At 70.3% G+C, this 922,746-nt stretch carries 785 protein-coding genes, 7 tRNA genes and 4 pseudogenes (2 of these 796 running past the window's edge); 455 read left to right on the plus strand and 341 right to left on the minus strand.

All coding sequences use genetic code 11. From position 1 onward, the window contains the following. The 3 genes in view from FKO37_RS25260 to gcl are tightly spaced (at most 2 nt apart) and all read left to right on the plus strand, a layout consistent with a single transcriptional unit that may run on beyond the window. Nucleotides 1-315, plus strand: partial view of a hydroxypyruvate isomerase family protein gene (locus tag FKO37_RS25260; protein WP_037805872.1) — the final stretch only. The gene continues 510 nt to the left of window position 1, outside the view; 315 of the gene's 825 nt are visible here — the last part of the coding sequence; its start codon lies beyond the left edge, outside the window; the stop codon is at nt 313-315. Then, nucleotides 315-1,205 (plus strand): 2-hydroxy-3-oxopropionate reductase, encoded by an 891-nt coding sequence (locus FKO37_RS25265; protein WP_134661544.1) that lies wholly within the window; start codon nt 315-317, stop codon nt 1,203-1,205. The genes FKO37_RS25260 and FKO37_RS25265 overlap by 1 nt, the downstream gene beginning before the upstream one ends. A 2-nt stretch (nt 1,206-1,207) precedes the next feature. Beyond that, a complete protein-coding gene (gcl, locus tag FKO37_RS25270) occupies nt 1,208-2,902 on the plus strand; it encodes a glyoxylate carboligase (RefSeq protein ID WP_255807039.1) in 1,695 nt (564 codons plus the stop codon). Between the two features lie 46 nt (nt 2,903-2,948). On the opposite strand, the gene FKO37_RS25275 is transcribed toward gcl, so the two are convergent. Continuing rightward, nucleotides 2,949-3,755: a helix-turn-helix transcriptional regulator gene (locus FKO37_RS25275; protein WP_238605990.1), complete on the minus strand. Its 807-nt coding sequence runs from the start codon at nt 3,753-3,755 to the stop codon at nt 2,949-2,951. A gap of 44 nt (nt 3,756-3,799) precedes the next feature. Here FKO37_RS25275 and FKO37_RS25280 point away from each other — a divergent pair, with 44 nt between their 5' ends. The 3 genes from FKO37_RS25280 to FKO37_RS25290 all read left to right on the plus strand — a co-directional run bounded on the left by FKO37_RS25280 (nt 3,800) and on the right by FKO37_RS25290 (nt 5,826). Continuing rightward, a complete protein-coding gene (locus FKO37_RS25280) occupies nt 3,800-4,132 on the plus strand; it encodes a helix-turn-helix transcriptional regulator (RefSeq protein WP_238605991.1) in 333 nt (110 codons plus the stop codon). Next, nucleotides 4,129-4,800 (plus strand): cation transporter, encoded by a 672-nt coding sequence (locus tag FKO37_RS25285; RefSeq protein ID WP_238605992.1) that lies wholly within the window; start codon nt 4,129-4,131, stop codon nt 4,798-4,800. The genes FKO37_RS25280 and FKO37_RS25285 overlap by 4 nt, the downstream gene beginning before the upstream one ends. Before the next feature lie 285 nt (nt 4,801-5,085). Beyond that, nucleotides 5,086-5,826 carry an SDR family oxidoreductase gene (locus FKO37_RS25290; protein ID WP_238605993.1) on the plus strand — a complete coding sequence of 247 codons (741 nt, stop codon included), beginning with the start codon at nt 5,086-5,088 and terminating at the stop codon, nt 5,824-5,826. Between the two features lie 4 nt (nt 5,827-5,830). Here FKO37_RS25290 and FKO37_RS25295 read toward each other — a convergent pair whose 3' ends face one another. After that, entirely contained in the window at nt 5,831-6,502 is a 672-nt protein-coding gene (locus tag FKO37_RS25295) for a hypothetical protein (RefSeq protein WP_238605994.1), read from the minus strand. Nucleotides 6,503-7,216: 714 nt separating this feature from the next. Between FKO37_RS25295 and FKO37_RS25300 the strand changes: the two genes are divergently transcribed. Then, entirely contained in the window at nt 7,217-8,215 is a 999-nt protein-coding gene (locus FKO37_RS25300; protein WP_238605714.1) for an IS481 family transposase, read from the plus strand. A gap of 327 nt (nt 8,216-8,542) precedes the next feature. Here FKO37_RS25300 and FKO37_RS25305 read toward each other — a convergent pair whose 3' ends face one another. After that, complete coding sequence (locus FKO37_RS25305) at nt 8,543-9,001, minus strand: single-stranded DNA-binding protein (RefSeq protein WP_238605995.1); 459 nt, start codon at nt 8,999-9,001, stop codon at nt 8,543-8,545. Nucleotides 9,002-9,389: 388 nt separating this feature from the next. On the opposite strand from FKO37_RS25305, the gene FKO37_RS25310 reads away from it, so the two are divergent. Further along, a complete protein-coding gene (locus FKO37_RS25310; protein WP_374204396.1) occupies nt 9,390-11,657 on the plus strand; it encodes a glycoside hydrolase family 15 protein in 2,268 nt (755 codons plus the stop codon). A 22-nt stretch (nt 11,658-11,679) separates the two neighbouring features. On the opposite strand, the pseudogene FKO37_RS25315 reads toward FKO37_RS25310, so the two are convergent. After that, nucleotides 11,680-12,501 (minus strand): annotated as a pseudogene (locus FKO37_RS25315) (DMT family transporter); the annotation flags it as partial. A 36-nt stretch (nt 12,502-12,537) separates the two neighbouring features. Here FKO37_RS25315 and FKO37_RS25320 point away from each other — a divergent pair. Next, nucleotides 12,538-13,098, plus strand: a complete 561-nt coding sequence (locus FKO37_RS25320) for a TetR/AcrR family transcriptional regulator (RefSeq protein ID WP_238605997.1) — start codon at nt 12,538-12,540, stop codon at nt 13,096-13,098. 4 nt (nt 13,099-13,102) lie between these two features. On the opposite strand, the gene FKO37_RS25325 is transcribed toward FKO37_RS25320, so the two are convergent. After that, entirely contained in the window at nt 13,103-13,666 is a 564-nt protein-coding gene (locus FKO37_RS25325) for an ABATE domain-containing protein (RefSeq protein WP_134727544.1), read from the minus strand. A 104-nt stretch (nt 13,667-13,770) separates the two neighbouring features. Between FKO37_RS25325 and FKO37_RS25330 the strand changes: the two genes are divergently transcribed. After that, nucleotides 13,771-14,679, plus strand: a complete 909-nt coding sequence (locus tag FKO37_RS25330; protein WP_238605998.1) for a pyridoxamine 5'-phosphate oxidase family protein — start codon at nt 13,771-13,773, stop codon at nt 14,677-14,679. A 13-nt stretch (nt 14,680-14,692) separates the two neighbouring features. Then, nucleotides 14,693-15,154, plus strand: a complete 462-nt coding sequence (locus tag FKO37_RS25335; RefSeq protein ID WP_238605999.1) for a nuclear transport factor 2 family protein — start codon at nt 14,693-14,695, stop codon at nt 15,152-15,154. Between the two features lie 91 nt (nt 15,155-15,245). Here FKO37_RS25335 and FKO37_RS25340 read toward each other — a convergent pair whose 3' ends face one another. Continuing rightward, nucleotides 15,246-16,637: an amino acid permease gene (locus tag FKO37_RS25340; RefSeq protein ID WP_037805885.1), complete on the minus strand. Its 1,392-nt coding sequence runs from the start codon at nt 16,635-16,637 to the stop codon at nt 15,246-15,248. Nucleotides 16,638-17,029: 392 nt separating this feature from the next. Here FKO37_RS25340 and FKO37_RS25345 point away from each other — a divergent pair, with 392 nt between their 5' ends. The 5 genes from FKO37_RS25345 to FKO37_RS25365 all read left to right on the plus strand — a co-directional run bounded on the left by FKO37_RS25345 (nt 17,030) and on the right by FKO37_RS25365 (nt 24,856). Further along, nucleotides 17,030-20,011 (plus strand): arabinosyltransferase domain-containing protein, encoded by a 2,982-nt coding sequence (locus FKO37_RS25345; RefSeq protein WP_238606000.1) that lies wholly within the window; start codon nt 17,030-17,032, stop codon nt 20,009-20,011. 286 nt (nt 20,012-20,297) lie between these two features. Then, entirely contained in the window at nt 20,298-22,400 is a 2,103-nt protein-coding gene (locus tag FKO37_RS25350; protein ID WP_238606001.1) for a DUF6541 family protein, read from the plus strand. A gap of 102 nt (nt 22,401-22,502) precedes the next feature. Further along, nucleotides 22,503-23,444, plus strand: coding sequence for a non-homologous end-joining DNA ligase (gene ligD, locus FKO37_RS25355; RefSeq protein WP_238606002.1), 942 nt, complete (start codon nt 22,503-22,505; stop codon nt 23,442-23,444). Between the two features lie 77 nt (nt 23,445-23,521). Continuing rightward, on the plus strand, nt 23,522-23,872 hold the full coding sequence (locus FKO37_RS25360; RefSeq protein WP_238606003.1) for a hypothetical protein: 351 nt from the start codon (nt 23,522-23,524) through the stop codon (nt 23,870-23,872). Between the two features lie 207 nt (nt 23,873-24,079). Next, entirely contained in the window at nt 24,080-24,856 is a 777-nt protein-coding gene (locus FKO37_RS25365; protein WP_238606004.1) for an SDR family oxidoreductase, read from the plus strand. Here FKO37_RS25365 and FKO37_RS25370 read toward each other — a convergent pair. The 13 genes from FKO37_RS25370 to FKO37_RS25430 form a co-directional block, all read right to left on the minus strand. Beyond that, nucleotides 24,853-25,323: an SRPBCC family protein gene (locus FKO37_RS25370; RefSeq protein ID WP_238606005.1), complete on the minus strand. Its 471-nt coding sequence runs from the start codon at nt 25,321-25,323 to the stop codon at nt 24,853-24,855. The two genes, FKO37_RS25365 and FKO37_RS25370, sit on opposite strands and share 4 nt — an antisense overlap. Nucleotides 25,324-25,371: 48 nt before the next feature. Then, on the minus strand, nt 25,372-25,575 hold the full coding sequence (locus FKO37_RS25375) for a DUF6186 family protein (RefSeq protein WP_043837062.1): 204 nt from the start codon (nt 25,573-25,575) through the stop codon (nt 25,372-25,374). Then, nucleotides 25,572-26,162 carry a hypothetical protein gene (locus FKO37_RS25380; RefSeq protein ID WP_238606006.1) on the minus strand — a complete coding sequence of 197 codons (591 nt, stop codon included), beginning with the start codon at nt 26,160-26,162 and terminating at the stop codon, nt 25,572-25,574. The genes FKO37_RS25375 and FKO37_RS25380 overlap by 4 nt, the downstream gene beginning before the upstream one ends. A 94-nt stretch (nt 26,163-26,256) precedes the next feature. After that, on the minus strand, nt 26,257-27,162 hold the full coding sequence (locus FKO37_RS25385; RefSeq protein ID WP_238606007.1) for a cobalamin-binding protein: 906 nt from the start codon (nt 27,160-27,162) through the stop codon (nt 26,257-26,259). A 14-nt stretch (nt 27,163-27,176) separates the two neighbouring features. Next, nucleotides 27,177-28,277 (minus strand): serine hydrolase, encoded by a 1,101-nt coding sequence (locus FKO37_RS25390; protein ID WP_238606008.1) that lies wholly within the window; start codon nt 28,275-28,277, stop codon nt 27,177-27,179. An 8-nt stretch (nt 28,278-28,285) separates the two neighbouring features. Further along, a complete protein-coding gene (locus FKO37_RS25395; RefSeq protein ID WP_238606009.1) occupies nt 28,286-29,851 on the minus strand; it encodes an ABC transporter ATP-binding protein in 1,566 nt (521 codons plus the stop codon). Beyond that, nucleotides 29,848-30,744, minus strand: coding sequence for an ABC transporter permease (locus FKO37_RS25400; RefSeq protein WP_134661523.1), 897 nt, complete (start codon nt 30,742-30,744; stop codon nt 29,848-29,850). The genes FKO37_RS25395 and FKO37_RS25400 overlap by 4 nt, the downstream gene beginning before the upstream one ends. Beyond that, nucleotides 30,741-31,697 carry an ABC transporter permease gene (locus FKO37_RS25405; protein ID WP_037805897.1) on the minus strand — a complete coding sequence of 319 codons (957 nt, stop codon included), beginning with the start codon at nt 31,695-31,697 and terminating at the stop codon, nt 30,741-30,743. The genes FKO37_RS25400 and FKO37_RS25405 overlap by 4 nt, the downstream gene beginning before the upstream one ends. Next, nucleotides 31,694-33,286, minus strand: a complete 1,593-nt coding sequence (locus tag FKO37_RS25410) for an ABC transporter substrate-binding protein (protein ID WP_238606010.1) — start codon at nt 33,284-33,286, stop codon at nt 31,694-31,696. Before FKO37_RS25410 ends, FKO37_RS25405 begins: the two co-directional genes overlap by 4 nt. Nucleotides 33,287-33,367: 81 nt before the next feature. Then, nucleotides 33,368-33,793: a thioesterase family protein gene (locus tag FKO37_RS25415; RefSeq protein WP_037805900.1), complete on the minus strand. Its 426-nt coding sequence runs from the start codon at nt 33,791-33,793 to the stop codon at nt 33,368-33,370. Continuing rightward, nucleotides 33,786-34,736: a 3-hydroxyacyl-CoA dehydrogenase NAD-binding domain-containing protein gene (locus FKO37_RS25420; protein ID WP_043833188.1), complete on the minus strand. Its 951-nt coding sequence runs from the start codon at nt 34,734-34,736 to the stop codon at nt 33,786-33,788. The genes FKO37_RS25415 and FKO37_RS25420 overlap by 8 nt, the downstream gene beginning before the upstream one ends. Further along, the gene (locus FKO37_RS25425) at nt 34,729-35,622 is read right to left on the minus strand and encodes a 3-keto-5-aminohexanoate cleavage protein (protein ID WP_037805904.1); all 894 of its coding nucleotides are present in this window, start codon (nt 35,620-35,622) and stop codon (nt 34,729-34,731) included. Before FKO37_RS25425 ends, FKO37_RS25420 begins: the two co-directional genes overlap by 8 nt. Beyond that, the gene (locus FKO37_RS25430) at nt 35,622-36,482 is read right to left on the minus strand and encodes a TetR/AcrR family transcriptional regulator (protein WP_037805905.1); all 861 of its coding nucleotides are present in this window, start codon (nt 36,480-36,482) and stop codon (nt 35,622-35,624) included. Before FKO37_RS25430 ends, FKO37_RS25425 begins: the two co-directional genes overlap by 1 nt. Nucleotides 36,483-36,980: 498 nt before the next feature. On the opposite strand from FKO37_RS25430, the gene FKO37_RS25435 reads away from it, so the two are divergent. The 5 genes from FKO37_RS25435 to FKO37_RS25455 all read left to right on the plus strand — a co-directional run bounded on the left by FKO37_RS25435 (nt 36,981) and on the right by FKO37_RS25455 (nt 40,983). Then, complete coding sequence (locus tag FKO37_RS25435) at nt 36,981-38,303, plus strand: M20/M25/M40 family metallo-hydrolase (RefSeq protein ID WP_238606011.1); 1,323 nt, start codon at nt 36,981-36,983, stop codon at nt 38,301-38,303. After that, a complete protein-coding gene (locus FKO37_RS25440; protein WP_037805908.1) occupies nt 38,303-39,196 on the plus strand; it encodes an alpha/beta fold hydrolase in 894 nt (297 codons plus the stop codon). Before FKO37_RS25435 ends, FKO37_RS25440 begins: the two co-directional genes overlap by 1 nt. Nucleotides 39,197-39,229: 33 nt before the next feature. Continuing rightward, a complete protein-coding gene (locus FKO37_RS25445) occupies nt 39,230-39,829 on the plus strand; it encodes a helix-turn-helix domain-containing protein (protein ID WP_238606012.1) in 600 nt (199 codons plus the stop codon). Beyond that, the gene (locus tag FKO37_RS25450; RefSeq protein ID WP_238606013.1) at nt 39,822-40,550 is read left to right on the plus strand and encodes an SRPBCC family protein; all 729 of its coding nucleotides are present in this window, start codon (nt 39,822-39,824) and stop codon (nt 40,548-40,550) included. The genes FKO37_RS25445 and FKO37_RS25450 overlap by 8 nt, the downstream gene beginning before the upstream one ends. A gap of 70 nt (nt 40,551-40,620) precedes the next feature. Beyond that, complete coding sequence (locus tag FKO37_RS25455) at nt 40,621-40,983, plus strand: YciI family protein (RefSeq protein ID WP_238606014.1); 363 nt, start codon at nt 40,621-40,623, stop codon at nt 40,981-40,983. Between the two features lie 3 nt (nt 40,984-40,986). On the opposite strand, the gene FKO37_RS25460 is transcribed toward FKO37_RS25455, so the two are convergent. From FKO37_RS25460 to FKO37_RS25485, 6 genes are all read right to left on the minus strand, one after another. After that, entirely contained in the window at nt 40,987-41,397 is a 411-nt protein-coding gene (locus FKO37_RS25460; protein ID WP_238606015.1) for a VOC family protein, read from the minus strand. 10 nt (nt 41,398-41,407) lie between these two features. Further along, nucleotides 41,408-42,610 carry an RNA polymerase sigma factor gene (locus tag FKO37_RS25465; RefSeq protein WP_238606016.1) on the minus strand — a complete coding sequence of 401 codons (1,203 nt, stop codon included), beginning with the start codon at nt 42,608-42,610 and terminating at the stop codon, nt 41,408-41,410. 6 nt (nt 42,611-42,616) lie between these two features. Next, nucleotides 42,617-43,198, minus strand: a complete 582-nt coding sequence (locus tag FKO37_RS25470; protein WP_238606017.1) for a dihydrofolate reductase family protein — start codon at nt 43,196-43,198, stop codon at nt 42,617-42,619. An 18-nt stretch (nt 43,199-43,216) separates the two neighbouring features. Further along, nucleotides 43,217-43,441: a DUF5703 family protein gene (locus tag FKO37_RS25475; RefSeq protein WP_009078687.1), complete on the minus strand. Its 225-nt coding sequence runs from the start codon at nt 43,439-43,441 to the stop codon at nt 43,217-43,219. Then, nucleotides 43,438-44,451: a YncE family protein gene (locus tag FKO37_RS25480; protein ID WP_238606018.1), complete on the minus strand. Its 1,014-nt coding sequence runs from the start codon at nt 44,449-44,451 to the stop codon at nt 43,438-43,440. The genes FKO37_RS25475 and FKO37_RS25480 overlap by 4 nt, the downstream gene beginning before the upstream one ends. A gap of 98 nt (nt 44,452-44,549) precedes the next feature. Then, nucleotides 44,550-45,512, minus strand: a complete 963-nt coding sequence (locus FKO37_RS25485; protein ID WP_037805921.1) for an aldo/keto reductase — start codon at nt 45,510-45,512, stop codon at nt 44,550-44,552. Between the two features lie 161 nt (nt 45,513-45,673). Here FKO37_RS25485 and FKO37_RS25490 point away from each other — a divergent pair, with 161 nt between their 5' ends. The 3 genes from FKO37_RS25490 to FKO37_RS25500 all read left to right on the plus strand — a co-directional run bounded on the left by FKO37_RS25490 (nt 45,674) and on the right by FKO37_RS25500 (nt 49,396). Continuing rightward, nucleotides 45,674-46,516 (plus strand): undecaprenyl-diphosphate phosphatase, encoded by an 843-nt coding sequence (locus FKO37_RS25490; protein ID WP_009078682.1) that lies wholly within the window; start codon nt 45,674-45,676, stop codon nt 46,514-46,516. Between the two features lie 29 nt (nt 46,517-46,545). Continuing rightward, entirely contained in the window at nt 46,546-47,253 is a 708-nt protein-coding gene (locus FKO37_RS25495) for a histidine phosphatase family protein (RefSeq protein ID WP_037805922.1), read from the plus strand. A gap of 91 nt (nt 47,254-47,344) precedes the next feature. Continuing rightward, a complete protein-coding gene (locus FKO37_RS25500) occupies nt 47,345-49,396 on the plus strand; it encodes a M3 family metallopeptidase (RefSeq protein WP_043833210.1) in 2,052 nt (683 codons plus the stop codon). 55 nt (nt 49,397-49,451) lie between these two features. Here FKO37_RS25500 and FKO37_RS25505 read toward each other — a convergent pair whose 3' ends face one another. Then, on the minus strand, nt 49,452-50,402 hold the full coding sequence (locus FKO37_RS25505; RefSeq protein WP_238606019.1) for an Lrp/AsnC family transcriptional regulator: 951 nt from the start codon (nt 50,400-50,402) through the stop codon (nt 49,452-49,454). 85 nt (nt 50,403-50,487) lie between these two features. Between FKO37_RS25505 and FKO37_RS25510 the strand changes: the two genes are divergently transcribed. From FKO37_RS25510 to FKO37_RS25535, 6 genes are all read left to right on the plus strand, one after another. Beyond that, complete coding sequence (locus FKO37_RS25510) at nt 50,488-51,927, plus strand: UbiD family decarboxylase (protein WP_238606020.1); 1,440 nt, start codon at nt 50,488-50,490, stop codon at nt 51,925-51,927. Between the two features lie 18 nt (nt 51,928-51,945). Next, nucleotides 51,946-52,404 (plus strand): pyridoxamine 5'-phosphate oxidase family protein, encoded by a 459-nt coding sequence (locus FKO37_RS25515; RefSeq protein WP_238606021.1) that lies wholly within the window; start codon nt 51,946-51,948, stop codon nt 52,402-52,404. Beyond that, nucleotides 52,401-53,057, plus strand: a complete 657-nt coding sequence (locus tag FKO37_RS25520) for a UbiX family flavin prenyltransferase (RefSeq protein WP_238606022.1) — start codon at nt 52,401-52,403, stop codon at nt 53,055-53,057. The genes FKO37_RS25515 and FKO37_RS25520 overlap by 4 nt, the downstream gene beginning before the upstream one ends. 61 nt (nt 53,058-53,118) lie before the next feature. Next, a complete protein-coding gene (locus tag FKO37_RS25525) occupies nt 53,119-54,567 on the plus strand; it encodes an amidase (RefSeq protein ID WP_238606023.1) in 1,449 nt (482 codons plus the stop codon). 155 nt (nt 54,568-54,722) lie between these two features. Further along, nucleotides 54,723-55,973 carry an MFS transporter gene (locus tag FKO37_RS25530; protein WP_238606024.1) on the plus strand — a complete coding sequence of 417 codons (1,251 nt, stop codon included), beginning with the start codon at nt 54,723-54,725 and terminating at the stop codon, nt 55,971-55,973. Between the two features lie 251 nt (nt 55,974-56,224). Continuing rightward, nucleotides 56,225-57,943, plus strand: coding sequence for a glycosyl hydrolase family 18 protein (locus tag FKO37_RS25535; protein ID WP_238606025.1), 1,719 nt, complete (start codon nt 56,225-56,227; stop codon nt 57,941-57,943). Between the two features lie 82 nt (nt 57,944-58,025). Here the strand turns inward: FKO37_RS25535 and FKO37_RS25540 are convergent, their stop codons facing one another. The 4 genes from FKO37_RS25540 to FKO37_RS25555 form a co-directional block, all read right to left on the minus strand. Beyond that, entirely contained in the window at nt 58,026-59,018 is a 993-nt protein-coding gene (locus FKO37_RS25540) for a hypothetical protein (RefSeq protein ID WP_238606026.1), read from the minus strand. Nucleotides 59,019-59,064: 46 nt separating this feature from the next. Then, entirely contained in the window at nt 59,065-60,687 is a 1,623-nt protein-coding gene (locus FKO37_RS25545; protein WP_238606027.1) for a KR domain-containing protein, read from the minus strand. A gap of 243 nt (nt 60,688-60,930) precedes the next feature. Then, the gene (locus FKO37_RS25550) at nt 60,931-61,530 is read right to left on the minus strand and encodes an AAA family ATPase (protein WP_238606028.1); all 600 of its coding nucleotides are present in this window, start codon (nt 61,528-61,530) and stop codon (nt 60,931-60,933) included. A 10-nt stretch (nt 61,531-61,540) separates the two neighbouring features. Further along, on the minus strand, nt 61,541-62,347 hold the full coding sequence (locus tag FKO37_RS25555; RefSeq protein ID WP_238606029.1) for an MBL fold metallo-hydrolase: 807 nt from the start codon (nt 62,345-62,347) through the stop codon (nt 61,541-61,543). 101 nt (nt 62,348-62,448) lie between these two features. Between FKO37_RS25555 and FKO37_RS25560 the strand changes: the two genes are divergently transcribed. Further along, nucleotides 62,449-62,883 carry a MarR family winged helix-turn-helix transcriptional regulator gene (locus tag FKO37_RS25560; RefSeq protein WP_037805929.1) on the plus strand — a complete coding sequence of 145 codons (435 nt, stop codon included), beginning with the start codon at nt 62,449-62,451 and terminating at the stop codon, nt 62,881-62,883. Here the strand turns inward: FKO37_RS25560 and FKO37_RS25565 are convergent. Next, a complete protein-coding gene (locus tag FKO37_RS25565) occupies nt 62,807-63,445 on the minus strand; it encodes a TetR/AcrR family transcriptional regulator (RefSeq protein ID WP_238606030.1) in 639 nt (212 codons plus the stop codon). The two genes, FKO37_RS25560 and FKO37_RS25565, sit on opposite strands and share 77 nt — an antisense overlap. A gap of 92 nt (nt 63,446-63,537) precedes the next feature. Between FKO37_RS25565 and FKO37_RS25570 the strand changes: the two genes are divergently transcribed. Continuing rightward, on the plus strand, nt 63,538-64,599 hold the full coding sequence (locus FKO37_RS25570) for a Gfo/Idh/MocA family protein (protein ID WP_238606031.1): 1,062 nt from the start codon (nt 63,538-63,540) through the stop codon (nt 64,597-64,599). A gap of 140 nt (nt 64,600-64,739) precedes the next feature. On the opposite strand, the gene FKO37_RS25575 is transcribed toward FKO37_RS25570, so the two are convergent. Then, complete coding sequence (locus FKO37_RS25575) at nt 64,740-65,729, minus strand: malate dehydrogenase (protein WP_037805932.1); 990 nt, start codon at nt 65,727-65,729, stop codon at nt 64,740-64,742. Nucleotides 65,730-66,283: 554 nt separating this feature from the next. Here FKO37_RS25575 and FKO37_RS25580 point away from each other — a divergent pair. Beyond that, nucleotides 66,284-66,922, plus strand: a complete 639-nt coding sequence (locus FKO37_RS25580; protein WP_238606032.1) for a DUF4360 domain-containing protein — start codon at nt 66,284-66,286, stop codon at nt 66,920-66,922. Nucleotides 66,923-66,959: 37 nt separating this feature from the next. Here the strand turns inward: FKO37_RS25580 and FKO37_RS25585 are convergent, their stop codons facing one another. Beyond that, on the minus strand, nt 66,960-67,397 hold the full coding sequence (locus FKO37_RS25585; protein WP_238606033.1) for a MarR family transcriptional regulator: 438 nt from the start codon (nt 67,395-67,397) through the stop codon (nt 66,960-66,962). A 103-nt stretch (nt 67,398-67,500) separates the two neighbouring features. On the opposite strand from FKO37_RS25585, the gene FKO37_RS25590 reads away from it, so the two are divergent. Further along, entirely contained in the window at nt 67,501-67,887 is a 387-nt protein-coding gene (locus FKO37_RS25590) for a nuclear transport factor 2 family protein (RefSeq protein ID WP_238606034.1), read from the plus strand. A gap of 94 nt (nt 67,888-67,981) precedes the next feature. Here the strand turns inward: FKO37_RS25590 and FKO37_RS25595 are convergent, their stop codons facing one another. Then, on the minus strand, nt 67,982-69,751 hold the full coding sequence (locus FKO37_RS25595) for a protein kinase family protein (protein ID WP_238606035.1): 1,770 nt from the start codon (nt 69,749-69,751) through the stop codon (nt 67,982-67,984). Nucleotides 69,752-69,878: 127 nt separating this feature from the next. On the opposite strand from FKO37_RS25595, the gene FKO37_RS25600 reads away from it, so the two are divergent. Next, a complete protein-coding gene (locus tag FKO37_RS25600; protein ID WP_238606036.1) occupies nt 69,879-70,829 on the plus strand; it encodes an aldo/keto reductase in 951 nt (316 codons plus the stop codon). A 1-nt stretch (nt 70,830) separates the two neighbouring features. Here the strand turns inward: FKO37_RS25600 and FKO37_RS25605 are convergent, their stop codons facing one another. The 3 genes from FKO37_RS25605 to FKO37_RS25615 are packed head-to-tail and all read right to left on the minus strand — an operon-like array spanning nt 70,831 to nt 76,450. Continuing rightward, on the minus strand, nt 70,831-72,918 hold the full coding sequence (locus FKO37_RS25605; RefSeq protein ID WP_238606037.1) for an FUSC family protein: 2,088 nt from the start codon (nt 72,916-72,918) through the stop codon (nt 70,831-70,833). Beyond that, complete coding sequence (locus FKO37_RS25610; protein WP_238606038.1) at nt 72,915-76,013, minus strand: GH92 family glycosyl hydrolase; 3,099 nt, start codon at nt 76,011-76,013, stop codon at nt 72,915-72,917. The genes FKO37_RS25605 and FKO37_RS25610 overlap by 4 nt, the downstream gene beginning before the upstream one ends. 38 nt (nt 76,014-76,051) lie before the next feature. After that, nucleotides 76,052-76,450, minus strand: a complete 399-nt coding sequence (locus FKO37_RS25615; RefSeq protein WP_238606039.1) for a GNAT family N-acetyltransferase — start codon at nt 76,448-76,450, stop codon at nt 76,052-76,054. A gap of 56 nt (nt 76,451-76,506) precedes the next feature. Between FKO37_RS25615 and FKO37_RS25620 the strand changes: the two genes are divergently transcribed. Then, the gene (locus FKO37_RS25620) at nt 76,507-76,965 is read left to right on the plus strand and encodes a hypothetical protein (protein ID WP_238606040.1); all 459 of its coding nucleotides are present in this window, start codon (nt 76,507-76,509) and stop codon (nt 76,963-76,965) included. A gap of 72 nt (nt 76,966-77,037) precedes the next feature. On the opposite strand, the gene FKO37_RS25625 is transcribed toward FKO37_RS25620, so the two are convergent. Further along, a complete protein-coding gene (locus tag FKO37_RS25625) occupies nt 77,038-81,345 on the minus strand; it encodes a GH92 family glycosyl hydrolase (protein ID WP_238606041.1) in 4,308 nt (1,435 codons plus the stop codon). 920 nt (nt 81,346-82,265) lie between these two features. On the opposite strand from FKO37_RS25625, the gene FKO37_RS25630 reads away from it, so the two are divergent. Together FKO37_RS25630 and FKO37_RS25635 are read left to right on the plus strand one after the other, a co-directional pair. Further along, nucleotides 82,266-82,919, plus strand: a complete 654-nt coding sequence (locus FKO37_RS25630) for a bifunctional 2-polyprenyl-6-hydroxyphenol methylase/3-demethylubiquinol 3-O-methyltransferase UbiG (protein ID WP_238606042.1) — start codon at nt 82,266-82,268, stop codon at nt 82,917-82,919. Continuing rightward, entirely contained in the window at nt 82,919-83,551 is a 633-nt protein-coding gene (locus tag FKO37_RS25635) for a class I SAM-dependent methyltransferase (protein WP_238606043.1), read from the plus strand. Before FKO37_RS25630 ends, FKO37_RS25635 begins: the two co-directional genes overlap by 1 nt. A gap of 4 nt (nt 83,552-83,555) precedes the next feature. Here FKO37_RS25635 and FKO37_RS25640 read toward each other — a convergent pair whose 3' ends face one another. Beyond that, complete coding sequence (locus FKO37_RS25640) at nt 83,556-84,860, minus strand: M20/M25/M40 family metallo-hydrolase (RefSeq protein WP_238606044.1); 1,305 nt, start codon at nt 84,858-84,860, stop codon at nt 83,556-83,558. Then, nucleotides 84,853-85,680 carry a M55 family metallopeptidase gene (locus FKO37_RS25645; RefSeq protein ID WP_037805955.1) on the minus strand — a complete coding sequence of 276 codons (828 nt, stop codon included), beginning with the start codon at nt 85,678-85,680 and terminating at the stop codon, nt 84,853-84,855. Before FKO37_RS25645 ends, FKO37_RS25640 begins: the two co-directional genes overlap by 8 nt. Nucleotides 85,681-85,868: 188 nt before the next feature. On the opposite strand from FKO37_RS25645, the gene FKO37_RS25650 reads away from it, so the two are divergent. From FKO37_RS25650 to mptB, 5 genes are all read left to right on the plus strand, one after another. Beyond that, nucleotides 85,869-87,653, plus strand: a complete 1,785-nt coding sequence (locus tag FKO37_RS25650) for an ABC transporter substrate-binding protein (protein WP_238606045.1) — start codon at nt 85,869-85,871, stop codon at nt 87,651-87,653. Between the two features lie 6 nt (nt 87,654-87,659). Next, entirely contained in the window at nt 87,660-88,688 is a 1,029-nt protein-coding gene (locus FKO37_RS25655; protein ID WP_037805958.1) for an ABC transporter permease, read from the plus strand. Next, nucleotides 88,685-89,602: an ABC transporter permease gene (locus tag FKO37_RS25660; protein WP_134732260.1), complete on the plus strand. Its 918-nt coding sequence runs from the start codon at nt 88,685-88,687 to the stop codon at nt 89,600-89,602. Before FKO37_RS25655 ends, FKO37_RS25660 begins: the two co-directional genes overlap by 4 nt. Next, on the plus strand, nt 89,599-91,251 hold the full coding sequence (gene nikE / locus FKO37_RS25665; protein ID WP_238606046.1) for an ABC transporter ATP-binding protein: 1,653 nt from the start codon (nt 89,599-89,601) through the stop codon (nt 91,249-91,251). The genes FKO37_RS25660 and nikE overlap by 4 nt, the downstream gene beginning before the upstream one ends. A gap of 91 nt (nt 91,252-91,342) precedes the next feature. After that, the gene (mptB, locus tag FKO37_RS25670) at nt 91,343-92,905 is read left to right on the plus strand and encodes a polyprenol phosphomannose-dependent alpha 1,6 mannosyltransferase MptB (protein WP_134661487.1); all 1,563 of its coding nucleotides are present in this window, start codon (nt 91,343-91,345) and stop codon (nt 92,903-92,905) included. Nucleotides 92,906-92,948: 43 nt separating this feature from the next. Here the strand turns inward: mptB and FKO37_RS25675 are convergent, their stop codons facing one another. From FKO37_RS25675 to FKO37_RS25690, 4 genes are all read right to left on the minus strand, one after another. Next, nucleotides 92,949-93,758 (minus strand): hypothetical protein, encoded by an 810-nt coding sequence (locus tag FKO37_RS25675; protein WP_238606047.1) that lies wholly within the window; start codon nt 93,756-93,758, stop codon nt 92,949-92,951. 103 nt (nt 93,759-93,861) lie between these two features. Continuing rightward, nucleotides 93,862-94,467, minus strand: a complete 606-nt coding sequence (locus FKO37_RS25680) for a short chain dehydrogenase (protein ID WP_043838809.1) — start codon at nt 94,465-94,467, stop codon at nt 93,862-93,864. Beyond that, nucleotides 94,464-95,333 carry a helix-turn-helix transcriptional regulator gene (locus FKO37_RS25685; protein ID WP_238606048.1) on the minus strand — a complete coding sequence of 290 codons (870 nt, stop codon included), beginning with the start codon at nt 95,331-95,333 and terminating at the stop codon, nt 94,464-94,466. Before FKO37_RS25685 ends, FKO37_RS25680 begins: the two co-directional genes overlap by 4 nt. Before the next feature lie 61 nt (nt 95,334-95,394). Continuing rightward, nucleotides 95,395-96,927: a hypothetical protein gene (locus FKO37_RS25690; RefSeq protein WP_238606049.1), complete on the minus strand. Its 1,533-nt coding sequence runs from the start codon at nt 96,925-96,927 to the stop codon at nt 95,395-95,397. Nucleotides 96,928-97,054: 127 nt separating this feature from the next. On the opposite strand from FKO37_RS25690, the gene FKO37_RS25695 reads away from it, so the two are divergent. After that, nucleotides 97,055-97,525: a nuclear transport factor 2 family protein gene (locus FKO37_RS25695; protein ID WP_051728499.1), complete on the plus strand. Its 471-nt coding sequence runs from the start codon at nt 97,055-97,057 to the stop codon at nt 97,523-97,525. Here the strand turns inward: FKO37_RS25695 and FKO37_RS25700 are convergent. The 7 genes from FKO37_RS25700 to FKO37_RS25730 form a co-directional block, all read right to left on the minus strand. After that, on the minus strand, nt 97,458-97,901 hold the full coding sequence (locus FKO37_RS25700) for a hypothetical protein (RefSeq protein WP_238606050.1): 444 nt from the start codon (nt 97,899-97,901) through the stop codon (nt 97,458-97,460). The genes FKO37_RS25695 and FKO37_RS25700 overlap by 68 nt on opposite strands. 67 nt (nt 97,902-97,968) lie before the next feature. Then, the gene (locus FKO37_RS25705; protein WP_238606051.1) at nt 97,969-98,157 is read right to left on the minus strand and encodes a hypothetical protein; all 189 of its coding nucleotides are present in this window, start codon (nt 98,155-98,157) and stop codon (nt 97,969-97,971) included. Nucleotides 98,158-98,159: 2 nt separating this feature from the next. Continuing rightward, nucleotides 98,160-98,750, minus strand: a complete 591-nt coding sequence (locus FKO37_RS25710; RefSeq protein WP_238606052.1) for a hypothetical protein — start codon at nt 98,748-98,750, stop codon at nt 98,160-98,162. Between the two features lies 1 nt (nt 98,751). Then, entirely contained in the window at nt 98,752-99,426 is a 675-nt protein-coding gene (locus FKO37_RS25715) for a hypothetical protein (RefSeq protein WP_238606053.1), read from the minus strand. A gap of 45 nt (nt 99,427-99,471) precedes the next feature. After that, on the minus strand, nt 99,472-99,885 hold the full coding sequence (locus FKO37_RS25720; protein WP_238606054.1) for a TIGR03668 family PPOX class F420-dependent oxidoreductase: 414 nt from the start codon (nt 99,883-99,885) through the stop codon (nt 99,472-99,474). Nucleotides 99,886-99,887: 2 nt separating this feature from the next. Then, nucleotides 99,888-100,787 (minus strand): LD-carboxypeptidase, encoded by a 900-nt coding sequence (locus FKO37_RS25725; RefSeq protein ID WP_134661478.1) that lies wholly within the window; start codon nt 100,785-100,787, stop codon nt 99,888-99,890. Further along, nucleotides 100,784-102,715 carry a prolyl oligopeptidase family serine peptidase gene (locus FKO37_RS25730; protein ID WP_238606055.1) on the minus strand — a complete coding sequence of 644 codons (1,932 nt, stop codon included), beginning with the start codon at nt 102,713-102,715 and terminating at the stop codon, nt 100,784-100,786. Before FKO37_RS25730 ends, FKO37_RS25725 begins: the two co-directional genes overlap by 4 nt. 130 nt (nt 102,716-102,845) lie before the next feature. On the opposite strand from FKO37_RS25730, the gene FKO37_RS25735 reads away from it, so the two are divergent. Genes FKO37_RS25735 through FKO37_RS25745 form a run of 3 tightly spaced genes read left to right on the plus strand, consistent with a single transcriptional unit; the run spans nt 102,846 to nt 105,129 of the window. Further along, on the plus strand, nt 102,846-103,421 hold the full coding sequence (locus tag FKO37_RS25735) for a DUF3090 domain-containing protein (protein WP_037805986.1): 576 nt from the start codon (nt 102,846-102,848) through the stop codon (nt 103,419-103,421). Between the two features lie 8 nt (nt 103,422-103,429). Beyond that, nucleotides 103,430-104,239: an SCO1664 family protein gene (locus FKO37_RS25740; RefSeq protein WP_037805987.1), complete on the plus strand. Its 810-nt coding sequence runs from the start codon at nt 103,430-103,432 to the stop codon at nt 104,237-104,239. An 11-nt stretch (nt 104,240-104,250) separates the two neighbouring features. Further along, on the plus strand, nt 104,251-105,129 hold the full coding sequence (locus FKO37_RS25745; RefSeq protein WP_238606056.1) for a phosphotransferase: 879 nt from the start codon (nt 104,251-104,253) through the stop codon (nt 105,127-105,129). A gap of 169 nt (nt 105,130-105,298) precedes the next feature. Here FKO37_RS25745 and FKO37_RS25750 read toward each other — a convergent pair whose 3' ends face one another. Then, nucleotides 105,299-106,291, minus strand: coding sequence for an aldo/keto reductase (locus tag FKO37_RS25750; protein WP_238606057.1), 993 nt, complete (start codon nt 106,289-106,291; stop codon nt 105,299-105,301). Between the two features lie 161 nt (nt 106,292-106,452). Here FKO37_RS25750 and FKO37_RS25755 point away from each other — a divergent pair, with 161 nt between their 5' ends. From FKO37_RS25755 to FKO37_RS25775, 5 genes are all read left to right on the plus strand, one after another. Further along, on the plus strand, nt 106,453-107,259 hold the full coding sequence (locus FKO37_RS25755) for a DUF3097 domain-containing protein (protein WP_134732237.1): 807 nt from the start codon (nt 106,453-106,455) through the stop codon (nt 107,257-107,259). Nucleotides 107,260-107,351: 92 nt separating this feature from the next. Continuing rightward, complete coding sequence (locus tag FKO37_RS25760) at nt 107,352-107,786, plus strand: NfeD family protein (RefSeq protein ID WP_037805993.1); 435 nt, start codon at nt 107,352-107,354, stop codon at nt 107,784-107,786. Nucleotides 107,787-107,830: 44 nt separating this feature from the next. After that, the gene (locus FKO37_RS25765; protein ID WP_374204400.1) at nt 107,831-109,237 is read left to right on the plus strand and encodes an SPFH domain-containing protein; all 1,407 of its coding nucleotides are present in this window, start codon (nt 107,831-107,833) and stop codon (nt 109,235-109,237) included. Between the two features lie 171 nt (nt 109,238-109,408). Beyond that, entirely contained in the window at nt 109,409-109,645 is a 237-nt protein-coding gene (locus tag FKO37_RS25770; RefSeq protein WP_238606058.1) for a VOC family protein, read from the plus strand. Continuing rightward, the gene (locus FKO37_RS25775) at nt 109,642-110,214 is read left to right on the plus strand and encodes a dihydrofolate reductase family protein (RefSeq protein ID WP_238606059.1); all 573 of its coding nucleotides are present in this window, start codon (nt 109,642-109,644) and stop codon (nt 110,212-110,214) included. The genes FKO37_RS25770 and FKO37_RS25775 overlap by 4 nt, the downstream gene beginning before the upstream one ends. A 22-nt stretch (nt 110,215-110,236) precedes the next feature. Here FKO37_RS25775 and FKO37_RS25780 read toward each other — a convergent pair whose 3' ends face one another. Further along, entirely contained in the window at nt 110,237-111,580 is a 1,344-nt protein-coding gene (locus FKO37_RS25780) for an MFS transporter (protein WP_037806000.1), read from the minus strand. 166 nt (nt 111,581-111,746) lie between these two features. Here FKO37_RS25780 and FKO37_RS25785 point away from each other — a divergent pair, with 166 nt between their 5' ends. Beyond that, nucleotides 111,747-112,316: a TetR/AcrR family transcriptional regulator gene (locus tag FKO37_RS25785; protein ID WP_238606060.1), complete on the plus strand. Its 570-nt coding sequence runs from the start codon at nt 111,747-111,749 to the stop codon at nt 112,314-112,316. A 1-nt stretch (nt 112,317) separates the two neighbouring features. Here FKO37_RS25785 and FKO37_RS25790 read toward each other — a convergent pair whose 3' ends face one another. After that, nucleotides 112,318-113,385 (minus strand): DUF5937 family protein, encoded by a 1,068-nt coding sequence (locus tag FKO37_RS25790; protein WP_238606061.1) that lies wholly within the window; start codon nt 113,383-113,385, stop codon nt 112,318-112,320. 101 nt (nt 113,386-113,486) lie between these two features. Here FKO37_RS25790 and FKO37_RS25795 point away from each other — a divergent pair, with 101 nt between their 5' ends. Beyond that, complete coding sequence (locus FKO37_RS25795; protein WP_238606062.1) at nt 113,487-114,677, plus strand: MFS transporter; 1,191 nt, start codon at nt 113,487-113,489, stop codon at nt 114,675-114,677. Between the two features lie 4 nt (nt 114,678-114,681). Further along, complete coding sequence (locus FKO37_RS25800) at nt 114,682-115,452, plus strand: SGNH/GDSL hydrolase family protein (RefSeq protein WP_134732227.1); 771 nt, start codon at nt 114,682-114,684, stop codon at nt 115,450-115,452. A gap of 269 nt (nt 115,453-115,721) precedes the next feature. Here FKO37_RS25800 and FKO37_RS25805 read toward each other — a convergent pair whose 3' ends face one another. After that, nucleotides 115,722-116,249: a CGNR zinc finger domain-containing protein gene (locus FKO37_RS25805; protein WP_238606063.1), complete on the minus strand. Its 528-nt coding sequence runs from the start codon at nt 116,247-116,249 to the stop codon at nt 115,722-115,724. A gap of 506 nt (nt 116,250-116,755) precedes the next feature. On the opposite strand from FKO37_RS25805, the gene FKO37_RS25810 reads away from it, so the two are divergent. The 6 genes from FKO37_RS25810 (at nt 116,756) to FKO37_RS25835 (ending at nt 118,014) form a co-directional block, all read left to right on the plus strand. Further along, nucleotides 116,756-116,840: transfer RNA gene (locus FKO37_RS25810), tRNA-Tyr, on the plus strand. A 26-nt stretch (nt 116,841-116,866) separates the two neighbouring features. Continuing rightward, nucleotides 116,867-116,939, plus strand: a tRNA-Gly gene (locus FKO37_RS25815). 30 nt (nt 116,940-116,969) lie between these two features. Beyond that, nucleotides 116,970-117,043, plus strand: a tRNA-Arg gene (locus FKO37_RS25820). Between the two features lie 126 nt (nt 117,044-117,169). After that, nucleotides 117,170-117,241, plus strand: a tRNA-Gln gene (locus FKO37_RS25825). 4 nt (nt 117,242-117,245) lie between these two features. Further along, nucleotides 117,246-117,317 (plus strand) — tRNA-Gln (locus FKO37_RS25830). A gap of 316 nt (nt 117,318-117,633) precedes the next feature. Then, nucleotides 117,634-118,014 carry a hypothetical protein gene (locus tag FKO37_RS25835; RefSeq protein ID WP_238606064.1) on the plus strand — a complete coding sequence of 127 codons (381 nt, stop codon included), beginning with the start codon at nt 117,634-117,636 and terminating at the stop codon, nt 118,012-118,014. 165 nt (nt 118,015-118,179) lie between these two features. Here the strand turns inward: FKO37_RS25835 and FKO37_RS25840 are convergent, their stop codons facing one another. From FKO37_RS25840 to FKO37_RS25855, 4 genes are all read right to left on the minus strand, one after another. Further along, the gene (locus FKO37_RS25840) at nt 118,180-118,887 is read right to left on the minus strand and encodes a GntR family transcriptional regulator (protein WP_238606065.1); all 708 of its coding nucleotides are present in this window, start codon (nt 118,885-118,887) and stop codon (nt 118,180-118,182) included. Between the two features lie 59 nt (nt 118,888-118,946). Then, nucleotides 118,947-119,801, minus strand: coding sequence for an alpha/beta fold hydrolase (locus FKO37_RS25845; RefSeq protein WP_238606066.1), 855 nt, complete (start codon nt 119,799-119,801; stop codon nt 118,947-118,949). A gap of 42 nt (nt 119,802-119,843) precedes the next feature. Further along, entirely contained in the window at nt 119,844-121,169 is a 1,326-nt protein-coding gene (locus FKO37_RS25850; RefSeq protein ID WP_238606067.1) for an MFS transporter, read from the minus strand. A 282-nt stretch (nt 121,170-121,451) separates the two neighbouring features. Continuing rightward, nucleotides 121,452-122,447, minus strand: coding sequence for an AraC family transcriptional regulator (locus FKO37_RS25855; RefSeq protein ID WP_238606068.1), 996 nt, complete (start codon nt 122,445-122,447; stop codon nt 121,452-121,454). A gap of 193 nt (nt 122,448-122,640) precedes the next feature. Here FKO37_RS25855 and FKO37_RS25860 point away from each other — a divergent pair, with 193 nt between their 5' ends. The 4 genes from FKO37_RS25860 to FKO37_RS25875 are packed head-to-tail and all read left to right on the plus strand — an operon-like array spanning nt 122,641 to nt 129,644. Next, on the plus strand, nt 122,641-124,746 hold the full coding sequence (locus FKO37_RS25860) for a hydantoinase/oxoprolinase family protein (RefSeq protein ID WP_238606069.1): 2,106 nt from the start codon (nt 122,641-122,643) through the stop codon (nt 124,744-124,746). Between the two features lie 23 nt (nt 124,747-124,769). Beyond that, nucleotides 124,770-127,040 carry a hydantoinase B/oxoprolinase family protein gene (locus FKO37_RS25865; RefSeq protein WP_238606070.1) on the plus strand — a complete coding sequence of 757 codons (2,271 nt, stop codon included), beginning with the start codon at nt 124,770-124,772 and terminating at the stop codon, nt 127,038-127,040. Between the two features lie 10 nt (nt 127,041-127,050). Beyond that, nucleotides 127,051-128,532: an aldehyde dehydrogenase family protein gene (locus FKO37_RS25870; protein ID WP_238606071.1), complete on the plus strand. Its 1,482-nt coding sequence runs from the start codon at nt 127,051-127,053 to the stop codon at nt 128,530-128,532. Then, entirely contained in the window at nt 128,529-129,644 is a 1,116-nt protein-coding gene (locus FKO37_RS25875) for an NDMA-dependent alcohol dehydrogenase (RefSeq protein WP_238606072.1), read from the plus strand. Before FKO37_RS25870 ends, FKO37_RS25875 begins: the two co-directional genes overlap by 4 nt. On the opposite strand, the gene FKO37_RS25880 is transcribed toward FKO37_RS25875, so the two are convergent. Genes FKO37_RS25880 through FKO37_RS25905 form a run of 6 tightly spaced genes read right to left on the minus strand, consistent with a single transcriptional unit; the run spans nt 129,625 to nt 135,334 of the window. Then, nucleotides 129,625-130,494 carry an acyl-CoA thioesterase domain-containing protein gene (locus FKO37_RS25880; protein ID WP_238606073.1) on the minus strand — a complete coding sequence of 290 codons (870 nt, stop codon included), beginning with the start codon at nt 130,492-130,494 and terminating at the stop codon, nt 129,625-129,627. The two genes, FKO37_RS25875 and FKO37_RS25880, sit on opposite strands and share 20 nt — an antisense overlap. Nucleotides 130,495-130,510: 16 nt before the next feature. After that, nucleotides 130,511-131,707: an acyl-CoA dehydrogenase family protein gene (locus tag FKO37_RS25885; protein WP_238606074.1), complete on the minus strand. Its 1,197-nt coding sequence runs from the start codon at nt 131,705-131,707 to the stop codon at nt 130,511-130,513. Between the two features lie 19 nt (nt 131,708-131,726). Beyond that, nucleotides 131,727-132,182 carry a MaoC family dehydratase gene (locus FKO37_RS25890; RefSeq protein WP_238606075.1) on the minus strand — a complete coding sequence of 152 codons (456 nt, stop codon included), beginning with the start codon at nt 132,180-132,182 and terminating at the stop codon, nt 131,727-131,729. Further along, nucleotides 132,179-133,393, minus strand: a complete 1,215-nt coding sequence (locus FKO37_RS25895) for an acetyl-CoA C-acetyltransferase (protein WP_238606076.1) — start codon at nt 133,391-133,393, stop codon at nt 132,179-132,181. Before FKO37_RS25895 ends, FKO37_RS25890 begins: the two co-directional genes overlap by 4 nt. Nucleotides 133,394-133,416: 23 nt before the next feature. Continuing rightward, nucleotides 133,417-134,157: a 3-oxoacyl-ACP reductase FabG gene (fabG, locus tag FKO37_RS25900; protein ID WP_238606077.1), complete on the minus strand. Its 741-nt coding sequence runs from the start codon at nt 134,155-134,157 to the stop codon at nt 133,417-133,419. 10 nt (nt 134,158-134,167) lie between these two features. After that, a complete protein-coding gene (locus FKO37_RS25905; RefSeq protein ID WP_238606078.1) occupies nt 134,168-135,334 on the minus strand; it encodes an acyl-CoA dehydrogenase family protein in 1,167 nt (388 codons plus the stop codon). Between the two features lie 83 nt (nt 135,335-135,417). On the opposite strand from FKO37_RS25905, the gene FKO37_RS25910 reads away from it, so the two are divergent. The 8 genes from FKO37_RS25910 to FKO37_RS25945 all read left to right on the plus strand — a co-directional run bounded on the left by FKO37_RS25910 (nt 135,418) and on the right by FKO37_RS25945 (nt 144,906). Next, nucleotides 135,418-136,314 (plus strand): LysR substrate-binding domain-containing protein, encoded by an 897-nt coding sequence (locus FKO37_RS25910; protein WP_238606079.1) that lies wholly within the window; start codon nt 135,418-135,420, stop codon nt 136,312-136,314. Between the two features lie 53 nt (nt 136,315-136,367). Then, nucleotides 136,368-137,609, plus strand: coding sequence for a CoA transferase (locus FKO37_RS25915; protein ID WP_238606080.1), 1,242 nt, complete (start codon nt 136,368-136,370; stop codon nt 137,607-137,609). Nucleotides 137,610-137,709: 100 nt separating this feature from the next. Continuing rightward, nucleotides 137,710-138,504 carry an enoyl-CoA hydratase/isomerase family protein gene (locus tag FKO37_RS25920; RefSeq protein WP_238606081.1) on the plus strand — a complete coding sequence of 265 codons (795 nt, stop codon included), beginning with the start codon at nt 137,710-137,712 and terminating at the stop codon, nt 138,502-138,504. A gap of 94 nt (nt 138,505-138,598) precedes the next feature. Next, complete coding sequence (locus tag FKO37_RS25925; RefSeq protein WP_238606082.1) at nt 138,599-139,486, plus strand: CoA ester lyase; 888 nt, start codon at nt 138,599-138,601, stop codon at nt 139,484-139,486. A gap of 25 nt (nt 139,487-139,511) precedes the next feature. Further along, nucleotides 139,512-140,594, plus strand: a complete 1,083-nt coding sequence (locus tag FKO37_RS25930) for a nitronate monooxygenase family protein (RefSeq protein ID WP_238606083.1) — start codon at nt 139,512-139,514, stop codon at nt 140,592-140,594. Between the two features lie 176 nt (nt 140,595-140,770). Continuing rightward, on the plus strand, nt 140,771-142,255 hold the full coding sequence (locus FKO37_RS25935; RefSeq protein WP_238606084.1) for an aldehyde dehydrogenase family protein: 1,485 nt from the start codon (nt 140,771-140,773) through the stop codon (nt 142,253-142,255). A gap of 30 nt (nt 142,256-142,285) precedes the next feature. Continuing rightward, on the plus strand, nt 142,286-143,158 hold the full coding sequence (locus tag FKO37_RS25940; RefSeq protein WP_238606085.1) for an SDR family NAD(P)-dependent oxidoreductase: 873 nt from the start codon (nt 142,286-142,288) through the stop codon (nt 143,156-143,158). After that, nucleotides 143,158-144,906, plus strand: coding sequence for a class I adenylate-forming enzyme family protein (locus FKO37_RS25945; protein ID WP_238606086.1), 1,749 nt, complete (start codon nt 143,158-143,160; stop codon nt 144,904-144,906). The genes FKO37_RS25940 and FKO37_RS25945 overlap by 1 nt, the downstream gene beginning before the upstream one ends. A gap of 59 nt (nt 144,907-144,965) precedes the next feature. On the opposite strand, the gene FKO37_RS25950 is transcribed toward FKO37_RS25945, so the two are convergent. Then, a complete protein-coding gene (locus tag FKO37_RS25950) occupies nt 144,966-145,601 on the minus strand; it encodes a TetR/AcrR family transcriptional regulator (protein WP_238606087.1) in 636 nt (211 codons plus the stop codon). Between the two features lie 276 nt (nt 145,602-145,877). Here FKO37_RS25950 and FKO37_RS25955 point away from each other — a divergent pair, with 276 nt between their 5' ends. From FKO37_RS25955 to FKO37_RS25970, 4 genes are all read left to right on the plus strand, one after another. Then, nucleotides 145,878-146,102 carry a hypothetical protein gene (locus FKO37_RS25955; protein ID WP_238606088.1) on the plus strand — a complete coding sequence of 75 codons (225 nt, stop codon included), beginning with the start codon at nt 145,878-145,880 and terminating at the stop codon, nt 146,100-146,102. A gap of 10 nt (nt 146,103-146,112) precedes the next feature. Then, nucleotides 146,113-148,170 carry a hydantoinase/oxoprolinase family protein gene (locus tag FKO37_RS25960; RefSeq protein WP_238606089.1) on the plus strand — a complete coding sequence of 686 codons (2,058 nt, stop codon included), beginning with the start codon at nt 146,113-146,115 and terminating at the stop codon, nt 148,168-148,170. 2 nt (nt 148,171-148,172) lie between these two features. Then, nucleotides 148,173-150,089 carry a hydantoinase B/oxoprolinase family protein gene (locus FKO37_RS25965; protein WP_238606090.1) on the plus strand — a complete coding sequence of 639 codons (1,917 nt, stop codon included), beginning with the start codon at nt 148,173-148,175 and terminating at the stop codon, nt 150,087-150,089. A gap of 147 nt (nt 150,090-150,236) precedes the next feature. Beyond that, entirely contained in the window at nt 150,237-151,376 is a 1,140-nt protein-coding gene (locus tag FKO37_RS25970) for a CaiB/BaiF CoA-transferase family protein (protein ID WP_238606091.1), read from the plus strand. Nucleotides 151,377-151,548: 172 nt separating this feature from the next. On the opposite strand, the gene FKO37_RS25975 is transcribed toward FKO37_RS25970, so the two are convergent. After that, entirely contained in the window at nt 151,549-152,700 is a 1,152-nt protein-coding gene (locus FKO37_RS25975) for a CaiB/BaiF CoA-transferase family protein (protein WP_238606092.1), read from the minus strand. 94 nt (nt 152,701-152,794) lie between these two features. Between FKO37_RS25975 and FKO37_RS25980 the strand changes: the two genes are divergently transcribed. Next, nucleotides 152,795-154,831 carry an acetate--CoA ligase family protein gene (locus FKO37_RS25980; RefSeq protein ID WP_238606093.1) on the plus strand — a complete coding sequence of 679 codons (2,037 nt, stop codon included), beginning with the start codon at nt 152,795-152,797 and terminating at the stop codon, nt 154,829-154,831. A gap of 50 nt (nt 154,832-154,881) precedes the next feature. On the opposite strand, the gene FKO37_RS25985 is transcribed toward FKO37_RS25980, so the two are convergent. Beyond that, nucleotides 154,882-156,051 (minus strand): CaiB/BaiF CoA-transferase family protein, encoded by a 1,170-nt coding sequence (locus tag FKO37_RS25985; RefSeq protein ID WP_238606094.1) that lies wholly within the window; start codon nt 156,049-156,051, stop codon nt 154,882-154,884. Nucleotides 156,052-156,224: 173 nt separating this feature from the next. Between FKO37_RS25985 and FKO37_RS25990 the strand changes: the two genes are divergently transcribed. Beyond that, nucleotides 156,225-156,689: a MaoC family dehydratase gene (locus tag FKO37_RS25990; protein WP_238606095.1), complete on the plus strand. Its 465-nt coding sequence runs from the start codon at nt 156,225-156,227 to the stop codon at nt 156,687-156,689. Then, nucleotides 156,686-158,602, plus strand: a complete 1,917-nt coding sequence (locus FKO37_RS25995) for an AMP-binding protein (RefSeq protein WP_238606096.1) — start codon at nt 156,686-156,688, stop codon at nt 158,600-158,602. The genes FKO37_RS25990 and FKO37_RS25995 overlap by 4 nt, the downstream gene beginning before the upstream one ends. 21 nt (nt 158,603-158,623) lie before the next feature. Here the strand turns inward: FKO37_RS25995 and FKO37_RS26000 are convergent, their stop codons facing one another. After that, nucleotides 158,624-159,301, minus strand: a complete 678-nt coding sequence (locus tag FKO37_RS26000) for a GntR family transcriptional regulator (protein WP_238606097.1) — start codon at nt 159,299-159,301, stop codon at nt 158,624-158,626. A gap of 177 nt (nt 159,302-159,478) precedes the next feature. Between FKO37_RS26000 and FKO37_RS26005 the strand changes: the two genes are divergently transcribed. The 11 genes from FKO37_RS26005 to FKO37_RS26055 all read left to right on the plus strand — a co-directional run bounded on the left by FKO37_RS26005 (nt 159,479) and on the right by FKO37_RS26055 (nt 172,543). Then, nucleotides 159,479-160,585 carry a LuxR C-terminal-related transcriptional regulator gene (locus FKO37_RS26005; RefSeq protein ID WP_238606098.1) on the plus strand — a complete coding sequence of 369 codons (1,107 nt, stop codon included), beginning with the start codon at nt 159,479-159,481 and terminating at the stop codon, nt 160,583-160,585. Between the two features lie 62 nt (nt 160,586-160,647). Next, on the plus strand, nt 160,648-162,723 hold the full coding sequence (locus FKO37_RS26010; protein ID WP_238606099.1) for a hydantoinase/oxoprolinase family protein: 2,076 nt from the start codon (nt 160,648-160,650) through the stop codon (nt 162,721-162,723). Next, the gene (locus tag FKO37_RS26015; protein WP_238606100.1) at nt 162,723-164,705 is read left to right on the plus strand and encodes a hydantoinase B/oxoprolinase family protein; all 1,983 of its coding nucleotides are present in this window, start codon (nt 162,723-162,725) and stop codon (nt 164,703-164,705) included. Before FKO37_RS26010 ends, FKO37_RS26015 begins: the two co-directional genes overlap by 1 nt. Then, on the plus strand, nt 164,702-164,965 hold the full coding sequence (locus FKO37_RS26020; protein WP_238606101.1) for a hypothetical protein: 264 nt from the start codon (nt 164,702-164,704) through the stop codon (nt 164,963-164,965). The genes FKO37_RS26015 and FKO37_RS26020 overlap by 4 nt, the downstream gene beginning before the upstream one ends. Before the next feature lie 14 nt (nt 164,966-164,979). Then, nucleotides 164,980-166,104 carry an NDMA-dependent alcohol dehydrogenase gene (locus FKO37_RS26025; protein ID WP_238606102.1) on the plus strand — a complete coding sequence of 375 codons (1,125 nt, stop codon included), beginning with the start codon at nt 164,980-164,982 and terminating at the stop codon, nt 166,102-166,104. A 33-nt stretch (nt 166,105-166,137) separates the two neighbouring features. After that, the gene (locus FKO37_RS26030; protein ID WP_238606103.1) at nt 166,138-167,589 is read left to right on the plus strand and encodes an aldehyde dehydrogenase family protein; all 1,452 of its coding nucleotides are present in this window, start codon (nt 166,138-166,140) and stop codon (nt 167,587-167,589) included. Nucleotides 167,590-167,677: 88 nt separating this feature from the next. Then, the gene (locus tag FKO37_RS26035; RefSeq protein WP_238606104.1) at nt 167,678-168,436 is read left to right on the plus strand and encodes an SDR family NAD(P)-dependent oxidoreductase; all 759 of its coding nucleotides are present in this window, start codon (nt 167,678-167,680) and stop codon (nt 168,434-168,436) included. A 72-nt stretch (nt 168,437-168,508) separates the two neighbouring features. Then, complete coding sequence (locus FKO37_RS26040) at nt 168,509-168,874, plus strand: ester cyclase (protein ID WP_238608335.1); 366 nt, start codon at nt 168,509-168,511, stop codon at nt 168,872-168,874. 7 nt (nt 168,875-168,881) lie between these two features. Further along, entirely contained in the window at nt 168,882-170,354 is a 1,473-nt protein-coding gene (locus FKO37_RS47605; RefSeq protein ID WP_238606105.1) for a helix-turn-helix domain-containing protein, read from the plus strand. Between the two features lie 83 nt (nt 170,355-170,437). Beyond that, entirely contained in the window at nt 170,438-171,655 is a 1,218-nt protein-coding gene (locus tag FKO37_RS26050; protein WP_238606106.1) for a beta-propeller fold lactonase family protein, read from the plus strand. Nucleotides 171,656-171,700: 45 nt separating this feature from the next. Then, entirely contained in the window at nt 171,701-172,543 is an 843-nt protein-coding gene (locus FKO37_RS26055) for an alpha/beta fold hydrolase (RefSeq protein WP_238606107.1), read from the plus strand. On the opposite strand, the gene FKO37_RS26060 is transcribed toward FKO37_RS26055, so the two are convergent. Beyond that, nucleotides 172,521-174,011, minus strand: a complete 1,491-nt coding sequence (locus tag FKO37_RS26060; RefSeq protein ID WP_238606108.1) for an aldehyde dehydrogenase — start codon at nt 174,009-174,011, stop codon at nt 172,521-172,523. The two genes, FKO37_RS26055 and FKO37_RS26060, sit on opposite strands and share 23 nt — an antisense overlap. Before the next feature lie 123 nt (nt 174,012-174,134). Next, complete coding sequence (locus FKO37_RS26065; protein WP_238606109.1) at nt 174,135-175,034, minus strand: alpha/beta hydrolase; 900 nt, start codon at nt 175,032-175,034, stop codon at nt 174,135-174,137. 161 nt (nt 175,035-175,195) lie between these two features. On the opposite strand from FKO37_RS26065, the gene FKO37_RS26070 reads away from it, so the two are divergent. Beyond that, nucleotides 175,196-176,062, plus strand: a complete 867-nt coding sequence (locus FKO37_RS26070; protein ID WP_238606110.1) for a helix-turn-helix transcriptional regulator — start codon at nt 175,196-175,198, stop codon at nt 176,060-176,062. A gap of 34 nt (nt 176,063-176,096) precedes the next feature. On the opposite strand, the gene FKO37_RS26075 is transcribed toward FKO37_RS26070, so the two are convergent. Genes FKO37_RS26075 through FKO37_RS26090 form a run of 4 tightly spaced genes read right to left on the minus strand, consistent with a single transcriptional unit; the run spans nt 176,097 to nt 179,595 of the window. Then, on the minus strand, nt 176,097-176,864 hold the full coding sequence (locus FKO37_RS26075) for a FadR/GntR family transcriptional regulator (protein ID WP_238606111.1): 768 nt from the start codon (nt 176,862-176,864) through the stop codon (nt 176,097-176,099). A gap of 37 nt (nt 176,865-176,901) precedes the next feature. Continuing rightward, the gene (locus tag FKO37_RS26080) at nt 176,902-178,026 is read right to left on the minus strand and encodes a nuclear transport factor 2 family protein (protein WP_238606112.1); all 1,125 of its coding nucleotides are present in this window, start codon (nt 178,024-178,026) and stop codon (nt 176,902-176,904) included. A gap of 20 nt (nt 178,027-178,046) precedes the next feature. After that, the gene (locus tag FKO37_RS26085; protein ID WP_238606113.1) at nt 178,047-178,799 is read right to left on the minus strand and encodes an SDR family NAD(P)-dependent oxidoreductase; all 753 of its coding nucleotides are present in this window, start codon (nt 178,797-178,799) and stop codon (nt 178,047-178,049) included. A gap of 16 nt (nt 178,800-178,815) precedes the next feature. Then, complete coding sequence (locus tag FKO37_RS26090; RefSeq protein ID WP_238606114.1) at nt 178,816-179,595, minus strand: SDR family NAD(P)-dependent oxidoreductase; 780 nt, start codon at nt 179,593-179,595, stop codon at nt 178,816-178,818. Nucleotides 179,596-179,772: 177 nt separating this feature from the next. Between FKO37_RS26090 and FKO37_RS26095 the strand changes: the two genes are divergently transcribed. The 6 genes from FKO37_RS26095 to FKO37_RS26120 all read left to right on the plus strand — a co-directional run bounded on the left by FKO37_RS26095 (nt 179,773) and on the right by FKO37_RS26120 (nt 185,655). Beyond that, complete coding sequence (locus tag FKO37_RS26095; RefSeq protein ID WP_238606115.1) at nt 179,773-180,513, plus strand: SDR family NAD(P)-dependent oxidoreductase; 741 nt, start codon at nt 179,773-179,775, stop codon at nt 180,511-180,513. 32 nt (nt 180,514-180,545) lie between these two features. Continuing rightward, nucleotides 180,546-182,153, plus strand: a complete 1,608-nt coding sequence (locus FKO37_RS26100; protein WP_238606116.1) for a class I adenylate-forming enzyme family protein — start codon at nt 180,546-180,548, stop codon at nt 182,151-182,153. Next, nucleotides 182,150-183,040 carry an alpha/beta hydrolase gene (locus FKO37_RS26105; protein ID WP_238606117.1) on the plus strand — a complete coding sequence of 297 codons (891 nt, stop codon included), beginning with the start codon at nt 182,150-182,152 and terminating at the stop codon, nt 183,038-183,040. The genes FKO37_RS26100 and FKO37_RS26105 overlap by 4 nt, the downstream gene beginning before the upstream one ends. An 18-nt stretch (nt 183,041-183,058) precedes the next feature. Continuing rightward, on the plus strand, nt 183,059-185,002 hold the full coding sequence (locus FKO37_RS26110; protein ID WP_238606118.1) for an NAD(P)/FAD-dependent oxidoreductase: 1,944 nt from the start codon (nt 183,059-183,061) through the stop codon (nt 185,000-185,002). A 148-nt stretch (nt 185,003-185,150) separates the two neighbouring features. Beyond that, nucleotides 185,151-185,453 carry a hypothetical protein gene (locus FKO37_RS26115; RefSeq protein WP_238606119.1) on the plus strand — a complete coding sequence of 101 codons (303 nt, stop codon included), beginning with the start codon at nt 185,151-185,153 and terminating at the stop codon, nt 185,451-185,453. Between the two features lie 58 nt (nt 185,454-185,511). Further along, nucleotides 185,512-185,655 carry a hypothetical protein gene (locus FKO37_RS26120; protein WP_238606120.1) on the plus strand — a complete coding sequence of 48 codons (144 nt, stop codon included), beginning with the start codon at nt 185,512-185,514 and terminating at the stop codon, nt 185,653-185,655. 247 nt (nt 185,656-185,902) lie between these two features. Here FKO37_RS26120 and FKO37_RS26125 read toward each other — a convergent pair whose 3' ends face one another. Then, nucleotides 185,903-187,288, minus strand: coding sequence for an FAD-binding protein (locus tag FKO37_RS26125; protein WP_238606121.1), 1,386 nt, complete (start codon nt 187,286-187,288; stop codon nt 185,903-185,905). Nucleotides 187,289-187,614: 326 nt separating this feature from the next. Here FKO37_RS26125 and FKO37_RS26130 point away from each other — a divergent pair, with 326 nt between their 5' ends. The 25 genes from FKO37_RS26130 (at nt 187,615) to FKO37_RS26250 (ending at nt 213,397) form a co-directional block, all read left to right on the plus strand. Then, complete coding sequence (locus FKO37_RS26130) at nt 187,615-188,493, plus strand: TIGR03619 family F420-dependent LLM class oxidoreductase (RefSeq protein ID WP_238606122.1); 879 nt, start codon at nt 187,615-187,617, stop codon at nt 188,491-188,493. Between the two features lie 35 nt (nt 188,494-188,528). Beyond that, nucleotides 188,529-188,897 carry a DUF4286 family protein gene (locus FKO37_RS26135; RefSeq protein WP_238606123.1) on the plus strand — a complete coding sequence of 123 codons (369 nt, stop codon included), beginning with the start codon at nt 188,529-188,531 and terminating at the stop codon, nt 188,895-188,897. After that, nucleotides 188,890-190,476, plus strand: a complete 1,587-nt coding sequence (locus tag FKO37_RS26140) for an AMP-binding protein (protein WP_238606124.1) — start codon at nt 188,890-188,892, stop codon at nt 190,474-190,476. The genes FKO37_RS26135 and FKO37_RS26140 overlap by 8 nt, the downstream gene beginning before the upstream one ends. A 352-nt stretch (nt 190,477-190,828) precedes the next feature. Then, nucleotides 190,829-191,569, plus strand: a complete 741-nt coding sequence (locus FKO37_RS26145) for a FadR/GntR family transcriptional regulator (protein ID WP_238606125.1) — start codon at nt 190,829-190,831, stop codon at nt 191,567-191,569. A gap of 216 nt (nt 191,570-191,785) precedes the next feature. Beyond that, on the plus strand, nt 191,786-192,919 hold the full coding sequence (locus FKO37_RS26150) for an acyl-CoA dehydrogenase family protein (RefSeq protein WP_238606126.1): 1,134 nt from the start codon (nt 191,786-191,788) through the stop codon (nt 192,917-192,919). Then, on the plus strand, nt 192,916-193,668 hold the full coding sequence (locus FKO37_RS26155) for an SDR family NAD(P)-dependent oxidoreductase (protein ID WP_238606127.1): 753 nt from the start codon (nt 192,916-192,918) through the stop codon (nt 193,666-193,668). The genes FKO37_RS26150 and FKO37_RS26155 overlap by 4 nt, the downstream gene beginning before the upstream one ends. Beyond that, entirely contained in the window at nt 193,665-194,498 is an 834-nt protein-coding gene (locus FKO37_RS26160) for an SDR family NAD(P)-dependent oxidoreductase (RefSeq protein ID WP_238606128.1), read from the plus strand. The genes FKO37_RS26155 and FKO37_RS26160 overlap by 4 nt, the downstream gene beginning before the upstream one ends. After that, complete coding sequence (locus FKO37_RS26165; protein ID WP_238606129.1) at nt 194,495-195,394, plus strand: CoA transferase subunit A; 900 nt, start codon at nt 194,495-194,497, stop codon at nt 195,392-195,394. The genes FKO37_RS26160 and FKO37_RS26165 overlap by 4 nt, the downstream gene beginning before the upstream one ends. 7 nt (nt 195,395-195,401) lie before the next feature. Then, entirely contained in the window at nt 195,402-196,190 is a 789-nt protein-coding gene (locus FKO37_RS26170) for a CoA-transferase (RefSeq protein ID WP_238606130.1), read from the plus strand. 42 nt (nt 196,191-196,232) lie between these two features. Continuing rightward, a complete protein-coding gene (locus tag FKO37_RS26175; RefSeq protein ID WP_238606131.1) occupies nt 196,233-197,021 on the plus strand; it encodes a citryl-CoA lyase in 789 nt (262 codons plus the stop codon). 2 nt (nt 197,022-197,023) lie between these two features. Then, a complete protein-coding gene (locus FKO37_RS26180) occupies nt 197,024-198,064 on the plus strand; it encodes a 3-keto-5-aminohexanoate cleavage protein (RefSeq protein WP_238606132.1) in 1,041 nt (346 codons plus the stop codon). Between the two features lie 149 nt (nt 198,065-198,213). Continuing rightward, the gene (locus FKO37_RS26185; protein WP_238606133.1) at nt 198,214-199,566 is read left to right on the plus strand and encodes an MFS transporter; all 1,353 of its coding nucleotides are present in this window, start codon (nt 198,214-198,216) and stop codon (nt 199,564-199,566) included. An 88-nt stretch (nt 199,567-199,654) separates the two neighbouring features. After that, complete coding sequence (locus FKO37_RS26190) at nt 199,655-200,236, plus strand: gluconate 2-dehydrogenase subunit 3 family protein (protein ID WP_238606134.1); 582 nt, start codon at nt 199,655-199,657, stop codon at nt 200,234-200,236. A gap of 22 nt (nt 200,237-200,258) precedes the next feature. Continuing rightward, nucleotides 200,259-201,959, plus strand: a complete 1,701-nt coding sequence (locus FKO37_RS26195) for a GMC family oxidoreductase (protein ID WP_238606135.1) — start codon at nt 200,259-200,261, stop codon at nt 201,957-201,959. A 28-nt stretch (nt 201,960-201,987) separates the two neighbouring features. Next, nucleotides 201,988-203,532, plus strand: coding sequence for an aldehyde dehydrogenase (locus FKO37_RS26200; RefSeq protein ID WP_238606136.1), 1,545 nt, complete (start codon nt 201,988-201,990; stop codon nt 203,530-203,532). Between the two features lie 292 nt (nt 203,533-203,824). Next, nucleotides 203,825-204,616, plus strand: a complete 792-nt coding sequence (locus tag FKO37_RS26205; protein WP_238606137.1) for an SDR family NAD(P)-dependent oxidoreductase — start codon at nt 203,825-203,827, stop codon at nt 204,614-204,616. 12 nt (nt 204,617-204,628) lie between these two features. Then, nucleotides 204,629-205,477, plus strand: coding sequence for an amidohydrolase (locus FKO37_RS26210; RefSeq protein ID WP_238606138.1), 849 nt, complete (start codon nt 204,629-204,631; stop codon nt 205,475-205,477). Continuing rightward, nucleotides 205,474-206,181: a carboxymuconolactone decarboxylase family protein gene (locus tag FKO37_RS26215; RefSeq protein ID WP_238606139.1), complete on the plus strand. Its 708-nt coding sequence runs from the start codon at nt 205,474-205,476 to the stop codon at nt 206,179-206,181. Before FKO37_RS26210 ends, FKO37_RS26215 begins: the two co-directional genes overlap by 4 nt. Beyond that, nucleotides 206,178-207,017, plus strand: coding sequence for an oxaloacetate decarboxylase (locus FKO37_RS26220; RefSeq protein ID WP_238606140.1), 840 nt, complete (start codon nt 206,178-206,180; stop codon nt 207,015-207,017). Before FKO37_RS26215 ends, FKO37_RS26220 begins: the two co-directional genes overlap by 4 nt. A gap of 33 nt (nt 207,018-207,050) precedes the next feature. Next, complete coding sequence (locus FKO37_RS26225) at nt 207,051-207,245, plus strand: ferredoxin (RefSeq protein WP_238606141.1); 195 nt, start codon at nt 207,051-207,053, stop codon at nt 207,243-207,245. A gap of 5 nt (nt 207,246-207,250) precedes the next feature. Beyond that, complete coding sequence (locus FKO37_RS26230; protein WP_238606142.1) at nt 207,251-208,477, plus strand: FAD/NAD(P)-binding oxidoreductase; 1,227 nt, start codon at nt 207,251-207,253, stop codon at nt 208,475-208,477. A 32-nt stretch (nt 208,478-208,509) separates the two neighbouring features. Then, the gene (locus FKO37_RS26235) at nt 208,510-209,733 is read left to right on the plus strand and encodes a cytochrome P450 (RefSeq protein WP_238606143.1); all 1,224 of its coding nucleotides are present in this window, start codon (nt 208,510-208,512) and stop codon (nt 209,731-209,733) included. A gap of 10 nt (nt 209,734-209,743) precedes the next feature. Continuing rightward, entirely contained in the window at nt 209,744-210,574 is an 831-nt protein-coding gene (locus FKO37_RS26240) for an SDR family NAD(P)-dependent oxidoreductase (RefSeq protein ID WP_238606144.1), read from the plus strand. 75 nt (nt 210,575-210,649) lie between these two features. Further along, complete coding sequence (locus FKO37_RS26245) at nt 210,650-212,320, plus strand: AMP-binding protein (protein ID WP_238606145.1); 1,671 nt, start codon at nt 210,650-210,652, stop codon at nt 212,318-212,320. Continuing rightward, nucleotides 212,321-213,397, plus strand: a complete 1,077-nt coding sequence (locus tag FKO37_RS26250) for a CaiB/BaiF CoA-transferase family protein (protein WP_238606146.1) — start codon at nt 212,321-212,323, stop codon at nt 213,395-213,397. Nucleotides 213,398-213,631: 234 nt separating this feature from the next. Here the strand turns inward: FKO37_RS26250 and FKO37_RS26255 are convergent, their stop codons facing one another. The 3 genes from FKO37_RS26255 to FKO37_RS26265 all read right to left on the minus strand — a co-directional run bounded on the left by FKO37_RS26255 (nt 213,632) and on the right by FKO37_RS26265 (nt 216,612). Beyond that, on the minus strand, nt 213,632-214,303 hold the full coding sequence (locus FKO37_RS26255) for a TetR/AcrR family transcriptional regulator (protein WP_238606147.1): 672 nt from the start codon (nt 214,301-214,303) through the stop codon (nt 213,632-213,634). 72 nt (nt 214,304-214,375) lie between these two features. After that, entirely contained in the window at nt 214,376-215,731 is a 1,356-nt protein-coding gene (locus FKO37_RS26260; RefSeq protein ID WP_238606148.1) for an MmgE/PrpD family protein, read from the minus strand. A 74-nt stretch (nt 215,732-215,805) separates the two neighbouring features. Further along, entirely contained in the window at nt 215,806-216,612 is an 807-nt protein-coding gene (locus FKO37_RS26265; protein ID WP_238606149.1) for a phytanoyl-CoA dioxygenase family protein, read from the minus strand. 144 nt (nt 216,613-216,756) lie between these two features. Between FKO37_RS26265 and FKO37_RS26270 the strand changes: the two genes are divergently transcribed. Together FKO37_RS26270 and FKO37_RS26275 are read left to right on the plus strand one after the other, a co-directional pair. Then, entirely contained in the window at nt 216,757-217,623 is an 867-nt protein-coding gene (locus FKO37_RS26270) for a LysR family transcriptional regulator (protein WP_308196588.1), read from the plus strand. 80 nt (nt 217,624-217,703) lie between these two features. After that, on the plus strand, nt 217,704-218,153 hold the full coding sequence (locus FKO37_RS26275; RefSeq protein WP_238606151.1) for a MaoC/PaaZ C-terminal domain-containing protein: 450 nt from the start codon (nt 217,704-217,706) through the stop codon (nt 218,151-218,153). 7 nt (nt 218,154-218,160) lie between these two features. Here FKO37_RS26275 and FKO37_RS26280 read toward each other — a convergent pair whose 3' ends face one another. The 3 genes from FKO37_RS26280 to FKO37_RS26290 are packed head-to-tail and all read right to left on the minus strand — an operon-like array spanning nt 218,161 to nt 220,581. Continuing rightward, complete coding sequence (locus FKO37_RS26280; RefSeq protein ID WP_238606152.1) at nt 218,161-219,279, minus strand: zinc-binding dehydrogenase; 1,119 nt, start codon at nt 219,277-219,279, stop codon at nt 218,161-218,163. Further along, complete coding sequence (locus FKO37_RS26285) at nt 219,276-219,800, minus strand: nuclear transport factor 2 family protein (protein ID WP_238606153.1); 525 nt, start codon at nt 219,798-219,800, stop codon at nt 219,276-219,278. The genes FKO37_RS26280 and FKO37_RS26285 overlap by 4 nt, the downstream gene beginning before the upstream one ends. Nucleotide 219,801: 1 nt before the next feature. After that, complete coding sequence (locus FKO37_RS26290; protein WP_238606154.1) at nt 219,802-220,581, minus strand: SDR family NAD(P)-dependent oxidoreductase; 780 nt, start codon at nt 220,579-220,581, stop codon at nt 219,802-219,804. A 103-nt stretch (nt 220,582-220,684) separates the two neighbouring features. On the opposite strand from FKO37_RS26290, the gene FKO37_RS26295 reads away from it, so the two are divergent. The 6 genes from FKO37_RS26295 (at nt 220,685) to FKO37_RS26320 (ending at nt 227,749) form a co-directional block, all read left to right on the plus strand. Continuing rightward, complete coding sequence (locus FKO37_RS26295; protein ID WP_238606155.1) at nt 220,685-222,271, plus strand: class I adenylate-forming enzyme family protein; 1,587 nt, start codon at nt 220,685-220,687, stop codon at nt 222,269-222,271. 26 nt (nt 222,272-222,297) lie between these two features. Further along, nucleotides 222,298-224,211, plus strand: coding sequence for an NAD(P)/FAD-dependent oxidoreductase (locus FKO37_RS26300; protein ID WP_238606156.1), 1,914 nt, complete (start codon nt 222,298-222,300; stop codon nt 224,209-224,211). Then, the gene (locus tag FKO37_RS26305; RefSeq protein ID WP_238606157.1) at nt 224,208-224,957 is read left to right on the plus strand and encodes an SDR family NAD(P)-dependent oxidoreductase; all 750 of its coding nucleotides are present in this window, start codon (nt 224,208-224,210) and stop codon (nt 224,955-224,957) included. The genes FKO37_RS26300 and FKO37_RS26305 overlap by 4 nt, the downstream gene beginning before the upstream one ends. Continuing rightward, complete coding sequence (locus FKO37_RS26310; protein WP_238606158.1) at nt 224,957-225,880, plus strand: alpha/beta hydrolase; 924 nt, start codon at nt 224,957-224,959, stop codon at nt 225,878-225,880. Before FKO37_RS26305 ends, FKO37_RS26310 begins: the two co-directional genes overlap by 1 nt. Before the next feature lie 42 nt (nt 225,881-225,922). After that, nucleotides 225,923-226,693: a FadR/GntR family transcriptional regulator gene (locus FKO37_RS26315; protein ID WP_238606159.1), complete on the plus strand. Its 771-nt coding sequence runs from the start codon at nt 225,923-225,925 to the stop codon at nt 226,691-226,693. Nucleotides 226,694-226,813: 120 nt separating this feature from the next. Further along, nucleotides 226,814-227,749 carry a helix-turn-helix domain-containing protein gene (locus tag FKO37_RS26320; protein WP_238606160.1) on the plus strand — a complete coding sequence of 312 codons (936 nt, stop codon included), beginning with the start codon at nt 226,814-226,816 and terminating at the stop codon, nt 227,747-227,749. Nucleotides 227,750-227,804: 55 nt separating this feature from the next. On the opposite strand, the gene FKO37_RS26325 is transcribed toward FKO37_RS26320, so the two are convergent. From FKO37_RS26325 to FKO37_RS26365, 9 genes are all read right to left on the minus strand, one after another. Next, nucleotides 227,805-228,119 carry an EthD family reductase gene (locus FKO37_RS26325; protein WP_238606161.1) on the minus strand — a complete coding sequence of 105 codons (315 nt, stop codon included), beginning with the start codon at nt 228,117-228,119 and terminating at the stop codon, nt 227,805-227,807. Between the two features lie 29 nt (nt 228,120-228,148). Next, nucleotides 228,149-229,687 (minus strand): GMC family oxidoreductase, encoded by a 1,539-nt coding sequence (locus FKO37_RS26330; protein WP_238606162.1) that lies wholly within the window; start codon nt 229,685-229,687, stop codon nt 228,149-228,151. Nucleotides 229,688-229,732: 45 nt separating this feature from the next. Next, nucleotides 229,733-231,235 carry an aldehyde dehydrogenase gene (locus FKO37_RS26335; protein WP_238606163.1) on the minus strand — a complete coding sequence of 501 codons (1,503 nt, stop codon included), beginning with the start codon at nt 231,233-231,235 and terminating at the stop codon, nt 229,733-229,735. Nucleotides 231,236-231,379: 144 nt separating this feature from the next. Then, nucleotides 231,380-231,910 carry a nuclear transport factor 2 family protein gene (locus FKO37_RS26340; RefSeq protein ID WP_238606164.1) on the minus strand — a complete coding sequence of 177 codons (531 nt, stop codon included), beginning with the start codon at nt 231,908-231,910 and terminating at the stop codon, nt 231,380-231,382. A 28-nt stretch (nt 231,911-231,938) separates the two neighbouring features. Beyond that, entirely contained in the window at nt 231,939-233,120 is a 1,182-nt protein-coding gene (locus FKO37_RS26345; RefSeq protein ID WP_238606165.1) for an iron-containing alcohol dehydrogenase, read from the minus strand. A 30-nt stretch (nt 233,121-233,150) separates the two neighbouring features. Next, a complete protein-coding gene (locus FKO37_RS26350; RefSeq protein WP_238606166.1) occupies nt 233,151-233,693 on the minus strand; it encodes a nuclear transport factor 2 family protein in 543 nt (180 codons plus the stop codon). Between the two features lie 105 nt (nt 233,694-233,798). After that, complete coding sequence (locus tag FKO37_RS26355) at nt 233,799-235,712, minus strand: NAD(P)/FAD-dependent oxidoreductase (RefSeq protein WP_238606167.1); 1,914 nt, start codon at nt 235,710-235,712, stop codon at nt 233,799-233,801. A gap of 40 nt (nt 235,713-235,752) precedes the next feature. Beyond that, a complete protein-coding gene (locus tag FKO37_RS26360) occupies nt 235,753-237,360 on the minus strand; it encodes a class I adenylate-forming enzyme family protein (RefSeq protein WP_238606168.1) in 1,608 nt (535 codons plus the stop codon). Between the two features lie 52 nt (nt 237,361-237,412). Then, on the minus strand, nt 237,413-238,153 hold the full coding sequence (locus tag FKO37_RS26365) for an SDR family NAD(P)-dependent oxidoreductase (protein WP_238606169.1): 741 nt from the start codon (nt 238,151-238,153) through the stop codon (nt 237,413-237,415). A 330-nt stretch (nt 238,154-238,483) separates the two neighbouring features. Between FKO37_RS26365 and FKO37_RS26370 the strand changes: the two genes are divergently transcribed. The 8 genes from FKO37_RS26370 to FKO37_RS26405 all read left to right on the plus strand — a co-directional run bounded on the left by FKO37_RS26370 (nt 238,484) and on the right by FKO37_RS26405 (nt 247,442). Further along, nucleotides 238,484-239,299 (plus strand): mycofactocin-coupled SDR family oxidoreductase, encoded by an 816-nt coding sequence (locus FKO37_RS26370; protein ID WP_238606170.1) that lies wholly within the window; start codon nt 238,484-238,486, stop codon nt 239,297-239,299. Between the two features lie 24 nt (nt 239,300-239,323). Beyond that, on the plus strand, nt 239,324-240,778 hold the full coding sequence (locus FKO37_RS26375; protein ID WP_238606171.1) for an aldehyde dehydrogenase: 1,455 nt from the start codon (nt 239,324-239,326) through the stop codon (nt 240,776-240,778). Between the two features lie 13 nt (nt 240,779-240,791). Further along, on the plus strand, nt 240,792-241,568 hold the full coding sequence (locus tag FKO37_RS26380) for an N-acyl homoserine lactonase family protein (RefSeq protein ID WP_238606172.1): 777 nt from the start codon (nt 240,792-240,794) through the stop codon (nt 241,566-241,568). 31 nt (nt 241,569-241,599) lie between these two features. Then, the gene (locus FKO37_RS26385; protein WP_238606173.1) at nt 241,600-242,967 is read left to right on the plus strand and encodes an MmgE/PrpD family protein; all 1,368 of its coding nucleotides are present in this window, start codon (nt 241,600-241,602) and stop codon (nt 242,965-242,967) included. 164 nt (nt 242,968-243,131) lie between these two features. Beyond that, the gene (locus FKO37_RS26390; protein ID WP_238606174.1) at nt 243,132-244,607 is read left to right on the plus strand and encodes an aldehyde dehydrogenase family protein; all 1,476 of its coding nucleotides are present in this window, start codon (nt 243,132-243,134) and stop codon (nt 244,605-244,607) included. A gap of 40 nt (nt 244,608-244,647) precedes the next feature. Then, the gene (locus FKO37_RS26395) at nt 244,648-246,216 is read left to right on the plus strand and encodes a GMC family oxidoreductase (protein ID WP_238606175.1); all 1,569 of its coding nucleotides are present in this window, start codon (nt 244,648-244,650) and stop codon (nt 246,214-246,216) included. Further along, on the plus strand, nt 246,213-246,674 hold the full coding sequence (locus FKO37_RS26400) for a nuclear transport factor 2 family protein (RefSeq protein ID WP_238606176.1): 462 nt from the start codon (nt 246,213-246,215) through the stop codon (nt 246,672-246,674). The genes FKO37_RS26395 and FKO37_RS26400 overlap by 4 nt, the downstream gene beginning before the upstream one ends. A gap of 54 nt (nt 246,675-246,728) precedes the next feature. Further along, nucleotides 246,729-247,442 (plus strand): alpha/beta fold hydrolase, encoded by a 714-nt coding sequence (locus FKO37_RS26405; protein ID WP_238606177.1) that lies wholly within the window; start codon nt 246,729-246,731, stop codon nt 247,440-247,442. 4 nt (nt 247,443-247,446) lie between these two features. Here the strand turns inward: FKO37_RS26405 and FKO37_RS26410 are convergent, their stop codons facing one another. Genes FKO37_RS26410 through FKO37_RS26460 form a run of 11 tightly spaced genes read right to left on the minus strand, consistent with a single transcriptional unit; the run spans nt 247,447 to nt 260,676 of the window. Beyond that, complete coding sequence (locus tag FKO37_RS26410; protein WP_238606178.1) at nt 247,447-249,453, minus strand: acetate--CoA ligase family protein; 2,007 nt, start codon at nt 249,451-249,453, stop codon at nt 247,447-247,449. Beyond that, a complete protein-coding gene (locus FKO37_RS26415; protein WP_238606179.1) occupies nt 249,446-250,807 on the minus strand; it encodes an MFS transporter in 1,362 nt (453 codons plus the stop codon). Before FKO37_RS26415 ends, FKO37_RS26410 begins: the two co-directional genes overlap by 8 nt. Next, entirely contained in the window at nt 250,804-251,565 is a 762-nt protein-coding gene (locus FKO37_RS26420) for an enoyl-CoA hydratase/isomerase family protein (protein ID WP_238606180.1), read from the minus strand. Before FKO37_RS26420 ends, FKO37_RS26415 begins: the two co-directional genes overlap by 4 nt. After that, on the minus strand, nt 251,565-252,386 hold the full coding sequence (locus FKO37_RS26425) for a 3-keto-5-aminohexanoate cleavage protein (protein WP_238606181.1): 822 nt from the start codon (nt 252,384-252,386) through the stop codon (nt 251,565-251,567). Before FKO37_RS26425 ends, FKO37_RS26420 begins: the two co-directional genes overlap by 1 nt. Nucleotides 252,387-252,399: 13 nt before the next feature. After that, entirely contained in the window at nt 252,400-253,854 is a 1,455-nt protein-coding gene (locus FKO37_RS26430) for a carboxyltransferase (protein WP_238606182.1), read from the minus strand. Then, nucleotides 253,847-255,217 carry an acetyl/propionyl/methylcrotonyl-CoA carboxylase subunit alpha gene (locus FKO37_RS26435; RefSeq protein ID WP_238606183.1) on the minus strand — a complete coding sequence of 457 codons (1,371 nt, stop codon included), beginning with the start codon at nt 255,215-255,217 and terminating at the stop codon, nt 253,847-253,849. The genes FKO37_RS26430 and FKO37_RS26435 overlap by 8 nt, the downstream gene beginning before the upstream one ends. 8 nt (nt 255,218-255,225) lie before the next feature. Next, nucleotides 255,226-255,732 (minus strand): biotin/lipoyl-containing protein, encoded by a 507-nt coding sequence (locus tag FKO37_RS26440; protein ID WP_238606184.1) that lies wholly within the window; start codon nt 255,730-255,732, stop codon nt 255,226-255,228. Beyond that, the gene (locus tag FKO37_RS26445) at nt 255,729-256,829 is read right to left on the minus strand and encodes an acyl-CoA dehydrogenase family protein (RefSeq protein ID WP_238606185.1); all 1,101 of its coding nucleotides are present in this window, start codon (nt 256,827-256,829) and stop codon (nt 255,729-255,731) included. Before FKO37_RS26445 ends, FKO37_RS26440 begins: the two co-directional genes overlap by 4 nt. Nucleotide 256,830: 1 nt before the next feature. After that, nucleotides 256,831-257,988 carry an acyl-CoA dehydrogenase family protein gene (locus tag FKO37_RS26450; protein ID WP_238606186.1) on the minus strand — a complete coding sequence of 386 codons (1,158 nt, stop codon included), beginning with the start codon at nt 257,986-257,988 and terminating at the stop codon, nt 256,831-256,833. A 54-nt stretch (nt 257,989-258,042) separates the two neighbouring features. Then, nucleotides 258,043-259,431: an MFS transporter gene (locus tag FKO37_RS26455; protein WP_238606187.1), complete on the minus strand. Its 1,389-nt coding sequence runs from the start codon at nt 259,429-259,431 to the stop codon at nt 258,043-258,045. Nucleotides 259,432-259,476: 45 nt separating this feature from the next. Beyond that, nucleotides 259,477-260,676 carry a cytochrome P450 gene (locus FKO37_RS26460; protein WP_238606188.1) on the minus strand — a complete coding sequence of 400 codons (1,200 nt, stop codon included), beginning with the start codon at nt 260,674-260,676 and terminating at the stop codon, nt 259,477-259,479. 188 nt (nt 260,677-260,864) lie between these two features. Here FKO37_RS26460 and FKO37_RS26465 point away from each other — a divergent pair, with 188 nt between their 5' ends. Then, nucleotides 260,865-261,674 carry an SDR family NAD(P)-dependent oxidoreductase gene (locus tag FKO37_RS26465; RefSeq protein ID WP_238606189.1) on the plus strand — a complete coding sequence of 270 codons (810 nt, stop codon included), beginning with the start codon at nt 260,865-260,867 and terminating at the stop codon, nt 261,672-261,674. A gap of 42 nt (nt 261,675-261,716) precedes the next feature. Here FKO37_RS26465 and FKO37_RS26470 read toward each other — a convergent pair whose 3' ends face one another. After that, on the minus strand, nt 261,717-263,060 hold the full coding sequence (locus tag FKO37_RS26470; RefSeq protein WP_238606190.1) for an MmgE/PrpD family protein: 1,344 nt from the start codon (nt 263,058-263,060) through the stop codon (nt 261,717-261,719). Nucleotides 263,061-263,243: 183 nt separating this feature from the next. Here FKO37_RS26470 and FKO37_RS26475 point away from each other — a divergent pair, with 183 nt between their 5' ends. The 4 genes from FKO37_RS26475 to FKO37_RS26490 all read left to right on the plus strand — a co-directional run bounded on the left by FKO37_RS26475 (nt 263,244) and on the right by FKO37_RS26490 (nt 267,250). Beyond that, nucleotides 263,244-263,753 (plus strand): MarR family winged helix-turn-helix transcriptional regulator, encoded by a 510-nt coding sequence (locus tag FKO37_RS26475; protein ID WP_238606191.1) that lies wholly within the window; start codon nt 263,244-263,246, stop codon nt 263,751-263,753. Between the two features lie 82 nt (nt 263,754-263,835). Then, nucleotides 263,836-264,819, plus strand: a complete 984-nt coding sequence (locus FKO37_RS26480; protein ID WP_238606192.1) for a PDR/VanB family oxidoreductase — start codon at nt 263,836-263,838, stop codon at nt 264,817-264,819. Beyond that, the gene (locus tag FKO37_RS26485) at nt 264,816-265,691 is read left to right on the plus strand and encodes an SMP-30/gluconolactonase/LRE family protein (protein WP_238606193.1); all 876 of its coding nucleotides are present in this window, start codon (nt 264,816-264,818) and stop codon (nt 265,689-265,691) included. Before FKO37_RS26480 ends, FKO37_RS26485 begins: the two co-directional genes overlap by 4 nt. A gap of 80 nt (nt 265,692-265,771) precedes the next feature. Continuing rightward, the gene (locus tag FKO37_RS26490; protein ID WP_238606194.1) at nt 265,772-267,250 is read left to right on the plus strand and encodes an aldehyde dehydrogenase family protein; all 1,479 of its coding nucleotides are present in this window, start codon (nt 265,772-265,774) and stop codon (nt 267,248-267,250) included. Nucleotides 267,251-267,259: 9 nt separating this feature from the next. Here FKO37_RS26490 and FKO37_RS26495 read toward each other — a convergent pair whose 3' ends face one another. Further along, nucleotides 267,260-268,240 carry an AraC family transcriptional regulator gene (locus FKO37_RS26495; protein WP_238606195.1) on the minus strand — a complete coding sequence of 327 codons (981 nt, stop codon included), beginning with the start codon at nt 268,238-268,240 and terminating at the stop codon, nt 267,260-267,262. Between the two features lie 219 nt (nt 268,241-268,459). On the opposite strand from FKO37_RS26495, the gene FKO37_RS26500 reads away from it, so the two are divergent. Genes FKO37_RS26500 through FKO37_RS26520 form a run of 5 tightly spaced genes read left to right on the plus strand, consistent with a single transcriptional unit; the run spans nt 268,460 to nt 274,299 of the window. Continuing rightward, nucleotides 268,460-270,505 carry a hydantoinase/oxoprolinase family protein gene (locus FKO37_RS26500; RefSeq protein WP_238606196.1) on the plus strand — a complete coding sequence of 682 codons (2,046 nt, stop codon included), beginning with the start codon at nt 268,460-268,462 and terminating at the stop codon, nt 270,503-270,505. Continuing rightward, nucleotides 270,505-272,445 (plus strand): hydantoinase B/oxoprolinase family protein, encoded by a 1,941-nt coding sequence (locus tag FKO37_RS26505; protein ID WP_238606197.1) that lies wholly within the window; start codon nt 270,505-270,507, stop codon nt 272,443-272,445. The genes FKO37_RS26500 and FKO37_RS26505 overlap by 1 nt, the downstream gene beginning before the upstream one ends. Nucleotides 272,446-272,447: 2 nt before the next feature. Further along, entirely contained in the window at nt 272,448-272,672 is a 225-nt protein-coding gene (locus tag FKO37_RS26510) for a hypothetical protein (protein ID WP_238606198.1), read from the plus strand. Between the two features lie 23 nt (nt 272,673-272,695). Further along, the gene (locus tag FKO37_RS26515) at nt 272,696-273,814 is read left to right on the plus strand and encodes an NDMA-dependent alcohol dehydrogenase (RefSeq protein WP_238606199.1); all 1,119 of its coding nucleotides are present in this window, start codon (nt 272,696-272,698) and stop codon (nt 273,812-273,814) included. A gap of 26 nt (nt 273,815-273,840) precedes the next feature. Next, entirely contained in the window at nt 273,841-274,299 is a 459-nt protein-coding gene (locus tag FKO37_RS26520; protein WP_238606200.1) for a nuclear transport factor 2 family protein, read from the plus strand. 15 nt (nt 274,300-274,314) lie between these two features. Here FKO37_RS26520 and FKO37_RS26525 read toward each other — a convergent pair whose 3' ends face one another. Further along, complete coding sequence (locus FKO37_RS26525; protein ID WP_238606201.1) at nt 274,315-274,758, minus strand: MaoC/PaaZ C-terminal domain-containing protein; 444 nt, start codon at nt 274,756-274,758, stop codon at nt 274,315-274,317. Between the two features lie 128 nt (nt 274,759-274,886). Between FKO37_RS26525 and FKO37_RS26530 the strand changes: the two genes are divergently transcribed. The 11 genes from FKO37_RS26530 to FKO37_RS26580 all read left to right on the plus strand — a co-directional run bounded on the left by FKO37_RS26530 (nt 274,887) and on the right by FKO37_RS26580 (nt 287,242). After that, nucleotides 274,887-276,137, plus strand: a complete 1,251-nt coding sequence (locus FKO37_RS26530) for a bifunctional 3,4-dihydroxy-2-butanone-4-phosphate synthase/GTP cyclohydrolase II (protein ID WP_238606202.1) — start codon at nt 274,887-274,889, stop codon at nt 276,135-276,137. 19 nt (nt 276,138-276,156) lie between these two features. Further along, the gene (locus FKO37_RS26535; protein ID WP_238606203.1) at nt 276,157-276,612 is read left to right on the plus strand and encodes an NUDIX hydrolase; all 456 of its coding nucleotides are present in this window, start codon (nt 276,157-276,159) and stop codon (nt 276,610-276,612) included. A gap of 184 nt (nt 276,613-276,796) precedes the next feature. Next, complete coding sequence (locus tag FKO37_RS26540; RefSeq protein WP_238608336.1) at nt 276,797-277,969, plus strand: LLM class flavin-dependent oxidoreductase; 1,173 nt, start codon at nt 276,797-276,799, stop codon at nt 277,967-277,969. Nucleotides 277,970-277,993: 24 nt separating this feature from the next. Beyond that, nucleotides 277,994-278,392 (plus strand): RidA family protein, encoded by a 399-nt coding sequence (locus FKO37_RS26545; RefSeq protein WP_238606204.1) that lies wholly within the window; start codon nt 277,994-277,996, stop codon nt 278,390-278,392. A gap of 1 nt (nt 278,393) precedes the next feature. After that, nucleotides 278,394-279,242, plus strand: coding sequence for an amidohydrolase family protein (locus FKO37_RS26550; protein WP_238606205.1), 849 nt, complete (start codon nt 278,394-278,396; stop codon nt 279,240-279,242). A 15-nt stretch (nt 279,243-279,257) separates the two neighbouring features. After that, nucleotides 279,258-280,628, plus strand: a complete 1,371-nt coding sequence (locus tag FKO37_RS26555) for an ammonium transporter (RefSeq protein ID WP_238606206.1) — start codon at nt 279,258-279,260, stop codon at nt 280,626-280,628. Nucleotides 280,629-280,662: 34 nt separating this feature from the next. Next, nucleotides 280,663-280,866, plus strand: coding sequence for a hypothetical protein (locus tag FKO37_RS26560; RefSeq protein ID WP_238606207.1), 204 nt, complete (start codon nt 280,663-280,665; stop codon nt 280,864-280,866). Beyond that, nucleotides 280,863-281,744, plus strand: coding sequence for an LLM class flavin-dependent oxidoreductase (locus FKO37_RS26565; RefSeq protein ID WP_238606208.1), 882 nt, complete (start codon nt 280,863-280,865; stop codon nt 281,742-281,744). The genes FKO37_RS26560 and FKO37_RS26565 overlap by 4 nt, the downstream gene beginning before the upstream one ends. Nucleotides 281,745-281,805: 61 nt before the next feature. Next, entirely contained in the window at nt 281,806-283,302 is a 1,497-nt protein-coding gene (locus FKO37_RS26570) for an aldehyde dehydrogenase family protein (RefSeq protein ID WP_238606209.1), read from the plus strand. Continuing rightward, nucleotides 283,302-284,822, plus strand: coding sequence for a GMC family oxidoreductase (locus tag FKO37_RS26575; RefSeq protein WP_238606210.1), 1,521 nt, complete (start codon nt 283,302-283,304; stop codon nt 284,820-284,822). The genes FKO37_RS26570 and FKO37_RS26575 overlap by 1 nt, the downstream gene beginning before the upstream one ends. 104 nt (nt 284,823-284,926) lie before the next feature. Next, nucleotides 284,927-287,242, plus strand: coding sequence for a LuxR C-terminal-related transcriptional regulator (locus tag FKO37_RS26580; protein ID WP_238606211.1), 2,316 nt, complete (start codon nt 284,927-284,929; stop codon nt 287,240-287,242). Here FKO37_RS26580 and FKO37_RS26585 read toward each other — a convergent pair. From FKO37_RS26585 to FKO37_RS26595, 3 genes are read right to left on the minus strand one after another with little or no spacing between them, the layout of a single operon-like run. Further along, nucleotides 287,239-288,000: a crotonase/enoyl-CoA hydratase family protein gene (locus tag FKO37_RS26585; protein WP_238606212.1), complete on the minus strand. Its 762-nt coding sequence runs from the start codon at nt 287,998-288,000 to the stop codon at nt 287,239-287,241. The genes FKO37_RS26580 and FKO37_RS26585 overlap by 4 nt on opposite strands. Continuing rightward, entirely contained in the window at nt 287,997-288,761 is a 765-nt protein-coding gene (locus FKO37_RS26590; protein WP_238606214.1) for an SDR family NAD(P)-dependent oxidoreductase, read from the minus strand. Before FKO37_RS26590 ends, FKO37_RS26585 begins: the two co-directional genes overlap by 4 nt. 12 nt (nt 288,762-288,773) lie before the next feature. After that, entirely contained in the window at nt 288,774-289,949 is a 1,176-nt protein-coding gene (locus FKO37_RS26595) for a thiolase family protein (RefSeq protein WP_238606215.1), read from the minus strand. Between the two features lie 246 nt (nt 289,950-290,195). Here FKO37_RS26595 and FKO37_RS26600 point away from each other — a divergent pair, with 246 nt between their 5' ends. The 9 genes from FKO37_RS26600 (at nt 290,196) to FKO37_RS26640 (ending at nt 300,869) form a co-directional block, all read left to right on the plus strand. Further along, complete coding sequence (locus FKO37_RS26600) at nt 290,196-291,338, plus strand: LLM class flavin-dependent oxidoreductase (protein WP_238606216.1); 1,143 nt, start codon at nt 290,196-290,198, stop codon at nt 291,336-291,338. 37 nt (nt 291,339-291,375) lie between these two features. Next, complete coding sequence (locus FKO37_RS26605; protein WP_238606217.1) at nt 291,376-291,885, plus strand: flavin reductase family protein; 510 nt, start codon at nt 291,376-291,378, stop codon at nt 291,883-291,885. Between the two features lie 81 nt (nt 291,886-291,966). Then, a complete protein-coding gene (locus FKO37_RS26610) occupies nt 291,967-292,638 on the plus strand; it encodes a TetR/AcrR family transcriptional regulator (RefSeq protein ID WP_238606218.1) in 672 nt (223 codons plus the stop codon). Between the two features lie 128 nt (nt 292,639-292,766). Beyond that, complete coding sequence (locus tag FKO37_RS26615; RefSeq protein WP_238606219.1) at nt 292,767-294,227, plus strand: aldehyde dehydrogenase family protein; 1,461 nt, start codon at nt 292,767-292,769, stop codon at nt 294,225-294,227. Next, nucleotides 294,221-295,348, plus strand: a complete 1,128-nt coding sequence (locus FKO37_RS26620; RefSeq protein ID WP_238606220.1) for an acyl-CoA dehydrogenase family protein — start codon at nt 294,221-294,223, stop codon at nt 295,346-295,348. Before FKO37_RS26615 ends, FKO37_RS26620 begins: the two co-directional genes overlap by 7 nt. Beyond that, the gene (locus tag FKO37_RS26625; protein WP_238606221.1) at nt 295,348-296,358 is read left to right on the plus strand and encodes an acyl-CoA dehydrogenase family protein; all 1,011 of its coding nucleotides are present in this window, start codon (nt 295,348-295,350) and stop codon (nt 296,356-296,358) included. Before FKO37_RS26620 ends, FKO37_RS26625 begins: the two co-directional genes overlap by 1 nt. Before the next feature lie 19 nt (nt 296,359-296,377). Beyond that, complete coding sequence (locus FKO37_RS26630; protein WP_238606222.1) at nt 296,378-297,157, plus strand: enoyl-CoA hydratase/isomerase family protein; 780 nt, start codon at nt 296,378-296,380, stop codon at nt 297,155-297,157. 88 nt (nt 297,158-297,245) lie between these two features. Next, nucleotides 297,246-299,609, plus strand: coding sequence for a DPP IV N-terminal domain-containing protein (locus FKO37_RS26635; protein ID WP_238606223.1), 2,364 nt, complete (start codon nt 297,246-297,248; stop codon nt 299,607-299,609). A 45-nt stretch (nt 299,610-299,654) separates the two neighbouring features. After that, nucleotides 299,655-300,869 (plus strand): LLM class flavin-dependent oxidoreductase, encoded by a 1,215-nt coding sequence (locus FKO37_RS26640; RefSeq protein ID WP_238606224.1) that lies wholly within the window; start codon nt 299,655-299,657, stop codon nt 300,867-300,869. Nucleotides 300,870-301,009: 140 nt separating this feature from the next. On the opposite strand, the gene FKO37_RS26645 is transcribed toward FKO37_RS26640, so the two are convergent. Both FKO37_RS26645 and FKO37_RS26650 read right to left on the minus strand, forming a co-directional pair. Next, nucleotides 301,010-301,780 carry an alpha/beta fold hydrolase gene (locus FKO37_RS26645; RefSeq protein ID WP_238606225.1) on the minus strand — a complete coding sequence of 257 codons (771 nt, stop codon included), beginning with the start codon at nt 301,778-301,780 and terminating at the stop codon, nt 301,010-301,012. A gap of 26 nt (nt 301,781-301,806) precedes the next feature. After that, the gene (locus tag FKO37_RS26650; RefSeq protein ID WP_238606226.1) at nt 301,807-302,481 is read right to left on the minus strand and encodes a RidA family protein; all 675 of its coding nucleotides are present in this window, start codon (nt 302,479-302,481) and stop codon (nt 301,807-301,809) included. Between the two features lie 206 nt (nt 302,482-302,687). On the opposite strand from FKO37_RS26650, the gene FKO37_RS26655 reads away from it, so the two are divergent. The 18 genes from FKO37_RS26655 to FKO37_RS26740 all read left to right on the plus strand — a co-directional run bounded on the left by FKO37_RS26655 (nt 302,688) and on the right by FKO37_RS26740 (nt 323,079). Beyond that, a complete protein-coding gene (locus FKO37_RS26655; RefSeq protein WP_238606227.1) occupies nt 302,688-303,860 on the plus strand; it encodes an LLM class flavin-dependent oxidoreductase in 1,173 nt (390 codons plus the stop codon). A 45-nt stretch (nt 303,861-303,905) separates the two neighbouring features. Further along, nucleotides 303,906-305,045, plus strand: a complete 1,140-nt coding sequence (locus tag FKO37_RS26660) for an LLM class flavin-dependent oxidoreductase (RefSeq protein ID WP_238606228.1) — start codon at nt 303,906-303,908, stop codon at nt 305,043-305,045. Nucleotides 305,046-305,058: 13 nt separating this feature from the next. Then, nucleotides 305,059-305,421 carry a RidA family protein gene (locus tag FKO37_RS26665; protein WP_238606229.1) on the plus strand — a complete coding sequence of 121 codons (363 nt, stop codon included), beginning with the start codon at nt 305,059-305,061 and terminating at the stop codon, nt 305,419-305,421. Further along, the gene (locus tag FKO37_RS26670) at nt 305,418-306,884 is read left to right on the plus strand and encodes an aldehyde dehydrogenase (RefSeq protein ID WP_238606231.1); all 1,467 of its coding nucleotides are present in this window, start codon (nt 305,418-305,420) and stop codon (nt 306,882-306,884) included. Before FKO37_RS26665 ends, FKO37_RS26670 begins: the two co-directional genes overlap by 4 nt. 35 nt (nt 306,885-306,919) lie before the next feature. Next, nucleotides 306,920-307,429, plus strand: a complete 510-nt coding sequence (locus FKO37_RS26675; RefSeq protein ID WP_238606232.1) for a flavin reductase family protein — start codon at nt 306,920-306,922, stop codon at nt 307,427-307,429. A gap of 26 nt (nt 307,430-307,455) precedes the next feature. Beyond that, entirely contained in the window at nt 307,456-308,175 is a 720-nt protein-coding gene (locus FKO37_RS26680) for a TetR/AcrR family transcriptional regulator (protein WP_238606233.1), read from the plus strand. Then, nucleotides 308,165-309,628 (plus strand): aldehyde dehydrogenase family protein, encoded by a 1,464-nt coding sequence (locus FKO37_RS26685; protein ID WP_238606234.1) that lies wholly within the window; start codon nt 308,165-308,167, stop codon nt 309,626-309,628. The genes FKO37_RS26680 and FKO37_RS26685 overlap by 11 nt, the downstream gene beginning before the upstream one ends. A 29-nt stretch (nt 309,629-309,657) precedes the next feature. Next, nucleotides 309,658-310,212 (plus strand): NAD(P)H-dependent oxidoreductase, encoded by a 555-nt coding sequence (locus FKO37_RS26690; protein ID WP_238606235.1) that lies wholly within the window; start codon nt 309,658-309,660, stop codon nt 310,210-310,212. 21 nt (nt 310,213-310,233) lie between these two features. Beyond that, on the plus strand, nt 310,234-310,620 hold the full coding sequence (locus FKO37_RS26695) for a RidA family protein (RefSeq protein WP_238606237.1): 387 nt from the start codon (nt 310,234-310,236) through the stop codon (nt 310,618-310,620). A gap of 2 nt (nt 310,621-310,622) precedes the next feature. Next, the gene (locus FKO37_RS26700; RefSeq protein WP_238606239.1) at nt 310,623-311,423 is read left to right on the plus strand and encodes a RidA family protein; all 801 of its coding nucleotides are present in this window, start codon (nt 310,623-310,625) and stop codon (nt 311,421-311,423) included. A gap of 194 nt (nt 311,424-311,617) precedes the next feature. Further along, nucleotides 311,618-312,571: an ABC transporter permease gene (locus tag FKO37_RS26705; protein WP_238606241.1), complete on the plus strand. Its 954-nt coding sequence runs from the start codon at nt 311,618-311,620 to the stop codon at nt 312,569-312,571. After that, on the plus strand, nt 312,568-313,467 hold the full coding sequence (locus FKO37_RS26710; RefSeq protein WP_238606242.1) for an ABC transporter permease: 900 nt from the start codon (nt 312,568-312,570) through the stop codon (nt 313,465-313,467). Before FKO37_RS26705 ends, FKO37_RS26710 begins: the two co-directional genes overlap by 4 nt. Further along, nucleotides 313,464-315,266 carry an ABC transporter ATP-binding protein gene (locus tag FKO37_RS26715; RefSeq protein WP_238606243.1) on the plus strand — a complete coding sequence of 601 codons (1,803 nt, stop codon included), beginning with the start codon at nt 313,464-313,466 and terminating at the stop codon, nt 315,264-315,266. Before FKO37_RS26710 ends, FKO37_RS26715 begins: the two co-directional genes overlap by 4 nt. Before the next feature lie 87 nt (nt 315,267-315,353). Then, entirely contained in the window at nt 315,354-316,877 is a 1,524-nt protein-coding gene (locus tag FKO37_RS26720) for an ABC transporter substrate-binding protein (protein ID WP_238606244.1), read from the plus strand. A 35-nt stretch (nt 316,878-316,912) separates the two neighbouring features. After that, nucleotides 316,913-318,301 (plus strand): NtaA/DmoA family FMN-dependent monooxygenase, encoded by a 1,389-nt coding sequence (locus FKO37_RS26725; RefSeq protein ID WP_238606245.1) that lies wholly within the window; start codon nt 316,913-316,915, stop codon nt 318,299-318,301. Next, the gene (locus tag FKO37_RS26730; RefSeq protein ID WP_238606246.1) at nt 318,298-319,473 is read left to right on the plus strand and encodes an MFS transporter; all 1,176 of its coding nucleotides are present in this window, start codon (nt 318,298-318,300) and stop codon (nt 319,471-319,473) included. Before FKO37_RS26725 ends, FKO37_RS26730 begins: the two co-directional genes overlap by 4 nt. Before the next feature lie 331 nt (nt 319,474-319,804). After that, the gene (locus FKO37_RS26735) at nt 319,805-321,361 is read left to right on the plus strand and encodes an ABC transporter substrate-binding protein (protein WP_238606247.1); all 1,557 of its coding nucleotides are present in this window, start codon (nt 319,805-319,807) and stop codon (nt 321,359-321,361) included. Nucleotides 321,362-321,507: 146 nt separating this feature from the next. Further along, the gene (locus tag FKO37_RS26740) at nt 321,508-323,079 is read left to right on the plus strand and encodes an ABC transporter substrate-binding protein (protein WP_238606248.1); all 1,572 of its coding nucleotides are present in this window, start codon (nt 321,508-321,510) and stop codon (nt 323,077-323,079) included. A gap of 80 nt (nt 323,080-323,159) precedes the next feature. Here FKO37_RS26740 and FKO37_RS26745 read toward each other — a convergent pair whose 3' ends face one another. Beyond that, complete coding sequence (locus FKO37_RS26745; protein ID WP_238606250.1) at nt 323,160-323,549, minus strand: RidA family protein; 390 nt, start codon at nt 323,547-323,549, stop codon at nt 323,160-323,162. 118 nt (nt 323,550-323,667) lie between these two features. Here FKO37_RS26745 and FKO37_RS26750 point away from each other — a divergent pair, with 118 nt between their 5' ends. From FKO37_RS26750 to FKO37_RS26775, 6 genes are read left to right on the plus strand one after another with little or no spacing between them, the layout of a single operon-like run. Beyond that, nucleotides 323,668-324,048, plus strand: a complete 381-nt coding sequence (locus FKO37_RS26750) for a RidA family protein (protein ID WP_238606251.1) — start codon at nt 323,668-323,670, stop codon at nt 324,046-324,048. Next, the gene (locus FKO37_RS26755) at nt 324,045-325,187 is read left to right on the plus strand and encodes an LLM class flavin-dependent oxidoreductase (protein ID WP_238606253.1); all 1,143 of its coding nucleotides are present in this window, start codon (nt 324,045-324,047) and stop codon (nt 325,185-325,187) included. The genes FKO37_RS26750 and FKO37_RS26755 overlap by 4 nt, the downstream gene beginning before the upstream one ends. Then, entirely contained in the window at nt 325,180-325,521 is a 342-nt protein-coding gene (locus FKO37_RS26760) for a RidA family protein (protein WP_238606254.1), read from the plus strand. Before FKO37_RS26755 ends, FKO37_RS26760 begins: the two co-directional genes overlap by 8 nt. Continuing rightward, nucleotides 325,518-326,291 (plus strand): alpha/beta fold hydrolase, encoded by a 774-nt coding sequence (locus FKO37_RS26765; RefSeq protein ID WP_238606255.1) that lies wholly within the window; start codon nt 325,518-325,520, stop codon nt 326,289-326,291. Before FKO37_RS26760 ends, FKO37_RS26765 begins: the two co-directional genes overlap by 4 nt. An 11-nt stretch (nt 326,292-326,302) precedes the next feature. Then, nucleotides 326,303-327,841: a GMC family oxidoreductase gene (locus FKO37_RS26770; protein ID WP_238606256.1), complete on the plus strand. Its 1,539-nt coding sequence runs from the start codon at nt 326,303-326,305 to the stop codon at nt 327,839-327,841. Nucleotides 327,842-327,882: 41 nt separating this feature from the next. Continuing rightward, nucleotides 327,883-329,145 carry an LLM class flavin-dependent oxidoreductase gene (locus tag FKO37_RS26775; RefSeq protein ID WP_238606257.1) on the plus strand — a complete coding sequence of 421 codons (1,263 nt, stop codon included), beginning with the start codon at nt 327,883-327,885 and terminating at the stop codon, nt 329,143-329,145. Nucleotides 329,146-329,205: 60 nt separating this feature from the next. Here the strand turns inward: FKO37_RS26775 and FKO37_RS26780 are convergent, their stop codons facing one another. Continuing rightward, a complete protein-coding gene (locus tag FKO37_RS26780; RefSeq protein WP_238606258.1) occupies nt 329,206-331,155 on the minus strand; it encodes an NAD(P)/FAD-dependent oxidoreductase in 1,950 nt (649 codons plus the stop codon). A 129-nt stretch (nt 331,156-331,284) separates the two neighbouring features. Between FKO37_RS26780 and FKO37_RS26785 the strand changes: the two genes are divergently transcribed. Then, entirely contained in the window at nt 331,285-332,139 is an 855-nt protein-coding gene (locus FKO37_RS26785) for an SDR family NAD(P)-dependent oxidoreductase (protein WP_238606259.1), read from the plus strand. A 98-nt stretch (nt 332,140-332,237) separates the two neighbouring features. Next, nucleotides 332,238-333,812: a class I adenylate-forming enzyme family protein gene (locus tag FKO37_RS26790; RefSeq protein WP_238606260.1), complete on the plus strand. Its 1,575-nt coding sequence runs from the start codon at nt 332,238-332,240 to the stop codon at nt 333,810-333,812. A 145-nt stretch (nt 333,813-333,957) separates the two neighbouring features. On the opposite strand, the pseudogene FKO37_RS26795 reads toward FKO37_RS26790, so the two are convergent. The 12 genes and pseudogenes from FKO37_RS26795 to FKO37_RS26850 all read right to left on the minus strand — a co-directional run. Then, nucleotides 333,958-334,170 (minus strand): annotated as a pseudogene (locus FKO37_RS26795) (cytochrome P450); the annotation flags it as partial. Nucleotides 334,171-334,643: 473 nt separating this feature from the next. Next, nucleotides 334,644-335,360: a DUF2637 domain-containing protein gene (locus FKO37_RS26800; RefSeq protein WP_238608337.1), complete on the minus strand. Its 717-nt coding sequence runs from the start codon at nt 335,358-335,360 to the stop codon at nt 334,644-334,646. 469 nt (nt 335,361-335,829) lie between these two features. Further along, nucleotides 335,830-336,288 (minus strand): hemerythrin domain-containing protein, encoded by a 459-nt coding sequence (locus FKO37_RS26805; RefSeq protein WP_238606261.1) that lies wholly within the window; start codon nt 336,286-336,288, stop codon nt 335,830-335,832. Between the two features lie 19 nt (nt 336,289-336,307). Beyond that, entirely contained in the window at nt 336,308-337,534 is a 1,227-nt protein-coding gene (locus tag FKO37_RS26810) for an MFS transporter (protein ID WP_238606262.1), read from the minus strand. Between the two features lie 133 nt (nt 337,535-337,667). Next, nucleotides 337,668-338,435 (minus strand): YwiC-like family protein, encoded by a 768-nt coding sequence (locus tag FKO37_RS26815; protein WP_037806012.1) that lies wholly within the window; start codon nt 338,433-338,435, stop codon nt 337,668-337,670. After that, the gene (locus FKO37_RS26820; protein ID WP_037806013.1) at nt 338,432-338,830 is read right to left on the minus strand and encodes a CBS domain-containing protein; all 399 of its coding nucleotides are present in this window, start codon (nt 338,828-338,830) and stop codon (nt 338,432-338,434) included. The genes FKO37_RS26815 and FKO37_RS26820 overlap by 4 nt, the downstream gene beginning before the upstream one ends. Beyond that, nucleotides 338,823-339,569, minus strand: a complete 747-nt coding sequence (narI, locus tag FKO37_RS26825) for a respiratory nitrate reductase subunit gamma (protein ID WP_238606263.1) — start codon at nt 339,567-339,569, stop codon at nt 338,823-338,825. Before narI ends, FKO37_RS26820 begins: the two co-directional genes overlap by 8 nt. Beyond that, nucleotides 339,566-340,243 carry a nitrate reductase molybdenum cofactor assembly chaperone gene (gene narJ, locus FKO37_RS26830; RefSeq protein WP_238606264.1) on the minus strand — a complete coding sequence of 226 codons (678 nt, stop codon included), beginning with the start codon at nt 340,241-340,243 and terminating at the stop codon, nt 339,566-339,568. The genes narI and narJ overlap by 4 nt, the downstream gene beginning before the upstream one ends. After that, nucleotides 340,240-341,865 (minus strand): nitrate reductase subunit beta, encoded by a 1,626-nt coding sequence (gene narH / locus FKO37_RS26835; protein WP_238606265.1) that lies wholly within the window; start codon nt 341,863-341,865, stop codon nt 340,240-340,242. The genes narJ and narH overlap by 4 nt, the downstream gene beginning before the upstream one ends. A gap of 1 nt (nt 341,866) precedes the next feature. Then, nucleotides 341,867-345,568 (minus strand): nitrate reductase subunit alpha, encoded by a 3,702-nt coding sequence (locus tag FKO37_RS26840; protein WP_238606267.1) that lies wholly within the window; start codon nt 345,566-345,568, stop codon nt 341,867-341,869. Nucleotides 345,569-346,239: 671 nt separating this feature from the next. Further along, a complete protein-coding gene (locus tag FKO37_RS47610; protein WP_238606269.1) occupies nt 346,240-347,478 on the minus strand; it encodes a cell wall metabolism sensor histidine kinase WalK in 1,239 nt (412 codons plus the stop codon). Further along, a complete protein-coding gene (locus FKO37_RS26850) occupies nt 347,475-348,158 on the minus strand; it encodes a response regulator transcription factor (protein WP_134661457.1) in 684 nt (227 codons plus the stop codon). The genes FKO37_RS47610 and FKO37_RS26850 overlap by 4 nt, the downstream gene beginning before the upstream one ends. A gap of 116 nt (nt 348,159-348,274) precedes the next feature. Here FKO37_RS26850 and FKO37_RS26855 point away from each other — a divergent pair, with 116 nt between their 5' ends. The 10 genes from FKO37_RS26855 to FKO37_RS26900 all read left to right on the plus strand — a co-directional run bounded on the left by FKO37_RS26855 (nt 348,275) and on the right by FKO37_RS26900 (nt 354,809). Beyond that, a complete protein-coding gene (locus FKO37_RS26855; RefSeq protein ID WP_134661456.1) occupies nt 348,275-348,598 on the plus strand; it encodes a hypothetical protein in 324 nt (107 codons plus the stop codon). After that, complete coding sequence (locus FKO37_RS26860) at nt 348,595-349,533, plus strand: FAD:protein FMN transferase (protein WP_238606270.1); 939 nt, start codon at nt 348,595-348,597, stop codon at nt 349,531-349,533. Before FKO37_RS26855 ends, FKO37_RS26860 begins: the two co-directional genes overlap by 4 nt. Then, the gene (locus FKO37_RS26865) at nt 349,530-350,090 is read left to right on the plus strand and encodes a ferric reductase-like transmembrane domain-containing protein (protein WP_238606271.1); all 561 of its coding nucleotides are present in this window, start codon (nt 349,530-349,532) and stop codon (nt 350,088-350,090) included. Before FKO37_RS26860 ends, FKO37_RS26865 begins: the two co-directional genes overlap by 4 nt. Next, the gene (locus FKO37_RS26870) at nt 350,090-351,421 is read left to right on the plus strand and encodes an NADH-ubiquinone oxidoreductase-F iron-sulfur binding region domain-containing protein (protein ID WP_238606273.1); all 1,332 of its coding nucleotides are present in this window, start codon (nt 350,090-350,092) and stop codon (nt 351,419-351,421) included. Before FKO37_RS26865 ends, FKO37_RS26870 begins: the two co-directional genes overlap by 1 nt. Beyond that, the gene (locus FKO37_RS26875; protein ID WP_238606274.1) at nt 351,391-351,645 is read left to right on the plus strand and encodes a ferredoxin; all 255 of its coding nucleotides are present in this window, start codon (nt 351,391-351,393) and stop codon (nt 351,643-351,645) included. The genes FKO37_RS26870 and FKO37_RS26875 overlap by 31 nt, the downstream gene beginning before the upstream one ends. 95 nt (nt 351,646-351,740) lie before the next feature. Then, nucleotides 351,741-352,304, plus strand: coding sequence for a DUF2231 domain-containing protein (locus tag FKO37_RS26880; RefSeq protein WP_238606275.1), 564 nt, complete (start codon nt 351,741-351,743; stop codon nt 352,302-352,304). Nucleotides 352,305-352,344: 40 nt separating this feature from the next. Continuing rightward, nucleotides 352,345-352,680 (plus strand): hypothetical protein, encoded by a 336-nt coding sequence (locus FKO37_RS26885; protein ID WP_037806023.1) that lies wholly within the window; start codon nt 352,345-352,347, stop codon nt 352,678-352,680. 75 nt (nt 352,681-352,755) lie between these two features. After that, the gene (locus tag FKO37_RS26890) at nt 352,756-354,003 is read left to right on the plus strand and encodes an FAD/NAD(P)-binding oxidoreductase (RefSeq protein WP_238606276.1); all 1,248 of its coding nucleotides are present in this window, start codon (nt 352,756-352,758) and stop codon (nt 354,001-354,003) included. A gap of 15 nt (nt 354,004-354,018) precedes the next feature. Further along, nucleotides 354,019-354,336, plus strand: coding sequence for a TusE/DsrC/DsvC family sulfur relay protein (locus tag FKO37_RS26895; RefSeq protein ID WP_238606277.1), 318 nt, complete (start codon nt 354,019-354,021; stop codon nt 354,334-354,336). A gap of 14 nt (nt 354,337-354,350) precedes the next feature. Then, a complete protein-coding gene (locus tag FKO37_RS26900) occupies nt 354,351-354,809 on the plus strand; it encodes a DsrE/DsrF/DrsH-like family protein (RefSeq protein WP_238606278.1) in 459 nt (152 codons plus the stop codon). Nucleotides 354,810-354,883: 74 nt separating this feature from the next. Here FKO37_RS26900 and FKO37_RS26905 read toward each other — a convergent pair whose 3' ends face one another. From FKO37_RS26905 to FKO37_RS26920, 4 genes and pseudogenes are all read right to left on the minus strand, one after another. After that, nucleotides 354,884-355,324: a DUF6292 family protein gene (locus FKO37_RS26905; RefSeq protein ID WP_238606279.1), complete on the minus strand. Its 441-nt coding sequence runs from the start codon at nt 355,322-355,324 to the stop codon at nt 354,884-354,886. Between the two features lie 270 nt (nt 355,325-355,594). Next, entirely contained in the window at nt 355,595-356,071 is a 477-nt protein-coding gene (locus tag FKO37_RS26910) for a hypothetical protein (RefSeq protein ID WP_238606281.1), read from the minus strand. 145 nt (nt 356,072-356,216) lie between these two features. Continuing rightward, entirely contained in the window at nt 356,217-357,422 is a 1,206-nt protein-coding gene (locus FKO37_RS26915) for an ATP-dependent metallopeptidase FtsH/Yme1/Tma family protein (RefSeq protein WP_238606282.1), read from the minus strand. A gap of 449 nt (nt 357,423-357,871) precedes the next feature. After that, nucleotides 357,872-358,159: pseudogene (locus FKO37_RS26920) on the minus strand (ATP-dependent metallopeptidase FtsH/Yme1/Tma family protein); the annotation flags it as partial. A gap of 176 nt (nt 358,160-358,335) precedes the next feature. On the opposite strand from FKO37_RS26920, the gene FKO37_RS26925 reads away from it, so the two are divergent. Next, nucleotides 358,336-359,331, plus strand: coding sequence for a zinc-binding alcohol dehydrogenase family protein (locus tag FKO37_RS26925; protein WP_238608338.1), 996 nt, complete (start codon nt 358,336-358,338; stop codon nt 359,329-359,331). A gap of 84 nt (nt 359,332-359,415) precedes the next feature. Further along, on the plus strand, nt 359,416-361,689 hold the full coding sequence (locus FKO37_RS26930; RefSeq protein ID WP_238606284.1) for a heavy metal translocating P-type ATPase: 2,274 nt from the start codon (nt 359,416-359,418) through the stop codon (nt 361,687-361,689). On the opposite strand, the gene FKO37_RS26935 is transcribed toward FKO37_RS26930, so the two are convergent. Then, entirely contained in the window at nt 361,665-362,819 is a 1,155-nt protein-coding gene (locus tag FKO37_RS26935; RefSeq protein WP_238606285.1) for a site-2 protease family protein, read from the minus strand. The genes FKO37_RS26930 and FKO37_RS26935 overlap by 25 nt on opposite strands. 165 nt (nt 362,820-362,984) lie before the next feature. On the opposite strand from FKO37_RS26935, the gene FKO37_RS26940 reads away from it, so the two are divergent. The 12 genes from FKO37_RS26940 (at nt 362,985) to FKO37_RS26995 (ending at nt 376,025) form a co-directional block, all read left to right on the plus strand. Then, the gene (locus FKO37_RS26940; RefSeq protein WP_134661442.1) at nt 362,985-363,164 is read left to right on the plus strand and encodes a hypothetical protein; all 180 of its coding nucleotides are present in this window, start codon (nt 362,985-362,987) and stop codon (nt 363,162-363,164) included. Beyond that, the gene (locus tag FKO37_RS26945; RefSeq protein WP_238606286.1) at nt 363,161-363,961 is read left to right on the plus strand and encodes a universal stress protein; all 801 of its coding nucleotides are present in this window, start codon (nt 363,161-363,163) and stop codon (nt 363,959-363,961) included. Before FKO37_RS26940 ends, FKO37_RS26945 begins: the two co-directional genes overlap by 4 nt. Before the next feature lie 23 nt (nt 363,962-363,984). Continuing rightward, the gene (locus FKO37_RS26950) at nt 363,985-364,566 is read left to right on the plus strand and encodes a flavodoxin domain-containing protein (protein WP_238606287.1); all 582 of its coding nucleotides are present in this window, start codon (nt 363,985-363,987) and stop codon (nt 364,564-364,566) included. A 35-nt stretch (nt 364,567-364,601) separates the two neighbouring features. Next, nucleotides 364,602-365,009, plus strand: a complete 408-nt coding sequence (locus FKO37_RS26955; protein ID WP_134661439.1) for an Hsp20/alpha crystallin family protein — start codon at nt 364,602-364,604, stop codon at nt 365,007-365,009. 61 nt (nt 365,010-365,070) lie between these two features. Continuing rightward, nucleotides 365,071-367,716, plus strand: a complete 2,646-nt coding sequence (locus FKO37_RS26960; protein WP_238606289.1) for a GNAT family N-acetyltransferase — start codon at nt 365,071-365,073, stop codon at nt 367,714-367,716. Between the two features lie 18 nt (nt 367,717-367,734). Then, nucleotides 367,735-368,859: an acetate/propionate family kinase gene (locus FKO37_RS26965; protein ID WP_238606290.1), complete on the plus strand. Its 1,125-nt coding sequence runs from the start codon at nt 367,735-367,737 to the stop codon at nt 368,857-368,859. Next, the gene (locus tag FKO37_RS26970; RefSeq protein ID WP_238606292.1) at nt 368,825-369,235 is read left to right on the plus strand and encodes a hypothetical protein; all 411 of its coding nucleotides are present in this window, start codon (nt 368,825-368,827) and stop codon (nt 369,233-369,235) included. The genes FKO37_RS26965 and FKO37_RS26970 overlap by 35 nt, the downstream gene beginning before the upstream one ends. Further along, on the plus strand, nt 369,232-369,858 hold the full coding sequence (locus FKO37_RS26975; RefSeq protein WP_238606294.1) for a hypothetical protein: 627 nt from the start codon (nt 369,232-369,234) through the stop codon (nt 369,856-369,858). Before FKO37_RS26970 ends, FKO37_RS26975 begins: the two co-directional genes overlap by 4 nt. 9 nt (nt 369,859-369,867) lie before the next feature. Then, a complete protein-coding gene (locus tag FKO37_RS26980) occupies nt 369,868-372,540 on the plus strand; it encodes a cation-transporting P-type ATPase (protein WP_238606295.1) in 2,673 nt (890 codons plus the stop codon). Beyond that, nucleotides 372,537-374,780, plus strand: coding sequence for a phosphoenolpyruvate synthase (gene ppsA / locus FKO37_RS26985; RefSeq protein WP_238606296.1), 2,244 nt, complete (start codon nt 372,537-372,539; stop codon nt 374,778-374,780). Before FKO37_RS26980 ends, ppsA begins: the two co-directional genes overlap by 4 nt. Nucleotides 374,781-374,809: 29 nt before the next feature. Beyond that, on the plus strand, nt 374,810-375,313 hold the full coding sequence (locus FKO37_RS26990) for a universal stress protein (RefSeq protein WP_238606298.1): 504 nt from the start codon (nt 374,810-374,812) through the stop codon (nt 375,311-375,313). A gap of 10 nt (nt 375,314-375,323) precedes the next feature. Continuing rightward, complete coding sequence (locus FKO37_RS26995; RefSeq protein WP_238606299.1) at nt 375,324-376,025, plus strand: CBS domain-containing protein; 702 nt, start codon at nt 375,324-375,326, stop codon at nt 376,023-376,025. Nucleotides 376,026-376,728: 703 nt separating this feature from the next. On the opposite strand, the gene FKO37_RS27000 is transcribed toward FKO37_RS26995, so the two are convergent. Beyond that, nucleotides 376,729-377,766, minus strand: coding sequence for a zinc-dependent alcohol dehydrogenase family protein (locus FKO37_RS27000; protein WP_238606300.1), 1,038 nt, complete (start codon nt 377,764-377,766; stop codon nt 376,729-376,731). 58 nt (nt 377,767-377,824) lie between these two features. Next, on the minus strand, nt 377,825-378,421 hold the full coding sequence (locus FKO37_RS27005; protein ID WP_238606302.1) for a hypothetical protein: 597 nt from the start codon (nt 378,419-378,421) through the stop codon (nt 377,825-377,827). Between the two features lie 211 nt (nt 378,422-378,632). Here FKO37_RS27005 and FKO37_RS27010 point away from each other — a divergent pair, with 211 nt between their 5' ends. Next, nucleotides 378,633-379,562 (plus strand): universal stress protein, encoded by a 930-nt coding sequence (locus tag FKO37_RS27010; RefSeq protein ID WP_238606304.1) that lies wholly within the window; start codon nt 378,633-378,635, stop codon nt 379,560-379,562. On the opposite strand, the gene FKO37_RS27015 is transcribed toward FKO37_RS27010, so the two are convergent. Next, nucleotides 379,492-379,731: a PLDc N-terminal domain-containing protein gene (locus FKO37_RS27015; RefSeq protein WP_238606305.1), complete on the minus strand. Its 240-nt coding sequence runs from the start codon at nt 379,729-379,731 to the stop codon at nt 379,492-379,494. The two genes, FKO37_RS27010 and FKO37_RS27015, sit on opposite strands and share 71 nt — an antisense overlap. Before the next feature lie 146 nt (nt 379,732-379,877). Between FKO37_RS27015 and FKO37_RS27020 the strand changes: the two genes are divergently transcribed. Continuing rightward, on the plus strand, nt 379,878-380,552 hold the full coding sequence (locus FKO37_RS27020; RefSeq protein WP_238606307.1) for a CBS domain-containing protein: 675 nt from the start codon (nt 379,878-379,880) through the stop codon (nt 380,550-380,552). Nucleotides 380,553-380,714: 162 nt separating this feature from the next. Here FKO37_RS27020 and gap read toward each other — a convergent pair whose 3' ends face one another. The 3 genes from gap to FKO37_RS27035 form a co-directional block, all read right to left on the minus strand. After that, nucleotides 380,715-381,725, minus strand: coding sequence for a type I glyceraldehyde-3-phosphate dehydrogenase (gene gap / locus FKO37_RS27025; protein ID WP_134734382.1), 1,011 nt, complete (start codon nt 381,723-381,725; stop codon nt 380,715-380,717). Then, nucleotides 381,722-382,978, minus strand: a complete 1,257-nt coding sequence (locus FKO37_RS27030) for an NAD(P)/FAD-dependent oxidoreductase (RefSeq protein ID WP_238606308.1) — start codon at nt 382,976-382,978, stop codon at nt 381,722-381,724. The genes gap and FKO37_RS27030 overlap by 4 nt, the downstream gene beginning before the upstream one ends. Nucleotides 382,979-383,075: 97 nt before the next feature. Further along, nucleotides 383,076-384,533: an AAA family ATPase gene (locus FKO37_RS27035; RefSeq protein ID WP_134734384.1), complete on the minus strand. Its 1,458-nt coding sequence runs from the start codon at nt 384,531-384,533 to the stop codon at nt 383,076-383,078. Nucleotides 384,534-384,716: 183 nt separating this feature from the next. On the opposite strand from FKO37_RS27035, the gene FKO37_RS27040 reads away from it, so the two are divergent. The 13 genes from FKO37_RS27040 to FKO37_RS27100 all read left to right on the plus strand — a co-directional run bounded on the left by FKO37_RS27040 (nt 384,717) and on the right by FKO37_RS27100 (nt 396,473). Then, nucleotides 384,717-385,727, plus strand: coding sequence for a nitroreductase (locus tag FKO37_RS27040; RefSeq protein ID WP_134734385.1), 1,011 nt, complete (start codon nt 384,717-384,719; stop codon nt 385,725-385,727). Then, nucleotides 385,727-386,602, plus strand: a complete 876-nt coding sequence (locus FKO37_RS27045; protein WP_134734386.1) for a universal stress protein — start codon at nt 385,727-385,729, stop codon at nt 386,600-386,602. The genes FKO37_RS27040 and FKO37_RS27045 overlap by 1 nt, the downstream gene beginning before the upstream one ends. 220 nt (nt 386,603-386,822) lie before the next feature. Then, nucleotides 386,823-387,461, plus strand: a complete 639-nt coding sequence (locus FKO37_RS27050) for a CBS domain-containing protein (protein ID WP_134734387.1) — start codon at nt 386,823-386,825, stop codon at nt 387,459-387,461. Between the two features lie 5 nt (nt 387,462-387,466). After that, a complete protein-coding gene (gene ppk2, locus FKO37_RS27055) occupies nt 387,467-388,276 on the plus strand; it encodes a polyphosphate kinase 2 (protein WP_238606309.1) in 810 nt (269 codons plus the stop codon). A gap of 114 nt (nt 388,277-388,390) precedes the next feature. After that, a complete protein-coding gene (locus FKO37_RS27060) occupies nt 388,391-389,218 on the plus strand; it encodes a universal stress protein (RefSeq protein ID WP_238606310.1) in 828 nt (275 codons plus the stop codon). Nucleotides 389,219-389,251: 33 nt separating this feature from the next. Beyond that, a complete protein-coding gene (locus FKO37_RS27065; protein ID WP_134661417.1) occupies nt 389,252-389,830 on the plus strand; it encodes a CBS domain-containing protein in 579 nt (192 codons plus the stop codon). A gap of 15 nt (nt 389,831-389,845) precedes the next feature. After that, nucleotides 389,846-390,127 carry a DUF1918 domain-containing protein gene (locus FKO37_RS27070; protein WP_134661416.1) on the plus strand — a complete coding sequence of 94 codons (282 nt, stop codon included), beginning with the start codon at nt 389,846-389,848 and terminating at the stop codon, nt 390,125-390,127. After that, entirely contained in the window at nt 390,114-391,004 is an 891-nt protein-coding gene (locus FKO37_RS27075; protein WP_238606311.1) for a universal stress protein, read from the plus strand. Before FKO37_RS27070 ends, FKO37_RS27075 begins: the two co-directional genes overlap by 14 nt. Further along, complete coding sequence (locus FKO37_RS27080; protein WP_134734393.1) at nt 391,001-391,405, plus strand: hypothetical protein; 405 nt, start codon at nt 391,001-391,003, stop codon at nt 391,403-391,405. The genes FKO37_RS27075 and FKO37_RS27080 overlap by 4 nt, the downstream gene beginning before the upstream one ends. Then, the gene (locus FKO37_RS27085; RefSeq protein ID WP_238606312.1) at nt 391,402-392,514 is read left to right on the plus strand and encodes a CHAD domain-containing protein; all 1,113 of its coding nucleotides are present in this window, start codon (nt 391,402-391,404) and stop codon (nt 392,512-392,514) included. The genes FKO37_RS27080 and FKO37_RS27085 overlap by 4 nt, the downstream gene beginning before the upstream one ends. A 91-nt stretch (nt 392,515-392,605) precedes the next feature. Continuing rightward, nucleotides 392,606-393,220, plus strand: coding sequence for an HPP family protein (locus tag FKO37_RS27090; RefSeq protein ID WP_238606313.1), 615 nt, complete (start codon nt 392,606-392,608; stop codon nt 393,218-393,220). Next, a complete protein-coding gene (locus FKO37_RS27095; protein WP_238606315.1) occupies nt 393,217-394,116 on the plus strand; it encodes a universal stress protein in 900 nt (299 codons plus the stop codon). Before FKO37_RS27090 ends, FKO37_RS27095 begins: the two co-directional genes overlap by 4 nt. Further along, nucleotides 394,113-396,473: a phosphoketolase gene (locus FKO37_RS27100; RefSeq protein ID WP_238606317.1), complete on the plus strand. Its 2,361-nt coding sequence runs from the start codon at nt 394,113-394,115 to the stop codon at nt 396,471-396,473. Before FKO37_RS27095 ends, FKO37_RS27100 begins: the two co-directional genes overlap by 4 nt. A gap of 91 nt (nt 396,474-396,564) precedes the next feature. On the opposite strand, the gene FKO37_RS27105 is transcribed toward FKO37_RS27100, so the two are convergent. Genes FKO37_RS27105 through FKO37_RS27120 form a run of 4 tightly spaced genes read right to left on the minus strand, consistent with a single transcriptional unit; the run spans nt 396,565 to nt 403,323 of the window. After that, on the minus strand, nt 396,565-397,524 hold the full coding sequence (locus FKO37_RS27105) for a hypothetical protein (RefSeq protein WP_238606318.1): 960 nt from the start codon (nt 397,522-397,524) through the stop codon (nt 396,565-396,567). A 10-nt stretch (nt 397,525-397,534) separates the two neighbouring features. Further along, complete coding sequence (cydD, locus tag FKO37_RS27110; RefSeq protein WP_238606320.1) at nt 397,535-400,894, minus strand: thiol reductant ABC exporter subunit CydD; 3,360 nt, start codon at nt 400,892-400,894, stop codon at nt 397,535-397,537. Further along, complete coding sequence (gene cydB / locus FKO37_RS27115; RefSeq protein ID WP_238606321.1) at nt 400,894-401,910, minus strand: cytochrome d ubiquinol oxidase subunit II; 1,017 nt, start codon at nt 401,908-401,910, stop codon at nt 400,894-400,896. The genes cydD and cydB overlap by 1 nt, the downstream gene beginning before the upstream one ends. A 15-nt stretch (nt 401,911-401,925) precedes the next feature. Next, nucleotides 401,926-403,323: a cytochrome ubiquinol oxidase subunit I gene (locus tag FKO37_RS27120; protein WP_238606322.1), complete on the minus strand. Its 1,398-nt coding sequence runs from the start codon at nt 403,321-403,323 to the stop codon at nt 401,926-401,928. A 187-nt stretch (nt 403,324-403,510) separates the two neighbouring features. Here FKO37_RS27120 and FKO37_RS27125 point away from each other — a divergent pair, with 187 nt between their 5' ends. Further along, a complete protein-coding gene (locus tag FKO37_RS27125) occupies nt 403,511-405,226 on the plus strand; it encodes a GAF domain-containing protein (RefSeq protein ID WP_238606323.1) in 1,716 nt (571 codons plus the stop codon). A 92-nt stretch (nt 405,227-405,318) separates the two neighbouring features. After that, nucleotides 405,319-405,960, plus strand: a complete 642-nt coding sequence (locus FKO37_RS27130; protein WP_134734399.1) for a response regulator transcription factor — start codon at nt 405,319-405,321, stop codon at nt 405,958-405,960. Between the two features lie 21 nt (nt 405,961-405,981). On the opposite strand, the gene FKO37_RS27135 is transcribed toward FKO37_RS27130, so the two are convergent. After that, a complete protein-coding gene (locus FKO37_RS27135) occupies nt 405,982-406,962 on the minus strand; it encodes a hypothetical protein (RefSeq protein ID WP_238606324.1) in 981 nt (326 codons plus the stop codon). Between the two features lie 137 nt (nt 406,963-407,099). Between FKO37_RS27135 and FKO37_RS27140 the strand changes: the two genes are divergently transcribed. Then, nucleotides 407,100-408,821 (plus strand): GAF domain-containing sensor histidine kinase, encoded by a 1,722-nt coding sequence (locus tag FKO37_RS27140; protein WP_238606325.1) that lies wholly within the window; start codon nt 407,100-407,102, stop codon nt 408,819-408,821. Between the two features lie 12 nt (nt 408,822-408,833). On the opposite strand, the gene FKO37_RS27145 is transcribed toward FKO37_RS27140, so the two are convergent. Beyond that, entirely contained in the window at nt 408,834-409,301 is a 468-nt protein-coding gene (locus FKO37_RS27145) for a universal stress protein (RefSeq protein ID WP_238606326.1), read from the minus strand. 106 nt (nt 409,302-409,407) lie between these two features. On the opposite strand from FKO37_RS27145, the gene FKO37_RS27150 reads away from it, so the two are divergent. From FKO37_RS27150 to FKO37_RS27165, 4 genes are all read left to right on the plus strand, one after another. Then, nucleotides 409,408-410,487 carry a nitroreductase family protein gene (locus tag FKO37_RS27150; RefSeq protein ID WP_238606327.1) on the plus strand — a complete coding sequence of 360 codons (1,080 nt, stop codon included), beginning with the start codon at nt 409,408-409,410 and terminating at the stop codon, nt 410,485-410,487. After that, nucleotides 410,484-411,383 (plus strand): ABC transporter ATP-binding protein, encoded by a 900-nt coding sequence (locus FKO37_RS27155; protein ID WP_238606328.1) that lies wholly within the window; start codon nt 410,484-410,486, stop codon nt 411,381-411,383. The genes FKO37_RS27150 and FKO37_RS27155 overlap by 4 nt, the downstream gene beginning before the upstream one ends. After that, nucleotides 411,380-412,942, plus strand: coding sequence for an ABC transporter permease (locus FKO37_RS27160; protein WP_238606329.1), 1,563 nt, complete (start codon nt 411,380-411,382; stop codon nt 412,940-412,942). The genes FKO37_RS27155 and FKO37_RS27160 overlap by 4 nt, the downstream gene beginning before the upstream one ends. Nucleotides 412,943-413,039: 97 nt before the next feature. Then, nucleotides 413,040-414,026: a hypothetical protein gene (locus FKO37_RS27165; protein ID WP_238606330.1), complete on the plus strand. Its 987-nt coding sequence runs from the start codon at nt 413,040-413,042 to the stop codon at nt 414,024-414,026. A gap of 27 nt (nt 414,027-414,053) precedes the next feature. Here the strand turns inward: FKO37_RS27165 and FKO37_RS27170 are convergent, their stop codons facing one another. Next, on the minus strand, nt 414,054-414,461 hold the full coding sequence (locus FKO37_RS27170) for an HPP family protein (RefSeq protein ID WP_134734583.1): 408 nt from the start codon (nt 414,459-414,461) through the stop codon (nt 414,054-414,056). A gap of 193 nt (nt 414,462-414,654) precedes the next feature. Here FKO37_RS27170 and FKO37_RS27175 point away from each other — a divergent pair, with 193 nt between their 5' ends. Next, entirely contained in the window at nt 414,655-415,254 is a 600-nt protein-coding gene (locus FKO37_RS27175; RefSeq protein WP_134734584.1) for a hypothetical protein, read from the plus strand. A gap of 424 nt (nt 415,255-415,678) precedes the next feature. Here the strand turns inward: FKO37_RS27175 and FKO37_RS27180 are convergent, their stop codons facing one another. Continuing rightward, nucleotides 415,679-415,912: an SHOCT domain-containing protein gene (locus tag FKO37_RS27180; RefSeq protein WP_134661400.1), complete on the minus strand. Its 234-nt coding sequence runs from the start codon at nt 415,910-415,912 to the stop codon at nt 415,679-415,681. A gap of 14 nt (nt 415,913-415,926) precedes the next feature. Beyond that, nucleotides 415,927-416,934, minus strand: coding sequence for an NAD(P)H nitroreductase (locus FKO37_RS27185; protein WP_238606331.1), 1,008 nt, complete (start codon nt 416,932-416,934; stop codon nt 415,927-415,929). Between the two features lie 222 nt (nt 416,935-417,156). On the opposite strand from FKO37_RS27185, the gene FKO37_RS27190 reads away from it, so the two are divergent. The 4 genes from FKO37_RS27190 to FKO37_RS27205 are packed head-to-tail and all read left to right on the plus strand — an operon-like array spanning nt 417,157 to nt 421,725. After that, nucleotides 417,157-418,560 (plus strand): amino acid permease, encoded by a 1,404-nt coding sequence (locus FKO37_RS27190; RefSeq protein ID WP_238606332.1) that lies wholly within the window; start codon nt 417,157-417,159, stop codon nt 418,558-418,560. A 32-nt stretch (nt 418,561-418,592) separates the two neighbouring features. Continuing rightward, complete coding sequence (locus FKO37_RS27195; protein ID WP_238608339.1) at nt 418,593-419,807, plus strand: arginine deiminase; 1,215 nt, start codon at nt 418,593-418,595, stop codon at nt 419,805-419,807. Between the two features lie 26 nt (nt 419,808-419,833). Then, nucleotides 419,834-420,829, plus strand: a complete 996-nt coding sequence (gene argF / locus FKO37_RS27200; protein ID WP_238606333.1) for an ornithine carbamoyltransferase — start codon at nt 419,834-419,836, stop codon at nt 420,827-420,829. Beyond that, nucleotides 420,826-421,725, plus strand: a complete 900-nt coding sequence (locus tag FKO37_RS27205) for a carbamate kinase (RefSeq protein WP_037806029.1) — start codon at nt 420,826-420,828, stop codon at nt 421,723-421,725. Before argF ends, FKO37_RS27205 begins: the two co-directional genes overlap by 4 nt. 9 nt (nt 421,726-421,734) lie before the next feature. Here the strand turns inward: FKO37_RS27205 and FKO37_RS27210 are convergent, their stop codons facing one another. After that, complete coding sequence (locus tag FKO37_RS27210; protein ID WP_238606334.1) at nt 421,735-422,472, minus strand: CPBP family intramembrane glutamic endopeptidase; 738 nt, start codon at nt 422,470-422,472, stop codon at nt 421,735-421,737. Between the two features lie 37 nt (nt 422,473-422,509). Here FKO37_RS27210 and FKO37_RS27215 point away from each other — a divergent pair, with 37 nt between their 5' ends. Continuing rightward, the gene (locus FKO37_RS27215) at nt 422,510-423,616 is read left to right on the plus strand and encodes an acyltransferase (RefSeq protein WP_134728379.1); all 1,107 of its coding nucleotides are present in this window, start codon (nt 422,510-422,512) and stop codon (nt 423,614-423,616) included. Nucleotides 423,617-424,619: 1,003 nt separating this feature from the next. Here FKO37_RS27215 and FKO37_RS47790 read toward each other — a convergent pair. Further along, nucleotides 424,620-424,886 (minus strand): DUF2637 domain-containing protein, encoded by a 267-nt coding sequence (locus FKO37_RS47790; protein ID WP_370318106.1) that lies wholly within the window; start codon nt 424,884-424,886, stop codon nt 424,620-424,622. Continuing rightward, nucleotides 424,823-425,062, minus strand: coding sequence for a hypothetical protein (locus FKO37_RS27225; RefSeq protein WP_134661392.1), 240 nt, complete (start codon nt 425,060-425,062; stop codon nt 424,823-424,825). The genes FKO37_RS47790 and FKO37_RS27225 overlap by 64 nt, the downstream gene beginning before the upstream one ends. 260 nt (nt 425,063-425,322) lie before the next feature. On the opposite strand from FKO37_RS27225, the gene FKO37_RS27230 reads away from it, so the two are divergent. Next, complete coding sequence (locus FKO37_RS27230) at nt 425,323-426,222, plus strand: LysR family transcriptional regulator (RefSeq protein WP_134728378.1); 900 nt, start codon at nt 425,323-425,325, stop codon at nt 426,220-426,222. Between the two features lie 91 nt (nt 426,223-426,313). On the opposite strand, the gene FKO37_RS27235 is transcribed toward FKO37_RS27230, so the two are convergent. From FKO37_RS27235 to FKO37_RS27250, 4 genes are all read right to left on the minus strand, one after another. Continuing rightward, nucleotides 426,314-427,162: an aldo/keto reductase gene (locus FKO37_RS27235; protein ID WP_238606335.1), complete on the minus strand. Its 849-nt coding sequence runs from the start codon at nt 427,160-427,162 to the stop codon at nt 426,314-426,316. Between the two features lie 22 nt (nt 427,163-427,184). Next, nucleotides 427,185-428,060 carry a DMT family transporter gene (locus FKO37_RS27240; protein ID WP_238606336.1) on the minus strand — a complete coding sequence of 292 codons (876 nt, stop codon included), beginning with the start codon at nt 428,058-428,060 and terminating at the stop codon, nt 427,185-427,187. Between the two features lie 250 nt (nt 428,061-428,310). Then, nucleotides 428,311-428,676: a hypothetical protein gene (locus FKO37_RS27245; protein ID WP_134736016.1), complete on the minus strand. Its 366-nt coding sequence runs from the start codon at nt 428,674-428,676 to the stop codon at nt 428,311-428,313. Nucleotides 428,677-429,171: 495 nt separating this feature from the next. Further along, entirely contained in the window at nt 429,172-430,074 is a 903-nt protein-coding gene (locus FKO37_RS27250; protein ID WP_037806032.1) for a LysR family transcriptional regulator, read from the minus strand. A 250-nt stretch (nt 430,075-430,324) separates the two neighbouring features. Here FKO37_RS27250 and FKO37_RS27255 point away from each other — a divergent pair, with 250 nt between their 5' ends. The 13 genes from FKO37_RS27255 (at nt 430,325) to groL (ending at nt 445,799) form a co-directional block, all read left to right on the plus strand. After that, the gene (locus FKO37_RS27255; RefSeq protein WP_238606337.1) at nt 430,325-431,893 is read left to right on the plus strand and encodes an NAD(P)/FAD-dependent oxidoreductase; all 1,569 of its coding nucleotides are present in this window, start codon (nt 430,325-430,327) and stop codon (nt 431,891-431,893) included. Nucleotides 431,894-432,069: 176 nt separating this feature from the next. Then, nucleotides 432,070-432,825, plus strand: coding sequence for a class I SAM-dependent methyltransferase (locus FKO37_RS27260; RefSeq protein WP_037806033.1), 756 nt, complete (start codon nt 432,070-432,072; stop codon nt 432,823-432,825). 234 nt (nt 432,826-433,059) lie between these two features. Then, nucleotides 433,060-433,236 carry a hypothetical protein gene (locus FKO37_RS27265; RefSeq protein WP_158714381.1) on the plus strand — a complete coding sequence of 59 codons (177 nt, stop codon included), beginning with the start codon at nt 433,060-433,062 and terminating at the stop codon, nt 433,234-433,236. A gap of 94 nt (nt 433,237-433,330) precedes the next feature. Beyond that, nucleotides 433,331-434,599, plus strand: coding sequence for a HisS family protein (locus FKO37_RS27270; protein ID WP_037806625.1), 1,269 nt, complete (start codon nt 433,331-433,333; stop codon nt 434,597-434,599). Nucleotides 434,600-435,009: 410 nt separating this feature from the next. After that, a complete protein-coding gene (locus FKO37_RS27275; RefSeq protein ID WP_238606338.1) occupies nt 435,010-436,785 on the plus strand; it encodes a sigma-54-dependent Fis family transcriptional regulator in 1,776 nt (591 codons plus the stop codon). 298 nt (nt 436,786-437,083) lie between these two features. Further along, nucleotides 437,084-438,721, plus strand: coding sequence for a methane monooxygenase (locus tag FKO37_RS27280; RefSeq protein ID WP_037806035.1), 1,638 nt, complete (start codon nt 437,084-437,086; stop codon nt 438,719-438,721). Between the two features lie 60 nt (nt 438,722-438,781). Then, entirely contained in the window at nt 438,782-439,825 is a 1,044-nt protein-coding gene (locus tag FKO37_RS27285; protein WP_238606339.1) for an FAD-binding oxidoreductase, read from the plus strand. A gap of 13 nt (nt 439,826-439,838) precedes the next feature. Then, nucleotides 439,839-440,942, plus strand: coding sequence for an aromatic/alkene monooxygenase hydroxylase subunit beta (locus FKO37_RS27290; RefSeq protein WP_134728373.1), 1,104 nt, complete (start codon nt 439,839-439,841; stop codon nt 440,940-440,942). Nucleotides 440,943-440,947: 5 nt separating this feature from the next. Further along, nucleotides 440,948-441,286, plus strand: coding sequence for a propane 2-monooxygenase effector subunit MimD (gene mimD, locus FKO37_RS27295; RefSeq protein WP_081685137.1), 339 nt, complete (start codon nt 440,948-440,950; stop codon nt 441,284-441,286). Between the two features lie 87 nt (nt 441,287-441,373). Beyond that, nucleotides 441,374-442,375: an amidohydrolase family protein gene (locus tag FKO37_RS27300; RefSeq protein WP_134728372.1), complete on the plus strand. Its 1,002-nt coding sequence runs from the start codon at nt 441,374-441,376 to the stop codon at nt 442,373-442,375. Further along, on the plus strand, nt 442,372-443,103 hold the full coding sequence (locus FKO37_RS27305; RefSeq protein ID WP_037806043.1) for an iron-sulfur cluster assembly protein: 732 nt from the start codon (nt 442,372-442,374) through the stop codon (nt 443,101-443,103). Before FKO37_RS27300 ends, FKO37_RS27305 begins: the two co-directional genes overlap by 4 nt. Next, entirely contained in the window at nt 443,100-444,125 is a 1,026-nt protein-coding gene (locus tag FKO37_RS27310) for an NAD(P)-dependent alcohol dehydrogenase (protein ID WP_037806045.1), read from the plus strand. Before FKO37_RS27305 ends, FKO37_RS27310 begins: the two co-directional genes overlap by 4 nt. A gap of 27 nt (nt 444,126-444,152) precedes the next feature. Further along, nucleotides 444,153-445,799 carry a chaperonin GroEL gene (groL, locus tag FKO37_RS27315; RefSeq protein WP_037806046.1) on the plus strand — a complete coding sequence of 549 codons (1,647 nt, stop codon included), beginning with the start codon at nt 444,153-444,155 and terminating at the stop codon, nt 445,797-445,799. A gap of 55 nt (nt 445,800-445,854) precedes the next feature. Here groL and FKO37_RS27320 read toward each other — a convergent pair whose 3' ends face one another. From FKO37_RS27320 to FKO37_RS27330, 3 genes are all read right to left on the minus strand, one after another. Then, nucleotides 445,855-446,310 carry an enoyl-CoA hydratase/isomerase family protein gene (locus tag FKO37_RS27320; RefSeq protein ID WP_134728371.1) on the minus strand — a complete coding sequence of 152 codons (456 nt, stop codon included), beginning with the start codon at nt 446,308-446,310 and terminating at the stop codon, nt 445,855-445,857. A 557-nt stretch (nt 446,311-446,867) separates the two neighbouring features. Continuing rightward, nucleotides 446,868-448,214, minus strand: a complete 1,347-nt coding sequence (locus tag FKO37_RS27325; protein WP_134728370.1) for an MFS transporter — start codon at nt 448,212-448,214, stop codon at nt 446,868-446,870. 49 nt (nt 448,215-448,263) lie between these two features. Further along, a complete protein-coding gene (locus FKO37_RS27330; protein WP_037806051.1) occupies nt 448,264-448,575 on the minus strand; it encodes a putative quinol monooxygenase in 312 nt (103 codons plus the stop codon). A 171-nt stretch (nt 448,576-448,746) separates the two neighbouring features. On the opposite strand from FKO37_RS27330, the gene FKO37_RS27335 reads away from it, so the two are divergent. The 5 genes from FKO37_RS27335 to npdG all read left to right on the plus strand — a co-directional run bounded on the left by FKO37_RS27335 (nt 448,747) and on the right by npdG (nt 453,625). Beyond that, complete coding sequence (locus tag FKO37_RS27335; protein ID WP_037806054.1) at nt 448,747-449,577, plus strand: GntR family transcriptional regulator; 831 nt, start codon at nt 448,747-448,749, stop codon at nt 449,575-449,577. Beyond that, complete coding sequence (locus FKO37_RS27340) at nt 449,574-450,635, plus strand: TIGR03619 family F420-dependent LLM class oxidoreductase (RefSeq protein WP_037806055.1); 1,062 nt, start codon at nt 449,574-449,576, stop codon at nt 450,633-450,635. The genes FKO37_RS27335 and FKO37_RS27340 overlap by 4 nt, the downstream gene beginning before the upstream one ends. A gap of 14 nt (nt 450,636-450,649) precedes the next feature. After that, nucleotides 450,650-451,381 carry a transglutaminase family protein gene (locus tag FKO37_RS27345; RefSeq protein WP_037806057.1) on the plus strand — a complete coding sequence of 244 codons (732 nt, stop codon included), beginning with the start codon at nt 450,650-450,652 and terminating at the stop codon, nt 451,379-451,381. An 88-nt stretch (nt 451,382-451,469) separates the two neighbouring features. After that, nucleotides 451,470-452,879, plus strand: a complete 1,410-nt coding sequence (locus tag FKO37_RS27350; RefSeq protein WP_238606340.1) for an NAD-dependent succinate-semialdehyde dehydrogenase — start codon at nt 451,470-451,472, stop codon at nt 452,877-452,879. Nucleotides 452,880-452,908: 29 nt separating this feature from the next. Further along, nucleotides 452,909-453,625, plus strand: a complete 717-nt coding sequence (gene npdG, locus FKO37_RS27355) for an NADPH-dependent F420 reductase (protein WP_134728367.1) — start codon at nt 452,909-452,911, stop codon at nt 453,623-453,625. A gap of 87 nt (nt 453,626-453,712) precedes the next feature. On the opposite strand, the gene FKO37_RS27360 is transcribed toward npdG, so the two are convergent. Together FKO37_RS27360 and FKO37_RS27365 are read right to left on the minus strand one after the other, a co-directional pair. After that, nucleotides 453,713-454,132, minus strand: coding sequence for a barstar family protein (locus FKO37_RS27360; RefSeq protein WP_037806063.1), 420 nt, complete (start codon nt 454,130-454,132; stop codon nt 453,713-453,715). A 29-nt stretch (nt 454,133-454,161) separates the two neighbouring features. Next, complete coding sequence (locus FKO37_RS27365; RefSeq protein ID WP_238606341.1) at nt 454,162-454,818, minus strand: cutinase family protein; 657 nt, start codon at nt 454,816-454,818, stop codon at nt 454,162-454,164. A gap of 151 nt (nt 454,819-454,969) precedes the next feature. Between FKO37_RS27365 and FKO37_RS27370 the strand changes: the two genes are divergently transcribed. The 11 genes from FKO37_RS27370 (at nt 454,970) to FKO37_RS27420 (ending at nt 472,385) form a co-directional block, all read left to right on the plus strand. Beyond that, nucleotides 454,970-455,986, plus strand: a complete 1,017-nt coding sequence (locus FKO37_RS27370; RefSeq protein WP_238606342.1) for a helix-turn-helix domain-containing protein — start codon at nt 454,970-454,972, stop codon at nt 455,984-455,986. 216 nt (nt 455,987-456,202) lie between these two features. After that, the gene (locus FKO37_RS27375) at nt 456,203-458,506 is read left to right on the plus strand and encodes a LuxR C-terminal-related transcriptional regulator (RefSeq protein WP_238606343.1); all 2,304 of its coding nucleotides are present in this window, start codon (nt 456,203-456,205) and stop codon (nt 458,504-458,506) included. A gap of 283 nt (nt 458,507-458,789) precedes the next feature. Then, nucleotides 458,790-460,565, plus strand: a complete 1,776-nt coding sequence (locus FKO37_RS47615; RefSeq protein ID WP_238606344.1) for a helix-turn-helix domain-containing protein — start codon at nt 458,790-458,792, stop codon at nt 460,563-460,565. A 169-nt stretch (nt 460,566-460,734) separates the two neighbouring features. Beyond that, nucleotides 460,735-461,682 (plus strand): C-terminal binding protein, encoded by a 948-nt coding sequence (locus FKO37_RS27385; RefSeq protein ID WP_238606345.1) that lies wholly within the window; start codon nt 460,735-460,737, stop codon nt 461,680-461,682. An 18-nt stretch (nt 461,683-461,700) separates the two neighbouring features. Continuing rightward, complete coding sequence (locus FKO37_RS27390; protein ID WP_238606346.1) at nt 461,701-462,978, plus strand: aspartate aminotransferase family protein; 1,278 nt, start codon at nt 461,701-461,703, stop codon at nt 462,976-462,978. Nucleotides 462,979-462,991: 13 nt separating this feature from the next. Further along, complete coding sequence (locus FKO37_RS27395; RefSeq protein ID WP_238606347.1) at nt 462,992-463,870, plus strand: fumarylacetoacetate hydrolase family protein; 879 nt, start codon at nt 462,992-462,994, stop codon at nt 463,868-463,870. 54 nt (nt 463,871-463,924) lie between these two features. Next, the gene (locus FKO37_RS27400) at nt 463,925-466,021 is read left to right on the plus strand and encodes a hydantoinase/oxoprolinase family protein (RefSeq protein ID WP_238606348.1); all 2,097 of its coding nucleotides are present in this window, start codon (nt 463,925-463,927) and stop codon (nt 466,019-466,021) included. Nucleotide 466,022: 1 nt separating this feature from the next. After that, nucleotides 466,023-467,789, plus strand: coding sequence for a hydantoinase B/oxoprolinase family protein (locus tag FKO37_RS27405; protein WP_037806075.1), 1,767 nt, complete (start codon nt 466,023-466,025; stop codon nt 467,787-467,789). 5 nt (nt 467,790-467,794) lie between these two features. Beyond that, a complete protein-coding gene (locus FKO37_RS27410; protein WP_238606349.1) occupies nt 467,795-468,937 on the plus strand; it encodes a Gfo/Idh/MocA family protein in 1,143 nt (380 codons plus the stop codon). A gap of 77 nt (nt 468,938-469,014) precedes the next feature. After that, nucleotides 469,015-470,934, plus strand: a complete 1,920-nt coding sequence (gene iolD, locus FKO37_RS27415; RefSeq protein ID WP_238606350.1) for a 3D-(3,5/4)-trihydroxycyclohexane-1,2-dione acylhydrolase (decyclizing) — start codon at nt 469,015-469,017, stop codon at nt 470,932-470,934. Nucleotides 470,935-471,029: 95 nt separating this feature from the next. Beyond that, nucleotides 471,030-472,385, plus strand: a complete 1,356-nt coding sequence (locus FKO37_RS27420) for an NAD-dependent succinate-semialdehyde dehydrogenase (protein ID WP_238606351.1) — start codon at nt 471,030-471,032, stop codon at nt 472,383-472,385. 92 nt (nt 472,386-472,477) lie between these two features. Here FKO37_RS27420 and FKO37_RS27425 read toward each other — a convergent pair whose 3' ends face one another. After that, complete coding sequence (locus tag FKO37_RS27425) at nt 472,478-473,623, minus strand: Gfo/Idh/MocA family protein (RefSeq protein WP_238606352.1); 1,146 nt, start codon at nt 473,621-473,623, stop codon at nt 472,478-472,480. 294 nt (nt 473,624-473,917) lie between these two features. On the opposite strand from FKO37_RS27425, the gene FKO37_RS27430 reads away from it, so the two are divergent. The 4 genes from FKO37_RS27430 to FKO37_RS27445 all read left to right on the plus strand — a co-directional run bounded on the left by FKO37_RS27430 (nt 473,918) and on the right by FKO37_RS27445 (nt 481,190). Continuing rightward, nucleotides 473,918-475,678 (plus strand): IlvD/Edd family dehydratase, encoded by a 1,761-nt coding sequence (locus tag FKO37_RS27430; RefSeq protein WP_238606353.1) that lies wholly within the window; start codon nt 473,918-473,920, stop codon nt 475,676-475,678. Between the two features lie 58 nt (nt 475,679-475,736). Then, nucleotides 475,737-476,708, plus strand: a complete 972-nt coding sequence (locus FKO37_RS27435) for a D-2-hydroxyacid dehydrogenase (protein WP_037806081.1) — start codon at nt 475,737-475,739, stop codon at nt 476,706-476,708. Nucleotides 476,709-476,827: 119 nt separating this feature from the next. Next, nucleotides 476,828-478,285 carry an APC family permease gene (locus tag FKO37_RS27440; RefSeq protein WP_037806082.1) on the plus strand — a complete coding sequence of 486 codons (1,458 nt, stop codon included), beginning with the start codon at nt 476,828-476,830 and terminating at the stop codon, nt 478,283-478,285. A gap of 52 nt (nt 478,286-478,337) precedes the next feature. Then, nucleotides 478,338-481,190, plus strand: a complete 2,853-nt coding sequence (locus FKO37_RS27445) for an FAD-binding and (Fe-S)-binding domain-containing protein (protein WP_238606354.1) — start codon at nt 478,338-478,340, stop codon at nt 481,188-481,190. On the opposite strand, the gene FKO37_RS27450 is transcribed toward FKO37_RS27445, so the two are convergent. Further along, on the minus strand, nt 481,187-481,849 hold the full coding sequence (locus FKO37_RS27450) for a TetR/AcrR family transcriptional regulator (RefSeq protein ID WP_238606355.1): 663 nt from the start codon (nt 481,847-481,849) through the stop codon (nt 481,187-481,189). The genes FKO37_RS27445 and FKO37_RS27450 overlap by 4 nt on opposite strands. Nucleotides 481,850-482,184: 335 nt before the next feature. Between FKO37_RS27450 and FKO37_RS27455 the strand changes: the two genes are divergently transcribed. The 5 genes from FKO37_RS27455 to FKO37_RS27475 all read left to right on the plus strand — a co-directional run bounded on the left by FKO37_RS27455 (nt 482,185) and on the right by FKO37_RS27475 (nt 486,454). Then, nucleotides 482,185-482,802: a TetR/AcrR family transcriptional regulator gene (locus FKO37_RS27455; protein WP_238606356.1), complete on the plus strand. Its 618-nt coding sequence runs from the start codon at nt 482,185-482,187 to the stop codon at nt 482,800-482,802. 37 nt (nt 482,803-482,839) lie between these two features. After that, entirely contained in the window at nt 482,840-483,340 is a 501-nt protein-coding gene (locus FKO37_RS27460; RefSeq protein ID WP_238606357.1) for a nitroreductase family deazaflavin-dependent oxidoreductase, read from the plus strand. Continuing rightward, complete coding sequence (locus FKO37_RS27465; protein WP_037806086.1) at nt 483,337-484,542, plus strand: FAD-dependent oxidoreductase; 1,206 nt, start codon at nt 483,337-483,339, stop codon at nt 484,540-484,542. The genes FKO37_RS27460 and FKO37_RS27465 overlap by 4 nt, the downstream gene beginning before the upstream one ends. A 222-nt stretch (nt 484,543-484,764) precedes the next feature. Then, entirely contained in the window at nt 484,765-485,904 is a 1,140-nt protein-coding gene (locus tag FKO37_RS27470) for a permease (protein ID WP_238606358.1), read from the plus strand. A gap of 358 nt (nt 485,905-486,262) precedes the next feature. After that, the gene (locus FKO37_RS27475) at nt 486,263-486,454 is read left to right on the plus strand and encodes a hypothetical protein (RefSeq protein ID WP_238606359.1); all 192 of its coding nucleotides are present in this window, start codon (nt 486,263-486,265) and stop codon (nt 486,452-486,454) included. Between the two features lie 104 nt (nt 486,455-486,558). Here FKO37_RS27475 and FKO37_RS27480 read toward each other — a convergent pair whose 3' ends face one another. Continuing rightward, nucleotides 486,559-487,479 carry a LysR family transcriptional regulator gene (locus FKO37_RS27480; protein ID WP_037806092.1) on the minus strand — a complete coding sequence of 307 codons (921 nt, stop codon included), beginning with the start codon at nt 487,477-487,479 and terminating at the stop codon, nt 486,559-486,561. Between the two features lie 89 nt (nt 487,480-487,568). Between FKO37_RS27480 and FKO37_RS27485 the strand changes: the two genes are divergently transcribed. Next, nucleotides 487,569-488,759, plus strand: a complete 1,191-nt coding sequence (locus FKO37_RS27485; RefSeq protein ID WP_238606360.1) for a cytochrome P450 — start codon at nt 487,569-487,571, stop codon at nt 488,757-488,759. A gap of 18 nt (nt 488,760-488,777) precedes the next feature. After that, nucleotides 488,778-489,101 (plus strand): 2Fe-2S iron-sulfur cluster-binding protein, encoded by a 324-nt coding sequence (locus tag FKO37_RS27490; protein ID WP_037806095.1) that lies wholly within the window; start codon nt 488,778-488,780, stop codon nt 489,099-489,101. Nucleotides 489,102-489,115: 14 nt separating this feature from the next. Here the strand turns inward: FKO37_RS27490 and FKO37_RS27495 are convergent, their stop codons facing one another. After that, nucleotides 489,116-490,018 carry a LysR substrate-binding domain-containing protein gene (locus FKO37_RS27495; RefSeq protein WP_037806096.1) on the minus strand — a complete coding sequence of 301 codons (903 nt, stop codon included), beginning with the start codon at nt 490,016-490,018 and terminating at the stop codon, nt 489,116-489,118. A gap of 116 nt (nt 490,019-490,134) precedes the next feature. Between FKO37_RS27495 and FKO37_RS27500 the strand changes: the two genes are divergently transcribed. From FKO37_RS27500 to FKO37_RS27510, 3 genes are read left to right on the plus strand one after another with little or no spacing between them, the layout of a single operon-like run. Beyond that, the gene (locus tag FKO37_RS27500; protein ID WP_037806097.1) at nt 490,135-490,902 is read left to right on the plus strand and encodes an enoyl-CoA hydratase/isomerase family protein; all 768 of its coding nucleotides are present in this window, start codon (nt 490,135-490,137) and stop codon (nt 490,900-490,902) included. Nucleotides 490,903-490,913: 11 nt separating this feature from the next. Continuing rightward, the gene (locus FKO37_RS27505; protein WP_238606361.1) at nt 490,914-492,467 is read left to right on the plus strand and encodes an acyl-CoA synthetase; all 1,554 of its coding nucleotides are present in this window, start codon (nt 490,914-490,916) and stop codon (nt 492,465-492,467) included. Nucleotides 492,468-492,481: 14 nt separating this feature from the next. Beyond that, nucleotides 492,482-493,783 (plus strand): MFS transporter, encoded by a 1,302-nt coding sequence (locus FKO37_RS27510; RefSeq protein ID WP_238606362.1) that lies wholly within the window; start codon nt 492,482-492,484, stop codon nt 493,781-493,783. 10 nt (nt 493,784-493,793) lie between these two features. Here FKO37_RS27510 and FKO37_RS27515 read toward each other — a convergent pair whose 3' ends face one another. Then, nucleotides 493,794-495,227 (minus strand): PLP-dependent aminotransferase family protein, encoded by a 1,434-nt coding sequence (locus tag FKO37_RS27515; RefSeq protein WP_238606363.1) that lies wholly within the window; start codon nt 495,225-495,227, stop codon nt 493,794-493,796. Nucleotides 495,228-495,340: 113 nt separating this feature from the next. On the opposite strand from FKO37_RS27515, the gene FKO37_RS27520 reads away from it, so the two are divergent. The 5 genes from FKO37_RS27520 to FKO37_RS27540 all read left to right on the plus strand — a co-directional run bounded on the left by FKO37_RS27520 (nt 495,341) and on the right by FKO37_RS27540 (nt 500,157). After that, nucleotides 495,341-496,585: a Tm-1-like ATP-binding domain-containing protein gene (locus FKO37_RS27520; RefSeq protein ID WP_238606364.1), complete on the plus strand. Its 1,245-nt coding sequence runs from the start codon at nt 495,341-495,343 to the stop codon at nt 496,583-496,585. Continuing rightward, nucleotides 496,572-497,393, plus strand: a complete 822-nt coding sequence (locus FKO37_RS27525) for a phosphoenolpyruvate hydrolase family protein (RefSeq protein ID WP_037806102.1) — start codon at nt 496,572-496,574, stop codon at nt 497,391-497,393. Before FKO37_RS27520 ends, FKO37_RS27525 begins: the two co-directional genes overlap by 14 nt. A 19-nt stretch (nt 497,394-497,412) precedes the next feature. Further along, nucleotides 497,413-497,835, plus strand: a complete 423-nt coding sequence (locus tag FKO37_RS27530; protein WP_037806104.1) for a cupin domain-containing protein — start codon at nt 497,413-497,415, stop codon at nt 497,833-497,835. A gap of 101 nt (nt 497,836-497,936) precedes the next feature. Continuing rightward, nucleotides 497,937-499,298: a solute carrier family 23 protein gene (locus tag FKO37_RS27535; RefSeq protein WP_238606365.1), complete on the plus strand. Its 1,362-nt coding sequence runs from the start codon at nt 497,937-497,939 to the stop codon at nt 499,296-499,298. A gap of 34 nt (nt 499,299-499,332) precedes the next feature. After that, nucleotides 499,333-500,157 carry an SDR family NAD(P)-dependent oxidoreductase gene (locus FKO37_RS27540; RefSeq protein WP_238606366.1) on the plus strand — a complete coding sequence of 275 codons (825 nt, stop codon included), beginning with the start codon at nt 499,333-499,335 and terminating at the stop codon, nt 500,155-500,157. Between the two features lie 23 nt (nt 500,158-500,180). Here the strand turns inward: FKO37_RS27540 and FKO37_RS27545 are convergent, their stop codons facing one another. Next, a complete protein-coding gene (locus FKO37_RS27545) occupies nt 500,181-500,705 on the minus strand; it encodes a GNAT family N-acetyltransferase (RefSeq protein WP_238606367.1) in 525 nt (174 codons plus the stop codon). Here FKO37_RS27545 and FKO37_RS27550 point away from each other — a divergent pair. The 3 genes from FKO37_RS27550 (at nt 500,704) to FKO37_RS27560 (ending at nt 503,530) form a co-directional block, all read left to right on the plus strand. Next, the gene (locus FKO37_RS27550) at nt 500,704-501,324 is read left to right on the plus strand and encodes a CGNR zinc finger domain-containing protein (protein WP_238606368.1); all 621 of its coding nucleotides are present in this window, start codon (nt 500,704-500,706) and stop codon (nt 501,322-501,324) included. The two genes, FKO37_RS27545 and FKO37_RS27550, sit on opposite strands and share 2 nt — an antisense overlap. A gap of 125 nt (nt 501,325-501,449) precedes the next feature. Further along, complete coding sequence (locus FKO37_RS27555) at nt 501,450-502,142, plus strand: helix-turn-helix transcriptional regulator (RefSeq protein WP_238606369.1); 693 nt, start codon at nt 501,450-501,452, stop codon at nt 502,140-502,142. A 68-nt stretch (nt 502,143-502,210) separates the two neighbouring features. Beyond that, on the plus strand, nt 502,211-503,530 hold the full coding sequence (locus tag FKO37_RS27560) for an amidase family protein (RefSeq protein ID WP_238606370.1): 1,320 nt from the start codon (nt 502,211-502,213) through the stop codon (nt 503,528-503,530). Between the two features lie 8 nt (nt 503,531-503,538). Here the strand turns inward: FKO37_RS27560 and FKO37_RS27565 are convergent, their stop codons facing one another. The 5 genes from FKO37_RS27565 to FKO37_RS27585 form a co-directional block, all read right to left on the minus strand. Beyond that, a complete protein-coding gene (locus tag FKO37_RS27565) occupies nt 503,539-504,174 on the minus strand; it encodes a TetR/AcrR family transcriptional regulator (RefSeq protein ID WP_238606371.1) in 636 nt (211 codons plus the stop codon). Nucleotides 504,175-504,178: 4 nt separating this feature from the next. Continuing rightward, on the minus strand, nt 504,179-504,748 hold the full coding sequence (locus tag FKO37_RS27570; RefSeq protein WP_238606372.1) for a D-alanyl-D-alanine carboxypeptidase family protein: 570 nt from the start codon (nt 504,746-504,748) through the stop codon (nt 504,179-504,181). A gap of 142 nt (nt 504,749-504,890) precedes the next feature. Next, nucleotides 504,891-505,187: a YrhK family protein gene (locus tag FKO37_RS27575; RefSeq protein ID WP_043838734.1), complete on the minus strand. Its 297-nt coding sequence runs from the start codon at nt 505,185-505,187 to the stop codon at nt 504,891-504,893. Nucleotides 505,188-505,461: 274 nt separating this feature from the next. Further along, entirely contained in the window at nt 505,462-506,262 is an 801-nt protein-coding gene (locus FKO37_RS27580; protein WP_238606373.1) for a pentapeptide repeat-containing protein, read from the minus strand. A 46-nt stretch (nt 506,263-506,308) separates the two neighbouring features. Next, nucleotides 506,309-506,725, minus strand: coding sequence for a hypothetical protein (locus tag FKO37_RS27585; RefSeq protein WP_238606374.1), 417 nt, complete (start codon nt 506,723-506,725; stop codon nt 506,309-506,311). 86 nt (nt 506,726-506,811) lie between these two features. Here FKO37_RS27585 and FKO37_RS27590 point away from each other — a divergent pair, with 86 nt between their 5' ends. The 4 genes from FKO37_RS27590 to FKO37_RS27605 all read left to right on the plus strand — a co-directional run bounded on the left by FKO37_RS27590 (nt 506,812) and on the right by FKO37_RS27605 (nt 510,162). Continuing rightward, complete coding sequence (locus FKO37_RS27590; protein WP_238606375.1) at nt 506,812-507,984, plus strand: sensor histidine kinase; 1,173 nt, start codon at nt 506,812-506,814, stop codon at nt 507,982-507,984. Continuing rightward, on the plus strand, nt 507,981-508,586 hold the full coding sequence (locus FKO37_RS27595) for a response regulator transcription factor (protein ID WP_037806115.1): 606 nt from the start codon (nt 507,981-507,983) through the stop codon (nt 508,584-508,586). Before FKO37_RS27590 ends, FKO37_RS27595 begins: the two co-directional genes overlap by 4 nt. Nucleotides 508,587-508,658: 72 nt before the next feature. Then, nucleotides 508,659-509,237, plus strand: coding sequence for a TetR/AcrR family transcriptional regulator (locus tag FKO37_RS27600; protein WP_238606376.1), 579 nt, complete (start codon nt 508,659-508,661; stop codon nt 509,235-509,237). Nucleotides 509,238-509,283: 46 nt separating this feature from the next. Continuing rightward, the gene (locus tag FKO37_RS27605; RefSeq protein ID WP_238606377.1) at nt 509,284-510,162 is read left to right on the plus strand and encodes an alpha/beta fold hydrolase; all 879 of its coding nucleotides are present in this window, start codon (nt 509,284-509,286) and stop codon (nt 510,160-510,162) included. A gap of 9 nt (nt 510,163-510,171) precedes the next feature. Here FKO37_RS27605 and FKO37_RS27610 read toward each other — a convergent pair whose 3' ends face one another. The 4 genes from FKO37_RS27610 to FKO37_RS27625 all read right to left on the minus strand — a co-directional run bounded on the left by FKO37_RS27610 (nt 510,172) and on the right by FKO37_RS27625 (nt 513,669). Further along, nucleotides 510,172-510,660: a DinB family protein gene (locus FKO37_RS27610; RefSeq protein WP_238606378.1), complete on the minus strand. Its 489-nt coding sequence runs from the start codon at nt 510,658-510,660 to the stop codon at nt 510,172-510,174. A 162-nt stretch (nt 510,661-510,822) separates the two neighbouring features. After that, nucleotides 510,823-511,914, minus strand: coding sequence for a hypothetical protein (locus FKO37_RS27615; RefSeq protein ID WP_238606379.1), 1,092 nt, complete (start codon nt 511,912-511,914; stop codon nt 510,823-510,825). Nucleotides 511,915-512,267: 353 nt separating this feature from the next. Continuing rightward, nucleotides 512,268-513,266, minus strand: a complete 999-nt coding sequence (locus FKO37_RS27620) for an SDR family NAD(P)-dependent oxidoreductase (RefSeq protein ID WP_238606380.1) — start codon at nt 513,264-513,266, stop codon at nt 512,268-512,270. A gap of 40 nt (nt 513,267-513,306) precedes the next feature. After that, nucleotides 513,307-513,669, minus strand: a complete 363-nt coding sequence (locus FKO37_RS27625; RefSeq protein WP_134728327.1) for a nuclear transport factor 2 family protein — start codon at nt 513,667-513,669, stop codon at nt 513,307-513,309. Between the two features lie 78 nt (nt 513,670-513,747). Between FKO37_RS27625 and FKO37_RS27630 the strand changes: the two genes are divergently transcribed. Then, nucleotides 513,748-514,548 (plus strand): MerR family transcriptional regulator, encoded by an 801-nt coding sequence (locus FKO37_RS27630; RefSeq protein WP_134728326.1) that lies wholly within the window; start codon nt 513,748-513,750, stop codon nt 514,546-514,548. A 360-nt stretch (nt 514,549-514,908) separates the two neighbouring features. After that, nucleotides 514,909-515,409: a hypothetical protein gene (locus FKO37_RS27635; RefSeq protein WP_238606381.1), complete on the plus strand. Its 501-nt coding sequence runs from the start codon at nt 514,909-514,911 to the stop codon at nt 515,407-515,409. 4 nt (nt 515,410-515,413) lie between these two features. Here the strand turns inward: FKO37_RS27635 and FKO37_RS27640 are convergent, their stop codons facing one another. From FKO37_RS27640 to FKO37_RS27650, 3 genes are all read right to left on the minus strand, one after another. Next, complete coding sequence (locus tag FKO37_RS27640) at nt 515,414-515,803, minus strand: GNAT family N-acetyltransferase (RefSeq protein WP_238606382.1); 390 nt, start codon at nt 515,801-515,803, stop codon at nt 515,414-515,416. Nucleotides 515,804-515,872: 69 nt separating this feature from the next. Further along, on the minus strand, nt 515,873-516,064 hold the full coding sequence (locus FKO37_RS27645; protein ID WP_238606383.1) for a hypothetical protein: 192 nt from the start codon (nt 516,062-516,064) through the stop codon (nt 515,873-515,875). Nucleotides 516,065-516,445: 381 nt separating this feature from the next. Next, nucleotides 516,446-517,336 (minus strand): LysR family transcriptional regulator, encoded by an 891-nt coding sequence (locus FKO37_RS27650; protein WP_308196548.1) that lies wholly within the window; start codon nt 517,334-517,336, stop codon nt 516,446-516,448. A gap of 132 nt (nt 517,337-517,468) precedes the next feature. On the opposite strand from FKO37_RS27650, the gene FKO37_RS27660 reads away from it, so the two are divergent. Then, a complete protein-coding gene (locus FKO37_RS27660; RefSeq protein WP_238606384.1) occupies nt 517,469-518,170 on the plus strand; it encodes a flavodoxin family protein in 702 nt (233 codons plus the stop codon). Nucleotides 518,171-518,215: 45 nt separating this feature from the next. Here FKO37_RS27660 and FKO37_RS27665 read toward each other — a convergent pair whose 3' ends face one another. Then, complete coding sequence (locus FKO37_RS27665) at nt 518,216-519,337, minus strand: NAD(P)/FAD-dependent oxidoreductase (RefSeq protein WP_238606385.1); 1,122 nt, start codon at nt 519,335-519,337, stop codon at nt 518,216-518,218. Nucleotides 519,338-519,415: 78 nt separating this feature from the next. On the opposite strand from FKO37_RS27665, the gene FKO37_RS27670 reads away from it, so the two are divergent. Continuing rightward, on the plus strand, nt 519,416-520,111 hold the full coding sequence (locus tag FKO37_RS27670) for a TetR/AcrR family transcriptional regulator (protein WP_037806128.1): 696 nt from the start codon (nt 519,416-519,418) through the stop codon (nt 520,109-520,111). After that, nucleotides 520,108-521,271 carry a tyrosine-type recombinase/integrase gene (locus tag FKO37_RS27675; RefSeq protein ID WP_037806130.1) on the plus strand — a complete coding sequence of 388 codons (1,164 nt, stop codon included), beginning with the start codon at nt 520,108-520,110 and terminating at the stop codon, nt 521,269-521,271. The genes FKO37_RS27670 and FKO37_RS27675 overlap by 4 nt, the downstream gene beginning before the upstream one ends. Here FKO37_RS27675 and FKO37_RS27680 read toward each other — a convergent pair whose 3' ends face one another. From FKO37_RS27680 to FKO37_RS27690, 3 genes are all read right to left on the minus strand, one after another. Further along, nucleotides 521,272-522,063 (minus strand): MBL fold metallo-hydrolase, encoded by a 792-nt coding sequence (locus FKO37_RS27680; RefSeq protein WP_037806132.1) that lies wholly within the window; start codon nt 522,061-522,063, stop codon nt 521,272-521,274. 82 nt (nt 522,064-522,145) lie between these two features. Next, nucleotides 522,146-522,889: a hypothetical protein gene (locus tag FKO37_RS27685; RefSeq protein WP_238606386.1), complete on the minus strand. Its 744-nt coding sequence runs from the start codon at nt 522,887-522,889 to the stop codon at nt 522,146-522,148. A gap of 27 nt (nt 522,890-522,916) precedes the next feature. Next, nucleotides 522,917-523,603 carry a TetR/AcrR family transcriptional regulator gene (locus FKO37_RS27690; protein WP_238606387.1) on the minus strand — a complete coding sequence of 229 codons (687 nt, stop codon included), beginning with the start codon at nt 523,601-523,603 and terminating at the stop codon, nt 522,917-522,919. An 83-nt stretch (nt 523,604-523,686) separates the two neighbouring features. Here FKO37_RS27690 and FKO37_RS27695 point away from each other — a divergent pair, with 83 nt between their 5' ends. Then, entirely contained in the window at nt 523,687-524,823 is a 1,137-nt protein-coding gene (locus tag FKO37_RS27695) for an NAD(P)/FAD-dependent oxidoreductase (RefSeq protein ID WP_238606388.1), read from the plus strand. A gap of 4 nt (nt 524,824-524,827) precedes the next feature. Here the strand turns inward: FKO37_RS27695 and FKO37_RS27700 are convergent, their stop codons facing one another. Both FKO37_RS27700 and FKO37_RS27705 read right to left on the minus strand, forming a co-directional pair. Then, nucleotides 524,828-525,763: an AraC family transcriptional regulator gene (locus FKO37_RS27700; protein WP_037806139.1), complete on the minus strand. Its 936-nt coding sequence runs from the start codon at nt 525,761-525,763 to the stop codon at nt 524,828-524,830. A gap of 575 nt (nt 525,764-526,338) precedes the next feature. Then, on the minus strand, nt 526,339-527,178 hold the full coding sequence (locus FKO37_RS27705; RefSeq protein WP_238606389.1) for an alpha/beta fold hydrolase: 840 nt from the start codon (nt 527,176-527,178) through the stop codon (nt 526,339-526,341). Between the two features lie 113 nt (nt 527,179-527,291). On the opposite strand from FKO37_RS27705, the gene FKO37_RS27710 reads away from it, so the two are divergent. Further along, nucleotides 527,292-527,768 carry a DUF1772 domain-containing protein gene (locus tag FKO37_RS27710; protein WP_238606390.1) on the plus strand — a complete coding sequence of 159 codons (477 nt, stop codon included), beginning with the start codon at nt 527,292-527,294 and terminating at the stop codon, nt 527,766-527,768. A gap of 19 nt (nt 527,769-527,787) precedes the next feature. Here FKO37_RS27710 and FKO37_RS27715 read toward each other — a convergent pair whose 3' ends face one another. From FKO37_RS27715 to FKO37_RS27735, 5 genes and pseudogenes are all read right to left on the minus strand, one after another. Beyond that, nucleotides 527,788-528,276: a GyrI-like domain-containing protein gene (locus FKO37_RS27715; protein WP_238606391.1), complete on the minus strand. Its 489-nt coding sequence runs from the start codon at nt 528,274-528,276 to the stop codon at nt 527,788-527,790. 32 nt (nt 528,277-528,308) lie between these two features. After that, nucleotides 528,309-528,632 (minus strand): YciI family protein, encoded by a 324-nt coding sequence (locus FKO37_RS27720; protein ID WP_238606392.1) that lies wholly within the window; start codon nt 528,630-528,632, stop codon nt 528,309-528,311. After that, a complete protein-coding gene (locus FKO37_RS27725; protein ID WP_238608341.1) occupies nt 528,632-529,435 on the minus strand; it encodes an alpha/beta fold hydrolase in 804 nt (267 codons plus the stop codon). The genes FKO37_RS27720 and FKO37_RS27725 overlap by 1 nt, the downstream gene beginning before the upstream one ends. A gap of 69 nt (nt 529,436-529,504) precedes the next feature. Then, a pseudogene (locus tag FKO37_RS27730) lies at nt 529,505-530,746 on the minus strand (RNA polymerase sigma factor); the annotation flags it as partial. Nucleotides 530,747-530,832: 86 nt separating this feature from the next. Beyond that, nucleotides 530,833-531,582, minus strand: coding sequence for a TetR/AcrR family transcriptional regulator (locus FKO37_RS27735; protein WP_037806149.1), 750 nt, complete (start codon nt 531,580-531,582; stop codon nt 530,833-530,835). 106 nt (nt 531,583-531,688) lie between these two features. Between FKO37_RS27735 and FKO37_RS27740 the strand changes: the two genes are divergently transcribed. After that, the gene (locus tag FKO37_RS27740; protein ID WP_238606393.1) at nt 531,689-534,157 is read left to right on the plus strand and encodes a DEAD/DEAH box helicase; all 2,469 of its coding nucleotides are present in this window, start codon (nt 531,689-531,691) and stop codon (nt 534,155-534,157) included. After that, nucleotides 534,154-534,801 carry an SWIM zinc finger family protein gene (locus FKO37_RS27745; protein ID WP_238606394.1) on the plus strand — a complete coding sequence of 216 codons (648 nt, stop codon included), beginning with the start codon at nt 534,154-534,156 and terminating at the stop codon, nt 534,799-534,801. The genes FKO37_RS27740 and FKO37_RS27745 overlap by 4 nt, the downstream gene beginning before the upstream one ends. A 511-nt stretch (nt 534,802-535,312) precedes the next feature. On the opposite strand, the gene FKO37_RS27750 is transcribed toward FKO37_RS27745, so the two are convergent. The 3 genes from FKO37_RS27750 to FKO37_RS27760 all read right to left on the minus strand — a co-directional run bounded on the left by FKO37_RS27750 (nt 535,313) and on the right by FKO37_RS27760 (nt 537,421). Then, on the minus strand, nt 535,313-536,047 hold the full coding sequence (locus FKO37_RS27750; protein ID WP_134728312.1) for an SDR family NAD(P)-dependent oxidoreductase: 735 nt from the start codon (nt 536,045-536,047) through the stop codon (nt 535,313-535,315). A 141-nt stretch (nt 536,048-536,188) separates the two neighbouring features. Next, a complete protein-coding gene (locus FKO37_RS27755) occupies nt 536,189-536,785 on the minus strand; it encodes a TetR/AcrR family transcriptional regulator (RefSeq protein WP_238606395.1) in 597 nt (198 codons plus the stop codon). Nucleotides 536,786-536,830: 45 nt separating this feature from the next. After that, on the minus strand, nt 536,831-537,421 hold the full coding sequence (locus FKO37_RS27760; RefSeq protein WP_238606396.1) for a TetR/AcrR family transcriptional regulator: 591 nt from the start codon (nt 537,419-537,421) through the stop codon (nt 536,831-536,833). 103 nt (nt 537,422-537,524) lie between these two features. Here FKO37_RS27760 and FKO37_RS27765 point away from each other — a divergent pair, with 103 nt between their 5' ends. The 4 genes from FKO37_RS27765 (at nt 537,525) to FKO37_RS27780 (ending at nt 541,706) form a co-directional block, all read left to right on the plus strand. Next, nucleotides 537,525-539,036 (plus strand): CocE/NonD family hydrolase, encoded by a 1,512-nt coding sequence (locus FKO37_RS27765; protein ID WP_238606397.1) that lies wholly within the window; start codon nt 537,525-537,527, stop codon nt 539,034-539,036. Between the two features lie 19 nt (nt 539,037-539,055). Then, on the plus strand, nt 539,056-539,838 hold the full coding sequence (locus FKO37_RS27770) for a cyclase family protein (protein ID WP_037806158.1): 783 nt from the start codon (nt 539,056-539,058) through the stop codon (nt 539,836-539,838). Beyond that, entirely contained in the window at nt 539,835-540,755 is a 921-nt protein-coding gene (locus FKO37_RS27775) for a fumarylacetoacetate hydrolase family protein (RefSeq protein ID WP_037806160.1), read from the plus strand. Before FKO37_RS27770 ends, FKO37_RS27775 begins: the two co-directional genes overlap by 4 nt. 174 nt (nt 540,756-540,929) lie before the next feature. Continuing rightward, nucleotides 540,930-541,706 carry a PE-PPE domain-containing protein gene (locus FKO37_RS27780; RefSeq protein ID WP_037806161.1) on the plus strand — a complete coding sequence of 259 codons (777 nt, stop codon included), beginning with the start codon at nt 540,930-540,932 and terminating at the stop codon, nt 541,704-541,706. A 57-nt stretch (nt 541,707-541,763) separates the two neighbouring features. On the opposite strand, the gene rox is transcribed toward FKO37_RS27780, so the two are convergent. The 4 genes from rox to FKO37_RS27800 form a co-directional block, all read right to left on the minus strand. After that, the gene (rox, locus tag FKO37_RS27785; protein ID WP_238606398.1) at nt 541,764-543,191 is read right to left on the minus strand and encodes a rifampin monooxygenase; all 1,428 of its coding nucleotides are present in this window, start codon (nt 543,189-543,191) and stop codon (nt 541,764-541,766) included. Nucleotides 543,192-543,367: 176 nt separating this feature from the next. Continuing rightward, nucleotides 543,368-544,012, minus strand: a complete 645-nt coding sequence (locus tag FKO37_RS27790) for a methyltransferase domain-containing protein (protein WP_238606399.1) — start codon at nt 544,010-544,012, stop codon at nt 543,368-543,370. A 52-nt stretch (nt 544,013-544,064) separates the two neighbouring features. Continuing rightward, nucleotides 544,065-545,681: an acyl-CoA dehydrogenase family protein gene (locus tag FKO37_RS27795; protein WP_238606400.1), complete on the minus strand. Its 1,617-nt coding sequence runs from the start codon at nt 545,679-545,681 to the stop codon at nt 544,065-544,067. Then, on the minus strand, nt 545,665-546,270 hold the full coding sequence (locus FKO37_RS27800) for a TetR/AcrR family transcriptional regulator (protein WP_134728303.1): 606 nt from the start codon (nt 546,268-546,270) through the stop codon (nt 545,665-545,667). Before FKO37_RS27800 ends, FKO37_RS27795 begins: the two co-directional genes overlap by 17 nt. A gap of 244 nt (nt 546,271-546,514) precedes the next feature. Here FKO37_RS27800 and FKO37_RS27805 point away from each other — a divergent pair, with 244 nt between their 5' ends. Continuing rightward, entirely contained in the window at nt 546,515-547,381 is an 867-nt protein-coding gene (locus FKO37_RS27805) for an LLM class flavin-dependent oxidoreductase (RefSeq protein WP_238606401.1), read from the plus strand. On the opposite strand, the gene FKO37_RS27810 is transcribed toward FKO37_RS27805, so the two are convergent. Then, nucleotides 547,378-547,980 carry a hypothetical protein gene (locus tag FKO37_RS27810; protein WP_205673089.1) on the minus strand — a complete coding sequence of 201 codons (603 nt, stop codon included), beginning with the start codon at nt 547,978-547,980 and terminating at the stop codon, nt 547,378-547,380. The two genes, FKO37_RS27805 and FKO37_RS27810, sit on opposite strands and share 4 nt — an antisense overlap. 61 nt (nt 547,981-548,041) lie before the next feature. Here FKO37_RS27810 and FKO37_RS27815 point away from each other — a divergent pair, with 61 nt between their 5' ends. From FKO37_RS27815 to FKO37_RS27825, 3 genes are all read left to right on the plus strand, one after another. Further along, entirely contained in the window at nt 548,042-548,752 is a 711-nt protein-coding gene (locus FKO37_RS27815) for an SDR family NAD(P)-dependent oxidoreductase (protein ID WP_238606402.1), read from the plus strand. A 655-nt stretch (nt 548,753-549,407) separates the two neighbouring features. Continuing rightward, the gene (locus FKO37_RS27820; RefSeq protein ID WP_051173085.1) at nt 549,408-550,433 is read left to right on the plus strand and encodes a tyrosine-type recombinase/integrase; all 1,026 of its coding nucleotides are present in this window, start codon (nt 549,408-549,410) and stop codon (nt 550,431-550,433) included. 4 nt (nt 550,434-550,437) lie between these two features. Next, a complete protein-coding gene (locus FKO37_RS27825) occupies nt 550,438-550,902 on the plus strand; it encodes an SRPBCC family protein (RefSeq protein ID WP_238606403.1) in 465 nt (154 codons plus the stop codon). A 404-nt stretch (nt 550,903-551,306) separates the two neighbouring features. Here the strand turns inward: FKO37_RS27825 and FKO37_RS27830 are convergent, their stop codons facing one another. After that, nucleotides 551,307-552,128, minus strand: a complete 822-nt coding sequence (locus FKO37_RS27830; RefSeq protein ID WP_238606404.1) for an RNA ligase family protein — start codon at nt 552,126-552,128, stop codon at nt 551,307-551,309. Nucleotides 552,129-552,223: 95 nt separating this feature from the next. Beyond that, the gene (locus tag FKO37_RS27835) at nt 552,224-552,604 is read right to left on the minus strand and encodes a hypothetical protein (RefSeq protein ID WP_051173084.1); all 381 of its coding nucleotides are present in this window, start codon (nt 552,602-552,604) and stop codon (nt 552,224-552,226) included. Between the two features lie 66 nt (nt 552,605-552,670). On the opposite strand from FKO37_RS27835, the gene FKO37_RS27840 reads away from it, so the two are divergent. Both FKO37_RS27840 and FKO37_RS27845 read left to right on the plus strand, forming a co-directional pair. Continuing rightward, nucleotides 552,671-553,447, plus strand: a complete 777-nt coding sequence (locus FKO37_RS27840) for a glycerophosphodiester phosphodiesterase family protein (RefSeq protein ID WP_037806670.1) — start codon at nt 552,671-552,673, stop codon at nt 553,445-553,447. A gap of 40 nt (nt 553,448-553,487) precedes the next feature. Beyond that, complete coding sequence (locus FKO37_RS27845) at nt 553,488-554,486, plus strand: YafY family protein (protein ID WP_238606405.1); 999 nt, start codon at nt 553,488-553,490, stop codon at nt 554,484-554,486. Here the strand turns inward: FKO37_RS27845 and FKO37_RS27850 are convergent. Continuing rightward, nucleotides 554,419-555,123, minus strand: a complete 705-nt coding sequence (locus FKO37_RS27850) for a transglycosylase family protein (RefSeq protein ID WP_051728517.1) — start codon at nt 555,121-555,123, stop codon at nt 554,419-554,421. The genes FKO37_RS27845 and FKO37_RS27850 overlap by 68 nt on opposite strands. Nucleotides 555,124-555,373: 250 nt before the next feature. Here FKO37_RS27850 and FKO37_RS27855 point away from each other — a divergent pair, with 250 nt between their 5' ends. From FKO37_RS27855 to FKO37_RS27865, 3 genes are all read left to right on the plus strand, one after another. Beyond that, nucleotides 555,374-556,774 carry an MFS transporter gene (locus FKO37_RS27855; protein WP_238606406.1) on the plus strand — a complete coding sequence of 467 codons (1,401 nt, stop codon included), beginning with the start codon at nt 555,374-555,376 and terminating at the stop codon, nt 556,772-556,774. A gap of 22 nt (nt 556,775-556,796) precedes the next feature. Then, on the plus strand, nt 556,797-557,558 hold the full coding sequence (locus FKO37_RS27860; RefSeq protein ID WP_182889288.1) for a thymidine kinase: 762 nt from the start codon (nt 556,797-556,799) through the stop codon (nt 557,556-557,558). A gap of 226 nt (nt 557,559-557,784) precedes the next feature. Beyond that, nucleotides 557,785-558,132 (plus strand): RNA polymerase-binding protein RbpA, encoded by a 348-nt coding sequence (locus FKO37_RS27865; protein WP_009078445.1) that lies wholly within the window; start codon nt 557,785-557,787, stop codon nt 558,130-558,132. Between the two features lie 129 nt (nt 558,133-558,261). Here FKO37_RS27865 and FKO37_RS27870 read toward each other — a convergent pair whose 3' ends face one another. Continuing rightward, a complete protein-coding gene (locus tag FKO37_RS27870; RefSeq protein ID WP_238606407.1) occupies nt 558,262-558,750 on the minus strand; it encodes a cupin domain-containing protein in 489 nt (162 codons plus the stop codon). Between the two features lie 117 nt (nt 558,751-558,867). Between FKO37_RS27870 and FKO37_RS27875 the strand changes: the two genes are divergently transcribed. Then, complete coding sequence (locus FKO37_RS27875) at nt 558,868-559,752, plus strand: LysR family transcriptional regulator (RefSeq protein ID WP_238606408.1); 885 nt, start codon at nt 558,868-558,870, stop codon at nt 559,750-559,752. Here the strand turns inward: FKO37_RS27875 and FKO37_RS27880 are convergent. Further along, entirely contained in the window at nt 559,712-560,884 is a 1,173-nt protein-coding gene (locus tag FKO37_RS27880) for an MFS transporter (protein WP_238606409.1), read from the minus strand. The genes FKO37_RS27875 and FKO37_RS27880 overlap by 41 nt on opposite strands. Nucleotides 560,885-560,933: 49 nt before the next feature. Between FKO37_RS27880 and FKO37_RS27885 the strand changes: the two genes are divergently transcribed. From FKO37_RS27885 to FKO37_RS27895, 3 genes are all read left to right on the plus strand, one after another. Beyond that, complete coding sequence (locus FKO37_RS27885) at nt 560,934-561,410, plus strand: helix-turn-helix domain-containing protein (RefSeq protein WP_238606410.1); 477 nt, start codon at nt 560,934-560,936, stop codon at nt 561,408-561,410. Between the two features lie 79 nt (nt 561,411-561,489). Next, nucleotides 561,490-561,834 carry a helix-turn-helix transcriptional regulator gene (locus tag FKO37_RS27890; RefSeq protein ID WP_037806190.1) on the plus strand — a complete coding sequence of 115 codons (345 nt, stop codon included), beginning with the start codon at nt 561,490-561,492 and terminating at the stop codon, nt 561,832-561,834. Continuing rightward, nucleotides 561,831-562,913 (plus strand): SRPBCC domain-containing protein, encoded by a 1,083-nt coding sequence (locus FKO37_RS27895; RefSeq protein ID WP_134662735.1) that lies wholly within the window; start codon nt 561,831-561,833, stop codon nt 562,911-562,913. Before FKO37_RS27890 ends, FKO37_RS27895 begins: the two co-directional genes overlap by 4 nt. 7 nt (nt 562,914-562,920) lie before the next feature. Here the strand turns inward: FKO37_RS27895 and FKO37_RS27900 are convergent, their stop codons facing one another. From FKO37_RS27900 to FKO37_RS27910, 3 genes are read right to left on the minus strand one after another with little or no spacing between them, the layout of a single operon-like run. Beyond that, complete coding sequence (locus tag FKO37_RS27900) at nt 562,921-563,688, minus strand: polyprenol monophosphomannose synthase (protein WP_037806192.1); 768 nt, start codon at nt 563,686-563,688, stop codon at nt 562,921-562,923. 23 nt (nt 563,689-563,711) lie between these two features. Beyond that, nucleotides 563,712-565,340: an apolipoprotein N-acyltransferase gene (gene lnt, locus FKO37_RS27905; RefSeq protein ID WP_134662736.1), complete on the minus strand. Its 1,629-nt coding sequence runs from the start codon at nt 565,338-565,340 to the stop codon at nt 563,712-563,714. Between the two features lie 10 nt (nt 565,341-565,350). Continuing rightward, entirely contained in the window at nt 565,351-566,952 is a 1,602-nt protein-coding gene (locus FKO37_RS27910) for an amidohydrolase (RefSeq protein ID WP_238606411.1), read from the minus strand. Nucleotides 566,953-567,073: 121 nt separating this feature from the next. On the opposite strand from FKO37_RS27910, the gene FKO37_RS27915 reads away from it, so the two are divergent. Beyond that, on the plus strand, nt 567,074-568,465 hold the full coding sequence (locus FKO37_RS27915) for a KamA family radical SAM protein (protein WP_238606412.1): 1,392 nt from the start codon (nt 567,074-567,076) through the stop codon (nt 568,463-568,465). A 342-nt stretch (nt 568,466-568,807) separates the two neighbouring features. On the opposite strand, the gene FKO37_RS27920 is transcribed toward FKO37_RS27915, so the two are convergent. Further along, complete coding sequence (locus FKO37_RS27920; protein WP_238606413.1) at nt 568,808-569,095, minus strand: hypothetical protein; 288 nt, start codon at nt 569,093-569,095, stop codon at nt 568,808-568,810. A 283-nt stretch (nt 569,096-569,378) separates the two neighbouring features. Here FKO37_RS27920 and uppS point away from each other — a divergent pair, with 283 nt between their 5' ends. Beyond that, entirely contained in the window at nt 569,379-570,206 is an 828-nt protein-coding gene (gene uppS, locus FKO37_RS27925) for a polyprenyl diphosphate synthase (RefSeq protein ID WP_199817156.1), read from the plus strand. A 79-nt stretch (nt 570,207-570,285) separates the two neighbouring features. Here the strand turns inward: uppS and FKO37_RS27930 are convergent, their stop codons facing one another. Both FKO37_RS27930 and FKO37_RS27935 read right to left on the minus strand, forming a co-directional pair. After that, nucleotides 570,286-572,754 (minus strand): ABC transporter permease, encoded by a 2,469-nt coding sequence (locus FKO37_RS27930; RefSeq protein ID WP_238606414.1) that lies wholly within the window; start codon nt 572,752-572,754, stop codon nt 570,286-570,288. A gap of 5 nt (nt 572,755-572,759) precedes the next feature. Continuing rightward, nucleotides 572,760-573,518: an ABC transporter ATP-binding protein gene (locus FKO37_RS27935; RefSeq protein WP_051728520.1), complete on the minus strand. Its 759-nt coding sequence runs from the start codon at nt 573,516-573,518 to the stop codon at nt 572,760-572,762. 215 nt (nt 573,519-573,733) lie between these two features. Here FKO37_RS27935 and FKO37_RS27940 point away from each other — a divergent pair, with 215 nt between their 5' ends. From FKO37_RS27940 to FKO37_RS27955, 4 genes are all read left to right on the plus strand, one after another. Beyond that, nucleotides 573,734-573,904, plus strand: a complete 171-nt coding sequence (locus FKO37_RS27940) for a hypothetical protein (protein WP_167754068.1) — start codon at nt 573,734-573,736, stop codon at nt 573,902-573,904. 95 nt (nt 573,905-573,999) lie between these two features. Further along, nucleotides 574,000-577,200: a type 2 lanthipeptide synthetase LanM family protein gene (locus tag FKO37_RS27945; RefSeq protein WP_238606415.1), complete on the plus strand. Its 3,201-nt coding sequence runs from the start codon at nt 574,000-574,002 to the stop codon at nt 577,198-577,200. Then, nucleotides 577,197-577,817 (plus strand): flavoprotein, encoded by a 621-nt coding sequence (locus FKO37_RS27950; RefSeq protein ID WP_238606416.1) that lies wholly within the window; start codon nt 577,197-577,199, stop codon nt 577,815-577,817. The genes FKO37_RS27945 and FKO37_RS27950 overlap by 4 nt, the downstream gene beginning before the upstream one ends. Beyond that, on the plus strand, nt 577,814-578,854 hold the full coding sequence (locus FKO37_RS27955; protein ID WP_238606417.1) for a sulfotransferase: 1,041 nt from the start codon (nt 577,814-577,816) through the stop codon (nt 578,852-578,854). The genes FKO37_RS27950 and FKO37_RS27955 overlap by 4 nt, the downstream gene beginning before the upstream one ends. Before the next feature lie 139 nt (nt 578,855-578,993). Here FKO37_RS27955 and FKO37_RS27960 read toward each other — a convergent pair whose 3' ends face one another. The 4 genes from FKO37_RS27960 to FKO37_RS27975 form a co-directional block, all read right to left on the minus strand. Continuing rightward, the gene (locus tag FKO37_RS27960; RefSeq protein ID WP_238606418.1) at nt 578,994-579,755 is read right to left on the minus strand and encodes an AfsR/SARP family transcriptional regulator; all 762 of its coding nucleotides are present in this window, start codon (nt 579,753-579,755) and stop codon (nt 578,994-578,996) included. Nucleotides 579,756-579,955: 200 nt separating this feature from the next. Then, nucleotides 579,956-580,969: a ParB N-terminal domain-containing protein gene (locus FKO37_RS27965; RefSeq protein ID WP_238606419.1), complete on the minus strand. Its 1,014-nt coding sequence runs from the start codon at nt 580,967-580,969 to the stop codon at nt 579,956-579,958. 823 nt (nt 580,970-581,792) lie between these two features. After that, nucleotides 581,793-582,392: an adenylyl-sulfate kinase gene (cysC, locus tag FKO37_RS27970; protein ID WP_134662743.1), complete on the minus strand. Its 600-nt coding sequence runs from the start codon at nt 582,390-582,392 to the stop codon at nt 581,793-581,795. A gap of 364 nt (nt 582,393-582,756) precedes the next feature. After that, complete coding sequence (locus FKO37_RS27975; RefSeq protein ID WP_238606420.1) at nt 582,757-586,830, minus strand: amino acid adenylation domain-containing protein; 4,074 nt, start codon at nt 586,828-586,830, stop codon at nt 582,757-582,759. Nucleotides 586,831-587,145: 315 nt separating this feature from the next. Between FKO37_RS27975 and FKO37_RS27980 the strand changes: the two genes are divergently transcribed. Genes FKO37_RS27980 through FKO37_RS28035 form a run of 12 tightly spaced genes read left to right on the plus strand, consistent with a single transcriptional unit; the run spans nt 587,146 to nt 610,454 of the window. Continuing rightward, nucleotides 587,146-591,708, plus strand: a complete 4,563-nt coding sequence (locus tag FKO37_RS27980; RefSeq protein ID WP_238606421.1) for a non-ribosomal peptide synthetase — start codon at nt 587,146-587,148, stop codon at nt 591,706-591,708. Next, a complete protein-coding gene (locus tag FKO37_RS27985) occupies nt 591,705-597,977 on the plus strand; it encodes a non-ribosomal peptide synthetase (RefSeq protein WP_238606422.1) in 6,273 nt (2,090 codons plus the stop codon). The genes FKO37_RS27980 and FKO37_RS27985 overlap by 4 nt, the downstream gene beginning before the upstream one ends. A 29-nt stretch (nt 597,978-598,006) precedes the next feature. Then, a complete protein-coding gene (locus FKO37_RS27990; protein WP_134662747.1) occupies nt 598,007-598,234 on the plus strand; it encodes an MbtH family protein in 228 nt (75 codons plus the stop codon). 14 nt (nt 598,235-598,248) lie between these two features. Further along, nucleotides 598,249-599,232 carry a TauD/TfdA family dioxygenase gene (locus FKO37_RS27995; RefSeq protein ID WP_238606423.1) on the plus strand — a complete coding sequence of 328 codons (984 nt, stop codon included), beginning with the start codon at nt 598,249-598,251 and terminating at the stop codon, nt 599,230-599,232. Beyond that, entirely contained in the window at nt 599,229-600,227 is a 999-nt protein-coding gene (locus tag FKO37_RS28000; RefSeq protein ID WP_134662749.1) for a methyltransferase domain-containing protein, read from the plus strand. The genes FKO37_RS27995 and FKO37_RS28000 overlap by 4 nt, the downstream gene beginning before the upstream one ends. Then, nucleotides 600,224-601,513: an MFS transporter gene (locus FKO37_RS28005; protein ID WP_238606424.1), complete on the plus strand. Its 1,290-nt coding sequence runs from the start codon at nt 600,224-600,226 to the stop codon at nt 601,511-601,513. The genes FKO37_RS28000 and FKO37_RS28005 overlap by 4 nt, the downstream gene beginning before the upstream one ends. Beyond that, nucleotides 601,506-603,287 carry a non-ribosomal peptide synthetase gene (locus FKO37_RS28010; RefSeq protein WP_134662751.1) on the plus strand — a complete coding sequence of 594 codons (1,782 nt, stop codon included), beginning with the start codon at nt 601,506-601,508 and terminating at the stop codon, nt 603,285-603,287. Before FKO37_RS28005 ends, FKO37_RS28010 begins: the two co-directional genes overlap by 8 nt. Continuing rightward, nucleotides 603,284-605,200 (plus strand): B12-binding domain-containing radical SAM protein, encoded by a 1,917-nt coding sequence (locus tag FKO37_RS28015; protein ID WP_238606425.1) that lies wholly within the window; start codon nt 603,284-603,286, stop codon nt 605,198-605,200. The genes FKO37_RS28010 and FKO37_RS28015 overlap by 4 nt, the downstream gene beginning before the upstream one ends. Further along, nucleotides 605,190-606,323, plus strand: a complete 1,134-nt coding sequence (locus tag FKO37_RS28020) for an acyl-CoA dehydrogenase family protein (protein WP_238606426.1) — start codon at nt 605,190-605,192, stop codon at nt 606,321-606,323. The genes FKO37_RS28015 and FKO37_RS28020 overlap by 11 nt, the downstream gene beginning before the upstream one ends. 35 nt (nt 606,324-606,358) lie before the next feature. After that, nucleotides 606,359-607,144: a thioesterase II family protein gene (locus tag FKO37_RS28025; RefSeq protein WP_238606427.1), complete on the plus strand. Its 786-nt coding sequence runs from the start codon at nt 606,359-606,361 to the stop codon at nt 607,142-607,144. Next, complete coding sequence (locus FKO37_RS28030) at nt 607,141-608,127, plus strand: ornithine cyclodeaminase family protein (RefSeq protein ID WP_167756439.1); 987 nt, start codon at nt 607,141-607,143, stop codon at nt 608,125-608,127. Before FKO37_RS28025 ends, FKO37_RS28030 begins: the two co-directional genes overlap by 4 nt. Next, entirely contained in the window at nt 608,124-610,454 is a 2,331-nt protein-coding gene (locus FKO37_RS28035) for a condensation domain-containing protein (protein ID WP_134662755.1), read from the plus strand. The genes FKO37_RS28030 and FKO37_RS28035 overlap by 4 nt, the downstream gene beginning before the upstream one ends. A gap of 398 nt (nt 610,455-610,852) precedes the next feature. On the opposite strand, the gene FKO37_RS28040 is transcribed toward FKO37_RS28035, so the two are convergent. The 21 genes from FKO37_RS28040 to FKO37_RS28140 form a co-directional block, all read right to left on the minus strand. Next, nucleotides 610,853-611,458, minus strand: a complete 606-nt coding sequence (locus FKO37_RS28040) for a GtrA family protein (RefSeq protein ID WP_134662756.1) — start codon at nt 611,456-611,458, stop codon at nt 610,853-610,855. A gap of 58 nt (nt 611,459-611,516) precedes the next feature. Beyond that, the gene (locus FKO37_RS28045) at nt 611,517-611,945 is read right to left on the minus strand and encodes a lasso peptide biosynthesis B2 protein (RefSeq protein ID WP_134662757.1); all 429 of its coding nucleotides are present in this window, start codon (nt 611,943-611,945) and stop codon (nt 611,517-611,519) included. Beyond that, nucleotides 611,942-612,196 (minus strand): lasso peptide biosynthesis PqqD family chaperone, encoded by a 255-nt coding sequence (locus FKO37_RS28050; RefSeq protein WP_134662758.1) that lies wholly within the window; start codon nt 612,194-612,196, stop codon nt 611,942-611,944. Before FKO37_RS28050 ends, FKO37_RS28045 begins: the two co-directional genes overlap by 4 nt. Further along, nucleotides 612,193-614,025 (minus strand): asparagine synthase-related protein, encoded by a 1,833-nt coding sequence (locus FKO37_RS28055; RefSeq protein ID WP_238606428.1) that lies wholly within the window; start codon nt 614,023-614,025, stop codon nt 612,193-612,195. The genes FKO37_RS28050 and FKO37_RS28055 overlap by 4 nt, the downstream gene beginning before the upstream one ends. A 24-nt stretch (nt 614,026-614,049) precedes the next feature. Beyond that, nucleotides 614,050-614,196: a hypothetical protein gene (locus tag FKO37_RS28060; protein ID WP_167756441.1), complete on the minus strand. Its 147-nt coding sequence runs from the start codon at nt 614,194-614,196 to the stop codon at nt 614,050-614,052. 316 nt (nt 614,197-614,512) lie between these two features. Then, the gene (locus FKO37_RS28065; protein WP_134662967.1) at nt 614,513-614,758 is read right to left on the minus strand and encodes a lasso peptide biosynthesis PqqD family chaperone; all 246 of its coding nucleotides are present in this window, start codon (nt 614,756-614,758) and stop codon (nt 614,513-614,515) included. A 10-nt stretch (nt 614,759-614,768) separates the two neighbouring features. Further along, nucleotides 614,769-615,299 carry a lasso peptide biosynthesis B2 protein gene (locus FKO37_RS28070; protein WP_308196549.1) on the minus strand — a complete coding sequence of 177 codons (531 nt, stop codon included), beginning with the start codon at nt 615,297-615,299 and terminating at the stop codon, nt 614,769-614,771. Further along, nucleotides 615,215-617,050 carry an asparagine synthase-related protein gene (locus tag FKO37_RS46990; RefSeq protein WP_238606429.1) on the minus strand — a complete coding sequence of 612 codons (1,836 nt, stop codon included), beginning with the start codon at nt 617,048-617,050 and terminating at the stop codon, nt 615,215-615,217. Before FKO37_RS46990 ends, FKO37_RS28070 begins: the two co-directional genes overlap by 85 nt. A 45-nt stretch (nt 617,051-617,095) precedes the next feature. Continuing rightward, a complete protein-coding gene (locus FKO37_RS28080; protein WP_134662762.1) occupies nt 617,096-617,236 on the minus strand; it encodes a lasso RiPP family leader peptide-containing protein in 141 nt (46 codons plus the stop codon). 263 nt (nt 617,237-617,499) lie between these two features. Then, nucleotides 617,500-618,459 (minus strand): ParB/RepB/Spo0J family partition protein, encoded by a 960-nt coding sequence (locus FKO37_RS28085; RefSeq protein ID WP_238606430.1) that lies wholly within the window; start codon nt 618,457-618,459, stop codon nt 617,500-617,502. Nucleotides 618,460-619,160: 701 nt separating this feature from the next. Then, nucleotides 619,161-619,853 (minus strand): aspartyl/asparaginyl beta-hydroxylase domain-containing protein, encoded by a 693-nt coding sequence (locus FKO37_RS28090; RefSeq protein ID WP_238606431.1) that lies wholly within the window; start codon nt 619,851-619,853, stop codon nt 619,161-619,163. 36 nt (nt 619,854-619,889) lie between these two features. After that, the gene (locus FKO37_RS28095; RefSeq protein WP_238606432.1) at nt 619,890-621,113 is read right to left on the minus strand and encodes an MFS transporter; all 1,224 of its coding nucleotides are present in this window, start codon (nt 621,111-621,113) and stop codon (nt 619,890-619,892) included. Continuing rightward, entirely contained in the window at nt 621,113-622,309 is a 1,197-nt protein-coding gene (locus FKO37_RS28100; RefSeq protein ID WP_238606433.1) for a GNAT family N-acetyltransferase, read from the minus strand. Before FKO37_RS28100 ends, FKO37_RS28095 begins: the two co-directional genes overlap by 1 nt. Beyond that, the gene (locus FKO37_RS28105; protein WP_238606434.1) at nt 622,306-624,390 is read right to left on the minus strand and encodes an aminotransferase class V-fold PLP-dependent enzyme; all 2,085 of its coding nucleotides are present in this window, start codon (nt 624,388-624,390) and stop codon (nt 622,306-622,308) included. The genes FKO37_RS28100 and FKO37_RS28105 overlap by 4 nt, the downstream gene beginning before the upstream one ends. Continuing rightward, a complete protein-coding gene (locus FKO37_RS28110; protein ID WP_238606435.1) occupies nt 624,372-625,562 on the minus strand; it encodes an iron-containing alcohol dehydrogenase in 1,191 nt (396 codons plus the stop codon). The genes FKO37_RS28105 and FKO37_RS28110 overlap by 19 nt, the downstream gene beginning before the upstream one ends. After that, entirely contained in the window at nt 625,559-626,665 is a 1,107-nt protein-coding gene (locus FKO37_RS28115) for a thiamine pyrophosphate-dependent enzyme (RefSeq protein ID WP_238606436.1), read from the minus strand. The genes FKO37_RS28110 and FKO37_RS28115 overlap by 4 nt, the downstream gene beginning before the upstream one ends. Next, nucleotides 626,662-627,552 (minus strand): isocitrate lyase/phosphoenolpyruvate mutase family protein, encoded by an 891-nt coding sequence (locus tag FKO37_RS28120; protein WP_205669892.1) that lies wholly within the window; start codon nt 627,550-627,552, stop codon nt 626,662-626,664. Before FKO37_RS28120 ends, FKO37_RS28115 begins: the two co-directional genes overlap by 4 nt. Next, a complete protein-coding gene (locus tag FKO37_RS28125; RefSeq protein ID WP_238606437.1) occupies nt 627,549-628,661 on the minus strand; it encodes a pyridoxal phosphate-dependent aminotransferase in 1,113 nt (370 codons plus the stop codon). The genes FKO37_RS28120 and FKO37_RS28125 overlap by 4 nt, the downstream gene beginning before the upstream one ends. After that, nucleotides 628,658-629,740, minus strand: coding sequence for an Ldh family oxidoreductase (locus FKO37_RS28130; protein WP_238606438.1), 1,083 nt, complete (start codon nt 629,738-629,740; stop codon nt 628,658-628,660). The genes FKO37_RS28125 and FKO37_RS28130 overlap by 4 nt, the downstream gene beginning before the upstream one ends. After that, complete coding sequence (locus tag FKO37_RS28135) at nt 629,737-630,897, minus strand: glycerate kinase (RefSeq protein WP_238606439.1); 1,161 nt, start codon at nt 630,895-630,897, stop codon at nt 629,737-629,739. The genes FKO37_RS28130 and FKO37_RS28135 overlap by 4 nt, the downstream gene beginning before the upstream one ends. Next, entirely contained in the window at nt 630,894-631,805 is a 912-nt protein-coding gene (locus FKO37_RS28140; RefSeq protein ID WP_238606440.1) for a TauD/TfdA family dioxygenase, read from the minus strand. Before FKO37_RS28140 ends, FKO37_RS28135 begins: the two co-directional genes overlap by 4 nt. 2,349 nt (nt 631,806-634,154) lie before the next feature. On the opposite strand from FKO37_RS28140, the gene FKO37_RS28145 reads away from it, so the two are divergent. The 12 genes from FKO37_RS28145 (at nt 634,155) to FKO37_RS28200 (ending at nt 644,416) form a co-directional block, all read left to right on the plus strand. Further along, complete coding sequence (locus FKO37_RS28145; protein ID WP_255807046.1) at nt 634,155-634,928, plus strand: HAD family hydrolase; 774 nt, start codon at nt 634,155-634,157, stop codon at nt 634,926-634,928. 124 nt (nt 634,929-635,052) lie between these two features. Further along, nucleotides 635,053-635,712, plus strand: a complete 660-nt coding sequence (locus tag FKO37_RS28150; RefSeq protein WP_238606442.1) for an AfsA-related hotdog domain-containing protein — start codon at nt 635,053-635,055, stop codon at nt 635,710-635,712. A gap of 22 nt (nt 635,713-635,734) precedes the next feature. Next, nucleotides 635,735-636,949, plus strand: coding sequence for a cytochrome P450 (locus FKO37_RS28155; RefSeq protein WP_037806218.1), 1,215 nt, complete (start codon nt 635,735-635,737; stop codon nt 636,947-636,949). Between the two features lie 38 nt (nt 636,950-636,987). After that, entirely contained in the window at nt 636,988-637,602 is a 615-nt protein-coding gene (locus tag FKO37_RS28160) for a hypothetical protein (RefSeq protein ID WP_037806219.1), read from the plus strand. After that, nucleotides 637,599-638,474: a hypothetical protein gene (locus FKO37_RS28165; protein WP_238606443.1), complete on the plus strand. Its 876-nt coding sequence runs from the start codon at nt 637,599-637,601 to the stop codon at nt 638,472-638,474. Before FKO37_RS28160 ends, FKO37_RS28165 begins: the two co-directional genes overlap by 4 nt. Further along, complete coding sequence (locus tag FKO37_RS28170; RefSeq protein ID WP_238606444.1) at nt 638,471-639,538, plus strand: 3-oxoacyl-ACP synthase III family protein; 1,068 nt, start codon at nt 638,471-638,473, stop codon at nt 639,536-639,538. Before FKO37_RS28165 ends, FKO37_RS28170 begins: the two co-directional genes overlap by 4 nt. Nucleotides 639,539-639,540: 2 nt before the next feature. After that, nucleotides 639,541-640,506, plus strand: a complete 966-nt coding sequence (locus FKO37_RS28175; RefSeq protein WP_238608343.1) for a zinc-binding dehydrogenase — start codon at nt 639,541-639,543, stop codon at nt 640,504-640,506. Nucleotides 640,507-640,550: 44 nt separating this feature from the next. Next, entirely contained in the window at nt 640,551-640,808 is a 258-nt protein-coding gene (locus FKO37_RS28180; protein ID WP_158714388.1) for an acyl carrier protein, read from the plus strand. Next, complete coding sequence (locus tag FKO37_RS28185) at nt 640,805-641,782, plus strand: beta-ketoacyl-ACP synthase 3 (protein ID WP_134662780.1); 978 nt, start codon at nt 640,805-640,807, stop codon at nt 641,780-641,782. Before FKO37_RS28180 ends, FKO37_RS28185 begins: the two co-directional genes overlap by 4 nt. Then, a complete protein-coding gene (locus FKO37_RS28190) occupies nt 641,779-642,549 on the plus strand; it encodes an SDR family NAD(P)-dependent oxidoreductase (RefSeq protein ID WP_238606445.1) in 771 nt (256 codons plus the stop codon). Before FKO37_RS28185 ends, FKO37_RS28190 begins: the two co-directional genes overlap by 4 nt. Nucleotides 642,550-642,581: 32 nt before the next feature. Next, entirely contained in the window at nt 642,582-643,340 is a 759-nt protein-coding gene (locus FKO37_RS28195) for an SDR family NAD(P)-dependent oxidoreductase (RefSeq protein ID WP_238606446.1), read from the plus strand. Nucleotides 643,341-643,444: 104 nt separating this feature from the next. Next, the gene (locus FKO37_RS28200; protein WP_051728528.1) at nt 643,445-644,416 is read left to right on the plus strand and encodes a hypothetical protein; all 972 of its coding nucleotides are present in this window, start codon (nt 643,445-643,447) and stop codon (nt 644,414-644,416) included. A 51-nt stretch (nt 644,417-644,467) separates the two neighbouring features. On the opposite strand, the gene FKO37_RS28205 is transcribed toward FKO37_RS28200, so the two are convergent. Then, nucleotides 644,468-645,331: a helix-turn-helix domain-containing protein gene (locus FKO37_RS28205; RefSeq protein ID WP_037806228.1), complete on the minus strand. Its 864-nt coding sequence runs from the start codon at nt 645,329-645,331 to the stop codon at nt 644,468-644,470. Nucleotides 645,332-645,507: 176 nt separating this feature from the next. Between FKO37_RS28205 and FKO37_RS28210 the strand changes: the two genes are divergently transcribed. From FKO37_RS28210 to FKO37_RS28220, 3 genes are all read left to right on the plus strand, one after another. After that, nucleotides 645,508-646,920 carry an MFS transporter gene (locus tag FKO37_RS28210; protein WP_037806231.1) on the plus strand — a complete coding sequence of 471 codons (1,413 nt, stop codon included), beginning with the start codon at nt 645,508-645,510 and terminating at the stop codon, nt 646,918-646,920. A gap of 37 nt (nt 646,921-646,957) precedes the next feature. Further along, nucleotides 646,958-647,518, plus strand: a complete 561-nt coding sequence (locus tag FKO37_RS28215; RefSeq protein ID WP_037806232.1) for an isochorismatase family protein — start codon at nt 646,958-646,960, stop codon at nt 647,516-647,518. A 207-nt stretch (nt 647,519-647,725) separates the two neighbouring features. Further along, nucleotides 647,726-648,556, plus strand: a complete 831-nt coding sequence (locus FKO37_RS28220) for a S9 family peptidase (RefSeq protein WP_051728529.1) — start codon at nt 647,726-647,728, stop codon at nt 648,554-648,556. Here FKO37_RS28220 and FKO37_RS28225 read toward each other — a convergent pair. Genes FKO37_RS28225 through FKO37_RS28235 form a run of 3 tightly spaced genes read right to left on the minus strand, consistent with a single transcriptional unit; the run spans nt 648,520 to nt 650,442 of the window. Continuing rightward, nucleotides 648,520-649,371 (minus strand): hypothetical protein, encoded by an 852-nt coding sequence (locus tag FKO37_RS28225; protein WP_238606447.1) that lies wholly within the window; start codon nt 649,369-649,371, stop codon nt 648,520-648,522. The two genes, FKO37_RS28220 and FKO37_RS28225, sit on opposite strands and share 37 nt — an antisense overlap. Nucleotides 649,372-649,375: 4 nt before the next feature. Then, a complete protein-coding gene (locus FKO37_RS28230; protein WP_238606448.1) occupies nt 649,376-650,146 on the minus strand; it encodes a hypothetical protein in 771 nt (256 codons plus the stop codon). After that, complete coding sequence (locus FKO37_RS28235; RefSeq protein ID WP_037806238.1) at nt 650,143-650,442, minus strand: PadR family transcriptional regulator; 300 nt, start codon at nt 650,440-650,442, stop codon at nt 650,143-650,145. Before FKO37_RS28235 ends, FKO37_RS28230 begins: the two co-directional genes overlap by 4 nt. A gap of 71 nt (nt 650,443-650,513) precedes the next feature. Here FKO37_RS28235 and FKO37_RS28240 point away from each other — a divergent pair, with 71 nt between their 5' ends. Genes FKO37_RS28240 through FKO37_RS28250 form a run of 3 tightly spaced genes read left to right on the plus strand, consistent with a single transcriptional unit; the run spans nt 650,514 to nt 653,156 of the window. Next, nucleotides 650,514-651,425, plus strand: coding sequence for an ABC transporter ATP-binding protein (locus FKO37_RS28240; protein WP_134662785.1), 912 nt, complete (start codon nt 650,514-650,516; stop codon nt 651,423-651,425). Next, the gene (locus tag FKO37_RS28245) at nt 651,422-652,114 is read left to right on the plus strand and encodes a hypothetical protein (protein WP_134662786.1); all 693 of its coding nucleotides are present in this window, start codon (nt 651,422-651,424) and stop codon (nt 652,112-652,114) included. The genes FKO37_RS28240 and FKO37_RS28245 overlap by 4 nt, the downstream gene beginning before the upstream one ends. Nucleotides 652,115-652,127: 13 nt before the next feature. Continuing rightward, entirely contained in the window at nt 652,128-653,156 is a 1,029-nt protein-coding gene (locus tag FKO37_RS28250; protein ID WP_238606449.1) for a hypothetical protein, read from the plus strand. Here FKO37_RS28250 and FKO37_RS28255 read toward each other — a convergent pair. Continuing rightward, nucleotides 653,142-654,008 carry an oxygenase MpaB family protein gene (locus FKO37_RS28255; RefSeq protein WP_238606450.1) on the minus strand — a complete coding sequence of 289 codons (867 nt, stop codon included), beginning with the start codon at nt 654,006-654,008 and terminating at the stop codon, nt 653,142-653,144. The two genes, FKO37_RS28250 and FKO37_RS28255, sit on opposite strands and share 15 nt — an antisense overlap. Nucleotides 654,009-654,209: 201 nt before the next feature. Here FKO37_RS28255 and FKO37_RS28260 point away from each other — a divergent pair, with 201 nt between their 5' ends. Then, a complete protein-coding gene (locus tag FKO37_RS28260; protein WP_051728532.1) occupies nt 654,210-655,208 on the plus strand; it encodes an aspartyl/asparaginyl beta-hydroxylase domain-containing protein in 999 nt (332 codons plus the stop codon). Between the two features lie 234 nt (nt 655,209-655,442). On the opposite strand, the gene FKO37_RS28265 is transcribed toward FKO37_RS28260, so the two are convergent. From FKO37_RS28265 to FKO37_RS28320, 12 genes are read right to left on the minus strand one after another with little or no spacing between them, the layout of a single operon-like run. After that, entirely contained in the window at nt 655,443-656,231 is a 789-nt protein-coding gene (locus tag FKO37_RS28265) for an ABC transporter permease (protein ID WP_051728533.1), read from the minus strand. After that, nucleotides 656,228-657,190, minus strand: a complete 963-nt coding sequence (locus tag FKO37_RS28270) for an ABC transporter ATP-binding protein (protein ID WP_238606451.1) — start codon at nt 657,188-657,190, stop codon at nt 656,228-656,230. Before FKO37_RS28270 ends, FKO37_RS28265 begins: the two co-directional genes overlap by 4 nt. Continuing rightward, nucleotides 657,187-665,784: a non-ribosomal peptide synthetase gene (locus FKO37_RS28275; protein WP_238606452.1), complete on the minus strand. Its 8,598-nt coding sequence runs from the start codon at nt 665,782-665,784 to the stop codon at nt 657,187-657,189. Before FKO37_RS28275 ends, FKO37_RS28270 begins: the two co-directional genes overlap by 4 nt. Before the next feature lie 3 nt (nt 665,785-665,787). After that, the gene (locus FKO37_RS28280) at nt 665,788-669,036 is read right to left on the minus strand and encodes an amino acid adenylation domain-containing protein (RefSeq protein WP_238606453.1); all 3,249 of its coding nucleotides are present in this window, start codon (nt 669,034-669,036) and stop codon (nt 665,788-665,790) included. Beyond that, nucleotides 669,033-670,043, minus strand: coding sequence for a 2,3-diaminopropionate biosynthesis protein SbnB (gene sbnB, locus FKO37_RS28285; protein WP_134728261.1), 1,011 nt, complete (start codon nt 670,041-670,043; stop codon nt 669,033-669,035). The genes FKO37_RS28280 and sbnB overlap by 4 nt, the downstream gene beginning before the upstream one ends. Before the next feature lie 11 nt (nt 670,044-670,054). Continuing rightward, the gene (gene sbnA / locus FKO37_RS28290; protein ID WP_238606454.1) at nt 670,055-671,029 is read right to left on the minus strand and encodes a 2,3-diaminopropionate biosynthesis protein SbnA; all 975 of its coding nucleotides are present in this window, start codon (nt 671,027-671,029) and stop codon (nt 670,055-670,057) included. Further along, nucleotides 671,026-671,361, minus strand: coding sequence for a hypothetical protein (locus FKO37_RS28295; protein ID WP_238606455.1), 336 nt, complete (start codon nt 671,359-671,361; stop codon nt 671,026-671,028). The genes sbnA and FKO37_RS28295 overlap by 4 nt, the downstream gene beginning before the upstream one ends. After that, nucleotides 671,354-671,653, minus strand: a complete 300-nt coding sequence (locus tag FKO37_RS28300; RefSeq protein ID WP_238606456.1) for a hypothetical protein — start codon at nt 671,651-671,653, stop codon at nt 671,354-671,356. Before FKO37_RS28300 ends, FKO37_RS28295 begins: the two co-directional genes overlap by 8 nt. Next, the gene (locus FKO37_RS28305; RefSeq protein ID WP_037806251.1) at nt 671,650-671,871 is read right to left on the minus strand and encodes an MbtH family protein; all 222 of its coding nucleotides are present in this window, start codon (nt 671,869-671,871) and stop codon (nt 671,650-671,652) included. The genes FKO37_RS28300 and FKO37_RS28305 overlap by 4 nt, the downstream gene beginning before the upstream one ends. Nucleotides 671,872-671,890: 19 nt before the next feature. Beyond that, a complete protein-coding gene (locus tag FKO37_RS28310; RefSeq protein WP_134662795.1) occupies nt 671,891-672,685 on the minus strand; it encodes a tryptophan 2,3-dioxygenase family protein in 795 nt (264 codons plus the stop codon). After that, a complete protein-coding gene (locus tag FKO37_RS47620) occupies nt 672,682-683,559 on the minus strand; it encodes a non-ribosomal peptide synthetase (protein WP_238606457.1) in 10,878 nt (3,625 codons plus the stop codon). Before FKO37_RS47620 ends, FKO37_RS28310 begins: the two co-directional genes overlap by 4 nt. After that, nucleotides 683,556-684,812, minus strand: coding sequence for a cytochrome P450 (locus FKO37_RS28320; protein WP_238606458.1), 1,257 nt, complete (start codon nt 684,810-684,812; stop codon nt 683,556-683,558). The genes FKO37_RS47620 and FKO37_RS28320 overlap by 4 nt, the downstream gene beginning before the upstream one ends. Nucleotides 684,813-685,179: 367 nt before the next feature. Between FKO37_RS28320 and FKO37_RS28325 the strand changes: the two genes are divergently transcribed. The 6 genes from FKO37_RS28325 to FKO37_RS28350 all read left to right on the plus strand — a co-directional run bounded on the left by FKO37_RS28325 (nt 685,180) and on the right by FKO37_RS28350 (nt 722,444). Then, a complete protein-coding gene (locus FKO37_RS28325) occupies nt 685,180-695,808 on the plus strand; it encodes a non-ribosomal peptide synthetase (RefSeq protein WP_238606459.1) in 10,629 nt (3,542 codons plus the stop codon). Further along, complete coding sequence (locus FKO37_RS28330) at nt 695,805-696,842, plus strand: TauD/TfdA family dioxygenase (RefSeq protein ID WP_134662798.1); 1,038 nt, start codon at nt 695,805-695,807, stop codon at nt 696,840-696,842. The genes FKO37_RS28325 and FKO37_RS28330 overlap by 4 nt, the downstream gene beginning before the upstream one ends. Before the next feature lie 7 nt (nt 696,843-696,849). Next, nucleotides 696,850-701,172: an amino acid adenylation domain-containing protein gene (locus FKO37_RS28335; RefSeq protein WP_238606460.1), complete on the plus strand. Its 4,323-nt coding sequence runs from the start codon at nt 696,850-696,852 to the stop codon at nt 701,170-701,172. Then, nucleotides 701,169-713,390 carry a non-ribosomal peptide synthetase gene (locus FKO37_RS28340; RefSeq protein WP_238606461.1) on the plus strand — a complete coding sequence of 4,074 codons (12,222 nt, stop codon included), beginning with the start codon at nt 701,169-701,171 and terminating at the stop codon, nt 713,388-713,390. Before FKO37_RS28335 ends, FKO37_RS28340 begins: the two co-directional genes overlap by 4 nt. 26 nt (nt 713,391-713,416) lie before the next feature. Further along, nucleotides 713,417-717,982, plus strand: a complete 4,566-nt coding sequence (locus tag FKO37_RS28345) for a non-ribosomal peptide synthetase (protein WP_238606462.1) — start codon at nt 713,417-713,419, stop codon at nt 717,980-717,982. A gap of 118 nt (nt 717,983-718,100) precedes the next feature. Then, a complete protein-coding gene (locus FKO37_RS28350) occupies nt 718,101-722,444 on the plus strand; it encodes an amino acid adenylation domain-containing protein (protein ID WP_238606463.1) in 4,344 nt (1,447 codons plus the stop codon). Between the two features lie 45 nt (nt 722,445-722,489). On the opposite strand, the gene FKO37_RS28355 is transcribed toward FKO37_RS28350, so the two are convergent. Beyond that, nucleotides 722,490-722,777 carry a hypothetical protein gene (locus FKO37_RS28355; protein ID WP_051728541.1) on the minus strand — a complete coding sequence of 96 codons (288 nt, stop codon included), beginning with the start codon at nt 722,775-722,777 and terminating at the stop codon, nt 722,490-722,492. 1,383 nt (nt 722,778-724,160) lie between these two features. Here FKO37_RS28355 and FKO37_RS28360 point away from each other — a divergent pair. Then, nucleotides 724,161-724,391 carry a DUF1905 domain-containing protein gene (locus FKO37_RS28360; protein ID WP_238606464.1) on the plus strand — a complete coding sequence of 77 codons (231 nt, stop codon included), beginning with the start codon at nt 724,161-724,163 and terminating at the stop codon, nt 724,389-724,391. 216 nt (nt 724,392-724,607) lie between these two features. On the opposite strand, the gene FKO37_RS28365 is transcribed toward FKO37_RS28360, so the two are convergent. The 5 genes from FKO37_RS28365 to FKO37_RS28385 form a co-directional block, all read right to left on the minus strand. Beyond that, nucleotides 724,608-725,384, minus strand: coding sequence for a hypothetical protein (locus FKO37_RS28365; protein WP_238606465.1), 777 nt, complete (start codon nt 725,382-725,384; stop codon nt 724,608-724,610). A 7-nt stretch (nt 725,385-725,391) separates the two neighbouring features. Then, nucleotides 725,392-725,664: an acyl carrier protein gene (locus FKO37_RS28370; RefSeq protein ID WP_238606466.1), complete on the minus strand. Its 273-nt coding sequence runs from the start codon at nt 725,662-725,664 to the stop codon at nt 725,392-725,394. Nucleotides 725,665-725,687: 23 nt separating this feature from the next. Next, nucleotides 725,688-727,391: a fatty acyl-AMP ligase gene (locus tag FKO37_RS28375; protein WP_238606467.1), complete on the minus strand. Its 1,704-nt coding sequence runs from the start codon at nt 727,389-727,391 to the stop codon at nt 725,688-725,690. Nucleotides 727,392-727,462: 71 nt separating this feature from the next. Next, entirely contained in the window at nt 727,463-728,257 is a 795-nt protein-coding gene (locus FKO37_RS28380; protein ID WP_238606468.1) for a hypothetical protein, read from the minus strand. Nucleotides 728,258-728,866: 609 nt separating this feature from the next. Beyond that, complete coding sequence (locus FKO37_RS28385) at nt 728,867-733,246, minus strand: RHS repeat-associated core domain-containing protein (protein ID WP_238606469.1); 4,380 nt, start codon at nt 733,244-733,246, stop codon at nt 728,867-728,869. A gap of 262 nt (nt 733,247-733,508) precedes the next feature. On the opposite strand from FKO37_RS28385, the gene FKO37_RS28390 reads away from it, so the two are divergent. From FKO37_RS28390 to FKO37_RS28400, 3 genes are all read left to right on the plus strand, one after another. Next, nucleotides 733,509-734,333 (plus strand): hypothetical protein, encoded by an 825-nt coding sequence (locus FKO37_RS28390; protein ID WP_238606470.1) that lies wholly within the window; start codon nt 733,509-733,511, stop codon nt 734,331-734,333. A gap of 29 nt (nt 734,334-734,362) precedes the next feature. Further along, nucleotides 734,363-737,428 carry a BTAD domain-containing putative transcriptional regulator gene (locus FKO37_RS28395; RefSeq protein WP_238606471.1) on the plus strand — a complete coding sequence of 1,022 codons (3,066 nt, stop codon included), beginning with the start codon at nt 734,363-734,365 and terminating at the stop codon, nt 737,426-737,428. A gap of 82 nt (nt 737,429-737,510) precedes the next feature. Beyond that, entirely contained in the window at nt 737,511-738,725 is a 1,215-nt protein-coding gene (locus tag FKO37_RS28400; RefSeq protein ID WP_134728247.1) for a cytochrome P450, read from the plus strand. A 31-nt stretch (nt 738,726-738,756) separates the two neighbouring features. Here FKO37_RS28400 and FKO37_RS28405 read toward each other — a convergent pair whose 3' ends face one another. The 5 genes from FKO37_RS28405 to FKO37_RS28425 form a co-directional block, all read right to left on the minus strand. After that, nucleotides 738,757-739,356 (minus strand): TetR/AcrR family transcriptional regulator, encoded by a 600-nt coding sequence (locus tag FKO37_RS28405; protein WP_037806271.1) that lies wholly within the window; start codon nt 739,354-739,356, stop codon nt 738,757-738,759. Between the two features lie 29 nt (nt 739,357-739,385). Continuing rightward, nucleotides 739,386-740,483, minus strand: a complete 1,098-nt coding sequence (locus FKO37_RS28410) for a hypothetical protein (RefSeq protein ID WP_037806273.1) — start codon at nt 740,481-740,483, stop codon at nt 739,386-739,388. Then, entirely contained in the window at nt 740,480-741,940 is a 1,461-nt protein-coding gene (locus FKO37_RS28415) for an NAD(P)/FAD-dependent oxidoreductase (RefSeq protein ID WP_238606472.1), read from the minus strand. Before FKO37_RS28415 ends, FKO37_RS28410 begins: the two co-directional genes overlap by 4 nt. Nucleotides 741,941-742,035: 95 nt before the next feature. After that, entirely contained in the window at nt 742,036-743,244 is a 1,209-nt protein-coding gene (locus tag FKO37_RS28420; RefSeq protein ID WP_238606473.1) for an amidohydrolase family protein, read from the minus strand. After that, on the minus strand, nt 743,241-744,743 hold the full coding sequence (locus tag FKO37_RS28425) for a peptide MFS transporter (protein ID WP_238606474.1): 1,503 nt from the start codon (nt 744,741-744,743) through the stop codon (nt 743,241-743,243). The genes FKO37_RS28420 and FKO37_RS28425 overlap by 4 nt, the downstream gene beginning before the upstream one ends. A gap of 180 nt (nt 744,744-744,923) precedes the next feature. Here FKO37_RS28425 and FKO37_RS28430 point away from each other — a divergent pair, with 180 nt between their 5' ends. Next, nucleotides 744,924-745,862, plus strand: coding sequence for an Lrp/AsnC family transcriptional regulator (locus FKO37_RS28430; RefSeq protein ID WP_238606475.1), 939 nt, complete (start codon nt 744,924-744,926; stop codon nt 745,860-745,862). A 47-nt stretch (nt 745,863-745,909) separates the two neighbouring features. Here FKO37_RS28430 and FKO37_RS28435 read toward each other — a convergent pair whose 3' ends face one another. Together FKO37_RS28435 and FKO37_RS28440 are read right to left on the minus strand one after the other, a co-directional pair. Further along, nucleotides 745,910-747,361: an amidase gene (locus FKO37_RS28435; protein ID WP_238606476.1), complete on the minus strand. Its 1,452-nt coding sequence runs from the start codon at nt 747,359-747,361 to the stop codon at nt 745,910-745,912. Nucleotides 747,362-747,418: 57 nt separating this feature from the next. Further along, nucleotides 747,419-748,096, minus strand: a complete 678-nt coding sequence (locus FKO37_RS28440; protein WP_051728574.1) for a GntR family transcriptional regulator — start codon at nt 748,094-748,096, stop codon at nt 747,419-747,421. 227 nt (nt 748,097-748,323) lie between these two features. Between FKO37_RS28440 and FKO37_RS28445 the strand changes: the two genes are divergently transcribed. The 15 genes from FKO37_RS28445 to FKO37_RS28515 all read left to right on the plus strand — a co-directional run bounded on the left by FKO37_RS28445 (nt 748,324) and on the right by FKO37_RS28515 (nt 762,367). Continuing rightward, nucleotides 748,324-749,493, plus strand: coding sequence for an acyl-CoA dehydrogenase family protein (locus FKO37_RS28445; protein WP_238606477.1), 1,170 nt, complete (start codon nt 748,324-748,326; stop codon nt 749,491-749,493). After that, a complete protein-coding gene (locus FKO37_RS28450; protein WP_037806285.1) occupies nt 749,490-750,317 on the plus strand; it encodes a CoA ester lyase in 828 nt (275 codons plus the stop codon). The genes FKO37_RS28445 and FKO37_RS28450 overlap by 4 nt, the downstream gene beginning before the upstream one ends. Further along, nucleotides 750,314-751,462, plus strand: a complete 1,149-nt coding sequence (locus FKO37_RS28455) for an acyl-CoA dehydrogenase family protein (protein ID WP_238606478.1) — start codon at nt 750,314-750,316, stop codon at nt 751,460-751,462. Before FKO37_RS28450 ends, FKO37_RS28455 begins: the two co-directional genes overlap by 4 nt. 9 nt (nt 751,463-751,471) lie before the next feature. Continuing rightward, the gene (gene fabG / locus FKO37_RS28460) at nt 751,472-752,206 is read left to right on the plus strand and encodes a 3-oxoacyl-ACP reductase FabG (RefSeq protein WP_238606479.1); all 735 of its coding nucleotides are present in this window, start codon (nt 751,472-751,474) and stop codon (nt 752,204-752,206) included. Continuing rightward, nucleotides 752,203-753,069: a MaoC family dehydratase N-terminal domain-containing protein gene (locus FKO37_RS28465; protein WP_238606480.1), complete on the plus strand. Its 867-nt coding sequence runs from the start codon at nt 752,203-752,205 to the stop codon at nt 753,067-753,069. Before fabG (FKO37_RS28460) ends, FKO37_RS28465 begins: the two co-directional genes overlap by 4 nt. Beyond that, nucleotides 753,062-754,276, plus strand: a complete 1,215-nt coding sequence (locus tag FKO37_RS28470) for an acetyl-CoA C-acetyltransferase (protein ID WP_134728237.1) — start codon at nt 753,062-753,064, stop codon at nt 754,274-754,276. The genes FKO37_RS28465 and FKO37_RS28470 overlap by 8 nt, the downstream gene beginning before the upstream one ends. Next, nucleotides 754,273-754,725, plus strand: a complete 453-nt coding sequence (locus tag FKO37_RS28475; RefSeq protein WP_238606481.1) for a MaoC family dehydratase — start codon at nt 754,273-754,275, stop codon at nt 754,723-754,725. Before FKO37_RS28470 ends, FKO37_RS28475 begins: the two co-directional genes overlap by 4 nt. Further along, nucleotides 754,725-756,413 carry a CoA-transferase gene (locus FKO37_RS28480; RefSeq protein ID WP_238606482.1) on the plus strand — a complete coding sequence of 563 codons (1,689 nt, stop codon included), beginning with the start codon at nt 754,725-754,727 and terminating at the stop codon, nt 756,411-756,413. The genes FKO37_RS28475 and FKO37_RS28480 overlap by 1 nt, the downstream gene beginning before the upstream one ends. Further along, a complete protein-coding gene (locus tag FKO37_RS28485; RefSeq protein WP_037806292.1) occupies nt 756,410-757,222 on the plus strand; it encodes an enoyl-CoA hydratase/isomerase family protein in 813 nt (270 codons plus the stop codon). Before FKO37_RS28480 ends, FKO37_RS28485 begins: the two co-directional genes overlap by 4 nt. Further along, a complete protein-coding gene (locus FKO37_RS28490) occupies nt 757,219-758,367 on the plus strand; it encodes a CoA transferase (RefSeq protein WP_238606483.1) in 1,149 nt (382 codons plus the stop codon). Before FKO37_RS28485 ends, FKO37_RS28490 begins: the two co-directional genes overlap by 4 nt. A 110-nt stretch (nt 758,368-758,477) precedes the next feature. Further along, nucleotides 758,478-758,699, plus strand: coding sequence for a DUF6480 family protein (locus FKO37_RS28495; RefSeq protein WP_037806294.1), 222 nt, complete (start codon nt 758,478-758,480; stop codon nt 758,697-758,699). Between the two features lie 57 nt (nt 758,700-758,756). After that, nucleotides 758,757-759,290: a chloramphenicol phosphotransferase CPT gene (cpt, locus tag FKO37_RS28500; RefSeq protein WP_238606484.1), complete on the plus strand. Its 534-nt coding sequence runs from the start codon at nt 758,757-758,759 to the stop codon at nt 759,288-759,290. Nucleotides 759,291-759,358: 68 nt separating this feature from the next. Further along, nucleotides 759,359-760,789, plus strand: a complete 1,431-nt coding sequence (locus FKO37_RS28505; protein ID WP_238606485.1) for an MFS transporter — start codon at nt 759,359-759,361, stop codon at nt 760,787-760,789. After that, nucleotides 760,786-762,003 carry an AI-2E family transporter gene (locus FKO37_RS28510; RefSeq protein WP_238606486.1) on the plus strand — a complete coding sequence of 406 codons (1,218 nt, stop codon included), beginning with the start codon at nt 760,786-760,788 and terminating at the stop codon, nt 762,001-762,003. Before FKO37_RS28505 ends, FKO37_RS28510 begins: the two co-directional genes overlap by 4 nt. Then, the gene (locus tag FKO37_RS28515; protein ID WP_037806296.1) at nt 761,984-762,367 is read left to right on the plus strand and encodes a hypothetical protein; all 384 of its coding nucleotides are present in this window, start codon (nt 761,984-761,986) and stop codon (nt 762,365-762,367) included. The genes FKO37_RS28510 and FKO37_RS28515 overlap by 20 nt, the downstream gene beginning before the upstream one ends. Here the strand turns inward: FKO37_RS28515 and FKO37_RS28520 are convergent. Further along, the gene (locus FKO37_RS28520) at nt 762,364-763,122 is read right to left on the minus strand and encodes an IclR family transcriptional regulator (RefSeq protein WP_037806297.1); all 759 of its coding nucleotides are present in this window, start codon (nt 763,120-763,122) and stop codon (nt 762,364-762,366) included. The genes FKO37_RS28515 and FKO37_RS28520 overlap by 4 nt on opposite strands. 66 nt (nt 763,123-763,188) lie before the next feature. Here FKO37_RS28520 and FKO37_RS28525 point away from each other — a divergent pair, with 66 nt between their 5' ends. Genes FKO37_RS28525 through FKO37_RS28540 form a run of 4 tightly spaced genes read left to right on the plus strand, consistent with a single transcriptional unit; the run spans nt 763,189 to nt 766,996 of the window. Then, nucleotides 763,189-764,331 carry a cupin domain-containing protein gene (locus FKO37_RS28525; RefSeq protein WP_037806298.1) on the plus strand — a complete coding sequence of 381 codons (1,143 nt, stop codon included), beginning with the start codon at nt 763,189-763,191 and terminating at the stop codon, nt 764,329-764,331. Then, complete coding sequence (locus FKO37_RS28530; RefSeq protein WP_134662830.1) at nt 764,328-765,158, plus strand: fumarylacetoacetate hydrolase family protein; 831 nt, start codon at nt 764,328-764,330, stop codon at nt 765,156-765,158. Before FKO37_RS28525 ends, FKO37_RS28530 begins: the two co-directional genes overlap by 4 nt. After that, nucleotides 765,158-765,760 (plus strand): maleylpyruvate isomerase family mycothiol-dependent enzyme, encoded by a 603-nt coding sequence (locus FKO37_RS28535; RefSeq protein ID WP_238606487.1) that lies wholly within the window; start codon nt 765,158-765,160, stop codon nt 765,758-765,760. Before FKO37_RS28530 ends, FKO37_RS28535 begins: the two co-directional genes overlap by 1 nt. 9 nt (nt 765,761-765,769) lie before the next feature. Beyond that, on the plus strand, nt 765,770-766,996 hold the full coding sequence (locus FKO37_RS28540) for an FAD-dependent oxidoreductase (protein WP_238606488.1): 1,227 nt from the start codon (nt 765,770-765,772) through the stop codon (nt 766,994-766,996). A gap of 43 nt (nt 766,997-767,039) precedes the next feature. On the opposite strand, the gene FKO37_RS28545 is transcribed toward FKO37_RS28540, so the two are convergent. Then, nucleotides 767,040-767,831, minus strand: a complete 792-nt coding sequence (locus tag FKO37_RS28545; RefSeq protein WP_063697846.1) for an IclR family transcriptional regulator — start codon at nt 767,829-767,831, stop codon at nt 767,040-767,042. Between the two features lie 183 nt (nt 767,832-768,014). On the opposite strand from FKO37_RS28545, the gene FKO37_RS28550 reads away from it, so the two are divergent. The 8 genes from FKO37_RS28550 (at nt 768,015) to FKO37_RS28585 (ending at nt 777,541) form a co-directional block, all read left to right on the plus strand. After that, the gene (locus tag FKO37_RS28550) at nt 768,015-769,496 is read left to right on the plus strand and encodes an aldehyde dehydrogenase family protein (protein ID WP_238606489.1); all 1,482 of its coding nucleotides are present in this window, start codon (nt 768,015-768,017) and stop codon (nt 769,494-769,496) included. A gap of 23 nt (nt 769,497-769,519) precedes the next feature. After that, complete coding sequence (locus FKO37_RS28555; protein WP_238606490.1) at nt 769,520-771,631, plus strand: hydantoinase/oxoprolinase family protein; 2,112 nt, start codon at nt 769,520-769,522, stop codon at nt 771,629-771,631. After that, entirely contained in the window at nt 771,631-773,604 is a 1,974-nt protein-coding gene (locus tag FKO37_RS28560) for a hydantoinase B/oxoprolinase family protein (protein ID WP_238606491.1), read from the plus strand. The genes FKO37_RS28555 and FKO37_RS28560 overlap by 1 nt, the downstream gene beginning before the upstream one ends. After that, entirely contained in the window at nt 773,601-773,885 is a 285-nt protein-coding gene (locus tag FKO37_RS28565) for an acetone carboxylase subunit gamma (protein ID WP_081685118.1), read from the plus strand. The genes FKO37_RS28560 and FKO37_RS28565 overlap by 4 nt, the downstream gene beginning before the upstream one ends. Then, complete coding sequence (locus FKO37_RS28570; protein WP_238606492.1) at nt 773,882-774,643, plus strand: SDR family NAD(P)-dependent oxidoreductase; 762 nt, start codon at nt 773,882-773,884, stop codon at nt 774,641-774,643. The genes FKO37_RS28565 and FKO37_RS28570 overlap by 4 nt, the downstream gene beginning before the upstream one ends. Beyond that, nucleotides 774,640-775,323 (plus strand): class II aldolase/adducin family protein, encoded by a 684-nt coding sequence (locus FKO37_RS28575; RefSeq protein ID WP_238606493.1) that lies wholly within the window; start codon nt 774,640-774,642, stop codon nt 775,321-775,323. Before FKO37_RS28570 ends, FKO37_RS28575 begins: the two co-directional genes overlap by 4 nt. Nucleotides 775,324-775,487: 164 nt before the next feature. Then, on the plus strand, nt 775,488-776,168 hold the full coding sequence (locus FKO37_RS28580; protein ID WP_238606494.1) for a response regulator transcription factor: 681 nt from the start codon (nt 775,488-775,490) through the stop codon (nt 776,166-776,168). Beyond that, entirely contained in the window at nt 776,165-777,541 is a 1,377-nt protein-coding gene (locus FKO37_RS28585) for a cell wall metabolism sensor histidine kinase WalK (RefSeq protein ID WP_238606495.1), read from the plus strand. The genes FKO37_RS28580 and FKO37_RS28585 overlap by 4 nt, the downstream gene beginning before the upstream one ends. A 129-nt stretch (nt 777,542-777,670) precedes the next feature. Here the strand turns inward: FKO37_RS28585 and FKO37_RS28590 are convergent, their stop codons facing one another. The 6 genes from FKO37_RS28590 to FKO37_RS28615 form a co-directional block, all read right to left on the minus strand. After that, nucleotides 777,671-778,168, minus strand: coding sequence for a MarR family winged helix-turn-helix transcriptional regulator (locus tag FKO37_RS28590; RefSeq protein WP_205673333.1), 498 nt, complete (start codon nt 778,166-778,168; stop codon nt 777,671-777,673). Between the two features lie 43 nt (nt 778,169-778,211). Next, on the minus strand, nt 778,212-779,492 hold the full coding sequence (locus FKO37_RS28595; protein WP_238606496.1) for an MFS transporter: 1,281 nt from the start codon (nt 779,490-779,492) through the stop codon (nt 778,212-778,214). A 628-nt stretch (nt 779,493-780,120) separates the two neighbouring features. Further along, nucleotides 780,121-780,855: a dipeptidase PepE gene (pepE, locus tag FKO37_RS28600; protein WP_238606497.1), complete on the minus strand. Its 735-nt coding sequence runs from the start codon at nt 780,853-780,855 to the stop codon at nt 780,121-780,123. 29 nt (nt 780,856-780,884) lie between these two features. Continuing rightward, nucleotides 780,885-782,174 (minus strand): M20/M25/M40 family metallo-hydrolase, encoded by a 1,290-nt coding sequence (locus tag FKO37_RS28605; protein ID WP_238606498.1) that lies wholly within the window; start codon nt 782,172-782,174, stop codon nt 780,885-780,887. Continuing rightward, nucleotides 782,171-783,511 (minus strand): cytosine permease, encoded by a 1,341-nt coding sequence (locus FKO37_RS28610; protein ID WP_037806319.1) that lies wholly within the window; start codon nt 783,509-783,511, stop codon nt 782,171-782,173. The genes FKO37_RS28605 and FKO37_RS28610 overlap by 4 nt, the downstream gene beginning before the upstream one ends. Continuing rightward, a complete protein-coding gene (locus FKO37_RS28615) occupies nt 783,508-784,458 on the minus strand; it encodes a DUF1177 domain-containing protein (protein WP_238606499.1) in 951 nt (316 codons plus the stop codon). The genes FKO37_RS28610 and FKO37_RS28615 overlap by 4 nt, the downstream gene beginning before the upstream one ends. Before the next feature lie 103 nt (nt 784,459-784,561). Here FKO37_RS28615 and FKO37_RS28620 point away from each other — a divergent pair, with 103 nt between their 5' ends. From FKO37_RS28620 to mmsB, 8 genes are all read left to right on the plus strand, one after another. Then, on the plus strand, nt 784,562-785,356 hold the full coding sequence (locus FKO37_RS28620; RefSeq protein WP_037806323.1) for an IclR family transcriptional regulator: 795 nt from the start codon (nt 784,562-784,564) through the stop codon (nt 785,354-785,356). A 117-nt stretch (nt 785,357-785,473) separates the two neighbouring features. Then, nucleotides 785,474-786,490, plus strand: coding sequence for a LacI family DNA-binding transcriptional regulator (locus FKO37_RS28625; protein ID WP_134662844.1), 1,017 nt, complete (start codon nt 785,474-785,476; stop codon nt 786,488-786,490). Nucleotides 786,491-786,598: 108 nt separating this feature from the next. Further along, a complete protein-coding gene (araB, locus tag FKO37_RS28630) occupies nt 786,599-788,269 on the plus strand; it encodes a ribulokinase (protein ID WP_238606500.1) in 1,671 nt (556 codons plus the stop codon). Then, nucleotides 788,269-788,946, plus strand: a complete 678-nt coding sequence (locus FKO37_RS28635) for an L-ribulose-5-phosphate 4-epimerase (RefSeq protein ID WP_238606501.1) — start codon at nt 788,269-788,271, stop codon at nt 788,944-788,946. The genes araB and FKO37_RS28635 overlap by 1 nt, the downstream gene beginning before the upstream one ends. A gap of 26 nt (nt 788,947-788,972) precedes the next feature. Beyond that, nucleotides 788,973-790,478: an L-arabinose isomerase gene (araA, locus tag FKO37_RS28640; protein WP_238606502.1), complete on the plus strand. Its 1,506-nt coding sequence runs from the start codon at nt 788,973-788,975 to the stop codon at nt 790,476-790,478. A 17-nt stretch (nt 790,479-790,495) separates the two neighbouring features. Further along, a complete protein-coding gene (gene chvE / locus FKO37_RS28645; protein WP_238606503.1) occupies nt 790,496-791,602 on the plus strand; it encodes a multiple monosaccharide ABC transporter substrate-binding protein in 1,107 nt (368 codons plus the stop codon). Further along, on the plus strand, nt 791,599-793,119 hold the full coding sequence (gene mmsA, locus FKO37_RS28650) for a multiple monosaccharide ABC transporter ATP-binding protein (protein WP_238606504.1): 1,521 nt from the start codon (nt 791,599-791,601) through the stop codon (nt 793,117-793,119). The genes chvE and mmsA overlap by 4 nt, the downstream gene beginning before the upstream one ends. Next, nucleotides 793,116-794,351 carry a multiple monosaccharide ABC transporter permease gene (gene mmsB / locus FKO37_RS28655; RefSeq protein WP_037806337.1) on the plus strand — a complete coding sequence of 412 codons (1,236 nt, stop codon included), beginning with the start codon at nt 793,116-793,118 and terminating at the stop codon, nt 794,349-794,351. The genes mmsA and mmsB overlap by 4 nt, the downstream gene beginning before the upstream one ends. Nucleotides 794,352-794,395: 44 nt before the next feature. On the opposite strand, the gene aztD is transcribed toward mmsB, so the two are convergent. From aztD to aztB, 4 genes are read right to left on the minus strand one after another with little or no spacing between them, the layout of a single operon-like run. Further along, nucleotides 794,396-795,559 (minus strand): zinc metallochaperone AztD, encoded by a 1,164-nt coding sequence (gene aztD, locus FKO37_RS28660; RefSeq protein ID WP_238606505.1) that lies wholly within the window; start codon nt 795,557-795,559, stop codon nt 794,396-794,398. 42 nt (nt 795,560-795,601) lie between these two features. Beyond that, nucleotides 795,602-796,501, minus strand: coding sequence for a zinc ABC transporter substrate-binding protein AztC (gene aztC / locus FKO37_RS28665; RefSeq protein WP_238606506.1), 900 nt, complete (start codon nt 796,499-796,501; stop codon nt 795,602-795,604). Then, nucleotides 796,498-797,682 (minus strand): hypothetical protein, encoded by a 1,185-nt coding sequence (locus FKO37_RS28670; protein WP_238606507.1) that lies wholly within the window; start codon nt 797,680-797,682, stop codon nt 796,498-796,500. The genes aztC and FKO37_RS28670 overlap by 4 nt, the downstream gene beginning before the upstream one ends. Before the next feature lie 36 nt (nt 797,683-797,718). Next, the gene (gene aztB / locus FKO37_RS28675; protein ID WP_043838566.1) at nt 797,719-798,540 is read right to left on the minus strand and encodes a zinc ABC transporter permease AztB; all 822 of its coding nucleotides are present in this window, start codon (nt 798,538-798,540) and stop codon (nt 797,719-797,721) included. 45 nt (nt 798,541-798,585) lie between these two features. On the opposite strand from aztB, the gene aztA reads away from it, so the two are divergent. The 4 genes from aztA to FKO37_RS28695 all read left to right on the plus strand — a co-directional run bounded on the left by aztA (nt 798,586) and on the right by FKO37_RS28695 (nt 801,832). Then, nucleotides 798,586-799,311, plus strand: coding sequence for a zinc ABC transporter ATP-binding protein AztA (gene aztA / locus FKO37_RS28680; RefSeq protein ID WP_374204464.1), 726 nt, complete (start codon nt 798,586-798,588; stop codon nt 799,309-799,311). A gap of 61 nt (nt 799,312-799,372) precedes the next feature. Then, nucleotides 799,373-799,447, plus strand: a tRNA-Thr gene (locus FKO37_RS28685). A 10-nt stretch (nt 799,448-799,457) separates the two neighbouring features. Beyond that, a tRNA-Asn gene (locus tag FKO37_RS28690) sits at nt 799,458-799,530 on the plus strand. Nucleotides 799,531-799,552: 22 nt separating this feature from the next. Continuing rightward, the gene (locus FKO37_RS28695; RefSeq protein ID WP_238606509.1) at nt 799,553-801,832 is read left to right on the plus strand and encodes a hypothetical protein; all 2,280 of its coding nucleotides are present in this window, start codon (nt 799,553-799,555) and stop codon (nt 801,830-801,832) included. A gap of 59 nt (nt 801,833-801,891) precedes the next feature. Here FKO37_RS28695 and FKO37_RS28700 read toward each other — a convergent pair whose 3' ends face one another. From FKO37_RS28700 to FKO37_RS28710, 3 genes are all read right to left on the minus strand, one after another. Beyond that, entirely contained in the window at nt 801,892-806,364 is a 4,473-nt protein-coding gene (locus tag FKO37_RS28700) for a cation-translocating P-type ATPase (RefSeq protein WP_238606510.1), read from the minus strand. Between the two features lie 131 nt (nt 806,365-806,495). Further along, complete coding sequence (locus tag FKO37_RS28705) at nt 806,496-807,359, minus strand: alpha/beta fold hydrolase (RefSeq protein ID WP_238606511.1); 864 nt, start codon at nt 807,357-807,359, stop codon at nt 806,496-806,498. Nucleotides 807,360-807,422: 63 nt separating this feature from the next. Continuing rightward, on the minus strand, nt 807,423-808,358 hold the full coding sequence (locus tag FKO37_RS28710; protein WP_238606512.1) for an AraC family transcriptional regulator: 936 nt from the start codon (nt 808,356-808,358) through the stop codon (nt 807,423-807,425). A 135-nt stretch (nt 808,359-808,493) separates the two neighbouring features. Here FKO37_RS28710 and FKO37_RS28715 point away from each other — a divergent pair, with 135 nt between their 5' ends. Together FKO37_RS28715 and FKO37_RS28720 are read left to right on the plus strand one after the other, a co-directional pair. Further along, nucleotides 808,494-809,723 (plus strand): cytochrome P450, encoded by a 1,230-nt coding sequence (locus tag FKO37_RS28715; protein WP_238606513.1) that lies wholly within the window; start codon nt 808,494-808,496, stop codon nt 809,721-809,723. 1 nt (nt 809,724) lies between these two features. Beyond that, on the plus strand, nt 809,725-810,750 hold the full coding sequence (locus tag FKO37_RS28720) for an FAD-binding oxidoreductase (RefSeq protein ID WP_238606514.1): 1,026 nt from the start codon (nt 809,725-809,727) through the stop codon (nt 810,748-810,750). 66 nt (nt 810,751-810,816) lie between these two features. On the opposite strand, the gene FKO37_RS28725 is transcribed toward FKO37_RS28720, so the two are convergent. Further along, nucleotides 810,817-811,497 (minus strand): GntR family transcriptional regulator, encoded by a 681-nt coding sequence (locus tag FKO37_RS28725; RefSeq protein WP_037806357.1) that lies wholly within the window; start codon nt 811,495-811,497, stop codon nt 810,817-810,819. A 114-nt stretch (nt 811,498-811,611) separates the two neighbouring features. Here FKO37_RS28725 and FKO37_RS28730 point away from each other — a divergent pair, with 114 nt between their 5' ends. From FKO37_RS28730 to FKO37_RS28745, 4 genes are read left to right on the plus strand one after another with little or no spacing between them, the layout of a single operon-like run. After that, nucleotides 811,612-812,463, plus strand: a complete 852-nt coding sequence (locus FKO37_RS28730) for a fumarylacetoacetate hydrolase family protein (RefSeq protein WP_037806359.1) — start codon at nt 811,612-811,614, stop codon at nt 812,461-812,463. Nucleotides 812,464-812,478: 15 nt separating this feature from the next. Then, entirely contained in the window at nt 812,479-813,402 is a 924-nt protein-coding gene (locus FKO37_RS28735; protein WP_238606515.1) for a VOC family protein, read from the plus strand. A gap of 57 nt (nt 813,403-813,459) precedes the next feature. After that, nucleotides 813,460-815,202, plus strand: a complete 1,743-nt coding sequence (locus FKO37_RS28740) for an FAD-dependent monooxygenase (RefSeq protein ID WP_238606516.1) — start codon at nt 813,460-813,462, stop codon at nt 815,200-815,202. A 15-nt stretch (nt 815,203-815,217) separates the two neighbouring features. Further along, nucleotides 815,218-815,655 (plus strand): nuclear transport factor 2 family protein, encoded by a 438-nt coding sequence (locus FKO37_RS28745; protein WP_037806362.1) that lies wholly within the window; start codon nt 815,218-815,220, stop codon nt 815,653-815,655. Nucleotides 815,656-815,667: 12 nt separating this feature from the next. Here the strand turns inward: FKO37_RS28745 and FKO37_RS28750 are convergent, their stop codons facing one another. After that, nucleotides 815,668-816,609, minus strand: coding sequence for an NADP-dependent oxidoreductase (locus FKO37_RS28750; protein ID WP_238606517.1), 942 nt, complete (start codon nt 816,607-816,609; stop codon nt 815,668-815,670). A 78-nt stretch (nt 816,610-816,687) separates the two neighbouring features. On the opposite strand from FKO37_RS28750, the gene FKO37_RS28755 reads away from it, so the two are divergent. After that, nucleotides 816,688-817,254 (plus strand): TetR/AcrR family transcriptional regulator, encoded by a 567-nt coding sequence (locus FKO37_RS28755; RefSeq protein WP_238606518.1) that lies wholly within the window; start codon nt 816,688-816,690, stop codon nt 817,252-817,254. On the opposite strand, the gene FKO37_RS28760 is transcribed toward FKO37_RS28755, so the two are convergent. From FKO37_RS28760 to FKO37_RS28780, 5 genes are all read right to left on the minus strand, one after another. Further along, entirely contained in the window at nt 817,244-819,013 is a 1,770-nt protein-coding gene (locus tag FKO37_RS28760; protein WP_238606519.1) for a chloride channel protein, read from the minus strand. The two genes, FKO37_RS28755 and FKO37_RS28760, sit on opposite strands and share 11 nt — an antisense overlap. A 113-nt stretch (nt 819,014-819,126) precedes the next feature. Beyond that, nucleotides 819,127-820,416, minus strand: a complete 1,290-nt coding sequence (locus tag FKO37_RS28765; RefSeq protein WP_238606520.1) for an ArsB/NhaD family transporter — start codon at nt 820,414-820,416, stop codon at nt 819,127-819,129. 31 nt (nt 820,417-820,447) lie between these two features. After that, complete coding sequence (locus FKO37_RS28770) at nt 820,448-820,894, minus strand: CBS domain-containing protein (RefSeq protein WP_238606521.1); 447 nt, start codon at nt 820,892-820,894, stop codon at nt 820,448-820,450. A 211-nt stretch (nt 820,895-821,105) separates the two neighbouring features. Beyond that, entirely contained in the window at nt 821,106-821,504 is a 399-nt protein-coding gene (locus tag FKO37_RS28775; RefSeq protein ID WP_370318142.1) for a DUF6010 family protein, read from the minus strand. A gap of 106 nt (nt 821,505-821,610) precedes the next feature. Further along, nucleotides 821,611-822,444, minus strand: coding sequence for an AraC family transcriptional regulator (locus FKO37_RS28780; RefSeq protein WP_238606522.1), 834 nt, complete (start codon nt 822,442-822,444; stop codon nt 821,611-821,613). Nucleotides 822,445-822,552: 108 nt separating this feature from the next. Here FKO37_RS28780 and FKO37_RS28785 point away from each other — a divergent pair, with 108 nt between their 5' ends. Further along, nucleotides 822,553-823,326, plus strand: coding sequence for an alpha/beta fold hydrolase (locus tag FKO37_RS28785; protein WP_238606523.1), 774 nt, complete (start codon nt 822,553-822,555; stop codon nt 823,324-823,326). Nucleotides 823,327-823,403: 77 nt separating this feature from the next. Here the strand turns inward: FKO37_RS28785 and FKO37_RS28790 are convergent, their stop codons facing one another. From FKO37_RS28790 to FKO37_RS28815, 6 genes are all read right to left on the minus strand, one after another. Continuing rightward, a complete protein-coding gene (locus FKO37_RS28790) occupies nt 823,404-824,591 on the minus strand; it encodes a nitrate/nitrite transporter (RefSeq protein WP_037806370.1) in 1,188 nt (395 codons plus the stop codon). 4 nt (nt 824,592-824,595) lie between these two features. After that, nucleotides 824,596-826,680, minus strand: coding sequence for an acetate--CoA ligase family protein (locus FKO37_RS28795; RefSeq protein ID WP_238606524.1), 2,085 nt, complete (start codon nt 826,678-826,680; stop codon nt 824,596-824,598). Continuing rightward, nucleotides 826,677-827,483 carry an enoyl-CoA hydratase/isomerase family protein gene (locus FKO37_RS28800; protein ID WP_037806373.1) on the minus strand — a complete coding sequence of 269 codons (807 nt, stop codon included), beginning with the start codon at nt 827,481-827,483 and terminating at the stop codon, nt 826,677-826,679. Before FKO37_RS28800 ends, FKO37_RS28795 begins: the two co-directional genes overlap by 4 nt. Before the next feature lie 36 nt (nt 827,484-827,519). After that, nucleotides 827,520-829,076 (minus strand): monocarboxylate uptake permease MctP, encoded by a 1,557-nt coding sequence (gene mctP / locus FKO37_RS28805; RefSeq protein ID WP_037806375.1) that lies wholly within the window; start codon nt 829,074-829,076, stop codon nt 827,520-827,522. Continuing rightward, nucleotides 829,073-829,318 (minus strand): DUF3311 domain-containing protein, encoded by a 246-nt coding sequence (locus tag FKO37_RS28810; protein ID WP_037806376.1) that lies wholly within the window; start codon nt 829,316-829,318, stop codon nt 829,073-829,075. Before FKO37_RS28810 ends, mctP begins: the two co-directional genes overlap by 4 nt. A gap of 152 nt (nt 829,319-829,470) precedes the next feature. Next, nucleotides 829,471-830,718, minus strand: coding sequence for a CdaR family transcriptional regulator (locus FKO37_RS28815; protein WP_037806378.1), 1,248 nt, complete (start codon nt 830,716-830,718; stop codon nt 829,471-829,473). Between the two features lie 216 nt (nt 830,719-830,934). On the opposite strand from FKO37_RS28815, the gene ccrA reads away from it, so the two are divergent. The 6 genes from ccrA to FKO37_RS28845 all read left to right on the plus strand — a co-directional run bounded on the left by ccrA (nt 830,935) and on the right by FKO37_RS28845 (nt 837,572). Then, entirely contained in the window at nt 830,935-832,209 is a 1,275-nt protein-coding gene (gene ccrA / locus FKO37_RS28820; RefSeq protein WP_134662868.1) for a crotonyl-CoA carboxylase/reductase, read from the plus strand. A 57-nt stretch (nt 832,210-832,266) separates the two neighbouring features. Next, complete coding sequence (locus FKO37_RS28825) at nt 832,267-833,157, plus strand: LysR family transcriptional regulator (protein WP_134732082.1); 891 nt, start codon at nt 832,267-832,269, stop codon at nt 833,155-833,157. A gap of 194 nt (nt 833,158-833,351) precedes the next feature. Beyond that, entirely contained in the window at nt 833,352-834,698 is a 1,347-nt protein-coding gene (locus FKO37_RS28830) for an MFS transporter (RefSeq protein ID WP_199817159.1), read from the plus strand. Beyond that, nucleotides 834,695-835,264: an OsmC family protein gene (locus FKO37_RS47425; protein ID WP_304512206.1), complete on the plus strand. Its 570-nt coding sequence runs from the start codon at nt 834,695-834,697 to the stop codon at nt 835,262-835,264. The genes FKO37_RS28830 and FKO37_RS47425 overlap by 4 nt, the downstream gene beginning before the upstream one ends. After that, a complete protein-coding gene (locus FKO37_RS28840; RefSeq protein ID WP_238606525.1) occupies nt 835,261-836,763 on the plus strand; it encodes an AMP-binding protein in 1,503 nt (500 codons plus the stop codon). Before FKO37_RS47425 ends, FKO37_RS28840 begins: the two co-directional genes overlap by 4 nt. Then, entirely contained in the window at nt 836,760-837,572 is an 813-nt protein-coding gene (locus FKO37_RS28845) for an enoyl-CoA hydratase/isomerase family protein (protein WP_238606526.1), read from the plus strand. The genes FKO37_RS28840 and FKO37_RS28845 overlap by 4 nt, the downstream gene beginning before the upstream one ends. Nucleotides 837,573-837,712: 140 nt before the next feature. On the opposite strand, the gene FKO37_RS28850 is transcribed toward FKO37_RS28845, so the two are convergent. Next, entirely contained in the window at nt 837,713-838,609 is an 897-nt protein-coding gene (locus tag FKO37_RS28850; RefSeq protein ID WP_238606527.1) for a nitroreductase, read from the minus strand. Nucleotides 838,610-838,817: 208 nt separating this feature from the next. Here FKO37_RS28850 and FKO37_RS28855 point away from each other — a divergent pair, with 208 nt between their 5' ends. Then, nucleotides 838,818-839,252: a DUF6292 family protein gene (locus FKO37_RS28855; protein WP_037806385.1), complete on the plus strand. Its 435-nt coding sequence runs from the start codon at nt 838,818-838,820 to the stop codon at nt 839,250-839,252. On the opposite strand, the gene FKO37_RS28860 is transcribed toward FKO37_RS28855, so the two are convergent. Beyond that, nucleotides 839,249-839,785 carry a DUF2231 domain-containing protein gene (locus tag FKO37_RS28860; RefSeq protein WP_037806387.1) on the minus strand — a complete coding sequence of 179 codons (537 nt, stop codon included), beginning with the start codon at nt 839,783-839,785 and terminating at the stop codon, nt 839,249-839,251. The two genes, FKO37_RS28855 and FKO37_RS28860, sit on opposite strands and share 4 nt — an antisense overlap. A gap of 232 nt (nt 839,786-840,017) precedes the next feature. Between FKO37_RS28860 and FKO37_RS28865 the strand changes: the two genes are divergently transcribed. The 4 genes from FKO37_RS28865 to FKO37_RS28880 are packed head-to-tail and all read left to right on the plus strand — an operon-like array spanning nt 840,018 to nt 841,484. Further along, nucleotides 840,018-840,422 carry a DUF302 domain-containing protein gene (locus tag FKO37_RS28865; protein ID WP_238606528.1) on the plus strand — a complete coding sequence of 135 codons (405 nt, stop codon included), beginning with the start codon at nt 840,018-840,020 and terminating at the stop codon, nt 840,420-840,422. After that, nucleotides 840,419-841,003: a hypothetical protein gene (locus FKO37_RS28870; protein WP_037806391.1), complete on the plus strand. Its 585-nt coding sequence runs from the start codon at nt 840,419-840,421 to the stop codon at nt 841,001-841,003. Before FKO37_RS28865 ends, FKO37_RS28870 begins: the two co-directional genes overlap by 4 nt. A 2-nt stretch (nt 841,004-841,005) precedes the next feature. Next, the gene (locus FKO37_RS28875) at nt 841,006-841,173 is read left to right on the plus strand and encodes a hypothetical protein (RefSeq protein WP_162836033.1); all 168 of its coding nucleotides are present in this window, start codon (nt 841,006-841,008) and stop codon (nt 841,171-841,173) included. A 41-nt stretch (nt 841,174-841,214) separates the two neighbouring features. After that, nucleotides 841,215-841,484 carry a metal-sensitive transcriptional regulator gene (locus tag FKO37_RS28880; protein ID WP_037806392.1) on the plus strand — a complete coding sequence of 90 codons (270 nt, stop codon included), beginning with the start codon at nt 841,215-841,217 and terminating at the stop codon, nt 841,482-841,484. Here FKO37_RS28880 and FKO37_RS28885 read toward each other — a convergent pair. The 6 genes from FKO37_RS28885 to FKO37_RS28910 all read right to left on the minus strand — a co-directional run bounded on the left by FKO37_RS28885 (nt 841,471) and on the right by FKO37_RS28910 (nt 847,959). Beyond that, nucleotides 841,471-842,001, minus strand: a complete 531-nt coding sequence (locus tag FKO37_RS28885) for a hypothetical protein (RefSeq protein WP_374204416.1) — start codon at nt 841,999-842,001, stop codon at nt 841,471-841,473. The two genes, FKO37_RS28880 and FKO37_RS28885, sit on opposite strands and share 14 nt — an antisense overlap. A 100-nt stretch (nt 842,002-842,101) precedes the next feature. Beyond that, on the minus strand, nt 842,102-842,674 hold the full coding sequence (locus FKO37_RS28890; protein ID WP_238608346.1) for a TetR/AcrR family transcriptional regulator: 573 nt from the start codon (nt 842,672-842,674) through the stop codon (nt 842,102-842,104). Between the two features lie 50 nt (nt 842,675-842,724). After that, nucleotides 842,725-843,897, minus strand: a complete 1,173-nt coding sequence (locus tag FKO37_RS28895) for a serine hydrolase (RefSeq protein WP_238606529.1) — start codon at nt 843,895-843,897, stop codon at nt 842,725-842,727. Further along, entirely contained in the window at nt 843,894-845,216 is a 1,323-nt protein-coding gene (locus FKO37_RS28900; RefSeq protein ID WP_238606530.1) for an MFS transporter, read from the minus strand. The genes FKO37_RS28895 and FKO37_RS28900 overlap by 4 nt, the downstream gene beginning before the upstream one ends. Next, entirely contained in the window at nt 845,213-846,403 is a 1,191-nt protein-coding gene (locus FKO37_RS28905) for an acyl-CoA dehydrogenase family protein (protein WP_134662879.1), read from the minus strand. Before FKO37_RS28905 ends, FKO37_RS28900 begins: the two co-directional genes overlap by 4 nt. A gap of 11 nt (nt 846,404-846,414) precedes the next feature. Further along, nucleotides 846,415-847,959 carry a long-chain fatty acid--CoA ligase gene (locus tag FKO37_RS28910; protein WP_238606531.1) on the minus strand — a complete coding sequence of 515 codons (1,545 nt, stop codon included), beginning with the start codon at nt 847,957-847,959 and terminating at the stop codon, nt 846,415-846,417. Nucleotides 847,960-848,070: 111 nt separating this feature from the next. Here FKO37_RS28910 and FKO37_RS28915 point away from each other — a divergent pair, with 111 nt between their 5' ends. After that, nucleotides 848,071-848,709, plus strand: coding sequence for a TetR/AcrR family transcriptional regulator (locus FKO37_RS28915; protein ID WP_238606532.1), 639 nt, complete (start codon nt 848,071-848,073; stop codon nt 848,707-848,709). 159 nt (nt 848,710-848,868) lie between these two features. Here FKO37_RS28915 and FKO37_RS28920 read toward each other — a convergent pair whose 3' ends face one another. Next, nucleotides 848,869-849,807: an alpha/beta hydrolase gene (locus tag FKO37_RS28920; protein WP_238606533.1), complete on the minus strand. Its 939-nt coding sequence runs from the start codon at nt 849,805-849,807 to the stop codon at nt 848,869-848,871. 309 nt (nt 849,808-850,116) lie between these two features. Between FKO37_RS28920 and FKO37_RS28925 the strand changes: the two genes are divergently transcribed. Then, entirely contained in the window at nt 850,117-851,457 is a 1,341-nt protein-coding gene (locus tag FKO37_RS28925) for an MFS transporter (protein ID WP_238606534.1), read from the plus strand. Nucleotides 851,458-851,524: 67 nt separating this feature from the next. Here the strand turns inward: FKO37_RS28925 and FKO37_RS28930 are convergent, their stop codons facing one another. From FKO37_RS28930 to FKO37_RS28940, 3 genes are read right to left on the minus strand one after another with little or no spacing between them, the layout of a single operon-like run. Continuing rightward, nucleotides 851,525-852,685 carry an acyl-CoA dehydrogenase family protein gene (locus FKO37_RS28930; RefSeq protein WP_238606535.1) on the minus strand — a complete coding sequence of 387 codons (1,161 nt, stop codon included), beginning with the start codon at nt 852,683-852,685 and terminating at the stop codon, nt 851,525-851,527. Beyond that, nucleotides 852,682-854,631 (minus strand): AMP-binding protein, encoded by a 1,950-nt coding sequence (locus FKO37_RS28935; protein WP_238606536.1) that lies wholly within the window; start codon nt 854,629-854,631, stop codon nt 852,682-852,684. The genes FKO37_RS28930 and FKO37_RS28935 overlap by 4 nt, the downstream gene beginning before the upstream one ends. Nucleotides 854,632-854,648: 17 nt before the next feature. Continuing rightward, nucleotides 854,649-855,125, minus strand: coding sequence for a MaoC family dehydratase (locus tag FKO37_RS28940; RefSeq protein WP_238606537.1), 477 nt, complete (start codon nt 855,123-855,125; stop codon nt 854,649-854,651). 152 nt (nt 855,126-855,277) lie between these two features. Here FKO37_RS28940 and FKO37_RS28945 point away from each other — a divergent pair, with 152 nt between their 5' ends. Continuing rightward, nucleotides 855,278-856,264 (plus strand): AraC family transcriptional regulator, encoded by a 987-nt coding sequence (locus tag FKO37_RS28945; protein ID WP_238606538.1) that lies wholly within the window; start codon nt 855,278-855,280, stop codon nt 856,262-856,264. A gap of 17 nt (nt 856,265-856,281) precedes the next feature. On the opposite strand, the gene FKO37_RS28950 is transcribed toward FKO37_RS28945, so the two are convergent. Then, nucleotides 856,282-857,433, minus strand: coding sequence for a CaiB/BaiF CoA-transferase family protein (locus FKO37_RS28950; protein ID WP_238606539.1), 1,152 nt, complete (start codon nt 857,431-857,433; stop codon nt 856,282-856,284). A 126-nt stretch (nt 857,434-857,559) separates the two neighbouring features. On the opposite strand from FKO37_RS28950, the gene FKO37_RS28955 reads away from it, so the two are divergent. Both FKO37_RS28955 and FKO37_RS28960 read left to right on the plus strand, forming a co-directional pair. Further along, on the plus strand, nt 857,560-858,390 hold the full coding sequence (locus FKO37_RS28955; RefSeq protein WP_238608347.1) for a thioesterase family protein: 831 nt from the start codon (nt 857,560-857,562) through the stop codon (nt 858,388-858,390). Between the two features lie 58 nt (nt 858,391-858,448). Then, complete coding sequence (locus FKO37_RS28960) at nt 858,449-859,147, plus strand: GntR family transcriptional regulator (RefSeq protein ID WP_205669900.1); 699 nt, start codon at nt 858,449-858,451, stop codon at nt 859,145-859,147. Nucleotides 859,148-859,199: 52 nt separating this feature from the next. Here FKO37_RS28960 and FKO37_RS28965 read toward each other — a convergent pair whose 3' ends face one another. Beyond that, nucleotides 859,200-860,093: a CoA ester lyase gene (locus FKO37_RS28965; protein ID WP_238606540.1), complete on the minus strand. Its 894-nt coding sequence runs from the start codon at nt 860,091-860,093 to the stop codon at nt 859,200-859,202. A gap of 20 nt (nt 860,094-860,113) precedes the next feature. Beyond that, nucleotides 860,114-861,283 (minus strand): CaiB/BaiF CoA-transferase family protein, encoded by a 1,170-nt coding sequence (locus FKO37_RS28970; RefSeq protein WP_238606541.1) that lies wholly within the window; start codon nt 861,281-861,283, stop codon nt 860,114-860,116. Between the two features lie 161 nt (nt 861,284-861,444). On the opposite strand from FKO37_RS28970, the gene FKO37_RS28975 reads away from it, so the two are divergent. Then, nucleotides 861,445-862,908 (plus strand): aldehyde dehydrogenase, encoded by a 1,464-nt coding sequence (locus FKO37_RS28975; RefSeq protein ID WP_238606542.1) that lies wholly within the window; start codon nt 861,445-861,447, stop codon nt 862,906-862,908. 12 nt (nt 862,909-862,920) lie between these two features. Next, nucleotides 862,921-864,315 carry an MmgE/PrpD family protein gene (locus tag FKO37_RS47625; protein ID WP_238606543.1) on the plus strand — a complete coding sequence of 465 codons (1,395 nt, stop codon included), beginning with the start codon at nt 862,921-862,923 and terminating at the stop codon, nt 864,313-864,315. A gap of 54 nt (nt 864,316-864,369) precedes the next feature. On the opposite strand, the gene FKO37_RS28985 is transcribed toward FKO37_RS47625, so the two are convergent. From FKO37_RS28985 to FKO37_RS29010, 6 genes are read right to left on the minus strand one after another with little or no spacing between them, the layout of a single operon-like run. Then, nucleotides 864,370-865,419 carry a zinc-binding dehydrogenase gene (locus FKO37_RS28985; protein WP_238606544.1) on the minus strand — a complete coding sequence of 350 codons (1,050 nt, stop codon included), beginning with the start codon at nt 865,417-865,419 and terminating at the stop codon, nt 864,370-864,372. 16 nt (nt 865,420-865,435) lie between these two features. Then, nucleotides 865,436-866,923 carry a sugar ABC transporter ATP-binding protein gene (locus FKO37_RS28990; protein ID WP_238606545.1) on the minus strand — a complete coding sequence of 496 codons (1,488 nt, stop codon included), beginning with the start codon at nt 866,921-866,923 and terminating at the stop codon, nt 865,436-865,438. Beyond that, the gene (locus tag FKO37_RS28995) at nt 866,920-867,978 is read right to left on the minus strand and encodes a hypothetical protein (RefSeq protein WP_238606546.1); all 1,059 of its coding nucleotides are present in this window, start codon (nt 867,976-867,978) and stop codon (nt 866,920-866,922) included. The genes FKO37_RS28990 and FKO37_RS28995 overlap by 4 nt, the downstream gene beginning before the upstream one ends. After that, a complete protein-coding gene (locus FKO37_RS29000) occupies nt 867,975-870,137 on the minus strand; it encodes an SMP-30/gluconolactonase/LRE family protein (protein ID WP_238606547.1) in 2,163 nt (720 codons plus the stop codon). Before FKO37_RS29000 ends, FKO37_RS28995 begins: the two co-directional genes overlap by 4 nt. Nucleotides 870,138-870,147: 10 nt before the next feature. After that, the gene (locus FKO37_RS29005; RefSeq protein WP_238606548.1) at nt 870,148-871,224 is read right to left on the minus strand and encodes a substrate-binding domain-containing protein; all 1,077 of its coding nucleotides are present in this window, start codon (nt 871,222-871,224) and stop codon (nt 870,148-870,150) included. A 35-nt stretch (nt 871,225-871,259) separates the two neighbouring features. Continuing rightward, nucleotides 871,260-872,243, minus strand: coding sequence for an ABC transporter permease (locus tag FKO37_RS29010; protein ID WP_167756454.1), 984 nt, complete (start codon nt 872,241-872,243; stop codon nt 871,260-871,262). Nucleotides 872,244-872,443: 200 nt separating this feature from the next. Between FKO37_RS29010 and FKO37_RS29015 the strand changes: the two genes are divergently transcribed. Further along, nucleotides 872,444-873,514, plus strand: coding sequence for a LuxR C-terminal-related transcriptional regulator (locus FKO37_RS29015; protein WP_238606549.1), 1,071 nt, complete (start codon nt 872,444-872,446; stop codon nt 873,512-873,514). A 104-nt stretch (nt 873,515-873,618) separates the two neighbouring features. On the opposite strand, the gene FKO37_RS29020 is transcribed toward FKO37_RS29015, so the two are convergent. From FKO37_RS29020 to FKO37_RS29105, 18 genes are all read right to left on the minus strand, one after another. After that, nucleotides 873,619-873,882: a hypothetical protein gene (locus tag FKO37_RS29020; protein ID WP_238606550.1), complete on the minus strand. Its 264-nt coding sequence runs from the start codon at nt 873,880-873,882 to the stop codon at nt 873,619-873,621. Nucleotides 873,883-873,971: 89 nt separating this feature from the next. Then, nucleotides 873,972-875,438 (minus strand): aldehyde dehydrogenase family protein, encoded by a 1,467-nt coding sequence (locus tag FKO37_RS29025; protein ID WP_238606551.1) that lies wholly within the window; start codon nt 875,436-875,438, stop codon nt 873,972-873,974. Between the two features lie 32 nt (nt 875,439-875,470). Further along, on the minus strand, nt 875,471-876,580 hold the full coding sequence (locus FKO37_RS29030) for a zinc-binding dehydrogenase (RefSeq protein WP_238606552.1): 1,110 nt from the start codon (nt 876,578-876,580) through the stop codon (nt 875,471-875,473). After that, complete coding sequence (locus FKO37_RS29035) at nt 876,577-878,166, minus strand: class I adenylate-forming enzyme family protein (protein ID WP_238606553.1); 1,590 nt, start codon at nt 878,164-878,166, stop codon at nt 876,577-876,579. Before FKO37_RS29035 ends, FKO37_RS29030 begins: the two co-directional genes overlap by 4 nt. A gap of 34 nt (nt 878,167-878,200) precedes the next feature. After that, nucleotides 878,201-879,022, minus strand: coding sequence for an N-acyl homoserine lactonase family protein (locus FKO37_RS29040; RefSeq protein ID WP_238606554.1), 822 nt, complete (start codon nt 879,020-879,022; stop codon nt 878,201-878,203). A 145-nt stretch (nt 879,023-879,167) separates the two neighbouring features. Then, a complete protein-coding gene (locus tag FKO37_RS29045) occupies nt 879,168-879,824 on the minus strand; it encodes a TetR/AcrR family transcriptional regulator (protein WP_238606555.1) in 657 nt (218 codons plus the stop codon). 40 nt (nt 879,825-879,864) lie between these two features. Next, nucleotides 879,865-881,223: an aldehyde dehydrogenase gene (locus FKO37_RS29050; protein ID WP_238606556.1), complete on the minus strand. Its 1,359-nt coding sequence runs from the start codon at nt 881,221-881,223 to the stop codon at nt 879,865-879,867. Then, the gene (locus FKO37_RS29055; RefSeq protein WP_238606557.1) at nt 881,220-882,641 is read right to left on the minus strand and encodes an MmgE/PrpD family protein; all 1,422 of its coding nucleotides are present in this window, start codon (nt 882,639-882,641) and stop codon (nt 881,220-881,222) included. The genes FKO37_RS29050 and FKO37_RS29055 overlap by 4 nt, the downstream gene beginning before the upstream one ends. Before the next feature lie 107 nt (nt 882,642-882,748). Further along, the gene (locus FKO37_RS29060) at nt 882,749-884,203 is read right to left on the minus strand and encodes a helix-turn-helix domain-containing protein (RefSeq protein ID WP_238606558.1); all 1,455 of its coding nucleotides are present in this window, start codon (nt 884,201-884,203) and stop codon (nt 882,749-882,751) included. Between the two features lie 50 nt (nt 884,204-884,253). Then, nucleotides 884,254-885,012: an SDR family NAD(P)-dependent oxidoreductase gene (locus FKO37_RS29065; RefSeq protein ID WP_238606559.1), complete on the minus strand. Its 759-nt coding sequence runs from the start codon at nt 885,010-885,012 to the stop codon at nt 884,254-884,256. Between the two features lie 19 nt (nt 885,013-885,031). Beyond that, nucleotides 885,032-885,373 (minus strand): hypothetical protein, encoded by a 342-nt coding sequence (locus tag FKO37_RS29070; RefSeq protein WP_238606560.1) that lies wholly within the window; start codon nt 885,371-885,373, stop codon nt 885,032-885,034. Between the two features lie 54 nt (nt 885,374-885,427). After that, complete coding sequence (locus FKO37_RS29075) at nt 885,428-886,231, minus strand: SDR family NAD(P)-dependent oxidoreductase (protein WP_238606561.1); 804 nt, start codon at nt 886,229-886,231, stop codon at nt 885,428-885,430. 13 nt (nt 886,232-886,244) lie between these two features. Beyond that, nucleotides 886,245-886,964 carry a hypothetical protein gene (locus FKO37_RS29080; protein ID WP_238606562.1) on the minus strand — a complete coding sequence of 240 codons (720 nt, stop codon included), beginning with the start codon at nt 886,962-886,964 and terminating at the stop codon, nt 886,245-886,247. A 28-nt stretch (nt 886,965-886,992) separates the two neighbouring features. Beyond that, entirely contained in the window at nt 886,993-888,558 is a 1,566-nt protein-coding gene (locus FKO37_RS29085) for a class I adenylate-forming enzyme family protein (protein WP_134662919.1), read from the minus strand. 5 nt (nt 888,559-888,563) lie between these two features. Further along, on the minus strand, nt 888,564-888,824 hold the full coding sequence (locus FKO37_RS29090; RefSeq protein ID WP_134662920.1) for a hypothetical protein: 261 nt from the start codon (nt 888,822-888,824) through the stop codon (nt 888,564-888,566). 8 nt (nt 888,825-888,832) lie between these two features. Next, complete coding sequence (locus tag FKO37_RS29095) at nt 888,833-890,758, minus strand: hydantoinase B/oxoprolinase family protein (RefSeq protein WP_238606563.1); 1,926 nt, start codon at nt 890,756-890,758, stop codon at nt 888,833-888,835. An 11-nt stretch (nt 890,759-890,769) separates the two neighbouring features. Next, on the minus strand, nt 890,770-892,848 hold the full coding sequence (locus tag FKO37_RS29100) for a hydantoinase/oxoprolinase family protein (RefSeq protein WP_238606564.1): 2,079 nt from the start codon (nt 892,846-892,848) through the stop codon (nt 890,770-890,772). A 92-nt stretch (nt 892,849-892,940) separates the two neighbouring features. After that, nucleotides 892,941-894,032 (minus strand): LuxR C-terminal-related transcriptional regulator, encoded by a 1,092-nt coding sequence (locus FKO37_RS29105; RefSeq protein ID WP_238606565.1) that lies wholly within the window; start codon nt 894,030-894,032, stop codon nt 892,941-892,943. Between the two features lie 334 nt (nt 894,033-894,366). On the opposite strand from FKO37_RS29105, the gene FKO37_RS29110 reads away from it, so the two are divergent. Next, nucleotides 894,367-895,686 carry a PKD domain-containing protein gene (locus FKO37_RS29110; protein ID WP_238606566.1) on the plus strand — a complete coding sequence of 440 codons (1,320 nt, stop codon included), beginning with the start codon at nt 894,367-894,369 and terminating at the stop codon, nt 895,684-895,686. 163 nt (nt 895,687-895,849) lie between these two features. Here the strand turns inward: FKO37_RS29110 and FKO37_RS29115 are convergent, their stop codons facing one another. The 10 genes from FKO37_RS29115 to FKO37_RS29160 form a co-directional block, all read right to left on the minus strand. Then, nucleotides 895,850-896,716 (minus strand): helix-turn-helix domain-containing protein, encoded by an 867-nt coding sequence (locus FKO37_RS29115; RefSeq protein ID WP_238606567.1) that lies wholly within the window; start codon nt 896,714-896,716, stop codon nt 895,850-895,852. 587 nt (nt 896,717-897,303) lie between these two features. Beyond that, nucleotides 897,304-897,810 (minus strand): hypothetical protein, encoded by a 507-nt coding sequence (locus tag FKO37_RS29120; protein ID WP_238606568.1) that lies wholly within the window; start codon nt 897,808-897,810, stop codon nt 897,304-897,306. A 44-nt stretch (nt 897,811-897,854) separates the two neighbouring features. After that, a complete protein-coding gene (locus tag FKO37_RS29125) occupies nt 897,855-898,583 on the minus strand; it encodes an alpha/beta fold hydrolase (protein WP_238606569.1) in 729 nt (242 codons plus the stop codon). A 534-nt stretch (nt 898,584-899,117) separates the two neighbouring features. Further along, the gene (locus FKO37_RS29130; protein ID WP_238606570.1) at nt 899,118-899,708 is read right to left on the minus strand and encodes a TetR/AcrR family transcriptional regulator; all 591 of its coding nucleotides are present in this window, start codon (nt 899,706-899,708) and stop codon (nt 899,118-899,120) included. Nucleotides 899,709-899,819: 111 nt separating this feature from the next. After that, on the minus strand, nt 899,820-900,635 hold the full coding sequence (locus tag FKO37_RS29135; RefSeq protein ID WP_238606571.1) for an ATP-binding cassette domain-containing protein: 816 nt from the start codon (nt 900,633-900,635) through the stop codon (nt 899,820-899,822). Beyond that, nucleotides 900,632-902,458: a dipeptide/oligopeptide/nickel ABC transporter permease/ATP-binding protein gene (locus FKO37_RS29140; RefSeq protein ID WP_238606572.1), complete on the minus strand. Its 1,827-nt coding sequence runs from the start codon at nt 902,456-902,458 to the stop codon at nt 900,632-900,634. Before FKO37_RS29140 ends, FKO37_RS29135 begins: the two co-directional genes overlap by 4 nt. Next, entirely contained in the window at nt 902,455-903,396 is a 942-nt protein-coding gene (locus FKO37_RS29145; protein WP_238606573.1) for an ABC transporter permease, read from the minus strand. The genes FKO37_RS29140 and FKO37_RS29145 overlap by 4 nt, the downstream gene beginning before the upstream one ends. 69 nt (nt 903,397-903,465) lie before the next feature. Further along, the gene (locus tag FKO37_RS29150; protein WP_238606574.1) at nt 903,466-904,989 is read right to left on the minus strand and encodes an ABC transporter substrate-binding protein; all 1,524 of its coding nucleotides are present in this window, start codon (nt 904,987-904,989) and stop codon (nt 903,466-903,468) included. Between the two features lie 172 nt (nt 904,990-905,161). Beyond that, nucleotides 905,162-906,139, minus strand: a complete 978-nt coding sequence (locus tag FKO37_RS29155; protein WP_238606575.1) for a methyltransferase dimerization domain-containing protein — start codon at nt 906,137-906,139, stop codon at nt 905,162-905,164. Between the two features lie 88 nt (nt 906,140-906,227). Further along, nucleotides 906,228-907,184 carry an aldo/keto reductase gene (locus FKO37_RS29160; protein ID WP_238606576.1) on the minus strand — a complete coding sequence of 319 codons (957 nt, stop codon included), beginning with the start codon at nt 907,182-907,184 and terminating at the stop codon, nt 906,228-906,230. A gap of 86 nt (nt 907,185-907,270) precedes the next feature. Here FKO37_RS29160 and FKO37_RS29165 point away from each other — a divergent pair, with 86 nt between their 5' ends. Beyond that, a complete protein-coding gene (locus FKO37_RS29165) occupies nt 907,271-907,993 on the plus strand; it encodes an SDR family NAD(P)-dependent oxidoreductase (RefSeq protein WP_078870200.1) in 723 nt (240 codons plus the stop codon). A gap of 63 nt (nt 907,994-908,056) precedes the next feature. On the opposite strand, the gene FKO37_RS29170 is transcribed toward FKO37_RS29165, so the two are convergent. After that, on the minus strand, nt 908,057-909,412 hold the full coding sequence (locus FKO37_RS29170; RefSeq protein ID WP_238606577.1) for an amidohydrolase: 1,356 nt from the start codon (nt 909,410-909,412) through the stop codon (nt 908,057-908,059). Nucleotides 909,413-909,516: 104 nt separating this feature from the next. Here FKO37_RS29170 and FKO37_RS29175 point away from each other — a divergent pair, with 104 nt between their 5' ends. From FKO37_RS29175 to FKO37_RS29195, 5 genes are read left to right on the plus strand one after another with little or no spacing between them, the layout of a single operon-like run. Next, the gene (locus FKO37_RS29175; RefSeq protein ID WP_238606578.1) at nt 909,517-910,626 is read left to right on the plus strand and encodes a zinc-binding dehydrogenase; all 1,110 of its coding nucleotides are present in this window, start codon (nt 909,517-909,519) and stop codon (nt 910,624-910,626) included. Nucleotides 910,627-910,657: 31 nt separating this feature from the next. Further along, complete coding sequence (locus tag FKO37_RS29180; RefSeq protein WP_238606579.1) at nt 910,658-911,623, plus strand: aldo/keto reductase; 966 nt, start codon at nt 910,658-910,660, stop codon at nt 911,621-911,623. A 50-nt stretch (nt 911,624-911,673) separates the two neighbouring features. Continuing rightward, the gene (locus FKO37_RS29185; RefSeq protein ID WP_238606580.1) at nt 911,674-912,651 is read left to right on the plus strand and encodes an alpha/beta hydrolase; all 978 of its coding nucleotides are present in this window, start codon (nt 911,674-911,676) and stop codon (nt 912,649-912,651) included. Further along, nucleotides 912,648-913,622 (plus strand): alpha/beta hydrolase, encoded by a 975-nt coding sequence (locus FKO37_RS29190; RefSeq protein ID WP_238606581.1) that lies wholly within the window; start codon nt 912,648-912,650, stop codon nt 913,620-913,622. Before FKO37_RS29185 ends, FKO37_RS29190 begins: the two co-directional genes overlap by 4 nt. After that, the gene (locus FKO37_RS29195; protein WP_078870225.1) at nt 913,619-914,848 is read left to right on the plus strand and encodes a multidrug effflux MFS transporter; all 1,230 of its coding nucleotides are present in this window, start codon (nt 913,619-913,621) and stop codon (nt 914,846-914,848) included. Before FKO37_RS29190 ends, FKO37_RS29195 begins: the two co-directional genes overlap by 4 nt. On the opposite strand, the gene FKO37_RS29200 is transcribed toward FKO37_RS29195, so the two are convergent. After that, on the minus strand, nt 914,840-915,337 hold the full coding sequence (locus FKO37_RS29200) for a GNAT family N-acetyltransferase (RefSeq protein ID WP_037806426.1): 498 nt from the start codon (nt 915,335-915,337) through the stop codon (nt 914,840-914,842). The genes FKO37_RS29195 and FKO37_RS29200 overlap by 9 nt on opposite strands. After that, a complete protein-coding gene (locus tag FKO37_RS29205; protein WP_238606582.1) occupies nt 915,334-915,888 on the minus strand; it encodes a hypothetical protein in 555 nt (184 codons plus the stop codon). The genes FKO37_RS29200 and FKO37_RS29205 overlap by 4 nt, the downstream gene beginning before the upstream one ends. 193 nt (nt 915,889-916,081) lie before the next feature. Between FKO37_RS29205 and FKO37_RS29210 the strand changes: the two genes are divergently transcribed. The 4 genes from FKO37_RS29210 (at nt 916,082) to FKO37_RS29225 (ending at nt 920,140) form a co-directional block, all read left to right on the plus strand. Further along, the gene (locus FKO37_RS29210; RefSeq protein ID WP_238606583.1) at nt 916,082-916,999 is read left to right on the plus strand and encodes a diiron oxygenase; all 918 of its coding nucleotides are present in this window, start codon (nt 916,082-916,084) and stop codon (nt 916,997-916,999) included. 1 nt (nt 917,000) lies between these two features. Next, nucleotides 917,001-918,503, plus strand: coding sequence for an FAD-dependent oxidoreductase (locus FKO37_RS29215; RefSeq protein WP_238606584.1), 1,503 nt, complete (start codon nt 917,001-917,003; stop codon nt 918,501-918,503). Between the two features lie 121 nt (nt 918,504-918,624). Further along, nucleotides 918,625-919,329 (plus strand): GntR family transcriptional regulator, encoded by a 705-nt coding sequence (locus tag FKO37_RS29220; RefSeq protein WP_238606585.1) that lies wholly within the window; start codon nt 918,625-918,627, stop codon nt 919,327-919,329. Next, nucleotides 919,322-920,140 carry an arginase family protein gene (locus tag FKO37_RS29225; RefSeq protein WP_238606586.1) on the plus strand — a complete coding sequence of 273 codons (819 nt, stop codon included), beginning with the start codon at nt 919,322-919,324 and terminating at the stop codon, nt 920,138-920,140. Before FKO37_RS29220 ends, FKO37_RS29225 begins: the two co-directional genes overlap by 8 nt. Here FKO37_RS29225 and FKO37_RS29230 read toward each other — a convergent pair. Both FKO37_RS29230 and FKO37_RS29235 read right to left on the minus strand, forming a co-directional pair. Next, nucleotides 920,121-920,744 (minus strand): hypothetical protein, encoded by a 624-nt coding sequence (locus tag FKO37_RS29230; protein ID WP_238606587.1) that lies wholly within the window; start codon nt 920,742-920,744, stop codon nt 920,121-920,123. The two genes, FKO37_RS29225 and FKO37_RS29230, sit on opposite strands and share 20 nt — an antisense overlap. A 50-nt stretch (nt 920,745-920,794) precedes the next feature. Then, nucleotides 920,795-921,637, minus strand: coding sequence for a lysozyme (locus FKO37_RS29235; protein WP_051728577.1), 843 nt, complete (start codon nt 921,635-921,637; stop codon nt 920,795-920,797). A 230-nt stretch (nt 921,638-921,867) separates the two neighbouring features. Between FKO37_RS29235 and FKO37_RS29240 the strand changes: the two genes are divergently transcribed. Next, on the plus strand, nt 921,868-922,746 hold the 5' end (the start) of the coding sequence (locus FKO37_RS29240) for a hypothetical protein (RefSeq protein ID WP_238606588.1). Its footprint extends 936 nt past the window's final position; the window shows 879 of its 1,815 coding nt (coding positions 1-879); it begins with the start codon at nt 921,868-921,870; its stop codon lies off the right edge, out of view.

The following is a 922,746-nucleotide window of genomic DNA, read 5'->3' on the forward strand; positions in this document are numbered from 1 at the left end:
GCGGCCGACGCGGTCGCGGTGCTCGACGAGCTCGGCCTGGACAACGTCCGGCTGCTCGCGGACCTCTACCACCTGGCGGTCAACGGCGACGACCTCGACACCGTGATCGCCCGCTACACCCCGCGCACCGGGCACGTGCAGATCGCCGACGCGCCGGGCCGGCACCAGCCGGGCACGGGGGAGCTGGATCTCGAAGGACATCTGGAAAAGCTGCAGGCGGCGGGCTACGCCGGACCGGTGGGCATCGAGTACAAACCGGACGGTTCCACTGTGGACTCGCTGGCCTGGCTGCCGTACGAGCGAAGGGGAAACTGATGAGCAGGATCGGGTTCATCGGACTGGGCGTGATGGGCACGCCGATGGCCGCGCACCTGGCCGCCGCCGGACACGAGGTGAGCGGGTTCGACCTCAACGCCGACGCGCTGGCGAAGCTGGAAGCGGCGGGCGGGCGCGCGGCGAAGGACGTCGCCGACGCGGTGTCCGGGGCCGAGGTCGTGATCACCATGCTGCCGAACCACCCGCAGGTCGAGCAGGTCGTGCTCGCCCCGGGCGGCGTGCTCGACACGATCGCGCCCGGCACGCTGCTGGCCGACATGAGCACCATCCGGCCGGAGACGTCGATCGAGGTCGCGAAAGCCGGTGCGGCCAAGGGAATCCGGGTGCTGGACGCGCCGGTGTCCGGCGGTCAGGCCGGGGCCGAGCAGGCCACTCTGTCCATTATGGTCGGTGGCGACGAGGCCGATTACGCCGCGGCGAAGCCGGTTTTCGACACGCTCGGCAAGACCGTGGTGCACGTCGGCCCGCACGGTGCGGGCCAGGTCGTGAAGGCGGCCAACCAGCTGGTGGTCGGCGGGATCTACGGGCTGGTCGCCGAGGCGATCGTGCTGCTGGAAGCGTCCGGAGTGGACGCGGGCACCGGGCTCGACGTCCTCGCGGGCGGTCTCGCCGGCAGCCGGATCCTGGAACTGAAACGGAAGTCGATGGTCGCGCGGCAGTTCGAGCCGGGCTTCCGGATCGACCTGCACCACAAGGACATGGGCATCGCGCTGGCCGCGGCCCGGCAGTCCGACGTGGCGCTCCCGCTCACCGGCCTGGTCGCGCAGCTGGTCGCGGCCGGGCGGGCGATGGGCTACGGCTCGCTGGACCATTCCGCGCTGCTGAAGGTCGTCGAAGAACTGTCCGGCCGCTCGTCCGAGGAGGTTTGACCATGGCCCGGGTCCCCGCTATGCAGGCAGTCGTCGACGTGCTGGTCGACGAAGGGATCGACGTCGCCTTCGGCTGCCCAGGAGCGGCGATCCTGCCGCTGTACGACGCGATGCAAGGCCGCGGCATCGACCATCTGGTGGTCCGCCACGAAGAGGGCGCGACGCACATGGCCGACGGCTGGGCGCGCACCACCGGCAACGTCGGCGTCGCGATCGGCACGTCCGGTCCGGCCGGCACCAACATGATCACCGGCCTCTACACCGCGCACGCGGATTCCGTCCCGATCCTGTGCATCACCGGGCAGGCCGCGACGACGAAACTGCACCAGGAAGCGTTCCAGGCGGTCGACATCGTCGAGATCGCGCGGCCGGTCACGAAGTGGGCGGTCCAGGTGAAGGAAGCCGCGCAGCTGCCGTGGATCTTCCGCGAGGCGTTCCGGATCGCGCGGTCCGGACGGCCCGGCCCGGTCCTCATCGACCTCCCGATCGATGTGCAGAAGCAGATGATCGAGTGGGATTCGTCGATCGACTCGGCGTTGCCGGTCAGCACGGTCAAACCGGCTCCGGCGCGGGTCGAGCGGGCGCTGGACATGCTGCTCGCCGCCGAACGCCCGCTGATCCTGGCCGGCGGCGGCGTCGTGCTCGGCGAGGCGAGCGAACCGTTGCGGCAGCTGGCGGAGCGGCTCGGCGTCCCGGTCGGCGTCACACTGATGGGCAAGGGCAGTTTCCCGGAGGACCACGAGCTGTTCGCCGGCATGGCGGGCATCCAGACGTCGCAGCGCTGGGCCAATGCCGCGTTCCTGGAGTCCGACCTGGTCCTGGCGCTGGGCGCGCGGTTCGGCGACCGGCACACCGGCGAGCTGGCGGTGTACCGCGGCGACCGGAAGTTCATCCATGTCGACATCGAGCCCACGCAGCTGGGCAAGGTGTTCGGGCCGGACCTCGGCGTCGTCTCGCACACGCGGGAGTTCCTGGAAGCGCTGCTGGCGGCGCTCGACGCGCGCACCGCCCCGGCGCGGGACCGCGCGTGGGTCAAGCGGCTCGGCGACCTCAAGGCGGAGATGCCGCGCAAGGAGGACTTCGACTGCACGCCGATCAAGGCGCCGCGGGTGTTCAAGGAGCTCAACGAGTTCTACGGCCCCGAGACGTACTTCGTGACGGCGATCGGGCTGTACCAGATCTGGTCCGGGCAGTTCCAGCGCGCGCACCTGCCGCGGCACTACCAGGTGTGCGGCCAGGCCGGTCCGCTCGGCTGGGAGATCCCGGCGGCGATCGGCGTCAAGAAGGCCCGGCCGGACGCGGAGGTCGTCGGCGTGGTCGGCGACTACTCGTTCCAGTTCCTGGTGGAGGAGCTGGCGGTCGCCGCGCAGTACGACGTCGGGTTCGTGCTCGTCATGCTCAACAACGAGTACCTGGGCCTGATCCGCCAGTCCGAGCTGCCGTACGAGATGAACTACCAGGTCGACATCCACTACGACGACCACGGCACGGACAACGTGAAGATCATGGAGGCCTACGGCTGCTCGGGCACCCGCGTCGAGGACCCGGGCGAGATCCGGTCGTCGCTCGAATGGGCGCGCAAGGAAGCCGAGCGCACCCGGCGGCCGGTGCTGGTCGAGATCATGATCGAACGCGAGGGCAACGCCGCGATGGGCGCCGCACTGGACGCGGTGCGCGAGTTCGAAGCGGCCGACTGACCGGGAACCGGGCCGGAGCGTTCTTGCTCCGGCCCGGTTTTCGGTGCTACGGCGCGGGAATCAGTTCGGCCAGCGACGCGAGCGCCTCGGCGTCGCGAGTTCCCGGCGTCGCGTGGAAGACCACCAGTTGCAGGCTGACCGGTCCGGGGATGTCGAGTTTGTCGCTGTGCAGATCCAGATTTCCGACCGCCGGATGGCGGAAGCGGACGAGGTGGCCGGTGCGCGGTTTGACGTCGTGCCGGGCCCAGAGGTCCCGGAACTCGTCGCTGCTGGCGGTGAGTTCGGCGATGAGTTCGGCTGCCGCGGGGTCGGCGATGCTCGGGCCGAGCGCGGCCCGCAGGCCCGCGACGCCGTCCGCGGCAATCTGCTCCCAGTCGCGGCGGAGTTCTCGTTCCGCCGGGTCGAGGAAGACCGCGCGGAGCAGGTTCCGGCCGACCGCGTAGTTCGGCGAAGCCGCTGCAGCGACGGGGTTCGCGGCGAGCACGTTGGTGAGCCGGTCTTGGACGTACGCGGGGTTCGTCGCCCAGGTGGAGATCAGTTCGGCGATGCTCGCGGGCACCTGTGGCTCGGGCTGGCCGGGTTGGTTCGGGCTCGCGAGCTGATGCAGGTGCTGGCGGGAGGCTTCGTCGAGGCCGAGCGCCCGCGCCAGCGCGTCGAGCACCTGCGCTGACGGGTTCTGGTCGCGGCCCTGTTCCAGCCGGATGTAGTAGTCGCTGCTGATTCCCGCCAGGAGCGCGAGTTCCTCGCGGCGCAGGCCTCGCACGCGGCGTCGTCCGTTGTCCGGCAGTCCGACGTCGGCCGGGGAGATCCGCTCTCGCCGGGCGCGGAGGAAGTCGCCGAGGAGGTTGTCCACCGCGTCAGTGTATTTGATTCAGCGATTGCTGTACTGTTGCGCCTGTGCTGACCTCTGAGACTCGCGAACTGGCGCTCGCCCGGCTCGGCCGCGCGCTGGCGGACCCGACGCGCTGCCGGATTCTCGTGGCGCTGCTGGACGGGGTGGCGTACCCGGCGCAGCTGGCCGCGGAACTGGAGCTGAGCAGGTCGAACGTCTCGAACCATCTCGCGTGCCTGCGCGGGTGCGGGCTGGTGCTCGCGACGTATGAGGGCCGGCAGGTCCGGTACGCGATCGCGGATCCTCATCTCGCGCACGCGTTGGCGGAGCTGACGAAGGTGGTTTTGGCCGTCGCGCCGACGGCGGCGTGTGCCGACGAGCCGCAGGCGGCGCGATGACCGAGCCCAGTCGCGACTGTTGCGCGGATTCAGCGGGCGGCGAGACCGTGTCGCTGGCTGGCCCTCCGGTGGTGGATGCCGCGCGGCGGGCGGTCTTGCGGCGGCGAGTGCGGTGGCTGGTCGCCGGGACCATCACGTACAACGTGGTCGAGGCGATCGTCGCGGTGTCGGCCGGGACGGTCGCGTCGTCGTCAGCGCTCATCGCGTTCGGGCTCGATTCGGTGGCCGAGGTGCTGTCCGCGGTGGCGGTGGCGTGGCAGTTCGCCAGCGCGGATCCGGAGCGTCGGGAGCGGGCTGCGCTGCGGGTGATCGCGGTGTCGTTCTTCCTGCTGGCGGCCTATGTCGCGGTCGATTCGGTGCGGTCGCTGTTCGGCGAGGAGGCTTCGCATTCGACGGTCGGGATCGTGCTCGCGGCGGTGTCCTTGGTCGTGATGCCAGTGCTTTCCGGCGCGCAACGCCGGGCCGGGCGGGAACTCGGCTCGGCGAGTGCGGTCGCCGACTCGAAGCAGACGCTTCTCTGCACTTACCTCTCTGGCGTGCTGTTGGTCGGGCTGCTCGTGAACGCGCTGTTCGGCTGGTCCTGGGCGGATCCGGTCGCGGCATTGGTGATCGCGGCGGTCGCGGTCCGCGAGGGGCTCGGGGCCTGGCGGGGCGAGCACTGCTGTTGATCGCGGGTCAGGCGTTGCTGGATGGCGCGCAAGGTCATGGCCAGCGCGACGAATACGCCGATCAGCAGCAGCGCGGGGACTAGATCGCTCACCTCGGTTGGCCTTTCTCCGGTTGGTCGTCTCGGATCGAGAGCATGACCTGGTGCGGGCCCGGATCTTGCCGCCGCTCACGCTTCCTTGACTGCACTCCAGCCGATGTTGATGCGGCACCTGCCCTTGCGTTATACGGACACGTGTCCGGTAAGCTATCCGGACATGTGTCCGTATCGGTGTCAGGGGTAGGAAATGTCAGGTGTGGCAGGGAAAGTCGTCGCGATCACCGGGGCGAGCAGCGGAATCGGCGAGGCGACCGCCCGGCTGCTCGCCGAACGGGGTGCGGCGGTGGTCCTGGGGGCGCGACGCGAGGATCGGCTGGACGCGCTGGCGAAGGAAATCCGCCACGAAGGCGGTCGCGCGGTCGCGTGCGTGACCGACGTGACCCAGCGCGCGGACCTGGACCGGCTGGTGCAGCGGGCGGTCGAGGAGTTCGGCCGGCTGGACGTGCTGGTCGGGAATGCCGGAATCGCCAAGCTGGGGCCGGTCGCGGACGCGGACGTCGACGGATGGTCGGCGATGATCGACGTCAACGTGCGCGGAGTGCTGAACGGGATCGCGGCGGCGATGCCGGTGTTCCGGCGGCAGGGGCGGGGCCATCTGGTGACGACGGTGTCGACGTCCGGGTTGAAGATCGTGCCCGGGCAGGCGGTTTACGCCGGGACGAAGAACGCGGTGCGGACGATTCTGGAGGCGCTGCGGCAGGAATCGACGGACGGCGTGCTCCGGACGACGTCGGTGTCGCCCGGGTTCGTCCGGACGGAGCTGGCGGATTCGATCGACGATCCGGGGGAGCGCGCGCAGATCCGGCGGCGGGTCGAGGAATTCGCGCTGGATCCGGCCGCGGTGGCGCGGGCGATCGCGTTCGCGGTCGAGCAGCCGGACGATGTGGAGATCGGCGACATCACCGTCCGGCCGGCGGTGCAGAACTGAGGGCTCAGAGGCACGGTGGCTGGTAGCCGTCGAGGAGGAGTTCGCGGAAGTCGAGCGAGTTCGGCGTTTTCCCGACGAAGACCAGGCCGCGGGCTTCGGTCAGCGCGGAGGCGAACGAGTACTGCGGCTGGCCGAGTTCGGGGAGCCAGGTCCAGGAATCGGGGTCGAACGGGAAGAATTTGCGGACCAGCTGGCCGCCGGTCGCGGGGATGCGGGTGAGCCATTTGTCGCCGCCGCTCCAGTGGGAGGCGGGGCGCAGCTGGACGTAGAAGTCGTCGTCGGCGCTGTAGGTCAGCCAGAATCCGGTGGAATGGCTGAGGTCGGCCTGCGCGTCGAACTGGTTGCCCAGCCAGACCACGGCGACGTGCCATTCGTTGTTCTGGAAGACGATTTTGGCTGCGTAGCCGTCGCCTTCGGGGACGAGGAGGCTTCCGGTGGGCGGGAGGGTCGTGCCTTCGCCGCTGGCCAGCCATTTCTGGAGGCGGTTGATCGAGGGGGTGCTGCATTCGTCGTGCACGTGGCCGCCGCGGTGCGCTGCGTGCGCCGTGCGCGAGGCTGGCGCGCCGGGTGTGGCCTGTGCGGCGTGGGCGGCTGGTGCGGAGAGCGGGGCCAGCAGCAGTACGGAAATCGCGGCGAGGACTGTGGTTCCGGCCTTGGTCCGGCGAAGTGCGGGCATGGCCGGGAAGCTACCAGCGGGATTCCCGGCCGGTCAGGGCCGATAGTCGGCTTCTGGGCAAATGGTATGGACCTTTTGGGGAAAGGACCAGACCACTGTTGCGTTGCGGTGCGTGCGAGCGGTCAGCATGCTGCGGCGGGTGGCTGGGCCCGACTGCCGAAGGGCGGCCGGGCACCTATCGGCTGCCGGTGGCTGGCACCGGGAGCCGAATAGCGGCCGGGGCCCTTGGGCTGCCAGTAGCTCGCGCCGGGCCGCCGAATAGCAGCTGGGCACTCGTCGCCTACCGCTGGCAGGCACCCAGCCGCCGAACGGCGGTTGGGTTCCCGCCAGCTGCCGGTGGCTGGGGCTCGGTTGCCGAAGAGTGGCCGGGCGTCCATCGGATGCCGGTAGCTGGCACCTGGCTGCCGAGTAGCGGCCGAGGCCCTTAGTCCGCCGGTGGCTGGCGCACGGCTGCCGAATCGCGGCTGGGCACCCTTCGGCTACCGATGGCTGGCACCCAGCTGTCGAATGGCGGTTGGGTGCCCGTCGGCTGCCGGTGGCTGGCGCTCGGTTGTCGAAGGGCGGTTGGGTGCCCGACGGCTGCCGGTGGCTAGCTGTGATGTCCAGGGACGTTGTCCCGGGTTAAGGCGGTGACCGGCCTGTCGTGCTGACAGGTGAAGGCCCCGGGGGTGAAGTGGAGCTGTCTAGGAACCGCTTCGCCCGCCGGAGGCCTTCGTGTCCCACCCTAACGCCGCCCTGACCCCGCGCACCCGCCTGCGCCTCGCCCGCCTGATCGTCGAGCAGGGCTGGACCTGCACCGCCGCCGCGAAAATGTTCATGGTCGCCACCAAGACCGCCGCGAAGTGGGCCGACCGCTACCGCGCCGAAGGCACGGCCGGGATGACCGACCGCAGCTGCCGCCCGCACCACAGCCCCGCCCGAACGTCCCCGCAACTGACCCGCCGGATCGTGCGGCTGCGGTGGCGCCAGCGGCTGGGCCCGGCCCAGATCGCCGGCCGGCTCGCCATCCCTGCCTCGACCGTGCACGCCGTCCTGACCCGCTGCCGGATCAACCGGCTCTCCCGCATCGACCGGGCCACCGGCGAACCGCTACGCCGCTACGAGCACGACCACCCCGGCTCGCTGATCCACGTCGATGTCACCAAGTTCGGCAACATCCCCGACGGCGGCGGCTGGCGCCACGTCGGCAAGCAGCAAGGCAAAAAGAACAGATCAGCGACCTCCCGCCGCACCGGAACCTGGAGCACCGACCGGCACGCCCGCACCGGCACCGCGTTCGTGCACACCGTGATCGACGACCACTCCCGCGTCGCCTACGCCGAGATCTGCGCCGACGAGAAAGCCGACACCGCCGTCGGTGTCCTGCACCGCGCGGTCGCCTGGTTCGCCGACCGCGGCGTCACCGTCGAACGCGCGCTTTCCGACAACGGTGCCTGCTACCGCTCGTCGGCCTGGCGCGGGACCTGCACCGAGCTGGGCATCACCCCGAAACGGACCCGGCCTTACCGGCCGCAGACCAACGGCAAGATCGAACGGTTCCACCGCACCCTGGCCGAGGGATGGGCTTACGCCCGCTTCTATCCCAGCGAACACGACCGCCGGGCAGCGCTGCCGGGATGGCTGCACTTCTACAATCACCACCGGCCCCACACATCCACCGGAGGCAAACCACCCGTCACCCGGCTGACCAACCTCCCTGGACATCACAGCTAGCGCTCGGTTGCCGAATAGCGGGCGGGCGCCCAGCTGCTGAACGGCGGTCGACGCCCTTCGGGGTGCACCTCGGGCGGCGTGGCTGCCGCCCGAGGTGTGCGTGGGGGTTCCGGCGTCAACGGTCGGTGTGCAGCGGAGCATCCTTCGGTTCGCCGCGGGCGAGCGGCACGGACGGCAACGTCGGTGAGGGCGACGGCATGCGCGGGCCGGGCTGGCCGGAATGCACGGTTCTTGGGCATTCCGGCCAAGCTCCGGTTAAGGGAGAGCCGCCGCCGAGATTCCGGGCTGCCGCGTCGACCATCTCGCTGGCCAGCCGCACACGGGAGGTCAGAAGGGCGGCTCCTCAGTCACTCCGACTCCGGCGGATACTGGCGCTGCGCCCCAGGCATCCCCGCCTGGTCCGCCCGTCTCGTGGTTGTTCCGGCTGACCTTGGTGACTCTGGCGGTCGCATACCGCAGCGACGGGCCGATCTCGTCTACCTGCAGTTCGACTACGGTGCGTTTCTCGCCTTCCTTTGTTTCGAAGGAGCGCTGAACCAAACGTCCGGTGACGACGACCCTTGCTCCTCGGACGAGACTTTCGGCGACATTTTCCGCTGCTTGCCGCCATATGCTGCACCTCAGGAACAGGGCCTCGCCGTCCTTCCATTCGCCGGATTGTCGGTCGAGGGTGCGCGGGGTCGACGCGACCGTGAAATTCGCGACTGCTGCTCCGGACGGGGTGAAACGCAGTTCCGGGTCTGAGGTCAGGTTTCCGACCACTGTGATGACGGTTTCTCCAGCCATGATCACACTCCTTGGTTTCGGGTCGCCAAGTCCATGGCGACAGGTCTGAGGATCGGTTCCCGTCCATCGTTTGCCGGGAACAACCGTTCAGTGCTGAATAAATGCGTGTCTCGCGCGCGTCTGTCTTGGTCTTGACGGGGAAACGCGGCACTGCGGGGCGAAGCTGCGGAAACGGGCTGGGCGAAGGGTGGCTCCGGTCATGGTGACGGCTCCTCAGGTCGGTGCGGACCCGGACCTGGGCGCCGCTTCGGGAACTAGGAGACCATCCGGGTACGACAGTTTTCGGGGCTTCCCGGTCACTCCATCGGGTGGGACTCTTGGCGGCGGGGAGAGAGCGGGAGGGTTCCCACCGTTCGGCTGTTGTTCAAGGGCGGGGCACCGGGGCAGCATGAGCGGCATGGTCGGTGGGAAGTGGGGACGGGCGGCGGCGGTGGTCGCGGTCGTGGGGATTTCGTTGGTGGGGCAGGGGATCGCGCCTGCGGGAGCCGGGGCGAAGCCCGGTGCGGCGGTGCAGAACAGTGCGCAGCCGCCGGGGGATTGCTGTGGTGGGCCGTCATCGTGGACAACTGGGGACAAAACGGCGCTCGGGACGGCGGCGGGGACGGCCAGCCCGTTGTGGTTCACCGTTGCGGGAGGGGTCACGTCGGAGGTGTTCTATCCGCGTGCGGACGTCGCCAACATGCAGGACATGCAGTACGTGGTCACGGACGGGAAGTCCTTTGTGGACCTTGAACGCGACGCGACGGAGCATGTCGTTGCGATGCCCGACGAGAAGGCGCTCGAATACACGGTCACGAACACCGCGAAGAGCGGGCGTTATCGCATCACCACGACGTACGTCACCGACGCTGGGCGGCCGACTCTCCTTACTCGCACGCGGTTTCAGTCACTTGACGGTGGCCAGTATCAGGTCTACCTGCTCGCGAATCCTTCGATGGCGGGCGGTGCAGCGAATGACACGGCGGGGTGGGACGGCACTGGGTTGACCGCTAGCGGGACGGAGGAGTTGTTCGGGGCTACGACTACGGTGGCGTCGGCGTTGCGGGCATCGACCGGATTCGTCGCGCACGACAACGGATATTCCGGTGCCGCGAGTGATTGCCTGGTAGACTTGCGGGCACATCGAACTCTTGCGAATCACTTCGATTCCACTGATCACGGCAATGTAGTCCAATGTGGACAGATCCCGGTCGGGTCGGACACGACGTTCTCGGTCGCGCTCGGCTACGGGAGCGACGCCCAGGGCGCGGCGGCGGCCGCGGACGGGTCGCTGGCGAGTGGATTCGGCAATCTGGAACAGGCGTATCGGCGCGGGTGGGAGGAGTATGTCGGCAGCCTGAAGGCGGCGCCGGCCAGTGTGGCGGGCGACGAGCGGCAGCGCAGGGCGTATTACGTCGCGCTGATGGCGTTGCACGCGGCGGAGGACAAGGCGCATCGCGGCGCGAGCGTCGCGGGGCTGGCCACGCCGTGGGGCGACGTCGTGAACGGCGACGTGCTCAACGATGGGTACCACCGCGTGTGGGGCCGGGACCTGTACCAGCAGGCGACCGGGCTGCTCGCGGCGGGCGACGCGGCGCAGGCGAAGCGGATGGCGCAGTTCCTGTGGTCCTCGCAGTGGATTTCCGCGCCCACCCAGGGCGACGGGACGACGTACCCGGCCGGCGCGTTTCCGCGGTACAGCCCGGTGAGCGGGGTCCAGGGGGCCACGCCGCAGCAGCTCGGCTGTTGCGAGCAGCTCGACCAGGATTCCGACGCGATCATCCTCGCCTGGATGACCGGGCTCACCGACGCGGCCACGTACGCGCGGGTCAAGGTCACGGCGGAGCACATCCGCACGAGCGGGCCCGCGACGACCGAGCGGTGGGAGGAGCAGTACGGCCGGTCGCCGTCGTCGATCGCGGCTGAGGTGGCCGGGCTCGTGACGGCCGGGGCGATCGCGCGGGCGAACGGCGACACCGCCGCGGCGCAGCAGTGGGAGTCCACTGCGGACTCGTGGCGCGCGCAGCTCGACAGCTGGACGCGTACGACCGCCGGGTATTGGGGCGGGCACACGTATTACGAGCGGATCGACAAGGGAACCGACCCGAACGACACCGGGCAGATCTGTTTCGACGAAGGCTGCTTCTACGAGCACGACGTGGTCGATTTCGGGTTCCTCGACCTCGTCCGGCTCGGGCTTCGCGGACCGGCCGATCCCGAGGTCGCCGAGTCGCTGGCCCCGACGGCGGCGGCCCGCGACGGCAACGCGCCCATGCAGGTCACGACCCCGAACGGCGACATCTACTTCCACCGCTACCCGCACGACAACTACGGCGAGAGCACCACGACGTGCACCGGCTGGCCGGCGAACGGGCCGCAGCGGTTCGGGCGGCTCTGGCCGGTCCTGTCCGGCGAGCGCGGCGAGTACGAGCTGGCCAACGGGCGTTCGGCGGCGGTGTACCTGAAATCGATGGCGGACGCGGCCAACGACGGGTACTTCATTCCCGAGCAGGTGTGGGATCGCGCCGACGTCGCGTGCTTCGGGCTGGGCCGGCCGACCGGGAGCGCGGCGCCGTTGATGTGGGCGGAAGGCCAGTACCTCCGGCTCGCGCAGAACATCGACGCGGGGAAGAACCTGGAGACTCCGGAGGTGGTCCGGCAACGCTACGGCGGCTGACCCGGCCGTTCGCGACGACGGCGGCGACCAGGGCCAAGCCGAGGCCCACGCCGGTCAGCACGGTGAACGGTTCGCCGAACAGCACCGTGCCCCACACCGACGTGACCGGCGCGATCAGGAACATCAGGCTGTTCACCGCGGTCATGCCGATCCGCCCGACGAGCAGCCAGTACAACCCGTACCCGCCGAAGGTCGCCAGCACGATCAACCACGCGAGGGCGAACCAGAAGTGTCCGGACGCGGGCGGCGCCGCGTTCCCGGTCGCCAGCGCGAGGACGGTGAACACGACCGCCGAGGTGGCGCAATGGACGGCCAGCGCGCGCAACGGGGGAGCGGGAACGCGAGCCCGGCGTTCGAGCACAGTGGAGGCGACTAGCCCGAGCATTCCGGCGAACGGGATCAGGTACGCCCAGGCCGGGGCGTGCGAAGCGGCGTCCGACCAGCTGACCAGGACCACCCCGACGAGACCCAGTGCGAGCCCGATCCATTGCCGTCCGGTCGCCGCGACGCCGAGAAGCGGACCGGCGAGCGCGGCGGCCACGAGCGGCTGCACGCCGTCGATGAGTGCGGTGGTGCCGGTGCTGACTCCTTCGCCGATCGCCCAGTAGACGGTGAGCAGATAACCCGACTGGGACAGCAAGCCGATCAGGACGTGCCTGCCCAGTTCGCGAATCGAACCGGGGCGCAGGAAGGGCGCGAGCAGCAGCGCCAGCGGCAGGAACCGCCACATCAGCACGGTCGGCACGGACGCGTCGGCCGCGCCGAGCTTCGCGCCGATGAACCCGGACGACCAGCACGCCACGAACAGGACCGCCGCTCCGACTATACCGATCTGTTTACCCATGCCGCCGGACTATACAGATCGGTATACACTGGGGCCATGGCCATCGACTGGACCCCGAAAGCGCAGGCGGTGCTGACCGCCGCGTCGGAGCTGTTCTACGAACGCGGCATCCACGCGGTCGGCGTCGACGTCATCGCGGCGAAGGCGGGCGTCACGAAGAAGACGCTCTACGACCGGTTCGGCTCGAAGGACCGGCTGGTCGTGGAGTACTTGTCCGCCCGGGACGTGCGCTGGCGGGAGTTCCTGGGCGAGTGGCTGGAAAAGGCCGGGGAGACGCCGCAGGACCGGCTGGTGGCGGTGTTCGACGCGTCCGAGGCGTGGGCGAAGAAATACGGCGGCAAAGGCTGCAGCATGATCAACGCGCACGCGGAGATCAGCGATCCGGCGCACCCGGCGTACGCGGTGATGACCGAGAGCAAACGGTGGCTGCTCGGCGTCCTCGTCGAAGTGGCTGAATCGGCGCGTGTTCCGGAGCCGCGCAAGGTGGCCGAGCAGATCATGCTGCTGCACGAAGGCGCGATCGTGATGGCGGGCATGCAGGTCGGCGAGAACGTCTTCGCGCGCGCCGCGGAAACGGCGGTGGTGCTGCTGGGCTGAGCCGTCAGCGCGTCGATCGGATCTTTTCGTAATGCCGTGCGGCGCGCGCTCGGTTGCCGCAGGCGACGGAGCACCATTCGCGGCGCGGATGCGTCTTCATGAAGTAGAGCACGCAACCCGGCGCGTAACAGGCGCGCAGCTTGGCGGCATCCGGTCCGCCGAGCAGCGCGATCGATTCTCGTGCCACGCGGGCTAATCCGGTGACGACCGGCGAGGTGCCGCGCGAGGAGCTTTCCTGCAGTTTTCCGGCCGTGAAGGTCAATTGGGGGACTGGCAAGTGGGTCACGAGGTCGTTCAGGTCGCCGAGTGCGGTGTCCAGGTCGACAGCGGGGGACTGCCGGTCGTCGGCGGTCACCTGCGCGGCGAGGCGGCGGACGGCATCGCGCAGCCGGCGAGCCAGCGCGAGTTCGGCGGCGGACGACTGCCGCGAACCGCGCTCGAGGCCGACGTCGTCGAGCCACGCGTCGAGGTCTTCGCGGGTGCGGAGGTCGTCGTGGAGCCCGCTCGTGTCGGCCCAGACGGTCGCCATCAGGCGGACCGGCACGACCTCGTCCGGCAGCATGCCCATGGCCGAGACGGTATCACGGATGGAATGGGTTGCATCCGTGAGAAGCGGCTGCTAGAACTTCTCACGGAACCTCACGGTGCAACCCGTGAGAAAGGGAGGGTGCGATGAGCCACGCGATCCAGCGGGCGTTCCACTCCGGCGAGCTCGCCGTCCAGCGGGAGGCGGGAGTCGAACGCCAGGCCGCGCGGCTGTCCCGGATGGCTGAACCGGCCGGGATTTCCGCGGGAATGGCGGGTTTTCTGGCCGAGCGGACGTTTCTGGTCCTGACCGGACGCGCAGTGGACGGACGGTTGTGGACGTCGCCGGTCACCGGCCCGCCCGGGTTCTTGGAAACCAGGTCGGCGACGACCCTCGCGATCCACCGCGTGCTGCCGGAGGGCGATCCGCTGCACGGGCTTCCGGCAGGGCAGTTGCTCGGCATGACCAGCGTAGAGTTCGCGACCCGCCGCCGGGTCCGGATCAACGGCACTCTCTCGACCGCCGCGAAAGACCACCTGATCGTGGAGGTCGAGCAGGCGTACGGCAATTGCCCGCAGTACATCCAGCAGCGGGCCCTCACGCACGACGTCGAGCCGGCACCGGCAGAAGAACGCGCCGAGCTGAGTGCTGACGACACCCAGCTGATCCAGGAAGCGGACACGTTCTTCCTCGGCACCGTCAACCCCGCCCACGGCGCGGACGCGTCCCATCGCGGCGGCGCGCCCGGATTCGTCCGCGTCGAGGGAAATGCCGTGCGGTGGCCCGATTATCCGGGAAACAACCTCTTCAACAGCCTCGGCAACATCGCCGCGAACCCGGAAGCCGCGCTGCTCTTCTTCGACTTCGCCACCGGCCGCATCCTCCAGGTCTCCGGCACCGCCGAGATCGAATGGGGCGAAGCGGGCCGCTCGGGCGACGACGGTTACACCGGCCGGATCGTCCGGTTCGCGGTGCAGCGCGTGGTTGGCGGCCGTCCGGTCGCCCGGCAGGTCGCGCACACGCCGTATCCGCGTAATCCTCAGCTCATCAAGTGAAAGGACCCTTGTCATGACCGAATCGCGGCCGCCGTTCCCGCCGTTCGACCTCGCTGCCGCCCTGCAGAAGGTCCAGGCCGCCGAGGACGCGTGGAACACGCGGGACCCGGAGAAGGTCTCGCTCGCGTACACGCCGGATTCCGTGTGGCGCAACCGCGACACGCACGTCGTCGGCCGCGCCGCGATCGTCGAGTTCCTGACCGCGAAGTGGGAGCGCGAACGGGATTACGCGCTGCGCAAGGGACTGTGGGGCTTCCGCGAGAACCGCATCGCGGTCCGGTTCCAGTACGAGAGCCGGGACGCGAACGGGCAATGGTGGCGCAGCTACGGCAACGAGTTGTGGGAGTTCGCCGAGAACGGCCTGATGAGCAGGCGCGAGGCCTCGATCAACGACCGGCGGATCGAGGGGTCCGAGCGGCGGATCTTCGGGCCGCGGCCGGAAGCCGAGCGCGGGGTCGACTTCCCGTTGTGGTGAACGAAAAGAACCCGGCCGTCCTTCCGGTGGGTATCGGAAGGACGGCCGGGCCGGTGCCGCGTTCGCGGGGATGGGGGAACGCGGGCTCCGCTCAGGCGCCGGTGCGCGCCTGCCGTTTGCGGGACACGAGCCGCCAGCCGACCGCGAGCACCACGACGATCGCCGGGATCGAGTAGAACGCGATCTTCTCGGCTCCGTCGGAGAATCCCATCAGCACCACGACCAGCACGAGGAATCCGAGCGTGGCCCAGCCGGTGTAGGGCGCGCCGGGCATGCGGTAGCTCGGCCGTTCCAGTTCGCCGCGCAAGGCCGCCTGGCGCATCCGCATCTGCGAGAACACCAGGGTCGCCCAGGTCGCGACGACGCCGAGCGAGGCGATCGCGGTGGCGATGTCGAACGCCTCCGAGGGCACGATGTAGTTCAGCACCACGCCGAGCACGTAGGCCACCGACGTGAAGAGAATCCCGCCGTAGGGCACGTGCCGGGAGTTCATCTTGCCGACGAACTTCGGCGCTTCGCCCTCGTCGGCGAGCGCGCGGAGGATGCGGCCGGTGGAGTACAGGCCCGAGTTGCACGAGGAGAGCGCGGCGGTGAGGACGACCGCGTTCATCACGTCGCCGATGCCGCCGATGCCCAGGCGCGAGAACACCGTGACGAACGGGCTTTCGCCGCCGTTGTAGAACGGCCACGGCATCAGCATCGCCAGCAGCAGCACCGAACCGACGTAGAAGACGCCGATCCGCCACACGACGCCGTTGATCGCCTTGGGCAGCACCTTGCGCGCGTCCTTGGTCTCGCCGGCCGCGATGCCGACGACCTCGATCGCGGAGTAGGCGAACACGACCGCCTGCAGCGTCATCAGCGCGATGCCGACGCCCGCCGGGAAGAACCCGCCGTGGTCGGTCAGGTTGTGCACGCCGGCGGTGGTGCCGCCGATGTTCGCGCCGGTGAACACGAGCCCGAGCGCGGTCACCAGGAACACGATGATCGCGAGGACCTTGACGACGGAGAACCAGAACTCCAGTTCCCCGAACAGCTTCACGCTCAGCAGGTTGACCGCCATGAGCACGCCGAGCGCGACGAGCGCGGTGATCCACTGCGGGACGTCCGGCAGCCACTTGTGCACGTAGATCGCGACCGCGGTGATCTCCGCGATCCCGGTCATCGCCCAGTTCAGCCAGTACATCCAGCCGGAGACGAACCCGGCCCACGGACCGATGAACTCGCGGGCGTAGGTCACGAAACTGCCGGAGCTGGGCCGGTGCATGACGAGTTCGCCGAGCGCCCGCATCACGAAGTAGGCCGCGATGCCGCACAGCGCGTAGGAAAGGACCAGCGACGGTCCCGCTTCGTGGAGCCGCCCGCCCGCGCCGAGGAAGAGCCCGACCCCGATCGCCCCGCCGATCGCGATCATCTGCACCTGGCGGTTGCCCAGTGCTTTCGTGTAGTTGTCGCCCTCTTTGGCGACCACTGTGGATTCCATGGTTGCGTGACGCTAGCGGTAGCGGACCGCGTGACGCAGCACACCTAGGCTGGACTTAAGGTGTGCTCCAGATCACCGTGGAGGAACCGGGCAAACCGGGCAGGACCCGTTTGACTTCCGGAAATCCCGCTGGAGCTGCGCGGATGTCCACGGTGGACGGTCCGGCGGGAGACTTTCGGGTAACGCGGGGCGTCCTCGAGGGTATTCGGGCCGGAAAGCGCGCGGCAGTCGCTCGAACGGGCGACGACGGGGCGCGGTGGCTGTTCCACAGTGGACAGAAGGCCCCGGTTGCTCCCGGGTCCGGGAGCGCCGAGACCGGCCTCACATGCGACGACGCGGCGGGGCCGGGCCGCTTCACGGCGGAGATACGCCGGAACACTAAACTCCGCGCCGTGCCGACCCCAGATTCCGACGCCGCCGCGAGCGGGCAAGCCGGCCATCGTTGGCTCATCATCGGGCTCGGGCTCGTCTGCGCGCTGACCGCGGTGCTGTTCACCGTCGCGCCGGTGAACACTGAGACAACGACATACCGCTGGGACGGCGCGCAGGACACCGCGCTGCCGTTGTACCCGTACCACCCGGCCAGACTCGACGCGACTGTCCGATGCGCCGAGCCGAACGGGCTGCTGTTCGCGACCACTCCGCCGAAAGGCAAGCAGGGCGCGGAGCCTCTCGCGGGCGGGCTGGAGATCCGGGCGGTCGACGGCACGGTCCGAGCAGAACTCGGTGGCACAGAACTGTTTCACCGCCCCGCTGGCGCCGATTGCCAGTTGACGGTGCACGCCGACGGCGAAGGCACCACCGTCGGCACCGCCAAGACGACGGGCCGCCCGAACGTCACCGGGCTGTACACCGAGCACCCCGGCGCGGTGTCCGCGCAGATCGAACCCGACACCCGGTGGGTCAGCACGCCAAGCGCGGCGAAGATCGCGCTCGGCGTGGTGTCGCTGCTCGCGCTGCTCGGCATGATCGTGCTGCTGGTCCGGCGCGACCGGAGCGCCGCCCGCCGGGTCCGGCTGCTTCCCCGGCGGGCGTGGGTGCCGCGGCCGGCGGACCTCGTCGTGACCGGCGTGCTCGGAGTCTGGTCCGTCGTCGGCGCGCTCACCGTGGACGACGGATACATCTCGACGATGCTGCGCGCTCGCGAGACGAGCGGGTTCACCGGCAATTACTTCCGCTGGTTCAACGCGCCGGAAGCGCCGTGGGGCTGGTACTACGAGCTGTACGCGCTTCTCGGCCGCGTCACGCCGGCCATGGTGTGGATGCGGCTGCCGTCGGTGCTGCTGGGGCTGGCGTCCTGGTTCCTGATCGATCGCGTGGTGCTGCCGCGGCTGGCGAACCGGCCGACGCGGTGGACCCGCTGGGCGACCGCGGCCCTTTTCCTGGCCTGGTACGTGGCCTTCGACGTCGGGCTGCGGCCGGAGCCGTGGATCGTGTTCGGCTCGCTGGCGGTGTTCGCGCTGGTCGAGCGCGCCGTGGCGACCAGTGCGGTGACCCCGGTCGCGATCGGGCTGGTGGTCGCCGGCGCCACCGCGACGACGAACCCGCTCGGGATCGCGGCGTTCCTGCCGTTCATCGCAGGGGTGCGTCCCCTCTTCCGCTTGGTGCGCAGGCGCGGCGACCTGCGCGTGCTCGGTGCGATCGCGGTCGTCGTCGGCGCCGGTGCCAGCGCGCTCCTGACCGCGTTCTACGACCAGCCGCTGACTGCCGTACTGGAGTCGACCGCTGTCCGGCAGAAGATCGGGCCGGATCTGCCGTGGCAGAGCGAAATCAACCGGTACGTCACCCTGCTCGACCCGTCGGTGGTCGAGGGAGCGCTGAACCGCCGGGTGCCGGTGCTGCTGATGCTGCTGGCGATGGCGCTGCTGGCCGTGCTGCTGATCTGGCGCCGCGTCCCGGGACTGGCTGTCGGGCCTGCCCGCCGCATGGCCGTCATCAGTGTCCTGTGCCTTGTCGTGCTCGCGTTCACGCCGACGAAGTGGACCCACCATTTCGGTGCGCTGGCCGGATTCGGCACGGTGATGATCGCGATGCTGGTGCACACCGTCGCACGCGGAGCGCTGTCCTCGGTGTGGACACGGGCGGCGGCCCTGGGCCTGGTCGCGGTGACGACCTGGCTGGCCTGGTCCGCGCCGAACTGGTGGTGGATGCAGTCCGACTACGACGTCCGGTGGGGCGACACCGTCCCCACTGTGAAGGGAGTGCGGCTGGCGGATCTGGCTCTCTGGGCCGGGCTGGCGGTCGCGCTCGCCGGTGTGGTCGCCGGTGCTTGGCAGACCGCGAAACGCCGGGACGGAGCGAGCCGGGCTCCGCGCTGGCTGCCGAGGTCGAGCTGGGTGATCGTCGCGGTGGCGGCCGCGACGGTGGCGGTCGAAGTGGTCGGACAGGCGCAAGCGGTGAAGGTGCGCTGGGGCACTTACTCCGTCGGCCGGTCGAATCTGGCTTCGCTGGGCCTCGCCGCCAGTGCCGGCAAGGCCGGGAACTCGTGCGGGGTCGAGGATTGGCTGGACGTCGAGCCGGATATCGGCGCGGGCGTGCTCAAAGCGTCCTCGCCGGCCTCGGCGGAAGGGTTCGCGACGAACACCGGGTTCCCGCCGGACGCCGCGCCGCCGGCCCCGTTCGGCAGCGACCCGGAGCACCCGGCATGGAGTTCGCACGGGTCGCCCTCACGGACTGGCACGCTCGTCAGCGGGTGGTACGACCTGCCTGCCGACGTCGGGTCGCCGGATGCGCCGCCGGTCGTGATTTCCCGCGCCGCGCACGGGAAAACGCAGGTTTCGGTGGAGTTCGCGAAGGCGGACGGGACCGTGCTGGCGACGATGAAGGCCAAAGAGGACAACAGCGGGAAGTGGCTCGACGCGCGCTTCGATCCCCGCTGGCAGGCGCCGGGGGCGCAACGGGTCCGGGTCGTCGCGCGGGACGAGGACCCGAGTGCGGCGGGCTGGGTCGCGGTCACCGCGCCCCGGATTCCGCGCCTGACGCCGCTGACGAACGTCATCCCCATCGGCGAGCCGGTGACATTGGACTGGACCAACGCGTTCGTCCTGCCGTGCCGCACCCCGGCCTCGCTGGCGGACGGCATCGTGCAGCCGGTCCGCTACCGGTTCGCGCCCGGCCAGGACGCGCAGTCGCTGGTCGGCGTTTCCTACGCCGCGGACGCCGGGGGCCCGTACGTGCCGTTGTATGCCGACGCCAAGGCGACCGAGGTGCCGACGTACCTTCGCGGCGACAAAGTGCGGGAGCCGGTCGCGGTGTTCCGGTACGACTACGCGGTACCGATGCGGGGACTGTCCGTCGAACACGGCATCCGCTCGACATCCGGCGTGGCGAAGCAGACTGCCGTGCTCGACGCGACGCGCGGCGGAAGCGGGTAGACCCGCGGCCTGAAGACGGCCGGAGCACCGCGATTCCGGAGCCGGGGACGGGCGGGGCGCGGGCGCCCGCGGGCCCGCCCCGCCGTCGATCGACTTCTGCCGGGCCGGTCCCGGGATCCCGGGGTCGGTGTCGTATTCTCGGCGGCGGCGGGAAGGCAGCACGTCGAAATCGAAGGCATATCGGAAGTTCCGTCTTCGATGCGCGACCGGCGGCCCCAGTCTTCAGTACAGATGCAGTTCCCAGTGGAATCCAACGAGTTCTTCACGAGATTGGGTGGTCTTCGCCGTGAGTCTGCTTTTGTACCCGCTGGCGGGGCTGGCCGTTCTCGCCGTGCCGGGGCTTCTGGTGCAACTCGCCGCCGGCGTCCGGGACAAACTGTGGCTCGCCGCGCTGACCGCGCCGGTCAGCGTCGGCGTCTACGGCCTGGCCGGGCTGGCGTCCGGCATTCCCGGGCTGTCCTTCGGGATTCCGCTCGCGCTCGCGGTGACCCTGCTGCTGTCCGCGATCGTCTTCGGCATCGCGTGGCTGCGCCGCGGCCGCACCGAGCCCGCGCCGGTCGAGGAGCCGGACACCTCGCTGCTGCCCGCGCTGACCGGCCGGTGGCTGCTGGCGGCCAAGCTCGGCGCCGCGGTGCTGGTGCTGGGCGCCGTCGCGCTCGCCCTGCAGCAATGGCACGGCGGCCTCGGCTCCTGGGACACGTACCCGCAGGAACACGACACGATCATCCACATGGTGCTGGTGGCCTACATCAGCGACACCGGCCGGGCCGCGCCGTGGGACCTCCTGCCGATCGACGTGCTCACCGGGCAGCCGGTGTCGTTCTACCCGTCCGGGCTGCCGCTGCCCGCGGCGCTCTCGGGCCAGCTGACCGGCGGGCCGATCACCGGCTTCAACGTGATGAACGCCCTGATCACCGGGCCGGTGTTCGTGCTCGGCTCGGCGGCGCTCGCGGCCGCGGTGTTCCGCAGGCTGCGCGCCGGATCGGGCTGGACCGCCCTCGCCGGCGGGGTCGCGGCGCTGGTCGCGGCCGGGCTGTACCGGCCGGGCGTGCAGCTGCTGCACGACGGCGGGATCGCGCCGAACGCGGCCGCGATGAGCATGGCTCCCGGCGTGATCGCGGCGCTGATCTCGGTGGGCGGGCTCCGCGGATGGGGACCGGGCTCGCGCTGGCTGCGGGCGTTCGTGCTGGGCCTCGGGGTGGCCGGGGTGTTCTCGGTCCACCCGAGCGTGGCCGCCACCGTCGGTCTCAGCGTCGTGGTGTTCTGGATCGTCGAGGCGTTCACGAAGCGGGGCCGGGAAATCCTGCGCGGGCAGTGGCCGGTGCTGCTGGCGGCGGGGCTGGTGGCCGCGCTCGCCTCGGCGACCACGCTGCTGGGCTCGGCGAGCCAGGCCACACGCACCGGGACCTGGTCGCCGGACATCCCGCCGGGCCGGTTCGGCGACGCATTGTCGACCAACCTCAAGCTCACCTACGGCGGCTATTTCGATCCGCACGGCATCTTCTCGCAGCTCAGCGCGGGTGTGCTCGCGCTGGTCGGGGTGCTGGTCGTCGTGGTGCTCCGCCGCGCGTGGGGTGTCGCCGCGATGTGGCTGGCCTGGCTGGCGATCGTCGTCGATTTCAAGGTGCACCCGTGGTCGGGCATCGGCTCGATGGTCGGATCGCCGTTCTACAAATCGTATGTGCGCATTCAGTCGCACATTTCCCTGTTCATTCCGGTGCTGGCGGCTATCGCGGTCGTATTCGTGGCGGTCGGAATCATTCGCTTGGCGGGGATGCCGAAGAACGCGGCGGTGTTCAGTCGCGTCCGCCGGTTCGCCGGTCCGGTTTCCGCCGCGTTGCTCGCGGTCATGATGGCCGGATATGTCGTCTACGCCGCGGTGCCCTACGAACACCGCAACGCCGAGGTGATCGCCAGCCGCTACGCGAAGCCGGAGTTCACCCGGGTCAACGACGACGACAAGCGGGCGGCGAAGTTCGTCGAGGAGCACATCAAGCCCGGCGAACGGCTGATGAACAGCGCCAACGACGGCTCGACCTACGCCTACGTCGAGGACCGGGTGCCGGTGGTCAACGTGGTCACGCTCGGCTCGGCCCTCGAGCCGGTGACGTACGAGCTGCTGCGCTCGTTCCGCGACTATCCGACCGACCCGAACATCCGGAAAACCGTGTTGTCGCTGAACATCGGCTACGTGTACGTGGACAGCAAAGCGCCGACCATGGGCGCGGGACCCGGTTCGCCGAACAGCTGGTACACCGCGCCGACGTTCGAGCTGGCTCCGGGACTGCAGAACCTGGACGGCCTTCCCGGCCTCTCGGTGGCGTTCCGGTCGGGCACGGTCACGGTGTACAAACTGGATCGCTCCGTGCTGGCTGCGTTGCCGAATTGACCGATCCGGCGGCGAGCGGCCGGTGCCGCGGCGGGCAGGCGTTTCACCCTCGTGCCGTTCGGCCGCTGACGCGCCGGGCCGTTTCCGGATACGGTCGGTGGCATGGCTAAGGGCGAGGCCGTCGAGCTCGAGGTGGGGGACCGGACGGTCCGGGTGTCCAACCCGGACCGGGTCTACTTCCCGGCGCGCGGCGAGACGAAGCTCGATCTCGTCCGCTACTACCTGTCGGTCGGCGACGGGATCGTGCGCGCGCTGCGGGAACGGCCGTGCATGCTGCATCGGTTCCCGTCCGGCGTGGCCGGCGAGAAGGTGCACCAGAAGCGGGTGCCGAACGGTGCGCCGCCGTGGCTGGAGACAGTGCGGGTGCAGTTCCCGCGGTACCACCGGCACGCCGACGAGCTGTGCGTGACCGAGCTGGCGCACGTCGCGTGGGCGGTGCAGATGTCCACTGTGGAGTTCCATCCCTGGAATTCCCGGCGCGCGGACACCGAGCGGCCCGACGAATGGCGGATCGACCTCGACCCGATGCCGGACTGCGGATTCGACACGGTCCGCCGGGTCGCGCACGTCGCCGAGGAGATCCTCGACGAACTGGACATCCGCGGCTGGCCGAAGACGTCCGGCGGCAGCGGGATGCACATCTACGTGCGGATCGAACCGCGCTGGGGGTTCGCCGACGTCCGCCGGGCCGCGCTGGCGTTCGCGCGCGAGGTCGAGCGGCGGGCGCCGGACGAGGTCACCACCACCTGGTGGCGCAAGGACCGCGACCCGAAGAAGCTGTTCGTGGACTACAACCAGAACGCCCGGGACCACACGATCGCCAGCGCCTATTCGGTGCGCGGGGTGCCCGAGGCGCTGGTGTCGACGCCGATCCGCTGGGACGAGGTCGACGACGTCGACCCGCACGACTGCACGATCGCGACCGTGCCCGCGCGGTTCGCCGAACTCGGCGACCTGCACGCGGGGATCGACGACGTGGCGTACTCGCTCGAGCCGTTGCTGGAGTGGGCCGACCGGGACGGGTTGGAGGCAGAGGACTCCTGAGCGAAGTCAATCGGGCGCCTGGCGTCATGGGGGAGCCTCCGCCTCGTCTCCCCGGGGACGGAGCGGAGGAGAGCACGATGGACGGTGCTGAGCAGAACGATCCGCTTGCCGTGCTGTACCGGCTGCACCACCAGCTGCGGGTGCTGTCGCCGGTGCTCACTGTCGCGCCCGGACGGCCGGAAACGAACGCCATGCTCGACGGGCTCGCCGAGACGGTTTCCGAGGCGGCTGGCCTGCTCGCGACGGCGGAACCGGGCGCGCTGGCCGCGTTGCGGCAGGGGTTCGAGCATGCCCGGGCCGGGCGGGGGAATGAGGCGACGTCGGAGCTGATCACGGCGTACGGGCGGTTGTCGGTGTTGTTGCGGAAGGACGCGCCGCGGCGGGACGCGGCGGATGAGCCGACGGTGCGGTGGCGTTCGAGGTTTTGACCCGGGTGGCGTGAGGCGTGTCTGGTTGGCGGGTGAGAGTCGGCTGAGCTCGGGGGAATGAGGCGACGTCGGGGCTGATCACGGCATGCTGCGGATGAGCCGACGGTGCGGTGGCGTTCGAGGTTTTGACCCGGGTGCCGTGAGGCGTGCCAGGATGGCGGGCGTAAGCCGGCTGAGCCCGGGCGGTGCGGCAGCGGGAGGAACCACGTGGCCGAGCAGATCCTCGTCACCGGCGGAAGCGGACAACTGGGCCGGGTGGTCGTGGAACGGCTCCGGGCCGCGGAGGTTCCGGTGCGGGCGTTGAGCCGGCGGAGGCGGTCCGGCGAAGGGGTCCAGTGGACGGCCGGCGACCTGCGCACCGGGCGGGGGATCGACGTCGCGGTCGCTGGGGTCGGCACGGTGATTCATTGCGCGACGGACTACCGCCGGGAAGTCGAGACAGTCCGCATGCTCGTCGAAGCCGCGCGGTGGAGCGGGCAGACGCCGCATCTGGTGTACGTCTCGATCGTCGGCGTCGACCAGATCCCGCTCGGCTACTACCAGGCGAAACTGGCCGCCGAGAAGCTGATCGCGGGTTCCGGGATGCCGCACACGATCCTCCGGGCGACGCAGTTCCACTCGCTGGTGCGGACGATCCTCGCCGGCGCCGCGCGGCTGCCGGTGGTGCCGGTGCCGAAGTTCCGCTTCCAGCCCGTCGACGTGCGCGACGTCGCGGCCCGGCTCCTGGAATTGGCGCAGGGCGAACCACGGGGGCGGGTCGCGGACTTCGGCGGACCGGAGGTGCGGACGACGGCCGATCTGGCGCGTGCCCTGCTCGCCGCGTCCGGGAAGGACAAACGGCTCGTTTCGGTGCCGGCGCCGGGGCGGGTCGCCCGGGGTTACTCGGACGGCGCGAACCTGGCGCCGGAGCACGCGGACGGCGTGGTCACCTTCGAGCAGTATCTGGCGGAGCAGGGCAAGCCGACCGCGTTCCGGTACCGCTAGGCGGCTCGGCGGCGGACGGTGCGCTCCAGGATGCCGAGGGTCGCCTTCAGAGCGGATTCGGGGACGACCGGGAAGGTCAGGCGCTCCTTCCACTCCTCGCTGAGTTCGGACCAGTCGTAGTAGGACGTGACGCGGGTGCCGTCCTCGGCGGGTTCCAGCCGGTAGCCGTAGATGTGCCGGACGTGCGGGCGCAGGCTGCCTTCGACGGTCCAGGCGATCTCCTGGTCCGGGACCAGTTTCGTGATGACGACCTCGACGTCGTACTTGCCCAGCGGACGGTCGCCGAGCGCTTCCCGGTCCATGTGGACGACGAACCGGTCGCCGGCCTGGGTGACTGGTTCGCCCTCGGCGTCCATGAGCATTCCGGACGCGTCGATGTCGACGTGGCCCTGCGGATCGGTGAGGACTGCGAAGACGGCGCTGGCGGGGGCGGGGACGAGCCGGGAGACCTCGAGACGTTCGTTCATATCATCGACCATAGCAGAAATAATCGATGATTACGCCGAGGGTGGGGGTCAGCTCTGGACGAAGAAGTGCCAGCCGACCCACCACCACGCCAGCACGAGCGCGATCCGGGTGGACCGCTTGCGCATCAGCGCGGAGAGGACGCGGGTCAGCGGCGGGATTTTCTTCGGGAACAGGTGGCTGCCCAGCCACAGCAGCAGGGCGGCGGCCACGATCGCGCCGAAGCCGATTTCGGTGATCAGCCTGCTGCTCATGCCGCCCTCCTCGCGGTGGCGGCGGCGCGCAGCATCGCCAGCCCGGCGGCGACCCAGACGCCGATCGCGAGCGCCTGGACGACGCGGTTGTCGAGCATCGGGTCGACGAGGTCGCTCATCGTGGGATGCGTGAGGGAGAGCCCTCCCGCCGCTTGCTCGTAGATGAAGGAAACGAGCTCCCAGAGACACCAGGAGATCGCCAGCGCGACCCACAGCCAGCCGCGGCGCGGGACCGGTTGCGCGGGGAGCGAGGGGTCCCGCCACTCCACGACGAGAGCGCCGACGCCGATCGCGGTGACGGCCAGGAACATCGGCACGGTGTGGCGGCCGAAGGCCAGCGCGACGAGGGCAGCGGCGACGATCAGCGAGGCGCCGGGCAGGCGGGTGGCGGGGAGCAGGGCATCGGCGGGGGTGGTGTGGCGTTCGGTGAAGAGCAGCAGGATCGCGGCGGCGAAGAAGATCACGCCGTCGGCGGGGGCGCCGCGGATCCAATGCGCGAGGGAGGCGATGAGGAGGGCTGCGATCGGGAGATCGACGGCGAGGCGGGGTGCCGGGTAGTCCGCCGCGTGCCGTTCGGGAGAGCTCAAGCGACCCACCCCATTCCGTGCCGGTTCTGCTTGAGAGACAACGCGAAAGTGGGTCCGCGGCTTCCCGGTCGGGGGATTTTTTCGAGCGGCTGAGTCAGGTCCGCCGGGCTTCCGCACGGCTGACCGGGGGATCGGCGGGAATGTCGTGCAGAACCGTCGCGAGGATCTCTGCTCCGCGCACCACTCGAGGGCCGGGGCGGTTGAAATAGGACGGGCCGTCGAGGAGCCAGACCCGGTCGTTCCGGACCGCGGGCAGGTCGGTCCAGCCGGGCAGCGAGGTGAGGACGTCCAACTCCGACTCGGTCCGGTCCGGGGAGAAGCCGCAGGGGAGGACGAGCAGGACGTCCGGACGGGCGGCGACCACGGCGTCCCACGGCATCGGTTTCGTGTGCTCGCCCGGTTCCGCGAGCAGTGGGTTCCCGCCGGCGGCGGAGATTTGTTCGGGCACCCAATGTCCGGCTGGCCAGAGCGGGTCGAGCCATTCCAGCGCGACCACGCGCGGCCGGGGAAGTCCAGCGACCCGGCGGCGGACAGTCGCTAGTCGTGAGCGGAGTTCGGCGACCCGGGCGGCGGCGACATCCGGGACGGCCAGCGCGTCGCCGAGGGTGGTCAAGCAGTCGAGGACCTCCTCCAGGGTGCGCGGTTCCAGGCTGAGCACGCGCGGTCCGGCATCGAGCATCCGCACCGCCGCGGCGACGCGGGTGTAGGACACCGCGCAGACCTCGCACAGGTCTTGCGTGAGCACGACGTCGGGTGCGAGGGCGGCCAACTGGCTGACGTCGACCGAGTAGAGCGACGAACCCTGGTGGGACGCGCCGACGGCGGTGGAGATTTCGCGGCTGGTCAGCGTGTCGGAATCGAGGTCCGCGGCGGTCACCACCGGCACCGACGCGACCTCGGCGGGCCAGTCGCATTCGTGGGTGCGGCCGACGAGGTCGCCCGCCTTGCCGAGCGTGGCGACGAGGTCGGTGGCGGCGGGCAGCAGGGAGACGATCCGCATCTCCCCACGGTAGGTCAGGCGGCCTCGTGCAGCGCCGCCAGAAGCGACGACGCCCGGTGGTCGACGTCCTCGGCCTGGAGTTCGTTCGTCACGAACGAGAACGACAAACCCCGGGCCGGCCACGCGCCGTGGCGGCCGCCGCCGGCCCCGGAGTGGCCGAAAGCGGCGGGGTCGGCGTCGGCGGGGCCGTAGGTGCCGATCGGGTCGGCCAGTTCGAAGCCGAGGCCGAAGCGCAGCGGGCGGTCGTTGATCGCGTCGATGCCCTCGGACCAGGTGCGGGTGGCCCGGGCGAGGACGTCGGCGGGGACGAGTCCGCCCGAACGCAGCAGGTCGTAGAGGCGGGCCATCGCGGTCGCGGTGCCGACCGCGCCGCCCGCCGCCAGCGTCGCGCCGCGGTACTCCGGCGAGTTCATCGAGTCGCCCGAATCGAGCAGTCCGCGGTACATCCGTTCGACGATCCGGCGGCGTTCCTCGTCCTGGAGGAAGGTGCTGATCCGGTACCCGGGCGCGCGCCGCAGTGTGGCGACCGGGACGGTCGGCGGGGTGCCGAGCCGCAGGTCGAGGCCGTGCGGCTCGGCGAGGAGGTCGCGGATGAGGACACCCAGGTCCGCTCCGGTGACGCGCCGGGCCAGTTCGGTGGCGAGGTAGCCGTAGGTGAGCGCGTGGTACGCGACCTTCGTCCCGGGAGCCCACAATGGACGCTGGGCGGCGAGGGCCTCGGCGTTCGCCGCGTTGTCCAGCATCGGCAGGTCCGGCTCGACGTAGGGCAGGCCGACGGTGTGCGAGAGGACCTGCGAGACCGGCACGTCCTCCTTGCCTGCCGCGGCGAACTCCGGCCAGTAGCGGGCGACGCGTTCGTCCGGGTCGAGCTTCCCCTGCGCGGTCAGCATCGCCAGGATGGTCGCGACCACGCCCTTGGTGCCGCTGAACAACACGGCGCGGGTGTCCTCGGTCCACGGCACGCCGTCCGCGGCCGAGCCGCCCCACAGTTCCACCACCGGTGCGCCGTCGCGGAACACGCTGAACGCGGCTCCGCCAGTGGTGGCCTCGATGAGGTCGCCGAACGCTTCCCGCACGCCCTCGTAACCGGGTTTTACCGCACCGTTGACAGTCATTCGGCTCCTCACAGCCTCGGCGTCGTAGCGAGAAGTTCGCTGGTGTACTCGTGCGACGGCGAGTTCAGCACCGTCTCGACAGTGCCTTCCTCGACGATCTCGCCGCCGCGCAGGACCGCGATCCGGTCCGCCACCTCCGGGGCCAGGGCGATGTTGTGCGTCACGAACAGCATCGCCATGCCGAGTTCCCGGCGCAGTTCGCCGAGCAGTTCGACGATGGTGGCCTGCACGGAGACGTCCAGCGCGGAGGTGACCTCGTCGCACACCAGGACGTCCGGCGTGGTCACCAGCGCGCGGGCGATCGCCGCGCGCTGTCGTTCGCCGCCGCTGAGCTGGTCCGGCAACCGGTTCGCGAGGTCTTGCCGCAGGCGGACCCGGTCCAGCGTCTCGGCGACGCGTTTCCGGCGCTCGGTGCGGGAGAGAGACGTCAAGCGCACCAACGGAACCTCGATCGACTGCGCGATCGTCTTGCGCGGGTTCAGCGATGAGAACGGGCTCTGGAAGACGTACTGGATCCGCCGCAGTTCGTCAGTGCTGCGCTGCCGGGCCGCCGGAGCCAGCGGAGTGCCTTCGAGCGCGACGGTGCCGGTGAAACCGCGATTGAGCCCGGCGATGCACTGCGACAGCGTGGTTTTCCCGGAACCGGACTCGCCGAGCAGCATTACGCTTTCCCCGCGCGTCACGGCGAGGTCGATGCCGCGCAATACCTTCTGCTGCCCGTAGGACACCCGGATGTCGCGCGCGGCCAGCACCGCGTCGTCCGGCGGGGGAGCGGTGGCGGGCTCCGCATCGAGGTCGGGCACCGCAGCGAGAAGCCGCTTCGTGTACGCGTGCTTCGGCCGCCGCAACACGTCGTCAGCGACGCCGCATTCGACCAGATCTCCTTGGTACATCACGGCAACGCGGTCCGCGAGCTGCGCCACGACGGCGAGGTCGTGCGTGATGTAGAGCGCCGCGACACCGTGCTCGGACGTCAGCTGCCGGACCGTTTCCAGCACCAGCGCCTGCGTCTTCACATCCAGGCCGGTGGTGGGCTCGTCCAGCACCACGACGCTCGGGCGGCACGCGAACGCCATCGCGATGCCGACCCGCTGCTGCTGCCCGCCGGACAGCTGATGCGGGTATCGCCGCTGGTAGGCCTCGTCGGACGGCAACCCGACCTCGGCGAGCACCTCGGCCACGCGCTCGTCGACGGACCCGGAGTAGCCGTGCGTTTCCAGCACCTCGGCGATCTGCCGGCCGACGCGCAGCGCCGGGTTGAGCGACAGCGCCGGGTCCTGCGGGATGTACGCGACCGCGCTGCCCCGCAACTGGCGGCGCGCGGCGTCGTCGAGCGTCAGGACGTCGACCGGTTCGCCGTCGCGCGGGTGCAGCAGCACCTGGCCGCCGCCGGCCGTCAGCCCGCGGCGGAAATGGCCGAGCGCGGCCAATCCGGCGGTCGTCTTGCCGGAGCCGGATTCCCCGACGAGCGCGAGGACCTCGCCGGGCGCGATCTCGTAGGACACCGAATGCAGCACCGGGCGGCCCGCCGTCGTGCGCACGGCCAGTCCGGTCACCTCCAGAGCGGTCGTCATGCTCGTGCCTCCCGGGTCCGCCCGGCCGCGGCCGAGGCGAGCGAGTCGGCGACGAGGTTCGTGCCGACGGCCAGCACCGCGATCGCGGCGACCGGGAGCAGCACGCCCCACGGCTGCACGACGAGCGCGATCCGGTTCTCGTTGATCATCAGGCCCCAGTCCGCGGCGGGCGGCTGGATGCCGAGTCCGAGGAACGACAGCGAGGCGATGTACCCGATCGAATACGTCAGCCGCAGCCCCAGCTCCACCATGAGCGGGCCGGTGATGTTCGGCAGGATTTCGCGCAGCAGGATCCGGCTGCGCGGCACGGCGTACATCTCGGCCGCGCGGATGTAGTCGTGGTTGCGCACCGAAACCGTGGCCTGCCGGGCGACCCGCGCGGTCCGCGGCGCGTGCGTCAACCCGATGACCAGCACGAGCAGCCAGCCCTTCGGGCCGATCACCGCGATCGCCAGCAGCGCGATGACCAGCTGCGGGAACGACAGCAGCACGTCGTTGCCGCGCATCAGCAGGCTGTCCAGCCAGCCGCCGCCGTACCCGGCGATCATGCCGAGCAGCGCGCCGAGCACGATGCCGAGCGCCGTGGCGAGGACCGCGTACAGCAGCAGGGTGGTGCCGCCCGCCAGGAAGCGGGTGAGGACGTCGCGGCCGAGGCCGTCGGTGCCCATGAGGCCGTCCGGCTTGAACGGCTTTCCGGCGAAGTCCGTGGTGGTGTGCCCGGTGATGACCGGGCCGAGCCACGGTCCGAGCAGCGCCACCAGAATGACGACTCCGGCCAGTACGGTGCCGACCTTGGCCTGCGGGAACGCCCAAGCGGTGCGGATCAGCCCGGCCGCGCGCGGCGGCGTCTCCGGGACGGCGGGCACCACCTGTTCTTCTTCGACCGCGGTCATCGCACTGCCTCCGTCCGGAGCTTGGGATCGGCGAGGATGCCGATCACGTCGGCCAGCAGGTTCACCACGATGTAGACCGCCGCGATCAACAGCGTCACCGCCTGGACGACGGCGACGTCGCGCTTGCCGACCGCGTCGATCAGCGCCTGGCCGATCCCGGGGTAGCGGAACAGGAATTCGACCACCACTACGCCGCCGGCCAGCCACGCCAGCTGGATCGCGACGACCTGCGCGACGGGCCCGACCGCGTGCGGCAGGGCGTGCCGCAGCAGCACCGTCCGCTCGCGCATTCCCTTGAGCCGCGCCATTTCCACGTAACCGGAATCGAGGACCTCGCTCATCGTCGCGCGCATCATCCGCGTGATGTACGGCGTCACGACGAGCACGAGCGTGAGCACCGGCAACACGAGCTGACTCGGTTGTGCCCAGACCGCTTCGCCTGGTGGCGTGAGGGTGACGGAAGGCAGGACGCGGAACACCGTTGTCGCGAAGAGGACGATGAGCGCCACGCCGATCACGAACTCCGGCAGCGCGGCGATCACCAGGCTGATGCCGGACACGACCTGGTCGCTGGCGCGGCCGCGGCGCATCGCGGTCCAGGTGCCGAACGCGAGCCCGAGCGGGGTGGCGATCACGGCGGCGAGCACGAGCAGCACGAGCGAGGCCGACACCCGGTCCGCCAGCAGCGTCGTGACCGGGCCCTGGGTCGAGGTCGACGTGCCGAGGTCGCCGGTGAACAGGCCGCCCAGCCACGAGAGATAGCGCTGCCAGACCGGTTCGTCGAGGTGCAGCTGGTGCTGCAGCGCGGCGATCCGCTCCGGAGTCGCCTGCTGGCCGAGGATGGCCCGCGCCGGATCGCCCGGGAGCAGCAGCGTCGCGACGAACACCAGCAGGGTGACCAGCCACAGCACCACGAGGCTCACGAGCAGCCGTTTGAGGATCAGCCGGGTCATGCCGCGCCTCCTTCCGCCGTGCCGAGCCAGACCTGGCGGAACTGGTAGCCCGACAGCGAGATCCCGGTCCGGTCCGGCACGAATCCGGCCACATAGGACTGGTAGGCGTCGACCTGGTCGACGAACCCCCAGACGATCAGCCCGCCGCGTTCGTACTCGATCTGCTGCGCCCGGTGCAGCAGCTCCGTGCGTGCCTTCGGGTCCACCGTGGCACTCGCCCGCGTGACGAGATCGGTGAATTCCGGGTCGTTCCAATGGGTTTCGTTGTACGGCGCTTTCGGCAGCGCGCCGGACGCGACTTGCGGCAGGTAGTTGCGCGTGTACCAGAAGTCCTGCGCGAAATCCCAGGACAGGTAGTTCTCGCCGTAGAACGTGGTGGTGTCGAGCTTCCGGATCCGCACGTTCACGCCGGCCGCCTTGGCCTGCTGCTGGAACACCTGCGCGGCCTCGACCGCACCGGCCTGGATCGGCGCGGTGACCAGTTCGATGTCGAGATTCGGCTTGCCCGCCTCCGCGAGCAGCCGTTTCGCCTCGGCGATGTTCTGCTTCCGCTGCGGCAGCTGCCGGTTGTACGCCGGGTCGAAGGGCGCGTACAGGTCGTTGCCGACCCGGCCCTGCCCGCTGAGCACCTGGTTGATCATCTGCTCGCGGTCGACCACCAGGCGCAGCGCCTGGCGCACCCGGACGTCGTCGAACGGCGGCCGGTCGACGCGCATGGTGAACGGCAGCCAGGTCCCGGTTTCCGAGCGCAGCACCTGGATCCGCGGATCGCTGCGGAGCACGTCCACGAGCGCGACCGGGACCTGGTCGATCGCGTCCACCTGGGACGAGAGGAGCGCGTTGATCCGGGCGTCGTCGTCGGCGAAGTTGATGAGCGAGAGCCGGTCCAGGTACGGCTGGCCCGGCCGCCAGTAGTGCTCGTTGCGCACGAAGGTGCTCTGCAGCCCGGCGGTGAAGGTGTCGGCCTTGAACGGGCCGGTGCCGATCGGGCGTTTGACGTCGAAATCGGCCGGGACGATGCCGAGGCTGTACTGCCCGAGCAGGTCGTCGAAGCCGGAATTCGGGGACGTGAGGCGGAATTCGACGGTCCGGTCGCCGGTGGCGGCGACCTCGCCGAGCATGGTCAGCCCGGCCGCGCCGCTCTTCGGGTCCTTCGGGTCGGTGATCCGGCGGAAGGTCGCGACGACGTCGGCCGGGGTCACCGGGCGGCCGTCGTGGAAGCGGATGCCCGACCGCAGCACGGCGGTCCAGGTGCGCGCGTCCGGCGAGGGCTTCAGCGATTCGGCGACCAGCATCTGGAGCCGGTAGTCGTGATCGCGCAGCAGGAGCGGTTCGTAGAGGTTGAGCACCCGGGCGATGTCCGGGTTCGTGGCGGGGATGTGCGGGTCGAGGGTGTCCGACGCGCCTCCGCCGGTGACTCCGACGCGGAGGGTGCCGCCTCGTTTCGGCGGTCCGGAGGGCACTGCCGCGGCGACGGTGGAGCCGCAGGCGGCCAGCAGGGGTGCGGTGCCGGCGAGCGCGGTGCCGGCGAGCGCGGTCGTGAGGAATCGGCGGCGGGAAACGTTGGTCGGTTTACATCGGGCTTCCATGGGTGACTTTCGAGCGGGTGCCGTGCGCGGCGACGCCGGTTCTCATCGGCGTCGCCGCGCACGACACGGTGGGGGAGGGGATCAGGCGATGGCGCGTCCCGCGTAGTCCGGGACCGGGGCGAGATGCGTGTCGAGCGCGGTGGCGATTTCGGCGGGGAACGGCGTCGCGCGGCCCCCGGAAACGTGCAGGCACAACAGCTCTTCGGTCGCGACGAGTTCGCCGCCGACCCGCATCTCGTGGCACAGCCGCACCTTTTTCGCGCCGACTGACAGCACGGAGGTGCTCACCTCGAGTTCGGCGTCCGCGCCGACTTCGCGCAGGTACCGGACGTGCGCCTCCACTGTGTACAGCGACGCCCCGGTTCTCTCGCGGTAGCCGGGGCCGAGGCCGACGATGTCCATCAGCGCGGTGGTCGCGTCGCCGAAGACGAGCACGTAGTAGGGCTCGGAGAGGTGCCCGTTGTAGTCGATCCACTCTGGACGGACCCGGTCGCGGTACTCAGCCACGACGGGCCTGCCCCACCGCGCGCTGGATCGCGATGACCGCCCGGTCGCGTTCGGCGATCAGGTCGGCGATGGTCCGCCCGTCCGCCTCGTCGTCGCAACCGGCGACCACGGCGTCGCGCAGGTCCTTGGTGAGTTCGGGCGCTTCGAGCCGGGTCCACGGCGACTTCAGCGACGGTCCGAAGTGGTCCAGCATGTGCGCCATGCCGCCCTCGCCGCCCGCCAGGTGGAACGTCAGCATCGGGCCCTGGATCGGCCAGCGCAGGCCTGGTCCGTCGGTGATCGCGAGGTCGATCTGCTCGACCGTCGCCTCGCCGTTCGCGACCATGTGCAGGGCTTCGCGCCACAGCGCTTCCTGGAGCCGGTTCGCGATGAATCCGGGCACCTCGCGGTCCATTGTGATCACGGACTTGCCGACGCGCCGGTAGAACGCGGCGGCCTGCTCGACCGCCCACGGCGCGCTGAGCTTCCCGCCCGCCACCTCGACCAGCGGGATCAGGTACGGCGGGTTGAACGGATGCCCGACCACCAGCCGTTCCGGCGTCTTCGCGGCGACCTGCATTTCGGTCATGCCGTAGCCGGAGGTGGAGGAGGCGATCACGACGTCCGGCGCGGTGACGGCGTCGATGTCGGCGAGCAGTTTCTGTTTCAGCGCAAGGTCTTCCGGCGCGCTTTCTTGCACGAAGCCCACGCCGTCGACGGCCTCCGCGAGCGTCGCGGTGACGGTGAGCCGGTCGCGGCTCGCGCCGGGCTTGAGGCCCAGTTCGGTGAGCGCGGGCCACGCCGCGTTGACGAGCCGTTCGAGCTTCTCCGCGGCGTCGGGCGCGGGGTCCCAGGCTCGGACGTCGAATCCCTGGGCGAGGAAATGCGCGACCCAGCCGCCGCCGATGACTCCGGCTCCGATGCACGCGACAGTGTCCACAGTGGTCTCGGTGGTCTCAGGCATGCACGCGCTCCTTCAGCCCCAGGATTTCGCGCGCCCGGTCCGGGGTGGCGATGTCCGCGCCGAGCTTCTGCACGATGTCCACCGCGCGTTCGACGAGCTGGCCGTTGGTGGCCTTGACGCCGCGCGCCAGGTAGAGGTTGTCCTCCAGCCCGACGCGGACGTGCCCGCCCAGCAGCACCGACTGCGCGACCCACGGCATCTGGTCGCGGCCGATGGCGAACGACGCCCACTGCGCGCCTTCCGGCAGCAGGTGCACCATCGCCTGCAGCAGCCCGGGGTCCGGCGGGGCGCCGTACGGGATGCCCATGCAGAGCTGGAACAGCGGCGGCGGGTCGATGAGGCCTTCTTCGACCATTTTCGTGGCGAACCACAGGTTTCCGGTGTCGAAGATCTCCAGTTCGGGCTTCACACCGAGCTCCTGGATGCGCTTCGCGCCGGTGCGCAGCATGTCCGGAGTGGACACGTAGAGCTGGTTGCCCTCGCCGAAGTTCAGCGAACCGCAGTCGAGCGTGCAGATGTCCGGCAGCAGCTCTTCGACGTGCGGGAGGCGGTCGTGCGCGTTGACCAGGTCGGTGCCGTCGACCGGCTTGAGCGGGTCCTCGGCGTCGATGACCAGGTCGCCGCCCATGCCCGCGGTGAGGTTGACGACGACGTCCACTCCGGACTCTTTGACCAGCCGCACCGCCTCGCGATACAGCGCGACATCCCGCGACGGCGCGCCGGTTTCGGGTTCGCGCACGTGGATGTGCACCACGGCCGCGCCGGCGTTGGCGGCCTCGACGGCGCTCTCGGCGATCTGCGCCGGGCTGACCGGGACGTGCGGGCTCCGGCGGGTGGTGTCTCCCGCGCCGGTGAGCGCGCAGGTGACGATGACCTCGTGGTTCATCAGGCTCCTTGGACGATCGAGCGGTCGATGAAGTCGTTCAGGTGCGCGCGCATCGCGCCCACCGTGCTGCCGGGACGCCCGGTCAGCACCTGGATGCCGAGGCCGTCGATCAGCGCGGTGAGCTGGGCGGTGGCGGCCTCGGGGTCGGCCAGGCGGAACACGCCCTGCTCCTGGCCGGTGCGGATGGTCATGAGAATGGTCTGGTACCAGCGGTCGTAGGAATCGGTGTAGAGCGAACGCAGCCGCGGGTCGAGTGCGACCTCGTTCCAGACCTGCAGCCACACCGACCATTCGGCGCGCAGCAGGCCCTCGGTCGGCAACTGCAGCTCGACGAGCTTGAGCAGCCGGTCGTGCGCGCCGGGCACCGCGTGCAGCTCGGCGACCTGGCGGTCGAAGGCGAGCTTGACGTTGCGCCGCAACGCTTCGTCGAGGACTTCGGTTTTGGTGGGGAAGTGGTAGTGGATGGCGGCGGTGCTGGTGCCGCACGCTTGCGCGATGTCGGCGATGCGGACGCGGTGGTAGCCGCGTTCGGCGATGAGCTGCCAGGCGGTTTCCAGGATCCGCCGCCTTGGTTCGGAGTGTGCTGGGTCGTCGGGCTCGCTCGCGGTTCCCGCGGCGGGGGCCGGGACGGCGGTGACGGTTTTGGCGTCGTCGCTGCCGTTGAGCAGCCAGTTCACGGTGACGCCGGAGTATTCGGCGACGCGGACCAGTTCGTGCGGGGAGAAGCGGCGGGTGCCGTTGAGGGCTTTGGAGAGTTTGGTCTGGTCCAGGCCGATGGCGGCGGCGAATTCGCGCTGGGGGACGGGCATGGACTGGATCAGCTGGCGGACCCGTTCTCTCAGCTGGTCTGTTTCGTCCATGGGCCGTGACGGTAATGGGGGGTTGCGAAAATCGCAACTCTTCTGTCGTTGTTGGTGTAACGGGGGATGGATCTTGTTGTGGGGCAAGGAGTTGCGATTTTGGGTTGACTGGTGGATCAGTTGGTGTGGTCGGCTCGTCGCCTGGCGGCGACATCGCTTGGTGGTTGCGTGGGGCACCCCGAAGCTTGATTGTGCTGACGGTCGGTGGGTGCTTGTCAAGGCGGGAAAGATGCCTTGACAAGCACCCACCGACCGCAGATGAGCTTCGTATCGGGGTGCGGGGGAGGGGCTGGGTGCCTCGCTCGTTGGGTGCACCGGTGCGGTTGGGGTGGGGGTGGGGCTTGCGCCCCAATGTGGCATTGGGTGCATCCTGCGCACCCAATGTGGCGTTCGGTGCGTCTGACGCACCCAATGCCGCATTGGGGGCGCCGCGCCCGGGGAGGGGGTCCAGTCGGCGGGACGGCGGCGTCTTCGCGTGGCGGATGATAGGAATGGCCGGTGACCCAACCGAACTTGATCGACGCCGCCGCGGACGAGGCTGTCACGCTTACCAGCGAGCTGATCCGCATCGACACCACCAATACCGGCGACCCCGAAACCCTCGTGGGCGAGCGGGTCGCGGCTGAGTACGTCGCGGAGAAGCTGACTGACGCCGGGTACGAGATCACCTACGTCGAGTCTGGCGGCAAGGACCGGCACAACGTCATCGTGCGGCTTCCGGGGGCCGACCCCGGCCGCGGGGCGTTGCTGATTCACGGGCACCTCGACGTCGTCCCCGCGGATCCGGCCGAGTGGTCGGTGCATCCGTTCTCCGGTGCGGTCCAGGACGGGTACGTGTGGGGGCGCGGCGCGGTCGACATGAAGGACATGGTCGGCATGACGCTGGCCCTCGCGCGGCACTACAAGATCAACAATATCGTGCCCCCTCGCGACCTGGTGTTCCTGTTCGTCGCGGACGAGGAGGCGGGCGGCAAGTACGGGGCGCAGTGGCTGGTGGAGAACCGGCCCGAGCTGTTCGAGGGCGTCACCGAGGCGATCAGCGAGGTCGGCGGGTTCTCGATCACGTTGAAGGACAATGTCCGCGCGTACGTGATCGAGACAGCCGAGAAGGGCATCCGCTGGATGAAGCTGCGCGTGCGCGGCACGGCGGGGCACGGGTCGATGATCCATCGCGACAACGCGGTCACCAAGTTGTCCGAAGCCGTCGCGAAGCTGGGGCAGCACCAGTTTCCGTTGGTGCTGACCGATTCCGTGCGCGAATTCCTCGCCGGGGTCACCGAGATCACCGGCTGGGACTTTCCCGAGGACGACCTCGAGGGCGCGGTCGCCAAGCTGGGCAACATCTCCCGGATGATCGGCGCGACCCTGCGCGACACCGCGAACCCGACGATGCTCACCGCCGGCTACAAGTCGAACGTGATCCCTTCGGTGGCCGAGGCGGCGGTCGACTGCCGGATCCTGCCGGGCCGGCTCGAGGCGTTCGACCGGGAGCTGGACGAGCTGCTCGGGCCGGACATCGAGAAGGAGTGGATGGAGCTGCCGCCGGTCGAGACGACGTTCGACGGCGCGCTCGTCGACGCCATGACCGCTGCGGTGCTCGCCGAGGACCCGGGCGCGCGGACCCTGCCGTACATGCTCTCCGGCGGCACCGACGCGAAGTCCTTCCAGCAGCTCGGCATTCGCAACTTCGGCTTCGCGCCGCTGAAACTGCCCGCCGACCTGGACTTCTCCGGGCTCTTCCACGGCGTGGACGAACGCGTCCCGGTCGACGCGCTGAAGTTCGGCGTCCGCGTGCTGGACCGGTTCCTCCGCTCCTCCTGATGTCCGGGTTCCGGCTCGCCGACGGCACGCCCCTGCACCTCGTGCGCAGGGGCGATCCGGCGGCGGCCGTGACCGTCGTGCTGCTGCACGGCTACGCGCTCGACCAGCGCAGCTGGGGCCGGATCGCCCCGGTGCTGCCGGACGCGGTCGAACATCCGCTCGCGGTGGTCAGCTACGACCACCGCGGGCACGGCGAATCCGGCCGGGCCGCGCGCGGCACCGCGACGATGGGCCAGCTCGCCGACGACCTCGCCGAGGTGATCGAGCAAGCCGTCCCGCACGGACGCGTCGTGCTCGTCGGCCACGACATGGGCGGGCTCGCGGTCATGTCATTGACCCAGCGGCATCCGGAGCTGTTCGCCGAGCGTGCCGGCGGGCTGGTGCTGCTGTCGACGTCGTCCGGGCGGCTGGCCACCGAGGCGTCGGCCGCCTGGCCCAACGCGCTCGGCAAGCTCGCGCAGGACCTCGAAATGGTGCTCGGCGCGAAGCTGTACGGCGTGTTCCGCGAGCACACCAGCCGCGCGGTGAGCGCCGGGCTGCGCTGGTGGCTGTTCGGCGACGATCCCGACCCGGACCTGGTCGAGCTGACTGTGAAGATGATTCGCGGCAACTGGCCGCACACCGTCGCGCAGTTCCGGCCCGCGCTCGATGCCTACGCGCGCGAAGCCGCGTTGTCGCTGGCCGGCGACCTGCCGGTGACGGCGATCGTGGGGGAGCGGGACCGGATCGTCGCGCCCGCCGACGTCGAGCAGTTCGTGCGCGGGCTGGCCCAGGGGTACGCCGTGGTGCTGCCGGGCGTCGGGCACGTCGTGCCGCTGGAGGCCGCGGCGCAGGTGGTGCCGCGGATCGCCTCGGTGGTGCACGAGGTCTACCGACAACAAAACCTGTCTTGACAATCTGAGTATTCAGCCGCGACGATGGGCAGCATGTTTCCTGTTGCGGTGATCGAGGACGCGGCCGCGGCCGAGGTGTCGCTGGACCCGGTCCGGGCCCGGCTGCTCGCCGAACTGGCGCAGCCCGCCTCGGCGACGATGCTGGCCGCCCGCGTCGACCTGCCGAGGCAGAAGGTCAACTACCACCTGCGCGCGCTGGAAAAGCACGGCCTCGTGGAGCTGGTCGAGGAACGGCGCAAGGGCAACGTCACGGAACGGATGATGCGGGCGACCGCGGCGTCGTACGTGATCTCGCCGTCCGCGCTCGCGGCCGTGCAGCCCGATCCGGCGCAGTCGCCGGACCGGCTCTCCGCGCGCTGGCTGCTGGCGGTCGCCGGACGGCTGGTGCGCGACGTCGGGATCCTGATCACCGGTGCGGCGAAAGCGAAGAAACGCGTCGCCACCTTCGCGCTCGACGGCGAGGTCCGGTTCGCTTCGGCGGCCGACCGGGCGGCGTTCGCGGAGGAGCTGGCGACGGCGGTGACCACGCTGGTCGGGAAGTACCACGACGAGAAAGCCGAGAACGGCCGCGCGCACCGGGTGGTGCTGGCGGTGCACCCGAGCGTGCCGATGGAGGAAACCGAGCATGGGTAAGGAATTCCGGGAGATCGACGTCGCCGAGGTCCCGGCCGAACCGGAACAGGTCTGGGCGGCGATCGCGACCGGCCCGGGCATCGACTCGTGGTTCATGGGCCGCAACGAGGTCGAAGGCGGGGTCGGCGGCGCGGTGCGCGGGGCGTTCGCGGCCTACGAACCGACACACGCGATCACCGCCTGGGACCCGCCGAACCGGCTGGCCTACGGCGGCGAGCCGGATCCGGACGGACGGCGGATCGCTTACGAATTCCTCGTCGAGGGCCGCGAGGGCGGCAGTTCGGTGATCCGTTGTGTCACCAGCGGCTTCCTGCCCGGCGACGACTGGGCGGACGAGTTCGAGGCCATGCAGGCGGGCGGCGCGCTGTTCTTCCGCAACCTGGTGGAATTCGTGCAGCACTTCCCGGGCCGGACGGCGAAACCGGTCACCGCCTTCGGGACGACGGCCGTCGCGGACTGGCCTGCATTGTGGGCTGCGCTGGCGAAGGAAGTGGGCGTCGCACAGCTGACTGTCGGCGCGAAAGTCCGGCTGGCCGGTTCGGACGGTGTGGTGTACGCGGTGAACGAGCAGACCGTCGGGATTCGTACTGCAGAGGGGCTTTTCTGCTTCATGCAAGGCTTCCGCGGACCACTGGTGGCGACGCACCACATCGTCGCGCCGGACGTCGACGTGGCGGCGGAGGAAGCCAAGTGGACGGAGTGGATGGCCGCGCTCGGCTGAGCCGTGTCGAAAACCGGGGCGGCCCGTTCGTCATCCGGTCGAGAGCGTTTTCCGACCAGGAGGAGAAACCGTGCAGTACGCGATGCTGATCTGCGGCGACGACCGCGAATGGACCGCCTTGTCCCCGGCGGACGAGGACGACCAGATGAAGCAGATCTACGCGTGGTTCGAGCGCTGGCAGCCGTCCGGCAAGGTCGGGAACGGCGTCGAACTGCAGCCGCGGGAGACGGCGAGGACCATCCGGGCCGGGGCGAACGGGAAACCGGTGGTCACCGACGGGCCGTACGTGGAGCTGAAGGAGATCGTCGGTTCGGTGATTTCGCTGGAGTGTGCCGACATCGACGAGGCGGTCGAGGTCGCGGCGAGCTGGCCGCTGGGACCGGGCGTGAGCGCGGTGGAGGTCCGGCCGGTGATGAGCCGAGAAGAAGAGTGAGCCTCACTCGCCCGCGTAGCTGCTGAAGGTCCAGACCTGGCCTTCGGGATCGGCGCACGAGTACTCGCGCACCCCGGCCGGGGAATCGTGCACCGGGTTGAGGATTCGCGCGCCGGCGGCCTCGGCCCGGGCCTGGTGGTCGTCGAGCGTGCTGTCCGGCACCCAGACGCACAACGCGTGGCTGGTGCCGCCCAGCGCGCGCGGGCTGTGCATGCCGTACTGGCCGCCCTCGTGGTCCCGGCTGAGGAAGATCAGGCTCGCGCCCGCGCGGACCTGGGCGTGCTCGACGCCGTTCCCTGCCTCGACCACGAAATGCGACTCGAATCCGAAGGCCTCGGCGAGAAATTCGATCGCGGCTTTCGGATCGGCGTAGGTGAGGTTGGGGTACACGGTCTGCAGCGGAGTGTCGACCATGTGCGTCAGACTAGCCTGCTAAATCGGCTACGCGTCGCGCCATCAGCTCGCGCTCGGCCGGGTTCGAGGCCAGTTCCAGTGCCCGCTTCGCCGACGTCAGCGCCTCGTCCGTCCGGTCGAGCGCGGCGAGCAGATCGGCCCGGGCTGCGTGCCACAGGTGGTAGCTGGACAGCTGGTCTTCGAGCGCGTCGACCTCGCCGAGCGCCGGAGCCGGGCCGATGGCGTATCGCGTGGCGACCGCCCGGTTCAGCAGGACGACGGGCGACGGGTCCAGTGCGTAAAGCCGGTCGTACATCGCGCGGACGCCCACCCAGTCGGTCTCCGCGAAACTCCTTGCGACAGCGTGCATCGCGGCGATGCCAGCCCGGGTTTGATAAGGCCTGGGCTGGCCAAGCCGCACCGCCTCGCGCAACCGCAGCACCGCACGCTGAATCGTCGGCCCGTCCCACAACCGGCGATCCTGCTGCTCCAGCACCACAATCCGCCCCTGTGCGTCGAACCGCGCCGCGACGCGCGCGTGCTGCAACTCCAGCAACGCGGCCAGCCCGGCGACTTCCGGTTCGCGAGGCAGCGAGTCGGCAAGCTGCCGGGCCAGTTCGACGCCCTCGCGCGCCAATTCCTGCCGCTGCGCCGAATCTCCGCTGGAGAGATAGCCCTCGTTGAACACCAAATAGACCACCGAGAGGACAGCGGGCAGCCGGTCGGCGTACTCGTGCGACCGCGGCGGTTCGAATCCGATGCCGCGTTCCCGCAACAGCCGTTTGGCCCGCGAAAGCCGTTGCGACATCGTCGGCACCGGCACCAGGAACGCGGCGGCGATCTCGGCGGTGGTCAGCCCGCCCGCGGCGTACAGCGTCAGCGCGACCTGCGCCGGTTCCGGCAGATCCGGGTGGCAGCAAGCGAAAATCATCGCCAGCCGGTCGTCGCTGCCCGGTTCCGGAGGCGGTTCCGCCGCTGCCCGGACGGCCTTCTCCTGGCCGACCACGTCCCGGCGGAGCCGGTCGATCGCCTTGCGCCACCCGGTAGTCACGAGCCATCCGGTGGGACTGGACGGCACCCCTTCGCCGGGCCAGCGTTTGAGCGCCTCGGCGATCGCTTCCGACAGCGCTTCCTCAGCGCGATCGAAGTCGCCGAGCCGACGGCTGAGCGCACCCAGCATGCTGGCGGCGTCGGAACGCCAGATGCGCTCGGTCAGCTCGGCGACGTCGTTCACGAGGGTTCAGGCGCGGACGTACCGCAGCAGGGCGACGCCGCTCTCGAAGGTCCGGCTGTCCGCCATCCGGTAGCTGTCCACGGAGAACCCGGCGTCGAACAGCGGCGCGCCGGAGCCGATGACCACCGGGTACAGCTTCAGGTGCAACTCGTCCACTTCGTCGCGCAGCGCTCCGGCCAGCGCGCCTCCGCCGACGAGCCAGATGTCCTTGCCGTCTTCCTTCTTCAGCTCGCGGATCTTCTCCGCCGGGTCGGTGTTGACCACCTGCACAGCTGGGCCGGGTGCCTCGGTCATCGTGCGGGAGAAGACGTAGTGCCGCAGGTGCGTGTACGCGTCCGGAACGCCGAGGTCGACGCCCATCTGGTAGGAAACCCGGCCTTCGACCACCGTGTCGAAATGCCGGTGCGGGACGTCCTCGATGCCGAGCACGGACCGGAGGTGCGTCGGCACCATTTCCGGATACTCGCGCAGCAGCGGCTCGGCGTGGTCGCCCTCGAACTGGAATACCGAGCCGGTCGGGTCCTCCCGGGTCGGAGCCGCGATGAAGCCGTCGAGGGTGGACGCGACCAGATAGACCAACTTGCGCATAACGGACAGTCAAGCAGGTCAGGTCGCGAGCCCCGTCGAGTGGTCGGCCGCCGTGCGCTTGCGCCGCAACCAGATGCGGCGCGTCCCGTCGGCGTACAGCCGGACCGTGCGCAGTTCCCAGCCCGCGAACTCCGCGTGGATGGAGAGCTGGATCATCGCCGCGCGCCGGGACACCGCCGGGGGGAGGCGCAGGCGGCGATACTCCCAATCCCCTTCGACCACCGCCTCGTCGACTGTCGTCATGGCTGGATCACCTGGGTCCCTTCTCCGGCGGCCGAGCCGACGAACACGCGGCCGCTCTGGTCGTCGACGCCCACCGTGTCCGGCTGGCGCACGGTCGGGAATCGGTACTTCTCGACAGGCTCTCCGCCGCGGACGTCGTAGCCGACGACCTCGTTGCGGGCGGTCAGGGTGACCCACGCCAGGCTGCGCTTCGCGTCGTAGGCGAGGCCGTACGCGCCACCGGGCACCGGGTAGCGCTGGCGGAGGATCAGCGGGTTGGTCGAGAACGCGAGCAGCGCGCCCGCGCGGGCGTCGGTGACCAGGACGCGGCCGTAGGAGTCGGCGACCGCGTTGGCGGCGCCGTCGCCCGCGCGCAGGCCCTCGTCCATGGTTCCGGCCTGCACGTCCACGCTGAACACGGCAGTGCGCAGCCGGTCGAGGACGACGACGCCGTTGCCGGTGTTGACCACGTCGTCGGCGCTGTAGAGCTGACCGGTGATGGTCTTCGCGACCGAGCCGTTCGCCAGCACCTCGACGGCCTTGCGGTCGCGGACCGCGACGAGTGTGTCCGGCCCGTCGGCGACCCCGGCGGCCGGCTGCCCGGCGACCTTCTCGGCGGTCATCTGCCCGCTCGGCAGCGCGACGCGGGCGAGCACGCCCTTGCCCGGGATTCCGGCGAGCGCCTGGCCCCCGGACACGCTGAGCGATTCCGCCGGACCGGGCAGCGCGACGGTCTTCTTCGGCGCGCCGAGCGAGGCGAGATCGTAAATCCGCAGCTCAGCGGGCTGTTTGAGGGCGACGACGAGGGTGTGGCTCTGCTGGTCGGCCGCGATCGCCGACACCACCGGCATCGGCAGCACCTGCCCGGCGGGCGGCACCGCGCGAGCGGGGGAGGCGGCGGGTTTCGCGGCCGTCGGATTGGCCACGACCTGCAGGTTGTCCTTCGGCTGCTCCGAGGACGAGCAGGCGGACAGCGCGAGCGCACCGGCCAGCGGGATCGCGATCCGCGACGCGGCGGTGAGCCGACGCACCTTGAAACCTCCACCAAAGCTCCGGCGAACGGGTCCCTCCAGCATCCTCCAGGAACGCCGACGCGTCACGCCCGTGTCACCGACCCGACACCTGCGGCTCACCGGGTGCCTCGTTCCGGATAGCCGAATTCGATGTCGCTGACGTCGTCGAGCGCGCTTCGGATGGCAGGCGGGAGCGTGAGCTCTTCGGCGGCGAGCGACCCGGTGAGCTGGCCGGTGTCGCGCGCGCCGACGACCGGTGCGGCCACTCCGGGCCGGTCCCGGACCCAGGCCAGCGCCACCGCGAGCGGCGACGTGCCGAGCCCTTCGGCGGCGGTCACGACTGCCTGCACGATCCGCGCGGCACGTTCGGTGCGGTGGTGCTCGACGTATCCGGCGTACTCGGCGGACGCGCCGCGCGAGTCGGCGGGCGTGCCGGTGCGGTACTTCCCGGTGAGGACGCCGCGGCCGAGCGGAGCCCACGGAAGGACGCCGATCCCGTGGTGCGTCGCGGCCGGGACGACTTCGCGTTCGATGCCGCGTTCCAGCAGCGAGTACTCGAACTGCCCGGACACGAGCGGCACCGCGGCGAGCGAGGCGGCGGTGGCGAGCTGCCAGCCCGCATAGTTGGAGACGCCGACGTAGCGGACCTTGCCGCTCGTCACCGCGTAATCGAGCGCGGAGAGCGTTTCCTCGATCGGCACGCAGGAATCCCACGCGTGCAGCTGCCACAGGTCGATGTGGTCGGTGCGCAGCCGTTGCAGCGACCCTTCGAGCGCGGACAGCAGCGCACCGCGCGAAGCGCCGCCGCCGAACGGGCCGTCGGTGCGGCGGGCGACAGTCTTCGTGGCCAGCACGACGTCCTCACGCGGCACCAGGTCCGACAGCAGTTCGCCGAGCATCCGCTCGGCCTCGCCGCCGGCGTAGAGGTCGGCGGTGTCCACGAGCGTGCCGCCCGCGTCCACGAACGCGACCAGCTGGCTGGCCGCCTCGTCCGGATCGGTGTCGCCGCCCCACGTCATGGTGCCGAGGGCCATCCGCGATATCCGCAGTCCCGACCGGCCGAGCTGTCGCTTTTCCACGACCGCCGAGCCTAGTGGGCGCGCCCGCCGCGACCCGGGCAAGGTGACCCCGTGTCGGACCGGCGCCCTCGGGGTGGTCCTCAGGAACCACCCGATAGGTTCCCGACCGTGCGAATCGGACTGCGCCCCGTGCGGGCGGGCGAACCGGCGGGAGCGGCCTGATGGGATGGTTCGAGGCCCTGGTCCTGGGGCTGGTGCAGGGGCTCACCGAGTTCCTGCCGATCTCCTCGAGCGCGCACGTGCGGATCGTCGCCGCGCTGGCGGGCTGGGGCGATCCGGGCGCGGCGTTCACCGCGGTCACCCAGATCGGCACCGAGCTCGCGGTGATCCTCTACTTCGGGCCGAAGATCGGCCGGATCCTGCGCGCCTGGTTCTTCTCGCTCTACCGCCCGGACTGGCGGCGCGACCCGGACGCGCGGCTGGGCTGGCTGATCATCGTCGGGTCGCTGCCGATCGTCGTGCTCGGCCTGCTGCTGCAGGACGAGATCGACCGGGCGTTCCGCGACCTGCGGATCACCGCGACGACGCTCATCGTGTTCGGCCTGATCCTGCTGTTCGCCGACCGGACCGCGAAGCAGCAGCGGACGCTGGACCACCTGAACGTGCCGCACGGCCTGGCGTACGGCTTCGCGCAGGCGCTCGCGCTGATCCCGGGCGTCTCGCGCTCGGGCGGCACGACGAGCGCAGGCCTGCTGATGGGCTACACCCGCTCGGAAGCCGCGGAGTACTCGTTCCTGCTCGCGGTGCCCGCGGTGTTCGGCTCGGGGCTGTACAAGCTGACCGACATCGGCAAGAACGGCGAGAACGCGCAGTGGGGGCCGACGATCCTGGCAACGCTGGTCGCCTTCGGCGTCGGCTACCTGGTGATCGCGTGGCTGATGGCCTACATCAAGAAGCGCAGCTTCGTGCCCTTCGTGATCTACCGCGTGGTGCTCGGCGTGGTGCTGTTCGGGCTGGTCTTCGGCGGCGTGCTCGACCCGAACGCGGGACCCGCGGGCGGCTGAACCGGCGGATCACCGGTTAGGGTGGCGTCGTGAGTACGGTCATCTTGCTGCGGCACGGAAAGTCCACGGCCAACGGCTCGGGCGTCCTCGCCGGGCGCACGCCGAAGGTCGGGCTGGACGACACCGGCCGGGCACAGGCCGACGCCCTCGTCGAGCGTTTCGCCGGGGTGCCGGTCGCCGAACTGGTCGTGTCGCCGATGCTGCGCTGCAAGCAGACCGTCGCGCCGCTGGCCGCCGCGCAGGGCCTGACGAAGGTCGTCGAGCCGCGGCTGTCCGAAGTGGACTACGGCGAGTGGACCGGCCGGGAACTCAAGAACCTCGTCAAGGAACCGTTGTGGCGCGTGGTGCAGGCGCACCCGTCGGCGGCGGTCTTCCCGGGCGGGGAAGGACTCGCCGAGATGCAGGCGCGCGCGGTGGCCGCGATCCGCGCGCACGACGCCCGGATCACCGCCGAGCACGGCGACCACGCCGTGTGGGTGGTGTGCAGCCACGGCGACGTGATCAAGTCGATCCTGGCCGACGCGCTGGGCCAGCACCTCGACGCGTTCCAGCGGATCGTCGTGGACCCGGCCGCGGTGTCGGTCGTGCGCTACACCGAAACGCGGCCGTTCGTGCTCCGGGTGAACGAGCACGGCGGCGACCTGGCCGGGATCGTGCCGCCGCCGCCGAAGAAGAAGCGCGGCCGCGGCAAGAAGGCTTCGAGCGACGCCGTCGTGGGCGGAAGCACGGGCCGCTGACGATCGACAGTCCTTCCGTCGGATGCCGGACCCCGTAGGGTGGGCGGCACCACGTGGAGAACCCTGTGGAGAACCAGGAGCGCAAACCCGAATGATTTCCCCGGACAACCCGTTCGCCGTCCCCAGCGACCTGCCCTACGAGCTGCCGCCGTTCGACCGGATCGCCGACGAGCACTACCGGCCCGCCTTCGAAGCCGGGCTCGCCGAGCACGCCGCCGACGTGGAGCGGATCGCCGACGACCCGGCCGAGCCGACCTTCGAGAACACGATCGCGGCGCTGGAGCGAGCGGGTGCGCTGCTGACCCGGGTGTCCGGCACGTTCTTCAACATCTCGAGCTCGAACGCGACCGAAGAGGTCCAGGAGATCCAGGCCGAGCTGGCTCCGAAGCTGGCCGCGCACGAGGACGCGATCCACCTGAACCCGCGGCTGTTCGCCCGCATCGACGCGCTGTACCAGAAGCGTGCGGAGCTGGGCTTGAACGCGGAGGAGCTGCGGCTGCTGGAGCGCCGGTACACCGACTTCAGCCGCGCGGGCGCCGGGCTGCCCGAGGAGGACCAGGCGAAGCTGCGCGCGCTGAACGAGCAGCTTTCGACGCTGCAGACCCGTTTTTCGCAGAACCTGCTGCGGGACACCAACGATCTCGCGGTCGTGCTCGACGACGCCGCGGAGTTGGCCGGGCTCGGCGAAAGCGCGATCGCGGCGGCGGCGCAGACGGCGGCCGAACGCGGTCTCGAGGGCAAGTACGTCCTGACCCTGACGCTGCCCACCGCGCAGGCGGCCGTGGCGTCGCTGGAAAACCGCGCGGTGCGCGAGCGCGTCTTCACCGCTTCGGTGTCGCGGGGCAACCGCGGCAACGAGTACGACAACAACGCCATCGTCGAGGAGATCACCCGGCTGCGGGCCGAGCGGGCGGCGCTGCTGGGCTACCCGAACCACGCGGCGTACGTGATCGCGGACGAGACGGCCAAGACTGTCGAGGCGGCAGGCGGGCTGCTGGAGCGGCTCGCGCCGGTGGCGGTCGCGAACGCGCGCACCGAAGCCGCGGAACTGCAGAAGCTGCTGGAAGCGGACGTGCCGGGCGCGACGCTGCAGCCGTGGGACTGGGCGTTCTACGCGTCGAAGGTGGAGCGCGAGCGGTTCCAGCTGGACACCGCGGCGCTGCGGCCGTACTTCGAGCTGGACCGGGTGCTGCACGACGGCGTGTTCGTGGCCGCGAACCGGTTGTACGGCTTGACTTTCACCGAGCGGAACGACCTGCCGAAGTACCACCCGCAGGTGCGGATCTTCGAGGTCTTCGACGCCGACGGCAGCGGGCTCGGCCTGTTCCTGATGGACTACTACACCCGCGACTCCAAGCGCGGCGGCGCGTGGATGAACAACTTCGTGGACCAGTCGCGGCTGCTCGGGCGGCGCACGGTCGTGGTCAATGTGCTGAACGTGACCAAGCCGCGCGAGGGGGAGCCGACCCTGCTTTCGCTCGACGAGGTGCGCACCGCGTTCCACGAGTTCGGGCACGCGCTGCACTCGCTGCTGTCCGGCGTCGAGTTCCCGACGTTCACCGGCACCAACGTGCCGCGCGACTTCGTCGAGTACCCGTCGCAGGTCAACGAGATGTGGATGCTGTGGCCGGAAATCCTGGCCAACTACGCCAAGCACCACGAGACGGGGGAGCCGCTTCCCGCCGGGCAGGTCGAGCTGCTGGAGGCCGCGCAGCAGTACGGCGAAGGCTTCCGCACGACCGAGTACCTCGCCGCGGCGCTGCTCGACCTCGCGTGGCACAAGCTCGGCCCGGACGACCGGGTGGAGGACGTGCAGCGATTCGAGGCCGCGGCGCTGGAAAAGGCAGGCGTGGCACTGGAAAGCGTGCCGCCGCGCTACCGGACGACGTACTTCAACCACGTCTTCTCGGGGGGCTACAGCGCCGGGTACTACTCCTACATCTGGAGCGAGGTGCTCGACGCGGACACCGTCGAGTGGTTCACCGAGAACGGCGGCCTCAAGCGCGAGAACGGCGACCACTTCCGGTCGACCCTGCTGGGCCTCGGCGGCAGCGTCGACCCGATGGAGGCCTTCGCGACCTTCCGCGGCCGCGCACCGGAGATCGAGCCGCTGCTGAAGCGCCGGGGGCTCGCGGGCGCGTAAGCACGGTAACTGTATAACGACCTATACGGCTGCCCTCTCTTGACCGCTCCTGCGGTCAGGGGAGGGCAGCCGCGCGTTTGACGACGCGCAGGACCGGGGCGGTCTGCACGGTCTGGACGCCGGGCAGCGAACCGACCTGTGCGGTGATGAATTCGTAGAGCGCTCCGGCATCCGAACAGAGCGCGGTGGCCAGGAGGTTGGCCGGGCCGGTCGTGGCGGCGGCGTAGGCGATCTCCGGGCACCGGGCGAGCGCGGCGCCCGCCTCCTCGAGGGCGGCCGGGCTGACCGAGATCCACAGCAGGGCGTGGCTGGACCAGCCCAGCAGACGCTCGTCGAAGTCGACGCCGAAGTAGAGCGTCCCGCTGGTCCGCAGCCGGTCGATGCGGCGGCGGACCGTCGACTCGTGCCAGCCGGTGCTCGCGGCCAGCGCAGCGTGGGAGGTCCGCCCGTCGCGGGCCAGGTCGTCCAGCAGCAGCCGGTCGCCGTCGCCGAGGTCGAGCGGTTCCGCGGCCGGCGAGGGCGGGGTCAGTTCGGCGACCTGGCCGGGGCTCAGGGACGCGATCGGCGTGTGCCAGCCGTCCGGGCCGCCGCGGAACAGGCGCAGCACCTGGTGCGCCTCGATCGAGAGCACCTGGCGGGTGGCGGGGAGTTTGTCCAGCAGGAGCGCGTCGCGGGCCCGCTGGTCGGGCGCCTGGATGTGGCAGCCGATTTCGGTGCCGCCGGAGGCGAGCTGGATCCGGTAGGTGTCGGACCGCTCGGCGAGAGCCCTGGCGACGGCGAGCGTGGCGGGCGGGGCGCACCGCACCCGCAGCACCCATTCCTCGGCGTGCCCCAGAAAGCGGGGGTCGAGGCGGCCGACGACCCGGACCGCGCCGGTTTCGCGGAGCCGGCGGTAGCGGCGGGCGATCGTCTGCTCGGAGACGCCGAGCACGGCGGCGATGCGGCGGAACGAGGCGCGGCCGTCGAGGTAGAGCGCGTGGACGAGCTGGACGTCGAGGATTTCCACGGTGCCGAGCTTATTCGGTGGCGGTATCCGGCGCGTTTCCGGCGGTGGCTGGAGCGCGAGGCGGTCCGGAGCGGAAAGTGGGGGCATGACCGCGTTCCGTGATCTCCGGCATTACCTGGAGCAGCTGACCGAAACCCTCGGCGAGGACGAGGTGCGCCGCGTCGAAGGGGCCCACTGGGACCTGGAGATCGGCGGCCTCACCGAGCTGCTGGCCGAGCGCGAAGGGCCGGTGCTGCTCTTCGACGACGTCCCCGGCTACCCGAGCGGCTTCCGGGTTTGCACCAACTTCATGGGCACTCCGGCCCGCTCCGCCGTCGCGCTCGGCCTGCCCGCCGACACCCCGAAGCTGGACATCGTGCGGGCCTGGAAGGACATCAGCCGCGACCTGCGGCTGATCCCGCCGGTCGAGGTCGCCGACGGGCCGGTGCTGGAGAACGTCGTCGAGGGCGACGACGTCGACGTGACCATGTTCCCGGCGCCGCGCTGGCACGAGGGCGACGGCGGCCGCTACATCGGCACCTCCTGCATGGTCGTGACCCGCGACCCGGACACCGGCTGGGTCAACGTCGGCACCTACCGGGTCTCCGTGCACGGCAAGGACCGGCTGTCTGTGTGGTTCCTCGGCAACCGGCACGCGCGCGCGATCGCGCACAAGTACTGGGACCGCGGCCGGAACTGCCCGATCGCGATCGTCGTCGGGCAAGACCCGATCCTGTCCACCGCCGCCGCGATGTCCGCCCCCGAAGGCGTTTCCGAGTACGACCTGGCCGGCGGCCTGCGCGGGCAGGGCGTCGAGGTGCTGCACGCGCCCGGCACCGCCCTGCTCGTCCCGGCGCACGCGGAGATCGTCCTCGACGGCGAGATGCCGCCGCCCGAGGAGGAGTCGGTCCTGGAAGGCCCGTTCGGCGAATGGACCGGCTACTACACCCACAGCGGCCGGGAACCCGTGGTGCGGGTGCGGCAGATCCTGCACCGGGACGACCCGATCATCCTCGGCGCTCCGCCGATGCTGCCGACCGTCCCGGCGGGCGACCAGGCCGTGCCGCTCTACTCCGCCACCGTGACCTGGGACCACCTTGAGCAGGCCGGGGTCCAGAACGTCCGGGGCGTGTGGGCCTACGCGCGTCAGCTCATGATGGTCGTCTCCATCAAGCAGACCGGGGCCGGCGATGCCATGCACGCGCTGCTGGCCGCCGCGTCGCGCAAGCGCACCGGCGGTATGGAGCGCTATCTCGTGGTGGTCGACGAGGACATCGACATCACCGACGTCAACCATGTGCTCTGGGCGCTGTTCACCCGCGTCGACCCGGCGGAGTCGATCCACGTCCTCCGCTCGCCCACCACCGCCATCGATCCCCGCCTCTCGCCGGCCAAACGGGAGGCAGGCGATCTGTCCATGGGGATCGTGCTCGTCGACGCCTGCAAACCGTTCGCGTGGAAGGAGCAGTATCCGCGCGCCAACCGGGTCGGCGAGGGCTACCGCGCCGAACTCCGCGCGCGCTGGAAGGACGTCCTGCCGCTCTGACCGTCCAAGGAGGACGATGTGCCGCACCTGCCCGAGGAGGTGGCCCGCCTGGCAGCGGGGGAGCCGCCGCTCGACGCCGACGAACAGGCGTTCCCGTTGCTCACCGTGGACGGGAACGGCCACCCGCACACCGCGCTGCTGTCCCGCGCCGAACTCGAACCCGCCGACGACCGCACCGCGCTCTACGCGGTCGTGGCCGGGACCGGCACTCGCGCCAACCTGCGGCGGCATCCGTACGCTGCGCTGCTGGCCGTGGACGGGACGGTGTGCCACCGCCTCAAGCTCCGCCTGATCCGGTCGCTGACCCTGGACGACGTTCTGGGCTGCGTGTTCACCGTCGCGCACCACAAACGCGACAGCCTCGGGATCCCGCTCAGCCCGCTCGGCTTCCGCACCACCGGGCGCCTCGCCGAACTCGAGGACTGGCCCCGCAGCGCAGCCGTCCTCCGCACTCTCCGCACAGGACACTCGGCATGACCCGCCTCGTCGTCGCCATGTCCGGGGCCACCGGCGCTCCCTTCGGCGTCCGGCTGCTGGAGGTCCTGCGCGACCTCCCCGGCGTCGAGACCCATCTCGTCCTGAGCACCTGGGCCAAGACCACCGTCGAGCTGGAGTGCGCCCGCACGGTGCGGGAGGTCGTCGAACTGGCCGACGTCCACCACCGGCAGGGGGAGCAGGGCTCGGTCCTGTCGTCGGGCTCGTTCCCGACGGACGGCATGGTCGTCGTGCCGTGCAGCATGAAGACGCTCGCCGCGATCCGCACCGGCTACGCCGACAACCTGATCACCCGGGCCGCCGACGTCACGCTCAAGGAGCGCCGCCGCCTGGTCCTGGTGCCCCGGGAGACGCCGCTGAGCGAGATCCACCTCGACCACCTGCTGGCGCTGAGCCGCATGGGCGCCCGGATCGTCCCGCCGATGCCCGCCTTCTACAACCACCCGCAGACCCTCGACGACATGGTCGACCACGTCGTGGCGAGGATCCTCGACCAGTTCGGCCTCCCCGCCCCCGCCGCCCGCCGCTGGCAGGGCCTCGGCCACGCCCGGCACTCGGCCGCCTCCCGCACGTCCGCGGCCGAGGACGCGGCGCTCATTGCCCCGGCCGCCGCCGTCGGCACGGCCAGGGATTGAGCAGCCACCAGCACTTCAGCGCGACTTCGTCATCTATCCGGTTCTCTTCTGGAGGTTTCGCATGACCGACTTGGCATTTCGTTCCGCACGCGAACTCGCTGCCGCCGTCGCGGCGAGGGAGGTGTCGAGCGTCGAACTGCTCGAGCACTACCTCTCCCGGGCGGAGCGGCTCGATCCGAAGGTGAACGCCATCGTCGCCAGGGACGAGGAAGGGGCGAGGGCCGCCGCACTGGCAGCCGACCGCGCGGTCTCCCGCGGCGAGCCGCTCGGCCCCCTGCACGGCGTCCCCGTGACCATCAAGGACGCTACGGAGGTCGCGGGCATGCGGACCACCGGGGGCTCGACCCGCTGGGGTCATTACGTCCCGGCCAGCGACGCCGAGTCGGTCACTCGGATCAAGAACGCGGGAGCGATCGTGTTCGGCAAGACCAACATGCCTGCCGACGGCCGGGACTGGCAGACCTACAACGAGATCTACGGAACCACGAACAATCCGTGGGACCCGACCCGCGGCCCCGGGGGTTCGTCCGGCGGGTCCGCCGCGGCAGTCGCCGCCGGGCTGACCGGCCTGGAACTCGGCGGCGACGCGGCGGGCTCGATCCGGGTGCCGGCCCACTTCTGCGGCGTCTACGGACTGCGCACGTCGTACGGGATCGTGCCAGGGCGCGGGAACGTGGCGGGACACGCTCCGGGGACGCTGGCGGCGTCCGACATGGCGGTACTCGGCCCGCTCGGCAGGCATGCCGACGACCTCGACCTGGGGTTGGACGTCCTCGCGGGCGCGGACCACGACCACGCCCCGGCCTGGCGGCTGGAGCTGCCCGCCGCCCGGCCGAACACGCTGCGGGAGTTCCGGGTCGCGGCCTGGCTCGACGATCCTTTCTGCCCCGTCGACAGCGAACTGGTCGCGATCATGCGTGCGGCGCTGGAGGCAGTGCGGGCCGAGGGCGCCGTCGTGGCCGAGGGCCCTGGGCCGATCGGTCTCGAGGAGACGATGGCTCTCTACTATCCGCTGCTGATCGCGCAGTCCGGGCTGATGGATTCCGCCGAGTCGTACGCCGGGCTCGTGGAACTCGCCGCGGCGGAAGGGGCCGCGGGCGCGTTCGCGTCCGACATGACGATCAGCTTCCGCGGCTGGCACGCGCTCGACGAACGCCGGCAGCACTCCCGCCGCCGCTGGGCCGAGTTCTTCCGCGACGTCGACGTGCTCCTCCTCCCGGTGAGCCCCACGGCCGCCTTCCCCCACGACCAGCGACCCGATCCCAGCTGGTCGCTCCGAACGTTGCGGGTCGACGGCGCCGAGCGGCCGTATCGCGACATGCTCCCGTGGATCGCGCCGTCCGCGCTCAACTACCTGCCCGCGGCGGTCGCGCCGGTCGGGACGACCCGGGACGGGCTCCCGGTCGGCATCCAGGTGATCGCGCCCTATCTGCACGACCGCACCGCGGTCCGGTTCGTGCAGTGCCTCGCGAAGGCGATCGGCGGATTCCGCCGTCCGCCGGGATTCTGAGCGCGGGTGCGCTGACCTGCGCCGGAGCCCGGGACGCGCCGGCTGTTCGTCCGATCCGCTGACCGGCGGGCCCGGGATTCGCCGGATCCGACGAAGCCGCGGAGGGGGTGCATGACCACACAATGCGGCGTCGCCGAATCAAGGAGGATCCGACGGTGAGCATTCCGAGTTCCGCGCCGGTCGTGCGGCGGACCGAACGGACCACGTTGGCGCTGCTGGTCGGCGTCTTCATCATCGACTACATCGACCGCGTCATGATCGCGGTCGCGCTGCCGCTGATCGGCGCGGAGTTCGGGCTGTCCAAGACCACGCAGGGGCTGGTCGTGTCCGCGTTCGCGATCGCGTATCTGGTCGGGCAGATGCCGGGCGGGCTGCTCGCGGACCGCGTGGGCGCGCGGCCGTTGCTGGTGATCTCGCTGGTGGCCTGGTCGGTGTTCACCGCCGCCACCGGGTTCGCGCCCGGGCTGGTCGTGCTGCTGGTGCTGCGCGCGGCGTTCGGGTTCGCGCAGGCGTTGTTCCCCGGGGCGGCGTTCAAGGCGCTGGCCGAGCGCACGACGCAGGAAGGCCGCAGCCGCGGCGCGGGACTGCTGCTCGCGTCCAACTCGGTCGGGGCCGGGCTCGGGCCGCTGCTGGTCGCGCCGCTCGTGGTCGCCGCGGGCTGGCGGCACACGTTCTGGATCGTCGCGGTGGCCGGGCTGATCGTCGGCCTGGCGTTGTGGCGGCTGCTGCCTCCGCCGCTGCCGCGCGAGCTGACCGAACCCGAGGCGCGCGTCGCCCCGGTGAAGGTGCCGGTGTCGCAGGTGCTGCGGAACCGGCTGGTGATCCGCTGCGCGGCGATGTTCGCCTGCTTCAACATGCTCGCCTATGGGATGATCACCTGGGTCCCGTCGTACCTGGTCGAGACCAAGGGGCTTTCGCTGGTCGCGGCCGGGATCTCGGCGGCGATCCCGCAGCTGGTGAGCGCGGCGGCGGTGCTGATCGGCGGCTGGCTGATGAGCCGGTACTTCGACCATCGGCCGCGCTGGCTCGTGGTGCCCGCGCTCGTCGCCGCGGCCGGGGTGCTCGTCGCGATGCTGCTGTCGGATTCGGCGACCGGGTTCACCGTGCTGCAGACCGTCGCGATGTTCATCAGCGGCCTCGCCTCGATCGGCATCGTCGGGCTGCCGCTGCGGGTGCTGCCGCGCGACCTGGTCGGCGCGGGGATGGGCCTGGTCAACACGGGCGGCCAGCTCGCCGGCGTGCTCGCGCCGCTGGTGATGGGCTGGCTCGCGGACCGGTTCGGGTTCGCCGCGGCGTTCGGCTTCCTGGCGGTGTCGACGCTGGCCGCGGCGGCGATTTCGCTGACCACCCGCTCGACCCAGCTCTCGCTCGGCGCGCCGGTCCCGGCGAAGGAGCAGGTGGGCTGAGGCGGGTCTCGTGAATGCTCATGCCGGTGAGAACCGGCATGAGCACTCACGAGCGCTGGCCGGGCTGCGGGCGCACCGGACCACTGACCTCGGGTGGCGCCCGACGATCCGACCCGGCCGTTCGGCCGCATTAGTGGTCTAGACCTTGACGGGTGACTGGTCCAGTCCAATTCTGAGAAGGTTCCGGCCGTGCGCCGCCGCCGCACGGCCCCTTTTTCGGCACTGGAGCCCGCATGCGACGAAGAAGTCACTTGTCACGATTGTCCGCTGTCCTGGCCGCCGCGGCGGCTCCGCTCGGAGTGCTGGTCGCCACCGCGGCGCCCGCGCACGCCGCGACCCCGTTGCCGAACCACGTGTTCGCGCCCTACTTCGAGTCCTGGAACGGCCAGAGCCCGGCCGCGATGGCCCAGGAAGCGGGCGTCAAGCACCTGACGATGGCGTTCCTGCAGACCGCGTCCTCGGGTTCGTGCACCGTCCTCTGGAACGGCGACGCCAGCATGCCGGTGTCGGACTCGACGTTCGGGGCGGATTTCCGCACCATCCGCTCGCGCGGCGGGGACGTGATCCCGTCGTTCGGCGGCTACACCGCGGACCACAACGCCACCGAGATCGCCGACAGCTGCACGAACGTCGACCAGATCGCGGCCGCGTACGAATCGCTGATCACCACCTACGACGTGCCGCGCCTGGACATGGACATCGAGGACAACTCGCTGACCAACTCCGCGGGCATCGACCGCCGGAACAAGGCGATCAAGAAGGTCCAGGACTGGGCCGCGGCCAACGGGCGCCAGCTCCAGATCTCCTACACGCTGCCGACCACGACGAGCGGTCTCACCAGTGCGCTGGACGTGCTGCGGAACGCGGTGTCCAACGGGGCCAAGGTCGACGTGGTCAACCTGATGACCTTCGACTACTACGACAACGCCACGCACAACATGGCCCAGGACACCCAGACGGCGGCGGCCGGGCTGGTCTCGCAGCTGGCGTCGCTGTATCCGGGCAAGACGCAGGAACAGCTGTGGGGGATGGTCGGCATCACCGAGATGCCGGGCATCGACGACTTCGGCGCCGCGGAAACGTTCACCACGGCCGACGCGGTCACCGTCTACAACTGGGCGGTGTCCAAGGGCATCAACATGCTGTCGTTCTGGGCGCTGCAGCGCGACAACGGCACCTGTCCCGGCACCGGCGCACAGGACACCTGCTCCGGCATCCCGCAGGACAAGTGGTACTTCAGCCACACGTTCGCCCCGTTCACCGGCGGAACTCCGGTGCCGGGCAACGACTTCTCGGTGACCGCGAGCCCGGCCTCGGCTTCGGTCGACCCGGGCGGTTCGGCCGCCGGCAAGGTGACCACCGCGGTGACTTCCGGTACGGCGCAACAGGTTTCGCTTTCGGTGAGCGGCGCGCCCGGCGGCGTGACCGCGTCGGTCAGCCCGACGACGGTCAAGGCGGGGGAGAGCGCGAACCTGTCGATCACCACGACCGCCGCGACTCAGCCGGGCGTCTACCCGCTGACGATCACCGGCTCGGTCGCGGGCGGCGGCAGCCACACCGCGACGTACACGTTGACGGTCAACGGAACGAGCCCGACCGGCAGCGTCGTCAACGGCAACTTCGAAACGGGAGCGCTCAGCCCGTGGAGCGGCGGGACGATCGTGTCCTCGCCGGTGCACTCCGGCAGCCACGCACTGCAGGTGTCGCCGACGGCGTCGACCACCGGGGAAGCGACGCAGAACCTGACGCTCGCGCCGAACCACGCGTACACCCTGACCGCGTGGGTCCAGGGCGGCTACGCCTACGCCGGCGTCCGCGGGGGAGCGACGGCCAGCTCGTGGACCGCCAACTCCAGCTGGACCAAGCTGACCATCCCGTTCACGACCGGCGCGTCCGGCGCAGTGACCTTGTACGTCCACGGCTGGTACGGCCAGAGCGCGATCTACGCGGACGACATCTCCGTCGCCTGATTAGTGTATAACGACCTATACAGCCGGGCGCTGAGCGAAAAAATCTGCCCAGCGCCCGGCTTGCGTTTCAAGGAAAAACCGCTCACGAGAGAGCCGAGATCAATCCGCGGTACAGCCAGTACATCGGCTTCGGGGCGTAGTCGTCGGTGAGGACGCCGAAGTTGTCGAACGGGCTGGGGGAGCCGGTGACGTCGTCGCGCAGGGCGAACATCTCGTAGCTGGCGACGTTTTCCGTGACCCGATCCTGGTTGACCGCCAGGATTTCCGTGGTCAGCGCGCGGGCCTGGCCGGCTGGCGTGCGCTGGGCGGTGTGGGTCGCCCAGCCGTTCTCCGACACGCGGATCGGCACGTCGCGGCCGAGGCCGGCGATGGGCATCTCCTGGGTGCGGACGGTGTGCAGGGTCTGGTGGACGAACCCGGCCAGGTCGGGCACCGGCGGGATGCCCGGCAGCCCGGCGTCGGGGTAGAGGTCGACGCCGACGAAGCCGACCGAGCGGCTGAACTCCGCTCCGCCCAGTTGGGCGAGGTGCTGCCAGAACTGCGTGAACGGCTGGGTGTAGGCGACCTCGTCGAACCCGATCTGCAGCCGCTCGAACCCATCCCGGTCGGCTGCCTTCTTGCCGGTGATGACGCCTTGGACGAGCGCGGTGTCGCCGTTCGGCTGGGGCACCACGTTCTGCTCGAGGGTGACCGAGATGGTGTCGGCGATCGGACCGTAGCGGTGCACCGTCTTGTCCACACAGGCCTGCCATTCCGGCATGCTCTCGCCGGAGTAGCTGAGCACGACGTCGAGGCGGCGGCCCGGGGCGAGGTACTGCATTTCGTCGTCGGGGAAGGCGCTGCCGCAGCCGAGGTAATCGCGGAGCAGGAACGGCCGGTGCCCGGATTGCAGCTGTGCCAACGCTTTCCGCACCTCGGCCGGATTGTCGGGTTTGCCCGTGGTGGACCCGCCGCCCGCGTAACCGCCCGGGTAGATGCCGAAGGTGAGCGGCATCGGCGCGGCGTCGGCGACGGTCGGGACGAGCATGGCGAGTCCGGCGGTGAGGGCGGCGGCTGCGAGCCGGAGTTTCTTCATGGCACTGAGTATTGGGCTTCTCCGCGCGCGGACCCGATGACGGATGTCATCTTCCGGCCGGGACACTCGTCAGCAGTGCGGGGAAGGGGTCCAGGGGCGGGCGGATTTCTTCGGCGGGTGAAGCGCCGGGGCCGAGCAGGACCGGTTCGTCGCTGCCGAGCGCGGCGTCGAAGACGGCCGGGTCCCATCTGCCCCACGCGATCGACACCGCGGGCAGCCCGTTCACGCGTCGGTGGGTGGCGAGGGCGTCGAGGAACCGGTTCGCGGCGGCGTAGCTCGCGCCGGATTCGCCGAAGGTTCCGGCGAGCGACGAGAAGAGTACGAACGCTGACAGCGGCAGGTGTTTGGTCGCTTCGTGGAGGACCCAGGCGGAGTCGGCTTTGGCGCGCAGGAGCGGGTCGGGGCATTCGGGGGTTCGCGCGGCCGCGAAGGGGTCGTCGAAGACCGCGGCGCAGTGGATGACGGCGGTCAGCGGCGGATTGCAGGACGCGATGAGACTTTCGACCTGACCCGGGTCGGCGGCGTCGATGGCGGCGATGCGGACGTCCGCGTCGAGATCGGTCGGGCGGCGTTCGGCGGCGGGGCCGCTGCGGCTGGCAAGCACCAGGTGCCGGACGCCGTGCTCGGCGACGAGATGCTCGGCCAGCAAGGTGCCGATCCGGCCGGTGCCGCCGGTGACGAGGACGGTGCCGGACGGGTCGATCGGCCGGGCGGCGGAAGGGGCAGCGGGTGCGACCCGGAAGGCGTGCGGGACGCCGTCGCGGATGGCGAGCCGGGGTTCGGTGTTGCCGCCGACGAGGTCGAGGATGTCGGCGGCGGGGGTCGGCCGGTCGAGGTCGACGGCGGTGACCTTGGCGGCGTTGAGGAGGCCCCAGGCGGCGGCGCTCACGAGATCGGGATCCGGTCCGGTGGCGTTGGTCGTGACGACGAGCCGATCCTCGCGGGGGCGCAGGGCGTCCAGCGTGAGGGAGTGGATGTCGTTGCTGGCGGGGATTTCGAGGATTTCCGCTTCGCCGGGCCGCGCTGGGACGGGGACCCAGCGGGGGCGATACAGCAGGGTTTCGGCGGGCAGGTCTACTCGTCGCGCGCCGCTCCCGGCGAAGACCTCGGTCCAGGCGACGGGGATGCCTGCGGTGTGCAGCCGGGCGAGTTCGGCGAACAGTTCCCGAACGGAGGACGGCGTGAGGTCCAGGACGAGGCTGGTGTCGTCCCAGGGCCTTCGGGTTACGCGGGCGACGGCTTCCGGGCGGAGGCCCCACGAGTCCAGCAGGCAGCACAGTGCGGCCTGGAAAGCGAAGAGCCAGTCCTGGTAGTCGCCCAACATCGTGTCGAAGGTGTCGGCGAAGAGCGGAAATCGTTGCGAGAACTCGGTTTCTCGGCCCGGGGCGAGTTTGCTGCCGCGGGAGACGAACGTCAGCCGGGGACGCTCCAGCACGGGCTCGCCGGGCGTCTGGCCGCTCGCGACCGCTTCGAGAGCGGTGCGGTCGCCGGCTGGGATGTGGACGCGGAGCGCGCGCGGGGGCCGGGTCGCGAGGAAGTAGGCGAGGTCGAGGTCGGACGCCGTGCTGTCGACGAGGCCCGCGGCGAGGGCGCGCAGGGCAACGCCGTCGCTCGCGCTGAGCAGCCAGGGCGGCGTGGGGAAGTCCGTGCGGGCAACGGGTTCGGGCATGGGAGTCTCTTCCGGAAGGACCTGCGCGGATCGGGGAGTGCGGAAACCGGGCCGTTGACGGGCGCTCGCTGCGGACTGGTCTGTCGCTCGTCGTCGAGAATCAGGAATGCGCCGGAATCAGCTGCGATTTCCGCGGCGGCGATGCGCGCGGCGACACCGGGTCCGGTGCGCGCGGTCCGCCCGGAAAACGGCGGCCGGACCGCGTCGGCTCTGTGTCCTGGCACTCCTCGACATATACCGCGCTCAGGCCGGGCCGGGCGGCAGGCTTCCCGTTTGGTCCCCGTTCCGTGCACTCGGTACTTCCGCCGCTGCTCGGCGGGCAACGATTTCCGCGACCCTCGCGTACGTTTCGTCCGGGTCGAGGTGTTCGGTGTCCAGCACTGTGCACTGTGGACGGAGCGGAAGATACTCCGCGACGTGGTCGTGGATGCGGTCGAGCGCGCCCGGACCGCCCAGTTCGGCCATCGCGTCGGCGGCTGCGTGCTCGCCGCGCGCGGCGAACCGGGCCTTCGCCTGCGGCCGGGGCGCGGCGAGCACGATCTCGACGTACTCGCCGCCGGCCGCGCGGGCCGCCTCCTCGAACCGCTCGGCCTGCTCGACGCGGGCCACCAGCTGTGGCATGACGACGTCGTGCCCGGACCGCAGATGCGTTTCCGCCATGGCGAGCGCGAGCCGGCGCGCGGCGGGAAGCGTGTCCCGCAACGCGGTCCGCCAGCCGCCGATCATCATGATCACCTGGTCGGCGTCGAGATCGAGCACTCCCGGGTGGAGATCGGCGTAGCGCCGCGCGACGGTGGATTTCCCGATGCCGGACGGGCCGTTGAGGTGGATCAGCCGGGCCATCCACCCGACCTTAGCGGTCGAGCGGCTGCCAGCGGCCGTCGCGGACGCGCCCGAAGACGACGTCGGCGAAGTGGTTCCCGAAGCCGATCGTGCCGGGCTCGGCCAGTTCCGCGACGAGCTTCCGGCGGTGGCTCGCGGCCTCGACCGGATCGTGGTCGTAGACGCAGGACCAGTCCGGGTTTTCGATCTGGATCGGCGAATGGACGGCGTCGCCGAAAGCGATCAGCCGTTGGCCGCCGTCGGTGATGACGTACTCGGCGTGTCCCGGCGTGTGCCCGGCGGCGAAGCGTACCTGGACGCCGGGAAGTACTTCCTGTCCGTCCGAGATCGTCCGGACCTGCGGTGCCATCGCATCGCTCTCGCGCTGTGCCCACTCCGGTTCGGTGACCAGATATTCGGCGTGCGCGAACGCGGGCTGCAGTGCCCAGCCGATGTGGTCGGAGTGCAAGTGCGTGAGCGCCACGGCCTCGACGTCTTCCGGTTTGCGCCCGAGCGCGGCCAGGTTGTCGAGCAGCGCACCGCCGTACAGCACGCCGTTCGGCGCGCCTGGCTCAGCAGGCACCGTCTGCGGGCCGAACCCGGCGTCGATCAGCAACGCCCGGCCATCGCGTTCTACCAGCAGTCCGCCGATGCTCGCGACGAGGTAGCCGTCGTCGTCCAGGTACTCCGGATGCGCGGACCAGGTCTCGGCGGTGCTGGCGGGCAGCCATAGCCGCGGATTCCCTTGCACCGCCCCGTCCGGCACGTAGGACACCTTCGTCTCGCCCAGGTGGATTGTGCGGCTCTGCGCGGGCCTGCGCAGTCGGTCGTCGAGCACGGTCTTGTTCCCTTCCCTCGGTCTACTCCGACCATAAGCATCAAGCTAGAAACATTCAAGCTCTAAATATGCTGGCTTGATGGAGTTGGTAGGATGGGCTCATGACGGAATCCCGGGCGGTCGCCGAACGCGAACTGTGCGGTCTGGTGAACGGGCTGGCGCAGCAGATCGCCGACCACGTCCGCGAGCGCGCGGTGACGCTGGGGCTGACCGCCCCGCAGGCCACCGCGCTGCGCGAGCTGACCGGCCCGATGACGATGCGCGAGCTGGCCGAGCGGATGAGCTGCGAACCGTCGAACGCCACGTTCGTCGTCGACAAGCTGGAAAAACAGGGGCTGATCGAGCGGCGCGCGCATCCGACCGACCGGCGCGCCAGGCATCTCGTCCTCACCGAGGACGGCACGGCGCTGCGCGAGCGGCTGCTCGAACTGCTCACCCGGGATTCGCCGCTGGCCGGGCTCAGTCCGCAGGAGCAGCGGGTGCTGCAGGGCCTGCTGGAGCAGGCGATCGTGCCGGGCGCAGGCCGTCGAGGATGATGCGGAGGTTCCGCCGCCACTGGTCGTCGCCCGGGACGAGGCCGATCGTGTGGTCCGGCGGGATCGCGGTGGCGAGCGCGAACGGGACGTCCCGCCAGTCGAGGTCGGCGCGGAGGGCGCCGGCCTGTTGCGCCCGCTCGACCAGCTGTCGCACCGCCCGCTGCAGCCGGGTGATCCGTTCCTCCAGGTCGAGGCGTTCGCCGCGGCCGGAGAGGGCGTCGTGCAGTCCGCAGCTGGCCGCGCGGAGTTGGACGTAGGTTTCGGCGAATTCAGCGAATCCCTGCCATGGATCGGGGGAGTCGAGTACGCGCGCGGCGCGGTCGGTCATCTCGTCGATGGTGTCGGTGAGGATGGCGGCGAGGAGCGCGTCCAACGACGGCACGCGCCGATACAGCGTGCCTAGGCCGACGCCCGCGCGCTGTGCGATGTCGCGGGTCGTGACCGCGAGTCCTAGCTCGTCGAGCGCTTCGCGGGTCGCTGCCACCAACCGCTCGACGTTGCGCTGCGCGTCCGCGCGCGGTCGGCCTTGGGCGAGCAGCGCTGCGACGGCGGAGTCCGGCATTCCCGCAGTCTAAACCAAGCGGGTCACTCTGTTCCGCTTCTGGTAGCTTGGCAGAACCGGAACAACGTGACCCGTTTAGTGGAGGTGGGGACTTGACCAAGCCGATCGGCGTCGGAATCCTCGGCGCGAACCCGGATCGGGGCTGGGCCGCGCGGGCGCACATTCCCGCCATCGCCGCGTCGCCCAGCTTCTCGCTTGCTGCCGTCGCCACCACGCGCACCAGCAGCGCGGAAGAGGCGCGCGCCCGGTTCGGTGCGCGGCATGCCTTTACTGACGCGCGGAGTCTCGCCGAGCACCCTGACGTCGACCTGGTGGTCGTCACAGTGAAGGTGCCCGCGCACGTTGAGTTGGTGACGGCTGCGCTTGAGGCAGGCAAGCATGTCTACTGCGAGTGGCCGTTGGCGACGACCGCGGACGAAGCCGCCGCGCTGGCTGCGGCGGGGGAGCGGGCCGGAGTGCACACGGCGGTGGGTCTGCAAGCGCGGTTCTCGCCGACCGTCCGCCGGGCTCGCGAAATGGTCGGGGAGATCGGCGAGGTGCAGTCCGCGACCGTCTACAGTTCGCGCAGCAAGGGAAACACTCGCGACGTTCCCGGTTGGACTGCTTACACCTACGACCGCGGCAGCGGTGCCGGGCTGGTCGAAGTCCTCGGCGGGCACACGCTCGGTCTGGTGCAGTACCTGCTCGGGCCGATCCGCGAGCTGACCGCCCGGACCGCGATCCGGAACGGCTCGCATCGCGTCGCCGAAACGGGGGAGCCGATCGACGTCACGGCGCCGGATCACTTCCTCGCGCACGCCGAACTCGACGGCGGGGCAGTGGTGTCCGTCCACCTGCACGACGGGGAAGCCACGATGCCCCGGACGCGGATCGAGATCGCGGGCACCGAAGGAAATCTTGCGCTGACATCCGCGCCGGAGACCGATCCGTGGGCCGCGCAGCTGCAGATCGGTGGGCTGGAGCTGCGATTGTTCCGCCCTGGCAGTCCGGAATGGACGGTGGTCCCGGTGCGCGATCCCAGCGAATTGCCCGTCCAGGCGGCGAATGTAGGCCGGGTCTACGACCACCTGGCCGCGGACCTCCGCGACGGGACGCACACGGTGCCCGACTTCGCCACCGCCCGCCGACTCCACGAACTCCTCTCAACTGTATAACGACCTATACGGCAGGCGATCAAAAAACGACCAAGCCCGCGAGATACCCGTGCGTCCCGCACCTCCAAAACAACTGCACAGGACGCGAAAACGAACGATGGCCGCCCCGAAACCGGGGCGGCCATCGCGGAAAACGAACCTCAGATCAGGCCCAGCTTGCGGACCGCGTCGCGCTCCTCGGCCAGTTCGGCCACGGAGGCGTCGATGCGCGGGCGGGAGAACTCGTCGATCTCCAGGCCCTGCACGATCTCGTACTTGCCGTCCTTCGCGGTGACCGGGAAGGAGGAGATGAGGCCCTCCGGGACGCCGTAGGAGCCGTCGGAGACGACGCCGGCCGAGGTCCAGTCGCCCTCGGGGGTGCCGTTGACCCAGGTGTAGACGTGGTCGATCGCGGCCGACGCGGCGGAGGCGGCCGAGGAGAGGCCGCGGGCCTCGATGATCGCGGCGCCGCGCTTGGCGACGGTCGGGATGAAGGTGTCGGCGAGCCACGCCTCGTCGTTGATGGTCTCGGCGACGTTCTTGCCGTTGACCTCGGCGTGCTGCACCGACGGGTACTGGGTGGCCGAGTGGTTGCCCCAGATCGCGACCTTCTTCAGGTCGGTCACGGCCACGTTCAGCTTCTTGGCCAGTTGGGCCAGCGCGCGGTTGTGGTCGAGGCGGGTCATCGCGGTGAAGCGCTCGGCGGGCACGTCGGGGGCGTGCGACTGGGCGATGAGCGCGTTGGTGTTGGCCGGGTTGCCGACCACGAGCACCTTGATGTCGTCGGCCGCGCCCGCGTTGATCGCCTCGCCCTGGGGCTTGAAGATGCCGCCGTTGGCCTCGAGCAGGTCGCCGCGCTCCATGCCCTTGCTGCGCGGGCGGGCGCCGACCAGGAGGCCGATGTTCGCGCCGGAGAAGGCCTGCTTCGGGTCGTCGAAGATGTCGATGCCGGCGAGCAGCGGGAACGCGCCGTCGTCCAGCTCCATCGCGGTGCCCTCAGCCGCCTTGACCGCCTGGGGGATCTCCAGGAGCCGCAGCTTCACCGGGGTGTCGGCGCCGAGCAGCTGACCGGACGCGATGCGGAACAGCAGCGCGTAGCCGATCTGGCCGGCCGCACCGGTGACGGTGACGTTGACAGGGGCTTGGGTCATTGCGCTTCTCCAGCTTGAGACGACTTTGGCTAGTACCGAGGATGCTAGCCCTACCGGCGGGCGTCGTCCGGGTGCGTCCAGTCACGGTAGCCAGGATCACGTTCGCGTCCCGGGCGATCCGCCTTAAGTCGTGGGGCGAAGGGCGTAACTCGAGATCACGATCGAGTTGCGGGCGCGCGCGGTCGCGACGGGCGTGCGGGAGCGGAGATTCGGGTCGGACGGCGACGGGCGGGGCGGTCCGCCGAATCGCCCCGGGAAGAGCGGGTCGGCGAGGTAGCGGGTGCGACACCCGAACTGTCCTGAATGCCCCGGTTTCCGCGGTCTTTTTCGCCGAATTGTCCGGACCTGCTGGGGCAGCAGGTGCTGCGTCGTTTATTTTTGAATCATTTTTGTTGATTCGTCAATTGTCCATAATAGCTTTTGTCAACGGCTTGTGAACACGTTACTGTGCACAGCTAAGCAACGGCGTTGCTCCATTCAGTGGGACTAGCCGCACAGTTGTTGCGCTACCCTGTCGAAACCCCCACCCACCCGGAAGTAATGGGAAGGAACCCATGCTTGCCACGATGGCCGCTGCTCTTTTGGCGCTTTCTTCGACAATTACCCCGCAGTCTTGGCCGCAGAATCCGCCGCCGGACAAAATTATCATCGACGTGGCGACCGTGAACGGGACCGGCTGCCCGCCGGACACGGCCGCGGTTTCGGTTTCCGCGGACAACACCGCGTTCACCGTCACCTACAGCCAATACACCGCGCAGGTCGGCGTCGGCGCGCAGCCGACGGACTTCCGGAAGAACTGCCAGATCGGCCTCCGCGTGCACGTGCCGCAGGGGTTCACCTACGGGATCGCCTCGGCGGACTACCGCGGGTTCGGGCACCTGGAAAACGGCGCGTACGGCGTGGAGCGCGCGAACTACTATTTCCAGGGGAACTCGCCGACCGCGTACGCGACGCATCGGCTCGACGGGTTCTACGACAATGACTGGCAATTCTCGGATTCGACCGACATCGACGCGATTATCTACGAACCGTGCGGGCAGGAGCGGAACCTGAACATCAATACGGAATTGCGGGCGTATGCCGGCACTTCGGATCCGGCGAAGACGACGAGCTTCCTGACGATGGACTCGACGGACGGCAGCGTCCAGACGGTTTACCACTTCGCCTGGAAGACCTGCCCGGAAACCCGGTAACTGCGGGACGCGGACCCGTGAGCGCTTCCTCGGGCGCTCACGGGTCCGGCTGCGCGACGTTTTCCGCGAGCCTGCCCAGCAATGCGGCCAGGGTCGCGATTTCGTCGTCGGTGAACCCGCGGCGCATCCGCTTGTCGTGCGCGATCGCGGCGTCGGCGAGGCGGTGGAAGGTGCGTTCGCCGTAGTCGGTCAGCTCGACCTGGTGCACGCGCCGGTTTTCCGGGTCGCGGGTGCGGGTGAGCAGGCCGGCGGTTTCCATGCCGTTGAGGTGGTGGGTGAGCGTCGCGCCCTGGATGCCGACGGCGTCGGCGAGTTCGCGCTGGCTCGCGTGCTGTCGGGTTTTGAGCGCGATGAGGATCTGCCAGACCGGCTGCGATCCGCCGACCTCGGCGAGCGCGCGGTCGAACGCCTGGCCCGCGGTCTTGGCGGTGCGGGCGAGGAGAACGCCGAGCGGCGGGGTGGCGGGTCGGGGCACGGAGAGGACGGTACCGCAGGTTCGTCGAACTCTAACCGTTTGACGACGAACGATTCGATATCTAACGTTTGTGGTGTCTCATCGATCGGCACTGGAGGACACTATGGATGCTGCGGAGATCTCCGACCTGGGCAAACGCTGGGCGGCCGCCGAGGTCGCGGGCGACACAGACACCTTGAGCGGCCTGGTCGCCGACGGCTTCCGGCTCGTCGGACCGCTCGGATTCGTGCTCGACCGGCGGCAGTGGCTGGACCGCTACGAGTCGGGCGCGCTGGCGACGCAGCGCCTCGACTGGCGCGACGTCGAGGTGCGCGTCCACGGCGACACGGCGATCGCGATCGGCGTACACGACCAGGAAGCGACCCATCAGGGCAACCGCGTGGACGGCACCTTCCGGGCGACCCACGTGCTGGTGCGCGGCGAGGACGGCTGGCGGATCGCGGGGATGCACCTCAGCCCGATGGGCGCGCCGCCCGCTTTCGCCCGCTGACCCGGGGCGACGGACCGTGTGGCTCGGAGTGCCGCCTAGTCCAACGGCGTCGGGTCCAAGTACCGAGGGCTCCGTCGCGGCATGTGGTGCGGGGTCAGGGTTTGCGCCACAGGTGCACGGTCGTGTCCGCTGTCGAGCCGGTAGTGGTGGCGATGGTTTTCCGGTCCGGGCTGACCGCGAAGCTGAGGATTCCGGGGAGACTGGCGCCGTCCTGTTGGCCGTCGAGGTCCCGGACCGTGACGGTTCCCGCCGCGAGCGCGAGGAGGTGCTGCTCGTCCAGCCCGGCTGAAGCCATGAAGACGTAGGCTTCCCTCATTTCCCCGTAGGCAGGAGCCGGCGCCAGGGAAAACGCCGGGCGCAGCTGCTCGTGCGTGGCGGTGTCCCACTGCCGCACCTGCGGCGGTGCACCGGCTCCGGCGCTGGTGGTGATCAACGTCCGGCCGTCCGGCCGGAAGGCGAGGCAGCAGATCGGCTCGGACTCGGAGAAGACGATCGGTTTTCCCGCTGTCTTGAGCGAAGCTGTGTCCCACAGGTCGAGCTGACTGGTGTGGGCGGAGTGGCCGTCCCACTGGTAGACGGCGAGGGTGCGTCCGTCGGGGCTGAATGCCGAGACCCGGAAGGCGGCTGGCGTGTCGATGCTGCCGATGCGGGTGCGGTCGGCGACGCGCCACAGGTCGGTCCTGCGCGGGGAGGCCATCGGCACCGCCGCGACGCTGCCGTCGGGGCTGAGCTCGGGCCAGGCGCCGCCGCGGTCGATGTTCTCGAGCACGAGGGGTTCGCCGATTTCCCGGCCGGTTCGCGAGTCCCAGGTGCGCGCCGTGAACTGGTTGTCTTTGACCTGCGCGGTGGCCAGGGTGATGCCGTCGGAGCGGAAGGTCATGCCGGGCAAGCCGGTTTCGGGGAAGGGGCCGATGCGCGGGCCGACCGGTTTGCGGGTCACGACGTCCAGGACGTCGATGGTGAAGTCGGCGTTCGCCGTCGCGAGGAGCCGGCCGTCGTGGTTGAACGTGACGTACTGCGGATGTCCGCGCGCGACGAGGAAGCCGGATTCGGTGAGCGGCGACGGGGGTGCGGGCGGGGGTGCGGGCGGGTCCGGCCACGCGATCCAAGCGGCGAGTCCGGCGATCACCAGGGCGAGCGCGCTGATCAGGTTCCGCCGACGCGGGGCGGCACGTCGCGGGGGCGGCGGGGTGTCGGAGACTTGGTAGATCACCGAGTCGTCCAGCGGCATGTGCTGGCCGTCGAGGAACTGGGCGAGTTCGGCGGTTCGTTCGGCGACGAGTTTCTCGACGGCGGGCGGCCACGGGTCTGCGGACGGCCTGAGCGCTTCGAGCAATTCGGCGGCGGTGGGCCGGTCGGCGGGGTTTTCCGCGAGGCATGGGCGGAGTGCTTCGGGAAGCGCGGACTTCGCGGCGAGAAGGGTGCCGAGCGCGAAGACGTCGTCGGCTGGGTCGTCGCCGGTCGCGCGGGCGATGAGCCTCGCTCCGCTGCTGGTGAGCCGGATGTGGGACGGCGTCAGCTTCCCGTGCGCGAGCCCGGCGCTGTGGAGCCGGGTCAGGTCGGCCGCGATTCCGGCGGCCAGCCGGAGCACCGCGGGTTCGGGCAGTGCGTCGGGTACGTCCCGCAGTGAGGGGCCGGGCACGAATTCTTGTGCCCACCAAGGTGTGGACGCGTCCGGGTCGGCCTCGAGCACCGCGCTCAACGCCGCGGCTTCGGCGGACTGCCGGGGCGCCAGCGTGAGCGCGACCAGACGGTCGTCCGGTCCGCTGCCGAGCAGGACCCGGGTGGTCTCGTCCCGGGCCAGTTCCGCGAGCACTCGGTACTGACCCAGCCAGAGCGGGTCGTCGACCGCCGGTCTTCTCATCAGCTGCCTCCCCGGAAAGCTGTGCGAGAAGATCGATCCTGCCAGGTTTGCGGGCGGGCGAGGTACGAGCGGGCAGAATCGCTCGCTGGCACGGGCATCGGCGGGCGGGGAGTGCTTGAATGCGATCATGGTCGCACTTCGCACACTGGGCTCATCCGACCTCGCCGTCTCCCCGCTGTGTCTCGGCGGGAACGTGTTCGGCTGGACCGCCGGCGAACCGGCGTCGTTCGCGGTGCTGGACGCCTACGCCGAGGCGGGCGGGAACTTCGTCGACACGGCCGATTCGTACATGTACCAGTTCCCGGGCAACGAGCCGGGACAGTCCGAGACCATCCTCGGCAAGTGGCTCGCCTCGCGGCGGAACCGGGACGACGTGGTCGTGGCGACGAAGGTCGGGGACCATCCGGAGTTCAAGGGGCTCGCGCCGGCGAACGTCAAGGCCGCGGCCGAGGAGTCGTTGCGGCGGCTGGGGATCGAGCGGATCGACCTGTACTACACGCATTTCGACGACGAATCGGTTCCGGTCGCGGACATCGTCACTGCGCTGGACGAGCTGGTGAAGGAAGGCAAGGTCCGCGCGATCGCGGCGTCGAACATCAGCCCGGAGCGGCTGGCCGAGTCGCTGGAGTTCTCCGACCGCGAGGGGCTGGCGAAGTACGTGGCGTTGCAGCCGAAGTACAACCTCGTCGCGCGGGACGAGTACGAGAGCGAGCGGCGGGGGATCGTGCAGCGGCACGGGGTGGCCTGCGTGCCGTATTTCGGTCTGGCGTCGGGGTTCCTGACCGGCAAGTACCGTCCGGGCCAGCAGGTGGACAACATCCGCAACCTGCCGGGGCTCGCCGGGGGTTACGCGGACACCGAGCACGGCGTGAAGGTGCTCGCGGCGCTGGAGGAGGTCGCGAAGGCGCGCGGCGCGGAGATGGCGACAGTCGCGCTGGCCTGGCTCGCGCAGCAGCCGACGGTGGCCGCGCCGATCGCGTCCGCGCGCACGGTCGAGCAGGTGCCCGCGCTGGTCGCGATGCACGACGTGGAGCTGAGCGACGACGAGCTGCGGATCCTCGACGCCGCCTCCGCGTAGGTCAGCTGTGCCGCGGCGGGTCCTGCGCGCCGACGCCGAGCACGCGGCCCAGCGCGATCAAGCCCTCGTCGAGGTGGCTCAGGCTGGACAGCACGGCGCGGGTCTCGGCCTCGTCGATCCGGTCGGCGACCGGGGTGCCGTCGTCGCGGACGAGCTTGCGCGGCCGCGTGCCGCCGGGGTTGCTGACCGCCTCGTGCACGAGGTCGACGTTCGCGATGATCCGGCCGGCGAACTGGTCCAGCCGTTCCGAGACCGGGCCGGCGAGCTGGCCTGGCTGCGCGCGGGCGGCCACGTGCCGGGCGCGGAAGGCGATGCCCTCCAACGTGGTCAGCACGTGCCAGCCGTAGTCGCGGCGGGCGCTGCGCAGGTTGATCGGGTGGGTGAGCGGTTCGATGGTCAGCCGCACCTGTTCGACCGCGCGGTCGAGGTCGCGGGACATTTCGATGATGTTCACGTTCTCCCGGCCGGAGAGCAGGGTCGCGGCTGACTCGATGAACTCGTGCAGTTCGTCGAGCGCGATCGCGATGTCGTCCAGCATCACCGCGCGCGTGCGGACCGGCAGCACCACCACGGCGGCGAGCAGCCCGCACGCCGCGCCGACCGCGGTTTCGGCGACCCGGATCCACAGCACCTCGATGCTGAACGTGCCGAGCAGGCTGTAGAGCAAGCCGAGCATGCTGGTCACGAAGAACGCCATCAGGAACTGCGAAACCCGCGCGGTGTAGACCATGCCGAACACGCAGACCAGCAGCAGCGCGAGGATCGCCGGGGTGTTCCCGCTGACCAGCAGCGCCAGCGCGACGCCGCCGACGATGCCCAGCAGGGTCCCTCCGGTGCGGCGCATGCCTTTCACGAACCGCGCGCCCGCGCTGGAGGTGCCGATGAACACGACGAACACCGTCAGCACCGCCCAGTACCAGCGCTGCGGCGAGATCAGCTGCCCGGCCAGCACGGCGAGCCCGCCGCCGAGCACGGCCTGGATCGCGCCGCGGGTCTGGTTGTCGTAGGCGAACGCCTTGGTCGGTTCGTCGTCCTCGTCCTCCCCGACGGAGAAGTCCACTTCGGACTGCAGGCTGGCGATCCGCTGCGCTCGGTCGTCCGCGACGGCCAGTTCGGCGATCGCGCGGCGGACGCCGTCGCCGGGGTGCGCGCGTTCGTCGATCCGGCTGCCTTCCACGAGCATCCGGCTGTACTCGCCGGTCTCGCTGATCAGCGGCAGGTCGCGCGGGTCGCGTTCCATCAGCGACCGGAACCGGGACAGCCGGGCCACGAGATCGTCCGCGACACCCTCGGGCAGCGGCTGCGAGCAGGTCCGGCGCACGGTGATCACCAGCCACTGCACGGCCAGTTCGACCTCGATCACCCGGCGGCGCAGCTGGTCGGCGCGGCGGTCGTCGACCACGTCGGGAGCGTGGTCCTCGATCAGCAGGACCACCTCGTGCAGCCGCTCCACCGACGTGCGGATCTGCCGGTCGCTGCGGTCCGAGCCGCCGGACGAGATGTACGCCTCGGTCGCCCGCACCGCCGCGCCGAGCCGGGCCCGGAACGCCTGCCGGTAGCGGATCAGCTCGCTTTCGGCGTTGCGGCGCAAGAGAAGGAACCGCACGACGGCGTTCGCCGCGACCCCGATCGCCAGCGCGAGCAGCAGGTGCGGCACCTGCGCGAGGTGCGCCTGCAGGAACATCGGGAAGAAGAACAAGAAGAACGCCATCGACCCGAGCGCGATGCCGCGGGCGCCGAACCGCTGCACGTACACCGCGACGAAGATCAGCAGCACGAACACGACGCTGTCCGCGGGCGCGTACGCGGAGCCGAAGCACGCGGCGGTGATCGACGCGGCCCCGACCACGAGCGCGAGCAGCAGCGTGACGGCCTGGCCGCCGCTGGTGGCGTCGTTGACGGTGAACGCGCTCATCATCGCCGCGATGGCCGCGACGAGCGTCGTGGTGAGCGGGAAATGCAGCGGCAGCATCGCGAGGACCGCGATGACGATGCCGAGCACCGCGGACGCGGCGAGCCGCAGCCGGACGAGCCCGGGGTCGGCCGCCGCCAGCCGGTCGAGGAAGGCGTTGCGCACGTCGGTGATCATCGGGCGAGCAGCTCCCACTGGGCGAGGGCGACGTGCCGCCGGGTCGAGGCGCGGACCCGCAGCCGGTAGTGCCGGCACGCGGCGGGTTCGGCGAGCACGAACGGCCGGATCTGGCGCCGCCACCGGAACACCTCGCCGGAGCGTTCGTCCAGGGCCCGCCACTGGCGCCCGTCGTCGGAGCCTTCGAGCACCCAGTCCTTCGGATCGCCCGCGCGGCTGCCGGAGGTGAGCGTGTAGAGGACGACCTCGCGCGGCTCGCCTTCGACGGCGAACGCGATGGTCGGCCTGGGCGTGCGGAAGACGGCTTGGGTGCGGCTGGTGTTGTCCGCCAGAACGCCGTGGACAGTGCGGACGGCGAGGTCGCGCAGCGGCGCGGGGGCGGCCGGGGCGACCGGCTCCGTGCCCCAGTCGCCGGGTTCGGCGCGGACGTCGAACTCCAGCACGGCGCCGCGCGCGAGGACCGCGTGCGCGAGGGTGGCCGAAGGGTGCGGTTCGCCGTCGACAGTCAGGCCGTGCACGTACGGCGTGTCGGCCGCGCTGTCGGCGGTCGCGGCGCGGGGTGCTCGGATCACCAGGTCCTTTCCGTTGTCGAGGTGCACGGTGGCGGAGCGGAACAGCGGCGCGCACGCCGCGTACCGCGGGCTGCCGACGGCCAGCGGGTAGAGACCGAGGGCGGTGAAGACATACCAGGCCGACATTTCGCCGTTGTCCTCGTCCCCGGGATAGCCCTGGCCGAGCTCGCTGCCGACGTACAGCCGGCGCAGCACCTCGCGGACGGTCCGCTGCAGTTTCCCCTGCGCCCCGGCGAAGGCGTAGACGAACGGGATGTGGTGCGAGGGCTGGTTGGAATGCCCGTATTGGCCCATCCGCACGTCGCGGGCCTCGGTCATCTCGTGGATCCGGCCGCCCTGGCCGGTTTCCGGGAGCCGGAAGAACTCGTCGAGTTTCGCCTCGAGACCCGCCGGGCCGCCGTGGAGCGCGGCGAGACCGGGACCGTCGTGCGGCACGGAGAACGCGGTGTTCCAGGCGTTGGTCTCCACGTAGTCCGGGCCCCACGCCGTGGGGTCGAATCCTTCGGCCGCGTGCCGCCAGCCGCCGTCGAGGGTGCGGCCCTGGAAGAAGCCGGTCCGCGCGTCGAAGTGGTTGGCGTAGTGCTGGGCGCGCTGGCGGAAGTAGACGGCGTTGTCGGCGAACCGGCGGGCCCGCGCGCCGCTGCTTTCCCGGGCGAGCGCGTCGGACAGGTTGGCGAGGCCGAAGTCGTTGAGACAGCCTTCGAGCGCCCAGGACAGGCCGCCGCGCGTCGAGGTCGGCGTGTAGCCGAGGAACGGGGAGCGGTCGAGACCCTTGCGGCCCACGCCTTTGCGCGGCGGGGCGACGGTGGCGTTCTTGAGCGCGGCGTCGTAGGCGGCCTCGACGTCGAAGTTCGTGACGCCCTTCAGGTACGCGTCGGCGAACGCGACGTCGGAGCTGGTGCCGGTCATCAGGTCGGCGTAGCCGGGGGAGGACCAGCGGGCGATCCAGCCGCCTTCGCGGTACTGCTGCACGAAACCGTCGATCATCCGGCCGCACTGGCGCGGCGCGAGCAGCGCGTACGCGGGCCAGGCGGTGCGGTAGGTATCCCAGAAGCCGTTGTTGACGTACAACTCGCCGTCGACGACTTTCGCGCCGGTGCGCCGCCGCGTGCTCGGCCGGAAGCTCCGCACGACCGGGCTCGCGTGCCGGATGCCGCGCGGCGTGTTCTCGTGCGCGACGTTCGGATACAGGAACAGGCGGTAGAGACACGAGTAGAAAGTGGTGAGCTCGTCCTTGGACGCGCCCTCCAGCTCGACCCGGCCGAGCACCTCCTGCCAGCGTTCCCGCGCCCGGTCCCGGACCTGGTCGAACGTCGTGCCCGCCGGGATTTCCAGCGCCAGATTGCGTTTCGCCTGCGCCAGGCTGATCAGCGACGTCGCGATCCGCAGCGTCACCTCGGGCTCGGCGAACTCCAGGCTGCCGGTCACCGTCCGCCAGAACGGCCGCCGGATCCGCCCGCCGCCCGACGGCCGCTGGTCAGCTTCGGCGTAGACGAACATCCGCCGCGCGCCGGTCGACAGCCCGCTCCGCACCCACGTGTGCCCGGTGACGATCCCGCGCTCGGCGTCGATCCGGACACCGCCGCGGTTGCGGGCGTTGTCGAACAGCACCCAGCCGCGTTCGGCCGGGAACGCGAACCGGAACATCGCCGCGTGCTCGGCCGGCGCGACCTCGGCGGTGATGCCGCCGCGGAACCGGACGCGGTAATGGTGCGGCCGGTCGGTCTCGTCGTCGTGGCTGAACGCCAGCGAACGCCGCCCGCGGTCCGGCTCGACCGGTCCGGAGCCGGGCATGAGGTGGAAGGTGTGCCGGTCGCCCATCCACGGACTCGGCTGGTGGCTGAGCCCGAACGCCTGCAGCCGCGGCTCGTTCCGCTCGTCGTTGTGCCGGTGGTAGGAGTAGAACCAGTTCAGCGCCCGCGCGTCGGTGACCGGGGTCCAGAAGTTGAACCCGTGCGGGACCGCGGTGGCCGGGAAGGTGTTGCCGCGCGAGAACTCGTTGCTGGAATGCGTGCCGCGCGTCGTGCGAACCCAGTCGACTGGATCTTTGCGCTCCGGCGGATACTCGGCGATCCGGACGTCGTCCAGCCAGCCCGTTCCGTCGCCGTCGAACGCGGTCGTCAGCAGGATCCGCCGCACCCGCCGTCCGGCGAACGCGTTCAGCGGACGGCGCACCAGGTTCCACTGGTCGACGTAGAGCGCTTTCTCGTCGGGGGAGAACCCTGCGCGGCTGCCGTCGTCGAACTCGACATCGAGCGCGACCCGCGTGCTGCGGTAACTCGGCACCGGACCGTCGGAGGCGGGGAAGACCACATACGACAGTGCACTGTGGTCAGTGACCGGAATGTCCACCTCGAACAACACGGCCGGCGGCCCGGCCCGGTAGCGCAAGGCTTTCGCCCCGGTGAACCCCACGCCGGTCTTCGCGGTCGGCGACTGCCCCGGCCCGCTGTCCACCCGCGCCCCCGCGACCGGCTGCGGATCGCCCGCTTCGAACGAGGAGAAGAACGCAGCCGTGGTCACGCCCCCACGGTAATCGCTCCCGCACCGGCCGTGCCGGATCAGCTCGCGGTGAGCCGGATCAACCCCGCGTCAGTGGAGGTGAACCCGCAGGCATCGAAGTAGAACGGGCGCAGGCGCGGTTCGAAGTCGACGTGCAGCCACTCGCAGCCCGCGTCCCTCGCGGCATCCCGCGCCCGGCGGACGAGTTCGGTGCCGATGCCGCGGTGCTGCCAGTCCGCGTGCACCTTCGGGTCGAGGAGGAACGCGTGGTCGGCGCCGTCCCAGGCCAGGTTCGCGAAGCCGACCAGCTGATCGCCGTCGTGAGCGCTGACCCAGCCGAGACTGTGCTGCCTCGCTCGGTCCCACCAGCCGGGTTCCGCGTCTCCGCCGTGCGCTTCGGTGAGAGCGACGAGCTGCGCGTCGGCGAGGTCGGCTCGCCAGGCGTAGGTGATCTCCATGACGCGACGCTCCCACGGCTTCGGGCGGGCGAGCCACCGAATAAGCTGGTGCGGCGATGAAACACGTCAGGGTGGAAGCGACCGGGACGGGCAACTACCTCGACCCCCAGGCGTATCTCCGGCTGCTGCCCGCGCTCTCGCCCGAGCTCCCGCCCGGCGCCCGGGCGTTCGCCGCCGACCCGGACCACTACGACTTCCCCGGCAAGAGGTGCGTCAAAGACCTCGTGCTCGACACCCTCCTGCGCGGAACCACGGACGGCGAGGACTGGCTGCAACTCGGCTTCCGCCACAACTGCTGGAAACACGATGAAGACCTGAGCATCCGCTACGCGGACCTCCGCACCCTCACCCACGACCCGGCCGACTGGACCGGCTTCGGCGCGGTCACCCTGGACGAGATCCTGCCCCACGACCACGGCTGCAGTCACGAGATCGGCTTCCTCGCCGGATCGCTCACCGTCGTCAGCCGCGACCTGACCGCGGCCTGGACCGAAGCCGACTGCCCGGACAAGTAGCCGGACGCGCCGCAGGCCAGGCGCCCGGAACGGATCCGGGCGACCTGGCCTGCGACTGGGGAAATCAGCCGATCACAACTGCGCGCACTGCCCGGCGGACGGGCCGCGGACGGTGTTGGCGAGGTCGTGGTCGGTCGGGGCGGGGGAGTTGCCCGTGCAGGCCAGCGGCCCGCCCACGGTGCTGCTCGTGATCAGCGGCCCCTGGTTCCCGGTCAGGTTCACCGGGCCCGAGATGTCGGTCAGCTCGATCGATACCGGACCCGTGCTGCCGGTGATCGACACCGGACCGGCCACCTTCGTCCGGTTCAGCACGACCTGCGCCGCGCCGGCCGCCGCGAGCGGGCCGGTGATCTGGCCGCCGCGCACGATCAGCGAAGCGCCGCGCGCCACGTTCACCGGACCCGACACCGTCGCGCCGTTCAAGCACACCACGCCGCTCGACACGGTCAGCGGGCCGTTCTGCACACCCGTCAGCGTCTTGGTGCACGACGCGTCCGGACGGCCCAGCAGCTCGAACTCCGCCAGCGTCGCCGGACCGCCGGTGGTCGCGGTGACCTCCAGCCGGTAGTAGGCGTAATGCGCCGGGTTCTTCACCGCGAACGCCCGGGTCTGCTGCCGCCACTGGAACGACTGGTCGGTCTGCTGATCGGCGACCGTCCAGTTCTTCCCGTCGTACGAACCCTTCAGCGTCCAGCTCTTCGCGTCGCCCGCCCCGGTGCCGGAGGTGAGCGTGTAGTGCGTGACCGCCTCGTCGGTCGACTTCAGCTGGTACTGCACCGCACCGGTCACCTTCGCCTGCGTGCGCGAGGTGTTGTCCAGCAACGCCGACGCGTCCGAACCGTCCGAAGTGGACAGCGTGCCCAGCCCCGGCCCGGTCTCGTCGTGCAGCGGCGTCGGCGCCGCGTCGCCCGTGGTGATCGACTTCGGCGCGTCGCCCGCGCCGGTGCCCCACGTCGACGGGTTCGGGCCCATGTCGAAGTCGAGCGTGGCGCCGTGCGCGAGCACGTCGTGCGGCAGCGAGGTCGACGTCCAGTTCTTCCCGTTGACCTTCAGGCCCTGGACGTAGACGTTCTTCGCCGAGTTCTTCGGCGCGTTGATCACCAGGTCCCCGCCGGGCAGGTGCACGGTCGCCTTGGTGAACAGCGGCGACCCGATCGCGTAATCCGGGCTGCCCATCTGCAGCGGGTAGAAGCCCAGCGAGCTGAACACGTACCACGCGGACATCTCGCCGTTGTCCTCGTCGCCCGCGTAGCCCTGGCCCAATTCGCTGCCGGTGTACAGCCGCGACACCGCTTCGCGCACCTTCGCCTGCGTCTTCGCCGGCTGGCCCGCGTAGTCGTACATGTAGAGGATGTGGTGCGAAGGCTGGTTGGAGTGGCCGTACTGGCCCATCCGCACGTCCCGCGCCTCCCGCATCTCGTGGATCACGCCGCCGTAGCTGCCCGGGAAATTCGCCGTCTCCTGGTCGGCGAAGAACTGGTCGAGCTTGGCGCCCAGCTTGTCCTTACCGCCGTAGAGATTCGCCAGCCCCTGCCCGTCCTGCGGCACGGTGAAGGCCATGTTCCAGCCGTCGGTCTCGGTGTAGTCCCCGCCCCACTGGCGCGGGTCGTAATCGGCCTTGGCCTTCGTGAACTTCCCGCTCGCGTCCTTGCCCTGGAAGAACCCGGTGCTCGGGTCGAACAGGTTCACGTACTGCTGCGCCCGGCTGGTGAAGTACTGGTAGTTCTCCAGGTACTCCGCCTTGCGCGGATCGTTCGCCGCGGCCTGGTCGTACAGCTTCTTCGACAGGTTCGCGATGCCGAAGTCGTTGACGTAGCCCTCGATCGCCCACGAGAAGCCCTCGCCGGTCGAATTCGGCGTGTACCCGAGGAAAATCGACTGGTCCAGACCCTTGCGGCCGACCGCCGAGTTCGGCGGCGTCACCGTCGCGTTCTTCAGCGCCGCGTCATAGGCCGCCTTGACGTCGAAGTTCGTCACGCCCTTCTGGTAGGCGTCGGCGAACGCGACATCCGAGCTCGTCCCGGTCATCAGGTCCGCGTAACCGGGGGAGGACCAGCGCGCGATCCAGCCGCCGTCGCGGTACTGCTGCACGAAACCGTCCACCATCTTGCCCGCCATGTCCGGCGTGAGCAGCGAATACGCCGGCCACGTCGTGCGGTAGGTGTCCCAGAACCCGTTGTTCACATACGTCTGCCCGTCGACGACCTTCGACCCGGTCTGCGTCGCGGTGTCCGGGCCCGCCTTCGGCGAAACCGGGCTCGCATACCGGTACTTCGGCGCCTCCTTCGTGCCGACGTTCTCGAAACCCTCGTTCGGGTACAGGAACAGCCGGTACAGGTTGGAATACAACGTCTCCAGCTGGTCCTTCGACGCGCCCTCGACCTCGATCACGCCGAGCTGCTTGTCCCACGCCCGCTGAGCCGCGTCCCGCACCGAGTCGAACCCGGCGTTCGGGGCGATCTCCTGCTCCAGGTTCTTCTTCGCCTGGTCCACGCTGATCAGCGACGTCGCGATCCGCATCGTCACCGTCTTGTCCGCGCCCGCGTCGAACCGCAGATAGCCGGTCACGTTGTCGCGGTTCTGCCCGGTCAGCTTGCCGCCGGTCGTGACGGGCTTGTCGAACGTCGCGTAGACGAACATCCGCCCGGCGCCCGCCGACAGCCCGCTCTTCGCGTCGGAATACCCGCTGAGCGTGCCGTGCGCCGGGTCGAGCGTGAGCCCGCCGGAGTTGTTGACGTTGTCGAAGATCAGGCTGGAATCAGCGCCCGGGAAGGAGAACCGCATCATCGCCGCGTGATCGGTCGGCGCGATCTCGGTCTTGATCCCGTTCTGGAACGTGACGCCGTAGTAATGCGCCCGCGCCACCTCGTTGTCGTGCGCGAACGGCAGCGCCCGCTTGTCGCGGTTCGCGTCCGGCACCCCGCTCGCCGCCGACGGCATCACCTGGAAACTCTGCCGGTCGCCCATCCACGGGCTCGGCTCGTGGCTCACGCTGAACGCCTGCAGCTGCGGGAGATTGTCCGCGTTGTTCTGCGAATGGTAGTTGTACAGCCAGCTCGCCGAACCCGCGTCGGTCACCGGCGTCCAGAAGTTGAAGCCGTGCGGCACCGCGGTCGCCGGGAAGTTGTTGCCGCGCGAGAACGTGCCGTTCGCCATGGTGCCGCGAGTGGTGAGCACGTTGTCGCTGGGCCGAGTGCTGGCCGGGGGAGTCGGCGTCGCCGAGATTTTCAGGTCGTCCAGCCAGCCCGCGAACTGCGCCGGCCCGTCCGGGTTGTCGTAGCCGATCGCGATCCGGTCGATCGTCTTGCCCGCCGCGACCCGCCCGATCGCCGACCGCACCAGGTTCCACTGGTTCGCGTAGAGGACCTTGCTCGCGCCCTGGCCCTCCGGCGTCAGCGGGAACCCGTACTGGTCGGTCGCGCCGAGATCGCGCAGATGCGTGCCGTCGGTGAAGTCGAGGTCGACCGCGACGTTCGTGCTCGGGTACTTCAGATCGCCCTCGACGAACTGCGGCTGCACCTTGTACGACAGCTCGCTCGTCTCCGTCACCGGGAGATCGACGTCGTAGACCTTGTTGTAGGAATACCCGTGCCCGGCCTTGGGCTGGCTGCCGGAGTACCGGAACGCCTTCTTGCCGGTGAACCCGACCCGGTTCTTGTTCGTGTAGCCCTGGCTCGGGCCCGAATCCACGACGCTGCGCATGTTCGGCAACGGCGGCGGGGCCGGATCGTCGTTGGCCAGCAGCAGCTCCGAGAACTGCATGATGTCGTCGCCGTTGTTGCGCGTGACATCCAGCCGGTAATAGCGGTACGCGTCGCTCGGCGCGGACAGCTTGTAGTCGTTCTGCTGGAACCGCTTGTCGAACGACTGGCCCGCCTGCTTGTCCAGATCGGTCCACTGCTGGCCGTCGTTCGAACCGCGCAGCGTCCAGTCCCGCGGATCGCGGCCGGGCGCGTCGTTCGCCGAGGACACCGCGTAATGCGTGATCTTCGTCGGCTCCGACAGCGTGAACGTCACCGACGCGGTCGGATCCCACGACAGCCACTTCGTGCCGGTGCTGCCGTCGATCAGGTTCGCGGCGACCTCGCCGCCGCCGGTGTTCTCGCTGGTAGCGCTGATGTCGGTGACCTTGCCCCGGATGTCGCCGGGGATCGCGGTCCCGTTCGCGCCGTCCACACCCGAAGCCCGCGGCTTCCCGGCGGCATCGGTGTCGACAGCGTCCTGGATCGGTTGCGGGTCGTTCGGCTCGAACGAAGAAACGAAGTCCGGCGGGGCGGCCTCGCCCGGCGCGGCACCGGCCGCGGCGGGCAGGACGACCAAGCCCGCAGCCGCCACCGCCGCGACGAGCACGGCATGCAACGGTCTGGCGCTTCGGGGCATCATTGCTCCCAGTTCGTCAGGGGATCGGGGGCCCGGGACTTCGCGAAATCCCGGGGTGCCGGAAGCTCAACGCGCGGGTGACATCGATGTCAAGGCCGCCCCGCAAACCTGACCGGAAACGGACAACCCTTCCCGGCTCCGCTACGGCAACCGGGTGTCGGCCCGGCCCCGGGGCACCCCGATGCGACAACCGGACGCTCGCCCCGCCCGGGCCGCGCCGCTACGGCAAACGGGGTGTCCGCCCGGGCGGAACCGCCCCGACGCGGCGTTCGGGTGACCACCCCGCCCCTCCCGGCCCCGATGCGGCATGGGGTGTGTGCCACGCACCGAACGCCGCATTGGGTGCGTCAGATGCACCCAATGCGGCATTGGGTGCATCTCGCGCGTAGCGAGTGCGGATGCGCGGAACTCTCCCCATCCGGCTGCCCCGGCAGGCGCAGGGGAGGTGCGTGAGGGTTCCCCTCACGGAATCAGATTCCGTGAGGGGAACCCTCACGCACCGCTCGCGTGCAGTCGGTGGGCGGGCTCGCTGACGCAGCCCTCGCTAGTGACAAAACCCCATTGGGCTCGTCGCATGCACCCAATGCCGCGTTGGGGCGGCAGGCGAGGCGCAGGCCCGAGGCGGCCAACGAGGCGGAGGCGCGGGGCGAGGCGGCTAACGAGGCAGGGCGGCTAACGAGGCGGAGCCTTGGCGCGGTCGGCGAGGCGGAGACTCGGCGCCGTCGGCGAGACTGCCGTCGGCGAGCCCGAGGTCTGTGAAGGCCTCCTTGAGAGAATCAGATTCCCTCAAGGACCCCTTCACAGCCAGCCGAGCGGCCGGACCGGCAACCACACGCAACATCCGGGCCAGGTGGAGAAGCCATCGGCACTCGGCCAGTCGAGCGCACCGGCGCCCAGGCCCGGCGGGTATAACAGAGTCCATGCCAGACGACGCCATCGATCCCGACGAGGAAGCCCGCCGCCGGGCCGGACTCGCCCTCGCCAACGGCGACCCCACCGGGTGGTTCGGGCCCCTCTACGCCGCGGCGGAAGCGGGCGAGGCCGTCCTGCCGTGGTACCGCGGCGAGCCCTCGCCGGAACTCGCCGCCTGGATCGCCGGGCGGCCCGGCAACGGGCGTCGCGCGCTCGTCGTCGGCTGCGGCATGGCCGACGACGCCGAACTCCTCGCCGCCGCCGGATACGAGACGTCCGCCTTCGACGTCTCGCCCAGCGCGATCAAAGCCGTGCTCAACCGCTTCCCCGACACCGTCGTCTCCTACCGCACCGCGGACCTGCTCACCCCGCCCGCGGAATTCCACTACGCCTTCGACCTGGTCGTGGAGATCATGACCGTCCAGTCGATGCCCAAGGACGTCCACGACCCGGCCATCGCCTCGGTGTCCGGGTTCGTCGCCCCGGGCGGAACGCTCGTCGTCGGAGCCGTCGCCGAGGAAAGCATCGACCTCTCCACCTGGTCCGGACCGCCGTGGCCGCTCAGCAAGGCCGAGGTCGAATCCTTCGCCCGCGACGGCGTCACCCTCGCCTCGCTGGAACGGGTCCGCGACAGCCGCTGGTGGGCGGAGTTCGCCCGCTGATGCCCGAGGACCGTCCCGCGACCAGCCACGAACGCGCGTCCGGGCGTCCGTGGGACGAGTCCTATCAGGACGGTCCGGCGCCGTGGGATCTCGGCCGCCCGCAACCGGCGATCGTCGAGCTCGCCGCGGAGGGCGCGTTCCGCGGCACGGTCCTCGACGCCGGCTGCGGAACCGGCGAGAACGCGCTGCACCTCGCCGCGACCGGACTGTCCATTGTGGGCATCGACGTCGCGGAAACCGCTGTCGCGCAAGCGAAAGAGAAGGCCCGCAGCAGGGGGATCGCCGTCGAGTTCGCGGTCGGCGACGCCTTCCGGCTGTCCACTGTGGACCAGACCTTCGACACCGTCCTCGACTGCGGCCTGTTCCACACCTTCGACGCCCAAGAACGCCAGAGCTACGTCGCCAGCCTCGCGTCCGTCACCGAACCGGGCGCGAGGCTGCACATCCTGTGCTTCCGCGAAACCGACGGGGACGCCGGACCGCACCCGGTCGCCCGCGCCGAACTCGAAGCTCCGTTCCAGCGCGAAACCGGCTGGCAGCTGGAAACCCTGCGCGACAGCCGGATCGTCGCCCGGTTCGCCCCGGACGGGCTTCCCGCCTGGCTGGCGACGATCCGGCGCGTCGACGCCTGACCGCTCAGCACGACTCCAGGAACCGCGTCAGCACCCGCGTCCCGAACCGCAGCCCGTCCACCGGCACCCGCTCGTCCACGCCGTGCGCCATCGCCCGGTACGGGAAGCCTTCCGGCAGCGCCAGGGGAGCGAAGCCGTAGCACGCCATCCCCAGCTGGCTGAACGCTTTCGCGTCCGTCCCGCCGCCCATGCAGTACGGCACCACGACCGCCTCCGGGTCCTCCGCCCGCAGCGCCTCGGCCATCGCGTCGAACCACGGCGAATCGACCGGAGCCTGCACCGGCGGCTGATGCGCCACGAATTCCCGCGTCACACCCTCGCCCAGCAGCGAATCCACCACCGCGAACAGGTCGTCCTCGGTCCCGGGCAGCACCCGGACGTCGACCTGCGCGGTCGCCGTCGACGGGATCACGTTCACCTTGTACCCCGCCTCGAGCATCGTCGGCGTGGTGCTGTTGCGCACCGTCGGCACCACCAGCGACCCGGCCGCCCCCAGCCGCGCCACGGTTTCGTCGACCGCGTCGCCCGACGACAGGTCCACCGGCACGCCCAGCGCCGCGCCGGTCCGCTCCAGGAACGCCCGCACCGTCGGCGTCAGCTGCACCGGCCAGCGGTGGTCCGCGATCCGCTGCAACGCCCCGACCAGCCGCACGACCGCGTTCTCCGCGTTCGGCCGCGACCCGTGCCCGGCCCGCCCGTTCGCGGTGAGCCGCAGGTGCGCGGTGCCGCGCTCGGCCGTCCCGACCGGGTACAGCCGCACCTTCCGGCCGTCCGCGGCGGGCACGTGATAGCTGTACCCGCCGGACTCGCTGATCGCCGCCGCGCAGCCCTCGAACAGGTCCGCGTGCTCCTTGACCAGCCAGTGCGCGCCGTAGTCGCCGCGGTCCTCCTCGTCGGCGACGAACGCCAGCACGAGATCCCGCCGCGGCGCCAGCCCGGACGCGACGGCGGACAGCACCATCGCGCAGAAATCCTTCATGTCGACCGCGCCCCGGCCCCACAGGAACCCGTCGCGCACCTCGCCGGAAAACGGCGGTACAGACCAATCGGCGGCGCGCGCGGGCACCACGTCCAGATGCCCCTGCACGAGCAGCGCGGGCAGCGTCGGATCGGTGCCCGGGATCCGCGCGATCACGTTCGACCGCTGCGGCTCGGGCTCCAGAATCCGGGACGGAACCCCGTGCCGGTCAAGGAATTCCGCGACGTACTCGGCGGCGAGCCGTTCGCCCGCCGCCTCCCCGCCGCCGTAGTTGGTGGTGTCGAACCGGATCAGGTCCGCGCACAGCGAAACCACGTCGACCTCAGCCATAAATGCCCTGCACCGCCCCTGCCGCGATGGCCGTGACCACCTTGAACGCCTTCATCGCCTCGGTCATGCTCGGCGCCTCGAACGCGACCCGGCGCGTCCCGGTCTGCTCCACGGTCGGGATGACCGCGGTCGCCTGCGCCAGATGGCTCGCGTCGAACTCGACCTCGATCCGGTGCCGCCCCGGCGTCCGCTCGGTCCGCCCGGCCAGCCCCATCGCCTCGCGCGCGCCGGTTTCCAGCAGCCGCGCGGTGCGCGCCGGCGGCAGGCAGATCGCCGCGTACCGGCTCACGCATTCCTTGACCTGCACCAGTTCCGCGTCCGGCGCGTAGTCGCGCGCGTCCTCGCAGGTCTGGTCGTCGCCGCTGACCAGCAGCACCGGCACGCCGTACTCGCCGGCCATCGCGGCGTTCAGCCTGCCCTCGCTCGCCGGGACGTCGTCCAGCCACACGCCGGTGATCTGGTTTTCCAGGTACGTGTGCGACAGGACGCCGTCGAACCCGGCCCCGGCGTGGTAGCCGAGGAACACCACACCGTCCACACCGGAATCGATGCCCTGCATCATCGACAGCGGCTTGTGCCGCCCGGTCAGCATCCGCGCGCGTTCGTCGAGGTCTTCCAGCAGCAGGTTGCGCTGCGACGAGTGCGCCTCGTTGACGAGCACGTCGGTCGCGCCCGCCGCGTACAGGCCGGCCAGCACCGCGTTGACGTCGCCGGTGAACATGCCCCGGAACCGCTGCCACTGCGGGCTCCCGGGCACGACGTCGTCGGTCCAGGTGACCCCCGTGGCGCCTTCCATGTCGGCCGAGATCAGGATCCGCATGCCGGGCACTCTAGTGATCCGCCCCGCGACCATAACGATCGGACACGCAGCGGCGCCGTCACATATTGCGCACTTCCCGCCGTATGTGGTTACTTTTCGTCTCTGGGGTCGGGGATTGACGATGGGGTGGTTCTCAAGTGCGAAATAAGCACGGGCGGCACGGGTTGCGCCGCGTTTTCGGTGTCGTGATGGCGGGAACGCTGGCGATTCTGCCGCTGGCAGGGACGGCGGCAGCACAGGCGGCACCACAGCAGGCCCAGCCGAAGGTGCTGCGGGTCGCGCTGACCACTGGTATCGACCACTTGAACCCGTTCACCGCCGGGCTCGCCGCGTCGACCCAGGTCGGCCGGTTCATCTACGAGTTCCTGACGATCCCGTCGCAGGACAAGGCCGAGGCCTCCCCGGCGCTCGCCGAATCGTGGACGACCTCGCCGGACAAGCTGACCTGGACGTTCAAGATCCGCAAGGGCGCCAAGTGGTCCGACGGGCAGCCGGTCACCGCGAAGGACGCCGCGTTCACCTTCAACCGGATGCTCACCGACTCCACCGCGCGCACCGCGAACGGCAACTACGTCGCGAGCTTCGAGTCGGTGAAGGCCCCGGACGACACCACGCTGGTGATCAAGACCAAGACCGTCCAGTCGTCGATGACGCTGCTCGACGTCCCGATCGTGCCCGAGCACGTGTGGTCGCAGATCAAGGACCTGAGCGACCCGAAGACCGACACGATCCCGGTCGTCGGCGTCGACGACGGGCCCTACCAGATCACCGAGTACAAGCAGAACGAATACGTCAAGTTCAAGGCCAACAAGAACTACTGGCGCGGCGCGCCGAAGGTCGACGAACTGCAGCTGCTGGTGTTCAAGGACGTCGAGGCCGCGGTGAACGCCCTCAAACAGGGCGAGGTCGACGTGATCAACCGGCTCACCCCGACCCAGTACGACGCGCTCAAGGGCCAGCCGAACATCGCGCTGAACAAGGCGCCCGGCCGCCGCTACAACGAGATCAACCTCAACCCCGGCGCCGAGAACTCCGAGAACAAGCCGATCGGCAACGGCAACCCGGTGCTCAAGGACATCCGGCTGCGCCAGGCGATCGCGCAGTCGATCGACATCAAGACCATCGTGGACAAGGTCGCGGGCGGCTACGCCCAGCCCGGCGGCGGCGTGGTCCCGCCGATCTACTCGGCCTACCACTGGGACCCGGCGCCGGGGGAGGCGCGCAAGTTCGACCTCGCCGCCGCCAACGCCGCGCTCGACGCGGCCGGCTACCCGAAGGGCCAGGACGGCATCCGCACCGCGCCCGGCGGCGCGCGCCTCGAACTGCGCCTCACCGGACACGCGAACCGCGCCCAGGATCAGCGCCTCGCGCAGTACATCACCGGCTGGCTGCACGACATCGGCATCTCGGTGAAGCAGGAACTCGTCTCCGACGACGAGCTCAACGACCGCACCAACGCGGGCAACTACGACCTCGCGATCTCCGGCTACGCGAACAACCCGGACCCGGACTACTCGCTGGCCCTGCACACCTGCGCCGCGCGGCCGAACGCCGAAGGCAAGGGCGGCACCACCGACACGTTCTTCTGCGACCCGCAGTACGACGCGCTCTACGCCAAGCAGCTCGCCGAAACCGACCCGGCCGTCCGCGCCGGCTACGTCAAGCAGGCCCAGGCGCGGCTCTACAGCCAGGCCGTGAACGTCGTCTACGACTACGACGACGCCCTCGAGGCCTACCGCTCCGACAAGTTCTCCTCCTTCGGCAAGCAGCCGCAGCCCGAGGGCTCGATCCTCGAGCAGACCGCCTACTGGGGCGTGTACGGCGCGGTCCCGGCCGACGCGTCGGCGGCCTCCTCGGACAGCGGCTCCGGCACGACGGTGTGGATCGTCGTCGGTGCCGTGGTGCTCGTCGTGCTCGTGGGCGGCGGCATCGCGCTGTCCCGCCGCGGCAAGTCCGCCGACGACCGGGAGTAGCAGACCGTGAGCCAAACCCTCGCGCCCGACCAGGCCGCGGTGCTCGCCGACCCCGACGAGCACCGCGGCGGGACCGGGACCCTCCGGTTCGTCCTGACCAAGATCGCCGAGGCGGTCGCCAGCGTCTTCCTGGTGATCGTCCTCGGGTTCTTCCTCTTCCGCCTGCTGCCCGGCGACCCGGTCGCGTTCATGGCCCGGGAACGCCCGACCGACCCCGGCCAGATCGCCGAACTGCGCGAACGCCTCGGCATCGACAAGCCGATCCTCGCGCAGTTCGGGAACTACTTCGCCGGCCTCTTCCAAGGCGACTTCGGCGAGTCCTACATCGAACGCCGTCCGGTGCTGGACATGATCGGCGAACGGCTGTGGCCGACCGTGCTGCTCGTCGGCAGCGCGACGATCCTGGCCGTCGCGCTCGGGCTGTGGCTCGGCATCCGCGCGGCGTGGAAGCGCGACAGCTTCTTCGACCGCGCGCAGACCGGGATCGCGCTGACGCTCTGGTCGGTCCCGCAGTTCTGGCTCGGCCTGCTGCTGCTCGTCGCCACCAACGGCCTGTTCCCCAGCCGCGGCATGCATTCGCCCGACGCCGGACCCGGCTTCTTCGCCCAGAGCCTCGACGTGCTGCACCACCTGATCCTGCCGTGCCTGACGCTGCTCGCGGTGTTCTACGCGCAGTACATGCTGGTGATGCGCTCGTCGCTGCTCGGCGAAATGAACGCCGACTACCTCACCACCGCCCGCGCGAAAGGCCTCCGCGACGACCTCGTCCGGCGGCGGCACGCGGTCCCGAACGCGCTGCTGCCCACCGTGACGCTGATCTTCATGCAGTTCGGCATGGTGGTCGCCGGAGCGGTCACCGTGGAAGCGGTGTTCAGCTGGCCCGGACTCGGCCAGCTTACCTACGACGCGCTGCACGGCCCGGACCTGCCGGTGCTGCAAGGGGTTTTCATCGTCCTCGCCAGCGCCGTCGTCCTGATGAACCTGTTCGCGGAGCTGCTCTACCGCGTGCTCGACCCGAGGGTGCGTGCCGCATGACCACCGCCTCGCCCGCCGCCGAAAGCGCCCGCGCGATCGCGTGGCGCCGCCGCCGCGCCGGAATCGCCCGCACCTGGCACGAGTTCGCCACCCAGAAAGCCGCGCTCACCGGGCTTTTCCTGCTCGCGCTCACCGTGCTGCTCGCCGTCGCGCTGCCGCTGATCAGCGACCCCAGCGGGCTCGACGTCACCCGCGTCACCGGAAAACCGCTCAGCCCGCCGGACGGCGAATTCTGGCTCGGCACCGACATCGACGGCCGCTCCGTGCTGCTGATGACGTTGTGGGGCACCAGGATCTCGCTGCTCGTCGGGTTCTGCGCGACCGTGCTCAGCGTGTTCATCGGCACCCTGATCGGCATCACCGCCGCGCACTTCGGCGGCTGGGTGTCGGCGGTCCTGCTGCGGTTCACCGACTTCTTCCTGGTGCTGCCGTCGCTGGTGCTGGCGATCGCGCTGTCGGCCGTGCTGCCGCGCGGGATCTGGACGATCGTGCTCGCCATCGGCGTCACCGCATGGCCGAGCACCGCGCGGCTGGTCCGCGCGCAGACGCTCACAATCGAAAGCCGCCCCTACATCGAACGCGCCCGCGCGCTCGGCGGCGGCCACCTGCACGTGATCGCCAAGCACGTGCTGCCCGGCGTCGCCCCGCTCGTGCTCGCCAACACCACGCTCGTGGTCGGCAACGCGGTCATCGCCGACGCCACCCTCTCGTTCCTCGGCGTCGGCGACCCCACCTCGATCTCCTGGGGCGCGATGCTCGAAACCGCCCTCAACAACGGCGCGGTCACCCGCGGCGCCTGGTGGAACCTGCTCCCGCCGGGCATCGCGATCGTGCTCGTCGTGCTGATGTTCACCCTCGTCGGCCGCGGGCTGGAAACCGTGCTGAACCCGCGGCTCAAAGGACGGCACTCGTGACCGCGCTGCTCGAACTGAAAAACCTCGGCGTCACCTACCGCACCGGCGGCGGCGACGTCCCCGCGGTCCGCGGCGTCGACCTGACCCTCGACGCGGGCGGCACGCTCGGCGTCGCGGGGGAGTCCGGCTCCGGCAAATCCACCGTCGCGATGAGCGTGCTCCGGCTCCTGCCGCGCAGCGCGAAGATCACCGGCGAGATCCTGCTCGACGGCGAGAACGTCAACGACATGCGCTGGGGACGGCTGCGCACGGTCCGCTGGGCCGAGGCGTCGGTCGTGTTCCAGGGCGCGATGCACGCGCTCAACCCGGTCCGCCGCGTCGGCGAGCAGATCGCCGAACCAATCCGGCTGCACGCGACCGAGGGCAAGACCCTCTCCGAAGCGCAGGTGCAGGCCCGTGTCACCGAACTGCTCGAACAGGTCGACCTGCCGCGCTCGCGGGCGGGCGCGTACCCGCACGAACTGTCCGGCGGCCAGAAACAGCGCGTGATGATCGCGATGGCGCTGGCCTGCGAACCGCGGCTGGTGATCGCCGACGAGCCGACCACCGCGCTCGACGTCATCGTGCAGGCCCAGGTGCTGTCCGTGCTGTCGAAACTGGTCGCCGAACGCGGCATCGGGCTGATCATGATCAGCCACGACCTGTCCGTGCTCGCCGCCACCTGCGAGCGCATCGCGGTGATGTACGACGGCGAACTCGTCGAGGAACGGCCCAGCGCCGAGCTGATGGCCTCGCCGCAGCACGACCACAGCAAAGCGCTCGCCGCGGCCTTCCCGACGGTCGGCGACCCGGTCTCGCGCTACGCCCCGGCCACCGTGACGCCGCTGCCGCCGGAACCGGAGGAACGCGCTGGCTCCGACGACGCGCCGCTGCTCGCCGCCGAGAACCTGCACGTGTCGTTCCGCGACCGCAAGGGCAAGCGGATCCACGCGGTCAACGGGGTGGACCTGGAGGTCCGCCGGGACGAGATCGTCGCGCTGGTCGGCCAGTCCGGCTCCGGCAAGACCACCCTCGCCCGCACCCTGCTCGGCCTGCAGAAACCCGACTCCGGCACGGTCCGCTACGCGGGCAAGCCGGTGCCCTCGTCCGGAGCCGGGCTGCGCGCGTACCGGCGGGAAGTCCAGCTCGTGCTCCAGGACCCGACCAGCGCGCTGAACCCGGCCCACACGGTCTACGAGGCGGTCGCCGAAGGCCCCCGCATCCACGGGCTGCCGAACGAACGCGACGTCGTGCTCAAAGCGCTCGAATCCGCCGAACTGCGCCCGCCGGGGAAATACCTCGACCGGCTCCCGCACGAACTGTCCGGCGGCCAGCGCCAGCGCGTCGTCATCGCCGGAGCCCTCGCGCTCGAACCGTCCCTGCTGCTCGCCGACGAACCGGTGGCCTCGCTCGACGCGTCCGTGCGCGGCGAGATCCTCGCGCTGCTGCTCCGGCTGCGCCGCCGGCTCGGCCTCTCCGCGCTGGTCATCACCCACGACCTCGGCCTGGCCTGGAACATCGCCGACCGGGTCGCGGTGATGTACCGCGGCGAACTCGTCGAGACGGGTACCGTCGAACAAGTCCTGCTCGAACCGCGGCACGAGTACACGAAGTCGCTGCTCGCGGCGCTCCCCGGGGGCACCGCGCAGCGGACCGCGGCCGAACGCTGACCGCGGCCCCGCCCCGGGCGCGCGCCGAACCGGCCGCGCCCGGAGCCCGTGCGGGCCCAGCCGACTGCACCCGGTAATCTTCTGGATCGAAATGGCCACTACTACCGACGACGCGCAGCCGAACGCCGGCACTCTCGACCGGCAGTTCCTGACGCCCGCGCGCTTCCCCTACCGGACCATCGCGATGGGCACGGTCGGAAGCGCCCTCCTCATGCTCGCCGCGCTCGGCGCCGGCGGCATCCTCATCCGCGACCCCGTCCTCGGCCACGGCCCGCTCTCGTGGGTCCGCTACGGCCACGGCCGGGCGCTCGCCAACGCGCTGCTCTACAGCGGCTTCGGCCTCGTCGTGTGGGCGTGGGTGCGGCTCGGCCGCTACGCGCTCGCCGGGCGCATCGGCAGCAAGCCGATCCTGATCGCCGCGCTGTGCTGGATGGCGCCGCTGATCGTGTCGCCGCCGCTGTTCACCCGCGACGTCTTCTCCTACCTCGGCCAGGGCGCGCAGCTGCTCTACGGGCTCGACCCGTACGCCAACGGCCCCGCCGAACTGCCGGTGCTGCCGAACGTCGTGCAGAACGTGCACCCGCTGTGGCAGACCACGCCCGCCCCGTACGGGCCGCTGTTCCTGCTGATCTCCAAGGGCATCGTCGCGATCACCCAGGACCACATGATCGCCGGCGTCATCCTCACCCGGGTCGTGCTGCTCGTCGGGCTCGGCATGACGCTGTGGGCGCTGCCCCGCCTGGTCAAGCACCTCGGCGGGAAGCTCCCGGTCGCGCTCTGGGTCGCGGTCGCCAGCCCGATGATGGTCATCCACCTCTTCGGCGGCCCGCACAACGACCTGATGATGCTCGGCTTCCTCACCATCGGCATGCTCGCCGCGCTCGAGCGCAAGCACGTCGTCGCGGTCGTGCTCGTCACCATCGGCATGCTGATCAAGCCGACCGCCGCCGTCGCGCTCCCGTTCATGGTCTGGATGTGGGCCGCGGACATGAAGGGCCCGTCGAAGACGAAGAACTTCTTCAAGGCCGGGGCCGCGTCCGTCGGGCTGTTCCTGCCGGTGTTCGTCGTCGGCACCTGGCTCTCGCTCGGCTCGCTCAACCTCGGCTGGTGGTCCGGCCTCAAGGCCCCGCAGCTCATCACCAACTGGCTGAACTTCCCCAGCGGCATCGGCGAGGCGGTCTACAACCTCGTCCACATCATCGCCAACGTCCAGCCCTCGCCGTTCGTCACCGTCGCCCGCGCCATCGCGATGGTCGGCCTCGTCGTGTTCGGCGTCCGCCAGTGGTGGCTCGCCCGCGGCGGCGGCAAGGAAGCCGTCTACCGCGCCGCGATCACGCTGCTGGCCGTCGCGATCCTCATGCCGCCGACCCTGCCCTGGTACCTCACCTGGGGCTTCGTGCTGATCTCCGCGTTCCCGTGGGAACGGCGGAACCTGTCGGCGATCGTGGCGATCTCGGTGTTCGTGACGCTCGTGTACTACCCGACCGGCGAGCAGGCGCTCTACGACTGGTGGTTCATCGCGATCGTCGTCGTGGTCAGCCTCTACGCCGCCGCGTCCCTGCTGCGCCCCGACCCGCTCGGCCTCGTCGCCGCCTGGCGGAAGAAGCCCAAGGACGAGGAATTCCTCCCGGAAACCCCCGCCAAATCCTCCTGAGCCGGTGGTCCCGGTCCCGCACCGGGACCACCGCACTCCAGGGCTACGCGCGGTTCGCGCGGTAGTTCCGGAACAGCAGGTACGTGTCGAGAATGTCCGCCGGATCGCTCTCGACCGAACGGTAGATGCCCCACTTCGGCCGCACGTAGTCGCCCTGGTCCGGCAGCTTCACCCCGGTCTTGCGCCCCTGCGCGGCGATCGGCGCGCCCGCACCGGCGCCGCTGCGGATCACGCACCCGGCCGCGCCCGCCTCGCCCGGCGTGAGCGTCCACTCGACCGTGATCCACTTCTCCCGCAACGGAGCCAGCTTCGCCGCCGCGATCGACGGCGAACCCGGATTCGCGTACGCGCGAGCGGAAATCATCTCCACGCCGCCGTCCCGGACCAGGTCGAGCGTCACCCACGGCCCGTCGTTCGTCGCCGGGGTCTTGGTCTGGAAGATGTGCGTGAACCGGCTCGTGCCGTGCAGGCTCGCCGGAATGAACATCTCGTAGGACAGCGTCCACGTCTCGCCGTCGCGCATCTTCAACGCGGAACCGTTCTGCACCATGCCCTTCGTCTCGGTCCGCTGCCGATCCCCGCCGCCCGTGGTGTCGCGGTCGTCGCGCCAGATGGTGAACCGGTAGTGATTCCCCTCCACCACCACGTACTTCCGGCCCGGATGCAGACCGCCCCGATCCGCTTCGACGCCCTCGAACGCCTTCAGCCCGTCCTTCACCGGATCGGGATGCCACAACGGACTCGCGGCAGCGGCGAAACGGGCCAGCGGCCCGGCCGAGAACGGGACAGCGAGGGCTGCCCCGGCGATCGTGCGCAGCGCCGCACGGCGCGGGAAACCACGGGAATCCGGCATCGCGGAGTGTCCTTTCCGAACAGGAACGAAAGGGGCACATCGGCCGGCGGCGCAGTACATCCGATGTCTGGTGAGTCAAAGGTAAGAGTCCTGCCGAAGGCGGTCAAGCGTAAGCCCGCACGACCGTCCCCGTGCGGTCTCCTTCGACGCAGTCCACGTAGTGCCGCACCAGTTCGTCCATCGGGACCGGGCGCATCCCCGGGAAATGCCCGCCGAACTCGTCCGCCGAATCGCCGACCATCGTGGGGCTGACTGCGTTGACCCGCATGCCGCGCGGCAGCTCGATCGCCGCCGACAGCACGAAACTGTGCAGCGCCCCGCTGATCACCCCGCCGCCGGTGACGTGCGGCCACGCCTCGTCGGCGAAAATCCCGGACGTCAGCGTGAACGACGCGCCGTCCGCCGCGCGATGCTGCCCCTGCAGGACCAGCTCGACCTGCCCGTAGAACTTGGCCCGCATGTTCTCGTGCAGCTCCGCCGACGTCAGCTTCGCGAACTCGTCCAACGCGCCGTGCGCGGCGATGCTCACGACCGCGTCCACCGCGCCGACCTCGCGGTACATCGCCGCGATCGTCTCCGGCTCGGCCAGGTCGACCCGCACCTCGCCCGACGTCCGCCCGGCCACCACGACGTCATGCCCGCGCGACCGCAGCTCCGGCACCAGCCGTTTTCCGATCGTCCCGGCCCCGCCGACCACAAGAATTCTCATCGCACCTTCTCCTTCGCCAAGGCTTCCGCACAGCTCCGCGCCAGCAACGCGAGCGCGTCGGCGTCCGCGGCGCCCGGCAGCGCGTAGAACAGGCCTAGCTGCTGATCGTCGTCCGGCAGCGTGACCGTCTCGTTCGCGAGCGTCAGACGTCCGACCACTGGATGGTCGAGTTCGCGCACGTAGTACGAGCAGGTCCGGACCGGCCGCTTCGCCCACATCCGCGCGAACTCCGGGCTCTCCACCGCCAGCCGCCCGACCAGCTGTTCCAGCACCGGATCGTCCCGATGCCGCGCGACCGCCTGGTGCAGCGCCGCGACGGTCACCGACGCCTTGTCCGCCCAATCCCGGTACAGCGCGCGATGATGCGGGTCGAGGAACAGCATCCGCGCGATGTTCGGGCGGATCCGCTCGTCCGGCGCGTCGAACGCGACGTGCCCGGCCAGCAGGGCGTGCCCGAGCCGGTTCCACGCCAGCACATCGGCCCGGTGATCGACCACCACAGCCGGCATCGCGGGCATCGCCGCGAGCAAATTCCGCACCGCGGGCCTGAGTTTCGTCCGTCGGGACCGCGGCCGAACCGCCCGCCGCGGCGTCGCGAGCGCCCGCAGATGCTCGTGCTCGGCCGGATCCATCCGCAAGGCCGCGGCCAGCGCGTCGATCACCGCGTCCGAGGCGCTGCTGCTGGCCCCTTGTTCGAGCCGCGTGTAGTAGCTGACGCTGACCCCGGCCAGCTCGGCCAGTTCCTCCCGGCGCAACCCGGGAACGGCGCGCCGCGTGCCGCCCGGCGCGATGCCCGCGGCCTCCGGCGTCAACCGCTCGCGACGGCTGCGCAGGAAACCGCCGAGTTCGTTGCTTCCGTTGCTCACCAGGCCATCCTGGCGCGCCGCCGAGCCCGCCGCCTGCCCCTGACCGGGATACCCCGCGGCGTCAGAACATCTTGCTCAGCACGTCGTGCCAGGCGGTGACGGTCTGCGCGAGCTGCGCCCCGCTCTTGGCGGCCTCGGTCACCGCGCTCAACGCCAGCTTCGCCCGGCCGCGCTTCTGCTTCTCGCCGGGTTCGGCGGCCGCCTCGGCGATGTCCTTGACGTGGTAGAGGAGTTCCTCGCGCTCGTCCTCCGGCAGATCCGGATCCTCGCGCACCGCGGCCGAAAGCGCCTCGATCGCCTCGGCGAGCCGGTCGTCCCGTCCGGCGACCGGAGCCAGCACGGTCGTGATGTCCCGGACCGTGCTGTTGAGAATGAAGTTGCTGTGCGTCACGTCGCCGCCGATTTCGATGCGGTGGCCGGACTGCGGCGCGGAATCCCGTTTGTAGTCGGCCATGTTGCCGAGCACCTCCGTCAGATAGGCGAGAGCGATGGTGACGTAAGCCAGATAGACGCGCGCGAAGCCGCCGTGGTTGAGCTGGCCGGTGTTCCACTGCGAGACCCACTGGAACCCCTCGGTGCCCCTGGCCAGCCGGCGGCGGATCTCCTCGGTCACGAACCCGTCCAGCACCCCGCCGTCCAGCTGCCAGCCGGAGCGGAACTTCGCGGGCCACGACCCGGTGAGCGCCCGCTCCCGCAGCTTGGCGGTGTCCGCGAGGAACTCCCGGAGGTCCTGCTCCATCGCCTCGCCCGACACGTGGTCCTTGAACCGGGCTTCCTTGGGCCGGTGCATGAGCGGAAGCAGCTTGGGCCGGGGGAGCGCGGCCAGCCCGTCCGCGACCGCGACGAGCGCGGCGTGCAGGTCGCCGAGAAGGGATTCCCATTCGCCGGGCGGCAGGACCGCGATCCCGGCACCGTCGTCGGCCCGCCCGTAGCGGGTCTGCAGGCTGTCCCGGAACCGCTGGGCCAGCGAGCCGGTGAGTGTCGCCAGCAGACGCTCGGCTCCGGAATGGATGTCCGACACCAGATTCCGCCGGGCGGCCGCCCATACGAGCACGTCCTTGACCTGCGCGACCACCTCGCGGGTCGGACGGGTGCCGATGCGCTCCGGCCCCCACCAGACGTTGTAGCGGCCCCAGTCTTCCTCTTCCTGGAAGTACCGCCCCGGTTCGCACAGCCGCTCGACCGGCGGGCGCAGCGCCTTCGCGCGGGCGCGGGCTTCCTCGGCGATGCGGACCGGGATCGCCGCGAGCACGTCGCGGATCGCCCGCCGGGCACTGTCGGCGTCGGACACGGCTTCGCGCACCGTGCCGTCCAGCGACAGCTTCAGCGGACCCGGAGGCCGGGCGTCGGGCAGCTTGGCCGCCCGGGTCGCCCGCTGCCATTCGGTCGCCCGCGAGTACCGCTCGCTGCGAGTCTTGTCCTTCGCGGACTTGGCGTTCGCCGCGACGGTCGTCTTGTTCTTCTCGTACGCCTTCGATGCCAGCCACAGCCCGCCGCCGATCAACGCGATCCAGACGACGACGTTGAACCCGCCGGTCACCGCGTGGTCGACGTCGCTGTTGACCGCCGCGGCGATCAGCACCACGACGATCACGACCGCGATCGCACACCCCAAAACGCCCCCCGCCCGGCCCGCACCGGGAGTGCGACCGCCGTCACAGCATGATGCCACGACCGGCCGGCGCGGGACGATGACAGCGGAACCCCGAGGGGAGAAGCCGGTGCAGGAACACGAACTCGACGCCTTGCTCGCCACGTCCCGCATCATCCGCACGTTCAACAGCTACTACCGCGCGGTCGACGAGCGGCAGTTCGACGCCCCGCGCTTCCAGCGCATCTTCGCGCCCGACGGCAAGATCGTGCGCCCGGGCGGCGCCGAAATCGCCGGACCGGCCGACATCGCGGACAGCCACGCCCGCAGCTTCGCCCGCTTCGAGGCGAGCCAGCACCTGCTCACCGGCCACGACGTCGACCTCGACGGCGCCACCGCCGAGGTGCGGGCGAACCTCGTCGCGATCCACCTGTGGAAAGACCGCCCGGTCACCGTGCGGATGGAAGACCGCGCGTTCACCGCGGGCGGCGTCGTCACCGCGGACCTGCGAGAAACCGGGAAAGGCTGGCGCATCACCGAAGTCCGCACCAGGATCCTGTGGCGGACCGGCTATTTCGGCGACCTCGCGCAGACCCGCTGACGGCGTCCGCGAACTGGCCGCAGAACCCGAGCTGCGGATCAGCGGCGCCGGGCACCGAGAACCGGGCCTTCACCGTGAGCTCGGCGTCGGGCAGGCCTTTGCCGTGCGAGGAGAACCGGGTCACGACCGCGAGATCGTGGTCCCGGGACACCGTTTTCCCGCAGCCGAGCGCCTTGTCCAGCGCGGAGACGACCTGCTCGCCGGTATAGCCCGCGTACTCGGCGAGGCGCTGCCGGATCCACAGAGTGTCCATTGTGGAGTACGCCTGCGCGCCGTCCCGCACGGCAGCGTCCCAAGGCTGATCGGCGCCGCGGAACTCGACGGCGCCGCCCGCGACCAGCAGGACAAGACCGGTCACCGCAAGCGCAAAACGCATGATCCTCCCCGTTTCGGGAGAAAGATCGCCAGCTCCCGGCTCCGCGTGACGACCCAGCGAGCACCGGTCAGCGCTTGAGCGTCCGGTACCGGTTGACCAGCGCGGTGACGGTCGCGTGGTCCGCATGGCGGTTGAGCGCGGCCACCAGATCGTCCGGGCACCGCTGGAACGCCTCGCCCCACCAGCGGCGGGCCCGGTTGTCCCAGACCTGGTACCCGCCGGGCACGCCCCGCGCCACGTAGCGCCGTTTCGCCATCGTCAGTCCCGGTCGAACGCCGCGGCGAACATCGGGGCCAGTTGCTTCAGCTTGGCCTGCAGCACTGGCGCTTCGACGCTGCTGCTGCCGGTCCGGACGGCGAGCAGCCGGTCTCCGCGGCCGAGCACCAGCACGCAACTGGTCAGCCTCGGCTCCCGGAACCGGCGGCAGAACGCCAGGTGCCGGTCGGCGAGACCGGAAACGGAGAACCGCGTGGCCTCATCGGGGTACTTGCTGCAGCTCAGCGACTCCTCGAGGACAGTGACCATCTGCTCGCCGGAATATCCCTCGTACTGCGCCGCCAGCTGCCAGACATCCAGCTCCCCGGCGCTGGCAGTCGCCTGCACGTTGCTGCGCAAGGCGGACTCCCACGGCTGCTTGCCCTCGCACGCCGCCACGACGTGCAGCGGCGTGATCCACTTGACGGCAAAGGAAGACGGAGCCTGCTTCTGCGTGGCCCCCGCCTCGCTCAACTGCTTCTCGTCCGGCAGGTATCGGGTGAGCTCGTCCGCGGAAGACGACGCGGGGGGAGGGGTGCTCGCGCAGCCTCCGGCGAGCAGGACGAGCCCCAGCAGCGTGATGAGTCTTCGCACGTCAATCCTGGTCGAACGCGGCGGTGAAGGTCGGAGCCAGCCGCTTCAGTTCGGCTTGCTGTTCCTCGGCGCTCGCGAGCCAGCCAGCGGCGGTGAGCGCGAGCACGCGGTTGCCGTGCGCGAACACCAGGACGCACCCGGCCACCCGCGCGTTCAACTGACCGCAGAAACCGAAGTGCGGGTCCGCGACCCCAGCGACCGAAAACCGCGACTTCACCGCCAGCCGCCGTCCTTCGACCACCGCGCTCCCGCAGTCCAGCGCGGTACGGAGACCGGAAACGACCTGCTCGCCGGAGAAACCCCGGTACTCCGCGAGCAGTTCGTCGATCTGCATCTGGTCGGTCACGGACACCGCCTGCACCCCGTTCTGCGCGGCGGAATCCCACGGCTGGTCCGCGCCGCACGCCCGCACGATGCGCAGCGAAGTGCCGGGGGAGACGCGCGTCCGGTGCTGCTGGATGCGGACCCGGGCCGCGGACAATTGCTCGTCGCTCGGCAGATACTTCGTGAGGTCTTTCGCGACCGGAGCAGCCGAAGCCGAAGCGGACGCCGGCGCAGAACTGGTCGCCGAACTGGACGACGGGCCCGTAATCGGTGCCGGAGCCATTGCCGGGGTTTCCGCGGCACAGCCAGCGACCAGCAGGACAAGACCGGTCACCGCGACAGAAATACGCATGATCCTCCCCATTCGGGAGAAAGATCGCCGGACTCCGGTCCAGCGTTACGACCCCGCCCAGCCCCGCCAGGTCCGCACCTCGGTCACCACCACCGCATGCTCCGGCGGCCGTTCCGCGTACTGCGGATACTTCGCGGCCAGCCATTCGACATACGAGTCCCGCGAAGCATCCGCGACCACCCGCGCCACCCCGTCCGCGCGCGCCCACCACAAGCGCGACCAGTCCTCGTCGTACTCGTCGACCAGGAACGACACCGCCGGGTTCTCCGCGATATTCGCCAGCCGCCGCAACGACGTCGTGGTCTTCGGCTTGTGGTCGACCGCGAACACCACCGTGTCCTCGTGCACCGCGAACGTCACCGGCACCAGATGCGGGACCCCGCGACCGTCCACTGTGGCCAGCCGGGCCACCCGCGCCGCGGCGAACCGGGCCCGGGTTTCCACAGTGGACAGTCGCATGCTCAGTCCAGCGCGGGGGAGTCGAGGGTCAGCGTGCCCAGTTCGGTGTCGAGCGAGGCCGAAACGCCGAGCGGCACCGTCGGCGACCCCGCCACGTGCCCGAAGCCGAACCCGCTCAGCACCGGGACCCCGAGCGGCGACAACCGTTCCGCCAGCAGTTCGCGGACCTCCGCCGGGTCGCCGCACGCGGCCCACGAGCCCAGCACGATCCCGCGCACGCCGTCGAACCAGCCCGAGCGCAGCAGCTGCGTCACCATCCGGTCGATCCGGTACGGGCTCTCGGTCACGTCCTCCAGCAGCACGATCCCGCCGCGCGCGGACCCCTGCTCGGCCGTGCCGATCCCGGACGCGAGCAGCGACAGGTTCCCGCCCACCAGCACGCCCAGCGCACGACCCGGCACGACGACGTCCGGCTCCCGCGCCCGCAGCACCCGCGCGTGGTCCGGCTCGAACAACGTCCGCCGCAAGTGTTCCGCCGCGGGCTCGTCGAACAGCACGCTCGCGGGCATCGGCGAAAGCAGCGACGCGAGGCCCAGATGCGTGTGCACGGCCCGGTGCAGCGCGGTCACGTCGCTCGACCCGGCCAGCACCTTCGGACCGGCGGCCCGCAGCGCCGCCCAGTCCACCAGATCGATCATCCGCTGCGTCCCGTACCCGCCGCGCGCCGCCAGCACGCACCGGACCTCCGGGTCCAGCCACGCCTCGGCGAACTCCGCCGCCCGAGCCTGGTCCGGCGCGGACAGATACGACCCGCCCGAAGCCCGCACCCCGGCCCCGACCCGCACCTTCACGCCCCAGCTGCCCAGCACCGGCAACGCGGCGTCCAGCAGATCCTGCGGCACCGGCCCGGACGGCGCGACGAGCGCGACCGTGTCCCCAGCGGAAAGTCTCGCGGGCCTCATCGGGACAGCTCCAGCCGCGGCACGTCCGGCGTCTCGAAGCCGAACACCTGGCCGTAGAAGGAAAGTTCGGCCTCCAGCGCGGCGACGATCGTCTCCGCCTTCCGGAACCCGTGCTGCTCGCCCTCGAACCGCAGGTACGCGTGCGGGATCCCGCTGCCGTCGATCTCGGAGACGAACCGGTCCGCCTGCTCCGGCGGGCAGATCTGGTCCTCCAGGCCCTGCAGGAACAGCACCGGCCCGGCCAGCGCGCCCACGTGCGTCATCGGCGAGCGCTCCCGGTACCGGTCGGCGGCCTCCGGATACGGGCCGACCATGCTCACCAGGTACTGCGATTCGAAGTCGTGCGTTTCCCCGCCCTCGCCGGTCCATCCGGTGAAGTCGAGGATCGGGAACTTCACCGTCGCCGCCGCGTAGGTGCGGGTCATCGTGATCGACGCGGCCGAGGTGAACCCGCCCGCGCTGCCGCCCCGGATGCCCAGCCGGGCCCGGTCGGCGATCCCTTCCGCGACCAGCGCTTCGGCGACTGCCGCGCAGTCGCGCACGTCCACCACGCCCCACTGCTCCCGCAGCCGCTCGCGGAACGCCCGCCCGTATCCGGTGGAGCCGCCGTAGTTCACCGCGACCACGCCGATGCCGCGGCTGGTGAAGTACGCGAAGTCCAGGTCCAGCGATTCGTCGCTGTGCCCGGTCGGCCCGCCGTGCACATGCACCACGTACGGCGGCAGTTCGCCTTCCGGCGCGGCGAAGTCCGGGTTCGTCGGCGGGAACACGTACGCCGGGATCTCCGCGCCGTCCGGTCCGGTGAACACGCGCTCCTGCGGCACCGGCAGGTACTCCGCGGGCGGCAGCGACGCGGGCTGCGGCGTGAGGGCCCGCCACTTCCCGGTGTCCGGGTCCAGCACCACGACCGCGCTCTCGTGCCGGGGCCCGCCCGCGATCCCGGCGATCCCGTCCGGCGTCGCGGCCAGCCCGCTCGACGACCACACGGTCAGCTCGGTGTCGACGCGCGTCACCGAACCGTCGCTCTCGTCCAGAATCGCGAGCTTGCCGGAATCGAGGACCGCGTGCTTCCCGCCGCCCAGCGGGGCGAACCAGCTGGTGCCGAGCTTCCACATCGGCCCGCCCAGTTCGCGTTCCGCGGGCGCCAGGTTCGCCACCGAACCGTCGAGCCCGACCCGGTGCAGGTTCCACCAGCCGTCCGGGTCGGCGAGCACGAGCAGCTGGTCCGCGGACTCCCACGCCACCTGGCACACCGCGACCTCCGGCCCGCCCGCCAGCACGCGCGCGTCCCCGAACGACCCGTCCGCGGCCACCGGCGCGACGAACAGCTCGGTCCCGTCCCACGGCATCGCCGGGTGGTCCCACGCGAGCCACGCGGCGTGCCCGCCGTCCGGCGACAGCTGCGGCGCGGTGAAGAACCGGTGCCCCTCCGCGAGCACCCGTTCGGCGGAGCCGTTCAGCGGGATCGCGACCAGCTCGCGGGAGATGTCCGTGCGCCGCGGCCCGGTGCTGCGCTCGCGGACCGCCCACACCTCGCCCTCGCGGCCGGGCCGGAGGTCGCCGTACCGGACACCCTGCGGCGCGGCCGGTTCCGGCGTCAGCGGGGCGACGTCGCCGTCCTTGAGCGCGTACACCCGCTGATCGGCCCAGTGCGTGAACACCACGACGCCGCCGACCGCGAGCCACGGCCGCCCGCCGTACTCGTGCACCCGGTTCCGGACGTTCCACGGGGCGGGCAGCACGTCCTCGGCGCCGCCGCCGGGAAGCGCGCGCACGAGCGCGACCCGGCCGCCTTCGGCGGGCCGCGCCTCCGCCCACCAGAGCGCGCCGTCGACCGCGGCGAGCCATTGCGCGCCGCCGCCTGCGGCCGCGGCGCCGGCCGCTGTGACGGGAGAGGTCCAGGTTCCATGAGGAGAGATGCGAGGCACCCGGAAAGCCTAACGAGGATCCGCTGCGTGTCCGGATCCGCACGCACCGCGCAGGAAACGCGCGCGAAGGTCCCTCAACCCGGGGCGGCGGATGCCGATCATGCGTCCGTGGCCTAGGGTCGAAGACGCTATGTCACGCGTAATCCACGTCTTCCGCAAGCCCGACCGGTTCGTGGCCGGCACGGTCGGCGAGCCCGGCGACCGCACCTTCTACCTCCAGGCGACGGAGGACGTGCGGACGATCAGCGTCACGATCGAAAAACAGCAGGTCGTCGTCCTCGCGGAGCGGCTCGGGTCGCTCCTGGAGGAAGTCGCCAGCCGGTTCGGCGCCGACGTGCCCAGCCACGCCCCCGACGACGAGGTCGACACCGACCCGCTCACGGTGCCCGTCGAGGAGGAGTTCCGGGTCGGCACGATGGGGCTCGGCTGGGACGCCGACTCCGGCGCGGTCGTCGTGGAGCTGCTCGCGATCACCGAGGGCGAGATCGACGAGACCGTCGTGCTCGACGACACCGAGGAAGGCCCGGACGCGGTCCGCGTGTTCCTCACCCCGGTCGCCGCCCGCGCCTTCGCCGAACGCGCCGACCGCGTCGTGAACGCCGGCCGCAAGCCGTGCCCGCTGTGCGGCGAACCGCTCGACCCGGCCGGGCACATCTGCCCGCGGCAGAACGGGTACCGGCGCGACGTCGACGTGACCGAGGACTGAGGGCGGCCGTGGCGAGCACCGCGCCAGGACCTGCCGACCCCGCCGCCCGCGATTTCGTCTCCCGCGGGCGCATCGACGTCGAGGGCAGGCTCGTCGACGCCTCCAACGTGACGTTGTTCTGCGCGATCGAACTCGACGGCGTCACCGGCCGCGTCGTGTACAAGCCGGTGTCGGGGGAGCGGCCGCTCTGGGACTTCCCGGACGGCACGCTGGCCGGCCGCGAGGTCGCGACCGCGATGATCTCCGACGCCTGCGGCCTCGGCGCGATCCCGCCGACCGTGCTGCGCGACGGCCCGTTCGGGCCCGGCATGGTCCAGCTGTGGGTCGAGACCGACGAGGACGCCGAAGTGGTCGACGTCTGCGCGCCCGACGAGGTCCCCGAAGGCTGGCGCACCGTGCTGCACGCGCACGACCGGCTCGGCGAACCGGCGGTGCTCGTCCACGCCGACCACCCGGACCTGCGCGAACTCGCGGTCCTCGACATCGTCGTCAACAACACCGACCGCAAGGGCGGGCACCTGCTGGCCGGCACCGACGGCCACGTCTACGGCGTGGACCACGGCATCTGCCTGCACACCGACCCGAAGCTGCGCACCGTGCTGTGGGGCTGGATCGGCGAGGACCTGCCCGAGGACGCCGTCGAGAAACTGCGGAAACTCCGCGCGGACCTCGACGGCCGCCTCGGCGCGGAACTCGGCGAACACCTGACCGCCTTCGAGATCCGGGCGCTCTCGCAGCGCACCGACTACCTGCTCGCCGAGGCGGTGTTCCCCGAGCCCGGCGACGACTGGCGCGCGATCCCCTGGCCGCTGTTCTGATGGCGGAATCCATGGACACCGCCCTGATGGACGCCGACGCCCGCGCCCGCCTCGTGACCCGGTTCGGCCCCGTCGCCGAAGCCTGGTGCGACGCGCTGCCCACGCTCGTCGAGCGGCTCTGCCGCCAGTGGGGCCTCACCGTCTCCGAGGCCCGGCCCGGCAACACCGGCCGCACCCTGCTCTGCCGCGACGGCGAGGGCGCGCTGAAGGTGCTCAAACTCTGCCCGGACCGCGCGATCGCGACCGCCGAGGCGACCGCGCTGGGCTCCTGGGCCGGGCTGTCGCGGGTCGTGCAGATCCTCGACGCAGACCTCGACCACGGCGCCGTCCTGCTCGAAGGACTCGAACCCGGCGACACGTTCACCGGACGCGGCGCCGACGTCCCGTGGGACCAGATCGGAGAACTGCTCGCCGACGTGCACGGCGTCCCCGCCGCCGGGCCGTTCCCGACCCAGCTCGAACGCGTCCGCTTCATGTTCGGCCTCGCCGAACAACGCCTCGCCGGGTCCCCGGCCGAAGCGCACCTGCCGCTGGAAGCGCTGCGCACCGGCCTCGCCCGGTCCGAGAGACTGGCGGCCAGCGGCCCGATCGCCCTCGTGCACGGCGACCTGCACCCCGGCAACGTCCTGGACGCCGGACCGGAACGCGGAGCGGTCGCGATCGACCCGCGCCCGTGCGTCGGCGATCCCGCCTTCGACGCCGTCGACTGGGCAGTCCTGCCGATGGCCCACGGCGGTGCCGTCGAGGACGGGATCGCCGAGCTCCCGCACCTCGACGGCGACCGGGTCCGCGCCTGGTGCGTCGCGCTCGCCCCGCTGGTCGCGATGGGCCCGCTCCGCCGCGGCGGACCGACGCCGTTCACGGACGCGGTGCTGCGGATGGCTCGCTGACTGACCCGGCCCCGGACCAACGCCAGGAACCCGCACAGCCGGCGAGGCTAGGTGCCCGCGAGATGCGCCAGGCAAGGGGAACGTCCGTGAGGGCCACCCTGAGGGAATCAGATTCCCTCAGGGTGGCCCTCACGGACCTCACCGGCAGCCTCCCCTCAAGTCGAGACCGCTAGCTCCGGGCGACCTCGGCGGTGTGCGCGGGGGTGTAGCGCTCGCCCCGCACCTGGTCGCTCAGCGGCTCCAGCGCGGCCAGCGCCTCGGCGTCCAGAACGATCTCCAGCGCGGCCGCGTTCTGCTCCAGCCGGGCCGGGCTGCGGGTGCCCGGAATCGCCGCCACCGCCACCCCGAGCCGCTCGGCCTGGGCATACACCCAGGCCAGCGCCACCTGAGCCGGCGTGGCACCCAGCCGGCCGGCCACCTCGCGCACCGTCTGCGCGATCTTCTCGTTGGCGTCGCCCGCCTCGCCGGCGAACCGGGGATTGGTGCGCCGGAAGTCCTTCTCGCCCAACGCGGAGCGGTCCAGGGCGCCGGTCAGGAACCCTCGCCCCAGCGGCGAGTACGGCACCAGCCCGACTCCCAGCTCGGCCATCACCGGGGTGACCGCCTCGACGTCGCGCGTCCACAGCGAGTACTCGCTCTGCACCGCGGCGATCGGATGCACCGCGTGCGCCCGGCGCAGCAGCTCGCCGTCGATCTCGGACAGGCCCAGATGCCGGACCTTGCCCGCCTGGACCAGCTCGGCCATCGCCCCGACGGTCTCCTCGATCTCCACGTCCTGGGGCGGGCGGTGCGCGTAGTACAGGTCGATCACGTCGACGCCCAGCCGCAGCAACGACGCGTCGCACGAGCGCAGCACGAAGTCCCGGGCGCCGCGGATGCGCCGCGCGCGGTCGCCGGCGCTGCGGTCGATGCCGAACTTCGTGGCCAGCTGCACCTGGTCGCGGCGGCCATGGACGGCGCGGCCCACCAGCACCTCGTTGTGCCCGGCGCCGTAGGCGTCGGCGGTGTCCAGGAACGTGACGCCCAGCTCCAGGGCCCGGTCGATGGTCGCGAGGCCGCCGTCCCAGTCGGAGGCGCCGTAGCTCTCGCTCATCCCCATGCACCCCAGTCCCATCGCGCTGACGCGAAGACCGGACGAGCCGAGCGTGGTTCGGGTGATCATGCGGTTGCTCCTCCTGCCCGGCGGACCCGGGCGGCACCTCGACGGCTGACCTCACCGACGCTAGGAGCTGGAGCGCGCTCCACGTCAAGCCGGCGCATCGGCCGCCCGTCCCCGGCGTGGCGGCGGGACGCCCCGGCGCTGCGCCGATAACGTGCCCGACCGTGCGCTATCACGACGTGCTGTCCGGCCCCCGCAAGCGGAAAGTGCCGGAGGTCCCGGCCGAACCAGGGCTCGTGGTCGAAGACCCGGCCAGCGGGTACTGCGGCGCGGTGGTGAAGATCGAATACGGCAACGTCGTCCTCGAGGACGCCAAGGGCCGCCACCGGGTGTTCCCGCTCGCGCCCGCCGCGTTCCTGCTCGAAGGCAAACCGGTCACGCTCGTGCCGGTCAAGAAGACCGCCGCCCCCGCGCGGCAGGTGTCCGCGTCCGGTTCGGTCCGCGTGCAGGGGCTGCAGGCCCGGGTCGCGCGCGACTCCCGGATCTGGGTCGAGGGCAAGCACGACGCCGAACTGGTCGAACGCGTCTGGGGACACGACCTGCGCGTCGAAGGCGTCGTCGTGGAACCGCTCGACGGCGTCGACGTGCTCGCCGACCGGATCGCCGAATTCGGCACCGGACCCGGCCGCAGGCTCGGCGTGCTGGTCGACCACCTCGTCGCGGGCAGCAAGGAATCCCGGCTGGTCGGGCAGATCCGCGACGAGCAGGTGCTGGTCACCGGCCACCCGTACATCGACGTCTGGCAGGCGGTGAAACCCGCGTCGGTCGGCATCCGCGCCTGGCCGGAGATCCCGCGCGGCGTCGAATGGAAGACCGGCATCTGCGACGCGCTCGGCTGGGGCGAACCGTACGAGGGATGGCAGCGCGTGCTCGCCGGGGTGCGCAGCTTCCGCGATCTCGAAACGCCGCTGATCGGCGCGGTGGAACGGCTCATCGACTTCGTGACCGAACCGGGTGGCGACGCTCCGTAGTGTCCGGTATGTCGGAAAAATCCAAGGTCACGCGTCGGTCACGTCGAGTAGTTTGCCCGGTGCGAAACGACGCGATCTGAGAGCATGAGGGCATGGCAGCGGCTCTGATCTGGCTGATCATCGGCATCGTCCTGATGATCGCGGAGGTGATCTCCGGGGACTTCGTGCTGATCATGCTCGGCGTCGGCGCGCTGCTCGGAGCCGGCTCGGAGGCGCTGACCGGCAACATCTACATCGACGTCGCCGTCTTCGCGGTCAGCTCGGTCGGGCTGCTCGCGCTCGCCCGCCCGGCGCTCAAACGCCGCTTCCTGGCCGGGTCGGCCATCCCCACCGGCATCGACGCGCTGGTCGGAGCCCGGGCCGTCGTGGTGTCCACTGTGGACTACGATGCCGGCCAGGTGAAAATCGGCGGCGAGGTGTGGTCGGCGCGCGCCGTGCACGAATCGCAGCCGCCGATCGCTCCGGGCACCAGCGTCACGGTCGTCGAGATCTCCGGCGCCACGGCCGTGGTGGACATCGTCTCGTGAGGTTCCGTCCGAGGAAAAACGGTACTAGGTAAGGGGAAACGCTCTTGTCGACAATAGCGATCGTCGTGGTCGCACTGCTGGCTCTGTTCGTCATCATCACGGTGGTCAAGGCGATCATGGTGGTGCCACAGGCCCAGTCGGCGGTGATCGAGCGGCTCGGCCGGTTCCGCACGGTCGCTTCGCCCGGCCTGACCTTCCTCGTCCCGTTCCTGGACAAGGTGCGCGCGCGGATCGACCTGCGCGAGCAGGTCGTGTCGTTCCCGCCGCAGCCGGTGATCACCGAGGACAACCTGACGGTGAACATCGACACCGTCGTGTACTTCCAGGTCACCGACTCGCGCGCGGCCGTCTACGAGATCTCGAACTACATCATCGGCGTCGAGCAGCTCACCACCACCACGCTCCGCAACGTGGTCGGCGGCATGAGCCTGGAAGAGACGCTGACCTCCCGCGACTCGATCAACACGCAGCTGCGCGGCGTGCTCGACGAGGCCACCGGCCGCTGGGGCATCCGCGTCGCCCGCGTCGAGCTGAAGGCGATCGAGCCGCCCGCCTCCATCCAGGACTCGATGGAGAAGCAGATGCGCGCCGACCGGGAGAAGCGCGCGATGATCCTCACCGCCGAAGGCCAGCGGGAATCGTCGATCAAGACGGCCGAAGGCCAGAAGCAGAGCCAGATCCTCGCCGCGGAAGGCCAGAAGCAGGCCGCGATCCTCGCCGCCGAGGCGGAACGGCAGTCGCGGATCCTGCGCGCGCAGGGTGAACGAGCCGCCCGCTACCTCCAGGCACAGGGCCAGGCGAAGGCGATCGAGAAGGTGTTCGCCGCGATCAAGGCCGGCCGCCCGACGCCGGAAGTCCTTGCCTACCAGTACCTGCAGACCCTGCCGCAGATGGCACAGGGCGACGCGAACAAGGTCTGGATGATCCCGAGCGACTACGGCAAGGCCCTCGAAGGCTTCGCCCGCGCACTCGGCGCCCCGGGCGACGACGGCGTGTTCCGGTACGAACCGCCCAAGGACGACACGCCCGCCAAGCCGGACCTCGACGACGACGAGGTCGCCGGTTGGTTCGACACCAGCAGCGACCCGAAGGTCGCCGAGGCGGTCGCCGCCGCGGAAGCGGTGGCGCGCAAGGAAGTCGACGGACCGCTGGGCGCGTCGACGGAGCGCCGGGCGATCGGCGGGGCTCCGGCGAAGCGGGAGGTGCCCGAGCCGGTGCAGGAGGAAGAGCCGCCCGCACCGCCGGAGCGTCCGCAGCCGAGTGCGCCGTCGCCTGCTCAGCAGCAGCAGTCGTTGCCGCAGCCTCCGGCAGGGCCGCCGCCGGGCGGGCCGTACCAGGGCCCGCCGCCGCAGCAGTTCGGCGGACCGCAGGGCCCCGGACCGGGCAGCGGACCGTTCCCGCAGCAAGGCCCGTTCGGCGGACCGCAGGGCGGACCGCCGCCGCAGCGCTGATCACGTCACGCACAGGGGCTGCCACTCCGACTTTCGGGGTGGCAGCCCCTTTTTCTGTGTGCCTGCCGCCGAAAAAGAATCTCGCCCCTGGGTTGTCGAATCCGGCACCGCGCGTTCGACGCACTGGTGAAAGCGGCTCACCGCAAGGCCAGGCGCGACGGAGGCACCGGAATGCGGACATTGCACCTCGGACTGCGGGTGACCGACCTCGATCGGTCGCTGGCGTTCTACCCGGCCATCGGTTACGAGACGGGCACCGGCGTGAGCCACCTGGTCGTGCAGGTCGAGTCGATGGCCGACACGCTCGCCGCGCTGGCCGCCCGCCGGATCGAACTCGTCCAATGGCCCCCTGGCCACGCCGACGGCATGACCGCCGTCGACTTCCTCGAAAAGGAGATCGGGAAATGAGCAGAACCCCAGTGCGGCTGTACATGTCCGTGTCCGTCGACGGGTACATCGCCGGTCCGGACGACCGGCCCGGCCAGGAGCTCGGCCGCGACGGATTCCGGCTGTTCGACTGGCTCGACGACCGGGCGGAGGAGGGGATCAACGGGCAGGTGTACGCCGAGGCCTCCGCGACCGGCGCGGTGATCTCCGGACGCCGCACGTTCGAGCTGGCCAACCGGTGGCACGGCGACCACCACGACGGCGTCCCGATCCACGTGCTCACCCACCACGTCGACCCGGGCGACGTGCCGCCGGGCAGCGCGAAGTTCTACACCGACGTCAACGCGTGCGCCGACGAAGCCCGCGCCAAAGCGGGGGAGCGGGCCGTGCTGGTCCACGGCGCGGGCGCGGCGCAGGCACTGTTGGCCGCGGACCAGCTCGACGAGATCGAACTGCACCTGATTCCGGTGCTGCTGGGTGCGGGACGGCGGCTGTTCGAACCGACCGGGCTCGGCCGCGTCGAACTCGAGCCCGTGCGGCGGCTCGAAGGCCGCGGCGTCACCCACCTCCGTTACCGCGTAGTCCGGTGACGTCCGGACTACGCGGCTCTGGTCAGCGCGCGTACACGCCGACATCGTCGATGTCGGCCTTTGAGCGATCAGGCAGCGCGATCACGCACGCCACGGTCACCACGACGGACGCGACGATGTAGATCGAGATCGAGTACGGCGTGCCGGTGGTGTGCAGCAACCAGGCCGCCAGCAACGGCGCGGGACCGCCCGCGAACACCGACGCCAGCTGGTATCCCAGCCCCGCCCCGCCATAGCGCAGATGAGTCGGGAAACTCTCGCCGATCAGCGCCGCCTGCGGGCCGTACTGCATCGAATGCGCCACCAGGGACACGATGATGGCGAGGAAGATCATCCCGTGCCCGCTGTGGGTCAGGACCGTGAAGTACGGGAACGCGATCACTCCGGTCAGCACCGCGCCGGTCAGGTACACCTGTTTGCGCCCGATCCGGTCGGAGAACTGGGAAAACAGCGGGATCAGCACCAATTCCGCCGCGGCCCCGACCAGGACCGCGTTGAGCACGAACGTTTTGCTGAATTCCGGTCGCTGCACGACATAGACGAGGACGTAGCTGGTGAACAAGTAGAACGGCATCTGCTCGCTGAAGCGCAACCCGGCCGACAGCAGGATTTCCCGCCAGTGGTGCCGGACCACGTCCTTCACCGGAGCTTTCGACGTGCGCTTGGCCGCGACCGCCGCGGCGAACATCGGCGTTTCCAGAATCCGCAGCCGGATGACCAGTCCGATCGCCACCAGCACCAGGCTCAGCAGGAACGGGATCCGCCAGCCCCACGAGGAAAAGGCTTCCGGCGAAAGGGTCGCCGACAGCAGGGTCATCCCGCCGGTGCCCAGCACGAGCCCGACCGGGACGCCGACTTGCGCGAAACTCGCCAGCAGGCCGCGTCGTCGCTGGTCGCCCCATTCCATGGCCAGCAGCACCGAACCGCTCCACTCGCCGCCGATCGCGATGCCCTGCACCAGGCGCAGCAGGACGAGGATCAACGGGGCGGCGATGCCGATGGTCGCCGCGCCGGGAAGCAGGCCGACCACAGCCGAGGAAAGGCCCATCAGCAGGAGCGTCACGATGAGCGTCGCCTTGCGGCCGAGCCGGTCGCCCCAATGGCCGAAGATCGCCGCGCCGACCGGGCGGGCCGCGAAACCGACCGCGTAGGTCGCGAACGACTGCATCACCCCGGCGTAGGCCGACGACGCGGGGAAGAACAGATGGGGAAAGACCAACGCCGCGGCGGTGTTGTAGAGGAAGAAGTCGTACCACTCGATGGTGGTTCCGATCGACCCGGCCAGGGCCGCCCGGCGTACCTGCACCCGCCGGTCGCCGGTCGACGCTTGGACTGACTGGGTGACCTCGTTGTCGCCTAGAGTCATGGTCGTGCACCTCTCGTGACGGTCGTCACACTACAGTGTGAACGACCGGCAGAGGTTTGACGATTCCTGACGCCTGCTCCGGACGGGTTGTTTCCGCCGCTGCGGCACGCCGGACGGACCAGTATCGGGCGCCGCGCGGCCAGCACGCGCGACTACCATCACAGCCGTGACGGAGGACAAACCGCTGCGCGCCGACGCGCGGCGAAACCGCGCGAAGGTGCTCGAAGCCGCCGAGACGGTCTTCGCGGCCAAGGGCACCGGTGCGCCGACCGAGGAGGTCGCGCGCGAGGCCGGCGTCGGCATCGGCACGGTGTTCCGGCACTTCCCCACAAAAGAAGCGCTCCTGGAAGCCGTGCTCTACGCGCGGCTGCACCGCTTCGTCGACGAGGCCGACGCGGTCGTCGCGCAGAACGCCGAGGACGCCGGGGCCGCGTTCTTCACCTTCCTCACCAGCTGGATCGAGATGTCCAGCGCCAAAAACGCCTACTTCGAAGCACTCACCGCGGCCGGCGTGTGCGTCCCGAGCACGGGTTCGGTGATCGGGGAGCGGCTGCGCGAATCCCTCGGCGTGCTCCTGCGCCGCGCCCAGGACAGCGGCGCGGTGCGGCGCGACGTCACCACCACCGAACTGATCCCGGTGATCATCGGCACCGCGAAGGCCGCCGAGCACGTCGGGTCCGACCGCGCGCTGCGAGACCGCACGATCGCGATCCTCTTCGACGGCCTCCGCACCTGAGTCAGCGCAGCACGGCGGCCAGCAAATCGGTGCCGAGCGAGGACAACTGCGGCAAGTCGAGCGAATAGCGCACGTACCGGCCCTGTCTCTTCGTGGTGAGCAGGCCCGCCCGGCGCAAGACCGCGAGGTGCCGCGACACCTCCGGCGCGGAGAGATCCCAGTTGTGCGCCAGTTCGCTGGTGGTGTGCGGGCTGCGCGCCAGCGTGCGGACAAGGCGCAGCCGCACCGGATGCGCGAGCGCGTCGAGCCGCAGTTCAACCGTTTCCAGCGGCACCAGCGCGATGTCGGCGACCGGATACTGCACCACCGGCCGCCAGCCCGCCGCGTGCACCACGACCAGGTGCGGACTGCCGAAGACACTGGGAATGAAGGTGACGCTTTCCCGGGCGGCGGTCGCCTTGTCCTGCAGCTTGTCCACGACGATGCGGCAGCTGTCTTCCGACAAAGCGACCGCGCTGGACACCGCGTCGAGTGCCGCGCGGATTCCCTTGTGCTGCAACAGATCCTGTTTGTGCCGAAGGTCGGCGGAGAGCTGTGGTTCCAGTCCGACCCAAGCACTGTCGAAGAACGCTTCGGCGCATTGCTCAAGGGTGTCGCGGATCCGGGCGCGCGTGGCCGCGGGATCGGTCAGCAGGCTTTCGGCGAACGCTTCCTGACGAGGGCCGCGCGCTTGGGCAAGGTCGAGGGCGCGTTCGCGCGACGCCGGGTCGGTGAGCGGAGACCCGGTCGCGATCCGCGTGCTGCCGCAGGTCGAGACGAGCGCCGCGGTCGCATACGTTTCGTCGTCGATCGCGTCGACGTCAGCCAGTTCGTCGGCGAGAGCAGGGCGCGGACGTCCGGGCAACAGGAAGTCGGCTTGCGAGGACCGCCACAGGGAATCCGCCTCTCGCACGCGTTCGGCCAATTCGGGACGGAGTCCGGCCCAGACTTCGCCCGCCCACGCGGCGAACCGCGGATGATGGCCCGGTTCGGCGAGCACGTGCAGCATCGCGGTCAGCTCCGCGAGCGGCGACGCGGCGAACCGCACCTGCTCGGCCGGCAGTCCGGCGATATCGATCCTCAACGGCACCGCACCAGCATCGCCGATCGAGCGGTCCGGGCCTTCGCTGGTTGACGGAAACTGCGAATCGGCGTGCTCCGCCCGAGGCCCGCGCGGCACTGTCGAGCGCCATGACCACCAAGATCCGGCCGAGCGCGCTGATCCGCGTCTCCGGCGGCCCGCGCTATGCGGCCGCGATGGCCGTCGACGCGCTCGGCACCGGCCTGTTGCGCCCGTTTCTCCTGATCTACGGCGTGACCGTGCTGGGCTTGTCCGCGCCCGCGACCGGCGCGGCCATGACCGCAGGCGTGCTCGTCGGCCTCGGCTGCACGCCGTTCGTGGGGCGATGGCTCGATCGAGGTGCGCGCACCACCGTGGTGGCCGCTTCGATGTTGGTGCGCGCACTCGGCGTCGCGATGCTGCTGGCCGCGCCGACGGGGGAGATGTGGCCGTTCGTCGGCGCGGCGATCCTTCTCTCCGCGGGCAACCAGGCTTGGCCAGCGGCACATGCCGCGCTCGTCGCGACGCTCGCCACCGGCCGGGAACGCGACGCCGCCCTCGCCGCCGGCCGTTCCCTCCGCAACGCAGCGCTCGGCATCGGCGCGTTGCTCGCGACTGCTTGCCTGACAGGCGGCTCGGATGCGTTGCGCACCATGGCGATCGGCACCGGAATCGCGTACCTGGTCGCCGCAGGCTTGGCTTGGTCAGTGCGCCTGCGCGCCCCGGCCGTCACGGCGGAGCCGACCCTCGAGCGTGCGCCGCGGATGGGCGCGCTGCTGGGCGCGAACGTCGTCTACGCGTTCTGCCTCAACGTCCCGGAGATCGCGTTGCCGCTGGTGCTGACCGAGTACCTGCACGCGTCCCCGGTGTGGTCGGCAGCGATCTTCGTGGCCAACACGGTGCTCGTGGTCGCGCTCCAAGTGCCGGTCACCGTCCTGCTCTCGCGGATCTCCCGGCGAACCGCACTAGCGACCGGCGGAGTCGTGCTGACGGTGTCCTACCTCGGTTTCCTCGCCGCGACCCTGCTCGGATCCGGCTGGGCGGCACCGGCGATCGCCGCGGTCTCGGTGGTCTGCACCATCGGCGAGATCATCTACGCAGGCAGCGCCATCGCCTTCGTCCTGGCCCTCGCGCCCGCACGCCTGCTCGGCCAGGCGGCCGCCCGCTTCGAACTGTCGACCGGCATCGGACTCGCGGTCTCCCCGGCAGTGCTCACCGCACTCGCTCCGCTCGGGCCGGGCGTGCTCTGGGGCGGTCTCGCCGGAGCTACGCTGCTGTCCGCGGGTGCCGTGACCAGGGCGGGGGAGCCGGGCCTAAACTGAGGCAATGACCAACCGCTTAGTCTGTATTGGCGACTCGTTCACCGAAGGCGTCGGGGACGACGATCCGTCCGCGCGCAACGGGGTGCGCGGCTGGGCCGACCGGGTCGCCGAGGTGCTGGCCGCCGGTGAGCCGGGATTCCAGTACGCCAATCTGGCGGTGCGCGGGAAGCTCCTGCCGCAGGTGCTGAACGAGCAGATCGAACCGGCACTGGCGATGAAGCCGGACCTCGTCACCGTCTACGCGGGCGGCAACGACCTGATGCGGCCGCGCGTCGACATCGACAGCCTCGCCGACTCCTACGAACGCGCCGTGGCCCGCTTCCGCGCGGCCGGCGCGCAGGTGCTGCTGTTCACCGGCGTCGACGGCGTCGAGGACGCGCTGTTCCGCCAGATCCGCGGGCGGGTCGCGATCTACAACGAACACGTCCGCGGCATCGCGGCGCGGCACGAGACGCTGCTCGTGGACATGTGGTCGATGCGCCAGCTGCGCGACCGTCGCATGTGGTCCCCCGACCGGCTGCACCTGAATGCCGCCGGGCACACCGAAATCGCCATCGCCGTCCTCGACGCGCTGGGCGTGCAGCACAGCCTCACGCACGCCGCGCTGGGACCGCGCCCGCGCCTGTCCACCCGGGAACAGCGCGCGGCAAACCTTCGCTGGGGCAGGGAACACGCATTGCCGTGGATCGGCCGACGCCTGCGCGGCGAGTCCTCCGGCGACACGATCGCGCCGAAGTACCCGGAACTGCACTCGTTCGAGGCGATTGCTGACTGACCGGTGGTCTAGGCCGCGAGTTGCCGCGCGATCGTCAGCCACGTCTGCCCGCGTGCCTCCACGCGCGGTTGTTCGACAGGGCTGACCGGTCGCCTAGCCCGCAAGTTGGCCCGCTCGATGGTCGGCCACGTCTGCCCGCGTGCCGCAGCGAGCCGGTCGTCCAGCGCGGTTGCCGACTGACCGGTCGTCTAGTCCGAGAGCCGCCGCGGGCGGTGGTCGGCTCGCGTGCCGCAGCGAGCAGTCGGCGCGGCTGCCGCCTCATCTATGGCCTAGCCCGCGAGCTGCCGCGCGCGATGGTCGGCGACATTGACCCGCGTGCCGCAGCGAGTGGAGCAGAACCGTCGGCGTCCGTTGCGCGACGTGTCCACGAACGCGACGCCGCACCCCTCACGCGCGCATACGCCGAGACGGTGCGGCTCCTCGCACACCAGATGCGCGAGCCCGCCCGCCGTGTACGCGTAGAACCGCTCGACCACCCCCGCACCCTCGCTGGAGTAGTGCAGATGCGGCGCTTTCCCGTCGTGACTGGCGATGTTCGGCCGACACGCGGCGATGGCGAGCAGCTCGTTGAGCAGATCGATCCGCTCGCCGGTCGTCTCCGCGACGAACACCTGATGCAGCCGCCGCCCCCACGCGAGAATCCGCCCCGCCTCGTCCGCGGTGATGCGCGGCAGCACCATGTCGCGAGCCTGCCCCGCGGCCCGCACCTCGGCGGCCGTGACGTCGTCGCGCTGGGCAAGCGTGGCCAGGTCGGCGGCTACCTGCGCGCCCGCGCCACCGTAAGGGTTGAAGTGCACTCGCCCATTACAGCACAACCCTTCTTCTTCGGAAAGACCGGCTGGAAACTGTTCTGCGGAAAATAAGATTGACGCATGCCTTCGCGGTAGGTGAAGATGATTCCACCACAGCGGATGAAGGAGCGGACATGACGAACGTGCGGACGCGGGAGATGCGAGGCCAGTATCCGGCCGCCCTCCGCGCTGTCCAGCGTGCGCCGCTCCACCAGCGCCACATCAGCCGAAAAGGCGGGATCCTGGGCGGTATCCGCTCCCTGACCTGACGCAGCAATCGCTGCGCGCACAGGGAGCCGCCCATCGGGAAACCGATCAGGGCGGCTTCTCTCGTCAGGGCTGTTTCGGGCAATAAATCTCCATTTTTTCCCAACTGCTGCTGCCCATTTCCGGGCGGCGGTTCTTTGACAAATGCACAGCGAAGCAAGACATTTCCGAGACTCGTCCCCGTCGCCTCACCCGCGGCCAGGACGAGCGCCGGGTCCGGCAGCCAACCGCCGCCGGACCCGCACGGTGAAGACGGGGCGGTGGCAGCCCCACCCGGCTGTAACCCGGGCGCCCTTTGCGGCATTGAGGGTTCGACTCCCTCCTTCACCACCGCGCCCGAGCCCAGGGCGCTTCCTGCGGTCGTGGTGAACTCGGCGGACACGTCGGTCTTCCAAACCGAAGCAGAGGGTTCGATGCCCTCCGGCCGCTCGCGGTCCGGTGCCTTGGCGCCGGACGCACACCCCTGTAGCTCAGTCGGACAGAGCGCCGCACTACGAATGCGGAGGCCCCAGGTTCAAGTCCTGGCAGGGGTACGGGCCCGGCGCCGAGGGGGCGCCGGGGCTTTCCGCCGGATGCGAGGGGCAGTGGCGACCCCGCCTGGTTCGGGACCAGGAGACACCGCGTTCGACCCGCGGGCATCCGACTTCGCCACCGCCCGTTCCCGGTTGGTGTAGCAGGCAGCACCGCGGATTTTGGATCCGCTGGCCCAGGTTCGACTCCTGGACCGGGAGCCGATGCCCGTTCGTCCAACTGGCAGGACGCCGCGCTCTGGACGCGGAAACCGAGGTTCGAACCCTCGACGGGCAGCCCCAGCTGGTGAACCGGACGTACTGACTGGGCAGGCGGCAGTGACGTCACTGCTGAGTCTCTGGCGTCGTGCGAGGTGCATCAGGTCGCGCCGCGTCGTCCGTGTCTGTTCTGGAAAGCAGGGGGGACGTCCGCATGATGGGTCGAATGGCTCGGATCAGGATCGCTCAATGGAGGAATCTCGGGAGTCGCCGAGGCTTCGGTGGACTGCTGCGTCATGCGGCTCGGCCGCGCGGCCCCCGGGGAGCCTGCACATGAGGTACGAGCTCTCGCGAGGGAGGTTCGCCGTCTTCTGAGACCCGAGGGGTCGGCGTGGTTGCTCGTCGAGGACGGCCGTAGTTGCGAGGGCCTTGCGGGACGTCCGTGGCGGGTGGCGTTCGCACTTCAGGATGAAGGATGGCTGCTGCGCAATGCCCTTGTCGTCGAGTCCGCGTCGGGCATCGGTGGGACGGTGCTGTTTTGTGTGAAGCAGGCTCGGTACTTCTTCGACATGGAGACGGTCCGGGTGCTGCCAGGTTCGGCTCGCGGTGATGTCGTGCTGCCCGACGAGCCCGGTCTTGCCGATCGGGTGGTGTTAGCGGCCTGTCCGGACGGCGGAATCGTTCTGGATCTGACGGACACCACGGAGTTCGAGATCGCGGGGCACCGTTGGGGACGTAAGGTTATCCGGATTCCGTCGGCCCTGACGGCAGCGTGAGGTTCGCGTTACGGGAGAACGCGAATAGATCCCTGCGGGCTCGACCCGCATTCAGGAGCGAATGCTTGAATAAGCGATCAAGCATGTCTTGCTTCATCTGCTCGAACGAGCCTCGCATACGCGCCGACTCTCCGGTTGCCGACGACGAGGGTGAGAACCCGCGGGTCAGGCAGTAGCTTCCTCGTCCGCCCACAGGCCGCGTTCCTCAAGGGACCTGATGACGCTGTCGGCGCCTTCGAGGATGTGCCGTTCGGCGATGGTCCGCGCCTTCCGGGCGTGTCGGCCGCGCAGGGCTTGGACCAGTTCCACGTGGTCGTTGCGGGTGGCGGTGACGTGTTCTTCGATGGAGGCGTAGAAACGGTTCGGCAGGTGCTTGACCACCGAGTTGAGCAGCATCGTGAGCCGGTGCGAGTCGGCTGCCAGGTTGATTTGACGGTGGAAGTCGTGGCCTAGCCGGGTGACGGTTTCGGGGTCGCCGGCTTTGGCGGCCTTTTCGAAGTCGTCGTTGATGGCTTCCAGCCGGGCGATCTCGTCGGGAGTGATCCGTTTCGCCGCGCGGGCGGCGAGTTCGGCGGAGAACTGGGCTTGGGCCCAGAACAGGTCGCGGATGTCCTGGCGGGTAACCGGGGCGACGACGAATCCGCGGCGCGGCACCAGTTCCACGAAGCCTTCGCTGCTCAGCGACAGCAGGCCTTCGCGAACCGGGGTGTTGCTGACGCCCACGGCCTCGGCGATCGGCTCGGTGCGCAGGAATTCGCCCGGTTTGACCTGACCCGACATGATCAGCTCGCGGACGTAGGTCGCCACTTCTTCGGGCAGCTGCTTCCGGCCGTCGGCCGTGCGCAGCCGCGGCGAGTCGTAGGCCACGGTCACCTCCCAGGTCTAGTGGCAACATCATATACAACGTTTTGGATTTCGCGGACGAAGGCGGGTCAGGTCGCGGCGAGGAAATCGAGCAGGTGCTTGGTGAAGATGTCGTTGTCGTCGCCCGCCACCATGTGCCCGGCCTGTACTTCCTCGAACCGGGCCGACGGCAGCAGCCGCAGCAGGTCCTCGACGCTTTCCGCGGTGACGACGTCGGACTGGCTTCCGCGCACGAGCATCGTCGGGACGCGCAGGGCACGGGCGGCGCGGGCGAGCCGGTCGGCTTCGACGTCCCGGTTGGGTTCGTCGCGGACATCGAGGAACTTCGGGTCCCAATGCCAGTACCAACGGCCGTTCGCGTGCTGCCGGACGTTCTTGCGGAGTCCGTCCAGGCTGCGCGGGCGCGGCCGGTGCGGGTTGTAGGCGTGGATCGCGTCGGCGACTTCCTCGAGGGAGGAGAATCCGTCCGGCGCTCCGGACATGAACTCCGCGATGCGGGCCCGGCCTTCTTTGGAGGTCCGCGGCGCGACGTCGACCAGCACCAGGCCGGCGGCGCAACCTGGGCGTTCCCCGGCGGCGGCGAGGGAGGTGATGCCGCCGAGGGAGGCGCCGACCAGCACTGGGGGTTCGGGCAAGGTGTCGAGGACTGCGTAGAGGTCGCCGACGAAAGAGTCCAGCGAGTAGTTGCCGTCGGGAGCCCACGTGCTGTCCCCGTGTCCGCGGGCGTCGAGCGAGATGGTTGTCCAGCCGTCGGCGGCAACGCGTTCGGCGGTCCTTCGCCAGGAGTGCCGGGTCTGCCCACCGCCGTGGAGGAATATGGCGGTGCCTCGCGCGGCGCCGTCCGGTGCCCGGTGGTCACCCGCAAGCCGGACGCCGTCGTGGTGGAAGAACACCGGCTCGGTGTGGACGCCGCGCGAGGTCACTCGCACTCCTCTCGTAAGGGATCGTTGTTGCGGATAATATATTTATCGTTCGCCGGGGTGCGCTGCGGCCGGTCGCGCCGACGGAACGGGAGCCGGGGCCGGATCGGGCAGTTCCCGCAGGAATATGCCAGCGATGACGGAGAGCGCCGAGACCGCCGAGATGTAGATGGCGATCGAAACCCAGCTTCCGGTCGCTTCGAACAATGCGGCCGACAGCAGGGGAGCGAGGGAGCCGCCCAGTGCGGCACCGATGTTGACGCTCACCGCGGCGCCGGTGTAGCGGACGTTGGTGGGGAAGGCGAGGGAGAAGAACGCCGGGAAGGTCGCGAAGCTGGCGGCGTAGGTGAGGAAGACGAAGAGGAAGCCGAGCAGCATCAGGCCGTAGTTTCGGGTCTGGAACAAGAGGAACCACACGAACGGCGAGACCACGAAGGCCGCGGCGGAGGCCAGGAAGACCGGTTTGCGGCCGATCCGGTCGCTGAGTGCGCCGAACAGCGGCATTGCGAAGATGACGATCACGGTCATGATCAAGATGATCGTGGGGACGGTGCTGTGCGGAAGATGCAGCGACGAAGTGCTGTAGGACAGCGAGAAAACCGAGGCCACATAGAAGTTCGCGCCGAGTCCGAGCGCGCCGAGGGCGACGAGGATCATCTGCCGCCACGAAGTGCGGACCGCGTCGACGAGCGGGGCGCGGCGAACGGCGGAAGTGCGCTCCACCTGGACGAATTCAGGGCTCTCTTCCAGCTTCAACCGAACGTAGACGCCGACCGCGATCAGCGTGGCACTCAGCAGGAACGGGATGCGCCAGCCCCAGCTGAGGAACGCGTCGTCGGGCAGTTGCGACAAGGCGAGCAGCACGAGATTCGAAAGCAGCAGGCCCCATGCGGAACCTGAGTTGACGAAAGCGCCGGACAACCCGCGTCGTCCGGCGTGGGTGCTTTCGATGCTCAGCACCCACGCGCCGCCCTGCTCGCCGCCGAGAGCGAGGCCTTGGACCAGGCGGGCGAGCACCAGCAGGATCGGCGCGGCCAGGCCGATTTGCTGGTACGTCGGGAGAACGCCGATCGCGGTGGTGCCGACGCCCATCAGGGTGATCGTGACGAACAGGGTGCGCTTGCGGCCGAGCCGGTCGCCGAAGTGGCCGAAGATCGCTGCGCCTACCGGGCGCATGACGAACGCGACGGCGAACGTCGAGAGCGAGAGCAGCACCCCGATCGCGGGGTCGGCGGTGGGGAAGAACAGTTTGTTGAACGCCAGTGAGGCGGCGGAGCCGTAGACGAAGAAATCGTAGTACTCGATCGTCGAGCCGATCATGCTCGCGAACGCGGCCCGGCGGGCCTGCCGGCCGCTCGGTGTGGTGGTCATGCAGACCGCCCTTCGTGGGGAACCGTGCGGTCGGCAGACCTCGCCGGTCTCCGATGACCGCTAGGAACATTAAATATTATGTTGATGCTTACAGGCTGGTGGGCGGGTGTCAATGATCGAGATCGCGGCGGAGAAATCGCTGTCGGCGCAGGAGCGGCTGAAGAGTTCCCCTGCGTTCTCACCCGCAGGGGGTCCCGGCGGGTGAATGCGCACAAGCTGGTCGGAGGACATTCCTGTCGCGGGAACAGTGCTTCCAGGCGGCCTCCGAACCGCGCAGACGGGTCAGGACTGCTCGCTGAGACCGGCTTTCCGTGCTGTCTCCGACGGCAGGACGCCGAAGCGGTGCCGGTACTGGGCGGCGAACCGGCTGAGGTGGAAAAATCCCCAGCGTGCGGCGACTTCGGTGACCGAGCCGCCGGTTCCCGCGGTCAGTTCGCGATGGGCACGGTCGAGTCGGATCTGGCGGACGTACGCGGCGGGGGAGACCCCGGCGACGTCCTGGAAGCCCGCCTGCAACGCTCGCGCGCTCAGGCCCGCCTGTGCGGCCAGATCGGCGATGCTGGTGATCGCGGCAGGATTCGCGTCGACGTACTCCATCACGTCCCGGATCCGGGACTGCCGCGGCGGGGCGGGGTTTCCGTGCAACACCGGGGAAAGCTGGTTCGGCGCGGTCATCAGCAGCTGTGTCATGAGGACCGCCTCCAGTTCATGGCACGCGGTCGGCATGGTCGGGAGGCCGTTCGGGCGGGTCAGTTCGGAGTAGAGGAACCCGACCGTCGCGAGCAGCGACTGCCCGCGTCCGGAGTGCAGGTCGAAGGTGAGGTCGAACCGGATTCCCTCGCTGCCGCGCAGTCCGGCGAGCTTCGCTGCGTGATTGTCGAGAACCGGCTTGGGGATCTTCAGGACGTACTGCCGCGCGTCGGCGCTCCACCGCACCCGCAGCGGGGCGTCCGGCAGGAACGTCGCGCCTGACTGTCCGGCTCGGATCGTCTGGCGCGCACCGGACTGTTCGGCGGTGCTGGTGCCGGAGACGGGCAGGTTCAGGTCGTAGCAGTCGCGCATCGGAGGCGCGGTGACGACCGCGTCCGCGCCGTAGGCGATCTGGCTGAGCGTGAGCCGCGGTCCCGGTGCGAGGTCGAGCCGGAAGTCCAGGCGGCCCGAGAGCCGGACGTCGTGTTCCACGAACGCGCGGCTGGCTTCCTCGCGGGCGGCGTCGAGGTCGTCCGTGCGGAAGCGCAGCGGCTGCCCGGGGGCGGCAGCGAGCTCCTTCGCGGGCACTGCTGCCTCCTTTGGCTCGCTCGTCAAATATTTAATGTGTGATGTTACGAGCAGGACCGGAGCAGGGCAAGCCGTGCGCATTCCGGCTGTCCCGGCAGCGGTTCGCGGATAGTGACGGCCGTCTCCCCGGCCGTACGGTTCTCGCCATCTTCCCCCGGCCGGGATCAATGCAACGAAGCATCGAGGGAGCGTCATGGGCTTTTTCATCCAGACGGACACCGGAGGGACGTTCACCGACACGGTCGTCCTCGACTCCGACGGGGCGGTGACCATCGGCAAACGGCCGTCCACCCCGCCTGAGTTCGTCCAGGGTGTCGTGGACAGTGTCTCGGACGCGGCGGCCAACCTGGGCCGCTCCCTGCCGGACGTGCTGAGCGAGACCGAGGCGTTCGCCTACGGCACCACGATCGTCACGAACGCCATCACCACCGGTCAGGCGGCGAACGCCGGCATCATCACGACCCGAGGGTTCGCCGACACGCTGTCGATCGCCCGAGCGACGAGCCGGACGAACGGGTTCAGCACCGAAAGCCTCCGCAAGTACGCCGAGCGCCGCAAGCCGGACCAGCTGGTGCCTCATACCCGACGCATGATCAAAGAGGTCAGCGAGCGCGTCGACTACAAAGGCTCGGTCATCTCCCCGTTGGACGAGCAGAGCGTGCGCACGGCGATCGCCGAACTAGTCGAGGCCGGGGTGACCGCGATCGCGGTGTGCCTGCTGTGGTCTTTCCGCAACGACGCGCACGAGAAGCGGGTCCGCGAGCTCGTCGGGGAACTCGCTCCCGACGTGCCGGTGACGCTTTCCTGCGAACTGGCCCCGAAACTCGGCGAGTACCAGCGGATGGCGGCGACCGCCTACAACGCGGCGATGACTCCGGTCGCGACCGAGCACATCCGCCGGCTCGAAGAGACGATGGCCGAGGCGAAGCTCGGGCGCGGCCGGATGCTGGTGATGCAGGGCAACGGCGGCCTTGACCGGGCAGCGACCGTGCAGCAGCTGCCAGTGAACCTGATCGGTTCCGGACCGACCGGCGGGGTGCTCGGCGCGCAGAAACTCGGCGAGGCCATGGGAATGCCGAACGTCATCTGCACCGACGTCGGCGGCACCACCTTCGACGTCGGCCTCGTGGTCGACGGCAGCCCGGTGCTGACGCCGACCACGATCGTGCACCAGCACGAGCTGTTCCTGCCGGTCGTGGACGTCGTTTCGATCGGTGCGGGCGGCGGCAGCATCGCGCGGGTCGACGCGCTGTCGGGGCGGCTGACGGTCGGCCCGGAGAGCGCGGGGGCGCGGCCCGGCCCGGTTTGCTACGCCCAGGGCGGCGAGTACCCGACGGTCACCGACGCCGACGTCATCCTCGGGTTCATCGATCCGGAGACGTTCCTCGGCGGCAAGATGCGGCTCGACGTCGCTTCCGCGCGGGACGCGGTGGACAAGCACGTCGCGCAGCCGCTGGGGTTGTCGATCGAGGAAGCGGCGGCCGCGATCGCGGAAATCGCCGACCATCACATGGCCGATCTCGTGCGGCAGATGACCGTCGAACGCGGCTACGACCCGCGCGAGTTCGCGGTCTTCCTGTTCGGCGGGGGCGGCCCGCTGCACGGCACCGCGTACGCCGCGCAGCTCGGTGCGAAGTCGATGGTCGTGCCCGGGGGAGAGCTGGCTTCGGTGTTCTCCGCGTGGGGCATCGCGAGCGCGGACATCCACCACACGCACGAGCTGTCGCATCCGGTCGCGGCTCCGTTCCCGGTCGACGAGGTCGCCCGGGTGTTCGCGGACCTGGAACAGGAGGCGATGGAGCGGCTCGCGGGCGACGGCGTGCCGGAGAAGGACCGCCGCTTGGAGCGGTTCGCCGAACTCCGGTATGGGACCCAGGTGCACGAGGTGACCGTGCCGGTGCCCGCGGGCGCGCTCACCGAGGAGTCGATGGCCCAGGTGGCCCAGTCGTTCGAGGATCGGTACGAGCAGCTGTTCGGCAAGGTCAGCGCGTTCGCGGCGGCCGGAATCGAGTGGATGAACTTCCGGGTCCAGGCCTACGGCGTCCGGCCGAAGCCCGGCATCAAGCAGGTCGCGCCGCAGCCCGGCGCGCAGGCCGAGCCGAACCGGTTCCGCGACGTGTACTGGTACGAGGAGCGCGGCTCGTTGCGCACCGCGATCTACACCCCGGACGGCATGGTCCCCGGCGTATCGCTCTCCGGCCCCGCCGTGATCGAGCTGCCGACGACCACGGTCGCGGTGCGGCCCGGGCAGCGGCTCGACGTCGACGGCTTCGGCAACTACGTCATCACCGTCCCCTGACCCGACGAGCACGAGGGAACATCATGAGCGCACCAGCCATCCCCGGTTCCGAGAAGTTCCAGTCGGTCGCGAAGCAGGCCGGCGAACTCGTCATCGACCCGCGCCTGCCGTTGTACGAGGCGCCGGACGACGTCGAGGTCGGCCCGGTCACCTACGCGGTCGTGTCGCACAAGCTGACCCAGATCAACGACGAATCCGCGGTCACCATCAGCAAGGTCTCCGGTTCGCTGGCCGCTGCCGAGGCCGCCGACTTCAACACCGCGCTCGGCGACGCGCGCGGCGACCTGTTCGAGCTGGGTTCCTACATCAGCGTCCACGGCACGGTCGTGCAGCGGCTGATCCAGTGGACGCTGGAAAACCGCAGCACCAACCCGGGCATCCGCGACGGAGACGCCTTCCTGGTCAACGACCCGTGGGTCGGCTCGGCGCACCAGAGCGACGCGGCGATCGTCCGGCCGATCTTCGTCGAGGGCAAGCTGTTCGGCTGGACCGGGGCGACCCTGCACTTCCTCGACCTCGGCGGCCGGTTCCCGGGCAGCATGATCCCGGACGCGGAGGACGTGTTCTCCGAAAGCGTGCCGATCCCGCCGGTGAAGATCCTGGAGAACGGCGAGATCCGGGCCGACATCGAGGACATGTTCCTGCGCCGCAGCCGGATGCCGCAGTCGGCTGCGCTGGACCTGCGCGCGCTGCTCGCGGCCACCTCGGTCGCGACCGAACGCGTGCAGGACCTGACCCGCCACTACGGCGCGGACGTGGTCGCCGCGGTGATCCGGGAAACCCTGGACACCACCGAAACCCGGTTCCGCGGCAGGCTGGCCGAACTGCCCGACGGCACCTGGCGCCACCACTACCTGTGGGACTCGGCAGGCGTCGGCGACCGCGGCGTCTACCACCTCCCGGTGACGATGCACAAACGCGGCGACCGCCTGGTATTCGACCTGGAGGACGTGGACCCGCAGGTCGGCGCGATCAACTGCGGCCGGTCGCTGGCCGAGGCCGGAATCATGTCCGCGGTGCTGCCGCTGTTGTGCCCGGACCTGCCCTGGGCGCCGGGCGCGATGCTGCGGGCGGTCGAGTTCCGGTTCAAGCCGGGCACGATCCTGGCCGCGGAATTCCCGGCCGCGGCGGGCGGCGGCACCTGCCAGGCAGCGTGGAGCAGCGTCAACTCGGCGACGGTCGTGGTGTCCAAGATGCTCGCCGCGAGCCCGGAATACCGGCGGAACCTGCTGGCCGTCTCGACGCCCGGCTGGGTGTTCCAGATGATCGGCGGCACCAACAAGACCGGGCTGCCCACGCTCGCGCTGTCCCTCGACCCGTGCGCGGGCGGGATCGGGGCCCGGTCGTGGGCCGACGGCGACGACACCGCGGGCATGATGCTCGGCCCGTCGACGGAGATCCCGAACATCGAATCGCAGGAGTGGTACGAACCGCTGCTGTGGCTGTACCGCTCGGAGGCACCGGACACCGGCGGGCCGGGGAAGTTCCGCGGCGGCAACGGCGGCCGCTCCGCGCTCGTCCCGCACGACACTCCGGGCGACCTGTTCAACGTCAACTACGCCTCGGGCACCGCGATCCCTGGCGGGGCGGGCCTGTGCGGCGGCTGGCCGTCGCGGTCGGGCTACTACAAGATCGCCCGCGAGAGCACCGTCTGGAAGCAGTACGGCGAGGGCACGGTTCCGGCAGGCGAGGACGACGTCGACGTCGAGATCGAATGGCCGCCGTCGCAGGGCGGCATCACGCCGATCGGGCTGAACGACGTGTTCGCCAACGGCTGGTTGGGCGGCGGCGGGTTCGGAGACCCGCTTGAACGCGATCTCGCCGCGGTGCAACGCGACCTGGACGAAGGCTCGGTGACCGCGGCGCACGCCGGCGCGGTGTACGGGGTGGTGCTCGACGGCGAGCAGATCGACCGCGAAGCCACGGAGCAGCGCCGGGCGGAACTGCGCGGACGCCGGCTCGGGCGCGGACCGCTGCCGCAGGCCCCGGAACCGGTGCTGCCCGGCGGCTCCCGATGGCTCGACGAGAACCTCGTCGTGTCCGCGGCGGGGGAGACCTCGTGCGGCCGGTGCCGGACCGGACTGGCCGCCGCGGGCGGCAACTACAAGCTGGGGTGCCGTGCGATCGAAACCCCGCTGGGCACGACCGAACGGGTGTGGGTCGACCCGACCACCTACGTCGACGAGGACACCCTCGTGTTCCGCGAGTTCGTCTGCCCGGGGTGCGGCACTTTGCTCGAGACCGAGGTGTCGTTGGCAGCGCTGCCGCCGCTGCACGACAAGCAGCTGGACTGAGGAGAACACCGTGGTGTGGCAAGGAAATTACGATTCATTGTTCATCGGCGGCAGATGGGTGCGGCCGGCTTCGGCGGAACGGCTTGAGGTGATTTCGCCGTTCACCGAACAGGTGCTCGCGTCCGTCCCGGCCGGGACCCCCGACGACGTCGACTCCGCCGTCGCCGCGGCGCGCGAGGCGTTCGACCGCGGGCCGTGGCCGCGGATGGAGCTCGCCGAGCGGATGGCTGTGGTCCGGCGGCTGCGCGACCTGCTGGCCGCGCAGGAGGAAACCATCGCGACCCTGGTGTCGGAGGAGATGGGCTGCCCGATCGCGCAGTCGCGGCCGATGCAGGCGGGCGGGCCGCGGGTCCTGCTCGACACCTTTCTCGAACTGGCCCCGGACTATCCGTGGAGCGAGGTGCGCCGGACCGCGACCGGCACCTCCCTGGTGACGGCCGAGCCGGTCGGCGTGGTGGCCGCGATCGTGCCGTGGAACTCGCCGATGACGGTCGCGATGATCAAGCTGGCCCCCGCGTTGCTGGCCGGGTGCACGGTGATCCTCAAGCCCTCGCCGGAGGCTCCGCTCGACGCGTATCTCCTCGCGGAAGCGGCCGAGGAAGCGGGATTGCCCGCCGGGGTGCTCAACGTGGTGCCCGCCGATCGCGAGGCGAGCGAATACCTGGTCAAGCACCGCGGCGTGGACAAGGTGTCGTTCACCGGGTCCAGTGCGGCGGGAGCCCGGATCGGCGCCTTGTGCGGGCAGGATTTCCGCCGGGTGAACCTGGAACTCGGCGGGAAGTCGGCTGCGATCGTGCTCGACGACGCCGACCTGGACCGGGTGATCGAGTCCGTCCGAACGCTGTCGCTGCGCTACAACGGGCAGGCCTGCAACAACAAGACCCGGATCGTGGTTTCCCGGGCACGGGAAGCGGAACTGCTGGACCGGCTGGCCGCGATGACCTCGGCGATGCCCGTCGGGGATCCGCTCGACCCGGCCACCCAGATCGGGCCGCTGGTGAGCTCCCGGCAACGTGAACGCGTCGAAGGCTACATCGAGGCCGGGCGCGCGGAAGGTGCGAAGGTGCTCGTGGGCGGCGGCCGTCCGGCGGGGCTGGACCGCGGCTGGTTCGTCGAAACGACGGTGTTCACCGGGGTCGCGCCGGGGATGAAGATCGCCCAGGAGGAGATTTTCGGGCCGGTGCTGTCCGTGCTCGCCTTCGGCGACGAGGACGAGGCGGTCGCCATCGCCAACGATTCCGACTACGGCCTCAGCGGCTCGGTGTTCAGCGCCGACCCGTTGCACGCGCTCGCGGTGGCCCGCCGGATGCGGACCGGGACGGTCGAGGTGAACGGAGCCGTGGCCGGATTCCACGCCCCGATCGGAGGTTTCAAGGCCAGCGGGGTCGGCCGCGAAGGCGGACGGGAGGGCTTCGAGTCCTATGTGGAGCTGAAGGCGTACGGAATTTCGGCCGAGCTGGCCGACGAACTGGAAGGGAGCGTCCGCGGATGAAGACGCGAGCCGCAGTCGTGGACCAGGACGCCACCGAGTTCGAGGTGCGCACCCTGGAAGTCGCCGAGCCCGGACCGGGCGAGGTGCACGTCAAGTTCGTCGCCTCCGGGCTGTGCCACTCCGATCTGCATCTCGTGGACGGCGTGCTGCCCGGGCGCAAGCCGGTCGTCGCGGGCCACGAGGGCGCGGGCATCGTCGAATCGGTCGGTCCCGGCGTGACCAGGGTGGCCGAAGGCGACCATGTCGTCTGCAGCTTCATGCCGAGCTGCGGTGTCTGCCGGTACTGCGCGACCGGTCGCTCCAGCCTGTGCGACTGGGGTGCGAACTCGATCGACGGGACCTTCCCGGACGGCAAGTTCCGCTACCGCGGCGACGACGGCCGGGAGTACGGGAGCATCGCGATGCTCGGCACGTTCTCCGAGCGGGCCACGGTTTCGGAGCGTTCGGTGGTCAAGGTGGACGATTGGCTCCCGCTGGAGGTCGCGGTCCTGGTCGGCTGCGGCGTGCCGACCGGTTGGGGCACCGCCACGGTCGCCGGGGGAGTGCACGTCGGCGACACGGCGGTGGTGTACGGGATCGGCGGGATCGGGATCAACTCGATCCAGGGCGCCGCGTATGCCGGGGCGAAGTTCGTCGTGGCGGTGGATCCGGTGGAGTTCAAACGGGAAACCGCGTTGAAGCTGGGTGCGACGCACGCTTTCGCCACAGCGGAGGAGGCGGCCGAGAAGGTGAACGAGCTGACCTGGGGTCAAGGCGCGGACCAGGCGCTGGTGACGGTCGGGGTCGTGGACGAGAAGGTTGTCCAGCAGGCGTTCGACATCGTCGGCAAGGGCGGGACGGTGGTCGTCACCGGGCTCGGCGCGCCGGAGGACCTGACCGTGCACGTGTCCGGCGCGGTGCTGACGAAATACGAGAAAACGATCAAGGGCTCGATGTTCGGCACTCTGAACCCGCGGTACGACATCGTGAAACTGCTGCGGCTCTACGACGCCGGACGGCTCAAACTGGACGAACTCGCGACCCGGCACTACCGGCTCGACGAGATCAACCAGGGTTACGCGGACCTGCGCGCCGGGGAAATCATCCGGGGCGTCATCCTGCACGATCGCTGAGCCCGGACTTCCCGGGGGCCTCGTCCGAAACGGAGTCTCCGGGAACGGCGCCGACGAGGCGGAGGTCGACCGGGGCGGGCGCGGCGAGCGCTGCCCCGGTCACCGTGCCGAGGACTCCGCTGCGGTCGAACACCGTGGCCGTGCTGGTCGAGACGCCGTCGTCCTCGGCGCGCAGTTCGGCCGACAAGCCCAGCTGTAGGTCGGCGCCCGGGGTGCGGGACAAGGCGAGAACGAGGTCGGCGTTGATGAACTCGAGTCCGGCGTCGCCCCAGTTGGCTACCACGTTCACCAGGTCGGCGACCGCCGCGGCGTTCTGGAACGGGGTCGGCTGTTCTCCGCGCACGAGCTGCTGGGGGAACGCCCAGAGCATCTTCCGGTCCGCGTTCTGGTGCGGTTCGGGCGAGCTGGTCCAGCCGACGCTCGTGCTGTGGTAGATCCGCGGCTCGGCGGTCTCCGGCCGCAGGTCCTGCGGCGGCGGTTCCGGCACGGCGGACGGGGCCCACACTTTGCCGCTCACCGGCCCGCCGGCGGCGAGGAACAGCGCGGTCGCCCGGCCGACGAGCATGCCTTGCTGCCGGAGTGACGCTTCGATCAGGCACAACCGCCGGCCTAACCGGACTATCTCCGCGGTGGCCTCGCACGGTTCGTAAGCCGCCGGGCGCAAGAGATCGACGGTCCAGCGGGCCGGACGCAGCAGAGGGGAGCCTCCAGAGCGCTGTAGCGCCTGCTCTGCTGCGCGGGCGAGTGCGCCGCTGGTGGCCATTCCGCGCAGCTGCCCGCCGCCCCAATGTGCACGGGCGGCGGGCAGCGGGCGCAGGACGCCATCGGGCTCCGCGGCGAAGAAGCTCATACAAACATTATATATATCAGGATCGGGCTTGGTACTCGCGCAGGAGGCCGCGGCTGATGATGGTTTTCTGGATTTCGCTGGTGCCTTCGCCGATCAGCAGGAACGGGGCCTCGCGCATCAGGCGCTCGATCTCGTATTCCTTCGAGTAGCCGTACCCGCCGTGGATCCGGAACGCTTCCTGGGTGACCTCGGCGCAGTACTCGCTGGCGATCAGCTTCGCCATCCCGGCCTCGACGTCGTTGCGGGCGCCGGAATCCTTCAACCGGGCCGCGTTCACCATCATCAGATGCGCGGCCTCGACCTTCGTCGCCATCTCGGCGAGCTTGAACGCGATCGCCTGGTGCTGCGCGATCGGCTTGCCGAACGTCGACCGCTGCTGTGCATACGCGATCGCCAGCTCGAACGACCGGATCGCGATCCCGCACGCCCGCGCCGCCACGTTCACCCGGCCGACCTCGACGCCGTCCATCATGTACGAGAAGCCCTTGCCCGGCGCCTCCCCCAGCACCTTGTCCGCGCCGATCCTGAAGCCGTCGAACACCGCTTCGGTGGTGTCGACGCCCTTGTAGCCCATTTTGTCGATCTTGCCCGGGATCGTCAGCCCGGGAAGCACCTCGCCGAACCCGGAGGGCTTCTCGACCAGGAACGTCGTCAGGTTCTGGTGCGCCTTCTCCGCGCCCTCATCGGTCTTCACCAACAGCGCGATCAGGTTGGAGGAGCCGCCGTTGGTCAGCCACATCTTCGCGCCGTCGATCACGTAGTCGTCGCCGTCGCGCCGCGCCCGGGTCTTGATCGCCGCGACGTCCGAACCCAGATCCGGCTCCGACATCGAGAACGAGCCGCGGACCTCACCGGTCGCCATCCGGGGCAGGAAGTGCTGCTTCTGCTCCGCAGTGCCGTGACGGGTGATCATGTGCGCGACGATGAAGTGGGTGTTGATCACGCCGGACACGCTCATCCAGCCGCGCGCGATCTCCTCGACCACCAGCGCGTAGGTGAGCAGCGATTCGCCGAGGCCGCCGTACTCCTCCGGGATGGTGAGCCCGAACAGGCCCATCTCCTTCATGTCCTCGACGATCTCCGCCGGGTACTCGTCGGCGTGCTCCAGCGCCTGCGCGTGCGGGATGATCTCCTTGTCCACGAACGAGCGCACCGTGGACAGAATCTCCTGCTGCACATCCGACAAACCCGCAGTCCGGGCCAAACGAGCCATGGTTCTTCGTTCTCCTGGTTCAGGGCAGCAACAGGGTCAGCGCCTCGGCGACGCAGGCCGGCTTGTCGGTGCCGTTGAGTTCGAGGGTGTAGCGAGTGGTCAGCTGCGCACCGGTGCCGGTCTCACGCAGGTCGAGGAACTCCGCGGTGGCGCGCACCCGGCCGCCGGAGGCGACCGCGGCGGGGAACCGGACCTTGTTCAGTCCGTAGTTCAGCCGCGCGGAACCGAAGCCGAACCGGAACAGCTGCGGTCCGAACTGCGGGATCAGCGACAGCGTGAGGTAACCGTGCGCGATGGTGGCGCCGTACGGTCCCGCCGCGGCGCGTTCGGGATCGACGTGGATCCACTGGTGGTCGCCGGTCGCCTCGGCGAACGCGTCGATGCGCGGCTGCTGCACCGTCAGCCAAGGGGTGGGGCCGAGCGGGGTTCCGAGCGCGGCGCGGACGTCGTCCAGCGACGAGAATTCGCGCGTCATGCCGGGAACCGTTCGAAGATCGCCGCGAGTCCCTGTCCGCCGCCGATGCACATCGTTTCGAGGCCGTAGCGAGCCTCCCGGCGGACCAGTTCGCGGGACAGCGTGGTCAGGATCCGGGTGCCGGTCGCGCCGACCGGGTGGCCCAGCGAGATGCCCGAGCCGTGCACGTTGACCCGCTCGAAGTCCTTCTCGCCGAAGCCCCATTCGCGGGTGCAGGCGAGCGCCTGCGCGGCGAACGCCTCGTTCAGCTCGATCAGGTCGAGATCCGAGAGTTCGAGCCCGGCACGGTCGAGTGCGGCGCGGGTGGCGGGCACCGGGCCGATGCCCATGACCTTCGGCTCCACCCCGGCCACTGCCCAGGAAACGAGCCGCACCAACGGCCGCAGGCCGAGCTGTGCGGCGCGCTCGGGATGGGTGACGACGCACATCGCGGCGGCGTCGTTCTGGCCGCTGGCGTTCCCGGCGGTGACTGTCGCCTCGGGGTCCTGTTTGGACAGGACGGGCCGGAGTTTCGCCAGCGATTCCACGGAAGTGTCGGCGCGGGGGTGCTCGTCGGTGTCGACCGTGATGTCGCCCTTGCGGTCGGGCACCACGACCGGCACGATCTCGTCGGCGAACACGCCGGACTGCTGTGCGGCGACCGCACGCTGGTGCGACGTCACCGCCAGCTGATCCTGTTCCTCGCGCGAGATCGAGTACTCGCGGCGCAGGTTCTCCGCCGTTTCCAGCATTCCGCCGGGTACGGGGTAGTCGCGGCCGCCCGCGGTGACCCGGCCCCGAGCGAGACCGTCGTGCAGCATGACGCCGTTACCCTTGACGCCCCAGCGCATGTCGGTCGAGTAGAACGCGACGTTGCTCATGCTTTCCGCGCCGCCCGCGACGATCAGCTCGCTCACGCCGGAGCCGACCTGCATCGCGGCTTGCAGCACCGATTGCAGGCCCGACCCGCAGCGCCGGTCGACCTGCATGCCCGGCACCGTCACCGGCAGCCTGGCGTTGAGCGCGACGACGCGGCCGATAGCGGGCGCGTCGCTGTTGGGGTAGCAGTGGCCGAGGATGACGTCCTCGACGGCGGCCGGGTCCAGCCCGGTGCGTTCCAGCAGCCCGCGCAGCGCGGCCTCGCCGAGATCGGCGGCGCTGAGCGGCCGGAGGCTGCCGCCGTACCGGCCGATCGGGGTGCGGACGGGTTCGCAGATCACGACTTCGCGCATGGCGGGCCTTTCGGGGGAGTGGGTCACATGAACCGTCCGCCGGTGACTTCGAGCACCGTGCCGGTCATGTAGGAGGACAGGTCGGAGGCGAGGAACAGCACGACGTTCGCGACCTCGGCGACCTCGCCGGCGCGGCGCATCGGGATCTCGTTCATCTTCTGCTCCCATGCCTTTTCCGGCATGGCCTCGGTCATCGCGGAGCGGATGAGCCCTGGCTGCACCGCGTTGACCCGCACGCCGTGATGGGCCATTTCCTTGGCCGCGGCCTTGGTGAGGCCGACGATCCCGGCCTTCGCCGCGGAGTAGTTGGTCTGGCCGACCATGCCGACTTTGCCCGACAGCGAGGAGATGTTCACGATCGCGCCGAACATCTGTTCGCGCATGATCGCCGCGGCCTTGCGGGTGCCGTTCCAGCTGCCCTTGAGGTGCACGTTGACGACCTGGTCGAACTGGTCCTCGGTCATGGTCCGCATCGTCGCGTCGCGCGTGATGCCCGCGTTGTTCACGACCACGTCCAGCGAGCCGAAACCGTCGACCGCCCGAGCGAGCAGAGCGTCCACATCGGACGATCTAGTTACGTCGCAGCGCACTGCGGCGGCGACCTCTGTGCCGCCCAGCCGCTGCACCGCGGCTTCGGTCGCGCTGAGGTCCAAGTCGCCCAGTACCACGCGTGCGCCCTCGGCGACGAAGCGTTCCGCGATGGCGAAACCGATGCCTTGCGCGCCGCCGGTGACGACTGCGGTCCGCCCGTTCAGCAATGCCATGGATTTCCCCTCAGGATTTCTTGCGCTCGGCGCGGTACAGCGAGCCGCCGATGATCAGCCGCTGGATCTCGCTGGTGCCCTCGTAGAGCCGCAGCAGCCGCACTTCCCGGTAGATCCGCTCCACCGGGACCTCGCGCATGTAGCCGGTGCCGCCGTGGACCTGCACGGCCAGATCCGCCACCCGGCCGGCCATTTCGGTGCAGAACAGCTTCGCGGCGGACGGTGCGACCCGGCGGTCCGCACCGCTCACGTAGGCGGCCGCGGCGTCGCGCACGAGCGCCCGCCCGGCGGCGACCCCGGTGTACTGGTCGGCCAGCATCGCTTGCACGAGCTGGTGGTCGCCGATCGGGACGCCGCCCTGGGTGTTGGCCGCGGCATAGGCGACCGATTCGTCCAGCGCGCGCTGCGCGGACCCGACCGCGAGCGCGGCGATGTGCACGCGGCCGCGCGCCAGCGACGTCATCGCCGCGCGGTAGCCGACTTCCTCGGAGCCGCCGACAAGCGCGGAATCAGGGACGCGCACGCCGTCGAAGTGCACGTCCGCGGTGAGTGCGCCCTCCTGGCCCATCTTCGCGTCCTTCGGGCCGACGGAGACGCCAGGCGTGTCGGCGGGAACCAGGAACACCGCGATTCCGGGATCGCCGGGAGCGGCTTCGCCGGTGCGGGCGAAGGTGATGAAGAGGTCCGCGGACGGCGCGTTGGTGATGAACCGCTTTTGGCCGTCGATCACCCAGTGCGCGCCGTCCCGGACGGCTTTGGTGCGCAGCCCGGCCGGATTCGATCCGGCACCGGGTTCGGTCAGCGCGAAGGAGGCGACCACGTCGCCGGAGGCGATGCGTTCGAGCCACTGCTTTTTCTGCTCGTCGGTGCCGAAGCCGACGAGGACCTGTCCGGCGATGCCGTTGTTGGTGCCGAACATCGACCGCAGCGCCAGCGACGTGTAGCCGAACTCCATCGCCAGTTCGACGTCCTGGGTCAGATCGAGCCCGAGCCCGCCCCATTCCTGCGGGATGGCGTAGCCGAACAGGCCCATCTCCGCCGCGGCGGACCGGATGTCCTCGGGAATCCGGTCGCTCGCCATGATCTCGTTTTCCCGCGGCACCACGGCATTGCGCACGAAATGCCGGACCTGGGCGAGGATGTCGGCGAAGTCGTCGGCGCTGACCTGACTGTTCATGGGAGCCCATGCTGCCCCTGCCGCTGATGCGTGTCCAATACCAATTGGGCGGTGATTGTTGCAGCAGAAGATATAATGTACGGGTGGACCTTTCCCAGCTCGAGGTGTTCCGCGTGGTCGCCGAGGAACTCCACTTCGGACGGGCGGCGCAGCGATTGCATTTGGCCCAGCCGTATTTGAGCCGTACCGTGCGCGCGCTGGAGGCCGAACTCGGCGCGCCGCTGTTCGAGCGGACCACCCGGCGGGTGGAGTTGACGCCGGCCGGGCGGGCACTGCTCGAACCCGCCGCCGCGATCCTGCGGATGGGGGAGCGGGCGCGGGCGGACGTGGCGGCCGCGCAGCGCGGCGACAGCGGGCGGGTGCGGCTGAGTTTCGCCGGTCCGTCCTCGCAGGCGATGGTCGCCCGGCTGGCCCGCGCCGTGCGGGAGCGGTATGAGCGGATCGACCTCTCGGTACGGCCCGGCCGGTACGGCCCGATCGCGGTGCGGGAACTGCTGGAGCACAACACCGATCTCGCGATCGCCCGGTTCGAGCACGCGCCTCCGGGCATCGGCAGTCGCGCGGTCGGGCGGGAGCGCGGGGTGCTGATCGCGCCCTCGGACCACCCGGCGGCCCGGAGGAAATCCGTGTCGCTGGCCGACTTGCGCGACGAGCCGTTCATCACGCTGCCGGAGGCGTTCGGGTCGGCGGTGCGGGCGATGTTCGTCTCATCGTGCCACTCGGCGGGTTTCTCGCCCGATATCGTGCAGACCGCACCGGACACCTGGACGTGCGTCGCGCTCGTCGCGGCGGGCGTCGGGCTGCACCTCACCACCGATTCGGCCGCCGAACAGCTGGCGCTGGACGGGATGCGCGTGCTTTCCCTGGCTGATCCGCTCCCGGCGATGTACGTCTACCTACTGTGGCGCGACGAGAACGTCGAGCCCGCACTGAGCCGGGTGCTGGAGGTCTCCGAACGGGTGCTGCCCACGGTGGCCTGACCCGGCGGACGGTGCATATATTCTGGATAATGCATCGTGGAAGGGTGGAGGACATGGCGGACCGCACCGGGAAACCGCTCGCCGGGCTGCAGATCGTCGAATGCGCGAGCTTCGTGGCAGGCCCGACCGGCGGGATGACGCTGGCCCAGCTCGGCGCGGACGTCATCCGCGTCGATCCGGTCGGCGGCGGCAGCGACCACCACCGCTGGCCGGTCGCCGGAGGCGGCGCGGGGCCGGCGGACGCGGACTCGTACTACTGGGCGTCGCTCAACAAGGGCAAGCGCTCGATTGCGGTCGACCTGCGCTCGGACGAGGGCCGAGAGCTCGTCGCCGCGTTGATCGCCTCGCCGGGGGACGACCGCGGCGTGCTCGTGGACAACGTGGTCGGCCGCCGGTGGATGGCCAACGAAGCGCTCGCCGCGCGCAGGCCGGACCTGGTGCACGTGCGGGTGCAGGGCTATCCCGATGGCCGCCCGGCGGTGGACTACACCGTGAACGCGGAGGTCGGCATCCCCGGTATCACCGGGCCGGAAACCGGCGGCGCGCCGGTGAACCACGTCCTTCCCGCGTGGGACCTCGTCACCGGGCTCACCGTGTCGACCGCGGTGCTCGCGGCGCTGCACGACCGGGCCCGGACCGGCCGGGGCGCATACGTCGAACTGGCGCTCGCCGACGTCGCGCTGGCGGGCGTGGCGAACCTCGGCTGGCTGTCCGAGGTCGCCGAGCGGGGCCGCGAGCGCCCGAGGCACGGCAACCATGTCTACGGCAGCTTCGGAGTCGACTTCGAATGCTCAGACGGGCACCGCGTGATGGTAGTGGCGCTGACCGAAGGGCAATGGGCCGCGCTGTGCAAGGTCACCGGCACCGGCGAAGTGTTCGCGGCGCTGGAGAAGGCGATGGGGGCGGACCTGGCCGACGAGGCCGACCGCTACCGACTCCGGGAAACGATCGCCGCGATCCTCCGTCCGTGGTTCGCCGCGCGGGAGCTGGCGCAGGTGCACCGCGAACTCGACGCGGCTCGCGTCCTGTGGGGCCGCTACCAGGGGATGGGCGACGTGGTGGCCGCACACCGCGCCGGTGCTCATGCGGTGCTGGCCGATCTCGAGCTGCCCGGCGGGGAGGCGGCGATCACCGCGCGGTCGCCGTTGCGGTGGAACGGTGCGCACGGGGAGGCGGGCGAGGCACCGGAGCTGGGCCGGGAAACGGACGAGATTCTGGCGGAGCGGCTCGGGTTCGCCGCGGCGGAGATCGGCGGCCTGCACGACCGAGGTGTGGTGGCTGGGCCCCGGCACTGACGAATCGCTTCGCCGGGCGACCACGCTCACGTTGCCAGAACATCATATAAAGTGTTTTCTGTATCCGGATGCGGGAGAAGAAACCGAGGAAGGGTTGCCCATGAGTCGTTACGCGCGGTTCGCTCATCTGCGGGTCGACGGGCCGGACGAGTCCGGCGTCGCGGAACTGGTGCTCGACGCGCCGAACCTCAACGCGGTGAGCGAGGGAGCGCACGCCGACCTCGCGGAGGTCTGGCGGGAGTTCGACGCGGACCCGGCGGTGAAGGCGGTGCTGATCCGCGGCGAGGGCAAGGCGTTCTCCGCGGGCGGTGCGTTCGAGATGATCGAGAAGATGGCCGAGGACTTCGACCTCCGCTCCAAGGTCATGCGCGAGGCGCGGGACCTGGTCTACAACGTGCTCGACTGCACGAAACCGATCGTGTCCGCGATCCACGGGCCGGCGGTCGGCGCCGGGCTGGTGGCCGGGATGCTCGCGGACGTGTCGGTGGTGGCGAAGTCGGCGAAGATCATCGACGGCCACACCCGCCTCGGCGTCGCGGCGGGAGACCACGCGGCGATCTGCTGGCCGCTGCTGTGCGGGATGGCGAAGGCGAAGTACTACCTCATGACCTGCCGCCCGCTCGACGGCGCCGAGGCCGAACGGATCGGGCTCGTCTCGCTGTGCGTGGACGAGGAGACCGAGCTGCTGCCGACCGCGCGCGAGGTGGCTCGCGATCTCGCCGAGGGTGCGCCGACCGCGATCCGGTGGACGAAGCAGTCGCTCAACAACTGGTACCGCCAGGTCGCCGGCTCGATCTTCGACGCCTCGCTGGCGCTGGAGTTCTACGGGTTCGGCGGCCCGGAAGTCCGCGAAGGCCTCGCCTCGCACCGCGAACGGCGCAAGCCGCGGTTCTGAGCACCCGGGGCCGGGCGCCGGTCCCGGGTTTCTCTGGACAGCACATGAAACATTATATATTCTACTGCGAAGCAGAAAACGAAGGAGAGGCGCCGTGAAGCCGTATCGATCGATGCTCTTCGTCCCCGGCCACAAAGCCTCCTGGGCGGACAAGGCGGTCGCGTCCGGTGCGGACGCGGTGATCCTGGACCTCGAGGATTCGGTGCCGGTGGCGGACAAGGCCGCCGCGCGCGGAACGGTCCGCGAGACGATCGGCAGGCTGCGCGAGCAGGGCGTGCGCGCCGACGTGTGGGTCCGGCCGAACCCGCTGGACACCGGACTGTTCGGGGCGGACGCGGAAGCGGTCCTGGTTCCGGGGCTGGCGGGATTGTTCCTGCCCAAGGTGTTCACCGCGGAGGACGTCGTCCGGATCGACGCGGTGGTCTCGCACCTGGAGCAGAGGGAGGGGATCGACGCCGGCTCGGTGGGCTTGTTCATCACCTTCGAAACCGCGGTGTCGATCGCACACTGCGAGGAGATCGCCCAGGCGACTCCGCGGGTGGCGAGCCTGCTCGGCGCGACCGGGCCGAATGCCGACGTCGGGCGCGAGCTGGGTTTCGAGTTCACCGCGGAGGGGCTGGAAACGCTCTACACGCGCAGCCGGATCGTGCTCGCCGCGAGGGCGGCCGGGCTGCACCATCCCATGACCGGTGTGTGGCAGGACATCAAGAATCTCGACGGGTTCCGGCGGTTCGCCGAGGACTCTCGCAAGCTGGGCTACCGCGGGATGGTCTGCATCCACCCGTCGCACGTGGCCGCGTCGAACGAGATCTTCACGCCGGATCCGAAGACCGTCGACCACTACCGGCGCATGATCGAGGCGTTCCGGGCCGCGGAGGCCAAGGGCAGCGCGGCGGTCGACTTCGAGGGCCAGCACATCGACATCGCACACGTGAAAACCGCCGAGGGCGTTCTCGCGCTCGCCGACGCCATCGGCGTCTGACCGTTCACCGAAAGGGAGTACTGCTGTGACGTCTCAACTCCGGACCCCGCTCTGCGATCTGCTGGGCATCGAGGTGCCGATCATGCAGGCGGGCATGGGCAATGTCGCGTACGGCCGGATCGCCGCCGCGGTGTCGAACGCGGGCGGGCTCGGCTCGATCGGCGGCATCGACATCACGCCGGAGGAGGTCGACGAGGAGATCAAGCTGTTCCGCAAGCTCAGCGACAAACCGCTGTGCGTGGACCTCGGCTTCCCGGCGAACGCGCCGAAGGGATTGTCCGATGTGGAGGTTCCCGAGCTGCCGGGTCCGCTCAAACAGCTCAAGTCCGAGCTTGACGAGCACGGCATCGAGGTCAAGCCGACCACTGACCAGGCGATCAGCCTGGCGGACAACAAGAAGAAGCTCGAGATCGCGCTCGACCACGGTGTCGAGGTGATCGCCTGCGCGCTCGGCACACCGGCCTGGGTCGTGGAGGCCTGCCATGCCAAGGGCGCGAAGGTGATGAGCATCGTCGGGCTTGCCAAGCACGCCCGCAGCGCCATCCGCAACGGCACCGACATCGTGATCGTGCAGGGCACCGAGGGCGGCGGGCACACCGGCGAGGTCGGGCTGATCACGCTGCTGGCCGAGGTGCTGGAGTTCGCGACGGTGCCGGTCGTGGCCGCGGGCGGACTCGTGAAGGGCGCGCAGATCGCGGCGTGCCTGACGATGGGCGCACAGGGTGCCTGGGTCGGCACGCGGTTCCTGGCGAGCAAGGAATCCGGTTCGGAGGACGTGTTCAAGCAGGCGGTAGTGGAGTCTGAGTACGACTCGACGCTGCGCTCGCTCCTATTCGACGGCTTGCACGTGCGGATGCTGCGCAACCGGTTCACCGAGGTCTGGGAAGGCCACGAGGACGAACTGTCGCCGTACCCGGTGCAGCGCGTGCTGACCATGCCGTTCAAGTACGCGGCGATGAAGGCCAACCTGAAGACGCACATGAGCCTGCCGTCCGGCGCGGGCGCGGGAATGATCAACGACGTGCCCGGCGCGGCCGACATTCTGCACCGGCTCGCGGAAGAGACCGTCGAAGCGCTGCAAGGCGCGGGCAAGCTCGTCGTGGGCTGACCGGCGCGAAACACTGTCCCGAAGGGGACGTCTCCCGGCATCGAGGTGCCCGGAAGACGTCCCCTTCGTCGTGCTCCGGGCCAAGTGTTCCGCCCACTGCCATTAAAATCTGACAGAGATTAGGTTATAGTCGAAGCCAACCCGAGCGCCCACCGCAATAGACTCTGGAGAGCGCCGTGACAAAATCTGAGACAGAATCAAAATCCCGGAAGCTCGCCGTCGCCGGCGACCTGTGGGTTCCCCGGCCGGACGAGCTGCTGGTCGGCGGCGAATGGCAGCGGACCGCCGCGTCGATCGCGCTGGTGTCCCCGGCCACCGAGGAAGCGGTGGCCGAACTGGCGGCACCGACGACGGAGGACGCGGACGCGGCCGTCGCGGCGGCGACAGACGCCTTCGCCGGCCCGTGGCCGCGGTGGACGGTCGCGCAGCGGTCGGAGGTCGTCGGCAAGTTCTGCACGCTGCTGGAAGCCCGGCTCGAGGAGATCGGCGAGCTGTGGGCGGTCGAAGCGGGCATTCCCGTGCGATGGGGCCGCACGCTGCACCGGTTCGCCGCGAAGACGGCGTGGCAGACCGCGCTCGCTTCGGTGGAGGAGGCATTGGCGCCGGAGGTGCGAGCGACGCCGGTCGGAGAGGTGCGGATCGAACGCGAGCCGGTGGGGCCGGTGCTCGCGATCATGCCGTACAACGGCCCGTTGCCGACGATCGGGTCGAAGGTGGTGCCCGCGTTGCTCGCGGGCGCTCCGGTGATCGTGAAGGCCGCACCGGAATCCGCGCTGACCATGCGAGTGGTGTCCGAATGCGCGGTCGCCGCCGGGTTCCCGCCGGGAGTGCTCAGCGTGCTGCCTGCCGGGCTCGAGGTGTCGCGGCACCTGGTCGCCGCGCCCGGAATCGAGATGATCTCGTTCACCGGCGGTCCGCGAGCGGCGGCGGACATCCTGCGGGAGTCGGCGGACCGGTTGCCGCGCACAGTGTTCGAACTGGGCGGGAAATCGCCCGCGGTGCTGCTGGACGACGTCGACCTGGACACCTGCCTGCGGGCGCTCGTGGCAGGCGCGATGAGCGGGTCGGGCCAGGTGTGCGCGACGTTGTCCCGGATCCTGGTGCCGCGGGGCCGCCACGACGAAATCACGGCCGTGCTGGCGGCGGCCTACCGGAAGCTGCGCATCGGCGATCCCCGCTCGAAAGAGACCGAGCACGGGCCGCTGGCGAACCGGGCGGCCTACGACCGCACGCGGCGGTTCGTCGACGAGGCGGTGGAGCGCGGGGCGAGGGTCGAGACCGGCGGGCGGCGTCCGGAAGGATTCGCGGCGGGCTGGTTCTATGAGCCGACCCTGTTGACCGGGGTCGCCGAAGACGATCCGGTGGCGCAGCAGGAAGTCTTCGGCCCGGTCACGGTGGTGCTGCCGTACTCCGATGTAGACGACGCGGTGCGGATCGCGAACGGCACTGAGTACGGCCTGGCGGCGAGCGTCTTCACCGCCGACCGGCAGCGCGGACTGGCGGTGGCGCGGCGGATCCGCGCCGGTTCGGTCGCGCTCAACACGTTCGGACCCACCATGGCCGCGCCGTTCGGCGGGGTGAAGCGCTCCGGCTGGGGCAGGGAATGCGGGCCGGAAGGCATCCGCGAATTCAGCGAGACCAAGCAATTGCTGGTCGGCTGACAGCTCTTCGACGAGGAGGAAAGGGACGACATGGTCGACAAAGCAGCGTTGGTGACCGGCGGAGCGAGCGGAATGGGTCGCGCGTCGGTCGCCCGGTTCCTGGAGCGCGGGTTCGGCGTGGTGATCGCGGATCTGAACCAGGAAGCGGCGGAGAAGACACTGGCGGAGTTCCGGGAACAGGGTGTGGGCGACCGGGTCGCCTTCGTGCGCACCGACGTCAGCGACGAGGCGGCTTTCGAAGCCGCTGTGAAGTCCACGGTGGACACCTTCGGGCGGCTGGACGTGCTCGTGAACGCGGCCGGCGTCGGCGGCGCGTTCGGGCCGCTGACCGAGATCGAGGCCGACGACTGGGACTACACGTTCGACGTCGTGCTGCGCAGCGTGTTCCTCGGCATCAAGCACGCGGCACGGGTGATGCAGAAGCAGGGCGACGGCGGCGCGATCGTGAACTTCGGCTCGATCGGCGCGGCGGCCGCGGGCATCGGCGTGCAGCCGTACTCGGTGGCCAAGGCAGGCGTGGAGCACCTCACCCGGATGGCTTCGCTGGAGTTCGCCAAGGACCGCATCCGCGTCAACGCGGTGTCGCCGGGGATCATCACGACCCCGCTGATCGGCATCGGCGACGAGGAATTGGCCCCGGTGATCGGCGGGATCCAGCCGCTGCCGTACCCGGGACGGCCCGAGTACGTCGCGGCGGTGGTGTCGTTCCTGGCCAGCGACGAGGCGGCGTTCATCACCGGCGAGGTGGTGAAGGTTGACGGCGGGATGATCGCGGCGGGACCGCAATTGGGCGACCTGGTCAACAACAACCCCGCCGCACGCGGACTCGTCGGCGTGAACCGCGGCAGCACGGGGGAGAAGTCGCAGGTGCGGCGTAAGGTCGGGGCGACGGGTGGTGCGTGATGGCAGACCGGCCTTCGATCGCCGAGCGCAGAGCGGCGCTCGAGCGTGAATTCGCGCCGTGGCGGCCCCGGACGCTCGACGAGCAGTTCGAGCACGCGGCGGATCGCTTCGCCGCACGTCCGTATGTGATCGCCGGCGACCGGATCTTCAGCTACGCAGACGTCCGCGAGCGCGCGCACCGGTACGCCGACGGCCTGGTGTCGCTGGGCGTGCGGCCCGGCGACCACGTCGGCGTCATCATGGCGAACTATCCCGAGTACGCGCCGGTGAAGATCGCGATCGCGCGGGCAGGTGCGGTGGCCGTGCCGCTGAATTACCTGTACCGCACACAGGAACTCGGGTACGTGCTCGCCCAGTCCAGCTGCCGGGTGCTGATCACCATGACCTCGTTCCGGGACATGGACTACCTGGCGATGCTCGACGAACTCGCTCCCGGCTGGGAACGCGGGCACACCTCGCTCGGCGAACTCGAGCGGGTCATCACGTTCGCCCCGGACGGCAAGGCCGAAGGCCGTGAGGGCGTCGTCGACCTGCCGGAACTGGAGCAGATCGGGCGGGAGAGCGCGGGTGCGGCGCGGGGCGGCCTGCGCAGTCCCGACGATCCCTCGGACATTCTCTACACGTCGGGCACGACCGGGCAGCCGAAAGGCGTGCTGCTGACCCACGACGCACTCCAGCGGACGTCCTACGGCTCCGCCTACTGCCGCGCGCTGCACGACGGCAACCGGGTGGTCTTCGCGCTGCCTTGCTACCACTTGTTCGCCTACGAACACGCGGTGCAAGCGTCGTTGTTCGTCGGCGGGGCGATGCTCCCGCAGCCGAAATTCGAGCCGGTGCACTACTTCCGCGCGATCGAACAGCATCAGGTGGTCGACGTGCTGGGCGTGCCGACGATGAGCATCGCGCTCGTCGAACATCCCGAGCGGGAGCGGTACGACCTGTCTTCGCTCCGCAGCATGCTGTCCGGGTCCGCGGTCGCGCCGCCGTGGCTGTGGGACCGCATCCGGCACGACCTGGGCATCACCGAACTAGTGACCGCGTACGGCATGACCGAGATCGGCGCGACGGCGATGACCTTGCCGGAGGATCCGATCGAGGTGACCACGTCCACCGTCGGACGGCCGAAACCCAGTGGCGCGGCGGGGATTCCGGAACTGGGCGGGGCGCTCGCGGAGTACCGCGTGCTCGACTCGGTGACCGGCGAAACCCTGCCCGAGGGCGAAGAAGGCGAGTTCGTTTCGCGCGGGCCGTCGACGATGCTGGGCTACTGGAACCGGCCCGAGGACACCGCCGAGGTGCTGAAGGACGGCTGGATGCATTCCGGCGACATCGGCCGGGTCCTGCCGGACGGTTCGCTGATCGTGACCGGCCGCTCGAAGGAGCTGTACAAGAGCGGCGGGGAACTGGTGATGCCGAGGGAAGTCGAGGACTTCCTGACCGGGCTGCCGGGCGTCAGCCAGGCCTATGTCGTCGGCGTGCCCAACGACCAGTGGGGCGAGATCGGCTGCGCCTTCGTGGTCGCCGAACCCGGACAGGCGCTCGACCCCGCCGAGCTGAACACCGCCTGCCGGTCCGGGCTGGCCCGGTTCAAAGTGCCGCGGCACATCTTCGTGGTGGACGCGGCGAAAGTGCCGCAGACCACGACCGGGAAGGTGCAGAAGTTCAAGCTGGTGCCGATCGCGCAGGAACTCCTCGGCCCGGACGCGGCGGCGGACGTCCGGACGCTGCGCACGGCGAAGGGCGGCTAGGGCGCTCGTGAGCGGGGCTGTGCCGATGAGAACCGGCACAGCCCCGCTCACGAGGCGGGTCAGGCGGGCGGCCGCACGCCGGAGAAGATCAGCGCGCGCATGATGTCCGCGAGTTCGCGGGCGGAGCGCTGTTTGCGCACCGTCAGCCGCGGCGCGAGTTCGAGCGTGTTGATGATGTGCTGCTGCAGCAGGTGCGGGTCGATGTCGTCGCGGACGTCGCCGGACTCGACCGCTGCTTCGACGAGTTCCTTCCACAGCCGCCCGAACGACCGGCGGACCGGGTGCAGCCGTTCCTGCATGTCGGGCGGGATCTGGCGGAAGCTGTGCACGTGAGCGGGGGACAGCTCGCCGAGGTCGAGGATCGCTTCGAGAAAGCCGGTGACGGCCGCGTCGAGCCGGTCCCCGGCCCCTGCGTCCTCGGGCAGCTGGTCGAGCGTGGCGCGGACGTGCGCCTGGGTGAACTGAACGCCGTAGCGCAGCACCTCTTCGACGAGCTGTTCCTTGGAGTCGAAGTAGTAGTACAGGCTGCCTGCCTGCAGTTCGGCTTCCTCGGCGATGTCCGAGAGCCGGGTGCCGGCGTAGCCGCGGTTCATCAGCACCCGCGCCGCGGCCTCCACCACCCGCCTGCGGGTCGCCGCGGACTTCGCCAGCGAACGCGGCGCCCGCGTCCGCCCGGTAGCGCCCAGCTCGGTCATGTCGGCTCGCTCCTGCCCATGTCGTCCACCGTAGCGGTCGCGGTCGCCGACCGGCCGCGCGGAGCGGAGGTTGCGAACGCGTGTGACCAGTATTATATTTTCTGAGTCCAGTTAGAAACTGGTTGTTCCCAGGATCCCACGGCTGGCGCATCACCGCAGGTGCAGTGATGTTTTCCAAGTCGATCCTGGCGAAGATATTCGACACACAGTGAGAGCTGGCGAGCGTGCTCCGTCCCCGCCGCAGCGTCGCGACACAGGGTCAAGAGGAGAGAACTGATGACGATCGCGCATCCCCGTCCGAGCGAACCGACGCTCGCGGTGCACCGCGAGCCGGTCGCGGGCGAGTGCCCGCAGTGCGGGGCGTCCGCCCTGCACGCCTATCCGGTGCTGTCTGAGGGCGGCTGGTTCGACGTCGTGAAGTGCGCCGAATGCCTCGCCAGCGCGCGGCGCGACCGCGGCCCGAAGCTCGGGCCGATCGAACTGCTGTCGGACCGGATCTGAGGAGGCGGCGATGAGCGGACGCAAGGGCATGATCGGCGTCGACGTCGGCGGGACGTTCACCGACATCGTCTCGATCGAGGACGGCCGGATCGAAACCGTCAAGGTGGCCACCAACGTCGCCGAGAGCTACCAGGGCGTGCTCGAAGGCGCGGCCGAGGTGGCGATCGGGTCGGCGGCGGTGTTCAACCACGCGAGCACGCACGGGCTCAACGCCATCATCACCCGGCGGATCCCGAAGATCGCGTTCCTGACCACCGAGGGCCACCGGGACATCCTCGACATGGCTCGGGCGCAGCGGCCGCCGGAAGCCAACACCGACCCGCGGTGGCGGCGCAGTTTCGGCGACGTGACCGCGCCGGTCGTGCCGCGGTATCTGCGCCGCGGCATCCTCGAACGGCTCGGCGCGGACGGCTCGGTGGTCATCCCGCTCGACGAGGACCAGGCCCGCGCCGAACTGCGGGTGCTCGCGCGCTGCGGGGTCGAGGGCGTCGCGATCTGCCTGCTCAATTCCTATGTGGACGGACGGCACGAGCAGCGGCTGCGCGAACTGGTGCGCGAGGAGATCGGAGAGGTGGCCTGTTCGATCTCCAGCGAGGTTTCGCCGCTGGCTCGCGAATACCCGCGGGCTTCCACGACGGTCGTCGACGTGCTGATGAAGAACATCTACGGCCCGTATGCGCGCAAGCTGGAGTCCGGGCTCGCCGACCTGGGTTTCGGCGGCGATCTGAACTTCGCAGACTGCGCGGCGATGCTCGCTCCGGTCGAGGTCGCGATGGAACGCCCGTCGCGCATCGTGTTCTCCGGTCCGGCGGCGGGCACGGTCGCGTGCGCGCACCTCGGCGCGATGATCGACGAGCCGAACCTGCTGTGCACCGACATCGGCGGCACGTCCAGTGATATCAGCGTGGTGACCGCGGGCAATCCGTTCGTCAACACGACCTTCGAGCTGGAACACGATCTGCTGGTGAACACGCTCTCCAACGAGATCATCAGCGTCGGCGCGGGCGGCGGCAGCATCATCAGTATCAACCCGGCGGGGGAGCTGAAGGTCGGGCCGGAAAGCGCCGGCGCGGACCCGGGCCCGGCCTGCTACGGCCGCGGCGGCACGGAGCCGACCACCACCGACACCTTCCTGATGATCGGGATCCTCGACGCGGAGCGGTTCGCTGCGGGCCGGGCGAAACTGGACCCGGCGCTGGCCAAGGCCGCCTTCGAACGACTGGACACGCAGGCTAGCCTCGCCGAGCGGGTGCGCTTCGCCTACAAGATGGCGCTCAACAACGTGGCCGAGGGCATCTACGACGTCGTGGTGAAGAACGGCGTCGACCCGCGCGACTACTCGATGGTCGCGTTCGGCGCCGCCGGGCCGATGATGCTGCCCGCGCTGCTGGACGTCATGCACCTCAAGAGCGTGATCGTGCCGCCGCATCCGGGGCTGTTCTCCGCGCTCGGGCTGGTCAGCGCCGACCAGGTGCACGCCGACAGCCGGACCTCCTACACCGTTCTCACGCCGGACGCGGCCGACGAGATCGACTCCGTGTACTCCGAAATGGAGACCGCGATGCGGAAGTCGCTCGGCGACGACGCGGAGCGGGTGAAGTTCGTGCGGTCGTTCGACGGCCAGTTGATGGGCCAGGTGTGGGAAACCCCGTTCGTCGAGGTTCCTCCGGGACGCATCACGCCGGAAGCGATCGAGCAGATGATCGCGACCTTCCACGACCGCTACGAACAGCGCTCGGGCAACCGGTTCGAGGGGATGCCGGTGCAGGGCGTCACCTACCGGCTGACCGCGGTCGTGCCGACCGCGAAGGTCGAGTACCTGCCGCCGCCGCGCCGGGCCGCGGGCGACGTGCTCCGCCCGGTCGGCTCGATCACCCTGCGCTATCTGGAAGAGCAGGACGTCGAGGCCGCCGAGTACGAGCGCGCGGACCTGGCGCTGGACGACGTGATCACCGGTCCGGCGGTCATCCGCGAACCGCTGTCGACCACCTTCGTCGCCCCGGGGCAGACCGCGCGGGTCGGCTCGGTCGGCGAGATCGTCATCACCCGCGCGGCGAAGGAGAACTGACCATGACCTCCCCGGAAATCCTGTTGCGGGACTTGACCGACGAGCAGTTCCTGGCCCGCTACGACTGCGACCGGTTCACCGCGACCGTGTTGTCGAACCGGCTGCGCTACTCGGTGCAGCACGTCGTGACCGGCCTGCTGCACCGGGCGTTTTCGCCGATTATCGCGCTGTGCTACGACTTCGCCGCCTGCATCTGCGCGCCGCCGGAGCAGAACTACGCGATGAGCGCGGTCACCAACGGGCTTTCGGTGTTCCTCGGCACGATGTCCGACGCGGTGCGCGTCGCGGTCGAAGAGTACGGAGCGGACCGCTTGGTGCCCGGCGATCTGCTGGTGTGCAACGACGTCTACCGGATCGGCAATCACTACAACGACGTCTGCTTCATCCGCCCGGTGTTCCACGACGGCCGGATCGCCGGGTTCATGGCGTTGCGCGCGCACCAGCTGGACATCGGCGGCATGGTGCCGGGCGGGTTCTCCGCGTCGAAGCACAACATCTACGAGGACGGCCTGGTGATCAGCCCTCGGCTGCTGTACCACGCCGGCGAACCGGTGCGCGAGACGTTCTCGCTGATCTTCGACAACGTCCGCGGCGCCGAACTGATGCTGCCGGACTTCAAGACGATCCACGGCTGCTGCTCGCTCGGCGAAGAGCTGATCCAGGAGACCATCGACCGCTACGGCCTGGACGCCTACCTCGGCAGCCTTCGCTACAGCTGCGACGCGTCGGCGGAAAGCATGCGCCGCGCGCTCGCCGAACTGCCTGACGGGGATTACGAGGGGAGCGGCTCGCTCGACGCCGACGGAGTCGACGACAGCGAGGAGTACACGGTCCAGTTAAGCCTGCGCAAGCGCGGGACGCGGCTGGAGGTCGACTTCAGCGGGTCGTCGCGGCAGGCGCGCACGTGCATCAACGCCGGCCCGCTGGATGCCAAGACCGCGATCGGCGTCGGGCTGAAGATGCTGCTCGCCCCGGCCAGCGAGTTCACCTCCGGGACCTTCCGGGACTTCGACGTCGTCATCCCGCCCGGCTCGATCGCCAGCGCGCTCCCGCCGGACGGCGCGGTGTTCTGCTACTACGAAGTCCAGGCGCTGATCGTGACCATCTTGCTGCGGATGTTCGGCCCGGTGCTGGGCGAGGACGCGCTCGGCGGCGACTTCGGCGCGGCGTACGTGCACAACGCCAACGGCGTCGGGCCGGACGGCACACCCTGGTTCTGCTCCGCGATGGCGGGCGGCGAGCACGGTCCGCGGGGCGGTTCCAAGGAGGGCGACGGCGACGGCTGTTCGTGCAGCTACATCTTCAACCTGATGTCGCCCTCCACCGAATCGCTGGAGGCAGACTTCCCGCTCCGGATCATGCGCCGCGAGTTCGTGACGGACACCGCCGGGCCGGGAACCCACCGCGGCGGCGCGGCGATCGCGAAGGACATCTTGTACACGCAGGCGGCCGACCACCAGACGGTTCCGCTGCGGTTCCGGAAGCCCAGCGGCGTCGGGGTGCACGGCGGCCGGGACGGGGCGCTGGGCGGTGTGTGGATCTTCGGCAAGGACGGTGCCCAGCCGGATACGTTGGTCGGTCTCGGCTCGTCGGTGTACGCGGACGCGACCGCCGTGGCGGGCACGCTCGACCCGAAGACTCAAGCGCCTGATCCGGACGGAACGTACTTCTATTTCGGGAAGACGCCGGTCTGGAGCACCGGAACCGGCGCGACGTGGCGGTATCTCACCAACGGCGGAGGCGGCTGGGGCGATCCGTTCGCGCGGGACCCGGAGCAGGTCAAGCGCGACGTGCGGGACGGCTACGTCACGGTGGCGGCGGCGGAACGCGATTTCGGCGTCGTGGTCAAGGGCGATCCGCACTGGGATCCGGAAGGCCTGACGGTGGACGCGGCGGCGACCGCGCGGCTGCGGCAGTAAGGCGCTCCGTGAGGGGAACTCGACGTCCGTGAGAGTTCCCCTCACGGACCGGATTCCGGTAGCCGGCGCGCTCCGATGTGTTAAACATAATATATAAAAGTGCGGCACTGGGAGCGTAGTCTGCTTGCGGCAGAGAGGAAGCAGAACGTGAACGCTCCGTTGCAGGGCATCACCGTGGTTTCGCTCGAACAGGCGATCTCGGCCCCGCTGTGCACGCGCCATCTGGCTGATCTGGGCGCGCGGGTGATCAAAGTGGAGAATCCCGCGGGCGGCGATTCGACACGGCACTACGACACCGTCGTGCGGGGGATGGCCGCGCATTTCGTATGGCTCAACCACGGCAAGGAATCCGCGGCGCTGGATCTGTCCGATACCGGCGATCGCGAGGTGTTCGCGCGGTTGCTGGCCAAGGCGGACGTGTTCGTGAGCAACCTTGCCCCAGGCGCGCTGGGCCGGCTGGGCTTCGCGCCGGACGAGTTGCTGGAACGGCATCCCCGGCTGATCGTCGTGGACATCTCCGGCTACGGCACCGGCGGCCCGCTGGATCACAAGCGCGCGTACGACTTGCTGATCCAGTCCGAAGGCGGGTCGTGTTCGATCACCGGCACGCCGGGCGCGCCCGCGAAACCGGGGATTCCGGTGGCCGACATCGGGACGGCGCTGTACTCGTACTCGGCGGTGCTGGCCGCGCTGTACGACCGGGAGCGGACGGGCCGGGGCGCGGTGATTCCGGTGGCGATGCTGGACGTGGTCGCGGAGATGATGGGTTTCGCGGTGAACACGGTGCTGCACGGCGGCGAGGAGCCGGTGCCGGTGGGGATGGGGTCGCCGATGGTGGCTCCGTACGGCGCGTACCCGACCGCGGACGGGCAGACAGCGGTGCTGGGCACGACGAGCGACCGCGAATGGCGTCGGCTGGCGGAACTGCTGGGCCGTCCCGAACTGGCCGAGGACGAACGCTACGCGCGCAACGCGAATCGGGTGGCTCGGCGGGCCGAGGTGGACGCGATCGTCGGGGCGTGGTGCGCGGAGCGGGATCTTGCGGAGATCCAGGACCGTGCCGATGCTGCCGGGATCGGAAACGCCCGGTTGAACTCGGTGCGGGACCTGGCGGAGCATCCGCAGCTGGCGCAGCGAAAGCGGTGGCAGGAGGTGGGGACTCCGGCGGGCCCGGTGCCCGCGCTGCTGCCGCCGGGGCTGGCGCGGGGCTGGGAGGTGCCCGGCGGACGGGTGCCCGCGCTGGGGCAGGACACTGACGCGATCCGCGCCGAAGTCGCCGGTTCCTGAGCGGGCTGAGAGGGTGCCGCTTGCGGAGTCGGTGACGGTGCGACCTGCGCCGTTCCAGACCGAAGCGGGACGGTGCTCGCTGGTGTCGTGGTTCTTGCGCAGCATGCCGGTCGCAAAGGGAAGACTCGAAGCTCGTGCGGGGCGGTGACCAGACGGTCACCGCCCCGTTTCGTCACTCCGCGGCCGACTCGCTGACCGCACCGTTCTTCAGCAACGCACCGATCTCGTCGTCGGCAAAGCCCCAATCGGCCAGCGCGGCCGAGGTGTGCTCGCCGGGCAGCGGTGCCGGGCCCTGGATCCGGCCGGGCGTCCGCTCGAAGCGCGGCGCGGGCGCGGCCTGCAGAACGCCGTCGTGCGGCACGAAGACCTCGCGCGCGACGTTGTGCTCGTGCTCCCGGGCCTCGTCCAGCGTCAGCACGGGGGAGAAGCAGGTGTCGAGCGGAGCCATCAGCTTCACCCACTCCTCGCGGGTGCGGGTGCGGAAGATCTCCGCGAACTGGGCGCGGACCGCGGGCCAGCTCTCCTGGTCCAGTTGCGGCGGCAGTTCGGCCAGGTCGAGGCCGAGGGCCTCGACGAGGACTCGGTAGAACCGCGGTTCGTTCGCCGCGATCGCGACCCAGCGTCCGTCGGACGTCTCGTAGGCACCATAGAACGGTGCGCCGCCGTCGTGCCGGTTGGACTCGCGGCGGTCATGCCAGGATCCGGTCTGGCGCAGGCCGTGGACCATCGAACCGAGCAGTGCGGCTCCGTCGAGCATGGCGGAGTCGAACACCTGACCTTGTCCCGAGCGCGCCGCTTCCAGGACACCGCACACCACGCCGAAGGCCAGCAACAGCCCGCCGCCGCCGAAATCGCCGACCAGGTTGAGCGGCGGCATCGGGCGTTCCGCCGGTCCGATCGCGTGCAGCAAGCCGGTGAGCGCGAGATAGTTGATGTCGTGCCCAGGCACCTGCGCGAGAGGTCCGTCCTGGCCCCAGCCGGTCATCCGGCCGTAGACCAGGCGAGGGTTGCGCTCGAGGCATTCCTTCGGGCCGATGCCCAGTCGTTCGGCAACGCCCGGCCGGAAGCCTTCGATGAGAGCGTCGGCTTTTTCGGCAAGGCGCAGGACGACTTCCGCGCCTTCCGGATGCTTCAAGTCGACGCCGACCGACCGGCGGCCGCGGCGGTTGACGAAGTCGATCGGGCGTCCGGCGGGCCCGCCGACCTGGTCGGCCCGGTCGAGCCGGAGCACCTCCGCGCCCATGTCGCTGAGCATCATCGCGCACCACGGGCCGGGCCCGATCGACCCGACCTCCACTACGCGCACCCCGTCGAGCGGTCCCATGTGTCCTCCGTCTGCTCTTTCCTTGGCTAGAAACACAATATAAAATGTTGGCGAGGCGGAGCAAGGGACTCCGCTCTGAGCGCCGGGAGAAGACTTGCTGCTGAACTACGACGATCTCGCCGCTTCTCTCGCCGAGGCGGGAGTCCCAGTCGCCAGGGAGCGCTTGGCGGACGACGCGTCCGCGGCGGCGGCCGCGGCCGGCGAACTGGCGGGTCCGGCCGTGCTCAAGCTGGTGAGTCCCGAACTGGTGCACAAATCGGACGCCGGCGCGGTGCTGCTCGACATCCGGGGCGCGGAAGCCGCGGCCGTCGCGGCGGCGCGGCTGGAGGCGCTGGCGGCGGAACTGTCGCTGAAGCGGTGGCAGATCCTGGTGCAGGAGATGGTCGACCCGTCCGGTCCGGAGGTGTTCGTCGGGCTGAAGCGGGACGCGGTGTTCGGGCCGATCGTCGTGGTGGGTGCGGGCGGACGGATGGTGGAATTGCTCCCGGACCGGGCGATCGCGGCTTGCCCGATCGACGCGCCGGACGCCGCCGAGCTGCTGCGCGAGACGACCGTCGGCCGGATGCTGAGCGGTTACCGCGGCGGCCGGGACGTCGTCGACGAGGTCGCGCAGGTGGTCGCAGCGGCGTCCCGGCTTCCGGACTTGGTGCCGGGGCTGGTGGAAGCGGACTTGAACCCGGTGGTGGTGGCCGAGAACGGCCCGGTCGCGGTGGACGCGCGGATCGTCGTGGGCGACGAGGCCGCTCCGCTGCCGCAGCGTGCTCCGGTGCCGGATCTGGCTCCCTTGCTGGAGCCTGAGTCGGTGGTGGTGCTGGGAGCCAGCGCCAGCGGCACGGTGCTTCCCGGCAACCGGGTGCTCGGCTATCTCAAGGACCACGGCTACGCGGGGCGCGTGGCGGTCGTGCACCCGAAAGCGACCGAAGTGGACGGTTTTCCCGCGGTGGCGTCGATCGCGGACGTTCCGTTCCAGGTCGACCTCGCCTGCGTCGCGGTGCCCGCGGCTTCGTGCCTGGACGTGATCGAGGAATGCGGTGCGGCGGGGGTTCCCGCGGCCGTCGTGCTGAGTTCCGGGTTCTCCGAGATCGGCGAACGCGACCTGGAACAGCGGCTCGTGGCCGCAGCGGCGAAGACCGGCATGGTGCTGTGCGGACCGAACACCGTCGGAGTGATGAGCCCGGGCAAGCACGTCCACGTCTGCTTCAGCCAGGCGCAGGACATGGCGCGGATTCCGGACGGGGGAGTGGCGCTGGTCGCGCAAAGCGGCGCGCTCGGCGGCAGCCTCTCGTCGCAGGCGTGGGAGCGCGGGATCGGCATCAGCCGCTTCATCAGCGTCGGCAATCAAGGGGCGCTCAGCGTCACCGACTATCTCGAATATCTCTCCACCGACGAGAAGACTTCCACGATCGCCGTGGTGCTGGAAGGCGTCACCGACGGACGCGCGCTGCTTGCGGCGGTGCAGCGGGCGAAGCAGGCGGGCAAAGCGGTGGTGGTGCTGAAGATCGGGCGCAGCGACGTCGGGGCGCGCGCGGTCCAGTCGCACACCGGCAGCCTTGCCGGGGACTACGCGGTGTACCGGGCGCTGCTGGAGCGCAGCGGGGCGGTGCCGGTCGATTCGGTGACCGAATTGCTCGATACGCTGGAATTGCGGGAGAAGGCCTCGCCGGTGCCGCCGGGGGCGCGCGTCGGGGTCGTGTCGACCTCCGGCGGCGCGTGCTCGATGATCGCGGATCTGTGCACCCAGCAGGGTTTCGCGGTGCCGGTGTTCAGCGACAGCCTGCAGTCCGCGCTCGACGAGGTGCTGCCCGGCTTCGCCGCCATCGCCAATCCGGTTGACGTGACCGGCCAGGTCACCCGCGATTTCGGCATCTACGGACGCACCCTCGAACTCATCCTGGCCTCGGACGAGGTCGATGTCGTCGCCGTCATGGTGACGACGGTCGCCGACCCCATGGCCGAGGAACTGGCCCGGGAAATCGTGCGGCAGGTCGAGGCCACGGCGAAACCGGTGCTTGTTTCGTGGACGATCGCCAAGGAACTGGCTCCGCAAGGCCTGGGCCTGCTGCGCGAAGCGGGCATCCCGGTATTCGACGATCCGGCCCGCGCCCTGCGTGCGGCGGAGCTGGCGCGCTGACCCTAGCGAAAAAGGGCCGTCCAAGCTGGACGGCCCTTTTTCGTTCGGCTTCAGGAAGCGACCACCACGCCGGAAGCGATCAGTTCCTCGATGCGGGCGTCGTCGTAGACCTCGGCTAGCACTTCCCGCGAGTTTTCGCCGATGCGCGGGGCGCTCCCGCCTCGATCCGGCCGGACGCCGCCGAATCGCCACGGCGGGCGCAGCAGGGAAATCCCGTCCGGGCCGGGTTCGAACAGTTCGAGCCAGTCCACCTGAGGGTGTTTCGCGTAGCCGGACATGGTGAGCACCGGCGCGAACGGCACGTCGTGCTCGGTGAGGATCTGAGCCCATTCGTCGGCGGTCTTCTCCTTGAAGACCGCCTCGACGATGGGCACGAGCTCGAAGTAGTTCCGCTGGCGTTCGGCGAAGAGCGAGAACCGCGGGTCCTGTTTGAGTTCCGGCTTGCCCATCGCGTCGCACAGGTGCTGCCAAAACTTCTGCGACGACGACAAGTGCACCGCGATGTCCTCGCCGGACGCGGTGTGCAGGCAGAAGTTCTGCGCCTGCGGATGGCGGCTTTCGCGACTGGGGTCCTGGCCGGTCTCGAAGGACTGGGTCATCGCGTCGACGGTCAGCGTGCTGACGGCTTCCATGAGCGACGTTTCGAGTCGCTGGCCGCCGCCGAGATTGGCGCGCCCGACCAGCGCCGCCAGCACACCCATCGCGGTGGTCAGGCCGGTGATGAGGTCCACGAGGATGGTGCCGGACAACTGGGCGCGCCCGGCGTCGCCGAGGATCGAGTAGATCCCGCCGAAGGACTGGCCGATGGTGTCGTACGCGGGCCGGTCGCGCAGCGGGCCGCCGTCGCCGAACCCGGTGATCGAGCCGTAGACGAGGTTCGGGTTGAGCTCCGCGCACACATCGGGGCCGAGGCCGAGCGCGGCCATCTTGCCCGGCCGCATGTTCTCCAGCGCCACGTCGTAATGGGGGATGAGCGCTTTGACGATCTCGACGCCTTCGGGTTTCTTGAGATCGACGCTGAGGCTGCGCTTGCCCGCGTTGTACTGGACGAAGAACGGGCTCTTGTCGTCGAGATGCCGGCGGAAGTCGTCGCCGTCGCCGGTTTTCTCGACCTTGACCACGTCCGCGCCGAGCGCGCTGAGCACGGCGCCCCCGTAGGGCATCGAGATGTAGCCGCCGATTTCCAGGACGCGGATGCCGGAGAGCGGTTTGTGCTGCACGCTGGATGACCTCTCTTCGTCGAGAAGGCGCGCCGGGACGCCCGCGCGCCGCGTCGAGCCTAGCCAGCTGGAGCCATTGTAGCAACATTATATATTGTGTAACCTTCTGGCGAGGAGGTGGCGACGCCGGATCCGGCAGCCGTCCCGCACGAAACGCAGAGTGAGGAATTCCCATGGCAGGCCTGTATTTCGAGGAGTTCGAACCGGGGATGGTCATCGACCACCCGACGCGCCGCACGATCACCGAGGCGGACAACACGCTGTTCAGCGTCATGACGCTGAATCTGGCTCCGCTGCACCTGGACGCGGAGTACAGCAAGGACAGCATCTACGGCCAGCGACTGGTGAACTCGCTGTTCATTCTCGGCCTGGTGGCGGGCGTGACGGTGCCGGAGACGACCCAGGGGACGACGCTGGGAAACCTGGGCTTCGAGAAGATCACCTTCCCGAAGCCGGTGTTCCACGGCGACACCATTCACGTGCGCACCGAGATCATCAGCAAGCGCGAGTCGAAGAGCCGGGGCGACTCCGGCATCGTGATGTTCAAGCACTACGGGATCAATCAGCGCGACGAGGTCGTCTGCGAGGCGGTGCGCGCGGGCCTGATGCTGAAGAAGACCGTCGCGGCGGCATCGTGACCAGCGCGCAACCGGCCTGGATCCCGGGCGAAGAGCACGTCGCCCGCAGCAGGCTGCTCGCCGCCGTGCAGGCAGGCGGGCACCGGGATGTCGAGGAGCTGCACCGGTTCTCGGTGGCGGAGCCGGAGAAGTTCTGGCGCGCCGCGGTGGCCGATCTCGGCGTCGAGTTCAGCGAGCCGTTCGAACGAGTGCTCGACGACAGCGAGGGCAAGCCGTTCCCGCGCTGGTTCCCGGGCGGGCGGCTGAACGTCGCGCAGCTGTGCGCGCACCGGCACGCGACCGGACCGCTGGCGAACAAGGAAGCGGTGGTGTACGAGGGCGACGGCGGGCAGCGGCGGAGCCTGACCTACGCCCAGCTCGACGCCGAGGTGCGGCGGTTCGCGGCGAATCTGGCCGCGCTGGGCGTGTCGCGCGGGGACCGGGTCGTGCTGTTCCTGCCGGTTGTCCCCGAGGCGACGGTGGCGTTCCTGGCCATCGCGATGCTCGGCGCGGTGTCCGTGCCCGCGTTCAGCGGCTACGGCGCCGAAGCGGTGGCCACCCGGTTGCGGGAGTCCGATGCGATCGTCCTCGTCACCGCGGACGGCACGACCCGGCGCGGGAAACGCGTAGCGCTCAAGGAAACCGCCGACGAAGCTGTCGCCAGCGCCCCTTCGGTCCGGCACGTCGTCGTGGTGCGGCACCTGGGCGACGGAACGGCGATGACCCCGGGCCGCGATGTCTACTGGGACGAGCTGGACTCCTCGCCCGCGGCAGTCGAGACTGTGGCGGCCGAGTCGAACGACCCGCTGACGATCATCTACACGTCGGGGACCACCGGCCTGCCCAAGGGAATCGTGCACTCGCACGCCGGGTTCGCGATCAAGACGGCGCTGGACCTGGCTTACGGTTTCGACGTCCACTCCGACGACGTCGTCGCCTGGATCGCCGATCTCGGCTGGCTGCTGGGCCCGTTGCTGATCGTCGGAGTACTGCAGCTGGGCGCGACCGCAGTGCTGACCGAGGGCGTGCCGACGTATCCGCGGCCGACCCGGTTGTGGGAGATCGCCGAGCGCAACGGCGTCACGCTGCAGGGCATCGCGCCTACCGCGGCCCGGGCGATCGCGTCGACCGGCTCTCCCGCTCCCGGCGGGCTGGACAGCGTGCGGGCGTTCGCGTCCACCGGAGAGGCATGGGACGAGCCGACCTGGCAGTGGCTGTTCGGGGAGGTCGGCGGCGGTCGTCGCCCGATCGTCAACTACTCCGGCGGGACCGAGGTCGGGGGAGGGGTGCTGATCAGCTACCCGTTCCTGCCGATGCCGCCGGCGGCGTTCACCGCGCCGCTGCCCGGCGCCGACGTGGCCGTGTTCGACCCGGACGGCGAGCCGGTGCACGGGCAGATCGGCGAACTGGTGCTGCGCAACACTTTCCCGGGGATGACCCACGCGTTCTGGGGCGACCGGGAACGGTACCTCGCGACGTACTGGGAACGCTGGGACGGGATCTGGGTGCACGGCGATCTGGCGAGCGTCGACGAGGAGGGCGTCTGGCGGTTGCACGGCCGCTCGGACGACACGATCAAGGTCTCCGGCAGACGGGTGGGCCCCTCGGAGATCGAGGCGGCGATCCTCAAGGACTCCCGGATCGCCGAGGTGGCCGCGATCGGCGTGCCCGATCCCCAGCGGGGCCAGCGCATCGTCGCCTTCGCCGTGGTGCGCGATCCCGCGGCGGACCAGGATGACCTGGAGAGCACCGCAGTGCGGAACGTGGGACGGTCGTTCGCGCCTACGTTGCACGTGGTGGCGAGCTTGCCCAAGACGACGAACGGCAAGATCATGCGCCGGGTGATCCGGGCCCGGCACCTCGGCGAACCGACCGGCGACGTGTCCTCGCTGGACGCGTCGACGTCGCTCGAGGACATCCCGGTCGGCGAGTGACCGGCCGGCGCGGTCTCTGGCCTAGGCGGCCCAGAGACCGCGCTCGGCCAGCATGTCGATCACCGTCTCGGCCCGGGACAGGATGTGCGTTTCGGCGAGTTCGCGCGCCTTCCGGACTTTCCGTCCGCGCAGTGCGTCGATCAGTTCGGGATGTTCCCAGCGGCTCGATTCGACCTGTCCGTCGATCGAAACGTAAAACCGGTTCGGCAGCTGCTTCATGACCGCGCCGAGGATCAGCGCGATCCGCCGCGCGTCGGCCGCCCGGTTGATCTCGCGGTGGAAAGCGTGCCCCAGCTGGGCGATGTGCGCGTCGTCGCCAGCGTCCACCGCCCGGTTGAACTCGTCATTGATCGCGTCTATCCGGTCGAGTTCTTCGCTGGTGATTCGCCGGGCCGCCCGCGCGGCCAGCTCGGAGCTGAGGTGCGCCTGGGTCCAGAAAAGGTCGCGGACGTCCTTCTGGGAAAACGAGGCCACGACGAACCCCCGGCGCGGCACCTTCTCGACGAAGCCTTCGCTGCACAACGCGAAAAGCCCCTCGCGGACCGGGGTATTGCTGACCCCCACGGCTTCGCCGACCTCGTCGATCCGCACGAACTCTCCTGGCCGTACCTGGCCGGAGAGAATGAGTTCGCGAACGTAGGTCGCCGTTTCCTCGGACAACTGCTGCCGACGGTGGGGCTGGAGCACGCTCGTAGTCACCGGACACCTCCTCCTTGGAGAGCATTATATATTGAATAGCCGCTGAGGTCAGCTGCCTCGCGCGGGCTCTTCACGCGCTCGAAACATGATATAAAAAGTGCAATGTAGGCAGGTCGCGACACCTTTGGCCGGCCGACGGGAGCCTGCTCCGTGTTCAACGGCGAACGGGAGACGATCATGAGGACTGAGCTGCCCGGCGTCAGCGCGGAGCTGCGCGCCGGCATCGCCGAGCTCGCCGCGGAGGTCAGCCTGGCGCTGGACCGCGACCGCGGCCCGATCCCAGCCCGGCTGGACCACGCTGGCGCCCGGAGGCTGCTGGGCGCTCTCTGGGACGAGACCGTGGACCGGACGATCGCCGCGCTGTCCGGCGAGACCTCCGGCGCGCAGGCCCGTCTCGCCGGACTGCTGACCCGGATCCGGAGCCTGGAAATCGAGGTCGAGAACGCGAGGACCGAACACGATCGCGGCGAATTGCTGGCGGGGCTGCACGACGCCCTTGCCCGGCTGCGTGCGGCCCGGACGGTCGAGGATCTGTTCGGCACCGCGCTGGAACTGGGGCACGACTGCCTCGGATTCGACCGTACGCTGCTGTCCCGCGTCGAGGACGGCCGGTGGAAGCTCCACTCGATGGCCGTGCCGAGGGCGCCCGGCTGGGCGGAGGACATCCTCGCGGCCGGGACGGCGCATCCTCCGCCGCTCGACGGGGGCATCGTCGAATCCGATGTGGTGGCGAAGGCAAGGCCGGGTCTCGTCTTCGACGTCCCGGACAACCCCCGTGTGTTCCGTCCGCTGGCGACGGCGGGCAAATCGGAGTCCTACGGCATGGCGCCGGTCGTTCTGCACGGCGAGGTCGTCGCACTCGTGCACGCCGACCGGTACTACCAGCGCCGCACCGTCACGCGCGACGACCGCGCCGTGCTCGCGGTGTTCGCGCAGGGCTTCGCCCAGAGCCTGGCGCACGTCACGGTGCTCGACGGCCTGGCTGCGTTGCACACGGGCACTGCGATCCCGGTGCCGGTGCGCCGTCCCGCACTGGATGTTTCCGCGCCGGGAACCGGGGACACCGCGTTGACCCGGCGCGAGGTCGACGTGATGCGGCTGGTCGCGTCGGGGGCGACGAACAACACGATCTCGCGGCGGCTGGTGATTTCGGAGGCGACGGTGAAATCGCACGTCACCAGCATTCTGCGGAAACTCGGCGCGACGAACCGGGCGGACGCGGTGGCGCAATGGCTGCGCGCCGGACCCGTCCGAAGGTCGCAGGAATGCCCGCCCGGCGGCTGATCCCGTTCTCGCTCGAGGACAGCAGAGTGAATCGCGACACCTCGAAGACACAAGGGAGTGCGATGGCTGCCGACGAACGCTGGTGGCTGGGCGTCGACGTGGGCGGGACCTTCACCGACCTGGTCGCGGTCAACCGGGAGACCGGCGAGATCCGCGACCTGAAGGTCCTCACGACGCGACCCCGCCAGGAAGAAGGGGTGCTGGCCGCGGTGCGCGGCAGCGGCATCCCGGTCGGGGCGATCGAGGAGATCGTCCACGGGCACACCACCGGGATCAACGCGGTGCTGAGCAGGCAGGGCGCGCGGACCGCGCTGCTGGCCACGGCCGGGCACCGCGACCTGCTCGACCTCGGCAGGATGGACCGCGAGTTCGGCCCGCGGCTTTACGACCCGACCTGGCTGCGGCCGCACCAGGAGCATCCGGTCGTGCGCCGCCGCGACCGGTACGGCGTGCGGCAGCGGATCGACAGCGACGGCGCGGAACTCGTGCCGCTGGACGAGGACCAGGTCCGGGAGATCGGCCGCGAACTGCGCGAGCGCGGCGTCGAATCGGCCGCGGTGTGCTTCATGAACTCCTACCTCAACACGTCCCACGAACTGCGGACCGCCGAACTGCTGCGCGAGGAGCATCCGGACCTCTACGTCCAGACGTCGGCGCTGTACCCGGTCACCAAGGAGCACGAGCGCACCACCACGGTGGCGCTGGACGCTTACGTCGGCCCGACCGTGACCGGATACCTGCACCGGCTGGAAGCGGAACTGTCCGCGATCGGGTTCGGCGGCTCGCTGTGGATCATGACCATGAACGGCGGGGTCGGCTCGGTGGCCGAGACGTCGAAGGCCCCGGTGTTCCAGCTGGTGTCCGGTCCGGTCGGCGGCGTCGCCGGCGCGGTCCAGCTGGCGCGCACCCGCGAGGACGGCGGCGGGAACTACCTGACGATGGACGTGGGCGGCACCAGCACCGACGTGGCCGCGGTCCGGGCGGGAACAACGCCGCTGACTGACCTGTGGACGGTCGAGCACGGCCTGGTGATGACCATGCCCGCGGTGGACGTGCAGAGCGTCGGCTCCGGCGCGGGCAGCATCGTCCACCTCGATTCGCTCGGCACGCTGCGCGTCGGCCCGGAATCGGCGGGTTCGCAGCCGGGCCCGGCCTGCTACGGCCGCGGCGGCCTGCGGCCGACCGTCACCGACGCCTGTTTGCACCTGGGCATCCTGCAGCCCGATCTGTTCGCGGGCGGCGCGATCCGGCTCGACCCGGCACTGGCCGAGACCGCGCTCAAGACAGTCGCCGACCAGCTCGGCATGACCGCGACAGAACTCGCCGACGGCGCGTACCGGCTCGCTTGTTCGGACATGGCGGGCGCGCTGCGGTCCATCTCCACCTACCGCGGCTTGGATCTGCGCGAGTTCTCGCTTCTCGCGACCGGCGCGGCCGGGCCGATGATGGCGGTGCAGGTCGCTCGGGAACTGGGCTTGCGCTCGGTGGTCGTGCCCGCGCACCCGGGCGAATTCTCCGCGTACGGCTTGGTTTCCAGCGATCTTCGGGTCACGAAGGTGCAGTCACCGCTCGCCCCGCTGACGGCGATCGGCGCGGACAAGCTGGAGGCGTCCTTCCGCGAGCTGGAGGAAGCCGCGAAGGCGGACCTGGTGCGGCAGGGAGTCGCCGAGGACAGCATTTCGGTGCAGCGCGAGATTTTCGCCATGTACGCCGGGCAGACCTGGGACAACCGGATTCCCCTCGCGCCGGGCGCGATCGACGACGCCCGGCTGGGGGAGATCGCCGGCCAGGTGCACGAGTTCTACCTGAGCCGCTACGGGTTCACCGCGGACGAACTGCCGATCATGCTCACCACCATCGAGGTGACTGCGTCCGCCGCGCGCCCCGCGCCGCCGGTGCGCCGTCCGGCGGCGGGCTCCGGCGACAGCCTGCTGCGCCGGTCCCCGCTGCGCCTGGCCGGCCGCGACTACGGCGAAGTGCCGGTGCACGACCGCGACCGGCTCGGTGCGGACGACGTCGTGGAAGGACCCGCGGTGATCGTCGAACGCTATGCGACCACGGCGATCGACGCTGGTTCGTCGGCCCGGATCGACTCGACCGGAAACCTCGCCGTCACCCTGTCCGAGGAAGGTGCCTGATGACCACGACCGAACGGACCAGGTCGGCGGCCGCCGCGCTGGAGCGCTACGGCTTCGACGTCGTGGACCTCGAAACGCTGCGCTACGGCCTGATCGAGGTCGCCAGGGACATGCACGAAACGCTGATGCGGGGCGGATTCTCACCGATCGTGCGGGATGTACGCGACTGCACCGCCGCGATCCACATGCGCACCGGCGACGGCTGGGAGATGGTCGCGTCCTGGGAAGGATGCGTGCAGCACGCGTTCACCTCCCAGCACATCGCGAACTTCACCATGGCCGATTGGGACGAAGCCGCTCTCCGCGACGGCGACGTGATCATGGTCAACGACCCGTGGCGCGGTTCGGTGCACTGCTCGGACATCAACGTGTTCCGCCCGGTCATCGTCGACGGCCGCGTGGAGTTCCTGCTGCACACCACTTCCCACGTCGCCGACCTCGGCGGCCCGATCCCCGGCGGCTTCGCGAACGGCACCCGCACGAGCTTCGAAGAACAGCTGAAGTTCCCGCCGACGCTGCTGTACGCCGAAGGCGTCCCGGTGCGCCCGGCGTTCAACTACCTGCTGGAGAACAACCGCGTGCCGCACTTGGTGCTCGGGGACGTCCGGGCGCTGTCCGGCAGCCTTCAGGTCGGTGCCCGGCGGCTGCGGGCCGTCGTGGACCGGTACGGGCTGGCCCGGGTCAAAGCGGGCGGGCACTACGGCATGGACATGACCGAGGCGGCGATGCGGGCGGGCATCGCCCGGGTGCCCGACGGCGACTACCCGGTCAGCGATTTCCTGGACGACGACTCGATCTCGGCCGCACCGGTCGAATTGGCGATGACGGTGAAGGTCCGCGGCGACTCGATGGAGATCGACTACTCGGGCACCTCGCGGCAGCCCGAGGGCAACGTCGGCACCGCGTGGATCGAGTCGACCCGGGCGATCATCGGCGCGAAGTTCATCCTGGACCCGGCTTCCCCGGTGAACAGCGGGACGCTGCGGCCGGTCGAGGCGATCCTGCCGCCGGGCAGCGCGGTGTGCGTGCTGCCTCCGTCGAGCTGCTCCAACCACGTCGACACCGGGTCCCGCGTGGTGAACCTGATGACGCAGGCGATGGCGTCGGCGATGAGCGAGCAGGCGATCGCGTGTGATTCCGGCACCGCGGCAATGATCAACGTCGGCGGGGTCGACACCCGGCCGGGCCGCGAGGGAACGCCGTGGGCGACGTTCTCGCTGCCCGGCGGCGGCTGGGGCGGCACGTGGAAGAGCGACGGGCTGAGCCTGTGCCTGATCCCGATCGGCAACTGCCGGTCGTCGGTCCAGGAGCACGTCGAGCGCGAGAACCCGGTGATCGTATGGGAACACGAGCTGATGCCGGATTCCGCGGGCGCCGGGGAGAACCGGGGCGGCGCGGGCGGCGTCTACACCGTGGGCGCGTTGTCGCCGACCGTCATCACGATCACCGGCGACCGGGTGCGCGGCGGCGGTCCGGGCGTGCGGGGCGGCGGCGCGGGAATGCCGTTCTACGCCTGGCTTTTGCACGAGGTCGATCCTGCCGCGGGCTTGGACCCGCTCGACCAGACTAACGCCGAACCGCTGTTCGGCATGTTCGATGCCGCCGGGCGGCCCGACCCCGACCGCGGCGAGTTCGGCCAGGGGACGAGCTACCAGACCGCGAAGATCGCGCAGATCGTCCTGCAACCGGGGCAGGGGCTCCGGCTGGTGATCGGCGGCGGTGGCGGATGGGGCGACCCGCTCGTCCGCGACACCGCGAAGGTGCTCGCCGACGTCGAGGACGGGGTCTACAGCACCGAATTCGCCGAATCCGCGTACGGCGTCGTACTTCGCGACGGCTCGGTCGACGAGAAGGCGACTGCCGCGGTCCGCGCCGATCTCGCCGCGCAGCGGGACGCGGGGACCTGGACCGTACCGACCGCCTGCCCGCCGCGATGGCGCGGCCGGGTGTGGACCGCACCGACCCTGGAGGTGACCGAATGAGCGGCGTCGACCGGCTGCTGTTTCCCCCGCCCGCCGAGGAAAAAATCTACGTCGAGCGCAAGCCGGCCGGGCAGAAGTGTCCGGAATGCGATTCCGAGGACGTCCGGCGGTATCCGGTGGCCAACTTCATCGGCCCGCGGATGGTGACCAAATGCCAGGACTGCTTCCACCACCTCGCCACCGACGTTCCGGCCGAGGACGACCACTGGCCGCCGTGGCGTTCGGCGACCCTCGACTGGGCCGCGTCCCGCGCGGGCTGACGAACGGAGACGCGATGAAAACGAAAGCAGCGATCCTCTGGGACGGACCGGGACGGTGGGACGTTCGCGAGGTCGATCTCGACCCGCCCGGCGAGGGCGAGGTCCTGGTCCGGGTGATGGCGTCCGGCCTGTGCCACTCCGACGACCATTTCGCCAAGGGGGACATGGTCTTCCACAGCTATCCTGCCTGCGGCGGGCACGAGGGCGCGGGCGTGGTCGAAGCGGTCGGGCCGGGCGTCACGCGCGTGAAGCCCGGCGACCACATCGTGACCTCTTTCGTCGCCGCGTGCGGGCATTGCCGGATGTGCGTGACCGGGCGGCAGAATCTGTGCGACAACGGGGCGCTGATCACCGTCGGCACCCGGCCGGACGGGTCGTACCGGATGCACGCCGACGGCGCCGGGGTGGCCCAGAACGCCTGTCTGGCCACGTTTTCCGAGTACACGGTGATTCCTCAGGAATGCGCCGTCCGGGTACCCTCGGACATCCCGTTCGAGGTCGCCGCGATCGTCGGCTGCGCGGTCCCGACCGGCTGGGGATCGGCGACCCGGGCCGCGTCGATCGACGCGGGCGACGTCGTGATCGTGATGGGCGTCGGCGGCATCGGCATGAATGCGGTGCAAGGGGCGCGGTACGTCGGTGCGGGCCGGGTGATCGCGGTCGACCCGGTCGAGATGAAGCGCGACGTCGCGCTGAAGGTCGGCGCGACGGACGCGGTAGCGACCGTCGAGGAAGCCGGGGAACTCGCCCGCAGCCTGACGAACGGGCAGGGCGCGGACTCCGCGGTGGTCTGCGTGGGCGTCGTGACCGGCGAGCACCTCGGCCAGGCGTACCGGACGATCCGCAAGGGCGGCACCCTCGTGGTGACGAGCGCGGCACCGCACCAGCTCGCGGAAATCCCCGTGTCGGTGCTGGATCTGGCGATGCACGAAAAGCGGATCCAGGGCGCGCTGTACGGCATGGGCGGCCCGGCCCGCGAGATCCCGCTGCTGCTGGAGCTGTACCGGCGCGGCGATCTGAAGCTGGACGAGCTGGTGACGACCAGATACGAGCTGGAGCAGGTGAACGAGGCGTACGAGGACATGCACGCCGGGAAGAACATCCGCGGCGTCATCAGCTTCGCGGGCCGGCACGGCTGACCGGGTTTTCGTTATGCGGACAGGAGAATCGCGATGATCGACACGGCTTGCTTCATCGACGGGAGATGGGTGGCGGGCAGCGGCCCGGAAATGTCGACGACGAATCCGTCGACCGAGGAGGTGCTCGGCACCGCGGCGTCGGCGGACGCCGGGCAGGTGTCCGGCGCGATCCGGGCGGCCGCGGAGGCATTTCACGGCGGGGAGTGGAGCCGGGTCGACGCGAAGGAACGGTCGGTCCTGCTGCATCGGCTGGCGGAACTGATCGAACGGGACGCCGAGAAGCTGCAAGAGCTGGTCGCCCGCGAGGTCGGCACCGCGGTGAGCACCGCGCAGCAACAGGTGTTCGGCCCGGCGGGGTTCCTGCACTGGTTCGCCGACGCGGCTGTGCGCGGGCCCGCCGACGGTCTCGAACAGCATCTGCCGCTGCACTACGAACCTGTGACGACGAGCAGCATGCTGCTGCGCGAACCGGCCGGTGTGGTGGCCGCGATCACCGCCTACAACTACCCGCTGATGTTGTGCGCGTGGAAGCTCGGCCCGGCGCTCGCGGCCGGATGCTCGACGGTGCTGGTGCCTTCGCCGAAGGCTCTGCTGTGCACGATCGCGTTTGTCGAGCTGGTGGAGGAGGCCGGGTTCCCGCGCGGCGCGGTGAACCTGGTCTTCGGCGGCCCGGCTGTCACCGAGCAGGTGGTCCGCGCGCCGGAGGTCGATCTGGTGTCCTTCACCGGCTCGCCCGCGGTCGGCACCAAGATTCTCGAGTTCGCCGCGCCGACGCTCACGAAGGTGGTACTCGAACTCGGCGGCAAGTCGCCGAACATCGTCCTGACCGGCGCCGACCTCGACGCCACCATCGCCGGGTCCGCGCTGCGATTCTGCCTGAACGCCGGGCAGGCCTGCGGGGCGACGACGCGGTCTCTCGTTCCGCGGGCACAGTTCGACGAGTTCGTCGAGAAGTCCGCGAAGTACATGGCCGGGCTGACGGTCGGCGATGCGCTCGATCCGGCTTCGGTGGTGGGACCGCTGATCAGCGCCGAACACCGGCAGAACGTTGAGGGGTTCTTGTCCCGCGCGGTGGACGACGGCGCCGCGGTCGCCACCGGGGGAGGCCGTCCGGCCGGGCTGGACCGCGGGTTCTTCCTCGAGCCGACGCTCGTCACCGGGCTGGCGAACTCCGCGGAGCTGGCCCAGGAGGAGCTGTTCGCGCCGGTGGGCGTCGTGGTGCCCTACGACGACGTCGAGGAGGCGATCCGGATCGCCAACGAATCCCGGTTCGCGCTGAACGCGAACGTGTGGGGCCCGACGCCCGACGCGATCGCGGCGGCCCGCCGGATCCGGTCCGGCACCGTCACGGTCAACGGCGGCGGCGGGCGGCGGCTGGACGCCCCGTGGGGCGGCCCCGGCCACTCGGGCATCGGCCGGGAGTGCGGCGAGGAGGGGTATCGCGAGTTCTTCGAGGTCAAGCACGTCCAGTGGCCGCTGCGGTAGCGCGGGAGTGTCCAAAATCCTGGACAGATCCACTGCCCGGCCCGGCTTACCGTGCAGGCGGTTACCACGTCAAAGGAGACGGAACAGCATGGGAAGACTGAGCGGCAAGGTCGCGATCATCACCGGCGCGGCCAGCGGCATGGGCGCGGCGGACGCGCGCCTGTTCGCCGAGGAGGGCGCGAGCGTCGTCGTCACGGACATCCGCGACGACGTGGCCGGAACCATCGCCGCCGAACTCTCGGACAAGGGGCACGAAGCGATCTCGGCCCGGCTCGACGTCACCGACGCCGAGCAGTGGCGGTTGGCGGTGGAGCTGACCGTCGCGACGTACGGCAACGTCGACATCCTGGTGAACAACGCCGGGCTCCCCGGTGCGGAAACCCCTTGGGGCGAAGCGACTCTCGAGTCCTTCACGCAGATCATGACGCTGAACGTGAACAGCCAGTTCCTCGGCATCTCGACGGTGCTGCCGCACATGGAGCGCCAGGGCGGCGGCTCGATCGTCAACATGTCCTCGATCGCGGCCATGATCGCGTGGCCCGGGCTGCACCCGGCGTACTCGCCGTCCAAGGGCGCGACCCGGCTGATGACGAAATCGGCCGCGGTGGAGCTGGCCGGGCGCAACATCCGGGTCAACTCGGTGCATCCGGGGATCATCGAGACCGCCCAGACCGAGTACATCGTGTCGAACGCCGAGGTGCTGCCGCAGGTGCTGAAGGCGGTGCCGATGGGCCGGGTGGGCCGTCCGGAGGAGGTGGCGAATCTGGTGCTGTTCCTGGCCAGCGACGAATCCTCCTACATCACCGGGGCCGAGTTCGTCGTGGACGGCGGGTACACCTGTGTCTGAACCGGAGACCGTGCCGACCCCGCACGAACTGCTGGACGCGCACTACCGGGGCCTGGAGTCCGGGGACTCGACCTGGCGGCGAGCCCGTTCGCCGATGACGTCGCCGCCGTCGTCCCGACCGGCCCGGTCGACGGAGCGGCCGGGATGCGCGGCGTGATCGAAGCCTTCGTGACCGCGTTCCCGGACATGACCGTCGACCGCCGGAACATCTGGGTGGACGGGGACGCCGTGATCGCCGAACTCGGCTTTTCGGCGACCCACACCGGCCCGTTGACGACGGCGGCCGGGGAAGTGCCCGCGTCGGGCAACCGGGTCGAGTTCCCGCTCGTCGACGTCTTCGTAGTCCGCGACGGAAAGGTCCGCGAGCACCGGGTCTACTGGGACAATGCGGCTTTTCTCGCCCAGTTGGGGGTGAGCCCCGATCCGGCCGAGGGCTGAGGGGCCGGTGCCGGGCACTGGTCCAGGAGGGCTTCTGGCACGGGCCGCCGCGCCGGTGCTGGCGCGCGCGACCGGGGAACTCGACGGGCTCCGGGTCGGCCTCGTGCTGGCCGACCGCGACGCGCTCGTCGTCGACGTCCCGTTCGCCGCGCCGGCGATCCGCCGTTCCTTCGAGGACTTCGGGCTGGTGCGCGGACTGTGCCTGGCCGAGGACCTGCTGGGTCCGAACGCGGTCGGCACGCCGCTGGTGACCCGAACCGGGCAGTTGGTGCGCGGGACCGAGCACTTCGCGCCGGTCTTCCACGCGTTCGCCTGCTACGGCGAGCCGATCGTGCACCCGCTGACCCGGCGGCTGGAGGGCGTCCTGACCATCACCGGCCTGCTCGCCGAGGACGACCGGCTGATGATCCCGTTCGCCCGGCGGATCGCGGGCGAGATCGAGGCGCGGCTGCAGACCATGTCCACCAACCCGCAGCACCTGCTGCTGGAGGCGTTCCAGGCGGCCGGCCGCGCCAGGAAGCGCCCGGTGCTCGCCGTGGGACCGGGCCTGGCGCTGGCCACGCCCGCGGCGCTCGACCTGCTCGGCCCGGCCGACCACGCCGTCGTGCGGGCAGCGGCCGAGCAGGGCGTCGCGACACAGGACGTGCGGCTCGTTTCCGGCCGCAGGGTCCGGTTGAGCTGCACTCCGGTCGACGGCGCGGACGGTGTCCTCGTGGAGATCCTGCCGCTCGAACGCGTCCGGTCCGCCCGGGACGAGGTCTCGGCGTGGCCGCTGCTCGTCGTCGGCGAGACCGGCACCGGCCGGACGACTCGCGCCGCCGAGGCGGCCGGACCCGGCGCGGTCACGATCGACGCGGTCGAGGTCGTGGCGCAAGGGGAGCAGCGGTGGGCGGAGCGCGCGGGCCGCTTGCTGGCCGGGGACGGCGCGCCGGCGATCCTCGAGAACATCCAGCTCGTGTCGGAACCGGTGACCGCGCTGCTGGCCGCGGCGCTGGACCGGTCGGACCGCCGCGTCGTGCTCACCACGACGCCCGGCGCGCATCTCTCCGGCCCGCACGCGCCGCTGGCCGCCCGATGCCGCGCTCGCCGCGAACTGGTGCCGCTCCGGCTCCGGCAGCACGACATTCCGCGGCTGGCCGAAGGGATGCTCGCCGGACTGGGCGAACCCGGCCAGCGCCGGCTGACCGGCGAAGCGCTGCGGGTGCTGGCGGCACAGCCGTGGCCGGGAAATCTCGTCGAGCTGCGCAGCGTGGTCGAGGCCGTGGCCGCGGCGTGCTCGGCCGGGGACGTCGTCGTCGGCGATCTGCCCGAGACCCATCGCGGCACCGGCGCCCCGGCTTCCCCGCTGCGGCAGGCAGAACGCGAGATGATCACGGCCGCGATCGACGCGGCGGGTGGCAACAAGCTGCGCGCCGCCCGGTCGCTCGGCATGAGCCGCTCGACTCTCTACAACCGGATGCGGGCGCTGAGCATCCACTGACCGGTGTCCAAAGATCTGAACACCGCGCGCGGCCGTTCACCGGTTTCCTTTTCTCGAGAACTCCTCACGACGAAAGGAAAACCATGTCAGGAAGCGGTCGTTCGTTTCGGAGAGGAACCCGCATCACGCTGATCGCGTGCCTCGCGACGCTGGGCATCCCGGCCCCGGCGCTCGCCGACGAGAGCAGTGCGCAGCCGGCCGACCGGGCGTACGTGGTGGCGCAGTCCGGCGGTGTCGCGACCATCGATCTCTTCTCCGACGGCTCCGTGCAGCGGAACGCTCCGCTGTTCCCGACCGGCAGCGGAACCTTCGGGATCACCGCCTCGCCGGACCGGCGGCATCTTTACGTCGCACCGGGAACAGGGCTGGGGACGGCGTCGGATCCGACCCAGAAACCTCAGCTGGTGACCATTCGCGTCGGGAGTGCCGGCCAGCTCCAGCCCGTCGGGCAGCCGCTCGATCTCGCCGCGGGCCTGACCCCGGTCAGCGCCGCGTTCTCGCACGACGGCCGCGACCTGTATCTCGGCGTCGGCAACATCGTCGCCGGATTCGTCAACGGCGCGGTGCTGCACTTCCGGATCGGCGACGACGGCACGCCGGTCCAGCAAGGCGGCCCGGTCGCATTGGGCCTGCCGCTGGACGGCGCCGCCGAACCGATCGTTTCCCCGGACGGCAAATCCCTTTACGTGGCGAGCTATCTCGCCTCGTCGATCGTCCGCTTCGCGATCCAGCCGGACGGCAGTCTGTCGGGGAAACCGGTCGACCGCGTCACCGGCGTGTCGACCCCGATCACCCCGGCCGTTTCCCCGGACGGCCGCTTCCTGTACATCGCCGACGAGCAAAGCCAATCCATCACCGCGTTCCGGATCCGGCCGGACGACTCGCTGGAACCGGTGCCGGGTTCGCCGTTCCCGACCGGAGCCATTCCGCACAACTTCGTCTTCAGTTCGGACGGAAAGCACCTTTACAGCGCGAACACCGCGGGCGCGAGCCCGGCTGGCCTGCTGACCGGAGACGGTTCAGTGAGCGCATTCGACGTGCGGGACGACGGTTCCCTCGCCCCGTTGCCGGGCTCGCCGTACCGGACGCTCGCCGGCCCGATCATGGTCAACCGGTCGACCGACGGCCGCTGGCTGTACGTGACTTCGTCCCGGCAGCTGGTGGGGGACAAGAAGGTGATGTTCTCCTCCTACCCGATCCGTCCGGACGGCACTGTGGACACTTCGGCCGCGCACTCGGTGGAGACCGGACAGCAGACCGCGGACGGACCGGAAGCGGTGGTGCTGCCCGCCACGAGCTGAACACGGGGTTGACTCCGCCTTCCTAAACATTAAATATAGTGCTTCTTGACAGGGAAGGCGGTCGTCATGCACTACGAGGTGTCCGGCTCCGGCCAGCCGATCGTGTTCGTGCACGGCGGCTTCTGCAGCCTCAGCGACTGGCGCTTCCAATCGGCGTCGCTGTCGGACGCGTGGCAGGTATTCGCCGTCGATCTGCCCGGGCACGGCCGGACGCCCATCGACGACGTCGAAGCTATTTCTCCCGAGCACTGCGCCGCGGCGGTGAACGAATTCGTCGCGGCGCAGGCGGGCGGGAAGTGCGTGCTGGCCGGGCACAGCTTCGGCACCCGGGTCGTCCTCGAAGCCGCGCGGCAACGGCCGGACCAGGTCGCCGGGATCGTGCTGGTCGACACCAGCCGGGTGAGCGCGGCGGGTTCCGAAGCGGACGCCGGTGCGATCTCCGCCGGGTTGAACCGTCTAGGTGCCGCCCGCTTCATCGAGGAGTACTTCGAAGCGATGATGGTCGGCGAGAAATCGCCGGAGATCAAGGCGGACCTGATCGCCGCCCGCCTCGGCACCGTCGACGAGCGGATGATCCGCGCGATCATGCTGTCGACGGTGCGCTGGGACAGCGAGCGGATGGACGAGGCGCTCGACGCGGTCGCGGAGATCGACGTGCTGGCGATTCAGAGCACCACCAATCACCTCGGAGCCCCGCGGCAACCGGTGCACGAGGCGGCCGAGGTCCCGTGGCTCGACCTCCTCAGCCGCCGGTTGCCGCGGCTGCGGACGGCGATCGTGCCCAACGCCGGGCATTTCTGCATGCTGGAGAAGCCAGACCTCGTGTCCGACGCGATCGACCGCTTCGCGCGGACGGTGTACCAGGTCATCGGTCCAGGATCGAGATGACCGACTTGGTCTCCAGGTACTCGTCGAGGCCTTCCGGCCCATTCTCGTGGCCCCAGCCGGACTGCTTGTACCCGCCGACCGGCATCTGCACTCCGCCCGCCCGGTGCACGTTGATGCCGACCCGGCCCGCCTTGATCTCGCGGGCGATGCGGTGCGCGCGAGAGGCGTCGCGCGACCAGACGCTCGCCGCGAGGCCGAACGAGGTGCCGTTCGCGACCGCGATCGCCTCGTCGACGTCCTCGAAGGACATCGCACCGATCACCGGGCCGAAGATTTCCTCGCGGATCATCCGCATGTCCGGCCGAGCGTCGGCGACGACGGTGGGTTCGTAGAAATAGCCCCGGTCGCCGACCTGCCGTCCGCCGCTCACCACGGTGGCGCCTTCCTCGACACCGCTGTGCACGTAGCCCGAGACACGTTCCAAGTGCTGCTGCGAAATAAGCGGGCCGAGATCGGCGTCCGGATCGGTGCCGTAACCGAGCCGCAGTGCCCGCCCCGCGTCGGCGACTCCCTGGACGACCTCGTCGTAGACGTCCCGGTGGACCAGCAGTCGCGTGCCGGAGGTGCAGATCTGGCCGGAATTCCAGAAGACGCCCTTCGCGACGCCGTCGAAAACCCCGGCGAGGTCCGCGTCCGGGAGCACGAGCACCGGCGATTTCCCGCCCAGTTCGAGGGTGACCTTCTTCAGGTTCCCCTCCGCCGCGCGCAGGATCTTCCGGCCGACCTCGACCGAACCGGTGAAGCTGATCTTGTCGACATCCTCGTGCCCGGCCAGCGCCGCTCCGGCCGGGGCGAACCCCGTCACGATGTTGACCACTCCGTCCGGCAAACCCGCTTCCCGCAGCAGCCGCCCCAGCGCCAGCGAAGTGAGCGGGGCTTGCTCGGACGGTTTGAGGACACAAGCGCATCCCGCAGCCAGTGCGGCGGGCAGTTTCATGCCGATGTTCACCATCGGCGCGTTCCAGGCCACGATCAGCCCGGCCACGCCGACCGGCTCCTTGAGCGTGTAACCCTGGAACCGTTGGGCGGCCGAGCCGATCTCCACGCTCCGGCCGTCGATCTTGTCCGCCCAGCCCGCGTAGTAGCGGAAGGCGTTGGCGGCTTCGCCCATCATGAGCCGGGCCTGGGAGACCGGAATGCCGACGTCCAGGCTTTCCAGGCGAGCGAACTCTTCGAGGTGCTGCGTGATCAGTTCGGAGACCCGCCACAGCACGACGCCGCGCTGGGCGCCGGACAAGCTGCGCCACCGTTTTTCCTCGAATGCCCGGCGCGCCGCCGCCACCGCAGCGTCAACGTCGGCCTCCGCCGCGTGCGCGACCTGAGCCACGACTTCGCCGGTGCCGGGATCGCGGACCTCGAAGGTCTCGCCGGACGCGGCGGCGGTCCATGCGCCGTCGATCAGCAACCGTCCCGGGCCGTCGGCCGCGCCGAGGGCGAACGCGGTGGATTCGGCTGCTGTCACGGTCATCGCGCCTCCTGAATAGTATTGCGCACATTATATATTGAGTCAGGATCCGGGAGAAGCGTCGCAGACCTCGAATGGCTCGGCCGCGCACCCGACCGGTGGGCCGGGTGCGCGGCCGGGACCGGCTCACGCCTTCAGGTGTTGCCCGAAGAACGCTTTCAGTTCGTCGATGGCCTGGGCGACGTACGGGTCGCGGTCGTAGAGATCGACGTGCGTAGCGCCTTCGATCAGCACGAGCTTGCCGGAATCGCCCACGTCCGCGATGGCCTTCTCGCTGAAGCCGCGGGTGATCGCTTCGGTGCCCGCGATCATCAGCAGCGGGCGCGGGGCGATCTTGGCGACGTCGGCGAACGCATCGAACTGGTCGAGCAGGTCAGCGCTGCGCAAGACGTACTGGCCGATCGAGTTCGGGTGCTGGGCGCGCGGGGTCTTGTAGTACTCGAAGAACTCCGCGATCGCCGCGGGCGTCGACTCGTCCACCGCGTCCGGCAGCACTGGGACCATCCGGGCCGGCTTGCCCTCGGCCTCCTCGGTGCGGGCGGCACCGGATGCGGCGACCTGGGCCTTCCACGCTTCGGGGTCGCCGTCGCGGAAGAAGCTCGTCACGTCCGTGCCGCTGACCCCTGCGACCGCCTTGACACGGTGGTCGGTCTGGGCGGCGTAGGGCGCGTACGCGCCGGAACCGCAGATGCCCATGATGCCGATCCGTTCGGGGTCGACGTCCGGGCGGGTGGCCAGAGAGGACACTGCGTTGCGGAAGTCGTCAGCGCGCTGCACCGGGTCTTCCAGGCCGCGGGGGAGTCCTTCGCTTTCGCCCTGGTAGGCCGCGTCGAAGGTGAGAACGATATAGCCGTCCTCGGCGAGCCGCGGCGCGTAGTTGGCGGGCGCTTGCTCCTTGACGCCGGTGGTCGGGTGTCCGACGACGATCGCGGCCAGCTTGCCGGATGCGTTATCCGGAGCGTAGACGAGGCCGGCGAGTTCCTTGCCGTCGCTGGGGAACCGGACTTCCGTCTTGGTGACCGTCATGGGTGTCAGCTCCTTCGCCGGGACCTCGGCGGGCCCTTCCCGTCCTGCCCGGCTTCTGCTTCCACTTTCTCCTCAGTCGCGTGCGCCCAGGAAGAGAGAGACTTATCCTGGGAAGGATCCTTCCCAGGAACGAGAGCAGCATTCGCCGTAAGCTGGAACGCATGGCCGACATTCCGACAGAGCTGCGCGAGCTGGGACAGTTCTTCCAGCATCGCCGCGCTGAGCTGCAGCCGCGGGAGGTCGGCCTCGACGTCCCGGCGGGGGAGCGCCGCCGCGTGCCAGGACTGCGCCGCGAAGAAGTGGCGCAGCTAGTCTCGATCAGCACGGACTATTACACCCGGATCGAGCAGGGTCGCCTCGCCCCGTCCGAGCCGGTACAGGCCGCGCTGGAACGGGCCCTGCGGCTGGACGACGAGCAACGCGACTACGTCCGCACCCTGCTCACCCGGTCCGGCCCGGCCCCCGCGCCGCGCGAACCGGCCCGACGCAAGCGCGCGGTCCGTCCGCAGCTTGAGCGGTTGCTGGGGCAACTGGACCGGGTGCCCGCTCTCGTGTTCAGCCGGTACCTAGACATCCTGGCGTGGAACGATCTCGCCGCCGCGCTGCTGCTCGATTTCGCCGAGATTCCGGAGCGGGACCGCAACTACATCCGGCTGGTCTTCACGAATCCGCAGATGCGGGCGCTGTATCCGGAGTGGGAGCAGGTCGCGCGCACGTGTGTCGCGGTGCTGCGGATGAACGCGGCGGACAACCCGACCGACCCGGCGCTGTCGCGGCTGGTCGGGGATCTGTCGCTGACGAGTCCGGATTTCCGCCGCTGGTGGGCTGAGCGCCGGGTGGCGCACCAGAATTTCGGCACGAAGACCGTCGCGCATCCCAGGGTGGGGGAGATGTCGCTGGACTGGGACAGCTTCCAGCAAGCTGGGAACGCCGAGCAGCAGCTGGTGATCTGGTCGGCCGAGCCCGGTTCGGAGTCGGCGGTGCGCTTGGCCCGGCTGCGGGATTCGGTCGCGGCACAGCCCGGTTGACCGGCACGGAGTCGCGCTCCGGCCGAGCCTCGGGTCAGCCGCGATCCCCGGAGAGGACCTCGTCGACGTCGGGCCAGAGGATCCGGCTTTCCAGCTTGCCGGGCTGGCTGGAGTCGATGCTGTCCATCAGCCAGGTGATCATGTCCCGGGTGGCTTCGCTGGCCGCCGTGCTCTTCCCGGCGCGGACAGCGTCGACGATGGTGTGGACCCGGCTGGTCAGTTCGGGTCGGCTGCCCTGCGGATAGCGCCACGGGACAGTGGTGGTCATCGCCGCCAGTGCGGGCACGATGGTGGCGAGCACCGGATTGTGCGACGCCTGCGCGACCCGGAGCGTGTAGTCGACGGCATGGGCCGCGTAGTCCGGGCCGCGGCGGCGCTGGGTTGTTTCGAGTCCGGCGAACGAGTCGTCGATCAGCGCGAGGTCGGCGTCCGTGCGGTTGCCGGCGGCGAGGCCGGCGACCGCGGGCTCGACGGCGACCCGGGCCTCGAACACCGTCCGCAGGGTGGCTCCGTCGAACTGGACGACCATGCCGAGCGCGCTGCCCACGGTCGCCGGACCGGGTTTGGCGAGCCGGGGGCCGCCGAGCCGTCCGGATTGGACGGTCACCGCGCCGAGGAAGGTCAGCAGGCGCAACGCTTCCCGCAGGGTCCCGCGGGCCACGCCGTATTCCGCGAGCAGCGTGCTCTCGTCCGCGAGCGCGTCGCCGGGACGTAGCCCGCGGGCGACGAAATCGCGGAGGATCCGCCGGGCGGTGCGGGTGGGCAGGGCACCGCGAGGGACGGCCGGTTCTGGCCCCGCCATGCATGTCCTCCTTCGTCGTGCCTGCTGCGGGCCGATGCTACCGTTCGGCCGCGGATGCCCAGGTAGAGGGCGCGAACAGCAAATCTTGGCGGTCCATCCGGCCCTCGGGATAGCCGCGGACCGAGGGCGAGACTCCCGCTTCGATCCGGTCGGACAAGGTCCAGTCCTTCACCGCTGTGCGCCGCGCGATGAGCCAGGGACCGTCGCCGCGCCGTTCGAACCGATCGAGGAACCGGCCGCCGATCTGACCCGCGATCGCCGGGTCGGAGCGAAGGCGGAAACCGACGGTGAAGTACGACTCGCACCGGGCAGTGTCGCCGTCGAACTCGATGAACACGTTCCCGACGAAGTGGTGTGCGCCGAGCCATTCCGAGGGAAGGTTTCCCGCCAATTCGGCAGCGAAGCCGGGTCCGGTTCTGGCGAAGTCTCCGATGGCGACAGCGGCGTCCGGGTGAAAGACCGACCGGATGATCGGTTCGTCGCCGCGGTCGACGCCCCGGCAGAAGCGGTAGACCGCGTCGGTGATCTCCGCACGGGCGAGGGCCGTACGGAGTGCGGTGAGTTCCGTGTCGTCGAATTCGCCGGTGCGAGCGGGCATGGCGGGTCCGTCCTTCCGCGACGGTGAGATCCAGGTTTCGGCGGAGCAGAGCGGATCGGTGCGGCCGAAGCTGCCTTGCGGGAAGCCCGTCCACGAGACGGCCCGGTCCGGGGCCAGGCGGTCGCTGATCGCCCAGTCCTTGGTGACTGTCCGGTGCCCGATGCGCCATCCGGTGTCCCGCCGCTCGAAACGGTCGAGATAGCGCCCGGCCATGAGGGTGAGGACACCGGGTTCGCTCCGCAGCCGCGAGGTGGAGATGTAGTAGGACTCGACGCGGGCGACCTCGGCGTTTTCCCCGTCGAATTCGATCAGAGCGTTGCCGGTGATGTGCTGGAGCCCCAGTCGTTGCCGGGGGATCTCCGCGACGCACCAGTGGGCGAATTCGTGCGCGTTGCCGTGGAACGGGCCGTGCGCGTCGATCGCGTCCGGGTGGTACGCCGAGGCGAGCACGGTCTCGTCGGCCCGGTCCACGCCGCGGCAGTAGCGGAGGAGAGCGGCTCGGATGGCTGCTCGGTCGAGTTCCTCGCGGAGCCGGTGCCGTTCGGCCTCGGTCAGGTTGCCCATGGGAGTCTCTTTCCTCGCGGTCAGAAGTCTTTGCCCGCGGTCCAGCCGCCGTCGACCGGCAAGGTCGCCCCGTTGATGTAGTCCGAGCCGCTGCCCGCGAGGAAGGCGACTGGTTCCGCGATCTCCGGCGGCTGTCCCCACCGCTGCATCGGCGCGCACGCTTTGATGGAGTCCAGCATCCGCGGCGTCTGGAAGTACGAGGCGGTCATCGGCGTTTCGACGAATCCCGGTGCGATCGCGTTGCACCAGATTCCCCGCCCGCCGAATTCCATCGCGATCGCCCGGGTCAGCATGACCAGACCGGCTTTGGCGGAGCAGTAGGCGGAGCGGTTGGTGAACCCGGTGAGCCCGGCGATCGAAGCGATGTTGACGATCTTGCCGCGGCCCTGTTCGAGCATGTATGGAATCGCCGACCGGCAGATCAGGAACGGCGCGGTGAGATTGACGCCGAGTGTGCTGTGCCATTGCTCGGGCGACGTTTCGAGCAGCGAGGTGATCGGCCGGGCTCCGGCGTTGTTCACCACGATGTCGATGCTGCCCAGCCGTTCGTGGACTCGCGCGGGCAAATCGCTGGAACGGTCGTCGTCGGTGAGGTCGACGGCGAAGGTTTCGGCGCTGCCGAGTCTTTGCGCGGCCGAGGCCAGGCCGTCGGCGTCCAGATCGGCGAGCGCGAGGCGGGCGCCTGCGTCTCGCAGCGCGGCGGCGATCGCGCGGCCGAGGCCGCCGGCGGCCCCGGTGACGAGAGCGACCTTGTTTTCGAGAGAGGCTGTCATCTTCGTTCCTCGGTGGTCAGCGGGTGATCGGGGAAGCGGGGAGCACGCCCGCCGCGGTGAACCCGCCGTCGACGGCGAGCACTTGGCCGGTCAGATAGCCGGAGCGGGTGTCGTCGAGCAGGAATAGGGCGGCTTGCGCGATATCGTCCGGTGCGCCGTAATGCCCTTGCGGGGTAAGGGAATTCCATGCGGCACGTTGTTCGCCGGTGTGGTGTTCGCGGACCAGCGGGGTTTCGATCGCCCCGGGCGCGATCGCGTTGACCCGCACCCCGAGCGCGCCGAACTCGACGGCCATGACCTGCGTCATCGTCGTCACCGCGCCCTTGGAAGCCCCGTACGCGACGCGTCCGGCGTTTCCGCGCAGCCCGGATACCGAACCGATGTTCACGATCGAACCTGTCCGGCGCCGACACATGTGCTTGGCGGCTTCGCGAGAAACGGTGAACATGCCGAGCACGTTCACCTCGAGGACTTGCCGGAACAGGTCAAGGTTCGTGTCGAGGGCAGGCACCACCGCGCCGATCGCGGCTGAGTTCACGACACCCGCGAGGGGACCGGCGCGGCCGACGCACTCGATCACCTTCGCCTCGTCCGTCACGTCGAGGTGTTCGAGGGTGACCTTGCCGCCCGCTCGGGCCCAGTCCGTTCCCAGCCGGGCGAGCGCGGCTTCGTCGCGGTCGAGGGCTACCGCGTGCCATCCGGCACCGAGCACGGCGTCGACGACTGCGCGCCCGATCCCGGATGCGCCACCGGTGACCAAGACCGTGGGCTCGCCCCTCGCATCGGCTGCGTGCACTGCTGGACCATCCTTCGTCGGCAACTCTGTAACTGGTATCACTTGTTGGCTAAGTCTGGCAAGTAGTATCAGGTTTACCGTCGAGTAACGCCAGTTCAACGCGTTGCAGGTGTGGATAAAGTCTGATACTAATTTATGAGTTAAGGCGAAACGGACTTCGGTCAGGGAAGGAAGTCGATGTCAGGAGAACGCGGCAGGATCGCCGTCGTCACCGGTGCGGCCCGGGGGATCGGGCGCGCGATCGCGGACCGGCTCGCCAGTGCGGGCGCGACGGTCGTGGTGGCGGATCTCGACGTCGCGTCCGCGGAGGAAGCGGCGAAGCAGCTGGGCGGCGGCGCGATCGGCGTGGGCGTCGACGTGGCCGATCTCGAGTCGGTCCAGGCGACGGTGTCGCGGGTCTGCGGGGAGTTCGGCCGGATCGACGTGCTGGTGAACAACGCGGGCTGGGACAAGGCGGAGCGGTTCGTCGAGTCCGACCCGGCCGACTGGGAACGGATCGTGCGGATCAACCTGTTCGGCGTGCTGAACACGTGCAAGACGGTGTTGCCGGTCATGATCGAACAGGGCGGCGGTGCGGTCGTCAACATCGCGTCCGACGCCGGCCGGGTGGGCTCCTCGGGCGAGGCCGTCTACTCCGCGGCCAAGGGCGGCATCATCGCGTTCACCAAAACGATCGCGCGCGAAACCGCGCGTCATCAGGTGACCGCGAACGCGGTGTGCCCAGGCCCGACCGATACCGCGCTGTTCGCCTCGATCGGCGGCCCCGGCTTGCGCGAGTCACTGGCCAAGGCGATCCCACTGCGGCGGATCGGCACGCCCGAGGACGTCGCCGGAGCCGTCGCGTTCCTGACCTCCGGCGAAGCTGGGTACATCACGGGGCAGACGCTCAGTGTCAGCGGCGGATTGACGATGTCCTGACCGAGCAACTGCCCGACACAAGGAGGTGTCCGATGGCTGTCGAGCCGGACAACGGAGTCCGCGGGCAAAGCGCCGTCACCGCGACGTTGACGAGTGCGTTCGCCGAGACTTACCGCCGCTTCGCCGACCGCCCCGCGATTCTGGGCGACGGCGGCACGGTGTGCACATACGCGGAACTCGGCGCGCAGGCACGGCGCGCGGCGGGAGGGCTGGCAGGGCGGGGCGCGCAGCCGGGCGACCGCGTGCTCGTCTTGATGCAGAACCGGCCGGAGAGCCTGATCGTCGACCACGCGCTCGCCGCGGGCGGGCTCGTGCGTGTGGCGCTCAGCTACCGGCTGCATGCCAGGGAGGTCGCCGGGGTTGCGGCGGACTGCGCGCCGGTGGCAGTCGTGGTGGACGCCGAGCGGGAAGGCGACGTCCGGACCGCGCTGACCGCGCTGAACCTGGACCCGGTCGTGATCTCGGTGGACGAGCCGCGGATCGCCGGGACCGAGCGGTTCTCCGACCTGCTCGGCCACGCCGAACTCGAGTCGCCGGACGTACGGCCCGAGCAGATCGCGTGGCTGCCCTACACCTCCGGGACCACCGGCGAGCCCAAGGGCGTGATGCTCAGCCACCGCAGCGTGCTGGCGTGCGCGCGGAACCTGATGGTGGAGCTGGACAGCATCGAGTCCGACGACGTGGTGCTCCACGTCGCGCCGTTGACGCACTTGTCCGGTTACGTGTCGATTCCCTTCACCCTGCGCGGCGCGGCGCACGTGTGCGCGGAGAAGTTCGACCCGGTCGAGACGTTGGAAGCGATCGGGGAGTACGGCGTCACCGTGCTGCCGATGGTGCCCACGATGCTGAAGATGATGCTGCCCGAACTGGAAGAGGGCCGCTGGCAGACCGACACGCTGCACACTGTGCTGTACGGCGGCTCGCCGATCGCCCCAGCCGCGCTGCGCCGCCTGATCGCGTGTCTCGGCGAAGTGTTCATCCAGGGCTACGGGCTCACCGAGGTGCCGTTCCCGCTCGCTTCGCTGTCCAAACACGACCATCGGTTCGATCCAGGCGAAGAGGCTCCGGCGCGGCTAGCCTCGGCCGGCCGGGTCAATCCGTTCGTGGAGGTGCGGTTGCGCGCCGCGGACGGAACGCTGGCCGCCGAAGGCCAAACCGGCGAGATCGAAGCCCGCGGGGACACGACGATGCTGGGCTACTGGAACCGCCCGGAAGCCACGGCCGCGGTCTTGTCGTCGGACGGATGGGCGGCTACTGGCGATGTCGGCCGCCTGCAGGACGGCTACTTGTCCATTGTGGACCGCAAGAAGGACATGATCGTGTCCGGCGGGTTCAACGTGTTCCCGGCGGAGATCGAGAGCGCGATCACCGAACTCGTCGGGGTCGCTGAGGTCGCGGTGATCGGCGTGCCGGACCTGCGCTGGGGCGAGACGGTGAAAGCACTGATCGTCGTCCGCGAGGGCCATCGGGTGTCTGAGGACGACGTCGACCGGGTGTGCCGCGAGCGGATCGCGAGCTACAAGCGGCCGCGGATCGTGGAGTTCGTCGCCGATCTGCCCAAGACGGGAAGCGGCAAGCTTCAGCGCCACGTGCTGCGCGAGCGGCACTGGGCCGGGCAGGAAGGGCGGGTGGGCGGATGAGCGGAACGACTGACGCCGTGCCGCCGGAGCTGCTGGGTTTCCTGGAGACGCTCAAGGCCCGCGAGGGCACCGCATTGGATCTGCTCGCGTCGTTCGACGGCTACACCAACCAATCCGGGCCCGAAGGCGCCGAAGTGCATCACGGGGTGCTTGTCCGCGGAGTCGCCGGATGGCGGGTGACGGCGGACATCTACCGCCCCCTCGGCGAGCCGCCGTTCCCGACGGTGCTGTGGCTGCACGGCGGCGCGTGGGTCCTCGGTGCACCAGCGAGCCACCGCAGGCTGGCGGCGGACCTGGCGGATCTTGGCTTGTTGACAGTCATGCTGGACTACCGGCGCGCGCCGAAGCACCGCTTCCCGGCCGCTGTCGAAGACACTGTCGACGCGCTGTCCTGGGTGCGGGAGCACGCGGCGGAATTCGGCGGCGACCCCGGACGGCTGTTCGTAGGCGGCGATTCTGCAGGTGGCAACCTCGCAGCGGCCGCGCTTGCCGGAGGAGCGGTGCCGCCCGTGGCGGGAGCATTGCTGTGCTACGGAATCTACGACGTCCACCGGGCACTGCCGGTGCTGACCGACCTCGTCGGCGGGCCTGATCCGGACAGCCAGCTTTACCTGGAACCCGCCGACGCCCGCGCGCTGAAAGACGATCCGCGCCTGCACCCCGAGCGGTACTGCACCGGGTTCCCGCCGACGCTCGTGCTCGCCGGTGACCGCGATCCGCTGTATGGCGAATCGGTTTCGCTGGCCGAGCGGCTGGCCGCGGCCGGTGTACCGCATCGGTTCGCGACGGTGCCCAACGCGCCGCACGGGCTGTTGCAACTGCCCGGCCACCCCGCGAACGAGCGGGGGCTGAGGGAGATCCGTGAATTCGTACAGAGACTGCGCTGAGCTGAGAGGACGCCTTCGATGGCGGTGAAGATGACGCTGACCGACGACGAGCTGCGTGCCGCGCTGGAATCGGCGAACCTGCCGACCCTGCAAGTGGTGCTGGCCCGGCTGACCGGTGACAGCGGGTGGCTGAGCGGGCCGTACCAGCCGGCGCGGACCAAAGCGCTCGACGACAACGACGATGCCGGCCTCCCGTCGGAACGGCAAGCCGAGGTCCGTGCTGCGGCGTGTGACGTACTGAGCCGGTGGCGCGACGGACTCGTCCCCGAACCGCCGCTGCCCGGCGAAACCGAGATCGTCGAACTGCTCACCGCCTGCATGGGCGAACCGGTTCCGGCCGAGTACGGAGCGGTGATGGCCGAAGAGGCAGGGTTCCGCCCGCGCGACGCGAAATGGACCGGTGCTCCGCCGGAGCGCGCGAAGGACTTCAGCGTCCTGGTGATCGGTGCCGGGATCTCGGGGATCTGCGCCTCGATCAAGCTCAGCGCGCTCGGCATTCCGCACATCGTGGTCGAGAAGAACGACCGGGTCGGCGGGACCTGGCTGGAGAACGACTATCCGGGCGCCGGCGTCGACACGCCCAGCCATCTGTACTCGTTCTCATTCGACTCGAACCCGTCCTGGTCTCGCTACTACGCGAAGCAGCCCGAGATCCTCGAGTACCTCACCGGCGTCGCGAAGCGGCACGGCGTCACCGAGCGCACCCTGTTCGGCACTGAAGTGGTCTCAGCGGTCTTCCACGAGCGCACCGGACGCTGGGAAGTCACGACCTGCGACCGCGACGGTGCCGAGGAAACCCGCTGGGCGAACGCCGTGCTCAGCTCGGTCGGGCAGCTCAACCGCCCGCAGATGCCGTCGATCCCCGGGCAGGACACATTCCCCGGGGCGAGCTTCCATTCCGCGCGCTGGAACCACGACGTCAGCCTGACCGGCAAGCGCGTCGGAGTGCTCGGCGTGGGAGCGAGCGCGATGCAGATCGTGCCGTCGATCGCCGGTACGCCGGAGGAACTCGTCGTCTACCAGCGTTCGCCGCAATGGGTCGCGCCCAACGCGAACTACCTGCGACCGGTGCCCGAGGGCGCGCGGCTGCTGATGGAACAGGTGCCCGCGTACGCCGCGTGGTACCGGCTCCGTCTGTTGTGGATGTTCAACGACAAGCTGCACGCCTCGCTGCGCAAAGATCCAGACTGGCCGCACCCCGAGCGGTCGGTCAACGCGGCCAACGACAAGCACCGCGAGTTCTTCACGCGGTACCTGCGGGAGCAACTGTCCGGGCGGGACGACCTTGTCGATCAGACGCTTCCGAACTACCCGCCGTACGGCAAGCGGATCCTCATGGACAACGGCTGGTTCTCCGCCCTGAAACGCGACGACGTGCGGCTGGTGACCTCAGCCGTCGACCGGATCGAGGGCAGCGACGTCGTCACCGCCGACGGAGAACACCATCCGCTCGACGTGCTGGTGTACGCGACCGGGTTCCAGAGCAAGCGGATGCTGTATCCGATGGACATTCGCGGCAGGGGCGGGCAGTCCCTGCGGGAGCTGTGGGGCGACGACGACGCGCACGCCTATCTCGGCATGACCGTTCCGGGCTTCCCCAACTTCTTCGTCCTCTACGGACCGAACACCAACCTCGGACATGGCGGCAGCGTCATGTTCCACACCGAATGCCAGGTGAACTACGTGACCCGATTGCTGGTCGAGATGATCGAGCGGGACATCGACACGGTCGAATGCCGCGCCGACGTGCATGACGACTACAACTCCCGCGTCGACACGGCACACGAGGCCATGATCTGGACGCACCGCGGGATGAACACCTGGTACCGCAACAAACGAGGCCGGGTCGTCACCAATACGCCGTGGCGGCTGCGGGACTACTGGGCGATGACTCACGATCCCGACCTGGCCGACTTCGCGTCGAGCGCGTCCGAACCCGGACTGGAGGAAAAAGCCTCGTGAACGACGGAAAATACGCACAATTCTCGGCGCTGACTCTGGTATGGCCGGCACCCGGCGTGCTCTCGACGGATCCGACCTGCACGCCGTCGGACCGGACACGCACCGCAAACTGGCCGACATCTAGCCGGTCGTCGACCGCGACTCCGACGTGCGTGCAGTGGTGATCCGCGGCGTCGGCGACCGGGCATGCTCCGCGAGCGGGCGGCTCGACCTCATCGAAGCGATGGCCGAGGACTTCGAGGCTCGCACGCGGGTCATGCGCGAGGCACGCGACCTGGTCTGCAACGTCTTCAACTGCTCGGTGCCGATCGTGCCGGCGATCAACGGCCCGGCCAGTGGGCACCGGTCTCGTCGCGGCGTTGCTCGCCGACGTGTCGCTCGTGGGCCGCACGGCGAAGATCGTCGACGGGGCACACCCGGCTGGGCGTCGCGGCGGGAGGCCACGCGGTGATCTGCCGGCCGCTGCTGTGCGGCATGGCGAAAGCCGAATACTATCTGCTCACCCGCGGATGCTCACCGGCGAGGAGGCCGCGCGGATCGGGCTGGCATCGATGGTCGCCGACGACGACCAAGTGCAGGAACGGGCTCTGGCGGTCGCGCGGGACCTGGCCGGGGCGCGACTGGCGCGATCCGGGCCACCAAGTACGCACTGAACAACTGGTACCGCCGGGCCGGGCCCATCTTCGACGCTTCGCTGGGACTGAAGTTCTGCGGATTCGGCGGCGACGAGGTCGCGGAGGGCTTGGCCGCGCACCGGGAGAAGTGCTTTCGGCTGTTTTGCACAGGCGAAAGCGTTACCAGCGAAGGATGATCTGGATCTCACCGCTTGCTCTTGCCCGTCGCCGCAGGGAAATGACCTGTCCGTGCATGCGCGCAGGCATCGTGCACGGCGCCCAGCTCTCACCGGGCGGGCGAGCGAATCGAGCCCAGTGCGGTGCGCGCGGCCCGAAGGCCGAAGACGAGCCCGCGCACGAGTCCGCCGGCGTAGCCCTTGGAATAGAACCCGCCGACGTCGGCCCCGGCGGCCAGCAGACCCGGAATCGGTTGTCCTGCGGTGTCGTGCACGTGCCCGTCGGCATCCGCGACGACGCCGCCATAGGTGAACGTGATCGCCGGTTGCACCTCGAGCGCGAACAGCGGTTCCTCGGCGAGAGACCGGCGGAACCGGCTCCGCGGAACCTGGAGCGCCTCGGCGGCCGAGTCCGAGAGCGCCCGGTTGAAGGCCGCGACGGTCGCCTCGACGGCGTTCCCGGCGTAGCCCCAGGTGCCGACCGCGGCGCATATTTCGGCGAGGGTCGAGCCGACCGTGACGTTGCCGCCCGCTTGCCGGGCGAGGTCGAGTTTGTCTAGTCCGGAATCCATGCCCGCGATGAACGGTTTCGCGATGAGCTCACGGCGGATCCATTCGTCGCCGATGAGCAGCGCGCGCTGCCCGCTCAGGGCGGCGACCGCCTGTGCGGAATAATGGTCGCCCAGCGATTCGTCGGTGAAGCGCATGCCGTGCCGGTCGACGAGCACACCGTGTTCGCTGTAGTACTGGGTGAGCGCGGTGTAGTCAGTCGGGGTGAGCGGCTTGTCGAGCGGTGCCGGCATCAGATGACCGTAGAAACCGCTCATGTCGGCACTGGTCCGCGCGCCGGCGTTTTCGGCCAGCGCGATCCCGTCGCCGGTGCTGAACGTGCTCGCCCGCAGCAGCACGTTCGTCCACTCGGGATTCACATGCCGCCGCACCTTCGCGGTGTCGGCCTGAAAGCCGCCGGTGGCGAGCATCGTCCAGGGAGCGGTCACGCGCACCGACTCGCCGTCGCGTTCCACCACCGCCCCGAGGACGCGCCCGTCTTCGACGATGAGTTCGCGGGGCACGGCCGAACACAAGACCCAGCCGCCGCGGGATTCGACCGCAGCACGGCACAGGTGAAGATGTGCGTGCACGTCGATGCGCTTGCCCTCGCCGAAGTTGAATACTCCCGAGAGGTCCTCGCCGAGCGGGACACCGGTGCCGGCTGCCCAGCGCAGCGCACCAGGTGCCTCTTCGACCAGCACCCGGCCCAGTTCGAGGTTGACGTGCGGATCCTCCGCGAGCAGGTCGTCGATCGTCGGCGCGGTCCACACGAACCCTTCGGAAAGCGCGGCCGAGCCGCCCGGCTCAGAGGCCTTCTCGACGACGATGACGCTGGCGCCGCCGCGGGCGGCGGCGCCGGCCGCCGTCATGCCGGCCATCCCGCCGCCGAGCACGAGGAAGTCCGCCCGCAGTTCGTCGGTTGGCGCGTTCTGAGCGTCCGCCACGGATCCATCCCCTCCGGGTTGCCGGAGGGACGCCTGCGCGATGCCCGCCGACTTCCTGTTTCGGTTGGCCAGAGTGCGGAGAAGATATGTCAGACAACTAACACATGTCAATGAGACGATGATGCGCGCTCGCCTGCCCAAACAGGCCGGGCGATGCCTGGCCCGCCTGCGCTGAACGCGATTTGCCCTAGCTACAAGCACATTTTCCGATCTTTTGGCAGGGAATGACTTCGGGAACAGCTGACGCTTGCCAGCTGTCAGTGAAACTGTTAGACAGTTGACCTGCGGGTCGGAAGGCCTGACAACTCGGAGGCAAGGAGCCGCACATGAGGATCGGCCTTCACCTGCCGCAGTGGGGCGCGGACGCTACCCGCGCCGGCGTGCTCGAAGTGGCGAGGGCGGCGGAAGCCGCGGGCTTGGATTCGCTGTGGGCGGCTGACCACATCGTGCACCCCCTCGGCAGCGCGAGCGCATACCCGTACCGCGGCGACGGACTGCCGTTCTCCGCCGAGGACGGGTTCCTCGAAGCGTTTACGACACTGGCCGCGGTCGCTGGGGCCACCACCCGGATCCGCTTGGGCACCAGCGTGTTCGTGCTCCCGATGCGGGATCCGGTGCTGACCGCGAAGGTCACCGCGACGCTCGACGTCCTTTCCTCCGGACGGCTTGAACTGGGTGTCGGCGCGGGGTGGTGGGCCGAGGAGTTCGCCGCCGTATCGGCTCCGTTCGCCGGTCGGGGGGAACGGCTCGACGAGCAGATCGACATCGTGCGGCTGTTGTGGTCCGGGCACCCGGTCCGGCACGCCGGCGCGGCGTTCGCGTTCGACGAGGTCGTCTGTCGTCCGGCTCCACACCAGCGGCCCGGTCCGCCGATCCTGGTCGGCGGCATGGGGGACAGAGCGCTGCGGCGAGCCATCGAAAGGGGGGACGGATGGCACGGCGTCGGGGGCGATCCGGATGTGCTGAAGAAGGGCCGCGAGAAGCTCGATCGGCTGTGCGAAGAGGCCGGCCGGGATCCGCGGACCGTCCGTCTGAGCACTTCGACCGGCCTCGGCGAGGACACCGAACGGCTGCTGCGCAGGCTGGAGTCCCTGCGCGGCGCGGGGGTCGGCCTTGCCGTCCTCAACGTCCGGCAGAACACCGTTCCGGCAACACTGGCGGCGCTCGACCGGCTGGCCGCGGACGTCTTGCCGAAGCTCTGGTGAACGTCGCAGGCTGTATTTTCGGAGAGGAGTGAGCAATGGCGCTTGCCGCACCGGCCACTCGCTGTCTCTACGTCGTCCGTGCCGTCTTCGGCGATCCGGACCGCGAGGCGCGGTGGAACGATTGGTACGACCGCGAACACGTGCCGAACCTGCTCAGCGTGCCCGGATTCGTCAGCGCGACCCGGTTCAAACAGCTCGATCTCGACGGTCATTACCTCGCGTGGTACGAGATCGAGAGCCCGCGCGTGTTCGAGCAGGAGCGGTACGCCGAGGTCACCGGATGGGGCGAATGGGCCGACGCAGTCGTGGAATGGACCCGGACGGTGTACCGGCTCGACGACGCCCTGCCGGTCGAGAACTACGTCCGCTCGGCGAGCTCGGGAGGCGCGGGCGGGAATGGCTGAGCGGGCCCGTCGCGACCCGGCGCCTCGGGTGTCGGCGGAGCCTGCGCTGCGGGCCCTTCCTGCGCTGCTGGCGCGGAACGCGGACGAAGACGGTTCGCGGCCGTTCCTGAGCGACGTCAGGGGATCCCGCACCCGGGCGGAAGTGTGGGAACAGGCGCGACGCACCGCCAGCGGGTTCCTCGGTCTCGGGCTGGTGCCCGGCGACCGCGTGGCGGTGATGCTCGACAACGCGCTCGAGTTCGTCGGCACGTGGTTCGGGCTCGCGACGGCGGGCCTGGTACAGGTCCCGCTGAACCCCGCCGTCCGCGGCGAGCGGCTCGTGCACGCGCTGACTCATTCCGGCGCGACCGTGCTGGTGGCCGAGGCTCGCTGCCTCGCGCAGTTCGAAGAGATCGCCGCTCAGCTGCCAGCGTTGCGCACGATAGTCCTGGTCGGCGGGCGAGGCGACACCTCGTTCGAGACGGTGCCGTACGAAAGGCTCGCCGCCGCGGAAGTCGGAACGCTTCCCGCGATCACCCGCGCCGACACCACGGCGATCATGTACACGTCGGGCTCCACTGGACCGGCGAAGGGCGTGCTGGTGCCGCATGGCCAGCACTACACCAACGGTTGGCAGGCGGTCAGGCAGGCGGAAATCACTGCTGACGACCGCATCTTCGTCACCCTCCCTTTGCATCACAACATGGCGCAGGGCTACGGCGTGATGGCCGGGGTCGTCTCCGGCGCGGAGGTGTACGTCTCCGCGGGGTTCAGGCGGGCTGCGTTCTGGGACGAAGTCCGTGCCGCCCGCGCTACAGTGCTGCCCTTCGTCGGCTCGATTCTCGCGCTGCTCATAGCCCAGGAGGGGGCGGAGGAAAATCCGCTGCGCGTCGCGTACGGCGTGCCGGTGCCCCCGTCCCTGCACGAAGCGTTCGAGAAGCGCTTCGGCCTGCGGCTCATCGACGGATACGGCTCCACCGAGGGCACGATCCCGGCGTGGGGAAGCCTGCGCGGGGACCGGGCGATCGGGTCGTCCGGCCGGATCGTGCCCGAGTTCGAGGTCGCGATCCTCGGCGCGGACGACCTTCCCGTGCCCGAGGGCGCGACCGGGGAGATCTGCATCCGCGCGCGGGAACCGTTTTCCATGTTCCAGGGCTATTTCCGCGACGCCGAGCGGACCGTGCGGGCGTTGCGGAACTTCTGGTTCCACTCCGGCGACCGCGGTCGTTTCGACGCAGGTGGAAACCTGTGGTTCGAAGGCCGGATCGACGACGTAGTGCGCAGGTTCGGCGAGTTCGTCCCGGCGAAGGAGGTCGAGGAGGCGGTCTCCCGGCACGACGCGGTCGAACTCGTCGCGGCTTACGGGATCGCGTCCGACGTGGCGGGCCAGGAGGTGATGGTCGCGGTGGTCGTCAAAGAGGGGAGGACAGTGTCGGCCGAGGAACTGCGGGCCCGCGTCGCGGAGGAACTGCCGCCGTTCGCGGTGCCTCGGTTCGTCGAGTTCTTCGGCGAGCTGCCGATGACGCCCACCGGAAAGGTCGAAAAGCACAAGTTGCGGGCCAGAGGGGTCACGGACGCCACCTTCGACGCGCGTGGCTGACCGGTCCGCCCTGGCGGCCACCAGCGTTTTTTAAAGACTGATAGAAAAATGTCGGACGTTATGTGCGGAGGCTTGCGCCGGTGCGTCGGGCGGAAGCCGTTGCCGGTCGCCCGGACCGGTTCGCGCGGCGGGCGGGCGGGGGTCGTCCCGGTGCTGCGCGACCAGGCTGCCGGCTGTCGGCTTCCTCGTCCGACCTGGAGGTACGCCACGGCTTTGGGGTGCTGTCGATCGGAGGATCACTGTGTCGCTCAGCAAGTCGGCGGGCATAGTCCCGAGTGTCGGTGCACGGACGGCAAGGAGATCGGGGTAAACTGTCTGACAGTCGGCTCGGAGCCGAGCGGGAGGGGTTGGCATGGCGACTCGGACGTCGGACGGATCCGCGCGGGCGGAGTTCGCCCCGACCCCGGTGCTGCGGCCGCGGCAGCAGGTGGAGAGCCAGATCCGGGAGGCGATCCTGAGCGGTCAGTTCGCCCAGGGGGACCGGCTGCCGAGCGAGACGCGGCTGGCCGAGCGGTTCGGGGTGAGCCGGGCGACGGTGCGGGAGGCGTTGCAGAGCCTCGTCGAGGGCGGCCTGATCACGAAAGTCCCCGGAGCCACCGGCGGGTCGTTCGTGGAGTTCGTCGACCACCACAAGCTGTCGCAGCTGGTCTCCGACCGGATGAGCAGCATCCTTGACCTCGGGTCCATCCGGCATGACGAGGTCGCCGCGTTCCGCGACCTGCTCGAGATCCCGTGCGCACGGCTGGCGGCACTCAACCGCACGGACGACGACCTGGTCGCACTGCGCGAGGTGATCGAGCGGGAGAAGGCGACGACGGTGGACGATCCCTCGGTGCCGCATCTCAACGCGGAGTTCCACTCGCTGGTGGCGCAAGCCAGCCAGAACAGGGTGATGGCGGCGTTCGTTTCGGCGCTGCACCGCGTCGCGCACCCGTTGGCGTTCATCAACACCGACGCCGAGGTGGGCAAGCAGGCTGTGCGCCATCACATCAAGCTCTGCGCCGCGATCCAAGAACACGACGTGGACGCCGCGACGGAGCTGATGAGGAAACATCTCGATTACATGAACGCCCACGCGCGCGAGCGCGGCTGATCTTTTCGAGGCGGCGCCCGCGGGCGGCTGTCGACCCTTCCTTCCTGAGAGGCGGACCCGGTACCGGGTCCGCCTCTCTTTGTGTCCGCGAAACCGGTGGACGTGCGAGGTTCGGCCCATCCCACGAACGGACCATTATTAGCCGGATTGACAATTGTCGGACAGTTGGGCAGAGTCTCTGCGGCAGGCACAACGGGACAGGAAGGCCGGGCGACGATGGCGTTGCAGGGCGAAGACCGGCAGGCGATGGTCGAGGCGATCGACCAGCTGTGCGGGAAGATCGTCACCGACGAGTACTCCGCGCGGCTCGACCGCGAGGCCCGCTACCCGCACGAGGTGATGGACGCGCTGGCCGAGGCTGGCTGGGCGACGCTGCCGCTGCCGGAAAGCGGGGCCGGTGCACGGGATCTGGTGCTGGTGCACGAAACGCTGGCGCGGCACAACCTGGTGATCGGGCAGGCGTACTTCTCGATGTGGGTGCTCGGTGCGGAGGCTTTCCACCGGCTCGGCACGCCGCAGCAGAAGGCCGAATGGTTCGAGCGGATCAAAGCCGGCGCCCGGGTCGCCTTCGCGCTGACCGAGCCGGCGTCCGGTTCGGACGCCGCGGCGGTGCGAACTTCCGCCGTCCGCGACGGCGACGATTTCGTGGTCAACGGCTCGAAGGTGTTCATCACCGGCGCGGCCGTGTCAGACGTGATCATCACCGCGGTCCGGACGTCGAACGAGGGCCCCAAGCACGACGGCATCACACTGCTGCTGATCGACCCGGCAGCTAAGGGCGTCGAGGTGCGCAAGATCGACAAAATGGGACTCAAGGGGATCGATCTGTGCGAGGTGTTCTTCTCCGGCGCACGGATTCCCGCGTCGGCTGTGCTGGGGCCGGTCGACGGCGGCTGGGGCGGCGTGACGCCGGGGCTGGCCAAGGAACGGATGCTGCTGGCGGCACTCAGCGTCGGGGCCTTGCGGGACGTGCTCGAGCGCTGTCTGGACTACGCGCAGGTGCGCACGGCGTTCGGGAAACCTATTGCCGGGCACCAGTTCATCGCCGACAAGCTGGTGGAGATGCGCGTGGCGATCGAGTCCGCGTCGGCGCTGACCCTGCGCGCGGCGGACCTCGTCGACGAGGGCGACCCGACGGCTGCCGACGTCGCCGCGATGGCGAAGCTGGTCGCGACCCGGGCGTACGTCTCGGCGACCCGCGAGGCAGTGCAGATCTTCGGCGGCTACGGGTTCAGCGACGAGTACCCGGTCTCGCGGCACTACCGCGACTGCAAGTACCTCGAAATCGGCGGCGGCACCAGCGAGATCCAGAAGATCGTGATCGCCCGTTCGATGGGGATCCGGCTGTGAACGCGCTGGACTCCTTCCGGCTCGACGGACGGGTGGTGGTGGTGACCGGGGGTTCAGCGGGGCTGGGCGCGGCGGCTGCCCGTGCGCTCGCGGACGCGGGCGCGATGGTCGTCGTGACGGGACGGCGCGCCGAGCATCTGTCCATTGTGGCTAAGGAGATCTCCGGCGATTCCCGGGTGCTCGACGTCGCGGATCGAGCTGCGGTCCGGGAGGTTTTCGCGGACATCGCGAAGGAACACGGGCCGTTGGGCGTGTTGGTCAACAATGCCGGGCAGGCGCATCAGGCAGAGCTGCCCGAAGTGTCCGACGAGGACTGGGACCGGATCGTCGACGTGAACCTGCGCGGCGCGTTCGCCGCCACCCAGGCGTTCGTCCGGCATCGCGTCACCGGCCGGTCCGCTTCGGTGGTGAACATTTCGTCATTGGCCGGGGCCGTGGGGGTGCGCGGGCAATCCGCGTACACCGCGAGCAAAGCCGGAGTCGAGGGGTTGACGAGAGCCGCGGCGCTCGACCTCGCGCGCCTGGATGTCCGGGTGAACGCGTTGGCCCCCGGCTATTTCGCCACCGACATGCCCGGCGAGGTGCTCGCCGACGAAGCGGCGACCGCCGCGCTGCTGCGCAAGGTTCCGCAGCGGCGCGTGGCGGATCCGGCCGAGATCGGTCCGCCCGTGGTTTTCCTGGCGTCCGACGCGTCCCGGTTCATGACCGGTGCCGTGCTCAATTTCGATGGAGGGTACACCGCACAATGAGCGAGCGAGAACGTCCCGTGGCACTGGTGACCGGTGCCGCGGGGGACATCGGGCAAGCGACCGCTGCGGGGTTCGCCCGCCGCGGATACGACGTCGCCGTCTTCGACCGGCGGCCGGATCTGCTGACGGAGACGGCGGAGAAGTGCGCTGCGGAAGGCGCGCGGGTGCACGCGGCGGGGGTCGACCAGACTGACTACGAGGCAGTGCGCGCGGGACTGGCCGAGGTCGTCTCGACGCTCGGCCCGATCACGGCGCTGTTCGCCAACGCCGGGTACGGCAAGTTCGGCGAGCTGACCGACCAGCCTCTAAAAGAGTGGCACCGCCACGTCGACGTGAATCTCAACGGCACCTATTTCGTGACTCGCGAGGTCGCCAACGCGATGATCGCCGCCGGGAAGGGCGGTTCGATCGTCATCAACGCCTCCTCCGGCGCGACGCAGTACTCGGACCTGCTCGGTGCCTACTGCGTGACGAAGGCGGCGCTGCGGATGCTCGCGACCGGGCTCGCCTCCGAGCTGGGCAACCACCGGATCCGCGTGAACGCGGTGGAGCCGGGCGTGGTCGAGACCGGCATGACCGGTCCGATGCTCAACGGTGAGCAGGGCAAGGAGCACCGCGCGTTCCTGCTGAGCGACACGCCGGTCGGCCGCCTCGGCGTCCCGGACGACATCGCGGAGCTGGTGCTGTTCCTGTCGGCGGAGAGGACCGCGGGCTTCATCACCGGAGCTGGCGTCCCGATCGACGGCGGACAGGTCATCCACGGGCATCCGCGCTGGTACCGCAGCGACTACCGGGTGTCGGGCAAGGCGGAATGGGAGGTGCCCCGGTGACGGCCACGCGCACCTCGCGGATCGTCGAGGCCGAAGCCGCTGCGGCCCACGTCGAAGACGGGATGACGGTCGCCATCGGCGGGTTCATCAACTCCGGGCACCCGATGGCGCTCGTGCGGCAGCTGATCAAGGACGGCAGGCGCAATCTGCGGGTGGTCGGAGCCGCGTCGGCGGGGCTGGAAACGGACCTCCTGATCGCCGCCGGGGTCGCGGACCGGGTGGTGACGCCGTACGTCGGCGCGGAGGGCTTCGCCGGGATCGGGCCCGCGTTCCGCAAGTCCGCGCAGGACGGCGCCATCGACGTGTTCGAGCTGGACGAAGCGCACTTCTACGCCGGCCTCCGGGCGTCGGCGCAGCGCGTGCCGTTCAACCCGTGGCGGGCCGGGGTGGGCACCGATTTCCCGAAGGTCAACCCGCAGCTCAAGGAGTTCCGCGACCCGGTCAGCGACAAGCTGCTCATCGCGGTCCCGGCGATCGACATCGACGTGTGCTTCCTGCACGCCGCGGTGAGCGACGTCTACGGCAACGTGCAGCACAACGGCACCCGCTACGGCGACGTCGCGATGTACGCCGCGGCGGAGAAGACGTTCGTGTCGGTGGAGAAAGTGGTTTCGCCAGAGCACATCCGGGCCGACCCGCTGCGCACCAGCATCCCCGGTGCGACCGGGATCGTGCGCGCGCAGTTCGGCGCGCATCCGTACTCGGCTGACGGCTACTACATTCCCGACGCCGAGCACATCAACGAATACCTGGCCGCGGCGAACGACTGGCTCAAGACCGGCGACCGCACGCAGCTCGACCTCTACCTGGACGAGTTCGTGCTCGGGCCGCGAGACCACGCCGAGTACCTCGAGCGCATCGGCATCCGCAAACTTCTTTCCCTCGACGAGTTCTGAGGACGACATGACCGACTCGGCAACACCTAAGGAAGTGATGGCCGCCGCCATCGCGCACGACCTGCGCGACGGGCAGTGGGTCGAGGTCGGGGCGAACCTGCCGGTTCCCCGCGCCGGAGCCCTGCTCGCGCATCTGCACCACGGCCCGGACATGACCGTGATGATCGCGATGACCAAGGCCTACGTGCGAGAGACCCCGGTGATCGAGGAATTCGAATTCATCACCGACGTCGGCGCGATGCGCTGGGCGGAGGCGTACTACCAGCACGACCAGCTGCTCAACAACCAGCGCCACCGCGCTAACGGCGTGTTCTTCTGCGGCGGCATCCAGATCGACCGGTACGGCAACTCGAATCTGATCGGCATCGGTTCGGACCACAAGCAGCTCAAGTTCCGCGGCCCGGGCGCGATCGGCACCTGCAACGCCACTGTCCAAAACGGACACTGGCATCTGGTGACCACGTCGCACAACCCGCGCGTGCTGGTGGACCGGGTGGACTTCGTGTCCGCGCTCGGCTACGGCCGAGGCGAGCCCAACCTGCGCGCCGAGCTCGGCCTGCCCAACGACGGCCCGGCATCCATCGTGACGCCGTTGTGCGTGTTCGATTTCGATGAGGAAACCCGTTCGGCACGGCTGAAATCGGTGCACCCGGGTGTCACCAAGGACGAGGTGGTCGAGAAGACCGGCTTCGAAATCCTGGTGCCGGAAACCGTGCCGACGACCGAAGGCCCGACGCCGGAGGAACTGGCCCTGCTTCGCACCCGCATCGACGCGAACGGGGCGTTGCGGGCATGACTGCCGGCGGACTCCGCACTGCCGGAGAGAGGAACGACTGACATGTACTTCACCACCGAGGTCAGCGAGGTCGTCGAAGGAGAGGTCAACCTTCGCGGGTACTCGCTTCGCGACGTCATGGAGAACGCGACTTACGCCGACGGCGCGTTCCTGTCCATCACCGGCCGTGTCCCTACCCCAGCGGAGCGCCGTCTGGTGGATGCGATCCTGAACAGCCTGCTGGACCACGGTTTCGTCGCCTCGACGATCACCGCCGCGCGCTACATCGCCTCGGGCAACCCCCAGTTCATCCCTGCGGTGGCGGGCGGCGTGCTCGCCGCGGGCAGCAACACGCTCTCCCCGGAGCACTCCTGCCATCTGCTCGAACACGCCCGGGAACTGCGCGGCAACAACGGGTCCATTGAGGACGGTGCGGAGCGCGTCGTCGCCGAGTACGTGGCCGCCCGCAAACGGCTGCCTGGCTTCGGGCACCCGGTGCACAAGACCAGCGACTTCCGCGCCGACATCCTCTTCTCGCTCGCCGAGGAACTCGGGCTGGCGGGCGAAGCGGTCAAGCAGTTCCAGGCGATCCACGCCGCGTTCGTCCGGCAGACCGGGCGCACCGGCATCCCGATCAACATCGACGGCGCCCTCGCCGCGGTCGGTTCGGACCTCGGCTGGACGGCGAACCAGACCGTCGCGTTCGCCGTGCTGTCCGTGCTGCCCGGCCTGATGGCGCACGTCATCGAAGAAATCGACCAGCAGCGTCCGCTGCGCTACATCCAGGACGGCGAGTACTCGGGCAAGCCGATGACCGAACGCCTCGCCGCCGAAACCCCCGCAGGAGTCTGATCATGGGCCTGAACGACAACACCGTCCGCTGGGACCGCGTGCGCGAGAGTTTCGACCGCACCGGCGGCCGGATGATCTGGAAACCCTACGGTTTCCCGGAGATCATCGACCCGGAGCACTCGCGGTTCTTCGACGGCACGATCCAGCCCGCCTGGGACGTCCCGGACAAGATCATCGTCCAGCCCGCGATCACCGGTGCCTTCTACACGAAGAACGCGAACCCGAACCAGCCGATCACCACCGACGAGATCTACCGGTCGGCCCGCGAATGCGCGCAGGCCGGCGCGAGCGCGATCCACCTGCACGTGCGCGGCGACAACGGCTACAACACCCTCGACAAGAGTCGTTTCGAGGCCGTGGTGAATCCGCTGCAGGCAGAATTCGCGGACCTCGCCGTGGACGGCTGCCTCGTCACCGCGCTGGAGGGGGAATGGGACGAGATGAAGCGCTGTCTTGACGCGCGCGTGCTCGACGGCGTGCCGATCAACACCACCGCGGTGTTCAACGGCGACGCGATCTTCGCGAAGCCGGTGCCGCTGATGTTCGAGAAGACGCGGTTGATCCTGGAATCCGGCGCCGCGCCGATCGTCGCCGTGTACACCGACGCCGACGTGAACAACGCCGAGCGCTTCCTGTTTCGCAGCGGACTGCTCGGGCCTGGCCAGCTGTGGTGCGTGCTGCCGTCCATCCCGGGTTCGAGCCCGATGGAGAACCCGAAGCAGATGATCGAGGGGCTGATGCGGTTCGTGAACTTGATCAAGGACGTCGACCCGGAAGCGAAGATCCTCGTCTGCGCGGCAGGCCGGGCTTCGGTGTTCCTCGCGACCGCGGCCGCGCTGCTCGGCCTGCACATCCGGGTCGGCATGGAGGACACCGTCTGGAAGTACCCGCACAAGCAGGAGAAGCTCGCCTCCAATCTCGAAGCATTTTTACAAGCGAAGACGATCGTCGAGGCATTGGGCCGCGAGGTCGCGACGCCCGCGGAGTACCGCGAGATCACCGGCGTGCGCAAGCTCGAGAAGCCAGTGCCCGCGACGCACTGATCGGATCCTTTTCTGGGCAGGGGGCTGGCCGTGTTCCTGGGGAACCGCGGCAGGGGGTGACTCGGGAAGAGGTGTGCAGCTCGGCCGTCGGTCGGGTCGTTTCTTCTGCGCACGCCTCCGGCTTTTCAGCAACGAAAGGTGTACGTGTCATGTCCGGAATTTCGCCCGACGGAAAGCGGGCAGTGCGAAGCGCGGAAGTGCGACAAGCCACGAGAGCGGCGGCAGTCGGCAGTTTCGTAGAATGGTTCGACTTCGCGCTCTATGGCCTGCTCGCCACCAATCTGTCGGTGGTTTTCTTCCCCTCGCACGATTCGACGAGCAGCCTGCTGTCGCTGTTCGCGGTCTTCGGAGCGGCCTTCGTCGTGCGGCCGCTCGGTGCTTTCTACTTCGGCTCATTGGGCGACCGGATCGGCCGGAAGCGGATCCTGGTCATCGTCATCACTGCGATGTCGTTGTCGACGTTCCTCGTCGGCCTGCTGCCGATGCGGGAGGCCGCCGGTGCGTGGGTGACTTTCGCGCTCGTCGCGCTCCGGCTGGTCCAGGGTTTCTCCGCGGGCGGGGAAATCGGCGGCGCAAACACCTTCGTCGCGGAATTCGCCGAGCCGGACCGGCGCGGCTACCGAGTGAGTTTCACTCTGGCTTCGGGTTTGGCGGCGATCGCCTGCGCCGCGCTCGTGACGTTCTTCCTCCAGTTCTCGCTGTCCCCGGCGGCGATGACAGCTTGGGGATGGCGGTTCCCGTTCCTCGTCGCGGGCCCGCTCGGCCTGGTGGGGCTGTACATCCGGATGCGCCTCAACGACAGCCCGGACTTCGCGCGGCTAGAAACTGCGGACGAGGTCTCGGACCGGCCGGTGCGCGAGATCGTGCGGAAGAACTATTGGGTCGTCTTGCAGACCATCGGGCTGGTGTGCATGCTGTTCGCGGCCCAGTACGTGGTGACGGCGTACCTGGTGACCTATCAAAAACAGGTGCTCCGGCTTTCCGGCGCGACGGCCACATTCTCGACGGTGCTGACCGTGTTCCTTGCGGCCGTGCTGACCCCGGTCTTCGGCCGGCTGTGCGACCGGTGGGGGCGCAAGCCGGTCCTGTTCGCGGGGTGCGGCGGGTTCGCTGTCATGTCCTACCCGATGTTCGCGCTGCTGAGCCCGGGCGCGGTGCTTCCCGCGGTGCTCGTCGACGTGCTCATGGGCTGTCTCCTGGCTACGCTGGTGGGCCCGGTGTCGGTCATGATGACCGAACTGTTCCCGACTCGGGTCCGCAACAGCGGCGCCTCCATCGGTTACAACATCGGCGGCGCGCTTTTCGGCGGTCCCGCACCGTATCTGGCGACCGCGCTCACGGCGTCTTTCGGCGCGACAGCACCGGCGTTCATCCTGATCGGCGCCGCCGTCGTGACCATCGTCGCCTGCTTCTTCGTCCCGGAGACGGCCGGCTCCTCGATCGCGAGCGACGTGACGGCACCGCGGTCGGACTCGGCAGCGACAGCGAATCCGCCGAACTGAACGCTCGGCGCGAACGAAACAGCAAGCAGATCGGGCGAGGTCCGGCGGTTCGCCGGACGGGCCCGGCGGCGGAAAGGCAGGACATCCGATGGGAGCGACAGCACAAACCGGCCAGTCGGCCGAAGGCTCAGCCGCGGCGCTGGACGCCGATCGCCTGGCGGTGCTCGAGGCCGTCGCCTCAGACATCATCCCGGAAGACGACGGTGTCCCCGGCGCTCGCCAGGCGGGGGTGCCGGAGTTCATCGCGACGGAACTCGCGGGCGCGGAAAACCGTTGGCTGGACCTGTATCTGGCGGCTCTGCAGGGCATTGACCGCTACTGCGTCCGGACCTACTCCGCCCGGTACGCCGAGTGCGCCGAGGACGAGCGGTCGGCGGTGCTGACGCAGCTCGAATCGGGAACGCTGGGCGACGTCTCGGAGGAATGGGCGAAGTCGTTCTTCGGCGTCATCTGGGGCCATACGGTCCAGGGCTACCTGTGCGATCCGGAATACGGCGGCAATCGAGACCTGGCCGGCTGGCGCGCGGTCGGATTTCCTGGCGCCCAGCACGGTTACACCGCGGCACAGCAGACGTACGGGAAGTCGGCTGCGGACATCACGCCGCTCGTCCTCGCGGACATGGCCGAGATGCACCGGAACGAACCCGGACGCTTTTTCACCGGTTACTGATCGAGCAACGGGAAGGTCTTCGATGGCACGCGGCACGAAGAAGAACTACGACGCGATCATCGTCGGCCTCGGCGCGTCGGGCGGGATTCTGGCCCGCGAGCTCGCCAGGGCCGGGATGTCGGTGCTCGGGATCGACAAGGGCGGCGCGTTCGGGCACGCCGACGCCTGGACGAAGTTCGACGAACTGGTGTGGGAATCCCGGGCGGAACACTCGCCGGGCATGCGGTCCGACCCGATCACCTGGCGGCCGGACGCGGACACTGACGCGGTGGTGGCGCCGTGGGCGACCGGTCCGATCGTCAATCCGTTCACCGTGCCTCCCTCAACCGGCCTCGGCGGCGGCTCCTGGCACTACGCGGCTTGGCACTATCGCCAGAACGCGCCGGACTTCAGGATGCGGACCGAGATCGTGGACAGGTACGGCGCGGACGCGCTGCCCGAGGGATCGGACATCCGGGACTGGCCGGTCGGCTACGCCGAACTGGAGCCCTTTTACGACCGGGTCGAGCACGAGATCGGCGTGTCCGGCAAGGCAGGGAACGTCGGCGGGGAGCTGGACGGCCGGGGCAACCTGTTCGAGTCGCCACGCCGCGCGGAGTTCCCGTTTCCGCCGTTGCGGCCGAGCGCGTTGTACGACACGTTCAAGAAAGCCGGCGGGGAGCTGGGGTACCACGTCTACCCGACCGCCGCGGCGATCATCTCCCGACCCTCCGGGAATCGGCAGGCGTGCACCTATTGCGGCTTCTGCCGGGACTACCTCTGTCACGTCGGCGCGAAGTCGTCGACGCACGTCGCGCTGATCCCGGACGCGCTGCGGACGGGGAATCTCGAAATCGCGACCGGGTTCAGGGTGCAACGCGTGCTGCGCGGCCCGGACGGGCGGGCGTCCGGCGTCGCGGGAGTCGACCTCGGCTCCGGCGAAACCGCGCAAGTGCGTGCGCCGATGGTGATCCTGGCAGCTTACTCGCTGGAGAACGTCAGACTCCTGCTGGCTTCGGGGGTGAACGCCAACGGGCAGACCGGCAAGAACTACTACACGCACAAGATCGACTGGGTCGGCGGGCTCATGCCGGGGGAAACGCATTCCTTCATGGGGCCGTCCGCTGCGGGCGGAGCGCTGGACGACTACAACGGGCTGAACCGGGACTGGACCGGCACCGGGGTGGTGTGGGGCGGGCCGCTGCTGCTGTTCAACGGCGACCTGCAGCCGATCGAGGTCGCCGGAATGATCCCGCCCGGAAGGCATCGGCACGGCCCGGACTTCAAGAAGTGGTTGACCGAGGGGTACCGCCGGGTGTTCGGCGTCTGGGCGTCCGGCGTCCAGTTCCCGATGGCGGCCAACTATCTCGATCTCGACCCGCGGATGCGCGACCCGTGGGGCGAGCCCGCGCTGCGGATGACGCACGACTGGACTGGCCACGAACTGGCGTGGAAACGGCTGATCGTGCCGAAGCTGAAAGAGATCGTCGGCCGCATGGGCGCGACGGAGGTCTGGGGGCTCAGCATGGAATCCGCGCACATCACCACCCACGACCACGGCGGGCACGTCATGGGGGAAGACCCGCGGACCTCGGTGGTCGATCCCGACCAGCAGACCCATGAAGTACCGGGCCTCTACGCCGTCGGCGGCGGGTCTTTCCCGACCGTCAGCGGCTACAACCCGACCGGCACCATCCAGGCGCTCGCGTTCCGCACCGCGGAGCGGATCGTCGCGACGCACTGACACCGCGCACCCAGGGAGCTGATTTGCGATGTCCTCGAACGAGCGGGCCGCCGTCGACCGCGACGGGCTTCCGCACTACCGCATGTTCATCGGAGGCGCATGGGTGGACTCCGAGGAAAAGTACGAGGTGGTCAACCCGGCGACCGAAGAGGTGATCGCGACCGCCGCGAAGGCGGACACCTCGCATGTCGACGCAGCGGTCGCGGCGGCGAATGAAGCGTATTCCGCCGGCGCTTGGCGGAATACCGCACCGGTCGATCGCGCCGCCGTCATCGACCGGGCGGCCGCCTTGCTCGAGAGCCGGGCGGCCGAGCTGGCCGAACTCGGCAGCAGGGAATGCGGGTTTCCGCTGCGGCTCTCGGAGGCGATCTGCGTCGGGTTTCCCTTGACGCACATGCGGAACTTCGCCGAACTGACCCGTCGCTACGCGTGGGAGCGGCCGGGCCCGGTCACCGGGCAGGTGCTTAACGCCCAATTGGTCCGCCGGGAGCCGATCGGCGTCTGCGGCGGGATCGTGCCGTGGAATTTCCCGCTTGTCCTGGCGGTGTGGAAGGCGCTTCCCGCGCTCGCGGCGGGCAACAGCGTGGTGCTGAAGACCGACGAGAAGACTCCGACCGGAGCGCTGGAGCTGGCGGCGATCCTGCGCGAGTCGGGGCTGCCGGACGGCGTGTGCAACGTGGTGGTCGGAGACGGTCCCACGATCGGCGCGTACCTGGTGGCCCATCCGGATGTCCGCCGGGTGTCGTTCACCGGGTCCACGCAGACGGGGCGCCAGGTCATGCGCGACGCGGCGGCCGGTCTCAAGCAACTGACCCTGGAACTGGGCGGCAAAGGCCCGAACATCGTGCTCGACGACGCTGACCTCGACGCAGCAGTCGACGGCGCCGCATACGCATTCCTGCTGCACGCCGGGCAGGGCTGCGAATCGGGTACCCGCTTGCTGCTCCCTTCAGCGCTGCACGACGAATTCGTCCAGCGGCTCGTGGGCCGGCTGAAGACACTGAAGGTCGGGGACCCGCTCGACCCCGCTACCGACATCGGACCGGTGATGAGCGCGCGGCAGCGGGAACGCGTCCTGCGCTACATCGAACGCGGCAGGGCAGAGGGCGCGACTCTCGCCTGCGGCGGCGGTGCGCCGAGCGGACCTGGTTTCGAGAAGGGCTACTGGGTCGAACCGACGGTTTTCACCAACGTGCGCAACGATATGTGTGTCGCACGCGAGGAAATCTTCGGCCCGGTGCTGTCGGTGCTGGCTTACGACTCGGTGGACGAGGCGGTCGAGATCGCCAACGACACCGAGTACGGCCTGTCCGCCGGGGTGTGGAGCCAGGACAACCAGAGGGCGCTGGAGGTGGCGGAGCGGCTGGAAGCCGGGTCGGTGTGGATCAACGACTGGCACAACATCTCGGAGCACGTGCCTTTCGGCGGCTACAAGCAGAGCGGGGTCGGCCGGGAGTTGGGCCCGGACGCGCTCGACGAGTTCACCCAGGCAAAGTCGATCACGATCGACCTGTCCGGCCGGGTTGACCGGCGGGCATACGGACTGGTGCTGGGCACCCCGTTGGGCGGCTGACCCGGCGTCGCGACCCGCGGTGCGGCGGGCGATCCGGACGGCCGCTGGAGATGCGCGGGCAGTTTTCATTGTGAGGCAATGACAGTTGGCAATCAGAACCGGGTCGGTGGTTCGGGGCGCGCGGTGCGAGGGCCGTACTTCGCATGCGCTCCGCACCGGGAGTGCCGGCGGGATCGTTGGCAAGGTTGACATCTGTCTGACTATTGCGATCCCGATGTTGTGCTGTTTAAAGTCAGTCAGATGAGCGCGGGCGGTGCCCGGGCCGGAATTGTGCGGTGGAAAGAGGTCGAAGATGACGCAAGGCGCCGTCGACGAATGGGTCGGGCAGGTCGCGGTCGTAACCGGTGCCGGCGGATCGATGGGCAGCGAGGTCGTCCGCGCCCTGCTGGCGCGCGGGGTGCGTGTCGCCGGGTTCGACCGGGCGGGCTCGCTGGCGGTGCTCGGCGATCCGGGTGCCGGAACGCCGGGCTCGTTCGCCGGCGTCGAGGTCGACATCTCGGACGTGGATTCCCTCGTCCAGGGCTTCGAAAGAGTCGACGCCGAGTTCGGCCCGTTGTCGATGCTGGTCAACTTCGCCGGGATCACCGGCGGCACGGAGAGCTTCCTCGACACGAAGCCCGCCGACTGGGACCGGGTGCTCGGCGTCAACCTCGCGGGATCGTTCTGGTCTTGCCGCGAGGGCGCCCGCCGGATGAAGGCGCTCGGCCGGGGGAGCATTGTCAACATCAGTTCGACGAACGGGTTGATGGCCCGGCGCAACTACCACAGTCACATCTACGCGGTGTCGAAGGCGGGCATCGTCGGTTTGACGAAGACGCTCGCGGCTGAAGCCGCAGAGTGGCAAGTGCGGGTCAATTGCGTCGCACCGGGAATGCACCTCGGAAAAATGCAGGCGGACATGACGGGTTCCGATGCCGCAGCGTCGGAGTTCGTCGAGAAAGCCGTCGCCTTCACTCCGCTCGGCCGCGCGGGCACCGGATCCGACATGGTCGGACCGGTTCTGTTCCTGCTAGGCCCCGAATCCGCGTACATGACCGGACAGGTCGTCGTCAGCGACGGCGGCCGCACCATCTGGTACGACTGACAGGCAGGGCCGATGATCATCACCGACTCGCAAGTGCACATCTGGGAACTCAGCCGCCCCGGACGCGAATGGCCTTCCGGCCGGTTCGTCCCGCCGTGGGCACAGGACGCGCTGTCGGCCGAGCACTTGCTCGATCGGATGCGGGCCGCGGGCGTCGACCGCGCGATCCTGGTCCCGCCCGCGTTCGAAGGCGACCGCAACGACCTGTCCCTGGACGCGGCCCGACGCTACCCGGACCGGTTCGCGGTGATGGGGCGGATGCGGCTCGACGACTCGGCCACGCCCGCGAAATTGGCTTCCTGGGCGGAAACCCCCGGCGCGATCGGGCTCCGGTTCACGTTCTTCATCCCGCAGCAGAAGGCCTGGCTTTCCGACGGCACCGCCGACTGGCTGTGGAGCGCCGCCGAGGAGGCTGGCATCCCGCTCATGGTCTATCCCGCCCCGTCGGTCCTTCCGCTCTTCGGGCCGATCGCCGCGGCACACCCGCGGCTGAAGCTGACGGTCGACCATCTCGGAGTCGGACACGAGGAATGGAACCGCGACGACCGCGCCTTCGGCCACCTCGACGCGTTGCTGGAGCTGGCCGGGCACCCCAACGTGGCGGTGAAGGCTTCCGGGCTGCCCGAGTACTCCACCGAGCGGTACCCGTACCGCAATCTCCATCCGTACCTCAAAGCGGTCGTCGACGCCTATGGCGCTCGCCGGGTGTTCTGGGGCACGGATCTGACCAGACTGCCATGCACGTACCGGGAAGCGGTCACGATGTTCACTGAACAGCTCGATTGGCTGTCCGCCACGGATCTCGAATGGATCATGGGCAGGGCGGTCTCCGAATGGCACGCCTGGCCGGGTGCCCGGTGACCGCCGCGGAACGGTTGCCCGGCCGGATCGCCGACTCCGCGCCGGAGCTGCGTCGAGCGGTCGTGGATTTCCGGGACGCTCGTCGCGCCAGCGGCTGTCTGTCCGCGAAGGCGGTGGAGCTGATAGCGCTCGCCGCGTTCGCGTCCGCTTGCAGTTTGCACGAGCCCGGCATCCGCGCCCAGGTGTCCCGAGCACTCGAAGCGGGTGCCACCCTGGGCGAAGTAGCCGATGCTCTGGCCACGATCGCACCGCTGGGAGTGCACACTTTCGGGTTGGCGTTGCCGATCGTGCTCGAGGAGCTGGAAGCAGCAGGGATTCCCGCCGAGGAACCGGAGATGCCGGGCGAATCCGCTCGAATCAAGGCAGATTTCGTTGCCCGGCGAGGATATTGGACCAACCAACGGGAAGCGCTCGCGAAGCACCTGCCCGGGTATTTCGCCGCCTACATGCGATTGTCGGGCAGCCCGTGGGAGATCGGCGAACTCGACCCGCTGACCCGTGAGCTGCTGCTCGTCGCGGTCGACAGCTCAGTGGCCCACCTCTACGGACCCGGGACCCGGGTGCATGTGCGGAACGCGATCAAGCTGGGCGCGACGCGCGAACAACTGCTCGCGGTGCTCGAGGTGGTGTCGACGATCGGGGCCGAAGGCTACTTCCTCGGCATGGCGGCCGCGCAGGACGAGAGCGGAAGGGGCGTGTCGTGAACAGGGATTGGATCCCGGCGGCCGGGTCGGCCGGGCCGGTGCTGCTTCCGGGAGTGTACGACGGGCTGTCGGCGCGCCTCGCGGAAATGGCGGGATTCCGCGCTGTGTACGCCAGCGGCGGAGCGATCTCCCGGTCGGCCGGCGTCCCGGACATCGGGCTGCTCACCTTGACCGAGGTGCTCGACCGGCTGGCGAAGATCGCGGACGCGGCCCCGCTCGCGGTGGTCGCCGACGGCGAGACCGGATTCGGCGGACCGGCCAGCATCCGCCGCACCGCACGGGAATTCGCCCGGCTCGGCCTCGCCGCGTTCCACATCGAGGACCAGGACACACCACGGCGGTGCGGTGTGCTGCCGGGGATCAAGCTGATCAGCGTCGACGAGATGTGCCTGAAGGTCCGAGCCGCCCGGGACGCGGTGCGCGACCCGGACTTCCTGGTGATCGGGCGCACCGACGCGACCGACGTGGAGGGGCTCGACCGCGCGATCGAGCGGGCGAACGCCTACGCCGCGGCCGGGGCCGATCTCGTCTATGTCGAAGCGCTCTCGACGCGGGAGCAGCTGGAGCGGGTCGCTGAGGCGGTCGCGGCTCCGAAAGTGGTCAGCATGATCGGCAGCGAGTCCGCGCCGCCGTTGAGCGCGGAGGAACTGGTCGCGCTCGGCTTTCCGGTCGTGATCGTCCCGAACGACGTGCAGCGGGCGGCGATCGCCGCGATGCAGCGGGCCCTGGGGTGTCTCGCTGCGGAAGGTTCGACCTCGTCGATGGCGAGAGAACTCATAACGATGGCCGACCGCGAGGAGATCAGCCGCACGTCGGACTACCTCGACGTGCGGTAGCCGGACGCGAACAAGCAGAGAAGGAACGAAGACATGCGAGTCAACGTCGACATCGACAAGTGCATCGGCGCGGGGCAATGCGTCCACGCGGCCGCGGAGGTCTTCGACCAGGACGACGACACCGGTCTGGTCGTCCTCCTCGACGAACACCCGGAAGCCAGGCTGCGGGCGAAGGTGGAGACGGCGGCCCGGCTGTGTCCCACCAACGCGTTCTCGGTCGAGGACTGAGCGCGGTGCGCGATTACGACGTCGTGATCGTAGGCGCCGGCGAGGCCGGGACGGCGACCGCGCTGGGCCTCGCCGGGCGGGGCTTCTCCGGCACGGTCTGCGTGCTCGGCGAGGAGCCTGGACCGAGCTACCACCGGCCGCCGCTGTCGAAAGGATTTCTTGACGGCAGCGAAGACGCGGGATCGATCGTGCACGCAACGGCGGAGCACTTCCGCGATGCCGGCGCGGAAGCATGGTTCGGGGTACGGGCCTGGGGGATCGACCGGGCCGCCCGGGTGGTGTCCACCGCTGCGGGGGAGGTTCGCTACGGCCACCTCGTGCTGGCGACCGGGGCGCGGAACCGCAGCGTCAGTTCCCGTCCGATCGACGGCGTCGTCCAGCTGCGCACTGTCGCGGAGGCCGAGGAGCTGCGTGGGAGGCTAGCCGAGACGGACCGGATCGTGATCGTCGGGGCAGGCGTCCTCGGTCTCGAAGTGGCGAGTGTGGCCGCCGGGCTCGGAGTCTCGGTGGAGGTGGTCGAAGCGGCGGACGGCCCGCTCGGCGGCAAAGTGAGCCCAGCCACGGCGCAGGCAGTCGAAGGCTTCCTGCGGAGCGAGGGAATCCGGTTCTCCTACGGCTCGGGAGTGGCCCGGTTCCGGGAGAGCGACGGCAAGCTGTCCGGAGTGGAACTGTCCGACGGCCGCGTCGTCGAAACGCGGCTTGCGCTGGTGTGCGTAGGCGTAGTGCCGGACACCTCACTGGCCGTGGCCGCGGGACTGAAAACGGGTGCCGGGATCGAGGTCGACGAACATCTCGTGACCAGCGACCCGAACGTGTCGGCGATCGGGGACAGCGCGTCGTATCCGGACGCTTCCGGTGCGAGGGTGCGGACGGAATCGATCGCCAACGCGCTGAGCCAGGGCAGTTGCGTGGCCGCCAGGCTGTGCGGCGGGCCGGCGGAGTATTCGGCGATTCCGTGGTTTTGGAGCGCGTACGGCAAGCACCGCCTCGACATCGTCGGGTCGGAGCCGCACGTTGACGAGGTGATCGTGCAGGGCGATCCGCTCGCCCAGGATTTCGCTGCTTTCTGCTTCGCCGGAGGCAGGCTGGCACGATTCGAATCCGTGGGCAGACCTCGGCATTCGATGCGGGCGCGCAGGCTGTTCGAACGCGGTCAGGTGCTGACGCCGGCGGAGGTGCGGGCACCGGGTTTCGACCTGGCGGCATGGCGGCCGGCGGTACCGACGGCGTGATGACTCGACCATAGGACAGGAGACGAGAGGGCATGAGCGAACAAACGACGCACGTGGGCCGGTTCCCGATGGAACGGGGGAAGTGCCCCTTCGCCGAGCCGGCGGAGTACGGGCGGGCGCGGGACAGCGACGGCCTGGTCCAGGTCGAGCTGTGGAACGGCAAGACGTCGTGGCTGGCTACCCGGCACGAGGACGTCGTCGCGATCCTGACCGATCCGCGGTTCAGCGCTAGTCCCAGCGCGCCGAACTATCCGTCCCCCACCGAAAGCCGAGCTTTCCTGCTCGCCAGCGAGCCGCCCGCGCTCGGCCAGATGGATCCGCCCGACCACACCCGGCTGCGGCGGATGTTCGCCCCGATGTTCACGACCCGGCGCATCGAATCGCTCCGGCCCTACATCGAGGGGATCGTCGAGGAGGCGCTCGACGGGATGGTCGCGTCCGGCAGCCCGGCAGACCTGTGCCAGAGCTTCGCCTACCCGATCCCGACGACTGTCGTCGCGACGGTGATGGGAGTGCCGCAGAAGGATCGCGAATTCTTCGTCGAATGCGCGAACGCCCGGTTCTTCCACAGTCGTAGCCCGGAGGAGGCGGTCAAGGCGGGGGAGCGGCTCGGGGATTACTTCGCCGTGTTGCTCCGGGAGCGGCAAGAGAACCCGACCGGGGGCGGCGATGTGGTTTCCCGCCTTGTCGCGGAGCAGGTCGCGCCAGGGAATCTCAGCCGCGAAGACGCGATCGTCCTGCTGCGCAACCTGCTGGTGAACGGCCAGGACACGACCGCGAACATGATCGCGCTCAGCACCGCGGTCCTGCTGCACAACCCGGATCAGCTCGCGCTGCTGAAGGCCGAGCCGGACGCGATCGGCGGCGCTGTCGACGAGTTGCTGCGCTACTTCAGCAACGCTCATTTCCAGGCCCCGCGCACGGCGTTGGAGGACGTGACGATCGCAGGACAGACGATCGCGAAAGGCGAAGGGGTGATCGCCTCGCTGGTCGCCGCGGACCGGGACCAGCGGGTGTTCGCCGACCCTGACCGGCTCGACGTGCGCCGTCCGGCTGGACAGCATGTCGCGTTCAGCTCGGGGATCCACTCGTGCCTGGGCCGCCAACTCGCGAGGGTCGAGCTGGAAACCGCGCTCCGGATGCTTTTCGACCGGCTGCCGTCGCTCGAACTCGCGGTCCCGTTCGAGGAACTGCGGTTCACCGGAAACACGGCACAGGCGTTCGGAATGCACGAACTGCCGGTCGCCTGGAGCTGACGGGGAGATCATGGCGGGACTCAACGGCCTGGTGGCGCTGGTGACCGGTGCGGCGAGCCAGCGTGGCATCGGCCGGGCGATCGCGCTCGAGCTGGCGAAGGCGGGCGCAGACGTGGCGGTGAGCGACGTAGGTCACCGCAGCCTTGTCGCGAACGTCGAAAAAGGCGAGTGGCTCGGCTTGTCCAGCGTGGTCGACGAGATCACCGCGTTCGGACGGAGAGCCGCCGCGGTGGTCGCGGACGTCAGCATCGCTTCCGAGACCGAGGCGATGGTGGACGAAACGGTGCGTGCTCTGGGCCGCGTCGACGTCGTCGTGAACAACGCCGCGGCCCGGCAGGAACCGTCGGTCGCGGGCGGCTGGGAACTCAGCGAGGATGCGTGGAACCAGCAGCTCGCGGTGAACCTGACCGGGCAGTTCCTGGTCTGCAAGGCAGTGATCCCGCATTTCCTGCGGGCGGGATACGGCCGCATCGTCAACATCTCGTCGCTGGCTGGGCGGATTCCGTTGCCTCGTCGTCCGGCGTATACCGCGAGCAAACACGGCGTGATCGGCCTGACGCGGTCGCTGGCCCTCGACCTCGCACCCCACGGGATCACGGCGAACACGATCTGCCCGGGCGTCATCGACACGGACCGGGCAGCCGCGGTCGAGACCGGACAGGACGAGTCGCTTTCCCCGGGACCGGTGAGTTTCGAGGAACTCGCTCGCTCCGTCGTCCCGATGGGCCGTCGCGGCGACCCAGACGATATCGGCCGCGTGGCGGCGTTTCTGGCTTCGCCCGCCGCCGGGTACATCACCGGTCAGGCGATCAACATCGACGGCGGATGGCAGATGGCGTGAGTTCTCGTGCTCTTCCCGAGGCGCACAGACCGACAACACGGCTGAAAGGCCCGACGTTCAAGGAGGAACGGCAGCGTGGCTGAGCTGATGCACGTGACCGGCGGCCAATTCACGCCGGTGACAGTTGAGGACGCGAGAAGGTTCCGACGCGACGGGCATTGGTCCAGCCGCTCGGTACGCTCGCTCCTGGCACGGGCGGCCGAACGGCACCCGGAACGGCTCGCGGTGATCGGCTACCGCGGCGGCGAATGCACGGAGCGGCTGACCTACGCCGAACTGTCGGACGCGGCGAGCGAGGCCGCTGGGGTCCTGACCGCCGCCGGAGTCGGTCCTGGGGACGCCGTCGCGGTGATGCTGCCGAGTTCGGCCGCGTTCGCGAGCATCGTTTTCGCGCTGAGTCAGATCGGCGCGGTGTATACCGGCGTGCCTGCCTCTTACGGCGAACGCCAGGTGCTGCCGATCGTCCGCCGGTCGCGAGCGAAGATTCTGGTGCTGGGTGCGAGGAACGGGAATCGCGACCTGCTGGCGCTCGCCCGCCGTGTCCGTCGCGAAGCACCTGAACTGGAGCGGGTCGTCGTGGTGGACGATCCGCCGCCGGGCCTCGAACCCGGCGAAGCGCGGTGGAGCGACCTTGCCGGGACCGCGGCACCAGAACCGGCGGACACCCCGGACTCGTTGTGCTACCTGGGATTCACCTCGGGAACGACGGGCGAGCCGAAAGGCGCGATGCACACCAGCGAGACGTTGGTGTACGCGGTCGACGGATTGGCCGAGCATCTCGGCGACGCCGTCCTCGGCCGGCCAATGGTGCAGGTAAGTGCCTTCCCGGCTGGGCACCACGCGGGATACGTATGGGGCGTGCTGTTCCCTGCGTTGTTGTCGGGCACTGCAGTGCACCTGGACCGGTGGAATCCCGCGCAAGCCGCCGGGATCGTCGAACGCGAACAGGCGACGATGTTCTTCGGTGCCCCGACCCATCTGCAGGATCTGGTGCGGACCGAACTGGCGGAGTACCGTGGCAATTCGCTGAGCTGCGTGGTGATCTCCGGTTCGTCGGTGCCCCGAACGCTTCCGGAAGCCGCATCGCAGGCACTCGGTGCGTACGTCGCACCGGCGTGGGGGATGACCGAATGCAGCATTCTCACCGCGTGCACCCCGCTTGAGAACGCGGCAATCCAGCAGACCGACGGCTCGCCGTTCGCCGGTTCGGAAGTGCGGGTGGTCGACGAGCATTTCAAAAACGTCGCCCCGGGGGAGATCGGCGAGCTTCTGATGCGCGGTCCAGGCGTCACTCTCGGCTATTTCGACCGGGAGGGCGCGACACGCGACTCGTTCGTCCCCGGCCGGTGGTTCCGGACCGGGGACACCGCCGCGATCGACGAACGCGGACGGTTGTCGCTGCACGGCCGCACCAAGGACATCATCGTGCGCGGCGGGGAGAACATTCCGGTGGTGGAGATCGAGACCTTGCTGTTCGACCATCCGGCAGTGCTGGACGCCGCGGTCGTCGGGTATCCCGACGAGCGGCTGGGAGAACGGGCGTGCGCGGTGCTCCGGCTGAAGGAGGGCGCGACGCTGGAGCTCGCCGAACTGGGGGAGCACCTGCTGCGCCACGGGCTGTCCAAGCACTACTTGCCTGAGCGGCTGCTGTTTCTCGACGAGCTGCCCAAAACGCAGAGCGGCAAAATCCGAAAGTTCGAACTGCGCAACCTGCTCGCCTCGGCCGCGCATGTCGGGCAGCCGTAGATGTCCGCTCCGCTCGCCGGGATCCGGGTCCTCGACCTGTCCGCGTTGCTGCCCGGCCCGATGGCGACCCTGCTGCTCGCGGAGGCGGGCGCGGACGTCGTCAAGATCGAACGGCCGCCGGACGGGGACGAGATGCGCGCGTTCGACGGGCCCGCCGACGGAATCTCGGCCGCGTACACCTTCCTCAACGGCGGCAAACGCGTCTTCGCCGCGGACCTGAAGAACCTGGCCGAGCGCGACCGGGTGCGGCAGCTGGCGGCGGAGGCGGACGTTCTCGTCGAACAGTTCCGTCCCGGTGTCGCTGCCCGCCTCGGCCTCGGCTACGAGGATGTTCGAGCGGTCAACGAGGCGATCGTCTACTGTTCGATCACCGGATACGGGCAAACCGGCGCACTGGCGCGGAAAGCCGGGCACGATCTGAATTACCTGGCGGACGCCGGGGTGCTCGGAGCCGCGCTGGACGGGACGGGCCAACCCGCGCTTCCTCCGGTGCCGATAGCGGACATCGCAGGCGGCTGCTACCCGGCGGTGTTGAACATACTGCTGGCGCTCCGCCGGCGTGATCTCGACGGAACCGGTTGCCGCCTCGACATCTCGATGACGCACAGCCTCCAACTGCTGGCGTACGCGCACACCGCACGCTACGCGGCAGAGGGGGAGTGGCCCCGACCGTCGGGTACCGTCGTGACCGGCGGTACTCCGTGGTACGCGGTCTACCAGACAGCCGACAACCGGTTCGTTGCGGTCGGTGCGCTGGAGGAAAGATTCCGGCGCAGGCTCGCCGAACTTGTCGGCCTGTCTTGCGGAATCGGCGACGGCGACCAGGTTCGCGTGGCGCTGTCGGCAGGGATCCGATCCCGTACCGCAGCGGCGTGGCGCGAAGTGTTCGCGGGCGAGGACGTCTGCGCGAACGTGGTCAACACGTTCGCGGAGGCCGAGGACGCAGGGCTGGTGGACACTTCAGGGCGACTCCGAACGGTCGTGGCCGAGACGTTGCGCGTGGCGTCCGGGAGCCCGGATGCGCATGAACTGCCGCCGCTGCCGTTCCCGTCCGGCTGGCCGCAGTCGGCTGTTTGAGCACGTCGACAGGCTTCTGCGACCTTGCCTGGCCTGCTGACGGTCAGCGCCGGAAGATCGTCTTGCAGATCTCGACGGCGGAACGCCGTCGTCCTGCGGCCCGCGAGTGCTTGCCCGACGCGCTGTCGAACTCGCTGCGCAACGGCGCAGGTCACTGGCGCGATATGCGCTTTCTGCCGGGGAGCTTGCTGTTCGAGGCAGAACATCCGCGGTCGACCGGCGCCGCGGCCCGGGTCAGTCCGGCGGGGCGCTGAAGACCGGTGCGAGGGTTGACGGGGCAGAAGGAGCGGCCCGCGGTCCGGAGAGCGCGTTCCGGGTCAGGTGTTTGAACGTCTCGATCGTCTCGTCGAGGGAACCGCGGTCGGGATCCCACCATTCGGTCGCCCAGTTGACCGCGCCGAACAGGAACATCCGGGTCGCGCGGGGGTCCAGGTCCGAGTCGACCTCGCCCGCCTCGACACCGGCTTGGATCAGGTCGCGCCACAACTGCCCGGTCTCGCGTTGGTTGTCGAGCTGACGCGCGCGAATGTCTTCCGGCAGCCGGCCGAGGGTGTGCATCGCGGCGGCGGTGTAGGAAGACTCCTTCAACACCATCTCCAAGTGGGCGGCGAAGGCGGCGCAGATCCGGTCCATCGCCGTTGCGTCGGTCGGCAGTTCGGCAAGGCGCGTCCGCACGTTGTCGATGGCCATCCGGTCGCCGATGTTGACGACCTCCTCGATGAGCGCTTCGCGTGACTCGAAGTAGTAATAGACGGCTGGGACCCGCAGTTGTGCGAGCGTGGCGACTTCGGAGATCCGGGTGCCGTCGAAACCCTTTCGGCTCACCAACTCCGCCGCCGCGTCCAGGATCCGCCGCCGGGTCCGGTCGGACTTGCGTTCCCGGTCTCCGCTCGATGCCTTCGCCACCTTGCCCCCTTCTCCTGGGGAAAATCTACAAGGTGTTCGAAGAAGGGGGCAAGCGTCCCCGAGCCGCCGAGGCTAGGGCTTTTCCTCGCCGAGCGCCTCGCTCAGCGGCGCGACCTCCCCGGCGTCGGCGAGGGAGCCGAGCGCGGTCGCCAGTGGGCCGACGGCGGCGGGATTCTCGCCGGCCGAGATGTAATTGCGGCGCAGAGTGTCGAGCACTTGACCCGCGGTGTCGAGCGAGAAGCGCGGATTGTCGTTGCCGTCCCGGGAACGCAGGGTCTTTCCGTCGGCGAGCCGGAGGTCCACTGTGGTCGCGTAGCCGTCCAGTTCCGGGGCGGTCTCGACGGTGACCCGCCCGGCGACGTCCAGCAGTTCGGGGTCGTCGAGTTTAGCGTAGCCGGTGTGGTCGAGTGAACCGCGCACCAGCTGGAGAGCGGAGGCGAAGGGCGCGCTGAGCAGTGCTTCAGAGAAGTTCGTGAACCCGTCGGTCTTCGCGACTCCAGGATACTCGGCGGCGATGGGGCTCATCCGCACCACGACGGACGCCACCGAATGCGCGTCGGGAGCCAGTTCGCGCAACTGATTGACGAGCGACTGGTTCCAGCCGCAGGTGAGCGCGGCCTTCAGTCGGGTGCGCTCGATTTCGCACGGTCGGGAGCCGAGCGGGCTGAGGTCGATGTCGACCGGGCGACCGGCGAACGCCGCGAGCACGCCGTCGCCACCTTCCAGCGCGAAGCGGGAGCCTTCGGCCCCGGCCTGGGCGAGGAACGCGGAGGTCACCGCGTGACGGGCTGCGAAAGCCGGGGCCAGGAACCATTCGTCGGTGCCGGCGAAGAACGGATGGTTGAGTCCGGCAGCTCCCTGCGACGCGACGGCGAGGGCGTGCACGTGCTGCTCCGGCGTCAATCCCAGGATCATTCCCGCCGCCACAGTCCCGCCGAACAACGTGTAGACCGACGGCGGCCGGAAGCCGCGTTCGATGGTCGGCATCGCGGCGGCCCCGCCGAGCCGTCCGATCATTTCGTGACCGGCGACTGCTGCCTCGATGAACCGTCCGGCAGGGAGATTGCCGCCGAGTGCTTCAGCGGCGGCCAGGATCGCGGGGAACACGACGACACCAGGGTGCGAGGAGCTTTCGGCGTGCGTGTCTTCGCGAAAGTCGCCGTGGCTGGCCGCAGCGTTGGCGAACGCAGCCCCTGCTGGCGTGGCCGAACGGAAGCCATGGGCCACTACGGTGGCGGTGTGTCCGGGCTCGTACTGCGCGACGTACTCCACGGCGGTGCGGGCGACCGGGTTCTGGAGGCCGAGCCGCATCACCCCGAAGATCTGCAGCGAGTTGCGCAGAACCGCGTCGCGTGCAGAGTGCGGGAGTCGGGTCGCGTCGACGGCGGTGACGGTGGCGACGAGGTCTTCGGCTAACGAGGTGGTCATGGCGTCCTTCGGGAGTGAGCCGGGGTTCAGAGGTGCTTCCGGCCGCCGCAGCGGCCGGAAGCGACAGCCGCGAGTCAGCGCACGACCGGGAATTTCGCGTGGTCGAGCGGGGTGTTGACCGGGATGCCGAGCCCGTCGGTCAGCCGGTTCGGCGCGCCGGTGTAGAGGCTGTCGGCGTCCATGTAGCCGATGGAGACGGCCCACCGGGATTCGTCGCTCTGGTTCGGGGCGGCGCCGTGGATGGTCAGGTCGGCGTGGATCGTCGCGTCGCCGGCCTTGAGCGACAGCGGCGGGGAGACCAGATCCGGTTTGACGAAGCGCTCGAGCCGGTCGGCGTCCGGGCGCATATGCGCGTCGCGGCCGAGCGAGCCGAGCCGGTGGCTGCCCGTCACGAAACGCAGCGTGCCCATTTCGGCGGGCAGGTCCATCAGGGCCACCCAGACCGACAGCGACCGCGAACGGTCGATCGGCAGGAACGGGAAGTCCTGGTGCCAGGAGGTCTGCTGTCCTCCCTGGGCGGCCGGCGTTTTTTCCATGATGATCGACCGCAGGTGCCGGACCTCGTCGCAGTCCAGCAGACTCCGCGCGATCCCGGCGATGCGCGGCGAGTAGACGACCGACGCGAACAGGTCGTCCACGGATTCCGCCGACGGGTAGAGCCGGTGCTGCGACTGGAACCGCGGGTCGTTGATGTAGTTGTTCTTGGTCGCGTCGAACTCGACCTCCGGGGGCCGGTTCTCGTCCGCCGTGCGGATCGCGCTTTCCCGCAGGGCCAACGCTGTCTCGCGCGGCACGACGTTGCGGACCACGGTCCAGCCGGACTCGCGGAACTCCGTCACCTGGTCAGGGCTCAGTTCGGTCTCCTGCAAGACGCTTCCCACGAGCGCCCCTCCTTTCCGTGGCTTCCCCGGAACCGTTCCGGCGCTGCCCGAAACGCTAGGAGCGGCTGTGCCATAGGGCAAAGACCGATATCCTGACGGCCCCACAGGCAGTGCCTATGACCGCAGGTCCTTCAGGAGTGCGCCATCGACCGTCGCCACCTCGTCTACTTCCTCGCCGTCGTCGACCACGGCTCGTTCACCGCGGCGGCACGAGCCGCGCGCGTCGCGCAGCCGAGCCTGAGCCAGGCGATCCAATCGCTTGAGGCGGAGGTAGGCGCGCCGCTGTTCCGGCGCGGTCCCGCGGGCGCTGTGCCGACCTCGGCGGGCGAGGCGCTCATCGGCCCCGCCCGCGTCGCGATGCGCAGCCTCGACCTGGCGGCGGCCGCCGTCGAGAACGTCCGAGGCTTGCAGACCGGACGGCTCGACGTGGTCGCCCATCCCACGCTGGCTTCGGATCCGCTCGCGGCGCTGGTCGGCCGGTTCCGGGCCACGCATCCCGGACTGCACGTCCGCATCGGCACGCCGGACTCGCACAGCGTCTCCGAACTGGTCGAAACGGGCCTTTACGAGATCGGCCTCGCTCTCGGGCCGGTCGCGACTGGCGCCTTGGGCGTGCTGGAACTGCCGCGGGAGGAGGTCCTGATCGCGTTCGGCCCCGGTTCCTCCCGGCAGCCGGGGGAGATCGTCGACGTGCACGAACTCGAGTCGATCCCGCTGGTGGTCGATCCGCGGGTGCACCCGAAGGCGGTCGGGCTGTTGGCCGGGCACGGGGTGGAACCGAAGATCTCGGTGGAGACCTTCCACCGGGATTCGATCGTCCCGCTGGTGCTGGGCGGGGCCGGTGCGGCGCTGGTGGCTCCCCGGATGGCGGAGTGGGCGGGCCGGCACGGCGCGATCGTCTGCAGGCTCCGCCCGAAACTGCACCGGCAGCCGGTGCTCCTCTACCGGCGCGACGACCTGACGGCGGCGGCGAAGACGTTCGTGCGGCTGGTGGCCGACGGCCCGCGCTGAACGCAGGAGAATGCCTGTCGCTGGCGAGAAGATGCGCGACAGGCCGCACGGACTAGGGTGAGCCATCCGGGAGGTGAGCGATGATGCCGTTGTGGTTCGAGGACTTCGCTGCGATGGACGAGGACCTCGTCTCGCCCGGCCGCACGGTGACCGAAGCGGATGTGGTGTCGTTCGCCGCGACCACCGGTGATTACAACCCGATGCACACCGACGCGGTCGCGGCCGCGGAAGGGCGATTCGGCGAACGGGTCGCGCACGGCGCGCTCGGGTTGTCGTGGTGTCTCGGCCTCAGCTCGCGGACCGGGGCGTTCGAGGGTTCGGCGCTGGCGTTACTGGGCATCGAGAACTGGGAATTCCGGGCACCGCTTCGATTCGGCGACACCGTGCACACGCGCGTGCGGGTGGTCGGTACGCGGATGACCGGGCGCGGCGACGCCGGGGTCGTGCGAGTGCGGAACGACCTGGTGACCCAGGACGGCGTCGTCGCTCAGACCGGTCTGATGTCCTATTTGGTCCGCGTTCGTCCCTAGCCCGGGTTCAGCCGACGCCCGGCGCGATCATCACGTGCACCGCGTCCTCTCCGGGCACGCGTCCGGCCAGTGTCTCGACCGCTTGCGCGACGGAGTCGAGGCCGAAGGTGTGAGTGTGCATCCGTTCGAGCGGGTACTTGCCGGATTCGATGAGCCGGAGTGCGGGTTCGAACGCGCGGATGTCTTGGGACCACAGGCCTTTGATTGTCAGTTCCTTGGTGATCACCGCGTCCGGCAGGAAGCCGGGGACGGTTGCCCCGGAGCCCTTGACCCCGGCCAGCACGACGGTCGCGCCGGGTTTGGCGATCGCGATCGCGTCCGCAATGGGCTGGGTCGAGACCGCGGTGACGTCCACGACCACGTCGGCCCCTTCGCCGTCGGTGTGCTCGGCGATGGCATCGACGGTGTGTTCCTCGTCGGCCACCACGGTGACGTCCGCGCCGAAAAGCTTGGCCAGTTCCAGTTTGTGCGCGTCGCGGGCCAGTCCGGTGACAATGATCCGACCGGCGCCCGCGTCACGGGCGGCGACGATCCCGGCGAGCCCGCGTTGTCCGCAGCCGAGGATGACCGCGGTGTCTCCGCTGCGCAATCCGGAATCGTGCGCGAACCAGCGGATCCCGGCGGCCATCGGCTGGTAGAGCGCGGCTAGTTCGAGCGGCAGGTTCTCGCGGAGTTTGTGCAGGACGGTGCGCGGGTGCAGGTACAGGTATTCCGCGTAACCGCCCCACAGGCTGGGCGTCAGCGCGGTCGGCAGGTAGCCGTAGGCGTTGATCGCCGCGCCGTTGCCGGATCCCTTGCAGCGGCGGTAAGAACCGGTGAGGCAGGCGCGGCAGGAACCGCAGCCGAGCACCGGTTCCACGGCGACCCGGTCGCCGGCGCGCACGCCCCAGCGGCGGGCGGCGGCAGGCCCGATTTCGGCGATGGTGCCGATCGGCTCGTGGCCGGGGATGACCGGGTAGGTGACGCCGAGCGCGGCGAATCCGCCGTCGTACTGTTCAACGTCGCTGCCGCACATTCCGCAGGCGTCCACCTTGAGGAGTGCTTCGTCCGGGCCGATCCGGGGCACGTCGAATTCTTCGATCTCGAATCGCCGATCGGCGACCTGGACCGCGGCGCGGGCTTTCATTTCGCTCCCATGAGGTCGGTGCGGCCGGGGCCGGTGACGAAGTCGGAGTCGCGGCGGGCACCTTGGACGAAGGCTCGGCTGGCGACGCTGCCCAGCGCCCACGGCGCGAGCACGGTGGAACCGCTCCAGTCGTGGATCATCTGCCGGTACGCGATGCGCCAGTTTCCGTCGCGCCGTTCGACGCGGTCGACGTAGCGGCCGCAGAAGACGTTGACCTCGTCCTGGTCCTTCTGCTTCTGGAAGGTCAGTACGATCGCTTCGGAGAACGCCCGGTCGCCGTCGAGTTCGACAAGGTGGTTGGTGACCGCGTGCGTGGTCCATTCCGTGCCGGCCAGCTTCGCGGCGACGATCCGGTCCGCGAACTCCCACGCCGGGCCCGCGTCCGCGCCGTGGTTGTCGTAGGCGTCCGGCCAGAACGCCCGCTTGACCAGGTCGGCGTCGCATCGGTCGATGCCGCGGCAGTAGCCGAGCAGCAGGTCGGCGATTTCCTGTTTCGCAGCCAGTTCCTCGGGGGTCAGCACGTCAGGACTCCTTCGGTCGGGGGGAGAGTTCGGCGCCGTAGTAGCCCGCGGTCCAGCCGCCGTCGACCGGGATCACGGCGCCGTTGACGAACCGGGCTTCCGGACCGCAGAGGAAGACCACGGGCTCGGCGATCTCCGCCGGGCCGCACCAACGCCGCATCGGCGTGTTCGCGCGCATCGACGCGGTCAGGTCGGCGGAGCCGAAGAACGAACTCGTCATCGGGGTTTCGACCACTCCGGGGGCGACGGCGTTGCACCGGATGCCCTGGTCGCCGCACTCGACAGCGGTGACCTTCGTCAGCATGATCAGCCCCGCTTTGGCGCTGCTGTACGCGGCTCGGTCGCGGAACGCGGCGAGCCCGGCCATCGACGCGATGTTGACGATTTTCCCGCCGCCCTGGGCGATCATGCCGGGGATCGCCGCGCGTGACAGCGTGAACGGCGCGACGAGGTCGACGTCGAGGGTGCGGCGCCAGTGTTCGGGCGTGAGATCGAGCATCGGCAGTACCTCGCGCACCCCGGCGTTGTTGACCAGGATGTCCAGCCCGCCGAAGCGGTCGCGCACCCGGTCGGGCAGTGCCGAGGTCTGCCGGTCGTCGGCGAGGTCGACCGCGAATGACGCGAGGTCGTCTCCCGGGCCCAGTTCGGCGGTGGCTCGTTCGAGCGCGGCTTCGTCGACGTCGGCCAGCGCGATGCGCGCTCCGGCGGCGCGCAGCGCCCGGCAGATTTCCGTTCCGATCGCGCCTCCGGCTCCGGTGACGAGCGCGATTTCCCCGTCCATGGCGGCTCCTTCCGTCCACCTAACAAGTATCATAGTTCGCGGCCCTTGACAGTCCCTCCGCAGCCGGATTACTAGTATAAGAGTTATCCGAGGAGGTATCGACGTGTCTGACTCGGCGCGCACCGCGCGGCAAGCCTCCGGCGGCCCCACTGTCGCGTCCGTGCTGCTGCGCGGGCACCGCGAGTACGGGGACCGGCCGGCGATCGTGGAACCCGGCGGCCGCGCCGTTTCCTACCGGGAGCTGGGCTCGCTGGCCCGGCGGCTGCTGGGCGGGATCCGTTCGCTCGGGCTCGGCAAGGGCGACCGGGTCGTCGTGCTGACCAAGAACCGGCCCGAATGCTTCGTGCTCGACCACGCGCTCGCGATCGGCGGGTTCGTCCGCGTCGCGCTGAGCTACCGGCTGCATCCGCGCGAGGTCGCGGAGATCGTCGCCGACTGCGGTGCCCGCGCGGTGGTCGTGGACGGGGAACGGCTGGCCGAGATCAGCGCGGCGCTGCACGGCACGGTCGCTCTCGTCGCGCTGGACGACCCGGCCGGGGAAGCGGTGCCGTTCCAGGACCTGTTCCCGGAGCGGGAAGCGGAACCGGCGGAGGTATGGCCGGGCGACATCGCGTGGATGCCCTACACCTCGGGCACCAGCGGGCGGCCGAAAGGCGTGATCCACACGCACCGCAGCCTGCTGGCGATCATCCGGAACGTGCTCGTGGAGCTGCCCGGCGCGGCGAGTTCGGACGTGCTTGCGCACACCGCGCCGCTGACCCACCTCAGCGGGTACGCGATGCTCGCGTACTTCATGCGCGGCGCGAGCCAGATCGCGCTCGGCCGGTTCGACGCCGAGGAGCTGACCGGGATCGTCGAGAAGCACAAGGTGACGGTGCTCCCGTTGGTGCCGACGATGATCAACCTGATGCTGCCGGTGCTGGAGTCCGGCAAACACGACGTGTCGAGCGTGCACACGGTGCTGTACGGCGGCTCGCCGATCGCTCCGGACCGGCTCGCCCGCGCGATCGCCGTGCTTGGCCCGGTGTTCGTGCAGTCATACGGGCTCACCGAAATGCCGTGGTCCTCATGGCTGCCTAAGCAGGACCACATCTTCGACCCGGACGCCGAGCTGCCGCCGCGGCTGGCGTCCGCGGGCCGGGTGAGCCCGTTCATCGAGATGCGCTTGGCGGACGTGTCCGGGCAGCCGGTCGCGGACGGCGAGCCAGGCGAGATCCAGCTGCGCGGGGACGCCGGCATGGCCGGGTACTGGAATCTGCCGGACGAGACCGCCGAGACGATCCTCGACGGCGGGTGGATCGCGACCGGGGACGTCGGCCGGATGGCCGAGGGGTTCCTGCAGATCGTGGACCGCAAGAAGGACATGATCGTCAGCGGCGGGTTCAATGTCTATCCGACCGAGGTGGAGAACGCGATCTACACGCTGCCCGGCGTCGCCGAGGTCGCGGTGGTCGGCGTGCCGGACGACCGGTGGGGCGAGACGGTGCGCGCGGTGGTGGTCCGGCGTACCGGAGCCGCGGTGACCGCCGAGGAGATCGAGCAGGTCTGCCTCGACACGATCGCCGCGTACAAACGGCCGCGCACCGTCGAATTCGTCGACGAACTGCCCAAGACCGGCACCGGGAAGATCATGCGCCGCGAGCTGAAGGCGCAGTACTGGGCGGGCCGCGAGCGGCTGGTCAACGGATGACCGCCGGCGGGAAAGGAACCTCCGCGATGCACGAAGCGTTCGCGGCGACGGTGCGGGCCGCGGTGCGGGACGCGAACGTGCCCACTCTGCTGATGGTTCTGGTGCAGCTCACCGGAGACCAGCGGTGGCTCGGCGCGCCGTACCAGCCGACCCGCGGACGCGGTCTGAGCGAGAACGACACCGGCGGCCTGCCGGTAGAGGCCCAGGACGAGATCCGGACGGCCGCCGCCGAGGCGATCATCGCGTGGCACGGCGGGAAACCGGTGGCGTTGCCGGATCCGGGCGAGGATCTGCTGACCCGGATGCTGTCGGTCGCGATGGGCGAGGAAATCCCGGCCGAGTACGGGCCGATGGTCGCCGACGACCTGGGAATCGCCACCAGCGGCGAGGACCCGGTCCACGAGACGGCGGCACCCGCTGGCTTCACCGCAATCGTCGTCGGCGCCGGGATCTCCGGCCTCCTGGCCGCGCACCGGCTCGGCACGGCCGGGGTGGAGTGCACGGTCCTGGAGAAGGACGACCACGTGGGCGGCACCTGGTGGCACAACCGGTATCCCGGATGCGGCGTCGATGTGCCGAGCCACCTTTACTCGTACTCGACCGTCGTGGCGGACTGGCCGCGCTACTACGCCTCCCGCGACCAGTTGCACGAGTATCTCGAAGACGTCGCCGACCAATGGCGGCTGCGCGACCGCATCCGGCTGTCCACTGTGGTCCATTCCGCGTCATGGGACGAAGCGGCGCAGTTGTGGACGGTCGAGATCGAGGGCCCGGAAGGACGCGAAACGCTTCGCGCGAACATCTTGATCAGCGGCGTCGGCGCGTTCGGCGCGCCGAAGCTGCCCGATCTGCCGGGGCTGGCGGAGTTCGCCGGGGAATCGTGCCACACCGCGGAGTGGCCGGAGGGGCTCGATCTCGCCGGCAAACGGGTCGGCGTGATCGGCAACGGGGCGAGCGCGATGCAGGCGGTGCCCGCGATCGCCGGGACGGCCGCGTCGCTGACGCTGTTCCAGCGCTCGGCGCACTGGGTGGCGCCGTTCGAGAAGTTCCGGCAGGACATCCCCGAACCGGTGCGGTTCCTGCTGCGCGAGGTCCCGCTCTACCGATTCTGGTACCGGGAACGGCTCGCCTGGGTGCTCAACGACACGCTTTACGAATCCCTGCAACGAGATCCGGAGTGGCCGCACCCGGAGCGCTCGATCAACGCGATCAACGACGGCCACCGCCGGTTCTTCACCCGGTACCTCGAAGGAGAGCTGGCGGGCCGTCCCGACCTGATCGAGAAGGCCACCCCGGACTACCCGCCGTTCGGCAAGCGGATCCTGCTCGACAACGGCTGGTACCGCACGCTGCGCCGCGACGACGTCGAACTCGTCACGGACCCGATCGAGCGGATCTTGCCGGCCGGCGCGCGGCTGAAGTCCGGCCGCGAGGTCGAGTTCGACGTGCTGATCTTCGCGACCGGCTTCGACGTCGTCCGGTTCCTGGCGTCGTTCGAGGTGACCGGCAGGGACGGGAAAACGCTGCGGGAGGTGTGGGATGACGACGACGCCCAAGCGTACCTCGGCACAGCGATTCCCGGGTTTCCGAACCTCTTCTGCCTGTACGGGCCGAACACCCAAGCCGGGCACGGCGGCAGCCTGATCTTCTACCTCGAATGCCAGATGCGGTACGTGCTCAGCCTGCTGGACCGGATGGGCCGGGCGGGCGCGGCGGTCGCGGACTGCCGCCCGGAGGTCAGCGAGAAGTACAACGCCGAGGTCGCCGCCGCGCACGAGCGGATGATCTGGACCCACCCGGGCATCACCACCTACTACCGCAACTCGCGCGGCCGGGTCGTGGTCAGCAATCCGTGGCGGGTCCTCGACTGGTGGCGGATGACGAAGGAAGCCGATTTGGCCGACTACCGGATCGCGGGTCCGGCGGAGGGAACACGATGAGCAAAAGGTTCGACGGCAAGGTCGCGATGGTCAATGCCGCCGCGGGCGCGGGAATCGGCGGCGTGGTCGCGCGCCGGTTGCTCGCCGAAGGCGCCCGCGTGGTCGTCACCGACCTGAGCGCGAAGCGGCTGGACCGGCTCCAGGACGAGCTGACCGCGGCGGCGGGGGAGGAGAACGTACTCGCCCGGGCTCTCGACGCGGCCGATGAAACCGGCGTGCAGGAGCTGTTCGCCGACGTGAGCGCGACGTTCGGGCAGCTGGATGTTCTGGTGAACAGTGTCGGTTTGAACCAGCTGGCACCGTTTCCCGGCACCAGCTTGGAGAATTGGAACCGGGTGCTGTCGACGTCGCTGACGGCCCACTTCCTGCACGCCCGCGCCGCGTGGCCGTTGCTGCGGCGATCGGCGGCCCCGGCGATCGTGAACGTGTCCTCGTTGGCCGCGGAATCGCCGGCGCCGTTCGGCGAAGTCGCTTATGCCGCAGCTAAGGCGGGTGTGCTCGGCCTCACCCGCGCGCTGGCCAAGGAAGGCGCGGCGGACGGGATCCGCGCCAACGCTGTGATGCCGGGCCTGATCTGGAACGATAGCCTCACGAAAGCCGTCGCGGCGGACTACGTCCAGGCATACCGGGACGTGCAGCCGCTGGGCCGCGACGGCGAACCGGACGAGGTGGCCGACGTGATCCTGTTCCTCGCTTCGAGCGACAGCAGGCACGTCACCGGCCAGACGATCCGAGTCGCCGCCTGATGCCGGAAATCCCGCTGCCGCCGGAACTTCTGGAGTTCCAGCGGACATTGCGACCTCCGGCGTCCGGGGATTCGCGGGAGCTGCTGGCGTCTTTCGACGCGTACACCAACCAGGCGATGCCCGAGATCGGCGGGATCGAAGCAAAGGTCCCGCTCCGCGAGGTGAACGGCTGGCAGGTCACCGCCGACATCTACCGGCCGCCGGGCGAACCGCCGTTCCCCACGCTGGTCTACCTGCACGGCGGCGCGTGGGTGCTGGGCACGCCCGCCACTCATCGGCGGCTGGCCGCGGACCTGGCCACGTTGGGGCTGCTGACGGTCGTGGTGGACTACCGGCGCGCCCCTCGGCACCGCTTTCCGGCGGCGGTCGAGGACACGCTGCACGCGGTCGAATGGGCGCGGTCGGCTGCGGAGAGTTTCGGGGGAGACCGCGACCGGCTTCTGCTCGGCGGGGATTCGGCCGGGGCGAATCTCGCCGCCGCGGCACTGGCGACCGGTGCCGCGGGCCCGGTCGCCGCCGCGCTGCTGTGCTACGGGATCTACGACGTCCAGCGGTCGCTGCCGGTGGTGGAAGACCTGGTCGGCGGACGCGATCCGGACACCCAGCTCTATCTGGAACCCGACGACGCCCGGCGGCTAGTCGATGATCCCCGCCTGCATCCCGAACGCTACTGCGCCGGTTTCCCGCCCAGCCTGGTCCTCGTCGGCGATCAGGACCCGCTGCTCGGCGAATCCCTTGCGCTGGCCGACCGGCTCGCCGCCGCCGGCGCCCCGCACGAACTGGCCGTCGTCGCCGACGCGCCACACGGTTTTCTGCAACTGCCGACTCATCCGGGACACGCCGAGGGACTGCAGCGGATCAGCCGGTTTCTCGCTGGTCACAGCCTCGCCGACACGCCCGGCGCGCGGAACCGGGCGCGGTAATAGATATACTAGTTTCTCGGCGAACGATCGGGGGAAATGGCCATGACGGCGACCGAACCGGCGGTCCGGAGGGGTTCGCTGCCCGCGCACACCGCACGGCGGATCCTGCGGGACTTCCTGGAGCGGGGCCTGGAGCCCGGAGACGCGCTCGCGGACGAGGCGACGCTCGTCGAACGGTACGGCGTCTCGCGCGGCACGCTCCGGGAAGCATTGCGGCTGCTCACTTTCCTGGGCGCAGTGGTCGTGAAGGCGGGCCCGCAGGGCGGGGCGCGACTGGTCACGCCTGGCCCCGCGGTGGTCGGCAGCGCACTGGGCATGGTCGTGCAGTTCCGCGGGGCGACGCTGCGCACCGTCTTCGAATCACGGCTGGCGATCGAACCCGAGGTCGCCGCGCTGGCCGCCGCGCACCGCAAGGACGCCGACCTGGCGCTGCTGGACGAGTCCGTCGCATCGCTGCGCTCCGCACGCCGCAAGCGCGGCCCGGAATTCGCCGCGCACAGCGGGCGCTACCACCTGCGGGTGGCCGAGGCGTCGCACAACGACGTGCTGGCCACGATCGTGCCCGCGCTCGCGGTGATGACCACGACCGTGCCGTGGCGCTTCCCGCAAGGCAGCCGAGAGGAATTGACCGGCCTCATCGCGACCGTGGTGGACGCCATCCGGTCCGGCGACAGCGCCACGGCCAGGGCCGTCACGCACGTGATGATCAAATCGGTGGTGGACGGCCTGCAGCGGGATCAGCCCGCGGCGCTGGAACGCCGGATTTTGTGGCCGGACGTGGACGAGGTCCTGTCCGGGGACCGGGACGCCTGACCCGGCCGGTCGGCCGGATTCGCGGGGTGGCGGCTCCGGGTAATTAGTGTCATAGTTGCGCGATCAATCCCGCGGGCGCCTGGTTCTCGCGGAGGCAGTTCTCGATGAGGAGGCTTGCCGATGGCCGAGGAAGGCGTGCCGGAGTGCATGGACGTCGTCGACGGCATGCTCACCAGCCATCTGCCCTGGGCGGTCGAGGATGCACGCGCGGCACCCGGCCCGTCTTCGCTTCGCCGCGCCACTGCGGGCGAGTTCCGGGTCGTCTCCTGTGCCGCGGGAGCCGGACGGTACCGGCGCCGCAGGCGGGAAATTGCTCTGACCACCGGATCATACGTGGGACTGCTGATGGTCACCGGCGGCGAGGAAATCGTCGAGCAAGGCGGCAGGCAGGTCGCAGTCACTGCGGGTTCGATGCTGGCTTGGGACAGTGAGCGAAGCGCTGCGTGCTGTATTCCCGAACAGGTCTCGAAGCTGACCTTGTTCGTGCCGAGGGAGCGGTTCGCTCAACTGGTGCCGCGCCCGGAGTTGATGACAATGCGCACCTTCTCGCCTTCGCAGGCGATCCGGTTGCTGCGCGTGCTGCTGGACGAGTTGCTGGACAGCGCCCCGCTGGACCAGGAGACGGTGCCCGCCGCCGGGGGTGCGGCGCTGGAACTGCTGCGCGCGGTCTGCCGGCAGAGCCTGCCCAGCACCGGCCGGTGGGACGACGCGGTCCACTTGCGGGCCGCTCTCGACTACATCGACCGTCATCTGGGCGATGCCCGGCTGGATCCGGCGCGGGTCGCCCGGGCCAGCGGGGTCTCGCTGCGCAGGCTCTACGAGCTGTTCGAAGCCGCGGACCGGCCGGTGTGGGCGCACATCCGGCAGCGGCGGCTGGCGCGGGCGCACGAGGAACTCAGCCGCACGCCGGCGCGAGGAACGATCGCCGGCGTCGCGCGATCGGTCGGGTTCGTCAATTCAGCGCATTTCACTCGGGCCTTCCGCGCCGAATTCGGCGTTCCGCCGTCCGCGCTGCGGCGGCGCGGGGAGGAGGCACCGGTTCCGCGCAGGCGCTGACCGCGGGGGCGGAGCAGCCGCATCGTTCCGGCGTCTCCGCCCCCCTCGGAACGCTTTACCGCACGACGTTCGCCGGGCCGGAGAGGATGGTCACGCCTGCTCCGGCGAAGTTCGGCAGATCCGCGAGCGCGGCCTCGCCCTCGGGGCCGCCGACGCTCGCGTTCGCGGTCTCCTGGTCGGCGAACCCGAGCACCGCGACCAGGTAGTAGTCGGGAGCCTTGCCGTCGGGACCAGGTCCGGGGCGGCTGACCGTGAACGACTCGAGACCAGGCAGCTTCAGGGTGAGCGGTGTGTGCACTCCGTCGTAGTGGGCGTCGAAAGCCGCCGGGTCGGCCGGATGACGGTAAAGCGCGGTCAGATGAAATGTCATGGAAAGCTCCTCGGGATCAGGCAGGCGGACTACGAAGCGGTGCGCAGCCAGTCGGCGAGGCGTTCGCCGACGACCATTCCGGTGAGGTTGGTGGCCGCGCTGGTGATGTCGGGCAGCACCGAGCAGTCCGCGACCCACAGGCCGCGGGTGCCGTGCACGGCGAGCCGCTGGGACACCACGGAATTCGCCGCGTCGGCGCCCATCCGGCAGGTCGAAGTGCCGTGGAATCCGGTGGTGACGACGGTGCGCAGCCACTCCGCCAGCGCCTGGTCGTCGTGGACGACCTCCTCTCCGGGGGCCAGCACGGAACGGAGTTCGCCGGAGAGCGGTTCGCTGGTCGCGAAGCGGTAGGCGAGCCGGACCGACTCCATGAGGCGGCGCAGATCCTCCTCGTCGGCAAGGAAGTTCGCGTGGATCTCCGGTTGATCGCGGCAGTCGGCCGAGCGCAGCGTCAACCAGCCGACCGACCGCGGTTTGACCAAAATGGACAGCAGCGTGAACGCTTCTTCCTGTCCGGCGGAGACGCCGAGGTTGAGGGACTCCGGGTCCATGACCATCGGAAAGACGAATGCGTCGTCCACGACGCCCATCTCGCGGCCGCGCGGAGTCGTGTACTTCAGCTCCGCGCGGATGCCGTGGTAGTCCGTCGCCGGGATCAGCGCCACGACCGGTGCGAGCGGGTGGTCCTTGAAATTGCGCCCGACGTGTTCGTTGACCGCGACCGGCTCGATCCCGAAGCGCCGCAGGGTCTCCGCCGGGCCGATGCCGGACAGCATGAGCAGCTGTGGGCTGTGGATGGCGCCTGCCGACAGCACGACGCGGTCGGCGTCGAGCCGTTCCGGACCGTTTCCCCGGTCTATTTCGACACCCACGGCAGTCGTGCCCTCGAAGAGGACCCGGCGGCACGAGGCTCCGCCGAGGATGGCGAGGTTCGGCCGCCCCCGTGCTTGCCGGAGATAGGTGAGCAGCGTGCTGCCTCGCAGGTCTCCCTGCAGATTCCGGGCAGCGGCGGCGAAGCCGGTTCCGCCGGCGGCGTTGTTGTCCTCCAGCGTTGCGAATCCGGCGTCGAGACAGGCTTTCTCGAACGTCCGCGCGGCAGGCGGCCACTCTTCTCGCGGGTACCGCCGTACGGGCACCGGGCCGCTCCCGCCGTGATCCGCGTTCTCGCCGTAGTCCAGGTCCGTTTCGAGTTTCCGGTAGTACGGCCGGACTTTCTCCCATGACCACTCGTCGAGGCCCGCCGCGGCCCAGCGGCCGAAGTCGTCCGTGGTGCCGCGGTGCGCGACGGCGGCGTTGACGGACGAGCATCCGCCGACGACCCGGCCGCGTGCGTAGATTTCCGGCTCGCGCGTTTCCGGCGGCTCGAGGAAGTAGGCCTTCAGGCCCCAGTCGTGCTTGCTGGTGCTGACCGCGCCGGCGTCGCGGATGTCCTCGGGCGTGACGTCCGGCGACGCGTAATCCGGACCGGCTTCGATCAGGGTCACCCGGTGGCCGGGGTCCTCGCTGAGCCGAGCGGCGAGCGCTCCGCCGCCGCTGCCGGCGCCGACGACGATTGTGTGGACAGGCATTCTTTCCCGCTTTCTGATGACGGCACTGTCGGTGAGAACGAGGTGTCAGAGCTTGACGTAGACGGCCTTTTCTTCAGTGAAGTGCTGGTACCAGTTCGGCCCCATCTCGCGGCCGATCCCGGACTGCTTGTATCCGCCCAGCGGCATCGTCGGGTCGAGCGCCAGGTACGTGTTGACCCAGACCATCCCCGCCTTGAGCCGGTGCGCGACGGTGTGGGCCCGGCTGACGTCGCGCGTCCAGACCGAAGCGCCGAGACCGTAGGCGGAGTCATTGCCCTGGAACACGGCGTCGTCCTCGTCCTCGAACGGGATGACCGACAGCACCGGTCCGAAGATCTCCTCGCGGGCGATCTTCATGGAGTTGTCGACGCGGTCGAAGATCGTCGGCCGGACGAAGTAGCCGGGGCCGTCGATCGCGTCGCCGCCGATGCGGACGACGGCGCCCCCGTCCTTGCCCGCGGCCAAGTAGCCGCGCACCCGGTCGAACTGCTCCAGGGAGGCGAGCGGGCCGATGGCGGTTTCGGGGAGCATCGGATCGCCGATCACGAGCGCGTCCGCCTGGCGGGCGAGCCGGTCCACGAACTCGTCCTTCAGTTCTCGCTGCACGAAAAGCCGGGATCCGGCACCGCACGCTTGACCGGTGAGAGTGGTGAACGCGGCCAGCGCGAAGGGGACCGCTTCGTCGAGGTCCGCGTCGGCGAAGACCACGTTGGGCGACTTTCCGCCGAGTTCGAGCGTGACGCGCTTGAGGTTGCCGGTGGACGCTCGCAGAATCAGTTTCCCGACCTCGGTCGACCCGGTGAAAGAGATCTTGTCTACCTCCGGGTGCTCGGCCAGCGAGGAGCCGGCGCCCGGGCCGAATCCGGTCAGCACCGAGAACACGCCCGGCGGGAATCCGGCCTCGACGGCCAGTTCGGCGAGGTACACACAGGTCAGCGAGGCTTGCTCGGCCGGCTTGAGGATCACCGCGTTGCCGGTGGCCAGCGCTGGGCCGACTTTCCAGAGCGCGGAAGTGATCGGCGCGTTCCAGGGGATGATCCCGGCGACGACGCCGAGCGGCTCGCGGCGGGTGTAGTTGAAGGCCCCCTCCGCCGCGGGCATGGTGTGGCCCATGACCACAGTGGTCTGCCCGGCGAAGAAGTCGTAACTTTCCATCGCCACCGCGAAAAACGCTTTCGAGGTGCCGATCGTCATGCCGTTGTCGAGGGTTTCGAGTTCGGTCAGGACGTCCTCGTGGTCCTCGATGAGCCGGCCGAACCGCCGCATGATCCGGCCGCGTTCGTGCGGGCTCATCCGCGGCCACGGGCCGGAGTCGAAGGCGGTGCGGGAGGCTCGCACGGCAGCGTCGGTGTCGGCTTTGTCCGCCTCGGCAACCCGGGCGAGCGGCTGTGCGGTGGACGGGTTGACGGTGTCAAAGGTCTTGCCCGATCGGGCGGGCGTCCACTCGCCGCCGATCAGCAGCCGGGTCTCCCGGTGCGTGTCGAGCCACGCCTGGACCGGCGGGCTCACCGACTGCTCGACGACGAGCGGGGAAGGAACTAGGGTCATCCGAACTCCTTGGAGAGGCGGTCGTTCCGCGCGGTCCGGGCCGCGGTGCGGTTCCCGGCAACGGCGCGGAACAAGTATGACCCCGATCTCTGATACTGGTTTTGCCTCTCGCCGCACGGATTTTCCCCGTCCGCGCGGAGGGTGCTACTCGAGCGGCCGTCCGAGCAGCGCGTAGACCGGGTCGTCCGGGCACTGGGAGCCGCGCTGGAAACCGTCGGTCGGGAAGGGCGCTTCGCTGGCCTCCCCCGGCTGGGCAGTGCGCCAGTCCAGCACCACTGTCCGGTGGTCGATGCGCCAAGTCCCGCCTCGCCGCGACAACCGGTCCAGGTACCGGGCGCCGATCACGTCGGCGACGGCGCTGTCGCGGCGCACGAGCGTGGCGCGGACCTGGCTTTCGCTGGTCGCTTCGTCTCCGGTCAGTTCGATCAATGCGTTGGTGACGGAGTGCGTCGTGATGGTGTTCGCCGAGCGGAGCCGGTCGGTGATGAAGACGGCGAATTCGTGGCCGTTGCCGCGCCAATAGCCGCGCTCGTCGAAGGAATCGGGATGGTAGGCGGAGCGCACCAGCGCCGGGTCGCAGCGGTCGACACCGCGGCAGTAGCGGTACAGCAGGTCCTGGATTTCGGCCCGGTCGGCGAGAAAGCGCAGCACTTCCGTCGGCGTCCGCTCGGACATCGAGGATCCCTTCGTCGGTGTCATCTGGTCAGAAGGCCGCTTCCAGCACGGAAAGCACGTCTGCGGAGGCAGCGGGCCGGGGGTTGCCGGCGACCACCGGGTCGCGCAGCGCTTCTTCGGCCAGCCGGCCGAAGTGGTGCCGAGCGACGCCGACATCGGCCAGCCGGTTCGGCACGCCGAGTCGTGCGATCAGAGCGCGCACCGCAGCCCGCACGGCGGCGGCGGCCGATTCCTCGTCCAACCCCTTCGTGTCGATTTCCAGTGCTGGCGCGAGAAGTGCCTGCCGCGCGGCGGAGACTGGTGCGTTGAAGTCCATGACGTGGGGGAGCAGGACGCAGGAGGTGATTCCGTGCGGCACGCCGAGCAGAGCGCCGAGCTGGTGGCCGAGTCCGTGGCTGAGGCCCATCGGGACATTCTTCAGGTGCATGATCGCCATCCACGCGGCCACCTGGCAGTTCCCGCGCCGAATCCGGTCGCTCGGGTCCTCGGCACTCGGCAGCAGATCCTGAGTGAGGATGCGCAACGCGCCCGGCAGCACCGCGTCGGTCAGCGGCGTGTGGCCGGAAGAGCACACGCCCTCGACAACGTGGTCGACGGCGCGCACTCCGCTGGCGAGCCACAACGCGCGCGGGGTGTGCGCAGCCACGTCCGGGTCGAGCAATGCCCGCGCCGGGCACAACGCCTCCGCGCGGTAGAGCTCCTTGACACCCCGGACGGGATCGGTGATCCCGGCGAGCGAAGTGAACTCCGCGCCGGAGAGCGTTGTGCTCACCGCCAGATGCGGTGGCGGAGTCCCCTGCAGCACAGGAATTTCGGAAGGCCCCGGATGCCGGTACCGGATGCGGTAGCGGGCGAGGTGCTCCTCATCCCGGATGCCTTCCGACACGCACAGCGCGGCGCCCTTCGCACAGTCGATCGGCGAACCGCCGCCTACGCTCACCAGGCCGTCCGCCGCGGACTCGCGGAAGCGACGGGCGAGATCAAGCACGGTTCCCTGCGGGACGTGCGCGGGCACGCCGGTGAACAGTGCCACGGCGCCGAGTTCGGCGGCCAGTTCGCCGACGACAGCTGTCGTGGTCGCGAGCGTCCGGCTCGCGACCACGAGCGGCCTCGCGATGCCGAGCCGCAGCGTCTCTTCTCGCGCGTGCCGGATCGCGCCCTGGCCGTACACGACCCGATCCGTGCGGGGCAGGTCGAAAACGCGTGCCACGTCAGCGGGACGCCGGCGGGCGGCGGGCCTTCACAGGCCGACCTCCTGCCTGCGCCGGTAGACCGGGTCGTCCTGATCACGCCGGTGCAGCGCCCAATCCGGCTTGATCGGCGGAACGACGCCGGTGAACACCCGGGTGGCCTCGAAGACGGTGTCGCGCTGGGCGATCCGCCAGACACCGTCGCGCCGCTCGGTGCGATCGACGTACCGGCCGAACATCGAGATCTGGACCGCTCCGCCGCTGTCCTGGACGCCGTACGCCGCCTGGGCTTCCGGCCCGAGCGTGTGCGCGGTCATGAAGTACGTCTCGACCAGCGCGACATCGGATGCGGCGAACTCGATGTGGCACTGGCCGAGGAAATGCATGACCTGCGGGACTCCGCCGATCCGCTCGGTCACATAGCCGATCAGGCCGTCGAGCCCGCCTTGGTAGTCGCCGTGGTCGTCGTAGGCGTCGGGGTGGTAGACCTCTCGCAAAGCGGCGGTGTCCATCCGGTCCACCGCGCGTGCGTAGCGGGCCATCAGGCCGCGGATCTCCTCGCGGTCGAGCAGTTGCCGGAGCCTGTCGTCCATCCGATGTCCTTCCCTGTCCGTGCCTGCGCAGTCTGGCGGTTCGTCGGGCGGATGGCCGCTCCGTGCGGGAATCGGCAGTTTTCCCGCACGGAGCGGCAACGGCGCTCAGCGGACGGTGTAGTCGCCGAAGTCCGGGTACCGGGTCATCGCCCAGTAGTCGACGCCGCGCCAGGGCAGTGCGTTCACCACCCGGCCGCGGGCGTTCCGGTACCAGTTCGTCGTTCCGGGATGTGTCCACACGAGCTGTTCGTGCTCGGCGTCGACGCGCGCGGAGTAGTCAGCTGCCGCTTCGGGCCGGACTTCCACCGCCTCGAGCCCGTCCTCGGCCATCCGCATGATCGTCTGCACCGCGTAGTTCGCGGCGCACTCGGCGAGGAAGATCGCGCTGCCGCCGTGCGCGGGCGTGGTTTGCGGCCCGCCGACGATGAACAGGTTGGGGAAGTTGGGAACGGCGATGCCGAGGTAGGCGTCCGCGTCGTCGTCGCCCCAGGCATCGCGCAGGGTGGTTCCGTCGCGTCCGGTGAGTTCGAGGGTGGCCAGCATCTTGCGGGACTGGAATCCCGTCGCGAAGACGACGACGTCGACTTCGTGCGCCCGTCCGTCGTCGGTGCGCACATGCTTCTCGTCGAGTGCGGTCACCCGGTGCGGGACGAGCGCGACGTCGTCGCGGCGAACCGTGCGGATCCATTCGTTGTCCATGAGGATCCGCTTGCTGTAGGGCGGGTAGTCCGGCACTACGACGTCGCGCAGCCGGTTCGCGTCCTCGCCGAGCTGCTCTTCGATGGCGCGGGTGATGAACGCTCGATGCCGGTCGTTGACGGAGTTCACCGCGCGTTCCGGGTGCGGCCATTCCGGATCCCGTTTGAGGGTGGCGAGCAGCTTGTCCTGAAACTGCCAGACGAGCCGCAGCCGGTAAAACGCAGCGTAGTACGGGACACGCTCCATCAGCAGCCGCACGTCCGGCGACACGTGGCGCAGGTAATTGCCGTTCGGCACGACCCACTGCGGAGTCCGCTGGAATACGACGGTCTCCTTGGCCCGGTCCGCGATCGCCGGCACGATCTGCATGGCGGTGGCCCCGGTCCCGACGACCGCGACCCGTTTGCCGTCGATGTCTGCGGAGTGGTCCCAGCGGGCCGAGTGGAACGCGGGACCGGCGAAGTCGGCCACTCCCGGCAGCTGCGGGATCGAAGGCTGGTTGAGCGTGCCCACGCAACTGATCACGGCTGTGGCGGCGAGTTCGGTGCGCTCCCCGCCCGGGCCTTCGAGCTCGGCGAGCCAGCGGCTGCGGGCGTCGTCCCAGCGTGCCGCGCGGACTTGGGTCCCGAACCGGATCGACCGCTGCACGTCGAAGCGTTCGGCCACGTCGGCGAGGTAGGCCTGCACCTCGGGTTGCTTGGCGTAATACCGGGTCCATTCGGGCTTTGGCGCGAAGGAGTAGCAGTAGAGGTGCGCCGGGGTGTCGACCCCGGCGCCCGGGTAGGTGTTTTCGTGCCAGACCCCGCCGACCGCTTCGTTCTTCTCCGCGACGGTGAACGGGATGCCGAGCCGGCGCAACTGCACAGCCGTCGCGATACCGGCCGCGCCCGCGCCGATGACCAGCACGTGCAGGCGCTCCGCCGCTGCGGGCCGGCCCGAACGCCAGGAAAGGCCTTCGCGCGCCCGGAAGTTGCCCTCCTCGGCCAACGACGGTCCGTACTCGGCCGGTACCTGCTCGCCGAGCGATTGGCTCAGCAAAGCGACGAGATCTTCGTCCGAGGGCGGATCCGGGACGTCGGCGCGCTCGTCGAGCGCCGCGCGGAACACGTCGTGCGCGGCACGGAAGAGCTCGTCCCGGGTCCCCTGGGGCAGCCCGGCGGTGTCGTTGTCGTCGAGTGCGACGGTCCGGGTGGGCCGGAACCGTCCTTCCAGCCAGCCCCGGTCGCCGGTGAGGTGGGCCAGCACCAGTTGCAGGGTCGGGAGATTCGCGGCCCGGATCGCGGCGCTCAAGTCGCGGTCGGACAGGGTCGTCTGCTCCATCAGTCCCTCTCGGTCCGGTCCGGTGGCGCGGGCGGAGTGCTCAGCTGCCGACACGGCGTTCCTCCCCGGCCCAGTACCCGGCGCGGATCCGGTGCCGCTGGATCTTGCCGGAGCCCGTTTTCGGGAGCGCGTCGACGAAATCAACCGAGCGCGGCCGTTTGTAGGCCGCGATCCGTTCCCGGCAGACCTGGTCGATGTCTTCGGTGGCGACCCGGTGGCCGTCCCGCACGACGACGGCTTTCACTGATTCGCCCCACCGCTCGTCCGGCACGCCGACGACCGCGACCTCGTCGACGCCTTCCAGCGCGGCGATGGCGTTTTCGATCTCGGCGGGGAACACGTTGAAGCCGCCGGAAACGATCATGTCCTTCTTGCGGTCCACGATATGCAGATAGCCGTCCCGCAAGCGGCCGACGTCGCCGCTCGCTGCCCAGCCGTCGGGCATCAGGACCTCCGCGGTGGCGTCCGGCCGGTTCCAGTAGCCGAGCATCGTGGTGTCGCCGCGCGCCTGGATCTCGCCTTCTTCGCCTTCGCGCGCGTCGCGCCCCTCGGGCGTGCGGAGCCGGATCTCGACGAACGGATTGACCCGGCCTGCTGAAGCCAGCCGTTCGGGCGGCGTGGTGCCGGGGTCGAACCGGTGGCTGCGCTTCGAGAGGGAGGCGAGAGGGAAAGGGATCTCGGTGAGCCCGTATGCCTGCAGAAAGACATCGCCGAGATGTCCGACCAGCCGGGCGAGGCGGCTCGGTGCGATGGCCGAGCCCCCGTAGATCACGGTATGCAGGGTGCTGGTGTCCCACGGTGTCGCATCGAGTTCGGGCAGCAGCATGTTGAGCATGGTGGGCACCATCGGCAGCGCTGTCACGCCGAGTTCGGAGACCGCGCGCAAGGTTTCGGCGGGTTCGAATTTCGGGACGCAGACGTGGGTCGCGCCGCGCAGCGTGTAAGGCACCGAGAGGTAGCCGGACAGGTGAGTCAGCGGAGCGACGTGCAGGACGACGTCGTCCTGTTCGATGGCGTCGAGTTCGACCATCAGGTTGCGGGCGCAGGCCAGCACGCTGCGGTGGCTGAGCATGACGCCTTTCGGTTCCCCGGTGGTGCCCGAGGTGTACGGCATCCAGGCCAGCTGTTCGGCGGTGACTGCCGGGGGTTCAGCCTCGGCGTGCTCGGTCAGGGTTGCGAAATCGAGAGCCGCGGCGGTGCGTGGCTCGTCGACCGCGACCACCGGAATGTCCAACCCCGCTTCGGCGAACGCTTCCACCAGACCCGATTCGCGTTCGTCGTCGACGAATGCGACCGCCGGGGAACAGTCCTGGGCGACGGCGGCGACTTCGCGGCTGTGCAACCGGTAGCTGAGCGCGACCCGGACGAATCCGCCCGCCGCGAGCGCGTGGTCGATGACGATGCTTTCCGGACGGTTCTTCATCAGCACGATCGCGCGGTCCCCGGGCGCCGCGCCGAGCGAACCGAGGCCGCCGGCCAGCCGTCGGGCGCGCGCCCCCAGTTCCGCATACGTGCAGTCGCGGCCGTCGAGCCAGCGGATCGCGACTGAGTCCGCGTGCCGCCGGTAGGCATCGGCGAACGCCGAGGTCAGGGTGGCGGCGACCCGAGGTGGCCGGGCGGTGGCTGCCAGCTGTGCTTCGTTGCCCATGGCAGGACCTTTCTGGGAATTCCGGTGGGTTCGCGGGATCGGTCAGGTCTGGTCAGGCCATCGTCAAGCCGCCGCTGACACTGAGCGTCTGGCCGGTGATGAAGCCGGCCTCGTCGCCGGCGAGGAAGGCGACCGCGCCCGCGACGTCCTCGGGGAGCCCGACCCGTCCGAGCGGGATGGCGCGCACGAGGGCGTTGCGGAGTTTCTCGCCCGCGAAGGAGGCGAGCAGGGCAGTGTCGGTCGGTCCTGGGCAGACGCAGTTGACCCGGACCCCGCTGCGGGCGAGTTCTCGCGCGGTGGTCTTGGTGAACGCGATGATCCCGCCTTTGGTCGCCGAGTAGACCGCTTCGCCGGACGAACCGACCCGGCCCGCGTCGGAGGCGATGTTGACGACCGACCCGGTGCCTTGCTTCGCGAAGATGGGCAGCACCGCACGCGAGGTGTGCAGGACGCCGTACAGGTTGACGCGGATGATGCGGTCCCAATCGTCTGGATCGGAGTCGACGAAGGGGCCGGCTTTGTCCCACCCGGCGTTGTTCACCAGCACGTCGATCCGGCCGCAGCGGTCGAGGACCGTGCTGACGAGCTTGTCGACCGACTCGCGCGATCCGACGTCGCTCTGGCAGCCGATCGCGCCGTTGCCCACAGCTGAAGCGGTCGCGGCCGCGCTGTCGGCGTCCAGATCGGCCGCGACCACCCTCGCATCCGCCGCGGCGAGCCGTTCGGCGATCGCCCGGCCGATCCCTCGTCCGGCGCCCGTGACGACGCACACCTTGCCTGCCAACCCATCCATGTCTTCGCCCTTCCGTCCGCGACGGAGACGGCGGCCGCGGACCGGATAACTAGTATCAGAGTTATCCGGCGATCGGCAAGGTTCGACGGCCGCGCCGGGGGAGCGGAAATTCGACTGGTTTGTAGAAGATGTGCCCGAGCCGGGTGAGCGAGGGTTGTCAGACTCGTGATTTTTGATAAAGTATTAGAAAATCTAGCTGATTGTGGTGCACGCCACAGCTGCCGGAGCGGCCGGTGCGCCGATCCGGTCTCCGAAGACGCGTTGCCGGCCTGCCGAAGGTGCCCGTCCGGGTGCCGCTGCCGGTCGCGGACACGTTGCGAAGGGCGAAAAATGGGCAAGCTCGAAGGCAAAGTCGCCTTCATCACCGGTGCCGCTCGCGGTCAGGGGCGCAGTCATGCGGTCCGGCTGGCGGAGGAGGGCGCCGACATCGTCGCCCTCGACATCTGCGCGCAGATCGAGAGCGTCAGCTACCCGATGGCGACCCGCGAAGACCTGCAAGAGACCGCGAAGCAGGTCGAAGCACTGGGGCGGCGCGTCGTCACCGCCGAGGCGGATGTGCGAGACGTCGCCGCGTTGCGATCCGTGACGGACCAGGCGGTCGGTGAGCTGGGGCCGATCGACATCGTGGTGGCCAACGCGGGCATCGTCGCCTTCGGCACTCCGGAGGACGATCGCATCTTCGCCGACACGGTCACGAACAACCTGGTCGGAGCGTGGAACACAGCGCACGTCGTCGCACCGGCGATGATCGAGCGCGGAGCGGGCGGCTCGATTGTCTTCACCAGCTCCATGCAGGGCCTGTCCGGTCGCGGCGGCGACGGTTCGGCCGCGGTGACCGGATACGCGGCGTCCAAGCACGGCATCGTGGGGGTCATGCGCAGCCTGGCGTACTGGCTCGCGCCGCATCGGATCCGGGTGAATTCGGTGCATCCCACCGGCGTCGACACGCCAATGCTCGCCAACGAGGTCATCGGCACGTGGTTCGCGCAGAACCCCGCCGTGGCGGCGATGGCGGCCAATCACATGCCGGTCGAGATGGTCGAGTCGGCCGACATCAGCAACGCCGTGCTCTATCTGGTGAGCGACGACGGCCGGTACGTGACCGGCGCGACGCTGCCCGTCGACGCGGGTGCCGGGATCAGCTGACCGGCCGGGCACGAGGAGAAGACCATGGCATGGCAAGGCGAATACGAGCGGCTGTTTCTCGGCGGCGAGTGGGTGCGGCCCGAATCGACGGAGCGGATCGAGGTCGTCTCGCCGTTCACCGAGCAGGTGGTAGCGCAGGTTCCGTCGGCGTCGCGCGCTGATGTCGACCGGGCGGTCGCGGCAGCGCGCGAGGCGTTCGATCGGGGACCCTGGCCGTCGATGCCGGTCGAGGAGCGAGCGGCGGTGCTGCGCCGGTTCGAGGCGGGACTCGCTGACCGCGCGGAGGATTTCGCCGCGCTGATCACCGAGGAGATGGGCTGCCCGATCAGCCAGACGCGGGCCTCGCAGGCTGGTGCGGCGCGGTTGCTGCTGCAGACCTTCCTCGAACTCGCGCCGGAGTATCCGTGGAGCACACGGCGCAGTTCTGCGGCGGGCGAGGCGCTGGTGACGCGGGAGCCGATCGGCGTGGTGGCTGCCGTGGTGCCGTGGAACGCGCCGTTGTCGGTGGGCATGCTCAAGCTCGGACCGGCACTGCTCGCAGGATGCAGCGTGGTGCTGAAGCCTTCGCCGGAGGCGCCGCTGGATTCGTACCTGCTGGCCGAATTGCTGCAGTCGGCCGGGATCCCACCAGGCGTCGTCAACATCGTGCCCGCCGATCGCGAGGTCAGCGAGTACCTGGTGACGCATCCCGGGGTGGACAAGGTGTCGTTCACCGGGTCGACCGCGGCCGGACGGCGCATCGCCGGGCTGTGCGGGCAGGATCTGCGCCGGATCACTCTGGAGCTGGGCGGCAAGTCGGCCGCGCTGGTGCTCGACGACGCCGATCTCGACCTCGTCGTGGACCAGGCGCGGACCGCGTCGCTGCGGTACAACGGCCAGGCGTGCAACAACAAAACGCGGATCGTGGTCGCGCGTTCCCGGGAACGGGAGCTGCTGGAGCGGCTGGCGGAGATGGCGCGCACGCTGCGGGTCGGCGATCCGGCGGACGAACGGACGCAGATCGGCCCGCTGGTGAGCGAACGGCAGCGCGCCCGGGTCGAGCATTTCCTGGAAGCCGGCCGCGCGGAAGGAGCGGAAGCAGTCGTCGGCGGCGGGCGTCCGGGACGGCTCGATCGCGGCTGGTTCGTGGAGCCGACCGTGTTCGCCGGCGTCTCGCCGGACATGACGATCGCGCAAGAGGAAATCTTCGGCCCGGTCTTGGCGGTGCTGGCGTTCGACGGCGAGGAAGAAGCGGTCGAGATCGCCAATAATTCCGCCTACGGCCTAAGCGGATCGGTGTTCTCCGCGGACCCGCACCACGCGCTGCGGATCGCACGCCGCATCCGCACCGGCACTGTGGAGATCAACGGGCGCAGCGCCGGTTTCCACGCCCCGCTCGGCGGTTTCAAAGCGAGCGGGATCGGCCGGGAAGCCGGTCTCGAAGGCTTCGACGCCTTCGTCGAACTGAAGTCCTACGGCCTCACCCCCGAACTCTTCTGAAAGGACACTGACCATGTCGACTGCGAAACGCCTCTGGCCGTTGGCCGGAGCCAGCTTCACCCTCGACCGCGGGCTGATCGTGCTGGGCCAGAGCGGGCCCATCGCACTTCCCATCCCCGCTTTCCTGATCGAGCACGACGACGGCCTGGTTCTGCTCGACACCGGGATCGCGCCGGAAGCATGGGACGATCCGAAGGGGACGTACGGACCGCTGCTGGACATGTTCGCCCTCGACTGCCCGCCGGAGAACACTCTCGAGCAGCAGATCGCGAATTGCGGATTCCGGCTCGAGGACGTCACCCACGTCGTCGTGTCCCATTCGCACTTCGACCACACCGGCGGGCTGTATCTGTTCCCGCAGGCGAAGATGTACATGTCCGAAGAGGACCTTCGCTACGCGTTCTGGCCGGACCCGGCGTACTCGTTGTTCTTCCGCAGCGAAGACCTCGACCGGACCCGGTCCTTCGACTGGCATCCGCTCAGCGCCGACCACGACCTCTTCGGCGACGGCAGCATCCAGATCCTGCGCATGCCGGGCCACACCCACGGCGAGCTGAGCATGCTGGTGAGCCTGCCGTCGCAGAAGTTCCTGCTGACTGCCGACGCGGTGCACCTGCGCTGCAACATGGACCAGTACCTGCCGTGCCCGGTCGACCTGGACGCGACCACCGCGCTGCGGTCGGTGCGCCGGATCAAGGAACTCGCGCACAGCACCGGCGCGGACATCTGGGTCATGCACGACCCGGAGGACTGGGAGCGCCTCGGCAAGAACACCGACGGCTTCGCCTGAGCGCGCGCCGCTGAAGGAGACAGGCAGAAAGATGGCCACCTCGAACGAAAACCCCGGCCTCACCGCGACGCTGGCGCGGCATGTCGCGCGAGTGGCGAGTTCTCCGCTGACGGAGCCGGACACCGAAGCGCTGCGGCGGTTGTTCCTGGACAACTTCGTCGTCTCGCGGTGGGGGAGCACCCGGCCCGCCGCACGGCAGGTGGCGCAGTGGTCGAGGCGGTTCGCCGGAACAGGTGCCAGCCCGGTCCTCGGCGGCAGTTGGCGGACTGAACCGTCGGCCGCCGCACTGGTCCACGGCACCGCGGCGCACAGCTACGAACTCGACGACACCCACGACGTGACGACAAGCCATCCAGGATCGGTGGTCATCCCCGCCGCCCTCGCGGTGGCAGCAGAAACCAAAGCCACGCAAGAGGAGTTGTTCCGTGCGACCGCCGCGGGCTACGAAGCGATGGCACTGATCGGAAGCACCGCTGGCGGGCTGGAGACTGTGCACCGCGGATTCCATCCGACGGCGGTTTTCGGCACGTTCGGCGCGGCTACGGCCGCACTGAGCCTTCGCGCGGGGAGCACAGTCGACCCGGAGCTTCTCGTCGCGGCGTGGGGGCATGCGTTGTCCCAGGCGAGCGGTTCGATGCAGTTCTCGGTCGAACCGACCGGCGGCGAGGTGAAGCGGGTGCACGCCGGACTCGGTGCCCGCAACGGCGTCGTCGCGGCGGATTTCGCCGTGCTGGACGCGGTGACCGCGCCGCGGCTGGCGCTGGAAGGCACCTACGGAACGGCAGCGAGTTTCGGCGGCCCGTTGCGGGAAATCTCGCTGGACGGTCCTTTGCAGATCCACACCGTGAGCTTCAAGCCGTATTCGTGCTGCCGGCTGTTCCACTCCACGATCGACGCGCTGGCGGAAGCGACGGACGGGTTCAGCCGGTCGCCGGATTCGATCGCGGAGATCCTCGTGACCGGCCCGAGGCTGATCGCCGAGCAGCACATGACGGAAGCCCGTTCGACCATGACGGCACAGTACAGCTGCCCGTACATCGTCGGCGCGACGCTGGCCTACGGGCCGCACCGATATGACGCGTATGGCGAAGAGCATCTGGCGGACAAGCGGATCCTGGAGATCGCGGGCAAGGTTCGGTTCGAAGTGGACAGCGAACTGGAGGAGCGGTACTACCCGGAACACTTCGCGACCGGCGTGCGGATCACGTTCGACGGCGGCATGACCAAGTCGGCGATGGTCGCCGACAGCGTGGGCACCGCGGCACGGCCGATGACGACCAAGCAGCTGCTCGGAAAAGGCAGTGCGCTCGGCGACGGGGTGGCGTCGGCGATGGCAGCGGCGATCTGGGACGAAGCGAACGGCGGGCCGGAACTAGCCGCGGTGCTAGCTACGGATTAGTGATTCGACATCAAATGAGTACTCCAGTGCGGTTCTGACTGACCTGTTATCCCAGGGTTTAACGCGGTTCTCGTCTTGACACTGTGGTGTGAGCGACCTAACGTGGCAAACACTTTAAGATTGAAATACCCGATCTTCGGATCGGTCGACGACGAGGAGACGCCGTGCCAGGGCACATGGCGGAGGACGGCCTCATTCCGGTGGGAGCCATGCTGATCGGCGACGAACGGGTGTCCGACAGCAGCGGCGGGACGCATGCGCACGTCTTCGCCGCGACGGGGGAAACGAACGCGCGGGTCGCGCTCGCGGGAGCCGCGGAGATCGAACGTGCGGTCTCCGCGGCCTGGCGGGCGCAGCGGGAGTGGATGGGCCTCGGTGTGGAACGCCGCAGGGACCTGCTGCTGGCGCTGGCGGACGCGGTCGAGTCCGAATTGGACAGTCTGGTCCGGTTGAGCGTGCAGGACAACGCGGTCCCGGTTTCGGTCAGTGCGCTGCAGCCCGCGACTTTGGTGCGGTACCTGCGGTACTACGCGGGCTGGGTCGACAAGGGGCACGGGCAGAGCGTTCCGGGCACCGCGCCGTCCGACGTGAACCTGGTCGAACGCGAGCCGTACGGGGTGGTCGGCGTGATCATCCCGTGGAACGGCCCGCTGTTTCAGATCGGGATGAACGTGGTGCCCGCGCTCGCCGCGGGCAACGCGGTGGTGCTGAAGCCGTCCGAGCTGGCTCCGCTGACGTCACTGCGGTTCGGGGAGCTCTGCCGGGAAGCTGGGCTGCCGCCGGGACTCCTCTCGGTGGCCCCGGGCGGCGCGGAGGCGGGCGAAGCCCTCGTCCGGCACCCGGGGATCCGCAAGATCCACTTCACCGGCAGCACCGCGACCGCGCGCCGGATCCATGCCGTCGCGGCCGAGAACCTCACGCCGGTGGCGACGGAACTCGGCGGCAAGGCGGCGAACCTGGTGTTCGCCGACGCGGATCTGGACCAGGCCGCGCAGCTGGCCGCGCTGTCCGGACCGCTCGGGCTCTCCGGGCAGAGCTGCGCGGCGGGCAACCGGATTCTCGTGCAGGACACGGTTTACGACGAGTTCGCCGAACGGTTCCTCACGGTCGTGCGGAACGCGGCGATGGGCGATCCGTTCGCCGAGACCACGCTCGTCGGCCCGGTGATCTCGGAAGCCGCCGCGGACAAGATCCTCGGCGTCGTCGAAGACGCGGTGCGGAGCAAGAGCGGACGACTGCTCGCCGGCGGCAAGCGCGCCGACGGGAAGCTGGCCGCCGGGTTCTACGTCGAGCCGACGGTGTTCGCCGAGGTCGACACCGGCTCGGCGCTCGGTCGCGAAGAGGTGTTCGGCCCGGTCGCGTCGCTGATCCGGTTCACCGCCGAGGACGAGGCGGTCGCGATCGCCAACGACACGCGGTTCGGCCTGGTGAATTACGTGAACACGACCGACCTCGCGCGAGCGCACCGCGTCGCCCGGCAGCTGGAATCCGGCACCGTGTGGGTCAACCAGGGCACCGACATCGGCCCGACGGCCCCGTACGGCGGCTACAAGCAGAGCGGTTCCGGACGCTCCGGCGGCCTCGAAGGGCTCCACCAGTTCCAGCAGGTCAAAAACATCCGGATCGGCGTGCCTGCCTGAGGGTCGTCCGTTTCCCGCAGCACGGTCTCAAAGGAGAGCCATGAGCACGAACACCACTGTCGTCGTGGGGGCCGGCAGCGCGGGAGGGATCATCGCCGCCCGGCTGAGCGAGGACCCGGACCACCGCGTGATCCTCGTCGAAGCCGGTCCGGACTACCCGACCGCCGAGGAACTGCCCGAACCGCTGAAAGACGCGTACAACCCCCAGCTCACCGGGCACGACTGGGAGATGACCGCCTATTTCACCGAGCCGCCCGAGGAACGCGGCGAGACCGCGTATCCCCGCGGCCGCGTCGTCGGCGGATCCTCGGCGGTCAACGGGACCGTGGGCATCAGGGGCACGGTCGCGGACTTCGACCGGTGGGCCCAACTCGGGAATCCCTCCTGGGCTTGGGAAAAGGTGCTGCCGAGCTTCATCGGACTCGAGGACGACCACGACTTCGGATCCGCGGAGCACCATGGGACCGGCGGCCCGGTCGACATCTTCCGCTTCCCCGAATCCGGCTGGCCGCTGTCGATGCGCAAGCTCAAGGCGGATCTGCTGGCGCGTGGCGTGCCGGAGTGCCCGGACGTGAACGAACCGGGCGCGACCGGAGTCGGGACGTTGCCGCGCAACCAGACCGGCGAGTTGCGGGGCAGCACTCTCATCACGCATCTCGCCGACGCGCGCAAGCGGGACAACCTCGAAATCCGGTCGCTGACCGAGGTCGTGCGGGTGCTGGTCGAGGACGGACGCGCGGTCGGCATCGAGGTGCAAGCGGTGGGCGGAACCCAGCGCGAGACGATCCGCGCCGACCGGGTCGTGCTCAGCGCTGGTGCGATCAACTCGCCGAAAATCCTTCAGCTGTCCGGAATCGGGCCCGCCGGCGAACTCGCCCGGCTCGGCATCCCGGTGGTCCGCGACGTGCCGGGAGTGGGCAGGAACCTCCACGACCATCCCGGCATCGCGCTCGTGGTGACCACCCGGGAGGCCGATCCCGAGCACCACGGCTTCCGGGTCTACGCGCGGCTCCCGTCGGCCGCGGGCGGCGAGAACAGCATCATGTACGTGCCCGGCCAGATGGCGGTGAACGCGGTCAATTTCGAAGTGGACACCGAGGCCGAGGACATCGTGTTCCTGGCTTCGGTGAACGCCAAGCCGAAGTCGCGCGGCTGGCTGTCGCTGCGCAGCACCGACCACCGCGAACAGCCCGACATCCACGTGAATTTCCTGGCCGAGGACGTCGACCTGGAGGTGCTCAAGGAGGGCTACCGGATCCTGGTCGAATCGGCGACCAAGGGCGCGCTGTCGGAGATCGTCGACGAGGTCGCGTTCCCTTCCCCGGCCGAAACCGGCGGCGACCTGCTGTCCTGGCTGGACACTCCGGCGGCTGACGAGTGGATCCGCAAGACCGGGCTGATCGTCGCCTACCATCCGGTCGGCACGTGCCGGATGGGCCCGGCGGACGATCCCGGCACGGTGGTGGACGAGCGGCTGCGGGTGCACGGCGTCCCGGGGCTGTACGTCGCGGACGCGTCGGTGATGCCGGAAATCACCAACGGCATGACGAATCTGTCGGTATACCTGATCGGGCACCATTTCGTGTCGCTGTTCCGGGAGGCGGCGTGAACCAGGAAGCCGCCGTGCAGCAACTGCTCGACCGGGCCGAGATCGAGCAGCTTCGCGGGGAGTACGCGATGTGCTTCGACGCGCACGATCTCGACGGCGCGGTCGCGTGTTACGCACCGGACGGCGAGGTGCAGGTCGGCGGCGACGAACCGGTCCGGGGCCGGGAAACGCTCCGCGAGTGGTACGGCGAGCTGAACGAGCTGATGGGCGAGTGGAGCCACCACTACACCTCGGCGACCCTGCGGATCGTTTCCCAGGACGAGGCGGAGGGCCGGTTGTATTGGCTGGTCCCGGCGAATTGGAGCGACGGCCGCGCTCATCTGCAGGCCGGGCAGTACCACGACATCTACCGGAAGATCGATGGCCGCTGGCGCATCCAGCGGCGGCACGCGACCTGGTTCTGGTCGCGGTTCATGGAGTGGCCGGGCAACTGGGCGCAGCGCGATCCGCTGGACTGAACCGGAGGGGGCGCGCGGGCTCGTGCGCCCCCTCCGCCGGGGGAAAGGAGTGACATGCCGGTCGCGGTTCTCGTGCACGGGGCGTTTCACGGCGGCTGGTGCTGGCGGAAAGTGGTCAGCGGGCTGCGCGGGCGTGGCTGGGAGGTCTGGGCGCCCAGCCTGCCGGGTGCCGGCGAGCGCGGTCATCTGCTGCGCCGCGACCTGAGCCTGGCCGACCGGGTCCGTGATGTCGCCAGCCTGATCGTGACGCAACAGCTCGCCGACGTCGTGCTCTGCGGGCACAGCCTGGGCGGGATGGTGGTGACCGGGGTCGCCGATCTGCTGCCGGACCGGATCGCGCGGCTGGTGGCGATCGACGCGACGATCCCGGAGAGCGGCGAATCAGCGATGGACGTGATGGCCGCGTCCCCGGAGATTCCCGCGCTTCTGCGGGAACTTGCGGGGAACGACGGGGACGGCTGGCGGATCAGCCCGCCCGCCGCTTTCGACGCCGCGGCGTTCGGGGTGCCCGCCGGGCCGGACCGCGCTTGGGCGGACAGCCTCCTCGGCGACGAGTCGTTGCCGGTCTTCGAGGAACCGCTGGCCGTCGGGACCGGGCTGGACTCGGTTGTGCGCAAAAGCTTCGTCCGCACGAACTTCCCGGTCGCGTGGCCGGATGCGGTCGCGGCGAGGCTGAGCAGCAGCTGGGACGTGCTGCGGTGGCCGCACGCCGGGCACGACGCGATGATCGCGGCGGCCGACGACGTGGTGCGGCACCTGACGGAGTGACCGGTCAGGAGTGCCGGCTGACGACGGCGTCCGCCGCCTGGCACCCGGTCGCGGTGACGATCAGCGGATTGATCTCGACCCCCGCGAACCCAGCCAGCACGCCAGTCTCGAAAGAACTGCACAGCCGGTTGACCGCGGCAACGGCAGCCGGGTTCTCGCGCACCCCGGCGGCGGCGAGCAGTTCTTCGGCATCGCCCGGGCACAGTGGCAGACGGCGTGTGCGAGTGCGCGCGGCGATCTCCGTTGTCGCTCCTCCCAGACCGACGACCACGTACTTGCCGAGCGCGGGATCGGTGTGCGTCCCGACGAGCACCTCAGTACCGAAGGCCATCTCCTCGACCAGGAACCCCTCGATCCGGTCGGCGGGCAGCCCGGACGCGACGACGGCTTCCCCGATCCGCGCAGCGGCCGCCGGGAGGTCAGCGGTGCCGCAGATTCCCAGTACGACTCCGCCGATCCGTGCTTTGTGCCCGACCGGGGCGATCACCTTGACCGCGAACGGCGGGGTCAATTCCGCTGCCGCCGCGGCCAGGTCTTCGCCAGGTTTGGCGCGCACGCCGCGCACCACCGGGATCCCGGCGATCTCCAGCAGTCCGCGAGAGTCCGCTTCGCTCAGCACCTGGTCGTCCGCGGTCACGTCGGGGATCACCGCTTCGGGCTCGGCGGGGAAGAGCTTGCCCAGCGCGGAAAAGGTGAGCCGCAGATTCGGCACGACGGCGACCCGCGGGTTCCTGCGGCGGTACTCCCGTACCCAGTCCGTGCCCGGCACCGACGCCATCGGGCTGATGACCAGCGGCATGCGGTGCTGCGCGGACAGTTGGGCGAGGTAGTCCCAGTTCGCGGTGTGCAGCCCCTGGAGCGGAATGCCGTCGGGGAACTGGACGCTCCACGGCAACAGGACCAGCCCGGTGTTCGGATCGGAGAACACGGCCGCAGGCACGGTGTCGGCACCCGCTGGACGTTGGGCGCCGATGACGTCGAGGGGGTTCTCGACGAACGATCCCGGCCCGGCGAGCCGCCGGATCCGGTCCACGGTTTCGTCGGCGAACACCGTCAGGTTCACCCCGTAGCGGCTGGCGAGGTCGCTGGAAAGCGCCGCACCGCCGCCGGAACTGCCGAGGACGGAGACCGCGGCCTGCGCGTTCAGCAATGCGAGCGAAGCCAACCGCATCATCTCGTCGACGCCGTCCGCGCGCAGTACCCCATGCTGCCGCAACAGCTCCGAGAACACCGAGTCGGTTCCGGCGATGCTCGCAGTGTGGGAGAGCACTGCGAGCCGGCCGAGCTCGGAGGCACCCGCCTTGAGCAGGATGATCCTTTTCCCGGCCGTCCGTGCGTAGTCGAATGCGGCGACGAGCGTCGGCAGCTGGTCGGCGGCGACGCCTTCGAGGTAGCCGCAGACAACGCGGGTGTCCGGCCGCCGGAGCGCGAGGTCGAGTGCCTCCGGCAGCCCCAGCACGGCACCGTTTCCGGTAGATGCGCAGAAATCCACGCCGAGGCCTTCTTCCGCGGCCGCGGGGAGGAAGCCGGACAGCAACGCACCGCTTTGGGAGACGATCGACACCGGCCCGGGCTCGACCTCTGTCCAGGCAGGCTCGGCGATCGCCCCGATCTGCGCGCGGAAGTCCGCGAAGCCGACGCAGTTCGGTCCCCACAGCCGGGTTCCGGTGCCGGACACGATCCGCACCAGTTCGTCCTGCAATCGCGCCCCGAGGTCGTCGCCGCGTTCGCGGAAGCCGTTGGACACCAGGACGATGTCGGGGACTCCGGCAGCGGTGAGTTCCCGGACCGCTTCGACGCTCGCTTCCCGGCGGATCGCTACCACGGCGGCCCGGACGTCGCCGGGCAGCGAGGCGATGTCGGGCAGCGCAGGCAGATCGTGCACGTTCGAATAGTTCGGGGTGACCGGCACGACGCGCAGATCCGGGTTGAGCGCGCGGAGGTTGCGGACCGCCCACGCGGTCCAGAAGCTGCGCGGGGACGCGCCGACCACCGCGACCGTCTCAGACATGGCGCTCCAGCGGTTGCTCGGACAGCTCTTCGAGCTGCCGGTTGCGGGTTTCCGGGCCGAAGACGAGCAGCAGCAGCGCGGTGAGCGCCAGCATCCCGGCCAAGACCGCGAACGCGCCGACATAGGACCAGACACCGACAAGAACGGGCACCAGCAACGGTCCGGCGACCGCGCCGACCCGGCCCCACGCGGACGCCGATCCGATCCCGCTCGCCCGTGCCCGCGTCGGGAACAGCTCAGGCGTGTAGGTGTAGTTGGCTGCGGTGTTCCCGGCGGAGAAGAACTGAAGCAGGGAACCGAAAACGAGGATGAGCGCGGTGGATTCGACGGACACGTAGAGGACCGCGCAGGCCGCGTACAGCAGCAGACAGACGACGAACACCGCCTTCCGCCCGACCCGGTCCATCAGGTACGACGCCGCGACGGTGCCGGGGATCTGCCACACGTACATCGCGATGACCAGGCCGATGGCGCTGAGCGGGCTGTCGCCGCGCTCGACCAGCACCGCCGCGGTCCAAGTGGTGATCCCGTAGAACGCGGCGATGTTCAGCAGCCACATCGCCCACGCCAGCAGAGTGCGCCGCCGGTGGGCCTTGCTCAGCAGGACCCGCAACGGATTGCGCACCTGCTGCTCGATCGCCAGCGCGGCGTCGGTGCTCGGTTCGGGAAGCGGAGCGCCCGACGCCGCCGCTACCTCGCGCTCCACTTCCGTCATCGTCACATCGGCCTCGTCGTGGCGGCCGACCGATTCGAGCCAGCGCGGCGATTCCGGCAGCGCTCGGCGGACGACGACCCCGAACAGCGCCAGCGCGGCCATGAACACGAAGACGCCGCGCCAGCCCACCGTGGCCAGGCAAGCCAGCGACACCGCGCCGATCAGGAGATAGCCGGCCGTGACCGCGAGGTTGGTGATGCCGAGCAGCAGACCCCGTTTCCGGGTCGGCAGGAACTCGGACAGCATCGCGAAGGCGACCGGCAGTTCAGCGCCCATGCCCAGACCGGTGAGGAACCGGAAGCCGGCGAGCGAACCGAAATCCCAGGCGAACACGACCAGCAGGCTGGCGATTCCCCAGACGTACATGCTGTAACAGATCACCGAGCGCCTGCCGATGCGGTCCGACACCACCCCGGCGGCCAGGGCCCCTACAGCCATGCCGAGGAACGTCGCACTGGCAAGCAGGCCCGCTTGGACCGCAGTGAGCCCGAACGCGCTCCGCAGCGGTGCCAACGCGAACGTGAGAACCGCCAGTTCGGCACCATCGAAAGCGTAGGCAGTGCCGATTAGCAGAACCAGATTGCGTTGGTATCTCGTGAAGGGCAGGCGTTCGAAGCGTGCGGCGAGGTTCGCGGTCATCGGCCGGAAACGAAGCGCTTCGCGCCTTCGCGGGCGTCCGGGGTGTCGCCGTACATGGCGGTGACCTTTTTCCAGAGCGACGACGCCATCGAGGCCGGAAGGTCGCCGAGTTCGGCGTCGAGGCCGGTCTTCAGCCCGGCGACGACGGTGGGGGAGAAGAACTCGATCGTTTCGGCCATCGACCAGGCCTCGGCCATGAGCCGGTCCGGTCCGACTACCCGGCTCACGAGCCCGTGGTGCAGGGCCGCGGCGGCGTCGAGCCGGAGGCCGGTGAAAACCATGTCGAGCGCGACCGCGGACGGGATTCCGGCGCGACGCAGGTACAGGGGGCTTTCCGTGGCACGGCCGACTTTCGCCTGCGGACTGGCGAAAACCGCCGTGGCGGCGGCGATGCGCAGATCGCATTCGGCGGCGATCTTCAGCCCCGCGCCCATGCAGTAGCGGTCGATCGCGGCGATGACCGGTTTGCCGGGCGGGGTATCGGCCGGATAGCCGGTGCGGCCGCCGAGTTCCCAGTCCGCACCGGGGCGTTCGGCTTCGTAAGCCTTGGCGGTTTCCTTCATGTCGCGGCCGGAACTGAACGAGGAGCCGGGCGCGCCGGCCACGATCGCGACCCGGACTTCGGGATCCTCCCGCACCCGGTCCCAGAAATCGGCGAGCGCGGCGCGGAGGTCGCTGTCGAGGGCGTTGTGCACCTCGGGCCGGTTGAGGATGCCCGCGAGCGCGCCGCCGCGTTGTTCGATGCGGAACTTGTCCATCAGCCGATCCCCAGGATCTCGCGGGCCTGTGCCGGGGTCGCGACTTCCCTGCCGAACGTCTTCGCCAGCCCCGCCAGCCGCTCCACCAACTGCCGGTTGGTCGCCAGGCGGCCCTTCTCGTAGTACCAGTTGTCCTCCAGCCCGGTCCGGGCGTGGCCGCCCATCAGGATGGCCAGGGCATCCATCGGCAGCTGGTGGCGGCCGATCCCGGCGACCGACCAGATCGTGCCGGGCGGGATCGACTCGACCAGGTGGACGAGCTGCTTCGCGGTGGCGGGCGCGCCGCCGTGGACGCCGAGGACGAACTGCATGTAGAGCGGATCGTCGATCAGGCCTTCTTCGGCGATCCGCACGGCGTTGCCGATCTGTGCCGTGTCGAAGACCTCGATCTCCGGCTTCACCTGGTACTCCTGCATTTTCTTGGCGAGGTCGCGCAGGAACGCTGGCGTGTTCGAAAAGACGTGGTCGCCGAAGTTCATTGTCCCGGCGTCGTAGGAGGCGAGTTCCGGGGACAGCGTGACCGGCCCGAACCGGGTCTCCCAGTCGTCGGTCGAGGAGGCGCTGAAGCTGGTCGTCAGGTTGATCACGACGTCGCAACCGGCGTCGCGGACGTAGTCCATCGCGCGCCGGAAGTACTCGACCTCTCCAGTGTGCTCGCCGTCGTCGTCCTTGGCGTGGATGTGCACGATCGACGCGCCCGCCTGGGCGACCTCGACGGCCATCCGGCCGATGTCCTCGGCGTCCTTCGGGAGATTCGGCATGACGTTCTTGGACAGCGATCCGGAGATCGCGGCGTTGATGATGAGCGGAGTCTGCGCCATCAGGAAACCTCCTTCAGCGGCTGAGCTGGATGTCGAGGCCGCTGGCACGCACCCGCACGCAGCGGGTGGTCGCGGCGGCGGCTTCGCGCAGCGTGGCGACGAGCGGGTGTTCGTCGGAACGGGGGTAGTCGCGCGGGAGCGGGCCCGCGGCGAGCATCGCGTCGACCGCGGGGCCGGGCACCAGGATGCGCAGCAGCAGTTCCTCGTCGGACAGATTCCGGCCGTACTGCTGCCGCAGCTCGTGCAGGGACGGCTGGGGGAGTGTCCAGCCGGCCAGCTCGGCGGCGCGTTTCGTGCCGAGGATGCGGTCCCTGGCGTTCGGGTCCATCGGCGCGGGCGGGTCGCCGAAGCGGCCCATGGCGTAGAGGATCACCTCGTCGGTGACGATGCCGTACCGGGTCCCGGTGGTCACGTTGAGCACCGACTGGGTTCCGATGAACTGCGAGAACGGCGTAGCCATCACCGGGTAGCCGAATTCGGCGCGCACCAGCGAAACCTCGTCGAGCACCTCCTGCAGCCGGTGCTCCATGCCGTGCTTGGCGAGCTGGGCGCGCAGCGTGCCCATCATCCCGCCGGGCATCTGCGTGGAGTAGGTCTTGACGCGGTACTCCTCCGGGACGCCGAGCCGGTATCCCTCGCGCTTGCCGACGAACTCGACGTGCCGCGCCACCCGGGCGAGCGCCTCGGCGTCGAGGTTCGTCGTGTGCCCGAGTTCGGTGACGTTCTCCAGCATCGCTTCGGTCGAGGGCAGCGACGGGCCGTTGGCCAGCGGCCGCGACGCGGTGTGGATGCGGGTGAGGCCGAGGTCGATGCCGATCAGGTAGTTCAGCGGGGCGAGGCCGGTGGTGTTGTGGCAGTGCAGTTCGATCGGGACGTCGCCGGCCGCCTCGATCATCGCCGGAAGCAGTGTGCGGGCGCGCTCCGGGGTGAGCACGCCCGCCTCGTCGGCGAGCATGATCGCATCGACGTGCTCCCACGAGGCGAAATGCCGCACCTTGTCCGCGAAGTACTCGTCGGTGTGCACGTCCGACAGCGCGAACGAAACGGTCGGCACGGATTCCGCGCCGTGCTCGCCGATCACCTTGCTGAGCCGTTCCATCCGGTCGAGCCCGAACAGGCAGTCGAAGAACCAGAAACTCGAGATGCCGTGCGCGGCCATGACCGAAACCGACAGGTCGATCACCGAGTCGGGCTGCAGGGTGAAGCCCGCGGTGTCCGGGCGCATGCCGCCGCGCAGCGGGGTTTTCGGCATCCGGGCGCTGACCGCGTCGAGTCCCTCGTAGGGGTTTTCGCGGAATTCGCGCACGAGCACGGTGTGGATCGTGGTGCCGGTCAGTTCGACGCCGGCGAACCCGGCGTTGTCCATGTCGTTCGCGACCGGCAGGATGTGCTGCGCGCGCATCTTCATGCCCCACAGGCTTTGCTGGCCGTCGCGGAAGGTCTGGTCGTAGAACTGGATCTCAGCCATGGGGCTCCTCGCGGGGTTTCCAGGACGGCATGAACGCGGTTTCCAGCCATCGCGTCGTGACCGGGCCTGCCGTGAAATCGGGGTCGGTCACCAGGTCGGCCAGCAGGCCGAGGTTGGTCTGGACGCCCTTGACGCGGACGTGCCGCAGCGCTCGCGCGCTCGTGGCGAACGCTTCCTCGCGGGTCGCGCCGCGGGCGATGATCTTGGCGAGCAGGGAATCGTAGTAGGGCGGAACCACGTACCCGGGGAAGAGATGCGTGTCCACCCGGACGTCGCTGCCCTGCGGCGCCACCCATTCGGTGACCCGGCCCGGGGTCGGCAGGAAGGAACGGCTCGGGTCCTCGGAGGTGAGCCGTACCTCGACGGCGTGGCCGGTCAGCTCGATGTCGGCCTGCGCGGGCAGTGGTCCGCCCTGGGCGAGCCGGAGCTGCGCGCGCACGATGTCGATGCCGGTGAGCATTTCGGTGACCGGGTGCTCCACCTGCACGCGCGTGTTGATCTCCAGGAAGAAGTAGCTGCCGCGTTCGACGTCCACGAGGAATTCGACCGTGCCCGCCCCGAGATAACGCAGTTCCCGGCCCAAGGCGACCGCGGACTCGTGCAATCGGGTCCGCAGCCCGCCGGGCAGACCGCTCGCCGGGGCTTCTTCCACGACCTTCTGGTATCGCCGCTGCACCGAGCAGTCTCGTTCGCCGAGGTGGACCACGCCGCCCCGGCCGTCGCCGAGGATCTGGACCTCGACGTGCCGGCCGGACGTCACGAACCGCTCGACGAAAACCCGGCCGTCGCCGAACGCTTCCTGCGCTTCGCGGGTGCCTCGTTCGATCGCGGCGAGCAGCTCGTCGTCGGTGTGCACCAGGGTCATTCCGCGGCCGCCACCGCCCGCCGCGGCCTTCACGATGAGCGGATACCCCAGTGCGGCGGCGAGCTCCACCGTGGACGTTTGGTCCGCGGCGGGCTCGACCGCCTCGGAAACCGGGATGCCCAGTGATTTCGCTAGTTCGCGCGACGCGGTCTTGTCCCCGCCGCGGACGAGGGAGTCGACTGAGGGGCCGACGAACACGAGGTCGTTTTCCGCGCAGGCGTTGGCGAGCGCGGGTTGTTCGCTGAGGAAGCCGTAGCCGGGATGGATCGCGTCGCAGCCGGTGGCCAGCGCCGCGCTGACGACGGCGGTCACGTCGAGGTAGCTGCGGCCGGCCGAGGCGGGGCCGATCACGACCGCGCGGTCGGCGAGCTTCGCGGGCAGCGAGTCGCGGTCCGCCTGTGAGGTGACCGCGACGGTTTCGATGCCTTCGTCGAAGGCTGCGCGGATGATGCGCACCGCGATTTCGCCGCGGTTGGCGACCAGGAGTCGGTTGATCACGGCGCGCCTCAGGCCGGGGTGATCGTGACGAGCGGCTGGTCGAACTCGACGACGTCGCCGTTTTCGGCGTGGATCGCGGTGACGATGCCGCTGACGCCGGGTTCGATGCGCGTCATCATCTTCATCACCTCGACGATGCCGAGCGGGGTGGTCTCCTCGACCCGATCGCCCACCTCGACGAACGGCGGCGCCCCGGGCTGGGGGGAACGCCAGAACATGCCGATCGACTGGGCGCGCACGACGACTCCTTCGGCCGCGTCGTCCTGGCCGGGGGAGACGGGTTCTGCGGCGGGAACTGCAGCGGGCTCGACGGCCTGTGCGGTGGCTGGCACGGCCGCTGGTACGGGCAGTGCGACGGCCGGCTGCGCGATCGGTTCGGTGCCGTCGGAGAGTTCGAGATCGAAGGCGCCCATCCGCAGCCGCGCGAACCGCCATCCGGAATCGCGCAGCAGGTCGATCATCGCGGTGACGTCGGCCAGTTCCACCGCCCGCTCCTGGTTTCCTGCTTCCGTCATCGCGTGCCTTCCTCGGTATCAGTCGTTCCGCGGGCCTCGTCGAGCCCGCCCGCCCAGGTCAGGTCGTCGGGCCGGGCGGCGGCGCGGCGGCCGAGCTCCTCCTCGCATTCGCCGACCGCGGGCCCGGTCATCGCGAGATGCATGATGCGTTTGAGTCCGAAATGGACGCCGCCCTCCCAGGTGAAGCCCATGCCCCCGTGGAGTTGCACCGCTTCGCTCGAAGCACGCAGTGCCGCAGCTCCGACGAACGCCTTGGCGAGCAGCCCGAGCGAAAGCGGTTCGGGGTGGCCGGCGAGTCGTTCCGCGGCGTGCAAGCCGACGCGGTGCGCTGCGTACACCTCGGTGGCGACATCCGCGGCCCGGTGGCGCAATGCCTGGAACGAACCGATCGGCACGCCGAACTGAACTCGGGTGGAGAGGTAGCGGACGGTGGCGTCCACCATGGCCTCGGCCTGCCCGGACATCGCGGCGGCCTGCGCGGTCAGCACCTCGGCTCGCACCGCGTCGAGGGCCGCCTGATCGAGCCTGCCGAGCGAGGCACCGCGCGCCGGAACCGCGACCGACGGCAATGTCGGATCCGGCGCATTGACCGTTTCGTACTCGACGCTTCCGGGCGCGACGGCGAGCAACTCGACGCCGGAATCCGCCTCGACGGCCACGAGGACTGTCGTGTCAGCTCCGAACGGCACCCAGCCGCTTGCGCCCGGCGAGAACAGCGACTGCACCGCCAGCACCGGAACTGCCTGTCCGGCAAGGGTTTGTTCGCGCAACTCGGCAGCCTCCGCGCGGTCCAGCCGGCCGAGAATCCGCAGCGCGCTCCACACCTCCAGCAGCGGCACCGGCGGCGCGATCTCCCTGCGGTGCAGCCGGGCGATCGCGGCGAAGTAGAGCTCAGGCGGTAATTCCGGGTCGAGTGCCAGGTCGAACCAGTCTTGCTCCCGGATCGCGGCCAGCGTACTGGTCATCGCGGCGGCGTCCGGCACGTCGGCCGGTTCCGGGCGGGGCGGCACGAGCGCGGAGACGAACTCGTCCCAGCCGGTCAGCACCTCCCGGTGCTCGCCGGCGAGACCGTAGTCGAGAAGCTGTGTCCAGGCCATGTCACGCCCCCTTCCGGCGTCCGCTGGGAAGTGCGAGGATCCGGCTCGCGATGAGATTGCGCTGGATCTCGCTGGTGCCCGCGGAGATCGTGTAGTGCCGGGATTCGGCGTAGTCGTGCAGGCGTTCCGCCGGGCCGCCGTCGAAGTACCGGCTGCCCCACACCCGCACCTGGTCGTCGCCGAGCGTCCGCCAGGTTTCGGTGGTGTAGAGCTTGAGCAGCGACTCCAGCCCCTCCGGCGCTTCGCCGCGCTGGCCGCGTTCGAGCAGGTCGGAGGCCAGCACCTGGATCGCGTAGACCCGCGCGTAGTCGGTGCCCAGCCGGGAATAGTGCACCGCGCTGGCCGGTTTGGCGGCCGAGACGTCGCGCGCGACGTCGGTGAGGATCCGCCGGATGTCGCTGTAGCGGGCTAGGCAGTAGTCCGCGCCGCGCTCGTCCTGAAGGACGCTGCGCACGATCGCCCAGCCCTGGTTCTCGTCGCCGACCAGGTTCGCGACGGGCACCCGGACGTCGGAGAAGGACACCTCGTTGAACTCCGACCGGCCGGAAATGGTCTGGATCGGCGAGATCTCGATGCCGGGGCTGCGCAGATCGACCAGCAGCACCGAGATCCCGTCCGCCCGGCTGTCCGCCGCGCCGGTCCGCACCAGCAGGATGATCCAGTCCGCGAACTGCGCGAAACTCGTCCAGATCTTGGCCCCGTCGACGACCCACTCGTCGCCGTCCCGCACCGCGCGGGTGCGGATGTTCACCAGGTCCGAGCCGGCGTCCGGCTCAGAGAAGCCCTGGCACCAGACCTCCGTGCCGGACCGGATCCGCTCCAGGTGCTCGCGCTGCGCGGGCGTGCCGTACTGCCACAGCACCGGGGCAACGAGCCGTTTGCCGAGCCGGTTGAGGCCCTCCGGGGCGTCGAACCGGGCGGTCTCCTCGGTGAAGATCGCGCGTTCCACCGCGTCCGCGTCCCGGCCGCCGTGCTCGGCGGGCCACGTCGGGACCGACCAGCCCGCGCCGGCGAGGACGCGTTCCCAGTCCAGCAGGTAGCGTCCTAGCTCCTCGAAATCAGCGCACCGTTCCCGCCAGCCGGGCTCGACGTGCTTCGCGTAGAACGCGCGCAGCTCGTCGCGGAATGCCCGCTGGCGGCCGGTCAGGTCCAATGCCACCGAACGCCTCCGTTTTCTGTCTAGTTCGTCGAATGTCGTGCCGGAGAACAAGAATCAGTCGCCGGTCGCCACCGCGGTGCGGGACTGGTCGGCGGAGAGTTCTTCCAGCCGCCGTCGGGTGGTTCGCTCGCCGAAGAATCCCAAGGTGACGGCGACCAGGACCATCGTGACGGCCAGGTAAGAGAAGACCCCGGTGAAACCGAGCCCGGCGAAAATCGCCGGGACGAGGAAGCTGCCCGCCACGCCCGCCAGCCTGCCCATGCTGTTCGCGATGCCGGACCCGAGCCCGCGCAGCTGGGTCGGGAAGATTTCGGGCAGGTAGGTGTAGGCGATCGGTGTCATGGCTTCGAGCAGCAGCGTGATCAGGAACCCGAATACCAGAATGGTGACGGTGTTCGCGAAGAATCCGAAGACGATCATGCAGACCGCGATGGTCACCGACAGGAACGCCATCAGGTTCTTGCGTTCCCAGCGGTCGATCACCGGCCACGCCATCAGTGCGCCCGGCACTGCGGCGATGGACAGCACGAGCGAGAAGGTCAGGCTCTGGGTAACCGACATGCCGTGCGCGTTGAGCAGCGTCGGCACCCAGGAGAGAAACCCGTACGCACCAAGGATGTAGAAGATCATCATGACCGAGGCGACGACGGTCCGCTTGATGTACTTGGCTTCGAGCAGGTTGCGGAATCGGGTCTTTTCGATCCGCGTGCTGACGAGGACCGGTTCCGCCAGCTCGACGCCCGCCGCGCGCGCCTCGGACTCCAGCCGCGATACGACCCGGTCGGCTCCTCCGAAGCGGGCCCGGGCGGCACTCCAGCGCGCGGATTCGGGCAGCAGCCGGATCGCGGCGAGCGCGCCGAGCGCACCGCCCGCGCCGATCACGAAGATCCAGCGCCAGCTGCCGTGCCCGAGCGGGATGATGAGCCGGGACACCGTGGCCGCGATGGGGATCCCGGCCAGGCCGGTCGCGGACATCAGCGCCTGGTACCGGCCGCGCTTGGCCAGCGGGAACATCTCGCTGACGTACACGAGCAGCACGCCCGTCATCGCCTGCAGCGCGAACCCGGTGAGCACCCGGGAAATCCCGAGTACCTCCGCGTTCGGCGAGATCGCGCTGACCAGCGAGAAGAGCGAGTACAGCAGGCCCGCCCCGATGATGACGGGCCGCCTGCCGAGCCGGTCGGCGATCCGCCCGCCGGTGACTCCGCCGACGAACATGCCGAAGAATCCGGCGGAGGTGATGACGCCGACGGCACCGACGGACAACCCCCACTCGCCGCGGAGAGCGGGCGCCGAGTAGGCGAAGGTGTTGAGGTCGACGAGGTCGAAGACGAAGAGGTAACCGAGCAGCCACACCCAGATCCGGTGCGACCGCGTGATGGCGGTGAGCCGGTCCATCCGGGCGTTGATCTGCTGGTACTGGAGGTCTTGGGGAGAGGTCATGGCGGTTCTCGCATTCCGGTGGCGGGGGAGGGGCGGAATGGCGGATCAGCGCGCGATCCGGACGGTGACCGGGTAGTCGATGTAGCGTTTCCGGGCGGTGGACGCGAACCGCCGCGGCCGAGACGGATCGGTCCGCACGTCCGCGGCGAAGAACGCGCGGACGATGTGCGCGGCGTCGCCTTCGGTTTCCGCGCGCGGGTCGCCGACCACGAGCGGACGGCCGATGCACAGATGCGGGCCGTCGCCGAACGAATAGTGGGTGCGGCGCACCTGGACCGCAGGCGCTCGGGTCGGATCGAACTTCTCCGGCCGGTCCGGGTAGACCGCCGGGTCCGCGTGCGCGGCAGCGACATTCGCCCCGACCGTCGCGCCCGCCGAGACAGGGCAGCCGCCCACCGACGCGTCGGCCGTCGCTTGCCGGAGCAGCAGCGGCTTGATGGGCGGCCGCACCCGGAGCGCTTCTTCGACGCACCGGGAGAGGAAATCGCTGGAGCTGTCGAGAACCAGGTCGCGGTCGGCGGGATGCTCCTCGCACCAACCCGAAACGAGTTCGACGGTATTGGTGATCGTGCTCGTCGTGGTGAACACCGAAGCGATGAGGTACAGCGCGCATTCCTGGGCCGCGGTGTCGTCGTCGATGCCGCTGTCCGGCGAGGCCAGCACGCTCAGCAGGTCGGCGGGTTCGGTCCAGCCGCCTTCGCGGTGCGCAGCCTGGCGACGTCGGTAGGCGGGCTCGAGGAATTCGGTCCAGAACCGCGACTGGGCGTCCGCTGCCCGCGCGATCGCCGCCGTCGAGTCCTCCGTGGACCATTCGATCTCGTGCGCGGCGATGAGCGGGTCGATGAACTCGTAGATCCGCTTCCGGTCCGCCTCGCCGCGCCTGTCGATGCCGATCAGCGCGATGCTGATGTTGAGGATCAGTTCGGTCACGAACGCCGGGAGATTGACGGCCGCGCGCTCCGGGTCTTCGGGCAGCGCCGAAAGCGCGGCGAACGCTTCCCGGACGGACGGCTCGAGAATGTCCTCCTCGTACCGCCGCAACGCGTCGGGCGAAAACAGCTTGTTCTCGGAGATCCGGCGCTGCCGGTGCGCGGCACCGTGCAGCGAGACGAGCGCGTTTCCGAGCACCGGGCGCGCCGCGTCGCGAGGCAGGGGCGCGAGGTCTCGTGCTCGCAGAAGCCGGCCGACGTCGTCGAAAGACGTCTCCTGCGGCACTTTCATCAGGTCCGGAACCACGGTGTCCACGGCTGCTTCACCTTGCCTCGTCGACGAGTGTTTCAACACTGAATAAGTTTGGTCAGCATGACTCCCGGGTGTCGCGATGTCAACCGTTGGCCCGGTATTTTCTGGCTCTTTCAAGCGTTCTGCTGATGCCTGCATTCGGTATCTGACTGGCTTCCGCGGGAACTACTTCAACGACGTAGTATCGCCGTATGGACCACAATGGACTTCTGGCAGGCAAGGTCGCGCTCGTCGTCGGATCGGCGACCGGCATCGGCGCGGCGTGCGCGAAGGGATTCGCGCGCCGCGGAGCGAAGGTGCTGCTCGCGGACATCGACTCCGACGGTGCGGCCGAACGGGCCGCGGAAATCGAGGCGGCGGACGGGACGGCCGCGGCGATCGGCTGCGACGTGGGCGACGAGTCCCAAGTAGCCGGTGCGGTCGCCGAGGCGGTGCGCCGGTGGGGCGGTCTCGACATCCTGCACAACAACGCCGCGGCGATGCAGCTGGTGCGCTCAGACGGCCTGATCGCCGACGCGTCCGCCGACCATTGGGACGAGACCCTCCGGATCAACCTTCGCGGGCAGATGCTGGGCTGCAAGCACGCGATCCCCGCGATGGTCGCGCGCGGCGGGGGAAGCATCGTGAACACTTCTTCGGCGTCGGGTCTGCTCGGCGATCTGACCGCGAGCGCCTACGGCGCAGCGAAGGCGGGCGTCGTCCAGTTGACGCGGACGGTCGCGACGCAGAACGGCCGCGACGGCATCCGGTGCAACGCGGTCGTTCCTGGTCTGATCCAGGTGCGGCGCGCGGCGGGAACCGGGATGTCGCCGGAGAAGCGCCGCCTGCTCGAAGCGCATCAGGTGCTGCCGATCTCCGCCGGGGCCGACGAGGTTGCGGATGTGGTGGCGTTCCTCGCCGGTCCGGAGTCGCGTTTCGTCACCGGGCAAGTGCTTGTCGCCGATGGCGGGCTGACTGCGCACATGCCGACTTATGCGGATCTGCTCGGGCTGGACAGCTGAAGCCGGCCGAGGGCGGCCCGAAATCCCGGGCCGCCCTCGATCTCAGAGCGGCCGTCCGAGCACGTCCAGCACCGGCGTTGCCGAGGTGCCAGACAGCAGACCCGGGACGGCGGCGGCGAGCTCGCCGACGAGGCTCTGGTCGAGTCCGGCGACCGCGAACTTTTCCTCGAGCGCGGCCTTGACCTCGGGGACGGTCAGCAGCCACTGCGCCTTGCTGCCGTCGACATGCAGGGTTTCGCTCCGGCCGTCGCGGTAATGCACGACCGCCTCGGTGTCGTAGCCGTGGAAGTCTTCGCGAGTCCGGATGGTCACCCGTTCAGCGGCGGCTTCGACCTCCGGGCGCGTTACGTCGGCGACGCTCGTGGAGTCCAGGCGGCCGTTCCACAGCAGCGAGCCGATCGCGAACGGCAGCGAGAGCACCGCGCCGGTATAGGTGGTGAACGGCCCGTGGTTGGCGACGCCCGGGAACTCCCCGGCCTCCGGGCTGAGGATCGCTTCGACGGTATCCACTTCTTCCCACTTCACGCCCGCGCCGACCAGTGCGTTGACGGTCGCTTGGTTCCATCCGCAAGTGAGCATGGTCTTGAGCCGCGTGGTCTCGATCTCCCAGTCCGGGACCCCCTCGGGGACGACGGTCGCGAGGTCGACGTCCGCGTAGGCGCGGTAGAAGCCGATCTCGCCTTCGAGGATGCGGGGCGCGGCCACGATGCCTTCGCGGGCGAGCAGCGCCGCCGTCACGCCGGCCTTGGCGGCGAATCCGGGCAGCAGGATCCAGTCGTCGGTTCCGTCGAAGTACGGCTGGTTCAGTCCGGCCGCTTGCTGCGCGGCCAGGCCCAGTGCCGATTCCAGCCCGCCGCGGTCGAGGCGGAGCACGCGCGCGGCGGCCGCGGCCGCGCCGAAGACGGTGTAGATCGAACTGGCCCGGAACCCTCGTTCGGTGGACGTGATCGCGCCGAGGCGGCCGAGCCGTCCGATCACCTGGTACCCCGCGACGACCGCGGACCCGATCGTGCCGGGCGGCAGCGGCTGGCCGAGGATCTCGGCCGCGGCGAGCGCCGCCGGGATGACGGTGACGCCGGGGTGGGACTGGCTGTGCGAATGCGCGTCGTCGCGGAAGTCGGCGTGGCAGACGGTGGCGTTGGCGAAAGCTGCGTCGGCCGGTGCGACGGTCGCGCCGAGGGTGATCACGGTCGCGTTGCCGGGCGCGGCGTTGCGCGCGTACCCGAGGGACCGCTTGCTGATGTCCCGGTCGAGGCCGAGGAAAGTCGTGCCCAGCACGTGGAGCGTGTTCCGCTCGGCCGCCTCGGCGACGTGGTCCGGGAGCGCACTCCATTCCACGCCCTCGACGATGTCCGCCACGTCGCGGATGGATCGGATGTCCGGCATGGAGTGACCTTCTTTCACGGTTGAATCGGCGTCGGGCCGCGGGAGTCGCCGAAGAGCGGCGGCCTATCCGGCAGCAAAGCGCCGGTGAGGTGAAATTTCCAAGTTAAACTATCATCGTCGCGCTCGCGGCTCAATCGCCTGAGCCTGCGTGGTCCGCGCGGGAAAGCAGGCTATCCTCTCGCCATGGATGCGGTCGACGGTTTCAGTGCGCAGTGGGCGGAGCAGCGCCCGGGGATCGACACGGAACCCTTGGAGGCGTGGGGACGGCTGAAGCGCACGGCCGGGCTTTTCGACAAGGTGCTGTCGCAGGGCCTGGAGGAGTGCGACCTCAACATGGGCGAGTTCGAGGTGCTCGCCGCACTGGTCCGGCAGGGAGTCCCGTTCGAGGTCCGGCCGACCGAGCTGACCAGGGCGCTGATCATCACGCCGGGCGCGGTCACTGCGCGGCTGTCGGCGCTGGAGCGGCGCGGCCTGATCGCCCGGCGTTCGGATCCCGACGACAAGCGCGTGGCCCTCGTTTCGCTGACCGCGAGGGGGCTGCACGTGTTCGAGCCCGCGTTCGACCGCATCGTTTCGCTGTGCGGCGAGATCCTCGACGGCATGGACCCAGCCGACCGGACGCAGCTCCACGCGTCGCTGCGCGGCCTCCTGGGCTCCGTGGAGGGAAAATTATCTCCTTCGACGATGAAGTGATCTTCCAAAGAATCGCCTGTCCCTGGTTTCGGCAAGTATTTCAAGGATGTAGTATCTTCCGGAGTTGAGCTCAGGGAGGATCATGGACATCCGTGTCGAACCGGAGGCGGGCAGGACCGGGCCGGACCGGGAGATCGAGGTCCGCGCGACCAGGCGCGAGACGGCGGCCGAACGCGTAACGGTGCTGACCCTGCGCCCGCTTGACGGCGAACTCCTGCCGCGGTGGGAACCGGGTGCGCACATCGACGTGCTGCTCCCGGACGGAACGGCCCGGCAGTACTCGCTGTGCGGCTCGCCCGGCGACCGAGAGGTCTACCGCGTCGGGATCCTGCGGGAAGAGTCGGGCCGGGGCGGTTCGAAGCACCTGCACGACAAGGTTGAGGCAGGCGACGTGCTCCGGATCCGCGGACCGCGGAACAACTTCGCGCTCGACCGCTCGCCTCGGTACCAGTTCATCGCGGGCGGAATCGGCATCACGCCGCTCCTGCCGATGATCGCGGCGGCCGACCGCGCCGGTGCGCGCTGGCATCTGGCGTACGGCGGGCGGAGCCGGTCCTCGATGGCCTTCCTGAACGAACTGTCCGCGTACGGCGACCGGGTTTCGGTGCTGCCGCAGGACGAAACCGGCTTGCTGGACCTCAGCGCTCTGCTCGGCAGCGCGCGACCGGACACGCTGGTCTACTGCTGCGGCCCCGAGCCGCTGCTCGACGCCGTCGAGCGGAACTGCGCGTCGTGGCCCGCCGGGTCGTTGCGCGTGGAGCGGTTCGCGCCCAAGGAGTTCGCCGAACCGGTCCGCGCGGAGTCGTTCACGGTGCACCTGGCGCAGAGCGGGCTCACCCTGACCGTGCCGCCGGAGCGGTCGGTGTTGTCCGTCGTGGAAGAAGCGGGAATCGACGTCCTGTACTCGTGCTCGGAAGGCACGTGCGGCACCTGCGAAACGCCGGTGCTCGAAGGCGAACCGGACCACCGGGATTCCTTGCTGACCGAGCAGGAGCGGGCGGCGAACGAATGCATGATGCTCTGCGTGTCGCGTTCGCTCGGGCCGCGTCTGGTGCTGGACCTGTGAGCGGGGCGGCGTGGCGCGTGCTCGCGCGCGGAGCAGGGTTCGTCGAAGGCCCGGTCGCCCAGGGCGAGCACGTCGACTTCGTGTCGATCAACCGCGGAACGGTGTGCCGCGCACGTCTGGACGGCAGCGGATTCCAAGTGCGGGCCGAACTGGGCGGCGGGCCGAACGGGATGGCCGCCGACGGCGCGGGCCGGTTGTGGGTCGTGCAGAACGGCGCCCGGGTCATGGAGTCGAAATCGGAGCGGGCAGCCGTCCCCGGCGTCCAAGTCGTCGACGGTGACGACACGGTCACCGCTCCGTTGGCCCTGCCTGGCCTTCAGGCGCCGAACGACTGCGCGTTCGGCCCGGACGGGCGGCTGTGGTTCACCGACCCCTACGGCCGGTTGATGCCCGCCGCCCCGGATCCTGCTGGCGCATACGGCCGGGTATGGGCCTACGACACCGTCTCTGGCGAGCTGGAACTGATCGCCGAACACCTTCCGCACCCGAACGGACTGTGTTTCGGCGCTGACGGAGAACTCCTGTATGTAACCGACACCCGCACCGCCGCCGTGGTCGCGCTCGAGGTGGCGGGACGCGGGGTCCGCCCGGTGCGGGAGATCGCGACCTTGCCCGAGGGAAAGCCCGACGGGGTGGCCTTGGCGGCAGACGGCTCGATGTGGATAGCGGCGACGACGGCAGATGCGGTTGCCGTCCTGTCTCCGCGCGGCGAGTGGGACTACGTCCGGCTCGGAGAATCCTTCCCCACCAACGTGTGTTTCGCAGGACCGGACCTGTCCACAGTGGTTGTGACAGCCGCGAGAGGCGGACGTGTGCTCGCGTGGGAAGCCTCCGTTCCGGGGCTGGCGCTCGAGACTCCGGCGGCGAATTGAAAAAATCCGAAGCGCCGCTTTCCGGAAACCGAACCGGGATTCGTTGACACCCGGCGCGGCGACTCCGTAGGGATACTGGCATGCCACATTCCGAGCTGCGCAGATTCGACCGGCTCTACGTCGGCGGCGAATGGGTCGCCGCGATCGACGGCGAGCCCATCCAGAGCATCGACCCGGCCACCGGACGGCCGTGGGCAGTCGTCGCCGCGGGCGGTGCGGCGGACGTCGACCGGGCGGTCGAGGCTGCGCGCGCGGCGTTTCCGGCGTGGCGGCGGACTCCCGGGCACGAACGCGCGGCGCTGCTGCGAAGGTTCGCTGACCTGTTCCGGGACGCGCTTCCGGAGCTGATCGAGGCGGAATGCCGCGACACCGGCACTCCGGTCACGGATCTTCGCGTGTCGTTGCCCGCGCAAGTGCAGTGGTACCACTGGTTCGCGTCGCTGGCGGACAAGACGCAGGGCACCACGATCCCGTTCGACGATTCGGTGCACGCGTTCACCGCGAAGGTCCCGGTTGGCGTCGTAGGGGCGATCGTGCCGTGGAACGCGCCGCTGCTGGCGACCTGCCTGAAGCTCGGGGCCGCGCTGGCCGCCGGCTGTGCCGTGGTGGTGAAACCGGCCGAGCAGACGCCGGTGTCGGCACTGCTGCTGGCGAGGATCGCGGACGAGGCGGGATTCCCGCCCGGCGTGGTCAACGTCGTGAACGGCACCGGCGCGCGGGTCGGGGCGCGTCTGGTGGCGCATCCGGACGTGGACAAGATCTCCTTCACGGGGTCGACAGCGACCGGACGCCGGATGCTGGGCGAGGGCTCGGGCAATCTCAAACGGTTCACGTTCGAACTCGGGGGAAAGGCGCCGCACATCCTGTTCGACGACGCGGATGTGGAGCAGGCGCTCAACGCCGCGACGGCGTCGGCTTGGCGGTTGTGCGGGCAGAGCTGCGCGCTGGGTTCGCGGGTTTTGGTGCACCGCAAGCTGTACGACCGGGTGGTGGAAGAGTTCCGGGTCCGTGCGGGTCGGGTCCGGGTCGGGTTGCCGCACGACGAGGCGGTCCGGATGGGACCGCAGGCGCACGCGGAGCAGCTGGCGAAGACACTGTCCTATGTGGAACTCGGCGCGCGCGAGGGTGCGGAATTGGTGGCAGGCGGCGAACGGATCGCCGACGACGGCCTCGCTGAGGGGTATTTCGTGCAGCCGACGGTTTTCGCCGGCGTCGCGAACACGATGCGCATCGCCCAGGAGGAGATTTTCGGCCCGGTCGCCGCGCTGATCCCGTTCGAGGACGAGGACGAGGCGGTCGCGATGGCGAACGACACCGAGTACGGCCTGACCGCCGGGCTGTGGACGCGTGACCTGGCCCGCGCGCACCGGGTGGCCAACCGGATCGAGGCGGGTTCGGTGTGGGTCAACACCTACTCGTTCGTCCGCTGGTCGCTGCCCTACGGCGGGTTCAAGGCGAGCGGCTGGGGCCGCGAGAACGGCGTCGGCGCGCTCGAGCCGTACCTGGAGACGCGCACGACGGTGATCGGACTCGACGGCTCGTTCGCCGACCCGTACTGATCACCGAGCTCAGGGGGAGCGCAGGGTCTCCGAAGGGCTGACGCCGAAGCGTTCGCGATAGTGCCGGGCGAAATGCCCCGGGTGGTGGAAGCCCCACGTCGCGGCCACTTCGGTGACCGAACCCCGGCCGTTGAGCAGATCGTGGCGGACCCGGTCCAGGCGGACGCCCCGCACAAAGGCCATCGGCCCGGTCCCGACGTGCTCGCGGAAGGCGAGCTGCAGCGCGCGAGGAGCGAGACCGGACATCGCCACCAGGTCCGCGGTGTCGCGAACGGCCGCCGGATCGCGTTCGATGCGGTCGACGAGGTCGCGCACGGCCCGGTCGGCACCGCTCCCGCCCGGCTGGTTCAACATCGGGGTGTACTGGTTCGGGACCACCGCCAGCAGCTGGGTCATGAGCAGCGATTCGAGTTCGCTCCGCGCGGAGGGAATCGCCGCGAGGCCGCCCGGGCGGGACAGTTCGGCGAAGACGAAGTCCATCGTGGCCATCACCGACTGGCCCGCTTCGCTCGTGAGATCGAAACACGGCTCGAATTCGATCGTCTCGGCCCGGCTGGCGCCGACGAGCCTCGCCGCGTGCGCTTCGAACCGCTGCCGCGGCAGTTTTGTGGCGAATTGGCGGGAAACCTCGTCCCAGCGATAGGACACTGGTGCGACGGGATCCATGACCACGCCCTGCCGGCCGGCCTCCGCGGTGCATTTCCGGCCGTGCTGGTCCAGCACGCACGTGCCGCGCAGCGGAATGTTGATCTGGTAAGCCGACTCCATCGGCGGCGCTTCGAAACAGATTTCGACCCCGAATCCCATGCGGCCGAACACAAAGGACTCCGAAGGCACCACGTCGAGGGTGAAATCGAGCCGTCCGTCCCGGCTGACCTGCAGCTCGTGCTCCACGAAAAGCTTCTGCAGCTCGGCGTGCGCGATCTGCGGGTCGGCGGTGCGGACAGCCAGCACCGACTGTGAAACGGGCATCTCTTGCCGGTCCGACATCGCTCACCTCCCGGCCTCGTCGCCGGATCCGCCGATTACCTCGCGCAGATGATACGGGACACAGCCCGGATCCGGAGGCTGCCGCGCAAACGGGACTTCGCCGTTCGCTATCTGGATGGTGACCGGCGTCTCATCCGCCTAGCTTCGGTTTCCGGCGGTCGACGCGAGAAGCCCGTGCTCTCGCTCCCGCTTCTGCCGAATCCCTCAAGGAGTGCGCACATGAAAACCCTCATCGGCGTGGATGTGGGCGGTACGTTCACCGATATCGTCCGGGTGACCGGGAACGAGGTCGAGACGATCAAGGTCCCGACCGACGCCGCGGAAACCCATTCGGGCGTGCTGCGAGGAGCGGCCGAAGCCCGCGTCGCCGGTGTGGCCGCGTTCAATCACGCCAGCACGCACGGACTGAACGCCATTCTCACGCGGAAACTGCCGAAGGTCGCCTTCCTCACCACATACGGGCACCGCGATCTGCTCGAGATGGGCCGCGCCGCGAAGCCCGCGGAGGCTAACACCGATCCGCACTGGCGTCGCACGTTCAGCGATGCGGGCAAACCGATCGTCCCGCGCTACCTCCGTCGCGGCGTTGTGGAGCGGCTGTCGGCGACCGGCGGCATCGTCGTCGAACTGGACGAGGAACAGGCGCGCCGCGAACTGGAGGTGTTGCGGCGCTGCGACGTGGAGGGCGTCGCGATCTGCTTGCTCCACTCGTACGTCAACGGCGCGCACGAACGTCGGCTCGCCGAGCTGGTCCGAGAGGTGCTCGGCGACGTCCCGTGCTCGATTTCGAGCGAGGTCTCGCCGCTGGCGCTCGAATACGCTCGGGCGTCCACGACCACTATCGACGTGCTGTGCAAGATCATCTACGGCTCTTACTCAGAGCGCCTCGCCGCGGGGCTGTCCGAACTGGGCTTCACCGGCGAACTGAGCTTCGCCGACTGCGCCGCCACTCTCGCCCCGGTCGAGCTGGCGATGGCGCAGCCGTCCCGGATCCTGTTCTCCGGCCCTGCCGCGGGCACGATGGCCTGTGCGCACCTGGGCTCCTCGATCGGCGCACCGGACCTCCTCTGCGCCGATGTCGGCGGCACCTCCTGCGACATCAGCGTCGTCACCGGCCACCAGCCGGTGGTGAAGACGTCCTTCGACATCGAATACGACCTCGTGGTCAGCACGCTTTCGAACGAGATCGTCAGCGTCGGCGCGGGCGGGGGCAGCATCGTCCGGGTCTCGCCGGTCGGGGAGCTCGAGGTCGGACCGGAGAGCGCCGGCGCGGATCCCGGGCCCGCCTGCTACGCCCGCGGCGGCGCCGAACCGACGACGACCGACATCTTCCTGCTGACCGGGATCCTCGACGGCGAGCGGTTCGCCGGCGGCCGGTCCCGTCTCGACCCCGCGTTGTCCCGCAAGGCGTTCGAGAACCTGGAGTGCCGGTTCGATTTCGGCGACCGGGTCCGGTTCGCTTACCAGACCGCGGTCAACAACATCGTCGAAGGCATCACCGAGGTCGTAGTCAAGAACGGGGTCGACGTCCGCGAGTACTCGCTGGTCGCGTTCGGCGCGGCCGGGCCGATGACGCTGCCCGCGCTGCTCGAGCAGATGCCGCTCAAGAGCGTGATCGTGCCGCCGCATCCGGGCCTGTTCTCCGCGCTCGGCTTGGTGAGCACCGATCAGGTGCACTCGGACCGGCGCAGCGCCTATCGGCTGCTCACCCCGGAAGCCGCGGCCGACATCGACGCCATCTACCGGCGCATGGAGGAGGCGATGCGCGATTCGCTCGGCGCCGACGCGGACGCCGCCGAGTATGTGCGGACGTTCGACGGCCAGCTCGTCGGGCAAGTCTGGGACACGCCGTTCGTGCCGGCCCCGTCCGGGCCGGTCACGCCCGAAGCGGTGGAACGGATGATCGCGAACTTCCACGACCACTACGAGCAGAAGTGCGGGAACCGGTTCCCGCAGAACCCCGTCATGGGCGTCACCTACCGCCTGCACGCGGTCGTTCCGACGGACAAAGTCGAATTCCCCGTGCCGCCCCGCCGCGCCGGCGGCGACGCGGTGCGCCCGGCCCGGACCGCCACGCTTCGCTACCTCGGCCCCGAGGACCTCGAGGCGAACGAGTACGAGCGCGCCGACTTGATGCTCGGCGACCTCGTCGCCGGCCCCGCCGTGATCCGCGAGCCGTTGTGCACCACCTACGTCCCGCCCGCGATGACCGCGACCGTCGGCAACGCCGGCGAGATCGTCATCCGCCGCCGTGAGGAGTCCTGATGACCACCAGCCGCACCGCTGCCCGGCTGCTGCGCGACCTGTCCGACGACGAGTTCGCCGAGCGCTACACCGCCGACCCGTTCACCGCCTCTGTGCTGTCGAACCGCTTGCGCGCCACCGCCGACCACGTCGCCACCGGACTGCTGCACCGGGCCTTCTCGCCGATCATCGCGCTGGCCATGGACTACGCCTCGGCGATCATCGCGCCGCCGGAGCAGAACTACCGGATGGTCGCGGTCACCAACGGCCTGACGGTGTTCCTCGGCACGCTGCAGGACGGCGTCCGGTCGGCCGTCGAGGAGTTCGGGCCGGAACACCTTCGCCCCGGGGACCTGCTGATCTGCAACGACCCGACCCGCGTCGGCACGCACGTGAACGACATGTGCTTCATCCGGCCGGTCTTCCACGACGGGCGGATCGTCAGTTTCGTCGTGCTGCGCGCGCACGTCATCGACGTCGGCGGCATCACGCCAGGCGGCTTCGACACGAACAAGCACAACATCTACGAGACCGGCCTCGTGGTGAGCCCGCGGCTGCTGTTCCGCGGCGAAGAGCCCGTGCGCGAGACCTTCTCGATGATCTTCGACAACTCGCGCTTCGGCGAGATCCAGCTGCCGGACTACAAGACGATCCAGAGCTGCTGCCGGTTCGGCGAGACGATGATCGCCGAAACTGTCGAGCGATACGGCGTCGACGCCTACCTCGGGTCGCTGCGGTACGCGTGCGACGCCACCGCGGAACGCATGCGCCTGGCGGTGGCGGAACTGCCGGACGGCGACTACCGGGGAACCGCGAGCATCGACGCGGACGCCGTCGACGCCAACGAGGAATACGTCGTCCGGCTCACCGTGCGCAAGCGCGGCGACCGGGTCGAGGTCGACTTCAGCGGGTCTTCGCGGCAGGCGCGCAGCGCGGTCAACGCCGGACCGCTGGACGCCAAGACTGCGGTCGGGGTGGGACTGAAGCTGCTGCTGGACCCGAACGGCCACTTCACCTCGGGGTCGTTCCGCAACGTCGACCTCGTGCTGCCGCCCGGGACCATCGCCAGCGCCCTGCCGCCGGACGGAGCGATCTTCTTCTACTGGGAGGTCGCCAATGCCGTGATGACCGCGATCATCGACGCGCTCGGCGACGTGCTCGGGAAACGGGGGATCGGCGGCGACTGCGGCGCCAACAATGTGCACAACGCGTTCGGCGTCGCCGACGACGGCACGCCGTGGGCTTGTTCGGCCATGGCCGGCGCGGAGACCGGGCCGATCGGCGCGGACGCGTTCCACGACGGCGAAGGTCACGCCAGCCCGTACCTGATCAACATCCTCAGCCCGGCCACGGAAGGCATCGAGGCCCAGTTCCCGGTCCTGGTGATGCGCAAGGAATACGCGCCCGACACCGCGGGCGCGGGGCGGCACCGGGGCGGCGCGGCGATCATGAAGGACGTGGTGTGGACCGGACCCGCGAGCCACCAGGTCGCGCCGTTCCGCTTCCGCCGGCCCAGCGGCATCGGCGCGGCCGGGGCCGCCGACGGAGCGCAAGGCGCGCTGTGGCTGTTCGACCGCGACGGCGCGGACGTGCGGTTCCTGGACACGGACAAGGAAACCTACGCGTCGTCGACGCCGGTCGCCGGCGTGGTCGATCCGGCCACGAAACTGCCGGACCCCCAAGGGGTCTACGCCTACTACGCGAGCGAACGCACGTGGCAGACCCGTCCCGGCGCGACGTTCCGCTACCTGACCAACGCCGGCGGCGGATTCGGCGCACCGGCCGAGCGCGATCCGGACGCGGTCCGGCGCGACGTCCGCGACGGCTACATCACCGTCGAAGCCGCCGCCGAAAAGTACGGCGTCGTTGTGCTCGGCGACCCGGAGACCGATCCCGAGGGACTGGCTGTGGATATCGCCGCCACCGCAGAACTGCGCGCCACCCGGCGCGAGAAGGAGTAGCCATGCCCACCCGTTTTCCGAGGCCCGCCGAGCCCACGCTGTCGGTGGCCCGGACGCCGGTGCCGGGCACGTGCGAGGACTGCGGTTCGGCGGCCCTGCGCGGCTATCCGGTGCTGACCGAGGACGGCTGGTTCGACGTCGTCAAATGCCAGGACTGCCTGCACACGGTCTCCCGCGAGCCCGGCCCGCCGCTCGGCGGTGTCGAACTGCTCGTCGACAGCCTCTAGCCAATGCGAGAAGGAGTCTCCCCATGAAGGTCCGCGGCGCTGTCATCCGCTCGTCTCCCGGTCCGCTCGAGGTCGCCGAGATGGAACTCGAAGACCCTCGTCCCGACGAGGTGCAGGTCAAAATGGTCGCCTCCGGCATGTGCCATTCCGACGACCACCACGTGACCGGCGATTCCCCGCTCGATCCCTGCCCGTTCGCGCTCGGTCACGAGGGAGCCGGCATCGTCACGAAGGCCGGACCGAACAGCAAAGGCATCGCCGAAGGCGACCACGTCGTGTTCTCCGCGATCCCGTCGTGCGGCCACTGCCGGTGGTGCGCTACCGGCAGGTCCAACCTGTGCGACCTCGCCGCGGGAATCCTCGCCGGACCGCGGTGGACCGACGGCTCGTACCGGCTGCGCCTGCCCGACGGGCAACCGGTCGGCCAGCTCTGCGGCATCTCCACTTTCGCCGAGCACACAACGGCTTCGCTCGACTCGGTCGTCAAGATCGACGACGACATCCCTCTGGACAAGGCGTGTCTCATCGGCTGCGCGGTGAGCACCGGCTGGGGTTCGGCGGTTAATGTCGCCGACGTGCAGCCAGGCGACACGGTGATCGTGTACGGCATCGGGGGACTGGGTGCGAGCGCGTTGCAAGGCGCGCGTTTCGCTGGTGCGCAGAACGTGATCGCGGTAGACCCCGTAGCGTTCAAGCGGGAACAGGCACCCGTCTTCGGCGCGACGCACGCCGTCGCGTCCGCGGAGGAGGCCTCCGAGCTGGCCCGGCAATTCACCGACGGACAGGGCGCGGATTCAGCCATCGTCACTGTCGGCGTGCTCGGTGCCGACCACGTCCGCCAGGCGTTCGGTGCGGTGCGCAAGGCCGGGACCGCGGTGATCACCTCGATCGGCCCGCACGACGCCGTCGGCGCGCCCATCTCCCTGCACGAGCTGACCCTGCACCAGAAGCGGCTGCAGGGCTCGCTCTTCGGCGCGACCAACGGGAACTGGGATGTCCGCAGGCTGATCAACCTGTACCGGGCCGGCGATCTCAAACTCGACGAGATGATCACCCGGACCTACTCGCTGGACGAGGTGGCGCAGGGCTACGCGGATCTGCACGCGGGCAAGAACATCCGCGGAGTCGTGACGTTCGCCTGAGGCGTCGTTTCCAGGAAGGAGGAATCATGGCTCGTACCGCCGAGGAACGGCTCCAGTGGGCGCTCGACGTCGAAGAGATCAAGACACTGCTCGCGAAGTACTGCCACGGGATCGACAAGCAGGACGAGAAGCTGTTCATGAGCATCTGGTCCGAGGACGCGGATTACGTGCTGCCCCGCGGCGAAGGGCACGGAACCGACGGAGTCCGTGCGTTGGTGCGCAAGGTGTGGACCCAGGTGCCGCGGTGCCATCACCACATCACGAACCCGCTCATCTCCGTGGATGGCGACACTGCGACGGCGAAAACGGACGTGTTCTACTTCCGGCTCACCGCCGACGGGGTCAACCAGCTGTTGTCCGGCGGATACGAACTGGAATTCGTCCGACGCGACGGAGAATGGAGGACGCGGCGGATGGAGTTCGCGCCCTTCGTGTCGACGAGCCCGGTGTTCGCCGAGAACCCAGTGACAGATGGGGCTTCCTGAGGACGTCGCAGCGGCTCATGGCCGGCATCGCATCAGCGACACCATCTCCCCGGCCTGCACTACCGTGTCCTCCTGGTTCAGCACTTCCACCCGCTGCGTCACGACTCCCCGGCTCGGGTTGGAGGTGCGACGGGCCTCGGTGACCTCGTTCCGGACCCGGATGGTGTCGCCGATGCGGACCGGGGCCTGGAACTGCCACGAGCGGATCTCCAGGAACGCCAGGAGGGTGTCGTCGAAATGCCCGGTCCGCGCGCGGAGGCCGACGGCCATCGACAGGATCAGTGCGCCGTGGGCGATCCGGGTGCCGAACGGGGTCGTGCGGGCGTGTTCGGCGTCGGTGTGCAGGGCGTGCACGTCCCACGACAGGCCGGAGAAGGCGACCACGTCGGCTTCGGTGACGGTGCGGGCCGGGGTTTCGAATGCGTGCCCGACGGGGAGGTCTTCGAACCATTTTCCCATGTTCCTGCTGCTCCTTCGCGCCGGCGGAAGCGTGGTCGACTGCGGGGGACCACCGTGTTATGTTCATACTAACCGGTCGGTACTGGCAAGCAAGCCGGATCCGCGGAGAGCGAGACGGAGGCATGGTCATGGTGGACGTATTCGCTCCCGAGCGCGGCGAGGTCCTCTTCGACACCGTTGCCGCGGCGCTCGCGGCTGTCCGCGCGGGACGGCCGGTGGTCGTTCTTGACGACGAGAACCGGGAGAACGAGGGCGATCTCGTCTTCGCGGCTGAGCTGGCCACACCCAAACTCCTGCACTTCACCATCCGGCATACGTCGGGCTTCGTGTGCGCCGCACTGCCGGGCGCTGAGCTGGACCGGCTCGACCTGCCGCCGATGACCTCTGTCAACCAGGATCCGCATGGCACCGCGTATGCCGTGACGGTCGATGCGAAGAACGGCGTGACCACGGGCATTTCCGCGCGGGACCGAGCGCGCACGATCCAGTTGCTCGCGGATCCGGCGACCGTTCCAGCCGACCTGTCGCGGCCGGGGCACGTGGTGCCGCTCCGCGCCGTCGCTGGGGGAGTGCTGCAGCGCGGCGGGCACACCGAGGCCGCGGTGGACCTGGCGCGGCTCGCTGGGCTGCGGCCGGCCGGAGCGTTGTGCGAGCTGGTCAACGACGACGGGACCATGATGCGCGGGCCGGAATGCCGCCGGTTCGCCGATGAGCACGGGCTCGCGATGATTTCGATCGCCGACCTCGTGGCGTACCGGCGCCGCACGGAAACGCAGGTCGAGCGAGCCGCGGCCACCCGGATGCCGACCGCGTTCGGGATGTTCCGGGCGATCGGGTACCGCTCGGTCTTGGACGGCCGGGAGCACGTCGCGCTGGTGTTCGGCGATCTCGGCGACGGCGAGGACGTGCTGGTCCGGGTCCATTCGGAATGCCTGACCGGGGACGTCTTCACGTCGCTGCGCTGCGATTGCGGGACGCAGCTGCAGGCGTCGCTGCAGACCGTCGCGCGAGCCGGCCGGGGAGTGGTGGTGTACGTCCGCGGGCACGAGGGCCGCGGAATCGGCCTCCTCGACAAGCTGCGCGCGTACGAACTGCAGGACGCCGGAGCGGACACAGTGGACGCGAATCTCCAGCTGGGGTTCCCGGCCGACGCTCGCGACTACTCCGCCTGCGCGCACATCCTGGCCGACCTCGGCGTGCGGTCGATGCGGCTGCTCACCAACAATCCGGCCAAGCTCGCCGGGCTCGCGGGCTACGGGCTGTCCGTGCTCGACCGGGTCCCGCTGGAAATACCGGCCACCGTCGACAACGTCGCCTACCTGCGGACCAAGCGCGACCGGATGGGGCACACGCTGCGGCTCGGCGAAATGTGCGTCTAGCCCGGCGGAAGGAACGCCCGTGCCGGACGAATGGTTCGTAACCGCGGACGGTCGGCGCCGCTGGGGCCGCTACGGCGCGGCGGGGATCCTCGTCGTGACCCGGCCGCCGCGCCGGATGCTGCTCGTGCGCCGCGCCGGCTGGGTGCACGGCGGCCGCGGCCAGTGGTCGATCCCGGGAGGGGCGCTGCTGGCGGGCGAGACGGCGCTCGAGGCCGCCGTGCGGGAGTTCGCCGAGGAGATGGGCGGACTGCCGGACGGATGGCGGCCGCTCGCGCGGTACGTGGATGAGGTCGTGCCCGGCGAATGGCATTACACGACCATCCTGGCTGAGTCGGCCGAAGCGCCCGACTACTCGGCGACGCTGTCCGACGAACACGACGAGCACGTGTGGGCCGCGGTCGAGGACGCGCGCCGAATGGACCTGTTCGCCCCGTTCGCCCGGGTTCTCCCGCGCCTGCTCAAAGCGCTGGAATAGCAGGTCAGCGGACTCTTCCGGGCTACGTACGCAGAGCAGAATACGTAGCGGTTGGGTACTCGTACGAAGGCGCGGCAGCCCGGTCTCATGAGTGAATCCATGGTGACGCCGATCACCGACTGTCGTAAGTACCGACTAGTCGGAATCATTAAGCGTCCGCTGGACACGGAGAACGGGAGTGAGCATGGAACTGGATCTGCTCTACGCGCTGACGAACCGCTCGGGCACGCAGGACTGGCACGACATCATGCGCGAAACGCGCCGGCACGCGCAGATGGCCGACGAACTGGGGTACGACCGGATCTGGCTCGGCGAACACCACTTCGACACCGACGGCAGCGACGCGAGCCCGAACCCGGTCGTGCTGGCGACGGACCTGGCCGCGCGGACCGAGCGGATCCGGCTCGGCATGGCAGCGGTCTCGCTCACGCTCTGGCATCCGCTGCGCCTGGCCGAGGACCTCGCCGTGCTCGACCACTTCAGCGAGGGCCGCCTCGACGTCGCGTTCGGCCGCGGCATCCTGCCGATCGAGGTGATGAACCTCAACCCGCAGGCTAACCGGTGGAACGGCTCGGACAACAGCCGCGAGATCTTCGACGAGAACCTCGCGATCGTCCGGGGCATCTGGACCGAGGATCCGTTCAGCTGGAGGGGCAAGCGCTACACCTTCCCGGAGCCGGGCACGAAGTTCATCCACTCGCCGGGCGCGCCCATGCCGCAGGGCTGGGTCGGGGAGAACGACGAACTGGTGGCGTTCGGCATGACCCCCAAGCCGTTCCAGCGTCCGACGCCGCCGCAGTTCGCAGTCACCGAGTCGATGACCGGCTTCGCGCACGCCGCGCGCAACGGACTGCGGCCGATCACCTGGTATCCCAGCGGTCAGGTGCTGAAGAACCTCTTCGAGACCTACCGCGCCGAGACCGCGGCGGCGACCGGGCGGACGCCTGCTCTCGGCGAGGGCTGTGGCGTGCTGCGGCTGTGCTGCATCGCCGAAACCGACGAGGAGGCGCGGCGCATCGCCGAACCAGGCATCGTCGAGTTCTTCGAGTTCCTCTGCCGGGTCCGCGGCATCGGCGTGTGGCTCGACGCCGACGAAGACCCGGAAGACCCGCGCTACCGCGAAATGGATCCGTGGGAGCTGCTGATGGAGCGCGACCACCTGATGATCGGCTCGCCGGACAGCGTCCTGGAGCGGATGACCCGGCTCACCCGGTCGCACGGCATCCAGAACTGGTTGCTGCAGATGGGTTTCCCCGGCATCCCGGCACCGGACGTGGACCGGTCGCTGCGGCTGTTCGCCCGCGAGGTGATGCCGGAGATCCGCAAGCTCGACACCTCGCTGACCGCTGCCAGCTGACCGCGCCGAGGGAAGGAAGAACCCGTGCCGGAATACCTCAACCCGGAAAACCTGCCCTACCCCCGCTACGGCATGAACCCCGGCGTCGCGACCCGCGACCTCGTCTTCGCCGGAGGGATGGCGCTCGACCTGGAAACGCTGCGGCGCTGCGACGATGCCAAGTCGATCGCCGCCGAAACCAGGATCGCGCTCGACGAGATCAAGGGCGTCCTGGAAGCCGCTGGGTGCGGCCTGTCCGACATCGTGAAGACCACCTGCTACCTCGCGGACGACTCCTATCGCAAGGAATTCTGGGAGGCCTACACCGAAGTGTTCGCCCCGGGTCCGTTCCCGGCGCGCGCGACGTTCGTGGTCGGGATCGCCGGCGACTGCCGGGTCGAGATCGAGGCGATCGCTGTCCGCCCGGGCGACGGGACGGCCTGACATGCCGGATCGTCCGTTCACCGACTGGCACACGCACGTCTATCGGCCGGAACACCTCGGTCCGGTGTGGACGGAGCGGGGCGTCGAACTGGTGGGGCGGCCCGGGTTCGGGGAGGCCGACCTCGACGAGCACAGCCGGGTCATGCGGGCCAGCGGGGCCGATCGGTTCCTGGTGCTCGGCCTCCAGGTCGCCCGGATGGGCATGCACGTGCCGAACGACTACGTGGGCGAGTACTTCGAGGCCAACCGCGACCGGGCGATCGGCGTCGGCAGCGTCGACCCGACCCGGCCGGGCGCGGCCGCGGAACTGCGCCGCGCGGTCGAGACGCACGGGCTGCAGGGGGTAAAGCTTTCCCCGCCGTACCAGGGCTTCCACCCGCACTGCGCCGAAGCGTTCGAGGTCTACCGGACAGCCGCGGACCTCGGGATCTTCCTGATGTTCCACCAGGCGAGTGTGTTCGCCCCGGACGGCTGCAACGAATTCGCCTATCCGATGTTGCTGGACAAGGTCGCGCGGGAGTTCCGCGGGACGAAGATCATCCTCGCCCACTTCGGCAAGCCGTGGACCCACGAAGCGGTCGAGTTGATGATGAAGAACCCCAACGTGTACGCGGACGTTTCGACGCTGCCGGTCAAGACCTGGCAGCTGTACAACGGCCTGCGGCTGGCGATCGAGGGCCACGTGACCGACCGGCTCGTCTTCGGTTCGGATTTTCCCTCGTTCGATCCCCGCGAGGCGGCCGATCAGTTCCTGGCCGTCGCCGATCTGGACATGCCGTTGCCGATTCCGCGGGAGGTGGTGGAAAGCATCTTGTACGACCGGCCGTTCGACCTGTTGCTCTCTTCCTGAGCGGAGAACCAAGCCATGTACGACAACCAAGTATCGCTGAACGCGCAGGTGCCCACGATCCTCTACGTCGTCGGCCTGATCGCGATCATGCTCGCCGTCGGCGGGGTGTTCCTGTTCGACGCCGGCCTGAGCCGGGCGGGCAACGCACTGCACACGACCGTCCAGAAACTGGTCGCCGCGTTCGTCGCGGCGGCGGGGATGTCGCTCGCCGGGTTCGCGATCTGGGACACCCAGTTCGCGCAGGCGTTCGGCGTCCCGAACCCGTTCGGCGAGGCGCTGAAATCCTGGTGGCTCGGCGGACCCGGCATCAACACCTATCCGCAGCACCTGGATCCGGCGACCATGCCGGGAGCGGACTCGTTCCAGGCCTTCTTCGCGGTGTTCATCCTGTTCGCCGCGTTCTTCGCCGCCCTGCTCGCGGGCTCGGTGATCGAGCGGGTGAAGACGGCCGGGCTCTCGGTGGTCACGCTGGTGTTCGGAGCGCTCGTGATCCCGTTCGCCGGCTACCTCGTCTACGGTTCGGTCGGGCCGCTGTCGAACGCGGGCACGCACGACTTCGGCGGCGCCTTTTTCTACATCTTGCTCGGGTGCTGGGCGCTCGTGCTGGTGTGGCGGGCGAAGCCGAGGGTGGGCGTGTTCAGCGGCCGGGCGAGCGAGCCGCCGATGCCGCACAACCTGGTCTTCACCGTGGCCGGCCTGTTCCTGTTCCTCGCCGGCCTGTGCGGATATGCGCTGCTCAACGGGTATCTGGTGCCGGGTGCCGGGTACTTCGGCATCACGCTGAACGAGACCGGCATGGGCGTGATCGTCACGAACCTGATGATGGCGTTCTCCTTCGCCGTGCTCGGCGGCCTGCTCGCGTGGAAGGTCGGCAAGAGCCCGTACTTCCTGCTGGTGTCGCCGGTCGCGGGCTGGATCGCGGTGTCCGCGCTGCTCGACGTCGCAAAACCGTGGCAGGCCGGGCTCACCGCGTTCTTCGCGCCGCTGATCGTGGTCGGCGGATACCGGCTGATGAACCGCTGGCGACTCGACGACATCAAGGTCGTGCCGCTGACACTCGGTCCTGGTGTGTACAGCGCGCTGATGACCGCGGTGTTCGCCTCCGGCGTCAAACAGGGCGGGTATTTCGGCCTCACCGGGGAGTACGCGCCGCAGCACGCGTCGATCGGCATCGGACACCAGGCGCTCGGCGTGCTCGTGTTCCTCGTACTCGGGCTGGCCAGCGCGTTCGTCGTGGTGCTCGCCGTGGAGAAGTCGATCGGCCTGCGGGACAAGCGGGTCGACCAGGGGCTGGACAGCACGCTTGACCACGTCGTGCTCGGCGAAGCCGCCTACCCGGCCCCCGCACTGTCCGAAGTGGAGCAAGCGGCCGTCGCGCTGCCGTAGCGACCCCGCGATCACCAAGAGAGGAATCCCTGACATGGAATTCGGCATCTTCATCCCGAGCGCCCGCAACGGATACATCATGTCCGAGACCGCACCCCAGTACTCGCCGACCTACGACCACATGCGGGAGATCATCACCACCGGCGAGGACAACGGTTTTCCTTCGCGCTGTCGCTTTCGGCGCTGCGCGGGCACGGCGGCACCACCGGTTTCTGGGACGACGCGCTGGAATCGATGACCCAGATGGCCGCGCTCGCCCGGGACACCACCGACATGAAGCTGGTCGGCTCGGTGAACATCCTCGCGATCCACCCGGCGATCGCGGCCCGGATGGCGATGACCATCGATTCGATCAGCGGCGGCCGGTTCTCGCTCAACATCGTCCCCGGCGGCTGGCACCCGCGCGAGCTGGAGACGATGAAGGTCTGGCCGGGCTACGAGTACAACTCCTACCGCTGGCAGTACGCGGGCGAGTACTGCCAGGTCGTGCGCGAGCTGTGGGAGAAGGGCGTCTCGAACTTCCAGGGCGAGTACTTCCAGTACGAGGACCTGCGGATGGGCCCGAAACCGGACCACCACATGAACATCGTGTGCGCGGGGACCTCCGACGACGCGATCAAGTTTACCACCCGCTACGCCGACTACTCCTTCCGGCTGGCCTGGGGCGGGCAGGACGCGCTGCGCGAGGTCGTGGACCGGTTCAACGGCCAGATGGACGAGGCGGGGCGCACCATCCGCCCGTACGTGGCGCTCGGCGTGGTCATGGCCGACACCGACGAGGAGGCCGAGGCGAAGCTGCAGAACTACGTCGACAACGCCGACATGAAGGCGATCGAGTACATGATCGGCGGCGCGCTCACCGACTCCGCGGAGGGCGGCACCTCGGAGATCCTGGCCAGCATGGACCGCAAGGGCTCGGTGCAGATGTCGACGGACTTCATCACCGGGTCGCCGGAGAGCATCGCCCGCCAGCTGGACGAATGGGCGGAGATCGACGTCGCGGGCTACATGCTGATCTTCCCGGACTACGTCGAGGACATCAAGCGCATGGGCCGCGAGGTGTTCCCGCGGATGAAGAACTTCACCGCGCCGCGCAAGACCGCGCAGCCCGCCTGATCCGCCGGGGGCGCGGCAGCGGCCGCGCCCCCGGTTCCCACTGCCGAGAAGGACGGAAACCATGGCGACAACGACGGAAACCCTGCCCGAGGCCCTTCGCGCGAACGTCGAGAAGGCCCGCCGGATGCTCATCGGCGGCGACTGGGTCGAGGCGCGTTCCGGGCAGAGCCTCGCGGTGCGCGACCCCTCGACCGGCCAGGTGCTGGTCGACGCGCCGGCGGCGGACGCGTCCGATGTGGACCGCGCGGTGTCGGCGGCTCGCGCCACGCTGACCGGGCCGTGGCGGCTGATGACGCCGCAGGAGCGCGGAAAGCTGTTGTGGCGCTTGGCGGATCTCGTCGAAGCGCACGCGGACGAACTGGCCGCGCTCGAAGCGCTGGACGTCGGGATGCCGATCACCGAGGCGAGCTTCGTGGACGTTCCGTTCTCGGTGGAGATCCTGCGCTATTACGCGGGCTGGCCGACGAAAATCACCGGCGACACCATCCCGGTGTCGTTCCCGACGAATTTCGGCGGCCCGTACCACGCGTACACCCGCCGCGAGCCGGTCGGTGTGGTGGGCGCGATCGTGCCGTGGAACCTGCCGTTGATGATGGCGGTCAAGAAGCTCGCTCCGGCGCTGGCAACCGGAAACACCATCGTGGTCAAGCCCGCCGAGCAGACGCCGCTGTCGATCGCGCGGCTGGCCGAACTGGTGCTCGAAGCGGGAATTCCCGAGGGCGTCTTCAACTATGTCAGCGGGTACGGCGAAACTGCCGGGGCGGCGCTGGTCGAGCACCGCGGGGTCGACAAGATCACTTTCACCGGATCCGTCGCCACCGGCAAAGCCATCGCGCGGGCGGCGACCGACACGTTGAAGCGGGTTTCCCTCGAACTCGGCGGGAAATCACCGAACATCATCTTCGGCGACGCTGACCTGCCTGCCGCGATCGCGACTGCGGGGCTGGCGATCTTCTCCTGTCAGGGCGAAAGCTGCATCGCCGGCTCCCGGCTGTACGCGCACCGCAGCGTGTACGACGAAGTCGTGGCGGGCCTGGCTGACCGAGCGCGCAGCATCAAACTCGGCCCGGGACTCGATCCCGCCACCGAGATGGGGCCGATGATCTCGCCCGAACACCGCGAGAAAGTGCTGGGCTACCTCGGCATCGGGCGGTCCGAGGGTGTCGAGGTAGCGGCAGGCGGGGAAGCCTGGGGCGACCAGGGCTGGTTCGTGCAGCCGACCGTGCTCACCAACGTCGCGCGGGACTCCCGGATCGCGCGCGAGGAGATCTTCGGCCCCGTGTTGACGGTCGTGCCCTTCGACACCGACGAGGAGGTGCTGGAGCTGGCCAACGACACCGATTTCGGGCTGGGCGCGGGGGTCTGGACGAAGGACGTCGGACGGGCGCACCAGGTCGCCGCGGCGCTGGAATCGGGGCAGGTCTGGGTGAACTGCTACCAGGCGGTCGACGCCGCGCTGCCGTTCGGCGGGTACAAGCAGTCCGGATGGGGTCGGGAGACGTGCAAGGAGAACCTCGACGAGTACCTGGAGCTGAAGACGGTCGTGGTCGGGCTCTGATGGTTTCCTTCGACTACGTGGTGGTCGGCGGCGGCACGGCCGGATGCGTGCTCGCCGCCCGGCTTTCGGAGAATCCGGACGTTTCGGTGCTGCTGCTCGAAGCGGGCGGCGACGAGCGGCGGCCGGACGTCGAGGATCCGGGTGCGTGGCCGGGTCTGCTCGGCGGCGATGCGGACTGGGGCTGGGAAACCACCGTGCAGGCGGCCACCGGACGGGCTGTCCCGGCCCCGCGCGGTCGCGTGCTCGGCGGATGCGGCTCGATCAACGTCATGGCGCACCTCCGCGGCTGCCGCGGCGACTTCGACTGCTGGTCCGCGGCGGGCGCGGAAGGCTGGGACTACGCCGGCGTGCTGCCGTACTTCCGGCGGTCCGAGGACGTGCCCGCGGGCGATCCGTCGTATCGCGGCCGGGGCGGCCCGCTTCGGCCGCAACCGATCGCCGAGCCGCACCCGCTCAGCCTCGCACACGTGGACGCCGCGCGGCGGGCCGGACACCGCGTCGCCGCCGATCTCAACGACGGCGAACTGCTCGGGGCCGGCCTGCACGACCTGCTGATCCAGGACGGGCGACGGCAAAGCGCGGCGACGGCGTACCTGCGTCCCGCGATGGACCGGCCCAACCTGACTGTCCACACCGGTGCTGAGGTCCGGCTGCTGGCGGTGCGCGACGGCCGGTGTCTCGGTGTCGAGTACGTCCGGGACGGGGTGCTGGAGTGGGCGGGCGCGGGCAGCGAGGTGCTGCTGTGCGCCGGCGCGGTGGGCTCGCCGCGGCTGCTGATGCTTTCAGGCTTCGGTCCGGCGGACGAGCTGGGAGCCCTCGGCATCCCGGTGCTGGCGGATCTGCCCGGGGTCGGCCGGGATCTGCAGGACCACGTGATGCTGGCCGGAATCCGCGTGGAAGCGAAGCGGCCATTGCCGCCGCCGAGTGGCAACTACGCCGAGGCGACGTTGTTCGCCAAGACCGATTCCGCGCAGGACCGCCCGGAATTGCAGATCGTCCAGGTCCAGGTGGACTACCGCCTGCCGTGGCAGGAGCCGTGCGCCAACAGCTTCTCCTTCGGTGTCGGCCACATGCGTCCGCGCAGCCGCGGTTCTCTCCGGCTGGCCTCGGCCGATCCCGGTGCGGCACCGCTGATCGACCCGGGGTACCTGCGCGAGGAGCACGACATCGACCAGTTGATCGCCGGGATCGAGGAGGTCGACCGGCTGGTCGGCACCGGGGCGTTCGACGAATGGGGCGCGGTGTCCCAGACCGGCCGGCTGTTGCGGATGGACCGGGCCGAACTGGAGCGGACCGTGCAGGACGCGGTGAGCAGCTTCTTCCACTTGTCCGGCACCTGCCGGATAGGGACCGGCGACGATGCCGTGGTTGACCCGGCACTGCGCGTGCACGGAGTGCGCGGGCTGCGGGTCGCGGACGCCTCGGTGATGCCGGAAATCGTTTCCTGCAATCCGAACGCAGCGGTGGTGATGATCGCGGAGAAGGCCGCGGATCTGGTGCTGGGACGGGAAGAACGCTGAGCACGCGGGCACTTGCGGCCGACCCGTGCCTGATGTCCGGTCCGGTGCGGACAATTCCGCAACGGATCGTCGCGCCGGGCGGGGGCGTGGGGGACACTACCGGGATGGTCCAGCCGCTGACAGGTGACGGCGACGCCGCCGACGAACCGGGTGCGCTCCCACTGGAGCTGACCAGGTTCATCGGGCGGCGGCGGGACCTCGCGCTCGCCCGGCACGCGCTGGAGCGCTCCCGGCTCGTCACGCTCACCGGAACAGGGGGCGTCGGCAAGACCCGGCTGGCGTTCCGCCTCGCCCGCGAGGTGTCGCGAGCCTTCGCCGACGGCGTGCACGTGGTCGCGCTCGCCGACGTGCAGGATCCGGCGCTGCTCGGGCACACGGTGAACACGGCGGTCGGAATCCGCGAGACCTCGGCGCAATGGCAGCTCGACACGCTGGTCGAGCACCTGCGCGACCGGCAGGTGCTGCTGGTGCTCGACAACTGCGAGCACCTGGTCTCCGCCACCGCCGCGCTCGCCGACGCCTTGCTGCGCGCGTGCAGCGGCCTCACCGTGCTGGCTACCAGCAGGGAGGCGCTGAACGTCGCCGGCGAGGCGGTCGTGCCGGTGCCGCCGCTGTCCACTCCGGACCCGGACGAAGCGCTCACCGCGGCTGCCGTCGCGCAGAGCGAAGCGGTGACCTTGTTCGCCGATCGCGCCGCCGCCGCGGTGCCCGGGTTCGAGGTGACCGCGGCGAATCGGCGGCCGGTTGTCGAGCTGTGCCGCTTGCTCGACGGCATCCCGTTGGCGATCGAGCTGGCCGCGGTGCGGCTGCGCGTGCTGCCGTTGCCGGAGCTGCTCTCGCGGATGGGGGACCGGTACCGCCTGCTGACCCAGGGCAGCCGCACGGCCCCGGCCCGGCACCAGACGCTGCGCGCGTCGATCGACTGGACCTACGACCTATGCTCGCCCGCCGAACGCCTGATCTGGAGCAGGCTCTCGGTGTTTTCCGGAGGATTCGGGCTGGACGCCGCCGAAGCGGTGGCCTCGGGCGGCGAGATCGAGCGCGCCGCGGTGCTGGATCTGATGGCGGCGCTGCTCGACAAATCCGTGCTGAGCCGGGTCGCGGACGCTCGCGAACCGCGCTACCAGATGCTCGAGACCATCCGGCAGTACGGCGGGGAACGGCTCGCCGAAGCGGAGTCGGCGGAGCTGGACCGCCGCCACCGAGAGTGGTTCGTGACGCTCGCCGAACACGCCGACGCCGACTGGTCCGGCCCGCGGCAGGCGGAGTGGCTGGAACGGCTGCGCTGGGAGCACGCGAACCTGCGCGCCGCGCTGAACTCCTGCCTCGCGCACGATGGCCAAGCCGGGCTGCGGCTGGCCTGGTCGGTGGAGAACTACTGGCTCGCCAGGGGATTTCTCAGCGAGGGCAGGCATTGGCTCGGCCAGTTGCTCGACGCGGCCCCCGAGCCGACCGTGGACCGGGGCCGCGCGCTGCGGCTCGCCGCGTGGCTGGCGATCCTGCAAGGCGACCACGACGTGGTGCCCGCGCTGCTGGAGGAGGGCGAACGGATCGCCGCCGCGACCGGGGACGCGCAGCTCGCGGTGTTCGTCGCGCAGACCTGGGGATTGCTCGCGCTCTTCAGCGGCGATCTGGAGTTCGCGATCGAACGGCTGGAGGAATCGGTCGCGGCGTTCGCCGAGTTGGGGCACCGCACCGGGGAGATCCACTCGATGTTCGAGGCGGGCCTGGCGCTGAGCCTGGCGGGGGAGAGCGAACGGGCGTCGGCGTGGCACGTGCGGTGCCAGGAGACGACCGCACCGATCGGCGAAGCGTGGTGGCGCTCGTTCTCGCTGTGGGCGTTCGGGGTGGAGAAATGGCGGCAGAACGACTACGCCGCCGCGGCTGAACTGGAGCGGGAAAGCTTGCGCCTCAAGCGCCCGCTGGAAGACCAGCTGGGCCATTCGGTGTGCCTGGAAGCGATGTCGTGGATCGCGGCCTCGGAGGGCGACGCCGAACGCGCGGCCCGCCTGCTCGGTGCCGCGGACGCGTTGCTGCGCAAGGTCGGCTTGGCGCTCGAAGGCATCCCGCGGATGTGGGTCTACCACCTGAAAGGCGAGGGAGACGCCCGCCGCCGCGCGACCGAGGGCGCGTTCCGCTCGGCCTACGCGTCCGGCGCGGCGATGTCGGTGGACGCCGCAGTCGCGTACGCGCTGGGCGAGGGGGAACCGGCTCCCGCCCCGGAACCGGAGCGCGAACCGCTGTCCCGGCGCGAACAGGAGGTGAGCGAACTGGTCGCGAAGGGCATGACGAACCGCGAGATCGCCTCGATGCTGGTGATTTCCGTACGCACGGCGGAAAAGCACGTGGACAACATCTTGTCGAAGCTGGGGTTGTCGAATCGCACGCAGCTAGCGGCGCATGTCGCTACGCGAGGTTAGCGGCCTTCCCACACCGGTTCGCGTTTCTCCGCGAACGCGCGCGATCCTTCTTGCGCGTCGCGGGATTCCCTGACCGGGACGGAGATCTCGCGGCTGCGCGGGAACTCCTCCGCCGCAGTCCAATCCCGTGCCTGCGTCATGATCCGCTTCGTCGCACGAACCGCCAGCGGTGCGTTGGCAGCGATTGCCCGCGCCAGCTCCAACGCCTTCGCCGCAGCTTGACCGGGTTCGGTGAGCCGGTTGACGAGCCCCGCCTTCGCCGCGCGTTCGGCGGAGACGTGCGCGCCGGTGAGCGCCCATTCGAGCGCTAGCGCGTACGGAACCCGCTGCGGCAGCCGGAGCAGCCCGCCGCCTGCCGCCACAAGGCCGCGTTTCACCTCAGGCAGGCCGAAAACCGCGGTGCGCGAGGCCACGATGAGGTCGCACGCCAGCGCGATCTCGAACCCGCCGGCGAGCGCGTAACCCTCCACTGCGGCCACGATCGGCTTCTGCGGCGGGGCCTCGACGATCCCGGCGAATCCCCGCTCCGGAACGATCGGGCGCTCTCCGGCGAGGAACGCCTTGAGGTCCATGCCCGCGCTGAACGTGCCGCCCGCCCCGGTGAGGACAGCGGCGGACAGGTCGGCGCGCGCGTCCAGTTCGGTCATCGCCGCGGCGATCGCCTCGGCAGCGGCCAGGTCGATCGCGTTCCGGGCGCGCGGACGGTCGATGGTGACGACGAGGACCCCGCGGTCGGTTTCGGTGCGGACGCCGGTCATCGCGCGGCCATCCGGATCGCGCCGTCGAGCCGGATCGTCTCGCCGTTCAGCATCGGGTTGTCGAGGATCGCGAGCGCGAGCCTGCCGAACTCTTCCGGACGGCCGAGCCGCGCCGGATGCGGCACGGTCGCGGCGAGCTTGTCCCGCACTTCCGGGCCGTGCCGGTCGAAGATCGGCGTGTCGAAGATGCCCGGCGCGATCGACACCACCCGCACCAGTTTCCTGGCGAGATCGCGCGCGGCCACGAGCGTCATGCCCACGACGCCCGCCTTGGCCGAGGCATAAGGAATCTGCCCGATCTGCCCTTCCCACGCCGCGACCGACGCGGTGAGCACACAGACCCCGCGCTCGCCCTCGACCGGTTCGTTGCGCGCCATCCGCGCCGCCGCCAGGCGCAGGACGTTGAACGTCCCGATCAGGTTCACCTGCACGATTTCGGTGTAGTCCTCAAGAGACCCGGGGCTGCCGTCCTTTTCGACGACCCGCACAGTCGCGCCCTTCCCGGCGCAGTGGACGACCGCGCGCAGCGGCGCCCGTTCTTCGGCCAGGTCGAGCGCGGCCCCGACGGCTTCGGAGTCCCGCACGTCGGCGGGGGCGAAGCGCACGTTCGGGCCGATCTCCGCGGCCACCTCCGCCCCGCGCGATTCAGGCCGGTCGAGGATCACCACTTCCGCGCCGCGTCCGGCCAGCTGCCGCGCGGTAGCCCGGCCGAGCCCGGAGGCTCCGCCGGTGACGAGCGCCGATGCCGCAGTGAGGTCCATGGGTGCTTCCCTTCAGAGTCGTTCGAGGACGGTCGCGTTCGCCATGCCGCCTGCCTCGCACATGGTCTGCAGGCCGAACCTGCCGCCGGTGGCTTCGAGGTGGGCGAGCATCGTGGTCATGAGCCGCGCGCCGGACGCGCCCAGCGGATGCCCGAGCGCGATCGCGCCACCGCGCGGGTTGAGTTTTTCTTCCGGCACGGCGAATTCGCGCTGCCAGGCCAGCGGCACCGAAGCGAACGCCTCGTTCACCTCGAAGGTGTCGATGTCGTCCGGTGCCAGCTTCGCCCGTTCGAGGACGCGCCGGGTCGCCGGGATCGGCCCGGTGAGCATCAGCTCCGGGTCCGAACCGCACACCGCCGACGCGACGATGCGCGCCCGCGGCCGCAATCCGAGCGCCGCCGCTTTCTCCTCGCTCATCACCAGCAGGGCGGCCGCGCCGTCGGTGATCTGCGAGGAGTTTCCCGCCGTCACCGACCAGTCGACGTGCGGAAACCGCTGTGCCAGTGCGTCGGTGCGGAACGCGGGGGAGAGGTCGGCAAGCCGCTGCGCCGTGGTGCCCTCGCGGATCGATTCGTCGCGGTCCACCACCGACCCGGACACCTCTACCGGCACGATCTCCCCGTCGAAAGCCCCGCAGCGACGGGCTTCCGCCGCGCGCGCGTGCGAGCGAGCGGCGTACTCGTCCTGTTCCGCCCGGGACAGGCCCCATTTGGCCGCCACCAGTTCCGCGGCGACGCCTTGCGGAACGAGATCGGGAAACCGCTCGCGGACCGCCGGTCCGGTGACATCCGCGCCTTGGCGGTTCGAGCCGATCGGGACCCGGCTCATCGATTCGACCCCGGCGGCGATCGCGACGTCGTAGAGCCCGGCCGTCACCCCGGCCGCGGCGAATTCCACCGCCTGCTGGCCGGAACCGCATTTGCGCTCGATCGACACCGCGGGCACGTCGACCGGCCAGCCCGCGGCCAGCACGGCCTGCCTGCCCGGGGTGCCCGCTTGTTCGCCGGACAGCGTCACACAGCCGACGAGCACGTCGTCGACCTCGCTCGGATCGAGCCGGTTGCGCTCGGCCAGCGCCTTGAGTACCTGGCCGAGCAGCTCCGCGGGGTGCAGCGGGGCGAGTGCACCCGCGGCCTTCCCCCGGCCCATCGGCGAGCGGACGGCGTCGACGATCACGGCTTGCGGCATGGCCTCTCCTCCGGTGCGGGCGAACCGATCCGGAAGTCAACATACCGACTGGTTTGAAGAAGGGGAAGTGAGCTGGCTCGCCCGTCCTTGAGATAGCAGCCTCTGAGTGAGCGGTACCCGTTGCTTCCCAGTGGAAACGATCGGATCGGGGAGTACTCCCGCGAACGGATGGGAAGCATTGACGATCGTCGACGAAGTCGCATATGGTTCTACATACCAACTAGTCGGAATCTAAGGGGAGCCGAGATGCATACGGGACTGACCCTGGTCTTCCAGAACCTGGAGCGCCGTCGCGCCGACGGCGACGTCTACGCGCACGAACTGCGCTACGCGGCCAGGGCCGAGGGGCTGGGCTTCGACTCGGTGTGGACGCCCGAGCACCATTTCACCGACTACCAGCTGACGCCGAACGTGCCGCAGTTCCTGTCCTGGGTGGCTGGGCAGACGAGCAGGCTGCGGCTGGGCACGATGGTTTCGGTGCTGCCGTGGCACGACCCGATCCGCGTGGCGGAGAGCTTCACGATGCTGGACCACCTCTCCGGGGGCCGGTCGCTGCTGGGCATCGGGCGCGGGCTGGGCCGGGCCGAATTCGAGGGCTTCCAGGTCGAGATGGGCAAGTCGCGCCGGCTGTTCACCGAGTACACCGAGGCGATCACCGGTGCGCTGGAGAGCGGGGTGCTGGAGTACCGCGGCGACGTCTACACCCAGCCGCGCGTGGACATCCGGCCGGAGCCGTGGGGGTCCTTCCGCGGCCGCACGTTCGCCTCGGCGGTGTCGCCGGAGTCGATCGACCTCATGGCGCGGCTGGGCATCGGGCTGATGGTGATCGCGCAGAAGCCGTGGGAGACGGTGAAGGCGGAACTCGCCGAATACCGGAAGCGGTTCTACGGGATCAACGGGCACGAGGCGCCGAAGCCGGTGGTGTGCGTGTTCGTCGGCGCGGCTCCGACCGAACGGCAGGCGCAGGAGATGCGCGACGTGTACCTGCAGCGCTACGCCGTCTCCACGGTCGAGCACTACGAGTTCGACAACGTCGGCTTCGCCGAGATAGAGGGCTACGAGTACTACGCGGGGCTCAGCCGCAACATCGCCCGGCACGGCATCGACAAGTTCAGCGGCTTCCTCGCCGACCTGCAGGTGTGGGGAACTCCGGAGCAGGTGGTCGAAAAGCTGCTCGGGTACGTGAATTTCCTCGATGCGGGCGCGGTTCTGCTCGTCCCGGCCTACGGCGGGATGCCCGCCGAGGTCGCGGACGCGAACTTCGAACTCATCGCACGCGAGGTGCTGCCCGCGCTCAAGGCCCACGACGTCGGCGGCGACATCGGCGTCCGCTACGCGGAAGAACAGGTGCGGGACGAGGCGCAGGCGGTGCTCGGTTCGCCGCGCTGACCAGGCGCGGCCGGAGAATCAGGAACAGGTGGCGGAAATGATCGAAGCAGAGCTGTTCAAGGCGGTGATGGCGGCCGCCCCGGGGCCGGCCGCGGTGGTGACCGCGATGAGCGCGGACGGCGAACCGTGCGGGCTCACCGTGTCCGCGGTGTGCTCGGTGTCGCTCGACCCGCCGCTGGCGCTGGCCTGTCTCGACCGCGGGTCGAACACGCTGGCCGCGGTGCGGGACAGCCGGGCGTTCACGATCAATTACCTGGCGGGCGGGCGCGAGGAGCTCGCGATGAGCTTCGCGACGAAATCGGACCGTAAATTCGACCGGGCGAACTGGACCCGGCCCGGGGCAGGCGCGGGCGGCCCGATCCTCGCAGACGACGCGGCGGCGTATGCGGTGTGCCGCCTTGAGGAAATCGTCGAGGCGGGCGACCATGTCATCCTCGTCGGGGCGGTGGTCGAAGGCGGCGTCGCCGAGGAACACCACGCACTGGCGTATGCGCGGCGGGCGTTCTTCACCGGCGCACAGCCGGACGGCGCGCGGTTGGCAGGATGAGCTGGTCAGGGGTTACCGTCTGCTACAGTCTGAACGGTCGGTATCCACCACCCGTCCGGGTTGGCCAGATGAGGAGCACGGATGGCCGCCGCCCAGGCGCGCACCGGAAAACGCGCAGCCGCCCAGAGTCGTCCCCGGGCGCCCCGCGATCCGGACGCCACGCGCAAAGCGCTGATCGACGCTTCGCTGAAGCTGTTCGAGCGGGACGGATTCCACGCCACGTCGGTGCAGAAGATCGTGGACGAGGCGCGGCTCACGAAGGGCGCGTTCTACTACCACTTCGACACCAAAGAAGACGTCCTGCACGAAATCCACGACCAGTTCATCGATTTCCAGCTCAAGCGGCTGCATTCGGTGCTGGACGAGGGCGGCGAGCCGGACGAGGTGCTGCGCCGGATCATGACCGACGTGCTGATCGAGCCGATCAGCATCTACCGCTCCGAGATCTCCATCTTCATGCAGGAGCACCGGTTCCTGTCGAGCAAGACCTTCGCCTCGATCGGGCGCAAGCGCGAGGAGTTCGAGCAGCTCGTCACGCAGGTGATCGAGCAGGGGATCGAAGCGGGCGCGTTCAAGCCGGTCGCGACCCCGCGCGTGCTCGCGTTCGCGGTGATCGGCGTGGCGGCTTGGGCGCACACCTGGCTCGACCCGCGCGGAGCGATGACGCCGCGCCAGATCGGCGACGCCTTCGGCGAGATCGTGGTCGACGGCCTGCGCAAGGGGCAGCTGCCGAAGGCCAAGAAGCGCGCCTGAGTTTTTCGCGGCGGCCTCGGCCGCACGGCCGGTTTTCTCTGTTATTGACGGGAGAATGCTCCCGTGGCTACGCTAGATACCAACCAGTCGGATTGTGCACTGAAGTCTTCTGCGGATGAGGTCGAGGAATGAACGCAAGGGTCGAAGAGCAGCCGCGGCACCTGATCGGCGGCCAGTGGCGGGCCGGTTCGGGCACGGCGTCGCGGGACGTGTTCGATCCGGCCACCGGCACGCGCATCGCCGAGGTCGGATTCGCCTCCGACAGTGACGTCGACGACGCGGTTTCGGCCGCGGAACAGGCTTTCGGACCGTGGTCGGCGCTTTCGCTCAACCGGCGGGTGCAGTACGTCCAGCGGATGAAGTCGCTCGTGCAGCGCGACGCCGAAGAACTGGCGCACACGGTCAGCCTCGACCAGGGCAAGACGCTCGACGAGGCGCGCGGCGAGGTCGGCAGGCTGATGGAGGCGATGGACTGCGCGGCCGCGGCGCCGATGTTCTTCCAGTCCGCGAGCGGGAACATCGCCGCCGGTCTCGACGCGCGGCACGTCCGGATCCCGGTCGGCGTGTGCGCGGCGGTCACGCCCGCCAACTTCCCGGTGATGAACCCGGCACAGTTCACCGCGTGGTCCTTGGTGTGCGGCAACACTTTGGTGCTGAAAGTGTCCGAACAGGACCCGCTGGCCTCGACGCATCTCGTGCGGATCCTGCAGGAGGCCGAGCTTCCCGACGGCGTGCTGAACCTCGTGCACGGCGGTGCGGACACGGTCCGCCGGCTCGTGACGCACCCGAGTGTCGCGGCGGTTTCGTGCATCACGTCGACACCGGTCGCGAAGGCGATTTACGTTGCCGCGTCAGCAGAAGGCAAGCGGGTGCAGGCCAACGGCGGCGCGAAGAACCCGATCGTCGTGGCCGACGATGCGGACCTGGAAGCGGCAGCGTCGGGCATCGTCGCGTCCGCGTACGGCATGGCGGGGCAGCGCTGTCTGGCTGGCACCCGGATCGTCGCGCTGGACAGCGTGTACACCGCGCTGGTCGATCGGGTGGTCGAGCTGGCGTCGGAGCTGGTCGTCGGCGGCGGCCGTGACCCGAAGACCACGATGGGCCCGGTCGTGAGCGCGGGGAGCAAACAGCGGATCGAGGAGTACGTGACCTCCGCAGTCGGGGGCGGTGCCCGGGCGGTGCTCGACGGACGCGGCGTGGTGCCGGTCGGGGAGGCCACCAGCGACGGGTACTTCGTCGGCCCGACCGTGCTGGTCGACGTCGAACCGGGCTCGTCGGCGGACTGCACCGAGGTGTTCGGCCCGGTGCTGAACGTGCACCGCGCCGATTCGCTCGACAGCGCGATCCGGATGGCCAACGACACCGAGTTCGGCAACGCGGCCACGATCTACACCCGCTCCGGCTCCACCGCGCGCGCCTTCGAGGAGGGCTCGACTGCGGGCAATGTCGGCGTCAACGCCTTCCCCGCACCTCCGATGAACATGACCATGGGCGGTCTGGGCACGTCGTTCTTCGGCGACACGCACATCTGCGGGGACGGGCCGCTGCACTTCTACACCGACCACAAACTGGTGGTGTCCCGTTGGTAGCTTCCGCCAGCACCGCGGACTCCCGTTCGCCGCAGGAACTTCGCGCCGAAGTACGTGCTTTCCTCGCCGACCAAGCTGAACGGTTCCGTCCGCGCGTCGACTCGTGGCTCGTCGGCTGGGACGAGGAGTTCACCCGCGCGCTGGCTGCCAAGGGTTGGCTGGGGATGACCGTCCCGGCCGAGTACGGCGGCCACAGCCGCAGTCACCTGGAGCGGTTCGTCGTGACCGAGGAGCTGCTCGCCGCGGGCGCACCGGTGGCCGCGCATTGGATCGCGGACCGCCAGATCGTCCCGTCGCTGCTCAAATACGGCACGGAAGCGCAGAAACGCCGCTACCTGCCCGCGATCGCCCGGGGCGAGTGTTTCTTCGGGATCGGCATGAGCGAGCCGGACTCCGGGTCCGACCTCGCGAGCGTCCGGACGAAGGCCGAGCGCGCCGACGGCGGTTGGCGGATCACCGGCACCAAGGTGTGGACGTCCGGCGCGCACCGTGCGAACGCGTTCATCTGCCTCGCCCGCAGCAGCCCGCGGGATCCGGAGCAGCGGCACGCCGGGCTCAGCCAGTTCATCGTGGACCTGCGGTCGCCGGGCGTGGACATCCGGCCGCTCGTGTCGATGAACGCCGAGCACCACTTCAACGAGGTGATCCTCGACGAGGTGTTCGTGCCGGACGAGCTGGTGTTCGGCACGATCGACGACGGCTGGCGACAGGTGACTTCGGAACTGGCCTACGAGCGCAGCGGCCCGGAGCGGTTCCTGTCCACCTTCCTGCTGCTGGCCGAGACCGCCGAGCAGACGAGGCTGGGCGCGGTCGCGCGGCGGTCTGACCTCGGCCGGTACGTGGCCCGGATGGCCGGGCTGCACCAGATGTCGCTCGCGGTGGCGGGCGCGCTGGAGCGCGGGGAGCCCGCCGACACCGCCGCCGCGGTGGTGAAGATCCTCGGCACCACGACCGAAGGCGACATCGCCGACTTCGCGGACCTCCTCGCGGAGCCGGATTCGCCGCCGGAGTTCCGCGGGCTGGTCGAGGAGGCGGTCGTCCAGCGCCCCGGGTTCACCCTCCGCGGCGGCACCAACGAGATCTTGCGCGGCGTCGTCGCGCGGGGATTGGGGATGCGCTGATGTCCGCGGTGGACCAGTCGGTGTCCGACCTGATGACCACGGTGTTCGCCGACTACCGAGCCGAGCGCGCCGAACCGGTGCCGGGCGACCCGGAGCTGTGGCGTCGGCTCGACGAACTGGGCCTCGTCCGGCTGACTGGCAGCGAAGAGCGCGGCGGCAGCGGCGCGGGCTGGCGGGAGGCGGCGGAACTGCTGCGCGCCGCCGCCAGGCACGGGGTGCGGGCGCCGCTGGCCGAGCACGACCTGCTGGCCTGCTGGCTGCTAGACGAGGCCGGCATCGGCCCGGACGGCGCGCGGCGCACGATCTGCCTGCTCGGCGACGACGGGACGGCGACCGCGGTCCCGTGGGTTTCGGAGTGCGAGCGGGCGGTACTCGTGTGGCGGCGCGGCGGGAAGTGGCGGGTCACCGACGCGGCGACGGCGAACCTGAAGGTCGAACTGGGCAAGAACCTCGCGGGGGAGCCGCGCGACCGGGTGTCGGCTGACCTGGGCATGTTCCCGGCCGTCTCCGTGCCGGACGAGCTGATCGAAAGCCTGCTACTGCGTGCCGCGCTCGTGCGCGCGGTGCAGGTGTGCGCGGCGCTCGAGCGCATCGTCGAACTGGCCGTCACGCACGCGAGCGATCGCACGCAGTTCGGCCGTCCGCTCACGAAATTCCAAGCGGTGCAGCACCTTGTCGTCGACGCCGCGGCGGAAGCCGAGCTGGCCCGTGCGGCGACCGAAGCGGCGCTGGCCGAGGCGGTGCGCACGGACTGGGCAGATCCGAGCCTCGAGTTCCGGATCGCCGCGGCCCGGTCGTGCGCGGGGCACGCGGCGTCCACGGTGGTGCGGAACGCGCATCAGGTGCACGGCGCGATCGGGACCACCCGGGAGCATCAGCTGCCCGAGTTCACCGCCGCCGCGCTCGCGTGGCGTTCGGAATTCGGCTCCGTCCGGCATTGGGACGAGCTGCTCACCGACCTCGCGACGAAAGCCGGGCGGTCCGGTCTGTGGCCGCTCGTCTCCGCGTGACCCGGAAAGGACCCGCCGGATGGCCGACCTTGAATACACAGTGGACGACGGGATCGCGACGATCCTGCTTAACCGTCCGCACCGCAAGAACGCCTTCACGCTCGCGATGCTGGACGACTGGGCCGAGGCGCTCCGTGCGGCGCGCGCCGATCCCGCGGTGCGGGTCGTGCTCGTCACCGGCGCGGACGGCGCGTTTTGCGCGGGTGTGGATCTCGACGACTTCGCCGAGATCACCTCGACGCTGGACCGGCAGCAGGTGCTCACCCAGCGCGTGCACCGGGTCGCCGCCGCGGCCATGGAACTGGACAAACCGCTGATCGCCGCGGTCGACGGGGTCGCGGTCGGCGCGGGCATGGACATGGCGCTCGCCTGCGACATCCGGCTGGCCTCGGACCGTGCCCGGTTCTCCGAAGCCTACGTTCGGGTCGGCCTGATCCCCGGCGATGGCGGTGCGCATTTGCTGCCGCGGATCGTCGGGCAGTCGCGGGCGTTGGAACTGCTGTGGACCGGACGCTTCGTCGAAGCCGACGAAGCGCTCGACCTCGGGCTAGTGCTCTCGGTGCACAGCCCCGAGGAGTTGGCGGTCGAAGCGGCGCGGTTGTGCCGGCGGCTCGCGGACGGGCCGCCGGTCGCGATCCGGGCGATCAAGCGGCTGGTGCGCGAGGGCGAGCACGTGGGCTTCCTGACGTCGTTGTCGATGGTCGCGGCGGAACAAGCGGTCGTGCAGTCCACTCAGGACTCGGCGGAGGCGATGGCCGCGTTCCGGGAGAAGCGGAAACCCCGGTTCACCGGCTCCTGACGGGACTCCGGTTTCGGTTGAGTACATCCCGACCGTTTGGTATGTTGCCGACCGCGGGGGAAGGCACGAGTGCTCCGGAAAGGACACGATGACGCCGGACAATCAGGCCAATCGGCCGCTGACCCCGGAGGACTACGAACGGGCCGCGCAGTTGTGGCCGGGCGAACTGCTGAGCCGGGCGACGAATCTGCTGACAGTCCCGACCTGGCTGCCTGGGGAGGACCGGTTCTGGTTCCGGCACGAGCGCCCCGTCGGCCACGAGTTCGTTCTGGTGGACGCCGCCACCGGAGACCGGCGGCCCGCGTTCGACCACGCCGTCGTCGCGCGGGCGCTGGACGCGGACCCAGCCCGGTTGCCGATTGAATCCTTCGAGTACGACGGGGATTGCATCGTCGCGGAGGTCGAGGGCCGCGAAACCCTGGTGCGGATCGACACCCGCGACGGGTCCAGCGCGGAAGTGCCGAAGCCGGATCCGAACGGATTCCTCGGCCCCACAGGCGAGGAGTTGTTCGTCCGGGACCACAACCTGTGGGTCCGCGCCGAGGACGGCAGCGAACGACAGCTCACCACTGACGGCGAGGAGTATTACGGCTGGGCGGAAGCCCCCGACGCCTCCGACGACCGGATCGACCGCGACCGCGAAGGCAGGCCACCCGGCACGATCGGCTGCTTCTGGAATCCCGCCGGGACCCACGTGCTGGTTCCGCGGGTCGACGAGCGGGCGGTGACCGCTTATCCGTTCGTGGAGAACATCCCGGACGACGGCGACGTGCTTCCACAGGTGCGTTACGTGCGCGGCAAGATGACGGGTGACGCGGAGGACTCCCGGTGGGAGTGGTACGTCGTGGCCGTGGCGGACGGCTCCCGGGTGCGGGTCGGCGAGCTGCCCGGCGAACTGCGCGTTCTGCCTTGGCACGCCTGGTGGACCGGGCACGGCACGATCGTCGCCCTGGCCTCCACGACCGCACAGGACTGCGCGGCAGCGGTCGAGATCGATGCCGCCACCGGCGAGGCCCGCGTCGGCTACCTCGAACACGACCACATGTTCCGATTCAACAACGTGTGGTTCCACGACGACAACGTCCGGTATCTGCCGGACCGCCACGAACTGCTCTGGTTCACCTTCGCCTCCGGCTGGCCGCACCTGTGGCTGATCGACCTCGCCTCCGGGAAGGCCCGGCAGGTCACCGACGGCGAGTGGGTCGTCCAGGACGTGGTCCGGGCGGTCGGGCGGCAGGTGTTCTTCACCGCGGGCGGGGTCGTGCCCGGGAGGAATCCGTACCTGCGCTCGCTGTACCGCGTCGAACTGGACGGCGACGGGCCCAACGCCGGGCTGAAATGCCTGACCCCGGAGGACGCTGACCACGCGTTCCCGGCGGTCCCGTCCGGCACCGTGATCCGAGACAGCGGCGAGCGCGCGGACCGGCACTCCTGCCTGGCTCCGTCTGGAAAGTACTTCGTGGACAACATTTCCCGCGTCGACCTTCCGCCGGTGATCCGGCTTCGCGACGCCGACGGCAACACCGTCGCCGAACTCGCGCGCGCCGACGTCAGCGGACTGGACGAGATCGGCTGGACCTGCCCGGAAACGTTCTGTGCCAAGGCCGCCGACGGCGAGACCGATGTCTGGGGCGTGCTCGTCAAACCGCGCCGCTTCGCCGAACGGGACAGCTGGCCGGTCCTGGAACGCATCTACGGCGGCCACCAGGTGCTGGCCCAGCCGCGCAGCTTCCTCGAAGGACTCAACGGCATGTTCATGTTCGGCCTGCACTCGCTGGCCGAGATGGGGTTCGTCGTCGTCCTGCTCGACGGCCCCGGCACGCCGATCCGCTCGCGTGCGTTCCGCGACCTGACCTGGCACGAACCGGACCGGTTCGGCATCAAGCACCACCGCGCCGCGATCGAGGACGCCGCCCGCACCCGGCCGTGGATGGACCTATCGCGCGTCGGCGTCAGCGGCCATTCCTCGGGCGGCTACGGAACGGTGATGGCGATGCTGCTCGAACCGGACTTCTACGCCGTCGGGTTCGCCAGCGCACCCGCGCTCGACCCGGGCGCGTCAGCCGCGTACGTGAACGAACCGCACTTCGGGAAACCGGACTACGGCGACGGGCGCTCCGCCAAACGCACGCCGGGCGAAATCTCGCCCTACCACGCGCAGGTCGCGCCAAGTGCTTACGCGGAACGGCTTTCCGGCCGGCTCGCGATCGTGTACGGCGATCTCGACGAACAGGTCGAACCGTCCGGCGTCCTGCGGTTCATCGGCGCGCTGATCGACGCGGGCAAGGATTTCGACGTGCTGCCGCTGCCCGGCCGCAACCACCATTTCACGACCGAGCCGTACTGCCAGAAGCGGCTCTGGGACTACTTCGTCGAACACGTCCAGGGCCGGAAGCCGCTGCGGCATCACCGGCTGGACGTCGCCCCCGGCGAGCGCTTGCACGTCACCTGAGACGCGCTGCCCGGGACTGTCCGCAACTCATACCCAGGAGGCGAAATGCCCGAGTCGATCCGACAGCTCAAGTCCGAGACCGAAAAGGCGGAGGTCCTGCGCGGCCCGTTCGACCCGGGCGGCCAGCCGGACCTCTCCGGGGACCACCCGCTGCACCTGTCATTGTTCGCCTGGAACGTCCGGTCGGGCCTGTCGGCAACGAAGGCGGTGCTGAGCGATCCGGCGCGGCTCCGGGACTTCTGGGAATGGCCGTCGGCTTCGAAGCTGCTGCAGAGCGCCGAAGCGGCCGGCTTCGACAGCCAGCTGCAGTACGGGATGTGGAGCGGATACGGCGGCGACATCGGCTGGAACGACGCGGCGCTCGACTTCGCCACCGCACCCGCCGCGGCCGCCGCAGTCACCAGCCGCCTCGGGCTGCTCACGACCTTCCACGTCGGCTACGGCGTCCACCCGCTCTGGCTGGCCAAGATCACTTCGGCGACCGACCACGTCGCGGGCGGACGGCTGGGTGTCAACATCATCGCGTCGACCAACGCCAACGACTACGCCCAGTTCGGCATCGGCGACAAGCCCACCCGGGAGCAGAAGTACGAGGTCGCCGACGAATTCACGACGCTGCTGAAGTACCTGTGGACCTCCGACCACCCGATCGACTTCGAGGGCAAGTACTTCCAGGCCTACGGCGCGCAAGTCAATCCGCGGCCCGCCTCGTCGCCGCGTCCGTTGCTGATGAGCGCGGCGCAGTCGGACATCGGGTTCGATTACGCGGCCCGGCAATGCGATCTGATGTTCATCGCCAGCAATGTGACAGGCGGCAGCCTGGACGAGTACCGGACGAAAGCGGAGAAGATCCACGCGGCGGCCGGACAGTACGGACGCAAGGTGCGGGTCTGCGCGATGTGCTACGTCGTGATGGAGGAAACGGACGCCGAGGCGGAGAAGAAGGTCCGGTGGATGGCCGAGGAGATCGACCGGGAGGCGCTGCGCAACCACATCATCCGGACCGGGCTCGGGCCGGAGGCTGATCTGGAGGACCGGTACCTCGGGCTGGGGAAGGACCGGTACACGCAGTTCGGGCTGGGAATGCACGGGTACCAGCTGTTCGGCTCGTACGACACGGTCGCGGACAAGCTGGCCGGGCTGTACGAGGCCGGGGTGGGGCAGGTGGCGCTGTGCTTCTTCGATCCGCACCGCGGAGTGGAGCAGATGCGGGATCATCTGCTGCCGCGGTTGCGGGAGCGGGGACTTCGGAACGACTGACGGTCCATGCCCGGTCCAAAGGGGACGCCGGGCGTGGGCACGGGTTCGCGGTCTGTGAGGGAGCCCTCAGGGAATCAGATTCCCTGAGGGCTCCCTCACAGACATGGGGATGCGGTGAGCTGGGCAGACGCGCCTCAGCGTCACCCTGCGAGCAGGAATTGTTCGACCGCGTCCGCGGTTTCGTCGAACGCGGTCGTCAGGATCTGGTGCAGCCCGGGAACCTCGACGATCCGCTGCACGTAAGGACGATATGCCGCCACCTGTTCGGGAGTGACCAGGCCGAAGGCTGGTGCGTACAGCAGCATGGCCGGTACGGTGAGGGTTTCCGGGGGAGGCGCCGCCGCGGCGAATTCGCTGAAGATGGACACGACCGCGGCTTGGCTGGTGCGTCGTTTCAGCCGGCCGTCCGGCAGGGTGTCGAATTCGTCGGCCAGTTCTGCTTTGAACTGGTCCAGGTCCACGTCCGGACCCAGGTTTTCCCGGCTGGCCGCGAACTCCTCGAACGAATTCCATTCGCCGCCGGTCAATTCCTGCTCGGCGCGGTGCCGGGCGAGTTCCGCGGAGATCCGGATGACCGGTTCCAGCAGCGCCAGCCGCCGGATCCGCTCGGGGTGGCGGGCGGCGAGGTTGAGCATCAGCCTGCCGCCGAACGAGCGGCCGACCCAGTCCGGGCGGTCCAGGCCCAGTGCGTCGACCGATTCGATCAGGTCGTCGACGTAGGTGGCGTGCGTCCACGGCGGTTCCCAGCCGGAATGGCCGTGGCCGCGCAGATCGAACGCGACGATCCGGAACTTCTTGCCCCAGCGCTCTTCGACCACGCGACGCCAGCTCCCGGCGTGCGAGCCCACCCCGTGCACCAGGACCACCGGCTGGCCGTCGGGGTTGCCCCATTCATAGGTCTTCAGCAGCATCGAAACTCCTTTTCGGTCGGGGAAGGTCACGCAGCCGCGGCGGTTGCCTCGATTTGGATGCGGCAGTCTCCGGCGAGGCCGAGCAGCACAGTGCAGCGGGCCGGAAGCTGCTGGGGGGCAAAGATTTCCCGGTACGCACGTTCGAATTCCTCGAGATAGGACTCGTCGCGCACGTACGTCGTCGTCTTGACGATGTCCTGGACACCCAGGCCGGCCGCCTCGAGCTGTTTCCCGATGCGCTGGAAGACCACTGCTGTCTCCCCGGTGATGGTGGACGCCTCGGGGACGCGGCGCATCGTCGCGACGTCGATCGCGAGGCTGGACGCGTAGGTGAACGGCGCATCGACGGCATCCGGTTGTGCGGCAACAACATCAACAGCCACACGACCGTCGCCGGGCACACCGGCGACGAGAACTGACCGCACCGGGTGGCAATCCGGCCCGAGCGCTGCGCGGTATGCGGCGACTGCCTCGTCAACGAGAGCGTCGTCGGAGACCCACAGGTTCGCCTTCACGATGCCCGCCAGGCTGCGCCCAGCCGAGGCGAGCGTCGAGACGATTCGCTCGACGCAGTCGCGGGTTTCGTCCGCGACGGTGGCTCCAACTTGGCCGGAGCCCGCAGCGGAGGCGAAGACGAATCCATGGCTCGCCGCGCCGGGCGAGGCGCTTTCTGTGCCTTCGGAACTGAGGAATCGCGTCACGATCGAACTCCTTGCCGGGTCGTCGGGCGGCTGGCCGGGCGAGGCGTCGCGCGCCTCCAGCCGGACCAGTCCTTGCCCGGCACCCTATGCAACCGACCGGACGGTATGCAAGCTTCGCTGTGCGGTATTGACTTCCCGCGTATCGCGTCCCTAGTGTCATACCGACTAGTCGGAACTAGCTGCGCCGGAACGACAGGGCGGTCTCGATGCACACGGGTCTTTCACTGATTTTCCAGAATCTCGGGCGAAGCCGGAGCGATGCCGAGGTCTATCGGCACGAGACCCGCTATGCGCTGGAGGCGGAGGCGGCGGGCTTCGACTCGGTGTGGACTCCGGAGCACCACTTCACCGACTACGACATGACGCCCAACGTGCCGCAGTTCCTCTCGTGGCTGGCGGGCCAGACGAGCAGGCTGCGGCTGGGGACGATGGTGTCGGTGCTGCCGTGGCACGATCCGGTCCGCGTCGCGGAGAGCTTCACCCTCCTCGACCACTTGTCCGCGGGCCGCTCGCTGCTCGGCATCGGACGCGGGCTCGGCCGGGTCGAGTTCGAGGGCTTCCGGGTCGAGATGGGGAATTCCCGCCGGCTGTTCACCGAATACACCGAGGCGGTCACCGCGGGGCTGGAGACCGGGGTGATGGAGTACGACGGCGAGCTTTACCAGCAGCCGCGCGTCGAGATCCGTCCCGAGCCGTACGCGAGCTTCCGCGGCCGGACCTTCGCGTCCGCGATCTCACCCGAATCGATCGACTTGGTCGCTCGGCTCGGGATCGGCATCATGGTGATCGCGCAAAAGCCGTGGCACACCGTCGAACAAGAGCTGGTTGCCTACCGCCGCCGGTTCGTCGAGATCAACGGGACGGAGCCGCCCAAGCCGGTCATCGCGCTTTTCGTCGGCGCTGCGCCTACCGAGGCGAAGGCACAGCACATCCGCGAGCACTATCTGCAGAATTACGCGCTGTCGACGGTGAAGCACTACGAGTTCGACAACGTGGGTTTCGCCGAGATCGAGGGCTACGAGTACTACGCGGGATTGAGCCGCAACATCGCGAAACACGGCATTGAGGGCTTCAGCAGCTTTCTCGCCGACCTGCAGGTGTGGGGCACGCCGGACCAGGTCACGGCGAAGATCCTCGAATACGTCGACCGGCTCGACGCCGGCGGCGTGCTGATGGTCCCGGCGTACGGCGGGATGCCGGAGGACATCGCCGACGCCAACTTCACGCTTCTTTCCAAGGAGGTGCTGCCCGCGCTGAAGGACCACGACGTGGGCGGCGATATCGGTGTCACGTATGACAAAGGGCCGCCGCGGAAAGCGGTGGCGGTGGCAGGCGACGGTGAAGACGAGGGCGCGCCCGGCATCGGACTGATGCCGTGAACGCGCCGGAAGAACCCATTAGTGCGGTCGTGAGGGATGGTCGGTATGCGGTTTGACGTGTTCTACGTGCTCGCGAACCAGGGGCGGGAGCGGGCGTGGTCGGATCTGCTGGAGGAGGTCCGCCGCAGGGTGGTGCTCGCCGACGAGCTGGGCTTCGACGGGATGTGGCTCGGCGAGCACCATTTCGACGCGGAGGGCACCGATCAGCTGCCGAACCCGGTGCTGATGTGCGCGGACCTGGCGGCCCGGACGTCGCAGATCCGGCTGGGCATGGCGGCGGTTTCGCTGCCGCTGTGGCATCCGGTGCGGCTGGCGGAGGACCTCGCCATGCTCGACCACTTCAGCGGTGGCCGGGTCGACGTCGCGTTCTCGCGCGGTATCCTGGCCGGCGAGATCGTGAACCTGAACCCGGACGCCGACCGGGCGGACGAGGCGAAGTCCCGCGCCATTTTCGACGAGCACCTCGCGATGGTGCGGGCCGCGTGGACGGAGGACCCGTTCCGGTGGCAGTCGGAGCGATTCCAGATCCCGCGGCCGAAGATGAAGTGGCCAGCGAAAGCCTACGAGTCCTATCACGACAGTGACGGATACCTGACCGGCCTCTCGGTGATCCCGCAGCCGCTGCAAACGCCGACGCCACCGTTGTACGCGGTTTCGCAAGGGCTGGAAGGGTTTCGCTCCGCGGCGCGGCAGGGGCTCGGGATCATCACGTCGCATTCGACCCCGCGGCGTGCGCAAAAACTGGGCGCCGCCTACGCCGAGGTGGCCGCGGAGCACGGCGGTGCGCCGTCCTACATGCCGGGTCCGTGCGTGCTGGTCCGCGACACCTGCGTGGCGGCGACCGACGCGGAAGCCCGGGAAATGATGGAGGACCAGGTCGGGGTCCGGTTCAACCTGATCAAACGGGTCCGCGGGCTGGGGGAGTGGCTGGAGGAGGACGAGGACCCGAACGATCCGAAGTTCGAGTCCATGAAGCCGTTCGACCTGATGATGGACCGCGACTACCTGCTCGTCGGCTCCCCGGACACGGTGGCCGAGCGGATGATCCGGATGCACCGCGACTACGGGATCGAGCACTGGTCGCTGGCGCTCGGCCGGGTGTCGGACGAGCAGTTGGAGAAGACCCTGCGGCTGCTGGCCGACGAGGTCCTTCCCGTCGTGCGCAAGGCCGCCGAAAACCGCTGACTCAAGGACGGACATGACTACCTTTCTCGATCCCGGTACCGACGAGGGTTCGGCGGCGGTCCTCGCCGGACGGCTCGTCTTCGCGACCGCTTCCGCCGCGGGTTCCGCGCCTGCGTCGGTCGCCGACGAGACGACGCTGTGCCTCGACCGCCTGGAAAACACCCTGGGACGCCTGGGCTGCGGCCTGGGCGATCTCGTCAAAGTGAACTGCTACCTGTCCGAAGACAGCTACCGGAGCGAGTTCTGGCAGACCTGGGACGCGCGGTTCACGTCGCTCGAGGTGCGGCTGGTGCGCATCACCCAGGTGGTCGGGATCCCGGGCGGGCGTCGCGTCCACCTCGACGCCACCGCCGTCCGGCCGGAGGCCGCCGCATGACCGCCACCGCGATCTCCGTCGAGGCCGGTCCGCTCATCGGCGGCCGCCCGGTCGCGTCGGCCGGTTCCGAACGGCAGGACGCGATCAGCCCGGCGACTGGCGAGATTCTCGGCAGCTTCGCGCTCGGCGCCCCGGCGGACGTCGAGACGGCCGTCGCGGCCGCCGGAGACGCGTTCGAGGCGTGGGCCGAGACGTCGGTGTTCGAGCGGATCCGGTTCCTCGAACGCGCCGTCGAGGTGATCGCCGAGCGCCGGGAAGACCTCGGCCGGTTGCTCGCGTACGAGCAGGGCAAGCCGTACCGGGTGGAAGCGCTCGGCGAGGTCGACGAAACGATCGACTACTTCCACAGTGCGATCGAATGCGCCAAGCGGCTCGACGGGATTCTCCCGCAGATGGCTGACACGAAGAAGCGTGTGCTGATCACCCGGGTGCCGCGCGGGGTCGTGGCCGCGATCGGACCGTGGAACTTCCCCCTCGGCACGCTCGCCGGCCAGGTCGCGCCCGCGCTCGCCTCCGGGAACACCGTGGTGACCCTGCCCGCGCCGACCACGACACTGACCTGCTACGAATTCGCGCGCTGCTTGCTCGACGCGGGCCTGCCCGAGGGCGTGTTCAACCTGGTGACCGGGCAGGGCGCGGTCGTCGGCGACGCGCTGAGCGGACATCCGGACGTCCAGGTGGTGGCGTTCACCGGCTCGGTGCCGACCGGGCTGCGGGTCGCGCGGCGCGCGGCGGGCAAGGCGCAGCTGATCGAACTCGGCGGCAACGGGCCGACCGTCCTGCTCGACGACGCCGACCTCGAACTGGCGATCCCCGGTTCCGTCTCGTCGACGTACTACTGCGCCGGGCAGAACTGCATTGCCGCCGGCCGGTTCCTGGTCCACGAAGCGATCTACGACGAATTCGCCGAGAAGTTCACCGCCGCCGTGCGCCGCGACATCAAACTGGGCGACCCGTTCGCCGCGGACACGACGATGGGGCCGGTGAACAACGCGGTGCTGGCGGGAAAGCTCGACGAGCACGTGCGGTCCGCCGTCGCGGGCGGCGCGAAGGTGTTGCTCGGCGGCGAACGCGCGACGGGATTCCCGACAGAGTTGTACTGGCGGCCCACCGTGCTCGCCGAGGTGACCGAAGCGATGCCGGTGGCGGTCGAGGAGACGTTCGGGCCGATCGCGCCGCTGCAGCGGATCCAGTCGGAAGCCGAAGCGCTGCGGATCATGCAGGCGTCGTCGTACGGGCTTTCCGCCGCTGTGTACACAAAGGACTTGGCACGGGGGTTGCGATTCGCGGAGAAGGCCCCGGCCGGAACCGTGAACGTCAACACGAGCACCTCCAGCGCCGAGGTCCACCTGCCCTTCGGCGGCCGCGCCGGGAAGCTCAGCGGCATCGGCCGCACCCAGGGCCGCTATCCGATGGAAGACATCTACACCGAACTCAAGACCGTGATCGCACACGTGGGCTGAAAACCGGCCCGCCCGACCCGACGGCGAGGAGCGAGATGATCGACCTACCCACGTTCAAGACGATTATGGCGGCTGCGCCCGGTCCAGCCGCGGTGGTCACGGCCATGGGCGCCGACGGGCAGCCCTACGGCCTGACCGTCTCGGCGGTCTGCTCCGTTTCGCTCGCCCCGTCGCTCGCGCTGGCGTGCCTCGACCGGGGTTCGAACACGCTGGCCGCGATCGAAGAGACGAACGCCTTCACCATCAACTATCTCGCGACCGGTCGCGAGCCGGTCGCGCTGCATTTCGCGACCAAATCCGACCGCAAGTTCGACGGGCACCGATGGGTCCGTCCCGAGGGTGGGACCGGCGGCCCGATCCTGCTCGACGCGGCCGCCGCGCACGTGGTGTGCCGGGTCGAGCAGGCGGTTCCGGCAGGCGATCACATCATCGTCGTCGGCTCGGTGGTCGAGGGCGCGGTCGACGACAGCTCGCATGCCCTCGCCTACGCCCGGCGGCGGTTCTTCACCGGCGAGTACCTCGATCTCGGTGCGGCTTCGCGCTGAGCACCCCACCGTCCAGGAGGCAGCCGATGCCGGCCCGAGGCCGAAAGAAGACCCGCGCGGTCCGCGATCCGGACGGCACGCGCCGGCTCCTGCTCGACAGCGCGGTGCGGCTGTTCGAGCGACACGGTTACCACGCGACATCGGTCCAGGAGATCGTGGCCGGCGCCGGGCTGACGAAGGGCGCGTTCTACCACCATTTCGAAACCAAGGAAGACGTGCTGCACGAGGTCCACGACCGGTTCGTCGACCACCAGTTGGAGTTGCTGCGCGCGGTTATCGACAGCGGCGACCCTCCGGCGGAGCTGATGCGCCGGATCATGGTCGAGGTCCTGATCGAACCGGTCAGCCGCTACCGGGCCGAAATCGCGGTGTTCATGCAGGAGTACCGGTTCCTGTCGAGCGGGACGTTCGCCGCGGTCCGGCGCAAGCGGGCCGAGTTCGAGCGGCTGGTCACCGAGGTGGTCGAGAAGGGGATCGCGGAAGGCGAGTTCGCTCCGATCGCGCCGCCGAAGCTGCTCGCCTTCGCGGTGATCGGCGTCGGCGCGTGGGCCTGTCACTGGCTCGATCCGTTGGGGCCAGTGACTCCGCGGCACGTGGGCGAAGCGTTCGGCGCACTGATTGTCGACGGGCTCGGCAACGGCACTCTCCCGGTCTCCGAGCGCGGCGGCGCCTTTCAACCGGCGGATGCCCACCAGCCGGTTCTCAACGGTCGAGCACAACGGGAACGAGGTCACGATGGTTTCTGAAACAGCACAACGTCCCGAACCGAGGCAGTTCATCGGCGGGCAGTGGCGCACTGGCGCGGGAACGGAGGCCATCGACGTCTTCGACCCGGCGACCGGGGCCAGGCTCGGCGAGGTCGCCGCAGCCAGCGAGTCCGATGTGGACGACGCGGTCCGGGCCGCCGCGGACGCCTTCGGCTCGTGGTCGGCGCTGTCGCTGAGCCGCCGGGTCGCGTATATCTCCCGATTCCGGGCCTTGGTGCAGCGGGACGCGGAGGCTCTCGCCGAGACCGTCTCGCTGGATCAGGGCAAGACACTGGACGAGGCGCGCGGCGAGGTCACCCGGCTCGTCGACGCGATCGACTGCGCCGCCGCGGCACCGATGATTTTCCAGTCGGGCAGCGGAAATATCGCCGCGGGTCTCGACGCGCGCCGGGTCCGGATCCCGCTGGGAGTGTGCGCCGCGGTCACGCCGTCCAATTTCCCGGTGATGAACCCCGGGCAGTTCGCGGCCTGGGCGCTCGTGTGCGGCAACACGCTCGTGCTCAAAGTGTCCGAACAGGACCCGTACGCGTCCACTCACCTGATCAAGATCCTCGAAGAAGCCGAGCTGCCGCCCGGCGTGCTGAACCTGGTGCACGGCCGGGCGGACGCGGTCAAGCGGCTCATCGCCAGCCCCGAGGTCGCCGCCGTCTCGTGCATCACCTCGACCCCGACCGCGCGCTCGATCTACGCGGCCGCCGCGGCGCAGGGCAAACGGGTGCAGGCGAACGGCGGGGCCAAGAATCCGATCGTGGTCGCCGAGGACGCCGACCTGGAACGCGCGGCGACCGGCATCGTCTCGTCGGTCTTCGGGATGGCCGGGCAACGCTGCCTCGCCGACACCCGCGTCATCGCCGCGGAAAGCGTCTACGACACGTTGGTCGACCTAGTCGCGGCGCGAGCGTCGAAGCTCGTCGTCGGCAGCGGTCTCGACCCACGCACCACGATGGGCCCGGTGGTTTCCGCGCAGAGCAAGGAGCGTCTCGAAGCCGCCGTCGACGCGGCAGTCAGCGGGGGAGCGAAGGCAGTCCTGGACGGGCGCGGAGTGCGGCCGTCCAGCGGCGGCCCGGACGGGTACTTCATCGGCCCCAGCGTGCTTGTCGACGTCGAGCCGGGTTCGGACCTCGACCGGAACGAGACGTTCGGTCCGATCGTGAACATCCACCGCGCGGCCTCATTCGACGACGCGGTCGCGCTGGCCAACGACACGGAATTCGGCAATGCCGCGACCGTCTACACCCGCTCCGGCTCCACCGCGCGGGAGTTCGAGCAGCGGTCGACCGCGGGCAACGTCGGCATCAACACGTTCCCCGCGCCCCCGATGAACTTCACCATGGGCGGCAGCGGCTCGTCGTTCTACGGCGACCTGCACATCTGCGGGGACGGGCCGCTCGACTTCTACACCGACCACAAGCTCGTGCTGTCGCGGTGGTGAGCGGCAGCGCAGAAACCGGAGGTGCTCCAGTGCCTGACCAGATCAGAGTGCTGGCCATCAGCTGCTCGCCGAGTGTCGGCGGCCGGACCGCGACGGCACTGCGGACGGTGCTGGACGGTGCGGCGGCCGCCGGGGCGGACACCGAACTGATCCAGTTGGGGGAGCATGACGACCTGGCCGAAGTCGTAGCGCGGATGGCAGCGGCAGACGCGTTCGTGTTCGGCGCGCCGATGTACCGCGCGTCGTACGCGTCCCCGTTCAAGGCGTTGCTCGACGTCACGCCGCGCGGCGAGCACGGCACCCAGGACGCGCCGCTGACGGCTCGGGCAGCGGCGATCGTCGCGACGGCGGGCAGCGACCACCATTTCCTCGGGCTGCAAGCGATGCGCGGGGTGCTGGTCGATTTCTTCGGCGCGCACGTCGTTTCGCCCGGCTTGTACCTGAACGCCGAGAGCTACACCCCGGGCCAGACCCTCACCGAAGAGCGCGCCGGCCAGGCCCGTACCCAGGGGATCGCCTTGGTTGAGCTGGCCAGGGCGATCGCGGCGTCCGAAGGGCTCCGGAACGTGACTCCGAACGCTTGACCATCGAACGAAAGGCGAGCAATGCGACAACTGCTCAGTACCAACGCCGCCGGGATAGCGGCGGGGACCGTCGCCGGGAACATGGTTTTCACCGCCGCGACGGCCATCGACCTCGGCACGCGGAAACGAGTGTCCGAAGCGGACACGATCAAGAACGAGACCCGGGTCATCCTCGACCGGATCGAACGCACTCTCGCCGAGGCCGGCTGCACGCTGCGGGATCTGGCGAAGGTCACCTGTTTCGTCAGCGAGGAGGCCTACCGGCTCGAATTCGCCGCCGCGTGGCGCGACCTGCTGGACCCCGGGCCGTACCCGTCGCGCGCGATGGTGCGCATGGACCTGGTGAGCGACTGCCGTGTGCAGGTCGACGCCATCGCGGTACTCCCGGACACCGACGGTAAGGACTGAATGTGCCCACTTTCCTGACTTACCCCGGCAGCGACCCGGAACTGCGGCGCAAGTTCGGCCTCGGCGGGGCGGCGGTCATCGGCGATCTGATCTATCTCGGCGGGATGGCCCTCGACCTGACCACGCTCACGCGCGAGGCCGAGGCGGTCACCATCGCCGACGAACTGCGGATCAGCTTCTCCGGCATCCGGAAAACGCTGGAACTGGCCGGATGCACGCTCGCCGACGTCGTAAAGGTGAACTGCTACCTGTCCGACGACCAGTACCGTGCGGAATTCCGCGAGGCCTTCCGCGAAACCTTCGCCCCGGGCCCGTATCCGAAGTGCCTGGCCATTGTGGCGGGGCTCGCGGGCGACTGCCGCGTGGAGATCGAGGTAGTGGCGGTCAAGCCTTCCGGCGCGCGGAGCACGGTCAATCCCGCTTTCTTCGACAGCGACCAGCTGGGCCGCTCGATGGGAGTCGTGGCCGGCGGTCTCGTCTTCGCCGAAGCCGCCGCACTGGACTGGAAGACCGGGCAACGAGTGCCGGAAGCCGCGACTGTGGCCGACGAGACCCGGATCTGCCTCGACCGGCTGGCTGCGGCACTGGAGGAAGCCGGCGGTGGCTTCGCGGATCTCGTGAAATTCAACTGCTATTTGACCTCCGACGACGACCGCGCCGAGTTCTGGGCGGCGTTCGACGAGCGGCTCGCACCGGGCCCGTGCCCGCCGCGGCTGACCCAAGTGACCCGAGTGGACGGTGAAGCCCGCGTAGTCATCGACGCGGTGGCGATGGCGCCGGAAGCGCCGAACACAGCCACGTAACGGGTCCGTTCCCACAGATGTCCGCCCGTTGACACCTGCGGAAACACGAAGTAGCTTCTGTCCAAACCAACTGGTACGTATGTAGTGCTGGCACCGGGATCCGGCTCCGCACCGTCCCTCCGGCCGCCCGCCGGTCCCCGCGTCCTCCGCCCGATCGCGGCTGCGGACGTCCGCCCGATGGAGAGGACCAGCCGATGAAGCGCATGCTGGCGGCGCGAGTGTTGTTCGCGCTGCTCACCCTCGTGATCATCTCGATAGTCGTGTTCGCCGCGACCCAGGCGCTCCCCGGCGACGCCGCGCTGGTCCAGCTCGGCAAGCAGGCGACGCCCGCGGCGCTCGAAAGCCTCCGCGCCCGGATGCACTTGGACCAGTCGATCGCCGCGCAGTACTGGCTGTGGCTGAAGGACCTGCTGCACGGGGACCTCGGCAATTCGCTGGCGACGAACATGAGCGTCGGCGCGCTGATCGGCGACCGGGTGGTCAACACGCTCGTGCTGCTGGTCGTTACCGGCGTGATCGCGCTCCCGGCGGCGACCGCGCTCGGGATCCTGACCGCGATCCGCCGGGACCGCGCCGCCGACCACACCGCGAGCGTCGTGATGCTGGTGATCGTGGCGATCCCGGAGTTCGTGTTCTGCCTGCTCTTCGTCGCCCTCTTCGCCACCAACGTGCTGCACGTCCTGCCCGCGGTGTCGCTGATCGACCCGGACCAGTCGCTCTTCTCGCAACTCGACGCCATCGTGCTGCCGGTGCTGACGCTGGTGATGGTCAGCCTCCCGTACATCGCCCGCACGGTGCGCGCCTGCATGATCGAGACGCTCGACAGCGACTACGTGGCCATGGCGCGGCTGAAGGGCGTGCCGGAACGCCAGGTGATCGTGCGGCACGCACTGCCCGCGATCGCCGGTCCGGTGTTCCAGGTCAGCGCGCAGACGCTGGCCTACCTCGCCGGCGGGATCGTGGTCGTCGAGACGGTGTTCCAGTACCCGGGCATCGGGTTCGCCTTCGTCCAGGGCATCCAGAGCCGCGACCTGCCGGTCGTCCAGGCGCTCGCGCTGCTCCTGGCGGCGGTCTACGTGATTTTGAACAGCGTCGCGGACATCGGCACGGTCGCGATGACACCGACCCTTCGCAAGGGGGCACGATGACGGACACCCAAACGGCACCAGCGCCAGCGGCCAGCGACAGCGCTTCACGCAAGCGCCGCGGCGGGTTGGTGCGAGGAGCGCTGCACCGGACGGAAGGACGGATCGGCCTGGCGTTGGTCGTTCTCGTCGCGGCCGTGGCGTTCCTCGGCCCCTTCTTCAGCCCGCACTCTCCGTCGGAGCTGATCAGCGCGCCGTATGCGCTGCCGGGGGACGGGACCGCGCTCGGCGCGGACGGGCTGGGCCGCGACGTGCTCAGCAGGTTCCTGAACGGCGGCAACGTGATCCTGGCGCTGGCGTTGCTCGCCACGGCCGTCGGGGTCGGCGTCGGAGTGGTCCTCGGCCTGATCGCCGGTTACCGGCGCGGCGTGATCGGCCAGGTGATCATGCGGATCCTCGACATCGTGCTGTCGTTCCCGTCGCTGCTGCTGGCCCTGTTGTTCCTGTCCATCATCGGCGTCAACTGGTGGATCATCGTCCTCACCATCGCGATCTCGCACATCCCCTACGTGGCGCGCGTGGTGGAAAGCGGTTCGCTGGCGGTGATCGGGCGCGGGTTCGTCCAGTACGCCGAGATGATCGGCGTCCCACGGCGGCGGATCCTCGTCCGGGAGATCCTGCCCAGCATCGTCGCGCCGCTCACCGTCCAGTTCGGGATCCGGGTGACGTGGTCGATCGGCATCATCGCGTCGCTCGCCTACCTCGGCTTCGGCCGCCAGCCGCCCTCGGTCGATTGGGGAATGATGATCAGCGAAAACCAGTCCATGATCCTGTCGAATCCGCTGCCGGTGCTGCTGCCGGTGGCCGCGATCGCGGTCGTGACCGTCGGGGCGAACTTGCTGACCGACGCGTTCGGGCAGGCCGCGGGCATCAGCGGACGGCGAGGGCAGTCGGCATGACGGCGGTCGCGGCGGCGGTGCGGCACGCGATCGAGGTCGAGGGCCTGCGGGTGGACCTGGCGGACCGGGACGTGAACGTCGTGCGGGACATCGGGTTCCGTCTCCGGCCGGGGCAGATTCTCGGCGTCATCGGCGAATCGGGGTCTGGGAAGACCACGGTGGGTTCGGCGCTGCTGGGCTACGCGCGTCCCGGCACCCACATCACCGGCGGCTCGGTGCTGGTCGACGGAGTGGACATGCTGTCCCTGCGTGGCGCGGAGTTGCGCAAACGCCGCGGAGAGCTCATCTCCTACGTGCCGCAGGACCCGTTCTCATCGCTCAACCCCTGCCGCCGCCTCGGCGCGCAGCTCGCCGAAACGCTGGCGGTGCACGGGGTCGATTCCCGCGCGGAGCAACGGGAACGGATCGCGCGCATGCTCGACGACGTTCGCCTGCCGTCCACAAAGGAATTCCTGCGGCGGTACCCGCACGAGATCTCGGGCGGCCAGCAGCAGCGGGTCGTCATCGCGATGGGCTTCCTCTGCAACCCGAAGGTCGTCGTGCTGGACGAGCCGACCACCGGACTGGACGTCACGACCCAGGCACATGTCCTGCGGACGGTGCGGGAGCTCTGCGAGCGGCACCGGACCGCGGGCGTCTACGTCAGCCACGACCTGGCGGTGGTCGGCGGGCTCGCCGACCGGATCGGCGTCATGTACTACGGGCGGCTCGTCGAAGCGGGCCCGGCGGCCACGATCGTGCGCAACGCGGGGCATCCCTACAGCCGCGGGCTGATCCAGGTCATCCCCGACCCGAACCAGCGGCGGGTGCTGACTTCTGTCCGCGGCCGGGTCGCCCCGCTGGACGAACGGCCCGAGGGCTGCGTTTTCGCCGCCCGGTGCGACCTGGCCGAACCCGAATGCCGCACGGGCGAGATCAAGCCGGTGCTGCTCGAAGACGGCCACACCACGTTGTGTCGGCGCACTGAGGTCGTGCGCACCTCGCCCGCTGTCGGCGCGCCGCTGGCCCCGAGGGAAAGCGCGCCGGAGGACGCGAGCCAGGGGTTCCTGTCGGTGCGGAAACTGACCGCGTCGTACTCCGGGTACCGGGTCCTCGACGACATCAACCTGGAGGTGCCGCGCGGCCTCGTGACCGCACTGGTCGGCGAATCGGGTTCGGGCAAGACGACGATGGGCCGGTGCATCGCGGGCCTGCACGACGAGGCGACCGGGACGATGACGGTCGGCGGCAGCCCGCTGCGGTTCGGCGCACGAAACCGATCGCGCGAAGAGCGGCGAGCTGTGCAGTACATCTTCCAGAACGCGTCCGAGGCGCTGAACCCGCGCCGGTCCATCCGGGACTCGATCGCCGAACCGCTGATCACGCTCGGCACCGGCGCCAGTCCGGCCGAACTCGACCGCCTGGTGGAGAGCCTGCTCGAGGACGTCGCCCTGAACCCGCGCCTGGCGGGGCGCCGTCCGTCCGAACTGTCCGGCGGTGAACGGCAGCGGGTGACCATCGCCCGTGCTCTCGCGACTGATCCGAGCCTGCTGGTCTGCGACGAGATCACCTCCGCGCTGGACGTTTCCGTTCAGGCCGAGATCCTGCTGCTGATCGAGCGGCTGTGCGCGGAGAAGAACCTGACGCTGCTGTTCGTCACGCACAACCTGGCGGTCGTCCGGGCTATCGCGGACCGGGTCGCGGTCCTCGATGCCGGGGTGATCGTGGAGGAGGGCGCGGTGGACCAGGTGCTGGACGCTCCGCAGCACGAGTACACGCAGGCGCTGCTGAAGGACACGCCGGCGCTGAGTTTCGAGTGAGCGCCCGGCGCGAGCCGGCGCGGAGAGCGGGAAACCATGCAACGAGGCATTTCGGCGGCGCTGAGCCGTCGCGGTTTTCTCAGCGGGATGGCACTTACGGCGGTAACCCTGACCGCCTGTTCCGGAACGACGGCAGAGACCGACTCGCAAGCGGCGGGAGTGCCGAGGGGGCCGAGGAAACGAGGCGGTTCCTTCCGGTTCGCCAGCGCCTCGTTCAACGAAGCCACCGGCGCGGACCCGGAACTGCTGGGCGGCGGGTCGAGTTTCCCGTGCTACGACCAGCTCGTGAAATGGGACGCGAACCAGCAGCTCAAGCTGGAGCTGGCCGACGAGTTCGCGCCGCAGCCGGGCGACCCGTCGACGTGGACGATCCGTGTGCGCGACGGCGTCGAGTTCCACAACGGCAAGACCCTGGGCGCGGACGACGTCATGTTCACCATCAGGCGGATCCTGGACCCGAAGCTCGGCGCCGCGGCCGCCGCGCTGCTGGGCGCGATCGATCCGGCCGGGCTGACGAAGCTCGACAAGCGCACCGTGCGGCTCAAGCTGAAGTACCCGAATTCCCAGCTGGCCGACGGATTCACGAGCTTCTGCGGCGTTGTCCCGGTCGGCTTCGACCCGCGGCGCCCGGTCGGCACGGGCGCGTTCCGGCAGGAAAGCTTCATCCCGCACCAGCGCTGGGCGGGCACCCGGAACCCGCATTACTGGCGACCGGATTCCGCGCCCTACCTCGACCGGGTCGAGATGCTCAGCCTCGCGAACCCGGTGGCCGCGGTCAACGCGCTGCTGAGCGGGCAGGTGGACGCGATCGACAACGTGCTGATCTCGCAGCTGCCCCGGCTGAAGCAGAGCCGGAACGTCGCGGTGGTCGAATCGCAGACCGGCTCGGTCCAGTTCGTCTCGATGAACTGCCGCAAAGGACAGCTGTTCGAGGATGCGCGAGTGCGCAAGGCGTTCAAGCTGATGCTGGACCGGCAGCAGTTGGTCAACACGGTCTACTCCGGACACGGCGCGATCGGCAACGACGTGGGCGTGTTCCCGCAATGGGATCCGGCGTGCGCGCCGGACCTGCCGCGGCCCGAGCAGAACCTCGAGCGGGCACGGCAGCTGCTGCGGGAAGCGGGCAAGGAAGGGATGACCGTTCCGCTGCGCGTGGCGGAGCTGCTGCCGGGCATGACCGAAACCGCGCAGGTGTTGATCGAACAGGCGAAGAAGATCGGCGTGACGATCACCCTCGACCAGGTGCGCGACAACGCGCAGTTCTACACCGGCGAGTACTACAAGGCGCAGCTGCAGATCGATTACGCGTCGACCATGTCGATGTACGGCGGAGCCGAGTACTACTGGCTTTCCGATTCGGGATACAACGCCGCGGGATACGCCGATCCCGAGGTGGATTCCCTCTTCAAAGAGGCGCTGAAACACACCGGTGCCGGGTACGAGACGCCGATGCGGAAGATGTCGCGGATCATCCAGGACGAGGGGCCGTGGCTCGTATGGGGACGGCAGAACGTTTTCAGCGCTTTCAACCGCAAATTCACCGGAATCACGGCGGGAGCCGGCGGCGGCTCCCTGTCGGAGTACGGGCTCTGGAACGTCTCGCTGGCTTGACCGGCGGGGCCGTCGACTAGGAAGGCACGCGTCGCATGGCTGGTCGTCTATCGTTTCACGCGTTCACCGAGCTGGGCTGGACCGACGGCGAAGGAGGAGCCTGGCGCGATCCGTCCCTCGTCCCGCCGCGGACCGTCCCGGAGCTGGAATTCTGGGCCGGGCTGGCCAGGACGGCCGAACGCGGCTGTCTCGATTCGTTCTTCTTCGCGGACGCGATGGGAATGGGCGGGTTCACCCCGACCGATCGGGAAAGAGAGGTGCGCGACGGGCGGCTGATCCTCTGGGACCCGGCGGTCGCGATCCCCGCGCTGGCGGCGGCGACCGAGCACATCGGGTTCCTGTTCACGAGTTCCATTCTGCAGGAGCACCCGTTCACTTTCGCCCGCAAAGCGAGCACGCTCGACCATTTCACGAACGGCCGGGTCGGCTGGAACATCGTCACCTCCTACAGCCCGAATGTCGCGCGGAATTTCGGCATGGCCGACCTCCCTCCGCGCGAGGAGCGGTACCGGTGGGCCGAGGAGTACGTGGACGTGGCCTACCGGCTGTGGGAGGGGTCCTGGGAGGAGGACGCGGTCGTCGCGGACGCCCGGTCCGGGGTGTACGTGGACCCGGGCAAGGTGCATCCGATCGACTACGCGGGGGAGCGGTACCGGGTCCAGGGCCCGCACCTGACCTACGCCACCCCGCAGCGCACGCCGTTGCTGGTGCAGGCGGGCGGTTCGCCGGCCGGACGGGCGTTCGCGGCCCGGCACGCCGAAATGCAGTTCATCACCGCGCCCGATCCGGAGACGGCGGCCAAGGACATCGCCGCCGTGCGCCGGCTCGCCGCGCGAGCCGGCCGCAGTCCGGACGACATCTGCTTCACCATCTCGACCGGTTTCGTCGTGGGCAGCACCGAGGCGGAGGCGCGGCGCAAAGCCGAGGAACTCGACAGCCACGCGGACTTCGCCGGAAAGGTCGCCGCCGTCAGCACGTCGATCGGCGTGGACCTGACCGGGCTGGAACCGGACGCCCCGGTCGCCGAGCTCCTCGCCGGCGCGAGGTCGAGCGGCGGCATGTCCGGCGTGCTGAAGTCGCTCATCGGCTCGCTGCCCGCCGACCGGCCGCCGACCCTGCGCGATCTGATCCGGCCGCGCGGCGACCGGCACGGGGGAGTAGGCACGCCCGAGCAGATCGCCGACCAGTTGGAGCGCTGGCAGGCGGCCGGGGTCGGCGGAGTGGCGGTCGGCATGGATGTCCGGCCCGGTTCGCTCACCGACTTCGTCGACCATGTCGTTCCCCTGCTGCAGCAGCGCGGACTCGCCCAGCGCGAGTACGCGCCCGGAACGCTGCGGCAGCGTGTCATGGGCTACGGCGACCGGCTTCCGGACCGGCACCCGGCGGCCGGGTACCGCCGGCCTGCGGCTTCGGGAGGAAGGTGAGACCCGACGCTTCGGTGGACCGCCCCGACGATGCGCGCCGATCCCCGCCGCTTGTCTGGCTGATCTGTGCGGTGGTCTTCACCGAAACAACGCTGCTGACTCTCGTCACGCCGCTGATTCCGCGTTATGTGGCGGATTTCGGCATGTCGCACGCGGAAGCCGGGCTGTTCGTCGCGTTGTACGCGGCCGGGTCCATCGCCGGGTCGGTGCCCGCCGGGATGCTCGTCGCCCGGCTCGGCGCGCGCACCACGGTGCTGATCTCGCTGGTGCTCGTGGCGGCAGGCAGCGTGGGCATGGGCTACGGGAGACAGGTCGCGCTGCTGGACGCGACCCGGTTCGTGCAGGGCATCGCCGGGACGCTCGCCTGGGCGGGCGCGTTCTCCTGGCTGGTCGAGGTCGCGCCGGCGCAGCGCAGAGCGAGGACGCTGAGCATGGGGCTCGCGGCCGGATCGCTGGGCGGCGTGCTCGGTCCGGTCGTCGGCGGTCTCGCCGAGCTGACGTCGCTCCGGATGGTTTTCTCCGCGATGGCAGCGCTTTTCGGCGTTCTCGCGCTTGGCGTCGCCAGACAGCGCGCGTCCGGGCGAAGCCACCCGCAGCGGCTGCGAGACCTGCTGTCTGCCGTGAGACGGCCGGAAGTCGCTATCCCCGGCTGGCTGGTTGCCGCTGCCGGGATCGCGTTCGGCACGGTCGCGGTCACCGGGCCGCTCAAACTCGCCGATCTCGGGGCGAGCGGCGCGGTGGTCAGCGCGACCTTCCTGTGCGCGGCGTTCGCCGAGGTGGTGGTAACCCGGCTGGCTGGCAGCGCGTCCGACCGGCACGGCCACGGGGCCCCGATCCGGATCGGCCTGCTGCTGGCCGCGGCGCTCGCGGTCCTGCTCGCGCCCCCGGCGGCGGTTTTCCCGATGGCACTGGTGATCGTGGCGCTCACTGCCGCCGTCTCGATCTTCCTGGTCCCGGGATTCGCGCTGATCTCGGCCGGAGCACAGCAGGTCGGACTGCAGCAAGGCCTCGCCTTCGGCTTGACGAACATCTTGTGGGCGGCCGGGAACCTCCTCGGCGCACTCGCCGGAGGCAGCCTCGGCGCGGTGGCGGCCGGTGCCGCGGTGACCGGTCTGCTCCTGGCCTCGCTGGCCCTCGTCCGGCGGCGAAGACCGGCTGGACCAGAAGGCTGAGACGGACGGCACCGAGAACGAGACCGCCCGCGGAGACACCGGAAAACCACGCATCCGGTGCCTTCCGCACCGGGCTGCCCGAGCCCGCCGGAACGCTGGAATTCCCGCTGCCGCAGCGGCTTGACTAGGCCGTCCGGTCCGATTACCTTCTCGGTACCGACCGGTCGGTGTGAAGAGTTTCCGGGGCGGCCGGCCGGCACCGGGAACGGTTCGCCGGTCGGGTCGGAGCACCGCAAGCCAGGTTGCAGGGGGGCGCACCAGGCTCATCGCCGCGCGGTGAGCGTCGCCGATCGAGAGGTGAAAACCCATGCCCGAAGCGTTTCCTCCAGGAATGACCCGCCGGCAGGCCTTGCGCCTCGGGGCGCTGGGGGCGGGCGGGCTGCTGCTCGCCGGCTGCAGCGGAACCCCGGCGGTCCGGACGGCGAGCGCGCCGACCGGACCCCGCAAGCGCGGCGGGACCTTCCGCTTCGCCCCGATTTCGACCGCGGGCACCACGTCGGCCGACCCGTTGTCCATCAACAGCGGGTACGAGCTGCGCTTCGCCATGTTCAACACGCTGGTCGCGCCCGATCACCAGAACAAGGTGCAGCCGCAGCTCGCCGAGCTTTTCGAACCCGAAGGAAGCAACCAGTCGGTGTGGACGATCCGGCTGCGCGACGGGGTCGAGTTCCACAACGGCAAGACCCTCGACGTCGAGGATGTGCTCTTCACCATTCAGCGGCTGCTGGACCCGAAGAGCCCGAGTTCGGCGTCGAACCTGATGCGGGCGATCGATCTCAACGGGATCAAGAAGCTCGACAAGCGCACCCTGCGGCTCACCCTGAAGAGCCCGAACTCCCAGCTGCGCCGGGCCTTCGCGCCCTCGGACGCGTCGATCATGCCGGTCGGTTTCGATCCGAACCGCCCGATCGGCACCGGCCCGTTCAAGCAGACCTCCTTCACTCCCGGCCAGCGCTGGACCGGAACCCGCCACGGGAACTACTGGCTCGAAGGCCGGCCCTACCTGGACGGTCTGGAGTTCATCGGGTTCGCCGACACGACCACCGCGCGGACGAACGCGGTGCTGTCCGGCCAGATCGACGGCATCGACGGACTGCACCCGGCGCAGCTGCCGCAGATCTCCGCTCGCCCCAACCTGAACGTGCTGATCTCGCAGTCCGGCGCCTACCAGGTCTTCGAAATGCGCTGCGACAAGGGCGCGGTATTCGAGGACCCGCGCGTGCGCAAGGCGTTCAAGCTCCTGGTGGACCGGCCGCAGATGATCAAGGTCGCCTGGAACGGCCAGGGCGCGGTCGGCAACGACACCGGCGTATGGCACGAGTTCGACCCGGCCATGGACGGCTCGCTGCCGCAGCACGCCCAGGACCTCGACCAGGCGCGGTCCCTGCTCAAAGCCGCGGGCAAGGACGGGATGACGGTCACGCTGCGCACCTGCCAGCTCGCGACCGGCCAAGTGGAATCCGCGAACGTGCTGGTCCAGAACGCGAAGGCGGCCGGGGTCACGGTGAACCTCGACATCGTGGCGAACCGGGCCCAGTACTACGGCGGCCAGGACTACTACACGTCCCAGTTCAAAGTGGACTCCGACTCCACCGAGACGATGTTCGCGAACACGGCGTACGTCTTCACCGGCAAGGGGATCTACAACAACACCGGGTACGACAACCCGAAGGTCAACTCGCTGTACGAGCAGGCCCTGGCCGCGACCCCGGAGAAGTACCAGGAACTGATGCACGAGGTGTCGAGGACGGTCTGGGACGACGGTCCGTGGATCTCCTGGGGGAGGCAGAACACCGTGCACGTGTGCAGCAACAAGTTCACCGGGGCCGTACAGGACGCCTCGGGGCGGTTCAACGGCTACAACTGGACCGAGATCTCGCAGGCTTAGCCGCAGGGGTTTCCCGCTCGGACGGCGGGCCGCGGGTCTCGCGGGGCACTTTGGATACCAACTGGTCGGATTTTAACCGTGCCGGGACATCGAGGTCCCGGTGCCGGGAGAGAGGCGGGCGCGTGCACGCGAATCAGTTCCCTGCGATGACAAGACGCAGGCTGCTCGGCGCTGCGGCGGCCGGTGCGGCGAGCCTCGCGCTGGCCGCCTGTGCGGGCAAGCCGCCCGCCGAATCGGCGGTCGAGGCGGGGGATGCGGCTCCGACCGGGCCGCGCAAACGCGGCGGCACGTTCCGGTTCGCGCCGTCCGATTTCTCCGGGACCGTGTCGATGGATCCGCAAACCTCGGACTCGTCGTTCGGCCTCGCCGCAGCGCTCACCGACACGCTGATGGCGAGGGACCACGCGTGGCGTCTCCAGCCAGGGCTCGCCGAGGAATTCGAACCGGCCAAGGGCGATTTCGCGACGTGGACCGTCCGCGTGCGCGATGGCGTCACGTTCCACAACGGAAAACCGCTCGGTGCGGACGACGTGATCCACACGATCCGGCGGAATCTCGACCCGAAGAACCCGGGGTTCTCCGCAGGCTTGCTCGCCTCGGTCGACCCGAACGGACTGTCGGTGCTGGACAAGCGGACCGTGCGGCTGCGGCTCAAGTCGCCGAACTCGCAGCTGCGCGACGGCTTCGCCGAGGTGCCGACCGGCATCGTCCCGGTCGGGTTCGACCCGAAGAACCCGGTCGGCACCGGGCCGTTCAAGTACCAGAGCTTCGAGCCCGCGCAGCGCTTCGTGGGCGTCCGCAACGCGAACTACTGGCGGGGCGACGGACCGTACCTCGATTCGCTGGAACTGGTCGGGTTCAGCGACCCGATCACCGCGCGAACGAACGCGCTGATCAGCGGGCAGATCGACGGGATGGACCGGGTGCCGGCGAACCTGACCGCGCAGATCAGGGCCAGGAGCGACCTCGCGCTGATCGTGTCGGAGACCGGGGCGTTCGAGTTCACCGGCATGCGGTGCGACCAGGGCGCGCAGTTCAGCGACAACCGGGTGCGGCAGGCGTTCAAGCTGATGCTGGACCGCGACCAGATGGTCAAGACGCTCTACGCGGGGTACGGCGAGCCGGGCAACGACGTCGGCGCGTGGGCGCGGATCGACCCCGCCGTCGACCCGGCGATCCCGCAGCGGCACCAGGACGTCGACAAGGCGAAGTGGCTGCTGAAGCAGGCCGGGATGGAAGGCATGCGAGTGGCCTACCGGGTCGGGCAGGTCGAGCCGAGCGCGATGAGCGCCGCGACTCTGATGGTGGAGTACGCGAAGGCGATCGGGGTCGAGATGACCATCGAACCGGTGCAGAACATCTCGTCCTTCTACGGACCCGAATACTTCAGTTCGCAGCTGAAGAACAGCTACGACTACACCCAGTCCCTCTACGACAACGCGTCCTACTGCTGGCTGCCTTCCGGCGGTTTCAACGGCGAGCATTTCGACCACCCGAAGGTCAATTCGCTTTATGCACAAGCGGTGAACACCACGGGCGCGAAATACGACGAACTGATGCACGAACTGTCGCGAGTGATCCACGACGAGGGCCCGTGGCTGGTGTGGGGGAGACACGACATCCCCGACGCCTACCGCAAGAAGTTCACCGGTGCGCGCAAGGACGCGTCGGGGCTGGGCTTCAACGGGTGCCGCTGGGGCGAGATCTCGCTGGCGTAGCGACGATCCCTCACGGGTGCGAGACTGTCCGGAAAGGACCGGGCAGTCTCGCACCCGGCCCTTTCCGTTTTACCGCAACGCTAATTCGCCCCAGCCGTGGCGATCACGTCGATCTCGACGCGGCAGGCGCCCGCGATGCCGACCACCGCCACGGACCGGATCGGCAGCGGGCCGCCGGCGAAGTATTCGTCGAACGCGGCGAGCATTTCCGGGATGTGCTCGGCCGCGCTCACGTAACACGTCGCCTTCAGCACGCCGGACGGTGCGCCGCTGGCGCCTTCGACGACATCCCGGATCTGGTCGAGGACGACGCGGGTTTCCGCGGCGACGGTGTCGGTTCCGGGCAGTCGCCCGAACGTGTCCATGTCCAAGGCCATGCCGCCGGCGAAGACGTAGCCGCCGGCGATCGCCGCGCCGGAAAGGCCGAACCGGTCGGCCGCCGCCGGGTCGTCGGTAAGGAACGCGGTCACGGGAAACCTCCTGCGTTTTTCGGGGAACGGCGGGAAAACAGCCCGGAATTCTCGACATCATACCAAACGGTAGGTATGTTGAAGGCGCACCGAGACCACTACGCGTCGGGAGTTGTGCATGACCACTTACCTCGAACAGCGCAAGCATCCGGGCTCCTCCAGCGGTTCGGCGAGCGGTGACTTCGTGTTCGCCTCCGCGGTCGCGATCGATCCCGCGACGATGCGCCGGATCCCGGAGGCGCGCACCGTCGCCGAGGAGACCAGGGCGGTGCTGGCGTTGGTCGAAGACCATCTCGCGCAAGCCGGCTGCGGTCTCCGCGACGTCGTCAAAACCACCTGCTACGTCAGCGAGGAGACCGATCGGATGGAGTTCATCCAGGCTTACCGCGACGTGTTCGCGCCTGGTCCGTACCCGGCCCGCTGCACCGTCGTCATGGGCATCGCCGGCGACTGCCGCGTCCAGGTCGACGCGATCGCCTACCGGGGAGCACAGCAGTGAGAACGGCGCTGAGAGTCGACCTCCTGCACGCGCTCGAGAACAAGGACAACCGCCGTCCCTGGCACGAAGTCCTGGAGCAGGCGCGCCGCCGGTTCGCGCTGGCCGACGAGCTCGGCATCGACGGGATCTGGATCGGCGAGCACCATTTCGACCACATGGGCGTCGACCAGTCCCCGAACCCGGCGCTGCTGCTGGCCGATCTCGCGAGCCGCACCAGCCGGATCCGGATCGGGATCGCCGCGGTCATCCTGCCCGCCTGGCATCCGATCCGGCTCGCCGAGGACCTGGCGATGCTCGACCAGATGACCGGCGGACGGCTCGACGTCGCGCTCAGCCGCGGCATCCTGCAGGCCGAGATTGTCAACCTCAACGCCGAGGCCGACCGCTCCGACGACGCCCGCAGCAAGGCGATCTTCGCCGAACGCCTCGGCCTGCTGCGCGCCGCCTGGGCGCAAGACCCGCTGCGGTGGAGCAGCGAGCGGTTCGAGTACCCGCATCCGGACACCAAGTGGCCCGGCGGCCCGAGCAAGTACACCGACGAAAACGGGAAAGCGACCGGCATGGCCGTCATCCCGCGTCCTCGGCAGCCGGGCGGGCCCTCGCTGTACAGCGTCACCGACACCACCGGCGGTTTCGTCGCGGCAGCGCAGCAGGGGCTCAAGACCATCACCTGGTTCCCGACCCGCGGCGTCCTCGACGGTCTCAACACGGCTTACCGCGCCGAAGCGATCCGCGGCGGCGGAACTCCGCTGCAGGACAGTTCGGCAGTGTTGCGCGGCTGCCTGATCGCGCCGACCGACGCCGAAGCACGCGAACTCGTGGAGCCGGAGGTCACCAGCTCCTTCGAGTACATCAAGAAAGTGCGCGGCATCAAGGTCTGGCTCGACGAAGGCGAAGACCCGGACGACCCGGCGATCCAAGCGACCGCGCCGTTCGACCTCCTCTTCGAACGCGACCACCTCCTGGTCGGCTCGCCCGACACGGTCGCCGAGAAGATGCTGAAAGCCGTGCGCGAGAACAACGCGTCGCACTTCGTCCTGTCCCCGTCGTTGACCGAAAACGACCTCTGCGTCGAGCGCACGATGCTGTTGCTCGCCGAAGAGGTCTTGCCGAAGGTGAGGGCCGCTGTCCATGGGTAGCACCGCAACAGCCTCGTACGAGGTCCGCTCGACCGGCGAGTTCGCGTTCGTGGGCTCGCCCGTCCCGGAACCGCACGCGCAGAGCCAGTCGCTCGCCGAGGAGATCCGCGCCGCCATCGCCGGCGTGGAAGCCGGTCTCGAGAGCGCTGGCTGTTCGCTGACCGACGTGGTGAAGGCGACCTGTTATCTCGCCGAGGACTCTTACCGCGGCGAATTCTGGGGCGTCTGGGCGCAATGGTTCCCGGCGGACGCACACCCGGTGCGGCTGACGCTGGTCGCGGCTCTTCCGCACAACGACCGCGTGCGGCTGGAACTCGTGGCGGCGCGCTCATGATCCTCGAACGCACCGAGTGGGGAGATCCCGCAGCGCCGCCGCTCGTCTGCGTCCACGGCGTCGGCTCGCACGCGGGGGAGTTCCGCCGGGTCGCGACCCAGAGGTGGGCCGAGCGGTTCCGGGTGATCGCGTTCGACCTGCGCGGGCACGGCCGTTCCGGCTGGAATCCGCCGTGGACGCACGCGACCTACGCCGACGACCTCGTCGAATCGGTCGACGCGCTCGGCCTCGACCGGCCGGACTGGCTCGGCTTCTCGTTCGGCGGCCGGCTGCTGCTGGACCTGGCGGCGAAGCGGCCGGAGAAAATCGGCCGGGCGGTGCTGATCGAACCGGTCGTCCAGATCTCGCCGGAGCTGGCGAGGCACCGTGCCGAGCAGGAGCTGACCGGCGACGTGTGGGATTCGCTCGAGCATTTCCTCGGCAGCCGCGAGAACACCGGCGATCGCGCGATCGACCCGGAACTGCTGGCCGAGGTCGAGACGCAGTTCGAGACCCTGCCCGACGGCCGGGTCAAGCGGCGCACGAGCCAGGCGTCGATCGTGTCGATCTTCAGCGAGTTCGCCGCGCCCTCGCCGCCGCCGGAGACGCTGACCCGGCCCGCGCAGCTGATCTACGCACCGGAATTCGGCCTGGTGACGCCGGAACAGCGCGCGGCTTACGAACCGTACCTGGCCGACATCGTCGAGGTCCCGGGCCAGCACGCGGTGTTCTGGACAGCGTTCGACGAGACGGCGACGGCGGTCGAGCGCTTCCTGTCGGCATCGGTGTGAAGGGCGGTTCGATGGAGACCTTTGACTACGTCGTGGTCGGCGGCGGGTCCGCAGGTTGCGTAGTGGCGGCCCGGCTCAGCGAAGACCCCGGCGTCGCGGTGCTGCTCCTCGAAGCGGGCGGCGACGAACGACGCGACGACATGTCGGATCCGGCGCGCTGGGAAGAACTGCAGGCCACCGACGCGAACTGGGGCTTCACGACGGTGGAGCAGGCCGGCACCGGCCGCTCGCATCCCGCGCCGCGCGGGCGTGTGCTCGGCGGGTCCGGGTCGATCAACTGCATGACCCACCTGCGCGGCCACCGGCTGGACTTCGACCACTGGGCGAGCCTCGGCGCTGAGGGCTGGGACTACGCGGGCGTGCTGCCGTACTTCAAGCGATCCGAACACGTGCCCGACGGGGACCCTCGCTACCGGGGGACCGGCGGTCCGCTGCGGCCGCGGGCGACCAGCGACCCGCATCCGATCGGCACCGCGTTCATCCAGGGCGCCCTGAGCCTCGGACACCAGTTCACCGAGGACTTCAACGCCGAGGAGATGTCCGGCGTCGGCCATCCGGAATCCCTTGTGCTGCACGGTTCCCGCGAAAGCACCGCCACCGCTTACCTCCGGCCCGCGATGGCTCGCGAGAACCTGACGGTGCGCACCCAGTCGACTGCTCTGCGGCTGATCGTCCGGGACGGACGCTGCCACGGCGTCGAATACCTGCACGACGGCGCCCGGGAACGGGTCGCGGCCGGCGAGGTGATCCTGAGCGCGGGCGCGGTCGGCTCGCCGCATCTGCTGCTGCTTTCCGGCATCGGACCGGCGGACGAACTCGCGGCCGCGGGCGTCGCACCGCTGCACGACCTGCCGGGAGTCGGCCGGAACCTGCAGGACCACATCCTGCTGGCCGGCATCCGCTACCGCGCGCAGCGTCCGCTCGCGGCGACCGGCATGGACGGGGCCACCCTGCTCGCCCGGACGGACGACGGGGACCACGGCCCGGACCTGAACCTGTGCGCGATGAACTTCGACTACCACCTCGGCTGGCAGGAGCCAGCCCCGAACAGCTTCACCGTCGCGATCGGCCACATGCGCCCGGCCAGCCGCGGTTCGGTCCGGCTCGCGTCGGCCGATCCGCTGGCCGCGCCGCTGATCGACCCGGCCTACGTGCGGGAGCGGTCGGACCTGGACGCGCTGGTCAGGGGAGTGGAAGCGGTCGAGGCGATCGTGGCGACCGGGGCGTTCGACGAGTGGGGCGGCCGGTCGGACACCACCGCCTTGCTCGGCCTCGGCCGCGCTGAGCTGGAACACGCGGTGCGGGATTCGATGAGCAGCTATTTCCATCTTTCCGGCAGCGCCCGGATCGGCACCGACGACGAGGCGGTCGTGGACCCACGGCTGCGCGTCCACGGGATCGAGGGGCTCCGGGTCGCGGACGCCTCGGTGATGCCGGCCGTCGTGTCCAGCAATACCAACGCGGCCAGCATCATGATCGGCGAGAAGGCCGCCGACCTGGTGCGCGGCCTGCGCGCGGACGCCGTTGACGCGGCGAACGCCGAGTTTTAGCTTTTAGATACCAACCGGTCAGTCTCAACTGAGGAGGCGTCATGCCCAACCGCCCGCCCGGTGCCCGCCGGGGCGTCCCCGCCGAACTCCTGCGCGGTCCGTTCGACCCGGGCGGCCAGCCGGAGCTGCACCGGGACAAGCACATGCATCTGTCGTTGTTCGCCTGGAATGTCAGCAACGGGCTGTCGGCGAGTAAGGCCGTGCTCAGCGACCCGGAACGGCACCAGGAGTTCTGGAAATGGCCGTCCGCGGCGAAGCTGCTCCGCGCGACCGAGGAAGCCGGGTTCGACAGCCAGCTGCAGTACGGGATGTGGAGCGGGTACGAAGGGGCCACCCGCTGGAACAACTCGCACCTGGACTTCGCGACGGCGGCGACCGGCTCGGCGGCGATCACCGAACGGCTTGGCATCTACACGACTGTCCATGTGGGATACCAGATCCCGCCGATGCTGCTGGCCAAGATGACCGCGTCGATGGACCATCTTTCCGGCGGCAGGCTTGGCGTCAACATCGTCGCCGGGCAGAACTCCGTCGACTACGCGCAGTTCGGCCTCGTCGGCCCTCCGTCGCAGCAGGTCCGCTACGCGATCGCCGACGAACTGGTGACCGCGCTGAAATACCTGTGGTCCTCGGAAGAACCGGTCGACTTCGAGGGCGAGTACTTCCAGTTCTACGGTGCGCAGATCGACCCACTGCCGACGAGCCGCCCGCGTCCGCTGCTGATCTGCGCCGCTGGGTCCGACATCGGCCTCGACTTCGCCACCCGCCAATGCGACGCCTTGTTCATCACCGCCGACGACAAGGACCTCGACGGCTATGCCAGACGGGCCGCGAAGATCCACGCAATGGCCGCCGAACACGGACGCAAGGTGCGGATCTGCGCGATGTGCTACGTCGTGATGGACGAGACCGACGCCAAGGCCGCCGAAACGACGGAGTGGATGCGGGAGCAGATCGACCGCGACGCGCTCGAGGTTTGGCTGACGCGCAGCGGGCACATCATGAACAGCGAGCGGCAGGAAGTGACCGAGGACCAGTTCGGCGAGGGCCGGGCGAAGAGCGGGGCGAACCAGGACCCGTATTTGGGCATCGGCAAGGAGCACTACGAAAGCCTCGGCATGGGGATGGGTGCGTACCAGCTCTTCGGCTCCTACGAAACGGTCGCCGACCAGCTGATCGACCTGTACGAGTCCGGAGTGGAGCAGGTCGCGTTGTGCTTCTTCGACCCGCACAAGGGCGTCCAGCAGATCCGCGACCACGTGCTGCCGCTGCTGCGCAAGCGCGGCTACAACCTGCCGGTCTAGCGTGCGGCGAAGGGGTGTCTCCGGTTCTCCCCGGGGACACCCCTTCGCCGTGTTGTGGGGTCAGTCGCGCCGCGACCGGACGTGGTACTCGTCGAGATCGGGCTCCCGGGTCAGCGCCCAGTAGTCGACGAGCCGCCAGGGCATGGCCGCGACGACCCGGCCGTTCTTGTTGCGATACCAGTTGGTCGCGCCCGGGTGTGACCAGACCAGCTGCTCGTGTTCGGCGTCCACCTGCCGGTCGTACTCGTCGGCGACCTCGGCGCGCACCTCCACCGAGGACAGCCCGTCGGTGATCATCCGCGCGATGGCCTGGATGCTGTAGCCGAGAGCGCATTCGGCGGCGGCGATCGCGCTGCCGCCATGAGCCAGCGTGGTGTGCGGGCCGCCGACGACGAAGAAGTTCGGGAAGTCCGGCACGGTAATCCCGAGGTAAGCGCTGGCGTCGTCGTCTCCCCAACGTTCGCGCAAGGAGATCCCGGACCGGCCGACGATGTCCATCGGCCACAGCATTTTCCGGCTCTGGAAACCGGTCGCGAGCACGACGACGTCGGCCTCGTGAGTGCGCCCGTCGGCGGTGTGCACGTGAGTCTCGTCGAAGCCGGTCACCGCCTCGGCCACCAGTTCGACGTCGTCCCGGCGCAGGGTCGGGATCCACTCGTTGTCCATCAGGATGCGCTTGAGGTACGGCGGATATGCCGGGATCACCTGGTCGCGGAGCCGGGGCAGGTCTTCGCCGAGCTGGTCCTCCATGGCCTTGGCGAGGAAGGCCCGGTGCTTGTCGTTGGTGGCGTTGACCGAGCGGTCGGGATGTTCCCATTTCGGGTCGCGGCGCAGGGTGGCGAGCAGCTTGTCCTGGAACTGCCACACCAGCCGCAGCCGGTAGAACCCGGCGTAGTAGGGGACCTGGTCCATGAGCAGCCGGGTGCCCTCACCGGTGTCGCGCAGGTAGTTGGCGTTGGGCACGACCCATTGCGGCGTGCGCTGGAAGACCGCGGTGTGCCTGGCTTTCCCGGCGATCGCGGGGACGATCTGCATCGCGGTCGCGCCCGTGCCCACGACGGCTACGCGCTTCCCGGCGAGGTCGACCGAATGATCCCAGCGCGAGGAATGGAACGTCGGCCCAGCGAATGTCTCGAGGCAGGGGAAATCCGGGACGAACGGCTGGTTGAGGTTGCCCGCGCAGCTGAGCACGACGTCGGCCTCGGTTGTGGTGATCCCGGCCGAGGACTTCAGCGTGACGTGCCAGCGCTGCGCGGAATCGTCCCACCGCGCGGCCACAACCTCGGTGCCGAAGTGGATGTGCCGCTTCACGTCGAACTTGGTGGCGACCTCGTCCAGGTAGGTGAGAACTTCGGGCTGCTTCGCGTAGTAGCGCGACCAGGACAGCCGCGGGGCGAACGAGTAGGAGTACAGGTGCGCCGGGGTGTCCACGCCGGCTCCGGGATAGTCGTTCACCAGCCAGACTCCGCCGACCTCGGCGTTCTTCTCGACCACGGTGTGCGGAATTCCGAGTTCCTGCAACGCGATCGACGCGGCGATCCCCGACGAACCCGCGCCGATGACCAGCACGTGCCGGTCGTCGGCCGAGGCGGGCCGTTCGCCGGGCCACGAGAGTTCCCGGTGCGGCGCGAATCCCGCGTCGAGCGCCATCGGCTCGGCGTACTCGGGCAGCACGGTTTCGCCGAGGGAAAAGCTGAGCAGGTCGACGAGACGCTGGCCGCACGGCGGAGCGGGAACCTGCCGTTCGCCGTCGCGCAGCGCGCGCACGGCATCGAACGCGGCAGTGCGGATTTCTCCCTGGACGTCACCGGGCAGTCCCGCGGTGTCGTTGTCGTTGAGGGCGACCGACCGGGTGGGCCGGTACCGGTCGGCGAGCCACACCTCGTCGCCGGTGAGCTGGGCCAGCACGATCACCAGCGTCGGGATGTTCGCGACCGCGAGCGCGGCGCGCAGCTGCTCGTCCGAAGCCGTGACCGCGGTGCGCCGGGGGTCGGCAAGGTTGCTCGTCATCGTGCCTCTCTCGGTTTCAGGGAGCCGAACGGATTTCAAACTGACCAGTCGGTATCTACACTACACGGGACGGGAAGCGCGGAGTTTTCCCGGCCCTGCCGGGAAAACCTGAACCGAGGAGCGAGACGAATGGCTTCGGAAACCGGCCCGGTCGCGGTCGTCACCGGCGGCGGGAGCGGCATCGGCCGCGCCACCGTCCAGCACCTGATCGGCGAGGGTTACCGGGTGGTGGCCGCCGACCTGAACTCGCGCGCCGCCGTGGAGACCGCGGAACTGGCGGGAGACCGCGCGTTCGCCGTGATCGCCGACATCAGCCAGGAGCCGGACGTCGCCGCGATGGTGGCGGCGGCGGTCGAGCGGTTCGGGCGGCTGGACGTACTGGTCAACAACGCCGGGCTGGGCGGCGCGTTCGGCCCGGTCACCGAGATCGAGGTCGAGGACTGGGACTTCACCTTCGCCGTCCTCGCGCGCGGGACGTTCCTCGGGATCAAACACGCGGCGCGCGTGATGGACGCCGGAGCGAGCATCGTCAACATCGGTTCGATCGGCGCGTACAGCGGCGCGACGCTGGCCGCGACCGCCTACTGCGCGGCGAAAGCGGCGGTGCTGAACCTGACGATGTCGGCGGCAGTTGAACTGGCCTCGCGGCGCATCCGGGTCAACGCGGTCTGCCCGGGCCTCGTGCGGACGCCGTTGTTTGAATCGAGTGCCGGCGACGCGCTCTCGCAGCCCCGGCCGCCAGGTCAGCCATGGCCGCGATGGGGGCAGCCGGAGGACATCGCGCGAGCGGTCGGCTACCTCGCCTCCCCGGCGGCGGAGTTCGTGACCGGGCAAACGCTGGTCGTCGACGGCGGACTGACCGCAGCGGGCCCCGGCCCGGACTTCCAGGCCGAGCTGGGCACCGACCCGAGCGTGCAGGGCCTGGTCGGGGTGAACCGGGGCATGACCGGGGTGCGCAGCGAGGTCCGCCGCAAGCTCTCCTGACTCTTGACACCGAACGGACTGCATATGAAATATTCCGTACGCGTCGGGGACATCGAGGTCGCCAGGCGCCGAGCGGTTTCCCGCATTGGAGGATGAACGTGAGTTTCGAACTCCCTGGACCGACCGTTTCCTCGTTGCTGCGCCGGACTTACGACGTCCACGCCGGCCACATCGCACTCGTGCACGCCGACGGCACGGAAACCTCTTTCGGCAGGCTGCGCGACCTCGCCGCAGGTCTAGCTGGTGCCCTCACCGGACTCGGCCTCGCCCGCGGCGACCGCGTAGTCATCGCCGCGCGCAACTGCGCCGAGTATGTCGTCGTGGACCATGCCCTGTTCTGGGGTGGATTCGTCCGGGTGGCGGTCAGTTTCCGCCTGCACGCCAAGGAAATCGCCGAGATCGCCGAAGACTGCTCCGCTGGCGTCGTGGTCGCCGACGCCGACCGCGCCAGCGAGCTGGACCAGGCCCTGCGCGCCGCCGGAGTACCAGCGACAGTGGTGAGCACCTCGCCGACCGCGGACTTCCCGTCGGTGGCGGATTTGGCGGTGCACGAGCCCGTCGATCCAGCCCCAGCCGACCGCGAGGACCTGGTCTGGATGCCGTACACGTCGGGAACGACCGGGCGGCCGAAGGGCGTCATGCACACGCACCGGAGCATCCTGGCCACGATCCGCAACATGATGGTCGAGCTGCCGCCGATCACCGAGCGGGACACCATGTTGCAGGTCGCGCCGCTGAGCCACCTGGCCGGCTGGTACGGACTGGTGTACACCGTGCGCGGCGCGCGGCAGCTGTTCTCGGCGGAGTTCGACGCACGCGAGGCAGTGGAGGCGATCGGCAAGCACCGGGTGACCGCCATCCCGATCGTGCCCACGATCCTCGCCATGATGACTGACGAACTCGACCGCGGCGATTACGACGTCAGCTCGATGCGCACGATCATCTACGGCGGTTCGGCGATCGCCCCCGGCAAGCTGGCACGAGCGGTCGCGGCTTTCGGCGACGTGTTCGTCCAAAGCTACGGGCTCACCGAACTGCCGATGCCGGTGTCCAGCCTGTCGCAGGAGGACCACAAGTTCGATCCGGCCGCGCCCGCCCCCGAACGGCTGGGCTCGGCAGGTCGGATCACCCCGTACGTCGAGGTGCGGATCGTGGACGCCGACGGCCACGACGTGCCCGAGGGGGAGAGCGGCGAAATCTGGATCCGCGGGGACATGATGATGACCGGCTATTGGCACCAGCCGGAGGAGACAGCCGCCTTCCTGCGCCCGGATTCGTGGGCGAGCACTGGCGACATCGGCCGTTTGACGGACGGCTACCTGTACATCGTCGACCGCAAACGCGACCTGATCGTCTCGGGCGGGTTCAACGTGTTCCCGAGCGAGGTGGAAAAGGTGATCGGCGCACTGCCCGGCGTCGCGGAGACGGCGGTCGTCGGAGTCCCGGACCCGCAGTGGGGCGAGAGCGTCCTGGCGGTGGTCGTGCGGGAACCGGGCGGCGGTCTGACCGAAGAGCAGGTGCTTGCCGCCTGCCGGGATTCGATCGCCGGATACAAAAAACCGCGCCGGGTCGAGTTCGCGGACGAACTGCCGAAGAATTCCTCGGGAAAATTGTTGAGAAGGGAACTGCGCGCGAAATACTGGGAAGGCCACGCGAGGCTTGTCGATGGCTGACGCCGGGTGGACGTCGAACGGGATTTCAGGCACACGAACCCTTCCCAGGTCCTGTCGTGTCGCGAGCCGCGCGCAACCCTCAGGGCCGACTTGACCGTGGAGGAAGGCCAACTAAGCGAAAATCAACGGAACAACCTCATCGGCTGTGAGCGGCGATGCGGCCGCTCAGGTATTCCTGCAGCTCCGCGTCGTTGGCCTCGTACTCCTCAGCGGTGGCCTCGCTCGTGGACAGGATCCGGTCGCTCCACACCCGGAACTTCGGCCAGTCGGCCACCGGCACCCCGAGCAGCTCGCAGATCACCGCCACCGGCAGCGGCAACGCGAAATTCTCCACCAGGTCCGCCGGCCCGCCGCGGGCCGACTGTACGGCTGCTTCGACGGTGGTGGAGCAGGTCGCCGCCGAGCGGTTGATCGGGGGTTATCTGGCGTGCCCAGTCACGGCGGCCGAGGCGGTCGGGGCATTTCAGGCGGCCTAGTCGAGGGCCTGGCGTTTGTCACCTCTGTAAAAACAGACCGGAACGCACATCTCAATCGGCAGTCACACCCGGCCCCGGGCCGCCTGACAACCTACGGAGAGCCGTCATGCGCGAATACCGTGACCATCACATAGGCGTGGCATACGTGCCGGCCCGGTCCGCCGGCCGGATTCCGTTCGTGGACCCGGCCACCGAAGAAACCTGCCCAGACCGCGGTACGAAGCTAGCGCGGCGGCAGAAAGCGAACGGGGCGAGCCAACTAAACACGTCAGGCGGGGTCGAGGGTGATACGTTCGCGGGCTCGGCCCGGCACCACGTGCGTTCGGGAGGTGTCGGGCCTAGCCCCGATGGCCGATCAGCCGGCAACCAGGAGCACGTCTTCTCCTTCGCGCGTGCTGACGTCGACTTCCGTCAAGCGGCCCGACCTGCGCCACCTTCGAAGCACGCGACGCCCGTAATTGTGCGTCCCCGCCACCCTGTCAAGTTCGGCCCCGCTCGGCGACCGCCCCGCGGCTACTTGCTTCGCGTAGTAGGCCCACATTCGTTGCTCCGCCGTCAACACAGGTTCGCCGGTACGGGACGAGACCGTTTTACCGTCTGCCGAGACCGACTCGGTCTCGCAGCCTCCTATCGTAGCCGCGATATCGTCCTGCTCGGGCGCGGTCACGGCGGCCTGTTTCAACGCCCGGTTCAGCAACTCCACCGCGAACAACAACGCGATCGGCGGGCATGCCGCCACCACCACCTGCAACGGGCTCCGCACCGGAGCGGACCCGATGTTCGCCAGCAGCGACAGCGCGATCCCGAACACGAATGCCGACCACGCCACCCACCTGCCATGCTCCCGGCCGGTCCGACGACGCTTCCACAACTCGACCGTCGCGATCGTCAGCAACCCGTCCACCAGCAACGGCCAGATCGAGGCGGTCGAAGGATCCGCGCCGAACCGGACAGCGAACTCACGGCCGTGGCGGTACGACGCATACGCCGCCCCGATCGCGACCAGGCCCGTGCAACCGCACTGCACCCACAGAGCAAGGTTTGGAGCAACCTTCCGGCGCGACTCTCTCATCACGACGCCACCACCACAGCATGATCGAATCGCAGGGAGCACAGGCGTCCGGAGCAGCACGGACCCGACACCACGAACCGGCAGGTGCGAGCCCGAGGGGAGCCCGAGCGTGCGAGAACACGGCGACAAACTGCGGCATCACCCGACATCCGGCACGCGTACACAGCGAGGTAAACGGCACGGACCGACATCATTCGGCACCATCCGAAACTCGGTCAAAACGACTTTTACCCGGCGGGTTCAGGGTTCGAATCCCTGGCGGCCCACTCTCGAACCCCAGGTCACCGGGCTCGGTGACCTGGGGTTTTGTGCTGTCCGGGAGCGGGTCTTCCGGTGCGGGACTGTCCATTGTGGTCTGGTGTGAGCCCGAGAGGCGCGGGCGGGGTGCGCAGAGGATGTGCTGGATCACCTTCATGTCCACTCCGGCGGCCAGCATCAGCGTCGCCTCTCCCCGCAGCTATGCCTGCCCCTAGCCTGGACACGCCCTGTACTGCGTCGAGAACCCGGCTTCGATGTTTCGGCGTACCGCGTCGACGGCCTCCCACTGGGCCGGGTCGAGCCGGCTGAGCGCGGCGGGGAAGACGCCGTCCTGCTCGGCGAGGATGTGTTCGCGCAGCAGGTGCAGCGTGGCCATCAGCCGCGCGGGCCACGCCGGGTCGGCAGGTGTCCCGTCGGCGGCCTCGCCGAGCACGTGCTCGATCTGCCGGTGCTGATCAGCCAGCGCCGCGAGGTGGTCCGGGAACTCGTCGTGCAGCGCTGGGAAAAGGCCTTGCTCTTCGACTGTCGTGTGTGGACCGAGGACTTCGGCGATCCGGCGGGCGAGGTTTGCCATCGCTGCGACGTCGTTCGCGCCGTGCGCGGTGCGGGTGCGGCTGATCAACGCGACCGCCTCGTCGTGCTCCCGGGTCAGTTCTGCGATCGCGGGCACAGCCTGGCAGCCGCAGTACTCACACACCGGCCTTCTCCACACGGAAGTGCTGCTGCAACGACCGCTTCGCCACCGTTGCGGTGAACGCGAGGGCTGCGGCGGCGACCAGCGCGAGTGCGGCAAGGCCGAGCGCATACGAGCCGAGGCCGCCGTAGAGCGCTCCCATCACCAGCGGCGGAATGAAGCCGCCCAGGCCTCCGGCAGCTCCGACGACTCCGGTCACCGAACCGACCTTGTTCGCCGGGACGAGCATGGCGACCATCGCGAACACTGCGCCGCTCCCCGCTCCGAGGGCCGCGGCCATTGCCAGGAATGCCATTGTGCCGAGCGGCATCAGGCCGGGACTGAACGCTTGTACTGCGGCGCACGCCGCGACAGCGCCGAACACGCCGACGAGCACGCGCACGGGGCCGAAGCGGTCCGAAAGCCAGCCGCCGATTGGGCGCATCACCACGGCGAAGAGGACGAAACCGGCCATCCGGTTGGCGGCGTCGCTCTGGGCCAGTCCGTAACCGGTCTTGAGGTAGGCCGGGAGGTAGACCGAAAACGCGACGTAGCCGCCGAAAGCGATCGCGTACAGTGCCGAGGCCTGCCAGGTCACCGCGAGCCGGAGGGTCTGGCGCATCCGCTGGGCCAGCGGTTCCGTCGGGACCGTGCGGTCGGGTGCGTCGCGCAGCAGGACGGCGGCGAGGATCGCGTAAGCGACGAGGACGGCCGCGGTGATCAGGAACGGGGTCGCGACGCTTCCGGCCCTGACCAGCGGGACGGTCGTCAGCGCGCTGATCGCGGTGCCGCCCATGCCCGCGCCGAAGATGCCGATCGCGAGTCCGCGCCGCTCGGGCGGGAACCAGGCGTTGACGAACGGGACGCCGATCGCGAACGACGTGCCGCCGAGGCCGAGGAAGAAGCCGCCGATCAGGAGTGCGAGCAGCGACGAATGCCCGGCGAGGCCGAGGAACAGCACCGGCAGCGCGGTCAGGGCCGAGAGCACCGGGAACATGATCCGGCCGCCGTAGCGGTCGGTGAGCGCGCCGACCGGGATCCGGCCGAGCGAGCCGACCACGACCGGGACGGCGACCATCAGGGCCTGTTCGAACGCGGTCAGCTTCAAGGAGTCCTTGAACAGCGGGCCGAGCGGGCTGAGCAGTGCCCAGGCCCAGAAGTTGAGCGCGAACCCGGCGGTCGCGAGGGTCAGCATCAGCGCGGGTCTGCCGGCTCCGGCCGGGCGGTCCTGTGTCGAGGTCATCGACGCCTCATTCGTGTCGTGCGAGCGCCCGCCGGTCGGCGAGGGCCCGTCCAGTTTCCGGCTCCGGCGGGGATCGGCAGCAGAGCCGAATTTCCCCGGGCGGGGGCCGAAGGTCCTCACCGTCCACTCCGGACTAGAAGGTGAGAAACCCCGCAGTGGCAACGGAAACCAGTCCGGCGAGCTCGACCATCCCGATCCGCGACGGCCGCCACGACGGGTCGTGCCACCAGGCGGCGCGAGCGGCGAGCAGCACGAACGCGGCCACCGGCCACCACCAGCCGGTGGCTATCGCGAGCGCGAGCGTCGCGACGACGGCGGCGAGCGAGAAAGCGCGCGCTGCGGCGGTATACGCGGGATTGGCGCGCTCGCGGATCAGCGACTTCACGTGCAGCGTGGAGCCGATGAGAGCGACGGCGGCGAGCGCCGCGGCGGCGAGCACCGGCGCGGCGGTCATGGCTGCCCAGGGCTGGCTCCCGGCGGCCACTCCGGCCACGACCGGAACCAGCAGCGCGCACTCGGCGATCAGGACGAGGTCGTTGGCCATCGACCGTTCGCGGCGCGCTCGCGCGAACCCGAGGTTGACTCCGAATAGCGTCAGATAGCCGAGCAGCGCCCAGATCAGCCAGGGACGCGCGCTGAGCACGACCGCGCCCGCTGTTACGCACACCGGAGTCCACAGCAGCGCGGCCCGGCGGAACCGGCTGGGCCGTCGTGCGGTGAGCAGCCCGGTCACGGCCCAGCCCGCCGGATGGGCGGACACCCAGGCCACCGCGAACGGGATCAGCCAGGCGGACCAGCCGCCTGCCGCGACTCCGAGCAGAAGCGGCAGGCCGAGAAATCCCCAGGCTCCGTGCTGCGGCGGAACGACGGGAGCCTTGCGGCGCGTCGTCGGTGCGGTCACCGCAGAGGCTCCGCGGCCCGCGCGGCGACGTCGGCGTCGCTGCAGAATCCGGTGCGGTGGCGTTTGAGGCACAGCAGTCCGAGCAGTGCGCCGTCGTGGTCGACGACGGCGAGTCTCCGCTGCCCGCGACGGAGCAGGAGCTGGCGCGCGTCCTCGGCGGGCAGGTCGGCGGAGACGGTCCGGCCCGTCAGCCGGACGTACCGCAGGGCGGGGCCGGATGCGGTTTCGTCCAGGTCTTCGCGAACGAGCGTGCCCAGGAGCCGGCCGGACTCGGTGAACAGGAGCATGTGGACGTGGTCGTCGGCGAAACAAGCCCTGGCTTCGGCGACGGAAGCCTTGGCGGGCAAGGTTTTCGGCAGCCGGACGACCACATCGGCGACCGTCGGTTCAGGCAAGGGTTTGCCTCTCTCCGGTCGCCCGGTCTCGCACGACGGCCGGAGCCGGTTGCGGTGCGGGCGGCGCGCCGCGACGGGCGCGGTAGACGACGTACGGCCGCCACAGGTAGGCCAGCGGCGCCGACCACACGTGCACCAGCCGCGTGAACGGCCACAGCGCGAGCAAAAGGAATCCGCCGACCGCGTGCAGCTGGTAGACCAGCGGGGCGTCGATCATCAGCTGGCTCTGCGGGGAGAACCAGAAGATGCCGCGGAACCAGACGGCGATGGTCTCGCGGTAGTCGTAGCCGTGTCCGAACAGGTTGACGCCGACCGTGGCCGTCATGCCGAGCACCACCATCGCGGCGAGCGCGACGTACAGGACTTTGTCCATTGTGGTCGTGGCGCGGCGCACCCGGCCGTTGACCACGCGGCGTGCGATCAGCAGCACCAGCCCGGCGACCAGCACGAGCCCGGAGAGCGTGCCGCCCCACACCGCGACGGCGTGGTACAGCCCTTCGGGGACACCGATCGCGCTCGTCAGTGACGACGGCACCAGCAGGCCGCCCGCGTGTCCCACGATCACGCCGAACGCGCCGAGGTGAAACAGCGGAGAGGCCCACCGCAGAATGCGGCTTTCCAGCAACTGGCTGGTGTGCGTCGTCCAGCCGAACTGGTCGTGGCGCCACCGCCAGACGTGGCCGAGCACGAACACCGCCAGGCAGGCGTAGGGCAGCACGATCCAGACGAACGTGGTCACGGGGCACTCTCCAGGGAAGGACACGAGCCAGAGTTGAGTTCGGGGCCGAAGCCGATCGCGTCGACATCGGCTCCGTAAGCCGCCAGCCCGACCGATTCCACCGGCGGGCCGTCGACGGCGAGCGCGGCGACCGCCGCCCGGTCGTCCGGGGTCAGCGGCGGCAGCGCGGCGACGACGGCGTCGAGGACGTGCCGGTACGGCGAACCGGCTTCTTCGAGCGCGCAGCGCAGCAATTCCAGGCCGCGCCGGTGCTGGCGCAGCGGGGCCTCGCCGTCGCCGGGACCTGCGGCGGCGGCGAATTCCAGCACCACCGGCAGCAGGTCAGGCAGTTCGCCCTCGGCCAGGCGCAGGCCGTGCGCGCGGTAGCGCTGTTTCAGCGTGAGCAAAGCGATGCCGCGCTTGCGGGTGTCGCCGTGCAGGTAGTAGGTCAGGTACAGCCCGCTGCGCCGACGCAGGTCGAATGTGCGCACGTAATGGGTCTCGACGGCAAGCGACTCGGTGGTGAGCAGCCAGTCGAGAAACTCCGCCAGCCGGTCGCGGACCTCGGGGTGGGCGAGCGCCTCGACCGTCTCGCGGAGTTCGTCCGCCGCGGAGAACAGCCGGGCGTCGGGATAGGCGAGCAGGACCGAGGCGAGGTCGAACAACCGGGTCCGGTCCGCCGGATCGACCGTCATGCCGTGCCTCCCGCCGGGTCGATGGTCAGCCCGAGCCTGCCGTCGGAGCGACGGCTGAGGAGGCCGCGGCGCCCTGGACGGACTCGCTCGTCTTCGGACACGAGGTGGAATCGCTCGGCGGTGGCGGCCTGTTCGGTCATCCCCGGTCCGCCCGTGCAGTCGAGCGAGCAGTCCGAAGTGGACGCTGCCTGCGCTTCGAGGGCCGCGGCGTCCTTGTCGTAGGCCGCGGGCACGACGTAGCGCTCGTCGTACTTGGCGATGGCCAGGAGCCGGTACATCGCTTCGATCTGCTCGCCCGGCATTCCCACGGCGTCGCACAGTTCCTCGGCGACAGTGCCGTCGAGGGTGCGCGCCCGCATGTAGGAGCGCATGGCGGCGAGCTTCATCAGCACTCCGGCGACGGCCTCGGAGTCGCCTGCGGTGAACAGTTCCGCCAGGTACTCGACCGGGATCCGGAGGTCGCGAATGGTGTGGAAAACGTCGTCTGCGTCGGTGTCGTCGCGTCCGGCGGCCCCGACCGCGTCGAGCACCGGGGACAGCGGCGGCACGTACCAGACCATCGGCAGCGTGCGGTACTCCGGATGCAGCGGCAACGCGATCCGGTACTCGCTGATCAGCCGCCACACCGGCGACGCCTGCGCGGCGAGCACCCATTCCTCCGGCAGGCCCGCTTCATACGCCAGCCGCACCGTTTCGGGGTCGTGCGGATCGAGGAACACCGCCCGCTGCGCGGCGAGCAGCTCGTGCCCGTCCTCCACCGAGGCCGCGGCCAGTACTGCGTCCTCGTCGTAGAAGACCAGCCCGAGATAGCGCAGCCTGCCGACGCACGTTTCGGAACAAATGGTCGGCTGGCCCGCTTCGATCCGCGGGAAGCAAAAGGTGCACTTCTCCGCTTTGCCGGTGGCGTGGTTGACGTAGACCTTCTTGTACGGGCACGCGCTCACGCACATCCGCCAGCCGCGGCACCGGTCCTGGTCGACCAGGACGATCCCGTCCTCCTCGCGTTTGTACATCGCGCCCGAGGGACAGGCGGATACGCACGCCGGGTTCAGGCAGTGCTCGCAGATCCGCGGCAGGTGGAACATGAACGTCTTCTCGAACTCGAACTTCACCCGCGCGGCGGCCTCGGGGTCCATGGCCGCGATGTTCGGGTCGGTTCCGGCCCGTTCGGGCGCGCCGCCGAGACTGTCCTCCCAGTTGGCGCCCCACTCCAGGCGCATCGGCTCGCCGGTGAGCGCCGAACGCGGTTGCTTGACCGGCGTGTCGGCCGACCCGGCGGGCGCGTCGAGGAGGATGTCCTTGTCGAAGGTGGCGGGTTCGTAATAGTCCTCGAGCGACGGCAGATCCGGGTTGGCGAAGATCCGCGACAGCCGCTTCGCCCGGCCGCCGGAGCGGAGCACCAGCCTGCCCTTGGCGTCGAGCTTCCAGCCGCCTTTCCAGCGTTCCTGGTCCTCGTAGTGCTTCGGGTAGCCGATGCCGGGTTTGGTCTCGACGTTGTTGAACCAGACGTACTCGGTGCCCTCGCGGTTGGTCCAGGTCTGCTTGCAGGTGACCGAGCAGGTGTGGCACCCGATGCACTTGTCGAGGTTCATCACCATCGCCACTTGAGCGCGGATGCGCATGTCAGTACTCCACTTCCTGGCTGCGCCGCCGCACGACGGTGATCTCGTCGCGCTGGCTGCCGATCGGTCCGTAGTAGTTGAAGGCATAGGTCAGCTGGGCGTGCCCGCCCGCGAGATGCGTGGGCTTGACCAGCAACCGGGTCATCGAGTTGTGGTAGCCGCCGCGCTTTCCCTTGCCGCGGCCGCCTTTTTCGGTCTTCGGGACGTTCACCGTCCGCTCGGGGGAGTGGTACTGGAACACCGTGCCCTCGGGCATCCGGTGGCTGACCACGGCCCTGGCGACGATCACGCCGTTGCGGTTGACCGCCTCGACCCAGTCGTTGTCGGCGACGCCGATCTTCGCGGCGTCCTCGACGCTCATCCACAGCACCGGCCCGCCGCGCGACAGCGCGAGCATCAGCTCGTTGTCGTGGTACATCGAGTGGATCGACCATTTCGCGTGCGGGGTCAGGAACCGGACGGTGACGCCGCCGTCGGCGAGGTCGCCGGGCTTCCCGAAGTGCCGCGCCATGTTGAGCGGCGGCCGGTAGCCGGGCAGATGCTCGCCCAGTTCGGCGACCCAGTCGTGTTCGACGAAGAACTGCTGCCGTCCGGTGAGCGTGTGCCACGGCTTGCGGCGCTCGACGTTGATGGTGAACGGCGAATAGCGGCGGCCGCCCTTTTCCGAACCGGACCATTCCGGGCTCGTGATCACCGGCTGCGGGGCCTGTTGCGTGGCCGCGTAGGTGACGTGCTCGGTTTCGTGGCCCTCGACCAGGTCGGTGAACTGCTGCCCGGTCTGCTTTTCCAGCTGCAGGAAGCCTTCGTGCGCGACGCGGCCGTTGGTCGTGCCGGAGAGCGCGAGGATCGCCTCGCACATCCGGTCCGCGGTGGACAGCGACGGCCGCCCGGCGAGCGGGCCGTCGGCGATGACGCCGTTGCGGCGGCGCAGGTATTCCAGTTCCGGGGCGACGTCGACGGTGATGCCCTTGGTGGTGGTGCCGAGTTTGTCCAGCAGCGGGCCGACCGCGCGCATCTTGGCGCCGAGCAGGGTGTAGTCGCGCTCGATTTCGATCAGCTTCGGCATCGTCACGCCCGGCACCGGCTCGCATTCGCCGCGGCCCCAGTCCCGGACCCGTCCGGACGGCGTGGCCAGTTCGTCGGGAGTGTCGTGCTGCAGCGGCGCGGCCAGCACGTCGCGGCGAGTGCCGAGATGGGCGACCGCGAGCTCGCTGACCTTGTCCGCCAGTGCGAGGAACGCGTCGTAGTCGGTGCGCACCTCCCCGGGCGGATCGACCGCGGGGGAGAAGGCGTGCACGAAGGGGTGCATGTCGGTGGTGGAGATGTCGTGCTTCTCGTACCAGGTCGCGGCGGGCAGCACGAGGTCGGAGTGCAGGCCGGTGTTGGTCATCCGGAAGTCGACCGTGGTGAGCAGGTCGAGCTTGCCGGTCGGCGCGTCGTCCCGCCACTTCACGTCGCGCGGGCGTTCGGCCGTGCCGCATTCGTCGGCCGAGGCGAGGGAATCCACGCCGAGCAGGTGCTTGAGGAAGAACTCGTTGCCCTTGCCCGAGGAGCCGAGCAGGTTGGCCCGCCACAGGGTCAGGCAGCGCGGGAAGTTCGCCGGATCGTCGGGGTCGTCGGCGACCGCGTGCAGCCGCCCCGCCCGCAGTTCGCCGACGATGTGCTCGGCCGCGCTGACTCCGGCGGCCGCGGCCTCGTCGGCGAGGTCGAGCGGGTTGCGGTCGAACGCGGGGTGGCCGGGCGACCAGCCCATCCGCTGCGCGGCCGCGACCGTGTCGGCGAAGGCCATCCCGGCCAGCCTGCCCTCGCCGAGCGGGGAAGCCAGCTCGTCGGCGGGCACCTTCTCGTAGCGCCACTGGTCGGTGTGCAGATACCAGAACGGCGTGGCGGCCTGGTGGCGCATCGGGCGCTGCCAGTCGAAGGCGAAGCTCAGGTGCTGCTGCCCGGTGAGCGGCCGGGCCTTCTCCTGCCCGACGTAGTGCGCCCAGCCGCCGCCGTTGACGCCCTGACAGCCGGTGAGGGTGACCAGTGCGATCAGCGCGCGGTAGGTCATGTCCGAGTGGAACCACTGGTTCGCACCCGCGCCTAGCGCGATCATCGACCGGCCGTGGCTGCGTTCGGCGTTGCGCGCCAGTTCGCGCCCGATCCGGGCGGCCAGCGCCGCCGGCACGCCGGTGATCCGCTCCTGCCAGGCCGGGGTGTGCGGGGCGTCGGCGTCGTCGTACCCGGTGGGCCACTCGCCCGGCAGGTCGCCGCGCTGGACGCCGTACTGGGCCATGAGCAGGTCGAAGACGCTGGTGACGAGGTGTTCTCCGACCCGCACGACGGGCACGCCGCGCCGCATGGTGGCGCCGCCCTCGGTCTCGCCGATGTCGAACCGGGCGAGGTCGACGGCGACCTGGCCGCTGGCGTGGCCGAGCACGCCGAGCGCGGGCACGACGTCGCCGAGGTCGAGGTTCCAGCGGCCTTCGCCCTCGGCGCCGTAACGGAAACCCAGGGATCCGTTGGGCACCACGGGTTTTCCGGTGGCGTCGTCGAGCAGGACGGTCTTGTGCCGCGCCCCTTCGCCGTCGTCGCCGAGATCGGCGGCGGTGAGGAAGCGGTCGGTGGCGTAGACGCCGGGCTCGCGTTCCCGCAGCGTCACGAGGAACGGCAGGTCGGTGTTGGACCGCACGTAGTCGGTGAAGTAGGGCACCTGGCGGTCGCGGAAGAACTCGGTGAGGACGACGTGCCCCATGGCCATCGCCAGCGCTCCGTCCGTGCCCGGGTGCGGAGCCAGCCAGTCGTCGGCGAACTTGACGTTGTCGGCGTAGTCCGGGCTGACCGCGACCACCTTCGCGCCGCGGTAGCGCGCCTCGGCGAGGAAATGCGCGTCCGGGGTGCGGGTGACCGGGATGTTGGAGCCCCACATGACCAGGTAGGTGGAGTTCCACCAGTCGCCCGCCTCGGGCACGTCGGTCTGGTCGCCCCACACCTGCGGCGAAGCGACCGGCAGGTCGGCGTACCAGTCGTAGAACGACAGCAGCGTGGCACCGAGCAGCGCGTGGTAGCGGGTGCCCGCGGCGAAGGACGCCATCGACATCGCCGGGATCGGCGAGAACCCGACCACGCGGTCGGGCCCGAAGGTCTTGGTGGTGTAGACGTGTGCGGCGGCGATCATCGTCGTCGCCTCGTCGAAGGTGGCGCGGACAAACCCGCCGCGGCCGCGCTGTTCCTTGTAGGCCTTGGCTTTGCGCGGGTCCTCGACAATGTCCGCCCAGGCCGCGACCGGGTCGCCGAACCGCCTGAGCCCGGCCCGGAACATCGTGAGCAGCGAACCCCGCACGTACGGATGGCGCACCCGCGACGGCGAGTACTCGTACCAGGAGAACGACGCACCCCGGGGACAGCCGCGCGGCTCGTAGTCGGGGCTGTCCGGCCCGGTGCCCGGGTAGTCGGTCGCCTGGTGCTCCCAGGTGATCAGGCCGTCCTTGACGAAAACGTTCCACGAGCACGAACCGGTGCAGTTCACCCCGTGCGTCGAACGCACGACGCGGTCGTAGCTCCACCGGTCGCGGTAGAACGACTCCCACGCGTTCGCGTCGATCTGGTGCAGGGTGCGCCCGTGGTCGCCGACGGTCTCCTTGGTCAGCAGCCGCCGCACGCCGAGCAGCGGTCCGTGCCCGGGAACGCGGTCGTTGGCCGGCACTGGTCGTGTGGGCAATGCGACTCCTTCGGGCGGTCGGCTCGGCGGGACTGTCCCGCTGCGACACCACCCTGGTGCCGGCCGTACGCCATTCAGCTTCGGCGAAGGAGGCGGACCGTTCACCGGGCGTTCGTCACGGGTCGAAGTGACCTTCGGCCTCTGCGGGCCGCCATGCGCGCGTACGCGCAGTCCTGTCGGGAATCCACCACGATTCCGCGGGAAGAGTCTCTTGCGCCCGCCATCGATCGGCTGCCGCGCAAGCGGAACGGACGGCCGTGACGGTGTTCTCCGCAGGGAGCGGCGGCAGCGGAGGGGCCGGGGACGAGGGGAAGAGCCCCATGCCGCCGCCACCGCTCGAGGCGAGAGCGCTGCTGCCGAATCGTCGGGGTTGGCCCGCTCGCGGCTCTCGCGCTTTCGATTCTTCTTCTTGCCGCCGGGGGAACGGCAGGGCGCAATGTCCTCGCCGCGGAGGACGAAGGGCAGCGCCGGTGGCCGCTGTCGCTGCTGGCGTCGCCGATGAGCATCCAGCCGGCCAGCGGTCGAGATCCTCAGCGGAGGCATCTCGGTGCCGGACGGGGTGGACCTCGTTGCCCGTCGTTGACTGCGGTGGCCGGTGCGGAAGACGTTCTGCGGCAACGAGGACGGGCCGCGGCTTCGCTGCCGCTGGCTCCCTGTTCAGAATCGGCTGATCAGCCGGAAGCGGCGCGGGGATCGCGTCCGGCCAGCGGCAGGGTCAAGGTCAGCAGCGCTCCGCCGCCGGGGTTGCTTCCGGCCGTGACGTGGCCGCCGTGCCGGTCGGCGATTTCGCTCACCAGGGCCAGACCGAGGCCGTAGTGGCGGCGCGGCGAGGATTCGGGGCGGGCGGACGAGAATCGCTCGAACAATCCCGGCAGGACCGCGGGGTCGATGCCGGGCCCGTCGTCGGAAACCTCGACGACGCCGGTGGTTCCGGTTTGCTTCGTCGTGATGGTGACCGCCGAACGGGCGTGGGTCACGGCGTTGTCGACCAACGCGGTCACGGCGCGGAGGAGGCCGCCCTGAGTGCCGCGCACGAGCAGCGTCGGCACCGTCGGACGCGCCTCGATGACGATCGAGCGCTCGGCCGCGGCCGGGGTTCCGGCGGCGGCCGCCCGGGCGGCGAGTTCCACGAGATCGAGCGTCGCGGTGAGTCCGTCCGCGCGGACGTCGGCGGCCAGCAGAAGGTCTTCGAGGATGTCGGTGAGGTGCCCGGCGTCGGCGACGACCCCGTCGATTTCGGCGGTCAGCCGTTCTCGGGAGTCGCCGCGCCGCAGGTGCCGGCGCAGCACCTGGACGCGCGTGGACAGCAGGGTCAACGGGGTGCGGAGTTCGTGGCTCGCGTCGGCGACGAACCGTCGTTGCATGCCCAGCGCGGTGGCCAGCGGTGCGACCGCGCGCCGCCCGAACCACACACCCGCGCCCACTGCCAGCAGCAGCCCCACTCCGCCGCTGAAGAGCATGGCGGCGAGCAACCGCTCGCGTTCGTCGTTGTTCGCCCGCAGGTCCAGCGCCGCCTGCACGGTCTGCGTGCCGCGCTGCTCGGTGTAGACCTCGTAGCCGGCTCGCTCGCCGCGGACCTCGTCGGTTTGCGCGGTCCCGGTCTTCGCGACGTTCGCCAGCGCCGCCCGGTCGGGCAGGACGGCCGGTGCGCCGGGCGTCGCCGTCAGGCCGCCGGGTCCCTGGATGGCGAGCCAGACCCCGGCGGGCGGGTCCTGCACGTCGTCGGCCTGCGAGGCGGCCTGCTGCAGCAGGGCGGCCACGCCGGTTTGCTGGCTTCGCAGCACCATCAACACCGCGAGGCCGGACAGCAGCACGACAATCGCGGCGACGGACAGCCCGACCTGCAAGCCCAGTCGCCAGGTCGCGCGTCGCAGCAGCCTCGCTTCGGTCGAGGCCGGCGGGCGGCTCACGGCGCGCCCAGCTGGTATCCGCGCCCGTGGACCGTCGCGATGACCGGCCGCCCGAGCTTTCGGCGCAGGTACGACACGTAGGTGTCGACGACGGCCTCGCTGTCGGCCTCCGGGAAGGCCAGGCTGAGCAGATCCCGCCGGGTGAAGACCCGGGAGGGCCTGCCCGCGAGCGTCGCCAGCAGCGCGCATTCCCGTTCGGACAGCCGGACCGGCTCGCCAGCCCCGGGGCCCGGCTCGACCTGGCGGGTGTCCAGGTTCAGCCGCATCGTGCCGACCGGCAGCACCCGGGCGACGTCGAGGTGGCGGCGGCGCAGCGCGCGCAGCCTGGCGAGCAGTTCGTCCACGTCGAACGGTTTGGGCAGATAGTCCTCGGCTCCGGCGTCCAGGCCGGCGACGCGGTCCGCGGGGTTGCCGAGCGCGGAAAGCACCAGCACCGGCGTCGTGACGCCTTTGCCGCGCAGCCGGGCGAGAACGTCGAGGCCGTCGAGCGCGGGCAGGCCCCGGTCCAGGATCACCACGTCGTACTGCCGCACCAGGCCGAGGTGCAGGCCGCGTTGCCCGTCCGCGGCGGTTTCGACCTCGTAGCCCTCGTCGGACAGCAGTTCGGTCAGGAGCTCGGCCAGTTCGGCGTTGTCCTCGACCAGCAGGACCCGGCCGGAGCCGCGGTGCGCAGTGTCCATCCCGCAATCGTGCCTGCCCGCGCGGCCCGCGGCATCCGCGGCCCGGATTCCCAGATTTTCCCCAGGACTCCCGTCGAAACTGGGCAGCAGACCTCCCCGGCCCGAAGGAGACCCGCGTGAATCACCGGCAACGCGTCCGGGCCCGTGCCCGCGGCCGCCGCAGCGTCTCGACGGCGACGTGGACGGCGGGTCTCGGCGGCGCGGCGCTGGCCACGGTCTTCGGCGTGACGCTCGCCCAGCAAGCGACGGCGGACACCACCGCACCGGCTTCTCCGCCGGTGACCTCCTCGCCGTCCGCGATCCCGCCGCCGCAGACCTCCGCGGACAGCACCCCGGACAGCATCCCGGAGAGCAGCGCGCCTCCGGCGGTCAGCCCGCCCGCGCAGCCGCCGGTCGTCGGTCGCCGGCACCACAGTGCCGCGCGCTCGGGCGGCTCATGACCACGGCCGCCGAACCGCTCGCGAGCATCCGGTTCCGCGCGCTGGGCACCACGGCCGAACTGGTGGTCACCGAGCCGGACCGCCTCCCGATCGCGACAGACCTGCTCCGGACCGAACTGCGTGCCGTCGACGAGACGTGCAGCCGGTTTCGCGACGATTCGGAGATCGCCGAGCTGCACCGCCACGCCGGTTCTCCCGTGCGGGTCAGCCCCTTGCTGGCCGAAGCGCTGCAGGTCGCGTTGCGGGCCGCCGAGGCGACCGGCGGGCTGGTCGATCCGACCGTCGGCCAAGCCGTGTGCGACCTCGGCTACGACCGGGACTTCTCCGCGATCGCCCGCGATCTCGCCGCACCGGTCAAGCCGGCGGGCGAGGCTCCCGGCTGGTGGCGGATCACCGCCGACTGGCCCCGGCGCGAGGTCGTCGTCCCGCGCGGCGTGCGGCTGGACCTGGGAGCTACCGGGAAGGCCTGGGCAGCCGACCGTGCCAGCACCGTGCTCGCGCGCGAACTCGGCTGCGGCGTGCTGGTCGGGCTCGGCGGCGACGTCGCTGTCGCGGGACGCGCACCGGCCGGGGGATGGCCGGTGGTGGTCGGCGAGGACCACGCCGCGGCGGATCCTCTCCGCGACCCGGTGATCGCCGTGGCCAGCGGCGGACTGGCCACGTCCAGCACGGTGTGCCGCACCTGGCGGCGAGCCGGGCGGACGGTGCACCACATCGTCGATCCGCGCACCGGGGACATCCCGGATCCCTGCTGGCGGACTGTGACCGTCGCGGCGGCCACGTGCGCGGACGCCAACACGGCCAGCACCGCGGCCGTCGTGCTCGGCGAACTCGCTCCGGCGTGGCTCGCGGAACGCCGGCTGCCCGCTCGCCTGGTCGCCTCGGACGGGCGCGTCGTCCGCGTCGCCGGATGGCCGGAAGAGGCGCCGGCATGAGCGCGTTGTGGTACGTCAGCCGGGCGACAGGACTGGCCGCATTGGTGCTGTTCACGGCCGTGGTGGTCCTCGGCGCGATCTCCAGCGCCCGGCTCGCGTCGCCGAGGTGGCCGAGGTTCGCCGTCGCCGCCTTCCACCGGAATCTGTCCCTGATCACGCTTGCCTTCTTGGCCGTCCACATCGCGACCGCGATCATCGACACGTACGCGGGCATCCGGTGGATCAGCGTGGTGGTCCCGTTCGTCTCGGCGTACCACCCGGTGTCGCTCGGCATCGGAGCCGTCGCGTTCGATCTGCTCGTCGCTGTGGTCGTGTCCAGCCTGCTCCGTCCCCGGATCAACGCCAAGGTCTGGAAAGCCGTGCACTGGGTCGCGTATCTCTCCTGGCCCGCGGCCGTGGTGCACGGCTTCGAGATCGGCGGCGCCGACTCCCGGCTGGGCTGGGTCCGGGTGCTGCTGGTGGCCTGCGTGCTCGCCGCCGCGGCGGCCGTGGGGTGGCGCGCGACGGTGCGGCATCCCGACACCGAGGCCCGGCGCGGCACCCTGGGAGGCCTGTGATGACGACCGCTCGCCATCCCCGGGCGGCCAGCGGGCCGCTGCTGCCGCCTGACCCGGCCCGCCCGCGCCGTCTTCTCGCGGGCTGGCTGGAAGCCCGGCAGTCCGCCGGATTCGCCGAGCACAGCGCCCGGTACGGTGCGCTGCCCGTCGAACGCTACGCCGGACGGAACGGCAGGGCCCTGCTGCTGTCCACAGTGGACGCTTCAGGGCTGCGAGGGCGCGGCGGGGCGGGTTTCCCCACCGGCCGCAAGCTGCGTGCCGTCGCCCGCGGCCGCCGCCCGGTCGTCGTGGCCAACGGCTGCGAGGGCGAACCGGCGAGCGGCAAGGACCGAGCACTGCTCACCGTCGCGCCGCACCTGGTCATCGACGGGGCGGTGCTCGCCGCGACGGCGACCGACGCGACGGAGATCATCCTGTGCGTGCACCGCGCCGATCCGATCGCCGGCTCCGTCGCCGGTGCGCTGGCCGAGCGGCCGAGCGGAGAGATCCCGATCCGGCTGGTCCAGGCGCCCGGCCGGTACGTGGCGAGCGAGGAATCCGCGCTCGTCAACTTCCTGGAGACCGGCGACGCCCGGCCGACCGCGAAACCGCCCCGTCCTTTCGAGCGCGGGGTGCGCGGCCGGCCGACCCTGGTCGACAACGTCGAAACGCTCGCCCATCTCGCCCTGATCGCCCGCTACGGCTCGGAGTGGTTCCGCGGCTGCGGCACCCGGGACTCGCCCGGCACCACGCTGGTCACCGCCGGCGGCGGAGTCGCCCGGCCGGGGGTGTACGAAACCGCGTTCGGCACCCCGGTCGCAGAGGTGCTCGACCAGGCGGGCGGCCCGGCGGGAACACCCCAGGCCATCCTGTTCGGCGGATACAGCGGCACCTGGCTGCCCGTGCCTGTCGCGGCGGGCATCCGGCTGTCCCATGAGGACCTTCGCGCGGCGGGCGCAGCACTCGGCGTCGCCTCGCTGACCGTGCTGCCCGCGCGCGCCTGCGGTCTCGCCGAAACCGCTCGGTTGCTGCGCTATCTGGCGGGGGAGTCCGCGCGCCAATGCGGTCCGTGCATGTTCGGTCTCCCCGCCATCGCCGACGATTTCACCTCTCTGGTGCTCGGCGGCCGGGCAGCGGCGCTGGCCGGACAACGGCTCCGCACGCGGCTCTCGGTCATTCCCGGGCGCGGCGCGTGCGCCCATCCCGACGGCGCCGTCCGGCTGGCCGCGAGCGCGCTGCGGTGTTTCGCCGACGACCTGCGAGCCCACCTCGCCGGGCGTCCGTGCGCGTGGGCGGCGCACCCCGCGCTGCCCTTGCCGGGATGGAACAACCGAAGCGGCGATTGGACGTGACCGTGCCCGAACGACGCTCCCGTCAGCTGCGGGTCGACCCGATCGCCTGCCGGGCCCACGGAATCTGCGCCGAACTGCTGCCCGAACTGATCGACCTCGACGAGTGGGGCTATCCGATCCTGGTCGACCGGCCGGTGCCGGGCCCGGTGCTGTCCGACGCGCGCCGGGCGGTCGCCGCCTGCCCGACCCTGGCGCTGCGGCTGGCGGCGGGCGGGCGCCGATGACCCGCCCGGTGCGAACCGGCCAGCGCCGTGCCAAAGTAAGCACGCCTTCGCAGAATTCCCGCTGAATCGCGAAATTCCACCGGATTAAGGACATCATGACGACCGTGAACGGCCTGCCCGCCCACATCCTGCTCGTGCACGCGATTGTCGTGCTGCTGCCGTTGAGCGCACTGCTGCTGGTGCTGAGCAGCGTCTGGCCGAAAGCACGCGGCAAGCTCGCCGCGCCGAACGCCGTGCTGGCCGTGCTCGCGCTGATCCTGGTTCCGATCACCACGAACGCCGGCGAATGGCTCGAGCGGCGGGTTCCGCGGACTCAGTTGCTGCGCGACCACACCGAACTGGGCGACACCGCGCTCTGGGTCGCGATCCCGGTCGCCGTGCTCGCGCTGGTGGTGTGGTGGCGCCAGCGCGAAAACGCGACGGTGACGGACAAAAACGACGTGGGGGCCGTCGAGGACAACGCCGCGGTCGCCACCGCCGTGCGCCGCAAGACTTACCTGGCGCCCGCCTCGACGAAGGTCACGACGGTGATCGCGGTCGTCGCGGTCCTGGTCGCCGGTGCGACCCTTTACGACGTCTACCGCATCGGCGATTCCGGTGCGCAGGCATCGTGGCAGGGTAAGTTCAGCGAGAACGCCGCCCCACGCGGCACTCGGTGACGCTCGGCCGCGGGGGCCCGCCGAGGAGGGAGCAGAAGCGATGACCGATCACCCGGCAGTGTCTTCGATCGACGCGGTGGCCGCCGAATTGCAGGTCGAAGCCGGCGCGCACGGATCACGGCGGGCCGCGCGGACGCTGGTGTCCGGAACCTCCCAGCGGGCGACGCTGATCGCGTTGGGGGACGGCGCCGAGCTGGCCGAGCATGACTCGCCGCCCGCGGCCACGCTCCAGGTCGTCGCCGGCACCGTGCGGCTGCACACCCAGGGTGCGGAGTGGACGCTGGAACGCGGGCAGCTGGCCGTCGTTCCGCCGGAACGCCACGGGCTGCAGGCGCTGGGAGACGCGGTCGTGCTGCTGACTGTCGCGCTGCGGTAACCGGCCCTCCTTGGTCGCCCCCGCCGGTGACCGAAGACCCTAACCGGACCGGCGGGCCGCTTCGAGACTGGAGCGGTGACCAAGCACATCGTGATTCTCGGCGGCGGGACGGGCGGCACCCTGGCCGCGAACCGGCTGCGGCGCGGTCTGGGCGATCAGGTCCGGATCACCGTGGTGGACCAGGACAACGACCACGTGTACCAGCCGGGCCTGTTGTTCGTGCCGTTCGGCCTCGCCCAGCCGGAGGACCTCGTCCGGTCCCGCCCGGCGCAGTTGCACCGAGGAATCGAGTACCACCGCAGCGCGGTAGACCACGTCGACGCCGAAGCCGCGCGAGTCGGTCTGGCGGACGGCACGATGCTCGCCTACGACGCGCTCGTGATCGCGACCGGCGCCCGGCTCGTGCCCGAGGAAACCGAGGGACTCACCGGCCCGGGCTGGCGGGAGACGGTGCACACCTTCTACGACTACGCCGGGGCGATGGCGCTCGCGTCCGCGCTCGACGAGTTCACCGGCGGGCGCCTCGTGGTGAACGTGATCGACCTGCCGATCAAATGCCCGGTCGCCCCCTTGGAATTCTGCTTCCTCGCCGACTGGTACTTCACCGAACAGGAAATCCGCGACGAAGTGCGGATCACCTATGTCACGCCGCTCGATTCCGCGTTCACCAAGCCGGTGGCGGCGAAGACGCTCGCCGGTCTGCTGGAGGACAAGAGCATCGAACTGGTGACGGAGTTCAACACCGGCGAGGTCGACGGCGCGGGCGGTCGGCTGGTCTCCTACGACGGCCGCGAGGTCCCGTTCGATCTCGCGGTGGTGGTGCCGATGCACAGCGGAGCGTCCTATGTGGACCGATCGCCCGGTTTGGGTGACGAGTTCGGCTTCGTTTCCGTCGATCCGCACACGCTGCAGTCCACGGCGTACCCCAACATCTTCGCGCTCGGCGACGCCGCCGGGGTGCCGGCGTCCAAGGCCGGTTCGGTCACCCACTTCGAGGGCGCGGTGCTCGCCCGCAACATCGCACGGTACCTCGCCGGCCGTCCGCTCGACCCCGGATTCGACGGGCACACCAACTGCTTCATCGAGAGCGGTTTCCACAAGGCGATGCTCATCGACTTCAACTACGACACCGAACCGCTGCCCGGTCATTTCCCGGCGGCGGCCGGACTTCCGCTGCTGCGCGAATCGCGGCTGAACCACCTCGGCAAGCTGATGTTCTCGTGGCTGTACTGGCACAGCCTGCTGCCCGGCCGGGAAATCCCCGGCATCGCCGCCGAGATGCCCCGCGCGGGCAAGGAGTTCCCGGCGCCCGCGGAACACTGACCAGAAAGGACACTCATGCCCACCGCGACCTACGCGGGCACCGAGGTGCCTGTCAACGACGAGGGTTTCTTCGCCGAGCCGGAGTCCTGGACCGAGCAGATGGCTCCGGAGATCGCCCGCGAAGCCGGCATCGACGCGCTGACCGACGAGCACTGGAAGGTCATCGAGTTCATGCGGCGAGAATACGCGGAGAAGGGCACCGGCCCGACCGTGCGGGCGCTCGGACGCACTTCCGGCGTCCCGATCAAGGACCTGTACCGGCTCTTCCCAAAAGGCCCGGCCAAGCTCGCCGCGAAAATCGCCGGAATCCCGAAACCGCGCGGCTGCATCTGAGGAGGAATCCCGGCATGATCGAAAAAGTCTCTGTCATCGTCTCGAAAGGCTCGCTGGACGCGATCTACCCCGGCCTGATCATGGCCAACGGGGCGCGCGCGGAAGGCATCGAAGCCGATCTGTTCTTCACTTTCTTCGGGCTGGACGCCGTGCACAAGGCCCGGCACGACCACATCAAGCTGGCGACCGTCGGCAATCCGGGCCTGCACCTGGCCACCTGGGCGGGCGGACTGCCCGGCGTCTCGTCGGTGCTGACGCAGTATCTCGAACGGAAGATGGAAAAGCTCGACATCCCGGCCATCCCGGAATTCCTCGAAATGATTTCCGACACCGGGACAGGGCTGTACGCGTGCAAGGCGTCGGTCGACCTGTTCGGCCTCGAAAAGGACGATCTGATCGAGCAGGTGCGGGACATCATCACCGTCGGCGAATTCTACGCCAAAGCGGCGGGCGGCCAGATCATTTTCACCTGAGCGCCCCGCTGCGCGCGCGAAGCACCAGCTTCGCTGTGCCGCCCGCTTGCGTCTCCGCTCCCGCTCGACCGGGGTCACTGGCTGGACAGCGGTTGCGGAGTCCGGTAGCCGAGAAGCCGGGCGAGGAGGTCGGCCCGCCCGCGGTTCAGCTCCGGCGGAGCGGGCGGCGGCGTGCGCCGGGTCAGGGCGCGGACCGCGCGGACGAATTCCCGGACGCGGGAAGGGGGCGGTACCAGGTCGTCGCCGAGGTAGGCCACCACGAGCAGGTCTTCGCCGGAATGGGTTTCGATGGTGAACGACCAGCCGTGCCGTTCGTCCCAGACCAGCGCTGTGTCGCGTCCGGGATGGACGGCGAGCTGCCCGTCGAGTGCGAGGTAGGCCGACATCGGCGAGTCGAGGTCCATCGTGGCGGACTCCGGGCCGACGCCCGCTGCGACGCTCACCGCATCGAGGTAGCCGCTCATTCCGCAGTGCAGGAGGTATTCGTCGTCGGTGGTCGCTTGCTGGCCGCTCATCGGTTCTCGTTTCTGCTGCCGCGTGGCACGGCGGATTTCTCGGCGCCGGCGGTTCGGTCGGGCGGGCTTTCGCCTATGCCCGGAATGGCGTTCCGCGCTCGCCCTGGCCGCCGGTTCGCGACGCTCGGGGGGAAGCGGGCGCCCGGCTGCCTGTCTCCAGGCTGCGCTTCGGACGGGTGCCGGAAAAGGGCCGAAGGTCCCCGGCTCCGCCCTCTGTGGACGGAGGCCAGAGCCGCGCACAGGTTCGCCGCGCCGCGCGGTTCCGTTCGCTCAGGCGCACAGGTCGCGGCCGGACGAGCGGTCGAAGGCCGCGGCGATGCTCGCCCGGCACGCGCGGGTCAGCTGGCGGGTGGCGCGGTTGTCGGGGGTCTGGCCGCAGCGCGGGCAGGAGAACCGCACGTCGCCGGAGAGTTCGTCGACGGCCGCGTCGAGCGGGCGGCCGCACGGGCGGCACCAGCGGTGGCCGCTGAGCGGCACCGCGTGGTGCGGGGACGAGACGCACTGGTGGAGCCAGCGGCGATGGGTCCGGCAGGTGATCCGGTCGAACGGGTCGAGATCGGTCTCCTCGCGGGAGTCTTCCTGGGTCAGCGCGAGCGCGAGACGGAGGTCGCGGAGATCGGCGTACCGGGCGTCGACGCGACCGTCCGGCGCCAGCGCGAGCCGGTCGTGGCGGTTGCGCCGCAGTCCGGCCGGGACGGTCGTCGCGGGCGCAGGAGGGCGGTCCGGGGAGATGCGGTCGATGCTCATGGTCGCCTCGCTTTCGTTGCGTCCGAGCTTCCGCTTCGACGCGCGGGTCCACGAGGGCCGCACTGCCCGTTCCGGAGGGCCCGCCGGCTCCCGGCGGCGAGCGGTTCTTCTTGCCGCGCGGGGACTTTAGGCACCGGATCGGCACCTATCGCGGCACTGCGGCCGGGATTTCGGCCAAATCCTCGGGCGCGGTTCGGCTGGCCGCCAGAGCAGCCTGCACGGCCGTGCCGTCGACGGTCTCTTCCTCGCGCAGCCGCTCGGCGAGCCGGTCGAGCGCGTCGCGGTGCTGTTCGAGCAGGGCTGCCGCCCGGGCCTCGGCCTCCCGCACGAGGCGGCCGATTTCCTGGTCCACCACGCGTTGCGTCTGTTCGGAGTACGGCCTGCCCAGCAGCGCCGGGCCGTCGTCGGCGACGGCGGGGGCTCCGCCGCGGCTGTAGCCGATCGGGCCGAGCGCGGGGGAGAGCCCGAACTCGGTGACCATTTTCGCGGCGATCGCGGTGGCGCTCGCGAGATCGTTGGCGGCGCCAGTCGACGCTTCTCCCAGCGCGACCAGTTCGGCCGCCCGTCCGCCGAGGCGCACCGTGAGCAGATCGGCCAGGTAGCTCTCGGAGTAGAGCCGCCGTTCGGCCTCCGGCAGCTGCTCGGTCGAGCCGAGGGCCATGCCCGCGGGCAGGATCGTCACCTTCGCCACGGGGTCGGCGTGTTCGCACAGCGCCGCGACGAGAGCATGCCCGGCCTCGTGCACGGCGACAGACCGGCGCTCCTCGGGAAGCAGCGCGTTCGAGGCGTCGCGGCGGCCGAGCAGGACCCGGTCCCGTGCGGTCGCGAGGTCGTCTGCGGTCAGCACGGTCCGGTTGTCCCGCACAGCGTTGATCGCCGCCTCGTTGACGAGGTTGGCCAGATCGGCGCCGGAGAACCCGGGCGTGCCGCGGGCGACGACCGTCAGGTCGACGTCCGGATCGAGCCGCTTTCCGTCGATGTGGACCGCGAGAATCTCAGCCCGCTCGGCCTGGTTGGGCAACGGGACGGTGACCTGCCGGTCGAACCGGCCGGGGCGCAGCAGCGCGGGGTCGAGGGTTTCCGGCCGGTTCGTCGCGGCGAGCACGACGGTGCCGCCGCTCTGGTCGAAACCGTCCATTTCGGCCAGCAGCTGGTTCAGCGTCTGCTCGCGCTCTTCGTGCCCGCCCGCGCCGCCGATGCCGCGGCGGCTGCCGACGGCGTCGATCTCGTCGATGAAGATGATCGACGGCGCGCGATCGCGAGCCTCGGAGAACAGGTCGCGCACCCGGGAAGCCCCGACGCCGACGAACATCTCCACGAACGCGGACCCGGTGATGGACAGGAACGGCACGCTCGCCTCGCCGGCCACCGCGCGGGCGAGGAGGGTTTCCCGGTGCCGGGCGGCCCGACCATCAGCACCCCGCGCGGGCCCTTGGCCCCGGCGGCGGCGTACCGCGAGGGATCGCGCAGGAAGTCGACGACCTCGGCGATCTCCTGTTTCACTCCCTCGTACCCGGCGATGTCGGCAAACCTCGTGCCGGGTCGCTGAGCCTCGATGATCTTGGCCTTCGACCGGCCGAACCCGCCGATGCCGCCCATGCCTCCCATGCCGCCGAGCCCGCCCGCGCCGAGAGTGCGCTGCGCGCGCCGGCCCGCCCACCAGAACAGTCCGAACATCACCAGGATCGGCAGATACGCCAGCAGAGCGGTGAAGACCGAATCGCCGCTGCTGGTCTTCGCGCCGGTGACGGCGACGTTCTTCTCGCGCAGCTTGGCGTCGAGCCGCGGATCGCCGAGCGCGGTGGGAAGCTGGCTGGTGAACTTGCCGCCGTCGCGGTAGTTCCCGGAGACCGCGCCGTCGCCGCCGACCGTGATCTCGGCGACCTGGTTGGCGTCTACTTTGGACAGGAGCTCGGTGTAGGCGAGCGCCGGGACCGACGAGGTCCACAGCGAGGGACCGGCGATGAGCACCACGGTGACGAGAACCGCCGCGGTGAGCAGAAGCCCGATGAGGCCGCCGTTGCGGTGCTCTTCGGGCTTGTGCGCGGGCGGGTCCGGAAGCGGCCCGGGACGGGCGGTGCGGGACATCCTGGCCTACGCCGCACGCTGGGGAGCAGTCATGGCACGACTCTGCGCAACCGCGGCGCCGGAGAGAAGAGCCGAACGTCCCCGGCGGGCGGGACCTGCGGACGTCGTCCCGGATCCGGCCCGCCGACATCCTGGACGGGGCACTGCGGACGAGAGGAGCCGCGATGACGGCGGAAATGCGGGCCTGGCGGGTGCGCGCGCCCGGTCCGATGGCGGGCGGCCCGCTGGTGCGGGAACGGACGCCGGTCCCGGAGCCAGGAGACGGCGAACTGCTGGTGCGGGTGCGCGTGTGCGGGGTGTGCCGGACCGATTTGCACGTGGCGGAGGGCGATCTTCCAGTGCACCGCGCCGGAGTGGTGCCCGGCCACGAGATCGTGGGCGAGGTGGTCGAGGCGAGGGCCGGCGGCTTCGGGACGGGGGACCGGGTCGGCATCGCCTGGTTGCGCGGAACCTGCGGCGCGTGCCGCTATTGCGTGTCCGGCAAGGAGAACTTGTGCCCGGAGTCGAGGTACACCGGATGGGACGCCGACGGCGGATACGCCGAGTACGCCGTCGTCCCCGCCGCGTTCGCGCATCGGTTGCCTGCCGGCTACTCCGACGAAGAGCTGGCGCCGTTGCTGTGCGCCGGGGTGATCGGCTACCGGGCGTTGAAGCGGGCCGAGGTCCCCGAAGGCGGCCGGCTCGGCATTTACGGGTTCGGCGGCAGTGCGCATCTCGCCGCGCAGGTGGCGCTCGCGCGCGGGGCGACGGTGCACGTGCTGACCCGCAGTCCGGAAGCCCGGAAGCTGGCGATCGAGCTCGGTGCCGCTTCCGCGGGCGACGCGGCAGAGGCGCCGCCGGAACCGCTGGATTCGGCGATCCTCTTCGCGCCAGCCGGGGAACTGGTGCCGGTCGCGCTGGCGGCGCTGGACCGAGGCGGCACACTCTCGATCGCGGGTATCCATCTTTCGGACATACCCGTGCTGAATTACCAGCACCATCTCTTCCAGGAACGGCAAGTGCGCAGCGTCACCGCGAACACGAGGGCGGACGCGCGGGAGTTCCTGGAGTTCGCGGGAGCGCACCGGCTGCACGTCCGGACGATGTCCTATCCGCTGTCCGCGGCGGCGGAGGCGTTGACGGACTTGGCGGCGGACCGGGTCACCGGAGCCGCTGTCCTGCACGCGGACTGATTCCGTCCACTGTGGACTGAACCGGGGTCCTTCGGCCCTTTCCCGGCCGGAGGCCTTCGGCGCATCGTGCGGCCGGGAGGCGTCATGACACTTCAAGGGAAGCGGCTGCCGGGCGAAGCGCTGCTGCTCGCCGCGGTGGCTGTGTTGCTGGCAGCCGGAGGAATTCTCTGGTGGTGGGGGAACCCCGGGTCCGGCAGCTGCTGGGCGGCGGCGACCGCGGTCGCGCTGGCTCCCGCCGTCTGGTGGGTGGCCGAGGATCTGCGGCACCGGCGCTGGGGCGCGGATTCGCTGGCGGTGCTGGCGCTCGCCTCGACCCTCGCGGTCGGCGAGTTCCTCGCCGGCGCGGTCGTCGCGGTGATGGTCGCGACCGGGCGGGTGCTCGAATCGCGGGCACAGCGCCGCGCCGCGCGGGACCTGACCGCGCTGCTGGACCGGGTGCCGCAAACGGCGCACGTGCGGGCGGGGGACGACCTTCGCGAGGTCCCGGCGGGCGAAGTCGCCGCGGGGGACGCGGTGGTCGTCCTGACCGGCGAGGTCGTTCCCGTGGACGGGACGCTCGCCACCGGCGGGGTATTCGACGAGTCGGCCCTCACTGGGGAACCGCTCCCGGTCGCGCGCACCGCCGGGGACGCGGTCCGCAGCGGAGTGGTGAACGCCGGGGCCGCGGCGGAGATCACGGCGGCGGCGAGCGCGGACGAAAGCACGTACGCCGGGGTGGTCCGGCTGGCCGAGTCGGCGGCGGCGCAGACGGCACCGGTCGCGCGGCTGGCGGACCGGGTGGCCGTGTGGTTCTTGCCCGCGGCGTTGCTGATGGCCGGTGCGGCGTGGCTGCTGAGCGGCGAAGCGGAACGGGCGGTCGCGGTGCTGGTGACCGCGACTCCGTGCCCGCTGCTGCTGGCGGTGCCGATCGCGGTGACCGCCGGGATGTCGCGCACCGCGAGGGCGGGGGTCGTGGTCAAGGACGGTGCCGCGCTGGAGTCGCTTGGCCGGGCCCGGGTGCTGCTCATGGACAAGACCGGCACGGTCACCGCCGGGCGGCCGGAGGTGACCGACGTGGTGTGCGCGCCGGGGCACCCCGTCGAGGAGGTGCTCCGGCTGGCCGCGAGCGTCGAGTACTACTCGCCGCACGTGCTCGCCGCGGCGGTCGTCCGGGCCGCGGAATCGGCCGGGATCGAACGCGCCCCGGCGGTCGAGGTCGGCGAGGTGCCCGGTTCCGGGGTCGCCGGGCGCGTCGGCGGGCGGCTGGTCCGAGTGGGCAGGCCGGCCGCCGGCCGGGAGACGCCGGCCTGGGCGCGCAGTGCCGCGCGCCGGGGACGGCTCGACCTGGCGACCGTGCTCTGGGTCGAGTGCGACGGCGAGCCGGTGGCGGCGCTGCTGGCGAAGGACCGGGTCCGCCCCGACGCGGCCCGCACGACGCGCCGGCTGCGGGCGGCCGGGATCGCCACGATCGGGCTGCTCACCGGCGATCGGGTGGACAACGCGCGGGAGGTCGCGGCCTTGCTCGGCCTCGACCGCGTCCAGGCGGAGGTCAGCCCGGCGGAGAAGGTCGCGGCGGTTTTCGCCGCTCGGGCCGAGGGACTCGTCGTGATGACCGGCGACGGCGTGAACGACGCTCCGGCGCTCGCGGCCGCCGACGTCGGCGTTGCGCTCGGTTCCCGCGGCGCCACGGCGGCGGCGCAGGCGGCCGACGCGGTGATCCTCGACGACCGGCTGGACCGGCTCGCCGACGCCGCGGAGATCGCTCGGCGCGCGCGGCGGCTGGCAGTGCAGAGCGCCGCGGCCGGAGTGGCGCTGTCGCTGGCGGCGATGGCGGCCGCGGCAGCCGGTTTCCTCACGCCGGTCTGGGGCGCGATCGTGCAGGAGGGCATCGACGTCGCGGTGATCCTCAACGCCTTGCGCGCCTTGCGGGTCCCCGCGGTCGCGGCTCCGGCACCCGCCCAGCTGGTGCACCGCTTCGAGACCGAGCACGAGCGGCTCCGGCCCGCGCTGCTGGCGATCCGGCAGGCCGCCGACGCACTGGCCGGCGGTCCGACCCCGGCGGCGGATCGGGCTGTCCGGCACGCGTGCGACGTGCTGCTGCGGCAAGTCCTGCCGCACGAGACCGCGGAGGAGACCGAGCTGTACCCGGCGCTGGCCGATGCGCTGGGCAGTCCGGAGAGCACGGTGCCGATGAGCCGCGCGCACGCCGAGATCGCCCGGCTGGCGCGGCGGCTGGAACGGCATCTGGCCGAGTCGCCGTCGAGGATCCAGGCGGACCAGGTCGACGACCTGCGCGCGACGCTGTACGGGCTGGACGCGGTGCTCACCCTGCATTTCGCGCAGGAGGAGGAAGCCTATTTCACGCTGCCGGCGTCGTGAGCGGGCCGCACGCCGAGTCCGGCGAGTTCGAGCGTCCGCGCGAGATCGCCCGGAGCCGCTACTCCGGCGAGCTCGCCGTGGTCGACGACGAGCACCAGGTCCTGGCCGGGACGCAGCCGCACGCCCCCGAACACTTGGGAGAGCGGCGTGTCCGGACTGGCGATCAGGCAGGCGGGCGGCTTTACGCAGATGTCCTCCAGCCGCGTGGCGGTCCGCTCGGTTTCCGGGACCCGGGACAGCGCGGAAAGACTGACGACACCGACCGGTGCCCCGGTGAAGGACACCACGGGGAAGGTCCGGAACCGGGTCCGCGCGGCCTGGTCCAGGAAGCCTTGCACGGTGTACCAGCCGGGTGCGGTGACCGGTTCGGTGCTCATGACGTCGCGGAGCCGGAGCTGGGAAAGCAGCTGCCGCAGCGGGGCCGCGGACATCTCGGTGCGCGCGGCGACGGCGAGGAACCAGCTGATGGCGATCGTCCAGAGTCCGCCGAGGTTGCCCAGCGCCAGAATTTGCCAGGCGCCGAAGGCCGCGAGCGCGCTGGCGAGCACCTGGCCGCCGGCGGCGGCGATCCGCCGGGCACGGGCCCGGTTTCCGGTCAGCCGCCACGCGACGGCTTCGAGAACGCGCCCGCCGTCGAGCGGCGTCCCCGGCAGCAGATTGAAGACCGCGAGCACGCCGTTCGCCCAGCCCAGCCAGGCGAGCGCCACGGTGACCACCGCGGGCAGCAGCGGGGAGGCAAGCGCGGACGCGCCGAGGAACCCTCCGCCCGCCACTGCGCTCGCCGCGGGCCCGGCCGCCGCGATGAGCAGCGCGGAGCGCGGCGTCGGCGGTTCCTCGGGCAACTCGGTGGAACCGCCGAGCAGCCACAGCGTGATGCGTTCCGCCCGGAGCCCGTAATGCCGCGCGACGAGCGCGTGGCACAGCTCGTGCGCGAGCAGGGACGCCAGGAACACCAGCGCGCTCACGACCGCGACCGTCCAGTCGACCGCGACCGGCGAACCGCGGGCGCCGAGCGGAAGGACGGTCGTCGCGAGGAGATCGGCCAGCAGGCCCATCACGATCAGCACGGACCAGTGCGCGCCGACGCGGATCCCGGCGACGCGGCCGAGCGGGAATGTCGCCTGTGTCATGGCCCGAATCTCCCGCTGGGCCGGTGCGAGCGGCAGGGCCGCAGCGCCTCTCGCCGCGGGACCAAAGACTCCGGCGCCGCGGACGTCCGCCCGCAGCGGCCGCCGGCCGCGCGGTCTTAGCGTCGGCTTCGGGACGAGCGAGTCCCGGCTCGGAGGAGGCACGCGATGGACGAGAAGGAAAAGGCGCTGATCGAGGAAGACGCCCGCCGCAGCGTCGCCGAGCGCGGACAGCACGGCGGGCACGGCCCGGCGATGCGGCGGTATCTCCTGGCGGAGGAACAGCGGGCGAGCAACGAAAACGAACGCGGCGAGGTCCCCGAGCCGGCGCCAGCGCCGCACCGATGATCCCGCCGGTGGTCGTCGGGATCGACGGCTCGCCGCAGTCATCGGCCGCCGTCCGGTGGGCGGCGGCGCAAACCCGGTCGCGCGGCGGCGGGCTCGTGGTGTTCCGCGCCGAAGTGTTCGACGACCCGGACCTGCTGCCGCACCGGAAACCGCCCGTCGAAGCGGAATTGCTGCTCGAACCCGGGTACCGCCTGCTTCGCCGAGCGGCGGACGAGGCACGCCGCGCGGTGCCCGGGGTCTCGGTGCGGATGTGTCTTCGGCTCGGGGCCGCGGCCGGTCTTCTCGTCGAACAGTCGGCCGAAGCCGGATTGCTCGTCCTCGGGTGGTCCGGTGTGGGCGGGGTGCGGGGCGCGGTCGCCGGTTCGGTGCCGCTCAGCGTCGCGGCCTCCGCTCGCAGTCCGGTAGCGGTCGTGCGCGGCCGCGCGGATCCGGCAGGGCCGGTGGTGGTCGGGGTCGACGATTCCGGCGGCAGCGAACGAGCGCTGGCCTTCGCCTTCGAAACCGCCGAAACGCACGGAGCGGCGCTGGAGGCGGTGCACGCGTGGCACGACGGAAACCGGGAACGCGGTGTCCCTGAACAGGTCGCCGCGTGGTCCCGGAAACATCCGGCAGTTCCGGTGCGCGTCCGGGCGGTGCGTGCTCGTTCGGCGGCCCGTGCGCTCGCCGGGATTTCCCGGGGCGCCCGCGTGGTCGTCGTGGGCAGCCGCGGCCGCGGACCGGTCGCGGGCGGCCTGCTCGGCTCTACCGGCAACGGTCTGCTGGCGCACGCGGCTTGCCCAGTCGTGATCGTCCGCTGACTGTGACGAAAGGACGGAGTCTCATGAGAATTGTTGTCGCGGTGGCGACCCGGCACGGGGCGACCCGGGAGATCGCCGAGCAGATCGCGGTTTCGCTGCGCGGAGAGCTCGCGAAGACGGGCACGCCCGCGGAGGTGGTGGTGGCAGACGCGGGCAGCGTTGAGTCGTTCGACGGCTGCGACGCCGCGGTGCTCGGCAGCGCTGTCTACATCGGACACTGGCTCGAGCCCGCCCGCGAACTGGTGCGGGCCCATCAGGACGAGCTGTCCCGGATCCCGGTGTGGCTGTTTTCCAGCGGTCCGGTGGGGGAGCGGAGCAAACCCGGCGAAGAACCGGTGGACGTCACCGACGTGCTCGCCCGCAGCGGAGCGAAGGAGCACCGGCTCTTCGGCGGCCGGCTCGACCGTTCCCTGCTGCGATTCCCGGAACGCGCGATGGTCGCGGCGCTGCGGGTGCGCGACGGCGACAACCGGGACTGGCCGGTGATCCGCGCCTGGGGCCGGGCGATCGCCCGCGAGCTGAGCGCGGGGACGGCCGGTGACCTTCGTCCATCGTCTTCAGGCAATCCGGCCGCGTCGCCGCGGCGGACGCCTGGAGTTGTCTGAAAGTGCGAGACCGTTCGCGAAGAGAGGAGCGCGCAATGACGTCGCTGTTGCCCGGTTCCCGGCTGGCGCTGCCGAGCATCGCCGCCTGGCTCGACCACCCGTGGCCGTTCGCCGAGCACAACCCGGTGCGGATCGAGGAGTCCGCCGAGGACGGCAAGTACACGGTGCGAGCCGAGTTGCCGGGGTTCGATCCCGAGAAACACATCTCCGTGACCACGCACGACGGGCTGCTGACCATCGAGGCGGAGCGCGAAGCGAAGAAGGACACGGGCGGCCGCAGCGAGTTCTACTACGGCAAGTTCAGCCGCACGGTAGGCCTTCCCGCCGGCGCTGAGGCCGCCAAGATCGCCGCGAAGTACGCCGACGGCATTCTCGAGATCTCGATGCCGCTGGCGCGGCAGCCGCACGAGAAGCAGGTTTCGATCCACGTCGACAAGGCATGACGGACCAGGCGGCGGGCACGGTCGCGGCCGTGCCCGCCGCCTCGCGCAGGGAGGAGTTCCGATGAGCGCGGACCAGCCCGCACGGGTGCTGCTTGCCGACGGACAGGTCGGCCTGGTGCGCCCGCTCGGACCGGCCGACACCGAGGCCGTGCTGCGGCTGCACACCGACCTCGGGGAGCGGGACCGGTACTTCCGGTTCTTCGGCCCGCTGCCGTCCACTGTGGACAGATTGGCGGCGGAGATCGCCGGGACGTCCGACGAATGCCACACGGCCGTCGGCTGTTTTCTCGGCGAGCAGCTGGCCGGGGTCGCGCACTGCGAGCGGATCGGGCAAAGCGCCGACGCCGAGATCGCGCTCGTCGTGGACGGGCGCCGGCGCACGCACGGGATCGCGACGCTGCTGCTCGAACACCTCGCCGCGGCGGCCCGCGCGCACGGCATCTCCCGGTTCGTCGCCGAAGTGCTCGCGGAGAACGCGAAGGTGATCCGGGTGTTCGCAGAACTCGGCCTGCCCTACGAAATCGACCACGAGGGCCCGGAATGGTCGGTCACGATCTGGCTGGACGGCGAGGACCGCTACCCGGACGCGTTCGCCCGCCGCGACGAGGTCGCCGAGGCGGCCAGCCTGGCGCATCTGCTGCGGCCGGCGTCGGTCGCGGTGATCGGCGCGGGCAGGCGGCCGGGCTCGGTGGGGCACGCGGTGCTGGCGAACCTGCTGGACAGCGGTTTTCCCGGCTCGGTCGAGGTCGTGCATCCGGTGGCGGAAGAAATCCTCGGCGTGCGCTGCGCGCCGTCGGTCGCGGACCTGACCCGGACTCCCGAACTGGTGGTGATCTGCCTTCCCGCGGAAGCCGCCGCGGACGCGGTGGAGGAATGCGGCAAACGCGGAGTGGCCGCGGCGGTCGTCGTTTCGTCCGGGCTGACCGGGACCGCGGACGGCGAGCGCGTCCGCGACGCGGTGCGCAGGCACGGCATGCGGCTGGTCGGCCCGAACTGTCTCGGCGTGCTTTCCACGGATCCGTCCTGTCCGTTGGACGCGACGTTCCTCGCCCGCCGTCCGCGGGCCGGGGGCATCGGCGTCGCGACGCAGTCCGGCGGGGTAGGGATCGCCCTCGTCGAGGCGCTGACCGGGCTCGGCCTCGGGCTTTCCTCGCTGGTTTCCACCGGAGACAAATACGACGTGAGCGGCAACGACCTGCTGCTGTGGTGGGCGAGCGACCGGCGCACCGAGACGGTGGTGCTGTACCTGGAATCTTTCGGCAATCCCCGCAAATTCGCCCGGCTGGCGGCTCGGCTGGCGAGGACCCGGCCGGTGCTCGCGGTGCGGGCCGGAAGCGGCGGGACCGCCCAGCGCGCCGCTGCTTCGCACACTGCCGCCGCGGCGACTCCCGCGGTGACTCGTGACGCGCTTTACGCACAGGCCGGCATCATCGCGGTCGACACGGTCGCCGAGCTGGTGGATGTGCTCGCCGGTGTTTCCTGGCAACCGCTTCCGCACGGCCGTCGGGTCGCCGTGCTGAGCAACGCTGGCGGAGCCGGGGTGCTCGCGGCCGACGCGTGCGAGCGCGAAGGGCTCACGATGGCGAGCCTGTCGGCGGGGACCGCGGCCAGCCTGCGCGAGCTGCTGCCCGCCGAGGCCGCTGTGCACAATCCAGTGGACACGACAGCGGCGGTTCCGGCGGAGAAATTCGGGCAGGCGCTGAAGATCGTGCTCGCCGATCCGGGTGTCGACGCGGTCATCGCGGCGACGGTTCCGACTGCGGTCGGGAACCCCGCGGCCGCGCTCGCCGACGTGCTGCCGGGCGCGGAGAAGACCGTGCTCGCGGTCCGGCCGGGACAGCGGGAACGGGTGTCGCCGCTGTGCGCGGACGGGCCCGCGATCACCGCGTGCTACGACGATCCGGCCACCGCCGCGCTCGTGCTCGCCCGGCAGGCCGAGTACGCCGAATGGCTCGCCCGGCCCAGGAACGACGCCACGACTCTGCCGGAGATCGATTCCGCCGCGGTGCGGGAATTCGCGACGGCGCGAGCAGCGGAGCGCGAAGGCTGGCTGTCGCCCGCCGCCGCGGCGGAACTGCTTCGGCTCGCGGGAATCTCGTTGGTGTTGACCCGATACGCCCGCGACGAGACCGAGACTGTCCGCGCCGCCGAGGAATTCGACGGGCCGATCGCGGTGAAGGCGGATGCCGAGGGACTGTTGCACAAGTCCGCAGGCGGCGGCGTGCTGCTCGGCGTCGAGGGACCGTCCGGTGCGCGGGACGCGTACCGGCTGCTGCTGACGCGATTCGGCCCGGCGCTGCGCGGCGTGGTGATCCAGCCGATGGCCTACCGCGGCCGGGAACTGCTCGTCGGCGTGCGCTCGGACCCGGTGTTCGGCCCGCTGGTGGTGTTCGGGCTGGGCGGGGTCGACACCGATCTGGTGGCCGACCGCGCCGCGCGGCTCGCCCCGCTCACCGGACCGGACGCGGACCTGCTGCTCGACGGCCTGCGCTCGGCCGAGGCGCTGTGGGCGTCCGGCATCGACCGGGCCGCGGTGCGCGAATTGCTGCTGAAGACCGGCCGGCTGGCGACGCTCGTGCCGGAACTCGCGGAACTGGACCTGAATCCGGTGGTCGCGCGGGCGGACGGCTGCGCCGCGCTCGACGTCCGGATCCGGCTCGAGCGCCGGAAGCCCGCCGATCCGTACCTGCGCAAGCTGTCCGGCTGAGCGAGCGAGGAGAAGCCAGTGCGAATCCTGACCCTGAATCCCGGGTCCTCCAGTATGAAGGCGGCGGTCGTGCACGACGGCGTCGCGGTCGGCTGGGCGGCGTGGCAGAGCGACATGTCCCGCGCGGTCGTCGATGCCGTGGAGCGCTGGCCCCGGCCGGACGCGGTGGCGGTGCGGTTCGTCCACGGCGGCGCGCAGAAAGCGCCGGTGCTGGTGACCGACCAGGTGATCGCGAATCTCGACCGGCTGGTTCCGCTGGCACCGATCCACCAGCCGCTGTCGCTGGACGTCGCCCGGCAGGTCCGGGCACTGCTGCCCGGTGTGCCGGTGGTGGCCTGTTTCGACACCGCGTTCCACGCCGAGCTGCCCGACGCGGCAGCGCACTACCCGCTGCCGCGCGAGTGGACGCGGCAGAACCGGTTGCGCCGTTACGGTTTCCACGGTTTGTCCGTGCAGTACGCGGTGCGCCGTGCCGCGGAACTGCTGCGGCGGCCGGTCGACGAGCTGCAACTGGTCTGCGCACACGTCGGAGCCGGGGTGTCGGTGACCGCGGTGCGCGGCGGGCGGAGCGTGGACACGTCGATGGGGTTCACCCCGCTGGAAGGGCCCGCGATGGCCACCCGGTCCGGTTCGATCGACCCGGGATTGCTGCTGCACGTCATGAAAACCGCGCCGATGGGACCCGACGAGCTGGCCGACGCGCTGTGCCTGCGGTCCGGGCTCGCCGGGATGAGCGGGACCAGCGGCGACCTCGGAGAAGTGCGGACGGCCGCCGCGGCCGGGAACGCCGACGCCGCGCTGGCGGTCGAGGTCTACGTCCACCGGCTCCGCCGGGAAATCGGCGCGGCGGCGGTCAGCCTCGACCGGCTCGACGCGCTGGTGTTCACCGGCGGGGTCGCGCAATACCAGCCGGAAACCGTCGCCGAGGTCGCGCGCGGCCTCGGGGCGCTGGGCGTGCGGGTGGGGGCGCTCGAGAGGTCCGACGCGGACCGGGCGATCAGCGCGTCCGGCTCGGCCGCGCCGGTGCTTGTGGTCCGCGCCCGGGAAGACCTGGAACTCGCCCGCGGCGCGGAAACCGTGCTCGCCGATCTGGGAAATGAGGTGCATCGTGCACGTACTGCTGACCGAAGCGAAGTTCGGTGACTGCGACGCGCTCAGCAAGCCGTTGCGGGACAACGGGTGCCGGGTGAGCCGGTGCCATGCGGGGGAAGGGATCTGCCTCGCACTCGTGCCGGGTTCGTCGTGCCCGCTCGACGACCGCGCCGATCCGCCGGTGCTCGCCGTGGACGTTCGCGACGCCGGGGACGAGCTCGCCGCACGCGAGTTCGGGGTCGTGTGCGCGCTGCGGAAACAAGTGCCGGTGGCGATCGTCCCGCCGGAACCTGGGCTGCCGGTGGCCGCGCCCGCGGGGCTTGAGGACCGGGTCACGGTGACCGACGCGGAGACTTTGCTGGCCACCTGCCAGGCAGCGGTCGCGATTCCGAGACCGAGGCCGGAACCCGCCGGAGCGATCGGATGAGCGACGTCGCTTTCGCCTGGGACCGCTGCGCGCGAGCGGTGCTCGTGGACGCGCTGGCGCGGCTGGACGTGCGCCGTTTCGTGGTCGAGACCCGGGCAGGCGAGCTGGCGATCTCCCGGGTGGGCCGGCTCCGGCACGATCCCGGCGGACGCCACGTGCTCGCCGGATGCGGCACCGCGCTGTCCGCCGCCTGGATCGTGCTGCGGGGACTGGGCATCCGCCCGGTGCTGTCGTTCCCGGACGACCCGGGCCGCCCGGACGTGGTCGCGGCCGTGACTCCCGGGGCGGACGACCCGGCGACCGCGAGCGACTGGGACCGGTACCTCGCCTTGCGCGTGGTCGCCGGTCCGCCGCGAGGCCGCGCGGTGCCGGTCGCCGATCCGGGCGTGCTCGCGGAGCTGGCGCGGGAGAACACCTGGCCGCGCACCCGGGTATCGCGGCACGCGGGCAGCCGGGGCCTCGTGGTGCTCGCCGAAGGAACGACTCGCGTCGACCGCGTTCTGGTCGGCGCGGCGGTCCATTCCCTGCGGGTCGCAGCCGCGGTCCGCGGATTGACGACCGAGGTGCGTCCCGGGGACCAGAGCCCGGCTCCGCAGGCGGTCCTTCTCGTGTTCGAGAGCTGAGGGAATTCCATGACCACGCATCTGCGCCCGCCGCCCGCGACAGCGGAGCCCGAGGTCGACGCACGGGAGCCGATCGGCCTCCTGCTGCGGGATCTCCGTTCCGCGCCGGGCGGCTTGAGCGGCCGGGAAGCGGCCCGGCGACTGCAGGTCTACGGGCCGAACGAGCTGCCGCACAAGGGCGGCAGGCAGTGGCCGCTCGCCCTGCTGCGCCAGCTGGTCCACCCGCTTGCCCTGCTGCTGTGGGTCGCGGCCGGGCTGGCGTGGTTCGCCGGGACGACCAACCTGGCGTTCGCGATCGTCGGGGTGATCATCCTGAACGGGCTGCTCGCGTTCTTCCAGGAACAGCAGGCGGAGCGGGCGGTCGAAGCACTGGGCAAGTACCTGCCCGAGCGCAGCGCGGTGCTGCGCGACGGCGTCGTCGTGCACCTCGAATCAACCGAGTTGGTTCGCGGCGACGTCGTCCTGCTCGCCGAAGGCGACCGGGTTCCGGCGGACGCGCGGCTGATCGAAGGGACGGTGGACGTCGACGCGTCGATGCTCACCGGCGAGTCGGCTCCGGTGACCCGGACCGCCGACGCCGTGGACGACGCCGACCGTTCGCTGGATTCCCCGGTGCTGGTCTTCAGCGGCACGGTCTGTGTCGCGGGTTCCGCGCGGGCCGTGGTGCACGCGACCGGACGGCGCACCGAGATCGGCCGGATCGCGTCGCTCTCGGCACGGATCGGCCGCGAGGAGAGCCCGCTGGAGCGGCAGGTGCGGCGGGTCGCGTGGCTGATCGCCGGGGTCGCGGTGGTCGTCGGGGTCGGGTTCCTTCCGCTCGGCGTCGCGGCGGGGCTTTCGTGGTCGGCCGCCTTCGTGTTCGCGATCGGCCTGCTGGTGGCCAACGTGCCCGAAGGCCTGCTGCCGACGATCACGCTCGCGCTGGCGGCCGGGGTGCGGTCGATGGCGAAGGCGGGCGCGCTCGTGAAGCGGCTGTCGGCGGTGGAGACGCTGGGCTCGACCACCGTGATCTGCACGGACAAAACCGGCACGCTGACCCAGAACTCGATGCGGGTCGAGGAACTGCGCGGCCCGGACGGCGCGGATTCGGCGCAGCCGCGCGAGACCGCCGAGGTCCTCGCGCGGTGCAGCACCGCGGACCTCGACGGGGAATCCGGCGATCCGACCGAACTCGCGCTGCTTCGGTTCGCCGCGGACCACGGCGCGAACGTGACCGCGAGCGCCCGTGAAGCCGGACGGAAAACGTTGTACCCGTTCGATCCCCGGCTCAAGCGGATGTCCACAGTGGACTTCGTGGACGGCGGCCTCGTGGTGGCGGTGAAGGGTGCGCCCGAACAGGTGCTCCCGTTGTGCACCACGGAGTTCGACGGAACGGAGCTGACCGCGACCCGGCGCGCGCAGCTGGCGGCGCTCGTCGACAGCATGGCCGGGCGCGCGCTGCGGGTGCTGGCCATCGCCCGGCGGGAGACGCCGGCGATCCCGGGCAGCCGCGTGGAAGCGGAGAACGGGTTGTGCCTGCTCGGCTTCGTCGGCCTGGTCGACCCGCCTCGCCCGGAGGTCGCCGCCGCGGTCGCGGACTGCCATTCCGCCGGGATCACCGTGCACGTCGTGACCGGGGACAACGGGCTGACCGCGGCCGAGATCGCCCGCCGGGTCGGCATCGGCGCGGACCGGGTCGTGGACGGCACCGCGCTCGCGCGCATGCCGGAAGCGGACCTCGACACGGTGCTGGCTGGCGGGGACGAAGTGGTGTTCTCGCGTGCCGCACCGGAGGACAAACTGCGCATCGCCGACGCGTTGCGCGACTGCGGCGAGGTCGTCGCGATGACCGGCGACGGGGTGAACGACGCGCCCGCGCTGCGGCGGGCCGACATCGGCGTCGCGATGGGCGTCAGCGGCACCGACGTGGCCAAAGAAGCCGCGACTGTCGTGCTGACCGACGACAACTTCGCGACCATCGTCGCCGGGGTCCGCGAGGGCCGCCGGGTGTTCGACAACGTCCGCAAATTCGTGCTCTACATCTTCGCGCACGCGGTGCCGGAGGTGCTGCCGTTCCTGCTGTTCGCGATCTCCGGCGGCGCGATCCCGTTGCCGCTCACGGTATTGCAGATCCTCGCGATCGACCTCGGCACCGAAACGCTGCCCGCGCTCGCGCTCGGCCGGGAGCCCGCCGAGCCCGGGCTGATGGCCCGCCGGCCGCGCTCCCGCCGCGAAGGCGTGGTGACCGGCCGGATGCTCCTGCGAGCGTGGGGAATCATGGGCGTGCTGTCGGCGGCGCTCGTGCTCGGCGCCTTCTTCGCGGTGCTGTACGCCGCGGGCTGGCACCCCGGCGCGGACGTGTCGGACGGCGCGCCGCTGCACCACGCCTATCTCCAAGCCACCACGGCCAGCTTCGCCGCGATCGTGTTCTGCCAGAACGGCACCGCGTTCGCCGCCCGCACCGAACGGGTGTCGCTGCGGGCGATCGGCCTGGGCACCAACAAGCTTCTGCTCGGCGGCATCGCCTTCGAACTGGCCTTCGCCGCCGCGCTCATCTACCTGCCCTGGCTCCAGGGCGTCTTCGGCACCGCGGCGCTGCCCGCGTGGGTGTACGCGGTGCTGGCGCCGATGCCGGTGCTGGTCTGGGGCGCGGACGAGCTGTTCCGCCGCCTGACCCGCGGTACCCGAGGAGGATCGTCATGACACACGTGCGCAAACTGGCCGAGATCCGGCTCGTTGATGCCGAGACGGCGGGCGGCAAGGGGGCGAACCTCGGCGAGCTGATCTCCGCGGGCTACCCGGTGCCGGACGGATTCGTCGTCACTCGCGACGCGTACTGGTCCGCGCTGGAGGCCGCCGGGGTCCGTGCCGAGATCGCCGACCTGCACGCCAAGGCGCTGATCGCGGTGGACGACGCACAGGAGCTGGCTGCCGCCTGCGAGCGGCTGCGAGAGCTGGTGCGCTCCGCCGGGCTGCCTCCGGAACTGGCGTCGGAGGTGACCGGCGCGTACCGGGCACTAGGCGACCAGCCGGTGGTGGCGGTGCGCTCGTCGGCAACCGGGGAGGACGGCAGCGAAGCCTCCTTCGCGGGCATGAACGCCAGCTACACCAACGTCGTCGACGAAGAAGCCTTGGCCGCGCGAGTGGTGGACTGCTGGACGTCGTTGTTCTCGCCGCGCGTGGTGAGCTACCGGGCGAGCCGGGGATTCACCGGCGAACCGGCGATCGCGGTCGTCGTGCAGCGGATGATCCCGGCCGAGCGGTCCGGCGTGATCTTCACCGCCGACCCGCGCACCGGCGACCGCGACCGGGCGGTGGTCGAAGCGGTGTTCGGCCAGGGCGAGGCGATCGTGAGCGGCGCGGTGGACCCGGACACCTACGTGGTGGCGAAAGAGGACCTCCGCGTGCTCAGCGCGCGGATCGGGGCCCAGTCGCACAAGATCATCCCCGAAGCGGGCGGGGGAGACGTGAAGGTCGCGCTGACCGCGCAGGTCGGCGGCCGGCGCGTGCTCGACGACGCCACCGTGCTCGGGCTGACCCGGCTCGCCTGCCGGGTCGAGGACCACTACGGCGTGCCGCAGGACATCGAGTTCGCCATCGCCGATCACCAGACCTGGCTCGTGCAGTCCCGGCCGATCACCACCCTGCCGCCGGTTCAGGAAGGCGCCGCCGGCGTGCTGGTGACCGGGCTGGCGGCCTCGCCCGGCGAGGGCAGCGGCGCGGTCCGGGTGCTGCGCGATCCGGCCGAAGCACGGCGGCTGCGCGACGGCGAGGTGCTGGTGGCCCCGATGACGACACCGGACTGGGTCCCGGCGATCCGTCGCGCGGCTGCGCTGGTCACCGACGGCGGCGGGATGACCTGTCACGCCGCGGTGGTCGCCCGGGAACTGGGCGTGCCGTGCGTCGTCGGCACCGGCGACGCCACCCGGGTGCTCGCGGACCGCGCGCTGATCACTGTCGACGGCACGAAAGGCGAGGTGCGAGCGGGAGCGATCGCGCACGAGGCGGCGCACCCGAAACCGGTCGCCGCGCCCGCTGCCGCCGAGGCGATCGGCACCCGGTTGTACGTCAATCTCGCGATGCCCGACCACGCCGCCGAGGTCGCGGCCCAGCCGGTCGACGGGGTCGGCCTGCTCCGGGCCGAGTTCCTGCTGACCACGGCACTCGGCGGACGGCATCCGCGCGCCCTGATCGCGCGCGGCGAGGAAGAGTCCTTTGTGGACGCTATGGCGGAATCGCTGCTCGAGATCACCGCCGCGTTCGGCTCGCGTCCGGTGGTCTACCGCGCGACCGACCTGCGCAGCAACGAATTCCGCGGCCTCGACGGCGGAGCCGAGTACGAGCCGGTCGAGAACAACCCGATGATCGGCTACCGCGGCTGCTACCGCTACGTGCGCGAGCACGACCTGTTCGCGCTGGAACTGCGGACGCTGGCGCGGGTGCGGGAGCGGACGCCGAACCTGCACCTGATGATCCCGTTCGTGCGCACGAAATGGGAACTGGAGGCGTGCCTGGAGGCGGTGGACGCGAGCCCGCTCGGCAAGCAGCGCGGGCTGCACCGGTGGATCATGGCCGAGGTCCCGTCGGTCGTCTACTGGCTGCGCGAGTACGCCGGCCTCGGCATCGACGGGGTATCGATCGGCAGCAACGACCTCACCCAGCTGATGCTCGGCGTCGACCGGGATTCGGCGGTGTGCGCGGAACTGTTCGACGAGGCCGATCCCGCGGTGCTGGACGCGGTCTCGAGAATCGTGCGGACAGCCCGCGACTGCGGCATCACGTCGTCGCTGTGCGGCCAGGCGCCGTCGACGAACCCGGCGTTCACCGAACATCTCGTGCGCGCCGGGATCACGTCGATCTCGGTCAACCCGGACGCGATCGGGGCGGCGCGCGGCGCGATCGCCGCGGCCGAACGCCGCGTCCTGCTGGAAAAGGCGCGCTGAGCGCCGCATCGTGCACGGAGGAGAAAACCATGACCACAGCGAATGAACACGAAATCGTCGTCGGCGTCGACGGGTCGGCGGGCAGCGCCGCGGCGGTCCGCTGGGCGCTGGCGGAAGCGAAGTCGAGCGGCCGGACGGTGGTGGCGTTGCGAGCCTGGACGTTCGACCCGCTCGGCGACCTCGAATCGGCGGTCACCCGTTCGCCGGACGACATCGCCGCCCGCTACCAGCACGAACTGGACCAAGTGCTGGACCAAGCACGGGACGAGGCCGAAGGGGTGCGCGTGCGCAGCGGCACGATCGACGGCGCGCCCGGCCCGGCACTGGTCCGCGCGTCGGCGGAGGCGGCGATGCTGGTGCTGGGCAGCCACGGGCACAGCCGGGTGCTGCGCATGCTGGTCGGCTCGGTCTCCGAGTACTGCCTGCGGCACGCGCGCTGCCCGGTGGTCATCGTCCCGGCCCGGTCGGCCGAAGAACGGGAACCGCTGCCGGAAGCGGCCGCGGGCGCTTACTACCCCGGACCCCTGTTGTGAGGAGCGGAAAATGAAGAGAACACGCCGGATCCGCTCGGTGATGACGACCGATGTCGCACAGGTCGTGCCGGGCACATCGTTCAAGGCCGTCGCCGCACTGCTGGAAGAACGCGGCGTCGGCGGTGCGCCGGTCGTCGACAAGGACGGCCGCGTGCTCGGGGTCGTCTCGCGCGGCGATCTGCTGGAGCGCAACGTCGAACACCACGGCCTCGGACCGCAGGCACGACGCGGCAAGCACAAGGCCGAAGCACTCTTTGCGGCCGACCTGATGACGGCGCCGCCCGTCACGGTGGACGTGGAGGACGACGTCGTGCGCGCGGCCCAGCTGATGGAGAAGCACCGGGTGCACCGGCTGCCAGTGCTCGAAGCCGACGGGACGCTGGCCGGGATCGTCTCCCGGGCGGACCTCGTGCGGGCGTATTTGCGTTCGGACAACGACATCCGCGAGGAAGTGCGCGACGAGGTCTTGAAACAGGAGATGTGCCTCGACCCGTCCACGCTGTACGTCTCGGTGCACGACGGGGTGGTGTCGCTGAGCGGGGCCGTCGAGCGGTACAGCATGATCGGGGTGATCAAGGCTCTGATCAGCCGGGTCGACGGGGTGGTCGAGGCGCGGGAGCACCTGCGGGTGGAGCTGGACGACCGGAACATCGGGCCGGGCGTGCCCGCGGCGGGCGGGATGTTCCCGGACCGGTCGATCCATCGTCCGTGAGCCAGGCCGGAACGTACGTGAGAGCCTCCTGAGGGAATCAGATTCCCATGCCGGGGACTTGAGCCGGGCGGCCTCGGCCCGCGGGCTGTCCACACAGGACACCAGCCCCGTCGAAATGCCCGAGTAATACCCGTATAACCGTATCCGTGGGTCTGTGAGGGACCCCTTGAGGGAATCAGATTCCCTCAAGGGGTCCCTCACAGACCGCCCACCGCGCTTCCGCCCGCCTGACCGGCAGCCAGCCCGGCCTTCCCGACCCGGGCGGACGCACTCCCCACGCACTCGCAGGGCCGCCTTAAGTCCCTGGCATGGAATCAGATTCCGTCAGGAGGCCCTCACGTGCTTCGGCGGGTGCGGAGAGCCACCCGGCCCGGCCGGTACTGCGCATCGCGGTAACGCCGCCGCATGCCACAGCTGTTGAGAAGACCCGAATGTGGCATTGGGTGCGTTCCGGCGGCCGGGCTCGTTCGCGAAGGGCGCCCTCGCGGCCTGCGCCCGGCGATGAAGGCAGACCTGCGGAACCAGAGTTAATGCCAGGAAGTTGCTGTGCCGATTCCGCCCGCTGACTGTCCACACGAGACGCCAGCGGCACCGAAATGCCCGATTGATCGCCATCTGGCTGGTATTCGAGGTGCGTGAGGGGGCCCCTGAGGGAATCAGATTTCCTCAGGGGCCCCCTCACGAACGTTCGCCGGGGCGCAGCTCACTCGCGGAACAAAGCGACCTTCAGCGCACCGCTGTCCTGCGGATGCGCGAAGACGTCATACGCCTCGTCCATCTCCTGCAACCCGAACCGGTGCGTGACCATCCGGCTGACGTCGAGGTGTCCGGCGGCGAGCATCCGCAGCAGCATCGGCGTGCTGGAGGTGTCGACCAGGCCGGTGGTGATGGTGACGTTGCGGATCCAGAGCCGTTCGAGGTGCAGCGTGGCCGGTTTGCCGTGCACGCCGATGTTCGCGACCCGGCCGCCGGGGCGGACGAGCTCCGCGCACAGTTCGAACGTCTCCGGGACACCGACGGCTTCGAGGGCCACATCCGCGCCGAGGCCACCGCTCGCTTCGCGCACCGCGGTCTCGGCTTCCGAGGGCTGGACCGTCACGTCGGCACCAGCCGCTTTGGCTGCCGCGAGCCGGGCGGGTTCCTTGTCGATCACGATGATCGACGACGGGCTGTAGAGCCGGGCCCCGGTGATCGCAGCGAGGCCGATCGGGCCCGCTCCGACGATCGCCACGACGTCGCCGGGGCGGAGGCGTCCATTGAGGACTCCTACCTCGTAGGAGGTGGGGAGGATGTCGGCCAGCAACAAGGCCGCTTCGTCGCTCACCGACGGCGGCAGCAGGTAGACGGAGGTGTCGGCGAACGGGACCCGGGCGAATTCCGCCTGTACGCCGTCGACGAGGTGGCCGAGGATCCAGCCGCCTCCGCCGAGGCATTGGCCGTAGCTGCCGCGGCGGCAGTATTCGCAGCGGCCGCAGGCGCTGATGCAGGACACGAGCACGCGGTCGCCCGGCTTGACCGAGGCGACCGCGTCGCCGGTGCGCACGACGGTGCCGACCGCTTCGTGGCCGAGGATCCGGCCGCGTTCGACCTCGGGGACGTCGCCTTTCAGGATGTGCAGGTCGGTGCCGCAGATGGTGACGGCGTCGATCCGGACGATCGCGTCGGTCGGCGCGAGGATTTCCGGGTCCGGGCGGTCGGTCCAGGACCGGCGACCGGGGCCGTCGTACACGAGTGCCTTCACAGTTCCTCCTTCACAGGACTGCGGGCGTCCGCCGGCACGGCGGACGCCCGTGGACGGTTCAGCGCAGCCAGGTCCGGTCGCCGACGAAGGCGGCCCAGCGGCGGCCGATTCCCCACGTGTCGCCGGCGCAGGCGGCGGCGAGCACGATCAGGACGAGCGCGTAGACCAGGTGGTAGTCGAGGAACGGGTTGGCCGAATGCGTGGCCGCTCCCGCGCCGGTGCTGCGGGCGGGCGGCCATTCGGCGGCCCACATGAGCAGCATCAGCAGGGTCCCGGAGACCGCGGCGATCCGCAGTCCGGCCCCGGCGGCCAGCGCCAGCCCGATGCCGAGCAGGCTCAGCATGAACAGCCAGTCGGCCCACCACGTTCCGGCCCACGCGTGGAACATCGACGCGAACGGGCCGACGTCGACCTTGCTCAGGAAGCCGTTGGTGGGCGAGCCGCCGTGGATCCAGGCTCCGGCGGCGGGCGTGGAGTAGCCCAGGCCGAGCAGTTTGTCGGCGAAGGGCCACAGGAACAGGAATCCGGCGGCGATCCGCAGGACCGCGAGCGACCGGGCCCCGTAGCTCGCCCAGGGCGGCTGCGCGACCGTCTCGTTGCGACCGGCCGGAGTCCGGCTCGCCGGGGGTGTGCTGTGCTGGGATTTGACGGACATGGGGACCTCCATTCGTCTCTGGCCCGAGTCTGATCCGCCGGGCCAGTGCGGCTCTGGAGCCGAAAGTCCTCGTCGGACGGGCCGTTGGGCGCGGACCGCCGAGGAGGGGCCGAAGGTCCACGCACGAGGGGACCGACGCCGCTGCCGCCCGGTGCCGTCCGCGCCTACCGTCCGGAGGGAAAGCCCGGCTGGACAAGGAAAGGCGGAACCGATGACCGAACCCGCACTCGTCGCCGCAGTCGACGGCTCGCTGGCTTCCCTGCACGCGGTCGGGTGGGCGGCGCGCGCCGCGGCGGGACGCGGGGTTCCGCTGCGCCTCGTGCACGTTCTCGACGAGCTGGCCCTCGACTTCCCCCGTCCATTGCCGACAGTGGAGAACTTCGGCAAGGTGCTCACCGCGCGCGGGCACCGGATCCTGCGCACCGCCCGCGACGCCGCCCAGGAAGCGGTCCCCGGACTGACTCCGGATCTGGTGCTGCTGCGCGGAATCGTCGGGAAGTGCCTCGCCGCGCAGTCCCACGGGGCGGTGCTGCTGGTGCTCGGGACCCCCGGACTGCGTCCGCTGGGCCGGATCCTGCTCGGCTCGGTGTCGATCTCTCTCGCCGCGCACGCGGACTGCCCGGTGGCGCTCGTCCGGCCGCACGCGGGCGACGAAGAGCCGCCGGCGACCGGACCGGTCGTCGTGGGAGTCGACGGTTCGCCGTCGAGCGAACTGGCGCTGGGGACGGCGTTCGAGGAAGCCGCGTGGCGGAACGCTCCGCTGACCGCGGTGCACTGCTGGGACGACCGGCTGCTGTCGGCGATCTTCCGGGAGAACCGCTGGAACGCCGACAGCGGGATCGAGCAGGAGGCGCACGTGGTGCTCGCCGAGCGGGTCGCCGGGTGGGCGGAGAAATATCCCGGCGTCGATGTGCGGCAGCTGGTGGTGCGCGGCCGTCCTGCCGAGCAGTTGCTGGACCTGGCGGACCGGGCGCAGCTGCTCGTCGTGGGCAGCCGCGGGCGCGGCGGGTTCGGCGGACTGCTGCTCGGGTCCACGAGCCAGGCGGTGATGTCCTACGCGCTGTGCCCGGTCATCGTCGCCGGTTCCGGCGAGGAACCGCCCGGCCCCAGCGGAAATACGCCAGCGGACCCGCGAAGTTGACCGCGATCGCGACCGCCCAGGCGGATTTCGGGCCGTTGACCCGGTCCTCGGGCCGTTTCGCGAGATCCCGCCAGGCGGCCGCGGCCAGCAGTACCTGCACCGCGGCGGCGGCCAGGACGGTCCGCCGCTGCGCGGGGGAGAGATCGGAAAACTTCCGGTGTGCTCGCATGGGCTCCTCCTCCTGGTCGGGCTCCCAGGCAACACCCCCGCGAGACCGGCGGGGAAGGGGAGAACGGCCCGGCTCCCGGGGACCGCGGACTCCGGCCGCCCGGCGAGGGAAAGCATACGGTGCAACGAAAACTCGGAGGTGCTGTGATGACCGGACTGCTGGTCTCGGAGGTGATGAACTGGCCGGTGGTGACTGCCGCGCCGGACACGCCGTTCAAGGAACTGGTCGATCTTCTCGCCGCCAACCGCATTTCGGCGGTGCCGGTGACCGACGGGTCGGGGCGGCCGGTCGGGGTGGTTTCGGAGCAGGAACTGCTCGCCCGGTACGACAGCCGGGCCGAAGGACCCCCGCCCGGCTTTTTCGCTTCTCCTCGCCGCCGTCGCCGCTGGGCGCGAGCGCGGGGCCGGCGGGCCCTCGATGTGATGCGCACCCCGGTGCGCGTCGTCCGGCAGGACGAACCGCTGGCCGACGCGGCATGGTGGATGGTCGAGGCGAACCTGCGCCGGTTGTTCGTCGTCGACGGTTCCGGATCGCTCACCGGAGTGCTCGCCCGCCGGGACGTGCTCGCGGTGTTTCTCCGGCCGGACGCGGAAATCAAGGAGGCGGTCGAACGCCGGGTGCTGCGCGAGGCGCTGTGGGCGGACCCCGCGACGACGTCGGTGCGAGTCGACGACGGCGTGGTCACCTTGACCGGGACCGTCGACAGCCCCGGCGAGGTGCAGCGTGCCGAGCTGCTGACCGAGGTGCTGCCCGGAGTGGTGGGCGTGCGCAACCGGCTGCAGTACGCGGGGGGCCGGCACGAGGCCGCCGCCCGGCGGTGAGACGGCGATGCCAGCGCGGGGGCGTTGCGTGGTGCGCCCGCCACCTGACTGCTCCTTGAGGTACGTGAGGGGAACCCTGAGGAAATCTGATTCCCTCAGGGTTCCCCTCACGTACCTCTGACCCCACCTCAAACCGCGCCCATGCCGCCGCCGGTTTCAGCCTCAGCTGAGGGCTCGCCCGATGGTTTCGGCGAGTTCGACGGTTCGGGCCGCGTAGCCCCATTCGTTGTCGTACCAGCCGAAGACCTTGACCAGATGGCCCTCGGCCTTGGTCAGGCCGGCGTCGAAGATGCACGACGCGGGGTCGCCGATGATGTCGCGCGACACCAGAGGTGCTTCGGAGTAGCGGAGGATTCCCTTGAGCGGCCCGTCGGCGGCCTGGGCGAACGCGCGGTTGAGCTCGTCCGCGGTGACGTCCCGCTCGAGTTCCACGGTCAGGTCGGTGAGCGAACCGTCCTCGACCGGGACCCGGATCGCGACCCCGTCGAGCTTGCCCGCCAGCGCCGGGAGGACCTCGCCGATCGCCCGTGCGGCTCCGGTGCTCGTCGGGATCAGGTTCACCGCGGCCGACCGGGCCCGCCGCGGGTCCCGGTGCGGGCGGTCGAGCAGGGCCTGGTCCCCGGTGTAGCTGTGGATCGTGGTGAGCAGCCCGCGCCGGATGCCGAACGCTTCGTGCAGCACCTTGACCATCGGCGCGGCGCAGTTCGTGGTGCACGAGGCGTTGGAGACCACGTCGTGGCGGGCCGGGTCGTAGTCGCCGTCGTTGACGCCGAGCACCAGCGTCGCGTCGAGTCCCTTGCCCGGCGCGGAAACGATCACCTTCCGCGCGCCCGCCGCGAGGTGCCCGGCGGCCGCCTCGCGGGTGCGGAAGCGGCCGGTCGATTCGATCACGACCGACACGCCGAACTCGTGCCACGGCAGCTTCGCCGGTTCGGTCTCGGACGTCACCTGCACGGTCCGGTCGCCGACCTCGATCGCGTCGCCGATCACCCGCACCGGCAGCCGCAGCGGACCGTAGGTGGAGTCGTGCGCGAGCAGGTGGGCGAGAGCGTCCGGGGTGGTGACGTCGTTGACCGCGACCACTTCGACCGGGCTGTCCGGCCGTTCCAGGACACGGCGCAGGAAATCGCGGCCGATACGGCCGAATCCGTTGATGCCGACTCGAACGGTCATGGTTTCTCCATCAGGGTGTCGGTGTTCCGGTGAGTGATTTCGGGACCGTGGCGGAAAGCGGCTCGTCCGGCGCGGAGGGGAAGGCCGAGCCGGAACCGGGCGGAAAGCGCGGTCTCGGCGAGCCGTGCGCCGGCGCGCCAGAGGACGCTGGTGCTGGCCCAGTACCGGGCCGACGCCTCGTCGACGTGCGCGGGATCGCCGCCGGGGGAGAGCGGAATCTGGGCGAAGGCGGCGTCGTCGAGCATGTCCAGCACGTGCCGCACGACCGGGACGCGCCGGGCGGACAGCTGCGCCCCGGTCCGATGGGCGATAATCGCCGCGGCGACCGCGTCGGCCTGCAGCAGGGCGAGATGTCCCAGCTTCAGCGGAAAGTCCCCAGCGTCGCCGGGCGCGTAGACCTCCGGGCGCCCAGTCACCGCGCGAGTGTCCGGGTCGCACCTCAGGAACCCTCGGTCGTCGGCAGGCAGTCCGGCGTAGCCGACGGAAGCAACCTGCGGAGGGAACGCGACGAGCACGTCGAATTCCCGGACGGAGCCGTCGGCGAACACGGCGCTGCGCTCGGCCGCCTCGGCGAGCGTCGACGCGGTGCGGCTGTCGATGCCGCGCGCTTCGAACTGCCGGGACACAAGTGCGTGCAGCTTGGGGCCGAAGGCCTGGACGTAGGTCTCTTCGCAGGTGTCGAAGGCGATCTCCACGTTGTCGCGGATTTGCTTGCGGCGCAGCCAGGTGTCGAGCATCAGCGCGAGCTCGTACAGCGGTGCCGCGCAGTGATTGCCCGGCGGCAGCGCGAAAAGCACTCGCTGTGCTCGGCCGTGCCGGGCGTTCTGGGCCATCCAGCGCAGATCCTCGCCGAGCCGGTGCAGCGCGCCCGGAGTCGCGATCGAGTGCGCGTGTTCGGCGACCCCGGGGATCTCCTCCGGCCTGCTCGCCGCTCCGGTGGCGACGACGAGCCGGTCGTAGGCCATCGGCCCGCGGGAGGTGTGCACCTGCCCGCGGTCGAGGTCGATCCCTTCGGCGGTCGCGATCACCGTGGCGATGCCGCGCCGCCGGAACGCGCGGTGCAGCGGAACGTGCAGCGGTTCTTCGGCGGCTCCGAACGGCAGCCGGACCGTTCCGGGGCGGAACAGGAAATCGTCGCGTTCGGACACCACGGTGACGCCCACGTCGTCCTCGCTCGCCCGGGCGCGGAGCCGGAACGCTGTTTCCAGCCCGGCGAAACCGCTGCCCAGAACGACGACCTCGGTGCGTGCCATGCTGTCTCCTCCCTTGCGTTCCCGCCCACCGTGCCCGCGCTCGCCGGAGGTGCGGCAGGGACGTTGGCGGGCAGGGCGGGGGACGTTCGTCATCCGGTCACGAGCACTGCGCGAGATGTGCGAGGGCGGTTTCCACCGTGTCGGCCGGTGTTCTGGTCGTGTCGAGCGGGAACGCCGAGGGCCACGGCGCGGCGTCTTCCGCCATTTCGCGGGAGACGGCGGGCCCGGCGTCGGACAGCGATCCGGTCCGGGTCGTCAACCTGCGCTCGCGCAGGGCATCCGGCGCGGTGCAGCGCAGCGCGCACAGTCTGCTGCCGGACTGTCCCGCGACGGCGGCGATGGCTTCTCTTTCGTGCGCGGAGGTCCATGACGCGTCGAGAACGACGCTCTCGCCGAGCCCGAGCAACGCGGCTGTGCGCCGGGCGAGTTCGGAGTAGGTCAGCGCGGTCCACTGAGGCGTGTAAATCCCGTGCCGGTAGTCCGCCGGCGCGTGGCGTTCCGGGTCGATTCCGGCGATTTCCTTGCGGATCCGGTCGCTCTGCAGCAGGGTCGCGCCGAGCGCGTCGGCGATGCGGGCGGCCACAGTGGACTTTCCCGAACCGGGCAGACCGCCGACCAGCACCGTTCTGACCTCGCCCGCGCGGAGATGGCGAAGCGTCGTTTCCGCGTACGCGCGAGCGAGCTCCGCGGCCGCCGGATCCCCTTGCGAGTGCCGGAGACAGGCGACCTTCACCCGCACGAACGCGCGGTAGGCGAGATAGTGGTGCCGCAGTGCCGGCGGAGCGTTGTCCCCGGAGAATTCGGCGTACGCGGCGAGCAGTTCGGCAGCGAGTGCGGGAGCGCCGAGCCGTTCGAGGTCCATCGCGAGGAACGCGACGTCGTCCAGTCCGTCGACGTACCGGAGATGGTCGTCGAATTCCAGGCAGTCGAGCACACGCGGGCCGTCTTCGAGGCAGAAGATGTCGTCGGCGATCAGGTCGCCGTGGCCGTCGACGACCCGGCGCTCGGCGATGCGGCGGGCGAAGAGCGGAGCGCGCCCGGCGAGGAACACGTCGGTGCGGCTCTCGATTTCCTTGGCGGTCGCCGCGTCGAGCACGACCCCGTGGAACGGCCGCACCTGGTCGAAGCTCGCGTGCCAGCGGAGGCGCACCGCGTCGCGCGTGCCGTCGGCGTCGATCTCGAGGCCGCGGTGCGCGCCCGCGTGGAAGGCCGCGAGCAGCCGGGCGAGCGAGCGGATGACCGGTCTGAGCGGTTCGCCGCGCCGCACCAGCTCGGAGAGCCTCCGGTCGTCCGGCATCCGGCGCATCGCCACGAGATGGTCGCAGACCGCGCCGTCCGGGCCGGTCACGGCGGCGACCCCGAGGTAGACGTCGGGCGCGAGCCTGCGGTTGAGCTCGACCTCGCGGCGGCACACCCGCTCGCGCACCCCCGGATCGGTGAAATCGAGGAAGCCGAGGTCGACGGGTTTCTTGAGTTTCCACGCCCGGTCTCCGGCGAAGAACACCGCGCCGCTGTGCGTCTCCCGCGCTCCGGCCCACGGTTGGGTTTCGGTCATGCCGCCCACCCTCGTGGCCGCGCGGGCGGGCCGGAAAGGGTGCTTGGTCCTCCCGGAGGTGCCGTTGGGCCCGGGCAGCCCAGCCGGGGACCTTGGTCCCTTGACCCGATGGCTTGCGGCCGGAGCGCGGAGCGGGCCGGACGGGGTTGGCTCAGGTGGTCCGCTACGACAGGAGTGACCGCCATGGAGAAGACAGCCGCCGCGACCGGCTGCCGGTCCGGCGAGTGGACGCTCGCCGAAGCGGAGGTGCTGGGCCGCTCGGTGCTGCGCGCCCCCTCGGTGCACAACACGCAGCCCTGGCGGGTCGAACTCGTCGACGGCGCGGTTCTGCTGCGGGAGCGCACCGACGTCGCACTCCCGCAGCACGATCCCCTCCGCCGCGACCTGGCGATGTCCTGCGGGACCGCGCTGGCGAACCTCGAGCTGGCCGTGCGGGTGCTCGGCAGGCGGGCGGAAGTCGCCGTGCTGCCGGACCCGGAGCAGCCCGACCTCGTCGCGCGGGTCGAGTCGGCGGAGCCGTTGCCGCCGACGGATCAGGAACTGCAGCGGTACGGGGCGATCATGGTGCGGCGCAGCCACCGCGGGGCGTTCACCGGACTGCCGGTCAGCGCGCAGCAGACCGCGCGGGTCGCCGCGGCCGCCGTGACGACCGGGGTAACGGCGACGCGACTGGGCGCGATGGAGCGGCTGGCGAAGCTCTTCGAACATGCGGCGCATGCGCTTCAGCACGACGGCGCCTACCAACGCGAACTCGCGCTCTGGACGATCCGGGACGAGACCGCGCACCGGCACGGGGCGGGAATCCGGTTCTCCGCGCTGCCGCCCGGCGAACTCCCGTGGGCCGGGCTGGTGCGGCGGGCGACGGTCGTGCCGGACCCGGTCGTGCTGCGGGAACGGCTCGAGGCCGAGACTCTGCTGCTGTTCACGACCGCCGACGACGCGCGCATCGACCACATCCGCGCCGGGTACGCGCTGGAGCGCTGCTGGCTCGAAGGGGTGACCCTCGGTCTCGCCGGCGCGGTGCTGACCCAGCCGTTGCGTGTGCCGGAAGTGCGTTCGGCGCTGTGCGAGGACTACCAGCTCGCGGGTTTCCCGCAGGCGCTGCTGCGGCTGGGACGCACGACCCGGGTAGCGCCGTCGAGCCTGCGCCGCGGCGTGGCTGAAGTCCTCGGACCGAAGTGGCGGGAGCGGTGATGAACACCGACCCGGTTCTGGTCGGCGTCGACGGGAGCGAGTCCGCCGCGGCGGCTGTCCGGTGGGCGGCGCGCGAGGCGGTCTTGCGGCACGTTTCGCTGACCGTGCTCACGGCTTTCGGGTTCGCGGACGGCAGCTTCGCCGGCGGCCGGTATCCGCCGGTGGACTGGCTGGAGGCGAAGGAAGCCGTCGCGGAGGATCTGCTGCGCACCGTCCGGGAGGACCTCGCGGCGGTTGAACCGGGGGTCCGGATCGCGTTCGAGACGAGCCCGGCGGGGCCTGAGGCGGCGCTGCGGGAAGCCTCGGAGAAGGCGCAGCTGCTGGTGCTCGGCGCACCGACCGGAACCCTGTCCGGGCTTCTCGCGGGCTCGCCGGACATCGACCTTGCCGCGCACGCGCACTGTCCGGTCGTGGTGGTTCGCGGCTCGGTCCGCCCGGACGGCCCGGTCGTCGTCGGAGTCGACGGCAGCCCGCTCAGCGACGCGGCGGTTGCCTGTGCTTTCGAGGAGGCCGCGGTGCACGGCGTGCCGCTGGTCGCGGTGCACGCCTGGCTCGACGCCGACCGCACCCGGCTGTTCGGCGACCGTGCTTTCCCGTTCGAGGCACGGGAAGCCGAGCATCGCCTGCTGGCGCAACGACTGGCCGGCTACGGCTCGCTCTACCCGGACGTGCGCGTCGAGCAGATCGTCGAGCAGGACCGCCCGCGCGACCGGTTGCTCGAATGGAGCGCCCGGGCCTCGCTCGTGGTGCTGGGCAGCCGCGGCCGGGGCGGGTTCACGGGCATGGTGCTCGGCTCGACGAGCCACGCGCTGCTGCACCACGCCGGATGCCCGGTGCTGGTTGTCCGGTCCTCGGCGGCGCGACGCGGGCGTTGAGATCCCTCGCCGAGAAGGCGCCGCCCTGCTCCCGGCTGAGGCGCGCGTGATCGCCTCACGTATCTGAGTCCTGAGAAGCTCGCCCGGACCTGACGCACGGTGCCGAGAGGACATTGGTCCTTCCCGCCGGTGACCCCGGACCGGCGTGCCGAGGCGGCCTCGATGCCTATTTTCGAGGCAGCACAAGACAAGGACGGGCCGGAAGAACGGCGGAGGAGCGATGAAGACGATCACGACACCGGTTTCCGAGGTGATGACGGCCCGCCCGGTCTGCGCGCGGGCCGAGACGCCGGTGAAAGAAATCGCCGCGATGCTGGCTCGGGAGGGGATCAGCGCGGTCGCGGTGGTCGACCACGCCGGGACGCTCGTCGGCGTGGTGTCCGAAAAGGACTTGCTGCCGATGGTGCGGGGCGGCCGGTTCCGGTGGTGGCGCCGGAGGGACGCGCGGAAAGCCGGGGCGCGGAGCGCGCGCGAGGTGATGACGAGTCCGGTCGTCACGGTCGCCGCGGACGAGACCGTGTCCGAAGCGGCGGCCAAATTGGACAAGACCGGGCTGCGCCGGTTGTTCGTCGTCGAGGACGGCCGTCCGGCGGGGGTCGTCGCCCGGCGCGACGTGCTGCGCGCGCTGACTCGCCCGGACCCGGAGATCGAGCGCGACGTGGTGACCGGCGTCCTGTACGAGACGCTGCACCTCGGCCCGGACCGGGCGCGCGCCATGGTGCGCGCCGGAGTGGTGACCGTCGCCGGCCGGGTGGAGCGGCGCAGCGAGATCGCTCCGGTCACCCGGCTGATCGAAGCCGTCCCCGGCGTGGTCGCGGTCTGCAATGGCCTCGACTACGTCTGGGACGACGTCGCCTGACGCGAGTGGCCGCGAAACACGGGACGGCGCGGCTGCCCCGGGCGGTCTACGAGGCGGAGCTGGCGCGCCTGCAGATCGAACTGGTGAAACTGCAGGAATGGGTGCGCCACGAAGGAGCCCGGCTCGTCGTGGTGTTCGAGGGGCGCGACGCGGCGGGCAAGGGCAGCACGATCAAACGGTTCACCGAGCACCTGAACCCGCGCGTGGTGCGGATCGCCGCGCTGCCCCGGCCCACTGACCGGGAGTCCACCCAGTGGTACTTCCAGCGGTACGTCGCGCAGCTGCCCGCGGCCGGGGAAATCGTGCTGTTCGACCGAAGCTGGTACAACCGCGCGGGCGTCGAGCGCGTGCTCGGGTTCTGCACTCCTGAGCAGTACCAGCGATTCTTGCGGCAGTGCCCGATCCTCGAACGCCTGCTGGTCGAGGACGGGCTGCTGCTGCGCAAGTACTGGTTCTCGGTGAGCCGGGACGAACAGGAACGCCGCTTCCGAGCGCGGATCGAGGATCCGCTCCGCCGGTGGAAACTGTCCACAGTGGACCTCGAATCGGTGTCGAGGTGGGACGACTACTCGCGCGCCAAGGACGACATGTTCGTGCACACCGACACCCCCGACTGTCCGTGGTACGTCGTGGACGGCGACGAGAAACGGCGCGGCAGGCTCAACATGATCGCCCACCTCCTGGCCAGCGTGCCGTACCGGGAAATCCCGCCTCCGCCGGTGAAACTGCCGCCCCGTCCGCACGATTCCGGCTACGCCCGGACCGACCGGCGCTTGCTGCACGAGGTGCCGGACCACGCGGCGGACCTCGGGTGACGACATTCCGCTTTCGTCCCCGTGGGAAGGGACTTCGGGCTCTGACCCGCCCCGGCGCCCCCGCGTGACAGTGGAAGGGGCCGCCGGAACCGGCGGCGGAACGGGAGGCAAGCGGTGACCGCGAACAAGCCCGGCGGCGTAGTGCTCGCCGGGATCGACGAATCGGAGTCGGCTCTGGCCCCGGTCCGCTGGGCGGCCGCGGAAGCGAGGCGGCGGGATTGCCGGCTGGAGCTGTTCCACGCCGGGATCGGCGACACCGTCGACGTTTCCGGGAAGGTCGCGGAGCAGAAGGCGGACGAGCTGTTCGGCCGCGCGCACCGCTGGCTGACCTGGGCCGCGGAGGCGGCCGAGAACGCGGCGCCGGGAGTGCGGACCCAGGTGGTCGCCCGCGTCGGGTTCGCGGCCGACCTGCTGATCGAACGCTCCCGGTCGGTGTCGCTGGTCGTGCTCGGTTCGCACGGGCTCGGCGGGCTGCGCGGCGCGGCGATCGGCTCGGTCGCCTTGCGCGTCGCGGCGAGCGCGTCCTGTCCGGTGGTGGTCGTGCGCGGGCGAGCGGTTCCCGACGGCGCGGTCGTGGTCGGCGTGGACGGGGACGAGCGCGTTCTCGAATTCGCCTTCGACGCGGCAGCGAGCAGGAAGGCGGAGCTGGTCGCGGTGCGCGCTTGGCACGGGACGCCGTTCGACGAGCCCGGGCGCCCCGAGACGGAGGAACGCGCGCTGCGCGAGCACATCGCCGCCTGGGCGGAGAAATACCCGTCGGTCGAGGTCCGCACGCTGGCGGTGCGGGAGCGTTCGGCCGCGCGGGCGCTGATGGCCGTCGAGCCCGCGCAGCTGGCCGTGATCGGCAGCCGCGGCCGCGGCCCGGTCGCGGGCGGGCTGCTCGGGTCGACCGGGAACCGGCTGCTGGCGCACTCGGCGTGCCCGGTCGCGGTGGTGCACTGAGCCGCCAGTCCCACGAGGAGCGAGGAGAAAGCCGTGCGAGCACGGGACATCATGACCCGGCCGGTGGTCCGGGTCGGACCGGGAACGCCGGTCCGCGAGGCGATCGCGCTGCTCACCGAGCACTGTGTCGCGGCGCTGCCAGTGGTCGACGAGGGCAACCGGGTCGTCGGCATCTTCACCGAGGCGGACGCGCTGGCCGGCGTGCTGACCGGCGAGCCGGTCGCCCCCGAGCTGCGGGTGGACGCCGTGATGACCAAATCGGTCGAGACCGTCGACCTCGACGCCGACGGGAGCGACATCGCCGCGCGGATGCTGCTCGACCGGTTGCGCAGTGTCCCGGTAGTCGACGACGACGGGCTGGTCGGGATCGTGAGCCGCCGCGACCTGCTGGCGTCGCTGGTCCGCCGCGACGACGCGATCGCGTCCCGGCTGCGCGCGCTGCTGAGCGACTACGCCGGGCACCGGGACCGGTGGGACGTGTCCGTCGCCGGCGGAGCGGTGACCGTCCGCGGCGAGTTCGCCGACGAAGCCGAGCGCCGCTTGGTAACGGCTCTCGCGCGGACCGTCGAAGGCGTGGTGGCAGCAGAGCTTTGCCCGCCGCGGAGAGCGTGAGACCGAGGAGGAGAAATGCACGCACAGCCCGGTGACTGGCTGGTGGTCAAAGGCGTCCGGCTCGATCTTCCGGAGCAGCGCGGCCGGATCGTCGCGACCGGAAAACCGGACGGCAGCCCGCCGTTCACGGTGCGCTGGCTCGCCGACGACCGGGTCACGACGGTGTTCCCCGGATCGGACGCGGTCGTGCTCACCGAAACCGAGATAGCCGAACAGGACCGGAAGGAACGCAGCCGGTTCGAGCGGCTGCGCGCGCTGCGGCGGGCCAAGAGAGGAGCGCATGATGCGCGCACCTGACGAACGCGTGGTAGTGGCCGGGATCGACGGTTCCGAGTCGGCGCGCAACGCCGCCGTGTGGGCGGCCGGGGAAGCACACCACCGGGGCGCGCCGCTGCGGCTGGTGCAGGCGTACCTGATTCCGTCGCCGGGCATCACCGGTCCGTTCGTGGCCGGCGTGCGCACCGGGTTCCAGGGACAAGCGGAGACCTGGCTCGACGAGGCCGAAGCCGCGGTACGGCGGCAGTGGCCCGCGCTGCGGGTGCGGCGGGTCGTCGCCGAGGGAAACCCGGTCGCCGTGCTGCTGCGGGAAAGCCGCGGCGCGGAGCTCGCGGTGCTGGGTTCGCGCGGGCTCGGCGGATTCACCGGCCTGCTGGTCGGATCGACGGCCGTGGCGCTGGCGGCGCACGCGCTGTGCCCGGTAGTGGTCGTGCGCGGGCGCATGCCGGACGATGTCCCGCCCGCGGCCGGACCGGTCGTGGTCGGACTGGACGGAGCGGCCGACAGCGACGACGCGCTCGGGTTCGCCTGTGCCGAAGCGGCCGCGCGGAAGACGTCGCTCACCGTTGTGCACACCTGGAACGAACTGACCCTGGACGGGTCGCTGCGGGCCATGGAGATCGTGCCGGACGAGATCGAGGCGGGCGAACGCTGCCGGATCGAGGGCCAGCTGGCCCTGTGGCGGGAGAAGTTCCCGGACCTGCGGATCGACGTCGAGATCGTGCGCGGGCGGCCGGTCCGCACCCTGCTGGAGTACGGCGAAGACGCCCAACTGGTCGTCGTCGGCAGCCGCGGCCGGGGCGGATTCACCGGGATGCTGCTCGGCTCCACCAGCCAGGCCCTGCTCGCCCACTCGACCTGCCCGGTGGCGGTCGTGCGGCCGAGGAGCCTGCCGTGAGCGCGTTGCGCGGCCGGGCCGCGCAACGGGTGCTCGCGACCTACGAGACGGTATTCGCGGCGAGTGCGCTGGTCGGCGGAATCTGCCTGATGGCAGGCGCCCCGGGATTCCGGCTGCCGCTGTCGGCCCTCGTGCCGCTCGGGCTGTCCAGCTGGGCGCTGCCCGGGCTGGCGCTCGTGATCGCGATCGGCGGCACGCTCGCCTGGGCCGCGTTCGCGGCGTGGCGCGGGGATCCGGGGGCGCATTGGTTCGGATACGCCGCGAGCGTCGTGCTCGTCGGCTGGCTGGCGATTCAGTTCGTCGTGCTGGGATTCCGCGAGCCGGTGCAGTGGGTGACGCTCTCCCTGGCCGTGGTGCTGGTCCTGCTGAGCAGGCTCGCGCAGCGGGCGGTGCGGTCGTGACCCGCGCGGCGCGGCCGGTGACGTACTACGACACGACCGGCCTGCGGTTGCGGCGGAACGGAATGGCGATCAGCCGCACGGGCAGCGCGTGGCAGCTCGATCTCGGCGACGGCCGGGGATGCCGGGTCGAGGCTCCCGGCGTGGACCAGGTGCCGCACGAGCTGTCGCGGCTGGTCCGCGCGTACAGCCGGGACCTGGAACTGGTCCCGGTGCCAAGGCAGGACGGCACCGGACAGGGCGCGGGCGAGGAGTCTGGCACGGCCCGGCAGGTGGTGCTCGCCTACCTGGAACGCGAGGTCGGAGCACTCGCGCGCGCCGACCTCGCGGTGCGGCTGGAAGAGCCCGAGGGCGTGCACGACCTGCGAGTGGCCGCCCGGCAGATCCGGGCCACACTGAGGACTTTCGCGCCGGTGCTCGGCGGAAGGCTCGCCGGGAGGTTCGGGCCGGCGTTGCGCTGGCTCGGCGCGAGTGCAGGACCGGCCAGAGACGTCGAGGTGCAACGGGCCCGGTTCTTCGCCGCGTTGGACAAGCTGCCGTCCGATGCGGTCGAGGACGAGGTGCGCGTAGCCGCGGAGCAGGTTTTCACCGCGCAGGCGGAGGAAGCCGCCGCCGAGTGCGCGGTCGTCCTCGACTCGCCGCGGTACCTGCAACTGCTGAACGCACTGGACGTGTTCCTGGTCGTGCTGCGCGAGCAAAGCACTGGTGCGCAAGGGAAACGCGCGCGACGACCGGCAGAGAAGGTGCTTCCGGAACTGGTCTGGAGGGTGGTCGCGGAAACCGATGCGCGCGTCGGCACGGGAGACGTGCACGCAGTACGCAAGAGCGTGAAACGGCTCCGGTACGCCGTCGAGGCGGCGGGCGCGGCGCTGCCGGTCGAGCAGGCCCAGGTACTGAAGCGCCTGCGGGCACTGCAGGAACTGCTCGGCGAGTACCAGGACGCTGTGGTCGCGCAGGACAGGCTGAGGCCGCTTGTCGAGGCAGGCGAGGGGACGCGGGCCCACGCCCTGGTGCTGGAAGCCGAGATCCGCTGCGCCCAGCAGTGCGCCGAGGCGCTTCCCGCGGCGTGGCGCGAGGCGTACCGGCAACTGGCGCCGCTGCGGCGCAGATGACGTTGGTCCTTCGCACCGGTGACTCCGGACCGGCGTGCCAGACCGGTTCCGTTGCCTATTTTCGAGGCAGCACAAGGAAAGGACGGACCTGATGCGCGCACGCGATCTGATGTCCGCACCGGTCGAGACGGTGCATCCGTGGACTCCCGCCAAGGAGGCGGCCGAAATCCTGTCCGAACACGGCTTCACCGCGCTGCCGGTGGTGGACGACGACGACCGGTTGACCGGCATCGTCACCGAGGCGGATCTGATCCGCGGCCGGATCCCGTCCGACGCGCGGTCGGAGCACCTGCACCCGTACCACCCGGGCGCGATCGACACGGCGGTCGGCGCGGTGATGACGTCTCCGGCGACGGCGATGTCGTCCGGCACCGACGTCGCCGACCTGTGCCAGGCGCTGGTGGACGCGCGGATCCGGGCGATGCCGATCGTCGACGGCAGCAGGGTGATCGGCATCGTGACGCGCGGCGACGTCGTGCGCGTGCTCGCCCGGGAAGACCGCGCGATCGCCGCGGACGTGCGGCATCGGCTGGAGATTTACGGCGGCACGGGCCGCTGGGAGGTCGAGGTGCACGACGGGATCGTGCGGATCGCCGACCGCTACGACGACGAAACCGATCGCCACGTCGCGACGTTGCTGGCACTGGCGGTGCCCGGCGTGGTCGGAGCGGACATCGTGTCCGCGGAACAGGAAGTGGGACGATGACTGACCGGACTCGCACGGTGCTCGTAGGGATCGACGGCTCGGAGGGGGCGGCGGAAGCCGTCCGATGGGCCGCTCGGCTCGCCTCGGGCCGCGATCTCGAACTGGAGCTGGTGCACTGCCTGCAGCTGGCGGGGCTCGTCTACGGCGGCGGTCTCGCCGGCAGCCAGGTGCTCTTCGAGGGCATCCAGCAGGAGGGAGACCGCATCGCGGCCGAGGCGCGCGAGCTGGCACTGTCCGTGGACCGCTCGCTCGAGGTCCGCACCGAGGTGTTCACCGATTCCGCGCCGGCCCTGCTGATCGACCGCTCCAAGAAGGCCCGGATGCTCGTGCTCGGCCGCACCGGGACCGGCGGCTTCACCGGCATGCTCGTCGGAGCCACGACCTCGGCGGTCGCAGGCCACGCCGCCTGTCCGGTGGCGGTGATCCGCGGGCGCCACGGCGACGGCCCGGTGCCGCAGGACGGCCCGGTGGCGGTCGGCGTCGACGGCAGCCCGAACAGCGAGGCGGCGATCGCGGTCGCGTTCGAGGAGGCCAGTTTCCGGCAGGTCCCGCTGGTCGCGGTGCACGCCTGGGCCGACGTGGTCTACGACTCGACCGACAGCGCGGCGCGGCTCCTCCCGCAGTGGGAAACCCTGCAGCCCACTGAGGAACGACTGCTGGCGCAGCGGCTCGCGGGCTGGCAGGAGAAGTACCCGGACGTCGAGGTACAGCGGAAGCTCGTCCGCGACCGGCCGCGGCACGTGCTGCTCGACGAGTCCGACCGGGCGCAGCTGCTGGTCGTCGGCAGCCGCGGGCGCGGCGGGTTCGCCGGGATGCTGCTGGGCTCGACCAGCCAGGCCCTGGTGCACCACTCCTCGTGCCCGGTGCTCGTGGTGCGGCCGGAGCGGAACCGGTGACCGCGGTCGACGCTCCCGCGGCAACGCTCAGCAGGCAGGAACTCGCGCAGGTCGACGCCCAGTGGCGCGCCGCGAACTACCTCGCCGCGGGGCAGATCTACCTGATGGGCAACCCGCTGCTGCGGGAACCGCTGGAGCCGGGGCAGGTCAAGCCCCGGCTCCTCGGGCACTGGGGCACCTCGCCCGGCCTGAACTTCGTCTACGCCCACCTCAACCGCGCGATCCTGGCCCACGACCTCGACGCGATGTTCGTGACCGGCCCGGGACACGGCGGCCCGGCGCTGCTGGCGAGCACCTGGCTGGAGGGCAGCTATTCGGAGCTGTGGCCGGAGGTCTCGCGCGACGCCGAGGGGATGGACCGGTTGTTCCGGCAGTTCTCGTTCCCCGGCGGGGTGCCGAGCCACGTGTCCCCGCACGTGCCGGGGTCGATCCACGAGGGCGGCGAACTGGGGTACTCGCTCGCGCACGCGTTCGGCGCCGCGTTCGACAGCCCGGGCCTGCTCGTCGCGTGCGTCGTCGGCGACGGAGAGGCGGAGACCGGACCGCTGGCGACCAGCTGGCAGGCGAGCCGGTTCCTCGACCCGCGCCGCGACGGCGCGGTGCTGCCGATCCTGCACCTGAACGGCTACAAGATCGCGAATCCGACGGTGCTGTCCCGGATCCCGCCGTCCGAATTGGACTCGCTGCTGCGCGGCGCGGGCTGGGCCCCGGTGTACGTCGAGGGCGACGAGCCGGTGGCGATGCACCAGGCGATGGCCGCCGCGCTCGATGCGGTGGTCGCCGATCTGGCCCTGCTCCGCCGCGGCGGCGCGGGACCGTGGCCGATGATCGTGCTCCGGTCGCCGAAAGGCTGGACCGGACCGGCCACAGTGGACGGTCAGCAGGTCGAAGGGACCTGGCGGGCGCACCAGGTGCCGCTGACCCAGGTCCGGGAGAATCCGGCGCACCTGCGGCAGCTGGAAAACTGGCTGCGGTCCTACCGGCCGGAAGAGCTGTTCGACACCGCCGGCCGCCCGACCGCCGCGGTCACTGCCCTCATTCCGGCCGGTGCGCGACGGATGGGCGCGAACCCGCACGCGAACGGCGGCGTGCTGCTGCGCCCGCTTTCGCTGCCGTCGGTCGCCGAACACGCCGTGCCGGTCTCGGCCGCGGGGGAGAGCACCTCGGAGCCGACCCGGGTGCTGGGCCGCTTCCTCCGGGAAGTGTTCCGCCGCAACGCCGAACGCGCGAACTTCCGGCTGTTCGGACCGGACGAAACCGCCTCGAACCGGCTCGACGCGGTGTACGACGTGACCGCGAAAACCTGGGAACTGCCGCCCGGCCCGCCGTCCGACCACCTCGCGCCGGACGGGCGCGTCATGGAGGTGCTCTCGGAACACCTCTGCCAGGGCTGGCTCGAGGGTTACCTGCTCAGCGGCAGGCACGGGCTGTTCTCCTGCTACGAGGCCTTCGCGCACATCGTGGACTCGATGGTGAACCAGCACATCAAATGGCTGCGCATGCACCGCGAAATCCGGTGGCGGCGGCCGGTGGCGTCGCTGAACTACCTGCTGACCTCGCACGTCTGGCGACAGGACCACAACGGTTTCTCCCACCAGGACCCCGGTTTCGTGGACCACGTGGCGAACAAGGCCCCGGAGGTTGTGCGGGTGTACTTCCCGCCGGACACCAACACGCTCCTGGAAGTGGCCGCGCACTGCCTGCGCAGCCGGGACTACGTGAACGTGGTGGTCGCGGGCAAGAACGAGACGCCCGACTGGCTCGACCCGGAGGAAGCCGCGCTGCATTGCGCACGGGGCCTCGGCATCTGGGAATGGGCCAGCACGCACGCGGACCGGGAACCGGACGTCGTCCTCGCGTGCGCGGGCGACGCCCCGACCCTGGAAATCCTCGCGGCGGCCGCGATCCTGCGCGAGGAACTGCCTTCGCTGGCGGTCCGCGTGGTGAACGTGGTGGACCTGATGCGGCTGCAACCGGAAGCCGAACACCCGCACGGCCTGAGCGACTGGGAGTTCGACGCGCTGTTCACCCCGGACCGCCCGGTGATCTTCGCCTACCACGGTTACCCGTGGCTGATCCACCGGCTGGCCTACCGCCGGACGAACCACGCCGGCCTCCACGTCCGCGGCTACACCGAACACGGCACGACGACCACGCCGTTCGACATGCTGGTGCGCAACCGGATGGACCGGTTCCAGCTCGTGATCGACGTCCTGGACCGCGTCCCGGGACTGCTCGCGACGACCGGCCCGCTGCGGCAGCGGATGACGCGCTCGCAGGAACGGCACCGGCGGTGGATCGTCGAGCACGGGGAGGATCTGCCCGAGGTGCGGGAATGGCGGTGGCCTGGGCAGTAATCGTCCGGCTGAGCTGCTCGGCGGGTGTGCGGGTTTCCGTGCACCCGCCGCGTGGCATGGGCGTACGCCAGCTGCTTTGGCGCGGTTGCCGTCATTGCGGCTGGTCGGAGGTGGGTCTCCTGACGGTCGGAGGCGGCCATGGCAAGGCGGCGCCGGGCCTGCGGTAGAGCTCTGCGACAAGCGGCTTGCCCCATGCCTGAAGCACGACGCAATCCAGATGCACCGGGTGCGGGCGACCGCCCAGTCCGTGTTGCCATAGCGCGTCGAACAGCCAGAAATCGAGCGGGCACGCGAAGCCGTCGCTGTCGGGAGCTCCGGCGGAGATCAGCAGGATGCGGTTCTCCGGAACGTCCTTCTTGGCGATGATCTCTTTGACCAGCGTTTGCGCCTCGATCAGCCGGAACTCGGCCTGTGCGGCGCCGACGACCGTGACCGGATCGCCGGTTGAGACAGCGGAACGTTCCGCACGCACCTTGAGTCCGGCGAATTCCCCGTAATCCCCGCCGGACAGATCAAGTGTCGTAGGCAGTCCTTCGGCGGCGAGCCGGTTCGAGTCGAGATTGCCGCCCATGAACCCACGGTCCTCGCGAAGCGCCGTGACGACCTGTTCGGCGACGTCGGTGCGGCGGGTGCCAGGAGGCAGCGCCCGGTCGAGGTCGAAGGCAGCGATCACGATTGTGCGGCCGGCGAGGTGCGCGAAGCCGGACGGCTCGTCATGCAACCGCTCATGGACCAGCCGGGCCAGTTTCCGTACTCCGCCGAGCCGGGTCCGGAGCTGCTGCACCGTCAGAACCGTGAGTTCGAGCGGGTACTCAGTTCCGTCGACGGCAAGGATCCGGTCTGGCGGGTCGGTGCCCGGACGGACGCCGACCGGGCCGGGCACGATCTGGTTGAACGCCAGCGCGGTGAGCCATGCCCACAGCTGGAGGTCTTCGAGCGTGTCTTTTTCGTATCCTGCGCCCGGCAGGACCCGGTGGTCTGCCTGGGAAGTCGGGATGTGATAGATCGGGTCGTCCGGATTCCCGTCGTGCCCGACAAACGAGACGTCCATTCCCTCGATCCTAAGCGCGAGATCCCTCCCGTGCCTCCGACCCGGCTCGCGCCGGAATCCGGTACTCCGCCACCCCGCGAAACTCTCCAGGCCGGTGCGTCGCGATCAGCACGGACCGGGCCCGCGTCGCGGCGAGGACATCGGCCGCGAGAGCCGCCGCGGTCGGCGCGTCGAGATGTGCGGTCGGTTCGTCGAGAAGCAGGATCGGACGCGCGGACAGCAATGCCCGCGCGATGCCGATGCGCTGGCGTTCTCCGCCGGAGACCGGTGTTCCGTGCAGGCCGAGCGCGGTGTCGAGGCAGTCCGGCAGGCTGGCGAGCCAGGCACCGAGTTGGGCCAGCTCCAGGGCGGCCCGGATCTCGTCGTCGGACGCGCCGGGCCGGGCCAGACGCAGATTTTCGCGCAGCGTGTTGTCAAAAAGGTGAGTTTCGGTGCCGCACCAGGCGATCTGCGCGCGGACGGCGTCGCTGGGGAAGCTGCGCGTGTCGGCTCCGTCGAGGAGGATTTCGCCGGACGACGGGTCGAGATAGCGCATCAGCGCGGCGATGACGGTGCTCTTTCCGGCCCCCGAAGGCCCGGTGAGCAGGAGCCGGGAGCGGTGGCCGACGGTGAAGTCGACGTCCTGCACCGCGTCGCGCGGGGAAGCGGGCCAGCGGACCGACAGGTTCGCCGTGGCGAGGTTGTCGGCGGTGCGGAGGTCCTGCGGGCTGGCCGGTTCGCTGTACGGGGCCGGCGTCTGATCGAGTGCGGCGAGCCGTTGCGCGGCGGTGTGGCTGCCGAGAAGGCGTAGCGCGGACTCGGGAAGCCCGGCGACGAGTTCGGCGGTCGCGAGCGGAGTCAGGGCGAGCACAGCCAGGGCGGGACCGGAGAGCGTTCCGGCTCGCACAGCCAGAATTCCGAGCACGAGACACGCGACGGCGGTGAAACCCACTCCCAGCACGGCAATTCCGCTGCCGAGACCGCGGCGGGAGGCGGACCGGCGCGCCGCGGCGGTCGCGCGGGCGTCGAGTTCGCGCAGGTCGGCGTGCCGGGCGTGGGCGGCGTCGAAGGCGAGAAGGTCGGCTGAGGCGTGCAGCAATTCCACCGTGCGGGCGCTGAGTTCGCTGCGCAGCCGCGCGGTGTCTCGTTCGGCCCGGCGGGTGGCGACGGCGGTGACCGCCGGCGCCACGATCGCGGCGATTGCGAGACCCGCCGCGGCGGCGATGCCGGCGGCCGGGAGGAGGAAGCCGAGGGTGGTGGCGGTCGCGGCGAGCACGGCGAACGTGGCGGTGCCGGGCACGAGGCCGCGCACCACGAGGTCCTGCTGGCTGTCCACATCGGACACCAGACGGTGCAGCAGTTCGCCGCGGCGGAGGCGGGCAGTGACGGCGGGGCCGATCCGCACGAGCCGGGTCCACACGCGCACGCGGAGTTCGGTCAGCACGCGGAGGGCGACGTCGTGGGTGAGCAGTCGTTCGACGTAGCGGAGAACTCCCTTGGCCAGCCCGAAGGTCCGGACGGCGACGATCGCGACCATCAGGCTCAGCACCGGCGGGTGCAGGGCGGCGGTCGCGATGAGCCACGACGAGGTCGAGGTGAGCGCGACGCCGCAGCCGAGCGCCGCGGTCGCGATGACACAGGCCAGCGCCAAGCGCAGTCGGTGCCGGCGCAGCGCGGCCAAGAGCGGCCGCCAGGTGCCCGGCGGACTGTCCGGTTCGGACTCGGCGAGCACTGGAACCGGGGGCGGAGCGGCGGTGGGCGCAGCGGTAGCGGGAGAGGCGGCCGGCCGAGCGGCGGGCACGGTCACGACCCGGTCGCAGAGGGCGAGCGCGGCGGAATGGTGGGTGACGACGATCGCCGTCCGCCCGTTCAGCACCGCCGGGAGCCGGTCGAGGATCGCGGCCTCGGTTTCGGCGTCGACGCCTTCGGTGGGCTCGTCGAGCAGCAACAGCGGACGGTCGAGCAGGATCGCTCGGGCCAGCGCGACGCGCCGGACCTGCCCGGTGGAGAGGCCGGAACCCAGTTCGCCGACCGCCGTGTCGAGCGGGACGTCGAGCGCGGCGGCGGTGGCTGCCGCGCGGACCTCGGCTTCGCTCGCGTGCGGGGAACCGAGCCGGATGTTCTGCGAGACCGACCCGGCGACCAGATGCGGCCGTTGCGGGACCCAGGAAATGCCGCGGCGCCAGGTCGCCTTGCCGACGTCGGCGAGATCGGTTTCCCCCGCGACGACCCGGCCGCGGTCCGGCTCGCGCCAGCCCAGCACCAGGTCCAGGAGCGTCGATTTCCCCGCCCCGCTGGGGCCGACGATTCCAACGACCTCTCCGGGCGCGACGGTCAGCGAGAACCCGTCGAGGACCGGCCCGGACCGGCCGGTCACGGTGACGTCTTCGAGGCACAGCACGCCGTGCGCGCGTGCGGGTGCGGCGTGCTGCTCCTCGGGGGCCTCGTCGGTGAGCGCGACGATGTCCTCCGCGGCGGCGAGCCCTTCGGCGCTGTCGTGGAAGCGGGTGCCGACCGCGCGGAGCGGGAGATACGCCTCCGGGGCGAGGATCAGTACGACGAGCGCGGTGTGCAGGTCCAGGTCCCCAGCGAGCAGCCGCAACCCGATGGACACGGCGACGACCGCGACCGAAAGCGTGGCGAGGAGTTCCAGCGCGAGCGCCGAGAGGAACGCCACCCGCAGCGTCCGCATGGTCTGCGTCCGGTAGCGCTCGCAGATGTCCCGCAGCGTCGCGCGTTGTGCGCGGGCGCGGCCGAACGCGGTCAGGACTCCCAGCCCGGCGACGAGGTCGAGGAAATGGTCGCCCAGCACGGAAAGCGTGCGCCATTGCCGGCGGACGTCGCGTTGGGTGAACAGTCCGATGAGGATCATGAACGCCGGGATCAGCGGCACGGTGAGCGCGACGATGAGCGCCGCGGTCCAGTCGGCGAACAGAATCCGGGCGCCGACGACCGCGGGCACGATCGCGGCGACGAGCAGCTGCGGGAGGTAGCGGGCGAAGTATCCGTCCAGCCGGTCGACGCCGTGCGTGGCCAGCGCGGCGATTTCGGCGGGGGAGCGCGTAGTCGAGCGTGGTCCGGCCCTTAGCGCCGCACCGACGACAGCGTCGCGCAGTTGCGACAACGCCTTCGCCGATGCCCGGTGCGCAGCCGTCTCGGACAGCCAGGCGACCCCGGCACGCACGAGGACCACTCCGGCCAGCAACGCCACCGGAACAGCGAGTGCGGAAAGTGTCGCTCCGTCGAGGAAAGCTCGCGAAACACTGTCGGCCAGCAATTCCGCCTGGGCCAGCACGAGCAGCGCGGTCAGTCCGCCGAGCGCGGCGCAGCCGGCGATGAACGGCCGCACCGCGCTCGCCAGTCGCAGCAGGCGAGGGTCGAGCGGCCGCATCAGTGCGCGCTCGGGAGTCCGGCGCCGGCCGGGATGGAGTGCCGCCCGACCCGCTTGCGGAACACCCAGTACGTCCAGGCTTGGTAGGCCAGCACGATCGGGGTGAACGCGAGCGCGACCCAGGACATGATCTGCAGCGTGTAGGGCGTCGAAGAGGCGTTCGCGGTCGTGAGGCTGAACGCCGGGTCGGTCGTGGAGGGCAGCACCGCCGGGTAGAGCGACCAGAACAGCGTGGCGGTGACCCCGACGATGGCCAGCGCGGTGCACAGGAACGAGAATCCGTCCCGGCCGCGGATGCCCAGCAGGATCCCGGCGGCGAGCGATACGGCCGCCGCGGTGGCGAAGACCCAGGTCCACAGGTCGTGGTCGAGCGCGGTCCAGGCGAGGAACCCGCCGCCGCAGAGCAGCGCGGCGGCGCCGAGCGGGGCGACGAGCGACTGTGCCCGGTCGCGCACCGGCCCGGTGGTCTTGAGCGCGAGGAAAACGGTGCCGTGCAAGGTGAACACGGTGAGCGTCGCGAGCCCGCCGAGGAGCGCGTACGGATTGAGCAGAGTGAAGAAGGTCCCGGTGAAGTGGTGCTGGGCGTCGAGCGGGACTCCGTGCACGATGTTGCCGAACGCGACGCCCCACAGCAGGGCGGGCACTGCGGAGCCGATCGTGATGACCCAGTCCCAGGTGTTGCGCCAGCGGGCACTGTCGATCTTGCCGCGGAATTCGAAGGCGACGCCGCGGCAGATGAGGGCCACCAGGACCACCAGCAGGGCCAGGTAGAAGCCGGAGAACAGACTCGCGTACCAGAGCGGGAAGGCGGCGAAGGTCGCGCCGCCCGCGACCAGCAGCCAGACTTCGTTGCCGTCCCAGACCGGGCCGATGGTGTTGATCAGCACCCGGCGGTCGGTGTCGTCGCGGCCGAGCACGCGCAGCAGGATTCCGACGCCGAAGTCGAATCCTTCGAGGACGAAGTAGCCGGTCCACAGGACCGCGATGAGCAGGAACCAGACGTCGGTCAGCGCCATCTAGATGCTCCGGGTTCAGTAGGCGAAGGCCGCGGGGCGCGGCTCGTCGGATTCGGGGGCGTCCGCGGCTTCGGGCGGCGGCGGCCCGGCTTTGGCGTAGCGGACCATCAGCACGCCGTCGACTACCGCGAGCACTCCGTAAAGGACGGTGAAGACGATCAGCGAGGTGAGCACGTTCCCGGCCGAGACGGTGGGCGAGACCGAATCGGCGGTGGTGAGCACGCCGAACACCGACCACGGCTGACGGCCCATTTCGGTGAAGATCCACCCGACGCTGTTGGCCAGGAAGGGAAACGACAGCGCGACGGTCGCGGCGGGAAGGAACCAGCGGGCGCGGGGGCTCCGGCCGCGGCGGAACAGCCACAGCCCGGCGGCCGACAGCAGCAGGCACAGGAACCCGAAGCCGATCATCAGCCGGAAGGTCCAGTAGGTCACCGGGACGTCGGGCCGGTAGTCGCCGGGGCCGTACTTCTGCTGTTCGGCGGCCTGGAGATTGTTGATGCCCTCGACCTGGCCGTCGAACCGCCCGGTCGCCATGAACGACAGCACGCCCGGGACGCGGATGCTGAACTTCTCCTGCGAACCGTCGAGCGAGCCGATGGTGAACAGCGAGAACGACGCGGGGGAGACGGTGTCGTAGAGCGCTTCGGCGGCGGCCATTTTCATCGGCTGCTGCTGAGTCATCAGCCGGGCCTGCAGGTCGCCGGTGACGATCACGCCGAGGCTCGCGACGAGCACGGTGACGAGGGCGAGTTTCATCGACGGCCGGAAGACGTCGGCGTCTCGCTTCTTTCGCAGCTGCCACGCGCTGATGCCGACCACGAACATGCCTCCGGTGAGGAAGCAGGCGGTAATCGTGTGCGCGAAGGCGCCGAGCGCGGTCGAGTTGGTCAGCACCGCGCCGAAGTCCTTCAGCTCAGCGCGCCCGGTCGCCGGGTTCACCTCGGAGCCGACCGGATGCTGCATCCACGAGTTCGCGGCGAGGATGAAGTAGGCCGACAGCACGGTCCCGATCGAGGCGAGCCAGATCGTGGCCAGGTGCAGCTTTTTCGGCAGCCGGTCCCAGCCGAAGATCCACAGGCCGAGGAACGTCGATTCCAGGAAGAACGCCAGCAGCCCCTCGATCGCCAGCGGGGCGCCGAAAATGTCTCCCACGAAGCTGCTGTAGTCCGACCAGTTCATGCCGAACTGGAACTCCTGGACGATGCCGGTCGCCACTCCCATGGCGAAGTTGATCAGGAACAGCTTGCCCCAGAACTTGGTCATCCGGCGCCAGCGATCGTCGCCGGTGCGGACCCACGCGGTCTGCATGCCAGCGACGAGGAAGGACAGGCCGATGGTGAGCGGGACGAAGAGGAAGTGGTAGACGGTCGTGATCCCGAACTGCCACCGCGCCAGGTCCAGGGCGTTCATGCGGATCTCCTGCTCGCTGCGGGAAAGGTCGTCGTGAGCATCCGGTGCGCGGGGCCGGCGGGGAGAGGGTCCTTGGTCATCTTCCGGGCGGTCGCAGGGCACTTCGGCTGCGCTTGACGGTGTTTCCGCGAGGCGGGAAACTCCCTGTGGTGCAAGGGCGCGCACATCCGACCGGCAGGGAGCAGCGGTGAGCGAGCGGGACGCACCGGAGCGGGCCGGGCTGACCTTCCCCGACCAGCCGAGGATGGAGCTGGACCAGCTGCTGGCCCAGCTGGTCGAGCGAGCCCAGGAGGTCATGGGCGCCCAAGGCAGGCTCCGGGGCCTGCTGCGCGCGACACAGACCATCACGACCGGGCTCGCGCTGCCCTCGCTGCTGCGGCGCATCGTGGAGGCGGCCAGGGAACTCGTCGGGGCGCGGTACGCGGCGCTGGGCGTGATCGGCCCGGACGGACGGCTGACCGAATTCGTGCACACCGGGATGGACCCGGACGCGGTCGAGCGGATCGGCGGGCTGCCCGAGGGCAAGGGCCTGCTCGGCGCGGTGATCGAGGACCCGCGGCCGATCCGGTTGACCCGGCTGCAGGACGATCCCCGCTCGTCCGGGTTCCCCGCCGGGCATCCGCCGATGACCAGCTTCCTGGGCGTGCCGATCCAGGCGCGGGGCGCGGTCTTCGGCAATTTGTATTTCGCCGACGGGGAACGCGGTCCGTTCAGCGCCGAGGACGAGCAGTTGGCCCTCGCGCTCGCCGCGGCGGCTGGCAGCGCGATCGAGAACGCGCGGCTGTACGAGACCGCGCGGAACCAGCAGGAATGGCTGCGCGCGTCCGCGGCCCTGACCCGAGAGCTGCTGGCGGCGGAGACAGCGGATCCGCTGGAGCGCGTGGTCGACTACCTGCGGGAACTCGCGTCCGCCGACCTCGTCGCCGTGTTCTGCCCAGCCGGAGAGGGAGGACGCGCGCAGATCGGGTACGCGGCCGGTTCCGGCGCGGGCGAACTGGCCGGACGGGAACTGACCGCGGAGTCCGCTGTGGTCGGTGCGGTGCTCGCGAGCGGTGAGCCGAAGCTGGGCACGTGGCCGGACGAGGCAGCGCAGGGGCTGACGCCCTCCACCGCGGACCTGAACCTCGACGCGGTGCTGCTGGTCCCGTTCGCCGGTGGCGACCAGCCGCCCGCGGTGCTCGCTGCGGCACGGTTGACCAGCCGCGCGGCGTTCGGCGAGGACGAGCTGGAGATGGCGGCGTGGTTCGCCGACCAGGCGGCGGTGGCGGTCGAACTGGCGCAGGCCCGCGCGGAACGCGAGGCCGCCGCGCTGCACGACGAGCGCGACCGGATCGCGGCCGGGCTGCAGCGCGAAATCCTGCAGCGGCTGTACTCCACCGGATTGTCGTTGCAGACCACAGCCGGCCTCGCGCGGTCGCCGGTCGTGGCCACCCGGCTGCGAGAGACGATCTTCGAGCTCGACGACATCATCGCGCAGGCGCACAGCACGGTCTTCCAGCCGGGCGACGGCCCGCCGCGCTCGCCGGAGCCGGTTCGCGACCAGGTCCTGCGGGTGCTGGCCGAAGCCGGGGACGCGCTGGGGTTCCCGGTGTCCACCCAGCTGACCGGGAAGCTCGACGAGGTCCGGTCCGACGCGGTCGTGCCGTTCCTCGACGAAGCGCTGCGGCTGGTCGCCCGGCACGCGTCGGCCCAGTCGGTGGAGGTCGGGATCCAGGCGGAACCGGCACGGACGACGGTGACCGTCCGGTACGAGGGCGGCGACGATCTCGCCGGTCCGGCCGCGGCGGAGCTGGCCGCGCTCGCGGAGCAGGCGAACCGCCGGGGCGGGACGCTCACCGCGGCCGGCGGCTCCCGGCTGGTGTGGTCGGTTCCGGGACCGGAAGGGTCTTCGGCCGGGGATTGAGGACTTTCGGCACCGCCGCTGAAGGACTCCCGGTCGTAGGCTCGTTTCCGGCCGCGCGGCACACCGCCGCGCCCGAGGCAGGAGAAGAACGGATGTTGCGGGTTTTCCTGGTGGACGATCACGAGGTGGTCCGGCGCGGGGTCGCCGACCTGCTGGACGAGGACGACAGGATCACTGTGGTCGGCCAGGCGGGCAACGTTTCGCAGGCTCTGGCCCGGATCCCGGCGCTGCGGCCGGAGGTCGCGGTGCTCGACGTGCGGCTGCCCGACGGCAACGGCATCGAACTGGCCCGCGAGCTGCGGTCCCGCCTGCCCGAGCTGAAATGCCTAATGCTCACGTCCTATACCGACGAACAGGCGATGCTGGACGCCGTCATGGCCGGCGCGAGCGGCTTCGTGATCAAGGACATCAAGGGCCTCGACCTCGTGTCGGCGGTGCTGGACGTCGGGGCGGGGAAGTCGTTGCTGGACGCGCACGCCGCGGCCGCGTTGATGGCGAAGCTGCGCGACAGCGCGGAGAAAAAGCGGGGCCCGCTGGCGCAGCTGTCCGAACAGGAGCGCACGCTGCTGGAGCTGATCGGCGAAGGCTTGACGAACCGCCAGATTTCCGAACGGATGTTCCTGGCCGAGAAGACGGTGAAGAACTATGTCTCGCGGCTGCTGACGAAGCTCGGCATGGAGCGGCGCACGCAGGCCGCGGTGCTGGCCACGGAGCTGCGGAGCGAGCGCAGGTGAACCGTGGCCCGGCGACGCGGGTCAGGCGCTGAGCGGGGGCGGGTCGAACAGGACGTCTTCCAGCGCCCGGCGCGGCGTCCAGGCGACTGGGGTGCCGTAGCCGAGGCGCAGGACGATCTGCGGCCAGAGCCCGCCGCCGAGCAGGTCGCGGAGGCGGGCGCGGATCGCGGGCACTTCGACCGGCTGGGAGATGAACGAGGCGTCGATCCCGTCGGCAGTGGCAGTCAGCAGCACCCGCTGCATGGCCTGTCCGGCACGGAGCCGGTCGATCGGCTCGTCGGCGAAGGTGCCGATCACGACGACGGTCGGCGTCGCCCCCGGAGCGCGGGTGCCGTCGCCGAAATCGCGCAAGACCCAGGCGTCGTCCGCGGCGGTTTCGCCGCCGGCGGCGAAGGGGACGCCGTCCCGGTTCTCCCGGCCGCGTCCGGTCCAGCGCTGCCATTCGGCGAGGAACGCCGGGTCGTTCAGCTGGATGCGGTGGCTTTCGCGGACCAATTCCTTGAGCCCGGCGAGCTGGCCGTCGTCGAGCTGCGGCATCCACGCGTGCTCGATCTCAGCCGCGTGCCGCAGGGCGCCCAGCGTCCCGCCCGGAACGGGTTTGGCGGTGAACGGAGTGCGGTTGGTGTGCCTGCGAGGGATGGCTTTGGCAAGAGCGGCCAGCCTCGGGTCGACGGTGGCGGCCGCACGCGGGCGCACGACGGCCAGCAGGTCGGGATCGCTGCGCCGGGGCAGCAGCGTCGTGGCCGGGTGGAAGCCGGCTGCGTGGATCGCGGTGCGCAGGTTGAACAGCGCCGCCCCGCACGAGAGCAGCAGCTCGCGCCGGTCCGGGTCGGCGACGGGCAAGGTGCGGTCGAGGTCGGCGTGCACCTCGATGCCCGCCGGGCCGCTGCTGAACAGCCAGGGCTGGGTGTTGTGCGTGGACGGCGCCAAAGTCGCGGAACGCAGCACCGAGGTCACTTGATCGGCGCTGAGCTGGCCTGCGGGGGCCACATTGAGGGTCATCGTTCTCCCACACCGCGAAACGCGGCACACTGTGTCGTACCTGGTTGTTCCCCTCCAGCATGCGTTCGCTGGGCGGGGAGCGCACAGGGGAGAAAGTCATCTCTCTGAGGGCGCACCGAGCAGCGAAAGCGAGTCTGATGCCGGAAGCAGGAGAGGGCGGCCTGAGGCTGTCCCGAACCTTGTCGCAGCTGCGGCTGCGGGAGACGCTGCGCGATCTGCAGGAGCGGATCGAGCTGTTGATCGGCACCCGGGACAAAATGGACGGCTTGCTCGAGGCGGTGCTGGCGGTCGCGTCGGGACTGGAGCTGGACGCGACGCTGCGCCGGATCGTGCAGGCCGCGGTGGAGCTCGGCGAGGCTCGTTACGGTGCGTTGGGCGTGCTGGGCGAGGACGGTGCGCTGGCGGAGTTCGTGTATCAGGGGATCGATGCGGAGACGCGGGAGCGGATCGGGCATCTTCCGGAGGGGCACGGTCTGCTGGGGTTGGTGATCGATGACGCGAAGCCGTTGCGGCTGAGGGAGATTTCGGCGCATCCGGCGTCGGTGGGGTTCCCGGCGAATCATCCGCCGATGCATTCGTTCCTGGGGGTTCCGGTGCGGGTGCGGGACGAGGTGTTCGGGAATCTGTATCTGGCGGAGAAGACGGGCGGGGCGGAGTTCACCGACGATGACGAGGTGATCGTGCAGGCGCTGGCCGCGGCGGCGGGGATCGCGATCGAGAACGCGCACCTGTACGAGCAGACGCGGTTGCGGCAGCGGTGGCTCGGCGCGACCAGCGAGGTGACCACGGAACTGCTGGGCGGGACGGATCCGGTCGACGCGCTGGAGCTGATCGCGGGCCGTGCGCTGGAGCTGACCGGTTCGGACGTCACGATGCTCGCGTTGCCGGGCACGGGCCGGCTCGATGTCGACGAGGAGCGGGACACCGATCCTTCGGAGTTGACCGTGACCGTGTGCGCGGGCGGCGACGCCACCGATCTCATGGGGCTGCGGATGTCGGTCGACGGGACGGTGCCGGGGGCGGTGTTCCGGGACCGTACTCCGCGCCGGATGGCGGAGCTGGCGCTGCTGCCCGACCGCGGTCGCGGTCCTGCGCTGGTGGTGCCGTTGCGGGCGGGCGACCACACGTCGGGGGTGTTGATCGCGTTGCGGGATCCGGGTTCGGCGTTGTTCGAGACGGCGCAGCTGCCGGTGCTCGCGTCGTTCGCGGATCAGGCGGCGCTGGCGTTGCAGCTGGCGGCGCAGCAGCGGGCGGCGCGGGAGCGGGACGTGCTGTCGGATCGGGACCGGATCGCCCGGGATCTGCACGATCATGTGATCCAGCGGTTGTTCGCGGTGGGGCTGGCGATGCAGAGCACGCAGCGGCGGACGAAAGCGCCGGAGCTGCAGCGGCGGTTGCAGGAGAGCATCGACCAGATGCACGAGATCGTGCGCGAGATCCGGACGGCGATTTTCGACCTGCACGGCGGCGCGGCAGGGGAGACGCGGTTGCGGAACCGGTTGCACGACGCGATCGCGGAGCTGACCGACGACGCGCCGCTGCACCCGGCGGTGAGCATGGCGGGCCCGCTCGACGCGGTGCCCGCCCAGCTGGCCGAGCACGTGGAAGCGGTGGTGCGGGAGGCGGTCAGCAACGCGGTCCGGCACGCAGGCGCGGACACATTGACTGTCTCGGTATCGGCGCGGGACGACGCGGTGCGAGTGACGGTCACCGATGACGGGAAGGGACTCCCGGAGGACGTTTCGCCAAGCGGGCTCGGGAATCTCCGGGAGCGAGCGGAGTCGATGGGCGGCGCCTTCACTCTCGAATCGCACCCCGGCGGCGGGGTGCGGCTGGACTGGTCGGCTCCGCTGCGCTGAGCCCGCGCGTTCTCATCCCGTCGCAGCGGGAATCAACCGCCGCGCCGCTTGCGGCGTGATCACCACGACCGGGCACCGCGAATACCGGACGCAGTCGCGGGAAACGCTGCCCAGCAGCAGTTCCCGCGCCAGGCCAGTCCCGTGTGCACCGACCACCAGCAGATCCGCTTCCGCGGACGCGGTCACCAGTTCCGTCGCCGGGTCGCCGTGCGGCGTGGCGACCGAGACCTCCGGGGCGTTCGGGAATTCCCGCCGGATGGCCGCGATGCGCTGGTACGGCAGGGGTTGGCCCGCCGGCTGACGGCCGTGCGGCTGGAAAGCCAGCGACGTACCGGGAAGCAAGGCTTCCGAGGGGCGCACCACGATGGCGTGCACGCGGTCGCCGGGGTGCGCGGCGACCTGAAGGGTCCAGCGCAGCGCGGCGTCGCCGTGCGGCGAACCGTCGACGCCGACGACGATGAGACGGCCGGGAGTGTTCATGGTCCTGCCCCTTTCTCTGGGCTGAAGCCGATCGTGCGGCAGGGAACGCGCGCCGGGACAGGGCCGGAGGTCATCGCTGCGCAGGGGGACGTCTGCGGTCAGTGCGATGACTTTCGGCCCCAGCACCGCGTGCCGGAGCGCGGTCAGCATGAACGGGCCGGGACAACGGATCCCGGCTCCGGGAGTGACCATGAAGACCTCGGCGACCGCAGACCTCGCCCCCTCCGAAACGGCCGCGCTCGTCCAAGCGGTCAGCCGGGCCCCGTCGGTGCACAACAGCCAGCCCTGGCAGTTGCGTGTCCGCGGCGCCGACGTCGACCTCGTCGAGCGCGCTGACGTCGTGTTGCCGTGGCACGATCCCGAGGGCCGCGACCGGCTGCTCTCGTGCGGAGCCGCGCTCGCGAACCTGCAATTGGCCGCGCAGGCACTCAGTCGCGAAATCACCACCTCGTTCCCCGCAGACGCAGACATGGTCGCGACAGTCCACACCAGACCCGGCGACCCCCCGGCTCTCGCGAACCTGGCGCGCTACCACGCGATCGGCCGCCGCCGGAGCTATCGCCGCGAGTTCGCGCCGGAACCCGTGCGCGCCGCAGATCTGGCAGAAATCCTCGACGCGGCCGACGACCCGGCGGTGCACGCCGTGACACCGCCGCATGGCGAGGCGCTCGCGGAGATGCTCGGCTTCGCCACCCGGGCGTTCCGCGCCGACACGGCCTACCAACGAGAACTAGACGCCTGGACCGCGCACACCTTCGGCCCCCGCGCACTGGGCGCCGTCGACGGAGTCCCGGAGGCGGCCCTCGGCGACGCGCCGTTGCCCGCGGCGGGTCTCGTCCGCCGGACGACCCCGGTGCCCGACGATGTCCGGCTGGCCGAACGGCTCGCGGCGGAGACGCTCGTGGTGCTCTGCACCGGCGACGACACGCGGCGGGCACACCTCGCCGCGGGCGTCGCGCTCCAGCGGATGTGGCTGGAGGCGACCGTGCACGGCTTGGCCGGGTCGGTCCTCACCCAGCCGCTGCACCTGACCGGCTTCCGGGAACACCTGGCCGATCGCCTCGGCCTTCCCGGACTGCCGCAGGCGATCTTCCGCTGCGGAAACCCGGTTTCGACGGCTCCGCCGTCGCCCCGGCTGCCGCTGGGCGACCTGCTTTGCCACGACGTTCCCGGAGGCCTGGAATGAAGACTGTCATCGAGATCTCCGGACTGTACAAGGCTTTCGGCCGCACTCAAGCGCTGTCCGGACTGGACCTCAGCGTCGGAACGGGTGAGGTGCACGGTTTTCTCGGCCCGAACGGGGCGGGGAAGACGACCGCCTTGCGGCTGCTGCTCGGCCTGGTGCGCGCGGACGCGGGCCGGATGCGGCTGTTCGGCGGCGACCCGTGGCGGGACGCGGTGGCCCTGCACCGGCGGCTGGCCTACGTCCCCGGAGAAGTCGCGCTGTGGCCGAACCTCACCGGCGGCGAGACGATCGATTTCCTCGGCCGGTTGCGCGGCGGCACGGATCCGGTGCGCCGGACGCGTTATCTGGAACTGTTCGAGCTGGACCCGGCGGTCCGGGTGCGCGCGTACTCGAAGGGCAACCGGCAGAAGATCGCCGTGATCGCGGCTCTGGCCGCCGACGCCGAACTGCTGGTGCTTGACGAGCCGACGACCGGCCTGGACCCGCTGATGGCCGAGCAGTTCCGGCAGTGCGTGCGCGAGGAGCGCTCGCGGGGCCGGACCGTCCTGCTGTCCAGCCATGTCCTCGCCGAGGCCGAGGCGCTGTGCGACCGGGTGAGCATCCTGCGCGCCGGAAAGGTCGTCGACACCGGGAGCCTCGACCAGCTGCGCCACCTGACCCGGACCTCGCTGACCGTGCGGATGTCCGGGCCCGCGGACGGGCTCGCCCGGCTCGCCGGGGTGCACGATCTCGCCGCCGACGACGGCTTGGTGCGGCTGAGCGTGGACAACGCCGCGTTGAGCGAAGTGCTGGCGGAACTGGGCAGGCGCGAGGTCCGCAGCATCGAGAGCCGCCCGCCGACGCTGGAAGAGCTGTTCCTGCGGCACTACCGCGAACCGGAAACGGTGTCCGCGTGAACTCCGTGGCGGGAGCCGGCGCGTTGATCCGGCTCGCCCTTCGCCGGGACCGGGTGCGGCTCCCGGTGTGGATTCTGGTGTCTGCTGCGATGACGGCCGCCGCGGCGGCAGCGACCGCAGATGTGTATCCCACTGACGAGGCGCGTCGCGCGGCGGTGGCGAGCATCAACGCCGTGCCCGCGCTGGTCGCGTTGTACGGCCCGGTCGCCGAGCCGACCGCGGGAGCGGCCGCCGTCTTCAAGCTGACCGCCTTCGGCGCCGCGCTCGTCGCACTCCTGACGGCGCTCACGGTCGTCCGGCACACCCGGGCCGAGGAGGAATCCGGCCACTGGGAGCTGGTGCGCGGCGCGGCGACCGGCCGGCATGCGGGCCTCGCGGCGGCAGGCGCACTGCTGGCAGTGACGGCGCTCGGGCTCGGCGCGGGCGCGGCGGCGGGACTCGTCGCGGCGGGGCTTCCGCCCGGCGGCTCGCTGGCCTTCGGGCTCGGCTGGGCGGGGACGGGGCTCGTTTTCGGGGCGCTGGCCGCGCTCGCGGCGCAGGTCGCACGGAGCGGCCGGGCCGCGTCGGAAATCGCTGTGCTCGCGCTCGTTGTGGCGTACCTGCTGCGCGCGGTGGGGGACGCGACCGGTCCGCGGTGGCTGTCGTGGCTTTCCCCAGTGGGGTGGGTCAGCCTGCTGCGGCCGTTCGCGGGCGACCGGTGGTGGGTGCTGGCGCTTCCGCTCGGAGCGGCCCTGCTGCTGGGGTTCGCGGCGTTCGCCGTTTCCCGGCATCGGGATCTCGGCGCCGGCCTGCTCGCCGTGCGCCCCGGTGCGACGCGGGCCGGACGCCTGTTGTCCGGTCCGGCGGGGCTGGCCTGGCGGCTCGACCGCGGGGCCGTGGGGTACTGGACGCTCGCGTTCGCCGTGCTGGGACTGGTCGTCGGCAATCTTTCCGGTTCACTGGGCACTTTCTTCGCCACCGCACAGGCCAGACAGCTGATCGCCGCGCTCGGCGGGGAGCAGGCGCTGACCGATGCGTTCCTGGCCGCCGAGTTCGGGGTGTCCGGCGTGCTCGTTTCGGCGCTCGCGATCGTCCTCATCGGACGGTTGCGGGCCGAAGAGTCGAGCGGCCGGGCGGCCGCGGTGCTGGCCGGACCGGTCGCCCGGGCGCGGCTGGCCGGCGGTGCGGTGTCGGTCGCCGTCGCGGCCACGGCTGCGCCTTTGCTCGCCGCCGCCGTCACCGCGGGCCTCACCGGCGGCGGGTCGCGCCTGGTCGGCGCGGCCGTCGTCCAACTGCCCGGAGTCTGGGTGCTCACCGGGGTCGCGCTCGTGGTCTTCGGGGCCTTTCCCCGGGCTGGCTGGCTGTCCTGGGCAGCGCTGGCGGTGTTCCTGGTCCTGGGCGAGTTCGGCCCGTTGTTCCACGCGCCCGGCTGGGTGCTGGGGATATCGCCGTTCGCGCACCTCCCGCACGTCCCGGGCGGAATCGTCGACATCGGGCCGCTGCTGTGGCTCACCGCGGTCGCGGCGCTGCTCGGCGGGGCCGGATTCGCTGCCTTCGGCCGCCGCGACCTGACCGCGTGAGGGCCGTTGGTCCCTCGGATTCGGGACCGGCTCCGCTACCTCGCCGCGCCGCCGGAAGCGACGCTGGTTTCACTGCCCCGCGAACCCGGAGACCGCGATGAACACGTTCCTGCCCCTTGCTGTCGACCAAGCGCTCGCGGCTGCCGTGCGCGCGCCGTCCCCGCAGAACACGCAGCCGTGGCGGTTCGTCGTCGACGGTTGCCGGATCGAGGTGCGGCTGGACCGCGACCGCGTCCTTCCGGTCGCCGACCCGGCCGGCCGCGAGGCGCGGCTCGCCTGCGGTGCGGCGCTGTGCAACCTGACGCTCGCTTTGCGGGCCAACGGCGTGCGCAGCCGGGTGCGGACCGTCCCGGACCCGGCCGACCGCGACCTGCTCGCGGTCGTGCAGATCGAGGGGAACGTCCGTCCGTCCACTGTGGACCGCAAGCTCACCGAAGCGGTCTTCCGGCGGCACACCAACCGGCGTCCGCTGTCCGACCGGGCGGTGCCGGTGGCGGCACGGGCGCTGCTGCGCTCGGCCGCGCTGGGCGAGGGCGGCCAGCTCGAGTTCCTGGACGCTTCGGGCCGGTACACGCAGGTGTCCGCGCTCGTCCGGCGCGCGGAGACCGAACAGGCCACGGACGCGGAGTTCCGGGCAGAGGCCGAGAAATGGACCGGCCGCGAAGCGGATTCCCCGGACGGCGTGCCCACCGCCGCGTTCGGCCCGCCCGCTGACGTTCCCGGCGTAGTGTCGCTGCGCTCGTCGCACGAGAACCGGTCGATCCCGCCGCGGCAGTTCGAGCAGGACCCGGTGCTGGCCGCGGTGATCACTCGCGATCAGGGCGCGGCGGCCGAGGTCCGCGCCGGGATGGTCATGGAACGCGTCCTGCTGACCGCGACCGCGGAGGGGCTCGCGACGTCGTTCCTGTCGCAGCCGTTCGAAGCGCGGTCCACGCGCGCGCAGCTGCTGGCGGCCTTCCGCGGTCTCGGACAGGTGCACACGCTGCTGCGCATTGGGTACGGGCTCCCCACCCGGATGACAGCGCGCCGCCCAGCCGCGGAGGTGACGACGGTGCGGAGCGCGCCGGAGGTCCCGGCGTCGTGACTGACGCGCTGGGATAACCCGATCCGCTCAGGACGCCCCAGCGCCGGGAAGCACCCGAAGCACGTCCTGGAAGGTCACCATGCCGACGAGCACCCCGTCGTCCAGCACGGGCAGCGAACGGATCCCGGCCTCGCTCATGCGGCGGGCCAGCTCGCCGCAATCCAGGTCGGCCGCCGCGCACAGAGCCGGGGTCCGCATGACCGCCCCGGCCGTGCGGTGTCCGCCGAGCATCGCGCCGGCGTCCGGGTCCGCCCCGCCGGGGATCCCCGCGCGGATCACGTCCTCCTCGGTCAGCAGGCCCATCAGCCGGCCGCGGCTGTCGACGACCGGCAGTGCGGTGAACCCGTGCCGGGCCATCAGCCGGGCAGCCTCGGGCAACGGCACCGAGGCGGTCACCGCGATTACGGGCGTGGTCATGATGTCGCGCGCGTGCATGGGAGTCTCCGTTCGTCGCGCTCCTGCGTCGACGATCACCCTGAAACCTCGGTGCGCCAAGGGCATTTGGTCGCGGCCGCAGTGCCCTTCCGCGCGGGACCGGCGGCCCGCGCGTCCGGGCGGAATTCCTCTTCGGACGGAACGCTTTCCCGGCGATTCTGGGGGCTGGCAATCCTTACGGAAGGGGCGCGAGATGAACGCGTCAACGGACCGCGTAGTGCGGTGGTGGCACCTGCTCGTCCCCGGGCGCGGTTCGGTGGCCCGGCCCTCGGACCGGTTCCAGTCCGGTCTCCTCCTCGTGGCGGTTCTCGTCGCGCTGGCCGCGGTCCCGTTCGCGGCGGCCGCGGGTTCCGAGCTGTACGCGACCCAGAAACCCGTCTCGGCCGAGCAAGTCGCGCAGCGCAGCAAGGCGACCGCCGTGCTGCTGGCCGACGGCCCGGCGACGACGGTGAGCGGACGCAGCGGCGTCGTCGCGAACTCCGCGCCGACGGACGCGGTCTGGCAGGCTCCCGACGGTTCGCGCCGGGTCGGCAAAGTGGCCGCCGACGAGGGCTCGCGGCGCGGCGACCAGGTCACGATCTGGGTGGACCGAGCCGGAAACCCGGTTCCGCCGCCGCTGACCGCCGCGGCAGTGCTGGTCGACGCGGTATGCGCGACGCTGGGGCTGTGGGTGTCGGTGTGCTTGCTGCTGGCTCTCGTGTACGGCGGCGCGGTGTTCGCGCTGAACCGGCACCGGCTCGCCGAATGGCAGCGCGAATGGGACGCCGAGCAGGAAAAGCGCACCCATCCGTGAGGACGGCCGGTCAGCAGGCCGAGACTGCGAGAGCGCGGGCGACGCACGAGTGCGGCTCCTCCGTCAACGGAGGGGCCGCACCCGTGCGTCGCTTCCGGGCCGGGCACCGCGCTTCGCGAGATCATTGACGGTCCCGTGCACAGCGAGATCAGTGGACATCCGCCCGCCAGAACCGTGGCCGAGCACGCGTTCGGTCTGCGAGGCAGGGGGACGGGGCAAGTGAGCCGCTCCGGACCAGCGGTCGCGAAGCGGCTGAAGCGTGGGAAGTCCGGATGCCGACGAGAAGGATTTCGCTGCCGCACGGAACGTACCGCCGGTGCCGAGCCCGAATTCGTCGAGCGCGGCGAATGGCTCAGTCACGCCGTGCTCGACGGCGGTCGCAGCGACGTGCGCGCACCGCTGTGGCTCGGCCTCGCGTCTCCGCTCAGTGCCGGAGAGCTTCGCGGCGGCGGTCGTACTCGTCCTGGTCGATCTCGCCGCGGGCGAACCGCTGCCGCAGAATCGCGGTGGCAGGGTCGGCGTCCGGCACGGAGCCGGACGGGCGGCGGACGAGAAGCGCGGTGACCACGGCGATCGCGGCGAGCAGCGCGACGGCCACGATGCTCATCACGACCGGCCCGACCCATTCGGCGGCGGTTCCGTAGTGCCAGTACATCATCGGGTTCTCCTCGGCTAGGGCCGGTCGCGGCGAACGGCGGCTTCGAGCGGCTGGAGTACGTCGCCGATCTCGCGCCGCGGAGTCGCGGGCAGCGGGTCCGCGTTGGCCGGAGCCCAGCCGACGCGCAGGACCATCTGCGGGAAGGCGCCGGACGTGACCTTCTGCTCGACCGTGCGGCGCACATCGGGCAGCTCGAGCGGCTCGGTCAGCGGGCAGGTGGCGAGGCCGAACCGGGTCGCGGTGAGCAGCGCGGCGCTCGTCGCTTCCCCGGCGCGCAGCCGGGACATCCGGTCGTCGGACGCGGTGCTCAGCACGAGCAGCACTGTCTCGTCGTCCTCGCCAGCCGCTCCGGCGGCTTCGGGCAGTTCCGGGTCCGCGAACTGGCGGCCAGGCAGCGCACCGGGAGTCAGGTCGGGCATGGGGGTGTTGCGGGACGGGACGCCGTCCGGGGACACGTGCCGTCCGCTCCAGGCGGCGAGTTCGATCCGGTAGGCGGGATCGCGGCGGTGCCGCAGCGACGCCTCCTCGACCGCGGTGGCCAGGTAGTAGCGCTCGGCGTCTTCGGCAACGCGCAGTACGACGCCTTCATCCGCGACCGCTTCGGCCATGCTCTCCAGATGTCCGCGGGGCACGTGCCACGAACTGTGCCGTCGGCGGTCGGTGCGGCGGCGGGGAATCGCGGCGGCGAGCGCGACCTCGTCGAGAGTCGGCTCGTGGCGGTGAAGTTCGATGGACGCCAGGTGGTCCGGTTCCGCGGGGTTGGGCAGCCGGCGCACTTCGGCGCTCCAGCCGAGCGCGGCGAAGGCGACACGTGCGTGGTGCAGCGCGGCCCCGCAGCTGATCATCAGGTCCCGCCCGTCCGGGTCGGTCTGGGCGAGCTGCCGCGACGGATCGGCGTACAGGTGCAGGGACCGGTGCCCGACCGCGAATCGCCACGGCTGGGAGTTGTGCACCGACGGCGCGCGGACGGCCATCCCGACCGCGGTGGTGACGGTGTAGTCGTCGGGGAGTCCGCGTTCCATGGCGACCTGCCTTGTCGTCTCGTCCAGTGATGCGTCGACGGTGACAGTCGCGGCGGGACCCGGGACAGAGCCGGAATTCCCCGGGCGCAGGGACTTTCGCCGGTCGTCGTCCGCCGCGATGACCTTCGCGGGCGCGCCCGGGCCGAAAGACCTCTGCCGTCGCCGGTCGCTCGCGATGTTGCATGACAACCCGATGGGGGGCGTCGCGGCGACAGGAGCGAAATGTCCAGAGCACACGAAACAGACCCGGCCGAGTCACGGAGCCGGGCACTCGGCCTGACCTCGGCGACCGGATTGGTGGCGGGCAGCGTGATCGGCACCGGCGTGTTCACCATGCCCGCCGTGCTGGCCGGCGCGGGAACGAGTTCGCTGCTGGTGCTCGGCGTGGTCGCCGTCGGCGCCGCGGTGCTGGCTGTCCTCTTCGGACAGTTGACGAAACGCACGCCGAATTCCGACGGCGGCCTGTACGCCTACGCCCGCCGCGAGTTCGGCGATTTCGCCGGCTATCTGGTCGGCTGGTGCTACTGGGTTTCCGCGTGGGCAGGCAACGCCGCGATCGTCGCGTCGTGGGTGCTCTACGTCGAAGCCCTCTTCGGCATCGAACATCCCTCGACCTGGGTCGACCTCGGCATCGCGCTGGCCGGGCTGTGGATCCCGGCCGCGGTCAACCTCGCGGGCGTGCGGCAGATGGCGTGGTTCCAGAACACCACCGTGGTGCTGAAGTTCCTGCCGCTGCTCTTCGTGGGCGTGGTGGGCTGGTTCTTCGTGTCGAAGGGCAATTTCGGCGCGTTCAACACGTCCGGCGGGAGCCTTTACACCGCGATCGGGATCGCCGCGGGCGTCGCGCTGTTCGCGTTCATCGGGGTCGAAGTCGCGGCGGTCACGGCGAAACGGGTGCGCGAGCCGGGACGGAACGTCGGGCGCGCCTCGCTGCTGGGCACCGCCGCCAGCGCGGTGGTCTACCTCGCGGTGTCCGCGGCGGTGATGGGACTCGTCCCGCACGACGTGCTGGTTTCGAGCGGAACCCCGTTCGTGCCCGCGTTCGAGGCGATCCTGCCGGGCGGCGGCTGGGCCGGGAAACTCGTCGCCGCGCTCGCCGTGGTCTCGGGGATCGGCGCGCTGAACGGCTGGACCCTGGTGACCACTGAGGTGTCGCGCGCCGCGGCGGCCGACGGGCTGTTCCCGCGGGCGTTCGCCTGGGCCGACCGCAAGGACACCGCGTGGTTCGGCATCCTGCTGGCCGCGCTGCTGCCGTCGCTGCTGATGGTGTGGCGCTACACCTCGGGCACCGGGCTGGCGGTGTTCTCGTTCCTGGTGAACCTGGCCGTCGTCACGGTCGCCATCCCGTACTTCTTCTCCGCCTGCGCGCAGCTGGCCTACCTCGTGTCCCGCCGGCGCCAGGTGCACGGCTGGCTGCTGGCCCGCGACCTCGGCATCACCGCCGCCGCGGTGCTTTTCTCCCTGTGGGTGACCTTCGCCGCCGGCTACGCCGCGGTGTACGAGGCGATGCTCGTGCTGCTGGTGGGTCTCGTCCTGCACGCGGTGCTCAAGGGCCGGGCGGCGGCGCACGGCAAGCGCGAGACACCGGCCGAGGAGACCGGTGAGCAATGGCCGCGCGCAGCTTGACTCCGACCGACACGACGAAAGGCACCGCGTCCATGAGCTTCGCAGTCGCGTCCGAAACCGGCCGCCTCCGACAGGTGATCCTGCACCGCCCGGGCACCGAACTCTCCCGGCTGACCCCGCGCAACGTCCACGAACTGCTCTTCGACGACGTCATGTGGGCGAAGAAAGCGAAGGAGGAACACGACGTCTTCGCCGAGGCGCTGCGCGAGCAAGGCGTGCGAGTGCACTACTTCGACCGGCTGCTCGCCGAAAGCCTGGACGTTCCCGAAGGCCGCGCGTTCGTGCTCGACCGGGTCTGCACCCCGCGAACCGTCGGCCCGGCACTGGCTCCGACGCTGCGGAAACTGTTCGACGACCTCGACAGCACGAGTCTCGCCGAATCGCTGATCGGCGGCGTCCTGAAAGCGGACCTGCATCCGCTGCGCACCAGCAGCCTGAAATGGCACACCCTGCGGGCCGACGACTTCGTGCTGCCGCCGTTGCCGAATCACCTGTTCCCGCGCGACAACTCCTGCTGGATCTACGGCGGCGTCTCGATCAACCCGATGGCGAAACCTGCGCGGCAGCGGGAAACCCTGCATGCCCAGGCGATCTACCGCTATCACCCGCAATTCGCCGGAGCGTCGTTCGCGAGCTACTTCGGCGACGACGACTACTTCCCGGCGACGGTGGAAGGCGGTGACGTGCACGTCCTGGGCGACGGCGCGGTCCTCGTCGGCATGGGGGAGCGGACCACGCCGATGGCTGTCGAACTGCTCGCTCGCGCGCTGTTCGACAGCGGCCAGGCGCACACGGTGCTTGCGGTCGAACTGCCCCGTTCGCACGCGACGATGCACTTGGACACGCTGATGACGATGGTCGACGCGACGACCTTCGTCCTCTACCCGTACTTCGACCGGCAGTTGCGCTCGTGGACTGTCACCGCGGGCGCCGAGCCCGGTGCGCTGGAGGTCCGGCAGAACGACAGCCTCTGGAGCAGCCTCAGCCGGACGCTCGGCGTCGAGCGGGTCACCGTGTTGTCCACCCACGAGGACGTCCGTGCGGCAGAGCGGGAACAGTGGGACGACGGCAACAACTATCTCGCGGTCGCGCCGGGTGTCGTCGTTGGCTACGACCGCAACGTCGCCACGAACACCATGCTGCGCAAGAACGGCATCGAGGTGATCACCGTGCCCGGCGGCGAACTCGGCCGCGGCCGGGGCGGCCCGCGCTGCATGAGCTGCCCGATCGAACGCGACCCCGCGTGACCACCCCCGACACTCAGGAGCACTTGATGAATCTGCACGGCCGCAACCTGCTCAAGGACGCCGACCTCACCGCGAGCGAATTCCGTTCCGTCGTGGAATTCGCGGCCCGGCTCCGCCAGGAAAAGCGAGCCGGGGCACGGACGAAGCGCCTCGCCGGGCGCAACATCGCGCTGGTCTTCGAGAAAAGCTCGACGCGCACCCGGTCCGGATTCGAGGTCGCCGCCCACGACGAGGGCGCGCACATCACCTATCTCGGCCCCGAGGAATCCCACCTCGGCCACAAAGAGTCCGTCAAGGACACCGCCCGCGTGCTCGGCCGCATGTTCGACGGCATCGAATTCCGCGGCTCGTCGCAGGAAGCGGTCGAAACGCTCGGCACCTACGCCGGGGTCCCGGTGTGGAACGGGCTGACCGACACCTGGCATCCGACACAGCTGCTGGCCGACGTCCTCACCATGCGCGACCACGCGCCGGGCTCCCTCGACGACGTGTCGTGCTGCTACCTCGGCGACGGCCGCAACAACGTCGCGAACTCGCTGCTCGTCGCCGGTGCGCTGCTGGGCCTCGATGTGCGCATCTGCGCGCCGGAACCGTTGTGGCCGAAGGAAGAGATCCGGCGGATCGCCGCGGGCCTCGCCCGTGAATCGGGCGCGAAAATCCTCGTGTCCGACGACGTGACGGAGGCCGTGCACGCCGCCGACTTCCTCTACACCGACGTCTGGCTGTCGATGGGCGAACCGGAGGAAGCGTGGGGCGCGCGGATCGAACAGCTGCTGCCGTACCAGGTCAACGCCAAGGTCGTGGCCGCGACCGGGAACCCGGCGGTGAAATTCCTGCACTGCCTGCCCGCGCTGCACGGCCGGGACACGTCGGTCGGGCAGCGGCTCGGCGAACGGTACGGGCTCGACGCCCTCGAGGTCACCGACGAGGTCTTCGAATCGGCGGCGTCGGTCGTGTTCGACCAGGCGGAGAATCGCATGCACACCATCAAGGCCGTCATGGCCGCTACGGTGGGAGCATGAGGATCGTCGCGGCGCTCGGCGGGAACGCGCTGCTCGAACGCGGGGAACCGGCCGAATCCGACATCCAGGAGGAGCACGTCCTCGCCGCCGCCGAAGCACTCGCGCCGGTGGCCCGGGAACATGAACTCGTCCTGACCCACGGCAACGGTCCGCAGGTCGGCCTGCTCGCGGTCGAGAGCGAGCGCGATCCGGCGCTGCGCAGGCCGTATCCGTTCGACGTCCTCGGCGCGCAGACCCAAGGGATGATCGGCTACTGGCTCGTGCAGGCCCTGCAGAACGCCTGCGGGCGGCCGGTGGCCGGGCTGATGAGCCGCACGCTGGTGCGCGCCGACGATCCGGCTTTCGCGGACCCGGCCAAGTTCGTCGGCCCGGTGTACGACCGCGCGACGGCCGAGCGGCTAGCCACCGAACGCGGGTGGGACGTCCGCCCGGACGGCGCCGCGTGGCGGCGGGTGGTGCCGTCGCCCGAACCCGTCGAGCTGATCGAACTGCCCCTCGTGAAGACCCTGATGGAGGCCGGTGCGATCGTGGTCTGCGCGGGCGGCGGCGGGGTCCCGGTGGCCGCCGCCGAAGGAGGCTTGCGGGGCGTCGAGGCGGTCGTGGACAAGGACCTGACCGCGGCACTCGTCGCACGCGAGATCGGTGCCGACGCGCTGTTGCTGCTGACCGATGTCGAATCGGTACAAGACGATTACGGCACGCCGCGGGCCCGGCCGATCCGTGAAGTCAGCAGCCGCGAATTGCGTTCCCGGCGCTTCCCGGCCGGTTCCATGGGGCCCAAGGTCGACGCCGCGTGCCGGTTCGTCGAGAACGGCGGCAAGTTCGCCGCGATCGGCAAGCTGACCGCGGCGGGCGAACTGGCGGCGGGAACGGCCGGGACGATCGTCCGCGCGTGAGACCGGGATTCAGCCGACGAGCGCCCAGGCGAGCACCAGCCCGCCGGAGTTGGTGGCCAGGTGCACCAGCATCGGGGCGAGCAGCCCGCGGCCGGTGTAGCGCCACCAGCAAAGGAACACGCCCGCTCCGGCCGCGGCGACCATCGCCAGCACGGAGATCGTCGCGAGCGGAAGCCCGCCGACGGTCTGGTGGACGGCCGCGTTCTGGGTGAGGGCGAGGGAAGGCAGCAGATGCCACAGCCCGAACAACGCGGACGCGCCGAGCACCGGCCACCAGCGCCACCGCTCGCCCGCGCCGAGCAGCGCCGGGAGCACGCCGCGGAAGGCGATTTCCTCGATCAGCACGGTGCCGAGCGGGATGCGCACCAGCGCGAGCCACATCAGCTGCCCGAATCCCGGCGAACCGATCCGGCCGTCGTGGAACAGCACGCGCAGCGCCGGGATCGCGGCGGCGAGACCGAACCCGAACGCCACGACCGCGAAGCCGCCGAGCCCGAACCACAGCATCCGGCGCGTGTGCCGCCGGCTGAATCCGATCTCGGCCCATCCGACGCCGGCGAATCGGGCGAGGGCCAGGAGCCCGGCGGCGGCGACCGCGCCGCGGACCGGGTAGGCCCAGCCGGGCAGCACCCGGTTGGCCAGCACGGTGGCCGCCGCCAGCAGCAGCACCGCGGCGACGACGGCAAGAGCACGACGCCGGAAAGCAGTGACTTCCGGCAGTTTCGGGACAACCGCGGCAACAGACATCGTGATTCCAGTGTGCCCTCGGAAAGGGACAATGGCGATGACGACCAAGGAACGCGAACCGTATCTCGACTTCCTGCGTGCGGTCAGCCTGATCGTCGTCGTACTGTGGCACTGGGCGTTCACGATCCTGCACTGGACGCCGACCGGGCCGCAGCCCACGAACCCGCTCGCGTACTTCCGGGGCTTGTGGGTGCTCACCTGGTTCCTGCAGGTGCTGCCGGTGTTCTTCTACGTCGGCGGGTCGGTGCACCTGGCGTCCTGGCAGCGTGCCCGCGCCGGCGGCCAGTCGCGGGGTTCGTACGTCTGGCACCACGTCAAGGAACTGGTGACTCCAGCCGGGGTGCTGATCCTTTTCTGGGCCGCCCTCGGCGTCGTGCTGACCCAGACGCTCGGGGCGCGATGGGTCGGCGGCGCGGTGCTGCTGGTCCTCAGCCCGCTGTGGTTCCTCGCGGTCTACGTCGGCCTGCTCCTGCTGCTGCCGGTCATGGCATGGCTGCACGAACGGTTCGACGTCCTCGTGCTGGTCTGGCTCGGCGGCGTCGCCCTGCTGGTCGACGTCCTGCGGCTGCGCTTCGGCTGGTCGGAGGTGAGCTGGGTGAACGTGGCCGCGGTGTGGGGCTTGGCGTATCAGGCGGGGTTCTTCCATCACCGCATCGTCGCCGCGTCGCGGCACGTGGCCGGGGCGCTGTTGTGGGCGGGCTCGTTCGCGCTCGCAGGACTGGTGCTGTCGGGCTTGTATCCCGGTTCGATGGTGGGGGTGCCGGGGGAGCGGATGTCGAACATGTCCCCGCCGACGTTCGTCATCGTCGCCCTGCTGGCCTTCCAAGTCGGGCTGTGCGAGGTGCTGCGTCCGGCCGTAGAGCGCGCATTGGCCAAGCCGCGCTGGCAGCGGGCGACGGCGGTGTTCACCAGATACGCGTTGCCGTTGTTTCTCTTCCACACCACCGGAATGGCCCTGGCCCGAGCGGTTGTGTACTTCGGCTTCGACCGGCAGTTAGCCGACGACCGCGCCCCGGACTGGATCTGGTGGGCTGAACGCCCGCTCGCGATCCTCGGCCCGCTGGTGTTCAGCGTCCCGCTGATCGCCTTCTTTGGGCGGTGGCAGGCAGTGCACCGCGCGAACAACCCGGGAACATCGCGGTGAAGCTGGCGACAACAGACCGTCGAAATCGCTCGGAGGCTCCGATTTTCGCCTGGGGCGCATCAGGTCGTGCTGGTGTTTTGCTTGGCAGGGGGAGGTGCGCAGATCGGTCGAGCGCTTGGATCGGAATCGCTCCTGGAGGCATACCCGAGGCCGCCGAGGCTTCTGCGGACTGCCGCATCACCCGACTCGGCCGGACCACGCCGGTGGCGCTCGCTCACCAGGTACGCGCCCTCAGTGAGGAGGTTCTCCGTCTTCTGAAGGCTGAGGGGTCGGCATGGTTTCTCGTCTAGGACGCCCGTAGCGCCAAGGGGCTTGCTGGGCGTCCGTGGCGCGTGGCGTTCGCGCTTCAGGATGACGGATGGCTGTTGCGCAATGCTGGATCCGACAGGCGGAACCGAGTTCGAGCTTGCGGCGCGCCGTTGGGGCCGCAAGGACATTACTCTGCAGGCACGGACGGCGGCGTGCGTCTGCGCTACGGGAGAACGCACACAGGTCGAGGCTGGCTGAACCCATCCGGTGAGGCCGACGGCGATGTGCTAGTCGGCTCTGCTCGGCACGACCGTATGTTTGTGCCGGGCTGAGTCCGCTAGCCGATCAGCTAGCGATCAGGAACACGTCTTCTCCTTCGCAGGGCACGACGTCGGCTTCCGTCAGGCGGCCCGATCGCCGCTACACGACGCCCGTAATTGTGCGTCCCCGCCACTCTGTCCAGTTCGGCCCCGCTCGGTGGGCGTCCCGCGGTGACTTGCTTCGCGTAGTAGGCCCACATCCGTTGCTCCGCCGTCAAAGACGGTTCGCCGAGACGGGACGAGACTGTCTTCAACGCCCCGTTCAGCAACTCCACCGCGAACAACAACGCGATCGGCGGGCATGCCACCACCACCTGCAACGGGCTTCGCACCAAAGCGGACCCGATGTTCGCCAGCAGCGACAGCTCGATCCCGAACACGAACGCCGACCACGCCACCCACCTGCCACGATCCCGCCCGGCCCGGCGTCGCTTTCACACCTCGACCGTCGCGATCGTCAGCAACCCGTCCGCCAGCAACGGCCAGATCGACGCAGCCGAAGCATCCGCACCAAACCGGACTGCGAGCTCACGGCCGTGGCGGTACGACGCATACGCCGCCCCCACCGCGACCAAACCCGTGCAACCGCATTGCAACCACAGAGCCAGCTTCGGAGCAACCTTCCCGCTCGACTCTCTCAACACGTCGCCACCCCGGCAGCATGATCGAATCGCAGTGGGAACGGCCGTCCGGAGCGGCACGGACCCGGCACCACGAACCGGCAGGTGCGAGCCCGAGAGTGCACAGCGGCCCGCCGGGGGATCGCCGAGGCGAGTTTCTGGGCGGCATTGGCGGCGACTTCCTGGGCGACGTTGGTGTAGAGGTCCATGGTGACCTTGATCGACGAGTGGCGGAGGATGTGCTGGATCACCTTCATGTCCGTATCCAGGGCAGGCCGCGGCGGGGTCGCAGTATTCGGGGCATGCGCAGCTGTCGAGGCAGCAGCGAACCCCGCGGCGCGGACCGTCGGCGGGCACTTTCCGGCGTCGAATCGGACAACTGAACACGGTGTTCTTCCGGCGGTTCCGCGGCGGCGGACGCGTGCATTCGGGGGAATAGTTTCCTGCAGCCAACGGAAATCGCCTCGATGTCCCGAGAAACCCTCGCCGGAAAGGCGATTTCCCTATACTGGTGTGCATGCACGATCTTGCGCAGCTGCGCGCCCTGCACGCAGTCGCCCGCAACGGATCCATCAGCGGGGCCGCGGATGCCTTGCACGTCACCATCTCCGCGGTTTCGCAGCGGCTGGCGAAACTCGAGCGCGAGGTGGGCCAGCCGCTGCTCGAACGGCACGGCCGGAGCGTGCGCTTGACCGATTCCGCGCGGTTGCTGGTGGGGTACATCGAACAGATTCTGCTGTTGCTGGGCGAGGCCGAGGCAGCGCTGGAAGGACAGAAAGGCGCGGTCACCGGAACGCTGTCCATCGCCGCATTCCCGACCGCCGCGCGAGGCTTGGTTTCGGGCACGCTGCGCGGCCTGCGGGAGGATTATCCGAATCTGCGCGTCGAGTTCACCGAACTCGAGCCGGAGGAGTCCTTGCCGAGGGTCGTCCGCGGCGACGTCGACATCGCGGTGGTGCAGGACTGGTTCACTTCGCCGCTGCAGATTCCCGACGTGCTGATGAAAGAGCATCTGCTGGACGACGTCACCGATGTCGCGCTGCCCGCCGGGCATCCGCTGGCCGACCGCGAGACGGTCGACCTCAGCGAGCTGGCGAACGACCCTTGGGTCACCTGGTCGGTCGGGCAGATGTGCCACAACTGGCTGCTCGACACGATCCGCGAGCACGGCGTTCAGCCGCGGATCGCGCACACCGCCGCCGAGTACGCGACACAGCTGGCGCTGGTGGCCGGGGGCAACGGCGTCGCGATGATTCCGCGCCTGGGCCGGGACAGCACCCCGTCCGGGGTCCGGATCGTGCGGGTCGAACCGGTGCTGAGCCGGCAGGTTTTCGCCTTGTGGCGCAACGAGGCGGTCCGTCGGCCGGCGATCCGCGCGGCCGTCGAGGCACTGGTGACCGCCGCGGCCCGCCAGTGACCGCCGACGAGCGCGACGGCGAGCGCGGCGGAAGGTAACAGACCGTGGAACCGGGCCGACCGAGCGATGCCGGCCGGCCCGGGGAGCGGGGCTAGGCCGGCGGCGCGATCGCGGACAGCGCGGCGAACTGCTCGTCGGCGAGCTCCAAGGCGGACGCGGCGTGGTTCTCCTCGAGGTGCTTGATCGACGAAGTGCCCGGAATCGGGATGACGACCGAGGAACGCCGGTACAGCCAGGCGAGCGCCACCTGCGACGGGGTCGCGCCGAGTTCCTTCGCGATCGACGCGAGCGGACCCTTGGCCGAGGCCAGGTCGCCCTTGGCGACCGGGCGCCACGGAATGAACGCGATGCTCTCGCGTTCGCAGTAGTCGAGCACCGCTTCGTGCTGACGCTCGGCCGCGTTGTAGAGATTCTGCACGCTCGCCACCTCGATCTGCGTGCGCGCCTCCTCGATCTGCGCGACCGTCACCTCGGAAAGGCCGATGTGCCGGATCTTGCCCTCGTCCTGCAACTCCTTGAGAACGCCGAACTGCTCGGAAGCGGGCACCTGCGGGTCGATGCGGTGCAGCTGATACAGGTCGAACCGGTCCAGCTTGAGCCGGCGCAGGCTGAGTTCTGCCTGCTGGCGCAGGTATTCCGGGCGGCCCAGCGGCTTCCACTTGCCGGGCCCGGGACGGCTCTGCCCCGCCTTCGTCGCGATGACGACACCGTCGGCGTAGGGGTGGAGCGCGTCGGCGAGCAGCTCTTCGTTGCTGCCCGGACCGTACGCGTCGGCGGTGTCGATGAACGTGATGCCCAGTTCGACCGCACGGCGGGCCACCTCGATCGCCCCGTCGCGGTCGGCCGGGTCGCCCCACACGTTCGGACCGGTCAGACGCATGGCGCCGAAGCCGCTCCGGTGCACGGCGAGGTCGCCGCCGATGGCGAAGGTGTCATCCATGGATATCCTTTTCATTTCCTGGTCAAGACCGGCTGGAAGCCGGTTCCGGGCGGCGTTGGGGTTGCGTCGTCGGGCCGGGCGAGCGCTGCACGAGTGCCACGCCCGCCAGCGCGACGGCCATGCCTGCGATCGCGTTCCAGCGGAACGGCTCGGCGAGAAACGCCATGCCGAGCAGCACGGACACGATCGGCAGCAGGTAGGTGACGGTGGACGCGACGGTCGAGCCGTCCTCGACCGTCAGCCGGAAGTTGAACAGGTAGGCGACGCCGGTGCAGAGCACGCCGAGGACGGCCAGCGCGAGGAACGCGTCCGCGCGCACCGAGACCGGCGAGCTGCCGGTGACCGGGATGGTCAGCGCGGCCAATCCGGTCGCTACCAGCAGTTGCGCGGCGACCATCGCGACCGGCTCGACGCCGGAGCCGGTCAGGAACCGCCTGGTGTAGACGTAACCGATCCCGTAGCAGACGGCGGAGGCCAGGCACAGCAGCGCGCCGCCGAGCGCGCCACCCGCTTCCCACGGCGAAAAGCAGAGCAGCGTGCCGGCGAAGCCGAGTACCAGCCCGGTTCCGCGCCCGGCGCCGACCGAGGTCTCCTGCCGGACGCCGAGCGCGATCGCCATCGTCCACAAAGGAGTGCTGGCGTTGAGCACGCCGGCCAGGCTCGAATCCACCTGCTGCTCGGCGATGCCGTACAGCAGGTAGGGGACGAAGTTGGCGAAGACCGCGGCGACCGCGATCTTCGCCCAGAGCCGCGGCGACCGGGGCAGGCCGAGCCCGCGCACCCAGCACAGCGCGAGCAGGAACAACGCGCCCAGGCCCAGCCGGACCAGCACGACCTGCCCGGGCGAAAATCCGCGCAGCGCCAGTTTGATCCACAGGAAGCTGGAACCCCAGAGCAACGCGACGACGGCGAGCCGCGCGAGGCTGGCGCACTTGATGGTGGCGATGACTGTCCTCCCCGAGATGCCCGCCTTTCCTTCCCCCGTGAGTCTGCCGCGCCGACGCTGCGCGATGTGTGAAACGTTGTGTGGTGAACCTTTCAGTGCCGCTTAAAGCTCGTCTCAGTGGTGCGAAACGCCCGCCGGTCCACGCCTGAAGTCCGGCTGCTCAGGCCGGGCCAGGCATTACGACAGCATTAGGTGAGACAAGCTAAGTGACGAGCTTTGCCTCCGCGACCAGGAGCACGTCTTCTCCTACACCCGTGCTGACGCCGGCTTCCGTCAAGCGGCCCGACCGCCGCCACCTGCGAAGCACACGACGCCCGTAATTGTGCGTCCCCACCACCCGGTCCAGTTCGGCCCCGCTCGGCGAACGCCCCGCGGCGACTTGCTTCGCGTAGTAGGCCCACATCCGTTTCTCCGCCGTCAACGCAGGTTCGCCGAGACGGAACGAGACTGTTTCACTGTCCGCCGCGTCGGTCTCGCATTCGCTGATTTGAAGCACGGACTGGTCCTGCCCGGGCGCGGTCACGGCGGCTTGCTTCAATGCCCGGTTCAGCAACTCGACCGCGAACAACAGCGCGATCGGCGGGCAAGCGGCCCGCGTGACTCTCTCATCACGACGCCACCCCCACAGCATGATCGAATCGCCGCGGGAACGGCCGTCCGGAGCGGCACTGGCCGGGCACCACGAACCGGCAGGTGCGAGCCCGAGCGTGCGCGAACACGGCGACAAACCACGGCATCACCTGACATCCGGCACGCGTACACAGCGAGGTAAACAACACGGACCGTTCGGCACCGTTCGAAACTCGGTCAAAACGACTGTGACCCGGCGGGTTCAGAGTTCGAATCCCTGGCGGCCCACTCTCGAACCCCAGGTCACCGGGCTCGGTGACCTGGGGCTTTGTGCTGTCCGGGCGAGTTTCTCGCGGGCTTGGACTGTCCATGCGACACGACTCCCGCGCCGACCACTTGCTGCGCTTCCCCCGAGGACCACTGCAGACCTAGACACTCCGTAGTTTCCCTTGCAGTGTCGGCACTGTCGCGTATTCCGCGTGAAACATCCGGGCTAGTAGTTCGCCTCCGTCAGCAGGGCCTGAGCGGACCGGCGAAACGCGGCCACCAGGGGTGCGCTGTCCCCGGCTCGGGTGGCGAGCACCACCTGACCTGGCTCGACCCCGTGCAGCGGGATCGAGGTCAGGTCGGGCCGGGTGCCCTCGCCGCGCAATCCGGCGGGAAGCATGGCGACCGCCTGCCCGGACGCGACCAGTTCGAGTACGTCCTCGATGTGGCCGGCCAGCGGCCCGTCGGGTGCCGGCGTGCCATCGGGACGGGGGTCGACACGCCAGAACGAGTCCCACTCAGCGGCGGGCAGCCTCGGCACCGGCTCAGTTGCGATGTCGTCGAGGGTGACTGATTCCCGGCCGCCCAGCCGGTGGGACCGGGCGACGAGCAGCACGCGGGTCTCGTGATGCAGGACGGTGACTTGCAGTCCGTCGGTGTCGAATGGGAGCCGCGTCACGACAGCGTCCACACGGCGGCCGAACAGGGCCGTCCGCACCTCCGCCAACTCGATGTGCAGTGTGCGCACCTCGGCCTCGGGGTGGTAGTGGCGCAGATGTCGTACCGCCGGAGTAATGATCAGCCCGCGCGTATGGCCGACGGTGAGCTGACTCGGCACTGCGGCCGCACGGGCGTCCGCCGCAGCCATCGCGGCGATCGCCAGCAATTGTCTTGCATGGGGCAGGAACGCGGCCCCGGCGGGGGTCAGGCGGGTGCCCTGCCGGTCGCGGTCGAACAGCCGAACTCCGACACGCTGCTCAAGGGTCCGGATCTGACGGCTCAGGGTCGGCTGGGTTATGTGCAGCAGTGCCGCGGCACGGGCGAAATGCTGCTGCTCGGCGACCACCGTGAAGTAACGGACCAGTCGGAGTTCGAAGTCGGCCGACGGCACTGCGTTGGCTGCGTCCACAAGATCGCAAGATAGCCCACTTGCATACGTGATGCCTGGAACGCATCACGGGATGCGAAACAAGCCTTGGACGCGCCCCCTGGGCAGCGGGGAGTGTGGGTACAGGCGAGGAGGACACCATGCGACTTATCTGCGGCGAAGAACACGCTGTCCGCGGGCAACCGCGATAATCGCCGAAATGTTTCGAACCGGGCGACGGGACCGGGATGAACTGATTCCCGCATGCGCGATAAACGCTTTGTCAGAAGTAATGTGGAGCAAAATCATCATTGAGTACCACGAGACCGTCGTTGTCGGTGGAGGTTTCGGCGGAATCTGCGCTTCGCACGGCCTCCTGGAGGAGGGCAGGGGCGACTTCGTCATCCTCGAGCGTGCCGGAGAACTGGGCGGGGTATGGCGGGACGATCGCTACCCTAATGCGGCCTGCGACGTCCCGGCACATTTCTACAGCCTCTCGTTCGCGCCGAATCCGACGTGGACGCGCAGCTACGCGCCGTGGGACGAAATCCTCGCCTACATCAACAAGGTGGCCGACGATCTGGGAGTCCGGGACCGCATCCGGTTCAACACCACTCTGGTGTCGGCGAGTTGGGATGAGCCCGCCGGTGTGTGGCACCTGCGCACCGCCGAGGGAGCGTCGCTGTCGTGCCGGTTCCTGGTCATGGCAAGCGGTTCGCTCAGCACCACTCGCGTTCCTGATCTTCCGGGGCGCGAGACGTTCCGCGGCGAGGTGATCCACACGGCGGAATGGGACGAACGAGTTTCCCTGGAAGGCCGGCGCGTGGTGGTCGTCGGTGCGAGCGCCAGTGCCGCGCAGGTCCTCCCTTATGCCGTCGACGTGGCCGAGAGCGTGCTGGCGGTAATCCGCACCCCGCCCTATGTGATGCCGAAGGACGAGCAGGTCTACGACGACGAGGCGCAGGCACGGTTCCGGGACGAACCGGAGCGGATGGAAGCTATCCGCCTCGACGCCGAACACAGCTTCAACGTCGAGGCGGAAACACAGGCAGTCATGGACGAGGCCAAGCTCGCCAAGATCGAAGGACAGTGGCGCGACTATATGGAGTCGGAGATCGCCGATGCCGGCCTGCGTGACCTCCTGACACCGTCCTACCGGTTCGGCTGTCGCCGGCCGGTCCTCTCCAGCACGTTCTACCCCGCCCTTGCCGACCCCAGGACCACCGTCTGGTCGGCCGGGATCTCGTCGATGACCGCGACCGGCGTCGTGGCCGAGGACGGGCGCGAATGGGACGCCGACGTTGTGGTTCTCGCGACCGGCTTCACCGCGACCGACATGTACGCCGGGATAGAGTTCCACGGTGAATCCGCGCGGTCGCTGAAGGCGGATGCGTGGCGCGAAGCGCCGCATGCGTACAAGGGCACCGTCGTCGCGGGGTTCCCCAACCTCTTCCTCGTGACCGGTCCGCACACCCAGGCGAGCGGGTCCATCATCGCGGTCATCGAGGCGCAGATGAAGATGATCATGGAATACATCCGGCTCGTCGACGAGAGCGGCGCCGTCTCCGTCCAGCCGTCGCAGAGGGCTCAGCAGAGCTTCAACAACTGGGTCGACAGCGCGATGGCGGACTCCGTCTGGGAGGCCGGTGCGTGCCACAGCTGGTATCGCCTTGGCATGGCGGGCAAGGTCGTGACCAAATGGCCCGGAAGCCTCGCGAGCTTCCAGAAAACGACCAGCACGGTCGATCTGGGAGATCTCGTGCTGAAGTTCGGCAGGCCTGGGGCCCCGACCCCGGTGGCCAGGTCTGCCGCCGACGCGCCGGTCGCTGAGGGTAGCGGGACACTCGTCGACCTGCCGTGACCTGAACCCCGTCCTTTCGAGAAAGAGTCGCCGGATGGCCTCGCCCGCGTTGGGCAATATTCGAGGCAGCACAACGGATCCAAGGTTTACCGACGCCCAATACAGGCGAAAACCATTGGCGCTCAGCTTGCTCCGCTGATGGACTGACGTCCTGCTGCGTGACGGAGGTAGCGGTTGTGACGGATTATGACGTGCTCGCCGAGGTGTACGAATGGCTCATCTCGGATGCGAAGTTGCCGCCGGCCGAGTTCGCTGCGTCGTTCGATGACGTCCTCGGTTTCCTGCCGTCGAACGCTCACGTCCTCGACTGTTCGTGCGGAACCGGACAGTTGGCGGTTGGCCTCGCCGGTCGCGGCATGCAGGTTGTCGCAACTGATGCCAGCGAAGCGATGGTTCGACGGACTGCGGAGTTGGCTGAGGAGTTCGGGGCATCCGTCCGGGCCGTGCGGGCGAGCTGGGAAGAGTTGCCCGACCATTTCGAGGACGGCACGTTCGACATGCTGTTCTGCGTTGGCAACTCGCTTCACCACGCCGAGGGCGCGCGAGGCAGGGGCGCTGCTCTGGAGTCGATGTCACGGCTTCTGCGCCCCGGCGGGCGCTTGGTGCTCACGTCCCGCACGTGGGAACGCGTGCGGGCCAGAGGTTCCCGCCTGGACATCAGTGACCGACTCGTCCGCCGGAACGGTCGCGATGCCGTCGTGATCTACCGCTGGGAGATCGCGCCGCGGTGGGAGGAGGAGCACCGCATCGAGATCGCGATCGCCCAGGTTGATGCGACTGGGTTGGTTGTTGTCCGCTCGGAAATGCTGTCCTGCTGGCCCTATCGGTACGAGGAACTCGAAATCGAACTGCACCGGGTCGGACTTCGGACGGAAATGAGCACGTTCGATCTTGAGGCCGAGAACTACATGGTGGTCGCGAGCAAGGTATAGACACCAGTCCTGGCCGGACACGGCGGCACGTTCGACGACGTCATCTCGTCCCTGGTACTGCAGTGCGCGGTCAGCAGGGGCCGGGTGGTTGTGTCGCTCTGGGCCGGACCCCGCCGCACCTGCGGCGGTCGCTGTGGAAAAATTCGCTCTGAGCAGTTCCCGGTGCTGTGCGGAAGGAACGAGATGACCAGCCCCTATGTTCGGCAGCTTCGGCGGGCCGACAGGCTGGGATCAATGCTGCGCGCTTCCGGGCAGTCTCATGCCGGAGCATCGGTCCGCGCGGGACAGGTGTGCGTTCGCGTGCTGGGGCACCCAGTGCTGGCTCCGCCGATGGCCGATTTCGGCTGCATCGAGGTCCCGGTCGCCTGCGCGGCCGCGACTCTGCGCGAGGGCGTGCGCGCGCGACATTGAGCGGCGGATCCGCCCCGTCGTCGATTCGTGCCCGAAGCCGCTGTCATACGACCGGCTACCCGTTTCCTTTCCCTGTTGAGGACTTTTCGTGAAGATGGACAACAGCCCTGCCCGGGGCACCCGTGACCTGCTCCCGGCCGTGGTGGCCACCCGCGACCGTGTGCTCGAGCTGATCCAGGGCGTCTACAGCCGCTTCGGCTACCAGCGGATCGAAACCCCGGCGCTGGAGCGGATCGAACGGCTGACCGCGGGGCAAGGCGGGGACAACGAGAAGCTGCTCTTCCAGGTCCTGAAGCGTGGCCTGAGAGACCCGTTGGCTGCCGACACGGCTGTGTCAGACCTGGTCGACTTGGGCTTGCGCTACGACCTGACGGTGCCCCTGACCCGGTTCTACGCTGCGCAGCGCGACAAGCTTCCCGCGCCGTTCCGGTCGTTCCAGTTCGGGCCGGTCTGGCGGGCGGAGCGGCCGCAGCAAGACCGCTTCCGGCAATTCGCGCAATGCGACATCGACTTCATCGGCGAGCCGAGCGTGCTCGCCGAGGCCGAGCTGATCGAGGCCACTACCGCAGCGCTGGACGCGGTCGGACTGACCGGGGCGACCGTGCGGCTATCGGACCGTCGGTTCCTGGCCGCTCTCGCTTCCGCCGCCGGCGTCCCCGATGCCGCGCGCGCCGGGACCTTCGTAAGCATCGACAAGCTCGACAAGATCGGCTGGGAGGGCGTCACCGCAGAACTCACCGGAGAACGCGGCCTGCCCGCCGAGGTCGCCGCTGCCGTGCGGGACAAGATCGAAACCCTGTCCGGACTGCCGGCGGACAAGGTCGCCGACACGCTCGTCGACACGGTGCCCGGTCTGCCCGAGCCGGTCGCCGCGGAGCTCGCCGAGACGGCGGAGTGCCTTGCCGCGCTTGACGGCGTGACCTGGGCGTTCGACCCGACTTTGGTGCGCGGCATGGGTTACTACACCGGGCAGATTTTCGAGATCGCGCACGCGGGCTCGTCCGGCTCGATCGCGGGCGGCGGCCGCTACGACGAGCTGATCGGCCGGTCGCTCGGCAAGGCGGTTCCAGCGTGCGGGTTCTCCATCGGATTCGAACGGATCATCAGGCTTGTCGCTCCCTCGGCCGTTGCCGACCGGGTGGCCGTGCTGTACGAGACAGACGTCCCGGTCGCCGACGCGTTGGCTGTCGCGCGGCGGCTGCGCGCCGAGCGCGGCGGCGTGGTGTCGCCGGTGCCGCGCAGCGGCAAGTTCGCCGCCCAGCTGACCCGGCTGGAGACCGACGGATACACGGGGTTCCTCGCGCTCGTTCCCGGCCAGGACACCGACGCGCTAGCCGTGCGCCCGCTTGGACGCCGTGGCTGACGCGTCAGCCACGGTCGCCGAGTGCCAAGGGTTGTCCGGATTCCGTCGGCCCTGCCGCGGCATGCAGTTCGCGTCACGGAGAACGCGAACGGAGCGAGCTGAGCCGGTCCTGCGAGGTCCATGGCGAGCCCGCGACGACCGATCAGCTGGCAACCAGCAGCGCCGGACTGCCAGCGGGGCAGGTGAAACACGTGGTCGGGCACGGCCACCTCCCATCCGGCATTGGAGGACTCGCAGTGGGCAGTTCCCCCGCTTCGCCGGGATGATCCGCGACGGCCTCAGGCAGGTTGCCTTGTGACCGAGTACCGCCTTGTCTCACTATGAGACAAAGTGACGCGCGCCACGAGTGCACGATGGTTCCCCCGGGAGCTGGCAGGGGCCCGGGGCACTGGACGTCAAAGGAGACGGTGGTGGCGGCTGGAGGCAACGAGACCATGCGCGACCTGCGGGAACTGTTCCTCTCCCGCGGGTCGCCCGAGGTGTCGGGGGTGCGCGACGTGATCACCGCGTCGTGGCGGCGTGCGCTCGAGAACCGGGTCGACTTCGAGCGGCCGGAGCCGCTTTACGTGTCCGATCGCGACGAGGAGAGCCTGCTCGCGCACAGTGCGGCCCCGGTGCTGGCGAATCTGTCCGAAGAACTCGCCGGCCATCCGACCGCGATCCTGCTGACCGACGCGAACGGCCTGGTCGTCGACCGGCTCAGCACCGATCGCGCGCTCACCGCGGGGCTCGACCAGATCTCGCTCGCCCCGGGCTACAGCTACGCCGAGGAGTCGGTCGGCACCAACGGCATCGGCACCGCGCTCGAATGCCAGAAATCGGTCCTGGTGTCCGGGTTCGAGCACTTCAACGGCGAGCTGACCGGCTTCGAGTGCGCCGGGGCGCCGATCGTGCATCCGGTTCGCGGACATCTGGCCGGGGTTCTCGACCTCACGTCGTGGGCCGAAGCGTCCGGCCCGCTCCTGCTGACGCTGGCGCGCACGACCGCGAAGCGGATCGAAGAAGCGATGCTCGCCAGCACCGGCACGCGCGAACTGGCTCTGTTCCGGGAGTACCTGGCGGCCTGCCGACGCGGATCGGGCGCGGTTCTGGCGGTGAACCCCGACGTCGTCATGGTCAACAGCCACGCCGAGGAACGCTACGACGTCACCGATCGTTCAGCGCTGATCACGCACGCCACGGATCTCGCCGGCTCGGCCAAACCCGCGACGGTGCTGGCCGATCTGCCGTCGGGCGTCAGCGCGCGTCTTGAGTACCGGCCCGTCTTCAGCGGCGACGCGCTTGCCGGCGGCATCTTCCGGGTCAAGAACCAGACCGCCTCGCGACGCACCTTTGTCCGCTCCGAGCTGCAGTTGCCCGGCCTCGCCGGCTCGAGCCCGGCGTGGCGGCAGGCGAGCGCGGCCGCGGACGCGAGCCTGCGCGGCGGGCAGTGGCTGGCGCTGAGCGGGGAACCTGGGGTGGGGAAGACAGCCATCGCCCGCGCCGTTGCGCTGCGCCACGGACGCAGGCAGGTGATGGTCGACTGCACTTCAGTGGACGCCAGCGAAGAGTGGGTGCCCGCGCTCGCCGAAGAAGCGGCCTGCAGTGATCCGCCGGTCGTCGTCTTGCAGCATCTGGACGCACTCGGCGACACCGCGTTGCCCGCGCTGGCCGAACTGTTCACCGCGTGGCAGAACGACCCGGCACAGCACGCGCCCGCCTGGGTGGTGGCCACCGTCGGCAGCGAACCTGCCGATCCCGGCATCCAGGGCGCGGTGATGGCGTTCTTCGCGCGGAAGATCGAGGTCCCGCCGCTGCGCCACCGCATCGAGGACGTGCAACGGCTGGTGCCGCATCTGCTGGCGGTGCGGGCGGGCAGCCGGTCGCTGTCCGCATCGGACGCCTGCGTCCGGCAGTTGATGCGACTGCCCTGGCCCGGCAACGTGCGCCAGCTCGACCGGGTGCTCACCGCCGCGGCGCACCGCGTGCACGGCGGCGTGCTCGACGTCGCCGATCTGCCCGCCGAATGCCGCACGTTCACGCGGCGCCGGCTCACCAAGCTGGAGACCATCGAACGCGACGCGATCGTCCGCAGCCTCGCCGCGAACCGCGGCAGCAAAGAACGCGCGGCCAGCGACCTCGGCATGTCGCGCGCGACCATTTACCGCAAAATCCGCGCCTTCGGCATCGTCGACGAAGCGGGCTGAACCCGGTCGCCGTTCGCAGGCAAGAGAAATTCCTGATGACCTTCGTCGGCGTCAAATCGAGGCCCCGTCAACCGTTGGTCGGAAATCGCGCCAAACGCCGCGAATCGTGAACACGAAATTGGCTGTCGCCCGCTGATTCCGGGCTTTTCCGAACCCGCCCTCGCAAGGTGAGCGAGGGTGGGTTTTTCGTATCCGGGGACCGGATCTCAGATTGAGATAGAACACCGGAGTTTCCCGGCACACACTCTGCCGGTCAGACGGACAGCGGCGGACCGCCCGCCGGTTCCAGGAGGCCCCAGTGAGCAGGCAGAGCCTTACCAAGGCGCACAGCAAGATCACCGAGTTGTCGTGGGAACCGACGTTCGCCACGCCGGCGACCCGGTTCGGGACGGACTACACGTTCGAAAAGGCACCGAAGAAGGACCCGCTGAAGCAGATCATGCGGTCTTACTTCCCGATGGAAGAGGAAAAGGACAACCGCGTCTTCGGCGCGATGGACGGCGCCATCCGCGGGAACATGTTCCGGCAGGTGCAGCAGCGCTGGCTGGAATGGCAGAAGCTGTTCCTGAGCATCATCCCGTTCCCGGAGATCTCCGCGGCCCGGGCGATGCCGATGGCGATCGACGCGGTGCCGAACCCGGAGATCCACAACGGGCTCGCGGTGCAGATGATCGACGAGGTACGGCACTCGACGATCCAGATGAACCTCAAAAAGCTCTACATGAACAACTACATCGACCCGGCCGGGTTCGACATCACCGAGAAGGCGTTCGCGAACAACTACGCGGGCACCATCGGCCGCCAGTTCGGCGAAGGCTTCATCACCGGCGACGCGATCACCGCGGCGAACATCTACCTGACCGTGGTCGCCGAAACCGCGTTCACCAACACGCTGTTCGTCGCGATGCCGGACGAGGCGGCGGCCAACGGCGACTACCTGCTGCCGACGGTGTTCCACTCGGTGCAGTCCGACGAGTCGCGGCACATCAGCAACGGCTACTCGATCCTGCTGATGGCGCTGGCCGACGAGCGCAACCGGCCGCTGCTCGAGCGGGACCTGCGGTACGCGTGGTGGAACAACCACTGCGTGGTCGACGCCGCGATCGGCACGTTCATCGAGTACGGCACCAAGGACCGCCGCAAGGACCGCGAGTCCTACGCCGAGATGTGGCGGCGCTGGATCTACGACGACTACTACCGCAGCTACCTGCTGCCGCTCGAAAAGTACGGCCTGGTGATCCCGCACGACCTCGTCGAGGAAGCGTGGAACCGGATCACGAACAAGCACTACGTGCACCGCGTCGCGCAGTTCTTCGCCACCGGCTGGCCGGTGAACTACTGGCGCATCGACGGCATGACCGACGCCGACTTCGAGTGGTTCGAGGACAAGTACCCGGGCTGGTACGACCAGTTCGGCAAGTGGTGGGAGGCCTACAACCGGCTGCGCTACCCGGGCCGGAACAAGCCGATCGCGTTCGAGGACGTCGGCTACGAGTACCCGCACCGCTGCTGGACCTGCATGGTCCCGTGCCTGGTCCGCGAGGACCTGGTGGTGGACAAGGTCGACGACCAGTGGCGCACCTACTGCTCGGAGACCTGCGCCTGGACCGACAAGGTCGCGTTCCGGCCGGAGTACGAGGGCCGCCCGACGCCGAACATGGGCAGGCTGACCGGGCACCGCGAGTGGGAAACGCTGCACCACGACCGCGATCTCGCCGACATCGTCCGCGACCTCGGCTACGTCCGCGACGACGGGAAGACGCTGATCCCGCAGCCGCACCTGGACCTCGACGACGCCAAGAAGCTCTGGACCCTCGACGACCTCAAGGGCATCCGGTTCGCGAGCCCGAACGTGACGCTCAACGAGATGACCGACGCCGAGCGGGAGCAGTGGGCCGCCGCCTACCGCGCCAACCCGAACGTCACCGTCGCCTGACGAGCCCGGGTCCCGCGGCCGGACCGGCCGCGGGACCCCGCCGGAAGAATCGAGAAACCCATGGGCGACAAGCACCGCATCTCCTTCGAACCGGTCGGTGTCGAGATCGAGGTCACCGAGGACGAGAAGATTCTGGACGCCGCGTTCCGCCAGGGCGTCCACCTCATGCACGGCTGCCGCGAAGGCCAGTGCTCGGCCTGCAAGTCCTATGTGCTCGAAGGCGACCTGCAGATGGAGCGGTATTCGACGTTCGCGTGCAACGACGCGGAGGTCGAGGAGGGCTACCTGCTGCTGTGCCGGGCGCACGCCTACAGCGACTGCACGATCGAGCTGCTCAACTTCGACGAGGACGAGCTGCTGAATTCGGCTCCGCTGCAGGAGATCACCGCCGAGGTCGCCGAGATCGTGCCGCACACGCACGACATCGTCGGCCTCCGGCTCGCCACCGCGAGCCCGCTCGAATTCAAGGCGGGCCAGTACGCCGAGCTGACCATCCCGGGCACCGAGGAGCGCCGGTCGTTCTCCATGGCGACCACGCCCGCGACGACCGGGCAGCTGGAATTCCTCATCAAGAAGTACCCGGGCGGCCGGTTCTCCGCGCTGCTGGAGAACGGCCTCGCGGTCGGGGACGCCCTGCGGCTGCGCGGACCGTACGGGAACTTCACGTTGAAGAAGGGCCACGTGCTGCCGCTGGTGCTGCTGGCGGGCGGTGCGGGAATGGCGCCCGTGCTCAGCCTGCTGCGGCACCTCGCCGAAACCGGCGACTCCCGGCGGATCCGGTTCTACTACGGCGCCCGGACCGCCGCGGATCTGTTCTACCTGGACGAGATCCGGGCATTGGGCGGCCGGCTGGCGGACTTCGGGTTCGTCGTGGCGCTGTCGGAATCGGCGGACGGCAGCGCGGACCTCGGGGTGGTCGCCGAACCGGGTCTGGTCACCGAAGTCGTCGAGGCCGCGGAGCCCGAGCTGCACCGCAGCGAGGTGTACCTGTGCGGGCCGCCGCCGATGGTCGACGCCGCACTCGATCTCGCGTCCCGGCAAGGCGTTCCGGACGACCAGGTGTTCTACGACAAGTTCACGACCTCGGTCAGTGACGACCAGTAAGAGGAGAAAGCAGATGGCGAGCAGTCCGACCGCGACACGCAGCTTCCCGAAAGTGGAGTTCACCGACTCCGAAGCCGGGGCGCTCGAATTCCCCAGCTCGAAGAGCCGCAGCTACAACTACTTCACGCCCGCCAAGCTCCGCGCGACGGTGTACGAGGACGTCACCGTCGACGTGCAGCCGGACCCGGACCGGCACCTGAGCCAGGGCTGGATCTACGGCTTCGGCGACGGCCCGGGCGGTTACCCGCACGAGTGGACGCGGGCGAAGTCCTCGAACTGGCACGCGTTCCTCGACCCGAACCAGGAGTGGGAGCAGACGCTCTACCGCAACAACTCCGCGGTCGTGCGCCAGGTCGCGCTGAGCCTGGAGAACGCCAAGCGCGCCGGAGCCTACAGCCACTGGAAGCCGGCCTGGCAGACCTTCGTCGCGCGCAACCTCGGCGCGTGGATGCACGCCGAGAACGGCATGGCGCTGCACGTGTTCACCTCGATCCAGCGCTCCGGCCCGACCAACATGATCAATACCGCGGTGGCGGTCACGGCCGCGCACAAGATGCGCTTCGCCCAGGACCTCGCGCTGTTCAACCTCGACTTGTCCGACTCGCTGGACACCTTCGACGGCGAAACCCACCGGGCGGTCTGGCAGTCGGCGGAGGAATGGCAGCCCACCCGCCGCGCGGTGGAGGAGCTGACCGCGGTCGGCGACTGGGCGGAACTGCTGTTCGCCACCAACGTCGTGTTCGAACAGCTCGTCGGCCAGCTGTTCCGGTCCGAGCTGGTCATGCAGATCTCGGCCGCGAACGGCGACTACGTGACGCCGACGCTGGTCGGCACCGGCGAATACGACTACAGCCGCGACCTCGCCTACACCCGGGCGCTGTTCCAGCTGCTCGCCCGCGACGGCGAACACGGCGCCGCCAACAAGGAGCTGTTCGGCGAGTGGCTCTCGACCTGGGTTCCGAGGTGCCTGGCCGCGGCCGAGGCACTGCAGCCGATCTGGTCGCAGCCGGCGGAGAAAACCCGCACGTTCGCCGATTCGCTCGCCGCGAGCAAGGAGAAGTTCGCCCAGCTCCTCGAGGAGATCGGGCTCGACGTTCCGAAGGAGCTGGAGAAGTGAGCGACATGCAGTTCGGTGCGCAGACCGAAATCTCGAACATGTGCGGTGTGACCCTGATGAACACCCCAGTCGGCCGGGTCGTGGCGGACGTGATGGGCAGCAAGGACGGGGTCGAGCTCGTCGAGTACCCGTCGATGATCCGCGTGGACGGGACCCGGCTGCTCGAGTTCGACTACGCCGAGCTGACCGACGCGCTCGGCCAGGAGTTCGACGGCTCGGTCTTCGAGGAGATCAGCTCCACCCACTACGGCCGGATGGTGCACCTGGACGACCGCACCCTGCTCTTCGCCAACCCGGAGGACGCCGCCGAGTACATCGGTTTCGACCTGCTGGCCCAGAGCTGAGCCCGGACCCGAACCGCGCGGCGGCGGGCCGAGCCGCCCGCCGCCGCGTTCCCACCGCAACGCACGAACGAAGGGCGAGGATCTCCGATGTACGAAAAGGATGGCGAGCAGTACTACGTCGTCGACGGGCATGTCCACATCTGGGACGCGCGGGAGTCGAACATCAAGAACGTGCACGGGAAGCAGTTCATCGACTGCTTCTACGACTACCACCGCAACCTCAGCCCGGAAGAGGTGACCTGGGACTACGACACCTACACCTATTACGGCACCGAGCGGTTCGTGAAAGACGTGTTCGGAGACGGCCACGTCGACCACGCGATCTTTCAGGCCACGCTGCTGCGGGACTTCTACCGGAACAACTTCGGCCAGACCGGCGAATGCCTCGACTTGGTGCGCCAGCACCCCGGCAAGCTGACCTACAACCACGCCTACGACCCGCGCGACGGCGAGGCCGGCCTGGAGCAGCTCCGCCGCGACGCCGAGGAGATGCGGCTCAAGGGCGTGAAGCTCTACACCGCCGAGTGGCACGGCGATTCCCGCGGCTACCGGCTGGACGACCCGTGGTCGCGGCGCTACCTCGAAGAGTGCCTGAAGCTGGGCATCAAGAACATCCACGTCCACAAGGGACCGACGATCCGGCCGCTGGACCGGGACGCGTTCGACGTGGCCGACATCGACCACGTGGCCACCGACTACCTCGACCTGAATTTCATCGTCGAGCACGTCGGCCTGCCGCGGCTGGAGGACTTCTGCTGGATCGCCACCCAGGAGTCCAATGTGTACGGCGGGCTGGCGGTGGCGATGCCGTTCATCCACGCCCGCCCGAAGTATTTCGCGCAGATCATCGGGGAACTGCTCTACTGGATCGGCGAGGACCGGATCCTCTTCGGCAGCGACTACGCGCTCTGGACTCCGCAGTGGCTGGTGGAGAAGTTCGTAGACTTCCAGATCCCGGCCGACTTGCCCGAGTACCCGCAGATCACCGTGGCACAGAAGAAAAAGATCCTGGGGCTGAACGCGGCCGCGCTGTACGACCTGGAGGTGCCGCGGCAGCTGCGCCTGCCCGCGGAGGCCGGTGCGCGATGACCACCGCCGCCCTTTCCCTGGACGAGATGGTCCTGTCGGCGCTGGCGACCGTGTTCGATCCCGAGCTGGACCAGCCGGTGACCGAACTCGGCTTCGTCCGCTCAGTGACGATCGACGACGCGGGCGTTGAAGTGCACCTGCGGCTGCCGACCTCGTTCTGCGCGCCGAATTTCGCGTACCTGATGGTCTCGGACGCCTACGACGCGCTGGCGGCGCTGCCCGACGCGGGCCGGATTCGGGTGGTGCTGGACGACCACCACGACTCGGCGAAGATCAACGCCGGCGTTGCGGCCCGCGCCGGATACGTCGGCACGTTCGGCGTCGAGGCGGAGCAGAGCCTCGACGAACTCCGCCGCACGTTCCAGCGGAAAGCACACCTCGCCGCGGTCGAACGATGCTGCCGCGCCGTGCTGGCCGGCGGCGCGTGGATGATCGAAGAGCTGCCGCTGCTGGAGTTGCTCGACCTGCCGGAGGACCGGTTGAAAATCGCGCTGCTGCGCCGGCGGGAAGCGATCGGGCTGCCGACCGACGCGCACGCGCGGGTGGTCGTGGACCACACCGCCGCTCCCATAGGGAAGCAGGACACCGCGCTGTGGCTGCGGCTGGCCGCCGCGACCCGTATTTCCATCGAGGGCAACGCGCATTTCTGCCGCGGCCTGCTCGCCACCCGGTACGCGGATCCCGAGGGGACCGCCCCGGTCGTCGTCACTTCGAGGAGCCGATCGTGAAAGCCGTCCAAGTCACCGGATACCACCGGAATCTCGAACTGCGCGAGGTCGAGGAGCCGAAAGCCGCCGGTCCGCTCGACGTGGTGGTCAAGGTGGGCGCGGCCGGCGTCTGCCGGACCGACCTGCACATCCTGGAAGGCCAGTGGGCGGAGAAGTCCGGCGTCGCGCTGCCTTACACGATCGGGCACGAGAACGCCGGCTGGGTGCACGCCGTCGGCGACGCGGTCACCAATGTTGCGGTGGGGGACAAGGTGATCCTCCACCCGCTGATCACCTGCGGGTTGTGCCGCGCCTGCCGGCTCGGCGACGACGTGCACTGCGAGCAGTCGGCTTTCCCCGGGATCGACACGAACGGCGGGTACGCGGAATACCTCCGCACGTCCGCGCGGTCGTGCGTGAAACTGGCGGACAGTCTCGAACCCGCCGACGTGGCCGCGCTCGCCGACGCCGGGCTCACCGCCCAGCACGCGGCCGCGAAGGCGGCGCGACAGCTGCGACCCGGCGACGTCTGCGTGATCATCGGCGCCGGCGGGCTCGGCCACATCGGCATCCAGTGCCTGAAAGCGATGAGCGCGGCGACGCTCGTCGTGCTCGACCGCAACCCGGCCGCCCTGGAGCTGGCCAAGGAAATCGGCGCGGACGTCACGATCGTCGCCGACGGGTCCCAAGTGGACGCGGTGCTGGACCTGACCGGCGGCCACGGCGCGGAAGCGGTGGTGGACTTCGTCGGCGAGGGCGGCGCGACCGCCGAAGGCGTGCGGATGCTGCGACGCGCGGGAAGCTACTACGTCGTCGGCTACGGCGAGAACATCGACGTGCCCACGATCGACATCATTTCCACCGAGATCAACTTCGTCGGCAATCTCGTCGGCTCGTACACCGACCTGCAGGACCTGATGGTGCTGGCCGCGCAGGGCAGCGTGAAGCTGCACACGGCGCGGTACCGGCTGGACGACTTCCAGCAGGCGATCGACGATCTCAGCGCCGGCCGGGTCCGCGGCCGCGCGATCCTCATTCCCTGAAACCGCAAGGAAAGGACGGAGACCATCATGGCGAAGGAGCTGAGGTTCGGCGTCGACGCGCGGCGCCAGCTCGAGCTCGGGGTCAACACCCTGGCCGACGCGGTGAAGGCGACGCTGGGCCCGAAGGGGCGCAACGCGGTGCTGGAGAAGCTGACCGGACCGCCGACGATCACCAACGACGGGGTGACCATCGCCCGGGAGATCCAGCTGGGCGAGCCGTTCGCGAACATGGGCGCCCAGCTGGTCAAGGAAGTCGCGATGAAGACCAACGGCGCGGTGGGCGACGGGACGACGACCGCCACCGTGCTGGCGCAGGCGATGGTGCGCGAGGGCCTGGCCGCGCTGAGCGGCGGCGCGAATCCGATGCGGGTGCGGCGGGGGATCGAGGAGACCGTCGACGCGGTCGTGGAGCACCTGCGGAAATCGGCGGTCGCGGTGTCCGGCGAAACCGAACTGGAGCGGATCGCGACGCTGGCGGCCAGCGACGACGAGCGCATCGGGCGGGTGATCGCCCAGGCGCTCGCCGCGGTCGGCCGGACGGGCGTCGTGGAGATCGAGGAGTCCGAGCAGCCCGGGCTGAGCGTGGAGCTCGCCGACGGGATCGAGTTCGACCACGGCTACACGTCGCCGTACATGGTCACCGACCGGGACCGGATGGAAGTCAGTTTCGCCGAGCCGGTCATCCTGTTGACCAACAAGAAAATCAGCCAGGTGCAGGACCTGATGCCGACGGTCGAGGCGGCGCGCCGGGCGGACCGGCCGCTGGTGGTGCTGGCGGAGAACGTCGACGGCCCGGCGCTGCAGCTGATCGTCAGCGGCAACGTGCACGGCACGTTCGCGGCGGCCGTCGTCCGCGCGCCCGGGTTCGGGCACCGGCGGATCGCGGAACTGGAAGACCTGGCCGCGGCGCTCGGCGGCCGGGTCGTCAGCGACGACTCCGGGGTGACGCTGGCCGAGGTCACCGAACGGGACCTTGGCCGCTGCGCGCACATCACGATCACCGAGGACTCGACGACCATCCTCGGCGGCGCCGGGGCCGAGGACGTGGTGCGCGCCCGGATCAGCCAGCTGGAGAAGCAGCTGGAACGCGCCCGGATCGAGCACGACCAGGACAGCCTGCGGCTCCGGATCGCGCGGTTGTCGGGCCGGATCGCCCTGGTGCGGGTCGGGGCCGCGACGAGCGTCGAACTCAAGGAGCGGATGCTGCGCGTCGAGGACTCGCTCGCCGCGGCTCGGGCCGCACTGGAGGAAGGCGTGGTCGCGGGCGGCGGTGCGGCGCTCGCGCAAGCTGCGCAGCAGGTGGACCTGGACCTGACCGGCGACGCGGCGCACGGCCGCGACATCGTGCTGCGGGCGCTCGGCGAGCCGTTGCACTGGATCGCCGAGAACGCCGGGTACGAGGGCGCCGAAGTCCGGGAACGCGTCGCGGGACTGGGCACCGGCAACGGATTCGACGCGCTGGCCGGCGAGTACTGCGATCTGTTCGCCGCGGGCGTGATCGACCCGCTCAAGGTGACCCGTTCGGCCCTGGAGAGCGCGGCGTCCATCGCGGCGCTGGTGATCACGACGGAGACGGCGGTGGTCGAGCAGGTCGTGGTCAATCCGGGGTCGATCATCGCGCCGGGATTCGGGGACCTGGCCGAGGGCATGGTCCGCCCGTCCAACATCTACTAGGGCGCGGAGGTCCGGTGCCGGGTCCGCTCCTTCGGGGCGGACCCGGCACCGTCGATTACGCCGCCGCGGCGGAAGCGGTGCAGTTGGCCAAGCGCACGGCGAGACCGAGCAGCCGGGCCGGCGAGCACAGCAGGTCGACGAGCCCGGCCTGTGCGGCGGCGGCCGCGTCGACCGGCCGCGGCCAGCCGGCCGGGTGCACGACGCCCGCGGACATGATGCGGAGATCAGCGGCTTCAGCAAGCGCGCAGCCGAAGCCGATCGCGTCGCCGTTCAGCGCGGCGACGACCGGTGCCGGATGCCGGCGCACGGCGGCCAGCGCGGTGTCCGGCCGTTGGCCCGCCCCGAGATCGGGCGCGAACCAGCGGCCGGTTCCCGTCAGCACGACCGGCCGCGGTCCGATGTAGACCAGCGCCGCGGCGAGCGTGTCGGGAAAGCTGTCGTCGAGGAACCCGGTCTTTCCGTTCCGCAACCGCAGAACGACCGTCCGGTTCCGATACTCCAGCTCCAGCATGGCCCGCCTCCGGGAATTCGATGTCGCCGAAGCGTAGGGCGGCCCGCGGCCGGAGCCTGTCTCAGAACGAGATGTCCGCCGGGTCGCGGATGTGGTGTGGTGGACGTCCTGGATCTTCGGAAAGGGGGCGGGTTGATGCCCGAGGACAGTGTTCCGGACGACCCCGGGGCGCGTGCCGAAGCTCGGCCGCCCTCCCGGCATCGAGACTGCCTCGAACGGGCGCGTCGGGCCTTGGCCGGAACGGGCTGGGAAATCGAGCGGAGAGCCGACTCTCCGGTGCCGGGTCCGTGAACGGCGGCGTGCTGGACGAGCTCGCGGGAGTACGCGTGGTCGGAGCGGTGGGGAGAAGTTCCCCGCGAAGCCAACGAAGACGCGATGCTCGACGCGATCCCGAACGTCCAGCACGCGTTGTTCCGGCAGAGCCTCGAACTCGGCTGCGACGCATCGGCCGACGAACCGGCCTGAGAACCCCGCCAGGTTCCTCCGCGGCTCAACCCGTTGGCCGACGCGTGTGGGTCGCGAACCGCTGGTTCGCGACCCACACGCGAACGGCGGGCTCAGCGGGGGAGAGGCTGTCCCTTGGTTTCCGGTCCGACGAACCAGATCAGGCCGAGTGCGATCGCGTAGGACGTCACTCCGATCGTCGTCGCCGCGGCCGAGATGCTGCCGAGCAGGCTGATGAGCAGGCCGGCGGTGAGCGTGACGAGCGAGCCCGCGATCCGGGCGGAGTTGAACACCGTCGAGATCGCGGTTGCCCGTCCCGCCGTGGGGAACAGTTCTGGCAGGTAGATCGGCATCCACGCGAACTGGCCCAGGATGAAGAATCCGGCGACGCCGGCGGCGGCGAGGGCAACCCCGGGCGTCGAAACGGCGAAGAAGAAGATCGGGAGGATCAACGCCGAACCCGCGTAATAGACCAGCATCGTGGGCTTGCGGCCCCACTTGTCGGCCAGGTAGCCCAGCAGCAGGTACCCCGGCACGGACGCGGCATTGAACACCAGGCCCGCGTTCGCGGCCCACTCGCCGGCGGGCAGTCCCGCGTTCTTCGCGAGCTGGCCGGTGTACTGCGGGATCCAGGCCGACACGCTGTAGAGGCCGATGACCGACACCACGGTGATCAGGAGGAGCCGCAGGGCGCGCCGACGCAGGTGCGGCTGGCTGAACACCGCCGTGAACGGAGACCGCAGGAGCTCGCGGTCCGCTGGGCTGACCTGTCCGCCGCCGGCAGCGGTGGCCTTGGCGTTGCGCCTGCGCTCGCGGATCTCTGTCCACATTTCCGGGTCGTGGACGGCCCGGCGCACGTAAAGCACGATGAGCGCGGGCAGGGCGCCGATGAGGAACAGGTACCGCCAGGCCTGATTTCCCGCCGGCTGAAGGAGAAACCAGGCCAGGGCCGCGAGTACGGCACCGACGCCGAACCCGGATTGCAACACGGCGGCTGCCCGTCCGCGGGAGCGGTCGGGCCACAGTTCGCCGATGAGGGCCGTCGCGCTGCCCCACTCGGCGCCAAGGCCCATGCCGGTGACGAAGCGCAAAGCCAGCAGCCACCAGTAGCCGGGCGCGAAGGCGGTCAGGCTGGTGAACAGCGCGTACCAGAGGATCGAGATCATCAGGGTGCGGCGGCGGCCGAGGTAGTCGGCCGCGAAGCCGGCGGCGATCCCGCCCAGGGCCCACCCCAGCAGGGTCGCGGCCACCAGCGCGCCGACGTAGGCGGGCAGTCGTTCGAGCTGGCCGCTGGTCCCCAGGCTGGTAACGGCTGCCGAACCCGCGAGGACGAGTGCGTACGTCTCGAACCCGTCGAATGTCCATCCGAGCCAGGACGCCACGAGCGCGCGGCGGCTGGCCTTGTCGATCCTGCGCAGGGTCACGGCTCGATCGCGTATGCCGCTCTCCAGGTCGGACACAATGCTCTCCTTTGCTCTCCGTTGAGCTGAAGACTCGATGTCCGGGTGATCAGTCGAGCGCGTCGATCGGGGCGAGAACGGTGACGCTGAGCGGTGCCGCGAGCAAGTCCGGAAGCTGGGCGCGGTAGTTCTTGTAATGCGCTGACGCGCGATGCGCCTCCAGCGCGGACGAGTCCTCGTAGCACTCGAGGAGAACCAACTCCGCATTGTCCCCCTGGGCAGCGAACAGGTTGTAGAAGCGGCACCCCGCCTCGCCGCGGGTCGGAGCCACCATCCCCTCCAGCAGTTCCCGCAGCCGGCCGGCGGCTTCGGACGTCGGGGTGAAGCGGGCGATCACGGTCACGGGGCTCTCGTCGGCCATGGCGTCTCTCCAGTCGGTCGGTCGGGGCGCCTCTTGCGTCCCTATGGGTAATACGTTATAAAACGTCTTATGCAAGGAGTCAAGGTCGAGACGCGGGTCGCCTGCCCGGTGCCTGGTCCCGGCGGCAGGTCGCGGCGCGGAGGGTGGCCGCCGCCGGGTTCAATACGACTTATGACATCCTCCGAAAACTCCGAACCGCGCCTCGACCTGACGGAAGCCGACCTGCGGATCCAGCGCGGTCGCACCTCGGCCACGGCGCAACTGGCCGAACAGATCAAGGCCTCGATCGTCAAGCAGCAATTGCCCCCGGGCGCACGACTGCCCACCGAGAAAGAGCTGATCGCGGAGTCCGGTCTGAGCCGGATCACCGTCCGCGCCGCGGTGGGCGCCCTCGAGCGGGAGGGCTGGGTCGTACGCAGGCAAGGGCTGGGCACGTTCGTGTCCGAACCGCTGGACCAGGAGCTGTCGTCCGGGGTTCGCACGATCACAGAGGTCCTGCTCGACCGCGGTGTCACCCCGCAGATCGAGGTGCTGAGCTTCGGAGTCGAGCCCGCGCCGCCGTATGTCGCGCGGACGCTGGGGGAGCGCGAGGTGCTCACTGTCCGCCGCCGCTACGGCGACGGCGAGCAACCCGTGGCGTTGGTGACGATCCACCTCCCGACCCGGGTGCTCGACGCCGCCGAGCCGTTGCGTTCGGCCGAACCGGCCACCGAGACCACCTACACGATGTGGGAGCAGCGGCTGGGCACGCGCATCGCGGAAGCCCGCCATGAGATCCACGCCGCTGGCGCGTCCGCGGACGTCGCGGCGGCGCTGGGCGTCGACGAGGGCGCACCGGTCCTCGTCCTCGACCGCGTCAGCTTCGACCACGACAACCGCCCGCTGGAGGTCGTGGTCTTCCACTACCGGCCGGACCGCTACGGCTTCGCGGTGACGCTTCCCCGCGTCGTCGCGAACGGGACGGTCGGCATGACCGAGAGAACAGAAAGGTTGGGTCCATGACGAAAGCCGATCCCGGCACGCCGGGGCGCGCCGGCGGGGACGGCCCGCACGTCGGGCTGATCCTCGCCCTCACCATCCGCGGCCTGTCCGTGGGCAACTACCCGGACATGACCCGCGTCGCGCGGGCGGCGGAGTCCCACGGGTTCGACTCTGTGTGGCTCTGCGACCACTTCCTGACCCTCAGCCCCGACGACTACGTCCGCGATGCCGGGATCGCCGACGACGTCAGCGGTGCCGCGCCCGCGGCGCAGGGTCCGTCGTCGATCCCGCTCCTGGAGTGCTGGACGGCGCTGTCGGCGTTGTCGCGCGACACGACTTCGCTGCGCCTGGGCACCAGCGTGCTGTGCAACTCGTACCGCCATCCCGCCGTCCTCGCCAAGATGGCCGCGACCCTCGACGTGATCTCGGGCGGGCGCGTGGACCTGGGGCTGGGAGCGGGCTGGTTCCAGCAGGAGTTCGAGGCCTACGGGATCCCGTTCCCGCCGACCGGTGACCGCGTCTCGGCGCTCGCCGAGTCGCTGCAGGTGATGCGCAGCGTCTGGACCGAGGCCAACCCCCGGTTCAGCGGCGGCTTCTACACGATCGACGGTGCGATCTGCGACCCGCCGCCCGTCCAGAAGCCGCATCCGCCGCTGTGGATCGGCGGCGAGGGGCTGCGGGTCAGCCGCATCGCCGTCCGGCACGCGAACGGCGTCAACGTCCGGTGGTGGCCCGCCGAAAAATGCGCTGAGCGCCGGGAATTGCTCGACCGGGAGTGCGAGGCGATCGATCGCGATCCCTCGACCCTCGAGCTGTCGGTGACGACGCTGCTCGCCCCCACCGAGTCGCCCGCGGTCCAGCAGCAGCTGCGCGCGCGGTTCAAGTCCATCCCGGAGAGCGGCCTCATCACCGGCTCCGCCGAGTCCTGCGTCGAGCAGATCCGCGAGTACCAGGCCGCGGGGATCGGCCACTTCCTGTTCACCGTCCCGGACGTGGCCGGCTCCGGCTATCTCGACGTCGTGGGCGAGCAGATCCTTCCGCACCTCGGCACCGCCCAGACCTCCGCGCACACCCGCTGAAAGCGAGCCGCACGATGACCTCCGACGTGACCGCCCGGACGACCGGGACCGAGTACCTGCGACCGACCGAGTACATCGACTCCGACCACCCGACCGTCGTCGAGACCGCGCGCCGGATCACCGAAGGCGCCACGACCGACGTCGAGCGTCTCGGCCGCATCTACCACCATGTCCGCGACTTGCCCTACGACATCCTCGCCTCGTTCCGTTACCTCGCAAAGGGGCAGGCGGCAGCAAGTGACGTCCTCGAGAACGGCGTCGCGTTCTGCATGGGCAAGGCCAGTTCGTTCGTCGCGCTGGCCCGCGCCGCCGGCATCCCGGCGCGCGTCGCCTTCCAGGCACTGGACGCCCCAGAGATGGAGTTCCTCTCGCCCGAGGTCCGCGTGCTGTGGGGCGGGCCGGTCGGACGTCCTCTGCCGTGGCACTCGCTCGGCGAGGCGTTCGTCGACGGCCGGTGGGTCAAGCTCGACGCCACGATCGACGCGCCCACCGCCGTCAAGCTCGGCAAGCCGTACGCGGTCGACTACGACGGCCGTACCGACATCCCCACCGTCGAGGGCCCGGTCCTGCGGGAGAACGGCAGCTACGCCGACTACCCCGCCGAGGTCGCGGACTGGTACCTGCGCGTGGCCCGCGAGGTGCTCGACGCGCTCGAGTCGACCGCCGCGCACGAGCGCGTCGCCGCCGACGACGTGCTGTGGAGCGGGCCGGACCCCGAACTCGTCAGCCGTCAGGCCGTCGCCTGATCTTCCCCCACCCGGGGTGGCGCGGCGTCCAGGCCGTGCCACCCCGATCCCGCCGCGCTCGCGCGCCGAATCGAGAAGGACACCCGCGATGTCCGTTCGCCAGATCACCTCCGTCAACCCCGCGACCGAAGAGGTCCTGGGTCGCTTCGACCCGCACACCCCGGACCAGATCGAGGCGGCCCTCGCCCGGGCAACCGGCGCGGCCGCCCGGTGGCGGTCCGCTCCGATCGAGGTCCGCGCCGAGCACCTGCGCCGAGCCGCGGCCGTCCTGCGCGCCGACCGGGACCGGCTCGCCACGCTGATCACCGAGGAAATGGGCAAGCCCATCGCCGAGGCGGAAGCCGAGGTGGAGAAGTCCGCTTGGTGCTGCGAGTACTACGCCGAGCACGGCCCGGCGATGCTCGCCCGCGAGCCGGTCGAGACCGCCGCCGCGCGCAGCCACATCGCCTACGAGCCGCTGGGCCTGGTGCTCGCTGTGATGCCGTGGAACTTCCCGCTGTGGCAGGTGTTCCGGTTCGCGCCGCCCGCACTGCTGGCGGGCAACGGCGCGGTGCTGAAGCACGCGTCGAACGTCCCGCGCTGCGCTCTCGCGATCGCCGAGATCTGGGAGCGAGCCGGTTGCCCGGCCGGGCTCTTCACCACGCTGCTGGCCGGTCCGGACGCCGTGCCGGGCCTGGTCGCCGACGACCGCGTCCACGCCCTGACCCTCACCGGCTCGACCGAAGTCGGCGCGCAGGTCGCGGCGATGGCCGCCGCGCACCTCAAACCGCAGGTGCTCGAACTCGGCGGGTCCGACCCGTTCATCGTCCTGGCGGACGCTGACATCCCTGCCGCCGCGGCCGCCGCCGTCACAGCGCGGACGCTCAATTCCGGACAGAGCTGCATCTCGGGCAAGCGCTTCATCGTCGAGGACGCCGTCGCCGAGGAGTTCACCGAGGCGTTCGCCGCGGGCGTCGCCGCGCTGACCGTCGGCGACCCCTTCGACCGCGACGTGCGGGTCGGCCCGCTGGCCAGGGAGAACATCCGCGCGGACCTGCTCGACCAGGTGCGCCGCAGCGTCTCGGCGGGTGCCAGGCTCGTCACCGGCGGCACCGCGCCGGAGGGACGGGGCTTCTATTTCCGGCCTGCCGTCCTCGACAACGTCACCCCCGAGATGGCCGTCGCGGCCGAAGAGACCTTCGGACCGGTCGCCGCGGTCGTCCGGGCGAAGGACGCGTCCGACGCCGTCGCGATCGCCAACGCCACCGAGTTCGGTCTCGGTGCGGCCCTGTGGACGTCCGACCTCGACTGCGCGGACCTCCTCGTGCCCCAAATCGCCGCAGGCGCGGTGTTCGTCAACGGCATCGTCGCGTCCGACCCGCGTCTGCCCTTCGGCGGCATCAAGCGCAGCGGCTACGGGCGTGAACTGGGTGTCTTCGGGATCCGGCAGTTCACCAACGTCAAGAGCGTCTGGGTCGGACCCGCGCGGAACGGCCAGGACCACCCGCTCAGCGAATGAACCACCAGTCCGAGATCGAAGGAGCTCCCATGACATCCCCTCAGGTCGCGTCACGGCTCGACGGGCCGCCCCAGCGCGTCGCCATCGTCGGCGGCACCGGGGCGCTCGGGCTCGGACTCGCGACGCGGTGGGCGCACGCCGGTGTCGAGGTCCGCATCGGTTCCCGCCGCGCGGACGCCGCGCAAGCCGTTGCCGCGCAGCTGCCACGAGCATCCGGCGGTGAGAACGCCGTGATGATCGACGGAGCGCCGGTCGTCGTCATCGCGGTCCCGTTCAGCGCCCACGTCGAGACACTGCGGTCCCTCGCCAAGGTCATCCGACCGGGGCAGCTGCTGATCGACACGACCGCGCCGATGGTGGCAGGGCGCAGAGGCCTTCGGCCCATCACGCCGTGGGCGGGCTCAGCTGCCGAACAGGCCCAAGACCTGCTTCCAACCGGCGTTTCGGTTGTCTCCGCGATGCAGACGGTCAGCGCCGCTACCCTGCAGGATCTCCGACAGCGCCTCGACGAGGACGTCTTGATCTGCGGCGACCGGAGCGCCGACAAGGCGGTCGCCGCTGGCCTCATCGAAAGCATCCGCGGATTGCGCGCGGTCGACTGCGGTCCCTTGGACCTGAGCGGTGTTTGCGAACGGATCACCGCGTTGTTGGTCGGCGTCAACCGGCGCTACAAGACGCACGCCGGAATCCGGCTCACCGGACTGCCGGTCGCATCGACGGACGCGAGTCTCGGTCGCCCCGCGTGATCCCAGCCGGTGCGCGTTGCCGACGATCCGCACGACGTTGGACAGAAAGTGCGGCCAGAGTTGACCACGGCGCGATCCGGCTAGCTGTCAGGCCAGCTCCAGGAAGATGCCGTCCTCGGATTCGTCACCGCCGGGGCCATGCGCGCGGATGATGCCGACGATCTCGTCGAACAGCGTCGGGCCCTCGCGACGCTCTGCCGCGGCGATCCGGGCCGCGATGGTCGAACGGTTCGATGGATGGCAGGTGAGGAGGAGCTGGTTCAGCCGCTCGATCGCCGCGTCGTAACCGAGTGCGACACGAGACGCATTCGAGTTGAGCCATCGCAGGATCCAACCGCTCTCGGGCGTGCCGAAGCCGCCTCGGAGTACGTCGTTGAAGGCGTCGAGATTCCCGTGCCAGGTGTAGTTGTCGAGGAGGCGAGAGAACTCGCGGGTGAATCCGGCGAAGTCGGAGAAGTTGGCTCCGTCGATGACCAACACGGGAAGGTCGTCGCCACGGCTGGTCATGGTGCCAGCATGTCACGATCCGACCGGACTTACTGGCCGTCGTCGACCCTGGCGGCGGCGAACGCCGCAGCCTCGCCCGCCTTGAGGGAGTAGCTGAGGTGGGCGAGGATGTTCGTCCCGTCCGGGCGGCAGATCGGGTCCCCGGCCGCGCAGAATTCCTCGGTCCGGTCCTGGTATTCGCCGGTGATGTGCTTGCCGAGCTTGGCGATCGGCGGTCCGAAGGTCAGCAGCGCGGCCACCCGGGGCGCGACCTCCGGCGGGAGGGTCGCGACGATGGGGCCGCCGACGAGGGCCCCGTCGCTGCTGATGCCCACGGAGTTCGCCACGACGTTCGCGCCCTGCGAATAGCCGACGAGCACGAACCGCTGGTTCCCGCACGCGGCGGCCTGGCTGGTGACGTGGTCGACGAGGTCCTGGTTTCCCCGCGAAGCGGAATCTGGCTGCAGGCTGGCCGGATACGCGACGGCGTAGGAGCTCACGGACTTCCCGGGAAGGCTGGCTCGCAAGGCGGCGAAGACCGGGCCGCCGACGATCACCCCGAGAGTGCCGGGTTCGCCGGTGCCCCGCGCGACGACGACGTCTACGTCGGTGCAGGCGGCGGCTCCGGCCGGGGGACTGGCGAGGACCGGGAGGCCGGTGCTCGCGAGGAGGGCTGCGAACAGGCCGGCGGGACGGGCAAAGCGCATCCGGATCACCTTTTCTCAAGATCGCGACGGTGCGAACGCACGGAGTCTGGCGGCGGCGCCGCCCGGCCCGCATCGGCGATTCTGCGCAGGCGCGCAAAAATACGTAGTTTCGACGACGCTTCCGGTCGATCCCGGCGGCGACGATCCGGACATGCTCACCGAGGAGCCGGCCGCGCAGGCAGTGCTGGACGAGGTCCGCTGGCGGCTGCCGGAGTCCGCGCGGCTGCTCGACCGCGGTGCGACGCGGTTCCTCGCGTTCGTCCTGGGCTGCACGCCGACCGGCGCGGCCCCGTTGGGTGCCGGGGCATTCCGTGCGCTCGGCGCCGCAGAGCTGCGGGCAACGGGCGATCTCGACCGGCTGCATCGCGCGCTCACCGCGGGCGCCCGCCGAGCGCTGCCGGTGCTTGTCCGTTCGGCGGACTTCGCCGGAGCCGTCGAACGCTTGCTGGCCGGGGTCGACGCCATCGCGCGGCTGGCCTCCGAAGGCGCGCGTGCCGCCGTCGCGGGCGATCGCGGGCGTGCCCGCGCCCGGCTGCTCGCCGAACTCGGCAAGTCTCGGCCGGCGGCGCTCGACGAGCTTGCCCGGCAGGCGGGCTGGCGGCTCCCGGACACCGTCGTCGCGGTGGCCCTCGACGTCGGTGAACCGCGAATCGCGGACGGGGTGCTGTGCGACTTGTGTGGGCCGGAACCGTGGGCGGCCTTGCCCGCCGCGGCGCCCGTGCCGGACTTCGGGGTCCGCGCCGCGATCGGACCTGAGGTCGTCCCGGAGGACACCGCCAGGTCGTTGCGCTGGGCTCGCCGCACCCTGAGCCTGCTTCGCCGCGGCGTACTCCCGGACACACGCGCCGTGCGCTGGGACGACCACCTCACCACACACTGGCTGCTCGCCGACGATGTCCTGCGCTCGGCGCTGGAAACGAGCAGCCTCGCGCCGCTCGAAGTCCTCACGCGCACGGCACGGGAGCGGGCGGCGGAGACCTTGCTCGCCTTTCTCACCACGAGCGGCAGCGCCCCGGAGATCGCCGGGATCCTGGGCGTGCACCCGCAGACGGTCAGGAACCGCCTGCGGACCCTGACCACGCTCTTCGGCGACCGGCTCCACGATCCGGAGGAGCGGTTCGGCCTCGAGATTTCGCTGCGGGCGCGCAAGCTCCGGCCGGCCGGGTGACCAGCCGCGCGGAAAGAAGACCAGGCCCGGGAGACCGCGGGCGCCGCTCCGTCGCCGAATCAGTGCACATCCGAAGGTCCGCGGCGGTGCGACCACAGCTGACGTGCTAATCGCACCCCGGGCGAATGGGCTGCCGGACCCGGTCCTCCCGCGTGGACAACGGCCGCGGGTTTCGATCAAATGGGCTGGACCTGGACAGCTGCGGGAGTGGGAGCGATGGCGGACAGCGCGGCCGGGACGGCGGAGCTGACGAGTTACGTCGGGCGCGCCGACGCCGGCGAGGAGGTGCGGCGGCTGCTCGGCGAGTACCGGCTGGTCACCCTGACCGGGCCGGGCGGCGTGGGGAAGACCCGGCTGGCCGGGAGAGCTGCCAGTGCGTTCACCCGGGCGTTCCCGGACGGCGTCGCGATCGTTCCGCTCGGCGAGTTGCAGGACGCGAGCCTGCTCGCGCAGGCCGTCGCCGACGGCCTCGGCTTGCACGACACGGCCGACCGCAGCGCACAGGACGCGGTGCTGGCCTACTTGCGCGAGCGGCAGCTCCTCCTCTTACTGGACAACTGCGAACACCTCGTCGACGGGTGCGCCGCGTTCGCCGCCATGCTGTTGCGCCGCTGTTCGAATCTGGTGATCCTGGCGACCAGCCGGTGCTCGCTCGACATCGCGGGGGAGTGCGTGCTGCCGATCGCCCCGCTGGCTGTTCCCGGCGATGATGTCGCCGGCCCGGACGAGGCGCTGGCCTCCGACTCCGTCCGGTTGTTCGCGGACCGGGCCTCGGCGGTGGTGCCGTCCTTCCGGCTCACCGAGAGCAACACCCGGGACGTGGCGAGCGTGTGCCGGCAGCTGGACGGCCTTCCCCTGGCCATCGAACTCGCCGCGGCCCGCCTGCGCACGTTGTCGCCGCGGCAGATCGCGGAGCGGCTCGGGGAGAGCCTGACGCTGCTGACCGGCGGCGCCAGGACGCTGCCCGACCGGCATCGCACTCTGCGCGCCGCCGTCGAGTGGAGCTATTCCTTGTGCGACGGCGCCGAACGTGCGGTGTGGGAGCGCTGTTCGGTGTTCGCGGGCCCCTTCGACTTGTCCGCTGCCGAGGAACTCGCCGAGACCCGCGGTGCCGGCGAGGGTCCCGCGCTGGACCGGGCGGCGGTGCTGGACGCTGTCGACGGCCTGGTCGGCAAGTCGGTCCTGATGCGCGTCGACGGCGAGACCCGGATGCGCTACCGGATGCTGCACGTACTGCGCGAGTTCGGGCAGGAGCGACTGGCCGCTTCCGGAACGTCGGAGTTGTTCGCGCGCCGGCACCGCGACCATCACGACCGGTTGCTCGCGCAGGCCGGCGACGAATGGTTCGGGCCGGGGCAGGACGACTGGCTCGCCCGGCTGTCGGAGTCGCATGCCGACATCCGGGCCGCCCTGTCGTGGTCCCTGCGAACATCCGAGGACGCACTGGTCGCGTTGCGGATGTCGACCTGCCTGGTCGAATACTGGGCGGCGCGCGGCGCGGCCCGGGAACTGCGGGAGTGGATCGACCGCTCGCTGTCGGCAGTCGCGCCCGACGCGCCGGGCCGGGCGCGGGGACAGGCCATCGCGGCTTTGTGCGCGACACTGCACGCTGACGTGCCGCGGGCGCGCCAGCGGCTCGATCTGGCGGCGGCCGCCGGGGACGAGGACGCGGTGCCTTTTGTCGCCCACGCCGAAGCTTTCGTGGCGATGCTCGTGGTCGAACCGGGCGTCTTGGAACACGCCGCCGAGGCGGTGCGGATGTTCGGCGAACGAGGCGACCCGCGTCGGCAGATGCATCCGATGTTCCTCCAGGGAATCGCCATGGCGTACCGGGGAGATCTCGCCGGGGCCAGGGACCTGCTGGGGCGGATGCGGGGGATGTGCGCGGAGGCGGGAGACAAGCGGTATCGCTCGATGGCGTTGTTCGGGTTGGGCGTCGTCGAGGTCTGGCTGGGCGGGGACCTCGACGCCGGAGAGCGCGCGCTGCGGGAGGCGCTGCACATCGATCTGCAAGGCCCCGACGTGCTGTCGGCCGCCTACCGGGTCGACGGACTCGCCTGGGTCGCGGCGAAACGAGGGGACGCGCGGCGGGCCGCGGGCTTGTTCGGCACCGCTGCCGCGCTGTGGGAGCGGTGCGGCAGCGAACCGGACGTCGCGGTGGCCATGCCGCACCGGGAAATGGTCAAAGCAACGCGCGACGCGCTCAGCGACGCCGACTTCGACAACGCGTTCGCCGCCGGGAAACAGCGGAACCCGCGGCACATCCTGGCTGCTGCTGACCCGACGCGCCCTGAACCCGGCCCGGCGTCATCCGGCCGCCCTCCGGCGCTCGCACCCTTGACCCGGCGCGAATCGGAGATCGCCCGGCTGGTCGCGGCCGGGCTGAGCAACCGCGAGATCGCCGCGCGGCTGGTCATCGCGCAGCGCACCGCCGAGACTCATCTCCAGCACATCATGAACAAGCTCGATCTCGGCAATCGGACCCAAGTCGCGATCTGGGTGAACGCGAAACGGTCCTGATCGCGAATGACCGGTTGAGCCCCGAGACCGAGCTCGTGGTCCCGCGCGGTTCGTGATTTCCGAGGCTCTGCTTTCGGCCTTCCGCCCCCAGGGCCCGGTCCGGCGAGCGGTCGAAGACTCCGGGGCCTCCGAACCTTGCCCTCAAGCATCGAGATCTCGACACCGTCGAGTCGATCGGTCGCGAACGCTGCCTGAACTGCTGGTCAAACGAGTATGGACAGTCTGTACCTAACGGGTGTTAGGATCAGGCCCTGGACGCATCGTCGACAAGGAAGTCAGCACCGTGCCAGTCACCTCGCGCACGCACAGCGTTTCGTCGGCACCGCATCGCGTGACCGAGATTCGCGAGTTGTTCCTGAGCCACGCCACCGATGATCTCTCGCGGCTCCGTCCGGTGGTCGCCCGTTCATGGCAGCGCAGCCGTGCCGCGGGGGTCGACGCGCAGGTCGACCGCGGGTACCACGACGAAGGGCGGGTCGACGAGCGCACCGTCCTCGCTGCCGAGCCGCACTTGCGGAAGCTCGACGACGTCGTGGCGGACATCGGCGGGCACGTGAGCCTGAGTTCGCCGAACGGCGTGCTGGTCAATCCCGGTTTCCTGCGGGGCGACGCGGATTTCCCGCCCGGCTACTCGCTGCTGGAAGCGAGCTGCGGAAGCAACGGCGAAGGGGTCGCGCTGGAAGAGGGGCGCGGGGTCTGGCTCGCGCCCGAGGAGCACTTCCGCGAGGACATGCGCGGCAACTGGTGCTTCGCCTCGCTGGTCCGGGATCCGTTTCACAACCGGGTCCGCGCGGTGGTCGGGCTGACCTTGCCCGCCGCCAAGGTGCAGGGTCTCGAGCCGTCGTCGACGTTGTTGACGCTGGAAGGGATCGCGTCGCGGATCGAGCGCGATCTCGAGACACGGATGTCGTCGCGCGAGCGCACGCTCCTTCGCGAGTATCTCACCGTGTCGCGTCGCCGGGGGAAAGCTGCTGTTTTCGTGACCGACGGCAAGCATTCGTTCATGAACGCCGCGGCGACGTCGTCCTTGGACGGTGCTGATCTTTCCGTCCTCACCGGCTATGCCACGGGCGTGATGTCGTCGGGACAGGGTTCGAGCGTGGAGGTGATGCTGACCGGTTTCGGACCGGCGAGCATCGAGGTTTCGCCAGTGGAGTTGCCCGGCGCGGGTTTTGGCGCTGTCGCGGTCGTGCGTCCCCAACTCGTGCGCCGGGCACGGATGCACGGGGATCCGGTGGTTTCGGCACCAGAGATTTCCTCGTCCGCTGACCAGTTGCCGCAGGGCATCGACGGACAGAGCATGTCGTTGCGGCAGACAGTCAGCTCGGCGCGGACCGCGGTCGAGCAGCGCCGGTCCGTGGCTGTTCTCGGAGAACCGGGCAGCGGCAAAGCGCGGCTGGTCGAGGCGATCGCCGGGACTCTCGACGGCGTGATCCGCGTCGATGCACGGGACGCGAACGCCAGCGCCCGGATCAGGGAGGCGATCGCCGGGCCCGGCTCCGTCTTCTGCATCGCGCACGCTGACGAACTCAAACTTTCCGACGCACGCGACGTCGCCGCGCGGCTGCGCGGCAGTGCGCGCGACACCGCGATCATCACTGCCGCGAACGGCACGGACGCCGTTCGCGTGATCGCCGACGCCGGCGGGGCGCTCGAGGTCGTGCTGGCCCCGTTGCGGAGGCGTCGGGAAGACATTCCCTTGCTGGCCCGGGCGATCGCGAAGGAGAACGGCGATCGTCGGCTTTCGCGGAAGCTGGTCGCGACCCTCACCAACTCCGATTGGCCGGGCAACACCGCCCAGTTGCGCCAAGTGGTCTCGGACGCGGTCAGGCGATCCCGGGGGATCGAGGTCGGCGAGAACGATCTGCCCGAGGACTTCCACCGGCTGCTGACCAAGGGGCGGTTGTCGCGGTTGGAGGACGCGGAACTGGTCGAGATCCGCAGTGCGCTGCGGGAGGCGAACGGCAACCGGCGGCTCGCCGCCGAGATCCTCGAAATCGGGCGTTCCACTTTCTACCGCCGCATGGACTATTTCCGGAATCGGGGTTTCGACCTCTGACCGGACTCTGACCGGACGGCGAAACGGCCTGGCCCCACGGGGATCCGGGCCGTTTCGCCGTGCCCGGACACGACCTGGCGAAGTGTGTCGATCTGGGACGGAAAAGCGCGCTCGCGCCGGACTTTAATCGGGTGACGACGAGGTCCCGAAGCGAACAGGACGGCACGACATGAACAGCGACGAGCCGGGAACCATTCTGGTGGCCCCGCACCATTTCCCGGATCTGGATCGCGAGCACGCGCTCGCCGGCGAACTCGGCTACGAACTCGTGGCGGCGGCTGACGGAGACGCGTTCCGCGCGGGGCTGCCCGACGCCGAGGTCGTCATGGTCACGCCCTACGCACGGCTCACCGCCGAGGAATTCCCGGTCATGAAGAAGTGCCGCGCGGTGATCCGCTACGGCATGGGCTACGACAACATCGACGTGCAAGCCGCCGCGGCGGCGGGCATCCCGGTTTCGATCGTCCCGGGCACGGCGTCGGAAGAGGTCGCGTCGCATGCCTTCGCGATGGGCTTGGCGCTCGCGCGCCGGCTTCCCGCGGGAGACGCCGCTATCCGTGATTCCGGCTGGGCCGGGGTCATCGGTTACGACACCCCGGTGCTCTCGCAGCTCGACGTCGGAGTCGTGGGCCTCGGCCGGATCGGTCAGCACGTGGCGCGGATGTACTCCGCGGTCGGCGCGCGCGTACGCGGCTACGACCCGTTCATCACCGACGGTCCGGTCGAACTCAGCGACCTGAAGCACCTGCTCGAGAACTCCGACGTCGTCTCGTTGCATCTCCCGCTGAACGACGACACGCGGAACTTGGTGTCCGCGGACGTGCTCGCGCGGATGCGCAAGGGCGCCGTGGTCGTGAACGTCTCGCGTGGCGGGCTGATCGACGAGGCAGCGCTCGCTGCGGCACTGGAGTCGGGCCACCTCGCCGGCGCCGGCATCGACACCTTTTCGCAGGAACCGGTCGCTGCCGACAATCCTCTGCGGTCCGCGCCCAACGCGATTCTCACGCCGCACATCGCCTGGCGTTCCAACCGTTCGACCGGGGCGCTGCAGGACGGCGCGGTCGAACGAGCGCGGTTCGCGCTCACCGGGCGCCCTCTCATCGACCTCGTGAACTGAAGAAGGGGGAAGACTGACGTGTCGACGAACACTCAGACCAACCGGGTCACCAGCAGTGCTCCGATGGTGGATCCGCACCTGCGCCGGGGCCCGCGCGGCTTTCCGCTCCTGCCGGGAGGCTACGGCCGATCCACGTACTACACCGGCGCTCCGAGCCCGTACGCCGTCCGCGGCCAGGGCTGCCGGGTGTGGGACGACCGCGGCCGCGAGCTGATCGACGCGAACAACAACTTCACCTCGCTCATCCACGGCAACGCCCACCCGGAGATCACGGAAGCGGCGACCAAAGCGCTGTCGTCGGGAGCGAGCTGGGGCATTCCGAACCTCTACGAGTGGGAGCTGGCCGATCTCCTGCTGTCCCGGCTGCCCGATCTCGACCAGGTGCGGTTCGCGAACTCCGGCACCGAGGCCGTCATGTCGGCCATCCGGATCGCCCGGGGCAGCACCGGCCGCGAGCGCGTGATCGTGACCAAGGGCGGCTATCACGGCACGTCGGAGGTCGCTCTCGCCGCCGGCGGCGCGGCCAACACCCGCGGTGTGCCCCGGGGGGTCACCGACGACGTCACGCGAGTTCCGCTGAACGACACCGAGTTCCTCCGCCAGGCGATCGAATCAGCGCCGGACGCCTACGCGGCGATCATCCTCGACCTGTTGCCGAATCGCGCGGGGCTGCTGCGCATCTCCGAAGATTTCGTGACCACGGCACGGGAGCTCGCGACTCGCTACGGGATCGTCCTGATCATCGACGAGGTCATCAGCCTGCGGCTCGGCCCGCACGGCCTGAGCGGCGAGTACGGCGTTTCGCCGGATCTCCTGACGACCGGGAAGACGATCGGCGGGGGATTCGCGGTCGGCGCGGTCGCCGGTCTCGGCGAGCTGATGTCCGAAGTGGACCCGACGCGGCCGGGAAGCCTGCCGCACGGAGGAACTTTCTCCGGAAACCCGGTCAGCATGGCGGCCGGCACCGCGGCGCTGCGCATCTACAGCGAGTCGGAAGTGAAGCGGCTGAACAGCCTCGGAGACGCCGCGCGCGAATCGGTCCAGGCCCGCGTCGCGGACGTTGGCTGGGAGGTGCGCGGCCAAGGCTCACTGCTCCGTGCCGTTCCCGCGGGCTCCGAGAAGGTCGACGCGGACACGCAACACCGGCTCTGGTGGGAGTCCTACGACCGCGGGCTGCTGGGCTCGCCGGCGAACCTGCTGTCGCTGTCGACCCCGATGGACAAGACGGTTGCCGACGAGATCGCGGACCGCCTCGCGGACGCCGTGCTCGCCGTCGCTGCCGGCGAGCGGAACTGAGAGGGCGGAAGCGATGCGAATGGTGTCCTATCGCGACGGGAGCGACACGCGAGGCGGGGTGCTCCTCGACGACGCGGTGTTCGACCTGGAGGGTTTGCTGAAGGCGGCCGGTGCGCTGCCGGTGTCGTCCGTCCGGGATTTTTTGTCCTTGCACGGCAACGAAATCGAGGCGTTCTCGATCGGCGTGGCGGGCTTGGTCGAGCGGAACCCGAGCACTCGGGTCGGTCCCCGCACCGAGGTGCGGTTGACCACCCCTGTGCCGGATCCGGCGAAGGTGCTCTGCGTCGGCTTGAACTACCGGGACCACGTCGCCGAGACCGGTCGCGCGCTGCCGGAATACCCCGACGTGTTCGTGAAGTTCGCGGCGACTCTCGTCGGACCCGAGGACGGGATCCAGGGCGCCGACGTCAGCGCGAACCTTGACTTCGAAGGCGAGGTGGCCGCGGTCATCGGGCGCGCGGCGCGGCACGTGCCGGAAGAAGAGGCGCTCGGCTACGTGGCCGGGCTCGCCCCGCTGAACGACATCTCGGCCCGCGACCTGCAGCACCGCGGTACACAGTGGACAGCGGGCAAGACCGTCGACCGCTCCACCCCGTGGGGCCCGGCGTTCGTCACGCTCGACGAGATCGGCGACCCGCAGGCACTCGAACTCGTGACCCGCGTCAACGGCGTGGAGATGCAGCACTCCAACACCCGGCACCAGATCTTCCCGATCGCCCGGATCGTCTCGTACCTGTCGAGTTTCCTCACGCTCGAGCCGGGCGACGTGATCGCGACCGGCACCCCGCAAGGAATCGGCGCGAAGCGCACTCCGCCGATCTGGCTGAAGCCCGGCGACACAGTCGAGATCGACGTGGAACGCGTCGGCGTCCTCAGCAACCAGGTCGCCTGACTCCGCCGCGGCTACATCGCATCCACCCGCAGCCCAGACAGACATGGAAGAAAGATGACCGACGCTCAGAAGCATTCCAGCGGTCACGGAACGAGGTACCGCATCGCCGTCGACACCGGCGGCACGTTCACCGACGTGGTCGTCGGCTCCGACCGCGGCGAAATGGCCGCCGGGAAGGCGCTCACCACCTACGACCGGGTGTTCACCGGCTTCGAGGCCGCGGTACGCCGTGCTGCCGGGTCCGTCGGCTGGGACGGCGACGAAGTGCTGCGCGACGCCGACGTGATCGTCTACGGCACCACGCATGCCACCAACGCCGTGCTCACCGGCAAAGTCGCCAAGACCGCGCTGCTCGTCACCGACGGTTTCGCCGACACCCTTCTGCTGCGCGAAGGCGGCCGCCGAGACGCCTTCGACTCGAAAGCCGCCTACCCCGGCCCGTACATCCCTCGTCGGCTGACGTATGAGATCCGGGAGCGGGTCACCGCCGAGGGCGACGTGCTGGTGCCCCTTGACGAGGAGCAGGTACGCAGCGTTCTGGCGACCCTGGCCGACGAGGGCGTCGAGGCGGTCGCCGTGTCGTTCCTCTGGTCGATCGTGAACGACGCGCACGAGACCCGGCTCGCCGAGTTGATCGAAGAGATCCTTCCGGGCGTTCCCTACACGCTTTCGCACCGGGCCAACCCGACGATCCGCGAGTACCGTCGGTCGTCCGCCGCCTCCATCGACGCGTCGCTCAAGCCCCTGATGGCTGATCATCTGGGCAAGCTGCGCGCCGATCTCGTGGAATCCGGGTTCGGGGGAGACCTGCTGGTCGTCACCTCCGAGGGTGCCGTGCTCGACGTCGCCGACGTGCTCGACCGGCCCGTGCTGCTGCTCAACTCGGGTCCGTCGATGGCCCCGCTCGTCGGCGCGGCGGCGGCGCCCGATCAAGAGACCGTCGTCGTCTGCGACATGGGCGGCACGACCTTCGACGTCTCGCTCGTCGAGCGGGGAGTGGTGCGCCACACCCGGGAAGCGTGGCTCGGCGAGCCCTTCGTCGGCCACCTCACCGGCCTGTCCTCGGTCGCGGTTTCGAGCATCGGAGCAGGCGGCGGCAGCATCGCCTGGATCGACGGCGGCGGCCTGCTGCGCGTCGGCCCGCAAAGCGCGCGCAGCGATCCCGGACCCGCGGCATACGGACGCGGCGGGAAGGAGCCGACCGTCACCGACGCGTGCGTCGTCCTCGGCTACCTCGACGCCAGCGGCTTCGAGGGCGGATTCACCCTCAACCGGGACGCCGCCGTCAGCGCGATCGAGTCGCGGATCGCCGGCCCGCTCGCCATGACCGTTCAGCAGGCGGCGCAAGCGATCCTCGACGTCTCGGCCAACCACATGGCGACGGCGATCCGGCAGGCCTCCCTCGAACAGGGCGTCGACCCGCGAGGCGCGCTCATCGTCGCCGGAGGCGGTGCCGGCGCCATGGTCGCCGCGGCGATCGGAGTGCTGCTGGAAGCCGACACGGTCCTCATCCCGGCGACCGCCGGGGTGCTGGCGGCCTACGGCGCCCACCGCGCGCCGATCGCCACCGAGTTCCTCTCCCCGCTGCACAACGACACCCGCGCGTTCGACGCGGAGTCGGCGACGCGGGCCATCAAGGAGATCAGCGCGAAAGCCGCCGAGTTCGCAGCGCGTTTCGACCGTGTCGGCAGCGAGCCCGAGGTCACCTACTTCGTCGACGCCCGCTATCCCGGGCAGGCGTGGGATTTGCGCGTGCACCTCGACGGAGTGCCCGACGCCGCAGACGACGCGGCCGAGACCATCGAGCGCGCCTTCCACACCGAGCATGACCGCCGCAACGGCACCCACGATGCACAAAGCCGCGTCGAGATCATCACCTGGGGCGTGCGCGTCGAAGTGCCGCGGCCGGAACAGCTCAAAGACACCGTCGCCGCGGCCGGATCGCCCGAGTCGCACCGCATCGATCCGATCACCTTCGGCGGCACGAAGTTCGAGACCATCCGCTACCGCGGCGTGACGCTCGGACCCGGCGACAAGATCGCCGGACCGGCCGTCATCGACCAGCCCACGACGACCATCGTCGTGCCGCCGGAGTGGGACGCGACCCTCGACGACCGCTCCAACATCTACCTGACGCGCAAGGAGGCGTGACGTGCCACGCGAATTCGATCCAGTGAAGCTCGCGGTGCTGGCGAACGCCTTCGACGGCATCGTCCGCGAGATGACCAGCGGGCTGCTCCGGTCCGCACGGTCCTCGGTGATCAACACGGCACGGGATTTCTCCTGCGCCGTGCTGACCGCGGACAACCAGCTGCTCGCCGCCGCCGAAGGCGTGCCGGTGCACGTGTTCGGAGCCGGACCGCTCGGCGAGGACATGGTCGCGCTGCACGACGACATCCGCGAGGGCGACGCGTTCCTGCACAACGACCCGTATCTGGGCAACTCGCACGCGGCCGACCACTGCATTCTCGTGCCGATTTTCGTCGAGGGACGGCACTTGTTCACCGCGGTCACCAAGGCGCACCAGGCCGACTGCGGCAACGCCCTTCCGACGACGTTCTACGCGACCGCTCGCGACGTCTACGAGGAAGGCGCGCTGATCTTCCCCTGCGTGCGGATCCAGCGCGACTACGCCGACGTCGACGACATCATCCGGATGTGCCGTTCCCGGATCCGTGTGCCCGACCAGTGGTACGGCGACTACCTCGCGTCCGTCGGCGCGTCGCGCATCGCGGAACGGCGCACCCAGGAACTCGCGGCGAAGTTCGGCGCGGACACGCTCGTCGAGTTCGTCGACGCCTGGTTCGACTACTCGGAGCGTCTCGCGACGAGTGCGGTCGAGACCCTGCCGGAGCGCGTGCTCACCGGCTCGACAACCCACGATCCCTTCCCCGGCACCGGCCCCGACGGCGTTCCCGTCAAGGCCACGATCTCGGTCAAGCCCACCGAAGGCCGCGTCACGATCGACCTTCGCGACAACCCCGACAACCTGCCGAACGGGCTCAACCTGACGCGGGCGACGGCGACCGGGGCAGCGCTGGCCGGGATCCTTTCTGGACTCCCGGAGTCCTTGCCCAGCAACGCGGGCACGTTCCGGCGCTTCGAGGTGCTCCTGCGCGAGGGCTGCGCGGTCGGCGTGGCGAAGCACCCCTACTCGTGCTCGTCGGGCACGACGAACCTGGCGGACCGGGTCGTCAACATCGTCCAGTCGGCGTTCTCGCAGATCGAGGACGGGTACGGCACCGCCGAGGGCGCGACCGGCCAGGCGCCGGCGAAGTCCGTGATCTCGGGCATCGACGAGCGGACCGGAAACGCCTACGTGAACCAGATCCTGGTCGGCGGCGTCGGCGGTCCGGCGACCCCGTATGTCGACGGCTGGCCGACCTACCAGCGTCCCGTTTGCGGCGCCCTGCTGTACCACGACAGCGTCGAGGTCGACGAGCAGCGCTACCCGATCCTGGTGCACGAACGCGTGCTCGTCGCGGATTCAGGCGGCGCCGGCCGGCAGCGCGGGGGACTCGCGTCGCGCGTCACGATCGAGGCCCGCGACGACGACGTGACCCTCACCTACGGGATCGAAAGCAAGTTCAACCCGCCCAAGGGTGTCCGCGGCGGGGCAGACGGAGCCGTTCCGAAGGCCTGGGTCGAAGCCCTCGACGGCAATCGCAAGGAGATCCCGGTTGTCGGCCGCTACGACATGGCGCGCGGCGAGAAGGTCGTGTCGATCACGCCGGGCGGCGGCGGTTACGGCGATCCGCTCGACCGGGCATCGACAGCCGTGCTCGACGACCTCAGCGAAGGCCGCGTCACCCCGGAAGCGGCGCTCGCCGTGTACGGCGTCGTGATCACCGGCGGCCTCATCGACGACGCTGCGACGCGGAAGCTTCGCAACGAGCGTCGCAACCCGGAAGCGAAGTGAGACAGATGGATCCCATCCGAGTCGGCGTCATCGGCGTCGGAAACGTGCTCAACCAGTACCTCGACAAGATCGGGGTCCACCCCGACGTCGAGATCGTCGCGCTCGCCGACGTCAACGCGGAAGCCGCCCGCAAGCGCGCGGCGGAGTACTCGGTGCCGAAAGCCCTCGCACCCGACGAGCTGCTCGCCGATCCCGACGTGGAGCTGGTGCTCAACCTGACTCCGCCCGAGCTGCACGCGCCGGTCACGCTGAACGCGATCGCCGCCGGAAAGCACGTGCTGTCGGAGAAGCCGTTCGCGATGTCGCTGGAGGAGGCGCGGCAGATCCTGGACGCCGCCAAGGCCGCGGGCGTGCACGTCGGTTCCGCGCCGACGACTTTTCTCGGGTCGGGGATGCAGACCAGCCGCAAGCTCATCGACGACGGATGGATCGGCAGGCCCGTCGCCGTCTTCGGTTCGTTCGCCAACCGCGGCTACGAGCACTGGCATCCGAACATCGATCCCTTCTACCGCCCGGGCGTCGGCCCGATGCTCGACATCGGCCCGTACCTCGTCACGAACCTGGTGAACTTCCTCGGCCCGGCGAAACGAGTGTCCGCGAGCGCTCCGCAGTCCTCCGAGACGCGCCCCCGGCCCGACGGCAAGGGCGGCTACGACGGGGTCATCGACATCAAGACCCCGACCCACGTCACCGGCGTGATCGACTTCGAGTCCGGCGCGACCGCGACCCTGATCGTGAGCTGGGACGTGTGGAACCACAACCTTCCGCACCTGGAGATCTACGGCACGAGCGGATCTGTCGCCGCGCCGAACCCGGATCACTTCTCCGGAGCGCCGATTCTGCGCCGGGGCGAGCCCCGCGACCTGGCCCTGGACATGACGCCGCCCGGCGGAGGGGATTGGCGCGAAACCCCGATCACGCACCGCGACGACGCCTACCGCGGGATCGGCCTGGCCGAGTTCGGGCACGCGATCCGGAACGGACTCGAGCCCCGGACCGGCGCCGCCTTCTCCTACCACGTGCTCGAAGTGCTGGTGGCCTTTGAGAAATCGTCGGAGCTCGGCCGCCACATCGAGATCGAGAGCACCTGCGAACGGCCTCGCCCGCTTCCGTCGACCGGACCGCACGAGCCGTACCGATTCGACTGACCGAGTTCGCGGATCCGTTGCCGCGGCCCGATTCCGGCGACGCCGCACCGTTTCGAACCACCGACCCAGGAGAACGCATGAACACCAAGAACGTGCGCCGGCGCACTGTCGCGCAGGCGATCGTCGAGTACCTGCAGGTCCAGTACAGCGAACTCGACGGCGAACGCCGCCGCCTGATTCCGGGGATGTACGGGATCTTCGGCCATGGTAACTCCGTCGGCCTCGCGCAGGGCATCGACGAGTACGGAGCGGACTTCCCGCATTTCGCCGGGAAGAACGAGCAGTCGATGGTGCACGCGGCCATCGGGTACGCCCGGGCGAACAACCGCGCCGCGACCCTCGCTTGCACCGCCTCGGCCGGCCCGGGCTCGACCAACATGGTCACCGGCGCCGCCACCGCGACCACGAACCGGCTCCCGGTCCTGCTTTTCCCCGCGGACATCATCAACAACCGCAAGGGCGACCCGGTGCTGCAGCAGATCGAGCACCCGGTGGAGCGGGACGTGTCGGCCAACGACGCCTTCCGCCCGGTCAGCCGGTACTTCGACCGCATCACCACTCCGTCCCAGCTGCTGGTCACCCTGCCGGAGGCGATGCGGGTGCTGACCGACCCGGCCGACACCGGCGCGGTCGTCGTCTGCCTGCCACAGGACATCCAAGGCGAGGCTTACGACTTCCCCGAAGAGTTCTTCGCCCCGCGGGTCTGGCCGATCCGCCGACGGCCGGCATCCGCGGAAGAGATCCGCGACGCGATCGAGATCATCCGCCGGGCGGAGCGCCCGATGTTCATCGCCGGCGGCGGGGTGCGCTACTCAGGCGCGGGCGACGAACTCTCGAAGCTCAGCGCCGACTTCGGCATCCCGGTCGCGGAGACCTACGCCGGCAAGGGGATCGGACCGGTCTCGGACCTCAACCTCGGCGGGCTCGGCGTCGACGGCACGGTCGGCGCGAACCGGATCGCCGCGCGCGCTGACTGCGTGATCAGCGTCGGCTCCCGGCTGCAAGACTTCATCACCGCGTCGCACTCGCTGTTCGAGAATCCCGACGTGAAGCTGGTGCACCTCAACGTGAGTTCCTTCGACGCGCACAAAATGGGTTCGTTTCCCGTCGTCGGAGACGCGAAGCTGTCGCTCGGCGCATTGCACGAGGGGCTGACCGCAGCGGAGTACGCGAGCGCGAAGGGGTACCGCGACGAAATCGCGGCCGGACGCGCGACGACGGCCGAGGTGCTCAAGAACGACCTGCGCGAGTTTCCTGGCGAGAACATGAGCCAGGCACAGGTGATCGAGGTGCTCAACAAGTACACGGGCGCAGAAGACACGCTGGTGCTCGGCTCCGGCGGAGTGGTCGGCGGCGTGCACAAGGCGTGGGACACCTCGAACGGCACCGAGGTCCTCTCCGAGTACGCGAACTCCTGCATGGGCCACGAACTTCCGGCCGGCCTGGGCTATCGGCTCGCGCGTCCCGACGCACCGGGCGACGTTTTCGTCCTGATCGGCGACGGCACGTACTACATGCAGCCGACCGAACTCATCACCGCGGTCCAGGAGCACCGGAAGATCGTCGTCGTGGTCATCGACAACAGCGGGCACCAGTGCATCTGGCCGCTGCAGGTCGCGAAGGGCGGTCCGGGCCACGAGTTCGGCACCCAGCTGCGCGAGCGGAACGCGAAGACCGGGCGCTTGGACGGCCCCGTCGTTCCCGTCGACATCGCCGCGAACGCGGCCAGCATGGGCGCCGCTTCGTGGTCGGCCACGACGATCGAGGAGTTCACCTCGGCGCTCAAGGAGGCGCGCGCGGTCGAGGGACGCCCGGCTGTCGTCGTGGCTCACGTGGAGCCGTGGCGCTACCTCACGGGCAACGGCACCTTCTGGGACGTCGGCGCCGCGATGACTTCGCAGCGGCCCGAAACCCTGGAAGGCGGCGAAAAGCACCGCGAAGGACGGGAGCGCCAGCGCTATTACGCGCCGACGGTCGCTCCCGGCAGCGAAGCCTGATCGCCCGGACCGCTGCGGCTGCCCCGCCGAATTCCTTTGCGGGGCAGCCGTTCCTTTCCCGCGCACCATCGACAGCCCGAGACGAAGGAGAAGACATGGGCACCTTCGCCGTTACCGATCCGTCCACCGGCGAAACCGTCGCCGAATATCCCTCGGCGACCGCGGAGGAGATCGAGGCCGCCCTCGCCGCCACGCACCGGACTTACCACGAGTGGTCCCGCCGGACCATGGTGCGCGAGCGCGCCGTGCCTGCTCGCCGGCTCGCCGAGCTTTTCCTTGAGCGCCAGGACAAACTCGCGAAGATCATCAACCGCGAGATGGGCAAGCCGATTCCGCAGGCGCTCGGCGAGATCCGGTTCTCGTCGAAGATCTGCGCCGCCTTCGCCGACAACGCGGAGGAGTGGCTGGCCGACGAACAGCTCGAGGTGGCTGACGGACTGCGGACCTTCTTCCGGTACCAGGGTCTCGGCGCGATCCTCGGGATCATGCCGTGGAACTACCCGTACTACCAGGTCGTGCGCTTCGCCGTGCCGAACCTGATCCTCGGCAACACCGTCCTCCTGCGGCACGCCAGCCAGTGCCCGGAGTCGGCGCTCGCGCTGCAGCAGCTCTTCCTCGACGCGGGCTTCCCCGAGGGCGCGTATGTGAACGTGTTCTCGACCCACGAGCAGAGCGCCGCCATGATCGCCGACGACCGGGTGCAGGGCGTCTCGCTGACCGGTTCCGAACGCGCCGGCGCGATCGTCGCCGAGCAGGCCGGCCGTGCCTTGAAAAAGTGCGTGCTGGAACTCGGCGGCTCCGACGTGTTCCTGGTGCTCGACGTCGCCGACCTCGACAACGCGGTCGAGCACGCGGTGGCCGGCCGCATGGACAACACCGGACAGAGCTGCATGGGCTCCAAGCGCATCGTCGTCCTCGACCGGCACTTCGACGAGTTCACGGCGAAGTTCACCGCCGCGATCGGAGCCCAGTCGTACGAAAACGGCGATTTCGGGCCACTCTCGTCCGACTCCGCGACCAGGACCCTGAAGGCGCAGGTGGGGGAGGCGATCGAGCAGGGCGCGACGGTCCTCGTCGGGGACAACGAGCCGCGGGGCAACGTCTACACGCCGAGCGTCATCGGCGACATCACCTCGGACATGGCCGTCTACAGCGAGGAACTGTTCGGCCCGGTCGCGCAGCTCTACCGGGTTTCCAGCGACGAGGAGGCGATCGAGCTCGCCAACTCCTCGCCCTACGGACTCGGCTCGGTCGTGATGTGCGACGACCTGGAGCGGGCAGAACGGGTCGGCGACCAGCTCGACGTCGGCATGGTCTTCATCAACGCCAACGGTCTTGGCGGTCCGGACGTGCCCTTCGGCGGAGTCAAGAAATCGGGCTACGGCCGTGAGATGGGCAGGGTCGGCATGCTCGAGTTCGCGAACAAGAAGCTTTACCGCTTCGCGAAGTAGGCGCCAGCTCTGTTTTGGCGGCTGCTTTCCGGTCGCGAGACGCGGAAGGGGCGGAGCTCCCGGAGCCCCGCCCCTTCCGCGTGCTTTGTGTTTTACAGCTGAGTGGTGGTCGCTCCGGTCACGGCGGGAACGTCGATCCATTGGCCGGACTCGGCGCTGCGAAGCGACACATCCACCAGCTCGGAGGCGGACCAGCCGTCCGCCGCGGACGGCGCGAGCTGCTTGCCCTCAGCGACCGAGCGGAGGAACAGCGCCGCCTCGATCGTTTTGAGGTCGTTGAACCCGATGCCGGGTCCCGCGTTGGGCTGGAAACGCGCGAACTCCCCGAACGACGTCGGTGTCATCACTGTGCGGTAGCCGGTGCCGTCGTCGGCGACCTCGAGCTGGTTCATGCGGTCGAAGTTCCAGCGCAGCGAACCCTCGGTGCCGTAGACCTCGATGATGTACTCGGCGTGCGGGCCGACGGCGACCCGAGTCGTTTCGAGGACGCCGATCGCGCCGCCGTCGAAGCGGGCGAGAAGCGCGGCGTAGTCCTCGTTCTCGACCTCCTTGGCTCCGCCGCCGGGAAGCGGGCGCTGCCGGATGAAACGTTCGGTCACCGCGTTCACCGAGGTGATCGGAGCTACGAGGAACTGCGCCAGGTCGAAGGCGTGGCTCAGCACGTCGCCGAGCGCGCCGGAGCCTGCTTGCGCCTGCTCGTACCGCCAGGTGAAGCCCTGGTTGGGATCGGAGGCGTAGCTGGTGATCATGCGGATCTGCAGGTTGGTGATGCGTCCGAGCGAGCCGGAGCGGATCAGGCGGCGGGCCTCGGCGACCGCGGGAGCGTGCCGGTAATTGAAGCCGACCGCCGTGCACAGCCCCGCCGCGGCGGCGGCTTCGGCGATCTCTCGCGACTCGCGGGCGTTGCGGCCCATGGGCTTTTCGATCCAGAAGTGCTTTCCGGCCTCGACAGTGGCCAGCGCGATCTCGTGATGCAGGAAGGGCGGAGAGCAGATCGACACGACGTCGACGTCCGGATGCGCGAGGAGTTCGCGGTAGTCGGTCGTGGTCTCGCGGAATCCGAGCGCTTCGGTCGCGTGGGCACGCCCGGCCGGATCCGGTTCGGCGGCGATCACGAGTTCCGCCCGCTGGGGCAGTTCCGGGAAGAATTGCCGGCTCTGGAGATAGGAGCGCGCGTGGAGGCGCCCCATCACCCCGACGGAGATCAGGCCGACTCCGATGCTGTTCTTCTCTGGCAAGGCGACTCCTTCGTTGACGCGTGGTGCGGGCCAGCCTAGGAAGGCAGCGGCGGCGGACGGTGTGTCAATCTGGAACATCGCCGCCGCTCGCCCCGCTGCTGTACTTGCGGCCACAGGCGAACAGGCGCGCCGCGCCGGGAACGGTGCGTGCCGATCCCGGGCTCCGCCGCCGGAACCGTTGCGGCCGCGGCGAAACTGCTCGCCGGGTGCGGAGCCGTTCGACCCGCATCGCTCGAACCGTCCCGCGTCAGCGCGGGCCGATCACCACCACGCCCCGTGCAAGGAGCAGCGAACATGCCCGACCCGAACACCAGTCACCTCCGCAGCGCGCGGTGGTTCGGCCCGCACGACCTGACGGGATTCATCCACCGCACCGCGATCCAGGCCGAAGGCTTCTCGAAGTTCGCGGTCAAGGACCGCCCGGTCGTCGGGATCGCCAACTCGTGGTCGGAGCTGGTCAACTGCAACATCCACTTCAAACTGCTGGCCGAAGCCGTCAAGCGCGGCGTGCTGATGGCCGGCGGCCTGCCGCTGGAGTTCCCGACCATCTCGCTCGGCGAGAGCCTGATGAAACCGTCGGCGATGCAGTTCCGCAACCTCATGGCCATGGACGTCGAGGAGTCCATCCGCGCCTACCCGCTCGACGCGATCGTGCTGCTCGGCGGGTGCGACAAGACGGTTCCGGCTCAGCTCATGGGCGCGGCGAGCGCGGACGTTCCGGCGATCATGCTCACCGGCGGCCCCCAGGAACCCGCGTATTTCCGCGGCCGTCAGCTCGGCGTCGGCACCGACACGTGGAAGTACGCCGACGAACTGCGCGCGGGAAAGATCACTCAGGAGGACTTCAACGACCTCGAGGCGAGTGCGAAGCCCACCGCGGGGCACTGCAGCGAGATGGGCACGGCGTCGACCATGACTTCCCTGGTCGAGGCCCTCGGCATGTGCCTGCCCAAGACCGCCTCGATTCCCGCCGTGGACTCCCGCCGGGCCGCGGCGGCCGAGGCCACCGGCCGCCGAGCCGTCGAGATGGCGCTCACCTCAGGCCCCAAACCGAGCGAGGTGCTCACCGAGCAGGCATTCGACAACGCGATCACCCTGCTCATGGCCGTCGGCGGATCGACCAACGCCGTCGTGCACCTGCTGGCGCTCGCGCGGCGGGTCGGCTACGACCTGCGGCTCGACCGCTTCCACGAGATCTCGAGTCGCACCCCCCGAATCGCCAACGTGCGCCCCTCGGGAGAACACCTCGTCAAGCAGCTGTTCAACGCCGGCGGCATCTCGGCGGTGCTGAAACAGCTGGACCCATTGCTGCACGGCGAGGCGATCACCGTCACCGGCGAGACGCTGGCCGACGGCTACCGCGACGCCGCGGAGCCGGACGGACAGGTGATCAGCAAGCTCGACCAGCCTTTCGACGCTTCGGGCGGCATCGCGGTGGTGCGCGGTTCGCTCGCCCCCAATGGCGCGGTCATCAAGCGCAGCGCCGCTTCGCCCGAGCTGCTGAAGCACCGGGGCCCGGCGGTCGTGTTCGAGGACATCTACGACCTCGGGCGCCGGATCGACGACCCGAGTCTCGCCATCACCGAGGATTCGGTGCTGGTTCTGCGCAACAGCGGGCCGACCGGCGCGCCCGGAATGCCGGAGTGGGGGATGCTGCCCATCCCCGAGCGGCTCCTGCGCCGAGGCATCCGCGACCTCGTGCGGATCTCGGATGCCCGGATGAGTGGCACCGCGTTCGGCACGACCGTCCTCCACGTGTCGCCCGAGGCCGCGGTCGGGGGACCGCTGGCCGCCGTGCGCGACGGCGATCCCATCGTGCTCGACGTCGAGAACCAGCGGCTCGACCTGGACATCGCGGACGAGGAGATCGCACGGCGGCTCGCGAACGTCGAGCTGCCCGCCCCGAAATACCGCCGCGGTTACGGACGGCTCTTCCTTGACCACATCACGCAAGCCGACGAGGGATGCGACTTCGACTTCCTGCACAAGCTGCCTGACGAAGAGCCGCAACGGCTCCCTTACGGCCTCACCAGCGGGTGGCAGGGCGGCTGGTGATCGGCCGCGCCAACCCTGCGGCGATCCGCCGAGACACCGTCCGAAGTGGAGAAAACAGATGAACCGCCCGAAAGTCATCGTCGTCGTTTCCCCGGAACGGCAAGCCCCGCCGCTCGATGCGCTGGAACCCGAGGCAGAGGCTGTCCTCGTGCGCACCGCCGACGAGTTGCGCGCCGCCCAGGAGGACGCCGAAATCCTGTTCCTGAACGACTTTCGCAGCACCCTGCTGCGCGAGGTCGGGCCGGGACGGCTGCGCTGGATCCACACCTCCAGCATCGGCATGGATCCGCTGTTGACCGAAGCGATCGTGCACAGCGACATCGTGGCCAGCAATTCGCGCGGCGTCTGCGAACGGCCGATCGCGGAGTGGGTCCTCGGCGTGCTGCTGATGTTCGCCAAGGACCTCCGGCGCACGATCGAACTGCAGGACGAGCACCGGTGGCAGCACCGGGAAACCGAACCGATCCTCGGCCGGAAGGTGCTCGTCGCGGGTCCCGGGCCGGTAGGGCGGGAAACCGTGCTGCTCCTGCGTGCCGCGGGCATGGACGTCACCGTCGTGGGACGGACCGCCCGGCAGGACCCCGAACTCGGCGCCGTCGCGGCGATCGGCGAGATCGACGAATTGCTCCCGGATGCGGACGATGTCGTGCTGACGCTGCCGCTGACCGAGGACACACGAGGCATGTTCGACGCGGCCCGCCTGTCCGGAATGCGGCGAGGGGCCAGGCTGGTCAACGTGGGCCGCGGTGCCGTGGTCGTCGCCGACGATCTGCTCGCCGCGATCGACAGCGGGCACCTCGGCGCCGCGGCGCTCGACGTGTTCGAGCAGGAGCCGCTGCCCGCCGACAGTCCGTTGTGGAGCAGGAACCGGATCCTGGTTTCTCCGCACGCGTCGGGAGATCTGGTGGGCTGGCGCGGCCGCGTAGTCGACTGCTTCGTCGAGAATCTGCGGCGCTGGAAGGCAGGCGAACCGCTGCGCGACGTCGTCGACCTGCGCGCCATCGGAGTCACGGCGTCGCCGACGCGCTGAACTCTTCACGCGGCAGGCGCGTTCGGCGAGTGTCTCACACTGGCACAAAAAGGTGTGCGGACGCACGATTAGCGTCATGCCATTCCAAGCGACTCAACGACGAGGTTGACGAGGTCACTATGGTGGGCAACACCGAAGCAGCGACGCCGGCGGCGGCGACCGAGGGGCTGCGGCTCCGCGGCAACATGGGTATCGGAGCGCTCGTGATGAGCGTGCTCGCGTTCGCCTCGCCCCTGGCGACCGTCGCGGGCACCATGCCCGTGTTGATGATGTTCAGCGGCAAGGCCGCGCCGGGCATCTACCTCATCATGACGGCGATGCTGCTCATTTTCTCGGTGGGTTTCGTGAAGATGAGCCGCTCGATCGAGAATCCCGGCGGCTTCTACTCCTTCATCACCGCCGGCCTCGGCAAAACGACCGGCCTCGGCGGCGCGTTCCTGGCGTACGTCGGCTATCTCCTGATCGGCTTCTTCGCACCCGCGTTCTTCGCGGTGACGCTGCAGGCGTTCGTCGCGAAAACCTTGCACGGCCCCGACATCCCGTGGTACTGGTACGCACTCGCGATTACTGCCGCCACCACCTTTCTCGCCTATTGCCGCATCGATCTCTCGGCAAAGGTGCTCACGGTGGCGATGATCCTCGAGGTCGTGATCGTCATTGCGTTCGACGTGGTTTCGTTCGCGACCAGCGGCGGGCGCGTCGCGCACGGAATCGGCTTCTCGATGCCGTGGTTGACCGACGCCGGCCTGGGATTGGCTCTCCTGTTCGCGATCGGCAACTTCTTCGGCTTCGAAGCGACGGTGATCTTCCGCGACGAGGTCAAGAACCCGGACCGGACCATTCCGCGCGCGACGTACCTCGCTGTCGCCGGCATCGGCCTGTTCTACGTGATCGCGGCGTGGGGATACATCGCGTACCTCGGCGCGGACCGAGCGCAAGAGGCGGCGCGCACGAACACCGTCGGGCTGTTCCACGACTCGGCGGCGCAACTGGTCGGGGTGGTTTTCTCCGACGTGGTCTCGCTTTTCCTGATCACCTCCGTTCTCGCGTCGATGCTGTCCATTCAGAACATCGCCGCCCGCTACAGCTTCTCGCTCGCCTCGGACGGGGCGTTGCCGCGCGTGCTCGGCCGCGTGCACAAACGGCACCGCTCGCCCTATGTCTCCGCGCTGACCGTAGGCTTCCTCTGGGCACTGGCAATCGTTGTGCTGGCTGCGCTCGGCGTCAGCCCGGACGCCATCTACCCGATCGCCAGCGGCAGCGGCACTTTCAACGTCCTGCTGCTCATGTTCGTCGTGAGCCTGGCGGTGCTGGTGTATTTCCTCCGCCGTCGCCGGCAGGCGTCCGAACCGCTGTGGAACACCGTGATCGCGCCGGCGATCAGCATGGTGTTCCTGGGCGCGGTGACCTATCTGGCCGTCGCGAACTACCCCGAGCTCATCGGCGGGTCGACTCTGGTGACGGTGATCTTCATGGCGTTCACCTTCGCGCTGTTCCTCGGCGGCGTGCTGTACGCCGGGTATCTGCGCAGGAAACGCCCCGAGGTCTATGCGAAACTCGGCCGGGAGCGGCTCTGACCCGTTCGCCTGCTCAGCCTAGGGACCGGTCCGACCGAATGGAGTGCATCGAGTGTCGACAGTCGCCACCGGGACGAGCCAGTTGATTCGCGAGCTCCGGGAACAGGGGATCGACGTCGAGGACTCGTCCCGCCGCCGCTGGGAGTACTCCTACGACGCGTCGAACTACCGAGTGCGACCCGCGGCGGTGGCGTTCCCGGGCACCGTCGAGCAGGTCCGGGAGATCGTTCGGCTCTGCGCTCGGCTCGGCGTGCCGGCCACCACTCGCGGCGGCGGCACGTCCATGGCAGGCAACGCGGTCGGCTCCGGCCTGGTGGTCGACCTCTCCCGGAGGATGACCAGGACGGACGAGGCGGACCTCGGCTCGCGGACCGTCTGGGCCGACGCGGGAGTCGTGCTCGGCGAGCTGCGCAGCAGGGTGGAGAAGCAGTCCGGGGGAAGCCTGACCTTCGCCCCGGACCCGTCGTCCGTATCGCGCGCGACGATCGGCGGCGCCATCGGGAACGACGCGTGCGGCAATCACTCCGTGGCCTACGGGCGGATGACGCATCACCTGCTGGAGGTCGAACTCGTCACCGCCGACGGAGCACACCTGCGCGCCGGGCGCGACGGAATCCGTGCCGTCGACGCCGGGGACCAGGTTTCCGTCGCACGCGCCGCCGAACTCGACGCGGCACTCAGCGGCCTCGCGCAGCAGCACCTCGCCCTGATTCGGACGGAGTTGCAGAGGATCCCGCGCCAGGTATCGGGATACCACCTGGGCGAACTGCTGCCCGAGAACGGCTTCGACGTCGCACGCGTGCTCGCTGGCAGCGAAGGCACCTGCGCGATCATCGTGCGCGCACGAGTCGGTCTGGTTCCGAAGCCGCGGACGACCGCCTTGCTGTGCTTGGGCTACGCGGACACCGTCGAGTCGGCCCGGGACGTGCCGTCCATCCTCGCGGCGGAACCGGCCGCGCTCGAGGGACTCGATCTGTCTATTGTGGACATAATGCGGCATCGACGCGGCGCGACGAGCGTAGATTCCCTGCCGCGCGGCAGTGCCTACCTGATGGTGGAGTTCTCCGCCGACACGATCGAGGAAGCGGCGACGGACTGCACCCGGCTGCTCGGCGTCCTCCGCGGCGCGGGGAGAGTGCTCGACCACGCCGTCGTGACCGATCCCGGCGAACGCGCGAAACTGTGGAAAGTGCGCGAAGACGGCGCGGGCTTGTCGTCTCTGCGCATCGACGGCGTGCAGACCTGGCCGGGCTGGGAGGACTCGGCTGTCGCGCCCGAGCGTCTTGCCGACTACCTTTCCGAGCTCTTTCCGTTGGTGCGCAAGTACGGCTACACCGCGTTCATGTACGGGCACTTCGGCGCCGGGTGCGTCCACATGCGACTCGACTACGACCTGCACACTGAACGGGGTCGCCGCGACTTCGCGGACTTCACCCGCGAGGCTGCCGCTCTCGTCGTCGCCCACGGCGGGTCGCTTTCCGGGGAGCACGGCGACGGCCGCGCGCGCAGCGAACTGCTCGAGGTCATGTACTCGCCCGAGATGATCGCGCTCTTCCGGACGTTCAAGCGCAGCTGGGACCCGCGAGGGCTGCTCAATCCCGGCATCATCGTCGACCCGGAGCCGTTCACAGTTTCCTTGGCCCTCGAAGGAGCTCCCGCTTCGGGCGCGGCCGCCGGGAACTCGCACGCCTGCATCGGCGTCGGCCGGTGCCGCGCGACCTCCGGCGGCTTCATGTGCCCGAGCTACCGGGCGACGAAGGACGAGAAGGACTCGACCCGCGGCCGTGCGCGCGTGTTGCAGGAGCTGACGCGCGCTCAGGGCAGCACTGTGAACGGCTGGTCGAGCCCAGAAGTGCGCGAAGCCCTCGATCTTTGCCTGTCGTGCAAGGCGTGCTCGAGCGACTGTCCGACCGGTGTCGACATCGCCGAAGCGAAGTCGGAGCTCGTGAACGAGCACTACCGCGGCAAGCTGCGCCCGTTCACGCACTACTCCATCGGGTGGCTGCCCAGGTGGCTCCCGCTCGTCACCCGAACCGCGGGTCTCGCCAACGCCGTGTCAAGCAATCCGTTCGTGCGCAGGCTCGGCGAGCGGCTGGGGGTGAGCGCACGACGACGCCTGCCCGCGTTCGTCTCAGCGCGGTCGCGACGGCTTCGCATCGAGGAGGCGCGTTTCTCGGACGCCGCGGACGTTCTCGTGTTCGCCGACAGTTTCACGCGCGCGTTCCGCCCCGAAGTGATTCCCGCCGCGACCCGGGTGCTCCGCGACACCGGGGAGACGGTCGGCTGCACTCCCGACGCCTGCTGCGGGCTGACGTGGATCTCGACCGGCCAGCGCGACGGCGCGCGACGCCGGCTCCGGCGTCTGGTCGACCGTTTCGACGACGGGACAGACCGGCCGATCGTCGTGCTCGAGCCGAGTTGCGCCGCGACGATCCGGGACGAAGCCCCGAAGCTCGTCAGCGGACCCGCGGCTCAGCGGGTCGCCGCTCGGGTGCGGTCCTTCGCCGCGGCGGTGGACGAGGCGCTCACCCGCGGCTGGAAGCCGAGCGCACCGTCCCCGGAGCGCGTCGTGCTGCAGACACATTGCCACGAGCACGCGGTCTTCGGCTCGGACGTCCAGCGTCGCGTGCTGCGCAACTGGGGCGTCTCGGAGGTCGCGGTCTCGTCGTCGTGCTGCGGTGTCGCCGGCAACTTCGGCTTCGAGGCCGAGCATTTCGATGTCTCGATGAAGGTGGCCGAGCACTCGATCCGACCGGCCTTGGACAGCGCGGCCGACGCCCCGGTGCTCACCGACGGCTTCAGCTGTGCGATGCAGGTGAACCAGATCGACCCGTTGCGCGGAAGCAGCCACCTGGCATCGTTGATGGATCCTGCTCGACTGCCCGGCTCGCCGCGCGCTGACTAGGCCCCCACGCGACTGGAGTCCGCGGACGGCAGGCGCAAGAGCGAGTGCGAAACCTGAATCGCGCGTGCGACGGCGTCCGGCAGCGTGTCGGGCGAGCACCACCTGCGCGCGCCCTCGACGACGGTGAGCACGAGCCGGATCTGCTCGTCCACGTCGGCATCGATGCCCATGTCGATCGCCGCGGCGCGGTACATGTCCTCGTAATAGGCGACCCAGCTGTCGACCTGGTCGTGCAGGCCGGCGGGGAGCGAGGGCACGACCGCGTCGGTGGCGACCAGCAGGTCCCAGAGATCGCTTTCGGGCAGCGTGACCTGGCGGGTGAGATGCTCCCGCACCATCGCGTCCCAGAATTCGGCCGCCGTCTCGGTCCGGTCGACGGCCGCCAGGATCGCGTAGCCGAACTTGGAGAAATGCCAGCGAAGCGACTCCGCGACGATCTCGTCCCGTCCGCCGGGGAAATAGGCGTAAAGGCTGGGAGCCTTGATGGTCAGTTCGGTCGCGAGCATCCGCATGGTCACGGTCGTGAAGCCGTGCGCGTTCGAGAGCCGGAGAAACGCTTCGAGCGCGGCGCGCCGAGGCGGGGTCTGCCCGGACCAGTCGAACTGGCTCAAGTGGACGCGCAGTCTTTCCGAGGCGTCATACCGACGCGCTGAACTCATCGTTTTCCCCTCTGCCGCGCGGCTCGGCACTTGCGGTGCTCGTCTGCCGAGGTTAGCGCCCGAGCTCGGCAAACACAGTGACGGGCTGCCTTCGGACGGTGCGGTGCTGGCCTGATCCGGCCAACTTATCGAGCCGCGCCGGCCGGCTTCTGTACCACTCTGAGACAGGTGTGGATCTCCGCCGTGCCTTCCGGTATGTGGCCAACTGCCGGAAGAATGCCCGGATTCCGGAACCGAGCTGGAACAGCGAGCGTCGCCCGCGCTCGGATTTGTCCGCAACCGGGTCGGCGCATCGTCCTGGCGAGCTGAGTGAACATCTGTTTATAATGATGAACATGAGTTCACTACCGGACGACCGCACCGCGAAGGCGAGGATCCGCGACGAGGCGCTGCGGCTGTTCGGCGAGCGCGGTCCGGACGCGGTGACGGTTCGCGACGTCGCGGCGGCGGCCAGCGTTTCGCCGGCGTTGGTGATCCGGCACTACGGGTCCAAGGACGGGCTGCGGGAAGCGGTCGACGAGCACGTGGTCCAGGTTTTCGGGGCGATGCTCGCCGAGGCTGTCGCCCCGAGCGGGGACGGTCCGTTCGATCCGGAGGCGGTGCCGAGTCTGGCCGAGGCGGTGTCCGGCGGCCTTCCGGCGGGCTCGGCCGTCCCCGGGTACCTCGGGTGGCTGCTGCTCGGCGGCGGGCCGGCGGCGTCGGGGTTGTTCGGCAAGCTCTACGCGCTGAGCCAGGACACGCTGGCGGCCATGGCGAGCGCCGGAATGGCGGACACCGGCTCGGATCCCGATGTGCGCGCGGCGTTCCTGCTTGCCAACGACCTCGCGGTGCTGATCCTGCGCGACCGGCTGCGCGAGGTCCTCGGCGTCGACCCGCTGTCGGCCGACGGGATGCGCCGCTGGGGGACCGAGGTGTTCGCCGTGTACCGCGACGGCCTGCGGGGTTCGGCCTGACGAACCCTTTCCATCACCAGTGAATCGAGGTCGACAGATGACCAATGCCACCCCGTCTTCAGACGCCGTTGGCCGCGCGGGCGCCCGGCTGCTGCGCAACCGGCGGCTGATGCGCGCTCCGATCTGGCTCTACCGCGCCCGGCTCGGTTTCCTTTTCGGCTCGCGGATGCTGCTGCTCGAGCACGTCGGCCGCAAGTCCGGAGCCCGGCGTTACGTCGTGCTGGAGGTCATCGGGCACCCGGATCACGACACGTACGTGGTGGCGTCCGGTTTCGGCGACCGGGCGCAGTGGTATCGCAACCTTCTCGCCGAGCCGCGGGTGCGGGTGGCCAGCGGTGCGCGCGGCCTGTCTCCGGCGACTGCGCGGAAACTGTCCACCAAGGAGGCGGACGCCGCGCTGGCGGTCTATGTGCGCAAGCATCCGCGGGCGTGGCGCAAGTTCAAGACGATTCTGGAGAACACTCTCGGCACGGCGATCAGCGAACGCGACACCGAGTTGCCGATGGTCGAACTGCGCCTGGACGGGGCGGGATCGTGAAGGCCGTCGTGTGCGGCGCGGGAATCGCGGGCCTGGCCGCGGCGCAGTGCCTGGCGCGGCGCGGCTGGGAGGTCGTGGTGCTGGAACGCGCACCGGCCCCGCGCGCGCAGGGCTACATGATCGACTTCATGGGACCCGGGTACGACGCGGTGGAAGCGATGGGCGTTCTCCCTCGGCTGCGCGAACTCGGCTACGACGTCGAGGAGGCGGGCTACTACGACGAATCCGGCCGGCAGCGCGCCGTGATCCGGTACGACGCGTTCGCCAAGCCCGTCGGCGGACGGCTCCTGAGCATCATGCGGCCGGATCTCGAGTCGGCCCTGCGGGAAAGCCTGCCCGAAGACGTCGAACTCCGATTCGGCGCCGAGGTCGTCGGCGTCTCGGACGGAGCGGGGAGCGTCCGCGTCGACACGGCCGACGGGGCCTCATCCGAGGCGGATCTGCTGGTCGGCGCCGACGGGGTGCATTCGACCGTCCGCGAGCTGGTGTTCGGCCCGGAGACTAGTTTTCTCAAGTACCTCGGCTTCCACACCGCGGCTTACACGTTCGAGGACCCGGAGGTACAGGCGCTGGTACGCGACCGGTTCTGCCTCTCCGACAGCATCGGCGCCGAGCTCGGCTGCTACGGGCTCCGGGACGGCCGGGTCGCCGTTTTCGCCGTCCACCGTGCGACGGACCCGACGCTGCCCGAGGACCGGGTCGCCGCGCTTCGCCGTGAGTACCGGCGGCTCGGCTGGGTCGCGCCGCGCGTTCTCGCCGCCTGTCCGCCGAACGACGAGGTCTACTACGACCAGGTGGCGCAGATCGTGATGCCGCGGTGGAGCAGCGGCCGTGTCGTCCTGGTCGGCGACGCGGGTTACGCGGTCTCGCTGCTCGCGGGAATGGGCGCCTCGCTGGGAATCGGCGGAGCGTACGTGCTCGCCGAGCAAGTGGCTCGCGCCGCTACCGTGCCGGATGCGCTGGAAAACTACGAGCGGCTGTGGCGTCCGGTCGTCGCCGACAAACAGGCAGCCGCCCTCAAGAGCGCACGGTGGTTCCTGCCGAGATCGCGGGCGGAACTGCTGGCCCGCCGCGCCGCGTTGCGGCTCTTCCGGCTCCCGGTACTGAACCGGTTCCTCGTCAAGTTTTTGTCGGGCAAGCAAACCGCGGTCGTTCGCGCCCTCGCGTCGGCACCGGACGCTGCTGGCTCCCCAGTCCGGTAGCCGCGCAGGTCGCTCCATTGTGGACAGTTTGGCGGCGTGCATGCGACCGGTGCCGCGGCGGCCGAGTCGGAAACAGGCGCTAAGTCCGGACCGGCTGTGCCCATTTCGCTTCGCGGGAACTGCCCACCGGCACCATGATCGTCGTGGGAGCTGGGTTCGGCCGGATTCGCCTGTGCTTGCCGACGCGATGCCGGACAGTCCGGCGGAGCTTAGGCTCGGGCGATGGACGCGATCTGGCGTGCGCTGGCTTTCGCGGGGTCGATGGCCTGGGAGATTCTCTGGGCCCTGATCCTGGGTTTCCTGCTGTCCGCGGTGGTGCAGGCGGTGGTGCGCAGATCCACGATCGTGCGGTTGATGGGCGACCGGCGGCCGCGGACGCTGGCGGTGTCGTCGTTGCTCGGCGCGGCGTCCTCGTCGTGTTCCTACGCCGCGGTCGCGCTGGCCCGTTCGCTGTTTCGCAAGGGCGCTGACTTCACCGCGGCGATGGCGTTCGAGATCGGCTCCACGAATCTGGTGGTCGAGCTCGGGGTGATCCTGGCGTTGCTGATGGGCTGGCAGTTCACCGCTGCGGAGTTCGTCGGCGGGCCGATCATGATCGTGCTGCTCGCGGTGCTGTTCCGGCTGTTCGTCCGGAAGAAGCTGATCGACCGGGCCCGGGACCAGGCGGAGCGCGGGCTGGCCGGTTCGATGGAAGGCCACGCCGCGATGGACATGTCGGTCCAGGCGGAGGGCTCGGCGGCGGCGAGACTGCTTTCCCCGCAAGGATTCACCGCGGTGGCGCAGGTTTTCGTGATGGAGTGGGCGGCGATCCTGCGCGACCTGCTGATCGGCTTGCTGATCGCGGGCGCGATCGGCGCGTGGGTGCCGGACGCGTTCTGGCGGGCGTTCTTCTTCTCCGGCGACCCGGTCGTCTCGGCGGTGTGGGGGCCGCTGATCGGGCCGGTCGTCGCGATCCTGTCGTTCGTGTGCTCGATCGGGAACGTCCCGCTGGCGGCGGTGCTGTGGAACGGCGGCATCAGCTTCGGCGGGGTCGTCTCGTTCCTCTTCGCCGATCTGCTGATCCTGCCGATCCTGAACATCTACCGGAAGTACTACGGCGTCCGGATGACGCTCGTCCTGCTGGCGACGTTCTACGCCGCGATGGTCGGCGCGGGCTATCTCGTCGAACTGCTTTTCGGGGCCGCCGGGCTGATTCCGGGGCAGCGGCAGGCGATCGTGGCGGCTGCGGGCATCTCGTGGAACTACACCGCCTGGCTGAACATCGCCTTCCTCGCCGTTGCTGGGCTGCTCGTCGTGCGGTTCGTCCGCACCGGCGGACTGGGCATGCTGCGCATGATGAACGGGCCCGCCGACGGGCGATGACGCGCCGCCACGGCGGTTTTTCGGCGGCCCGGGTGTTCCGGGACCGGTCCCGGAACACCCGGATTAGCGTTCCCGCATGCGATACCTGATGGCCAGGACGGTCCTCACAATCCTGACGGTGGCCGGGGCCGTCTCCGCGTGCGGCGGCTCGCCGACCGCATCGACGACTACGCCGCCGTCGTCTCCGGCCCCGGCGAGTACCACCGCGACCGCGGCATCGAGCAGCGCCGCGCCCACGACCAGTAAAGCGCCGTTCCCCGCAGCGGCGGACGGGACGAATCTGCGCGCCTGCGCCGACGGCGACTGCGAGATCCTGGTGACCGGGCCGGTGACCATCCGCTTCAACAGGAGTCTCGGGATGAGTTCGCTGGACATCACCGCGGTTTCGTCCGCAGGGGTCGACTTTCAGTCCGTTTCGCCGTCCGGGATGGTGATGTCGGCGATGGGGCAGACGCCGAACCAGGGTGGCGCGTCCAGCATCAACAAGCTGTCGTTCGAGGTGGTCGCGCTCGAGGGATCGAAGGCTGTCGTGCGGTTCACGCACATCTAACCAGGTTCGGCGCGGAGAGAACGCGGGCGTTGTGGCCGGTCCAGCGTGTGCACGCTGCTCTGCGGTGCCAACCGATCCGTCGGTACCTGGACCGGGGCTGACCTTCAGGCGCGCCGCCGCGGGTCCAGCCGGTCAGCGTTGCGAGCGGCGAACTCGACCAGCGCGGCTGCTCGGTCGTTCAGGCGGACCTCGCGGGGCCACATCATCACCACGTTCGCGGCCGGTTCCGCAGGCTCGAGGTCGCACAGCGCGAGCGGCAGGTCCTCGTACGACCGGTTCACCGTGGGGCGCTGGATCAGCACCGAATAACCGAACCCGCGGGCGACCAGCGAGCGGGTCAGTTCGAAATCGGCGGTCCGGTGCGCGACGCGGGGTTCGATCCCGGCCCGCTCGTACAGTTCGCGGGTGTGCTGGGCCGCGGGCGGGAAGTCCAGCATGATCATGGGGTCGTCGGCCAGTTCGGCCAGCCGTACCGTGTCGCGGCCGGCCAGTCGGTGCGCGGCGGGCAGCAGTGCGTACGGCGGGGCGCTGTACAGCGGGACGGAGTCCAGTCCGTCTGGCAGCGCCATGTCGTAGCCGACTGCGACATCGAGACCGCCGGCCAGCAGCCGCTGCGGCAGTTCGGCTTGGCTGCCGGTGACCACGGACAGATCCACGCGCGGGTGCTGGTCGCGCACCCACTCCATCAGGATGGGGACCACCGTCGGCGCCACCGTGGAGTAGCACCCCAGCGCCAGCGGCCCGGCGAGTTCGCGGCCTCCGCCCGCGGCCGCCCGTTCGAGTTCGTCGGCGTCGCGCAGCAGGCCGGCGATGCGCTCTCGCAGGTACTGGCCGGTCGGCGTCAGCGTGATGCCGTGCGCCTTGCGGCGGACCACCAGTTGGGTGCGCAGCACGCGTTCCAGTTCGGTGAGCGCGGAAGCCACCGCGGTCGGAGTCACGTGCAGTTCCGCGGCGGCCGCCGAGATCGACTTCGCCTCCGCTACCGCCGCGAAGTACTCGAGCTGGCGGAGGGTGTAGCCAGGCATAACCAAACCTCAGCTGTGGTTGTTCGCAGGTTATTTGAACTTTACCTGTCGTGGTGGCCTGGCTCACGCTGGGAGCGAGGAGGTCGACGATGACACTCGACACGACAGCGGCGCGCGAAATCCCGACCGCGGACCGGGTGGAAATCCCCGCCCTGTACACCGACCCTTACCCGATCTACGAACGGCTCCTGGCGCGAGCGCCGATCCATTGGGTTCCGGCGCTGGATCGCTACCTGGTGGTGGGCCACGAAGCCTGCCACACCGTCGAACTCGACCAGGAACGGTTTTCCGCCGACGAAGCGCAGTCGTTGATGAAGCGCTCGATGGGCCACAGCATGCTGCGCAAGGACGACCCCGAGCACGATGCCGAGCGCAAAGCGTACGGCGGGGTGTTGCGGCCGAAGGCGGTCAAACAGCAGTGGGAAGCGGTCTTCGAGCGCAATTACCGCACGTACGCGGAAAAGTTGCGTGCCGCGGGCCCGGGCGCCGACCTCGTCGCCGAGTTCGCCGCGCCGTATGCCGCCGACAATTTGCGTGCCGTCCTCGGGTTCCGCAATGCCGGTCAGGGGGATCTGCAACGGTGGTCGCAGACGCTCATCGACGGCACCGGCAACTACGCCGACGACCCGCGGGTGTGGGCCGCCGCGGAGCGCTCGTCCCGCGAGGTGGACGAGGCGATCGACGAACTGTTGCCGCTCCTGCGCGCCGAACCCGACGGCAGCCTGCTGTCCGTGCTCGCCTCCTCCGGAATGCCGGTGGATGCGTTGCGCGCCAACGTGAAAATGACCATCGGCGGCGGGGTCAACGAACCGCGCGACGCGCTCGCGACCACGGCGTGGGCGTTGCTGACCTATCCGGCGCAGCGGGCGGCGGTGCTCGCCGGGCAACGGTGGCGGGATGCCTTCGAGGAGTCCCTTCGCTGGGTCGCGCCGATCGGCATGTATCCCCGGCAGGCGACGCGAGACACCGAACTGGCCGGGCTCGCGGTGCCCCGGGGCGCGCGGCTTGGCATCGTGCTCGGTGCGGCCAACCGGGATCCCGCGGTGTTCGTCGATCCAGCGGTCTTCGATATCGACCGGCCGCGCAAACCGCACCTCGCTTTCGGCGGGGGGAACCATTTCTGCGCAGGTGCGTGGGTCGCCCGCGCGTCCGTGGTGAGCGTCGCGCTGCCGCGGCTGTTCGCCGAATTCCCCGGGCTGCGCCCCGATCCGGCCCGGCCCGCGACGGTGGGCGGCTGGGTCTTCCGCGGCGTGCTTTCCCTGCCCGTGCACTGGGACTGAATCCTCGAGGAGAACCGAATGCCCAAGGTCACCTTCCACCGCGACGGGGCGGTCAGCACTGTCGCGGTCGCGGCGGACAGCACCGTCATGCGTGCCGCCGTGGAGAACGGCGTCGACGGGATCGTCGGCGAATGCGGCGGACAGGCGATGTGCGCGACCTGCCATGTCTACGTCCGCGAGCCCTACCTGTCGGCGGTGCCGCCGCTGTCCGAGGACGAGGACGAAATGCTCGAGTGCACCGCGGCGCCCCGCGACGAGCGACGCAGCCGCCTCGGCTGCCAGCTGAAACTGGGCGGTGCGCTGGAAGAAATCGAAGTGGACGTGCCTGACACCCAGCTCTGAATCCGGGGCGCTGGTCAGTTCACAGTGGACATCCCGTGCCCGGCGGCCCGCAGGGCTTCCTCGGCCACCGCGGCGAATCCCGCGATGACGTCGTTGGCGCGCGTCGGCACCCAGACGACCGAACTCGCCCACCGCAGCCGGTTCTCGTCGAGCGGACGCCAGGTCAGGCCGTCGGGCAGCGGGTGTTCCTCGTTGAAGTGCACGCCCATTCCGGCGAGCACGAGCCCGTGCGTGAAGTTCGGGTTGCGCGCGTGCCGGATCGCGCCGGGCAGGAAGCCGTTGTCGCGGCAGATCGCGAGGATGTGGTCGTAGAGCCGCGGCGCCATCTCGCGCTGGAAGATGACCAGCGGGGCGCCGTTGAGGTCGCGCAGCCGCACGACGTCCGCGTCCGCGAGCCGGTGCGCCGCCGGCAGCACGACTCCGAGCGGCCGGGACAGGACCGGTCCTGACTCCAGTCCGACGGTGTCGGAGGGGTGGCGCACGAGTCCGACGTCGAGCTTGCCCTCCCGCAGCCGGGCGATCTGTTCGTCCGTGCTCACCTCGTGCAGCTCCAGCAGCACCTCCGGCGCTTTCGCGGCGAACGCGGCGGCGATCGTGCGCAGCACCGTGGGCATCGTGTCCGGGGGAATTCCCGCGCGCAGCGTGCCCGACGTGCCGGGCAGGATCCGGCGCATCGCCTCCCGCGCGCTGTCCACGCCTTCGAGCACCGGACGCGTGTGTTCGAGCAGCAGCGCGCCCGCCTCGGTGAGCCGCACGCCGCCCCGGCCCCGATGGAACAGTTCGACGCCCAGCTCGCGCTCGAGGTCCCGGATCCGCTGCGACAGCGGCGGCTGCGCCATGTGCAGCCGTTTCGCGGCCCGCCCGAAGTGCAGTTCCTCGCTCAGGACGACGAAGTACCGCAGATGCCGCAGCTCCATCCGCCGAACCATACCAACCTGATATCGCCGCAGGTCGCAGTTGGTGTTGGCCAGCGGCGGCCTCGCGCTGTTCTTCTTGTCCGCGACGCAGACGACGAGCGAAGGAAACGACCTCCATGAGTGAAACAGTGCTGCTCGACCGCCGGGACGAGATCGCGGTCCTGACGTTGAACCGGCCGGAGAAGCTCAACGCGTGGACCCACGCGATGCGGGAGCGGCTGATCGGGCACCTGCGCGAACTGGACGAGGACCCGACCTGCCGCGGCGTGGTCCTGACCGGGGCCGGGCGGGCGTTCTGCGCCGGGCAGGATCTGGCCGAGACGGCAGCGATCCGCCCGGACGACCACGCCGCCGCGGAGGCCTGGATCGACGATTTCGACCGCCTGTACCGCGCGGTCCGCGAGCTGCGGAAGCCGACCGTCGCCGCGGTCAACGGCGTCGTCGCCGGTTCCGGCTTCCAGTACGCGCTGGTGGCTGACCTGCGGATCGGGCACGCCGGGGTCACTATGGGCCAGCCCGAGGTGGCCTCCGGGATCCCCAGCATCACCGGGATCTGGGCGATGTGGGACATCCTCGGCCGCGCCAAGACCGCCGAGTTCGCCCTGACCGCCCAGCTCGTCGACGGCGTCGAAGCGCACCGCCTCGGCCTGCTCACCCGGCTCGTCGCCGAGGACGAGGTGCTCGATGCCGCCGTCGCGCAGGCCCGCGCGATCGCCGCGCTGCCGCCGGGCGCCGTCGCGCTCACCAAGGCCCGGCTCCGCGAGCTGGACGACGACGCGCTGGCGCAGGCGGTGACCGCGGCCAAGAAGATCCACGCCGAGGCTTACGCGACGGGGGAGCCGCAGCGGGAGATGGCGCGGTTCCTGGCCGCCAAGAAGCGCTGAAAGGGCATCGGGTGAACTACGACGAGCTGCGCGCCGGGCACGACTGGGAAGTCCCGCCGCGCTACAACATGGCCGCCGACGTGGCCGACCGCCACGACCGCGCCGCCACCGCGCTGATCTTCGAGGACCACCTCGGCACGCACCGCGAGATCTCGTGGGGCGAGGTGCAGGACCGCTCCCGCCAGGTGGCCGCGCACCTGTGGAATCGGGGAGTGCGGCCCGGCGACCGGGTGGCGGTGCTCCTTCCGCAGCGGCCCGACACCCCGGCCGCCTATCTCGGCGTGCTGCGCACCGGCGCGATCCTGGTGACCATGTCCCTGTTGTGGGCCGACGAGCCGATCCGCTACCGGCTGGCCGACTCCGGAGCCACCGTGCTGGTGACCGAACCCGAGGCGCGCGACCGCGTCCGCGGCTTCGCCGGGCACATCGTCGAGATCGACGACCCGGCGATCGAAAAACTGCCGCCGCGATTCGAGACGGCGGACACCGCCGCAGACGATCCGGCGCTGATCTTCTACACCTCGGGCACCACCGGCAAGGCTAAGGGCATCGTGCACGCGCACCGGACGCTGCTGGGGCACAACGAGTTCCGCTACTGCCACGACCTGCGCCCCGGGGACGTGTTCTACGGAGCCGGGGACTGGGCGTGGTCGATGGCGAAGCTGCTGGGGCCGCTGCGCGCCGGCGCGACGCAGCTCGTCTACCGCCCGGCAGGCGGGTTCGACCCCGAGGGCCTGCTCGATTCCCTGTCCCGCAACGGGGCCACCACCGCCTTGGTGAACCCGACGTTCCTGCGCAAGATGGCCGCCGACGTCCCGGACGCGGGCCTGCGCTACCCGCACAAGCTGCGGGTGGTGTGCTCCTCGAACGAACCGCTGACCGCCGACCTGATCGACTGGTTCACCGGGCAGTTCGGCGTGCCGCTGCTGGATTACTACGGCTCCACCGAGTCGTACCCGCTGGTCGGCAATTTCCCCGGGGTGCCGGTGAAACCCGGTTCGATGGGCCGTCCGCTGCCGGGCTGGGACGTCGCGCTGCTGGACGCGCGCGAGCAGCCGGTGCCGCAGGGCGAGCCCGGCGAGATCTGCCTGCGCGCCCGGTCGAACCCGCAGTACCCGCTGGGGTACTGGAACCGGCCGGAGGACTCCGCGGCGGTCTTCGGCGGCGGGTGGTACCACACCAACGACCAGGCTTTCGCCGACGAGGACGGCTATTTCTGGTTCCTCGGCCGCACCGACGACGTGATCAAGACGTCCGGGTACCGGGTCAGCCCGTTCGAGGTGGAACACGCCCTGCGGGCCCACCCGGCGGTGGCCGACGCCGGGGTGGTCGGCGTTCCGGACCCGGTGCGCGGCCAGGCGGTCAAGGCCTGGGTGCAACCCGCGCCCGGCTACGACGGCGGCGACGCGCTCGCCGAAGAACTGCGCGCTTTCGCCAAGGAGACGTATTCGCGTTTCGCCTACCCGCGGCACATCGAGTTCGTGAACGTGCTGCCCCGGTCCGCCACCGGCAAGATCCGCCGGGCCGACCTCCGGGACCGCGATCGCGGCCCCGGCACCGACTGACGAGGAGCCGGCCAATGACCGTCCGGACCGAACAGCCCGCGACCCTTTCCCGCGGCAGGCGGAAGATCGCTCTCGCCTCGGGCATCGGCAATTTCACCGAATGGTTCGACTCCGCCGCCTACGCGACGATGTCGTCCACCATCGCCGCCGAGTTCTTCCCCAAGAACGACCCGTCGGCGGCACTGCTGGCCACGTGGGCGATCTTCGCGGGCGGGTTCGTCGCGCGACCGCTGGGCGCGGCGTTCTTCGGGCACTACGGGGACCGGATCGGCCGCAACCGGACGCTCGCGCTGAGCGTGCTGCTGATGAGCGGGGCCACGTTCCTGATGGGCGTGCTGCCCACGTACTCCGCGCTCGGGGTCGCCGCGCCGATCCTGCTCTTCGTCCTGCGGACGCTGCAGGGGTTTTCCACCGGCGGCGAGTACACCGGCGCGTCGGCCTTCATCATGGAGCACGCGCCGGACGGACGGCGCGCCCGTTTCGCCAGCACCGTGCCCGCCACCGTCGGTCTGGCCAGCGTCGCCGGATCGGCGGTCGGGGTGCTGCTGACCTCCACTTTGTCCTCGGGCGCGCTGCACACCTGGGGCTGGCGGGTGCCGTTCCTGCTGGCCGGTCCGCTCGGGCTGATCGGGCTGTACCTGCGCCGCCGGGTCGAGGACAGCCCGGTGTTCCGGCAGCTGCAAAGCGAGAACTCCGTGCAGCGCAAGCCATTGCGCGACGCGCTCCGCTCGCACAAGCGGCAGATCTTCACGCTCTTCGGCTACAGCATCACCAATGCGATCGCGTACTACCTGATGAGCAGCTACATGATCACGTACATGGCCGACGAGCTGCACTACTCGCGCACCCAGTCGCTGATCGCGAGCGTGGTGTCGATGCTCTGCTACAGCGCGGCCTGCCCGTTCATGGCGTCGGCGAGCGACCGGTACGGACGCAAACGGATGCTGCTGGTGTCGTGCCTCGGGTTCGCCGTGTGCACGCTGCCCGCGTTCGCGCTGATGCACGCCGGATTCGCCGGGGCGCTGGTCGGCACCGCGGTGCTCGCCGTGCTGGTCGCGGTCATCGGCACGTCGAACGTGCCCGCGATGGTGGAGATGTTCCCGGGCCCGGTCCGCGCCAGCGGCTCGGCGATCGGCTACACCGCGGCGTATGTCCTTTTCGGAGGGACCGCGCCGTTCGTGGCGACCGGGCTCGTCACGCTCACCGGCAACTCGCTGGCGCCGGGGGCGTACTTGATGGCGATCGCGGTGGTGTCGTCCCTGGTGGTCGGGTTCGCGTTCCGGGAGACCAAAAACCTGGACCTGGCGAGGCGGTGACTGGGCGAGGTCAGCTGACACTCGCGATGCCAGCCAACCGTGCGACGGCATCCTCCAGGTGACCAGTCAGGCCAAAGGGAAGCCGGAGCATCTCGGCCTGCCCGCCGACTGACGAAAACGCCGGTCCCGGCGTGAACCGCACGCCCGAGAGCCTTGCCGCGTCGGCCAGGCTCTCGGTGTCGACTCCGGGGGCTCTGACCCACAGCCCGCTTCCTCCGTCCGGCCGGGTCCACGACCAATGCGGCAGGTGCAGCGTCAGGGCCTGTTCGAGTTCCGCCAGGCCGTCGAGCAACGTGGTGGCCCGCGTTTTCATGGCTTCGGCGGTGTGCGGCAGCAGTTCCTGCGCCAGGATCTGGCTCGGCAGCGACGTTCCGAGGTCCATCGCGACCTTCGCTCGCTGGAACCGCTCGATCATCGGACGCGGCCCGCGGATCCAGCCCACCCGCAGGCCTCCCCAGAACAGCTTCGACAACGATCCGATGAGGACCGACTGCGCGGGGTTGACCATTCCGAACAGGCTCGCGGCCGGCGGCGGGCGGAAGGCGAGGTGCGCGCTGGACGCGTCTTCGATCACCACGAAGCCGCGTTCGTTCGCGAGATCGGCGACCGTCTGCCGTTTTTCCGCGGACATGTGGACGCCGGTGGGGTTGTGCGAGGTGGGGAGGAGGTAGACGAAACGCGGATGGGTGCGCCGGGTGATGCGTTCCAGCGCCTGGACGTCGGCGCCGTCGCGTTCGACCGCGATGGTGTACATCTGCGCGCCGCGCGCCCGGAACGCTTCGAGCGCGCCGCGGTAGGAAGGGTCCTCCACGACGATGGGCTCGTTGTCGTCGATCCACGTGCGGGAAATGATCTCCAGAGCCTGCTGGGACCCCGAAGTCACGAGAATCTGGTCGGGATCGGTGGGAACCCCGGTGCTCGTGCAGAGCGCGGCGATCGACTCGCGGAGAGGGAGGTGGCCCCGCGGCTCGTAGCCGTCAGCGGCCAGCAGCGCGTCGATGCCCCGGTCGGCCGCCCGCCTCCAGGCTTCGGCGACCAGGGGCAGGCCGGGGAGGCTGCCGCTGGAGAGATCGACGAACTGGCCGGGACGGGATTCGTCGCCGGCCCGGTCGGAGAAGCTGCTCAGGCGGCTGTCCGGCTCGAAGCTGGGCAACGCCGGGCTTTTCCGGCTGCCGTCGGGCCGGTGCAGGCGGGAGCCGCTTCCCTGCCGGCTTTCCAGCAAGCCTCCCTCGCGCAGCAGCGAATACGCCTCGGTGATCGTGGTGCGGCTGACTCCCAGGGCAGCGGCCGCGGCGCGTTCGGCCGGGAGGACAGAGCCGAAGGGGATCTCTTGAGCTTGCAGCGCGTCGAGAAGCGCCGCGGCCACCTGCTCCGCTTTGCGGCCGGCGTGCTGCTGCCACCCGGCGATGGCCTGCGCGAATTCCGTCGCGGATACCTGGCGCACCGAGTCCTCCAGCCAATTTCGGCCGATTGGCCTAGATGATCCAATTATCGTCTGGGCACACTCTAGCCCGGCCGGACAACGAAGACGGCGCACGATGATCCGTAGGGGAGTCAATGGCTACCGTGGCGATGCTCGGGACCCTCGATACCAAGGGCGCGGAGTTCCAGTGGATGCGCAGCCAGCTCGAAGGCTTGGGCCACCGCGTGCACCTGATCGACGCCGGTGTCGCCGGCCAGCCGGCGGGCACGCCCGAAACCACGCGCGAAGAGGTCGCCAGGCGCGCGGGAACCAGCATTCGCGAGCTGATCGAGGACGACGACCGGGGAAAGGCGCTGGCCGCCATGAGCGCCGGAGCCGCCCGGGTCGTCGCCGAGCTCGCCCGGGACGGCTCGATCGACGGGTTCCTTTCGGCAGGCGGTTCGGGAGGCTCGTCCATCGCCGCCGCTGCCATGGCGGCGTTGCCGGTCGGCTTCCCGAAGCTGCTGGTGAGCACGATGGCTTCCGGAGACGTCTCGCCGTACGTGGGCGCGTCCGACGTGACCATCATGTACAGCGTCGTCGACATCGCCGGAATCAACCGGCTTTCGAAGGCAGTGCTCGGAAACGCCGTGGCGGCGATAGCCGGGATGGCCGAGCGCTACGCCGCCCGCGAACCCGAGCCGGACGAGCGGCCGCTCGTGGCCGCATCGATGTTCGGGGTGACAACCCCGGTGGTCGAAGCGTGCCGCGCCATTCTCGAGGACGCGGGGTACGAGGTGCTCGTCTTCCACGCGACCGGTGCCGGCGGCCGCGCACTGGAAGGGCTGGCAGCGGGCGGTTTCCTGGCCGGCGTCCTCGACCTGACCACCACCGAACTCGCGGACGAACTGGTCGGCGGGGTGCTCACCGCCGGTCCGGACCGGCTCACCGCGGCCGGGGCGCACGGCATCCCGCAAGTCGTCAGCCTCGGCGCACTGGACATGGTCAACTTCGGAGCCCGGGACACGGTTCCCCCGCGGTTCGCCTCGCGGCTGCTGTACGAGCACAATGCGACCGTCACGCTGATGCGCACGACCGTCGAGGAGTCCGCGCAGCTGGGCGACATCCTCGGACGCAAGCTCGCCGCGGCCTCCGGCCCCACCGCACTGGTCGTCCCGGGTCGCGGAGTGTCTGCTTTGGACACTTCCGGAGGCCTGTTCGAAGACGCCGCCGCCGACGAGGCCTTGACCACCGCCGCGGTCGCCGCCGTCGCCGACAGCCCAGTCGAGGTGCTCCACGTCGACGCGCACATCAACGACCCCGAATTCGCCCGCGCGGCAGCAGAGACCCTGCTCCGCTACCTGACGGTGTCCGAGGAGAACAAGAATGCAGAGAACTGACCGCCTTTCCGCCTGGCGCGCCAAAATCGGCTCCGGCGCGCCGATCATCGGAGCGGGTGCCGGAACCGGTCTCTCCGCGAAACTGGCCGAAGCCGGCGGGGCGGATCTGCTGGTGATCTACAACTCCGGGCGCTACCGGATGGCCGGCCGCGGGTCGCTCGCCGGACTGCTGCCCTACGGGGACGCCAACGCGATCGTGGTCGAAATGGCGAGCGAAGTGCTGCCGGTAGTGTCGGAGATCCCGGTCTTCGCGGGCGTGTGCGGAACCGATCCGTTCCGCGTCATCCCGAAATTCCTCGACGACCTCAAGGACATGGGATTCGCCGGGGTGCAGAACTTCCCGACCGTCGGGCTCTACGACGGCGTCTTCCGGCAGAACCTCGAAGAGACCGGGATGGGGTACCAGCTCGAAGTGGACCTGGTCGCCGCGGCCCGGGAGCGGGACCTGATCACGTCGCCGTACGTCTTCGACCCCGAGCAGGCCAGAGCCATGACCGCGGCGGGAGCGGACATCGTCGTGCCGCACCTCGGCTTGACGACCTCCGGTTCCGTCGGGGCGCGCACGGCAGTCACGCTCGAGGTCGCCGTCGAGCGCATCCAGCAGATGCGCGACGCCGCAGTGGCGGAGAACCCCGACGTAATGGTGCTCTGCCACGGCGGCCCGATCGCCGAACCCGAGGACGTCCGCTACGTCCTCGAGCACACCACCGGGGTCGCCGGATTCTTCGGCGCCTCGTCCATGGAACGCCTGCCGACCGAGCGGGCGATCGTCGACCAGGTCAAGGCATTCACCGCGCTGCGCGCGTGACCGAACCGAGGAGAACCGCATGCATGTCGAACCGGAAAAGACGCCGACGATGGTCCTCGACTGGGGAACCCTCAAGTGGCTGGTGAACCCGTCCACGATCGAGGGCGCCGAAACCACCGTCGGCGAAGTGATCGTCTACCCCGGACGCGGGCACGCGATCCACAACCACCCCAACGCCCAGGAAGTCATCTACGTCATCGAGGGCGAGGGAGTGCAGACGGTCGGCGACAGCGACGCGTTCCCGATCAAGACCGGCGACGCGGTGTTCGTGCCGCGCGGCGCGGACCATTCGACCTTCAACACCGGATGGCGGGCCCTGCGGCTGATCGTGACCTACAGCCCGGGCGGGGAAGAGCGCAACTTCCGGTCCCTGCCCGACTACGAGGAGGTCCCGGCCGGGATCACCCCGACCTGGGTCCGGGAAGCGCGCCCCGCCGAATGATCCGTTCAGCCGGGCAAGCCTGACCTCCCGGCCGCCGCTCGTGCGTGGGGGACGCACGGCGTGATCCACGCCCAGCCCGCCCCGTTCCGAGGGAGACGATCATGGTCGATCGGCCCAGAACCGCCCCGAACACCGCCCCCGCCGACGCCGACGCAGCCGTCGACGAGGTGCCGAGGCTCGGACGGTTCGCGCTCTACAGCGTCCAGCACCTGCTGACCTTCTACGCGACGGTGCTCGTGCTGCCGGTCATCATCGCGGCCGGCATTCACCTTCCCCAAGCGGAGACAGTGGTGTTCCTCGCCGCCACGGTCCTCGCCGGCGGCATCGCCACGATCGTGCAGACGGTCGGCGTCTGGCTGATCGGGATCAGGAAACCGCTGGTGCTCGGCGGTTCGGCTGTGGTGATCGGCCCGGCGATCGCCATCGGCAACGCCAACGGCGGCGGCATCGGCGGACTGCTGGCCGTCTTCGGCGCCTCCATCGTCGCGGGGCTCGTGCTCGCCGCCGCCTCGCCGCTGTACGGGGCGCTGCTCCGGGTGTTTCCGCCTGTGGTCACCGGATCGGTGATCGCGATGGTCGGGCTCTCGTTGCTGCCGATCACGGTGAAGCTGATCGGCGGCGGCGAGCCGGGCACGAAGTCGTTCGGGAGCGCGGCCAATCTTGCGGTCGCCGCGACGACCGTCGTGACCGTTCTCCTCATCTACCGGTTCGGCAAAGGCCTGCTGAAGAGCATCGCCATTCTCGTCGGCCTGGTCGCCGGGGGAGCGGTGGGCGCCGCCGTCGGGGTCGCCGACTTCAGCGGAGTCGCCGACGCGAACTGGTTCTCGTTCGTGGTGCCGTTCCACTTCGGACTGCCGACGTTCAATCTCAGCGCCGTCCTGGCGATGACCGTCGCCGTCCTGATCGTGGGCGTGGAATGCACGTCCAGCTACTTCGCGGTCGGCGAGATCCTCGGACGGGGCCCCACCGACAAGGAAGTCCGCCGCGGGATCCTCGCCGAAGGCGTCGCCGCCGTACTGGGCGGGATCGTGGGTTCGGTCCCGCCGACCACGTTCAACGGCAACATCGGCCTGGTGCGAGCCAGCAACGTGAAAAGCCGCTGGGTCGTGGCCGCCGCCGGTGTTCTGATGGTCGTGCTCAGCTGCCTGCCGAAGGTGGCCGCCGTGGCCGCGGCGTTGCCGGCTCCCGCGGTCGGCGCCGCCCTCATGACGCTGTTCGGCATCATCGCCACGGTCGGCATCCAGACCCTGGGAAAGGCCGACCTGCACAACGACCGCAACCTCATCGTCGTCGCGATAAGCCTCGGAGCCGGTTTCGTCCCGACTTCCTACCCGGAGATCTTCAACGCCTTCCCGCAGGGCCTGCAAATGGTGCTGCAAAGCGGAATCGTCGTGACCGCAGTCGTGGCAGTGGCCCTCAACCTGATCTTCAACGGGCTGCAGCGGCACGCTCCCGCCGAATAGGCGAATCCGCCTGCCCAGCAAGGAGAAATGCATCATGCACATCAAGACCACGGCGACCCGGACCCTGCCGGTCCGGCACCCGGAGGTGTTCCCCGTCCACGCGGGCAAGCGCTTCATCGTCACCGGCGCGGCCGGCGGCCTGGGCCGAGCGACCGCGGAACTGCTGCTCGCGGAAGGCGCCCGCGTCGCCCTGATGGACGTCCGCGCCGACGCCGTCTCCGCCGCGGCCCGCGAACTCGGCGGGCAAGCGGCCCCGTTCGTCGTCGATCTGAGCTCGCCCGAGAGCATCGCGGACGCGGCAGCCGAAGCCATCTCGCACTTCTCGGGCATCGACGGCCTCGCCAACGTCGCCGGCATCGTCCGCCATTCCGACCCGCTGCAGATTCCGCAAGCAGACTGGGAAAGCCAGCTCGCAGTCAACGTCGTTGGCCCCTACGAACTCTCCAGGCTCGTGGCACAGCACCTGATCGAGGAAAACCGTCCCGGCGCGATCGTGAACGTCGCCTCCGAGGCAGGAAAGGTCGGCCACGCCCAATCGCTCGCCTACAGCGCGAGCAAAGCCGCGCTGATCAACGAAACCAGGATGATGTCGGCAGCGCTGGCCCACGCGGACATCAACGTCAACTGCGTGTGCCCCGGAGGACTGCCGACCGCGATGCTCCGCCAGGTGGCCGACGCCTATTCCGACCGCATCCACGAACCGGCGGGCGACATCTTCGACGCCATGATCACCGAACAAGCCGGACGGCACCTCGACCTGACCGAGGTCGCCCGCGTCATCTCATTCCTTCTGTCGGAGAACGCGTTCGCGATCCGCGGGCAGGCGGTGAACGCGGACGGCGGCGGGACTCCGTACTGATCACGACTGGCCCGTCTGGTCCGTTAACCGGCAGCGTCCGCCGCGCCGGGACGGACGGTTTTGACGTACCGGTGGACCGGCACGCCGACGGTGCCATGCCGGGTGGGCGCTTGGTGAACCATCGGCCCGGCGTCGCGCCAGCCCGCTCGCTCGTAAAGCCGCCGGGCGGTGTCGTTGGCAGGAACGACAGCCAGCCACGCCTCCCGGTGGGTTTCCGCGATCAGGCGTTCGGCGGCCTCGAGGAGAGCGGACCCGACACCCGTGCCCCGCGCGGCCCGGTCCACTCCGAGCTGGATCACCTCGCCGTCGCCGACCCCGACGATGACCAGCCCCAGCAGACCCGGCCCGCCGTCGGTGGCGACCAGCGTCGTGCTCAGGTGGTCGGCCGCGAAGCTGGTGAAGTGCTGGGAATCGCGCACCGCCATGAGCTCGTCCGGGACACGGCCGCGGTGCCCGTCGAGCCACGCGGCCTCCCACATCGCGGCGATCCGCCGCAGGTCGGACGGTTCCGCCGCACGCAGGACCGGTGCGGACGAGGTACGGGTCATGGGACTTCCTTCCGCTGATGGACGTCACTGCCGTAAGCTGCTTACGCCAGTGACGCTACTGAACAGGGAGGCAGGCAAGCAAGTGCGCCTGGACGCTTACGCCGACACCGGGCTGCTGGTGGCGATCGACCTCGTCAACCGCCTAGTCCTGCACCCGGATGACAGCGTCTTGGCCGAGATCCTCGCCGTCGACCCGCCGTCAGCGGCCCAGGTGACGGCCGACGACGCCCCCGAATTCACCGCACTCGCCAACGCACTGCGGCCGGTACTCGACAACCTGCGCACCGGTGACGAGGACAGCGCCGCGACCAGGCTTAACGAGCTGCTCTCCGCGTACCCCGCCCATCCGCACCTGGCGCGGGAAGAAGGACGCTGGCGCTTGCACCACCACCCGGCTGAAACGTCCCTGGTGCCGATGTGGTCGGCGATCTGCGCGGAAGCCCTCGCCCGGTTCCTCGCCGACGGTCACGCTCGCCGAATCGGTGAGTGTGAGGCACCTGGCTGCGGACGGCTGTTCGTCGACACCACCCGCAACCGCATCCGCCGCTTCTGTTCGACTGCCTGCCAGGACCGCGTCAAAACCGCTGCGGCGCGTCGCCGCCGGACTGCTGAGCGCTGATAATTTCTTGTGCCCTGCCCGCTGCAGTCTGCTGTCTTCAGCGGTTGCCTCGTACACTGCTCGTCCGAGCAGGGAGCCGACGGAGCTGAAGTCGCGCTCGCTACTTCGCACCGAAGCGAGGCAGTATGGCCCAGGAGTACGCACTGACGTGCGAAGCGATCGACATCGTCCTCTCTGACTCGCCGCTGAAGGCAAAACGCCTCCATCTCGGCGACGTTCTGCGCCGCATGCTGCGCGCGGACATCTTCGCCTCCTATGTCTGCGATTCGTCCGGCCCCTACGCCGATCCGGTCCAGCTCGACCTCGGCGACGACGCGCTTCGCGCCTACGACAAGCATTTTCGGCACGTCGACGACCTGACCCCGAAGCTTTTCGCGCAGGGGAGCGCTTCGCGGATCACTCCGGCTTCCGGGGTATCCACCGAGTTCGTCCAGGACTTCCTGCATCGCGGCGGGATGTACCACGGCATGAACTACTTCGCCGCCGGAGCCGGTCCTGGTTCGGTGGACCTGCGGCTGTGGCGGGGACGCGGCGGCCGCGCGTTCACCGAGGACGAGGCGCGGGTTTTCCGGTCATTCGGGGACCTGGTCGCGCGGACCTGGCCGAGGGAGGCCGTGTCCGGGCAGAAGCCGTTGTCCCGGCGCGAAGCGCAGGTCGCGGAGCTGGTCGCGGACGGGTACAGCGACAAGCAGATCGCCGCGGCCCTCGGGATCGCGCCGCCGACTTTGCGGACCCACCTGAGCAACGCGTTCGCCAAGACCGGAGCCGCCAACCGCGCGGCCCTGGCGGCGCATCACCTCCGCCATCGTCAGAAATGACGATGGCGGAGACCGCACGGCATGCCGAGACTCCCGGATAAGCCTCATTCGCTGCAAAGGAGCCCCGGATGCCGCTTTCTCCGGCGGGCGTCACCGCCCACCCCGCTGTCCTCGAGCCGGTCGGACGACCGGAACCGGGGGAGTGGACGCAAACCTGTACTGCCGAAGACATCGCGACCCAGTTGCCGCTGGCGGGCGGGAAGCCGTATCCGCTCGCGGTGAAAGCGAACATCGCGGTGCGCGGACTGCGCCGGTCCGCGGGATGCGAGCTGCTGGACCTCGGCCCGGAGGGGGCCGACGCCCCGGTCGTCGCGCTGCTGCGCCGCTCCGGCGCGGTGGTCGTGGGCATGGCGAACATGCACGAACTCGCCTTCGGGATCACGTCGCAGAACGCCTCCTACGGCGCGGTGCGCTTGCCGGATCGTCCGGGCTATCTGGCAGGGGGATCCTCGGGCGGCAGCGCCGCGGTCGTCGCGCGCGGCCACGCCGAGGTCGCATTGGGCACGGACACCGGGGGCTCGATCTCGATTCCCGCCAGCCTGTGCGGGGTCGCCGGATTCCGGCCAAGCACCGGACGCTGGCCGACGGCGGGCATCGTCGGCCTGTCGTGGACACGGGACGCCCCCGGGATCTTCGCGCGCTCGGTGCGCCGCCTCGCCGAGATCGACCGGGCGATGCTCGGCGAAACAACGGACCAAGACCTTCCGCGGCCCCGGATCGGGGTGCCCGCCGAGCTGTTCCGCGAACTGCACCCCAGCACGCGAGCGGCGACCGAAGCGGCTTTGGCCGCGCTCGGGGACGTGGTCGAGCTGGTGCCGGTGCACCTCGAGGAGATCTGGGAGCTGAGCCACGCGGCGGCGATGCCGATCGTCTGTTGGGAAGCGCGTCGGCTGCTCGGAGACGCCGTCGCCCGCGCCCTGGGCATGAACCCGGAGGAGGCGTTCGCCCGGCTGGTCGCGGGAGTGCGCAGTCCGGACGTCCGGCAGATCCTCGAAGCGGAGGCATCGTCCCCGGTGTCGCCCGACGAGTACGCGATCGCCCAGCGGCAAACCGAGCAAGCGCGAGCGCGCTACGCGGAATTGCTGCACAGGCACGCACTCAACGCGCTCGCGTTTCCCACCACGCCCGCACCGGCTCCGCCCGTCGACTGCGACGGGACCGTGGAACATCTGGGCAGCCGCGTCGACGCTTTCGAGCTCTACACCCGGAACACGACGCCAGGTGCGATGCTCGGGGCGCCCATGGTCACCTTCCCGCTCGCCACTCCCGCGACCGGTCTTCCGGTCGGGCTGACCGTCCAAGGAGGACGGTTCGACGACCGCCGGACCCTACGCCTCGCCGAACGAATGGCGGAAACGCTGTCGGACACCGTCAACCAGGCCGGTTGACCACCCGGCTACCGCGATTTTTTGGTCGTCCTGCGGAGTTTGCCGCGCAGCGCGCGGAGGGCGATCGGTCCGAGGTCGTCGACCACCTCGATGAGCACGGCCAGCCGGTCGAGTGCGTCCAGGGCCGCCTCGGTCCCGTCCGGGTCGACGCCCTCGTAGAGCTCCAGTCCGACGAACCCGGCGCTCACCGCTCGTGCGAGACCCGGAGTGTCGATCACCTCGGCCATAGGGGAGTCGGCCAGCAACCTGGTCAAGGCACTCTCGATCGGGGCGATCCACAGCTGCAGGGCCGTCGCGGTCGCTTCGGCAAGCTTGGGGTCGGCCTGCGCGCCGGCGAGCATCTGGGCGAGCACCGTGACGTTGCCCTGGGCGCGTTCGTCGGTGTGCAGGGAGCGGCCGAGTGCAAGAAGCTGCCGCAGGTCGGTGACCTCGTCGAGGCGTTCGACAAACGGTGCGACCCTGGCCTGCGTCGCGGCGAGGCACGCGGCCTGCAGCAGGTCGTGGACGGTGCCGAAGTGGTAGAAGACCAGCGCCTGGTTGACTCCGGCGGTTGCCGCGATGCTCCGCGCCGTGGTGCCGTTGAGGCCGTGTGTGCGGATCGTCTCGATCGTGCCGTCGATCAGGCGTTGTCGGGTGTCGGCCACGGCTTCACCGTAGAGGCCCCGACAGTCGGTGACCGACGGCACCCGGGTGCGGCAGCCGCTCCGGACGCCCGGCGGGCCAGTACTCGAAGTGCCACCATTCGTTGTCGTACCTCCGATACAGGTGATGGCGCGCGCCATACCGCTCCAGCCAGCGCGAACCCTCGACCGGCCGCACGTCGAGGGCGGTCCCCGCGACGTGTCGGGACTCGTCCGGCGGCAGCGCCCGCAACCGGGCCGCCGCCGGCGACCCGCTCCGACGGACTTCCTCGGCGAACAAGCGCTCCTGCTCCCCGGCGTCCCGATGTCCCGAGGTGAGCCCGATGAGCTCACCGTCTTGCCATAACGCCTGCGTGCGCGCCGCGATGAACGCGGCCCGGGTCGCGGGCGTGAGGCCGGTGAGGTCCTCGGCGGGGAAACGCACCGCCAGCGCCCATTGACAGGCGGTGCGCCGAGCCCGACCCGGCGTGATCACGAACGCCACCGGCAGCAGCGCTATCGCCAGCATCCGGGTGACCGCCTGGTACCAGCGATCGCGGCGAAGTGCCCGGCCGGGATCGAGACGGACGCTCGTCATTGCTACCCCCACTCCGGTCGTGTGCACGACCGCCAACCTGCTTGAGCAGTTGCTCAAATCAGAGGATAGAGGAGATTTGAGCAACTGCTCAAGCAGGTTGCCGCCCGAGACCGCTGGCCGCGGAGCCGGGGGACTGAGCCGGTCAGAAATCGGGCGTGGAATCCACGGCCCCGTCGCGGCGGATGCGGCGGAGGTGCACCGCGCGGGTCAGCCGGATCACCGGGCGGATCAGCAGTTCGATGCTGCCGATCAGGAAGAACCAGGCGGCCAGGGTGGCGAGGGACTCGTAGAAGAACAGGATGCTTCCGGCGACGAACCAGAGGGCGATGAGGATGTCGTTGCCGATGCTCAAGGTTTCGTACCGGCGGCGGATGATCAGTTCGTCGTGCCCGAAAGTGAGCACGAGGTCCGCGGTGTCCGTTCCGTTCGGGTGCGCCATGCTGCTGCGTACCCGGGTGCCAGTACTGCTAATCCGTGACGAACGCGATCTCCGCGAAATCCGTAAGGGTTGAACTGCACTGAACCATTACCGCACGATGGCGGCATGGAAGAAAACCGTTGCCCCCGCTGTGGCTGGCCCTTGGCCGAGCTGCCCTCGTCCGCTGTCGTTCCCGCGTCGGCGGGCAGCAGGGCCGACTACGTGCGTTGTGTGTGCGGCAGCTGGATCGCGCGGCTCGGCGGGGTCGTCGTCGGGTCTACCCGCCCGCGCTGACTCACCAGTGGCCGGGGCGGGCCAGCCGCGGCGGCAGCTTGGTCTTGGCGTCGCCGCGAGCCGCGTTGACCTGGGACTGCGTAAGGAAAATGCTGTCGGTGAAGTCCGCGCCGCGGACGTCGGCGTCGCGCAGGTCCGCACCGATCAGGTCAGCGCGGCGCAGATCAGCGCCTCGGAGGTCGGCCGCGATCAGGTAGGCACCGCGCAGGTTCGCGCTGCGGAGATCCGCGCCGGACAGCTTCGCGCCGATCAGGTCGGCGCCTCGCCGGTCCTTCTTGCGCCCGGCACCGGCGCGGACCAGTTCGCTGGTGCGCACCAGCAGCGGGTTCACCTGAGCGCGCCGGGCGTCGACGTCGATGGCCAGCACCGCGTCCGCGTCCTCGGAGGTGATCTGCTCCAGTTCGGTGATCTCCGCGTCCAGGTCCGCGTGGATTTCGCGGGTCGTCGCCAGCGAGCGCGCCTCGGTGAGGTACCAGAGCAGTTCGTGCAGATGCCGCATCACCGGGAGCGCGGCGAACATCCGCTCGCGGGTTTCCGGGGCCTCCCGCCAGCTCCGGCCGCCGAAGGTCACCTGCGACACCTGCTGTCCGGCCCCGAAGCAGTCGTACCCGGTGCAGCCCGCGAAACCCTTGGGGCGCAACCGGTCGTGGATGCCGCAGCGGAAGTCGGACCGCAGGTTCGGGCACGGGTCGCCGGCCCGCTTGTCGATCGCGAAATCAGCGGATTTGGTGAAGGTGAGCGCGACGCAGCAGAGGGCGAAACAGCTCGTGCAGTCGGCGGTCAGGGTGCGGCGGTCGGGCAAGGTCTCTCCAGCGAAGGCGGGCGAACCTGTCCAGCGTAGTCGCCGCTCAACTGCCCGCGACGACCACGACGCGTCGGCGGCGCGAACGCATCGCCAGCGCCGCGAGCACGAACACCTGCAGCTCAGGCTTGACGCCGGACAGGTCAGCGGTGCCCGCGGTAAGGGTGCCGACGGTGTTCCCGGCCTCGTCGAGTTGCACGTGGTCACGACGCCCGGTCCGCCGGAAGCGCAGTTCCGCACCGCCGCTCTCGACGCTCCAGGTGCGCGTGCCCGGCCGGTGAGTGCTCGCGAGCACCGACCCGTCGGCCGCCAGCAACTGGTAACTGCGCAGCCGGCGGCGGATCCGGTAGCTGACGCCGTCCAGCCGGAACTGCCCTCCGGACCGGCCCTCGATCACGGTGAGCAGGCGGCCGTCGCTGGTGATTTCGTACTTGGTCAAGCCGGACTTCGCTATCTGCAACATAGCCAAACTCCAGCATCTCCCCGTCCGAACCGCCCGTGCCGTTTGTCATGGGTGATCGTCGGCGAGGCGGCCGTACCATGATCGACATGCGCGAACCCGATCCGGACCGGTTCTCGGCCCGCCAGTGGCCGGACTGGAGCTTCTGGACGGACGCGCACCGCGGAGCGCCCGGCCTGCACCGCGGCCGCGTCCGGTCCGTGGTGGTCAACGGCCTGATGATGGGCTTCCTCGCCACCTGGGTCGTCGCGATCGCGGACGGCCGGTACGGACCGGTGCGCACCGGGCTCGCTTTCGGCTTCCTCGGCTGCTACGCCATCGCGTACCTGCTGGTGCTGTGGTTCGGCCCGCTCGCGCTGCGGCGCCAGCGGATCGCGATGGTCGCGGCGATGTTCGCGCTCGGCACGGTGCCCGCGCTGATCCTCGGTTCCCCGGCGTATCTGACCGGCCTCACCTACGCCATCGCGACCGGGCTCATGCTGCTGCCGCTGCGGTTTTCCCTGCTCCTCGGCACCGGAGCGGCCGTCGCCCAGATCGCGTGGATGCTGGTCAGGGACGGACGGGTCGCCTGGGGCCAGGTCCTCACGCTCGTGGCCGTCACCGCGATCCTCGGCATCGTCTACGCGCTGACGTTCACCATCGGCCACCTCCGGCTCGCCCGCGAGCAGATCCGGCGGATGGCGGTGGACCAGGAACGGCAGCGCGTCGCCCGCGACCTGCACGACGTCCTCGGCCACAGCCTCTCCACGATGACCCTGAAACTCGGCCTGACGCGGCGGATCCTGGAGACTTCGGACAACACCGACGCGGCACTCGCCGAGATCCGGGACCTGGACGACCTCTGCCGGGAAGCCCTCTCCGACGTCCGCGCGACCGTGTCCAACTACCGCACGGTGTCGTTCGCGACCGAAGTCGCCGGCGCCCGGATGGCGTTGCGCGCCGCCGGCGTCCAGGCTGAACTGCCCGCCGCGGCCGACGCCATAGCGCCTGAACTGCAGGGCGTTTTCGGTTACGTAGTAAGGGAAGCCGTGACCAACGTGCTCCGCCATTCCGACGCACAGCGCTGCGTCGTCCGTGTCGGACGGGACTGGCTGGAGGTCGCCGACGACGGCTCCGTCCCAGCGGAGGTCGTCCCCGGACACGGCCTGACCGGTCTCGCCGAGCGGATGGCCGCGGTGTCCGGCTCCCTCGAACACGGCCGCGGCCCGCACGGCGGCTTCCGGGTGCTGGCCCGCGGCCCGGCGGCCGGAGGTGCGGCGTGATCCGGGTCCTGCTGGCCGACGACCAGGCGCTCGTGCGCGGCGCGCTGGCTTCCCTGCTGCGGATGGAATCCGACATCGAGGTGGTCGCCGAGGTCGGCTCCGGTCCCGAGGTCCTGCCCGCCGCGCAGCGGACCGCCCCGGACATCGCGCTCGTCGACGTCCAGATGCCCGGCCGCGACGGCCTCGCCGTGACCGCCGAACTGCGGCACGCGCTGCCGGAGTGCCGCGTGCTGATCTGCACCACCTTCAGCCGCCCCGGTTACCTGTCGCGCGCGATGTCCGCGGGCGCGGCTGGGTTCGTGGTGAAGGATTCGCGCCCGGAACAGCTGATCAACGCGATCCGCCGGGTCCACGCCGGACTGCGGTTCGTGGACCCGGCGCTCGCCGCCGAATCGCTGGCCAGCGGCGCGAGCCCGCTCACCGACCGCGAGGCGGACGTCCTGCGCGCCGCGGCGGAAGGCGGAACGGTCGCGGACATGGCGCAGGCGTTGGGCTTGTCGGCGGGAACGGTGCGCAATCACCTGTCGTCGGCCATCGGCAAGACGCAGGCCCGCACGCGCGCGGAGGCGGTCCGGGTCGCCGAGACGAGCGGGTGGCTGTAGCGCTCAGGACGTGTCCAATCCGAGGGGAACCTTTCTTGATCGGACGTTCCAGAAAGGCGTAGGGTGCGGATCATGGTCCGCACCCGAGAGTTCGACACCGAGACCGCGGCGTGCCGCGCGATGGAACTGTTCTGGTCGCGTGGCTACGAGGCGACCTCGGTGCGCGATCTGACCCAGCACCTGGGCATCGGGCAGGGCTCGCTGTACGCCGCGTTCGGCGACAAGGACGGCCTGTACCGGGCCGCACTGGAGCACTACCGGGCCACGCTCGCGGCAACCGCGTTGGACAGCCTCAAAAACGGTGCCGACGCCCGCTCGGCGATCCGGGCGCTCCTGGTCGAGCGGATCCGGATCGCCGTGTCCGACGACGGCCGCGGTTGCCTGGCCGTCAATGCTGTCTGCGAGCGCCTGCCGGGGGACACCGCGACCCGGCGCACCGTGCGGGACATGCAGGACGCGAGTCAGGACGCGATCGCCGAAGTACTGCGCGTCGCGGTGGAGCGCGGCGAGATCACGACACCGCACGATCCGGCCACGCTGGCCGCCTTTCTGGTCACCTTCCTCAACGGACTGCTGGTCAGTGCGAAGATCACCCCGGACGCCCGCGCCCTCGAATCCCTCGTGGAGGTAGCCCTCGTCGCCCTCGGCTGATGTTTTTCCGCCCTCAATCTGGAACGATCGATCAAGAAAGAGAACGATGCTCGACCACGACAGCATTCCCGTCCGCACCGGCCGCGCCGCGGTCAACGGAACGAGCCTCCACTACCGAACCGCCGGGTCCGGCCCCGCGGTCGTGCTGCTGCACGGCGTGCCGAAGACCGGTTACCACTGGCGGCACCTCGTCCCGAAGCTCACGCCGCAGTACACCGTCGTCGTCCCGGATCTGCGCGGCCTCGGCGATTCCGCCCGTCCCGCGGGCGGATACGACTCCGCGACGATGAGCGACGACGTCGCGGAGCTGATGGCCGCCCTCGGCCACGAGACCTACGCCGTGGTCGGCGAGGATTGGGGAGCGGTGATCGGCTACCAGCTCGCCGCCCGGAACCGCGACCGCGTGCCGTCGCTGGTGTTCGCCGAGGCGTTGTTCCCCGGGTTCGGCTTCGAGGACCACACCGCGCTCACCGCCGAGAACGTCGCCGGCGGCATGCACCTGTGGCATCTGGGCTTCTACTTCCAGCCGGACGTCCCCGAAATGCTCATCGCCGGCCACGAACGCGAACTGATCACGTACATGATCAAGTTCGAGCGCAGCCGCCCGGACAGCGCCACTCCGGACGCGATCGAGGAGTACGTGCGCTGCTACTCCATGCCCGGCGGCATCCGCGCGATGCTCGCGATCTACCGGGCGATGCTCGTCGACGCCGAGCAGAATCGGCAAGCGGCGCAACGGAAACTGGACATCCCCGTCCTCGCGCTCGGCGGGTCGGCGTTCATCGGCGAACGCGCCGAGTCCCAGATGCGGATCATGGCGGACGACGTCACCGGCCTCGTTTTCGACGCCGGGCACGACCTCGCCGAGGAAGTGCCCGACGAGATGGCCGACGCGCTCCTTCCGTTCCTCGCCGAACACCGGTAGCCGGCGAGGTCAGGGGGGCGGCTGGTCGATCTGCTCGCGCAGGATGTCGCCGTGTCCCGCGTGCCGGGCGAACTCCTGGATCATCGCGAGCAGCGTCCAGCGCATGCTGACGGTTCCCTCACCGGGAAACTCCTTGGTGTCGTCGAGTTCGAAGCGCGCGGCGATCTCCCGCGACCGCTGGCTGGCGCGTTCGTATTCGGCGATCACGTCGGCCACGGTCTCGTCGTCGGTCACGGTGAAGGTGCCGACGTCGCGCTTCGAGTATCCGTCGCATTCGGACTCGGCGAGCCCGGCCCAGAACCGCTGAAACCAGATCCGTTCCGCCGCGGCGGCGTGCTTGACCACGGAAATCGGCGTCGACAGCGACGCGACGAGCCGTCGCCGCGCGTCGGTTTCGGACAGGCCGCGAAGCGTCTCGACCAGCGCTTCGCGGTTGCGGTCGAGCGTGTTCTCGAGCAGTGCTCGTTCGGTGCCGTTGGTGATGCGTTCGGTGGGCATGGTTCTGCTCCGTTTCTCGGGCATGACTGGGGACGACCTGACGAGGCCGGGGATTGCTGAAGTGCTCACGGGAGCGCGCCTGCACGGGCCAGGAAAGGCACCGCGGGCGATGACTGTCAGCCGGTCAACCCCGGCGACGGGAGGTATTCAACCACAACCCTCTCAGGCGCCGCCGTCCTCCGACTGCTCGGTCTCTTCCGCCTGTTCCGCCTTCTCGGCCTCGCGGAGCCGCTGCAATTCGTCGATTTCCGCCTGCTGCGCATTCACGCGAGCACGCAGTTCCCCCAGCTCAGCGTGCAGCGGCGCCAGCGTTTCGGCGTAGATCTTGGTCGCCTGGCTCAACTGCGCAGCGGACTCCGCGACCCGCTGATCGGCCGCCAACTGCACACCACGCACCCGCTCGTCCGCCTCCGCCGCCTGCTCGCGCAACCGCTGCTCTTGCTCCCGCGTCCGGCTCTCGTGCTCGGCGGTCAGCGATGCGCGCAATTCCTGCTGCGCCTCCGCGGCCGCGCGGCGCGCCTGTTCGAGGTCCTCGACCGCCGTCGCCCGCAACGCGGAGATCTCGCGCTGCAACGCCGTGACCCGGTCATGCGCGGCCGCCGCCTGCTCGAGCGCACGCTGCCGGTTGTTCTCGGCTTCGTCGCGGACCGCCAACGCCGCTTCCTGCGCTTTCCTTGCCGCGGCAGCGTTGGCGAGCGCAGCGTCGCGCTCCTCCCGGTCCACTTCGGACTGTTTCCTGGCCGCTGCCTCGGCCGCGCGCGCTTCCTCCGCCGCCGCTACCGCGTGTGCGCGCTCGGCGTTCGCGACCCGGGCCTGCTCCAACGCCTCGTCGCGGGCTGCTTCGGCCTCTTCCCGCGCTTTGAGGGCGGCCGCGGTTTGGTCGGTGACGTGCGTGCGCAGCGCCGACAGTTCCGCGTGCAGCGGGTCCAACGCCGACAGCGCCGACCCGAGCTGCTCGTCGAGCGCCCGGGTGTCGAGCTGGGTCATCGGCTGGTCGGGGCCGTAGACGGTCACCCAGATCTCGCGCTGCTCGTCGAGCATCGCGCACGTGACGACCTTCGCGCCCCACCGGCCGTACCGCTCCGGATCGGCCGGGCAGTACGGCGTCGGCCGCCCGCCTTGCCTGGGGATGGGCGGCAGCGGCTGCCCGCAGTACGCACAGCCAGCCTCGTCCCCGGCGGCCAGCGCCCGCACGGTCGCCTCCCGGCGTTCCTCCCGGCTTCCGCGCCGGATCGGCGGCCCCACCGTCTCCATCAGTGCCCCTTTCCGCAGGTGGGAACCACTCTACAGTTAGGGTTTCAATACTCAAACACTAGCTATCAGTTAAATAAGTGAAACTAATACACCATGGCAGGAGGCTTGAACTATATGGATAACTGAGATTATTGATATAGTTGAAGCGCAGAGCGGGTGCCCCGCCTGTTCGAGCTTGGCGGGGGCACTCGAAAAAGTGGTCAGCCACACTTGGTGGCGACGCCGCCGGTCACTCCGCCCTTGAGGTAGTAGGGGCGCCGTAGTATCGAGGAAATCTCGGGGCGGATATGCCTGACCAGCACCGGGTGCCGGAATCTGGGGCCCAGTCGAGGCGGGCGAATCGCCTGTGGCCCCTAATAGCTGCGGCGACATGATCGCCGCCAGCGTCGCTGAAGTCCTTGCACAGCAACCTGAACTTGCGCGCTGAAGCCTCGACATGCTCGCCCGCAGCAAGCGGCGCGCGGCGGACGGCCGCCTCCGCCCGCCGCGCCGCTCAAGCTGTGATTCCCGTAGCCGCTAGCTAGAAGTCCGTGCTGCGTGAGAGCTTCTCGTTGGCGCGCAGCTCCATGAGGGCGTTCTCGTGCATCGCGGTGACGATGTCGTAGCCGGAGTTGCCGAGCACGATCCGGCGCGGCGGAACGGGTGCGTTCATCGCGCTGATCACGGCCCGCACTTCCCCGCACGGGATCACCCTCTTGCTTGCCGTTGTGGTCCACGAACGCCGCCTTGACGCTCTCGACCATCGGCACGTAAGCGTCGACGACCTCGTTAACGGGCTGGTCCTGGAAGCCGGTGAAGGCCTTGGTGCGGGTTGCTCCCGGCTCTACGACGAGCACCCGCACGCCGAACGGCTCGACCTCGAGCCTCAGCGTCTCCGACAGTCCTTCGACCGCGAACTTAGCCGCCGAGTAGTAGCCGAACCCCTGCGCGCTGACGAGGCCCGCCACTGACGACATGTTCATGATCCAGCCGCCGCCGCGTGCCCGCATACCCGGCAGGACCGCACGCACCACGTCGACCACGGCGAACAGGTTGAGGTCGAACGTGCGGCGGATCGTCTCGTCAGGGGCCCCTTCGATCGAGCCGAACCAGCCGCGGCCCGCGTTGTTGACGAGCACGTCGATTCCGCCGAACCGCTCCTCCGCCGCCTTGACCGCCGCACGCACCTGCTGGGCATCGGTGACGTCGAGCTCAAGAACCAGCACGCGGTCGCCGTAAGGCTCAGCCCATTCCCGCAGTTCAGCAGGCCGACGCACGGTCACCGCGACTCGATCGCCCTCGTCCAGTGCGGCCTCGGCGTAAGCCAGACCGAACCCTCCGGGCGTCCCACCAGTGATGAACCAAGTCTTCATGATCTTTTCTCCGTCGAAGATTGAGATGACGTGGGTTCGGTCAGGCCGGGTGGTTGGCGATGACGAGTTCGGCGATGCGGTCGTCCCGGAGCGTGAACCGGTAGTCGAGCTCGGCGACACCACCCGGGAAGGTGCCTTCGAGCCGCACGGTCACCACCCAATGGGTGTCGTCGGCGCGGTGGGCACCGATCTGCTCGGTCGTGTACTCGAACTCGGCCCCGGCGTCCCGCAGGAACGCGTAGGTCTCCTCTCGGCCGCGGAAGGTCTCGTCCTGGTCGACGATCACCGCGTCCTCGGTGAGGAACGACGAGGTGGTGTCGGCGTCGTGGACGACGTGGGCGGCGAAGAACTCACGCACGGTGGTCGGGAGCAGATCGGACTGGGAATCGGTGTTCTGCGTCATGAGCCCACCGTGTGACCTCGCGGCACGGGAGGGTCAAGCCGTGGACTCTCCCCCAGGGGGAGAGTCCACACTGAACACGTGCTGACCATCGGGGAGTTCTCCCGCCTGACCCACCTGAGCGTGCGGACCCTGCGCCGATACCACGAGGCCGCCCTGCTGGAACCCGCGGTGGTCGACGAGACCACCGGGTACCGCCACTACAGCCTCGACCAGATCCCGACCGCCCAGGTCATCCACCGCCTCCGTGAACTCGACGTCCCCCTCGGCGATGTGCAGCGAATCCTGCGGACCCCCGACCCCGACGTCCGGGCGGCCCTGGTCGCGGACCACCTGCAACGCCTCGAGGACGTGCTCGACCGCACCCGGGCCGCGGTCGTGTCGCTGCGGCGCCTGCTGCGGCCCGACCCCGCGCCGATCGAGGTCGAGCTGCGTGCCGAGCCCGCCCGGACGGTGGCGGCGGTGGAGGCCGTGGTCGAGCACGGCGACGTCGAGGCGTGGTTCGCTGGCGCGACGGCCGAGTTGACGTCGGCCGTCGGCGCCGCCGCGACCGGACCGCTGGGCGGCTGCTACGACAACGCCCTGTTCGAACAGGAACGCGGTCACGCGCTGGTCTACCTGCCGACCGCCGCGCCGCCTCGCACCGGACGCGTGCATCCCGTGGTTCTTCCGGCTGCGGAACTGGCCGTCACCACCCACGTCGGCGAGCACGACGGCGTCGAGGTCACGTACGGCGAACTCGGGACCTGGGTGGTGGAGAACGCGATGTCGGTGGCCGGGCCGGTACGGGAGGTCTATGTTGTCGGCTCTCGTGACGCAAGCGATCCCGCCGCGTGGCGCACGGAGATCGGCTGGCCGGTGTTTCGTGTCGGGGTCCCGTAGTACTCGCCGAAAAACGGGCGGATATGCGTGACCTGCAGTGATGTGGCGTTATCCGCGGCGGCGCGGGCTGGACAGCGTTTCGGTGGCCTGGTGGACGGCGGCGAGGCCGGGTTTGACGTAGCGCTGCACGCTGCGCAGGCTCTTCTGCCCGGTCTTGGCCATGATCACGTTGGCGGAGGTGTTGGCGTCGCCGAGGTGGGTGCCGGAGCTGGTGCAGGCGGAGGCCGTCCCCGTAGGGGCCGAGCAGGATCCGGGCGCGGTCGTAACCGAGCCGGGCCCGCCCGGGGACTCCGGACCGGTGGACGCTCCGCCGCCGTGCCAGGATCGGCCGCCACCACGTCGGAGGTATGGGGGACGCTGATGACCGAGAGCGAGCTGCCGGGGTTTTCCTTCTCTCTGCGACCCACTACGCGCGCGCCCGGCAGCGTCGGGCCAATGCTGAACGGCGATCCCGACTACGAGGTCCTGGTCATCGAGGCGTGCCAGGTGCTCGCTGCGACGGATTGCGCGTTCACCGTCCGCGGCTTCGGCGGAAGCTGGCCGGTGGACGTCGCCTACGACCTGTCGACGCTGGTCGAACAGCTTCCCGGTCTGCTGCGAGACCTGCGCGCCCGCCACGACGGCGAGATCGACTTCTACGGCCAGGGCGTCGAGCGGACCCTGCACTTCCGGCCGCTCGCCGGGCAAGTACAGATCACCTGCATGTCCAGGACTGGCTGGACCCCGGATCCCGCGGTCGAGATCATCGACGGCACCCGCCTGGAAGAGATGATCCTCCGGCTGATGTCCGTGTTCAGCACTTCGCTGGAAACCGCGCGCTCCCCGCTGGCCGATGCGCCGCCGTTCCCTTCCTGGCGGTGAACCCTCACAACTCCCGGCTCACCACGCTGCCCGTCCGCACGGTCGCGAACCCCAGCCGGTGGTTCACCGCGATCATGTGCGTATTCGCCGCACCCGTACCCGTCCAGATTTGCGCCACGCCGGGGCGATCCGTCGTGAACCACCGCAGCATCTCCGACTTCATCGCCGATCCCAGCCCGTGCCCGCGATGCGCGGCGAGCACCGCGGTGTCGCCCTGATGCAACCGCTCCGGCAGCAGCGGCCGCGCCTCCAGCTCCGTCAAGCCGACCACGTCGCCCCCGGAAGAAACCGCCACCACCGTCCGATGCTCGATGCCCCGTTCGCGATACGAGGCTTCGATCCGCCGCACCCGGTCCACCGACCAATCCGGCGCGCCGAACTCGGACTCGCCCAACGGGGCATCGCCGATCGCCGCGCGAGCCTTCGCATACGCGGAGACCAGTGACTCCGGCGCAGCGCCGACTCACCGCATCAGCCGGTATTGGGCAGGCACCGCGATGTTCCACCGCCTGCGGTCGACCTCGCTCAATTCCATGATCTGCAGGACAGCCGTGTGCACGATCCGGAATCCGAGCCCCTGAGCCCAGCTTTCGCCAGGACCGCCGGGGGTCAGGTTCCAGCCCTCCGCCCGCGTCCGGCCGCGCGCCCGCAGCATCGGCTCCAAGGCGCGGAAGAACTCTGTCCCCGATGCCCTGGCGCTGCACGTCCGGATGGACGTGGAGCCGCACGAGGGCGAGCTGTTCGTTCCCGTCGGCGGGCAGCGTCACGATCGCCCTGGCGACGAGCCGGTCGTCCCGGTGGGCGGTCCACACCAGCTGCTCGCCCGCCTGGATCTGCGGCGCGCGCACTCCGGAGATCGTCTCCTGCCGCGTCATCGGCGGACGTTCCGGGGAATCCAGCCGGCAGGCGGAAAACTGCAGCTCGTGCAGTGCGTCCCAGTCCGCGTCGCTCGCCCGGTCCGCGCCGAAAAGCCGTACGTCCAGCACTGTCGCCCCCCTGATCGAAATCAGCCCCTCCTGGCAACCTACCTACGTCCCTACGCCGGCACGGAAGCGCGCAGCAGCAGGTCCCGCAGCGCGAGCGCGACCTCCGACGGCTTCTCGGGCAGGAGGACGACCTGGTCGGCCGTGGTCGACGGGCCGGTCAGCGGGATGATCCGCAGGCCCGGCGGCTGGTGGTCCAGCGCCGATTCGACGGTGATCCCGATGCCCGTCCCGGCCGCGACGTGGCCGGCGATCGCCTGCACGCTGTCGGCGGTCCGGATGATCCGCAGATCCGCCCCGCTGATCCGGAACGCGGACAGCAGACGGTCGCAGAGCCCGCTGTTGATCTGGTGCGGCCAGGTCAGCAACGCGGTCGAGGACAGTTCGGCCGCGCTCAGTTCCTTGTGTCCGGCAAGGGAATGCGCGGCGGGCACCAGTGCGACGAACCGTTCGGCGGACAGCACCCGCGCCCGCACGCCGTTGATCCCGCCGGTCGCCCAGCCGATGCCGAGTCCGACGGTTTCCGCGCGCAACGCGGCGAGTTGCGCCGTGGTCGGCATCGGCTCGGGCACGATCGTGACGTCCGGGAACTGCTCGCGCAGCCGCGGCAGGCAGCGCAGCAGCACCTGGTGGGCGGTGTATTCGGCGTGGGCGACGACGAGCGTGGTGCGTTTCCGGTCGCCGCCGGCGAGGGAGCGGCCGCGTTGCTGGAAGCGGCTCAGCTGGGTGAGGGTGGCGTGCGCGTCGGGCAGGAGGGCTTCGCCGAGGTCGGTCAGCGAGACGCGGCGGCTGGTGCGGTGGAACAGCTTGCCGCCCAAGGTTTTCTCAAGGCGGCGGACGGCGTCGCTGACCGTCGGCTGCCCGCGGTGCAGGCGCTCGGCGGCGCGGCCGAAATGCAGTTCCTCCGCGACCGTGACGAACGCTTCCAGCTCGATCCTGTCCACCGGACCAGGCTAGCCCGATCGATCGGTGAGACCGATCGCTGGGTGCTGGAGAACGGCGTTGATGACATCCGGGGATCGGGATGAGATGGGGAGCAAGCAGGGGATTTCCCCACGACCGGAAGAAGTTTTCGCATGACAGCCACTGCCGTTGACGGCATCCCCGAGGCCACGGTGACCGTGGTCTGCCATTCGGTGCACGGGCACACCCGCCTGCTGGCCGAGCATCTCGCCGAAGGGACGCGGCAGGTGCCGGGCGTGCGGGTGCACGTCGTCGACCTCCGCGCCGAGGACGTCTCCGCGGGCCGCTGGCACGACAGCGAGGTCATGGCGCTGCTGGACCGTTCCGACGCGATCGTGATGGGCTGCCCGACGCTGATGGGCAGCGTGTCCGCAGTGTTCAAGGCGTTCATGGAAGCCGCCTTCACGCCGTTCACGACGCAGGCGTGGAAGGACAAACTGGCTGGCGGGTTCACCATGTCCGCGTCGCAGAGCGGGGACAAGCTGACCGTGCTGCAGCAGTTGTCGGTGTTCGCCGCGCAGCTGGGCATGCAGTGGATCGGCGTGGGCGACATGCCGGGCAACAACTGGAGCGGCGGGTCCCGCGACGACGTCAACCGGCTCGGTTCGTGGCTGGGGCTGATGAGCCAGAGCCACGCCGACCTCGGCCCGGAGGACGCGGGATCGCACGGCGACCGCGTCACCGCGCAGCGCTACGGCGAGCGGATCGCCCGGCTGACGCAGCGGTGGGTCAACGGCGTGCCGTACGAAACCGGCCGGATGACCGAGCACGAGGCCCGCGCGCTGTCCGCTTCGCTGCGGGAGGCGGTCGCCTGACCGCGGCGGGGGTGCGGTCCGTGACCTGACCGCACCCCCGGAGTCCTACGTCCCGGCGACGAACTCGGCGAGCAGGCCGTGCGGTGCGTCGGGGCCGAACATCTGCCGTTGCAGGTGCGCGCCCTCGGCGGCGGTTTCCGCGCCGCGCGGGAACATCGCCTGCTCGTACTCGGCGAGCGCGGTCTCCACGTCGTCCGGATGCGCGGCGAGGGCGAGCCCGAGTTCGGCGCCGTCGAGCATGGCCAGGTTCGCGCCTTCCCCGTTGGGCGGGGCGAGGTGCGCGGCGTCGCCGACCAGGGTCACGCCCGGCACCCGCTTCCATTCGTGCCCGATCGGCAGTCCGTAGTGCGGCCGGAGGACCGGCGGGGTGTCGCTTTCGGTGATGAGGGTGGTCAGCGCCGTCGACCAGCCCTCGTACTCGGCCGCGATCCGGGCGGCCGCGGCGGCTGGGTCGGCGAAATCGATGCGGTCGAACCATTCCAGCGGCCGGGTCAGCCCGATGTAGGCGTGCAGGATTCCGTCGCGCTCGCGGTGTGCCGTGATGCCCTGGTCCGGCGAGAGCGCCAGCAGCATCCCGCCGCCGACCGCCTCGGCCGTGGCCGGAAACCGTCGATCGGAGTCGTAGACGAAGGTCTCGACGGCCGACGCGCCGGTGTACTCCGGCTTCGCCGAAGACAGCAGCGGCCGGACTTTCGACCAGGCACCGTCCGCGCCGACCAGCAAGTCGGTGGTGACCGTGCTTCCGTCGGCGAAGGCGATCTCGTAGCCCTCCGCCAAGGCGCGCACGCCGGTGACCTTGTGTCCCCAGTGGACAGTGCCCTCCGGCAGCGAGTCGATCAGCAGCTGCCGCAACTCGCCGCGGTGGACCTCGGGGCGGCCGCCGGTGCCGTCGTCGGGTTGTTTGAACAGCACTGTCCCGTCCCGGGACAACAGCCGCAGCTCTTGTCTCCCTTCCAAAATCAGGTCGCGGAATTCCGAAGTCAGCCCGGCGGCTTCGACGGCGAGCTGACCGTTGTAGTCGTGGATGTCGAGCAAGCCGCCCTGGGCGCGCGACGCCGGGGAGGGCTCGGCCTCGTAGACGGCGGCCGGGATTCCGTGGACGTGCAGGACGCGGGCGAGCGTGAGACCGCCGAGCCCGGCGCCGACGATCGTGACGGATGAGTTCATGACAGGGCTCCTTCTGTCGAGAGTTCTGGTACGTCATTCCATATTGGAACGGCGTACCAGATGTGTCAAGATGGGCGCATGGCTACGGGGACGCGCCGGGCACAGCGGCGCACGGAGGCACTCTCTCGGGAGCGCATCGTCGAGGCGGCGGTGGAACTGCTGGACGCGGCGGGCGAGAGCGGCCTGACGTTCCGGGTGCTCACCGAGCGGCTCGCGACCGGGCCCGGGGCGATCTACTGGCACGTGGCGAACAAGGGCGAGCTGCTCGTCGCCGCGACCGACGCGGTGGTGGCCGACGCGCTGGCGGCGGAGCCGGCCGGATCGCCGCGGGAGGAAGTGCACGCGGTCGCGCTCGGCCTGTTCTCCGCGATCGACGCGCATCCGTGGCTGGCCGCGCAACTGCTGCTCCAGCTGTCCCGCAGTCCGGGCGGACCGGTGACGCCGCGGATCCTCGAAAGCCTCGGCCGCCGGGTCCGCGCGCTGGGCGTGCCCGAGGAGCACTGGTTCACCGCGACGTCGGTGCTGATGCACTACGTCCTGGGCGCGGCCGGGCAGAACGCGGCGAACAGCCAGGTCGCCGAGCCGGACGCGGACCGGGCCGAATTCCTTGCCGCCACGGCGGAAGCGTGGGAGAAGCTCGACCCGCGGGAGTACGAGACGACCCGGCTGATGGCGAGCCAGATGCGCGAGCACGACGACCGCGAGCAGTTCCTCGCCGGGATCGATCTCGTGCTCGCCGGGGTCGCCGCGCGGTATCCGGGCGGGCGCGCATGACCCTCGCGCTCACCGATGCCGGGGGAGCGGGCAAGGACGCGCGGGAGCGGTTCGGGGAGTTCCTGCGCGTGTACGCGTCGCTCAACACCCGCGTCGCGTACGCGACCGATCTCGGCATCCCGCTCGACTGGGTGCCCGGCTATCAGCCGCCCGATCCGGGACGCCGCCGCGGCCGGGCCCGACGGACCGATCCGGATGCGCTCGCATGGCTGCCGTGGTGCCTGCGCAACGGGTTCACGTCGTTCGCCGACGTCCGGGTGGAGCACGTCGAGCAGTGGCTGGACGAGCTGGCGCGGGCCGGGTACCGCGACGCGACGCGCGGCCGGATGCTGTCGGCGGTGTCCGCGTTCTATCGCAAGTACCTGCTGCGCGAAGGCTTGGCCGGGCACAATCCGGCCGCGCTCGTGGACCGGCGGGCGCAGCATCTCAACCGGCCCTCCGGAGTCCCGTCGCAGACCGCGCGCTGGTCGTTCGACGCGTGCCGGGCGTTGCTGCTCGCGGCGTGGCTGCTGGCCGGCCACAGCCGGAACGGCCTGCGCGACCGGGCGATGGTGGAGATCCTGGTCGGCACCGGCGTGCGCGCGGAGGAACTCGTCGGCGTCGATCTGGGCGACTACCGGCGGCCGACCGCGGGCGGCTTCGGCGTGCTTCGCGTGCACGGCAAGGGATCCAAGGACCGCGAGGTCGCGCTGGCCGCGCCGGTGGCCGACGCGCTCGACGCCTATCTGGCCGACCGGGCCGCGCCACAGGTCCCGGCGCTGCGCGGGCAGGTCGGCGCGAAGCGGGCGGAGCCGTTGTTCGTCACCAGCACCGGCGCGCGCGTGCACGTGTCGCATGTGACGGCGTTGCTGCGCCGGTTGTGTGCGACGTTCTGCCAGCCACCCAAGACCGCGCGGCTGCAGGAGGTGCTCAACACCGCCGAGGCCCGGTTCGTCGCGACGCACCTGCAACCGTTGTGCGACACCATCCATCCGCATTCGGCGCGCCATTCCTACGCGACGCACGCGATCGAGCGAGGGGTCCCGCCGCGCCAGGTGCAGCGCGACCTCGGGCACGCCGCGTTGTCGACCACCGAGGGCTATCTCCACGACGAGAACGCCATCCGGGATTCGGCCGCGCACGAACTGGCTCCGGCGCTGCATCGCGGCTGGCTCGGCTGATCAGCCGAATTTCGCGGCCTGTCCCCGGTGCAGGTCGCTGACCCATTCCCAGCCGGGCTTGGCCGACGAGCCGATCCTGGGATCGTCGGGCTCGCGGCCGTCGCGCAGGGCGTGCACGTACGCGCGATCCAGCTCGATGCGCTCGCGTACCTGACCGGCGACGGATCCGTGGCCGGGGACGACGACGTCGACCTCATCCGCCACGGCTTCCAGCAGCTGCAGCCCGGTCAAGTAGTCCCCGATCGGGTCGGCGGTGCGGCCTAACATCGGGACGAGCACGTCGGAAAGCATGTCGCCCGCGACGAGAACCCCGCGTTCCTCGATCAGCAGCGCGGCGTGACCGGGGGCGTGCGCGGGATGTTCGATGATCCGGGCGCGCGGGCCGTCCCAGGGGAGGTACGCGGTTCCGGCGGGCAGGCCGGTGACGCGGCCGAACAGGTCCATCGGCACGTCGTTGGCGATCTCCGGCGGCAATCCTTCGGCGACAAGGGTTTTCCAGTCCGGCTTTGCCAGCAGGTCCCGCAGGGAGGCGGCGCACCGGGCGGTGCCGTAGCGGGGGACGTCGCCGAATTTGGCGTGCCAGAGCACGTGATCCCAGTCCGGATGCGTCGCGAAGCCCGCTGCGACCGGCTGGCCGAGTTCGCGGAGATCCTGGGCGAGGCAGCCCAGTTCCTCATGGGTGAGCCCGGGGTCGACGAGCAGCACGCCGTCGCGGCCCTGCACGACGACCGCGTTGTTCTCGAGCACCTCGCTCTGGTGCACCAGCACGCCTTCCGCTGCCTGGCTCAACATGGCGCCCCCTTCGCTCGTGGAGCGCGACAGTAGCCCGAAGTGATAGCAAAGTGCAAGCACTACATCGGTACCGCGGCAGCGGTCAGGCCTCGATGAACGGCTCGGTGCACAAGGTGCAGGTGATCGGGCCCAGTTCCAGGATCGACCGGGCCGCGCGGATCCGGCGCGGGGGTTCGCACCGGCAGATCGCCGCGACGTAGTTCGGCCCGCCGCGGTGCGCGCCGCGGCCGTCGACCGGTGCGATCACCACCGGCGGCGCGAGCGGTTCGGCGATCTCGTCCGGCGTTTCCGGGTCGTCCGGCGGGGCCGCGACGGCGCGTCGGGCGACCTCCTGCTCGGTGTGCCGCCACACGGTCAGCGCGGCTTCGAGCCGGGCGAGTTCTCCTTGGTACGCCTCGAGTGTCGCGGGGAGCGCGGTGGTGGCGGACCAGCCGATCCGGTCCGCCTGTTCGGCACGGAGGCCGAGTTCGGCGGCGAGCGCGGCGAAGCGTTTGTTGTGGTAGCGGCCGTCGCTGACGTCGACGATGTCGCGGGTGGCGGCGAGTCCGTGCGCGGCTTCGTGGAGCGTGGTGGAGAGGATTTCGGCCGCGCTGCGCCGCAGGCCTTCGGCGCCGAGGAAGAACTCGGCGCGCGGTTCGACGCCGTCGCCGACGTGCCAGCGGGACCGGGCGAAGTGGCCGTGGATTTCGGTGGTGGTGCCCATCGTTCCCGAGGCCAGCACCAGAATCGCTTCGGGAACGTCCGCATGCCGCCGCCGGATCTCGGCCCAGAGCTGTTCCATCGCGTGCATGACACGGGTCGTGGGCCCCAGTGCGGCGGTGTCCATGCGCCTATCTTGCCGCTTAAGCGGTAACTAGCCGAGGGCGAGTCCAGCAAGCACGCGCTCGAGGCCGGCGGCGAAGACGGTGTCGCCGTCCGGGTGCACGGCGTCGCGGGCGGTGCGGAACAGGGTGGGGTAGCGGCCGGTGTCGAACATCCGCTTCAGATACGGCGCGGCGGCGCGGTGCCAGCCTTCCTCGTCGAGGCCGGTGTCGCTGATGAGCCGCCGTTCGCGGATCTCGCTGCGGACCGCACCGGTGACATAGGAGTGCACGGTGAAGACCGTGATCACGGCGTCCTCGATCGGGCCCGGACCGGCCGCGGCGGCGAGCGACGCCTCCAGGTACGCGAGCGCGTTCGGGCCGAGGCCGGGGCGTCCGCCGATCAGGTCCGCGAACCATTCGTGCCGCTGGACGGCGGCGCGGCAGCCGTGGGCGAGCGCGCGCAGCGCGGCCACGCCTTCGGTGTCCGGGTCGGGCAGCGGAATCTCGCCGTAGACGGCGTCGGTCATCAGGTCGAGCAGTTCTTCTTTGGTGTCGAGGTAGCCGTAGAGCCGCATCGGCCCGGCGCCGAGCGCGGCGGCGACTTTGCGCAGCGACACCGCTTCCAGCCCGCCTTCGTCGGCGAGCGCGCAGGCGGTCTCGACGATGCGGGCGCGGCTCAACGGCGCCGGCGCCGCGCGCGCCGGCGGTTCGGGCCGTTCCCACACCAGTTCGTCCATGCTCGCTCCTTTTCGGGTGACAGTACCGGGACGGTTCCGATACGGTGTATTTCGCCAATACAGTGTATCGAGGGGATGTCATCATGCGAATCGTGATCGCCGGGGGCGGGCTCGGCGGGCTGACGTGTGCGCGGGTGCTGCACGCGCACGGGATCGACGCCGTGGTCTGCGAACGCGATGCCAGCAGGGAAGCGCGAGTCCAAGGCGGCACGCTCGACCTGACCGTCAGCGAGGGCCAGTGGGCGCTGCGCGAGGCCGGGCTGGAGGCCGGTTACCGCGCGATCGCCCGTCCGGAGGGCCAGGACATGGTCCTGTACGACTCCGCGGGAACCTTGCTGCGGCGGGAGGTCACCCCGGACGAGGGGGAAGAACGCTGGGGCCGTCCCGAGGCGGACCGGCCCGCGCTGCGGAAACTGCTGCTCGACGCGCTTCCGGAAGAGACTGTCCACTGGGGACACGCGGTGACGCACGCGGAGCCGCTCGGCGACGGACGCCACCGCGTCCACCTGTCCGGCGGCGAAACCCTGGACTGCGATTTCCTGATCGGCGCGGACGGCGCCCGGTCGAGGATCCGGCCGCTGCTGACCGACGCGGAACCGGCGTACTGCGGCGCGCACGGGATGGAGCTGGTCATCCACGACGCGGACCGGGCGCACCCGGCTGCTTCGGCGCTCGTCGGGCGCGGCAGCTTCTCCGCGATCGGGGATCAGCAGACGCTTTCCGCGCAGCGCAACGGAGACGGCACCATCCGGGTCCATCTGACGCTGCGGTGCAGCGAGGACTGGATGGAGTCGTCGGGGATCCCGTTCGACGACCCGGATCGCGCTCGCGCCGCGCTGAAGGAGCTCTACGCCGGGTGGCCGGCGGAATTCCTGGCCCTGGTGGATGCCACGTCCGGGCCGCTGCTGGCGTATCCGTTGACCGCGCTACCGGTCGGGGTGCGGTGGGAGAACACGCCCGGCGTGACGCTGATCGGGGACGCGGCGCACCTGATGTCGCCGTTCGCCGGGCAGGGCGCGAACCTCGCGATGCGCGACGGCGCCGAGCTTGCGCTGGTTCTCGCTGAAGGCGGCGATGTGCGGAAGTTCGAGCAGGTGATGCTCGAACGCGCCGAGCCGGCGGCGCGGATGTCGGCGGACAACCTGGAGCTGTTCCTGTCCGACGGCGCGGCGGAGAAGGTGCGGCACCTGTTCGCGAAGATGTTCGGGGAGGAAGACTGACGTCTCAGGCAGGTTCACGCAGCCGGTAGTGCTGCGGGCTGCGCCCGTACTCCCGTTTGAACGCGGCGCTCAGCGTGAAGGGGCTGCGGTAGCCGACTTGCCGGGCGATGGCGGTGAGCGTCGCGTCCGGGTGCTGGCGCAGGAGGTCGGCGGCGAGGGCGAGCCGCCAGGTAGCGAGGTAGGTCATCGGCGGTTCGCCGACCGCGTCGGTGAACCGCCTGGCGAGCGCGGCGCGGGAAACGCCGGTCGCGCTCGCGAGACCGGCGACGGTCCACGGATGCTCGGGCTGGTCCTGCAGCAGGCGCAGGGCCTGCCCGGCCACCGGGTCGCCGTGCGCGCGGTACCAGGCGGGCGCGGCCGGGCGGTCGAGCCATTCCCGCAGGACGCGGACGAGCAGGAGGTCCAGCACCCGGTCCAGGACGGCTTCCTGCCCGGGGACGTCGCGTTCGATCTCGTCGGCGAGCATCGCGACGAGCGGATCCGGGCTGGTTCCGGCCCGGGCGGTGACGACGCTCGGCACGGCGGCGAGCAGGCGGCGCGAAACCTCGCCGACCGTCGGGTAGGTGCCGGTGAGCAGCACGGTCGGACCGTCGGGGTCGCCGCCCCAAGTGCGGACGCCGAACTCGGTCAGGTCGGTGAGATGCCCGCCGTCGGGCGTGACGCACTCCTGCCCCGGCCGGATCACGGCCTGCGGCGGCGTCCCCGGTTCGTCGGCGACGAGGTAGGGATCGGGCCCCCGGACGACGGCCACGTCGCCGGTGCCCAGCCGGACGGCTTCGGCGTTGTCGGGCACGAGCCAGGCATCGCCGCGGACGACGGCGAGCACGGTCAGCGGCGCTTCGTCCTCGATCCGCAACGACCACGGCGGGCGCAGCACGGACCGGAGCAGGAACGCGCCGTGCGCACGGGGTCCTTCGAGCAACGCGGTGAGCGGGTCCACCTGGCCGAGACTAGCGCCGCGGAAAGGGAAAACTTCGTGTTTTCGGGGGTTCCCTTGCCGCGGCGCGCTTTCTTCTGCCCTGCCGGGCAGACCGCTGACCCGGTGTCGAGGAAGTCCGCTGTTCCGGCTCACCGGACGCGGCGTTGCGGGCGGTGGGACAGGGGCGAGGAAGCCCGCTAGTTTCCGGTTCCCAGCCGCGCCGACAGCCGCTGCGGGCGCTGGTCCAGTGTCGGTTGCGTCCCCCGGCTGCACAGACCGCCGTAGTGAGCGCAGCCCAGTGTCGAGGAAGTCCGCTATTCCCACCCCTCCGACCGCGCAGGCGGCCCTCGCAGTCGGGCTGTTTCCGCCTCCCGACGGCGCAGACAGCCGTACCAAGCGCTGCCCGAGTGTCGACGAGGTCCGTTGTTTCCGCATCCCTGGCCGCGCCGACCCGCCGCTCCGAGCGCTAGCCCGGTGTCGAGGAAGTCCGCTATTTGCGCGCTGCCAAAGAGTTCCCGTGAGGCTCCGCGATTGCAGTGCCCGGGCAACCGTCGAGCTGGCGCGGACGTGGCTGGGAATCAGGTCGGCGCTCGGTGTCAGGCGGCGAGCATCGCCGCGGCGACCTCTTCGGCGGCAGCGTCCGGAATCGCGCTCGCGGCGTCTTCCAGGACGACCAGCCGCGCGCCGGGGATCTCGCGGGCGAGCGCTTCGCCGTTGCCCACCGGGAAGAACACGTCCCGGCGGCCGTGCAGGACCACCGTCGGGAGCGCGATTTCCGGCAGGCGTTCGCGCCAGCGCGGCGTGCAGTCCAGTTTGGAAAACACCATGCCGAGATGGTTGGCCACCTGCACGGCGGGCTCCGCGCTGGCCGCACGGTCGAAGATGCGGGCCGCCACGGTTCGGGCCGTGTCGGGGTCGTTGCCGAGGACTTTGGCGCTGGCGGCGGCCCGGTCGGCGACGGCGGCGCGGTCCGACCAGTCCGGCATCGGCAGCGAGAACAGTGCGCGCATGGCTTTCTTGTCGTGATCGGGCAGGTCCGCGTCGACGGGACCGGGGGCGACGGGGCGCGTTCCGCAGAGCGTGAGGGCGGAGAACGCCTCGGGGTGGTCGAGAGCGGCGACTTGGGCGACCATCCCGCCGACGCCGATCCCGGCCAGGTGGGCGGGCCGGTCGTCGAGTTCGCGGGCGAGCGCGGCGGCGTCGGCGGCGAGGTCGCGCAGGGTGTAGGCGGGGGCGTTCGGGTCGATCGTGGTCGAGGCGCCTGCGTCGCGGAGGTCGTAGCGAACGACGTGCCGTCCGCCGCGGGCAAGGGCTTCGCACACGGCGTCGGGCCAGGACAGCATCGTGGTGCCGCCGGCGAGCAGGACCAGCGGCGCGGCCGGGTCGCCGAAGTGCTCGGCGCCGAGAGTGACGCCGTTGGGGAGCGAGTGCTGCATGGAGGTCTCCTAGCGAGACGATGACGCATGGCTCCGAGCGGATAACCGATGGATCGTCTCGCGGTCTGCGGGTTGACTGGGGTGCGTTGGGGGACAAGACGAAAGGCAAGGCGATGGTGATCGTTTCCAAGGCGGCGCTCGTGGCGGCGGTGGTCGCGGCAGGCTTGATCGCGGGGTTGTTCTACGCGTACACGGTGTCGGTGATGCCGGGCCTCGCCCATGCCGACGACCACACGTTCGTGACCGCGATGCGCCGGATCAACGAGGCGATCCTCAACGGCTGGTTCATGCTGTCGTTCCTGGGCGCGCCGTTGCTCGCCGTCGCGGCCGTGGTGCTGCACTTCACCAGCGGCGCGCGAGGCGGGTTGCCCTGGCTCATCGCAGGTTCCGTGCTGTTGGTGGCGATGGTGGTGGTGACCGGCGCGATCAACGTGCCGATGAACAACGCCCTCGCCGCGGACACGGTCGATTTCGCCGCGCTGCGGGCCCAGTTCAAGGAGCCGTGGGTGCGCTGGAACCTGGTGCGGACGGTGCTGTCCGCGGCTGGATTCGGGTGCCTGGTCGGTGCGGTGGTGTCCCGGGGCGCGTGACCCCGGGACACCGGTGAGGTCAGTCGGCGAGCCGGAAGCAGAGGTCGGTGTCCCAGTTGTTCGCGTCCGGCTCGATCTGCGGGTTGGTGCGGTAGATCTCGAGCCGCGCGACCCAGTGTTCGCCGTCGGCCTCGACGGTGCGGTCCCAGCGCACGTCCTCCTTTTCGCCCCAAGCGAGGAGGTCGGCGGTGGCGGCGAAGAGGCCGCTGGGCGCTCCGTGGTGGGTGGCCTGTGCGTATTTCCCGGCGGGCAGGACGTCGTTGAAGTACTCGTCGCCGAGGTCGAGCGGTTCGGTGACCGGCACGCCGACCTCGACGGTGACGGTCTCCATGTCCGCGCCGAGCACCAGGTACCGGAAGAACGGCGCGCAGGCGGGTTCGAGGCCGCGTTCGGCGAGGGCACCGATGATCGCGGCGATCCGGTGCGCGACCTCGGCCATGCCGTCGGGGCCGACGGTCGCGCGGTAGCCGACGTAGCGCTGTTCGTTTCTGTCCACAATGGAGGGCAAGAGGGGTTCCTTTCCGGGAGCGGGTGCGGGAGTCAGCCGAGCAGCGGGCGTACTTCGATGGTGCCGTAGGTCGCGGCCGGGTGCCGGGACGCGTGGTCGACGGCCTCGTCGAGGTCGGCGCATTCGAGCACGGCGTAGCCGCCGATCTGGTCTTTGGTCTCGGCGAACGGCCCGTCGGTGAGCAGGACCTCGCCGTCGCGCACGCGGACCGCGGTGGCTGTCGCGGGCGGGTGCAGTCCGCCGCCGCCGACGAGGATGCCGCGCTGGAGCAGGTCCTCGGACCAGCCGCCGCAGCCGATCGCGAGCTGTTCAGGGGTCGGCTCTTCGGAGCCGGCGATCATCAGCAGGTAGCGCATCAGTTCTCCTCGTTGAGGGTTTCGGCGAGGCGGGCGGCGAACGCCTCGGGTTCGGCGGCGAAACCGCCGTGGTCGCCCGGGAACCGGACCGGCTCGCTGCCCAGCGCCCGGGCCAGGCCGACGCCCGCCTCGTACGCCGGGGTCCCGACCGCCTCGCCGACCGCGACGACGATCCTGGTGTCCCCAGCGGCGAGCGCTTCGAGGTCGGGTTCCCACGTGCCGATGGCGCCCATCAGCTTGCCGAAGAACACCTCGAAGTTGCCGCGCATCTGCTTGCCCTGCTCGATTTCCTCGGCGGTGGGGTGCTCGGGAGGCGGCGGGATCTCGAAGCCGCTGGCGGCCATGAACGCTCCGATCGCCGCGTCGACGCCCTGCTCCCGGTAGATCCCCGGGATGTCCGGGAAATCGGCCAGCAGGTCGCCGAGGTAGTGGCTGACCGGCGGTTCGTGCGCGACGAGCGTCCGCACCGCGCCCGGGTAGCGCGTGGCGTGTTCGAGCATGGTGATCGCGCCGCCGCTGTTGGCCAGCACCGAGACCGGCCCGGCGTCGAGTTCGGCGAGCAGCCGCTGGACGTCCTCGGCGTGCTGGCCGACCAGGTCGTCGTCGAGATCGGTGGTGCGGCTGCGGGAGATCCCGCGCGGGTCGAAGGTGACGACGGTGTAGCGGTCGGCGAGGCACGGGCGCAGCGCGGCGAACCCGGTGGCGTCCGCGGGCCCGCCGGGCACCAGGAGCAGCAGCGGCCCGGATCCGGCGACGTCGTAGTGGATCTGCGCGCCGGGTGCGCTGAGGGTCTTGGTGATCATGACTGTCCTTCCGGAGTCGGTTCTGCCCTCCCGACGAACGGACGAGGCGGAGACAGACACCTCCGGCGAAGAAATTTCCGAAAGTCTTCTCCGGAGGTAGCTGCGTTCGGCTCCGGTGGGGGCCAAGGCGAGCGCTTCGGTGTACGCGACCTGGGCTTCTTCGGTGCGGCCGAGCCTGCGGAGGAAGTCCGCGCGGGTGGCGGGCAGCAGGTGGTAGCCCGTCAGGTCTTCGGCCAGCCGGTCGGCGAGGGCGAGCCCGGCTTCGGGCCCGACGGCCATGCCGACCGCGACGGCGCGGTTGAGTTCGACCACCGGACCCGGCCGGTAACGCCGCAGCTGGAGATAGAGCCCGGCGATCTGCGCCCAGTCGGTGTCTTCGGCGCGCGCGGCACTGGCGTGGCACGCGGCGATCGCGGCCTGCACTTGGTACGGCCCGGGGCTGCGCCGTCGCAACGCACTTTCCAGCAGCGCGGTGCCTTCGGCGATCGCGGCGGTGTCCCACTGGCTGCGGTCTTGTTCCTCGAGCGGGATCAATTCGCCGTCGGGGCTGTTCCGCGTGCCGCGGCGGGCGTGTTGGAGCAGGAGCAGCGCGAGCAGGCCGGCGGCCTCGGATTCGTCCGGCATCAGGGAATGCAGCAGCCGGGCCAGCCGGATCGCTTCGACCGCCAGATCGGGACGCTGGAGGTCGTCGCCTTCGCTGGCCGAGTACCCCTCGTTGAACAGCAGGTACAGCACGCCGAGCACCGCGGCGGTGCGCTCGGGCAGCAGGTGCGCGGGCGGTACCCGGTACGGGATCCCGGCGGCGCGGATCTTGCGTTTCACCCGGACGAGGCGCTGCGACATCGTCGACTCGGACACGAGGAACGCGCGGGCAATCTCGGCGGTGCTGAGCCCGACGAGCGTGCGCAGCGCGAGCGCCACCTGCGCTTCGAACGCGAGCGCGGGATGGCAGCAGGTGAAGATGAGCCGGAGCCGGTCGTCTTCCACCATGTTCTGTCCACCGTGGACGGCTGCCGGTTCGTCCGGGACGGCCAGCAGCGCGGCCTCCCGGAGTTTGTCCGCTCCCGCCGACGCGCGGCGGAGCCGGTCGACGGCACGGTTGCGGGCGGCGGTGGTGAGCCACGCGCCGGGGCGGTCCGGAACGCCGTCGCGCGGCCAGGTGCGCACGGCGAGCGCGAACGCGTCCTGGGCGCATTCCTCGGCCAGGTCCCAGTCGCCGGTGACGCGGATGAGCGTGGCCACGACGGAGCTCCACTCGTCGCGGAACGCCTGCGCGACCGCGGCTTCGGCCGCGTCGTGCTGCCCGGTCACTGCGTGCCCCTCCCTATGCGGGCCGGCGAACGGATTCCGCCGGCACTGTCCGAACGGTAAACCGGGGCGCCGACAATTTCGCGCGGTCAGGCTCCGGCGAGCTGGCCGATCCCGTCGAGGATGCGCTCGAGCCCGAACCGGAAATGGTGCTCGGGATCCGAAGATCCGCCGTAGGTCTGCCCGGCGGTGGTGCCGACCCGGCTCGCGCGCGGGAAGTGCACCGGATCAGCCGCCGGGATTTCCGCCAGCACCGGCGCGGAACGGTTCCACCAGTCGACGTCGCTCAACCCGCTGCGCCGGGCGGCGCGGGTCGCGTCCACCGAACCGCGCGCCGCGCCGGCGACCAGTCCGTTGAGCAGGCTGACGATCGCGTCGAGCTGGACGTCGTCGAGGTCGAGTTCGTCCATCGCGGCGAGTTCGCGCTCGTATTTGGCGAAGGTGTGCGGGCCCAGCGTCGGGCGGCCTACGCGGATCTCCAGCAGCCACGGATGCCGGTGGTAGAGCCGCCACAGGTCCTCGGCGACCGCGGCGAGCCCGGCCCGCCAGCCCTCCGGCAGCTCCCCGGGGAGCTCGCCGTGCGCGTGGTCAAGCATCAGCTCCAGCAGCTCGTCGCGGCCGGGCACGTAGGTGTAGAGCGACATCGTGGCGACGCCGAGGTCGTCGGCGATCCGGCGCATGGTGACCGCGTCCAGTCCTTCCGCGTCCGCGACCCGGATCCCGGCGGACACCACGTGCTCGACCGACAGCTTCGGCTTCGGGCCGCGGCGCGGGGGACCCGGCACGCCCCACAGCAGTTCGATGGCCCGCCGCGGATCGCCCGGTTCCTCGGTGTCCATATCGCTCCTTGTACGCAGTACAGAGTTTTCCGGTAGACTATCCCGGAGAGGCCAGCCAGGGGAGGGCGGAGCGCTGAATTCAGTAGTGGTGGAGCCGGGCCGGGTCGTGTTCTGGAGACCGGACGGCGCGGAGCCGGACGGTCCCGGGGCGCCCGGGACCGTCGAGGTCGTGCTGCCGGACGGGGTGCGCACGGTGCCCGCGCTGCGGTTGCCGACCGCGGACGCGGTGCCGGTGCTGCGGACGCTGGCCGGTCCGTCGGCGAGGTTCTGGGCGCTGGCCGCCGAGGCCGCGGAACGGCTCGCGTCGGCCGGGTGGACCGGGGCGCTCGACCCCGACGAGGAAGCCTGGCTGCGGCGGCTCGCCGACGCGATGCCGCCGCACGCGCACGCGACGCCGATCCCAGGCGACCCGGCGCGGTTGCCGGAGCCGTATCCGCTGCTGATGCGATTCCTCGGCGACGTCGCCGGAGTGGAGCCCGCGCTGCGGGTGTCGCTGCGGATCGAATCCGACGACCTGGCGGGCGGCCGGTTCCGCGCGGTCGTCCAGGTGCACGGCGGGACCGAACCGCTGGTGGACGCGGAAGAACTGTGGCGCACCGGCAGCCAGGAGGCGCGGCACGAGGTCCTGCTCGCCTTGCGGCACGGAGCCGAGGTGTGGCCCGCGCTGGCTCCGCTTCTGTCGGCGGCGGTTCCGTCGTCGGTCGCGCTGGGAGACCGCGAGATCGCCGAACTGCTCGCGGGCGCGCTCGACGCCGCGGAGCTGGCGGTGCACTGGCCCGCGGAGCTCACCGGGCTGGCCGCGCGAGCGGTCGTCCGGCCGGGCGACGCGCCGTCGGACGCGCGGTCGTTCTTCGGCGGCGACCGGGTGCTGCAGTTCGACTGGCAGCTCGCGCTCGGCGAAAGCGAGCTGAGCGTCGCGGAACTCGACGCGATCGCCGAGGCCCAGCGTCCGGTCGTGCGGCTGCGGGACCGATGGGTGCTGCTGGACCGCACGACCGCCGACCGCGCCCGGGACCGCACGCTCAAGCCGCTCACCGCGATCGAGGCGCTGGGCGTCGCGCTCACCGGGCGCACCGAGGTCGACGGCGAGCAGGTGGAGGTCCGCACCGACGGCTGGCTGGAGGAGCTGCGAGAGCGGCTGTCGGCCGATCCGGTGCCGGTGCCGCAGCCGGCCGGGCTGGTCGCGACCCTGCGCGACTACCAGCTGCGCGGCCTGCAGTGGCTCGACACCGTCACCGGCCTCGGCCTCGGCTGCTGTCTCGCCGACGACATGGGGCTCGGCAAAACCGTCACGCTCATCGCCCTGCACCTGCATCGCGGTGCCGGTCCGACGCTGGTCGTGTGCCCGGCTTCGCTGCTGGGCACGTGGGAAACCGAGATCCGCCGGTTCGCGCCCGGGACGCCGGTGCGCCGGTTCCACGGCACGGCGCGGTCGCTGGACGATCTCGGCGGCGGGTTCGTCCTCACCACCTACGGCACGCTGCGCACCGATCCCGCGCCGCTGGCCGGGGTGAGCTGGGATCTGCTGGTCGCCGACGAGGCCCAGCACGTGAAGAACCACCGCTCCGACACGGCGAAAGCGCTGCGGCTGCTGCCTTCCGCGGCGAAGGTCGCGCTTACCGGCACGCCGGTGGAGAACACGCTCACCGAACTGTGGGCGATCCTCGACTGGACCACGCCCGGCCTGCTCGGCCCGCTCGCCGATTTCCGCAGGCGCTGGGGGAAGCCGGTCGAATCCGGGGCCGATCCGGCGGTCGCCGAGCAGCTGTCGCGGCTGCTGCGGCCGTTCCTGTTGCGCCGCCGCAAATCCGACCCGGGCATCGCGCCCGAGTTGCCCGCCAAGACCGAGACCGACCGGCCGGTGTCGCTCACCGCGGAGCAGGCCGCGTTGTACGAGGCGACCGTGCGCGAGCTGATGGCGGACATCTCCGCGAGCGACGGCATGGCCCGCCGCGGCCGCGTGGTCAAGCTGCTCACCGCGCTCAAGCAGATCTGCAACCACCCCGCGCAGTTCCTCGGCGAGCCCGACGACAGCCCGCTCGCCGGGCGGTCCGGCAAGCTCGAGCTGCTCGACGAACTGCTCGACACCATCCTCGCCGAGGACGGCGCGGTGCTGGTGTTCACCCAGTACGTCGTGATGGCGCGGCTGCTCGAACGGCACCTCGCCGCGCGCGGCGTCCCCTCGCAGCTGCTGCACGGCGGCACCCCGGTCGCGCGGCGCGAGGAGCTCGTCCGCGGTTTCCAGAACGGCGACGTGCCGGTGTTCCTGTTGTCGCTCAAGGCCGCGGGCACCGGGCTCACCCTCACGCGGGCCGACCACGTCGTGCACTACGACCGGTGGTGGAACCCGGCGGTCGAGGACCAGGCGACCGACCGCGCGTACCGGATCGGGCAGACGCGGCCGGTGCAGGTCCACCGTTTGGTCGCGGAAGGCACGGTCGAAGACCGGATCGCGGTGATGCTGCGGGAGAAACGCGCGCTCGCCGACGCGGTGCTCGCCTCGGGCGAGGCCGCGCTCACCGAACTCACCGACGCCGAACTGGCCGAGCTCGTCACCCTCCGGAGGCAGCGATGACCGACCGGGTCCGCGGATTCCCCGCGTTCCCCGCCCGCCCCGGCCGCGGCCCGTTCGCCCGCACCTGGTGGGGCCGCGCGTGGCTGCAGGCGATGGAGGACACCGCGCTCGACCTGCGGCAGCTGAAGAAAGGCCGGAGCTACGCCGCGGCGGGCCTGGTCGGCCCGATCACGGTCAGCCCCGGCCTGATCACCGCGACCACCGAGGACGCCGACGACGGCCCGTACCGCACCGGCGTGCACCTGGCCGAACTGTCCACAACGGACTGGGAACTGCTGCTCGACCGCGCCGCCGACCACTCCGGCCACCTAGCCGCACTGCTCGACCGGCACCTGCCGCCGGAGCTGGCCGAGGTCGTCCCGCTGCTGCCCGGCATCGGCGACCTCGACCCGGACTGCGACTGCCCCGGCTGGGAACTCCCGTGCCGGCACGCCGCCGCCCTGTCGTTCCAGGTCGCGTGGCTGCTCGACGCGGACCCGTTCCTGCTCCTGCTCGCCCGCGGCCGGACCGAACAGGAAATCCTCGACGAACTCGGCCGCCGTACTGCCACCCGCGTCACCACCGGCGTGCTGGCGGCGGACATGTATGCCCGGGAGGTGCCGCCGCTGCCGGATCTCGCGGAGCTCATCCCGGTCGTGCGGTGACCGGCACTCGTGCGCGGCCGGATGTGTGCAGCGCTCGGCGGGATCGGGCGGATTGGCTTCCGCCGCCGGATCCCGCCGAGTTCACGCCGCCGTTCTGCCGAGCGTGTGCAGCCGGATTGCTCGCATCGCTCGGCAAGACCGGTGGCTTTCGCTGCCGGAGTTCTCGCCGTCTTTCCGCCGACCTGCGCTCACGCACAGCCGAGGGCACCCGCGGCACCCGTTATAACCGGCGGCTTGGCCTTGCGCTGCCCGATTTCGCGGAATTCCCGCCGCGCGTCCGCTGACGAACGCTCGCGCACGGCCACGTGCGTGCAGCACTCGAACGCTCGGTGGTTTGGCTTTCATCGCCGAGCCTTGCAGAGTTCCCGCCAGACCCGCGCTCGCACGGAGCCTGCTTCCCTGCTGCGCTCGGCAAGACCGGACAGTTCGGCTCCGGCAGCGGTCGACGCCCGCTGCTTTCCTTGCCAGGCACCGAGTTCTCGCTCTGTCCCCGTGATGTTCTCGCGGGTGCTCACACCTGCGCGTAACCCCCGTCGGCAAAGAACTCGGCGCCATTGACATAGCTGGACGCATCCGAGGCAAGGAACGTCGTCACGGCGGCGATCTCCGCGGGTTCGGCGAGGCGACCCAGCGGTATCGCGCCTTCGGACTGCTTGAGCGCCTCGGACGGGACCAGTTCGAGAAGACCGGGCGTGCGCGTGCCGCCGGGGGACACGACGTTGACCCGGAACCCGTGCGTGCGCGAGCTGAGCGCCCAGCCCCGGGCGAGGTTGCGGATCGCGGCCTTCGATGCCGCGTAGACCTCGAGTCCCTGGCCGGGCCGGGTGGTGGCGGTCGAACCGGTGAGGATCACCGAGGCGTTCGGGCTCAGCAGCGGCAGCGCTTGCTGCAGGGTGAAGATCGTTCCCTTGACGTTGGTGGCGAACACCGAGTCGATCAGCTCCTCCGTCACCTCGCCGAGGGGAGCCGAGATGCCGATGCCTGCGTTGGCGACCAGCACGTCGATGCGACCGGCCTGCTCGCGCACGGTTCGGTACAACGCGTCGAGGTCCTCGAGCACCGAAACGTCACAGACCACGCCCGTCACGGCAGGCCCGAGTTCGGCGACCGCGGCGTCGAGCGCGTCCTTGCGGCGGCCGGTGATGAAGACCTTGGCGCCCTCGTCGCGGAACGCGCGCGCGGTCGCGAATCCGATGCCGGTGCTGCCTCCGGTGACCACGGCGATTTTGTCTGCCAAGACGGCCATGCCGCCCTCCTTCAAGATTATTGACCGTAAGGTCCATAACTGTCGCAGATCTGGACCGAGCGGTCAATAACGAAGGCGGGAAGAGCATGCATGGACCTGGACGTGCCAGGCAGGCATCCGCGGCGAGAGCGGCGGTGCGGCTTACTGCGCCGGGACGGGCAGCAGCCGCTCGATAGTGGACTGGGCCGCCTTGGTGAGCGCGTCGACGTCCATGCCGGTACGCCCGAGCGCGGTCAGGCCGAGCTGGGCGACGAGCACCGCGCGGGCTGTCTCGGCAGGATCGGCGTCAGGGGAGAGGTCGCCTTCGCGCTGGGCGCGTTCCAGTGCCTCGGCAAGGATGTCCGTGATCGCGTCGTAGCTGCGACGCGCCTCAGCGGCCACGTCCGGAGTACTGGCGGCCAGTTCGGCGTTGCTGTTGGCCAGCAAGCAACCTCGACGCGCGACCGCTCCGGTCGGGTCGACGGTCGGGCTGAGCAGAAACGCGCGCACCATGTCGATCCCGCGCGCCGCGGACGCCAGATTTTCGCGCAGCTTCAGCAGATTCGCGTCGTCGTAGTCGCGCAGTACTCGCAGGAATAGGCTTCGCTTGTCTCCGAACGCCCCGTACAAGCTGCCTTTGCCGAGTCCGCTCGCGCGCAGCAGGTCCTCCAGTGACGTCGCCGCGTAGCCCTTGTCCCAGAACTCGTCGCGGACAGCGAGCAGCACGCGTTGTTCGTCGAACTCGCGGGGCCGGGCCATGCGCCGACCCTACTGGTTCTGGACCGTACGGGCCACAACGCTGACTCAGGCAGACGTGAGGAGCCCGTGGAGGAGCGCGTCGACGATGCGTGCTGGCAAGTCCGGTTCGAGCGGCTCGCGGGTGAGCACGATCCTGAAGTGCAGCGGCGCGACGAGCATCTCCAGCACGAACCGCGGGCTGGTGCCGACGGGCAGTTCTCCGCGTTCGACCGCCCGCGCGGCGATCTGGCCGGACTGGGCGTAGCGGGCGTCCCAGTACTGGTCGCGCAGCTGCTGGGTGGCGGGGTCGTCGCCGGCTGAGGCCAGGGTTCGGTCGAGGGCGTTGCCAGCGGGCGAGGTCAGGTACTTCGCGAGCGAGGTGGCGTAGGCGATCAGGTCGTCGCGCACATTCCCGCTGTCGGGCACCGGAAGCTGTTCGGCGGCGTCGGCGAGCAGGGCATCGATGACGAGGTTCTCGCGGGTGCCCCACCGCCGGAAGATCGACGTCTCGTTGACCTGCGCGCGCCGCGCCACCTCGGACACCTTCAGTCCGGTCAGGCCATGGTCCTGCAGGAGCTCGTTGGTCGCGTCGATGACGGCGGCGCGCACCCGGGCCGCCCGTCCGCCGGGTCGTCGCCGGACGTCCGAATCGTTCACGGGCAGCACTCTAATACAAGTCCGCTTGCTTTAGCGCGTGCCAGTGGCCATACTCCTTGACGCAAGCGGACTTGCTTTAACGGTCACCCCCTGGAGTACTGAGATGCGCATCGAACGGGACATCGAGGTCCCCGCCCGCACCGGCTCGCCGATCCTGGCCGACCTGTTCCTGCCCGACGACGAGGGCGCGTTTCCCGTGCTGGCGTCGATCAGCCCGTACGGCAAGGACGTGCACTGGCCGGACCGCTATCCGCTCTACGACCGCGTGCCGCAGAGCGAGCACATGGTCTGGGAGACCCCGGACCCCGAGTGGTGGACGGCCCGCGGCTATGCGGTGCTGCGCGCCGACACCCGGGGCACCGGCAAGTCGCCCGGCCGGATGGACCTGATGAGCCCGGGCGATTCCGAGGACTTCTACGACGTCGTCGAATGGGCGGCCGGACAGCCGTGGTCCACCGGAAAGGTGGCGTCCAGCGGCATCTCGTGGCTCGCGATGATGGGCTGGCGGGTCGCGGAGCTGCAGCCGCCGCACCTCGCCGCGGTCGTGGCCTGGGAAGGCGCGACCGACTTCTACCGCGACTTCATCTACCAGGGCGGCCTGTACGCCAACGGGTTCGTCGAGTTCTGGTGGGACCGCCAGATCACTCCCCAGCGCAACGGCGAGGACGGCGACGACTGGCGCGAGGTGCTCCCGCAGCGCCCCGTGCTGGACGACTACCACCGAGCGCGCATCGTCGACCTGGACCGGGTCACGGTGCCGGTGCTGTCGGCGGGCAACTGGGGCGCCCTGCATGTCCACCTGCGCGGCAACATCGAAGGCTGGGCCCGCGCGGCGTCGCGGGACAAGTGGCTCGTCGTGCACACCGGCACCCACATCGATCCCTACTACGCCGACTGGGCGCTGGATCTGCAGCTGCGCTTCCTCGACCGGTTCCTCAAAGACCAGCCCGACCGGATGGACGGCGTGCCCCCGGTGCGGCTCGCGATCCGGCACGGGCGCGAGGTCGAATGGCGAGACGCCACGGACTTCCCGCTCCCGCAGACGCAGTGGCGCGAACTCCACCTCGGCGAGGGAACCCTCGACTGGGACCCGCCCGCGGACGCCGCGACGGTTTCCTACCCGGCCAGCTTCGACACCGCCCCGGTGACCGATCCGCTGGAGCTGACCGGTCCGGTCGCGCTGCGCCTGTGGCTCAGCTCCGAGCAGGACGACCTCGACGTCTTCGCGCGGGTGCAGCACATCGGCACCGACGGCGAGCCGATCCCGGGCGTCGGCCCCCAGGGCGGTCCCGTCCCGATGACGATGGGCTGGCTCAAGGCTTCCCACCGCGAGACCGATCCCGAACGGTCGCTGCCGCACCGGCCGTGGCACACCCATTCCCGCGAGATTCCCCTCGTGCCCGGCGAGCCGACCCTGCTCGAGGTCGAGATCTGGCCCACCAGCATCTCTCTCGCGCCGGGCGAGCGGCTGCGCCTCGAACTGGTCGCCGGCGACAGCGACCTCGGCTTCATGACCCATGACCGGCCCGACCTCGCCCGCCCGGCGACCGGCGCCGTCATCCACCTCGGCGGCGACCACGCCTCCCATCTGCTCGTCCCCGTCATCCCGCGCTGAGCGGCCGGAAGGAGTCGCCATGCGACAGCTCGTGGACATTTCGGTTCCGCTGCGGAGCGGGATCGCGTCCGACCCGCCCGGGCACCGGCCCTCGATCACCTACGTCGACCACCAGCAGTCGGTCCCGGACCTGCTCCGCTTCTTCCCGGGCGCGACGGCCGCCGATCTGCCCGACGGCGAAGGCTGGGCGATCGAGCGGATCGAGGCCACCACGCATACCGGCACCCATCTCGACGCCCCGTACCACTATGCGTCCACAATGGACGGAGGCCGCCGGGCGATGACGATCGACGAGGTGCCGCTGCACTGGTGCTTCCAGCAGGGAGTGAAGCTGGACTTCCGGAGCCTGCCCGACGGCCACGTCGTCACGCCCGCCGACATCGACGCGGAACTCGACCGGATCGGCCACCGGCTGCGCCCGCTCGACATCGTGGTGGTCAACACCCGCGCCGGGGAGCGCTACGGCCAGGACGACTACGTCGATTCCGGCTGCGGAGTCGGCCGCGCCGCCACCCTGCACCTGCTCGAACAGGGGGTGCGGGTGACCGGAACCGACGCCTGGAGCTGGGACGCCCCGTTCCGGTTCACCGCCGAGCGCTACGCCCGCGACCACGACGCCTCGGTCATCTGGGAGGGCCACCGGGCCGGCCGCGAGATCGGCTACTGCCATCTCGAGAAGCTGCACAACCTGGAGAGCCTCCCGGCTACCGGGTTCCAGATCGCCTGCTTCCCGGTCAAGATCCACGCGGCGTCGGCAGGCTGGACCCGCGCGGTGGCGATCTTCGACGAGGAGACGGAATGAGAATCGGTTCCTTGTTCGTCGGCGGCGTCCAGCGCTACGGCGTCGTCGACGGCGACCGCATCGATCTGCTGCCCGAGACCGCGGACGTCTTCGAGGTGCTCGCCGCAGGGGAGACCGGGGCGGCAGGCGAGCGGTCGGCCTGGGACGAAACCGCGTCGATCGCCGTCCCGGTGCCGGTCGCCAGCATCCGCGACTTCATCACCTTCGAACAGCACACGGCCGGCTCGCTGCGCGCGATCACCGGAACCAGCGAAGTCCCGGATGCCTGGTACGAAGCGCCCGCCTTCTACTTCACCAACCCGCACGCCGCGATCGGCTCCGGCGGCCCGGTCCCGATGCCGCCTGGCTGCGAAGTGCTGGACTTCGAACTCGAAGTCGCGGCCGTGATCGGCACGGCGGGTTTCAACCTGTCCGTCGCCGAGGCCGCGGACCACATCGCCGGGTTCACCATCCTCAACGACTGGTCGGCGCGCGATCTGCAGAGCCGCGAAATGCGCGTCGGACTCGGACCGGCCAAGGGCAAGGACACCGCCACGACGCTCGGCCCGGTGCTGGTCACCCCGGACGAACTGGCCGACCGCGACGGCAGGTACGACCTCGCGATGGAGGTTTTCGTCAACGACACCCGCATCGGCGGCGACACGCTCGCCAGCATGGCCTGGACGTTCGCCGAGCTGATCTCCTACGCCAGCCGGGGCACTTGGGTCCGGCCCGGGGACGTGCTCGGCTCCGGAACCTGCGGCAGCGGCTGCCTCGCCGAACTGTGGGGATGGCGCGGCGACCGGCAACCGCCGCCGCTGCGGATCGGCGACACCGTCCGCATGACCGTGGAAGGGATCGGCACCGTCCACAACACCGTGGTCGCCGGTCCGCCCCTGCACGACGTGCCCGCTGCCCGGCGCGGAAGCGCGGCTTGAGGCGGGTCACTCGATCCGGTGGACTCGGATCCGGCGCCGGTGCCGCCTGACCAGCGGCATCGGCGAACGCCCCGGCTCGCGGGCGATCATGATGTCAGCAGGATTTCATTGCTCCTCCGTAGCTTTCCGAACACGTTCAGCAACATACTGACCATTCGACGCGGAGGGGACCCGATGGGGAAGAAAACCAGGAGGATCGCGCTGATCGGCGCGGTCGTCGCCACGCTCGGCGCGGGATTCGCCAGCGCCACACCGGCGTACGCCGACGACGCGCACTACTACATCCTGATCGGCGGCACCTGCGACGGGAAGGCGTCGGTCTACCGTCCGGAGTGGCTGCAGGGCGGCATCGCGCGGGTCGTGGACTATCCCGCGGGGGCCGCCGGCGCGCCCAACTGCGACCAGACCCCGATGGACCAGAGCGTCGCGATCGGACACGACCGCGGCCGCCAGGTCGTCCAGGACGCCTACCACGAGAACCCGAACGCCGAGTTCACCGTCGTCGGCTACTCCCAGGGCGCGATCGTGGCGAACCTGGTCCTCAACGACATCGCCGACGACCAGCTCGGCGTCGACAAGGCGAAGTTCAGCGCCAAGCTCTTCGCCGACCCGATGCAGCCGCCCGGCCCGGCCGGAACCGGGATCAGCGCGACGCTCCCGCCGGGCACCGGCCTGCCCTCGCCGTTCGGCGGATACGTGTCGTTCGGCGCGGGCCGCCCGGACTTCGCCGGCGTCCGGTCCATCCGCTACTGCATCCAGACCGACGGCATCTGCGATTTCGACCCGATCCAGGCGGCGGGCGGCTACTTCGCCCAGCACTGGTGCTACCAGTGGCCGCGCCCGTCCGACCAGCGGTCGATCATGCAGGACAGCATCGCCGACGGCGTCTACACCAACACGTCGGTGCGGCTGGGCAAACAGGACTGCTGGGGCGGTCCGGTCCATCCGTGACCGCGGCGGGTTTCCCGGCACCCCCAGGGAAGCCGGGAAACCCGCCCCGCTACGTCCTCATCGCTTCGCGCCGAACCATTGCAACAGGTGCTTCTCCAACTCGCGCTGATCCTCGCCGGTCCAGACCACATGACCGTCCGGACGCAGCAGCGCGGCGGGCACGTCGAGGTCCTCGCTCACGTCCACGACGCGGTCGACCCGGTCCGCCCAGCCTTCCGCCGACAGCTGCCCGTTCTGGTCCAGCAGCAGCCCCCGGCCCTGGTGCATCAGCTCGTACAGCCGTCCCCGCTTGAGCGCCAGGTCCGGCATCCGCCGCCCGAGCAGCGGATGCCCTTCGCCGAAGTCGTAGCGGATGTCGAGCGCGAGCACCTTCTCCAGCAGCAGCCGGTTGACCTCCTCGAAGGCCATCAGCTCGGTCAGCAACCGCCGCATCGCGCGCCCGTCCGGATCGGGCGACATCACCACGGCCTGCGCCCGGACGTTGTCCAGCACCGCGTCCGCGACCGGGTGCCGTTCGGCCTCGTAGGTGTCGAGCAGTCCCTCCGGAGCCCAGCCGTTGACCTCGGCGGCGAGCTTCCAGCCGAGGTTGAACGCGTCCTGGAGGCCGAGGTTGAGCCCCTGCCCGCCCAGCGGCGGGTGCACGTGCGCCGCGTCCCCGGCGAGCAGCACCCGGCCGACGCGGTAGTGCTCGGCCTGCCGGGTCGCGTCCCCGAACCGCGAGAGCCAGCGAGGGGAGTGGACGCCGAAATCCGTTCCGGCGTACTCGCGCAGCTGCTGTTTGACCTCGTCCAGCGTCGGCGTCCGCTCCTCCCGGTCCTCGACCACCCCGGCTGCGGGCACGACCACGCGGAACATCCCGTCGCGCAGCGGCCCGACCCCGAACCACAGCTGCGTCTTGCGGATTTCCATCACCCGCGCGGTGATTTCGGCGGGATCCGCGGTCGCCTCCATCTCGCCCAACAGCACTTGGCGCCGCGCGGGCTCGCCCGGGAACGCGACGCCGAGCGCCTTGCGCACCGTGCTCCGCCCGCCGTCGCAGCCGACCAGATACCGCGCCCGAAGTTCGCTGCCGTCGGCGAGCGAAACGCTCACCCCGTCGTCGTCCTGGCTCAGCCCGACGACCTCGCACCCGCGGCGGATCTCCGCGCCCGCATCGACCGCGTGCTCGGCCAGCAACCGGTCGGTGATCGGCTGCGGAAGCCCCAGCACGTACGGATGCGACGTGTCCAGCCGCTCCGGCGCGGGCCGCGCGATCCCCGCGAAGAAACCCCCGGCCGGATGCGTCGACCCCTCGGCGAGGAACGGCTCCAGCATCCCGCGCTGGTCCAGGACCTCCATGCTGCGCGAGTGCATCCCCAGCGCGCGCACGTACTTCGGCGGTTCCGCGTCCTTTTCCAGCACGACCACGCGCACCCCGTGCAGCCGCAGCTCCGCGGCCAGCATGACGCCCGCCGGCCCGGCCCCCACCACGATCACGTCCACCATGAACTTTGCGTCCCCTGTACCGGAGCCGCTTCCCGCCCGCGGTATTTCCGCAGGCAGTGGCTCCGGCGGACGATTGTGGAGCACCACCCGGGCCTTGCCGCAAGCCCCGGGGTGCGCTATATGTTGAAGGGGACAGGGAGAAGTCCCTGCCCCCTTCTGTCCCCAGCGGACGTTCCTCAGCCCTCCTTGCGGGCCATCACGTACGCCTGATCGGTCGCCTCGTAGCTCGGGCCCGGCTTGCGCACCAGCCGCGCGTCCACCACGAAACCGGCGTCAGTGAGCAGCTGCGCGACGAAATCCGGATCCAGCCGGTACGCGTCCGCCGCGATGTCGTGGCCGTAGGCGTTTTCGATGCGGCGACGCTGGTTGTCGCCCACCTGGAACGCGGTCAGCAGCCAGCCGCCGGGACGCAGCACCCGCGCGAGTTCCTTGGCCAGCACCGGAAGCTCCTCGGGCGGCGTGTGGATCAGCGAATACCACGCGAGCGCACCGGCGAGCGAGCCGTCGGCGACATCCAAAGCGGCGAGCGAGCCGACCTCGAAGCGCAGGCCCGGATGCGTCCGGCGGGCGACCTCGACCATCGTGGGGGACAGGTCGACGCCGAAGACGTCCAAGCCCAGCGACGCGAGGTACCCGGTGAGACGGCCGGGCCCACAGCCCAGGTCGCCCACCGGCCCCTCGCCGGTCAGCTCCGCGAACGCGCCGAGCATCGTCCGGTCCCACGTGCTCGACTCGAGGAAATCCTTCAGCAGTTCGGCGTACGACTCGGCAACGGTGTCGTACGCGGTCCGCGTCTCGGTTACGTAAACAGGTTCGGTCACGGGCAGGGACAGTAGCCCCCGCCGCCGCGCCCCGTCCGGCGAAACACGCGGACTAGACGCGAGCGCGGGCGATGATCGCGGAAGTGTCGGTTCCAGCGGGCAAAGTACCGAAAGCCAGCCCCCAGTCGCCGCCGAACCGCGTGCCGCAGAACGCGTCTGCCACCGCGCGCGGCGCGTGCCGCACAAGCAGCGAACCCTGCAGCACCAACGCCATCGACTCGACGACCCGCCGCGCCCTGAACTCCAGATCGTCCACATCGGACAGATCCTTCTTGAGCCGGTCGACCGCGTCGTCGAGCCGCGCGTCCCCGCCCGCGGCCTGCTCGACCTCGGCGAAGAACGCGGCCACCGACTCCGGCTGCCGTCCCATCGCGCGCAACGCGTCCAGCGCCGCGACGTTGCCCGACCCCTCCCAGATCGACATCAGCGGGGCCTCCCGGTACAGCCGCGGCATGCCCGACTCCTCGACATACCCGTTGCCGCCAAAGCATTCCAGCGCCTCGGCCGCGTGCATCGGAGCCCGCTTGCACACCCAGTACTTGGTCACCGCGAGCCCGAGCCGCCGGAACGCCTGCTCCTGCTCGTCGTCGCGCCGGTCGCCCGCGGCCGCGAGCCGCATCGACGCCGCCACCGCCGCTTCCGCCTCGATCACCAGGTCCGCCAGCACGTTCGCCATCAACGGCTGGTCCACGAGCGCCTTGCCGAACGCGTACCGGTGCGTCGCGTGGTGCACCGCGCGGACCGCGCCCAGCCGCATCCCCGACGAGCTGCCGAGCGCGCAGTCGAGCCGCGTGTTGTTGACCATCTCGATGATCGTGCGGACCCCGCGGCCCTCCTCGCCGACGAGCCAGCCCACCGCGTCGTCGTACTCGATCTCCGACGACGCGTTCGACCGGTTGCCGAGCTTGTCCTTCAAGCGCTGCAACCGGATCGGGTTCCGGCTGCCGTCCGGGAGCACCCGGGGGAGCAGGAAACACGACAGCCCGCCGGGTGCCTGCGCGAGCGTGAGGAACATGTCCGACATCGGCGCGCTGGTGAACCACTTGTGCCCGACCAGCCGATAGCTGCCGTCACCCGCCGGCCGCGCCGCGGTGGTGTTGGCACGGACGTCCGAACCGCCCTGCTTCTCGGTCATCGACATGCCCGCGATCAGCCCGCGCTTCGTGCCCGGCTCGCGCAACCCGAAGTCGTACTCGGTCGACGCCAGCAACGGCTCGTACTTCTCGGTCAGCTCAGGGTTGGCGCGCAACGCCGGAACCGCCGCGTACGTCATCGAAATCGGGCAGGTGTGCCCGGCCTCGGACTGGCTCCAGACATAGAACTTCGCCGCCCGCGCCGCGTGCGCCCCCGGCCGCTCGTCCCGCCACGGCGCGGCCTGCAGCCCGTGCGACACCGCGACGTTCATCAGGTCGTGCCAATGCGGATGGAACTCGACCTCGTCAATCCGGTGCCCGAACCGGTCGTGCGTGCGCAGCACCGGCTCGTTCTCGTTGACCAGCCTGCTCCACACCTGCACCTGCTCACTGCCGGCGAGCCGCCCGAGCTCGTGCAGCTCGTCGACGACCCACGCCGCCTCGGTGCGCCCGACCGCCTCCGCCAGCGCCGGATCCGCGGCGGTGTCGTGCTCCAGCGGCGGAACCTGATTGACGACCTCATGCGTTGCGGGCATCCGAACCTCCCAGTGACCGCACGACAAACGTGCTCAACTCGCTGACCTCCGCCGACCCGCCGCTGGTCAGCGGACCGATCAACACCTCCGCCGCGGCGCCGACCAACGCCGCCGCACTGACCGCCGCGTCCTGCGCGGGCAACACCCCGGTCCGGACGCCTTCGGCGACATGCTCGGCGACGACGTCCCGGAACACCCGCCGGAACTCGAGCCGCTCCGCGTCGATCACCGCGTCCACCGGCTCGGCCAGCAAGGCATACGCCAGCCGCGGCGCCTTCAACGCCCGCAACGCGAACGTCTCGAACACCGCCACGACCCGAGCCACCGGATCGACCGGGCCCGTCGCCGCGGACCGCACGGCCTCGACCTCGCGCGAGACGACCTGCCGGAAGACCCGCACGACCAGATCGGCCTTGGTGGGGAAGTGGCGGTACACCGTGCCGACCGCGACCCCGGCCCGCTCAGCGACGGCGGCTACCGAACAACCGGAGTACCCGTGCTCGGCGAGCTGCTGCACTGTCGCGTCCAGGATGGTCTCCCGGAGCGCGTCGAGGCGCTCCTGGACTTTGGGCGTTCTGCGGTAGGCCACGGGAAGAAGTGAACCATCGATTCACAACTTGCGTCAACGGTCTCGGGTCGAGCGTCGCGGTCGGCTGCGCGGGAGAGGGGAGAGGTCTGCAGGGAGCACGACCTCGCCGGGGACCCCGAGCCGACCGTCAGGCTCGAACCACGAGGCCACCCGGCACAGCGACGATCCTGCCACCCCCGAACACCCGCCGGACCGGGCTTAATTCGCTTGCCCCGCCAGCACTTTCGCCGGGACCATGCCCGGCATGCGGTTCTCGATCAACATCCCGAACTTCGGCGACTTCGCCGATGCCCGGACCGTGGCGAGAGTGGCGGCAGCGGCCGAACAAGAAGGCTGGGACGCGCTGTTCCTCTGGGACCACGTGGTCCACGACAAGGAAATCCGCCGCGGCCAGCCGTTCGGCGATCCCTGGATGCTGCTGACCGCGGCCGCGCTCGCGACCTCCACGCTCAAGATCGGCACGCTCGTCACCGCGGTGCCCCGCCGCCGTCCCGAGCACCTCGCTCGCCAGGTCGCCACTCTCGACGCCCTCAGCGGCGGGCGCGTCATCTTCGGCGCCGGCCTCGGCGGACCGATCCAGGACGAGTTCGGCAGCTTCGGCGAACCCACCGACCCGGTCGTCCTTGCCGAACATCTCGACGAAAGCCTCGGCCTCCTCGACCGCTACTGGTCCGGCAACCCCGTCGACCACGACGGCAAGCACTACCAGGTCCGCGACGTCACCCTCCGGCCCGCCACCGTCCAGCAACCGCGCCCGCCGGTCTGGCTGGCCGCCGTGTGGCCCAACCGCAAGCCCGTCCGCCGCGCCGCGCGCTGGGACGGCGTCGCCCCGCTGTTCAAAAACGCCACCCACGGCGTCGCCCCGGCCGCGGAAGACGTCCGCGACGTCGTGGCCTACGCCCGAAAACACGGCGCGGGGGAGACGTTCGAGTTCGTCGTCGGCGGCGCCTCCCCGGGCGACCCGGCCCGCGCCCGCGACCTGATCGCCCCGCTGGCCGAAGCCGGCGCGACCTGGTGGGACGAACGGCAGCTGATCACCACCAGCGACCTCGACCGCCTCGAACCCACCCTGCGCCGCATCAGCCAGGGCCCGCCAAGGGGCGTGGGCTAGACCTCAACCACCAGCACCCGGCTCAACCGCTCCGCCAACGGCCGCACCGACTCCGCCGACACCTCGCCGCCCAGCCCATCCGCCGGAAGGAAACGCACGGTCGTCCCGGTCGTCCCGGTCGTCCCGTCCGACGGCACCGCAACCAGCTCGTCCGCCGGAACGCCGTCGCGATACCGCTGCGTCCACGCGCCCTCGGCCCGCCGGTTCGTGTGCACCAACCACGCGCTCAACGCCGCGACCACCGACATCCCGTACCGCGGATGCCCGTCCGGGAGGGGAGTGGCGGGCGGAGAATCGAAGTACCGGAAGTCTTTCGTCGCCATCACCGGCTTCCGCACCGGCCGCCCGTCATCGCCCGCCGCCATCTGCGTCCCGCGCCCGTCGTCCGAAACGGAAACCGAACCGTCCGGGTGAAATTCGACGACCGCCCGGCCCGCACCGCGATCTTCCGCCTCGTCCGCGGCGTAAGCGAGCACCTCCAGGATCAGATGACACATTCCGGTCGGCGCGTACCGCACTGGATTGTCCCGGATCAACCGCAAGTGGTCAGGATCGTGATCACGGGACCAGTCGTGCGTCGTCGGCTCAGGCAGCGGCATCCTCCCATCCTGCCACCGGACGCTTGACCTGGTCCGCGCTCCAGCACATACGTTCGCCGCCATGACCACAACACTCATCACCGGTGCCACCAAAGGACTCGGCTACGAAACCGCCCGCCGCTTGGTCGCTGCCGGACACACCGTCTACCTCGGCGCCCGCGACGCTGCCCGCGGCGAACGAGCCGCGGAAGAACTCGGCGCACGAACCGTCCAGCTCGACGTCACCGACGAAGCATCGGTCCTCGCCGCAGCGAAAACCATCGAGGCAGACGGGGGACTGGACGTCCTCGTCAACAACGCAGGCATCGCCGTCGAACTGAAGAGCGATGGGGAATCGGTCGGCGCAGCGGAAACCACGGCCGACCTGATGCGGGAAACGTTCGAGACCAACGTCTTCGGCGTCGTGCGAGTGTTGCACGCGTTTCTGCCGCTCCTGCAACGATCGTCCGCGCCAGTGGTGGTGAACGTCAGCAGCGCGCTCGGATCGCTGGGCAGGATGACGGACGAGGCGACGCACCAGTACGCGTACCCCGGCGTCGCATACCCGGCGTCGAAGGCCGCGGTGAACATGGTGACCGTCCAGTACGCCAAGGCGTTTCCCGGGATCCGCATCAACGCCGTCGAGCCTGGCTACACGCAGACGGACATCAACGGACGCCGCGGAGGACAGCCGGTCGAGCAGGGTGCGGAGATCATCGTCCGGATGGCGCAGATCGGCACCAGCGGACCGACCGGCACCTACACGGACATCAACGGCCCGCTGGTGTGGTGAGCGCGTACGGGCGGGCGAGTGGCGTCGGACGCCGTCTCACCGCTTACTTGACATAATGTACATTATCGGCGTTTCGCTGACCTGCAGATGAGCAGGTTGAGGAGAGGTTTTCTGAGGGCTCTGATGCGCTCGTACGACTTGTCCCTGAACGCATCGACGCGGCGTTCGGGCGCTCGTTGGCTCAGCGGCCTCCTCAGCGCACGTCGCTGAGGAGCTCTCTGGGCCAGACCCGAGGCGAGTCCGCCGGAGGGCAACCCGAGATCCCCGACGGGAACTGCCGTCTCAGTCGCACTTAATTCGTCACCGTGAGGAATTAAGTGCGACTGGCAGGACGTTGAGGTTGGAGCACAACAACTTTTCCGAACGCGCTGACGCTGACTCAGGCAGCCGGAAGATCCACTCGACCAGATGAACACGTCGCCGGTCCAGTCCGACGTCAGGCTCAGCCAAGCCGCCGAAGCCAGCCTCAACAGCGAGATTCTGGAGCACGCAGGGCGCTCCGGGACTCGAACGGGCTGATCGGAAAGCGCTGTCCCCCAAGGGGATTCAGCCCCTTCTCAAGCCCGGCAGAACCCCTCCCGCAGCCATGTTTCATGCATAATCGCTATTATGCATCATATATCAGACAACGGGTAGCGTCGAAATTGTCGGTGCTGTGCGGTACAAGATCACTATGCTCGTTTCCGAGGCACAGCAAGCGTTCTTCGCGGCACGGCGGCCGCGCAAGGACTCGCCGCACACCACTGCCGCCTATCGGCGGGACCTCGCCGGGATCACCGCTCTCCTGCTGGCGGAGCTGGGGCGCGACGAGGTGGACGTCGAAGAGCTGACAGCGCCGGTGCTGCGTGCTGCTTTCGGCGCGTTTGCCGATAATCACGCGAAAAGCTCGGTGCTGCGGGCGTGGTCGACGTGGAATCAGTTCCTCACCTTCTGCGTCTCGGACGGACTGCTCCCCGGCAATCCCATGGGAGCGGTCGCGCGGCCCAAGACTCCCCCGCTCACGCCGAAACCGTTGCGGGGCGAGGAAACTCCCGAGCAGCTGCTCACCGCGGCGGCCGACGGTGCCCGGCGCGCGCGGGATCCTTGGCCGGAGAGGGACGTGCTGGTCCTGGCGTTGGGGCTGGTCGCGGGCCTGCGAGCAGCGGAAATGCGTGCGCTCACGCCGCGGTCGGTGGTCGGGCGAGATGGCGAACTGCGGTTGCACGTCCACGGCAAGGGCAGCCGGGACCGGTCGATCCCGGTGCAACCGGCGATGGCGAAACTGATCGAGGACTACCAGGCCTCGTGCCGCCGGCGGTTCCCCCGGCAGCGATTCCCGGCGAGCGAGCCGCTGCTGCGGGACCGGGCGGGCGAACCGATCGGCCGCGGTGCGCTCGAGTACCTGGTGAAGTCGTGCTACCGATGGGCGGGCCTGCATGACAGGGTGCCGACGGGCGCGAATCTGCACGCTCTGCGGCACACCTTCGCCACGCGACTGGCCGAAGACGGTGCCACCGCGTCGGAGATCATGTCGCTGCTGGGACACGCGAGCTTGGCGACGAGCCAGAACTACATCGAAGCGACCGGACGCGAACAGCGAGCGGCCGCCGCGAGCAACCGGACCTATCGGGCGCTCAACGGATTGGCTCGGGACGATGCTCCGCAAGAAGGCACTGCGCGGGAGGCCGATGTGATTGCATGAGCGCGTGACTGACGAACCCTCGCGCGTCGTGCGCGCCAGCCGTGAGATCGAGGCCCCCGCCGAGCGGATTTTCGAGCTGATCGCCGACCCGTCGCAGCAGCCGAGCTGGGACGGCAACGACAACCTGGCCGAGTCGAAGCCGGGCCAGCGCGTCCACGCGGTCGGCGACGTGTTCGCCACGACGCTCACGAACGGCTGGGTCCGGGAGAACCACATCGTGGAGTTCGAGGAGGCGCGCCGGGTGGCGTGGCGTCCGTCGGAACCGGGCAAGCAGCCTCCGGGGCATCTGTGGCGCTGGGAACTGAACCCGCTCGGCGAGACGCGTACGGAGGTGACGCACACCTACGACTGGTCGAACCTCGACCCGGACGACGCGATGCGGAACGCCCGCGCCCGCACCATTACGGCGGAGAAGCTGTCGGCGTCGCTGGAGAACCTGGCGAAAGCAGCAGAACTTCCGCAGTCGTAGCTCGGGTCTCGGGCAGGCGCGGGGTCCCCTCGGAGGTAGCGGCGCGAAGGATGCGGTGATGCGCCGAGGTGGACCCGCGCGCTGGCTTGCGCCCGGGGTGCGGGGGAATTGGCTGCCACTCCCCTGTGTCTGGCACGCCTGAACCACGGCTCCGCTCACACGGCTCGACTGTCCGGCCGGGACTCGAGGAACGGCAGGTCCGTCCGGTGCGCCGGAAACCAGCGCACCGGACGGAGCGGAGGACAAACAAGCTCGGAAGCGGGTCTACGTCCGACGGATGACCTCGACACGCGTCAGTGATGGCTGCGTTCTGGGCCGATCGAGCGCGTCCGGCCCGAGGTCAGACGGCTCTCCCTTGGACGCAAGCCGTCAGTGGCAACCGCGCCGGAGATTGCCCGAGATGCTCAGGCCGCGGCCGCACCCCGAGGAAAGTCCTTGCGCTTGATCTTCGCCCTCCGCCCGTCCGGGTGGTGGAACACGATCCCCTCCGCGAGGTGTCCCGGCGAGAATTTGCTGTCCAAAGTGGTCAGGAACTCGCGCAGTCCCTGGTAGCTGCGCGGGACGTCGAGCACCGTGGGCGCTTGGAAGTCGAACGGCACGCACACGTGGTCCGGCAGCGCCAGCGGGTTCCCCTGGATGCGTGGTCCGAGTGCTTCGCACGGGTGCTCGCCGTCCGGCCATTGCGAGACGTCGGTGTTTCCCGCGGCGGCGAGGATCCACTTGTCGTCGGCGGAGGTTTCGTCGGTGTCGACGTACCAGCCGTCGACGATGCCTTGCTGTTTCTGGGTTTTGTTCGGGTTTCGGCGCTTTTCGACGCGGACCAGGAGGCCGGAGCGGACGGTCAGGCGGACGTTGGTGCCATCAAGTTTCTCGGTCCCCACTCCGGCTCCGTCGAAGACCCACGCGCATTCGGCGCGGGGCCGGTCGACCACCTGGAAACGCTCGTCGCGTTCGAAGAGCGTGGGGATTTTCTCCATGACTTGGTTGCCTCTCCTGATGTGCCCCAGTAGTTCCTCATGGCTGATGACGCCCTCGGCCAGTCCGCTCGCCAGCGACCGGACGAGGTCTGCCACTGACACGTCCGCTTCGACGGCGACGTGTTTCAGTGCCTTCTTCTCCTCCGGGGAGATCCAGGCGACGAGGCGCGACCAGCCTTCCGGGGGCGTCCAGCGGGCCGGGGCCGCGGGGTTTTTGCGGGGCCTGCCTCGCCCTCGGGGTTCGTCCATGGCGGGAACGCTAGAGCACCGGCGGAGCTTGTGTCAATTGGCATAACAGAAAATAGACAGCAGGTCAGGAGGCACTTTTCAGCTCTAGAACAAGATCAGCGGAGCTGTTCGAGATCCTTCGCCGCCGCGGCGATGTCCTCCGCGAGCTGCCGCAGCTCGCCCGCTGACGCGCCGTCTTGAGCAGCCGTCACGATGTCCTCCGCGGCGCAGCGCAGCTGGAAGAGGCGGTCCTGCAGGGCGGCGATCTCGGTGTCCGACAGCACGACGGCGTCCTCGGGCAGGCCGCTGCGCTGCAGGGCGGTCCGGCGTTCGTAGGCGCGCTGTCGGCAGGACTGCCCGCAGTAGCGCCTGCGGCGTCCGACGTTGCCTGCTTCGGGCAGGCGGCGTCCGCACCAGCCGCAGTGTTTCGGGGCGTTCGTGCGGCGCGGCACGACGCGTTCGTCGCCGGTCAGGGCGTGTTCGGCCAGTTCCCTCACCCGCCGGACTCTAGCTGTCCATCACGTTCTCACGACGGGGCCACACCGATGGCGCAGACTGGAACCATGCGCCCACCGTTTCCGTACCTCGCCGACTCGCTCCCCCGCGCCTTCGCCCACCGCGGCTGGCACATCGGCGACCTCGAGGGGCTGGAGAACTCGCTGCCGGCGTTCCAGCGCGCGGCCGCCGAGGGGTACCGCTATCTCGAGACCGACGTGCACGCCACGTCGGACGGGGTGGTGGTCGTCCATCACGACGCGACGCTCGACCGCACGACCGACGGGCGCGGGGCGATCGCGACCCAGACCTGGGCGCAGCTCAAGGACGTCAAGATCGACGGGCGGGCGCCGTTGTCGCGGCTGGAGGATCTCCTCGAAGAGCTGCCGGAGGCGTTTTTCAACATCGACGTGAAGGCCGACAGCGCGGTGGTCCCGTTCGTGCGGACGCTGCAGCGGACCGGTGCGGTCGGGCGGGTCGCCGCGGCGTCCTTTTCGGACTCCCGGCTGGCTCGGCTGCGGCGGCTGGCCGGGCCGGAGCTGCTGACCGCGATGGGGCCGCGGTCGGCGTTCCTGCTGTGGGCGAACGGCTGGGTGCCGCTGCTGCAGATCAGCCGGTTCTCGGCAGGCTGGCTCGCGCAGGTCCCGGTGCGGCAGGGGCCGTTGAAGGTGGTCGACGAGGCGTTCGTGAAGTCGGCGGTGCGGCGCGGGTTCGAGGTGCACACGTGGACGATCGACGACGCGGACGAGATGCGGACGCTGCTGGACCTCGGCGTGCACGGGATCGTGACGGATCGGCCGGACCTGCTGCGCGAGGTGCTGCGGGAGCGGGGTGCGTGGAAGTAGCGGACAGAAGCTGACCGCTACTTCAGGCAAGATCGAGGACGTGCCGAAGACCTCCGCGCGGCTGTTGTCGCTGCTCTCGTTGCTTCAGGCTCGGCGGGACTGGCCGGGTGCGCTGCTGGCCGAGCGGCTGGAGGTCAGTCCGCGCACGGTGCGCCGGGACGTGGATCGGTTGCGGGAGCTCGGTTATCCGATCGTCACGACGAAGGGGCCGGACGGCGGTTACCGGCTGGACGCCGGCGCGCGGCTTCCGCCGTTGCTGTTCGACGACGACCAGGCGGTCGCGCTGGCGATCGCGTTGCAGGCGGCGACCGGGGCGGGGATCGAGGAGGCGGCCAAGCGGGCGTTGCAGACCGTGCGGCAGGTGATGCCCGCGCGGCTTCGGCACCGGGTGGACGCCTTGAGCTTCACCGCCGTCGAACGTCCGGCGCCCAGCGTGGATCCGCACACTCTCGTCGCGTTGAGCGCCGCCGTGCGCGCCCGGGAGGTGCTGCGGTTCGATTACGCGCCAACGGATACGCCGCCCCGGCGCGTCGAGCCGCATCATCTCGTCACGTGGGGCCAGCGCTGGTACCTGGTCGCGTGGGATCTCGATCGCGAGGACTGGCGGATCTTCCGGGCGGACCGGATCACGCCGCGCACGCCCACGGGGCCGAAGTTCGCCGAGCGCGGGCTGTCCGATGTCGCCGCGTTCGTGGCCGCGCGGTTCCGCGGGACGGATCTGTCCGGCGAATGGCCGTGCCGCGGCGAGGTGATCCTGCGGCTCCCGGCGACGGAAGCGGCGAGTTACCTGGCCGACGGCGTCATCGAGGCGCTCGGGCCGGACCGGTGCCGGGTGAGCCTCGGCGCCTGGTCGTGGCGCGGGCTGGCCGCCTCGTTCGGCCGGGTCGACGCCGACGTCGAGGTCGTCGGCCCGGCCGAACTGAAGGAAGCGTTCCGGCAGCTCGCCGCGCGCTACGCGGAGGCGGGGCGGGTCAGCGCGGAGCCTTGCCTTCCCACGCTGCCTTCCACGTCTTCGGACCCAGCCGGCCCGAGTCGTTGATGCCGTTGGCGCGCTGCAGGTCCAGCACCGCGGTGCGGGTCTTGTCGTAGTAGCAGCCGGTGCCGGTGAAGCCGTAGCCGAAGGCGTTCATCCGCAGCTGGAACGTGCGCAGCGCGGGCGCGCAGTCGCCGTAGGCGTAGACGAGGCCGGGCCACGCGGGCGTCGCGCCGGGCGGTCCCGGCGGCGGGGCGGGCTGCGGCTTGGGCGCGGGCGGGGCCGGCAGTCCGCCGCCGCCGATGTACGCGGCTTCTTCCCAGGACGGGACGCGCTTGCTGCGGGCGTCGCCGTCGTTGGACAGGCCGAGCATGCCGCCGCATTCCCAGGGCTGCCAGCCGCGCATCCGGTACAGGTAGAGCGCGCGGTAGTCCTGCTCGCGGGGGCTGGCCTGGTCGGGGCGGCCCTGGCCGCCGACGCTGCGCCAGGTGGGGAGGTCGAACTGGTAGGCGCCGTAGTAGCCGTTGCCGGTGTTGATCGAGTAGCGGCCGCTCGACTCGCACATGCGGAGCTTGGCCCAGGTGCCCGAGGCGGGGTCCGCGGAGGCGGCGCCGGTGACGACGAGTTCCATGCCGAGGACGGCGACGACGAGCAGCAAGGCTCTGGCGGCGGCCCGTCTGGCAGTGCGAACGCGGTTGGTCATGCCACGCACACTAAGCACGCGACCCATGGACCACAAGAGTCACACCACGCTCAGCAGTCTCACATGACACGCCCGGAAATCCCGGCAGCGACACGCCCGGCCCGGCGTGTCGCGCGTTCCGCCGCGCGGCGTGGCGGAAACCGGAAGCGACGAACCGGACACGGTTTGCCCCCTTCGGCGGTACCGGTCGCCCTCGCGGCAGTAATGTCCGGCGCGACCTGGAGATTCGCACCGATTCGAGGAGTCGTGGATGACGCTGGCCGAGACCCGGGACAGCAAGCGGGAACGGTGGGGCTGGTACTTCTACGACTGGGCCAACTCGCCGTTCTATTCGTCGGTCACGACGGTGTTCGGGGCGCTGTACATGAGCACCGTCGCGGCCGCGGACGCGAAGCAGAACATCACCCTTAACGGGGACAGGGCTTGTCTCAACGCGTCCGCGGCGGACGACAAGCTCAACCACTGCGACGTGTCGCTGTTCGGCCTCCACTTCCCCGCCGGTTCGCTGTGGGGCTACCTGCTGTCGGTGGCGACGATCGTGCAGGTCCTGGTGCTGCCGATCGCGGGCGCGGTGGCCGACCGCAGCCGCAACAAGCGCAAGATCCTCGGCGGGTTCGCGGTGCTCGGCGCGGCGGCGTCGGCGCTGATGTTCTTCATGGCCGGTTCGGACTGGCAGCTGGGCGCGGCGCTGTTCATCCTCGCCAACATCGGGTACGGCGGTTCGCTGGTCGTCTACTACTCGTTCCTCGTGGACATCGCGACGCCGGACGAGCGCGACGACGTGTCGGCGAAGGGCTGGGCGTTCGGCTATCTCGGCGGCGGGCTCGCGCTCGCGCTGCAGCTCGCCTTCTACCTCAGCCGCGAGTCCCTCGGCATCGACACCGGCCTCGCCGTGCGGATCTGCTTCCTGACCTCGGGGATCTGGTGGGCCCTGTTCACCATCCCGACCCTGCGCCGGCTCCCCCGCGTCCACGTCCCGACCGCGACCGCGCGCGGCGTCTCGGTGCTGCGCGCCGGTTTCCGCGAACTGCGCCAGACGCTCGGCGAGGCGAAGGCGTATCCGCTCACGCTCGCCTTCCTCGGCAGCTACCTGCTTTTCGCGGACGGGATCAACACCGTCGTCACGGTCTCGGCGCAGTACGGGAAGGACGAGCTGCGGTTCTCCGACGAGGTGTTGATCGTCACGGTCCTGGTGATCCAGTTCCTCGCCTACGCGGGCGGCGTCCTGCACGGCCTGCTCGCGCGCCGCCTCGGCGCGAAGCGGACGATCCTGGTCAGTCTCGTGCTGTGGGTCGTGGTGCTGGGCGGGGCGTACTTCGTGCAGCCGAGGCAGCCGTTGCAGTTCTTCGCCGTCGCGATCGGCATCGGGCTCGTGCTCGGCGGGACGAACGCGCTGGCCAGGTCGCTGTTCAGCCAGATGATCCCGGCCGGGAAGGACGCGCAGTACTACTCCCTCTACGTCGTCGGCGAGAAGGGCACGTCGTGGCTCGGCCCGCTGGTGTTCGCCGGCGTCGGGCAGGCGACCGGGTCGTTCCGGCTGGCGATCATCGCGCTCGTGGTGTTCTTCGTGCTCGGCTTCGTGTTCGTCGCGCTGGTGCCGGTCCGGCGCGCGATCGCGGCCGCCGGCAACCGTCCGCCGGAGGTGCTGTGAGGCCCAGATAGGGTCGGTCGTCGTGACCGCTGCAGACGACGTTGTGCTCGACGACCCCACCGACGCGCTTTCCGCGGCCCCGCCCGCCGGGGCCCGGCGCAACGGTCCGGCCCGGGGACGGCTGAAGTTCTGCTACGGCCCGATGGACTGCGGGAAGTCGACGCTCGCGCTGCAGATCGACCACAACCACGCGCGCCAGGGCCGGCGCGGTCTCGTCCTGGTCCGCCACGACCGGTCCGGCGCGCCGCAGATCACCAGCCGGATCGGCATCGCGCGGCGGGCGACCGAGGTCGCGACCGGCACCGACCTGCGGGATCTGGTGCGCGAGCAGTGGGCGCGCGGGCAGCACGTGGACTACGTGATCGTGGACGAGGCGCAGTTCCTCTCCCCCGCGCAGGTCGACCAGCTCGCCGAACTCGCCGACGAGGCGGGCATCGACGTCTACTGCTTCGGCATCGCGACCGATTTCCGCAGCAGGCTGTTCCCCGGGGCCGGCCGCTTGTTCGAGATCGCCGACGAGCTCCAGCCGGTCCAGGTCGAGGTGCTCTGCTGGTGCGGGCTGCCCGGCCGGTTCAACGCGCGGGTCCGCGACGACGTGATTCTCCGTGACGGAGACACCGTTGTGGTGGCAGATACCGAACACTCCGTAGTTGAACCTTCAGCTTCAGCACGGTCTGATGCCGAAACGGTCACGGTCCGTTATCAGGTACTGTGCCGTCGCCACTTCCGCTCGGGGGATCTGGGACCCGCCGCTGCCCAGCACGGTCAGTTACGGTTGTCCTAGAGCTAACCTAACTAGCCCGACTGGGGGATATCCGCACTAAGAAGGCGGTATCCGCGTCACGTCAGAGGGCGAAAAGACTCCCTCTGGAGGAAGCTGAAGACCACGGGTGACGCAGCTCATCGTGAGCAGCGACATGGCGTGCCGGGAATCCCCCGGACGCCTCGTTCGTTGCATAGGGTGAGCATCACCCTGGCTCCACCCGGAGCTGACTGAAAGGAATCCCACTATGGCCGACCGTGTTCTCCGTGGAAGCCGGCTGGGAGCGGTCAGCTACGAGACCGACCGCAATCACGACCTCGCTCCGCGCCGTACCGTGCGCTACTCCTGCCCCAAGAACCACGAGTTCGAGGTGCCGTTCTCCGACGACGCCGAGATCCCGACGGTGTGGGAGTGCCGCCTGCACGGCAGCGAATCCGAGATCGTCGACGGCGGGCAGCCCGAGCAAAAAAAGGTCAAGCCCCCCAGGACCCACTGGGACATGCTGCTGGAGCGCCGCTCCATCCCCGAGCTCGAGGACCTGCTGAACGAACGTCTCGCCGAGCTCAAGGGACGCCGGACCAGCCGGTCCGCTTGAGCCTCGGCCAGTAGCTGGCTCCCACCACCGAACAGGAACGGCCCCCGCGACCTCCCCCCGCGGGGGCCGTTCCGCGTCCGCGGCACCTCTCCGGCGGTGCACGCGTCTCGCCGGTCCGCGCCGCGCGGATCAGGCCGCCGCGTCGGCGCGGGCTTGCCGCCACCGGGGGCTGTCGACGTAGTGGTTGTCGTACTGCTCGGCGGAAGCGGCGATCTCCTTCGGGTCCGCCTCGCCGCGGGCGACGCGGTCGAGCAGCCGGTAGTAGCCGAAGCGGTCCATCCCGGGGGTGAAGACCACCAGGACGTCGGCGCCGGAGCCCGCGGCCGGGCCGAAGGCGTGCGGGACGGTCGGCGGCACCGCGAGGAAATCGCCGGTTTCCAGGGTGTGCAGTTCGTCGCCGGCCAGGACCTGCAGGGCGCCGCCGAGGACGTAGAAGAACTCGGTCGCGCGGGTGTGGAAGTGCGCGGGCGTGCCGAAGACGCCCTCGTCCAGGGTGGCGCGGTTGGCGGTGAACCGGTTGCCGGTGGCGCCGGAGTCGGCCAGCAGGGCGATCAGGCTGCCGGGAGCATCCGACAGGACTTCGGCCTCGGCGGCGCGGATCAGGGTGGGGTGCGACATCGGTTCCTCCGGGGCAGAGCGGGCTGGACAAGGTCTACTTTTCCGGCGCTGAGCTGGGCGAACAACGGAGAAGTCCGGATCGGTTGATAAGCTCTGGGTTATCGATCGGAGGCGCGGGTGGAACACCGGGACATCGAGGTCTTCCTCGCGCTCGCCGAGGAACTGCACTTCGGCCGGACCGCGGAACGGCTGCGGGTGTCGCAGGCGCGGGTCAGCCAGTCGGTCAAGACGATGGAGCGCCGGATCGGGGCCCGGTTGTTCGACCGCACGAGCAGGCGGGTCTCCCTGACCCCGATCGGCCGCACGCTGGAGGCCGACATCCGGCCCGCCTACCGGCAACTGCTGGCCGGGATCGAGCGCGCGGTCGCGGCGGGACGCGGTGTCGAAGGCGTCCTGCGGCTCGCCTTCGAGGCTCCGGCGGTGGCGAATCTGATCTCCAGCGTCACGGCCGCCTTCCGGGCTCGGTATCCGGGCTGCGAGGTCGACATCAGCGAGGCTCCGTTCGAGGACCCGCTCGCCACGCTCCGTTCCGGCGAAGCCGACCTGGCCGTGGTGCTGCTGCCGGTCGCCGAGCCGTCGATCACGACGGGACCGGTCGTGCACACCGAGCCGATGGTGCTCGCCGTCGCGTCCGGGCATCCGTTCGCGCGCCGGGAGTTCGTCACGCTCGAGGACCTCGGCCGCGACACGGTCCTGCGCGCCGCGCACCCGCCGCCCGCCTACTGGCGGGAGCCGCCCGAGCCGTGGACGACGCCCGCGGGCGTTCCGATCGCCCGCGGGCGCGCCTATCGCACGTTTCAGGAACTTCTTCTGGTCATCGGCGCGGGCGAAGGGATCTGCCCGCTCGCCGCGCACGCCGCGGAGTACTTCGCCCGGCCGGGCATCGCGTTCGTGCCCTTCCGCGACACCCCGCCTGCCCGGTGGGGGCTGATGTGGCGCAGCGCCGGGGAAACCGCGCTGGTCAAGGCGTTCGCGTCGACAGCCGCCGATCACCGGCCCTAGCCCAGGCCCACACCGCGAACGCGCACGCGGCGAACGCCGCGCCCAGCACGGCGGAGCCGGTCCAGCCCGCCGCGGCGAACGCGGTGGTCGTCGCGGTCGCGCCCAGTGCGGAGCCGAGCGAGTAGAAGATCATGTACCCGCCGATGACGCTGCTGGTGCGGTCCGGATGCGCCGCGGTGAGCAGGTGCTGATTGCTGACATGCACTGCCTGCACAGCGAAATCGAGCACCAGCACGCCCAGCCCCAGCAACCACAGCGACGGCTGCCCGACCGCGAGCCAGGACACCGCCAGCAGGACCAGCGCTCCGCCGGTGACCAGGCTCGCGCGTCCCCGGTCGGCCCAGCGTCCGGCGCGGGCGGCCCCGAGCGCGCCTGCCAAGCCGACGAGTCCGAACAGGCCGATCTGCGCGGTGCTCAGGTTCCACGGGTCCGCGGCGAGCGGCAGCGACAGACCGCTCCACAGCGCGCCGAACGACGCGAACAGGAAGAACGCGATCAAGCCCCGCGAGAGGAACAGCGGTTCCCGGAACAGCCCGCCGAGCGAGCTCAGCACCTGCCGGTAAGTCGTGCCGTCGCGGCGCGGATCCGGCGGCATCGTCTTCAGCACGAGACCGGCGAGCGTCACCAGCAGCACCGCGAGCGCGACGTAGACGCTGCGCCACCCCCACAGTTCGGCCAGCGCTCCGGCGGCGACGCGGGCGCCGAGAATGCCGATGACGACCCCGGACGTCACGACGCCGAGGGTGCGGCCGCGTTCGTCCGGAGTGGACAGTGCGGCGGCGTAGGCGACCGTCGTCTGCACAACCACCGCGAACAGTCCCGCGAGCACCAGCCCTGCCAGCAGCAGCCAGGTTTGGCTTGCTACGGCGGCCGCTCCGGCTCCGACGGCGGTCAGCAGCAGGTGCGCCGCGATGAGTGCGCGCCGGTCGACGAGGTCGCCCAGCGGGACGAGCGCGGCGAGACCGGCGAGGTAGCCGAGCTGTCCGGCGGCGACGATCCAGCCCAGGCCGGCGTCCGGCACGCCCAGGTCCGCGCCGATCTCGGCCAGCACCGGCTGAGCGGCGTAAATGCTCGCGACGGCGACCGCGCACACCGCGGCGAACACCGTCCGGCGGCCCGTGGTCAGGCCCATGAGTCCCCCAATCAGTAGCGAATTGCAACTAATCGCACCGTACGGCAGAATGGTTTCAAAGTGCAACTCATCAAGGAGGCCCGCGAGCGTGGACGGCACCCCGGCCTGGACCGACCCGTCGTGTCCGGTGGCCCGCACCCTCGACCTCGTCGGCGACCGGTGGAGCCTGCTGATCGTCCGCGACGCGATGGACGGCGCGCGGGCGTTCACCGACTTCCAGCAGCGCACCGGCATCGCCCGCAACATCCTCACCGACCGGCTGCGCCGCCTGGTCGAACGCGGCGTCCTCGACCGGCAGACCGCGGAATCCGGCAAACGGCAGGTCTACTCGCTCACGTCGGCCGGCCGCGACCTGTTCACCGTCGTCGTCGCGCTCCGGCAGTGGGGCGAGCGGCACGCCTTCTCCCCCGGTGAAGACCACTCCGTGCTGGTCGACGACACCGGGCAGCCGATCCCGCTGCTCGCGCCGGTCGCCGCGAACGGCGCGACGGTCGACGTCGAGACGACCTCGGTGCGCAAGAGCTGAATCCCGCCGGACCCTTGCCCTGGCGACGCGACGGGCTTATTGTCAACGTACTGCTTGATAAAGAGATCGGTTGATAAAGATGTCCGTTGACAACGTCGAGGACCGGCTGGACCGGGCCTTCACCGCGCTGGGCGACCCGATCCGGCGCGCGCTGATCGCCCGGCTGTCGCGCGGCGAGGCGACGGTGAACGAGCTGGCCGAGCCGTTCCCGGTGACGAAGCAAGCCGTGTCGCGGCACGTCCAGGTGCTGGAGGCGGCCGGGCTCATCACGCGCAGCCGCGACGGCCAGCGCCGCCCGTGCCACCTCAACGCCGCCGCTCTCGAAGAGCTGACCAGCTGGATCGACACCTACCGGCTCACCCGCGAACGCGAGTTCCGCCGCCTCGACAGCCTTCTCGAAGAGACCAAGGAGCAGGACCGATGAACCCGACCACCATCACCGCCCAGCCCGGCAGCCCGTTCGTCGAGGTCGTCCGCGAGTTCGACGCGACGCCCGCGCAGCTCTTCCGCGCCTACACCGACCCCGACCTGATCACCCGCTGGCTCGGTCCGCGCGACGTCGAGATGCGGCTCCTCGAGTTCGACCCGCATTCCGGCGGGGCGTACCGCTACGCGCATGTCGATACCGACGGCAGCGAGCACCTCTTCCGCGGCGTCTTCCATTCCGTGGAGAGAGCCGAGCGGATAGTGCAGACTTTCGAGTACGAGGGCGCGCCCGGCCAGGTCAGCCTGGAGACCCTGATCTTCGAGGAACTCGACGGCCGGACGCGGCTGCGAGCCCGGTCGGTGTTCCCGAGCGTCGAGGCCCGCGACGCCATGGTCGCGAGCGGGATGGAACGCGGGATCCGCGATTCGATGGACCGGCTCGGCGAACTCGCGCGCGACGCGGAGCAGCCAGGCACGAGCCGGGTGGTCGTGGACATCTCGATGTCGCTGGACGGCTACGTCACCGGGCCAGGAGCCGATCCCGAACACGGTCTCGGCGTCGGCGGCGAACCGCTGCACGCCTGGGTGTCCGAGCCGACGCCGCGCGATTCGGAGATCCTGCACCGGTCGTTCACCGAAACCGGAGCCGTGGTGATGGGCCGCAGCACCTTCGACGTCGTCGACGGGCCGCAGGGCTGGAACGACGAGATCGGCTACGGCTACGACGAAGACCAGACCGTCGCCCCGCCGGTCTTCGTCGTCACCCACGCACGGCCCCGCGAGGTGCGCCTCGGCGAGCGGTTCCGGTTCGTCACCGACGGCGTCGAGCAGGCGGTCGAGCAGGCGCGCGCGGCCTCGGGCGACAAGGACGTCGTCGTGATGGGCGGCGGGTCGATCGCGTCGCAGGTCCTGTACGCCGGGCTGGCGGACGTGCTGCGGATCCACCTCGCGCCGATCGTCCTCGGCGGCGGAACCCCGTTGTTCCCCCAGGGAAATCCCGGGCCGGTGCGGCTGGAGCCGCTCGGTGCGGTGTCGACGCCGGGCGCCGAACACCTCACCTACCGCGTCCTGAAGTAGCCGCCGCTCAGCCCCGGCCCAGCAGCTTCTTCAGCTGGGCCAGGCGGCGCTGCACGCCCCACTCCGCGACCCGGAAGAACGCCTCGGACATGATGCCGCCGCTCATCTTCGACACGCCGATCTCCCGGTCGGTGAAGGTGATCGGCACCTCGACGATGTCGAACCCGGCGTCCGCGGTGCGGCGCGTGAGGTCGATCTGGAAGCAGTAGCCGTGCGAGGCGACCTCGTTCAGCGCCAGCTTCTCCAGCACCGGGCGCCGGTACGCGCGGAACCCGGCGGTCATGTCCGCGACCTTGATCCCCAGCGCGATCCGCGAGTACAGGTTCGCCCCGCGCGAGAGCAGCGTCCGGCGCAGCGGCCAGTTCACCGTGCTGCCGCCGGGCACGTACCGCGACCCGATCGACAGGTCCGCGTCGCCGACCGCGTCCAGCAGCCGCGGCAGGTCCTCCGGCGCGTGCGAACCGTCGGCGTCCATCTCCACGAACGTCGCGTAGCCGCGCTCCATCCCCCAATGGAACCCGGCGATGTAGGCCTTGCCGAGGCCTTCCTTCGCGGTGCGGTGCAGCACGTGCACCCGCTTGTCCGCGGCCGCGCGCTCGTCGGCCAGCTCGCCGGTGCCGTCCGGGCTGCCGTCGTCGACGACGAGCACGTCGACGTCCGGGAGTGCCTTGTGGAGCCGGTCCAGCACCGGGCCGAGGTTGTCCCGCTCGTTGTAGGTCGGGATCACCACCAGCACCGGTTCGATCGTTTCGGCCCCCCGCGGCGCCTGCGCCATCCGTCTCCTCCGCATCCGGCGAGTCAGCCCGCCGCTTCCCCTGCTGTGGTCCCCGTCTTCGCGGCCGTCGCTGCTTCGCCGCGCCGGGTGCGAAAACGGAGCACGAACCCGCCGGCGACACCCGCGATCGCCAACGCCAGCAGTCCGTACTCCGTCCACGCACCGATTCGATCCGACAGCGTAGTCTGCGTGCGCAGCGGCACGCGCCCGACCAGGGCATCCGCCGTGAAAAGCCCGGTCGAGCTGGTGATCGTCCCGTCCGGGGCGACCAGCGCGCTCACCCCGGACACCGCCGACACCACCACCGCGCGCCCGTGCTCGACCGCGCGCAGCCGCGCCATCGCCAGCTGCTGGTAGCTCATCTCCCCCGGCCCGTACCACGCGTTGTTGGTCGGCACGACGAGCAGTTCGCCGCCCGCGTTGGTCGCGTCGCGAGCGGGACCGTCGAAGGCCGATTCGTAGCAGATGAACACGCCGATCTTGGTGCCCGCGACCGACAGGGCGGCGTTGGAGCCGTCGCCGGGACGCATGTCGCGGGTGTCGTCGATGAACGGCGTCACCAGCCGTGCGACGGCGCGCGCGGGCACGTACTCGCCGAAGGGCACCAGATCCTGTTTGACGTACCGCTGCCCCGGCCCGGTGTTCGGGTCCCAGACGACCGCGGAGTTCTCCGCCGCCCCGTCCGGGGTGCGCACGAGCGCGCCGATGATCGCCGGGGCCCCGAACGCCGACACCACCTGGTCGACGCCCGGGTCGTCGCCGTCGAGCGGGGTCGAGGTTTCCGGCCACAGCAGCAGATCCGGCTTCGGCGCCTGTCCTGATTGGACTTTCTGCAGCAGCCGCGCGCTCTCGGCGAGAGCGTTGGCGCGCAGCACCCCGCGCTGGCCCTGCAGAGCCAGGCCGATGTCCGGCGCGTTGCCCTGCACGGAGCCGACGGTGAGCGAGCCGTCCTGGGCCTCGGTGCCGATCGTCGGCCACACCGCGAGCCCGGCCGCGGCGGGAAGGACGGTGAACACGGCGGGCCAGACCAGTGCGCGGTCCCAGGCTTTGCGCGTGCGCCAGAGCCTGCCGAGCACCGCGGCGAGACCGAAACCGGTGAGCACGACGGCGAAACCGACCAGCGGCGCGCCGCCGACCGACGCGAGCGACAGGAACGCGCCCTCGGGCTGGCTGAACGCGACCCGGCCCCACGGGAACCCGCCGAACGGGAACCACGTGCGCGGCGTCTCCAGCGCGACGAACACCAGCGCGCCCCACAGCGGCGCCAGCGGCAGCCGCGCCACGACCCGGATCAGCCATCCGGCGAGTCCGAAGTAGAGCGACAGCGCGAACGACAGCGCCAGCCACGGCAGCGGCCCGAAGTCGCGGCCGAGGAAGTCCTGCAGCCACACCAGCAGCGGCACGAAGAACGCCATGCCGAACACGAAGCCGTACCCGAACGCGCCGCGGAACGACCGTCCGCGAAGGAGCAGCGCGAACGCGGCGAACGCGATCGGGGCCAGCCACCACAGCGGGCGCGGCGCGAAGCTGAGGTAGTAGCCGTAGCCGGTCGCCGCCGTCGCCGCGACGCGCGCCAGCCAGGGCTTCCACGCCCGCTTTCGCTTGGTCTTGTGCGGAACGCCCGAATCGGCGTCCGCCACGCTCACTGCCACACCCGGAACTCTAAGCGGCCGGTGTGAACTCGTCGTAGATGACTGTGCCGCCGCGGACCGTGCGCAGGCAGCGCGGCAGCGCAGTGCCCGGCTCCAGCCTCGGCAGCGGCGGCACGCCCGAACGCGGATCGGTGGACCAGCGCTGCACGCGGCTGTCGGCGGTGGCGACGACGAGGTCGGCCGCGTCCCAGATCGCGTAGTGCGCGGGCGCGCCCGGGACGAGGCTGCCGGTCACGCCGTCGTTGACGCCCGCCGCGCGGTGTCCGGCGCGCGTGTGGGCGGTGAACGCGGCGCGGGCGGACAGGCGCGCTTCGGGCGTGTGATGGTGCACGGCCGCGCGTACGGAAGCCCATGGGTCGACCGCGCACACCGGGGCGTCGCTGCCGAAGGCGAGCACGACTCCCTCGGCGGCGAGCTGGGCGAAGGGGTTCAGCGCTGCCGCCCGGTCGCCGAGCCGTTCGGAGTACATGCCGGAGGTGCCGCCCCAGGCTTCGTCGAAGAGCGGCTGCACGGACGCGACGACGCCCCATCCGGCGAGTGCGCGCGCCTGCTCAGCGGTGACCATCTCCAGGTGCTCGACCCGGTGGTGCCGCGCCGCGAGGGGACGCTGGCCGACCTGCTTCTCGGCGAGCCGGAACCCCTCGACCACCTCCCCGACGGCGGCGTCGCCGATGACGTGGAAGCCCGCCTGCAGCCCGGCTTCGGTGCAGGCCACGAGATGGTCGGCGATGACCGCGGCGTCGGCGTAGAGGGAGCCGGAGGTGCCGGGCTCGTCGGAGTAGGGCGCGGTGAGGGCCGCGGTGCGGGAGCCGAGCGCGCCGTCCACGAAGAGGTCTCCGGCTACGCCGTGCGCGCCGAGGCGGCGGGCGGTGTCGAGGCCGTTCAGCTGGCCCCAGTAGCCGACGACCTCGGGCAGCGTCGGGCCGGCCAGCGCGAGGAGGTCGGCGAAGTCCTCCTCGCCGGAGATGTCCGGACCCGCGCATTCGTGCACCGAGACGATCCCGCGCGCGGCAGCCGTCATCAGGAACGCGCGCTGGGCCGCCTGCCGCTGTGCTCGGGTGATCGCGTCTCGGGCGGCTCCGCGGACGAGGTGGTGGGCGTCGCGGGTGAGCGGGCCGTCGGCGGACCATCCCGCCTTGGACTCGACGCCCGGCGCGAGTTTCGTGAGTGCGCTCGAGACGAGAGCGGAGTGAACGTCGACCCGGCTCAGGTAGACGGGCGTGTCCCCGGCGGCGTCGTCCAGCTCGGCGCGGCTCGGCAGCCGCTGCTCGGTCCAGGACGACTCGTCCCAGCCGTGCGCGAGCAGGACCTGCCCGGGAACGACGGCGTCGCGCACCGCGGCGAGGAGTTCGGCGGAGCTGCGGACGGCGGTCAGGTCGAGACCGGTCAGGTGCAGGCCGGTGGAGGTGGCGTGCACGTGCGCGTCCACGAACGCCGGTGCGACGAACGCCCCGCCCAGGTCGACGACCTCGGCGTCCGGGTGCAGCGCGCGGGCAGGCGCGTCCTGGCCGACCCACACCACGGTGCCGCCGGAAACCGCCATCGCGGTCGCGTCGGGCGAGGACGGGGTGTAGACGCGGCCGCCGAGCAGGAGCGTGGTGCTGTCGTTCACTCCCCGAGTCTCCCGCCTGGTCCCCCGAGCAGGGCAGACCGGGTCATCGTGCAGAAAGATTTACGGTCGACTAACGTTATGGCAGGATATTTTCACGCGTTCCCGACGACTAGGAGTACAGATGACTGCGATCCAGGAACCTGTGCCGACTGCCGCCGCCTTCGACCAGCCGTACGAGTACGTCCGCGCCGAGTTGGCCGAACCCGACTGGCGCCGCTTCCCCGGCTGGCACGACGTGACCGAAGCAGAGTGGCGGGACGCCCAGTGGCAGCGCGTGCACTGCGTGCGCAACGTCAAGCAGCTGCGGGCCCTCATGGGCGATCTGCTGGAGGACCGGTTCTACGAGGACCTGGTCGCCGACCAGCGCGAGATGGCCACGATGTCGATGCTGCTGCCGCCGCAGATGATCAACACGATGGCCCCGCACGCGGGCACCGACCCGGCGAAGGTCACCGAGGCGTTCTACGCCGACCCGATCCGCCGCTACATGCTTCCCGTGCGCAGCGACCGGCACCCGGCGTGGCCCAGCCACCCGCACGCCGAACGCGACTCCCTGCACGAGGCCGAGATGTGGGTGGTCGAGGGGCTCACCCACCGCTACCCGACGAAGGTGCTGGCCGAGATGATCTCGACCTGCCCGCAGTACTGCGGGCACTGCACCCGGATGGACCTCGTCGGCAACTCGACCGAGCAGGTGGAGAAGCACAAGCTCGCGCTCAAGCCGGTGGACCGCCAGGACGCCATGATCGACTACCTGAAGCGCACCCCCGGCGTCCGGGACGTGGTGGTGTCGGGCGGCGACGTGGCGAACGTGCCGTGGCCGCAGCTGGAGTCGTTCCTGATGCGCCTGATGGACATCGAGACGGTGCGCGACATCCGCCTGGCGACGAAGGCCCTCGCGGCGCTCCCGCAGCACTGGCTGCAGCCCAAGGTGACGGAGGGCCTGCAGCGGGTCGCCCTGACGGCTCAGGCACGCGGGGTGAACCTGGCTATCCACACGCACGTCAACCACGCGCAGTCGGTGACGCCGCTGGTGGCAGAGGCCGCGCGGACGGCGTTGCAGGTCGGGGTGCGGGATGTGCGGAACCAGGGCGTGCTGATGCGCGGGGTCAACGCTACTCCGGCTGCGCTTCTGGATCTTTGCTTCGCTTTGCAGGGCGAGGCTAATATTCTGCCTTACTATTTTTATATGTGCGACATGATTCCGAATGCTGAGCACTGGCGGGTTGCCGTTTGGGAAGCGCAGGAATTGCAGCATTCGATCATGGGGTATTTGCCGGGGTATGCCACGCCGCGGATCGTGTGCGATGTGCCCTATGTTGGGAAGCGGTGGGTGCACCAGCTGGCGGAGTACGACCGGAATCTCGGGATTTCGTACTGGACGAAGAACTACCGGACCGGGATCGAGCACGAGGACCCGGAGGCGTTGCAGCGGAAGTACCCGTATTACGACCCGATCCAGACGCTGCCGGAGGCTGGGCAGAAGTGGTGGGCTGACGAGAAGGGTCGCTGATCCTGGACACTTGCCGTCACGGGACCCGCGCCCTGCCGTAGGCGGACGGCACCGGGGATGAAGACCTCGAAGAGGTGCCTGGCCGGCGGTATATCCGCTGGCCAGGCACCTGCCAAAGTCGCCGTCGGTGCGTCCGAGTGCCTATATGCCGTCCAGAGCGGAACGGAACAAGGCAAGCTCGTCGACGACGCCTCGGCGCGTTCCTCACCCACTGGCCTTCCTAAGACCTCACCGAGGACTGAACTACCGCCAGCCAAGACACCGCTGCTGCCAGGCACCAGTGGGAGTGCCGCGATGTGGCCGCCGAGCCGGGGCCGGACAGCAGGTCGGCTAGCGCTGCCGCTACGGGGAATCCGCCTCGAGTACCAATACCGCCATGTCCAGAAGCCTTTGGCAGTACACGCGACTGTCGGCGGCCGATTCGGGGATGGCCCGAATGAGGTCCTGTTCGCATTCGGCGAGAATGTTCCATCTCCGGTCGTCCAGGTGACCTTGTTGCACTAACCATGTGGAGACACAACCGGCTAGGTCCGCGTCAAGCATCGCCAGGTCGAAGCCTGCCGGGAATGGCGTCTTTATGTGGGCCTCGAAAAGCTTCGTGACTACTGCCAGCCGCTTCGTGAGGTCCAACGGCTTCCTCCCCCTAGCCCGGCGACGCATGCCTTCCAGTCGAGAACCTACGCGCTCGCGGTCGTTGCGCGCCAGGCAGTAACGCGGCTCCCGGACGCTGCCGATCGCGATGGGCGGTGACAGCGACATTTCCCGAAGCCTCTGGATGTCGTTCGAACATTTCCTGAGAATTTTGTGGAGAACGGGCCTGCCAGGCAACCGAAAACCGACCTACGCCGACAATTCTGGCAGCGTTTCCGCTGCTGGGAACCGTGTCCGCGGAAGGGAAAGGGGGTTGGCTACTATGGGCGCGAACCCGCGTGAAACAACGGCGAACGGAGTGCGCATCGTGCTGCCTGGTCCGGTCCAGCGAATCATCTACGGGATTTACACGCACCGGCTGCGGAAACAGCTCGTGGGCGCCGAATTGCCGGGGCACATCGGGATCATCATGGACGGCAACCGGCGCTGGGCTCGGCAGATGGGCATGGCCGACCTCAGCATGGGGCACAAGCGCGGGGCCGAACACGTCGAGACCGTGCTGTCCTGGTGCGAGCGCGCGGGCGTCAAGCACGTGACGATCTACCTCTGCTCGACCGAGAACCTCGCCCGCCGCGACGACGCCGAGGTCTCGTACCTGATGCACCTGATCGAGCAGGTCATCACCGACAAGCTCGCCCAGCCCGACGCGGGGTGGCAGGTGCACGTCGCCGGTCTTCTCGACGCCCTGCCCGACACCACCGCGCATGCGCTGAAGAACGCTGTCGAGGTCACCCGCGACTGCGACACCGGCCACCACATCACGCTGGCCATCGGCTACGGCGGCCGCCAGGAGGTCGTCGACGCACTGCGTGCCCTGCTGACCGAACACGCCGCGGCCGGGACCCTGAACGAACTCGCCGACACCATCACCATGGAAGACGTGTCCCGGCATCTCTACACCGCCGGGCAACCCGACCCCGACCTGGTCATCCGCACCAGCGGGGAACAACGGCTGTCCAACTTCCTGGTCTGGCAGAGCGCCTACTCCGAGCTGTACTTCTGCGACACCTTCTGGCCCGCCTTCCGCGAGGTCGACTTCCTCCGGGCCCTCCGCAGTTACGCGCGGCGGAACCGTCGTTACGGCCGCTGACCGTCGAGTGCGGAAGTTCCGCACTCGACGGTCAGCCGGAGGGGCAAGGTGACCGCCGGGGCGACCTCGGCGGTCACCTTCACTGGACGGCGAGCGCCTCGACCACCGAGGTCTTCGCGGCCTGCCGCAGCGGCAGGAGGGCGGCCACGACCCCCGCGACCGCCGCACCGGCCAAGATCAGCGCGATCCGGCCGTAGGGCAGGCTCAGCACGACGTCGTCGTTGATGACCCTGGCCGCGGCCAACCCGAAGCCGCACCCGAGCAGCACGCCGACGATCCCGCCGACGATTCCGAAGATGACCGCCTCGGTCGTCAGCATCAACCGCAGGTGCCGCTTGGTGAGACCGAACGCCCGCAGCATGGCCGACTCGCGGGAGCGTTCCAGCACCGACAGGGTCATGGTGTTCGCGATGCCGATCAGCGAGATCAGCACAGCCAGCGCCAGCAGGGCCGTGATCAGCGCGGTCACCTGGTTCAGCGAAGCTTCGAGCCGGTCTTTCGCATCGGCGGTCGCCACGATCTTCGCGGTCGGCACTGCGGTCGTCGCCTCGTCGACGACCGCCCTGGACACGTCCGGCGCGGTACCCGGAGCGAACCTGACAAGCAGGCTGGTATCGCCCCGCCCGGGGAACAACCGGTCGAACCAGCCCGGCGCGACCAGGGTCCGCGGCACGACATTGCCGGTCACGATCGCGACCACCTTCGCCTCCACCGGATGACCCGCCACGGTCATCGACACCGTTCCGCCGACCCCGACGCCGAGCTCGCTGGCCCGTTCGGGACGCAACGCCAGCTGCCCGGGGCCGAAGCCGTCCAGCGAACCCCGCACCACGCCCGGGGCGATGGCGCCCTCCATCGTGCTCAGCATCGACGTCGCGCCCTTGACGACTACCGGGGCTTCGCGGACCCGGGTGAATTCGGTGACCCCGTTGTGCCCGCGGAGGTCGTCGCCGACCGACCGCGGCAACGTCACCGAGGAGTCGGCGCCCGGCGGCGTGATGATGTAGTCGGCAGGCAGGGCTTCGCCGACGCCCACTCCGACTGACGACTCGAGCGAGCTGGTGATCACCGATACCCCGGTGGTCAAGGTGATCCCGATGATGAGCGCGAGCACTGTCGTGGCCGCACGTTTCGGGTTCCGCATCGCGTTCGCGACGGCGAGCCTGCCCGGCACGCCCAGCGTGCGGCGGATCGGAAAGCCGACCGCACCCCCGAAAACGCGGACGATCACCGGGCCGAGCAAAATCACGCCCGCGAAGAACAACAGCCCGCCGAACGCGACGAGCACGAGCGGGTACGTCTTGCCGTTGCTCGCCAGCCCGCCCGCGGTGCTGGCGACGCCGGCGGCGCAGAAGAGCGCGGCCACTACCGCGCGGGCCCGGTTGAGCCGCTCGGTACGCGGCTCCGCCTGGATCCGCAACGCGGCGACCGGCGCGACGCGCGTCGCCGCGGCCGCCGGAAGCAGCGCCGCCGCTACGGTCGCGAGCAGCCCGGCCAGCACGCTGAGCACCACCGTCGTCGGCGTCACGGTGAACGATCCAGGCGAAATCGGCGTCCCGAACGCACTCATCACGGGCAACGCCAGATAGCCAGCTCCGATCCCGGCCAGCAGCCCGACCACCGCCGCGCCGAGCCCGACGACAGCGGATTCCGCCAGTACCCCGCCGAACACCTGACCGCGCGAAGCGCCGACACACCGTGCCAGCGCCAGCTCCCGGGTGCGCTGGGCGACCAGGATGCTGAAGGTGTTGTAGATGACGAACATCGCCACGAACAAAGCGATCAAAGCGAACATCACCAGACCGCTGCGCAGAACCACCGGGTCGATGCCGCTGCCCGCGGCCTGCCGCTCGGCGAACTCCTCTCCGGAGAACACCTCGTACGGGCCGCTGCCGACGGCTGCGGCCACCTTCGCCTTCAGGCCCTGCGGGTCGCCGCCCTTGACGTACAGCTCGGAGAATCCGGTCTGGCCGGTCAGCTGCCGCGCGACGGGCTCGGTGAAACCGATCCCGCCGCGCAGGGCGAGAATTCCCTGCCCGGCAACGCTGCTGAACCCGCTGACCCGCAACGGACGGGGCTCGCCGGTGGCATGGTCGACAAGGGTGATCGTGTCCCCGACGCGGTACCCGAGGGCCTTCGCGGTCTGCTCGGCCAGCACTGCCTCGCCGTCCCCCGCGGGCAGCCGGCCCTGCACCGCCGTGGTCCGCATGGTGACCGAGAAGCCCATCGGCTGATCCCGGACCGGGCGGCCGGCGCGGTCGAGCACGGAGATGTCGCCGATGACCAGCCCCTGCACCTGCCGGACGCCCGCGATCGCGGCGACCCGGTCGACGGCGGCCTGGTCCAGCTTCCGCAGCTGGTTGTCCGCCACTACGGCCACGTCGGCCTTGTCCGCGTTGCCGGCGACAGTGCGGTCGGTATTGGTGCGCAGGGTGTCGCTGAGCACCAGCGTGCCCGCGACGAAAGCGGTCCCGAGCAGCGTCGCGAGCGCGGCCAGCAGCAGCCTTCGCCGGTGCGCGCGCAGTCCGGCGAGGGTGAGCTTCAGCATCCGGCTCAGCCCTCCAGTTTCTTCATCGTGTCGAGGACGGTGTCCGCGGTCGGCCGGCCCAGCTCGTGGACGAACTGCCCGTCCCGCACGAACACGACCCGGTCCGAGTACGAGGCCGCGTGCGGGTCGTGGGTGACCATGATGATCGTCTGGCCGAATTCGTCGACCGAGACCCGCAGGAACTCCAGCAGGTCGGTTCCGGAGTTCGAATCGAGGTTGCCGGTCGGTTCGTCGGCGAAGATCACCTCAGGCCGGCTCACCAGTGCGCGGGCCACGGCGACGCGCTGCTGCTGCCCTCCGGACAGTTCGCTCGGCCGGTGCCCCAGCCGGTCGGCGAGCCGCACGCGCTCCACGACCCGTTCGACGAGTTGCGGGTCGGGGCGACGGCCCGCGATCTCCAGCGGCAGGAGGATGTTCTCGCGCGCGGTCAGCGTCGGCAGCAGATTGAAGCTCTGGAAGATGAACCCGATGCGCTCGCGCCGGAGCTTGGTCAGCTCGCGGTCGGTCAGCGCGGTGATCTCGGTGTCCCCCAGCCAGACCGACCCCGAAGTCACCGTGTCCAGACCGGCAAGGCAGTGCAGCAACGTGGATTTGCCGGAACCCGACGGCCCCATGATCGCGGTGAATTCGCCGGCGCCGAATCCGACGTCGACCCCCCTCAGCGCATGTACCTCCGCTCCTCCCTGGCCGTAGACCTTGGTCACTCCGGCGGTGCGCACCGTTTCCCGGTGCAGCGCCCGATTCCGCGAGAAAGACTCCTCCATGCGCGGAAACGTACCGAGCCGCACCTGAGAATTCCCTCAGCGTGATCATCATCGTCGCGTCCGGTCAATTCACCTGCAGATATACGGTCCCTATACGAACCGCCAACGCCGGCCACACCGGCCGGACACGGCTTCGTTGTTAGTTTCGATCCGTGCGACGGAACCTACCCGCCGCACGGAATCGGAAAAATCCATTCCACATGGAGGGAGTCGGCATGCCGACGCAGAGCATCAACGACTGGAAGTCCGCCGCCCACGAAAGCGGTTCGCACCCGGCCGGCCTCGGCTTCGGCGAACTGGGCCAGGAGGACCTGGCCGAGGCGCGCACCGCGGCGCTGCCCAGCAGCGGCTACATCTGCACCTTTACCTTTGAGTGCAACTGCTGACGTAGCCGCAGGGCGACCCGCGAGGGTGTTCGACGCGTGCGGGCGGGCCGGACGACGGCCCGCCCGCACGCCACGGCCGAAAGGACCCGGACGCAATGGGCACGACCCGCTACCGCGCGGACCACGCGGCATTTCTGCGAGAACGCCACGTCGCCGGGACCGGCGCACCGACCGCCGCGGACCTGGCCGCCGTCGACGAATGGCGTGAATCCGCGTACCTCGACGAGCCGACGATGGCCCGCCGGCTCGCCGTCGCCGGGATTTCCCGTGAAACCTTCGCCGCGCTTGTCGCCGGCAAACCGTTTTCGGCCGCGGGCGCGGCCACCGCGTGGGTCCCGGAACTCGACACCATTCTGTCGGGTGAACGGAAACCCGCGGACAGTCGCGAGCCTGTCACGGCACTTTACGGCGAGACCTACGAAAACCTCCTTTTCTCCGGGCTTCTCGACGCATTCATCTGTCATTACGCCGATCGACTACGACAATGGGAGAGTCAGGCCGCGCTCGATCGGATAGCGCTCACCGAACACGCCCGCGAAACCCTCGTCGACGGCCTGGCGACCGGACTTCTCGAGATCGCCCACCGAACATTGATCCTCGAACTCAACATCGCCCGGGACGGCGGCCTGCTGACGGGGGAAACGCCCGAGGAGCGCTACGCGTACTACGACGAGGTCGTGCTTCGGCGGGACGGCTACCGCACGCAGCTCTTCACCGAATACCCGGTTCTCGCGCGTGCGATGGTCCAGCACGGCACCGACTGGCTGGCGAACACCGTCGAGACGCTGACCCGGCTGGCCGCCGACCTTCCCGAGCTCCGGCGCCAGGGGCTGCTGCTGTCGGACCACGTCGTGGTGACCGGTGTCCGCAGCGGTCTCGGAGACCCGCACAACCACGGGCGCTCCGTGTCCTGCTTCGAATTCGAGGACGGCTCGGCGCTGGTCCACAAGCCCCGGCCGGTCGACCCGGAGCGGACCTACGCCGAGGCGCTCGACCTGCTCAACGAACTGACCGGCCTGAACGTCAAGAGCATGCGGGTCCTCGCCCGGCCCGGCTACGGCTGGTGCGAGTTCCTCGAGCACGAGCCGTGCGACCGCGAAGCGGACCTGCCCCGCTTCTACGTCCACATCGGCGCGATGCTGGCCGTCCTGCACGTCCTGGGCGCGGTCGACATCCACATGACCAACGTCATCGCCGTCGGCGACTCCCCCGTGCCCGTCGACCTCGAGACGATCCTGCAGCACACCTCCGTCCGGCACCTCTCGTCCGCGAAAGCGAACGAGAGGGCCCTCGACTTTCTCGCCCAGAGCGTGCTCGCGACCCTTGTCGTGCCGCTGCGCACCTTCGGAGACGGCGTCACGCCAGGCATCGACGTCAGCGCGATAGGCGGCGGCACTCCCCAGCTGACCCCGCGGCCCATGCCTGCCATCGCGGCGCCCTTCACCGACCAGATGCACATCGTCGGCGTGCGCAAGGAGACCAAGCCCGCCCGGAACCGGCCGGTGGTCGACGGACGGGCCGCGGATCCGGCCCGGTACACCGGCGAGGTCGTCCGCGGCTTCCTCGACGGCTACGACGCCATCGCTTCGTCCCGCGAGCGGTTCGCCGCGCTCTTGCGATCGGCCGACGACATCGAGGTCCGCTTCCTGGCCAGGGCGACCCGGCGCTACGACCTGTTCCGCATGGAGCGGTTCCACCCCGACTACCTGCGCGACGGCCTGGCCACCGAGCAGTTGCTGGAGAAACTGTGGACCGCCGCGACCACGCGCGACGACCTGGTCCCGGTGATCGAGGCCGAGCGCCGTCAGCTGCTGCGGGCCGACATCCCCGCGTTCCACACCAAGCCCGGGTCGACCGCGCTGTTCCAGGGCGGCGAGGTCGTGGCCGAAGACTTCTTCACCGAGCCGAGCGGCCAGACGCTGCAGCGGAAACTGGCGATGCTGGGCCCGGACCACCGGGCCACGCAGCTGGCGATCCTGCGGGACGCGCTCGACACTCTGGGCGGTGCCGTCCGGACGACGACGCCCTCGTCCGGAGCGCCGAACCGCGTCCCCGAACCCAGCCTGGACGAGCTGACCCGGCGCACCCTGAACCGGCTCGCGGACGAGGCGATCCTCGGCGACGACGACTGCGCCTGGGTCGGGATCGGCACGGACGGGATCCGCGACGGCTCGTTGAGCTTCCAGCCGCTCAACACCAGCTTCTACGACGGCCTGGCGGGGCTCGCGCTGACCTTCGGGTACGCGGCCGAGCTCTACCAGGACGAGCGGTTCGCGGATCTGAGCCGCCGGAGCATGCGTCCGGTGGTCGACGAACTCCGCCGCCGCACAGCGGGGAGCGACGTCTTCCGAGTCGGCGCCTACGCCGGCCTGTCCGGGACGATCTACGCGGTGTCCCACCAGCACCACTTGACCGGCGACCCGGAATACCTCGAACTGCTCGAGTCGTCGTTGCCCCACCTGCGGGACTGCGCCCGGCAGGAGGACGCGGCCGACCTCGTCGCGGGCCTCGCCGGCTGCGCCGTCGTCGCCGCCGGTCTGCACGACCGCTACCGCATGCCGATTCTCGCCGACATCGTCGCGATCTGCGCGGAACGGCTGGCCGCGACCGCGGTGGACACCGGAACCGGACGCGGTTGGAGCCGGGACGACGGGCCGCCGCTCGGCGGGATGTCCCACGGCTCGGCCGGAATCGGCTGGGCACTGCTCGAAGCGGCCCGCGTACTGGACGACGACCGCGTGCGCCGGCTCGGCGTCGAGGCTCTCGAACACGACATGAGCCTGCGCATCCCCGGCAAGAACGCATGGCAGGACCTGCGGGGTTTCACCGACCTCACGGGCATCGTGCAGGAGCACCCGACGCTGTGGTGCCACGGCTCGACGGGGATCGGCATGGCGCGCCTGCTGGCCCATCGGCGGGCGCCTGACCCGCGCTACCTGGCCGAGGCGGAGGCCGCGCTCGCCGCGACCGCCGAGGCGGGCCTGCTCGGCAACCACTGCCTATGCCATGGCGACTCGGGCAGCCTCGAGCTGTTCACCCTCGCTGAGCCGGTGCTGTCCGAGCTCGGTCCCGCCGCCGAGAACTGGCGGCCGCAGCGGAAGCAGCGAGCCGAGGCGCTGGTGAAGGCGCTCGCCTCGGGCGGCCCTCGGTTCGGGCGCATCACCGGCGGCAACATTCCCGGGCTGCTGCTGGGCCGGGCCGGCGTCTGCCTCACCCTGATGCGGCTGCTCGATACCGCGAACGCCCCGTCGGTGCTGGTGCTCGAACCCGCCGGCGCACCGGAGCGTGCGGCATGACCGGCTACCCCGGCGTGGACGGCAAGCGGGTGCTGCTGGCCGGCACTGGCGCACCCGCCGTCACCGCGCTGCCCGAAGCAGTGCTGCGCTTGCGGCACCACTGCCCGAACGCCCGGACTCGGGTCCTGCTGACCCGGCAAGCGCTGCGGTTCGTCACCCAGACCGCGGTCAACCTGGTCACCGGGGCGGAATCCAGGATCGACGAGTGGTCCGACGAGCCGTACACCGCCGCTCCGCACGTCGAGCTGGGCCGGTGGGCCGAAGCGGTGATCGTCTACCCGGCGACCCTGCACTTCACCGGGCGGCTGGCGCTCGGGCTGTCCGACTCCCCGCTGCTGCTCTCGCTGCAGTGCACGACGGCGCCGATCGTGCTCGTCCCCTCGCTGCCGCCCGGCGGAGCCGGCGGGCGCGCCTACCGGAAGCACGTCGAGGCGCTTCACGACCGGCCGAACGTCGCCGTCCTCCCGCCCGTGGCGGGCTACAGCATGACGACCGGCGAGCGGAACGTCGGCGCGCCCGCGCCGTTCGCGGACGCGCTCGGCCGGCTCGACGAGCTGCTGCGGGAGCCCGCCGCCGCGCCGGCCGGCGACTCCCGCCCGGTGCAGGAGGTGCGATGAACCGGCCCGTCGCGTTCGTGGTGGGCACCGGCCGGACCGGATCCACGGTGCTGTCCCGCATCCTCAACCAGCACCCCGACGTCCTCAGCCTCAACGAGCTGTTCGTCTCCCTCGGCGGGTTCGCTGCCCTGCCCGCCGGAGAGATGTCCGGTGCGGAGTACTGGCGGTTGCTCGCGGATCCCCATCCCGTGTTCGACGAGATGATCCGGCGAGACGCGCCGCTGCCGGAGTTCCTCTACCCCCGCCGGCCCGGCCGGTTCTCCGCGCAGGACGGCGGCATCCCCGCGATCGCGCTGATGGCCCTGCCGCACCTGGCCGAGGACGCCGACGGCCTGTTCGACGAACTCTCGGAGATCGTCCCCGGCTGGCCCGCACGGACGGCCGCCGGCCACCACACGGCGCTGTTCGATCTGCTCGCCACGCGCCTCGGGCGACGGGTCGTCGTCGAGCGATCGGGGCACTCGCTCGAGTGGACGAGCGCCCTGCGCGCGGCGTTTCCGGAAGCGAAATTCATCCACATGTACCGATACGGGCCGGATTGCGCGCTTTCGATGAGCAGACACGGCGGATATCGCACCGCGGCGTTCGCCACGGAAATCCTCGACCTCGCCGGCGTCCCGCATTTTCGCGAACTCACCCCGGAACACGTCAAACGACTGCCCCCGGATCTGGCGCTATTGTGCACCGGCGGCTTCGAAAACGCTTTCGGGCTCGACCGGGACATTCCGGTCGAGGTGTTCGGGCGGATGTGGTCGGCCATGGTTTCGGCGGGGCTGCCCGCGCTGGCCGATCTCCCGCCGGACCGGCTCGCGACCCTGCGCTACGAGGACTTGATCGCCCGGCCGCGCGACGAACTCGCCCGGCTGAGCGGTTTCCTCGGGATCGAGGCGGATCCTGGCTGGCTCGGCGCCGCCGGCGACGTTCTCGACGGGGCTCGCACGGGCGCCGCCGGCCGCCTTCCCCCGGCCCGGCGAGTCGCACTGGCCTCCGCCTGCGCACCAGGGATGCGGCTGCTCGGCGAGCCCGTTCCCGAGTGAATGGCGCCCGGGTGTGGCGCCCAGGGCGGTTCTCCCGAGTCGCGGTGCGCTGTGCCAGTCTGTCGTGCGGACAGGCGAAGGCCTCCGGCGGCGCGTCGGGCAGCCGCGTCGCCTCCGGAAGCCCTCTCGTCCCGACCCGCTAGGCCTGCAGGACGCTGTTGCGCACCCCGGCCTCGTCCCGGTTCAGGATCGACGCGTGCAGCTCGCGGAAACTGTCCGACGGATCCAAGCCGAACTCCTCCGCGAGCGCCTCGGTGGCGTGCCGCCAGGTCGTCAGCGCTCCCGCGAGGTCGCCGGCGAGGTAACACGCCCGCATCAACAGCGCCCACGACGTTTCCCGGTTGGGCACCGTGCCGACCAGGCTGCGAAGTTCGGGAATCACCTCGGCGGACGCGCCCTGCAGCAGCTTCACGTGCACCAGCCGCTCGCGGACGGTCAACTGGAACTGTTCGAGGGCGCGGAACCGGGCTTGCAGCACTCGGGAGGCGGCACAGCCCTGCCCGGCGGGTCCCCGCCAGAGCTCGAGCGCGCGGGCGAACCCTGCTCCCGCTTCGGCGACGTCACCGGCCCTGAGCCGAACGCTCGCCTCTTCGGCCAGTTCGGTGAACCGCAGCACGTCGACCTGGCCTGGACAGACCGCCAGCGCGTAGCCGCCGCGGGTCCCGGCGATGGTGGTCAACTTGCGCGCCGCGGCGGGGTCGACGGACGCCAGCATCCGGCGGAGCCGCCACACGCATCCCCGCAGATTGTCGAGCGCCGAGCGGGGCGGGTCGTCCCACAACGACTCGACCAGCCGCTGCTTCGTCACGTACTGGCCCCGCTCCAGCAGGAGCGCGGCGAACAGCCCTCGCACCATCGCCGAGTCGACCGGCGTGGTCCGGCCGCCCCGGGACAGCGCCACTCTTCCCGAAATCCGGAATAGCGTCTCGCCTTCCGAATGGTCACACACGGACACCTGACTGGACACGATCTGTCTCACGCGAAATTCCCCCAAGACGCGTTTTCCTGACGGTTTCCGATCCGGATCCTCACGCCCGCAATCGACTAAACGCGCAGATAATCCACCTTCTTTGTTTCTAGCACGAATCGACCGTCCCGTCCTCAAAACCGGTCCACGGCGCGATCGCCTTCGAGCCGGCGGGCCACGGCGTCCCAGGTGCGGGCGCAGTGCCGGGCCAGCCGCGCCACCGTCGTCCGCGAATAGGGCGGAAGCCGGACGATCAGCCGCTCCCAGTGTGCCGCGGTCTGCGTGTGCAGGCTCAGCAGCCGGAGGACCGCCCGGCCGTCGGCGGTCGCGCGCAGCGCCGGGTCTCGCGCCAGGTCGCGGAGGTCCGGGAGAACCTCGCCGGGGCCTGCCTGCGCAGGCACGGAAACCGGTGCGGCCTCGTGGCCGGCGGGTCTGCTCGGCTTCGAGGCCAGCTGTTGTTTCGGCGGGATCGGCCCTTCGCCCGCCTTCAGCCGCCGGCGAACATCCCGCGCCGTGCTCAGCGCGATCCCCGCCTCGGCCGCCACCTCGCTCAACGGCGCGTCCGGACGGCGGTCCAGCAGTTCCCCGGCCCGGAGGCGGCCGGCCCGCGCGCTGACCGGCCGTCTCCGGCCGTCCCGGCCGATCCGCTGGACGGGCACGGCCACGGGCAGCCGGCGGCGAATCGTTCCGACCGTTTTGTCGGACAGCCCCGCGATCTTCGCGATCCTCCGGTCGGACCACTGCGGGTGCGACCGGAGGATGCGCCCGGCGGCAGCCGTGCGGTCGGCGTTCGACAACGGCAGGCCGTGCGCCGAGTTCCGGTGGACCGCCACGACGAATGCTTCTTCCTCGGAACCGTCGAAGAACTGGGCCGCGATCCGGTCATCGCCTCGCGCGATCGCGGCCCGGACCCGGTGCACCCCGTCGATGACCCGCATCGTGGCCCGGTGCACGATGATCGGCGGCAGCTCAGTCGCCGATTCCGCCAGGTTCTGGACGTGCGCTGCGTCGACGCCGCCGGTCCGCGGCGAATCGGCGTCGAGGAGGTCGGCCACCGCGACCATGACCACGTCCGGTTTCGCAGACAGCGCCCGCTCGGACGGAAACCCGGACGTCCCGCTCACCGGCACGTAATCCTGTCCTGTCATGCCATCCCCCCATCGCAGTGCGGCCGTCGTCCCGGGAACCAGTGCCGCCCGCACTCGTGCTCACGGTCCCGACGCGGGGGAGCCATGCACAGCAGGAAGCGACACCACTCCCGATTCCGCGGATTTCGCAGCACAAAAGAGCCGTTTCCGCTTTCGGGCGCTGTCCTATCCCCGATTCGACAACCATTCCCCCACAAGCCACCCAGTTCGGCCGAACGCCCGCAAGGCGGACGACGCGTCCGTACGACCATTACACTTGCCATGCCCCGGCTACATAACCCCTGACCGGGTAAAGATAGTCCTCCGGAAGGCAGGCTTCGTTAAGGAACAGCACTCCCGACCCGCTCGGTATTCCCCGCTCGCCGGAAATCAGCCATCTTCGGATATCGCAACGCCGTGGCAGCCCCGATGTGGCACCGTCCCGACGGCGCGGGGCCGATGACGACGAGCCCGCAACTGGGCGCATATCTGACCGAATTGCGCGGTCGCCCGGACGGTTGGCCCGTGAAGCGAACCGGGAAACCGTCGGCACAAAAGCACCGCACGATGGATGAAAAGGACGTTTTCCTGGAGGATCATCGCCGGTTTCGACGCCAAAGATCTTTTCCGGCCTGCTGGAAAACTCGTCGAAATCGGACCTATCTGGCCCGGCGATCCGGCAACTGGCCGAACCCCAGCGGTGCGACCGTCTCCGGCTCTCGCCGTCCGTCGCCGACCTTGAGGACACCGCCAACGCCCGACGCCGAGGCAGTGGACTCGGGCCGGGCCCGCCTGCCCGGTCGACCGCTTCGACGAGGCGGCGAACGCGCCAGTTCCGGGCCGGCTAGCCTGGCTTTCCCGACGTCACCGGCAGCCACGCCAGTATCGCGTCGGCGGCTTCTCCTGCTGAAATCTCGCTCGTGTCGACGTGGACGTCGGGATTCCGCGGTCGTTCGTACGGCGAATCGATGCCGGTGAAGTTCTTCAGCTCGCCGCGCCGGGCTTTCCGGTACAAGCCCTTGGGATCGCGTGCCTCCGCGACCGGCAGCGGGGCGTCGACGAACACCTCGCAGAACTCGCCGTCGCCAACCAGTCCACGGGCCAGTTCCCGGTCCGCGGCGAACGGAGAAATGAGCGAAACGACGACGACGAGACCCGCGTCCACCATCAACGCTGCGGCGTGCGCGACGCGCCGGACGTTTTCCCGCCGGTCGGCGGCCCCGAACCCGAGATCGCCGTTCAACCCCGTGCGCACATTGTCCCCGTCCAGCAGGTAGGTGTGCATTCCCCCTCCGTGCAGCCGCTCCTCGAGAAGGTTGGCAATCGTTGACTTGCCCGCACCCGAAAGTCCGGTCAGCCAGATCACCAGCGGCTCGTGCCCGTTCAACCTCGTTCTCGCCGCCTTTCCGACGACGGTGGCCTGCCGATGGATGTTCTCGGTCATTTCCGTTGCCCCCTCGAATAGTTCGCTCGGTGCCGCCGGCTGCAGCCCCGGTTCACCGAATTCCCAGGAACCAGGATATCGGCGTCGCCGGACCGACGATCAAGTACTTTCGCATTGCCGAAACCCCGTTCTTGCCCGCGCAAATAAACAGAGGCCAAGCCCGCAGAGGATCCCCTGTCCAAGGAAAGTGTTCCCGAAAACTGAATCGCAAACCGCGGGAAGCTGACTGCTTTCTCGTTAGCGCCCGATCGTCGGACAATTTGCGAACGGGGCAATCCGCACGATTCTCGGCAGAACTTCTGCCGGAGTCAGTCCATGGCGTGCCAGAAGAAGACAACTCCGCGCAGACGTCGGGCACTGTCGGCTATCGGCGGGCGCGGCGGCGCAGCGCGGGACGCGGCGCGTCGATGGGCCTCAGCCGGGTGGCCAGTCCAGCCGGGGTCGGCCGGTCGAAGAGGTCGCCCAGCGACACTTCCGCGCCGAGCCGGTCCCGGATCCTTGTGATGAGCATCGTGCCGGTGAGGGAATGGCCGCCGAGGGCGAAGAAGTCGTCGTCCGCCGACACCTCGTCCAGCCCCAGCACGTCGACGAAGAGTTCGGACAGCACGGTTTCCTCGTGGCCCCGGGGAGCGCGGCCCGCCGGGCGCGGCTCGGCCGCTGCCGCCAGCGCGCGATGGTCCAGCTTGCCGTTGGCGGTCAACGGCAAGCTGTGAAGCGGGACGATCTCCGCGGGCGCCATGTAGGCCGGCAGCGCGGCGGCGAGCCGGGACCGCAGTTCCCTGACGAGCGCCCGTACGGTGCGCGGTGCGCTCGGCGGCTCGGGCGGGGCGCCGGCAGGCCGGACCCGCGCCGGGTGGACCGCGTGCACCAGCCGCAGCCCGGAGCCGGCGAGCGCGCGCTCCTCGGTGACTTCCACCGCGAAGCCGTGGCGCCGAAGCAACGCCGCGGCCTGCCCGGCCTCCGCCGCTCCCGACACTTCCGCGACCACCTGGTCGATGCGTGCCCAGTCCGCGTTCTCGACCCCGGCGAGGACTTGCAACTCGCTCTTTTCGACGTCGATCTTCAGCAGATCGACCCGTTCGATCCGGTTCGCGCGCAGCATCTGCGAGATCGTCTCGACCGGCGCGGTCACGGTGACCGACTCGAGGCGGTCCGCGCGCACCTCCGCCTCGACATCGTCGACGCCGGTCTGCCGCAGGACGTTCGCGACGTAGGTCCGCATCAGCGCGCGCTCGGCTTCGGCGTCGGCGTGGCGTCCGGAAAGGATCGACGCGTGCGGATAGTACGTGAACTCCGCTTCGTCCTCCGGTTTTTCGCCGAGCGCCACCCGGAACAGGCGCGCATCGAGGCCGTGCAGCCGGACGTTGGCCTCGAGCGCGGCGAACGCCTCGGGCATCGGTTCGAACGCGTACACCGTGAGTCGACGGCACCGCGCGGCCGCGTCGATGGCGAACATCCCGATATTCGCTCCTGCGTCGAGCACCACGGCGTCGTCGGGCAGCCGGACGCCGTGCCGCAGGTACCCGCCGCCGTCCAACGTTTCGCGATACAGGAACTCCGCTTCCGCGGCACTGGGACCGACCAGCGCGACGTCTTCACCGGGTTCCCACAGGCCGAGCCCGGCAGGCAACTGCCCGGCGCGCAGCGCGACTGCTCGCGCCAGCAACGGCGCCCGTACGGGGTCGATCGTGACGTGCGCGACCAGCCGCTCTCGCGGACCTCCCGCACCGGCCATCGTGACGACCGCACGCCCCACCGCGGGGTGAGCGGCCAGCACCGTCTCGATCTCACCGGGTTCGATGCGGAATCCGCGCAGCTTCACCTGCCGGTCGACCCGGCCGAGGAAGTCGAGCTCGCCGTCCGGCAGGAACCGCGCCAGGTCGCCGGTCCGGTACATCCGCGCGCCTGACGGCCCGAACGGGCAGCCGACAAACCGCTCGGCAGTCAGCCCGGGCCGGGCGTGATACCCCTGCGCCAGGCAGTCGCCCGCGAGGTACAGCTCTCCTGGCACGTTCGCCGGCACCGGCTGCAGGTGCCGGTCGAGCACGAACGTGCGGACGTTGTCGATGGCCCGGCCGATGGGGACGGACCGGATGTCCGACCCCGGCTGGTGCTCGTGGAAAGTGACGTCGACAGCCGCTTCGGTCGGCCCGTACAGGTTGTGCAGGGCGGCACCGGGCAGCGACCGCCGGGCGCGCGCGGCGAGCGTCGCGTCCAAGGCCTCGCCACTGCAGATCACCAGTCGGAGGGACGTGCACCCGGCCGGCTCGGGACCCGCCATGAAGGCGTCCAACATGGACGGTACGAAGTGGGCGACGGTGATCCGGCGGCGGGTGATCACTTCGGCCAGCGCGACCGGGTCGCGGTGTCCTTCCGGGGCGGCCAGTACCAGGGTCGCACCGGCGACCAACGGCCAGAAGAACTCCCACACAGACACGTCGAAGGTGGCCGGGGTCTTCTGCAGGACCCGGTCTTCGCCGGTGAGCCGGTACTGCCGCTGTGTCCACAAGAGACGGTTCACCACCGCGCGGTGGGACACGGCGGCGCCCTTGGGGAGGCCGGTCGAACCGGACGTGTAGAGGACGTAGGCGGGTTGTCCGGGCGGAACCGCGATCGCGGGCGGTCCGGCGGGCCCGGTACCGGTCGTCTCGTCGGACACCGTGAGCTCGGCCGGGCAGCCGGGCACGGCACCGGCCGTCTCCTCGGCCACCAGCGCAACGCGCGCGCCGGTCTCCGCCACCATGTGGCGCAGCCGGTCCCCTGGCAGCTCCGGGTCAAGCGGCAGGTACGCGGCTCCGATCCGCATGACCGCTAGCAGCGCGACCACCAGTCGCGCCGAGCGGGGGACGGCGACCGCGACGACCTCGCCCGCTCGCACCCCTTCGGCGAGCAGACGCCGAGCCAGCCGCCCGGACTCCGCGACCAGTTGGGCATAGGAGACTTCCCTGCCGTCCTCGTCGGCGAGCGCGAGTGCGTCCGGAGTGCGCGCGGCCTGTGCGTCGATCAGGCCGGTGACGGTGGTTTCGGGGATCCGGTGCTCCGGGCCGACGCCCGTTGCCAGCAGTGCCGAGCGCTCTTCTCCGGTCAGCACCGCAAGCTCGGCCAGTTGAGCCGACGGCCGCGACGCGACCGTTGCCAGGATTCGCTGCAGTCCGGCGGCGAGCCGCCGGGCCGTGTCCTCGTCGAACAACGCGACGTCGTACCCGATCCGGCATTCGACGCCGGCCGGGGCGCCGCCCGGACCGCGCCGGTCGGCGAACGAGAACAGGAGGTCGAACTTCGCGACGCCGTGGTCGACCGGATCGTCCGCGACGGTCGCGCCGGGGAGCGCCCAGTCGCCGCCCGCCCGGCCTGTTTCCGTGTCGAAGGTCAGCATCGCCTGGAACAGCGGATGGCGGGCCGCCGAGCGCGGCGGGTTGACCCGTTGGACGACCAGCTCGAACGGGACGTCCTGGTGGTCGAACGCGGAGAGGTCGGCGGACGCCACGGAACGCAGAAGGTCCGCGAACGTGCCGGTGCGCGGGAGTTTCGTCCGCAGCGCCAGCGTGTTGACAAAGAAGCCGATGGAGTCCGCGAGCTGGTCGTCGGGCCGGTTCGCGACCGGCACGCCGATGACGACGTCCTCGCCGGCGCCGAACCGGTGCAACAGCCAGGCGACCGCGCTGTGCAGCACCATGAACAGTCCCGCGCGATTTTCGGAGCCCGCGCGCACTAGTTCGGCGTGCACGTCGGCGGGCAATGAAAACGTCGTGCTTGCACCGCGGAACGACGGAATCCGTGGCCGCGGCCGGTCGAACGGCAACGGCAGTTCCGCGGGCGCGTCCCGGAGGAAGTCCGCCCAGAACGCCAGCTGCGTACCGGCGAGCGACTCCGGATCAGCGGGGTCGCCGAGCAGCTCCCGCTGCCACCGGGCGTAGTCCGGATAATGCACCGGCAGCGGTGTCCAGGTCGGTTCGTCCCCGTCCCGCCTGGCCGCGTACGCGCGCGAAAAATCGCGGGCGAACGGCGTCATCGACCAGCCGTCCGCGGCGATGTGGTGAAACACGACGACGAAGACATGAGCGACGGCAGAAAGCTGAAATAAACGAGCTCGAACCGGCATTTCGGAACCAAGATCAAATGGTCGGGAGATGAACTCCCGCACCGCCTCCTCGAGCGAGCCTCCCGGTTTTATGCCGCACACCTCGAAAGTCGCGAATGTTCGGTTTCGGGCCGCGCCGACAGTGAGCAGGACCGGCTCCGGGCCGTCACCGGTATGGCGGTACAAAGTTCGCAGAATCTGGTGTCGCACAACGACATCGTGCAGGGCTGCCGGGAACGCGCCGACTTCGACGGGGCCGGCGATCCGGATCGCCAGCGGGATGTTGTAGCTGGCGGAACGCCTGTCGATCAGGTAGCGCACCCACAATTGCTGCTGCTCGAAAGACAACAGAGCCACCGAGATTCCCCCTAGCCAGTGCGACCTTGGCTCTCCCCTGAACGCGGCGCCGGCGACCTGACCTTAGACACAGCCGGGAACAGCCGTCAAGGAACGCCGGCGATCGCAATTGCGCGATGTATGCGAAGCGTATATCGGGATTGTCACCCACGGATGCCGTTGCTATGGTGGCGGAGCATTGGATCAGCGACCACGACGATTTTGCGGTCGTATTGCGCGTCGGTGCCCAGGTCTCCGCCTTCTCCGGCGGGCCGGGCTCAGGGGGAGTTCTGCGAACAAAGCGACGCACAGAACCGCTTGGGGGAGGTTCAACAAATGCGCACGCGCGGGCCGGACCACACCGACGCCATGCCGTTGCTGGCCGGCCAGATGGGCGTGTTCCGCGCGCAACAGCTGGAGCCCGGCGACCCGTTCTACAACTGCGCCGAGTACGCCGACATCCGCGGCGAACTCGACCACGACACGTTCGTGCGGGCGCTGCGCACCATGGTCGGCGAAGCCGAGTGCCTGCGCCTGGCGTTCGCGCCCGACAGCGCCCGCCAGGCCATCACCGAACTGGCGGACTGGTCGCCGGAGACCGCCGACCTGTCCGGGGCCCCCGACCCGGAAGCCGCTGCGCGCGAGTGGATGCGGCGCGACCTGCACCGCCCCGTCGACTGGACGCCGGGCCGGCTGTTCACCGAGGCTCTGCTGAAACTGGGGCCGCACCGGCACTTCTGGTACCAGCGCATCAACCACGCGCTCGCCGACGGCCTGAGTTTCGCGCTGCTCGCGCAGCGCACCGCTCGGATTTACCGCGGCCTGCGCGCGGGTGTGGACGCGGGCACTCCCCTGCCCCCGCTCGAAGGCCTTCTCGCGGCCCAGCGCGCCTACGACGGTTCGCCTGCCGCCGAACGGGATCGCCGCTACTGGCTCGACCGCTACGCCGACCTGCCTGCCCCGGTCGACCTGGGGCGGCGGCCGTCCGCGGTGCGAGCGGACTTCCACCGCACCGAACGCAGCGTGTCCGCGGCCGGTTTCGCCGAACTCCGCGCGTTCGCCGCCGAACACGGCTCCCGGTGGCCGGTCGTGCTCACCGCGGCCGTGGCTACGTGGTTCGCCACGCGCGGCGGGACCGGGGAGGCCGTGCTCGGGCTTCCCGTCTCCGGGCGCCCGGCGCGGGCGCTGCGCGAAATCCCCGGGATGATGTCGAACATCCTGCCGTTCCGGGTTGCCGTCGATCCGCGACAGCCGGCCGCCGCCGTGCTGGCGAGCACCTCGGCGGAGCTCAACGGCGCTCTGCGCCACCAGCGTTTCCGCGGCGAGAACCTCCACGCGGAACTCGGCTGGCCCGCCGACCGCCGCCGGTTCTTCGGGCCGCTGCTCAACATCATCCCGTTCCCGTGGAACGTCGACTTCGGCAACGGGCCCGCCGAGATGCGGAACCTGGCCACCGGCGCGGTGGACGACCTGTCGATCACGGTCTTCCACCGCGGAGACGACACCGGGCTGGAGTTCTACTTCGACGCTCACCCCGAGGTGCTCGACCCCGCCGCGCTGGACGAGCACGCCGACCGCATCGTCCGCTTCCTCGGCGAGTTCGCCCGCCCGGGAGCCGGAGGGCCGGTCGCGCGCCTGCCAGTGGTCGGCGATGCGGAAGCCCGCACGTTGCTCGGCCTGGGGACCGGACCGCGACGCCCGGCGGGCAGGTCGCTCCTGCCTGCCATGGCGGCGGCAGCCACGGCGCGTAACCCGGAAGGCGCGGCGGTGCGCTGCGCCGGCCGGGTCCTGTCCCATGCGGTGCTCGACCAGGACGCGAACCGGCTCGCGCGGCTCCTGGCTGCCCACGGCGCAGGACCGGAGTCCTTCGTGGGCATCCGCCTCGACCGCGACGAGTCCCTGGTGACCGCGGCACTGGCCGCGCTGAAGTGCGGTGCGGCCTACCTGTCGCTCGATCCGGCCTACCCCGCGGCACGGACCGCGTTCATCATCGAGGACGCCCGGCCCGCGATCGTCGTCACGACCGCCGAGCTGGCCCCGACGGTCCCGGACGGGACACCCGTCCTGGCGCTCGACGACCCGGACACCCGGGCCCGGCTGGCGGACGCGGCCGGCGACGACCTGACCGACGCCGACCGGGTCACCGCGCTACGGCCCGACCATCCCGCCTACGTCATCTACACGTCAGGCTCGACCGGCCGCCCGAAGTGCGTCGTCGTCCCGCACGGGGCGGCCGCCGATCTCGTCGAGTCGGCGATCGAGGAGTTCGGCGCCGCCGCATGGCAGCGGTCCCTGGCGGCCACGTCGCTCAACTTCGACCTGTCGTTCTTCGAGGTGTTCCCGGCGCTCGTCGCAGGCGGTTCGGTCGAGATCGTGCCGAACATGCTCGCGATGACCGAGCGCGAACACGCCGGCTGGGCCGGTTCGATCCTGGCCGGGGTTCCCTCTTCGCTCGCGGGCGTGCTCGCCGCCCCGTCCGGGCCCCGCCCGGGCATCATCGTGTTCGGTGGCGAGGCCCTGCCTGCGCGGGCGGTGGCGGACGCCCGCGAACGCCTGCCGGGCGTCCGGATCGGGAACATCTACGGCCCGACCGAGGTCACCGTCTACTCCACGCTCTGGCGGGACGACGGCGCGGAAGGCGATCCGCCGATCGGAAGGCCGATCGCGAACCGCCGGGCCTACGTGCTCGACTCCTGCCTGCGGCTCGCCCCGCGCGGTGCGGCAGGCGAGCTGTACCTCGGCGGCGACGGGCTCGCTCGCGGATACCTCGCGCGGCAGGGACTCACCGCGAGCCGTTTCGTGGCGGATCCGTTCGGGCCGGCGGGCGAGCGGATGTACCGCACCGGCGATGTCGTCCGGTGGGACTCCGCAGGACGGCTGGTCTTCCTCGGCCGCGCCGACGACCAGGTCAAGATCCGCGGTTTCCGCATCGAACTCGGCGAGGTCGAGGCGGTACTCGCGGGCTGCCCCGGCGTGGCCAGGGCAGCGATCGTGGCCCGGCAGGACGGAGAAGGAGACCCTCGGCTGGTCGCGTACGTCGTTTTCGAGGACGGCGCGGCCCGCACCGCCGACGAGTTGCGCGCCCACCTCTCCGCGCAGCTTCCCGACTACCAGGTGCCTGCGGTATACGTGCCGCTCGGCGTAATGCCGCTCAACCGCAACGGCAAGCTCGATCGCGCGGCCCTGCCGGCGCCGGACGCGGCCGGGACCGGTGGCGCCATTCCCCGAACGCCGCGCGAGAAAATCCTGGCCGAGATCGTCGCCGACGTGCTCGGCATCCCGGAGATCGGCGTGGACAAGGACTTCTTCGAGGCAGGCGGAGACAGCGTTCTCGCCATCCAGGTCAGCTCCCGGGCCCGGGCCGCGGGCATCTCCTGCACCCCCACCGATCTGTTCCGGCACCGCACGGTCTCCGCGCTCGCCGACGTCGCCCCGGCATCCGCCGAGCCCGCGCCTGCTCCGTCGAGCGGCGTCGGCCGTGTGCAGCCCTGGCCCATCCTGTGCTGGTTGCGCGAACGGGGCGGCCCGATCGACGGGTTCGCGCAGTCCGTGGTGCTCCGCGCGCCCGCCGGGCTGACCGCCCAGCGGCTCACCGTCGTGCTTGGCGCCCTGGTACGCCACCACGACGCGCTGCGCCTGCGCCTGAACGGCCCGGACGTGGTGGTCGCCGCGGCCGGGGACCTCCCGGCGGGCACGGTCCGCCGGGTCGACGCGTCGGGCAGCTTCGACGAGCGGGCATTCGCGTCCCTTGTCGAACGGGAAACCGCGGCAGCACGCGCGGAACTCTCTCCCGCCGAAGGCGTGCTGCTCCGGGCGGTGTGGTTCGACACCGGTTCCGGCCGCGGCGCGGTGCTCCTGATGGTGCACCACCTCGCCGTCGACGGCGTTTCGTGGCGGATCCTGCGGGACGACCTGGAGTCGGCGTGGGAAGCGGCGAGCGCCGACCGCGAGCCGGTGCTCGCCGCCGTTGGCACGTCTTTGCGGGAATGGTCGGACCGGGTCGCGGCCGACGCTTCGTCGAACACCCGGGCACGGGAGCTTCCGCTGTGGCGGGCGATGCTCGGCACAGCGGGCGAACCGCTCGTCCCCGGCCGCGACACCACCGCGACCGCGGGGCGGCTGAGCCGCCTCCTCCCTCGCGAGCGCACCGCCCCTCTCCTCACCACCGCGCCTGCCCGGCTGGCCGCGGACGCCGCCGACCTCTTCGTCACCGCGTTCGCGCTTGCCGTCCTCGACATCTCCGACGACGACACCGTGACCCTTGACCTCGAACATCACGGGAGAGACGAGGACGGTGCCGACCTGAACCGCACCTTGGGCTGGTTCACGACGCTCCACCCCGTCCGGTTGGCGCTTCCCGGAGCCGACCTCGACGGCGCGCTCTCCGGCGGCCCCGCGGCCCTCGACGTCGTGCGCCGGGTCAAGCGGCAACTGCGGGAGATCCCCGATCACGGCCGGGGTTTCGGCAGGTTGAAGTACCTCGGCGGGCCAGCAGGCGTGAGCCTGGCCGAGCACCCTGGTCCGCGATTCGCGTTCAACTACCTCGGCCGATTCCCGAGCCGCGACGGGGATTGGCAGCCGCTGCCGGGATTCGGGGCGCTGCGTGCCCACGCCGACGCGGGCATGCCGCTGGCCCACGCGATCGAGCTCGACTGCTACGTCGCGGACGGACGCGGAGGCAGCGAGTTGCACGCGCACTGGCAATGGGCGGCCGAGGCGGTGCCCGAGGAAACGGTCCGCGCGCTGGCCACCCGGTGGTTCGACGCACTCGACGGCCTGTGCGCCGCCGCCGAAGCCGCCGACGGAGCCGGCGCCCGCACTCCCGCGGACTTCACGCACGCCGGACTCACTCAGAACGAACTCGACCGCGTCCGCGAGCTGTGGGGGGCCGCCGAATGACGACGGCAAGGGTCGCCGACATCCTGCCGCTCACCTCGACTCAGCAGGGCATGCTGTTCCACAGCCTGTACGACACGTCCGGTCCGGACCTGTACGCGTTCCAGATCGTCCTCGGTCTCGACGGCCCGCTGGATGCCGCCCGGCTCCGCGCAGCGGGCCAAGCCCTGCTCGACCGGCACGACGCGCTGCGAGCGGGCTTCGTGCACGAAACCGTCCGGGAGCCCGTGCAGGTCATCGCTGCCGAAGCGACGCTGCCGTGGGCGGAACACGATCTTCGCGAGCTCGACGCGGACTCCCGGGAGGCCGCGATCCGGCAGGTCCTCGCCGAGGACCGGGCGCGGCGCTTCGATCTCGCGAGGCCGCCGCTGCTGAGGCTGACCCTCATCCGGTGTTCCGGCGAGCGCGACACGGTCGTGCTCACCAACCACCATTTGCTCTACGACGGGTGGTCGCTGGCAATCCTGCTCCGAGAGCTGTTCCGGTTGTACGCCGGGGAACTGCCGGCGGCCCTGCCGCGGCTCGTTCCCTACCGCGAGTACTTCACGTGGCTCGGAAAGCAGGACGGCGCCGCCGCCCGGGAGGCCTGGACCGAGGCGGTCCGCGATCTCGAACCGACCCTGCTGGCACCCGCGGTCCGCCCGGGCGCCGCTCCCGAAGTCCGCGAACACGAGCTCGTTCTGGACGAACCGGCCACCGAGGCGCTGACCCGGCTGGCCAGGTCGGCGGGGGTCACCCTGGGCACCGTGTGCCGGGGCGCGTGGGGAATCCTGCTCGCCCGGCTGACCGGCCGCGCCGACGTCGTGTTCGGCACGACGTCGGCGGACCGGCCGCCCGGCCTCCCCGGCGCGACGGACATGATCGGGTTGTTCATCACCACTCTGCCGACCCGGATCCGCGCCACCGCGGCGGCGACCGCACCGGAACTGTTCACCTGCCTCCAGCGCACCCAGGCCGAACTGCTGCCCCACCAACACCTCGGCCTCCCTGAAATCCATCGTCTCGCCGGACACCGCGACCTGTTCGACACTTTGGTGGTCTTCCAGAACTACCCGCTCGACGAGGCCGGCCTTGCCGCTGGGTCCGGGCTGCGTCTCCGTTCGCTCGCGGGCCAGACGAGCACCCACTACCCGCTGAGCCTGACCGTGTTCCCGGGACAACGTCTTCGCCTGCAAGCGAAGTACCGAACCGATCACTTCACCGGAACCGAGGCCGAGACGCTGCTGGCGCGCTGGGCCCGGCTCCTCGCGTCCCTCGGCGCCGACCCGGACGCCCCGCTCGCCCGCCACGACGTCCTGCTGCCGGGCGAGCGAGCGCGGGCGTTGACAACGGGCAACGACACCGGCGAACCGCGGTTGCGGCCCAGCGTCCCGGAAATGTTCGCCACGTCCGCACGCGCACACCCGGAGCACGCCGCGCTCGTCACCGCCGGCCCCGCCGTCGCGTACGGCGAACTGGCCTCCGATGTCGACGCGCTGGCCGCGCACCTGGTCCGCCGCCACGGGATCGGGCCGGAGACTGTCGTGGCGCTGCTGATGCCGCGCTCACGAGCGTTCGTTACCGCGGTGCTGGCGGTGCTGCGCGCCGGGGCGGCGTACCTCCCTCTCGACCCCGCCTACCCGCGGCGACGGCTCGCCCACATGCTCGGCGACGCCGGCGCGCGGGTCCTGCTCAGCACTGCGGAAGTCGAGGTGCCGGAGACTGACGTGCCACTCGTCGTTCTCGGGCGACCGTTGCCGGCGGCCGCTCCCGAAAGCGGCTTCCAACCGCCTCGTCCCGACCACGCGGCGCTGCTGATCTATACCAGCGGCACCACCGGGATGCCGAAGGCCGCGGTGCTCACGCACGGAGCGCTGGCCAACCGCTTCCGCGGAATGCAGGAGGAAGACCCGCTCACGACCGCGGACCGCGTGCTGCACAAGGCCGCGCTGGGATTCGACGCCGCGGCATGGGAGATCCTCTGGCCCCTGACCCACGGAGCGACGGTGGTGCTGGCCGAACCGGGCGACGAGCGCGACCCGGTGCGGCTGGCCCGAACCATCGAGCGCGAATCGGTGACACTGAGCCATTTCATCCCGTCGATGCTGAGGGAATTCCTCGAGTCCGTCGAGGGCGGCCGGTGCCCGTCGCTGCGCAGGGTGCTCTGCGGCGGCGAAGTGCTGACGGCGACCCTGCGGGATCACCTCTTCGAGAAGTTCGACGTCGCGCTGCACAACCGGTACGGACCGACCGAAACCGCCATCCACGCGACGCACCACAGGGTGGGCCGGACCGAGGAAGCGGTCCCGATCGGCTCGCCGGTCCTGGCCATGCAGGCCTTCGTGCTGGACGGGTTTCTGCAGCCGGTCCCGCCCGGCACCACCGGAGAACTCCACCTCGCCGGCCCCCAACTCGCCCGCGGCTACCACAACCAACCCGCACTCACCGCCACCCGCTTCACCGCCAACCCCTACGGCCCACCCGGCACCCGCATGTACCGCACCGGCGACCTCGTCCACCAAGACCACCACGGCCACCTCCACTTCCACGGCCGCACCGACACCCAAACCAAACTCCGCGGACACCGCATCGACCCCACCGAAATCGACACCGCCCTCACCACCCACCCCCACATCACCACCACCCACACCACCCTCCGAACCGACAACCCCCACAACCCCCAACTCACCACCTACCTCACCACCACCCACCCCATCGACACCCGAGAACTCCGCCGCTTCGCGGCGGACCGGCTTCCCGCCCACATGGTGCCGTCGGCGTTCGTGATCCTGGATTCGGTGCCGCTGAGCCCCAACGGCAAGCTCGATGCCGACGCGCTGCCCGCGCCCGCGCCGTCCGCGCCGGGCCGGCCGGCGCGCACCTTCCAGGAGGAGATCCTCACCGGCCTGTTCGCCGAGGTGCTCGGGCTGCCGCGGGTCGGCGTCGACGACGACTTCTTCGAACTGGGCGGCCACTCTCTGCTCGCCACCCGGCTCGTCAGCCGGGTGCGAAGCGTCTTCGACGCCGAGGTTCCGATCCGCGCCCTTTTCGACGCGCCGACGGTGGCCGCGTTCGGCCGAGTGCTGACCGGCGCGGGCCGCAGCCGCTGCCGGCTCGCCCCACGCCCCCGCCCGGAAGTGCTTCCGCTGTCGTACGCACAGCAGCGGCTGTGGTTCCTCAACCGGATGGACAACGCGGCGCCTGCCTACAACGTGTCGTTTTCCCTGAGGCTGCTCGGTCCGCTCGAAGCCGGAACGGTCGAGGCCGCCCTGAACGACGTGGTCGCCCGGCACGAGAGTCTGCGCACGATCTTCCCGGAGGTGGACGGCGACCCGCGGCAGCTAGTCCGGCCCGCGGACGAGGTCCGCTCCGTGCTCACCCCGGACGCGGTGGCCGAGGGCGCACTCGCGGGTTACATCGCCGAGCACAGCCAGTACCCCTTCGACCTCACCGCCGAAGTCCCGTTCCGGGCCCGCCTCGCGGCCGTCGGGCCCGAAGAGCACGTACTGCTGCTCGTGTTCCACCACATCGCCAGCGACGGCTGGTCGATGACCCCGCTGCTGCGCGATCTCGCCGCCTCCTACCGCGCCCGCCGCGACGGCTCGGCCCCGGCCTGGACGCCGCTGCCCGTCCAGTACGCCGACTACACGTTGTGGCACCGTGAATTGCTCGGCGACCCGGCGGTGCCGGGCACGCTCGGCGCGGCCCAGCTCGGCTTCTGGCGCGAAACGCTCGCAGGGTTGCCGGCCACCCTGCGGCTTCCGTTCGACCGGCCGCGGCCCGCCGTCACCACCGGCCGCGGCGGCGTCGTCGGATTCCGGTTCGACACCGCCCTGCATGCCGGGATGATCGACCTGGCCCGTACCAGCGGGGCCAGCCTCTTCATGGTCGTCCAGGCGTCCCTCGCCGCCTTGCTCACCAAGCTGGGAGCGGGCGCCGACATCCCCATCGGAGCCCCGGTCGCCGGCCGTACCGACGACGCGCTGGACGAACTGGTCGGCTTCTTCGTCAACACCCTCGTGCTGCGCACCGACACCAGCGGAGACCCGTCACCGCGCCGGTTGCTTGCCCGGGTGCGCACCGCCGACCTCGCCGCGTTCAGCCACCAAGACCTGCCGTTCGAACAACTGGTCGCCGCGCTCAACCCGGAACGGTCGCTGGCGTGGCACCCGCTGTTCCAGGTCATCCTCACCCTCGACAACACACCCGACGCGGAACTTGACCTCGACGGATTGCGCACGACGATGGCCCCGGCCCTCGCGGACGTCGCGAAGTTCGACCTGTCGGTGCACCTCGCGGAAGAACGCGATGCCGACGGCCCCGCCGGCATCGCGGGGATGCTGGAGTTCAACGCCGACGTGTTCGACCGCGGCACGGCGGAGACGATCGTGACGCGGTGGCAACGGCTGCTCGCCTCCATGCTGGCGGACCCGGACCGTCCGCTCAGCAGGCACGACGTGCTCTCCCCCGGCGAGCGACGGAAACTCCTCAAGGAGGCCAACGACAACACCGCCGAGGTGCCGGACGCCACGGTCGTGGACCTGTTCGAACGCCAGGCCGGCACGACACCCGATCGGACGGCGGTCGTCACGGCGGCAGGGGACGCGGTCGGCTACCGGACCTTGGAGGCACGGGCGAACCGCCTGGCACGCCATCTCAGCGCCACGTACGGCGTCGGACCGGGCTCGGTCGTTGCCCTGGCCCTTCGGCACAGCGCGGAAGTGCCGGTCGCAGTCTTCGCCGTGCTGAAGACTGGCGCAAGCTACCTCCCGCTCGACCCGGACTCACCGGCCGTGCGGGTGCGGCACATGCTCGACGACGCCCGGCCGGACGTCGTCGTCAGTGTGAAGGACGTCCGCCTGCCCGGAACCGGAGTCGCGATCCTCCGGCTGGACGATGCGACGACGGCTTCCGAACTGGCAGCGCGGAGCGACGCGCCGCTCGCGGTCCCGATCCACCCAGAAAGCCTCGCCTACCTCATCTTCACCAGCGGCACAACCGGCAGGCCAAAGGCCGCCGCCGTCACCCATCGCGGGCTGGCGACCTATCTCCACTGGTGCGGAAAGCGGTATCCGTCGCTGTCGGTCGCGGCGCCGTTGTACTCCTCGCTGGCATTCGACCTCACCGTCACCAGCCTGTTCGGCCCGCTGGTGTCCGGCGGCAGCGTGTACGTTGCCGACGTGCTGCACGGCGAGGCCGTCTCCGCCGCCGGGCCCCGGTTCCTCAAAGCCACCCCGAGCCACCTGCCGCTGCTGCTCGAGAACGGCGGCGCGTGGCCGGTGACCGGCGAGCTCGTGCTCGGCGGAGAGCCGTTGCGCGGCGCCGAGCTCGACCGCTGGCGGGCGCGCAACCCCGGAGCCATCGTGATCAACGAGTACGGGCCCACCGAAACCACGGTCGGCTGCATGGAATACCGCATCCCGCCGGGGGCGCCGATCGACCGCGGGGTGCTGACCCTCGGCCGGCTCGCCGACAACGTCCAGGGCTACGTGCTGGACGGGTTTCTGCAGCCGGTCCCGCCCGGCACCACCGGAGAACTCCACCTCGCCGGCCCCCAACTCGCCCGCGGCTACCACAACCAACCCGCACTCACCGCCACCCGCTTCACCGCCAACCCCTACGGCCCACCCGGCACCCGCATGTACCGCACCGGCGACCTCGTCCACCAAGACCACCACGGCCACCTCCACTTCCACGGCCGCACCGACACCCAAACCAAACTCCGCGGACACCGCATCGACCCCACCGAAATCGACACCGCCCTCACCACCCACCCCCACATCACCACCACCCACACCACCCTCCGAACCGACAACCCCCACAACCCCCAACTCACCACCTACCTCACCACCACCCACCCCATCGACACCCGAGAACTCCGCGCACTGCTCGAGGAATCGCTGCCGGAGTACCTCGTGCCCGCCCATCTCGTCGTCCTCCCCCGGATGCCGCTCACGCCCACCGGAAAGATCGACGTCGCGGCCCTGCCCGCCCCGGTCGTGCGCGGCACCGGATCGGGATCGGCGGCCGACGAACGGGAGCGGATTTTGTGCCGGCTGGTCGGCGAGGTCCTCGGAGTGCCTCACGTGGGCACCGAGGACAACTTCTTCGATTTGGGCGGGCACTCCCTGCTCGCGACCCGGCTGATCGGCCGGATCCGCGCCGAACTCGGGGCCGAGCTCAAGCTGCGCACGCTGTTCGAGCACCCGACGATCGCCGGCTTCGCCCGCCGGCTCGGCACCGCCAGGATCCGGCCGCGGCTGCGCCGCGAGGACGAACCCGAAAACCGCTGACACACGACGAATCGGAGGAAGGACCGCAGATGGCCGAGTCGACCAACCCGTTCGACGATCCCGAAGGCACCTTTCTGGTGCTGATCAACGATGAAAAGCAGTACTCGTTGTGGCCGCAGTTCGCGGCTGTGCCCGACGGCTGGCGGACGGTGCACGGTCCCGGCCCTCGGCAGGACTGCCTCGAGTACATCGAGACCCACTGGACCGACATGCGCCCGGCCAGCCTCGTTCGCGCCATGGCCGAGCGAGAGAGCTGAACGGCGGGAGCCCTATGGAGCGCACGACCATGCCTGCGGACGGCCGCGCGGTGGTCCTGACGGCGGAGGAAGCCCAGGCGTTGACCCGCCTGACCGGCGAGCTCGCCGACGGAACCGCGCTGGAGAGTCCACTGTGGATGAACCGGGCGCGGACTGCCTCGTGCGCCTTGCCGACCAGGATCGGCGCGGCCCTGCGCCGGTTCCGGCACGACGCCGGCGAGGACGGGGTGCTGCTGGTCAAGGGACTCCCGCTAGGCCCCCTCCCTCCCACCCCTGGCCGCTACGACAGTCTCCAGCTGTACGCCACGCAGCCGGCGGCGCTCCTGGTGTCCCTCGCGCTCTGCATCGGCGAACCGGTCGGCTTCGCCGACGAAAAGGGGGGCAGCCTCGTGCACGATGTGGTGCCGGTTCCCGGGATGGCCGACTTCCCGGGCAACGCGGGGTCCGCGCCGCTGACCTTGCACGTGGAGAACGCGTTCCACCCGCACCGGCCGGACGTCGTCGGCTTGCTGTGCCTGCGCAACGACCACGACGACGCGGCAGCGCTCCGGACCGCGTCGGGCAGACGGGCGGTCCGGCTGCTCGACAGCGGGACGGTCGACGTACTGCGCGAGCCTCGCTTCGTCACCGAAGCGCCGGCGTCGTTCGGATCCGGCGAAACGGCCGCTGAGCCGCACGCCGTGCTGTACGGCAGCGTGGAAGACCCCAGCGTCCGCGTCGACTTCACCAGCACGCACGCGACAGACGGCGCGGCGGCCGGCGCGCTCGCCGAGCTCTCCTGGGCCTTGGAAGAGGTCCGCACCGACCTGGTGCTCGCCCCCGGCGACCTCGCCCTGGTGGACAACCGGGTCGCGTTGCACGGCCGGTCGCGGTTCGCCCCGCGGCACGACGGGACCGACCGGTGGCTGCACCGGGTCTTCGTCCACGTCGACTTCCGCGCTTCGCGCGCCTGGCGGCCGCGAGGCGGGCACGTGATCTCCGGGCAGGCGGTTTCGTGACAGCGCAAGCGATGATCGTCGACGGCAGGGACCTGGACGCACAGGCTTCGGCTCTGCGGACTGTTTCCCCGCGGCTGCACGGCTGCCTGGACCCTCTCCGGCTGGCCGCCGCGGCGTCCGCTGCCCTGGACGGGAGCGCGCGCGACTTCGGTCCGGAAACCGCCGGCGGCCGCGGTGGCGCCTACGTCCGGGCGCAGACAGCCCAGCTCTCCGCGCGAGCGGACGGCATCCGGGCGCTGCTCGGTCTCTTCGGGCCGACCGTGCGCCGCCCCGACGCGGTGGTGCTGGACCTCCTGGGCGGCAACGGCTTGGTCCGCCAGGTCAACGACCGGCTCGGCTTGATCGACGCCGAAATCCTCACCTGCGACGGTGCGCCGCACATGGTCTCGGCGGCATGGGCGCAGGGCAGCCCCGCCGTCCTGCAGCGAGCCCAGCACCTCGTCGTGCGGGAAGGTTCGGTCGACGGCGTCCTGCTCGCCTACGGCACCCATCACATCCCCGAGGAGGAGAGGTCCGGAGTCGCGCTCGAAGCGCGGCGCGCGCTCCGGACCGGGGGCGCCTTCGTCCTGCACGACTTCGAAACCGGCTCGCCGATGGACACCTGGTTCGCCGAGATCGTCGATCCGCATTCGGCGACCGGACACCGCTACCCGCACCTGACCCGGGCGATGATCGAGGACCATCTGGCCACGGCCGGGTTCGGCGCGTACCGCGTCACGGAGATCCTCGACCCCTACGTGACCACTGCGCCGACCCGCGAGGAAGCACGGCTCCGGCTCGGCCGCTACCTCACCGACATGTACGGCCTCGTCAAGGCCGAGGCCGAGCTGGGGCCGGAGGACGTGTCCGCGTGGGCGGCCCGGCGGGCCGAGGAGATCTTTCGGTTCACGACGCAGGACGGCAGGCAGGCCCGGCCGCGGTTCGAGCGCACCGCCGACGGGCAATGGGCCTACCTGGTCCCCCGGCCCGCGCTGGTCGGAACGGCGGTCAAGTGACCACCCCCCAGTCCGGAGCCGGATCCGCTGCCACGGACCGCGGCGGCTCGCTGCGCGCGCTGTTCGGCCAGCGGAACTACCGGCTGTTCGCCTTCGGCCAGGTCGTGTCGATCACCGGTACCTGGATCCAGCGCATCGCACAGGACTGGCTCGTCCTGCACCTGTCCGGCGGCAACGCGGTCGCCCTTGGCACAGCCGCGGCAATGCAGTGGGGCCCGACGTTGGTGCTCTCGCTGTGGGCAGGAGACATCGCCGACCGCGTCACGCGGCGGCGCTTCCTGATGTTCTCCGGCACGGTTCTGGGCGGGTTGAGCCTCCTGTGCGGTGTCCTGGTGCTGACCGGAGCGATCCAGCTGTGGCAAGTGCTCGTGCTGTGCCTGCTGGCCGGTGCCGTGTCGGCGGTGGAAACCCCGGTGCGTGCGGCTTTCACTTCCGAGATGGTCGAACCAGGGCAGGTCGCGACGGCGGTGGCGGTGAACTCGGTGGTGTTCAACGTGGCGCGCGTGACCGGACCGGCTGTGGCCGGCGCGTTGATCAGCGTGCTCGGCACCGGGCCCCTGTTCGTCGTGGATGCCGTCAGCTTCGGCGCGGTCGTCCTGGCGCTGCTGCGGATGCGTCCCGGCGAGCTGCGCGTCTCGGCGGTCCCGTCCCGGCGGACCAAATCGCTCCGGGAGAGCTACCGGGAAGTGCTGCGACACCCCGGGCTCGGCGCTCTCATCACTCTGGTGTTCTGCCTCTCGGCCATGGGCACGAGCTTCGTGACGATCCTCGCGGTGGTCGCGACACAGGTGTTCCAACGCGGCGCGGGGGGATTCGGCCTGCTCTCGTCGGTCCTCGCGGCGGGTGCTCTCGGCGGGGCCGTGGCCGCCACCCGCTACACCCTCCGCCACCGGCCGGGCACGCGGTTGCTCGCCGCGATCGCGTGCCTGCTCGGGCTCGGGGAAGTGGTGATGGGTCAGCTGCCGACCTTCTGGACGTTCACCGTGATGCTGCTGTGCTGCGGGTTCGTCGCGCAGATGTTCCTGCCGCTTGCCAACAGCACCGTGCAGCTGTCCGTACCGGCCGGCCAGCGAGGCCGCGTGATGGCTCTGTACGGGATCGCCGTGGTCGGCGCCTACCCGGTGGGCAGCCTCGCCATCGGCTGGCTGGCCGAGGCCGCGGGCTCGCGGGTCGCGATCGTCGCGGGCGGCGCGGCGCTGGCCGTCGCGGCCGCAGCGTACGGCCTGGTGACGAGGGGCGCGGAGATACCGCGCGGGAACGAAGGGCTGGAGGAGACCGATGGCTGACAACCGGAACACCGACGAGCCTGCGTCCCGTGCGGCACCGCCGGCAGTGCCCCTGGCCGTTCTGCACCAGGCCGCACGGCACCCCGGAAGGCCCGCCGTCGAGCACGACGGCGGCAGCTTGACCTACGCCGAGCTGGTACGGCATGCCGACGCGGTCCGCACCCGGCTCGTCGCGAACGGCCTCCGGCCGGGCGGCCGCGTGGCCCTGTTGCTGGACAGGTCGCCGGACCTCGTCGCCGCGGCACTCGGCGTGCTGCTGGCCGGCGGCGCCTACGTCGGCCTCGACGTGCGGGAACCGCCCGCCCGGCTGGCCACGATGCTGGCCGACGCCGGGGCGCCGCCGGTCCTCACCGACGAAGCCGGCGCGGCACGCCTGCCACCCGGGCACCCGGTGATCCCGGTCGCGCCCGGACCCGGCAGCGGCACGCCGGCGGTCGTGGCTCCGTTGCTCGGGCAGCCCTGCTACGTCACCTACACCTCCGGCTCGACCGGAACCCCGAAGGGAGTCGAAGTGACTCACGGCGGGGCGGCGAACCTCGTTCAGTGGTACGGCGAGCGATTCGCGGTCGGCGCGGCCGACCGGATGCCGCAAATCGCCAGACCGTCGTTCGACGGCTGGTCGCTCGAGGTCTGGCCGTGCCTGGCGCACGGCGCGACGTTGTGCATCCCGCCGGACCGCGTCTTCCGCTCGGCTGAGGGACTGGCCCGGTGGCTGGGCGACGAGCGCATCACCGTGTGCTTCCTGACTACCGCGCTCGGCACCGCGGTCCTCGCCCAGCCGTGGCACGCGTCGCGTTCCCGTTTGCGGGCCTTCCTCGTCGGCGGCGAGCAGCTGCGCGCCGATCCCCCGGCTCACCTGCCGTTCGCCGTGTACAACGTCTACGGCCCGACAGAGACCGCGATGCTGGCGACCTGCCACGACTTCGCCTCCGGCGGGGCTTCCGCGGGACCCCCGCCGATCGGGGTCCCGCTCACCGGAGTCACCGGGCACGTTCTCGACGAGCGGTTGCGGCCTGTCCCCATCGGCGGAACCGGCGAGCTCTATCTCGGCGGACGCGGCGTCGCGCAGGGCTACCTCGACCGGCCGGGGCTGACCGCGGCGCGTTTCGTCGCCGACCCGTTCGCCGGCGGCCCGGCCCGGCTCTACCGCAGCGGAGACGTCGTCCGGCTGCTCCGCGGCGGCGCACTCGAATTCGTGGGCCGCGCCGACAGCCAGGTCAAGCTGCGCGGGTTCCGGATCGAACCCGGCGAGGTGGAGTCGGCGGCGCGCGCCCTGCCCCCGGTGGCCGACGCGGTGGCTGTCGTGCATGAGCCTGCCCCCGGAAGCGGGATTCTCGTACTGCACGTGATTCCCGCCGACCCTGCCGCGCCGCCGGAGCCGGACGCGCTGCGCAAAGAGCTCGCCGCAATCCTGCCGGACTACCTGACCCCGGCAGCCGTGCGCGTGCTGGCCGCGTTTCCGACGAACGCGCACGGCAAGACCGACCGGGCAGCACTGGCCGCGCTGCCCCCGCAAGCCGGTCCGGCTGCCGGCGCCGGCACGCTGACCGGCCTCGAGGGCCTGATAGCCGAACTGTGGTGCGAGGTGCTGCCCATCACCGCCGCCGACCGCGACGACAGTTTCTTCGACCTCGGCGGCGACTCGTTGGCGGCGATGCGGGTCGCGGCGAAAGCCCGCAAGCGCGGTCTTCGGCTTGGCGCCGAAGACCTGTTCGAGCACGAGGTGCTGAGCGAGCTCGCCGCCGCTCTGGAAGGAACGGAAGCGCAGGCATGAACACCGCCACCACAGGGGTCACCTTCGTCGAATTGCCGTTGTACCCCAACACCCTTCCGCTGGCATCCGGGTACCTGCAGGCCTACGCCCAGCAGGACCCGGCGATCGCGGCGGCGTACCGCTTCACGATCGTTTCGCAGCCGGCCGGCACGCCGGTGGAGGACGTGCTGGCGGCGCTGCTCGCCGAAGAAGACACCGCCGTCTACGCGCTCAGCTGCTACCTATGGAACATGCGGGCGATGACCAGGCTGCTCGACGGACTGCTCGAACGCCGGCCGGACGCGTACGTCATCCTCGGCGGCCCGCAGGTGATGAACCACGCCGCCGCCTACGTGCCGCCCGGCCGCGATCGCGTCGTGGTGTGCAACGGCGAGGGCGAAGCGACATTCTCAGCGTTCCTCGCCGCGCTGCTTGCCGGAAAGCCGGACTTCGCGGCCGTGCCGGGAATCAGCTTCTACGACGGAGACACCCTTCGCACCACCGAGGAAGCCGCCCGGCTGCGCGATCTCGACGAGATCCCGTCCCCGTTCGCCGCGGGAATCTTCGACGGGGGCGACTACACGTTCGCGGTGGTCGAGACCAACCGCGGCTGCCCGTTCAAGTGCTCGTATTGCTACTGGGGCGCGGCCACCAACGACAAGGTGTACCGCTGGGACCAGGACCGGGTGCTCGACGACCTCACGTGGATCAGCGAGCACGGGGTGGAAAGCGTGTTCCTCGCCGACGCGAACTGGGGCGCGCTGCCGCGGGACGTCGAACTGACGCGGCACCTCGTCGCGTGCAAGCAGCGCAACGGCTATCCGATGATGATTTCCATGCAGGCGGCCAAGAACCGGCCGGACCGGGTCACCGAAATCACCGAGCTCCTGGTCGAGGGCGGCCTGCTGGCCAGCCAGCCGGTGTCGCTGCAGACCATGAGCGACGAGACCCTGAAGATTGTCGAGCGAGCCAACATCAGGGAGAGCACCTACGTCACCCTGCAGGCGAAGCTCAAGGAAAAACGGATCAGTTCCTACACCGAGCTCATCTGGCCCCTGCCGGGCGAGACGCTCCGGTCGTTCCGCGACGGCGTCGACCGGCTCTGCCGCTCCGGAGCCGACGCCATCGTCACCTATCCACAGCTCCTGCTCCACAACACCCCGATGCACGCGCAGCAGGAAGTGCTCGGCATCCGAACCGTGCGGGTGGACGACGCGGTGGCCGAAGCCGACGTCGTGGTAGGCACCAAGTGGGTCGACCGGGCCGACTACGACTCGGGGATCTGGTTCACCTATGCGGTGATCAGCCTCTACAACGGCCGTGCGGCGCAGTTCACCGCGCGGGAACTGGACCGCGACGGCACCTGCTCCTACGGGGACTTCCTCGCCGGCGCGGCCGAGTTCTTCCGCGCCCGCGCCGGCGATCCGATTTGCGCGTTCTTCGCCGACTCGGTGTCCGGGCTCCGCAACTACGACATCAACAACACCGGCAAGGTGCTGCACTACGTCCTGCACTCCCACCGCGCCGAACTCGACCGGTTGCTGCGGGACTTCCTGCGCGAGCACGGCTGGCTGGACACCGCCCGCCGCCAGGCTGCCTTCGAACTGGATCTGCTCGCCCGGCCGTACGTCTACCGAGAACCCTTCGCCCCGCCGTCGCTTCCGTTGCGGCAGCTCGAAATCAAGTCAACGTCGCGCTACGCCGTCGAGCTGGAGGCTTCGGCGGAGGCGCTGGACCTGCTGGGTGCGCCGAGCGGCGTCGACCGCGTCCGCGCGGACCACACGGGCCGCCGCAAGATGCCCTACCCGCGGCACCGCAGCCTTGACCACAACGCGGCCTACTGCCAGGCGATGATGAACCGGCTCCGCGACATCATGCCCTCCTGGTCCGCACTGGCTCCCGACGGCCGGGCGGAGGTCTTCGATGCGGCGTGAGCTTTTCACCGCGGCACACGAGGACTTCCGCGCTCTGGTGCGGACGTTCCTGGAGCGGGAAGTGCTGCCTCGCTACCCGGACTGGGAACGCGCAGGGGCGGTCGACCGGGACGTCTGGCGGGCGGCGGGCAAGCACGGCCTGCTCGGCATGGACTTGGCCCTCGAATACGGCGGCGGCGGCGCGGACGACTACCGGTACCACGTCGTGCTGGCCGAGGAATTCGCCGCGGCCGGGGTGCACGCACCGGCTTTGTCGCTGCACAACGAGGTCGTCGGCGCCTACCTGAAAGCGCTCGCGACGCCCGAGCAGCGGACGCGGTGGCTGCCCGGATTCTGTTCAGGCGAGTTGATCACTGCGATCGCCATCACCGAACCCGACGCGGGCAGCGATCTCACCCGTCTGCGCACCACTGCGCGGCCGGACGGCCGGGGATTCCGGCTCACCGGCCGCAAGACGTTCATCTCGCACGGCGAACTGGCCGATCTGGTGCTGGTGCTGGCCAAGACGGGAAAACGCGACACCGACTTCGGGCTGTTCGCCGTCGAGCGCACCGCCGCCGGGTTCGCCGTCGGCAAGCGCATCGACAAACTGGGAATGCGCGCACTCGACACCGTCGAAATGGTCTTCGAAGACGTATCGGTCCCCGCCGCGAATGTCGTCGGGCACCCGGGCCGCGCGATGGGCTACCTGCTGCGTCATCTCAAACAGGAACGACTGTGGATCGCGGTGTCCGCGCTCGCCGGAGCGGAGCGCGTGTTCGCGGACACGGTCGGCTACTGCCGCGTGCGCGAGGTCTCCGGCGGCCCGCTGACCGCGCTCCAGCACACCCGCTTCGTGCTCGCCGAACTCGCCACGGAGCTGTCGGTGGCCCGGACGTTCACCGACCGCTGCGTCGCCGCGCACGCCGACGACATGCTCGGGGCGGACGAAGCGGCGATGGCCAAGTGGTGGAACACCGAACTGGCGCAGCGCACCACGGACCGCTGCCTGCAACTGCACGGCGGATACGGCTACACGCACGAGTTCGCGGTCGGCCGGGCTTTCGTCGACAGCAGGGTCCAGACGATTTACGGCGGTACGACCGAAGTGATGAAAGAGACCATCGCGCAGTCGCTGATCTGACGAGCGGACGCGCGCGGCCGAGAAAGGGGCCATCGATGAGCACCAACCCGTTGTGGTACCAGACATTCGAGCCGCGCCCCGCGGCACAGGTCCGGCTGTACTGCCTGCCCTGCGCGGGCGGCGGCGCGTCGTCCTACCGGCCGTGGACGCCCTTCGTCCCGGAGTGGGCCGAGCTGCGCGCGATCAGGCTGCCGGGACGGCAGGCCCGGCACCGGGAAGCCTCCTTCGACGATTGCGACACCGCGGCCCGCGCCCTCGCCGGCTGGCTGTCCGAGGAGGACGGCCCGTATGCGCTTTTCGGGCACAGCATGGGCGCCATGCTCGCCTACCGCGCCACGAGGTTCCTGCTGGCTGACGGTGCCCGGCCGCCCCTGTTCCTCGCGTCCGCGTGCTGGCCCGTTCAGGGAGTGCCGCCGACGACGATGCCCGCCACGACCGACGACGACGAGACATTCTGCGCCAAAGTCGCCGGAATGGGCGGGGCGGCCTCCGAGCTGTTGGACGACCCGGATGTCCGCGAACTGGTGCTCCCGGTCCTGCGCGCCGACTTCGCGCTGTGCCATAGCTACCGGTACCGCGACGAGCCGCCGCTGCCGATGCCGGTCGCCGTATACGGGGGCGCTGACGATCCGGTCACTGTGGCCGAAAGCCTCGATGCCTGGAAGGCGCACGCCGCCCGGCTCACCGGCCCCCGGCTGTTCCCCGGCGGTCACTTCTTCCTCCAAGAACGCGCTGACGAGTTCGCCGGGACCGTGTTCAGCGACCTCGCAGCCGCACTGCGCACAGTTCCCCTCCCGGCCGACCAAGGAGCCCGCCCGTGATCGTGCTCAACGCCGCCGACGTGCGTGAGCTGCTTCCCATGGCGGACGCAGTGGACCTGATGCGGACCGCCTTCCGCGCGTTCAGCGGCGGCGCCGTGGAACAACCTGTCCGGCACATGGTGCGTTCCCCGTCGGGCGACGTGCTCGCCGTGATGCCCGCCCATGTCAGCGAAGGCGAACAAGGGTTCGGGCTCAAGGCCGTGTCGGTCGTTCCGGAGAACGCCGAACGAGGGCTGCCGGTGCACGCCGGGCTGGTGCTCGTATTCGACCGCACCACGGGGCAACCCTGCGCGCTGGCGAGTGGTGCCGCGATCACCGCCATCCGGACCGCCGCCGCGTCCGCGGCCGCCACCGACGCGCTCGCCCGCCCGGACGCGAGCACACTCGCGATCCTCGGCTCCGGCGTACAGGCCCGGTCGCACCTCGAAGCGATGGCGATCGTCCGGCCGCCGAAAACAGTGTCCGTGTGGAACCACCGCCGAGAGAGTGCCGAACGGTTCGCGGAGTGGGCAGGCGAGCGCGTCGACTGCCCCGTCGAAGTCTGCGCGACCGCGGCGGAAGCGGCATCGGGAGCGGACGTGGTGTGCACCGTGACCGCCAGCGCCGAACCCGTGCTGGCCGCCGCCGACGCCGGCGCTCACCTGAACGCGGTCGGCTCCTCCTTCCCGCATGCGCGCGAGCTGACCGGAGAACTGGTCGGCCGCTGCCGTGTCTTCGCCGACAGCCGCGAATCCGCGGCACGGGAGTCGGGCGATCTGCTCGCCGCCGTGGCCGAGGGGCACTTCGCGATGGACCGCATCCAAGCCGAGATCGGCGAGGTTCTCGCCGGGCGGCGCCCGGGCCGCCAATCCGCGGACGAGGTGACGTTGTTCAAGTCCCTCGGGCTGGCGGCTCAGGACGTCTACTCCGGACTGCTGCTGCACCGCCGTGCCGCGGCGGCCGGGATCGGCACCCGGCTGGACTTCGCCGACGCCGACGAATGAGCGGCGCCGAAGCGATCCCCCTGTCCTACGGCCAGGAAGGGCTGTGGTTTCTGCACCGGCTGGACCGAGCCGGCGCCGCCTACAACCTGCCGCTGCAGCTGGCGCTGTCCGGCGTCCCCTCCGAGGAGACGCTGCGCGCGGCGCTCGGCGACCTGCTGGACCGGCACGAAATCCTCCGCACGGTGTTCCGCGAGGACGAAGGCACGCCGGTCCAGCACATTTTCGAACCCCGGCCCGCAGGCTGGCCGCCGCTGCACGTCGTCGCGACCGAGGCCGACGCGGTGGACGACCTGGTAGCCGACGCCGTCCGCGGCGAATTCGACCTTGCGGCCGGGCCGTTGCTGCGCGCTTGGCTGTTCGTCTTCGCCGACGGCACCAGCCGCCTGCTGCTGGTGCTGCACCACACCGTGGCCGACGGCTGGTCCGTCGCGCCGCTGCTGGCCGACCTCTCCGCGGCTTGTCGTGCCCGGTTGTCGGGCCACGCTCCCGTCTGGCCTGGAGAACTGCCGGTGCAGTACGCGGATTATGCGCTGTGGCAACGGGATCTGCTCGGCGACCCCGCCGATCCGACCAGCCTGGCCGGGCTCCAGCTGTCGTTCTGGCACCGCCGGTTGAGCGATCTTCCCGACCAGCAACCGCTGCCTGTCGCCGGACCGCGTCCAGAGCGTCCCGTGTCCGCCGGTGCGGTGGTGCCGTTCCGCGTCGACACGGCGAGCGCGCTGCGGCTGGCCGACCTGGCCCGCGAGCACCGGGCTTCGCTGTTCATGGTCCTCTACGCGGGCCTGGCCGCGACTTTGCACCTCGCCGGCGGAGGAGAAGACATCGTGATCGGTTCGCCGGTGGCCGGCCGCACTGACACCGCACTGGAGCGGCTGGTCGGCTACTTCGTCAACACGCTCGTCCTGCGCGTCGACGTGAGCGGCGACGATACGTTCTCCGCGCTGCTGGGCCGGGCCCGCACGACAGTGCTCACCGCTCAGTCCCACCAGGACGTCCCGTTCGAGCAAGTGGTCGAGACGGTGAACCCGCCTCGCGCGCCCGGCAGACACCCGCTCTTCCAGATCGCACTGCTCTTGCAGCACGACGCCCCGGCCCACGTCGAGCTGGCCGGATGCGTCGGCAGGCTTCTTCCTGCGCGGACCGGAACCGCCAAGTTCGACCTGACATTCGCGGTCGACGCGGGCGACGCCGCCGCCGGGTTCACCGGAACGCTCGAATACGCCACGGCGCTTTTCGACAATGTCGGTGCGGCTTGGCTCGCAGGCTTGTTCGAAACTGTCCTGGCACAGGTCGCGGCGGCTCCGGACCTTCCGCTTGGCGCGATCGTGCCGCCGGACGACCCGTGGCCGGCTGCGATGCCCGTACCGGCGCGGCGGGCCGCTCCGGAGGTCCGCGACGAAGCGCTCGAGCGCCGGCTCTGCGCACTGTTCGGGGAAGTCCTGGGCACGCCTGGCTTCGATCCGGCACACAGCTTCTTCGAGGAGGGCGGCCACTCGTTGCTCGCCGCGAAACTGGCTCGCCGTGTCGAGCGATCGCTGGGCCGCAGGTTCGACCTGTGGACGCTCGTGGCCGCGCCAAGCCCGCGAGAACTGGCCGCGCGGCTTTCGGCCGGGGATGCGGCCGAGGGCGCGCCGGCCGTGACGCTCCTGCGCGGCGGCGGGGACGCGCCGCCGTTGTTCTGTGTTCCCCCGGCCGCCGGCGTCAGCTCGGTCTACCTCGAGTTGACCCGGCATCTGCCCGCCGAAATACCCGTCCTCGGGCTGGACTCGCCGCTGCTCGACGGCGGGCGGCGCGGGCAGCCGACGTTCGACGACCTGACGGCCGACCTCGTCTCCCGCATCCGCTCGATCCCCTCCGCAGGAGGGTACCGGCTGCTCGGCTGGTCGTTCGGGGGGAACCTCGCCCACGCGACCGCAGCCAGGCTGCAGGAGGCCGGCGAACGAGTCAGCCTGCTCACCCTGCTGGACGCGCACCCCTGTCCTCCGAAGCCCGGCGACGACGTGCCGAGCGAGGCCGCCCTGCGCCGGTCGCTGGGGCTGTCGACAACGGACGAGCTGCCCGCGGAACTGGACACGCTGGTGAACGCCTTCGCTGCTTCCCTTGCCGCAATGCCACCGCGCCCCGCCGCCGAGTTCGACGGCGATCTGCTGTTCTTCCGCGCCCTTCGCAACCCCGAGCCGGCAAACCCGGCGCAGTGGCGCCCGTACATCGGCGGTCGCATCATCACCCACGACGTCGACTGCGCACACGGCGAACTGACCGGGCCGGCGGCTCTGCGCCGCCTCGGCCCGCTGCTGGCACACGCTTTGCTCGCTTCGGCCGCATAACTCACCCGGACAGCGAGCCAAGGCCGTCCGCCGCTGCGCGGACCGGCTGTTCAGCGGTCGGCACCGAACAGCGATCAGATCCCGCGACGTGGCCGAGTTTCGGACGACTGGATTCCGGCGCTTCCGAAGGCGCCGGAGAATCTCTTCCGCTTGTCTCCAGGAGACATGCACTGAGGTGTTCCCGGACATGAGGCCGACGGCGATCTTCCGGAGGCGGCATTCGCGTCGTGGGACAGGCATCCGGATCCGCGACCACCGTCAGCTTCAGCGTTCCTTGGCCAGCCCCCTGTCGGCGGAATCTCAACTCCCCGCGGCACCTCAGCCCTGGCTGAGCAACGTGCGCGATGGTCGACCCGCGTCCCCACAACCGATTTGACGCATTCATGCGTCTCTCGGCGCTACCCCGCGGATCGGCGCCCTTCGCCTTCCGGCATCTCGCCGACGTCGAGACCGGGCCGCAGCGGTCTCCCCTGTGCGATGGTTTGCACCGACCCCGGGCTCTCCACCGCATCGCCTTCGTCCGACTCGCGAGGAAAGACCCATTTTCGGAAGGCCCACCAGCGGAACACCATTGCCACAAACGTTCCTACGATGAGGCTGCTGACGAAATCGGCCGCTTCCTGGACTACGAGAGACACCACCGGGACGTGCAGCTGGAGCACGTACCGCGACAGATACAGCGGTGTCGAGTTCAGGGCTACCCCGACACCGCTGAGCACGAAGAAGAGGGCGGCTTCGTGCCGTCGCTCGCGGACTCGGCGGGAGCGAAAGGACCACTCGCGGTTCAGCACATACGAAACGATCGTCGCGACGATGGTCGCGACGATCATGGCGGTAACCGGTTTTTCCCGCAGGACGGTGTACTTTAACGCGTAGTTGACGAAGAACGTGACCAGAAAGCACACGCCGCCGACGAGTGCGAACTTAAGAAGTGCTCGATGCCGAAAAACGTAAGGACGCGCAAAAGCTGGCACGAGCGTCAAGGCTTTCCGAACAACCGACACCGTCTGAACTATACACAGGGCTATTCCCCGGTATCCGGACGCCCTGCGGACAAGCGCGCTACGGTTTTGGGGCCACCTTGACCAGCGGGACGAACGCCTCCGCGACGTTGAGTTCGCCGACGCTGCATCCGTCGACTTCCGCCCAAGCGTGCGCACTGAACGGCGCCGCTCGCCGCACGCCCGCGCACCACGTCGGCCACGCTCCGCGGAATCGGCAGAGCAGCACGATCGCCAGCGATCGGGGCAGGCATGCTCGCAAAGCGCGCATGCCCAAGCTCCCGGCAAGGACGTCGTCGCGGCACCGTTCCGCCTCGGCATAGGTAGCCGGTCGCGCCTTCCAGCGCAAGCAGAGCAGTATCCGGCGAATATGTCTCGGCGGCAGCAACGAGAGGAGACGACCGGACACGATCGCGCACCGGGTCATCACCTTGACCCCGAGGGGCCGCGGGGCGTTCGCTCTCCGGGCGACAGACATCTCGACGCTCATGACAGGAGTCCGGCCGCGGCGATTTTGCCGATGATGTTCGAAACGTCAGCCAAAGACCGGTCGCGGTCGACCGCGAACTTGCCGGCGACGATTTCCGCGGTCCGCTCCGGCGTCTCGCCCGCCTCGAGCGCGCGGACTATCAGAGCGGCTGTCGGGTTCATTTCCCAGTACCGGCCGCTTCGCTGGTCGAGCAGCACGGCGCCGAACTCGGTCTCGGCCAGGCTGACATGTTTTCTGAAGACGAAACTCATCGTTCACTCCTTGGGCGAGCCATTTCGTGACGTCTGGCGCGCAGCCACGTTTCACAGGCCAGCGCGCCGGAAAGCCCTAGGTCGCTCGACGCGAGCGGATCGATCCGGGCGCACACCGAACGCAGCCGTCCTGGATCGACGAGCCCCAGTCGCCCGAGTTGCGAGTCCTCCCACATCTCAGCGAGTTCAGCCTGATGGTGACGCAGCCCGCGGACGGCGTCGACAGTCCCGTCCGCCTTCGTAGTGCGATCGAGGATCGGGCCGGGCACGATGTCGCGCATCGCGACAGCCAGCAGGGGTTTGTAGCGCCACGCGGTAGCCCGGTCCTCAGGCGCCGCGCCGAGCGCCGCATCGATCACCTGGTCGTCGAAAAACGGTGCGTGGGTCTCGACGCCCAAGCCGCGCGACATCCGGGCCAGGGCTCGAATATCGCGGGTGCCCGACCGGATCGCGCTGAGTTCGGCATGGGTCCCCCGCGAGGACGCCAACGGCGCGACTCGCGCGGCCAGTTCGCCGATCTCCCCGGCGATCATCTCCTCGGCGTCCGCGGTCAGCCAGCCGGGCAGGTGGAGATCAGTGTTCCAGCCGAGCCTCGGTTCGAACATGTCGAGGGGCCTGCCCCGCGTGAGGTCGACCGCGGCGAAGGCTTCGGGAAACGTCTGATTCCGGAGAACCGCGCGCACCGTGCGGGACAACGGCCACGAGCGGGAGATCCGGAACGCCCTGAGTTCCCGGAACGCCCTCAGCGGCTTCGTGCGCGCGAGGGTATGCCAGTGCGCCGGCGATCCGGTGAAGAGGTGGTCCCCGCCGTGGCCGGTGAGGTGATGCCGGGCTCCGCGCTCTGCCATCCGCGCGACAATTCCCAGCGCGCGCTCGCGGAAAACCACCATGGCCGACGGCTCGTCGAGCAGGTCTCCGGCCGCGTTCATCCCGGCGTAGCACAAGGGGATCTCGTTCGCGGGAATTACCTCGTGCCGGACGCATGGCAGGTGAGCGACGGCGCGGCTCGCCCACACGTTGTCGTCGACGGTGGAATCGGACACGAGCGCAGTGCACGCGGTGAGGGGCACATCGTTCCGCGCCGCGAGAAAGGTCACCGAGGTGGAGTCGAACCCTCCCGAGAGCTCGGTGCTGACGTGCCCGTTGAGCTTGGTTCTCACCGACACCGCCGAAGCAAGCGCGGCCCGGACCGCGGCGGCGCTCTCCGCCATGCCGCGACTCGCCGGCGGCGGGGTCCACCAGCGCCGAACCCGCACGGTCCGGCCATTACCCGCGACCTCGACGCAATCGCCCGGCTCGACCGGTGTCACGCCGGACCACAGCGGGCGCTCGCTCAGCGGAAACGACGGCTGCAGCAGGCGAACTGCGAGCGTCGGCACCCGCAACTCCGCCCGTGTCAGGTCCGCGAGCACGTCTGCCTGGTCGGCGACGACCGGGATGCCGTCGAACTCGGCGTGGCAGACGCGGCGGAGACCGGACGCCGTGCCCTGAATCCTCATGCGGTCGCCGATCGCGATCGCGACGTGGTAGCTGCCGGGATACTTCCGCGTAATCAGCTCCGTGTCGGATAGCTGCCTGATTCTGCCGACGTCGCCTCGGAGTTCGTCAGCCTTCGCGGCGAAGCAGCCGATCAACGCGACCCTCGTCGTGCCCACGGTGACGGTGAGCAACTCTCGCTCATCCCATCGACCGACCAGCCACGGCCTGCCGGAAGGGTGCGGGCTGGTGTCGACGCCCGCTCCGGACAGGCGAGGATGCAAGGCCACGGCGTCCGTGAACGTGTTGTCCGGCAGCACGACAAAGAACGGAACACCGAAGCCCTGCATCATGCACTCCTTACCTGGTTACGGGAATCACCAGTCGCGGCTGAGCACAATCCCGTCGAATCCGAAATTGTTCAGCCCGTCCGTCTTTTCCCGAAACGAGCCGACCGGGCGAAACTCCGGGATCTCGTACGGCTCCTTGGACTCGATCGATTCGCTGGTCGTGTCGGCTTCCATCATGAGGTCCTTTCCGTGAATGACAGAATGCATCAACCCGGGCACGCGGGTCGACGCGAGAAAATAGGAGTTTGACCTTCACGAACAGGAAAACAAATCAACCTCGAAATTGTTTTCCGGTGCCCTGCAAACGGTAGCAGCTGCACCGATTCCGATCCAGTTCGCGCCGCACCGGCAGGCGCCATCGCAACGAGATACTCTCCGGCAGCGCACCAGCCGGGACTGGATCTGCGAAGATCCAGTCCCGGCTGTCCTCGGCTCCGGTGGTTGCTCGCGGCGGCTCCCGCCGCATGGCACGGGCAGATCCGCCGCGAAGCTAACGAGTAGACCTCTGTCCGCCGGTAACCAGTCCGGCGGACAGCAGCTGCTGGACGAAATCCCTCACATCCTGCTCGACCATTTCGCGGTCGGCTCCCGCGGAGGCGGCAAGACGGTCTCTGAGATCCTCCGGCCTGCCGCCGGCGATGAGTTCGCGCAAGATCCGGGCAGCCGTGGAGTTGAGCTGCCAGTACCGCCCCTTGCGCTCGTCGAGCAGGACGACGCTGTCGTCGACCGGTGTCATGCTCACGTGGTCACTCAACCGCAGCGCCAACGTCGGCTCCCCCTTTCCGTACGGACACGGTCATTTGCCGTTGCCATCGGGACATGTCGCCCGACTCGCCTATGGCCACTCCGTCGGCCTCGACCCACGCATGCGCGCGGAACGGGTGGACCTGGACCCCGGTGTGCCAGGTCGGCCAGTGACCATGCAGGCGGCACCACAGAGCAACTGCGATCGACCGGGGCAGGCAGCCGTCGCCGGCGCACATGAGGCTCGCCCGCAACACCGCGCGGTGCGCGATTTCCGCCTCTTCCCTCCGGGAGGGGCGAGCTCCGCGACTGAGCGCTTCCAGTATGCGACGAATTCGGAAAGGCGGGCAGGCGGCCAGGATTCGGGCCGCGTAGACGACCGTCGCCACCGGTATCCGGCGGACAAATCCGGACCCGTCAAGCCTGGCCAGGGCGGTAGCTGCGGCTTTCATCGCACACCTTTGCTTTCCGCGGTCGCTTTGGTCGGCTCGGCACCAGGCGACGGCGAGGATGACGTGACACCACGTAGCCATGTTTCGCAGTTGAGAGTCGTGATCATCGCCGGCAAGGCCGCTCCGGGAGGCTGGGGCGACGTGCACGCCAGGCGCAGGGCGTTCGCGTCGACTAGTCCGAGCTGTGCCAGGACTGAATCCTGACACAGCTCGGTGATCTGCCGACGCCGCTTCCGAAAGCCCGCATGCACGTTTTCGGACATGTCGTTCTTTGTCGATCGCTGCATCAGCTCCGCGGGCACAATGCCGCGCAGGCTCTCCGTCAGCAACGGCTTGAAGTCCCACGGGCTCGACCGTTCGTAGGGCCGCACGGCAAGGCAGCACTCGATCACCCGGTCGTCGAGGAACGGAGAAGCGACCGCGACACCTCCTCGTCCGGCGGCCTGTCCGATCAGCCGGGCAACACGTCCGGACAGGCCGATGTTCTCCAGAGACTGGTGCTGAGACCGCGTCCGGGCCAGCGGTTCGGCGTCGGCCGCGGCGGACAAGGCGTCGGCCACGACGCGTCTGCCCTCTTCGGTGACCCAGCCGGGCAGGCGCAGCCGCTGGTTCCAGGTCGGCGGTGGCGGATGCGGTCCGGACAGCGGGAAGGCCAGATCACGGGCGCATCCCGACAGCCAGTCGCCGTAGGAGCCGCGATCGCCGACGACTCCCCACAGGTCACGCAGCGACCAGCGCCGAAGCGCACGTTGGCCGTACAGATGATTCAAGGCGACCCTGGGGTTGCGCCTGGCCAACGTGTGAAGATAGGACGTCGGCGCGGTGAGCACTTCGTCACCGCCGTGCCCGGAGAGATGGAGGGTCGATCCACGGGCCGCCACGAGTCGAGCGATCGCCAGGAACTTAGCGCTCTGGACGCCGACGAACGGCTCGTCGTGACATTCCGGTGCATCGAACATGCCGTCAAGCGCGCCAGGCATATTCGCGTCCTCGAGCAGGACGTGATCGACGCCTGGCATTCTTTCCGCGGCTCGCAACGCGCTCGCGGTGTCGTCGTCCGCAGTGGTCAGGCCGCACAAGGTCACTGCGGTGAGGCGCGGATTCTTGAGCCAGGCCAGGTAGGCGACCGGCGTCGAGTCCATGCCGCCGGAAAGGTCGCAGCTCATCGTCACGTGCGCGGACGCCCGGTTGTCGACAGCAGCGCACAGGGCCTCTCGGAACAGAGAACTCGCTTCGGCCCTGCCGAGTTCAGACTCGGGCGGCTGCCACCACTGAGACGTCCGGACGGCACCGCCGGTCGCACGAAATTCGGCGTCATGCCCAGGCGGAACTGCCTCGACGCCACGCCAGAGAGTCCGGTTCGAGAGCGGGTGCGGCACCGCCGGAAACATCAGCCGCAGCGCGATCGATGTCTCGTCCAGCGCCGCCGTCTGCATGCCTGCGACGACATCCGCACGATTGGAGAGCACGCAGTCGCTCGTGCCCCGCGGGTAGAACACACGCCGCGTGTTCGACAGGGTCCCCCGGACGCGAATGCGATCGCCGAGCGCAGCGATCACGTAATGGCTCCCCGGCAACCGCTTGGTCACGCGGTCGAGATCAGCGTAGCTGCTGACCTGGTCGAGCTTGGAGCGGAGATCCTCGTCGGAAACCGGGCAGAAGCCGAGCAGGGCCACGAGGCCGGCACGACTCCGGTGCACGAAAAGCGCGTCCGCGCCGAGCACTCCCACGATCAGAGGCCGACCCGATTCGTGCGTCGCGAGCGTTCGGGAATCCGGAGCGGGACGACGAACGGCGAGAGCGCCGTCGTGGTCGGGCAAGACCACGAACACGCTCTCGCCTCCGCCGACTGTGTGGCGGTCACGCATCAGCCGCTCTCAGTCCCAGAGCCAGGCGACGTCCCACGTGTTGCTGCCGATTCCGTTGGTGAGTTCGCCGAACTCGCCAACCGGCGTCATCGCCGGTCGCTCGTAGTCGATCGGCAAATTCTCGGCTTCACTCTGAATACGCTGGTCCATGAATCTTCTCCTCGTTTTCGGAAATTTCCCGGAAATATGGGCCGAATGTGCGAACTGGCCCACTGATTACGTTATCCCAGCGTCAGATTCCGGGCAAACTCAAGAGAGCATCTCTCGCTGTTGCCGACCGCGAATGACCACTATGGAAGCAGATCAACAAACTCCAGCATCCAAATGCCGGTGAAATACACCGATGATTTTCCGGCTTTCACGCCTGCGCCGGCCGTCCCGCGCGGGCAAGACCGCGGACTGGGCATGAAACGTCAGGTGGCGGCAGGTTCCCGCATGTCAAGCGCTGATGACTGAGCCGAAACCTGCTCTGCGAACTCGCGCCACGTCTGGGAGCATTCCCTGGCAAGATTTGCCACGGAGTTCGCCCGGTGCGGCGGCACATGCGCGATGAGACGATTCCACTCGCGCACCTGGTTGAGATGCAAGTCCAGCAGCCGGAGCAGAAAGCGGCCGGTGTCAGTCAGCCGGAAGGCAGGATCCTGCCGCAGCGCCTGAAGCGTTTCCATGCTGGTTGCGGCGCTGCGACCAGCCGGGGCGCGTGATCGGCGCTCCCGCCCGTCACCTCGCTCGCCTGCCTTTCCGGTGCCAGTGTCCGCTTTCGACTCTCCCTCCGGCGCGGCCGGACGCTTGTTCCCCGGTTTCCGCGCGGGAAGTCGGCGAACCCGGCCGTCTCGGCCGACGCGTACCTGCGACTGAGGAATTTCCTCAGTCGAACGCATCCGCACAGCGCCGACCGTCTTGGGCGAGAGTCCGACCAAGACGGCGATCCTGCGGTCCGACCACTCGGCGTGCGCCTTGACAATGCGGGCGGCGGCGGCCGTGCGATCAGCCAAGGTCAACGGCAGCCCGTGCGCCACGTTCGCCTGCACTGACTTGACGAACGCTTCGTCCTCGGAGCCGTCGAAGAAGCAGACCTCGACGGTCGAACAGCCCTGCAATTCGGCCGCCATCAACCGGTGCCTGCCATCGATGACCTTCATCGTGCCGCGATGAACAAGGATCGGCGGGAGCTGCCCTTGTGCCTCGGCAAGAGCGTGGACGTGGTCCATGTCGACGCCTTCGAGCCGCGGGGAGTCGTCGACTGCCAGCAAGTCGATTCGCACCGGCTGTGCCACGTCCTCCGCGGTGTCTTCGCCAAGTACCGTTCTGTCCGCCGGTTCGGAGCCCCGCCCCGCCGACCGGGCGCCGGTCGACCCGACGCCGCTCAGCACCGGATTGATTTCAGAAGACGAGTATTCGTTGCTGTCTGGCGATCTTTTCGTGCAACCATCCAAGAGTCCTCCCCCTGACCGTAGACGTCCCGCCTTCGCGGCCCGCGCCAATGCAAGGCGGCTGCGGCGAACTGAACATCCGATGGCTGAATCCCCCGACGGAAGACATCGCAACATTGCGTGCCTTCATCGTCACAGTAGCTCGGACTTGAGACATGTCAAGCTGTTTCGCGCCTGCTCGACAACGCCTGGCGGCGAACAGGTCCGTGCTGCGCGGGGGCATCCGGTCGATCGTGTCGCAGGTTTGGGCGCGGGCAGCGTGACCGGAGTGCGATCGCGGGTTGCTGCACCGAATCTAGCTGTCGAGAGCGCGGTTTTCGCTTGGCTCCGACGGATTCGTACAGCTTTGGTCTTTGCCTCTCACCGCAGGGGACGGGAACTGATCGCAGGCGCTGCGGACCGCCCGGGGCCAGCCGTGGCTGGTCGCCGCGGTTCTGATCAGCGACATGCCTTGCGAGTTCGCCCACGATCGCTCACTGGCCTTCGACGTCGGCCAAGCGGGAACCTTCGACCACGACGATTTCCCCGGCCTTGTCCGGTTCCCGGGCCGCGGCTGCGCGGATACCTGGCGCATTCCGCGGTGCCCGACACGAAGCAGGTCGTCGAAGCTGCTCCAGGCGTGGCTTGCGACCGGCCGCGGACTAGATGTCTCCGTTGGTGCCGTTGATGAATTGACCCGACCACTTGCGTTTGAGCCGGAGGCTCGCCAGGTTCACCCGGTCCCGGAGAATTCCCATCGGGCGGCGGATGTCGATGATCACCACGATCCGGTCCTCTTCGCTCTCGTTGCTGACCTCGTGCTCGAAGGTGTCGTCGATGAGCACGCTTTCGCCCTCCCGCCAGGTGTAGTGCTCGGTGTCGACCCGCAGCCGCGGCGGATTCTCCCGCGGCACCTTGATCCCGAGGTGATACCGGAGAATTCCCGCGTAGGGACCGTTGTGCGCGTTGAGCTTCACCCCGGGTTCGAGGACCGAGATCATCGCGTTCACCACCGTGGGCGTCCGCTCGGCGAAAGACAGGATGGTCGGGCAGTCTTCCCGTGCTTTGGGGTTCGCGACGCCGAGCATGTAGGCGTAGTAGAGCCGCCAGTTGTCGGACACCTCCGCCGCGCGGACGGGGTCGATGTCTCGGTACTGGGGCAGGTCGCGCGTGCCGACCAGGGCCAGCACTTCGCTTCTGACCTGGTCGAACTGCGCTTCGAGCTGTCGTGCCTCAGGAAAGAGCTTGTACGGGGACATGATCCGGAAACGTTTCTCGCCACCGCTGGTGCGCAAGAAGTAGCTGTTGATCGCGTTCCGGACGCCCGGCTGGTCGACGCTGAGCGAGCCTTTCATCTGATGCTCCTTGTGCGGAAGAGGGTGGTTTTCGGTTCAGTCGGAGCCTTCGGCGTGCGAAACCTCCTTGGTGCCGTGACGGCGGAGGAGCAGATGGATCGTCAGCCCGCCGCAGAGGATCGCGGCGCCCCAGCAGACGATCACCATGCGCACCGACAGGACGAGGGTCAGCGTGCCCAGACCGAGCGCGACGGCAAGCCACAACGCCGACAACACCAGCTGCGACACCGCGAGGATGCGGCCGGTGTAGTCCGGCGGTGCTTCGGCCTGGACATAAGCGCGGAACAGCACGAGCGAGCCGAGTGCCGCCCCGCCCACGAAGGCGGCCAGCGCGATCGACCACGGCAGGTTCGTCGCCGTGGCCAGCAGCGTCATCGCGCAGCCGGTGAGCAGCAGCGAACCGGTGTGGTAGCGCGGGTCGTCGTGCGCGTGGGAAAGCTTCACGCACACCAGCCCCGCGAGGAACGCGCCGACGCCCCAAGCCGCGTCGATCAGCCCGTACTCGGCGGCGCCCATCCCGTTGTCGTTCTTGACGAAAGCGGGCAGCACCGCGTTGATGCCGGAGATCAGACTGCCTGGTATCGCGGCGAAGAGGGCCGCCAACAGCATTCTCCGGTGCGACGCCAGCACGCGCCAGGCGTCGGTCATGTCGCGGAACAGCAGCCCGCTCGTGCGCTTCGTCGCGGGTTTGGTGGTGCGCCGCGACGGCATCGCCAGGAGCATGCCGCTGGTGAGTATGCGCCCGGCCAGGCCGACGAGCAGCGGAGCGGTGTCGCCGAGAGCCGGAATGGCGGCCCCGCCCAACCCCGCCCCGATGAACACCCCGACCTGCGACACGGCCTGCCAGACCCCATTCGCCCGCAGGAGTCCCGTCCGGTCGAACAGTTCCGGCAGCAGGGCGCTGTAGCTGGCCGACGACAGCGAATACAGGCCGCTGACCACCGCGCCCGCTACCAGCACGTGCCAGGGCCGCAACTCCCCCAGGCCGGCGAGGAGCGGGATCGCGCCGAGCGGCAGGACACGCCCGAGTTCGGTGGCCACGGTGACCGCGCGCCGGGAGAATCGGTCGATCAGCGGTCCCCCGAAGAACGCGGCGGGCACTCCCGCGCCCGCGTTGAGCGCGGCCATGACCGCGAGGTGCAGCGGGGTGCCTCCGAGGGCGAGGACGAGCCAAGCCAGCACGACGACGTCCAAGCCGGTGCACAGGGTGGAGAGTGCACGCGCGCCCAGCAGCAACCGGAAAGCGGGGGTGCCCAGCATCAGAGCTCGGCCCTTCCGGCGTCGGCGATCCGGTCGAGCCGTTCCCGCAGCCCCTCAGGGCACATCGGACCGAGCTCATCCCGCAGTTCCCGCGCCTTGGCCCGGTTGTGCCGGGCGGCGTCCTCGTCCGACCAGCCGGACGGAGGGCGCAGCAGCATCGACCACACGGGCACGGGCTCGCCGCCCCGCAGCAGTTTCTGCCGGTACCCCGCCACGCCGAGGTCGAGTTCGCGCAGTCCGTTCCGCAGGCAGTACCGGACCGGTTCGTGGATCATCAGGTTGAAGTACTCGGCGTGGTCGCCGATCCGGTCGTAGTCGAGCCCCGCGGAGCGGCCGACCAGCGTACGACCGTGCCGGATGCAGGAGAAGTAGCCGAGGGCGCGGCCTTCGTGGCGGCAGACGAAGGCGAACAGCGCGTCGCCGAGGACCGATTTCAGCTTTCGGTAGCGCCCGACGAAATAGTCGGCGTCGCCGTAGCTGCCGTGCCGGCGCTGGGTGCTTTCCTGCAGCTCGCCGATCTCGCGGAGGTTGTCGTCGGTGATGTCCTCGACGGTCACCGACCGACCGCCTCTCGCCAGCAGCCGTCGCTCCCAGCGCACCCGGTCGCGGTCCCGTTTGCGCAGACCCGCTTCGTACTCCCGCTCCGAATCGGCGTGCACCGGCACCGAGATCCGCATCGCTGTCAGCAATACCGGCCAGCCGGGCAGCAGTTCCCGCAGCCGAGTCATGTCCGGTCCGGTCAGGTGCGCGGCGAACGCGGTCCCAGCCCCCGCCGCCGCCGCCTCGGACTCCGCCGCCGCGGCCCATGCCTCCAGCCCGCCGTTCACCACGGGTGCGGTTCCGTAGCCCGAGGCGTTCCCCACCACGGTCACCGGTTCCCAGCGGCGGGCGGCCTCGTCGGTCACCCGGTCCGCGCCGCCGAAGAGCGTGCCGGGATGGAGGTGGGCGTTGGCGGGACCGTCGCGGTACCGGAACAGCGGGACGATCGCACGCAGGGTACCGCCGGCGTCCCGTACGACCAGTACCCGCTCCTCCGCGCCGTTCTGCCCGAGCATGGCGAGGTTCCAGGTCCTGGCCGAGTAGAACCCGATCCCGGTCGGGGCCGCCAGATCGTCCCATTCCGCCGGCGCGGCGGGAAGCGGGCACTCCTCGATCTCGAAAGCGCTGCGGCCGGTTGCCCGCGTGCGCGCGGTCATGCCGCGGGCCCCGTCAGCGCCACCAGAGGACGGGGGGTCAGGCCCATCTTGCGTTTGAACGGTTCGTTGAGGCGTCCGCATTCCGCGATCTCGACCCCGGACGACCACATCAGTTCCAGCATCTGCCACCACATCCGGTAATAGGGGCTGAACGCGACGTCCGGCCGGTCGCGCAGGTACCCGGCGGCCCAGTACTGCAGCCGGGCCGCTTCGAGAAAGCTCACTCCGACGGCCAGCGTCGCGCCGGCGGCGTCGCAGACCTCCAGCACCCGCACGGGCTCCCCCAGTTCGCGCAGGAACGCCGCGAGCTTGACCGGGTCGTAGTACCGCGGCGACCCGGCCCGGGTGGCGGTGGCGGCCACGAACTCCATCAATCGGGGAAGGTCCGGGTGGTCAGCTCGACGGATCTCGCACCGGGCGCCCTGGTCTTCGGCCCGGCGCAGCTGCCTGCCGAGTTCGCGCCGGGCCGAGCCGCGGAGCGAGGCCAGGTAGGAGGGGCCGTCGGGCGCGAGCGTGCGCGGCAGCACCCACCGCGGCACGAGTTCCTCGCGCTGGAACCCGTGCTCGCCAAGCGCGCGGACGGTGTCAGTGCCGTCCTCGAGATTGATGAAGCCCCATCGTGCGCATCCGGTCTCCGCTGCCTGCGCGCCGAACGCTTCGCCCAGCGCCCGCAGGGATTCGTCGTCGCGCGCGAGCACTCTCGCACCGGGGCAGTGCCACATCGGGGAGAGAAACGCCTGCTCGTTTTCGCGCAGGCCGAGCAGTCCGAGCGGGTCGCCCTGGAGGTAGGCGGGGGCGGCGGCCAGCAACCCGCCGCTGGCGTCGCGCACTTCCAGATAGCGCGGGAGGGCGATCTTCTGCACCGGATGGTGTTCGTAGGCACGCAGGAACGCCCTGGTGTGGAACACCGGCGCGGCGAGATCCTTCGCCAGCTCGTCCCACTCCGGGCCGAGCTCGTCGGCGGTGCGGAGCACCCTGACCTCCCGCCGCCCGCCGACCGGCGCGCTCCGGCGGGGCGTGGTGACGGCGGCGATCGCCTCGGCGCAGGCCGCCACGTCGGCGGGCGCGACCGGGCCCATGTGGCCGATCCGGAGGACATCGCGTTTCCACGCGCCGCGTCCCGAGGACACCCACACGTCGTGCCGGGCGGCGAGGGTGTCGCGAACCCGTTCGGCGGTGGGCACCGGCAGGCGGACCGCAGTGACCGTCGGCGAGCACAGCGGCTCCGGAGGCACTACGACGAGTCCTCGCGCACGCAAGGTCTCCCGGCAGAGGCGCGCCGTCTCGGCGTGCCGCGACCAGACGTTTTCCAGGCCCTCTTTCTCGATCTCGGCGACCGCCGCTTCCAGCGCGAAGAGCACGGACAGGTTGGGGGTGTACGTGGTGGTGGACTCGCGGGCGTGCGCGGCGGCGCGCGCGAGGTCGAGGTAGTAGCTGCCCGCTCCGGGAGCGGCGGCCCGGGCGAGCGCCCGCTCCGACGCGGCCACCAGCGCGAGGCCGGGCGGACAGGCGAGTGCCTTCTGGGGCACCCCGACGGCGACGTCCAGGCCCAGCCGGTCGAACGCGATCTCGGCAGCGCCCAGACTGCTCACGACGTCGACCAGGATCAGGCAGTCGCTGACCGAACGGATCGCCGCGGCCCACTCCTCCAGCGGGGCCAGTACCCCGGTCGAGGTTTCGTTGTGCGTCAGCAGGACAGCCTGGTAGCCCTCGGTGGCCTTCGCGCGGATCTCCTCGGTCGACGGCACGTCGCCCCACGCGGATTCCAGGACGTCGACCTCGGCGCCGTGGAACGCGGCGATCTCGCCGAAACGCGCGCCGAAGTAGCCCTGCCGCACCGACAGCACGCGATCGCCCCGCCGCAGCACCGACGCGGCCGCCGCCTCAAGCCCGCCTGTGCCGGAGCAGGTCAGCACCAGCACCGGCGCGGTCGTGCCGAACACCTTCGCCAGCCGCGGCGTCAGGTCTGCCAGCCGGTCGCGAAACTCCCGCGAGCGATGGCTGATCATCCGTTCGGCGGCCATCGCCTCCAGCGTCGCCCCGCTCACTTCCGCGGGGCCGGTCATTCGGTAGTTGCGCATGGGACATCGCCCTTCCTTCGCCGGTCCGCGGCGCTCGATCCGGCAGGCAACAAGCCCTCGACCGCGGCACGGACGCGCGCCCGGTCGAGGACGACCGGGGTACCGCTGACCCGGTTCGAAGCCAATCCCTCTTCCACCACGACTCCGGCGAGTCCGGGTGCGCCTTCGGCGCGGCGCTCCGCCGGCAGGCCGCGGGCGGTGATGAGCGACCGGATCGTCGCGCCGAGGTCGCGCTCGCCGGCTCGAAGCAGCCGCCGCAGCGTCGCGACCGCTGCGGCGACCGCCGCCGGATCGTGGTGGTCCGGAATCTCGGCCGGCCCCGCCCGCTCGACCATCGGGGCCAGCCAGGTCAGGTGCATCGCACAAGCGAGGCCGTGCGGCACGCCGAGATGGACGGTGAGCGGATAGGCCAGCGCGTGCGCCGCGGTGGTGCGGGTGATGTCGATGGCCCGTCCAGCCAGGGTGGCGGCCTCGCAGAGCAGATCCCGCTCCGCCGCCGTGGGAACCTCGCCCGCATCGCGCAGGATCGGGATGACCTTGCCGAGCGCGGCCTCGGCAAGGTCTCGGGATCGCTCTGTCGCGCGGATCGACCACAGCGATTCGACGGCGTGCGCGAGCGTGTCGAAAGCACAGCTCCAGGTGAGCGCGGGCGCACAACTGTCGGTCAGCGCGGGATCGACCAGCGCGACGTCGGCCCGTACCGCCGCGTCGTCGAGCGAAACCTTGCGGTTCCCCCGGTACAAAGTCGCGAACCGGGTGACCTCGCTGCCCGAGCCCGCGGTCGTCGGGACCAGCACCAGCCTGGCTCCGTCGAGCGGAGCGCGGCGTCCCTCGAGCACCTCCGCGGCCGCCGAGGGTTCCGGGGGCAACGCCCGGGCCGCCTTGGCGATGTCGAGCGAAGAGCCGCCGCCCACGCCGACCACCAAGGTGGCGCCGCAGTCCGCCCTCGCCCCGGCCGCAGCCACCGCCTCGTCGAACGTGGGATTCGGCCGGAATCCGGAGAAGACGCGGGTGCCGGGCGGCAGCCGGCGCGCCAGCCCGAGCCGTCGCACGGTGCCCCTGCTGGCGACCACGAGCGTGCCTGCCCAGCCAAGCCCCGCGAGCTCGGCGAGCCTGCCGGACACACCCCTCCCGGCGATCACCGGGACGCTCGGCTCGGCAGCCGCTGTCACGACGCCTGCCCGGCAGCCGCGCCGCGGAACCGTTCTGCGACCGCGTCGAGGCTCATGGCCGCGGACGCCCTCGGGTGCACCTCGTCCGGCGTCGGCATGGCCTTGAGGACGCACAGCACCGGACCCGGCGCGGACAGGGCGGCGCGCACCTTGGGGGTGAGCGTCCTTTCGTCGTCGCACGTCAGGACCGTGCGGTACCCGAGCCCCCGGCCAAGGGAGTCCCAATCGAGCCCCGCCGAGGTACTGCGCTGGCAGCCGGTGGATTCGTAACATCCGTTGTCCACCACCACATGCACCAGTTGCGCGGCACCGGAAGCGGCGACGGTGCTCCCGGTGCCCAGGTGCATGAGGAAAGCGCCGTCGCCGTCGAGCACCACCACGCGGCGTCCTGGGCGCGCGGTCGCCAGGCCCAGCCCAATGGCCGCGGCGTGCCCCATCGAACCCTGCATGTAGAACGTCTCCGGCCGGTCCCGCTCGTGATGAGCCTGCCGCGACAGATAGCCGGTCGTGGTGACCAGCAGTTCGTCGGTCAACTGGTCGAACAAGGCGGCGACCGCGGCCACCCGGGTCAGCCCGGACCCCCGCACCGGTTCCTTCTCCGCCGCCTTCCCGATCGATTTCCTCGGCACCAAAAGGAAGAACGGGTCGTTCTTGGCACGCGCTCGAGCCGCGTCGTCGAGCGCTTCGCCGAGCCCGTCCGGCCGGAGCACCGCGTGCGGAATGCCGAAGCCGGCGAGCATCGGAAGGGTGGCCGAGCCCATCACCGCGTGCTGGGCCTCGTCCTCGCCGGGGTCCGGCCAGCCGCGCAGCGTCATCACCACCAGCACCGGGACGCGGTAGGGCAGCACGAGCGAGGTCAACGGGTTGACCAGGTTGCCGAATCCCGAGTTCTGGCACAGCACCGCGGCCTGCTCCCCGGCGAGTTCCCAGCCCGCGGCCAGCGCCAGCGCGGCGCCCTCGGACGCGGCCGGGGTCAGTTCGCCCGCACGGTCGAAGAGCGTCCAGGGCCCGGCGAGATGACCGCACGGGACGCCCGTCACCCGGCGGGTGCCGTAGGCGCGCAGTTCGCGGACGAACGCCTCGGCCGCCAGTACCCCGCTCAACGGTCCCTGCCCAGCCACTGGTTCATGCCGGACAGGTCGAAGATCTCTTTCACCGAAGCGATATGCGGTTCGATGCCGGTGGTGGACCCCTCGGCGAGCACGGTCGCCCAAGCGTCGCGTACCGCCCGTACTGTCGCCCGCATTCCCTGGTTCGCGTAGATCACCATGGCGATGCCGGCGTCGTTCGCCTCTTGGACCGAGAACCGCGCGTAGGTGGTGGGCACGACGACCACCGGTGCCCGATGCCGCCACCGGTCCATGAAGGCGATGACTTCCGCCGAATCGACGGCCTTCGAGTGCACCAGCACCGCGTCGGCGCCGACGTCGACGTAGTGGTGGCAGCGGCGGAGCGCCTCATCGACCCCGAGGCCGCAGATGAACGCCTCTGTCCTGGCGATGAGGACCGTGTCGGGGTGCCGCTGTGCCTGCTTCGCGGTGGTCAGCTTCTGCCCGAACTCTTCGGCCTCGAGAAGCTGCTGTCCGGCGTCGACGAAGCTGTTTCGCTTCGGGAACACCTTGTCCTCTATGCAGACCGCGGCGACCCCGGTGTCCTCGTAGCACATCATTGTGTACGCGGCGTTGAGGTTTCCGCCGAATCCGGTGTCGCAGTCCGCCACCACCGGGACGGCCACCGACCGTTGCATCGTGGCCGCGCCGGCGAGGAATTCGGCCATGCCGAGAAGGCTGACGTCCGGAAGCCCGTGCGCCGCCGAGATCTCCAGCCCGGACGCCCAGATGGCGTCGAACCCGGCTTCGGCGGCCAACCGGGCGCTGAGGCCGTCGTGCGCGCCTGCCACCCGGAGAAGCTTTTTCTCGGCGAACGCGCGCCGCAGCATGGCCGCCCGCGCACCGGGCGCCTCGATCAGGTTCGCAGTTTCTGTTGTCATCGCAGTCCCTCGCTCTTTCCGGCTGCTCCGATTGCAGCCGTCCCCAGGAATTCCGACAGGCGGCCAGCGGCCTCCGACAGGAGGCCAGGCGCCGCCGCGACACAGAGCCGGACATGGCCCGGCAGCCCGAAGGTGGACCCGGGCCGCAAGCGGACTCCGGCGTGCTCGGCCAACGCCGCGCACAGCACCCGGTCGTCACGCCACTCGGGCCGCGCCTTCGCGAGCCCCGAAGCGTCGAGGCACAGATAAATACCGCCGCGCGGGACGATCACGCGCACCGCCGGAACGGCCGACATCGTCCGTACGGCGTGCTCCCGCAACGCGTCCAGCCGGCGCACCCGATCCGGCACGGCGTCCTGCTGCCGGTCGAGAACCGCGGCGACCGCGGGCTGCGCCAGGGTGCTGACCGGCCCGGTGGTGTGCTCCACGATGGTCCGCACCGCCGCCGTCAGCGCCGCGTCCGCCCACACCCAGCCGACCCGGAGACCGGCCAGCGCATGCACCTTCGAAGCTCCGCCGACCACGACCTCGCACGCACCGGCCCGTACCCCGCCGGCGTCTTCGCCGCCGTAGGCCCAGTAGATGTCGTCGACGACCAGAAGCAGCCCGTGCTGTGCGCACCACGCGCGGATCGCAGCCAGGGTTTCCGTGTCGTAGACGGCTCCCGTCGGGTTGACCGGGCTGTTGACCACGACCGCTTTGGTCCGCCCGGTCCGCGCGGCTTCGAGCCGATCGGGATCCGGCAGCCAGCCGTTGGCCGGATCGCCCGGCACGGGCACCGGCCGGGCACCCGCGATCCGCAGCATCTCGGGATAGTGGCTCCACCGGGGTTCCGGGACGAGGATCTCGCCGTCTGCCGCCGAAGCCGCGACGACGCTGAACAGCCCGTGCCGCGCTCCCGCGGTGACGGTGATCTGCTCGGGGTCGACGTCGGATCCGACCCGGCGGGCGTAGTGCGCGGCGACGGCGGAGCGCAGACCCGATTCTCCGCAGGATGCCGCATAAGCGGTGACCTCGCGGCCGGACACGGTCTCGGCGAGCGCCTTCAACGCCGGTTCGGCCAGCGGCTCGATCACCTGGCCCGAGGACAGGTCGATCACCCCGCTCATCCGTCGCCGTCCTTGGCCTGGAGCGGGCGGATGCCGGTGAGGGCCGCGATCTTCGCCAGGTCGGTTACCACCGCAGGCAACAGCGGGATGCCGTCGGCGGCGCGCTGTCGCGCCGATCTGCGGCGCCGGTCGCCCGGCATGCGCACCGGGACCTCCGGATTCGCAGGCCTGGCCGAGCGCACCTCGGCGGCCAGACGGTGCACCTCGCCGGCGACGACGTCCGGTTCGCCGAGGGCGCCGAGATCCAGGCACAGCACGAACTGCCCGAGACCGGCCCCGCTCTCGTCGTAGGTGTGTTTGCTCCACCGCGCGCCCGCCAACGGGCCGCACAGCAGTTCGGCGAGCAACCCGAGACCGGATCCTTTGTGCCCGCCGTATTCCTCGCCGAGGCCGCCGAGCGGCAGGAGCGCGAATCCCGCCCGCGCCTTCAGCCCGGCGACGACCGCGGGGATGTCCGTGGCTGATTCACCGTCCGGGCCGACCGCCCAACCGGGACGCATCGGCCTGCCTTCGCGGCGAAGACGTTCGAGCTTGCCGCGCGGCACGATGCTCGTCGCCGCGTCGAAACACAGCGGGCCGTCCGTACTGGGCACGGCGTAGCTGATCGGGTCGGTGCCGAACATCGGCTCGCCCGCTCCCGACGGCGCGACCTGCGGCGTGGCATTGGTGGTGGCGATCGCGAACATGCCCGCACGCGCGGCGCGTTCGGTGTACCAGCCCGCGATGCCGATGTGGTTCGAGCGGCGCACCGCCACCGCCGCGACTCCCTGCGCCCTCGCACGTTCGACGGCCAGGTCCATCGCGAAGCACAACGCAGGCTGTCCGAGCCCGTTGTGCGCGTCGACCACGGCGACCGCGCCGTGGTCACGCACGACCTCCGGCGAGGCGAGTCCGTCGATCGTGCCTTCCCGCAACCCCTCGACGTAGCGGCGCAGCCGAGCGACACCGTGACTGTCCACACCGGCCAGATCGGCGGCGACCAGCACCTCCGCGGTCAGGTCGGCATCGTGACCGGACGCTCCCGTCGCTCGCAGCGCGGTCGCGGCGAACGCGCTCAGTTCGGCGGCTCCCACGATCACGACGGCATCACCTCCGCGAACGGCGTGCACGAGCGTGCGGCCGCGTCGGCCAGCCCGCTCCACAGCGCGGCACCGGTCAACGGCGACGTGGGCGGCGGATCGGCGACCGGGTGGTGGGCGATGAGCGGATCCGGAGAGCGGCCGGCGAACCGGATCGCCACTACGCCCGTGCGGAGCCCGTCCGCGGCGCGCCGGGAGGCTATGGTGCCCGGGAGTTTGCCCCTCCAGGTGCTCTCGTCCACTTTTCCTTCCGCGGTGACGGCGAGATCCGCCGACCGCACCGCGCCTGTTCTGTCCACCATGTCGAGAAGTGCCTCCGCCCCGGGTTTCGCCTCCGCTGTCGCCGCCGCGGCCAGTCCGAATCCGATCCCGCCGCCCGCCCCGAACCAGCCGCTGCGGAACCGGGCCGGAGCGGCTTCGTCGCCTGCTGCCGCGAGCAGGCCGACGAGCTGGCTCAGCGCGCCCGCCGCGATCGGCCGGTCCTGCTCGGTCATGCCTTTCTGCGTACCAAAAAACGCCAGGTTCTCCGCCAGCGACGGGCGGACGTCCGGCAGCAGGCGCAGAGTCACTCCGTCGAGAAGACGCCGGGCTGGGGCCAGATCGATCAACGCTGCCTCGCGCAGCGTCGAGGGAACGGGAACGACGCGCTTGCCCGCCGAGTCGAGAAACCGTGCACCGAGCGCGTGCAGCGCGCCCGCTCCGCCGTCGACGACGGCCGTGCCGCCAAGGGCGAGCAAAACAGTCTTCGCTCCGTTGGCGATCGCGTGTGCGATCACCGTGCCGACCCCCGCCGAACTCGCCGCGAGCGGGCGGAGATTCCGCGGGCTCGTTCCGCCGAGCCCGCAGATCGACGCGGTCTCCACCACCGCGGTGCGGGAGTCCAGTGCCAACCAGGAAATCCGTTGCGCGCGACCAGCGGCGTCCTGGGCGGTGACGGGCATCAACCGACCGCCGAGGACCTCGTGCAGCACGGACAGCGTCCCGTCGCCTCCGTCGGCGAGCGGCAGCACGGTGACGGAGGCGTGCGGAAGCGCGCGCCGGACGCCGACCGCGAGCGCGTCGGCGACCTCGACGGACGTGGCGTAGCCACGCAGGCAGTTCGGAGCGACGACCACGCTGCCGATGCGTCGCGCGGCCGCCCGGATATCGGGACTCATCTGCGCACGGCGGAGCGCCCGCGGACCCACGTGCGTAGCAGCAGCCGCGTGTGATCGCGTTCGTCCTGGAATTCAGTGCGCCCGTGCAACAGGGAGAGATTGTCGAACAGGGCGAGTTCGCCCTCGCGCAGCTTGCCTGTCCTCGTGAGGCCGCCGGAGGCGACAATCCGGTCCAGCTCGTCCAGCGCGGCGCGCTGCCGATCGGTCAACGGCGGGATTCCGGGATGCTCGTGCCCTCGCTCGATGTAACCGCGGAGATAGCTGATCGCGGACTTTCCGTTCTGAGTGAACAACACCGGCTTCCGCGTGGTCGGCGGTTCGCCCGGAGCCTGGTCGCCTCTGCGATCGAAATGGAAAGGCTCGCGCAGCGCCGCGGTCACCCCTGCGCGGGAGGCGAGAGCGGCTTCCAGGTCGCGAATGTGCACGAACTCCAGTGCTCCGCCCCGCGCGGATTGCCGGACGCACAGGAGCGTGAAGAACTCGGGCGCCGGAAGCGGAGCCTCCGCGCCGTCCGTGTGCAGGCTGCCGCCGAAGCGGGAGTCCGAATACCGCGCCCGCGCGCCTTCGCCGATCGCCGTTCCGCGGTCCCGGACCTCTCGAACCAGGTTGCCCTCCCCGTCCTGCGGGAGCGGTTCGCCGAGCAGGCTCGTGAACCGGACCAGCGCCTCCTTGTTCCTCTCGTCGTCGAGCGGGAAACCGGTCAGGACCAGCACTCCCTGGCCAAGCTCGACGTGCTCCCTGACCAAGGCGGCGAGTTCGTCGCGCGCCTCGTGCGGGGCCGGGTCCTCGTCGTCGGCGACGAGAAATGCGCGAAGCCCTCCGGCGAGCGGGACGCGCGAGGCGCCGAAGCTGTCGACCTCCGCTCTGGCGCCCGCGGCATCGCGAGGCGTTGCCAAAAACTCGACCAACGGATCCCCCTCTGTCCGTTTTGTGCACCTGCCGCCAGAAAACTGCCAAGCTCCGGCAGAACGCCGAATCACGGCAAGGTGCTCCCCAGATTTTATCGCCCCAGTAGTGCGCAATTAACGAAAATGTAGTCTAGGTGTCATCTTGTCCGAGTGTCAAGGCGGCATCCGCGTCCGCCGGGCACCGTACTGCTCCTTTCGGGCCACTGCCTCCTGCGTTTTTTGACAATTTTTGCGCCCGTTTCGCTTTTCCGCGCGCGGCGCGTACAGCAAGCGGATGCGCTCGCTGCCCCAAAGGACGGAACATCATTAACGAACAGACTGCCGGGCAGACACACCGCTCGATGCGGGAAAGATCAGCGGCACCAACGGTCACAGGATGACATTCCGGGCGTAACACCGCGGACGACAGTGCGAACTTCCCAGCATTGAGCGCATCGAACTTCAGATTCCGCAAAAGCTAAGCAGCGGCAAACAACATCGCTGCACGGCTCCGCCCCGCCCCGGAGTTGCCGATCGGCCGGCCGACCAGTTCGTGTTCCACTTGCACATTATTCAGGAAAATGATCGTGACCAAAGAGCGCAAACAGCGCAGAACCGGCTAATAGGTCAAGTAATCCGCTGCGTTCTCGGGCCTTGCTGCCCGCGCAACGGCGGGTCGACCGGGCCCGGCAACAGCATGGGCGGAGCGATTCGCTTGCTCGAGGCGGTTGGGGAAGGCTGATCCGGCGACGGCGGGCCAACTGCACGGGCTACTCGCGTTGACACGGCAGGAGATCGTCCTCGACCCGGCAGCCCGGCCGCGGCACGACTGCGTTCCACAAGACTCGACGACGCAGCCGCCCGGCTGCCCTTGGCAGGCCGTGCGATCACCGTTCCGCCGAAGTTGCGGCCTATCAGCACGACGTCCGCGAGGCCGCATCCCGGGCCGGACCGCCGCACCAGGAATTGTGTCCCTGAACGAAATTGATCGTAACTAAGCGCTCGTTTTCCGGTGCACGGAAAGAATCGAAAGGAACGATGCGAGTCGCCGACGAAAACCAGCGCTCGCCACGCACGCGAGGACAAGCAGTGCAACCCTCGCGCCCACGCCGCCCGACCGGGTTAGCCGCAGCCCTGGCCAGAAGAAGATCAGCTGACCCCAAGGCGGCGCGATCCGGCCGCGGCAGCGGACGGCCAAGGGGCCTCCGCGCCGCCGGAACCGCGGACGAGCCTTTCGGATGGATCAATGCTTCGTCGGCGGTACCGCGAGCCTGACATTTCTCCCACGGCGCGTCCCGGGCGAGGTTGCGACGTGCTCGCCGCCGAACTGCACGGTACAACGGCAATGCCCGGGCCGTTGAGCAATGGAGTCATGGGCGGTTGCGAAACCGGAGATTCTCGCCGGACGCCCGACCGCCGCGGGCAGCCAGTGCAGATTTTGAGGGCAGGGTCGGCAGCGGAGAGCTTTAGCCACAGACGTGCCGACGAACTGCGGCACCGGTTCTGCCCTTCGGCCCGGACAGTGAGCAGCCTCGACAGTCTGGTCACTGCGATGCAGGACTCCGCCCGGATCGGTTCCCCCTCGACGTCGCCGACCCGCGCGCGGACCGGCCGGATGGCGGCCCGCCGGGCAATTTCGGAAACCTCGACGGCCGCGGCGTGCGGGCGGGCGACAGCCGCCCGGTACTCGCGGTTGTTCTTGTTCATGCCCCGAACCCGTTGCCGCATCGCGACGCGCGCAAGGCACCGACCTCTCGCCGACGCGATCCGCAAGGGTTTCCCGGTGCGGGAAAGCTCCTCGCCGAGGCTGCCGCGTTCACCGCAGCCAGCATCGGATCGCCCGGAGCACAAGCGCCCGCGTCCCGTCGTCTTGCGGCCCGCCGTGGACTTGACGCGGTCTACTGGGCCGCAGGCGCCCGCTGCGTGCTCACGGCGACCGGGAACGCAACTGTCCCCACCTTGGCCGCGGTTGCCCCGCTTCCCGTTTGCGGATCTCGGAGCCGGACCGCGCGCCCAGTGCGGCTATCGCACTGGGCGGGGCTTTCCGTCCGCTCAATTCGAGAAAAACAATTCTCATGGAATTGCGATCATTGCGGTCGTCATTTTGTCCGTTTCGAGATTTTCCTCAGGTTCTGCCGGGCTCGTGATTCGGATCACCGAAATGGCGCAGCGAATTCACCGGCTGCGCCTGTAGCATGTGAGAAGGAGACCGGGTGGGCATTCTCGCGCCATCTGGGGAACAGAGCTTCAGTGTCGGATCCGATCTCCGGGCGGGGGTTTGCGCGCGACAGCGGATCGTTCCCGGGCGTCGCGGCGCGGGAACCGCGCGGGTGACGCATTTATCGGAAACAGCTGTGCATCAGCGGCATCATGACAACGCGGTACGGGCGCATCCGGCAACTGCGCCCGTACCGCACTGGGGGTACGGTGGAAGAATTGAAAAGCCGGGCCGCGGTCCGGCGTGCGGCTTTTTTCGATGTCGACGAAACAGTCATCACCGCAAAAAGCATGTTCGCTTTCCTGCGCTACTGGATGGAACGCCATGGCGACGACGGGAGCGGGTATGCCCGCCGCGCCGGCGAATTGCGGCAGATCGCTGCCTCCGGCAGGCCGCGGGAGGAAGGGAATCGACTTTACTACCGGTATTTCGCCGGGGCCGTTGCGGCCGAGGTGCAGGCCGCGGGCCGGGCCTGGTACGCGACGTACCGGGCGGGTCCCGAAGCGTTCGTCGGGGCCGCCCTGGCGGCGCTGGAGAGACATCGCCGCGCCGGGCACCGGATCGTGCTGGTGTCCGGCTCCTTCACGGCCTGCCTGACGCCGCTCGCGGAGGATCTCGGGGCTGACCTCGTACTCTGCTCTGAGCCGTTGACCTCGGAAGGCGGGCGGTATACCGGCGAAGTCCGCCGTTCGATGATCGGCGAGGCCAAGCGGGACGCGGTGACGGCGGAGATCGCCGCGGCGAATCTGGATCCGCGTGATTGCTTCGCGTACGGCGACCATGCCAGCGACCTCGACATGCTGGCCGCGGTGGGCAATCCGGTCGTGGTCGGGAACGATCCGGTGCTGACCACCCGCGGCTGGCCCGCCCTGCCAGCGGACCCCGCGCCGCGGCATTCCGGCGCGCGGGAAAACGCCGCGCACTGACTCCCGCGGCACATTATTCAGCAAGGACACCAGCCCCGTGGAGGTGGGGATGACTGCGTTCGTCGTGGTCGGCGATCGATTTTCGAAATTCGCCGCGCGTACCGGAGCTCTGACGGTTTCACAAGTGATCCAAAAGATGCGGGGCGACGGCATGCCAGGTGCGATGAAGCTGGTCGGCGGGCAAGGCGTAGCAGAATGCGACTGGGACCGGATCCGAGACGAAATCGCGCACCGGGGAACGTCCGGCGAAGTCGAGATCCACCCGCTGACGCACGGCCCGCTCAGCGACCGTTCGGAAACCCACAAGCACAATCCGCACAACGTTCTGGTCGCCGGACTGGAACCGGTGGGCGACCACGAGTTCGAGGCAGCGCTGCGGTTGCACAACGACCAGGAGTTCCAACTCGACCACATGGGCGTGCACGTCCAGGGAATGATCGTGCTGGAGGCCGCGCGGCAGATGTATCTCGCGGTGTGCGAGCGCTATTACCCGAGCGAAGGCGAAATTCATCTGTTCGACAAGATGGAGACAACTTTCCGCAACTTCCTTTATCCCCTGGAAACCCGGCTCCGCTCCGCGGTGACCGCCGGGACCAGCGACCTCGGCCGGCCGGTCTTCGACGTGCGGACCGAGTTCCGGCAGGCCGGGCTGCACATCGCGGAGGTGCGGACGGTCGGCACCGCCTTGTCCGCGCAGTCACTGGAGCGCAAGGAGCACCGCGGGGCCGAACGCGCCCTGCGGCACGCCCTCAAGAACGCCCCGGCGCCCGATCCGGCCCGCTGACCCCGCTGCGAAGAGGAGAACCATGACGACGACGGAAGGCGCGGGACCGCCGAAATTCCCGATGCCCCGCCGGCCCGGCTGCCCGTTCGACCCGCCGGAGGAACTCGCCGAGATCCGCGAGACCCGGCCCGTCCAGCAGGTGCGCAACTGGGACGGCTCCCGGCACTGGCTGATCACCCGGTACTCGGACTGCCGCACGGTGCTCGGCGACGCGCGGTTCAGCTCGAACTTCCGGCTGCCCGGCTACCCGACCACCGGGCCGGCGCAGCTCGCCTCGACCTGGCGCAGCTTCATCAACATGGACGGCCCCGAGCATCTGGACCAGCGCAGGGTGCTCATGCGCGAGTTCACCCGGCGCCGGGCGGAGCAGCTGCGGCCGCGCGTGCAGCAGATCGTGGACGACGCCATCGACGCTCTGCTCGCCCAAGGCCCGCCCGCCGACCTGGTGAGCCGTTTCGCGCTGCCGGTCTCCTCGCTGGTGATCTGCGAACTGCTCGGCGTGCCGTTCGAAGACTCCGCGTTCTTCCAGGACCGCTCGGCCGCCATGCTGGACAAGACGCTGAGCCGGGAAGGCATCAACAACGCCAGGGAGGAGCTGCGCGGTTTCCTGCGCGACCTGGTGGCCGCCAAGGAGGCGACGCCGGGCGACGACCTGATCAGCCGGCTCGTGCACGACCAGGTCCGGGCCGGGCGGATGACTTCGGTGCAGGTCGTGGACACCAGCATGCTGTTGCTCATCGCCGGCCACGAGACCACCGCGGACATGATCGGTCTCGGCACCGCGGCGCTGCTGGCCCATCCGGACCGGCTGGCCGAGATCCGCGACAGCGACGACCCGGCGTTTCTCGCCAACGCGGCCGAGGAAATGCTGCGGTATCTCACCATCACCCAGTCCGGCAGGCGGCGGGTGGCGGTCGCCGACATCGAGGTGGGCGGGCAGCTGATCCGCGCCGGCGAAGGCGTGATCGTCGCGAACGCCGCCGCCAACCGAGATCCCCGGCACTTCGCGGCCCCGGACGACCTCGACCCGCACCAGAAGGCGCGCCACCACCTCGCGTTCGGCTACGGGCCGCACCAATGCCTCGGCCAGTCACTGGCCCGGGTCGAGTTGCAGGTCGTCTACGGCACGCTCTACCGGCGGATCCCCGCCCTGCGGCTCGCCGTCGCTCCGGAAGAAGTCCGCTACCAGCACGAAATGCTCATCTACGGCGTGCACGAGCTGCCGGTCGCCTGGTGACCGCGGCGCGAACCCCGATACCCGGAAAGGGAATCTTCATGACTTCATCGTTGCTCCTGGCCACCGAGATCCCGGTGGCCGGGCAGTCGGCGGCCGACGCGGTCAAAGCGCTGCGGGACACCGGTTCCGGCACGCTCTACGAGGGCCTCGAACACCCGGCGATCCTCGAGCTGACGCCGGTCGCCGACGCGGCCGCGCTCGCCGCGCCGCTGGCCCGGCTGCGCGAACTGCGCAAACCGCTCGCGCCGCTGCAGACCGGCGACTTCCGCACCCAGGTGCTGGAATTCGTCGCCGCGCCGAAGCCGGTCGACGGAGACCTCCCGGACACCCCGTACGTGCAACTGCGGCACGTCGAGGTGAAACCGCCGGTGCACGAGGAATACCTGGCCTGGCGCGAGGGGACGATCTTCGCCGAGGTCCGCGAGTCGGCCAAGATCGAAGCCTTCCTGGCTTATCACTCGCTGGTGAGCACCGAGCCGGGCGTGCTGTTCGTCGCGGGGTTCTCCTGCCCGCCGGAGGAGTACCTGCCGACGTTCGCCTCGGCGCGGTACGCCGAGATCGCCCGGCAGGCGCATCCCCGTTTCGTCACCGACGAAGGCCTCTACACCCGGATCTACCGGCGGGTTCCCGCTGAAGGCGAGCAGTCCCGATGACCGAGCCGTGCCGGTCCTCGGTCTACCGGCTGAGCATGACCACCCAGGGCCCGCTGTACCCGCCGAGCGAGGTGATGAACACCGACGGGGACTTCGTCGTCATCGGCACGATCACCCGCGCGCAGCCGGACGGCAGCGTCGCGGCGGCGCCCGGACGCGCGATCGTCTCGGCGGACAGCCCGCTCCCGGAGTTCGGGAGCACCCTCCCCTACCGGATCGTCCGCGAACTGCCCGAGGAGCTTTCCGCCGAGGACGAGGCGATGGTGCTCGCCACGCTGCCGCTGCCGCTGCCCTGCTCCAACTACACCGCGGTGATGGCGCCGCAACAGCAGCCGGAGCCGTTCTCGGTGACGCGCCCGAGCTATCCGTTCCACCAGGCCCCGATTCCGGATCTGCAGCCGGAAGACGGCCCGAAGGTGACCGCGCCGGTCACGCTCGGGCAGTGGGTCAAGGCCCGCGGCTCGCTGACCGTCACGCTGGCAGAGGACAGCACGGCGGCGGAGTTCCGCGGCGAGTTCTCCGGGCTGATCCCGGAAAGCCTGTACACCGTGATGGCGATCCGCCGCCGGGACATGGACCCGGACGGCCCGGCCCACCCCAGTCCGCTGGGAGTGCCGAATGTGTTCGTCGCCGACGAGGAGGGCAACGGGCGCTACCGCGCCGTGCTGCCCGACCCGTTCCCGGCCGCGGACGCGCCGAACAGCGCGGACCGGCTGGTCAATTTCGTCGTGCTGTGGATGAGCTACCAGCAGAACTACGGCGGCGCGGTGGGGCACCACGGTCTCGGCGCCGACATCCACGCCCAGCTGCGCCTCGACGCGCCCGGCTTCGCCGAGTTCACCACCCGGCCCCGCAACGGAGATGGCAAATGACGTCAGGAATCGTATCCCCGGTCAGCGATCCGGCGGACGAGGCCGCCCGCGGGCGCAACGCGGCGGCGGGCTTGCGCCGGCCGGTCGGCGTCGTGTCGACCGGGCTGTGCGTGCCGCCGCGGGTGGTGACCAACACCGAACTCACCCGCACCCTCGACACCTCCGACGCGTGGATCCGGTCCCGCACCGGGATCGAAGAACGGCGGTACCTCGCGACTGGACTGTCCACATCGGACATGAGCATCGCAGCGGCGCGCGAGGCGCTGCACCGGGGCGGTGTCGCCGCGGCCGAACTGGACGCGATCATCGTCACCACGTTCACTCCGGACCAGCCGCTGCCCTCCACCGCGTTGATGGTCAAGGAACGGCTGGGCGCGCACCGCGCCGTCCCGCTCGACCTCACCCAGGCGGCCTGCGCCGGCGGGATCTACGCCCTGGTGGTGGCGGCGCACTTGCTGCAGAACACCTCGTACCGGCACGTGCTGGTGATCGGGGCCGACGCGGGTTCGCGGGCGACCGATCCGCAGGACCGCGGCACCCGGGTGTTCCTCGGGGACGCCGCGGGCGCCGCGCTGCTTTCGCCGGCCGCGGACGGCTTCGGAATCCTGTCCTGGCACACCGATTCCGAACTGTCCTACGAGGTCGAGATCCCGGCAGGCGGCTCGCGGACGCCGACCAGCCCGGAAACCCTGCAGCGGCGCGACCAGTACCTGAAGATGAACGGCAAGGCAGTCTGGACCATGGCGACCGACCGGCTGCCGCGCAGCATCCGCGAAACCGCGGCACGAGCCGGGATCGGTCTCGACGAGGTCGGCTATTACCTGCTGCACCAGGCCAATCTCAACATCATCACCGAGGCGATGGCGAGCCTCGGCGTGCCTGCCGAGCGAGCTCCCACCACCGTCCGGCGCTTCGGGAACACCGCCGCGGCCAGCATGTTCACCGTTCTGCACGAGACGCTGAACGGCCCCGCGGAACACGGCGACGTGCTGATCATGGCGGGCATCGGCGCCGGGTTCCTGTGGGGTTCGATGTGCCTGCGCCACTGCGCGGCCCGGGGCTAGCCGTGTTCGCGATCTCAGCGGCGGGCACCGACGCCGCCGACCCGCTCGGCCAGCTGCGCGCCGGAGAGTGGCCGGACCCCTCCCCTGGCGAAGGCTGGACGACGGTGACCGTTCGCGCGGCTTCGCTGAACCGCCACGACCTGTGGACGTTGCGCGGCGTGGTGCCGCCGCACCAGCGGCTGCCGGTGGTACTCGGTTCGGACGCCGCCGGCGTCGACGAGAACGGCGAACCGGTCCTCGTGCATTCGGTGATCGGGAACCCGGAGTACCGGGGCGACGAGACGCTGGATCCGGACCGCACCGTGCTGAGCGAGAAATACGACGGCACGTTCGCCGAACGAGTCGCCGTCCCGGTCCGGAACCTGCTGCCCAAACCGCCGTGGCTTTCGTTCGAGGAGGCCGCGTGCCTGCCGGGTTCGTGGCTGACCGCGTATCGGATGCTTTTCGAACAGGCGCCGCTGAAACCCGGCGACACAGTGCTGGTGCAGGGCGCGGGCGGCGGGGTGTCGACCGCGCTCGTCGCGCTCGCCGCCGCCGGCGGGTTCCGGGTCTGGGTGACCGGCAGTACCGAAGAACGGCGGCGGCGGGCCGAGCGGCTCGGCGCGGACGCGTCCTTCCCGCCCGGAACCCGCCTGCCGCGCCGGGTCGACGCGGTGATGGAGACCGTCGGCGAGGCGACGCTGGCGCATTCGCTCCGGAGCGTCCGGTCCGGCGGCCACATCGTCGTCTCCGGTGCGACCACCGGGGCGACTCCGCGCATCGACCTGACGCACGTGTTCTACCGGCAGCTCACCCTCACCGGCTGCACGCTCGGCACCCGCGAGCACCTGGCGCGGCTCCTGCGGTTCTGCGCGGAGCATCGGCTCGCGCCCGAGGTCGACCGGGTGCTGCCGCTGTCGCGTGCGGCGGCCGGATTCCGGGCGATGGCGGAGGGGAACGTGTTCGGCAAGGTCGTGTTCACGGTCTGAATCAGTTGTCCGCACGGAAAAACGAACCCAAGGAGAGTGGTGTGGTGAGCAGTTCCGCGGTGACCCGCGAGGCGCTGGAGACCTTCGTGATCGACGCGCTGGCGGAGCAGGGCGCGGCCCGGGAACGGATCGGCCCGGATGTGTCCTTCGACGAGCTGGGGCTGGATTCGCTGAACGTGACCGACATGGGCCTGTCGGTCAAGAACGAGTTCGGCATCGACGTGCACCCCGGCGACCTCGAAGACGCCGAGAATCTCCGCGCGGCGCTCGCGGTGATCTACCGGAAGGCCGGGCTCGGATGACGGTCACGCTCTCCGGGGCCGGATCGGCGCTGCCGCGCCGCGTCGTCGGCAACGACGACTTCACACACCTGGACACGTCCGACGAATGGATCGTGCAGCGCACCGGCATCCGGCAGCGGTACTGGCTGGAGGAGGACGAAACCCTCGCGGACCTCGCGGAGCGGGCCTGCCGCGCCGCGCTCGCCGACGCGGCGGTCGCGCCGCAGGCGATCCGGCACGTCATCGTGGCCACGTCCACCGCGGACCGGATCAGCCCGGGTGTCGCGGTCGAGGTGGCCACCCGGCTCGGCCTCGACTGTCCGGCGGCGTTCGACGTCAGCGCCGGCTGCTCTGGCTTTCTCTACGCGCTGGACCAAGGGATCGCGCTCATCGAGTCCGGGCGCGCCGAGCACGTCCTGGTGTGCGGAGCCGAGGCGCTTTCGCGCATCACCGATTTCTCCGACCGGAGCACGGCCGTGCTGCTGGGCGACGGTGCGGGCGCGGTGGTGGTGTCGCGCGCACCGGGCGCGATGCGGCCGGTCTTCGCGTTGGGCTCGGACGGGACGAAGATCGACCTGCTGTACGTCGGCCGGCACGACGGGCTGCTGCGGATGCGCGGCCGGGACATTTACGAACACGCCGTCGAGGCGATGACCGGGCACACCCGGCTGGTGCTGAAAACCTCCGGGCTGAACGCAGGCGACCTCGCGCTCTTCGTCGCGCATCAGGCCAACGCGCGAATCGTGCAGGCGGTTGCCCGGCGGCTGGAAGTGCCCGAGCGCAAGGTCTTTCTCAATGTCGACCGGGTAGCGAACACGTCGTCCGCGTCGATCCCGCTCGCGCTCGCGCAGGCCGCAGGGCAGCGGCTGGCGCCCGCGGGCGGAATCCTCGGCCTGGCCACCTTCGGTGCGGGCCTGACCTGGGGTGCCGGGGTCATTTCGTGGAAAGCGAGACCCGGCGCAAGCGGAGAATCAACCGAAAGGGAAACACCATGAACCATCCGGAACTGCTGGCAGGCAAGGTCGCGCTGATCACCGGCGCGAGCAGCGGGATCGGCGCCGCGGCGGCAAAGGTTTTCGCGCGGGAGGGCGCCAAGGTCGTCCTGGTGGCGCGGCGCAAGGAGCGGTTGGAGGCGTTGACCGAGGAATTGCGGGACCGTGGCGCGGAAGCGGAGTTCGCGGTCGCGGACGTGCGCGTCGCCGAAGAATGCGCGGCCGCGGTGGACCTTGCCGTCGAGCGGTTCGGCCGGCTCGACGCGGCCTTCAACAATGCGGGCCACGGCATCGGGCGCGACCCGTTGCACCTGATGGACGACGATGTTTACGACTACCTCGTCGACACCAACCTGCGCGGTGTCTTCAACTGTCTCCGTCCGGAGATCACCACGATGCTGACGAACGAGAACGGCGGTGCGATCGTCAACACCAGCAGCGTCGGCGGGCTCGTCGCGTCACCCGTGTCCGCGCCGTACATCGCCGCGAAACACGCCGTCGTCGGCCTGACCCGGGCGGCTGCCGCGGAGTACGGGCGCGAGCGGATCCGGGTGAACGCCATCGCACCGGGCGCGACGCACAGCGAGCAGGTGGCCGACTGGTTCACGAAGAACCCTGGCATGGAGGAGACGCTGCACCAGCTGACCCCGCTGCCCCGGACCGCGCAGCCGGAGGAAACCGCCGAGGTGGTCGCGTGGCTGTGCAGCGACCGTGCCTCCTACGTCACCGGCGTCGCGATGCCGGTCGACGGCGGATTCACCATCCAGTGACGCCGCCGGCCGGCGCGGGAAAGGAGAAGGCGATGGGAGGCCGCCTCGACGGAAAGGTCGCGGTGATCACCGGGGCGGGATCGGGAATCGGGCGGGCGACCGCGGAACGATTCGCCGCCGAAGGCGCCGTCGTCGCCGCATGGGACGTCAATGCCGACGGCGCGGCTCTGACGGCGAAAACGTTAGCAGACCGTGGATTCCGGGCCGCCGCGTTCGCGGTCGACGTGTCCTCGGCGGAGTCGGTGCGGACGGCCGCAGACGAGGTCGCCGCGCAGTTCGGCACAGTGGACGTCCTGGTCAACAACGCGGGGATCTTCGATTACTACGCCACCCTGCGCGACACGACCGAGGAAGCCTGGGACCGCGTCCTGAACGTGAACCTGAAGGGGATGTTCCTCGTCACCCAGGCGCTGCTCGACGCGCTCGTCGACGGCGGCGGGGCGGTGGTGAACACGTCCTCGATCTCCGGCTTGGTGGCCGGCGGCGGCGGGGTCGCCTACACCGCGTCGAAGCACGGCGTCATCGGATTCACCCGGCAACTGGCCCTCGAATACGGCAAACACGGCGTGCGGGCCAATGCGGTGCTGCCCGGCGCGGTCGAAACCGAAATGACCAAACCGCTGCTGGCACAGGCTGATCTGCCGATTCTGGAAACCGTCCGCAGCGTGCCGGCCGGCAGGCACGCCCAGCCGGACGAGATCGCCGACACGGTGCTGTTCCTGGCCAGCGACGAGGCCAGGTTCGTCTACGGCACGAGCTTCGTCGTCGACGGCGGCTGGACCGTCGTCTGACCGACGGAACCATTGCGGCTGTTTTTCCTGGGGAAGCATTTTTCTCAGCACTGGGGTTCCGCGCGCGAAAAATCGCGCGCGGATGGACGAAAGAATGGACGACCATGTTCTTTTCCGAATCGCGGACGCCGGGCAGGTCCGGCCGCCGCGGCATCGCGTTGCTGGCCGCCTGCGCGGCGTTGGCGCTGACCGCGGGGACGGCGGACGCAGCCGGTCCGGTGACGCCGCTGTTCACCCTTCCGGCAGGCAATGTCGCTCCCGAGTCGCTGACCGCGGACCCGGCCACCGGCGACATCTACGTTTCCAGCTACACCAACGGCGAAGTCGACCGCCGCGCCGCCGGTTCCGGACAGGCGCAGGTGTTCATTCCCGGCGGCGCCGACGGCAGGGCGAACGCGACCGGGGTCAAGGTCGACAGCGCCGGCCGGCTGTGGGTGCTGGGCGGCCCCACCGGCATCGTCGACGTCTACGACGTCAAAACCGGAGCGCGGATCGCGGCATTCACCAGCGGCAGCACCGACGGCCTGCTCAACGATGTCGCCTTCGGCCCGGACGGCAGCGCGTACATCACCGATTCGTATCTGCCGGTGGTGTACCGGGTCGCCCCCGCCGACCTGGCCGGCGCGGCGAACGGCGCGACCCTGCCGCAGTGGCTCTCCCTGCGCGGCACGCCCGCGGACTACGGCACGACGAAACAGCTGAACCTCAACGGCATCGGCGTGTACCGCGGAAATCTGGTGACAGTCAACTCCACCACCGGGCAATTGTTCCGGATCTGCCTGGCGACGCGTTCGGTCAGCGTCGTGCAGAGCAGCGCGAAGTTTGTCGACGGCGACGGCCTGACCATCGCCGGCGACAAGATGTGGATCGCCCAGAACTACCGCAACACGGTGGTGCGGGCCGGACTCAGCGGCGACGCCGGTGTCGCCTCCCCGGAGGTCTCGTTCACCAGCGACGACCTCCGGATTCCCAGTTCGGTGATCCGCTACGGCGGGCAGACGGTCGTGACCCGCGGCCAGTTCGGCAGCCCGACGCCCGTGACCCCGTTCGACGTCGCCGCGGTCGGCGGGGTCTAGCGGACGACCTCCGCGAGAGCCGTAGCGCCTCCCGTGCGGGTTCCGGCGGTCTCAGCCGCCGCCGGCACCCGCACGGGAGGCCATCTCCGCGAGCCTCCGCAGCGCCTCGTGGTCCGCGCTGCCCGGTTCGGCCTGGTAGATCGTCATCCGCTGGCCGCCCGGGCCCAGCCGCAGCACCTCGTAGTCGAACGTGACCTCGCCGAGGTCCGGATGCCGCAGCCGGGCTTGGGCGCTGCGCCGGCTGCGGACATCGTAGCGCTGCCACAACCGGCAGAATTCCGTGCTGTCCCGGGAAAGTTCCTCGACCAGCGCGGCCAGGTCCGGAGCCTCGGGCGCGTCGGCGAGCAGCGAGCGCAGCTGCGCGGCGGTGCTGACCGCGGCTTCCTCCCAATCGACGTAAAGCTCCCGCGCGGCCGGATGCCGGAACAGGTACCGGATCGTATTGCGGCGTTCGGCAGGCCAGTCCGTCAATCCCGGGAACAGCGCGAGCGCTTCCGGATTCGCGGCGAGGATGTCGCTGGTGCGGCTCAGCAGATGCGCAGGCCACGGGCGCACCGTCTCGAGGAGCCGGAGAATGCCCGGCCGCACCTCGCGTTCGGACGGATTTCCCGGTGACAGCACGCGTTGCGCGGTGTGGTTGGCAAGCGCGTAGAGGTGCGCGTGCTCCTCCCGGTTGAGCCGCAGCGCATTCGCGATCCCGTCGAGGACCACGCCGCTCGGATTGGTTTCGCGGCCTTGCTCCAGCCGGATGTAGTACTGGACGCTGAGCCCGGCGAGAGTGGCGAGTTCCTCCCGGCGCAACCCCTGCGTGCGGCGGAGTCCGGTGCCCTCGGGGAGCCCGACGTCGGCAGGGCGCAGCCGGGCGCGCCGGGCGAGCAGGAATTCGCCGAGCAGGGCGGGCGTGCTCGTGGGCACGGATTCTCCTCTTCCAGGGCTCGCCGGTGTGGTGGTTGCCGGACGCTGCCTGTCCCTTTCACTGGCAGGCACGGTGGTGCCATGCACACTGCGGTCTTCTTCCTGACGGTACTTGCTGCCAGGGTCGAAGTCATCCCGGAAACCCGGGCAGACCCGAAGGGAGATCCGTGACACGAATGCCGGGCACGGTTTCGCCGCCGCGCGGCCGCTGGGCGGGCCCGCCGCCGGAACAGGCGGGGTTCGGCGGCCGGTTCACTGCCGCGACCTCGATCGGCTCCGTGCTCAACCCGGTCAACTCGTCGATCATCGCGATCGCGCTGGTGTCCATCGGCCAGGCGTTCGGGGTCGGAGCCGACGCCACCACGTGGCTGGTTTCCGCGCTGTACGTGGCGACCGCGGTGGGCCAGCCGACCGCTGGACGGCTCGCCGACCTGTTCGGACCGCGCCGGGTCTATCTCATCGGCTCGGCGCTGGTCGGCCTCGGCGGACTGCTCGGGTTCCTCGCGCCGACGCTGTCCCTGCTGGTGGTTGCGCGGGTGATCATCGGGATCGGCACCTCAGCCGCGTATCCGGCGGCGATGGCCATGGTGCGGCGGCAATCCGAGCGGCTGCGCACTCCGGCCCCGGGCGGAGTGCTGAGCGCGCTGGCGATCGCAGGCTGGACCAGCATGGCGGTCGGTCCGCCACTGGGCGGTCTGCTGATCGCGATCGGCGGCTGGCGGGCCACCTTCGTCGTCAACCTTCCCCTGGCGGCGATCAGCGTGCTGTGCGCTCTGCGCTGGCTGCCCGCCGACGAACCGAACGAGCGCGGCACTTCGCGGCTGCGCAGTTTCGACCCGGCCGGAATGGCGCTGTTCGCGGTCGTGCTGATCGGCCTGCTGGTATTCCTGATGGACCTGAGCGCGCCTCGCTGGTGGCTGCTCGGCGGCGCCGCGGTGCTGCTTGGCGTGCTGGTCTGGTGGGAACTGCGGAATCCCACGCCGTTCCTCGACGTGCGGATGCTGGCCACGAACCGGGCGTTGACCACGACTTATCTGCGGTACGCGGTGACCATGCTGGTGACGTACTGCTTCCTCTACGGCTGGACGATGTGGCTGGAGCAGAGCGCGCACTTCTCCAGCTCCACGACCGGTCTGCTGATGGTGCCGTGCTTCGTGGTGGCCGCCGCCGGTTCGGCGCTGATCGCCCGGTGCGGGGCGTGGGGCCCGCTGCTGGCAGGCACGATCGCGCTGACCGCGGCCAGCGCGTGCCTGTTGCTGCTGCACGCGGATTCTCCGCTGTGGCTGCTGATCGTGACGAGCCTCGTGTTCGGGCTGCAGAACGGGCTCAACGCGGTGAGCAACCAGGCCGCGATGTACCGGCAGGCACCGGCTTCGCACACCGGCTCGGCCGCCGGGCTGCTGCGCACGTTCTCCTACCTCGGGGCGATCGCGTCGGCCAGCCTGATCAGCCTGACCTTCGGCGAACAGGCCACTGATGCCGGGCTGCACGAACTGGCGTTGATCCTCACCTTCGGCTCCGCGGCGACCATCCTGACCGTGGTGTTCGACCGGGAACTGCGGAAACCCGCGCCGGACAAGACTTCCTGACCTTTTCAGCAGTACGACAACAAGGAGAAGAGAACCCGTGGCCATCACCACGCTGGACCGCACCACCGCACTGATCGTGATCGACCTCCAGAAAGGCATCGTGGCACTGCCCACCGTCCACCCGGCCGCGGACATCGTCGAGCGCAGCAACCAGCTGCTCGCCGCCTTCCACCGGCACGACCTGCCGGTGGTGCTGGTCAACGTCGACGGCGGCGCTCCTGGCCGCACCGACGCTCCCGCCGGCGGCGGCGAGTTGCCTGCCGACTTCGCCGAGTTCGTGCCCGAACTGGACCGGCAGCCCGGCGATCATGTCGTGACGAAGCCGAACTGGGGCGCGTTCTACGGGACGTCGCTCGACCTTCGGCTGCGCCGGCTCGGCGTCACCCAGGTCGTGCTGGCCGGCATCGCCACCAGCATCGGCGTCGAGTCCACCGCCCGTGCGGCGCACGAACGCGGCTATCACGTCACGCTCGCGGTGGACGCGATGACCGACCTGAACGCCGAAACGCACCGGAACAGCATCGAGCGGATCTTCCCGATGCTCGGTGAGAGCGGTACCGCACAGGAGATCATCGATCACCTGAAGAACTCTCACTGATATCGGGCGCGCGGCCGTTGGCCGGGTCTTCTTCCCCCCAGGGATGACCCGGCCAACGGCCTTTTTCGTGGGCTCGACGCGCTATTTGGGGAACAATAAACCACATTTCCTCCTATTACGCTCGCGGCCGTCGGAAGCTGTTGTCCGGCTCCGCTGTGCTTGCTAAGGTCGCAACCGGATTCCCGCGGGGACAAGGAGACCGGTCCGATGAGCCTTGCCAATGTACTGTCCCTGCGTGCGCGTCCGGCGGACCGGATAGAGAATTACGGCACCGGATCCGAGCACGTGCTCGAAATGTGGCACGGCGGCGAACAGATCGCCGTAGTGGTGCACGGAGGGTTTTGGGCCGCGGAATACGACCGGTCGCATATCCGTCCGTTCTGCGCGGCGCTCGCGGATCAGGGCTACACGACGGTCGCGGTCGAATACCACCGCGTCGGGCAGCACGCGGGCGGCTGGCCGGGCACGTTCACCGATGTCGCGGCTGCGGTCGATGCGCTTCCGCGGCTCGTCGGGGCACGACGCGAGACAACGGTGCTGGTCGGGCATTCCGCGGGCGGGCATCTCGCGCTCTGGACGGCTTTACGGGACCGGTTGCCCGACGGCGGGCCGGGCGCGCCGGGGAACCGGACGGAAGTCAACGGAGTGGTGTCCCTGGCGGGCGTCTGCGATCTGGTCGACGGTCACCGGCGCAACCTCGACGACGGCGCGGTGCACCGCCTCCTCGGCGGTCCGCCGGACGGTCTTTCCGCCCGCTACCGCCTGGCCGATCCGATCCGGCTCGTGCCGTCGGCCGCGCGGTGCGTCCTGGTCCACGGCGACCAGGACGACCGGGTGCCGGTGAGCCAGAGCGTCCGGTTCCACGCCGCCGCACTGGCCCAAGGCGGCGACGCACGGCTGACGATCCTTCCGGGCACCGGGCATTTCGAGTTGATCGACCCGACCTCGGCGGCCTTCGACGCGGTGCTCGACGCGGTCCGCACCGCCTTCTCCGCTCCCGGCTATCTCGCCCCGACCGGCTCGGAATCGGCGAAGTAAGGCCCGAAAACCCGCTCTATCACCGGAACCGGGCGCAAGGCGTACAGCATCAACGCGTAGCAACTCCCCCGCAGCAACAACGACGGCGCCAGCACACCCGCACCGACCGCGAGCGTCGCAAGCGGCTTGTTGTGGACGACATCGAGCAACACCAGCGGCGCCACGCCCAGCAGCATCGTTTCCAGAATCACCCGGACCGCGAACAATCCGTAGAGGGGCAGGAATATCCGGCGTTCCCGCATCGCAGCGACCACCGAGCTCCGCTCCCGCACGGAAACCGGGAGCGGGGCGGCGACGATCGCGGCCGAGACCGCGGCATAGGCGGCCGGGAAGGCCAGCACGGCGACGGCCAGCAACGGAATCGTCAGGTCCGCCCCGGCAGTGCGCCACACCAGCAGGGCGGGTAGGTACCCGAGCAAGCCGGCCAGTGCGCACAGGACGTAAAGCGCGAGTTCCGCACCGAAAAGCCAGCAGACGGAGCCCACGCGGATCGACCGCAGCGTGGCGAACAACGTCGTGCGCCGGTCCCGGAAAACCAGCATCAACTGCTGCGAAGCGGCCGCACTGACCAAGATCTTGCCCGCAAACCCGCCCGCGGCCACCGCCAGGAACGCGGGCGACCGGATCAGGGACCATGCTTCCGCGGGAGCGTCGTCGAAGAGCCAGCCGCGGCGGAAGACGTCGGTGGCGATGCCTTGATCCGGGACCAGCAAAGAAAAAGCCAGCACAACCCCCGCGACGGCGAGAACGCTCGGGTTGCGCAGGAGGAGCGCGAACGGGCGTACGACGGCCTGCCTCGCGAAGTCCCGGAGCACGGCGTCAGCCGGCGGCAAGGGTGTAGAGGTCGCGCAGGGTCCAGCCGCACAGGGCGGTCAGCACGAGCAGCGCACCTCCGAGAACCAGGGGGAGCAGGCCGGTCACGCCGTCCACCACAGTGGACCACAGCACCACACCGCCGCCGACCGCCAGCGCCGCGGCCACCATGCCGATCCCCCACCACAGCCGCCCTGGCTCGGGCGCCACCACGTCCTCCGGGTCGAGGCCCGCGACGACTGTGCACACTTGCACCGAGCCCAGCACCAGCGCCAGCCACCACCCGACCAGCAGCGTGATGCGCAGGCCCGGCGAAAGCGAGGCGGACAGGTTCGCGGCGACGTACACCGCGCCGCCGATGACGACCGGCACCGCGAGCCGGCGCAGGGCTTGCGCGACCAGGCGGAGCATGGCCCGCACGGAAAGCCGCGGCAACGGGACGACCAGCACCAGGCCCGCCAGCACGAGCACATCGCTGATGTTCGCCGCCCACGAATGCACCACGTTCTCCGGCAGCAGCGAGTCTTCGACGGCGACGTGCCCGAGCAGCCAACCGCTCAGCCCGGCCGCGAAAACCAGTGCGGAAGCCCGGCTGCGCCGCTGCGCGGCCGAATCGGCAGGCCACACCACCGGATGCACCCACATGTCCAGAGCGCCGACGACCAGGTTCGGCAGCCGCCGCCAGCCGGCGGCGCGGGCCTCGTCTTCCAGCCCCGCGCCCCAGCGGCTGCGCAGTGACGCCGGATAAAGCCGGACCAGCCGCGCCGCCCAGCTCATGCCGGGTTCACCCCCAGCCGCCGCAGGCCGGCGTCGGCGACCCGGGCCATCGCCCGCAGTTCGCGTTCGAGGACCTCCCGCCCGCGGTCGGTCAGCTGCACCGGGCGTTGCCTTCCCTGCTCCTCCAGCGATTCGACCAGCCCCTTCGCCTCCAGCCGGGCCAATGCGCCGTAAAGGCTGCCCGCGCCGAGACGTTCGCCGGTCAGCTGCTCGATCGCGCTGTTGATGGCGTAACCGTGCAACTGGCCGTCGGCCAGTGCACACAGCACCAGGGTCTGCGCGTCGTTGGCTTGCATCCGTTCTCCCTTGCTCGCCTCTCAGCATACTAGTACGCGCCGCGTCGTACGCGCCGTGTACTATCCGGGTCATGGTGGAAAACGACACACCAGTGGTCCTGGACAACGTCTCCAAGAGGTTCGGATCCACTGCCGCGGTGCAATCGGTGTCCTGGGCGCCGCTGCGCGGCCAGGTCACCGCGTTGGTCGGGCTCAACGGAGCCGGCAAGTCCACGCTCATGCGCATCGTCACCGGGCTCATCCGGCCGACCGAGGGCACCGTGACGGTGCGGCCGTCCCGCGACGGCGGCCGCGCGCTCTCGGCGATGATCGAAGCCCCCGCGCTGTTCAACGGGCTGACCGTCCGGCGCAACCTGGAGATGCACCGGATACTGACCGGAGCGGACGCTGCCCAGGTGGCCCGCGCGGTGGAGCTCGCGCAGATCGGCGACGTGCTCAAGCGTCGCGCCGGCACGCTCTCGCAGGGTTACCGGCAGCGGGTCGCGATGGCGCAGTCGCTGCTGGGATCGCCGGATCTGCTCCTGCTGGACGAGCCGACGAACGCCCTCGACCCGGAAGCCATCGTGCAGCTGCGCGCGATGATCCGGACGGTCGCCGACGAGGGCTCCGCGGTGGTGGTTTCCAGCCACCAGCTGCGCGAACTCGAAGGCACCGCGGATGCGCTGGCCCTGCTGCACGGCGGGCGGATCCTCTACGACGGCCCGTTCGATTCGTTCGTCGGCCCGCCGACGCTGCGGGTGCGGGTCGCCGGCTCCGACGGGGCGGACACCGCGCGGCTGACCGCTCTGCTGCGGGAGAAACACATCGACGCCGCGCAGACCGACGACGGCATCCGGGCGGTCGCCGACGGCGCGGCCGACTCCATCGCCCAGCAGATCTTCAGCACCGCGGTCAAAGCCGACATCGAACTGATCGAACTGACCCACCTCGCACCGACCCTCGAAGAAGCCTTCCACATCGCGATCGCCGGAGCCCGCTCATGACCACCTACCGCGCCGAACTCCTGCGCGCGCGCAGCCGCACCACCCTGGTGTTCTTGCTGCTGTGCATAGTTTTCACGCTGTTTTCGATGAGCAATGCCGGCCCGCAGGGCCATCCGCCGCTGTGGGGTTTCCGCGAGGTGGCGATCCTGACCGCGACGCTGCTGATGGGCCGCGGCGCGGTGGTGGCCGCCAACGACTTCTCTACCGGCACGATCCGGCCGTGGCTGATCTCGCGGCCGTCCAGGCTCTCGGTGTTCGCCGGCAAGCTCGCCGCCTCGGTGACTGTGGCACTCGGCGCCGCGGTGCTGATCGGCCTGGTTTCGTACGCGGCCAGCGGGCTTTTCGGCGAAGCCGCGACCGCGCGGGACATGGCCGTGGCGACCGGGCAGTTCGCGCTCGCCTGCGTGGCGCTCACCATTTTCGGGCACGCCGTCGGCGTGCTGACCCGGTCGGTGCCCGCGGCGCTGGCCATCACCATCGCCTGGGTGCTTCCCGCGGAGAAGGTGCTTCAGGGCCGGTCGGAGACACTGGACCAGTGGCTGCCGGGAAACCTGCTGCAGGACTTCACTCTCGGCGTGATCGGCTACCACACCGGCCCGGCCGCCGCGGTCCTGCACGCGACCGTGCCGTTCATCCTGCTGGACGTCGTGGCGCTGGTCCTGTTCGCCCGACGCGACATCAACAGCTGACGAGGTGTTCGCCGTGACGACAGACGCACTGGAAATCCCGGCCGGGCACCCGGCCCGCCGTCCCGCCGCGTGGGCGCTGTGGTGCAGCGTCCTCACCGGGGTCGTGTTCACCGCTTGGGCGTACGCGACCACCCAGTTCCCCAGCATCAGCGCCAGCACGCCGTGGCAGGACGACCCGTACCACGGGATGATCTCGTTCACCGAGTTCCTGGTGCCCGCGATGACCGCGCTGCTCGTCGTGCGAGCCTCGCTGTGGCGGCGCGGGCAGCCGCAGCCGGTGTTCCGGATCAACCAGCTCGCGCGCGGCTGCCTGGTCAGCTCGGCACTGGTCGCGCTGACCGTCCTGACCGACGTCGTCGCGACCGTGCTGGCGGCCGACCGCGACCGGTGGGATGAGAAAACGCCGGGGCTCATCGCGAGCCTGGTCCCGCTGGCACTGCTGGCCGCGGCGTCGTTCGCGCTGCACCGGACGGCGCTGCGGCAGTTGCCGCAGACCGAATCCGGCCGTCCCGACGGCGACTGGCTCGACGACCTGGCCGAACTGGTCCACCGCATCGCCCGCGTGCGTATCGACCGGCCGCTCGGATTCGTGCGCGACCACATCGTCGCGTCCGCGGTGCTGCTCAGCGCACTCGCCGGCATCGGGGTCGCCTCGATGCAGGCGCTCGGCGAGGGCGGCGAAACCCCACTGCTGTACGGCATGAGCGTGCTCGTCGCGTTCGGCGGATTCCTCGCGTTCTGCCTGATTTCGAACACCGTCCTGCACATCGCGGTGCCCCGGGGCGCGGAGCCGGCCCGCCCCGGCCGCATCCGGCGGGCCGCCCGCGTCGCGGTGATCGCGGGAGCGCTGACGCTTCCGGCCGCGGCGGTGCTGCGCGACCGGATCTGGCAGTTGCTTGGCCACCGAGCGGAAGTCGATTCTGTCGGAACATACGCGAGCATCACGCTGATCACCGCACTGCTGATCGGCCTGCTGGCGTTCGCCGCGGCGGCCGGCATGCCCCGCGGAGGCCGTCGACGGGCCGCCTCACTCCGCACCTGATTCATCCGCTACGCGGGCGGTCCGGGGCTCCCCTGCCCGGGCCGCCCGCCTGCGAATTTTCCGTACTGCCGGGACGTAACGCAGCCTCTCCGGCAACCAGGGCGCACAGGTGCGGACACCGGCCGCGAACCGCTCGAAGCGGCGCTGGTCCGCGGGTGTCCAGCGCAACTTCAGCACATCACGCACTTCGGGTGGCAACGTGCCGGCGGTGACGAAACCGGCGGCACGGCCGAGAATCCGGCCGGGCCGCCGCCACAGCGCGGGCGGCACAGCCGGTGGCGGCGGCGGATCGCGCAAGTCCGACAGCACAGCCAGCGCCGCGTCCGAGCGTTCGAGGCACCCGCTGATCATGGTCGCGAAGTATTCTCGGAACTCGTTCAGCGTGGGCGGCATCTCGCGGCCGGGAACGCCCAGTACATGTCCTAATTGGACGGAATCGGCGTACAGCCGTTCTTGTTGCCGCGCCGACAGCTCCGGCCCGAACAGCTCGCACGACGTCAGGTACCGCTCTGCCAGCGTCGCGTTAACCCAGGCGTAGGCCGCGCCGTTCAGTGCGTGGTAGCGGCGGCCGTGCTCGTCCACGCCATGGAAGGGCTTGTGCAGCTCGCGCAGCCGGCGCGCCTCGGCGAGGGCCAGTTCGCCGCCATAGATGTAGCGCAGCATCGAATCCGACGTGCGGCTCGCCCGGCCCCACTGGTCGGTGCGGAACGCCGAATGCGCGCTCACCGCCGCCCCGACCACCGGATGCATCACCTGGAGCAGCAGAGTGGAGGGAATGACGAGGAACGCGCGCAGCTCCCCCGCGATGTCCCACATCACGCTTCCCGCGCCGAGCGGTTCGGGATTTGCCATCGCCCGCCAGCATACGCCGAGTTCGTCTCCGGCGCGGCCGGCGAGCGCAATAACCGTAATTCGCCGCAATCGGAAAACTGTCCCGCGCGCCATTTTTCCGTAGTACGATGACCGGCATAATGCGCACGGCGTGAATGGCCGCGCCGCCGCGCTTCCGACGAATCCCCGATATCCGGCTGCGCACCGGTGAAAGGCGAGCACATGGGAACGTCCACGGCAACCCGGCCAGCAGGCCCGCCGGATGCGGTCAAGCTGCTGCCCGTCATCGAGCCGGAGCGGCTGCGCGCGGACTTGGCCGCGGTGGAGAAGCACTTCCTCATCCATGCCAACCCGGCCGCCGCGGACGCGGAGCCGGCGGAGGGCGAGCAGACCGGCTGGGATGTCCTGGTGCTGCGCTGCCCTGGCGGCGACCTGGAGAAAATCGGCCGCAACGCGGGCGGATTGGAGGACTTCGCCGACACGTCCTACCTGGAACTGACCCCGTACGTGCGGGAAATCCTCGACAGCATGGACGTGCCGATCCGCGGCGTGCGGTTCAGTTCGCTGGCAGCAGGCGCGGAAGTGCAAGAACACACTGACAGCCCGTACGGCCTGCCGGTCGGATGGGTGCGACTGCACATTCCGGTGGAAACCAGCGACGACGCGGTGCTGACGATCAACGGCGCTGACCAGCGGTGGAAGCCGAGCGAATTCTGGTACGCGAATTTCGGGCTTCCGCATTCACTCTACAATCGCGGTTCCGCGGCGCGTGTCCACCTGATCATCGACTGTTATGTCGCGCCCGGGCTTTTCGACCTCTTCCCGCCGGACGTACGCGCGCAGATTGCCGAGGACGAGGTGCTGTTCTTCCGGGAGGAACGCGCGCTGCCGGGTCAGCTGCGCAGCGTGCACGGAACGATCCGGATGCCGGCCGCTTTCCTGAAACCGCATCCGGAACTGCCCACCGCGGAAGAATGGGATTCCGGCGAGGACGCCGAAGCAGAACTGCGAGTACAGGACGACCGGCTCGTCCTGCGGCTGGGCGAGCACGAGACCGCGCTCGCCCACATCGGGGACCGCGAGTTCCGTCCGCTGTGCTGGACGCACGAACAGAGCATGGTGTTGGACCCGGCAGGCCCCGCGCCCCGGATCGTGTTCCGCTACCGGCGCGGCAACCAGGTGATCGAGGCGGTCCGGGAGCAGCCCGCGCTGGCGAGCTGAACCGGCGAAACCGCACGTGCGCCGCACCGGTGGGTGCGGCGCACTTTTCGCGGCTCCTGCTCCGGCATGAGATCCGCGAAATGCTCTGGCCGGACTGGGAAACCGGCAAGGCCCCTTGCGGGAACCGTGTTGCCACAAGGGGCCTTGCCGGATCGCTGCGCACCGAGACGGGATGCGGGGCGGGGCGGCGAACGGTTCCGCTCCGGCCCCTGCGGCGCCGTTCGGGAGCTCCGCTCAGTACTGGCCGAGCGACCCGCGCACCCGTGCCCTGCGGATGCCCACCTCGAACACCAGCACGCCGAGCCCGAGGTAGATCCCGGTGTTCAGGAGCAGCCCGGGCAGTCCGCCGTCGGACCACATCGCGGCCAGCGACCGGCCCTGCAGCACCGATTCGCGGAGCATGGTGACCCCTTGCGTGCTGGGCAGGCTGTTGGCGATCGTGGTGAGCCAGCGCGGGAACTCGTCCACCGGCAGCAGCGTGCCGTTGGTGAAGATGATCATGTTGATCATCAGGTTCGCGAGCGCCCCGACGTGCTTGAAGACCAGCATCGCACCGCCGATCATCAGGCCGAAGCCGAACAGGCCGGTCAAGGTCAGGGCGAGCATCAGCAAGCCGCCGCCGGACACCGGGACGGACACGCCGAAACTCGCGAGCAGCACCAAGTCGAGCACGGCGACCAGTCCGGTGGTGGTGACCAGCGCCGCGACCGCCCTGCCGACCAGCAGCAGTTCCGGCTGGCTCACCGACATGCACATCTGTTCCAGCGTGCCGGTCTGCGCCTCGCTGACCAGATCGATGCCCACCCAGCTGACCATGTTGACGGCGTAGAACCACACCACGTAGCCCAGCAGGGCCGAGGTGAGCTGCCCGGGGTCCATCGAACCGTGGCCGAGGAAGAACACCAGGAAAAGGAAGATCGCAGTGAGCGTGACGAGTTGCATCACCATGTTGAACTTGTAGTACCAGTTGACGCGCAGGCCTTTGCGCGCCTCGGCCAGCACCACGTGCACCGCCGCGCTCATCGTCGCAGCTCCTGCTCGTCCTGGACCACTCGCAAGAAGACTTCCTCCAGTGTCGGCTCGAGGCGATTGATCCCGAGCACGGTCAGCGACCGGCTGCGCGCGTGCGCCAGGAGTTCGTGTAGTTCCTCCTGGTCGTTGATCTCGCCGGAGAGGGTGATCTCGCCGTCCCGCGCGGTGACCTCCAGGTCCCGCCAGGCCGGTTCGCGGGCGTCGAGATGCCCGCCCAGCCGGATTTCGTAGCTGTCCTTGCCGAACAGCGCCAGCAGTTCCTTCACCGGCTTGTCGATCAGCATCCGGCCCTGGTGGATCACCGCCACCCGGTCGCACAGGTCCTGGACGACCTCCAGCTGGTGCGAGGTGAGCAGCACGGTGCGGCCCTCCTCTCGGGCCAGCCGGTCCACCCAGAGCCGCACGGTGCGCGAGGCCTGCGCGTCCAGTCCGAGCGTCGGCTCGTCGAGCAGGATCACCGGCGGGTCGCCGATCAGCGCGCAGGCGATCGCCACTTTTTGCTGCATGCCGCGGGAAAACCGGGTGACCGGCTCGTGCCTGCGCTCCCACAGCTCCAGGTCGCGCAGCAGCTGCTCGGCTCGCTCCCGCCAGGCCGTGCCCCGGCAACCCTTGAGCCGGGCGAAGTACCGAAGGTTCTCCCATGCCGAGAGCTGCCAGTAGATGTTGCGGGTGCCTTCCAGCACCGCACCGATCTGCGCCATCGCGCGCCGCCGCGAGCGGCGCACGTCGCAGCCGTTCACGCGCAACTCGCCCGAGGTGGGGGTGACCAGCCCGCAGATCATCTTGATGGTGGTCGTCTTGCCCGCCCCGTTCACGCCGAGCAGGCCGAGCACCTGGCCGTGCTCGATGGCCAGGTGCAGACCGTCGACCACCCGGCGCGTTCCCGATCCGGCGCGGTAGACCTTGGTCAGCCCGGTCACCTCGACGGCCTTGCCGCTCTCGGAAGTCATGTCCGCATCGCCTGTCCGTTCTCGCTGGGGGGCCGTCCGCCGGCCGGCGGAGTGCGCAGGTGCTCGGCCAGTGCCGCGACGTGCGGCGGGTCGAGCATGGTCAGATGGCTGCCCGGCACCAGCCGGACCTCGAGGCCGCCGCGGGCCAGCTCGCCCCAGCCCCACGCCGGATCGCTGTCCGGCGGTTCGTCCGGGTCGGCGCAGCGCAGCAGCAACGCCGCTCCGGCGTGGGGTCGGGGACGGTAGGCCAGCGCAGCTCGCGTGTGCGCGCGGGCGATGTCCACGTACTGGCGCATCGTGCGCAGGTCCATGTGCTCGGCCAGCAGACCCGCTTCGTCGGCCAGCGCGACCACGTGCGGCAGCCGTTCGTCCTCGGGCAGCGCGCGCAACCGCGCTTCGGTCACTGGCAGGTGTTCGGCGAACTCGCTTGCGAGGAATCGCACGTCGTCCATCGCCTCGAACTCGGCGAGAGACGGGAAGTCCGGCCCGAGGTCGGGACTGCTGTCGAGCAGAACCAGACGCGCCACCTCGTGCCCGGCCGCGCGCAATTGCCGGGCCATCTCGTACGCGATCAGGCCGCCGAGCGAGTATCCGCACAGGTGATACGCGCCCTCCGGCTGCACCTTCCGGATGTCCGCCACATACGCGGCAGCCATCTCCTCGATCGATTCGTGCGGTGCGCGCGCCAGTTCGAGGGAGTGCGCTTGCACGCCGTAGACCGGGCTTTCCCCGGGCAGTACGCGGGCCAGCGAGGTGAAGCAGAAGACGGTTCCGTTCTTCGGGTGCATGCAGAACAGCGGTGGCTCGGCGGTTCCGGCGCGCAACGTGATAATCGAGCGCGGCCAGCCCTCGCGCGTTTGCTCCAGTGCCTCGGCGAGTTCCGCGGGCGTCGGGTTGCCGTACAGGTCGGCCAGCGACACTGCGCGGCCGAGAATCCGGCGCAACTCCCCCACCAGCCGCAGCGCGACCATGGAATGCCCGCCCGCGTCGAAGAAGTTGTCGTGCGCGCCGATGCGCGGGACTCCCAGCACGTCCTGCCAGACCGCGGCGATCACTGCCTGCACAGGGGTTTGCGGCGGGACGTGCTCCGCCGCGAGCGTCGGACCGACCGGCGCGGGCAGCGCGTCCCGGTCGATTTTTCCGTTGCGTGTCAACGGAAGTTCGCCCAGGGTCAGCACTGCTGAGGGGACCAGGTAGTCCGGCAGCGCCGAGCGGCAGTGCGCCCCCAAGTCGTCCGCATCGCTGTCGCCCACGACGTACGCGACGAGGCGCCAGCCTGCCCGTTCGTCTCGGTGCGCGACGACGAGCGCCTCCCGGACCGAGGGGTGTGCGCGCAGCACCGCTTCGATTTCGCCGACCTCGACCCGGAAGCCGCGGATCTTGACCTGGTCGTCCGTCCGGCCGACGAAGTCCAGCACGCCGCCTGCGGTCCAACGCACCAGGTCGCCGGTCCGGTACATGCGAGAGCCCGGTTCGCCGAACGGGTCCGGCAGGAACCGGTCGGCGGTCATGCCGGACTGGCCGAGGTAGCCGCGGGCCACCCCCGCGCCGGCGACGAACAATTCGCCGACCGAGCCGGGCGGCGCCAGCCGCAGCCGCGTGTCGAGAACTCGCACGGCCATGCCGTCCAGCGGACGGCCGATCGGGACCGGCGACGGCACGGTCTCGCTGTCGGTCATCCGGAACCGAGTGGCGAAGGTCGTGGTTTCGGTCGGCCCGTAGACGTCCGTCACCGCGAGGCCGGGGCATGCGGCCAGCACGCGGCGCACGGCGTCGGCGGGCACCGCGTCGCCGCCGGTCCACAGTTCGCGAAGACCGGCCAGCGCGGACGGTGCGGCGTCGGCAAGCACGCGGAACAGCCCGGAGGTCAGGAAAGCCGCGGTCACCTGGTGCTCGGCGACGAGTTCGCCCAGGTCGTCGATGGTGAGGTCGCCGGCCGGCGCGACGACTACTTCGCCGCCGGACAGCAGCGGCGCCCAGACCTCGTAGGTGACCGCGTCGAATGCGTGCGGCGAGTGGAAAAGGACCCGCCGATGGCCATCGGCCCAGGACGAGTCGGCGGCCAGAGCCACGACGTCCGCGTGCGTGACGGCGACGCCCTTCGGCGCGCCCGTGGAACCGGACGTGTGCATCACATAGGCGAGGCCGGCCGGGTGCACCGGAAGATCCGGTGCGGCCACGGGGAAATCGGTCCGCTCCGCTGCCGTGTCGACCACGCGCACCGCGGCGGATCCGGCGACGTTCCGGGCCGCCGAGGCTCGGTCAGTGAGGACGGCTTTCACCGCACAGCGGCGGACCATCGCGGCCAGCCGGTCGTCGGGACTGCGGGCGTCCAGCGGAACGTACGCGCCGCCGGCCTTGAGCACCGCCAGCGTCGAAACGATCAGCTCCACTCCGCGTTGCTGGAGCAGGGCGACCCGGTCTTCGGGGCCGACCCCGGCCGCCCGCAGCCAGTGCGCCAGGCGGTTCGCCCGTTCGTCCAGCTCCCGGTAGGTGACCGTTCCGCCCCGGTGCCGCAGGGCGGGCGCGTCCGGGGTGCGGGCCGCTTGGCCGGCGAACAGCTCGTGCACGCACTGGCCGGCAGGCGGCCTGCCCGGCGTCCGGCCCCACTGTTCCAGGATGATCCGGCGCTGGTCGGCCGGGAGCGCCATCAGGTTCTCCACCGGCGCATCGGGCGCCTCGGCCATGCCGTCGAGAATCCGGACAAGCCGGTCCAGCAGCGTTCGTGCCGCGTCGCCGTCGAAGCGCCCTCGCTCGTGCCACAGCTGCAGTCGCAGTTCCTCGCCCGGTGCTGCGGCGAGAGTCAGCGGATAGTTGGTCTGCGCGTCGGTCCGCACGTCACGGACGCGCAGACCGGTCTCGTCATCGCTGCCGGTGCGAGACGCGGGATAGTTCTCGAACACGACCGCGCTGTCGAACAACGCACGGGCCCGCGGCGCCTCGCTGAGAGCGTGGATGCGGGCCAGCGGCGTGTGCTCGTGCTGGCGCGATTCGGTGAGCTGCCGCTGGACGTCGGAAAGCCACTCGCCGACTGGCTGCCCGGTCCGGAGGACCGCCCGGACCGGCACGGTGTTGATCAGCAGGCCCACGATGTCGTCCGCGCCGGGCAATTCCGGCGGACGCCCGGAAACCGTCATGCCGAACACCACGTCGTCGGAGCCGAGCCGCAGCGCGGTGAGCACTGCCCACGCCGCTTGCACCACGGTGTTGAGGGTGACGTGGCAACGCCTCGCGAGTTCGGCGAGCTTGCTGGTCGATGCCGCCGGGAGCTCGGCTTCCTGGCAACCCGGTTCCCCGCCGTTCTCGCGGCCGGTCTCGGCCGGCGGCCGGTAGCCGGCCATCAGCTCGCGCCAGTACGACTCCGCTCGCGCCGGATCCTGCTCGCCGAGCCAGCCCAGATAATCGCGGAACGGCCGCGCGGGCGCGAGTTCCGCCGGCACGCCGCGGACCGCGGCCTCGTATCTCTGGAATGCCTCGCCGGTGACTCTCGGGAAGGACCAGCCGTCCAGCAACAGGTGATGATGGCTGAAGACGAACCGGTGGTCGTCGGCTGCGAGACGGATCAGCGCGAAGCGCGACAACGGCGGGCGGTCCAGCGCGAACCCGCGTGCGCGGTCGTCCGCCAGGAACTGGTCGAGCCGGCGTTGGTGCTCGGAGGAGAGCGTGTCGCGCCAGTCCAGCTCCGTCCACTCCGGACAGACCGAGTCGTGCACCACTTGCACCGGAGCGGGCAGACCCGACCAGTGCACGGAAGTCCGCAGCACCGGGTGCCGCTGCACGACCGCTTCCCACGCCGCGCGCAGCGCTGCCGGGTCCAACGGGCCTTCGAGGCGGCAGGTGAACTGTTCGACGTAAAGCCCGCCGCCCTGTTCGCTGTGGAAGACCATGCCTTCCTGCATCGGGGTCAGCGGGTAGACGTCCGCGACGCCGTCCATGCCGGCCAGCGCCCGGTCGAGTGCTTCCTGGTCCAAGGCGGACAGCGGGAAATCGGACGGCGTCCAGCCGCCGGTCCCCGGCGCACAGCAGTGTGCGACGAGGGCGCGCAGGCGGTCGGCGAAGGAAGCGGCGAGCGCTTCGATCGTTTCCGGGCGGTGCACGGTGGTGCTGTAGCCCCAGGCGACTTCGAGCTGTCCGCCGCTGACCGCGGCCGTGACGTCGAGCAGGTTCTCCCTCGGCTCGTTCGGGTCGTGCATCCGCCCGGCCGGTTCCGGCGCGGGCTCCCACCATGAGCCGGGCTGGAACGAGCTGTCGAACTGGCCCAGGTAGTTGAACGCGACCTGCGGGCGGTGCGCGGCGCGGAGCTCCGGCGTGCCGTCGAGGTAGCGCAGCAGCCCGTAGCCGATGCCACCGCGCGGCACCGCGCGCTGCGCTTCTTTGACCCGCTTCAGGAGCGCGCCCGGATCGTCGTCCGAACTCAGCTCGAGCAGCACCGGGTGGAAGCTGGTGAACCAGCCCACCGTGCGCGACAGGTCGAGGTCGTCGGGTGCGGCGTCGCGGCCGTGGCTTTCCAGCTCGACGAGCACCCGCGACGAGTCGAGCCACTCGCCCAGCGCCTGTCCCAGCGCGGCGAGCAGGACGTCATTGACCCGGGTCCGATATGCCTGCGGCACTTCGCGCAGCAGGGCGGCCGTCTCGTCGGCGCCGAACCTCGTGCGCACAACGTCCACTGTGGACACAGTGGGCGGTTCGGCGGACGGCAGGTCGAGCGGAATCGCCGCGGTGCCGGCGAGTCCGGCCCAGTAGTCCGCTTCCCCGCGTATCTCCGAGCTCCGCGCGCGGCGGCGCAGGTGGTGTGCCCACTCGCGGAACGAGGTCGTTTTCGGCGGCAGCGCGGACGCACCCCGCGCCATCACCGCTTCGAGGTCTTCGAGCAGGATGCGCCAGGACACACCGTCCACCGCGACGTGGTGCACCACCACCAGCAGGCGGCAGTCGTCCGGTCCGAGGTCGAAATAGACCGCGGCGACCAGCCGGCCGGCCGCGAGGTCGAGGCTGGTTTGCGCGCGTTCCGCCGATGCCGCGATCCGGGCAGGCCGGTCGGCTTCCGGAACCGCGCGAAGGTCCTCCACAGTCAGAATCCGCTCCGGGATCCCGGAGAGCCCGGCCTGTTCCTGCCGCCAGCCCGAGCCGGCCCGCTCGACGCGCAGCCGCAGGGCGTCGTGGTGCCGCAACAGTTCGCGCAGCGCCGCTTCCACGGCCGACGGCGGCGCCGGGCGGCGCGCCCGCAGCAGAACGGCCTGGTTGTAGTGGTCCGGCACCGGCGGGCGCTGCTCGGTCAGCATGGCGAGCTGGATCGGCGTCAGCGGCACCGGGCCGGTCACCACACCCTGTTCTGCCTGCTGGACATCGGTCTCCGCGATCTCCCGTGCGGCGGAGGCGAGCGCCCGCACCGTCTGATGTTCGAACACCTGCTTCGGTGTCACGGCCCAGCCCGCGGCGCGGATCCGGGCGACCACCTGCAGGCTCACGATCGAGTCGCCGCCGAGGGAGAAGAAGTTGTCCTCCGCGCCGACCGTGTCGAGGCCGAGCACCTCGGCCCACGCCTGCGCGACCGCCTGCTCGGCAGGCGTCGCCGGAGCGGTGCGCACCGGGGCGGACTCGGGAGCGGGCGGTGCGGGCAACGCCTGGCGATCCACCTTTCCGTTGGCGCTCAACGGCATCCGGTCCAGCAGCACAATTGCCGAAGGCACGAGATAGGGCGGCAGGCTCTGCGCCGCGTGTGCCCTCAGTGTCTCCGCGAGACCGCCGCGTTCGGCACCGGGTGCGGCCACGACGTAGCCGACCAGCCGGGCGTCGGCCCCTGACTCGGCGCGCGCGACGACGACGGAGCCGGAAACCGCTGGGTGGGCATCGAGCACCGCCTCGACCTCGCCGGGTTCGACCCGGTGCCCGCGGATCTTGACCTGATGGTCGGCCCGGCCGAGGAATTCGAGGTCGCCGCGGGCGTTCCGGCGCACGAGATCGCCAGTGCGGTAGAACCGGGTGCCGGGCTCGCCGAACGGGTCCGGGACGAACCGGGCGGCGGTGAGGCCTGGCCGGCCGAGGTAGCCGCGAGCCACTGCGTCGCCGCCGAGGAACAGTTCCCCCGGCACCCCCGGCGGAACCGGGTTGCCGTGGCGGTCCAGCACGTGCGTCCGGCTGTGCCCGAGCGGACCGCCGATCGGGGTGAGCGCGCCTTCCGGCCCGGAGTCCGACTCGAACCAGGTGTTGTCGATGGTCGCTTCGGTGACCCCGTAGGAATTCACCACCCGGCCGCCCGGTCCGACGATCTCCCGCGCACGCGCGTACTCCTGCGCAGGCCACGCGTCCGCGCCGGAGATCAGCAACCGCAGGGCGCCGAGCCGTCGGCCGCGCAGGGCGGCGGCGACGTGCCGGAGCACGACGGGGACGAATTCCGCGCAGGTGATGCCGTGCGCGTCCGTCGACTCGGCGAGCGAAGCCGGCTCCAGCAGCAGATCCCGCGGGCAGAGCACGAGGGTCGCACCCGAGCCGAGCGCGCGGGCCACATCGCCGGTGAAGACGTCGAAGGCGGCGCTGGCCATTTGCAGGTGACGGTCGTCCGGGACGAGGTCATAGGCAGCGTGCCAAGCCTCGATGGCGGAAGCGAGATTTCGATGGGTCACCTGCACGCCCTTCGGGCGCCCGGTCGAGCCGGAGGTATAAACCACGTACGCAAGATTGCCCGGCTTCGCGCGGCCCGGCAGGTTACCGGCGGAGTGCTCGGGTGCTCGCGGCCGGACCAGCGGGAAGTCACTCAGCGCTTCCTCGGCGATCAGCAAGTCCGCGCCCGCGTCGGAGAGCAGCATCGCCTGCCGTTCCCGCGGGTGGTCCGGATCCACCGGGACGTACGCGGCGCCGGCCTTGAGCACGGCGAGCACCGCGACGATCAGGTCCGGGGACCGGCGCAGCAGCACGCCGACCCGGGTTTCCGGCCCGGCCCCGCGCTCGCGCAACGCACGCGCCAGCCGGTTCGCCGCGGCGTTGAGCGCGGCGTAGGTCAGAGTCCGGCCGTCGCCGGTCACCGCGACGGCGTCCGGGCGAAGTGCGGCGTGCTGCTCGACGAGTTCGTGCAGCGACCGTCCAGGTCGGACGGGCCGGTCCGGACGCGCCGCGGCGAGGGCGCGCGTCCGCTCGCCCGGGGCCAGCATCGACAGGCTCCGCATCGGCTCCGCGGGGCGGGCGACTGCCTCGGACAGCAAGTTCCGGCAATGCTCGGCCATCCGCTGCACGGTGCCGGCGGCGAACAGATCGGTGTTGTACTCCAGCGTGCCTTCGAGGCCGTCCGGCGTCTCGCGCAACGACATGCTGAGGTCGAATTTCGCGGTGGTGCCGAGCAACGCCTCCCCGCCGGCGAAGGGACGAAGCCGCAGCCCCGGCCACTCGACCTCTCCTCCGGGCGTGTTCTGCACGTCGAAGAACACCTGCACCAGCGGGCTGTAGCTGAGCGAACGGTCCGGACGCAACGCCTCGACCAGGCGTTCAAAAGGCAGGTCCTGGTGGGAAAACGCGTCGAGGCACGTACGCCGCACCCGCGCGAGCAGCGATCGGAAATCCGCGGAGTCGTCGCACCGGGTGCGCAGTGCGAGCGTGTTGACGAACAATCCGATCAACCCGGCCAGTTCGGACCGCGTGCGGCCTGCCACCGGGGTGCCGACCACCACGTCGTCTTGCCGCGTGTAGCGCGCCAGCGCCGCCGAGAAACCGGCCAGCAGCACCATGAAGAGCGTCGCGTCCTGGCTGCGGGCAAGTGCGTGCAGCCGCTCGACCAGCTCGCCGGGCCAGGTGAACGCGACTGTCGCGCCGCGGAAGCTCTGCACCGGGGGCCGAGGGAAGTCCGCGGGCAGATCGGCGAGATCCGGCGCGCCGGCGAGTTCTTCGCGCCACCAGGCGACCTCGCCTTCGATCCAGTCGCCTGCCAGCCGGTCCCGTTGCCAGGCCGCGTAATCCTGGTATTGCACCGGCAGCGCCGCGAGCGCGGGCGGACGGCCCTCGGCGCGCGCCAGGTACACCTCGCCCAGTTCGCGCACCAGCACGCCGAGAGACCAGCCGTCGCTGACGATGTGGTGGGTCGCCAGCACCATCACATGGTCGCGGGCGGAGACCCGGAAAAGGGTCAGCCGCAGCAGCGGCGGACGGGTCAGGTCGAACGGCGCCTGCGCGGCCCGGGCAGCCAGGCCGGGCAGCACCCGCTCGGCCTCCGCCGAAGGCAGCCCGGAGAGGTCCACCGCCGACATCGGTGTCGGCACGGCAGGCCGGACCGACTGGCGCACCAGGCCTTCTCTGCTGTGGAACGCCGACCGCAGGGCGTCGTGCCGGGCGAGGACGGACTCCAGGCCCGCTCGCAGCGAGCCGGCCCGCAGCGGTCCGTCGATCCGGGCGCTCATCGCGATGTGGTAAGTGGACTGTCCGGGCTCGACCTGGTCCAGGAACCACATCCGCTGCTGCGCGAACGAGAGCGGCAGATCGTCGGTGCGGCCGGCCGGGACGATCCGGTCCGGGTCGGGCAGCGCGATGCCCCGCTCGCGCAGCAGCCGCGCCAGCAGCCGCTGCTTGGCCTCCGCGGCCCGGGCGTCGGGAACGTGCTGGTCGGTCATCGGCTACTCGCCGTCTTCCAGCTGCGCGAGGATCTCCTCGAGCGACAGCGCGTCGATCTGGCCGCGGAGTTCGGCGACCGCGGCGACGTGTCCCGCCGCGGGCTCGGCCGCTGCGAGAGCGCGCGCCAGACGGGCAGGAGTCGGCGCGTCGAACAGAGCACGCAACGGCAGGTCCACCGCGAAGTCCGCGCGCAGCCGGGCCGCGACCTGCGTCGCGAGCAGCGAATGGCCGCCGAGCGCGAAGAAGTTGTCCTGCGCCCCGATCGGCGCGACGCCGAGCACGTCCTCCCACACCCGGACAACCGCCGCCTCGACGGCGTCGGCGGGCGGCTGCGCTTCGGCTGCCGCTTCGTCCCGCCCCGCCGGAGCCGGCAGGGCACCGCGATCGAGTTTCCCGTTGGGGTTCAAGGGAAACCGGTCGAGCAGCTGGACCGCGGCAGGCACCATGAAGGCGGGCAGCCGGTCGGCGCAGTGCGCCCGCAGCTCGGTTTCGGCCACCGGGCCGCCGGGCACCGCATACGCGACCAGCCGGCGGTCGCCGGGAGCGTCCTCGCGGACCAGCACGGCAGCTTCGGCCACCGCGGGATGGGCGCGCAGCACCGCCTCGACCTCGCCGGGCTCGATCCGAAACCCGCGCAGCTTGACCTGGTGGTCGCGCCGGCCGAGGAAGGAAAGCTCGCCGTCGCCGCGCCACCGGGCGAGATCGCCGGTCCGGTACAGCCGATCCCCTGGCTCGGCGGAGAAGGGATCGGGCACGAACCGGTCCGCGGTCAGCCCGGGCCGGCGGAAGTAGCCGCGGGCTACCCCGGCACCGCCGAGGTACAGCTCCCCGGCGACGCCCCGCGGCACCGGCCGCAACCACTGGTCCAGCACATACGCGCGGGTTCCGGCGATCGGTGTCCCGACCGGCGGCGGCAGTTCGGCATCGGCCGGCACGAGCGCCGCGGTCGAGTACGTGGTGGCCTCGCTGGGCCCGTAGAGGTTGTGCACCGCTGCGACGGCCGCCTGCTGGTGCGCGGCGTCGACGAGCGACCCCGGCAGCGGTTCTCCGGCAAGGCAGACCGTGCGCGCGCCGGGCGGCAGTCCCCCGTCCCGCAACACTTCCGCGAGCACAGACGGCACGGTGTTCACCAGCGTGATGTCCGGCAGCGGCGTGTCCAGCATGGCCAGCGCACTGTCGACGAGCACGACGCGCGCGCCGAGGGTCAGCGGCAAGAAGATCTCGAACACCGACAGGTCGAAACACACCGACGTGGCGGCCAGCATTCCGTCCGATCCGTCGAGCGGGAACGCGGAACTCGCCCAGTCCACCAGCGCCGCTACGTTGGCATGGCTGATCTGCACGCCCTTCGGCTTGCCGGTCGATCCGGACGTATAGAGGACGTATGCGGTTTGCGCGCCCGAGACCGCGTCGTCCGGACGGTCCGCCGGCTGTGCCGCGATAGCCGTCGCGTCGCCGTCGACTGAGACCGTGCGCATTCCGTTGCCGGTCCACCGACCCGCCAGCGCATCACGGGTCACGACGATCTCGGCGCCGCTGTCGGAGAGCATCGCGTTCAGCCGCTCCGCCGGATACGCCGGATCCAGCGGCAGGTAGCCGCCGCCTGCTTTGAGCACCGCCAGCAGCGCGATCACCAGCTCCGGCGTGCGGTCGAGACAGACCGCCACCGGGGTTTCGGCTCGCACGCCCAGGCCGCGCAAATGCCCGGCCAGCTGGTTGGCGCGCTCGTCCAATTCCCGGTAGGTCACGGCGGTTTCCCCGCACCGCACGGCGATCGCGTCCGGAGTGCGGGCCGCCTGGGCGCGGAACCGCTCGGGTACGGGCGTCCGGCTGCCCGCCGGGCCGCCGTCGGCCAACCGCGCCGCTTCGTCCAACTCGGCCGCGCTCAGCATCGGAAGCGTGCTCACCGGCGCGACGGGATCCGCGACGGCCGCCTCCAGCAGCGTGCGGAGATGTCCGGTGAGGCGTTCGACCGTCGCGTGCTCGAACAACATTCCGTCGTATTCGATCACGACGTCGAGGCCGTCCGCACCGATCTCGGTGACGAACAGGCTGAGGTCGAACTTCGACGTGCCTCCGCGGTGCTCCCGCCGGAACAGCACCGACCGCAGCCCGGGCCAGTCCCGGTCCGCCGCCGGAGTGTTCTGCAGCGCGAAAAGCACCTGTACCACCGGGTTGTGCCGAGAGTCCCGCTCCGGCCGCAACGCCTCGACCAGTCGCTCGAACGGCAGGTCCTGGTGGCTGTAGGCGTCGAGGCAGCTCTCCCGCACCTGATCGAGCAGGCTGGCGAAACCCGGGTCGCCGGAGACGTCCGTGCGCAGCGCCAGAGTGTTGACCAGCAGGCCGATCATGCCGTCGAGCTCCGGACGGCCGCGACCGGCGACCGGGGTGCCGACGACCACGTCCGGCGAACCAGTGTGCCGGGCCAGCACCGCGCTGAAACCGGCCAGCAGCACCATGAACAGCGTGGCCCCGCGCTCGTGGCCGAGCGCTGCGAGGCCGTCGCGCAGATCGGCCGGCCAGCGCACGGCGACCTGCGCGGACCGCGACGCAGGCACCGGCGGGCGCGGGCGGTCCAGCGGGAGGTCGAGGAGCGCGGGAGCGCCGGCCAGCCGGTCGCGCCAGTAGTCCAGTTCGCGTTCCAGCGCGGCGCCGGAGAGCTGTTCCCGTTGCCACACCGCGTAATCCGCGTACTGGATGGGCAGCTCGGGCAGCTCCGGCTCGCTGCCCGCCACGGCGGCCTGGTAGCAGATGCCGAGCTCCCGGGCGAAGTTTCCGAGCGACCATCCGTCGGTGATGACGTGGTGCATGGTGGTGAGCAGCACGTGGTCGGCACGGCCGAGACGGAGCAGGCGGACCCGCAGCAGCGGTCCGGTCGCCAGGTCGAACGGTGCGGTGGCTTCCGCTGCGGCCAGCCGCGCCGCGACCTCGGCGCGGTCCGCCTCGGGCAGGCCGGACAGGTCGATCGCCGGCAGCGCGACGTCGGCGGCCGGGGCCACGAGCTGGCTCGGCACGCCGGACTGGTCGATGTCGGCCAGCGTCGTCCGCAGCGTTTCGTGCCGGCCGGCCACGGTGCGCAGCGCTTGGCGCAGTGCCGGGGCGTCGAGCTCGCCGGCCAGCCGCACGGCCATCGGGACGGTGTAGGCGGGGCTGCCCGGTTCGAGCTGGTCGAGGAACCACAGCCGCTGCTGCGCGTAAGACGAGGGCAGGACGAAGACGTCCTGCTCCACGCCCGGATCGATGCCGGTCACCAGCCGACCTCCGGGCAGAAGCCCGCGACGGACTGCCCGGCGCCTGCCGCGCGCACCCTCTCGGCGAGCCAGGAGCCGACCGCGAGGTCCAGCACGCCCAGCCCGAATGGCGAGAACACCGCGGCCCGCTCCGGATCGCGGGAGACCGTGCCGTTCAGCACGTCGGCGAGGGTTCCTGCGACGAAATCGCGGTGCCCGACCCGCTGCTGCGCCAGGTGCAGCGAAGTGCGCTCGCGCATCACGTGGTCGATGTCGTCGGTGAAATTCTGCACGCCCAGCACCAGGTCTTCGCTCAGATCGCGCAACGACAGGTGCAACACCGTCGGCCGGTGCGCGAGCAGCTCCGGATCGTGCAGGTGCGGGCTGCCCGCGACGGTGGCGAGCACCACGAGATCGCAGTCTTCGAAGGCTCCGGACACCTTGTCCGCGACGACGACGTCGGAGCCGGGCAGCCGCTCCGCGAACCGGTGCGCGGCCGCCGGGTCGGTGTCGAACAACCGGTAGCCGCCGACGTCCCAGGACAGATCGGCGACGAACCGGCGCACGTGGTCGGCGATCAGGCCGGTGCCGACGAATCCGATCCGGCGGGCGGTCCGCCCGCCGGTCAGCGCCTCGGCCGCGAGCACGGCCGATCCGGCCGTGCGGGTCGCCGAGATCAGCGAGGATTCCATGCAGGCGTAGGCGAATCCGGTCGCCGGGTCGTTGAGCAGCAGCACCGCCGACGCGCGCGGCAGGCCGTGGTTCTTGTTGCCGGGGACGCTGGCGATCCACTTGATCCCCGCGACGTCGAACTCCCCGCCGAGATATCCGGGCAGCGCGATGATCCGGTCGGACGCGCGCCCCGGGAACCGCAGGAAACTGCTGTGCGGCAGCGACGAGTCCCCCGCGGCGTGGACGAGGTAGGCACGGCGGACCACGTCGGCGCACTGCGGGCGCGCGGCGTCGAGGTGCTCGCGCGCGTCGCTTCCGGTGATGACGGTGAATTCGGGCGGCGCCAGCTCGGGCATGGGAATCCCTTTCAGATGCTCAGCACCGGCTCGGGCAGGCGCTCGGCGAGCCAGCCAGGCCGGTAGACGGTGTCCGCGTACGCGGTGCCCCGGTCCGCGCACAACATGGCGACCACCGGGGCCGGACCGCGATACCCGGCGAAGTACCGTTCGATCGCGGCGTAGACGCTGCCGGTGGACCCGCCCGCGTAGATGCCGTGTTCGCGCACCAGGGCGTGGCAGGCGGCGACGGTTTCGGTCTCCGGGACGAGCACCACGTCGTCGATCTCGGCCCGGTCCACCATCGGCGGCCGGATCGCCGAGCCGAGCCCCGGGATGTGCCGGGCGCGCGGCGGACTGCCGAAGATCGCCGATCCCTCGGCGTCCACCGCGATCACCTTCGCCCGCGACCGCAGTCGTTTGACGCAGCGGGCGACGCCGGCGATCGTCGCGCCGGTGCCGACCCCCACGAACACGTAGTCGATCCGCTCCAGCGCCGCGCACAGCTCGGCTCCGGTCATCAGCTCGTGCGCGTCCGCGGCGTCGGCGTTCTCGTACTGGTTGGGCCAGTACCCGTCCGGCAAGCCCGCCCTCAGCCGGCGCACCGCGGCCAGCCGGCTGAGCAGGAATCCGCCGCTTTCATCCCGTTCGGCCACCTTCTCCACCCGCTCGCACGCCGCGCGCAGGAACCGTTCGGTGGACTGGTTGGTGTTCGGGTCGATCACCGGCACGAAGGACAGGCCGGCCGCTCGGCAGAACGACGCCAGCGAGATCGCGAAGTTCCCGGACGAGGACTCCACCACCACGCTGGCCGACGTCAGCTCGCCCCGTTCGGCCGCGCGGCGCAGGATCAGGTACGCCGAGCGGTCCTTCACGCTGCCGGTCGGGTTCTGGAATTCGAGCTTCGCGTACAACCGCAGCCGCTCGTGCGAGAGCCGCGCCACCGGAGTGCGCGCGAAGCCGGCGCCGATCCCCTCCAGCCGCGCGAGCAGCGCGTGGTCGGTCACGCGTCCGCGCCGGTCGTCGCCAGCAGCCGGCCGGTCCCGCTCAGTGTGGCCAGGTCGATGTCCGCGACGCAGCGCACCGGTTCGTCGTTGAGCACCAAGCTGCCCTCCAAGTGCACGGTGCCGGTGCCCTGCGCGAAGTCCGCGCCGTCGAGCTCGCAGCGTTCGCGGTCGAGCCGGACGCCGAGGTCGGTGCCGCCGGAGGTCCCGGTGAACTTCACGAACACGAAGCCCAGCTCGTCGACCCGGCGGTGCAGTTCGGCCAGCGTCGCCACCGGCCCGCCGACGGCCACCGGGTGCGTGCCCTCCGAAAGGCGCTGCACCAGTTCATCCATTGCGCTGTCCTCCTTGGTTTTCCGAATCAGCCGCGGCCGCGAGGTCGGCGGGCACCGCGAAACCCAGCTCGGCGGTGCAGAATTCCTGCCATCCGGGGGCGTCGCCGCCGAACAGCAGCGGTTCGCCGGTCACCGGATCGGCGCGCACCGCGTAGTCGTCGCCGAGATAGCCGAGGTCGTCGTCCCCGAGACCGGCCTGCGCCGGCGCGGCCGCCGCGGCCCAGCCGGGGAACCGGCGGAAGTCGGCCAGCGCAAAGGCTTTGCAGTACCCGGGCAGTGCGGCCGCGCTCACTGTGCCGCGGCCTCGGCGGCCATCTGCTTGCGCAGGCTCAACGGCCGCATGTCGGTCCACACCTCGTCCACGTGGGCCAAGCATTCCTTCTTGGTGCCCGAGGTGCCCTCGTCGCGCCAGCCGGCCGGGATTTCCCGGTCCGCGGGCCAGATCGAGTACTGCTCCTCGTGGTTGACCACCACGTGGTAAATGGTGGTCTCGTCGTCGTCCTCGAACACAGTTCCTCCTTCGGCGCGCTCAGCGGCGCGGTTCTTTCACGGTGTTCTTTTCGGTGGCCAACGTCAGCTGCCGCCGCAGGTCCCACAGGAACGGGAAAACCCGCTGCGCGGCCCGGCCTTCGAGATAGCCGGACGATCCGCCGCCGGTGCCGCGCACCAGCCTGCCGATGATCCGTTCGACCAGGCACAGGTGCTCGTGCCGCCAGCGCAGCCACATCCGGTCGTGGTCAAGCAGTTCCTCGCCGAGCAGCACCAGCGCGGCATGCCGCTCCGGTTCCGCGTACACCGCCTGCCAGTCCTCGGCGCCAGCCGCGCGCGGCACCCCGACGGCCACTTCGGCGAGGCTCGGCACGGCGAGCGCGGCGCTCACGTCGGACGGCAGCACGCCGCTGCTGGCCGAGGCGAGCTGGGCCAGGTAACCCGGCTCGCGCAAACCGACCAGCACCTCGAGCACCCGGAACTGCACCGACTGGAATCCGCTCGCGGTGCCGAGCGCGTGCCGGAACTGCAGGAAGGCGCTCGGCTCCAGCGTGTTCAACGTCTGCATCTGCGCGGTCTGGGCGGCGAAGATCTCGTTGACCCGGCGCATCCTGGTGACCGCACGCGCCCACTGCCGGTCGGCCAGGCAGGGCAGAACCCGGTACAGCTCGTGGATCATCACCTTGAACCACAGCTCCATCGCCTGGTGGGTGACGATGAAGTGCAGTTCGTCCGGGTGCTCGGGTTCGCTCACCGGGCGCTGGAGCCGCAGCAGGGCGTCCAGTTCGAGGTAGCTCCCGTAAGTCAGCTCGGCGGTGCCGGGCAGGTCGGTCATCCCGCATCTCCCCCTCTGGGCTGCGCTGCCGGGGCGGTCGCGCGCGGCATTCGGAGTTCGGATTTCCGGCGGCGGTAGCCGTCGCGGCCCACCGCCCGGATCGCGCCCGCGTCCGCCGCGGGCCCGGCCGCGGACCGGCGGTCGAGCTCGGCGGCCAGCGCGGCCACGGTCGGCAGCTCGAACAGCGCCCGCAGTGGCAGGTCGGACTGGAATTCGGCGCGGAGCCGGGCGTGCACGCGGGTCGCCAGCAACGAATGGCCGCCGAGCGCGAAGAAATTGTCGTCCGCGCCGACCTCGGGCACGCCGAGCACGACCTGCCACACCTTCGCGACCCTCTCCTCGGAGGGCGTCGCGGGCACCCGGTAAGGAACTCCGCCGAGTTCGTCGCCGTCCACCGGCCGAAGCGCTTTCCGGTCGATCTTCCCGTTGGGCGACAACGGGAATTCCGTGAGCCGCACGAACACGGCAGGCACCAGGTAGGCGGGCAGCGTGCGAGCGCAGTGCGACCGCAGCCCCGCATCGTCCACTTCGGACTCCGTGACGACGTATCCGACCAGGCGCGCCTGGTCGCCGGTTCCGTGCACGACGGTGACCGCTGCCCGGACGTCCGGATGCGCCTCGAGCACCGCGTCCACTTCGCCGGGCTCGATGCGCAGGCCGCGGATCTTGACCTGGTGGTCGAGCCTGCCGAGGAATTCGAGCACCCCGTCGGAGCGCAGTCGCACCTGGTCGCCGGTGCGGTACAGCCGGGAGCCGGACGTCCCGGCCGGGTCGGGCACGAAGCGCTCGGCGGTCAGGCCCGGCCGGCCGTGGTAACCGCGGCCGACTTGCACGCCGCCGATGCACAGCTCGCCGGGAACCCCGGCAGGCACCGGCCGCAGGAAACGGTCCAGCACGTGGATCCGCGTGTTGGCCACCGGCGCGCCGAGCGGCACGGCGCCGATCGGGTCCGGCGGGCACGGCCAGTGCGTCACGTCGACCGCGGCTTCGGTCGGCCCGTACAGGTTGTGCAAGGGCACGCCGGGCAACCTCGCCGCGACCGCCCGGACGACCTCCGCGGGCAGCGCCTCTCCGCTGGCGATCAGCCGGCGCAGGGAACTCGCGCGGGCGGATTCGGGCGTTTCGACGAACGCCGAGAGCATGGCCGGCACGAAATGCGCCGTGGTGACGGCTTGTTCGTCGGTCAGCTCCGCCAGATAACGCGGGTCTCGGTGTCCTCCGGGCGCGGCGAGCACCAGCCGCGCACCGGTCAGCAGCGGCCAGAAGAACTCCCACACCGACACGTCGAAAGTCGCCGGCGTTTTCTGCAGCACCCGGTCGTCGCCGTCGAGGCGGTAGGTGTCCTGCATCCACTGCAACCGGTTGACGATCGCGCGGTGAGTGTTCATCGCCGCCTTGGGCCGCCCCGTCGAGCCCGAGGTGTAGATGACGTAAGCGAGATTGTCCGGCACCGCCTCCGGTCCGCCTCGCGGATCGGCTCCCTCGCCCGGATGCACCGTTTCGATGTCCGGCACGACCGCCTGGTCGGTGACCAGCGCCGCGACCGCACTGTCGGCCAGCAGCGACGCGAGCCGTTCCGCCGGGTGCTCCGGATCGAGCGGCAGGTAGGCGGCAGCGGCGAACAGAACGCCGAGCACGGCGACGACGAGCTCCGGCGACCGGTCCAGGCAGACGCCGACCCGGTCCTCCGGGCCGATCCCGGACGCGCGCAACCGCTGGGCCAGCCGCTCGGCCTTGGTGCGCAAGGCCCGGTAGGTCAGCTCGCGCCCGGCCGAGGACACCGCGATCGCGTCGGGTGTTCGCTCCGCTTGCGCGCGCACCAGCGCGGCCAGGGTGGTCTCCGGCAGTTCGGCGGCGGGACCGGCGAGCACGGCCTGCGCGGCGAGTTCCGGTGCGGGCAGCAACGGCAGGTCCGGCACCCGCCGGTCGGGGTCCTCGGCCAGCGCCCCCAGCACGCTTTCGTACGAGCGCATCAGGCGGCGGATCGTCGCCTGGTCGAAGAGGTCGGTGTTGTATTCGACGTTGGCGTGCAGCCCTTCGGCGGATTCGCGCACCGAGAGGGTCAGGTCGAAGCGTGCGGTGTCACCGGCCGGCTGGTCGTGCAGCGCGCTGATTTCCAGTCCTGGCCACGGCGCACCGCCCGCCGGCGCGTTCTGCAGCACGAACAACACCTGAACCAAGGGGCTGTGGCTCGGCGAGCGCTCCGGCTGCACCGCGTCGACCAGCAGCTCGAACGGCACGTCCTGCCGGGTGTAGGCGTCCACGGTGGTCTCGCGCACCCTGGCGAGCAGTTCCCGGCCGGTGGGCGCGCCCGTCAGGTCGGCACGCAGCACCAGGGTGTTGGCGAAGAATCCGATCAGCGGCTCCAGTTCAGGCCGCGAGCGGTTGGCGATCGGGGTGCCGATCAGCAAGTCATGCTGGCCGCTGTAGCCCGACAGCACGGTCGCGAAGGCGGCGAACAGGACCATGAAGACGGTCGCGCCTTCCGCACTGCCCAGTTCCCGGGCGGCCGCCGCCACCCGCGCGGGCAGGTCGACCGCGAGGTTCGCGCCCCGGTGGGTCTGCACCGCCGGCCGCGGCCGGTCGGTGGGCAGCGCAAGCAGCCCGGGCGCGCCGGCCAGCTTCTCCCGCCATTGCGCGAGCTCGCGTTCCAGCCGCTCGCCGCTGAGCAGTTCGCGTTGCCACACCGCGAAATCCGGGTACTGCACCGGCAGTTCCGGCAGCACCGCGGGCCGGTGTTCGACCGCCGCGGTGTAGCTCTCGCTCAGCTCCGCGACCAGCACGCCGGACGACCAGCCGTCGCTGACGATGTGGTGCAGGTTCAGCAGGAGGACGTGGGCGTCTTCGGCCAGCCGCACCAGCGCCGTCCGCAGCAGCGGGCCGGTTTCGAGGTCGAACGGCGCGCGGGCGTCCCGCCTCGCCAGCGCCCGGGCCTGCGCGAGCGCGTCCGCCCGGTCGAGTTCGCGCAGGTCGACCACTGGCAGCCGGACCTCCGGCATCTTGGCGATCACCTGGTACGGCGTGCCGTCGTCGCTGGAGAACGTGGTGCGCAAGGATTCGTGGCGGCGCACGACGTTCCGCACGGCGTCGGCCAGTGCAGTGACGTCGAGGTCGCCGGTGAGGCGCACTGCCATCGGCAGGTTGTACGCCGAGCTTCCGGGCGCCCATCGGTCGAGGAACCAAAGACGCTGCTGTGCGAAGGAAAGCGGAAGGACGCTAGTGCGCGGGACCGGGGCGAGCGCCGGCGCCGAGTCGTCCGCCAGCCGCGCACGCTCGACGAACCGAGCGAAGTCGGCGAGCGTCGGGTTGTCGAACAAGGCGCGGAGCGGGAGCTCCGCGTGCACCAAGGCAGACAGGCGGGCGATCACCCGCATCGCCGAGAGCGAATGCCCGCCCAGCGCGAAGAACGCCGACTGGCGACTCACGTCCGTGCGGCCGAGGACGCCCGACCAGACGGTGGCGACCAGCTCCTCCATGCCGGGTCGCGGCCGGTCCGCCTCGGCGGTCGCGGCGGCCCCGGCGGCAGGCGGGAGCGCGCGGCGGTCCAGTTTCCCGTTGGGGGTCAACGGAAGCGCGTCCAGCCGGACGAACGCCGACGGCACCATGTACCCGGGCAGGTGCTCCGCGCAGTGCGCCAGGAGGTCCCGGTCGGCGGAGCCGGTCACCGCGTACGCGACGAGCTGCTGGTTGCCCGGCACGTCCTCGCGGAGCAGGACGACCGCGTCGCGCACGGCCGGGTGCCGGTGCAGGACCGCCTCGATTTCGCCGAGTTCGATCCGGAAGCCGCGCAGCTTCACCTGATGGTCGATGCGGCCGAGGAATTCCAGCGTGCCGTCCACCGCTGCGCGCACCAGGTCGCCGGTGCGGTAAAGCCGCGTGCCCGGCGGCCCGAACGGGTCCGGCACGAACGACGACGCGGTGCGGCCAGGCCGTCCGGCATACCCGCGGCCCACTCCGCTGCCGCCCACGCACAATTCGCCGGGCGCGCCGAGCGGCACCGGACGCTGCCGGTTGTCCAGGACGTACAGCCGCGTGTTCGGCAACGGCGTCCCGATCGGCACTCCGGAAGCGTCCGCGGCGGGCGGGGCCGCGATGACGTGGTGCGTGACGTCATCGGAGCATTCCGTCGGACCGTAGGCGTTGAGCAGCGGAATCCGCGGATGCCGGGCGAGCCAGGTCCGGCAGAGGTCGGCGGGCAGCGCCTCGCCGGTCAGCAGCAGCCACCGCAGCGCAGGCAGCTCCCCGGGTGTCTCGGACGCCTCGATCGCACGGAGCATCGAGGGCACCACTTCGAGAATCGTCACGTCCCGGCGGGCGGTCTCGGCCATCAGCCGCACCGGATCGTGGGCTACCGGATCGGCGAACACCCGCACGCTGCCGCCGACCAGCAGCGCCGAGAAGAACTGCCACACCGAAATGTCGAAGGACGGCGACGCGGTGGCAGCCACCGTGTCGTCCGAGGAAAGGCCGAGGGCGCGGACCTTCGCGAGCAAGTGGTTGACCATCCCGCGCTGCTCGACCATCGCCCCCTTGGGCCTGCCGGTGGAGCCGGAGGTATAGATGACGTACGCGAGATGGTCCGGCCCGGTCCGCGGGTCCGGCGGCTGTACCGCGCTGGGCTGGTCAGCGTCGACGCAGACGACCTGTGCGTCCGTCGGCGGAAGGGCGGCGCGAGCCGCGCTGGTGGTGACCACGACCGCCGCGCGGGCGTCGTCGAGCATGAAGGCGATGCGCTGCGCGGAAAGCGCGGTGTCCACCGGGAGATACGCGCCGCCGGCCTGCCACACCGCGAGGATCGCGACGATCAGGTCGACCGAGCGGTCCAGGCACAGGGCGACCCTGGTCTCCGGCTCGACACCGAGGCCCCGCAAGCGGTGCGCGAGGCCTGCGGCGGCCGCGGCCAGTTCGGCGTAGGTCAGCTCACGGTCGTCGTCGGCCACGGCGAGCGCGTCCGGAGTACGCGCCGCTTGTGCCTGGAACAGCTGCGGGAAAGTCAGGTCCAGCCGGAACGGCACCGCGGTGTCGTTCCAGTCGACCAGGACCTGCCGGACCTCGTCCTCGGCCAGCACCGGCAGGTCCGCGAGTGTGCGCCGCGGATTGTCCGCCAGCGCTGCCAGCGCGGTGCGGACTTGGTCGAGCACCCGCCGTGCGGTCTGCGGACGGTAGCGGTCGCCGTCGTAGAGCAACTGGAGCCGGACCTGCTCGCCGGGCGCCGAGATCAGCGTCAGCGGGTAGTTGGTCTGCTCGTGCCCCTGCAACCAGTCCACCGCAGGCATCCCGGCGGGACGCGCCGCCGCGGCTTCCGGCAGTTGCTCGACCAGGTAGTTCTCGAACACCAGCACCGACTCGAACAACGGCTGGTCCCGGGGAGCCGCGCTGACGCCGTGGATCTCCACCAGGGGGGTGAACTCGAACTGGCGGGCGTCGGCGAGCGCGCGCTGCACGTCGTGCAGCCAGTCCAGCGCTTCCCGGTCCGGCTCGACCGCGAGCCGCACCGGCTGGGTGTTGATGAACTGCCCGACCATGCCCTCGGCTCCGGACAAGTCCGCGGGCCTGCCGGCCACGACGGTGCCGAACACCACTTCGGGTTCCATGCTGTGCCGGTGCAGCACCAGCGCCCAAGCGGCGTGCACCAGGGTGCCGAGCGTAACCTGGTTGGACCGGCCGAAGTCCTGCACGGCGGCAGTCTGCTCGGCGGTCAAATGCGCGATCTCGGTGGCGGACCCGGCGCCCGGCACCGGCTCGCCCGGTTCGGCCGGCAACGGTGTCGGCGCGCTGATGTCGCCGAATTCCTTGCGCCAGAAGGCTTCCGCTTGCGCCGAATCGCGCTCGGCGAGCCAGCCGAGGTAGTCGCGGTACGGCCGGGCCGGCGCCGGGACGAACTCAGTGCCGGTCAGCGCGGCCCGGTGGAACGCGAGGACTTCCTGGAACACCCGGGCCAGCGACCATCCGTCCAGCAGGAGATGGTGGTGGGTCCAGATCAGCTCGCGGGTGTCCTCGCCGGTGCGGACCAGCGTCAGCCGCATCAGCGGCGCGGTTTCCGGGCGGAACCGCTCGGCCCGGTCCGCGCGCAGCAGATCCGCCAGCGCGTCGCGTTGTTCCGCGGCCGTCCGGCCTCGCCAGTCCAGCTCCCGCCACGGCACTTCCGCCGTGCGGTGCACCGCTTGCAGCGGGGAATCGCCGTCGCGCCAGTGGAACGAAGTGCGCAGCACCGGGTGGCTCGCCACCACCGCCGCCCACGCCGAACGCAGCGACGGCACGTCGAGGTCGCCGGTGAGCCGGCAGGTCACCTGCTCGACGTTCACGCCGCCCTCCGGCGCGTACAGCAGGTGGAACAACATCCCTTGCTGCATGGGCGACAACGGGTACAGGTCTTCGAGACCGCCGGGCAACGCGGCGAACCGGTCCACCGCGTCCTGGGTTACCGTCGCGAGCGGGAAATCCTGCGGGGTCGCCAGCGCGGCGTCCTCCGCGACGCCCGCGAACTGCGCGACGCAATCGAGAAAGCGGCCCGCCAGCCGGGCCACGGTGGCTTCGCGGTGCCGGCCGGGGCTGTAAGTCCAGCGGACCTGGAGCTTGCCGTTCGCGACGGCGGCGGTCACTTCCAGCGCATACCGGCGCGGCGCGCGGTCGTCCTGCGGCACTCCGGCCGGTTCGCCGGACAGCCGCCAGCCGGCGCCGTTCTCCGGGTTCTCGTCGAACTGGCCGAGGTAGTTGAACAGGAAGTCGCGTTCGGCCGCCCCGAAACGGACGCCCCGGCCGTAGGCGAGCAACTGGTGCCCGATGCCGCCGTCCGGCACCGACCGGAGCCGGGCTTTCGCGTGCCGCAGCGCCGAAACCGCGTCGCCCGCGGACAACTCGAGCGGGTAAAGGCTGGTGAACCACCCGACAGTGCCGGTCAGGTCGACACCGGCCCAGCGCGTCTCGCGGCCGTGTCCCTCGGTGTCCACTACCACGCGGTCGCGGCCGGACCACTCCCCCAGGGTCTGGCCCAGGGCGGCGAGCAGGACCTCGACGGGCCGCACCCGGGCAGACCCGGCGTGCAGGAGGGAGCGGGTCTGCCGCCGGTTCAGCGACCGGGTCACAGTTGCCGCCGTGCCGGCCGGGTGCGGTCCGGCGCTGGGGAAATCGACGGGCAGCGACGCGTTCGCGGCGCGGAGCATGTCGTGCCAGAACGGGATTTCCGCGGCGAGTTCGTCCGACTCCGCGTACTCGGCCAGCCGAGTCGCCCAGGCAGCGAAGGAAGTGCCGGACGCGCCGGCTGGCGGCTTTCGGCCGCGGGAGATCTCGGCGTAGGCCGCCGCGAGGTCAGCCAGCAGGACACGCCACGAAACGCCGTCCACTCCCAGGTGGTGGACGACCAGCAGCAGCCGCTCGCCGTCGTCGCCGAGGCTGACATGCACCGCGCGCAACAGGAGGCCGTCGTCCAGGGCGAGCGAAGTCTGCGTCTCAGTCGCGATCTCCTCGAACGCGCGGACCGGCTCGGCGCTCGCGGAGAGGTCGACGCAGCGCAGAAGCTCGGGATGCTCGGCGGGCTCAGCGATCCGCTGCTGCCACCGGCCGTCGGGGCGTCGCTCGAAACTGAGCCGCAGCGCTGCGTGCTTCGAGGTCAGGTGCACGAGCGCGGCTCGCAGCGCGTCGGGGTCCGCGGGCTGGTCGAGCCGCATGACGAACGCTTGGTTGAAGTGATGCGGAGCGGGCCGTTCCGCGGCGAAGAACCAGGACTGGATCGGCGTCAGCGGGATCGGGCCGGTCGGATCGGGCTCTGCCACCGCGGGTTCGGCTGTTTCGGAGCCGGCCGCCGTCGCCAGTTCGGCCACGGTCTGGTGCTCGAACAACTGCCGCGGATTGATCCGCAGCCCGGCCTGCATCGCCCGGGCCGCGATCCGCATGCTCAGGATCGAATCTCCGCCCAGTGCGAAGAAATTGTCGTGCACGCCGACCGCGTCCAGCCCCAGGATGTCCTGCCAGATCTCGGCGAGCGCCCGTTCGGCGGGGGTGTCCGGCGCGGCGTACTCGGCACCGGACTGAACGCGGTCGCCGGACGGCGCCGGCAAAGCGGCATCGTCGATCTTGCCGTGCGCGGTCAACGGGAACGCGCCGACAACCACGTAGTGCGCGGGGTGCAGGTAGCTCGGCAGGGACCCGGCCACGTGTTCGCGGATGTCGGCGATCTCGCCGGTGGTGACCAGGTACGCGGCCAGCCTCTCGTCGCGCAGCAGCACGTGTGCGGCGGTCACGTCCGGGTGGGCGCGCAGCGCGGATTCGATCTCGCCCGGCTCGACGCGGTGCCCGCGGACCTGCACCTGGCTGTCGCTGCGCCCGAGGTAGACGAACGTGCCGTCGGGCAGCGCCCGAGCCAGGTCGCCGGTGCGGTACATCCGGGCGCCCGGCGCGCCGTGCGCGTGCGGGTCCGGCAGGAAGCGCTCCGCGGTGAGCCCGGACCGGCCGAGGTATCCGCGGGCGGGCCCGGCGCCGCCGACGTAAAGCTCGCCGGCCACGCCGGCGGGCACCGGGCGCAGATCGTCGTCCAGGAGGTACACGCGCAGGTCCGCAATCGGCCTGCCGATCGCCGAGCCCGCCCCGGGCCGCAGATCGGCCTCGGCGACCCGGTGCTGGGTCACGTGCACGGTCGTCTCGGTGATGCCGTACATGTTCACCAGCCGCGGCCGGCGCAACCCGGTGCGGCCGGCCCAGCCGGCGAGTTGTCCGGCGGACAGCGCCTCGCCGCCGAAGATCACCGTGTGCAGGGCGGGCAGTTCGCCGGCGCGGGAGGCCAGCGGCAGGAATGCCGAAGGTGTCTGGTTCAGCACGGTGACCGCTTGCTCGGCAAGGAGTTCCGCGAAGTCGTCCGGCGAGCGCCGGGTCGGTTCGTCCACCAGCACCAGCCGGCCGCCGTGTGCCAGCGCGCCCCACAGCTCCCACACGGAGAAGTCGAAGGCGATCGAGTGGAACAGGCTCCAGATGTCGTCCGCGCCGAACCCGGTCCAGCATTGGGTCGCGTCGAACAGCCGGGCCGCGTTGCCGTGCGGCACCAGCACGCCCTTGGGCTGTCCGGTGGAACCCGACGTGTAGATCACGTACGCCAGCTGCGCCGGGTCCACCGGCACGTCGGCCGGTTCGGCCGCACGCTCGTCCAGGACGACGACCGCGGGTCCGGCAGGCACCCGCGCGGCCAGGTCCGCGGTGGTGACGACGATCGGCGTCCGGCTGTCGGCCACCAGGTACGCGATCCGGTCGGCCGGGTAAGCCGGGTCCAGCGGCAGGTACGCGCCGCCGGCGAGCTGGCAGGCCAGTACCGCGATCACCTGCTGCGGCCCGCGCTCCGACAGCACGCCGACCAGCTTCTCCGGGCCGACGCCCGCGGACCGCAGACGTTCCGCGAGACCGGACGCGCGTCGCAGCACCGCGCGATAGCTCAGCTGTTCCTCGCCCCACACGACGGCGATCGCGTCCGGCCGCGTCCGGGCCTGCTCCTGGAAGCGGGTCACCAGCGGCGTCGGTGCGGCCAGTTCGCCGGCCTCCGGGTTCCACCGCCGGACCAGCTCCGCCTCGTCCACTGTGGACACCAAGGGCAGCCGGGCCACCGGGCGGGCCGGATCGGCGGCCATGCCGGCCAGCAGCCGGGCGAGCTGACCGAGCAGGTCGGCGGCGGTCGGCGCGTCGTACCGGTCGGTGGCGTACAGCAGGCGGAGGCTGAACCGGTCGCCCGGGGCCGCGACCAGGGTCAATGGCACGTCGGTCTGCTCGGCGACCCGCACGTCGCGCACCACCGGGTCCGATTCGCCGCGCACGGAGTCGTCGCCGAGCGGGTAGTTCTCGAAGACCACCAGGCTGTCGAACAGCGCGACCCCGCCGGGCACTTCGCTCCACGCCCAGATCCGCGCCAGCGGCGTGTGTTCGTGCTGCCGCAGCTCGGCGACCGAGCGCTGCAGCTGCGGAAGCCACTCGCCGACTGGCTGACCGTGCGACCAGCGCACGCGCACCGGAACGGTGTTGATGAACAGCCCGATCATGTCCTCGGAGCCGGGCAGTTGCGGCGGACGCCCGGCCACCGTCACGCCGAACACCACGTCGTCGGAACCGCTGTGCTTGCCCAGCAGCAGCCCCCAGGCGGCCTGCACGACCGTGCTCGCAGTGAGCCCGTGCTCCCGGCACATCCGCTGCAGCGCCGCTGTCGCTTCCTCGTCCAGCTCGACGACAGCGCTCGCCGATCCCGCCGAGCCGGGGTTCGCGGGCCCGGCCGGCAGCGGGGTCGGGGCGGCGAACCCGCGGAGCGCGTCGCGCCAGGTCTGCTCGGCCGCCTGGTCGTCCCGGGCCTGCAGCCAGCCGACGTAATCGCGGAACGGCCGGACCGGCGGAAGGCGGACCTCGGCACCGGGCACCGCCGAGTAGTACGCCATCACTTCGCGCAGCAGCCTTGCCCGGGACCATCCGTCGAAGATCAGGTGGTGGTTGCTGCAGACGATTTCCCACGCGCTCTCGGCGAGCCGGATCAGTGCGATGCGCAGCAGCGGAGCCCGCGCCACGTCGAACCCGCGGGTGTGGTCGGCGCGCAGGAACTCCTCCAGCCGCTGCTCGCGCTCGGCGTCGCTCGCGCCGCGCCAATCCTCCACTACGACGTCGAGCCGCGCCTCGCGGTGCACCACCTGAACCGGCTCGTCCAGCTTCTGCCACAGGAACGAGGTGCGCAGCGCCGGGTGCCGGTCGACCACGCGCTGCCACGCGCGGGCGAAAGCATCCGGGTCGAAGGGGCCTTCGACCCGGAACGCGACCTGTTCCACGTACATCCCGCCGCGGTCGTCGGAGACGGTGTGGAACAGCAATCCTTGCTGCAGCGGGGAAAGCGGGTAAAGGTCCGCGACGTCGCTCACAGCGCCGAGTCCAGCTCGTCGGCGGTCGCGGCCGGGACGGCCGCGACCGGCAGCCTGCTCGGACCGCTGAGGAAGTTGGAGCGCACTCGCGTCACCGGCCCGGCCACGTCGATGTCCGCGGCGAACTCGGCCAGCGCGCCGAGCAGGGCGGACATCTCCACCCGGGCCAGATAGGACCCGAGGCAGAAGTGCGGGCCGAACCCGAACGTGACGTGTTTGTTGGGCTGGCGGGCCAGATCGAACACCTCGGGCCGGTCGAACACCCGCTCGTCCCGGTTCGCCGAGCAGTTCCACACCGTCACGATGTCGCCCGCGGCGATGGTGCGGTCGTGCAGCACCACGTCTTCGAGGGCGACCCGGCCGAAGTGCATGGCCGGCGTCGCCCAGCGGAGCACCTCCTCGACCGCGGTTTCCTTCGCCACCGCGCCCTCGCGCAGCGCGCGCCACTGGTCTTTGTGCTCGCTGAGTGCCTGCACCGCGGTGCACATGGACAGCCGCGCGGTTTCGTCGCCGCCGATGACCAGGCTGTAGCAGTTGAAGATGATCTCGTGCACGGTGAGCGCGCGATTGCCGATGCTGCCGGTGGCGAGCGCGCTGATCACGTCGTCCTCCGGGTTTTCGCGGCGCAGCTCGGCCAGCTCGGCGAAATACATCAGGATCTCGTTCCGCGCCGCCCATGCGTCGCTGAACGTTTCGTCCGCGTCGTCGGAACTGAGCGCGGATTTGTTCAGGCGGAGCAGATGCGGCCGGTCGGCCTCGGGCACGCCGAGCAGATCGCAGATGGTGGTCATCGGGATCCGGTCGGCCACCTCGCCGGCGAAATCGAACGTGCCGCGCCGCACCGCGGCCCGCACTGCCCGCCGGGTGGACCGGCGCACCTGCCCGGAGACCCGTTCGAGCACCCGCGGCGAGAACGCCTTCAGCAGCACCGCGCGCAGTTCCCGCTGCCGCGGTCCGTCGGTGACCGCGAGCATTTTCCCGGCCGCGGTGTCGCCGCCGCGCAGCAAAGTGGTGAGCAGATTGCCGCGTTCGGACGTGAACCGGATGTTGTCCTTGTACACCGCCTGCACATCGGCATGCCGGGTGATCACCCAGAATTCCGGGCCGTGCGCCGTTTCGGAATGCCGGTAAACCGGTTCGCAATCGCGCAGATAACGCCACATCCCGGACAGGTCGGAATCGGCATGGGTGGCCGGATCGGCCAAATCGAACACCGCCGGGTTTTCCGCCGCAACCGCCGTTTCGGCACTCACGAAGCCGCCCTCCGTCTTCCGCCGCCCCGGGCGGTCGTCCCCTGCGCCGGAACCGGACTGATCCACATGCTGTCCGGTCGGCGAGCCCGACAGTAGAGGCTTCGGCGGAATGCGTGCAAGACCTTCCCGGCAATGCTTTCAGCGGTCCGGACAATGCGCAATGATCGTAATTCGATGCAATGCTCCATTACCTGCCACAGCGCATTTTTTGTCCCGCGCAAAGCGGGTTGGCGAGGTCCCCGCTCCGTGCTAGCGTGCGGGAGAATTGATCCGCAGCCACGCCATTCTGGGGGCGTTTCAGCGTGTTATCCAGCGAGTCACGGACGACGGCCGCCGCCGGTTTCCGGCGCACCGCCGAAGCAGCTGCATGACGGCATCGAATACGCCGGACGGCGCAGTCGCGCTCGCCGGCGCTCCGTCCGGCCAGGCCACGCTGCACGAACTGTTCGCCGCGCACGCGAGCGCGGCGCCGGACGCGATCGCGGTCGTCTGCGGCGACCGGCAGCTCACCTACCGGGCGCTCGACGCGCGCGCCACCGCCTTGGCGCGCCGCCTGCGCGCGCTGGGCGTCGGACCGGACGTGCGCGTGGGTGTCTGTCTTCCGCCGACCGCGGACCTGGTGACCGCGCTGCTGGCAGTGCTCAAGGCGGGCGGAGCCTATCTCCCGATCGACCCCGCGTATCCCGCCCGGCGGCTGGAGTTCCTGCTCGCGGACGGCGACGTACCGCTTTTGCTCACCCATTCCGCGATCTCGCTGCCCCGGCACAGCGCGCGGGTGCTGCCGCTCGACCAGCCGTGGCCCGCCGAAACCGCCGGGTTGCCGGTGCCGCGCGTCGACGCTCTGGCGTACGTCATCTACACCTCCGGATCGACCGGACGGCCGAAGGGAGCCCTGCTCACCCACCGCGGCATCGCCGGACTCTCCCTCGCGCAGCAACGGATTCTCGGCACCGGACCCGGCCGCCGGGTACTGCAGTTCGCATCCGCCAGCTTCGACGCCTCGGTGTTCGAGATCGTCATGGCGTTGTGTTCCGGCGCGACGCTGGTCCTTCCCGGCGAGCGGCTGATGCCCGGCGCGGACCTGATCGCGACCCTGGACCGGCAGGCGGTCACGACGGTCACCCTGCCGCCGTCCGCGTTGGTGGTCACCCCCGCCGCGAAGCTGCCCGCACTCGTCACCGTCTCGGTGGCCGGCGAGGTTTGCCCGCCGGAAGTCGTCCGCCGGTGGGCGCCCGGGCGCCGCTTCCACAACCTGTACGGCCCCACCGAGGCGACGGTCTGGTCGACGGCGGCGACGTGCGTGCCGGACGGGCCGGTCACCATCGGCGTCCCGGTCGCGGACGCCCGGGCGCACGTCCTCGACGCCGATCTCCGGACGGTGCCGCCCGGCGCTTCCGGCGAGCTGTACCTCGGCGGGCCCGGCTTGGCGCGCGGCTATTGGCGGCGTCCGGGAACCACCGCGGAACGTTTCGTGCCGGATCCGTTCGGCGAGCCCGGCGCGCGGCTTTACCGGACCGGCGACCGCGTGTTGCGCCGCCTGGACGGCGAACTGGACTTCGTGGACAGGCTCGACCGGCAGGCGAAGGTCCGCGGCCACCGCGTCGAACCGGGCGAAGTCGAGGCTGTGCTGCGCGAGCACCCGGCAGTGCGCGATTGCGTCGTCATCGCCGCGCCCGACACGCTGACGGCTTACGCGGTCGCCGCCGAGACGACTGCCGAAGACCTGCGGTCGCACTGCGCCGAGCGGTTGCCGGCCCACCTGGTGCCGGACGCGTTCCCGCTCCTCGACGCGCTGCCCACCACGCCGAACGGCAAGGTCGACCGAGCCGCGCTGCCTCCCGTGCGACGGGATTCCGGCCGACCGTACGAAGAACCGGTCACTGATGCCGAAAAGCGGCTCGCCGAGATCTGGGCCGACGTCCTCGCCGTGCCGAAGGCAGGCAGGCACGACCGGTTCCTCGCCCTCGGCGGCCATTCGCTGCTCGCCACCATGGTGCAAAGCCGGGTCCGCGCGGCGTTCGGCGTCGACCTGCCCGTGCGCGCGGTGTTCGAGGCGACCGATCTCGCGGCGCTCGCCCGCGAGATCGCCGAGCAGGACCGCACGCACACCGACGCCGCACTCCCGTCCGGCGACTCCCCCGCTCCGCTCTCCTCCGGGCAGCGCCAGCTGTGGTTCCTGGAAGAGCTTCTGCCCGGTACCGCGGCCTACGTGTCGCACGTGGCGGTGCGGCTGTCCGGGCCGGTGTCGGTCCCGGAGGCCGAACGCGCGCTCAACGCGGTCGTCGCCCGGCATTCCGCGCTGCGCACGGCCATAGTTTCGGACGACGGCCAGCCGGTGCAGGTGGTCTCCGATGAGCTGCGCCTCGGCATCGAGCTGATCAACGCCGAGGCGACGCCGGACGCGGGGCGGGAATTGGCGGCGCGGGTCGCGCGTCGCCCGTTCGACCTCGGCCGCGCCCCGTTGCTGCGGGCCGCGCTGGTGCGCATCGCCGACGACGACCACGTGCTGGTGCTGGCCGGGCACCACGCGGTGGTCGACGGCTGGTCGTTTTCCTTGCTGCTGCGCGATTTCGCCACGGCCTACCGAGGCGCCCCGCTGCCTCCGCCGAGCGCGCGGTACGCGCAGTTCGCCCGCTGGCAGCGGGACCGCCCGGAGCTGGGCACGCGACTGACCTACTGGCGAGAACAGCTCTCCGACGCACCGGCGTTGCACGAATTGCCGCTGGACCGGCCGCGCCCGGCCGTGCAGACCTTCGCCGGAGCCGTGCACACCTTCACCGTCCCGGCCGACCTGCACCGGCGCCTGACCGCGTTGAGCCGGGAAGAAGAAGTCACCCTTTTCATGACCTTGTTCACCGCGTACGCGGTCCTGCTCGCCCGGCACAGCGGGCAAGACGATCTGGTGGTGGGGACGCCGGTCGCGAACCGGGTGCGGCCGGAATTCGAGGAGGTCGTCGGATTCTTCGCCAACACCGTCGCACTGCGCGTCCGGATCGACGGCGACCCCAGCTTCCGCGCCCTGCTGCGCCAGGTCCGGCGCACCTGCCTCGCGGCCTACGCCCAGGACGTGCCGTTCGAGCTGGTCACCGACGCGCTGCGGCCCGGACGGGACCTCAGCCACAACCCGGTCTACCAGGTGTTGTTCGCGCTGCAGAACGCTTCCGCCTTCGACGTCGACCTGCCAGGGGTGACCGCCCGGCAGCTCGATCTTGATCCCGGCACTGCCCGGTTCGACCTCGCTTTCGCGGTGACCGAGACCGACGGCGGGCTGCACGGTGTGGTCGAGTACAGCACGGACCTGTTCGCCGCGCGCACTGTCGAACGGCTCGCCGACCACTACTGCCTGCTGCTGGCCGCGATGGCCGCCGATCCCGGCGGGCGGGCGAGTTCGGTGCCGCTGCTCACTCCCGCCGAAACCCGGCAGCTCGCCGAGTGGAACGACACCGCGGCACCGGTCGAAGAGGGCCAACGCCTGCACCAGCTCATCGCGCGCCAGGCCGCTCGGACGCCGGACGTGATCGCGGTCGTCTGCGGCGACCGGCAGCTCACCTACGCCGCGCTGCAGCGGTCCGCGCACCGGCTCGCCCATGTGCTGCGTGCGCGGGGAGTGTGCGCCGAGACGCCGGTCGGCGTGTTCCTCGAACGCTCCGCCGAGTCGATCGTCAGCCTGCTGGCGGTGCTCGCCGCGGGCGGGGCGTACCTGCCCCTCGATCCGGCCTACCCGGCGGACCGGCTCTCGTTCATGGCCGCCGACAGCGGTCTTCGCGTCGTCGTGACCACCAGCGATCTCGCCGAGTCCGTTCCGTCCGGCGTCGGCACTGTCGTGCGTCTCGACGGCAACCGGGACGAGATCGCCGCCGCGAGCGCATCCGCACCCGCGGTCACCGTCGGCCCGGACCACCTCGCATACGTCATCTACACCTCCGGATCCTCCGGACGGCCCAAAGGCGCGCTGATGACGCACCGCGGCCTGACGAATCTGGTCGCCGCCGAGGCGTCCGCGATCGCCCCGTCCGCCGCGGACCGGGTGCTGGCCGTCGCGTCATTCGGTTTCGACGCCTCGTTGTGGGATGTCGTGATGGCGCTGTGTTTCGGCGGCACGCTCTGCATCGCGACCGGTGAGGAGCGCCTGCCGGGCCCGGAACTGGCCGGGCTGATGGGCCGGCAGGCGATCACGCACGCGACCTTGGCGCCGTCCGCCCTGGCGTCGCTGCCCGCGACCCCGCCGGACCTCGCCGTGCTGACCTCGACCGGAGAAGCCGTCACCGCGGAAGTCGTGCGTCGCTGGGCGCCGGGCCGCCGGTTCCTCAACGGCTACGGCCCGACCGAGTGCACCGTCGGCGCGACCATCGGCCAGTGCCGCGCCGAGGACGCGGAACCCACGCTGGGCCGTCCCTTCGCCAACACTCAGGTCCACTTGCTCGACGCGCGTCTCCGGCCGGTGCCGCCGGGTGTCGCGGGCGAGGTGTACGTGAGCGGGCCCGGTTTGTCGCGCGGCTATCTCGGCCGTCCCGGGCTTACCGCGCAACGGTTTCTGCCGGACCCGTTCGGTGCACCGGGCGGCCGGCTCTACCGCACCGGCGACCGCGCGCGGTTCGGCCCCGACGGCGGCCTGGTCTTCCTCGGCCGGGCCGACGATCAGGTGCAGCTGCGCGGATTCCGGGTCGAGCCCGGCGAGATCGAGACCGTGCTGCTCGACCACCCCGCGGTGCGCGAAGCCGCGGTGCTGGTCCGCCGCGGCACGGCCCGGCTCGCCGCCTACGTGGTGGCCGAACCCCGCCCCGGCCCGGCCGAGCTGCGCGAGCACTGCGCGCGTCGCCTGCCGGAGTTCATGGTGCCGGCGGCGATCGTGCTGCTCGACCGGATGCCGTTGACCAGCAACGGAAAAGTCGACCGCGACGCGCTGCCGGAGCCCGATTTCACCGCGAGCGCGGAATACCAGCCGCCGCGCACCGCGGCCGAACGCGCGCTCGCCGCGGTCTGGGAGCAGGTGCTCGGCATCGCCCGAGTGGGACGGGACGACAACTTCTTCGCGCTCGGCGGCGACTCGATCCTGAGCATTCAGGTGGTCTCCCGTGCCGCGCAAGCCGGGCTTGCCGTCACCGCCAAGCAGCTGTTCCAGCACCAGACCGTCGCGGAACTGGCCGCCGTCGCCGGATCGGCGCCCGCAGTCTCCGCCGAGCAAGGCCCGGTCGCCGGGCCCGTGTCCCCGACGCCGATCCAGCAGTGGTTTCTCGATCAGAAGCTCCCCGCACCGCACCATTTCAACCAGGCGCTCGCCCTGCGCTCCGCCCAGCCGCTCGACCCGGCGGCGTTGGAAATCGCGCTGCACGCGCTGCTCGCGCATCACGACGCGCTGCGCCTGCGGCTGCGCGCCGAAGACGGCTGGGCGCTGGACAACGCCCCGCCCCCGGCGGAACCGCCCGCGCTGCTTCACATCGCCGATCTGACCGCATTGCCTGCAGCGCAACGGTTCTCCGCGCTCGAGTCCCGCGTCGCGGAAACACAGCGCTCGCTCGATCTCGCCAGCGGTGTACTGCTGAGCGCGCTGTACGCCACCGTCTCCCAGGACGACCACCGCGTCCTGCTCGTCGCGCACCATCTCGGCGTGGACGGCGTTTCCTGGCGAATCCTGCTCGACGACCTCGCCACCGCGTACCGCCAAGCGCTCCGGCGCGAGCCGGTCGTGCTGCCGCGGAAAACCACGTCGTTCCGTCAGTGGGCCGAGTCGGCCGGCGGCCGCTCGGGCGACCAGGACCGGTGCCGGGCATTGCTGGAACAGCACGACGGCAGCGTTCCGGTGGACTTCGCGCCCGCCGACTTCGCACACGCCGGAGCCGGCGCCGTCGGCGACGCTCACACCGTGACCGTCGCTCTCGACGAAGACCAGACCTCGGTGTTGCTGCGGCCGGCCGGCAGCCGGTCGGCGAAGGACATCCTGCACGCCGCGCTCGGCCGGGTGCTGACCGGCTGGACCGGCCGCGACCGCGTGCTGGTCGACGTCGAGGGCCACGGCCGCGACACCGGTCCCGATGCCGACCTCACCCGCACCGTCGGGTGGTTCACGGTCGTCGAGCCGGTGGTGCTCGGCAAGGACGGCACGGAAGCGGTCGGTACCGGATGCCTGGCGCTGCGGCACGGCTCGGACGCGCCGCTGCGTTCCCTTCCGGTGCCGGAAGTGTGCTTCAACTACCTCGGCCAGCTCGACGGCGGACTCGGCGACGCCCCGTGGGAACTCGTCCCCGAACTGCCTTCCGGCACTCAGGATCCCCGGCAGCCGCGGCCGTATCCCCTCGAGGTAACCGCCTTCGTGGCGGCCGGGCGGTTGCACGTCCGCTGGACCCACGTGCCCGCGATGCACGCGGAGCGCACCGTCACGCGGCTCGCCGAGCAGTTTCTCCAGCACGTCCGCGACCTCGCCGAACCGGCTGACGAATCCGGCGCCGAAGCGACGTATCCGCTGTCCCCATTGCAGCAGGGCATGCGCTTTCACGCACTGCTGTCGCCGGACAGCGGGGTGTACGTCGTCCAGCTTTCCTTTGCGCTGGAAGGCGATCTGGACGTCGCCGCGTTCCGCAGCGCCTGGCATCAGGTGGTCTCCCGGCACCCTGCCCTGCGCACGACCTTCCATCAGGCGGACGGCGAAGATCCCGTGCAGGTCGTCCACCGCGAGGTGCCGGAGCCGTGGCGGCTGACCGACTGGCGCGGTCGCGACGACGTGGCCGCGCTGGTCTCGGATCTGCTGGAGAGAGAGCGCACCGCCGGATTCGACCTGGCCGAGCCGCCTCTGTTCCGCTTCGCCCTCGCCCGGGTCGCCGAGCGGACCCACCGGTTCGTCTGGACGCATCACCACCTGCTGATGGACGGCTGGTCGCTGCCGATCGTCCTCACCGATTTGTTCACCGCATACGAAGCGCAGGTCGCCGGACAGCGGCCGAACCTGCCCGCCGTGCCGCCGTACGAGAAGTACGTCGGCTGGCTGTGCGAGCAGGACGCCACCGAATCCGACGCCGGATGGCGCGAGGCGCTCGCCGGGTTCGCCGCGCCGACCCCGCTTCCGCTGGACCAGCCCGGATGCTGTCCGATCGGCACCGCGACGGCAGAGGTCGAACTGTCCGCGGAGCGCACCCGCGCGCTGCGGGACCTGTGCCGGGGCAACGGGCTGACGTTGAGCACCGCGGTGCAGGCGGCATGGGGCCTGGTCCTCGCCCGACACGCCGAGTCCGACGACGTCGTGTTCGGCGTGACCGTGTCCGGGCGGCCGCCGGAGCTGCCCGGGGTCGAGAGCATGGTCGGACTGTTCATCAACACGCTGCCGATGCGCCTGCGCGTCGACCCGGACGCCGAGGTGGCGCCGTGGCTGCGTGCCGTGCAGTCGTCGTTCGCCGAAGTCCGGCAGTACGAACACACGCCGTTGGTCCGGATACAGGGCTGCAGCAACGTGCCCCGCGGCAGCCGCCTGTTCGACAGCCTGGTGGTCTTCGAGAACTACCCGCTCGGCGAACACGCCGTACGGCCGCGCGGCGGGTTGCGGGCGCACGATGTGCGCGCCACTGAACAGACCGACGCGGCGCTGACCCTCGTCGCCGCCCCGGGCGAGCGGCTGGCGCTCCGTCTCATGTACGCCACCGATCGCTGCCCCGACGACAGTGCTGCCGCGTTGGCCGAGCAGGTGATCCGCGCGCTTGAGTCCTTTGCGGACGGTCCAGGCCGCCTGGTCGGCAGCGTCTCGCTGGCCCCGGCGGACGACCGGTTGCTGCGCGCTTGGAACCCCGAGCCGGAAGAGGTCCGCGGCCCGGCGCTGATCGAGCGGTTCGTCGAGGCGGCACGAACGCAACCCGACGCGGTGGCGCTGGTGTGGGGCGGCGAACAGCTCACGTACCACGCCGTGCTGCACCGCGCGGGCGGCCTGGCGAGCCGGCTGCGTGCCGCCGGGGTCGGGCCGGACGTGCTGGTCGGCGTCCTGCTGGACCGCGGGCCGCTCCAGGTGATCGCGATACTCGCCTGCCATCTCGCCGGCGGCGCGTACTTGCCGCTCGACCCGGCTTATCCGCAGGAGCGGCTCGACTATCTGCTCTCCGACAGCGGCGCCCCGGTCGTGGTCGCCTCGCCGGATCTGGCCGCCCGGGTACCCGCAGGGCCACGCGTCCTCACGCCCGAGGCCGCGCCCGCCGAGCCCGCGCCGGCTCCGATCGATCCCGCGCACCTCGCGTACGTGATCTACACGTCCGGATCGACCGGACGGCCGAAGGGCGTCCTGGTCCCGCACGGCAACGCGGCCCGGCTGTTCGACGCGACCCGGCACTGGTTCGGATTCGGCCGCGAGGACGTGTGGAGCCTGTTCCACTCCGTGTCGTTCGACTTCTCGGTCTGGGAACTGTGGGGTGCGCTCGCGCACGGCGGACGGCTGGTCCTCGTCGACGACACCACCCGGCGGGCCCCCGCCGACTTCGCCCGGGTCCTGGCCGACCAGGCGGTCACCGTGCTGAACCAGACGCCCTCGGCCTTCCTGCCACTGGCCGAGACGGTCTCCGAACTGCCCGCACTGCGCACGGTGGTCTTCGGCGGCGAGGCGCTGTCCGCCGACCGGCTCGCCGGCTGGGCCGCACGGTTCGGGCTGGAGCGGCCACAGCTGGTGAACATGTACGGAATCACCGAGACCACCGTCCACGTCACCCGGCACCCGGTCGGCCGTCCGGACCTGGACCGCGCATCCGGAAGCGTCGTCGGCCGCCCGATCCCGGACCTGCGCGTCTACCTGCTTGACGACGATCTCCGGCCGGTGCCCGCCGGGATCGCCGGGCACCTCCACGTCGGCGGAGCCGGTCCGGCCCGGGGCTACCTCGGCAGGCCAGGGCTGACTGCCGAGCGATTCGTGCCGGACCCGTTCGGGGAACCCGGTTCGCGGATGTACCGCACCGGCGACCGCGCGCACGCGCTGCCCGACGGAGCCTTCGTCTATCTCGGCCGTTCCGACGACCAAGTGCAGTTGCGCGGCCACCGCATCGAACCGAACGAGATCGAAGCGGTGCTGCGCCGTCATCCCCAGATCACCGGCGCCCGCGTGGTCCTGCGCGAAGACGAACCCGGGGACCAGCGTCTGGTCGCTTATCTCACCGCGGACGGCGACACCAGCGACCTGCGCTCCCGCGTCCGAGAGGCCCTTCCGGCGCATCTGCGTCCGGCGCATTACGTCACGCTGGAAGCCTTCCCGCTGACCGCGCACGGGAAGATCGACGTCGCCGCGCTTCCCTCGCCGGGAGGGGGCGAAGAACCGGCCGCCGGGTACGTCGCACCGCGTACGCCGACCGAACAGGCGCTGGCCGAGCTGTGGTGCAGCGTGCTGCACGTGCCCGAAGCCGGACTGCACGACAGTTTCTTCGCACTCGGCGGGCATTCGCTGATCGCGACGCGGCTGCAGGGCCGCATTCGTGCCGAGTTCGGTGTGGAACTGCCGCTGCGCGCCGTTTTCGAAGCACCCGATCTCGCCGCGATGGCCAAGGAGATCGCCGGCGCCCGGGCCGACGAAGCACCGATCGTCCCGCGGAAACGGACCGGACCGGCTCCGCTCTCGTCGGCGCAACTGCGGCTCTGGTTCCTGGAGCGATGGCGGCCGGGCACCCCGCTCTACCACATCGCCGGCGTCCTGCGGTTGACCGGAGAACTGGACCCGCGGGCCTTGCGCACGGCGCTGCAGGCGGTGGTCGACCGGCACGAAAGCCTCCGCACGCACCTGACGATCGCCGGTTCCGAAGCGGGTCAGCTCGCGCGGGACCAGCTCGCCGCCGAGCTGCCGGTGGTGGATCTGTCCGGCCAGCCGCACCATGCCGACCGGCTGGCAGCGGCGGTCGCGCAAACCCCGTTCGACCTCGCCGAGGGCCCGCTCTGGCGGACCGTGCTGGTGCGCACCTCCCCGCGAGAGCACCAGCTCGCGCTGTGCCTGCACCACCTCGTCGCCGACGGTCACTCGCTCGATCTCCTGCTGCGCGAGCTGGCGGAGAACTACCGCACCGCGCTCGCCGGCGAGCCGATCGCGCGCGCGCCGCTGCCGATCCAGTTCGCCGACTACGCCGACTGGCAGCAGGACCGCTTGGCAGGCAGGCAGATCTCCGACGATCTCGCGTACTGGCGCGCGAAGCTGACCGGAATCTCCCCCGCCCCGCTGCCGACCGATTTCCCCCGGCCGGAGGTGCAGACGCACGCCAGCGCCATGCACCAGGCCGAACTGCCCGCCGCGGTCGCGGCCGGAGCGGCCGAAGTGGCGGACCGGACCGGCACGACGGCGTTCATGGTCTTGTTCGCGGCCACCGCGGTCGCTTTTCAGCAGGCAAGGGAACTGCCCGAGGTGGTGGTCGGCACGCCGGTCGCGAACCGGTCCCGGCCGGAAACCGAGGAGCTGATCGGCTGTCTGGTCAACACCGTCGTGCTGCGCGCGGACCCGGGCGGCGAGTCCACCTTCGCGAGCCTGCTGGAACAAGTCCGGGCCACCTGCCTGGACGCTTATGCGCACTCCGAAGCGCCGTTCGAACGCGTCGTGCAGGAGGTGCAGCCGGAGCGCTCGGCCAGTCACCTGCCGTTGTTCCAGACGTGGTTCGTCGTGCAGGACGAACCGGCCGCCGGCGGCTTCGGCAGCCTGGACGCGCAGCCGGTCGGGGCGCCGCCGGGCATGGCTCGCTACGACCTCCGGCTGGAGTTCCGCCGCACGGGCACCGGCTTGAGCCTGGTGTGCGAGTACAAGACCAGCCTGTTCCGGCCCGCAGGGATCGTCCGGCTGGCCGAGCACATCCGGCGGGTGCTGCGCGCCGTGACCGCCGACCCGGGCGCCGCGATCGCGGACCTCGGGGACGAACTCGCCGCCGCCGACGAGGAGGAACGGGCCGCAGGCGCGGCCGGAGCCGCCGCCTACAGCCAAGGAGCCCTGCGACGGCGCCGCCGTGCTGTCGCCGCGGCGCCCGACCAGGTCGAACCCAACGCACGACAGGAAGCGGGAAGATGAGCAATCGGGAAAGCGGATCAGCCCAGTTCCGGCCCCGGCGGCGAACCGCGGTGAGCCTCGCGCCGGAGACGCTGGTCTCGGCCCGCCCGCTGCTGGCCGAAAGCCCGGCGCCGCTGCTGTTCGCCCCGGCCGTCGACGGCGTCAACGCGCTGTCCTGGGTCGAGGCCAACCGCGAGCAGGTCCGCGAGCAGACCGTCCGGCACAAAGCCGTGCTGCTGCGCGGGTTCACCGTCGGCGACGTCGCCGAATTCGAGCAGGTGGTGCGGCTGGTCGGCGGCGACATGCTGGAGTACTCCTACGGATCGACGCCGCGCAGCCACGTCGCGGGCAACGTCTACACGTCGACCGAATACCCGGCCACGCAGGAAATCCCGCAGCACAACGAGATGGCCTACAGCCGGTCTTGGCCGCTGAAACTGGGCTTCTACTCGGTACGGGCCGCTCCCGAAGGCGGCCAGACTCCGCTCGCAGACAGCACCCGCGTCCTGGCGCGCATCCCCGCCGCGATCCGCGACCGGTTCGCCGAGCACGGCGTGATGTACGTGCGCAATTACGGGCAGGGCTTGGATTTGCCGTGGCAGGACGTGTTCCAGACGCCGGAGCGCACCGAGGTGGAGGCGTTCTGCGACCGCGCCGGGATCGAGTACGAATGGCTCGCCGACGACAGCCTGCGCACCCGTCAGGTCTGCCAAGCGGTGGTGACGCACCCGGAAACCGGTGAAACGGCATGGTTCAACCAGGCGCACCTGTTCCACATTTCCGCGCAGGCGCCCGAAATCCGCGAAACGCTGCTGGCCGCCTTCGGCGAGCAGGGCCTGCCTCGCAACACCTACTACGGCGACGGCAGCCCGATCGACGAAGCCGACCTCGACGAGATCCGCCGCGCCTACCGGGAAGAAACCGTCATGTTCCGGTGGCAGGACGGCGACATCGCCATTCTCGAGAACATGCTCGTCTCGCACGGGCGCATGCCGTACGCCGGACCGCGCAAGCTCGTCGTCGCGATGGCCGGCGCGGGCGGACAGGGCCAGTAGAGCGACGATGGAAGGCTACCGGCTCTCCCCTCAGCAAAAGCGTGCCTGTCTGGTGCACCAGGCCGACCCGAGCGGTGTCTACCCGGCGCAGGCGCGCGCCGAAGTCGACGGGAACCTTGACCGCGAGCGGTTGCGCCGCGCCGTCGAAAGCGGGTGCCTGCGCCACGAAGCGCTGCGGACGGTGCTCCACCGGCCCGCGGGCATGGACTTGCCGATTCAGGTCATCCAGCCGACGCCGCGCGTGGCGTATGCGGTGCACGGCAGCACCGACCCGGCTGATCTGGCGCGAGCGCGCGCGGGCACGGATTTCGATCGCCCGGACGGTCCGCTCGTGCTGGCCGATCTGGTGCTGCTCTCGGATTCCCGGGCCGAACTGCTGCTGACGATGCCCGGCTGGCTGGTCGACGCGGTGTCCCTGCACGTCCTGCTGTCCGAGATCCGCGAGAGCTACGAGGGACGCTCGCAGCCCGAGGAACCGCTGCAGTACGCCGACGCCGCCGAGTGGCAGCACGATGTCCTGACCGCTCCCGAGACCGCCGGTGGCCGGGAGTTCTGGCAGACGCACCTCGCAGCGCTCCCGCCTGCCGAAGCGCTCCCCTGCGAGCGAACCGGTGCGGCGGAAGGCTTTCGCCCGGCGACCGTACCGGTCGAACTGCCCGCCGAAGTCGTCGCGCTCGCGCAGCAGCGGGAGTGGCCGCTCGACGCCGTGTTCGCCGCGGCATGGCAGGCATTGCTCACCCGGATGGCCGGCAGCGTCGTCCGGATCGCCTCGGCGGCGGCGAACCGGCCGCACGCGGAGATGCGGCACGCGGTCGGCTCGTACGTCCAGTGGCTGCCGCACGCCGCGGCGGCCGACCCGGCACAGACGTTCGCCGAGTCCGTCGCCGCGGTGGCGGATCAAACCCGGAAGCTCGCGGAAAACCAGGAATTCTTCGATGCGGCCGCGTTCGGCGAGACCCCGGCAGCGCGTGCCGGATTCGCCTGGACAGCGCTGCCGGCGCGGTCGGACTGGCCGGTCGTTTTCGCGGTCGCACACCGCGAACCGTTCCCGGTCCTGCTCGACGGGATGCGCTGCGGCACAACGATCCGGCTGGCGCTGCACCACGACACCGCCCGGCTGACCACCGGCGACGCGCGCCGGTTGGCAGCGATGTACGAGTGCTTGCTCGCCGCCGCGGTGCGGGAACCGGAGGCGCGGATCGAGTCGCTGCCGATGTCCCCGAGCGAAGAATCGCGCCGCGCGCTGGCCGCCGGGCTGCCCGCGTCCCCGGCCGCAGTTCCGGACCGCTGCGTGCACACGATGTTCGAGGAGCAAGCGGCGCTCCGGCCGGAGCAGACGGTGGTCGTCGCGGGAGAGGACCGGCTCACCTACCGGCAACTGAACGAGCGGGCGAACCGGATCGCGCACCGCCTGCGCCGGGCCGGCGTACGGCCGGAAGACCGGGTAGGCCTGGTGGCCGGGCGGGGAACCGGCTTGCTCGCCGGGCTGCTGGGCGTGCTGAAATCCGGCGCGGCGTATCTGCCGGTCGACGCCGACCTGCCACCGGCCCGCCGCGACGCCCTGTTCGAGCAGGCCGGCGTGCGGCTGGTCCTGGCCGAAGGCGGTGCGGGCGCGATCGACCCGGCCGACCCGAGCCTGGCCGGCGAACCGGCGACCGACCCGGTCGGCGGAGCGGGACTCGCCAACCTCGCGTACGTCGTCTTCACCTCCGGATCCACCGGCACGCCGAAGGGCGTCGCGGTCACGCACGACAGCCTCGCCCGCTATACGAGCGGCATCGCGGGCGTGCTGGATCTGCCCGCGGGCAGCGGGTACGGCATTGTCTCCACCTTCGCCGCCGACCTCGGGCACACCGTCGTCTACCCGTCGCTGTGCACCGGCGGCACGCTGCACGTCCTGTCCCGCGAGGTCGCGAACAGCCCGGCGCGGATGGCAGGCTACGCGGACCGGAACCCGATGGACTGCTTGAAGATCGTGCCGTCCCACCTGCGGGCGCTGCTGGACGGCCCGCGACCGGCGGCGGTCCTGCCGAAGCGACGGCTGGTCCTCGGCGGCGAGGCGCTGACCGCCGATCTGGTCCGGTCGGTACAGGAACTGGCGCCGGACTGCCGCCTGCTCAATCACTACGGCCCCACCGAAACGACCGTCGGCGTGCTCAGCCACGAAGTCGCCGCGGCGGACGACCCGGTGTCGCTCGGGCGGCCGCTCCCGCACGCCAGGGTGCATGTGCTGGACGACCGGCTCGACCTCGCTCCCTTGTGGACAGCGGGCGAGGTGTGCGTCGGCGGTCCCGCGACGGCCCGCGGCTACCTCGGCGACCCCGCGGCCACCGCCGAGCGGTTCGTGCCAGACCCCCGCCTGCCCGGCGAACGGATTTACCGCACCGGGGACCTGGCGCGCCGGCGCGCCGACGGCACGCTGGTCTTCCTCGGCCGCGACGACGACCAGGTGAAGCTGCGCGGGTACCGGGTCGAACCAGCCGAGGCCGCCGCGGTGCTCCGCCGGCATCCGGACGTCCAGGACGCGGCCGTCGTGGTCCGCAGCGGCAACGGCGCGCCGCAGCTCGTCGGGTATGTCGTCTCCGGCGCCACCCCGGAAGTTCTGCAAGCGCACTGCGCCGCGCACCTGCCGCCCTACCTGGTCCCGTCAGCGATCGTGCCGATCGGCGCGATCCCGTTGACCGCCAACGGAAAGCTCGACCGCGCGGCGCTTCCCGAACCGGCAGGCGCCACCGCGTACGCGCCGCCGGAATCCCCTGCGGAGGAGACTCTCGCCGCCATCTGGGCCGAACTTCTCCGCGTCGACCGAGTCGGCCGCCACGACGGTTTCTTCGCACTGGGCGGCGACTCGATCCTGGGCATCCAGGTGGTCTCGCGCGCGAACCAAGCCGGCCTCGCGGTGACGCCCCCGCTGCTGTTCCAGCACCCGACGATCGCCGCTCTCGCCGCTGCCTGCGCGACCGGCGCCGCGCCCGTCCGGGCGGAACAGGGACCGGTGACCGGACCTGTGCCGGCGACGCCGATCCAGCGCTGGTTCCTCGGCTTGGGCCTGCCCGACCTGTCGCGGTACAACCAGACGATCTGCTTGCGCCCGCGGCAAAGCCTGCGTGCCGGGCCGCTGCGGTCCGCACTGCATGCGCTGGTCGTCCACCACGACGCGCTGCGGCTGCGCCTGACCCGGACCCCCGACGGCGATTGGACGCTGGACAACGCACCGATCGCCGAGCACGAACTGCTGCGCACCGCCGACGACCTCGAACCGGCCGTGGTGCACGCACAACAAGACATCGACACCGCGTCCGGCTGCCTGCTTCGCGCCGTCCTAGCCGGCAACGGCGCCGCTCAGCGGCTGGTTCTGGTCGCACACCACCTCGGCGTCGACGGGGTGTCCTGGCGCATCCTGCTCGAAGACCTCGCGACCGCGTACCAGCAGGCCGCGGCAGGGCACCCGGTCCGGCTGCCCGCGAAAACCACCTCGTATCAGGAGTGGGCCGTGCGGACCGCGGAGCGGGCGCATGCCCACGACGCGGAAATCCCGTACTGGACGGACCTGCTGACTGCGGCGCGCAACGCCCGGATACCGCAGGACGAGTACCGCGCCGGCGGGCCAGGCACCTACGGCGAGAGCCGGACGGTCGCCGTGGAACTGGACGCGTCCGCCACCGAAGCCCTGCTCGGCCGGTCCGCGCAGACCTCGGTGCACGCCGCGGTGCTCGGTGCGCTCGGCCGGGTCCTGCACAAATGGACTGGGCAGCAGGCGGTCGTGGACGTCGAAGGCCACGGCCGGGACGTCCACGGGGCGGAATCCGACCTGAGCCGCACCGCCGGCTGGTTCACCACCATCCACCCCGTGCGGCTGACCTCCGACGGGGCCGCGCCCGCACCGTCCGGCGGGATGGGCTACGGCATCCTGCGCCACCTCCGCTCGGACACCGCCACCGCCCGCCTGCGCGCGCTGCCCAGCCCGGCGATCCGGGTCAACTACCTCGGCCGCGGAACCGGTTCCGCCGCCGGCGGATTGCTCGAGCTGATGCCCGACCGTCTCGGCCGCACGGCGGACCCGACGGCTCGGCGGCCGTACCTGCTCGACATCACCGCCGTCGAACTGTCCGGCCGGCTGAAGATGACCTGGGAGTACCGCCCAGCAGTTCACCGCGAGCAGACCGTCGCGACACTCGCCGGGGACTGCCTGCGCGAACTGGCCGCGGGCCCCGGCCCCGGCACCCGCGCGGAGCAGGGGCCTCGCTTCGCCGAGTCCGGCCTCGCCGAAGCGGACCTGGCCGAGCTCATGGACGAACTCGACACGCTGCCCGCCGAGGGGGACGCATGACCGGACAGCACGCCCGCATCGAGCGCATCTACCCGCTCTCGCCTCTGCAGCAGGGCATGGTGTTCCACGCCCTGTACGAACCGGGCAAGGACCCGTACGTGGAGCAGGTGTGCTGCACGCTGACGGGCGAACTCGACGCGGCGGCGTTCCGGGACGCCTGGGCCAAGGTCATGGACCGGCACGCCGCGCTGCGCACCGCGTTCCGCTGGACCGGGCAGGCGCAGGCACGGCAGGTCGTGCACCGGCAGATCGCGTTGCCGTGGACCGAATCCGACCTCGCCGGGCTCGGCGCGCACGAACAGGCCGCGGCCGTCGCGGACCTCGCCGAGCGGGACTGGGCCCGCGGCTTCGACCTCGCCCGCGCCCCGCTGTTCCGGCTGACCTTGGCCCGGCTCGGTGAGCGGGAGCACCGTCTGGTGTGGACGAACCACCACGCGGTGCTGGACGGCTGGTCGCGTTCCCGGGTGTTCGGCGAAGTGATGACGCTCTACGGCGCCGCGGTCGCCGGACGGGACGCCGAGCTCGCGCCGGCACCCGCTTTCGGCGACTACATCGCGTGGTACCAAGGGCTCGACCTCGCGCAGGCGGAGAAGTTCTGGCGCGATACGCTTTCCGGATTCAGCGCGGCCACCCCGCTGCCGTTCGGAACCGCCGAGGCGCGCGAGGGCACCGGCTCGGTGCGGCTCGACCTGTCCGAATCCGGCACGGCCGCGCTGCGCGCGCTCGGCCCCAGCCACGGGTTCACCGCCAACACTCTCGTCCAGGCCGCGTGGACGTTGCTGCTGGCACGGCACAGCGGGCAGTCCGACGTCCTGTTCGGGGCGACCGTCGCCGGCCGGCCGCCGGGCCTCGCGCGCGTCGAGGACATGGTGGGGTTGTTCATCAACACCGTCCCGGTGCGCGTCCGGGCGACCGGCGAGTCCGTCGCCGAATGGCTCGGGGATCTTCAGCGGGCATTCGTCGAACTCCGCCAGTACGAGCACACGCCGTTGGCGGAGACGCGGCGGTGGGCCGAACTGCCCGGGAACAGCCCCCTCTTCGAAAGCCTGGTGGTCTTCGAGAACTACCCGCTGGACGAGCACACCGCAGGCAGTCCTCGAGTGGCCGGCGTCAGCTTCCGCGAGCAGACGCACTACCCGCTCACCCTCGTCTCGGCGCTCGCCGATCGGCTGACGCTGCGGCTGGCGTACGCGCGGAATCAGTACGACGAAGCGGGTGCGAGCGGATTGCTCGCCGAACTGAAGGACCTGCTGGCCGCGCTCGTCGCGAATCTCGACGCACCCGTCGCTGCGCTCGCCGCGCTCGCGCCGGAGCGGGAAGCCGCCCTCCTCGCGAGCTGGAACCCCGCCCCGGCAGCGGTTTCCGCGGACGAAGGAACGCTGGTGGAACGCTTCCTCAGGCAGGCGCGCGAGCGGCCGGACGCCATCGCGGTGGTCTGGGGCGGGGAACAGTTCACCTACCGCGCGGTCGCACGCCGGGCCGCGGGGCTGGCAGAGCAGCTCCGCTCGGCCGGAGTCGGCCGCGAGGTGCTGACCGGGGTGCTCGTGGACCGCGGCCCGCAGCAGGTGATCGCACTGCTGGCGTGTCACCTCGCCGGCGGAGCCTACGTGCCGCTGGACCCGGAGTATCCGCGGAAGCGGCTGGACTATCTGGTGTCCGACAGTCAGATCCCGACGCTGATCAGCACCGTCGACCTCGCCGACCGGATCCCGGACGGGCCGGCGGTGGTCTTCCTCGCCGGCACCGAAGCCGACCCGGCGCCGCCGCGGATCGACCCGGCCGACCTCGCGTACGTCATCTACACGTCCGGATCGACCGGAGAGCCCAAGGGCGTGCTGGTCCCGCATCGCAACGCGGCGCGCTTGTTCGACGCCACCCGCTCGTGGTTCGGCTTCGACGCCGGCGACGTGTGGAGCCTGTTCCACTCGGTCGCGTTCGACTTCTCGGTCTGGGAGCTGTGGGGCGCGCTGGCGCACGGCGGCCGCCTGGTGCTCGTGGACGACCTGACCCGGCGCACGCCCGCCGAGTTCGCCTGCCTCGCCGACCGGCAAGCGGTCACCGTGCTCAACCAGACTCCCTCGGCGTTCCTGCCGCTGACCGAGGTCGCCGGCGACCTGCCCAGCCTGCGCACGGTGGTCTTCGGCGGCGAAGCCCTGGCCGCCGACCGGTTGTCGCACTGGGCCGGGCTGCACGACCTGGACCGGCCCCGGCTGGTGAACATGTACGGCATCACCGAAACCACCGTGCACGTCACCGGGCACCCGGTCGGCGCGGCGGACCTCGACCCGGCCGCGGGCAGCGTCATCGGCCGTCCGATCCCGGACCTGCGCGTCTACCTGCTTGACGAGAACCTGCGTCCGGTGCCGGCGGGCCGGACCGGCGAACTTCACGTCGGCGGCGCCGGACCGGCCCGCGGCTACCTTCGCCGCCCAGGGCTGACCGCGCAACGCTTCCTGCCCGATCCGTACGGCCCGGCCGGGACGCGCATGTACCGCACCGGCGACCTGGCGCGGGCGCTGCCTGATGGCACGTTCGTCTACCTCGGCCGTGCCGACGACCAGATCCAGGTCCGCGGCCACCGCGTCGAACCGGCCGAGATCGAGGCCGCACTGCGCGCCCATCCGCACGTGACCGGCGCGCACGTGCGGCTCCGCGACGATCAGCTCGTCGCGTATCTCACCGCCGGCGGCGAGGTCGGCGACCTGCGTGAGCACCTCGCGCGGCGCCTCCCCCGCCACCTCTTCCCGGCGCATTGCGTCGTGGTGGACGAGTTCCCGCTCACCGTGCACGGCAAGATCGACCCGGCGGCGCTGCCGGAGCCCGGCCGCGAGCGGTCGGGAGTCGAGACGGCCGCACCGAGAACGCCGGTGCAGGAGGTCGTCGCCGGGGTCTGGCAACAGCTTCTCGGCGTCGAGAACGTCGGCATCCACGACGACTTCTTCGCGCTCGGGGGCCACTCCCTGATCGCCGCCCAGGTCCATGCCCGGCTCCGGGCGGTGTTCGGCGTCGACGTGCCGCTGCGGGTGCTGTTCGCGCATCCCACCGTCGCGGAACTCGCCGAGCACGTCGAAGCTCGCCGCGGCACGACCGCGGACCAGCGGCCGCCGCTGCGCGCGCAAGACCGCCCGGCGGACGTTCCGTTGTCGTTCGCACAGCAGCGCGCCTGGTTCTTCGAGCAGTGGGCTCCGGACAGCCCGCTCAACACGATCATCGCCGGCCTGCGGCTCACCGGCGTCCTCGACGTGGCAGCCGTTGCCGCGGGGCTGACCGTCATCGCCGCGCGCCATGAACCCCTGCGCACCGCTTTCGGCACCGGGGCCCCGTCGCAGGTGATCTCGCCGCCCGCGCCGGTGCCGTTGCCGGCGGTGGACCTCCGCGGCCTCGACCCGGCCCGGACCGCCGCGGTCGTCCGCGAGCTCGCCGCGTCCGAGGCCCGGCTGCGCTTCGACCTTCAGGCCGGGCCGCTCGCCCGCGCTCGGCTGCTGCGCCTGGCCGAAGACGACCACGTGCTGTTGCTTGGCCTGCACCACACCATCGCCGACGGCCGTTCGCTCGAGGTCCTGCTGGCCGAATTGACCGAGCTGTACACCGCGCTCCGGGAACACCGCGAACCGGTGCTCCCGGAACTTCCCTTCCAGTACGCGGATTACACCCTGTGGCAACGGTCCTGGTTGGACAGTGCGACGCTGGAGCGGCAGCTCGCGCACTGGCGCGAGAACCTCGCCGGCGCGCCCGCGCTGCTCGAACTTCCCACCGACCGTCCGCGCCCTGCGGAGCTGGGATTCGACGGCGCGAGCCACGCGTTCACCGTGCCCGAACCGGTCCGGCAGATGCTGCACCAGGTGAGCCGGGAGATCGGCGCGACGCCGTTCATGACTCTGTTGGCCGCGTTCTCGCTGGTGCTGTCCCGCTACAGCGGCCAGGACGACATCGTGGTCGGCACGCCGATCGGACAGCGCCCCACCGAGGAAGCCGAACGGCTGATCGGGTTCTTCACCAACACCTTGGCCCTGCGCACCGATCTCAGCGGCAACCCGACCTTCGCGCAACTGGTCGCCCGGGTCCGCGAAGGGTGCCTGGACGCCTACGCCAACCAGGACGTGCCGTTCGAGCAACTGGTGGAAGAACTGCGTCCCGCACGGGACGCCAGCTACGCTCCGCTGGCCCAGGTGGGATGCGACTACCAGCGGGTGTCCTCGCCCGAACTCGGCTGGCCGGGCGTGCGCGTCCGGCCGCTTGACCCGCCGCCCGGCAACGGAACGGCGAAGTTCGACCTGGCGCTCGCCCTGGTCGAAAGCCCGGATTCGCTGACCGGCACGCTGATCTACAACACCGCGTTGTTCGAGCCGGCTACCGTCGAACGGATTGCCGTCGTGCTGCTCGACGCGCTCGCCGCCCTGACGACCGAGCCGAACCGGCGGCTGCGCGACGCGCCGCTGCTGTCCCCTGCCGACCACGACCTGCTGACCCGCCGGTGGAACCACACCCCGGCCCCCGCGGCGCCAGCCCTCGGATTCGCGGATCTCGTTGCCGCACAGGCCAAGCGCAGCCCGGACGCGGTCGCGGTCGCGATGGGCGGGCATCAGCTCACCTACGCCGCGCTCGACGCGCGCGCCACCCGGCTGGCCCAGCACCTGCGGGCCGCCGGAGCCGGACCGGACGTCCGCGTCGCGGTTTGCCTGGAGCGTTGTCCCGAACTGGTGATCAGCGTGCTGGGCATCATGAAGGCGGGCGCCGCCTACGTGCCGCTGGACCCGACGTATCCAGCCGACCGGCTGGCATACCTGGTCCAGGACAGCCGCGCGCAACTGCTGCTGTCGCAACGGGACCTGCTGGACCGGTTGCCTCGGCACGAGAACGTCCTGCTCCTCGACGAGCAGTGGCCTGCAATCCGCGCGGAGCGCGACGACACCCCGCTGCCGCCGGTTCCGCTCGACGCCGTCGCGTACGTCATCTACACCTCCGGCTCCACCGGCCGTCCAAAAGGGACGATGGTGCCGCACCGCGGCATCGCGGCGCTCGCCGACGCGCAGGCGGGCGCGCTGGAGGTCGGCAACGGGAGTCGCGTGTTGCAGTACGCGTCGCTGAGCTTCGACGCGTCCCTGCTGGAACTCGTCATGGCGCTGCCGTCCGGCGCGACGTTGTGCCTCGCGCCGCGCGAGCGGCCGCTCCCCGGCCCGGATCTCGTCCAGCTCCTGGACGAGCAAGCGGTCACCACGGTGATGCTGCCGCCGTCCGCGCTGGCGGTCACCCCGGACGCAGCGCTGCCGGCTCTGACCACCGTGACAGTCGGCGGCGAGGCGTGCTCGGCCGACCTGGTGCGCCGATGGGCGCCCGGCCGCCGGTTCCACAACCTGTACGGGCCCACCGAGGCGACCATCTGCACCGTCATGGCCGAATGCCTGCCGGGTGCGCTGGTGGCGATCGGCAGGCCGATCCCGGGCAGCACCGCGTACGTGCTCGACGCCGAGCTGCGTCCGGCGCCGATCGGCGTCCCCGGCGAGCTGTGCCTCGGCGGGGACGGCCTCGCCCACGGGTATCTTGGCCGGCCTGGCCTGACCGCGGACCGTTTCGTGCCGGACCCGTTCGGGCCGCCCGGTGCGCGGCTTTACCGCACCGGTGACCGGGTGCGGTTCCGTGCCGACGGGACGCTCGCGTTCCTGGGCAGGCTGGACGCCCAAGTCAAACTGCGCGGCTTCCGCATCGAGCCGGGCGAGATCGAAGCCGCGTTGCGGAGCGTCCCGGACGTGGCGGACGCGGCGGTGGTCCTGCGCGAGGACCAGCCGGGCGCGCCCCGGTTGGTCGGGTACGCGGTGGCGAACACCGGAGTCACGACCGACGAGCTGCGCGCGGCGTGCGCCCGCGATCTGCCGGAGTACATGGTCCCGGCCGCGTTCGTGGTTCTCGACGAGTTCCCGTCGTTGCCGAGCGGCAAGCTCGACCGCGGCGCGCTGCCCGCGCCCGGCGCGGACCGTCCGGAACTGGCGGTGTCGTACTCCGCGCCCTCCACCCGGACGGAGCGCACGATCGCCGACATCTGGGCGAAGGCGCTCGGGCTGGATCGAGTGGGCCGCGACGACGACTTCTTCGCCCTCGGCGGCGACTCGATCCTGAGCATCCAGGTGATCACCCAAGCAGCCAAGACGGGTCTGCGGATCAGCCACAAAATGCTCTTCCAGAACCGGACCGTGCGCGCCCTCGCGTCCGCCGTCGAAGAAGCGGCCCCGGCGGCGGCCGGCTCCGGCGCTCAGGACGCGGTGTCCGGCCCGGTCCGGCCGACTCCGATCCAGCAGTGGTTCCTGGACCAGCACCTGCCGACACCGGAGCACTACAACCAAGCGCTGCTGGTGCGTCCGCGCCGTCCGCTGCACACCGAAGCGCTCCGTGCGGCGCTGCGCGAAGTGGTTGCCCACCATGACGTCCTGCGGTTGCGCGTGACGTCCGGCACCACGCTGGACATCGCCGCCCTGTCGGACGCGGCGCCGGTCCAACTGACCGTCGCCGGGCCGGCGGACGCGGAAACCATCGCCGAAACGGCCGCCGAGGCGCACGCGGGCATCGACCTGTCCGCGGGCTGCCTGCTTCGCGCTGTCCACATCAGACTCGCGGACAGCGAACGGCTGCTGCTGGTGGCTCACCACCTCGCCGTGGACGGCGTTTCCTGGCGGATTCTTCTGGAGGACTTGGCCACCGCTTATCATCAAGCGCTGCGCGGCGCGCCGCTCGCGCTCCCGGCCAAGACCACCGCCTTCCGGGACTGGGCCGCCGGTCTGGCCGAGCACGCGAACCACCCCGAGATCAGCGTCCAGATTCCCTATTGGACAGACGTGCTGGTCGACGCGCGGACCCCAGCCCTGCCGACCGACGCGGACCTCGACCCGGCGGGCGACACCTATGCCGCCGCCGGTTCGGCGACCGCCGAGCTCGACGCCACCGCCACCGAAGACCTGCTCCGCTCCTCCGGCCCGGCCAGCGCGCACGAACTGCTGCTGACCGCGCTCGGCCGCGCACTCTGCGACTGGACCGGAAGCGACCGGGCGGTGGTGGACGTGGAAAGCCACGGCCGGGAGGCCTTGTCCGGCATGGCCGGGACCGCCGACCTGACCCGCACGGTCGGCTGGTTCACCGCGATCTACCCGCTCGTCCTTCCGGTCACCGGACCGCCGCGGACTGCGGTGCGCAACGTCCGCGAAGCGATCCGCGCGCTGCCGGACGGCGGTCTGGGCTACGGGCTGCTGCGGCACGGACGCTCCGACGCCGCGACCGAGCGGCTGCGCGCGCTGCCCGGACCGGAGGTGTGTTTCAACTATCTCGGCCAGGTGGACCAGTCCTTCGCGGGCGACTCGCCGTGGCTGCCCGCGGAAGAAGACACCGGGCCCGGCCAGTCGCCGGACGTCCCGAGGCGGTACCTGATCGACGTGGTTGCGCTGGTCGCCGACGGCCGCCTCCGGATCACCGTGACGCACGGCGCGCTGCACCGGCGCGAGACGGTGGCCGGCTTGCTCGACGCGCTCCGCGCGCACCTGCGCACGTTGCTGGCCGCCGTCCGGTCCGGATCCGGCGACGCGCTCGTGCCGGCGGACTTCCCCTTGGCCGACCTGGACCAGGCAGCGCTCGACCGCCTCGCCGCCGCGACCGACGGCGCGGTGGAAGACGTCTACCCGCTTTCGCCGATGCAGGAAGGGATGCTGTTCCATACCGTCCGCGAGGACGGGCCCGGCTCGTACGTGGTGCAGATGGCCGCCCGGCTGACCGGGAAGGTCGACCCCCGCCGGTTCCACGCCGCCTGGCAGCGGGTGCTGAACCGGCACGCGGCGCTGCGCACGTCGTTCCACTGGGATCGGCTGCACCGTCCGCTCCAGGTCGTGCACCACACTGTGCCCGTCGCCGTCGACACGGTGGACTGGCGGGCGCTGGACCGCGCGGAACAGGTCGTGCGCAGCGCGGAATTCCTGGCCGCCGACCGGGAACGCGGGTTCTCCCTCACCCGCCCGCCGCTCATCCGCCTCACCCTGCTCCGGCTGGCCGACGAGGAGTGGGAACTGGTCTGGACCCATCACCACCTGTTGCTGGACGGCTGGTCGATGCCGCTGGTCGTGCGCGAGCTGTTCGGCTGGTACGAAGCGCTCGACGACGACGGCGCCCCGGCGGTTCCGGCCGCTCCCGCCCGCCCGTACCGGGACTACATCGCGTGGCTGCGGGACCAGGACCCGGCGGAGGAGTTCTGGCGCGCACGGCTCGGCGGCTTCGCCGCTGCCACTCCGCTTCCGGCGCGCACACCCGGCAGGACCGGGAACGGGTACCGCACCGCGGAGATCCGGCTTCCCGAGGACGCGACCGAACGACTGCGGCAGTTCACCCGCGACCTGGGCATCACGACCAGCACACTGGTGAACGCCGTCTGGGCGGTGCTGCTCGGCCGGCACAGCGGGGAGGAAGACGTCGTGTTCGGCGTGACGGTCGCCGGCCGCCCACCGGAACTGCCCGGCGTCGAGTCGATCGTCGGCCTGTTCATCAACACGCTGCCCGCGCGCGTCCGCCTGCCCCGGCGGCAGCCGGTCGGCGAGTGGCTGCGAGAGCTGCACCAAGACCTGCTGGAAATGCAGAGCAACGCCTACAGCCCGTTGGTGCGGATGCAGGCCTGCAGCGCGGTGCCGCGCGGCAGCAGCCTGTTCGAAAGCATCGTCGTGTTCGAGAACTACCCGGTGGACGAAGCCGCGGGCCAAGCCCTCACCGGGGTCGAAGCACGCCAGGTGCACGCCGTCGAGCAGACCGACTATCCGCTGACCTTCAGCTCCGCTCCCGGCCCGCGGCTGCTGCTGTCGCTGCTCTACGACAACGGCCGCTACAGCGCGGATGCGGCCGAAGAGCTGCTCGCCCAGCTGCGGCACCTGCTGGCCGAGTTCGCGAAACACCCCGGTCGACCGGTCGGCCAAGTGTCCATTTTGGACGACAACGCGCACTGGGCCGTGCTGTCCCAAGGAATTTCCCCGGTCTCCCCGGCGTCCGAGGAGCGTCCGCTGCACCGGCTGGCCGAGGAGCACGCCGAGCGCACGCCGGATGCGGTCGCGGTGGTCGCCGACGACCGGCAGCTCACCTATCGTGCGCTGAACGCACGCGCGAATCAGCTGGCCCGGGTGCTGCGGCGGCACGGCGTCGGTCCGGAGACGCGGGTCGGGCTGCTGCTCGACCGCTCCCCCGGCCTGCTGGTCGGGTTGCTGGCGGTGCTCAAAGCCGGCGGCGCGTACGTGCCGCTCGACCCGGACGCGCCTGCGGACCGGAATCACCGGCTGACCGGCGACGCCGGAATCCGGCTGCTGGTGTCCGACCAGGACCTGAGCGATGCGCCCGTACCGGCAATCCCGGTCAGCGCCGGCGGTTCCGAGTCCGCGGAGAACCTTCCCGGAACGACCTTGCCGGACAGCCTCGCCTACGTCGTGCACACCTCCGGTTCGACCGGACGTCCGAAGGGCGTGCAGGTCAGCCACCGCAACCTGAGCGCCGCCGCGGCCGCCTGGCGCACTGCGTACGCGCTGTCCGAAGAGGATCGGCACCTGCAGATGGCGGGCGTGACGTTCGACGTGTTCACCGGCGACGTCACCCGCGCGCTCAGTTCAGGCGCGGCTCTCGTGCTGTGCCCGCGCGAACTGCTGCTCGACCCGGCCGCGCTGGCCCGGCTCCTGGACGAGCAGCAGATCACCGCGGCCGAGTTCGTGCCAGTGGTGCTCCGGCACGCAGTGGAGGCCGTGCAGTCGTCCGGCGGCCGGTTGCCCGCGCTGCGGTTGCTGGTGTCCGGCGCGGACGCTTGGCCGGCGCGCGATCGCGCGGCGGCCGCGCGGATCGGCGGCGAGCGCACCCGTGTCATCAACTCCTACGGCGTCACCGAAGCCACTGTCGACAGCACGTGTTTCGACGGTGAGCTCACCGAGGCTGGCGACGCGCTCGTCCCGGTCGGCCGTCCGCTCGGCGCTACCAGGGTGTACGTACTGGACCGGTCCGGCGCGCCGGCGCCGCTCGGCGCGCCCGGCGAACTCCACCTCGGCGGACCGCAGGTGGCCCGCGGGTACGCGGGTCTGCCCGGCCTGACCGCTGAGCGGTTCGTGCCCGATCCGTGGGGCGGTCCGGGCGACCGGCTTTACCGCACCGGCGACCGGGCTCGCTGGCGCCCTGACGGCGAACTGGAGTTCCTCGGCCGTCTCGACGAGCAGGTGAAGCTGCGCGGCGTGCGGATCGAACCAGGCGAGGTGGAGGCGGCGCTCGCCGCGCATCCGGCCGTGCGCGCCGCGGCCGTCGCGGTCCGGGCCGATGCTCGCGGGGAACCCCGGTTGGCCGGTTACGTCGTCGCGGATCGCGACGACGCTCTGCTGGCGGAAGTCCGGGCGACGGCTGCGCAACTGCTGCCCGCGTCGATGATGCCCTCCGTTCTCGTGGTTCTGGACGCCTTGCCCCTGACTGCGAACGGAAAGCTCGACCGGTCCGCGTTGCCTGCCCCGGAGGCGCCCGAAGCCACCGAGGATTACGACCCCCCGGAAACAGCCGCCGAACGCGCGATCGCCGAGGTCTGGGCGAAAGTGCTCGGCGTGCCGCGAGTGTCGGCGACCGACAGCTTCTTCGCCCTCGGCGGCGATTCGATCGTCAGCCTTCAGGTCGTGGCCAGGACACGGACCGCGGGCTGGGCCGTCAGCCCGAAGCAGGTGTTCGACCACCAGACTGTCCGGGCGCTGGCGGCGGTCGCGGTCCCGGCCTCGCCCGTGTCGCACGCCGAGCAAGGCGTGGTGACCGGCTCGCTACCGCTCACTCCGGTCCAGGCGACGTTCTTCGCCGAACAGCACCCGGCCCCGCACCACTACAACCAAGCGGTGCTGCTCCGTGCGCGCGGTCCGATCGACACCGAAGCCCTCGAACGGGCCTTGCGCCTGGTGGTCCGGCACCACGACGCGTTGCGGATGCGATTCCGGCGCACCGAAGACGGCTGGGCGCAAGAGCAGGCCGGGCTGTCCGGACTGCCGGCGCGACTGCTCACCGTGGAAGACCTCGCCGCGGCCGACGATCCCGCCGCGGCGGTCGAGGCCCGCGCCGCCGCCGCGCAGCGCACCCTCGACCTCGACGCCGGGCTGCTTCTGCGCGCGGTGTGGTTCGACCTCGGCACCGACCGTCCCGGCCGGTTGCTGCTCGCGGTGCACCACCTCGCGATCGACGGCGTCTCGTGGCGAATCCTGCTGGAGGACTTGGCCCACGCGTACACCCGCGAACGCGACGGGGCCCCGGTCGAGCTGCCGCCCAAGACCACGGCGTTCCGGGACTGGGCGCAGGCGCTCGCCGAACACGCGCACAGCGACGAGGTCGGCGCGCAGACCGGCCACTGGCTCTCCGTCGCGCGAGCAGGGGCCGAATCCGGTCTCCCGCTGGACCTGCTGCCCGAGGCGGACGAGGGTCTGGAGGACATCAACACCCGGGCCCAGCTGGCCGCGGTGACCCGCGAACTGGACGAGGAAACGACCCGGCTCCTGCTGCACGAGGTGCCCCCGGCATACCGGGCCCGGATCGACGAGGTGCTGGTGACCGCGGTCAGCTCCGCGATCGCGAGCTGGGCGGGCGAGCCCTCGGTGCTGGTGGACCTGGAAGGCCACGGGCGCGAGGATTTCGGGGCCGCGCTGGATGTCTCCCGCACCGTCGGGTGGTTCACGAGCGTCTACCCGGTCCTGCTGACGCCCGATCCGCACGACCCGGCGGCCGCGCTGCGGCACGTCGGGCAGCGGATGCGTGAGGTGCCGCAACGCGGCCTCGGCTACGGCCTGATCCGCCATTCGCGCACCGGGGACCCCGCCGCGGCGCAACTGGCGGACCTGCCGTCCGCGGCGGTCTGCTTCAACTACCTCGGACGGCTGGACGCCGGATTCGGCGGGGCCGGGCCGTGGGAGCCGGCCGCCGAACCGGAAGGTCCGGGCCAGGACGCCCGCGCGCCCCGGCCGTACCTGCTGGAGGTCGACGCCATGGTGCTTTCCGGGCGGTTGCGGTTCACCTGGTCCTACAGCGACCGCCTGCACACCGAGGCGACCGCCGCCGGGCTCGCCGACCGCTGCGCCGCCCTGCTGCGGACCCTGGTCGAGCGCCGCCGCGACGCGGAGGCGGCGGGCTGGCCGGCCCCCGACGTGACCGGGGTCGCTTTAGCCCCCGGCGAGCTGGACGACCTGCTCGCCGGTTTCCGGACGCCATGACGATCTCCCCAGGAGCGCCGCCAGCGATGCCCGAGCAGACGACCGTCGAGAGCATTCACCCGCTGTCCCCGCTGCAGCAGGGCATGTTGTTCCACGCCCTCTACTCCCCGCACGACGACGTCTACGTCGAGCAGTTCAGCTGCCGCTTCGACGGGCCGCTGGACGTGCCGGCGTTCCGCGCCGCCTGGACGGGCGTCGTGGCTCGGCATCCAGCGTTGCGCACGTCGTTCCACTCCCTCGAAGGCGAGCAGCCGGTGCAGGCGGTGCACCGCGCCTTCGAGCTGCCGTGGACCGAACACGACTGGCGGACCGTCGAACTCGCTCCGGACCGCCTGCCTGAGTTCCTCGCCGCGGACCGGGCGGCGGGCATCGACCCGGCCGCGCCGCCGCTCCACCGGTTCTCGCTGCTGCGGGTGGCCGACGAGGCGTACGTGTTCGTGTGGACGCACCACCACCTGCTCCTGGACGGCTGGTCCATGCCGCTGGTGCTGAGCGAATTGGCCGCGAGGTACGCGGCGCTGCGCCGCGGCGAGGACGCCGACCTCCCGCCGGTGCGGCCCTATCAGGACTACCTGACCTGGCTGGCCGAGCAGAATCAGGCGAAAACCGAGGAGTTCTGGCGCACTCGCCTCAGCGGGTTCGCCACCGCCACCCCGTTGCCGCTGCGCGCCGCGGAAGCGGTGCCGGCTCAAGGATTTCTCTCCGTCGAAGAAGTGTTTTCCGAGGAGTCGACGGCGAAGCGGATCGCAACCGCACAGGCCGGCGGGCTCACCATCGGCACCGTCGTACAAGCAGCGTGGTCCTTGGTGCTCGCCCGGTTCAGCGGCGTCTCGGACGTCGTGCACGGCGCCACGACTTCCGGTCGTCCGCCGGAACTGCCGGGCGTGGAAGACATCGTGGGCATGTTCATCAACACGCTTCCCGTACGCACCCGGGTCGAGGGCCGGCGGCCGGTCCTGGAATGGCTGCGCGAAACACAGGCGGACTTCGCCGCCGCACGCGGGCACGAGCACATCTCCCTGGTGCGTGCGCAAGGCTGCAGCGATGTGCCGCGCGGCGAGCCGCTGTTCGACAGCCTCGTCGTGGTCGAGAACTTCCCGATCACCGCCGCGGCGGACAACGCTTTCGACGGCGTCGCTGTCACCTCGGTCCAGGCCACCGAACAGACCAGCTACCCGCTGACGGTCGTTGCGCTGCCGGGGCGTTCGTTGCGGTTGCGGCTGCTGTGCGACCGGCGCTGGTACACCGAAGAGACCGCCCGCGCGGTCGTCGGCGCGCTGCGCGCCGCGGTGACGGGCCTCCTCGAAAACCTGGACCGATGCGTGAACGACGTGCCGATCATGTCCGACGACGCAGCAGCGGCACTGGTCCGGAAGTGGAACGCAACCCGCGGCGACTACCCGCGCGACCACAGCGTGCCCGCTCTGGTCGCGGAACAAACTGCACGCACCCCCGACGCCGTAGCGGTCGTGCACGGCGAACAGCACCTCACCTACCGCGCGCTGGCCGCCCGCGCCGCCCGCCTGACTGGCGCGTTGCGGGCGCTGGGCGTCACGCCGGGTTCCTGCGTGGGCGTCTTTCTCGAGCGCTCCCCCGAACTGATCACCGCGCTGCTCGGCACTCTCCGTGCCGGTGCGGCGTACGTCCCGCTCGCTCCTTCCTACCCGGCACAGCGCCTGGCGTTCATGGCTGAGGACAGCGGAACCGCCGTCGTTCTCACGGTAAAAGCGTTGCAGCACAACGTTCCAGACGGAGTGCGCACCCTGCTGCTGGACGATCCCCGAACCTGGCCGACCGGCGACGAAGCGGCGGTCACGGCAACCGCGAATGCGCCCGCGTACGTGATGTACACGTCCGGTTCCACCGGAACTCCCAAGGGCGTCACAGTCCCCCACCGGGCGATCGTCCGGCTCGTCCGCGACACCGATTACGTTTCGCTGCGAACCGACGACCGGATCGCCTTCGCGGCTACCACCGCTTTCGACGCGGCGACCTTCGAACTGTGGGGTGCCTTGCTGTCCGGTGCCGCAGCGGTGGTCGTGGCGAAACAGCAGGCACTGGACCCGGTCGGCTACGCGGCGCTGATCCGCGAGCAGGCGATCACGACGCTGTTCATGACCACCGCGTTGTTCAACCAGTTCGCCGCGGGCGCGCCGGACGCGTTCGCGCCGATGCGCCAGGTGCTTTTCGGCGGTGAGGCCGTAGATCCGGCCGCTGTCCGCACGGTGCTCGCCGCTGGCGCGCCGCGGCGCCTCCTGCACGTCTACGGCCCGACCGAGAGCACCACCTTCGCGACCTGGCACATGGTCGACGCCGTGGGCGATCAGGACCGCACAGTGCCGATCGGCACTGCGATCGCCAACACCACCGCGTACGTGCTCGACCGTGCGGCACGGCCGGTGCCGGCAGGTGCGGCCGGCGAACTGTGCCTCGGCGGAGACGGCCTGGCGCACGGCTACCGCGGTCACCCTGCACAGACCGCGGAGCGTTTCCTGCCGGATCCGTTCGGGCCGCCGGGAAGCCGGCTCTACCGCACCGGCGACCTGGTCCGCACCCACGCCGACGGCGCGATCGTCTTCCTCGGCCGCACCGATCACCAGGTCAAGCTGCGCGGCTTCCGGATCGAACTGGACGAGGTGGCCGCGGCCCTGCGCGCAGCCGACTCGGTCGCCGACGCAGCAGTCCTGCTCCGCGAGGACGTCCCCGGCAATCCGCAGCTCGTCGCGTATGTGACCGGAGCCCCGCCGCTGGCCGAACTGCGCGCCCACTGCGCCCGCACGATGCCCGACCACATGATCCCCGCCGTGTTCGTGCCGATGCCGAGCCTTCCCTTGACGGACAACGGAAAGCTGGACCGCAAAGCCCTCCCCGCACCCGAGTGCCGCGCGGACGACGCCGACCCCGGCTATGTCGCGCCGCGTCCGGGCACCGAGGAACTGGTCGCCGAACTGTGGGCGCATGTGCTGCACGTCGACCGGGTGAGCCGGGACGCGAATTTCTTCGATCTCGGCGGACATTCGCTGACCGCGACTCAGTTGCAGACCCGGCTGCGCCGCGCGTTTGCCGCGGACGTGCCGCTCCGCGCCATCTTCACGGCCGCCGACCTTGCCGATCTCTCCGCTGAAATCGACGCGCTGCGCCGCGACCCGGCCGTCGCGTCGACGCCTCCGCGCCCGGTCGACCGAACCACGCTGTTGCCGCTGTCATTCCCCCAGCGGCGGCTGTGGTTCCTCGAACAATGGGAACCGGGCACCGCGCTCTACCACATTTCCGGCGCGCTTCGGCTGCGCGGGAGACTCGACGTGCCCGCGCTGCGCGCTGCCTGGCAGGCCGTCGTCGACCGGCACGAAGTACTGCGCACCCACGTGTCCGCGACGTCAGCGGACGACCCCCGGCAGACCGTGGCCTCGCGGATCCCCGCCGCTATCCCCGTGGTCGACGTGACCGCGGCAGAAGCGCGGGAAGTCGTGCGAGCCGTGCTCGAAACGCCGTTCCGACTCACCGAGGGCCCGTTGTGGCGGCTGATGCTGGTCCGCACGAGCCCGGAGGAGCACATCTTCGCGCTCTGTCTGCACCATCTGATCGCCGACGGCGAGTCCATCGGCTTGCTCCTGCACGAACTCGGCGCGCAGTACCGGGCGCGCGGCCGCGCGGATCTGCCCGCGCTGCCCGTGCAGTACGGCGATTACGCGGCATGGCAGCACCGCACGCTTACCGACGACCGGCTCGCCGCGGACCTCGCCTACTGGCGCGAGACGCTCAGCGGGCTCCCGTCCGTCACCCTTCCCACCGACCGGCCGCGCTCGGCCGACGCCGGTGCCGAGGCCGCCCGCCGCGCCGTCGCGCTTCCGTCCGAAGTGGACGGAAGGCTCGGTGCGCTCTGCCGCCAGGCGGGCGTGACCCGGTTCATGGCGCTGTACGCGGCTTTCGCCGCCGCGCTGGCCCAGACTCGCGACCTCTCCGAGGTCGTGGTCGGCACCCCGACCGCCAACCGCGACCACCAGGAGCTGGAGGGACTGATCGGGTTCTTCGTGAACACCCTGGTGCTGCGGCTGGACCTCGGCGGCGACCCGGCGTTCCGGGACCTGCTCGGACGCACCCGGGAAACCTGCCTCGGCGCCTACGCGCACCAGGCGGTCCCGTTCGAGCGCCTCGTGACCGAACTGACCCCGGACCGCGCCGCCGGCCGCCTGCCGCTGTTCCAGACCTGGTTCGTCGTGCAGGACGCGCCGGCCGCGGCCGAGGCGTTCCCCGGCATCGACGTGTCGCCGGCAGGCGACCCGGACCGGCTCGCGCGTTACGACCTGCGGCTCGACGTGCAGCGGTCCGGCGGCGAAACGCGCGCGGTGTTCGAGTACAAGGCCGCCCTGTTCGAACCGGCGGCGATCGCGCGGCTGGCCCGCCGGTTCGTCACCGTGCTCGAACTGGTCACCGCCGACCCGGAGATCCGGTTGTCGGCGGTGACCCGCCGGCTGGCCGAGTCCGAAGACCGGCTGCGCCGCGAACGCAAGAACGGGATGAGCCTCGCCGGGCTGCACCGGCTCAAGAACACCCGGCGCGCGGACGCCCCGGAGCGAAGGGGCCGCACATGAGCGCGACTGCCTGCCCGGTACCGCGCCCGAACCTCGGCCCCGTGACCGGTGAAAGCCGCGTTCGCCGCCGTCCCGCCCCTAGCCCTGCCCAGGGGCCCGTACAGAAGAGGGTGCACTAGTGACTGCCACCGAGGGCTACCCGCTCTCCCCTCAACAACGCCGCCTGTGGGAACTTCAGCGCAGCGGCCCGTCGCCCTATCGCAGCTGGTGTGCGCTCCGGCTGGCGGCGGGCACGACCGCCGAACAGGTCGCCGCGGCGCTGGCCGAAGCGGCGGCGCGGCACGAGATTCTCCGCACCGAGTTCCGGTGCCCGGCCGAGGCGTCGATCCCGCTGCAGGTCATCGCCGACACCGCGGACCGCCTGGAGGTGCCCGTGCACGATCTGCGCTCGGTGCCCGCCAACTCGCGGGACGAGGCATACGCCGCAGTGAAAGCCGCGTTCACCGGGACACTCGGCACCGGCGCACTCAATGCTGCTCTGGTCCTGCTGGCCGACGATGCCCGCCTGCTGCTGCGGCTGCCCGCCCTCTGCGCGGACGAGGCGTCGGCGCGGGTGCTCGCACAGGAAGTCAGCGACCGGCTCGTCGGCGCCGGCGCGGGGACAGAACCGTTGCAGTACGCGGATTTTGCCCCGTGGCAGGACGAACTGCTCACCGCATCGGAGTTCGACCTCGAACGGGAGTATTGGCAGCAGCGGCTCGTCGCGGCGGATCTGCCCTTCGCCCGCACGTCCAGCGCGGGCTTCGCCCCGGCCGCGTTCTCCGTCGACCTCGACTCGTCGCTGGGCGAGGCGGGCCCCGCCGTCGCGCTGGCCAGCTGGCATTTGCTGCTGCGCACGCTGACGGGACAGGACGAGCTGGCGATCGGCGTGCGGCTGCCGAACCGGGTGGCGGACGAGATGGCCGGTGCGATCGGCCCGTACGAGAAGTACGCACCGTCGCTCGCCCGGCCGCAGGCCGGCGAAACCGTCGCCGGATTCGTCGCGAAGGTCGCGGGCGAACTGGCCGAAATGACGGATTGGCAAAGCTATTTCGACCAAAACCGGTGGGCCGCCGGACTCGACCGGACCGGCGCGATCGCGGCGGGCTTCGACTGGCGCCGCGGCGAATCCGGCGTGCTCGAAGAGGCCGAAGCGATCACCGAACGGTTCACCGTCCGGCTGTCCGGTCGCGAATACGACGACCGGACCCGGCTGTCCGTCTGGTTCGACTCGTCCGTCGTCGACGCCGCCGACATGCCGGTCCTCGCCGAACAGTACGTCGCGGTCCTGCGCTCGGTCCGCAGCGACGGCGCACAAGCCGCGCTCGCCGTGCGCGTGCCAGCCGCCGCCGCGCCGGCGCCGGCCCGGCACGCTGACCCGGCACCGCCGGTCCACCGCCGGTTCGAAACGCACGCCCAGCGCGATCCCGGTGGCATCGCGGTGCGCTGCCTGGACGAATCGGTCACCCGGGCGGAACTCGACGCGCGCGCCGACCGGCTGGCGCGCAGGCTGCTGGCCGCGGGAGCCCAGCCCGATACGCCGGTCGGGCTGTGCCTGGACCGTACCGTCGACCTGGTCGTCGCGGTGCTGGGCATCCTGAAGAGCGGTGCGGCGTACCTGCCGCTCGACCCGGCCGTACCGCTGGCCCGCCGGCGCGCCATGCTGGGCCAGGCCGGTGCCCGGGTGGTCGTCGCCTCCGCCGGGCAGACCGGTCTCGCCGGTCCGGACCGGGCACTCGTCACCCCGAACGGCGCCGAAGCACCGGCCGTCGCACTGCCCGCCGCCGGGAATGCCGACGCCCGGCTCGCATACGTGATCTTCACTTCCGGCTCCACCGGCGCTCCCAAAGGCGTCGCGGTGAGCCACGCCAACCTCGCCGCCTACGTCGACGACGTGACCGCTCGCCTCGACCTGTCCGGCGGCGCGAGCTACGCCATGCTGTCCACGCCGGCCGCCGACCTGGGCAACACCATGCTCTTCGCCGCCCTCAGCACCGGCGGCACGCTGGACCTGCTGCCGGCCGAGCACACAGCTGACCCCGCGCGCCTCGTCACGCATCTGCGCAAGCATCCGGTCGACTGCGCGAAGATCGTGCCGTCGCATCTGCGCGCGCTCCTCGACGCACCCGACGCGGCCGCGGTGCTGCCCACGCGGTGTCTGGTGCTCGGGGGCGAGGCGGCCGACTGGCAGCTCATTGCCGACGTACGCCGTCTCGCGCCGGACTGCCGCATCCTCAACCACTACGGTCCGACCGAGACTACGGTCGGCGTGCTCACGCACGAGCTGCACCCGGACGATTCGCGGGCGTTCCGCACCGTCCCGCTGGGCACCGCGCTGCCGCACAGCCGGGCCGAGATCCTGGACGAACGGCTCGAGCAGGTCCCTTCCTGGGTCGCGGGCGAGATCCATCTCGGCGGCGCCGGCGTGGCCCGCGGCTACCTGGGCCGTCCAGGTCTGACCGCGGACCGCTTCGTGCCGGACCCGTTCGGGCCGCCTGGCGCGCGCATGTACCGCACGGGCGACCGCGGCCGCATGCTTGGCGGCGGAATCACCGAATTCCTCGGCCGCGCCGACGAGCAGCTGAAACTCCGCGGGTACCGGGTGGAACCCGCGGAGATCCAAGCCGTGCTGTGCACCCATCCCGCGGTCCGCCAGGCCGTCGTGACGCTCCGGGAGGAAAGTTCGACGCTGGCCGCGTACGTGGTCGCCCCCGGCGCCGAACCCGGGCAGCTGCGCGAGCACTGCGCCGAGCACCTGCCCGACTACATGGTGCCTGGCGCGATCCTGGCGATCGAGGCGATCCCGTTGACCGCCAACGGGAAAATCGACCACAGCGCATTGCCCGCCGCCGGGCCCGGCGCGGTCGCCTACCAGCCGCCGCGCACCCCGGCCGAGGCGACGTTGGCCGAGATCTGGCAGCAGGTGCTCCGCATCCAGCGGGTCGGCCGCGACGACAACTTCTTCGCGTTGGGCGGCGATTCGATCCTGGGCATCCAGGTCATGTCGCGCGCAGCCAAGGCGGGCCTCGCGGTCACCCCGAAACTGCTGTTCCAGCATCCGACTGTCGGCGAACTGGCCGGCGTGGCCACCGCGGCGGACGGCAGCGCGACCGGCGCGGAGCAGGGCCCGGTCACCGGGGCGGTGAAGCCCACGCCGATCCAGCGCCGCTTCCTCGCACAGCGGCTGCCCGCCCGCCACCACTACAACCAGGAAGTCCTGGTGGCGCTGAAACAGCCGCTCGATCCGGAACCGCTGCGGATCGCGCTGCGTGCCCTGATCGACCACCACGACGCTCTGCGCGTCCGGGTCCGAGGCGACGAACTCGACCTCGCCGGACCGCTGCCCGCCTCCGCCGATCCGCTCGTCACCGTCCGACTGGCCGACCTGCCCGCGGCCGATCGGCGCAGTGCGTTCGAGAAGGCCGCCGAGCACGCCCAAAGCTCGCTCGATCTCGCCTCCGGCTGCGTCTTCCGCGCCCTTCTGGCCGATCTCGGCGACGACGGGCACCGGCTGCTGCTGGTCGCGCACCATCTCGGAGTCGACGGAGTGTCGTGGCGCGTCCTGATCGCGGACCTGGTCGCCGCGTATCAGCAAGCGGCGGCCGGGACTGCGGTGCAACTGCCGCCGAAGACCGTCTCCTACCGTGCCTGGGCGGAGCGGCTCGCCGAAGAAGAAGACCGCCACACCGCGGAAATCCCCTTCTGGACGGACCTCCTCTCCGGCCAGTCCGCGCCGCCGCGCTCCGGTGAGAACACCTATGGCGTTTCCGAGACCGTCACCGTGACCGCGGACGAGGACACCACTCGCGATCTCGTGCGTTCGGCTGGCGCTACCTCGGTCCCCGCGCTGCTCCTGGCCGCGCTGGGCCAGACGCTCACCGAGTGGTCCGGCGCGCCGCGGATCGTCGTCGACATCGAAAGCCACGGCCGGGACGCACTGGCCGACGACCTCGACGTGTCCCGGACCGTCGGATGGTTCACCGCCATCCACCCGGTGGCGCTCGACGCTGGAGCCACCGCACGATCGGTCAAGCAGTCTCTCGCCGAAATACCCGCCAACGGCGTCGGATACGGCCTGCTGCGGTACGGAACCGACCCTGCGGCCGCGGCGCTGCGGGCCATGCCCGAACCGTGGGTCCGGCTCAACTACCACGGTCAACTCGTCGCCGACCCGGCCGCCGACGCCCTGTTCGACACCGCCCCGGAGAACCCTGGCCCGTCCGCGGACCCGGCCGGCGTCCGGCCGTACCTGCTGGACCTCACCGCCGCGGTCGCCGGAGGCCGCCTCCGAGTGGACTGGACGTATTGCCCGGCCGTGCACGCGCCGGACACTGTGCGGACACTGGCCGAGGCGTTCCTGAGCCGCCTGCGCGAGGAGGTCTCGCACGGCGGCGCAGGCTGGACGCCCGCCGATTTCCCGCTGGCCCGGCTGGACCAGGGCGCGCTCGACGCCATCGCCGGCCTGCTGGACGAACTCGGCTGACCGGACGCGGCGGCCGCTGCCGGAGCGGCCTCCGCGTCCGGGCGCTCACGCCGACCTGGGCGAGCCCGCCGGGTCCTCGCCGAATCCGGCAGCCAGCCGGTACACCCGTTCCGGCGCGCCGACTTTCCCGTAGCGGCACGACACCTGCAACGAGCCGATCTGCGCCAGGTAGCGCACGTAACGCCGAGCCGTGACCACGCTCATCCCGGTCGAATCCGCGATGTCCGCGGCCGACACCTCGCCGTCGGGCGCGCTGCGCGCCACGTCGATGACGCGATCCACGGTGATCGCCGATATGCCGTTCGGCGGATCGATGCCCGGATCGATGCCCATTGTCCCCAGCTCCTCGTCGCTCGCGTCGCGAGGTCGATCGAAGGGCGCCGCGCGTCCCCGCGCCCGGTCGCCGACCATCGATTGGCTGCACGCCACCACATCCGGCGGACCGCCCAGATTCCGCCGGAGCAGGCGCCTGCACCCCCAGACCCCCTGATCGCATACGATCCTACGCCGCGAATATAAACGGCCGTCAACCCCGCAAACGCGGTCTCCTCCGCCTGGAATACGCGAAGCGGCCGAGCGCGGAGCCGAGAAAGCGCGCCTGCCACCGCATTCGCGCAGATCCCCCGGCGAGTCCGCGCCAACGGAATTCGGCCGCATCGTTCGCGAAATGCAGAACAAAAGCAAGAAGACGGTAAACTACACTCGGTAATACCGACCAGATCGGACATAAGACGATCGGAACACGGAGGACTTGAGCTCCAGGAATTGCCCGCTTCGTCGGCGAAATCCCTTTCGTGCGGTCGTTTTGCCGCACGCTGCCCTCCCGTCCTCGGCAGCACTCGGCACTGCCCGCCGAGCGTTGATCTCCTCCGGTGAACACTGGACGACACCGCCGGAAACACCGGAGAAAGACACGCGCGATGCGCCGAGCGCGATCAATAACCCCGGACCAATCAGTCAACCGGACCGGCGATACGAGATGCCCAACAAGGCACTGGTCCCGTTTTACGCCGATCGTTCGAAATGGTCATTGCTTGACCATCCGGCAAACGGCGCAACGATTATTACCCGATTAATCCGGCCCGCTTCGGCGAACCGTCGCCGGGTGCGAACCACCCCGAACCCGATCGGGCCGCGGCGGCCAGAACAGCGTTGCGGCTCGGGCGATAGCGGCATCTGTGCACGTACTCTGCTCCGCTGTTCGGCGGATGCCGGAAAAGCACCGCGGTCTCGAACGGCGTTCAGTGTCCGCGCCCGCCAGGTCACGTTCGAGCCGCGTTGTCGCAGATGCACCAGCCACGCCTCGACCGCGCTGCGGGACACGGGCGTGCAAACTGTGGTGTTGCCTTAAAATTTCGCGCCGACTGGTGCAGGCACCAAAGGCGGTCTTCGGCCGGCCGCGTGGGCGGCAGGGATCACCTGTGCCACAGCTGAACAACGCCCGTCCGGAGCAGAGCCGGGCCGCACCCGGTCCACCACCACGCGGTGCGGGCGAACGTCCCGTGCAGCGAGCCGATCCTGTGGCCTTCCTCGTCCGGCCGTAGTCCCCGCGCCCAGTACCGCCCCCCCCCCGAGTGCCGGAGGCCAGCAGTCCGCGTCGAAACGTCGGCGAACCAGGGCCTCGGCTGAAGGCATCACCGCGGCGAAGCCATGCATCGGCCTTGCCGTCCGTCGCGGACCTCGCGACCTGCTTGCCGACTCCGACGAGCTGAGTTCGTGGGGGTGCACTTCCACGCTGAACTGTGGATCTGGGACGCCCGGCGGACCGAGACCTGGACCTTCGTGAGCTTGCCCGGCGACATCTCGGACGAGATCCGCGAACTGGGCGGACCGCGCCGCGGGTTCGGATCGAGGCGCGTGCTGCCGGTCAAACGCGCGGTGCGCAAGGCAGAGAAGCTCGATCCTGGCGACGTCGCTCAGGTGACCGTGACTGTGCTCGATCTCTGATTTCGGCGGAGCCTGGCTTGATCATTGCGGCGAGCTGTGGAGCGTTGGCCGGGCAGGAAAGGGGAGCACGAACTGCAGAGGATGTCCCGCATGGTCTCGTGTCGAGCCACGCGGTGCGACGCCCTCGGCCAGGTGCCGCGGCTCGGTCTCGGGCGCGCCGTCAAGGCCGACCGCGTTCGCGACAGCCCCGTGAGCCGGGGCGCGGGTGGGCCCGGCTCAATTGCCCCACGCGGGGCTGTCGTTAGGCGGATAGGGAGAACTCGACGCGCCCTTCACCCATTCGTCGACGTCCTGCCGGTCCCAAGCGAGCAGGATCTCGGCGTTGCGGATGCAGAGGCCGTAGTCGAGATTCCCGAACAGGCGGCTGACCGTCAGGTGCTGGTTGAGCTGCTGGTATCCCTTGCCTGTCTTGTACTCCATCTGCACCGTCGTCTGCAGCCGCCCGAGGCGAAGGTTTCCGTTCACCACCGTCAGGACTCCCTGGTGCACGTTGCTGTTCTTCTCCTCCAGCCCCTTGTTCTCCACCGCCAGTTGGCCGATCTTCTTGATGGAATTGACGATGCCGGTGAGCGTGTCCTGGGTGACCAGCCCGCCTACCAGCTGGGTCACCGCCGAAATGACCGGCGACAGGGAAAGCGACGAGATGGACACGCTGCGGCTGTCTCCGGTGATGCCGGTGAGGAACGGCATGGTGGTGAACTGGTTTCCGAAGACGATCCACCGGAAGAGATCGAATATCGTCGACGACTGGTCGAAACGAGCAGAATCCGCGGTCTTGCGCATGATGGTGGCGGCCACCGACTGCCACGAGCCGAAGGGGGCCAGCGGTCCGAGGGCGGGCAAGCCGGTGTTGTCTCCGCCGCAGGCGTTGCCGACTCCTGCTTCCTGGTTGAGGTCGCGGCTGTCGCAGCCCAGCACGTCCGGCCTGCCCTCCGCCCACACGGCGATCTCGAACGCTTCCCGTCGCGACTGCTCGTCGCTCGAAGTGCCCACGGCCGGCTCACGACGCTCGCGCGGCGTACTGCTCGCGCGAATCGCAGATCAGGCGCTCGATGTCGTGCACCGTCCGTACCTGCGGGATCGCCTCGAAGCCCAGGTTGACCCGGAAGCCGAGCTCGACCGCGCCCACCAGGCTGAGGACCTTCACGGAGTCGACCCCGGGCAGCTCTGCCACCGTCGTGGTGTCGTCGAGCTCCTCGCCGCCGAGTTCCAGCTTTTCGCGGATCAGGGTGTACAGCTGCTCTCGCTCTCGCGGGGGTAGACGGGTGTCCATGGTTGCTCCTCCCAAAGGGGTGCTCAATGCGCTCCGGAAAGCGCGCCGCGGTGGAGAAATCCCTGCAGATACTGCTGTCGTGTCTTGTCCCGGCGGACCTTGCCGCTGGATGTCTTGGGCAGTTCCCCTGGCGGCACCAGGAGGACGTCGGCCACGGACAGGGACAGCATGGTCTGGACGCGGCTGCGGACCCGCCTCGCCACTGCGGCGGCGTCGCCGTCGCGGAGTTCGGCGACGATCACGACCTCCTCGGTCGCCCGGCCGGGCCGGGTGAAGGCGACGACGTTGCCCTTGCGCAAGCCGGGCACCTCGGCCGCGGTCCATTCGACGGTCTGGGGGTCGTGGTTGCGCCCGTTGACGATGAGCAGGTCCTTCTTGCGGCTGGTCACGTAGAGGATGCCGTCCGCCAGGTAGCCGCAATCCCCCGTGCGGAGGCCGCGCGGTGTGAAGCTTCGCCGGGTCGCTTCCGGGTCCTCGTGATAGCCCGCTGCCACGCTCGGTCCTTGGAAGACCACCTCGCCGATGTGCCGTTCCGGGAGCGGATTGCCGTCGTCGTCCACGACGAGGACGCAGTGGCCCGCGACGGGACGTCCGCACGGCACGAATGCCACGTGCTCCTCGGAGGCTGACGCTGGCCGTGCGAGGTTGCGCGCGTGGTAGGGCTCCGTTTGGATGACGTCCGGGGCAAGCTGGACTCCGAGCTCGCCGAAGGAGATCGCGAGCGTCGCCTCTGCCATGCCGTAACACGGGACGACCGCCCCCGGACGCAATCCGGCCGCCGCGAAGTGTGTCGCGAAGGACCGCAGTGTCTCGGGGTGGTTGGGTTCGGCGCCGCAGCCCACGACTCTCAAGCAGGACAGATCCAGTTGCCGCAGCTCGTCGGCCGGGGTGTGCTTGATCGCCAACGCCAGGCCGAAGTTCGGCGCGAAGGTCACGGTCGCGCGGTGGCGGCTCACCGTTTCCAGCCAGAGCCTCGGCGACAGCGCGAAACGCAGCGTCGGCAGGAAGGTCACCGGGCAGCGCGCCAACAGCGGTGCCAGCACGAAACCGACCAGCCCCATGTCGTGGTACATCGGCAGCCAGCTGACGCCCCGGTCGCGGTCGCGTTCGAGGCGAAGGGCGCCGATGATGGCCGCGCAGTTGGCGAGCGCGCTGGCGTGCGTGACCCGTACTCCCTTGGGGGCCGCCGTGCTTCCCGAGGTGAACTGCAGGAACATCACGTCCTCGGGAAGGATGTCCTCGGGCTGGGGCGCGTTGCGCGGCAAGGGTTCGGCGAAGAGGTCCTCCGGATCGAGGACCTGCATGCCGGCCACAGCGTGCACGAGCGGGTTCAGCAGGTCTGCCAGGCTGCGGGGAATCAGGAGGGCGCGTGCTCCCGCAGCGCGGAGGATGTGCGCGGAGTCCTCGCAGTACGCCTCGAACTTGCCGAGGCCCATCGGCGGGCTCATCGGGACTGGGACGACGCCGACGGAGACCGCGCCCAGGAAAGCGAGGACGAATTCCTGCTGCTCGGGAACGATGAGCGCGATGCGGTCTCCCTTGCGCAGGCCGCTCCGGAGCAGCTGCCGTCCCCGGCGCTGAGCCTCCCGAGACAGTTCCGCCCAGCTCGCGAAGTGGTCGTGGGCGAAGGTGAAGCCCCCGTCCGGATGGCCGAGATTGTCGGCGAGGACTTGGGCGAAGGTCGAGACCGTTCGGCGCTCGGGAGGCCGCGGTTGCGGGAACACCATGGGACCTGCCTGGGGTCAGGGGCTCCCGGGGCCGCGACCCCGGGAGCCCGCGGAACACGGGACGAACCGGCTCAGTGCTTCCAGGCGGGGCTCTCGTTGGGCGGTTTCGAGGAGCTGGCGGTGTCCTTCTCCCAGTCGTCCACGTCCTGGCCGTCCCACTTGAGCAGCGTGTCGGCGTGGCGCTTGCACTTCTCGAAATCGAGGACGCCGTAGCCGCGGTAGACGTAAATAGTCTGATTCAGCTGCTCGTACCCCTTGCCCGATTTGTACTCCATCTCCACCGCGGTCCGGACGGCTCCGAGGTACAGCGCGCTTTGATGCCGAGACAGGACCCCGACCTGCTGGTTGGAGTTCTTCTGTTTTCTCCCCTCGTTCTCGAGCGCGAGCTGTCCGATCTTCTGGATGGTGGTCACGATGCCTTGGAAGTTCTCCGGCGTCATGATGTTCTCGACCAGGTCCGACACCGCTTCGACGGCCTTTTTCAGCGACGTCTTGCTGATGGACGCGTCACGGTTGTCGAACGTGTAGGTCAGGAAGAACGGAATCGTGGAGAATTTCTGCAGGAAAACGCTCCACGCGACCGGGTCGAATTTCTCGCTGCCCGGGTTGAAGCCGCTGAGCGTCACCGCCCGGTGCACGATGGTGCTGCCGACCGACTCCCACGAACCGAACTTCGACAGCGGACCCAGGTCGGGCAGCAGGCTGTTGTCCCCCGCCGCCTTGTTGCCCACGCCCTGGGCGTTGCTGTCCGCGTCGAAATCCTGCAGCGCGGACCTCGCGGCGGCCTCCAGCTCGGGGTACGACGTCTGCCACAGCGCGATCTCCAGGGCCTCCCGGCCCAGGTGCGACTGGCTGATCTCGGTCATGACTGCTCCTTGTCCACGGGTGACGGATGAAATGTTCGCGGCGCGGAATCGCGGAAAACGCAGGGAGGAATATTCCACTGGAACGGCGGGTGCGAACCGGCGGGAATCCAGTGCAATAAACGTGCTGCCAACAGTCGGAGCGGGTGGATCTGCCACCGCGAACGCGGGCGCAGTGGTCTATTCCATGACAACACCTCTCCGCGATTTTCGATCCGCCCGCGCCTCAGCGCCGCGAGGAAACATGCTCCGCCTCCGGGAGAGGCCGGCGAAAGGCCATTGCCACGAATGCCAGGAAAAACATCCGTCCGAGTGCTCGCCGACTACCGGGCATCGCGTCGCCCGGTTTCCCCGCCCCTGACTAGAATTCATCAGATCGAGCCCTTCGCGGGCCGTTCCCCGGCGACATCGCGAGATATCGCTCCGCGAAAAACTCCTCGATCGCGCACGACGGACACCCCGGGCGCACACGCGTAATTCGCTCGGGTTCGCAATGCATATTCCGGCGGGCTCCCCGAATCGGAGCAGGGCCTGCTCCAACCGAGTGGCCCGCCACGGGGCTCACGGGCTCGGCGGGCCTCGCGCGGCCCCGCCGAGCCCTTCAGCAGCGGCTCAGGTGTGCCCGCCGAGCTGGATCATCTCGACCCGCTTCTCGTCGTCCAGCACCCGGAAGGTCGCGCGCTGCTTCCCGCCGAGGCGGATCTGGAACTGGTTTCCGCTCAGCTGCTTGTAGTTCATGTCGCCCGCTTCCTCGGCGGCCTTCTTCGGATGCCACTTGTTGTTGTGGATGTAGTTCTGGAACGTGTCGAATTTCGCCTGCTCGGCCGCGGTCAGCGGCTGGTTCCCGAACCGCATGTCCTGTTTGCTGAACGTCCACTTGCAGTCGTTGAGGCCGAGCGGGTCGACCAGCAGCGTCGGGTTGCTGACGTACATCTGGGCGTTCGTGCCGCCGGTCAGCCCGACCGGGTCGGCGCTGAGGTAGCGGGCGAGGGCCGGGTCGAAATAGCGGTGGTAGTTGTAGTGCAGGCCGGTCTCGGCGTCGAAGTACTGGCCGGGGAACCGCAGCGGCGTGACGTCGTCGCCGCGGCCGGATTCCGCGCCCCAGATGGTGCGCGGGGCGCTTCGGGCGACGGAGCCGTCCAGGCCCACCAATTCGGTCGGCGTTCCGACGAGGTCGGTCACGATCGCGTGGTAGCGGCGGTCCACCACCTGCTGCGGGGTGTTCGCGTCCAGCACCTTCTCGCCCTGGATCAGCGGCAGGTCCGTCTCCGGTTCGAACTCCCAGTTCCGCAGCCGGCGCAGCCCGCCCGGACCGCGGTGGTGCTCCTCCGCCAGCCGGGACCCGTCCCAGGTGAAGTCGACCTGTTCGACGACCTCGCCGGTGGCCGAGAGCCGCTGCTTGGCGGTCCGGCGCCGCATCGCGTCGTAGCGGTAGCGCCAGCGGTGTCCGTCCACTGTGGTCACTGCGACGAGCCGGTCGTCGGCGTTCCATTCGTACTGCGCGGTGCGCGCGCCCGGGCTGATCAGGCGGATCAGCCGTCCTTGGGCGTCGTGCTCGTACTGGTTCGCCCCGGCGCGGACGATCCGGTTTCCGGCGAACTCGCGCGCACCGGAGTGCGGACCGCTGACCGCGGACGAGTTCGCCGCGACGACGTTGCCGGTGCCGTCGTAGCGGTAATGCTCGGTCCCGGCCGTTCCGGTGACGCCGGTGATCCGGCCGAGCGCGTCGACGTCGAACCGGCGGGTGCCCGCCAACGCGTCGTCGACCGCCCTGAGCGTGCCGTCCGCCCGGTAGTCGTACGAACGTCGTTGCTGCGCGGCGTAACCGCCCGACAAGGTTTGCGCGGCCAGCGTGCCGACCGCGTTCCAGTGGTGCCGGATGACCGTCGTGCCCCACGAGCGATCGGATTCGCGGCCGAGCAGGTCGCGCCCCAGCGTCATGGCGTGCCCGTCGACCCGCACGCCGACGAGACTGCCCGCGGCGTCGAAACTCCACTCGCTGGCGGTGCCCGAGGGCAGGATCCGCTTGACCCGCCTGCCGAGCGCGTCGTACTCCGAGCGCAGCGTCCGGCCGTTGCAGCTTTCGGCGAGGACGCGCCCGCAAGCGTCGTAGGTCCAGGTCAGCTCCGTGTCGGCGTTGACCGCGCGGACGACCCGGCCCGCTTGGTCGTAGTCGTAGCGGCTCGTGCTGTCGCCGGCCTGCTCTTCGACCAGCCTGCCCAGCGCGTCCCAGCCGAACCGGGTGGTCTCGCCCGCCCCGTTCACGCGGCTGACGAGCTGGCCCGCCGCGTCATAGGCGTAGCGCAGCACCCGGCCGTCGAAATCGGTTTCCTCGACCAGGTTCCCGGCCGCGTCGTACCGGCAGCGCCAGTAGTTCCCGCGCTCGTCGCGCACGGAGACGAGGCGCAATTCGGTGTCGTAGCCGAATTCCAGCCGGGTGCCGTCAGGGCGCACTTCCGCCGCAGGCAGGTCGAAGTGGGTCACTTCGGTGACCGTGGTCTGGCCGAGGGCGTCGACGTGGGTGCGCAGGTTGCCCTCGCCGTCGTAAATCCACCGTTCGGTCGTTCCGTCCGGCAGCGTCTGCCAGGACGGTTCGCCGCTGACGGTCCACCCGAGCCGCGTGGCGTTGCCGAGAGGATCCACCACAGCCGAGATGCGCCCGAAACCGTCGCGCTCGAACCGGGTGGCGGCGCCGGTCGCATCGGTGACCGAGATCGGCAACCCGGCCGCGTCGGTTGTCACGGCGCGAACCCCGCCGAGCGCGTCCGTGATCGACGACAGGTGTCCGTGTTCGTCGTAGCTGTAGCTAGTGGCCTGTCCCGCCGGGTCGATCAGGCGCGTGAGGTTGCCGCGCGCGTCGTACTCCCGCCGGGTGACCGCGCCGTCCGGCTCGATCACCGTCACCGGAAGGCCGAGGTCGTTGTACTCGGACCGGGTCTGCGTACCGTCCGGCCGCGTCACCGCCACCGTGTTCCCGGCCTCGTCGTACTCGTACCGGGTCACCCGGCCCAGCGGATCGGTGCGCGCGAGCAGCCGGTCGAACTCGTCCCGCTCCGAGCGGGTCTCGTTGCCCGCCGGATCGACCTCGCGCAGGGTCTGCCCGCGTTCGTTGAGGTGGTACGCGGTCTGCTCGCCCAGGGAGTTCGTCCACCGCGTCACGCCGTCCGCGTAGGACAGCGAGCCGCTGAAGAATCCGCCGGAACCTTCAGCTCGCACGACGCGGCCCTCGCCGTCGTAGCTGTAGCGGTACCAGGCTCCGTTGCGGTCGGTCCAGCTCGTCATCCGGCCTTCGCCGTCGTAGGCGAACCGCAGCGGCGCCCCGGAAGCGTTGACCACCTCGGTCAGCAGGCCGTGCCGGTAGCCGTACCGCAGCAGCGGCAGATCGGCGCCGCCGTCGGCACCGCACAGGTGAAACGCGCTGATCAGCCCGTCCGAGGACTCGACCCGCACGCGGTACCCGCCGCTGTGCCGGACCTCGGCGAGCGTGCCGGCGTCGTCGCGGACGAACTCGACGCGGTGCCCGTTGCGATCGGTGATCGCCCGCAGCGGCAGCACCGGGCCGCCGCGGCCGAAGTGCAGCGTCCGGCCCTCGTCGGGGAGAGTGATCGTGTACCCGTCGCCGGTCAGCGCGAGCCGCCGCCGCGGTCCGGCCAGCGGCATGGCCTCCGGCGCCGGGTGCGGGTAGAACAGCAGCGTGCCGTCGTCGGACGCGAACGACACGCCCTCGTCGTCCACCTCGATCCGCTGGTCCACAGTGGACGCCCAGTTCGGGCCGAAGGACTGCCCCGCCCGATACGACGAGAGGTGCACCCGGCGCAGCACCAGCGGAAGCACGCCCGCCAGTTCGACGTCCGTTTGCGGCAGCACCACGTCGCCGCTGGCCACGTCGATCGGATCGCCGCAGGTGTTCAGGTTCTTGTCCGGCACGCGGTCCTGCTGCGGTCCGCGGCTGTTGTCCCGGATGTTCGACCCGGAGCCGCCGCGCGACCCGGAACCGCCGCCGTGCGAGCCGCCCCCGGACTGCCCGCCGCCGGGAGAGTGCACCGGACCATCGTTGCCGCCGCCGCGCGTGCCGTCGGTCTCCGGTCCCCGGCCGCCGGAACCGCCTTCGTGCCCGCCGGAGTTCGCCGGCGGCGAATCCGCGCTGGAGGTCGTCGTGCTCTCGTTCTTGCCGCCGCCCTTGCCCGGCGAGCCCTTCGGGGTCTCGATGTCCTTCGGCTTGGGACTCGGCTTCGGCTTGCCGCCCTTGATCCCCTTCAACGCCTTCCCGGCGTCGGCGAACAGCGTCCCGGCCTTCTTCAGCAGCGGCATCAGCGCCTTGAGCGCCTTCACCAGCTTCGTGGTGACCTGGCCGATCTTCGACGCCGTCTTGGCGACCGCGGAGATCACCTGCGGCACGACCCAGGTCATCCCGATCCCGAGCGTGAACACGACCTGCAGCGCCCACGAGATCAGGTGCCCGACGAGGTCGGCGATGGTGTCGCGGACGAGAGACCGGACCGCCGCGACGATCTCGCCCGCGGTCTTCACCCCGCTCGCCGCGCCCTCGCTGCCCTTCTGCGCGCTCGCGATCAGGGCGGAGGTGTCCTCGGCCTTCTTGCGGTAGCTGTCGGCCGCTTCGCCGTGCCAGTCCTGCAGGTCCTTCTTGACCAGCTCGGTCAGCTCCGCCGAGACGCTCTCGAGCTCCTTCGCGACGTTGGTCCACGTCGCGGCCTGGGACTTGATCTCGTCCGCGTTGCCGGTGAGCGCGTCGAGAGCTTCCTTCAGCGGACCGACGTGCTCCATCAGCCAGCCGACCCCGGCCGCGAAGATCGCGCCGAACGGGTCCATCACCGCGGTGAGCACGTCCAGCGCGGTCCCCACCGCGCCGATCGCGACCGCGGCCCAGTTCTTGCTCTCGATCGCCTCTTTCAGCCCCGTCGCGTCCTCCAGCAACGGAACCCCGGCCATCGCCGAAGTCTCCTTCACCGGTGCGACCAACGGATTACTCATGCGACGTACAACCCCCTTGCGGCCGGGCCCGATCCCGGCGAACTCCCCCGGAAACCTAGCGGCACCCGGCAACCGTCCGCCCGCGGCACCGCGAGTCCCTGCCCGAACGAAGTCCCGATGTTGCCCGAGCACCGATCCGGTCCGCGCTGACACCGCGCCTGACACGGCCGCCTCCCCGGCGTCTGAGCCGTGACAGCTGCGTGTCCGCCCAGCAGGCGAATGTGGTCACAACGAACCGCTGAACCAGCCAGGGAGACCGGAAATGTCCGCGTTCACCACCCCCAACCCCATCACCGCCGCGCTGACCACCGCGGGTGCTCGCGTCCGGATCACCGCGGGCGAGCGCGCCGAGACCGTCGTACGGGTGCAGCCGGTCGACGCGGCGAACTCGACCGATGTGAAGGTCGCCGAGAAGACCAAGGTCGAGTTCGCCGACGGCGTCCTCGCCGTCAAGACCACCAAGTCCGGACGCCAGACCGGTTCCGTCGATATCGCGATCGAACTGCCCGCTGGGTCCAAGCTCGTGCTCAACACGGCTTGGACCGAGGTGCAGGCGGACGGCACGCTCGGCGACTGCGAGGTCAACATCGGCTCGGGTCAGGTGCAACTCGACCGGGTCGCCGCGTTGCGCGGGAACCTCGGCGCGGGCGGGCTCGCGGTCGGGCACGTCGGCGGCGACGCGGTCATCGAGGGCAGCGCGGCGGGCCTGCGGCTGCGCGAGGTCGACGGCGAGATCCGGTACCAGGGCACGAGTGGCAAGGTCTGGATCGGCCACGCGCGGTCCGACGTGGACCTCGGCGGGTCGAACGGGAGTTTCGACATCGGCACCGCGGACGGGAGCGTCGTCGCCAAGGCGGCCGACTGCCCGATCCGGATCGGGCGGGTCACGCGCGGTCAGGTGGAGCTGTCGAACGCGGCCGGCGGGATCGAGGTCGGCGTCAGCGCGGGCACCGCCGCCGACGTGGACGCGAAGAGCACGAAGGGCGCCGTGCGCAACACCCTCGGCACGCCGGAGAGCCCGCGCGGCACGCTCAAGGTCCACGCCCGCACCCGGCTCGACGACATCGTCGTCTATTCAGCTGCCTGACCACCCGATCGGATGGCAGGATCGGACGGGTGCAGATCAAGATCCTGGGTCCGTTCGAGGTCCGCGACGGCACGACGGCCGAGGTGCCGGGCGCCCGGTTGCGCGGGCTGCTCGTCGCCCTCGCGCTCCGGCCGGGCCAGGTCGTGCCGAAGGCGTCGCTGATCGACTGGATCTGGGGCGAGCAGCCGCCCGCCGACGCCGCGAACGCCTTGCAACGCCTGGTTTCCCGGCTGCGCAAGGCGCTCCCGGGCGCCGTGGTCGAAGGACTGACCGACGGGTACCGGCTGGCGATCGACGCCGACGCGGTCGACGCGGTGCGCTTCGAGCGGCTCGTCGCCCAGGCCCGCGACCACGGGCCTGGGCGGCTGCGCGAGGCGCTGGAGTTGTGGCGCGGTCCGGCGATGCAGGACGTCGGATTGCAGGACAGCGACGCGTTCGACGCGGCGGCCACGCGGCTGGAATCACTGCGGCTGACGGCCATGGAGGACCGGTTCGAAGCCGAGTTCGATCTCGGCGGCGGCGCGGATCTCGTCCCGGAGCTGACCGACCTGGTGGCCGCGCACCCGGTGCGGGAAAGGCTCGTCGCCGCGCTGATGCGCGCGCTCGCCGCCGCGGGCCGCAACACCGAGGCGTTGCAAGCGTTCCAGCGGATCAGGGAAACGCTGGCCGACGAACTGGGCGCCGACCCGTCGCCCGAACTGTCCGCGCTGCACGTCGCGTTGCTGCGCGGCGAGGTCGGACGGCGCGAGGAGAGCCGCAAGACCAACCTGCGCGCCGAATTCACCAGCTACATCGGGAAAGAAGCCGATGTAGCCGCGGTCCGCGACCTGGTTTCGCGGCATCGGCTCACCACCTTGACCGGGCCTGGCGGCTCGGGAAAGACCCGGCTGGCCACGGAAACCGCCCGCACGCTGGTCTCCGGCCTGCACCACGGCGCGTGGCTGGTCGAACTGGCCGCGGTCGGGAGCGGGGACGACGTCGCGCAGGCAACGCTGTCCGGGCTCGGCCTCCGCGACGCGCTGCTCGGGGAAGCGTCCTCCGCGGACCCGGTGGACCGACTGGTCTCCGCGATCCGCGACCGCGAAACGTTGCTGGTGCTGGACAACTGCGAACACGTCATCGAGTCCGCCGCCGCGCTCGCGCACCGACTGCTCGGCGAATGCCGCGGACTGCGGATCCTCGCGACGAGCCGGGAACCGCTGGGGATCACCGGCGAGGCGTTGTGGCCGGTCGAACCGCTCGCCCGCGCCGAGGCCGTCCAACTGCTGCGCGACCGGGCGACGACGCGGAACCAGGACCTCGCCGACGACCGGACGCTGGCCCGCATCTGCACCGCGCTCGACGGGATGCCGCTCGCGATCGAACTGGCCGCGGTCCGGCTCCGCACGATGTCCGCCGAGCAGCTCGCGGACCGCCTCGACGACCGGTTCCGGCTGCTGACCGGCGGCAGCCGCACCGCGCTGCCCCGGCACCGGACGCTGCGCGCGATGGTCGACTGGAGCTGGGAACTGCTCAGCGACGGCGAACGGCTCGTGCTGCGCAGGCTGTCGGTATTCGCCGGCGGCGCGAGCCTCGAGGCGGCGGAACGGGTCTGCGCGGGAGAACTGGTCGACGAGTACGAGGTGCTGGACCTGCTCGCCGCGCTCAGCGACAAGTCGTTGCTCGTCGCGTTCGGCGAAGGCGCGCCGCGGTACCGGATGCTCGGCACGATCAAGGAGTACAGCACCGCACGCCTCGCCGAGGCCGGGGAGACCGAGCTCGCCCGGCAAGCGCATCTCGCGTACTTCACCGAACTGGCCGAAACCGCGGAACCCCGGCTGCGGCGCGGCGAGCAGCTGGAATGGCTCACCGTTCTCAAGGCAGAGCACGACAATCTCGTCTCGGCCATGCGCGGCGCGCTCGCCGCCGGTGACGCGCACTCCGCGATGCGGCTCGCCGCAGCCTGCGGCTGGTACTGGTGGCTCGTGGGCCGCAAGGCCGAGGGCATGGAACTGATCGCCGCCGCGATCGCGATTCCCGGCGAGGTCCCCGACGGGACCAGAGCCATCGTGTACGCGCTGACCTCGATGTTCGCCACGTCCGGCCCCGGCGATATGCCGGAAGCCGCGCAGTGGATCCACAAGGCGTACGAGTTCGGCAAACACGGCCGGCACCTGCACGCGGCCCTGCGGCTGGTGGTGCCGCTGGAAATGATGCTGCGCGACACGGACGCGCTGCTGCCGGCGTGGGAGTCGCTGCTGGACGACGAGGACCCGTGGGTGCGCGCGTTGTCCCGGCTGCACATCGGGAAACTGCGGATGATGCTCGGCCAGGACTGCGAATCCTGGTTCGACGAATCGCTGGTCGAGTTCCGGGTCCTCGGCGAACGGTTCGGCATCTCGTTCGCGCAGACCGAACTGGCCGGCTGCCTCGCCATGCGCGGCGAATTCGGCGAGGCGAGCGAGCATTTCGACCAGGCGATCGCCGTCGTCGCCGAACTGGACGCCCTCGACGACGTCGTCCAGCTCCGCATGCGGCAGGCGCGGCTGCACTGGCTCGCGGGAGACAAGGACGCTTGCGCCGCCGCGGTCGCCGAGGCGGAAAGACTCGCGGAAGGCGTCACGTGGCCCGGGACGCTGGCGTCGCTCGCCCTCGTCCGGGCGGAACTGGCGCGGTGGAACGGCAACGCGCAGGACGCTTTCGACCAGTTCGGCCACGCGATGAGCCTGCTCGGCGACGAAGCGCAGCAACCGCATCTGCGCGCCGCGGCCCACGACCTGCACGCGTGGTTCGCGACCGATCTCGAGGAGGCGCGCGAACACCGTGCCGCTGCTTGCGACGCGGCAGCGGAAACCGGACGCGCGCCGGAGATCGCGCAGGCGGTCGTCGGGGTCGCCGACCTGGCACTGCGGCGCGGGCAGTACCAGCACGCCGCACGGCTGCTGGCCGCGAGCGCGCAGGTGCTCGGCCGGAAAGACCTGTCGAACCCGGACGTGCCGCGGATCGAGCAGGAGGCGCGCAACCACCTCGGCGACGCCGCGTTCGACCAAGCCGCCCGGGAAGGCGCCGCGGGTGTGTGGACCGACCTGGTCACGGAGCCGCTGACGCGGGCCTGAGCCCGTGTCAGCGCCGTGACGGCTCGGTGTCTGGGCGCTCGGAGATCGTGGTGACGTCAAGCCACCACGAGAGGATTTCCCGATGAACCAGCAGGTTTCCCCGGTCAACGGCCTGCCGATGGACCGCGACGCAGGCCCGTTCGACCCGCCGTCGGCGATCACCGCGCTGCGCGAGACCCGCCCGGTCAGCCCGATGCTCTTCCCCGACGGCCACGAGGGCTGGCTGATCACCGGGTACGAGGCGGTCCGGCAGGTCATGTCCGACGCCCGGTTCAGCAACCGCCTCGACCTCGGCGTGGTCCACGTGCCGTACGAGACGCCGGGAATGCCGGTCGCCACCGAACCGTCGCCGCAGATCCCCGGGCTGTTCATCAGCATGGACGCCCCCGACCACACCCGGTTGCGGCGCAAGCTCACCGGCGCGTTCACCGTCAAGCGGATGAAGCAGCTCGAAGACGGCATCATCGCGATCACCGAACAGCAGCTGGACGCGGTCGCCCAGCTCGCGCCGCCGATCGACCTCGTGCGGGAGTTCGCGCTTCCCGTGCCGTCGCTGGTGATCTGCGAACTGCTCGGCGTTCCCTACGCCGACCGCGAAACCTTCCAGGCGAACTCGTCGAAGTTCATGGAGCGCGACGTCAACCTCGAAGACAAGATGGCCGCCTTCGGCGCGATGATGGGCTACCTCGGCCAGCTGTGCACGGACAAGCGCGCGGAGCCGGGCGAGGACATCCTGTCCGACCTCGCCCGCGACGAGGACCTCAGCATCGAGGAACTGACCGGCATGGCGTTCCTGCTGTTGCTGGCGGGGCACGAGACCACCGCGAACATGCTGTCGCTCGGAGCCTTCGCGCTGCTCGAGCACCCGACGCAGCTGGCGGAACTGCGCGCCGACCCGACGCTGTTCGGCAACGCAGTGGAAGAGCTGATGCGCTACCTGTCGGTGGCTGACATCTTCTACCGCTACGCCACGGAGGACATCGAGGTCGGCGGCGAGACTATTCCGGCCGGCTCGACTGTGGTCGTCTCGCTGCTCGCCGCCAACCGCGACCCGAAGCATTTCGAGGACCCCGACACGATCGACCTGCACCGCAAGGTCCGCGGGCAGGTGGCGTTCGGCCATGGCGTCCACCAGTGCCTGGGACAGCAGCTGGCTCGCATCGAGATGCGCGTGGGGTTCGAGGGGCTGTTCCGGCGTTTTCCGGACTTGCGGCTCGCGGTTCCGGCTGGGGAGGTGCCGTTGCGGACGAACATGAATATCTATGGGGTGCACGAGCTTCCGGTCACCTGGGGCTGAGCGAGCGCCACGTTCACCATGGCGCCGGGCGTCAGCCGCGCAGTGCCGGGCCGATCCAGCGGCGCACCAGGCCTCGCAGTTCGTCGTCGGTCGCCGGTGGTGTCGACGGGTATTGCAGGAACGACATGAACAGCCGCATCAGGATCTCGGCTAGTTGCTGGAGTTCGGCGTCGGTGTGCACGCCCGCGGCGGACCAGTCGGCCTCGGTGTCGCGCAGGATTCGCGCGCCGAGGGAGAAGGACGGCGGCGTGGCGGTCCCGGCCGTGAAATAGTCCGCTTCCCCGGCCTGCAGGAGCAAACCGAGGTAGGGCTCGTCGGGCAGGCTGCGGACGGCGAACACGACGGACTCGACGGCGATCTCGACCGGGCTGTCGAACGCGGACAGGTGCCGCCGCATCCGTTCGGCGAACTCCTCGGCGCCCGCGTGGGCGACGGCGCGCAGGATTTCGGCCAGGCCGGGAAAGTAGCGGTAGACGGTCTGCCGGGTCACTCCGGCTTCGGCGGCGATGTGGGAGAGGTTGGTCTTGGCCAGCCCGGCGCGGTCGATGCACGCTATCGCCGCCTGCACGATCCGGCGGCGTGCCTCGTCTTCGGCGCCGGGCGGGTCGCCCTGCCATCCGTGGTACCCCATGGCCCCATCGTTCCAGACGAGACCGCAGGTCACTGACGGGCGGGGCGAGCGGCGGCCAGCAGCGAACCGGCGGCGAGGAAGCACGCGAGCGCGTACGGTCCGCTCCCGATCGGGGAACCGTCACTGGTGATGCCGTCGCGGGCTCCGAAATAGGCGGGCAGCGCGCCGATCCAGAACACTGCCATCCCGCCCAGGTAGATCGCGGGGTAGTACCGGGCGAACGCCGACTGCGGCTCGCCCGCGCCGCGCTCGCCGGAGCGCAGCTGTGCCACGACGATCCACGCGCCGGCCACCCAGACGAGGCCCAGTTCCGCGCCGAGCACCCACGCTTGCGCGACCTGGTTCGGATGATCGCCGCCGAACAGACTCGCCGGGAGTCCGGCGACGGCCATGGTGAACGGGGTGAGGACGCCCGCCGCGAGGATGCGCGGAACCAGCCGCCAGCCGCGGCGCGGTCGGCCGTCTCCGGCCGGGCTGCCGGTGAAGCGCACCACGAGGTAGGTCATCGCTGCCATCGAAACCGAAGCGAACAACAGCATGCTGGTCATCGGAACCGCGGCGAGCGCGGGCTGGTTGACGATGCGGTTGGCCGGGTTCCAGGCCCACCACTTCAGTTGCGGGCCCACCTGGTCGAAGACCTCGTAGAAGACCTGGCAGGCGAACGCGACGGCGACGGAGCCGATCAGCGGGCCGCGGCGGCGGAAGACCCCCAGCGACCGCACCAGTTCGTAGGCGAGCTGGCTGATCACCGGATAGAACGCCACGATGTAAAGCGGCAGCCGGTCCCCCATGAACTGCACGGTGAACCGGTTGTGCGCGAAGATGAATCCGTACAGCCGGTCGAGGCCGAACCATTCGGGGAAGTACAGCGGCGGTTCGGTGACGACGAGATACACCAGCGAAGCCCACCACAGCGCCAGGTTGACCGGATCGCCCGCGCGATAACGGCGCACGGCGTGCCAGAGCGCGAACACGGCTCCGCCGACGATCAGCACCTCCAGCAGCGGCATCGTCCAGTGCGCCAGGTCCCACGGCGCCCGGACCGAGACCACCGGGCTGACGTCGTGGCAGTCGAAACCGAGCCGCCGGGCGACTTCCTCCGCCTCCGGCCCGCAGCCCGCGCTCATCCCGCGACCGCGGCCGGCGAGTAGTCGGTGGCGGGCGGCTCGGCCTGGGGATCGAAGCCTAAGGGCACCCGGTGCCTGCCCAGCATGGAGCGGACGCAGTAGCGGGCCAGCCCGGCGAGCACGCGCGGGGTGCGCATCATCTCGCCCAGCGACTCGTCGAGATTGAAGACCTTCGCGAAATGCTCGTCGACGACGTCGTCCTCCCGGGCGGCGCCGACGACAAGGCTGAACGCTGGGGCGGAGACGGCCGCGAGGAGGCGACGTTGCCACCCAGGCAGGCGTTCGGTGCCCTCCGCGCACTCGTAACCGCGGTCGCGGGCCATCGCCAGAGTCCACGGCACCTTGAGAAGGTCGCGTTGCGCCGCAAGGAATCGCGCGCAGAAGCTCGCGTCGAGGTTAGTCGCGCTGGCCAGATGCTCGCGCAGCAGCAGCGCCGAACCCGACGCGGAACTGATGCCCTGCGCGTAGAAGGGATTGAACGCGCAGATCGAGTCGCCGACGAACGCCAGGCCTCGCGGCGGGCTCGTCCAGCGGTCGTAGCGCCGCCACCGGTTGCCGGTGGACCGCGTCAGATGCACCTCCGAGGACGGCGTGCACCGGTCCATCGCCGCGGCGAACAACGGCGTCCGCGTCCTGCGCGCCGATTCGACGAAGGCGTCGGCCGTCCGCGGCATCTCCAGTCCCCACGAACCCATGCAGGCGATGACCCGGTCGCCCTCGATCGGGAAGAAGTTCACCAGGAACTCGTGCTCCGCGGGATGCCCGCCGCGGTCCTGGGTCGGCATCAGCACCAGGTGCCGCCACCACCAGGACGCCGGACGGCTCTCGGGCGGCGGCAGTTCGTACCAGCGCGAGGTGTAGGTGACCTTGGCGTCGAGGGTCCGCACCTCGGGCTCCGCCCAGCCCGCCGCCGCCAGCCAGTTCGCGACGGGCGAGCCGCGGCCCATCGCGTCCACGACGAAGTCGGCGTCGAGATGCTCCTCTCCCCCGGGCCGGGCGATTTCGACACCGGTGACCGCCCCGGGCTCGGTGGCCAGGCCACGCACGGCGACGCGCTCGCAAAGGTCCACATTGGACAGTTCGCGCACCTTGTCCCGCAGCACGCGCTCGATGAGGACGCGCGAGCTGTAGACCATCGTCATCGCACTGCGTTTGCGCGCTGACCAGCCTTCCCGGTCCAGGTAGGCGGCGTCCATCGACGGCATCAGGTGCAGCCCGCCCGCCGCGACGAGGTCGTCCTCGAAACCGGGGAAGAGCGCGGTGATCGCCCGGCGGCCCGAGTTCAGCAGGAAATGCGGGTGCTTGCTCTGCGGCACCCCGCGCCGGTGCTCGGCGCCCTCCGGCAGCTCGTCCCGCTCCAGCACGAGCACCTGATCGAAATACGGGGACAGCGCCCCGGCGGCGCACAGGCCCGCGACGCTTCCGCCGAGGACGACAGCGGTCTTGCCGAGCTTCATCCGAACCAGCTCCGCTCGTCATTCATACAACTTTCGAGATAATGTATGAATGATGGACCGGCGTGTCAATCGGCCTGGTCAGCGACCATCCCCGGCTACCCGCGGTCGGCCGCGTGCACCAGCCGTCCGTCCTGGTACACCGCGAGGATCCGTTTGCCCAGATCCCGCACGTCGAGCGGATCGCCGTCCACGACGACGAGATCCGCGCGCTTGCCGGGAGTCAGCGAACCCAGCGAGGAACCGAGGCCCATCAGGTTCGCCGCCGACAGTGTCGCGGCGTGCAGGGCGTCGGCCGGGCGCATGCCCTGTTCGACAAGGAGTTCCAGTTCCAGCAGGTTCTCCCCGTGCGGGTACAGCGGCGCGTCGGTGCCCATCGCGATCGGGACGCCCGCCTCGACCGCGCGCCGAACGCTGCTTTCGGTGCGTTCCTTGATCTTCTCGACGATGTGGTCGGGATAGCCCGCTGCCCCGGCTTCGACCGCTTGCCGCAGACCGACTCCGGCGCTGAGGGTCGGCACCAGCCAAGTGCCGCGCTCAGCCATCATCTCGAGCGTCTCGTCGTCCAGGAAATGGCCGTGTTCGATGGAGCGGACCCCGTTGCGGACGGCCGCCTTCGCGCCGTCGCCGTGGGCATGGGCCATGACGTGCAGTCCCGCCGCCGCTGCTTCGGTGACCATCATGGCGATCTCGTCGTCCCGGAAGTGCGCGATCTTCGGCCCGGCGCCGCCGGACACGACGCCTCCGCTGGTAGCGGCTTTGATGACGTCGGCTCCGGCGCGGACCAGCTCCCGGACCTTGCGCCGGATCTCCTCCGGGCCGTCCACCACGACCGGCGGGCGGCCCGGGTGCGGCGGCAGCAGGTCGACCACGCAGGTCGAGGGCCACCACGGGTCACCGTGCCCGCCCGTCTGGCTCAGCATGTTCAGCGAGATCTGCATGCGGGGCCCGGCGATCAGGCCCCGTTCCTGCGCCACGCGCATCCCGAGGTCGGCGCCCGCCGCGTCCCGGACGGTGGTGACGCCCGCGGCCAGCGTCCGCGCCATGTTCCGCGCGCCTTCGTAGAACTGGAGCGAAAACGGCTGTTGCACGCTCTCGAAGAGATCCGAACTCGTCATCGTGAGGTGCACGTGGCAGTCGATCAGGCCAGGCAGCACTCCCCGGCCGGTGCAGTCGACTTCCTCGTCGCCGTCGAGGCCGGTTCCGACATCGACGATCCGGCCGTTTTCGACGGCCACGTCCGCCGAATCCGCGCACCGGGACGTCGCGTCGAAGAGAGTTCCGCCGCGAAAAACTGTGCGCTTCATCGGCCCGCCCCGTTCACGGCCGCCTGGTCCCGGTCCATCGTGGTCCCCCTTCTCGCTGCTTGCTTTCGGATGAGCGGGGCCAGCGCGAACAGCAGCAGAGCCAGCACGACCGCGCCGGCGCCGAGCGCACCGAAGTAGCCTGCCGCCGAACGGGCGTCGTAGAACTTCACCAGCTGGGCGCCGATGCCCTGCCCGGCCGCGTTCGACGACAGCCACAACCCCATCGTTTGCGTCGCGAACGCCGCGGGCGCCAGCCGCGTCGTCGCGGACAGCCCGATCGGCGAGAGGCACATTTCGCCGACGGTGACCACGGCGAGGCTTCCGGCCAGCCACAACGGGTTCGTCTGCCCCGGATGCGCCGCGGGCACCACCATCAGCAGGTACGACAGGCCGGCGATCGCCAGTCCCGCGGCGAATTTGTGCGCGGTCGACGGCGAACGGGGCGAACGGTCCAGCCGCAGCCACAGCATCGCGAACAGCGGCGTCAGCACGATCAGCACCAGCGAGCCGACCGACTGGAACCACGACGCCGGGATCGGGAACCCGAACGCGTCGAGATCGGTGCTTTCGCCCGCGTACTGCGCGATCACCGTCGCGCCCTGTTCCTGGATGCACCAGAACGCGACCGCCGCGACGAACATCGGAATGTAGGCGCGGACCCGGGCGCGTTCGGCCACGGTGGTGCGCGAACTGCGCAGCATGACCGTGAAGTAGCCGACGGGAAGCGCGATCGCCAGCACGCTGATGAGATTGACGGCACTGTCGGCGTCGAGGACTCCGGTGCTGACCGACACCGCCGCCAGCACGGCCAGCAGAGCGATTCCGGCGACGACCGCGACGAGCCGCGACCGCGGGACCTCGGCCAGCCGCAACGGGTTCTTCGGACTGTTGCTCACCGGGTTGAGGCGCCGCTGCGACCGGAGATAGACCACGAGACCGGCCGCCATGCCGATCGCGGCGATCCCGAAACCGGCGTGGTAGTCGTAATCCTGGCCCACCGTGCCGACGACCAGCGGAGCGGCCACCGCGCCGACGCTGATGCCCATGTAATAGATGCTGAACCCGGAGTCGCGCCGCGGATCGCCGGCCGCGTAGAGATCGCCGACCGACGACGAAATCGCCGGTTTCAGCAAGCCGGTCCCGACGGCGATGAAGACCATCGAAGCGAACAGCGCGCCGGCGCCCGCCGGGACGGCCAGGCAAATGTGCCCGCACATGATCAGGAACCCGCCGACGAGAGTGGTCCGGCGGTCGCCGAGCAGCCGGTCGCTGATCCAGCCGCCCAGGATCGCCGCCAGGTAAATGGCCGAACCGTAGACCGCGATCAGCGGCTTCGCGCTCTCCGGCCGCAGGCCGAGTCCGCCGTCGGACAGCCGGTCGGTCATGTAGTAGAGCAGCAGCGCGCGCATGCCGTAGTAGGAGAACCGCTCCCACGCCTCGGCGAAGAACAGCCCCACCAAGCCGCGGGGCTGACCGAAGAACGCCCGTTCCTTCCCCATGCCCACCGCACCTTCCGCGTCGACCGCCGCTCCGATGGGAGCAGACGGTACATCTGCCGAATGCGGCAATCAATAGCCGATTCGGCGCGCGAAAGCCGATAGTTACGCCGTTTCGTCTTCCGACATGCCTCCCTGGGAGAAGATTCGCCGACCGAGGGGGAATCAGCTAGGTTCTTCCCCGTGCCAGGAAACCCCGACGACGTCGACGAGCTGCTCGTCCGCGCGCTGCAACAGGACGGGCGCGCGTCGTTCGAGACGCTGGCCCGGCTGGTCGGGCTCGCCCGCTCCACCACCAAGGCGCGGGTGCAGCGGCTGATCGAGGAGGGCGGGCTCCGGCTGATCGGCGCGATCCATCCGGCGGTGTTCGGGCTCCATCAGCTCGGGCACGTGATCGTCGAGACCGAGGGAGCCGCCCGCCCGGTCGCCGAACGGATCGCGGCGCTCGGCGAAACCTCGTTCGTCACCACCACCGCGGGCCGGTTCGCGGTGACGGCCGAACTGCGCGCCGCCGACCTGGAGGCCTTCGCGGCGGGGCTGGCCCGGGTGCAGGCCGTCCCCGGCGTCCGGGCGGTGCAGACGATCACGTACCTGCGGGTCTGGAAGGACCCCTATTTCCCGCCGGGACCGCTGGAAAGCCCCGGGCCGCTCGCGGACCTCGAGCTGGACGACGTCGATCACCTGCTGCTCGCGCAGCTGCGCGACGACGGGCGCGCGTCGTTCGCCGAACTGGCGAAAGCGACCGGGCTTTCCCCGGGAGCCGCGCGGGCCAGGGTGCTCCGGCTGCTCGAGTCCGGCGTCGTCCACATCGGAGCGCTGGTGCGGCTCAGCCGCTCGACGCGCACCCACACCATCGGTTTCGCGGTGCACGCGACCGGCGACACCGAACCGGTCGCCCGCCGGATCGCGGAGTTCGAGAACATCGACTGTTTCGCGACCGGAGTCGGATGGTGCAACGGAATCGGCAGCATTCAGGCGCAGTCCCCGGACGAGGTGCTGGACACGCTCGAACGCCTGCGGGAGCTGCCCGGCGTGCGCGCGATCGAGTCCTGGAGCCACCTGCGGGCGGTCAAGGAGGAGAATGACCGCCCGCTCACCGCCGTCGGCACCGGGCAGGGCTGAGCAGCCCGTCTATCCACTGTGGATGCTCAGAAACCGCTGCCGCTCCATCAGTTCGGCGCCCGGAAGCCCCCGATCCGCTCCTCCAGCAGCTCCGCCAGCCGCAGCGGGGTGCGGTCCTCGAACATCGGGCCGACGACCTGCACCCCTACCGGCAGGCCCTCCGGGGAGAAGCCCGCGGGCATCGCCGTCGCGGGCAGGCCCGGCATGGTCGCCACCCCGGCCCAGACCAGCTGGTCGAAGAACGGGTACTCGACGCCGTCGATGTCGATCCGGCAGGCCAGCAGGTCGGGGTTGTGGTCGTGCGGGAACGCGGGCGTCGGCGTCACCGGGCAGACCACCGCGTCGAACTCGGCGAAGAACTGTCGCCAGCCGTGCCGGTGCAGTTCGCGGCGGTGGTTCACCCCGAGCCAGTCGCGGTGGCTGAGCACCAGGCCGCGCAGGCGCGCCGCGTCCAGGCTTTCATCGGTTGCGCTCAAGGCGGCGGCACGAGTCTGCAGCTCCTCGTAGGCGTCGACCGGGAAGCGCGCGACGGAGCCGGAGAACAGCAGCTGGGTGTAGAGGGTCGCGGCTTCGGCCAGGTCGGGCAGCAGCGGGCTGTGTCGTTCGACCCGGGCGCCGGCGTCGGCGAGTGCGTCGGCTACCCGGTTCACTCCGGCCCGCACCGCGGCGCCGGTCGGGATGAAGGGGTGCTCGTCGAGGATCAGGACGCGGAAGTCGCTCAACTGCTCGTGGCGGGCGGGCGGCAAGGCCAGGTCGTGCGCGACGCCGTAGGTAAGCGGGTCCGGTCCGGCCATGACGTCGAGCAGCATCGCCAGGTCGCGGGCAGTGCGCGCCATCGGCCCGACGACGGCGAGGTCCAGGTCGAGCGGCAAGGGCAGTTCGTTCGGCAGGACCATGCCGCGGTTCGCCACCAGGCCGAGGGACGGCTTGTGCCCGTAGACACCGCAGAAATGCGCGGGGGTGCGCAGCGAACCGCCGATGTCGGAGCCGATGGACAGGGCGCCGAAGCCCGCTGCCAGGGCCGCTGACGATCCGCCGGAGGAGCCGCCCGGAGTGCGGTCGTGGTCCCAAGGGTTGTTGGTGGTGCCGTAGACCGGGTTGGAGCTCTGCAAGCCCTGGAGTCCTAAGGGGACGTTGGTCTTGCCGAGGATGACCGCGCCGGCGTTCTTGAGCAGCGACACCTGGACCGCGTCCTCGGCGGGCATGAAGTCCCGGTGCTGCGGCATGCCCCAGGTCGTGGGCAGCCCGGCGACGTTGTAGCACTCCTTGACAGTCACCGGGATTCCGAGCAACGGCCGGTCTTCGCCGCGGGCACGCGCCCGGTCGGCCTCTTGCGCGGCGATGCGAGCGCGGTCGAAGTCCGGTGTGCAGATCGCGTTGAGTGCTTTGTCTTCCCGCTCGATGCGGGCGATCGCCTCGTCGGTCAGCTCCGCCGAGGTTGTTTCGCCTGCCCGCATGGCGGCCGCGAGTTCTCCGGCCGACTGAAAGTTCCGCTCCATGAATTCGACCGTAACGGGTACCCGGCGGAGCCATAAAACATTAATTCGCGCAACGGGTCAGTGGTCCCAGAATCCCTGTTTTTCCAGCAACGCCACCGCCCGCTCGCCCGCGTCGGCGAGGTGCTTCTCCACCAGGGCGCGCGCCCGGCCCGCCGAGCGGGCGGACAGCGCGTCCAGGATCAGCCGGTGGTCGTCCCGGGCCTTGACCGGCCAGTCCTCGTGTGCCTCGTAAAACCCGTGCGAGACGGTTTTGACGAGGATTCCCAAGAGCGACAGGAGACGGCGCGAGTCGGCGGCGTAATTGATTCGCCGGTGGAACTCGTAGTTCAGCCGTTCCTGCTCGCCACTGTCCACTGCGGACTCCATCCGGTCCGCGAGATCGTGCAGCGCCTGGAGGCTTTCCGGGGAGAGGTTCTTCGCCGCGCGCTCCGCGGCCAATCCGGACACGACGCCGAACACGCGGAAATGGTCCCGGATGTCGTCGCGCGTCATCCGGGCGACGAAGGCGCCCCGGCGGGCGATGTGCTCCACCACGCCCTCGTGGTCGAGCGTGATCAACGCTTCGCGGACCGGGAGTTTGCTGATGCCGAGTTCGTCGGCCAGCGCTTCCTGGTCGATCTTCGCCCCGGCGCGCAGCTGCCCGGAGAAGACCCGCCGCCGGATTTCCTGCGCGGCCATCGCCTTGAGGTTCGCCGGGCCGGTGCGGCGCGGTCCGGCACTCGCGGTCTCGGGCATCGCCACTACCTTCTCCCTCCTCATGCGCGGCTGTATCGGATCAAGTATTACACGACCGGGGCACGCTCGGGCGGCTCTGTCACTCGCGCCCGAAGCGCCCGTCAAACGAAGAAACCGCCGTTGACCTGGGGCAGCATGCGGGCCGAGCGTCGCCCGGGAGTGTGAGCCATTCGATGATTTCTGATAAAGTATTTTCCAGCGAGGCGGTCTGGGTCATAGTGGGAGGCATGGCAGCAGCGGTTACCCCCGAGGACTTCCGGCCCATCCTGGAGCTGGTGCGCGACTTCGTCCGGGCGAAGGTCGTCCCGCGCGAGCAGGAGATCATGGACGGCAACGCCATCCCCGACGACCTGCGCGGGCAGGCCGCCGAGATGGGCCTGTTCGGCTACGCGATCCCCCAGGAATGGGGCGGGCTCGGGCTCGACCTGACCCAGGACGTCGAGCTGGCGATGGAGTTCGGCTACACGTCGCTCGCGCTGCGGTCGATGTTCGGCACCAACAACGGCATCGCCGGACAGGTGCTGGTCGGCTTCGGCACCGACGAGCAGAAGAGCCAGTGGCTGGAGCGCATCGCCTCGGGCGAGGTCGTCGCGTCGTTCGCGCTCACCGAGCCCGGCGCCGGGTCCAATCCCGCCGGGCTGCGCACCAAAGCGGTGCGCGACGGCGACGACTGGGTGATCGACGGGCAGAAGCGGTTCATCACCAACGCGCCGATCGCGGACCTGTTCGTCGTCTTCGCGCGCACCCGTCCCGCGGACGACTCCGGGCCGGGCATCGCGGTGTTCCTCGTGCCCGCAGACACGCCGGGCCTGGAAGTCGGGCCCAAGGACAAGAAGATGGGCCAGGAAGGCGCCTGGACCGCGGACGTCACCTTCTCCAACGTCCGAGTGCCTGCTTCCGCGCTCGTCGGCGGCAACGAGGACGACGGGTACCGCGCCGCGATGACCTCCCTCGCGCGGGGTCGCGTGCACATCGCCGCGCTCGCCGTGGGTTCCGCGCAGCGGGCGCTGGACGAGTCCGTCGCGTACGCCGCGTCGGCGACGCAGGGCGGTCAGCCGATCGGCGATTTTCAGCTGGTGCAAGCAATGCTGGCGGATCAGCAGACCGGCGTGATGGCCGGGCGCGCACTGGTGCGGGAGACCGCGGCGCGCTACGTGTCCGGTGAGGACCGGCGGATCGGGCCGTCGGCCGCGAAGCTGTACTGCACGGAGATGGCGGGCAAGGTCGCCGATCTCGCGGTGCAGATCCACGGCGGCACCGGCTACATGCGCGACGTGCCGGTCGAGCGGATCTACCGCGACATCCGGCTGCTGCGGCTTTACGAGGGCACCAGCGAAATCCAGCGCCTCATCATCGGCGGCGGCCTGGTCCGGCAGGCGAAGAAGTCCCAGAAATGACCAGCCGCGCGGCCACGCGGGCGCGGGAAGCGACGACCCTCCTGTTCGTCCCGGGCGACCGGCCGGAGCGGTTCGGCAAGGCGATGGCGGCCGGGCCGAGCCTGGTCGTGCTCGATCTGGAGGACGCCGTCGCGCCGGAACGCAAGGTGTACGCGCGGGAACAAGCCGTCGCGTGGCTCGAGGAGAACCCCGAGTGCGCGGTGCGGGTAAACGCCGCCGGCACCGCCTGGCACGACGAAGACCTCGCCGTGCTCAGGCGGCGCCGGTGCACCGTGATGCTGCCGAAGGCCGAGCCCGCGACGACGCGTGCCGCGGCCGAGCAGCTCGGCGTCCTGCCGGTGGTGATCGCGCTCGTCGAAACCGCGCGCGGCGTACTGGACGCGCGGGAGACCGCCACCGTGCCGAACGTGCAGCGTCTCGCGTTCGGCAGCTTCGACCTCGCTGCGGAGCTGGGGGCCGATCCGGCGGACCGGGACGCGTTCGTCGCCGCGCGGGGCGCGCTCGTGCTCGCCTCCGCCGCGGCGGGACTGCCCGGGCCGATCGACGGTGTCACCGCGGACCTGGACAACGAGCTGCACCTCACCGACGAAGTCCATTACGCACGGCGGCTCGGCTTCGCCGGAAAGCTGTGCGTGCACCCGAAACAGGTGCCCGTCGCCGCCGCGGCGCTGCGTCCGACGCGCGAGGAAGTCCGCTGGGCGCAGTCGATCCTCGACGCCGGCGCGGACGGCGCGGTCGCGGTGAACGGGCAGATGGTCGACAAGCCGGTGCTGGAGCGCGCCCAGCGCGTCCTCCGGCAGGCACGAGAAGGGAACGGGCGATGACGCTCACCGACGACGAACAGCAGATGGTCGCTCTGGTCGCGGAGTTCGTGGACGAACGGGTCCGGCCCCGGGTCCGCGAATTCGAAGCCGACGACATCTACCCCGCCGAGTTCATCGACGAGATGAAGAAACTCGGCTTCTTCGGGCTGCTCGTCCCGGCCGAATACGGCGGCGTCGACGTCAGCACCGCCTGTTTCGCCCGCGTCACCGAAGAACTCGCGCGCGGCTGGATGAGCCTGGCGGGCGCGATCGGCGGGCACTCGGTCATCACTTATCTGATCAAGACCTTCGGCACGCCGGAGCAGCGCGAGAAGTACCTGCCCGCCATGGCCGAGGGGCAGATCCGGGCGACGATGGCGCTGACCGAACCCGGCGGCGGCAGCGACCTCCAGGCGATGCGCACCCAGGCCGTGCCCGGCGACGAGGGCTACACGATCACCGGCTCGAAAACCTGGATCTCCAACGCCGCGCACTCCGGCCTGATCGGCCTGCTGTGCGTCACCGACCGCGACGCGAAACCCGCGCACCGCGGCATGAGCGTCCTGCTCGTCGAACCCGGCGACGGCCTCACCATCTCCAAGAAACTGCCCAAACTCGGCTACCGCGGCGTCGAAGCCTGCGAACTCGTCTTCGACGGCCAGCAGGTGCCCGCGGACGCGGTTCTCGGCGGCACGCCGAACCAGGGCTGGTCGCACATGATGCGCGGATTGGAAGTCGGCCGGATCCAGGTCGCCTCGCGCGCGCTGGGCGTCGGGCAGGCCGCGTTGAACGACGCCGTCCGCTACGCCCAGGAACGCGAGTCCTTCGGCAAGCCGATCTGGAAACACCAGTCGGTCGGGAACCTGCTCGCCGACATGGCCACGAAGATGCGCGCCGCCCGGCTGCTCACCTTGGACGCTGCGGAGAAGCTCGACGCGGGCGAACGCGCGGACATGGAAGCCGGGATGGCGAAACTGTTCGCGTCGGAAACCGCGATGCAGGTCGCGCTCGACGCCATCCGCGTCCACGGCGGCTACGGCTACTCCCGGGAGTACGACGTCGAACGCTACTTCCGTGACGCGCCGCTGATGATCGTCGGCGAAGGCACCAACGAAATCCAGCGCAACGTCATCGCCGCGCAGCTCGTGGCGCGCAACAAGATCTGAGGGAATCCCATGACTCTGCTCAACGGCCGGACCGCTGTCGTCACCGGCGGCGCGCAAGGCATCGGACTCGCCATCGCCCAGCTGTTCGTCGCCCAGGGCGCCCGCGTGGTGCTCGGCGACATCGACGGCGACGCGGCCGCGAAAGCCGCGGACAGCCTGGACGGGGAAGCGGTCGGCCTCGCCTGCGACGTGACCAAATCCTCCGATGTGGACGCCCTGCTGGCGGCTGCCGCCGAGTCGTTCTCGCCGGTCGACGTGTTCGTCAACAACGCGGGCATCACCCGCGACGCGACGATGCGGACGATGACCGAGGACGAGTTCGACCAGGTCATTTCCGTGCACCTCAAGGGAACCTGGAACGGCACCCGCAAGGCCGCCGCGATCATGCGCGAGCGCAAGAGCGGCGCGATCGTGAACCTGTCGTCGCTGTCGGGCAAGGTCGGCATGGTCGGGCAGACCAACTACTCCGCCGCCAAAGCGGGGATCGTCGGGCTGACCAAGGCCGCGGCGAAGGAGATGGCGCACCACGGCGTCCGGGTCAACGCGATCCAGCCTGGCCTGATCCGCACCGCGATGACCGAGGCCATGCCGCAGAAGGCGTGGGACCAGAAGATGGCGGAGATCCCGATGCGCCGCGCGGGCGAGGTCGGCGAAATCGCTTCGGTGGCGTTGTTCCTCGCCTCCGACCTGTCGTCGTATATGACCGGCACGGTGCTCGAGGTGACCGGCGGGCGGTTCATGTGACCGGCTGGGAACCGCACGCGGTCACGACCGCGGAGCTGGTCGACCCGGCCCCGGTCGCGGCGCTGGCCGCGCTCTTCGACAACGGGCTGCCCGCGCCGCGGCCGGGCGACGACCTGCCGCCGCTGTGGCACTGGGTCGCGCTCCCCCGCTGGCCGGTCTCCTCCGGGCTCGGCCCCGACGGGCACCCGGCGCGCGGCACGTTCCTGCCGCCGGTCGACCTGCCGCGGCGGATGTTCGCCGGCGGCGAGGTGAGCGTGCACCGGACCCCGAAGATCGGCGAGACGGTGACCCGGCGGTCCATTGTGGACTCGGTGACCGAGAAGTCCGGCCGTTCCGGGAAGCTGGTGATCGTCGTGGTGCGGACCGTGCTGTCCGGGGTGGACGGTTCGCCGCTCGTCGAGGAACGGCAGGACCTCATCTACCGCGAAGCGGGCGCGACCACGTCCGACGCAGCGCCCGTGGAACCTGCGGAGCTGGCCGGAGCCCCGTTCCGCCGCACCGAAGACGGCTGGGACTTCGCCACCGACCCCACCCTGCTGATGCGCTTCTCCGCCGCCACCGCGAACGCGCACCGCATCCACTACGACTGGCCGTACGCGACCCGGGTCGAGGGCTATCCCGGCCTGGTCGTGCACGGGCCGCTGATGTCGCTCGCGCTGGCCGAGGTGCTGCGCCTGGACTCCCCCGACGCCCGGGTGACCCGGCTGGCGCACCGCAACCTGGCCCCGCTGTGCTGCGGCCAGCCCGCGCACCTGCGCACCGAACCGCGTCCCGGCGGCGCGACCCTGACCCTCGTCGGGGACGCCGGACCGCGCACCAGCCTCGAAGCCGATTACCACGAGGAAGGCACTCCCCATGCGTGACGCCGTCATCTGCGAACCTGTCCGCACCCCGATCGGCCGCTTCGGCGGTTCGCTCAAGAGCGTGCCCGCCGCCGACCTCGGCACGATCGCGCTGAAAGGCCTGCTGGAGCGCACCGGCCTGCCCGCCGACGCGATCGACGACGTCATCCTCGGCCACTGCTACCCCAGCGCCGAAGCCCCCGCGATCGGCCGCGTCGTCGCGCTCGACGCCGGGCTGCCGGTCACCGTGCCGGGCATGCAGGTCGACCGCCGCTGCGGTTCCGGACTGCAGTCGGTGCTGCTCGCCGCGCTCCAGGTGCAGGCGGGCGCGAGCGACCTGATCGTCGCGGGCGGCGCGGAAAGCATGTCCAACACCGTCTTCTACGCCAACGACCTGCGCTGGGGCGCGGGCGGCGCGGGCGTCCACCTGCACGATTCGCTCACCCGCGGCCGCCAGACGCCGGGCGGCAAGCACTACCCGGTGCCCGGCGGGATGCTGGAGACCGCGGAGAACCTGCGGCGGCAGTACGGCATCACCCGCGAGGAACAGGACCGGCTCGCCGCCGCCTCGCATCAGCGGGCCGTCGCCGCGCAGCAGTCCGGGGTGTTCGCCGAGGAGATCGTCCCGGTGCCGGTCGAGACGCGGAAGGGCACCGTCGTCGTGGACACCGACGAGCACCCGCGGCCGGACACGACCGTCGAAACGCTCGCCAAGCTGCGGCCGGTGCTGGGCAAGCAGGATCCGGAGGCGACGGTCACCGCGGGCAACGCCAGCGGCCAGAACGACGCCGCCGCGGTGTGCGTCGTGACGACCCGCGAACGCGCCGCCGAACTGGGCCTGCGCCCGCTCGTGCGGCTGGTCTCGCACGGCGTCGCCGGGGTCGAGCCGAAGGTGATGGGCATCGGGCCGGTGCCCGCTTCGGCGCTCGCGCTGGAACGCGCCGGGCTGAAGATCTCCGACATCGACCTGATCGAACTCAACGAGGCGTTCGCCGCACAGGCGCTGGCGTGCACCCGCGAATGGGGCTTCGGCGAGTCCGACTTCGACCGGCTCAACGTGCACGGTTCCGGGATCTCGCTGGGCCACCCGGTCGGCGCGACTGGCACCCGGATTCTCGCCACGATGGCGCGGGAAATGCAGCGCCGCGAGGCCCGGTACGGGCTGGAGACCATGTGCATCGGCGGCGGGCAGGGCCTGGCCGCGGTGTTCGAGCGGGTCACGGCATGACCCGCGTTTTCGGCTCGGCGGACGAGGTGCGGGCCGCGATCGGCGAGGAGATCGGGCCGACCGGATGGTTCGCCGTCGACCAGGCGCGGATCGACGCGTTCGCCGAGGCCACCGGCGACCGCCAGTGGATCCACACCGATCCCGAGCGGGCCGCGAACGGGCCGTTCGGGGCGACGATCGCGCACGGGTTTCTGACGCTGTCGCTGATCCCGTACTTCAGCGCGCAGCTGGTCCGGCTCGATTTCGGATCCGCGCGGATCAACTACGGGCTGGGCAAGGTCCGCTTCCCGGCACCGGTTCCGGTCGGGTCCCGGCTGCGCGCGAGCGCGTCGTTCGCCGAGGTGAAAGACGGCGCCGCCGGGATCACCGTGACCACGCGGTACACGGTGGAACTCGAAGGCGCGGCGAAACCGGCGTGTGTCGCCGAAACTTTGGTGGTTGTGGCCTGATGACCGAGTTCTGCCAGCTGGACGAAGCGGTCTCGCGCCATGTGCGCGAGGGCGACGCGCTGCACGTCATCCTGGGGCACAGCCGCTGGAGCGCGCTTGTCCGGGAGATCGCGCGGCAGCACTGGCATCGGCCGTCGCGGTTCACGCTGATCATGGCGAGCCTGTCGTCGCTCGGCGCGGTGCTGTTCCGCTCCGGGTGCGTGGAGAAGGTCGTGACTGTCTACTCGGGAGACTCGTTTCCCGTCTTCACGCCGAATCCGGTGTTCCAGCAGGCGTACGCGGACGGTTCGGTCGAGGTCGAGAACTGGTCGTTCCTGAGCTACATCCAGGGGTTGCGCGCCGCCGCGACCGGTGTGCCCGCCGTGGTCACCGGCTCGGTGCGCGATTCTTCGATGGCCGAGAACCCTGGTTACGCGGAGGTCGACACGCCGTTCGGCCGCGTCGGACTGGTCGCGCCGATCACCCCGGACGTCGCGATCGTGCACGCCGCGGTCGCCGACCGGCAAGGCAATCTGGCCATCGCGCCGCCGATGTTCGAGGGCTCGATCGGCGCGTTCGCCGCGCGGCGCGGAGTCCTCGCGACGGTGGAGAAGGTCGTCGACGACCTGCGGCCGTGGGCTTCGTTCGTCCGTGTTCCGGCGCACCGCGTGCTGGCCGTGGTCGAGGCTCCGTTCGGCGCCCATCCCGGCGGGGTCTTCCCCGGCAGCGAGAACGCTCGGTTGCCCGTCGACGGTTACGCCGAGGACGTCGAGTTCTGGATCGCCGCCCGGGAAGCCAGCCGTTCGGCGGACTTCGACGCCTGGATCCGCGAATGGATCCTCCTCGACCACGACGCCTACCTGGCGAAACTCGGTCAAGCGCGGCTGGATCGGCTGACCCGCACGCTCGGGCAGCCGACCCCGCCCACCGGCCGCGGCGACCACACCGGACCGGTGACCCGGCCGGAACGCGCGGCGACCTGGCTCGCCGCACTCGTCCGGTCGCGGATCGCCGAAACCCGAGCCGACGGCGTACTGGCCGGCGCCGGGCTGGCGAACCTCGCCGCCTGGGTGGCCGTCGAACAGGCGAAGGCGGACGGGCACGAGGTCGCGCTCGCGGCCGAACTCGGCCTGTGGGACTACTCCCCGACGCCCGGCGACCCGTTCATCTTCAGCTTCGCCAACTTCCCGTCGTCCTCGATGCTGCTCGACACCGAGCAAGCGCTCGGGACGCTCATGAACGGCCCGGCCACGAAGTCGATCGCCTGCGTCGGAGCGGCGGAAATCGACCGCCGCGGCAACATCAACACCACCCGCATCGACGGCGGCCCGTACCTCGTCGGTTCGGGCGGCGGCAACGACGTCGTGACCGGCGCCGACGAGACGTACGTCGTCGGGACGATGAGCCCGCGGCGGTTCATCGAAAGCTGCAGCTACGTCACCAGCCCCGGCGCGCGGGTCCGGGCGGTGGTCACCGACCTCGGGATCCTGACCCCGCGCGACGGCGAACTGGTGCTCACCGCGATCGCGCCCGGCCCGGAGCCGCTGGGCGACCGCGTCGCGCACGTCCGGTCGCGCTGCGGCTGGGACCTCGCGGTGGCGGACGACCTGAGCGAACTGCCCGAGGTGACCGCGGACGACGTCGAGCAGTTGCGGAAATACGACCGCGAGGGCTTGTTCCTCGGCGACGGCAGGAAAGGAGCGGCATGAGTCGCTACGCACAGTTCGAGAACCTGCGGGTCGACGGCCCGGACGAGGACGGCGTCGTCGAACTCGTCCTCGACGCCCCGAATCTCAACGCGGTGAGCGAAGCCGCGCACGCCGATCTCGCCGACGTCTGGCGCGAGTTCGACCGCGACCCGGCGGTGAAAGCCGTCCTGCTGCGCGGCGAAGGCAAGGGTTTCTCCGCCGGCGGGTCCTTCGACCTGGTCGAAAAACTCGCCACCGACTTCGAAGCGCGCTCCCGCACCATGCGCGAGGCCCGCGATCTGGTCTACAACGTGATCGACTGCTCGAAACCGATCGTCTCGGCGATCCACGGCCCCGCCGTCGGCGCCGGGCTCGTCGCCGGAGTGCTCGCGGACGTCTCTGTCGTCACCGCCAACGCGAAGATCATCGACGGCCACACCCGGCTCGGCGTCGCGGCGGGCGACCATGCCGCGGTGTGCTGGCCGCTGCTGTGCGGGATGGCGAAAGCCAAGTACTACCTGATGACCTGCCGTCCGCTCAACGGCGCCGAAGCCGAGCGGATCGGCTTGGTGTCGCTGTGCGTCGAGGACGAAGCCGAGCTGCTGCCGACCGCGCGGGAGATCGCGCACGAACTGGCATGCGGCGCGCCCACCGCGATCCGGTGGACCAAGCAGAGCCTCAACCTCTGGTACCGACAGCTCGCGGGCGCGATCTTCGACTCCTCGCTGGCACTGGAGTTCTACGGCTTCGGCGGCCCCGAAGTGCACGAGGGCCTGGCCTCGCACCGCGAACGCCGCAAGCCGGACTTCTCCCGGGTGCACGACGCATGAACCCCGCACTGCTGGAGGGATTGCGGGTCGTCGAGCTGTCCGCCTACGTCGCCACGCCGCTGTGCGGGCTCACGCTCGCTCAGCTCGGCGCGGACGTCGTACGGGTCGAACCGCTCGGCGGAGCCGCCGACCGCACGCGCTGGCCGTTGTCCGACTCCGGGACCAGCCTGTACTGGTCCGGGCTGAACAAGGGAAAGCGCGCGGTCGCCGTCGATCTGGAGTCCGAAGTGGACCGTCGCCGGGTTGCCTCGCTGATTCTCGACGGCGGCCCGTGCGTGGTCGTGACGAACACTTCGCGGCACGCCGATCTCGGGTATGAAGCGCTGAGCGCGCAACGACCGGACCTCATCCACGTCCTGCTGGACGGCCGAGCCGACGGCGGCGCTGCGGTCGACTACACCGTGCAGGCCGCGACCGGCTTCCCGCTGCTCACCGGCACCGGATCCGAGCCGGTCAACCACGTGCTGCCCGCCTGGGACGTCTGCGCCGGGCTGTATCTCGCGGTGGGCCTGCTGGCCGCCGAACGACACCGGCAGGTCACCGGCCGCGGCCGGTCGATCCGGGTGGCGCTGGAGGACGTCGCCCTCGCCACCGCCGGGAATCTCGGTTATCTCGCCGAAGCGCAGCTGACGGACCATTCGCGGGCCAAGTCCGGCAACGAGATCTACGGGACCTACGGCGACGATTTCGAGACCGCCGACGGTGTCCGCGTGATGATCGTGCTGCTCACCGAACGGCACTGGCAGAAAATGCTCGCCGCGACCGGCCTGTCCGACGCCTTCGCCGGGTTGAGCGAGGCACTGGGGATCTCGTTCGCCACCGAGTCCGACCGGTACCGGCACCGGGACGTGATCACGCCGCTGCTGGCGCGGTGGTTCGGACAGACCTCCTACGCGGAGGTGGCGGAAGTGCTTACGCGGCACCGAATTCTGTGGGAGCGATACCGCAGCTTCGCCGAACTCGGCCGGGACGGCGGGGCGGCGCTGCGGGAGCTGGCTCTGTTCGGGAGGGTGGACCAGCCTGGGGCGGGGACGCATTGGGCACCGAAGTCTCCTGTGCAGGTGGACGGGGCGCGGCTCGATCCTCAGCCTGCTCCGGAGGTCGGCCAGCACAATGCTGCGGTGCTGCCTCCGACTCAGGCATAGCTGTCGCCTGCCGTGGGCGCCCTCCCGTTCGGGCGGGGACAAACGCACGTTTATCCCCGTCCTATGCGGCAAACCCTCCGGTGACCGCACCGACGACGAGGAGACCGGACATGACCGCACCCGGGCCCGAACCGGACGACGTGCCGGGTCTCGAACCGGGCGGTTCCGTACCGCCCGGCGACACCCCGCCCGACGCCGGGCAGACTTCGGGGCTTTCGCATCCGCAGCCGATGCCGTCGCGCAAGCTGCCCGCCCGGTGGCTTGCCATCGTGGCGATTCTCGTGCTGGTGGTGGCCGCGTTCTTCGTGCTGCGCGCTGTCGATTGGTTGTAGTGCGGCGTTCGGGGAAATTCGTTTCTAGCGTTGCTGCGGTGTCTCTACTGTGCCGTGGTGACGACTAACGTGATCATGCTCAACGGCGGTTCCAGCTCGGGGAAGTCCGGGATCGCTCGGTGCCTGCAGGCGGTTCTGCCGGATCCGTGGCTGGCCTTGGGGACGGACACACTAGTTCAGGCGATGCCCGCGGCCATGCGGGCTTCGAACGCCGGGATCGAGTTCGCTCCGGACGGCCAGGTGCTCGTCGGGCCGGAGTTCCGCGCGCTCGAAGCAGCATGGATCGAGGGGGTCGCCGCGATGGCTCGCGCGGGTGCCAGGGTCATCGTCGACGAGGTGTTCCTCGGCGGAACGCAGTCGCGAAACCGGTGGCAGAAGGCGTTGGGCGGCTTGCGGGTGCTGTGGGTCGGCGTCCGCTGCGACAGCGCGGTCGCCGCGGGTCGTGAAGTCGCCCGAGGCGATCGGGTCATCGGCATGGCGGCCGCCCAGGCTGAGGTAGTCCACCGGGGCATGGTCTATGACCTGGAGGTGGACACCACGCGTACCGAGTCGCTGGAGTGCGCTCGGACGATCGCCGCGCAGGTCGGCTGATCGGCCCGTCTCCGCCGAGCGGTTTGCGAGTGATCTCCGCCGGGAATTCGCGCCGCGAGGTGATCGACGTGGTGCGAACCGATGTGCCGGCGAGGATGGACCGGCTGCCTTGGTCGTCGTGGCATTGGCTGATGCTCGTCGGGCTGGGCACGGTGTGGATCCTCGACGGGCTCGAGGTGACCATCGTCAGCGCGCTGTCCGACCGGCTGACCGAACCCGGCAGCGGGCTCGTGCTGTCCGAGACCCAGGTCGGGCTCGCGACCTCGTGCTACGTCACCGGCGCGGTCTGCGGTTCGCTGGTTTTCGGGTATCTCACCGACCGCTGGGGCCGGAAACGCCTCTTCCTGCTGACCCTCGGCCTCTACCTCCTCGCCACCGTCCTGACCGCGTTTTCCTTCGCGCCATGGTGGTTCTTCCTCATGCGGTTCCTGACCGGCGCGGGCATCGGCGGCGAGTACGCGGCGATCAACTCCGCGATCGACGAACTCGTGCCCGCCCGCTGGCGCGCCACGGTGAGCCTCGCGGTCAACGGCTCGTACTGGTTCGGCGCGGCCGGCGGTGCGGCGCTCAGCCTGGTGCTGCTCGACGTCGGCCTGATCCCGGCGTGGCTCGGCTGGCGGCTGGCGTTCGGGCTGGGTGCGGTGCTCGGCCTGTTCATCCTCATTGTCCGCCGCACCGTGCCGGAAAGTCCGCGCTGGCTGTTCACGCATGGCCGTGCCGAGGAGGCCGACCGCGTCGTCACCGGCATTGAAGACCGCGTCCAGAAAGCGACCGGCGAACGGCTCGAACCGGTCGACGAAACCATCGAGGTCGAGGAGCGCACTCGCACCAGCCTGACCGAGGTCGCGGTGACGCTCGTGCGCAGTTACCCGAGACGGACGTTGCTCGGGCTCGCCCTCTTCGTCGGGCAGGCGTTCCTGTACAACGCCGTCTACTTCACCCAAGGCCTGGTACTGAGCCGGTTCTTCGGCGTTTCCAGCGGATCCGTCGGGCTCTACCTGGTGCCGCTCGCGGCGGGCAGTTTCGTCGGCCCGCTGGTGCTCGCCCGGTTCTTCGACTCGATCGGCCGCCGTCCGATGATCGTCACCAGCTACCTCGGCTCCGGCGTGCTGCTGGTCGGGACCGGGCTGCTGTTCCAAGCCGGAGTGCTCTCCGCGGTCACCCTGACGATCGCCTGGTGCGCGGTGTTCTTCCTGGCTTCGGCCGGAGCCAGCTCCGCGTACCTCACGGTGTCGGAGATCTTCCCGCTCGAAGTGCGTGCGCTGGCGATCGCGATCTTCTACTCCGTCGGCACCGGCCTCGGCGGGATCATCGGGCCGGTGCTGTTCGGCAGCCTGGTCGAAACCGGCGTCGTGGGAAACGTCGCTTTCGGCTACTACCTGGGCGCGGGCATGATGATCGCGGGCGGCCTTGCCGAGGCGGCGCTGGGGATCCGGGCTGAACGGCGCTCGCTCGAATCGATCGCCCAGCCGTTGTCGGCCAAGGCGGCGACGGGATGAACGCCCCGGCGCGCAAGATCGCGGGCGCGAACCGCCATCGACGCCGGGACGCCGCCGACGCGGTGCCGTGGTCGCTCCGGGTCGCGGCGGCGGCCAGCTGGCGGTTCCTGGTCGTCCTGACCATGCTCGGGGTCATCGCGTGGACGCTCGGCTACCTCGCGCAGGTCACCGTCCCGATCGGGATCGCGCTGCTCCTGTCGGCATTGTTCGCGCCGCTGGTGGAGCGGCTGGTGCGCTGGCACGTGCCGCGCGCGCTGGCGACGCTCGTCGCGATCGTCGTCGGGCTCGCCGTCCTCGGCGGGGTTCTCGCGCTGGTGATCACCACGGTCACCGCGAGCCTTCCGCAGCTGGGCGACCAGGTCGGAGCCAGTCTGGCGCGCATCAACAACTGGCTCCAGCACGGTCCGTTGCACCTGCCGCAGGTGCAGCAACTGCTCGACAAGGCGGTCAGCGCGATCCAGGGCAACACCGCCGAACTCACCGGCCGGGTGCTCTCCACCGCGGCGACCGTCGGCGGCGTGCTGACCGAGATGCTGCTGACGCTGTTCGTGCTCGTTTTCTTCCTGTACAGCGGCAATCAGGTGTGGCACTTCCTGCTGCGGATCGTGCCGGTCTCCCTTCGCGACGAAATCGACGTCGCCGGCCGCCGCGGGTTCGCCTCGCTGGTCAGCTACGTGCGCGCGACCGTCGCGGTGGCCTGCGTGGACGCGATCTGCATCGGCGTCGGCATCTGGCTGGTCGGCGTCCCGCTCGCGGTGCCGCTGGCGGCGCTGATCTTCATCGGCGCGTTCGTGCCGATCATCGGGGCGGTGGTGACCGGCGCGGTCGCCGTGCTGATCGCCCTGGTCGCCAACGGATTCGTCGCGGCGGGCATCGTGCTCGCGATCGTCGTCGCGGTGATGCAGCTCGAAAGCCATGTCCTGCAGCCCTTCCTGCTCGGCCGCGCGGTCCGGCTGCACCCGCTGGCCGTGGTGCTGGGCATCGCGCTCGGCCTCGAGGTCGCCGGGATCGTCGGGGCCCTGCTCGCGGTGCCGATCCTCGCCGTCGCCAAGGCCGCGTTCGGGTCCCTGCTGCGCGACCCGCATCTGGACCCGGTCGGCATCGACCCGCTGCAGCCGGCCAACGCGCGCACGACCGGACGATCAAGGGTTTCGGCCGTGCGGAGGCGGGTAACCGCACGTCGGAGGGACTCTGATGACGAGCTTGATCACTGACAGCGCAGACGGCACGGCACCGCGGCGAGGACCTCTCGAACGCGGGTTTCCGCTACCCCGGTCCGCACCGCCGACGGTTTCCTCGACGCTGCACCGGCTTTCCTCGATGGCGTCCTTGCGCGCGTGGGAACAACGCTCGACGCCCGCCCTGATGCACCAGGCGATCCTGGACGGCGTGAACGCTCGCCATGCCGCCGAAGCAGCGCACTTGAGCGTCGAGGAAGCACACGTGCGGTGGGGCGATTGGGCGGCGAAACAGCTGGCCCCGCAGCGTCCCGGGGTCGCGGCAGAGCTGCCGGTGCAGCAATTCCTCAACGTGCACGCGGCTTTCGCGGCGGCACTCGCCGGAGAAGACGCGCGTTAACCGCGCAGGTCCGCCTCCAGCGCCGCCGCCGTCGCACGCAGCGACGCCACCAGCGTCGGCAGCTGATCCTTCCGGTACCGCACGCTCGGCATCGACACCGACAGCCCGGCGACGACCACCCCGTCCGCTCCGTGCACCGGCACGCCGACCGCGACCACTCCCCGTTCCGACCGGCCCTGGTTCAGCGCGAAGCCGCTGCGCCGCACACGCGCCAGGTCAGCCCGCAATTCCACCGGGTCCGGCCGCTCGCCAGGCTTGTCGACCGCGTAGAGCTCCTCCACCTGGTCCGGCGGCAGCTCGGCGAGCAGCAGCAGACCGGCCGTCGTCTGATGTACCGGGAAAACCATCCCTTCGCGTGAACCTACCCGCAGCGCCTGCGAGCATTCGACGCTCGCGATGAACCGGGCCGTGTCCCCGGTCCGGACGGTCAGGTTCACCGACTCGTCCAGCAGGTCCACCAGGCGCCGCAGGTGCGGAAGCGCCGCCGCGCGCAGCTTCGACGCGGCCGACTGCGAGTGCGCGGCCAGTTCCAGGACCGGGCCGACCCGGTAGGCGCGGTTGGCGTCCTGAACGGCGAAATCGCGGTAGACGAGCATCGCCAGCAACCGGTGCGCGGTCGAGGGCGCGACGCCGATCCGCTCGGCCACCTCGGAGACCGTCAACGGGCCTTCGAGCTGCAGCATCGCTGCGATCCGCAGGGCGTTGTCGACGCTCGCCACCGCGTACGGCGGCGGTGCCTTGAACCGTTTGTCCATCGGGGCTGCCTTTCCGCACACCAGAATCCCGTTTTCCGCAGAACGGGACAGGCCCACCATAACCCCATGACCAGCACTCCAGCGCGAACTCCCGTTCAGCTCGCCGCGGTCGACGCACCGGACCAGCCCGCGGTCACGCCCGCGCTGCGGGACCTCTACCGCGGCTTCGAACAGGAACTGCTCGTTCCGTTGTGGACGGAGATCGGCGACCTGATGCCCGCGCACCCGCGCTCGCGGGCGGTGCCGCACCGGTGGCAGTGGGCGAACCTGCTCCGGCTCGCCGAGCAGGCGGGCGAGATCGTGCCGGTCGGGCGCGGCGGCGAACGGCGCGCGATCGCGCTCGCCAACCCCGGGCTCGGCGGCCGTCCGTTCGCGACTCCGACGCTGTGGGCGGCGATCCAGTACCTGATGCCCGGCGAGGACGCGCCCGAGCACCGGCACACGCAGAACGCGTTCCGGTTCGTCGTCGAGGGCTCGGGCGTGTGGACGGTCGTCGGCGGTGACGCGGTTCCGATGCGCCGAGGCGATTTCCTCCCGCAGGCGGGCTGGAACTGGCACGCGCACCACAACGCCACCCGCGAGCCGATGGCCTGGCTCGACGGCCTCGACATCCCGTTCCAGTACGGCATCGACGCGCAGTTCTTCGAGTTCGGCCGCGAAGCGATCAGCGACGACGAGCGGATCTCCCCCGAACGGTCCCGTTCCGAACGGCTGTGGGCGCACCCGGGCCTGCGGCCGCTGTCCGTCGGCTCGGTCGCGCCGGGTTCGCCGTTGCTGGCGTACAAGTGGGAGCACACCGACGCCGCCCTGCGGGACCAGCTGCAACTGGAGAAAGAGGGCTACGGCGGAACAGTCGAGCCGGGTCACGCGGCGGTGCGGTTTTCCAACCCGCACAACGGTTCCGACGTCCTGCCGACCGTCCGCGCCGAGTTCCACCGCGTGGCGCGCGGCACCGAGACCGCGCCCGTGCGGGAGACCGGCTCGTCGGTCTGCCAGGTGTTCGACGGCTCCGGCACGGTGACCGTCGGCGACATCACCTGGGCAGTTTCGCGCGGGGACCTGTTCGTCGTCCCGTCGTGGCAGCCGTTCTCCGTGAAGTCGGAGGCCGGTGCCACCGATTCCGACTCCGGCGCCCTTGATCTGTTCCGTTTCTCGGACGCGCCCGTCTTCGAGGCGCTCCACCTCGACCGTCAGGAGACCCTCCGATGAAGCTCGCCACCCTCCGCGTCGACGGCGGCACGCGCGCCGTCCGCCTCGACGGAGACGTCCTGGTCGACCTCGGCTCCCCCGATCTCGGCGCGCTTTTCGCCCAGGACGGCTGGGAAACGCACGCCGCCCAGGCGACCGGCCGGACCTGGCCCGCCGAGGGTGCGGATCTCGCCCCGGTCGTGCCGCGTCCGTCCAAAGTGGTCTGCGTCGGGCACAACTACACCAACCACATCAAGGAAATGGGCCGTGAGCTGCCCGCGTACCCGACGCTGTTCCCCAAGTTCGCCGACACCCTGACCGGCCCGGCCGACCCGATCGTCAAGCCGCCCGAGACCGACGCGCTCGACTGGGAGGTCGAACTCGTCGTCGTGGTCGGCAGGACCGTGCGGCGCGCGAGCGAGGACGAGGCCGCGGCGGCGATCGCCGGGTTCACCGTCATGAACGACGTCTCGGTCCGCGACTGGCAGTTCCGCACCATCGAGTGGACGCAGGGCAAGATCTGGCAGTCCTCGACGCCGGTCGGCCCGTACGTCGTCACGCCGGACGAGGTCGGCGGCGTCCGGCCCGCGCTCGAGGTGAAGACCACAGTGGACGGTCGCGTCATGCAGCAGGACGACACCGGCACGCTGCTGTTCGACCCGGTGCACCTGGTGCAGTACATCTCCACGATCGTCCAGCTCAACCCCGGCGACCTGATCGCGACCGGCACGCCCGCCGGGGTCGGCCACGCCCGCGATCCGAAGATCTACCTGACCGGCGGCGAAACCGTCGTCACCGAGGTCGCCGGGATCGGCGCGTGCGTGAACCAGATCGTGAAGGAATCCTGATGGCACCCGGCGACGCGCGGAACTGGGTCTCGTTCGGGACCGAGCTTTTCCTCACCCACGCGAAAGACCTGTCCGGACCGAGCGCGCTCCCCCGGTGGTCCCGCAAGCACCTCGCCGCGCACGTCGCGGCCAACGCGGACGCCCTCGGCAACCTCGTGCACTGGGCGCGGACCGGCGAGCGCACCCCGATGTACGCCTCGTCGGACCAGCGGAACGCCGATATCGAAGCGGGCTCGCAGCGGTCCGAAGCCCAGCTCACGTCGTGGCTGCGGGATTCGGCGCGCTCGCTGGAATCCGCGATGGCCGAGCTGACTCCGGAGCAGTGGCAGGCCGAGGTGGTCACCGCGCAGGGCCGGACGGTTCCCGCCACCGAAATCCCGTGGCTGCGGGCCCGCGAGGTGTGCGTGCACGCGGTCGACCTCGGCACCGGACTGGCGTTCGACGACCTGCCGGAGGCGTTCCTGTCCGCCCTCGTCGCCGAAATCCAGGCCAAACGCGGTCTCGACGCGCTGCCGGACGGTCCGCTGCCCGACGTCGCGGCGTACCTGGCCGGGCGGCCGCATTCGCTGACCGGGGTCCCCGACCTCGGCCCCTGGTTGTGAGGAGATCCCATGGACACCCCTGACGTGCTCGTCGTCGGCGGCGGGATCGGCGGGCTGAGCACCGCGTTCGCGCTGTCCCGGCTGGGCCTGCGGGTCCGGGTGCTGGAGCAGGCGAAGGAATTCGGCGAGGTCGGAGCCGGCATCCAGCTCGCGCCCAACTGCACCCGGATCCTCGACGCCTACGGCCTGCTGGACACCGCGAAGGCGCGCGGCGTCGTCCCGGACCGGATGGTCATGCGCGACGCCGTCGACGGCCGCGACCTGACCGCGCTCGACCTGCGCGACCTCGAACGCCGCTACGGCTTCCCGTACCTGGTCATCCACCGCAGCGACCTGCACCGGCTGTTCCTCGACGCCTGCCGCGACGCGGGCGTCGAACTCCTCACCGAGCAACGGATCGTCTCGTATACGCCGGACCCCGCGACCGCGGTGACCGACGACGGCACCGTGCACACCGCGCCGGTCGTGATCGCCGCTGACGGCCTGCACTCCGTCGCCCGGAAGCATTTCGCGGACGACCAGCCCGTCTCGTCGGCGTACGTCGCTTATCGCGGCACCGTGCCGATCGCCGAGGTCGGCCGTCCGGTCGATCTGTCCGAGGTCGTGGTGTACGTCGGGCCGCGATGCCACTTTGTCCACTATGGACTTCGCGGCGGTGATTTGCTCAATCAGGTAGCCGTTTTCGAGTCCCCGAAGGCGGTGGCGGGCCTCGACGACTGGGGCACGCCGGACGAGCTGGACACCGCCTTCGCCGCCACGTGCGACGAGGTGCAGGCCGGGATCCCGCGGATGTGGCGGGACAAGTGGTGGCGGATGTACGACCGCAACCCGATCTCCACCTGGGTCGACGGCCGCCTCGCCCTGCTCGGCGACGCTGCGCACCCGCCCCTGCAGTACCTGGCCCAGGGCGCGATCATGGCCATCGAGGACGGCTGGGTCCTGGCCGAGCACATGAAGCGGCTGGGAGATTGGGACAGTGCACTAGCCGCGTACGAGGCGGTCCGGACGGAACATTGCCGCCGGGTCGTGCTGACCGCCCGGGCCTGGGGAAACCTGTGGCATCTGGACGGTGTCGCGCGGGAGCGGCGCAACACTTTGCTGCGGGCCCGCGCGGCGGACGATTACGCGTTCACTGACTGGCTCTACGGGCCGACAGCCCTGTTCCCCGAGGACGAACCAGCGATGTTCGAGCCGGTCCCACTGTCCAGCGCGGACAAACTGACGGCCACCCGATGACCACGACCGGCGGTGAACAACCCGTTCACCGCCGGTTTTTCGTTCAGACCAGCTTCTCCGCCAGCCGTCGGCACCCCTCCACCAGCGCGACCGCGTGCTCGTCCCGCTGGGCTTTCGTCATCCGCCCGGTCGGCGCCGCGACGCTCAATCCGCCCAGCAGCGGACCGTCCGGACGGGCCACCGCGCAGCCGATCGAGCTGACGCCGTCCTCGCTCTCGCCGGCGTTGAGCGCGTAGCCGCGCCGCCGGATCCGTTCGATCTCGGCCAGCAGCGCGCTGCGGCTCGTCATGGTCTTCGTGGTGACCTGGCCCAGGACGTCGTCCGGGTAGCGCTGGGCGATCTGGTCGTCGGGCAGGTGCGCGAGCATCGCTTTGCCCAAGCTCGTCGCGTGCGCCGGAAGCGTGCGGCCGACACGGCCGGACACCCGCAGCGCCCGGTCGCTCTCGATCACGTCGAGGAAGCGGACCTGATTGCCCTCCAGGGAACCGAGGTGCACGGTCTCGCCGGTGGTTTCGGACAGCCACTGCAGCACCGGCCGCGCGACCGCCCGCAGGTCCATCTGGTTCACCACCGACAGTCCGATTTCGACCAGCGCGGGCCCGGCGCGGTAGACGCGGCTGGCCGGGTCCTGGTCGACGAACCCGTGGTGGACGAGCATCGCCATCAGCCGGTGCGCGGTCGACTGCCCGACCCCCAGCGCGTCCCTCGCGTCGGACAGCCGCAGCTCCCGCGTGGCGCTGAACATCCGCAGCAGCCGCAGCGCGCGGTCGACGGATTCGATCGGGTACTGGGGCGCGGGCCGCGCGGGACCGGCTTCGGCAGCGGATGTCTGCATAGCAGACATGGTATCTGGACCAGGGAGTTTGCGGGTGCTTCCGGGGAGAAAACTTGGCACGATTTCTGGATAACAGAATCAGAGTCCGCAGGCTAGACTTCGGGCCGGGTCGCGGGGTTAGCATGAACCGACGGCACGCGGGGCTCCAGGTCCCCGCGGGACTCAGGAAGCGCAGGAGCGACGATGCTCGAAGCACATTCCGGCCCGGAAATCCCGACCCGGGTCGCCGAACTTCTCGACCGCGAGTGGCGCCTGCTCATCGACGGCAAACTCGTCCCGGCGCGGTCCGGCGCCACCTTCTCCCGGGTGTCCCCTTACACGGGCACGGTGATCGCCGAGGTCCCCGACGCGGGGCCCGACGACGTCGACGAAGCGGTGCGCGCGGCGGCCGACGCGAGGGCGGTCTGGCGGGACACCCTGCCGGTCGAGCGGGCGAAGCTGGTCGCGGAACTGGCCGACGCGATCGAACGCCACGGCGAGGAATTGGCCCTGCTCGACACCGTGGACGCCGGTTCGCCGATCTCGAACTCGCGCGTCGACGTCGGCGTGACGGTGGCGCAGCTGCGCATGTTCGCCGGGCAGGCGCTGGAGCTGAAGGGCACGACGGTGCCCGCCAGCACGGCACTGCACGTAACCACGCGCGAACCGGTCGGCGTGGTCGCGCGGATCGTGCCCTACAACCATCCGCTGATGTTCGCGGGCAAGATCGCCGCGCCGCTGGTCGCGGGCAACCCGACGATCCTCAAGCCGCCGGAGGCCGCGCCGTTGTCCGCGCTGCGGCTGGCCGAGCTGGCGAAGGACATCTTCCCGCCCGGCGTGCTCTCGGTGCTCGTCGGCGACGGGCCGGCGGTGCCGGACGCGCTGGTGCGGCACCGGCACGTGCGGCGGATCGGGTTCATCGGGTCCGAACCCACCGGACGCGCCATCCAGCGCGCGGCGGCGGAGAGCGGCGTCAAGGACGTCAGCCTCGAACTCGGCGGCAAGAACGCCATGGTGGTGTTCCCCGACGCCGACCTCGAAGCGGCGGCCGCCGGAGCCGTGTTCGGCATGAACTTCACCTGGTCCGGACAGTCCTGCGGGTCGAACTCGCGGCTGCTGGTCCACCAGGACGTCCACGACGCGCTCGTCGCCCGCGTGGTCGAGCTGATCGAAGCGCGCCGCATCGGCGATCCGTTCGACGAGCGCACCGAACAGGGCACGATGATCAACCGGGCGCAGTACGAGAAGTCGTTGTCCTACATCGACATCGCGGTGTCCGAAGGCGCGAAGGTCGCCACCGGCGGCGGCCGCCCGGCAGGCGTCGGCCAAGGCTTGTTCGTCGCTCCGACGGTGTTCACCGGAGTGCGCCCGGACATGCGGATCGCCCGCGAGGAGGTGTTCGGGCCGCTGCTGTCGGTCATCCCGTTCGCCGACGAGGCCGAAGCGGTCCGCATCGCCAACAGCGTCGACTACGGGCTGACCGCGAGCGTCTGGACCTCCGACGTCACCCGGGCGCACCGCGTCGCCCGCGCGTTCGAGGCCGGGTTCGTCTGGATCAACGGCTCGTCCCGGCACTTCCCCAACGTGCCGTTCGGCGGCGTCAAGGGATCCGGCGTCGGCCGCGAGGAAAGCCTCGAAGAACTCCTCAGCTACACCGAAACCAAGTCCATCAACGTCATGTTCTGACCATCGAAGGCAAAGGGGCCCTCATGGCGTACGTCATCGGCATCGACACCGGCGGAACGTTCACCGACGCCTTCGTCGCCGACCAGCACAACCGGCTCGCCGCCGCCAAAACCCCGTCCACTCCCCCGGATTTCGCGACCGGCTTCCTCACCGCGATCGACGAGCTCGCCGCGGAACTCGGCATCCCGGTCCGCGAACTGCTCGCCAACACCGATTACGTCGTGCACGGCACCACTTCCACGCTGAACGCACTCGTGACCGGGGACGTCGCGCAGGTCGGCTTCCTCACCACCCGCGGGCACGCGGACTCGATCAGCATCATGAACCTCGAAGGCCGCTACGCCGGTCTCGGCAGCGACGACATCCAGCACATGGCCCGCACCGCGAAGCCCGCGTCCCTGGTGCCCCGGCACCGGATCCGCGAGATCGACGAGCGCGTGGACTACCAGGGCCGCGTCGTCGTCCCGCTCGACGAGGACGGCGTCCGGACCGCGGTCCGCGAACTGCTCGCCGACGGCGCCGAGGCGATCGCGGTGTCGTTCCTGTGGTCGTTCCGCAATTCCGCGCACGAGCAGCGGGTGCGCGAGATCGTGCAGGCGGAAGCGCCGGAGGTGTACGTGGCGCTGTCCAGCGAGGTCAGCCCGCGCATCCGGGAGTACCCGCGCAACGTCACCACGATCATGAACACGCAGGTCGGCCCGCGGCTGGGCAGCTACCTGCGGCCGCTCGAAGCCGAACTGCGGGAGCGCGGGCTCACCGGCGCGCTGCTGGTGATGCAGGGCTCCGGCGGCTGCGTCACCGCCGCGGACGCACCGGCGCACGCGATCACCACCATCGGTTCGGTGCTCACCGGCGGGGTCGTCGGCTGCACCCGGATGGCCGCGTCGCTCGGCCACGACAAGGTCATCTCGACCGACATGGGCGGCACGACCTTCCTGGTCGGCCTGGTCGTCGACGGCAAACCAGTGACCACCACGAGCACTATCCTCAACCAGTACACGATCAGCACGCCGATGGTCGACGTGCACACCATCGGAGCCGGCGGCGGTGCGATCGCCTGGGTCGACCCGGGCGGCAACCTCCGCGTCGGGCCGCGCAGCGCGGGCGCCCGTCCCGGACCGGCCTGTTACGGCGAGGGCGGCTGGGAGCCGACGGTCACCGACGCCGACCTCGTCCTCGGCATCATCAACCCGGACAACTTCCTGGGCGGGCGCAAGAAACTGGACGTCCAGCTGTCCCGGGACGCCATCGACAAGGTGGTCGCGACCCCGCTCGGCATGTCCGTCGAGGACGCGGCCGCGGCGATCTACGCGATCCAGAACGCCCAGACCGCCGACCTCGTCCGCAAGGTCGTGGTCAACTCCGGCCAGGACCCGCGCGACTTCACCCTCTACGCGTTCGGCGGCGCGGGCCCGATGCACTGCGCGAGCTACTCGTCCGACCTCGGCGTCAAGGAGGTCGTGGTCCCGCTCGGCTCCACCGCGGCGGTCTTCTCCGCCTACGGCCTCGCCGCCTCGGACATCGTGCTGACCGCCGAACAGTCGCAGCCGGTCGCGATGCCGGTGCCGGCCGAGACCGCGAACGAGGTGTTCACCGGTCTGGAACGGGAACTGGAACGCCGGTTGGCCGAACAGGGCCTCACCTTCTCCGCGATCAGCTACGAACGCGAAGCCGACATCCGCTACACCATGCAACTCGCGGAGGTCGCGACCCCGGTACCCGGCGGCGAGCTGACCGACGAGTCGGTGGAGCAGCTCGGCCGCGACTTCGAAGCGAGCTACGAAGCGTTGTACGGCAAGGGATCCGGTTTCCCCGACGCAGGCCTGCAGCTGATCACCTACCGCGTCCGCGCGACCGGGATCCTGCAGATCCAGCCGGAACTGCCCGAACACGGCACCCTGCCCGGCAAGCCCGCCACGAGCGGCGAACGGGAAGTCCTGCTCGACGTCCGCACCGGACGCCAGCCCGCCGCGATCTACGACTACCGCGCGCTCGGCGCCGGCCACGAGATCGAAGGCCCCGCCGTCGTCGAAGCGCCGACCACCACCGTCGCCCTCCCGCCGGGCACTCAGGCCACTGTGGACCGTCTCGGCAACCTCGTGATCCGTTTCCCCGAACGGAAGGAACACTCCTGATGGCTGTCATCCCCGTCGCCGGATCCGAGCGATTCGTCCAGTCCGGCGCTCCCCTCGACCCGGAAGCCCGGTTCGGCGACCTGAAGCTCCACCGCGTCGACTCCACCGACGTCGACGCCCTCACTTACGAGGTCGTCCGCCACCGGCTGGTCGCCATCACCGACGACATGGGCGACGCGATCAAGCGCATGTCCGGCTCGGTCGTCGTGACCGACTGCAACGACTTCGGCGCGGGCATCATGGACGAGACCGGCGAAACCGTGCAGGTCGGGCTGTACAACATGCAGCTCGGGTCCGCTTTGGACATGGCGGTGCGCTGGACGCTCGAGCATCGCGCCGAGAACCCGGGAATCGCGCCGGGCGACCAGTTCCTCCTGAACGACCCGTGGATCGGCGGCGGGCTGCACCAGAACGACGTCACCGTCCTCGCCCCGCTGTTCTACGACGGCCAGCTGTTCTGCTGGACCGGCGCGGTCGCGCACCAGGTCGACCTCGGCGGCGTGTCGCCGGGCAGCTGGTCGGTCGAGGGGCACGACGTGTTCTGGGAGGCGCTGCCGATCCCGCCGGTGAAGATCGTCGAAGGCGGCACGCTGCGCTCGGACATGGAGGACATGTACCTGCGGCGGTCCCGCGTGCCGAGGCTGGTCGGGCTGGACCTGCGGGCGAAGATCGGCGCGAACAACGTCGCGCAGGACCGGCTCACCGCGCTCATCGACAAGTACGGCCCGGACACCGTCAAGGCCGTGATGAAGAAGATGATGGGCGACGCGGAAGCCCAGCTGCGCACCAAGCTGCGGGCGCTGCCGGACGGAACGTGGTCGGCGGTCGCGCACCAGGACGGCGCGCGGGCGGGCGACCGGGACATCCACAAGATCGTCGTCGCGATGTCCAAACAGGACGACACCCTGACGTTCGATTTCACCGGCACCGACCCGCAGGTCGACGGGATCATCAACTGCACACTCGCCGGGCTGCGCGGCGGCATCCTGCCGATCCTGCTGACCATGCTGTGCCCGGACATCTCCTGGTCGCCGGGCGGGATCTACCGGTGCGTCGAGATCGTCAGCGAACCCGGGACGATCAACAACTGCACCTTCCCCGCGGGCATCGGGAAGGCGTCGGTCAACTCGGCCTGGTCCACGCAGAACGCGGTCTCCGAAACCGTCGCGCAAATGCTGAGCACGCACGCCGAACTCAGCCGGTCGGCGATGAGCGTCTGCTGCGGCACCTGGGATCTCACCCTGCTGGCCGGCGTCGACCAGCGCGGCGGCGGCTTCGCCACGATGCTGTGCGACGCGATGTCCGGCGGCCTCGGCGCGAAGGTGGACGGCGACGGCGTCGACACCGGCGGCGAGAACTGCATTCCGATGGGCCGCATCGCCGACATCGAGATCAACGAGTTCAGCTTCCCGATGCTTTACCTGTGGCGGCGCGAAGAGGTCGATTCCGGCGGACCGGGCCGGTGGCGCGGCGGCGTCGGAGCGTCGAGCTGCTTCATCCCCTACGACTCCCCCACGCGCAGCGTGCACCTCGTCGTCTCCGCGAACGGCAAGGCGGTCCCGCAGGCTCCCGGCATTTCCGGCGGCTATCCCGCGGCCACGCAATGGGACGTCCTCGTCCGCGACACCACCGTCCGCGACCAGCTCTCGAACGGCCGGATCCCGCAGACGATCGACGACCTGCGCGGCCGCGCGGACACCCTCCCGCCGCACCTGGAAACCGACCTCGCCGAAGCGGACGTCTACTTCACCCATTGGCAAGGCGGCGGCGGAATCGGCGACCCGTTGCACCGTGAACCCGAACGCGTCGCCGCCGACGTCCGCGACGGCAAGGTGTCCGCGATCGCCGCTCTCGACGTCTACGGCGTCGTCCTGGCCGACGGCACACCCGACCTCGCGGCCACCGCGGCACACCGCGACCGGCTGCGGTACGAGCGCGCCGGGCTCACGCCGCCGGAAGGAGCGCACCAGTGAACCTCGACCTGAACCTCCGCGTGGACGACGCGACCGGCGCGGTCGTCTGCCGCCACTGCGCGGCGCGGATCGGCGACACCACCGCCGAACCGATGGCGCACGCGCTGCGCCACGAACGCCCCTCGACCGAAGCCGGACCGGGCGTCCACGCCGATCCCGCCGCGTTCGTCGACCGGGAAGTCCTGCTGCGCCAAGCGTTCTGCCCCGGCTGCCTGACGCTGCTGTCCACCGAGATCGTCCCGGACGGCGAACCCTCCTACCGAAGCTGGAGCCTGACATGACCCTCAACGGACTCGCCGGAAAGGTCGTCGTCGTGACCGGCGCGGCCCAAGGCATCGGCGCGGCTTACGCCCGCCGGCTGGTCTCCGAAGGCGCGACCGTGGTGCTCGCCGACCTCAACCTCGAGGGCGTCCAAGCCACCGCCGCTTCCTTCGACGGTCCCGGCAAAGCCAGCGCGTACGCCCTCGACGTCTCCAGCCGCACCAGCTGCACCGAGTTCGCCGCGCAGCTCACCGAGGCGCACGGGCGGGTCGACGGCCTGATCAACAACGCCGCGATCTTCTCCACCATCAAGATGAAGCCGTTCTGGGAGATCACCGACGAGGAGTGGGACCGTCTGATGGCGGTCAACCTGCGCGGCCCGTGGCTGCTCGTGTCGGCGCTGCTCCCGCTGCTCCAGGCTTCGCCGTCGGCAAGCGTCGTCAACATCGGCTCCGACGCGGTGCAACTCGGCCGCCCCGGGTACCTGCATTACGTCGCCAGCAAGGGCGGCGTGCACGGCATGACCTTCTCGATGGCACGGGAACTCGGCGAGTTCGGCATCCGGGTCAACACCCTGTCGCCGGGCCCGGTCTACACCGAAGTCGCGCGGGAAACCGTGACGCCCGAACAACGCGAGGCCATGCTGCGCGCCCAATCGCTGCACCGCCCCGCCGGGGCCGACGACATGACCGGGCTGGCCGCGTTCCTGCTCAGCGACGACGCCGGCTACCTGACCGGCCAGACCCTCAGCGTCAACGGCGGGCTGGTGCACCGATGAGCACGCAACAGGAACTCGTCGCGCTGTCGTCCCGGATCCTGGCCGCCGCCGGACAGGGCGACCTCATCTGGGGCCACGTCTCGTGCCGTGACGACGACGGCCGCGGCGTGTGGATCAAATCCGCGGAATGGGGCATGGAGGAGGTGACGCCGGAGCGGGTACAACTCGTGAACGCCGACGGCGAGGTCGTCTCCGGCACCGGGCCGCGGCACAGCGAATACCCGATCCACACCGAGGTCATCGCCGCGCGACCGGACGTCAACGCGGTGGTGCACACGCACGCCCCGCACGCCGTCGCCCTCGCCGCGACGGGACAGGAGCTGCGGCCGGTGAGCCATGCCGCGAACCTGTTCGTGCCGCCCGAAGTGCCGCGCTACACCGAGACCGCGGATCTGATCCTGACACCGGAATTGGGCAAGTCCCTGGCCGCGGAACTCGGCGATGCCCGGGCGGTATTCCTGGTGAACCACGGGATCGTCGCAGTCGGCGATTCGGTGGAAAGCGCGACTGTCGCCGCGGTGGTGCTGGAGCGGGCTTGTGAGCAGCAGTTGCTGACCCAGTCGTTCGGCGGATGGCCTAGCTGGTCGCCGCCGGAGGAGTCGCACGCGAAACGGGAACACATCTATCACCCGCGCGCGGTGCAGGCGGTGTGGGATTACTTGGTGCGGCAGCTGCCGTGAGGTCGTGAGTGGCGATGCCGGTTAGAACCGGCATCGCCACTCACGACACCCCCACCGAAAACCCCACTGTCCGCCCAGATTCGCACAGGAATCCGCACCCCGCCTGCCCTTGCCGCGGTAGGGAACAATTTCTAGGGCAGGTTCCGCGGCGGAGGGGCGACTCGATGACGGTCCGAGTCTTGCTGGTCGAGGACGACGCCCTGATCAGCGAAGCGCTTTCGCTCGCTCTCGCTGACCAGGGCTGCACGGTGACCCAAGCCGCGTGCGGCGAGGACGCGTTGGCGATGCTGGAATCGGTGCGTGTGGACGTCGTCCTGCTCGACTTGATGCTGCCGGGCATGGACGGGCTCGCCGTCTGCAAGGAACTGCGCGTGCGCGGGGATCTGCCGGTCATCGTCATCACCGCGCGGGCCGACAGCCAGGACGTCATCGCCGGGTTGGAAGCCGGCGCGGACGACTACGTGACGAAGCCACTGGTCGCCGGCGAGCTGGCGGCCCGCATCCGCGCGTTGTTGCGCCGCGCGGCACCGGTTCGCAGGTGTTGTCTCCAGGTCGGCGATCTGCTGCTGAGCACGCACGACGACTCCGTCTCCCGCGAAGGCGTCCCCATTCGCCTTACGCGTACCGAGTTCCGCCTGCTGGCCGAATTGGCCGCCGCCGACGGAGAGGTCGTCACGCGGGAGCAGTTGCTGCACCGGATCTGGGGGCGCGACTACTTCGGCGGCACGCGGTTGCTCGACGTGCACATCCGCCGATTGCGGCGCAAAGTCGAGCCGAATCCCGATTGTCCGCGTCTCGTGCTCACTGTCCGGGGAATCGGCTACCGCGCCGAGCCCCGGCCGTGATCCCCGCGTCCGTGTCCCGGCTTTCCTTGCGCTGTCGGGTTTCCGCGGCGTTCGGGCTCGGGCTGCTGGTGGTGGTCAGCGCGCTGTCGGCGGCGACCTGGCACCTCGCCACCGACTACCTGCTCAACCAGCGCCAGCAGAGCGCCGACCGGCATTCCCGGATCAACGCGCGGCTGGTCGAGAACGAGGTCCGCGACCGGACCGGCAGTCTCGGCGAACTGCTGTCCGGCCTCACCTCCGGGCCGAATTCGACGATCCTCGTGGCTCTGCCCGGCGGCTGGCACACCGCCGGACGCCCGGTCGGCCCCGCGGACCTCCCGCCCGGCCTGCTCTCCCGCGCCCGCCCCGGCGCGCCCGCGCACGAGCGGTTCACCGCCGACGGGATCCCGGTCCTCGCGGTCGCGCAACAACTCGCCCGGTCGAACGGCTACTACGTCGAACTGCATCCGCTGCTCGGGCTCGAACGGACCTTCCGTAACCTGCGCATGATCCTCGTGGCGGGAACCGTGGCGTGCGGGCTGTTCGGCGTCGCACTCGGCGCGTGGGCGGCCCGGCGGGCGCTCCGTCCGCTCGCGGCGTTCACCGAAACCGCCGCCCGCATCGCCCGCGGCGACCTCCGCGCCCGGCTGCCCGAACAGGCCGGACCCGACCTCGCCCCGCTCGCCGCGACGTTCAACTCCACCGCCGACGCACTGGAACAACGGGTCCGCCGCGACGCCCGGTTCGCCGCCGACGTCAGCCACGAACTGCGCTCCCCGCTCACCACGATGACGTCCGTCGCGGAAGTCCTCGAACGCCGCCGCGACGCGATGCCCGCGCCCGCGCAGAAGGCGTTGCAGCTCCTGCTCGCCGAACTGCGGCGGTTCCGCGGCATGGTGCTCGACCTGCTGGAGATTTCGGCCGTCGACCAAGCCGACCACGGCGAGGAACGCGAACTGGTCGACCTCGGCTCGCTCGTCCGCAGCGGCGTCGCGAGCAGCCCGGCCCCGCGCCCGACTCTCGACCTCGCCCCGGACCCGCTGCTGGTCGCCGCGGACCGGCGACGCCTCGACCGGGTATTGGCGAACCTCCTCGACAACGCGTCCCGCTACGGCGGCGGTGCGGTCCGCGTGGCCGCACACGCGAGCAACGGCGTGGTCCGGCTGGAAGTGGACGACGCGGGCACTGGGGTGCCCGCCGAACTCCGGGAACGCATTTTCGAGCGGTTCTCCCGAGGGGTGCACGCCGGGCGGCGGGATCCCGATTCGGGGACCGGATTGGGATTGGCGATCGTCGCGGACCACGTCTACCGCCACGACGGACGGGTGTGGGCGGAGGAACGGCCGGGCGGCGGGGCGCGGTTCGTCATCGAACTCCCCCAAGCACCCGGGTGACGCGTCAAGCCAACTCGACCAGCCGCGCGGCAAGCTTCGGGTGCCTCAGACGGCAGTGTCGGGCACACCACCGCGCGAAGGCCTTGGGTTCTTTGCGCCGCACCGGGTTGCTTGCCTGCCTGCCCGCGGTCAGTTATCCCGCCGGACCGCGCTTTCCAGCAGGGCCAGCGCCCGTTCGATGTCCTTGCGATCCGCTTCGTCCAGGTTGGCGAGGAGCGATTCCTCGCGCTCGAGATGTCCTTCGAGAACCCGGTCGATGAGCTTGCGGCCAGCCGCAGTCAGTTCGGCGTAGCTGACCCTGCGGTCACCCCGGTGGTCGCGGCGGCGGATCAGCCCGTCGCGTTCGAGCGCGTCCAGCCGTCCGGTGAGAGCGCCGGACGTGACGAGCGCGGAGGCGGCCAGCTCGGACGGCGTCTTCCGGTAGGGACGGCCGGCCCGGCGGAGGTTGCACAGGATGTCGAACGCGCCCGGGGTCAGGCCGTGCGGGGCGAGGTACTCGCGCAGCCCGCTTGCGGCGAGGTCGGCGATCCGGCGGACCCGGCCGAAAATCGCGATCGGCGAGGCGTCCAGGTCCGGGCGCTGCCGCGCCCAGTCCGCCACCACCTGGTCGACCGGGTCCATCGTCATCGGCTCCTCGTTCCGCGGGATGCGGACGGAGCCTATCCGCGTCCTAACGGGACTGCGCCGCGGGCTGACCGGGCGCGGCGGGTGCTTTCCCGGCCGGAGCGCGGCCGCGGAGCAGCACGACCGCACCGACCAGCGTGAGCAGCTGGGTCGCGGCGAGCAGGGCGTACCCGGCGGCGAACCCGTGGTCGCCGCCCGCGGCGATCGCCACGCCCATCAAGGTGGGAAGCAGCGCGGACACCAGATTGCCGACCCCGTTGATCAAGCCGTAAGCGCTGCCCACCGCACCCGCCGGCGCGTATTGCTGCACCAGGGTCGGGATCGCCGGTCCTTGCAGGCCCCAGAACGCGTTGGCGAGGATCAGCGTCGCCGCCGCGAGCCAGCGCGAATCGGCGAAGGTCACGGCCGTCGCGCACAGCGCGGTGCCGACGCTGCCGATGACCAGCACGAGCGGCGCCCGGCGGGCCGGCATCCGGTCGATGAGCCATCCGCCGAGGAACCCGGACCCGAGGCTGACCACGAACGGCAGCGCCGACAGCGCGCTCATCTGCGCCAGCGAGAAATGCCGTGCCTGCAGCAAATACGACGGGAGCCACGACGTGCTGCCCCACAGATAGCCGAGCGTCGCCACCTCGATCAGCAGGATCCAGCCGAGCTTGGGCGTGCGCAGCGCCCCCGCGAACCGCCGCAACGCCGGTTCCCGGACCGCTGTCCGGCGGCGCGAGGCCCGGACGAACACCGCGACCAGCGGCAGCCCGACCACGAGATTGAGCGCCGCGAGCAGGAGGAACGAGCCGTGCCAGCCGAAGTGCACGAGGGCGAAGGTGATCACCGGGATGCCCAGGGCCGTGCCCAGCGAAACGCCCATCGAGCTGACCGCGTTGGGCTTGCCCCACGCGCCTTCGGCGAAATTGTCCTTGACGTACATGGTTTTGAGCGAGAACAGCGGCCCCTCGCTGGCCCCGAGCAGGAACCGCAGGGTCAGCAGCAGCATCGCGCTCCCGGCGTACGGGGACACGAGGGTGAACAACGCCCAGCACCCCAGGCTGACGAGCAACCCGCGCCGCACCCCGAACACCGCTTCGTACCAGGGCGTGATCAGCATGGCCGCGATTCCGTAGCCGGCCAGGAACAGCGTCATCAGGGCGCCTTGCGCCGCCCGGTTGCCCGCGATCCCGAAGTGCCGCGTGAAGGCCGGATCGGTGATCAGCACGGACACGTTGACCCGGTCGATGTAGGAGATCGCCACGACCGCCAGCAACGCCAGCACGCCCAGCCACGCGGTCATCGGCGCGCCGGGACGCCGGTCTTCGGTCGGCAGAGTCACCGCGGTTCCTTTCCGGGCCGGACCATCGCGAGGCGGCCCGGACCGCGCGGACCCGCCGCGCCGCCAGACCGGCCGCCTCGGCCGGCGGGGTCGCCCGGAAGTATCTTTGTCCTAAGATGCTTGTGTCAAGCTATCTCGCCAGAGTCCTCTCCCCGGCCCAGCGCCGTGACCGTACGTGAAGGGCCCCTTGAGGGGAATGAGATTTTGCGCCAGGGACCCAAGGCGGCGCCGTGGATGCGGCTGAGGCGAGCCTGCCCAGGCCGAAGGTCCTGAGTGGCTGCGATCCGTGAGGGTCGCCTTGAGGGAATCAGATTCCCTCAAGGCGACCCTCACGGACCTGAATAACCCGTCACGGAATCGCAAAACGGGCATTTCGGCGGCTGTTGCGTCTCTTGTGGACGGTCAGCCGGGCCGCGCGGCTGACGTCGCCCGGCACGGGACTCGGCGTCCCGCCAAGCGCTTTCGCGAGCGTCCTGCCGCCTCCCCGGCGACCGCCGACCCTGGCCAGCCCTTCGACGCGGGCACACGAGCCCCGGCTACCCCCGCGGTGTCGCCTTAAGTCCCTTGGCATGGGAAATCAGATTCCTTCAAGGGGCCCTTCACGGACAGTTGCCGGGGTGCCGGGCGATCAGCCCCACACCGGTTCGCGCGCCGGAGCGAGCAGATCGCTCACGTCGCCGGAAAGGTCCTCGCCCGGCAAGCCGCGCCGGAACAGCCGCCCGGCCGCGCCGCCGCTCGTGGACACGCCCGCGAGTTCCGCCCAATCCCCGCGCACGCGCAGCCAGGTGCCCTCGCGCAGGCCGAGCACCGGGATGTCGTTGCACTCGTGGAATTCCGCGAGCCGCTTCTCCCGCGTCTCGCCCATGTGCGTGCTGCCCGGATCGGGGTCGACGTAGTGCGGGTTGAGCTGGAACGGCACCAGGCCCAGCGAAGTCAGGCTCGGCGGTTCCACGATCGGCATGTCGTTCGTGGTGCGCACCGTCGGCCCGGCGATATTGGTTCCCGCGCTGGCACCGAGGTAGGGCATTCCCTCGGACACCCGCTCCCGCAACGGTTGCAGCAACTCGCGCCGGTACAGCTCGGCCAGCAGGCGGAACGTGTTGCCGCCGCCGGTGAACACGGCCTCGGCGGAACGCACCGCGGCGACCGGGTCTTCGGCGGTGTGCAGCCCGCGCACCCGCACCCCGAGCGGTGCCGCGGCGGCGGCGATGCGCTCGGTGTAGCCGTCGTGGTCGGCCAGCGCGAAGGGCACGAACAGCAGCTCGGTGCGTCCGTCCAGCACCTCGGCCACCGCGTCCAGCGCGTGTTCCAGCGGCTGGTGGCCGTGGTTGGTCGAATTGGACAGCAACAGCAAGTCAGTCACGCGATTCTCCTTGGTTCGCCCGCCATTGTTCAGCAAGTCCGCAGCAGCCGGTCCAGGACCCGGACGGAGAACCGCAGCGACTCCAGCGGCACGCGTTCGTCCACGCCGTGGAAGAGCCGGTTGTAGGGCAGTTCCGGAGGGACGCGCAGCGCCTTGAACCCGAAGCCGCGGATGCCGAGCCCGGACAGCGCCTTGTTGTCGGTGCCGCCCGCGTTGCAGTACGGCGTGGGGTGACCATCCGTGTCCTCCGCGGTGATCGCGGCGCACATGGCGTCCACCAGTGGGCCGTCGAAGCCGCTTTCCATGGCGATGTCGCGGTGAATGAACTCGCGGCGCACCGACGGCAGCAGCAACTCGTCGATGGTGTCCAGCAGCTCCTGCTCGTACCCGGGCAGGAACCGGCCGTCGACCGCGGCGGTGGCCCGGCCGGGAATGACGTTGACCTGGTAGCCGCCGGAGATCATGGTCGGGTTCGCCGAATTGCGCAGGATCACGTTCACCAGGCCGGCCACCGGGCCCATCCGCGCCAGGCTGCCGTCCACATCGGACGGATCGAAGGAGACGCCGAGCAGTTCGGCGGCGCTTTCCAGCAGCGCGCGCACCGGTTCGATCAGCCGGACCGGGAACCGGTGCCGCCCGATCCGGGCGAGCGATTCGGCGAGATCGGTGACCGCGTTCTCGTCGTTCGGCGACGAGCCGTGCCCGGCCCGGCCGGTGGCGGTCAGCCGCAGCCAAGCCTGCCCGCGCTGCGCGCACTCGATCGGATAGAGCCTGTTGCCGTTGCCGAGGTCGAACGACACCCCGCCGCCCTCGGTGATCGCCTCGCCCACGCCGTCGAATAGGTCCGGGCGGTGCTCGGCCAGCCAGTGCGAGCCGAACTTGCCGCCGCCCTCCTCGTCGGCGAGGAAGCCGAACACGATGTCCCGCGCCGGTTTCTCGCCGGTGCGGCCGAACTGCCGCGCCAGCGCGAGGATCGCCGCGTCGAAGTCCTTCATGTCGATGGCACCGCGGCCCCACAGCATGCCGTCGGCAATCTCGCCGGAAAACGGCGGGACGCTCCACTCGTCGGCGTCGGCGGGCACCACGTCCAGGTGCCCGTGCAGAAGCAGCGCGGGACGCGACGAGTCCACACCGGACACTCGCGCGAACACACTGGCCCGCCCGGGCGCGCTTTCCACCAGCGTCGGTTCCAGCCCGGCGTCGGTGAGCTTCTCCGCGACGTACTCGGCGGCGGGCCGCTCGGTCGCGCCCGGGTTGGACGTGTCGATCCGGATCAGGTCCCGGCAGAGGTCGACCACCTCGTCCTGTGCGCTGGTCACCGCGCCACCTCCTCCAGTTCCGCCGAGCCCACCGGCCGGATCAGCCCGGCGCGGCCCAGCACCGTGTACAGGATCGCGGCGGTGAGCAGCGAGTTGAGCGCGGGGATGCCCCAGTGCACGAACTCGCCGACGCAGAACGCCGCCGCCCACACCGCGAGCGTGGCGGGCACCCACACCGGCATCGACGCCGGGACCCGGCCGGCGGCCCTGGTCTCCCGCAGCGGCGTGGAGAGGCCGCGCACCAGGAAGTACTCGGCCACGATGATGCCGCCCACCGGCGGGATCGCGACGCCCAGCACGGACAGGAACGCGGTGAAGTGCTGGAGGAAGCCGATCGCGGACAGCACCGTCCCGGCGATGCCGATCACCAGGGTGACGACACCGCGGTGCAGCGGGCGGCCGAACACGGTCCGCACGAAGTTCACCACGCCCAGCGAAGAGCCGTAGAGGTTCCAGTCGTTGATCTTCGCGGTCGCCAGGACCACCACGATCAGCCCGACGAAGCCCGACGTGGACAGCACGATGTGCGTGACGTCGGAACTGCCGACCAGGTGCCCGAGCAGCACGCCGGTCATGCCGACGATGTACTCGGACAAGACCATCGACGCGGAGCTCTGCAGCAGGACGTGCCAGCCCTTGCGGTTGAACCGGGTCATGTCCGGGGCGACCACGGCGCCGGTCATGTAGCCGCCCGCGATGATCGTCGCCGCGGCCGGGATGGAGATCGCCGTCGCGGTCGGCGCGGCCGACATCAGCGCGCCCACCGAGTGGTCGGACAGGGTCGAGATGACGCTCCACGCGACGAGGCCGAAGAACAGCGGCACCGCGATCTTCGCCAGCCACATCATGTACTTGAAGCCGTAGATCACCAGCAGCGTCAAGACGACGCCGGACACCGCGCACCACAGCCACGGCGGACCGCCGACGAGCGCGTGCATGCTCTTGCCGAAGATGCCGTTCTGCACGCCGAACCAGCCCACCAGGCTGATCGCGATCACCAGGCTCACCAGCGCGGACCCGTTGCGGCCGAAGCCGGTGAAGCGGGTCAGCATGGTCATGGTGAGCCCCTCGCGCTGCCCGGCGAGGCCGATCAGGAAGATCACCACCTCCAGGATCACCGCGCCGAGGGTGAACGCCCAGAACGCGTCGGAGAACCGCATCCCCACGCCGAGCGTCGCGCCGAGCACGAACTGCGACAGCGAGCCGGACTGCGCGAGCCACTGCAGCAGCATCGACCCGAACCCGTAGCGGGCGTTTTCAGGGACGCGGCGCAGCGAGTAGTCGTCGTTGCCGATCCGTTTCTTGGCGTGTTTCGCGGTTTTCGTCGCGGTGCTCATCCGGCCACCTCCGTGCCCAGCGTCTGCAGGTGCGCCATCGAGCCGTAGCGGGCTTGCAGATTGGCGAACTCTGCCTCGTCGTGGAAATGCAGCGCGCCCGCCCCGAACTGCTTGGCGACCTCGACCGCGTAGCGCGCGGCGGCCGCGATGTCCGTCTCGTGGCTGGCGCCGGTCGCGCAACCGGCCACCGTCGCCGCCGACGTGATCGCCAGCCCGACGACCGGCGCGTCCGTCGCCGTCGCCGGCTGCAGGATCGAGTTCAGGTGATAGACGCCGTTGCCGTACGGGGTGATGTCCTGCGTGGTGATCGGGTAGGTCACCAGCGGCGCTCCGGTCACCGCCTCCAGCAGTTCGCCCAAGCCCTCCGAGACCCGCAGGATGTAGCCGCTGCGGACGGTCGGGGAAAGGGCGAGCCCGCGGTGGTTGATCACCCGGTTGCCCTTGGTGGTGTCGATCGACAGCACGGCGGCCATCTCGTCGGAGAGCTCGTAGCTGTTCATCGTGGCGATGTCGACCGGCGAGTTCATGAACGGCACCGGATCGTGCGGCAGGGTCGGCGCGTCCGGGCAGACGTGCGTCCCGATCAGCACGTCGCCGGCCAGCACGTCCCCGCGAGCCCGCATGGACAGCAGCTTGGCCGCGGCGGCGAGCGCGGCGGCCGCACCGTCCCCGTCGGACACGAACCCGGTCACCTCCGGCCGGGCGCCGACCCCGCCGAGCCGCCCGACGACACCGAGCGTGGGCGCGTCGCCACCCGCGGTGCGGCCCCGGCTGCCCGACACGCGCACCCGGACGAAGTCGGTCTTCCCGGCCGGGCCGGGCACCGTCGTGATCTCCGCGCCGCTGCCGTCCGCGTCGGCGACGGCGTCGAGGTAGGCGACGACCTCTTTCCCGGTCACCGCCGGGTCGTCGAGGATTTCGAGCAGTTCCAGGACGTGTTTGAGCATGTGGTTCCTCTGGAGAGTTCAAGGCCGCCGGGATTGGTCCGACCAGATTCCGTCCGGGCGCCCCGGCATTGCCAGCATTTCCCGTTATTCGCACAATGGCTGGATGCCGGACCCCGACGACCGCACCACCCCGCCCGGCCTGCCGCAGACCGCGGACCGCGCGCTGCAGGTCCTGCTCGCGTTCGACCGCGCCCGCCCGGAATGGGGCGTCACCGCGGTGGCCCGCGAGTTCGGGCTCCACACGTCGATCGCTCAACGGCTCCTGGCCGTGCTGGCCCACCGCGGTTTCCTCGTCCGCGACGACAGCACCCGCAAGTACCGGATCGGCCCGGCCGCACTGCACCTGGGCCGGATGTGGGACCGGGCCGGGGCGCTGGACCTGCTGGTGGTCCCAGTCCTGTCCGACCTCGCCGCCCAGACCGGACACGCCGCCCTGCTGTCCCTGCCCGACGGTGCGCACACCCGATGCGTGCTGGCCGCGGAAGGCGCGGACGGACGGCTGCGCGGCTACTCACTGGTCGGCGAGCTGTACCCGGCGCATGCGGGGGCGACGAGCAAGGCTTACTTCGCGTTCCTGTCCGAAGAGGAACGCGACCGGTTGTTCGCCGACCGGCCGATGGCCCGGTTCACGCCGGATACGGTCACCGATCTCGCCGTGCTCCGCGAACAACTCGCCGAGGTCGCCGAGCGGGGTTGGGCGTTCACCACCGGCGAGTACGACACCGGGGTGGCGACGCTCGCCGTGCCGGTGTTTTTGCGCGGAGAGCCGTACGGGAGCTTGTCGGTTGGGTGGTCTGCTTCCCGCTTTCAGCATGATCCGGAGCAGTGGGTGGATCTGTTGCGGCGAGGGGCGGAGTTGATCGAGCTTCGGCTTTCGCGGCCGGTTCCGCGGCGGTGAGACGCCGCCCCGTCGACACCAGTCCCGCACCAAGTTGCGAAGAAAGCCTTGACCAGCCGCCTGTTATCGCTAACATTGCCATGCTCACGCCGCGAACTTCAGCGAGGAGGTGCGGGGATGCCCACCGACGGTCCCACTGCCAAACGCCAGCCCGGGCTTGCCGAAGTGGCTGCCATGGCGGGTGTTTCGCACATGACTGTCTCCCGGGTCGTCAACGACACCGGGACGGTTCGCGCGGAGACGCGGGCCCGGGTGCTCGCCGCGGTGGAGGAGCTGGGGTACCGGCCGAACTCGGCGGCCAGGACGTTGGCGACCGGGCGGTCGAGCATTCTCGGCGTCGTCGCGCTGGAGTCCAATTTGTACGGTCCAGCGAGCACGCTGTACGGCATCGAGCACGCCGCTCGCGAGGAGGGTTACGGGGTCACCATCTCCAGCGTCAGCCGGCCTCGGCGGTCGACTTTCGCTGAGGCGGTGGACAATCTGCGGCGGCAGGCGGTCGGCGGGATCGTGGTGATCGCGCCGCACGTCGCGGCAGGCGAGGCGTTGCGGCAGGTGACCGGCGACATCCCGATGGTCGCGGTCGGCGGCGGCGAATCCGTTCCGGTGCCGGTGATCTCGGTCGACCAGTACGACGGGGCCCGCCGGGTGACCGAGCATCTGCTGTCGCTCGGGCACGAAACCGTGTGGCACGTCGCCGGGCCGGAGGACTGGCTGGAATCGCTGGAACGCGAGCGCGGCTGGCGGGAAGCGCTCGAGCGGCGCGGAGCGCAGGTGCCGCCGCCGTTGCGCGGGGATTGGAGCCCCCGTTCCGGCTACGACGCGGGACGCCGTCTGGTCGCGGAAACACGACCCGACGCGGTGTTCGTCGCGAACGACCAGATGGCGCTGGGCGTGCTGCGCGCGTTCGCCGAGGCGGGCATTTCGGTGCCGGGCCAGGTGCGCGTGGCCGGGTTCGACGACGTGCCGGAGGCGGCGTACTTCAGCCCGCCGCTGACCACCGTCCGGCAGGACTTCATCGAGGTCGGGCGGCGGACGTTCCGGCTGCTCGTCGAACGCATGGAAGGCGGCGACCCCGGCATCCGCCACCTCGTCGCACCCGATCTGATCGTCCGGGACAGCACCGGGCCCCGGTAGCAGCACTGCACGACCGCATTCAAGCAAGCGATCACCCTTCAAATGTTAGCGCTAACAGTCGAGCGGCAGCCCGTCGCGCGGCGTGGAGTCCGGAAGGAAATCCCTCCAGTGCCAGCAGATTCCCTCGTCGTCGGCATCGACTTCGGCACGCTCTCCGGACGCGCCGTGGTGGTCCGGGTGCACGACGGCGCCGAACTGGGGACCGCCGTGACCGAATACCGGCACGGGGTCGTCGACGACCGGCTTCCCGCCACCGCCGAGGAGTTGCCGCCGGGATGGGCGTTGCAGGTTCCGTCGGACTACGTGGACGTCCTGCGCACCGCCGTGCCCGCCGCGCTGGCCGAAGCGGGCGCCAACCCGCAGGACGTGATCGGGATCGGCACGGATTTCACCGCCTGCACGATGATCCCGACCACCGCGAACGGCACTCCCCTCTCCGAACTCCCGGAGTTCACCGGCAATCCGCACGCGTACGTGAAGCTGTGGCGGCATCACGCCGCGCAACCGCAGGCCGATCGCATCAACGCGGTGGCCCGCGAACGCGCCGAGCCGTGGCTGCCGCGATACGGCGGATTGATCTCGTCCGAATGGGAGTTCGCCAAGGCGCTGCAGCTGTTCGAGGAAGCCCCCGAGGTCTATCGGGCCATGCGGCATTGGGTCGAGGCGGCGGACTGGATCGTCTGGCAGCTCACCGGGACTTATGTCCGCAACGCCTGCACGGCCGGCTACAAGGGGATCTACCAGGACGGCCGCTACCCGGACCGGGAATTCCTCGGCAGCCTCGACCCCGGCTTCGCGTCCTTTGTGGAGGACAAGCTCGACCATCCGATCGGGCAGCTGGGCTCGCTCGCCGGGAAGCTCAGCCCGGAAGCCGCGGCGTGGACCGGGCTGCCCGCCGGGATCGCGGTCGCGGTCGGGAACGTCGACGCGCACGTCACCGCGCCGGCCGCGCAGGCGGTCGAGCCGGGCCAGATGGTCGCGATCATGGGCACGTCGACCTGCCACGTCATGAACGGCGCCGACCTGCGCGAGGTCCCGGGCATGTGCGGGGTCGTCGACGGCGGCATCGTCCCCGGGCTCTGGGGCTACGAGGCAGGGCAGAGCGGAGTCGGCGACATCTTCGGCTGGTTCGTCGACCACTGCGTCCCCCAGTCCTATTCGGACGCTGCGCGCACCGAAGGGCTCCACGAGTTCCTGACCGGGCTCGCGGCGCAGCAGGAGATCGGCGAGCACGGACTGGTCGCGCTCGACTGGCACAGCGGCAACCGGTCGGTCCTGGTCGACCACGAGCTGTCCGGCGTGCTCGTCGGGCAGACGCTGAGCACCCGGCCCGAGCACGTGTACCGGGCGCTGCTGGAGGCCACCGCGTTCGGCACCCGCAAGATCATCGAGACCTTCGAGGCCGCCGGAGTTCCGGTCACCGAGCTGATCGTCGCGGGCGGGCTGACCAAGAACCCGTTGCTGATGCAGATCTACGCCGACGTCACCGGCCTCCCGCTCTCGGTGATCGGCTCGGCGCAGGGACCCGCGCTCGGCTCCGCGATTCACGCCGCGGTCGCCGCCGGCACCTACCTCGACGTGCGCGCGGCCGCGACGGCGATGGGTTCGGTCCAGCGGATGGCGCACCAACCCGTGCTGGCGAACGTGTCGGCCTACGACGAGCTGTACGCGGAATACACCGCGCTGCACGACTATTTCGGCCGCGGCGGCAACGACGTGCTGCACCGTCTCGCCGCGCGCCGCCGCGAACTGGCCACTGTCGCGAAAGGACAGAACTGATGACGCTGACCGCCCAGGCGCGCGGGACGATCGCGGAACTGCGGGAATCCGTCGCGCGGCTGCACAGCGAGCTGACGCGCAACGAGCTGGTCGTCTGGACCTCGGGCAACGTGTCGGCGCGGGTGCCCGGCGAGGACCTGATGGTGATCAAGCCGTCCGGAGTGTCCTACGACGACCTGAGCGCCGACACCATGGTCGTCACCGACCTGAACGGCGAGCTCGTGCACGGCGAACTGGCCCCGTCGTCGGACACCGCCGCGCACGCCTACGTCTACCGGCATCTGCCCGAGGTCGGCGGGGTGGTGCACACGCATTCGACCTACGCGACCGCCTGGGCGGCGCGCGGCGAGCCGATCCCGTGCGTGCTCACGATGATCGCCGACGAGTTCGGCGGCGAGATCCCGGTCGGCCCGTTCGCATTGATCGGCGACGACTCGATCGGCCGCGGCATCGTGGAAACGCTGCGCGCGACCCGTTCCCCCGCCGTCCTGATGCGCAACCACGGCCCGTTCACTGTCGGCGCGACCGCGCGGGACGCGGTGAAGGCCGCGGTGATGGTCGAGGACGTGGCCCGCACCGTCCACATCGCACACCAGCTCGGCACGCCGGTCCCGCTGTCGGGAACCGACGTCGACCGGCTGCACGCGCGCTACCAGAACGTCTACGGGCAGCGCTGAAAACCCTGATCCAGCAAGGAGAACAGATGATTTCCGCGACCAAGCCGCAGGTGTGGTTCCTCACCGGCAGCCAGGCGCTCTACGGCGAGGAGACCCTCGACCAGGTCGCCGGGCAGTCGCTGCGGATCCGGCAGCTGCTGGCCGATTCCGGCGGGCTCCCGTGCGAACTGGTCGGGAAACCGGTGCTGACCGAGTCCGCCGGGATCCGGCAGGTGCTGCAGGAGGCCAACGCCGACCCCGCGTGCGTCGGCGTGATCGCGTGGATGCACACCTTCAGCCCGGCGAAGATGTGGATCAGCGGACTCGACGCGCTGCGCAAACCGTTGCTGCACTTGCACACCCAGCTCGACGCGGCGCTGCCGTGGGCCACGCTCGACATGGACTACATGAACCTCAACCAGGCCGCGCACGGCGACCGGGAGTTCGGATTCGTCCAGACCCGGCTCGGCATCCCGCGCAAGACGGTCGCCGGGCACGCGGCCGATCCGGCGGTGGTCGCCCGGATCGACGCGTGGGCGCGCGCGGCGATCGGCGCGGCTCATCTGCGGACCTTGAGACTGGCCCGGTTCGGCGACAACATGCGCGACGTCGCGGTCACCGAAGGCGACAAGGTCGAGGCGGAGCTGCGGTTCGGTGTCTCGGTGAACACCTACGGCGTCACCGAGCTCGCCGAACGGGTCGACGCGGCCTCCTCCTCGGACGTCGACAGCCTGGTCGCGCAGTACGCCGACGAGTACGCGCTCGCCCCGGAACTGGCGCGCGCCGGTGAGCGGCACGAGTCGCTGCGCTACGCCGCGCGGATCGAACTCGGCTTGCGGTCCTTCCTCTCCGAAGGCGGGTTCGGCGCGTTCACCACGAACTTCGAGGATCTCGGCGGACTCCGCCAGCTGCCGGGACTAGCAGTGCAGCGGCTGATGGCCGACGGCTACGGCTTCGGCGGCGAGGGCGACTGGAAGACCTCCGCGCTGCTGGCGTCGGTGAAAGCGATGGGCCGGGGCTCGGACCACGGAACGTCCTTTATGGAGGATTACACCTACCACTTCGGGCCCGGCGAACCGAAGATCCTCGGCGCGCACATGCTCGAGGTGTGCCCCAGCATCGCCGCGGGCAAGCCGTCGTGCGAGATCCACCCGCTCGGCATCGGCGGCCGCGAGGACCCGGTGCGGCTGGTTTTCGACGCCGCGGCCGGCCAGGGCACGGTGCTGGGCCTGATCGACCTCGGCGACCGGTTCCGCCTGGTGGCCAACGAGATCGACGTGGTCCCGCCCGACGAGCCGTTGCCGAACCTGCCGGTGGCCCGCGCGGTGTGGAAGCCCGCGCCGTCGCTCGCCACGTCCGCGGAAGCGTGGATCACCGCGGGCGGACCGCACCACACCGTCCTCACCCAGGCGGTCGGCACCGAGACCGTCCGGGACTTCGCCCGGATGCTCGACGTCGAACTGCTCGTCATCGACGGACACACCACCACCGCGGACTTCGCCGACCGCATCCGCTGGAACCAGGCCTACCACCGGCTCGCCCAGGGTTTCTGAAAGAAGGAGAACGAACAATGAGGTTCATTCGAGAAATCCGCACCGTCGCGGCGACGGCCGGGGTCGCGGTGCTCGCGTTCGGCGCCGCCGCCTGCGGGTCCAGCGCGAAGACCGTCGACCAGCAGGCGGGCGGGTCCGCCGGAGCGCTGGTTGGCGTGACGATGCCGACCAAATCGTCGGAGCGCTGGATCCACGACGGGGACAACATCAAGGCCGCGCTGGAGAAGCTCGGCTACCAGGTCGACCTGCAGTACGCCGAGAACGACATCCCCACCCAGGTCAACCAGATCGAGAACCAGCTGACCAAGGGCGCGAAACTGCTCGTCGTCGCCTCGATCGACGGCACCGCGCTCACCACCCAGCTGCAGGAGGCCGCCGACCGCAAGGTCCCGGTGATCGCCTACGACCGGCTCATCCGCAACTCCACCGCCGTGGATTACTACGCCACCTTCGACAACTTCAAGGTCGGCGTCGAGCAGGCGAACTCGCTGCTCAAGGGCCTCGGCGACGGGCCGGGCCCGTTCAACATCGAACTGTTCGGCGGCTCGCCGGACGACAACAACGCGACCTTCTTCTACAACGGCGCGATGTCGGTGCTCAAACCGCTGATCGCGAGCAAGAAGCTGGTGGTCAAGAGCGGTCAGGTCGACTTCGCGCCGACCGCGATCCTGCGCTGGGACCCGGCCACCGCGCAGCGCCGGATGGAAGACCTGCTCACCAAGACCTACACCGGCGGCGCGAAGGTCCAGGGCGTGCTCTCCCCCTACGACGGCCTTTCGATCGGGATCCTGTCGGCGCTCAAGAGCAACGGCTACGGCACCGCCGGCCAGCCCTACCCGGTCGTCACCGGACAGGACGCCGAAGTCGCCTCGGTCAAGTCCATCATCGCGGGCGAGCAGTACTCCACCGTCTTCAAGGACACCCGCAAACTCGCCGACGTCACGGTGAAGATGGCCGACTCCGTCCTCAAGGGACAGAAGCCCGCGGTCAACAACACCACCGACTACGACAACGGCAAGAAGGTCGTCCCGTCCCAGCTGCTGCAGCCGGTCGTGGTGGACAAGTCCAACTACCAGAAGGAACTGCTCGACTCCGGCTACTACACGGCGGGCCAGCTGAAATGACCGAACTGCTCGGCATGCGCGGGATCACCAAGACCTTCCCCGGCGTCACCGCGCTGTCCGACGTCACGCTGTCGGTGCGGCGCGGGGAGATCCACGCCGTCTGCGGCGAGAACGGCGCCGGGAAGTCCACCCTGATGAAGATCCTGTCCGGCGTCCACCCGCACGGCAGCTATGACGGCGAGATCACCTTCGACGGCCAGGCCTGCGCGTTCGGGTCCATCCGCGACAGCGAGCGCCGCGGCATCGTGATCATCCACCAGGAACTCGCGCTGTGCGGGCAGCTTTCGATCGCCGAGAACATCTTCCTCGGCAACGAACGGGCCCGGCGCGGCTGGGTCGACTGGAACCGGACCAACCACGAGGCCGCCGACCTGCTGCGCCGGGTCGGGCTGCGCGAGAACGCCGTCACGCCGGTCAGCGAACTCGGCGTGGGCAAACAGCAGCTGGTCGAGATCGCCAAAGCCCTGTCCAAGCGCGTCAAACTGCTCATCCTCGACGAGCCGACGGCCGCGCTGAACGACGACGATTCGGCGCATCTGCTCGGGTTGCTGCGCGAACTGCGGGACGACGGCGTCACGTGCGTGATCATCTCGCACAAGCTCGGGGAGGTCACCGCGATCGCCGACACCGTCACGATCCTGCGCGACGGCAAGACGATCGAAACGCTCGGCGCCGCCGGGCTGAGCGAGGAACGCATCATCACCGGCATGGTCGGGCGGGATCTCGAACACCGCTTCCCGCCGCGGGAACCGGACATCGGCGAGGAGGTGCTCCGGATCGAGGACTGGACGGTGCACAGCCCGAGCCAGCCCGGGCGGGTCGTCGTGGACGGGGCGAACCTGACCCTGCGCCGCGGCGAGATCGTCGGGCTCGCCGGGCTGATGGGCGCGGGCCGCACCGAACTCGCGATGAGCGTCTTCGGCCGCTCGTACGGCACGAACATCTCGGGGCGGCTGGTCAAGGACGGCAAGGAGATCTCGCTGCGGTCGGTCCGCGACGCCATCCGCAACGGCATCGCCTACGCCACCGAAGACCGGAAGCTCTACGGGCTCAACCTGATCGACGACATCCAGCGCAACACCTCCGCGGCGGGACTGCCCTCGCTCTCCCGCCGCGGCTGGGTCAACGAGCACACCGAACACGACGTCGCGCTCCGGTTCCACCGCGATCTCCGGATCAAGGCGCCGTCGGTGCGCAGCGTCACCGGCAAGCTGTCCGGCGGCAACCAGCAGAAGGTCGTGCTGGCCAAGTGGATCTTCACCGATCCGGACGTGCTCATCCTCGACGAGCCCACCCGCGGCATCGACGTCGGCGCGAAGTACGAGATCTACACGATCGTCAACGAGATGGCCGCGCAGGGGAAAGCGGTCCTCGTCATCTCCTCGGAACTCCCCGAACTGCTCGGCCTCTGCGACCGCATCTACACGCTCTCCGCGGGCCGGATCACCGGCGAGGTCGCCCGCGCCGACGCCACTCAGGAACTGCTCATGCGACACATGACGAAGGAACGGCCATGACCACCGCCAACCCCGTGCGGCCAGCCGATCCGGCCGCCCCGCCCGCCGGGCGCAGCCCCCGGCGGATCTCGATCAACCTCCGCCAGAGCGGCATCTACGTCGCGTTCGCGCTGATCGTCGTGCTGTTCGAGGTGATCACCGGCGGCGCGCTGCTCGAACCGCAGAACATCTCGAACATCATCGTCCAGAACTCCTACGTGCTGATCCTCGCCATCGGGATGATCCTGGTGATCATCTCCGGGCACATCGACCTGTCCGCGGGCTCGGTGGTGGCGATGACCGGCGCGGTCGCCGCCGTCCTCACCGTGAACCTCGGGCTGCCCTGGCCGCTCGCGGTCGTGCTCACCCTCGTCGTCGGCGCGGTGATCGGCGCCTGGCAGGGATACTGGGTCGCGTACTTCGGCATCCCCGCGTTCATCGTGACCCTGGCCGGGATGCTCGCCTTCCGCGCGCTCACCCTCACCGTGCTCGGCAACCAGGGCATCGGCCCCTTCCCCGACGCGATCCGCACCCTGTCCAACGGCTTCACCGGCGGATACCTCGGCAACATCGGCCTCGGCCCGCTCGGCGGCGCGGACCTGGTCAGCCTTCTCGCCGGGGTCGTCGTGGTGGCCGGAATCGTGCTCACGCAATGGCGCAAACGCGCCGCCCGGCTCGGCTACGGCCAGGAAGTCGACCCGTTCCCGCTGTTCGTGCTCAAGATCGCCGTCGCCGCCGCGCTGGTGCTGGCTGTGGTCGTGCAGCTGGCCCGGTTCCGCAATCTGCCGTGGGTGCTCGTCCTGCTCGCGGTGCTCGTGCTCGGCTACTCGCTCGTCGCCGGGAAATCCGTGTTCGGCAGGCACATCTACGCCATCGGCGGGAACCTCCAGGCCGCGACGCTGTCCGGGGTCAAGGTCAAATCCGTGACGTTCTGGGTGTTCGTCAACATGGGCGTGCTCGCCGCGCTCGCCGGCATCATCTTCGCCGGACGGCTCAACCAGGCCGGACCCACCGCGGGCGTCAACTTCGAACTCGACGCCATCGCCGCCGCGTTCATCGGCGGCGCCGCGGTCCAGGGCGGGGTCGGCAAGGTCGTCGGAGCCATCACCGGCGGCCTGATCATGGCGGTGATCAACAACGGGATGTCCCTGATCGGGGCGCCCAGCGAACGCGTCATGCTCGTCAAGGGTGCGGTCCTGCTCGCGGCGGTGGCTTACGACATCTGGACGAAGCGCCGCGCCGCTGCCCGCTGACTCGTGGCTGGTGGGCGACGTTTCGCCGCCCACCAGCCATTTGCTCAGCTTTCTGCGACAACTCCGCTGAGTTCGTTCGGCACGCCGGGGAGCGTGCCGGTCGCGGTCTTCTCCCCCGTCCCGAGATCGACCGCGTGGACCTCCTTCTTGCCCGGGTCCGTCACATACGCCGTCCCGCCCCGGACGAACAACGCCGGACGCGGCTGCTGCCATTCGAGCGGCTCCTGCCACGAGCCGATCACCGGGATCGTCCGGGTCACGCGGGCCGCGGCAGGGTCGATCACGTGGATCTTGCCGTCGGTGCCCAGCACCAGGCCCTCGCCCTGCGGGCCGCGGGCCAGGGAGCGGAAGGTGTAGCTGGTGCCGAGGTCCACGTGCCGCAGGCTGGCCTTCTCGGTGTCGATCAGCGAGACCCGCGTCGGCCGCTCCAGTTCCGCTTCCTTGTCGGTTTTGTAGTCTCCCAGCGTGATCGACGACTGCGGGGAGCCGGCCTGATTGCCGATGCGCCCGTACGCGTCCGGGCTGGTCACCTTGGTGATCTTGCCCGCGCGGTAGATCAGCGCGCCGGTCTCGCAGCCGACCACAACAGTCTCGCCCTGAGCGGTCGCTTCGCCGTGCACGCCCGGGCATTGGTCGTTGCGCGCGATCTCCTTGCCGTCCTTGTCCCGCACCGCGATGCCGTTCCGGGCGTCCTCGTTGCCGATCGTGGCGACCAGCTCGCCGTTGGCCAGTTCGACCGCGACGCCGTGATGCGGTTCCGGGGTTTTGTGCTGCGGCGCGGGCGGTTTCCCGGTCCCGAGCGTCGCCGGGTCGAGCACCGTGATCTCGCCGGTGCCATCGGAGAAGAGCACCGTTTTTCCTGCGTGCCGCACCACGTGTCCCGGCTTCGGGGCGCGGATCTCGGTGTCGGTCAGCGTCGCGCCCGCCGCGTCGAGGAGCCGGAATCCGGTGGCCGTGGACACGATCAGATGCCGGTCGTTGCCGGCCGGGTTGAGGCGGTTGAAGCCGGGCAGCGGGAGGTCCTTGACGACCTTCAGGGTTTTCCCGTCCAGCAGCGAGATCCCGCCGTCGTAGGTGATCGCGACCGGATCGGCGACCGTCTGGGGTGCGGCTGCCGGGGGCGGCTCCGGGGATCCGCAGGCGGTCACCGTCAGCAGCCCGGCCGCGGCGAGAGCGGCACAGGCGGTTCGGTAGGGCGGCACTGGCATTTCGTTCTCCTTGGTGGGGATGGGTTTTCTCGGTTTCGAAGATCAGGGCGTGGCCAGGCCGTCGACGATCGCGTCGGTATTGGCGCGCATCATCTCCAGGTAGGTCGCCGCGCCTTGGCCGGGTTCGCTGAGGGATTCCGAGAACAGCGACTTCACCCGCACCCGCACGCCCGCCTGATCGGCGAGCACCCGCGCGAGGCGGTCCGGCTGGGAGGAATCGGCGAAGACCGCCGGGACCCCGGCCGCGCGCACCGCGTCGGCCAGCGACTTCAGGTCGGACGCGCTGGGCGAGGCGAGCGTGGTGCCGCTCGGGATCACCGCGCCGACGACCTGGAAGCCGAACCGCTGGGCCAGGTAGCCGAACACGTGGTGGTTGGTGACCAGTTTCCGGCGCTGCGGCGGGATTTCCGCGAACCGGCGGCGCATCGTGTCCTCGAGCGTGCCGAGTTCCTGCCGGTACCGTTCGGCGTTGGCCCGGATCACGTTCCCGTCCACTCCGGACACTCGCGCGACGATCTGGTCGGCGATCACCGGCACGGCGGCGCGGACACGGCCGGGATCAGTCCAGAAATGCGGATCCGGACCGCCGTGGGCGGCGTAGCTGATCGGGTCGACCCGCTCGCCCACCGCCAGCGCCGGGACCCCGTTGCGCTCGGCCGCCTGGACCGTGCGCAGCATTCCTTCCTCGAGCCCGAGTCCGTTGTAGACGATCAGCCCCGCGTGTTCGACCTCCGCCGCCTGCTGGGCGGAAATACCGAAGGAATGCGGGTCGGCGTTCGGTTTCATCAGCACCGTCACGCCGGCCTGGTCGCCGACGATGCGGCGGGTGATGTCGCCGAGGATGTTCGTGGTCACCACCACCGAACCGCCGCTCGCGCCCGCGGCGGAACAGCCGGACACGACCAGGAGCGCGGCGACCAGCAGGGCCCGGATTCTGCTCATCGGCCGGTCTCCACGACGTAGCTGGCCTTGCCGGGAACGGTGAGCGTCCGGGCTCGGCGGAGGTGGTCGTTGTAGTCGATCTCGTAGATCTCGCCGGAGGACGGGTTGTTGACGTAGGCGCGGGTCGCGTCGACCTGGATCGCCGGGGTGACCGGGCCATTGACCGCGGGCAGCAACGGGACTTGCGCCTGCTGCGCCCCGGTGGCTGGGTCGAAGGCCCGCAACACGCCGTCCCGGGTCAGCACCAAGACCGGCGCGTCCTCGCCGACAGCGTTCAGCGCGGCGACCGGACCGGTCTCGATCCGGGACCACTTCCGGGCGCGGACGTCCAGTGCCCACACCGCGTCAGTCCCGGCCGCGGCAGCGAGCGTCGTGCTGCCGGGCCGGTGCGCGAACTTGGAGGCGCGTTCCTCCGTGCCGACCGGTCGCGGGTAGGGGATTTTCTCCCCGGCGAACGTCCCGTCCTTCTCGGTGACTAGCAACGCGCCGTCCGCGCAACCGAAGACGACGCCCCGTCGCGTGACGGCCGCACCGCTCAGTTCCGCGCACGACTGGCCGATCTCCGCGACCTGCTTGCCCTGCCGATCGTGCACTCGCACGCCATCGGCAACCGAGGCCAGCACGCGTTCGCGATAGGGCACCGCTACCCCGGCATGCGGACTCCGCGTGATCGTGCCGAGTTCGGCGATCGACCCGCGGTCCAGTTTCGCGCGGTCCAGCAACTTGGCAGTTCCGTCCGGAAAGGACAGTGCAGTGACCGCGGGATCGCTGTAAGCGGCCAGCAGCTGCTGGCCCGGCGCGGTTCCGGTCTCACGCACCGCGGCGCGGTAGTAGTGCACGTGGTCGCCGTGGTCGACCATCCACGCGCCGCTGTCGATGACGCGGACCCCGTCGGCGCGGCCGGTGAGGTAGCCGAACCGGCCGTCCCCGGCGATCGCGTGCGCGCCCTGCACCGTTCCGACCGGCGTGACTTGCTCGGTGATCAGGTCGAGCACGTGCGCCGCACCGGTCGAGGCGTCGGCGACGACCAGTCTCGACTGTGCCTCGGCGGTTTCCTCCGCTCCCTCGACGTAGCCGTGCGGCGTGGCGGCGGGTTGCTCCGCCGGATCGTGCCCGCAGGCGGCCAGCAGCGCCGCCACGGCCAGCGCGCCCGCCGCCCGGCGGACAGGAGATGTCGTCATGCGTCCTCGATTTCTGTTGTCGGACAACGGATTCGTTCAGCGACGGCGGCCGCGGACGGCGGACAGCAGGGCGGAGAGGAAGAACAGCGCGATCGCGGCGGCGGCGATGCTGGCTCCCGCGGCGGTGCCCCAGTGCCAGGACACGAGCAATCCCGCGACCGTCGACAGGATTCCCAGCAGCGCGGCGAGCACCATGACCGTCGTGATGCGGCGCGCCCAGAACGTGGCCGCGGCCGCCGGTCCGATCAGCAACCCGAACGCCAGCAAGGTGCCGACGACCCGGAACGACGCGACCACGGTCACGGTCACCAGCGCCAGCACCAGCGCGTTCGCGAGACCTGGCCGCAACCCCAGTGTCTGGGCCTTGCGGACATCGAAGGCGACGGCGGCGAACGGGCGGTAGCCGAGAAGCGACACCGCGGCGACCAGCCCCAGCGCGATCGCCAGGACCAGCAGATCGCCGGTGCCGACGGCGAGCACGTCGCCGAAGAGGAACCCGGTGAGGTCGACCGCGAACGACTGCGAATGCGACACGATGATCACGCCGGCGGCGAGCATCCCCACGAACAGCAGCCCGATCAGCGTGTCCTGCGACAACCGCCGCGACCTGCCCAGCACGGTCACTCCCCCGGCCATCACCGCGGCGCTCAGCACCGCGCCGAGCAGCGGGTTCACTCCCGCCAGCGACGCGATCGCCACCCCGGGCAGCATGCCGTGCGACAGCGCCTCCCCCAGGAAAGCCATCCCGCGCAACACCACCCAGGTGCCCGCCAGCGCGCACATCACCGACACGAGGACCCCGGCGACGAGCGCGCGCTGCACGAACGACACGTCGAAGGGGGTCAGCAACCAGGTCACGGCGCCACTATAGTGGAAATGGTTTTCATTCTCTTTAAGGGGGCTTTGGTGAACCTTGCCGAACCGGCTGTCACCTTGCGGAACGTCCGCGCGGGCTACGGGTCGCACGAGGTGCTCGGCGGGATCACCGCCGAGCTGCCCGCGGCGCGGAGCACCGCCGTCGTCGGGGCGAACGGGGCCGGGAAATCGACCCTGCTCAACGTGATCGCCGGCATCCAGCCGATCAGCTCCGGCACGCTGCACCGCACCAGCCGGTTCCGCGCCGCCTACGCGACCCAGTACAGCGAGGTGTCCGGCGAACTCCCGATCACCGTCCGCGCCACGGTGACCATGGCCCGCTGGGCGCACCGCGGCCCGTGGCGCAGGCTCACCGCCCGGGACCGGACGGTCGTCGAGGATTGCCTGGAGCAACTGGACATCGCGTCGATCGCCGACCAGCCGCTGGGCACGCTCTCCGGCGGCCAGCGGCAACGGACGCTCGTGGCCCAAGCCCTTGCCCAGCAGTCGGATCTGCTGCTGCTAGACGAACCCGCGGCCGGTCTGGACCTGCACGCCCAGACCCTCATCGACGACGCGCTCGACGCGACAGTGCGCGGCGGGACGACCGTTGTCCGCATCACCCACGACCTCACGGTTGCCCGCCGCGCGGCCCACTGTCTGCTGCTGCGCGACGGGCGGTTGCTCGCCGAAGGGCTGCCGTCCGCGGTGCTCACCCGGGACCGAGTGGCCGCCGGGTGGGGCCTGCCGGATTTTCCCGACCCCGCAGAGTAAGCCGGAATATCAGTGGCGGCGCTGTCCCGCCGCGACATAGGATTTCGGACGCGGGGAACGGCATGGAGTAGATCAGCGGCAGATCACCCGGCTCGTAACCGGGAGGGCGCGGGTTCGAGTCCCGCCTCCATGTCCAACCCCCGCTCCTTGGAGTAGTTCAGCAGGCAGAACACCCGGCTGTTACCCGGGAAGGCGCAGGTTCGAATCCTGCCTCCAAGTCTTGGCCACAGGGGGAATCCACATGGGACACACCGCGTCGCCGGGGTACGCCTACGGGCAGCTCGAACGGGCTGTGCGCACCGCCCTGTCCGCGAAGGACAGCGGGACGCGCCGTCGTGCGCGCGCGAAGGCCGACCGGTGGCAGGACGTCCTCACAGGCATGGCCACCGGTTCCCTGCGGATCGGCTCGCGGGTCCCGGTCGCGGGCACTCCGGCGTGGGTGACCCTCGAAGTCGTGCACGGCGGGTTCGCCACCGGCCGGTGCCTGGCCGAGGTCCCGCTGTCCCCCGCCGAGGCCGCTCTCTGCCCCGACGGACCGGGCCGGACCGACCGCGAACGGCTCAACCTCTGGTACCTCACCGACGCCGGGCTCGCCGCGCTGCGCGGCATGCTCGCCGCCGAGTCCTACCGGATTGACGTCCCGGAGGACGCCGCGCTGCCGACCGTCGCGTGGCTGCTGGAGCACGGGCACGCCGAAGCGGCGCTCGACCTGATCGCCGAACTGCGGCCGCACCTGCATCGTCTGCGCCTGGCCCCGCTGCCCGGCTCAGCGCCGCGACCTGCGGGCGCACTGGTCCGGCTGAGCACCGTCGGCGAAGTCCGGGAATCGCTGCGGTCCGCGAGCACCCCGCCCGCGATCAAGGCGATGCTGGAAACGCTGACGGTATGGCACCCGCTGTTCGACCGGCTGGTCGCGCTGTGGTGCGACACCGTCGAAGGCGAACTGCCGCGGCTGGACGAAACCGGCGTCACCGGCGGCTGGCCGTGCCGTACCTGGCCGGAGGACTGGCAGCAGCGTCGCGCCGAATGGCTCGAGGATTACGCGAGCGCGCGCTTCCGGCACACCGCGTCGGGAGTCCACGTCCACCCGAAGAGCAACTTCACCCGGCTGTACCACGCGTTGCGGGCGTGCGAGCGCGACAGCTCGGAACTGACCGGCCGGGACGTCGGCTGGATCCGCCGTGCCCTGGCGAACACGATCACCAAGCACGGCGAGCCGGGCTCGGAACCGCGGGCGGCGCTGCGAGCGCTGCAGGCCTCGGTCGCCGCGCGGCCCACGCACGCCGAACTCGCCGCCGCACTGGCCGAACGACTGGACCGCTTCCCGGCCGACGGCGGGCTGCCGTCGATCGAGCCGGTCGCCGGGGACGCGCCGGCGCACCTGGTCGCCAAGGTCGCCCGCGCGCTGGAGGCGCCGATCGAGGAACTGGTCGCGCGGAAGGTGATCACGTCGGCGGACGTCCTCGCGACGGTCCTGCCGCAGATCACCGCGCAACTGCTGGCCGCCAACTTCGACAACGAGCAGCTTTCGACGCTGTACGCGCAGACCTACGCGGCCTTCCGCCGTCGCCGCAGTTTGCTGCTGCTCGACCTGGAACACCAGGTCCGGATCGAGGAACTCCCCTGGGTCCACGCGCTCGACCGGCTGCGAACGCGGCGTCCGGACGCCACCCGGGCCGCCCGCCAGACGCTCTCCCAGACGGTGCTGCTGGCGCTGAGCGCGTTCCCGCAGGCGATCCTGCCGAACACGCTGGTGCGCGAACTGGGCGCGCTGGCGAAACAGGCCGGGCTGCCGATGCCGCTGGTCGAGGAGGTCGCCGCCGACATCTTCACGGGCATGTTCACCGAGAAGTGGCGGGCGGCAGCGGAACTCACGAGCCGCACGATGGCGGGCACGCTCTACGCGCGCTACTACGACCTGCCGGAATCCTGGACGTCGGAGCCCCGCCCGCGCCGGTTCCGCGCGCTCGCGAAGGGCACCGCCAACGATTTCGCCGACCTGTGCTTCGCCCGAGCCGGCGGAACCCGCACGTCGTGGCGGCTCCGCTCGGTCGCGATGAACGGCACGGTGCTGGAGCAGAGCCAGATTCTCACGACGCAGAACCTGGCAGTCCTGGTGCACACGCTCGATCTGCGGAAGCGGCTCCAGGCGTCGGCGCCTGAACTGGCCGCCGAGTCGCTGACGTGGACGGTGATCCGGCTGGCGACGCGCACCGACCACCACCACGCGGCCCTGCATGCGGTCAAGAACGCGGCCTACGCCTGGCGGCAGGCGCTGTTCTTCCTGAGTTTCTGCGACCTCGAAACTCAGCGGGCGACCGTCCACGAGCTCGCCGAGCAGGTAACCCGAGCGGGCCTGGCCGAACGCTTCACCCCGGCCGTGACCGGCTTGGCACACGTGGTGGAAGGCGGCCGGTTCACCCCGGAGGGCCAGATCGGCGGCGGGACCGGACGGCGTCTTCTCGGGTGGACTACGGGAAAGCACTGGTGCCTGCCCGAGGTCCGAGCGGCGCGCGGCTAGAGAGACGGATCGCGGCGCCAGGCCGAAAGCCGTGACCGTCCATTCCGGACAGTCTCAGCTCACCGGGTCGCGGTCGGCAGCCTCGCCGCGACCCGGGAAACGACCGACTCCACCACCGGCAGCATCGGCGGCGCGAACTTCGCCACCACGATGCCGCCGCCAACCCCCGCCCACGCGACCGGGCCCAGCGGGGTGCAGCCGAAGAAGTGACTCACCACCGGCGTCTGCACCACCGCGAACAGCACCGCCGCCGAGCCGAGGCTGGTGGCCAGGACCAGTGGGCTGTGCTCGCGCCCGGACAGGGTCTGCACCAGCTGCGCTCCGACGAGGCCGCACAACGACATCGTGCTGGTGCGGCGCGCGGTGCCCGGCGTCCAGGTGCCGGCCAGCCACGCGGTGGTCGCTCCCAAAGCCGTGACGACGCCCCGGTCGCGGATCTGCCGGGTCAGCGGCGCGCCGAGCGACCCGGTGCCCACGTCCTCTCCGGTGTCCGGCGCGGCGCTGGGGGTGACCGAGATGGCCATCGCCGGGAACATGTCGGTCAGCAGGTTCACCAGCAGCAACTGCCGCGTGGACAACGGTGAAGCCCCGGACAGCAGCGTGCCCAGCACGGTGAACCCCACCTCGCCCGCGTTGCCGCCGATCAGGATGCTGATCGCGTCCGCGACGCTGCGCCACAGCGCCCGTCCTTCGTCGACCGTGTCGGCCAGCACCCGAAGATCGCCGTCGGTCAGCACGATGTCGGCGGCGTTGCGCGCGGCCGCGGATCCGCGTGCGGCCAGCGCGATGCCCGCGTCGGCGGCCCGGATGGCAGCGGCGTCGTTCGCGCCGTCGCCGACCATCGCCACGACCCGGCCCGCGGCCCGCAGCGCCTCGACCACCTGCAGCTTCTGCTCCGGTGCCACCCGTGCCACCACTCCGGCCTCGCGCAACAGGTCCGCCCGGCCGGCCCGGTCCAGCGCCGCCAGTTCCTGCCCGGTCACGACCGAGGTGTCCTCGGGCCAGCCCAATTCGACGGCGACAGCCAGGGCGGTGCGCGGGTGATCCCCGGTCAGCACCACCGGGTTCACGCCCGCCGCGCGAAGCCCGGACACCATCGGCGCCGCGCTGGGCCGCGGGCTGTCCGCCAACGCGAGCAACCCGATGAACTCCAAGTCCGCCAACGGTTTCTCGACGGCCTCGGGCAATCCGTCCAGACCCACCCGCCGGCGAGCCACCGCCAGCACCCGGAGGCCGGAGCCAGCCAGCGATTCCGCCCGCGCAAGGACATCAGCCGGGGCGTCCGGGCAGCACGGGAGCACTACCTCAAGCGCTCCTTTGACCACCAGCCAACCGGTCTCGCCCTCAACGCCCGCCGCGGCCGCGTAGCCACGGCTCGCCTCGAACGGCAGGCCAGCGACCTGCTGCCAATCCTCACCCGGCGGCGACGCGGCGAGCACCGCGGCGTCGGTCGCATGCGCGTGCTTCGCTCGGGCACTGTCCTCTTCGGACGGACAAGCCCGCGCCCCGGCCCGCAACACCTGCGTCGCAGCGTCGGAGCCCGCAGCTCGCTCCAGCGGCAGAACCTCGCCATTCGCCGTCGCGACCTTGATGACCTTCAGTTCGTTCGTCGTCAGCGTGCCGGTCTTGTCGAAACACACGGTGTCGATCCGGCCCAGCGCTTCCAGCGTGCGCGCGGAGCGAACCAGCACGCCCCGGCGGCTGAGCCGGCGCGCGGCAGCCATCTGCGCGACCGTCGCGACCAGCGGAAGTCCCTCTGGCACAGCGGCAACCGCGACCGCGACGCCTCCGCTGACCGCCTCGCGCACCGTTCGCCCGCGCAGCAACGACAAACCCGCGACGGCGACTCCGCCAGCCAGCGTCAGCGGCAGGGCCTTGCTGGTCAGTTCCCGCAGCCTCGCTTGAACCCCGGCGGCCGGCGCGGTGCGGGACGCCAACGCCACAGCGCGCCCGGCCTCGGTGCGGTCGCCAGTGTCCGCGACGATCGCCCGAGCCGACCCCGCGACCACGGTGGTTCCTTCGAAAACCATGCACCGGCGGTCCGCGATGTCCGAGGCCGGGGTCGGCGCGGTTTGTTTCGGCACCGGCAGGGATTCCCCGGTCAGCACCGATTCGTCGACCTCGAGGTCGTGCAGCCGCACCAACCGCGCGTCGGCGGGCACGACGTCGCCCGCTCGCAGTTCCACCAGGTCACCCGGCCGGAGGTCGGTTGCGTCCACCGCTTCCGGTTCGGCGTCCGAGGAGGCCAGGCGACGGGCCTGCTGAGTCTGAGTCGCCGCGAGGCCCGCCAGAGCCTGCTCCGCGCGCAAGCCCTGCACCCCGCCGACGAGCGCGTTGGCCCCCATCGCGGCCAGCACCAGCAGCGCGTCCACAGTGGATCCAAGAATCGCGGACGCGGCGGCTCCGACCGCGAGCACCGGAGTGAGCGGATCGCTCAACTCGCCGCGCATCGCGCCGACGAGACGAAGCCCAGTCGCCACCGCCGCGGTTCCGGGCAATTCGGCGGCCTCCGCGGCCAAGTGCTGGGCGCGCTCGGGCAGACCGGCGCGGCGAGATCGGCGGCGGCGCGGATCCGAGGCGAGCTTGCGCAGCACTTCCTCCAGCGGCAACGCGTGCCAGGCGACTCGCGGCCGCGGCGCCGGCGCCGCTTCCGCTGCCATGGCGACGGCGCTCTGCCATCCCGCGGCCAGCGCGACACCGGTGGCAAGGTTGACCGGACTCAACCGCGCCAACGGCGACAACAGACGCCGCCACTGCCGGTGCCCGTCCGTGGCGACCACCAGACCGGACAAAGCCGCCGCGGCCTCGGCGCAGGTCGTCGCCCGGTCGCCAGCGGCACGCGCACTGCGCACCGCGCGCATCAAACGCCAGACTCCCGCCAAGCCACTGATCGACAGCAAGTCAGCGGCCCACACCGCGGCATCGCATCCGTGCGCGACCGCGACCGCGAGATCGCCGCGCAGCAGGCCGTCCAGCACTTCCTCCCGGGCAGACGCGTCCGCGCTCGGCGGGACGCGGGCCAGGGTCAGCACGACATGGCCGTCCCCCTGACACGCGGTGACGACGTCGGCCATCGCGCGATCGGTGACGACCTCGTCCGCCAGCGCGGCGTCAGCGCCCGGCGAGCTGCCCTGGACGACCACGATCCGCAGACCGGCTTGCCCGGCCGCGTCCAGCACGCTCTCCGCCAGCGGATCGGGCACCCATCCGACGAGCACTGTTCCGGCGTCCACGCCGTCGGCCGAGGCGATCATCAACCCGGTCTCGGCATCGGGATCGTCGGGTGCCGGCCGCAGCCGCACGGAGCTGTCTTCGCCGTCCACCGCGTGCAAGGCCGCTTGCCACAGCCTGCCTTCCGCCCACTCGGTGTCAGTGGGATGGGCCTCGAGCACCGTGCGCTGGTCGCCGCACAATGCGTTGCTGTGCACCACAAGGGTGTCGGCCGCTTGCAGCAGCCGGAGCCGGTCTGGATTCCGGACGAGCACCCCCTCGCGCGCGAGGGCGAGTCCGGTGCCCGAAGCGTAGGCAGCCCAGCCGTAGCGAGCGGGTTTGGGTGAACTGGCAAGGATCGCCGAACTGGCCTGGCTGAGGTCGCGTTTGAACAGCACGGTCGCCCCCGCGCCGACGAGGCCGCCGGTCAGCGCGGTCTTGGCGTAGTCGGTGACCGGATCCGGCGGCGCTGGCCTGCGTTCGGGCCGGGCGGTCGGACAGTCGCGATCGGGCACGCACAGCCGGTCGCAGGACCGTTCGAACGCGACCACCTGCGCCACCGCGTCCGCGAGCTGCCCGGCGCGCAGCAGCACGTCGAGGGCGAGGTCGGCGGGTGACTTCCCGATGCCGTGCAGCGCGGCGTTGGCCGTGGCGACCGCCAATTCGGCACCAGGCCTGCCGAGCCTGGCGCGCAAGAAGTCTTGTGCGAGCGGATGTTCCCGCACCGCGGTTAGCGCAGCAGACAGCACTTGCGGAGGACGGCGCAGCCGCAGGGGCGTAGCAGCCGTCGCCATCGCGAGCCCGGCACCGCTGATCGCCAGCGCGGCAGCCTGCGTCTGGACCGCGCTGAGATCGCCGGGATGGGCGGACGCTTCGTCCGGGGAGCCAACGGAAAGCCCGTGCTTCCGGGCGCGGGCCGTCACGGCGGCCACCAAACGGTCGCTGGCCGCGCCTTCCGCCATCGTCAGCACCATCCGCGACAGACCGGCGTCCCAATAGGCGGCGAGGACGTCGGGTCGAGCCACCGCCTCGCGGACCAGCTTCCGCACCACGCGTCCGAACCGGCTCGCGTCGCCAGTGGATTCCGGCCGTAGTCCGACGTGGAGCTTCTGCCCGTGCCGCCACACCGCCTCGGTTCCCTTGGCCCCATGGACAACAGCGTCGCGCAACACCCGCGCGGCACAGGTCGTGGCGCGGACGCTGGCACCCGCTCCGGTCGTCACGGCATCGGTTCCGAGGCTGACCGCCTCGACGGCCACACCCGCGACCTGTCCCGCCCCGCGGAACGCACGCGACACCAAGGAGGACAGATTTCCCGTCATGCTCTCGTCATCCTCCGCGCGCCGACCCGCTGCCCTCGAATTCCTTCCATCGCCAGCACGGTCCTGATACCCGGTGGAGAGCGAGGCAAACACCCGGACGAGGGAAGCTGTCGCGTGGAACGGACCAGCGGCTACCGGAGGAACCGAACCAGCGTTTCCGAGAGCTGGTCCGGATTTTCCTCGGCCATGTGGTGCCCGGACTCGATGCGGGCGGACGTCAGCTCGCCGCTGACCCACGACCGCCAGATACCGACCGGATCGCCGTAAAGGTCCTCCATGTCGTCCCTGACAGACCAGGCGACGAGAGTCGGACAGGAGATGACGCGCTGTGCCGCCCGGTCCGCCTCGTCATGGGCACGATCTACGGTCAGCCCGGCGCGGTAATCCTCCAGCATGGCGCGGACGGTGGCTGGATTCGTGACCGCGCGCGTCATGTCGAGATAGTTCTCGCGCCCCATGGCTTTCTCATTTGGGCGGTACCAGGTAAGGGGATCCGCCGTGATCACCCGCTCCGCGTGCGGGGAGGCACCGAGGAAGAACCAGTGCCACCACGCCGTGGCGAACTTAGTGCCCGCGCGTTCGAGCGCCTCGAGAATCGGCACGCTGTCGAGGACGCCGAGACGGGACACCGAATCGGGATGGTCCAGCGCGGTGCGGTAAGCGACGTAACTGCCGCGATCGTGTCCTACGACGGCGAATCGGCGGTGGCCGAGGCTGCGCATCAGAGCCACGATGTCGGCTGCCATCGCGCGATCGCAGTAGACCTCGTGGTTTTCGTCGGGATCGGGTTTGGCCGATCGGCCGTACCCGCGCAAATCCGGGCACACCACGGTCAATCCCGCCTCGGCAAGCTGGGGAGCTACCCGGTACCAAGTCGTATGCGTCCGGGGATGCCCGTGCAGCAACACCACGGGCGGTCCTTCCCCGCCACTTCGCCCGTGGATGGTCACTGAGTCGCTGACGGAGACGTCCCATTCGGCGAAGGTGTCGAACACGCTTCCACTCTCGCACCGCCGAGACCCGCTCGCGCGCTGGTGCGCCTCGCTCCACCGGAAGACTCAACGAGCCTGCGAAGGCGACTCCCCATAACGCCGCCGAAACGCCGCCGCGAACCGGCTGGCGCTGGAAAATCCCCACCGCGCCGCGATCTCGCTCACCGAGAATTCCGGGTGCTCTTCGAGATCCGCGCGCGCATGCTGCAACCGCACCCCGACGAGATGCTCCGTCGGCGTGCAGCCGACCCATTCCCGGAAGCTCTCCTGCAACCGGCGAACCGTAGTCCCGGCGACGGCAGCCATGTCCGCCGCCGTCCACGCCCGGGCCGGGTCGGCGCGCACCGCGTCGACCACTCGCGTGATCGCGCGCGGACGCGGCGGCGGGACGCGGCCGGTATCGGGGCAGCCCGCGAGGAGGAATCCGGCCGCGACCGCTCCGGCCAGCTGTTCCCGGACGATCGGCTGGTCGCTGAACAACGAGCCGTCGCGCATCTGCGACGAAAGACCGGCGACGAGATGCCGCCAGTCGCGCGCGGGACCGTGCTCCAGCGGCAACTGGTCCGGGAGCGCACCGGCGACGCGGACGGTCCCGGCGCCGACGACCCGTTCGGCCTCGCGGTCCAGCCAGTCCCGGTCGAATTTGACGCCCAGCACGGTGCAGGTCGCGTCCCAGTGGGTGATCAGCGAAGGCGTGTCCGCCCGGAAGACGGTCGCCTGTCCCGGCACCGACGTCACCGAACCGTGCCTGCCACGGCTGGCGAGATGACCGGTCAGCGGCAGGTTGACCTCGTACGCGGACGGGTAGTCGCAGGCGATCTCGACGTCGGCTCCCCATCCGACGTACCCGATCAGCACCGGGCCGAGGTCCAGCGTCCGCAGGGTCAGCCGCGGCTCGCGGCCGCCGCCGAGCGGCGTCAGCTGATGCGGAAAGTAGGCGTCGGCCACCGACTTCGAGACTCGCTCCCAGTCCCGCGGCGCCGCACCACGGCGTGCGGACATGGACGCATGCTAGCTGATCAGCGGCGGAGCGCCGGATTCGTCGCGCGATCCGTACTGGATCCGCGCTTCGCGTGTCGTGGGCGCTGCCCGCGCGGACCTACCTTCGCCCCACCACGCACGAAGGAGGCCGCGTCAATGACGACGAACAGCACCACCGCCCCGGACCTGTCCTGGATCGACGACATCACCATGGCCCAGCTGGAGCGCAACCCGTACGAGCCGTACGAACGGCTGCGCCGCGAGGCCCCGCTGGCGTACGTGCCGGTGCTCGGCTCATACGTGGCGACGACCGCGGAGATCTGCCGCGAGATCGCCACCAGCCCAGACTTCGAAGCCGTCATCACCCCGGCCGGCGGACGTACCTTCGGCCATCCGGCGATCATCGGGGTGAACGGCGACATCCACGCCGACCTGCGCTCGATGGTCGAGCCCGCGCTGCAGCCGGTCGAGGTCGACCGGTGGATCGACGACCTCGTCCGCCCCATCGCCCGCGGCTACCTGGAGAAGTTCGAGAACGACGGCCGCGCGGAACTCGTCTCCCAGTACTGCGAACCGGTCAGCGTCCGTTCCCTCGGCGACCTGCTCGGGCTGCAGAGCGTCAGCTCGGACAAACTGCGCGAATGGTTCGCGAAACTGAGCCGGTCCTTCACCAACGCGGCGATGACCGAGGACGGCGAATTCGCCAACCCGGAGGGGTTCGTCCAGGGCGACGAGGCGAAGGCCGAGATCCAGGCGACGGTCGACCCGCTGATCGACCGGTGGATCGCCGAACCCGCCGACACCGCGATCTCGCACTGGCTGCACGACGGGATGCCGCCGGGCAAGACCCGCGACCGCGAATACATCTACCCGACGATCTATGTGCACCTGCTCGGTGCGATGCAGGAACCGGGCCACGGCATAGCCTCGACGCTGACCGGCCTGTTCAGCGAACCCGACCAGCTCGAGCAGGTCGTGGACGACCCGGCGCTGATCCCCCGCGCGATCTCCGAGGGGATGCGCTGGACCTCGCCGATCTGGTCGGCCACCGCGCGGATCTCGACCAAGGCGGTCACCGTCGCCGGGGTCGACCTGCCCGCGGGCACGCCGGTGATCCTGTCCTACGGCTCGGCCAACCACGACACCGGCGTCTACGAGGCCCCGACCCGCTACGACCTGCACCGTCCCCCGCTGCCGCACCTGGCGTTCGGCGCCGGGAACCACGCCTGCGCCGGGATCTACTTCGCCAACCACGTCATGCGGATCGCGCTGGAGGAACTGTTCGAGTCGATCCCGAACCTCGAGCGCGACACCTCCTCGGACGTCGAGTTCTGGGGCTGGGGCTTCCGCGGGCCGACGTCGCTGCACGTCGCCTGGGAGGCCTGACATGTCCTTCACCGCGACCGTCGGCGGCCGGGAAGTGGCCTGCGGGCCGGACCAGCCGATGCTCGACGCCTTCCTCCGCGCCGGCGTCTGGATGCCGAACTCCTGCAACCAGGGCACCTGCGGCACCTGCAAGCTGCGCGTGGTCGACGGCGCCGTCGACCACCGCGACTCCCCCGCCGACACCCTGACCGAGGACGAGCGGGCGGCGGGCCTGGCGCTGGCCTGCCAGGCCCGGCTCCGCTCGAACGTCGTCGTCGAAACCTCCGGCGGCGCCGCCCGGGCCACGCACCCGCTGCGCGACCTCACCGCGACCGTCCGCGAAATCCAGGACATCGCCCGCGACACCCGGCGGCTGCGGCTCGGCCTGCCCGAACCGCTGGCGTTCAACGCGGGCCAGTACGTCGAGCTGACCGTGCCCGGCACCGGCGTGCGTCGCCAGTACTCGCTGGTCAACACCGCCGACGAGGACAAAGTTCTGGAGTTGCACGTCCGTCTGGTGCCCGGCGGAGCGGCCACCGAACAGTGGATCTTCGCGGGTCTCGCCGTCGGAGAACAGGTCCAGGTCACCGGCCCGCTCGGCGATTTCTTCCTGCCGCCCGAGGACGAGGACGACGGCGGCCCGATGGCGCTCATCGGCGGCGGCACCGGCCTCGCCCCGCTGATCGGACTGGCCCGCACCGCGCTGTCCCGGGACCCGAGCCGGAAAGTGGTGCTGTACCAAGGAGTTCGCGGTGCGGCCGACCTCTACGACCTCGACCTGATGGCCGAACTCGCCGACAGCTACCCGGGTTTCTCGTTCCTTCCGGTGCTGTCGCACGAACCCGGGAACAGCACGTATCGCACCGGTTTCCCGACCGACCAGTTCCTCGAGGACGTCCCCAGCGCCCGCGGCTGGTCAGGCTGGCTCTGCGGGCCGCCGCCGATGGTCGACGCCGGGGTGAAGGCGTTCAAACGCCGCCGCATGGCGCCGCGGATGATCCACCGGGAGAACTTCACTCCGGCCGCTGCCGCCACCTCAAGTCCGTGAAGGGCTCCTTGAGGGAACCAGATTCCCTCAAGGAGCCCTTCACGGACCGCAGCGCCGAGTTCCGGGTCAAGGCCGGTTCGGTTCGTCCTCGGCGCAGCTGATCAGCAGCTGCGCCGTGTGCGCGATGTGGTCCCGGAGCCGTTCGGCCGCCAGGTCCGCGTCGCGCGCCAGTGCCGCTTCGAGGATCGCCTTGTGCTCGCCCGGCACGTCCCGGTCGGGTTCCTGTCCGAACGAGACTGACCACTGCCGGTACAGCTCGGCTTCCTCGCGCAGCCCGCGCGCGGTGGCGACCAGCCTGCGGTTGCGGCAGCCGTCGAACAGGGCCAGGTGGAAGTCGGAGTGCGCGGCGACCCAGGCGTCGGCAGGGCGGTCCGGGTCGACGGGGTCGGTGAACGGGGTCCGCTCCAGCAGGTGGTGCGCGGCCACCGCGCGGGCCTCCCACTGCACGTCGCCTTCGAGGATCGACAGCCGCAGCACCAGCGATTCGATCTCCAGGCGCGCCTTCGTCAGGTCTGCGAGATCCTCGTGCGACAGCGGCGTGACCGTGTAGCCAAGGTGCGGCCTGGTTTTCACCAGCCCCTCGGCGGTCAACCGGGTGAGCGCCTCGCGGGCCGCGCCGACGCTCGTCGAGTACCGCTCGCACAGTTCGGGAAACTTGAGGCGCTGCCCGGGAATCATCCGGCCGCCCAGGATGTCCGCCCGGAGCTGCTGGTAGACGCCCTCGGCGCGCGTCGTGTCCCCTGCCATGGCGTCCACTCTAGCGGATACGAATCCTCTGGCAACTTTCGAAAGTTTGTTGCCTCATCGAATCTCAGCGCGTACAACTGGAGGGCACCGAAGCCGGACGCGAAGGAGCCCCGCATGAAAGTCGCCACTGTGGACGGACGACTGGCACTGGTCACCGCACCGGGAAAGGCGGTGGACGCGGCCGAGGCCAGCGGCGGGCGGTTCGGCCCGGACGTCCAGCAGGCCTACGAGCGCTGGGCGGAGCTGTCGGAATTCGCCGCGACGATCGGCGCGGGCCACGCGCTCGAACGGCCGGTCAGCGACGAGCAGCTGGGCAATCCGGTCCCGGCGCCGCGCCAGGTGTTCGCGATCGGCCTCAACTACGCCGACCACGCGGCCGAATCGTCCTTCGCGGTGCCCGAGACGCCGCCGGTGTTCACCAAGTTCCCGACCTGCCTCAGCGGCCCGTACGGCGACGTCGTCATCCCGGACGGCGGACACGTCGACTGGGAGGTCGAACTCGTCGCGGTCGTCGGCAAGCGCGCCGAACGAGTCGCCGAGGAGCAGGCTTGGGACTGCGTCGCCGGGCTGACCGTCGGGCAGGACATCTCCGAACGGCTGCTGCAGCTGGCCGGACCGGCCCCGCAGTTCAGCCTCGCCAAGTCCCATCCCGGGTTCGGGCCGCTCGGCCCGGTGGTCGTGTCGCCGGACGAGCTGCCGGATCGCGACGACCTCGAACTCGGCGCGCTCGTCAACGGCGAGCAGGTGCAGAAGGGCCGCACCTCGCAGATGGTGTTCTCCGTGCCCGCGCTGATCGCCCGGCTGTCCGCGGTGACCCCGTTGCTGCCCGGCGACGTCATCTTCACCGGCACCCCGTCCGGCGTCGGCATGGGCCGCACGCCGCAGCGCTACCTCAAGGCGGGCGACCAGCTCGTCAGCTACGTCCACGGCATCGGCGAACTGCGGCAACGGATGGTCGCCGCTTAGCGAAAGGGCTGGACAATGGGACTGCACCGGTTGAACTCGCTCGTCGTCGGCGTGCCCGACGTCGCCGCGACCGCCCGCTACTACCGCGAATTCGGGCTCGCCGAGGACGCCGACGGCTGGTTCAGCACCCGCGACGGCGGCCGTCAGCTGAAGATCGTCCACGCGCCGCGGCGGCAGCTGATGGAGCTGAGCATCGGCGCGGACGAGCCGGACGATCTCGCCCGCATCCGCGGCCAGCTGTCCTCTTTGGACATCCAGGCCGACATCGCGGGCGACACGCTGGTCACCCGCGAACCGGTCACCGGATTCCAGGTGGTCGTGCGGATCGCCGAACGGCTGCACCAGGATCCCGAGCCGCCCACGCCGTACAACGGACCCGGGAGGCTGGAGCGCACGAGCACACGGGCGCCCGGCGTACTGCGCACCGGACCGGTGCGTCCGCGCAAGCTCGGCCACGTCGTCGTCGGTTCCCCCGACCACGAGCGCACGATCCGGTTCTTCACCGCCGGCCTGGGCTTCAAGACCAGCGACGCGATCAAGGGGCACGGCGCTTTCATGCGCTGCTCGACCGACCACCACAACGTGCTCGCGCTCGCCGCGCCGGTCGCCTTCCTGCACCACACGTCGTGGCAGGTCGAGGACGTCGACGAGGTCGGCCGCGGCGCGACCGCGATGCTGGAGGACCATCCGGAACGGCACGTGTGGGGCCTCGGCCGCCACCACGCCGGGTCGAATTTCTTCTGGTACCTCAAGGATCCCGCGGGCAACTTCTCCGAGTACTACTCCGACATGGACAGCATCCTCGACGACCAGCTCTGGACGCCGGAGACGCTGGAAGGCGCCAAGGGCCTGTTCAACTGGGGCCCGCCGCCCCCGCCGTCGTTCCTGCGCCCCGACGATCTCGCCGCGCTCATGACCGGCGCGCACCAGGCCGGCTGACCCGGCCGTCCCCCTTCCTTCCCGCTGACTGGGCGCGGCCCAGGAGGTCGATCCGTCATGCCTTCTTTCGAAACCGACGTACTGGTGGTCGGCGCCGGCCCCGCCGGCCTGACCGCGTCCGCCCTGCTCGCCGCGCAGCGCGTGCATGCCGTCACGATCACCAAATACCCGGGCACCGCGCATTCCCCGCGGGCCCACATCACCAACCAGCGCACCATGGAAGTCTTCCGCGACCTCGGCATCGAGGACGCCGTGCGGGAAGTCGCGGTGCCCAACGAGCTCATGGGCGACAACGTCTGGGCGACCAGCTTCGCCGGACAGGAACTGGCCCGGCTCAAGACCTGGGGCAGCGGCACCGCGCGGCACGCCGACTATGCTGCCGCCAGCCCCAGCGCGATGTGCAACATCCCGCAGCACATCCTCGAGCCGGTGCTCCGCGCGGGAGCCGAGCGGCACGGTGCCTACCTCCGGTTCTCGACCGAACTGGTGCGGATCTCGCAGATGGCGGACGCGGTCCACGCGGTGGTCCTCAACCGGGAAACCGGTGCTGAGCAGGAAATCGTCGCGCGGTACGCGATCGGCGCGGACGGCGGCCGCAGCACCGTGGCCGACCAGCTCGGCTTCGTATTCGACGGCGAGTCCGGGCTCGGCCGCGCCGCGAATGTGTGGCTGGAAGCCGATCTCACCCGCTACACCGCGCACCGGCCCGGGACGCTGTACTGGATGTGCCAGCCGGGCAACGACTACTGGGTCGGCTCGGGCACGTTCATCTGCGTCAAACCGTGGACCGAATGGGTCATGCTCTTCATGTACGACCCGGCCGAAGGCGAGCCCGACCTCTCCCCCGACGCCGTCCGCGCGCGAGCGTCGACCATCATCGGCGACCCGGACGTCGAGGTCCGGATCAAGGCCGTCAGCGAATGGCAGATCAACCACCTGGTCGCGCGTTCGTACCGGCGCGACCGCGTGTTCCTCGCCGGGGACGCCGCGCATCGGCATCCGCCCGCGAACGGCCTCGGCACGAACACCTCGGTGCAGGACGCGTTCAACCTGGCCTGGAAACTCGCCGCGGTAGTCCGCGGCGAGGCCGGGGAAGCGTTGCTGGACACCTACGACGCGGAACGGCAGCCGGTCGGCAAGCAGGTGGTCGACCGCGCTATGCGCAGCGTCGAGGACATGCGGCCGATTTCGCAGGCATTCGGCTTCCGTCCCGGCCAGACTTCCGAGGAGGGATGGCGCAGCCTCGACGGCCTCACCGCGGACACCCCGGACGGCCGCGCCCGCCGCGCCGAACTGCGCGCGGCAGTCGAACTGCAGAACTACCAGTTCAACGCGCACGGCGTCGAACTCGGCCAGCGCTACGCCTCGGCCGCGGTAGCCTCCGACGGCACGCCATGGCCGTCCCCCGCCCGCGACCCGGAGCTGTACTACCAGGCCACCACCCAGCCCGGCGCCCGCTTGCCGCACGCGTGGCTCGAACACGCCGGAACTCCCGTGTCCACTATGGACATCACCGGTCACGGCCAGTTCACCGTGCTCACCGGCATCGGCGGACAGGACTGGCTGGAAGCGGCGGCCAAGCTCGCCACCGAATTCGGGATCGAACTGGCTTCCCGCCAGATCGGTCTCGGCTGCGAATACACCGACCCGCTGGGCGACTGGGAGCGCGTGCGCGAGATCAGCGAACGCGGCTGCCTGCTTGTCCGCCCGGACCACCACGTCGCCTGGCGCAGCGCCGACCTCGCCGACGATCCCCTCGGGACGCTGCGCGACGTGCTCCGCCAGGTGCTTGCTCGATAACCGGAAGGAAATGTCATGGTGCACAACGAAGTCACCGTCGACCGCAAGGCAATCGCCGAAACGTATTTCAAGGACATGGACGCGGGCGAGGACTTCCTCGGCCTCTTCGCCGACAACGCCTACGTCTACTTCCCGAAGCACGAACCCGCGCGCGGCATCGCCGAGATCAAGCAGCTGTTCGCGGACGTGTTCGTGCTGTTCTCCTCGATCGTCCACGAGGTGCCCTACTTCAACTACATTCAGCAGGGCGATCACATCGTCGTCGAAGGCATCACCCACGGCGTGCTCGCCGACGGCACCTCGTGGCGGGCGACCGAGGGACTGGGCGGCCGCTTCTGCAATGTGTTCGAAATCCGCGACGGCCGCATCCAGCGCCTGCACATTTATCTCGACCCGGACTACGGCGACGCGGACTCGGGTCGTTACCCGTGGCTGCGGAACGCCAGCGCGTGAGCCGTTCCGCGTTCAGAGGTCGATGACGACCTTGCCGTGCACGTGCCGGCCCGACTGCAGCTCGACCGCGGACCGGATCTCCTCGACCGGGAAGCTCGCCGCGATCGGCACCCGGAGCCGTCCCGCCGCCACCAGCTCGGCGATCTCCTCGATGGCGCCGGGCGCGGCGTTGGCCCCGTTCGCCGGAGTGATCCCGTCGATCTGACCGGCGATGGTGGTGATGCGTTCGTCCGGTACGCCGAGTTCGCGGGCCGCCCACGCCGTTTCCGCACCGTGCAGATCCATGGCCGCGGTGACGCCGGCGGGCGCGAGCGCACGGACCCGGTCGGCCAAGCCGTCGCCATAAGCGACCGGCTCGGCCCCCAGCGCGCGCAGGGCGTCGGCCGAGGACGCCGACCCCGTCCCGATCACTCGCGCACCGACAAGGCGGGCGAGTTGGACAGCGAACACGCCGACCCCGCCTCCCGCGCCGCCGACCAGCAGCGTGTCGCCCGGGCCCGGGTTGACCACCGCCAGCGCCGCGGCCGCCGTGCAGCCCGCGATCGCAAGCGCGGCGGCGGTGCGGTCATCGACACCGTCCGGGGTGCGGTGCGCCTCGCCGCCCACCGCGATGGTTCCCGCGACGTCCACGACGACGTAGTCGGCGACCGCGCGGGACAGCGCGCCGCCGAACACCCGGTCGCCGACCGCGAACTCGGTCACGCCGTCGCCGATCTGGTCCACGGTCCCGGCGTAATCGGTGCCGAACCCGCACGGCAGGCTCAGCCCGAACCGCGCGGCGGTCTCGGCGTCCGAGGTCATGAACCAGTCCATCGGGTTCAGCCCCGCCGCGGCGACGCGCACGCGAAGCTGCCCCGGACCGGCTTGCGGCACCGGCGCTTCGCGCACCCTCAGGGCCTCCGGCCCGCCGAACGCCTCGAACTGCACCGCCCGGCTCGCTTCTTTCCCGCTCACGTGGCTCCTCCGATTCCAGGAAACGGACTATGCTCCGTTTACGTCCTCGAATCTAGCACAAGTGGAGCGTGATCCGTTTTGGCTGCCGCGAAGTCCCCCCGGGCAGACGCGACCCGCAACCGCCGGCAACTGCTGGACGTCGCGACCCGGCTGTTCGCCGCGGCCGGGACCGAGCCGTCGATGCGCGCGATCGCCGCCGAGGCCGGAGTCGGCATCGCCACCCTCTACCGGCACTTCCCCACCCGCGAGTCGCTGGTCGACGCGGTCTACCAGGACCAGGTCTCGCGGCTCACCGCCGGCGCCGAGGACCTGCTCGCCCGCCTCGGCCCGGCAGCCGCGCTGCGCCGCTGGATGGACCTGTTCGGGGACTGGATCGCCACCAAGAACGGCATGCTGGACACGCTCCTCGCGATGGTCGAATCCGGCGAGATCGCCCACGCCCACACGAGAACCGAACTTCTCGCGGCCATCGACGGCCTCCTCGAAGCCGGGCGGGCCAGCGGCGAACTCCGCGCCGACGTCCCCGCCGAAGACATCGCTGCCGCGCTCATCGGCATCTTCACCGTGGCCGGTTCCGCCGAGCACAAGCCGATGGCGGGTCGGCTGCTGGACCTGTTGCTGGACGGGCTCCGGGCTACCGCCTAGCCGTCGCGGGCTCCAGCGCGCTCAACACCGACTGGTGCGTGATCCACCCGGTCAGCTCATCGCTTCCGGTCAGCACCGGAAGCCCGGTCCCCGGAGCCTGGGCGAGCGCGTCGAGCGCATCGGCAAGCGTCGAATCGCTCGTCACCAGCGGCGGCAATTCGGCGAGGTCGCCCACCTGGCCCGCCTGGTCCTCGGCCACCGCCTCGGCGACCGCGCGGGCGGTGGCGCAGCCCTGGTAGCGGCCGTCCTCGTCGATCACCGGCAGGATTCCGTGGCCGGACAAGGCGAGCGCGTGCGCGGCCAGTTCCAGCGGCAGGTTCTCCCGCAGCGGCTCCGGCAGGGGTTCGGTGACCGCGGAGACCGTCGTGCCCGCCAGTCGTTGCGCGGACGGGTGTTTGTCCAGGTCGATGCCGCGACGGCGCAGTTTGAGCGTGTAGATCGTGTCCCGGCTCAAAGTCTTGCTCACGGCGGTCGCGATCACGATCGCCGTCAGCATCGGCAGAATCACCGTGTACTGCCCGGTCAGCTCGAACAGCACGATCACCGCCGTGATCGGGGCCCGCGCCGAGCCCGCGAACGCCGCCCCCATCCCGATCAGCCCGTACACCCCCGGCGACGCGGTCACCGACGGGAACAACGAGTGCACCGCGATCCCGAACGCCGTGCCCGCCATCGCCCCGATGAACAACGACGGCGCGAACACCCCGCCCGACCCGCCGATGCCGATCGTCAGACTGGTCGCCACGATCTTTCCGAGCATGAGCACCAGCAGGAACCCGAACAGGTACTTGCCCTCGACCGCGTTCTGCAGCACGGGATACCCCACCCCGTACATCTGCGGCAACGCCAGCAGCAGCCCGCCCAGGAACACCCCGCCCACCGCCGGGCGCAGCCACTCCGGACCCCGCCACAACCGGTCGCACAAATCCTCGATCCAGTACAGCACCCGCGTGAACAGCACCCCGCACGCGCCGACCACCAACCCCAGCACCACGAACAGCAGATACTCCACCGGACTCCGCAACGAGAACGGCGGCAGATCCAGGAACGGCGCGTTCCCCAGCACCGCCCGCCCCACCACGCTCGCCGTCACGCTCGCCAGCACCACCGCCCCGAACGACTCCGCCGCGAAATCCCGCAGGATCAGTTCCATCGCGAAGAACGGACCGGCCAGCGGTGCGTTGAAGGTTGCCGCGATCCCGCCCGCCGCGCCGCACGCCACCAGCACCCGCAGCCGCGACTCCGGCAGCCGCGCCGCCCGGCCCAGCGCCGAACCCAGCGCGGATCCGATCTGCACGATCGGGCCTTCCCGGCCCACCGAACCGCCGGAGCCGATCGTCAACGCCGACGCCAGCGCCTTCACCACGCTCACCTGCACCGGAATCCGCCCGCCCCGCTCCGCGACCGCGTACATCACCTCCGGCACCCCGTGCCCCCGCGCCTCCGGAGCGAACCGGTACACCAACGGCCCGTACACCAACCCCGCCAACACCGGGGCCAGCAACAAAAACCACGGACCCAGCGCGGGGAACCACGAATGCGCCTCGCGTCCGGCCGCCGAATAGTCCGCGTGCCCGGAAAACACGTGCGTGAACGTGGTGATCAACCACCGGAACACCACCGCGCCCAAACCGGCGCCCGCGCCGATCAGCACCGCCAGCCCGACCAGCCCCGCCCGGCTCTCCCGCACCCACCGGCCTACCGGCTGGCGCACCGGCACGACCAGCCCGCGTTTCCCCGCACTCTCACCCGACGACATTGATGCAGTATGCAACAATTGCGCACGGACATGGTTGCGGGATCGCTCACACCAAGCGCACTAAGGGTTTTCGTCCGCTTTGCCCGCCGTCGGAGGTTTCTCCGACGAGCGGATCAGAACACGAAGTAGCGCAACCACAGATAAGGCGCGGCGACGAGCACGGTGAGCACCGTGACGATCGCGCCTTTCTTGGTGAACTCCCAGAACGAGATCGGCGCTCCGGCCCGGGCGGCGAGGCCCAGCACCACCACGTTGGCGCTCGCGCCGACCGCCGTCATGTTGCCGCCGAAGTCCGCGCCGAGGGCCAGCGACCACCACAGCGCTTCGGAGTGCGCCGGATCCGGAATGTCGTGGGTCAGCGCCAGCACGAGCGGCGACATCGTTGCCACGTAAGGAATGTTGTCGATCACGCCGGACAGCAGCGCGGACACCCCGAGGATCAGGAAGACCGCCAGCAGCGCGTTCCCGCCGGTGGCTCCGGCGGCGAGCTTGGCCAGCCAGTCGATCACCCCGGTCTTGACCAGCGCTCCGATCATGATGAACAACCCCGCGAAAAACAGCAGGGTCTCCCACTCCACCCCGGCCAGATACTGCTTCGGCGCCGTGCCGGACACCAGCACGAGTAAGCCCGCACCGAGCAGCGCGACCACCGACGGGTCCAGGTGCACCACCGAATGCAGCACGAACCCCGCGAACACCAGCAGCAGCACGACACCGGACTTGAGCAGCAGCTTCGGGTCCCGGATGGCCTCGCGTTCCTTGAGCGCCATGACGTCGGCGACCCGTTGCGGGTCCACTGAGAACGAACCGCGGAACAGCCACGGCAGCACCAGTCCCAGCACGACGAGTTCGATCGCGACGATCGGCGTCAGGTTCAGCAGGAAGTCGTTGAACGCCAAGCCCGCGCGGCTGCCGATGATGATGTTCGGCGGATCCCCGATGAGCGTCGCGGTGCCACCGATGTTGGAGGCGAGGACCTCGGCGATCAGGAACGGGACCGGGCTGATGTCGAGCCGGTCGCACACCAGCAGCGTCACCGGGGCGATGAGCAGCACCGTCGTCACGTTGTCCAGGAACGCCGAGGCGACCGCGGTGATCAGCACCAAGAGCAGCATGATCCGCAGCGGCTGCCCCTTCGCGCGCTTGGCCGCCCAGATCGCCACGAACTCGAACACCCCGGTCCGGCGCAGGATCCCGACGATGATCATCATGCCGAGCAGCAGGAACAACACGTTCCAGTCGACGCCGGTGTCCTCGGAGAAGAACGCGTCCGCCGACCCGCTCACCCCGGTCGCGAGCACCACGCCCGCCCCGGCCAGCGCGGCGGTCATCTTCGGGATCTTCTCGGTCGCGATGAACACATACGCCACCACGAACACGACGACCGCGATGACCGTGCTCACCGGCGGACCGCCCGGCTCAGCCGCGCCAGGGTCAGCGAGGCGTCAGCGCGTGCTCCAACAGCCGCGACGCGGAAACCACACCGAGAAGTGTCCGGTCCTGCATCACCGCCACGAGCGGGCAGCGCAGCCGGGCCATCGTCGCGGCGACCTCCACGATCGTGTCGTCGGCGTCCACCTTCGGCAGCTCGCGCGGTTCGTCCGGCAGCAACTCGCGCACCGTGCGCCCGCCCAGCTTGTCCGCGACGCGGTCCGCCATCGACTCGCTGAGCACCCCCGCCAGCGACGGATCGTCGCGCACGTAAGGCGGCACCAGGAACTGCACGACGTCGGAGGCGGGCAGCACCGTGTGCGGGCAGCCGGAAGCTTCCGTCACCACCAGCCCCGGCAACCGGTGCTCCGCCAGCAGGCGCGCGGCCGCCAACGCGTCCGCATCGAGATCGACGACCGGGAACTCCTCGGCCAGCTCCGCTGCGCGCATGCCCCCAGGCTACGGCGGACCGGACCGCTCCGCCGGAACTCGCGATTTCTTTCCGCACGCCTGACGCCATGGGGCTCCTCGGGGTCGACCGGACCGCCCGTCGCCCGGCTGGGCACGGGCAGGCCGACCAGACTTCCCGGCACACCAAGCGTAAAGATGCCGCAAAGACCGGCCCTGAGCAAACCGGGCCGGTCTGGGGAGCGCCGCGGGATCAGGCCCGCACGGACACGAGTTTCGCCCGGGCTTCCTTCACGGACGGGCCGCCGGTGAAGCACCAGATGGCGATCACCGGGTCGCAGATGGCGCAGCCCAGCGACGACGTGTGCGCGAACGGCAGGATCGGCGCGCCTTTGAGGTGGTGCAGCACGTCCAGCGTCGTGTGCAGCAGCCAGGCGACCCCGATGAAAGCCCAGGATTCCAGACCGCGGTAGGCGCAGTAGGTCACCGCGGCGGCGAACGCCAGCTCCCACGGGCCGAACGCGCCGCTGCTCAGGTAGGCGGCACCCGCGCCCGCGACCATGATCGCGTTGAAACGACGGCGGTACGGCTCGGCGAGAAAGGAATTGAGCAGAGTGTAAGCAATGCCGATGAGCACGGCGGAAACGATGATCACCTTTTCACGCTAAGGTCGCGGGCGCCTGCGCATAACTGGCTACGACGACACTTTTCGCCGGGTTCTGGCCAGCGGAGCGCCCGCTTGCTCACCCGTCGCGACGCTATTCGCGTCGGGCCAGGTTCGCTGCCTGCCATTGCCCGGGGCGGACGCCGGTCTGGCGCAGGAAGAACGCCGAGAAGTTCGCGGCGTCAGGGAATCCCAGGCGTTGCCCGCACCGCGCCGCGCTGAGCCGGTCGTGCGCGAGCAGCCGCTTGGCCTCCAGGACCAAGCGTGCGCACAGGTAGTCCTTGGCACTGCGGCCGGTCGCCGCTCGGACGGCGCGCGTGAGCGTTCTCGGGGCGTACCCGAGCTTGCGGGCATAGCTGGCGACGTCGTGGCAGACCCGGAAATCCTCTTCCACCGCAACGCGGAATTGCTGGAAGAGGCCGGCTCCGGAGTCGCCGTCCGCTGCGGGCGGCGCGAGTCGCAGCAGCAGCGCGGACAACACCACGACGAGCAGTTCGCCGGTCCGTTCCTGCGGGGCAGCGCCGGCCTCGCTGCGCAGATGCGCGAGCGCGGCGTTGATCAGCGGCCACTGCGCGGCGGAGGCAGTCCAGCACGCCGCCGCCCACGGGTCCGCAGCCAGTTCACGGCTGCCGGGAGTGGCCGGTGCGGTGGGCACGAACAGCACCAGGTCTCCGGCCAGGTCGCCGAGGTCGTCCCAGCGGTGCACGACGCCCGGCCGGATCCACACCACGCTCCGGGCCGCGAGCGGACAGCTCGCGAAGTCGACCGAAACCCGGCCGTGGCCGCGCCGGACCACCGCGAGCACATGAAAGTCGCCGCGTTCGGTCATGCCGCGGTCCAGCCGCCGCAGCTGCGCGAACGACATCGTCTCCACCGGCGCGCCGGACTCCTGCGGCGGCTGGTAGGAGAGCTGACGAATCCCGGTCATGCAGTCCATTTTTCACCATGCCAGGTCCGGCGTCGACGATGCGCCCAGGCGGACCGGGCGGTTGACTCAAGGGCAAGCAACTCGACTGGCAACAAAGGACAAACTCTCATGGTGACGACCGCATCGACCCAGCTTCCGGTCTACGACTACCGGCCGGGCGACGGACCTGTGCTGGTATTTTTGCACTACTGGGGCGGCTCGGCACGCACCTGGCAACCAGTGCTCGACCGGTTGCCGGACCGCGCCGCGCTGAACCTCGATTTCCGAGGCTGGGGACGCTCGCGCGAACTGCCCGGCCCGTACACGCTGGAGCAGTTCGCGCACGACACCGAGGCCGTGATCGCCGACGCGGGGGTGACCGACTACGTCCTGGTCGGGCATTCGATGGGCGGCAAAGTCGCGCAGCTGGCGGCTTCCGCGCGTCCGGCCGGGCTCGCCGGTCTCGTCCTCGTAGCGCCCGGACCGGCCAAGCCCGCCGCGACGGTCACGCCCGAGTACCAGAAAGGACTGTCGCACGCCTACGCCTCCGACGAGTCGACAGCGGCCGCACGCGACACCGTTCTCACCGCGACGGCGCTGGACGACGAGACCAAAGCCCGGATCGTGGCGGATTCCCGTGCCTGCGCCGAGGAAGCGCGCCTCGAATGGCCCCTGCACGGGATCGCCGAGGACATCACGAGCGCGGCCCGCGCCATCGACGTTCCCGTCCTGGTCGTCGCGGGCGAGCACGACCGGGTGGAACCGGCCGGGGTGCTGCGCGACAACCTGCTGCCCTACCTGGCACACGCGAGCATGACCGTCCTTCCCCGCAGCGGCCACCTCCTGCCGCTGGAAGCACCGGACGCACTCGCGCAGGTGCTCCGGAGCGAGTGGGGCCGGTGAGCTCGGCTCCGTGCGGCTCGCGCCCGCAGCGCGGATCCCGCACTGCCGTCTGCCGCGTGGTCTCCCCCGCCAAGTCCTCACGAAACAGCGGTGCGCCGGAAAGCCAGCAGCGCCACCACACCCACCAGCGGTCCGGCCGCGAGCACCAGCAGCGCGACGCTCCAGGACGCGGATTCGGCCAGCACCGGCACCAGATAGATGGTCACCGCGGTGGTGACGTAGCCCAGCGCCAGTTGCAGCGACACCGCGCTGCCGACGTAACGCGGGTCGGCGGTTTCGGTGACCAGCGCGGAAAACTGGGCGGAGTCGGCGATCACCCAGAATCCCCAGAACGCGCTCAGCACCACCACGACCGGCGTCGGCATGTCACGCAGCAGGGCGAGCGCCACCGCGGTGGATCCGGACAGCACGAGGCTGATCAACGCCGACGGCGCGCGCCCCGCCCGGTCGCCGATCCAGCCGCCGACGAGGCATCCGATCGCGCCGGCTCCGATGCAGACGAAGGCCGCGAGCGCGGCGTGCCGGGCGCCGTCCGGTCCGCCGGAGAAGCCCTGCAGCCCGGCCAGAAATGTGCCGATCCAGGCCCACATCGCGTACAGCTCCCACATGTGCCCGGCGTAGCCGAGGTTGGCCAGCATCACCGGGCGGCTGCGGACTGCCCGGAGCGCGGACCGGAGCCGGAACGTCGAGCGCGGGAACGGGTACGGCCCGGTGCCGCGCACGGTCAGCACCAGCAGCCCGCCGCACGCGGTGAGCGCCGACGTCGCCGCGATCACCGACTGCCAGCCGAGCCCGCCCGACGCCTTCACCAGCTGCGGCGCGGCCGAACCGAGCGTCAGCGCGCCGATGATGACGCCGAGCGCGGTGCCGCGGCCCTTGCGGAACCAGGACGAAACTTCTTTCAGCGCGGGCGGATAGACCGCGGCGAGGCACGCTCCGGTGAGCGCCCGCAGCACCAAGGCGGTGCCGAAACCGGGTGCCCACAACAGAAGCAGGTTCGTCACCGCCGCGCAGAGCGCCCCGGCGCACATCAGCTTCCGGGGCGCGACCGCGTCGGCGAGGCCGCTCGCGGCGGACGCGAGCGCTCCCGCCACGAACCCGAGCTGCACCGCGATGGTCAGCAGCGAGGATTCTCCGCTCGTCAGGTGCCACAGCTGCTGCAGCTGCGGCACCACGAACGACGCCGAGAACCAGACGCTCATCGAAGCGAACGTCGCGACGGCGATCAACGCCAGCGCCCGCCGGTCCGCGGTCAACCTTGCCATGCGGTCACCTCCTCCGGAACGCGGTGGCCGCGCGGACCCGCCCCAGCGCGGCCACCGCGCGTTCGACCGAGTCCAGCATGGCTACGCCGTGCTCGCTCGCCATCGTGCGCAAGCGGCGGGCCAGCGCGTCCTGCTCCGCGCTGAAACTGGTCCGCAGCACCAAAACGAGCGGGACGTCGCCGCGATCGGCGGTCAGCAGATCGCGGGTGAGCGCGGTGACGAGGTCGGCGGCTTCCGCGCTCTCCTTCAGGTCGTAGACGGTCCCGAGATCGAGGTACGCGCACAGGCTGTCAACGCCCGGATCTCGCGCGAGCGCGGCGGCCAGCGCGCCGGTGAAGCAGCGGTCACCGTCGAACAGCGACCAGATCGGGATGTCGACCGGGTTGTGCAGACTGCTGCCGGGAGCGTCGTACGGGGCGAGGGATTCCGCTGTCTCGGCCGAAACCGAGGGCAGGACGAGGCCGTGGTCGTGGGCGATGTCCGAACCGACGACCGCGACCCCGCCGCCGCTGCCGACCAGGCCGAGGCCGATGCCGGTCAGGCCGGGCGCGTACTGCGCGACCAGCAGGGTGTCGAGGAGTTCGTCCAGATTCCCGGCGAGGACGACCCCGGCGGCCGACGCCGCGTCGCGCAACAGCCGGGGATCGCTAGCCAGCGCGCCGGTGTGCGAAGCGGCCGCCGCGCCGCCCGCCGCGCTCCGGCCGCCCTTGAACAGCACCACCGGGATCGACACCTGCGCGGCGAGCGTGAAGAACCGCTCCGCGTCGCTGTCGTCTTCCAGATAGAACGCGGCCAGCGACGTACGCGGATCCGCCTCGCAGAACGCCAGGAACTCCGACGGGGAAACGTCGTCGCAGTTGCCGACCGAGCTGACGAAACTGAACCGCAGCCCCAATTCCTTGCCGCGGCGCACGACATCGCCGGCGTAGGTGCCCGACTGCGACACGAACGCGATGCCGCCCGTTTCGTCCGAGGAAGCCGACCGGTCGATCATCGTGATCCGCGAGTATGGCGTGTAGTGGCCGATGCAGTTGGGTCCCAGCACGCGGAGCTGGGTTCCGGCGACTGCCGCGGCGAGATCGGCGGTGTCGGCGGTGTAGACGTGCGCGGTTTTCGTGCCCTTCGCGGCGAGTGCGCGCAACGCGTCCGGCACCGCGGCGGCGGGTAGCGCGACCACGGCCCGGTCCAGGCCGTCGGGCAACTGACCGACTTCCCGCACAGCAGGGTGGCCGAGGATCTCGGTCGCCGACCGGCTCACCGGGTGCACCGCTCCGGCGAAGCCCTGGTCGACGAGGGTGCGCACAGCTCGGTGCCCCATCTTCGCCGGGTCGGCCGAGGCTCCCAGCACTGCGATGCTGTCCGGATAGATGGCGGGCCGGAGTTGCGCGTAAGCCTCTGCAGGGACCGGCGGTGCCGAGGGAGGTGCCGGGGACCTGGTCACCGCGCGGGCGTCGACGGCGACGATCCCGTCCGGCCCGACGACGACCGGGTTGAAATCGACCTGGTCTACCGGCTCGGACAGCAGCAGCCCGTCCGCGCCGCCGACCCGCACGAGCAGGTCCGCCAGCGCCGCGTGCGCGTCCGGGAACCGGCGGCGCAGCACCGCGCCGAGACGGGTCCGGTCGATCAGCGCGACCGCTCCGGTGAGATCGAGCGGAGCGAGCGCGAACGCGACGTCCCCGAGCGTCTCGACGTCCACTCCCCCGGACCCGACCATCACCACCGGGCCGAACCCCGGGTCGTGCAACGCGCCGACCACCGCCTCCAGGCCGGGTTGGACCATCGGCTCGACCGTCACGCCGCGCACCGCGACGCCCTGTCCCGTCTGAGCGGCGAACAATTTCTCGACCGCGTCGACGACGTCGAGCGGGTCGACACCGAGCAGCACGCCGCCCGCCTTGCTCTTGTGCACCACGCCGTCGGCGACGAGTTTGACCGCGACCGGGCGAGCGATCCGCGCGGCGGCGGCTCCCGCTTCGATGGCCGTCGCGGCGAACGTCACCGGGTTGGCCGGCACGCCGTACCGGATCGCCAGGTCGCGGATCTCGTCCTCGCGCAGCCGCTCGCCGGACAGCGAAACCGTCGTCACGACAGCACCTCGGCAATGCGGTCGTGGTGGTCGCCGGGGTGGTCCGGGTAAGCGGGCGGACGGCGTTCCAGGAACGCGGAGACGCCCTCGCCGCCGTCGGGCAACTCCCGGACCAGCGCCGCGAGAGCGGGTTCCGCCGCCAGCCCGGCGTCCGTGCCGTGACGCAGGCTGTGCCGGAGCCCGGCCTTCACCGCGGCGACCACGGCGGGCGAGACGGCGGCGATGGTGTCGGCCAGTTCCAGTGCTCCTTCGAGGGCTTCCGGGCCGTCGTGAACGTGGGTGACGAAGCCGTGCCGAAGCGCTTCGTCGGCGCCGAACGGCGCGGCGGTGGCGAGCCAGCGGTAGGCGACCGGGTAACCGACCAGGTCGAGCAGCCTGCTCAGCTGACCGCCGACCGGCACCAGGCCGATCGCCGCGCCCACCGCGCAGAACCGGGCGTCCCGGCTCGCGACCCGCAGGTCGCAGTTGAGCGCCAGGATGAACCCGGCCGCGTACGCCGGGCCGTCGACCGCGGCGATGACCGGCGTAAGGATTTCGGCGGGCCTGCCGAAAGCAGCGTTCGCCGCCGGATCGCCCGCGGTTTCCGGCTTCTCCAGCACCTCCTGCAGGTCGTGCCCGGAGGAGAAGCATCCGCCCGCGCCGGTGACGACGACGGCTCGCACCGCCGGGTCGGCGTCCGCCCGGTCCAGTTCGCTCAGCAGGGCCGGCGCCATGTCGCCGGAGAACGCTCCGCGCTTGGCGGGGTTGTGAATGGTCAGGACGCGCACGGCGCCCCGGTCGGACACGCGAATGCCGGGTGTCATCGGGAAAACTCCTCCTCCGGGAGAACGGGAACGGGATCAGTTCGGGGCCGGGACCGGCTCTTCGGCCGCGACCGCGCCGCGCGGGCTCGCGCCGAGCGCACGGACGAGGACGCTGCCCAGCACGACCACCGCGAAGTTCAGCGCCAGCGCGGAGATCGCGATGTAGATCGGGCTGTCGAAGAAGAACGGCTTCGCGGTCGACCCGCCGAACGGGCCGCCGGTCGCGGATTTGACCTCGTAAGCGGCCCAGGTGCCGTAGGCGACCGACACCAGCAGTCCGGCGAGCAGCGCCCGCCGGTCGGCGAACCGCTTCGTGAACAGTCCGAAAAGGACGGTGGGAAGGGTCTGCAGGATCCAGATCCCGCCCAGCAGCTGGAAGTTCAGCGCGAACTTCGCGTCGAGAGTCAGCACGAACACCAGCGCGCCGACCTTCACCAGCACCGACACGACCTTCGACACCAGCGTCTCCGATTTCGCGCTGACCGGCCGCGTGCGGAACTGGCGGTAAAGGTTGCGGCTCACCAGGTTGCCCGCGGCGATCGCCATGATCGCCGCCGGGACCAGCGCGCTCATCGCGATCGCGGCGTAGGCGATCCCGGTGAACCACGGCGGGAAGAGCGCCGACAGCAGCTGCGGGACCGCGTACTGCGGGTTGCCGTCGTGCGGCTTGACGCCCATCGCGAGCGCCATCATGCCCAGCAGCGCGACGAACCCGAGCAGCACGGTGTAGACCGGCAGCACGGACATGTTGCGCCGCACGGTCTTCGCGCCTCGCGACGCGAACACGCCGGTGATCGCGTGCGGGTACAGGAAGAAGGCCATCCCGGACCCGAGCGCGAGAGTCAGGTAGACGCTCGGGTTCACCGCGATCGTGGGATCGGGGCCGGCCGGGGCCTTGCCCGCGAGCGCCTCCCCGCCCTTGCGGAAGATCTCGCCGAATCCGCCGAGCTTGATCGGGGCCCAGATCACCGCCGCGATGACCACGAGGTAGGTGAGGCCGTCCTTGACGAAGGCGATCAGTGCGGGCGCGCGCAGCCCGGCGGAGTAGGTGTAGGTGGCGAGCACGCCGAAGGCGATCAGCAGCGGCAGGTCGCGAACGAACCACGAGCCCGAGCCGCCGAGCCCGAGCGCGCCGAACACGACCTCGAGCCCGACCAGCTGCAACGCCAGGTACGGCAGGGTCGCGAGCAGCCCGGTGATCGTGACGGCGAGCCCCAGCGCCTTCGACCCGAACCGGTCGTTGACGAAGTCGGTGAGGGTGACGTAGCCCTTCTTGTGCGCCAGCGAAACGAGCTTGGGCAGGAACAGGAAACCCAGCGCGTACAACACGATCGCGTTCGGCACGGCGTAGAAGCCGAAGGCGCCCATGCTGAAGATCGCGGCCGGGACGGCGATCAGGGTGTAGGCGCTGTACAGGTCGCCGCCGAGCAGGAACCACGTGACGAACGGCCCGAACGTGCGGCCGCCGAGCGCCCATTCGTCGAGCTGCTCGGCCTGTTTGGCGCGCCGCCAGCGGCTGGCGGCGAAGCCCATGACGGTGACGACGCCGATCAGGACGAGGAAAACGGTGAAGGTGACGGGGTTGAAGGTCATTCCTCGCCCTCCGCGTCTTTCTCGCCGGCGAACAGCAGCCGGTAGACGGCGCTCGTGCACAAGGCGGTGAGCACGGCCGCGGCCATCTGGAACCAGTAGAAGAACGGGATCCCGCCCAGTGCGGGGCCGGTCCGCTGGTAGAGCGGCACGGCGAGGCCCGCGGTGACCGGGGCGAGGATCAGGAAGGCGGAGAGGACAACGCGCAGCGGACGCCGTGAGGACGGCGCGACGGTATCGCCCATCTTGGACTCTCCTTTGAGCCGAGGCGGGTGGGCTGACGGCGCGCAGCTGGGGTGGGGACCTGACCGGTGCCGTCGGGGACAGACGCTAAGCGGCGCGAGTAACCCACGTCATGAGAGGAACAGAGAAGTTCCGCGGGTATTCGTCTCGGTTTTTACGAGAGGTCCGGCAGCCCGGCGGCACCCGAGTCGTACAGCCGCAGCCCCAGCGACAACAGCAGCAGGTCGTCCACCTGCAGCGGGTCGCGCCGGGTGAGCGTGTGGATGCGCCGCAGCCGGTAGACCACGGTGTTCGGGTTGACCGACAGTTCCGCCGCGGCCTTGGTCAGGCTGAAGTTCGCGCCCACGTACGCGCGCAGCGTCGGCAGGAGCGGCGCGCCCTTGCGGGCGTCGTAGTCCAGCAGCGGCTGCACGGTCTCCTCCAGCAGGGCGTCGGTGTGCCCCGGCGCGCGCAGGAGCCGGTCGAGCAGCACGTCGCCGAACCGGACGGCCCGGGTCCGCCCGCCGGCCGGACCGCCGAGGTCGGCCGCTTCGCGCGCCTCGCCGTAGGACCGGCGCACGCCCGGCAGGCCCTCGGCGACGCGGCCGACGCCAACAGCCCAGCCGCGTTCCGGGTCGGCGAGCCGGTCGCACGCGGGCTCGATCTCGCGGGCGTCCTCGGCCGCGTCCAGGCAGCAGATGCCGACGACCTCGGACTCCCGCGCGCCCACCAGGAATTCCTTCGCCAGCGGAGCGAGCTGGTTGCGCACCGCGCGGATCGCCGACTGCACGCCGATCGTCGAGTCGACCCCGGCGGGCAGCTGCACGACCGCGACCAGCACCGGCCCGCGCAGCGTCATCCGCAGCACCGCGCTCTGCCTGCGGGCCTGCTCGCTCACCGCTTCGCCAGTCAGGAGGGTTTCCAGGACGTCGGTGCGCAGCGCGGTGCGGTCGGCGGAGATCGTGGCGGATTCCCGCACGTACGCCGAGGTGACCGCGGTCGAGACCCGGTCGACGTGCACCATCGTCGCCTCGGCCAGCTCGATCGACAGCAGCCTGCCCGCCTTGCCCGCCCCGGCCAGCTCGTCCATGGCCTGCCACAGCCGGATGCCCCACAGCCGGAAGCTGCGCAGCAGGGACGGCAGGCTGACCCGCTGGTGCACCCGGCGCGCGGCACTGCGCCGGAGCCATTCGTGCGAGTCGCTGAGACTCCGGTCGGCATCGTCGTCGGCGAGGCTGCGCACGAGGAATTCGATGTTGAGGACGGCCGCCTCGGTGACGTCGCGCACGAGCACCGGTTCGGGCAGCTCGCCGTACTCGGGGATCTCGCGGCGGTACTCGGCCACCAGCTGCTCGGCCAGCTCGTGGCGGCGCGCGAAAACCTTGTCCAGCACTGCCTGCCGCCGCGAAGCGTCCGTCGCCATTCCGCACCGCCGTTCGCAGTTTTTCCGAGGCTTCGCCGTCAAACTTATCGTTTCTTCTCATGACTCGCGCCGCCCGGCCCCTCTAGCGTCGCCTGCGTCATCCCCGGCGCGCAGACAGCCGCACCGGCGCGAATTCCCCGGATCCCCTTTGCCTCGGCGCACCACCCGCGGCCGGGACCGAGCGGCGCGCCGGTCCGTTCACGAAGGAGTGCACTGATGAACGACGAAGAACGCACGAGCGTCGCGACCCCGGGAGCGGAGCCGGTCCCGATCGGCCAGCTGCCGCCGCTGGGCGTGGTGCCGGCCCGGATGCACGCGCAGGTCGTGCGCCAGGACCGCTTCGGCGACCCGGCCGACGCGTTCCGTCCCGAACTGGTCGACACCCCGCGGCTCGGACCGGGCGAGGTGCTGATCGGCGTGATGGCAGCCGGGATCAACTACAACAACGTGTGGGCCGCGCGCGGCTATCCGGTCGACCAGATCGCGACGCGGCAGAAGCGCGGGGAGCCGGAAGACTTCCACATCGGCGGGTCGGACGCCTCGGGCATCGTCTACGCGGTCGGCGCCGGGGTGACCGGCGTCGAGATCGGGCAGCACGTCATCGTGCACCCCGGGGTGTGGGACGAGCAGGACCCGTGGATCGCGGCGGGCCGGGACCCGATGATCGCGCCCAGCGCGAAAATCTGGGGCTACGACACGAACTACGGCGCGTTCGGTCAGTTCGCCCGGGTGCAGGCGCACCAGGTGCTGCCGAAGGCCGAGCACCTGTCGTGGGAGGAGGCGGCGGCGCCGACGCTGGTCGGGACGACGGCGTACCGGATGCTCTACGGCTGGGCCGGAAACACCCTGCAGGACGGGGATCTCGTGCTGGTCTGGGGCGGTTCCGGCGGGCTCGGCACGCAGGCCTGCCAGATGGTGCGCGCCGCCGGCGGCCGCGCCGTGGCGGTCGTCTCCGACGACGAGCGCGGCGCGTTCGCGATGAAGCACGGCGCGATCGGCTACCTCAACCGCCGCGAGTTCGGCCACTGGGGCGTGCCGCCGCTGGTCGACGACGCCGCCGGCCAGAAGGAATGGACGAAGGGCGCGCGGGCGTTCGGGAAGAAGCTGTGGGAGATCGCCGGTTCCCGCGAGGACCCGGCGATCGTGTTCGAGCACCCCGGCGGGGCGACGATCCCGACCAGCATCTTCCTGTGCCGCCCCGGCGGGATGGTGGTGATCTGCGCGGGCACGACCGGCTTCGACGCGATGGTGGACCTGCGCTACCACTGGACGCGGCAGAAGCGGCTGCAAGGTTCGCACGGCACGAACGACGAGCAGGCCGTCGCGTACAACGACCTGGTCCGCGCGGGCACGATCGACCCGGTGCTCGGCCGGACGGTCCCGTTCACCGAAGTGCCGGCCGCGCACGCCGCGATGGGCCGCGGCGAGGACGTGTTCGGCAACGTCTCGGTGCTGATCGGCGCCGCCGCGCCGGGACAGGGGCGCGCCTGAACCCAGCGCCCGGGGGCGGCCCGCCCGCCCCCGGGCCCGCGCGCCGGGAGGACTCCGATGATCTCCGCCGACGACCTGGGCATCTTCCTCGAGGTAGCCCGCCGCGGCCGGCTCACCGAAGCGGCGAAACACCTCGGCCTCAACCACACGACGGTGGGCAGGCACATCGCGCACCTCGAACGCACGGCGGAACAACGGCTGTTCCACCGCGAACCCGGCGGCTGGGTGCTCACGACGGCAGGCACGCGACTGCTCGAGCACGCCGAAGCGGTCGAAGCCGCGGTGCTCGCCGCGCGCGAGGACTGCCTGCAAACCGGCCACCACCTGACCGGAACCGTCCGCGTGACCGCCCCCGACGGCTTCGGCACCTTCCTGCTGATCCCCGGCCTGCACCGGCTGGCGCGCGAGTTTCCGTCGCTGTCGCTGGAATTCGTGATCGCGAACGTCCACGCGTCGCTCAGCACGCGGGAGTTCGACCTCGCGATCGCCATCGAACGCCCCAGCACCCGCGCCGTCGACGCGCGGCTGCTGGCGAACTACGAACTGCGCCTGTACGCCGCTCCGGCGTTGCTGGAAAACTACGCGCCGATCGCGTCCGCCGACGACCTCGCCGACGCGCCTTTCCTTTGGTACACCGAGGACGCGCTCTGCGCCCCAACGCTCGAAACGCTGTTCCGGGCCGTGCCCTCGGCCCGCCCGAAATACCGGGCCGACACCATCTCCGGCCAGATCTGCGCCGCCCGCCAGGGGCTGGGATTCGCTTTTCTGCCGTCGTGGATCGGCGACCGCACCGCCGGGCTGCGGCCGGTCGAGACCTTTCCGCATGCGGTGCCGCACAGCTATTGGCTGCTTGTTCCGCACGCGCTCGCCCGGCTGGCCCGCGTGCGCGCCATGGCGGCGGCCATCGACGGGCTGGTCCGGGAACGCGCCCTTCTCGACTGTCCATGATGAACCGGCGGGGGGTAACAGCTGCTCGCTCCTCCTCCCCCGCCAACGCGCCCTCCTCCACCGTCCACAATGGACCGACGACCAACCCTGTGCGATTCTGCACAGCACTGCGGAAAACTGGTCGTTGATCGCCGCCGAATCCGTTGTTTTCCTGGTGTCACCGCACTTCCACCGACCACAGAACGGTGAGAACCATGGCGCAGGCAACGACGCGGCGCACCCCCTCGGCACGCATGGTCGCGCTCGGCAGTTTTATCGGAACCACCATCGAGTGGTACGACTTCTTCCTCTACGGCAGCGCCGCGGCGCTCGTATTCGGCCCGCTCTTCTACCCGGGCGCCGACCCTTCGCTCGGGCTGATCGCCGCGTTCGGCACCTACGCGGTCGGGTTCCTGGCCCGGCCGCTCGGCGCGCTCGTGGGCGGGCACGTCGGCGACCGGATCGGGCGCAAGGCGATGCTCGTCGCCTCGCTGCTGATCATGGGCTGCGCCACCGCGCTGGTGGGGCTGCTTCCGACGTACGCCTCGATCGGCGTCGCCGCGCCGGTGCTGCTCGTGTTCCTGCGGCTCGCCCAGGGCTTCGGCGTCGGCGGCGAATGGGGCGGCGCGGCGCTGGTCTCTGTCGAAAGCGCGCCCTCCGGACGGCGCGGGTTCTACGGCAGCTTCACTCAGATCGGCGTCTCCGCGGGCATGCTCATGGCGGCCGGCGCGTTCACCCTCGGCCGGACGCTGCTCACCACCGAGCAGTTCCTCTCGTGGGGCTGGCGCGTCCCGTTCCTCGCCAGCGGCGCGCTCGTCGCGGTCGGCCTGCTGATCCGCGCGAAACTCGCCGAGCCCGAGTCGTTCGTCCGGATGAAACAGGAGAACCGGCTTCCCGAGCGCCCGCTCGCCGAGCTGATGCGGACGCAGCGCCGTCCGGTCTGGCTCACCGCGGGCATGCGGCTGTCCCAGAACGCGCTCTACTACCTGTACACGACCTTCGGCATCGCCTACATCGCCCGCTCCGCCGACGACGAGGTCGGCCTCCGGGCGGTGCTGGTGGCGTCGGCGCTCAGCCTCGTGACCGTCCCGGCCTGGGCGTGGCTGTCCGACCGCTACGGCCGCCGCCCGCTGTACCTCTTCGGCACCGTCACGAGCGCGGTGTTCATCGCACCGTTCTTTCTCTTGGCGGACACCGGGAATCCGCTGTTGGTCACCGTCGGCATGGTCGTCGGGATCAACCTGTTCCACGACGCCATGTACGGGCCGCAGGCCGCGTTCTTCGCCGAGATGTTCCCGGCGGGCGTGCGCTACAGCGGCGCGTCGATGGGCTACCAGTTCGGCTCCGTGCTCTCCGGCGGCCTCGCTCCGCTGATCGCCAGCAGCCTGCTCGTCGCGAACAACGGCAGGCCGTGGCTCGTCGTCGGCTACTGCCTGGTGCTCAGCGTCATCACCGGCGTCTGCGCGTACCTCGCGCCCGAAACCTTCCGCACCAGCACGGAACACCCCGCGGTCGCTGCTGGACCCCGCGACCGCACGAGCGAAATGGGAGAACTCCGATGACGCAGACCGCCCCCGCCCCCAACGGAATCGACCGCGACGCGCTCGCCGCCACCATCGAGGCCGTCCGGCAACAGCCCGAACTCGCCCAGGTCACCTTCACCCTCGACGCGGACTGGCAGCACGGCTGCCACCAGCGCGCCACCACCGGTGACCTCCGCCAGGCCGGCGCCGCGGTGCCGGGCCGGACCGCCCGCTACGTCCTGGAATCCGACGAGCCCGCCGCGCTCCTCGGCACCGACCGCGCGGCCAGCCCCGCCGAGTACATCCTCCAGGCGCTGGCCGGGTGTTACTCGGTCACCTTCGCCGCCAACGCGACCGCCCGCGGCATCGAACTGTCCTCGCTGCGTCTCGAACTGGAGGCGGACTTCGACCTCCAGGCGTTCCTCGGCCTCGACGACGACGCCCGGCCGGGCGCACGCCAGATCCGCGTGACCGTGCACGCCGCCTCGCCCACCGCGACCCGGGAGGAACTCGCCGAATTGACCGCCGCGGTGCAGCGCCGGTCGCCGATCCGCGACACCCTCGCCGGCCCGGTGGAGGTCACCACGACGCTGGCGGAAGCATGAGCGTCCCGCTCACCCTCGCCCATCTCGTCTGGCGGATGAAGCACGTCCACCCCGGATCCGAGGTCGTCGCCGACGGCATCCGGCTCCGGTTCGCCGAGCTCGCCGACGCGATTGCCCGGACGGCGGCGGGCCTGCACCGGCGGTACGGAATCCGCCAGGGCGACCGTGTCGCGGTGCTGGCGTTCAACACCCTCGAACACCTGCAGCTGATGTACGCGGTCCCGCTCCTCGGCGCGACGCTCAGCAGCCTGAACCTCCGGCTCGACAGCGCGGCGATGATCGCGCGGGCCGATCGCTCGCGGACCGATCTGCTGGTGGTCGGCCAGGAAGCGCTCGACCACCGCTCGGTCGGACCGGCGGTCCGGGCGGCGGCCGCCGAACTCGCCGGCCACGGGATCACGGTCGCCGCTGCAGCAGAACTCGCCGCGGATGTCGAAACCGAACTGCCGGACCTGCGCGAGGACGTCACCGCGTTCCGCTTCCACACCAGCGGGACGACCGGTCCGGCCAAGAGCTACGAGGTGACGCACCGGGACGTCGTACTGCACGCGCTCAGCCAGAGCGCGGCCGACGCCTCCGGGCTGCGGGCCGGGGACCGGGTGCTGCCGCTGGTGCCGTTCTGCCACGTCAACGGGTGGGGCCTGCCGTTCGTCGCCGCGCTCACCGGTGCGTCGCTGGTGCTCCCCGGCCACGACCTCACACCAGCGCGGATCGCCGGGATGCTGAACGCCGAACGCGTCACGGTGGCCGCAGCGGTGCCGGCCGTGTGGTTCGACGTCTGCCGCCATCTCGCCGAACTGGGCACCGCGCCGCCGGCCGCGCTGCGCGAAGTCCTCACCGGCGGCAGCGCGGTCCCGCGCTCGGTCGTCGATCTGGTCCGGGACGTCCTCGGCGCCGGAGTCGCGACCGCCTGGGGCATGACCGAGACGCTCGCGGTCAGCACCTACGAACGCGCCGACCCGAGCGTCCGCGCCGGAAGGTTCGTCCCGCTGCTGGAGGCACGGATCGACGGGATTTCCGGGTCGCCCGGCGAACAAGGCACGCTCCAGGTGCGCGGACCGTTCGTCGTCGGCGACCGGGACGGCTGGTTCGACACCGGCGATGTCGCGTCGCTCGACGAAGAAGGGCGGCTGGCGGTGCACGACCGCGCCAAGGACCTCATCAAGTCCGGCGGCGAATGGATCGTGTCCGCGCAGCTCGAACAACACCTCTGCACCCACCCTTCGGTGTCCGCCGCGGCCGTCGTGGCACGCGCCGATCCCAAGTGGACGGAGCGCCCGGTGGCCGTGCTGGTGCCCCGGCAAGGCCGCTTGGTCGACGAAACCGAGCTGCGAGCCCATGTCGCCGAACGATTCCCGGCGTTCTGGGTGCCCGACGCGTTCACCTGCGTCGAGCGCCTGCCGCTGACTCCCGTGGGCAAAGTGGACAAACGCGCGCTGCGCGCCCGCCACGCCGACGGACCTGTCCTCTCCCCCGACACCCCTGGAGGCACCCGATGACCAGCTTCATCCGAACCGAACTCCGCGGCGAAACCGCCTGGATCTCCATCGACCGGCCGAAAAAGCTCAACGCCCTGTCCGTCGAGCTCATGCAGGAACTGACCGCGGCGCTGGACGAGGCCGAACAGGACGACACGGTCAAGGTCGTCGTCCTGCGCGGCGGCGAGCGGGCGTTCAGCGTCGGCTACGACATCTCGCAGGAGGTCGAGGCGGGGATCTCGACGGCCGAGCAATGGCACGCCGGCCTGGAGAACAACATCGGGCTGACCATGAAGGTGTGGGGGCTCGGAAAGCCGGTCGTCGGCGCGGTGTCGGGCTGGTGCCTCGCCGGCGGCTGCGAGCTCGCGATGGCCTGCGACCTGCTCGTCGCCGCCGAGGACGCGCACTTCGGCGAACCCGAGATCCGCTTCGGGTCCGGTCCGGTGACGTTGCTGATGCCGTTCCTGCTCGGCCAGAAGGCGACCAACGAACTGCTGTACACCGGCGATGTGGTGGACGCCCGGCGCGCGCTCGAACTCGGCATGGTGAACCGCGTCGTGCCCGCCGCCGAGCTGGAGTCCACTGTGGACAAGCTCGCGCGGAAGATCGCCCTGACCCCGCTGTCCATTTTGCGCTACACCAAACGCGCGCTGACCCGAGCGTACGAGGCGATGGGACTGCGCGACGCCGTCGCCGCGAACCACGACATCGCGGCGGTGCTGAACTCGGCCTCGACACCGGAGCGGGCAGAGTTCACCGAACTCGTCGCGACCCTCGGACTCGGCGCGGCCCTCGCGTGGCGGGACCGCCGGTACGCCGACTTCGACTGAGCCTGCCGGGTGCCCGTCCAGCGCGGGCACCCGGCAACATCATCGCCCTCGCCTGGCGCCTCACAGGGCGGCGAACCGTCGCGTGGTCATCCGCGTCGGCAGTCCGTCGGGTCGTCCCGAATTCGAGGGACCAACGGCCTTCACGGAACCGGCCTTCGGCTTCGACGCACCCACCGCTCGCCCAACACCTCAGCGACCCCGCGACGCAGACTCGCCGGAGCCACCCGCGTCGAACGCCCTAGCCGCAGCAGAGCCTGCGGAAACCCAGCGAGCTGATAGTCCTCGCACAGCGCTGACCGGACCCCCGGCACCCGCAGCGGCTGGGTCAGAACCGCGCCAGCGAGGCCGAGGGTCACCCCTTCGAGCCAGCAGCGCTCCAGTGCGTAACCGGCCCGGATGTGGTCGATGCGCGCATCGCCGGGCGTCGTGAAAAGCAGCGCCGTTTCGGCCTCGAGCCGTTCCCGCAGCAGGAACAACTCCGGACCGACGGGTGGCAGCGCGGCAAACGGCGTTCCCGCCGCCTCGTCCTGGAGCGTCCGGGCGGCGTGGCCGAAGAACCTCGCGAGCCGCGCCACCCCGTCGAGCCGGATCGCCTCCGCCCCGGTCGTCACAGCGGCCGCCGCGACGCGGGCGGTCTGCTCCGCCCTGACCGGCAGTCCGGTGAACGCCCCGCGGTGACTCCGACGCACCATGATCGCGCCGTACCGCTGAAGTTCCTGGTCCGTCGGCGGCAATGGCTCCGCCGCCTCGACCCGCGCGAGAATGTCGGTCTGCTCCGGGTCCGGCAGCACGGTGATTTCCGCGCGCCTGCCGAGCACCCGGACCGCCAACTCCAGGTTCGCGAGCGCCGTCCCGCAGGACATCGCCTGATCGCGTCGCGGCAACGCCACGTCGACCCGCTCTCGCAGCAGCACCGCACCGTCGGTCAACTCGACTCGCCAGGGCTGCGTGTCGTGCGCCGAAGGGAAACGCAGCACAGAACGGCCCAGCACCTCCGCCTCGGCGAGCGTCCACTCCCCGGTCGCTGTCTTTTCCATGGCGGTCACTCCTGTCATGGCGAACGACCCGAGCCAACCCGACTGCCTCGCTTCGCGCACCGGCCGCAAGCCACCGAGCACAGGGACCAACGTCACCGGTTGCTTCCGGCGGCGCCTGGCCAGGTGACCTTCGGCCCTAGTCCGCCATTCGCCCGGCGCGCAGCCTGAAGCGGACCGCCGTTCGACGCGGCGGCGGAAACGAGCGCCGATGACCGTCCAGCCCTTGACCACCGACCACGAATACCGCCTGCTCTGCGGACTGACCGCCTATCTCGACGCGGTGAGCGCCGCAGCAGGCGTCGGCCCGGAGTCCTGCACTATCGATCTCGATTCGCCGATGTCGGCCTACCTCGCGCTCGACGGTCACCTCTCCGTCCATCCCGGACGCGACACCGCGCTGCTGTGGGACGAACGGCACGGCTGGTCGTTCGCCATCGAAACCCATTCCGGCGAGGACCTGATCCTGGTGGCTTGCCTCGGCGGCGAGCTGGTCCCCGCTCCGGCCCGGGTCCGGGAATTCGTCCGCGCGGTCCGCGCCCGGACTCAGCGCACGCCGCCGCCCACGCCGCCGGACCTCACCCAGGGGCGGGCCGACTTGATCGCCCTTCTTCTCGGCTACCGGCAGGAAAGCCCGGCCCGCTAACGCGCGTGACGCGGAGCGGCGTTCTCGCTGAAGTTCCCTTGCCAGCTGGCCCGCGCACCGGAATCGCCGATGCGGTACATGTCGTAGACGGCCGCACCGGCCGCCAAGACCGCGACCACCGCGACGGCTGCCGTGACTTTCGTCGACGCGGGTGCGAGATAAGTCCGACGACCCGCGACGGGCGAATCGTCGGTATCCGCCGACAAACGGGTGTTTTCCCGTTCCCGCCACCACACCAGAAGCGCGAGCACAGCGACCGGGATCGCGACCCAGAGCGCCGTGTCGCCCAGTTCGGTGTGGTCGCGCAGCAACGGTGTCTGCGCGACCCGGCGTTCAAGCCACTCCCCGGCGTTCGTGGTGATCGGGACCAGAATCACCACGACCACGGCCAGCACGGCGTTCGGACCGGCGAGCTTGCCGCGCGCTTTCGGCCAGACGCTGCTCAACACCAGCAGCAGTGCGCTCAACGGCAGCAGCACGACGATCGCGTGCACGAGCAGGATGTGGGCCGGCAGGCCGTTGACGGTCGTCATGGCGTCCTTAACGTGGTGCGGGTTCGAGAGTGCGCGCTGAACACCCAGCGGCACGACGGTGAGGCTAAGCCAAGAATCTCGGCTTGTCCCCGCGTGGGCGAGGCGGTCACAGTGCGGGTCGGGCAAGCGGCTACAAGCTGCCGCACATCGGACAGCGCCTCAGCGACCGATACCCCTGGGGGCATAGCCAATGCCCCCGGGGGTATGGTGGGCCCCGAGGAAAGGAGCCGCCATGGAACTGGGTTTGTCCCGTACCTACCGAGACGCGGGTTTCGACGACGTGATGGCCAAGACGCGAACCGCGCTCGCGGACGCCGGTTTCGGCGTGCTGACCGAAATCGATGTGCAGGCGACGATGCGCGAGAAGCTGGACGAGCGGATGGAGCGCTACACCATCCTCGGCGCGTGCAATCCCCCGCTCGCCCACCGCGCGCTGACGGCGACCCGCGAGATCGGATTGCTGTTGCCCTGCAACGTGGTGGTCCGCGAGAACGGGGCCGAGGGCACGGTCGTCGAGGCGATCAACCCCGCCGTCATGGCCGAGGTCGCGCCGGAGGCCGGCGTCGCCGAAGTCGCCGCGGAGGCTGCCGAGCGGCTGGAATCCGCACTCGACGCGCTCGATCGGGAGCTGACATGACCGACGTGGTGCTCTACGGCGACCCGGTCTGCCCGTTCGCCTGGCTCGCCTACCGCTGGCTCGCCGACACGGGCGCGGAATTCTCCGTGCGGCCGATGAGCCTCGCCGTGCTCAACGAGGGCAACACCGTCGCGGAAGGCCACCGTCAGCGGGTCGAGGACTCGCTGCACGCGGGCCGGGTCCGCGCCGCGATCGCGGACCCGGCCGCCGCCGCCCGGTTCCACGTCGCGCTCGGCCGCCGGATTCACGAGCAGCGGCAGCCGCTGGACAGCGCACTGCTTCGCGCGGCCTTGCGCGACGCGGAATTGCCGGAAGACCTTGCCCAGCAAGCGAATTCCACCGACGCGGACCCGTCCGTCCGCCGTGCGCACCAGGAGAGCCAGGACGCGCTCGGCGAAACCGGCGGCAGCCCGATCACCGCGATCGACGGCCGGGCGTTCTTCGGTCCGGTGCTCACCGAGCTGCCCGCCCCGGCCGAGGGGCGCAGCTTGCTCGACGCCCTGCGCGCGACCGCCGCGGTCCCGGCATTCGCCGAATTCCGCCGCCCGCGCACCGGCGCCCCGACGATCCCGGAAGGATGACCATGTGCCGTCCCGTCGCGTGCCGCACCTGCGGCAAAACCACGTGGGCCGGATGCGGCCAGCACGTCGACCAGGTCAAGGCGACCGTCCCGGCCGGACAGTGGTGCCCGGGGCATCCCGCCGAACCGCGTCCGCGCCGGTCGTGGCCGTGGCGCAAGAACCGTTCCTGACCACTCGTGACTTCGACCGGCCAACCAGGGAGAGACCAGCCATGATCGGCGACCAGGACACCGTCACCCAGGTCCGCAACCGGCTCCGCCGCGCGCAGGGCCAGCTCGCCGGGGTCATCGCGATGATCGACGAGGGCCGCGACTGCAAGGACGTGGTCACCCAGCTCGCCGCGGTTTCCCGCGCGCTCGACCGGGCCGGGTTCAAGATCATCGCGAGCGGCCTGCGCGACTGCGTCTCCGCCGACAGCGAAGGCAACCAGGCCGCCATGACCGAGGAACAGCTGGAGAAGCTCTTCCTCACGCTCGCCTGATCCGGATCGCCGAGACCAGGAAGAAGATCCCGCCCAGCACCGCGTACCCGGCCACGGTGACCAGCGACGGGTTCGGCGCGCCCGCGCTGAGGATGAAGTTCGCCCCGGCCAGCACCGAGATGCCGCCGCTGAGGATCATCGGCCACTGACCGCCCATCCCGCGCCTGCCGACGGCCACGATCAGCTGGACAAGACCGGCCACCACCGCCCAGGCGCCCCAGACCCGCAGCACCGCCGGGACGCCAGAAGCGCTGGCGATCGCGAGGCCGATCCCCGCCAGCAGGCTGATCGCGATGTTCACGTACAACCCGGCGGCACGGGACGAGCGCGCGTCCACGACCGCGGCGGCGACGTCGAACAGCGGATACGCGACGACCAGGACCACCCCGATCGGGCCGACAGCCGTCTTGGACGTGAGGAACAGCAACGCGGCCCAGACGACGGCGAAGGCGAACCGCACGAAGTACAGGCGACGCAACGCCGGGGCGGTTCCGGCGGGCGAGTCAACGATAGTCACGATGATCCTTCCGAGAGCCCAGAGAGATAGAACGTTCGTTCTCTCTGAGCTTGTCGGCAACCGAGTGGCGGCGTCAACGCCCGCCGGTCTTTCAGAAGTGTTACGGGCGCTCCGCGGCGCCGAGGCGATGGCGCAGGATGCCGTCGACGCCCTGGAGGAACGTGTCGCCGACCTCGGCCGAGTCCGTCAGGCAGCCCGAGGCCATCGCGCCGTCGCGCAGCATCACGAAATGCCGTGCCGCGGGCTCCGGTGCGGACGTGCCGATTTGCGCGAGCTGGTCCGTGACCGTGCGGAGAAACCACTCTCGGTGCGCCAGGACAGCCTGGTGCACGGCATGTGCAGGGTCTGGATACTCCGCCGCGGCGTTGAGGAACGCGCAGCCCCGGAAGTGCGCCGACTGGATGCTCTCGGCGATCCACTCAGCCACGGCACGCAGGGCGTCGGCCGCGGGCGGATTTCCCGCGAGGATCTTGCCGATCCCCTCGCGCTCCATCTCGGACACGCCGTGGAGATACGCGACGACGAGGTCTTCTTTGCCCGGGAAATGCCGGTACAGCGTGGCCCGGGTGACCTTCGCCTCCGCCACGATCCGGTCGACGCCCACCGAGTGGAGGCCCTCGGCGTAAAAGATCCGGGTGGCCGTCGCGAGCAGCCTCGACCTCGCTTCGGACACCCGGATCTTCTGCACCACAAACCCCACGCTAGCAGAGAGAACGGTCTGTCTTATCCGGTCAGGTGGTCGCCGATCTGGGCGAACACCCCTTCCAGCGGCGGCACCGGAACCGACGGCGACATCACGTGCGATCCGTAGTGCGCGACCACCAGTTCCCGTCCCGGACTGACCTGCAACCGCTGCCCGTGGATGCCGCGCGCGCCGAACGTGCCGTGGCCGTCGCCGGGGACCCACCAGAAATTGTGGTACCCGATCGGCCGCGCGGCACCGGTCGGCAGAGCGCGCTGAGCGGGTCCCGGCGGCACGTTGGTCAGGTCGGCGACGATGCGTTCCGGCACGAGCTGCCGGTCCCCGACCGTCCCGCCGCGGCGCAGCATCTCCCCTACCCGGGCCAGATCGCGCAGGGTGGCGCTGTAGCGGCCGCACGCGATCTCCGTCCCGGTGGAATCCAGGCAGTACGCGCCGTCCTCGTCCGCGCCCAGCCGGGCCCAGACCCGTTCGCTCCACAGATCGGCGAGGTTGGCCCCGGTGACGCGGCGAAGGGCCTCGGCGACGGCCTCGGTGTTGCCGTTGTCGTAGCGGAATTCGGTTCCCGGCGGTGCGACGGCCCGCGCGGTGGCCAGATGTTCCTTGACGCTCGTCGGTCCGGTGAACCCGGCCGGACGAGGCACGATGCCGACCGCGGCGAAATACCGTTGCGCTTCAAGGGGTTTGCAGAACGGCCGACCGCCGTAGTCCATGACGGTGCCCATGTGCAGCAGGTGGTGGATCGTGGCGTCGCCGAATGCCGTGCCGCCGAGTTCGGGCGCGTAGTGGGACAACGGTTGATCGGCGTCAAGTGCGCCTTCGTCGATCAGCAGCGCGGCGAGCAGTCCGGTCCACGACTTCGCCACCGACGCGGACAGGTGCACGTCGTGGGGCCGCATGCCGTGGAAGTACCGCTCGTAGACGATCTTTCCCCGGTGCGCCACCAGGATCGCGTCGGTCTCCGCGGCGGCGAGGAATTCGGTCAGCTTGACGGCCGGGTCACCGGTCCTCGGGGTGACGAGCAGGTTGTCCAGGTCGTCGTGGTCCTCGGGCAGGTCCCAGCGCGGGCCCGCGCCGCGCCACACCCGCCGGGTCGGGCCGGTTTCCCTGGCGCGGGTCATGCCGAGGCGGACGAACGCCGGGTCGACGTAACCGCGGCTCCAGTACGCGTTGTCCACTGTGTACGGGTTGGTCACGGTTTCTCCTTGGCTGCGGCGAGTGCCGCGATGCGCCGGGCGTCGCGTTCCGGACGGACGAAGAACAGGGCGGCCAGCCCGCCCGCCATCATCAGGACTCCGGGAATGGAGAAGGCGGTCGCGAATCCGGCCGCCGGCCCGTCCGCGGCCTCGACCAGCCTGCCGGTGACGTAGGGCGCGAGAAGTCCGGCGATGGTGACCAGCGCGACGCTGACCGACAGCACCGCGCCGCGCTGGGCGGGCGGGCTGATTTCGCTGTTGACCGTCTGGCCGTTGGCGAAGGTGACGCCGTGGAAGCTGAACGCGACCGCGATGAGGACGATGCGCAGCGCGGGCTGCGTGACCGTCGGCAGCAGCACCATCGCCAAGCCCGCCAGGATCAGCACGCACCCGCCGAGAATGCCGCGGGCGATCCGGCTGGGCACGCCGAGGTGCAGCAGCCACTGGGTGATCGCGCCGTGCGCGAAGGTCAGGATCAGCCCGGCCAGCCACGGAATCGTCGCGATCGCCGCCGCCTCGCCGGTGCTGTAGCCCAGCGCGGTTTCCAGGTAGGTGGGCAGCCAGGCGACCATCAGCGTGGAAGTCCAGTACGCGCCGAACGCTCCGGTGAACCCGCCGAGCCACGTCCCGGAGAGCAGGATCCGCCGGTACGGGACGCGGGCGGCCGGGACCGGGGCCGCGCCGGCCGGGACGCGGTCGACCGGGCCGTCGCGGCCGATCACCAGCCACAGCACGCACCACACGCAGCCGACCAGGAACATCGCCAGGAACGCGGCCCGCCAGCCGAAGTGCACGATCACCACGGTGAGCAGCGGGGTCGCGATCGCCCCGCCCAGCGCGCCGCCGCCCACGATCAGCGCGCTCGGGATGTTGCGTTTGGCGTTGGGGAACCAGCTGTGCGCGGCGTGCAGCGCCATCGGCTGCGCGGGCCCTTCGGCGGCGCCGAGCGCGATCCGGCTCACCAGCAACAGCCCGATTCCGCTCGCCGCCACGACCGAAACCTGCGTCACCGCCCAGACCAGCGCGAGCACCAGCAGGATCCACCGGGTCGAAATCCGGCTCGACGCGAGGCCGACCGCCAGCGCGCACACGCTGAACAGGAAGAAGAACGAACTCGACAGCAGCCCGTACTGCGACGGGCTCAGCCCGAACTCGTGCATGATCGGGCGCGCGGCCAGCCCGAGGACGGTCTTGTCGCCGTAGTTGATCAGCATGAACAGCAGCAGCATGCCCACCACCGACCAGCGGCGCAGCCAAGTGCTCCCCGCGGCCCCGTCCGCCGGCGCGGCCGGACGCGGCCGGGTCCCGGCGGGCTTCACCGCTGCGTCCCGGACGGCTGGAGCAGGGCTTTGGCGATGCCGTTCTTCTGGATTTCCGACGATCCGGTCAGCACGCGGAACATCCGCAGCCGCCGGAACAGCCACTCCACCTCGGCCCCGCGCACGAGCCCGGCCTTGCCGTGGATCTGCACCGCCTCGTCCGCGATGCGGAAGGCGTTCTCCGCCACGAACAGTTTGCACATGAACGCCTCCGTGCTCGGCTTGCTCCCGGAGTCCAATTCGGACAGTGCGTCGTACGTCATCGCGCGGGCCGCGTAGTACGCGGTGGCCATGTCGGCGATCTTGTGCTGGATCGACTGCAGCGCCGCCAGCGGGCCGCCGAACACCTGGCGGGTACGGGCGAATTCGATGGTGAGTTCCAGCGCGCGACGGGCGTGGCCGAGGACCGTCGGGCAGTGCAGCAGCCGGTTCGTGGTGACCCGGCCGAGCCCGATGCGCAGCCCGTCGCCGACGCGGCCGAGCAGCTGCTGCGGGCCGACGTAGCAGTTGTCGAGGATGATGTCGGACTCGACGTGCTGGCCGGACATCGGAACCTCGCCGTCGGCGACCGTGCAGCCCGGCGAATCCAGGTCGACCAGGAAGGCCGAGTAGCTCTCGTCCTCCCCCGCCATCCGGGCGACCAGCACGGAGAAGTCCGCGATCGGGCCCGCCGAGGAGAACACCTTGTGGCCGCTGATCCGCCAGCCGTCGCCGTCCGGGGTCGCCGTGGTGCGCATGGCCCGCACGTCCGACCCGGCATTGGTTTCGGTGAGCGAGAAACAGCACGCGCGTTCCCCGCGGACCACCGGCAGCAGATACCGCTCGCGCTGTTCCTCGGTGGCCGTCGTGAAGATCGCGCCGGCGCGCAGCGGGCCGCCGAAGTCGCCGAGGACGCAGTGGTAGAGGATCCGGCCGGACGCGCCGACCTCCTCCTTGAGCGCAGCGAGTTCGGTGTAGCTCAGGTCGAGGCCGCCGTACTCGCTGGGCAGGTGGACGCCGTAGAAACCCAGTTCGCGACAGCGTTTCCACACCGGTTCGATCATGGCCCGGGTCAGCGGGGTCTCCGGGGTCAGCCCGAGCGTGGCCTCGTAGTCGGCAAGTTCGCCCGCCAGGTATTCGCGCAGCCGGCCGACGAGTTCCGCGAGCCGCGGGTTGTCGTCGTAGGCCGGGGTGAGGGTGAAGGACATGCGGGGCCTCCTCAGTGGACTTTCCGGGCTTCGCCCGCCCAATACCGGTCCCGCACCGCGCGCCGGTCGATCTTGCCGTTGCGGTTCACCGGGAGTTCGTCGGCGAAATCCACCGAGCGGGGTTTTTTGATGCGTGCCAACCGTTCCGCGCAGAACTCGATCAGTTCCTCGGCGGTCGCGTCGGAACGGCGGACGACAACCGCCTTCACCGCTTCGCCCCACTTCTCGTCGGGCACGCCCACCACGCACGCCTCGGAAACCGCAGGATGTTCGTAGAGCACGGATTCCACTTCGGTGCAGAAGATGTTGTAGCCGCCGGAAATGATCATGTCCTTCTTGCGGTCCACAATGAACAGATATCCGTCGGCACGCAGGTAGCCGATATCGCCGGTGTAGACCCAGCCGTCGCGGAACGTCTCCGCGGACAGGTCCGGTTCGTGCCAGTACTCGGTCACGCAGTCCGGCCCGCGCACCACCACCTCGCCGAGCTCGCCGGCGGGCACCGGACTGCCCTCGTCGTCGACCACCCGGACCTCGGAGTCGAACAACGGCCGCCCGGCCGAGGACAGCAGCTCCGGGTCCTCCTCGATCCCGCGCATCACGTCGGCGCAGGTCAGCACCGTGACGCCGCTGGTGGTCTCGCCCTGGCCGTACCCCTGCATCACGACCGGGCCGAACGCCGCGACCGCGTCGCGCAACCGCTGCGGCGACACCGGCGCGCCGCCCACTCGCAGGCAGCGGAGCGAGGAGAGGTCGAAGTCGCCCAGGCCGGGATGCGACAGCACCATGTTCAGCATCACCGGCACCAGGAACGTCGAGGTGATCCGCTCCTTCTCGACCGCTTCCAGAAACTCCACCGCACCGAACCGCGGCAGCACCACCGCGGTCGCCCCGCGGGAGAAAGCGGCCAGCAAGCCCATTCCGGTGGCGTGCGTGATCGGACCGGCCGCGAGATACCGCTCCGCCGCGGACGGCGCGCCTTCCGGGCTCATCAGCCGCTTGCGCATGTTCGCCAGCCGGTTCCCGTTCGTCTGCACGGCGGCCTTGAGCTTCCCGGTGGACCCGGAAGTGAAGTGCAGAACCGACGGGTCGTCCGCGCTCACCTCGACCGCGACCGGCTCCGGCGACCCCGCCGCCAGCACGTCGGCATAGGAGCGGGCATCCGGCGTGCGGCCGTCGTAGTCGATCAGCGCGCACGCCGTCCTGGCAGCCGCCTTCTGCGCCCCTTCGGCGTGCTCGGCGTCGACCAGCAGCACCCGCACGTCCGCGTCCGCCAGGATGTGCTCGACCTCGCCCGCGGACAGCCGCGCACTGATCGGCACGCGCAGGAAACCGCCCTTGTAGCAAGCGATCTCGGTCTCGACCAGTTCCGCGCTGTTGCCGGAGAAGGTGGCGACCGCCTGCCCGGGCTCGACGCCGGACGCGAGCAGCGCGGACGCCAGCCGGTTGGTCCGCTCCTCCAGCTCGCGGTAGGACCACCGCCGCTCCCCGCACACCAGCGCCTGCTGATCGGGCCAGAACGTGCTGGCACGGGTGACATAGCTGCCCAGGTTCACGCCGACTCCCTGTTTTCCGTCAGATTGACCAATGCTGAACACTGTGTCTATTAACAGTCGCGGTGTCAACAGTTCGCTACACTCGGGCCGGCAACGACCGAAGGGGGCCCCTTGCCGACGACTGACCGACGGACCCGCCGCACCCGCGGGCTGCTCCGCGACGCGCTGGTGTCGCTGGTGCTCGAACGCGGATACGCCAACGTGACGGTGGAGGACATCACCGAACGGGCCGACCTGGGCCGCGCGACGTTCTACAGCCACTACCCGGACAAGGACGCCCTGCTGCGGCACGTCGTCACCGAACTCCAGGAGGAACTGGACGAACGCCTGCGCCCGCTGGTCCCGGCGTCCTCAGTCGGCTTCACCGGCAAACCGGCGCTGGAACTGTTCCGCCACGCCCGCGAGAACCGGGACCTGTACCTGCTCATCCTGCGCGGCGAGGGCGACGGCCGGGCGCTCCGGCAGTTCACCGACGCGCGCATCGACGCGGTGTGCTCGGTGTTCAAGTCCCGGGCCGACCACCACGATGTCCAGCCGCGCATCGACCTCGGCGTGCTGGCCAGGGCTTGGGTCGGGGAACAGCTCGCCGTTCTGCGCTGGTGGCTGGAAACGGATCCCGCGCCGATGTCGGCGGAAGAGGCCACCGGGATGCTGCAGAACCTCTCGCTGCGCGGCCGTTACTGGGCGAACGGCTTCGAGGGAGACCCGCCGGATCCCGCGCCTACTGGGGCGGATTCGCCGCAGCACTAAGGCTTTCAGCACCGCGCCGCGGTCGAGTACAGGTTCCGGTCGACGACGGGAAACTCGTCTCGACAGCACGAAACCCCAGGTCGCCGGTTCCGGGGACCTGGGGTTCGGCCACACCGCACGAGGAGCGAGGTCTGGCCCGGACTGCATCCGGTCGGATGATCAGAGCTTGTCGGTGAAGAACGGCACGATCGTCTTCAATGCCTCGCCAGCCCCGTTCGGGCGGTCGTACAGGTCGTAGTGCGAGGCGCCGTCAAGTTCGAGCAGAGTCTTGTCGGCGGACGCGGCCCGCTTGTAGATCTCGTGGCCGTCGCGGTACGCGCCGAACGCGCCCTGCTTGTTCTTGTCGCCGATCACGATCAGCAGGGGCTGGTCGAGCAGTTCCTCGGCCAGCTGGAACGCGTCCCAGCCCAGGGCGGCCGTGCCGTGTGCCGCTTCGAACAGGACGCAGCCGTGGTCTGCTTGGCCGCGGTCGGTGCGGTAGTACTCGAACGCCTCGATGATGTCGATGTCGCCGGTCGCCTGCGCGGCCTCGGCCGTCTCGGGCAGGAAGCCGGTGACTGCGCTCTGCTCGCCGCGTGCCTCCGCGGTGCGCTGCTGGCCGATCGTCGCGAGCGCCTTGAGGACGCCGCCGTTCTGGCTCGCCATCTCTCGCTGCAGGCGGCCGAAGTTGGCACCCGTGACGGACACTACCGCCTTGAAGCGCTTCTCGGTCTTCGCTGCCGCGAGGGTGTAGCCGCCGCCTCCGCAGATGCCGAGCACGCCGATGCGGTCGACGTCGACGTACGGAAGGGTCGCCAGGTAGTCGACGACGCGGCTGAAGTCCTGGACGCGCTGGGCGGGGTCCTCGAGGAACCGCGGTTCGCCGCCGCTCGCGCCCTGGAAGCTGGCGTCGAACGCGATGACCACGTTTCCGGCCTCCGCGAGGGCGGGGGCGTAGACGTTGCCGGAGGTCTGCTCCTTGCAGCTGCCGATCGGGTGGGCCACGACGATCGCGGGATAGGTCTCGGACTCGTCGAAGTCCGGCGGGAAGTGCAGATCCGCGGCGATGTCCCAGTACATGTCGCGGTTGCGGAACTTGACGTGCTCGACGGTGGCCACGAAGCCTCCTCTGTCCGGCCCGGGGCGTTTCCCCGGTCTGACTTCCACACTCGCGCTCGGCACGGAGACGTACCAGTTCGGGTTCTTTCCTAGGAAGGATCTCTCCCAGGATCCGTGCGCGACCTGGCCTCGGCGGCAACCGGGGCACGCTTTTCCGCACCGGCGCACACCTCGCGAAAAACTACCTGGCACAGCGCCTTCCACTGAATCGCGCCGGGCCGGTTGACACGCACGCTCGCGGCACAGAGAGTAGAACTCTGCATTTTATATTTTACTTCTGACTGACACTCGGCCCCTCAAGGAAGAGCTATGGACCAGCCTCAGCAGACCGCCGGCGTCGAGCCGCCCCGCACCGTCGCGGCGTCCAAGAAGGACATGCGCCGCATCGCGATCGCCAGCAGCACCGGCACGGTGATCGAGTATTACGACTTCCTGATCTACGGGACCGCCTCCGCGCTGGTGTTCCCGCACGTGTTCTTCCCCGCTCTCGGACCCGCCGCGGGCACCGTGGCCGCGTTCGCCACCCAGGGCGTGGCTTTTCTCGGACGGCCGCTCGGCGCGATCCTGTTCGGACACTTCGGCGACCGGGTCGGCCGCAAGAAGACGTTGATCACCACGCTGTTCCTGATGGGTCTCTCGACCGTCCTCATCGGACTCATGCCGACCGCGGGCCAGATCGGCGTTGCCGCTCCCCTGCTGGTCTTGCTGCTGCGCGTCCTGCAAGGGCTCGCGGTCGGCGGCGAATGGGCGGGGGCGACGCTCCTGGCCGCGGAAAGCGCGCCCAAGGCCAAGCGCGGGTTCTACTCGATGTTCGGCTCGCTCGGCGGCGCGGTGGCGGTCGTGCTGGCCAACCTGACGTTCCTCATCGCCGGGCTCACCATGAGCAACGAGGACTTCATCAGCTACGGCTGGCGCATCCCGTTCGTGGCCAGCGTCGTGCTGATCGCCGTCGGCCTCGTCGTGCGGTTGAAGATCGAAGAGTCGCCCGTGTTCCGCCGCGAAGCCAGCCGGTCCGGCACCTCGTCCGCACCGCTCGCGGAAGCGTTCCGCAACCAGCCGCGCCAGATGCTGTTCGGGTCCGGGGTGCTGGTCATGGTCTTCGCGTTCTTCTACCTCAGCGGCAGTTTCCTCGCCTCCTACGGCACTGCCCACCTGCATCTCGCCAAGACCACCGTGCTTTCGATCGGCGTGCTCGCCGGCGTCGTGTGGTGCATCTCGATGATCCTCGGTGCGGTGCTCTCCGACCGGTTCGGCCGGCGGCGGGTCATCCTCGTCTCCACCTTCGTCTCGGTGGCGTGGGCACTCGCCCTGTTCCCGGTGCTGGACATCGGCACCGCCTTCTCCTACGGCGCCGGGGTCTGCCTGACGCTGGTCTTCGCCGGGCTCGTGTTCGGCCCGGTCAGCGCGTTCATGCCGGAACTGTTCATCACCCGCTACCGGTACACGGCGGCCGGATTCTGCTACAACGTCGCGGGCATCCTCGGCGGCGCGGTTCCGCCGCTGGTGGCCGCCCCGATCATCGGCGTCGCCGGATCCCTTGCGCTGGGCGGATTCCTCGCGGTGCTGGCCTTGATCAGCGCGGTGTGCACGCTCGGGCTCAAGGAAACCCGCCACTACGAAATGGACCGGGGCGAACTCGTCGCCGGATGAGTCGCTCAATACGGAGAAGTGCGGGGCTCCCGGCAGATCTGCCGGGAGCCCCGCACTATTTGCGACCTCAGTACGAGCGCGGGAGCCCCAGAACCTGCTGCGAGATGTAGTTGCGCACCATCTCCTGCGAGAACGGCGCGTTGCGCAGCAAGCGAACCTCTCGCCACAGCCGCTCGACGTGGTACTCCTTCGCGTACGCGTAGCCGCCAAGCGTCGAGAACGCTCGGTCGCAGGCCTCGAAACCGCCCTCAGCGCCCAGGTATTTCGCCGCCGCCGCTTCCGGCCCGCACGGCTTTCCTTCGTCGAACAGCTTCGCCGCCCGCATGACCATGCCTTCGGCGGCTTCCAGCCGGATCCACGAATCCGCCAGCGGGTGCGCCACGGCCTGGTTCTGCCCGATCGGCCGGTCGAACACCACCCGGTTCTTCGCGTACTCAGTGGCGATGTCCAGTGCGGCCCGGCCGAGGCCGATGCCTTCCATGCCGACCACGATCCGCTCCGGGTTCAGCCCGTCCAGCAGGTAGTAGAACCCCTTGTCCACCTCGCCGACCAGCCGGTCCTCCGGCACGAACAGGTCGTCGATGAACAGCTCGTTCGTGTCGATCGCGGCGCGGCCGAGCTTCTCGATCTCCCGGACGGTGATGCGATCCCGGTCCATGTCCGCGAAGAACAGCGACATCCCGTACAGCGGCTTGTCCTCCCGCCGCGGCGAGGTGCGCGCGAGCAGGAGGATCTTCTGGGCGTTCTGCGCGTTGGTGATGAAGACCTTCTTGCCGTTGATCTTCCACCCGCCGTCGACCTTCGTCGCCTTGGTCTTGATCCGCGACGTGTCCACCCCGGCGTCCGGCTCGGTCACCCCGAACGCCATCAGCAACTCCCCCGCCGCCAGCTGCGGCAGGTACTCGCGCTTCATCTCCTCCGAGCCGTACTTGACGATCGGAGCGGGCGGGAACACGTAGAAGTGGATCGCCGAACCACCGGCCATCCCGGCGCCGGACGCGGAGATCTCGCCCATCATCACAGCGGCTTCTTCCAGGCCGAGGCCGATGCCGCCGTATTCCTCCGGGATCATCGCGCCCAGCCAGCCGCCCGCCGCGAACGCCTTCACGAACTCCCACGGGTATTCGTGATTGCGGTCTTTGTCCAGCCAGTAGTCGTGGTCGAACTTGCGAGCCAGCTCCCGCGTCGCCTTCCGGACGATCTCGACGTTGCTTTCCGGGTCGGTCATTGCGCGTTCTCCTCCGCGAGTACCGGGATGTCTTCCAGCGGCGTGGCCGGGTCCAGCGACGACAGGTCGCCGACCGGCGCCCCGACGAACCGCGCCCGGATGGCGCGCCGCATGATCTTGCCGTTCTTGGTCTTGGGCAGCGTCGGCACGACGTAGACCTCCGGGGCGAACGACTTCCCCGCGTTCTCCAGCGCGACCTCGCGCAGATCTTCGGGTTCCGGACCGGCCGCGCGCAGCACCGCGAACGCCACCGCGCGCTGGCCGCGCAGTTCGTCCGGCGCGCCGATCACGGCGACCTCGGCGATCCGCTTGTCCCGCAGCAGCGCTGCCTCGATCTCCGCGGGTCCGACGCGGCGGCCGGCCAGCTTGAGCGTGTCGTCGGACCGGCCGTGGATCCGCCACTGCCCGCGTTCGTCCACACTGGACAGATCGCCGTGCACCCACACGTCCGGGAACCGTGCCCAATAGGTCTCGAGATAGCGCTCGCGGTCGTGCCAGAACGCGTGCGTCATGCCGGGGAAAGTGTTGCGCACGGCCAGCTCGCCGATCGCGCCGGCCACCGGCCGGCCTTCGTCGTCGAGCACCGTCGCGTCCACCCCGGGCAGCGGTCCGGTGAACGCGGCCGCCTCGGCGGGCAGGAACGGGTAGCCGATCAGCAATCCGCCGCCGACCTCGGTGCCGCCGCTGTAGTTGACGATCGGCACCCGGCGCTTGCCGACCTCGTCGAACAGCCACCACCAGGTCGGCTCGTCCCAGGCTTCGCCGGTGGAGACGAACGAGCGCAGAGTGGACAGCTCGTGCCGGGGCTTTTCGTGCGCGGCACGCAACGCGCGCGCCGCGGTGGGCGCGATGCCTTGCACGGTCACGCCGTTGCGCTCGACCACGTCCCACATCCGGTCCGGCGTGGGATGCGTCGGAAGGCCCTCGATCATCACGATGGTCGCGCCGAGCTGCAGCGGGCCGGTCATCAGCATCGGCCCGACCAGCCAGCCGAGGTCGGTGATCCAGCAGACCACGTCGTCGGCGTGCACGTCGAAGCCGTAGGCGAAATCGACCGCGGTCTTCACCGCGAACCCGCCGTGGGAGTGCACGATCCCCTTCGGCCTGCCGGTCGTGCCCGACGTGTAGACGACGGTGAGCGGATCGTTCGCCTCCGTCTGCGCGGTTTCGACCGGCGCGGGCGAAGCGGCCAGCTCATCGAGGTAGGTGTCCCGCCCAACCGTCATCGGCACGTCGATGCCGAGATGGCGGACCACCACGACCGTGCGCACCGACGGCGCGTCCGCCAGTGCCGCGTCCGCGGTCGCCTTCAGCGGGACTTCCTTGCCGCGCCGGGTCGTCCCGTCCGCGGTGATCAGCGCGACCGCCTCGGAATCCTGCAGCCGGGTGGCGAGCGCGTCCGCCGCGTACCCGCTGAACGTCGGCACCGCGATCGCGCCGAGCATGGCGATCGCCAGGAACGCCACGACCGCTTCGGGCACCACAGGCATGTACAGCACGACGCGATCGCCCCGGGCGACGCCGAGCGCGGCCAGGTTCGCCGCGAACCGGCGGACCTGCTCGTCCAGCTCGCCGAAGGTCAGCGTGCGCCGCTGCCCGGAATCGCCTTCGTAGACCACGGCGGTCTTGCCGGCGAGTTCACCGCGGGCATGCCGGTGCGCGCACAGTTCGGCGACGTTGACCCGGCCCCCGGCGAACCAGCGAGGGAACGGTTTCCCCTCGGACTCGTCGAGCACCCGCTCGAACGGCTCCGCGAAGGCGATGTCCAGGTCCTCGACGACGGCGCGCCAGAACCACTCCGGGTCGGCGATCGCCCGCCGGTTCGCCTCGGACACGCCATCCGCGTCTCCGGGCAGGCCCCACTTCCGCACCGCGGCGAGGTAGCGGCTGCGGTCCCGCACCTCTTCCGGCGGCGCCCAGGCGAAGCCTGTCTCGTCCTCGGCCATGTCCGGTCCCTTCCCGCTCAGCTCTGCGCGACGGACGCCTCGGCGGCGGACCGCTTCAGCATCAGGCCCGCGCGCAGGGCGTCGCACACGATCTCGTCGCGCTGGTTGATGCCGAGGTGGCGGAACATCACGATGCCGGAATCGCCGCGGCTCTTCGACTCGCGCTTGCTGACGATCTCGGTCCGCACGTGGATCGTGTCCCCGTGGAACACCGGCTTCGGGAAGGTGATCTTCTCGAAACCCAGGTTGCCCAGAGTCGTCCCCTGGGTCGTCTCCGGCACCGTCACCCCGGACACCAGGCCGAGAATGAACAGCGAGTTCACCAGCCGCTGGCCGTAAATGCTGTCCTTGCTGTACTCCGCGTCCAGATGCAGCGGAGCCAGATTGAGCGTCATGACGCTGAACAGCGTGTTGTCCGCCTCGGTGACCGTGCGGCGGGTCGGGTGGTCGATGACCATCCCCGGTTCGAACTCCTCGAAATACAGGCCTGCCATCCGGTGTCCTCTCCCCGCCGCGCGCGGGGCGCGGCTCCTGGTCGATCGTCTCGCAACAAATATAAAATATACTCTCGACTGGTCACCGTCTAGCCGCGTTGTGCATATCATATATTCTTGACGACCGTCTGGGACGACCCGAGGAGGCGCCGATGCCTGATCGCCCGCGGCCCGCCGTGCCGCCCGGACCGGTTCGCTTCCGCACCGCCGACCTCGAGACCGCGCGCGAGCAGGTGACGCGCGCCTTCGCGAGCCACGACGTGCGGGTCTCGGACCGCGCGGGCATGCGGTTCCGGCTCGACCTCGCACCGTCGGCGCACCTCACGATCGGCCGGATGGCCTACGGCGCGGAAACCACGATCGTCGGTCCGCCGATGCGGCTGTGCTATCACGTCAACCTGCCCGCCACCGGCACGAGCACGGCGGAGCAGCACGGCGCGCACCGGACGTTCGCGGCGGGCGAGGCCGGAGTGGCCTTCGTGCCGCAGTCCCCGGTCCTGGTGCGGTGGAGCGCGGATTCGTGGCAGTACCACGTCAAACTGCCGAAAGACCTGCTCGAGGCGCACGCGGCGAAACTGACCGGGCAACCGGTCCGCGAGGAGATCGACTTCGACCTCACGTTCTCCCTGCGGTCCAGCACCGCACAGGCGTTCCTCGCGACCGTGGGCTTCCTCTACGCCGAACTGAGCCGCGACGGCGGGCTCGCCACCGTTCCCGCCGCGTGCCACGAGTTCGAGTCGGCGCTGATGACCCAGCTGCTCATGACCGTGCCCAGCAGCCTCAGCGCGAGGCTGCACAGCCGCCCCGCGCACACCCGAGGATCGCGCATCCGGGAAATCGTCGACTATCTCGACCGCAATCCCGAGAAGCCCCTCACGACCGCGGACCTGGCCGCCATGGCCGCCGTCAGCCCCCGGGCGCTGCAGGCGGGTTTTCAGGAGGCGGTAGGCAAATCCCCGATGGCCTACCTCCGCGCGGTCCGGCTGGACCGGGTGCACCGGGAGCTGCTGTCCGGCGCGGCGGACTCGGTCACGGACGTCGCGGCGCGCTGGGGCTTCTACCACCCCGGCCGGTTCGCGCAGCAGTATCGCGAGCGGTTCGGGATGCTGCCGTCGGAAACCGCCCGCCCGCGCTGCTGACGGGCGGTTTCCCGCGGTCAGGCCGACTGCGCCCGGGGTCGCGTCCACGCCGTCAGCAGCCGGTCCAGGTCCAGTACCGCGGCCTCGGGAGCGGACGGCTCGCGCGCCGGAGTCCGGCTGAACCGCGGGGCCGGACGCGGGTGGAGGACGTCGCCGACCCGGTCGAACACTGCCCGTTCGGCGTTGTGCGGATGCTGGGCCGCCTCGTCGAAGGTGAGCACCGGCGTGACGCACGCATCGGTCCCCGCGTAGATGCGAGCCCATTCGTCCCGGTCCTTCGCGGCGAACGCGGACGCGATGAGCGAGCGCAGCCGAGGCCAGGCCGTGCGGTCGTCCTGGTCGGGCCACTCGGTCGTGTCGACGCCGAGGCGGGAGACGAACTCCCGGTAGAAATCGGGCTCCAGCGCGCCGACCGCGACATACCGGCCGTCGGCGCAGCGGTAGGTGTCGTAGAACGGCGCGCCGGAATCGAGGTAGTTCGTACCGGGTTCGTCGGAGTAGCGGCCGGCCGCGCGCAGGCCCTGCAGTTTGGCGGTCAGCAAGGCGACGCCGTCGAGCATCGCCGCGTCGAGCACCTGGCCCCGGCCCGACGACCGCGTTTCGAGCAGTGCGCTCACGATGCCGAAGGCGGCGACGAGCGCCCCGCCCGCGTAGTCGCCGAGCAGGTTGACCGGAGGGCGCGGCGCGTCGCCTTCCCGGGCCATCGCGTGCAGCGCGCCGCTCTGGGCGACGTAATTGATGTCGTGGCCTGCCTGCTGCGCGAGCGGCCCGGACTGGCCATACCCGGTCAGGCGCGCGTACACGAGCGCGGGATTCCCGGCCAGCAGAACCTCCGGCCCCAGCCCGAGGCGCTCCGCAACGCCGGGGCGGTACCCCTCGATGAACACGTCGGCCGCTTCGGCCAGCCGCCGCACCGCGCGCACGCCGTCGGCCGATTTGAGATCAGCCTGGACGGTGCCGACGCCCCGGTTGGCGAGATCGTGCTCGGCGGCCATGCCCTCGGTCTGGCCGAGCGCGCGGCCGGACCGGCCGGCCGGACGCGCCACCCGCACGACCTCCGCGCCGAGATCGGCCAGCAGCATGCTCGCGAACGGCGCCGGGCCCATCCCGGCGAGCGCGACGGCTCGCACCCCGGCCAGCGGTCCGGGCGGCGCGGTCTCGGTCTTCATCGGCACTCCTCGGGGATCCACCTCAGCATGATTACATATTATGTATTCTTCGCCGGCACAGCAAGGGTCGGCGCGCCAGCGCTCTTCACAACATCACATATAAAATGTTATATTTACCAGGTGACCATGGCCTTCTTCACCGCGGAGCCCGGCCCCGGCGGCGAACTCCTGCACCCGCTGCCCGAAGCGCGCGCCAGCTGGGGCGGCGGCAGTCAGCTGCGCGGGATGGCGACCAGCGGGGCACTCGCCCGCGCCGCCGAGAGCGCGGTCGGCCAAGGAGTGTTCCGTCCTGCCCGATGGACGGTCGACCTGTTGCGCCCGGCTGGTTTCGTCCCTTCCGTCGCGCGCGCGGAGATCGTCCGTCGCGGCCGTCGGCTTTGCGTTGTCGAAGCGACGTTGCGGCAGGGAGACATTCTCGTCGGCAAGGCGTCCGGGCTGTTCCTCGCCGCGGGCTCCCCCGCTACCGGCACGGTATGGGCCCAGAGCGAACGCCCGTTGACACCTCCGCCGGACCTGCGTCCCGCGACCGAAGAACCGCGCGTGTTCCACAGCGAAGGCGTCGGCTGGACCGGATCGCCCGAGCCGCACCAGAATTCCGCGCGCAAGACGCTGTGGGTGTTCCCGCAGGAGATCGTGCGCGGCGAACGGCCCACCCCGTTCCAGCACGCGGCGACCGTGGCCGATCTGGTGAACCTCGTGACCAACTGGGGTGACACGGGCTTGGAATTCATCAACGCCGACCTGACCCTCACCCTCGGCCGCGTTCCCGCGGACGACCTGGAGCTCGGCCTCACCACCGACCACCGCGTCGAGCACGACGGCGTGGCGGTCACGACCGCCGCGGTGTTCGACCGCCGAGGGCCGCTCGGCACGGTCAGCGGGACCGCGCTGCTCGCCGCCGCACCGGTCGATCCCCGGCAGGTCGGTGCGCCCGCGAGCCTGCCCGCCGTGCCATAATCGCCCGCAATCCATATATCATGTTCTTTACTGGACGGTTCTTCTACGGAGGTGGCCCGTGGCCGACGAACTGACCCGGCTGCGCGGCGGCGACCGCCGCCAGCAGCTGCCGGAGGAAGTCGCGACCTACGTCCGGGAACTGATCATGTCCGGGGACGTCAAACCGGGCGAATTCCTCCGCACCGAACCGATCGCCGAGGCGGTCGGGGTGAGCAACACGCCGGTGCGCGAGGGCCTGCTTTCCTTGCGCAGCGAGGGCTTCGTGGAACTCGTGCCGCGCCGCGGGTTCGTCGTCGCGCCGGTGTCGCGCCAGGACGTGCGCGACCTGTTCTGGGCCCAGGCCCAGTTCTCCGCGGAGCTGGCCGCGCGAGCCGCCAAGAAGATCACGCCGGATCAGCTCTCCCGGCTCGAAGCGATCAACGAGGACTTCGCGAAGGCCGCCGACGCCGGCGACCAGGACGCCATCACCCGCCTCGGCCACGAGTTCCACCGCCAGCTCAACCTCGCCGCCGACTCCCACCGGCTGACGCTGCTGCTCAGCTCGGTGGTCAAGCACCTGCCGAACCGCTTCTACGCCTCCATCGAAGGCCACGTCGAGCACACCCTCGCCGACCACGCGGAACTGCTGCAGGCGCTGCGCGGCAGGCACGTCCGCAAGGCGCGCACGATCGCCGAACGGCACATCCTCGACGGCGCGGACAACGTCGTGCGCATGCTCGAAGAACGCGGCCTCTGGGCCGACGACGAGACCGAATAGCCCGCACAAGACGGTGCCGGTTTCCCGCGCGGGAAACCGGCACCGTGCCCGATCAAGCGTTCGCCGCGATCGCCTCCGCCTGCGCGACGATCCCCTCCGCCGTCTTCACGTGCGCGATGTCCACGTGCTGCCCTTCGAAGTCCACCGCCGCGCTGCCCGTCGCCTCGGCCGCGCGGAAGGCGTCGATCAACCGGCGCGAGTGGTCGACCGCCTCGGGCGTCGGCGTGAACACCTCGTTGGCGATCGCCACGTGCGACGGGTGGATGCAGACCATGCCGCGGTAGCCGAGCTGTTTGTTGTCCAGGCAGAACTGGCGGGCGCCATCGAGATCGCGGATGTCCTGCCAGACCCCCGCGACCGGATGGTGCAGCCCAGCCGCGCGGGCGGCGAGGACGATCCGGCTGCGCAGGTAGAGCGTCTCCAGGCCGGCCGGGGTGAACTCGAAGCCCAGTTCACGGCCGACGTCGGCGCTCGGTCCGGTCGCGCCGAGCAGGCTGGACACCCGGGGCGACGCGGCGGCGATCTCCTCGCAGTGCGCCATCGACGCCGCGGTCTCGTAGCTGACGATCAGCCCCACGCTCCCGGCAGGCAGCCCTTCGCGCGCTTCGAGATGCGTCACGACCGCGTCGATGCGGATCAGTTCCTCGGCGTCGAACACCTTCGGCAGGAACAGCCCGGCCAGTCCGGGCCGGACGACCGCCTCGAGGTCCGCGCCCTGAAGGCCGCTGACCGACGCGTTCGGCCGCACCCAGACGTCCGGGCGGACGCCCTGGGCGTGCAGGCGGTCGATCGTCTCCGCGACGACCGGGCGCGCGTCGTCCTTGCTCGCGACGGGCACGGAGTCCTCGAGGTCGAGGATCAGCGCGTCGGCGCCGGACGCGAGACCCTTGTCGGCCCACGAAGCCTTGTGGCCGGGCACGAAAAGCATGGAACGATACGGCTTCATCAGTGTTCTCCAGTCGTCGGTCAGGATTCGTACAGGACGCCGGTCGCGAACAGCTTTTCGACGTCCTCGGCCGCCAGCACCTCGCCGGCGACCGCACGGGAATCGGCGCCCACCTTCGGCGCGGCGGAAGAGCGGTCCGGACGCGCGCCGTCGAACGTCCACGGCGGGCGGAGCAGCGCGAGGCCGTCCGGCTGGCGGTCGGCGATGTCCAGGTGCCGCACCTGCGGGTGGTCGAGGTAGCCGGTCATGGACAGCACCGGCGCGAACGGCACGTCGTGCTCGGTCAGCACGCGCTCCCAGTGCTCCTTGGGCTTGCGCGCGAACTCCGCCTCGACGATCGGGACCAGCTCGAAGTAGTTCGCCTCGCGCGGCCGGTATTCGGCGAACCGCGGGTCCTCCAGCAGGTCGGTGCGCTCCAGCGCGCGGCACAGCGACTGCCAGAACTTCTGCGACGACGACAGGTGCACCGCGAGGTACTCCCCCGTCGACGTGGGCACGCAGAAGTTCTGCGCCTGCGGATGCCTGCTCGTGCGGCTGGGGTCGCGGCCGAGTTCGAAGGCCTGGGTGATGCCGTCGGCGGTCAGGGTGCTGACCGCTTCCATGATCGAGGTTTCCATCCGCTGCGGCTGTCCGGTCTTCAGGCGGCCGACGAGCGCGGCGAGCACGCCGGCCGCCGTGGTCAGCCCGGTGACCAGGTCCGCGCTCAGCCCGCCCGCCAGCTGGGGCTGCCCGTCGTCGCTGAACAGCGAGTAGAGGCCGCCGAACGCGTGCCCGATCGTGTCGTAGGCGGGCCGGTCGGCCAGCGGCCCGGTGGTGCCGAACCCGGTCACCGAGCCGTAGACGAGGTCCGGGCGCAGCGCCCGGCAGTCCTCCGGGCCGAGGCCCATCGCGGCCAGTTTGCCGGGGCGGAGGTTCTCCAGGACGACGTCGAAACGCGGCACCAGCGCCTTGACCAGTTCGACCCCCTCGGCGGTCTTGAGGTCGACCGACAGGCTGCGCTTGCCCGCGTTGTACTGCCGGAAGTACGGGCTGCCGTCGTTCATCCGCCGCCGGAAGTCCTCGCCGTGGACCGGCTTCTCCACCTTGACGACCTCCGCGCCGAGGCCGCACAGCATCGAGGTGCCGAACGGGAGCGAGATGTAGCCCCCGATCTCCAGGATCCGGATGCCGTCGAGTGGCTTGTGCTGCATGTCGCCCGCCTTCGCTCAGGGGTGGGTCTAGATAATATTTTATATTATCTAGCGGTACGCGCGTCAACCCGCCGGACCGGTCGCCCGAAAACCTGGTCTAGATATTTTATATTACGTATGCTTCCGGAAGACTTCCCCGGACCGGCAAGGAGCGTGCCCTGATGCCCGCGCAACCCCCGCTGTGGCAAGGCCACTACGACAAGCTCTTCCTCGACGGCAAATGGGCGGCACCCGCGTCCGGCCGGGTTTTCGACGTGGTCTCCCCCTCGACCGAGGAGGTTCTCGCCCAGGTCGCCGAGGGCACCGAAGCGGACATCGACACCGCCGTCTCCGCCGCGCGACACGCGTTCGACCACGGTCCGTGGCCGCGGATGGCGCTCGGCGAGCGCATCGCCGTGCTGCGCAAGCTCAGCGCCGCACTCGCCGAGCACGAAACCGACATCGCGCATCTGGTCAGCGCCGAGATGGGCTGCCCGATCACGCTGTCGACGAAGATGCAGGCGATCGGCCCCCGGCTTCTCCTCGACGCGTTCCTCGACCTCGCGCCGGACTACCCGTGGCAGGACAGCCGCCGCTCGGCGACCGGGCACGCGCTCGTCACGCGGGAGCCGGTCGGCGTGGTCGCCGCGATCGTGCCGTGGAACGCGCCGCTGCTGATCACGATGATCAAGCTGGCCCCCGCGTTGCTGGCCGGGTGCACCGTGGTGCTCAAACCGTCCCCGGAGACGCCGCTGGACGCCTACCTTCTCGGCCACCTGCTGGAACGGATCGGGCTGCCCGACGGGGTGGTCAACATCGTTCCGGCGGGGCGGGAGGTCAGCGAATACCTGGTCCGGCACCGCGGCGTGGACAAGGTGTCGTTCACCGGCTCCACCGCGGCCGGCCGCCGGATCGGCGCGCTGTGCGGGCAGGACCTGCGCCGGTGCACGCTCGAACTCGGCGGGAAGTCCGCGGCGGTGCTGCTCGGCGACGCCGACCTCGACGCCGCGATCGCCGCCGTCCGCGCCGTGTCGCTGCGCAACACCGGCCAGGTCTGCAGCAACAAGACCCGCATCGTCGTCGCCCGCTCGCGCCGGGACGAACTCCACGACCGGCTGGTGGACCTCGTCGCGTCGATGCCGGTCGGCGACCCGTTCGACCCGGCGACCGAGATCGGCCCGCTCGCCAGCGCGGCCCAGCGCACGCGCGTCGAGGGCTATCTGGCCGACGGCAAGGCGTCCGGCGCGTCGCTGCTGACCGGCGGCGGACGGCCGGAAGGGCTCGAGCGCGGCTGGTACGTCTCCCCCGCGGTTTTCGCCGACGTCGACCCGGACGCGAAGATCGCCCAGGAGGAGATCTTCGGCCCCGTCCTCACCGTCCACACCTTCGACACCGAGGACGAAGCGGTCGCCATCGCCAACAACTCCGACTACGGACTCAACGGGTCGGTGTTCTCCGCCGATCCGGAGCACGCGCTGGCCGTCGCCCGGCGAATCCGCACCGGCACCGTCGAGGTCAACGGCAACCCGGTCGGCTTCACCGCGCCGATCGGCGGGTTCAAAAACAGCGGCATCGGCCGCGAGGCGGGTCCGGAAGGCTTCGACGCCTACGTCGAACTCAAGTCCTACGGCCTGCCCCTCTCCTGAAAGGCACCCACAGTGAGCACCTTCTCCCCGGTCGAAGAAGCCGCCGCCCGGCTCGTGACCGACCTGACCTTCGAGGCGATCCCGGCCGAAGCCCTCGCCGGGGCCCGCAGGCTGCTGCAGGACCAGCTCGCCCTGCAGGTCGGCAGCGCGGCTCTGCCGTGGAGCCAGGCCGTGCTCGACGTGACCCGGGCGTCCCACGCTCCGGGGACCGCGCACGTCGTCGCGAGCGGCGACGCGATGAGCGCGGCCGACGCGGCGTTCGTCAACGCGACGTTCGGGCACGGCTTCGAGTACGACGACGCGCATCGCGCCAGCTCCGCGCATCCGGGCAGCTGCGTGGTCTCGGCGGCGCTGGCCGTCGGCGAAGAGCTCGGCGCGGACCTGCGCGACGTGCTCACCGCCGTCGTCGCGGGCTACGAGGTCTACACGCGGATCGGCACGCTCGCCAACCCGGCCCTCCTGATCCGCGGGTTCCACCCGCACGGACTCCTATCCGCCTTCGGGGCCGCCGCGGTGGTCGCCAAGCTGCGCGGCTTCGACGGGGAGACCACCGGGCACGCGCTGTCGATCGCGCTCAGCCACGCCTCCGGCACCACCGAGTACACCTCCGGCGGCGGATCCATCAAACGCGTGCACTCCGGCATCGGCACCCGGAACGGCATCCGCGCGGCAGAACTGGCGGCCGCCGGGATCACCGGTCCGACGACCTTCCTCACCGGAGGCAAAGGATTCTTCCGCGCCTTCGCCGGGCTGGACGTCGGCGACGCGGCGGGAGTCCATTTCGGACTCGAACGGACCTTCGAGGTGTCCCGGATCTGGCTCAAGCCCTACTGCTGCTGCGGCATCAACCACGCGTACGTCGATGGCGCGCGGCAGCTGACCGGGAATCCGGACCACGTCGAGTCCGTGCTGCTGGGCATCCAGACCGGCGGCGACGTCATCATCGGCAACCAGAACCGGCACGCCTACGCCCCGACGATCATCGAGCACCTGCAGTACAGCCTGCCGTTCCAGTTCGCGCTCTCGATGCTCGGCCGCGGCAACGGCTTCTCCACCCATCAGGCCTACCTGGCCGGTCAGCTGGACCTCGGCGAGAACAGCGACGTCGCCGCGCTGGCCCGCAAGGTGAAGATCGAGGTGTGCCCGGACCTGGACGAGCAGTACGCCGGACGCTGGGTCGCGGACCTGACCGTGTCCTATCGGGACGGCACGACCGAGCACGTGTTCGTGGACAATCCCGTCGGCACCGCGGAAAACCCGATGTCCCAGGCCGATCTGGACGCAAAGTTCCACGACGTGCTGTCCTCGGCGCTGCCCGCGGACCGGCGAGCTGAACTGCTGCACGCGATCAAGGACGGCCCCCTCGACCAGCCGGTCGCCGAATTCGCCAAGCTGCTGCGGGTCTGAAGCGACGCGAAAGCGCCGACGGGTCTTCAAGAACCCGTCGGCGCTTTCGTGGTTTCAGAACTCGATGACCGCCTTGCCGCCGGTCTGCTTGTCGAACGCGGTGTAAGCCTCGACCACGTCGTCGAGCCGCCAGCGATCGGTGAAGACCCGGTCCGCCTCGACGCCGTGCCGGGCGATGAACCGGGCACAGTCCGCCTGGCCGACCGGCGAGAACGTGTACGAGCCCATGATCGTGAGCTGCTTGCGGATCAGGTCCGGGCTGACGTCGAGCGTCACCGTCGAACCTTCGCCGACAAACGCCACCGCGCCCCACTTCGCCGCCGACTTCACCGCCGCGGCCCGTGCGGGCGGCGCGCCGGAGCAGTCGAGCGCCTTGGTCACGCCCTTGCCGCCGGTCATCTCCCGGATCGCTTCGACCGGATCGGCGGCGGTGGAGTCGATCGCGTGCGCCGCACCGAACTCCTTCGCCCGCGCCACCCGTTCCGCGGCGATGTCGACGGCGATGACCTCCGCGCCCATCGCCGCGGCGAGCTGCACGGCGGCCTGACCGACCGGGCCCTGGCCGAAGACCGCCAGCGTGTCACGCGCGTTCACTTCGAGCCGGGTCAGCGCGCCGTACGCGGTGCCGGTGCCGCACGAGATCGCGGCTCCGGCGGCGAAACTGAGCTCGTCGGGCAGCGGCACGAGCGTTCGCGCAGGCACCTTCAGGTAGTCCGCGTGCCCGCCGTGCGCGGTCGCGCCGTAGATGACGTTGCCGCGTTCGCACATCTGCGGCCAGCCGGTGCGGCACAGGTCGCAGAACCCGCAGCCGTCGTAGTGGTGGACCATCATCCGGTCCCCCACCCGCACCGCGCGCGGGTCGACCGCCGAGCCGATCGCCGCTACGACGCCGCACGGCTCGTGCCCGCCGATGATCCCGGCGCCGTCGCCGGCCATACCGAACGCGGCGAGCGCCTGTCCGGCGGGAGCCCGGTAGAAGTGCAGGTCGCTGCCGCACATGCCGGACGCCTTCATCTCCAGCACCACGTCGTCCGGGCCGGGTTGGGGATCGGCGAACTCCTGGATCTCGACGACCCGGTCGCCCTGAAAAATTGCTCCGCGCATCAGATTTCCGTTCTGGTCAGTGCACCGCGGCGAACATGAGGCTTTCCTCGTCGGCTTCCTCCGGCGAGAACTCGGCGGCGATGCTGCCTGCGCGCGCCACGAGCACGCGGTCGGACAGCGCCTGGATTTCCGGCAGGTACGAGGAGATGACCACGACCGCGACCCCGTCGTCGGCCAGCGCCCGGATCATCGCGTGGATCTCGGGGATCGTGCCGAGGTCCACGCCGCGGGTCGGCTCGTCGATGATCGCGACCAGCGGCTTGCGGGTCAGTCCCTTGGCCAGCACGATCTTCTGCTGGTTCCCGCCGCTCAGCTCCTCGACGGTCGCCTTCGTCGGCTGCAGCGTGCGGACCTGGAACTGTTCGACAAACCGCTTCGCGACCGATTTGCGCGAGCCGGGCTGGAAGAGGAACGGCAGGCGCCGCGCACCACAGAGGTGCCCGAGGTAGATGTTGTCGGCGATGGTGAGATGGCTGAAGAAACCGGACGCTTTCCGGTCCTCGGTGATGTAGACGATCCCGGCTTTGCGTGCCTGCCGCGGCGTGCGGAACCGCACCGGCTCGCCGTTCAGCCGCACCCGGCCGCCGCGCAGCCGCCGTCGTTTCAGGATCCCGCTGACGATCATCGCGGTCTCGCTGCGTCCCGCGCCGACGAGACCGTAGATGCCGACGATTTCCCCGGCGTAGGCGGAAAACGCCATGTTCCGCACGACCGGCAGCAGCGTCACGTCCTCGACCTGCAACGTCGGTGCCGGCTCGGGCGCGCGGTTCGGCTCCACCCGCCCCATCTCGACGGTGCGGCCGACCATCATCTTCACCACGCGGTCGCGGCTGAACTCCGGCCTCTCCAGCGTTCCCTGGACCACGCCGTCGCGCAGGACGGTGATCCGGTCGGCTTGTTCGAAGGCCTCGTCCAGCATGTGCGTGATGAAGATGACGCCGATCCCGCGCTTGCGCAGCTGCTGCATGGACAGGAACAGCTGAAGCCGTTCCTCCGGTGTCACCGAGGACGTCGGCTCGTCCAGGATCACCAGCTTCGCGTTGCGGTGCACCGCGCGGGCGATCTCCACCATCTGCTTCTGGCCGACGCCGAGCGCGCCGGCCGGAACGTCCGGGCGGATGTGGAAGTTGTGCGATTCCAGCAGCTCCCGCGCGACCACGTTCAGGTGCCCGAGGTTGTTGAACACCTTCTCGTCGCCCATGAACAGGTTCTGCGCGACGGTCATCGACTCGACCAGCGAGCCTTCTTGGTAGACCATCGCCACGCCCGCCTCGACCGATTCGCGCGGGGTGGTGAACGCCCGCGGCACGCCGTCGACCTCCAGCGTGCCGGAGTCGTGCGCGACGGCCCCGGAGACGATCTTGACCATCGTGGACTTCCCGGCGCCGTTCTCGCCGAGCAGCGCGTGGATTTCGCCCGCCCGCACGTCGAAGTCGACACCGTCGAGCGCGTACGTTCCGCTGTAGCGCTTGCTGACGTTCGTCAGCCGCAACACCGTGCTCATGCGTCCTCCAGCCGCAGCAGGTTCCGGCCGCCGCGGGCGGCGGCGATCACGTGTCCGTTGTGGACGGTCAAGCCGGTGACGCCGTGCCGCGGGCTGTCGACCCGCGCGTGCGCGCTCTCGGCGACGCGGCCGGTGGAGTCCGTCCGGAACACCAGACCGCACGAGCGCGCCGGTGCCCAGCTTTTGACCACGCCGAGCACGCGCAGCTGCCCCATTTGCATCGTGTCGGTGAACGGGTCGCCCGCGCGCAGCCTCGGCACGAACCACTCCTCCGGGCTGATCTTCTCCGTCATCTCCGCCAGCAGCCCGGGTTCGTCCAGCAGCAGTTCGGTGACCCGGTTGCGGATGTAGGGCGCGGCGAACCACCAATCGTCCCCGGCGACGTGCACCCGTCCCGGGTAGACCGGCAGATTCGCGCTCAGCACCCGGCCTCGTCCGCCCGGCGCGGAGCGCGCTTCGATGCGGTGGTCCAGGCTCAGCGACAGCAGCACTTCACCCGCCGCCACGCCAACGCCCGACGGCCAGGCGAGACGCTCCGCGACCACCTCCGCCCGCGCACCGTCGACCCGCACCAGCAGGCCCGACCGGTCTCCGGAGACCAGCGCCCGGGACCATTCCGAGACCTTCGTCGAGCCGACAGTCGCCAGCAGCGCGGCCCCGTCGGTCGCGAGCGCGGTAACGCAACCGGCGACCGGCGCGTCCGTGCAGAGATCCTCGGTTTCGCCGGACTGCGCCACCGAAACCAGGCCGCGCCCTTCGACCGCAGCGACGATCTGATCGTCTCGCACGGTCAGCGCCGTCACCGGGCCGCCGAACGAGACCAGCCGCGTCACTTCGTCCGCGCGCACGGCGAAGACGTCGTTGCCGCTGCTGAAAGCCAGCCCGGCGGCTGTCACGACGACGTCGTCCGGCTCGTACTCGCCCGCGGGCAACAGCTCGGCCGCACTGTCGAGGCGGAGGTTCGGCCGCAGCCCGGTGTCCATCGGGGGCACCGTGCGGGCGCGTCCCCAGTTCGGGTTGAGCCATTCCTTCACGGTGTCCAGTACCGGGCTCATCGCACTGCCTCCGCCGCCGCGCGCACGGCTGTCCCGGGGACCGCGGCGGGATCGATGTCGCCGATCTCGCTCGGGTCCAGCTCGAGCCGGCCGATCCGGTTGTTGCTGACGCCGCACAGGTACAGGTGGCCGTCGCGTTCCTTGACCGCGGTCACCATCGGGTAGTTCTCCATCGTCTCGTCCCACAGCACGGCGAGGATCTCGCCGCGGTCGCTGAACTTGACCGCGCAGGAGGTGTTGAGCTGCGGCACCACCCAGTTGTCGACCGCCGCCTCGCGGGTCATCCGCCGCCGCACCGCCGGATAGCGGCCCAGCAGGTCGGACATCTGCGTGCGCATGGCGCACAACGGCATCCAGTAATTGCCGTCGGACGAGCGGTTGATGTTGTCCGGGTAGCCGGGCAGGTTCTCCAGCACCGGTTCCAGCTGTCCCTTCCTGGGCCCGGCGATCCAGAGCCGGTCGACGCGGCACAGCCCGGTGCTGGCGATCAGGATCGACTCGCCGTCGTGGGCGGTGCAGATGCCGTTGGGGAACACGTAGTTCGACACCACGACCTCGGTTTTGCCGTCCGGCGTCACCCGGATCACCCGGCCGTTCGGCCGGAATTCCACCAGTTCCAGCAGGAAGTCCGCGGTGTTCGTGCGGGTGGAGAAGTCCGAGGCGTAGATCGAGCCGTCCGGCGCGATGTCCAGGTCGTCGATCGCCCGCAGCCCCGAATCGTCGATCAGCGACAGCGGGCTGCGCTTGACCTTGTTCGCCACCAGCTCGGGCTCGCCGTCGGTGCCGATGCGGTAGATGCCCATGCCGCCGACCGCGACGACCAGCCGCCCTTCGGCGTCCCACGCGTGTCCGCACGGGAAGCCGCCGGTGCGCGAGAAGATCTCGCCTTCGGTGTCGTCCAGGCCGCGGAACCGCCACACCCAGCCGCGCTGGTCGCCGCAGTAGACGTTGCCCTCGGCGTCCACCGCACAGTCCTCCGCGCCGCGGATCTTGCCGAGCCCGACCGGTGGCGCGTCGGTCAGCCTGCGGTTGAGCGACCAAACCGTGCCCGGCTTCGTGACATCGACCAGCGGGCCGAGCCGCAGCCGTGCCGGGTCGATCTTCAGCTTCTCCACCGCACGCTGCCGGTACTTGCCCCATTTGAGGTCCAGCACGGTGAACACGAGCAGCACCGCGGCGAGGATGACGGTGTAGTACGAGCCCTGCGCACCGTCCGAGACAGTCGCCTGCTCGATGATCGTCACCACCGCGACACCGACCGCCGCGCGGAGCACCGAACCGCGTCCGCCCTTGATGCTGACGCCGCCGAGCACCACCGCGGTCAGCGCGATGATCTCCCAGCTGTTGCCGACGTTCGGGTCGGTCCGGGCCAGCCGCGCCGAGGTGAGGATCGCCGCCGTCCCAGCGAGCGCGCCAGACAGCACGTAGGTCCAGAACGTCACGGCGGTGACCGGGATCCCGTTGCGCCGCGCGGACCGGCGGTCCGAGCCGGTCGCGGTGACCCACCAGCCCCAGCGCGACCGCGTCAGCGCCAGGTGGACCACGATCAGCACCACCGCGAAGAGGAACCACGCGGTCGGGACGCCCAGCACCCGGCCCTCGCTGAGGAAGTCCCACACGAGCGACGGTTTCGTGACGCCGATCTGCGTGCTGTTCGCGTTCTGCAGCACCGAGGCCGCGCCGCCGAAGGCGATCAGCGTGACCAGGGTGGTGATGAACGGGCGCATCCGCAGGATCGCGATGAGGAACCCGTTCACCGCCCCGAGCACCGCACCCGCGACGATCGCCGCGGGCACGACCAGGGCGGTCGGCCACAGCCACACCCGGTCCGCGACCATCGCGCCCAGCCCGCAGAACCCGACCACCGAGCCGACCGAGAGGTCGATGCCGCCGCCGACCAGCACCACGGTCAGGCCGATCGCGAGCAGCCCGTACTCGGACACCTCGTCCAGCACGAGCGGCGCGTTGGCCGCCCCGACATTGGTCGTGGCGAGCACGTAAAAACACAGCGCGAGCGCCAGCACCAGCGGCACCGCGCCTTCCATCCACCGCTTCTCGAACAGATCCGAGACGGTGCGGTAGCGGGCGATTCTTTCCGTCGGCCGGCCGCCGGTCATGCCGAAGGCGTCCAGCCCGCGCCGGAACGGAGACGTAGTCATCGGTCCCCGCTCACTTGCTCTGGTAGCACGCGATGGTGGTCTGGTCGATGTTCGCCTTGTCGACCACCGTGCTCGACACGTACCCGACCGAATGCGCGCTGCCCGGCTTCGCGCCGTTGGTGAGCAGGTTCTGCACCGCGACCGCGCCGGCCGCGCCGATGCCCTGGACGTCGTAGGCAGCCGAGGCGGTCACCAGGCCTTGCTTGAGCGCATTGCACCAGTCCGCGTCCGCGTCGAGCGTGTACACGCCGACCGCGCCCGGAGCCACCTGGCCCCGGCCTTCCGCCGCCTTCACTGTCTGCCCGACGGTGATCGAGTTCAGGTCGAACGTCACCAGGAAACCGCACAGTTTCCCTTGGTGCTGCTGCAGAACCGATTCGGCCGCGGCCTGCGCCTGTGCGTTCTGGAACTGCGAGTGCGCGGTGAGCACCTGGTAGCCCTGCGCCTGCGCGACGTCCTTGATGCCCTGGCCCCACAGGATCGACGCCGGGTCGTTGCCCGGGCCGTCGATCACCGACAGCGTCTTGGGCGCGTGCCGGGCGTCGCAATCGGAGATCGCGCGCTTGGCGATCGACTGCGCCGCGCCGTAGACGTCGACGCCGACGAACGAGTCGCCGAGCCGGGTGGACGGCATGTTGAGCACCACGGTGTAGATGCCCGCCTTCTGCGCCCGGTCGATCGCGTTGTCGAGCAGGCCGAGATCCTGGTTCTGCAGCACGAGCACGTCGGCGGCCTTGCGCGCGATGAGGTCGTTGATCGTGCTGATCATCCGGTCGCTGCTGAAGTTCGAGTCGTAGACCTTGAACTCGGCCCCGAGGTTGTCGAACGTGCGCTGCATGGTGGTGCCCCAGTTCTCGGTGAGCTTGTAGCCCTTGTAGAGAATCGGGACGAAGGCGATCCGCTTGCCCTTCAGCGCGTCGTGCGATTTCTGCCGCATCGGCATCAACTGCTCGTTCGCGCCGAACACCGCGTTCGTCGCGGCGGCCGCCGAATCCGACGACCCGCCGCCGACCGAGCAGGCGGACAGGCCCGCCGCGACCAGCGCCGCCGACGCGGCGAGCACGAGCAGTTTCCTGGTGATCTTCATGTGCTTCTTCTTCCGTTCCCCGGCGGCATTGCCGGTCACAGTTCCCCGGATTTCTCGGTTTCCTCGTTGCGCGGACGCAGCCACGCGTCGAACGCGATCGCGGCCGCCAGCACCGCGCCGCGGATCAGGTCCTGCACGGCCGTGCTCAGCCCGTGCAGTACCAGCAGGTTGTTGAGCACGCCCACGAACAGCGCCCCGGCGAGGACGCCCAGGATCGTGCCGCGCCCGCCGGACAGCGAGACTCCGCCGATCACCACCACCGTCAGCGCGGTGAAAAGGATCGGGTCGAAGGACGTCACGGTCGTCTGCACGCTGCCCTGGATCGACACCGTCACGAACCCGGCCAGCGCGGCGAGCAGCGCGGACAGCACGTAGGTGAGGATCTGCAGCGGCCGCACCGGAGCGCCGGTCGACCGGGCGGTCTCGAAGTTGTCGCCCATCGCGCGGATCAGCCGCCCGGGCGAGGTGAAGGCGACGAACAGCCAGGCGAGCAGGAACGCACCCGCCGCGATCAGCACGGGACGCGGCACGCCGAGCACGGACCCGCCGCTGAGCTGCGCCAGGAACGACCCGGCCGGCACGCCGTAGACGTTCTGGGTGAGGAACAGGATGTCGATCCCGCCGATCGCCAGCATCCCGGTCGCGAGCGTCACGAAGAGCGCGGGCACCTCGAACACGGCGACGAGCACGCCGTTGACGAGCCCGATCGCCAGCGCGAGCGCGGTCATCAGCGCGATCGCCTGCCATTCCGGCATGCCCTCGCTGACGAACGCGAGCGTCGCCTGCGCACAGCCGAGCCCAATCCCCGCCACCGAAAGGTCCAGCCCCTTGCCGAGGATGACGATCGCCTCGCCGATCGCGAGGATGCCGAACGCGGCGGACAGGTTGAGAATGCTGCCGAAATTGCCTGCGGTGAGGAAATTCGTCGTCGTGGCTCCCGCGGCGAGCGCGAGCAGCACGGTGATGACGAGTACCAGATAGGTCTGGTCGAAGCCGCCGAGGCGTGCCCGCAGGGACACGCGTGGCTTCGTTGCCACTGATGCGGTAGTCATGGGATTCCCGGTTCGATGGGTGGACAGCGCGGCCAGTGTGTCCGCGGTCACCGGGCCGCCGCATCTGCCGCCGGTCGTATTCCGCTACCCCGTACGGCCGATCGCTCGGCTGGCCCGCTCGAAGCCTCCGATATATAATATGCGCACTTTCGGCAAGGGAGCTGCCCATGAACGCGACCGGCTTTCCGCGGCTCGACAGCGTCCGTCTCGACGCCGGACTCGCCGAGGAGGTGCGCGCACTGGGACGGGACGCGGGTGCCGCGCTCGACCGGATGCTGCCGGTCGGCCGCTGCGCGGAGGTGCTGCCCGCCAAACGGCTGCTGGGCCAGGTGTGGGACGCGACGATGGCCGAACTCGGCTCGGCTCCCGCCCCCGAGCGGCTGCCCGGGCTGACCGCACTGCTGGCCCGGGTCCGAGACCTGGAGTCCCGGGTGGACGATGCCCGCGTCGCCGACGGGGTCGCGACGATGCGCCGGGTCCGCCGCGCCCTGACCCGCCTGCACGCCTGCCCGACCGCCGACGAGGTGCTCTCGCGCGCCGCCGAGGAAGCTTGCACGATCGGGTTCGACCGGGTTCTCGTGTCCACAGTGGACGACGCGACCTGGATGCTGCGGCGCATGGTGATCGAGCAGGATCCCCGGCTGGCGGCGGAAATGCTCGCCGCCGGCCGCGAGGCCCCGCCGCGGCTCGACGGCTCGCTGGTCGAATCCGACGTCGTGCACCAGGCCCGCGCCGGCCTCGTCTACGACGTGCAGGAGAACCCGCGCGTGAACCGGCAGCTGGTCTCGATGTCCGGCTGCACCTCGTATGCCGTCGCGCCGCTGCAGGCGTACGGGAAGGTCGTCGGACTGCTGCACGCGGACAGCTACTACTCTCCTCGCCGCGAGGTCGATGCCACCGACCGTGCCGTGTTGAACCTGTACGCGGAAGGCGTGAGCGAGACGCTGGCCCGGGTGTCCGTCCTCGAAGGACTGGCGTCGCTGCAGCAAGGAATGTCCCGGCTGGCCGCCGACGTGCGCATCGGCCCCCCGCCTCCCGGACCGGCGCCGCACCCGCTGCTGTCGGCACGGGAGGCGGAAGTGATCGACCTGATGGCCCGCGGCGACGCGAACCGGGCGATCGCGCGGAAGCTCTCGATCTCGGAGGGGACCGTGAAGACGCACATCACGCACATCCTGCGCAAGCTCGACGCGGCGAACCGCGCGGAGGCGGTGGCGTACTGGCTGCGGAACTGTTGAGAATATATTCATCCCTTTTCCGCGAGGCGATGGCGATTACGGGGGCGGACATGGAGACGGGCAGTACCGCGGCCCGTTCAACCGCGGTACTGCCCGTTGCTTTTTCAGGCCGCCTGAGCCGCCCCCAGCGCCGCCGCACCGGCCGGTGTGAGGCGGGCGCGGACCCGCTTCCCGAGCGCCGCAGGTCCGGTTTGGACGATCAGCCCCCGATGGGCGAGCGCGTGCGCGGCGTACTGGTCGCAGCACGCCACGCCGTCGACGAACATGTCTGGCTCGCGGCTGCACGTGATCTCGGCCCGCCCGGCGGCCACAACGCGGAGGAGGGCCAATGCCCGGCGGCTCAGGTCCGGATCTGTCCGAGGCGCCATCGCGCACCTCCTCGCCGTCGAAATAATATTTTATATTAAGCTTCGAGTAGAGGTACGTCAAGCGCGGCAGCGGCGGCGGACGGCCGCGGTCAGGAGAGGCCAGGTCCGAGGAGGATCTGCTTGGTCTCGGCGAATTCCCGGATTCCCTCAGGCCCGCCTTCCCGTCCCCAGCCGGACCCCTTCCGTCCTCCCCACGGCGCGGCGACGCTCGGGCCGAACGAATTCAACGCGACCGAGCCCGCGGTGATGCGGTCCGCGCAGTACTGGCCGCGTTCGAGGTCGGTCGTGTAGACCGTCGCGGCGAGGCCGTAGGAGGTGTCGTTGGCGAGCGCGATGCCGTCGTCCAGATCCGTGTAGGTCAGCACCGCCGTGACCGGGCCGAAAACCTCGTTCCGGGCGAGGTCCGACCCCCGCTGGACGTCGGTCACGATGGCGGGCTCGAACCACCACCCGGGGCCAGGCGGGCGCTCTCCCCCGGCCACGACGCGGCCGCCTTCCGCGACGGCGCGCTCGACGGCCCGTTCGGTGCGCGCGAGGGCAGCCGCGTTGGCGAGCGGGCCGATGTCGGTGCCGCAGTCGAGCGGATCGCCGATCTTCAGCCGCGACCACGCGGCGGTCATCGCGTCGACGACTTCGTCGTGCCTCGATTCGGGGACGAGCACGCGGGTGAGCAGGGCGCAGACTTGACCGGTCCCGCCGGTCGCGCCGGGGACGAGGCTGCGCAGCACCTTCTCCAGCGGGGCGTCCGGCAGGATGAGCGCGGGCGATTTCCCGCCGAGCTCCAGATGCGTGCGGGCGAACCGGCCGCGGGTCGATTCGATGATGTCCTGCGCGGCCACACGTCCGCCGGTCAGGGAGACCAGGTCGACGCGCGGGTCGGCCGACAGCGCACGAGCGACGTCAGTGTTCCCGGCCAGAATGGACAGTGTCCCGGACGGGAAGCCTGCTGCTTCGGCGCACTCGGCGACCAGGCGCATGATCAGCTGCGACTCCACCGCCGCTTTCACGATCACCGGGCACCCGGCGAGCAGCGCGGGAATGATCTTGGTGGCCATCGTGACCAATGGGCCGTTGTAGGCCATGATCCCCGCGACCACTCCGGCCGGTTCGTGCGTCACGAGCACGTCGCCGAGCGGGGTGCTGCGCCGTTCCGGCCGCAGCGCGTCCTCGGCCTGGTCGAGTGCCGCGGTCCACGCCCCGACGGCGCCGAAGCGGTGCAGGGTCGCGCTGTAGCGCACCGGCATCCCGGCTTCGACCGCCCACACCGCGCCCATCTCCGGGAGCCGTTCTTCCATGGCCGCACAGAAACGCCGGACGGCCTCGACTCGTTCCGCGACGGGCAAGCGGGCCCACGAGGTCAATCCCTGCTCGTGCGCCGCGGTCACCGCCGCCTCGGCCTGATCCGTTCCCGGCAGCCCGACTTCGGCGACGACCTTTTCATCGGCGGGCGACACGATCTCGTACCGGCCGCCGCTCGCGGGCAGCCATTCGCCGCCGACGTACACCTCGTCCAGGTGCCCGACCTCGGCACCCGCGATCTCGATCGAGTTCGACAACTCGCCGTCTCCGTTCTCGTCCGGTCGCCGGCTCAGGACATGACCAGCGACGCCCGGGCAGCTTTGCCCGCGGCCTGGTCCGCCAGCGCTTCGTTGATCGCTTCCAGCGGGTAATCCGCGGCGGCCCGCGCCAGGGGCAGGTCCCCCGCGCGGCGCGCGAGGAAAGCCAGGGCCCCGGCGAGGCTGCGCGCGTCGTAGAAGGACACCGCCTGCAGCGTGATGTTGTTCATGACCAGGTAACCGGGGTCCACCTCGACCGGCGTGCCCTCGTAGAAGGTGCCCAGCTCCAGGTACTTCCCGCCGCGTGCGGTCATCCGGATCCCCTCCGGGATCGCCGACGGGTGCCCGGCGAGTTCGAACACGACGTCGCCGCCGCCGTCGGTGAGTTCCCGTACCCGGGCGGCACGGTCCTCCGGCGACCCGAACTCGCGGAAGTCGACTGTCTCGTCGGCGCCCATCTGCCGCGCCAGAGCCAGCCGCTCGTCCACTCCGTCGATCACGACGACCTGGCCCGCGCCGCATTCCCGCGCGAGCGCGGCGCCGTAGAGACCGAGTCCGCCCGCGCCCTGGACGACAACGCGGTCCCCCATCGACACCTGCGCGCGGTCGAACGCCATCACCATCTGGGCGAGCGCGCAGTTCACTCCAGCGGCCAGGACGTCGCCGACCTCGTCCGGGACTTTGAACACGGCCATCGTCGGGCGCACGTAGAAATAGTCCGCGAACGCGCCGCGGAAGTGCGGGAACTCCGACGGTTTGCCGACGAACGCGCGGTGCTGCCGCAGACACGCTTCGGCACGGCCCCGCAAGCACAGCCGGCACCGCCCGCAGGGCGCGAAGTACTGGCACACGATCCGGTCGCCCGGCCGCAGGGGCGCACCGGACCAGTCCCGGTCCACGCCCGGCCCGAGACTGTGCACGACGCCGGTCATCTCGTGGCCGATCACCCGGCCGTCCTCGCGGCGGCCCCGGTCGGCGAGCGCTCCGTCGCCGCGCCAGATGTGCACGTCCGAACCGCAGATGTTCGCTCGGGTCACGCGCATCACCAGCGCACCGGGCTCCGGTTCGGGAACGGGGAGTTCGGCCAGTTCGAGTTTCGCGCCGGGCCCGAAGAACAGGGCCGCTCGGCCGGTCTGGGTCATGCCGGGTCTTCTCCTCCCGCGGGAGCGCCGAGGCGCTCGCCGAGGTTCGCGTAGGTTTCCTTCATCAGGTACTTCACAACTTTTCCGGAGGCGGTGCGCGGGAGTTCGCGAACGAAGGCGAAGTACCGGGGGATCTTGTACTTCGCGAGCCGTTCGGCGAGGTAGCGGCGCAGGTCCTCTTCGCACGGCGACGCACCGGGTTCCGCTACCACGACCGCGCAGCCGACCTCCGCCAGTTTCGCGTCGGGCACGCCGATCAGCGCGGCGTCGTGCACTCCGGGATGACCGGTGAGGACCTTCTCCACCTCGGCCGGATAGACGTTCTCGCCGCCGGTGCGGATCATGTCCTTGGCCCGCCCGGCGAGCGTCACGAACCCGTCGGCGTCGACCCGGCCGAGGTCGCCGGTGCGGCACCAGCCGCCCGCGAACGTCTCCGCGGTCTCCTCCGGGCGGTTCCAGTAGCCGATGCCGACCCCGGGGCTGCGGAGGTGGATTTCGCCGACCTCGCCGGTCGGCACCTCCGTCCCGAGCGGGTCGACGATGCGCACCTGGGTCATCGGCTGCGGCACGCCGACGCTCGTTTCCCTGCCCCTGGCGACCGTGTGGTCCAGGTGCAGCGCGACCGCCCCGCCTTCGGTGAGGCTGTAGGACTGGGTCAGGTTCACGCCCGGCAGCCTCTTCTCGACCACGTCGTACACCCACGGCATGATCGTGTCGCCGCCGGTGACGATCCGGCGCAGGGACGGCGGAACCAGCGCCTCCAGCCCGTCGATCCCGCCGAATTCGGCGAGCATGAACGAGTAGACCAGCATGGCCGTCGCCGAATGGCGGCGGGCCGCCGCGAGCATCGATTCCAAAGTGAATCCGCCGGACGGGAAGGTGACGGCGGTGCCGTGTCTCAGCAACGCGGGCAGGAGCAGCACCTCGAAACCGCCCGCGTGGAACAGCGGGCCCTGGGTGAGCGCGACCGTGGTGCGGTCGAACTTCCAGCTCAGGGCCTGGATCGTGCCGATCCACACCGCATTGCGGTGCGAAAGCAGCGCGCCCTTCGGGCGGCCGGTGGTGCCGGAGGTGTACATCAGGGTGAGCGGCTCGTCCGGGCCGACGTCGGGGAACTCGCCGTCCGCCCCGCCGAAGGCGAATTCCTCCAGCGGCACGGCCCACCCCGGTGCGGCAGCGTCCGAGCCGGCCCGCGCTACGTACGTCCGGGCAGGCACCTCGTCGCGGATCCCGGCGAGCCGCTCGCCGAACTCCGCGTCGAAAATCACTGTGCTCGCGGCGGAATCCCGCAACTGGTAGCTCAATTCGGCCGCGGTGAGCCGCCAGTTCAGCCGCACCGAAATGGCCCCGATCCGGCCGAGCGCGAGATAGAGCGCCACGTAATCGGTACAGTTGCGCAGCAGCAGCGCGACCCGGTCGCCGGGGCGCACGCCGTCGCGCCGGAGAGCTGTCGCGAGCACCAGCTCGCGTTCCCGCAGTTCCGCGTAGGACAGCGGGTCCGCGGTGCCGATCGCCAGCGCCGGACTGTCCGGCGGGACGCTCGGGACCTGCCCGGCGACCGCGTCCGTAATCCACGAGATGTTCATGTCCACCGCTCCGTCCGCATCGGCAAAGGCACTCTCACGCGCGGTTCAGGTCCGCCGCGCTCGTGATTTCTCCCTCGGCCGGGCGGAACTCCGCCCAGTCCTGCGGATCGTGGCTGATCCAGACCGTCGTGCCCGGCTGGGCGCCCAGCAGCTTCACCTTCTGCAGAGAAGCGTTCTTGTTCAGCCGGTCGACGTCGAACGGCATCCCGACCGTGGCCGCCACGTTCGCCCGCTTGTGCGCCGCGTCGCTGGTCAGCACCAACGTGCTCTCGTCCGGCAGCCGTATTTTCAAGCCCAGGGTGCCGGGGGTGTGCCCGTGCAGGGACAGCAAGACCACGCTGCCGTCGCCGAACACGTCGTGGTCGTACCCGGCCGGGACCTCGTTCCAGGCGATCTTCCCCGCCGCCACGATGTCCTCCTCGCGGAAGAACCCCGCGTCGAGATCGGACGGCGTGCGCGCGTACCGCAGCTCGCCGGCGCCGATGAAGCCCTCCGCGCCCGGGAACAGGTCGAGCCCGCCGGTGTGGTCGAAATGCATGTGGGACAAGACGATCCGGCGCACGTCGGCCGTCTTGTACCCGATCGACCCGAGCTGGCGGTCCAGGCGGCAGTGCTCCGGGATCGAGATCTTGAAAGCGTCGGCGAGCGGCCCGTACGCGGCCGCCGGGTCGCCCGCGCCGGAGGTCGCCAGTCCGGTGTCGAACAACAGCAGGCCCTCGGCGTGCTCGACGAGAAAGGACGGCGACGGGATCGTGTCCTCCTGGCCGCCGGTGCCGAGCATCAGGATGCCGCAGTCCACGGTCAGTTCCGGCGCGTCGAGCGCCCAGACGCGGCGCACGGTCGAAGATACGGGCATCGCATGGCTCCCAGGGTGTGCGGGGAAACGGATTCAGCCGAGCGGAGTTCCGGCAGGGGCCGCGCCGGTCGCGTACCGGGGATCCGGGACCCGCGCGACGTCGGCCGTCCGCCCTCAACTGCGGATAATATATTCTATTCTCCGCTCAGTTTTCAACCCGTGCCTCGAATTCCGTGCGCGGCGCGAACATCCTGACCAGAGTCAGGGACACCTCGTCGGCGAACCCTTCGACGCTCAGCTCCCCTTCCGGGTCGTACCACTCGCCGACGAGCGCCATCCCGCCCAGCGCGAGGTTCAGCGTCGGACGCGGCCGGTCCGAGGCCGCGCGGCCGTCCAGTTCGTCGACGACTTCGCGGAAGATGGCGGTCTGCTCGCGCCGCAGTTCCCGGCGGCGCCGTTCGAGCGCCTCGATCGGCACTCGCACCTTGAGGAAGAGCGGGATGAACTCGGGGTACTCGCGAAGCGTGATCACGACTTCCTCCCGGAACATCGCCCGCAGCCGCGCCAACGGCGGGCCTTCGGACCGGGCGATGTCCCGCAGCCGGGGAAACACCTCGGCGGCCGCGTGCTCCATGCAGCGCAGGAACAGCTCTTCCTTCGAGGAGAAGTAGTAATAGAGGCTGGTCCCGCGCATGTCGACGGCCGCGCCGATGTCCTCGAAGTTCGCCGCCTCGTACCCGCGCTCGGCGAACAACCGGGCCGCGGTGTGCTCGATGAGCCGCATCCGGATCGCCCGCTTGCGCGCGGCGCGGGTCTCGGCCGGGTCAGCGTCGTCCCCGCGCCGCGGAAAGGCCTCGGGCACAGTCACCCTCCTCCGTGCCGGACGACGCAGGAAGCGCCTGCTACGCCCGGAAAATCGTCTTGTACTCCAGGTACGCGTCCACGCTCTGCGGCCCCAGCTCCCGGCCGATCCCGCTGTTCTTGACGCCCCCGAACGGCGTCTCGATCGGCAGCGTCGAGGTGTTCACGCCGACGCTGCCGGTCACGATCCGGCGGGCCACTTCCGTCGCGCGGTCCCGGTTCGGCGAGAACACTCCGCCGCCCAGTCCGTACTCCGAGTCGTTCGCGATGGCGACCGCTTCGTCCACCGTCCGGTACGGCATCACGGTCAGCACCGGGCCGAAGATTTCCTCCCGGGCGATGCGCATGTCATTGGTGACCCCGCGGAAGATCGTCGGCGCGACGTAGTACCCGCGGTCGAACGGGCGGCTGCCGCCGATCACCAGTTCCGCGCCCTCAGTGCGGCCGAGTTCGAGGTAGGACTCCACTCGCTCCCGCTGCGCCGCGTTCACCAGCGGGCCGAAGAACACCGCCGGGTCGAGCGGATCCCCCTGCGGGATTCCGGTCATCGTCGCCGCGAGCATCTCCACGACCTCGTCGTAGCGCGAGGCCGGAGCCAGCACCCGGGTCAGCGCCCGGCAGGTCTGCCCGGTGTTCGGCGCGCAGGCGGAAAGCACCAGCGGCCGGAACGCCTCGAGGTCGACGTCGTCGAGCAGGATGCCCGCCGACTTTCCGCCCAGCTCCAGCGTGACGTGCTTCAGCTGCTTCGCGCATTCGGCGGCGATCGCTTTGCCCGCCACGGTCGAACCGGTGAACGCCACCTTGTGCACGCCAGGGTGCGCGACCAGCGCAGCGCCGGTCTCGCGTCCGCCGGTCACGATGTTCACCACGCCGTCGGGAATGCCCGCCGCGGCAACGATTTCCGCGAAGACGAACGCGTCCAGCGACGTCTCGGGAGCCGGTTTGATCACCGCGGTGCAACCCGCCGCCAGCGCGGGGCCGAGCTTCCACGCGATGAGCGGCTGCGGGCCGTTCCACGGAGTGACGGCCGCGACCACGCCGACCGGTTCGCGCAGCACGATCGCGTCACCGCTCGCGGTTTCGACATGTTCCTCGACCGAGAGTTTCTCCGCCAGCGAAGCGAAGTACCGGTAGCAGACCGGCACCTGGCTCTGCATCGCGCGGGTGATGCTGATCGGCGTGCCGTTCTGCCGCGTGACCAGCTCCGAGATCTCGTCGGACCGCTTTTCGAACTCGTCTGCCAGCGCGCGCAGGTAACCGGCGCGGGTGGCGGGCGAGAGTGCCGACCACGGGCCGAGCGCCTCCGCCGCGGCGGACACCGCCGCGTCGACGGCTGCCGGGTCGCTGTCCACAATGGACCCGATCACCTCTTCGGTGGCCGGGTTGATCACCTCGATCATGCCCGCACCTCCGGCTTCAGCTGGTTCAGCAGCTCCGAGACGTCCTGCACGTTCCGCAGGTCGAAAACGGCTTGGACGATCGCGTCGGGGTCCACCACCACGCCTTCCACGTTGTGCCGGAACTTGGCGACCAGTTCGTCATCGGTCATATAGCTGGCCGGATCGGGTGACGGGCTGCCCTTCGGATAAGCCCGCTCGCCGCGGTATGTCGTGCCGCGCGCCTGAACCTCGACCCTCGATCGCCGAGCAGCCGGGTTGCTCTTCAGCGCCTCGGTGTAGTCCGGATGTGCCTGGAACGACGCCTTCTTGGTCAGGTCGAGCACCGAGGGGTCCAAGACCGTCTCCGGGGTCTGCCAGTCCTTGCCCGGCGGGACCCGGTGCGCCGCGAGGGCGAGGCCATGGGTCATGCTGAACTGCGCGTCGCGCGGGTTGCGGATGGTTTCGTTCTGCCACACCGGCTGCAGCACGAAACTCTCGCCCCAGGCGGTGATCGCGTCGATCTCGTCCGGCCGGATGTCGTGGGTTTCGACGATCTCGGTCAGCGCGTCGAAGAGTGCGTGCATGACGCGGCAGTGCGGGTACGGCTTGAAGGACTGGAACGGCGTGAACGTCCACTCCGTGCCCAGCCCGGCGGTGATCGGCGCCGGTTCCCAGCGGGAGGTGCCGATGAAGCGCGGGAACCCGTATTCGCGGTCGTCGAGCATCTGCCGGTCGCCCGTGTGGCCGCGTTCGGCGAGGTTCGCGGCCGTGACCGCCGACAGCGCCAGCCCGCCGGCGAGCTGGTATTTGATCGTGGTCGACGGCGCGTGCATCATCCACGCGCGCTGCGTGTTCGTCGGCGCTGTCGAACCCATGATGCCGAGCGCGTCGGCGAGGGTTTCCCGCTCCAGTCCTTTCGCGACTCCGACCGCGGCGGCCGCGCCGAAGAGCGTGCTGCTGTAGCCGATGACGTCGGGGATGGTGACGACACCGTCCTTGATGTCGCGCAGGTAGTCGGTCGCTTTCCCGATCCGGTACGACATTTCGTGCGCGACCGCGATCGCTTCGAGCAGCTTCGTGCCGGACACCCGCAACGACTCCGCGGTGGCGAGCGCGCCGGGCAGCACGTACGGCGTGACATGTCCGGGCGGCAGAACCGCGTCCTGGTCGAGCGCGTTGATCAGTTCGGCGTTCGCGAAGGCCGCGGCGGGGACCGAAGTCTTCGTGCCGGTGCCGAGGATCGATGCCGGTCCTTCGGCGCCGCCGAGGTAGCGCGCGTAGTCGACGCCGCGCTGCGCGCCTTCGTCGCCAAGGGACGCCACCGCGCAGCCGAGCGAGTCGAGCAGGATGCGCTGGGATTCGCGGATCACCTCGTCGGGGAATTCCCGGGCGTCCGCGCCCGCGGCGAATCCCGCGAGCTGCTCGATGATCGTCGCCATTCCTGCTCCTCGTCGATGCTGAATCGGCCGCGCACCCGGCAGCGCGCATGAAATATATAATATCTAGATGACAGGCAGGGTCAAGCGCCCGGAGCGCGGGTCCGTGATCAGCGGATGCGCAAGGCTTTCATCCGGTTGTACAACGTCGAACGGCTGATCCCCAGCGCACGGGCAGCTTCGAGCTTGTTGCCGCCCGCCTCCGCGATCGCTGCGACGATCACCTCGCGCTCGGCCCGGTCGAACGGCGAAGCGAGCGCCGATCCGTCCCGATGCGAAGGCGGAAGGTCGGCCGGGACGACGTCCCCCGCCGAACGCAGCTCCGCCACCGCGCGGACCACCCGGCGCAGTTCGGCCAGATTCCCCGGCCACGGCTGAGCCGCCAGCAACCGCAAAGACTCCGGCGTGAACCGGGCGGCGCACTCCTCGGCGAGCATTCGCTGTGCCAGCGGCGGGATCTCGTGGCGGCGGGAGCGCAACGGAGCCAAGTCCCGTCGCTCGCCGCAGCACGCCGTGATCGACGGGTGCGGTTCGCCCAAGGCGGAGGTCAGCACGAGGTTCCGCCTCGACGTCCGCGCCCGTGCCGCGACCAATGCGGCCAGCCGCCCCGAGAGCAGCTGGACGTTCTCGACGATCACGACCGGTCCGTCGCTGTCCAGCAGGCGGCTGGCCCGCTCGGCCCATTCCGCCTCACCGATCCGGACCGTTTCGACCCCGTCCAGTACCGCCGCGCCCTCCCCGGCGGCCTCCCGCGCGAGGGTCGTCTTGCCGGTGCCCGGCTCCCCCACCACCAGCAACGGCCAGCGCACCGGGGCCGCGGCGCGCGGACGGCGGGGCCGCGTCTCGACAACGAGGTCGACCATGGTCCCGTCAGTGCGGTCCACTGGCGTCCAAGCAAGCCGCACCGGCTCGCCGGACGCCAACGTGATCCGCGCGTTGCCGCTGCCGTCCTCGATGCAGGCTTGGACCGCGGCATGATCGGCCGGCGCCAACAGGTCGAGAGCGGGCTGAGTCGCCAGCACGAGGCCGTGCCCGACCACCAGCACCCGCCGGTCCCGCCTGCGGGCGGCGGATTGGAACGCGGCGAGCAGCCGTTGCTGAGCCTCCGCCGCGTCCGTCCGCAGCCTGCTTTCGATCTCCGCGACCAGATGCCGCACCAGCGCCGGGGCGAGCCGTTCGTCCCGGCTGACCGGCACCGCGAAGTCGAGCACCCCGGCGACCCGCCGGGTTCCGGGATGGACGATCGGCTGCCCGAAGCACGTGAACCCGTGGAAGGCGGGCATCGCGTGCTCGGCGCCGCGCAACAGGAGGCTCTTGCGCGTTTCCAGCGGCGTGCCGATCGCGTTCACGCCGACGTCGTCCTCCCCCAGCCGCACCCCCGGCAGCACGCCGAGCGAGGCGACCTCCCGGCCGAAGGAACGCTCGCCGTAGCGGATGTCCACCACCCGGGCCCGATGGTCGGCCAGCAGCACCGCGACCGGGCTGCCCCGCAGCTCGGTCTGCACGCGGTCGAGCACCGGCCCCGCGGCGCGGGCCAGCGCGCCGCGGGTCGGCACCGCACTCATAGAACATAATATTTCATGCGGCCGTCTGCTGGTCAATGAAACGGCGCCGCTCAGTACAGGGTGTAGCCGCCGTCGACCGGGACCGTCACACCGGTGACGAACGACGCCGCGTCCGACAGCAGCCACATCGCCGCCTGCGCCTGTTCGACCGGTTCGCTGCCGCGCCGCAGCGCGTGCGTGGCCGCGACGGTCTTCTCGTACTCCGGGTTGAGCTTCAGGTACTCCAGGTACATCGGCGTGCGCGCGGTGGACGGGCCGATGGCGTTGACCCGGATGCCGTGCTCGCCGTACTCGGCCGCCGCCGCTTTGGTCAGGCCCATCAGCGCGTGTTTGGACGCGGTGTACTCGGCGGCGAGCGGAATGTAGATGAACGAGCCGACCGACGCGGTGTTGACGATCGACCCGCCGCCTCCCCGCAGCATGGCCGGCACCTCGTGCTTCATGCAGAGGAACGGGCCGGTCACGTTGATCGCGAAGACCCGGTCGAACTCCGCGCGGGTGAGATCGGCCAGCTTCTTGCCGTTGTTCGGCACGCCCGCGTTGTTGAACGCGCCGTCCAGCCTGCCGTACGCGGATTCCGCCGCCGCCACCATCGCCGCCACCTGCGCCTCGTCGGTGACGTCGGTGGCGACGAACTGGGCCTCGTAGCCCTTGCCCGACAGTTCCTCGGCCAGCGCCTCGCCTGCTTCGGTGCTAATGTCCGCGATCGTCACCAGCGCGTCGTTCTCGGCGAAGAGCCGTGCGGCCGTTTCGCCGATCCCGCTGGCGCCGCCGGTGACGATGATCGAGCGTCCTGCGATTGCACTCATCGAAAGTTCCGTTTCCCGCCTAGACGGCGATGTCCATCTCGGGGCCGATGTACTCCTCGGCCGAGACCGCCTTGCCGTCCCGCACCGTCACCACCTGGATCAAGTGCACTCGCGCGGCCGCCAGCGTGGCCGAGGTCTGCACGAAGAAACCCTTGCCGGTCAGGGTGTAACGGGAGTTTTCGAACGGCGGCAGGCCACCGCGTTCCTTGACGGCGTCGACTGCTTCCTTGACCGTCATCCACTTGTCGTCGGCGCTGTGCCAGACCTTGCAGTCGTCGGCGCACAGCGAGTAGAAGACGTCGACGTCCGAGAGCGCGCGGATCCAGCCCTTGGCCAGTTCTTCATGAGTCGTCGTTGACATGCGGAGAACGCTAAGCGCGCGCCGGCCGCGCGACTGTCCGGATACTTGGACACTTCAGCTGTCGAAAGCCACCGTCGAGGCGTCCACCGCCGCGCCGCCGCCGTCGGCGACCAGCACGTGCCCGGTGACCATCGAGGCGTCGCCCGAAGCCAGGAACGCACAGCAGGCGGCGATTTCCTCCGGCTCCGCGACCCGGCGCAGCGGAACGTGCGCCGCGCTCAGCGCGTAAGCCTCGTCCAGGCTGATGCCTTCGCGCTCGGCGAGGTGCGCCATGCTGCCCGCGGCGAGCGCGGTCCGCACGAAACCCGGGCACACCGCGTTGACGCGCACGCCTTTCGGCCCGTAATCCCGGGCGAGCCACCGGGTGAGGCCGATGATCGCCGCCTTCGCCGCGGTGTAGCCCGCCGCTCCGGGCGGGCCGGCGATCAGCCCCGCGGTCGAGGCGAACAGGACCAGGGAGCCTTCGGCGGCCGCCAGATGCGGGAGCACTTCCCCGGCCAGGTAGAAGGATCCGTGCAGGTTGACGTCGAGCGCGCGGTGGTAGGAGTCCACGTGTTTGGGGTTCGCTCCCCCGCCGATCGCCGCGCCCTGTATCGCGATCACCGTGTCCAGGCCGCCGAGTTCCTCGACCGTTCGCGCGACCACCGCGCGGATCGCTTCGCGGTCGGTGCCGTCAGCCGGGACCGCGATCGCGCCCGTGTCGTTCGCGACTTTCGCCAGCCGTTCCTCGTCGATGTCGGTGACGACGAGCTTGGCGCCGCCCTCGGCGAGCCGCCGCGCGGTCGCGGAGCCGACGCCGCCCGCCGCGCCGGTGATCAGCGCCGACTCGGGCTTGGCGCGCCGTGGTGGATAGCTCATGAGCAGCTCCCTCTCAGTTCGCGGCCGGGAAGAACGGGCTGACCGGCTTCAGGAACATCGCCGCGAACGGCGGGATCATGAAGTCCGGCAGCACCATCTCCCCGGACATCAGCTGGCGTTTGACCTCCGCGCGGAATCCCTCCAGGCTCCCGGCGATCTCGTAGATCGCCAGATGACCGAGATCCGGGGTTTCGACGCCGGGCAGCGGCTTGAGAGCCGAGACCTCGAACCGTTGCGCGCGCAGCATTCCCGGCGCGGACATGACCTGCGGGATGTGCTCCTCGTCGTACCATTTCGCGAAGGTCGCGTCGTCGCCGGTGTGGCGGCTCCACGCGAAGAACAGATGCCGGTCGTCCAGGTTCTCCGCCTTCGCGAACTGCTCGGACAGGAACGGTTCGCTCACCGCGTCGAGGAACAACGCCTGGAACAGGCGGTTCATGAAGTCCGGGAGCACCATTTCCCCGGAGATCAGCTTCCGCTTGACCTCCTCGCGGAACGGCTGCGCCGAGCCTTCCATCTCGTAGATCGCGAGGTGCCCGAAATCGAGCGCGCGCACCCCCGGCAGCGGCTTGGTCTCCGAGAGCAGGAACCGTTGCGCGCCCACCATTCCGGGCACGTCCATCACCTGCGGGATGTGCTCGTCGTCGTACCACTTCGCGTAGGTGTCGTAGTCCGTGGTGTAGGTGCTCCACGCGAAGAACAGACTCCGGCTGTCGAAAGTCGGCGCCGCCATGTGTTTTCTCCTTCGGTTCACGCTGAATTCAGACGCGGCGCTGCAGGCCGGTCCACAATTTCTCGCGCAGGATCTGTTTCTGGATCTTGCCGGTGCCGGTCTTCGGCAGGTCCTCGACGAAGACGACCTTCTTCGGCACCTTGTAGCCGCCGAGCCGGGCCCGGCAGTGCGCGAGCACCCCGTCGGCGGACACGGCGTTTCCGGGTTCGGCCGAGACGAACGCGGTGATCGCCTCGCCCCACCGCTCGTCCGGAGCGCCGACGACGGCGACCTCCCGGATCCCGGGCAGTTCGGAGACGACGTTCTCGATCTCCCGGGGATAGACGTTGAACCCGCCGGTGATGATCATGTCCTTGCGCCGGTCGAGGATGAACAAGTACCCGTGCTCGTCGAGGCAGCCGACGTCGCCGGTGTGCACCCAGCCGTCCGAAAAGGTTTCAGCCGTCGCTTCCGGCTTCCGCCAGTACCCTGCGCTCACGTGCGCGCCGCGAGTCCGGATCTCGCCTGTCTCCCCTGGTGGCACCGGACGGCGGTCCGCGTCCACGATCTCGACCTCGACGTGTGCGGTCACCTTGCCCGCCGACGCCAGCCGGGGCAATCCGCGCTCGTTGAGGGTTTCGACGTGGTCCTCCGGGCGGAGCGTCGCGATCGGCAGCTGGGCTTCGCTCGCGCCGTACAGCTGCTGCATCGCCTCGCCGAAGTACGCGCGGGCCTTGGCCGCCCGGTCCGGCTGGATGGCCGAACCCGCGTACGGGAGGACGCGCACGGTGCCGACCCGGCCTGCGGGAGCTCCGCGCCGGGCTAGCTCCTCCAGCAGCATCGTGATCATCGTCGGGACCAGCGGAAGCACCGTCACCTCACCGCCCGCGGCGGCGTCCGCGACCTCCGCCGCGTCGAACTTCGGCGCGTAGATGTTCAGGCCGCCGCTCGCCGTGAGCACGTCCGCGATGCCGCCGCTGAAGTGGCTGATCGGCGCAGTGTGCAGGGCGGCGTCGCCCGGGCCGAGCCGAGGCAGTACTTCGCGGGCGTTGCGCACGAGCGCACCGACCGTCCGGTGCGGCACTCGCACGCCCTTGGGCAGCCCGGTCGAGCCGGAGGTGTAGAGCAGCCACGCGTCGTCCTCGGCGTCCGGCAGCGGCAGTTCATCTTCCGAGCCCGACGCGACGAACTCCTCGAACGGGATGCCGCCCTGGGCGCTCTCGCCGAGCACGATGATTTCCTTGACCCGCGGCGGGATCCACGCCGTGCCGTGCTCGGCGAGCCACGCGCCGTCGACGAGCACGAAGGCCGGATCCGCGTCCGCGGCGATCTGGGCCAGTTCGGCGGGGTGCAGCCGGGGCAGCAGCCCGACGCGAACCCCGCCGCCGAGCACGAGCCCGTGGTACGCCTCGGCCCATTCGCAACTGTTCGCGCCGAGCAGCACCGCGCGGGTGCCGCGTTCCGCGCCCAGCGCCCGGAACGCCTGGGCGACGCGCCGGGCGCGGCGGCCGAGTTCGCCGTAGGTCAGCTCGCGCCGGGAGTCCCGGATCGCGGGCCGGTCGGCGAACTCGGCGTACGCCCGCGTGTACAGCCGGGCCAATGGGGTCGGGGACATCCGCGTCACCCCAGCCGCGAGGGCGCCCAGTCGCGCGTCGGCGAACGCCACGCGGGCCAGTTGTCCTCGGGCTCCGGACGGGTCACCGACAGATGCGTGAAACAGTCCTGACACTTCACGACCATGCGCGGGCCGAGGTAGTTGGCCACCGGGTACCGCGCGACGTCGGTGCTTCCGCACGACGGGCAGACGGCATCCACCGGCGTGCGCTCGACGGACACGCGCGGGGTTTCCGGACGGGGGAAGAGAAGTCGGTCGACAGACATGGGTGCTCCTATCCCAGGATCCAGTTGACGGGCGTGGCGACCGGCACCGACCAGGTGCCCGCGGCGCGCCGGGCGGCGAGTTCGGCGCGCCGCTCGGCGGTCGCGGCCTCGTCGATCCGGCCGTCGCGCAAAACGGCGCCGAACGCCTTGGCGGCGAATTCCTCGCTGTACAGACCGTCGGCGAGGTCGCGGCCGAGCCGGTCGAGGTCGCGGGCGAGCGGGTCGCCCCAGCCGCCGCCTCCGCCGATCAGGAAGCGGATCGCGTCGCCCGCCTTGAGCACCAGCCCGGAGAACTTGCCGGTCTGGTACCGGGCGCCGCGGCAGAAGCCGCCGTTGTTCGGGTCCGGGCGGCCGTCGTCGTCGAACATGCCGAAGAGCGGTTCAGTACCGCGCAGATCGAGCGGATCCGCGTGCGTGGCCAGGTCGAAGTTCTCGATGTACCAACCGAAAGCGGGCGCGCCCGGGCCTGCCCCGGCGGCACCCGGTGCACCGACGCGTACCCGGTCGCAGGTGACGGTGACCATCGTGTCCGACTGTGCGGTGAGCGTATACACCGAGCCGAGCCCGCCACGGTATTCGCCCGCGCCCGCGGTGTCGAGCACCATCTCGTGCTGCGCCACGATCAACGGGCTTTCGATCTCGACGTGTTCCTGCACCGAGGTCCGGCAGTTGCCGATCGGCGTGACGCAGAAGGAAATCCCGTCTTCCTTCCACGTTCCGCCCCAGCCTCCGCCGGTGAGCGCGAACGCGCCCCACGGCATGCCCTCGTGCCCGGGCCGGGTGTCGATGCCGCCGAGACTGATCACCAGGGCGGTCCCGGTGTCGCACGCGATCGCGCGATCTCCGACGGCCTGGCTCAGCGCGCTCGCGACGGCGTTGATGCCGCGCGCACCGATGTCGGCGTGGTTGGAGCAGCTCGACGGCGGCAGCACGCACACCACGCTGCCCTGCGGCAGGAGTGTCTCAATAGGACGGAGAGTGCCGCTGTTGACCGGCGTGCCCGGATCGACCATCAGCTTGACCGCTTCGATGCACCGGACCGCCTCGCACCACGCCGTGCCGCAGTTGCCCAGCGGCTGCCTGCCGGAACCGGAGAAGTCGATCTCCATGCTGTCGCCGCGCACCTTGACCGTCACGCGCACCGGGATCGGTTCGTCGGTGACGCCGTCCTCGTCGAGGAAGTCCTCCACGGTGTAGTCGCCGTCCGGGATGCCCGCGATGCCGCGGCGCATGCTCGCTTCGGTGGCCTCGATCGCGTACCGCCCGGCCGCCTTCACCTTGTCCAGCCCGCCGCGGGCGACGAGCGCCTGCAACTGCCGCTCCCCCACGACCAGGCAGCCGTGCAACGCGCGCAGGTCGCCGAGGACGAGGTGCGGCACCCGGTTGTTCTCCAGGATGAAGTTGAACAGCGGCCGCACCGGCACGTCGTTGGCGTACAGCAGCGACGGCGGCAGTTTGATCTGCTCCTCGAACGACGTCTGCGTGCCGTTGGAGAACCCGCCGGGGATCGGGCCGCCGAGGTCGACCAGGTGCGAGGTCGAGTGCAGCATGAACTCGACCCGGCCGTCCACGAACACCGGCCGGAGCAGGTTCACGTCGGACTGGTGGATGGTGCCGCGCCACGGGTCGTTGACGAAGATGACGTCGCCGGGCTGCAGCGAGTCCAGGTCGAACTCGCCCATCACGAAGTTCACGATGTGCGGCGAGGTGAACGCGTGCTGCATGCAGCCTTCCCACTGCGCCGCGGTTTCCCATCCGTCGCCGCTGCGGACGTGGATGGCGGTGGTGCAGTCGAGGATGTCGCGGCACACCGGGGAGAACGCGCTTCGCATCAGCGCCTCGTTCATCTCGCGGGCGACCTCGATCAGGCCGTAGCGCAGGATGTCGAGCTCGAACTCGGCCGTCCCGGCGGCGGGTTCCGCGGAAATAGTCATGGCGGCGCTCCTCAGTCCTGGTTCTCGATGATGTTTTCGATGATCAGGAGACGGTCGGCGTCCACCCGGGCCCGGCGGCCCGGGAGCACCACCGTGGTGGCGAACTTCTCCGAGACGATCGCCGGTCCGTCGACGACCGCGCCCGCGGCGAGCCGTTCCCGGACGTGCACCGGGACCCTCGTGGTTTCCCCGGACCCGGGGACGCGCAGATCGCGTTCGCCGAGCAGGGATTCGCCTCCCTCGGCCGCGGTGGACGGCACCTTGTTCGGCCTCGGGATCACCGCGGTCACTTCGATCGTCGAGACGACGACCGGGATCTCCGCCGCGGAGAAACCGTAGGATTCCTGGTAGAACGCGTGGAAATCGGCGACCACGTCCGGCACGCGTTCCGCGGTCATCGGGCCGGGCGCCAGCGGCAGCCGGTTGTCCCAGGTCTGCCCGCGGTACATGGCGAAGACCGCGCGGTCGAAGGCAAGGCCGTCCAGTTCGACGCCCTGGGCGGCCAGCTCCCGGGTCAGGCTCTGTTCCATCGCGGCGAATTCCGCTTCGACGGTCTCGGCGTTGCCGGCGGCGAGCGGGACCATCAGCGACTGCGCCCGGGTGGTCCGCAGGTCGCTTCGCAGCAGCCCGAGCGCGGAGAACTGGCCCGGTGTCGACGGAACCACGACCGTGTCGAGTCCCAGGATCCGCGCGACGCGGTCGGCGAGCATCGGACCGGCCGAACCGAACGGGAGCAGGGCGAACTCGCGGACGTCCAGTCCCCGGTAGACCGAGATGGTGCGGATCTTCGCCGCGATGTCCTCGCACGCGATCTGGTAGGCGGCCTCGGCCAGCTCGAGCGCGGAAAGCCCCCACTGCTCGCCGGTCCGGGCCAGTGCGGTGCGCGCGGCCTCGACGTCGAGGGAGATGCGGCCGTTCGCGAACAGATCGGGTTGCAGCACGCCGAGCAGCAGGCAGGCGTCGGTGAGCGTCGCCTCGGTGCCGCCGCGCCCGTAGCACGCCGGACCGGGGTTCGAGCCCGCCGATTTCGGGCCGACCGCGACCTGCCCGAGCGCGTTCGGCCCGATGACGCTGCCCGCGCCCGAGCCGACGCTCTCCACGTCGACCAGCGGCAACGTCAGCGTCAGGCCGGTTTCCAGCGTCCACAGGTCGGTGAGCGGGGTCTGCGCGTCGACGATGGCCGCGACGTCGGTGCTCGTGCCGCCGACGTCCATGGTCAGCAGGTTCCGCTTGCCCGATTCCCTGGCCAGCTGCAGGCTCCCGGTCACGCCGCCGACCGGCCCGGAGACGAGCTGGAACACCGGGGCCTTGCCCGCGTCCTGCACGGTCGCGACGCCGCCGTTGGTCGTCATGATCCAGAGCGTGCCGCCGAACTTCCGCTGCTCCAGCGCGACGGTGAGCCGCTGAAGGTAACCGACCACGGCCGGGCCGACGTACGCGTCCAGCGCGACGGTCGTGGTCCGCTCGTGCTCCTTCGTGACCGGATACAGGTCCGAGGTCTGCACGTAGGCGTGCGGGATCTCCTCGGCGAGGATCTCCGCCGCACGCCGCTCGTGGCCGCGTTCCCGGTACGAATTCATGAAGCACACAGCGACCGCCTGGACACCCTGCGCGGCGAAACCGCGGGCCGCCGCGCGGACGGCGTCCTCGTCCAGCGCCAGCAGTTCCGTGCCGTCGTAGCCGATCCGCTCCGGGACGCCGATCCGGTCGCGCCGGTGCACGATCGGCCGTTCCTGGTGCGGGCGCAGCCAGGTCGGGTCGTAGAACCGGTCGCCGAACTCGCGATGCATCCGGCCGATGTCGAGCAGGTCCCGGTGCCCGCGCGTGGCCAGCAGCGCGGTCTTCGCGCCCGCGCGGCTCAGCAGCGCGTTGATGCCGACGGTGTGCCCGTGCACGATCTCCGCGACCTCGGGCGGCTCGACGCCGATCGCGGCGAGCGCCTCCAGGACGCCGTGTTCCTGTTCCTTCGTGGACAGCACCTTGCCGTCCCGGATCTCCCCGGTGGTCCGGTCCAGGCCGATGATGTCGGTGAAGGTCCCGCCGACGTCGATGCCGACCAGCCAGCCTGCCGAGCCTCGTTGCTCAGTCACCTCATGCCTCCACGGGTCGTGGTGTGTGAGGCGATTCTGCGGCCGGTGCGACCGCGGTCACATCGGCCAAGAGTCCGAGCCGGACTGGGACCTTAGGACAGTGCCCCGCCGCGCAGCCAGAGCGCGATCGCCTCGGCGCGGCTGGCGACGCCGAGCTTGCGCAGGATCTGCGTGACGTGCGACTTGGCGGTGCGCTCGGTGATCAGGAGCTCACGCGCGATATGCCGGTTCGACCGGCCCGCAGCCAGGAGCTCCATCACCTCGTTTTCCCTTGCTGTCAGCGGAATCTGCGGGCTCGACGGCGGCGGCGCGACCGGTGCGGGCAGGGCCGCCGGACGGGTCATCAGGCCGTCGGCGGTGTCGCGCAGGAAGGCCAGCCCTTCCAGCATCGTCAGGCGGCCGAGGGAATGGCTGAGCGCCTCGGCCATGAGCGTGAGCAGCGCCCGGTCGGTTTCGTCGACGTCGCGGCGCTGGTGGTAGCGGTCGCCGTGCAACAGCCCGACGACCTGGCCCTGCACTGTCAGCGGGGCGATTCCGTACGAAGTGGACCTCGTGACCCGGATCAGGTCGCGGTCCACGCGTTCGCTGTGCTGGGTGTCGAAGATGAGCCGGGTTTCGGCCCGGTCGACCACGTCCGCTTCGATCAGTCCGCCGCGCAAGGCAGGCGGCGACGCTTTCCCGACGGCGACGATCTCGTCCGCCCACCGCGGCTCGCGCACGACGCACATCGTGTGCAGCCGCCACACCGAGTCCACCACGCGGGAGACCAACACTCGGTCGAATCCGAGCCGGCAGCCCGCTTCGGGAACCCGGCCGAGGAATTCGTCCACGGACTTCGCGTCCCGGACCGACGCCAGCGAGACGGCCACGCGGCGCAACAGGAGGTGCTGGTCGGCGAGCCGCGCTTCCGCCAGTTCGGCCTCGACCGCGCGGATCCGGGCCAGCAACTCGGCCAACTCTCTCCGCCGCGCGGCGGTGACGCTGGTTTCGTCCGCGCTGTGCAGGGTTTCGGCCAGCACCGCGTTCCACAACCGGCCCAGCGCCCCGGCCGCCTCGTCGGCCCACGGACCGTCAAGCGTCGGCACGGGCACGTCGAGACCGAGCGTGGCCCCGACGTCCGCGCACAGGTCCCGGTACCGCCCGCCCAGCCCAGCGGCGGCCGAGACGGTGCTGTCCACGTCCATCGGTCACCTCTGGTGCTTCCTCGCTGCCGCGCTGAAGCACAATATATGCGCTGATGAGCCCTGGTTCAAACGACGCGGGGCCTCCCGGCCAGTTCGCCGTGGTCGGAGCGGGATTCTCCCGGGAGAGCCGCTCGGACTGTCCGAGAAGATGGACAGTCCGGCTCCCGGAACCCGCCTAACGTCGTTTCCCGGCCGCCAATGCGAATTCGGCGACTGATCGCCCTTGCGGACACTCTGTTCCGGCGGAACGAAACCAGCGATGCAGACCGGCAATGCCCCACTGGGAGGACGCAACCGCACGGCTCGCAGGCGGCGGACCGCCGGCTGTGTCGCGATGGCTTCGGTGCTGATGCTGGGGCTCTCGGCGCCGCCGTCGCAAGCGGACACTCCCCTCCCCCTGCACCATTACCTCCTCGTCGGCGGATTCGCCTCGCCCGGCATCAGCTCGGTCAGCGTGACCCGGGACAGCGCGATGACCACCGTGCCCGGCTCCCCGTTCGCCGGAGGGCTCGGTTCGCTGGGCATGGCGATCACGCCCGACGCGCAGAAGGTCTACTCCGTCGACAGCGGATCGGGCACCATCATCGGCTACCGCATCGGCACGGACGGCACGCTGAGCCCGTTCGAAGGCGGCACCGTCCTGGTAGGCCTGCCCGTCGTCGGGGCGGCGATAACTCCAGACGGCTCGCGGTTGTTCGTCACCCTGGGCGGCGGCGCCGGCGCGGGATCAGTGCGCTCGTATGCGATCTCCCCGGACGCCGGCCACCTCATCGTCACCAACTACCTCGCGAACAGCGTGACATCCTTCGCGATCGCCCCCGATGCGACGCTGACCCAGGTCGGCGCACCGGTAGCCGCCGGGAACAAGCCGGTCATCCCCGCGTTCACGCCGGACGGGAAACACCTCTACGTCAGCAACGAAGGCAGCGGCGACCTCTCGGGTTACGCGGTCGGCCGGGACGGTGCGCTGACAGCAATCGCCGGATCGCCGTACCCCAGCGGCGGAACCACACACGGTGTCGTCATCACACCCGACTCGCACCGGCTCTACGTGCCCAACACGACCTCGAACACCGTCACCGGATGGACCATCGGCACCGGCGGCCACCTGACCCCGCTGCCCGGCTCGCCGTACCCAATGCCAACGATGCCGGGCCGGGTCACGCTCAGCGCGGACGGCAAGTACCTGTTCGTCATCCAGGCGATCGCGGTGGACAACCCGACGTTGCACAGTCAGGTGTACAGCTATGTGCTGCAACCAGACGGCCAGCCAGTCCCCAGCGGCCTCCCGCCCGCCGACACGGGCTTGGTCTGGCACGACGGCTCGAACGCTTTCCTCACCCCGAACCAAGGCCCACTCGCCGCACTGACCGCAACGGGGCCCACGTCCGGCGGCACGCGCGGATTCTCCGCCGCAGCCTCGTCAGACCCGGACGGCACAGTGTCCCAGTACGCCTGGGATTTCGGCGACGGACAGCGGCTGTTGACCACTACGCCCGACGTCTCGCACACGTACGCCAAGCCCGGAACCTGGACCGTTACGGTGAGGGTCACCGATGACGAAGGCTGTTCCACCGACCTGATCTACGAGGGAACGACGGTCACCTGCGGTGGCGGCCCGCGCGCGCAGGCACGAACGACAGTCACGACCTAGCGCTCGAGGCTGGAGCGGAGTGCTTACCGGCTGGCCCGCAGTCGCTGGCTCGATTCGTTCGCGTTCCGGCCTCGGCACCGCGAGCAGAAAGCCTTGCACCTCTTGACTTCCCGGCGCGGTGACCGTCCAATCCAGCCGGATTGGACGGATCGCCGTTGCCCGGTCAGCCGTCCTGTTTCGGCACTGTGTCCCGCAGCCGAGCAAGCCGTTCCGCCGACTCCGAACCGGGCTCGGCCGACCAGATCACCAGATGCTGTTCGCCGTTCCCGGCCTGGTGGAAGTTGTCCCAGTCCAGCGACATCTCCCCCACCTTGGGATGCGCGACGGTCTTCGTGCCGAAATTCTGGTGCGCCACCCGGCGTTCGGCCCACCAGCGGCGGAAGTCCGGGCTCGTCAGCGACAGATCCCCGACCAGCCGCGACAACGCCGGATCCGTCGGGTTGTCCGCCGCGTTCATCCGCAGCACCGCGACACACGTGCGCGCGACCTGCTCCCACTCCGGATACAGCGCCCGCATCTGCGGATTCGTGAAGACCAGCCGGATGTAGTTGCGGTCCCGCTCCGGAATCTCGCCGAAATCGAGCAACAGCGCGGCGGCGAGGTCGTTCCACGCCAAGATGTCCAGATACCGGCTGAAAACCAGCGCAGGCACCCGGTCCAGCTGCCCCAGCAACCGCTCCAACTGCGGACGCACCGCACGCTTGCGCCGGCCCGGCTCCCGCGGCACGGAAGCCGGACCAGACCGGGTGAGCAGCGTGCGGACGTAGTCGCGTTGCTCGTCGTCCAACCGCAAGGCACGCTCCAACGCGGCCTGCACGGGCTCGGACGGAGCGAGGCGGCCCTGTTCGATCCGGGTGTAATAGTCCGTGCTGATCGAGACCAGCTGCGCCACTTCCTCGCGGCGCAGTCCCTGGACGCGGCGGCGCTCCCCCGCCGGGACGTCGAGCCCGACCTCCCGCGGCTGCAGCTCAGCGCGGCGATGCTGGAAGAACTGTCCCAGCTCGCGCAGCTCTGTCGGGGTGTCGGCCATGCGTTCCACCATACGGCGAATGCTGCTTTCGATCCTGGGATGAATCCTTCCCAGGATAAGTCTCTCTCTTCCAGCGCGTGCGAACCACCGAGGTCCCGGCTACCGAGCTGACACCATGACGGAAGTCCGGCCCCCCAGCGACGGCAAGGAACAGGCGTCCGCCGACTACGCGCCGCGGCTCGCTGAGGACGGATACCTCGTTCTCCCCTTCGACGCGGCCTACTCCCCCGTGGCCCGGAAGACCCGGTGCAGCGTGCCGACGACCTCTTCGGCAACGCAGTGTCTTATCTGGCCAGCCCGGACGGTCCCGTGCTGGAAGCCGTGGACGAGTCGACGCCCGCGACGAACTGAAAGCGTTCTTCGGACAACACCTGAAGGCGTGAGCCGGTCCCGTCCGCGCACTCAGCCCACCGGCCGAGCCATTCGAGTCCGCAGCGCTTCTTCCGGACCGCCACGCAATATCGTGCGCGTGGTCCCAGATACCGAACGCGAACCTGCCGGTGAACCGCTCGTCCCACTCCAGGTAGGCCCGCAGCAACACCTCGGTGTCGAACCGGGTCCGGAACACCTGCCCGCCGCGCGACAGCTCAGCCCCGCGCCTCCTCGCGAAGGAGCCGCACCGCCTTCGGACCCACGCCGTGCAGGGCGAGCAACTCCGCGTCGGTCCACTCTGCGGTCTGTGCCAGCGTCGTGATCCCCGCACCGTGCAGGGCCCGGGTGGCTGGGCTGCCGATCGCCTTCGGCAAGTCCCCCACCTCCCCTGCCACGGCGGTCCCGGCCGCAGCCACCGGGGCCGCCAGGCGCTTCGGTGCCCGGGCCAGCCACGCGCGGCGCACCCAGTGGTTGAGCTGCTGCCCGTTGAGGTCCCCGATCGGCAACCGGGCCCCCGCCCTGGCGACGCGGCGGGCGCTCGGGTGGGCGGCGCGCAGTTCGTCCACATCGGACGGGGTCATCCGGAGCACGACCTGCCGATCCGGTCGCAGGGCGGCGAATTCCTTGCCCTGCACCGTGAACGCGACCGTGCCGTCAACGGCCAGCTCGGCCGTTTCCGGGTAGGACAGGGCGGTTCTGCGGAGCTGCGCCGGTGTCGTCATGGCCCCAGGCTGGCACGACTGGCCCGCTCAGGCCATTTCGGCCCTCAGCCGGCCTCGGCCCCGAGGAAGTCGAACACCGCCTCCCGCAGCTCGACCCCCACCAGCGCACCGCGGTGATCCCCCGCGACCTGCCGCAGCCGCGCACCCGGCACCCGCGCCACGAGCTGCTCGATCCCGTGCGCCATGAAGTCCTGCCGCCCCGCAAGGAACAACGTCGGCACCCGCGGAACCCCCGCCCCCGGATCGAACGGCTCGCTAGCCAACCCCTCGACGAGATTCAGCAGCGACTCCGCGTCCCCCGCCGCCGCCATCGCCGTGATCGCCCCAGTAAGCGGATCGTCCGGCGCCGGCCCGCCCTGGACGGCCAGCCGCGCCGCCCCGAGATCAACCGCCGCGAACGGTTCCTGCGGACTCAACCCGCCCAGCACCAATCGCCGCACCGACACCTTGGGATGCGCCGCGAGATCCCACGCAAGCCGCGCCCCGAGCGAATACCCGACGACGTCGACCTCTTCCGCACCAGCACATTCCGCCAACGCGTCGACCACCAAGGTCGAGGTCACCTCCTCGGCCTCCGCGACCTTGGGCCCGCCAGGATGCCCCGGCAAATGCACCACAACCGTCTCCCGCCCGGCAGCCGCCAGCGGATCGGCCCAGTACTCCGCAGGCCAATCACACGCGGCCGAGGACGCGAACCCATGAATCAACACGACCGGAGGCCCGGTGACAGGACGACGGGAAAGCGTACGGGTGACCGGAAACGCGGAAGTCATTCTACAATCGTAGACAAAACCCGTCACCTGGTCCAGCGTTAAGTGAGGGCCACCCTCATTGACTCTGATTCCCCCAGGGTTCCCCTCACGACCCGCCCGCCGCCGTACGTGAGGGACCCCTTCACGGACCTAGATTCCCTCAAGGAGCCCTTCACGGCCCGCCCCGCACCGCCGCCCCGCCGGGGATGCGCCCCCAATGCGGCATTGGTTGCATGCGACGCACCGAACGCCACATTGGGTGCATCTGACGCACCCAATGCCACATTGGGGCGCTAACCCCAACCGCCGCCCGCACACCCCATCGCAACCACCCCGCGCGCCCGAAACCGCAGCCAATGCACCCAACAATCGAGGCACCCAGCCCTCCCCCGCACCCCGATACGAAGCCACAATGCGGTCCGGGGGGTGCTTGTCAAGGCATCTTTCCCGCCTTGACAAGCACCCCCGGACCGTCATCACAATCAAGCTTCGGGGTGCCCCACGCAACCAAGAGGCCAATGTCGCCGCCAGGCGACGAGCCAAAAAGAAGAGAACTCAATCCCCAATCCGAGCCATCAACCCGTCCACATACCCCCGATACCGCTCCGCAACCTCCCCCACCGGATGCATCAAACTAGTCACATTAGCCCCGATGGAAACCGCGATAATCTCATCCGCCAGCACCCCGATCACTGGAGCATCCGCCGCCTCCCCCTTCCCCCGAGCAGCAGCGATGCGAACCGTCAACTCCCCCCGCCAGCTATTGAGCAAATCCCGATACTGCCGAGCAAGCTCCGGATTAGCCACGGAATGCTCCCACAACACCAGCAAAACCCGAGCCGACGCGATCTGATGCTCGTCGAACGGAATCGCCGCCTCGACAAACCCCCGCAGCGACTCCACAGGCCCGAGCGAAGGATCCAGTTCGGACATCCGCTGCGAAGTCTCCTGCAGCACGCTCTCGAACGTCGCCGCGATGATGCTGTCCTTGCTGGGGAAGTAATGCTTGAGGGCACCGTTCGCGAACCCGGCCGCGGTCACGATGCTGCGCATCGTGGCAGCCTCGAACCCGCCCTCGATGATCAGCTTTTTGGCGACCTCGACGATCTCCCGTCGTCGCTGATCGTGATCGATGACCTTCGGCATGGTTACAGACTCTAACCCGTATTCTCCCGCGACGGATGTGACCCTGCTCGACCGTCCGCGGGAGCGGCGAGCCCGGGAATGCGGACGCACAAGCCATGGCCCGAAAATCGTTCACCCGAGTCCCAGACGAGTCGCCCGTCTCTCCGCCTGCCGTGCCGGGTCCGCCACCGGAGCGGCCAGCAGCAGCCGCTGGGTGTAGGGGTGCTCGGGAGCCCGCGTGACCGTCGCCGTCGGGCCCGATTCCACGATCTTTCCCTGGTACAGCACCGAAACCCGGTGACAGATCCGGTGCACCACGCCCAGGTCGTGCGACACGAACAGGTACGACACCCCGGTCTCGCGCTGCAGTTCCAGGAACAGGTCGAGGATCGTCGCCTGGGTGGTCAGGTCGAGCGCGCTCACCGGCTCGTCGCACACGATCAGCCGCGGCCGGCGGACCAGTGCCCGCGCGATCGCGATGCGCTGCCGCTGGCCGCCGGAGAACTCGCCCGGATACCGGTGCACCGCGTCGGCGGGCAGGCGCACGCGGTCGAGCATGTCCGCGACCACCGTCCGGGCGTCCGCACGCGAAGTCCCGGCCACCACCAGCGGTTCGGCAAGCACTTCGCCGACGGTCATGGTCGGGTCCAGCGAGCCGTACGGGTCCTGGAACACCACCTGGATGTCGCTGGCCAGCCGACGTCGCGTCGTGGCCCGGGCGTGGGTGATGTCCTCGCCGTCGAAGGTGATCCGGCCGGACTCCGGCGCGGCGAGGCCCAGCACAGCTTTGCCCAAAGTGGACTTTCCCGACCCGCTTTCGCCGACCAGCCCGACGCATTCGCCCGGCCGCACATCCAGCGAAATCCCTTTGAGCGCCCGGAACCGGACCCGGCGGCTGAGCCGGTAGTCGACGACGAGGTCCTCGATCGCGAGCAGCGGAGCGGTCATCGCCCGGCCTCCTCTCCGGCCGCGTGGGCAAGACCGCGCCGTTCCCAGGCTTCGTCCAACTCGTCCCGTCCTTCGGTGTCGTCCAGCGACGCGCTGATCAGTTCGGCGGTGTAGGGGTCCTCCGGCGCGCGGAAGATCCGTTCCACCGGCCCGGTTTCCACGATCCGGCCGTCCTTCATCACCACGACGCGGTCGCAGATGTCCGCGACGACGCCGAAGTTGTGCGTGACGATCACCAGCGCCATCCCGTACTCGGCCTGCAGTTCGCGCAGCAGCTCCAGCACCTCGGCCTGCACCGTCACGTCCAGGGCGGTCGTCGGCTCGTCCGCCACCAGCAGCGACGGCCGCCCGGCCACCGCGCCGGCGATCAGCACGCGCTGCGCCATGCCGCCGGAGATCTGGTGCGGATAGCTCGCCATGACCCGGTCCGGGTCGGTGAGGCCGACCCGCTCCAGCACCTCGCGCGCCCGCTTCTTCGCCGCGGCCTTGTCGAGCCCGTGCACCCGACGCAGCGGCTCGACGAGCTGGTGCCCGATCCGATAGCACGGGTCGAGGTTCGTCATGGGTTCCTGAGGCACGTACCCGATCTCGCGGCCGAGCAGTTTCGCCCGCTCCGCCGCGCTCCCGACCTCGCGCCCGCCGACCCAGATCCCGTCGGCGACCGCGGTCCCGCCGGGCGGCAGGAGGTCGAGCACGGAGAACACCGTCTGCGTCTTGCCCGACCCGGATTCGCCGACGATCCCCAGCACCTCGCCGGGCGCCGCGTCCAGCGACACCCCGCGCACGACCTCCTTGACGCCCTTGTCCGTCGCGTATCCGACCCGCAGGTTCTCGATCCGCAGCGCGCAATCCGCGGCCGCGTGTTCGTGAGCGCCCGAGGCCGCGCCCTCGCCCAGCGCGTCCGGCGCCGGTGCCGCGAGGGCTTCCCGCACCCGAGCCCGACTCCGGCGCGTCGGCTGTTCCCCGCGGACGCTGACCAGGTCGGCGAGCGTCGAGCCCATGAACGCCAGCGCGGCGATCGTCACGCCCAGCGCGATCGACGGCCACAGCAGGATCAGCGGGTACGTCAGCATGTTCAGGAAGCCGTCGTTCATCGTCTGGCCCCAGCTGGGCGTCGACGCCGAGCCGATGCCGAGGAACTGCAGGCCGGCCTGCATGCCGATGGCGAGCCCGGCGGTGAGCGCGGTCTGCACGATGATCGGCGCGTACACCGCGCGCAGCAGGTGCGTGCGCAGGATGCGCAGCGTGCCGACGCCGGCCACGCGGGCGGCGTCGATGTACGGCTCCCGGCGCACGGTGAGGGCGCGGGCGCGAGTGATCCGGTAGTAGCCGGGCGAGAGGAACACGCCGAGCGCGATCATCAGCACGGTGAAGTCCTGGCCGGTGCCCGCCGCGACGACCAGCAGCACGATCATCCCGGGCACCGACTGCAGCGCGTCGCTGATCCACGAGCAGATCCGGTCGGTCGCGCCGCCGAAGTACCCGGCGACCACCCCGGTCGGGACGCCGAGCACGACGCCGGTGACGCAGGTGATCACGCCGCCGTACAGCGTGGTCCGCGCGCCGTAGAGCAGCCGGCTGAAGAGGTCGCGTCCGGCGGAGTCGCCGCCGAGCAGGTGCCCGTTGCCGGGTTCGGCGTGGGTGAGCGCGAAGTCGACGTGGTTCGGGTCGTAGGGGGCCAGCCACGGCGCGAACACCGCGGCGAGCACGACGAGCGCGAACACGACCAGCGCGACGACGCCGACCGGACGGCGGAAGTACCGGCGCAGCAAGGAAATCCGCTTCACCGGGGCGAGCGTGGCGGGGAACGGGGCAGCGGTCATCGGTCGCGCACCTTCGGGTTGACCCACCCGAGCACGAGGTCGAGCAGGAAGTTGACGATCACGACGAACACGACGGTCACCGCGGTCAGGCCGAGCAGCACCGGGATGTCCCCGATCTGCGACGCCGACTGCGTCAGGCTGCCGATCCCCGGCAGGTTGAACACGATCTCCACGACCACCGCGCCGCCGAGCAGCCCGACGAACATCAGCGCCAGCACGGTCAGTGCGGACGGCGAGGCGTTGCGCAGCACGTGCGTCGTGACCCGCCGCGACGACAGGCCGCGCGCCCGCAGCGTGCGGACGAAATCCTGGTTGGCGACCTGGAGGAAGCCGTTGCGCAGCTGTTCGGCGATCATCACGATCGCGCCGAGCGACAGCGAGATCGACGGCAGCGCGATCGACCGCAGCCAGCCGACGAACGACTGGTCCGGCGACACGTAGCCGACCGCGGGGAACCACTGGAGCTGGATCGCGAACCAGGTGACGAGCACGAGGCTGACCCAGAACCCGGGCAGCGCGAACAGCACCACCGACGCGAGCTTCAGCACGCGGTCGACCACTCCGCCGGGACGCAGGCCGCAGATGACCCCGACGAGCACGCCGAGGACCGCCGCGAGCAGCGTCGCGGCGACGACGACCGACAGTGTCACCGGCACGCGCAGCGCGATCTGTTCGCCGACCGGCTGGAAATTTCGCCAGGAAGTCCCGAAATCGCCGGTGGCCGCGTGCGACAGCCAGTCCCAGAACTGGACGAGCAGCGGCCGGTCGTACCCGATCTGGGCGCGCAGCGCCGCCTGCTGCGCGGGGGTCGCGCTGTTGCCGAGCAGCCCGGCGGTCGGGTCCCCCACCGCCGTGTGCGCCAGGAAGAACGTGCCGCTCGTGACCAGCACGAGCAGCAGGATCCCGGGCACCAGGCGTTTGACGATGAATGTGAGCATGTCGTTCGGCTCCTCCCCCGGAGCCGTCCACAGTGGAATCTTCGGACGGCTCCGGGGACGACGGGCGCGTCAGCCGCGCTGGATGAACCGCAGCGTCGGGAACATCATGCCGGTGATCGGCGTGACGGTGATGCCCTTGACGCTGAAGTAGAGGTTGTCGGCCTGGTACCAGACGTTCCACCAGGCGAGGTCCACGAGCTTCGTGTTGAGCTCCTTGAGCGCCGCGGTCTGGTCCGCGCCCGGCTGGGCCTGTTCCGCCTTCTGCACGAGCGCCTTCACCTCCGGGAAGGCGTCCACCGACGGCTTCGGGTTGTACCACTGCGACGACGTGACCTGGTCGGTCAGCGTGGCCATGTCGTTGCCGTCCATCGCGATCACCGCGAGGAACATCGGGTACGTCGGCGCGTTCTTCTGGTAGTCCGGCATCGACATGTTCTGCCAGTCGACCTTGATGCCCAGCTGCCCGAACGTCTGCTCGGCCGCGGGCTGCCACGCCTGGAAGATCGTGGACATCGGCATCTTGAGGCTGAAGCCGCCCGCATACCCGGCTTCGGCGAGCAATTGCTTGGCCTTGCCGAGGTCGGTCTTGTACTTGCCGTTGCCCGCTGGGTCATACACCTGGCTGCCGCTCGGCCACAGCTGGTCGGTGACCGTTCCGGCGTCGTTGCCGACCGCCTTGAGGATCCCGGCCGCGTCGAAGGCGTAGGAGATCGCCTGCCGCACGCGCTGGTCGCCGAGCGCCTTCACCTGGCTGCCGGTGCGGTCGGCGAACTGCACGCCGACCCACGAAGCCGGTTTCTTCGCGACGTTCCAGCCGTTCTGCTGCGCCTTCGGCAGGTTCGCCGCGTTGGCGAACTGGACGTTCAGCTGACCGGACAGCATTGCGTTGAAGCTCGCCGCCTGGTCGGTGATCGGGAACAGCCGCACGGTCGGGAACGGGTAGGTGGCGCTGTCCCAGTGCTTCGCGCGCTTCTTGAAGACGTACTGCGATTGCGGCTGCGAGGACGCCTTGTCGAAGGTGTACGGGCCGGAGCCGTCCGGGCCGTTGGCGAGCGACTTGGCCTTGATCGCCTTGGGCGAGGCCATCCAGCTGCGCCCGAGACCCATGAAGTACAGCAGCGCGTCGTCGCGTTCGGACAGATGGAGCACGACCGTCGAGGGGTCCTTCGCCTCGACGCTCTTCACGTCGATGTAGGCCTGCCCGGACCGGGTGCCCGCCTTGAGGTGGTTGAGGTTCTCGACCGCCGCGGCGGAGTCGAACTTCTGGCCGTCGTCGAACGCGACGTCGTCGCGCAGGTGCATGGTCAGGGTCAGCCGGTCGGCCGACCAGTCCCACGACTTCGCGAGCGCCGGGATCGGCTTGGCGTCCTTGTCCAAGGCGACCAGCGGGTCGTAGACCGCGGACAGGTACGGGCCGTCGAAGCCGATGTCGGCGTTGGCCGGGTCCCACGACGTCACGTCGAGGAACACGCCCGCCTTCAGCTCGTCGGTGCCCGCGCCCGCCCCGGCGGCGCCCGAGCCGGTGCATCCGGCGATGCCGAGCAGCGTCGCGGCGGCCGCCGCGAACAACGCCGCTGTCCTTGTCCTCGTCATTGAGTCCCTCTCTCAGGGTGCTGGACCGCCGGCGGGGTCGCTCGGCGCCCCGCCGGGAACGGCGGGCCTGCGAGTGCGGCCCGGCTCGCCGTGGTGCGGGATAGTCTACGATTGTCGGCTAAAAAATCAACGGGCCGGATGCGTTTGTTATCTCCCGGCCCGGCGGCCGTTTTCAGACGGCGTCGGCGACCAGAACGCGAGGGCTTCCGGGCAGTGCGAGAACATCGCATACGCGCCATCCTGCACCGTCCAGCCATTCGCGGACTTCCGCCTCCGGATAGACGACGGTTCCGTCGATCACGAAGTACTCCCCCGCGTGCAGCGCGTCGATCGGGCGCTGCCGTTCGCCGTCGTCGAGGAAGAAGTCCAGCAGCAGCAACGTCGCTCCGTCCCCGGCGGCCGCGCGCGCGTTGGCCAGGATCTTCCGGTTCTGCTCCGCGGTGAACCGGTGCACCACGTGGTTCACCATCACCAGATCGTGCTCCCCGCCCGGTTCCGCGGATTCCGTGGGCGCGGGGTCGATGCTCGCGCGATCCGCGTACCCGGCCGCATTCACCGCGTCGGTGATCCCTTGCGTGGACTCGGGTCCGAAAACGAAACGAGCGGTCAGTGCGGGATTCGCCCGCAGCGCTCCGATCGCGAATTCCGGCGACAATCCGCCCAGATCGAGCATCGAACGGTAGGGCGAGAAATCGAATGCGCGCGCGAGCATCGACGCGTGCAGCGCGTTGTAGCGCATCACGCCCGCCATGAACGTCGCCCAGCGGCCCTCGTCCATCTGGAGGTCGCCCGGTTTGCCACTGTCCACAGTGGTGTCGAACTGGAGCCAGTGCCCGTAGCTGATTTCGTTGAGGAAGGTCAGGAACGGCGCCAGATCCGTAGCGCCGTCCCCGCCCAGGTACTCCCGCGCGTCGGCGGCCAGCTCGTAGCGGCCGTCGGTGCGCTCCAGCAGGCCGCGCGCGTTCATCGCGTCGGCGAGGATCCGGGTCAACTGCTCGCCCTTGCCGGTGGCGGCGGCGAGTTCCGGCGCCGTGCGCGGACCGTCGGCGAGCGCGCGGAACAAGCCGATCCGCGAGGCGGCGAACAACTGCTTCGCGCCCATGTACCCGATGGCGATGTCGACGATGCGGTCCGGCGCTGGTTTCGTCATGTGGCGGCTCCTCACGGCGTCGGGGGTGCCTCTCCGGGCACCCCGGGGAGCTTTAGTCTACGCACGTCGACAAAAAACACCAGCCCCTTCACCAGGTTCCGTCGGCGGCGACTGCGCGATCGAGCCACAACTCCTTGGTCAGCTCGCGAATCCGGTCCGCGCCGACGCGTTCCAACAGTGCCAGCGCGCCCGCATTGTCCTCCAGTTGCGCCAGCCGCGATACGCCCACGAGGACGTTCGCGGTCACGGGATTGGCCAGGCAGAAGGCAATTCCCAGCTGTGCGGGCGAAGCTTCCAGCTCCTCGGCAATCCGTTGCACCGCAGGCCAAGCGGCGGCGATCTTCTCCCGGATGCCTCCGACATCCGCGCCGATCTTGCGATTCGGCCGCAGATTCCCCACGAGCAGCCCGCCTTCGAAAATGTCCGACGCCTGCAGCGTCAGCTCGCCGGAAGCGAAGAGCGGCGCGTAAAACTCGCCCTCGGCCATCGAACGGCGCGCGAGCCCGTACTTCAGCTGCGCGAAAACCGGGGGCTCCACACCACGTTTGCGCGCAATGGCAACAGCTTTGCGCAGATCGTCAATGCGCCAATTGTTCACGCCCCACGCGCGGAACCGGCCAGCTTCCATCTGCTCCGCGACGTCCGCGACGACCCGTTCGAGGTCGACTTCCCCGAAGTAGTCGCCGACCACGACCAGATCGGCCGACTCCACCCCGACGCGCTCGAGGGAGGTGTTCATCTGCTGCGCGAAGCCGACGTTCGGATAGTCCCAGAGCCAGAGTTTCCCGCAGTAGAGCCAGTCTTCGCGGGCGAGACCGGCCTCGCGCACCGCGCGGCCGAAGATCCGGTCGGTCGTGGAACCCTCGGCGTGCGGGCCCATGTCGTAGTGCGCGACGTCGAAGAAGGCGAGCCCGAGTTCGGCCGCGCGGGCGATCAGCGCCACCGCGTCGCCGAACTCCATCCGGTCCCAGGTGTTCCACGAGCCGAGCGACAACGCCGGCACGCGCGGGAACGCCGGGCCCAGTCCAGGTCGATCCGTCGCCACGATTCCTCCTGCGGTTCAAGGGATTTATTTTCTACGCTTGTATACTATAAGCCCGCGAACCTCGCTCCCGGCGAAAGGAAACGACGATGCCCGCTGCCCGTACCGTGCTGATCACCGGAGGTGCCGGCGGCATCGGCCGCGCGATCGGCGCCGCCTTCGCCCAGGCAGGCGATTCCGTGGTGCTCGCCGACCTCGACGGCGCCGAAGAAGCCGCCAAACCGGTTGGCGGGCGCGGAATCCGGCTCGACATCACCGACGAGACCGCGATCTCGGCGGCGCTCGACGAGATCGGCCCGGTCGACGTCCTGGTCAACAACGCCGGTCTGCTCAGCGTCCACGGCCGGTTGCTGGACCTGCCCGGCCCGGACCTGCTGCGCATTCTCTCGACCAACGTGCACGGCACGTTCCTGATGACGCAGCTGGTCGCCCGCCGGATGGTCGCGCGCGGCGAGCCGGGCGTCGTGGTGAACCTGTCCTCGATCGGCGGGCGGCAGCCGACCCCTGGAATGGGCGGTTACGAAAGCAGCAAAGCCGCAGTGGACGCGCTGACCCGGTGGGCGGCGATCGAGCTGGCGGAGCACAAGATCCGGGTGAACGCGGTCGCCCCCGGCCCGGTCGCGACGCCGATGCTCGCCACCGCGATGCCGCCGGGATCGCCCGCGCACGCCGCGTGGGTGGCGCGGATCCCGGACGGCCGGATGGCTTCGGTCGAGGACGTCGCCGCCGCGGTGGTGTTCCTGGCGAGCCCGGCCGCCGCCCACATCACCGGGACAAGCCTCCCCGTGGACGGCGGCCAGCTGCTCACCTGATCCAGCTGTCCGTGAAGGGCTCCTTGAGGGAATCTGATTCCCTCAAGGAGCCCTTCACGGCCGTTAGGCGATGGCTGAGCGGTCGAAGACGATCTGTCCACCTAGGACGGTCAGATCGACGTCCACCTCGGGCAGCTCGGCGGGGGTCACCGTGAACGGGTCCGCGGACAGCACGCACAGATCGGCCGCCATCCCCGGCTCGAGGGTGCCCTTCCACGAAGCCGCACCGTCCTGCTGGGCCGGGTGCACGGTGTAGCAACGGAGCAGCGTTTCCATCCGCTGCCGCACGTCCTCGGCGGGCCCCATCCACTGGTCCGCGGCGGCGATTTCCTTGCGCCAGTCCGGCGGCAGCACCGGCGCGTCGGACGTCAGGCACAGCGGGACCCCGGCGTCCAGCGCCTCCTGCAGCGGCCACGCGGCGGCCGAACTGCCCGCGCCGAGCGCCGCGTCGACCACTCCTGCGGTGCGCACGGCGATCCCGGCCTGGGCGGACAGCCCGACCCCCAGCCGGGCCATCCGCTTCAGCTGCGCCGCGTTCACCAGGTCGCCGTGGATGACGTAGTGGCCGAGGTCGACCTCGCGTTCCTCCCGGGCCTGTTCGACGGCGTCCAGCATCAGCTCGATCGCCCGGTCGCCGGTCGCGTGCACGCCGACCTGCAGTCCGGCTTCGTGCGCGGTGCGGACCATCCGGGTGAAGTTTTCCTCGCGCTCCGGGTCGTCCGCGCCGCCGACGAGGAGGTGGGCGTGGCTGCCGTCGGCGTAGCAGTGGTGGGTGTAGGCCGAGCGCATCGGCGGGATGCCGTCGGCGAAGATCTTGACCCCGCGGAAGTTCAGCCGGCGCGGGTCGGCGCCCGGTCCGTCCACTGTGGCCAGTCCGGCGCGGAAGCGGTCGAAGGTGCTCGGGCCGTCGAGTTCGCCGTACAGCCAGAGCGCGGTGACCCGTGCCCGCAACAGTCCTTCGGCGGCCAGTTCGCGGTACTGCTCGACGACGGACATGCCGAACGCGCCGATGTGCCCGTCGTCCTCCCCCGGGCCGAGTCCGGGTTCGGTGTAGCTCGTAATGCCCAGCGCGGCAAGGATTTCGCCTGCGCGCAGGATGGCCGCGCGGCGTTCGGCGGCGGTGCGCAGAGGCTTTTCCGGACCGGGTCCGGGCGCGCCGTCGTCGGCGAACAGGGTGTCCGGCCACAGCGCGCCGAGCCAGGCGCCGTGCAGGTGCGCGTCGTTGATGCCCGGCAGCACCGCGCGGTCGCCGAGGTCGAGCACTCTCGTGCCGGGGCCGATCAGCTCCCGCAGGTCGGCGTCGGTTCCGGCGCGCAGCACGCGTCCGTCCCGCACCGCCAGCGCGGTCGCGGGCGCGGCACCGGCCATGGCGTGCACCGCCGCTGCCCGCAAGACGAGGTCCGCAACTGAGGTCGGCACAGGCGCTCCTGGAGGGATTCGGGGACTCGACATTTTTGTCGACGTCCGTAGACTAACCCATCGTCCGGCCCCGCAGGGCCCGCCAGTCCCCGGAAAGGTTTCCCATGACCGTCCCGACTTCCACCCGCGCCGCGGTGCTGACCGAGCACGGCGCGCCGCTGGAGCTGACCGAACTCCCGCTGCCCGCCGAGCTCGAAGCGGGCGCGGCGCTGGTCCGCGTTTCGTGCGCGACGCTGTGCGGCACGGACGTGGAGATCTGGTCCGGGAAGATGAGTTTCCCGGGCATGCTGCCGATGGTGCTGGGCCACGAAATGGTCGGCGAAGTGGTGGCCGCCGGACCGGACACGCGCGACGCGCTCGGCCGCGCGATCCAGGCCGGGTCCCGGATCGGCTGGTCGGAATCCACCTGCGGCAAGTGTTACGGCTGCACCGTGCTGCGCGAACCGGTCGCGTGCTCGCGGCGCGGCTACGGCTTCCTGCAGCGGTCGGACGTCGCGCCGTTCGCGACCGCCGGACTGTGCGAATACGCCTACGTCGTCCCGGGCGCGGCGAAGCTGCTGCTGCCCGCCGAGGTGCCCGACACCTGGGCCGCGATGGCCGGATGCGCGGCGAAAACCGTGCTGCGCGCGTTCGACCGCGTCGGCGGCGTCCGGCCCGGATCGCGCGTGGTGGTGCAGGGGTCCGGCGCGCTGGGCCTCTTCGCGACCGCGGTCGCGCACCTGAGCGGGGCGGGCAGCGTCATCACCGTCGGCGCGCCCGCGTCGCGGCTGGAGCTCGCGAAGGAATTCGGGGCCGACGACGTGGTCGAAGTCGCGGGCGGTTCGGACGCGATCGTCGAGCGCGTCACCGAGCTGACCGGCGGCCACGGCGGCGACCTCGTGCTGGACTTCGCCGGTGCGCCGTCGATCGGCCGCGAGGCGGTCGCGATGGCGGCGCAACGCGGGCGGGTCGTGATCGTCGGGAGCACCGGACCGGAGCCGACACCGGTCCCGCTCGGCACGGTGATGGGCAAGGAACTGACCGTCGTCGGCTCCCTCAACGGCGACATCGCCGATTACCACCACGCGATCGAGTTCTTCGGTTCGTTTGCCTCCCGGATGCCGTGGGACCGGCTGTTCGGCACCCCGGTCGGGCTCTCCGGCGCGAGCGAGCGGATCGAGGCCATGCACCGCCTCGACGAGACGAAAGCCGTCGTCGACCCCCGTCTTCCCTGATCCCTTTCCCGTTACGAGCCAAGGAGGTCTCGTGTCCGCATCCTCGCCCCTGCCCCGCCGCAAGATCGGCACGTCCGGTCTGGACGTTTCGCTGCTCTCGCTCGGTTCGTGGCACACCTACGACCGGATGGACTTCGCCGACGCCGTCGCGATGATCCGCGCCGCGGTCGAGGGCGGCGTGAACCTGTTCGACGTCGGCGTCTACGGCATGCCCGGCCACCCGCCGGTGTTCACCGACGTGCTCTGGAGCGCGATCATCCGCGCCGCCCGCATCCCTCGCGACGACTACCTGGTCTCGGCGAAGCTGTGGATCGAAGGCTTCGGCGACCAGGGATTCCGGCCGCAGCTGGAAAACGCGTTCCTGCGCGGCGGGTTCGACGTCGCGGACCTGGTGATCCTCGGCGACCTGCGCCGCGACGACGTCGCGCTGGAGGGCCTGGTCGAGGATCTCGCCGGGCTCACCCGCTCCGGGCTGATCCGGGCGTGGGGCGTCAACAACTGGTCGGCCGGGAACATCGCGCGGCTGCGCGAAATCGCCGAAGCACTGCAGGTTCCGGGTCCGCAGATCGCGCAGCTGAAGTACAGCATCGGCCGCCGGTCCATTCCGGACGGCGCGCCGTTCGCCCGGCTGTTCGCCGACGGGTTCGTCATGCAGGCGTCGGACGTGCTGGAAGGCGGCATCCTCGCCGGGCGCACCAAGCTGACCCGCGAGATCGGCCGCGACCCCGGCGACGTCCGCAAGCGGATCACCCGCGACGCCCCCAAGGTCGTGCAAGCCGCGGAAGAACTCGGCACGAGCGCGGCGCGGCTCGCGGTCGCGTTCACGCTCACGCATCCAGCGAACGTCACGACGCTCTTCGGCGCGACCCGGATGGAGCAACTGGAGGACAACCTGGCCGCGGTCGACCTGGTCGAGCAGGTCGGGGCCGAGCAGATCCGCGCGCTGGTGGAGCCGTTCTGGGCCGACCGCGACGCCGTCGATCCCGAAGGCCCCTGAGCCCGCCGACCTCCCCGCTCCCTAACCCCGCCCTCGCCGAGGAGACTGCCTTGACCTATCCCCCCGTCCCGTTCGACCCGGAGATCGAGCCCGCGCTCGCCGAGATCGTCCCGGCCGACGCGCCGCCGTTCACCCCAGAGACGATCCCCGGCCTGCGCCGCGCGATGGCCGAGATGTTCCCGCCCGCCGCGGAAGTAGTCGGCGACGCCCCGGTGACCGTCGTCGAGCAGACCATTCCCGGCCCGGACGGCGCGCCGGACCTGGAAATCACCATTCTGTCCCCGCATCAGAGCGACGGCGCGCTTCCCGTCCTCTACAACATCCACGGCGGCGGCATGATGGTCGGCCACCGCAACATGGACGTCGGCCGGTTGCTGGCACTGGTGCTGGAATTGAACGTCGTCGCGGTGAACGTCGAGTACCGGCTCGCCCCCGAACACCCGCACCCCGCGCCGGTCGAGGACTGCTACGCCGGTCTGGTGTGGACAGTCGAGCACGCCGACGAGCTCGGCATCGACCCGTCGCGCGTCGTGGTGATGGGCGGCAGCGCGGGCGGCGGTCTAGCCGCGGCGGTCTCGCTGCTCGCGCGCGACCGGAAGGGCCCCGCCATCGCGGGCCAGCTGCTGCTGTGCCCGATGATCGACGACCGCAACACCACCGTCGCGAGCCAGCAGTACCCCGGCTTGGGCACGTGGACGAGGGAATCCAACCTCGCCGGCTGGCAGTCGCTGCTGGGCGACGCGGTCGGCACCGACGACGTCTCCCCCTACGCCGCCCCGGCCCGCGCGACCGACCTGTCCGGGCTGCCCCCGGCGTTCATCGAGGTCGGCAGCGCGGAACCGTTCCGCGACGAGGACACCGAGTACGCGCTGCGCATCTGGGCGACCGGCGGACAGGCCGAACTGCACGTGTGGGCGGGCGCCTTCCACGGGTTCGACATGTACGTCCCGGATTGGCCGATCAGCAAGGCCGCTCTCGAAACCCGGAACTCGTGGCTGCGCCGGATCTTCGGGAAGGCCGGGAAATGAGCGTCCCTCCGGTGCCCTACGACCCGGAACTGGAGCCCGGTCTCGCCGCGTTCCTCGATCTGGTCGAGAGGATCCCGCTGCGCGCGGACACGATCCTGGCCAACCGCGCGCATTTCGCGACGATCATCCCGCCCGCCGAGCAGATCGTCGGCGACCGCCCGGTCGAGCTGACCGAGCACACCGTTCCCGGCCCCGAGGGCGCGCCGGACATCGTGCTCACCGTCGTCCGTCCCGCCCCGGGCGTCGTCAACGCACCCGCCCTGTACAGCATCCACGGCGGCGGAATGGTGCTGGGCAACCGATTCTTCGGTCTCGACGGCCTGATCGACGACGTCCTGCGGTTCGGCGCGGTCGGCATCTCGGTGGAATACCGGCTGGCTCCGGAAAACCCGGCACCCGCCGCCGTCGAGGACTGCTACGCCGGTCTCTTGTGGACAGTCGAGCACGCCGACGAACTCGGCATCGACCCGTCGCGCATCGTCGTCACCGGTGCCAGCGCGGGCGGCGGCCTGGCGGCGGGCGTCGCCCTGCTGGCGCGGGACCGCAACGGCCCGGCCATTGCCGGACAGCTGCTGGCGTGCCCGATGCTCGACGACCGCAATGAGTCCGTGTCCACCCGGCAGTACAACGGAATCGGCGCCTGGGACCGCAACAACAACGACACCGGCTGGGACGCACTGCTCGGCCCGGCGCGCGGCACCGACGCAGCTTCCCCGTACGCGGTCCCGGCCCGGATGACCGATCTGTCCGGTCTCCCGCCCGCGTACCTGGACGTCGGCGCCGCGGAGATCTTCCGCGACGAGACGACCGAGTACGCGCTGCGGATCTGGGCTACCGGAGGGCAGGCGGAACTGCACGTCTGGGCGGGCGGCTACCACGGCTTCGCCGGTTTCTCCCCGGACGCGGAAGTCTCCCGCTCCGCGGTCGCGACCCGGCTTTCGTGGCTGCGCCGGATCCTGCGTGCCGGATGAAGCCGCTCCACACCGAAGCGAGCCTGGTCGACGCGGTGTTGCCGAAAAAACGGCCAGGCGCGCTCCGGATGGCCGTCGTGCTGGGGTTGCTGGAGGTCTTCGGCCCGATCTCCATGGACCTTTACCTGCCGGCACTCCCTCAGCTCGCCGACGATCTCCAGGCCGGGCAGAGCCTCGCGCAGGCGACCATGTCGGTGTGCATGCTCGGTCTCGCCTTCGGCCAGCTGGTCGTGGGCCCGCTGAGCGACCGGTTCGGCAGGCGGCGTCCGCTGCTGGCCGGGATCGGGTTGTTCACCGTGCTGTCGGTGGTGTGCGCGTTCGCGCCGTCGATCGAGGTGCTGCTCGCGGCGAGGTTCCTCCAAGGGCTGTGCGGTTCGGCCGGAATCGTGCTTTCGCTGGCCGTCGCGCGGGATCTCGCCGAGGGCGTCGAACTGGTGCGGCTGCTGGCGTTGCTGACCACCGTCGGGGCGCTGGCGCCGATCGTCGCTCCGGTGATCGGCGGCCAGCTGGCGGCTGTCATCGGATGGCGCGGCATCTTCGGCGTCCTGGCCGGGATCGGGGCGGCGCTGCTGCTCGTCGCCGCGACCGCGCTGCCGGAGAGCCTGCCGCCGGACGCACGACATCCGCGCAAGGGCCGCGGCGAGTTCCGGATCCTGCTGAAAGACCCGCTGTTCTTGGGTTTCCTGCTGGTGAGCACCTGCGGCGGAGCAGCGTTCTTCACCTATCTGGCGTCGATCAGTTTCGTGCTGCAGGACGGATTCTCGTTGTCGCCGCAGCTGTTCAGCGCGTGTTTCGCGGCGAACGCGGTGATGTCGGTGCTCGGCGCACAGGTGAACCGCGCAGCGGTGCGGCGGGCGGGACCGGTCCGGATGTACGTGCTGGGCACGACCTTCACCGCGGCGGCGGCCGTGGCGATGCTGGGCGCGGTGGTGTTCGGGGCCGGGCTGGCGGCGTTGCTGATCCCGTTGGCGCTGCTGATGTTCGCGGGCGGGACCACGCAGGCGAACGGCAACGCGCTCGCCCTCGCCGACCACGGCCGGCGGGCCGGGACCGCGGCGGCGCTGCTCGGGACGTCGTCGTTCGCGGTCGGGCCGATCGTCGCGCCGCTGGTGTCGCTGGGCGGCACGACGCCGTTGTCGATGAGCCTGACCATGACGGTGGCGTACGGCGTCGCGACCGTTCTGCTGTGGCTGGCGGTACTGCCGCGGCTGCGTCGATCAGCCTGACTCGAACACGAGCTGGCCGTCCTCCTCCCCGACCGCCCGGAAGCCCGCCTTCTCAAGCACCCGGCAGCTGGCCGCGTTGCCGGGCAGCACGTACGCCCGCAGCTCGGGTGCAAGAGCGGGCTCCGGGTGGTCCTCGTGCCACTGCCGCAGCGCCCGCGTCAGCTCGGTGGCCAGCCCCGCGCCCCACGCCGCGCGGGCCAGCAGGTAGCCGACTTCCCGGTGCCCGCTGCGATGGGCGAGGCCGAACCCGGCCCGGCCGAGAAAGCCCGATGCGCCTTCGACCCGCCACTTCGACCAGCCGCGCGCCCGGTGTTCGGCGATGAACCGCTCCAGCCGTTCCCGGGTCGCCTCGCGGGTCTGCGGGCCGCTCGTCATGTGCTGCATGACCTGGCGGTCGGCGTGCAGCGCGGCGAGATCGTCCACATCCTCGGGCAACCAGGTGGTCAGGCGCAGCCGAGCCGTGCGGAGGATTTCTTCCCGGCCGGTCACCAGCCGGGGTGGTACGGCATCGGCGGGGTTTTCGGCAGCAGCCACGCGCCGGTCGCCCGGTGTGCCGCCAGCACGAGCGCGGCGACCGGGACGATCAGCCACAGGAACCCGCTCGGGAAGGTCATCTGCAGGGTCGGCGGCGCGCTCTTCCGGACGAAGCTGGAACCGAGGCCGACGATCATGAAGACGACGATGTCCAGCACCGCGAGGCTGCTGCCGACGAGCACGCAGACCCGGCCCGCCGGGGAACGCTTGAACAGCCCGATCGCGCCGGCGACGCTCAGTGCCGCGATCGCCAGGTCCGCGGCGCCGACGATGCCGCTGGAAAACAGCCTGCTCGAGGAGGGATGGCCGACCATCCGGAGCCCCGCCACGACGAAGCCGATCGTGCCTACCAGTCCGATCACCGAGGCCAAGGTCGCCGCGGCGACCGCAGTAGCCCCGAAGTACGCGGTCGGCGGCGGCTGCTGCGGCGGGAGCTGCGCGCCGTAAGCGGGCGGCAGCGGCGAGTACGGCTGCGGCTCCATGCCGGGATAAGGCCCTGGGGTCACGACGGCGGTTCCTCCGAGGTCAGGAAGACATTTTCGGCTCATCCTGCCAGGTCAGCGGCCTTTCCCCGGCCCGATTGCCCGAACGGGCGACACGCGGTTCGCCGGCGCCTCTCGCGATACGGCCAGATAGGTGTTACCTTAGGTAACAGTGAATCGCGGTAACGCCTAACCAATGTCGCTCAGGGAGGACCGAATGACCAGCGCAGACGTGCAACGAGCACCGGAAGCAGCCCCGTCCGGCCGGCACGAGACCGCGCAGCGGCTGCTCGACTCCTCCGCGACCCTGTCGTACGACCCGGCCACCGAGGTCGACTGGGAAACCCCGCTGGACAAGGACTTCCACGGGGCCAGCCCGGAGTGGAGCACGCTCTACGGCACGAGCTACTGGGCCGAGATGACCCCGGAGCAGCAGAAGGAGCTGACCCGCCAGGAGGCGGCGTCGGTCGCGAGCACCGGGATCTGGTTCGAGATGATCCTGCAGCAGATGGTGCTGCGCGACTTCTACGCCAAGGACCCGACCGACCCGGCGTTCCAGTGGGCGCTCACCGAGATCGCCGACGAATGCCGCCACTCGATCATGTTCGCCCGCGGCGCGCAGAAGCTCGGCGCTCCCCCGTACCGGCCGCGCAAGCTCGCCGTCGAACTGGGCCGTGTCTTCAAGGCGGTCGCCAGCGGCGAAGCGGCGTACGCGGCGATCCTGGTCGCCGAAGAGGTTCTCGACGTGATGCAGCGCGACTGGATGCGCGACGAGCGCGTGGTCCCGTTCGTGCGCACCATCAACAACATCCACGTCGTGGAAGAGTCGCGGCACATGAAGTTCGCCCGCGAAGAGACGCGCGAGCAGCTGGAGGGCGCGGGAGCCGTGCGCCGTCAGATCAACGCGCTGGTCATCGCGATCGCGTCGTACTTCATCGTCAGCAGCATGGTCAACCGCGACGTGTACAAGAACGCCGGGCTGGACGCCGAGCGCGCGCTGCGCGAGGCGAAGAACAACGAGCACCACAAGTCGATGATGCGCTCCAGCTGTGCCGGGCTGATGGAGTTCCTCGGCTCGTGCGAGCTGCTCACGAAGCCGGCGCTGGTGTTCTACAAGCGGGCGAATCTGATCTGACATGGCCTTCGCGATCACCCAGACCTGCTGCAACGACGCGACGTGCGTGTCGGTCTGCCCGGTCAACTGCATCCACCCGACGCCGGACGAGCCGGACTTCGGCACCACCGAGATGCTCTACGTCGACCCGGCCACGTGCATCGACTGCGGTGCGTGCGCCGACGCGTGCCCGGTCGACGCGATCTTCCCGGTGGACCTGCTGACCGATTCGATGAAGGTCTACGCGGGGATCAACGCGGACTTCTTCGCCGACCGCCCGCCGGTCGCCGCGAACCCGGCGCCGAACTTCCACCGCTGGGGCCCGCCGACGTTCGATCGGGAGATCCCGAGCGACCTCGAGCCCGCGGACGTGGCCGTCGTCGGCACCGGCCCGGCCGGGATGTACGCGGTGGAAGACCTGTTGCTGCACACCAACGCGCGCGTCACGCTGATCGACCGGCTGCCGGTCGCGGGCGGTCTCGTGCGCTTCGGCGTCGCCCCGGACCACCCGGACACCAAGCGGATCGGCGAGACGTTCTCCCGGTTCCACGACCACCCGCGGCTGAAGCTGAAGCTCGGCGTCGAGGTCGGCCGCCACGTGACGGCCGACGAGCTGGCCGAGCGGCACGACGCGGTGATCTACGCGGTCGGCGCCTCTTCCGCGCGCACCCTCGGCCTGTCCGGCGAGGACCTGCCCGGCAGCCTCGCCGCGACGACGGTCGTCGCCTGGTACAACGGCCACCCGGACGTCCCCGCGCACGCGGTCGACCTCTCCGCGGAGCGGGTCGTGCTGATCGGCACCGGCAACGTCGCACTCGACGTGGCCCGGATCCTCACCGCCGACCCGGACGATCTCGACGGCACGACCATCGCCCCGCACGCGCTGGAACGGTTGCGCTCCAGCAAGGTCCGCGAGGTAGTGCTGCTCGCGCGGCGCGGCCCGGAAGACGCCGCGTACACCTCGCCCGAGCTGATCGCGTTGGCGCAGCGGGAGAACGTGCCGCTCGTCGTCGACACCGAAGACCCGCGCACCGCCGCGGCGATCGACGCGGGCACCGGAAAAGCCGCGCTGCTGAAGGACTTGGCGCGCGAAACCGTCGACTGGACCGCCCCTCCCGCGGACGGTCCGCGCCGGATCGTGCTGCGCTTCCACTCGGCCCCGGCCGAGATCACCGGCGACCGGCAGGTGCGCGGACTGCGCGTCGACGGACCTTCCGGACCGGTCGAGATCGCTGCTGGTCAGGTGGTGCGCGCCGTGGGCTATCGCGGCCGCCCGGTGCCCGGTCTCCCGTTCGACGACGCCACTGGGACGATCCTGAACACCGCGGGCCGCGTCGAGGGCCGGACCGGTACGTACGTGGTCGGCTGGATCAAGCGCGGCCCGTCGGGCGGAATCGGCGCGAACCGCACGTGCGCGAAGGAGACGGTGGCGACGCTGCTGGCAGACATCACCTCCGGCGAGGTTCCGCTGCGGGGCCGCCGATCGCCGATCGCCGCCCTGGCGGCGCGGTTCAGGGGTCGCTGACCCAGTTCGTCCCGGAAGTCCCGGTCGCGGTTCGCGGCCGGGACTTTTCGCGTGCGTAGAGTCTTGCCCGATTGTCGGACAATCTGGCAATCTAGTGCGCACACCGAGGCGGGCAGGGGGAATGATGACGATCGAGGGCCTGGGTGCGAACATCCAGCGGCGCAGCACCGCCGAGCAGGCAGCCGAAGCCGTCCGGCAGGCGATCCTGTCCCTCCGGCTGCCGCCCGGCACTCCGCTGCGCGAAGCCGCGCTCGCCGCCGAACTCGGGGTCTCCCGCAGCACCCTCCGCGAGGCCGCGCGGACTCTCGAAAGCGAGGGACTGGTCCGGTACCGGATGAACCGCGGCATCGTCGTCGCGGACGTCACCGGTCCGGACGTCGCCGACATCTACGCCGCCCGCACGTCCGTCGAACTCACCGCGGCCGACGCTCTCACCGAACACCGCGACCCGGAGATCTACCGGCAGCTGGCCGACCTAGTGGACCGGATCGAGCAAGCCTTCGACCAGGACGACACCGCCACCGCGCTCGACAGCGACCGGCTCTTCCACGCCACCCTCGTCAGCGCCACCGGCAGTCCCCGGCTGTGCCGCTTCCACGCGCAGCTCCAGCAAGAACAACGCCTCGCCCTCGCACTGGCCGAACGCTCGCGCCGCGAACTCGGCCGCGCCACCGACGACCACCGCCAGCTGCTGGACGCCCTGCACGGCACCCGGAGCGAAGCCAGAGCCGGAATCACCGCACATCTGCAAGCAGGCGCCGCCGAATTGGGGCGGTTGCTCGACTTGCTCGCCCACCACGACGAAAGCGAGAAACCTCGTGGCTGACCCCGACGGCCTGTGGGACCTGATCGTCACGCCCTGGCACCTCGACCAGCACCTCCCGGACTTCCCCGTGCCCGCCTCCGCGACCCAGGTCGTCCCGCCGGTCCTGCCCGCGGAGTCCGTACCCGCCCGAATGAACCTGCTGCACCAGGCGACAGCCAACGCAGTGGCCCGGGCCGCCAAGCCGTTGGTGCTCTCCGGCGACTGCCCCACGAGCCGCGCCGCGGTGGCCGCGCTGCAGCGTCGCCACCACGACCTCGCCGTCCTGTGGCTCGACGCGCACGGCGACTTCAACACGCCCAAGATCTCCACCAGCGGCTACATCGGCGGCATGGCACTGGCGATGCTCACCGGCCGCACCGAGGGCCTGTTCGACGACCCGCTCGGCCTGCGCCCCGTCCCCGACACCAGTGTCGTGCTCGCCGACGCCCGCGACCTCGACCCCGCCGAACGCAACGCGCTCGCCGCCAGCCGCGTCCGCCGCGTGCCTGCCGACCCCGCCGCCATCACCACCGCCCTCGCCGAGCTGGGCCCGATTCCCGTCTACGTCCACCTCGACATCGACGTGATCGACAGCGCCGAACTCCCCGGGGCGCGCTTCCCGTCCGGTCCCGGCCCTTCCGTCGCCCGGATCGAAGAATGCCTCGCCGCTGCGTGCGCATCCGCTGACGTCGCTGGCGCTTACCTCGCCTGCGCCTGGCTTCCCGAGCACGTCAACGACCAGAGCACCCGCGAGACCATCTCCCGGCTCACTGCAGCGCTCGGCGCCAACGTCGCCTGGCACGAAGCCGCCATCACTCCGTCTTCTGCCTAGCCGCCAGGGTCTCCTCCACCTCCGGCACCCAGAAACTCAGCTCCAGCGTCTTCACACTCGCCCAATACGACAGCAACCTGCCCTGTGCGACCAACGCCGGAAACGCCGCCGCGAACAGGACCGCCGCGCACGCCGCGAACACCGGATGCGGCCCGACGATCAGCTCGACCACCGCGGTCACGAATCCGAACGCCATCGCCGGGCTGGAATTGCGCAGCATCAGCCCGGCGGTGCGCAGCCGGGTCGCTTCCAGGGCCGCGTCCGCGTCGTGCAGTTGCAGGGCCGAAAGCAGCAGGAACGGATCCGCCTCGACGAACGCTTGGCCGCGCGCGGAAGGGTTGCGGCGCAGGAACTCCTCCCGCGGGTTCCGCTTCCGCCGCCGCGGCAGCCACCGCCCGGCCCGCGCGCCGAGCGGGTACGCCAGGTATCCGAGGAGGTAGCTGGCCACCGCGATCCCGATCACCAGCACCACGCCCGGGCCGCGCGAGACGGCGGCGAGGTCGATCCAGTGCAGCCGTCCGGCGAGGTAGGCCAGGACCGCCAGGTGCAGGGCGCCCGGGATCGCGTAGGTGAAGAGGTCGAAGAGTCCGATCGCGAAAGTCACCCGGTGATCCAACACCGGCCGTACCCCCGCCGGTACGGCTTTTCAGGCGATCACGCCGACGAACCGCCTCCCCTGGCGAGTGCCTGCACGCGGTTCATCGGGCCGTTGTAGTAGTTCTGGTCGCCGGGCAGGCTGCCGGTGCGCGAGAACTGCCAGATGCTCTGCTTGTCCCAGCCCGCCGGGAGTTCGCCGATCTGCGGGGCGTACCGGGCGAGCCACAGCGGGTTGGTGTCGCCGAACCCGCCCGCGTTGCCGGTGCAGAGCTTCCACCACGACGTCGAGGTGTAGATGATCGCGCTGCGGCGCTGTTTCGCCAGGTACCGGTGGGTGAAGTCGGCGATCCACGCGGTCATGTCGGCCTGGCTCTTGCCGTAGCAGGCGTCGCCGTAGGGGTTGTATTCGATGTCCAGCGCGCCCGGCAGCGTCGTGCCGTCGCCGCGCCACGCGCCCCCGTGGGCGATGAAGTAGTCGGCTTGCTGTGCGCCGCTGGAGACGTCCGGGCGGGCGAAGTGGTACGCGCCGCGGATCAGGCCCGCGTTGTGCGCGCCGTGGTACTGCTGGTCGAACTGCGGGCTCACGAACCCGGTGCCCTCGGTCGCCTTGACGTAGGCGAACCGCGCGCCCGCGCCCGCGGCCTGGCCCCAGTCGACCGCGCCCTGGTGCCCGCTCACGTCGTGGCCGAGGGTCTGCCCGGTCGCCGGGTCGAACCGCGGGCTCCCGCTTTGCACGCCCTCGTGCCGCAGAATTTGTGAACCGGCAACGTTCTCGCCGGCCTTCGAGTAGTCCGCGGCGGCGGCCGGTCCGGCAGTCGCGACGCCGCACGCCAGCGCCACGACCGACACGACGGCGGCCAAGCCGAGCCGCCAGGGGTTGTCCGTTGCTGTCCGGGTCACCGAGACTCCGATCTTCACGGCGGCAGGTCCACGGCCCATCGTGGGGCACAACGCGGCGCGAGGCTGGCTGCGTCACCCGGACGTGAACGAGTTTCCGATAGCCGGAATCCCGCCAGTGGTCCAGACAACTGTGACCGAGTTGTGACCGGCGGTGCCGAGCTGGGCGTTTAATTTGTTGTGGCCGACCACAAACTGGTTGGCAATTTCCCTACCGGCGGAGGTGTCCCCACGTGAACCGGACTCATCGACCACCCGGGCGGCCGTCCCGATCCCGCGGACCAGCACTGATCGCGCTGGCGCTGCTCGCCGCGGCCGGGATCGCCGTCCCCGCCGCCGCGGCCCCAGCGTCCGGGCAGGCGGGCTGCACCGGCCAGTCCGATCAGCCGGACTTCGGGCCGAACGTGCACATTTTCGACCCGGGAATGCCCTCCGCGACCATCCAGGCCCAGCTGGACAAGGACTTCGAGGCGCAGAAGGACACCCAGACCGCGCAGTTCGGCTCGGGCCGCGTCGCGCACCTGTTCAAGCCGGGCGCCTACGCGGTGCACGACAACGTCGGCTTCTACACCTCCGTCGCCGGGCTCGGCCAGAACCCGGACGACGTCCAGATCAACGGCGACATCACCGTGGACGCCTTCAACGAGTCCGACCAGGGCTCCGCGCTGCAGAACTTCTGGCGTTCGGCGGAGAACATGGCCGTCACGCCTTCCAGCGGCAGCGACCGGTGGGCGGTGTCGCAGGCCGCGCCGTTCCGCCGGATGGACATCAAGGGCGGGCTGCAGCTGTTCCCGGCCAGCTACGGGTACGCGAGCGGCGGCTACGTCGCCGACACCCGCGTGTCCGGGCAGGCCGCGTCGGTGTCGCAACAGCAGTGGTACACGCGGGATTCGGCGCTGGGCAGCTGGGACGGCGGCGTGTGGAACATGGTCTTCTCCGGGACCACCGGCGCGCCCGCCAATTCGTTCCCGAACCCGCCGGAAACGACGCTCGACACCACGCCGGTCTCGCGCGACGTGCCGTACCTGTACGTGGACAACGGCGGCAACTACCGCGTCTTCCTGCCGTCCCTGCGCACGAACGCGTCCGGGCCGAGCTGGGCGAACGGCGGC

The organism is Amycolatopsis sp. Poz14 (assembly GCF_006704225.1).
Classification (GTDB): Bacteria; Actinomycetota; Actinomycetes; order Mycobacteriales; family Pseudonocardiaceae; genus Amycolatopsis; species Amycolatopsis nivea.

Excerpts from the sequence above, each read along its gene's own strand:
- FKO37_RS25265 (WP_134661544.1), top strand. The coding sequence starts at position 315 with ATGAGCAGGATCGGGTTCATCGGACTGGGCGTGATGGGCACGCCGATG.
- gcl (WP_255807039.1), top strand. The coding sequence starts at position 1,208 with ATGGCCCGGGTCCCCGCTATGCAGGCAGTCGTCGACGTGCTGGTCGAC.
- FKO37_RS25285 (WP_238605992.1), top strand. The coding sequence starts at position 4,129 with ATGACCGAGCCCAGTCGCGACTGTTGCGCGGATTCAGCGGGCGGCGAG.
- FKO37_RS25290 (WP_238605993.1), top strand. The coding sequence starts at position 5,086 with ATGTCAGGTGTGGCAGGGAAAGTCGTCGCGATCACCGGGGCGAGCAGC.
- FKO37_RS25295 (WP_238605994.1), bottom strand. The coding sequence starts at position 6,502 with ATGCCCGCACTTCGCCGGACCAAGGCCGGAACCACAGTCCTCGCCGCG.
- FKO37_RS25305 (WP_238605995.1), bottom strand. The coding sequence starts at position 9,001 with ATGGCTGGAGAAACCGTCATCACAGTGGTCGGAAACCTGACCTCAGAC.
- FKO37_RS25310 (WP_374204396.1), top strand. The coding sequence starts at position 9,390 with ATGAGCGGCATGGTCGGTGGGAAGTGGGGACGGGCGGCGGCGGTGGTC.
- FKO37_RS25320 (WP_238605997.1), top strand. The coding sequence starts at position 12,538 with ATGGCCATCGACTGGACCCCGAAAGCGCAGGCGGTGCTGACCGCCGCG.
- FKO37_RS25325 (WP_134727544.1), bottom strand. The coding sequence starts at position 13,666 with ATGGGCATGCTGCCGGACGAGGTCGTGCCGGTCCGCCTGATGGCGACC.
- FKO37_RS25330 (WP_238605998.1), top strand. The coding sequence starts at position 13,771 with ATGAGCCACGCGATCCAGCGGGCGTTCCACTCCGGCGAGCTCGCCGTC.
- FKO37_RS25335 (WP_238605999.1), top strand. The coding sequence starts at position 14,693 with ATGACCGAATCGCGGCCGCCGTTCCCGCCGTTCGACCTCGCTGCCGCC.
- FKO37_RS25340 (WP_037805885.1), bottom strand. The coding sequence starts at position 16,637 with ATGGAATCCACAGTGGTCGCCAAAGAGGGCGACAACTACACGAAAGCA.
- ligD (WP_238606002.1), top strand. The coding sequence starts at position 22,503 with ATGGCTAAGGGCGAGGCCGTCGAGCTCGAGGTGGGGGACCGGACGGTC.
- FKO37_RS25360 (WP_238606003.1), top strand. The coding sequence starts at position 23,522 with ATGGACGGTGCTGAGCAGAACGATCCGCTTGCCGTGCTGTACCGGCTG.
- FKO37_RS25370 (WP_238606005.1), bottom strand. The coding sequence starts at position 25,323 with ATGAACGAACGTCTCGAGGTCTCCCGGCTCGTCCCCGCCCCCGCCAGC.
- FKO37_RS25375 (WP_043837062.1), bottom strand. The coding sequence starts at position 25,575 with ATGAGCAGCAGGCTGATCACCGAAATCGGCTTCGGCGCGATCGTGGCC.
- FKO37_RS25385 (WP_238606007.1), bottom strand. The coding sequence starts at position 27,162 with ATGCGGATCGTCTCCCTGCTGCCCGCCGCCACCGACCTCGTCGCCACG.
- FKO37_RS25390 (WP_238606008.1), bottom strand. The coding sequence starts at position 28,277 with ATGACTGTCAACGGTGCGGTAAAACCCGGTTACGAGGGCGTGCGGGAA.
- FKO37_RS25395 (WP_238606009.1), bottom strand. The coding sequence starts at position 29,851 with ATGACGACCGCTCTGGAGGTGACCGGACTGGCCGTGCGCACGACGGCG.
- FKO37_RS25400 (WP_134661523.1), bottom strand. The coding sequence starts at position 30,744 with ATGACCGCGGTCGAAGAAGAACAGGTGGTGCCCGCCGTCCCGGAGACG.
- FKO37_RS25405 (WP_037805897.1), bottom strand. The coding sequence starts at position 31,697 with ATGACCCGGCTGATCCTCAAACGGCTGCTCGTGAGCCTCGTGGTGCTG.
- FKO37_RS25410 (WP_238606010.1), bottom strand. The coding sequence starts at position 33,286 with ATGGAAGCCCGATGTAAACCGACCAACGTTTCCCGCCGCCGATTCCTC.
- FKO37_RS25420 (WP_043833188.1), bottom strand. The coding sequence starts at position 34,736 with ATGCCTGAGACCACCGAGACCACTGTGGACACTGTCGCGTGCATCGGA.
- FKO37_RS25425 (WP_037805904.1), bottom strand. The coding sequence starts at position 35,622 with ATGAACCACGAGGTCATCGTCACCTGCGCGCTCACCGGCGCGGGAGAC.
- FKO37_RS25430 (WP_037805905.1), bottom strand. The coding sequence starts at position 36,482 with ATGGACGAAACAGACCAGCTGAGAGAACGGGTCCGCCAGCTGATCCAG.
- FKO37_RS25440 (WP_037805908.1), top strand. The coding sequence starts at position 38,303 with ATGTCCGGGTTCCGGCTCGCCGACGGCACGCCCCTGCACCTCGTGCGC.
- FKO37_RS25445 (WP_238606012.1), top strand. The coding sequence starts at position 39,230 with ATGTTTCCTGTTGCGGTGATCGAGGACGCGGCCGCGGCCGAGGTGTCG.
- FKO37_RS25450 (WP_238606013.1), top strand. The coding sequence starts at position 39,822 with ATGGGTAAGGAATTCCGGGAGATCGACGTCGCCGAGGTCCCGGCCGAA.
- FKO37_RS25460 (WP_238606015.1), bottom strand. The coding sequence starts at position 41,397 with ATGGTCGACACTCCGCTGCAGACCGTGTACCCCAACCTCACCTACGCC.
- FKO37_RS25470 (WP_238606017.1), bottom strand. The coding sequence starts at position 43,198 with ATGCGCAAGTTGGTCTATCTGGTCGCGTCCACCCTCGACGGCTTCATC.
- FKO37_RS25475 (WP_009078687.1), bottom strand. The coding sequence starts at position 43,441 with ATGACGACAGTCGACGAGGCGGTGGTCGAAGGGGATTGGGAGTATCGC.
- FKO37_RS25490 (WP_009078682.1), top strand. The coding sequence starts at position 45,674 with ATGGGATGGTTCGAGGCCCTGGTCCTGGGGCTGGTGCAGGGGCTCACC.
- FKO37_RS25500 (WP_043833210.1), top strand. The coding sequence starts at position 47,345 with ATGATTTCCCCGGACAACCCGTTCGCCGTCCCCAGCGACCTGCCCTAC.
- FKO37_RS25510 (WP_238606020.1), top strand. The coding sequence starts at position 50,488 with ATGACCGCGTTCCGTGATCTCCGGCATTACCTGGAGCAGCTGACCGAA.
- FKO37_RS25520 (WP_238606022.1), top strand. The coding sequence starts at position 52,401 with ATGACCCGCCTCGTCGTCGCCATGTCCGGGGCCACCGGCGCTCCCTTC.
- FKO37_RS25525 (WP_238606023.1), top strand. The coding sequence starts at position 53,119 with ATGACCGACTTGGCATTTCGTTCCGCACGCGAACTCGCTGCCGCCGTC.
- FKO37_RS25540 (WP_238606026.1), bottom strand. The coding sequence starts at position 59,018 with ATGAAGAAACTCCGGCTCGCAGCCGCCGCCCTCACCGCCGGACTCGCC.
- FKO37_RS25545 (WP_238606027.1), bottom strand. The coding sequence starts at position 60,687 with ATGCCCGAACCCGTTGCCCGCACGGACTTCCCCACGCCGCCCTGGCTG.
- FKO37_RS25550 (WP_238606028.1), bottom strand. The coding sequence starts at position 61,530 with ATGGCCCGGCTGATCCACCTCAACGGCCCGTCCGGCATCGGGAAATCC.
- FKO37_RS25560 (WP_037805929.1), top strand. The coding sequence starts at position 62,449 with ATGACGGAATCCCGGGCGGTCGCCGAACGCGAACTGTGCGGTCTGGTG.
- FKO37_RS25565 (WP_238606030.1), bottom strand. The coding sequence starts at position 63,445 with ATGCCGGACTCCGCCGTCGCAGCGCTGCTCGCCCAAGGCCGACCGCGC.
- FKO37_RS25575 (WP_037805932.1), bottom strand. The coding sequence starts at position 65,729 with ATGACCCAAGCCCCTGTCAACGTCACCGTCACCGGTGCGGCCGGCCAG.
- FKO37_RS25580 (WP_238606032.1), top strand. The coding sequence starts at position 66,284 with ATGCTTGCCACGATGGCCGCTGCTCTTTTGGCGCTTTCTTCGACAATT.
- FKO37_RS25590 (WP_238606034.1), top strand. The coding sequence starts at position 67,501 with ATGGATGCTGCGGAGATCTCCGACCTGGGCAAACGCTGGGCGGCCGCC.
- FKO37_RS25595 (WP_238606035.1), bottom strand. The coding sequence starts at position 69,751 with ATGAGAAGACCGGCGGTCGACGACCCGCTCTGGCTGGGTCAGTACCGA.
- FKO37_RS25600 (WP_238606036.1), top strand. The coding sequence starts at position 69,879 with ATGGTCGCACTTCGCACACTGGGCTCATCCGACCTCGCCGTCTCCCCG.
- FKO37_RS25605 (WP_238606037.1), bottom strand. The coding sequence starts at position 72,918 with ATGATCACCGACGTGCGCAACGCCTTCCTCGACCGGCTGGCGGCGGCC.
- FKO37_RS25615 (WP_238606039.1), bottom strand. The coding sequence starts at position 76,450 with ATGGAGATCACCTACGCCTGGCGAGCCGACCTCGCCGACGCGCAGCTC.
- FKO37_RS25620 (WP_238606040.1), top strand. The coding sequence starts at position 76,507 with ATGAAACACGTCAGGGTGGAAGCGACCGGGACGGGCAACTACCTCGAC.
- FKO37_RS25625 (WP_238606041.1), bottom strand. The coding sequence starts at position 81,345 with ATGCCCCGAAGCGCCAGACCGTTGCATGCCGTGCTCGTCGCGGCGGTG.
- FKO37_RS25630 (WP_238606042.1), top strand. The coding sequence starts at position 82,266 with ATGCCAGACGACGCCATCGATCCCGACGAGGAAGCCCGCCGCCGGGCC.
- FKO37_RS25635 (WP_238606043.1), top strand. The coding sequence starts at position 82,919 with ATGCCCGAGGACCGTCCCGCGACCAGCCACGAACGCGCGTCCGGGCGT.
- FKO37_RS25640 (WP_238606044.1), bottom strand. The coding sequence starts at position 84,860 with ATGGCTGAGGTCGACGTGGTTTCGCTGTGCGCGGACCTGATCCGGTTC.
- FKO37_RS25645 (WP_037805955.1), bottom strand. The coding sequence starts at position 85,680 with ATGCGGATCCTGATCTCGGCCGACATGGAAGGCGCCACGGGGGTCACC.
- FKO37_RS25650 (WP_238606045.1), top strand. The coding sequence starts at position 85,869 with ATGGCGGGAACGCTGGCGATTCTGCCGCTGGCAGGGACGGCGGCAGCA.
- FKO37_RS25660 (WP_134732260.1), top strand. The coding sequence starts at position 88,685 with ATGACCACCGCCTCGCCCGCCGCCGAAAGCGCCCGCGCGATCGCGTGG.
- mptB (WP_134661487.1), top strand. The coding sequence starts at position 91,343 with ATGGCCACTACTACCGACGACGCGCAGCCGAACGCCGGCACTCTCGAC.
- FKO37_RS25675 (WP_238606047.1), bottom strand. The coding sequence starts at position 93,758 with ATGCCGGATTCCCGTGGTTTCCCGCGCCGTGCGGCGCTGCGCACGATC.
- FKO37_RS25680 (WP_043838809.1), bottom strand. The coding sequence starts at position 94,467 with ATGAGAATTCTTGTGGTCGGCGGGGCCGGGACGATCGGAAAACGGCTG.
- FKO37_RS25700 (WP_238606050.1), bottom strand. The coding sequence starts at position 97,901 with ATGCGTTTTGCGCTTGCGGTGACCGGTCTTGTCCTGCTGGTCGCGGGC.
- FKO37_RS25705 (WP_238606051.1), bottom strand. The coding sequence starts at position 98,157 with ATGGCGAAACGGCGCTACGTGGCGCGGGGCGTGCCCGGCGGGTACCAG.
- FKO37_RS25715 (WP_238606053.1), bottom strand. The coding sequence starts at position 99,426 with ATGCGTATTTCTGTCGCGGTGACCGGTCTTGTCCTGCTGGTCGCTGGC.
- FKO37_RS25720 (WP_238606054.1), bottom strand. The coding sequence starts at position 99,885 with ATGCGACTGTCCACTGTGGAAACCCGGGCCCGGTTCGCCGCGGCGCGG.
- FKO37_RS25725 (WP_134661478.1), bottom strand. The coding sequence starts at position 100,787 with ATGAGGCCCGCGAGACTTTCCGCTGGGGACACGGTCGCGCTCGTCGCG.
- FKO37_RS25735 (WP_037805986.1), top strand. The coding sequence starts at position 102,846 with ATGTCACGCGTAATCCACGTCTTCCGCAAGCCCGACCGGTTCGTGGCC.
- FKO37_RS25745 (WP_238606056.1), top strand. The coding sequence starts at position 104,251 with ATGGACACCGCCCTGATGGACGCCGACGCCCGCGCCCGCCTCGTGACC.
- FKO37_RS25750 (WP_238606057.1), bottom strand. The coding sequence starts at position 106,291 with ATGATCACCCGAACCACGCTCGGCTCGTCCGGTCTTCGCGTCAGCGCG.
- FKO37_RS25760 (WP_037805993.1), top strand. The coding sequence starts at position 107,352 with ATGGCAGCGGCTCTGATCTGGCTGATCATCGGCATCGTCCTGATGATC.
- FKO37_RS25770 (WP_238606058.1), top strand. The coding sequence starts at position 109,409 with ATGCGGACATTGCACCTCGGACTGCGGGTGACCGACCTCGATCGGTCG.
- FKO37_RS25775 (WP_238606059.1), top strand. The coding sequence starts at position 109,642 with ATGAGCAGAACCCCAGTGCGGCTGTACATGTCCGTGTCCGTCGACGGG.
- FKO37_RS25780 (WP_037806000.1), bottom strand. The coding sequence starts at position 111,580 with ATGACTCTAGGCGACAACGAGGTCACCCAGTCAGTCCAAGCGTCGACC.
- FKO37_RS25795 (WP_238606062.1), top strand. The coding sequence starts at position 113,487 with ATGACCACCAAGATCCGGCCGAGCGCGCTGATCCGCGTCTCCGGCGGC.
- FKO37_RS25800 (WP_134732227.1), top strand. The coding sequence starts at position 114,682 with ATGACCAACCGCTTAGTCTGTATTGGCGACTCGTTCACCGAAGGCGTC.
- FKO37_RS25850 (WP_238606067.1), bottom strand. The coding sequence starts at position 121,169 with ATGACCACCACACCGAGCGGCCGGCAGGCCCGCCGGGCCGCGTTCGCG.
- FKO37_RS25860 (WP_238606069.1), top strand. The coding sequence starts at position 122,641 with ATGGGCTTTTTCATCCAGACGGACACCGGAGGGACGTTCACCGACACG.
- FKO37_RS25865 (WP_238606070.1), top strand. The coding sequence starts at position 124,770 with ATGAGCGCACCAGCCATCCCCGGTTCCGAGAAGTTCCAGTCGGTCGCG.
- FKO37_RS25875 (WP_238606072.1), top strand. The coding sequence starts at position 128,529 with ATGAAGACGCGAGCCGCAGTCGTGGACCAGGACGCCACCGAGTTCGAG.
- FKO37_RS25880 (WP_238606073.1), bottom strand. The coding sequence starts at position 130,494 with ATGAGCTTCTTCGCCGCGGAGCCCGATGGCGTCCTGCGCCCGCTGCCC.
- FKO37_RS25885 (WP_238606074.1), bottom strand. The coding sequence starts at position 131,707 with ATGGCTCGTTTGGCCCGGACTGCGGGTTTGTCGGATGTGCAGCAGGAG.
- FKO37_RS25890 (WP_238606075.1), bottom strand. The coding sequence starts at position 132,182 with ATGACGCGCGAATTCTCGTCGCTGGACGACGTCCGCGCCGCGCTCGGA.
- FKO37_RS25895 (WP_238606076.1), bottom strand. The coding sequence starts at position 133,393 with ATGCGCGAAGTCGTGATCTGCGAACCCGTCCGCACCCCGATCGGCCGG.
- fabG (WP_238606077.1), bottom strand. The coding sequence starts at position 134,157 with ATGGCATTGCTGAACGGGCGGACCGCAGTCGTCACCGGCGGCGCGCAA.
- FKO37_RS25905 (WP_238606078.1), bottom strand. The coding sequence starts at position 135,334 with ATGAACAGTCAGGTCAGCGCCGACGACTTCGCCGACATCCTCGCCCAG.
- FKO37_RS25915 (WP_238606080.1), top strand. The coding sequence starts at position 136,368 with ATGGCGGACCGCACCGGGAAACCGCTCGCCGGGCTGCAGATCGTCGAA.
- FKO37_RS25920 (WP_238606081.1), top strand. The coding sequence starts at position 137,710 with ATGAGTCGTTACGCGCGGTTCGCTCATCTGCGGGTCGACGGGCCGGAC.
- FKO37_RS25940 (WP_238606085.1), top strand. The coding sequence starts at position 142,286 with ATGGTCGACAAAGCAGCGTTGGTGACCGGCGGAGCGAGCGGAATGGGT.
- FKO37_RS25945 (WP_238606086.1), top strand. The coding sequence starts at position 143,158 with ATGGCAGACCGGCCTTCGATCGCCGAGCGCAGAGCGGCGCTCGAGCGT.
- FKO37_RS25950 (WP_238606087.1), bottom strand. The coding sequence starts at position 145,601 with ATGACCGAGCTGGGCGCTACCGGGCGGACGCGGGCGCCGCGTTCGCTG.
- FKO37_RS25955 (WP_238606088.1), top strand. The coding sequence starts at position 145,878 with ATGACGATCGCGCATCCCCGTCCGAGCGAACCGACGCTCGCGGTGCAC.
- FKO37_RS25960 (WP_238606089.1), top strand. The coding sequence starts at position 146,113 with ATGAGCGGACGCAAGGGCATGATCGGCGTCGACGTCGGCGGGACGTTC.
- FKO37_RS25965 (WP_238606090.1), top strand. The coding sequence starts at position 148,173 with ATGACCTCCCCGGAAATCCTGTTGCGGGACTTGACCGACGAGCAGTTC.
- FKO37_RS25975 (WP_238606092.1), bottom strand. The coding sequence starts at position 152,700 with ATGGGACCGCTCGACGGGGTGCGCGTAGTGGAGGTCGGGTCGATCGGG.
- FKO37_RS25990 (WP_238606095.1), top strand. The coding sequence starts at position 156,225 with ATGGCAGGCCTGTATTTCGAGGAGTTCGAACCGGGGATGGTCATCGAC.
- FKO37_RS26005 (WP_238606098.1), top strand. The coding sequence starts at position 159,479 with ATGAGGACTGAGCTGCCCGGCGTCAGCGCGGAGCTGCGCGCCGGCATC.
- FKO37_RS26010 (WP_238606099.1), top strand. The coding sequence starts at position 160,648 with ATGGCTGCCGACGAACGCTGGTGGCTGGGCGTCGACGTGGGCGGGACC.
- FKO37_RS26015 (WP_238606100.1), top strand. The coding sequence starts at position 162,723 with ATGACCACGACCGAACGGACCAGGTCGGCGGCCGCCGCGCTGGAGCGC.
- FKO37_RS26020 (WP_238606101.1), top strand. The coding sequence starts at position 164,702 with ATGAGCGGCGTCGACCGGCTGCTGTTTCCCCCGCCCGCCGAGGAAAAA.
- FKO37_RS26025 (WP_238606102.1), top strand. The coding sequence starts at position 164,980 with ATGAAAACGAAAGCAGCGATCCTCTGGGACGGACCGGGACGGTGGGAC.
- FKO37_RS26030 (WP_238606103.1), top strand. The coding sequence starts at position 166,138 with ATGATCGACACGGCTTGCTTCATCGACGGGAGATGGGTGGCGGGCAGC.
- FKO37_RS26035 (WP_238606104.1), top strand. The coding sequence starts at position 167,678 with ATGGGAAGACTGAGCGGCAAGGTCGCGATCATCACCGGCGCGGCCAGC.
- FKO37_RS26050 (WP_238606106.1), top strand. The coding sequence starts at position 170,438 with ATGTCAGGAAGCGGTCGTTCGTTTCGGAGAGGAACCCGCATCACGCTG.
- FKO37_RS26060 (WP_238606108.1), bottom strand. The coding sequence starts at position 174,011 with ATGACCGTGACAGCAGCCGAATCCACCGCGTTCGCCCTCGGCGCGGCC.
- FKO37_RS26065 (WP_238606109.1), bottom strand. The coding sequence starts at position 175,034 with ATGACGGTCACCAAGACGGAAGTCCGGTTCCCCAGCGACGGCAAGGAA.
- FKO37_RS26070 (WP_238606110.1), top strand. The coding sequence starts at position 175,196 with ATGGCCGACATTCCGACAGAGCTGCGCGAGCTGGGACAGTTCTTCCAG.
- FKO37_RS26075 (WP_238606111.1), bottom strand. The coding sequence starts at position 176,864 with ATGGCGGGGCCAGAACCGGCCGTCCCTCGCGGTGCCCTGCCCACCCGC.
- FKO37_RS26080 (WP_238606112.1), bottom strand. The coding sequence starts at position 178,026 with ATGGGCAACCTGACCGAGGCCGAACGGCACCGGCTCCGCGAGGAACTC.
- FKO37_RS26085 (WP_238606113.1), bottom strand. The coding sequence starts at position 178,799 with ATGACAGCCTCTCTCGAAAACAAGGTCGCTCTCGTCACCGGGGCCGCC.
- FKO37_RS26095 (WP_238606115.1), top strand. The coding sequence starts at position 179,773 with ATGTCAGGAGAACGCGGCAGGATCGCCGTCGTCACCGGTGCGGCCCGG.
- FKO37_RS26100 (WP_238606116.1), top strand. The coding sequence starts at position 180,546 with ATGGCTGTCGAGCCGGACAACGGAGTCCGCGGGCAAAGCGCCGTCACC.
- FKO37_RS26105 (WP_238606117.1), top strand. The coding sequence starts at position 182,150 with ATGAGCGGAACGACTGACGCCGTGCCGCCGGAGCTGCTGGGTTTCCTG.
- FKO37_RS26110 (WP_238606118.1), top strand. The coding sequence starts at position 183,059 with ATGGCGGTGAAGATGACGCTGACCGACGACGAGCTGCGTGCCGCGCTG.
- FKO37_RS26120 (WP_238606120.1), top strand. The coding sequence starts at position 185,512 with ATGCTCACCGGCGAGGAGGCCGCGCGGATCGGGCTGGCATCGATGGTC.
- FKO37_RS26130 (WP_238606122.1), top strand. The coding sequence starts at position 187,615 with ATGAGGATCGGCCTTCACCTGCCGCAGTGGGGCGCGGACGCTACCCGC.
- FKO37_RS26135 (WP_238606123.1), top strand. The coding sequence starts at position 188,529 with ATGGCGCTTGCCGCACCGGCCACTCGCTGTCTCTACGTCGTCCGTGCC.
- FKO37_RS26140 (WP_238606124.1), top strand. The coding sequence starts at position 188,890 with ATGGCTGAGCGGGCCCGTCGCGACCCGGCGCCTCGGGTGTCGGCGGAG.
- FKO37_RS26145 (WP_238606125.1), top strand. The coding sequence starts at position 190,829 with ATGGCGACTCGGACGTCGGACGGATCCGCGCGGGCGGAGTTCGCCCCG.
- FKO37_RS26150 (WP_238606126.1), top strand. The coding sequence starts at position 191,786 with ATGGCGTTGCAGGGCGAAGACCGGCAGGCGATGGTCGAGGCGATCGAC.
- FKO37_RS26160 (WP_238606128.1), top strand. The coding sequence starts at position 193,665 with ATGAGCGAGCGAGAACGTCCCGTGGCACTGGTGACCGGTGCCGCGGGG.
- FKO37_RS26170 (WP_238606130.1), top strand. The coding sequence starts at position 195,402 with ATGACCGACTCGGCAACACCTAAGGAAGTGATGGCCGCCGCCATCGCG.
- FKO37_RS26175 (WP_238606131.1), top strand. The coding sequence starts at position 196,233 with ATGTACTTCACCACCGAGGTCAGCGAGGTCGTCGAAGGAGAGGTCAAC.
- FKO37_RS26180 (WP_238606132.1), top strand. The coding sequence starts at position 197,024 with ATGGGCCTGAACGACAACACCGTCCGCTGGGACCGCGTGCGCGAGAGT.
- FKO37_RS26185 (WP_238606133.1), top strand. The coding sequence starts at position 198,214 with ATGTCCGGAATTTCGCCCGACGGAAAGCGGGCAGTGCGAAGCGCGGAA.
- FKO37_RS26190 (WP_238606134.1), top strand. The coding sequence starts at position 199,655 with ATGGGAGCGACAGCACAAACCGGCCAGTCGGCCGAAGGCTCAGCCGCG.
- FKO37_RS26195 (WP_238606135.1), top strand. The coding sequence starts at position 200,259 with ATGGCACGCGGCACGAAGAAGAACTACGACGCGATCATCGTCGGCCTC.
- FKO37_RS26200 (WP_238606136.1), top strand. The coding sequence starts at position 201,988 with ATGTCCTCGAACGAGCGGGCCGCCGTCGACCGCGACGGGCTTCCGCAC.
- FKO37_RS26205 (WP_238606137.1), top strand. The coding sequence starts at position 203,825 with ATGACGCAAGGCGCCGTCGACGAATGGGTCGGGCAGGTCGCGGTCGTA.
- FKO37_RS26210 (WP_238606138.1), top strand. The coding sequence starts at position 204,629 with ATGATCATCACCGACTCGCAAGTGCACATCTGGGAACTCAGCCGCCCC.
- FKO37_RS26225 (WP_238606141.1), top strand. The coding sequence starts at position 207,051 with ATGCGAGTCAACGTCGACATCGACAAGTGCATCGGCGCGGGGCAATGC.
- FKO37_RS26235 (WP_238606143.1), top strand. The coding sequence starts at position 208,510 with ATGAGCGAACAAACGACGCACGTGGGCCGGTTCCCGATGGAACGGGGG.
- FKO37_RS26240 (WP_238606144.1), top strand. The coding sequence starts at position 209,744 with ATGGCGGGACTCAACGGCCTGGTGGCGCTGGTGACCGGTGCGGCGAGC.
- FKO37_RS26250 (WP_238606146.1), top strand. The coding sequence starts at position 212,321 with ATGTCCGCTCCGCTCGCCGGGATCCGGGTCCTCGACCTGTCCGCGTTG.
- FKO37_RS26260 (WP_238606148.1), bottom strand. The coding sequence starts at position 215,731 with ATGACCACCTCGTTAGCCGAAGACCTCGTCGCCACCGTCACCGCCGTC.
- FKO37_RS26275 (WP_238606151.1), top strand. The coding sequence starts at position 217,704 with ATGATGCCGTTGTGGTTCGAGGACTTCGCTGCGATGGACGAGGACCTC.
- FKO37_RS26280 (WP_238606152.1), bottom strand. The coding sequence starts at position 219,279 with ATGAAAGCCCGCGCCGCGGTCCAGGTCGCCGATCGGCGATTCGAGATC.
- FKO37_RS26290 (WP_238606154.1), bottom strand. The coding sequence starts at position 220,581 with ATGGACGGGGAAATCGCGCTCGTCACCGGAGCCGGAGGCGCGATCGGA.
- FKO37_RS26300 (WP_238606156.1), top strand. The coding sequence starts at position 222,298 with ATGCACGAAGCGTTCGCGGCGACGGTGCGGGCCGCGGTGCGGGACGCG.
- FKO37_RS26305 (WP_238606157.1), top strand. The coding sequence starts at position 224,208 with ATGAGCAAAAGGTTCGACGGCAAGGTCGCGATGGTCAATGCCGCCGCG.
- FKO37_RS26310 (WP_238606158.1), top strand. The coding sequence starts at position 224,957 with ATGCCGGAAATCCCGCTGCCGCCGGAACTTCTGGAGTTCCAGCGGACA.
- FKO37_RS26315 (WP_238606159.1), top strand. The coding sequence starts at position 225,923 with ATGACGGCGACCGAACCGGCGGTCCGGAGGGGTTCGCTGCCCGCGCAC.
- FKO37_RS26320 (WP_238606160.1), top strand. The coding sequence starts at position 226,814 with ATGGCCGAGGAAGGCGTGCCGGAGTGCATGGACGTCGTCGACGGCATG.
- FKO37_RS26325 (WP_238606161.1), bottom strand. The coding sequence starts at position 228,119 with ATGACATTTCATCTGACCGCGCTTTACCGTCATCCGGCCGACCCGGCG.
- FKO37_RS26330 (WP_238606162.1), bottom strand. The coding sequence starts at position 229,687 with ATGCCTGTCCACACAATCGTCGTCGGCGCCGGCAGCGGCGGCGGAGCG.
- FKO37_RS26335 (WP_238606163.1), bottom strand. The coding sequence starts at position 231,235 with ATGACCCTAGTTCCTTCCCCGCTCGTCGTCGAGCAGTCGGTGAGCCCG.
- FKO37_RS26340 (WP_238606164.1), bottom strand. The coding sequence starts at position 231,910 with ATGTCCGAGCGGACGCCGACGGAAGTGCTGCGCTTTCTCGCCGACCGG.
- FKO37_RS26350 (WP_238606166.1), bottom strand. The coding sequence starts at position 233,693 with ATGGACGACAGGCTCCGGCAACTGCTCGACCGCGAGGAGATCCGCGGC.
- FKO37_RS26355 (WP_238606167.1), bottom strand. The coding sequence starts at position 235,712 with ATGGAGCAGACGACCCTGTCCGACCGCGACTTGAGCGCCGCGATCCGG.
- FKO37_RS26360 (WP_238606168.1), bottom strand. The coding sequence starts at position 237,360 with ATGGGCAACGAAGCACAGCTGGCAGCCACCGCCCGGCCACCTCGGGTC.
- FKO37_RS26365 (WP_238606169.1), bottom strand. The coding sequence starts at position 238,153 with ATGGATGGGTTGGCAGGCAAGGTGTGCGTCGTCACGGGCGCCGGACGA.
- FKO37_RS26370 (WP_238606170.1), top strand. The coding sequence starts at position 238,484 with ATGGGCAAGCTCGAAGGCAAAGTCGCCTTCATCACCGGTGCCGCTCGC.
- FKO37_RS26375 (WP_238606171.1), top strand. The coding sequence starts at position 239,324 with ATGGCATGGCAAGGCGAATACGAGCGGCTGTTTCTCGGCGGCGAGTGG.
- FKO37_RS26380 (WP_238606172.1), top strand. The coding sequence starts at position 240,792 with ATGTCGACTGCGAAACGCCTCTGGCCGTTGGCCGGAGCCAGCTTCACC.
- FKO37_RS26385 (WP_238606173.1), top strand. The coding sequence starts at position 241,600 with ATGGCCACCTCGAACGAAAACCCCGGCCTCACCGCGACGCTGGCGCGG.
- FKO37_RS26395 (WP_238606175.1), top strand. The coding sequence starts at position 244,648 with ATGAGCACGAACACCACTGTCGTCGTGGGGGCCGGCAGCGCGGGAGGG.
- FKO37_RS26405 (WP_238606177.1), top strand. The coding sequence starts at position 246,729 with ATGCCGGTCGCGGTTCTCGTGCACGGGGCGTTTCACGGCGGCTGGTGC.
- FKO37_RS26410 (WP_238606178.1), bottom strand. The coding sequence starts at position 249,453 with ATGTCTGAGACGGTCGCGGTGGTCGGCGCGTCCCCGCGCAGCTTCTGG.
- FKO37_RS26415 (WP_238606179.1), bottom strand. The coding sequence starts at position 250,807 with ATGACCGCGAACCTCGCCGCACGCTTCGAACGCCTGCCCTTCACGAGA.
- FKO37_RS26420 (WP_238606180.1), bottom strand. The coding sequence starts at position 251,565 with ATGGACAAGTTCCGCATCGAACAACGCGGCGGCGCGCTCGCGGGCATC.
- FKO37_RS26425 (WP_238606181.1), bottom strand. The coding sequence starts at position 252,386 with ATGGCGCAGACTCCGCTCATCATCAACGCCGCGATCTCCGGATCGCTG.
- FKO37_RS26430 (WP_238606182.1), bottom strand. The coding sequence starts at position 253,854 with ATGGCTGAGATCCAGTTCTACGACCAGACCTTCCGCGACGGCCAGCAA.
- FKO37_RS26440 (WP_238606184.1), bottom strand. The coding sequence starts at position 255,732 with ATGACGGAAGCAGGAAACCAGGAGCGGGCGGTGGAACTGGCCGACGTC.
- FKO37_RS26445 (WP_238606185.1), bottom strand. The coding sequence starts at position 256,829 with ATGGCCTGGACACAGCTTCTCGACTACGGTCTCGCCGGCGAGCACCGG.
- FKO37_RS26455 (WP_238606187.1), bottom strand. The coding sequence starts at position 259,431 with ATGACCTCTCCCCAAGACCTCCAGTACCAGCAGATCAACGCCCGGATG.
- FKO37_RS26465 (WP_238606189.1), top strand. The coding sequence starts at position 260,865 with ATGGACCACAATGGACTTCTGGCAGGCAAGGTCGCGCTCGTCGTCGGA.
- FKO37_RS26470 (WP_238606190.1), bottom strand. The coding sequence starts at position 263,060 with ATGCCGGACATCCGATCCATCCGCGACGTGGCGGACATCGTCGAGGGC.
- FKO37_RS26475 (WP_238606191.1), top strand. The coding sequence starts at position 263,244 with ATGGATGCGGTCGACGGTTTCAGTGCGCAGTGGGCGGAGCAGCGCCCG.
- FKO37_RS26480 (WP_238606192.1), top strand. The coding sequence starts at position 263,836 with ATGGACATCCGTGTCGAACCGGAGGCGGGCAGGACCGGGCCGGACCGG.
- FKO37_RS26490 (WP_238606194.1), top strand. The coding sequence starts at position 265,772 with ATGCCACATTCCGAGCTGCGCAGATTCGACCGGCTCTACGTCGGCGGC.
- FKO37_RS26495 (WP_238606195.1), bottom strand. The coding sequence starts at position 268,240 with ATGTCGGACCGGCAAGAGATGCCCGTTTCACAGTCGGTGCTGGCTGTC.
- FKO37_RS26500 (WP_238606196.1), top strand. The coding sequence starts at position 268,460 with ATGAAAACCCTCATCGGCGTGGATGTGGGCGGTACGTTCACCGATATC.
- FKO37_RS26505 (WP_238606197.1), top strand. The coding sequence starts at position 270,505 with ATGACCACCAGCCGCACCGCTGCCCGGCTGCTGCGCGACCTGTCCGAC.
- FKO37_RS26510 (WP_238606198.1), top strand. The coding sequence starts at position 272,448 with ATGCCCACCCGTTTTCCGAGGCCCGCCGAGCCCACGCTGTCGGTGGCC.
- FKO37_RS26515 (WP_238606199.1), top strand. The coding sequence starts at position 272,696 with ATGAAGGTCCGCGGCGCTGTCATCCGCTCGTCTCCCGGTCCGCTCGAG.
- FKO37_RS26520 (WP_238606200.1), top strand. The coding sequence starts at position 273,841 with ATGGCTCGTACCGCCGAGGAACGGCTCCAGTGGGCGCTCGACGTCGAA.
- FKO37_RS26525 (WP_238606201.1), bottom strand. The coding sequence starts at position 274,758 with ATGGGAAAATGGTTCGAAGACCTCCCCGTCGGGCACGCATTCGAAACC.
- FKO37_RS26530 (WP_238606202.1), top strand. The coding sequence starts at position 274,887 with ATGGTGGACGTATTCGCTCCCGAGCGCGGCGAGGTCCTCTTCGACACC.
- FKO37_RS26540 (WP_238608336.1), top strand. The coding sequence starts at position 276,797 with ATGGAACTGGATCTGCTCTACGCGCTGACGAACCGCTCGGGCACGCAG.
- FKO37_RS26550 (WP_238606205.1), top strand. The coding sequence starts at position 278,394 with ATGCCGGATCGTCCGTTCACCGACTGGCACACGCACGTCTATCGGCCG.
- FKO37_RS26555 (WP_238606206.1), top strand. The coding sequence starts at position 279,258 with ATGTACGACAACCAAGTATCGCTGAACGCGCAGGTGCCCACGATCCTC.
- FKO37_RS26560 (WP_238606207.1), top strand. The coding sequence starts at position 280,663 with ATGGAATTCGGCATCTTCATCCCGAGCGCCCGCAACGGATACATCATG.
- FKO37_RS26565 (WP_238606208.1), top strand. The coding sequence starts at position 280,863 with ATGACCCAGATGGCCGCGCTCGCCCGGGACACCACCGACATGAAGCTG.
- FKO37_RS26570 (WP_238606209.1), top strand. The coding sequence starts at position 281,806 with ATGGCGACAACGACGGAAACCCTGCCCGAGGCCCTTCGCGCGAACGTC.
- FKO37_RS26575 (WP_238606210.1), top strand. The coding sequence starts at position 283,302 with ATGGTTTCCTTCGACTACGTGGTGGTCGGCGGCGGCACGGCCGGATGC.
- FKO37_RS26580 (WP_238606211.1), top strand. The coding sequence starts at position 284,927 with ATGGTCCAGCCGCTGACAGGTGACGGCGACGCCGCCGACGAACCGGGT.
- FKO37_RS26585 (WP_238606212.1), bottom strand. The coding sequence starts at position 288,000 with ATGACCGGCGTCCGCACCGAAACCGACCGCGGGGTCCTCGTCGTCACC.
- FKO37_RS26590 (WP_238606214.1), bottom strand. The coding sequence starts at position 288,761 with ATGGACCTCACTGCGGCATCGGCGCTCGTCACCGGCGGAGCCTCCGGG.
- FKO37_RS26595 (WP_238606215.1), bottom strand. The coding sequence starts at position 289,949 with ATGCCGCAAGCCGTGATCGTCGACGCCGTCCGCTCGCCGATGGGCCGG.
- FKO37_RS26600 (WP_238606216.1), top strand. The coding sequence starts at position 290,196 with ATGCATACGGGACTGACCCTGGTCTTCCAGAACCTGGAGCGCCGTCGC.
- FKO37_RS26605 (WP_238606217.1), top strand. The coding sequence starts at position 291,376 with ATGATCGAAGCAGAGCTGTTCAAGGCGGTGATGGCGGCCGCCCCGGGG.
- FKO37_RS26610 (WP_238606218.1), top strand. The coding sequence starts at position 291,967 with ATGGCCGCCGCCCAGGCGCGCACCGGAAAACGCGCAGCCGCCCAGAGT.
- FKO37_RS26615 (WP_238606219.1), top strand. The coding sequence starts at position 292,767 with ATGAACGCAAGGGTCGAAGAGCAGCCGCGGCACCTGATCGGCGGCCAG.
- FKO37_RS26625 (WP_238606221.1), top strand. The coding sequence starts at position 295,348 with ATGTCCGCGGTGGACCAGTCGGTGTCCGACCTGATGACCACGGTGTTC.
- FKO37_RS26630 (WP_238606222.1), top strand. The coding sequence starts at position 296,378 with ATGGCCGACCTTGAATACACAGTGGACGACGGGATCGCGACGATCCTG.
- FKO37_RS26635 (WP_238606223.1), top strand. The coding sequence starts at position 297,246 with ATGACGCCGGACAATCAGGCCAATCGGCCGCTGACCCCGGAGGACTAC.
- FKO37_RS26640 (WP_238606224.1), top strand. The coding sequence starts at position 299,655 with ATGCCCGAGTCGATCCGACAGCTCAAGTCCGAGACCGAAAAGGCGGAG.
- FKO37_RS26645 (WP_238606225.1), bottom strand. The coding sequence starts at position 301,780 with ATGCTGCTGAAGACCTATGAATGGGGCAACCCCGACGGCCAGCCGGTG.
- FKO37_RS26655 (WP_238606227.1), top strand. The coding sequence starts at position 302,688 with ATGCACACGGGTCTTTCACTGATTTTCCAGAATCTCGGGCGAAGCCGG.
- FKO37_RS26660 (WP_238606228.1), top strand. The coding sequence starts at position 303,906 with ATGCGGTTTGACGTGTTCTACGTGCTCGCGAACCAGGGGCGGGAGCGG.
- FKO37_RS26665 (WP_238606229.1), top strand. The coding sequence starts at position 305,059 with ATGACTACCTTTCTCGATCCCGGTACCGACGAGGGTTCGGCGGCGGTC.
- FKO37_RS26670 (WP_238606231.1), top strand. The coding sequence starts at position 305,418 with ATGACCGCCACCGCGATCTCCGTCGAGGCCGGTCCGCTCATCGGCGGC.
- FKO37_RS26675 (WP_238606232.1), top strand. The coding sequence starts at position 306,920 with ATGATCGACCTACCCACGTTCAAGACGATTATGGCGGCTGCGCCCGGT.
- FKO37_RS26680 (WP_238606233.1), top strand. The coding sequence starts at position 307,456 with ATGCCGGCCCGAGGCCGAAAGAAGACCCGCGCGGTCCGCGATCCGGAC.
- FKO37_RS26685 (WP_238606234.1), top strand. The coding sequence starts at position 308,165 with ATGGTTTCTGAAACAGCACAACGTCCCGAACCGAGGCAGTTCATCGGC.
- FKO37_RS26695 (WP_238606237.1), top strand. The coding sequence starts at position 310,234 with ATGCGACAACTGCTCAGTACCAACGCCGCCGGGATAGCGGCGGGGACC.
- FKO37_RS26705 (WP_238606241.1), top strand. The coding sequence starts at position 311,618 with ATGAAGCGCATGCTGGCGGCGCGAGTGTTGTTCGCGCTGCTCACCCTC.
- FKO37_RS26710 (WP_238606242.1), top strand. The coding sequence starts at position 312,568 with ATGACGGACACCCAAACGGCACCAGCGCCAGCGGCCAGCGACAGCGCT.
- FKO37_RS26715 (WP_238606243.1), top strand. The coding sequence starts at position 313,464 with ATGACGGCGGTCGCGGCGGCGGTGCGGCACGCGATCGAGGTCGAGGGC.
- FKO37_RS26720 (WP_238606244.1), top strand. The coding sequence starts at position 315,354 with ATGGCACTTACGGCGGTAACCCTGACCGCCTGTTCCGGAACGACGGCA.
- FKO37_RS26725 (WP_238606245.1), top strand. The coding sequence starts at position 316,913 with ATGGCTGGTCGTCTATCGTTTCACGCGTTCACCGAGCTGGGCTGGACC.
- FKO37_RS26735 (WP_238606247.1), top strand. The coding sequence starts at position 319,805 with ATGACCCGCCGGCAGGCCTTGCGCCTCGGGGCGCTGGGGGCGGGCGGG.
- FKO37_RS26740 (WP_238606248.1), top strand. The coding sequence starts at position 321,508 with ATGACAAGACGCAGGCTGCTCGGCGCTGCGGCGGCCGGTGCGGCGAGC.
- FKO37_RS26750 (WP_238606251.1), top strand. The coding sequence starts at position 323,668 with ATGACCACTTACCTCGAACAGCGCAAGCATCCGGGCTCCTCCAGCGGT.
- FKO37_RS26760 (WP_238606254.1), top strand. The coding sequence starts at position 325,180 with ATGGGTAGCACCGCAACAGCCTCGTACGAGGTCCGCTCGACCGGCGAG.
- FKO37_RS26765 (WP_238606255.1), top strand. The coding sequence starts at position 325,518 with ATGATCCTCGAACGCACCGAGTGGGGAGATCCCGCAGCGCCGCCGCTC.
- FKO37_RS26770 (WP_238606256.1), top strand. The coding sequence starts at position 326,303 with ATGGAGACCTTTGACTACGTCGTGGTCGGCGGCGGGTCCGCAGGTTGC.
- FKO37_RS26775 (WP_238606257.1), top strand. The coding sequence starts at position 327,883 with ATGCCCAACCGCCCGCCCGGTGCCCGCCGGGGCGTCCCCGCCGAACTC.
- FKO37_RS26780 (WP_238606258.1), bottom strand. The coding sequence starts at position 331,155 with ATGACGAGCAACCTTGCCGACCCCCGGCGCACCGCGGTCACGGCTTCG.
- FKO37_RS26785 (WP_238606259.1), top strand. The coding sequence starts at position 331,285 with ATGGCTTCGGAAACCGGCCCGGTCGCGGTCGTCACCGGCGGCGGGAGC.
- FKO37_RS26800 (WP_238608337.1), bottom strand. The coding sequence starts at position 335,360 with ATGAGAGAGTCGCGCCGGAAGGTTGCTCCAAACCTTGCTCTGTGGGTG.
- FKO37_RS26810 (WP_238606262.1), bottom strand. The coding sequence starts at position 337,534 with ATGACCTCGACACAGGACCGCCCGGCCGGAGCCGGCAGACCCGCGCTG.
- narJ (WP_238606264.1), bottom strand. The coding sequence starts at position 340,243 with ATGACGGTCGATCCGGCGGACCGGACCCGGTTGTTCGACCTCGCCTCG.
- narH (WP_238606265.1), bottom strand. The coding sequence starts at position 341,865 with ATGCGCATCCGCGCTCAAGTGGCGATGGTGATGAACCTCGACAAGTGC.
- FKO37_RS26850 (WP_134661457.1), bottom strand. The coding sequence starts at position 348,158 with ATGGACACTGCGCACCGCGGCTCCGGCCGGGTCCTGCTGGTCGAGGAC.
- FKO37_RS26860 (WP_238606270.1), top strand. The coding sequence starts at position 348,595 with ATGACCACGGCCGCCGAACCGCTCGCGAGCATCCGGTTCCGCGCGCTG.
- FKO37_RS26865 (WP_238606271.1), top strand. The coding sequence starts at position 349,530 with ATGAGCGCGTTGTGGTACGTCAGCCGGGCGACAGGACTGGCCGCATTG.
- FKO37_RS26870 (WP_238606273.1), top strand. The coding sequence starts at position 350,090 with ATGACGACCGCTCGCCATCCCCGGGCGGCCAGCGGGCCGCTGCTGCCG.
- FKO37_RS26875 (WP_238606274.1), top strand. The coding sequence starts at position 351,391 with ATGGAACAACCGAAGCGGCGATTGGACGTGACCGTGCCCGAACGACGC.
- FKO37_RS26880 (WP_238606275.1), top strand. The coding sequence starts at position 351,741 with ATGACGACCGTGAACGGCCTGCCCGCCCACATCCTGCTCGTGCACGCG.
- FKO37_RS26885 (WP_037806023.1), top strand. The coding sequence starts at position 352,345 with ATGACCGATCACCCGGCAGTGTCTTCGATCGACGCGGTGGCCGCCGAA.
- FKO37_RS26895 (WP_238606277.1), top strand. The coding sequence starts at position 354,019 with ATGCCCACCGCGACCTACGCGGGCACCGAGGTGCCTGTCAACGACGAG.
- FKO37_RS26900 (WP_238606278.1), top strand. The coding sequence starts at position 354,351 with ATGATCGAAAAAGTCTCTGTCATCGTCTCGAAAGGCTCGCTGGACGCG.
- FKO37_RS26905 (WP_238606279.1), bottom strand. The coding sequence starts at position 355,324 with ATGAGCGGCCAGCAAGCGACCACCGACGACGAATACCTCCTGCACTGC.
- FKO37_RS26910 (WP_238606281.1), bottom strand. The coding sequence starts at position 356,071 with ATGAGCATCGACCGCATCTCCCCGGACCGCCCTCCTGCGCCCGCGACG.
- FKO37_RS26925 (WP_238608338.1), top strand. The coding sequence starts at position 358,336 with ATGCGGGCCTGGCGGGTGCGCGCGCCCGGTCCGATGGCGGGCGGCCCG.
- FKO37_RS26930 (WP_238606284.1), top strand. The coding sequence starts at position 359,416 with ATGACACTTCAAGGGAAGCGGCTGCCGGGCGAAGCGCTGCTGCTCGCC.
- FKO37_RS26935 (WP_238606285.1), bottom strand. The coding sequence starts at position 362,819 with ATGACACAGGCGACATTCCCGCTCGGCCGCGTCGCCGGGATCCGCGTC.
- FKO37_RS26940 (WP_134661442.1), top strand. The coding sequence starts at position 362,985 with ATGGACGAGAAGGAAAAGGCGCTGATCGAGGAAGACGCCCGCCGCAGC.
- FKO37_RS26945 (WP_238606286.1), top strand. The coding sequence starts at position 363,161 with ATGATCCCGCCGGTGGTCGTCGGGATCGACGGCTCGCCGCAGTCATCG.
- FKO37_RS26950 (WP_238606287.1), top strand. The coding sequence starts at position 363,985 with ATGAGAATTGTTGTCGCGGTGGCGACCCGGCACGGGGCGACCCGGGAG.
- FKO37_RS26955 (WP_134661439.1), top strand. The coding sequence starts at position 364,602 with ATGACGTCGCTGTTGCCCGGTTCCCGGCTGGCGCTGCCGAGCATCGCC.
- FKO37_RS26960 (WP_238606289.1), top strand. The coding sequence starts at position 365,071 with ATGAGCGCGGACCAGCCCGCACGGGTGCTGCTTGCCGACGGACAGGTC.
- FKO37_RS26975 (WP_238606294.1), top strand. The coding sequence starts at position 369,232 with ATGAGCGACGTCGCTTTCGCCTGGGACCGCTGCGCGCGAGCGGTGCTC.
- FKO37_RS26980 (WP_238606295.1), top strand. The coding sequence starts at position 369,868 with ATGACCACGCATCTGCGCCCGCCGCCCGCGACAGCGGAGCCCGAGGTC.
- ppsA (WP_238606296.1), top strand. The coding sequence starts at position 372,537 with ATGACACACGTGCGCAAACTGGCCGAGATCCGGCTCGTTGATGCCGAG.
- FKO37_RS26990 (WP_238606298.1), top strand. The coding sequence starts at position 374,810 with ATGACCACAGCGAATGAACACGAAATCGTCGTCGGCGTCGACGGGTCG.
- FKO37_RS26995 (WP_238606299.1), top strand. The coding sequence starts at position 375,324 with ATGAAGAGAACACGCCGGATCCGCTCGGTGATGACGACCGATGTCGCA.
- FKO37_RS27005 (WP_238606302.1), bottom strand. The coding sequence starts at position 378,421 with ATGTCCGTCAAATCCCAGCACAGCACACCCCCGGCGAGCCGGACTCCG.
- FKO37_RS27010 (WP_238606304.1), top strand. The coding sequence starts at position 378,633 with ATGACCGAACCCGCACTCGTCGCCGCAGTCGACGGCTCGCTGGCTTCC.
- FKO37_RS27015 (WP_238606305.1), bottom strand. The coding sequence starts at position 379,731 with ATGCGAGCACACCGGAAGTTTTCCGATCTCTCCCCCGCGCAGCGGCGG.
- FKO37_RS27020 (WP_238606307.1), top strand. The coding sequence starts at position 379,878 with ATGACCGGACTGCTGGTCTCGGAGGTGATGAACTGGCCGGTGGTGACT.
- gap (WP_134734382.1), bottom strand. The coding sequence starts at position 381,725 with ATGACCGTTCGAGTCGGCATCAACGGATTCGGCCGTATCGGCCGCGAT.
- FKO37_RS27030 (WP_238606308.1), bottom strand. The coding sequence starts at position 382,978 with ATGGCACGCACCGAGGTCGTCGTTCTGGGCAGCGGTTTCGCCGGGCTG.
- FKO37_RS27035 (WP_134734384.1), bottom strand. The coding sequence starts at position 384,533 with ATGACCGAAACCCAACCGTGGGCCGGAGCGCGGGAGACGCACAGCGGC.
- FKO37_RS27040 (WP_134734385.1), top strand. The coding sequence starts at position 384,717 with ATGGAGAAGACAGCCGCCGCGACCGGCTGCCGGTCCGGCGAGTGGACG.
- FKO37_RS27045 (WP_134734386.1), top strand. The coding sequence starts at position 385,727 with ATGAACACCGACCCGGTTCTGGTCGGCGTCGACGGGAGCGAGTCCGCC.
- FKO37_RS27050 (WP_134734387.1), top strand. The coding sequence starts at position 386,823 with ATGAAGACGATCACGACACCGGTTTCCGAGGTGATGACGGCCCGCCCG.
- FKO37_RS27070 (WP_134661416.1), top strand. The coding sequence starts at position 389,846 with ATGCACGCACAGCCCGGTGACTGGCTGGTGGTCAAAGGCGTCCGGCTC.
- FKO37_RS27075 (WP_238606311.1), top strand. The coding sequence starts at position 390,114 with ATGCGCGCACCTGACGAACGCGTGGTAGTGGCCGGGATCGACGGTTCC.
- FKO37_RS27090 (WP_238606313.1), top strand. The coding sequence starts at position 392,606 with ATGCGCGCACGCGATCTGATGTCCGCACCGGTCGAGACGGTGCATCCG.
- FKO37_RS27095 (WP_238606315.1), top strand. The coding sequence starts at position 393,217 with ATGACTGACCGGACTCGCACGGTGCTCGTAGGGATCGACGGCTCGGAG.
- FKO37_RS27105 (WP_238606318.1), bottom strand. The coding sequence starts at position 397,524 with ATGGACGTCTCGTTTGTCGGGCACGACGGGAATCCGGACGACCCGATC.
- cydD (WP_238606320.1), bottom strand. The coding sequence starts at position 400,894 with ATGCGGCCGCTCGACCCTCGCCTGCTGCGACTGGCGAGCGCGGTGCGG.
- cydB (WP_238606321.1), bottom strand. The coding sequence starts at position 401,910 with ATGGCGCTGACCGACGTCTGGTTCCTGCTCATCGCGGTCCTGTGGACC.
- FKO37_RS27120 (WP_238606322.1), bottom strand. The coding sequence starts at position 403,323 with ATGAACGCCCTGGACCTGGCGCGGTGGCAGTTCGGGATCACGACCGTC.
- FKO37_RS27130 (WP_134734399.1), top strand. The coding sequence starts at position 405,319 with ATGTTGCGGGTTTTCCTGGTGGACGATCACGAGGTGGTCCGGCGCGGG.
- FKO37_RS27135 (WP_238606324.1), bottom strand. The coding sequence starts at position 406,962 with ATGACCCTCAATGTGGCCCCCGCAGGCCAGCTCAGCGCCGATCAAGTG.
- FKO37_RS27140 (WP_238606325.1), top strand. The coding sequence starts at position 407,100 with ATGCCGGAAGCAGGAGAGGGCGGCCTGAGGCTGTCCCGAACCTTGTCG.
- FKO37_RS27145 (WP_238606326.1), bottom strand. The coding sequence starts at position 409,301 with ATGAACACTCCCGGCCGTCTCATCGTCGTCGGCGTCGACGGTTCGCCG.
- FKO37_RS27150 (WP_238606327.1), top strand. The coding sequence starts at position 409,408 with ATGACTTTCGGCCCCAGCACCGCGTGCCGGAGCGCGGTCAGCATGAAC.
- FKO37_RS27155 (WP_238606328.1), top strand. The coding sequence starts at position 410,484 with ATGAAGACTGTCATCGAGATCTCCGGACTGTACAAGGCTTTCGGCCGC.
- FKO37_RS27165 (WP_238606330.1), top strand. The coding sequence starts at position 413,040 with ATGAACACGTTCCTGCCCCTTGCTGTCGACCAAGCGCTCGCGGCTGCC.
- FKO37_RS27170 (WP_134734583.1), bottom strand. The coding sequence starts at position 414,461 with ATGCACGCGCGCGACATCATGACCACGCCCGTAATCGCGGTGACCGCC.
- FKO37_RS27175 (WP_134734584.1), top strand. The coding sequence starts at position 414,655 with ATGAACGCGTCAACGGACCGCGTAGTGCGGTGGTGGCACCTGCTCGTC.
- FKO37_RS27180 (WP_134661400.1), bottom strand. The coding sequence starts at position 415,912 with ATGATGTACTGGCACTACGGAACCGCCGCCGAATGGGTCGGGCCGGTC.
- FKO37_RS27185 (WP_238606331.1), bottom strand. The coding sequence starts at position 416,934 with ATGGAACGCGGACTCCCCGACGACTACACCGTCACCACCGCGGTCGGG.
- FKO37_RS27190 (WP_238606332.1), top strand. The coding sequence starts at position 417,157 with ATGTCCAGAGCACACGAAACAGACCCGGCCGAGTCACGGAGCCGGGCA.
- FKO37_RS27195 (WP_238608339.1), top strand. The coding sequence starts at position 418,593 with ATGAGCTTCGCAGTCGCGTCCGAAACCGGCCGCCTCCGACAGGTGATC.
- argF (WP_238606333.1), top strand. The coding sequence starts at position 419,834 with ATGAATCTGCACGGCCGCAACCTGCTCAAGGACGCCGACCTCACCGCG.
- FKO37_RS27205 (WP_037806029.1), top strand. The coding sequence starts at position 420,826 with ATGAGGATCGTCGCGGCGCTCGGCGGGAACGCGCTGCTCGAACGCGGG.
- FKO37_RS27210 (WP_238606334.1), bottom strand. The coding sequence starts at position 422,472 with ATGTCTGTTGCCGCGGTTGTCCCGAAACTGCCGGAAGTCACTGCTTTC.
- FKO37_RS27215 (WP_134728379.1), top strand. The coding sequence starts at position 422,510 with ATGACGACCAAGGAACGCGAACCGTATCTCGACTTCCTGCGTGCGGTC.
- FKO37_RS27225 (WP_134661392.1), bottom strand. The coding sequence starts at position 425,062 with ATGAAGGTGATCCAGCACATCCTCCGCCACTCGTCGATCAAGGTCACC.
- FKO37_RS27230 (WP_134728378.1), top strand. The coding sequence starts at position 425,323 with ATGCACGATCTTGCGCAGCTGCGCGCCCTGCACGCAGTCGCCCGCAAC.
- FKO37_RS27235 (WP_238606335.1), bottom strand. The coding sequence starts at position 427,162 with ATGGATGACACCTTCGCCATCGGCGGCGACCTCGCCGTGCACCGGAGC.
- FKO37_RS27255 (WP_238606337.1), top strand. The coding sequence starts at position 430,325 with ATGTGGAGCAAAATCATCATTGAGTACCACGAGACCGTCGTTGTCGGT.
- FKO37_RS27265 (WP_158714381.1), top strand. The coding sequence starts at position 433,060 with ATGCTGCGCGCTTCCGGGCAGTCTCATGCCGGAGCATCGGTCCGCGCG.
- FKO37_RS27270 (WP_037806625.1), top strand. The coding sequence starts at position 433,331 with ATGGACAACAGCCCTGCCCGGGGCACCCGTGACCTGCTCCCGGCCGTG.
- FKO37_RS27285 (WP_238606339.1), top strand. The coding sequence starts at position 438,782 with ATGGGCGACAAGCACCGCATCTCCTTCGAACCGGTCGGTGTCGAGATC.
- FKO37_RS27290 (WP_134728373.1), top strand. The coding sequence starts at position 439,839 with ATGGCGAGCAGTCCGACCGCGACACGCAGCTTCCCGAAAGTGGAGTTC.
- mimD (WP_081685137.1), top strand. The coding sequence starts at position 440,948 with ATGCAGTTCGGTGCGCAGACCGAAATCTCGAACATGTGCGGTGTGACC.
- FKO37_RS27300 (WP_134728372.1), top strand. The coding sequence starts at position 441,374 with ATGTACGAAAAGGATGGCGAGCAGTACTACGTCGTCGACGGGCATGTC.
- FKO37_RS27305 (WP_037806043.1), top strand. The coding sequence starts at position 442,372 with ATGACCACCGCCGCCCTTTCCCTGGACGAGATGGTCCTGTCGGCGCTG.
- groL (WP_037806046.1), top strand. The coding sequence starts at position 444,153 with ATGGCGAAGGAGCTGAGGTTCGGCGTCGACGCGCGGCGCCAGCTCGAG.
- FKO37_RS27320 (WP_134728371.1), bottom strand. The coding sequence starts at position 446,310 with ATGCTGGAGCTGGAGTATCGGAACCGGACGGTCGTTCTGCGGTTGCGG.
- FKO37_RS27330 (WP_037806051.1), bottom strand. The coding sequence starts at position 448,575 with ATGGCCGACGAGAGCCCCGTGACCGTGATCGCCCGCTTCACCCCGACG.
- FKO37_RS27335 (WP_037806054.1), top strand. The coding sequence starts at position 448,747 with ATGACATCCTCCGAAAACTCCGAACCGCGCCTCGACCTGACGGAAGCC.
- FKO37_RS27340 (WP_037806055.1), top strand. The coding sequence starts at position 449,574 with ATGACGAAAGCCGATCCCGGCACGCCGGGGCGCGCCGGCGGGGACGGC.
- FKO37_RS27345 (WP_037806057.1), top strand. The coding sequence starts at position 450,650 with ATGACCTCCGACGTGACCGCCCGGACGACCGGGACCGAGTACCTGCGA.
- FKO37_RS27350 (WP_238606340.1), top strand. The coding sequence starts at position 451,470 with ATGTCCGTTCGCCAGATCACCTCCGTCAACCCCGCGACCGAAGAGGTC.
- npdG (WP_134728367.1), top strand. The coding sequence starts at position 452,909 with ATGACATCCCCTCAGGTCGCGTCACGGCTCGACGGGCCGCCCCAGCGC.
- FKO37_RS27360 (WP_037806063.1), bottom strand. The coding sequence starts at position 454,132 with ATGACCAGCCGTGGCGACGACCTTCCCGTGTTGGTCATCGACGGAGCC.
- FKO37_RS27365 (WP_238606341.1), bottom strand. The coding sequence starts at position 454,818 with ATGCGCTTTGCCCGTCCCGCCGGCCTGTTCGCAGCCCTCCTCGCGAGC.
- FKO37_RS27370 (WP_238606342.1), top strand. The coding sequence starts at position 454,970 with ATGCTCACCGAGGAGCCGGCCGCGCAGGCAGTGCTGGACGAGGTCCGC.
- FKO37_RS27375 (WP_238606343.1), top strand. The coding sequence starts at position 456,203 with ATGGCGGACAGCGCGGCCGGGACGGCGGAGCTGACGAGTTACGTCGGG.
- FKO37_RS27385 (WP_238606345.1), top strand. The coding sequence starts at position 460,735 with ATGAACAGCGACGAGCCGGGAACCATTCTGGTGGCCCCGCACCATTTC.
- FKO37_RS27395 (WP_238606347.1), top strand. The coding sequence starts at position 462,992 with ATGCGAATGGTGTCCTATCGCGACGGGAGCGACACGCGAGGCGGGGTG.
- FKO37_RS27400 (WP_238606348.1), top strand. The coding sequence starts at position 463,925 with ATGACCGACGCTCAGAAGCATTCCAGCGGTCACGGAACGAGGTACCGC.
- FKO37_RS27410 (WP_238606349.1), top strand. The coding sequence starts at position 467,795 with ATGGATCCCATCCGAGTCGGCGTCATCGGCGTCGGAAACGTGCTCAAC.
- iolD (WP_238606350.1), top strand. The coding sequence starts at position 469,015 with ATGAACACCAAGAACGTGCGCCGGCGCACTGTCGCGCAGGCGATCGTC.
- FKO37_RS27420 (WP_238606351.1), top strand. The coding sequence starts at position 471,030 with ATGGGCACCTTCGCCGTTACCGATCCGTCCACCGGCGAAACCGTCGCC.
- FKO37_RS27430 (WP_238606353.1), top strand. The coding sequence starts at position 473,918 with ATGCCCGACCCGAACACCAGTCACCTCCGCAGCGCGCGGTGGTTCGGC.
- FKO37_RS27435 (WP_037806081.1), top strand. The coding sequence starts at position 475,737 with ATGAACCGCCCGAAAGTCATCGTCGTCGTTTCCCCGGAACGGCAAGCC.
- FKO37_RS27440 (WP_037806082.1), top strand. The coding sequence starts at position 476,828 with ATGGTGGGCAACACCGAAGCAGCGACGCCGGCGGCGGCGACCGAGGGG.
- FKO37_RS27450 (WP_238606355.1), bottom strand. The coding sequence starts at position 481,849 with ATGAGTTCAGCGCGTCGGTATGACGCCTCGGAAAGACTGCGCGTCCAC.
- FKO37_RS27455 (WP_238606356.1), top strand. The coding sequence starts at position 482,185 with ATGAGTTCACTACCGGACGACCGCACCGCGAAGGCGAGGATCCGCGAC.
- FKO37_RS27460 (WP_238606357.1), top strand. The coding sequence starts at position 482,840 with ATGACCAATGCCACCCCGTCTTCAGACGCCGTTGGCCGCGCGGGCGCC.
- FKO37_RS27470 (WP_238606358.1), top strand. The coding sequence starts at position 484,765 with ATGGACGCGATCTGGCGTGCGCTGGCTTTCGCGGGGTCGATGGCCTGG.
- FKO37_RS27475 (WP_238606359.1), top strand. The coding sequence starts at position 486,263 with ATGAGTTCGCTGGACATCACCGCGGTTTCGTCCGCAGGGGTCGACTTT.
- FKO37_RS27480 (WP_037806092.1), bottom strand. The coding sequence starts at position 487,479 with ATGCCTGGCTACACCCTCCGCCAGCTCGAGTACTTCGCGGCGGTAGCG.
- FKO37_RS27485 (WP_238606360.1), top strand. The coding sequence starts at position 487,569 with ATGACACTCGACACGACAGCGGCGCGCGAAATCCCGACCGCGGACCGG.
- FKO37_RS27490 (WP_037806095.1), top strand. The coding sequence starts at position 488,778 with ATGCCCAAGGTCACCTTCCACCGCGACGGGGCGGTCAGCACTGTCGCG.
- FKO37_RS27495 (WP_037806096.1), bottom strand. The coding sequence starts at position 490,018 with ATGGAGCTGCGGCATCTGCGGTACTTCGTCGTCCTGAGCGAGGAACTG.
- FKO37_RS27500 (WP_037806097.1), top strand. The coding sequence starts at position 490,135 with ATGAGTGAAACAGTGCTGCTCGACCGCCGGGACGAGATCGCGGTCCTG.
- FKO37_RS27510 (WP_238606362.1), top strand. The coding sequence starts at position 492,482 with ATGACCGTCCGGACCGAACAGCCCGCGACCCTTTCCCGCGGCAGGCGG.
- FKO37_RS27520 (WP_238606364.1), top strand. The coding sequence starts at position 495,341 with ATGGCTACCGTGGCGATGCTCGGGACCCTCGATACCAAGGGCGCGGAG.
- FKO37_RS27525 (WP_037806102.1), top strand. The coding sequence starts at position 496,572 with ATGCAGAGAACTGACCGCCTTTCCGCCTGGCGCGCCAAAATCGGCTCC.
- FKO37_RS27530 (WP_037806104.1), top strand. The coding sequence starts at position 497,413 with ATGCATGTCGAACCGGAAAAGACGCCGACGATGGTCCTCGACTGGGGA.
- FKO37_RS27535 (WP_238606365.1), top strand. The coding sequence starts at position 497,937 with ATGGTCGATCGGCCCAGAACCGCCCCGAACACCGCCCCCGCCGACGCC.
- FKO37_RS27540 (WP_238606366.1), top strand. The coding sequence starts at position 499,333 with ATGCACATCAAGACCACGGCGACCCGGACCCTGCCGGTCCGGCACCCG.
- FKO37_RS27550 (WP_238606368.1), top strand. The coding sequence starts at position 500,704 with ATGGGACTTCCTTCCGCTGATGGACGTCACTGCCGTAAGCTGCTTACG.
- FKO37_RS27545 (WP_238606367.1), bottom strand. The coding sequence starts at position 500,705 with ATGACCCGTACCTCGTCCGCACCGGTCCTGCGTGCGGCGGAACCGTCC.
- FKO37_RS27555 (WP_238606369.1), top strand. The coding sequence starts at position 501,450 with ATGGCCCAGGAGTACGCACTGACGTGCGAAGCGATCGACATCGTCCTC.
- FKO37_RS27560 (WP_238606370.1), top strand. The coding sequence starts at position 502,211 with ATGCCGCTTTCTCCGGCGGGCGTCACCGCCCACCCCGCTGTCCTCGAG.
- FKO37_RS27570 (WP_238606372.1), bottom strand. The coding sequence starts at position 504,748 with ATGACGAGCGTCCGTCTCGATCCCGGCCGGGCACTTCGCCGCGATCGC.
- FKO37_RS27575 (WP_043838734.1), bottom strand. The coding sequence starts at position 505,187 with ATGGCGCACCCGAACGGAACGGACACCGCGGACCTCGTGCTCACTTTC.
- FKO37_RS27585 (WP_238606374.1), bottom strand. The coding sequence starts at position 506,725 with ATGTTGCAGATAGCGAAGTCCGGCTTGACCAAGTACGAAATCACCAGC.
- FKO37_RS27590 (WP_238606375.1), top strand. The coding sequence starts at position 506,812 with ATGCGCGAACCCGATCCGGACCGGTTCTCGGCCCGCCAGTGGCCGGAC.
- FKO37_RS27600 (WP_238606376.1), top strand. The coding sequence starts at position 508,659 with ATGGTCCGCACCCGAGAGTTCGACACCGAGACCGCGGCGTGCCGCGCG.
- FKO37_RS27605 (WP_238606377.1), top strand. The coding sequence starts at position 509,284 with ATGCTCGACCACGACAGCATTCCCGTCCGCACCGGCCGCGCCGCGGTC.
- FKO37_RS27610 (WP_238606378.1), bottom strand. The coding sequence starts at position 510,660 with ATGCCCACCGAACGCATCACCAACGGCACCGAACGAGCACTGCTCGAG.
- FKO37_RS27615 (WP_238606379.1), bottom strand. The coding sequence starts at position 511,914 with ATGGAGACGGTGGGGCCGCCGATCCGGCGCGGAAGCCGGGAGGAACGC.
- FKO37_RS27620 (WP_238606380.1), bottom strand. The coding sequence starts at position 513,266 with ATGAAGACTTGGTTCATCACTGGTGGGACGCCCGGAGGGTTCGGTCTG.
- FKO37_RS27625 (WP_134728327.1), bottom strand. The coding sequence starts at position 513,669 with ATGACGCAGAACACCGATTCCCAGTCCGATCTGCTCCCGACCACCGTG.
- FKO37_RS27635 (WP_238606381.1), top strand. The coding sequence starts at position 514,909 with ATGACCGAGAGCGAGCTGCCGGGGTTTTCCTTCTCTCTGCGACCCACT.
- FKO37_RS27645 (WP_238606383.1), bottom strand. The coding sequence starts at position 516,064 with ATGCTGCGGGCGCGCGGCCGGACGCGGGCGGAGGGCTGGAACCTGACC.
- FKO37_RS27660 (WP_238606384.1), top strand. The coding sequence starts at position 517,469 with ATGACAGCCACTGCCGTTGACGGCATCCCCGAGGCCACGGTGACCGTG.
- FKO37_RS27665 (WP_238606385.1), bottom strand. The coding sequence starts at position 519,337 with ATGAACTCATCCGTCACGATCGTCGGCGCCGGGCTCGGCGGTCTCACG.
- FKO37_RS27670 (WP_037806128.1), top strand. The coding sequence starts at position 519,416 with ATGGCTACGGGGACGCGCCGGGCACAGCGGCGCACGGAGGCACTCTCT.
- FKO37_RS27675 (WP_037806130.1), top strand. The coding sequence starts at position 520,108 with ATGACCCTCGCGCTCACCGATGCCGGGGGAGCGGGCAAGGACGCGCGG.
- FKO37_RS27680 (WP_037806132.1), bottom strand. The coding sequence starts at position 522,063 with ATGTTGAGCCAGGCAGCGGAAGGCGTGCTGGTGCACCAGAGCGAGGTG.
- FKO37_RS27685 (WP_238606386.1), bottom strand. The coding sequence starts at position 522,889 with ATGGACACCGCCGCACTGGGGCCCACGACCCGTGTCATGCACGCGATG.
- FKO37_RS27690 (WP_238606387.1), bottom strand. The coding sequence starts at position 523,603 with ATGGACGAACTGGTGTGGGAACGGCCCGAACCGCCGGCGCGCGCGGCG.
- FKO37_RS27695 (WP_238606388.1), top strand. The coding sequence starts at position 523,687 with ATGCGAATCGTGATCGCCGGGGGCGGGCTCGGCGGGCTGACGTGTGCG.
- FKO37_RS27705 (WP_238606389.1), bottom strand. The coding sequence starts at position 527,178 with ATGCAGCACTCGCTCCCCAACGGCGTCACTCTCGGCGCCGAGCACTTC.
- FKO37_RS27710 (WP_238606390.1), top strand. The coding sequence starts at position 527,292 with ATGGTGATCGTTTCCAAGGCGGCGCTCGTGGCGGCGGTGGTCGCGGCA.
- FKO37_RS27720 (WP_238606392.1), bottom strand. The coding sequence starts at position 528,632 with ATGCGCTACCTGCTGATGATCGCCGGCTCCGAAGAGCCGACCCCTGAA.
- FKO37_RS27725 (WP_238608341.1), bottom strand. The coding sequence starts at position 529,435 with ATGATCACCAAGACCCTCAGCGCACCCGGCGCGCAGATCCACTACGAC.
- FKO37_RS27735 (WP_037806149.1), bottom strand. The coding sequence starts at position 531,582 with ATGGACACCGAGGAACCGGGCGATCCGCGGCGGGCCATCGAACTGCTG.
- FKO37_RS27745 (WP_238606394.1), top strand. The coding sequence starts at position 534,154 with ATGACCGACCGGGTCCGCGGATTCCCCGCGTTCCCCGCCCGCCCCGGC.
- FKO37_RS27750 (WP_134728312.1), bottom strand. The coding sequence starts at position 536,047 with ATGGCCGTCTTGGCAGACAAAATCGCCGTGGTCACCGGAGGCAGCACC.
- FKO37_RS27755 (WP_238606395.1), bottom strand. The coding sequence starts at position 536,785 with ATGGCCCGGCCCCGCGAGTTCGACGAACAACGCGTGCTGCTCGCTGTC.
- FKO37_RS27765 (WP_238606397.1), top strand. The coding sequence starts at position 537,525 with ATGCGCATCGAACGGGACATCGAGGTCCCCGCCCGCACCGGCTCGCCG.
- FKO37_RS27770 (WP_037806158.1), top strand. The coding sequence starts at position 539,056 with ATGCGACAGCTCGTGGACATTTCGGTTCCGCTGCGGAGCGGGATCGCG.
- FKO37_RS27775 (WP_037806160.1), top strand. The coding sequence starts at position 539,835 with ATGAGAATCGGTTCCTTGTTCGTCGGCGGCGTCCAGCGCTACGGCGTC.
- FKO37_RS27780 (WP_037806161.1), top strand. The coding sequence starts at position 540,930 with ATGGGGAAGAAAACCAGGAGGATCGCGCTGATCGGCGCGGTCGTCGCC.
- rox (WP_238606398.1), bottom strand. The coding sequence starts at position 543,191 with ATGGTGGACGTGATCGTGGTGGGGGCCGGGCCGGCGGGCGTCATGCTG.
- FKO37_RS27795 (WP_238606400.1), bottom strand. The coding sequence starts at position 545,681 with ATGCCCGCAACGCATGAGGTCGTCAATCAGGTTCCGCCGCTGGAGCAC.
- FKO37_RS27805 (WP_238606401.1), top strand. The coding sequence starts at position 546,515 with ATGCGGTTCTCGATCAACATCCCGAACTTCGGCGACTTCGCCGATGCC.
- FKO37_RS27810 (WP_205673089.1), bottom strand. The coding sequence starts at position 547,980 with ATGCCGCTGCCTGAGCCGACGACGCACGACTGGTCCCGTGATCACGAT.
- FKO37_RS27815 (WP_238606402.1), top strand. The coding sequence starts at position 548,042 with ATGACCACAACACTCATCACCGGTGCCACCAAAGGACTCGGCTACGAA.
- FKO37_RS27830 (WP_238606404.1), bottom strand. The coding sequence starts at position 552,128 with ATGGACGAACCCCGAGGGCGAGGCAGGCCCCGCAAAAACCCCGCGGCC.
- FKO37_RS27840 (WP_037806670.1), top strand. The coding sequence starts at position 552,671 with ATGCGCCCACCGTTTCCGTACCTCGCCGACTCGCTCCCCCGCGCCTTC.
- FKO37_RS27850 (WP_051728517.1), bottom strand. The coding sequence starts at position 555,123 with ATGACCAACCGCGTTCGCACTGCCAGACGGGCCGCCGCCAGAGCCTTG.
- FKO37_RS27855 (WP_238606406.1), top strand. The coding sequence starts at position 555,374 with ATGACGCTGGCCGAGACCCGGGACAGCAAGCGGGAACGGTGGGGCTGG.
- FKO37_RS27865 (WP_009078445.1), top strand. The coding sequence starts at position 557,785 with ATGGCCGACCGTGTTCTCCGTGGAAGCCGGCTGGGAGCGGTCAGCTAC.
- FKO37_RS27870 (WP_238606407.1), bottom strand. The coding sequence starts at position 558,750 with ATGTCGCACCCCACCCTGATCCGCGCCGCCGAGGCCGAAGTCCTGTCG.
- FKO37_RS27880 (WP_238606409.1), bottom strand. The coding sequence starts at position 560,884 with ATGGGCCTGACCACGGGCCGCCGGACGGTGTTCGCCGCGGTGTGCGCG.
- FKO37_RS27885 (WP_238606410.1), top strand. The coding sequence starts at position 560,934 with ATGGTTTCAAAGTGCAACTCATCAAGGAGGCCCGCGAGCGTGGACGGC.
- FKO37_RS27890 (WP_037806190.1), top strand. The coding sequence starts at position 561,490 with ATGTCCGTTGACAACGTCGAGGACCGGCTGGACCGGGCCTTCACCGCG.
- FKO37_RS27895 (WP_134662735.1), top strand. The coding sequence starts at position 561,831 with ATGAACCCGACCACCATCACCGCCCAGCCCGGCAGCCCGTTCGTCGAG.
- FKO37_RS27900 (WP_037806192.1), bottom strand. The coding sequence starts at position 563,688 with ATGGCGCAGGCGCCGCGGGGGGCCGAAACGATCGAACCGGTGCTGGTG.
- FKO37_RS27915 (WP_238606412.1), top strand. The coding sequence starts at position 567,074 with ATGACTGCGATCCAGGAACCTGTGCCGACTGCCGCCGCCTTCGACCAG.
- uppS (WP_199817156.1), top strand. The coding sequence starts at position 569,379 with ATGGGCGCGAACCCGCGTGAAACAACGGCGAACGGAGTGCGCATCGTG.
- FKO37_RS27930 (WP_238606414.1), bottom strand. The coding sequence starts at position 572,754 with ATGCTGAAGCTCACCCTCGCCGGACTGCGCGCGCACCGGCGAAGGCTG.
- FKO37_RS27935 (WP_051728520.1), bottom strand. The coding sequence starts at position 573,518 with ATGGAGGAGTCTTTCTCGCGGAATCGGGCGCTGCACCGGGAAACGGTG.
- FKO37_RS27940 (WP_167754068.1), top strand. The coding sequence starts at position 573,734 with ATGCCGACGCAGAGCATCAACGACTGGAAGTCCGCCGCCCACGAAAGC.
- FKO37_RS27945 (WP_238606415.1), top strand. The coding sequence starts at position 574,000 with ATGGGCACGACCCGCTACCGCGCGGACCACGCGGCATTTCTGCGAGAA.
- FKO37_RS27950 (WP_238606416.1), top strand. The coding sequence starts at position 577,197 with ATGACCGGCTACCCCGGCGTGGACGGCAAGCGGGTGCTGCTGGCCGGC.
- FKO37_RS27955 (WP_238606417.1), top strand. The coding sequence starts at position 577,814 with ATGAACCGGCCCGTCGCGTTCGTGGTGGGCACCGGCCGGACCGGATCC.
- FKO37_RS27965 (WP_238606419.1), bottom strand. The coding sequence starts at position 580,969 with ATGACAGGACAGGATTACGTGCCGGTGAGCGGGACGTCCGGGTTTCCG.
- cysC (WP_134662743.1), bottom strand. The coding sequence starts at position 582,392 with ATGACCGAGAACATCCATCGGCAGGCCACCGTCGTCGGAAAGGCGGCG.
- FKO37_RS27980 (WP_238606421.1), top strand. The coding sequence starts at position 587,146 with ATGCGCACGCGCGGGCCGGACCACACCGACGCCATGCCGTTGCTGGCC.
- FKO37_RS27985 (WP_238606422.1), top strand. The coding sequence starts at position 591,705 with ATGACGACGGCAAGGGTCGCCGACATCCTGCCGCTCACCTCGACTCAG.
- FKO37_RS27990 (WP_134662747.1), top strand. The coding sequence starts at position 598,007 with ATGGCCGAGTCGACCAACCCGTTCGACGATCCCGAAGGCACCTTTCTG.
- FKO37_RS27995 (WP_238606423.1), top strand. The coding sequence starts at position 598,249 with ATGGAGCGCACGACCATGCCTGCGGACGGCCGCGCGGTGGTCCTGACG.
- FKO37_RS28010 (WP_134662751.1), top strand. The coding sequence starts at position 601,506 with ATGGCTGACAACCGGAACACCGACGAGCCTGCGTCCCGTGCGGCACCG.
- FKO37_RS28015 (WP_238606425.1), top strand. The coding sequence starts at position 603,284 with ATGAACACCGCCACCACAGGGGTCACCTTCGTCGAATTGCCGTTGTAC.
- FKO37_RS28020 (WP_238606426.1), top strand. The coding sequence starts at position 605,190 with ATGCGGCGTGAGCTTTTCACCGCGGCACACGAGGACTTCCGCGCTCTG.
- FKO37_RS28025 (WP_238606427.1), top strand. The coding sequence starts at position 606,359 with ATGAGCACCAACCCGTTGTGGTACCAGACATTCGAGCCGCGCCCCGCG.
- FKO37_RS28035 (WP_134662755.1), top strand. The coding sequence starts at position 608,124 with ATGAGCGGCGCCGAAGCGATCCCCCTGTCCTACGGCCAGGAAGGGCTG.
- FKO37_RS28045 (WP_134662757.1), bottom strand. The coding sequence starts at position 611,945 with ATGAGCGTCGAGATGTCTGTCGCCCGGAGAGCGAACGCCCCGCGGCCC.
- FKO37_RS28050 (WP_134662758.1), bottom strand. The coding sequence starts at position 612,196 with ATGAGTTTCGTCTTCAGAAAACATGTCAGCCTGGCCGAGACCGAGTTC.
- FKO37_RS28055 (WP_238606428.1), bottom strand. The coding sequence starts at position 614,025 with ATGATGCAGGGCTTCGGTGTTCCGTTCTTTGTCGTGCTGCCGGACAAC.
- FKO37_RS28060 (WP_167756441.1), bottom strand. The coding sequence starts at position 614,196 with ATGGAAGCCGACACGACCAGCGAATCGATCGAGTCCAAGGAGCCGTAC.
- FKO37_RS28065 (WP_134662967.1), bottom strand. The coding sequence starts at position 614,758 with ATGACACCGGTCGACGACAGCGTCGTCCTGCTCGACGAGCGCAAGGGG.
- FKO37_RS28070 (WP_308196549.1), bottom strand. The coding sequence starts at position 615,299 with ATGGCTACGTGGTGTCACGTCATCCTCGCCGTCGCCTGGTGCCGAGCC.
- FKO37_RS28080 (WP_134662762.1), bottom strand. The coding sequence starts at position 617,236 with ATGGACCAGCGTATTCAGAGTGAAGCCGAGAATTTGCCGATCGACTAC.
- FKO37_RS28090 (WP_238606431.1), bottom strand. The coding sequence starts at position 619,853 with ATGAAAGGCTCGCTCAGCGTCGACCAGCCGGGCGTCCGGAACGCGATC.
- FKO37_RS28095 (WP_238606432.1), bottom strand. The coding sequence starts at position 621,113 with ATGCTGGGCACCCCCGCTTTCCGGTTGCTGCTGGGCGCGCGTGCACTC.
- FKO37_RS28100 (WP_238606433.1), bottom strand. The coding sequence starts at position 622,309 with ATGACCGCGCGCACGCGGGCAACCGGCCGCAGCGCTTTCGAGATCGAG.
- FKO37_RS28105 (WP_238606434.1), bottom strand. The coding sequence starts at position 624,390 with ATGCGCAACTACCGAATGACCGGCCCCGCGGAAGTGAGCGGGGCGACG.
- FKO37_RS28120 (WP_205669892.1), bottom strand. The coding sequence starts at position 627,552 with ATGACAACAGAAACTGCGAACCTGATCGAGGCGCCCGGTGCGCGGGCG.
- FKO37_RS28125 (WP_238606437.1), bottom strand. The coding sequence starts at position 628,661 with ATGAGCGGGGTGATCGACCTGTCCTCGGGCCAGGTGATCGAGCCGCTG.
- FKO37_RS28135 (WP_238606439.1), bottom strand. The coding sequence starts at position 630,897 with ATGAGTCCCGATATCCGGGCGGCCGCGCGACGCATCGGCAGCGTGGTC.
- FKO37_RS28145 (WP_255807046.1), top strand. The coding sequence starts at position 634,155 with ATGACAACGCGGTACGGGCGCATCCGGCAACTGCGCCCGTACCGCACT.
- FKO37_RS28155 (WP_037806218.1), top strand. The coding sequence starts at position 635,735 with ATGACGACGACGGAAGGCGCGGGACCGCCGAAATTCCCGATGCCCCGC.
- FKO37_RS28160 (WP_037806219.1), top strand. The coding sequence starts at position 636,988 with ATGACTTCATCGTTGCTCCTGGCCACCGAGATCCCGGTGGCCGGGCAG.
- FKO37_RS28165 (WP_238606443.1), top strand. The coding sequence starts at position 637,599 with ATGACCGAGCCGTGCCGGTCCTCGGTCTACCGGCTGAGCATGACCACC.
- FKO37_RS28170 (WP_238606444.1), top strand. The coding sequence starts at position 638,471 with ATGACGTCAGGAATCGTATCCCCGGTCAGCGATCCGGCGGACGAGGCC.
- FKO37_RS28185 (WP_134662780.1), top strand. The coding sequence starts at position 640,805 with ATGACGGTCACGCTCTCCGGGGCCGGATCGGCGCTGCCGCGCCGCGTC.
- FKO37_RS28190 (WP_238606445.1), top strand. The coding sequence starts at position 641,779 with ATGAACCATCCGGAACTGCTGGCAGGCAAGGTCGCGCTGATCACCGGC.
- FKO37_RS28195 (WP_238606446.1), top strand. The coding sequence starts at position 642,582 with ATGGGAGGCCGCCTCGACGGAAAGGTCGCGGTGATCACCGGGGCGGGA.
- FKO37_RS28200 (WP_051728528.1), top strand. The coding sequence starts at position 643,445 with ATGTTCTTTTCCGAATCGCGGACGCCGGGCAGGTCCGGCCGCCGCGGC.
- FKO37_RS28210 (WP_037806231.1), top strand. The coding sequence starts at position 645,508 with ATGCCGGGCACGGTTTCGCCGCCGCGCGGCCGCTGGGCGGGCCCGCCG.
- FKO37_RS28220 (WP_051728529.1), top strand. The coding sequence starts at position 647,726 with ATGAGCCTTGCCAATGTACTGTCCCTGCGTGCGCGTCCGGCGGACCGG.
- FKO37_RS28230 (WP_238606448.1), bottom strand. The coding sequence starts at position 650,146 with ATGAGCTGGGCGGCGCGGCTGGTCCGGCTTTATCCGGCGTCACTGCGC.
- FKO37_RS28235 (WP_037806238.1), bottom strand. The coding sequence starts at position 650,442 with ATGCAAGCCAACGACGCGCAGACCCTGGTGCTGTGTGCACTGGCCGAC.
- FKO37_RS28240 (WP_134662785.1), top strand. The coding sequence starts at position 650,514 with ATGGTGGAAAACGACACACCAGTGGTCCTGGACAACGTCTCCAAGAGG.
- FKO37_RS28245 (WP_134662786.1), top strand. The coding sequence starts at position 651,422 with ATGACCACCTACCGCGCCGAACTCCTGCGCGCGCGCAGCCGCACCACC.
- FKO37_RS28255 (WP_238606450.1), bottom strand. The coding sequence starts at position 654,008 with ATGGCAAATCCCGAACCGCTCGGCGCGGGAAGCGTGATGTGGGACATC.
- FKO37_RS28260 (WP_051728532.1), top strand. The coding sequence starts at position 654,210 with ATGGGAACGTCCACGGCAACCCGGCCAGCAGGCCCGCCGGATGCGGTC.
- FKO37_RS28265 (WP_051728533.1), bottom strand. The coding sequence starts at position 656,231 with ATGAGCGCGGCGGTGCACGTGGTGCTGGCCGAGGCGCGCAAAGGCCTG.
- FKO37_RS28270 (WP_238606451.1), bottom strand. The coding sequence starts at position 657,190 with ATGACTTCCGAGAGCGGCAAGGCCGTCGAGGTGACCGGGCTGACCAAG.
- FKO37_RS28275 (WP_238606452.1), bottom strand. The coding sequence starts at position 665,784 with ATGACCGACCAGCACGTTCCCGACGCCCGGGCCGCGGAGGCCAAGCAG.
- sbnB (WP_134728261.1), bottom strand. The coding sequence starts at position 670,043 with ATGCCCGAGCTGGCGCCGCCCGAATTCACCGTCATCACCGGAAGCGAC.
- FKO37_RS28295 (WP_238606455.1), bottom strand. The coding sequence starts at position 671,361 with ATGGATGAACTGGTGCAGCGCCTTTCGGAGGGCACGCACCCGGTGGCC.
- FKO37_RS28310 (WP_134662795.1), bottom strand. The coding sequence starts at position 672,685 with ATGACCGACCTGCCCGGCACCGCCGAGCTGACTTACGGGAGCTACCTC.
- FKO37_RS28325 (WP_238606459.1), top strand. The coding sequence starts at position 685,180 with ATGACGGCATCGAATACGCCGGACGGCGCAGTCGCGCTCGCCGGCGCT.
- FKO37_RS28330 (WP_134662798.1), top strand. The coding sequence starts at position 695,805 with ATGAGCAATCGGGAAAGCGGATCAGCCCAGTTCCGGCCCCGGCGGCGA.
- FKO37_RS28335 (WP_238606460.1), top strand. The coding sequence starts at position 696,850 with ATGGAAGGCTACCGGCTCTCCCCTCAGCAAAAGCGTGCCTGTCTGGTG.
- FKO37_RS28340 (WP_238606461.1), top strand. The coding sequence starts at position 701,169 with ATGACCGGACAGCACGCCCGCATCGAGCGCATCTACCCGCTCTCGCCT.
- FKO37_RS28345 (WP_238606462.1), top strand. The coding sequence starts at position 713,417 with ATGCCCGAGCAGACGACCGTCGAGAGCATTCACCCGCTGTCCCCGCTG.
- FKO37_RS28355 (WP_051728541.1), bottom strand. The coding sequence starts at position 722,777 with ATGGGCATCGATCCGGGCATCGATCCGCCGAACGGCATATCGGCGATC.
- FKO37_RS28370 (WP_238606466.1), bottom strand. The coding sequence starts at position 725,664 with ATGGACACCCGTCTACCCCCGCGAGAGCGAGAGCAGCTGTACACCCTG.
- FKO37_RS28375 (WP_238606467.1), bottom strand. The coding sequence starts at position 727,391 with ATGGTGTTCCCGCAACCGCGGCCTCCCGAGCGCCGAACGGTCTCGACC.
- FKO37_RS28380 (WP_238606468.1), bottom strand. The coding sequence starts at position 728,257 with ATGACCGAGATCAGCCAGTCGCACCTGGGCCGGGAGGCCCTGGAGATC.
- FKO37_RS28385 (WP_238606469.1), bottom strand. The coding sequence starts at position 733,246 with ATGAGTAATCCGTTGGTCGCACCGGTGAAGGAGACTTCGGCGATGGCC.
- FKO37_RS28390 (WP_238606470.1), top strand. The coding sequence starts at position 733,509 with ATGTCCGCGTTCACCACCCCCAACCCCATCACCGCCGCGCTGACCACC.
- FKO37_RS28400 (WP_134728247.1), top strand. The coding sequence starts at position 737,511 with ATGAACCAGCAGGTTTCCCCGGTCAACGGCCTGCCGATGGACCGCGAC.
- FKO37_RS28405 (WP_037806271.1), bottom strand. The coding sequence starts at position 739,356 with ATGGGGTACCACGGATGGCAGGGCGACCCGCCCGGCGCCGAAGACGAG.
- FKO37_RS28410 (WP_037806273.1), bottom strand. The coding sequence starts at position 740,483 with ATGAGCGCGGGCTGCGGGCCGGAGGCGGAGGAAGTCGCCCGGCGGCTC.
- FKO37_RS28415 (WP_238606472.1), bottom strand. The coding sequence starts at position 741,940 with ATGAAGCTCGGCAAGACCGCTGTCGTCCTCGGCGGAAGCGTCGCGGGC.
- FKO37_RS28420 (WP_238606473.1), bottom strand. The coding sequence starts at position 743,244 with ATGAAGCGCACAGTTTTTCGCGGCGGAACTCTCTTCGACGCGACGTCC.
- FKO37_RS28425 (WP_238606474.1), bottom strand. The coding sequence starts at position 744,743 with ATGGGGAAGGAACGGGCGTTCTTCGGTCAGCCCCGCGGCTTGGTGGGG.
- FKO37_RS28435 (WP_238606476.1), bottom strand. The coding sequence starts at position 747,361 with ATGGAGCGGAACTTTCAGTCGGCCGGAGAACTCGCGGCCGCCATGCGG.
- FKO37_RS28440 (WP_051728574.1), bottom strand. The coding sequence starts at position 748,096 with ATGCCCGAGACCGCGAGTGCCGGACCGCGCCGCACCGGCCCGGCGAAC.
- FKO37_RS28445 (WP_238606477.1), top strand. The coding sequence starts at position 748,324 with ATGGCAGCAGCGGTTACCCCCGAGGACTTCCGGCCCATCCTGGAGCTG.
- FKO37_RS28450 (WP_037806285.1), top strand. The coding sequence starts at position 749,490 with ATGACCAGCCGCGCGGCCACGCGGGCGCGGGAAGCGACGACCCTCCTG.
- FKO37_RS28455 (WP_238606478.1), top strand. The coding sequence starts at position 750,314 with ATGACGCTCACCGACGACGAACAGCAGATGGTCGCTCTGGTCGCGGAG.
- fabG (WP_238606479.1), top strand. The coding sequence starts at position 751,472 with ATGACTCTGCTCAACGGCCGGACCGCTGTCGTCACCGGCGGCGCGCAA.
- FKO37_RS28470 (WP_134728237.1), top strand. The coding sequence starts at position 753,062 with ATGCGTGACGCCGTCATCTGCGAACCTGTCCGCACCCCGATCGGCCGC.
- FKO37_RS28475 (WP_238606481.1), top strand. The coding sequence starts at position 754,273 with ATGACCCGCGTTTTCGGCTCGGCGGACGAGGTGCGGGCCGCGATCGGC.
- FKO37_RS28480 (WP_238606482.1), top strand. The coding sequence starts at position 754,725 with ATGACCGAGTTCTGCCAGCTGGACGAAGCGGTCTCGCGCCATGTGCGC.
- FKO37_RS28485 (WP_037806292.1), top strand. The coding sequence starts at position 756,410 with ATGAGTCGCTACGCACAGTTCGAGAACCTGCGGGTCGACGGCCCGGAC.
- FKO37_RS28490 (WP_238606483.1), top strand. The coding sequence starts at position 757,219 with ATGAACCCCGCACTGCTGGAGGGATTGCGGGTCGTCGAGCTGTCCGCC.
- FKO37_RS28495 (WP_037806294.1), top strand. The coding sequence starts at position 758,478 with ATGACCGCACCCGGGCCCGAACCGGACGACGTGCCGGGTCTCGAACCG.
- FKO37_RS28510 (WP_238606486.1), top strand. The coding sequence starts at position 760,786 with ATGAACGCCCCGGCGCGCAAGATCGCGGGCGCGAACCGCCATCGACGC.
- FKO37_RS28515 (WP_037806296.1), top strand. The coding sequence starts at position 761,984 with ATGACGAGCTTGATCACTGACAGCGCAGACGGCACGGCACCGCGGCGA.
- FKO37_RS28520 (WP_037806297.1), bottom strand. The coding sequence starts at position 763,122 with ATGGACAAACGGTTCAAGGCACCGCCGCCGTACGCGGTGGCGAGCGTC.
- FKO37_RS28525 (WP_037806298.1), top strand. The coding sequence starts at position 763,189 with ATGACCAGCACTCCAGCGCGAACTCCCGTTCAGCTCGCCGCGGTCGAC.
- FKO37_RS28530 (WP_134662830.1), top strand. The coding sequence starts at position 764,328 with ATGAAGCTCGCCACCCTCCGCGTCGACGGCGGCACGCGCGCCGTCCGC.
- FKO37_RS28535 (WP_238606487.1), top strand. The coding sequence starts at position 765,158 with ATGGCACCCGGCGACGCGCGGAACTGGGTCTCGTTCGGGACCGAGCTT.
- FKO37_RS28540 (WP_238606488.1), top strand. The coding sequence starts at position 765,770 with ATGGACACCCCTGACGTGCTCGTCGTCGGCGGCGGGATCGGCGGGCTG.
- FKO37_RS28545 (WP_063697846.1), bottom strand. The coding sequence starts at position 767,831 with ATGCAGACATCCGCTGCCGAAGCCGGTCCCGCGCGGCCCGCGCCCCAG.
- FKO37_RS28550 (WP_238606489.1), top strand. The coding sequence starts at position 768,015 with ATGCTCGAAGCACATTCCGGCCCGGAAATCCCGACCCGGGTCGCCGAA.
- FKO37_RS28555 (WP_238606490.1), top strand. The coding sequence starts at position 769,520 with ATGGCGTACGTCATCGGCATCGACACCGGCGGAACGTTCACCGACGCC.
- FKO37_RS28560 (WP_238606491.1), top strand. The coding sequence starts at position 771,631 with ATGGCTGTCATCCCCGTCGCCGGATCCGAGCGATTCGTCCAGTCCGGC.
- FKO37_RS28570 (WP_238606492.1), top strand. The coding sequence starts at position 773,882 with ATGACCCTCAACGGACTCGCCGGAAAGGTCGTCGTCGTGACCGGCGCG.
- FKO37_RS28575 (WP_238606493.1), top strand. The coding sequence starts at position 774,640 with ATGAGCACGCAACAGGAACTCGTCGCGCTGTCGTCCCGGATCCTGGCC.
- FKO37_RS28580 (WP_238606494.1), top strand. The coding sequence starts at position 775,488 with ATGACGGTCCGAGTCTTGCTGGTCGAGGACGACGCCCTGATCAGCGAA.
- FKO37_RS28590 (WP_205673333.1), bottom strand. The coding sequence starts at position 778,168 with ATGACGATGGACCCGGTCGACCAGGTGGTGGCGGACTGGGCGCGGCAG.
- FKO37_RS28610 (WP_037806319.1), bottom strand. The coding sequence starts at position 783,511 with ATGAGCACCGCGACGAAAACCGCGAAACACGCCAAGAAACGGATCGGC.
- FKO37_RS28615 (WP_238606499.1), bottom strand. The coding sequence starts at position 784,458 with ATGCTCAAACACGTCCTGGAACTGCTCGAAATCCTCGACGACCCGGCG.
- FKO37_RS28620 (WP_037806323.1), top strand. The coding sequence starts at position 784,562 with ATGCCGGACCCCGACGACCGCACCACCCCGCCCGGCCTGCCGCAGACC.
- FKO37_RS28625 (WP_134662844.1), top strand. The coding sequence starts at position 785,474 with ATGCCCACCGACGGTCCCACTGCCAAACGCCAGCCCGGGCTTGCCGAA.
- FKO37_RS28635 (WP_238606501.1), top strand. The coding sequence starts at position 788,269 with ATGACGCTGACCGCCCAGGCGCGCGGGACGATCGCGGAACTGCGGGAA.
- araA (WP_238606502.1), top strand. The coding sequence starts at position 788,973 with ATGATTTCCGCGACCAAGCCGCAGGTGTGGTTCCTCACCGGCAGCCAG.
- chvE (WP_238606503.1), top strand. The coding sequence starts at position 790,496 with ATGAGGTTCATTCGAGAAATCCGCACCGTCGCGGCGACGGCCGGGGTC.
- mmsA (WP_238606504.1), top strand. The coding sequence starts at position 791,599 with ATGACCGAACTGCTCGGCATGCGCGGGATCACCAAGACCTTCCCCGGC.
- mmsB (WP_037806337.1), top strand. The coding sequence starts at position 793,116 with ATGACCACCGCCAACCCCGTGCGGCCAGCCGATCCGGCCGCCCCGCCC.
- aztD (WP_238606505.1), bottom strand. The coding sequence starts at position 795,559 with ATGCCAGTGCCGCCCTACCGAACCGCCTGTGCCGCTCTCGCCGCGGCC.
- aztC (WP_238606506.1), bottom strand. The coding sequence starts at position 796,501 with ATGAGCAGAATCCGGGCCCTGCTGGTCGCCGCGCTCCTGGTCGTGTCC.
- FKO37_RS28670 (WP_238606507.1), bottom strand. The coding sequence starts at position 797,682 with ATGACGACATCTCCTGTCCGCCGGGCGGCGGGCGCGCTGGCCGTGGCG.
- FKO37_RS28695 (WP_238606509.1), top strand. The coding sequence starts at position 799,553 with ATGGGACACACCGCGTCGCCGGGGTACGCCTACGGGCAGCTCGAACGG.
- FKO37_RS28700 (WP_238606510.1), bottom strand. The coding sequence starts at position 806,364 with ATGACGGGAAATCTGTCCTCCTTGGTGTCGCGTGCGTTCCGCGGGGCG.
- FKO37_RS28710 (WP_238606512.1), bottom strand. The coding sequence starts at position 808,358 with ATGTCCGCACGCCGTGGTGCGGCGCCGCGGGACTGGGAGCGAGTCTCG.
- FKO37_RS28715 (WP_238606513.1), top strand. The coding sequence starts at position 808,494 with ATGACGACGAACAGCACCACCGCCCCGGACCTGTCCTGGATCGACGAC.
- FKO37_RS28720 (WP_238606514.1), top strand. The coding sequence starts at position 809,725 with ATGTCCTTCACCGCGACCGTCGGCGGCCGGGAAGTGGCCTGCGGGCCG.
- FKO37_RS28725 (WP_037806357.1), bottom strand. The coding sequence starts at position 811,497 with ATGGCAGGGGACACGACGCGCGCCGAGGGCGTCTACCAGCAGCTCCGG.
- FKO37_RS28730 (WP_037806359.1), top strand. The coding sequence starts at position 811,612 with ATGAAAGTCGCCACTGTGGACGGACGACTGGCACTGGTCACCGCACCG.
- FKO37_RS28735 (WP_238606515.1), top strand. The coding sequence starts at position 812,479 with ATGGGACTGCACCGGTTGAACTCGCTCGTCGTCGGCGTGCCCGACGTC.
- FKO37_RS28740 (WP_238606516.1), top strand. The coding sequence starts at position 813,460 with ATGCCTTCTTTCGAAACCGACGTACTGGTGGTCGGCGCCGGCCCCGCC.
- FKO37_RS28745 (WP_037806362.1), top strand. The coding sequence starts at position 815,218 with ATGGTGCACAACGAAGTCACCGTCGACCGCAAGGCAATCGCCGAAACG.
- FKO37_RS28760 (WP_238606519.1), bottom strand. The coding sequence starts at position 819,013 with ATGTCGTCGGGTGAGAGTGCGGGGAAACGCGGGCTGGTCGTGCCGGTG.
- FKO37_RS28770 (WP_238606521.1), bottom strand. The coding sequence starts at position 820,894 with ATGCGCGCAGCGGAGCTGGCCGAGGAGTTCCCGGTCGTCGATCTCGAT.
- FKO37_RS28780 (WP_238606522.1), bottom strand. The coding sequence starts at position 822,444 with ATGACCGGGATTCGTCAGCTCTCCTACCAGCCGCCGCAGGAGTCCGGC.
- FKO37_RS28785 (WP_238606523.1), top strand. The coding sequence starts at position 822,553 with ATGGTGACGACCGCATCGACCCAGCTTCCGGTCTACGACTACCGGCCG.
- FKO37_RS28790 (WP_037806370.1), bottom strand. The coding sequence starts at position 824,591 with ATGGCAAGGTTGACCGCGGACCGGCGGGCGCTGGCGTTGATCGCCGTC.
- FKO37_RS28800 (WP_037806373.1), bottom strand. The coding sequence starts at position 827,483 with ATGACACCCGGCATTCGCGTGTCCGACCGGGGCGCCGTGCGCGTCCTG.
- mctP (WP_037806375.1), bottom strand. The coding sequence starts at position 829,076 with ATGACCTTCAACCCCGTCACCTTCACCGTTTTCCTCGTCCTGATCGGC.
- FKO37_RS28810 (WP_037806376.1), bottom strand. The coding sequence starts at position 829,318 with ATGGGCGATACCGTCGCGCCGTCCTCACGGCGTCCGCTGCGCGTTGTC.
- FKO37_RS28815 (WP_037806378.1), bottom strand. The coding sequence starts at position 830,718 with ATGGCGACGGACGCTTCGCGGCGGCAGGCAGTGCTGGACAAGGTTTTC.
- ccrA (WP_134662868.1), top strand. The coding sequence starts at position 830,935 with ATGAACGACGAAGAACGCACGAGCGTCGCGACCCCGGGAGCGGAGCCG.
- FKO37_RS28825 (WP_134732082.1), top strand. The coding sequence starts at position 832,267 with ATGATCTCCGCCGACGACCTGGGCATCTTCCTCGAGGTAGCCCGCCGC.
- FKO37_RS28830 (WP_199817159.1), top strand. The coding sequence starts at position 833,352 with ATGGCGCAGGCAACGACGCGGCGCACCCCCTCGGCACGCATGGTCGCG.
- FKO37_RS47425 (WP_304512206.1), top strand. The coding sequence starts at position 834,695 with ATGACGCAGACCGCCCCCGCCCCCAACGGAATCGACCGCGACGCGCTC.
- FKO37_RS28840 (WP_238606525.1), top strand. The coding sequence starts at position 835,261 with ATGAGCGTCCCGCTCACCCTCGCCCATCTCGTCTGGCGGATGAAGCAC.
- FKO37_RS28845 (WP_238606526.1), top strand. The coding sequence starts at position 836,760 with ATGACCAGCTTCATCCGAACCGAACTCCGCGGCGAAACCGCCTGGATC.
- FKO37_RS28850 (WP_238606527.1), bottom strand. The coding sequence starts at position 838,609 with ATGGAAAAGACAGCGACCGGGGAGTGGACGCTCGCCGAGGCGGAGGTG.
- FKO37_RS28855 (WP_037806385.1), top strand. The coding sequence starts at position 838,818 with ATGACCGTCCAGCCCTTGACCACCGACCACGAATACCGCCTGCTCTGC.
- FKO37_RS28860 (WP_037806387.1), bottom strand. The coding sequence starts at position 839,785 with ATGACGACCGTCAACGGCCTGCCGGCCCACATCCTGCTCGTGCACGCG.
- FKO37_RS28865 (WP_238606528.1), top strand. The coding sequence starts at position 840,018 with ATGGAACTGGGTTTGTCCCGTACCTACCGAGACGCGGGTTTCGACGAC.
- FKO37_RS28870 (WP_037806391.1), top strand. The coding sequence starts at position 840,419 with ATGACCGACGTGGTGCTCTACGGCGACCCGGTCTGCCCGTTCGCCTGG.
- FKO37_RS28875 (WP_162836033.1), top strand. The coding sequence starts at position 841,006 with ATGTGCCGTCCCGTCGCGTGCCGCACCTGCGGCAAAACCACGTGGGCC.
- FKO37_RS28880 (WP_037806392.1), top strand. The coding sequence starts at position 841,215 with ATGATCGGCGACCAGGACACCGTCACCCAGGTCCGCAACCGGCTCCGC.
- FKO37_RS28905 (WP_134662879.1), bottom strand. The coding sequence starts at position 846,403 with ATGTCCTTCACCCTCACCCCGGCCTACGACGACAACCCGCGGCTCGCG.
- FKO37_RS28925 (WP_238606534.1), top strand. The coding sequence starts at position 850,117 with ATGGACCAGCCTCAGCAGACCGCCGGCGTCGAGCCGCCCCGCACCGTC.
- FKO37_RS28930 (WP_238606535.1), bottom strand. The coding sequence starts at position 852,685 with ATGACCGACCCGGAAAGCAACGTCGAGATCGTCCGGAAGGCGACGCGG.
- FKO37_RS28935 (WP_238606536.1), bottom strand. The coding sequence starts at position 854,631 with ATGGCCGAGGACGAGACAGGCTTCGCCTGGGCGCCGCCGGAAGAGGTG.
- FKO37_RS28940 (WP_238606537.1), bottom strand. The coding sequence starts at position 855,125 with ATGGCAGGCCTGTATTTCGAGGAGTTCGAACCGGGGATGGTCATCGAC.
- FKO37_RS28945 (WP_238606538.1), top strand. The coding sequence starts at position 855,278 with ATGCCTGATCGCCCGCGGCCCGCCGTGCCGCCCGGACCGGTTCGCTTC.
- FKO37_RS28950 (WP_238606539.1), bottom strand. The coding sequence starts at position 857,433 with ATGAAGACCGAGACCGCGCCGCCCGGACCGCTGGCCGGGGTGCGAGCC.
- FKO37_RS28955 (WP_238608347.1), top strand. The coding sequence starts at position 857,560 with ATGGCCTTCTTCACCGCGGAGCCCGGCCCCGGCGGCGAACTCCTGCAC.
- FKO37_RS28965 (WP_238606540.1), bottom strand. The coding sequence starts at position 860,093 with ATGAAGCCGTATCGTTCCATGCTTTTCGTGCCCGGCCACAAGGCTTCG.
- FKO37_RS28970 (WP_238606541.1), bottom strand. The coding sequence starts at position 861,283 with ATGCAGCACAAGCCACTCGACGGCATCCGGATCCTGGAGATCGGGGGC.
- FKO37_RS28975 (WP_238606542.1), top strand. The coding sequence starts at position 861,445 with ATGCCCGCGCAACCCCCGCTGTGGCAAGGCCACTACGACAAGCTCTTC.
- FKO37_RS28985 (WP_238606544.1), bottom strand. The coding sequence starts at position 865,419 with ATGCGCGGAGCAATTTTTCAGGGCGACCGGGTCGTCGAGATCCAGGAG.
- FKO37_RS28990 (WP_238606545.1), bottom strand. The coding sequence starts at position 866,923 with ATGAGCACGGTGTTGCGGCTGACGAACGTCAGCAAGCGCTACAGCGGA.
- FKO37_RS28995 (WP_238606546.1), bottom strand. The coding sequence starts at position 867,978 with ATGAGCCCGGTACTGGACACCGTGAAGGAATGGCTCAACCCGAACTGG.
- FKO37_RS29000 (WP_238606547.1), bottom strand. The coding sequence starts at position 870,137 with ATGACTACGTCTCCGTTCCGGCGCGGGCTGGACGCCTTCGGCATGACC.
- FKO37_RS29005 (WP_238606548.1), bottom strand. The coding sequence starts at position 871,224 with ATGAAGATCACCAGGAAACTGCTCGTGCTCGCCGCGTCGGCGGCGCTG.
- FKO37_RS29015 (WP_238606549.1), top strand. The coding sequence starts at position 872,444 with ATGAACGCGACCGGCTTTCCGCGGCTCGACAGCGTCCGTCTCGACGCC.
- FKO37_RS29020 (WP_238606550.1), bottom strand. The coding sequence starts at position 873,882 with ATGGCGCCTCGGACAGATCCGGACCTGAGCCGCCGGGCATTGGCCCTC.
- FKO37_RS29030 (WP_238606552.1), bottom strand. The coding sequence starts at position 876,580 with ATGACCCAGACCGGCCGAGCGGCCCTGTTCTTCGGGCCCGGCGCGAAA.
- FKO37_RS29035 (WP_238606553.1), bottom strand. The coding sequence starts at position 878,166 with ATGAACATCTCGTGGATTACGGACGCGGTCGCCGGGCAGGTCCCGAGC.
- FKO37_RS29040 (WP_238606554.1), bottom strand. The coding sequence starts at position 879,022 with ATGCCCGTATCTTCGACCGTGCGCCGCGTCTGGGCGCTCGACGCGCCG.
- FKO37_RS29050 (WP_238606556.1), bottom strand. The coding sequence starts at position 881,223 with ATGATCGAGGTGATCAACCCGGCCACCGAAGAGGTGATCGGGTCCATT.
- FKO37_RS29055 (WP_238606557.1), bottom strand. The coding sequence starts at position 882,641 with ATGGCGACGATCATCGAGCAGCTCGCGGGATTCGCCGCGGGCGCGGAC.
- FKO37_RS29060 (WP_238606558.1), bottom strand. The coding sequence starts at position 884,203 with ATGAGTGCGGTGCCGACCCGCGGCGCGCTGGCCCGCGCCGCGGGGCCG.
- FKO37_RS29065 (WP_238606559.1), bottom strand. The coding sequence starts at position 885,012 with ATGAGTGCAATCGCAGGACGCTCGATCATCGTCACCGGCGGCGCCAGC.
- FKO37_RS29070 (WP_238606560.1), bottom strand. The coding sequence starts at position 885,373 with ATGTCAACGACGACTCATGAAGAACTGGCCAAGGGCTGGATCCGCGCG.
- FKO37_RS29075 (WP_238606561.1), bottom strand. The coding sequence starts at position 886,231 with ATGAGCTATCCACCACGGCGCGCCAAGCCCGAGTCGGCGCTGATCACC.
- FKO37_RS29080 (WP_238606562.1), bottom strand. The coding sequence starts at position 886,964 with ATGGCGGCGCCGACTTTCGACAGCCGGAGTCTGTTCTTCGCGTGGAGC.
- FKO37_RS29085 (WP_134662919.1), bottom strand. The coding sequence starts at position 888,558 with ATGTCCCCGACCCCATTGGCCCGGCTGTACACGCGGGCGTACGCCGAG.
- FKO37_RS29090 (WP_134662920.1), bottom strand. The coding sequence starts at position 888,824 with ATGTCTGTCGACCGACTTCTCTTCCCCCGTCCGGAAACCCCGCGCGTG.
- FKO37_RS29095 (WP_238606563.1), bottom strand. The coding sequence starts at position 890,758 with ATGACTATTTCCGCGGAACCCGCCGCCGGGACGGCCGAGTTCGAGCTC.
- FKO37_RS29105 (WP_238606565.1), bottom strand. The coding sequence starts at position 894,032 with ATGGACGTGGACAGCACCGTCTCGGCCGCCGCTGGGCTGGGCGGGCGG.
- FKO37_RS29110 (WP_238606566.1), top strand. The coding sequence starts at position 894,367 with ATGGCTTCGGTGCTGATGCTGGGGCTCTCGGCGCCGCCGTCGCAAGCG.
- FKO37_RS29115 (WP_238606567.1), bottom strand. The coding sequence starts at position 896,716 with ATGGCCGACACCCCGACAGAGCTGCGCGAGCTGGGACAGTTCTTCCAG.
- FKO37_RS29120 (WP_238606568.1), bottom strand. The coding sequence starts at position 897,810 with ATGACGACACCGGCGCAGCTCCGCAGAACCGCCCTGTCCTACCCGGAA.
- FKO37_RS29125 (WP_238606569.1), bottom strand. The coding sequence starts at position 898,583 with ATGACTTCCGCGTTTCCGGTCACCCGTACGCTTTCCCGTCGTCCTGTC.
- FKO37_RS29130 (WP_238606570.1), bottom strand. The coding sequence starts at position 899,708 with ATGCCGAAGGTCATCGATCACGATCAGCGACGACGGGAGATCGTCGAG.
- FKO37_RS29135 (WP_238606571.1), bottom strand. The coding sequence starts at position 900,635 with ATGACCGCTCCGCTGCTCGCGATCGAGGACCTCGTCGTCGACTACCGG.
- FKO37_RS29140 (WP_238606572.1), bottom strand. The coding sequence starts at position 902,458 with ATGACCGCTGCCCCGTTCCCCGCCACGCTCGCCCCGGTGAAGCGGATT.
- FKO37_RS29145 (WP_238606573.1), bottom strand. The coding sequence starts at position 903,396 with ATGCTCACATTCATCGTCAAACGCCTGGTGCCCGGGATCCTGCTGCTC.
- FKO37_RS29150 (WP_238606574.1), bottom strand. The coding sequence starts at position 904,989 with ATGACGAGGACAAGGACAGCGGCGTTGTTCGCGGCGGCCGCCGCGACG.
- FKO37_RS29155 (WP_238606575.1), bottom strand. The coding sequence starts at position 906,139 with ATGACGAAACCAGCGCCGGACCGCATCGTCGACATCGCCATCGGGTAC.
- FKO37_RS29165 (WP_078870200.1), top strand. The coding sequence starts at position 907,271 with ATGCCCGCTGCCCGTACCGTGCTGATCACCGGAGGTGCCGGCGGCATC.
- FKO37_RS29175 (WP_238606578.1), top strand. The coding sequence starts at position 909,517 with ATGACCGTCCCGACTTCCACCCGCGCCGCGGTGCTGACCGAGCACGGC.
- FKO37_RS29190 (WP_238606581.1), top strand. The coding sequence starts at position 912,648 with ATGAGCGTCCCTCCGGTGCCCTACGACCCGGAACTGGAGCCCGGTCTC.
- FKO37_RS29195 (WP_078870225.1), top strand. The coding sequence starts at position 913,619 with ATGAAGCCGCTCCACACCGAAGCGAGCCTGGTCGACGCGGTGTTGCCG.
- FKO37_RS29210 (WP_238606583.1), top strand. The coding sequence starts at position 916,082 with ATGACCAGCGCAGACGTGCAACGAGCACCGGAAGCAGCCCCGTCCGGC.
- FKO37_RS29215 (WP_238606584.1), top strand. The coding sequence starts at position 917,001 with ATGGCCTTCGCGATCACCCAGACCTGCTGCAACGACGCGACGTGCGTG.
- FKO37_RS29220 (WP_238606585.1), top strand. The coding sequence starts at position 918,625 with ATGATGACGATCGAGGGCCTGGGTGCGAACATCCAGCGGCGCAGCACC.